Origin of the sequence: Spiroplasma endosymbiont of Tricholauxania praeusta (assembly GCF_964019535.1) — a bacterium.
Classification (GTDB): domain Bacteria; phylum Bacillota_I; class Bacilli_A; order Mycoplasmatales; family VBWQ01; genus Spiroplasma_E; species Spiroplasma_E ixodetis_A.
The window spans coordinates 288,358-1,211,103 of record NZ_OZ026450.1; the positions used below are offsets into that span (position 1 = coordinate 288,358).

974 protein-coding genes, 13 tRNA genes, 6 rRNA genes, 1 other RNA gene, 8 pseudogenes, 2 riboswitches and 2 other annotated features (1 of these 1006 only partly in view) are annotated in these 922,746 nt (G+C 23.7%); of the genes and pseudogenes, 531 read left to right on the top strand and 471 right to left on the bottom strand.

Features of this window, described 5'->3' with window-relative positions; genetic code table 4:
- Positions 1-115 precede the first annotated feature (115 nt).
- The 22 genes from AACK96_RS01600 (at position 116) to AACK96_RS01705 (ending at position 13,689) form a co-directional block, all read left to right on the top strand.
- Positions 116-634 carry a hypothetical protein gene (locus tag AACK96_RS01600; protein WP_338973655.1) on the top strand — a complete coding sequence of 173 codons (519 nt, stop codon included), beginning with the start codon at positions 116-118 and terminating at the stop codon, positions 632-634.
- 134 nt (positions 635-768) lie between these two features.
- Positions 769-972: a hypothetical protein gene (locus AACK96_RS01605; protein ID WP_338973654.1), complete on the top strand. Its 204-nt coding sequence runs from the start codon at positions 769-771 to the stop codon at positions 970-972.
- 8 nt (positions 973-980) lie between these two features.
- A complete protein-coding gene (locus AACK96_RS01610; protein ID WP_338973425.1) occupies positions 981-1,421 on the top strand; it encodes a hypothetical protein in 441 nt (146 codons plus the stop codon).
- Positions 1,411-1,704 carry a hypothetical protein gene (locus tag AACK96_RS01615; RefSeq protein ID WP_338973519.1) on the top strand — a complete coding sequence of 98 codons (294 nt, stop codon included), beginning with the start codon at positions 1,411-1,413 and terminating at the stop codon, positions 1,702-1,704. The genes AACK96_RS01610 and AACK96_RS01615 overlap by 11 nt, the downstream gene beginning before the upstream one ends.
- Positions 1,673-1,885, top strand: coding sequence for a hypothetical protein (locus tag AACK96_RS01620; protein ID WP_338973522.1), 213 nt, complete (start codon positions 1,673-1,675; stop codon positions 1,883-1,885). Before AACK96_RS01615 ends, AACK96_RS01620 begins: the two co-directional genes overlap by 32 nt.
- Positions 1,886-1,973: 88 nt before the next feature.
- On the top strand, positions 1,974-2,396 hold the full coding sequence (locus AACK96_RS01625; RefSeq protein ID WP_338973316.1) for a transposase family protein: 423 nt from the start codon (positions 1,974-1,976) through the stop codon (positions 2,394-2,396).
- Positions 2,397-2,419: 23 nt separating this feature from the next.
- A complete protein-coding gene (locus AACK96_RS01630; protein ID WP_338973314.1) occupies positions 2,420-2,827 on the top strand; it encodes a transposase family protein in 408 nt (135 codons plus the stop codon).
- Between the two features lie 203 nt (positions 2,828-3,030).
- Entirely contained in the window at positions 3,031-3,258 is a 228-nt protein-coding gene (locus AACK96_RS01635; protein ID WP_338974658.1) for a hypothetical protein, read from the top strand.
- 3 nt (positions 3,259-3,261) lie between these two features.
- Positions 3,262-3,462 (top strand): hypothetical protein, encoded by a 201-nt coding sequence (locus tag AACK96_RS01640; RefSeq protein WP_338974660.1) that lies wholly within the window; start codon positions 3,262-3,264, stop codon positions 3,460-3,462.
- 109 nt (positions 3,463-3,571) lie between these two features.
- A complete protein-coding gene (locus tag AACK96_RS01645; protein WP_338973650.1) occupies positions 3,572-3,817 on the top strand; it encodes a hypothetical protein in 246 nt (81 codons plus the stop codon).
- 119 nt (positions 3,818-3,936) lie between these two features.
- A complete protein-coding gene (locus AACK96_RS01650) occupies positions 3,937-4,764 on the top strand; it encodes a hypothetical protein (RefSeq protein WP_338974662.1) in 828 nt (275 codons plus the stop codon).
- Between the two features lie 16 nt (positions 4,765-4,780).
- Positions 4,781-4,939, top strand: a complete 159-nt coding sequence (locus AACK96_RS01655) for a hypothetical protein (protein ID WP_338961498.1) — start codon at positions 4,781-4,783, stop codon at positions 4,937-4,939.
- 40 nt (positions 4,940-4,979) lie between these two features.
- Entirely contained in the window at positions 4,980-5,168 is a 189-nt protein-coding gene (locus AACK96_RS01660; protein ID WP_174480113.1) for a hypothetical protein, read from the top strand.
- A gap of 16 nt (positions 5,169-5,184) precedes the next feature.
- Entirely contained in the window at positions 5,185-5,562 is a 378-nt protein-coding gene (locus AACK96_RS01665; RefSeq protein ID WP_281747963.1) for a hypothetical protein, read from the top strand.
- Between the two features lie 18 nt (positions 5,563-5,580).
- Entirely contained in the window at positions 5,581-6,762 is a 1,182-nt protein-coding gene (locus AACK96_RS01670) for a hypothetical protein (protein WP_338974664.1), read from the top strand.
- Positions 6,763-6,776: 14 nt separating this feature from the next.
- On the top strand, positions 6,777-8,300 hold the full coding sequence (locus AACK96_RS01675; RefSeq protein WP_338974666.1) for an Mbov_0401 family ICE element transposase-like protein: 1,524 nt from the start codon (positions 6,777-6,779) through the stop codon (positions 8,298-8,300).
- Between the two features lie 364 nt (positions 8,301-8,664).
- Positions 8,665-9,648 (top strand): signal recognition particle-docking protein FtsY, encoded by a 984-nt coding sequence (ftsY, locus tag AACK96_RS01680; protein WP_252319004.1) that lies wholly within the window; start codon positions 8,665-8,667, stop codon positions 9,646-9,648.
- Positions 9,641-9,955 carry a YlxM family DNA-binding protein gene (gene ylxM, locus AACK96_RS01685; RefSeq protein ID WP_174481096.1) on the top strand — a complete coding sequence of 105 codons (315 nt, stop codon included), beginning with the start codon at positions 9,641-9,643 and terminating at the stop codon, positions 9,953-9,955. The genes ftsY and ylxM overlap by 8 nt, the downstream gene beginning before the upstream one ends.
- Positions 9,956-9,970: 15 nt before the next feature.
- On the top strand, positions 9,971-10,798 hold the full coding sequence (locus AACK96_RS01690; protein ID WP_174480992.1) for a TIGR00282 family metallophosphoesterase: 828 nt from the start codon (positions 9,971-9,973) through the stop codon (positions 10,796-10,798).
- A gap of 30 nt (positions 10,799-10,828) precedes the next feature.
- On the top strand, positions 10,829-11,815 hold the full coding sequence (locus AACK96_RS01695) for an alpha/beta fold hydrolase (protein WP_338974669.1): 987 nt from the start codon (positions 10,829-10,831) through the stop codon (positions 11,813-11,815).
- 11 nt (positions 11,816-11,826) lie between these two features.
- A complete protein-coding gene (gene metK, locus AACK96_RS01700) occupies positions 11,827-13,002 on the top strand; it encodes a methionine adenosyltransferase (RefSeq protein ID WP_422397331.1) in 1,176 nt (391 codons plus the stop codon).
- 18 nt (positions 13,003-13,020) lie between these two features.
- The gene (locus tag AACK96_RS01705; protein WP_338974673.1) at positions 13,021-13,689 is read left to right on the top strand and encodes a copper homeostasis protein CutC; all 669 of its coding nucleotides are present in this window, start codon (positions 13,021-13,023) and stop codon (positions 13,687-13,689) included.
- A gap of 36 nt (positions 13,690-13,725) precedes the next feature.
- Here the strand turns inward: AACK96_RS01705 and AACK96_RS01710 are convergent, their stop codons facing one another.
- The gene (locus AACK96_RS01710; protein ID WP_338974675.1) at positions 13,726-14,292 is read right to left on the bottom strand and encodes an ankyrin repeat domain-containing protein; all 567 of its coding nucleotides are present in this window, start codon (positions 14,290-14,292) and stop codon (positions 13,726-13,728) included.
- Between the two features lie 316 nt (positions 14,293-14,608).
- On the opposite strand from AACK96_RS01710, the gene AACK96_RS01715 reads away from it, so the two are divergent.
- Entirely contained in the window at positions 14,609-15,658 is a 1,050-nt protein-coding gene (locus AACK96_RS01715; RefSeq protein ID WP_338974677.1) for a hypothetical protein, read from the top strand.
- Between the two features lie 118 nt (positions 15,659-15,776).
- Here the strand turns inward: AACK96_RS01715 and AACK96_RS01720 are convergent, their stop codons facing one another.
- The 3 genes from AACK96_RS01720 to AACK96_RS01730 form a co-directional block, all read right to left on the bottom strand.
- Positions 15,777-16,739, bottom strand: a complete 963-nt coding sequence (locus AACK96_RS01720; protein WP_338962038.1) for a 3'-5' exoribonuclease YhaM family protein — start codon at positions 16,737-16,739, stop codon at positions 15,777-15,779.
- A gap of 14 nt (positions 16,740-16,753) precedes the next feature.
- The gene (locus AACK96_RS01725; RefSeq protein WP_338974679.1) at positions 16,754-18,436 is read right to left on the bottom strand and encodes a phospho-sugar mutase; all 1,683 of its coding nucleotides are present in this window, start codon (positions 18,434-18,436) and stop codon (positions 16,754-16,756) included.
- Between the two features lie 168 nt (positions 18,437-18,604).
- Positions 18,605-18,934 (bottom strand): hypothetical protein, encoded by a 330-nt coding sequence (locus AACK96_RS01730; protein WP_338974681.1) that lies wholly within the window; start codon positions 18,932-18,934, stop codon positions 18,605-18,607.
- Between the two features lie 915 nt (positions 18,935-19,849).
- Here AACK96_RS01730 and AACK96_RS01735 point away from each other — a divergent pair.
- Together AACK96_RS01735 and AACK96_RS01740 are read left to right on the top strand one after the other, a co-directional pair.
- The gene (locus AACK96_RS01735; RefSeq protein WP_174481002.1) at positions 19,850-20,077 is read left to right on the top strand and encodes a hypothetical protein; all 228 of its coding nucleotides are present in this window, start codon (positions 19,850-19,852) and stop codon (positions 20,075-20,077) included.
- Positions 20,077-20,274, top strand: a complete 198-nt coding sequence (locus tag AACK96_RS01740) for a hypothetical protein (RefSeq protein WP_281749520.1) — start codon at positions 20,077-20,079, stop codon at positions 20,272-20,274. The genes AACK96_RS01735 and AACK96_RS01740 overlap by 1 nt, the downstream gene beginning before the upstream one ends.
- A 53-nt stretch (positions 20,275-20,327) precedes the next feature.
- Here AACK96_RS01740 and AACK96_RS01745 read toward each other — a convergent pair.
- The 4 genes from AACK96_RS01745 to AACK96_RS01760 form a co-directional block, all read right to left on the bottom strand.
- A tRNA-Gly gene (locus tag AACK96_RS01745) sits at positions 20,328-20,401 on the bottom strand.
- A gap of 79 nt (positions 20,402-20,480) precedes the next feature.
- The gene (locus tag AACK96_RS01750) at positions 20,481-20,939 is read right to left on the bottom strand and encodes a hypothetical protein (protein WP_338974684.1); all 459 of its coding nucleotides are present in this window, start codon (positions 20,937-20,939) and stop codon (positions 20,481-20,483) included.
- 111 nt (positions 20,940-21,050) lie between these two features.
- Positions 21,051-21,179 (bottom strand): hypothetical protein, encoded by a 129-nt coding sequence (locus AACK96_RS01755; RefSeq protein ID WP_281749467.1) that lies wholly within the window; start codon positions 21,177-21,179, stop codon positions 21,051-21,053.
- 5 nt (positions 21,180-21,184) lie between these two features.
- Entirely contained in the window at positions 21,185-22,729 is a 1,545-nt protein-coding gene (locus AACK96_RS01760) for a sodium-dependent transporter (RefSeq protein ID WP_252318968.1), read from the bottom strand.
- Between the two features lie 488 nt (positions 22,730-23,217).
- On the opposite strand from AACK96_RS01760, the gene AACK96_RS01765 reads away from it, so the two are divergent.
- Positions 23,218-24,249, top strand: coding sequence for a hypothetical protein (locus tag AACK96_RS01765; protein ID WP_338974687.1), 1,032 nt, complete (start codon positions 23,218-23,220; stop codon positions 24,247-24,249).
- Between the two features lie 73 nt (positions 24,250-24,322).
- Here the strand turns inward: AACK96_RS01765 and AACK96_RS01770 are convergent.
- The 7 genes from AACK96_RS01770 to AACK96_RS01800 form a co-directional block, all read right to left on the bottom strand.
- A tRNA-Leu gene (locus tag AACK96_RS01770) sits at positions 24,323-24,404 on the bottom strand.
- Between the two features lie 65 nt (positions 24,405-24,469).
- Positions 24,470-24,557: transfer RNA gene (locus AACK96_RS01775), tRNA-Leu, on the bottom strand.
- Between the two features lie 6 nt (positions 24,558-24,563).
- Positions 24,564-24,638: transfer RNA gene (locus tag AACK96_RS01780), tRNA-Lys, on the bottom strand.
- Between the two features lie 16 nt (positions 24,639-24,654).
- Positions 24,655-24,729 (bottom strand) — tRNA-Gln (locus tag AACK96_RS01785).
- A gap of 10 nt (positions 24,730-24,739) precedes the next feature.
- A tRNA-Tyr gene (locus AACK96_RS01790) sits at positions 24,740-24,824 on the bottom strand.
- 11 nt (positions 24,825-24,835) lie between these two features.
- Positions 24,836-24,912, bottom strand: a tRNA-Thr gene (locus tag AACK96_RS01795).
- Between the two features lie 7 nt (positions 24,913-24,919).
- A tRNA-Val gene (locus AACK96_RS01800) sits at positions 24,920-24,995 on the bottom strand.
- Between the two features lie 532 nt (positions 24,996-25,527).
- Between AACK96_RS01800 and AACK96_RS01805 the strand changes: the two genes are divergently transcribed.
- Complete coding sequence (locus tag AACK96_RS01805; RefSeq protein WP_338973702.1) at positions 25,528-25,872, top strand: hypothetical protein; 345 nt, start codon at positions 25,528-25,530, stop codon at positions 25,870-25,872.
- A 387-nt stretch (positions 25,873-26,259) separates the two neighbouring features.
- On the opposite strand, the gene AACK96_RS01810 is transcribed toward AACK96_RS01805, so the two are convergent.
- Positions 26,260-27,507, bottom strand: a complete 1,248-nt coding sequence (locus tag AACK96_RS01810; RefSeq protein ID WP_338973446.1) for an ISNCY family transposase — start codon at positions 27,505-27,507, stop codon at positions 26,260-26,262.
- Between the two features lie 129 nt (positions 27,508-27,636).
- Here AACK96_RS01810 and AACK96_RS01815 point away from each other — a divergent pair, with 129 nt between their 5' ends.
- From AACK96_RS01815 to AACK96_RS01830, 4 genes are all read left to right on the top strand, one after another.
- Positions 27,637-28,065 carry a hypothetical protein gene (locus AACK96_RS01815; protein WP_338974688.1) on the top strand — a complete coding sequence of 143 codons (429 nt, stop codon included), beginning with the start codon at positions 27,637-27,639 and terminating at the stop codon, positions 28,063-28,065.
- Positions 28,066-28,183: 118 nt separating this feature from the next.
- Entirely contained in the window at positions 28,184-28,498 is a 315-nt protein-coding gene (locus tag AACK96_RS01820) for a hypothetical protein (RefSeq protein ID WP_281748332.1), read from the top strand.
- A 9-nt stretch (positions 28,499-28,507) separates the two neighbouring features.
- Entirely contained in the window at positions 28,508-29,134 is a 627-nt protein-coding gene (locus tag AACK96_RS01825; protein ID WP_338974690.1) for an isochorismatase family cysteine hydrolase, read from the top strand.
- Positions 29,135-29,327: 193 nt separating this feature from the next.
- Complete coding sequence (locus AACK96_RS01830; RefSeq protein ID WP_338974693.1) at positions 29,328-29,762, top strand: hypothetical protein; 435 nt, start codon at positions 29,328-29,330, stop codon at positions 29,760-29,762.
- 160 nt (positions 29,763-29,922) lie between these two features.
- Here AACK96_RS01830 and AACK96_RS01835 read toward each other — a convergent pair whose 3' ends face one another.
- The 3 genes and pseudogenes from AACK96_RS01835 to AACK96_RS01845 all read right to left on the bottom strand — a co-directional run.
- Positions 29,923-31,233, bottom strand: coding sequence for a glucose-6-phosphate isomerase (locus AACK96_RS01835; protein WP_338974695.1), 1,311 nt, complete (start codon positions 31,231-31,233; stop codon positions 29,923-29,925).
- A 170-nt stretch (positions 31,234-31,403) separates the two neighbouring features.
- Positions 31,404-31,781 carry a S1 RNA-binding domain-containing protein gene (locus AACK96_RS01840; RefSeq protein WP_252318945.1) on the bottom strand — a complete coding sequence of 126 codons (378 nt, stop codon included), beginning with the start codon at positions 31,779-31,781 and terminating at the stop codon, positions 31,404-31,406.
- A gap of 322 nt (positions 31,782-32,103) precedes the next feature.
- Positions 32,104-32,574: pseudogene (locus AACK96_RS01845) on the bottom strand (oleate hydratase); the annotation flags it as partial.
- Between the two features lie 98 nt (positions 32,575-32,672).
- Here AACK96_RS01845 and AACK96_RS01850 point away from each other — a divergent pair.
- From AACK96_RS01850 to AACK96_RS01900, 11 genes are all read left to right on the top strand, one after another.
- Positions 32,673-33,614 carry a rolling circle replication-associated protein gene (locus AACK96_RS01850; RefSeq protein WP_338974697.1) on the top strand — a complete coding sequence of 314 codons (942 nt, stop codon included), beginning with the start codon at positions 32,673-32,675 and terminating at the stop codon, positions 33,612-33,614.
- A gap of 220 nt (positions 33,615-33,834) precedes the next feature.
- Positions 33,835-34,110, top strand: coding sequence for a hypothetical protein (locus AACK96_RS01855; RefSeq protein ID WP_281748222.1), 276 nt, complete (start codon positions 33,835-33,837; stop codon positions 34,108-34,110).
- Between the two features lie 59 nt (positions 34,111-34,169).
- Positions 34,170-34,373, top strand: coding sequence for a hypothetical protein (locus AACK96_RS01860; RefSeq protein ID WP_338974699.1), 204 nt, complete (start codon positions 34,170-34,172; stop codon positions 34,371-34,373).
- Between the two features lie 209 nt (positions 34,374-34,582).
- Positions 34,583-35,446 (top strand): hypothetical protein, encoded by an 864-nt coding sequence (locus tag AACK96_RS01865; protein ID WP_338974701.1) that lies wholly within the window; start codon positions 34,583-34,585, stop codon positions 35,444-35,446.
- Between the two features lies 1 nt (position 35,447).
- Complete coding sequence (locus AACK96_RS01870) at positions 35,448-35,681, top strand: hypothetical protein (protein WP_174479931.1); 234 nt, start codon at positions 35,448-35,450, stop codon at positions 35,679-35,681.
- A 1-nt stretch (position 35,682) separates the two neighbouring features.
- Positions 35,683-35,889, top strand: coding sequence for a hypothetical protein (locus AACK96_RS01875; RefSeq protein ID WP_338974703.1), 207 nt, complete (start codon positions 35,683-35,685; stop codon positions 35,887-35,889).
- A 21-nt stretch (positions 35,890-35,910) separates the two neighbouring features.
- On the top strand, positions 35,911-36,165 hold the full coding sequence (locus tag AACK96_RS01880; RefSeq protein WP_174480864.1) for a hypothetical protein: 255 nt from the start codon (positions 35,911-35,913) through the stop codon (positions 36,163-36,165).
- 11 nt (positions 36,166-36,176) lie between these two features.
- Positions 36,177-36,464: a hypothetical protein gene (locus AACK96_RS01885; protein ID WP_338974704.1), complete on the top strand. Its 288-nt coding sequence runs from the start codon at positions 36,177-36,179 to the stop codon at positions 36,462-36,464.
- Between the two features lie 209 nt (positions 36,465-36,673).
- Complete coding sequence (locus AACK96_RS01890) at positions 36,674-36,865, top strand: hypothetical protein (protein ID WP_174479934.1); 192 nt, start codon at positions 36,674-36,676, stop codon at positions 36,863-36,865.
- Positions 36,866-36,867: 2 nt separating this feature from the next.
- On the top strand, positions 36,868-37,926 hold the full coding sequence (locus AACK96_RS01895; protein WP_338974705.1) for a hypothetical protein: 1,059 nt from the start codon (positions 36,868-36,870) through the stop codon (positions 37,924-37,926).
- An 11-nt stretch (positions 37,927-37,937) separates the two neighbouring features.
- On the top strand, positions 37,938-38,861 hold the full coding sequence (locus tag AACK96_RS01900) for a hypothetical protein (RefSeq protein ID WP_338974706.1): 924 nt from the start codon (positions 37,938-37,940) through the stop codon (positions 38,859-38,861).
- On the opposite strand, the gene AACK96_RS01905 is transcribed toward AACK96_RS01900, so the two are convergent.
- The 6 genes from AACK96_RS01905 to AACK96_RS01930 form a co-directional block, all read right to left on the bottom strand.
- Complete coding sequence (locus tag AACK96_RS01905) at positions 38,760-40,286, bottom strand: oleate hydratase (protein ID WP_338974708.1); 1,527 nt, start codon at positions 40,284-40,286, stop codon at positions 38,760-38,762. The genes AACK96_RS01900 and AACK96_RS01905 overlap by 102 nt on opposite strands.
- Positions 40,287-40,325: 39 nt before the next feature.
- On the bottom strand, positions 40,326-40,544 hold the full coding sequence (locus AACK96_RS01910) for a hypothetical protein (protein ID WP_338974709.1): 219 nt from the start codon (positions 40,542-40,544) through the stop codon (positions 40,326-40,328).
- Positions 40,493-41,398 carry an SGNH/GDSL hydrolase family protein gene (locus tag AACK96_RS01915; protein ID WP_338974711.1) on the bottom strand — a complete coding sequence of 302 codons (906 nt, stop codon included), beginning with the start codon at positions 41,396-41,398 and terminating at the stop codon, positions 40,493-40,495. Before AACK96_RS01915 ends, AACK96_RS01910 begins: the two co-directional genes overlap by 52 nt.
- Before the next feature lie 341 nt (positions 41,399-41,739).
- Positions 41,740-42,294 (bottom strand): 5-formyltetrahydrofolate cyclo-ligase, encoded by a 555-nt coding sequence (locus AACK96_RS01920; RefSeq protein ID WP_256468307.1) that lies wholly within the window; start codon positions 42,292-42,294, stop codon positions 41,740-41,742.
- On the bottom strand, positions 42,284-42,742 hold the full coding sequence (gene sufU / locus AACK96_RS01925; protein WP_174481014.1) for a Fe-S cluster assembly sulfur transfer protein SufU: 459 nt from the start codon (positions 42,740-42,742) through the stop codon (positions 42,284-42,286). Before sufU ends, AACK96_RS01920 begins: the two co-directional genes overlap by 11 nt.
- Complete coding sequence (locus tag AACK96_RS01930) at positions 42,729-44,012, bottom strand: aminotransferase class V-fold PLP-dependent enzyme (protein ID WP_338974713.1); 1,284 nt, start codon at positions 44,010-44,012, stop codon at positions 42,729-42,731. The genes sufU and AACK96_RS01930 overlap by 14 nt, the downstream gene beginning before the upstream one ends.
- A 305-nt stretch (positions 44,013-44,317) precedes the next feature.
- On the opposite strand from AACK96_RS01930, the gene AACK96_RS01935 reads away from it, so the two are divergent.
- The 8 genes from AACK96_RS01935 to AACK96_RS01970 all read left to right on the top strand — a co-directional run bounded on the left by AACK96_RS01935 (position 44,318) and on the right by AACK96_RS01970 (position 50,841).
- Positions 44,318-46,360 (top strand): hypothetical protein, encoded by a 2,043-nt coding sequence (locus AACK96_RS01935; RefSeq protein ID WP_338974715.1) that lies wholly within the window; start codon positions 44,318-44,320, stop codon positions 46,358-46,360.
- A 16-nt stretch (positions 46,361-46,376) separates the two neighbouring features.
- The gene (locus AACK96_RS01940; protein WP_338974717.1) at positions 46,377-48,089 is read left to right on the top strand and encodes a hypothetical protein; all 1,713 of its coding nucleotides are present in this window, start codon (positions 46,377-46,379) and stop codon (positions 48,087-48,089) included.
- A 51-nt stretch (positions 48,090-48,140) separates the two neighbouring features.
- On the top strand, positions 48,141-48,560 hold the full coding sequence (locus tag AACK96_RS01945) for an HIT family protein (protein ID WP_281748311.1): 420 nt from the start codon (positions 48,141-48,143) through the stop codon (positions 48,558-48,560).
- 22 nt (positions 48,561-48,582) lie between these two features.
- Complete coding sequence (locus tag AACK96_RS01950) at positions 48,583-48,945, top strand: hypothetical protein (RefSeq protein WP_252318892.1); 363 nt, start codon at positions 48,583-48,585, stop codon at positions 48,943-48,945.
- A gap of 268 nt (positions 48,946-49,213) precedes the next feature.
- Positions 49,214-49,336, top strand: a complete 123-nt coding sequence (locus tag AACK96_RS01955) for a hypothetical protein (protein WP_256468302.1) — start codon at positions 49,214-49,216, stop codon at positions 49,334-49,336.
- A 217-nt stretch (positions 49,337-49,553) separates the two neighbouring features.
- Positions 49,554-50,471: a hypothetical protein gene (locus tag AACK96_RS01960; protein WP_338974721.1), complete on the top strand. Its 918-nt coding sequence runs from the start codon at positions 49,554-49,556 to the stop codon at positions 50,469-50,471.
- A complete protein-coding gene (locus AACK96_RS01965) occupies positions 50,440-50,595 on the top strand; it encodes a hypothetical protein (protein WP_338974723.1) in 156 nt (51 codons plus the stop codon). The genes AACK96_RS01960 and AACK96_RS01965 overlap by 32 nt, the downstream gene beginning before the upstream one ends.
- A gap of 27 nt (positions 50,596-50,622) precedes the next feature.
- A complete protein-coding gene (locus AACK96_RS01970) occupies positions 50,623-50,841 on the top strand; it encodes a hypothetical protein (protein WP_338974725.1) in 219 nt (72 codons plus the stop codon).
- Between the two features lie 97 nt (positions 50,842-50,938).
- Here the strand turns inward: AACK96_RS01970 and AACK96_RS01975 are convergent, their stop codons facing one another.
- The gene (locus AACK96_RS01975; RefSeq protein ID WP_338974727.1) at positions 50,939-52,225 is read right to left on the bottom strand and encodes a hypothetical protein; all 1,287 of its coding nucleotides are present in this window, start codon (positions 52,223-52,225) and stop codon (positions 50,939-50,941) included.
- A gap of 377 nt (positions 52,226-52,602) precedes the next feature.
- On the opposite strand from AACK96_RS01975, the gene AACK96_RS01980 reads away from it, so the two are divergent.
- The 3 genes from AACK96_RS01980 (at position 52,603) to AACK96_RS01990 (ending at position 56,346) form a co-directional block, all read left to right on the top strand.
- Positions 52,603-53,799, top strand: a complete 1,197-nt coding sequence (locus AACK96_RS01980) for a hypothetical protein (protein ID WP_338974729.1) — start codon at positions 52,603-52,605, stop codon at positions 53,797-53,799.
- A 290-nt stretch (positions 53,800-54,089) separates the two neighbouring features.
- Complete coding sequence (gene tkt / locus AACK96_RS01985; RefSeq protein ID WP_338974731.1) at positions 54,090-56,096, top strand: transketolase; 2,007 nt, start codon at positions 54,090-54,092, stop codon at positions 56,094-56,096.
- A gap of 13 nt (positions 56,097-56,109) precedes the next feature.
- Complete coding sequence (locus AACK96_RS01990) at positions 56,110-56,346, top strand: YneF family protein (RefSeq protein ID WP_252319938.1); 237 nt, start codon at positions 56,110-56,112, stop codon at positions 56,344-56,346.
- Positions 56,347-56,419: 73 nt separating this feature from the next.
- On the opposite strand, the gene AACK96_RS01995 is transcribed toward AACK96_RS01990, so the two are convergent.
- The 8 genes from AACK96_RS01995 to AACK96_RS02025 all read right to left on the bottom strand — a co-directional run bounded on the left by AACK96_RS01995 (position 56,420) and on the right by AACK96_RS02025 (position 61,034).
- A complete protein-coding gene (locus AACK96_RS01995; protein ID WP_338974733.1) occupies positions 56,420-57,253 on the bottom strand; it encodes an ankyrin repeat domain-containing protein in 834 nt (277 codons plus the stop codon).
- A 211-nt stretch (positions 57,254-57,464) separates the two neighbouring features.
- Positions 57,465-57,731: a 30S ribosomal protein S15 gene (rpsO, locus tag AACK96_RS02000; protein ID WP_252319942.1), complete on the bottom strand. Its 267-nt coding sequence runs from the start codon at positions 57,729-57,731 to the stop codon at positions 57,465-57,467.
- 167 nt (positions 57,732-57,898) lie between these two features.
- Positions 57,899-58,612, bottom strand: coding sequence for a glycerol-3-phosphate 1-O-acyltransferase PlsY (gene plsY / locus AACK96_RS02005; RefSeq protein ID WP_338974735.1), 714 nt, complete (start codon positions 58,610-58,612; stop codon positions 57,899-57,901).
- Positions 58,613-58,654: 42 nt separating this feature from the next.
- Positions 58,655-58,960: a SemiSWEET family sugar transporter gene (locus AACK96_RS02010; RefSeq protein WP_281748102.1), complete on the bottom strand. Its 306-nt coding sequence runs from the start codon at positions 58,958-58,960 to the stop codon at positions 58,655-58,657.
- Complete coding sequence (locus AACK96_RS08410) at positions 58,953-59,243, bottom strand: SemiSWEET family sugar transporter (RefSeq protein ID WP_422397326.1); 291 nt, start codon at positions 59,241-59,243, stop codon at positions 58,953-58,955. The genes AACK96_RS02010 and AACK96_RS08410 overlap by 8 nt, the downstream gene beginning before the upstream one ends.
- A 117-nt stretch (positions 59,244-59,360) precedes the next feature.
- Complete coding sequence (locus AACK96_RS02015) at positions 59,361-59,525, bottom strand: hypothetical protein (protein ID WP_338974737.1); 165 nt, start codon at positions 59,523-59,525, stop codon at positions 59,361-59,363.
- A 61-nt stretch (positions 59,526-59,586) separates the two neighbouring features.
- On the bottom strand, positions 59,587-59,727 hold the full coding sequence (locus AACK96_RS02020; protein WP_338974739.1) for a hypothetical protein: 141 nt from the start codon (positions 59,725-59,727) through the stop codon (positions 59,587-59,589).
- 107 nt (positions 59,728-59,834) lie between these two features.
- Positions 59,835-61,034, bottom strand: coding sequence for a hypothetical protein (locus AACK96_RS02025; RefSeq protein ID WP_281748107.1), 1,200 nt, complete (start codon positions 61,032-61,034; stop codon positions 59,835-59,837).
- Positions 61,035-61,201: 167 nt separating this feature from the next.
- On the opposite strand from AACK96_RS02025, the gene AACK96_RS02030 reads away from it, so the two are divergent.
- Together AACK96_RS02030 and AACK96_RS02035 are read left to right on the top strand one after the other, a co-directional pair.
- Positions 61,202-61,669 carry a GNAT family N-acetyltransferase gene (locus tag AACK96_RS02030; RefSeq protein WP_338974741.1) on the top strand — a complete coding sequence of 156 codons (468 nt, stop codon included), beginning with the start codon at positions 61,202-61,204 and terminating at the stop codon, positions 61,667-61,669.
- A 212-nt stretch (positions 61,670-61,881) separates the two neighbouring features.
- A complete protein-coding gene (locus tag AACK96_RS02035) occupies positions 61,882-62,226 on the top strand; it encodes a hypothetical protein (RefSeq protein WP_338974743.1) in 345 nt (114 codons plus the stop codon).
- Between the two features lie 387 nt (positions 62,227-62,613).
- Here AACK96_RS02035 and AACK96_RS02040 read toward each other — a convergent pair whose 3' ends face one another.
- The 3 genes from AACK96_RS02040 to AACK96_RS02050 form a co-directional block, all read right to left on the bottom strand.
- The gene (locus tag AACK96_RS02040) at positions 62,614-63,861 is read right to left on the bottom strand and encodes an ISNCY family transposase (protein ID WP_338973446.1); all 1,248 of its coding nucleotides are present in this window, start codon (positions 63,859-63,861) and stop codon (positions 62,614-62,616) included.
- Positions 63,862-64,162: 301 nt separating this feature from the next.
- Positions 64,163-64,570, bottom strand: a complete 408-nt coding sequence (locus AACK96_RS02045) for a transposase family protein (protein ID WP_338973314.1) — start codon at positions 64,568-64,570, stop codon at positions 64,163-64,165.
- Between the two features lie 23 nt (positions 64,571-64,593).
- Positions 64,594-65,016, bottom strand: coding sequence for a transposase family protein (locus tag AACK96_RS02050; RefSeq protein WP_338973316.1), 423 nt, complete (start codon positions 65,014-65,016; stop codon positions 64,594-64,596).
- Positions 65,017-65,201: 185 nt separating this feature from the next.
- Here AACK96_RS02050 and AACK96_RS02055 point away from each other — a divergent pair, with 185 nt between their 5' ends.
- Positions 65,202-67,172, top strand: coding sequence for an ankyrin repeat domain-containing protein (locus AACK96_RS02055; RefSeq protein WP_338974745.1), 1,971 nt, complete (start codon positions 65,202-65,204; stop codon positions 67,170-67,172).
- Between the two features lie 137 nt (positions 67,173-67,309).
- Positions 67,310-68,158: a hypothetical protein gene (locus AACK96_RS02060; protein WP_338974746.1), complete on the top strand. Its 849-nt coding sequence runs from the start codon at positions 67,310-67,312 to the stop codon at positions 68,156-68,158.
- 70 nt (positions 68,159-68,228) lie between these two features.
- Here the strand turns inward: AACK96_RS02060 and AACK96_RS02065 are convergent, their stop codons facing one another.
- Complete coding sequence (locus tag AACK96_RS02065) at positions 68,229-69,941, bottom strand: ribonuclease J (protein WP_338974748.1); 1,713 nt, start codon at positions 69,939-69,941, stop codon at positions 68,229-68,231.
- A 160-nt stretch (positions 69,942-70,101) separates the two neighbouring features.
- Entirely contained in the window at positions 70,102-70,692 is a 591-nt protein-coding gene (gene def, locus AACK96_RS02070; protein WP_338974750.1) for a peptide deformylase, read from the bottom strand.
- Positions 70,693-70,793: 101 nt separating this feature from the next.
- On the opposite strand from def, the gene AACK96_RS02075 reads away from it, so the two are divergent.
- The 7 genes from AACK96_RS02075 to thiI all read left to right on the top strand — a co-directional run bounded on the left by AACK96_RS02075 (position 70,794) and on the right by thiI (position 77,287).
- On the top strand, positions 70,794-71,351 hold the full coding sequence (locus AACK96_RS02075) for an RsmD family RNA methyltransferase (RefSeq protein WP_338957664.1): 558 nt from the start codon (positions 70,794-70,796) through the stop codon (positions 71,349-71,351).
- 14 nt (positions 71,352-71,365) lie between these two features.
- Positions 71,366-71,944, top strand: coding sequence for a guanylate kinase (gene gmk, locus AACK96_RS02080; RefSeq protein ID WP_338957663.1), 579 nt, complete (start codon positions 71,366-71,368; stop codon positions 71,942-71,944).
- Between the two features lie 189 nt (positions 71,945-72,133).
- Positions 72,134-72,688 (top strand): hypothetical protein, encoded by a 555-nt coding sequence (locus AACK96_RS02085; RefSeq protein ID WP_338974751.1) that lies wholly within the window; start codon positions 72,134-72,136, stop codon positions 72,686-72,688.
- A gap of 213 nt (positions 72,689-72,901) precedes the next feature.
- Positions 72,902-73,576 carry a diadenylate cyclase gene (locus AACK96_RS02090; RefSeq protein WP_252320291.1) on the top strand — a complete coding sequence of 225 codons (675 nt, stop codon included), beginning with the start codon at positions 72,902-72,904 and terminating at the stop codon, positions 73,574-73,576.
- Between the two features lie 2 nt (positions 73,577-73,578).
- Positions 73,579-74,352, top strand: a complete 774-nt coding sequence (locus AACK96_RS02095; protein ID WP_338974753.1) for a type III pantothenate kinase — start codon at positions 73,579-73,581, stop codon at positions 74,350-74,352.
- 44 nt (positions 74,353-74,396) lie between these two features.
- Positions 74,397-76,091, top strand: coding sequence for a hypothetical protein (locus AACK96_RS02100; protein WP_338974755.1), 1,695 nt, complete (start codon positions 74,397-74,399; stop codon positions 76,089-76,091).
- A 23-nt stretch (positions 76,092-76,114) separates the two neighbouring features.
- Positions 76,115-77,287: a tRNA uracil 4-sulfurtransferase ThiI gene (gene thiI / locus AACK96_RS02105; protein ID WP_338974757.1), complete on the top strand. Its 1,173-nt coding sequence runs from the start codon at positions 76,115-76,117 to the stop codon at positions 77,285-77,287.
- Between the two features lie 105 nt (positions 77,288-77,392).
- Here the strand turns inward: thiI and AACK96_RS02110 are convergent, their stop codons facing one another.
- Complete coding sequence (locus tag AACK96_RS02110) at positions 77,393-78,097, bottom strand: ankyrin repeat domain-containing protein (protein WP_338974758.1); 705 nt, start codon at positions 78,095-78,097, stop codon at positions 77,393-77,395.
- 364 nt (positions 78,098-78,461) lie between these two features.
- On the opposite strand from AACK96_RS02110, the gene AACK96_RS02115 reads away from it, so the two are divergent.
- Positions 78,462-81,530: a DNA polymerase III subunit alpha gene (locus AACK96_RS02115; protein ID WP_338974759.1), complete on the top strand. Its 3,069-nt coding sequence runs from the start codon at positions 78,462-78,464 to the stop codon at positions 81,528-81,530.
- Between the two features lie 97 nt (positions 81,531-81,627).
- Here AACK96_RS02115 and AACK96_RS02120 read toward each other — a convergent pair whose 3' ends face one another.
- Positions 81,628-82,095, bottom strand: a complete 468-nt coding sequence (locus AACK96_RS02120) for a hypothetical protein (RefSeq protein WP_338974761.1) — start codon at positions 82,093-82,095, stop codon at positions 81,628-81,630.
- 440 nt (positions 82,096-82,535) lie between these two features.
- Here AACK96_RS02120 and AACK96_RS02125 point away from each other — a divergent pair, with 440 nt between their 5' ends.
- Positions 82,536-83,324: an OTU domain-containing protein gene (locus AACK96_RS02125; RefSeq protein WP_338975137.1), complete on the top strand. Its 789-nt coding sequence runs from the start codon at positions 82,536-82,538 to the stop codon at positions 83,322-83,324.
- 46 nt (positions 83,325-83,370) lie between these two features.
- Positions 83,371-84,494, top strand: a protein-coding gene (locus AACK96_RS02130) for an IS3 family transposase (RefSeq protein WP_338973306.1) whose coding sequence is annotated in 2 segments (ribosomal slippage) — positions 83,371-83,614 and positions 83,614-84,494 — 1,125 coding nt in all. Because the reading frame shifts where the segments join, the coding sequence is not laid out codon by codon here.
- A gap of 185 nt (positions 84,495-84,679) precedes the next feature.
- Here the strand turns inward: AACK96_RS02130 and AACK96_RS02135 are convergent.
- Entirely contained in the window at positions 84,680-85,612 is a 933-nt protein-coding gene (locus AACK96_RS02135) for a hypothetical protein (RefSeq protein ID WP_338974762.1), read from the bottom strand.
- Positions 85,613-86,174: 562 nt separating this feature from the next.
- On the opposite strand from AACK96_RS02135, the gene AACK96_RS02140 reads away from it, so the two are divergent.
- Positions 86,175-86,921 (top strand): hypothetical protein, encoded by a 747-nt coding sequence (locus AACK96_RS02140; protein ID WP_338974765.1) that lies wholly within the window; start codon positions 86,175-86,177, stop codon positions 86,919-86,921.
- 129 nt (positions 86,922-87,050) lie between these two features.
- Here the strand turns inward: AACK96_RS02140 and udk are convergent, their stop codons facing one another.
- Together udk and ruvX are read right to left on the bottom strand one after the other, a co-directional pair.
- Entirely contained in the window at positions 87,051-87,674 is a 624-nt protein-coding gene (gene udk / locus AACK96_RS02145; RefSeq protein ID WP_174481256.1) for a uridine kinase, read from the bottom strand.
- A 16-nt stretch (positions 87,675-87,690) separates the two neighbouring features.
- Positions 87,691-88,116 (bottom strand): Holliday junction resolvase RuvX, encoded by a 426-nt coding sequence (gene ruvX, locus AACK96_RS02150; RefSeq protein WP_281749598.1) that lies wholly within the window; start codon positions 88,114-88,116, stop codon positions 87,691-87,693.
- A 263-nt stretch (positions 88,117-88,379) separates the two neighbouring features.
- Here ruvX and AACK96_RS02155 point away from each other — a divergent pair.
- Positions 88,380-89,503 (top strand): IS3 family transposase gene (locus AACK96_RS02155; RefSeq protein WP_338973306.1). Its coding sequence is split into 2 segments (ribosomal slippage): positions 88,380-88,623 and positions 88,623-89,503, totalling 1,125 coding nucleotides; the frame shifts between segments, so codons are not numbered across the junction.
- On the opposite strand, the gene AACK96_RS02160 is transcribed toward AACK96_RS02155, so the two are convergent.
- Both AACK96_RS02160 and AACK96_RS02165 read right to left on the bottom strand, forming a co-directional pair.
- Positions 89,453-90,064, bottom strand: coding sequence for a hypothetical protein (locus AACK96_RS02160; RefSeq protein ID WP_338974766.1), 612 nt, complete (start codon positions 90,062-90,064; stop codon positions 89,453-89,455). The genes AACK96_RS02155 and AACK96_RS02160 overlap by 51 nt on opposite strands.
- A gap of 136 nt (positions 90,065-90,200) precedes the next feature.
- The gene (locus AACK96_RS02165; protein WP_338974768.1) at positions 90,201-91,205 is read right to left on the bottom strand and encodes a hypothetical protein; all 1,005 of its coding nucleotides are present in this window, start codon (positions 91,203-91,205) and stop codon (positions 90,201-90,203) included.
- 394 nt (positions 91,206-91,599) lie between these two features.
- Between AACK96_RS02165 and AACK96_RS02170 the strand changes: the two genes are divergently transcribed.
- Positions 91,600-92,847: an ISNCY family transposase gene (locus AACK96_RS02170; protein WP_338973446.1), complete on the top strand. Its 1,248-nt coding sequence runs from the start codon at positions 91,600-91,602 to the stop codon at positions 92,845-92,847.
- 318 nt (positions 92,848-93,165) lie between these two features.
- On the opposite strand, the gene AACK96_RS02175 is transcribed toward AACK96_RS02170, so the two are convergent.
- Entirely contained in the window at positions 93,166-93,579 is a 414-nt protein-coding gene (locus AACK96_RS02175) for a hypothetical protein (protein WP_338973439.1), read from the bottom strand.
- A 195-nt stretch (positions 93,580-93,774) separates the two neighbouring features.
- On the opposite strand from AACK96_RS02175, the gene AACK96_RS02180 reads away from it, so the two are divergent.
- The 8 genes from AACK96_RS02180 (at position 93,775) to AACK96_RS02215 (ending at position 106,613) form a co-directional block, all read left to right on the top strand.
- On the top strand, positions 93,775-94,197 hold the full coding sequence (locus AACK96_RS02180; protein ID WP_338973316.1) for a transposase family protein: 423 nt from the start codon (positions 93,775-93,777) through the stop codon (positions 94,195-94,197).
- 23 nt (positions 94,198-94,220) lie between these two features.
- Positions 94,221-94,628 (top strand): transposase family protein, encoded by a 408-nt coding sequence (locus AACK96_RS02185; RefSeq protein WP_338973314.1) that lies wholly within the window; start codon positions 94,221-94,223, stop codon positions 94,626-94,628.
- Between the two features lie 853 nt (positions 94,629-95,481).
- Positions 95,482-96,510 carry a phosphate acyltransferase PlsX gene (plsX, locus tag AACK96_RS02190; RefSeq protein WP_174481261.1) on the top strand — a complete coding sequence of 343 codons (1,029 nt, stop codon included), beginning with the start codon at positions 95,482-95,484 and terminating at the stop codon, positions 96,508-96,510.
- Between the two features lie 28 nt (positions 96,511-96,538).
- On the top strand, positions 96,539-97,258 hold the full coding sequence (rnc, locus tag AACK96_RS02195; RefSeq protein ID WP_174481262.1) for a ribonuclease III: 720 nt from the start codon (positions 96,539-96,541) through the stop codon (positions 97,256-97,258).
- Between the two features lie 2 nt (positions 97,259-97,260).
- Positions 97,261-100,824, top strand: coding sequence for an ABC transporter permease (locus AACK96_RS02200; RefSeq protein WP_338974775.1), 3,564 nt, complete (start codon positions 97,261-97,263; stop codon positions 100,822-100,824).
- 116 nt (positions 100,825-100,940) lie between these two features.
- Entirely contained in the window at positions 100,941-104,480 is a 3,540-nt protein-coding gene (locus AACK96_RS02205) for an ABC transporter permease (RefSeq protein ID WP_338974777.1), read from the top strand.
- A 170-nt stretch (positions 104,481-104,650) separates the two neighbouring features.
- Complete coding sequence (locus tag AACK96_RS02210) at positions 104,651-105,778, top strand: hypothetical protein (protein ID WP_338974779.1); 1,128 nt, start codon at positions 104,651-104,653, stop codon at positions 105,776-105,778.
- Positions 105,779-105,833: 55 nt separating this feature from the next.
- Positions 105,834-106,613 carry a J domain-containing protein gene (locus tag AACK96_RS02215; RefSeq protein ID WP_338974780.1) on the top strand — a complete coding sequence of 260 codons (780 nt, stop codon included), beginning with the start codon at positions 105,834-105,836 and terminating at the stop codon, positions 106,611-106,613.
- 52 nt (positions 106,614-106,665) lie between these two features.
- Here AACK96_RS02215 and AACK96_RS02220 read toward each other — a convergent pair whose 3' ends face one another.
- A complete protein-coding gene (locus AACK96_RS02220) occupies positions 106,666-107,253 on the bottom strand; it encodes a hypothetical protein (RefSeq protein WP_338962242.1) in 588 nt (195 codons plus the stop codon).
- Positions 107,254-107,377: 124 nt separating this feature from the next.
- Positions 107,378-107,556: riboswitch (cobalamin riboswitch) on the bottom strand.
- 52 nt (positions 107,557-107,608) lie between these two features.
- A complete protein-coding gene (locus AACK96_RS02225; RefSeq protein ID WP_338974782.1) occupies positions 107,609-108,163 on the bottom strand; it encodes an inorganic diphosphatase in 555 nt (184 codons plus the stop codon).
- 99 nt (positions 108,164-108,262) lie between these two features.
- Between AACK96_RS02225 and AACK96_RS02230 the strand changes: the two genes are divergently transcribed.
- The gene (locus AACK96_RS02230; protein ID WP_338974783.1) at positions 108,263-108,907 is read left to right on the top strand and encodes a hypothetical protein; all 645 of its coding nucleotides are present in this window, start codon (positions 108,263-108,265) and stop codon (positions 108,905-108,907) included.
- Here the strand turns inward: AACK96_RS02230 and AACK96_RS02235 are convergent.
- The gene (locus AACK96_RS02235) at positions 108,904-109,395 is read right to left on the bottom strand and encodes a helix-turn-helix domain-containing protein (RefSeq protein WP_338974785.1); all 492 of its coding nucleotides are present in this window, start codon (positions 109,393-109,395) and stop codon (positions 108,904-108,906) included. The two genes, AACK96_RS02230 and AACK96_RS02235, sit on opposite strands and share 4 nt — an antisense overlap.
- A 327-nt stretch (positions 109,396-109,722) precedes the next feature.
- Here AACK96_RS02235 and AACK96_RS02240 point away from each other — a divergent pair, with 327 nt between their 5' ends.
- The 28 genes from AACK96_RS02240 to AACK96_RS02375 all read left to right on the top strand — a co-directional run bounded on the left by AACK96_RS02240 (position 109,723) and on the right by AACK96_RS02375 (position 133,732).
- Entirely contained in the window at positions 109,723-110,409 is a 687-nt protein-coding gene (locus tag AACK96_RS02240; RefSeq protein WP_338962254.1) for a hypothetical protein, read from the top strand.
- 289 nt (positions 110,410-110,698) lie between these two features.
- Positions 110,699-111,070, top strand: coding sequence for a hypothetical protein (locus AACK96_RS02245; RefSeq protein ID WP_338962256.1), 372 nt, complete (start codon positions 110,699-110,701; stop codon positions 111,068-111,070).
- Positions 111,071-111,323: 253 nt separating this feature from the next.
- Entirely contained in the window at positions 111,324-113,204 is a 1,881-nt protein-coding gene (locus AACK96_RS02250) for a hypothetical protein (RefSeq protein WP_338974787.1), read from the top strand.
- Positions 113,205-113,657: 453 nt separating this feature from the next.
- The gene (locus AACK96_RS02255; protein ID WP_338974789.1) at positions 113,658-114,425 is read left to right on the top strand and encodes a hypothetical protein; all 768 of its coding nucleotides are present in this window, start codon (positions 113,658-113,660) and stop codon (positions 114,423-114,425) included.
- Between the two features lie 241 nt (positions 114,426-114,666).
- Positions 114,667-115,584, top strand: coding sequence for a BspA family leucine-rich repeat surface protein (locus tag AACK96_RS02260; RefSeq protein ID WP_338974791.1), 918 nt, complete (start codon positions 114,667-114,669; stop codon positions 115,582-115,584).
- Between the two features lie 272 nt (positions 115,585-115,856).
- Positions 115,857-116,300, top strand: a complete 444-nt coding sequence (gene mraZ / locus AACK96_RS02265; protein ID WP_281748124.1) for a division/cell wall cluster transcriptional repressor MraZ — start codon at positions 115,857-115,859, stop codon at positions 116,298-116,300.
- Positions 116,301-116,305: 5 nt separating this feature from the next.
- Positions 116,306-117,256 carry a 16S rRNA (cytosine(1402)-N(4))-methyltransferase RsmH gene (gene rsmH / locus AACK96_RS02270; RefSeq protein ID WP_338974793.1) on the top strand — a complete coding sequence of 317 codons (951 nt, stop codon included), beginning with the start codon at positions 116,306-116,308 and terminating at the stop codon, positions 117,254-117,256.
- Between the two features lie 21 nt (positions 117,257-117,277).
- On the top strand, positions 117,278-118,558 hold the full coding sequence (locus AACK96_RS02275; protein WP_338974795.1) for a hypothetical protein: 1,281 nt from the start codon (positions 117,278-117,280) through the stop codon (positions 118,556-118,558).
- A gap of 35 nt (positions 118,559-118,593) precedes the next feature.
- Positions 118,594-119,751 (top strand): cell division protein FtsZ, encoded by a 1,158-nt coding sequence (gene ftsZ, locus AACK96_RS02280; RefSeq protein ID WP_338974798.1) that lies wholly within the window; start codon positions 118,594-118,596, stop codon positions 119,749-119,751.
- Positions 119,752-119,753: 2 nt separating this feature from the next.
- Positions 119,754-120,038 (top strand): cell division protein SepF, encoded by a 285-nt coding sequence (sepF, locus tag AACK96_RS02285; RefSeq protein ID WP_286642494.1) that lies wholly within the window; start codon positions 119,754-119,756, stop codon positions 120,036-120,038.
- A 548-nt stretch (positions 120,039-120,586) separates the two neighbouring features.
- Positions 120,587-121,453 (top strand): hypothetical protein, encoded by an 867-nt coding sequence (locus AACK96_RS02290; RefSeq protein WP_338974800.1) that lies wholly within the window; start codon positions 120,587-120,589, stop codon positions 121,451-121,453.
- 147 nt (positions 121,454-121,600) lie between these two features.
- On the top strand, positions 121,601-123,097 hold the full coding sequence (locus AACK96_RS02295) for a hypothetical protein (RefSeq protein ID WP_338974802.1): 1,497 nt from the start codon (positions 121,601-121,603) through the stop codon (positions 123,095-123,097).
- Between the two features lie 185 nt (positions 123,098-123,282).
- Positions 123,283-123,576, top strand: a complete 294-nt coding sequence (locus AACK96_RS02300) for a hypothetical protein (protein WP_338974804.1) — start codon at positions 123,283-123,285, stop codon at positions 123,574-123,576.
- Positions 123,533-124,243, top strand: a complete 711-nt coding sequence (locus AACK96_RS02305) for a rolling circle replication-associated protein (RefSeq protein WP_338974806.1) — start codon at positions 123,533-123,535, stop codon at positions 124,241-124,243. Before AACK96_RS02300 ends, AACK96_RS02305 begins: the two co-directional genes overlap by 44 nt.
- Before the next feature lie 222 nt (positions 124,244-124,465).
- Entirely contained in the window at positions 124,466-124,741 is a 276-nt protein-coding gene (locus tag AACK96_RS02310) for a hypothetical protein (RefSeq protein WP_174480871.1), read from the top strand.
- 60 nt (positions 124,742-124,801) lie between these two features.
- Entirely contained in the window at positions 124,802-125,005 is a 204-nt protein-coding gene (locus tag AACK96_RS02315; RefSeq protein WP_338974809.1) for a hypothetical protein, read from the top strand.
- A 217-nt stretch (positions 125,006-125,222) separates the two neighbouring features.
- Positions 125,223-126,086: a hypothetical protein gene (locus tag AACK96_RS02320; protein WP_338974811.1), complete on the top strand. Its 864-nt coding sequence runs from the start codon at positions 125,223-125,225 to the stop codon at positions 126,084-126,086.
- 1 nt (position 126,087) lies between these two features.
- Positions 126,088-126,276, top strand: a complete 189-nt coding sequence (locus AACK96_RS02325) for a hypothetical protein (protein WP_338974813.1) — start codon at positions 126,088-126,090, stop codon at positions 126,274-126,276.
- Position 126,277: 1 nt separating this feature from the next.
- Positions 126,278-126,478, top strand: a complete 201-nt coding sequence (locus AACK96_RS02330) for a hypothetical protein (RefSeq protein ID WP_338956925.1) — start codon at positions 126,278-126,280, stop codon at positions 126,476-126,478.
- A gap of 33 nt (positions 126,479-126,511) precedes the next feature.
- Positions 126,512-126,772: a hypothetical protein gene (locus AACK96_RS02335; protein WP_338974815.1), complete on the top strand. Its 261-nt coding sequence runs from the start codon at positions 126,512-126,514 to the stop codon at positions 126,770-126,772.
- Positions 126,773-126,784: 12 nt separating this feature from the next.
- Positions 126,785-127,108: a hypothetical protein gene (locus tag AACK96_RS02340; RefSeq protein WP_338974817.1), complete on the top strand. Its 324-nt coding sequence runs from the start codon at positions 126,785-126,787 to the stop codon at positions 127,106-127,108.
- A 2-nt stretch (positions 127,109-127,110) separates the two neighbouring features.
- Positions 127,111-127,308 (top strand): hypothetical protein, encoded by a 198-nt coding sequence (locus AACK96_RS02345; protein WP_338974818.1) that lies wholly within the window; start codon positions 127,111-127,113, stop codon positions 127,306-127,308.
- A gap of 9 nt (positions 127,309-127,317) precedes the next feature.
- Positions 127,318-127,509 carry a hypothetical protein gene (locus AACK96_RS02350; RefSeq protein WP_338956933.1) on the top strand — a complete coding sequence of 64 codons (192 nt, stop codon included), beginning with the start codon at positions 127,318-127,320 and terminating at the stop codon, positions 127,507-127,509.
- A 2-nt stretch (positions 127,510-127,511) separates the two neighbouring features.
- On the top strand, positions 127,512-128,564 hold the full coding sequence (locus AACK96_RS02355; protein WP_338974820.1) for a hypothetical protein: 1,053 nt from the start codon (positions 127,512-127,514) through the stop codon (positions 128,562-128,564).
- A gap of 235 nt (positions 128,565-128,799) precedes the next feature.
- The gene (locus AACK96_RS02360) at positions 128,800-129,435 is read left to right on the top strand and encodes a hypothetical protein (protein WP_338974822.1); all 636 of its coding nucleotides are present in this window, start codon (positions 128,800-128,802) and stop codon (positions 129,433-129,435) included.
- 121 nt (positions 129,436-129,556) lie between these two features.
- On the top strand, positions 129,557-130,354 hold the full coding sequence (locus tag AACK96_RS02365; protein ID WP_338974824.1) for a hypothetical protein: 798 nt from the start codon (positions 129,557-129,559) through the stop codon (positions 130,352-130,354).
- An 82-nt stretch (positions 130,355-130,436) separates the two neighbouring features.
- Positions 130,437-133,394, top strand: a complete 2,958-nt coding sequence (locus AACK96_RS02370) for an AAA family ATPase (RefSeq protein WP_338974825.1) — start codon at positions 130,437-130,439, stop codon at positions 133,392-133,394.
- A 179-nt stretch (positions 133,395-133,573) separates the two neighbouring features.
- On the top strand, positions 133,574-133,732 hold the full coding sequence (locus AACK96_RS02375; protein ID WP_252320760.1) for a hypothetical protein: 159 nt from the start codon (positions 133,574-133,576) through the stop codon (positions 133,730-133,732).
- Between the two features lie 421 nt (positions 133,733-134,153).
- On the opposite strand, the gene AACK96_RS02380 is transcribed toward AACK96_RS02375, so the two are convergent.
- The gene (locus AACK96_RS02380; protein WP_338974827.1) at positions 134,154-134,930 is read right to left on the bottom strand and encodes a BspA family leucine-rich repeat surface protein; all 777 of its coding nucleotides are present in this window, start codon (positions 134,928-134,930) and stop codon (positions 134,154-134,156) included.
- Between the two features lie 119 nt (positions 134,931-135,049).
- Complete coding sequence (locus AACK96_RS02385; RefSeq protein ID WP_338962322.1) at positions 135,050-135,238, bottom strand: hypothetical protein; 189 nt, start codon at positions 135,236-135,238, stop codon at positions 135,050-135,052.
- A 188-nt stretch (positions 135,239-135,426) separates the two neighbouring features.
- Between AACK96_RS02385 and AACK96_RS02390 the strand changes: the two genes are divergently transcribed.
- Positions 135,427-136,266, top strand: a complete 840-nt coding sequence (locus AACK96_RS02390; RefSeq protein WP_338974829.1) for a DUF1295 domain-containing protein — start codon at positions 135,427-135,429, stop codon at positions 136,264-136,266.
- A 48-nt stretch (positions 136,267-136,314) separates the two neighbouring features.
- Here the strand turns inward: AACK96_RS02390 and AACK96_RS02395 are convergent, their stop codons facing one another.
- From AACK96_RS02395 to AACK96_RS02415, 5 genes are all read right to left on the bottom strand, one after another.
- On the bottom strand, positions 136,315-137,433 hold the full coding sequence (locus tag AACK96_RS02395) for a DnaJ C-terminal domain-containing protein (RefSeq protein ID WP_338974831.1): 1,119 nt from the start codon (positions 137,431-137,433) through the stop codon (positions 136,315-136,317).
- A gap of 20 nt (positions 137,434-137,453) precedes the next feature.
- On the bottom strand, positions 137,454-139,301 hold the full coding sequence (gene dnaK / locus AACK96_RS02400) for a molecular chaperone DnaK (RefSeq protein WP_281748892.1): 1,848 nt from the start codon (positions 139,299-139,301) through the stop codon (positions 137,454-137,456).
- 14 nt (positions 139,302-139,315) lie between these two features.
- Positions 139,316-139,960: a nucleotide exchange factor GrpE gene (locus tag AACK96_RS02405; RefSeq protein ID WP_281748893.1), complete on the bottom strand. Its 645-nt coding sequence runs from the start codon at positions 139,958-139,960 to the stop codon at positions 139,316-139,318.
- A 15-nt stretch (positions 139,961-139,975) separates the two neighbouring features.
- Positions 139,976-140,989, bottom strand: coding sequence for a heat-inducible transcriptional repressor HrcA (gene hrcA, locus AACK96_RS02410; RefSeq protein WP_338974836.1), 1,014 nt, complete (start codon positions 140,987-140,989; stop codon positions 139,976-139,978).
- A gap of 83 nt (positions 140,990-141,072) precedes the next feature.
- Positions 141,073-143,214 (bottom strand): ATP-dependent Clp protease ATP-binding subunit, encoded by a 2,142-nt coding sequence (locus tag AACK96_RS02415; RefSeq protein ID WP_338974837.1) that lies wholly within the window; start codon positions 143,212-143,214, stop codon positions 141,073-141,075.
- Between the two features lie 327 nt (positions 143,215-143,541).
- On the opposite strand from AACK96_RS02415, the gene AACK96_RS02420 reads away from it, so the two are divergent.
- The 3 genes from AACK96_RS02420 to AACK96_RS02430 all read left to right on the top strand — a co-directional run bounded on the left by AACK96_RS02420 (position 143,542) and on the right by AACK96_RS02430 (position 146,477).
- Complete coding sequence (locus AACK96_RS02420; RefSeq protein ID WP_338974838.1) at positions 143,542-145,110, top strand: hypothetical protein; 1,569 nt, start codon at positions 143,542-143,544, stop codon at positions 145,108-145,110.
- 225 nt (positions 145,111-145,335) lie between these two features.
- Positions 145,336-145,875: a hypothetical protein gene (locus AACK96_RS02425; RefSeq protein WP_338974840.1), complete on the top strand. Its 540-nt coding sequence runs from the start codon at positions 145,336-145,338 to the stop codon at positions 145,873-145,875.
- Between the two features lie 146 nt (positions 145,876-146,021).
- Positions 146,022-146,477: a DxFTY motif-containing membrane protein gene (locus tag AACK96_RS02430; RefSeq protein WP_338974842.1), complete on the top strand. Its 456-nt coding sequence runs from the start codon at positions 146,022-146,024 to the stop codon at positions 146,475-146,477.
- 97 nt (positions 146,478-146,574) lie between these two features.
- Here the strand turns inward: AACK96_RS02430 and AACK96_RS02435 are convergent, their stop codons facing one another.
- Complete coding sequence (locus AACK96_RS02435; RefSeq protein ID WP_338974843.1) at positions 146,575-148,467, bottom strand: PQQ-binding-like beta-propeller repeat protein; 1,893 nt, start codon at positions 148,465-148,467, stop codon at positions 146,575-146,577.
- Positions 148,468-148,605: 138 nt separating this feature from the next.
- On the bottom strand, positions 148,606-149,127 hold the full coding sequence (locus AACK96_RS02440) for a hypothetical protein (protein WP_338974844.1): 522 nt from the start codon (positions 149,125-149,127) through the stop codon (positions 148,606-148,608).
- A 295-nt stretch (positions 149,128-149,422) separates the two neighbouring features.
- Positions 149,423-149,495 (top strand) — a sequence feature (ribosomal protein L21 leader region).
- A gap of 11 nt (positions 149,496-149,506) precedes the next feature.
- Here AACK96_RS02440 and rplU point away from each other — a divergent pair.
- The 4 genes and pseudogenes from rplU to coaBC all read left to right on the top strand — a co-directional run.
- Positions 149,507-149,797: pseudogene (gene rplU / locus AACK96_RS08415) on the top strand (50S ribosomal protein L21); the annotation flags it as partial.
- A 334-nt stretch (positions 149,798-150,131) separates the two neighbouring features.
- Complete coding sequence (locus AACK96_RS02450) at positions 150,132-150,443, top strand: ribosomal-processing cysteine protease Prp (protein ID WP_281748879.1); 312 nt, start codon at positions 150,132-150,134, stop codon at positions 150,441-150,443.
- A 2-nt stretch (positions 150,444-150,445) separates the two neighbouring features.
- Positions 150,446-150,733 carry a 50S ribosomal protein L27 gene (gene rpmA / locus AACK96_RS02455; protein WP_174481212.1) on the top strand — a complete coding sequence of 96 codons (288 nt, stop codon included), beginning with the start codon at positions 150,446-150,448 and terminating at the stop codon, positions 150,731-150,733.
- Positions 150,734-150,835: 102 nt separating this feature from the next.
- Positions 150,836-152,008, top strand: coding sequence for a bifunctional phosphopantothenoylcysteine decarboxylase/phosphopantothenate--cysteine ligase CoaBC (gene coaBC / locus AACK96_RS02460; RefSeq protein WP_338974847.1), 1,173 nt, complete (start codon positions 150,836-150,838; stop codon positions 152,006-152,008).
- A gap of 346 nt (positions 152,009-152,354) precedes the next feature.
- Here coaBC and AACK96_RS02465 read toward each other — a convergent pair whose 3' ends face one another.
- Positions 152,355-152,555 carry a hypothetical protein gene (locus tag AACK96_RS02465; RefSeq protein WP_338974849.1) on the bottom strand — a complete coding sequence of 67 codons (201 nt, stop codon included), beginning with the start codon at positions 152,553-152,555 and terminating at the stop codon, positions 152,355-152,357.
- A gap of 581 nt (positions 152,556-153,136) precedes the next feature.
- On the opposite strand from AACK96_RS02465, the gene obgE reads away from it, so the two are divergent.
- From obgE to AACK96_RS02615, 30 genes are all read left to right on the top strand, one after another.
- Positions 153,137-154,423, top strand: coding sequence for a GTPase ObgE (gene obgE, locus AACK96_RS02470; RefSeq protein ID WP_338974851.1), 1,287 nt, complete (start codon positions 153,137-153,139; stop codon positions 154,421-154,423).
- A 23-nt stretch (positions 154,424-154,446) separates the two neighbouring features.
- Positions 154,447-155,538, top strand: a complete 1,092-nt coding sequence (locus AACK96_RS02475; RefSeq protein WP_338974852.1) for a DNA recombination protein RmuC — start codon at positions 154,447-154,449, stop codon at positions 155,536-155,538.
- A gap of 2 nt (positions 155,539-155,540) precedes the next feature.
- On the top strand, positions 155,541-156,287 hold the full coding sequence (nadE, locus tag AACK96_RS02480) for an NAD(+) synthase (protein WP_338974853.1): 747 nt from the start codon (positions 155,541-155,543) through the stop codon (positions 156,285-156,287).
- 12 nt (positions 156,288-156,299) lie between these two features.
- Entirely contained in the window at positions 156,300-157,022 is a 723-nt protein-coding gene (locus tag AACK96_RS02485; RefSeq protein ID WP_338974855.1) for a YebC/PmpR family DNA-binding transcriptional regulator, read from the top strand.
- Positions 157,023-157,105: 83 nt separating this feature from the next.
- Positions 157,106-157,651, top strand: coding sequence for a Holliday junction branch migration protein RuvA (gene ruvA / locus AACK96_RS02490; protein ID WP_338975138.1), 546 nt, complete (start codon positions 157,106-157,108; stop codon positions 157,649-157,651).
- The gene (ruvB, locus tag AACK96_RS02495) at positions 157,641-158,585 is read left to right on the top strand and encodes a Holliday junction branch migration DNA helicase RuvB (protein ID WP_338974857.1); all 945 of its coding nucleotides are present in this window, start codon (positions 157,641-157,643) and stop codon (positions 158,583-158,585) included. The genes ruvA and ruvB overlap by 11 nt, the downstream gene beginning before the upstream one ends.
- A gap of 121 nt (positions 158,586-158,706) precedes the next feature.
- On the top strand, positions 158,707-162,393 hold the full coding sequence (gene secDF / locus AACK96_RS02500) for a protein translocase subunit SecDF (protein ID WP_338974858.1): 3,687 nt from the start codon (positions 158,707-158,709) through the stop codon (positions 162,391-162,393).
- A gap of 9 nt (positions 162,394-162,402) precedes the next feature.
- The gene (locus AACK96_RS02505; protein WP_338974859.1) at positions 162,403-162,924 is read left to right on the top strand and encodes an adenine phosphoribosyltransferase; all 522 of its coding nucleotides are present in this window, start codon (positions 162,403-162,405) and stop codon (positions 162,922-162,924) included.
- Between the two features lie 13 nt (positions 162,925-162,937).
- Positions 162,938-165,190 (top strand): RelA/SpoT family protein, encoded by a 2,253-nt coding sequence (locus AACK96_RS02510; RefSeq protein ID WP_338974862.1) that lies wholly within the window; start codon positions 162,938-162,940, stop codon positions 165,188-165,190.
- A 260-nt stretch (positions 165,191-165,450) separates the two neighbouring features.
- A complete protein-coding gene (gene hisS, locus AACK96_RS02515) occupies positions 165,451-166,743 on the top strand; it encodes a histidine--tRNA ligase (protein ID WP_338974864.1) in 1,293 nt (430 codons plus the stop codon).
- Positions 166,727-168,469: an aspartate--tRNA ligase gene (gene aspS / locus AACK96_RS02520; protein ID WP_338974866.1), complete on the top strand. Its 1,743-nt coding sequence runs from the start codon at positions 166,727-166,729 to the stop codon at positions 168,467-168,469. Before hisS ends, aspS begins: the two co-directional genes overlap by 17 nt.
- Before the next feature lie 905 nt (positions 168,470-169,374).
- Positions 169,375-169,893: a hypothetical protein gene (locus AACK96_RS02525; protein WP_338974868.1), complete on the top strand. Its 519-nt coding sequence runs from the start codon at positions 169,375-169,377 to the stop codon at positions 169,891-169,893.
- Positions 169,894-170,027: 134 nt separating this feature from the next.
- A complete protein-coding gene (locus AACK96_RS02530) occupies positions 170,028-170,258 on the top strand; it encodes a hypothetical protein (protein WP_338974870.1) in 231 nt (76 codons plus the stop codon).
- 2 nt (positions 170,259-170,260) lie between these two features.
- Positions 170,261-170,725, top strand: a complete 465-nt coding sequence (locus tag AACK96_RS02535; RefSeq protein WP_338974872.1) for a hypothetical protein — start codon at positions 170,261-170,263, stop codon at positions 170,723-170,725.
- A 2-nt stretch (positions 170,726-170,727) separates the two neighbouring features.
- Positions 170,728-171,021 (top strand): hypothetical protein, encoded by a 294-nt coding sequence (locus tag AACK96_RS02540; protein WP_338961988.1) that lies wholly within the window; start codon positions 170,728-170,730, stop codon positions 171,019-171,021.
- 3 nt (positions 171,022-171,024) lie between these two features.
- A complete protein-coding gene (locus AACK96_RS02545; protein ID WP_338974874.1) occupies positions 171,025-171,186 on the top strand; it encodes a hypothetical protein in 162 nt (53 codons plus the stop codon).
- Positions 171,186-171,410, top strand: a complete 225-nt coding sequence (locus AACK96_RS02550) for a hypothetical protein (RefSeq protein WP_338974876.1) — start codon at positions 171,186-171,188, stop codon at positions 171,408-171,410. The genes AACK96_RS02545 and AACK96_RS02550 overlap by 1 nt, the downstream gene beginning before the upstream one ends.
- Entirely contained in the window at positions 171,410-171,697 is a 288-nt protein-coding gene (locus AACK96_RS02555; protein WP_338974878.1) for a hypothetical protein, read from the top strand. Before AACK96_RS02550 ends, AACK96_RS02555 begins: the two co-directional genes overlap by 1 nt.
- A 111-nt stretch (positions 171,698-171,808) precedes the next feature.
- Positions 171,809-172,045, top strand: a complete 237-nt coding sequence (locus AACK96_RS02560; protein ID WP_174480108.1) for a hypothetical protein — start codon at positions 171,809-171,811, stop codon at positions 172,043-172,045.
- 11 nt (positions 172,046-172,056) lie between these two features.
- Positions 172,057-172,875, top strand: coding sequence for a hypothetical protein (locus AACK96_RS02565; RefSeq protein ID WP_338974880.1), 819 nt, complete (start codon positions 172,057-172,059; stop codon positions 172,873-172,875).
- Between the two features lie 16 nt (positions 172,876-172,891).
- Positions 172,892-173,050: a hypothetical protein gene (locus tag AACK96_RS02570; protein WP_281747961.1), complete on the top strand. Its 159-nt coding sequence runs from the start codon at positions 172,892-172,894 to the stop codon at positions 173,048-173,050.
- Positions 173,051-173,084: 34 nt separating this feature from the next.
- Positions 173,085-173,273 carry a hypothetical protein gene (locus tag AACK96_RS02575; protein ID WP_174481134.1) on the top strand — a complete coding sequence of 63 codons (189 nt, stop codon included), beginning with the start codon at positions 173,085-173,087 and terminating at the stop codon, positions 173,271-173,273.
- The gene (locus AACK96_RS02580) at positions 173,245-173,463 is read left to right on the top strand and encodes a hypothetical protein (RefSeq protein ID WP_338974883.1); all 219 of its coding nucleotides are present in this window, start codon (positions 173,245-173,247) and stop codon (positions 173,461-173,463) included. Before AACK96_RS02575 ends, AACK96_RS02580 begins: the two co-directional genes overlap by 29 nt.
- A gap of 17 nt (positions 173,464-173,480) precedes the next feature.
- Positions 173,481-173,858, top strand: a complete 378-nt coding sequence (locus AACK96_RS02585) for a hypothetical protein (protein ID WP_338974885.1) — start codon at positions 173,481-173,483, stop codon at positions 173,856-173,858.
- An 18-nt stretch (positions 173,859-173,876) separates the two neighbouring features.
- Positions 173,877-175,061 carry a hypothetical protein gene (locus AACK96_RS02590; RefSeq protein ID WP_338974887.1) on the top strand — a complete coding sequence of 395 codons (1,185 nt, stop codon included), beginning with the start codon at positions 173,877-173,879 and terminating at the stop codon, positions 175,059-175,061.
- Positions 175,062-175,076: 15 nt separating this feature from the next.
- Entirely contained in the window at positions 175,077-176,774 is a 1,698-nt protein-coding gene (locus AACK96_RS02595; protein ID WP_338974889.1) for a hypothetical protein, read from the top strand.
- A 3-nt stretch (positions 176,775-176,777) separates the two neighbouring features.
- Positions 176,778-178,844: a hypothetical protein gene (locus tag AACK96_RS02600; RefSeq protein WP_338974890.1), complete on the top strand. Its 2,067-nt coding sequence runs from the start codon at positions 176,778-176,780 to the stop codon at positions 178,842-178,844.
- Positions 178,845-178,848: 4 nt separating this feature from the next.
- Positions 178,849-178,971, top strand: coding sequence for a hypothetical protein (locus AACK96_RS02605; protein ID WP_255495889.1), 123 nt, complete (start codon positions 178,849-178,851; stop codon positions 178,969-178,971).
- An 18-nt stretch (positions 178,972-178,989) separates the two neighbouring features.
- Positions 178,990-180,222 carry a hypothetical protein gene (locus AACK96_RS02610; protein ID WP_338974892.1) on the top strand — a complete coding sequence of 411 codons (1,233 nt, stop codon included), beginning with the start codon at positions 178,990-178,992 and terminating at the stop codon, positions 180,220-180,222.
- The gene (locus AACK96_RS02615; RefSeq protein ID WP_338974894.1) at positions 180,173-182,203 is read left to right on the top strand and encodes a hypothetical protein; all 2,031 of its coding nucleotides are present in this window, start codon (positions 180,173-180,175) and stop codon (positions 182,201-182,203) included. Before AACK96_RS02610 ends, AACK96_RS02615 begins: the two co-directional genes overlap by 50 nt.
- Before the next feature lie 123 nt (positions 182,204-182,326).
- Here AACK96_RS02615 and AACK96_RS02620 read toward each other — a convergent pair whose 3' ends face one another.
- Positions 182,327-182,494, bottom strand: coding sequence for a hypothetical protein (locus tag AACK96_RS02620; protein WP_338974896.1), 168 nt, complete (start codon positions 182,492-182,494; stop codon positions 182,327-182,329).
- A gap of 150 nt (positions 182,495-182,644) precedes the next feature.
- A complete protein-coding gene (locus AACK96_RS02625; RefSeq protein ID WP_338974897.1) occupies positions 182,645-184,351 on the bottom strand; it encodes a hypothetical protein in 1,707 nt (568 codons plus the stop codon).
- Between the two features lie 74 nt (positions 184,352-184,425).
- On the opposite strand from AACK96_RS02625, the gene AACK96_RS02630 reads away from it, so the two are divergent.
- Complete coding sequence (locus tag AACK96_RS02630; RefSeq protein ID WP_338974899.1) at positions 184,426-184,557, top strand: hypothetical protein; 132 nt, start codon at positions 184,426-184,428, stop codon at positions 184,555-184,557.
- A gap of 41 nt (positions 184,558-184,598) precedes the next feature.
- Positions 184,599-185,846, top strand: a complete 1,248-nt coding sequence (locus tag AACK96_RS02635; RefSeq protein ID WP_338973446.1) for an ISNCY family transposase — start codon at positions 184,599-184,601, stop codon at positions 185,844-185,846.
- A 318-nt stretch (positions 185,847-186,164) separates the two neighbouring features.
- Here the strand turns inward: AACK96_RS02635 and AACK96_RS02640 are convergent, their stop codons facing one another.
- Positions 186,165-186,578: a hypothetical protein gene (locus AACK96_RS02640; protein WP_338973439.1), complete on the bottom strand. Its 414-nt coding sequence runs from the start codon at positions 186,576-186,578 to the stop codon at positions 186,165-186,167.
- Between the two features lie 77 nt (positions 186,579-186,655).
- Here AACK96_RS02640 and AACK96_RS02645 point away from each other — a divergent pair.
- The 3 genes from AACK96_RS02645 (at position 186,656) to AACK96_RS02655 (ending at position 189,961) form a co-directional block, all read left to right on the top strand.
- A protein-coding gene (locus AACK96_RS02645) for an IS3 family transposase (protein ID WP_338973306.1) occupies positions 186,656-187,779 on the top strand; the annotation gives its coding sequence in 2 pieces (ribosomal slippage) (positions 186,656-186,899 and positions 186,899-187,779; 1,125 coding nt in all).
- Between the two features lie 292 nt (positions 187,780-188,071).
- Positions 188,072-189,163: an Mbov_0401 family ICE element transposase-like protein gene (locus AACK96_RS02650; RefSeq protein WP_338974900.1), complete on the top strand. Its 1,092-nt coding sequence runs from the start codon at positions 188,072-188,074 to the stop codon at positions 189,161-189,163.
- Between the two features lie 453 nt (positions 189,164-189,616).
- The gene (locus AACK96_RS02655; protein ID WP_338973702.1) at positions 189,617-189,961 is read left to right on the top strand and encodes a hypothetical protein; all 345 of its coding nucleotides are present in this window, start codon (positions 189,617-189,619) and stop codon (positions 189,959-189,961) included.
- A 387-nt stretch (positions 189,962-190,348) separates the two neighbouring features.
- On the opposite strand, the gene AACK96_RS02660 is transcribed toward AACK96_RS02655, so the two are convergent.
- On the bottom strand, positions 190,349-191,596 hold the full coding sequence (locus AACK96_RS02660; protein ID WP_338973446.1) for an ISNCY family transposase: 1,248 nt from the start codon (positions 191,594-191,596) through the stop codon (positions 190,349-190,351).
- A gap of 584 nt (positions 191,597-192,180) precedes the next feature.
- On the opposite strand from AACK96_RS02660, the gene AACK96_RS02665 reads away from it, so the two are divergent.
- On the top strand, positions 192,181-192,492 hold the full coding sequence (locus tag AACK96_RS02665; protein ID WP_338962401.1) for a single-stranded DNA-binding protein: 312 nt from the start codon (positions 192,181-192,183) through the stop codon (positions 192,490-192,492).
- Positions 192,493-192,663: 171 nt separating this feature from the next.
- Positions 192,664-193,527, top strand: a complete 864-nt coding sequence (locus tag AACK96_RS02670) for a DegV family protein (RefSeq protein WP_281748924.1) — start codon at positions 192,664-192,666, stop codon at positions 193,525-193,527.
- Between the two features lie 353 nt (positions 193,528-193,880).
- Here the strand turns inward: AACK96_RS02670 and AACK96_RS02675 are convergent, their stop codons facing one another.
- Positions 193,881-194,123, bottom strand: coding sequence for a hypothetical protein (locus tag AACK96_RS02675; RefSeq protein ID WP_338974902.1), 243 nt, complete (start codon positions 194,121-194,123; stop codon positions 193,881-193,883).
- A gap of 642 nt (positions 194,124-194,765) precedes the next feature.
- Here AACK96_RS02675 and AACK96_RS02680 point away from each other — a divergent pair.
- The 8 genes from AACK96_RS02680 to AACK96_RS02715 all read left to right on the top strand — a co-directional run bounded on the left by AACK96_RS02680 (position 194,766) and on the right by AACK96_RS02715 (position 200,459).
- Complete coding sequence (locus tag AACK96_RS02680; RefSeq protein WP_338974903.1) at positions 194,766-195,113, top strand: SemiSWEET family sugar transporter; 348 nt, start codon at positions 194,766-194,768, stop codon at positions 195,111-195,113.
- 5 nt (positions 195,114-195,118) lie between these two features.
- The gene (locus AACK96_RS02685) at positions 195,119-195,487 is read left to right on the top strand and encodes a SemiSWEET family sugar transporter (RefSeq protein WP_174481526.1); all 369 of its coding nucleotides are present in this window, start codon (positions 195,119-195,121) and stop codon (positions 195,485-195,487) included.
- A 155-nt stretch (positions 195,488-195,642) separates the two neighbouring features.
- Positions 195,643-196,926 (top strand): methyltransferase domain-containing protein, encoded by a 1,284-nt coding sequence (locus tag AACK96_RS02690; RefSeq protein ID WP_338974905.1) that lies wholly within the window; start codon positions 195,643-195,645, stop codon positions 196,924-196,926.
- 12 nt (positions 196,927-196,938) lie between these two features.
- The gene (locus AACK96_RS02695; protein ID WP_338974907.1) at positions 196,939-197,688 is read left to right on the top strand and encodes a protein phosphatase 2C domain-containing protein; all 750 of its coding nucleotides are present in this window, start codon (positions 196,939-196,941) and stop codon (positions 197,686-197,688) included.
- Positions 197,689-197,772: 84 nt separating this feature from the next.
- Positions 197,773-198,744 (top strand): serine/threonine-protein kinase, encoded by a 972-nt coding sequence (locus tag AACK96_RS02700; protein ID WP_338974909.1) that lies wholly within the window; start codon positions 197,773-197,775, stop codon positions 198,742-198,744.
- A gap of 12 nt (positions 198,745-198,756) precedes the next feature.
- The gene (gene rsgA / locus AACK96_RS02705; RefSeq protein WP_281749493.1) at positions 198,757-199,638 is read left to right on the top strand and encodes a ribosome small subunit-dependent GTPase A; all 882 of its coding nucleotides are present in this window, start codon (positions 198,757-198,759) and stop codon (positions 199,636-199,638) included.
- A gap of 13 nt (positions 199,639-199,651) precedes the next feature.
- The gene (locus AACK96_RS02710) at positions 199,652-200,338 is read left to right on the top strand and encodes a ribulose-phosphate 3-epimerase (RefSeq protein ID WP_281749492.1); all 687 of its coding nucleotides are present in this window, start codon (positions 199,652-199,654) and stop codon (positions 200,336-200,338) included.
- Complete coding sequence (locus AACK96_RS02715) at positions 200,328-200,459, top strand: hypothetical protein (RefSeq protein ID WP_338974912.1); 132 nt, start codon at positions 200,328-200,330, stop codon at positions 200,457-200,459. The genes AACK96_RS02710 and AACK96_RS02715 overlap by 11 nt, the downstream gene beginning before the upstream one ends.
- A gap of 183 nt (positions 200,460-200,642) precedes the next feature.
- Here AACK96_RS02715 and AACK96_RS02720 read toward each other — a convergent pair whose 3' ends face one another.
- Together AACK96_RS02720 and AACK96_RS02725 are read right to left on the bottom strand one after the other, a co-directional pair.
- The gene (locus tag AACK96_RS02720; RefSeq protein WP_338973314.1) at positions 200,643-201,050 is read right to left on the bottom strand and encodes a transposase family protein; all 408 of its coding nucleotides are present in this window, start codon (positions 201,048-201,050) and stop codon (positions 200,643-200,645) included.
- A 23-nt stretch (positions 201,051-201,073) separates the two neighbouring features.
- Positions 201,074-201,496 (bottom strand): transposase family protein, encoded by a 423-nt coding sequence (locus tag AACK96_RS02725; RefSeq protein ID WP_338973316.1) that lies wholly within the window; start codon positions 201,494-201,496, stop codon positions 201,074-201,076.
- Between the two features lie 52 nt (positions 201,497-201,548).
- Here AACK96_RS02725 and AACK96_RS02730 point away from each other — a divergent pair, with 52 nt between their 5' ends.
- Together AACK96_RS02730 and AACK96_RS02735 are read left to right on the top strand one after the other, a co-directional pair.
- A complete protein-coding gene (locus AACK96_RS02730; protein ID WP_338974914.1) occupies positions 201,549-202,136 on the top strand; it encodes a hypothetical protein in 588 nt (195 codons plus the stop codon).
- A gap of 171 nt (positions 202,137-202,307) precedes the next feature.
- Positions 202,308-203,213 (top strand): hypothetical protein, encoded by a 906-nt coding sequence (locus AACK96_RS02735; protein ID WP_338974916.1) that lies wholly within the window; start codon positions 202,308-202,310, stop codon positions 203,211-203,213.
- Positions 203,214-203,357: 144 nt separating this feature from the next.
- Here the strand turns inward: AACK96_RS02735 and AACK96_RS02740 are convergent, their stop codons facing one another.
- Both AACK96_RS02740 and AACK96_RS02745 read right to left on the bottom strand, forming a co-directional pair.
- Positions 203,358-203,708, bottom strand: a complete 351-nt coding sequence (locus tag AACK96_RS02740) for a hypothetical protein (protein ID WP_338962499.1) — start codon at positions 203,706-203,708, stop codon at positions 203,358-203,360.
- Positions 203,709-203,988: 280 nt separating this feature from the next.
- Positions 203,989-204,558, bottom strand: a complete 570-nt coding sequence (locus tag AACK96_RS02745) for a hypothetical protein (protein ID WP_338974918.1) — start codon at positions 204,556-204,558, stop codon at positions 203,989-203,991.
- Between the two features lie 344 nt (positions 204,559-204,902).
- On the opposite strand from AACK96_RS02745, the gene AACK96_RS02750 reads away from it, so the two are divergent.
- The 3 genes from AACK96_RS02750 to AACK96_RS02760 all read left to right on the top strand — a co-directional run bounded on the left by AACK96_RS02750 (position 204,903) and on the right by AACK96_RS02760 (position 207,272).
- On the top strand, positions 204,903-206,006 hold the full coding sequence (locus tag AACK96_RS02750; RefSeq protein WP_338974919.1) for a MupG family TIM beta-alpha barrel fold protein: 1,104 nt from the start codon (positions 204,903-204,905) through the stop codon (positions 206,004-206,006).
- Positions 206,007-206,225: 219 nt separating this feature from the next.
- Positions 206,226-206,441 carry a hypothetical protein gene (locus AACK96_RS02755; RefSeq protein ID WP_174480618.1) on the top strand — a complete coding sequence of 72 codons (216 nt, stop codon included), beginning with the start codon at positions 206,226-206,228 and terminating at the stop codon, positions 206,439-206,441.
- A 54-nt stretch (positions 206,442-206,495) separates the two neighbouring features.
- A complete protein-coding gene (locus tag AACK96_RS02760; protein ID WP_338974920.1) occupies positions 206,496-207,272 on the top strand; it encodes a cysteine peptidase family C39 domain-containing protein in 777 nt (258 codons plus the stop codon).
- Here the strand turns inward: AACK96_RS02760 and AACK96_RS02765 are convergent.
- Positions 207,269-208,392 (bottom strand): IS3 family transposase gene (locus AACK96_RS02765; protein ID WP_338974922.1). Its coding sequence is split into 2 segments (ribosomal slippage): positions 207,269-208,149 and positions 208,149-208,392, totalling 1,125 coding nucleotides; the frame shifts between segments, so codons are not numbered across the junction. The genes AACK96_RS02760 and AACK96_RS02765 overlap by 4 nt on opposite strands.
- Positions 208,393-208,626: 234 nt before the next feature.
- Here AACK96_RS02765 and AACK96_RS02770 point away from each other — a divergent pair.
- The 15 genes from AACK96_RS02770 (at position 208,627) to AACK96_RS02840 (ending at position 221,716) form a co-directional block, all read left to right on the top strand.
- Positions 208,627-209,796 (top strand): ATP-binding cassette domain-containing protein, encoded by a 1,170-nt coding sequence (locus AACK96_RS02770; protein ID WP_338974924.1) that lies wholly within the window; start codon positions 208,627-208,629, stop codon positions 209,794-209,796.
- Positions 209,796-210,200 (top strand): hypothetical protein, encoded by a 405-nt coding sequence (locus tag AACK96_RS02775; RefSeq protein WP_338974925.1) that lies wholly within the window; start codon positions 209,796-209,798, stop codon positions 210,198-210,200. Before AACK96_RS02770 ends, AACK96_RS02775 begins: the two co-directional genes overlap by 1 nt.
- A gap of 46 nt (positions 210,201-210,246) precedes the next feature.
- Positions 210,247-210,717: an rRNA maturation RNase YbeY gene (gene ybeY, locus AACK96_RS02780; RefSeq protein WP_338962514.1), complete on the top strand. Its 471-nt coding sequence runs from the start codon at positions 210,247-210,249 to the stop codon at positions 210,715-210,717.
- A gap of 11 nt (positions 210,718-210,728) precedes the next feature.
- Positions 210,729-211,163 carry a cytidine deaminase gene (cdd, locus tag AACK96_RS02785; protein WP_281748063.1) on the top strand — a complete coding sequence of 145 codons (435 nt, stop codon included), beginning with the start codon at positions 210,729-210,731 and terminating at the stop codon, positions 211,161-211,163.
- 3 nt (positions 211,164-211,166) lie between these two features.
- Positions 211,167-212,063, top strand: coding sequence for a GTPase Era (era, locus tag AACK96_RS02790; RefSeq protein ID WP_338974927.1), 897 nt, complete (start codon positions 211,167-211,169; stop codon positions 212,061-212,063).
- Between the two features lie 3 nt (positions 212,064-212,066).
- Positions 212,067-212,675, top strand: coding sequence for a hypothetical protein (locus AACK96_RS02795; protein WP_338974929.1), 609 nt, complete (start codon positions 212,067-212,069; stop codon positions 212,673-212,675).
- Positions 212,676-212,924: 249 nt separating this feature from the next.
- Complete coding sequence (locus AACK96_RS02800) at positions 212,925-214,340, top strand: glycine--tRNA ligase (RefSeq protein WP_338974931.1); 1,416 nt, start codon at positions 212,925-212,927, stop codon at positions 214,338-214,340.
- Between the two features lie 16 nt (positions 214,341-214,356).
- A complete protein-coding gene (dnaG, locus tag AACK96_RS02805) occupies positions 214,357-216,132 on the top strand; it encodes a DNA primase (RefSeq protein ID WP_338974933.1) in 1,776 nt (591 codons plus the stop codon).
- Between the two features lie 32 nt (positions 216,133-216,164).
- Complete coding sequence (locus AACK96_RS02810; RefSeq protein ID WP_338974934.1) at positions 216,165-217,517, top strand: sigma-70 family RNA polymerase sigma factor; 1,353 nt, start codon at positions 216,165-216,167, stop codon at positions 217,515-217,517.
- 8 nt (positions 217,518-217,525) lie between these two features.
- A complete protein-coding gene (locus tag AACK96_RS02815; RefSeq protein WP_338962532.1) occupies positions 217,526-218,302 on the top strand; it encodes a Nif3-like dinuclear metal center hexameric protein in 777 nt (258 codons plus the stop codon).
- 67 nt (positions 218,303-218,369) lie between these two features.
- Positions 218,370-218,651, top strand: a complete 282-nt coding sequence (locus AACK96_RS02820; RefSeq protein ID WP_338974936.1) for a hypothetical protein — start codon at positions 218,370-218,372, stop codon at positions 218,649-218,651.
- Positions 218,641-219,330, top strand: a complete 690-nt coding sequence (gene radC / locus AACK96_RS02825) for a RadC family protein (protein WP_338974938.1) — start codon at positions 218,641-218,643, stop codon at positions 219,328-219,330. The genes AACK96_RS02820 and radC overlap by 11 nt, the downstream gene beginning before the upstream one ends.
- Before the next feature lie 143 nt (positions 219,331-219,473).
- Entirely contained in the window at positions 219,474-220,073 is a 600-nt protein-coding gene (locus AACK96_RS02830) for a LemA family protein (RefSeq protein WP_252319773.1), read from the top strand.
- 251 nt (positions 220,074-220,324) lie between these two features.
- On the top strand, positions 220,325-221,239 hold the full coding sequence (locus AACK96_RS02835; protein ID WP_338974939.1) for a hypothetical protein: 915 nt from the start codon (positions 220,325-220,327) through the stop codon (positions 221,237-221,239).
- A gap of 324 nt (positions 221,240-221,563) precedes the next feature.
- On the top strand, positions 221,564-221,716 hold the full coding sequence (locus AACK96_RS02840; protein ID WP_338974941.1) for a hypothetical protein: 153 nt from the start codon (positions 221,564-221,566) through the stop codon (positions 221,714-221,716).
- A 187-nt stretch (positions 221,717-221,903) separates the two neighbouring features.
- On the opposite strand, the gene AACK96_RS02845 is transcribed toward AACK96_RS02840, so the two are convergent.
- Positions 221,904-222,311 (bottom strand): transposase family protein, encoded by a 408-nt coding sequence (locus AACK96_RS02845; RefSeq protein WP_338974943.1) that lies wholly within the window; start codon positions 222,309-222,311, stop codon positions 221,904-221,906.
- Positions 222,312-222,334: 23 nt separating this feature from the next.
- Entirely contained in the window at positions 222,335-222,757 is a 423-nt protein-coding gene (locus AACK96_RS02850) for a transposase family protein (RefSeq protein WP_338973316.1), read from the bottom strand.
- Positions 222,758-222,935: 178 nt separating this feature from the next.
- On the opposite strand from AACK96_RS02850, the gene AACK96_RS02855 reads away from it, so the two are divergent.
- From AACK96_RS02855 to AACK96_RS02890, 8 genes are all read left to right on the top strand, one after another.
- Positions 222,936-223,454 carry an ATP-binding cassette domain-containing protein gene (locus AACK96_RS02855; protein ID WP_338974945.1) on the top strand — a complete coding sequence of 173 codons (519 nt, stop codon included), beginning with the start codon at positions 222,936-222,938 and terminating at the stop codon, positions 223,452-223,454.
- Entirely contained in the window at positions 223,445-223,936 is a 492-nt protein-coding gene (locus AACK96_RS02860) for a hypothetical protein (protein ID WP_338974947.1), read from the top strand. Before AACK96_RS02855 ends, AACK96_RS02860 begins: the two co-directional genes overlap by 10 nt.
- Positions 223,937-223,939: 3 nt before the next feature.
- On the top strand, positions 223,940-224,536 hold the full coding sequence (locus AACK96_RS02865) for an ABC transporter permease subunit (protein WP_338974949.1): 597 nt from the start codon (positions 223,940-223,942) through the stop codon (positions 224,534-224,536).
- 12 nt (positions 224,537-224,548) lie between these two features.
- Positions 224,549-225,337, top strand: coding sequence for a hypothetical protein (locus AACK96_RS02870; RefSeq protein WP_338974952.1), 789 nt, complete (start codon positions 224,549-224,551; stop codon positions 225,335-225,337).
- 330 nt (positions 225,338-225,667) lie between these two features.
- Positions 225,668-226,735: a hypothetical protein gene (locus tag AACK96_RS02875; protein ID WP_338974954.1), complete on the top strand. Its 1,068-nt coding sequence runs from the start codon at positions 225,668-225,670 to the stop codon at positions 226,733-226,735.
- A gap of 250 nt (positions 226,736-226,985) precedes the next feature.
- The gene (locus AACK96_RS02880) at positions 226,986-228,191 is read left to right on the top strand and encodes a hypothetical protein (RefSeq protein WP_338974956.1); all 1,206 of its coding nucleotides are present in this window, start codon (positions 226,986-226,988) and stop codon (positions 228,189-228,191) included.
- Between the two features lie 193 nt (positions 228,192-228,384).
- Positions 228,385-228,657: a hypothetical protein gene (locus AACK96_RS02885; protein WP_338974958.1), complete on the top strand. Its 273-nt coding sequence runs from the start codon at positions 228,385-228,387 to the stop codon at positions 228,655-228,657.
- 86 nt (positions 228,658-228,743) lie between these two features.
- Positions 228,744-229,607, top strand: coding sequence for a hypothetical protein (locus tag AACK96_RS02890; RefSeq protein ID WP_338974959.1), 864 nt, complete (start codon positions 228,744-228,746; stop codon positions 229,605-229,607).
- Between the two features lie 71 nt (positions 229,608-229,678).
- Here the strand turns inward: AACK96_RS02890 and AACK96_RS02895 are convergent, their stop codons facing one another.
- Entirely contained in the window at positions 229,679-229,807 is a 129-nt protein-coding gene (locus AACK96_RS02895) for a hypothetical protein (protein WP_338974961.1), read from the bottom strand.
- Positions 229,808-229,854: 47 nt separating this feature from the next.
- Positions 229,855-230,166: a hypothetical protein gene (locus AACK96_RS02900; protein WP_338974962.1), complete on the bottom strand. Its 312-nt coding sequence runs from the start codon at positions 230,164-230,166 to the stop codon at positions 229,855-229,857.
- A 138-nt stretch (positions 230,167-230,304) separates the two neighbouring features.
- On the opposite strand from AACK96_RS02900, the gene AACK96_RS02905 reads away from it, so the two are divergent.
- The 22 genes from AACK96_RS02905 (at position 230,305) to AACK96_RS03010 (ending at position 252,195) form a co-directional block, all read left to right on the top strand.
- Positions 230,305-231,428, top strand: a protein-coding gene (locus AACK96_RS02905; protein WP_338973306.1) for an IS3 family transposase whose coding sequence is annotated in 2 segments (ribosomal slippage) — positions 230,305-230,548 and positions 230,548-231,428 — 1,125 coding nt in all. Because the reading frame shifts where the segments join, the coding sequence is not laid out codon by codon here.
- Positions 231,429-231,678: 250 nt separating this feature from the next.
- Entirely contained in the window at positions 231,679-232,464 is a 786-nt protein-coding gene (gene rpsB, locus AACK96_RS02910) for a 30S ribosomal protein S2 (protein ID WP_338974963.1), read from the top strand.
- A gap of 5 nt (positions 232,465-232,469) precedes the next feature.
- Complete coding sequence (gene tsf, locus AACK96_RS02915; protein WP_338974964.1) at positions 232,470-233,348, top strand: translation elongation factor Ts; 879 nt, start codon at positions 232,470-232,472, stop codon at positions 233,346-233,348.
- 20 nt (positions 233,349-233,368) lie between these two features.
- Positions 233,369-233,950: a hypothetical protein gene (locus AACK96_RS02920; protein WP_338974965.1), complete on the top strand. Its 582-nt coding sequence runs from the start codon at positions 233,369-233,371 to the stop codon at positions 233,948-233,950.
- A 63-nt stretch (positions 233,951-234,013) separates the two neighbouring features.
- Positions 234,014-234,742, top strand: a complete 729-nt coding sequence (gene pyrH / locus AACK96_RS02925; RefSeq protein WP_174481596.1) for a UMP kinase — start codon at positions 234,014-234,016, stop codon at positions 234,740-234,742.
- Positions 234,743-234,765: 23 nt separating this feature from the next.
- Positions 234,766-235,758 carry a phosphate acetyltransferase gene (gene pta, locus AACK96_RS02930; RefSeq protein ID WP_338974966.1) on the top strand — a complete coding sequence of 331 codons (993 nt, stop codon included), beginning with the start codon at positions 234,766-234,768 and terminating at the stop codon, positions 235,756-235,758.
- 18 nt (positions 235,759-235,776) lie between these two features.
- On the top strand, positions 235,777-237,030 hold the full coding sequence (locus tag AACK96_RS02935) for an acetate kinase (protein ID WP_281749270.1): 1,254 nt from the start codon (positions 235,777-235,779) through the stop codon (positions 237,028-237,030).
- Between the two features lie 125 nt (positions 237,031-237,155).
- Positions 237,156-237,395 (top strand): hypothetical protein, encoded by a 240-nt coding sequence (locus AACK96_RS02940; protein WP_338974967.1) that lies wholly within the window; start codon positions 237,156-237,158, stop codon positions 237,393-237,395.
- Between the two features lie 142 nt (positions 237,396-237,537).
- Complete coding sequence (locus AACK96_RS02945) at positions 237,538-239,040, top strand: FAD-dependent oxidoreductase (RefSeq protein ID WP_338974968.1); 1,503 nt, start codon at positions 237,538-237,540, stop codon at positions 239,038-239,040.
- A gap of 39 nt (positions 239,041-239,079) precedes the next feature.
- Positions 239,080-240,216, top strand: a complete 1,137-nt coding sequence (locus AACK96_RS02950) for an alpha/beta hydrolase (RefSeq protein WP_338974969.1) — start codon at positions 239,080-239,082, stop codon at positions 240,214-240,216.
- A gap of 7 nt (positions 240,217-240,223) precedes the next feature.
- Positions 240,224-241,216, top strand: a complete 993-nt coding sequence (locus AACK96_RS02955; protein ID WP_338974970.1) for a lipoate--protein ligase — start codon at positions 240,224-240,226, stop codon at positions 241,214-241,216.
- Positions 241,217-241,304: 88 nt separating this feature from the next.
- On the top strand, positions 241,305-242,033 hold the full coding sequence (locus tag AACK96_RS02960) for a hypothetical protein (RefSeq protein WP_338974971.1): 729 nt from the start codon (positions 241,305-241,307) through the stop codon (positions 242,031-242,033).
- A gap of 2 nt (positions 242,034-242,035) precedes the next feature.
- Positions 242,036-242,740 (top strand): ATP-binding cassette domain-containing protein, encoded by a 705-nt coding sequence (locus AACK96_RS02965; RefSeq protein ID WP_338974972.1) that lies wholly within the window; start codon positions 242,036-242,038, stop codon positions 242,738-242,740.
- Positions 242,721-243,599: a hypothetical protein gene (locus tag AACK96_RS02970; RefSeq protein WP_338974973.1), complete on the top strand. Its 879-nt coding sequence runs from the start codon at positions 242,721-242,723 to the stop codon at positions 243,597-243,599. The genes AACK96_RS02965 and AACK96_RS02970 overlap by 20 nt, the downstream gene beginning before the upstream one ends.
- Before the next feature lie 6 nt (positions 243,600-243,605).
- Positions 243,606-246,296 carry an endo-beta-N-acetylglucosaminidase gene (locus tag AACK96_RS02975; RefSeq protein ID WP_338974974.1) on the top strand — a complete coding sequence of 897 codons (2,691 nt, stop codon included), beginning with the start codon at positions 243,606-243,608 and terminating at the stop codon, positions 246,294-246,296.
- Positions 246,297-246,305: 9 nt separating this feature from the next.
- On the top strand, positions 246,306-247,154 hold the full coding sequence (locus AACK96_RS02980) for a hypothetical protein (protein ID WP_338974975.1): 849 nt from the start codon (positions 246,306-246,308) through the stop codon (positions 247,152-247,154).
- A gap of 258 nt (positions 247,155-247,412) precedes the next feature.
- A complete protein-coding gene (locus tag AACK96_RS02985; protein ID WP_338974976.1) occupies positions 247,413-248,477 on the top strand; it encodes an alpha/beta hydrolase in 1,065 nt (354 codons plus the stop codon).
- 244 nt (positions 248,478-248,721) lie between these two features.
- Positions 248,722-249,081 (top strand): helix-turn-helix domain-containing protein, encoded by a 360-nt coding sequence (locus tag AACK96_RS02990; protein ID WP_338973555.1) that lies wholly within the window; start codon positions 248,722-248,724, stop codon positions 249,079-249,081.
- A gap of 28 nt (positions 249,082-249,109) precedes the next feature.
- Entirely contained in the window at positions 249,110-249,610 is a 501-nt protein-coding gene (locus AACK96_RS02995) for an IS630 family transposase (protein ID WP_338975131.1), read from the top strand.
- Between the two features lie 27 nt (positions 249,611-249,637).
- Complete coding sequence (locus tag AACK96_RS03000; RefSeq protein WP_338975139.1) at positions 249,638-249,901, top strand: hypothetical protein; 264 nt, start codon at positions 249,638-249,640, stop codon at positions 249,899-249,901.
- A 37-nt stretch (positions 249,902-249,938) separates the two neighbouring features.
- A complete protein-coding gene (locus AACK96_RS03005) occupies positions 249,939-250,976 on the top strand; it encodes a lipoate--protein ligase (protein WP_338974977.1) in 1,038 nt (345 codons plus the stop codon).
- Position 250,977: 1 nt separating this feature from the next.
- The gene (locus tag AACK96_RS03010; RefSeq protein WP_338974978.1) at positions 250,978-252,195 is read left to right on the top strand and encodes a hypothetical protein; all 1,218 of its coding nucleotides are present in this window, start codon (positions 250,978-250,980) and stop codon (positions 252,193-252,195) included.
- Between the two features lie 16 nt (positions 252,196-252,211).
- Here AACK96_RS03010 and AACK96_RS03015 read toward each other — a convergent pair whose 3' ends face one another.
- Positions 252,212-253,372, bottom strand: a complete 1,161-nt coding sequence (locus tag AACK96_RS03015) for an Mbov_0401 family ICE element transposase-like protein (RefSeq protein ID WP_338973625.1) — start codon at positions 253,370-253,372, stop codon at positions 252,212-252,214.
- Positions 253,373-253,445: 73 nt separating this feature from the next.
- Here AACK96_RS03015 and AACK96_RS03020 point away from each other — a divergent pair, with 73 nt between their 5' ends.
- From AACK96_RS03020 to AACK96_RS03030, 3 genes are all read left to right on the top strand, one after another.
- The gene (locus AACK96_RS03020; protein ID WP_338974979.1) at positions 253,446-255,152 is read left to right on the top strand and encodes a hypothetical protein; all 1,707 of its coding nucleotides are present in this window, start codon (positions 253,446-253,448) and stop codon (positions 255,150-255,152) included.
- A gap of 149 nt (positions 255,153-255,301) precedes the next feature.
- Positions 255,302-255,877 carry a hypothetical protein gene (locus AACK96_RS03025; RefSeq protein WP_338973854.1) on the top strand — a complete coding sequence of 192 codons (576 nt, stop codon included), beginning with the start codon at positions 255,302-255,304 and terminating at the stop codon, positions 255,875-255,877.
- A 1-nt stretch (position 255,878) separates the two neighbouring features.
- On the top strand, positions 255,879-256,082 hold the full coding sequence (locus tag AACK96_RS03030; RefSeq protein WP_338974980.1) for a hypothetical protein: 204 nt from the start codon (positions 255,879-255,881) through the stop codon (positions 256,080-256,082).
- Positions 256,083-256,166: 84 nt separating this feature from the next.
- Here the strand turns inward: AACK96_RS03030 and AACK96_RS03035 are convergent, their stop codons facing one another.
- Genes AACK96_RS03035 through AACK96_RS03080 form a run of 10 tightly spaced genes read right to left on the bottom strand, consistent with a single transcriptional unit; the run spans position 256,167 to position 265,446 of the window.
- Positions 256,167-258,194: a hypothetical protein gene (locus AACK96_RS03035; protein WP_338974981.1), complete on the bottom strand. Its 2,028-nt coding sequence runs from the start codon at positions 258,192-258,194 to the stop codon at positions 256,167-256,169.
- Complete coding sequence (locus AACK96_RS03040; RefSeq protein ID WP_338974546.1) at positions 258,145-259,386, bottom strand: hypothetical protein; 1,242 nt, start codon at positions 259,384-259,386, stop codon at positions 258,145-258,147. The genes AACK96_RS03035 and AACK96_RS03040 overlap by 50 nt, the downstream gene beginning before the upstream one ends.
- Before the next feature lie 16 nt (positions 259,387-259,402).
- The gene (locus AACK96_RS03045; RefSeq protein WP_338973392.1) at positions 259,403-259,525 is read right to left on the bottom strand and encodes a hypothetical protein; all 123 of its coding nucleotides are present in this window, start codon (positions 259,523-259,525) and stop codon (positions 259,403-259,405) included.
- Positions 259,526-259,529: 4 nt separating this feature from the next.
- Positions 259,530-261,416 carry a hypothetical protein gene (locus AACK96_RS03050; RefSeq protein ID WP_338974544.1) on the bottom strand — a complete coding sequence of 629 codons (1,887 nt, stop codon included), beginning with the start codon at positions 261,414-261,416 and terminating at the stop codon, positions 259,530-259,532.
- A gap of 3 nt (positions 261,417-261,419) precedes the next feature.
- The gene (locus AACK96_RS03055; protein WP_338974062.1) at positions 261,420-263,117 is read right to left on the bottom strand and encodes a hypothetical protein; all 1,698 of its coding nucleotides are present in this window, start codon (positions 263,115-263,117) and stop codon (positions 261,420-261,422) included.
- Between the two features lie 14 nt (positions 263,118-263,131).
- The gene (locus AACK96_RS03060; protein ID WP_338973539.1) at positions 263,132-264,313 is read right to left on the bottom strand and encodes a hypothetical protein; all 1,182 of its coding nucleotides are present in this window, start codon (positions 264,311-264,313) and stop codon (positions 263,132-263,134) included.
- An 18-nt stretch (positions 264,314-264,331) separates the two neighbouring features.
- Entirely contained in the window at positions 264,332-264,709 is a 378-nt protein-coding gene (locus AACK96_RS03065) for a hypothetical protein (RefSeq protein WP_338973404.1), read from the bottom strand.
- 16 nt (positions 264,710-264,725) lie between these two features.
- On the bottom strand, positions 264,726-264,914 hold the full coding sequence (locus AACK96_RS03070; protein WP_338973407.1) for a hypothetical protein: 189 nt from the start codon (positions 264,912-264,914) through the stop codon (positions 264,726-264,728).
- Between the two features lie 41 nt (positions 264,915-264,955).
- Positions 264,956-265,114: a hypothetical protein gene (locus tag AACK96_RS03075; protein ID WP_281748859.1), complete on the bottom strand. Its 159-nt coding sequence runs from the start codon at positions 265,112-265,114 to the stop codon at positions 264,956-264,958.
- Between the two features lie 14 nt (positions 265,115-265,128).
- On the bottom strand, positions 265,129-265,446 hold the full coding sequence (locus tag AACK96_RS03080; RefSeq protein ID WP_338974982.1) for a hypothetical protein: 318 nt from the start codon (positions 265,444-265,446) through the stop codon (positions 265,129-265,131).
- Positions 265,447-265,585: 139 nt separating this feature from the next.
- Here AACK96_RS03080 and AACK96_RS03085 point away from each other — a divergent pair.
- Positions 265,586-266,709 (top strand): IS3 family transposase gene (locus tag AACK96_RS03085; RefSeq protein ID WP_338973306.1). Its coding sequence is split into 2 segments (ribosomal slippage): positions 265,586-265,829 and positions 265,829-266,709, totalling 1,125 coding nucleotides; the frame shifts between segments, so codons are not numbered across the junction.
- Here the strand turns inward: AACK96_RS03085 and AACK96_RS03090 are convergent.
- The 10 genes from AACK96_RS03090 to AACK96_RS03135 form a co-directional block, all read right to left on the bottom strand.
- The gene (locus AACK96_RS03090) at positions 266,706-267,170 is read right to left on the bottom strand and encodes a hypothetical protein (RefSeq protein ID WP_338974983.1); all 465 of its coding nucleotides are present in this window, start codon (positions 267,168-267,170) and stop codon (positions 266,706-266,708) included. The two genes, AACK96_RS03085 and AACK96_RS03090, sit on opposite strands and share 4 nt — an antisense overlap.
- Position 267,171: 1 nt before the next feature.
- Complete coding sequence (locus AACK96_RS03095; RefSeq protein ID WP_338973530.1) at positions 267,172-267,417, bottom strand: hypothetical protein; 246 nt, start codon at positions 267,415-267,417, stop codon at positions 267,172-267,174.
- A 111-nt stretch (positions 267,418-267,528) separates the two neighbouring features.
- Complete coding sequence (locus tag AACK96_RS03100) at positions 267,529-267,654, bottom strand: hypothetical protein (RefSeq protein ID WP_338973528.1); 126 nt, start codon at positions 267,652-267,654, stop codon at positions 267,529-267,531.
- A 166-nt stretch (positions 267,655-267,820) separates the two neighbouring features.
- The gene (locus AACK96_RS03105; protein WP_338973525.1) at positions 267,821-268,108 is read right to left on the bottom strand and encodes a hypothetical protein; all 288 of its coding nucleotides are present in this window, start codon (positions 268,106-268,108) and stop codon (positions 267,821-267,823) included.
- Positions 268,108-268,383 (bottom strand): hypothetical protein, encoded by a 276-nt coding sequence (locus tag AACK96_RS03110; protein WP_338973523.1) that lies wholly within the window; start codon positions 268,381-268,383, stop codon positions 268,108-268,110. Before AACK96_RS03110 ends, AACK96_RS03105 begins: the two co-directional genes overlap by 1 nt.
- Positions 268,383-268,595, bottom strand: a complete 213-nt coding sequence (locus tag AACK96_RS03115; RefSeq protein WP_338973522.1) for a hypothetical protein — start codon at positions 268,593-268,595, stop codon at positions 268,383-268,385. Before AACK96_RS03115 ends, AACK96_RS03110 begins: the two co-directional genes overlap by 1 nt.
- Positions 268,564-268,857 (bottom strand): hypothetical protein, encoded by a 294-nt coding sequence (locus AACK96_RS03120; protein ID WP_338974984.1) that lies wholly within the window; start codon positions 268,855-268,857, stop codon positions 268,564-268,566. Before AACK96_RS03120 ends, AACK96_RS03115 begins: the two co-directional genes overlap by 32 nt.
- Complete coding sequence (locus AACK96_RS03125; RefSeq protein WP_338974541.1) at positions 268,847-269,284, bottom strand: hypothetical protein; 438 nt, start codon at positions 269,282-269,284, stop codon at positions 268,847-268,849. Before AACK96_RS03125 ends, AACK96_RS03120 begins: the two co-directional genes overlap by 11 nt.
- Positions 269,285-269,286: 2 nt before the next feature.
- A complete protein-coding gene (locus AACK96_RS03130) occupies positions 269,287-269,544 on the bottom strand; it encodes a hypothetical protein (RefSeq protein ID WP_338974540.1) in 258 nt (85 codons plus the stop codon).
- 15 nt (positions 269,545-269,559) lie between these two features.
- Positions 269,560-269,706 (bottom strand): hypothetical protein, encoded by a 147-nt coding sequence (locus AACK96_RS03135; RefSeq protein WP_338973430.1) that lies wholly within the window; start codon positions 269,704-269,706, stop codon positions 269,560-269,562.
- A gap of 718 nt (positions 269,707-270,424) precedes the next feature.
- Here AACK96_RS03135 and AACK96_RS03140 point away from each other — a divergent pair.
- The 6 genes and pseudogenes from AACK96_RS03140 to lpdA all read left to right on the top strand — a co-directional run.
- Positions 270,425-270,595, top strand: a pseudogene (locus AACK96_RS03140) (NADH-dependent flavin oxidoreductase); the annotation flags it as partial.
- 29 nt (positions 270,596-270,624) lie between these two features.
- The gene (gene msrB / locus AACK96_RS03145; protein WP_338974986.1) at positions 270,625-271,065 is read left to right on the top strand and encodes a peptide-methionine (R)-S-oxide reductase MsrB; all 441 of its coding nucleotides are present in this window, start codon (positions 270,625-270,627) and stop codon (positions 271,063-271,065) included.
- A gap of 274 nt (positions 271,066-271,339) precedes the next feature.
- The gene (locus tag AACK96_RS03150) at positions 271,340-272,497 is read left to right on the top strand and encodes a thiamine pyrophosphate-dependent enzyme (RefSeq protein WP_338974987.1); all 1,158 of its coding nucleotides are present in this window, start codon (positions 271,340-271,342) and stop codon (positions 272,495-272,497) included.
- Positions 272,498-272,499: 2 nt separating this feature from the next.
- Positions 272,500-273,540: an alpha-ketoacid dehydrogenase subunit beta gene (locus AACK96_RS03155; RefSeq protein WP_338974988.1), complete on the top strand. Its 1,041-nt coding sequence runs from the start codon at positions 272,500-272,502 to the stop codon at positions 273,538-273,540.
- A 30-nt stretch (positions 273,541-273,570) separates the two neighbouring features.
- A complete protein-coding gene (locus tag AACK96_RS03160) occupies positions 273,571-274,872 on the top strand; it encodes a dihydrolipoamide acetyltransferase family protein (protein ID WP_338974989.1) in 1,302 nt (433 codons plus the stop codon).
- Positions 274,873-274,888: 16 nt separating this feature from the next.
- A complete protein-coding gene (gene lpdA / locus AACK96_RS03165) occupies positions 274,889-276,385 on the top strand; it encodes a dihydrolipoyl dehydrogenase (RefSeq protein ID WP_338974990.1) in 1,497 nt (498 codons plus the stop codon).
- 66 nt (positions 276,386-276,451) lie between these two features.
- On the opposite strand, the gene AACK96_RS03170 is transcribed toward lpdA, so the two are convergent.
- Both AACK96_RS03170 and AACK96_RS03175 read right to left on the bottom strand, forming a co-directional pair.
- Positions 276,452-276,796, bottom strand: coding sequence for a hypothetical protein (locus AACK96_RS03170; RefSeq protein ID WP_338974991.1), 345 nt, complete (start codon positions 276,794-276,796; stop codon positions 276,452-276,454).
- A gap of 237 nt (positions 276,797-277,033) precedes the next feature.
- Complete coding sequence (locus AACK96_RS03175) at positions 277,034-278,011, bottom strand: hypothetical protein (protein ID WP_338974992.1); 978 nt, start codon at positions 278,009-278,011, stop codon at positions 277,034-277,036.
- Between the two features lie 1,099 nt (positions 278,012-279,110).
- Between AACK96_RS03175 and AACK96_RS03180 the strand changes: the two genes are divergently transcribed.
- The 8 genes from AACK96_RS03180 (at position 279,111) to AACK96_RS03215 (ending at position 284,123) form a co-directional block, all read left to right on the top strand.
- Positions 279,111-279,983: a hypothetical protein gene (locus tag AACK96_RS03180; protein ID WP_338974993.1), complete on the top strand. Its 873-nt coding sequence runs from the start codon at positions 279,111-279,113 to the stop codon at positions 279,981-279,983.
- Positions 279,984-280,243: 260 nt separating this feature from the next.
- Positions 280,244-280,618, top strand: coding sequence for a 30S ribosomal protein S16 (gene rpsP / locus AACK96_RS03185; protein WP_338974994.1), 375 nt, complete (start codon positions 280,244-280,246; stop codon positions 280,616-280,618).
- Positions 280,619-280,649: 31 nt separating this feature from the next.
- The gene (locus AACK96_RS03190; RefSeq protein WP_338962636.1) at positions 280,650-280,889 is read left to right on the top strand and encodes a KH domain-containing protein; all 240 of its coding nucleotides are present in this window, start codon (positions 280,650-280,652) and stop codon (positions 280,887-280,889) included.
- A 1-nt stretch (position 280,890) separates the two neighbouring features.
- Positions 280,891-281,406: a ribosome maturation factor RimM gene (gene rimM / locus AACK96_RS03195; RefSeq protein ID WP_252319423.1), complete on the top strand. Its 516-nt coding sequence runs from the start codon at positions 280,891-280,893 to the stop codon at positions 281,404-281,406.
- Positions 281,399-282,160, top strand: a complete 762-nt coding sequence (gene trmD, locus AACK96_RS03200; RefSeq protein WP_338974995.1) for a tRNA (guanosine(37)-N1)-methyltransferase TrmD — start codon at positions 281,399-281,401, stop codon at positions 282,158-282,160. Before rimM ends, trmD begins: the two co-directional genes overlap by 8 nt.
- A gap of 3 nt (positions 282,161-282,163) precedes the next feature.
- A complete protein-coding gene (gene rplS, locus AACK96_RS03205; protein WP_252319419.1) occupies positions 282,164-282,529 on the top strand; it encodes a 50S ribosomal protein L19 in 366 nt (121 codons plus the stop codon).
- 84 nt (positions 282,530-282,613) lie between these two features.
- Positions 282,614-283,516, top strand: a complete 903-nt coding sequence (gene ylqF / locus AACK96_RS03210; RefSeq protein ID WP_338974996.1) for a ribosome biogenesis GTPase YlqF — start codon at positions 282,614-282,616, stop codon at positions 283,514-283,516.
- Positions 283,506-284,123, top strand: coding sequence for a ribonuclease HII (locus AACK96_RS03215; RefSeq protein WP_338974997.1), 618 nt, complete (start codon positions 283,506-283,508; stop codon positions 284,121-284,123). Before ylqF ends, AACK96_RS03215 begins: the two co-directional genes overlap by 11 nt.
- Here the strand turns inward: AACK96_RS03215 and AACK96_RS03220 are convergent.
- Entirely contained in the window at positions 284,116-284,691 is a 576-nt protein-coding gene (locus tag AACK96_RS03220; RefSeq protein WP_338974998.1) for a hypothetical protein, read from the bottom strand. The two genes, AACK96_RS03215 and AACK96_RS03220, sit on opposite strands and share 8 nt — an antisense overlap.
- Positions 284,692-284,998: 307 nt before the next feature.
- Here AACK96_RS03220 and AACK96_RS03225 point away from each other — a divergent pair, with 307 nt between their 5' ends.
- Positions 284,999-285,802 carry a hypothetical protein gene (locus tag AACK96_RS03225; RefSeq protein ID WP_338974999.1) on the top strand — a complete coding sequence of 268 codons (804 nt, stop codon included), beginning with the start codon at positions 284,999-285,001 and terminating at the stop codon, positions 285,800-285,802.
- A gap of 117 nt (positions 285,803-285,919) precedes the next feature.
- On the opposite strand, the gene AACK96_RS03230 is transcribed toward AACK96_RS03225, so the two are convergent.
- A complete protein-coding gene (locus tag AACK96_RS03230) occupies positions 285,920-286,849 on the bottom strand; it encodes a hypothetical protein (protein ID WP_338975000.1) in 930 nt (309 codons plus the stop codon).
- A gap of 327 nt (positions 286,850-287,176) precedes the next feature.
- Here AACK96_RS03230 and AACK96_RS03235 point away from each other — a divergent pair, with 327 nt between their 5' ends.
- Positions 287,177-287,590 (top strand): hypothetical protein, encoded by a 414-nt coding sequence (locus AACK96_RS03235; protein ID WP_338975001.1) that lies wholly within the window; start codon positions 287,177-287,179, stop codon positions 287,588-287,590.
- 135 nt (positions 287,591-287,725) lie between these two features.
- Here the strand turns inward: AACK96_RS03235 and AACK96_RS03240 are convergent, their stop codons facing one another.
- Positions 287,726-289,219 carry a YfcC family protein gene (locus AACK96_RS03240; protein ID WP_338975002.1) on the bottom strand — a complete coding sequence of 498 codons (1,494 nt, stop codon included), beginning with the start codon at positions 289,217-289,219 and terminating at the stop codon, positions 287,726-287,728.
- 342 nt (positions 289,220-289,561) lie between these two features.
- Between AACK96_RS03240 and AACK96_RS03245 the strand changes: the two genes are divergently transcribed.
- From AACK96_RS03245 to AACK96_RS03255, 3 genes are all read left to right on the top strand, one after another.
- Positions 289,562-291,322: an APC family permease gene (locus tag AACK96_RS03245; protein ID WP_338975003.1), complete on the top strand. Its 1,761-nt coding sequence runs from the start codon at positions 289,562-289,564 to the stop codon at positions 291,320-291,322.
- A 256-nt stretch (positions 291,323-291,578) separates the two neighbouring features.
- Complete coding sequence (locus AACK96_RS03250; protein WP_338975004.1) at positions 291,579-292,418, top strand: hypothetical protein; 840 nt, start codon at positions 291,579-291,581, stop codon at positions 292,416-292,418.
- A 225-nt stretch (positions 292,419-292,643) separates the two neighbouring features.
- Entirely contained in the window at positions 292,644-292,955 is a 312-nt protein-coding gene (locus AACK96_RS03255; protein ID WP_338975005.1) for a hypothetical protein, read from the top strand.
- Here the strand turns inward: AACK96_RS03255 and AACK96_RS03260 are convergent.
- Positions 292,905-294,028 (bottom strand): IS3 family transposase gene (locus AACK96_RS03260; protein WP_338973306.1). Its coding sequence is split into 2 segments (ribosomal slippage): positions 292,905-293,785 and positions 293,785-294,028, totalling 1,125 coding nucleotides; the frame shifts between segments, so codons are not numbered across the junction. The two genes, AACK96_RS03255 and AACK96_RS03260, sit on opposite strands and share 51 nt — an antisense overlap.
- Positions 294,029-294,105: 77 nt before the next feature.
- On the opposite strand from AACK96_RS03260, the gene AACK96_RS03265 reads away from it, so the two are divergent.
- Positions 294,106-294,735: a hypothetical protein gene (locus AACK96_RS03265; RefSeq protein WP_338975006.1), complete on the top strand. Its 630-nt coding sequence runs from the start codon at positions 294,106-294,108 to the stop codon at positions 294,733-294,735.
- A 186-nt stretch (positions 294,736-294,921) separates the two neighbouring features.
- Positions 294,922-295,386 (top strand): hypothetical protein, encoded by a 465-nt coding sequence (locus AACK96_RS03270; protein ID WP_338975007.1) that lies wholly within the window; start codon positions 294,922-294,924, stop codon positions 295,384-295,386.
- Positions 295,387-295,459: 73 nt separating this feature from the next.
- Here the strand turns inward: AACK96_RS03270 and AACK96_RS03275 are convergent, their stop codons facing one another.
- From AACK96_RS03275 to mnmA, 3 genes are all read right to left on the bottom strand, one after another.
- Positions 295,460-296,212 (bottom strand): hypothetical protein, encoded by a 753-nt coding sequence (locus AACK96_RS03275; protein WP_338975008.1) that lies wholly within the window; start codon positions 296,210-296,212, stop codon positions 295,460-295,462.
- A gap of 482 nt (positions 296,213-296,694) precedes the next feature.
- Complete coding sequence (locus tag AACK96_RS03280; RefSeq protein WP_338975009.1) at positions 296,695-297,132, bottom strand: hypothetical protein; 438 nt, start codon at positions 297,130-297,132, stop codon at positions 296,695-296,697.
- 197 nt (positions 297,133-297,329) lie between these two features.
- On the bottom strand, positions 297,330-298,445 hold the full coding sequence (mnmA, locus tag AACK96_RS03285) for a tRNA 2-thiouridine(34) synthase MnmA (protein WP_338975010.1): 1,116 nt from the start codon (positions 298,443-298,445) through the stop codon (positions 297,330-297,332).
- 240 nt (positions 298,446-298,685) lie between these two features.
- Between mnmA and AACK96_RS03290 the strand changes: the two genes are divergently transcribed.
- Positions 298,686-299,846 carry a hypothetical protein gene (locus tag AACK96_RS03290; protein WP_338975011.1) on the top strand — a complete coding sequence of 387 codons (1,161 nt, stop codon included), beginning with the start codon at positions 298,686-298,688 and terminating at the stop codon, positions 299,844-299,846.
- 52 nt (positions 299,847-299,898) lie between these two features.
- Here the strand turns inward: AACK96_RS03290 and AACK96_RS03295 are convergent, their stop codons facing one another.
- From AACK96_RS03295 to AACK96_RS03315, 5 genes are all read right to left on the bottom strand, one after another.
- Complete coding sequence (locus AACK96_RS03295; protein WP_338975012.1) at positions 299,899-301,260, bottom strand: Sapep family Mn(2+)-dependent dipeptidase; 1,362 nt, start codon at positions 301,258-301,260, stop codon at positions 299,899-299,901.
- A gap of 26 nt (positions 301,261-301,286) precedes the next feature.
- The gene (locus AACK96_RS03300; protein WP_338975013.1) at positions 301,287-302,297 is read right to left on the bottom strand and encodes a hypothetical protein; all 1,011 of its coding nucleotides are present in this window, start codon (positions 302,295-302,297) and stop codon (positions 301,287-301,289) included.
- 37 nt (positions 302,298-302,334) lie between these two features.
- Positions 302,335-303,458 (bottom strand): IS3 family transposase gene (locus tag AACK96_RS03305; RefSeq protein ID WP_338973306.1). Its coding sequence is split into 2 segments (ribosomal slippage): positions 302,335-303,215 and positions 303,215-303,458, totalling 1,125 coding nucleotides; the frame shifts between segments, so codons are not numbered across the junction.
- Positions 303,459-303,537: 79 nt separating this feature from the next.
- Positions 303,538-305,088: a hypothetical protein gene (locus AACK96_RS03310; protein ID WP_338975014.1), complete on the bottom strand. Its 1,551-nt coding sequence runs from the start codon at positions 305,086-305,088 to the stop codon at positions 303,538-303,540.
- 607 nt (positions 305,089-305,695) lie between these two features.
- On the bottom strand, positions 305,696-305,860 hold the full coding sequence (locus AACK96_RS03315) for a hypothetical protein (RefSeq protein WP_338975015.1): 165 nt from the start codon (positions 305,858-305,860) through the stop codon (positions 305,696-305,698).
- A gap of 25 nt (positions 305,861-305,885) precedes the next feature.
- On the opposite strand from AACK96_RS03315, the gene AACK96_RS03320 reads away from it, so the two are divergent.
- The 17 genes from AACK96_RS03320 (at position 305,886) to AACK96_RS03410 (ending at position 327,763) form a co-directional block, all read left to right on the top strand.
- Positions 305,886-306,203, top strand: coding sequence for a hypothetical protein (locus tag AACK96_RS03320; RefSeq protein ID WP_338975017.1), 318 nt, complete (start codon positions 305,886-305,888; stop codon positions 306,201-306,203).
- A 175-nt stretch (positions 306,204-306,378) separates the two neighbouring features.
- The gene (locus AACK96_RS03325) at positions 306,379-307,650 is read left to right on the top strand and encodes a hypothetical protein (protein ID WP_338975018.1); all 1,272 of its coding nucleotides are present in this window, start codon (positions 306,379-306,381) and stop codon (positions 307,648-307,650) included.
- 181 nt (positions 307,651-307,831) lie between these two features.
- Positions 307,832-309,043 (top strand): AEC family transporter, encoded by a 1,212-nt coding sequence (locus tag AACK96_RS03330; RefSeq protein WP_338975019.1) that lies wholly within the window; start codon positions 307,832-307,834, stop codon positions 309,041-309,043.
- Between the two features lie 29 nt (positions 309,044-309,072).
- Positions 309,073-310,077 (top strand): NAD(P)-dependent oxidoreductase, encoded by a 1,005-nt coding sequence (locus tag AACK96_RS03335; RefSeq protein WP_338975020.1) that lies wholly within the window; start codon positions 309,073-309,075, stop codon positions 310,075-310,077.
- Between the two features lie 182 nt (positions 310,078-310,259).
- Positions 310,260-310,655, top strand: coding sequence for a hypothetical protein (locus tag AACK96_RS03340; protein ID WP_338975021.1), 396 nt, complete (start codon positions 310,260-310,262; stop codon positions 310,653-310,655).
- Between the two features lie 351 nt (positions 310,656-311,006).
- On the top strand, positions 311,007-311,540 hold the full coding sequence (locus tag AACK96_RS03345; protein WP_338975022.1) for a helix-turn-helix domain-containing protein: 534 nt from the start codon (positions 311,007-311,009) through the stop codon (positions 311,538-311,540).
- Positions 311,541-311,560: 20 nt separating this feature from the next.
- Complete coding sequence (potA, locus tag AACK96_RS03350) at positions 311,561-312,613, top strand: spermidine/putrescine ABC transporter ATP-binding protein (protein ID WP_286640486.1); 1,053 nt, start codon at positions 311,561-311,563, stop codon at positions 312,611-312,613.
- A gap of 1 nt (position 312,614) precedes the next feature.
- Positions 312,615-313,718, top strand: a complete 1,104-nt coding sequence (gene potB / locus AACK96_RS03355) for a spermidine/putrescine ABC transporter permease (protein WP_174481536.1) — start codon at positions 312,615-312,617, stop codon at positions 313,716-313,718.
- The gene (locus tag AACK96_RS03360; protein ID WP_338975023.1) at positions 313,718-316,120 is read left to right on the top strand and encodes an extracellular solute-binding protein; all 2,403 of its coding nucleotides are present in this window, start codon (positions 313,718-313,720) and stop codon (positions 316,118-316,120) included. Before potB ends, AACK96_RS03360 begins: the two co-directional genes overlap by 1 nt.
- A gap of 88 nt (positions 316,121-316,208) precedes the next feature.
- Positions 316,209-316,493, top strand: a complete 285-nt coding sequence (locus tag AACK96_RS03365) for an HNH endonuclease signature motif containing protein (protein WP_252319983.1) — start codon at positions 316,209-316,211, stop codon at positions 316,491-316,493.
- A gap of 2,806 nt (positions 316,494-319,299) precedes the next feature.
- Entirely contained in the window at positions 319,300-321,291 is a 1,992-nt protein-coding gene (locus AACK96_RS03380) for a hypothetical protein (protein WP_338975024.1), read from the top strand.
- A gap of 17 nt (positions 321,292-321,308) precedes the next feature.
- Positions 321,309-322,643 (top strand): hypothetical protein, encoded by a 1,335-nt coding sequence (locus AACK96_RS03385; protein WP_338975025.1) that lies wholly within the window; start codon positions 321,309-321,311, stop codon positions 322,641-322,643.
- An 85-nt stretch (positions 322,644-322,728) separates the two neighbouring features.
- The gene (locus AACK96_RS03390; RefSeq protein ID WP_338975026.1) at positions 322,729-324,105 is read left to right on the top strand and encodes a hypothetical protein; all 1,377 of its coding nucleotides are present in this window, start codon (positions 322,729-322,731) and stop codon (positions 324,103-324,105) included.
- A 502-nt stretch (positions 324,106-324,607) separates the two neighbouring features.
- Positions 324,608-325,731, top strand: a protein-coding gene (locus AACK96_RS03395; RefSeq protein WP_338973306.1) for an IS3 family transposase whose coding sequence is annotated in 2 segments (ribosomal slippage) — positions 324,608-324,851 and positions 324,851-325,731 — 1,125 coding nt in all. Because the reading frame shifts where the segments join, the coding sequence is not laid out codon by codon here.
- 68 nt (positions 325,732-325,799) lie between these two features.
- A complete protein-coding gene (locus tag AACK96_RS03400; RefSeq protein WP_338975027.1) occupies positions 325,800-326,246 on the top strand; it encodes a hypothetical protein in 447 nt (148 codons plus the stop codon).
- A 176-nt stretch (positions 326,247-326,422) separates the two neighbouring features.
- On the top strand, positions 326,423-327,187 hold the full coding sequence (locus AACK96_RS03405) for a hypothetical protein (protein WP_338975028.1): 765 nt from the start codon (positions 326,423-326,425) through the stop codon (positions 327,185-327,187).
- Between the two features lie 231 nt (positions 327,188-327,418).
- Complete coding sequence (locus AACK96_RS03410) at positions 327,419-327,763, top strand: hypothetical protein (protein WP_338973702.1); 345 nt, start codon at positions 327,419-327,421, stop codon at positions 327,761-327,763.
- A gap of 387 nt (positions 327,764-328,150) precedes the next feature.
- Here AACK96_RS03410 and AACK96_RS03415 read toward each other — a convergent pair whose 3' ends face one another.
- On the bottom strand, positions 328,151-329,398 hold the full coding sequence (locus AACK96_RS03415) for an ISNCY family transposase (protein ID WP_338973446.1): 1,248 nt from the start codon (positions 329,396-329,398) through the stop codon (positions 328,151-328,153).
- Between the two features lie 216 nt (positions 329,399-329,614).
- Here AACK96_RS03415 and AACK96_RS03420 point away from each other — a divergent pair, with 216 nt between their 5' ends.
- Positions 329,615-330,913 (top strand): ankyrin repeat domain-containing protein, encoded by a 1,299-nt coding sequence (locus tag AACK96_RS03420; RefSeq protein ID WP_338975029.1) that lies wholly within the window; start codon positions 329,615-329,617, stop codon positions 330,911-330,913.
- Between the two features lie 68 nt (positions 330,914-330,981).
- Here the strand turns inward: AACK96_RS03420 and AACK96_RS03425 are convergent, their stop codons facing one another.
- The 4 genes from AACK96_RS03425 to AACK96_RS03440 form a co-directional block, all read right to left on the bottom strand.
- Positions 330,982-334,347: a hypothetical protein gene (locus tag AACK96_RS03425; RefSeq protein ID WP_338975030.1), complete on the bottom strand. Its 3,366-nt coding sequence runs from the start codon at positions 334,345-334,347 to the stop codon at positions 330,982-330,984.
- A gap of 512 nt (positions 334,348-334,859) precedes the next feature.
- The gene (locus AACK96_RS03430; protein ID WP_338975031.1) at positions 334,860-335,270 is read right to left on the bottom strand and encodes a hypothetical protein; all 411 of its coding nucleotides are present in this window, start codon (positions 335,268-335,270) and stop codon (positions 334,860-334,862) included.
- A gap of 13 nt (positions 335,271-335,283) precedes the next feature.
- The gene (locus AACK96_RS03435; protein ID WP_338975032.1) at positions 335,284-336,138 is read right to left on the bottom strand and encodes a bifunctional 5,10-methylenetetrahydrofolate dehydrogenase/5,10-methenyltetrahydrofolate cyclohydrolase; all 855 of its coding nucleotides are present in this window, start codon (positions 336,136-336,138) and stop codon (positions 335,284-335,286) included.
- Positions 336,139-336,159: 21 nt separating this feature from the next.
- A complete protein-coding gene (locus AACK96_RS03440) occupies positions 336,160-337,647 on the bottom strand; it encodes a TrkH family potassium uptake protein (RefSeq protein ID WP_338975033.1) in 1,488 nt (495 codons plus the stop codon).
- A 165-nt stretch (positions 337,648-337,812) separates the two neighbouring features.
- Here AACK96_RS03440 and AACK96_RS03445 point away from each other — a divergent pair, with 165 nt between their 5' ends.
- The 3 genes from AACK96_RS03445 (at position 337,813) to AACK96_RS03455 (ending at position 340,175) form a co-directional block, all read left to right on the top strand.
- Positions 337,813-338,649 carry a TrkA family potassium uptake protein gene (locus tag AACK96_RS03445; RefSeq protein ID WP_338975034.1) on the top strand — a complete coding sequence of 279 codons (837 nt, stop codon included), beginning with the start codon at positions 337,813-337,815 and terminating at the stop codon, positions 338,647-338,649.
- A 163-nt stretch (positions 338,650-338,812) separates the two neighbouring features.
- Positions 338,813-339,679: a hypothetical protein gene (locus tag AACK96_RS03450; protein ID WP_338975035.1), complete on the top strand. Its 867-nt coding sequence runs from the start codon at positions 338,813-338,815 to the stop codon at positions 339,677-339,679.
- 160 nt (positions 339,680-339,839) lie between these two features.
- The gene (locus AACK96_RS03455; RefSeq protein ID WP_338975036.1) at positions 339,840-340,175 is read left to right on the top strand and encodes a hypothetical protein; all 336 of its coding nucleotides are present in this window, start codon (positions 339,840-339,842) and stop codon (positions 340,173-340,175) included.
- On the opposite strand, the gene AACK96_RS03460 is transcribed toward AACK96_RS03455, so the two are convergent.
- A protein-coding gene (locus AACK96_RS03460; RefSeq protein WP_338973306.1) for an IS3 family transposase occupies positions 340,156-341,279 on the bottom strand; the annotation gives its coding sequence in 2 pieces (ribosomal slippage) (positions 340,156-341,036 and positions 341,036-341,279; 1,125 coding nt in all). The genes AACK96_RS03455 and AACK96_RS03460 overlap by 20 nt on opposite strands.
- 187 nt (positions 341,280-341,466) lie before the next feature.
- Here AACK96_RS03460 and AACK96_RS03465 point away from each other — a divergent pair.
- A complete protein-coding gene (locus AACK96_RS03465) occupies positions 341,467-342,012 on the top strand; it encodes a hypothetical protein (RefSeq protein ID WP_338975037.1) in 546 nt (181 codons plus the stop codon).
- 199 nt (positions 342,013-342,211) lie between these two features.
- On the opposite strand, the gene gatB is transcribed toward AACK96_RS03465, so the two are convergent.
- From gatB to ligA, 4 genes are read right to left on the bottom strand one after another with little or no spacing between them, the layout of a single operon-like run.
- Positions 342,212-343,651 (bottom strand): Asp-tRNA(Asn)/Glu-tRNA(Gln) amidotransferase subunit GatB, encoded by a 1,440-nt coding sequence (gatB, locus tag AACK96_RS03470; RefSeq protein ID WP_338975038.1) that lies wholly within the window; start codon positions 343,649-343,651, stop codon positions 342,212-342,214.
- Positions 343,644-345,116: an amidase family protein gene (locus tag AACK96_RS03475; protein WP_338975039.1), complete on the bottom strand. Its 1,473-nt coding sequence runs from the start codon at positions 345,114-345,116 to the stop codon at positions 343,644-343,646. Before AACK96_RS03475 ends, gatB begins: the two co-directional genes overlap by 8 nt.
- Positions 345,106-345,420 (bottom strand): Asp-tRNA(Asn)/Glu-tRNA(Gln) amidotransferase subunit GatC, encoded by a 315-nt coding sequence (gene gatC, locus AACK96_RS03480; RefSeq protein ID WP_286640705.1) that lies wholly within the window; start codon positions 345,418-345,420, stop codon positions 345,106-345,108. The genes AACK96_RS03475 and gatC overlap by 11 nt, the downstream gene beginning before the upstream one ends.
- Positions 345,413-347,428, bottom strand: a complete 2,016-nt coding sequence (gene ligA, locus AACK96_RS03485; RefSeq protein ID WP_338975040.1) for an NAD-dependent DNA ligase LigA — start codon at positions 347,426-347,428, stop codon at positions 345,413-345,415. Before ligA ends, gatC begins: the two co-directional genes overlap by 8 nt.
- A gap of 345 nt (positions 347,429-347,773) precedes the next feature.
- On the opposite strand from ligA, the gene AACK96_RS03490 reads away from it, so the two are divergent.
- Positions 347,774-348,010: a hypothetical protein gene (locus AACK96_RS03490; protein WP_286640752.1), complete on the top strand. Its 237-nt coding sequence runs from the start codon at positions 347,774-347,776 to the stop codon at positions 348,008-348,010.
- A 62-nt stretch (positions 348,011-348,072) separates the two neighbouring features.
- Here the strand turns inward: AACK96_RS03490 and AACK96_RS03495 are convergent, their stop codons facing one another.
- The gene (locus AACK96_RS03495) at positions 348,073-348,765 is read right to left on the bottom strand and encodes a superoxide dismutase (RefSeq protein ID WP_338960088.1); all 693 of its coding nucleotides are present in this window, start codon (positions 348,763-348,765) and stop codon (positions 348,073-348,075) included.
- 185 nt (positions 348,766-348,950) lie between these two features.
- Here AACK96_RS03495 and AACK96_RS03500 point away from each other — a divergent pair, with 185 nt between their 5' ends.
- The 6 genes from AACK96_RS03500 to AACK96_RS03525 all read left to right on the top strand — a co-directional run bounded on the left by AACK96_RS03500 (position 348,951) and on the right by AACK96_RS03525 (position 354,901).
- The gene (locus AACK96_RS03500) at positions 348,951-350,027 is read left to right on the top strand and encodes a type II CAAX endopeptidase family protein (protein WP_338975041.1); all 1,077 of its coding nucleotides are present in this window, start codon (positions 348,951-348,953) and stop codon (positions 350,025-350,027) included.
- 11 nt (positions 350,028-350,038) lie between these two features.
- A complete protein-coding gene (locus AACK96_RS03505) occupies positions 350,039-350,968 on the top strand; it encodes an RluA family pseudouridine synthase (protein ID WP_338975042.1) in 930 nt (309 codons plus the stop codon).
- Positions 350,969-351,122: 154 nt separating this feature from the next.
- Positions 351,123-353,036 carry a hypothetical protein gene (locus AACK96_RS03510; RefSeq protein ID WP_338975043.1) on the top strand — a complete coding sequence of 638 codons (1,914 nt, stop codon included), beginning with the start codon at positions 351,123-351,125 and terminating at the stop codon, positions 353,034-353,036.
- A 21-nt stretch (positions 353,037-353,057) separates the two neighbouring features.
- The gene (locus AACK96_RS03515; RefSeq protein WP_338975044.1) at positions 353,058-353,795 is read left to right on the top strand and encodes an Abi family protein; all 738 of its coding nucleotides are present in this window, start codon (positions 353,058-353,060) and stop codon (positions 353,793-353,795) included.
- A gap of 288 nt (positions 353,796-354,083) precedes the next feature.
- Positions 354,084-354,614 (top strand): hypothetical protein, encoded by a 531-nt coding sequence (locus tag AACK96_RS03520; protein ID WP_338975045.1) that lies wholly within the window; start codon positions 354,084-354,086, stop codon positions 354,612-354,614.
- Positions 354,599-354,901 (top strand): TrkA C-terminal domain-containing protein, encoded by a 303-nt coding sequence (locus AACK96_RS03525; RefSeq protein ID WP_338975046.1) that lies wholly within the window; start codon positions 354,599-354,601, stop codon positions 354,899-354,901. Before AACK96_RS03520 ends, AACK96_RS03525 begins: the two co-directional genes overlap by 16 nt.
- 182 nt (positions 354,902-355,083) lie before the next feature.
- On the opposite strand, the gene AACK96_RS03530 is transcribed toward AACK96_RS03525, so the two are convergent.
- The 8 genes from AACK96_RS03530 to AACK96_RS03565 form a co-directional block, all read right to left on the bottom strand.
- A complete protein-coding gene (locus AACK96_RS03530; RefSeq protein WP_338975047.1) occupies positions 355,084-355,260 on the bottom strand; it encodes a hypothetical protein in 177 nt (58 codons plus the stop codon).
- A 119-nt stretch (positions 355,261-355,379) separates the two neighbouring features.
- Positions 355,380-355,886, bottom strand: a complete 507-nt coding sequence (locus AACK96_RS03535; protein ID WP_338975048.1) for a hypothetical protein — start codon at positions 355,884-355,886, stop codon at positions 355,380-355,382.
- A 444-nt stretch (positions 355,887-356,330) separates the two neighbouring features.
- Complete coding sequence (locus AACK96_RS03540) at positions 356,331-357,062, bottom strand: ERF family protein (RefSeq protein WP_338975140.1); 732 nt, start codon at positions 357,060-357,062, stop codon at positions 356,331-356,333.
- Positions 357,026-358,149 (bottom strand): IS3 family transposase gene (locus tag AACK96_RS03545; RefSeq protein ID WP_338973306.1). Its coding sequence is split into 2 segments (ribosomal slippage): positions 357,026-357,906 and positions 357,906-358,149, totalling 1,125 coding nucleotides; the frame shifts between segments, so codons are not numbered across the junction. The genes AACK96_RS03540 and AACK96_RS03545 overlap by 37 nt, the downstream gene beginning before the upstream one ends.
- Positions 358,150-358,268: 119 nt before the next feature.
- On the bottom strand, positions 358,269-358,424 hold the full coding sequence (locus tag AACK96_RS03550) for a hypothetical protein (protein WP_338975049.1): 156 nt from the start codon (positions 358,422-358,424) through the stop codon (positions 358,269-358,271).
- Positions 358,425-358,548: 124 nt separating this feature from the next.
- Complete coding sequence (locus AACK96_RS03555; protein WP_338975050.1) at positions 358,549-358,731, bottom strand: hypothetical protein; 183 nt, start codon at positions 358,729-358,731, stop codon at positions 358,549-358,551.
- Entirely contained in the window at positions 358,721-358,843 is a 123-nt protein-coding gene (locus AACK96_RS03560; RefSeq protein WP_338975051.1) for a hypothetical protein, read from the bottom strand. The genes AACK96_RS03555 and AACK96_RS03560 overlap by 11 nt, the downstream gene beginning before the upstream one ends.
- Positions 358,844-358,860: 17 nt before the next feature.
- A complete protein-coding gene (locus AACK96_RS03565; RefSeq protein ID WP_338975052.1) occupies positions 358,861-359,061 on the bottom strand; it encodes a hypothetical protein in 201 nt (66 codons plus the stop codon).
- 1,347 nt (positions 359,062-360,408) lie between these two features.
- Here AACK96_RS03565 and AACK96_RS03570 point away from each other — a divergent pair.
- Both AACK96_RS03570 and AACK96_RS03575 read left to right on the top strand, forming a co-directional pair.
- The gene (locus AACK96_RS03570; protein WP_338975053.1) at positions 360,409-360,918 is read left to right on the top strand and encodes a Pycsar system effector family protein; all 510 of its coding nucleotides are present in this window, start codon (positions 360,409-360,411) and stop codon (positions 360,916-360,918) included.
- Positions 360,919-361,267: 349 nt separating this feature from the next.
- Entirely contained in the window at positions 361,268-362,749 is a 1,482-nt protein-coding gene (locus tag AACK96_RS03575) for an anthrax toxin-like adenylyl cyclase domain-containing protein (RefSeq protein ID WP_338975054.1), read from the top strand.
- Here the strand turns inward: AACK96_RS03575 and AACK96_RS03580 are convergent.
- Both AACK96_RS03580 and AACK96_RS03585 read right to left on the bottom strand, forming a co-directional pair.
- A complete protein-coding gene (locus tag AACK96_RS03580; protein ID WP_338975055.1) occupies positions 362,724-363,167 on the bottom strand; it encodes a hypothetical protein in 444 nt (147 codons plus the stop codon). The genes AACK96_RS03575 and AACK96_RS03580 overlap by 26 nt on opposite strands.
- A gap of 116 nt (positions 363,168-363,283) precedes the next feature.
- Positions 363,284-364,789 carry a hypothetical protein gene (locus tag AACK96_RS03585; RefSeq protein WP_338975056.1) on the bottom strand — a complete coding sequence of 502 codons (1,506 nt, stop codon included), beginning with the start codon at positions 364,787-364,789 and terminating at the stop codon, positions 363,284-363,286.
- 126 nt (positions 364,790-364,915) lie between these two features.
- Here AACK96_RS03585 and AACK96_RS03590 point away from each other — a divergent pair, with 126 nt between their 5' ends.
- The 11 genes from AACK96_RS03590 to AACK96_RS03640 all read left to right on the top strand — a co-directional run bounded on the left by AACK96_RS03590 (position 364,916) and on the right by AACK96_RS03640 (position 377,442).
- Positions 364,916-365,809: a hypothetical protein gene (locus AACK96_RS03590; RefSeq protein ID WP_338975057.1), complete on the top strand. Its 894-nt coding sequence runs from the start codon at positions 364,916-364,918 to the stop codon at positions 365,807-365,809.
- 12 nt (positions 365,810-365,821) lie between these two features.
- Positions 365,822-366,976: a YitT family protein gene (locus AACK96_RS03595; RefSeq protein WP_338975058.1), complete on the top strand. Its 1,155-nt coding sequence runs from the start codon at positions 365,822-365,824 to the stop codon at positions 366,974-366,976.
- A gap of 151 nt (positions 366,977-367,127) precedes the next feature.
- Positions 367,128-368,165: a DUF3137 domain-containing protein gene (locus AACK96_RS03600; protein ID WP_338975059.1), complete on the top strand. Its 1,038-nt coding sequence runs from the start codon at positions 367,128-367,130 to the stop codon at positions 368,163-368,165.
- A 335-nt stretch (positions 368,166-368,500) separates the two neighbouring features.
- On the top strand, positions 368,501-369,295 hold the full coding sequence (locus AACK96_RS03605) for a hypothetical protein (protein WP_338975060.1): 795 nt from the start codon (positions 368,501-368,503) through the stop codon (positions 369,293-369,295).
- 22 nt (positions 369,296-369,317) lie between these two features.
- Entirely contained in the window at positions 369,318-370,205 is an 888-nt protein-coding gene (locus tag AACK96_RS03610) for a hypothetical protein (RefSeq protein ID WP_338975061.1), read from the top strand.
- A 247-nt stretch (positions 370,206-370,452) separates the two neighbouring features.
- On the top strand, positions 370,453-371,721 hold the full coding sequence (locus AACK96_RS03615) for a hypothetical protein (RefSeq protein WP_338975062.1): 1,269 nt from the start codon (positions 370,453-370,455) through the stop codon (positions 371,719-371,721).
- 72 nt (positions 371,722-371,793) lie between these two features.
- Entirely contained in the window at positions 371,794-372,216 is a 423-nt protein-coding gene (locus AACK96_RS03620; protein ID WP_338973316.1) for a transposase family protein, read from the top strand.
- Between the two features lie 23 nt (positions 372,217-372,239).
- Entirely contained in the window at positions 372,240-372,647 is a 408-nt protein-coding gene (locus AACK96_RS03625) for a transposase family protein (protein WP_338973314.1), read from the top strand.
- A gap of 488 nt (positions 372,648-373,135) precedes the next feature.
- Positions 373,136-373,495: a helix-turn-helix domain-containing protein gene (locus AACK96_RS03630; RefSeq protein ID WP_338973555.1), complete on the top strand. Its 360-nt coding sequence runs from the start codon at positions 373,136-373,138 to the stop codon at positions 373,493-373,495.
- 28 nt (positions 373,496-373,523) lie between these two features.
- Entirely contained in the window at positions 373,524-374,024 is a 501-nt protein-coding gene (locus AACK96_RS03635; RefSeq protein ID WP_338975131.1) for an IS630 family transposase, read from the top strand.
- Between the two features lie 337 nt (positions 374,025-374,361).
- Entirely contained in the window at positions 374,362-377,442 is a 3,081-nt protein-coding gene (locus AACK96_RS03640) for a hypothetical protein (RefSeq protein ID WP_338975063.1), read from the top strand.
- A gap of 71 nt (positions 377,443-377,513) precedes the next feature.
- Here the strand turns inward: AACK96_RS03640 and glpK are convergent.
- The 3 genes and pseudogenes from glpK to glpO form a co-directional block, all read right to left on the bottom strand.
- Positions 377,514-379,081 (bottom strand): annotated as a pseudogene (gene glpK / locus AACK96_RS08430) (glycerol kinase GlpK).
- Between the two features lie 25 nt (positions 379,082-379,106).
- Positions 379,107-379,880: an MIP/aquaporin family protein gene (locus AACK96_RS03655; protein WP_338975066.1), complete on the bottom strand. Its 774-nt coding sequence runs from the start codon at positions 379,878-379,880 to the stop codon at positions 379,107-379,109.
- A gap of 18 nt (positions 379,881-379,898) precedes the next feature.
- Positions 379,899-381,011 carry a type 2 glycerol-3-phosphate oxidase gene (glpO, locus tag AACK96_RS03660; protein ID WP_338975067.1) on the bottom strand — a complete coding sequence of 371 codons (1,113 nt, stop codon included), beginning with the start codon at positions 381,009-381,011 and terminating at the stop codon, positions 379,899-379,901.
- 267 nt (positions 381,012-381,278) lie between these two features.
- On the opposite strand from glpO, the gene AACK96_RS03665 reads away from it, so the two are divergent.
- Complete coding sequence (locus AACK96_RS03665; RefSeq protein ID WP_338975068.1) at positions 381,279-382,217, top strand: hypothetical protein; 939 nt, start codon at positions 381,279-381,281, stop codon at positions 382,215-382,217.
- Positions 382,218-382,715: 498 nt separating this feature from the next.
- On the opposite strand, the gene AACK96_RS03670 is transcribed toward AACK96_RS03665, so the two are convergent.
- Positions 382,716-383,540 carry an HAD family hydrolase gene (locus AACK96_RS03670; protein ID WP_338975069.1) on the bottom strand — a complete coding sequence of 275 codons (825 nt, stop codon included), beginning with the start codon at positions 383,538-383,540 and terminating at the stop codon, positions 382,716-382,718.
- A 10-nt stretch (positions 383,541-383,550) separates the two neighbouring features.
- Positions 383,551-383,892 (bottom strand): thioredoxin, encoded by a 342-nt coding sequence (gene trxA, locus AACK96_RS03675; protein ID WP_338975070.1) that lies wholly within the window; start codon positions 383,890-383,892, stop codon positions 383,551-383,553.
- Positions 383,893-384,415: 523 nt separating this feature from the next.
- On the opposite strand from trxA, the gene AACK96_RS03680 reads away from it, so the two are divergent.
- From AACK96_RS03680 to AACK96_RS03710, 7 genes are all read left to right on the top strand, one after another.
- Positions 384,416-385,798: an MFS transporter gene (locus tag AACK96_RS03680; RefSeq protein ID WP_338975071.1), complete on the top strand. Its 1,383-nt coding sequence runs from the start codon at positions 384,416-384,418 to the stop codon at positions 385,796-385,798.
- Between the two features lie 697 nt (positions 385,799-386,495).
- Positions 386,496-387,455, top strand: coding sequence for a hypothetical protein (locus AACK96_RS03685; RefSeq protein ID WP_338975072.1), 960 nt, complete (start codon positions 386,496-386,498; stop codon positions 387,453-387,455).
- Between the two features lie 134 nt (positions 387,456-387,589).
- Entirely contained in the window at positions 387,590-388,213 is a 624-nt protein-coding gene (locus tag AACK96_RS03690; protein WP_338975073.1) for a hypothetical protein, read from the top strand.
- A 202-nt stretch (positions 388,214-388,415) separates the two neighbouring features.
- The gene (ptsP, locus tag AACK96_RS03695) at positions 388,416-390,140 is read left to right on the top strand and encodes a phosphoenolpyruvate--protein phosphotransferase (RefSeq protein WP_422397332.1); all 1,725 of its coding nucleotides are present in this window, start codon (positions 388,416-388,418) and stop codon (positions 390,138-390,140) included.
- Between the two features lie 84 nt (positions 390,141-390,224).
- Positions 390,225-390,734: a PTS glucose transporter subunit IIA gene (locus AACK96_RS03700; protein WP_338975075.1), complete on the top strand. Its 510-nt coding sequence runs from the start codon at positions 390,225-390,227 to the stop codon at positions 390,732-390,734.
- Between the two features lie 108 nt (positions 390,735-390,842).
- Positions 390,843-391,805: an alpha/beta hydrolase gene (locus AACK96_RS03705; protein ID WP_338975076.1), complete on the top strand. Its 963-nt coding sequence runs from the start codon at positions 390,843-390,845 to the stop codon at positions 391,803-391,805.
- 192 nt (positions 391,806-391,997) lie between these two features.
- Positions 391,998-392,480: a hypothetical protein gene (locus tag AACK96_RS03710; RefSeq protein WP_338975078.1), complete on the top strand. Its 483-nt coding sequence runs from the start codon at positions 391,998-392,000 to the stop codon at positions 392,478-392,480.
- A 46-nt stretch (positions 392,481-392,526) separates the two neighbouring features.
- Here AACK96_RS03710 and AACK96_RS03715 read toward each other — a convergent pair whose 3' ends face one another.
- The 8 genes from AACK96_RS03715 to AACK96_RS03750 all read right to left on the bottom strand — a co-directional run bounded on the left by AACK96_RS03715 (position 392,527) and on the right by AACK96_RS03750 (position 401,761).
- Complete coding sequence (locus tag AACK96_RS03715) at positions 392,527-393,834, bottom strand: hypothetical protein (RefSeq protein ID WP_338975079.1); 1,308 nt, start codon at positions 393,832-393,834, stop codon at positions 392,527-392,529.
- Between the two features lie 139 nt (positions 393,835-393,973).
- Complete coding sequence (locus tag AACK96_RS03720) at positions 393,974-394,939, bottom strand: hypothetical protein (RefSeq protein ID WP_338975080.1); 966 nt, start codon at positions 394,937-394,939, stop codon at positions 393,974-393,976.
- An 84-nt stretch (positions 394,940-395,023) separates the two neighbouring features.
- Positions 395,024-396,823: an ABC transporter ATP-binding protein gene (locus AACK96_RS03725; RefSeq protein WP_338975081.1), complete on the bottom strand. Its 1,800-nt coding sequence runs from the start codon at positions 396,821-396,823 to the stop codon at positions 395,024-395,026.
- A 39-nt stretch (positions 396,824-396,862) separates the two neighbouring features.
- A complete protein-coding gene (locus AACK96_RS03730) occupies positions 396,863-397,417 on the bottom strand; it encodes a hypothetical protein (protein ID WP_338975082.1) in 555 nt (184 codons plus the stop codon).
- Positions 397,410-398,255, bottom strand: coding sequence for a site-specific DNA-methyltransferase (locus AACK96_RS03735; RefSeq protein WP_338962941.1), 846 nt, complete (start codon positions 398,253-398,255; stop codon positions 397,410-397,412). The genes AACK96_RS03730 and AACK96_RS03735 overlap by 8 nt, the downstream gene beginning before the upstream one ends.
- Before the next feature lie 131 nt (positions 398,256-398,386).
- A complete protein-coding gene (locus AACK96_RS03740; protein ID WP_338975083.1) occupies positions 398,387-399,484 on the bottom strand; it encodes a nicotinate-nucleotide adenylyltransferase in 1,098 nt (365 codons plus the stop codon).
- Positions 399,484-400,383: a deoxyribonuclease IV gene (locus AACK96_RS03745; protein ID WP_338975084.1), complete on the bottom strand. Its 900-nt coding sequence runs from the start codon at positions 400,381-400,383 to the stop codon at positions 399,484-399,486. The genes AACK96_RS03740 and AACK96_RS03745 overlap by 1 nt, the downstream gene beginning before the upstream one ends.
- A 19-nt stretch (positions 400,384-400,402) precedes the next feature.
- Positions 400,403-401,761 (bottom strand): DEAD/DEAH box helicase, encoded by a 1,359-nt coding sequence (locus AACK96_RS03750; RefSeq protein ID WP_338975085.1) that lies wholly within the window; start codon positions 401,759-401,761, stop codon positions 400,403-400,405.
- 282 nt (positions 401,762-402,043) lie between these two features.
- On the opposite strand from AACK96_RS03750, the gene AACK96_RS03755 reads away from it, so the two are divergent.
- The 4 genes from AACK96_RS03755 (at position 402,044) to AACK96_RS03770 (ending at position 404,114) form a co-directional block, all read left to right on the top strand.
- Positions 402,044-402,529 (top strand): hypothetical protein, encoded by a 486-nt coding sequence (locus AACK96_RS03755; RefSeq protein WP_338975086.1) that lies wholly within the window; start codon positions 402,044-402,046, stop codon positions 402,527-402,529.
- 69 nt (positions 402,530-402,598) lie between these two features.
- Positions 402,599-403,114, top strand: coding sequence for a hypothetical protein (locus AACK96_RS03760; RefSeq protein WP_252320024.1), 516 nt, complete (start codon positions 402,599-402,601; stop codon positions 403,112-403,114).
- Positions 403,115-403,332: 218 nt separating this feature from the next.
- Positions 403,333-403,617, top strand: coding sequence for a hypothetical protein (locus tag AACK96_RS03765; RefSeq protein WP_338975087.1), 285 nt, complete (start codon positions 403,333-403,335; stop codon positions 403,615-403,617).
- Between the two features lie 332 nt (positions 403,618-403,949).
- Positions 403,950-404,114, top strand: coding sequence for a hypothetical protein (locus tag AACK96_RS03770; protein WP_338975088.1), 165 nt, complete (start codon positions 403,950-403,952; stop codon positions 404,112-404,114).
- 17 nt (positions 404,115-404,131) lie between these two features.
- Here AACK96_RS03770 and typA read toward each other — a convergent pair whose 3' ends face one another.
- Together typA and AACK96_RS03780 are read right to left on the bottom strand one after the other, a co-directional pair.
- On the bottom strand, positions 404,132-405,976 hold the full coding sequence (gene typA / locus AACK96_RS03775) for a translational GTPase TypA (RefSeq protein WP_338956865.1): 1,845 nt from the start codon (positions 405,974-405,976) through the stop codon (positions 404,132-404,134).
- 755 nt (positions 405,977-406,731) lie between these two features.
- Positions 406,732-406,905, bottom strand: coding sequence for a hypothetical protein (locus AACK96_RS03780; protein ID WP_338975089.1), 174 nt, complete (start codon positions 406,903-406,905; stop codon positions 406,732-406,734).
- 285 nt (positions 406,906-407,190) lie between these two features.
- Here AACK96_RS03780 and AACK96_RS03785 point away from each other — a divergent pair, with 285 nt between their 5' ends.
- Positions 407,191-407,853, top strand: a complete 663-nt coding sequence (locus tag AACK96_RS03785) for an FMN-dependent NADH-azoreductase (RefSeq protein WP_338962913.1) — start codon at positions 407,191-407,193, stop codon at positions 407,851-407,853.
- Positions 407,854-407,951: 98 nt separating this feature from the next.
- Positions 407,952-408,863, top strand: coding sequence for a BspA family leucine-rich repeat surface protein (locus AACK96_RS03790; RefSeq protein WP_338975090.1), 912 nt, complete (start codon positions 407,952-407,954; stop codon positions 408,861-408,863).
- A 66-nt stretch (positions 408,864-408,929) separates the two neighbouring features.
- Here the strand turns inward: AACK96_RS03790 and AACK96_RS03795 are convergent, their stop codons facing one another.
- Positions 408,930-410,195 carry a rod shape-determining protein gene (locus tag AACK96_RS03795; RefSeq protein ID WP_338975091.1) on the bottom strand — a complete coding sequence of 422 codons (1,266 nt, stop codon included), beginning with the start codon at positions 410,193-410,195 and terminating at the stop codon, positions 408,930-408,932.
- Positions 410,196-410,492: 297 nt separating this feature from the next.
- On the opposite strand from AACK96_RS03795, the gene AACK96_RS03800 reads away from it, so the two are divergent.
- The 4 genes from AACK96_RS03800 to AACK96_RS03815 all read left to right on the top strand — a co-directional run bounded on the left by AACK96_RS03800 (position 410,493) and on the right by AACK96_RS03815 (position 414,666).
- Positions 410,493-412,646: a fructose-specific PTS transporter subunit EIIC gene (locus tag AACK96_RS03800; RefSeq protein ID WP_338975092.1), complete on the top strand. Its 2,154-nt coding sequence runs from the start codon at positions 410,493-410,495 to the stop codon at positions 412,644-412,646.
- Positions 412,647-412,655: 9 nt separating this feature from the next.
- Positions 412,656-412,994, top strand: a complete 339-nt coding sequence (locus AACK96_RS03805; RefSeq protein WP_338962903.1) for a hypothetical protein — start codon at positions 412,656-412,658, stop codon at positions 412,992-412,994.
- A 145-nt stretch (positions 412,995-413,139) separates the two neighbouring features.
- The gene (locus AACK96_RS03810; protein WP_338975093.1) at positions 413,140-413,898 is read left to right on the top strand and encodes a hypothetical protein; all 759 of its coding nucleotides are present in this window, start codon (positions 413,140-413,142) and stop codon (positions 413,896-413,898) included.
- Positions 413,899-413,958: 60 nt separating this feature from the next.
- A complete protein-coding gene (locus tag AACK96_RS03815) occupies positions 413,959-414,666 on the top strand; it encodes a hypothetical protein (RefSeq protein WP_338975094.1) in 708 nt (235 codons plus the stop codon).
- Positions 414,667-414,733: 67 nt separating this feature from the next.
- Here the strand turns inward: AACK96_RS03815 and AACK96_RS03820 are convergent, their stop codons facing one another.
- The 5 genes from AACK96_RS03820 to mgtA (AACK96_RS03840) form a co-directional block, all read right to left on the bottom strand.
- On the bottom strand, positions 414,734-415,294 hold the full coding sequence (locus tag AACK96_RS03820) for a hypothetical protein (protein WP_338975095.1): 561 nt from the start codon (positions 415,292-415,294) through the stop codon (positions 414,734-414,736).
- Positions 415,266-416,765 carry an AAA family ATPase gene (locus AACK96_RS03825; RefSeq protein ID WP_338975096.1) on the bottom strand — a complete coding sequence of 500 codons (1,500 nt, stop codon included), beginning with the start codon at positions 416,763-416,765 and terminating at the stop codon, positions 415,266-415,268. Before AACK96_RS03825 ends, AACK96_RS03820 begins: the two co-directional genes overlap by 29 nt.
- A gap of 141 nt (positions 416,766-416,906) precedes the next feature.
- A complete protein-coding gene (locus AACK96_RS03830) occupies positions 416,907-417,323 on the bottom strand; it encodes a hypothetical protein (protein WP_338975097.1) in 417 nt (138 codons plus the stop codon).
- A 217-nt stretch (positions 417,324-417,540) separates the two neighbouring features.
- Positions 417,541-419,127 (bottom strand): ankyrin repeat domain-containing protein, encoded by a 1,587-nt coding sequence (locus AACK96_RS03835; RefSeq protein WP_338975098.1) that lies wholly within the window; start codon positions 419,125-419,127, stop codon positions 417,541-417,543.
- 147 nt (positions 419,128-419,274) lie between these two features.
- The gene (gene mgtA, locus AACK96_RS03840; protein ID WP_338975099.1) at positions 419,275-421,998 is read right to left on the bottom strand and encodes a magnesium-translocating P-type ATPase; all 2,724 of its coding nucleotides are present in this window, start codon (positions 421,996-421,998) and stop codon (positions 419,275-419,277) included.
- 389 nt (positions 421,999-422,387) lie between these two features.
- On the opposite strand from mgtA (AACK96_RS03840), the gene AACK96_RS03845 reads away from it, so the two are divergent.
- The 4 genes from AACK96_RS03845 (at position 422,388) to AACK96_RS03860 (ending at position 424,461) form a co-directional block, all read left to right on the top strand.
- Positions 422,388-422,891, top strand: coding sequence for a hypothetical protein (locus AACK96_RS03845; protein WP_338975100.1), 504 nt, complete (start codon positions 422,388-422,390; stop codon positions 422,889-422,891).
- A gap of 190 nt (positions 422,892-423,081) precedes the next feature.
- Positions 423,082-423,489 (top strand): hypothetical protein, encoded by a 408-nt coding sequence (locus AACK96_RS03850; protein WP_338975102.1) that lies wholly within the window; start codon positions 423,082-423,084, stop codon positions 423,487-423,489.
- 21 nt (positions 423,490-423,510) lie between these two features.
- Positions 423,511-424,179, top strand: coding sequence for a metallophosphoesterase (locus tag AACK96_RS03855; protein WP_338975103.1), 669 nt, complete (start codon positions 423,511-423,513; stop codon positions 424,177-424,179).
- Between the two features lie 60 nt (positions 424,180-424,239).
- Entirely contained in the window at positions 424,240-424,461 is a 222-nt protein-coding gene (locus AACK96_RS03860; RefSeq protein WP_338975104.1) for a hypothetical protein, read from the top strand.
- A gap of 56 nt (positions 424,462-424,517) precedes the next feature.
- Here the strand turns inward: AACK96_RS03860 and guaB are convergent, their stop codons facing one another.
- From guaB to AACK96_RS03905, 9 genes are all read right to left on the bottom strand, one after another.
- Positions 424,518-425,984 (bottom strand): IMP dehydrogenase, encoded by a 1,467-nt coding sequence (gene guaB, locus AACK96_RS03865; RefSeq protein ID WP_338975105.1) that lies wholly within the window; start codon positions 425,982-425,984, stop codon positions 424,518-424,520.
- A 3-nt stretch (positions 425,985-425,987) separates the two neighbouring features.
- Entirely contained in the window at positions 425,988-427,529 is a 1,542-nt protein-coding gene (gene guaA, locus AACK96_RS03870) for a glutamine-hydrolyzing GMP synthase (protein WP_338975106.1), read from the bottom strand.
- Between the two features lie 200 nt (positions 427,530-427,729).
- Positions 427,730-429,361: an APC family permease gene (locus tag AACK96_RS03875; RefSeq protein ID WP_338975107.1), complete on the bottom strand. Its 1,632-nt coding sequence runs from the start codon at positions 429,359-429,361 to the stop codon at positions 427,730-427,732.
- Positions 429,362-429,611: 250 nt separating this feature from the next.
- Positions 429,612-430,862 (bottom strand): hypothetical protein, encoded by a 1,251-nt coding sequence (locus AACK96_RS03880; protein WP_338975108.1) that lies wholly within the window; start codon positions 430,860-430,862, stop codon positions 429,612-429,614.
- A gap of 222 nt (positions 430,863-431,084) precedes the next feature.
- Complete coding sequence (locus AACK96_RS03885) at positions 431,085-433,271, bottom strand: ATP-dependent helicase (RefSeq protein WP_338975109.1); 2,187 nt, start codon at positions 433,269-433,271, stop codon at positions 431,085-431,087.
- Between the two features lie 35 nt (positions 433,272-433,306).
- A complete protein-coding gene (locus tag AACK96_RS03890; RefSeq protein ID WP_338975110.1) occupies positions 433,307-434,002 on the bottom strand; it encodes an RDD family protein in 696 nt (231 codons plus the stop codon).
- A 4-nt stretch (positions 434,003-434,006) separates the two neighbouring features.
- Positions 434,007-435,005, bottom strand: a complete 999-nt coding sequence (locus tag AACK96_RS03895; RefSeq protein ID WP_338975111.1) for a glycosyltransferase family 2 protein — start codon at positions 435,003-435,005, stop codon at positions 434,007-434,009.
- A gap of 73 nt (positions 435,006-435,078) precedes the next feature.
- Positions 435,079-435,894 (bottom strand): hypothetical protein, encoded by an 816-nt coding sequence (locus tag AACK96_RS03900; RefSeq protein WP_338975112.1) that lies wholly within the window; start codon positions 435,892-435,894, stop codon positions 435,079-435,081.
- A 522-nt stretch (positions 435,895-436,416) separates the two neighbouring features.
- Positions 436,417-438,024: a YhgE/Pip family protein gene (locus tag AACK96_RS03905; protein WP_338975113.1), complete on the bottom strand. Its 1,608-nt coding sequence runs from the start codon at positions 438,022-438,024 to the stop codon at positions 436,417-436,419.
- 86 nt (positions 438,025-438,110) lie between these two features.
- Between AACK96_RS03905 and tpx the strand changes: the two genes are divergently transcribed.
- Positions 438,111-438,617 (top strand): thiol peroxidase, encoded by a 507-nt coding sequence (gene tpx / locus AACK96_RS03910; RefSeq protein WP_338960248.1) that lies wholly within the window; start codon positions 438,111-438,113, stop codon positions 438,615-438,617.
- 76 nt (positions 438,618-438,693) lie between these two features.
- On the opposite strand, the gene AACK96_RS03915 is transcribed toward tpx, so the two are convergent.
- Complete coding sequence (locus AACK96_RS03915) at positions 438,694-438,867, bottom strand: hypothetical protein (RefSeq protein ID WP_338975114.1); 174 nt, start codon at positions 438,865-438,867, stop codon at positions 438,694-438,696.
- A gap of 291 nt (positions 438,868-439,158) precedes the next feature.
- Between AACK96_RS03915 and AACK96_RS03920 the strand changes: the two genes are divergently transcribed.
- The gene (locus AACK96_RS03920; RefSeq protein WP_338975115.1) at positions 439,159-439,641 is read left to right on the top strand and encodes a hypothetical protein; all 483 of its coding nucleotides are present in this window, start codon (positions 439,159-439,161) and stop codon (positions 439,639-439,641) included.
- Position 439,642: 1 nt separating this feature from the next.
- On the opposite strand, the gene AACK96_RS03925 is transcribed toward AACK96_RS03920, so the two are convergent.
- Both AACK96_RS03925 and leuS read right to left on the bottom strand, forming a co-directional pair.
- A complete protein-coding gene (locus tag AACK96_RS03925) occupies positions 439,643-440,356 on the bottom strand; it encodes a sugar phosphate nucleotidyltransferase (protein ID WP_338975117.1) in 714 nt (237 codons plus the stop codon).
- 10 nt (positions 440,357-440,366) lie between these two features.
- Positions 440,367-442,805 carry a leucine--tRNA ligase gene (leuS, locus tag AACK96_RS03930; protein ID WP_338975118.1) on the bottom strand — a complete coding sequence of 813 codons (2,439 nt, stop codon included), beginning with the start codon at positions 442,803-442,805 and terminating at the stop codon, positions 440,367-440,369.
- 491 nt (positions 442,806-443,296) lie between these two features.
- Between leuS and AACK96_RS03935 the strand changes: the two genes are divergently transcribed.
- Positions 443,297-444,604 carry an APC family permease gene (locus tag AACK96_RS03935; RefSeq protein WP_338975119.1) on the top strand — a complete coding sequence of 436 codons (1,308 nt, stop codon included), beginning with the start codon at positions 443,297-443,299 and terminating at the stop codon, positions 444,602-444,604.
- Positions 444,605-444,629: 25 nt separating this feature from the next.
- Here the strand turns inward: AACK96_RS03935 and AACK96_RS03940 are convergent, their stop codons facing one another.
- Positions 444,630-444,878 (bottom strand): hypothetical protein, encoded by a 249-nt coding sequence (locus AACK96_RS03940; protein WP_338975120.1) that lies wholly within the window; start codon positions 444,876-444,878, stop codon positions 444,630-444,632.
- A gap of 71 nt (positions 444,879-444,949) precedes the next feature.
- Positions 444,950-445,996 (bottom strand): energy-coupled thiamine transporter ThiT, encoded by a 1,047-nt coding sequence (locus AACK96_RS03945; protein WP_338975121.1) that lies wholly within the window; start codon positions 445,994-445,996, stop codon positions 444,950-444,952.
- A 60-nt stretch (positions 445,997-446,056) separates the two neighbouring features.
- Positions 446,057-446,144, bottom strand: a riboswitch (TPP riboswitch).
- 201 nt (positions 446,145-446,345) lie between these two features.
- Here AACK96_RS03945 and AACK96_RS03950 point away from each other — a divergent pair.
- On the top strand, positions 446,346-447,512 hold the full coding sequence (locus AACK96_RS03950) for a hypothetical protein (RefSeq protein WP_338975122.1): 1,167 nt from the start codon (positions 446,346-446,348) through the stop codon (positions 447,510-447,512).
- 662 nt (positions 447,513-448,174) lie between these two features.
- Here the strand turns inward: AACK96_RS03950 and AACK96_RS03955 are convergent.
- Positions 448,175-448,414, bottom strand: a complete 240-nt coding sequence (locus AACK96_RS03955) for a hypothetical protein (RefSeq protein WP_338960177.1) — start codon at positions 448,412-448,414, stop codon at positions 448,175-448,177.
- Between the two features lie 54 nt (positions 448,415-448,468).
- Positions 448,469-450,001 carry an ABC transporter ATP-binding protein gene (locus AACK96_RS03960; RefSeq protein WP_338975123.1) on the bottom strand — a complete coding sequence of 511 codons (1,533 nt, stop codon included), beginning with the start codon at positions 449,999-450,001 and terminating at the stop codon, positions 448,469-448,471.
- Between the two features lie 215 nt (positions 450,002-450,216).
- On the opposite strand from AACK96_RS03960, the gene AACK96_RS03965 reads away from it, so the two are divergent.
- From AACK96_RS03965 to AACK96_RS04070, 22 genes are all read left to right on the top strand, one after another.
- Entirely contained in the window at positions 450,217-450,576 is a 360-nt protein-coding gene (locus tag AACK96_RS03965; RefSeq protein WP_338973555.1) for a helix-turn-helix domain-containing protein, read from the top strand.
- A 28-nt stretch (positions 450,577-450,604) separates the two neighbouring features.
- Positions 450,605-451,105, top strand: coding sequence for an IS630 family transposase (locus AACK96_RS03970; RefSeq protein WP_338975141.1), 501 nt, complete (start codon positions 450,605-450,607; stop codon positions 451,103-451,105).
- Positions 451,106-451,851: 746 nt separating this feature from the next.
- The gene (locus AACK96_RS03975) at positions 451,852-452,370 is read left to right on the top strand and encodes a hypothetical protein (protein WP_338973655.1); all 519 of its coding nucleotides are present in this window, start codon (positions 451,852-451,854) and stop codon (positions 452,368-452,370) included.
- A 134-nt stretch (positions 452,371-452,504) separates the two neighbouring features.
- On the top strand, positions 452,505-452,708 hold the full coding sequence (locus tag AACK96_RS03980; protein ID WP_338973654.1) for a hypothetical protein: 204 nt from the start codon (positions 452,505-452,507) through the stop codon (positions 452,706-452,708).
- A gap of 8 nt (positions 452,709-452,716) precedes the next feature.
- Positions 452,717-453,157: a hypothetical protein gene (locus tag AACK96_RS03985; RefSeq protein WP_338975124.1), complete on the top strand. Its 441-nt coding sequence runs from the start codon at positions 452,717-452,719 to the stop codon at positions 453,155-453,157.
- Positions 453,147-453,440 carry a hypothetical protein gene (locus tag AACK96_RS03990; protein WP_338973519.1) on the top strand — a complete coding sequence of 98 codons (294 nt, stop codon included), beginning with the start codon at positions 453,147-453,149 and terminating at the stop codon, positions 453,438-453,440. The genes AACK96_RS03985 and AACK96_RS03990 overlap by 11 nt, the downstream gene beginning before the upstream one ends.
- The gene (locus tag AACK96_RS03995; protein WP_338975125.1) at positions 453,409-453,552 is read left to right on the top strand and encodes a hypothetical protein; all 144 of its coding nucleotides are present in this window, start codon (positions 453,409-453,411) and stop codon (positions 453,550-453,552) included. The genes AACK96_RS03990 and AACK96_RS03995 overlap by 32 nt, the downstream gene beginning before the upstream one ends.
- Positions 453,552-453,779, top strand: a complete 228-nt coding sequence (locus AACK96_RS04000; protein ID WP_338974658.1) for a hypothetical protein — start codon at positions 453,552-453,554, stop codon at positions 453,777-453,779. The genes AACK96_RS03995 and AACK96_RS04000 overlap by 1 nt, the downstream gene beginning before the upstream one ends.
- Positions 453,780-453,782: 3 nt before the next feature.
- Positions 453,783-453,944, top strand: a complete 162-nt coding sequence (locus tag AACK96_RS04005; protein WP_338975126.1) for a hypothetical protein — start codon at positions 453,783-453,785, stop codon at positions 453,942-453,944.
- Positions 453,944-454,168, top strand: coding sequence for a hypothetical protein (locus AACK96_RS04010; protein WP_338974876.1), 225 nt, complete (start codon positions 453,944-453,946; stop codon positions 454,166-454,168). The genes AACK96_RS04005 and AACK96_RS04010 overlap by 1 nt, the downstream gene beginning before the upstream one ends.
- A complete protein-coding gene (locus tag AACK96_RS04015; protein ID WP_338974878.1) occupies positions 454,168-454,455 on the top strand; it encodes a hypothetical protein in 288 nt (95 codons plus the stop codon). The genes AACK96_RS04010 and AACK96_RS04015 overlap by 1 nt, the downstream gene beginning before the upstream one ends.
- A gap of 111 nt (positions 454,456-454,566) precedes the next feature.
- Positions 454,567-454,803, top strand: a complete 237-nt coding sequence (locus tag AACK96_RS04020) for a hypothetical protein (protein WP_174480108.1) — start codon at positions 454,567-454,569, stop codon at positions 454,801-454,803.
- Positions 454,804-454,814: 11 nt separating this feature from the next.
- Entirely contained in the window at positions 454,815-455,642 is an 828-nt protein-coding gene (locus AACK96_RS04025; RefSeq protein ID WP_338975127.1) for a hypothetical protein, read from the top strand.
- Between the two features lie 16 nt (positions 455,643-455,658).
- A complete protein-coding gene (locus tag AACK96_RS04030; RefSeq protein WP_338961498.1) occupies positions 455,659-455,817 on the top strand; it encodes a hypothetical protein in 159 nt (52 codons plus the stop codon).
- Between the two features lie 40 nt (positions 455,818-455,857).
- A complete protein-coding gene (locus AACK96_RS04035) occupies positions 455,858-456,046 on the top strand; it encodes a hypothetical protein (protein WP_174480113.1) in 189 nt (62 codons plus the stop codon).
- A gap of 16 nt (positions 456,047-456,062) precedes the next feature.
- Entirely contained in the window at positions 456,063-456,440 is a 378-nt protein-coding gene (locus tag AACK96_RS04040) for a hypothetical protein (protein WP_281747963.1), read from the top strand.
- Positions 456,441-456,458: 18 nt separating this feature from the next.
- A complete protein-coding gene (locus tag AACK96_RS04045; protein WP_338975128.1) occupies positions 456,459-457,640 on the top strand; it encodes a hypothetical protein in 1,182 nt (393 codons plus the stop codon).
- 14 nt (positions 457,641-457,654) lie between these two features.
- Positions 457,655-459,352 (top strand): hypothetical protein, encoded by a 1,698-nt coding sequence (locus tag AACK96_RS04050; protein WP_338975129.1) that lies wholly within the window; start codon positions 457,655-457,657, stop codon positions 459,350-459,352.
- Positions 459,353-459,355: 3 nt separating this feature from the next.
- Positions 459,356-460,813, top strand: coding sequence for a hypothetical protein (locus AACK96_RS04055; protein WP_338973303.1), 1,458 nt, complete (start codon positions 459,356-459,358; stop codon positions 460,811-460,813).
- 38 nt (positions 460,814-460,851) lie between these two features.
- Positions 460,852-461,975, top strand: a protein-coding gene (locus tag AACK96_RS04060; RefSeq protein WP_338973306.1) for an IS3 family transposase whose coding sequence is annotated in 2 segments (ribosomal slippage) — positions 460,852-461,095 and positions 461,095-461,975 — 1,125 coding nt in all. Because the reading frame shifts where the segments join, the coding sequence is not laid out codon by codon here.
- A gap of 6 nt (positions 461,976-461,981) precedes the next feature.
- Positions 461,982-462,722: a hypothetical protein gene (locus AACK96_RS04065; protein ID WP_338973309.1), complete on the top strand. Its 741-nt coding sequence runs from the start codon at positions 461,982-461,984 to the stop codon at positions 462,720-462,722.
- Positions 462,673-464,649: a hypothetical protein gene (locus tag AACK96_RS04070; protein WP_338973311.1), complete on the top strand. Its 1,977-nt coding sequence runs from the start codon at positions 462,673-462,675 to the stop codon at positions 464,647-464,649. The genes AACK96_RS04065 and AACK96_RS04070 overlap by 50 nt, the downstream gene beginning before the upstream one ends.
- 187 nt (positions 464,650-464,836) lie before the next feature.
- On the opposite strand, the gene AACK96_RS04075 is transcribed toward AACK96_RS04070, so the two are convergent.
- Positions 464,837-465,244: a transposase family protein gene (locus AACK96_RS04075; RefSeq protein ID WP_338973314.1), complete on the bottom strand. Its 408-nt coding sequence runs from the start codon at positions 465,242-465,244 to the stop codon at positions 464,837-464,839.
- A 23-nt stretch (positions 465,245-465,267) separates the two neighbouring features.
- Complete coding sequence (locus tag AACK96_RS04080) at positions 465,268-465,690, bottom strand: transposase family protein (RefSeq protein ID WP_338973316.1); 423 nt, start codon at positions 465,688-465,690, stop codon at positions 465,268-465,270.
- A 748-nt stretch (positions 465,691-466,438) separates the two neighbouring features.
- Between AACK96_RS04080 and AACK96_RS04085 the strand changes: the two genes are divergently transcribed.
- Entirely contained in the window at positions 466,439-467,584 is a 1,146-nt protein-coding gene (locus AACK96_RS04085; RefSeq protein ID WP_338973319.1) for an Mbov_0401 family ICE element transposase-like protein, read from the top strand.
- 2 nt (positions 467,585-467,586) lie between these two features.
- On the opposite strand, the gene AACK96_RS04090 is transcribed toward AACK96_RS04085, so the two are convergent.
- Positions 467,587-468,045, bottom strand: coding sequence for a hypothetical protein (locus AACK96_RS04090; RefSeq protein ID WP_338973322.1), 459 nt, complete (start codon positions 468,043-468,045; stop codon positions 467,587-467,589).
- A 194-nt stretch (positions 468,046-468,239) separates the two neighbouring features.
- Here AACK96_RS04090 and AACK96_RS04095 point away from each other — a divergent pair, with 194 nt between their 5' ends.
- The 3 genes from AACK96_RS04095 (at position 468,240) to AACK96_RS04105 (ending at position 471,486) form a co-directional block, all read left to right on the top strand.
- Positions 468,240-469,400, top strand: a complete 1,161-nt coding sequence (locus tag AACK96_RS04095) for an Mbov_0401 family ICE element transposase-like protein (protein WP_338973325.1) — start codon at positions 468,240-468,242, stop codon at positions 469,398-469,400.
- A 349-nt stretch (positions 469,401-469,749) separates the two neighbouring features.
- A complete protein-coding gene (locus AACK96_RS04100; protein ID WP_338960183.1) occupies positions 469,750-470,127 on the top strand; it encodes a hypothetical protein in 378 nt (125 codons plus the stop codon).
- 840 nt (positions 470,128-470,967) lie between these two features.
- Entirely contained in the window at positions 470,968-471,486 is a 519-nt protein-coding gene (locus tag AACK96_RS04105) for a hypothetical protein (protein ID WP_338973328.1), read from the top strand.
- A 238-nt stretch (positions 471,487-471,724) separates the two neighbouring features.
- Here the strand turns inward: AACK96_RS04105 and AACK96_RS04110 are convergent.
- Positions 471,725-472,848 (bottom strand): IS3 family transposase gene (locus AACK96_RS04110; RefSeq protein ID WP_338973306.1). Its coding sequence is split into 2 segments (ribosomal slippage): positions 471,725-472,605 and positions 472,605-472,848, totalling 1,125 coding nucleotides; the frame shifts between segments, so codons are not numbered across the junction.
- 70 nt (positions 472,849-472,918) lie between these two features.
- Between AACK96_RS04110 and AACK96_RS04115 the strand changes: the two genes are divergently transcribed.
- A complete protein-coding gene (locus AACK96_RS04115; protein WP_338975143.1) occupies positions 472,919-473,248 on the top strand; it encodes a UPF0236 family transposase-like protein in 330 nt (109 codons plus the stop codon).
- A 72-nt stretch (positions 473,249-473,320) separates the two neighbouring features.
- The gene (locus tag AACK96_RS04120) at positions 473,321-473,908 is read left to right on the top strand and encodes an Mbov_0401 family ICE element transposase-like protein (RefSeq protein WP_338973329.1); all 588 of its coding nucleotides are present in this window, start codon (positions 473,321-473,323) and stop codon (positions 473,906-473,908) included.
- Positions 473,909-473,910: 2 nt separating this feature from the next.
- On the opposite strand, the gene AACK96_RS04125 is transcribed toward AACK96_RS04120, so the two are convergent.
- On the bottom strand, positions 473,911-474,369 hold the full coding sequence (locus tag AACK96_RS04125; protein ID WP_338973331.1) for a hypothetical protein: 459 nt from the start codon (positions 474,367-474,369) through the stop codon (positions 473,911-473,913).
- Between the two features lie 336 nt (positions 474,370-474,705).
- Between AACK96_RS04125 and AACK96_RS04130 the strand changes: the two genes are divergently transcribed.
- Positions 474,706-475,197 (top strand): hypothetical protein, encoded by a 492-nt coding sequence (locus AACK96_RS04130; RefSeq protein WP_338973334.1) that lies wholly within the window; start codon positions 474,706-474,708, stop codon positions 475,195-475,197.
- 83 nt (positions 475,198-475,280) lie between these two features.
- On the opposite strand, the gene lon is transcribed toward AACK96_RS04130, so the two are convergent.
- From lon to AACK96_RS04150, 4 genes are all read right to left on the bottom strand, one after another.
- Positions 475,281-477,665, bottom strand: a complete 2,385-nt coding sequence (lon, locus tag AACK96_RS04135) for an endopeptidase La (protein ID WP_338973337.1) — start codon at positions 477,663-477,665, stop codon at positions 475,281-475,283.
- A gap of 265 nt (positions 477,666-477,930) precedes the next feature.
- Positions 477,931-479,241: a trigger factor gene (gene tig, locus AACK96_RS04140; protein WP_338973340.1), complete on the bottom strand. Its 1,311-nt coding sequence runs from the start codon at positions 479,239-479,241 to the stop codon at positions 477,931-477,933.
- Positions 479,242-479,256: 15 nt separating this feature from the next.
- Positions 479,257-480,021, bottom strand: a complete 765-nt coding sequence (locus tag AACK96_RS04145) for a DUF3196 family protein (protein WP_338973343.1) — start codon at positions 480,019-480,021, stop codon at positions 479,257-479,259.
- A 36-nt stretch (positions 480,022-480,057) separates the two neighbouring features.
- A tRNA-Arg gene (locus AACK96_RS04150) sits at positions 480,058-480,133 on the bottom strand.
- A 283-nt stretch (positions 480,134-480,416) separates the two neighbouring features.
- Between AACK96_RS04150 and AACK96_RS04155 the strand changes: the two genes are divergently transcribed.
- The 5 genes from AACK96_RS04155 (at position 480,417) to AACK96_RS04175 (ending at position 487,950) form a co-directional block, all read left to right on the top strand.
- Positions 480,417-480,887, top strand: coding sequence for a hypothetical protein (locus tag AACK96_RS04155; protein WP_338973346.1), 471 nt, complete (start codon positions 480,417-480,419; stop codon positions 480,885-480,887).
- 192 nt (positions 480,888-481,079) lie between these two features.
- Entirely contained in the window at positions 481,080-481,610 is a 531-nt protein-coding gene (locus tag AACK96_RS04160; protein WP_338973349.1) for a hypothetical protein, read from the top strand.
- A 372-nt stretch (positions 481,611-481,982) separates the two neighbouring features.
- The gene (locus tag AACK96_RS04165) at positions 481,983-486,332 is read left to right on the top strand and encodes a PolC-type DNA polymerase III (protein WP_338973352.1); all 4,350 of its coding nucleotides are present in this window, start codon (positions 481,983-481,985) and stop codon (positions 486,330-486,332) included.
- A 32-nt stretch (positions 486,333-486,364) separates the two neighbouring features.
- Positions 486,365-487,162 carry a Pr6Pr family membrane protein gene (locus AACK96_RS04170; RefSeq protein ID WP_338973355.1) on the top strand — a complete coding sequence of 266 codons (798 nt, stop codon included), beginning with the start codon at positions 486,365-486,367 and terminating at the stop codon, positions 487,160-487,162.
- Between the two features lie 83 nt (positions 487,163-487,245).
- Entirely contained in the window at positions 487,246-487,950 is a 705-nt protein-coding gene (locus tag AACK96_RS04175) for a class II fructose-bisphosphate aldolase (RefSeq protein ID WP_338973358.1), read from the top strand.
- Between the two features lie 174 nt (positions 487,951-488,124).
- Here AACK96_RS04175 and AACK96_RS04180 read toward each other — a convergent pair whose 3' ends face one another.
- From AACK96_RS04180 to AACK96_RS04205, 6 genes are all read right to left on the bottom strand, one after another.
- Positions 488,125-489,246: a site-2 protease family protein gene (locus AACK96_RS04180; protein WP_338973360.1), complete on the bottom strand. Its 1,122-nt coding sequence runs from the start codon at positions 489,244-489,246 to the stop codon at positions 488,125-488,127.
- A gap of 24 nt (positions 489,247-489,270) precedes the next feature.
- Positions 489,271-490,284, bottom strand: a complete 1,014-nt coding sequence (locus AACK96_RS04185; protein WP_338973363.1) for a phosphatidate cytidylyltransferase — start codon at positions 490,282-490,284, stop codon at positions 489,271-489,273.
- Between the two features lie 34 nt (positions 490,285-490,318).
- Positions 490,319-490,861: a ribosome-recycling factor gene (locus AACK96_RS04190; protein ID WP_338973366.1), complete on the bottom strand. Its 543-nt coding sequence runs from the start codon at positions 490,859-490,861 to the stop codon at positions 490,319-490,321.
- Between the two features lie 135 nt (positions 490,862-490,996).
- Complete coding sequence (locus AACK96_RS04195; RefSeq protein WP_338973369.1) at positions 490,997-491,245, bottom strand: hypothetical protein; 249 nt, start codon at positions 491,243-491,245, stop codon at positions 490,997-490,999.
- Positions 491,246-491,474: 229 nt separating this feature from the next.
- Entirely contained in the window at positions 491,475-492,353 is an 879-nt protein-coding gene (locus tag AACK96_RS04200; protein WP_338973371.1) for a hypothetical protein, read from the bottom strand.
- 181 nt (positions 492,354-492,534) lie between these two features.
- Complete coding sequence (locus AACK96_RS04205; RefSeq protein WP_338973373.1) at positions 492,535-493,428, bottom strand: hypothetical protein; 894 nt, start codon at positions 493,426-493,428, stop codon at positions 492,535-492,537.
- An 863-nt stretch (positions 493,429-494,291) separates the two neighbouring features.
- Here AACK96_RS04205 and nusA point away from each other — a divergent pair.
- The 5 genes from nusA to AACK96_RS04230 all read left to right on the top strand — a co-directional run bounded on the left by nusA (position 494,292) and on the right by AACK96_RS04230 (position 498,354).
- A complete protein-coding gene (nusA, locus tag AACK96_RS04210) occupies positions 494,292-495,467 on the top strand; it encodes a transcription termination factor NusA (protein WP_338973375.1) in 1,176 nt (391 codons plus the stop codon).
- A gap of 18 nt (positions 495,468-495,485) precedes the next feature.
- On the top strand, positions 495,486-495,776 hold the full coding sequence (gene rnpM / locus AACK96_RS04215; protein ID WP_338957115.1) for an RNase P modulator RnpM: 291 nt from the start codon (positions 495,486-495,488) through the stop codon (positions 495,774-495,776).
- Between the two features lie 27 nt (positions 495,777-495,803).
- Complete coding sequence (gene infB / locus AACK96_RS04220; RefSeq protein WP_338973377.1) at positions 495,804-497,633, top strand: translation initiation factor IF-2; 1,830 nt, start codon at positions 495,804-495,806, stop codon at positions 497,631-497,633.
- Position 497,634: 1 nt separating this feature from the next.
- Positions 497,635-497,994 (top strand): 30S ribosome-binding factor RbfA, encoded by a 360-nt coding sequence (gene rbfA / locus AACK96_RS04225; RefSeq protein ID WP_281747920.1) that lies wholly within the window; start codon positions 497,635-497,637, stop codon positions 497,992-497,994.
- A 96-nt stretch (positions 497,995-498,090) separates the two neighbouring features.
- Entirely contained in the window at positions 498,091-498,354 is a 264-nt protein-coding gene (locus tag AACK96_RS04230) for an agmatine deiminase family protein (RefSeq protein WP_338973380.1), read from the top strand.
- A 196-nt stretch (positions 498,355-498,550) separates the two neighbouring features.
- Here AACK96_RS04230 and AACK96_RS04235 read toward each other — a convergent pair whose 3' ends face one another.
- A complete protein-coding gene (locus AACK96_RS04235; protein WP_338973382.1) occupies positions 498,551-499,711 on the bottom strand; it encodes an Mbov_0401 family ICE element transposase-like protein in 1,161 nt (386 codons plus the stop codon).
- Positions 499,712-499,775: 64 nt separating this feature from the next.
- Between AACK96_RS04235 and AACK96_RS04240 the strand changes: the two genes are divergently transcribed.
- Both AACK96_RS04240 and AACK96_RS04245 read left to right on the top strand, forming a co-directional pair.
- Positions 499,776-501,482 carry a hypothetical protein gene (locus AACK96_RS04240; RefSeq protein ID WP_338973384.1) on the top strand — a complete coding sequence of 569 codons (1,707 nt, stop codon included), beginning with the start codon at positions 499,776-499,778 and terminating at the stop codon, positions 501,480-501,482.
- Positions 501,483-501,632: 150 nt separating this feature from the next.
- Positions 501,633-501,914, top strand: a complete 282-nt coding sequence (locus AACK96_RS04245; RefSeq protein ID WP_338973386.1) for a hypothetical protein — start codon at positions 501,633-501,635, stop codon at positions 501,912-501,914.
- Here AACK96_RS04245 and AACK96_RS04250 read toward each other — a convergent pair whose 3' ends face one another.
- From AACK96_RS04250 to AACK96_RS04335, 18 genes are all read right to left on the bottom strand, one after another.
- Positions 501,915-503,957, bottom strand: a complete 2,043-nt coding sequence (locus tag AACK96_RS04250) for a hypothetical protein (RefSeq protein WP_338973388.1) — start codon at positions 503,955-503,957, stop codon at positions 501,915-501,917.
- Entirely contained in the window at positions 503,908-505,149 is a 1,242-nt protein-coding gene (locus AACK96_RS04255) for a hypothetical protein (protein ID WP_338973389.1), read from the bottom strand. Before AACK96_RS04255 ends, AACK96_RS04250 begins: the two co-directional genes overlap by 50 nt.
- A gap of 16 nt (positions 505,150-505,165) precedes the next feature.
- On the bottom strand, positions 505,166-505,288 hold the full coding sequence (locus tag AACK96_RS04260; protein WP_338973392.1) for a hypothetical protein: 123 nt from the start codon (positions 505,286-505,288) through the stop codon (positions 505,166-505,168).
- Between the two features lie 4 nt (positions 505,289-505,292).
- Positions 505,293-507,179 (bottom strand): hypothetical protein, encoded by a 1,887-nt coding sequence (locus AACK96_RS04265; protein ID WP_338973395.1) that lies wholly within the window; start codon positions 507,177-507,179, stop codon positions 505,293-505,295.
- A 3-nt stretch (positions 507,180-507,182) separates the two neighbouring features.
- Positions 507,183-508,901 carry a hypothetical protein gene (locus tag AACK96_RS04270; protein ID WP_338973398.1) on the bottom strand — a complete coding sequence of 573 codons (1,719 nt, stop codon included), beginning with the start codon at positions 508,899-508,901 and terminating at the stop codon, positions 507,183-507,185.
- Positions 508,902-508,915: 14 nt separating this feature from the next.
- Entirely contained in the window at positions 508,916-510,097 is a 1,182-nt protein-coding gene (locus tag AACK96_RS04275) for a hypothetical protein (protein WP_338973401.1), read from the bottom strand.
- An 18-nt stretch (positions 510,098-510,115) separates the two neighbouring features.
- Positions 510,116-510,493, bottom strand: a complete 378-nt coding sequence (locus AACK96_RS04280; protein WP_338973404.1) for a hypothetical protein — start codon at positions 510,491-510,493, stop codon at positions 510,116-510,118.
- Between the two features lie 16 nt (positions 510,494-510,509).
- The gene (locus tag AACK96_RS04285; protein ID WP_338973407.1) at positions 510,510-510,698 is read right to left on the bottom strand and encodes a hypothetical protein; all 189 of its coding nucleotides are present in this window, start codon (positions 510,696-510,698) and stop codon (positions 510,510-510,512) included.
- Between the two features lie 41 nt (positions 510,699-510,739).
- On the bottom strand, positions 510,740-510,898 hold the full coding sequence (locus tag AACK96_RS04290) for a hypothetical protein (RefSeq protein ID WP_281748859.1): 159 nt from the start codon (positions 510,896-510,898) through the stop codon (positions 510,740-510,742).
- Positions 510,899-510,912: 14 nt separating this feature from the next.
- Positions 510,913-511,725, bottom strand: a complete 813-nt coding sequence (locus AACK96_RS04295; RefSeq protein ID WP_338973410.1) for a hypothetical protein — start codon at positions 511,723-511,725, stop codon at positions 510,913-510,915.
- Positions 511,712-511,906 carry a hypothetical protein gene (locus tag AACK96_RS04300; RefSeq protein ID WP_338973412.1) on the bottom strand — a complete coding sequence of 65 codons (195 nt, stop codon included), beginning with the start codon at positions 511,904-511,906 and terminating at the stop codon, positions 511,712-511,714. Before AACK96_RS04300 ends, AACK96_RS04295 begins: the two co-directional genes overlap by 14 nt.
- Before the next feature lie 121 nt (positions 511,907-512,027).
- The gene (locus AACK96_RS04305) at positions 512,028-512,273 is read right to left on the bottom strand and encodes a hypothetical protein (RefSeq protein ID WP_338973415.1); all 246 of its coding nucleotides are present in this window, start codon (positions 512,271-512,273) and stop codon (positions 512,028-512,030) included.
- 50 nt (positions 512,274-512,323) lie between these two features.
- A complete protein-coding gene (locus tag AACK96_RS04310; RefSeq protein ID WP_338973417.1) occupies positions 512,324-512,548 on the bottom strand; it encodes a hypothetical protein in 225 nt (74 codons plus the stop codon).
- Positions 512,548-512,760, bottom strand: a complete 213-nt coding sequence (locus tag AACK96_RS04315) for a hypothetical protein (RefSeq protein ID WP_338973420.1) — start codon at positions 512,758-512,760, stop codon at positions 512,548-512,550. Before AACK96_RS04315 ends, AACK96_RS04310 begins: the two co-directional genes overlap by 1 nt.
- The gene (locus AACK96_RS04320) at positions 512,729-513,022 is read right to left on the bottom strand and encodes a hypothetical protein (protein WP_338973423.1); all 294 of its coding nucleotides are present in this window, start codon (positions 513,020-513,022) and stop codon (positions 512,729-512,731) included. Before AACK96_RS04320 ends, AACK96_RS04315 begins: the two co-directional genes overlap by 32 nt.
- Complete coding sequence (locus tag AACK96_RS04325; RefSeq protein ID WP_338973425.1) at positions 513,012-513,452, bottom strand: hypothetical protein; 441 nt, start codon at positions 513,450-513,452, stop codon at positions 513,012-513,014. The genes AACK96_RS04320 and AACK96_RS04325 overlap by 11 nt, the downstream gene beginning before the upstream one ends.
- Positions 513,452-513,739 carry a hypothetical protein gene (locus tag AACK96_RS04330; protein ID WP_338973427.1) on the bottom strand — a complete coding sequence of 96 codons (288 nt, stop codon included), beginning with the start codon at positions 513,737-513,739 and terminating at the stop codon, positions 513,452-513,454. Before AACK96_RS04330 ends, AACK96_RS04325 begins: the two co-directional genes overlap by 1 nt.
- Before the next feature lie 15 nt (positions 513,740-513,754).
- A complete protein-coding gene (locus AACK96_RS04335) occupies positions 513,755-513,901 on the bottom strand; it encodes a hypothetical protein (protein ID WP_338973430.1) in 147 nt (48 codons plus the stop codon).
- Between the two features lie 666 nt (positions 513,902-514,567).
- Here AACK96_RS04335 and AACK96_RS04340 point away from each other — a divergent pair.
- On the top strand, positions 514,568-515,494 hold the full coding sequence (locus AACK96_RS04340; RefSeq protein ID WP_338975144.1) for an agmatine deiminase family protein: 927 nt from the start codon (positions 514,568-514,570) through the stop codon (positions 515,492-515,494).
- 186 nt (positions 515,495-515,680) lie between these two features.
- On the opposite strand, the gene AACK96_RS04345 is transcribed toward AACK96_RS04340, so the two are convergent.
- Both AACK96_RS04345 and AACK96_RS04350 read right to left on the bottom strand, forming a co-directional pair.
- Entirely contained in the window at positions 515,681-515,824 is a 144-nt protein-coding gene (locus tag AACK96_RS04345; protein ID WP_338973433.1) for a hypothetical protein, read from the bottom strand.
- 258 nt (positions 515,825-516,082) lie between these two features.
- Positions 516,083-517,369, bottom strand: a complete 1,287-nt coding sequence (locus AACK96_RS04350) for a hypothetical protein (protein ID WP_338973436.1) — start codon at positions 517,367-517,369, stop codon at positions 516,083-516,085.
- A gap of 475 nt (positions 517,370-517,844) precedes the next feature.
- Here AACK96_RS04350 and AACK96_RS04355 point away from each other — a divergent pair, with 475 nt between their 5' ends.
- Positions 517,845-518,258: a hypothetical protein gene (locus tag AACK96_RS04355; protein WP_338973439.1), complete on the top strand. Its 414-nt coding sequence runs from the start codon at positions 517,845-517,847 to the stop codon at positions 518,256-518,258.
- A gap of 318 nt (positions 518,259-518,576) precedes the next feature.
- On the opposite strand, the gene AACK96_RS04360 is transcribed toward AACK96_RS04355, so the two are convergent.
- Complete coding sequence (locus tag AACK96_RS04360) at positions 518,577-519,824, bottom strand: ISNCY family transposase (RefSeq protein WP_338973441.1); 1,248 nt, start codon at positions 519,822-519,824, stop codon at positions 518,577-518,579.
- A 476-nt stretch (positions 519,825-520,300) separates the two neighbouring features.
- Entirely contained in the window at positions 520,301-521,716 is a 1,416-nt protein-coding gene (locus AACK96_RS04365) for a DUF3626 domain-containing protein (protein WP_338973443.1), read from the bottom strand.
- 312 nt (positions 521,717-522,028) lie between these two features.
- On the opposite strand from AACK96_RS04365, the gene AACK96_RS04370 reads away from it, so the two are divergent.
- The gene (locus AACK96_RS04370) at positions 522,029-523,276 is read left to right on the top strand and encodes an ISNCY family transposase (RefSeq protein ID WP_338973446.1); all 1,248 of its coding nucleotides are present in this window, start codon (positions 522,029-522,031) and stop codon (positions 523,274-523,276) included.
- 318 nt (positions 523,277-523,594) lie between these two features.
- Here the strand turns inward: AACK96_RS04370 and AACK96_RS04375 are convergent, their stop codons facing one another.
- Both AACK96_RS04375 and alaS read right to left on the bottom strand, forming a co-directional pair.
- Complete coding sequence (locus AACK96_RS04375) at positions 523,595-524,008, bottom strand: hypothetical protein (protein WP_338973439.1); 414 nt, start codon at positions 524,006-524,008, stop codon at positions 523,595-523,597.
- 475 nt (positions 524,009-524,483) lie between these two features.
- Positions 524,484-527,207, bottom strand: a complete 2,724-nt coding sequence (alaS, locus tag AACK96_RS04380; RefSeq protein ID WP_338973449.1) for an alanine--tRNA ligase — start codon at positions 527,205-527,207, stop codon at positions 524,484-524,486.
- 893 nt (positions 527,208-528,100) lie between these two features.
- Here alaS and AACK96_RS04385 point away from each other — a divergent pair.
- On the top strand, positions 528,101-528,349 hold the full coding sequence (locus tag AACK96_RS04385; RefSeq protein ID WP_338973452.1) for a hypothetical protein: 249 nt from the start codon (positions 528,101-528,103) through the stop codon (positions 528,347-528,349).
- Positions 528,350-528,486: 137 nt separating this feature from the next.
- Positions 528,487-530,184, top strand: coding sequence for a hypothetical protein (locus AACK96_RS04390; RefSeq protein WP_338973455.1), 1,698 nt, complete (start codon positions 528,487-528,489; stop codon positions 530,182-530,184).
- A gap of 122 nt (positions 530,185-530,306) precedes the next feature.
- On the opposite strand, the gene AACK96_RS04395 is transcribed toward AACK96_RS04390, so the two are convergent.
- Both AACK96_RS04395 and AACK96_RS04400 read right to left on the bottom strand, forming a co-directional pair.
- Positions 530,307-531,467, bottom strand: a complete 1,161-nt coding sequence (locus tag AACK96_RS04395; protein ID WP_338973457.1) for a hypothetical protein — start codon at positions 531,465-531,467, stop codon at positions 530,307-530,309.
- A 58-nt stretch (positions 531,468-531,525) separates the two neighbouring features.
- Positions 531,526-532,689, bottom strand: a complete 1,164-nt coding sequence (locus AACK96_RS04400) for a hypothetical protein (RefSeq protein ID WP_338973459.1) — start codon at positions 532,687-532,689, stop codon at positions 531,526-531,528.
- A gap of 245 nt (positions 532,690-532,934) precedes the next feature.
- On the opposite strand from AACK96_RS04400, the gene AACK96_RS04405 reads away from it, so the two are divergent.
- The 6 genes from AACK96_RS04405 (at position 532,935) to AACK96_RS04430 (ending at position 534,622) form a co-directional block, all read left to right on the top strand.
- Positions 532,935-533,009, top strand: a tRNA-Asn gene (locus AACK96_RS04405).
- A gap of 24 nt (positions 533,010-533,033) precedes the next feature.
- A tRNA-Glu gene (locus tag AACK96_RS04410) sits at positions 533,034-533,108 on the top strand.
- Positions 533,109-533,164: 56 nt separating this feature from the next.
- Positions 533,165-533,240: transfer RNA gene (locus AACK96_RS04415), tRNA-Lys, on the top strand.
- Positions 533,241-533,244: 4 nt separating this feature from the next.
- Positions 533,245-533,329: transfer RNA gene (locus AACK96_RS04420), tRNA-Leu, on the top strand.
- A 215-nt stretch (positions 533,330-533,544) separates the two neighbouring features.
- Positions 533,545-534,363: a Cof-type HAD-IIB family hydrolase gene (locus tag AACK96_RS04425; RefSeq protein ID WP_338973462.1), complete on the top strand. Its 819-nt coding sequence runs from the start codon at positions 533,545-533,547 to the stop codon at positions 534,361-534,363.
- Between the two features lie 106 nt (positions 534,364-534,469).
- A complete protein-coding gene (locus AACK96_RS04430) occupies positions 534,470-534,622 on the top strand; it encodes a hypothetical protein (RefSeq protein WP_281749279.1) in 153 nt (50 codons plus the stop codon).
- Positions 534,623-534,831: 209 nt separating this feature from the next.
- Here AACK96_RS04430 and AACK96_RS04435 read toward each other — a convergent pair whose 3' ends face one another.
- The 7 genes from AACK96_RS04435 to AACK96_RS04465 form a co-directional block, all read right to left on the bottom strand.
- The gene (locus AACK96_RS04435; protein WP_338973464.1) at positions 534,832-535,104 is read right to left on the bottom strand and encodes a hypothetical protein; all 273 of its coding nucleotides are present in this window, start codon (positions 535,102-535,104) and stop codon (positions 534,832-534,834) included.
- Positions 535,105-535,165: 61 nt separating this feature from the next.
- A complete protein-coding gene (locus AACK96_RS04440; protein WP_338973467.1) occupies positions 535,166-537,481 on the bottom strand; it encodes a cation-translocating P-type ATPase in 2,316 nt (771 codons plus the stop codon).
- Between the two features lie 270 nt (positions 537,482-537,751).
- A complete protein-coding gene (locus AACK96_RS04445) occupies positions 537,752-538,675 on the bottom strand; it encodes a hypothetical protein (RefSeq protein WP_338973470.1) in 924 nt (307 codons plus the stop codon).
- A gap of 11 nt (positions 538,676-538,686) precedes the next feature.
- Positions 538,687-539,745, bottom strand: coding sequence for a hypothetical protein (locus AACK96_RS04450; protein WP_338973472.1), 1,059 nt, complete (start codon positions 539,743-539,745; stop codon positions 538,687-538,689).
- Between the two features lie 6 nt (positions 539,746-539,751).
- Positions 539,752-540,237, bottom strand: coding sequence for a hypothetical protein (locus AACK96_RS04455; protein ID WP_338973474.1), 486 nt, complete (start codon positions 540,235-540,237; stop codon positions 539,752-539,754).
- A gap of 179 nt (positions 540,238-540,416) precedes the next feature.
- Positions 540,417-541,031 carry a ribosome biogenesis GTP-binding protein YihA/YsxC gene (gene yihA, locus AACK96_RS04460; RefSeq protein WP_286640905.1) on the bottom strand — a complete coding sequence of 205 codons (615 nt, stop codon included), beginning with the start codon at positions 541,029-541,031 and terminating at the stop codon, positions 540,417-540,419.
- Positions 541,032-541,100: 69 nt separating this feature from the next.
- Positions 541,101-541,301 (bottom strand): hypothetical protein, encoded by a 201-nt coding sequence (locus AACK96_RS04465; RefSeq protein WP_252320689.1) that lies wholly within the window; start codon positions 541,299-541,301, stop codon positions 541,101-541,103.
- Between the two features lie 382 nt (positions 541,302-541,683).
- On the opposite strand from AACK96_RS04465, the gene mgtA (AACK96_RS04470) reads away from it, so the two are divergent.
- The 4 genes from mgtA (AACK96_RS04470) to AACK96_RS04485 all read left to right on the top strand — a co-directional run bounded on the left by mgtA (AACK96_RS04470) (position 541,684) and on the right by AACK96_RS04485 (position 547,560).
- Positions 541,684-544,395 carry a magnesium-translocating P-type ATPase gene (mgtA, locus tag AACK96_RS04470; RefSeq protein ID WP_338973476.1) on the top strand — a complete coding sequence of 904 codons (2,712 nt, stop codon included), beginning with the start codon at positions 541,684-541,686 and terminating at the stop codon, positions 544,393-544,395.
- A 161-nt stretch (positions 544,396-544,556) separates the two neighbouring features.
- On the top strand, positions 544,557-545,288 hold the full coding sequence (locus AACK96_RS04475) for an ankyrin repeat domain-containing protein (protein ID WP_338973479.1): 732 nt from the start codon (positions 544,557-544,559) through the stop codon (positions 545,286-545,288).
- Positions 545,275-546,372 (top strand): ankyrin repeat domain-containing protein, encoded by a 1,098-nt coding sequence (locus tag AACK96_RS04480; RefSeq protein ID WP_338973482.1) that lies wholly within the window; start codon positions 545,275-545,277, stop codon positions 546,370-546,372. Before AACK96_RS04475 ends, AACK96_RS04480 begins: the two co-directional genes overlap by 14 nt.
- A 111-nt stretch (positions 546,373-546,483) precedes the next feature.
- The gene (locus AACK96_RS04485; protein WP_338973485.1) at positions 546,484-547,560 is read left to right on the top strand and encodes a sulfite exporter TauE/SafE family protein; all 1,077 of its coding nucleotides are present in this window, start codon (positions 546,484-546,486) and stop codon (positions 547,558-547,560) included.
- 44 nt (positions 547,561-547,604) lie between these two features.
- Here AACK96_RS04485 and AACK96_RS04490 read toward each other — a convergent pair whose 3' ends face one another.
- The 4 genes from AACK96_RS04490 to AACK96_RS04505 all read right to left on the bottom strand — a co-directional run bounded on the left by AACK96_RS04490 (position 547,605) and on the right by AACK96_RS04505 (position 550,937).
- Complete coding sequence (locus AACK96_RS04490) at positions 547,605-548,342, bottom strand: lysophospholipid acyltransferase family protein (protein ID WP_338973487.1); 738 nt, start codon at positions 548,340-548,342, stop codon at positions 547,605-547,607.
- Between the two features lie 2 nt (positions 548,343-548,344).
- Positions 548,345-548,836: a dihydrofolate reductase gene (locus tag AACK96_RS04495; RefSeq protein WP_338973489.1), complete on the bottom strand. Its 492-nt coding sequence runs from the start codon at positions 548,834-548,836 to the stop codon at positions 548,345-548,347.
- The gene (gene thyA / locus AACK96_RS04500; protein ID WP_252320867.1) at positions 548,836-549,705 is read right to left on the bottom strand and encodes a thymidylate synthase; all 870 of its coding nucleotides are present in this window, start codon (positions 549,703-549,705) and stop codon (positions 548,836-548,838) included. The genes AACK96_RS04495 and thyA overlap by 1 nt, the downstream gene beginning before the upstream one ends.
- A gap of 108 nt (positions 549,706-549,813) precedes the next feature.
- Positions 549,814-550,937, bottom strand: a protein-coding gene (locus AACK96_RS04505; protein ID WP_338973306.1) for an IS3 family transposase whose coding sequence is annotated in 2 segments (ribosomal slippage) — positions 549,814-550,694 and positions 550,694-550,937 — 1,125 coding nt in all. Because the reading frame shifts where the segments join, the coding sequence is not laid out codon by codon here.
- Between the two features lie 194 nt (positions 550,938-551,131).
- Here AACK96_RS04505 and AACK96_RS04510 point away from each other — a divergent pair.
- The 4 genes from AACK96_RS04510 (at position 551,132) to AACK96_RS04525 (ending at position 554,305) form a co-directional block, all read left to right on the top strand.
- Positions 551,132-551,869, top strand: a complete 738-nt coding sequence (locus tag AACK96_RS04510) for a hypothetical protein (RefSeq protein WP_338973491.1) — start codon at positions 551,132-551,134, stop codon at positions 551,867-551,869.
- Between the two features lie 382 nt (positions 551,870-552,251).
- On the top strand, positions 552,252-552,479 hold the full coding sequence (locus tag AACK96_RS04515; protein ID WP_338973494.1) for a hypothetical protein: 228 nt from the start codon (positions 552,252-552,254) through the stop codon (positions 552,477-552,479).
- 15 nt (positions 552,480-552,494) lie between these two features.
- Positions 552,495-552,881 (top strand): hypothetical protein, encoded by a 387-nt coding sequence (locus AACK96_RS04520; protein WP_338973496.1) that lies wholly within the window; start codon positions 552,495-552,497, stop codon positions 552,879-552,881.
- Between the two features lie 149 nt (positions 552,882-553,030).
- Positions 553,031-554,305: a TIR domain-containing protein gene (locus AACK96_RS04525; protein ID WP_338973499.1), complete on the top strand. Its 1,275-nt coding sequence runs from the start codon at positions 553,031-553,033 to the stop codon at positions 554,303-554,305.
- Between the two features lie 92 nt (positions 554,306-554,397).
- Here AACK96_RS04525 and rpoC read toward each other — a convergent pair whose 3' ends face one another.
- The 7 genes and pseudogenes from rpoC to AACK96_RS04560 all read right to left on the bottom strand — a co-directional run.
- Entirely contained in the window at positions 554,398-558,150 is a 3,753-nt protein-coding gene (rpoC, locus tag AACK96_RS04530; protein WP_338975145.1) for a DNA-directed RNA polymerase subunit beta', read from the bottom strand.
- 24 nt (positions 558,151-558,174) lie between these two features.
- Positions 558,175-561,885, bottom strand: coding sequence for a DNA-directed RNA polymerase subunit beta (locus AACK96_RS04535; protein ID WP_338973502.1), 3,711 nt, complete (start codon positions 561,883-561,885; stop codon positions 558,175-558,177).
- A 182-nt stretch (positions 561,886-562,067) separates the two neighbouring features.
- Positions 562,068-562,448 carry a 50S ribosomal protein L7/L12 gene (gene rplL / locus AACK96_RS04540; protein WP_338973505.1) on the bottom strand — a complete coding sequence of 127 codons (381 nt, stop codon included), beginning with the start codon at positions 562,446-562,448 and terminating at the stop codon, positions 562,068-562,070.
- Between the two features lie 41 nt (positions 562,449-562,489).
- On the bottom strand, positions 562,490-562,981 hold the full coding sequence (rplJ, locus tag AACK96_RS04545; RefSeq protein WP_252320296.1) for a 50S ribosomal protein L10: 492 nt from the start codon (positions 562,979-562,981) through the stop codon (positions 562,490-562,492).
- Between the two features lie 36 nt (positions 562,982-563,017).
- Positions 563,018-563,143, bottom strand: a sequence feature (ribosomal protein L10 leader region).
- Positions 563,144-563,345: 202 nt separating this feature from the next.
- Entirely contained in the window at positions 563,346-563,558 is a 213-nt protein-coding gene (locus AACK96_RS04550; protein WP_252320294.1) for a hypothetical protein, read from the bottom strand.
- A gap of 152 nt (positions 563,559-563,710) precedes the next feature.
- On the bottom strand, positions 563,711-565,291 hold the full coding sequence (locus AACK96_RS04555) for a hypothetical protein (RefSeq protein ID WP_338973508.1): 1,581 nt from the start codon (positions 565,289-565,291) through the stop codon (positions 563,711-563,713).
- 171 nt (positions 565,292-565,462) lie between these two features.
- Positions 565,463-565,651, bottom strand: a pseudogene (locus tag AACK96_RS04560) (transposase); the annotation flags it as partial.
- Between the two features lie 707 nt (positions 565,652-566,358).
- Between AACK96_RS04560 and AACK96_RS04565 the strand changes: the two are divergent.
- From AACK96_RS04565 to AACK96_RS04660, 20 genes are all read left to right on the top strand, one after another.
- Positions 566,359-566,601: a hypothetical protein gene (locus tag AACK96_RS04565; protein ID WP_338973510.1), complete on the top strand. Its 243-nt coding sequence runs from the start codon at positions 566,359-566,361 to the stop codon at positions 566,599-566,601.
- 48 nt (positions 566,602-566,649) lie between these two features.
- Complete coding sequence (locus AACK96_RS04570; RefSeq protein ID WP_338973430.1) at positions 566,650-566,796, top strand: hypothetical protein; 147 nt, start codon at positions 566,650-566,652, stop codon at positions 566,794-566,796.
- A gap of 15 nt (positions 566,797-566,811) precedes the next feature.
- Positions 566,812-567,141, top strand: coding sequence for a hypothetical protein (locus AACK96_RS04575; RefSeq protein WP_338973513.1), 330 nt, complete (start codon positions 566,812-566,814; stop codon positions 567,139-567,141).
- Positions 567,141-567,578, top strand: a complete 438-nt coding sequence (locus tag AACK96_RS04580) for a hypothetical protein (protein ID WP_338973516.1) — start codon at positions 567,141-567,143, stop codon at positions 567,576-567,578. The genes AACK96_RS04575 and AACK96_RS04580 overlap by 1 nt, the downstream gene beginning before the upstream one ends.
- Positions 567,568-567,861: a hypothetical protein gene (locus tag AACK96_RS04585; protein ID WP_338973519.1), complete on the top strand. Its 294-nt coding sequence runs from the start codon at positions 567,568-567,570 to the stop codon at positions 567,859-567,861. Before AACK96_RS04580 ends, AACK96_RS04585 begins: the two co-directional genes overlap by 11 nt.
- Entirely contained in the window at positions 567,830-568,042 is a 213-nt protein-coding gene (locus AACK96_RS04590) for a hypothetical protein (RefSeq protein WP_338973522.1), read from the top strand. Before AACK96_RS04585 ends, AACK96_RS04590 begins: the two co-directional genes overlap by 32 nt.
- Complete coding sequence (locus AACK96_RS04595; protein WP_338973523.1) at positions 568,042-568,317, top strand: hypothetical protein; 276 nt, start codon at positions 568,042-568,044, stop codon at positions 568,315-568,317. The genes AACK96_RS04590 and AACK96_RS04595 overlap by 1 nt, the downstream gene beginning before the upstream one ends.
- On the top strand, positions 568,317-568,604 hold the full coding sequence (locus AACK96_RS04600) for a hypothetical protein (protein ID WP_338973525.1): 288 nt from the start codon (positions 568,317-568,319) through the stop codon (positions 568,602-568,604). The genes AACK96_RS04595 and AACK96_RS04600 overlap by 1 nt, the downstream gene beginning before the upstream one ends.
- Before the next feature lie 166 nt (positions 568,605-568,770).
- Complete coding sequence (locus AACK96_RS04605; protein ID WP_338973528.1) at positions 568,771-568,896, top strand: hypothetical protein; 126 nt, start codon at positions 568,771-568,773, stop codon at positions 568,894-568,896.
- A 111-nt stretch (positions 568,897-569,007) separates the two neighbouring features.
- A complete protein-coding gene (locus AACK96_RS04610; RefSeq protein ID WP_338973530.1) occupies positions 569,008-569,253 on the top strand; it encodes a hypothetical protein in 246 nt (81 codons plus the stop codon).
- Between the two features lies 1 nt (position 569,254).
- The gene (locus tag AACK96_RS04615; protein WP_338973533.1) at positions 569,255-570,076 is read left to right on the top strand and encodes a hypothetical protein; all 822 of its coding nucleotides are present in this window, start codon (positions 569,255-569,257) and stop codon (positions 570,074-570,076) included.
- A 14-nt stretch (positions 570,077-570,090) separates the two neighbouring features.
- Positions 570,091-570,249 (top strand): hypothetical protein, encoded by a 159-nt coding sequence (locus AACK96_RS04620; protein WP_281748859.1) that lies wholly within the window; start codon positions 570,091-570,093, stop codon positions 570,247-570,249.
- Positions 570,250-570,290: 41 nt separating this feature from the next.
- Positions 570,291-570,479 (top strand): hypothetical protein, encoded by a 189-nt coding sequence (locus tag AACK96_RS04625; RefSeq protein ID WP_338973407.1) that lies wholly within the window; start codon positions 570,291-570,293, stop codon positions 570,477-570,479.
- A 16-nt stretch (positions 570,480-570,495) separates the two neighbouring features.
- On the top strand, positions 570,496-570,873 hold the full coding sequence (locus AACK96_RS04630; protein WP_338973536.1) for a hypothetical protein: 378 nt from the start codon (positions 570,496-570,498) through the stop codon (positions 570,871-570,873).
- An 18-nt stretch (positions 570,874-570,891) separates the two neighbouring features.
- Complete coding sequence (locus AACK96_RS04635) at positions 570,892-572,073, top strand: hypothetical protein (protein ID WP_338973539.1); 1,182 nt, start codon at positions 570,892-570,894, stop codon at positions 572,071-572,073.
- Positions 572,074-572,087: 14 nt separating this feature from the next.
- Positions 572,088-573,806 carry a hypothetical protein gene (locus tag AACK96_RS04640; protein WP_338973542.1) on the top strand — a complete coding sequence of 573 codons (1,719 nt, stop codon included), beginning with the start codon at positions 572,088-572,090 and terminating at the stop codon, positions 573,804-573,806.
- A gap of 3 nt (positions 573,807-573,809) precedes the next feature.
- Positions 573,810-575,708 carry a hypothetical protein gene (locus AACK96_RS04645; protein ID WP_338973545.1) on the top strand — a complete coding sequence of 633 codons (1,899 nt, stop codon included), beginning with the start codon at positions 573,810-573,812 and terminating at the stop codon, positions 575,706-575,708.
- A gap of 4 nt (positions 575,709-575,712) precedes the next feature.
- Entirely contained in the window at positions 575,713-575,835 is a 123-nt protein-coding gene (locus AACK96_RS04650) for a hypothetical protein (protein WP_338973392.1), read from the top strand.
- Positions 575,836-575,851: 16 nt separating this feature from the next.
- Positions 575,852-577,093, top strand: a complete 1,242-nt coding sequence (locus AACK96_RS04655; RefSeq protein ID WP_338973389.1) for a hypothetical protein — start codon at positions 575,852-575,854, stop codon at positions 577,091-577,093.
- Positions 577,044-579,074: a hypothetical protein gene (locus AACK96_RS04660; protein ID WP_338973548.1), complete on the top strand. Its 2,031-nt coding sequence runs from the start codon at positions 577,044-577,046 to the stop codon at positions 579,072-579,074. Before AACK96_RS04655 ends, AACK96_RS04660 begins: the two co-directional genes overlap by 50 nt.
- Here AACK96_RS04660 and AACK96_RS04665 read toward each other — a convergent pair.
- Together AACK96_RS04665 and AACK96_RS04670 are read right to left on the bottom strand one after the other, a co-directional pair.
- Positions 579,071-579,364 (bottom strand): hypothetical protein, encoded by a 294-nt coding sequence (locus tag AACK96_RS04665; RefSeq protein WP_338973550.1) that lies wholly within the window; start codon positions 579,362-579,364, stop codon positions 579,071-579,073. The two genes, AACK96_RS04660 and AACK96_RS04665, sit on opposite strands and share 4 nt — an antisense overlap.
- A 151-nt stretch (positions 579,365-579,515) precedes the next feature.
- Positions 579,516-581,222 carry a hypothetical protein gene (locus tag AACK96_RS04670; RefSeq protein ID WP_338973384.1) on the bottom strand — a complete coding sequence of 569 codons (1,707 nt, stop codon included), beginning with the start codon at positions 581,220-581,222 and terminating at the stop codon, positions 579,516-579,518.
- 64 nt (positions 581,223-581,286) lie between these two features.
- Here AACK96_RS04670 and AACK96_RS04675 point away from each other — a divergent pair, with 64 nt between their 5' ends.
- Positions 581,287-582,447 carry an Mbov_0401 family ICE element transposase-like protein gene (locus AACK96_RS04675; RefSeq protein ID WP_338973382.1) on the top strand — a complete coding sequence of 387 codons (1,161 nt, stop codon included), beginning with the start codon at positions 581,287-581,289 and terminating at the stop codon, positions 582,445-582,447.
- A 196-nt stretch (positions 582,448-582,643) separates the two neighbouring features.
- On the opposite strand, the gene AACK96_RS04680 is transcribed toward AACK96_RS04675, so the two are convergent.
- The 3 genes from AACK96_RS04680 to AACK96_RS04690 all read right to left on the bottom strand — a co-directional run bounded on the left by AACK96_RS04680 (position 582,644) and on the right by AACK96_RS04690 (position 584,339).
- Positions 582,644-582,973, bottom strand: a complete 330-nt coding sequence (locus AACK96_RS04680; protein ID WP_338973552.1) for a transposase — start codon at positions 582,971-582,973, stop codon at positions 582,644-582,646.
- A 40-nt stretch (positions 582,974-583,013) separates the two neighbouring features.
- Positions 583,014-583,373: a helix-turn-helix domain-containing protein gene (locus AACK96_RS04685; RefSeq protein WP_338973555.1), complete on the bottom strand. Its 360-nt coding sequence runs from the start codon at positions 583,371-583,373 to the stop codon at positions 583,014-583,016.
- 321 nt (positions 583,374-583,694) lie between these two features.
- The gene (locus AACK96_RS04690) at positions 583,695-584,339 is read right to left on the bottom strand and encodes a hypothetical protein (protein ID WP_338973557.1); all 645 of its coding nucleotides are present in this window, start codon (positions 584,337-584,339) and stop codon (positions 583,695-583,697) included.
- Between the two features lie 795 nt (positions 584,340-585,134).
- Here AACK96_RS04690 and AACK96_RS04695 point away from each other — a divergent pair.
- The 13 genes from AACK96_RS04695 to AACK96_RS04755 all read left to right on the top strand — a co-directional run bounded on the left by AACK96_RS04695 (position 585,135) and on the right by AACK96_RS04755 (position 591,465).
- Positions 585,135-585,653 carry a hypothetical protein gene (locus tag AACK96_RS04695; RefSeq protein WP_338973560.1) on the top strand — a complete coding sequence of 173 codons (519 nt, stop codon included), beginning with the start codon at positions 585,135-585,137 and terminating at the stop codon, positions 585,651-585,653.
- Between the two features lie 134 nt (positions 585,654-585,787).
- Positions 585,788-585,949, top strand: a complete 162-nt coding sequence (locus tag AACK96_RS04700; RefSeq protein WP_338973562.1) for a hypothetical protein — start codon at positions 585,788-585,790, stop codon at positions 585,947-585,949.
- A 2-nt stretch (positions 585,950-585,951) separates the two neighbouring features.
- Positions 585,952-586,389, top strand: coding sequence for a hypothetical protein (locus AACK96_RS04705; protein WP_338973565.1), 438 nt, complete (start codon positions 585,952-585,954; stop codon positions 586,387-586,389).
- The gene (locus AACK96_RS04710) at positions 586,379-586,672 is read left to right on the top strand and encodes a hypothetical protein (RefSeq protein WP_338973567.1); all 294 of its coding nucleotides are present in this window, start codon (positions 586,379-586,381) and stop codon (positions 586,670-586,672) included. The genes AACK96_RS04705 and AACK96_RS04710 overlap by 11 nt, the downstream gene beginning before the upstream one ends.
- A gap of 3 nt (positions 586,673-586,675) precedes the next feature.
- The gene (locus AACK96_RS04715) at positions 586,676-586,837 is read left to right on the top strand and encodes a hypothetical protein (RefSeq protein WP_174480256.1); all 162 of its coding nucleotides are present in this window, start codon (positions 586,676-586,678) and stop codon (positions 586,835-586,837) included.
- On the top strand, positions 586,837-587,085 hold the full coding sequence (locus tag AACK96_RS04720; RefSeq protein WP_338973570.1) for a hypothetical protein: 249 nt from the start codon (positions 586,837-586,839) through the stop codon (positions 587,083-587,085). Before AACK96_RS04715 ends, AACK96_RS04720 begins: the two co-directional genes overlap by 1 nt.
- A gap of 69 nt (positions 587,086-587,154) precedes the next feature.
- Positions 587,155-587,979: a hypothetical protein gene (locus tag AACK96_RS04725; protein WP_338973572.1), complete on the top strand. Its 825-nt coding sequence runs from the start codon at positions 587,155-587,157 to the stop codon at positions 587,977-587,979.
- 16 nt (positions 587,980-587,995) lie between these two features.
- Entirely contained in the window at positions 587,996-588,154 is a 159-nt protein-coding gene (locus AACK96_RS04730; protein WP_174480221.1) for a hypothetical protein, read from the top strand.
- Positions 588,155-588,193: 39 nt separating this feature from the next.
- On the top strand, positions 588,194-588,382 hold the full coding sequence (locus tag AACK96_RS04735; protein ID WP_174480113.1) for a hypothetical protein: 189 nt from the start codon (positions 588,194-588,196) through the stop codon (positions 588,380-588,382).
- Positions 588,383-588,398: 16 nt separating this feature from the next.
- Positions 588,399-588,776, top strand: a complete 378-nt coding sequence (locus AACK96_RS04740) for a hypothetical protein (protein WP_338973574.1) — start codon at positions 588,399-588,401, stop codon at positions 588,774-588,776.
- 18 nt (positions 588,777-588,794) lie between these two features.
- Positions 588,795-589,979, top strand: coding sequence for a hypothetical protein (locus AACK96_RS04745; RefSeq protein ID WP_338973577.1), 1,185 nt, complete (start codon positions 588,795-588,797; stop codon positions 589,977-589,979).
- Between the two features lie 15 nt (positions 589,980-589,994).
- Positions 589,995-590,261 carry a hypothetical protein gene (locus tag AACK96_RS04750; protein WP_338973580.1) on the top strand — a complete coding sequence of 89 codons (267 nt, stop codon included), beginning with the start codon at positions 589,995-589,997 and terminating at the stop codon, positions 590,259-590,261.
- An 82-nt stretch (positions 590,262-590,343) separates the two neighbouring features.
- Positions 590,344-591,465 (top strand): Mbov_0401 family ICE element transposase-like protein, encoded by a 1,122-nt coding sequence (locus AACK96_RS04755; protein ID WP_338973583.1) that lies wholly within the window; start codon positions 590,344-590,346, stop codon positions 591,463-591,465.
- Between the two features lie 2 nt (positions 591,466-591,467).
- On the opposite strand, the gene AACK96_RS04760 is transcribed toward AACK96_RS04755, so the two are convergent.
- Complete coding sequence (locus AACK96_RS04760; protein ID WP_338973586.1) at positions 591,468-591,926, bottom strand: hypothetical protein; 459 nt, start codon at positions 591,924-591,926, stop codon at positions 591,468-591,470.
- A 209-nt stretch (positions 591,927-592,135) separates the two neighbouring features.
- Entirely contained in the window at positions 592,136-592,879 is a 744-nt protein-coding gene (locus tag AACK96_RS04765; RefSeq protein ID WP_338973589.1) for a TIR domain-containing protein, read from the bottom strand.
- 244 nt (positions 592,880-593,123) lie between these two features.
- On the opposite strand from AACK96_RS04765, the gene ileS reads away from it, so the two are divergent.
- The 4 genes from ileS to AACK96_RS04785 are packed head-to-tail and all read left to right on the top strand — an operon-like array spanning position 593,124 to position 598,794.
- Positions 593,124-595,886 (top strand): isoleucine--tRNA ligase, encoded by a 2,763-nt coding sequence (gene ileS, locus AACK96_RS04770; RefSeq protein WP_338973592.1) that lies wholly within the window; start codon positions 593,124-593,126, stop codon positions 595,884-595,886.
- A 31-nt stretch (positions 595,887-595,917) separates the two neighbouring features.
- On the top strand, positions 595,918-596,559 hold the full coding sequence (gene lspA / locus AACK96_RS04775) for a signal peptidase II (protein WP_338973595.1): 642 nt from the start codon (positions 595,918-595,920) through the stop codon (positions 596,557-596,559).
- Positions 596,459-597,436: an RluA family pseudouridine synthase gene (locus AACK96_RS04780; protein ID WP_338973597.1), complete on the top strand. Its 978-nt coding sequence runs from the start codon at positions 596,459-596,461 to the stop codon at positions 597,434-597,436. The genes lspA and AACK96_RS04780 overlap by 101 nt, the downstream gene beginning before the upstream one ends.
- The gene (locus AACK96_RS04785; RefSeq protein WP_338973600.1) at positions 597,436-598,794 is read left to right on the top strand and encodes a hypothetical protein; all 1,359 of its coding nucleotides are present in this window, start codon (positions 597,436-597,438) and stop codon (positions 598,792-598,794) included. Before AACK96_RS04780 ends, AACK96_RS04785 begins: the two co-directional genes overlap by 1 nt.
- 8 nt (positions 598,795-598,802) lie before the next feature.
- On the opposite strand, the gene tsaE is transcribed toward AACK96_RS04785, so the two are convergent.
- From tsaE to AACK96_RS04805, 4 genes are all read right to left on the bottom strand, one after another.
- Entirely contained in the window at positions 598,803-599,273 is a 471-nt protein-coding gene (gene tsaE / locus AACK96_RS04790) for a tRNA (adenosine(37)-N6)-threonylcarbamoyltransferase complex ATPase subunit type 1 TsaE (RefSeq protein WP_338973603.1), read from the bottom strand.
- Between the two features lie 95 nt (positions 599,274-599,368).
- Complete coding sequence (locus AACK96_RS04795; protein ID WP_338973606.1) at positions 599,369-599,584, bottom strand: nicotinamide mononucleotide transporter; 216 nt, start codon at positions 599,582-599,584, stop codon at positions 599,369-599,371.
- A 73-nt stretch (positions 599,585-599,657) separates the two neighbouring features.
- Positions 599,658-600,263: a nicotinamide riboside transporter PnuC gene (gene pnuC, locus AACK96_RS04800; protein WP_338973609.1), complete on the bottom strand. Its 606-nt coding sequence runs from the start codon at positions 600,261-600,263 to the stop codon at positions 599,658-599,660.
- An 18-nt stretch (positions 600,264-600,281) separates the two neighbouring features.
- Complete coding sequence (locus AACK96_RS04805) at positions 600,282-600,818, bottom strand: hypothetical protein (protein WP_338973612.1); 537 nt, start codon at positions 600,816-600,818, stop codon at positions 600,282-600,284.
- Positions 600,819-600,999: 181 nt separating this feature from the next.
- Between AACK96_RS04805 and asnS the strand changes: the two genes are divergently transcribed.
- The 21 genes from asnS (at position 601,000) to AACK96_RS04910 (ending at position 616,254) form a co-directional block, all read left to right on the top strand.
- On the top strand, positions 601,000-602,418 hold the full coding sequence (gene asnS / locus AACK96_RS04810) for an asparagine--tRNA ligase (protein WP_422397333.1): 1,419 nt from the start codon (positions 601,000-601,002) through the stop codon (positions 602,416-602,418).
- 947 nt (positions 602,419-603,365) lie between these two features.
- Entirely contained in the window at positions 603,366-603,608 is a 243-nt protein-coding gene (locus AACK96_RS04815) for a hypothetical protein (protein ID WP_338973510.1), read from the top strand.
- 48 nt (positions 603,609-603,656) lie between these two features.
- Positions 603,657-603,803, top strand: a complete 147-nt coding sequence (locus tag AACK96_RS04820) for a hypothetical protein (protein ID WP_338973430.1) — start codon at positions 603,657-603,659, stop codon at positions 603,801-603,803.
- Positions 603,804-603,818: 15 nt separating this feature from the next.
- Entirely contained in the window at positions 603,819-604,148 is a 330-nt protein-coding gene (locus AACK96_RS04825) for a hypothetical protein (protein WP_338973513.1), read from the top strand.
- Positions 604,148-604,585 carry a hypothetical protein gene (locus tag AACK96_RS04830; protein ID WP_338973516.1) on the top strand — a complete coding sequence of 146 codons (438 nt, stop codon included), beginning with the start codon at positions 604,148-604,150 and terminating at the stop codon, positions 604,583-604,585. The genes AACK96_RS04825 and AACK96_RS04830 overlap by 1 nt, the downstream gene beginning before the upstream one ends.
- Positions 604,575-604,868 (top strand): hypothetical protein, encoded by a 294-nt coding sequence (locus tag AACK96_RS04835; RefSeq protein WP_338973519.1) that lies wholly within the window; start codon positions 604,575-604,577, stop codon positions 604,866-604,868. The genes AACK96_RS04830 and AACK96_RS04835 overlap by 11 nt, the downstream gene beginning before the upstream one ends.
- Entirely contained in the window at positions 604,837-605,049 is a 213-nt protein-coding gene (locus AACK96_RS04840; RefSeq protein ID WP_338973522.1) for a hypothetical protein, read from the top strand. The genes AACK96_RS04835 and AACK96_RS04840 overlap by 32 nt, the downstream gene beginning before the upstream one ends.
- The gene (locus AACK96_RS04845) at positions 605,049-605,324 is read left to right on the top strand and encodes a hypothetical protein (RefSeq protein ID WP_338973523.1); all 276 of its coding nucleotides are present in this window, start codon (positions 605,049-605,051) and stop codon (positions 605,322-605,324) included. Before AACK96_RS04840 ends, AACK96_RS04845 begins: the two co-directional genes overlap by 1 nt.
- Positions 605,324-605,611 carry a hypothetical protein gene (locus AACK96_RS04850; RefSeq protein WP_338973525.1) on the top strand — a complete coding sequence of 96 codons (288 nt, stop codon included), beginning with the start codon at positions 605,324-605,326 and terminating at the stop codon, positions 605,609-605,611. Before AACK96_RS04845 ends, AACK96_RS04850 begins: the two co-directional genes overlap by 1 nt.
- Before the next feature lie 166 nt (positions 605,612-605,777).
- Positions 605,778-605,903 carry a hypothetical protein gene (locus AACK96_RS04855; protein ID WP_338973528.1) on the top strand — a complete coding sequence of 42 codons (126 nt, stop codon included), beginning with the start codon at positions 605,778-605,780 and terminating at the stop codon, positions 605,901-605,903.
- A 111-nt stretch (positions 605,904-606,014) separates the two neighbouring features.
- Entirely contained in the window at positions 606,015-606,260 is a 246-nt protein-coding gene (locus AACK96_RS04860) for a hypothetical protein (RefSeq protein WP_338973530.1), read from the top strand.
- Position 606,261: 1 nt separating this feature from the next.
- Positions 606,262-607,083 carry a hypothetical protein gene (locus AACK96_RS04865; protein ID WP_338973533.1) on the top strand — a complete coding sequence of 274 codons (822 nt, stop codon included), beginning with the start codon at positions 606,262-606,264 and terminating at the stop codon, positions 607,081-607,083.
- A 14-nt stretch (positions 607,084-607,097) separates the two neighbouring features.
- Positions 607,098-607,256 (top strand): hypothetical protein, encoded by a 159-nt coding sequence (locus tag AACK96_RS04870; RefSeq protein WP_281748859.1) that lies wholly within the window; start codon positions 607,098-607,100, stop codon positions 607,254-607,256.
- Between the two features lie 41 nt (positions 607,257-607,297).
- Positions 607,298-607,486: a hypothetical protein gene (locus tag AACK96_RS04875; RefSeq protein ID WP_338973407.1), complete on the top strand. Its 189-nt coding sequence runs from the start codon at positions 607,298-607,300 to the stop codon at positions 607,484-607,486.
- Positions 607,487-607,502: 16 nt separating this feature from the next.
- Positions 607,503-607,880, top strand: a complete 378-nt coding sequence (locus AACK96_RS04880) for a hypothetical protein (protein ID WP_338973404.1) — start codon at positions 607,503-607,505, stop codon at positions 607,878-607,880.
- 18 nt (positions 607,881-607,898) lie between these two features.
- The gene (locus tag AACK96_RS04885) at positions 607,899-609,080 is read left to right on the top strand and encodes a hypothetical protein (RefSeq protein WP_338973539.1); all 1,182 of its coding nucleotides are present in this window, start codon (positions 607,899-607,901) and stop codon (positions 609,078-609,080) included.
- A 14-nt stretch (positions 609,081-609,094) separates the two neighbouring features.
- Complete coding sequence (locus AACK96_RS04890) at positions 609,095-610,813, top strand: hypothetical protein (protein WP_338973542.1); 1,719 nt, start codon at positions 609,095-609,097, stop codon at positions 610,811-610,813.
- A gap of 3 nt (positions 610,814-610,816) precedes the next feature.
- On the top strand, positions 610,817-612,886 hold the full coding sequence (locus tag AACK96_RS04895) for a hypothetical protein (RefSeq protein ID WP_338973617.1): 2,070 nt from the start codon (positions 610,817-610,819) through the stop codon (positions 612,884-612,886).
- A gap of 4 nt (positions 612,887-612,890) precedes the next feature.
- Complete coding sequence (locus AACK96_RS04900) at positions 612,891-613,013, top strand: hypothetical protein (protein WP_338973618.1); 123 nt, start codon at positions 612,891-612,893, stop codon at positions 613,011-613,013.
- An 18-nt stretch (positions 613,014-613,031) separates the two neighbouring features.
- On the top strand, positions 613,032-614,273 hold the full coding sequence (locus tag AACK96_RS04905; RefSeq protein ID WP_338973620.1) for a hypothetical protein: 1,242 nt from the start codon (positions 613,032-613,034) through the stop codon (positions 614,271-614,273).
- Positions 614,224-616,254, top strand: coding sequence for a hypothetical protein (locus AACK96_RS04910; protein WP_338973621.1), 2,031 nt, complete (start codon positions 614,224-614,226; stop codon positions 616,252-616,254). The genes AACK96_RS04905 and AACK96_RS04910 overlap by 50 nt, the downstream gene beginning before the upstream one ends.
- On the opposite strand, the gene AACK96_RS04915 is transcribed toward AACK96_RS04910, so the two are convergent.
- A complete protein-coding gene (locus tag AACK96_RS04915; RefSeq protein WP_338973622.1) occupies positions 616,251-616,547 on the bottom strand; it encodes a hypothetical protein in 297 nt (98 codons plus the stop codon). The two genes, AACK96_RS04910 and AACK96_RS04915, sit on opposite strands and share 4 nt — an antisense overlap.
- Positions 616,548-616,697: 150 nt before the next feature.
- Positions 616,698-618,404, bottom strand: coding sequence for a hypothetical protein (locus AACK96_RS04920; RefSeq protein WP_338973623.1), 1,707 nt, complete (start codon positions 618,402-618,404; stop codon positions 616,698-616,700).
- A gap of 73 nt (positions 618,405-618,477) precedes the next feature.
- Here AACK96_RS04920 and AACK96_RS04925 point away from each other — a divergent pair, with 73 nt between their 5' ends.
- A complete protein-coding gene (locus AACK96_RS04925) occupies positions 618,478-619,638 on the top strand; it encodes an Mbov_0401 family ICE element transposase-like protein (protein WP_338973625.1) in 1,161 nt (386 codons plus the stop codon).
- A 385-nt stretch (positions 619,639-620,023) separates the two neighbouring features.
- On the opposite strand, the gene AACK96_RS04930 is transcribed toward AACK96_RS04925, so the two are convergent.
- From AACK96_RS04930 to AACK96_RS04940, 3 genes are all read right to left on the bottom strand, one after another.
- On the bottom strand, positions 620,024-620,269 hold the full coding sequence (locus AACK96_RS04930) for a hypothetical protein (protein ID WP_338973627.1): 246 nt from the start codon (positions 620,267-620,269) through the stop codon (positions 620,024-620,026).
- A gap of 93 nt (positions 620,270-620,362) precedes the next feature.
- Positions 620,363-620,884 (bottom strand): transcription elongation factor GreA, encoded by a 522-nt coding sequence (gene greA, locus AACK96_RS04935; protein ID WP_338973629.1) that lies wholly within the window; start codon positions 620,882-620,884, stop codon positions 620,363-620,365.
- Positions 620,885-620,924: 40 nt separating this feature from the next.
- Positions 620,925-621,272 carry an HPr family phosphocarrier protein gene (locus tag AACK96_RS04940; RefSeq protein ID WP_281749432.1) on the bottom strand — a complete coding sequence of 116 codons (348 nt, stop codon included), beginning with the start codon at positions 621,270-621,272 and terminating at the stop codon, positions 620,925-620,927.
- A gap of 218 nt (positions 621,273-621,490) precedes the next feature.
- Between AACK96_RS04940 and rpmB the strand changes: the two genes are divergently transcribed.
- The 5 genes from rpmB (at position 621,491) to phoU (ending at position 626,524) form a co-directional block, all read left to right on the top strand.
- Positions 621,491-621,682: a 50S ribosomal protein L28 gene (gene rpmB, locus AACK96_RS04945; RefSeq protein WP_252320665.1), complete on the top strand. Its 192-nt coding sequence runs from the start codon at positions 621,491-621,493 to the stop codon at positions 621,680-621,682.
- 265 nt (positions 621,683-621,947) lie between these two features.
- A complete protein-coding gene (locus AACK96_RS04950; RefSeq protein WP_338973633.1) occupies positions 621,948-622,913 on the top strand; it encodes a PstS family phosphate ABC transporter substrate-binding protein in 966 nt (321 codons plus the stop codon).
- Between the two features lie 14 nt (positions 622,914-622,927).
- On the top strand, positions 622,928-624,949 hold the full coding sequence (gene pstA / locus AACK96_RS04955; RefSeq protein WP_338973634.1) for a phosphate ABC transporter permease PstA: 2,022 nt from the start codon (positions 622,928-622,930) through the stop codon (positions 624,947-624,949).
- Positions 624,874-625,809 carry a phosphate ABC transporter ATP-binding protein PstB gene (gene pstB, locus AACK96_RS04960; protein ID WP_338973636.1) on the top strand — a complete coding sequence of 312 codons (936 nt, stop codon included), beginning with the start codon at positions 624,874-624,876 and terminating at the stop codon, positions 625,807-625,809. The genes pstA and pstB overlap by 76 nt, the downstream gene beginning before the upstream one ends.
- A 37-nt stretch (positions 625,810-625,846) precedes the next feature.
- Positions 625,847-626,524 carry a phosphate signaling complex protein PhoU gene (phoU, locus tag AACK96_RS04965; RefSeq protein ID WP_174480791.1) on the top strand — a complete coding sequence of 226 codons (678 nt, stop codon included), beginning with the start codon at positions 625,847-625,849 and terminating at the stop codon, positions 626,522-626,524.
- Between the two features lie 161 nt (positions 626,525-626,685).
- On the opposite strand, the gene AACK96_RS04970 is transcribed toward phoU, so the two are convergent.
- The 4 genes from AACK96_RS04970 to AACK96_RS04985 all read right to left on the bottom strand — a co-directional run bounded on the left by AACK96_RS04970 (position 626,686) and on the right by AACK96_RS04985 (position 633,037).
- A complete protein-coding gene (locus AACK96_RS04970) occupies positions 626,686-626,925 on the bottom strand; it encodes a hypothetical protein (RefSeq protein WP_286642660.1) in 240 nt (79 codons plus the stop codon).
- A gap of 187 nt (positions 626,926-627,112) precedes the next feature.
- Entirely contained in the window at positions 627,113-628,117 is a 1,005-nt protein-coding gene (locus tag AACK96_RS04975) for an ABC transporter ATP-binding protein (protein WP_338973638.1), read from the bottom strand.
- A 20-nt stretch (positions 628,118-628,137) separates the two neighbouring features.
- A complete protein-coding gene (locus AACK96_RS04980) occupies positions 628,138-632,133 on the bottom strand; it encodes an ABC transporter permease (RefSeq protein ID WP_338973640.1) in 3,996 nt (1,331 codons plus the stop codon).
- Between the two features lie 40 nt (positions 632,134-632,173).
- Positions 632,174-633,037, bottom strand: a complete 864-nt coding sequence (locus AACK96_RS04985; protein ID WP_338973642.1) for a hypothetical protein — start codon at positions 633,035-633,037, stop codon at positions 632,174-632,176.
- 118 nt (positions 633,038-633,155) lie between these two features.
- Here AACK96_RS04985 and AACK96_RS04990 point away from each other — a divergent pair, with 118 nt between their 5' ends.
- The 3 genes from AACK96_RS04990 to AACK96_RS05000 all read left to right on the top strand — a co-directional run bounded on the left by AACK96_RS04990 (position 633,156) and on the right by AACK96_RS05000 (position 635,428).
- Positions 633,156-633,449 (top strand): hypothetical protein, encoded by a 294-nt coding sequence (locus tag AACK96_RS04990; protein WP_338973644.1) that lies wholly within the window; start codon positions 633,156-633,158, stop codon positions 633,447-633,449.
- 211 nt (positions 633,450-633,660) lie between these two features.
- Positions 633,661-634,784 (top strand): IS3 family transposase gene (locus tag AACK96_RS04995; protein ID WP_338973306.1). Its coding sequence is split into 2 segments (ribosomal slippage): positions 633,661-633,904 and positions 633,904-634,784, totalling 1,125 coding nucleotides; the frame shifts between segments, so codons are not numbered across the junction.
- A gap of 38 nt (positions 634,785-634,822) precedes the next feature.
- Positions 634,823-635,428: a hypothetical protein gene (locus tag AACK96_RS05000; RefSeq protein ID WP_338973645.1), complete on the top strand. Its 606-nt coding sequence runs from the start codon at positions 634,823-634,825 to the stop codon at positions 635,426-635,428.
- 244 nt (positions 635,429-635,672) lie between these two features.
- Here the strand turns inward: AACK96_RS05000 and AACK96_RS05005 are convergent, their stop codons facing one another.
- Entirely contained in the window at positions 635,673-636,626 is a 954-nt protein-coding gene (locus AACK96_RS05005) for a hypothetical protein (protein WP_338973646.1), read from the bottom strand.
- Positions 636,627-636,785: 159 nt separating this feature from the next.
- On the opposite strand from AACK96_RS05005, the gene AACK96_RS05010 reads away from it, so the two are divergent.
- Positions 636,786-637,909 (top strand): IS3 family transposase gene (locus AACK96_RS05010; protein ID WP_338973306.1). Its coding sequence is split into 2 segments (ribosomal slippage): positions 636,786-637,029 and positions 637,029-637,909, totalling 1,125 coding nucleotides; the frame shifts between segments, so codons are not numbered across the junction.
- Positions 637,910-638,248: 339 nt separating this feature from the next.
- Here AACK96_RS05010 and AACK96_RS05015 read toward each other — a convergent pair.
- The 19 genes from AACK96_RS05015 to AACK96_RS05105 all read right to left on the bottom strand — a co-directional run bounded on the left by AACK96_RS05015 (position 638,249) and on the right by AACK96_RS05105 (position 651,216).
- Positions 638,249-638,656, bottom strand: coding sequence for a transposase family protein (locus tag AACK96_RS05015; RefSeq protein WP_338973314.1), 408 nt, complete (start codon positions 638,654-638,656; stop codon positions 638,249-638,251).
- A 23-nt stretch (positions 638,657-638,679) separates the two neighbouring features.
- Positions 638,680-639,102 carry a transposase family protein gene (locus tag AACK96_RS05020; protein ID WP_338973316.1) on the bottom strand — a complete coding sequence of 141 codons (423 nt, stop codon included), beginning with the start codon at positions 639,100-639,102 and terminating at the stop codon, positions 638,680-638,682.
- A 72-nt stretch (positions 639,103-639,174) separates the two neighbouring features.
- Complete coding sequence (locus AACK96_RS05025; RefSeq protein ID WP_338973648.1) at positions 639,175-640,299, bottom strand: hypothetical protein; 1,125 nt, start codon at positions 640,297-640,299, stop codon at positions 639,175-639,177.
- Positions 640,300-640,317: 18 nt separating this feature from the next.
- Entirely contained in the window at positions 640,318-640,695 is a 378-nt protein-coding gene (locus AACK96_RS05030; RefSeq protein WP_281747963.1) for a hypothetical protein, read from the bottom strand.
- Positions 640,696-640,711: 16 nt separating this feature from the next.
- On the bottom strand, positions 640,712-640,900 hold the full coding sequence (locus AACK96_RS05035; protein WP_174480113.1) for a hypothetical protein: 189 nt from the start codon (positions 640,898-640,900) through the stop codon (positions 640,712-640,714).
- A 40-nt stretch (positions 640,901-640,940) separates the two neighbouring features.
- A complete protein-coding gene (locus AACK96_RS05040; protein ID WP_338961498.1) occupies positions 640,941-641,099 on the bottom strand; it encodes a hypothetical protein in 159 nt (52 codons plus the stop codon).
- A 16-nt stretch (positions 641,100-641,115) separates the two neighbouring features.
- Entirely contained in the window at positions 641,116-641,943 is an 828-nt protein-coding gene (locus AACK96_RS05045) for a hypothetical protein (RefSeq protein WP_338973649.1), read from the bottom strand.
- Positions 641,944-642,062: 119 nt separating this feature from the next.
- Positions 642,063-642,308, bottom strand: coding sequence for a hypothetical protein (locus tag AACK96_RS05050; protein WP_338973650.1), 246 nt, complete (start codon positions 642,306-642,308; stop codon positions 642,063-642,065).
- Positions 642,308-642,583 carry a hypothetical protein gene (locus tag AACK96_RS05055; RefSeq protein WP_338973652.1) on the bottom strand — a complete coding sequence of 92 codons (276 nt, stop codon included), beginning with the start codon at positions 642,581-642,583 and terminating at the stop codon, positions 642,308-642,310. The genes AACK96_RS05050 and AACK96_RS05055 overlap by 1 nt, the downstream gene beginning before the upstream one ends.
- Positions 642,583-642,795, bottom strand: a complete 213-nt coding sequence (locus tag AACK96_RS05060; protein ID WP_338973522.1) for a hypothetical protein — start codon at positions 642,793-642,795, stop codon at positions 642,583-642,585. Before AACK96_RS05060 ends, AACK96_RS05055 begins: the two co-directional genes overlap by 1 nt.
- Positions 642,764-643,057, bottom strand: a complete 294-nt coding sequence (locus AACK96_RS05065) for a hypothetical protein (RefSeq protein ID WP_338973423.1) — start codon at positions 643,055-643,057, stop codon at positions 642,764-642,766. Before AACK96_RS05065 ends, AACK96_RS05060 begins: the two co-directional genes overlap by 32 nt.
- Positions 643,047-643,484, bottom strand: a complete 438-nt coding sequence (locus tag AACK96_RS05070; protein WP_338973653.1) for a hypothetical protein — start codon at positions 643,482-643,484, stop codon at positions 643,047-643,049. The genes AACK96_RS05065 and AACK96_RS05070 overlap by 11 nt, the downstream gene beginning before the upstream one ends.
- Before the next feature lie 8 nt (positions 643,485-643,492).
- Positions 643,493-643,696 (bottom strand): hypothetical protein, encoded by a 204-nt coding sequence (locus tag AACK96_RS05075; protein ID WP_338973654.1) that lies wholly within the window; start codon positions 643,694-643,696, stop codon positions 643,493-643,495.
- Between the two features lie 134 nt (positions 643,697-643,830).
- Positions 643,831-644,349, bottom strand: a complete 519-nt coding sequence (locus tag AACK96_RS05080; protein ID WP_338973655.1) for a hypothetical protein — start codon at positions 644,347-644,349, stop codon at positions 643,831-643,833.
- 764 nt (positions 644,350-645,113) lie between these two features.
- Positions 645,114-646,157, bottom strand: coding sequence for a hypothetical protein (locus AACK96_RS05085; RefSeq protein WP_338973657.1), 1,044 nt, complete (start codon positions 646,155-646,157; stop codon positions 645,114-645,116).
- Between the two features lie 105 nt (positions 646,158-646,262).
- Positions 646,263-648,074, bottom strand: a complete 1,812-nt coding sequence (locus tag AACK96_RS05090; protein WP_338973659.1) for a PTS transporter subunit EIIC — start codon at positions 648,072-648,074, stop codon at positions 646,263-646,265.
- Positions 648,075-648,512: 438 nt separating this feature from the next.
- Positions 648,513-649,844 carry a ribosome biogenesis GTPase Der gene (gene der / locus AACK96_RS05095; protein WP_281749413.1) on the bottom strand — a complete coding sequence of 444 codons (1,332 nt, stop codon included), beginning with the start codon at positions 649,842-649,844 and terminating at the stop codon, positions 648,513-648,515.
- 27 nt (positions 649,845-649,871) lie between these two features.
- A complete protein-coding gene (cmk, locus tag AACK96_RS05100) occupies positions 649,872-650,543 on the bottom strand; it encodes a (d)CMP kinase (protein ID WP_338973662.1) in 672 nt (223 codons plus the stop codon).
- A gap of 16 nt (positions 650,544-650,559) precedes the next feature.
- On the bottom strand, positions 650,560-651,216 hold the full coding sequence (locus AACK96_RS05105; RefSeq protein ID WP_338973664.1) for a hypothetical protein: 657 nt from the start codon (positions 651,214-651,216) through the stop codon (positions 650,560-650,562).
- Positions 651,217-651,484: 268 nt separating this feature from the next.
- On the opposite strand from AACK96_RS05105, the gene AACK96_RS05110 reads away from it, so the two are divergent.
- The 4 genes from AACK96_RS05110 to AACK96_RS05125 all read left to right on the top strand — a co-directional run bounded on the left by AACK96_RS05110 (position 651,485) and on the right by AACK96_RS05125 (position 654,107).
- Entirely contained in the window at positions 651,485-651,907 is a 423-nt protein-coding gene (locus AACK96_RS05110; RefSeq protein WP_338973316.1) for a transposase family protein, read from the top strand.
- A gap of 23 nt (positions 651,908-651,930) precedes the next feature.
- The gene (locus tag AACK96_RS05115; RefSeq protein WP_338973314.1) at positions 651,931-652,338 is read left to right on the top strand and encodes a transposase family protein; all 408 of its coding nucleotides are present in this window, start codon (positions 651,931-651,933) and stop codon (positions 652,336-652,338) included.
- A 461-nt stretch (positions 652,339-652,799) separates the two neighbouring features.
- Positions 652,800-653,360 carry a hypothetical protein gene (locus tag AACK96_RS05120; RefSeq protein WP_338973665.1) on the top strand — a complete coding sequence of 187 codons (561 nt, stop codon included), beginning with the start codon at positions 652,800-652,802 and terminating at the stop codon, positions 653,358-653,360.
- 117 nt (positions 653,361-653,477) lie between these two features.
- Positions 653,478-654,107 carry a hypothetical protein gene (locus tag AACK96_RS05125; RefSeq protein WP_338973667.1) on the top strand — a complete coding sequence of 210 codons (630 nt, stop codon included), beginning with the start codon at positions 653,478-653,480 and terminating at the stop codon, positions 654,105-654,107.
- 71 nt (positions 654,108-654,178) lie between these two features.
- Here the strand turns inward: AACK96_RS05125 and AACK96_RS05130 are convergent, their stop codons facing one another.
- A complete protein-coding gene (locus tag AACK96_RS05130; RefSeq protein ID WP_338973668.1) occupies positions 654,179-654,520 on the bottom strand; it encodes a hypothetical protein in 342 nt (113 codons plus the stop codon).
- 206 nt (positions 654,521-654,726) lie between these two features.
- Here AACK96_RS05130 and AACK96_RS05135 point away from each other — a divergent pair, with 206 nt between their 5' ends.
- Positions 654,727-655,467, top strand: a complete 741-nt coding sequence (locus AACK96_RS05135) for an SDR family oxidoreductase (RefSeq protein ID WP_338973670.1) — start codon at positions 654,727-654,729, stop codon at positions 655,465-655,467.
- A gap of 180 nt (positions 655,468-655,647) precedes the next feature.
- Here AACK96_RS05135 and AACK96_RS05140 read toward each other — a convergent pair whose 3' ends face one another.
- The 16 genes from AACK96_RS05140 to AACK96_RS05215 all read right to left on the bottom strand — a co-directional run bounded on the left by AACK96_RS05140 (position 655,648) and on the right by AACK96_RS05215 (position 672,249).
- Positions 655,648-656,178 carry a hypothetical protein gene (locus AACK96_RS05140; RefSeq protein ID WP_338973672.1) on the bottom strand — a complete coding sequence of 177 codons (531 nt, stop codon included), beginning with the start codon at positions 656,176-656,178 and terminating at the stop codon, positions 655,648-655,650.
- Between the two features lie 598 nt (positions 656,179-656,776).
- Complete coding sequence (locus AACK96_RS05145) at positions 656,777-657,331, bottom strand: hypothetical protein (protein ID WP_338973674.1); 555 nt, start codon at positions 657,329-657,331, stop codon at positions 656,777-656,779.
- A 150-nt stretch (positions 657,332-657,481) separates the two neighbouring features.
- On the bottom strand, positions 657,482-658,288 hold the full coding sequence (locus AACK96_RS05150; protein ID WP_338973676.1) for an SDR family NAD(P)-dependent oxidoreductase: 807 nt from the start codon (positions 658,286-658,288) through the stop codon (positions 657,482-657,484).
- A gap of 23 nt (positions 658,289-658,311) precedes the next feature.
- A complete protein-coding gene (gene pgsA, locus AACK96_RS05155; RefSeq protein ID WP_338973677.1) occupies positions 658,312-658,953 on the bottom strand; it encodes a CDP-diacylglycerol--glycerol-3-phosphate 3-phosphatidyltransferase in 642 nt (213 codons plus the stop codon).
- Between the two features lie 210 nt (positions 658,954-659,163).
- Positions 659,164-661,047, bottom strand: coding sequence for a VirD4-like conjugal transfer protein, CD1115 family (locus tag AACK96_RS05160; protein ID WP_281749401.1), 1,884 nt, complete (start codon positions 661,045-661,047; stop codon positions 659,164-659,166).
- Positions 661,048-661,092: 45 nt separating this feature from the next.
- Positions 661,093-661,221 (bottom strand): hypothetical protein, encoded by a 129-nt coding sequence (locus AACK96_RS05165; RefSeq protein ID WP_255495888.1) that lies wholly within the window; start codon positions 661,219-661,221, stop codon positions 661,093-661,095.
- Positions 661,222-661,431: 210 nt separating this feature from the next.
- On the bottom strand, positions 661,432-662,775 hold the full coding sequence (locus AACK96_RS05170) for an Mbov_0396 family ICE element transmembrane protein (protein ID WP_338973678.1): 1,344 nt from the start codon (positions 662,773-662,775) through the stop codon (positions 661,432-661,434).
- A gap of 54 nt (positions 662,776-662,829) precedes the next feature.
- On the bottom strand, positions 662,830-663,132 hold the full coding sequence (locus AACK96_RS05175) for a hypothetical protein (protein WP_338960438.1): 303 nt from the start codon (positions 663,130-663,132) through the stop codon (positions 662,830-662,832).
- Positions 663,133-663,497: 365 nt separating this feature from the next.
- The gene (locus tag AACK96_RS05180) at positions 663,498-666,185 is read right to left on the bottom strand and encodes an Mbov_0397 family ICE element conjugal transfer ATPase (protein WP_338973680.1); all 2,688 of its coding nucleotides are present in this window, start codon (positions 666,183-666,185) and stop codon (positions 663,498-663,500) included.
- Positions 666,166-666,417 (bottom strand): hypothetical protein, encoded by a 252-nt coding sequence (locus tag AACK96_RS05185; RefSeq protein ID WP_174480064.1) that lies wholly within the window; start codon positions 666,415-666,417, stop codon positions 666,166-666,168. The genes AACK96_RS05180 and AACK96_RS05185 overlap by 20 nt, the downstream gene beginning before the upstream one ends.
- 331 nt (positions 666,418-666,748) lie before the next feature.
- Positions 666,749-668,104 (bottom strand): signal recognition particle protein, encoded by a 1,356-nt coding sequence (ffh, locus tag AACK96_RS05190; protein ID WP_338973682.1) that lies wholly within the window; start codon positions 668,102-668,104, stop codon positions 666,749-666,751.
- Between the two features lie 163 nt (positions 668,105-668,267).
- Positions 668,268-669,842, bottom strand: coding sequence for a ribonuclease Y (rny, locus tag AACK96_RS05195; RefSeq protein WP_338973684.1), 1,575 nt, complete (start codon positions 669,840-669,842; stop codon positions 668,268-668,270).
- 163 nt (positions 669,843-670,005) lie between these two features.
- Positions 670,006-670,989 (bottom strand): recombinase RecA, encoded by a 984-nt coding sequence (gene recA / locus AACK96_RS05200; protein WP_338973686.1) that lies wholly within the window; start codon positions 670,987-670,989, stop codon positions 670,006-670,008.
- A gap of 53 nt (positions 670,990-671,042) precedes the next feature.
- Positions 671,043-671,504: a CinA family protein gene (locus tag AACK96_RS05205; RefSeq protein ID WP_338959371.1), complete on the bottom strand. Its 462-nt coding sequence runs from the start codon at positions 671,502-671,504 to the stop codon at positions 671,043-671,045.
- 48 nt (positions 671,505-671,552) lie between these two features.
- An RNA gene (gene rnpB / locus AACK96_RS05210) (RNase P RNA component class B) lies at positions 671,553-671,902 on the bottom strand.
- 29 nt (positions 671,903-671,931) lie between these two features.
- Complete coding sequence (locus AACK96_RS05215) at positions 671,932-672,249, bottom strand: DivIVA domain-containing protein (protein WP_281749393.1); 318 nt, start codon at positions 672,247-672,249, stop codon at positions 671,932-671,934.
- A gap of 76 nt (positions 672,250-672,325) precedes the next feature.
- Between AACK96_RS05215 and AACK96_RS05220 the strand changes: the two genes are divergently transcribed.
- On the top strand, positions 672,326-672,787 hold the full coding sequence (locus AACK96_RS05220) for a Holliday junction resolvase RecU (RefSeq protein ID WP_338973687.1): 462 nt from the start codon (positions 672,326-672,328) through the stop codon (positions 672,785-672,787).
- Here the strand turns inward: AACK96_RS05220 and AACK96_RS05225 are convergent.
- Positions 672,784-673,098, bottom strand: coding sequence for an HU family DNA-binding protein (locus tag AACK96_RS05225; RefSeq protein WP_252320859.1), 315 nt, complete (start codon positions 673,096-673,098; stop codon positions 672,784-672,786). The genes AACK96_RS05220 and AACK96_RS05225 overlap by 4 nt on opposite strands.
- Before the next feature lie 505 nt (positions 673,099-673,603).
- On the opposite strand from AACK96_RS05225, the gene AACK96_RS05230 reads away from it, so the two are divergent.
- A complete protein-coding gene (locus AACK96_RS05230; RefSeq protein ID WP_338973689.1) occupies positions 673,604-673,984 on the top strand; it encodes a RidA family protein in 381 nt (126 codons plus the stop codon).
- A 1,053-nt stretch (positions 673,985-675,037) separates the two neighbouring features.
- Positions 675,038-676,245, top strand: a pseudogene (locus AACK96_RS05235) (trans-sulfuration enzyme family protein).
- Between the two features lie 26 nt (positions 676,246-676,271).
- Here the strand turns inward: AACK96_RS05235 and AACK96_RS05240 are convergent.
- The 4 genes from AACK96_RS05240 to tsaB all read right to left on the bottom strand — a co-directional run bounded on the left by AACK96_RS05240 (position 676,272) and on the right by tsaB (position 680,915).
- Entirely contained in the window at positions 676,272-677,219 is a 948-nt protein-coding gene (locus AACK96_RS05240) for a type I phosphomannose isomerase catalytic subunit (protein ID WP_338973691.1), read from the bottom strand.
- 33 nt (positions 677,220-677,252) lie between these two features.
- A complete protein-coding gene (locus AACK96_RS05245) occupies positions 677,253-679,358 on the bottom strand; it encodes a fructose-specific PTS transporter subunit EIIC (RefSeq protein ID WP_338973693.1) in 2,106 nt (701 codons plus the stop codon).
- A gap of 82 nt (positions 679,359-679,440) precedes the next feature.
- Positions 679,441-680,283 carry a MurR/RpiR family transcriptional regulator gene (locus AACK96_RS05250; protein WP_338973695.1) on the bottom strand — a complete coding sequence of 281 codons (843 nt, stop codon included), beginning with the start codon at positions 680,281-680,283 and terminating at the stop codon, positions 679,441-679,443.
- A 50-nt stretch (positions 680,284-680,333) separates the two neighbouring features.
- Positions 680,334-680,915, bottom strand: coding sequence for a tRNA (adenosine(37)-N6)-threonylcarbamoyltransferase complex dimerization subunit type 1 TsaB (gene tsaB / locus AACK96_RS05255; RefSeq protein ID WP_338973697.1), 582 nt, complete (start codon positions 680,913-680,915; stop codon positions 680,334-680,336).
- Between the two features lie 122 nt (positions 680,916-681,037).
- On the opposite strand from tsaB, the gene AACK96_RS05260 reads away from it, so the two are divergent.
- Positions 681,038-681,841 (top strand): hypothetical protein, encoded by an 804-nt coding sequence (locus AACK96_RS05260; RefSeq protein WP_338973699.1) that lies wholly within the window; start codon positions 681,038-681,040, stop codon positions 681,839-681,841.
- 427 nt (positions 681,842-682,268) lie between these two features.
- Here AACK96_RS05260 and AACK96_RS05265 read toward each other — a convergent pair whose 3' ends face one another.
- A complete protein-coding gene (locus tag AACK96_RS05265; protein WP_338973701.1) occupies positions 682,269-683,894 on the bottom strand; it encodes a hypothetical protein in 1,626 nt (541 codons plus the stop codon).
- Between the two features lie 348 nt (positions 683,895-684,242).
- Between AACK96_RS05265 and AACK96_RS05270 the strand changes: the two are divergent.
- Positions 684,243-685,503 (top strand): annotated as a pseudogene (locus tag AACK96_RS05270) (ISNCY family transposase).
- A gap of 264 nt (positions 685,504-685,767) precedes the next feature.
- Here the strand turns inward: AACK96_RS05270 and AACK96_RS05275 are convergent.
- Positions 685,768-686,112: a hypothetical protein gene (locus AACK96_RS05275; protein WP_338973702.1), complete on the bottom strand. Its 345-nt coding sequence runs from the start codon at positions 686,110-686,112 to the stop codon at positions 685,768-685,770.
- A 467-nt stretch (positions 686,113-686,579) separates the two neighbouring features.
- On the opposite strand from AACK96_RS05275, the gene AACK96_RS05280 reads away from it, so the two are divergent.
- Complete coding sequence (locus AACK96_RS05280; RefSeq protein ID WP_338973703.1) at positions 686,580-687,377, top strand: Pr6Pr family membrane protein; 798 nt, start codon at positions 686,580-686,582, stop codon at positions 687,375-687,377.
- A 66-nt stretch (positions 687,378-687,443) separates the two neighbouring features.
- Here AACK96_RS05280 and AACK96_RS05285 read toward each other — a convergent pair whose 3' ends face one another.
- The 9 genes from AACK96_RS05285 to AACK96_RS05325 all read right to left on the bottom strand — a co-directional run bounded on the left by AACK96_RS05285 (position 687,444) and on the right by AACK96_RS05325 (position 699,611).
- Entirely contained in the window at positions 687,444-687,932 is a 489-nt protein-coding gene (locus AACK96_RS05285) for a hypothetical protein (protein WP_338973705.1), read from the bottom strand.
- Positions 687,933-688,034: 102 nt separating this feature from the next.
- A 5S ribosomal RNA gene (rrf, locus tag AACK96_RS05290) occupies positions 688,035-688,141 on the bottom strand.
- Between the two features lie 82 nt (positions 688,142-688,223).
- Positions 688,224-691,167 (bottom strand): 23S ribosomal RNA (locus tag AACK96_RS05295).
- A 191-nt stretch (positions 691,168-691,358) separates the two neighbouring features.
- Positions 691,359-692,880: ribosomal RNA gene (locus tag AACK96_RS05300) — 16S ribosomal RNA — on the bottom strand.
- The 16S, 23S and 5S rRNA genes sit together here, the layout of an rRNA operon.
- 245 nt (positions 692,881-693,125) lie before the next feature.
- Positions 693,126-696,146: a DEAD/DEAH box helicase family protein gene (locus AACK96_RS05305; protein WP_338973707.1), complete on the bottom strand. Its 3,021-nt coding sequence runs from the start codon at positions 696,144-696,146 to the stop codon at positions 693,126-693,128.
- A gap of 169 nt (positions 696,147-696,315) precedes the next feature.
- The gene (gene rpmF, locus AACK96_RS05310; RefSeq protein ID WP_281747878.1) at positions 696,316-696,525 is read right to left on the bottom strand and encodes a 50S ribosomal protein L32; all 210 of its coding nucleotides are present in this window, start codon (positions 696,523-696,525) and stop codon (positions 696,316-696,318) included.
- Between the two features lie 185 nt (positions 696,526-696,710).
- Positions 696,711-697,834 (bottom strand): IS3 family transposase gene (locus AACK96_RS05315; RefSeq protein WP_338973306.1). Its coding sequence is split into 2 segments (ribosomal slippage): positions 696,711-697,591 and positions 697,591-697,834, totalling 1,125 coding nucleotides; the frame shifts between segments, so codons are not numbered across the junction.
- A 46-nt stretch (positions 697,835-697,880) separates the two neighbouring features.
- The gene (locus AACK96_RS05320; protein ID WP_338973709.1) at positions 697,881-698,237 is read right to left on the bottom strand and encodes a hypothetical protein; all 357 of its coding nucleotides are present in this window, start codon (positions 698,235-698,237) and stop codon (positions 697,881-697,883) included.
- A gap of 213 nt (positions 698,238-698,450) precedes the next feature.
- Positions 698,451-699,611: an Mbov_0401 family ICE element transposase-like protein gene (locus AACK96_RS05325; protein WP_338973711.1), complete on the bottom strand. Its 1,161-nt coding sequence runs from the start codon at positions 699,609-699,611 to the stop codon at positions 698,451-698,453.
- A gap of 64 nt (positions 699,612-699,675) precedes the next feature.
- Here AACK96_RS05325 and AACK96_RS05330 point away from each other — a divergent pair, with 64 nt between their 5' ends.
- Both AACK96_RS05330 and AACK96_RS05335 read left to right on the top strand, forming a co-directional pair.
- Positions 699,676-701,382 (top strand): hypothetical protein, encoded by a 1,707-nt coding sequence (locus AACK96_RS05330; RefSeq protein WP_338973712.1) that lies wholly within the window; start codon positions 699,676-699,678, stop codon positions 701,380-701,382.
- Between the two features lie 151 nt (positions 701,383-701,533).
- Positions 701,534-701,827, top strand: coding sequence for a hypothetical protein (locus tag AACK96_RS05335; protein ID WP_338973550.1), 294 nt, complete (start codon positions 701,534-701,536; stop codon positions 701,825-701,827).
- Here the strand turns inward: AACK96_RS05335 and AACK96_RS05340 are convergent.
- From AACK96_RS05340 to AACK96_RS05510, 35 genes are all read right to left on the bottom strand, one after another.
- The gene (locus AACK96_RS05340) at positions 701,824-703,854 is read right to left on the bottom strand and encodes a hypothetical protein (RefSeq protein WP_338973714.1); all 2,031 of its coding nucleotides are present in this window, start codon (positions 703,852-703,854) and stop codon (positions 701,824-701,826) included. The genes AACK96_RS05335 and AACK96_RS05340 overlap by 4 nt on opposite strands.
- The gene (locus tag AACK96_RS05345; protein ID WP_338973389.1) at positions 703,805-705,046 is read right to left on the bottom strand and encodes a hypothetical protein; all 1,242 of its coding nucleotides are present in this window, start codon (positions 705,044-705,046) and stop codon (positions 703,805-703,807) included. The genes AACK96_RS05340 and AACK96_RS05345 overlap by 50 nt, the downstream gene beginning before the upstream one ends.
- Before the next feature lie 16 nt (positions 705,047-705,062).
- A complete protein-coding gene (locus AACK96_RS05350; protein WP_338973392.1) occupies positions 705,063-705,185 on the bottom strand; it encodes a hypothetical protein in 123 nt (40 codons plus the stop codon).
- 4 nt (positions 705,186-705,189) lie between these two features.
- Positions 705,190-707,076 carry a hypothetical protein gene (locus AACK96_RS05355; protein ID WP_338973716.1) on the bottom strand — a complete coding sequence of 629 codons (1,887 nt, stop codon included), beginning with the start codon at positions 707,074-707,076 and terminating at the stop codon, positions 705,190-705,192.
- 3 nt (positions 707,077-707,079) lie between these two features.
- On the bottom strand, positions 707,080-708,798 hold the full coding sequence (locus AACK96_RS05360) for a hypothetical protein (RefSeq protein ID WP_338973717.1): 1,719 nt from the start codon (positions 708,796-708,798) through the stop codon (positions 707,080-707,082).
- A gap of 14 nt (positions 708,799-708,812) precedes the next feature.
- Positions 708,813-709,994 carry a hypothetical protein gene (locus AACK96_RS05365; protein ID WP_338973539.1) on the bottom strand — a complete coding sequence of 394 codons (1,182 nt, stop codon included), beginning with the start codon at positions 709,992-709,994 and terminating at the stop codon, positions 708,813-708,815.
- An 18-nt stretch (positions 709,995-710,012) separates the two neighbouring features.
- Positions 710,013-710,390 (bottom strand): hypothetical protein, encoded by a 378-nt coding sequence (locus AACK96_RS05370; RefSeq protein WP_338973404.1) that lies wholly within the window; start codon positions 710,388-710,390, stop codon positions 710,013-710,015.
- Between the two features lie 16 nt (positions 710,391-710,406).
- A complete protein-coding gene (locus AACK96_RS05375; RefSeq protein ID WP_338973407.1) occupies positions 710,407-710,595 on the bottom strand; it encodes a hypothetical protein in 189 nt (62 codons plus the stop codon).
- Between the two features lie 41 nt (positions 710,596-710,636).
- Positions 710,637-710,795 (bottom strand): hypothetical protein, encoded by a 159-nt coding sequence (locus tag AACK96_RS05380; RefSeq protein WP_281748859.1) that lies wholly within the window; start codon positions 710,793-710,795, stop codon positions 710,637-710,639.
- Positions 710,796-710,809: 14 nt separating this feature from the next.
- Positions 710,810-711,619, bottom strand: coding sequence for a hypothetical protein (locus tag AACK96_RS05385; protein ID WP_338973719.1), 810 nt, complete (start codon positions 711,617-711,619; stop codon positions 710,810-710,812).
- Positions 711,606-711,800 (bottom strand): hypothetical protein, encoded by a 195-nt coding sequence (locus AACK96_RS05390; RefSeq protein WP_338973412.1) that lies wholly within the window; start codon positions 711,798-711,800, stop codon positions 711,606-711,608. Before AACK96_RS05390 ends, AACK96_RS05385 begins: the two co-directional genes overlap by 14 nt.
- 121 nt (positions 711,801-711,921) lie before the next feature.
- Positions 711,922-712,167, bottom strand: a complete 246-nt coding sequence (locus AACK96_RS05395; protein WP_338973415.1) for a hypothetical protein — start codon at positions 712,165-712,167, stop codon at positions 711,922-711,924.
- A gap of 111 nt (positions 712,168-712,278) precedes the next feature.
- Positions 712,279-712,404 (bottom strand): hypothetical protein, encoded by a 126-nt coding sequence (locus tag AACK96_RS05400; RefSeq protein WP_338973528.1) that lies wholly within the window; start codon positions 712,402-712,404, stop codon positions 712,279-712,281.
- Positions 712,405-712,578: 174 nt separating this feature from the next.
- Entirely contained in the window at positions 712,579-712,740 is a 162-nt protein-coding gene (locus tag AACK96_RS05405; RefSeq protein ID WP_338973721.1) for a hypothetical protein, read from the bottom strand.
- Positions 712,741-712,743: 3 nt separating this feature from the next.
- Positions 712,744-712,971 carry a hypothetical protein gene (locus AACK96_RS05410; protein ID WP_338973723.1) on the bottom strand — a complete coding sequence of 76 codons (228 nt, stop codon included), beginning with the start codon at positions 712,969-712,971 and terminating at the stop codon, positions 712,744-712,746.
- Complete coding sequence (locus tag AACK96_RS05415; RefSeq protein WP_338973522.1) at positions 712,971-713,183, bottom strand: hypothetical protein; 213 nt, start codon at positions 713,181-713,183, stop codon at positions 712,971-712,973. Before AACK96_RS05415 ends, AACK96_RS05410 begins: the two co-directional genes overlap by 1 nt.
- Positions 713,152-713,445 carry a hypothetical protein gene (locus AACK96_RS05420; protein ID WP_338973423.1) on the bottom strand — a complete coding sequence of 98 codons (294 nt, stop codon included), beginning with the start codon at positions 713,443-713,445 and terminating at the stop codon, positions 713,152-713,154. Before AACK96_RS05420 ends, AACK96_RS05415 begins: the two co-directional genes overlap by 32 nt.
- The gene (locus AACK96_RS05425; protein WP_338973724.1) at positions 713,435-713,875 is read right to left on the bottom strand and encodes a hypothetical protein; all 441 of its coding nucleotides are present in this window, start codon (positions 713,873-713,875) and stop codon (positions 713,435-713,437) included. Before AACK96_RS05425 ends, AACK96_RS05420 begins: the two co-directional genes overlap by 11 nt.
- Positions 713,875-714,204, bottom strand: coding sequence for a hypothetical protein (locus tag AACK96_RS05430; protein WP_338973513.1), 330 nt, complete (start codon positions 714,202-714,204; stop codon positions 713,875-713,877). The genes AACK96_RS05425 and AACK96_RS05430 overlap by 1 nt, the downstream gene beginning before the upstream one ends.
- Before the next feature lie 15 nt (positions 714,205-714,219).
- Entirely contained in the window at positions 714,220-714,366 is a 147-nt protein-coding gene (locus AACK96_RS05435) for a hypothetical protein (RefSeq protein ID WP_338973430.1), read from the bottom strand.
- Between the two features lie 1,104 nt (positions 714,367-715,470).
- A complete protein-coding gene (deoC, locus tag AACK96_RS05440; RefSeq protein ID WP_338973725.1) occupies positions 715,471-716,148 on the bottom strand; it encodes a deoxyribose-phosphate aldolase in 678 nt (225 codons plus the stop codon).
- On the bottom strand, positions 716,138-717,121 hold the full coding sequence (locus AACK96_RS05445) for a Gfo/Idh/MocA family oxidoreductase (protein WP_338973727.1): 984 nt from the start codon (positions 717,119-717,121) through the stop codon (positions 716,138-716,140). Before AACK96_RS05445 ends, deoC begins: the two co-directional genes overlap by 11 nt.
- 11 nt (positions 717,122-717,132) lie before the next feature.
- The gene (locus tag AACK96_RS05450) at positions 717,133-717,855 is read right to left on the bottom strand and encodes an RsmE family RNA methyltransferase (protein WP_281747884.1); all 723 of its coding nucleotides are present in this window, start codon (positions 717,853-717,855) and stop codon (positions 717,133-717,135) included.
- Positions 717,856-718,007: 152 nt separating this feature from the next.
- A complete protein-coding gene (locus tag AACK96_RS05455) occupies positions 718,008-718,235 on the bottom strand; it encodes a hypothetical protein (protein ID WP_338960483.1) in 228 nt (75 codons plus the stop codon).
- 130 nt (positions 718,236-718,365) lie between these two features.
- On the bottom strand, positions 718,366-719,226 hold the full coding sequence (locus AACK96_RS05460; protein ID WP_338973728.1) for a hypothetical protein: 861 nt from the start codon (positions 719,224-719,226) through the stop codon (positions 718,366-718,368).
- A 9-nt stretch (positions 719,227-719,235) separates the two neighbouring features.
- A complete protein-coding gene (locus AACK96_RS05465; RefSeq protein ID WP_338973729.1) occupies positions 719,236-720,294 on the bottom strand; it encodes a hypothetical protein in 1,059 nt (352 codons plus the stop codon).
- Positions 720,295-720,296: 2 nt separating this feature from the next.
- Positions 720,297-720,488, bottom strand: a complete 192-nt coding sequence (locus AACK96_RS05470; protein WP_338956933.1) for a hypothetical protein — start codon at positions 720,486-720,488, stop codon at positions 720,297-720,299.
- Between the two features lie 209 nt (positions 720,489-720,697).
- Positions 720,698-721,066, bottom strand: a complete 369-nt coding sequence (locus tag AACK96_RS05475) for a hypothetical protein (RefSeq protein ID WP_338956929.1) — start codon at positions 721,064-721,066, stop codon at positions 720,698-720,700.
- Positions 721,067-721,078: 12 nt separating this feature from the next.
- The gene (locus tag AACK96_RS05480) at positions 721,079-721,339 is read right to left on the bottom strand and encodes a hypothetical protein (protein WP_338973731.1); all 261 of its coding nucleotides are present in this window, start codon (positions 721,337-721,339) and stop codon (positions 721,079-721,081) included.
- Positions 721,340-721,373: 34 nt separating this feature from the next.
- Complete coding sequence (locus AACK96_RS05485) at positions 721,374-721,574, bottom strand: hypothetical protein (RefSeq protein WP_338956925.1); 201 nt, start codon at positions 721,572-721,574, stop codon at positions 721,374-721,376.
- A gap of 1 nt (position 721,575) precedes the next feature.
- A complete protein-coding gene (locus AACK96_RS05490; RefSeq protein ID WP_338973732.1) occupies positions 721,576-721,764 on the bottom strand; it encodes a hypothetical protein in 189 nt (62 codons plus the stop codon).
- The gene (locus AACK96_RS05495; RefSeq protein WP_281749165.1) at positions 721,764-721,892 is read right to left on the bottom strand and encodes a hypothetical protein; all 129 of its coding nucleotides are present in this window, start codon (positions 721,890-721,892) and stop codon (positions 721,764-721,766) included. The genes AACK96_RS05490 and AACK96_RS05495 overlap by 1 nt, the downstream gene beginning before the upstream one ends.
- A gap of 298 nt (positions 721,893-722,190) precedes the next feature.
- Positions 722,191-722,598 (bottom strand): transposase family protein, encoded by a 408-nt coding sequence (locus AACK96_RS05500; RefSeq protein WP_338973314.1) that lies wholly within the window; start codon positions 722,596-722,598, stop codon positions 722,191-722,193.
- A 23-nt stretch (positions 722,599-722,621) separates the two neighbouring features.
- Positions 722,622-723,044, bottom strand: coding sequence for a transposase family protein (locus tag AACK96_RS05505; RefSeq protein WP_338973316.1), 423 nt, complete (start codon positions 723,042-723,044; stop codon positions 722,622-722,624).
- A 37-nt stretch (positions 723,045-723,081) separates the two neighbouring features.
- Complete coding sequence (locus AACK96_RS05510) at positions 723,082-723,486, bottom strand: hypothetical protein (RefSeq protein ID WP_338973734.1); 405 nt, start codon at positions 723,484-723,486, stop codon at positions 723,082-723,084.
- Positions 723,487-723,544: 58 nt separating this feature from the next.
- Here AACK96_RS05510 and AACK96_RS05515 point away from each other — a divergent pair, with 58 nt between their 5' ends.
- The 4 genes from AACK96_RS05515 (at position 723,545) to AACK96_RS05530 (ending at position 726,008) form a co-directional block, all read left to right on the top strand.
- Positions 723,545-723,904 (top strand): helix-turn-helix domain-containing protein, encoded by a 360-nt coding sequence (locus AACK96_RS05515; RefSeq protein WP_338973555.1) that lies wholly within the window; start codon positions 723,545-723,547, stop codon positions 723,902-723,904.
- A 28-nt stretch (positions 723,905-723,932) separates the two neighbouring features.
- On the top strand, positions 723,933-724,433 hold the full coding sequence (locus AACK96_RS05520) for an IS630 family transposase (RefSeq protein WP_338975131.1): 501 nt from the start codon (positions 723,933-723,935) through the stop codon (positions 724,431-724,433).
- 126 nt (positions 724,434-724,559) lie between these two features.
- Positions 724,560-725,015 carry a solute carrier family 23 protein gene (locus AACK96_RS05525; RefSeq protein ID WP_338973736.1) on the top strand — a complete coding sequence of 152 codons (456 nt, stop codon included), beginning with the start codon at positions 724,560-724,562 and terminating at the stop codon, positions 725,013-725,015.
- A gap of 111 nt (positions 725,016-725,126) precedes the next feature.
- Positions 725,127-726,008 (top strand): hypothetical protein, encoded by an 882-nt coding sequence (locus AACK96_RS05530; protein WP_338973738.1) that lies wholly within the window; start codon positions 725,127-725,129, stop codon positions 726,006-726,008.
- A 175-nt stretch (positions 726,009-726,183) separates the two neighbouring features.
- Here the strand turns inward: AACK96_RS05530 and AACK96_RS05535 are convergent, their stop codons facing one another.
- The 5 genes from AACK96_RS05535 to AACK96_RS05555 all read right to left on the bottom strand — a co-directional run bounded on the left by AACK96_RS05535 (position 726,184) and on the right by AACK96_RS05555 (position 730,635).
- A complete protein-coding gene (locus tag AACK96_RS05535; protein ID WP_338973740.1) occupies positions 726,184-726,678 on the bottom strand; it encodes a hypothetical protein in 495 nt (164 codons plus the stop codon).
- Positions 726,679-726,931: 253 nt separating this feature from the next.
- Entirely contained in the window at positions 726,932-728,866 is a 1,935-nt protein-coding gene (locus tag AACK96_RS05540) for a hypothetical protein (RefSeq protein ID WP_338973742.1), read from the bottom strand.
- Positions 728,867-729,314: 448 nt separating this feature from the next.
- Complete coding sequence (locus AACK96_RS05545) at positions 729,315-729,722, bottom strand: transposase family protein (RefSeq protein WP_338973314.1); 408 nt, start codon at positions 729,720-729,722, stop codon at positions 729,315-729,317.
- A 23-nt stretch (positions 729,723-729,745) separates the two neighbouring features.
- Positions 729,746-730,168 (bottom strand): transposase family protein, encoded by a 423-nt coding sequence (locus AACK96_RS05550; protein ID WP_338973316.1) that lies wholly within the window; start codon positions 730,166-730,168, stop codon positions 729,746-729,748.
- A 2-nt stretch (positions 730,169-730,170) separates the two neighbouring features.
- The gene (locus AACK96_RS05555) at positions 730,171-730,635 is read right to left on the bottom strand and encodes a hypothetical protein (protein WP_338973744.1); all 465 of its coding nucleotides are present in this window, start codon (positions 730,633-730,635) and stop codon (positions 730,171-730,173) included.
- Positions 730,636-730,918: 283 nt separating this feature from the next.
- Between AACK96_RS05555 and AACK96_RS05560 the strand changes: the two genes are divergently transcribed.
- A complete protein-coding gene (locus tag AACK96_RS05560; RefSeq protein ID WP_338973746.1) occupies positions 730,919-732,049 on the top strand; it encodes a ribosome-inactivating family protein in 1,131 nt (376 codons plus the stop codon).
- 21 nt (positions 732,050-732,070) lie between these two features.
- On the opposite strand, the gene AACK96_RS05565 is transcribed toward AACK96_RS05560, so the two are convergent.
- The 6 genes from AACK96_RS05565 to acpS form a co-directional block, all read right to left on the bottom strand.
- Entirely contained in the window at positions 732,071-732,808 is a 738-nt protein-coding gene (locus tag AACK96_RS05565; RefSeq protein ID WP_338973748.1) for a pseudouridine synthase, read from the bottom strand.
- Positions 732,801-733,379, bottom strand: a complete 579-nt coding sequence (gene scpB / locus AACK96_RS05570; RefSeq protein ID WP_338973750.1) for an SMC-Scp complex subunit ScpB — start codon at positions 733,377-733,379, stop codon at positions 732,801-732,803. Before scpB ends, AACK96_RS05565 begins: the two co-directional genes overlap by 8 nt.
- A complete protein-coding gene (locus AACK96_RS05575; protein WP_338973752.1) occupies positions 733,372-734,124 on the bottom strand; it encodes a segregation/condensation protein A in 753 nt (250 codons plus the stop codon). The genes scpB and AACK96_RS05575 overlap by 8 nt, the downstream gene beginning before the upstream one ends.
- Before the next feature lie 154 nt (positions 734,125-734,278).
- Positions 734,279-735,607 (bottom strand): hypothetical protein, encoded by a 1,329-nt coding sequence (locus tag AACK96_RS05580; protein ID WP_338973754.1) that lies wholly within the window; start codon positions 735,605-735,607, stop codon positions 734,279-734,281.
- A 74-nt stretch (positions 735,608-735,681) separates the two neighbouring features.
- Complete coding sequence (locus tag AACK96_RS05585) at positions 735,682-736,989, bottom strand: thymidine phosphorylase (protein WP_338973756.1); 1,308 nt, start codon at positions 736,987-736,989, stop codon at positions 735,682-735,684.
- 28 nt (positions 736,990-737,017) lie between these two features.
- The gene (gene acpS, locus AACK96_RS05590) at positions 737,018-737,338 is read right to left on the bottom strand and encodes a holo-ACP synthase (RefSeq protein ID WP_338973757.1); all 321 of its coding nucleotides are present in this window, start codon (positions 737,336-737,338) and stop codon (positions 737,018-737,020) included.
- Positions 737,339-737,469: 131 nt separating this feature from the next.
- On the opposite strand from acpS, the gene AACK96_RS05595 reads away from it, so the two are divergent.
- The 7 genes from AACK96_RS05595 to AACK96_RS05625 all read left to right on the top strand — a co-directional run bounded on the left by AACK96_RS05595 (position 737,470) and on the right by AACK96_RS05625 (position 741,048).
- Entirely contained in the window at positions 737,470-738,330 is an 861-nt protein-coding gene (locus AACK96_RS05595; protein ID WP_281748449.1) for a ribonuclease HIII, read from the top strand.
- Between the two features lie 947 nt (positions 738,331-739,277).
- The gene (locus AACK96_RS05600) at positions 739,278-739,796 is read left to right on the top strand and encodes a hypothetical protein (RefSeq protein WP_338973655.1); all 519 of its coding nucleotides are present in this window, start codon (positions 739,278-739,280) and stop codon (positions 739,794-739,796) included.
- 134 nt (positions 739,797-739,930) lie between these two features.
- Positions 739,931-740,134, top strand: coding sequence for a hypothetical protein (locus tag AACK96_RS05605; protein WP_338973654.1), 204 nt, complete (start codon positions 739,931-739,933; stop codon positions 740,132-740,134).
- Between the two features lie 8 nt (positions 740,135-740,142).
- Entirely contained in the window at positions 740,143-740,382 is a 240-nt protein-coding gene (locus AACK96_RS05610; RefSeq protein ID WP_338973759.1) for a hypothetical protein, read from the top strand.
- Positions 740,383-740,416: 34 nt separating this feature from the next.
- Positions 740,417-740,584: a hypothetical protein gene (locus AACK96_RS05615; protein ID WP_338973761.1), complete on the top strand. Its 168-nt coding sequence runs from the start codon at positions 740,417-740,419 to the stop codon at positions 740,582-740,584.
- Positions 740,574-740,867, top strand: coding sequence for a hypothetical protein (locus tag AACK96_RS05620; RefSeq protein ID WP_338973519.1), 294 nt, complete (start codon positions 740,574-740,576; stop codon positions 740,865-740,867). Before AACK96_RS05615 ends, AACK96_RS05620 begins: the two co-directional genes overlap by 11 nt.
- Complete coding sequence (locus tag AACK96_RS05625; protein WP_338973522.1) at positions 740,836-741,048, top strand: hypothetical protein; 213 nt, start codon at positions 740,836-740,838, stop codon at positions 741,046-741,048. The genes AACK96_RS05620 and AACK96_RS05625 overlap by 32 nt, the downstream gene beginning before the upstream one ends.
- 332 nt (positions 741,049-741,380) lie before the next feature.
- On the opposite strand, the gene AACK96_RS05630 is transcribed toward AACK96_RS05625, so the two are convergent.
- Both AACK96_RS05630 and AACK96_RS05635 read right to left on the bottom strand, forming a co-directional pair.
- Positions 741,381-741,788, bottom strand: a complete 408-nt coding sequence (locus AACK96_RS05630; protein ID WP_338973314.1) for a transposase family protein — start codon at positions 741,786-741,788, stop codon at positions 741,381-741,383.
- A gap of 23 nt (positions 741,789-741,811) precedes the next feature.
- Positions 741,812-742,234, bottom strand: a complete 423-nt coding sequence (locus AACK96_RS05635; RefSeq protein ID WP_338973316.1) for a transposase family protein — start codon at positions 742,232-742,234, stop codon at positions 741,812-741,814.
- Between the two features lie 284 nt (positions 742,235-742,518).
- Between AACK96_RS05635 and AACK96_RS05640 the strand changes: the two genes are divergently transcribed.
- From AACK96_RS05640 to AACK96_RS05675, 8 genes are all read left to right on the top strand, one after another.
- On the top strand, positions 742,519-742,644 hold the full coding sequence (locus AACK96_RS05640) for a hypothetical protein (RefSeq protein WP_338973763.1): 126 nt from the start codon (positions 742,519-742,521) through the stop codon (positions 742,642-742,644).
- On the top strand, positions 742,644-742,889 hold the full coding sequence (locus AACK96_RS05645; protein ID WP_338973650.1) for a hypothetical protein: 246 nt from the start codon (positions 742,644-742,646) through the stop codon (positions 742,887-742,889). Before AACK96_RS05640 ends, AACK96_RS05645 begins: the two co-directional genes overlap by 1 nt.
- Before the next feature lie 119 nt (positions 742,890-743,008).
- The gene (locus AACK96_RS05650; protein ID WP_338973765.1) at positions 743,009-743,836 is read left to right on the top strand and encodes a hypothetical protein; all 828 of its coding nucleotides are present in this window, start codon (positions 743,009-743,011) and stop codon (positions 743,834-743,836) included.
- A 16-nt stretch (positions 743,837-743,852) separates the two neighbouring features.
- Positions 743,853-744,011 carry a hypothetical protein gene (locus AACK96_RS05655; RefSeq protein WP_338961498.1) on the top strand — a complete coding sequence of 53 codons (159 nt, stop codon included), beginning with the start codon at positions 743,853-743,855 and terminating at the stop codon, positions 744,009-744,011.
- 40 nt (positions 744,012-744,051) lie between these two features.
- The gene (locus AACK96_RS05660) at positions 744,052-744,240 is read left to right on the top strand and encodes a hypothetical protein (protein WP_174480113.1); all 189 of its coding nucleotides are present in this window, start codon (positions 744,052-744,054) and stop codon (positions 744,238-744,240) included.
- 16 nt (positions 744,241-744,256) lie between these two features.
- Positions 744,257-744,634, top strand: coding sequence for a hypothetical protein (locus AACK96_RS05665; protein ID WP_281747963.1), 378 nt, complete (start codon positions 744,257-744,259; stop codon positions 744,632-744,634).
- A gap of 18 nt (positions 744,635-744,652) precedes the next feature.
- Positions 744,653-745,672 carry a hypothetical protein gene (locus AACK96_RS05670; protein WP_338973766.1) on the top strand — a complete coding sequence of 340 codons (1,020 nt, stop codon included), beginning with the start codon at positions 744,653-744,655 and terminating at the stop codon, positions 745,670-745,672.
- 39 nt (positions 745,673-745,711) lie between these two features.
- Positions 745,712-745,867 carry a hypothetical protein gene (locus AACK96_RS05675; RefSeq protein ID WP_174479916.1) on the top strand — a complete coding sequence of 52 codons (156 nt, stop codon included), beginning with the start codon at positions 745,712-745,714 and terminating at the stop codon, positions 745,865-745,867.
- Between the two features lie 63 nt (positions 745,868-745,930).
- Here the strand turns inward: AACK96_RS05675 and AACK96_RS05680 are convergent, their stop codons facing one another.
- Together AACK96_RS05680 and AACK96_RS05685 are read right to left on the bottom strand one after the other, a co-directional pair.
- Complete coding sequence (locus AACK96_RS05680; RefSeq protein WP_338973768.1) at positions 745,931-747,172, bottom strand: DEAD/DEAH box helicase; 1,242 nt, start codon at positions 747,170-747,172, stop codon at positions 745,931-745,933.
- A gap of 456 nt (positions 747,173-747,628) precedes the next feature.
- Positions 747,629-749,236 (bottom strand): hypothetical protein, encoded by a 1,608-nt coding sequence (locus tag AACK96_RS05685; protein WP_338973770.1) that lies wholly within the window; start codon positions 749,234-749,236, stop codon positions 747,629-747,631.
- A 356-nt stretch (positions 749,237-749,592) separates the two neighbouring features.
- Between AACK96_RS05685 and AACK96_RS05690 the strand changes: the two genes are divergently transcribed.
- From AACK96_RS05690 to AACK96_RS05700, 3 genes are all read left to right on the top strand, one after another.
- The gene (locus tag AACK96_RS05690; protein ID WP_338973772.1) at positions 749,593-751,314 is read left to right on the top strand and encodes a hypothetical protein; all 1,722 of its coding nucleotides are present in this window, start codon (positions 749,593-749,595) and stop codon (positions 751,312-751,314) included.
- 13 nt (positions 751,315-751,327) lie between these two features.
- Positions 751,328-752,236: an ABC transporter ATP-binding protein gene (locus AACK96_RS05695; protein ID WP_338973774.1), complete on the top strand. Its 909-nt coding sequence runs from the start codon at positions 751,328-751,330 to the stop codon at positions 752,234-752,236.
- 128 nt (positions 752,237-752,364) lie between these two features.
- Positions 752,365-752,532, top strand: a complete 168-nt coding sequence (locus tag AACK96_RS05700) for a hypothetical protein (protein WP_338973776.1) — start codon at positions 752,365-752,367, stop codon at positions 752,530-752,532.
- A gap of 29 nt (positions 752,533-752,561) precedes the next feature.
- Here the strand turns inward: AACK96_RS05700 and AACK96_RS05705 are convergent, their stop codons facing one another.
- A complete protein-coding gene (locus AACK96_RS05705; protein WP_338973778.1) occupies positions 752,562-754,136 on the bottom strand; it encodes an APC family permease in 1,575 nt (524 codons plus the stop codon).
- A 158-nt stretch (positions 754,137-754,294) separates the two neighbouring features.
- On the opposite strand from AACK96_RS05705, the gene AACK96_RS05710 reads away from it, so the two are divergent.
- Complete coding sequence (locus AACK96_RS05710; protein WP_338973779.1) at positions 754,295-755,542, top strand: ISNCY family transposase; 1,248 nt, start codon at positions 754,295-754,297, stop codon at positions 755,540-755,542.
- 318 nt (positions 755,543-755,860) lie between these two features.
- Here the strand turns inward: AACK96_RS05710 and AACK96_RS05715 are convergent, their stop codons facing one another.
- The 3 genes from AACK96_RS05715 to AACK96_RS05725 form a co-directional block, all read right to left on the bottom strand.
- The gene (locus AACK96_RS05715; RefSeq protein WP_338973439.1) at positions 755,861-756,274 is read right to left on the bottom strand and encodes a hypothetical protein; all 414 of its coding nucleotides are present in this window, start codon (positions 756,272-756,274) and stop codon (positions 755,861-755,863) included.
- Positions 756,275-756,635: 361 nt separating this feature from the next.
- The gene (locus AACK96_RS05720) at positions 756,636-756,983 is read right to left on the bottom strand and encodes a hypothetical protein (RefSeq protein WP_338973781.1); all 348 of its coding nucleotides are present in this window, start codon (positions 756,981-756,983) and stop codon (positions 756,636-756,638) included.
- 286 nt (positions 756,984-757,269) lie between these two features.
- The gene (locus AACK96_RS05725; protein ID WP_338973783.1) at positions 757,270-758,799 is read right to left on the bottom strand and encodes a hypothetical protein; all 1,530 of its coding nucleotides are present in this window, start codon (positions 758,797-758,799) and stop codon (positions 757,270-757,272) included.
- A gap of 334 nt (positions 758,800-759,133) precedes the next feature.
- On the opposite strand from AACK96_RS05725, the gene AACK96_RS05730 reads away from it, so the two are divergent.
- Entirely contained in the window at positions 759,134-760,756 is a 1,623-nt protein-coding gene (locus tag AACK96_RS05730) for an ABC transporter ATP-binding protein/permease (RefSeq protein ID WP_338973784.1), read from the top strand.
- Between the two features lie 53 nt (positions 760,757-760,809).
- On the opposite strand, the gene AACK96_RS05735 is transcribed toward AACK96_RS05730, so the two are convergent.
- Complete coding sequence (locus tag AACK96_RS05735; protein ID WP_338973786.1) at positions 760,810-761,859, bottom strand: DUF3137 domain-containing protein; 1,050 nt, start codon at positions 761,857-761,859, stop codon at positions 760,810-760,812.
- Positions 761,860-761,991: 132 nt separating this feature from the next.
- On the opposite strand from AACK96_RS05735, the gene AACK96_RS05740 reads away from it, so the two are divergent.
- Positions 761,992-762,270: a SemiSWEET family sugar transporter gene (locus tag AACK96_RS05740; protein ID WP_286641432.1), complete on the top strand. Its 279-nt coding sequence runs from the start codon at positions 761,992-761,994 to the stop codon at positions 762,268-762,270.
- A gap of 6 nt (positions 762,271-762,276) precedes the next feature.
- On the opposite strand, the gene AACK96_RS05745 is transcribed toward AACK96_RS05740, so the two are convergent.
- The 15 genes from AACK96_RS05745 to parE form a co-directional block, all read right to left on the bottom strand.
- Positions 762,277-763,056, bottom strand: coding sequence for an alpha/beta hydrolase-fold protein (locus tag AACK96_RS05745; RefSeq protein ID WP_338973788.1), 780 nt, complete (start codon positions 763,054-763,056; stop codon positions 762,277-762,279).
- 16 nt (positions 763,057-763,072) lie between these two features.
- Entirely contained in the window at positions 763,073-763,816 is a 744-nt protein-coding gene (locus AACK96_RS05750) for a hypothetical protein (RefSeq protein ID WP_338973790.1), read from the bottom strand.
- 206 nt (positions 763,817-764,022) lie between these two features.
- Positions 764,023-765,093 carry a hypothetical protein gene (locus AACK96_RS05755; RefSeq protein ID WP_338973792.1) on the bottom strand — a complete coding sequence of 357 codons (1,071 nt, stop codon included), beginning with the start codon at positions 765,091-765,093 and terminating at the stop codon, positions 764,023-764,025.
- Between the two features lie 154 nt (positions 765,094-765,247).
- A complete protein-coding gene (locus tag AACK96_RS05760) occupies positions 765,248-766,408 on the bottom strand; it encodes a hypothetical protein (protein WP_338973794.1) in 1,161 nt (386 codons plus the stop codon).
- Between the two features lie 247 nt (positions 766,409-766,655).
- Positions 766,656-767,060 carry a transcription antitermination factor NusB gene (nusB, locus tag AACK96_RS05765; RefSeq protein ID WP_338973796.1) on the bottom strand — a complete coding sequence of 135 codons (405 nt, stop codon included), beginning with the start codon at positions 767,058-767,060 and terminating at the stop codon, positions 766,656-766,658.
- Complete coding sequence (locus AACK96_RS05770) at positions 767,026-767,394, bottom strand: hypothetical protein (RefSeq protein ID WP_338973798.1); 369 nt, start codon at positions 767,392-767,394, stop codon at positions 767,026-767,028. The genes nusB and AACK96_RS05770 overlap by 35 nt, the downstream gene beginning before the upstream one ends.
- Positions 767,395-767,408: 14 nt before the next feature.
- On the bottom strand, positions 767,409-767,972 hold the full coding sequence (gene efp / locus AACK96_RS05775) for an elongation factor P (RefSeq protein WP_338973800.1): 564 nt from the start codon (positions 767,970-767,972) through the stop codon (positions 767,409-767,411).
- 2 nt (positions 767,973-767,974) lie between these two features.
- A complete protein-coding gene (locus tag AACK96_RS05780) occupies positions 767,975-769,051 on the bottom strand; it encodes a M24 family metallopeptidase (protein WP_338973802.1) in 1,077 nt (358 codons plus the stop codon).
- Positions 769,052-769,134: 83 nt separating this feature from the next.
- Complete coding sequence (rpmG, locus tag AACK96_RS05785) at positions 769,135-769,284, bottom strand: 50S ribosomal protein L33 (RefSeq protein WP_174481164.1); 150 nt, start codon at positions 769,282-769,284, stop codon at positions 769,135-769,137.
- A gap of 173 nt (positions 769,285-769,457) precedes the next feature.
- Positions 769,458-769,838 carry a hypothetical protein gene (locus AACK96_RS05790; protein ID WP_338973804.1) on the bottom strand — a complete coding sequence of 127 codons (381 nt, stop codon included), beginning with the start codon at positions 769,836-769,838 and terminating at the stop codon, positions 769,458-769,460.
- A gap of 490 nt (positions 769,839-770,328) precedes the next feature.
- On the bottom strand, positions 770,329-771,156 hold the full coding sequence (locus AACK96_RS05795) for a formate/nitrite transporter family protein (RefSeq protein WP_338973805.1): 828 nt from the start codon (positions 771,154-771,156) through the stop codon (positions 770,329-770,331).
- A 20-nt stretch (positions 771,157-771,176) separates the two neighbouring features.
- Positions 771,177-772,127, bottom strand: a complete 951-nt coding sequence (locus AACK96_RS05800) for an L-lactate dehydrogenase (protein WP_338973806.1) — start codon at positions 772,125-772,127, stop codon at positions 771,177-771,179.
- Positions 772,128-772,373: 246 nt separating this feature from the next.
- Positions 772,374-773,813: an NADP-dependent glyceraldehyde-3-phosphate dehydrogenase gene (locus tag AACK96_RS05805; protein ID WP_338973808.1), complete on the bottom strand. Its 1,440-nt coding sequence runs from the start codon at positions 773,811-773,813 to the stop codon at positions 772,374-772,376.
- 170 nt (positions 773,814-773,983) lie between these two features.
- Positions 773,984-776,497 carry a DNA topoisomerase IV subunit A gene (gene parC, locus AACK96_RS05810; protein ID WP_338973810.1) on the bottom strand — a complete coding sequence of 838 codons (2,514 nt, stop codon included), beginning with the start codon at positions 776,495-776,497 and terminating at the stop codon, positions 773,984-773,986.
- 22 nt (positions 776,498-776,519) lie between these two features.
- Positions 776,520-778,442, bottom strand: a complete 1,923-nt coding sequence (parE, locus tag AACK96_RS05815) for a DNA topoisomerase IV subunit B (protein ID WP_338960672.1) — start codon at positions 778,440-778,442, stop codon at positions 776,520-776,522.
- A gap of 357 nt (positions 778,443-778,799) precedes the next feature.
- Here parE and AACK96_RS05820 point away from each other — a divergent pair, with 357 nt between their 5' ends.
- Together AACK96_RS05820 and AACK96_RS05825 are read left to right on the top strand one after the other, a co-directional pair.
- Positions 778,800-779,597, top strand: coding sequence for an ankyrin repeat domain-containing protein (locus tag AACK96_RS05820; RefSeq protein ID WP_338973812.1), 798 nt, complete (start codon positions 778,800-778,802; stop codon positions 779,595-779,597).
- 47 nt (positions 779,598-779,644) lie between these two features.
- Positions 779,645-780,655 carry an ankyrin repeat domain-containing protein gene (locus tag AACK96_RS05825; protein WP_338973813.1) on the top strand — a complete coding sequence of 337 codons (1,011 nt, stop codon included), beginning with the start codon at positions 779,645-779,647 and terminating at the stop codon, positions 780,653-780,655.
- Positions 780,656-780,751: 96 nt separating this feature from the next.
- Here the strand turns inward: AACK96_RS05825 and uvrC are convergent, their stop codons facing one another.
- Both uvrC and AACK96_RS05835 read right to left on the bottom strand, forming a co-directional pair.
- Complete coding sequence (uvrC, locus tag AACK96_RS05830) at positions 780,752-782,521, bottom strand: excinuclease ABC subunit UvrC (RefSeq protein ID WP_338973815.1); 1,770 nt, start codon at positions 782,519-782,521, stop codon at positions 780,752-780,754.
- Between the two features lie 104 nt (positions 782,522-782,625).
- Positions 782,626-783,786: a hypothetical protein gene (locus AACK96_RS05835; RefSeq protein WP_338973817.1), complete on the bottom strand. Its 1,161-nt coding sequence runs from the start codon at positions 783,784-783,786 to the stop codon at positions 782,626-782,628.
- Positions 783,787-784,463: 677 nt separating this feature from the next.
- On the opposite strand from AACK96_RS05835, the gene AACK96_RS05840 reads away from it, so the two are divergent.
- The gene (locus tag AACK96_RS05840) at positions 784,464-784,661 is read left to right on the top strand and encodes a hypothetical protein (RefSeq protein ID WP_338973819.1); all 198 of its coding nucleotides are present in this window, start codon (positions 784,464-784,466) and stop codon (positions 784,659-784,661) included.
- 312 nt (positions 784,662-784,973) lie between these two features.
- Here AACK96_RS05840 and AACK96_RS05845 read toward each other — a convergent pair whose 3' ends face one another.
- Positions 784,974-786,743, bottom strand: coding sequence for a ribonuclease J (locus AACK96_RS05845; protein WP_338973821.1), 1,770 nt, complete (start codon positions 786,741-786,743; stop codon positions 784,974-784,976).
- Between the two features lie 178 nt (positions 786,744-786,921).
- Positions 786,922-789,036 (bottom strand): polyribonucleotide nucleotidyltransferase, encoded by a 2,115-nt coding sequence (locus AACK96_RS05850; protein WP_338973823.1) that lies wholly within the window; start codon positions 789,034-789,036, stop codon positions 786,922-786,924.
- Between the two features lie 106 nt (positions 789,037-789,142).
- On the opposite strand from AACK96_RS05850, the gene AACK96_RS05855 reads away from it, so the two are divergent.
- On the top strand, positions 789,143-789,478 hold the full coding sequence (locus AACK96_RS05855; RefSeq protein ID WP_281749170.1) for a rhodanese-like domain-containing protein: 336 nt from the start codon (positions 789,143-789,145) through the stop codon (positions 789,476-789,478).
- 1 nt (position 789,479) lies between these two features.
- Here the strand turns inward: AACK96_RS05855 and AACK96_RS05860 are convergent, their stop codons facing one another.
- The 3 genes from AACK96_RS05860 to AACK96_RS05870 are packed head-to-tail and all read right to left on the bottom strand — an operon-like array spanning position 789,480 to position 791,151.
- Positions 789,480-789,878 (bottom strand): hypothetical protein, encoded by a 399-nt coding sequence (locus tag AACK96_RS05860; protein ID WP_281749171.1) that lies wholly within the window; start codon positions 789,876-789,878, stop codon positions 789,480-789,482.
- Positions 789,879-789,916: 38 nt separating this feature from the next.
- Complete coding sequence (locus tag AACK96_RS05865) at positions 789,917-790,732, bottom strand: NAD(+)/NADH kinase (protein ID WP_338960695.1); 816 nt, start codon at positions 790,730-790,732, stop codon at positions 789,917-789,919.
- Positions 790,733-790,755: 23 nt separating this feature from the next.
- Positions 790,756-791,151 (bottom strand): Spx/MgsR family RNA polymerase-binding regulatory protein, encoded by a 396-nt coding sequence (locus AACK96_RS05870; protein ID WP_174481244.1) that lies wholly within the window; start codon positions 791,149-791,151, stop codon positions 790,756-790,758.
- A 363-nt stretch (positions 791,152-791,514) separates the two neighbouring features.
- On the opposite strand from AACK96_RS05870, the gene AACK96_RS05875 reads away from it, so the two are divergent.
- Positions 791,515-791,934 (top strand): hypothetical protein, encoded by a 420-nt coding sequence (locus AACK96_RS05875; protein ID WP_338973826.1) that lies wholly within the window; start codon positions 791,515-791,517, stop codon positions 791,932-791,934.
- 191 nt (positions 791,935-792,125) lie between these two features.
- Entirely contained in the window at positions 792,126-793,373 is a 1,248-nt protein-coding gene (locus AACK96_RS05880) for an ISNCY family transposase (protein WP_338973446.1), read from the top strand.
- Between the two features lie 387 nt (positions 793,374-793,760).
- On the opposite strand, the gene AACK96_RS05885 is transcribed toward AACK96_RS05880, so the two are convergent.
- From AACK96_RS05885 to AACK96_RS05905, 5 genes are all read right to left on the bottom strand, one after another.
- Positions 793,761-794,105, bottom strand: coding sequence for a hypothetical protein (locus AACK96_RS05885; RefSeq protein WP_338973702.1), 345 nt, complete (start codon positions 794,103-794,105; stop codon positions 793,761-793,763).
- Positions 794,106-794,352: 247 nt separating this feature from the next.
- A complete protein-coding gene (locus AACK96_RS05890) occupies positions 794,353-794,883 on the bottom strand; it encodes a hypothetical protein (protein ID WP_338973828.1) in 531 nt (176 codons plus the stop codon).
- Positions 794,858-795,478, bottom strand: a complete 621-nt coding sequence (locus AACK96_RS05895; RefSeq protein WP_338973829.1) for a hypothetical protein — start codon at positions 795,476-795,478, stop codon at positions 794,858-794,860. The genes AACK96_RS05890 and AACK96_RS05895 overlap by 26 nt, the downstream gene beginning before the upstream one ends.
- Positions 795,479-795,506: 28 nt before the next feature.
- On the bottom strand, positions 795,507-795,659 hold the full coding sequence (locus tag AACK96_RS05900) for a hypothetical protein (protein ID WP_338973831.1): 153 nt from the start codon (positions 795,657-795,659) through the stop codon (positions 795,507-795,509).
- The gene (locus tag AACK96_RS05905) at positions 795,628-795,954 is read right to left on the bottom strand and encodes a hypothetical protein (protein ID WP_338973832.1); all 327 of its coding nucleotides are present in this window, start codon (positions 795,952-795,954) and stop codon (positions 795,628-795,630) included. The genes AACK96_RS05900 and AACK96_RS05905 overlap by 32 nt, the downstream gene beginning before the upstream one ends.
- A 190-nt stretch (positions 795,955-796,144) precedes the next feature.
- On the opposite strand from AACK96_RS05905, the gene trpS reads away from it, so the two are divergent.
- Positions 796,145-797,170: a tryptophan--tRNA ligase gene (trpS, locus tag AACK96_RS05910; RefSeq protein WP_338973834.1), complete on the top strand. Its 1,026-nt coding sequence runs from the start codon at positions 796,145-796,147 to the stop codon at positions 797,168-797,170.
- 12 nt (positions 797,171-797,182) lie between these two features.
- Positions 797,183-798,058, top strand: coding sequence for a Cof-type HAD-IIB family hydrolase (locus AACK96_RS05915; protein WP_338973836.1), 876 nt, complete (start codon positions 797,183-797,185; stop codon positions 798,056-798,058).
- A 238-nt stretch (positions 798,059-798,296) separates the two neighbouring features.
- Here the strand turns inward: AACK96_RS05915 and AACK96_RS05920 are convergent, their stop codons facing one another.
- The 3 genes from AACK96_RS05920 to AACK96_RS05930 form a co-directional block, all read right to left on the bottom strand.
- Complete coding sequence (locus AACK96_RS05920; protein WP_338960761.1) at positions 798,297-798,557, bottom strand: hypothetical protein; 261 nt, start codon at positions 798,555-798,557, stop codon at positions 798,297-798,299.
- Positions 798,558-798,650: 93 nt separating this feature from the next.
- Positions 798,651-799,721, bottom strand: coding sequence for a hypothetical protein (locus AACK96_RS05925; RefSeq protein ID WP_338973838.1), 1,071 nt, complete (start codon positions 799,719-799,721; stop codon positions 798,651-798,653).
- A 75-nt stretch (positions 799,722-799,796) separates the two neighbouring features.
- On the bottom strand, positions 799,797-801,071 hold the full coding sequence (locus AACK96_RS05930; protein ID WP_252320658.1) for a hemolysin family protein: 1,275 nt from the start codon (positions 801,069-801,071) through the stop codon (positions 799,797-799,799).
- A 136-nt stretch (positions 801,072-801,207) separates the two neighbouring features.
- Here AACK96_RS05930 and AACK96_RS05935 point away from each other — a divergent pair, with 136 nt between their 5' ends.
- The 3 genes from AACK96_RS05935 to AACK96_RS05945 all read left to right on the top strand — a co-directional run bounded on the left by AACK96_RS05935 (position 801,208) and on the right by AACK96_RS05945 (position 802,834).
- Positions 801,208-801,855: a hypothetical protein gene (locus AACK96_RS05935; RefSeq protein ID WP_338973840.1), complete on the top strand. Its 648-nt coding sequence runs from the start codon at positions 801,208-801,210 to the stop codon at positions 801,853-801,855.
- A gap of 241 nt (positions 801,856-802,096) precedes the next feature.
- Complete coding sequence (locus AACK96_RS05940; protein WP_338973842.1) at positions 802,097-802,234, top strand: hypothetical protein; 138 nt, start codon at positions 802,097-802,099, stop codon at positions 802,232-802,234.
- A gap of 108 nt (positions 802,235-802,342) precedes the next feature.
- Positions 802,343-802,834 carry a hypothetical protein gene (locus AACK96_RS05945; protein ID WP_338973843.1) on the top strand — a complete coding sequence of 164 codons (492 nt, stop codon included), beginning with the start codon at positions 802,343-802,345 and terminating at the stop codon, positions 802,832-802,834.
- Positions 802,835-803,585: 751 nt separating this feature from the next.
- On the opposite strand, the gene rdgB is transcribed toward AACK96_RS05945, so the two are convergent.
- Both rdgB and AACK96_RS05955 read right to left on the bottom strand, forming a co-directional pair.
- The gene (gene rdgB / locus AACK96_RS05950; RefSeq protein WP_338973845.1) at positions 803,586-804,179 is read right to left on the bottom strand and encodes an RdgB/HAM1 family non-canonical purine NTP pyrophosphatase; all 594 of its coding nucleotides are present in this window, start codon (positions 804,177-804,179) and stop codon (positions 803,586-803,588) included.
- Positions 804,179-804,712: a cob(I)yrinic acid a,c-diamide adenosyltransferase gene (locus AACK96_RS05955; RefSeq protein WP_338973846.1), complete on the bottom strand. Its 534-nt coding sequence runs from the start codon at positions 804,710-804,712 to the stop codon at positions 804,179-804,181. The genes rdgB and AACK96_RS05955 overlap by 1 nt, the downstream gene beginning before the upstream one ends.
- 83 nt (positions 804,713-804,795) lie before the next feature.
- Here AACK96_RS05955 and AACK96_RS05960 point away from each other — a divergent pair, with 83 nt between their 5' ends.
- Entirely contained in the window at positions 804,796-805,599 is an 804-nt protein-coding gene (locus AACK96_RS05960) for a phosphotransferase (RefSeq protein WP_338973848.1), read from the top strand.
- Between the two features lie 50 nt (positions 805,600-805,649).
- Here AACK96_RS05960 and AACK96_RS05965 read toward each other — a convergent pair whose 3' ends face one another.
- From AACK96_RS05965 to AACK96_RS05985, 5 genes are all read right to left on the bottom strand, one after another.
- On the bottom strand, positions 805,650-805,952 hold the full coding sequence (locus tag AACK96_RS05965) for a hypothetical protein (RefSeq protein WP_338960787.1): 303 nt from the start codon (positions 805,950-805,952) through the stop codon (positions 805,650-805,652).
- A gap of 137 nt (positions 805,953-806,089) precedes the next feature.
- A complete protein-coding gene (gene ribF / locus AACK96_RS05970; protein WP_338959141.1) occupies positions 806,090-806,974 on the bottom strand; it encodes a riboflavin biosynthesis protein RibF in 885 nt (294 codons plus the stop codon).
- Positions 806,967-807,890: a tRNA pseudouridine(55) synthase TruB gene (truB, locus tag AACK96_RS05975; RefSeq protein WP_338973850.1), complete on the bottom strand. Its 924-nt coding sequence runs from the start codon at positions 807,888-807,890 to the stop codon at positions 806,967-806,969. Before truB ends, ribF begins: the two co-directional genes overlap by 8 nt.
- Positions 807,891-807,899: 9 nt before the next feature.
- Entirely contained in the window at positions 807,900-809,861 is a 1,962-nt protein-coding gene (gene topA, locus AACK96_RS05980) for a type I DNA topoisomerase (RefSeq protein WP_338973852.1), read from the bottom strand.
- Positions 809,862-810,626: 765 nt separating this feature from the next.
- Positions 810,627-811,750 (bottom strand): IS3 family transposase gene (locus AACK96_RS05985; protein WP_338973306.1). Its coding sequence is split into 2 segments (ribosomal slippage): positions 810,627-811,507 and positions 811,507-811,750, totalling 1,125 coding nucleotides; the frame shifts between segments, so codons are not numbered across the junction.
- 327 nt (positions 811,751-812,077) lie between these two features.
- Between AACK96_RS05985 and AACK96_RS05990 the strand changes: the two genes are divergently transcribed.
- The gene (locus AACK96_RS05990; RefSeq protein WP_338973854.1) at positions 812,078-812,653 is read left to right on the top strand and encodes a hypothetical protein; all 576 of its coding nucleotides are present in this window, start codon (positions 812,078-812,080) and stop codon (positions 812,651-812,653) included.
- 1 nt (position 812,654) lies between these two features.
- Positions 812,655-812,942, top strand: a complete 288-nt coding sequence (locus tag AACK96_RS05995) for a hypothetical protein (RefSeq protein ID WP_338973856.1) — start codon at positions 812,655-812,657, stop codon at positions 812,940-812,942.
- Between the two features lies 1 nt (position 812,943).
- Here AACK96_RS05995 and AACK96_RS06000 read toward each other — a convergent pair whose 3' ends face one another.
- The 17 genes from AACK96_RS06000 to AACK96_RS06080 form a co-directional block, all read right to left on the bottom strand.
- Positions 812,944-814,302, bottom strand: a complete 1,359-nt coding sequence (locus AACK96_RS06000; protein ID WP_338973858.1) for a hypothetical protein — start codon at positions 814,300-814,302, stop codon at positions 812,944-812,946.
- A gap of 264 nt (positions 814,303-814,566) precedes the next feature.
- A complete protein-coding gene (locus AACK96_RS06005; RefSeq protein WP_338973860.1) occupies positions 814,567-814,971 on the bottom strand; it encodes a hypothetical protein in 405 nt (134 codons plus the stop codon).
- Positions 814,922-816,163 (bottom strand): hypothetical protein, encoded by a 1,242-nt coding sequence (locus AACK96_RS06010; protein ID WP_338973862.1) that lies wholly within the window; start codon positions 816,161-816,163, stop codon positions 814,922-814,924. Before AACK96_RS06010 ends, AACK96_RS06005 begins: the two co-directional genes overlap by 50 nt.
- A 16-nt stretch (positions 816,164-816,179) precedes the next feature.
- Positions 816,180-816,302 carry a hypothetical protein gene (locus tag AACK96_RS06015; RefSeq protein ID WP_338973864.1) on the bottom strand — a complete coding sequence of 41 codons (123 nt, stop codon included), beginning with the start codon at positions 816,300-816,302 and terminating at the stop codon, positions 816,180-816,182.
- Between the two features lie 4 nt (positions 816,303-816,306).
- The gene (locus AACK96_RS06020) at positions 816,307-818,718 is read right to left on the bottom strand and encodes a hypothetical protein (RefSeq protein ID WP_338973866.1); all 2,412 of its coding nucleotides are present in this window, start codon (positions 818,716-818,718) and stop codon (positions 816,307-816,309) included.
- A gap of 3 nt (positions 818,719-818,721) precedes the next feature.
- Positions 818,722-820,440 carry a hypothetical protein gene (locus tag AACK96_RS06025; RefSeq protein ID WP_338973868.1) on the bottom strand — a complete coding sequence of 573 codons (1,719 nt, stop codon included), beginning with the start codon at positions 820,438-820,440 and terminating at the stop codon, positions 818,722-818,724.
- Positions 820,441-820,454: 14 nt separating this feature from the next.
- Entirely contained in the window at positions 820,455-821,636 is a 1,182-nt protein-coding gene (locus tag AACK96_RS06030; RefSeq protein WP_338973870.1) for a hypothetical protein, read from the bottom strand.
- Between the two features lie 18 nt (positions 821,637-821,654).
- Positions 821,655-822,032: a hypothetical protein gene (locus AACK96_RS06035; RefSeq protein ID WP_338973872.1), complete on the bottom strand. Its 378-nt coding sequence runs from the start codon at positions 822,030-822,032 to the stop codon at positions 821,655-821,657.
- A gap of 17 nt (positions 822,033-822,049) precedes the next feature.
- Positions 822,050-822,235, bottom strand: coding sequence for a hypothetical protein (locus AACK96_RS06040; protein ID WP_338973874.1), 186 nt, complete (start codon positions 822,233-822,235; stop codon positions 822,050-822,052).
- Position 822,236: 1 nt separating this feature from the next.
- Positions 822,237-822,425: a hypothetical protein gene (locus tag AACK96_RS06045; protein WP_174481134.1), complete on the bottom strand. Its 189-nt coding sequence runs from the start codon at positions 822,423-822,425 to the stop codon at positions 822,237-822,239.
- Positions 822,426-822,465: 40 nt separating this feature from the next.
- Positions 822,466-822,624 carry a hypothetical protein gene (locus AACK96_RS06050; RefSeq protein WP_338973876.1) on the bottom strand — a complete coding sequence of 53 codons (159 nt, stop codon included), beginning with the start codon at positions 822,622-822,624 and terminating at the stop codon, positions 822,466-822,468.
- 16 nt (positions 822,625-822,640) lie between these two features.
- Entirely contained in the window at positions 822,641-823,453 is an 813-nt protein-coding gene (locus tag AACK96_RS06055; protein ID WP_338973878.1) for a hypothetical protein, read from the bottom strand.
- Between the two features lie 2 nt (positions 823,454-823,455).
- On the bottom strand, positions 823,456-823,653 hold the full coding sequence (locus AACK96_RS06060) for a hypothetical protein (RefSeq protein WP_338973880.1): 198 nt from the start codon (positions 823,651-823,653) through the stop codon (positions 823,456-823,458).
- Positions 823,646-823,891: a hypothetical protein gene (locus tag AACK96_RS06065; RefSeq protein WP_338973882.1), complete on the bottom strand. Its 246-nt coding sequence runs from the start codon at positions 823,889-823,891 to the stop codon at positions 823,646-823,648. The genes AACK96_RS06060 and AACK96_RS06065 overlap by 8 nt, the downstream gene beginning before the upstream one ends.
- Positions 823,860-824,012: a hypothetical protein gene (locus tag AACK96_RS06070; protein WP_338973884.1), complete on the bottom strand. Its 153-nt coding sequence runs from the start codon at positions 824,010-824,012 to the stop codon at positions 823,860-823,862. Before AACK96_RS06070 ends, AACK96_RS06065 begins: the two co-directional genes overlap by 32 nt.
- Positions 824,005-824,337: a hypothetical protein gene (locus tag AACK96_RS06075; RefSeq protein WP_338973885.1), complete on the bottom strand. Its 333-nt coding sequence runs from the start codon at positions 824,335-824,337 to the stop codon at positions 824,005-824,007. The genes AACK96_RS06070 and AACK96_RS06075 overlap by 8 nt, the downstream gene beginning before the upstream one ends.
- 134 nt (positions 824,338-824,471) lie before the next feature.
- Positions 824,472-824,633, bottom strand: a complete 162-nt coding sequence (locus tag AACK96_RS06080) for a hypothetical protein (protein ID WP_338973887.1) — start codon at positions 824,631-824,633, stop codon at positions 824,472-824,474.
- 247 nt (positions 824,634-824,880) lie between these two features.
- Here AACK96_RS06080 and AACK96_RS06085 point away from each other — a divergent pair.
- A protein-coding gene (locus AACK96_RS06085; RefSeq protein ID WP_338973306.1) for an IS3 family transposase occupies positions 824,881-826,004 on the top strand; the annotation gives its coding sequence in 2 pieces (ribosomal slippage) (positions 824,881-825,124 and positions 825,124-826,004; 1,125 coding nt in all).
- A gap of 70 nt (positions 826,005-826,074) precedes the next feature.
- Entirely contained in the window at positions 826,075-826,293 is a 219-nt protein-coding gene (locus AACK96_RS06090) for a hypothetical protein (RefSeq protein WP_338973888.1), read from the top strand.
- Between the two features lie 302 nt (positions 826,294-826,595).
- Here AACK96_RS06090 and AACK96_RS06095 read toward each other — a convergent pair whose 3' ends face one another.
- From AACK96_RS06095 to AACK96_RS06110, 4 genes are all read right to left on the bottom strand, one after another.
- Positions 826,596-826,811 carry a hypothetical protein gene (locus AACK96_RS06095; protein WP_338973889.1) on the bottom strand — a complete coding sequence of 72 codons (216 nt, stop codon included), beginning with the start codon at positions 826,809-826,811 and terminating at the stop codon, positions 826,596-826,598.
- A 145-nt stretch (positions 826,812-826,956) separates the two neighbouring features.
- Complete coding sequence (locus tag AACK96_RS06100) at positions 826,957-827,868, bottom strand: hypothetical protein (RefSeq protein WP_338973890.1); 912 nt, start codon at positions 827,866-827,868, stop codon at positions 826,957-826,959.
- Between the two features lie 208 nt (positions 827,869-828,076).
- Positions 828,077-829,200 (bottom strand): IS3 family transposase gene (locus tag AACK96_RS06105; RefSeq protein ID WP_338973306.1). Its coding sequence is split into 2 segments (ribosomal slippage): positions 828,077-828,957 and positions 828,957-829,200, totalling 1,125 coding nucleotides; the frame shifts between segments, so codons are not numbered across the junction.
- 38 nt (positions 829,201-829,238) lie between these two features.
- A complete protein-coding gene (locus AACK96_RS06110) occupies positions 829,239-829,880 on the bottom strand; it encodes a hypothetical protein (protein WP_338973891.1) in 642 nt (213 codons plus the stop codon).
- A 74-nt stretch (positions 829,881-829,954) separates the two neighbouring features.
- Between AACK96_RS06110 and AACK96_RS06115 the strand changes: the two genes are divergently transcribed.
- Positions 829,955-831,115 (top strand): Mbov_0401 family ICE element transposase-like protein, encoded by a 1,161-nt coding sequence (locus AACK96_RS06115; RefSeq protein ID WP_338973893.1) that lies wholly within the window; start codon positions 829,955-829,957, stop codon positions 831,113-831,115.
- A gap of 375 nt (positions 831,116-831,490) precedes the next feature.
- The gene (locus AACK96_RS06120; protein WP_338973702.1) at positions 831,491-831,835 is read left to right on the top strand and encodes a hypothetical protein; all 345 of its coding nucleotides are present in this window, start codon (positions 831,491-831,493) and stop codon (positions 831,833-831,835) included.
- A gap of 387 nt (positions 831,836-832,222) precedes the next feature.
- On the opposite strand, the gene AACK96_RS06125 is transcribed toward AACK96_RS06120, so the two are convergent.
- Complete coding sequence (locus AACK96_RS06125) at positions 832,223-833,470, bottom strand: ISNCY family transposase (RefSeq protein ID WP_338973446.1); 1,248 nt, start codon at positions 833,468-833,470, stop codon at positions 832,223-832,225.
- A 359-nt stretch (positions 833,471-833,829) separates the two neighbouring features.
- Between AACK96_RS06125 and AACK96_RS06130 the strand changes: the two genes are divergently transcribed.
- The gene (locus AACK96_RS06130; protein WP_338973895.1) at positions 833,830-834,039 is read left to right on the top strand and encodes a hypothetical protein; all 210 of its coding nucleotides are present in this window, start codon (positions 833,830-833,832) and stop codon (positions 834,037-834,039) included.
- An 83-nt stretch (positions 834,040-834,122) separates the two neighbouring features.
- Positions 834,123-834,290 carry a hypothetical protein gene (locus tag AACK96_RS06135; protein WP_338973897.1) on the top strand — a complete coding sequence of 56 codons (168 nt, stop codon included), beginning with the start codon at positions 834,123-834,125 and terminating at the stop codon, positions 834,288-834,290.
- A 556-nt stretch (positions 834,291-834,846) separates the two neighbouring features.
- Here AACK96_RS06135 and AACK96_RS06140 read toward each other — a convergent pair.
- Positions 834,847-835,377, bottom strand: coding sequence for a hypothetical protein (locus AACK96_RS06140; protein ID WP_338973899.1), 531 nt, complete (start codon positions 835,375-835,377; stop codon positions 834,847-834,849).
- Positions 835,378-835,532: 155 nt separating this feature from the next.
- Here AACK96_RS06140 and AACK96_RS06145 point away from each other — a divergent pair, with 155 nt between their 5' ends.
- A complete protein-coding gene (locus AACK96_RS06145) occupies positions 835,533-835,892 on the top strand; it encodes a helix-turn-helix domain-containing protein (RefSeq protein WP_338973555.1) in 360 nt (119 codons plus the stop codon).
- Positions 835,893-835,920: 28 nt separating this feature from the next.
- Positions 835,921-836,421, top strand: coding sequence for an IS630 family transposase (locus AACK96_RS06150; protein ID WP_338975147.1), 501 nt, complete (start codon positions 835,921-835,923; stop codon positions 836,419-836,421).
- Between the two features lie 34 nt (positions 836,422-836,455).
- Here the strand turns inward: AACK96_RS06150 and AACK96_RS06155 are convergent, their stop codons facing one another.
- The 3 genes from AACK96_RS06155 to AACK96_RS06165 all read right to left on the bottom strand — a co-directional run bounded on the left by AACK96_RS06155 (position 836,456) and on the right by AACK96_RS06165 (position 839,147).
- Positions 836,456-837,514: an MSC_0882 family membrane protein gene (locus AACK96_RS06155; protein WP_338973901.1), complete on the bottom strand. Its 1,059-nt coding sequence runs from the start codon at positions 837,512-837,514 to the stop codon at positions 836,456-836,458.
- Positions 837,515-837,533: 19 nt separating this feature from the next.
- Positions 837,534-837,842 (bottom strand): hypothetical protein, encoded by a 309-nt coding sequence (locus AACK96_RS06160; protein ID WP_174480536.1) that lies wholly within the window; start codon positions 837,840-837,842, stop codon positions 837,534-837,536.
- Between the two features lie 123 nt (positions 837,843-837,965).
- A complete protein-coding gene (locus AACK96_RS06165) occupies positions 837,966-839,147 on the bottom strand; it encodes a prolipoprotein diacylglyceryl transferase (RefSeq protein ID WP_338973903.1) in 1,182 nt (393 codons plus the stop codon).
- A 277-nt stretch (positions 839,148-839,424) separates the two neighbouring features.
- On the opposite strand from AACK96_RS06165, the gene AACK96_RS06170 reads away from it, so the two are divergent.
- Entirely contained in the window at positions 839,425-840,393 is a 969-nt protein-coding gene (locus AACK96_RS06170) for a hypothetical protein (RefSeq protein WP_338973905.1), read from the top strand.
- Positions 840,394-840,570: 177 nt separating this feature from the next.
- Here AACK96_RS06170 and AACK96_RS06175 read toward each other — a convergent pair whose 3' ends face one another.
- The gene (locus tag AACK96_RS06175; RefSeq protein WP_252320984.1) at positions 840,571-841,083 is read right to left on the bottom strand and encodes a hypothetical protein; all 513 of its coding nucleotides are present in this window, start codon (positions 841,081-841,083) and stop codon (positions 840,571-840,573) included.
- Positions 841,084-841,158: 75 nt separating this feature from the next.
- Positions 841,159-841,512: a hypothetical protein gene (locus AACK96_RS06180; protein ID WP_338973908.1), complete on the bottom strand. Its 354-nt coding sequence runs from the start codon at positions 841,510-841,512 to the stop codon at positions 841,159-841,161.
- 250 nt (positions 841,513-841,762) lie between these two features.
- Here AACK96_RS06180 and AACK96_RS06185 point away from each other — a divergent pair, with 250 nt between their 5' ends.
- Positions 841,763-841,954 (top strand): hypothetical protein, encoded by a 192-nt coding sequence (locus tag AACK96_RS06185; RefSeq protein ID WP_338973909.1) that lies wholly within the window; start codon positions 841,763-841,765, stop codon positions 841,952-841,954.
- 143 nt (positions 841,955-842,097) lie between these two features.
- Here the strand turns inward: AACK96_RS06185 and lepA are convergent, their stop codons facing one another.
- The gene (gene lepA, locus AACK96_RS06190; RefSeq protein WP_422397334.1) at positions 842,098-843,906 is read right to left on the bottom strand and encodes a translation elongation factor 4; all 1,809 of its coding nucleotides are present in this window, start codon (positions 843,904-843,906) and stop codon (positions 842,098-842,100) included.
- 224 nt (positions 843,907-844,130) lie between these two features.
- On the opposite strand from lepA, the gene AACK96_RS06195 reads away from it, so the two are divergent.
- The 3 genes from AACK96_RS06195 (at position 844,131) to AACK96_RS06205 (ending at position 845,865) form a co-directional block, all read left to right on the top strand.
- Positions 844,131-844,805: a BspA family leucine-rich repeat surface protein gene (locus AACK96_RS06195; RefSeq protein WP_338973913.1), complete on the top strand. Its 675-nt coding sequence runs from the start codon at positions 844,131-844,133 to the stop codon at positions 844,803-844,805.
- Positions 844,806-844,842: 37 nt separating this feature from the next.
- Positions 844,843-845,178, top strand: coding sequence for a hypothetical protein (locus AACK96_RS06200; RefSeq protein ID WP_338973914.1), 336 nt, complete (start codon positions 844,843-844,845; stop codon positions 845,176-845,178).
- A gap of 312 nt (positions 845,179-845,490) precedes the next feature.
- Entirely contained in the window at positions 845,491-845,865 is a 375-nt protein-coding gene (locus AACK96_RS06205; protein ID WP_338973915.1) for an ETX/MTX2 family pore-forming toxin, read from the top strand.
- Here the strand turns inward: AACK96_RS06205 and AACK96_RS06210 are convergent.
- Positions 845,846-846,969 (bottom strand): IS3 family transposase gene (locus AACK96_RS06210; RefSeq protein WP_338973306.1). Its coding sequence is split into 2 segments (ribosomal slippage): positions 845,846-846,726 and positions 846,726-846,969, totalling 1,125 coding nucleotides; the frame shifts between segments, so codons are not numbered across the junction. The genes AACK96_RS06205 and AACK96_RS06210 overlap by 20 nt on opposite strands.
- A 587-nt stretch (positions 846,970-847,556) precedes the next feature.
- Here AACK96_RS06210 and AACK96_RS06215 point away from each other — a divergent pair.
- Together AACK96_RS06215 and AACK96_RS06220 are read left to right on the top strand one after the other, a co-directional pair.
- Positions 847,557-848,680, top strand: a protein-coding gene (locus AACK96_RS06215; RefSeq protein WP_338973306.1) for an IS3 family transposase whose coding sequence is annotated in 2 segments (ribosomal slippage) — positions 847,557-847,800 and positions 847,800-848,680 — 1,125 coding nt in all. Because the reading frame shifts where the segments join, the coding sequence is not laid out codon by codon here.
- A 169-nt stretch (positions 848,681-848,849) separates the two neighbouring features.
- Positions 848,850-849,110, top strand: coding sequence for a hypothetical protein (locus AACK96_RS06220; protein WP_338973918.1), 261 nt, complete (start codon positions 848,850-848,852; stop codon positions 849,108-849,110).
- On the opposite strand, the gene AACK96_RS06225 is transcribed toward AACK96_RS06220, so the two are convergent.
- Entirely contained in the window at positions 849,093-849,230 is a 138-nt protein-coding gene (locus AACK96_RS06225; RefSeq protein WP_338973920.1) for a hypothetical protein, read from the bottom strand. The genes AACK96_RS06220 and AACK96_RS06225 overlap by 18 nt on opposite strands.
- A gap of 4 nt (positions 849,231-849,234) precedes the next feature.
- On the opposite strand from AACK96_RS06225, the gene AACK96_RS06230 reads away from it, so the two are divergent.
- Positions 849,235-849,702 carry a hypothetical protein gene (locus tag AACK96_RS06230; RefSeq protein ID WP_338973921.1) on the top strand — a complete coding sequence of 156 codons (468 nt, stop codon included), beginning with the start codon at positions 849,235-849,237 and terminating at the stop codon, positions 849,700-849,702.
- A gap of 81 nt (positions 849,703-849,783) precedes the next feature.
- On the opposite strand, the gene AACK96_RS06235 is transcribed toward AACK96_RS06230, so the two are convergent.
- From AACK96_RS06235 to AACK96_RS06260, 6 genes are all read right to left on the bottom strand, one after another.
- On the bottom strand, positions 849,784-850,095 hold the full coding sequence (locus AACK96_RS06235) for a hypothetical protein (RefSeq protein ID WP_338973923.1): 312 nt from the start codon (positions 850,093-850,095) through the stop codon (positions 849,784-849,786).
- A gap of 134 nt (positions 850,096-850,229) precedes the next feature.
- On the bottom strand, positions 850,230-850,811 hold the full coding sequence (locus AACK96_RS06240; RefSeq protein ID WP_338973925.1) for a hypothetical protein: 582 nt from the start codon (positions 850,809-850,811) through the stop codon (positions 850,230-850,232).
- A 42-nt stretch (positions 850,812-850,853) separates the two neighbouring features.
- The gene (gene fmt, locus AACK96_RS06245) at positions 850,854-851,801 is read right to left on the bottom strand and encodes a methionyl-tRNA formyltransferase (RefSeq protein ID WP_338973927.1); all 948 of its coding nucleotides are present in this window, start codon (positions 851,799-851,801) and stop codon (positions 850,854-850,856) included.
- A complete protein-coding gene (locus AACK96_RS06250; protein ID WP_338973929.1) occupies positions 851,788-853,542 on the bottom strand; it encodes a DUF2779 domain-containing protein in 1,755 nt (584 codons plus the stop codon). Before AACK96_RS06250 ends, fmt begins: the two co-directional genes overlap by 14 nt.
- 36 nt (positions 853,543-853,578) lie before the next feature.
- Complete coding sequence (locus AACK96_RS06255) at positions 853,579-854,187, bottom strand: hypothetical protein (protein ID WP_281747823.1); 609 nt, start codon at positions 854,185-854,187, stop codon at positions 853,579-853,581.
- 21 nt (positions 854,188-854,208) lie between these two features.
- Positions 854,209-854,490 (bottom strand): hypothetical protein, encoded by a 282-nt coding sequence (locus AACK96_RS06260; RefSeq protein WP_338973930.1) that lies wholly within the window; start codon positions 854,488-854,490, stop codon positions 854,209-854,211.
- Positions 854,491-854,702: 212 nt separating this feature from the next.
- Here AACK96_RS06260 and rpsT point away from each other — a divergent pair, with 212 nt between their 5' ends.
- The gene (gene rpsT / locus AACK96_RS06265) at positions 854,703-854,963 is read left to right on the top strand and encodes a 30S ribosomal protein S20 (protein ID WP_338960848.1); all 261 of its coding nucleotides are present in this window, start codon (positions 854,703-854,705) and stop codon (positions 854,961-854,963) included.
- A 106-nt stretch (positions 854,964-855,069) separates the two neighbouring features.
- On the opposite strand, the gene ilvA is transcribed toward rpsT, so the two are convergent.
- Positions 855,070-856,320 (bottom strand): threonine ammonia-lyase, encoded by a 1,251-nt coding sequence (ilvA, locus tag AACK96_RS06270; RefSeq protein WP_338973932.1) that lies wholly within the window; start codon positions 856,318-856,320, stop codon positions 855,070-855,072.
- A 339-nt stretch (positions 856,321-856,659) separates the two neighbouring features.
- Here ilvA and AACK96_RS06275 point away from each other — a divergent pair, with 339 nt between their 5' ends.
- From AACK96_RS06275 to AACK96_RS06285, 3 genes are read left to right on the top strand one after another with little or no spacing between them, the layout of a single operon-like run.
- Positions 856,660-856,884 (top strand): ATP-binding cassette domain-containing protein, encoded by a 225-nt coding sequence (locus tag AACK96_RS06275; protein WP_338973934.1) that lies wholly within the window; start codon positions 856,660-856,662, stop codon positions 856,882-856,884.
- 59 nt (positions 856,885-856,943) lie between these two features.
- Complete coding sequence (locus AACK96_RS06280) at positions 856,944-857,360, top strand: ATP-binding cassette domain-containing protein (protein ID WP_422397335.1); 417 nt, start codon at positions 856,944-856,946, stop codon at positions 857,358-857,360.
- Complete coding sequence (locus AACK96_RS06285; RefSeq protein WP_338973938.1) at positions 857,320-858,264, top strand: ABC transporter permease; 945 nt, start codon at positions 857,320-857,322, stop codon at positions 858,262-858,264. The genes AACK96_RS06280 and AACK96_RS06285 overlap by 41 nt, the downstream gene beginning before the upstream one ends.
- A gap of 59 nt (positions 858,265-858,323) precedes the next feature.
- Here AACK96_RS06285 and AACK96_RS06290 read toward each other — a convergent pair whose 3' ends face one another.
- From AACK96_RS06290 to AACK96_RS06315, 6 genes are all read right to left on the bottom strand, one after another.
- On the bottom strand, positions 858,324-859,775 hold the full coding sequence (locus AACK96_RS06290; protein ID WP_338973940.1) for a hypothetical protein: 1,452 nt from the start codon (positions 859,773-859,775) through the stop codon (positions 858,324-858,326).
- A 43-nt stretch (positions 859,776-859,818) separates the two neighbouring features.
- A complete protein-coding gene (holA, locus tag AACK96_RS06295) occupies positions 859,819-860,730 on the bottom strand; it encodes a DNA polymerase III subunit delta (RefSeq protein WP_338973942.1) in 912 nt (303 codons plus the stop codon).
- Positions 860,731-860,945: 215 nt separating this feature from the next.
- Complete coding sequence (locus AACK96_RS06300) at positions 860,946-861,989, bottom strand: SGNH/GDSL hydrolase family protein (RefSeq protein ID WP_338973944.1); 1,044 nt, start codon at positions 861,987-861,989, stop codon at positions 860,946-860,948.
- A gap of 22 nt (positions 861,990-862,011) precedes the next feature.
- Positions 862,012-862,827 carry an MBL fold metallo-hydrolase gene (locus AACK96_RS06305; RefSeq protein WP_338973946.1) on the bottom strand — a complete coding sequence of 272 codons (816 nt, stop codon included), beginning with the start codon at positions 862,825-862,827 and terminating at the stop codon, positions 862,012-862,014.
- A 34-nt stretch (positions 862,828-862,861) separates the two neighbouring features.
- Positions 862,862-863,842 (bottom strand): ComEC/Rec2 family competence protein, encoded by a 981-nt coding sequence (locus AACK96_RS06310; RefSeq protein ID WP_338973948.1) that lies wholly within the window; start codon positions 863,840-863,842, stop codon positions 862,862-862,864.
- A complete protein-coding gene (locus AACK96_RS06315; RefSeq protein WP_338973950.1) occupies positions 863,842-864,387 on the bottom strand; it encodes a hypothetical protein in 546 nt (181 codons plus the stop codon). Before AACK96_RS06315 ends, AACK96_RS06310 begins: the two co-directional genes overlap by 1 nt.
- Before the next feature lie 102 nt (positions 864,388-864,489).
- Here AACK96_RS06315 and AACK96_RS06320 point away from each other — a divergent pair, with 102 nt between their 5' ends.
- Complete coding sequence (locus AACK96_RS06320; protein ID WP_338960869.1) at positions 864,490-864,972, top strand: hypothetical protein; 483 nt, start codon at positions 864,490-864,492, stop codon at positions 864,970-864,972.
- A gap of 7 nt (positions 864,973-864,979) precedes the next feature.
- Here the strand turns inward: AACK96_RS06320 and AACK96_RS06325 are convergent, their stop codons facing one another.
- Both AACK96_RS06325 and AACK96_RS06330 read right to left on the bottom strand, forming a co-directional pair.
- Positions 864,980-867,607, bottom strand: a complete 2,628-nt coding sequence (locus AACK96_RS06325; RefSeq protein ID WP_338973952.1) for a valine--tRNA ligase — start codon at positions 867,605-867,607, stop codon at positions 864,980-864,982.
- A 727-nt stretch (positions 867,608-868,334) separates the two neighbouring features.
- Positions 868,335-868,745, bottom strand: coding sequence for a GNAT family N-acetyltransferase (locus AACK96_RS06330; protein WP_338973954.1), 411 nt, complete (start codon positions 868,743-868,745; stop codon positions 868,335-868,337).
- A 397-nt stretch (positions 868,746-869,142) separates the two neighbouring features.
- Between AACK96_RS06330 and AACK96_RS06335 the strand changes: the two genes are divergently transcribed.
- The gene (locus tag AACK96_RS06335) at positions 869,143-869,742 is read left to right on the top strand and encodes a BspA family leucine-rich repeat surface protein (protein ID WP_338973956.1); all 600 of its coding nucleotides are present in this window, start codon (positions 869,143-869,145) and stop codon (positions 869,740-869,742) included.
- 105 nt (positions 869,743-869,847) lie between these two features.
- Here AACK96_RS06335 and AACK96_RS06340 read toward each other — a convergent pair whose 3' ends face one another.
- The 4 genes from AACK96_RS06340 to AACK96_RS06355 form a co-directional block, all read right to left on the bottom strand.
- Positions 869,848-870,615, bottom strand: a complete 768-nt coding sequence (locus tag AACK96_RS06340) for an ABC transporter permease (protein WP_338959055.1) — start codon at positions 870,613-870,615, stop codon at positions 869,848-869,850.
- Positions 870,615-871,016 (bottom strand): ATP-binding cassette domain-containing protein, encoded by a 402-nt coding sequence (locus tag AACK96_RS06345; protein ID WP_338973958.1) that lies wholly within the window; start codon positions 871,014-871,016, stop codon positions 870,615-870,617. Before AACK96_RS06345 ends, AACK96_RS06340 begins: the two co-directional genes overlap by 1 nt.
- A 29-nt stretch (positions 871,017-871,045) precedes the next feature.
- Positions 871,046-871,345, bottom strand: coding sequence for an ATP-binding cassette domain-containing protein (locus AACK96_RS06350; RefSeq protein WP_338973960.1), 300 nt, complete (start codon positions 871,343-871,345; stop codon positions 871,046-871,048).
- A 138-nt stretch (positions 871,346-871,483) separates the two neighbouring features.
- Complete coding sequence (locus AACK96_RS06355) at positions 871,484-872,290, bottom strand: hypothetical protein (protein ID WP_338973961.1); 807 nt, start codon at positions 872,288-872,290, stop codon at positions 871,484-871,486.
- Positions 872,291-873,027: 737 nt separating this feature from the next.
- Here AACK96_RS06355 and AACK96_RS06360 point away from each other — a divergent pair.
- The 21 genes from AACK96_RS06360 (at position 873,028) to AACK96_RS06460 (ending at position 886,754) form a co-directional block, all read left to right on the top strand.
- Entirely contained in the window at positions 873,028-873,546 is a 519-nt protein-coding gene (locus AACK96_RS06360) for a hypothetical protein (protein ID WP_338973962.1), read from the top strand.
- Between the two features lie 134 nt (positions 873,547-873,680).
- Positions 873,681-873,884 carry a hypothetical protein gene (locus tag AACK96_RS06365; protein ID WP_338973654.1) on the top strand — a complete coding sequence of 68 codons (204 nt, stop codon included), beginning with the start codon at positions 873,681-873,683 and terminating at the stop codon, positions 873,882-873,884.
- 8 nt (positions 873,885-873,892) lie between these two features.
- A complete protein-coding gene (locus tag AACK96_RS06370) occupies positions 873,893-874,330 on the top strand; it encodes a hypothetical protein (RefSeq protein ID WP_338973516.1) in 438 nt (145 codons plus the stop codon).
- Entirely contained in the window at positions 874,320-874,613 is a 294-nt protein-coding gene (locus AACK96_RS06375) for a hypothetical protein (protein ID WP_338973423.1), read from the top strand. Before AACK96_RS06370 ends, AACK96_RS06375 begins: the two co-directional genes overlap by 11 nt.
- Complete coding sequence (locus tag AACK96_RS06380; RefSeq protein WP_338973420.1) at positions 874,582-874,794, top strand: hypothetical protein; 213 nt, start codon at positions 874,582-874,584, stop codon at positions 874,792-874,794. The genes AACK96_RS06375 and AACK96_RS06380 overlap by 32 nt, the downstream gene beginning before the upstream one ends.
- Complete coding sequence (locus AACK96_RS06385) at positions 874,794-875,021, top strand: hypothetical protein (protein ID WP_338973964.1); 228 nt, start codon at positions 874,794-874,796, stop codon at positions 875,019-875,021. Before AACK96_RS06380 ends, AACK96_RS06385 begins: the two co-directional genes overlap by 1 nt.
- Positions 875,022-875,024: 3 nt before the next feature.
- A complete protein-coding gene (locus AACK96_RS06390; RefSeq protein ID WP_338973966.1) occupies positions 875,025-875,186 on the top strand; it encodes a hypothetical protein in 162 nt (53 codons plus the stop codon).
- A complete protein-coding gene (locus AACK96_RS06395; protein ID WP_338973650.1) occupies positions 875,186-875,431 on the top strand; it encodes a hypothetical protein in 246 nt (81 codons plus the stop codon). The genes AACK96_RS06390 and AACK96_RS06395 overlap by 1 nt, the downstream gene beginning before the upstream one ends.
- 119 nt (positions 875,432-875,550) lie before the next feature.
- Complete coding sequence (locus AACK96_RS06400) at positions 875,551-876,378, top strand: hypothetical protein (RefSeq protein WP_338973649.1); 828 nt, start codon at positions 875,551-875,553, stop codon at positions 876,376-876,378.
- Between the two features lie 16 nt (positions 876,379-876,394).
- Complete coding sequence (locus tag AACK96_RS06405; protein ID WP_338961498.1) at positions 876,395-876,553, top strand: hypothetical protein; 159 nt, start codon at positions 876,395-876,397, stop codon at positions 876,551-876,553.
- A 40-nt stretch (positions 876,554-876,593) separates the two neighbouring features.
- Complete coding sequence (locus AACK96_RS06410; protein ID WP_174480113.1) at positions 876,594-876,782, top strand: hypothetical protein; 189 nt, start codon at positions 876,594-876,596, stop codon at positions 876,780-876,782.
- A gap of 16 nt (positions 876,783-876,798) precedes the next feature.
- On the top strand, positions 876,799-877,176 hold the full coding sequence (locus AACK96_RS06415) for a hypothetical protein (RefSeq protein WP_281747963.1): 378 nt from the start codon (positions 876,799-876,801) through the stop codon (positions 877,174-877,176).
- A gap of 18 nt (positions 877,177-877,194) precedes the next feature.
- The gene (locus tag AACK96_RS06420) at positions 877,195-878,376 is read left to right on the top strand and encodes a hypothetical protein (RefSeq protein ID WP_338973968.1); all 1,182 of its coding nucleotides are present in this window, start codon (positions 877,195-877,197) and stop codon (positions 878,374-878,376) included.
- Positions 878,377-878,390: 14 nt separating this feature from the next.
- Positions 878,391-880,088, top strand: coding sequence for a hypothetical protein (locus AACK96_RS06425; protein ID WP_338973970.1), 1,698 nt, complete (start codon positions 878,391-878,393; stop codon positions 880,086-880,088).
- A 3-nt stretch (positions 880,089-880,091) separates the two neighbouring features.
- Entirely contained in the window at positions 880,092-882,158 is a 2,067-nt protein-coding gene (locus tag AACK96_RS06430) for a hypothetical protein (RefSeq protein ID WP_338973972.1), read from the top strand.
- A gap of 4 nt (positions 882,159-882,162) precedes the next feature.
- Positions 882,163-882,285, top strand: a complete 123-nt coding sequence (locus AACK96_RS06435; RefSeq protein WP_338973392.1) for a hypothetical protein — start codon at positions 882,163-882,165, stop codon at positions 882,283-882,285.
- Between the two features lie 16 nt (positions 882,286-882,301).
- A complete protein-coding gene (locus tag AACK96_RS06440; RefSeq protein WP_338973974.1) occupies positions 882,302-883,543 on the top strand; it encodes a hypothetical protein in 1,242 nt (413 codons plus the stop codon).
- Positions 883,494-883,640 (top strand): hypothetical protein, encoded by a 147-nt coding sequence (locus tag AACK96_RS06445; protein ID WP_338973975.1) that lies wholly within the window; start codon positions 883,494-883,496, stop codon positions 883,638-883,640. Before AACK96_RS06440 ends, AACK96_RS06445 begins: the two co-directional genes overlap by 50 nt.
- Positions 883,624-884,382 carry a hypothetical protein gene (locus AACK96_RS06450; protein ID WP_338973977.1) on the top strand — a complete coding sequence of 253 codons (759 nt, stop codon included), beginning with the start codon at positions 883,624-883,626 and terminating at the stop codon, positions 884,380-884,382. Before AACK96_RS06445 ends, AACK96_RS06450 begins: the two co-directional genes overlap by 17 nt.
- A 21-nt stretch (positions 884,383-884,403) precedes the next feature.
- Positions 884,404-885,527 (top strand): IS3 family transposase gene (locus AACK96_RS06455; protein ID WP_338973306.1). Its coding sequence is split into 2 segments (ribosomal slippage): positions 884,404-884,647 and positions 884,647-885,527, totalling 1,125 coding nucleotides; the frame shifts between segments, so codons are not numbered across the junction.
- 6 nt (positions 885,528-885,533) lie between these two features.
- Positions 885,534-886,754 (top strand): hypothetical protein, encoded by a 1,221-nt coding sequence (locus AACK96_RS06460; protein WP_338973979.1) that lies wholly within the window; start codon positions 885,534-885,536, stop codon positions 886,752-886,754.
- A gap of 302 nt (positions 886,755-887,056) precedes the next feature.
- On the opposite strand, the gene AACK96_RS06465 is transcribed toward AACK96_RS06460, so the two are convergent.
- A complete protein-coding gene (locus AACK96_RS06465) occupies positions 887,057-887,272 on the bottom strand; it encodes a hypothetical protein (protein WP_338973889.1) in 216 nt (71 codons plus the stop codon).
- Between the two features lie 145 nt (positions 887,273-887,417).
- The gene (locus AACK96_RS06470; RefSeq protein ID WP_338973981.1) at positions 887,418-889,124 is read right to left on the bottom strand and encodes a hypothetical protein; all 1,707 of its coding nucleotides are present in this window, start codon (positions 889,122-889,124) and stop codon (positions 887,418-887,420) included.
- Positions 889,125-889,198: 74 nt separating this feature from the next.
- On the opposite strand from AACK96_RS06470, the gene AACK96_RS06475 reads away from it, so the two are divergent.
- Positions 889,199-890,359 carry an Mbov_0401 family ICE element transposase-like protein gene (locus AACK96_RS06475; RefSeq protein WP_338973325.1) on the top strand — a complete coding sequence of 387 codons (1,161 nt, stop codon included), beginning with the start codon at positions 889,199-889,201 and terminating at the stop codon, positions 890,357-890,359.
- 453 nt (positions 890,360-890,812) lie between these two features.
- Positions 890,813-891,157: a hypothetical protein gene (locus tag AACK96_RS06480; RefSeq protein ID WP_338973702.1), complete on the top strand. Its 345-nt coding sequence runs from the start codon at positions 890,813-890,815 to the stop codon at positions 891,155-891,157.
- Positions 891,158-891,544: 387 nt separating this feature from the next.
- On the opposite strand, the gene AACK96_RS06485 is transcribed toward AACK96_RS06480, so the two are convergent.
- The 27 genes and pseudogenes from AACK96_RS06485 to gpmI all read right to left on the bottom strand — a co-directional run.
- A complete protein-coding gene (locus tag AACK96_RS06485; RefSeq protein ID WP_338973983.1) occupies positions 891,545-892,792 on the bottom strand; it encodes an ISNCY family transposase in 1,248 nt (415 codons plus the stop codon).
- Between the two features lie 69 nt (positions 892,793-892,861).
- Positions 892,862-893,311, bottom strand: coding sequence for a hypothetical protein (locus AACK96_RS06490; RefSeq protein ID WP_338973985.1), 450 nt, complete (start codon positions 893,309-893,311; stop codon positions 892,862-892,864).
- 572 nt (positions 893,312-893,883) lie between these two features.
- Positions 893,884-894,396 (bottom strand): hypothetical protein, encoded by a 513-nt coding sequence (locus AACK96_RS06495; protein WP_338973987.1) that lies wholly within the window; start codon positions 894,394-894,396, stop codon positions 893,884-893,886.
- A gap of 12 nt (positions 894,397-894,408) precedes the next feature.
- Entirely contained in the window at positions 894,409-894,924 is a 516-nt protein-coding gene (locus tag AACK96_RS06500; RefSeq protein WP_338973989.1) for a hypothetical protein, read from the bottom strand.
- Positions 894,925-895,381: 457 nt separating this feature from the next.
- Positions 895,382-896,803 carry an MATE family efflux transporter gene (locus tag AACK96_RS06505; protein WP_338973991.1) on the bottom strand — a complete coding sequence of 474 codons (1,422 nt, stop codon included), beginning with the start codon at positions 896,801-896,803 and terminating at the stop codon, positions 895,382-895,384.
- A 75-nt stretch (positions 896,804-896,878) separates the two neighbouring features.
- Positions 896,879-899,284: a phenylalanine--tRNA ligase subunit beta gene (gene pheT, locus AACK96_RS06510; protein WP_338973993.1), complete on the bottom strand. Its 2,406-nt coding sequence runs from the start codon at positions 899,282-899,284 to the stop codon at positions 896,879-896,881.
- Between the two features lie 24 nt (positions 899,285-899,308).
- Complete coding sequence (gene pheS / locus AACK96_RS06515; protein ID WP_338973995.1) at positions 899,309-900,373, bottom strand: phenylalanine--tRNA ligase subunit alpha; 1,065 nt, start codon at positions 900,371-900,373, stop codon at positions 899,309-899,311.
- Between the two features lie 64 nt (positions 900,374-900,437).
- Positions 900,438-901,217, bottom strand: a complete 780-nt coding sequence (locus tag AACK96_RS06520) for an RNA methyltransferase (protein ID WP_338973997.1) — start codon at positions 901,215-901,217, stop codon at positions 900,438-900,440.
- Complete coding sequence (locus AACK96_RS06525; RefSeq protein WP_338973999.1) at positions 901,195-901,902, bottom strand: SprT family zinc-dependent metalloprotease; 708 nt, start codon at positions 901,900-901,902, stop codon at positions 901,195-901,197. Before AACK96_RS06525 ends, AACK96_RS06520 begins: the two co-directional genes overlap by 23 nt.
- Positions 901,903-901,937: 35 nt before the next feature.
- On the bottom strand, positions 901,938-902,441 hold the full coding sequence (locus AACK96_RS06530; RefSeq protein WP_338960903.1) for a dUTP diphosphatase: 504 nt from the start codon (positions 902,439-902,441) through the stop codon (positions 901,938-901,940).
- A gap of 31 nt (positions 902,442-902,472) precedes the next feature.
- Positions 902,473-903,333, bottom strand: a complete 861-nt coding sequence (locus AACK96_RS06535; RefSeq protein WP_338974001.1) for a hypothetical protein — start codon at positions 903,331-903,333, stop codon at positions 902,473-902,475.
- Positions 903,334-903,566: 233 nt separating this feature from the next.
- Complete coding sequence (gene rplT, locus AACK96_RS06540) at positions 903,567-903,926, bottom strand: 50S ribosomal protein L20 (protein WP_252320320.1); 360 nt, start codon at positions 903,924-903,926, stop codon at positions 903,567-903,569.
- Positions 903,927-903,942: 16 nt separating this feature from the next.
- Complete coding sequence (rpmI, locus tag AACK96_RS06545) at positions 903,943-904,131, bottom strand: 50S ribosomal protein L35 (protein ID WP_174480739.1); 189 nt, start codon at positions 904,129-904,131, stop codon at positions 903,943-903,945.
- A 16-nt stretch (positions 904,132-904,147) separates the two neighbouring features.
- Positions 904,148-904,690, bottom strand: a complete 543-nt coding sequence (infC, locus tag AACK96_RS06550; protein WP_174480738.1) for a translation initiation factor IF-3 — start codon at positions 904,688-904,690, stop codon at positions 904,148-904,150.
- A gap of 297 nt (positions 904,691-904,987) precedes the next feature.
- Entirely contained in the window at positions 904,988-906,238 is a 1,251-nt protein-coding gene (locus AACK96_RS06555) for a hypothetical protein (protein ID WP_338974003.1), read from the bottom strand.
- Positions 906,239-906,388: 150 nt separating this feature from the next.
- A protein-coding gene (locus AACK96_RS06560) for an IS3 family transposase (RefSeq protein ID WP_338974005.1) occupies positions 906,389-907,512 on the bottom strand; the annotation gives its coding sequence in 2 pieces (ribosomal slippage) (positions 906,389-907,269 and positions 907,269-907,512; 1,125 coding nt in all).
- A 46-nt stretch (positions 907,513-907,558) separates the two neighbouring features.
- Positions 907,559-907,888, bottom strand: a pseudogene (locus AACK96_RS06565) (hypothetical protein); the annotation flags it as partial.
- Between the two features lie 201 nt (positions 907,889-908,089).
- Positions 908,090-908,196: ribosomal RNA gene (rrf, locus tag AACK96_RS06570) — 5S ribosomal RNA — on the bottom strand.
- Between the two features lie 82 nt (positions 908,197-908,278).
- A 23S ribosomal RNA gene (locus AACK96_RS06575) occupies positions 908,279-911,216 on the bottom strand.
- A gap of 191 nt (positions 911,217-911,407) precedes the next feature.
- A 16S ribosomal RNA gene (locus AACK96_RS06580) occupies positions 911,408-912,929 on the bottom strand.
- A 310-nt stretch (positions 912,930-913,239) separates the two neighbouring features.
- Entirely contained in the window at positions 913,240-915,174 is a 1,935-nt protein-coding gene (gene thrS, locus AACK96_RS06585; protein WP_338974008.1) for a threonine--tRNA ligase, read from the bottom strand.
- A 43-nt stretch (positions 915,175-915,217) separates the two neighbouring features.
- Positions 915,218-916,624, bottom strand: a complete 1,407-nt coding sequence (gene pyk, locus AACK96_RS06590) for a pyruvate kinase (RefSeq protein ID WP_338974010.1) — start codon at positions 916,622-916,624, stop codon at positions 915,218-915,220.
- Positions 916,625-916,642: 18 nt separating this feature from the next.
- Positions 916,643-917,695: an ATP-dependent 6-phosphofructokinase gene (locus tag AACK96_RS06595; RefSeq protein WP_252319488.1), complete on the bottom strand. Its 1,053-nt coding sequence runs from the start codon at positions 917,693-917,695 to the stop codon at positions 916,643-916,645.
- Positions 917,696-917,801: 106 nt separating this feature from the next.
- A complete protein-coding gene (gene eno, locus AACK96_RS06600; RefSeq protein ID WP_338974011.1) occupies positions 917,802-919,106 on the bottom strand; it encodes a phosphopyruvate hydratase in 1,305 nt (434 codons plus the stop codon).
- Positions 919,107-919,225: 119 nt separating this feature from the next.
- Positions 919,226-921,556, bottom strand: a complete 2,331-nt coding sequence (locus AACK96_RS06605) for a hypothetical protein (RefSeq protein ID WP_338974013.1) — start codon at positions 921,554-921,556, stop codon at positions 919,226-919,228.
- 28 nt (positions 921,557-921,584) lie between these two features.
- Positions 921,585-922,511, bottom strand: coding sequence for a hypothetical protein (locus tag AACK96_RS06610; RefSeq protein ID WP_338974015.1), 927 nt, complete (start codon positions 922,509-922,511; stop codon positions 921,585-921,587).
- 190 nt (positions 922,512-922,701) lie between these two features.
- Positions 922,702-922,746, bottom strand: the 3' end of a protein-coding gene (gene gpmI / locus AACK96_RS06615) for a 2,3-bisphosphoglycerate-independent phosphoglycerate mutase (protein ID WP_338974017.1). 1,491 nt of this gene lie beyond the right edge of the window; the window shows 45 of its 1,536 coding nt (coding positions 1,492-1,536); its start codon lies off the right edge, out of view; it ends in the stop codon at positions 922,702-922,704.

The following is a 922,746-nucleotide window of genomic DNA, read 5'->3' on the forward strand; positions in this document are numbered from 1 at the left end:
TGAGCCCAGAATTGCTGAAATGAATAAAACGAATAGTAGTATTATTAATAATCTAAAAATCAAAATATATGTTCTTTATGCTAGAAGCAACAGAACATATTAGGAAAGGATTATTATGCAAATAGAATTTAAAAAAGAACAAATTGTTAAAGATAAACCACAATCTATTCTTATTGATTATGTTGAATATAAATTATCACTTCCAAAATGAATGATTAAAAATAATTCTTTTATTGTTGATAACAGTTACACATATTGAGTTTTTAATTTAGAAAATATTAAAAGAGAATTAAGTGGTAATGAATTAATAAAATTATTAGAACCATATATTAAAGACCAAAAAATAACTGTTAATAAACAAGAAACACCCAAAGAATATTATCTTAATGATATCAAACTTGAACCATTAACATTTTATGAACAGCATAATAGTTGATTTATGGGTGAAATAACAGATAACAAAACTAATATTACAAATCCATGTTTTAAATACAACATTACATGAGAAGAAAATAGAAAAAGTTTTAAAATAAATAATCCATATAAACACGATGATTTACCAATTAATTATATAGTTACTTCATATAAGGAAATTTCAACTCATAATGAAAAAGTATTTTTGTTGAACATGTAAACAAAATAAATTAGATTATTTATTCTTTAATACTAATGATATAAAAACAAGAAAATATTTTTTAAGAGATAAAAATAGTAAAGCGATTTGTTATGACTGTATTTTAAATATTAGGTTAAGTAGGAGGCATAAATATGAATAAAGAATATTTAACTAAAAGAGGAACGATTTGCATACCAGACAGTGATGATATTGAATTTAAAATAGGGCTAATTAAACTGATTGATGATTTAAAAAAAGATAATTTAGTTTGTGGTCATAAAGAATTTATTGAAGAATGTAAATATTGTTGATGTAATTGTGATTTAGAAATTATTAAAACGGTTATTAGAGGTTAACTTAATTAATGCAATATGACTTAATTATTGGAATTGATCCTGCTGGAATTGGTAATAATGGAATGGTTATATATTCAAGTGAAACTAATAATATTACTTTTAATGAAACATTCAAAACTAAAACAGTTTTAGAAAGTAAAAATATATATAAAGAATATTTTAAATTAATTAAAAAACAATTTATTAATCAAAAAATATTAGTTATTGTAGAAAATTTCTTTTTAAGCTCAAAACAATTATTAACTAATCCATTAGCAACACCTAAGATTATTGGTGCATTAATGGTATTAGTAGAAGATGTTATGAATTGAGATTATTTAGAAAGTGAACCAAAAAATAAAACTAATAATTTAGAAAATTATAAAGGAAATATAAAATTAACAAAACATGAACAAGATGCTTATAAGCATATTCAATACTATTTAAGGAATTATAAAAATGAAAGATAAAGCAAATTATGTCAAATTAAAAGTAAAACTGAGTAACACTATTGAAGCAAAATATTACGAAAAAGGTAATAAGGAATTATATTATAGTGTTCGTGGTCAATGAAATGGATTAAATTATGTTACTTTAATTTTTAATAACCCAAAATTTTATAGACGATGTATTTTATTAAACAAAAACGATGAAATTATTGTAACTGGTCAATTTTTTAATACTTTAAATATTCCTAAAAATCGTGCATTTTGTTCAATCAATGTTAAATGATTTAAAAAATGAAAAGAGTAAAAAAATGATTAAAAATACACCATTAGAATATATTAATGACAGAATTAAGCAGCATAAAGAAAATATTAATAAATATACAAAAGAAATTGAAAGATTGCAAAATTTTATTAAAACAAATGAAATTAGAATGACTGAATTAGAAATAATAAAAGATATTTTACAAAAAGGAGAAAAAATATAATAGACATATTCCGTAATTATTTTTTTGAAAAATCAAGTAATAATTTTATAATTTATTTTATTAATGAATTAATAAGGTGTTGATAAATATGGCTTTTGAAAATTTAAAAAAATTAAAAAATGATAAATTTTATAGATATTTTGGTATAAAACATTTTCATTTTAATGAAATGTTAGAAAAATTAATTGAAATAGAAAAATTAGAAAAAACTAAAGGTCGAAAAAATAAACTTTCAGTTGAAGAAAGATTGATGATGACACTTGAATATTGAAAAGAATATTATACTTTTTTTCAAATGAGTATTAAATATAAAATGAGTCCTTCAAGCTGTTTTCGAAATATTACTTGAGTTGAAAATAAACTTAGTAATGATAGAGATTATCAATTTTTAAAAGAAAAATATAAATCAAAAAATGATAAAAAACAAGAAAATTTAAATGAATTTCAATTTTATTTAATTGATTCAACTGAGATTGAAATTGAAAGACCAACTAAAAAAAACTACAGTTAGAATATTTTTCTGGTAAAAGTTGAATGTATTCTATAAAATTTCAAATTGTATATGATTTTTTTAATAAAAATATTGTTGATATTTTTGCTGATAATGGCAAAGTGCATGATTTTCAAATATTAAAAAATTCAAATCTTGTATTTTCTAAAAATACAATAATTATTGGTGATTTAGGATATCAAGGTATACAAAATATTTATGAAAATACAATAATACCAATTAAAAAAAGTAAAAATAAAAAATTAACTAAACAAGAAAGAAAATATAATAAGATTGTATCTAAAATTAGAATCAAAGTTGAACATGTTTTTGCTTGATTAAAAAGATTCAAAATTTTAGTAAATAAATGTAGAAAAAGTAAATTTAGACTTATGTATTTAAGATTTAACTTACTTTGTAAAATTTTTAATAAAATAAAACCATTAAAATAAAAAAAATCAAAAATATATTTTTTAAAATTGAAATTATTATCAAGTTAATATAAAAATATTATTAACATTTTTTTGTTTTCGAAATAGAAACTTATTTTTAAACTATTTTTTCGGAAAATATTAACTTTTATAATTAATAACACTAAAAAATTTATAAAAAGTATTATTGACAATTGATTAAATTTAATTATGGAATATGTCTAATGAATTTTAATCAAAATCCAAAACAAATGACTGATTTAGTAATAAAAAAAGATATGGAAAAAGTATTAGAAAATTTAAAAATTAAAATAGGAACTCTTGCATTTAATAATATTCAAGAAGAAATGCATTATATAAATTTAATAATAAATAAAATGTCAGAACATATTTATTCATTAGAACAAGAAATAATTAGAAAAAATCAAATAATAAAAGATAAATTGGAATAAAAAATGATATTGTGAAAAATATTATTAATAGTACCAATATTAATAACAATTATAACACTAATAATAATTTTAATATTTATTATTAAAGAATTAAAAAATGAATATAAAGAAAAATTACTTGAACATATTAAAAATATAAATTTTAAAGGAATTTTCGGTTTATTAATTGAAAAAATAGAAAATGGTGAATTTGATAATGAATAAAGAAAAACTAATTAATCATATTAATAATTTAATTAAATTAGAACCAGAACGTAGAACTGATGTAACTTTATTTATTTTAAAGGAATTAATTGAAAATGGAGAATAATTAATGATAATATTACCTACTTTGTTTGAAAATAAAGATGAAATTGAAATATTATCACCATTTCCAAAAGCAATTCATACAAGTAATGATATTAGAGCAATTATTTTAAGACAATACCCAAATGTTAAATCCAAACACATAATTGTTTCTGACCCCGAAAGTAATGTTGCATTAATAGTTGGTGATAATGATGTTTATCAAGGTTGAATTAAAGTAACAATTAAAAAATTAGAAATTAAAGGAGATTAAACAAATGCAAAAGGAAAAAATTAAAATTAGAAATTATGAATTTGAATTAAATTCTTATGTAGTAGATTCCTTATTAGATGTTATAAGAGAACTGATAAAAACAAATAAAGGAGAATAAAATGCCAAACGAAAATACACAATCAAATTATACTTTAACCAAATTAATTAGAACTGGTATAAGTCCTATTTGTGCAATGATTGGTACAAGTGCTTATTATGGTCAAGTAATTGCTAATCCAATATTAGGTTCAATTAATAGTTTATTATTTGGTAAAAAATTAGGTTTAGATATTTGAAATTTAAATCAAAGACCAAATACTAAAACTAAATTAATTAATAGTTCTAAAAAAATAGCATTAGGATTAGGAACAATTGGTTTAGCAAATTATAGTAAATGAACAGAAAATAATATTAATCCTATTATTCCAACAACACCAATTCCAATAACTACTACAACTACAACAGAAGGTCCGCCATGATTACTATTAAATAAACAAGAAAATCAGTCATTAATGGATTGAGATACATATATTAGTTTAAATGCTTATGGTATATCAAATCTTATTAATGGATTAACGGAGTTAATACCTAATAAATTTGAAACAATAAGAAAGATTTGTAATATGGCAACTGGTGGATGTTTAATATCAAGTGGTGTAGCAATGGGTATTAATAATAATTTTAATAATGCTTATGCAGTACCTACAATTGTTGCTGGTGCAAGTGAAATTATCCATAATTTATTACCTATGGAAACTACACATCATAATGAAGAAATGCAAGAAACATCATTTAATGATGAAACTACAAGATTAATTAATGACAATAGATTTACTATTAATAGTGAAACTGCAAGTCAATATTATGGTAGTGATAATATGAGCGAAGTACCATTAAATCATGATAATTCTTCATTAAATTGAGATTATAATCACATGAGTTTATAAAGGAGGTGAATAATTTATGAATAAAGAAAAATTACTTGAATATTATAATAATGAAATTCATACATATAAAGAGAGAATGGAACAATTAAATAAAGAAATTGCCTTATTAGTAAGCATTATAAGTAATTCAAAATCGATGATTGAAAGAATTAATGGTGGTCAATTTGATGAATAATTAAAAATTAAAAATAAATAGTTGAAAGGAAAATATTGAGATGAAAGAATTTTTACATGAATTAATAATTATTGGAACAAGTGTTGGAACATTAATTTGCAGAGAAATTATTGTTTTATTAAAAAGATTTATCACAACTCCAAAACATGTTAGAGCAAATAACAAAATTATTAAACATCAAAAAAAATTAGCAAAGTTAAATGAAAAGATTAATAAAGAAAATAAATAAAAAAGTGGTGATGTAAATGTTAGAAAATGAAAATAATGTTCAACAAACAACTGAACCTTTAACTGAAAATAATGCTTCTTCACAAGAAATAGAAAATAAAGTTAATGAAGCAGAAAATAAGTTAAATAAACTTAATCAAGAAATTAAAGAAAAAGAAATGATTAATATATTTAAAAAATATCAAGTTAAAAGTGAATTTTATGATTATTTAAAATTTAAAACTAATAATTTAGAAAATTCAAAAATTGAAGAAACTATTAAAAAAATGATTAAAGAACAACCAGTATTTAAAGAAACAATTAATACAGGTGGCAAACCACAGACAATAATAACAAATCAACCAAATTCAATAAAAAGTACTTTATTGGATTATAAAAAGAAAAATAATTTATAACAGAAAGGAAAATAAAAAATGGCAGTACCATTCAATAAAAATTTAGATAATACCGAAAAATTAGTAGAAGCACCAGAGTTTATAGAATTTTATAAACAATCAAATTCACCATGAGCAAGTTTTTTTCCTATTGAAATGGTTAATTCTACAAAAATTGAATTTATAGTTAAAAAACCAAAAAATCCAGAAATTAAAGTACTAAAATGAAATGATAAAAGCAAAGGATTAGATGTTAGTTATGCTGAAACTATTAAAATTTTAAAAGAAATTAAAGAAGAAGCAGTTGCAGGTGAAATAATTGCTAATGTTGATTTAAATGCTGAAAATGGACAAAATTTATTAAATACAATGCAATATGAAGTTGCTAATGATTTAGCAGATTATTTAGCAAATAATGATACAAATGTAATTGCAAAATATGCAACTAAAGTAGATATTACTGATAAAACACCAGTAGGATATTTAAAATCAATGTTAGATGCTTGAAATACTTTATTTCAACTAAGAAATAGTAATAATTGTCGTTTTTTTATTACTAATAATCTTTATGATAGTATTGTTTATTTAGCTAATAATAAAGGTTTAATTACTGATAATCAGATTGCTCAACAATTAAGATTAAATGGAAATTATTTATATATTAAAGGTGTACTATGTCAAATTGTTATGGATGATTATATGACTTTTACTGATAATAATGAAACTAAAATTATGTCTTTTGTTTTAGCAACACCAAGAGCAATGAAAAGATATATGTTGCAAAATACAGTTGTATATGTTCAAGATATTGCTGATGGTAAAGTTGGAAGAAGATATTTAGTTGGTGGAGAAGTAACTGGTGAATCAATACCCTATATAACAGATGAAGAAACAACTTCACGTTGAATGTTATGTGCAATCATTAATAATGATAAAACTGATTTAAAAACTAAAATTACAAGTTTAACAATTGATATTACTGCAAATGTTAATAACAATAATAGTGAATTAAATACACAAATAAAAAGTACTAATGAACTTAAATCATTAAATCCAAATTTAACAAATCCAACTATTAAATATTTTAGTGATGCACAAGGAAAAACTAATGTAAGTAATCAAAAACAAAAAGCAGGTGATTTATACATAGTTATTTCTTCAAATGTTAATGATTTAAATTATAAAGGAACAACAAATCCAATTAAAATAACTCTTAAATAAAGGAAATTAATACCATGCCAATCGGTACAACTAGTACAGCAATACTTTTAAACATAAATAAACCAAAACATACTAGAATAAGTAAACAGCAAGAAAATAAAAGTTTTTGGTGAGAAATTTTAGAAATGATTGGTGTACAAGTTATAGCAGTAGCACTTGCTCCTTTTACTGGTGGTTTAAGTGAAAGTTTAGCACTTGGATTAGGTGCAAGTGATTTAATTGCTAGTATTAGTGCTGTTGGTGTAGAATTTTTAACTGATTTTACTATTAATCAAGTTTATGATTATTTAAAAGGAAATGTAACACCATTAAATACTTTTTTTAATATATTACCAGCATTTGCTGGAATTAATAAAATTAGTCGTGGTTATCGTACTACTAAATTTATTAATTTAGCACAAAAAACTAAAACATTCCAACACTATTATAATCAAAATGAATTAAATTTACAACAAACAGAAGAATTATTTAAAAAAATAGATGATTATTTATGAAGTACATGTGATAAATCTGTATATAAATCATATAGATTTAGAAAAAGAAAATTAAAAACAAAAAAAGGTTTATTAAATTATAAACGACGTATTTATACATATTATAACCCAAAAACACAAAAAAGAGAATTTGTTTCATTGCTAGATAACTATCTTGGTGTTAAAAAGTATAGTAAATTAGCACCAGATGTTATTAAACAAATTTTAAAATATTTTGCAGATGGTAAAAAATACCGTGATGTTTGTGATACTTTTATTGAAGATTTAATAAGTAATAGTACAGTTTGTAGAAGATATAAAAAATTTGAATTACCAAAAGCTAATATTCCTAAAATTGTATTACAACCAAATCAAATATTATATATAAATATTGATGATGGACATCGAAAATTTAAGTTTAATGAAAAACACAATACTAAAAATTGTAAAAAATGTTCTATGAGATTAATAGTATTTTGTACTGGTAAAAAGAAAAATGGAAAATTAATTAATAAAAGAGCAACCTGTCAAATAAGAGTATCAAAAACAGAAATTGGTTCTGAAAAAACTGCAAAATTAATTGAAAAATATGGTAATTTATTTTTTGAAAATTTTGACCAAGCAAATTTAATAGTTTGTGGAGATAGTGCAAAATGAATTAGAAAAACTGCTACAATTTTAAATGCTAAATTTATTTTAGATAAATTTCATGCTTTTCATGTTTTATTTCTTGGTATAATGGCTGGAAGAAGAAAAAATCAAATTGCTAAATTACATTATCAAAATGCAATAAATTTATTTGAAAAAGGTCAATATTATGAATTAATTGATTTTTTACAATCATTAACCTTACAATATAAAAAATTAAAAGTTGGTTATTTTATTAATGCCAAAGATGGTGTATTAAACCAAGCATTAGTTGAAAATATTGGTTGCTTTACTGAAACTAATATTAAACAAATTTTAAAGCATATGATTGGTGATAGAACCTATAACATTGATATGTATACAAAAATGGTTAATTTTAAATGCTATCAAATAAACACAGCAGTACAATTATTATAAAATAAAAATCCCTAATTAAGGGATTTGCCTAAGAGACCACGTACTTTACATACGCTTAGTAATCATAACGGTATACGGTTTATCTTAAAGGACTTTATTACATTATAACATATTAAAAACTTATTAAACTAAACTTTAATAAGAATTTTTGACTTATAAAAGTAAGTATTATTGTTGACTAATATTTTACAAGTGTTAAGATTAACATACAATTGCATATTGAAGTCAAAATTATTCTCGTCTAACTTTATAATTTTAAGACAAATTTTAATATTATTGACATCTTCGGTACGCTCCCAATTAAAGTATTAATGTCATAAATAACTAGTTATTTATTGGTATAATAAACAATGTAGGTGAAAATATGGCATTTTTTAAAAATTTAAAGACAAAATTATTTGGTCAAAAGACAACTAAATATGATCAGGGCCTTAAAAAGTCAAGAACATTATTTGCATCTAAAATTAAAGCATTAGCAGCGCGTTATCATCAACTTGATGAACAATATTTTGAAGAATTAACTGAAGTATTAATTTTAGCAGATGTTGGATACAAAATGGCAGAAACTATTACTGATGAAATTCGTCATGAAGCCAAAATCCAAAAATTAACAAAACCAAAAGATATTAATGATATTATTATTGATAAAATGTTTGTTATTTATACTGATGGTCAGTTGGTTTCTACAAGATTAAATTTTAGTAGTAATAATATTTCGTTATTTTTAGTTGTTGGTGTTAATGGTAATGGTAAGACAACATCAGCAGCTAAATTAGCAGCTAAATTAAAGACACAAGGTAAAAAACCAATTCTAGTTGCTGCTGATACTTTTCGTGCTGGTGCAGTTGAACAATTACAAATTTGAGCAGAAAGAATTGGCATTCCTTGTTATTTAGGAACACCAAAGCAAGATCCAGCTAGTGTTGTTTATGCTGGAATTGAAGCAGCTAAATCTGAAGGTTGTGATGTTATTATTGTTGATACGGCAGGGAGATTAGAAAATAAAGTTAATTTGATGCAGGAGTTAAAAAAGATTAATAAAATTATTACTCAGAAATTAGGACATGAAGCTAATGAAACATTGTTAGTAATTGATGGTACAACTGGACAAAACGGTATTAATCAAGCGCAAGAATTTATGAAAATTGTTTCTTTGACTGGCATTATTTTAACAAAAATGGATGGCACTGCTAAAGGTGGTATTATTCTTGCTATTAAGGAAGAATTAGATATTCCTGTTAAATTAATGGGTTTTGGTGAAGGTATTAATGACTTGGAAGAGTTTGATTTAGATAAGTATATTTTTAGTTTAACAAGTGATTTGTTTGTGGAGTATGAAAATGAATAGTTTAGAAAAACAAGTTTTATATTATAGTTTATTTGCTTTTTATAATACATTATTAACAGCAAAACAAAAACAATATTTTACAAATTACTTTATTGAGAATTTATCTTTACAAGAAATCGCTGATTTACAAAAAGTATCACGAACGGCTGTTCATGATAGTCTACAAAAAGTTATTATTTTATTAAATAAATATGAAAGTAAGTTGCATCTTTATGAAAAATATAAACAACGACAAGTAATATATGAAAAATATACGGAAAAGTATAATTTTATTAAAGTTTTACAAGAAATTGATAAAATAGAATAAAGCAGGTGGAAATTAATGAAAATTTTAATAATTGGTGATATTTACAGTATTGTTGGTAGACAAATGGTTAAATATTGAATTCCTAAAATAAAAAAGGAATATGAAAATCAATTTAAGATTGATTTAGTAGTTGCGAATGGTGAAAATACTACGCATGGTAAATCATTATGTAAAAAACACTATGATGAATTAAAAAATGCTGGTATTGATATTATTACTACCGGTAATCATATTTTTGGTCATCCTGATGTTGCTAAGTATATTAATACAACTCCCGATTTATTGCGTCCTTTAAATTATAATCCTTATCATCCAGGTAATGGTACAATTTTAGTTAAAGTTGGTAATAAAAAAGTGCGTGTAACAAACTTAATTGGTCGTACTTTCATGGATAAATCTGATAATCCTTATTTTGCTCTTGAACAACTTATTACGATTGATAAACAAAATAGTGAAGAAAAAAGTGACATTCATATTATTGATTTTCATGCTGAAGCAACAGCGGAAAAGTTATCTTTTGCTTGAAATTTTGATGGTCAAGTTACTTGTGTGGTAGGAACTCATACTCATGTTCAAACAGCAGATAATCGTTTATTACCAAAAGGTACCGCTTTTATTAGTGATGTTGGAATGACAGGTCCGTTTTATTCTATTATTGGTGCTAAAGCTGAAGAAGTTATTATTCGTGATAAAAAAAGTATGCCAGCAAAATTTAGTCCAGCAGATGGTGAAGGTCAATTTTCAGCTGTTTTATTAACTATTAATGATGAAACAAATAAAGCACAAAAAATTGAACGTATTTTTATTCATCCACAAGCACCTAATTTTAAAATTTACGAATAATTACAAATATAGGAAGGGACTAACTTTAACATGATATGAAACAATGCTAATTTTTTTACTGAGCAAAATGGTTTATATTCGATTTTAATTGGGATTAGTATATTAGTAATTTTAATAATTTTAAGAATTTTATTAATGGCAAAAATTAAAGACAATGTTCATGTACAACAAGCTGCTGAAATACGAGAAAAGGTAATTATTTTACGTGATGGTTATGAAGTAAAATTATTTAAGCAAATGGTTGATAAAAGTACAGTCATTATTATTGGTGCTCATGGCTTGCAAGGTCAAAAAGATGATTTTAAATTACTAAGTTCTTTTTGTAAAAAATCACAACTATCTTTGATTACTTATGATCGAAGAGGTAATGGTAAAAATGGACAAGATTGAAAATTTAAATCATTAGGTACTGATATTAATGATTTAAAAGATATAATAAGTGTAGTAAAATCTAAATATCCCAATCAAAAAATTATTGTTTTTGGTGAATCATTAGGCGCAGCTATTGCTAGTCATGCTGTTAAAAATAATTCACAAGTATCAGCATTAATTACTAGTAATTTAGTAACTAAAAAAAATCTTTATCAATTTTCATTAAGTTTTATTATTTGTTTTTGTTTTGCTTTTATTTTTAATTCTAATATTCAAATGCCAATCTATGTTGAAAATCAAGATATTTCTAGTAATAATGCTCATATTACTAATATAAATCAAAGATATAGTAATCGTCAAAATTGATCATTACGTTTTTTACTACAATTTAAAAAAATTAATAAAAAAAGTATAATGGAAATTAGTAATTCAAAACTTCCAACGTTAATCTTGCAAAGCGCTGATGATGTATTTAGTGATTTTCATCAACTTAAAATTAATAAAAAATATTGGAAGAAACATCATAGTTATGTTTTTATTTTTGATGGTAAACATGCTTTAATTAATGAACCTAATATTAAAGATATATTTGATAATGAAATTATGCCATGAATTACAAAAAATATTTTACTTGAGAAAGGTTAAAAAATATGAAATTAATACCTAATATTACCCATCCTCTTTTTACTAGTGAGTCTGTTGCTCCTGGTCATCCTGATAAGATTTGCGATCAAATTGCTGATGCAATTTTGGATGCTTTTTTAAAACAAGATCCACATGCCAAAGTAGCATGTGAGGTTTTTATTACTACAAATTTTGTTTTAATTGGTGGTGAAGTTCATAGTCACGCTCAAGTTGATTATCAAGCAATTGCGCGAAAAGTTATTACTGAAATTGGTTATATAAATGATGAAATTGGATTCAATGGCTTTACTTGTGAAATTAAAGTGTTAATTCATGAACAATCACCTGATATTTTACAAGGTGTTGAATTAAAAAATCATCAAATTGGTGCTGGTGATCAAGGAATAATGTTTGGTTATGCATGTCAGCAAACATCAGAATATATGCCATTAGCAATTGTTTTAGCACATGAATTAATTAAACGAGCTACAAAATTACGAAAGGAAAAAAAATTTAAGTATGCACTTCTTGATATGAAAGCGCAAGTTACTATTGATCAAGAAGACCCTAAAAATTTAAAAATACATACTATTTTAATGAGCATTCAACATCAAGAAAATTATGATGAAAAACAATTTAAAACATTTATTCATACAGAAATTATGCAATATATTGCTAATAAATATCATTTAAATCTTGATTTTAAATATTTAATTAATCCAACCGGTAAATTTGTAATTGGTGGACCTGCTGGTGATACTGGTTTAACAGGAAGAAAATTAATGGTTGATACTTATGGTGGAGCTGCTTGTCATGGTGGGGGAGCTTTTTCAGGAAAAGATCCCACTAAAGTTGATAGAACGGGTGCTTATTATGCTAGGTATATTGCTAAAAATATTGTTGCTGCTAACTTAGCAAAGATTTGTGAAGTACAATTAGCTTATGCAATTGGAACTCCTGAACCAATTGCAATATTTGTTAATACTCATCAAACTATTATTTCCGGTTTAACAGAGGCAAAATTAACAGAAATAATTTATCAAGTCTTTGATTGTTCTGCTAGTGCTATGATTGATAAATTAGAGTTATTGAAACAAAATTATCAACAATTATCAACTTATGGTCATTTTGGTAGAAATGATTTACAATTACCTTGAGAGAAATTAGATAAAGTTAGTTTATTGAAAACTTATTTACCAAAAAAATAAGATGGGGAGAAATATTTTATGTTTTTAGAAGTAATAGCTACATCTTTAAAAGATATAGAAAAAATTAATAATTCTTTAGCTGATCAAGTTGAACTTTGTACTGCTATGGAATTTGGTGGTTATACTCCAAGTTATGAATTGATTGCTGAAGCATGTAAAATTTCATTGAAACCAGTAATGGTTATGGTTAGAAATAATAATAATGGTTTTAATATTACTGATAATGATTTTAAAATCTTTAAAAGAGATATTGAATTTATTAAAACAACTCATGCATTAGGTATTGTTTGTGGTATTTTAACTAAAGATAATAATATTGATGTTGAAAGAATGAGTGAAATTATTAAATTAGCAAAGCCTTTAAAAATAACTTTTCATCGTGCTTTTGATGAAATTTTTAATAAAAAACAAGCTTTAGAACAGTTAGTAAAATTAGGTGTTACTACAGTTTTAACTTCTGGTGGTCAAGATAATATTGTGAATAATATTAATAAATTTAAAGAATTAAAGAAATTAAATTTACCAATAAAAATTCTTGCTGGTGGTGGAGTTAATTTAGAAAATGTTAATGTTTTATTAAAAAACGGTATTAATGATATTCATGTTGGAAAATGTGTGCATGAAGATAATAATTTTAATAATCCTATTAATTATAAATTAATTAATAATATTAAAAATATTGCATAAATAATAAAAAGTTTTATAATAGATAAGTTTAAACATTTAATAAAGGTTACTGTTTTTTTGTACTAAAAGAACAGTAACCTTTATTGATGGTTTATTATTATAATTAGTTGCATTGATTTCATTTTTATTAGATTCTAAAGAACATTGTTTTGTTAAAATTTTTTCTACTTTTGTATGTTTTTGTTTTTGTGCTCTTATTAAAGCAGTTTCACCACGTAAATTTATTTGATTAATGTCAGCATCATTGGCTATTAATAAATCAACTACATTTAAATGGCCATTTTTGGCGGTCTTTGTTAAAGCAGTATTGCCAAATTTTGTTTTATGATTAACGTTAGCGCCGTTTGTTATTAAAAGATTAACTATTTCTGTGTGACCTTGTTCAGCAGCTAGTGTTAAAGCAGTATCTTTTGTACTATTTATATGATTGATATCAGTATTATTTTGGATTAAAAATCTAACTATTTCAATGTGACCATAATCAGCAGCTGTTATTAGGGCACCCTCCATATCGAACTTATTGTTATCAGGATCAAATAGTAAAGTTTTAACTGTTTGTAAGTCACCTTCTTCAATAGCTGTTAAAAATTTATTTTTAGGCATTTCTTTATCTTCCTTTTCTAAATTAAAACAAAAAACCTATTTATTTTGAAATAAAGTAAATAGGTTAAAAACTTATATTAAATTTTAATAATATAATATCATATTTTCTTTACTAGTAATAGAAAATTATCATTTTTAATTAAAAAATAATTTTAAAATATATAAAAAAGAAAAGAAATTTTTTAAAAAATTTCTTAATTTACAAGTATTTTTGCATATTAAAGTTATATTGTAAAATATTTGGTTTTCATATATTATTAATTCAAAATCTTTATTGGTTTTTAAATTAACTTATTATTTTTAAGCGAGGTAAAAAATGAAAAACTTAGTAAAATTATTATCGATCTTAACAATGTCAACACCAATATCATTATCAGTTGTTGCTTGTAATAATAACACAACACAAAAAACAGAATTAAAAGATAAAATTACTAAATTAACAACAAATATTACTATAGATGTTAATAAAAGTAATAAAAAATTAGATACATTAATAAATAATACAACAGAAGTTAAAAACTTAAATCCAAAGTTAGTTAACCCTGTAATTAAATATTTTAGTGATAAAGAAGCTAAAAATGATATAACTACTAAATTAGAAAAAGTTGGTGATTTATATATAGTTATTACTAGCAATAGTAATGATTTGAATTATCAAGGTTCAACAGCACCAATTAAAATAAATATAAAAGAACAATCTGATAAAACTGATTTAAGTACTATTACTCAATTAACTGGTTTAGACATTATTGCTAATCCAAGTAAAAGTTATAAAGAATTAATTAGTAATATAAATAGTTTTGATGAATTTAAGTCAACACCATTAGCTGCTGGTTATCAACTTCAATTTTATAACGAAAATAATCAAGAAATAACAAACAATAAACAAGAACTTGAAAAAGTATCTAAAATAGTTGTCAAAATAAGTAGTAATTCAAATGATCCGAATTATCAAGGTTCAACAATGATTGATATAACTAAGCAAACAATTATTTCAGATAGTGATATGCAAAATTATTTTGCAGAGAAAACTAAACCAGTAGCCAAATTTGCACCAGAAAATCCTTCAACTCCTGCTACATCAGATAAACAGCAGGCAATTGCAAATGTTACAGATAGTTTAAAAAAAATCCAAAAAAAATTTGAATATCTTACTAAGTCAATATTAGAAGGTATGTATAAGGAAAAAATTGATTTTAATAAACTTACAAATAAAAATGAAATTTATGATCTAAATGAAAAGCCGGTTTCTAATAATTGATTTGAAAATAAAGAAACAAAGAAACCAGCATTAATAATAATTTTTTATGGTAGTGTAAAAGAAGAAGATGGTTATTTCTTTCCTATTTGAATAAATATAACTTAGTTTTATTCAATGGAAACTTAACTAAAATTAATTGAAAAATTACTTTAAAATACAAATTCCCTTTTTAATTTAAAAGGGAATTTGTATTTTAAATCTGAAAAAAATTCAAGTAACATTTTTATTTTTTTTCTTTTAAATTTTGATGTTTATAAAACATTCTATTTTCAATACTTGCAATACGAGCAGTTGATTCACCAACATTAATATTAACCAATGCTTCATCAATTGCATAGATTTTTGCATCTAAGTTATCTAAATGATGTAAAATTTCAGCTTCTATTGTTTTTGGTAAGACAGGTGAGCCATATTCATATTTACCATGACTAGATAATATTAGATGCTGTAATAAAACTACGATTTCTTCCTCTAAGTTAATATTTAATTCCTTACAAGCAAGTGTAACTTGCATTGCACCTAATGAAATATGACCAATCATTTTACCTGATAGTGTATATGAACTAATAGGATTATTATTTAATTCAACCATTTTTCCATAATCATGCATAATGATTCCTGCATATAATAGTTCACTATTAATATTACGATCATTATAAAGTGCTACTACTTGTTTTGCCATTCTTAGCATTGTTACTGAGTGTCATAATAAACCGCTTTGAACAGCATGATGCATTTTAACTGCTGCTGGTCATTTTTTATAATCATCAATATTTTTTTTATTAAAACATTGGATTAATACTTTTTTTAAAATTGGATTTTTAAATTCCTTTATTGTTTGACTAATTTCAGTTCATGCTTCAATAATATTAATTGGTGCTTGTGTAAGTAATAAATCATAATATTCACTAGGATTAGTAATAATAGTTCAATTATTAATTTTTAGTTGTATTTCATTATTATAATTAATGCTATTTGCTTCAATTTTAATTACTTGTCCTATTGTTAATTGTTCAATAGTTTCTTTGCTTACGTCTCAAATTCTTGCTGAAATTGTCCCAGTTTTATCTTGTAATTGTAAGTTTAAATAATTAGTATTGTTAGAAGCAACACCTTGAATTACTCGATTAATAATTACTACTAAACTTAAAACATTATTAGGTTTAATATCTTTAATTACAGTCATTTTTTAGTTCCTTTCTATCATTTTATATCTTTGATATTTAGATGTTTGATAGCTAATTCTTCATACATTTTTCTCATTTTTAATTGTGCATCATTAATGGTTTTATCAACACAAACAAAATAGAATTTAATTTTTGGCTCAGTTCCACTAGGTCTAACAGCAAATCATGAACCATCACTGAAGTAAAATTTTAGTAAATTTTGCGATGGCATTCCATGTAAACCAGTTTGATAATCTTCAACTTTAATTGTTTTAATATTATTAAGCGTTGGTATTTTACTAGTTCTTAATGTTTCTAACATATTATTAATAGTATTTTGTCCTGTTTTTCCTTTTAAAATAAGATTAACAGTATAACAGTAATAATATCCAAATTTTTGATAAATATTTTCTAAAACATCAACTAATGTTTTTTGTGAATTTTGATAATATCAAGCCGCTTCTGCTGCTACTATTGCTGATTGAATACCATCTTTGTCACGAGTAATATCTTTAATAACATAACCATATGCTTCTTCAAAACCAAAAACAAAGTTAATGTTACGTGCTTTTTCTTTTAGCATTTCTGCACCAATTCATTTAAAGCCAGTTAACGTTTTAATGACTTGACATCCGTATGATTTAGCAATCATATCAGATAAATTGGAAGTAACAAATGTATTGTACATAACGGGATTTTTTGGCATTGTTTTATTAAGTTGATAATGGCTTAATAAATATTCTAATAAAATTGGTGCTGTTTCATTACCTGTTAATAATACATAATCATTATTATGTTTTACAGCAATACCAATGCGATCAGCATCAGGATCATTTAAAATAATTAATGGTGCATCATGTTTTTTAGCGTGTTTAATTGCTAAATCAAATGTTGGTTTTACTTCGGGATTGGGCGACACCACACCTTTAAAATCAGGATCATAGTTAGCTTGCTCTGTTACTAAAATAATTTCATAACCGCATTGTTCTAAAATTGGTTTAACTCATTCACGACTAGTACCGTGTAGATTAGAAAATACAATTTTAAAGTTACGATTTTTAACTTGTGGATAAAACTGTAAATTTTTAATATCATCACGATAATTATCTTCTACTGTTGAAGGCACTTCTTTAATTAGGTTAGTATCATAATCGAATGTTAATTGAAAATCATCAGGCAATTGTTCCATTTTATTGCTAATTATATTGGTAACATTAGGAAGAAATTGACAGCCATATTGATCATAAATTTTATAACCATTATATTCAGGAGGATTATGACTGGCCGTAATAACAATTCCAGCAAGAGCATTAACTTTTCTAATACTATATGAAAGTACTGGTGTTGGTCTTAAATCATTATTTTTAAATAAAAAAACAAGAATTTTATGTTTGGCTAAAGTTTTTGCTGTTAACATTGTAAATTCTGCTGAAAAGTGACGATTATCATGAGCAATAATAACACCACGAAGTAAGTCTTTTTCAGAAAAAGCAGATTTTAAATATTGAATAAATGCGACAGTTGCTTTCATAATAATAATTTCATTAATTCTGCCGGTACCAACTCCAGTAATACCGCGCATGCCAGCTGTACCAAATTCTAAAGTTGTAGTAAAAGCATCTTCAATTTCACTTTTAGACATTGTAGTTAATTGTTTTTTTAAGTGTTGTGGTAAGTTTTGCTTTTTTCAAATCTCATATGTTTTTAGTACATTCATTATTATTTCTCCTTTATAATAAAAAATTAAGTTTATAGGTAAATCATACTATAAAATAAGAATAAAATAAATTTTAGTAGTTAATCTAAACATAAACTTTTAATTAAATAATAAAAAATAAAATTATTAAAAATTTCAATTTCAATTTTTAATAATTTTATTTTATTTTTATATTGATTGTGAATTGGTTTTATTTAGAATTGTTATTGGTTGTTTGTCGTTTTTAATAGAATTTATTGCTTTAATGTTTATTTTTTTATTTGGTTCTGAAGTTTTAATTACTTTATATAATGGTACTTGTTTGTTATCTTTATTAAGATACTGATCACTAGTAATAGTACCAACAAGCTTTTCATTATTATTTAGTAATATTTCAGCAAGAGATGTTGTTATTGGTAATTGTGGTTTAATTTTTCTTGAATTTGTTGTTGTTTTTTCTTTAAAAACTTGTTTTTCTTTTTCTGTTATAAAATTTTCTGTTTTTTTACTATATAGCACTTCTAAATATCTCCTTTTTTAAATTAAAAACCTATTTACTTTAAAATAAAAGTAAATAGGTAAAAACTTATATTAATTTTAGAAAAATTATATTATAGTATCTATATTTAATATAGATATTTTTCATTTATTCTTGTATTAGATAACTATTGTTTAATTAGAAATAGTTATTTCCTTAGAAGTTTTATAATTTAATTATTTATAAAAAATACATGTATAGGAAATTAAATATTAATACTTATATAAGTGTTAATTATAATTTTCATCAAAAGTATTATTTTTTATGTTATTATATATTCATAATTTAATAACTGTTCAGTCCTAATATAGATATATTTCTATGTTAGGATTTTTATTAAATTAAAGTTTTAAAGAAAAGGAAAAAAAGATTAAAAGAAATTCCTAAAGATAAAACTAAAACAAATTAATTAAAGTAGCAGTAAGCAATAGAACAGTTCTTGCTTATGCTTGAGACGCCAGATTAGTCAATAAAAAACATTGTGAGGTTGAGTTACAAATTATGAAACAAATGATTATTTTTGTTTCTATTGTTACACCTGACTATGTAGAGATGAAAAACTTAGTTAAAAAATGACAAAAACAAGTGAGTGATTTAATAAATAAAACTGAAGTTCCAATCAGTGAATATAAAAAATTTTGTTTTAAAAACAATTTCAGGACAATTATAAATAAAAATTGCAAATGCAATCTTTATTTATCTCTTTATATTAATTTTAAGTTATTAATTTTTTTTATTGATTTTACTTGGAATTTCTTGTAAATGAGTTACAATTGTATTAAAGTTTTAAAGGAACTTTGGAACAAAATATTTTGGTTTTTTTATAGACCTCGTTTAAATTTTTGTATTTAAATTAGGTTTTTTGTTTTATTATATCGTTTAAAGGAGTGAGAAATATGAAATCACAATTTTATAGAGATGGAATAATTTATTATGCAATGAATTTAGAAAAGTGAGCAAATGTTGAAAATAAAACTTATTTTATAAAATATCATGATGTGATTTTAAAATTAACTGACATCATTAATTGTTATGATTTAAAAAATATTTCTGAAGTAAAAGTTTATAAGTTCTTAGCAGATGCTTTTAATAGTCGAATTTTAAAAGAAGTAGGGGATAACTAATGAAAATTAATTTAGAAGAATGCACAAATAATAAAATAAAATATTTAGAATCATTACCAGAAAGAACTAATGGAATGTCTTTAGTTATGTATCCAGTAAATTCATGAGCAGAAATAGTTAATAAATGTGCTTGCAGTAATTCTAGTGATGAAGAAACAGCAGTAGTACTACAAACTAAAAAAGGTCCTAAAATATAAACCATTATAAAAAAATAAAAGCCGTAATTAATACGCCTTTTTTTATTTTATAATGGAGCGGGTGATGGGAATCGAACCCACGTCTTCAGCTTGGAAGGCTGTAATAATACCATTATACGACACCCGCAGTTATGTTAACCACCATGTATTTATATCATATTACTAAAATTAAAGTCAACTACTTTTGATAAACAAGTTAAAAAAAATTATTTTTTAATCTTTTTTTCAATATGTTTATTTTTTTTCTTTTTAAATAAAAGAAGTTTTTCTTTAAAGAAAAAAGAAAAAAATACAAAAATAATTGAAGCTATAGCAAAAAAATGAGCAATTAATCATATAATTCAGAATTTATTAATATTTAAACTGAAAAGAAAAGTTGAACACAATATTGTGATAATTAGTGATAATGTTAAAAATACTAATAAAATTTGTTTTTTATTAGTAACTCATATTGGCATAATAAAAATAAATAGAATTATACTAGTAATTGGTCAAATCATAATTTGAATTGAAGTATTCATAATTTTGGCAACAAATGAGTTTTGAGATTTAGGAAAAAAATTATTAGTCATAAACATTAGTCAAACTAAAAATAAAAATAAAGAAGCAATTGTTAAAGTTATTTTGCTAATTAATAAAATTTGTTTTAATTTATTTTTTTCCATTTCACTCACCATTTAATAATAAGTTTTGTAATCTGGCATCAAAATGCCAGATTACAAAAAAACCTAATTATAATACTTTATCATAAGTATACTAAAATATTTTAAAAAATATTATTCTTTGTTATTTTCTTTTCTTTTTTGTTTTTTATGACTTTTAAAATCCATTATGACAAAGAAAATAAAAAGACCAATAATACTTACTAAAGAAATTACCATTAAAATAATTGCTCCAACATCCATGTTTTTTAACCTCTTTCAGTTTTTGTTTTTATTTTAAATAATTTATTAAAACCATTATGAATATTTTTATGATAAGTTAAGATAAAAGTTAAAAGTAAAACTAATCCAACACCAAGTGTTAGACCAACTGTACCATAGACAAAATTAGCATTGATAATATTAATAATAAAATCATAGATACCAGTAGCAATATTAATTAAAATTAAAATTGGTGCGATAATTAAAATTACTATTTTATATCCTTTTGTTCATTTCATTCATGAATTTTCATTATTATATAATTTTAATGTATCATATAGTTTTCAGCCATATGGACTAATACCAATTAATAAAATAAACCCAATTATTAGTAATCAAATTTGTGCTACTCAGATTGCTAGCCCATTAAACAGCGCTGGTGAATTACTAAAGGTAAATAATACTGATACTGCCATTGCTCCTAATAATGATATTGCTAATGCTTGTTTGCGCTTTAAATGAATTTCATATTCTAGACCATTTACCATTGATTCAACTTGACCAATTAGTGAGGACATACCCGCAAAGAAAAGTGTAACAAAAAATAATATTGCTAAAATATTTCCTAAAATAGGAACTTGATTATTAATAATAGCAAATAATTGTGGTATTACTTGGAAAATCAAAGCAGGACCTGCTTGAAATACATCTTTAATATCAGTTTTACCTTGATTTTGAGCAATTGCACCTATTGAATTAAAAACAATAATTGTTGTTAATATACCAATAACGCTAGTACCAAAGGCTACTACAAAAGCTTGATTAGTACTATCTTGTTTTTCAGGAGCATGAGCTGCATAAATATAAATGGTTCCTGTACATGTTGATAACATAAAGAATGATTGACCAAAAGCATCTTTTCATAATCCAGGATTTAATAATTCTTTAGCATCTAAATCAAACATTACATTTAATCCAAGTTTAGCACCCGATAATGTACTAGTATAAATTGCTAAAATAATAATCATTAAAAATAAAAATGGAATCATAATTTTATTGGCTTTTTCAATTCCTTTTTCAACACCACCTAATAGAATAATACCCAAAATAATTCATACACCAATTGTTGCAAGTAAAATCATTCAATTTAAGTTACCTAGGCTATTTAAATTGCTAATATCTTGATCATTTGTTTGTTGTAAAATATTATGATAAAAATAAGAACCTTTATTTAAATTAGAAGTAAAACTAATAATAATATTAATTAAAGTTCATCCTACTAAAACACTATAATAAGTACTTAGTAAAATAACGGTTGTTGAATGCAATCAAGAAAAAAAAGCACCCTTTTTACCTCCAACCTCACTAAAAAATTCAATATGATTTTTGCGATATTTATTACCAATTGTCATTTCAATAAATAAAACTGGTATTGCACAAATTACCATACATATTAAAAAAGGGATTAGAAAAGCACCATGATGGTTATACATTTGAGTTGGAAATCCTCAAATACCACCTAATCCTACTGCCGAACCCATTACTGAAAGTAAGAATCCTAATTTTGAGATATTTAAGCGTTGTTTTTTCATATTAATAAATGACCTCCTTTATAACAGTTAATTATACAAAAAAAAATATTTTATTAAAACCAATTTCAGTAAATAAAATTTTGCGATGTTATTTATTAATAATGTGTATTGAAAAATATATAGAAAATCAAAATTTTATTTTATTAAATAAAATGATATTATTAAAAATAAATAATAAGAAAAAAACAAGGGTTTTGAGTAAATTTTAAAAAAGATTAATAAAAAATAAAACTTTTCCTTATATAAGGAAATAATAAAAATTTATTTTTTAGTGTTATTAATTTAATTATTTAAGTTTTTAAAATTATTTTTCATAATTTTAATATTAATGATTATATTACTTTCATTTATTTAATATAGGGTTATAATACAAGAAGTAATAAATAAAGACTAGAGTTTAGCTCATATTTAAGGATTGTAATTCTTAATATGGGTGTTTTTATATTAATTTTATTACTTTAAATTATTTTTTAGAAAGGATGAAAAATATGGATTCATCACCAGCAAGAAGTTATTCTTCTACAGAACAATTATTACCAAATGATTTAATATCAACTAATAATAGAAATAGGGTAGCACCTACTATAAGAGATGTATTACTTACTATTGGTAATTCAATGGTAACTAGGGGTAACTATTTATTATATCAAGATGGAGTATTATCACTAGTACCAGCATTATGTTTTATGGTGGAAGGCGCAGTTAATTCAAAAATTTCGTTAACTAATTTAATATTAAGATATCGAAATATTAATAATGTAAGGATTAATAATTTATTAACAGGAGTAAGTTTTGCAACAGCACCATTATTACCACTAGCAGTAGCTTGACTTAACTGACCAACACCCAATCCAGATACATTACCTGTTACATATGCTTTTATTACAGCAGCAGCAGCTTCAAGTTTAAATCACATAGTGACAATCAGTAAAAAAATATCAGAATGTTGTGCACCTAATAATGAAGAAAATGTAATAAATCAACAACGTAATATATGACAAAAAATAGGTAATACAGCAGCAAGTTTATTAGCACCAATAACTATTGCTAGTGCAATTACTGGTGTTAGTCTTTTTGCATATCATGAATTAAGTAATCCAAATAATAATGATGATGATCAACCATTTTATAAAAAAAGATCAATTGCTTTTTGAGAAACAATAGCTGGTCTTGCAACAGTTGGTACTGGTTTATTAATAAATACTGGAATGGAATTATATGAAAATTGATGTGCGGATGTTAATAATTTTGATGAAGAAGATACTTATGAAAATGTTTCTAGCAGTACATCTTCGCCATCATCATCATCAAGTTCTGAAGATAGTGATGATAATACTTCATTATTAAATAAATCTTTTAATCCAGAAAAAATTAATAATGGAGAGGAAACACAATCAGTCATGTCAACTTCTCATGTTGTTGAAATACCTGATCCTAAACCACTTAATATAGCAACATTAAATTCTGAAGAACGTTTGCCAATTAAACAACCATCTTCAGAACGTCGATTATCAGTTTAATAATATTTAATGTTATAAAAATAAAAAGGTATTCTTAAAAGAATACCTTTTTATACTAATAATTTAATATTAGTGGTGCCCAGAGCGGGACTCGAACCCGCATGATTTCTCGGTAGATTTTGAGTCTACTGCGTCTGCCATTTCGCCATCTGGGCAAAATATAGTTTACTTATTTATAAAAAATGAGGAATACTTCCTCGTCATTAATAAATATACAAAATGGTGCCCAGAGCGAGACTCGAACTCGCACAACCTGTAAAAGTCATCGGATCTTAAGCCCGACGTGTCTGCCATTTCACCACCTGGGCATCAAATGGTGTCCCCGGCAAGGATCGAACTTGCGACACCTCGGTTAAAAGCCGAGTGCTCTACCGCTGAGCTACGAGGACAAATTAATAAAATATATGGCTGAGGTGGTTGGATTTGAACCAACGCATGACGGCGTCAAAGGCCGTTGCCTTACCGCTTGGCTACACCCCAATAAGTAATATGGTGGAGGGGGAGGGAGTCGAACCCCCGAACTCGAAGAGATCTGGTTTACAGCCAGGTGCAGTTGGCCACTTTGCTACCCCTCCATAAATAATAATGGTGCTGATGACAGGAATCGAACCTGCAACCTACGGTTTACAAAACCGTTGCTCTGCCGGATTGAGCCACATCAGCAGGTAAATGGTGGAGTATGACGGACTTGAACCGCCGACCTATTGCTTGTAAGGCAATTGCTCTCCCAGCTGAGCTAATACTCCTTATTTTTTGTTTTATTAGAATTATTTATTCTTAAAAAACCTTAATCATTATAATAGATATTTTTCACATTTACAATTATTTTTTAAAGATAATGTAAAATTATTTTATTTTTAATTATTTTTTAAAAGAAAACTTAAGAGAAAAAACCAAAAAAAGTAATTTTATGTTAAATATTACTATTTTATACCTATTTTCAGTTTTTATATATTTTAAATATAATATTTTTTTAGAGTTTGCTACAATTTTTTTGAGTGTCAATATCGAGTGAAAATTTCCCAAAATAATTTAGTTTTTTTGATAAGTATTTTGGGAAATTTAAACTATTTCAGTAAAATACACAAATTTTAAATAATCCTGAAAATTTTAGTTTCTATTTTTTATAATATAGAAATATTTAATATTTAAAAATTTATTAATTATAATATTGTTAAAAACTAAATATAGTTTTTAACCCATTGTTTTATTTTTAAACAAATAGGTTTTTATTTTGAAAGGATAGTTTATATGGAGACCAATTCATGAAATGATAGTATGCTATCGGTAATTATTAATAACATAACTACTTTACCATCGGTAATCTCAACTCCTGTATCAAAAATATTCAATAAAATAACAACAACTGAAATGACAAATTTCAATAATCAAACTAATAATGCTAATAATACTAGTACTGAACTTTTTGAAACAAAAAAAGATATATGAACAAATATTAAAAATTATTTAACTAATTTTTATGAGTCAGATTATTTTTGACCAACAACAGGTTTTATTGGTTATGGATTAATTACAACATCAATTATTATTGGTTATTGTATTTATAATTGTAAAATAAATAACAATAAAAAAAACTTATTAAAAGAACTTGAAAAAGAATAAATAAATTCAATGGAGTTGACAAATCAACCTTCAACTAGTGGATATAATAATCGTGCTTTTTTTGCCTAAATTTTTTCAATTAACAATGAAAGTTCTTTTTTTCTAGTATTTTATAAAATACTAGAAAAAAATAAAAAAAGAGTTACTAATGCTCTTGGATTTCAAAAAGACAAATCAAAAGTAAACAGTGAAGCTTCAACAAGCAAAAGTCAAAGTTCTAGTAGAAAATCACAAAAAAATGTAAAAGAGGAAGATATTGAATTTGTAATCTCTTTATATCTTTAAAATCAATTTTAAAGCACCAAATTTGCTCATATACAAACATTTTAAAAATTTATATGGTTTAGTATTCAAAAAATGTAAATCTTATATAACTTTAATTAGGAATTATTGATATCCATATCTTCAAGGATGATTTTTATTGGGTATATAAACTTTTTTAGTTTTTATCAAGTTGTCTTTAATAATTGGTTTTAGTGCTATTTCTTTTAGTTCATATATTTGATTATTGTAACTAAGATATAATTCATTAATAAACGATTTAAGTACAATTACATCAATTCGAGATTGTATGTATTGAACTTTGTTATTTTTATAAGGAAAATATTTTTTACCATAATATGTTATAGTTGAACCACTATCTGTTTTTCTTTTAGAAAATCTTGAAAGATAAATATTTATTTCTTCTTGTGTAGGAGCTTTAACCATAGCAGATTTATTATCATCAATAGGAAAGGCAAACTGTTTATTAAAAACGTTTATGTACATTTTGAGAAATTGATTAGCTTCATCTAATGTTTTAATTTTATTAAGTCGTAATTCACTAATTAATCGACTTTGAAGTGTTCCAAATAAACGTTCAATTCTACCTTTAGCTTGTGGAATTGAAGTTCTAATTATTTCAACACCCAAATCATTACAGCATTTTTGGAATTGAGTATAAGTGTCATTTTCTGTGTTTATTTTACCTGAATCAATTTTTTTCTTATATCCAAAAACTGTTCTATTATCAGTATAAAATGTTTTTGGTATGCCATAATTAGTTAAAATTTGATAAAAAACATTATAATAACCATCTAATGTTTCTTGATGATCAAATCATAGTCCAACAATATTTCCTGTAGCATCATCAATTGCAGCATGTAAAAATGATTTTGGTTTATCGTTACCAAATCAATGATGATTACTTGCATCCATTTGAATTAATTCACCAAAATTTGTTCTTCGATTTCTTGTTGGATGTAAGTTATTTTTTTTATTTTTATGTCTTTTTGGTGAAGTAATTTTTTCTTTGATTAATATAGTATAAAGTGTGCTATATGAAATTTTAATTTTTTCTTCATTCATTAATTTCTCATGAAAATGTTGAAAATTAAAATTATAATATTTTGTTTTATACAAGTTGATAATCTTAATTTTGATTTCAAAATTTGTTGCCTTATTAGAAATTGTATTGCGAGATTTATGAATAAAACCAACTTTACCTTCTCTATTAAAAATTTGAATTAATTGGTTAATTCTTCTAATAGTTAGATTAAGTTTATTCTTGGCTTGATGTTTAGATAATTTATTAATAATAATATCATTTATAATTTTGTACTTATATTTTTCTTTCATAGTCATGCTTCTTTCCATTTTTATCACCAAGTATATTTAACTTCACTTTTGGGAAATTTTTACTCGATAACTAATAGGAAATTATCACTAAATAATGACACTACAATTTTTTTGAGCCATATTTATATTAAAAGAAAGGGAAAATTTATGCAAAAAATTTGAAAAAAATTATCAAAGTTAGATAAAATTAGTTTTTACGTATTTATAACTATGTTAATAGTAATGATTTTAGGATTAATTTTAATTGGAACAGTATCTTGAACAGTTAAACCTCTAGGAGCTAAAGTGGCCGAAAGTCATGATGCGTTTTGAATTTTAAGAAATTCTCATCCTTGAACTATTGGAGATTTTATTAAGGGTAGTATAACTAATTTTGATGTTACTATGTCATTAACTGATTATTTTGATAAATTAAAAATTGCAGTTGCTGCATTAGGTGGAACCGCAACTTTAACAGGTACAGCAGCACAGTTACAAATAGGATTAATCTTATCGGTTATTGCTACTCCAATCTTATTGTTTACAAGTATTATTATTTTTGGATACAGTTGTTATTTAAAAGTAGTAAAAAAGTAAAAATAGCAATTTATTAATTTTAAAAAATTCTTATTTTTCACATTAAAGTAAGAATTTTTTTATTTATTTTATAGCAGTAATATAACAATGATATAATTAAAAAAAATAGGTGATAATAATGATAACTAAAAATTGATGAAAAAAATTACCTCTTGATGAAAAAATAATTACTATTTTATTTTTTTCTGGTTTTATATTTTTATTATTAGGGTTAATTATGTTATTAAGTATTAAAATAGATATTTTTAATGGATTTAATTTTATTTATATAAATGGTGTAATTGATAGTTTAACCTATCAAAGTAGTCAAGGAATAACAGTAGATATTTTCTTTTTAAAAGTAGGAATTATTTTTACTATTTTCTTAATGCCAATTTGTTCTGGCTGTAGTATAATTTGATTTATTATTAAACGATTAATTTTTAAAAAATAGAGGTGAATAATGAAAAATAATGATTCATTTATTGAAATGATAAATAAAACTTTGGATAAAACAGTTAATTTAGATTTTAAAACTTTAAAAGGTCATAATATTATATTTATTGTTGATATGGTTAATGGCTTTGCTAAAAAAGGAAATTTATTTTCACCTAATATTAATTCAATTATTAAACCAATTAAAAATTTATTAGCAAAAGTAAATACTAATGAAACCAAAGTTATTGCTTTTAATGATGCTCATAATGAACATAGTCCCGAATTCCATACTTTTCCTAGTCATTGTTTGGAAAATACTATTGAATCAGAGTTAGTAGAAGAATTAAAATTTGACAATATTAAGATTATTAAAAAAAATAGTACTAATGGTTTTTTTGCTTTTGATTTTAAGCCAAATTTACAATGGGATAACATTATTATTGTTGGTTGTTGTACTGATATTTGTATTTATCAATTTGCTATTAGTTGTAAAACTTGATTTAATCAGCACAATAAAAAAGTAAATGTTATTGTTCCAATGACAATGACAAATACTTATGATCAACCAGAGCATCCAGCTCATATTTTAAATCAATATGCATGATATTCAATGCTTAAAAATGGCATTACTATTGTTAAGGATGTTATTTAATTAAAGTAGAGTTTTAAATAAAATAAATTTATATAAATAATAAATTTTATCCATATTATTTAATAATTTTTATATTTAGAATAGAAATTATGATAAAATAATGAAATAATTTAATAAATGTTTATACCTAATATAGAAATTATTCTATATTAGATTTTATTAAATTAAAATATTAGAAAAGGAAGATTAAAAGATGGCTAGTAAAGTAATCCAATCAGAAAGTGAGTATCAAGAACTTGAAAATCAACAATTAATAATAAATATTTTTGAAAAATTTGAATTTAATTTAAATTTTATAAATATGAGTTATGAAGATTTATTAATATTAAATATAAAATTATTAAATAATGAATTTAATGATGTTTATCAAGAGATTATTAAGAATAATGAAATAAATGAAAAATTATCTTTCATTTTTATTGAATGTATTAATCAAGGTTTTTCTGAAGAAAAAGCACAATATTCTATTCAAGAACAAATAACTAAGCATATAGTAGAAAGTTTTTTAATTAAAGAACAAGAACAAAAAATGGTAAATGAAATAAATCAATTTGATTTTATAAATGCACCATCAACTAGTACTGGTATATATCATTTACCATCATTTAAAATACAACTTAACTTATAATTACATTTATTTAGATTATTATTTGCAAAAAAATGTCATAATATAATATTGTAAATTAATAAGTGAAAAACAACTAAGTAAATTATATAAAAACCATTCTTTTCAGAATGGTTTTTATATAACTATATTTTAATGTTTTATTAAATTTATTATTAGGAAATTATTTTTTACCTAATAATGTAAACATTTTCTTTTTGTATACTTCAACACCAGGTTGGTTAAATGGGTCAACACCTAATAATTTTGCACTAACAGCACAAGCCTTCATAAAGAAATAACTAGCATAACCAAACATTTTGCTATCCATTGTATCCCATTCTAATAAAATATTTGGAGTTTTTCCTACTATTTCATCACTATGAGCTTCAATAGTTCCTTGTAAGGCAATATTATTAATTTCATGTAAAGAATGTTTTGTTAAATAGTTTAATTGATCATTGTTTTCTTTATCAAGTGGAATTTTGATATCTTCATTAGGTTTTTTGATTTTTATTACTGTTTCAAAAAACATTTTTGAACCTTCTTGAATAAATTGGCCCATTGAATGTAAATCAGTTGAAAAAACAACACTAGCTGGTAATAATCCTTTGCCATCCTTACCTTCTGATTCACCAAATAATTGTTTTCATCATTCACATAACATTTGCATTTGTAATTCATAGCTTACTAAAATTTCAACTGCTTTATTATTAGTTTTATGTAAATGATAGCGAGAAACTGCATATAAATAAGCATTATTAACATCAATTTTATCACTTTTACATTCTTTTGCTGCTAATTGTGCACCAGCAATAATTTCTTCACAGTTAATTCCTGCTACCATCATCGGAAAAATACCAACAGGAGTTAAAACAGAGTATCTACCACCGATATTATCGGGGATAACAAAGCTTTCATATCCTTCTTCTTTTGCCAAATCATGGAGTACTCCTCTTGTTTTATCAGTAGTAGCGATAATTCTGTTATTAACAATATTCTTATTTTTCTTTTGTTTAATTAATAGTTCTTTTAACAAACGAAAGGCAATTGCTGGTTCAGTAGTAGTTCCTGATTTAGAAATAACATTAATGGCAAATTCTTTATTTTTTAAATATGATAAAACTTGGTGAACATAAGTTGAACTCATAGTATTACCCATATAAATTACTTTAACAGGAGCAGTATTATTAAATAAACCTTGCACCATATCAATTCCTGCTCTAGCACCTAAATATGATCCACCAATACCAATTACTACTAAAACTTGTATTTCTTTTTGTAGTTTCAATGCTAGAGTTTTCATTCGCTTTCAAGACTCTTGAAAAGTAATGTCTTTTTGGTATGCAAATGGAAAATCAATTCATCCTAATCAACCATCTTCATTTTTAGCATTACTTTCCAGTTCGGCGTTAATCGCCGTTACTTTTTCTTGATATAAAGTTGATAATTCTTTCATATCTAAATTAGTAAACTTTAAATTAGTTTTTATCACTATTCTATAACCTCCTTATAGTATTTAAAATTAAAATATTAATTCGTAATAATACTATTTAATATTTATAATAAAAATATAGTTGTAAAAATTTTAGATTGCAAGAAAAAAATAAAAAATATTGCCATTAAATAGCAATATTTTTTATTATTTGGAAGAAAAATAGTATTTTAATTATTTTCTTCTTTTTTAAATCAATTATCAACAGTTTCTCTTATTGGTGCAAATCCTTTACCATTTTCTTCAATTGAAGAATTATTCTTTGCCACTAATCCTTGTTCTTTTGTACTTAAACTTAATTGTTGTTTAGTATGATCAATACCTGTTATTTCTGCTTTAACTGATGTACCAATTGTAAAATAATCACTAACATTTTTAACAAATTTAGGGGTAATACGACTAATGTGAATTAAACCAGAAAATCCATTTGGACACTTACAAAAAACTCCAAATTCCTTTATTCCAGTTGGAGTTACGGTAATAATGTCACCAACTTGAAATTGTTGAACATTTGATTCATTTTCTTCATTTTTAATAATTGTACTCATAATAAGTTAATTCCTCTTTCTTTTGTATAATTTAATAATACATAAAAATATTATAACATTATATTTAATCTTGAAGTTAAAATTAATAATATTAATTTTATGAATTTCTAAACATTAGAATGAGAAATTATTAATTGATTTTAAATTTAAAGATTATTAGAATATTAAATTTGTTAGCAACTTGTTTGTTTTTAAAGAAATGAATGTTATTTGTAACAATATCACTAATTTTTTTTAATATTTTTCTTTATTTTATACTTAAAACGGTAATTTAAAATAAATATTTTTATTTTATAAATATTATTAAAAATATTGGAATTTATTATAGTAATCCAGATTTTTCAAGTAATTCTTCTAGAAAAGTTCCCTTGATTTTTTTTAATGCACCTCTACGGAAAATTTTTAAGATGAGAGGAACTTGTATATCATTAATTTTTTTCTTATCTCATAAAATATGAGTTGAATTCAATAGTACTCTAATATCATATGCTGAAGCAAAAACTTCTGGTATTCCTCTATCAACGTTTAATAATTTATAGACGGCTTCCATAGCAGTTCTCACTGAATATTCGGTTGTAAAAACTGTATCATCTTCAGTTTCACTAAAATTACCAATAAATGCTAAATTTTTTGAACCTTCTGGAACTACTAAAGGACGATCACCAATTTCTCTTGGCATAAAATATGAGGTAATAAATGGCATATAAACTGGTACCACATTACATGAGTTTTTAGCAAGTTCAAAGATTTCTTCTTCAGGAACACCAATATGATATAATCACTCTTGATTAAGTAACGTTTTTGTTTATGTTTGATTTTATAATTTTTTATGTTAAGATTATTTTATTAAATAAATATATGAAATTATTAATAAAGTTCGGAGTTTTATATATGCAACAAGATTTTTATATTAAAAAAATTTTCTATGCTTGTTATGTGAAAAATGTAGTATTACCTATTTCATTTTTGAATAATATTGGAAATAAGAAAGGTAAATCTTATGTTGGTAATAAACAAAAATTAAGAAATAGTACAGTTCGTACTAAAACTAATTTAATTCAAAAAGCATTACATAATTTTTATAATAGTAAGATGTTAAGTTTTGTTACTTTAACTTATAGTAATAATATGCAAGATGTTAAAAAAGCAAAGAAAGATATTCGTTTATTTTTTATTAAATTAAAGAAATGATGAAATGACCCTAAACGTTTTTCGCATTTAGGAGAATTAAAATATTTTTATGTTTATGAGTATCAATCTCGTGGTGCTATACATTTTCATATAATTTTCAATAGAAAGATACATAAAAGTATGTTAGCAGAATGATGAACTCATGGTTTTAATGATTTAAGAGTGGTTAAAAAAGGTACTAATGAATTTGTTATTAAATATTTAGGAAAATATGTTACAAAAGCGATAGATGATGTTAAGTCTTTAAATCAAACTGATGTAGGTGTAAAGGCTTATGCTTTTAGTCGTAATTGCAAAAATCCTATTGTAGTTCGTGGTATTAAGAAATTAACAATTGCAGATATAATTAAAGCAAGTTTTAATGCAACAAATGTGTTTTATTTTAAAACTCAAAGAGATAGTAATGGTGATACGGTTATGATTGGTGGTATTATTGAAAGTACTGTTGTAAATGATTATTTTAAAGAGTATGAAGATTATGAACGATATGTATATTTAAGTGCTTTATCATATAAGGATTATTTACGGACTAGCGAGATTGGTTATTTAATTCAAAGAGATAAAGATGTTTTGAGTTGGGTTGATAAAGTTTTTGGTGATAAAGTTGAAAAAATAGATTTTAGGAAAAAAGTTTTACATTAGAAAAAAAACTTAATTTTTCTATAATTTTACTTGTATATATATATATATATATATATAATGGTTAATGGATATTAGTAATTACCGAACTTTTTACTAATATCTATTTTTTTATTTTAATTGTATTTTTTAAATTTTATGTTATATTTATAATTAAGATAATTAATATCCATTATCTTAATCTAGCGTTAGTTCGCTTAAAGTTCGGAGGTTAAGTTTTTTTATGTTTAAAGTTCAATTAGTTAATATTGAAAAAGGGCGTATTATTCCCGATAAAAATAATAAAGGTCAAACATTAAAGTTTGATGTTTTGAAGTTTGTAGAAATTAATAAACAAACAAGTGTGCCAACTGGTCAAACACGTGATAAATGATATAATCCGGAATTTGCTAGTGATTTTAATAATTGTTTATCTACTGTTGATTTAAAAGTTGGTAATTTTTATTCACTTGAACTTGATTTAAGCGGTAATATTAAAAAACTTTCTAATTGAAAATAGTTATTTATTAAAAGGGTAATTTTAAATAATTATTTTATGTTAGGAGTTAAGTTTAAATTATGGCTAAAAATGATAATTGTTCATGCAAACAAGCATTTCATTTAGCAATTTATATGTGTAAACTTTGTGACCAAGTTATTTGTCCTAAAAAAGTTTTACAAAACTTATATACTAAAAAATATTATTGTCCAAATTGTATATTAAATATTGCTTTAAATAAGTCAATGAGACAGCAAGAAAGTAAGTTAAATTATGAGACATAAGTGTAGTGATTGAACTTATGAACGAGTATATGATTGTGAAATGTGTTATAGAGTTGCTAATGAAATGGAACGAATAAGAAAAGAAAATAAAAGAAAAAAATAAAAACTAAATAGGGAGCATATATATACTTTTTTGTGTACTTTGCTCCCATGTTATACAAATTAGTATAAATATGCTCCTTATTAATTAAAAGTAAGGAGTTTTATTTATGCCTAGTGAAGTAGAGCAAACTAGTAATTATACTTTGACTAAAATATTAAGAATTGGATTAAGTCCTTTAAGTGCTATGGTTGGAGTTAGTGCTTATTATGGTCAATATTTAAAAGACCCAATTTTAGGTTCTATTAATTCTTTGTTATTTAGTAAAAAGTTAGGAATTGATATATGGAATATTAATCAAAGACCAACTATTAGAAATAAAGTTATTAATAGTTATAAAAAGATATTTTTAGGTTTAGGAACAATTGGTTTAGTTAATTATGCTAAGTTTGTTCAGTATGTAGATAAGTCAGTTTCTTTATTAAGAGATGAACCATGTTTTTGACCACCTTGCCCTACTGAACCACCAAAACCAACGTATCCACCATTTACAACTGTTAAACCGATAATTGATGTTCCTTTTGTAGATTGAGATACTTATATATCTTTAAATAGTTTTGGTATAGCAAATGTTATTAGTGGTTTAACTGAGTTAATACCTACTAAATTTCAAAATATAAGAAAAATAGCGAATATGGGTACTGGTGGTTGTTTAATTTCAACTGGTGTTGCTATGGGTATAAATAATAATTTTAATAATTATTTTGCTATTCCTACAATTATTGCCGGTGCAAGTGAGATTATTAATACTTTATTATTGCCATTAGGAAATACACATAATAATACAGAGTTACAAGAAGTATTTACAGATGAAAGAGCAAGATTAATTAATGGCAGTGTTAATGATTATCAAAGTACAGATGACGGTATGGTTGATGTTGATTTAAATGATGATAGTATGTCGCAGATTAATTTAGATAGAGCAAGTTTAAATTGGGATTATTCTTATGCTTATACGTTAGGTGGTGTTTAAAATGGATTTTAAGGAGATTATAAAATATGCTTTATATATTGGTGGGTTTTGCCTTATACTTTGATTTTGTCGTAATTGAATACATGAGGGTATACAGAAATTCAAACATAAAAAACATGTAAAGGAAAAAGAAAATGACCCTGATTGTACTTTTTGTCGTAAAGATTTTGAAAAGAAGAAACGTAAATTAGAAATGGAAAAACAACAAAAAGAATTAGAGAAAGGGGGTGATTAATATGCCCGCTGGACTATCAGCATTATTAACCATGATAGGTGGTGTTGGACAACAATTATTAAATGCTTTTACTTATATTTTTGGTTGAGTATTTACAACTGGCGATGGTGGAACACTTACAAATTGACCAGTTTTAATTTCAATCGTATTTATGGTTCTTGTATTTATTAAGCAGTTTGTTGGTCATATTATCCATTGAACTCATTAGTAATTAGAAAGGAGTAAGCAAATGGTAAAGTTATTTTTTAGTTTGGTTTTTGTTTTACCATTATTGGGTAGACTTTTACCAGTTGTTAATACTTTGGTACAAACTATTTATATGCAGTATTTAAGTTCTTTTGCTGGATTACATACTGTGACACTTTTTATTAAGTCGTTTTTTTATGATAGTTTATACACTTTACCTTTGCCTATTCTTGCTTTAATAAATGTTAGTTTTGTATTTTATTTAATTTTAGGATTATTTAGATTTACAAGACATTAGGATGTGAAATTATGTTTATACCTTTTATTACAACTGTTATGCAATTATTTGCTTCAATTTTTATGAAGTTTTTTAGTTTTCCACTTGGTGATTTAGGTTTTAATTTGGGTACGTTGATGATATTTTTGATTTTGCTTAGATTTGCATTTAGGGTTATTTTACCCGAATTAATGTTACCAACATTAGGTTTGGGTTATGGTGTTAAAAAAATTGGTAAGGCTTCTGTTTCAGTTGGTAAAGCGATTGCTAAGGGTCATAAACAAACACAAGATGTTAGTGGAATAAATGTAGGTAATTAATTATGTCTAATTTTGTTTTTAGTATATTGCATTTTATTTTTATATTTTCTAGTAAAGATATTCAAATATTTTTAAATCAACCAAATATTACTAATGAAGTTTATATTTTGTTTAATTTAACTTTTTGGTTGGTATTGGGTGTATTTTTTAATTTTATTTATCGTGTTATTAAATTTGTTTTTAGGTCATTGTTTGGGTAGGTGTTAAGTATGAGTGTTTTAGAAATTTACAATAAAATACATCAATGTATCGTTGATTATTGAACTATGTTTATAGGTAATCCAGTTGATGATTTTACTACTATTTTATGAAATTTAGTAGTTTATGGAACTCAGTTTTTTATTGGATTTGTTTTGTTTTATGGTTCATGGTGAATTTTAAAATGTTTATTTGGTAAATAATTATGTGATTTAAGTTTGCTAAATTATTTTTTGTTGTAAATACTTCTGTTCAAGCACCGACTAGTTTAATTGCTTTAAATGACCCTAATGTTGTTAATTATGATATTACAAAAGAAATGGTTAAACATGTTAAATATCATGATTTTGATGATTGAGCAACAATTCCATGAAATTCTGCTTATTTTGATGTTGACCAACCGGATTTAAAATTAGTAAGTGGTGAATTTATAGGAAATAATGAAGGTTTATATACATGTTATTATTATAGTGATACAGTTGGTGTTCCATCACAAATGATAGATATGGGAACTGGTGTTTATACTTTTAATAGAAAACAATTGGATGAATTTTCACGTATTATGTTTAATCATAATTATGTTGCAAAGAATAATACTAATTATTTAAATTTTGTTAATACTGGTAAAACAATTATAAATTTTCAAACACAGTTAAATTTTGAAATTGATAAACCTTTAAGTTTTTATATTCAAGGTTTTATGTTTTATTTTGAATATGAATATTTTAAAACTTTTACTGCTAATTTTGTTTTTAGTTTTTTAGATAATGTTGGTGATACAAAATATGTTTTTAAAGGTAAAGTTGATAATGATATTTATCAGCAAGATTTATATAATTTTGTTACTATGCCTATTCGTGTTCCAAATTTAAGACATTTAACAGTATTTTTTGATGTTCATGGTGAATCAACTAGACCAACTTTTTCACCACAATTAAATTTTGGTCAAATTAATATTTTTTCAAGCGAGAAAGTTACGCCAGTACCACCAAATAGTCCTTTTAACCCTGAGTATGAGCGAGTTAGTTGATATGATGTTTTTGGTCATTTACGTAATGCTTTTAGATGAGTACTTTATGGAGTTGTTGGTAAAGTTTTACCGGTGGAACCATTAAGAGAATTTTTTACTAAACTTGATGGGTTATTGAGACGTATTTTTGATGATACTATTAGTTCTGTTTTAAATGTTGATTTTACTAGTGGTTTAGAACAAGTTTTAACTTTATGAGTATTTTTAAAAGCAGTAGGATTTTTAGTTGGTTAGGAGTTGAAATAATGCCTTGATATGGTTATTTACTTTTAGGAGTTATATTATTAATAATATTTTATCCATTTTTAATAACTAGAAAAAATATAAAGATATTACAACGTGTAGGTAGTTATATTATTTCAGCACCACCACGTACTGGTAAATCTGCTCTTGCTTGTTGTTTAGCACAAAAACATAAGGGTAGGGTAGTAAGTCCTATTCCTATTAAAGTGCGTAATGAGTATAGTTATCGTTGTTCTTATGATGATGTTTTTAAATTTAATCAATTAAATAGTAATTATGCTTTTAAAGAGAATGATATGCTTGTTTTTGATGAATTAGGTTTAAAAATTAATAGTAATGATTTATCACCCGAATTTAAAGAAACACAAGAAAGTTTAGGAATGTTTTGTAAATTGATAGGTCATAATTTTAATGGAATTATGTATATGATTGAACAACACCCCGATAGAATACCAAAACAAGCACGTGAAAAAGTAGAATATATTGTTCAAGTTAAAAGAATGCGTATTTTGTTATTTTTAGTTAAGTTTAAACTAAATATTTATACTAATGTTGATGATTATAATAAAGTTGTATTGTCTAAAAGACAAACAAAGCGAATAATTAAACGTGGTGGATTACCACCTAGTTATAGTGGTGAAACTATGACTTTTAGTTTATGATTTCCTAGGTCTTATTTACAAAGATATAATAGTCGTGCTTTAAATTATATTCATTCTTTAAAGAGTGAATTAAGTACTATTAAAGACTATGAACAGTCACAAGCATTAGATTTTACTGTTGATGATATTAGAGCAGTAGGATTAGACAAGTTGGATAATATATTACAAACTCAAAAGAAAGAAATTGAAAATACTGTATGCCGTACTTGTTATTATAGAAATAAACATTCTAAGAAAAATAAGAAAAATGTTAAAATAGAATAAATTTATATTATTGGTCGGTGCCAACCAGAACCTTGGTTGGTTGGCCGTGGCGTTTACGCCACTGGGGTGAGTTGCGAAGCAACTAGGGGCAAAGCCCCTATATACTTGAGCTATTTCCATGCCAGAACATTCAGTAATACTTTTTTTAATATAATCTCCTTCCTTATTTGAAAGTAATCCATAGATTCAAACAACTAATTGATCATCTGATTGGCTTTTAAAGTGTGGTTGACGATTTAAGGTATAACTTAAAATTCAACTGGAATCGATAGCTGTAACAATTCCACCAGTTACAACTTTTTTAGCATATGGATCTCTTTTACTAATTTTTTCAATATAAGGTGCCATTTTTTTATCTAGAGTTGTTAATGTTGCTGAGATAAATCAACTTTCTTTTGGTAAATTTGCATAAAATTTTTCTGGTTTTCCAAAATCTTCACTTTGCTTTGCCAAATTTTCTCATAATTCTCAACTTCCACCTAATTGGAGTTGTTCACTAATTGGTGCTGGAGTATTATGATCGCCGTATGTTGTACTTTCAGTAATACTGCCATTAGTTACAAAAACGAAATCATTTTCTTTTAATATTATTTGTTGTTCTTTATTCTTTTTTTGAAAAATGATTTTTTTTGCAATTTTTTCATTATGTTCATTTTCTGAAATTATAATATTTTTTACTGTTGTTTCATAGTGAAAAACAACGCCTTGTTCTTCTAAGTGAGAAATTAATGGTAAAACAAGTGATTCGTATTGATTGTATTTGGTAAATTTAAGTGCTGATAAATCTGGTAATCCACCAAGATGATGAATGAATCTAATAATATATCTTCTCATTTCCATAGCACTATGTCATTTTTCAAAAGCAAACATTGATGATCAATATCATCAAAAATTTGATTTAAAAAAATCTTCTGGAAATACTTCTTCGATTGTTTTATTACTTAGATTTACTTCTTTTGTTAAAAATAATTCAATTATTTTTTTACAAGCCTCTTCATTTAAAGTAAACTTACCATCATCTTCTGTTCTTTTCCCTTGTTGATGAATAAGTCGACACTTAGAATAATTTGGATCTTCTTTATTTAATCAGTAAAATTCATCTAAAACTGAAGCCCCTTCAATTTCTAAAGATGGAATAGAACGAAATAAATCTCATAGACATTCAAAATGGTTTTCCATTTCTCGTCCACCACGAATAATGAAACCCTTATCTGGATTTAAAATCCCATCTAAACTACCACCAGCAATACTTAATTCTTCAAAAATATGGATATTTTCTGGATTCATTTTTGCATCTCTGATTAAAAATGTAGCAGCGGCTAAAGAAGCTAATCCTGCTCCTACTAAAAATGCTTTTTTATCTTCTATTTCTTGTGCTGGTTTAGTTTGTGCAAATGCTTCATAATTTCCATTGCTTTTATACATATAATTTGTACCTCCTATTTGTTATTTTTTATTTTTTTGTTAATCATTTAAATTTTGTTTAATTTTATTAGTAATAAAATGAGCTAACTGCATACCAATTACTTTTGATGGTATTTCAGTTGGATGAACAGTATCGACAAAAAAGTAGTTATTAACTGTATCTAAAGTTACACCCGGATTTAATTTAGGTTGTAAAATCCCATCTTTTAAAAATGATTCATAAAAACTAATATCACTAGCTCCTTCTTTAATATTCATTCCCCTAAATCATTTAATGTTTGTTTAACAACTGATGAAAGTTCAAAATCATTAATTTGTTTTGGGTAATCTTCTTTTAAAGTTTTTATCATTGCTTTTCATTGTGAATGAAAATATTTAAAAGCTGCTGCTGCTTTTGTTTCTAGGATAGGATCATTATTATAAGCAGGAGTTTCACTAATATCTGGAACATCAGTAACAACAATATTCGCTACATGATGTTTAAGTAGTCGCATTAGTGATATTTTTTCATTAAGGATTGCAGAATCTAAATAAAGTTTTCATGTTAAGAAAGGAGAAGTTGTATCTTGCATTACTGCTAAAAGATCATTAGCGCCCATTACATATAGTACTCAATCATGATCATTAATATTTTTATGTTGTGAAAGTAGAGAAGTAACTTGTGCTTGTGCTGAAAATTTACTAACAAAAAATCCACCTGGATAAATACTATATCCTAATCTAGCAGCACCAACAGCATAATTTTCGCCAATTTGTTGATAAGTTTTGCCAACAAATGGTATTTTTTGAAATTTCCATGCTGGTGTTAAAGGTTTATGAAAATAATTTGCTACAATACTAACTGCATTTGGACCATTACAAAACTGATTATTATGATAAGGTTCCTCCATTTTAATTTCTTGAATTTTTGGAAGGATTTTATTACCTTTAAAAAATTGTGTTCCAGCTCCAACAAGTGCACCATTATCTGATAAACTATCACCAATAACGTATAAATTATCAACTTGTTCTATAGCTCGTTCTTCTTTATTTAAATAACAATGCTTTGAATTAATAGTTAATAAAGATAATGAGCTTAAAAGTGTAGCACACGTTAAGTTATATAAACGCATGTTTATTTGCCTCCTATGTATTTTTTCATTATTTTTTTAGAAATATTTATTTTTTAGTATTAAGATTTACTAAAAATATTATTTGTTGTTTTTTAAATTTTGAATTCATTTTGATAAAAAATATAAAATAATTTTAATTAATTCAGTTTTTATAAAATTCAAGTGTGTATAAACTAAACTAATGAGTAGTTTTAGTCTTTTTAAAATAATTATTATAAGTAAATCTTAATTTAAGTCTATAATTGAAAAAATGAATATACAATAAAAATAAAAAAAGATAATTTGATTAATTAAACTATCTTTTATTTATTGATTAGTGTATTTAATTTTAGATTAAAATATTAATTAGTAAAAATATAATCTAATGGTATATCTCAATTATCGTGATTAATTATATAAGGAATTTTTTGAATAGCAAAACCAAGTCCTATTTTACTAAAGTTAAATTTATTTTTAGATAAATAACGGTCGTAAAAACCTTTACCATAACCAATACGGTAATAATCTTTATCAAAGGCAATCAATGGTACTAACATACAATCAATTTGACTTCCTATAACTTTTTGGCAATTTAAACTTGGTTGTCCAATTTTAAAATCATTATCAAATACGATATCGTTTCAACTATTAATAAAGTAAAATTCCAAATGTTCACCATTCATTCTTGGTAAACAAACTTGTTTTAGATTTTTTCATAATAATTCAATAATTTCTTTAGTTTCTACTTCATATGGTAAGGAATTATAAAGAGCAAATACATTATTTTGTTTAAAATAATGTGATTCATTAAATTTATTGAAAATAATTTTATTTCACTTTTGATAATTATTTTTAGAAACATTTTTTAATTTTTTTAAATAAATGGTTCTTAAACTAATTTTATCCTTAATTTCCATTTCCATTTTTTTCACATTCTTTCTCAATTATTTTATTAATACCATTAATACCAATAAGGGCACATTTAATTCGATTACGCTGTCTTGGTACATTTTTAAAAGCAATCATATTTTCAATTATTTTATCATTAAATTGCTTTTCTGATAACATTGCTTGATAATTAATAATAATTTCTTTTATTTGTGATATTGTTTTACCTTCAATTAAAATACAAAAAAGATCGGTTGCTGCAGTTGAAATAGCACACCCAATTCCAGTAAAGCGTGCGCTATTAATAACTTTATTTTTAATAGAAATTTCAACATGAAAATTATCAACACATGATTCATTGTTTTGATGATATGTCAAACTATTTGGTAAATTTTTAAAACCTTTATTTTTTGGATTACTATAGTGTTCAACAATTAGTTTGCGATAATAGTCTTGATTGTTATTAAAAGAATTCATTTAAAAAATCTCCTCCTTCATTAATTCCTTTTTTTAAAGCTATTACTAATAAGTCAATATCTTTTTTACAATTATATATGTAAAAACTAAGACGAATTGTTACTTCAGCGTTAATTATATTAGGTAATAATTTAGCACAATAAGTTCCACTGCGTACGCATATATTTTGTGTTCCTAAAAAATTAGCAACATCTTGTGCAAATACTTTTTTAATATTAAATATTATGTTACTACTATTGCCATCAATATTATAAATTTCAATATTATTTCCTAAATGCGCTGTTAATTGTTCAATTGCGTATTTTTTTAGTAAAATTTCATGATTTCTAATATTTTCAATACCAATGTTTAATAAATACTTAATAGCTGCACCCAGTCCAAATACACCTGCAATATTTTGTGTTCCACCTTCAAAACGATAAGGACTATCTAATAAGTTAAATTTACCATTTTCATAAATATCACCATTCATGCCTCCACCCAATATTAGTGGATCTAGCATATTTAATCATTCGTTTTTTCCTCAAAAGACACCGATTCCAGTTGGACCAAAAACTTTATGACCAGAAAATCCAAAAAAATCAATATTTCAATTTTTAACATCAGTTTTTATATGTCCTATTGATTGTGCACCATCTATTATTACTAAAATATTTTTAAAAATTCAATTATCACTTTTAACATTTTTTTTACCATATTCTTTAATAAAATTAGTTAATGTTTCAGTATCATTTTCTATTGCTAAAGAATTATTAATATTTGCAAAAGCAACTATTCTGGTTTTAGGTGTTAAAACTTTTTTTAAACTTTCAACAGTAATGACTCCTTGTTTATTTGTTTCAATAAATTTTATTTTAATTTTTTTAGTTTGTATCAAATGATAAAATGGTAAGAGTAATGAGCTATGTTCTAAAGTGGTTAATAAAATTTCATCATTTTCTTGTAAATATTTTTCTAAGCCAAAAGCAATTTGATTATAAGCAAAAGTTGCTGAAGGACAAAAAACTATTTCGTTTTCGTTACTATTAATAAATTTACTAATTGTTTTTCTAGTATCTTCAAATATATCATTTCCCTTAACAGCAAGTTGATAATCTTGACTATGTGGATTAATACAATATTTTTCATAATAATCGCTAACAGCATCAATAACTATTTGTGGTTTTAGTGAAGAAGCGGCTGTATCTAAATAAACTAAATCAGGATTATTTTTAAAAAAGGGAAAATCAGTTTTAAAGGTATTATCATTAATGTTTATTTTTTTATTCATATTTACTCCTATATCATTACACCAAATATAATATACTTATACTAATGATTATACACTTAATTTTGTGCTAATTTTCTTAAAATTAAAAAATGAATAAAATATTATTTGTGCACTATAAAGTAATAATATTTAAAAAAAATAATATTTTAAATTTTTTAAAATAAATAATTGGTAATTAGTTATTTCATTTTAAAATTAATTAGAAAAAACTATCCCTTAAATATAAATTTTATGTTAAGATATCTTAGTAAAATAAATTAAAAAATCTTTTTTTGCTATAGATTTAATTAAAAGGAGTGAATAAAGTGCGCAATATTCTTGCCTTAGTTGCAGCTTTCACGTTATCATCAACATCAACTATGTCTATTATAGCTTGTAATAATTCAAATGAAAGAGGCACAACTAATGTTTTCGACTGAAATAGTGCTTTTATAGATACAAGTACTACGACTGACACCTTTTTTAATTACTTATTAAATAATCCCAATAGTGGATGAGGTAAAACATTATATACTGATATTAATCAATATATTAATCTTTCAATTTTAAAAAATACTCCAGAATATAAAGATGATTATCTTGCTGCTTTGACAGCAGCTCAATCTGAAATGGAAAATAAAATAAAATCATTACAAGCAAAATATGGTCGTTCATGAGAAAAACAATGAAAGAAAGTATTGGGCGATGATGATGTTAATACTTACATTGATAATATTTTAAAAAAGAGTGCTTTAGGTATTATTCAACGTAGTTATGTTACTAGTAATTATAAGGATTATAAATACTACAATCAAAATGAAATTAATATTTGATTAAAGGATTTATGAGAACAAGTAAAGAGTGAAAACAATCCAAATGGTACTTATGATAGTGTACAAGAATACATTAATGGTAAAGCAGGTAGTATCGCTCCTGGTAAATATTCTAGCAAAGTTTGAATTGTTGCTAATGCTAATAATTCAGAATCAGATGTTATTACAAAATTAAACGATAATGTCAAAATTGCTAAAACATGAACTGGTGTTAATATTAGTCTTCCTGTCGTAAAAACTAGTGATGATAAGAATGATAGTAATTATGAAACAGATTCATACAATACTATTGATGGCTTATTAAGTGATAATCAATCTAAAATAGCTAAAGTAATGTTAAGAAATCAAGAATTAATTTGAACTCGTCAAATTGTTATTCCTTTTGATTCTACTGCTAAACCTTTACAAGAAAAGATTAGTGCCTCTCAGTTTTCTCAAAATAAAACTAAAATTAATGAAATTTTAAACAATATTAGAACCAATGGTTTCGATCAAACATTCACCGAAGAAAAAGGGGCCGCTACTACTGATGTTAGTAAAACTGGTGATTTAGGATTAATGGATATTACTAAATCTTCACAAGAGAATAGTCCTTTTTATTATTACTTATATCGTTATGTAACTAGTGCTGAAGGTGTTGGTAAAAATGTTGATGGTATTCAACCATATAAATTAACACAATTTACTTCACCAACTGACAAGGAAAAGGGTTTAGATGACTTAATTCCTTATATAGACCGCGATAGTATTAAAGATAAAGGTAAAGATGGTACTAGTCAATATAATGATTTAGTTTATATGAAAGATATAAAAGGACCACAACTTCCTGATGCTGCAGTTAATAATGGACCTGGAGTTGGCATTTTTATTGATACTGGTGGTATTCATTTTATTCAAACGCCAGGTATCACATATCAACAGCAAGACAAACCTAAAAGCGATGAATCAACTTATAATATAATTAAAACATTTAAAAATCATAGAAAAGATACTTATCAGTGAAAAGACTTAGCACCGTTATCTGAGCGTCCAGGTGGATTATCTGATTCTCCTTATCTTGATTATTTACAAACTGGTTTTTTACTACAAAAATATACTCCAAATACAACTCCTACTTTTAATTTAAATGATGCATTAACAGCCTTTACTGGAGGTACTGGAGGTACTGGTAGCCTTGGTGATGCAACTTGATGAGATTATAATTTATACTTTAATAATAACTCAAGTTTAATTCATTGAAATTTACAGGATATATTTGGTTCAAGTCCTCTTGATCCAACTGATAAGAAAATTAATGACTTTGTTGAAAAAATGAAAAGTTGATTTGATAAAACTAAAGAAAATCGTTGAAACAATAGACAAGGTATTAATATTAATGCAACATTTAAGGATAATATTATAAAAACTAATAATACATGAGATGGCTTTACACAAGATGCACCAGTTGCTCGTATGGATACTAATATTGCTAATTATCTAGATGTTGTTGGGAAACGAACATTATGATGATATGATCCAAGTATCATTAGTTCTTAGACGGGAGGTATAAAAAATGAAAAAGATAAAAAAGATTTTACCATTATTAACTTCAGTTACTCTTTTATCTGGCCCTGTATTATTATTAGTTGCTTGTGATAATGAACGTGATATGAGTAATTTACCTAGTGGTAAAATTCCTGATGATTATAAAAATCGTGTATTATTTAATTTTTTAGGAGTAAACTTTAATGAAACGATTTCTGCTCAGTTTAAGAATACTTATTCACAAGGTCTTGATTTTATTTTAAAAGATGTTGAAGGAACAATTGCTCAGCAAAAATTTTATGAATTTTTTCATAAGAAACTTCATTATAGTGAAGACACAAAAAATGCAGATGGTACTACTACAATGGGAGAAGCCAATAAAGCTTTTATAAAACTTAAAGATGATTTAGGATTAAATTTATTAACTCAAAAGTACTTAAGTGGTATTAATACAGCTAATTCACTAGATAAAGTATCAGCAGCAGATAATAATGAGTTATTATTTCAAAATCAAAGTTGACATCAGGATGGTACAAGTAAATTTAATTATCAAAATGTAGAATTTTATAAAGAAAAAAATAAAGATACTGATAAAGTTAATGATCCTGATCAAATATTTACTCCTGATAGTTTATATAAAGATTATGGTGATAAAGATGCTGCTTTTGATGAACAATTAGCTGCCATTGCTAAACATCCAGATGACAATTATAGTAATGAAATTGGTAAATTATTACCAAATGATGCTAAAAAATGAAATAGTAGTGCTGGTATTAATAAAACACAAAAAGGTCTTTCTGGTACTGATATTCCAACTTATTCAAAATATTTAAAACGTTTCCAATGATGATTACGTTTTCGTTATCAACAATATTATCAATATCAAATTTTACCAGAATTAAATCAAACTTTATTTACAATGTCTTATATTTTAGACAATATTGTTGATATTAAAGATAATGAAGCAGGTAAACCTATAATTTCAACCCAAACAAATAACCTTTACATAAGTCAATTACAAGATACTACTAGTTGACAAAAGAGTAACTATAATGTAAATTGAAACTTTACTACTGATTTAGCAAATGCGCAAAGCATTGATCAAAAATGAAATAGTAGTCCTTCTGAACCTCCAAAGTGAGAGTCGATTGTTAAAAATGATGATTCAGGAAAAGAAAAAACTTTAAATTCTGATTTTTTTACTCAATTAACAAGCGGTAATGCCTCAACTATTAGTGAAATTGATCCTAATTTTGGTGCTAATGGTTTCTTAAGTACTGCTACTACTACCCAAGAAGCTGCAAGTTGAGTAACTAATGGTGGATTACATTACACTACGAATAATAATATTGCTACATTTACTTACTCTGCTCCTATTTATTTCCTAAACCTTTTACAAAATTTAGATTTTAGTTTTTTAAATAATAAAAACAAAGGCTGAGTTCCAGAAATTAGTAATTTAATTCATTCATGAAACAATAGTGGTAATGCTAGTCTTGAGACAGATTTCTCTAAGTATATAAGGGGTGATGCTAACGAAAGCACTATTACCCAAGAAACAAAGTGAAATATATTTTGACAAATGTTATATTCTATATCTGCTAGTGATTCTGTAACTAAAGATTCACCAGTAACTGAAAACTTTAAAATCGCTGCTCAAAATTTATTTCCAACATATATTCCAAAAAATAATATATATGAAGAAGGATTTTGAAATAAGGTAAAAGAGTTTTATCCATAATAATACTTAATATTTTAAGTTATACTTATAAAGTAAGTTGAGGTGAAATATATGACAAATAAAGCATGCATTTTTTGTACAATTATTAAAGATACAAATAACTTAATTTTTGAAGATACAAATACAGCAGCATTCATGGATATCAATCCCGTAACTAAAGGACACATTCTAGTAATTCCAAAGCAACATTTTGAAACTTTTATTGATACTACACCCAAAATAGTGAGTGATGTTAGTATCACAACTCATAAAATTGCTAATTTGCTAATAAAAACTATTCCCGAAATTAAAGGATTTAATATTTTAACTAATAATGGTAGCGAAGCATTTCAAGAAGTGTTTCATTATCATGTTCATATTATTCCAAAATATATTCGTGAAAAAGGGTTTTTAATTAATAGGACAAAAGAAAATGTTACAATTGATGATATTAATAATATTAAAAAAATACTAAAATCACAATTAATGTAAAAAATATTTAAGGAGGAAAAAAATGAAAAGTCTTAAGTTATTAACTTTACCTAAAATATTAATGCTAATTGGTGCTGTATGAATTATTGTTTTTAGTTTATTGTATGCAGCGGGAGTTATAACTTATAGTTTCTATGGCTGAAATGAAAATGGAGCTACATTAGTTATAATAGGTATTATTTATATTCTAATACCATTTTCAGTTAAACCTGGATTATGATCAAGACTATGAGCACTATTTATATCATTTCTTTCAGTTATAATAGTTATTGGTTTATTTGTTGGCAAAGATGTAGATTATAAGTCAACATGAACTTATATTAATGCTTTACCACATATTATCATGGCGTTTGGCTCTATTTTATGAATATTTAATAGTAAATAAGTCATAAAATAATTATTAATAACTTAAAATATTGGTTGAAAATAGTATTAAATCAATTTTTAATAAATAATTAATAATATTTTTAGAGTTTATTTTCAACATAAATAATAAGAAAAAAATATTATAATAGTTATTAATTATCAAATTTTATAAAAATTATTAATTGATGAGTGGCATAACTACCTTTTTGTTTTCATCAAAAAAGCATTTTTTATTAATGATGCTATAATTTTAAGCATTAATAAAAAAAGATAAAGGAGATTGAGATATGAAAAAAAGAAAAGTATTACATTGTTCAAGTTGTAATAAAGAAATTAATGGTAATGATTTAGCTTCAAACTCAAAAACAGCAAGAAAAATTATGAAATGCCCAGAGTGTGCTAATCAATAATTTTTTGATTATTAATAAAATTTATATTATTATCAATAGCCCTTATCAACTAATTTTAAAAATTTTTACTGATTGTTTTAGATTTCTAAAACAATTTTCATCTTAATTGTTAATAAAACAAATTATAAATAAAAACAATACTAGTCTATATCTATTGATATCAAAGGCAAGAATATAAAGAACTTATTTCTGAAATCAAAATATGGAGGAGTATTATATGTCTAAAAAAAATAAAAATTCAAAAATTATTGCCGGAATAATTAGTTCTGCGGTTTTAATTAGTGGTGCAACTACTGGTATTTTATATAATTCTGAAATGGAAGAAAATATTGAAGAAGAAATTGAAATTGAAAAGAAAAAAAACTTAGAAATAATTTTTCCTAAAGGAAAAAGAAATTTAGGTAAAATTTATATTGGACAAAACATAACTGCTATAAATGATGATGAAAAAGTAAAAAAAGAAATTATAGATATTTTTAGTAATAAATATAATATAGATGTAACTAGTTTGGAAATTAAAATTGTTAATAACCAAAATCAAGCAATAATTACTTCAATAAATGAAGATATTTATATTGGAACAGTAAAGCTTAAGTATAGTCCTAATAGATCTTTTGTAACGTTAGATTATATTGTTCCTGATTTGAATATAAGAGATGAACAAGTTCCTACTTATTCTTATCAACATCATCAAGAAACTTTATTTGGAAAAAATGATATTTTAAATGATAATGAATTTAAAAATTTACCTGCTGTAAATGATTTTATTAATATTTTAAATGAACAAGTTAAATTTAAAGCAAATGAAGAATCAAATAATGCTTTTAAAAAGTTGGAAAATAATAATGATAATTTTGAAGATTTTGAAGATTTAAAAAAACAATTTAATGATCATCATCTTTTATTTGATGGCAAAATTGATTTTGAATCATTTATTAAAACAATTAGTAATTATCATATAAATGCAAACATTGATGAATTAAAAACAGCAATATGTCGTTTTTATAATATTTTAGCTCAATTATATGGAAAAAATAATGTTTTTAAAATGTTAGAAAAAATTGAATTAGATCAAAAATTGTGAGAACAGTCTAAAAATAAATATGTCAGGAGAAGCATATTTTGGTTCTTGTAATAATAATATGTGTAATACTAAAATAATACTTGATACAGATATTTTTAGAGATATAAAGTATGGAATGGAAGTTATGGTACATGAATATGGTCATATTTTGGATTCTTTAATTCGTAATAAATAAAATAATAATTTTGATGCAAGAAAATATATGATTTCATCATTAGCAAAAGGAACTAAGATTAATAATAAATCTTATCAAAAACTTTTAAGTTATGGTATTGTTAGAAGTTGATATGGAAGAACATCATATATTGACTTATTTCCAGAAGCTTTTGGTCGTTGAATAATGACTCCTGAACAAAATCGTGATCTTGGATGAGAAAAATTAGATAAATTTTTTCGAATAGATTTACTTAAATTATTATAATAATAAAAAATATATCTTTATAATCATAATAAGGACAAAATAAACTTTGTCCTTATTATTAATTTTGTTTATTAATTAAAAATTGTAAATAAAGTTATTAATTGTTCATTATGTTATCAAAATTTATGTTGTTTAATGCAATATTAACATATGTCATACGACCAAATGAAGAATTTAAAAAACAATACCATTGAAAGTAAATATTATCATTATCATGTCAAAGATCTAAGTTAAGAGCAATTTCTGTTCCTCATCCTCCACCATCTTTAGTATTAATATAAGCAATAAAAAGAACATTAGCATTACCAGGGTTTTTATATTGTTCAATTTTTGCAGTATTAGTTGATAGTGTTGGACTACTTTCAATTCCTGTTGAAGTTGATACTTTGAAATATGAATTAATAAAACAAAAAGTTGGATACATATTACTGAAGGTATTTCAGTCTCTCGCATAATTGCTTCACTTAAAAATATTATAAACATTAGAATTATCAGTAGCGATTGATGTTCCATTATGTCAATCTGAAAAAGAATAATTTATTTTATCATTAATAATATTATTAGTGTTTTTTCAATTATTATAATAAATAGCAACTAGATTATTACTTTTATCAAAAATTCAATTTAATGAATAGTTTTTAGTAGTTAATGTTAGTGGTGATTTATTCAAAAAATTATAAACATTTTGATTATCAATAATTAAATTAACAATGTTACTAGTTAATTGATTATTAATTTGCCCTTTTAAACTAGTTTGATTAATAAAATACATTGCTAAGTTATTAGCTATTGTCTTACTAATTTTATTATCATGTGTTGCTTTAGCAATATAATATAAACCTAGTGTTTCATTTAGATTATTGCTATGTTCAACTTTATCAGCACCTGCTTGATTAGAAATATCAATATGTTTTTCAATATCACCTTGTTGAATATATTTTCAATTATTATAACCACTAAAGTATGAATAAGAATATTCACTTTTACTATATGGATTATAATTATCTTTAATAATAGTTACTTTTTTGTGGCTGTTCATTTCTTGTTTTGTATTTTCAATATTTACTTTATCTTTATCTGGAATATTTATATTAGGGTTATAAACTAGGTTACCATAGTTATCTACTAAAAAAGTATTCCTTCCTTTAGGAAAAGTGTATTTTGCTAAAGATAATGTATCATAACTATAAAATTTATGATCTGTTATTGATTGATTAGTAATTCACTCACTATTGCTTAAATAGTTAAATTGGTTATTGAATGAATTATTATTTTCTTCTAATTGATTTATTAGTACAGTATTTTCAATATTTTTATTATTAATATTGTTTCCTAAAAAAGTTAAAGGTGGTATCACACTTAAAAAAAATAAATATTTATTCATAATTTTATACCTCTATTTTTTAAATAATTATTTAAAAAATTAATAATTATATATTTTATAACACTTTAGTCATTAAAAAGTGTTGATTTAATTATAAACATTTTATTTGAAATTAGCAAAAATTAAAAAACTTAAATAAATAATGTGTATTAAATGTACTTTACAATATCTTTCAATATTAATAATTTGCATATTAAATAAGTTCTTTTTTAAGTTATAATATTTATTTATAACCCAATGAAAAAAATAATAATTTATTTATTGGAAAAATATTATTATTATGATAATATTCTACAAAAGAATATAAAGTTTTTTAATCCTCTTATTTTAATTTTAAAATAAATGGGTTTTTTATTTTTAGAAAGGAAGAAAAAATAATGGCAGCTGAAACTTATATTAGAAAATTAAAATTATCGCCAACATTTGCATTCACAACACAACAAATCCGTTCATTGACAAAAGAGCAAAGAGAAGCGATTGATAAAAAACAAACACCGGTATTTACAATGGAACAAATGAGAACATTTACACTTGAACAAATGGAACAACTTGCAATTGATCCAGATCTTATTGCTGAAGCCATGAGATTATCAGAAGAAGAAGCACAAGTGGAACTGGCAAAAAAATTATCGTTAGAAAAAGAAAAACAATCTGACATAATAGTAAAAGAATTTAAAGAAACATCAATGCCCTCATCACAAACATTTAAAGTAGAGACAGAAAAAAAATTAGTTACTGAAGAGGAAATACTAAAACAAGGAGTAAGACCCAAAGGAAGTAAGATTATTCAACCTCAAATTCAACATACAAATAATAATCATCAAGAAAAGGTAATAATTTCCGAACCAACCATTTCACCATCTCTTTATGAAAGTAGTTTAGATTTACAAGCAACCAATGAAGATGATGAATTTGGTTTTGTAGTTGTTGATGAACCTTATAAAACATTACAATCAGAAGAAGTATCTGAGAAAGAAAGAGAAGATATTGATAGAGCGATTGCATTAGAGGCTTTATCATTAAAAAGACAGGAAAGAAATAATAAAGCAATTGGTTTATATTTAGAAGAACAAGAAGAACTTGAAAAATCAGTACCATTATCCTTACAATCAGAAGAAGTATCTGAGAAAGAAAGAGAAGATATTGATAGAGCAATTGCATTGTCATTGCAAGACCAATTTAATGTAGAACAAGAGCAAGAAGATATTGATAGAGCGATTACATTAGAAGCTTTATCATTAAAAAGAGAAGAAAGAAATAATAAAGCAATTGGTTTATATTTAGAAGAACAAGAAGAACTTGAAAAATCAGCAAAAAGACAATCAAATTTAATGCAAGTAATCAAAAAATCTGAAATAGAAGAAATTAAAGTTTTAGAACAACAAAAAATAAATAAAATTTTAAATTTCTTAATTAAATTAGTAACTTTTGGAAAAATTAATAAAAATAAGAAAATTGAAATAGAAATTAGTCAAAAATGAAAAAAATATCAGAATCATGTAGTAAAAAACCAAAAACAAATCCAACATTATTTTCAAAATCATCTGGAAAAGCTTTTAATAAACAACAAGTAAACAATGACTCAACAAACGCACCATTAACAAATTTAAATAAACCAAGAACATCACAAATGTAAAATATTAAGAAAAGAGTTATCTTATTTAAGATGAAATATTATTTTTTTATCTTGGGGTGATCTTTTCTTTTTTAATTTGTTCAAAGATTCAAATTAGTTAAAATAAAATTATATTTTTTGTCATTATTATTTATACTTTTTTAATTATTTTTAAAAAATTACCTATTTTATTAAGAATATTGTTAATATTATATTAAATAATAACTATTAAAAATTTAAGGAGAAATTATGGAAAATAAAATTAATTTAGATAAATTAACTATTAATTCAATTCGTATGTTAGGAGTACAAGCAGTTAATGCTGCTAAAAGTGGCCATCCTGGTATTGTTTTAGGTGCTTCACCAATGACTTTTTCTTTATTCAAAAATCATTTATCTTTTAATCCAAAAAATCCAAAATGATTTAATCGTGATCGATTTGTTTTATCAGCAGGTCATGGTAGTGCTTTATTATATTCAATATTACATCATGCTGGTTATAAATATACAATCAATGATATAAAACAATTCCGTCAATTAAATAGTAATACACCTGGTCATCCCGAATATCATTTAGACTATGGAGTAGAGACGGCTACTGGACCATTAGGTCAGGGTATCGCTAATGCTGTTGGAATGGCGCTTACTGAGAGTTTTCTTAGTGCTAAATATAATCAAAAAGATCTTAATATTATTGATCATTATACATATGCAATTTGTGGTGATGGTGATTTACAAGAAGGTATTGCGCAAGAAGCACTTAGTTTTGCTGGACATTTTAAATTAAATAAACTAATTATTTTATATGATTCAAATGATATTCAATTAGATTCATCTGTTAAATTAGTATATTCAGAAAATTTAAAAATGCGTCTTCAAGCATTAGAGTGAAATTATTTAAAAGTTGAAGATGGTGAAGATGATAAACTTATTTCTGAAGCTATTAAAAAAGCAAAACTTAGTGATAAACCAACTTTAATTGAAATTAAAACTATAATTGGTTATGGGGCTAGTAAACAAGGAACACCCAGTGTTCATGGTTCTCCTTTAATGGAAGATATTAAAACAGTTGCTAAAAATTTAAACTGAGAATATCCTGAATTTACTGTTCCAAAAGAAGTAAGTACTTACTTCACACAAACAGCACTTAATCATGGTTCTAAAATAGAATTAGTTTGAAATCAAAAAGTTGAAAAATATGCAAAATTATATCCAAAATTGTATAATGAAATTAAATCAGCATTGAAAAATGAAATTTTTAATGAAGATTATCAATTAAATAAAATTGATTGAACTTCAATTATTGGAGTAAATCCACAAGCAACAAGAGTAGACTCTGGTAATATTTTAAAACTTTTATCAGCTCATTGTCCAACATTAATTGGTGGTAGTGCTGATTTAGCTGGCTCAACTAAAGCATTAGTAACAGATAAAGACTTTTTACCTCTTGATCATTCAGGAAGACATATTCATTATGGAGTAAGAGAATTTGCAATGGGCGCTATTGTTAACGGTATGACGTTACATCAAGGCACAATTCCTTTTGGTTCTACTTTTCTTGTGTTTAGTGATTATCTAAAGCCTGCATTACGATTAGCAGCTTTAATGTCAATTCCATCTTTGTTTATTTTTAGTCATGATAGTATCGCAGTTGGCGAAGATGGTCCTACCCATGAACCAGTTGAACAACTAACAATGTTAAGAACTATTCCTAATTTTAATGTAATTCGCCCCGCTGATACAAAAGAAACAATTGGTGCATATTTAATGGCATTATCTAGCAAAACTAACCCTAGTGCTATTATTATTACTAGACAAAATTTACCACAACTTGCAAATAGTAATATTGAGGCAGTTCAAAAAGGTGCTTATATTATTAGTAAAGAGAAGAGTAGTAAAGCTTTAGATTTAATTATTATTGCTACCGGTAGTGAAGTTTCGTTGGCTATTGCTAGTCAAGAACAACTATGAAACGATCAAAAACTTAATGTTCGTGTAGTTTCAATGCCTTCTACTTTTATTTTTGATAAACAAGATAAAACATATCAAAATAAAATTTTACCTAATGATATTATAAAAGTTGCTATTGAAATGGGTTCTAAAGATAGTTGATATAAATATGTTGCAGGTAATGGCTTTGTTATTGGCGTAAGTACTTTTGGTATTTCTGCTCCTGATAAGGTAGTACTAGAAAAATATGGCTTTACATCAAATCAAGTGTGTGATAAAATTAATAAGTTTTTAAACAGTAAGTAAGGAGAAATTAATAATGATGGTTTGGTGAGCAGTATTAATCATTGGCATTGCTAGTGCGTTAATTGGTGGATTAGTTGGTTTTATTGTTACTAAGAAGATTTTCGAAAAACAATTACAGAAAAATCCTCCTATTAATGAAAATATGATTCGTGCAATGTATTTACAAATGGGGCGTAAACCTACTGAATCTCAAATTAAATCAGTAATGCAAGCAATGAAACGTCAACAAAGTACTACTAAAAAACGATAATTTTTATTAAATATAAATTGTAAAATAGTTACCATAATGGTAACTATTTTTATTCATTATATTTGTGATAAATTTAATGTTTTATATATCCGCTTGTTGATGGCTTATTTTGTGGATAATTTTCTTCTTTTAATTCTTGTTTAATTTTTTTCTGTCATTTTTTTTCTTTTTCTTGATTAGTATTTAATTTATTAATGTTACATTTAAATATTTTCTTTATTCTTTGTTCAATTTTTAAAATTTTTTTCTTATCGATTTTTAATCCAATTAATATTAAATTTTCTTTTATATTTTTTACTGAATTATTTGTATTTAAATGTATTAATATATTATCTTTAATATCATGAAATAATGAGTTATTTGAAAATTCTGGCCTGTATTTAATAATTTCTACTTTCGCCTTATTTGTAATATATTCTTCATATTCTTGATAAAATATGTTTTCTAATATATTTGTTATGTTTTTATCATAAAATAAACTATCATTAATAATGATTGTCAAAGCCGTATCACCATTTTGATTTATGAAATGAATATTTGCATTATTTATTAGTAAAGTATTAACTATTTGTGCTAGTCCATTTTTAGCAGCTAAATGCAAGGCTGTATCACCATTTTGGTTTGCGTGGTTGATATTAGCGCCATTTTCTATTAAAATTTTAATGGAATCTATAAGTTGATAATAGTGACTTGCTACTATTAAAGGACTATCACCATTTTCGTTTGTATAATTTAGATTAGCATTTTTTTCTATTAAATTATTGATCTCTTTTTTTATTTCAGAACTAATTTTTTCTTCTTTAATTATATAATCCCAATAATTAAAATATGTAATATTTTGATATGAAGTGACAGAATTTAAAATAACTGATATTATTTTTTCACCATTAATATCTTTATCATTCATTATTTTGTTCCTCCTTTTTGAAATTAAAAACCCATTTATTTTAGTAAAAAATAAATGGGTTAGAAACATATAATAATTAATAATTATATTATAACACTTTTAGTATTAATTTTATTATCGTTTAAATCATTTGTAAATTTATTTCTATGTTTAATATTATTTAGATGTATATAAAAAAAATCAGTATTAATAAGTAAATACTGATTTAATATTAGTTATCTTTTAGTGATAGTGCTGTTAATAATTTATTGTATGTAGCAACATCTTGTTTTTTAAAGTATTTTAAGAAGCGTTTTCTGCTTGCTACCATTTTTAACAAACTTCGTTTTGCAGTAATATCTTTTTTTTGTACTTGTAGATGGGCTGTTAATTCTAAAATTCTTTTTGTTAAATTAATAATTTGAACTGCAGAAGAACCAGTATCTTTGGCATTTAAGCGAAATTTTTTAATCAATTCATCTTGTTTAATTTGTTCCATATTTGACAACTCTCCTTTAAATATAATTCGGCTTAAGCAAAGCTAATATCGGAGAGAATATTAACAATGTTAAGTCAACACCGTTATAATAGTACATTAATTTTAAACATAAAACAAGCATTTTTTAAAAAAATATTTTTATTAATTTTGTATAAAGAGATGATTTTTTATTTTTTTTCTTCATTTGCTTTTTTATTTTTTTTATCAAAAATAGTCACTTTACGTTCAGTATGATTAAGAATTCTTTTACAATTATCTCAATGACGAATAATAATTAATATTCAAATTAGAGCCATAATTATATTAACAATATAGTATTGAGCGTCTTGTTGGGAAAGAAAAGCATGCAGTGGCATATTTGGTATTCATGATAAGATAAAAGCAAGTATCATCATTAACATTGAAGATAAAGATGACATTCTACTTAAATATAAAATAAATCATCAACTAGCAATTGTGATAACGCAATAAATAGGATTAATCATTAATAGTACTCCTAATGAAGATGCAGCTCCTTTACCACCACGAAAACCATAAAATAGTGGTCAACAGTGACCAATAATTGCAGCAAGACCAGTTGGATAAATATATGCTTGTTTAAACATTGTTTCATAATTAGGATTAGTAATATTGATAAAGGTTAAACCGTATGCAATTAAAATAGGAATAGCGGGCTTAAAACCATCAATAATTAAAATAATAGCTCCTCATTTACCACCCATAACTCGTGTTGAATTAGTAGCACCAGCATTTTTAGAGTAATAATCTCTAACATCGGTTTTAAATTTTATTTTACTAATAATAATTGAAGGTGAGATTGAGCCAATTAAATAACCAATGATAATAAAAATAAAAGTTCCTAATAGATTAATATGTTCCATTTTTTTCTCCATTCTTGTGCAAGTATTATGTTAATAAAAATTTTATTTTTTGGAAGTTAAATTGTTCTTTTTATCTTTATTATTATAATATAAATTATAAATTATTAATGTTAATAATATGATATTAATAACTGTGCCAAAGGCATTTGCTGCTAGTAAGGGAATGTTTTTAATTAAACTAGCATAAATTATGAATGAAGTTAATCCTATTTGATATATGCTATAAGAAATTAACGATAAACCTTTTGTGTTTTTAGTTTTAATTAGTTTAATAGTTTGTGGTAAAAAGGCAACCGAAATAAAAAAGGCACCTATATATCCAATAATATCAATTGCAATATTAGACATTTTTTTCCTCCTTATTTTTTTGTTTAATTAAATTGTTAACAATAATCCCAATTATTATGAAATTTAGTATAGCAGTAATAGTTTGACAAGTAATCATGGGAATATCATTACGAAGTATGCCAAATATTAAAAAAGTAAGACCTCCCAGTTGATAGATACTATATGAAAAAATAGAAATACCTGAAGTATTTCTTGTTTTAATTAGTTTAATAGTTTGTGGTAAGAATGCCAAAGGAATACAAATGGCTGCAAGATACCCCAATATTTCTATAAAAATGTTCATTTTTTCTCCTTTTAATTAATTTAATTTATCATAGTAATTATAATAAAATATTGTGAAAATAGTTATTTATTTTATTTTAAATAATAAAAAATGTGTTTTGCTAAACACATCATTAATTTATTTTTCTTCTTCTTTAATGAAACATTTTTTACATAAAGATTTCCCTTCTTTTGTATCAAGAATGTCAAAAGGTTCAAACATCATTCCGCAATCAAAACATTTTACGGTTTTTGTTAAAGGTTCATCATCAGTTTTTTTGTTTTTTTTATTGAATCATTTCATTATATCCTTCCTTTCTAAATATATTAAATAAGTGTGTTAATGACACACTTATTTAATATATTTATTTAGCACAATCTTTACACAAACATTTACCATCTGCTGCTTTAGTACATTCAGATGAACTTTTCATTTTCCCACAACCATCACATTTTTTTTGATCTTTTGCTTCTCCGGTTTTATCCCTTTTTTTAAATGGTCACATGTATATAACTTCCTTTCCTCATATCATAATTACTCTATTCAATTATAACAAATTTTATTATTTTCTATGGTATTAACTATTTTTAAAACTTTTTTGTTAAATTTTGATTAATTATTTTTTTCTATTTTAAGAATATTATTTTTGATTTCTTCAATTTCTTCAATATCAGTTATTCTATTAAATAAGTGAAAAAGCATATAGTTTAATTCTTTTGGTTTATGAAAGTGTTTTTTAAAAAATATTATTGTTTCATCAATAGTTGCCATTAGCATTACTGCTTGTTTGGTGTTAATGCTATTATTTTGTAATGGTATACGAACAAGTGTTGGCAACTGACTAACAAACATGTAGTCTTCTAAAGATTTTTCTTTTTGTGTATAATAGAAAATTTGAAAAGCACTAATTTTAGCACCAATTGTTTTAATAGCATTTTTTACTGCTGTAACTTGTGAATTAAGCATATTTTTGATTAATAAGGTAATAAAGATGGTAATTGTTCCAATTGGTAAAATAATTGATAAAATTAAGTCTAAGTTAACATTAAACTTTTGAGCAAATATTGATTTTAATAAAGTATAACCATTTTGGAATAAAATAACAGATAAAAATAAAGCAAAGTTTGGTGTTTTTCATCATTTATGCATAATTAATATTTCTGTTTTAATTTTTAAAATATATCAAAAGAAATAAGAAGTTAATACCAAGATAATACCATAAATTAATACAATGATAGTTGTTAGAAAATTGAAAAAACTAAAAACAATAGCTAAATTAACTGTAAAACCTAGATACATTTTAATATCATAAATTGGATAATCATTTGCAAATTGAGTTGTTAAACCATATTTTCTTTGAAATGCTCGACGACGATAAAGTTTAATGATTATAATAATATAAAAAAGTAAAGCAATTAAAGCGATTAAAATTGTAATAAAGATATATGAATAAGCAGTATTAATACTATTTAAACGTTGTGTTCATGCACTTCCTCAGTCACTTATTGGTGCATCATCATGTTGAGTAAAAATAAATGACATTAATGAAAAATCAATTAATGGATAATAAATAGCCATTAATTTTTTATAGAAAGGAGTTTTGTCACTTTCTTGTTTTGCGTTAGCAATTTGTTCTAGTAGTTCTTTAACATTATTTTCTTTATCAATTCTTGTTCTTTCATTTAGAAATAACACTAATGCAGTAATTAGTAATGTAATAAATATTATTCAAAAAAATAATAAAACAAAATATTGCCCTCCCAAAAAATTATGCGGTCGTAATTTTTTAAATTGAATTTTTTGTACTTCCAAAATTTATTCCCTCCCCCAAAAAAAATATTTTTTAAAATCGCTTACTTAAATTATAGCACTAATTAAAAATTCACTTATTAATTGGTAAAATTTACTAATTGTTAAATTAAATTTAAAAATTAATTATATAATTAATTTAAAATATTATTTATATTTAAGGAGAAAACATGAAAATTGAAATAGTTAATAATATTGAAATGTTAGAACAAGCATTTTTGATTAGAAAAAAAGTTTTTGTTAATGAGCAAAAGGTTCCTTTTGAAGAAGAAATTGATCAATTTGAAGATGTATCGATTCACTTTTTAGTTTTTGATGATAATAATAAACCAATAGCTACTAGTAGAATGCGAAAAGTTGAAGATATTGTAAAGATTGAAAGAGTGTGTATATTGCAAGAATATCGTAAATTGGGTATTGGTAAAAAATTAATGGAATTTATGGAAAAAGTTGCAATTAAAAATCAATTTAAAGTTATATCTCTTTATGCCCAAATTCAAGCACTAAATTTTTATAAAAATTTGGGTTATAAAGTTTGTTCTGAAATATTTTTGGACGCTGGTATTAAACATGTCAATATCGAGTGAAAATTTCCCAAAATACTTATCAAAAAAACTAAATTATTTTGGGAAATTTAAACTATTTCAGTAAAATACACAAATTTTAAATAATCCTGAAAATTTTAGTTTCTATTTTTTATAATATAGAAATATTTAATATTTAAAAATTTATTAATTATAATATTGTTAAAAACTAAATATAGTTTTTAACCCATTGTTTTATTTTTAAACAAATAGGTTTTTATTTTGAAAGGATAGTTTATATGGAGACCAATTCATGAAATGATAGTATGCTATCGGTAATTATTAATAACATAACTACTTTACCATCGGTAATCTCAACTCCTGTATCAAAAATATTCAATAAAATAACAACAACTGAAATGACAAATTTCAATAATCAAACTAATAATGCTAATAATACTAGTACTGAACTTTTTGAAACAAAAAAAGATATATGAACAAATATTAAAAATTATTTAACTAATTTTTATGAGTCAGATTATTTTTGACCAACAACAGGTTTTATTGGTTATGGATTAATTACAACATCAATTATTATTGGTTATTGTATTTATAATTGTAAAATAAATAACAATAAAAAAAACTTATTAAAAGAATTTGAAAAAGAATAAATAAATTCAATGGAGTTGACAAATCAACCTTCAACTAGTGGATATAATAATCGTGCTTTTTTTGCCTAAATTTTTTCAATTAACAATGAAAGTTCTTTTTTTCTAGTATTTTATAAAATACTAGAAAAAAATAAAAAAAGAGTTACTAATGCTCTTGGATTTCAAAAAGACAAATCAAAAGTAAACAGTGAAGCTTCAACAAGCAAAAGTCAAAGTTCTAGTAGAAAATCACAAAAAAATGTAAAAGAGGAAGATATTGAATTTGTAATCTCTTTATATCTTTAAAATCAATTTTAAAGCACCAAATTTGCTCATATACAAACATTTTAAAAATTTATATGGTTTAGTATTCAAAAAATGTAAATCTTATATAACTTTAATTAGGAATTATTGATATCCATATCTTCAAGGATGATTTTTATTGGGTATATAAACTTTTTTAGTTTTTATCAAGTTGTCTTTAATAATTGGTTTTAGTGCTATTTCTTTTAGTTCATATATTTGATTATTGTAACTAAGATATAATTCATTAATAAACGATTTAAGTACAATTACATCAATTCGAGATTGTATGTATTGAACTTTGTTATTTTTATAAGGAAAATATTTTTTACCATAATATGTTATAGTTGAACCACTATCTGTTTTTCTTTTAGAAAATCTTGAAAGATAAATATTTATTTCTTCTTGTGTAGGAGCTTTAACCATAGCAGATTTATTATCATCAATAGGAAAGGCAAACTGTTTATTAAAAACGTTTATGTACATTTTGAGAAATTGATTAGCTTCATCTAATGTTTTAATTTTATTAAGTCGTAATTCACTAATTAATCGACTTTGAAGTGTTCCAAATAAACGTTCAATTCTACCTTTAGCTTGTGGAATTGAAGTTCTAATTATTTCAACACCCAAATCATTACAGCATTTTTGGAATTGAGTATAAGTGTCATTTTCTGTGTTTATTTTACCTGAATCAATTTTTTTCTTATATCCAAAAACTGTTCTATTATCAGTATAAAATGTTTTTGGTATGCCATAATTAGTTAAAATTTGATAAAAAACATTATAATAACCATCTAATGTTTCTTGATGATCAAATCATAGTCCAACAATATTTCCTGTAGCATCATCAATTGCAGCATGTAAAAATGATTTTGGTTTATCGTTACCAAATCAATGATGATTACTTGCATCCATTTGAATTAATTCACCAAAATTTGTTCTTCGATTTCTTGTTGGATGTAAGTTATTTTTTTTATTTTTATGTCTTTTTGGTGAAGTAATTTTTTCTTTGATTAATATAGTATAAAGTGTGCTATATGAAATTTTAATTTTTTCTTCATTCATTAATTTCTCATGAAAATGTTGAAAATTAAAATTATAATATTTTGTTTTATACAAGTTGATAATCTTAATTTTGATTTCAAAATTTGTTGCCTTATTAGAAATTGTATTGCGAGATTTATGAATAAAACCAACTTTACCTTCTCTATTAAAAATTTGAATTAATTGGTTAATTCTTCTAATAGTTAGATTAAGTTTATTCTTGGCTTGATGTTTAGATAATTTATTAATAATAATATCATTTATAATTTTGTACTTATATTTTTCTTTCATAGTCATGCTTCTTTCCATTTTTATCACCAAGTATATTTAACTTCACTTTTGGGAAATTTTTACTCGATAACTAATAGGAAATTATCACTAAATAATGACACGCTGGTATTAAACATTAGACATATTCCATAATTAAATTTAATCAATTGTCAATAATACTTTTTATAAATTTTTTAGTGTTATTAATTATAAAAGTTAATATTTTCCGAAAAAATAGTTTAAAAATAAGTTTCTATTTCGAAAACAAAAAAATGTTAATAATATTTTTATATTAACTTGATAATAATTTCAATTTTAAAAAATATATTTTTGATTTTTTTTATTTTAATGGTTTTATTTTATTAAAAATTTTACAAAGTAAGTTAAATCTTAAGTACATAAGTCTAAATTTACTTTTTCTACATTTATTTACTAAAATTTTGAATCTTTTTAATCAAGCAAAAACATGTTCAACTTTGATTCTAATTTTAGATACAATCTTATTATATTTTCTTTCTTGTTTAGTTAATTTTTTATTTTTACTTTTTTTAATTGGTATTATTGTATTTTCATAAATATTTTGTATACCTTGATATCCTAAATCACCAATAATTATTGTATTTTTAGAAAATACAAGATTTGAATTTTTTAATATTTGAAAATCATGCACTTTGCCATTATCAGCAAAAATATCAACAATATTTTTATTAAAAAAATCATATACAATTTGAAATTTTATAGAATACATTCAACTTTTACCAGAAAAATATTCTAACTGTAGTTTTTTTTAGTTGGTCTTTCAATTTCAATCTCAGTTGAATCAATTAAATAAAATTGAAATTCATTTAAATTTTCTTGTTTTTTATCATTTTTTGATTTATATTTTTCTTTTAAAAATTGATAATCTCTATCATTACTAAGTTTATTTTCAACTCAAGTAATATTTCGAAAACAGCTTGAAGGACTCATTTTATATTTAATACTCATTTGAAAAAAAGTATAATATTCTTTTCAATATTCAAGTGTCATCATCAATCTTTCTTCAACTGAAAGTTTATTTTTTCGACCTTTAGTTTTTTCTAATTTTTCTATTTCAATTAATTTTTCTAACATTTCATTAAAATGAAAATGTTTTATACCAAAATATCTATAAAATTTATCATTTTTTAATTTTTTTAAATTTTCAAAAGCCATATTTATCAACACCTTATTAATTCATTAATAAAATAAATTATAAAATTATTACTTGATTTTTCAAAAAAATAATTACGGAATATGTCTATTGTAAAATGGAGAAAAAAAATATATAATGAAGGTAAATTTTAAAGAATAATATTTTAAATACATTGTTTTTAAAAAAACAATGAAAGGAAAAGAATATGTTTGAGTGAGTTAGAGAAATATTTGGAATAAATATAAATATTAATAACAAAGAAGCAAAAATGATAGAAGCTATTAAAAATAAAAAGTTAGATGTAGTTAATAAAATATTAAAATATGATATTAATATTGATTATATTGATAGAACTGGTTATACGCCTTTAATGTGGGCCGCTGAAAAAGGTTATCTAGAAATAGTTAATGTTTTATTAGAACATAATGCTAATATTAATTACATATCTGTAAATGGTAATACTGCTTTAATCTTAGCTGCTAAAAAAGATTATACAAAAATAGTTAATCTGTTATTAGAACATAATGCTAATGTTAGTTGTGAGGATCAATTTGTTAATACTGCTTTAATTTTAAGTACTGAAAATGGAAATTTGGAAATAGTTAAAACTTTATTAACACTTAATGTTAATGTTAATCATGAAAATCGATATGGCGAAACTGCTTTGTTAGTGGCTGCTAAAAATGGATATACAGAAATAGTTAATGATTTACTAGCAAATGGCGCTAATATTAATCATGTCTCTATAAATGGTAATACTGCTTTAATATTAGCAATTAAATCTAATTATTTAGAAATAGCTAATGCCTTATTAACAAATTATCCTAATGTTAATAGAAAAAATATGTTTGGTTATACGCCTTTAATGTGGGCTGCGAGGAATGGTCATTTAGAAATAGTCAGAACTTTATTAGAATTGGGAGCTAATGTTAATTGTATAAATGAAAATGGTGATACGCCTTTAATGTGGGCTGCGAGGAATGGTCATTTAGAAGTAGTTAATTTGTTATTAAATAAAGGTGCAAATGTTTATTCTATAACAAAAATTTGTGGTTATACTGCTTTAATTCCTGCAGCTGGTAGAGGTCATTTAGAAGTAGTTAATACTTTAATCAAAAATGGCGCTAATGTTAATCATGTAACTATTGATGGTTTGAGTGCTTTAATTGCTGCAGCTGGTAGAGGTCATTTAGAAGTAGTTAATACTTTAATCAAAAATGGCGCTAATGTTAATCATGTAACTATTGATGGTTTGAGTGCTTTAATGTGAGCTGCTGAAAAAGGTCATTTGGAAGTAGTTAATACTTTAATCAAAAATGGCGCTAATGTTAATCATGAAAATATAATTGAAGAAACCGCTTTAATTGTTGCTGCTAAAAATGGACATTTGGATATAGTTAAAACTTTATTAGCACATAATGCTAATATTGATGATGTAGATGTAAATGGCAATACTGCTTTATTATTTGCAACCAAATATAATCATTGACAGATAAAAAAGATAATTATTGAAGTAAATAGTTTAAAAAGAGAAAATTTATTAAATGTTAAAAAAATGATAAATAAAATGAATATTATTTTTATTAAAAATAAAGAAAGAATTTATTCAAAAAAAATAGAAAGAAAATTTATTAAAATATTGCAAAATTATGAAGATTATATTAATAAAAAAACCAAAAATATTGATGGACAACTAAATCTTTTTTTTAAAAAAGAATTTATTAATAGTCTAAAATTTGAAGAGGAAAATTATTCATTATTGCATATAGCAGTATTAAATGATTGACAAAAATTAGTAACTTATTTAGTAACAAAATGACCGGTTGATATTGATTATAAAGATAGTTCGGGGAATTCGGCATGAAATCATGCTTGTATGTTACTAAAAAAAGAAAATGCTTTAGCAATTAAATCAAAAGTTCAAATAAATGAAGAAGATAAAATATTTTTAGAAAAAAATATTGATTTATTATCAAGAAAAGAATCTTGTTTTATTAAACCTTTAAATAAAAAAGATAAAAATGCTAATAAAAATAGAGTTAACATTATAAATTATTATTATGATGTTGATGAAGTTGCTATTGATGCTTTTGATTATTTTAAAAATAATATAAATTTAATTGAAGATGATAATACTTTTTTAACAATTAATAATAAACAAACTTTACAAATATAAAGGTAATTTTCATTTAATTATACAGATTAAATTTTAAGTAAACACTCAAATCATAATAAAATAATAATTAATGTAATATAACAAAAATTATATATAATAGGTATAGTAAAAAAGATTTAAAGATTGAGGAGAAAAATATGAATATTATAAAATCGGTATTAAGATTAATGTCAGCAGTTGCTTTAACTACAGTTAGCACAAGCTCAGTTATTGCATGTGATAATCAAGATTTCGAAGAAAATTTATTAAATGCAAAAGTTTCACAAGGTTTAAAATTGACTAATGCTACTGGTGAAGGATTATTAATGCCTACTATTAATATTGATGAAAATGATAAATCACAAGTAACTTGAAAAATCAATACAACTAATATTAAGGTAATAAATTTGATTAAAAATGATAAAAAAGCTAAAGATGAAGAAAGTTTTCAATTTTTAAAAAATGTTTTAAATATTAAAATTGATAGTGGCACAAAATTAGAAGATGCTATTTTTAATGAAACAGAATTAAATAATGTAACTACTATTATTTCAAATATTAATGTTGATTTAAATCCAGTAACACAGAAAAATGATTTTTATATTGTAAAAGGTTCATATAATATAATGTTTACAAATGGTGTTACAAAAACTGATAAATATAAAGTAGTTACAAAAACAAGTCCAAATGGAGTAATTAATCATGATATTTTTCCAATTAAAAAAACAGATTTTAATAGTAATTTTCAAAGTGAATTTAAAGTAGGCCAATCAGTAAGTAAATTTCAAATTAAGAGTGATTTGACTTCAATGTTAGATAATTCTAAAGATAATGTTAAAACAATCTTTGGAATCCAAAAGTTATTAAATAAAGGATCACTAAAATTATTAGTAACAAAAAATGATAAATCAACAGGTAATTTTATAGCCAATGATAAAATTACAGTTAGATTTAAAATCGGAGAAGTTATGATTTTTGTAGGAGAAGAATTAATAGTTAACCCTTAATAATAACATCATACTCAATGCTAATTATTTTAATAAAATATATCAAAAAAATAAAAAATAGTTTTTAAAACTATTTTTTATTTAATATAACAGGAATAATTAAAGGGTTTCTTCTTTTCTTTTTAAATATATAAGGTGCTAATGTTGATTTGATAGCATTTTTTATTGTGGCAAAAGTAGGTCTTTCGCTTTTTAATACTTCATTAATAGATTTTGTTAATAATGATATTGCTTCAGATACTAAAGGTGCTGCATCGCGAACATAGAAAGAACCGCGAGAAATAAACGTTGGTGGTGCTAATAATTTATTATTTTGTGAATCAATAGAAACAACAATTGCAATTAAACCATCTTTAGAAAGAATTTGTCTATCACGGATTACTGCAGCAGTTGTTACTCCTGACATATCTTTACCACCATCAACATAAATAGGATCAGCAGCAATGCGTTTATCACTTAAAGAACATTTACCATTATCCATAATAATTGGATCACCGTTAGCACAAATAAATATATTTTCTTCAGGGATTCCAATTGATACAGCTGTTTCTTTATGAACTTTTAACATTCTATAATCACCATGCATTGGCATAAAGTATGATGGTTTAATTAAATTTAACATTAGTTTTTGTTCTTCTTGTGAAGCATGACCAGAAGTATGTAATCAATTTAATGGTGAATTTTCTTCAACAATCGCACTAAGTCGTGTTAGTTTATTAACTACTCTTTCAACGTCAGCACGGTTACCGGGAATTGCCGATGAAGAGAATATTACTGTATCACCGGGTATAATTTTTATTTGACCATGTTCGCGATTAGCAATTCTTGATAATGCTGCCATTGGTTCACCTTGGGAACCCGTACAAATAATAACAATTTGATTATTATCATATTTTTTAGCTTCTTCTGCTTTAATAAATGAACTATCGCGAACTTTTAAATGTCCCATTTGACGAATAACATTAACTATTCTTTCTAAACTTCTTCCAACAACAATAACTTTTCTATTATGTTTTGTTGCAACTTCAATAATTTGTTGTAAACGGTGTACATTAGAAGCAAAAGTAGAAATTAAAATTCTGCCCTTCGCTTTAGCAAATATTTCACTAATTCTTTTAACAACAAGCATTTCTGTCATTGTATAACCGGGTACTTCAGCATTGGTTGAATCTGCTAAAAATAATGTTACTCCTTTTTGACCCATTTGTGCCATTTTATCAATATCTGCTTTATGACCTAAAGGTGTTCAATCGAATTTATAATCACCTGTTGTTACAACAGTTCCATTTGAATTTTCTACACAAATTCCATATGCATCAGGAATTGAATGATTAACAGCAAAGAAACTAATAATAAATCTGTTAGTTTTAATTTTACTATTACCATCAACAATATTTATTTTTATTTTTGATTTTATCCCTTTGTCTTTAATTTTATGACGAATTAAAGCTGCTGCTAAATTAGGAGCGTAGATAGCCGGAATATCACTAATTTCTTTTAATAAGTATGGTATACCACCAATATGATCTTCATGACCATGAGTAATAAATATTCCTTTAATTTTATGTTTATTTTCTTTTAGGTAGCTATAATCAGGAATTACTGCTTCAATTCCTGGCATAGAAGCATCAGCAAATTTTACTCCAGCATCAATAATAATAATTTCATTATCTTGTTCAATTACATAAGTATTTTTTCCAACTTCTTCTAGCCCACCAAGCGCAAAGATTTTCGTGACGAACTTTTTAACTGGTATAGTATTTTTTGTCGATGTATCACTCATATTTTTTCTCCTTCATTCATTTTAAAATTATAAGAAAATAACATAAAACATAACATAAAAAAATGTAATGAATTTAATCATGTTTTTACTTATTACTTATTTGGTATATTATATTTAACTATAATAAAACAATTTAAAAACTTAAGTTTATCATTCTACTTTATATCATAATCCATTTATCATCATTAAGTCAAGGATTATCCTTATTAATGTGATGATAAAAGAGTTTTCCTTCTAAATGGTCTTGCTCATGTTGAAAAACAATTGCTTCATAACCTCTAACAGTTAAAGTTACTTTTTTCTTTTTTAAATAGTCATAACCTGTAACATTGATTTTATAACTACGTGGAACTAAACCTTCATGAGGGTGATTAGTTACACTTAAACAACTTTCACCTTTTTTTAAATAAGCTATTTGTTCGCTTTTACCAATGATTTTTGGATTTATTAATGCATGTTCATAGTAAATAATCTTTTCATTTTTATCAGGAATTGGTAATAAAATATAATACATTTTTATATTTTCTCCAATTTGTGGTGCAGCAATACCAATAGCTTCGGTTAAAATGTTGTTAGCATTAAATTCTTTATCTTGTGATGCTTTTACTCAATCAATCATACGTTTCATAATATTTTCATCTTTAGGTGTTAAGGGTAAAATAACATCAGCACAAGGTTTTAATAAACTAGCTTTTGTATCTTCAGTAATTCAAGATGCTGATGGTACTTCGTTTTGTAATTTCTTTAACATTGCAGATCCTTTCATCAGTTTGTAATAAATAATAAATTAAACTAATTTGCTTTTATCAAATTTAATGATAAAGTTATTATAAACTAAATTTTGGAGAAAACATGAAAATTATTGCTGGAAAATTAAAAGGAAAAAAAATAATTACTTTAGATGGTTTATCAACACGGCCAACATTAAATCGAATTAAAGAAAATATTTTTAATATTATGTTAAATTATTGTAGTTTTGAAGATAAAATTGTTGTTGATTTATTTGCTGGAAGTGGTAATTTAATTCTTGAAAGTTTATCACGAGGGGCAAAATTTGCTTTTGCAAATGATATTAACAAAGCTGCTTGTAATATTATTAATCAAAATTGTTTTGCTTGTAATTTACAAGAACAAGTTAAATTAAGTAATTTGGATTATCAAATTTTTAGTAAAACACTAGTACAACAATGTGATATTGTTTTTATTGATCCACCGTTTGCAAATATTACTTGTCAACAGTGAATTATTGATTTCTTTTATAAAAATAATTTACTTGCTAATAATGCTTTAATTGTTTTAGAAACAAATGTACCACTTGAAAATTTACAATTAAATTTCCATTTTAAAGTAGTATCTAATAAAAAATACGGTAAAATATATATTAAAATAATTCAATTTTATGAAAAGTAGAAAGTAGAATCTAAATGGCACAAAAAAAAGGAAAATTAATTATTCTTTCTGGACCAAGTGGTGTTGGTAAGGGTGCAATTATTGCTAAATTATTTGCTGATAAATCATTAAATTTAGCATATTCAGTTTCGATGACAACAAGAAAACCACGTAATAAAGAACAAGATGGCATTAATTATTTTTTTGTTGATGTATCAACTTTTTTAAATCATGTTAAAGGTAATGATTTTTTAGAATATACAAATTTTATTGGTAATTACTATGGTACTAGTAAGAGTTATGTTTTAAATTTACAAAATCAAGGTTATAATGTTATTTTGGAAATTGAGGTTGATGGTGCTAGTCAAGTTTTAAAAAATTATGAACATCGCAATGATATTATGAGTATTTTTATTATGCCTCCTTCTTATCAAGAATTAGAACAAAGAATTCGTATGCGTGCTAGTGAGTCAGAAGCAATTATTGAGAAAAGGTTAAATAAAGCAAAAGAAGAATTTAAAGTTCAACATGAATATGATTATATTGTTATTAACGATGACTTAGATATTGCTGTTAAAGAAATAACAGATATTATTAAAAATAATATTAATTAGTTTTTGATTTGATAGTTCAGAATTAAATATTAAAAACATTTAACGATATTAATTTGTATAAAAATATAATAGTATAGAAAACTATAATACAATAATTTTATAAACTTAATATCAAGCTTATTTTAAATCCTATTTCTTTAATTTTAAAGCAATAGATTTTTTTATTTAATTAGAAAAGGTGAATAAAATATGGACGCTAAATCAATTGCAATCTTGCTGAAAACACTAGTTAGGTTAGGGAAAATAATATATGAAGGAATAGAATCAATCAAAACCAGTAAGACAAAAAATAAAGCAAAAGAAAAATTAGAAGATGAGACAGAAAATATTAAACTACAAGATATAAAAACATTAGAAACAAAAGTATTAACAGCATTGAAAGTATTACAAACATTACAAACATTAAAAGAAAAAGTATGAGAAGATGAAATATTAAAAGAATTAGTAGAATCTTTAAAAAAATTAGAAGAACAATTATCAAATGCATCAGAAAAATTAGAAAAATTAAAAACAGAATCCGCAACAGTAACAATCACAGATATATCAGTAGCATCAGTATGATTACAGGAAAAACTATCAAATTCACTAAAATTAATTGAAAAATTACAAAATAAATTATCTTCAAGAGAAAATAGTAAAGATAGTGATAACGATTTTTCAATAAAAGCAGAAGTAAATGAGAATTTACCAACATTATCGGTAGTAAATAAAAATAATGTTCATAACACTGTACCAAATTTATAGTAAATAAAGATAATTAACAAATAATAATTTTATAAACTTATATAAGGTAAAATCTAAAATTATTAGTAATATTAATACTCCTTTTAAAAATAAATTTAAAAGGAGTATTTTGTAAATTATGATAAGTTGTTATACTAATAATATCAAAAATAATTTTTTTACTTTATAATTAAAGTAGTGGAATCAAAAAATAAAGGAATGGTGGTATTTAATATGAGTGTATTACCGTTAAATATTATTTCGACTGTAATTTCAGCAGATATTGGAACAGTTATTGCTGAAATAGCGGTTTTATTTGGAATAACCATTTCTTTATTAATGACAATTCTTATTTTAATAGTTATGAATACTTTTATTCGTGGTAAAAAAGTTTGATGAACAACAAGAAATAAATCTCATATGAAACTACTAGCAACTTCAGAAAAGAGAATGTTAGCAAGTGTTTTAGCAGAAGCAGTGATTAAATTAGCAGAAGAAAAAATTGGAGCACTAATTACTATTGAAAGAAATGTTTCATTAAATGAATATACTGATTTGGGAGTAAAAATTGATGGTGAAGTTACTTCACAACTATTACAGTCTATTTTTATTAAAGGTTCACCATTGCATGATGGTGCAGTTATTATTCGTTTAGGTCGTATTGAATGTGCCTCTACTTATTTTCCACTAACTAATAAAAAAATATCTAGTCAATTTGGTTCACGTCATCGTGCTGCTATTGGAATATCAGAGCAAACCGATGCAGTATCAGTTATTGTCAGTGAAACTAATGGTTCTGTTTCAATAGCTCGTAGTGGTAAGTTTTTACAAGTTGAAAACTTAAATAATCTTGTTCGTACACTATATGATGAATTAGCTTCAACTAAAGAAATGGTTCAACAAGTATAATAATGAAAAGTTTGTTATTAGTAGATATTGGTAATACATTAATTAAGATTGCTATGATTTATGATAGTGAAATTATTGAACAATGAGCAGTAATAGAAACCAAAAGTAAAACTGCAATTGATCAATTGAAAAAAGCATTTAAATTAAATAAAAAATTACATTTTGAAGAAGCTGTTATTAGTTGTGTTGTTCCAAATTTTTTAATAATAATAGAAAAATTAATTGTTTTTACATATAATTTAAAACCGTTAATTGTTGATTTTAATTTACTAAGTTCTTTACCTTTAAAACTTAATTTAGAAAATCGCCAATTAGGTAGTGATTTGATAGCATTATCATATGCTGCTTATACTAAGTATCACAATGCGATAGTTGTTAGTTTGGGAACTGCTACTACCTATAGTATTGTTGTTAATGATGTTTTGGTTGGCGTTATTATTGGACCTGGATTTAGTACAAGCAAAGATGCATTGATTGATAATGCTGCTTTACTTGTCGATTTTGAAATGCAACATTATCAATCAATGTTAGGTAAAAATACTAATCATGCTTTATCAATTGGTTATGGTTATGGTTTTAGTGCAATGATTAATAGTATAGTTGCTAGAGTTCAAAATGAAACAAATATTAGTTTACCTGTAATTTTAACAGGAGGTAGTGTACCAATTTTAAAATCTTATTTTGATTTTTCTTATATTTATGAACCACAAATGTTATTTTTAGGTTTAGTTGATATTATTAAATATTTTAGAAGTAATAATAAAATAAAAGATTAATATCTTTTAATATATTTAAAATATAAGGAAAGGAGAATAAAACTATGTTGATGTTAATAAAAATTTATAAATTAACTAGTGCACAAATTATTATAATAACTATTATTAGTTTATTAATTTTTACTATTATCGTTTTAACAAGTTTATTAGTAATTTTTAGTTCATATAAAAATAAACAATTTATGGTTTATAAAAATTTGCAATATATTCAAAATATTAATATTAAAGAAAGATTAAATCGTATTAATCAAATGGTACAAGCAAATGAACAATATAGTTCTATTTTAGGAATTTGAATTAGTCGTTATAATCTTTTTTTAAAAAAAGATTTAAATAAGGTTTTTAAAAATTATATTCAAATTTTAAAATTACAAAATAATAAAGAATTATGAAAAAGATATAAATTAATGTATAGAATGCATAATAAGAGTAATAATTTAAAAAATCAGTTGCAGTTATTAACAATTGAAATAGATTATTTTATTAGTATTGATCAATTATTACGAGAATATCAATTATTTTTTAAACAAAATTTTAATTATTTACAAGATCAAATGATCAAGATTAATTTACAAAACGATCTTAATCGAGAACAATTAGATGAAGTTATTAAAATAATTAATGATATGTTTAAAGAATTAGAAACAAATATTAATGCTATTAATGTTAGTCAAATTATTACTATTTTAAGTGAGATTGCGATTGCTGTTGTAACATTGGCAGAAATTTTAGATAATTTACCAACACTTCGTTATATTATAACATATGAAATTAAACAGAAAATGGCTGCCTTAAAAAATAAATATCAAATGATAAAAATAAATAATACTTTACTTTTACAATACGAACAATTAGTAGCAAACGTTGATGAAAAGTTAAGTTTTATTAATAAACAAATTAATAATTTACAATACAAAAAAGCTAAGGTTAACACTCAAGAAATATTAAAATTAATTGCTACTTTTAGTAATAAAATTGATAAAGAACAAATATTTTATAATATTTTTAAACAAAATTATGAAAAATTTTTAGTTATGAGTTTTAATTTTAATGAAATATTTGAAACTATTAAAAATGAAATTGCTCTTTCAAATAAAATTAATTCTAAAATGATAGAAAATAGCAAAATAACTAACTTAGAAACTATTATTAATAAACAACTTGCTACTGTTAATCATTTTGATAATTTATTAATCATAGAACATCAAAAATCAATAAAAAATACTAGTTATGAAACATTAGTGATGTTATTAGCGGCGTTATTTGAAAATAGTATTGTTGTTTTTAATAGTTTAAAAGAGTATAATAAATTGTTGAATGAACAAAATAAAGCAAAAATTAAATTTAAAACTTATGTTGATAAAATCAATTCAATGATGTTACAAATTGATAATATTTTAAATAATATTAATTTTTATTATTTAAATGAAATTTATAAAGAAAAGTTTAGTGATTTACAATATTTAATAAATGATACTATTTTAAATTTTAAAAATGGAAATTATGATAATTCTTCTTTTAGTAAATTTAATGATTTACAAAATAAAATTTTTCATCTTTATACTGAATTAAAAATGGAAATTACTATTCATAAATTATCACATTTAACTCTTGTTTATGCTAATCGTCATCGTTCAATTAATCAGCAACTTAATAGTAAATTTAATGAAATTGAAAATAATATCACTAATAATCATAATCAAAAAGCATTAACATTATTATTGGAATTAATGGAATAAATTTTAAAAAAGAGGAAAATTAAATGGTACCAATTATTATTATTCGTTATGGTGAATTAACAACTAAAAGTAAAAATCGGATTGATTTTATTAAACAATTAAAAATAAATATTAAGTATGCTCTTAGTGATTATAAACAAATAAATATTATTCATTTTCATGATCGGATGGAACTAACCAATTTATCTCTTGATATAATGAATGATGTTATTAATATTTTGGTGAAAATATTTGGTATTAGTTCATTATCACCTGCTTTTAGAATTGCTAAAAATATGGAAATATTATCAGAAAAAGTAATATCATTAATTTTAAGTCAAGATCTAACAAATTTTAAAACATTTAAAGTTTTTGTTAGTCGTAGTGATAAGAGTTTTTCATTAAATTCAGAACAAATAGTTAAAATTATAGCTTCTATAATTTTAAAAAAAACAGATTTAAAAGTTAATATTACTAATCCTGATTTAAAAATAAATATCAAAGTTAATAAGGATGATATTTATTTATTTGCAAATAAAATTATTGGTGCTGATGGATTTCCAGTAGGTAGTTCAGGGAAAGTATTATTATTATTGAGCGGCGGTATTGATTCCCCTGTAGCAGCATATAAATTAATGAAACGAGGATTACAAGTTCAATATTTACATTTTGCTACTCCACCTTTTACTTTACCAACAGCATTAAAAAAAGTAGAAACTTTAGTTCAAATTTTAGCACCTTATAATGCTGGTAGTAAAAATTTATATATTTGCAATTTTACTAACTTGCAAAATGAATTAAGTCATATTAAGAAAGAAAGTTATCGTATTACTTTAATGCGTAGAATGTTTATTAGAATTGCTAGTTTATTTGCAGAAAAATATAAAATTCAAGCATTAGCAACTGGTGAAGCAATTGGTCAGGTTGCTTCACAAACATTAGCAAGTATTAATGCTATTAATATTGTTAGCAATTTACCAATTTTGCGTAGTTTAATTGCCGAAGATAAAGTTGATATTATTAATCTTGCTAAAAAAATTGGTACTTATGAAACATCAATTTTACCATTCGCTGATTGTTGTTCATTATTTGTTCCCAAAAACCCTGTTACACAACCAAAGATTAAAGAATGTGAACTTTTAGAAAATGATTTAAAGCAAATAATTGATTGAGAACAAATTTTAATAAATAGTTTTAAAGATATTGAAAAAATATAAATAAATTTATTAATAATTTAATAGTTTTAATAAATTGCAGTTTATTTACTTTAAATATAAAAAAAGAGTGAAGTTTCACTCTTTTTGTTATTTTTTAATAGTAAACTATAAAATATTACAATAAGTATTTTGATTACTTGTTGAAGGTTGATTTTGTAAATCGATTGCATTTATTTCATTTACTAATAATTTTGTTTTTTCAATTCTTTTATTGATTTCATTTATTTTTTTCTTATCAATTTCTAATTGAGCAAGTTTTAAATTTATTTGTAATTTTTGATATGGATTTGGTTCTCTAAAATCAATATTGGTTATTATTTTTTGTACTTCATTTGCTAATTCTTGAAGAGATTTAACTTCAAAATTATTTTTATTGGTTGTAACATTAAGAATAGTAGGTAATCCAAATTTATATCGTTGCTTTATTTCTTGTTCATAAATTTCATAGGCTAATCTTTCAACTATTTTTGGCTGTTTGTTTTTAGCAGCTATTGTTAAAGCTGTATCACCATTTTCAATAGTATCTAGTAAAAGATTAGCATAGTTATAATAACCATTTGTTTTTAAATATTTGGCTATAATTATTTGTCCATTAATATTATTTAATATTCAAGGATCAGGTCTATTTTTAACTACATGATAAATTAAGATATTAACTACATCTAAATGACCATTTTGCGCTGCTCATATTAAAGCGGTTATATCATCGCATATATAATTAACATTGCCACCATTTTTAATTATTTTTTTAATTACTTGTAGATCACCACTTTTAGCAGCTTTTATTAAATTAATATTTTGAATGTCCATTTTTTTCTCCTTATTTGATTAAAAATAACAAACTTACTTACTTTAAAATGAAGTAATAAGTTGAAAACTTATATTAAGTTTATGCAGATTTTAGCATATTATTGGTTTTAATATGCAAAAAATATATTATAATTTTTCCAAGTTATTTATTATTAATTATTGAAAAAAATAATGTTTATTTTTTCTTTTTTAATATAAATTTTAGAAATAAAATAAAAATATAAATTTTATTTCTAAAAAAGTTTATTTTAAGTGTTTTAAATAGTTTTGTATTGAAAACAATAACTTAAGAATAACCTAGCAAGATAAAATGATGTTAAAATTAACTTGTAATATAAGTCATTCAAGAATTGTAGGGGATAGTATGAAATATATAGTTAATTTAAATGTTCGTTCTAATTATTCATTTCTTTCATCAACTATTAAAATAAGTGATTATATTGAATTTGCTAAAAAAAATAATTTAAAAGTTCTATCTTTAGTAGATAAAAATATAATGTATGGTGCTTATGAATTTTGTAATTTATGTATAGAGAATGAAATTAAACCATTAATTGGTTTAAATTGCGTTTGAGAAAGTGCTAGTGATAAAGTTGAATTAACTATTATGGCAACTTCATATGCTGGTTATCAAAGATTAATAGAACTTTCTACTATTATTAGTACTAATAATAATATTGTTACTACTAATGATGTAAAAAAATATCTTAATCAAACACGTGAAGTTTTAGTTATTATTCATGCTAATAACAAAAATATTAGATATATTAAAAATAATTATGATATTTTAAATTCAACAGGTCATGAACTAGTTTATTTTGGTTTAGTACCTAGTGATATGGATAATATTACTTTATTAAAATCGATTACATCTAATATTATTCCAATTGATTTGGTTTTATATTTAGATGAAAAACAACATCGTATTTATCAAATTTTACAAGCTATTAAAGAACAAAAAACATTAAAATCAGAAGATTTATCAAAAAGTAATGAGTTTTTATATAAAACTAAACAAGATTTAATGCAACATTATCCAAATGAAATTATTGAAAACATTGAAAAGGTTATTTGATTATGTAATTTAAAATTTCCTAAAAATAAGCCAAATAGTGCAGAATTAAGTTTACCAAAATTTACTTGCCCTAATAATCTTACTAGTAATTTATATTTGCAAGAATTATGTAAGCAGGGATTAGAAGCGCATTTTCAAAGTCGTGAAATTCCTGAAACATACGTTAAAAGAGTTTTATATGAATTACAAGTAATTAATGAAATGGGTTTTGCTGATTATTTTTTAATTGTTAATGATTATGTTAAATTTGCAAAAAGCAAGAATATAATGGTTGGACCAGGTAGAGGAAGTGTTGCTGGTAGTTTAGTGGCATATGTTTTAGGAATTACTGGTGTTGATCCTATTGCTTATAATTTAATTTTTGAAAGATTTTTAAATCCAGAACGAATATCATTACCAGACATTGATATCGATTTTGAAGATACAAGAAGAGATGAAGTTATTAAATATATTCATCAAAAATATGGCAAAGAACATGTTGCATATATTGTTACTTTTCAAACAATTGCTAGTAAAATGGCAATTCGTGATTTGGGAAGAGTTTTTCAAGTTAATATTGAAGATATTAATGAAATGACAAAATTAATACCAATTCAATATAATTTTGAAATAGATATGGCTATTAAACAATCACCAAAATTAGCATGATATGCAAATAAGTATCCTTTATTGTTTACTTTAACCAAAGAAATTCTTGGTTTTCCACGACAAACTAGTACTCATGCAGCAGGAATCGTTATTACAAGTGCACCATTAGTTACTGCTATTCCATTACAATTAGGATTTCAAGGTATTTATCAAACGCAATTTCCAATGCAAACCCTAGAAGCTCTTGGTTTGATAAAAATGGATATTTTAGGATTACGTAATTTAACTATTTTGCAAAATATTTTACAACAAGTAAGTAAACATTATTTTTTAAATTTAAAATTATCTCAAATTCCTTTAAATGATGAAAAAAGTTTTAGCATTATTAAAAATGGTGATACAACCGGTATTTTTCAATTGGAATCTTCAGGAATGCGTCAAATTTTAATTAAAATGAAAGTTGATAGCTTAGAAGATATTATTGCTAGTTCTTCTTTATTTCGTCCTGGACCACAAGAGTACATTCAAGATTATATTAATCGTAAATTAGGAAAACAAAAAGTTACGTATATTCATGAAGATTTAAAACCTTATTTAGCATCAACTTATGGCATTATTATTTATCAAGAACAAATATTATTAATTTTACAGAAAGTTGCTGGTTATTCATTAGGAAAAGCTGATTTAATTCGTCGTGCAATTAGTAAAAAAGATACTACAGTTATGAAAGAACAAGCAAACTCATTTATTAAAAGTGCTGTTAATAGAGGTTATTCATCAAGAGTTGTTAAGAAAATATGAGAAGATATTGAAAAATTTGCTAGTTATGGATTTAATCGATCTCATGCTGTTGCTTATTCATTAATTAGTTATTATTTAGTTTATTTAAAAGCAAATTATCCATTGGCATTTATGTTATCGTTATTAAGTAGTGTTATTGGTAATGATCAAAAAATGTTACAATATTTGAATGAATGTCAAAAATATCAAATTAAAGTTTTACCACCATCAATTCAATTTTCTGGCATTGATTTTTTAATTGATGATGCTAAAAAAGCTATTCGTTATAGTTTACAAGCAATTAAGCAAATGAGTCAAGGTAGTTGTAGTAATCTTATTAAAGAACGTACTAGTAATGGATTTTTTCAAGATTTTTTTAATTTTTGTGCTCGAGCAATATTTATTGGTTTGAATCGTAAAAACATTGAACATTTAATTGCCGCTGGTGCTTTAGATGATATTCAATCAAATCGAACAATGTTATTATTAAACTTGGATGCTGCATTAGAATATGCCAATATGGTGCAGGTAAAAGATGAAACTAGTGGCGAATTATCATTAAATTTTAATTTAATTGCTAAACCAATTATGTTACAAAGAGAAGATGATTGAAATAATAATAGTATTAATGAACATCGTGCATTAGGACTTTATTTAAAATATAATCCTAAATTACTATGAAAAGAACAATTAGATCCTCATAATAAAGCTATTGATTTAGCATATATTAATAATTATGTTGATCAACATGTTAGAGTATATGGAGTTATCAATAATATTAGAGTAATTAAAACTAAAACTAAAAAATCACTGGCTTTCTTTGAAATGCAAAATGATAGTAATGTTATTGAAGTAACGGTTTTTGAAAAGTTATATCAAATATACCAAGAATATTTACAAGTTAATAAAGTAATTTTAATGGAAGGAAAGGTAGAAATTTATAATGATAATATTCAGTTAATTTTATCAAGAGTAATTAAAAATTTATAGTAAGCATATAATTTTATCTATGCTTACTATATTAAATAATAAATATAATCAATAGTTTTTAAATTTCTTACTTTAATTTCTAATAATAAATAAAAAATTAATGAACATAATAATTATTAATAATTTCACAATTTTCAATAGCATCTCAAAAGTTATTATCTACTTTTTTTATTTTTAAATAAATATTTAAAAAGATTAGTAATATAGTTATAAATAATAAAATTGGACTTAAAATTATAGCAAAAACAATTCCAATTTTTAGTTGTACTAATGATTTAAGATTATAGTTTTCAACAATATTTTGGAAGAGGTAATGTTTACAAAAATATAATTTATTATTAGTTAACATATAAATTAAACCATGTTCTTTTATTAAATTAAAACCATTTTCTTTTGTTATTATTTCTTGTTTTCGATAATAATTATAGAAAGAAGGAATATATTTTATATCACTTTTTATGTTAAAAAAATCTATTAAGGTTAAAGATGTAAATATAACCAAAATAGTTAAAATCAATAGTGATAGTGTTATTAAATTTATTTTTTTAAGTTTCTGAATTTTCATTTTTAAAAATCTCCTTATATTTTATTTATAGGTTAATTTTATTTGTTAGGAAAGTATTATAATATATTTTTTATTAAATAAAATTAAATTATAAAATATTTATATATAATATTTTAATAATGATTTGCTATTATTTTTTTGTTTTTTTGTTATATTATAAGTAGTAATATTTATTACCAATTTTGCGATGAATTGCAAAGCAACGAGCACTAAAATCCCAATATATTTATTTAAAATTTTAGTTTATTATTTTATTTTAAAGTAACTATTTTTCTTTTAAAGGAGCACACATTACCATGGCAATTAAAGATGTATAAAGAGATGGCAATTGTTTATTATGAGCAGTAATTGTTTCATATTTAGAACAAGTTAAAACTAATAAAAACCAATTTAAAAAAAGATATAAATCACTTTTTGGTATAGAAATCGGTTGAGAACGAATTTTTAATTTTGCTGATTTTAATTTTACTGATAAAGAAAATGAAAAATTAGTTAAAGTCTTTCGTAATCGTATTTGTGATTATATTGAAATAAATTTAGATACAAAACGGCCAGATAATAAAGCTAACTTTAGATCAATGTTATTAGATAGTGAAATCAATAAAAAAAATAAAGAATTGTATCCTAACAATAGTGAAGATACACAAATAAGAAAAACTTTAGAACAAATGAGAAAAAATGGTGAAATAACAGGTTCTGTTGAAATTGAAGCAATTTGTAATATTTTAAATTGTGATATTATTAGAATTAATGAAGATTTTGATGTTGCAAGTAGGGAAAGATTTCAACCAGATAATGTAATTGCTAATAATGAGGTGAAGTTATACTATCAAGCTCGACATTATCAATATTTTTCAAATGTTACTAATCAAACACCAGCAAAAAGGAATGAGGAAGAAACTACAAAAGTAGTAACACCTTCATTTGAAGTTAATTCAAGTAATAATAGTTTTCAAGAAAGTATTTCATTTCCAAGAGAAGAAAGTGCTGATTTTTTAATTAATGCTAGATTGAAACTTAAAAATCAGTTATCTGATAAAGAAATTAATGAAGAAACACAAAATGCTATAATTGATATTTTTATTGAAGATATAATTAAAGTACCAGCACATCAAAAAAATGAAATATTAGAAAAATCTATTTTTGAATTAAATAATCAAGATCAATTATTTACAAATCCTAATCTTGTTTTTGAATCATTGGATGGGTTACACTTTATTGGACACTAATTACGTAGACAAGTTCACAAATTAGTTAAAAGAAAGGAAAATAATTATGGCCAATATTAACTCATATTCAGATGAATTTAAAAAACAAATAGTAGCTTTATATCAAAGTGGCAAGTCAGTATCTTGTCTTGTTAAAGAATATAACGTTACAAGAGCGGCTACTTATAAATGAATTAAGCAATTTACTAATTCAGGCAGTTTTAAAACCAAAGATAATCTTTCTGATTTAGAAAAACAATTAATTCAAGCAAATAAAGAATTAAAACAATTACGAATGGAAAATGATATTTTAAAGCAAGCAGCACTAATAATAGGCAGAAAATAGAAATTATTGCAAATAATAAATCTAAATATAAAATTCGCACAATGTGTCGTTTTTTAAAACTCTCTAAATCAACATATTATTTTAATTTAAAGAAAAAAAATAAAAATCAAAATAATATTTATGATGAAGCTGTTATTAGTGCTTTTAAAGAAAATAAAGAAGTTTATGGTACTAGAAGATTAAAAGTCATACTAGCAAACCAAGAAATTTATTTATCACGCAGAAAAATTAAACAAATTATGAATAAGCATAATTTAATATCAAAATACACTAAATTATCATTCAAAAATCATCATAATAAAGTCAATGATAGTCAAATTACCAATCTTGTTAATAGAAACTTTAATAATAAAATTAAAAATGAAGTTATTGTTAGTGATTTAACTTATGTTCAAGTTAATGGTAAGTGAAACTATATTTGCTTATTAATAGACCTATTTAACCGCGAAATTATTGGACATAGTGTAGGTACTAAAAAAGATGCATCATTAGTATATCAAGCATTTATGCACTCAAATCGCTGTTTAAAAGATATTGAAATATTTCATAGCGATCGCGGTAACGAATTTAATAATAAAACTATTGATAAACTTTTATTAGCATTCAACATAACTCGATCTTTAAGCAAAAAAGGCTGTCCTTATGACAATGCTGTTGCTGAAGCAACTTTTAAAACTTTCAAAACTGAATTTATTAATGATAAAAATTTTACATCATTAATCAAATTAAAATTAGAATTATTTGATTATATCAATTGATACAACAACATAAGAATTCACAGCACCTTAAACTACCTAACTCCAGTTAATTATCAAAAACAAGTGTCTACCAAAAAACAGTCCTAAAAAGGGTTGCCATTCCACATTTATTAAACCAATAATTAATGGTTCAAAAACAGGAGATCAACAGTTATTAAAAGAAAGTACTAATACAAATACTAATTAATTAGTATTATCACTTTTGTTTTTATTGATTTGTTATATTAATAAAAAATAACCAAATATTTGGTTATTTTTAGTATATTTTAAATTTATTTTACTTGGTATTTAATAGTTGTATTTATATTAAAAAAAGAATTTGGTAAATGTTTGTTTTCATCATAATTATGTAAAAATACTCACAAATTATTAAGTTTTAATTCTTGATTATCAGTAATTATCATTTGTTCTGGTTGAAAATGAAAATAAATTCCTTGTTCCATTAATCCAATTTTATAATGTGATATTCTAATTTGTCTAATATAATTTTCCAATTTTGTAAAAATTTCTTTTTTATTTGTTTCTGTAGGTTTTACATCTATAATTCAAGGATCTATTTTAAATTTTGCTTCGATAGATTTTTGAAAAAATGCAAAATATTCCTTATATGCCTCAACATATTCCTTGCCATATCTTTCTTTATCAGCGGCTGTTTTTATTTTTTTAATAATTTTTTCTAATTTTTCTTCTTCAGTATCAATTTTTGTAATTGTAATGTTAACTTTTCCTGTATATTTACTGTCGGCTTTAGCATGTAGTTCTGCTGAACCAGCAGTTCCTTCTGCTGCTGCTTTGAAGTTTTTAATTTCAACATCATTAGCAGTTACATCTTTGTTTTGTTTAATGATTTCATCAAGAACTGTTTTTTCGGTATTAAATTTGTTACCGTCAACTTCTTTGTTAGTAATTTTACTGTCTAAAGCGATTTTGTCTTTTGCAGTAATTGTAATGTTAACTTTTCCTGTATATTTACTGTCGGCTTTAGCATGTAGTTCTGCTGAACCAGCAGTTCCTTCTGCTGCTGCTTTGAAGTTTTTAATTTCAACATCATTAGCAGTTACATCTTTGTTTTGTTTAATGATTTCATCAAGAACTGTTTTTTCGGTATTAAATTTGTTACCGTCAACTTCTAACTTAGTAATGATAGAACTTAATTTGGATGGGTTACACTTTTTTTGGTTCTGATTTTGTGCTTTTTGTAGCAACGACAGCTAATACACCAGTTGCAATTAATATTTTTTTATAATTTAGTTTTCTTTTCATATTTCACCACTCCAACGTGTTATTTTATCATTTTTGCTACATTAATGTCAAATTGCAACAATTGATTGAAGAAATATTGATGACTATTATTGATTATTTATATTTGTATTTTTATTAAAATTTGACTTATAGAAAATAAATAAATATAATTATTTTTATAAAATTTATAGAATTTTTTGACCGATACTTTAATTTTTAAAGTAAACAATGTTTAATCTAGATAATGTGAAATATAAAAATATAATGGATAATAAAAAATACTACTAATTATTTTTCTTTTATAGTAAGTTCTAGTAAGCATATGATATTGTTTGTTCATTTTAGTTACTAGAATTATTGATATGTACTTAAAAGAAGAAATAATAAAAATAACTATTTTAAAAAAAGAATGAAGGGGATAATATAATGAAAAAAATATATGATAATTATCAGGATACTAACTTTAATTATAAAAATATAATATCAACAAAAAATGTAAAACAAACATAGGATGACAATGGTAATTTGTATTATACAACTTTTGATAGTTCTGATCTTCATACACCTGGACAAAAAATTTGAAAATATAATATCAGTACCAGAGATAATGAAATTTATTGAGAAAATAAAGAATTCAAAGTAGGTTCTTTTCACATGATAATTGATATTAAAGGTAATATTTATTTAACTTCTGCTGGTGGAGTAATAATTCTTAATAATAAAAATAAATTTAAAACTATGCCATTAGTTTCGGGTATGGTAACTGATATTACTTATTTAAAAAATAATATTTATGTAACAACTTTTGATGGTTTTTATAAATATAATATTAATACTGAAATTGCTGAAAAAATAAATTTACCAAACAATCTAATGGTTAATTCTATATTTATTGATAAAAATGAAAATATTTATCTTGCTATTTATAGATCTATAAATAAACCTATAAGTTATAGTGTGTTAATTATAAAAAAAGGTCAATCTGAAGCCAAACCAATAATTGGAGATGATTTTTTTAACATTAACGATACAATGTGAATAACAGAAATAAATAGTAAAATATATTTTTATAGTTTAAATTTAGCAAGTAAAAAAGCAAAATTATATTATAGTGATTTAGATAGTAATAAAGTAAATTATGTATTAGATTTATCAATTAATGTTCAAACATTATTTAATTTAAATAATGAACTTGGTTTAGTAACACATGAAAATGGAAATACAGTAATTGAAGTTTTAAATATTGATAGTATAGAAAAAAATATGAAATAAAAAATAGTGTTTATGAGCAAGTAATGCAAATACAAAAATTTAATATTTTATCTCTTCTAAATGAAGACAAAATTGATTATTTAAGTTGATAATCTTCTTTGTTATTCTAAAAATTAAAGCTTAAAGCAATTATTTAATAATTGCTTTAATTTTAGTAGCAATAATATCAATAGCTACAGTATTATGAAAATCAAAAGGAATAATAATATCAGCATAACGTTTAGTTGGCTCAACAAAAGCATCATGCATAGGTTTAACAGTTAATGCATATTGTTGTAAAACACTGTCAAGAGTACGATTTCTAAAACTAACATCTCGTTTAATTCTTCTTAGTAGTCTAGTATCACTATCAGTATCAACAAAAATTTTGATAGTAGATAATTCACGAATAATAGGATTTTCTAAAGCAAAAATACCATCCAGAATGATAACGTCACCCGGACCAATAATCTCAGTGTTTTTACTGCGACTATTGATTTTAAAATCATAAATAGGCTCTTCAATAGCATTGCCGAGTAATAATTGTTCTAAATCATGAATTAATAATTTCATATCAATAGCATTAGGGTGATCAAAATTAGTTTTTTTTCTTTCTTCAACTTTTAAATTACTAAGGTCATGATAATAATTATCCATTTGTACAAAAATGACATTTTTTTTATTACAAGCTTCAGCAATTTTTTCTGCTACTGTTGTTTTTCCTGAAGCACTGCCGCCAGCGATAGCGATTAAATTAATTTTTTTATATTTCACATTTATCTCCTAAAATTTAAGATTGAGTTATTTTATCAAAGTATGATTGTAAAATAATAGCAGCAGCCAATTGATCTTTAACTTGTTTTCTTTTATTTGAAGAAACATTAGATTTAATTAATATTTGCTGCGAAGAATAGGTAGTTCTTCTTTCATCTTGTAAAACAATATTTAGTTTATCATTATTTTGTGTTAATTTAAATTTATCAATAAAATTTAAAACAATTTTTGCGCTGGGGCCGACTGTGCTATCCATGTTTAAAGGGTAACCAAAAACAAGAATATCAGCATCATATTCTTTAATAACATTTTGGAGTTGGATAATAGCATTATTAAAATCATGCTCTGGGAAACGAATAGTTTTTCAAGAAAAAGCAATTTTTCCTTCACCACGAGCAAGTCCTAATGTTTTACTACCTAAATCAATGCCTAAATATTTCATAAATTTATTATACTTAATATTTTTTTTAATTTTAATAATATATTAATTTTATAAAAAAATATTTTTTATATTGTAAGTATAATAAAAATGTATTATGTCTATAAATTTTTATCTTTTTTATATTGTTTTTTTTCTTCTGCAATTCTTTTTCTTTCTTTTTCAGCTTCTTCAATTCTTTTTTTTAATCTTGGATGGGTTACACTTTATTGGACACTAATTACGTAGACAAGTTCACAAATTAGTTAAAAGAAAGGAAAATAATTATGGCCAATATTAACTCATATTCAGATGAATTTAAAAAACAAATAGTAGCTTTATATCAAAGTGGCAAGTCAGTATCTTGTCTTGTTAAAGAATATAACGTTACAAGAGCGGCTACTTATAAATGAATTAAGCAATTTACTAATTCAGGCAGTTTTAAAACCAAAGATAATCTTTCTGATTTAGAAAAACAATTAATTCAAGCAAATAAAGAATTAAAACAATTACGAATGGAAAATGATATTTTAAAGCAAGCAGCACTAATAATAGGCAGAAAATAGAAATTATTGCAAATAATAAATCTAAATATAAAATTCGCACAATGTGTCGTTTTTTAAAACTCTCTAAATCAACATATTATTTTAATTTAAAGAAAAAAAATAAAAATCAAAATAATATTTATGATGAAGCTGTTATTAGTGCTTTTAAAGAAAATAAAGAAGTTTATGGTACTAGAAGATTAAAAGTCATACTAGCAAACCAAGAAATTTATTTATCACGCAGAAAAATTAAACAAATTATGAATAAGCATAATTTAATATCAAAATACACTAAATTATCATTCAAAAATCATCATAATAAAGTCAATGATAGTCAAATTACCAATCTTGTTAATAGAAACTTTAATAATAAAATTAAAAATGAAGTTATTGTTAGTGATTTAACTTATGTTCAAGTTAATGGTAAGTGAAACTATATTTGCTTATTAATAGACCTATTTAACCGCGAAATTATTGGACATAGTGTAGGTACTAAAAAAGATGCATCATTAGTATATCAAGCATTTATGCACTCAAATCGCTGTTTAAAAGATATTGAAATATTTCATAGCGATCGCGGTAACGAATTTAATAATAAAACTATTGATAAACTTTTATTAGCATTCAACATAACTCGATCTTTAAGCAAAAAAGGCTGTCCTTATGACAATGCTGTTGCTGAAGCAACTTTTAAAACTTTCAAAACTGAATTTATTAATGATAAAAATTTTACATCATTAATCAAATTAAAATTAGAATTATTTGATTATATCAATTGATACAACAACATAAGAATTCACAGCACCTTAAACTACCTAACTCCAGTTAATTATCAAAAACAAGTGTCTACCAAAAAACAGTCCTAAAAAGGGTTGCCATTCCAAATTTGAAATAGAAAGAGAAATCATTTGAGAACCTGTTGCTAAGAAAAAAAATAATCATGTTTCTCATTTTTTTAATTTTAATTCAAGTAGATCATGAGATTTTGTAACTTCATATTTAGTAAGTAGTGTTGTTGTTTTAGTAATATTAGTAAAAACAGCATTGAAAAAAAATGACAAAATTCCCATTGAAAATTTTCCACAATTTGATTGTTTTGTAATTCAGTTTGAAATTATTTGAGGACAAATATTAGTTTTAATTTTTAATGTTTCTAATCCTCATTTAAATATATAATTAACTGGTCGTATAGAAAAATAAGTGATTGTATTTGCTAATATAATATTTGGTTTAGTAAAATATTTAATTCAATCACTTATTTTAAAGTTTTCTTGTATAGCATTTGCTATTGCACCTGTCATTATAGAATGTGCCATTAGTCATGTTACTGATTCTAAAAATAAATCAAATAATGAATAATTTATTCTTTCTTTTCATTCTAAAGTATCTAAAATTGTTTTTTTTAATTTATTTAAATTATCAATCACTTTGTTTGCCGAAGATGTTAATTCTTTTATTATACTATTATCAATAGGCTTCTTTAAACAATTAAAGTCACTAATTTTTTCAATTTCTTTTTTAAAATTTGGATGATATTCAAAATCTGTAGATTTTGGAATATTATTAAGTTTTTTTTATTAAATTATTAATACGTTTTATTCGTGACATATTATTTTTTAATTTTACTTCATTTTCTTCATATAAAAGGGTTAAAAATTCATGTTTATATTTTTCAAATGGTTCAATAGGAATTTTTTTAATTTTAAAATCATTTATTGGATTACTTTTTTGACTTTGGATTATATTTAAAATTGTATTTCTTGATCAATCAGCAATTGCTGAGGTAAAAAATGTCGTTAAAATAGTATCAATGAATGTTGTGAAATAGTTTTGTTTATTTTGAAATATTCCATAAAAATAATCTTCTGATGTATATTCTTGCTCATCAAAAATATATGTAGAAATTATTCTTTGTGCATTTTTTCCAGTAAATGCAATATAAACTAGTAGTAATCCTAACAATAAATTAGGTAATGTTTTTTTAATTTTGGCATTTATTGAAATATTGCTAGACGAAGTAGGATTATCAATAATTTTTTGCATATTTGTTAAATACTGATATAAATTTAATAAATTATCATAATTAATATTAATACTTAATTCTTGATTAAATGAGGTAATATTTTTTATAAACATATCTATATTATTAATAGAATTTATAGTAGCGTTTTCTAAAAAATAATAATATTTTGGATCTGATTTTTCGCCTCCTTTAACTTTGATAGGAGAGGAATCTAAAAGTTTATTATTGTTTAGGTCATCTGATAATTTGTCAATGTTTTCATATTTTTTAACGTGTTTATATAATTTATTATTTTTAATTAAAAATATTTCAAAAATAATTTGACTATTTGGAAAGGCAATTCTTTTAGTTCAACATTTAAAATCATTTTTGTTTTTGTCATAAATTGTCATATACGATTCATAAATAACTGAATCAAGTTCATTAGATTTATTTCTAATTTCAGTTTTATATTCTCATTCTCCTTTATTATTTTTTCATTTCTTTGTTTTTCCACCAAAGCGATTATTATTTTTTGTTAATTTTATTTTTTTTAAATTTATCATTTTTACTCCTTTTTAATTACAAAAGTTTTATTTAATATAATGTTAATTTGTTATTAATAACAGTAAGTATATATTTTAAAAAGGATCATATTCTTTTAACAAGATCCTCAAAAGTAGTAGTATTAATTTTTTTGAATTAGTTTTACTACAAAAATTTATAAGTATTTCAAAATCATATCCAAAAAATTACTGTTTATAAGTAAAGTTTTTAGTTGTGTTATTAATTTTTCCCCAATGCCTTCTTAGATATATAATAAGAAGTAACTAAATTCTAAAGTTTTTAAAATAAAATACAATAAAAATTATTTTTAATGTCATTATTTAGTGATAATTTCCTATTAGTTATCGAGTAAAAATTTCCTAAAAGTGAAGTTAAATATACTTGGTGATAAAACTGGAAAGAAGCATGACTATGAAAGAAAAATATAAGTACAAAATTATAAATGATATTATTATTAATAAATTATCTAAACATCAAGCCAAGAATAAACTTAATCTAACTATTAGAAGAATTAACCAATTAATTCAAATTTTTAATAGAGAAGGTAAAGTTGGTTTTATTCATAAATCTCGCAATACAATTTCTAATAAGGCAACAAATTTTGAAATCAAAATTAAGATTATCAACTTGTATAAAACAAAATATTATAATTTTAATTTTCAACATTTTCATGAGAAATTAATGAATGAAGAAAAAATTAAAATTTCATATAGCACACTTTATACTATATTAATCAAAGAAAAAATTACTTCACCAAAAAGACATAAAAATAAAAAAAATAACTTACATCCAACAAGAAATCGAAGAACAAATTTTGGTGAATTAATTCAAATGGATGCAAGTAATCATCATTGATTTGGTAACGATAAACCAAAATCATTTTTACATGCTGCAATTGATGATGCTACAGGAAATATTGTTGGACTATGATTTGATCATCAAGAAACATTAGATGGTTATTATAATGTTTTTTATCAAATTTTAACTAATTATGGCATACCAAAAACATTTTATACTGATAATAGAACAGTTTTTGGATATAAGAAAAAAATTGATTCAGGTAAAATAAACACAGAAAATGACACTTATACTCAATTCCAAAAATGCTGTAATGATTTGGGTGTTGAAATAATTAGAACTTCAATTCCACAAGCTAAAGGTAGAATTGAACGTTTATTTGGAACACTTCAAAGTCGATTAATTAGTGAATTACGACTTAATAAAATTAAAACATTAGATGAAGCTAATCAATTTCTCAAAATGTACATAAACGTTTTTAATAAACAGTTTGCCTTTCCTATTGATGATAATAAATCTGCTATGGTTAAAGCTCCTACACAAGAAGAAATAAATATTTATCTTTCAAGATTTTCTAAAAGAAAAACAGATAGTGGTTCAACTATAACATATTATGGTAAAAAATATTTTCCTTATAAAAATAACAAAGTTCAATACATACAATCTCGAATTGATGTAATTGTACTTAAATCGTTTATTAATGAATTATATCTTAGTTACAATAATCAAATATATGAACTAAAAGAAATAGCACTAAAACCAATTATTAAAGACAACTTGATAAAAACTAAAAAAGTTTATATACCCAATAAAAATCATCCTTGAAGATATGGATATCAATAATTCCTAATTAAAGTTATATAAGATTTACATTTTTTGAATACTAAACCATATAAATTTTTAAAATGTTTGTATATAAGCAAATTTGGTGCTTTAAAATTGATTTTAAAGATATAAAGAGATTACAAATTCAATATCTTCCTCTTTTACATTTTTTTGTGATTTTCTACTAGAACTTTGACTTTTGCTTGTTGAAGCTTCACTGTTTACTTTTGATTTGTCTTTTTGAAATCCAAGAGCATTAGTAACTCTTTTTTTATTTTTTTCTAGTATTTTATAAAATACTAGAAAAAAAGAACTTTCATTGTTAATTGAAAAAATTTACGCAAAAAAAGCACGATTATTATATCCACTAGTTGAAGGTTGATTTGTCAACTCCATTGAATTTATTTCTTCTTTTTCAAGTTCTTTTAATAAGTTTTTTTTATTGTTATTTATTTTACAATTATAAATACAATAACCAATAATAATTGATGTTGTAATTAATCCATAACCAATAAAACCTGTTGTTGGTCAAAAATAATCTGACTCATAAAAATTAGTTAAATAATTTTTAATATTTGTTCATATATCTTTTTTTGTTTCAAAAAGTTCAGTACTAGTATTATTAGCATTATTAGTTTGATTATTGAAATTTGTCATTTCAGTTGTTGTTATTTTATTGAATATTTTTGATACAGGAGTTGAGATTACCGATGGTAAAGTAGTTATGTTATTAATAATTACCGATAGCATACTATCATTTCATGAATTGGTCTCCATATAAACTATCCTTTCAAAATAAAAACCTATTTGTTTAAAAATAAAACAATGGGTTAAAAACTATATTTAGTTTTTAACAATAGACATATTCCGTAATTATTTTTTTGAAAAATCAAGTAATAATTTTATAATTTATTTTATTAATGAATTAATAAGGTGTTGATAAATATGGCTTTTGAAAATTTAAAAAAATTAAAAAATGATAAATTTTATAGATATTTTGGTATAAAACATTTTCATTTTAATGAAATGTTAGAAAAATTAATTGAAATAGAAAAATTAGAAAAAACTAAAGGTCGAAAAAATAAACTTTCAGTTGAAGAAAGATTGATGATGACACTTGAATATTGAAAAGAATATTATACTTTTTTTCAAATGAGTATTAAATATAAAATGAGTCCTTCAAGCTGTTTTCGAAATATTACTTGAGTTGAAAATAAACTTAGTAATGATAGAGATTATCAATTTTTAAAAGAAAAATATAAATCAAAAAATGATAAAAAACAAGAAAATTTAAATGAATTTCAATTTTATTTAATTGATTCAACTGAGATTGAAATTGAAAGACCAACTAAAAAAAACTACAGTTAGAATATTTTTCTGGTAAAAGTTGAATGTATTCTATAAAATTTCAAATTGTATATGATTTTTTTAATAAAAATATTGTTGATATTTTTGCTGATAATGGCAAAGTGCATGATTTTCAAATATTAAAAAATTCAAATCTTGTATTTTCTAAAAATACAATAATTATTGGTGATTTAGGATATCAAGGTATACAAAATATTTATGAAAATACAATAATACCAATTAAAAAAAGTAAAAATAAAAAATTAACTAAACAAGAAAGAAAATATAATAAGATTGTATCTAAAATTAGAATCAAAGTTGAACATGTTTTTGCTTGATTAAAAAGATTCAAAATTTTAGTAAATAAATGTAGAAAAAGTAAATTTAGACTTATGTACTTAAGATTTAACTTACTTTGTAAAATTTTTAATAAAATAAAACCATTAAAATAAAAAAAATCAAAAATATATTTTTTAAAATTGAAATTATTATCAAGTTAATATAAAAATATTATTAACATTTTTTTATTTTCGAAATAGAAACTTATTTTTAAACTATTTTTTCGGAAAATATTAACTTTTATAATTAATAACACTAAAAAATTTATAAAAAGTATTATTGACAATTGATTAAATTTAATTATGGAATATGTCTAATATTATAATTAATAAATTTTTAAATATTAAATATTTCTATATTATAAAAAATAGAAACTAAAATTTTCAGGATTATTTAAAATTTGTGTATTTTACTGAAATAGTTTAAATTTCCCAAAATAATTTAGTTTTTTTGATAAGTATTTTGGGAAATTTTCACTCGATATTGACATAAAAATTATTTTTAATTAACTTTATTTTTATTTTTTATGAATAATAATCAAATTAATAGTGTTTATTTTATAAATAAAAATAAACACTATTAAATGTTTTAATATTTTTTTAATTCTTTGATTATTTTTGATTTTAGTAAAATTATGATAAGATATTTTTATATTTATATTAGTTTTTTGCTTTTAAAGTTTTTTTTATTAATAAAATAAATAAAAGGGTTTTGGTCTTTAAAAAAAACTGGTGTAAATAAAAACAATTATTTAGAAAATCAATATCAAAATAATTAGAGATAAATTGTTTTTTAACTTTTTACTAGCAAATAATGAAATATTCATATTTAAAATAAATAAATGCAGTATTAGTTGGATTGTTAATCTTAAGGAATTAAAAAAATTAACGTATAATTAAACTATCAATAATATAATATAATATTATTTAAGGTTTCTTAAATTATTTTTTGTTTTTAGGAGGAACTATGAAAATTGCTTTTGATGTAATGGGTTCAGACCATGGTAGTTTGCCCGCTATTGCTGCAGCGTTAGAAGTTATTAAAGAATTCAAAAACGTTGAAATTTGTTTAGTTGGTGATGAAAAACAAATTAATGGAAACTTGCAGATTTTATTAAAAAATAAGCCATTATCATCAAGAATAACAATACTAGCAACAACCCAAGTAATAACTATGAATGATGGTCCACTCGCTGGTATTAGAATGACTGATTCTTCTATGAATCAAGCCATTCAGTTAGTTAAAAATAAAAAAGCAGATGGGATTCTAACTTCGGGTTCAACTGCTGCCTATCTTGGTGCTTGTCATTTTTTATTAGGCGAAATCAAAGGCATTAAACGTCCGGCATTCATGCCAATTATGCCTACTTTAATAAAAGATCGACAAGTAGTATTATTGGATGTTGGAGCAAATATTGAAAACACTGTTGATGAATTAATTAATTTTGCATTAATGGGTCATATTTATTGTCAAACTATTCAAAATATTTCACGTCCTAAAATTGGTTTATTAAATATTGGCATTGAAGAAAGCAAAGGTCCAGAAGTAACTAAAGCAACATATGCTAAACTAAAACAATTAACACAAAAAAATGAAAAGTTAAGTTTTTTAAATTTTCACGGTAATATTGAACCACGAAATGTTTTAAGTGGTGATGTTGATATTATTATTTGTGATGGTTATTCAGGTAATATTGTTTTAAAATCAGTTGAAGGCATGGCATCATTATTATTTACATTAATTAAAAATGGTTATAAAAAAAATTTATGAACTAAATTTTTAGGTTTAATGTCAATTGGTATTTTTAAAAATATTAAAAAGACTTTTGATTATAAGAATACAGGTGGTGCTCAATTAATAGGTATTAATGGCATTGCTTTTAAAGCACATGGATCTAGTGATAAAAAATCTTATTATAGTACTTTAAAACTTTTAATTCGTGCTATTGAGCAAGATGTTACTAATAAAATAGCTAAACAAATTCAAGAATTATAATTTATAAATAAGTATTAAGGAGAAAAATATGATTAATATTGAACATATTTTAAAATCGAGTATTTTAGAAAAAATTAAATCTAATCGTAATTATCGTGAAGCGTTTACTCATCGTTCTTTTTCAAACGAACATAATTTAGATTATTCATATGAGCGATTAGAATTTTTGGGTGATTCGATTTTAGGGGAAAATATTTCAACTTACATTTGGCACTTATTTCCAAATAAAGATGAGGGACAATTAACAAGTTTACGTAGTAAAGCAGTTAGACAAGAAACATTGGCAGCAGTGGCAATTGCTCTAGGATTACAAGATTATTTATTTTTGGGAAATGGTGAAAAAAATACAGGTGGGCAACAACGCGAAAGTATTTTATCAGATGTTTTTGAATCATTTCTTGCTGCAGTATATCTTGATTTAGGAAATAGTGCCGTTAAAAAAATCTTAGATTTAACTTTATTTGAATTAATTAAAACTAATCAGTTAGAAACAATTATTGATTATAAAACTAAATTACAAGAATTAGTACAGGCAGAAAAAAGAGATCCTATTAATTATAAAACTATGGAACAAATTAAAAAAGATAATATTACTTATTTTATTGTTCATGTGTATTTAGATAATAAAATACTAATGGGGAAAGGAGTAGGAACAAATAAAAAGAAAGCTGAGCAAGAAGCAGCAAAGTCAGCTTTAGCAAAACTGTCAAAATCTAATTTATTAATAAGTGATCATAAGAAGGGATAATCATGTTTAAATTATTACGTAATTATATTCGTGAACAAAAAAACAATTTATTACAAATGTTTGGTTTAGGTTTTTTAGTAATGATTATGATTATTGCCTTTTTATCATTAAATTTTTCTAATAATTATTTATTTGAACAATATGTTAACGATATTGCTCATAATGAATTTAACCAATATACATTTTTTTCACCAGTGGAATATGTTAATTTTGATGGAAAATATAATGAAAAAGATAAAAATGGTTCTTATTTAAATAATATTAATTATTATCAAAAAGATAATACTATTGATAAAGAAAAGATGGCAAAAGCTACTTTTCAGTTAACAATACCAGATGCTACTAGACCTGATATATATCGTTTTACTTTTTATGGAGGACTCGCTAATAGTAAAGAATATTTTGCTATTGGTGATAGTCTTTTTAATGATACTAGCCATAAATATATTGATTTTAAAATTAATATTCCTATTAATTATCCATCTTATGATACTCATAAAGCAACGATAGAACAATATGCTAATATTCTAAATCAATATCTATATGATCCATTACATCCAGAAAAAAATCCAGAAAATGCAACAAATTTTATGATTACTAGTGAAGCTGCTTTACAGTTTTATAATGATAATTTTAAGGGACAATTGTCATATGCTAATCGAAACTATAGTGAAATAGATATTAAAAATGAAGCTAAGTTATATGAAATAATGTCAATGGGAATGTTATATAAAGATATTGAATGACAACATGCTGTTATGGTCCGTGATTTATTAATTACTAGTAAAAATTTTGCTTTTATTGAAACAGGACCTGAATATATTGTTAATAAAGCAATTATTGTCAAAGATGGTGGCCCAAGTTTAACAGAAAAACCATTACAAGATAATGAAATTTTAATTTACAAACATTTTGCTGAACTAAATAATTTACATATTGGTCAAAATTATGTAATTGCTGGACAAACGTTTATTATTCGTGGTTATGCTACAAGCTCATTAGCAGCATTTGTTGGTCGTTATTTTGGTAATTCACTTGATTTAAAAAATAATACTGTTGCTTTTACTAATGGTAATACGATGCACAAAGTTGAATCTGATTTAAAGGCATTTAGCAGTAATATTGATGATTTTTTTTTAGGTATTAATCCTGACTTGGCTAAAAATATTGATTCACAAATAAATAATGAATGAATTTATAATTATCTTCATGCAACTTATAAAACGCCTACTGATATAGCAAGTACAAAATATTATAATAATGGTATTGAATATAATAAAATAGTTTCACCTTTAAATATCAATAATCCTAGATTTTATACTAGTATGCAAGAATGATCTTTTAGTTCCATTAATAATAGAATTAATGTTATTGAAGAGATTTCTAGTTTATTTTTAATTTTAATTTTTATTGTGACTACTATTATTATTTTTATTATTACTTTTAAAATGATTGATCGTAATAAAAAATTAATTGGAATTTTAAAAGCAACAGGATATAAAAGTTGACAATTAAGTATATCATTAGTAATTTCAATTATTGCTCCTTTATTTATTTTTGCTATTATTGGTGTTTTAATTTCGATTCCAGTTGCGCATTATTTAATTTATATTACTAATATTAGTACTGTTGCCTTAATTAGTTATGGTTGGTATTTTAATATTGTTACTGCTATTTTATTACTTGTTATTCCAATCATTAGTTTAACTTTCATTAGTTTTTTAATGGTATTATTCTTATTAAGAAATAAACCCTTAGATTTAATTACTAATAATATTTCAAAACAAAAATATAAAATAAATATTAGTTCAATTTTTACTTTTATTGCAAGATATGTGATTGGTAGATTTAGTTATCGTAATAAGTTGGCCGTTACTACTTCACTACGTAGTTTTGGTAAAACATTAATTATGTGTTTTACTAGTATTTTTGCTGCAACATTAGTATTCTTTGCGCTTGCTGCTAGTGGTTTAGTTAATAATATGTTAGGTTCACAATTTGCGGGAACTAATTTTAATTATCAAAATGGTTATCAATTTGATGATAATATTAAAACTAACTTTATTAATAACGAAAATAAATTAATGTATCAATTTAATAGTGTTGATAATATTAAAAGTAAAATTTCATTATATCCAGAATTATTAGCGGCAATTAAACAATTTGATCCTCTTAATCCTAATAAATCAATTGTAATTAATGTTCAAAATCGTTATATTATGGGTAGTGAATTATTAAAAATAAAACAATGAATTGATGCTAATCCATCAAAGATTCCATCAATAATTAAGAATTTTTTAGAAAAAAATAAAATATTATTTAATTATTTAACCAATAATAATGGTAAAAACAATACTGATTTATTGATAAGTTTTGGTTTAATTCCTTATGATGAACAGTATGAAGTACCATACACACAATTAGAACTTGATAAGGCTAATCTGTTACTTCCTAATCAGCGTGGTGCTGTTTTTGATAATGATACACAAACCTTATCAAAAGAATCTTTTAAAAATTGAAGTGCACCAAGAACTGCTTATGGTATTGATGATAGTTTAAGTGATTTTTTATCTCTAAATTTTAGTATAAGTGATTTCTCTACTTTTAGTAAATTAAATTTAACTGATATGGAAGTTTCTAATAATTGGCAAGATAAACAATTTATTAATATTCGTAATCATTTAATTCAAAAATTAGGAATTAAAAATCCAGATAGTAGTGCTGTTCAATTTATTCCAATGGCTACTTCTGCTTTACCTTCGGTTGTTAATGTTTATAATGGTGGAGAACAACTTAATAATAGTGTTATTTATAGGTATAAAGGATTAGATAATCAAACAAAATATATAATTGGTGTTGCTTATGATTATATTAATAAATTAGATCCAAAAATAATAGTAATGCCCAAACTTTGACTTAATGAGATTTTATTTGGTAGTAAAAGTGATTTATTAGAAAATAATTTTGCTAATAGTAAATTAAGCAAATTTACTGATAATGAGTTTAAACATTACTTACCAATTATTAGTAATAAAAATGATTATAATATTGATTTAGCACAAATTTCACACTCAGGATATTTGGAAAGTAAAGGTATTAGTACTTCATTATCATCGGTGTATGATATTAGTAATTTACGTAGTATTATGAAGAATAATCAATATAGTTTACAAATAATAATTTCATTTTTTGGTATTTTTAGTGTTACATTATCACTAATGATTATTATTATTGTTACTAATATTAGTGTTCGTGATAATTTAATATTAATTAATATTTTACGAAGTTTAGGTTATACTGCATTAGAAGTTTCTTATAATTTCTTTCTGGTAATAATACCTGCATTGGTAATGAGTAGTTTGGTTGCTGTTTTTATTGTTCCTTCTTTAGTAATGGTACTTTCTAATTTATTAGCAACTTTTGCAAAAATCGCATTTCCTATTGTTTTTCGTTGATGATATTTTGCATTGATGATTAGTATAAATATTTTAATTTATTTAGTCTCATACATTATTACTTGAAAGTTAAACGTTAATAATAAACAATTAATGACATTAACTAAATAATATATAATCTGGTTTATTGCTTAAAATAAAAAATTACACATTAAAATGTTTTAATTTTAAAAAATATTTTTAAATTGATAAAATTAACTTGAAGTATCAACTGGGGTTAGTGGAATATGGTAAAAATATTTTTCAATTATTTGCGTGAACAAAGAAAAAATATTATTCAAGTTTTAGGGTTAGGCTTTTTAGTTATGATTATGATTATAACTTTTTTAAGCATTCAATTTTCTGATCAATATGTAAAAAATCAATATTTAAATGATATTAGTCAAAATACTAATTTTCAAGAATTAAATGAATTACCAATTGAAAAAAATAGTTTTGAAAAAGAATATAATTATTATAAAACACATTTAGGATTATGATTGGAAAATATGTCATATTATAAACAAGATGATAGTATTGATACTTTTAAATTAAATCATGCAACTTTTCAAATTGTTTTAGTTAATGCTAATAGCGATACTTATCGTTTTATTTTTAATGGTAGTAGTGATTTAAGTGATTCTCATGCTAATAATTATTTACAAATCGGAAATAACATATCTACTAAATATCATCATCATTATGTTGATTTTAAACTATTAGTTCCTAATGATTATCATCAAGGTTATAATTCTTCTGAAGAATATAAAAATGCAATGCGTAATTTAATTAATAGTTATGTTTATGATGGAAAGACAAATATTAATCAAGTAAACTATTTTATTTTAAATGATAAAGCATTAAAAATTTATCAAGATGAAATTTATCATAAAATATCATACGCTAATCATGAATATAATACAATTGATATTTCTTTGCAATCACAACTATATTTTTTAATTATTAATGGCATGTTATTTCAAAATATTGAATGAAATCAATATACTTTAGTTAATGATTTATTAATGACCGGTAAATCTTTTCTATTTACACAAACAGTTCCTAAAAATATTATTGATCCACCAATTTTAGTAGGTAATTATAAACAAAGTTTAGAAGAGTTACCATTACAAGATAATGAAATTTTAATTTATGAACAATTTGCTAATAATAATAATTTAAAAATTGGTGATAAGTATAATATTGTTAATCGTACTTTTACTGTTAGAGGATTTGTTACTAGTCGTAATAGTGCTTTTATTGCTAATAATATTAGTGGATTGATGGATCCAAAAAATAAAACAGTTGCTTTTGTTAATAGTAATACAATGACTAATATCAATAATGATTTTAAGGGTTTTATTGATAAAAATAAACAAAAAAATAGTTTTAATCCAGTTTATCCTGAACGTAGTTTAAATCCATGATTATATAATATATTACATAATCAATTAGCATATGGTCACCATTATCAAAATCTTACTAATGGTATAAATTTTGCTAATGTTGCTAGTATTTTAACAAATGATGATTATTTATGAAGACCTTATAATGAAAATGCTATTTTTTTCTTAAATGAGCGAATTAATTTGACACAAAATGTCGGTATAATATTTTTAACATTAATTTTTACTGTCACTAGTGTTATTATTTTAATGGTAGTATGAAAGATGATTCATCATAATCATAAATTAATTGGAATTTTAAAAGCATTGGGTTATAAAAATTGACAATTAACAATTTCTTTGGTTTTAGCTATTATTTGACCTTTATTTATTTTTGCTATTATTGGTGTTTTAATATCAGTATTTATTAGTCATATTCTTATTAATAGTCATAACTTGTATTTAGCGTTAATTAACTATGGATGATATATAAATGTGCATATGACAATTATTGTGGTAACTGTTCCTTTATTGTTATTAGTAATTATTAGTTTTTTTATAGTTTATTTATTTTTACAAAAAAAACCACTTGACTTAATTAGTAGTAAAAATTTTAAAAAATATCATCATTTAAATATTAGCAAAATTTTTAATTTTATTAGTGTTAAAGTTATTGGTGATATTAGTTATCATAATAAATTGGCAATAACTATTAGCATGCGTAGTTTTGGTAAATTAGTTATCATTAGTATAGTTAGTATTTTTGCTGCCACATTAATGCTATTTTCAATTGCAGCTAGTGGTTTAGTTAATGATATGTTATCATTACAATTTGAAGGAATTAATTTTAATTATTTAAATAGTTATCATTATGAAGACATTGAAAATAATTTTATTAATAATAACAAGCAGTTGCTTTATAACATTGCTCCAGTTTCACAAATAGAATCAGGAGTATCACTTAAACAATATTTACAAGATGCTATTGATTCATATTTAATAAATCCTAATAATCCAGCACCCGTTATTCGCGATTTACGTAATAAATATATTTTGGGTAGCGATTTATTAAAGATGCGTAAAAATTTTGAAAAATCAACAACATGAAATTTATTACCACAAACATTTAAAAAACAGTGAACAAAACAAATAAATATTATTAATTATTTAACAAATGAAAGTGGTAATAATAATGATTTATTAATTAGCTTTGGTATTATTCCTTATCAAGAACAAAATGAGTTACCTTTTATTAAATTGAATATTGAAGATTCTTATGATTTGGATTTTAGTCATAATAATGCTATTGGTAATACTTATGATAGTGTAACTCAAACTTTTAATGATTCATGCTTTAGTAATGAAGTTACAATAAGACAAACTATCTATGGTATTAATGCAAATAGTAATAATTTTATTAAACCTAATTTAATTAATAGTAAATTTAAAAAATTTATTAATATGAACAGTGATACAATGAACACTTCTGATTTTTGATTAGATAAAGAATTTACTAAAAATGTTAACAATATAAAAAAACAATTGCATATTACTAGTACTAATGCCCCAAATGTTACCTTTTTACCGATTGTAGCATCTAATGCCCCAGCATCCAATACTAGTACTGGTAATGGTAACAATATTGGTAAAGCTATTTTATATCCATATTTTGATTTTAATGGTAATAAAAAATATTTAATTGGTATTATTTATGATGGCTTTAGGAATTTAGGAATATCAACATTATTAGTATCACAATCACTTTTAAATAGTGCTATTAATGAAAATACAGGATTATTAATTAATAATGCCAAAATGAGTAAATTTAATGATAATGAGTTACGACATTACTTAACTTTTATTAATACTGAAAATAATTATAATCTTGATTTAACTAAAATTTTGAATACTGACTACATTAATTCTAGTGGTTTTGTTAGTTCTTTGAGTGGTATTGTTCCAATTGGTAATGAAAAAGCAGCATTAGAAAATAATGAAATAAGTATTCAATTACTTATTGGTTTTTTTGCAATTTGTAGTATTATATTATCATTTATGATTATGACTTTGGTTACTAATATTTTAGTTCGTGATAATTGAATATTGATTAATATTTTAAAAGTATTGGGATATAATACTATGGAAGTATCTTACAATTTTATTATAATCGTTGTCCCTTTAATTTTAATTTTTTCAGTTTTTAGTATTTTTATTACTCCAATATTGATTAATATTTTAGCACAGCAGTTAATTACTTTTAGTCATGTTATTTATCCAATTATTTTTCGTTGATGATATTTTTTATTAGCTTTTGGTATTAATATTATTGTTTATATTAGTGCTTATATTATTACTTGATTATTAAGTTTTAGAAAATATAAGTTATGAGCATTTATGGAGTAAAGATATTATTTAATAAAAATTTTATTCTAGTAAAAATTTAAAAAAGGAAGTTTATTATGTTTTTAATTGATTTTCACTTAGAAAGGCATATAATGAATTTATAATGTTTTTAAACCCATTGTTTTAATTTTAAAGCAAATGGGTTTTTATGTTAAAAAGGAGATGAACTTATGGAACAGCAAGAAAGTAAAACACAAACATCTAGTAATGAGTTAAAATCAAAAATAGAAATTGGACAAGAAAAATTACAAAAAAAAAAAGATAAATTAATAAAATTACAAAATGAAGCAGAAACAGTTTCTGTTTCTAAGGAAACTAAAAAAGGAATTGTAGAACAAATAGCAGCATTTACAGAAATACAAATAAAAGCATTAACCAAAAAACAAATACCAGCACTCACAAGCGAACAAATACCAGCATTTATACAACAACAAATTAAAGCATTGAGAGAAGATCAAATACAAGAATTTGCAGAAGCACAAATACCACACTTCACAAAAGAACAAATTAGTTATTTTAGAAAAAAACAAATACCCTGATTTACAGATTGACAAATTACTTGACTAACAACTGAGCAAATACCCGCATTTACAAGCGAACAAATACCACACTTCACAAAAGAACAAATACCAAGTTTTACAACAAAACAAATAAAAAATTTTACATGAAAACAACCATTTACAGCAGAGCAAATACCACACTTCACAAAAGAACAAATAGCAGCAATACCACCAATTCAAATTTCATGATTTCATGATGATCAAATCCAAGCACTCACAATTGAACAAATTCAAGTATTTAATGAAAAAATTAAAGTATTAGATAAAGAAGTTGAAAAAAGAACCATAATATTATCAAATTATATTGATGTAATTACTGATGCTATTTTTAAAATAACTAGTTTATTAGAAGAAAATGTTTCTTTGGAAAAGCAAAAAATCGGCAATTTTAAAAATTTTATTTTTTGAATGCTTAGTTGTGGTTCTGTTAATACAAATAAAAGAATAGAAAAAAAACTAAATAAAAATAAAAAGGAAATACAAGAAAAAACTAATGAACGAACAGATTTAAAAATAATATTTGAAAATATTAGTTTAGAAAGAAAAAAAATAAATGATGAGTTAAATAATTTAATTAAATTAACTGAATTATGAAAAAATATTAATGATAAAAAAAATAGTATAAAAAACACTTCACAAGATAAAGAATTTTCTTGTTCTAAATTTGTTCAAGAAATTAATGCTTTAGAATTAACTAGTCAAACACCAGTAAATGATCATGTACAAAACTTACCATAAATATAACCATTATTTATGAATATATAATGCTTATTAAAAAGGAAAAAAACTAAAAATGGAACAATATTATGAATTATTAGGTTTATCTATTGGTGCAACAATTCCTGAAATTAATGCATCTTTTAGACGTTTATCTTTAAAATTACATCCAGATAAAAATACTAATAATCCAGAAGCAACTATTAATTTTCAAAAATTAAGTGAAGCGCGTAATGTTTTAGTTAAACAAAAAGAATATGAAGAAAAAACTAATAAAGTATGGAAAGAAAATTTAAAAAAACAACAACCAGAACAAGAAACATTTCAAAGTAAACAAAAAGAAGAAATTTTAGCTAAGCAAAAATTTAAGATATTTGAAAAAGAAATTGATCAAAAAATAAAAAAATATTATATTGAGTTATTACCTAAAATACTTGATTTTAAAATAGAATTAAAGAAATTAGAAAAAGAACTTTTAACTTTACAGTCAAAAAGTTCTAAATTAAGAAAATCTATTATTAATTTAAATACAAAGAAAATAAATCCAAGAATTAATTTTTATATTAAATGTATTACTTTAGATTTTTATGATTGAAATAAAATAACAGAAAAAGAACTATATGAAAATAAAAATGAATTTATAAAAACCAATAGGGAAAAAGAAAATTTAAAAGAAAAATATGATATAGTGAAAACTAATATGCAAATATTAATTAATGAGCAAAACTTATTACAAGAAGATCTTAAAGAATTATTTGCAAAAGAAGATGATTTGAAAAAATATATAAATTCATTTAATTTAGAAGAAAAAGATTCAATAAGAGATTGAAATAAACACTTTTCATCATCAGTTTAATGATATAAATAATATTATATGAATAGTTAATGATTTAAATATAAATTTAGTTTTATGGTTCAACTAATATTTCATTATTTGATGTTTGTTCATCATTGCGTTCTTCAATAATATTATTATCAATAATAATATAATATTGTAAATATTTATTTCAAATACTGATAATTGGTTTATACAGAAAACTACTAAACATAAAGTTACCAATGCCATGAATAGCATCAAAACTTAATCCAGATAATCAGTAAAGATAAAAACTGGATTTACCAAATAATATTAAATGAATTAGAGCATCAAATGTACCAAAAGTAAAACCTCATAAACTTGTAATAATTACAAAAATTCATCAATGCTTTTTAATTAAATGATGAAATATTCAAATTATTATTACCAATATTGGTCATATACTAAAATATAAAAATATTCAACTATTACCACCGTAAAGTAGAATTTCTAATGAAGCAAAAATTAAAGGAATAGTAATTGACATATATAATGGAAAAACTAATGCTGAAAATGCTAATAGGAAAGTTACAACTTCAATATTTGGTAATATTGCTAGTACTTCTTTTAAAGCAAAGACCAGTGCTGCATATGAAGGAATAATCAAGATACGAATTAATTTTTGGACATGGTTACTCATATTTGTTCTCGGCTTTCTTTATTTTTTAAATTTAAAACCACCTCATAAAGGTGGTTTAGTTATACTAATCGGAGATAAAACATCAATTAAAATTATATAACTGTTATCTGCACCCAGAGATTAGTTTAGTAGTATTAAATAGATAGGTCTACTGGCTTAACTTCATTTTACTTGTTACCCTTCTCAAAATCTTTGATTTCAATGGATTATGTAACTTTTATCAGTATCACAGTTGCTGGGGCAGCTTAAGATTACTTAATTCCCTTTTATGAACAGTTGTTCATCTATTTAATTTTATTTAGTTGTATTTAATGATAAATGATTTAATATATTTTTAATATATTAAATTTTTTCTTTATTTTTTGTTTAATAATGACACTAATTGTGCTTTTGGTAAATTATTCATTTCATTTTGATATTGTTTAAACATATTTTTACATGTTGTAAGTTCAGTTAATGCTTCTTTTAAGTTACCTCAACCTTCAATTATGACTTTCTTTTTTTGTAATTCTTTATATTGTAGAAAGAAATTAACAATTTCATCACGTAAATGTTGTGGTACATCTTTTAGATCTTGATACTCATTAAAGCGTGGATCAGAATTAACAACACCAAATAATTTAGTATCAACTTCACCACCGTCAATCATTTTAATCATTCCTAAAATTCTAACTTCTACTAAGCAACCAGGGAAAGTTGGATAAGTAATTAAACTAATAATATCTAAAGGATCACCATCGTAATCTAAAGTTTCAGGAATATATCCATATTCACCGGGATAAAAATTAGCACCATAAAGAACACGATCTAATATCATAGTTTTAGATTTTCAATCATATTCATATTTATTACTTGATCCTTTGGGAATTTCAACTACCATTTGCACAATGTTATTTTCGCTTTTATTCATTAATACTTCATCTCCTTTTAAAAATTAATTTTATTATATAATAAATAAACGTTTTTTTATATATAATTAAAATAATAAATGTATTTTAAGGAGTAAAAGATGAGTTTAAAATATGAGAAAAAGTGACAACAATTTAAAAGTAATATGAATAATTCTTTAAAACTAACTACCCATAGAATAGCAGTAGTTAGTAGTTTATTAGCAGTTACGACATTAATGACCTTATTAGAAACACCACTTATTTTTTTACCTTTTTTAAAAATTGATTTTGGTAATACTATTAATTTAATTGCATTGTTAATTATTAAACTTCCTTATAGTTTGTTAATTGCCATTATTGTTCCTTGACTAAGTTTAATCTTACCTCATTTTCCTTCTGGTAATGCTGAACCAATTGGTGAATTTGCTTATATGTTAAATACTATTACTTTATTGTTATTATATAGTAGTTTTAAATTATTATTTAAGCAATTACCATTTTGAAAAACGCAATCTAATAATTCTTGAAAACGATTAATGATTATTGAAATACCAACAAGTGTTATTACTTGTATTTTAGTATCATTAATTAGTGCTTTTTATAATTGAGCTTTTATTTTAGACATGTATGGTGCTGCTGATCTTAAAGATAAGATTTGAATTGTATTTGTACCATTTAATTTAATTAAATTTACTTCAGTTTTGTTTTTATATTTATTATTAGTTAGGCCAGTACAAATTTTAGTACAACATTTTAATATTTAAATAATATATTTTAATTGATCTTTTTTTATTTCTATTACTAAAGATTCTTCATTATTTTGTTTTATTTCTGATTCTTCTCAAGGTCTTCAAATATTTACTTCTTCTTTATAATCTTCATCAATTACTAATCGTTCTGAATCACTATCTTCTTCTGAATTATCAAAATAGTTGTTTTCTATTTGTTTGTTAATATTTACTGATAATAAATTTATTGCTTGTTGTTGATTTAAAAATTCTTCTTTATAATTTTGATTCTCATTATTATCACAATTTATTTCCGCAATATTGATAGCTTCTTCTAATATATCTTTTGGAGTTGAGTTGACTGAATGTTTTGTTTTAAGTTCATTCTTTCTTGCTTTTTGTTTTCAAATTCAAATTGTTGTTTTTGAAATGCCAGTTTCTTTTTTGATTTCATCATAACTTTTACCATCTTGTAAATATTGTAATACTTTTTCTTTTATTTCGAGTGTATATTTTTTTGCCATCTTTTAATCTTCCTTTTCTTTTTCAATATTAATTTAATAAAAATCCTAATACAGAAAAATATCTATATAAGGATTTAACACTGTTTAAATTAATGATTAATATTATAATTTATTTTTTAGTTTTTGTTATTTTTATTGTAATAAAAATTATTTATCAAATTATTATTATGATATTTTCATTGTTAATTAATTTTCTAAATTAGAGTAGTATTAATAGTTTTTATAAAAATTTAATAAATGTCTTGTTTTTTAATTAAAAGTAATTTATAATTTTTATAAATAAGTATTTATTTAATTAAATACCTATTTTAAAAAGGAGAAGTTATAATGAGAGTTAAAAGTGTTGACCAAGAAAAAGAAAAAGTAGATATAAAAACAAAGAAAAAAATAAAGATTAATTCAAAACAACAAATTTTTAATATTACTTTGACAGGAATTTTATTGGGATTAGCTGTTGCTTCTTCATTAATTGAAATACCTATTCAGTTTATGGGAGTAATTTTACCATTAAGAATTTTTGATTCATTAATTATTGCTTTTGCTTTACCAATTATTGGTTTATATTATACATTAGCAATTGGTATTATCGAACCTTGATTACATTTATTAGCAGATAGTGATCATCCACCAATTCAAATTTTCTTTGATAATATTGCTAATATTTTATTTATTGTTTCTTTTTATTTTATTTACTACTATCTTTTTAAATTGTGCAATAAAAGTAAAAATTTAAAAGTAGATACTATCAAAAAAATAAGTGCTGGTCTAGTAATAGTACCCTTAAATGCGATTATTGCTACTTTATCTTTTGCTTTAACTTTAGTAGTACTTTATTTTAGTCCTAACCTACCAAGACCTGATGAATATGATAATAATATTCTTAATTTTAATAATCATTCAGTAATTATATTATTTATTTTACTTGGTATTGAAATTTTAAGATTTATTTTTATCTTTATCTTATTTAGTTTAGTTGAAAGAAAGATAGGTTCTGCTAAACGTTATTATTTTTAATAAAAAGTATTTTATTTTATAAAATAAAATGTTAAATTAATACTTATTAATTAAAAATAAAATTAGGGAGCAATATATGAAGTTAATAGTTATTTTAATTATTATCATGAGTATTATTTTTTTAATTGGTTTTATAATAATATTTTTTCTGAAATTAAGAAAAAAGAAAATAAAATCATCAAGGAAAATAAAATATTGTTTATGTGTTCCAAATTCTTATCATAGCATTATCAAGAATAGAAAGTTTAAAAGTAATAATGATTTAGTAAATAATAAAAAAGTTTTGGAAATGTTAACATATTTACAGGAAAGAGATATCGCTAATTATAATAATATTATTCCTACCTTTTATAGCATTTTAGAAAAACCTATCCAATATAATTTGGAAGCTAATAAAAATGTTAATTATTTATTAACTAATATTGTTGATATTTTATGTCATCATCATCACTGTATAGTAAATCCCTTACATTTGATTAAACATTTGTTTAATAAATGTAATAATAAATTACATCAACACAAAAAACATTCTCATTTTACTCAAGAGAATAATCATTCAGTTAAACCAACACATGTTTTTAATAAAACACAAACTAATGCTTCTACACCAAAAACTAATGTTTCTATACCAAAAAAACATAATAAACATACTTTCTCATAAATTTATAAATATTCCTTTACTAGTTATTAGTCCTAACTTAACAAAAACGGAATATCTAATTAAATTCATAATTAAAATGTATTAAGTATCTACTAATTTAACTTATTAGTAGATATTTTTTTTAAAAATAAAATTTACTGTACATTATTTTGTAATAGTTTATAATAATAAGAAAATCATTATAAATGGAGTGTAAAATATGAGACGAAAATTAAATTTATTTTTTACTACCAGCCTTTTATTAAGTTCTAGTATGTCGCTTTTAGCATTCACAATTGATACAAACAATATTAGTATTAATAATTTTGCTAACAACAATGTTGATACTAAAACAGCAACTAAGTATGCTAATGAAACCTCTATTGTTGGTAAATCGTTATTAATTGGTAAAAATAAAGGTTTTAATACTAATAATTTATTAAATAATATGTATAATCAAGCCCCTTCTATTCAAATTGATAATCTTACAGGTAAGAATAATGGAAATGATTTTATTAATGATTGAACTAGCAACTTAGATGGTAATAGTATTAATACTATTCAGTCTTTATTTCAACGTAATGGTATTAATCAATCTAAAGTTGACACTATCGCCAATAATATTAATAGCTATAGTAGTTATCGTGACATATTGCCAATGGTTAAAAATTATTTAAATAATTCTATTTTATCTAATGATGATACTGTTAATATGATTGATGGAATGTTAAAAAATATTAAAAATTTAATACCAAATATTAATGATTACTTATCTTATACTAATTATATTCCAATTATAACTAATACTATTGATGAATTATTAGCAGATTGAGATCAAGAAGATAATTTTAGTGGTAATACTACTTTTGAAAAAATGCAAGATTATATGTCAAAGAAAGCGACATTTGCTCAAGCTTGAAATATTCCAAGTCATGAAAAGTGATACTATGTTAAAGATGAAGCAAAAAATTGAAATTGAAATCAATTTTATGAATATATAGCTGGTGTTAATTTTAATTATATGTTTAAGTCAATATCAGGAAAATATATTGGTGAAATGATTAGCGATAATATTAAATATGCTTTATGAGGTGCTGGACCTATTGGTTTTAATTCTGATAATTTTAATGCTACATTTAGTGAAACTCTTAATAAGATTTTAACAAATCCAGTGGCATGACCTTATTTAATAAAAACAATAATACCAATGGTTAAAAGCGAAGTATTAAAATTAACTAATCCAACTTTTGGCATTGATAGTATTACTTGAGATGATAAAACACTACTTAAAAATAATACAGTTCAACTAAAAAAAGTATTAACTATTTTTCAAGAATTAATATCTTCAAAAGATAATATGCTTAAATTAGTTACCAATTTAATGACCGGACCTTTTGGTGAAGATATTATTGCGAAAGCTACCTTTGCATGAACTGATTCATATTGAACATTACCTGAGATTCAAAAGAAATTTTCTTTTATTTTAGCTATTAGTGATATTCCTCAACAAGTTGTTAATAGTTTAGAATCAGCAATTAAAAATGTTCCAATTAGTGACACAATTAATAAAATATTTGAGTTTACTAATAAATATTTAACAACAAATCCATTAATTGATTTAAAAGATTTAGTAAAATATTTAGATTTAACTTTCGGTAGTAAAGATTTTATTAATGCTTTAAATAATCTTAAATATATTATTAATCATCCAACAACAGATAATATTAGTAAAACTAAAGAAATATTACAATTATTAGGTGTTCAATTTGGTGGTGAAACTAATTTTAAACAAGATAGTGTTTTTGCAAACTTTTCTAATTGATTAAATACTTCTACTAGTAGTTTAAATTCCTTACTAAATATAATAGTTGATAAAACACATCATAATGGTATTCTTGATAATATGTTAAAGGACCAAGAAAATTTATATAAAGATATGTATAGTAAATATTTTGATATTAACAATAATAGTTATTTTACTTTAAATGATATTGCAATGAATACATTTAAACATGATGATGGTAGTGTTAGTGCAGTTTTAAGTTATAAAATTAAAAATAATTTAGATAATAAAAGTTATGATATTACATTTAAAAATGCTAATTTTCTTACAAGTAAAATCTTTAAAATAAAATTATTTCATATTAGTCAATAATTTTTAATAATTTTCTTCAATAATTAGATATTTTAATTTAAAAAGTATCTTAATATACAAGACGGTTATTGCATTTTTTCTTTAAACAATTTAAAATATAGATAACTTATAGATTTAAGAAAAAGTTATTGGGGAAAATAAAGGGGACTAATTATGAAATCATTATTAACAAGATTAAGTGTTTTAACACTTGCAACAACCACAGGAAATTTAATCAATATTTTAAATACAATTGAAGAAAAAAAGTAATGTAAAGATTGTTGTTTACATTACTTAATATTTTTCTATTTTCTTTATTTTGAATATTGTTTTTTAAATGTTTTGATTTTATAATGTATATGAACAGACAAGAAATATGTGCTTAAATCATTAAGCCTGTTTAGTATTATTACCTAAACAGGTTTTTTTGCTGTTTAATTAGAGAAATTTTAACTTAGAAAGAAGAGTAATTAAATGATAAATAATCAAGAACAGTATAAAAAAATTATTACTATTGCTTTAAATGCTATTGGTGCTGGTAGTGCTGGTGCAACTACTAAATTATTACATAATGCTCTTCAAGTTTCACAATGATTAAATTTAGCAAATGCTTTAAATAGGGGTGTTTTTGGGACAGCATTTACATTTTTACCAGATAGTAAAAAAGTAGCAACATTAATAGAAGTTTGAAAAATATTAACAAATACCTCATATATAGTTACAACATTAGATGTTAATTTTATTAAAACAATATTTACTAAAGCAAGTAATTGAGATTTAACAATTCCTAATTTACTACCATTTATTAGTTTTGAAATATCTGCTATTTCTGGTGTTTTGGCTGGAACAACAACACTTACACGTATTTATTTTACTAATAAAGATTCAACAACTAATAAAATATTAAAGTCAATTGAAGATGGTTTTAATTTATTATGTCCTTTTGCTGCAGTTATTGGAGGAGGATCATTATTTTGAACACCTGGTCTTGATTCAAAAATTATTGCTCCAATTTTTGCTACACTTGATGGAGTTTCTGGAACTACTAATTGATTAATAAATAAATTTTGAAATGCTATTGATTTTGAAACTAATAATGAAAATCAGAGCATATTGGATAATGAAGAAATTGGTACTTTATTAATTAATGATGAAGAGTTTAAGACAAGATGTAATGAAACAAATATTGATAATGATTCATCTTCATTAAACTCTGTTAATTCAGTTTTTGTTGCTAATTAGTAATAGTTTTTTGTTAAATTTATTTGAATAGATTTTTAAAATTTAATAATAAAAAATCACTAGCATCTTTATTGTTGCTAGTGATTTTTATTGCTTGATTTGTTAACGTTATGCTAAAAGTAGTGTTTTGTGGGAGTATAAATATTTGTTATTGCATTATCTTAAAAAGCGTTCTAAGATATAAATAACTTATAGATTTAATAAAAAGTTATTGAATAAAATAAAAAGGGAGGTTTTCAATATGAAAACATTGATTACTGCACTAAGTGTTTTAGCATTTGGAACATCTATTGGAACTTTAAATACTGTTTTAAATAAAACTCCACAAAAAATTGAACTTTTAGATAAAAAAACACAACAAGATACAATTTACATTGATAAAGATGGAAAAGAACAAACAACTAATAAAAGAGATTTATCAAATATAAAAACTACCAAAATTACTCAAATTGGTTTTTATAAAAACCAACAAGGTGAAATTCAAGTTGTTAGAATGCCAAAAACAATTAAAGAAGTACCTGACAAATTACCACAAGAAATAACTTCTTTAAATTTTATGTTTTTGGGTGCTTCACAATTTAATCAAGATTTATCAACTTGAGATGTATCTAGAGTAACAAGTATGTTGAGTGTATTTGCTGGTGCTACTTCATTTAATGGTAATATTTCAAATTGAGATGTATCTAATGTCACAGATATGCTTGTTATGTTTAATGGTAGTTTAAAATTTAATCAAGATCTTTCAAAGTGAAATGTATCTAATGTAAGAAGTGTGGGTGGTATGTTTGCTGGTGCTTCATCATTTAATGGTAATATTTCAACTTGAGATGTATCTAATGTAAGAAGTATGAGTGGTATGTTTACTGGTTGTTTTTTATTTAATCAAGATTTATCAGCTTGAGATGTATCTAGTGTAGAAGATATGGTTGGTACATTTGCCAATATTTTAGCATTTAATCAAGATTTATCAACTTGAGATGTATCCAATGTAAGAATTATGACTGGTATGTTTGCTGGCTCAGTATTATTTGATCAAGATCTTTCAAAGTGAGATGTATCCAATGTACTAGATCAGACTCATTTTGCTGTTGGTTCAGCAATTTCTGATTCTAATAAATTACCTAAATTTAAAAACTTTTTTATTAATAACACTATTTAATTTGATCAAAAGTATTTAATTTCTAAGTAATTAACTATAATAAAACTTAGAATAGTATAATAAAATATTATATTTGTTTTTTATAAAAGCATATAATATTGACAAACGGTAAGTTTAAAAAGTTTTAACTCATTTCTTTATTTTTTTAAAGTAAATGAGTTTTTATTTTTATTATTGTATGCTCTTTTATTTTACTGACTAGTCATACATTTAAAGTAATCAATTGCAATTATATGCCAAAGGTTATATAATATGGGTAATAGTGGGAAAGTGTGGGTGATATTATGCTACTAGGACAATCATTGTCAACATTAGATGAAAAGAAACGAATGATAATTCCTTCTAAGTTTAGAAGTTATTTTCATAACAATGAGATTGTTATTGTTTCTAAAGGTTTTGAAGGCTGTTTAGTTATTCGTAACGAAATTGAATTTATTAAATGACAAGATAAAATCTTATCACAATCTGAAGGTCAGAAAGAAGCCAGAATTTTGGCAAGACAAGTATTTGCTAATTCAGAAGAATTAACTATTGATAGTAAAGGTCGCATTAATATTCCACATTCATTATTGACACTAGCTGATATTAAACAAAAAGTAATTATGATTGGACTATCCAATAAAATTGAGATTTGATCAGAAACTAATTGAAATAGTTTTAATCAAGATACCAAGGATAAATTTGAGTCAGCGGCAGCAGCTCTAGATGAGATATAAAAATTATGAATAATATCAATGCAAGACACATTTCTGTAATGTTAACAGAAGTAATTGATTTCTTAAATATTAAACCTGATGGTATTTATGTCGATTGTACGTTAGGACGAGCAGGTCATAGTAAAGTTATACTATCAAAACTTACCTCTGGCAAACTATATGCTTTTGATCAAGATCAAATGGCCATTGATAATAGTAAAATTATTTTAAAAGATTTTAAAGATAAATATGAAATAATTAAAAGTAATTTTGCTAATATTCAATCTGAGCTTTTAAAAAGAAATATTACTAAAGTTGATGGTATATTATATGATTTAGGTATATCATCACCACAAGTTGATGAAGATATTAGAGGATTTAGTTATATGAAAGATGCTAAGTTAGATATGCGTATGGATCAAAGTCAAAAATTAAATGCGTGAGATATTGTTAATAATTATAATTATGAGCAATTAAAAACAATTATTAAAAATTATGGTGAAGAAGTATTTGCTAGTAGTATTGCTAAAAATATTATTAAAACAAGAACTTTTCAACCAATTGATACCACTTTACAATTGGTTACGATTATTAAAAAATCATTACCAGTAAGAGTATTAAATAAGCATCATCATCCTGCCAAAAAGACTTTTCAAGCATTAAGAATTGCTGTTAATAACGAGTTAGAAACATTAAAATCTTCTTTAAAACAATCTTTGAAATTATTAAATTCTAATGGTAGAATTGTTGTTATTAGTTTTCATTCTTTAGAAGATCGTATTGTTAAACAAACTTTTAATGAAGTTTTAATTGATCCACAAGCGCAATTATATGCTAAATTACCAGTTCATAATAATTGAAAAACAAAATATCAATTAATAATTAAAAAACCAATTACACCAAAGCCTGATGAAATAAATAAAAATCCAAGAGCACGAAGTGCAAAGTTAAGAGTTATTACTTATATTGATTCATAAAAATGTTTGGAGGTGAACAATATGAATTTTCAAGAATTATATGTTGTATGTCAAATTGAAGACTTTAGTTTAAAAGTTATGGTTAATAATTATGTTAATAATCAAATTCAGGTTTTATATAAAGAAACTGTTGATACTGAACAGTTTTCTGAAAATGGTGTAATTATTAATTCAATTGCTACAGGTAAGTTATTAAGGCAAATTATTAATAAAATTAATAATACTTTAAATATAAAAGTACAACGTATTGCCTTAACTTTACCTTCAAATAATTTAAAAATTTATCAATCACAAGCATCACTTGATTTTAAAGATGCTAACCACATTATTACTGATGAAGATTGTAGTAAAGTGATTGAAATGGCTAAAAACATTACTATTGATAATAGTGAAATTATTTGTTTAACTAAACCATACAATTTTAAAGTTGATCATGCAATTGGTAATGAACAATTACCAATTGCTAAAAAAGGACAAGTTATGCATGTTGATGCTTTAGTTTATTCATTACCTAAAAGTTTATATAATTCTCACCTCGAAGTATTAACTAATGCCGAAACAGAGTTGTTAACGGTTACTTTAGATCAATTTGCATTAGTATGTAATATTAAAAATACTGATTTTAATCGTAATACAGTTTTAGTTGATTGAAATATTAATAGTACTAAGATTAGTGTTTTTAGTAATTCAGTATTATTTGCAACAACAAATATTAAAATTGGTTGAAATCAAATAATTCAATCATTAATGAAGCAAATGCATTGTGGTTATGATAAAGCTGAAAGATATTTACAAAAAATTATTAATATAAGTAGTAATTATTTATGCGATGTTGTTGTTGATAAGTATGTTGATGAGCAGACAAAATCTATTGTTCGTTTAACAAAAACTGATTTACAAGCAACAGTTAAAAAACAAATTAATGAAATTATTGCTTGTATTGAATATTTTCTTGATGAAGTTAGTGATAATAATAGTTCAGATATGGAAATTATTTTTACGGGAATTACTATTGGTTTATGTGGTTTTGCCAACTATTTTAAAAATAATAGCAAACTAAAAGAAGTAAAATATATGCTTAGCCAAACTCCTGGTGCATATAGTTATCAGTGAACTACTTTAATCGGTAATACTCACTACCAACATTTAGTAAATGTTTTTAGTAATAATTATATTTCATCAATACATAAACCAGAAATTGTATCAAAATTAAATCATTATACGCATTCTAATAATCATGATAATAAGCATTATAATTCCCCCTTTCAACCAAATTATCAGTATAATGATGGTAGTAAATAGAAGAAGACAATTTGATTAATCAGGAGGAAAATAAAATGGAACATAATAATTCACAATTTAAACCAATAGCATCAATTCGGGTAATTGGTATTGGTGGTGCTGGTAATAATGCTGTTAATAGAATGATTGAAGCAGAGGTACAAGGTGTTGATTTTTATGTTGCTAATACTGATGCACAAGTAGTTAATGCATCTCCAGCTGAAAATAAAATTATTTTGGGCAAAGAATTATCAAAGGGACTTGGAGCGGGAGCTAATCCCGAAATTGGTAAACAAGCCGCAATTGAAAGTGAAGCAGAGATTAAACGTGCTTTAGATGGTGCAGATATGGTTTTTATTGCTGCTGGTATGGGTGGTGGTACTGGTACTGGTGCTGCATCAATTGTTGCAAGAATTGCTAAAGAATGTGGTGCTTTAACAATTGCTATTGTTACTAAACCATTTAAATTTGAAGGACGTAATCGTAATGCTCATGCCGTAGTTGGAATTGAAAATTTAAAGAAACAAGTTGATGCAATTATTATTATTTCTAATGATAAATTATTACAAGTAATTGGTAATATTCCTCTTAAAGATTCGTTTAAAGAAGCAGATAATATTTTACGTCAAGGTGTACAGACTATTACTGACTTAATTGCTGTTCCTGCTTTAATAAATTTAGATTTTGCTGATGTTCGTACTATTATTGAAAATAAAGGTAATGCCTTATTTGGTATTGGAATGTCAAAGGGTGAACATAAAGCTAAACAAGCCGCAACAAAAGCTATTTCTTCTCCTTTACTTGATGATGTGACAATTAAGGGTGCTAAAAATGCTATTGTTAATGTTACTGGTGGAACAACAATGACATTAACTGATGCTAATATTGCTGTTGATTTAGTTCGTGATGCTGCGGGTAATGATGTTAATATCATTTTTGGTGTCGCTGTTAATGAAAATTTAAATGATGAAATGATTGTAACAGTTATTGCCACTGGTTTTGAAGAAGAAGGTGCTAATGCTAATAATTTTGCTTATAGTTCAAAAGTTGATAATCATGAATTTATTACTAATAAGACTCAATATTTAAGCGAAGAAATTAAAGAACAAACAAAGAAAAAAGAAGAAGAACAACAAAATTTAGTCCAAGAAGCAGCAATGGAAGCAGATGATGATTTACCATCATTTTTACGAAGACGAAAGGGAGTTTATTAATTATGGGATGAAGAAGTAAAAAATATAAAGACAATGATGAAAATAGTAATTATAAAACCAGTTTTCAAGAACAAATACAAGAATTTGCTCCTAAAAATTATCAAGAAATTGAATCAATTGCTAATGCTATGATTTTACAAAAACCAATTAAAGTTAATTTAACAACAACTGTTGAAAATGATCGAAGAAGAATTATAGATTTTCTTTGTGGTATTTCGTATGTTATTGGTTTTGTTGTTGATAAAACTGATATTCATATTTATGAATTTAAAAATGAATTAAGTTAATCTTGAACAAATAGGTTTTTTATTTCTTTCTAATAATAAAGAAATAAAATTATTTATTTTTTAAATTGTTCTTACATTAATTTTAGAATAAAAATCCCTTCTAAATTAGAAGGGATTTATTGTTTTAATTTGCTTATTTGTTATTTTTTCATGTAATAATAAAATTTATTTCATAATAACAGTGTTTATTATTTTTATATAATATCAATGATGTTTTTATTTATCATTTTAATTAGTAAAATTAATGTAATATAAAGTATGATTTTTGTATATTATTTGCAATACGTTTTATACATGCTACTATTTAGTAATAGTTATCTCAAATATTAGAGATAAACTATATGCATTATTATAGGTAATTAACAAGAGATTTTAGAAATTGTTAATTAACTTTTTCAAATAAATTATAACTAATTTATTTTAGAATTGTTCCTTTGCTTATTTTAATGAAAATTTAAAATAAAAAATTTAAAAAAATATGTTTTTCAAGCCCATTGTTTTATTTTTAATAAAATAAATGGGTTTTTTATTTGAAAGGATGTAAAGAAGTGCCTACAGAAAGTCAAGAAATAGGTTCTGATAATAAAAAGCAAAAAAATATTAAGGATTTTAGAAAAGAAATAATTTCTAAGATTACAAGTGCAAAAATAGAAAGAAAGTATTGTAAACAATTAATAAAAACAGTTAATAGTGATGACGTTACTATATTTTTTAATAGTTTAATTAAAGCAGATTCATTATTTTGCTTTTTAAATATTGTTCATCATCTTTATCAAGAGTTATTTTCTCTTTATAATAATAAAAAGTTTTTAGTATTTGATGAACTTTTATTAGAAAATTTAAAAAATTCATGACAATGAATTGAAAAAGAACGGCAAATTTTTAATGAAGAACATAATTTAATTACTGAATTAAAAAATATAACTAAAGAAGCATTTCCAGAACAATATTTTGAAATTATAAAATTTAAACAAGAACAAGCGCGAATTAATTTTGATTACTTTTTTCCTGAATTAAAACTTCCCAATAATGCGATTAATTTTTGAAAACAAATTATACAAGAAGAAAATCTAGAACAGTTTTTATCGGTAGAGTGAAAAGAAAAAATTGCTGAGTTGTGTAACGTTTTTATTAATTTTGAAAAAAATATTAAAAAATTTAAAATTATTGGTGAAGATTATCAAGAATTTATTTTAAATCATAAAAGAAATCTAGAAAAAGTTAAAGAATGTAGTGAACAAGTGGCATTAGTTAGTAATGTGATGAAAAGAAAACAATTTTTAATTGATTTAGAAGATTATAATAATGAAAGTTATTATAATAGTTTTCAAAAAAAGATAGCAAAAAGTATAAATGAATTAAAAAATTTTATTAATAATATTGAAGATTCTAGGATAATGGATTATTATTATTAATTTCTTATTCTTAATAGTACTGAACAATTTGCAGCGGATAGTTTAGAATGAAGTATTAATAGAATATGTGGTGCTATCAATAATGAATTTACTATATTAAAAAAAATAAGTGATTCATATACAAGTGACTTAGCAAAAAATTTCATAATGAAATATATAACAGAAGCAGTAAAATTAACAAAAAGTACTTCTGAAAGAATAAAAGAAATTACATTACAGTTTGATAGACATTGTGAACAATTAGTTGAAGAAGAAAGTAAATCGATTGAAGTTATTAATAAAAAAATAGCAGCATTAGAAAATATTAATAAAACAGAAAGAACAACATATGAAAATTTGTCAAGAACTTTAGAAAATGTAAGTTTAGACAATGATAAAAAAGTGCTAGCAGAGTTAAAACAGCAAATTGAAAACATTAGAACTATTACAAAAGAAAAAATAACAGAAAGTAAAAAAAAGCAAAAAGAAGCTATTGAAGAAGAAGAAAAACAAAAAACGCTTCAATTAGAAGAAACTAAACAGGGAATTATTAATAATACAAATTTAATGAAAGATAATATTAAAAATTATCATCAAAAAATTATTGAATTTATTAATTTTTTTACAATTTCACTTTATGAATTTATTTTATGATTTAAAAATAATGAATGAGATCGCGAAAAATATAAATTAAACAATATGATCAATAATATTTTACAACCAGGATTAATTATTAAAATTGAATATAAAAATGATAATTTACAATATAAGTTACCATGATCAAATTTTATTTATTTAAAAACAGAAAATGATAATCATTTGGTATTAGCAATTCCTGATAGTGAAGAAGCTAATTTTCAAATATTAAATAAAGAAGGTAGAAAAATTTTGCTTAAAAAATTAATTGAAGAGGAAAAATATTATTTTTTATCTAGAAAATTTTGTAATTTATACACTAAATTTACATTAGTTGAAGATAATTTCTTAAGTGAAAAGGAAGTAAGCAAAATTTTTAAAAAAATAGAAGTATTAAAGAATATTAAAACTATTGAAAATGAAACTCCTCAATTAACAAATAATAAACAAAAAGAATTTTTTCAAGCAAAACTTAATGAAATATTTCAAAAAATTGAAGAACAATATCAGTCACTTGTAACATCATTAAAAGAATTTTTTCCTATTGAAAGATTAAAAGTTATTGATAGTTGAAAGACAATTGATAATAATGAAAATGTAGGAACTAAAGATGAAAGTTCTTTATTATTTGAAATGATTATTAAATATATTGATACATATATAGAAGATTCAATTCCAAAAATTAAAGCAGAAATTGAAAAAGAATGAGAAGAAAGCGAAGATGAAGATTGAGATGCAGTTGAAGCAATAACTACTGCTTTTAAATCTGATTTTGAAAAAAAAGATACTGAAATAGAACATTTAAAAAAAATTCTTGAAGAAAAAGAAGAAAAAATTGCACAACTAGAGACACAATTAAAAAATGTACTACCTAAAAAAAATAGTCCAATTATGAGTTTTAATGGTATAAAAGAGCAATGTGATTTAGAATTTTTACCAATTTTAGAAAACAATTTTGTTGAATTCGAACAAAGTAAAGAAAGTGATTCTAGTAGAAATTTATCTTCAACTTCGCTTGCTTCTTATTAAAATATTCATGTCAAAATTTAATTAATACTTATTTTTTGTTAAATTAGCAAAAAATTGTTATTATTATATTTGTTAAGTATCGTTTTTGTTTATGTTTGTTTTTATATTTTTTTATGTTAAGATTTGTTTGTTATTAAAATGTATGAAATTGGTTTTTAAAAACCTAGAATTGCCGAGTTTTATATATGGATATTCAACAAGATTTTTATGTTAAAAAGATTTTTTATGCTTGTTATGTTAAAAATGTAGTTTTACCTATTTCTTTTTTAAATAATATTGGAAATAAAAAAGGTAAATGTTATGTTGGTAATAAACAAAAATTAAGAAATAATACTGTTCGTACTAAAAATAATTTAATTCAAAAAGCATTGCATAATTTTTATAATAGTAATATTTTGAGTTTTGTTACTTTAACTTATAAAGAAAATATGCAAGATGTTAAACAATCAAAAAAAAGATATTCGTTTATTTTTTCTTAAATTAAAGAAATGATGAAATGACCCTAAGCGTGCTGAATATATGGGGGAATTAAAATATATGTATGTTTATGAATATCAAGACCGTGGAGCAGTACATTTTCATATAATTTTTAATAGAAAAATACCTTATAATATGATACGTGATTGATGACCACATGCTGGTAATGCTAAGGGCATTGATTTAAGAGTTGTTCGTAAAGGTACAAATGAGTTTGTTATTAAATATTTAGGTAAGTATGTTACAAAATCATTAGATGATGTTAAATCTATAAATCAAACAGATATAGGTATAAAAGCATATTCTTTTAGTCGTAATTGTAAAAATCCTATTATAGTTCGTGGAATTAAAAAAATGACAATTCAAGATATAATTAAAGCAAGTTTTAATGCAACAAATGTATTTTATTTTAAAACTCAAAGAGATAGTAATGGTGATACTGTTATGATTGGTGGTATTATTGAAAGTACTGTTGTTAATGATTATTTTAAAGAGTATGAAGATTACGAACGATATGTATATTTAAGTGCTTTATCGTATAAACATTATTTACGAACCAGTGAAATTGGTTATTTAATTCAAAGAGATAAAGATGTTTTAATTTGGACAGAGAAAGTTTTTGGCAATAAAGTTGAGAAAATAGATTTTAAGAAAAAAGTTTTACATTAGAAAAAAATGGTTTTTCTATATTTTTACTTGTATATATATATATATATATATATAATGGTTAATGAGCATTAGTAATTACGGCAATTCTTACTAGTGTTCATTTTTTTATTTTTAATTGTATTTTTATTTTTTTGTGATATATTATTAGTAAGTATAGGTTTACCCTACTATGCTTAACTTATTAAATTAAATTTTAATGAATTGCCGAGGTTAAGTTTTTTTATGTTCAAAGTACAGTTAGTTAATATTGAAAAAGGGCGTATTATTCCCGACAAAAATAATAAAGGTCAAACATTAAAGTTTGATGTTTTGAAATTTGTAGAAATAAATAAACAAACAAGCGTGCCAACTGGTCAAACACGTGATAAATGATATAATCCGGAATTTGCTAGTGATTTTAATAATTGTTTATCTGCTGTTGATTTAAAAGTTGGTAATTTTTATTCACTTGAACTTGATTTAAGCGGTAATATTAAAAAACTTTCTAATTGAAAATAGTTATTTATTAAAATTACCCTTTTAAATAATTATTAATATGTTAGGAGTTAAGTTTAAATTATGGCTAAAAATGATAATTGTTCATGTCAACAAGCATTTCATTTAGCAATTTATATGTGTAAACTTTGTGACCAAGTTATTTGTCCTAAAAGAGTTTTGCAAAACTTATATACTAAAAAATATTATTGTCCAAATTGTATATTAGATATTGCTTTAAATAAGGCAATAAGACAGCAAGAAAGTAAGTTAAATTATGAGACATAAGTGTAGTGATTGGACTTATGAAAGAGTATATGGTTGTGAAAGTTGTTATAGAGTTGCTAATGAAATGGAACGAATAAGAAAAGAAAATAAAAGAAATAAGTAAAAATTGAATAAGGGGCTTATATATGGATTATATATTTTTCATTAAGCCCCAATGGATTAGATTATAATTCATAAATAAGCTCCTTATTAGCATATAAAGTAAGGAGTTTTATTTATGCCTAATGAATTAGAGCAAACTAGTAATTATACTTTAACTAAAATTTTAAGAACTGGATTAAGCCCATTAAGTGCTATGGTAGGAGTTAGTGCTTATTATGGTCAATATTTAAAAAACCCAATTTTGGGAAGTATTAATTCTTTGTTATTTAGTAAGAAGTTAGGAATTGATATATGGAATATTAATCAAAGACTAACTACTAGAAATAAAGTGATTAATAGTTATAAAAAGATATTTTTGGGAATTGGGACAATTGGTTTAATAAATTATGCTAAGTTTGTTCATTATGTAGATAAGTCAGTTTCTTTATTAAGAGATGAACCGTGTTTTTGACCACCTTGCCCTACTGAACCACCAAGGCCAACATATCCGCCATTTACAACCGTTAAACCGATAATTGATAATCCTTTTGTAGATTGGGATACTTATATATCTTTAAATAGTTTTGGTATAGCAAATGTTATTAGTGGCTTAACCGAATTAATACCTAATAGATTTCAAAATATTAGAAAAATAGCAAATATGGCAACTGGTGGATGTTTAATAAGTAGTGGTGTTGCTATGGGTATTAATAATGATTTTAGTAATTATTTTGCTATTCCTACGATTATTGCCGGAGCAAGTGAGATTATAAATACTTTATTGTTACCGTTAGGAAATACACATAATAATACAGAGTTACAAGAAGTATTTACTGATGAAAGAGCAAGATTAATTAATGCTAGTGTTAGTGATTATCAAAGTACAAATGACAGTATGGTTGATGTTCATTTAAATGATGATAGTATGTCGGAGATTAATTTAGATAGAGCAAGTTTAAATTGGGATTATTCTTATGCTTATACGTTAGGGGGTGTTTAAAATGGTTAAATGAATAGTTGTGATAATTGCTGTGTTAGGTACTTCTTGATTTTTTAAAGATTCTATTAAAAAGTTAGTTTGAAAATTTAAACATAAAAAACATGAAGTAATTGAACCCGATTGTTGATATTGTAAAGAACAAAAACGTAAAGATAGAGCAAGAAAAGAGTTAGAGGAGGGAGGTGATTAGTATGCCAAAAGGTTTAAGTGCTTTAATAGAAATGATTGGAGGTATTGGCCAAAAATTATTAGAATCTTTTAGTTATGTTTTTAACTGAGTATTTGCGGGTGATTCTATAATGACAAATTGACCGGTATTAATTCCAATATTTATGATGGTCTTAGTATTTATTAAAGAATTCATAGGACATATTATTCGTGGATTTAGATAGGAAAAAATAAAGTTATTTTAGGAGGTAATAGTTATGATTAAATTATTTTTTGCAATAATTTTTGTTTTTCATTTATTAGGTAAACTTTTACCTTCTTTAAATAATATTGTGCAAAATATTTTGCAAAGTTATATTACTGATTTTTCGGGTTTACATAATTTGTCTTTGGTTATTAAAAGTTTTATTTTTGGTGATAGTTCACAACAAATAGTTTCAATGCCAGCACCATTGTTAGCAATTATTTTAGTACTTTTTACTTTTTCATTAATTTTAAAATTATTAAAAATAATATAGGAGTAGTTTATTATGGGTGTTGCTTTTATTTCAAAAGTTTTAGAATTATTTGGACAAATTTTTATGAAATTTTGAAATTTGCCAATGGCAGATTTAGGTTTTAATTTGGGAACTTTTGTTGTTTTTATTCTTTTAATAAAGTTTGCTATGTCAGTTTTTTTAAATATTGATATTCAGCCAGTTTCTACATCGGGTACTGTAAAGAAAAGTTACAAAAATATTAAAGGTAGTTCGAAATTTGTTGGAAGGCAAATTGCTAAGCAACATGAAAGAAAACGTTTAAGAAATAAGGCTAAGGGTGTTGAAAATAAAAAAGGGAAGTTTGTAGGTAATTAATTATGAGTGATTTTGTGAATAGTATATTGCATTTAATTTTTATATTTTCTGGTAATGATATTGGGATATTTTTAAATCAAACTAATATTACTGATGAAGTTTATATTTTATTTAATTTAACTTTTTGGTTGGTATTAGGTGTATTTTTTAATTTTATTTATCGTGGTATTAAATTTATTTTTAAGTCATTATTTGGGTAGGTGTTAAGTATGAGTGTTTGAGATATTTACAATAAAATACATCAATGTATAGTTGATTATTGAACTATGTTTATAGGCAGTCCAGTTGACCAATTTACTACTATTTTATGAAATTTAGTAGTTTATGGAACACAGTTTTTTATTGGATTTATTATATTTTATGGTTTATGATGAGTTTTAAGATGTTTGTTTGGTAAATAATTATGTGATTTAAATTTGCTAAATTATTTTTTGTTGTAAATACTTCTGTTCAAGCACCAACTAGTTTAATTGCTTCAAATGACCCTAATGTCGTTAATTATGATATTAGAAAAGAAATGGTTAAGCATGTTAAATATCATAGTTTTGATGATTGAGCAACAATTCCATGAAATTCTGCTTATTTTGACATTGACCAACCGGATTTAAAATTAGTTAGTGGTGAATATATTGGTAATCAGGGTACTTATATATGTTCTTATTATAGTGATACAGTTGGTGTCCCAAAACAACAGATAAATATGGGGTCTGGCGTTTATACTTTTAATAGAAAACAATTGGATGAATTTTCACGTATTATGTTTAATCATAATTATGTTTCAGAAAAGAATACTAATCATTTGAATTTTGTTAATAACGATAGGAGAGTTATAAATTTTCAAACACAGTTAAATTTTGAAATTGATAAACCTTTGAGTTTTTATATTCAAGGATTTATGTTTTATTTTGAATATGAATGTTTTAAAACTTTTACTGCTAATTTTACTTTTAGTTTTTTAGATTATGTTGGTAATACAAAGTATGTTTTTAAAGGTAAAGTGGATAATGATATTTATCAACAAGATTTATATAATTTTGTTACTTTGCCTATTCGTGTACCAAATTTAAAACATTTAACAGTATTTTTTGACGTTCACGGTGATTCATATTCTTATATGTCACCACAGATAAATCTTGGTCAAGTTAATATTTTTTCAAGTGAAAAAGTTATACCAGTACCGCCAAATAGTCCTTTTAATCCTGAGTATGAACGAGTTAGTTGATATGATGTTTTTGGTTATTTGCGTAATGCTTTTAGATGATTACTTTATGGTGTTGTTGGTAAAGTTTTGCCAGTTGAGCCATTAAGGCAATTTCTTTTTACAACAGATAGTTTATTACGACATATTTTTTCAGATACGATTAGTACTGCTTTAAATGTTGATATTGTTAGTGGAATAGAAAATATTATACCTTTATGATTATTTGTTAGAGCAATTAGTTTAATTGTAGGTTAGGAGTTTATTATGCCTTGATATGGTTATGTATTATTAGTTATAGGTTTAATTATGATTATTTATCCAATTTGTATAACTACCAACTCGTTTTAAAATTTTAAAACGAGTTGGTAGTTATATTATTTCAGCACCACCACGTACTGGTAAATCTGCCCTTGCTTGTTGTTTAGCGCAAACTCATAAGAAACGAGTAGTTAGTCCTTTCCCTATTAAGTTAAAGACTGGTTATTCTTATTTGGTTAATTATAACGATGTTTTTACTTTTAATCAGTTAGCAAGTAATTATGCTTTTGAAGAACAAGATTTAATAATTCTAGATGAATTAGCATTGAAGATAAATTCCAATGATTTAGGAGTACAGTTTAAAAATCAACAAGAAAGTTTAGGACAATTTTGTAAGTTAATAGGGCATATGTTTAATGGTACAATGTATTTGATTGAACAACACCCTAATAGAATACCAGTACAAGCAAGAGAAAAAGTAGAGTATGTTGTTCAAGTTAAAAGTATGCGTTTTTTGGGGTTTATTGTTATATTTAATCTTAATTTATATACTAATATTGAGGATTATAATAAAGTAGTGTTTTCACGACGTAGAACAAAGAAAATGATTAAAAAAGGCATAATGCCTCCAAGTTATAGCGGTGAAGCAATGGCTATGACTTTATTTTTTCCTAGACATTGGTTGAAAAGGTATAATTCTAGGGCTTTACATTATGTGCATGAACTTAAAAGTGAATTATCACCTAAGAAATACCTTAAAGAAGCAAGTAGTATCGATATGACTTATAGTGATATTAAATCTGCTGGTTTGGATAAATTGGATAATATTTTAAAGAAAAAAGATAAACCTAAAAATAAAGATAAATAAAAATGATTATAGTCCCAGTAGGTTCACTGGGACTATAATTTGGGTGAGCCACGTAGTGGCGAGGGACGAAGTCCCTATATTCTTGTTAAATATGATTTTGTTTTTCGAAGAGGAATAATTTGTGTTTTTATTATATAAGCAAAAATTTAAAGATTGAAGATTTTTATATAAATTATTAAGCTGTATATTCATTTTTATTTTATCAATATTGACTATCATCTTTTCTATATTTACTGAATTTTGATATGTTAATAGTACTAATAAAGATAATTTTTATAATTCTATAGTATTACAAAACTTTGATATAATGTTATCATTTTGGTCTTCTCAAACAATATTTATTGTTAATATTTGATTTTTATTTTATTTAATTTATCATCAAAAAGAGCAGACAAATAGATTTACTAATATTTATAGTCAAATTAATTTAACAATATACATAACTATTACTGCCCTTATTTTTTGAGTGGGGATATTTATTGATAGTGTTTCAAAGTTAGATTTAGAACTTAATTGATTTTGAAAATTGAATAATTTATCTTTATTTTGTTCCTTTTTAGATCATTTAGTATCACCAATATTGATGATTACTTTTTTAATTTTAACTTTTAAAAAAAATAAATTTAATATCAATATTAAAAAACAATTTATATTAGTAGTTATTTATCCAATTATTTATCTAACTTATATTTATATTAGAGTCAGCATTTTACAAACAAATGATGTTAAAAATTTTATTTATCCTTATAATATTCTCAACTTTAATTATTCAATTATTGGAATTCCATTATGAATTAATAGTATCTTAGTTATAATGTTAATTATTAGTACTATTATTAGTACTACATTATTTTATTTGTGAATTAATAAATTTTATTATAAAACAATTAAAGAACAAATAATAATGCAAATAAAGTAATATTTCTGCTAAATCTTAGCAATAAATATTAAACTGATTCATGGTAAAATATAAATATATATTTTAAAATAGGTGAGGTAAGATGGCATTCTTAAAAAGAATTGAAGCATATGGTTTTAAGTCATTTGCAGAGCCTTTAACAATAGAATTTGATACTAATATTGTAGGTATTGTTGGTCCTAATGGTTCTGGAAAGTCTAATATTAATGATGCTATTCGTTGAGTTTTAGGTGAACAATCAGTTAAATCATTACGTGGTGAAAATAGTGAAGATATAATTTTTAATGGTGCTAAAGGTAAACAACCATTAAATAGTGCTCAAGTTACTTTAGTTTTTGATAATACTAATAAAATATTTAAAGTTGATTTTAATGAAGTACAAATTACTAGAAAAACTTTTCGTAATAGTTCAGAAAATGAATATTACATTAATAAAGCCCGTGTTCGTTTAAAAGATGTACAAGAAATTATTATGGGTACAGGTTTAGCTAAAGGTTCACTTGCAATTATTAGTCAAGGTAATGTTTCAAAATTTGCTGATTCTAAACCAGAAGAAAGAAGAACTTTATTTGAAGAGGCTGCGGGTGTTTCAAAATACAAAAAGAGGAAAGAAGAGTCATTACGTAAATTAGAGCGTACTAATGAAAATTTAGTTCGAGTTAATGATATTATTAGTGAAATAAGTAGAAAAATTGAACCATTAGCAAAACAAGCACAGAAAGCTAAAACTTATGTTGAATTACGTGATAATTTAAAAAAATATGAAATTACTATTATTGTTAAAGATTTGGAGACATATCATAATCAATTAAAACTTACAACAGTCAGTATAAATGATAATGAAATTTTACAACAACAACTTAATTTAAATATTAGTAAGAATGAACAACAATTAAAATTTTTAAAAAATAAAAGTTATGATTTAGATAAAAACATTAATAGTTTAGAAATGAATTTATCTAATGTTAATAGTTTATTGCAAGTTTTAGAACAACAAAAATCATTAATGAAAACAAAACAAAATGAAATAAAAGATCAAACAGAAGTTGAAAAATTAAAAAATGAAATTGAAACTTTGCTTACTATTATTGAACAAAAAACTTTTTTACAAAAAAAAGAACAAGAAAACTTTGATAAAATTAATAATTTATTTGAAGAACTAAATGTTCAACATCAAGATTTAATTTTAGGACAAAATAATATTCATCGTGGTTTAGGCGAAAAAAAAGCACAATTAGAATCGGTAATTAATTATCAACAACGACAAAATCAAAAATATTTGGGTGTTCAAACAATTTTAAATAATAAAGATAAACTATATGGCATCATTGGAGTAGTGAGTGATTTAATTTCGGTGCCCGATCTTTATAGTGAAGCGATTGTTAAAGTATTGGGTAATACTTTAAAAAACATTGTTACGGCGACTAACAAAGATGCAACCAAGGCTGTTGAATTTTTAAAACAAAATAAAGCGGGAATTGCCACTTTTTTACCTTTAAATTCAATTCAAGTTCGAACAGCGACTAAAGAAGATGAAATTATTGTTAATAGCAAATCGGGTTATTTAAGTTTTGCTCATCATTTAGTTACAGCAGTTGATAATAGAATTCAGCCAATTATTAATTTTCTTTTAGGTCGTACTATTATTTGTGAAGACTTAGAAAGCGCAAGAGTTATTTCACAATTAATTGCTGCTAAATATCAATGTGTAACTTTAGATGGTCAATTAATTAAAGCTGGAGGTGCTATTGTTGGAGGTTATCAACATCAAAATAGTATTAATGTTTTTAAAGAAAAGTTAATAGTTTCTGAATTAAAAGAAGAAATTAAATCATTAGAACAACAATTAGTTAATATAAATGTCCAAAGAACAAGTATTGAAAGCGAATTAAATAATTATCAAGGTCAAAAGTTGACAATTACTTTAACAATAAATAAATTGATTAGTGAAATTAGTGATATCACTAATCAATCACAATTATTAACTACTCAATATCAAACATTGACTGGTAAAAAATTAGATATTGATACTACAAATCAATTAAATGATATTTTTATTCAATATGAAAATTCTAAATATGATCAAGCGACAATAAAAAGTCAATTACAATTAATTCGTAAACAGAAACATCAATTATTAGAACAAATGCAAACTTTAGAAAATGAATTATATAGTTTAAATCAAGAACATTTTATGACTAGTGATAAATTAAATAATCAAAAACTTGAGCAAGTAAAAATGGAGTCAAAAGTAGAACAACATTTAAGACGTTTAGTTGAAACTTATAATTTAACTTATGAATATGCTAGAGAACATTATAGTGAACCATTAGCAGATGAACAACAAGCACGTAATTTGGTACAACAATTACGTAGTGAGATTGAAGATTTAGGATTTGTAAATATTAATGCTATTGAAGAATTTGAAAATGAAAATGAACGTTATTTACGTTTAAAAACTAAACATGATGAATTGCAATTAGCATCACAATCGTTGTTAACAGCCATTGATGAAATGGATAATGTTATGGTAACGCAATTTGATGAAACAATCAAAGCTATTAATATGGTATTGCCCGAAACATTTCAAACTTTATTTGGTGGAGGAACTTGTAGTTTACGATATACATCACCTAATGATATTTTAAATACAGGTGTGGAAGTGCTTGCTAATCCTCCTGGTAAAAGAATTAGTAATTTAAACTTATTATCAGGTGGTGAAAAATCATTAGTTGCATTAGCAGTATTATTTGCTATTTTAAAAGTCAAGCCATTGCCATTGACAATATTAGATGAGGTTGAAGCGCCATTGGATCCAGCTAATTTAGAACGCTTTGCTAGATATGTTCGTAGTTTTTCACAATATACGCAATTTATTATTGTTACTCATCGTCCAGGCACAATGGAAAATTGTGATGTATTATATGGGACAACTATGCAAAATCAAGGAATTACGAAAATGGTAGCCATTAAATTAGCAGATGCTAAAAAAATTATTGAAAGCGATAAATCAGCGAAAAATGTTAATTATGTCGTTTAAATTTTATGTTATATTAAAAATAAATTTATTAAAAACAGACCCGTGAAATAGGTCTGTTTTTAATAAATTTAAGTATTATTATTTTTTATTGTGATGAAACATTAACGATTCATGTTGGTGTTAAACCAATCATATCAATAACAACTCCATTACCATTATCATAGTCAGTAATTTGTCATATGTATCATTGTGCAATTAATATTGCTGCAACTGCACCAATTATTGGAGCTAATGCTGGTAAGGCAACACCTAGGACAGCAGAGACTGCTCCTATTCCCGAACCAATCGCATTATTTAATTTATGTAATGTATCATGATTTAATCCAATAACATGGTAAGCAAAATAATATTGATAATAGTTTTCGCCACCCGCATATGTTGCTACGTTATTTTTTGTTAGATATTTTCAAACGTTATTTTCAGCAGTAATATTAGATAAATCAACATTACTTACTTTTTTTATATCTTGGTTTAAAATAGTATTAACAGCTTCTGTTTTTTGATTAGTCTTTAAGTTACTACTTAAATTTCCTACAGTTGTCCAAGTGTTAAAACACTTAGGGCAGTAATTAAATTTTTCATTTTAAACACCTTCTTTATATATGTGATAAATTAAAAGGATATTTTGGATTAATAATAGTTTCTATAAATTTTAGCAATGATAAGATTAATCCAAAACTAGGAAATATTTTCTATCCATCTTAATTTTAACACTTTAAGTATTAATATACAAGGCAAGAAAAATTAGTAATATATTAATTAATATATTGTTATAATATTATTTTTAAATTTTGGTAATTTATTAGGATTAGTAATTCCTGAATAGTTTGCAAAGTTACTATGTTCTCTTACTTTTTTTACATTTCATGTTGAAAGGTCTTGATCGAATAATTTAGCACCATAAAACATAAAATTCATATATACTGCATTAGAAGTATTTCAGTTTGAAAGGTTTTGATTGAATGAGGTTGCACCATAAAACATAAGACTAAAACGGTTTATATTAGATACATTTCATGTTGAAAGGTCTTGATTGAATGAAGTTGCATTTGCAAACATAACAAAAGTACTTTTTACATTAGAAACATTTCAATTAGTAATATTGCTATTAAATGAAGTGGCTCCATTAAATGTAAAATTCATATTTGTTATATTGGAAGTATCTCATGTTGAAAGGTCTTGATTGAATAAGGTTGTACCTGTAAACATATTTTTTAAAGATGTTATTTCTGGTGGCAATTTGTCAGGTACTTTTTCAATTGTTCTTGGCATTCTAACAGCTTGAATTTCTCCTAATATATTTTTAAAAAATCCAATTTGAATAATTTCTTTACTATTTATCTTTGATAAGTCTCTTTCACTAGTTGTTATTTGTTTGCCATCTTTGTCAATATAAATTGTATCTTGTTGAGTTTTACTTTGAATATAGTTAGTTGTAATATTATTTTTTTGTATAGTTGAGTTTAAGAAACCCGTTAAATTTCCTGTGGTTGTTGCAAGTGTTAAAATACTTAATGTTTTTATTAATGTTTTCATTATGAAAACCCCCTTTTTGTTTTTCCAATAACTTCTTAAATTTAAGAAGTTAACTACATTTTAGTGTTTTTAAAAATAAATGCAATTAACTATTTTTGTATATTTGTATTAATAACAAATTATGAAATACTGCAATAATTATTATCTTTGTTTGTTAATGTTTGTTTATTTTGTGTATCATTAGAATTTATTTTATTAACATCTAATTTGTCAGGTACTTTTTCTTTTTTAATATTTTTATTTTTTTCTCTTTCTTTTAACAAATCTTGTGTGTAATATATATTAACTATTTCAGTTATTGATGGCATAATTTTAATTCCCCTTTATTTTAAAATTAAAAATTCAATTACTTTAAAACTAAAGTTAATTATAAACTTATATTATATAATTTAAATATATTTTTGTACAAAATTAAAATTTAAATCTAAGTTATTAAACTTATTTCATTAGTTGTTATAATTGAAATATATTTAATATAATTTAAGGGGTATTTATTATGGATTTTTATATTATACTTTGAATATTTTTAATATCATTAATTATTAATTTTATTTTCTTTATGATAGCTTTTATTTTTAAAACTGCTATTTTAACTGAAATTATTTATTGTTTAAGTTTTATTTGTTTAAGTGTGATAATTGTTGCTTGAAAGCAAAATTTTAGTCCTGTCCAAATTTCGTTGTTTGTTCTTTATAATATTTGAGTTCTAAGATTAAGTAGTTTTTTATTATTAAAAATTATTAAACATAAGGTTGAATATCGGTTTGATAAAATTATTATTAATTTTTGAAAATTTAGTATTTTTTCAATTTTACAAGGAATTTCAGTTTTTATGATTAGTATTCCTACGGTTTTTGCATTAAGTCTTGATATTGTTTATTTTAATAGTACATTTAATAATTACTTACTTATTTTTATTATGCTTGCTATTTTATTTTTAGTTATTGAGACAATTGCAGATTGACAAAAGTTTAGATTTTCCTTAAAGAAAAAACATGATTTATTTTTTATTAATTATGGTTTATGAAAAGATTGTCGTCACCCTAATTATTTAGCAGAAATTGGGTTTTGATATATGATGACAGCATTGTTTATTTGTGATTTATTATTTAAAAATATTAATAGTGATATAAATTATTTATATCATTTATTATGATTATTAAGTCCGTTGTATTTTAATGTTGTAGTAATTAATATTACCGACATACCAATATGAGAAGTAAAACAATGACAAAGGTTCCACTCTAATGAAGATTATTACAAATATTTAAATGAAACTAGTTGTGTAATGTGTTATATTGGTAAAAAAGGTCCAATTAATAAAGTGAAAAATTAATATATAAAAAATAAGAACATATGTTCTTATTTTTTATATATTAATTTATTAAATTCTTTTTATTGCACTATTAACAAAATCTTCATTTGGATCAAATTTAGTTTCGTTATTAATATTTCATAATTTTTCTTGCTCTGTTTTAGTAACTTTATTAGGCATTTGTATATCAAGAATAACATGTAAATCACCACGTTTACTACTATTAGGGTAATAGAATCCTTGATTTTTTAAAGTAATTTTGTCACCGTATTGTAGTCCTAATGGTAATTTATGTTTAATTATTCCTTCAAAGGTAGGAATCATAATAATATTTCCCAAAATAATATCTAAGTAAGATACTGGTAATTTAATATACATATCACTACCTTGACGATCTAAGAAAGCGTGTCGCTTAATATTAATACCAACAAATAAATCGCCTTGAGTGCCACCATTATGACCAATTTTACCTTTACCTTTAATTCTAATTTGTTGACCATCAAAAATACTGCGAGGAATATCAAATTCTAATTTTTGATTTTCAATATAATAGCGATGTCCTTTGCATTTTAAACATTTTTGACGAATAATTTTACCAAGTCCTTGACATTGGTTGCAAACACCTTGATGTCTAAACATACCTAATGGTGATTGTTGAACATATTCAAGAACTCCTTTACCTTTACATTTATCACATGTACTAATATCATTAGGAGTTCTAGCACCAGTTTCTTTACAATCCTTACAAGCAACATCAATGTTAATACTAATGGTCATTTTTTTGCCAAAGAATACATCACGATAACTAATTTCAACTTTTGTTAGGATATTATCACCTGGTGTTTTACCATTATAGCGTTGTTGTTGTTGTTGTCTTCTATTACCACCAAATAAGTCACCAAATAAATCACCAAATGCTGAACTAAAGTCACCGAAACCACCAAAACCAGAAGAACTGCCAACTCCAGGCATATCATGACCAAATTGATCATATTTTGCTCTTTCATTAGTATCAGATAAAACTTGATAAGCTTCGCTTATTTCTTTAAATCGAGCTTCATCACCACCACTTGGTGAATCAGGATGATATTTTTTTGCAAGCGTACGAAACGCTTTCTTAATTTCATCTGGAGTAGCATTACGTGAAACTCCTAGAATTTCATAATAATCACGTTTTTTACTTGCCATTTTGTCCACCTCTAATTATTTTATTTAGTTGTTGCGTCAACATCAATAACATCATCACTTTTATTATCATCTTTTTTAATATGATCTGTTGGTTCTTGTTTTTGTTGGTTCATAAATTGTTGTGCAGCAGCAAATGCTTGTTTTAATTGTTCTAGTTTTTCTTTTAAATCATCATATTTTTTTTCATCTAGTGATTTTTGTAAGTCATCACGTAGTTTTTTCATTTCAGCAATTTGTGGATTTTCTGCTTCACCTTCTTTTGCTGATTTAGTAACTTCAGCAGTCATTTTATCAATATCATAAATATAGGCTTGTGCTTGATTAGATAATTCAATTTCTTCTTTATGTTTTTCATCGTTTTCACGATTCTTTTCAGCATCTTGTACCATTTTTTCAATTTCGTCTTTACTTAAAGTACCACTATTGCTGATAGTAATTTTTTGTTCTTTATTAGTTTTTAGATCTTTAGCACTAACAGATACAATACCATTAACATCTATATCAAAAGTAACTTCAATTTGTGGAACACCTCTTGGTGCTGGTTCGATACCACTTAATTGGAAACGACCTAGTGAATGATTATCTTTAGCTAGTGGACGTTCTCCTTGTAAAACACTAATATCAACAGCGGGTTGATTGTCTTCAGCAGTTGAAAATACTTGTGACTTTTTAGTAGGAACAGTAGTATTACGAGAAATTAATGGTGTCATTACTCCTCCTAAAGTTTCAATACCTAATGATAAAGGAGTTACATCTAATAGTAAAACGTCAGTAACATCACCCGATAATACTCCTCCTTGAATAGCAGCACCTAAAGCTACTACTTCATCAGGGTTAACACCACGATGTGGTTCTTTACCAATTTCGTTTTTAATAACTTCTTGCACAGCTGGGATTCTTGTTGAACCACCAACTAAAATAACTTCATCAATTTCATTTTTGCTTAATTTAGCTTCTTTTAAGGCATCACGAACAGGAGCAATAGTTCTTTCAACTAGTGATTTTGTTAGTTCATTAAATTTGGCACGTGTTAATTTTTCATTTAAATGTAATGGACCTGAGGCATTCATTGAAATAAACGGTAATGAAATATCAGCTTGTACTACTCCTGATAAGTCTTTTTTCGCTTTTTCAGCAGCATCTTTTAAACGTTGCATTGCCATTTTATCTTTTGATAAGTCAACACCATTACTTTTTTTGAATTCACTAACTAAATGTTGAACAATTAAGTCATCAAAGTCATCACCACCAAGTTTGTTATCACCACTAGTTGATAATACTTCAAATGTTCCACCCGCTAATTCTAGAACTGAAACGTCAAATGTTCCACCACCTAAGTCAAATACTAAAATTTTGTGATCTTTATCTTGTTTATCTAAACCATAAGCAATGGCAGCAGCAGTTGGTTCGTTAATAATTCTTTCTACTTTTAATCCCGCAATAATTCCTGCATTTTTAGTAGCTTCACGTTGTTCATTGTTAAAGTAAGCAGGAACAGTAATAACTGCTTTTGATATTTTTTTACCTAGTTTTGATTCAGCAAAGGTTTTAATAGTGCGTAAAATTTCTGCAGACACTTCTTCTGGTTTACGTGTTTTAGTAGCGGCTTTAACTGTTTCTTTAGTTCCCATAATTCTTTTAATTGAACTAACAGTATTATCTGGATCAGTAATAGCTTGACGTTTAGCAACTTCACCAACCATAATTTGACCATCTTTGTAAGCAACAACTGATGGTGTTGTTCTTCCACCTTCGGCATTTTCAATAACTTTTGGCTTATCACCTTCCATTACGGCAACACATGAATTAGTTGTTCCTAGATCGATTCCTAAAATGATTTCTTTATTTGTTGTTTTATTTGTAGACATAATATTTTCACTCCTTAATTTTTCTTTGTTTCTGTTTTTTCTTCTTTAGTTTGAAAAACTTTAACTTTAGTAGTGCTAATGACACGATTATGCAATTCATAACCATTAGCTATAACTTCAACAATAGTATTATTTTTTACATTTTGATAAGCATTGTTTGTATTATCATTAATAATTTCTACTGCCTCATGTTGGTGAGAATTAAATTGATCTCCAACTTTAGCAGTAATTTCTTTTAAACCTTCTTTACCAAGTGCTTTAATTAATTCTTCATAGATAAATTTAAAACCAACTAGGAAATTTTGAACTGCTGCATTATCAGTTTTAAAGTTTAGTGCTCGTTGGAAATTTAATAAAGTATGAACTAAATCTTTAATAATTTTTTGGTTAGCATATTTAATGTGTTCTTTATTTTGAATTTCTAATTCTTTAATGGTATTTAATCTAGTAGCTAGCATTAATTGCTTTTGCTGTGAATTAATTTTATTAAGTTCTGTTGTTAATTCTTTAATTTTTGTTTCTAATTCGATTTCTTTATTTAATGATATTTTTTCTTCTTCGACACTTACTGGTGTTTCAGTAACAGGAGTTGAAATAGTTGTATCTTTAGTTTCTGTTGCTGATACGTTATCAATGTTATCTTTTTTAGCTTTTGTCATTTTATCATCTCATTTCTATTTAAAGTTTTTAATCAATGTTTGATTAATCCAATTTAGAATTTCGGTTAGTTTTTCATATTCTAAACGTTTTGGTCCAACAATTGCAATTTGTCCTTGTTCACCATCATGAACTTTAAAAGTAGTAGTAATCATTGCCATATCGTTATTTTCATTGCCCAGTTCTTCACCAATTTTAATTTGTAGTTGATTATTATTTAATTCATCAAAATACATTCATGGTGATTGTGATTCAATGAATTTAATAATTTTTTTAACCTTATTAATATCATTAAATTCAGGATTTTCTAACATATATTGAACACCATGTGTTGTTGATAGTGGTCGTGAGAAATTAATTAAAGTGTTAACAAATCCTTGAATAATATATTCTGATTTTTGTACTTGTTGTTCAAGAATTGGTTTTAATAAATTTACTTTCTCACTAATTTCACTAATTTTAGTACCAATTAATCTGGTGTTAAAAATATCAATAGCAATTGATAAATCGGTTAATGATGTTTCTTGAATATTAAACATTTTGTTTTGAACATGACCATTACTAGTAATACAAATTGTTAAAGCATTATCATTACTAATCGGTATTAATTCAATTTTCTTTAAAGTATCTTCATTAAGATTAGGACCAGTAACAATACTAATCAAATTAGTCATTTCACTTAAAATACTACTAGTTTTATTTAATACTTCGGTAATTACTAAGTTACGGTTATTAAATACTTCTGCTATTTTTTTCTTCAAGATTTCTAGTTCTTGGTGTTCACCCATATTCATTAAATTATCAACATAATAGCGATAACCTTTTGTTGAAGGAATACGACCACTAGAACTATGTGCTTTTTCTAATAATCCTAATGTTTCTAATTCAACACATTCATTACGAATAGTAGCACTAGAAAAATTAATATTGTTATTATTTTCTAAAATAGTTTTGCTACCAATTGGTAATCCTGTTTTAATATATTTTTCAACAATGATTTTTAAAATTTGTGATTGTCTGTTACTTAACATTGTTCACCACCTTTTTTAGCATTCATTAACATTGAATGCCAATACTTATATAATTATAACTGAGAGTGTAATAATATCAAGACTTAATTGAATTTTATTTTTTTACTGAGAATAAACATATTATCTTTATTGATAGTAATTACCATTCGTTTGTGGGGTATTAGTTCTTCTTTAATAATAGCTTGTGCGATAATAGTTTCAATATAGTGTTGAATATAGCGTTTAATCGGTCGTGCGCCATATTCTTCATCATAAGCATCTTTTAGTATTTTATTAACTACTTCTGATTCATAAGATAATTGTAAATTTTTTTCTTGTCTTAATCGTAATAATAAAGTATCTAATTCTTTAATAATAATTTCTGTTATTACTTTTTTACTTAATGGATTGAAGATAATAATTTCATCAATTCGATTAATAAATTCTGGTCGAAATGATTTTTTTAAGATATTTAATGCTTGTTCTTTACTGTTATCTTTACCACTTAATAGTTCTTGTGAACCAAGATTTGAAGTCATAATAATTATTGTGTTTTTAAAGTCAATTAAGAGACCATGACTGTCTGTAATTCTACCTTCATCAAGAATTTGTAATAAAATATTTAATACTTCAGGATGGGCTTTTTCGATTTCATCAAAAAGAATGATACTGTAAGGATTTCTTCTTACTTTTTCGGTTAATTGTCCACCATTTTCATAACCAACATAGCCAGGAGGTGAACCTAGTAATTTGCTAACTGCGTGTTTTTCCATAAATTCTGACATATCAATACGAACCATATTTTTTTCGCTATCAAATAAAATATCAGCTAAGGTTCTGGCAACTTCAGTTTTTCCAACACCGGTTGGACCCAAGAAAATAAATGAACCAATTGGGCGATTGGGATCTTTAATACCAGCACGAGCTCTAATTAAAGCATCACTTACCAACTGTAGGGCATTACTTTGACCTTTAATTCTCGTATTTAAAGTTAAGGGTAATTTTAATAATTTTTCTTTTTCGGTTGCTAATAAACGAGTAACAGGAATGCCAGTTCATTTTGCAACAACTTTTGCAATATCTTCACTAGTAACATCTTCGCGTAGTAAAGGATTATCTTTTTTTATATTTTCACTATCTTTAAGTTCTTTTTCTAAGTTGGGAATAATACTATATTGTAGTTCACCAGCTTTTGTAAAATTACCTGATAATTGATACAATTCTAGTTCTGATTTAGCATTTTCTAATTTATTTTTTAAACTAGTAATATGGTCTAATGCTGACTTTTCTTTGATTCATTTATCTTCTAATTGTTGTAAAGTATTTTTTTTAGTTTTTAATTGTTTATCGACTTCAATTAGTCTTGTTTGCGAGTTTTCATCTTTTTCTTTACTTAAGGCTGCTTGTTCAATTTTTAATTGTAAGACTTTTCTTCTTATATCATCTAAATCACTAGGAACCGAAGCAATTTCAGTTTTAATACTAGCACAAGCTTCATCAATTAAGTCAATTGCTTTATCAGGTAAGTAACGATCATTAATATATTTATTAGATAGATAAACAGCTTCTCGTAATGCACTATCATGAATTTTTACACCATGATAAGCTTCAAAACGTTCTTTTAAACCACGTAAGATAGCAGTTGTATCTTCTGTTGTTGGTTCTTTAATAATCATCTTACGAAATCTTCGTTCAAGGGCTGCATCTTTTTCAATGTATTGACGATATTCGTCAAGCGTTGTGGCACCAATACAACGTAGCTCACCACGCGCTAACATTGGTTTTAGTAAATTAGAAGCATCCATTGAACCTTGTGTTCTACCAGCACCAACAATTAAATGTAGTTCATCAATAAATAAAATAATTTTTCCATTAGAATTTTTAATTTGGTTAATAACCGCTTTTAATCGTTCTTCAAACTCACCTTGGAATTTAGCGCCAGCAATTAGTGCTCCCATATCTAGTTCATAAATAATTTTATCTTTTAAGTTACTAGGAACATCACCACGAACAATACGTTGGGCTAAACCTTCAATAATAGCAGTTTTACCAATACCAGGTAAACCGATTAAGACGGGGTTGTTTTTAGTTTTTCGTGAGAGTATTTCTTCTATTTTACGAATATCTTCATCACGTCCAATAATAGGATCCATTTTTCCTGTTTTAGCTTGTACAATTAGATTACGAGCGAATTTATCAAGAAGTTTAGGATGATTACTATAGTTAGGGATTTCATTTAATTGCATAATGTCACTCCTCTTTTTAGCACTATAATTACTTGATTGCTAATCATATTAATATACTAACAAATAAAATTAGCAGTTTCAAGTAGTAACTGCTAATTTTATATTTAATTGACTTAGGGATAAGTATTTTCAATTAAAGAAACTTAATATAATATTAATATTTGTGATAGATCTTGTAGGTATTTTAGATCTTAAATATATATTTCTCGTGTAAATAATATATATCATATTTTTAAAAGAATTGATATACTAATTACATAATTGCTAGATAAAAATAAATAATAGTAATTTAATAACTTTTAAATATTAAATTTATAAGGAAATATTATGAAACAATTTAAACAAAAATTAATTTTATTACTTAGTGCTAGCAGTTTATTAGTAACCTCAGTATTAAGTATTAGTTTTAATAATAAAAATCATCAAACTAGTAATAGTAAAGTTAGCGGCTTTCATATTACTGTTAAGTCATCAAATCGTAACTTAGTTAATAGTATTAAACATTGAAATAATGATTCACAATATTTATATAATAATGTTAAAAATACACCATTAAATGTTAATTTTGATAGTTATGATCAAATTATTAATAATGATTGAACACATAGTAATATTGAAACCAATGATATTATTAATGATCAAGGTTATAGTCAATTAAAAAATATTATTAATGATAATAGTAGTTATTTTAAAAATGCACTAGGTTTTCTTACTGCAGGTGTTTTTGGTCATACTTTTAATGAAAAAAGTAATAATTTAATTTTACAATATCATCAAACAATTAAAGAAAGTATTGATGCAGGACTTTTTGCAACAATATATGAAGCAAGTGACATTAATACTTTAATGGAAGTTCCATATAATTTACAACCAACTACTAATTTTCAAAAATCTAATTTTGAAACGCGTGCTAAAATATTTCCAATTGGACCATTTGCAAATACTAAGGATAGTTTTAGTAATGAAATGTTTGTTTTTTATGTGCATCCTCCTTTTAAAAAATCAGGATTAGAAATTTCTATTAATAATGAAAACAGAGAAATAAAAAAAATTGTTAAAACTAATAGTAATAAAACTTTTGACTATGCTATTTTAAACCAAGATTATAGTAAAAATAAGCCCACTATATATAATGTTAAATGAAATGATAGTGATGGTAGTACTGTTTTAAGACAAGAAACACTTACTATTAATAGTTCTATGCCAGACATTCAAGTTATTAATGAAAAAGAAGATAAATCTTCATTAATTCATCAATATTTTATTAATGATGAAAAAAATAGTAATTTACAAATGATTGCTTTTAGTCAAATTAAATCAGAAGCTGTTATTACTGCTAATGTTAGTGAAGATAAATGAACATATCAGCGTGTTGATGATAATCTTGTTCCCCAAGAAGAAAAGGTAACACCTATTTCAAATCAACCATTAAAAACATATCAATCTGAAGATCATACTATTTATTTATTACAAAGAATAGTAAATGATAAAGTTGATAATTCTTCAAGACAATATTTAAATATTTATAATATTAATCCTTTATCAACTAAGTTTTCTGGTTTTACTAATTTTGCTAATAGTCAATCTGGTATTGAATTTAATCAGTATTTACAAGAAGCTACTAATATAGATTGTGCAATTGATGTACTAAATCCAGGTCAATTACATTACTGATTATTATTTTATGAGCACGATTTAATTACTCATTTATATGCTAATGTTAAACATGATGAAAAAAATAAAAATAACCCTTTTGCTTTAGCAGAAATAAAACCAAAGACAACAACTTTAATTAATAATTGAAATATTATAATTATTGGTAGTACTTTTTTATTAGTTATTATTGCTATTCCAGTAGTTATAGCAATATTAAGAAGAATAAAAATTAAAAAGTAAGTGGTTAATTGAAGTAAGCCTAGTCATTATAGATATAGTTTATTAAATTTTAATCATATAGATAGTATAAAAATTTATGTAATATTGATAAAAATAATTAAATTTTCGATACTAAATATAGAAAATATGATATTATTTTTTTAAAACTTAATATAAGTTTTAAATTCATTACTTATTCAAAAGTAAATGAGTTTTTTTATTTTTTTAAAAAAGGAGAAGTTAATAATGACTTGATTAGAAGTAGAAAAGGCAATTGCAGATTTAGATGAAAGACAAAAAGATGAAACTAATTTTATATTAGTTAATAGTAATTATCATCCAGAAATGACTAAGAAAAAATACAAATACTGAAAAAAATTTAAAACAAAACATTCAACAGCAGCAAAAACATTAAAAATTATTTCTGCATCTACTAAAGGACTTGTTAGGGGGGGTTATGAAGGTATTCCTGAAGGTGCTGTTAGAGGTACTATTATTGGTGCTGGTGCTGTTTTGGTTACATCTTTTTTTGTATCTCCACCTGCTGGCATTATTGTTGCAGGAACTGCTGTTGCTGGTGGTGTTACTTATGCAGTTGTTAAAGGTAGTCATGTAGCTATTATAAAAGGAAAAGCAGCAGCAAAAAAATTTGATGAAAAGAAAAAAGTACAAAAACAAGATTTAGAAGAAGCACAAAAACACGCAATAAATTCTAATACGATTTACAAAATAAAACAAAAATTAAATCAAAAAAATCAATTAATTTATAGGATAGGTAATTTTTAATTTCATTAAATTGTGGAAAACTATTTTTATTTTTATTTTAAATTTTTGTATTAAAATAAGTGTTATTTAATAAATATAAATCTTATTTAATTATTGATAAAAGCATGTTAAAATTGTAAAGAATTATATTATAGAAGAGGATAAGTATGGAAAATAAAAACCAAGAAGTTAATTTTGAAAATAATAGTGAAAATACATTTCCAAGAACTAAGTTTTTTCTAAGTGTTGGTTATTTAATAATACAAGTATTAATTCCAGGAATTATTCTTTTTTTTACTACTAGTACTGATTTTACTTTTACTTTTAAATTGCCTTTTTGAATAATGGTACTTTCTAGTTTAAGTTTAATTATATTTACTTTTATTATAACCTTTATTACATATAAGTTAAAATTACATCAATTAGATCAATTTACATATAGTATTCCATTTGCTTTTGTTTTATCATTATTTTATTTGTCAGGATACTTTTTAACTCCTCAACAAATTTTAATACGTTTTATTATTTCAATCGCTGGTGCTGTTATTGGTATTTTTTTAACGAGTATTATTTTATTATTAGTATTAAGAAAAAAACAAAAAAAATCATATATTAAGTTATAATAAGTGATATAAATCTAAAAAAATAAAACGAAAAGAAGGTGCGTAATATATGTTACGCACCTTCTTAAGTATGTGTTTTTTATTTACTATATAAAAATTATTCAATATCTAATTCTCATACATTTGTAATCGTTCCAGCAAATAGTTTTTTGTCAACTATTAATGATGAATATACTGAAGCATTTAATTCATATTTGTTTTTTACTTGACTAAAACTTGAATCAAGTTCATAAACATTATTATTATCGGTTGTAGCATATATTTTGTTATTTAAATCTTCTATTGATAAAGAAAAAATTTGACCATCTTTCAAATTAATTTTTTCTGTTATTTCATTTTTGATTAAATCATACTGATAAATTTTGTCTTCTGTTGCTAATATTAATTCAGTATCAGATAGTGCTTTAATATCAAAAATAATATTACTTTTATTTTTAAAATCATATTTTAATTTATGGGTTTTAGTTTCTAAATCAATTTCTCATAATTTCCCTTCACTAGTGCCAGCGTATATTTTATTTTCTGCAATTTTAACTAGGGCATTTACATCACCTCAATCGTCAAAACGATATTTTTTAGTATTACCAGTATTAATATCTAATTCATAAACATTACCAATACCAGTACCAACATATAACTTATCTTTTGAACCTTCAATTAAAGTTTTAGAATCATACTTATCACCAAATCCAATGAATTTCTTTTCTGCAGTTTCAGTTTCTAAATCAATTTCTCAAATTGTATTTGTTATTGTACCAACATATACTTTACCATTTGATGCTTTAATTAAACTATTTATACGTTCTTCATTTAATTGATATTTATTGATTTTTGTATTATTAGTAAAATCAATCTCTCAAATATTTCCGTTCTCTGTTGCAGCAAATATTATACTATCTGAGATTTGAAGAAATTTATTTATTTTTCCATCATTTAATTCATATTTATTAGAAATTTGACCTTCACCTATGATAATTGTTAGATTAGTAGTTAAATTTTTAAATGAATCATAATTATAATTAATTTTTGCATCAATAGAACCACTAACTGTGAAGTCTTCATCTTTTAAATCAATTTCTTTATTATTAGTAATTTTGTTTAATGAAAATAAATTATTTTTAAAAGAATTTTTAATTTCAGAAATTAATGAATTTTTAATAAATTCAGCATTAATTGAATCATTTAATTCCATTACTGAACTTTGAAAATTAACTTTTTTTGTATATTTTGTTTCATTAATAGCATCAACAATTTTTTCAGAAGAAGCATTAATATTAATTATTAATAAAGTTTCTTTATTTTTAATTTCTCCATAATTAAAAATGATTTTAGCATTAATTGTACCTCATTTATCTAAATCTTCTTGTTTTAAATCTTCTCCATTATTAATAATTTTATTAAATTTAAAATCTTCGAATTTAAAAGCATTTTTAATATCATTATTTTTTATTTCATTTTTAATAAATTCAGATTTATTAATTTTTTTATTGATAGATTCTAAGCTATCTTTCATTGTTATATTAACTGTATATGTAGTTTCACTAATAGCATCAACAATTTGTTTATCTGAATATTTTACACTGATTTTTAAATCAACAAATTGATTTTTAATTTTTCCATAATTATAATTAATTTTTGCATTAATAAGTCCTATTTTTTTAAAATCATTATTATTAATTTCTTCATTTTTTTCATTTATAATTTTATTTAATGAAAATAAATCATTATTAAAATTTTTTTGATTAATTTCATCTAATGAATTTTTAATAAATTCTGAACTAATGTTTGTTTTTAATTCATCTATAGTACTATTAATTATAATATTATCAAGTGAATAATTAGTTTGATTAATTGCATTTACTATTTTTTGATCATTATTTTTTTGTTTTTCTTTTATTGCACATGATGCAATACTTAAAGACATTGGTAATACAACAGTTAATACACCAACTGTTGCTAGCATTTTTTTGTAACTTAATTTTCTTTTCATCTTTCATCACTCCAAAGTGTTATTATATTTCTTTTATATTTGAATTTCAACACTTAAAAAGGAATGAGTTAAATTGAATATCAATTATATTTTCATTCCTAAATAATGTTTTAATGTTTTAATTTACTATTGATCAGTTTACATTAGTTTTAATTTATATTGATTTGTTGAAGATTTTTTTTGTGAATTTAGTGAATTTGCTTCATTTTTTATTGAAGAAAAATCTTGAATTTTATTTACTTTTTTCTTGATTTTATATCCTTGTTTCAATATTTGATATTCTGGTCTAGATTTTACATAACTACTGCCTTTATCAACAATATATTTACCACCTTTAGCAATTACAATACCACCAGCAGTTGCTTCTAATGTATTCATTAATGATGCTTCTGGATTTAATACTGCATTTAATACACCAGCACCAGCACCACAAATTAATGATGTTCCAACTTTAGTTTTATTTTTATCTTTATTTTTTACAGCTTTTTTAATTTGATAACCTGCTATTCCTCCGGCTGCAGCACCAATCGCAATGTTGGTAACAGGCACTGGATTTGTTCATGAAAGACCGTCAATTGCTCCTAATCCAGCTCCTAATCCAGCACCAAACAACGGTAAATAATCAATTGTTTCATTAATGATATTTTTATCTTTAGCCATCTCTTTTAATCTTCCTTTCTAAAAATAAAAAAACTCATTTACTTTTGAATAAGTAATGAGTTAAAAACTTATATTAAGTTTAGAAAAATAATATCATAATTTCAATAATAATTATAAAAAGAATATTAATTACATAATCTAGTGTAGATATAATTATAGTTACATTAATTATTTAAATATTAAAGATATAATTTTTTTCTTTTTTAGTAATTTTTATATTTATTAAATTATGTGTATAATTACTAATTTTATATTGCTTTTAATAAAAAATACTTTATAATATTTAAGACTGTTTATGCAGTTTCAACCGCTCTACTTTAGGTTAACAAGTGATTTATTCCACCTATAAGGCGAGTCTAAACTGGAGGTAATAAGAAAAATGTTTGTAGTTATTCAAACAGGAGGAAAACAAATTAACGTTTCCTATGGTCAAGAGATTTTTGTTGAAAAACTTGTTGGCAAAGCTAAAGATAAGATTATTTTTGACAAAATATTGATGATTGATCAACAATTCGGTAAACCTTTCCTAAAAGGTGCTGAAGTTCATGGTGAGATTATTAAACAAGATAAATCAAAAAAGATTCGAGTGTTTAAATATAAACCTAAGAAAAATTCAAAAACAATGTATGGACACCGTCAGCCATATACAAAGGTATTAATTACTGATATCTTACTTGGTGGTAAAAGTCTTGTTGATAAGAAGACTGAACAATCAAAACCAGTAATTAAAGATGAAGTAAAAAAAGAAGTAATTTCTGAAGTAGTAACTCCTATTATTAAAGAGCCAAAATCAGTAGTTAGTAAAGTAAAAAAAGAACTTACAAAAGAAAAAGTTGTTAAAACTAAATCAGTTGTTAAGGATAATATTACAGAACCAGATAACACTAAAACTGTTGTTAGTGAAGGTAATTTAAAAACTATTTTTGATCATAAAAATATGACTGTTAAAGTTGTTAAAGAAGATGATGAAAATAATAAAAAATAATTTAAGGTAATATTAAATTATGGTTAAAGTTACTTATAATTACCAAAATAGTAACATTGTAGAAGTTATAATTACTGGTCATGCTAATTTTTCAAAAATTGGAAATGATATTGTTTGTGCAGGGATTTCAGCCATTGTTATTGGTACATTAAATGCACTTCATGAACTTGATAATAATCAAGTTCAAGTAATTAATAATACTGCTGGATTAGTTAAACTTAAAGTTGCTAGTTTCACTAATAATAGTCAAATCATTTTAAAAACAATGCTTTGACAATTAAAAACTATTAAAGAACAATATCCAAAATATATTAACATAAAGGAGGTGTAATTATGTTTTATAAATTAAATTTACAATTATTTGCTTCAAAAAAAGGAGTGGGTTCAACTCGTAATGGTCGTGATTCACATTCTAAACGTTTAGGTGCTAAAATTGGTGATGGACAAAGTTTAAAAGAGGGAACAATTATTTATCGTCAACGTGGAACTAAAATTCACCCTGGTGAAAATGTAGGACGTGGTGGTGATGATACCTTATTTGCTTTAAAATCAGGAATTGTTAAGTATACTATTTTTAAAAAAAATAAAACACGAGTTTCAGTTATACTTGATAAAAAGTAAAAATAAATTTTTAATAATAAAAACCTATTTTCAATGCTATCATATTTTGAAGATAGGTTTTGTTTGTTTATTTTATGTTTAATGATATGATAGGAGAAAATAATGAAACATATTACTTTAATAATTACTGGTAGTATTGCAGCAAACAAAGCCTTAATTTTATTAAAACAATTAAAAAAAGAATTTTTAGTTGATATTATTTGTACTAAAAGTTCTTTACATTTTCTAGAAGATAAAACATTTTCTTATTATTCTGAAATGTTTGAACAAGAATCATATGTTAAAGGAGATTTAATTACTCATACTAATTTAGCAATTAAAGCAAATTTAATTATTGTTTATCCTGCTACTATGAGTTTTATTAGTAAAGCAAATTTAGCAATTGCTGATAGTTTAGCATTATCAGTATTTTTAGCTTCCAAAGCAGAAAAGATATTATTTCCAGCAATGAATCATAATATGTATCACAATCAAAGTTTTCAAAAAAATTTATTAGAATTATCTAATTTTGAAAATATTACTATTATTCCTCCAGATTCAGGAATGTTAGCCTGTAAGATGATTGGTGATGGACGGGTTAAAAGTCCAGATAATGCATTAACAATAATTAAAGATTTTTTTAAAAAAAGTATTGATTTATCTGATAAAAAAATTTTAATTAATATTGGTCGTACTAAAACTTATATTGATCCAATTCGTTATATTACTAATAATTCTTCAGGAAAAATGGGTAAAGCATTAGTAGATTCTTTTCTTAAAACTAATGCTAAAGTAGTGTTAGTTGCAGGTGATTGTGATTTTGAAATTAAATCGCAAAAAAACCTAACTATTATTAAAGCGAATACTAATGAAAAAATGTTCTTAGCAATGAAAGAAAACTTTGATAATGCTGATATTGTAATATGCGCTGCTGCTTTAAATGATTATAAAGTAAGTAAATATATTCCTAATAAAATAATTAAAAATAAAAATGAAAATTTATCTTTATCACTGATTGCTAATATTGATGTATTGCCATTTTTAGGTAAGCAGAAAGCACAACAAGTTTTAATTGGTTTTGCTGCTCAAGAAGTTAATGATAAAAATCTTGGTATAGAAAAAATGAAAATTAAAAATTGCGATGGTATTTGTATTAATAATATTAGTGTTATGGGTAAAAATGAAACAGAAATTAATTTTTATTTTAAAAATAATAATTATAATTTGATTGGTTCAAAAGTGGAAGTTGCTAAACAGATAGTTGATATTATAAGTAAGAATATTTTAAATTATTAATATAATAAAAATAGAATTTGAATATGTAATTAATTTGTATCAATAAATATATAAGAAAATGTTATATATTTAAGTATATTTTTAATTTAAAGGTACACATTCAAGTACAAAGTCTCTAATTTTTTTATTAATATCCTTAGTATTTTTTTATTTTTTTCTAGATTTTCTAAACTGTTTTTACAGTCTTGTATTATTTTTTTAGTTCTTCAATATTTTCTTTTAATTGTTTTTTTCCAATTCTTCTCTTTTTACTTTACATTCTTTTAAATCTTCTTCTAATTTTTTATTTTTTTCTATACATGCTTTTAATTGTTCTTCCAATTCATCAATTTTATCTTCTAGTTCTTTAATTTTTTTTTGATTTATCTAATGATTCTTTTACTGATTTTGCATAAAGACTACTTATTTCTTCTAATTCATTAACTGTTTCTTGTTGTTTTTTATTTAATTTTTCAATTTTTTTATCACATTTATTACTAGTGGTAATACTTCATCAACTATCAACATCAGATTTTTTTACTATATTTTTATCTTTATCATTTATCATTTTTAAAGTACCCCTTTTTTTAAATATAAATATTTATTTTTAATAATTGAGTTTTATTAAAATATTTTTAATTAAATTTTCATTTATTTTTTCCTATAAATTAAAAAAATAATGAATATATTTAAACTAATATTATTAATGTTTTAATTTAAATAAAAATAGTTTACTAATAAGTCAGTAATAAATTTTATTTTTTTAAATTACTTTAAATAAATCTCAAATAAAGTTTATATGTGAAAAAATCAATATACAATATATTTTTTCAAAGATAAAACTAAATAAAAAAAACTATTTATTTGATTTTAAGCAAATTAATAAAAACACCTATAAGTTTTATTTTAATATATAATTTTTCATATATGAAAATAACTTAAATGATATTTAATATTAAAAAAACATTTTTTTAATTTTCATAAAGCAAAAATGGTTTACAAAAAATATTAACTAGATATAGTAAAATATTATTTTTTTAACAATAATATCTGTATACTAAAATTATATGAAAAATAAAATAGTATTTTACACAAAAATGTTAACACTATATAATAAGAGTTTTTATTAATATAAAAAAGGAGTAAGAAATGCGTTTTATAGATGTAACAAAATTAAAAGTTACTGCTGGCAAAGGTGGTGATGGTGTTGTTGCTTTTCGTCGTGAACTTTATGTAGCCAAAGGTGGTCCATCTGGTGGAGATGGAGGAAGAGGCGGTAATATTATCTTTATTGGTGATTTGGGTATGAATACTCTATTAGACTTACGTAAAAATAAAGAAATAACTGCTGAAGATGGTAAAAATGGTGCACCCAAAAATATGCATGGACGTAAAGGAACCAATACTTATGTAAAAGTTCCATTGGGTACTATTATTAGAGATAACAAAACTCAAAATATTCTTGGTGATATTATTAAAGATAAACAAGAAATAATAATTGCTGCCGGTGGTCTTGGTGGACGAGGAAATGCTCGTTTTGCTTCGGCAATAAATCGAGTACCTAAAATATGTGAAAAAGGAATGCCTGGACAACATTTTGAAATAATTTGTGAGTTGAAATTATTGGCTAATGCCGGATTAGTTGGGTTGCCTAACGCCGGTAAATCAACATTATTAGGAGCTATTTCTGCTTCAACTCCAACAGTTGCTGATTATCCTTTTACTACTCTTAATCCGCATTTAGGTGTTGTTAGAGTTGATAAAAATAATAATTTTGTTATGGCGGATTTGCCTGGATTAATAGCGGGAGCTAGTTTAGGAAAAGGACTAGGTTTACAATTTTTGCGTCATATTGAACGTTGTCAAGTTTTAGTACATATGATTGATATTAGTGATAAGACTCAAGATCATTTTTTAAATTATCAATTAATTATGAGTGAATTAGAAAATTATAATAAAGATTTGACAAAAAAACCGCATTTAATTGTTGCAAATAAAATTGATTTACCAGATGCAGAAACTAATTTAGAGAAATTAAAAGAACAAATTAAATTACCAATAATTGCAATTTCTGCTATGAAACATATTAGTTTGGATATATTAATTAAAGATATTGCTAAAGCTGTTGAAAAAGAACAACTGCATCAAGTTAATAATGATGAAAATAATGAAGAACATATTCTTTATGAATATATTAATAAAGAATATGTTCCACAAGTTTTTATTACTAAAATTGCAAGTAATCAATGAACTATTTCTGGTAAAACTGTTGAAGTAATATATCAAAAAAATCCTTTAAATAATTATCATAATATTTTATTATTTAAAATTAAATTACAAGATTTAGGAATTTATGATGAATTAAGAAAGCAAGGAATAAAAAAAGGTGATCATGTTAAGATTTTTAATTATGATATGATTTGAGAAGAAGAATAAAAAAGGGCAAAGGAAAATAGAAAATGGAAATAGTAATTAGTTTATTGGTAGTTATTTTAATTATTAGTAGTATTGGTGGCTTAATAATTTATATGCAAATTAAAAAAAGTCAGAATGTTACTAGTGACCCAATTGCACAAGACTTTTTAAAAATGCAAGTAGAAACTTTAAAAGAACAATTAAATGATTTTAAAATATCATGAAATGGTTCGGATCGTGATAAAACCGAAAAATTAATTAATTTAATGAGTAATATTGATAATTTTCAAAAAAATTTAGATAAAAAAGAAGATGATTATAAACGCAATGCTGATGTCATTCAAAGACAAGTAGTAGATGTTATTAAAGATTTAGCAAAGTTACAAGAATCATCAACTGTTTTAGGAAAAATTAATGATAATATTCAAAGTTTACAAGAAGTTTTTATTAATACTAAAAAACGTGGTAATGTTGGTGAATTTGTTTTAGAAAAAATTTTGACTAATATGTTGGGTTCAAATCAAAAATTATGAGAACGACAATATAAAACAATTGATGGCAAAGTTGTTGATGCCTATGTAAAAACAGATTCTGAAAAAGAAGGAATTGCTATTGATTCAAAGTTTTCAATTGATAACTATCAAAGGTATTTAGTAAGTGAAGATATTAAAGTTAAAGAAAATTATTTAAAAGATTTTCGTAATGATATTCGTAAACGAATTGATGAAGTTGGAAAATATATTAATATTAAAAATAAGATTTCTAGCGCAGTAATGTTTATTCCTTCTGAAGAAATATTTGCTTTTATTTACGCACAATTTGCTGATGATATTGTTGAATATGCTTTTAAGAAACGTGTTTGAATTACCTCTCCTACTACTTTATCTGCTGTTTTATTTACAGTTGATAAAAATCGTAAAGACATTGATTTCAATAAAAATTTAGAAAAAATGGCAAAAAAATTACGTTTATTCAAAGATGATTTTGATCGTTGGGTTGATAGATGAGAAAAAGTTAAGTCTGGTTTTGATACAACTAATAAAGCCATTGAAACTTTAGATAAAACCCATAATAAAATTGCTGGACATTATAACAATATTTTTGAAATGTCTGAAGAAATAAAAGAGAGTGAATAATTATGAATTTAGAACAATATTTAGATGAAATTATTAAATTTTTACAAAGTGAAGTAAAAAAAGCAAATGCCAAAGGTTTAATTGTTGGTTTAAGTGGTGGTGTTGACTCGGCAGTAGTAGCATTATTGATTAAAAAAGCTTTTCCTAATGATCATTTAGCATTAATTATGCCTTGTTTTTCACCAGATATTGATTTAGAATATGCAAATAATTTAGTTAATATTCATAAATTAAATGTCAAAGTAGTTAATTTAAATAATGTTTTTTTAAGTTTTAAAAAAACATTAGAAACTGAAATTAATATAGAAAAATCAAAATTAATTTTAGGAAATTTAAAAGCTAGATTAAGAATGAATACTCTTTATGCATATGCACAAAATCATAATTATTTAGTTGTAGGAACAGATAATAGTGACGAATGACACATTGGTTATTTTACTAAATATGGTGATGGTGGTGTTGATTTATTACCAATTATTCATTTGTTAAAAAAAGATGTTTTTGCTGCAGCAAAGATATTAAAAGTTAATGAAGAGATCATTATTCGTAAGCCAACTGCTGGTTTATGAGATGGACAAACCGATGAAATGGAAATGCAATTTAAGTATGAACAATTAGATCAATATTTACTAGGAAATAAATCATTAATACCATCATCAGTAATTAATAAAATTGAATTTATGCATCAGAATAGTGCACACAAAAGAATACCTGTACCGCAAGCTCCAAAATGAACAAGAAAAAAATAAAGGAATGAGAATATGGCTGGACATTCACAATATGCAAATATTAAACATCGTAAAGATGCCCAAGATAACAAACGTGGTAAAATTTTTCAAAAATTATCAAGAGAAATTTATGTTGCTGTTAAATTAGGTGGTGCAAATGTTGAAAATAATCCACGATTAAAATTAATGTTAGAAAAAGCACGACGTATAAATATGCCAAAGGATAATATTAATCGTGCTATTAATAAAGCTAGTAATAAAAATGAAACAACTAATTATGAAGCAGTCACTTATGAAGGATATGGACCAAGTAATATTGCCATAATTATTAATTGTTTAACTGATAATAAAAATCGAACTGCAAGTAATATTCGAAGTTATTTTAATAAATTGGGTGGTCATTTAGCTGCTACTAATTCTGTTCAATATTTATTTCAAACAACGGGGGTAATTCAATTTTCAAGTTTATTATCAGTTGAAGAAATATTGGAGTTAATAATTGATTTTGAAATTTTTAATATTGAAAAAAATGAAGATATTATTGATATTGAAGTTAATCCTAAACAGTTAAATGCTGTAACTAATTTATTAGAAAAAAATAATATTAATGATTTTATTAGTAATGAAATTGTTAATATTCCCCATGAATTGATTACCATTACTGATCAACAACAAATTAAATTAATTGATATATTGTTAGAAACAATTGAAAATGATGATGATGTGCTTTCAATTGAACATAATTTTAAAAAATAAAAAGGTTTATTTTTCTTTTTCATCTAATTAATAGTAAGAATAGAAAAGGAGGAATAAGTTATGGATGAATATTTTTAGGTATTATTAAAGAATGTTATGAAAATAAAATTATTTTTGAATGTAATGATCATGGATATATTATTGAAGGTGTTAATTTACAAACATTACCATTAAATATTAAAGTGAAAATTTATGTTTATTTTCATCAAAAACCAACTTATGAACAATTTTTTGGGTTTGTATCAAAACCAATAAAAACCTTTTTTATTCACTTACTTAATATTAGTAATATTGGACCAAAAACTGCTTTAAGATTATTAAATCAACTATCACTTGATAGTATTAAGTTGGCTATAAGCAAACAAGATTATAAGATATTGCAACAGTGTAAAGGTATAACTCATAAAATTGCTAATAATATTATTAATTATTTTAGTAATCATATTAAAGTAGTAAGTAATTTAACAACTAGTCAAAATGAAAAATCAGATTTAGTATTTGATACATTATTAAAATTAGGTTTTAGTTCAATAGTAATTAATAATTTTTTATTAAGAAATATTAATTGAGATTTGGAAGTTGAAGAAATTATTGCATTAGCTATTAAGGAAATAAAATATGGGTATTAGTAGTTTTAATAATTTTGTTGGACAAAATAATGTTATTGAACGTATTCTAATTTTAATCAAAGGTAGTAAAATTCAAAATATTGCTTTAAGTCATATTTTATTGATTGGTCCTCCTGGTATTGGAAAAACAACTATTGCACAATTAATAGCAGAAGAATTGCAAGTAAATTTTCATAGTTTAGAAGGAACAAGCATTAATAAAACTAGTGATATTATTAGTATTTTAGCAAATATCAAACAATCTGATATAGTTTTTATTGATGAAATTCATGTTGTTAACTATGAAATATTAGAAGTATTATATTCTGCATTAGAAGGTAATTTTATTAATATTATGATTGGTAAAGATTATAATAATAAAATTGTTAAAATTAATTTACCCTCTTTTACATTTATTGGTGCTACTAATAAAGTAGGAATCTTAACTAAAGCGTTGATAAGTCGTATTCCTAATATTTTACAATTATCTGATTATAATTATCAGGATATTAAAAGTATTATTTCACAAGTTTCTTTAAGTTTAAATTGAAAATTAGAAAATAATATAATAAATATTATTGCTAATCATTGTCGTAATATTCCGCGACTCATTATTAACATCATTAAACAATTGTATAATTATTGTGTTGTTATGAATGTAGATTTAAATGAAACTAATATTTTGCAAATTTTATTTTTTTTGCAAATTTATCCTTTAGGTTTAAATAGTTTACAATTGGCATATTTAGCATTGTTTAATAATGTAAATTTAGATAAAAGTTTGAGTATTGAAACTATTTGTCAACTTTTGAATGAAGAAAGAAAAAATCTTGAAATTCATTATGAACCTTGACTTATTCATTGTGGTTTAATTACTAAGACAACTAAGGGTCGTAAAATAACAATTATTGGTAAAGAGTATATTAATAATAATATAATTTTATTTAGAAAATAATTATTTTTGATATTACTGTAAAACAATTGTTATTTATAACGAATGTTGGTATTCTTATATAGTGCTTAAATAATATACAATCTATGTTTATACAAATAAATTGATTTAGGAGTGAAGAAATATGAACACTTCTTCTAAGACAAGAAAAACTAAAAATCTTGGATTTTTTTTAAGAATTTTTAGTTTAATAATTATTGTTTCTACAATAATAATTTCAGTAGTGTTTAGTGCTAAATATGTTGAAAATAATAGTAAATTAAGTATTGAGTTTGCTGGTGGTTATCAAACACAAGTTCAATATGATGGTAAAGGTAAACAAAAAGATGTTATTAATTTATTAAAAGACAGAGTTGACCCTTTAGGTACTAGTAACGTTGACATTGAAAGCATTACTAGCAGTAATAATAATAAGTATAATTTAGCGTTGAGTAAAGATGCGGGAGTTGATATTTCTACTTTTGTTCATAGTGTATCACGACGTGGTTATTCTTATATTGTTGATAAAGATGGTAATGACTTATTAGCAACCGAAAAGAAAGATGACAAAGATACTACTTGAACAAAAAGAGATAAAAGATTATTAACTAGTGATGTGTTTTCTGCTATTAAAGCTGTTAATAATTCTGTTACTCATCGCCCAGAACTTGTTTTTGATGTTAAAAATGATTCAGTTTTAAAAGAACTTACTTCTGCCAAAGAAAATACATTTTACATTTATTCAGATATTGGTCAGTTATTAGATTATATTCGAAGTAGTATGGAGGGTATTGGCTCCCTTGCTTTTATAATTGATAATCTTAAAAATGATCCTGATGGTAAGATTAAAGCATCATTAACATCATTATTAGATAATAATACACCAGGTCTTGGTAAAGGTACTGATATTTTAGCTCTAGCTAAAATACAAGACCCTATTTTAGCACGACTATTAAATCCTAATCAAAATGGTCAATTTGGTATTAATTGAATTTATTCTGATAATTTAGGTTCAGTTCATAGTCTTTCTGTTGATACTAATGATGAAAAAAATACATATGATCCTGCTAATCGTTTTGATCCTTCTGCTTCTCCTATTGTTGGTTCACCTATCAATGCATGATTACCTTATATTAAAGATTTACTACGTTTACCAGATGTTTCAGATATTTTACATGAAGATGTTATTGATTATCGTTATATTCCATATTGAGTTGGTGAAGTTAAAGTAACTAACAATAGTATTTCAATTAATTCAGATACTTTTAATCTTGAAACAGTTGAACAAATGAAAAGTGTTTTAACATCAGGATTGTCAAAAAATAATTTTACTATGTTATCTTATGCTAATGTTAGTCCAACGCTAGGTGCAACATCTTTAAAAATTGCAGTTGTTATTATTATATTAGTTACCTTTGTTCTTATGACTATTGTTCTGTTTTATTATCGTATGTTAGGAGTTATTGTTCTAATTATAATATCATTATTTTTATTATTTACTATTGTTAGTTTTGTTTTCATTAATGGCATAATTGCTCCTGAAAGCGTAATTGCTTTAATTATTAGTTTTGCACTATTATTAGATACGATTATTAATTTGTTGGAACGTTTTAAAAATGAATATATGCAAGGTAAAACTTTGATTAGTGCTTTTAAATCAGCAAATAAGAAAACATTATCTTCTTCATTAGATTGTAGCGCTATTATTTTAATTGTTAATTTAACTATTTTCTGATTTGGAACTCGTGCTATCAAAGGTTTTATTATTATGACTTCTATTGCTACTTTTGGTGTAATTATTTTTGGAATTATCTTATTAAGATTAATGTTATGAACATTATTACGAAATAACTGGTTAGAAAATAAACCTCAACTTTTAGGAACTAATAATATTAGTAGAAAAAGCACTATAGTTTTAAATAATTCAATAGATACAAATAATATTAAAAGTAGTGATAAAAAAATAAAAAAACAATTAATTTCAGAAAAATGTCAGCTTCAAATTAATTTTAAAAATAAAGTTAAAGCATTAATTAAAAAATTTAAAGTTGATAAGCAGCAATTAAAAAAAGAACATAGTAAATCAAGATCAATTTATAAGTCAAAAGTAAAAGATTTAAAATTAAATCTTTCACAAGAAATTAATAAACTGAAACAAGAATTAATTAATGCATTAAAACCGTTAAAAATTCAAATAGTTAAAGTTAAAACTGATGATAAAAAAATAAAAAAACAATTAATTTCAGAAAAATGTCAGCTTCAAATTAATTTTAAAAATAAAGTTAAAGCATTAATTAAAAAATTTAAAGTTGATAAGCAGCAATTAAAAAAAGAACATAGTAAATCAAGATCAATTTATAAGTCAAAAGTAAAAGATTTAAAATTAAATCTTTCACAAGAAATTAATAAACTGAAACAAGAATTAATTAATGCATTAAAACCGTTAAAAATTCAAATAGTTAAAGTTAAAACTGATGATAAAAAAATAAAAAAACAATTAATTTCAAAAAAATGTCAGCTTAAAATTAGTTATAAAAATAAAGTTAAAGAATTAATTAAAAAATTTAAAGTTGATAAGCAGCAATTAAAAAAAGAACATAGTAAATCAAGATCAATTTATAAGTCAAAAGTAAAAGATTTAAAATTAAATCTTTCACAAGAAATTAATAAACTGAAACAAGAATTAATTAATGCATTAAAACCGTTAAAAATTCAAATAGTTAAAACAAAAGACAAAAAAATATTAGTTAATTTTAAAAATGTTTTTTCAAAACTTAAAATAAGTAACTGAAATTATTTTCATAAATTAACAAAATGAATTCTTTCAGGCTCTGCTGTTATTGTTCTTGCTTCAGGTATTACTTATGGTGTAATTGGTTCTAATTTTGGTTCTGGTTTTGATCAACGAACTGATTTTGTTGGAATGGGTACAATTACTCAAGATCCAAGTGATCCTAGTTACAATATTATTAAAGAAGCAGAATTAGCAAAAGATTTTATTAATAAAGAAATTCAAAATAATAGTCAATTTAGTAAATATTTTAAAAATATTAATTTTTCCTTAATTGCTGGTGGTGAAGGAAAACAATATCAGTTTAAGATTATTGTTCAAACAACAGTAAATTCTCAAAGTATGCAGCAAAGGTTTAAGAATTTTTTAGGAGAGATTACTAGAAATTGAAAACAAGAATCTATTTTACAATGAGGAGAAATTGATCTAGTTGTTGCTAAATCAGGTGTAGATTTATTAGTTAATATGATTATTTCAATTGCTTTATCTTTTATTGTTATTTTAATTTATATTATTATTAGATTTCAATTGACTTATGTTATTCCTTTAATTTTAGCTATTATTTTTAGTTTACTAATGACAATTGCTATTATTAGTATTTTCCAAATTGTAATTTCTACTTCAATTGTTGGAATATTATTGGGAGTAATGATTTTAACAATAATTAGTATTATGTCAATTTTCGATAATATTCGTGAAATTAAGATTAATAATAATCAAACACAAGTTATTACCACAGAAGAAATAATTCAAATTTCAAATAAAAGTGTTCAAAAGGCTTTACCAAGAACATTAGTTATTAATGGTGTAGTATTAATAACATCAGTAATTGTTATGTTTATTATTCCTAGTTTCTGAATAGTTAGTTTATTATTATTAATAGGTTGTATAGTAAGTTTAGTATCATCTTACTTTATTGCTCCTTTTATTTGAACTTATTTTGAGAAATGAAGAGTTTATAGATATAAAAAACGTATTAATAAAATTAAAAAACATTTCATTGGTGCAGATGAATATGTTATTAAAGGTATTAATGAATAGGTGGTTGCAATGACAAAAGAATCATTAAAAAAAATTATTATTAATATTCCTGATTTTCCAATTAAAGGTATCCAATTTAAAGATATTAACCCAATATTAAGTAATCCAGAAGCATTTCAAAGTGTTGTTAATATTTTTGTAGATTTTATTAAAAAATGTGGAGCAACAGCAATTTTAGCACCTGAAGCAAGAGGATTTATTTTTGGTGCTGCTATAGCATATAAGTTGGGTATTAAATTAGTTCTTGCACGTAAAAAAGGTAAATTACCAGGTAAAACCTATAAAGTAACTTATGATTTAGAGTACGGTACTGCTATATTAGAAATGCAGCAAAATGTACTTTCAACAAAAGATAAAGTAGTAATAATTGATGATTTGATTGCAACTTTAGGGACAATTAATGCTTGTCTTAATTTAATAAAGCAAAGTAACGCTCAATCAGTTGGTATTGCTACTTTAATTTCGCTTTCTGAATTTGCTAATAAACATCATTTTGATAATATTCCGCTGTTAGAAATAATTAAGTTTTAATAAGTAGTAAATAATGAATAATTTAACTTGTAAAGATTTTAATCAATTATTAGCGGAAGCAAAAACATTTATCAAAGATCCTAAGCAAATTACAAAAATTAAACTAGCTTATGAATATGCATTATTAAAACATAAAGATCAATATCGAAAGAATGGTGATCCTTATGTTTATCATGTTTTATCAACAGCATACAATTTAGTATTATGGCATTTAGATGTCTCTTCAATACAAGCAGGATTTTTACATGATATTTTAGAAGATACACCAACAACTTTTGATGAGTTAGTAGCAGAATTTGGTTTGGAAGTTGCTAATTTAGTTTTAGCTGTAACTAAAGTTAGCCATTTTGCAAAAGAAAAAAGAAATGAAATTAAAGCTAATTATTTACGTAAATTATATTTAAGTTTAGCTCATGATATTCGTGTCATTATTATTAAAATGGCAGATCGTTTACATAATATTAGAACTATTAATTTTTTAAATCCTGAAAAACAAATAATTATTGCTAAAGAAACTTTAGAAGTTTATGCTTCTATTGCTCATCGTCTAGGTATGCGTAAATTACAATCAGAACTAGAAGATCGTTCTTTTGCAGTATTACATCCTAAAGAGTATAAAAAAATTGATAACCTTATTAATTTAGATCGTGAAAAACGTGAAAAATTAGTTAATGAAATTATTAAAGAATTAAGTAAAACATTATCACAACATAAAAATTTAATTTTTAAAATTTATGGTCGTAGTAAACACTTATATTCTATTTATCGTAAAATGTATTATTTTGGAAAAGATTTTGATGATATACATGATATTTTAGCAATTAGAGTTGTTACTAATTCTATTGATAGTTGTTATGCCATTTTGGGTTATATTCATCAAAGTTTTACTCCTGTTCCGGGTAGATTTAAAGATTATATTGCAACACCAAAAAATAATATGTATCAATCATTACATACATCTGTTGTTTTTGATAATGAAATTTATGAATTACAAATTAGAACTGAAGAAATGGAAGATTTTGCTGAAGCAGGTGCAGCTTCGCATTGAAGATATAAAGAAGGGGAAAATAAAAATCCTAAGAAACGTCAAGCAGAAATTGATGAAAAATTAAATATTTTTCAAGAAATATTAAATTTAAATGACTTAAATCCAAATGTTGATGAAAACATATTAGCAGATAATATTGCCAAAGATAATAATTTAGAAAAAGAAATTCGACAAGATATTTTTAGTGATTTAATTTATGTATTAACTCCAAATGGTAATGTTATAACATTACCATTTGGTTCAACTGTTTTAGATTTTGCTTTTAAAGTTCATACTGAAATTGGTGAAACAACAGTGGGTGCAAGAATAAATGGTATTTATTCTCCTATTAATACTGTTTTAAAATCAGGGGATATTGTTGAAATTAAAACCGCAAAAACCGCACGTCCTTCTCGTGATTGATTAAATATTGTTAAGACCAATTTTGCTCAACATAAAATAAAAAAATATTTAAATAATCAGCAAGAAAAATTTAATCAAGAAAATAAAATTAAAGATACAGAAAACAAAGAGAAAATAAAAAAAACAAAGGAAAAAATAGAAGAATATATTATTGAAAATCACATTCGTTGAAAAATTGCAAAACGTAATGTTATTATGTCAAGAATTAGATCATTAAAATATAAAACGTATGAAGATTTTTGCTTAGATGTTGCTAATGGAACTTATACAATTGAACAGGCGGTTACTACTATTTTATATAGTGATTCAGCAACATTTCAAGAATTAAAAACTAAACAACAAACAACAATGAATTTAAGTAGTAATAATGAAATTATTATTGAAAATGCCCCCAATACTAAAACATCATTGGCTCATTGTTGCTTACCTATTCCTGATGAACCAATTGCGGGTTATATTACTAAAGGGCAAGGTATTAAAGTTCATCGTTTAATTTGTCCTAATGTTAGTTTGCCAGAGCGGAAAGAACGTATTATTGATACTAAGTGAAATTTATTAGCAACCAGTCATCATCTTTATAATTCAAAAATTCAAATTCAATATTTAGATCGACCAGCATTGATGACTGATGTTTTAAATATTTTGGGCTATTTAAAGGCACAAATTCAAAGTATTGATGCTAATAATAAACTTAAGGAAAATCATGGAAGTTTAAAAATTTTAATTAAAGTTTCTAATATTGAACGTTTACATCAAATTATTTCATCAATTAAAAAAATTCCTGATATTATTGCAATAAACAGAATAATTATGTAATATTTTAGTATAATATTTTCAGCATTTAAAAGTAAATTTAGAGTAAACATTAAGAGACGGTGTGGTTGGTGCAAACACTGGTTAACTAATTTTATGACATTAAATAGCTTGTATTATTAATTAATTAAATATGATAAATTATAATTAAGTGCATTTATTTTGTAAATGAATTAGGATGGTACCGCGTTAAGAAACGTTCCTAAAATAAAGGAACGTTTTTTTAGAAGATTTATTTTTTATTAAAAGGAGTAAAAAAAAGTATGCAATTTCAAAAGCCAAGAGGAACACGTGATATGTATAATGAAGAGGTTATTATATATCGTAATATTATTAAATCTTTAACACAGTGTGCAATTAAATATAATTATCAAGAATTTATTACTCCTATTTTTGAAAATGCTCAACTATTTTTACGAGCTGTGGGAGATACAACTGATATTATTCAGAAAGAAATTTATCAATTTAATGATAAAAATGATAGATTATTAGCTCTTCGTCCTGAAGGAACAGCAGGTATTGTTCGTGCTATAATTGAAAATAAATTATATAAATCTAAGCAAACGTTAAAGTATTTTTATTATGGTTCGATGTTTCGATATGAAAGACCTCAAAAAGGGCGTCAACGTCAATTTAATCAATTTGGTATCGAAACTGTTGGTGTTAAACATCCTTTAGTTGATGTTGAAGTAATGATGATGGCCTTAGAAATGATAAAAAGTTTTTCAATACCAAATTTAACTTTAAATATTAATTATTTTGGATCTAATGAAACAAAAAATAAATATCAAATAGCACTTAAAGAACAATTATTAAATCAAAGTAAGCAATTGTGTGAAAATTGTCAAATTAGAGTTAATGTATCACCACTAAGAGTTCTTGATTGTAAAATTTGTACTAAATTAAATTTAGAAATACCATATTTAAATGATTTTTTAACTAATGAAGAAAAAACATATTTTACAACTATTATTAATATTTTAAAAAATAATAAAGTTAATTTTATTATTGATGAGCATTTAGTTCGTGGTTTAGATTATTATAATGGTATTATTTTTGAAATAACTACTATTGATTCACGAATTGGTGAAAGTCAAAATACTTTACTTGGTGGTGGTAGATATGATAATTTATTTAATGAATTGGGCTCACCATTAAAAATTCCTGCTATTGGTTTTGCAATTGGTATTGAAAGATTAATGTTATTATTGGTAGAAAATAAAAATATTAATAAACCACCAATTATTGATTTACAAATTATTGCTTTAAGCGAATTAGGATTAATAATGGCTTCCGATTTATTATTACAATTACGTAAAGAAAATTATCATATTGATATGGAATATAATTTATATCAAGATAAAAATAAGTCACAGATTATTGATCGTAGTTTAGCCAAAAATATACTATTTTTAAAAGAAAAAAATCAGGTTAGTTTTTATTCTTTTGTTAAAAAAGAAATGATAAAATTAATTTTTGATACTGAACAGCAATTGCTTAGTAAGGTTAAAAATCTATTATTAGAGGAGAATGAAGAATATGGAAAAACTCTTTAGAACTCATACATGTGGTAATTTAACGCAGGGTGATATTACAAAAGAAATTATTATTAGTGGTTGAGTTAAAGATATTCGTATTAATAAATTTGGTATTTTTATTGATTTACGTGATATGTACGGAACAACACAAGTCATTGTTAAACCAGATAACTGATATTATCAAGAAATAAAAAATGTTAAAGTTGAATCTGTTTTAAAAGTAATTGGAACAGTTGTCTTACGAAAAAATAAAGATGCAAAAACTGCTAATGATATGATTGAAGTAGTAGCAAAAGATATTGAAATATTAAGCAATTCTATTAATTTACCATTTGTTATTAAAAATGATAATACGCTTGCTAGTGAAGAATTACGTTTACAATATCGCTATTTAGATTTAAGAAGACCAGCAATGAATTATAATATTAAATTTAAACACCAAGTTCTTAGTTGTTTACGAACATTTTTGAATCAAAATAATTTTTTAGAAATTGATACTCCTTGCTTAACAAAATCAACACCAGAAGGTGCTCGTGATTTTTTAGTTCCTGCTCGTATTCAAAAAAAAAATTTTTATGCTTTACCACAATCACCACAAATTTATAAGCAATTATTAATGATATCAGGTATTGACAAATATTATCAAATCGCTAAATGTTTTCGTGATGAAGATTTTCGTGCTGATAGACAACCCGAATTTCAACAATTAGACTTAGAAATGGCATTTACTACTAGTAAAGAAATTAAATTAATAGTAGAAAATATGCTAATAAGTCTTTTTAATAATTTAAAAATTGGTAATATTCCTTCAACATTTTCATCAATTACCTATGATCAAGCAATGGATTTATATGGTAGTGATAAACCCGATTTACGTTGTACATGTAAGTTAATAAATATTAATATTAACAATAATAGTGATGGATTTATTTATAAGGGTTTTATAGTTAATGATAAAATGAATGAAACAACTATAAAAAAATTAACAGAAATTAGCAATCAGCATGGAGGAAAAACATTAATAATTTATGATTTAATTAAGAAAAAAATTATTCATAATAATTCTAAAGTAAAATTTGATGATTTACTTTTATCAGAAGAAATATCAAAAATAAAATATAATAATAATTTTTTAATTTTCGTATATGAACAACAAGATATTGCTAATAAAGTTATGGGTGCTATTAGAAGTTTTTATATTAATGATTTGTCAAAACGAATTAATCATAAAGATTTTATGAATAATATTGAAAACTTTGAATTTATTTGAATTATTGATTGACCAATGTTTGAACAGGAAGAAAATAAATGACAAGCTTGTCATCATCCTTTTACAAGTCCAAAAAATCCTGAAAAATTATTAGATATAAAAAATAAAGATTTAGGAACTTTAACTGCAGATGCTTATGATTTGGTTTTAAATGGTTTTGAAATTGCTGGTGGGAGCATTAGAATTCATGATTATAAATTACAGAAAAAGATTTTTGAATTATTAGATTTAAGTAAAACAGAAATTGAAAATAAATTTGGTTTTTTCTTGTCAGCTTTTAATTACGGAGTTCCTCCACATGGTGGTATTGCTTTTGGCATTGATCGTTTATTAATGCTTTTAATTAAGAATGAATCAATTCGTGATACTATTGCTTTTCCTAAAAATAATCGTGGTATTTGTTTATTAACAAATAGTCCTAGTGAAATTTCATCTGATCAGTTATCAATATTAAATTTGGAATTTAAGAAGTAAAATTTTAATTTTAAAGTGATTAGAAGTTTAATAAAATTAGAAAATATAAATATTAAAAATCTCTAATGAAAAATAATTAAATTATTTTTCATTAGAGATTAATTATGTAATTTAATTGAAATCAATTTTTCAATAATGTTAAATTAATAATTATTAATTTCAATTATATTTTTTTGATATTTGTTAATATTCAAGTTCAATAAATGGTTCACTATCTTTGGTTTTTAGATGTCATATAGCTGGTAAATTTTGGGCGGTTGTCAAATTTACGAAATAATTAATTATCATATCAGTAACTTATTTCCAAAAATGAATTATTTGCAAAATAATGAAAATTAGACAAAATTACTCTCTTTAACCCTTAAATTTAAATTTATATTCGACGTATTTTAAAAAATATACATTTAAAAAAAATTATTCTCAAAGTTATTAAGGAAAAGACAAGAAATAATCTTGTCTTTTTTTTGTAATTGTAAAATTTTAAAATTTTTAATAACCTTCTTTAATACTATTATCAACATGTGTTAGGGAACTAAAAAAGTGAACTACAACACAGTTGTTAAAAATAGTAGCTAGCATGTGGACTTGCATGGATAAATAAAAAGTGGAGTGATACCTAATAAAATATACTAACCATTTAATGGTAATCCTTGGGGTGGGAGCGGATTGGAAACTAGTATATATAAACCCGTTAGGGGAACATACTATATTAATTCTATTCTTTATTTAACCAACCTTGCCACTCCCCAGTGAGCAAGTGTTGGTTTTATTTTTTAAAATTTAACATTTATTTTTGAGCCCAGAATTTCTGAAATTAATAAAACTAATAGTATTAATAATCTAACAATAAAATATATATCCTTTATGCTGAAAGCAACAGGATATATTATGAAAGGATTATTAAAATGCAAATAGAATTTAAACAAGAACAAATTATTAAAGATAAACCACAATCTATTATTATTGATTATGGTGAATATAAATTACAATGTCCAAAATGAATGGTTAAAAATAATAGTTTTATTGCTGATGATAAATATACATATTGAGTTTTTAATTTAGAAAATATTAAAAGAGAACTAAATGGTAATGAATTAATAAAATTATTAGAACCATACATTAAAGACCAAAAAATAACTGTTAATAAACCAACTGCTACAAAAGAATATTATCTTAATGATATAAAACTTGAACCATTAACATTTTATGAACAGCATAATAGTTGATTTATGGGTGAAATAACCGATAACAAAACTAAAATTACTAATCCTTGTTTTAAATATAACATTACGTGAGAAGAAAACAGAAAAGGCTTTAAAATAAATAATACATATAATCATAATGATTTACCAATTAATTATATAGTTACTTCTTATAAGGAAAATTCAACTCATAATGAAAAAGTATTTTTGTTGAACGTGTAAACAACATAAATTTGATTATTTATTCTTTAATACTGATGATATAAAAACAAGAAAATATTTTTTAAGAGATAAAAATAATAAAGCAATTTGTTATGACTGTATTTTAAATGTTAAGTTAAGTAGGAGGTATGAATATGAATAAAGACCAAGAAATTAATTCATTAAGGTTGGAAATAGAACTACTTAAACAAAATAATGATCGATTATATAACGGTTTATGAAAAAGATTTGAGAACTTTATTGATAAAGCAAAATTCATTACATATTTAGAAAATAAAATTGAAAATGATGGATATAGAAGTGCAAATTATGATGCTATATATTATTCATTAATTCAAAAAATCAATAATGGAGAATTTGATTAATAATGCAATATGACTTAATTATTGGTATTGACCCAGCAGGAATAGGTAGTAATGGAATTGTTATATATTCAAATGAAACTAATAATATTGTTTTTAATGAAACATTCAAAACTAAAACAGTTTTAGAAAGTAAAAATTTGTATAAAGAATACTTTTTATTAACTAAAAAACATTTTATTAATCAAAAAATATTAGTTATTGTAGAAAATTTCTTTTTAAGTTCAAAACAATTATTAACTAATCCATTAGCAACTCCTAAAATTATTGGTGCTTTAATGGTATTGATACAAGATGTTATGAATTGAGATTATTTCGAAAACCACCCAAAAAATAAAAATAAAATAACAGATTATAAAGGAAATATAAAATTAACAAAACATGAACAAGATGCTTATAAGCATATTCAATATTATTTAAAAAATCATAAGAAAATATTGATTTTTGATAATTATTTAAGGAAATTATAAAAATGAAAGATAAAGAAAATTATGTCAAATTAAAAGTAAAACTGAGTAACACTATTGAAGCAAAATATTACGAAAAAGGTAATAAGGAATTATATTATAGTGTTCGTGGTCAATGAAATGGATTAAATTATGTTACTTTAATTTTTAATAACCCAAAATTTTATAGACGATGTATTTTATTAAACAAAAATGATGAAATTTTAGTAACTGGTCAAATTTTTAATACTTTAAATATTCCTAAAAATCGTGCATTTTGTTCTATCAATGTTAAATGATTTAAAAAATGAAAAGAGTAAAAAATGATATTATGAAAAATTTTATTAATAGCACCAATATTAATAACAAGTATAACACTAATAATAATTTTAATATTTATTATTAAAGAATTAAAAAATGAATATAAAGTATTGAAAATATTAAATGAAATTGCTAATCAAATTGAAAATAAGGAAATAAAATAATGAAATGTTTTCTTTGTATGGATGGAGAAATATATTCCCCAAAAACCTTATATAAAATAAAAAAACTGAAAAATTTAATTTATAAAGATAGAGATATTGATAGTGAAGATTTTAAAAAAAGATATGAATATCTTTTAAAAAAATTAGGTGACATTGATAAACAAATAATTTTAATAAATTTATTAATACATCAAGAAAAAAAATATAGAAAGGAAAGTAAATAATGAATAAAGAAAATATACCATGTTGTTTTAGTGAAGTTAATGAAGTTGGTAAACATATAACTAATTGTACTAATTTACCAACAAAATTAGATAAAGATAATGTTCAAATAAGATATTTTTGTGAAGAACATATGATTAAAGTTGAAAATATAAGAAGAAAAATGGCTCAAAAATATATTAATGAATATAAAGAAAAATTACTTGAACATATTAAAAATATAAATTTTAAAGGAATTTTCGGTTTATTAATTGAAAAAATAGAAAATGGTGAATTTGATAATGAATAAAGAAAAACTAATTAATCATATTAATAATTTAATTAAATTAGAACCAGAACGTAGAACTGATGTAACTTTATTTATTTTAAAGGAATTAATTGAAAATGGAGAATTTGACTAATGATAATATTACCTACTTTGTTTGAAAATAAAGATGAAATTGAAATATTATCACCATTTCCAAAAGCAATTCATACAAGTAATGATATTAGAGCAATTATTTTAAGACAATACCCAAATGTTAAATCCAAACACATAATTGTTTCTGACCCCGAAAGTAATGTTGCATTAATAGTTGGTGATAATGATGTTTATCAAGGTTGAATTAAAGTAACAATTAAAAAATTAGAAAATTAAAGGAGAATAAAATGCCAAGTATAGAAAATCAATCAAATTATACTTTAACTAAATTAATTAGAACTGGAATAAGTCCAATTTGTGCAATGATTGGTACAAGTGCTTATTATGGTCAAGTAATTGCAAATCCAGTATTAGGTTCAATTAATAGTTTATTATTTGGTAAAAAATTAGGTTTAGATATTTGAAATTTAAATCAAAGACCAAATACTAAAACTAAATTAATTAATAGTAGTAAAAAAATATTACTAGGTTTAGGAACAATTGGATTAGCAAATTATAGTAAATGAACTGAAAATAATATTAATCCTATTATTCCAACAACACCAGCTCCAATCACAACTACAACAGAAGGTCCGCCATGATTACTATTAAATAAACAAGAAAATCAGTCATTAATGGATTGAGATACATATATTAGTTTAAATGCTTATGGTATTTCAAATCTTATTAGTGGATTAACTGAATTAATACCTAATAAATTTGAAACAATAAGAAAGATTTGTAATATGGCTACTGGTGGATGTTTAATATCAAGTGTTGTTGCTATGGGTATTAATAATGATTTTAATAATGCTTATGCAGTACCTACCATAATTGCTGGTGCAAGTGAAATAATCCATAATTTACTACCTATGGAAACAACTAATCATATTCAAGAAATGCAAGAAACACCATTTAATAATGAAACTGCAAGATTAATTAATGATAATAGATTCACAATTAATAGTGAAACAACTAGTCAATATGGTAGTGATAATATGAGCGAAGTACCATTAAATAATGATAATGCTTCATTAAATTGAGATTATAATCACATGAGTTTATAAAGGAGGTGAATAATTTATGAATAAAGAAAAATTACTTGAATATTATAATAATGAAATTCAGACATATAAAGAGAGAATGGAACAATTAAATAAAGAAATTGCCTTATTAGTAAGCATTATAAGTAATTCAAAATCGATGATTGAAAGAATTAATGGTGGTCAATTTGATGAATAATTAAAAAATAAATAATTGAAAGGAAAATATTGAAATGAAAGAATTTTTACATGAATTAATAATTATTGGAACAAGTGTTGGAACATTAATTTGCAGAGAAATTATTGTTTTATTAAAAAGATTTATCACAACTCCAAAACATGTTAGAGCAAATAACAAAATTATAAAACATCAAAAAAAATTAGCAAAATTAAATGAAAAGATTAATAAAGGAGAAAAATAATATGACAAAAATTGAATTTAATAATAAATATCATGATTTAGAACTTACCATTGATGCTGATTATGAATTACGCATTAGTAATGAATATTTTACATATGAAGATGTAGAAAAATTAGAACAAGCAATTAATGATTATAAAAAACTAATAAGTGAAATGCCACAATTAGTTAAAGATTGATTATTGGGATAAGATTAGGAGAATGTTAAATGTTAGAAAATGAAAATAATGTTCAACAAACAACTGAACCTTTAAATGAAAATAATGCTTCTTCACAAGAAATAGAAAATAAAGTTAATGAAGCAGAAAATAAGTTAAATAAACTTAATCAAGAAATTAAAGAAAAAGAAATGATTAATATATTTAAAAAATATCAAATTAAAACTGAATTTTATGATTATTTAAAATTTACAACAAGTAATATAGAAAATTCAAAAATTGAAGAAACTATTAAAAAAATGATTAAAGAACAACCAGTATTTAAACAAACAATTAATACAGGTGGCAATAAACAAATAATTATTAATAATAAACCAAATGATAAAGAAAATTTTTTAATTAATTATAAAAAGAAAAATTATTTATAAACGAAAGGAAGAAATAAAATGTCAGTACCATTTAATCAAAATTTAGACAATACAGAGAGATTAGTAGAAGCACCAGAATTTATAGAGTTTTTTAAAATTTCAAATAGTCCATGGGCAAACTTTTTCCCTACTGAAATTGTTGACTCAGTAAATATTGAGTTTATTGTTAAAAAACCAAAAAAACCAGAAGTTAAAATTATTGCTTGAGATGATAAAAGTAAAAGATATGAATTGCCATATGTTGATACAGATAAAATTAGTAAAAAAATAACTAAAAAATATCTTGCAGGAGAAATTATTGAAGATGTAGATTTAAATGCAAATAATGGACAAAATTTATTAGATAGTATGCAATATGAAGTTGCAAATGATTTAGCAGATAAATTAGCAATTGATGATACACAAGCAATTGCAAAATCTGCTACTAAAATAGATATTGAAGATACAACACCAATAGGATATTTAAAATCAATGTTATCTGCTTGAAATACTTTATTTCAATTTAGAAACATTGCAAATAGTAAATTTTTTATTACTAATGGTCTTTATGATAGTTTAGTTTATTTAGCAGATAATAAAGGTTTAATTACCGATAATCAGTTAGCTCAACAATTACGTTTAAATGGAAATAATTTATATGTAAAGGGTGTATTATGTGAAATCGTTCTTGATGATTATATGATTTTTACTAATGATAAAAATGAACAACAATTAATGACTTTTGTTTTAGCAACACCAAGAGCAATGAAAAGATATATGTTAGAAAGAACAGTTATTTATGTAGATTTTATTAAAGATGATAAAGCAGGAAGAGCATATAAAGTTGCTGGTGAAGTTGTTGGAGAATCAATACCTTATATTTCCAATAATGAAACAACATCAAGATGAATGTTATGCGGAATTATTAAAACAGAAAAAACTGATTTAAAAACTAAAATTATAAGTTTAACAACTGATATTACTGCAAATGTTAATAACAATAATAGTGAATTAAATACACAAATAAAAAGTACTAATGAACTTAAATCATTAAATCCAAATTTAACAAATCCAACTATTAAATATTTTAGTGATGCACAAGGGAAAACTAATGTAAGTAATCAAAAACAAAAAGCAGGTGACTTATATATAACTATTACTGCAAATGTTAATGACTTAAATTATAAAGGAACAACTAATCCTATTAAAATAACTCTTAAATAAAGGAAATTAAATGCCATGCCAATTGGTACAACTAGTACAGCAATACTTTTAAACATAAATAAACCAAAACATACTAGAATAAGCAAACAACAAGAAAATAAAAGTTTTTGATGAGAAATTTTAGAAATGATTGGTGTACAAGTTATAGCAGTAGCACTTGCTCCTTTTACTGGTGGATTAAGTGAAAGTGTAGCCCTTGGATTAGGTGCAAGTGATTTTATTGCAAGTACTATTAATTTTGGTATTTATGCAACAACTGATTTTACTATTAATCAAGTTTATGATTATTTAAAAGGAAATGTAACACCATTAAATACTTTTTTTAATATATTACCAGCATTTGCTGGAATTAATAAAATTAGTCGCGGTTATCGTACTACTAAATTTATTAAACTAGCACAAGAAACTAAAACATTAGAACAAGTTGGTATTAAAGAAGCAAAAAATTTACAAGAAATTATTAGTCAAGTAAGTGGAAAAGAAATTTTAACAGATAAAATTATTGGTAATAAACGTTATTTAATGAATTATAGTTTTACTCCTAATCGTGAAACAGTATTACGAGATTTAGGCTATGTTGCTGAAAGACAATATAAAAATAATTTCCAAAAATTAGAAACACAAGAGTTAAAAGATTACTTATTATTACAAAATACATTAACAAAATTAAGTCCCCAATTAACTCCTAAATTTAAAATTAAAGATATTGAAAAAGCAAATAACTTTTTAAAAAAATATAATACTGAATTAAAAGAGGTATTAAAAATGAACCAACATGATTGATTAAATTTAGTTCATACAATACATACAGAAAATAGATATGGAAAAACTTTAATTTTAGATTTACAAAAAATTCGTGCTAATGCTATTAAATTTAATTTTAAAAATAATGTTATTCATCAACTTGTTTTAAAAGCAAATCAAACTTTTAAATATTTTGATATTAGATTTTATTTAAAAAAAGGTTTAAATAAATTTTGAAAAGATACTCCATATTTTGAAAAATTACGAGAAAGTATATATAAATTACAAGAAAAATTTGAAAAGTTAGAAAAACAAGCATTTGAAAAAATTAATAAATTAAAAGAAAAAGCAACAAATTTATTTACTAGTGCAGAGAAAAAAGCAATTAAACATGCACAATTAATTCCATTAAGTTCACCAGTATTTATGGGTTGTAAAATTCAACCTTTATCATTAAGTAAATGTGCAATTACTATTTATCATCGTAATCCTAAGTATAAACCAATTACAGTTGTTGATAGTATTATTAAAGCAGAAACTTTTGTTACTCAAATACATCCATTTCACTGATATAGATGATATAGTGGTTGATATATTGGTTATGGAGTTAGTCGTAATAAATGATTAAAAGCAATTGCATTTGCTCCACCAGTTATTCAACAAGTAATTAGAGATAGTTTTAAAGTTTATAGAGAAATATTTAGAATAATAAGAACTTATCATAAAGTAGTGAATGTTATTAATAATCCTATTGAAAATATTAATAAATCATTTAAAAGTGTTGGTTTAAAATTTTCAGTTAATACTTTATTTGGTACTGGACTATTACATCATTTAGAAAAATTTGCATATAGTCAAATTGTAGAAAAAGGGAAAAAGAAATTACAAAAAGAAGTTATTCATATTGCACATAGAAAAACTAAAACAAAAACTAAACATTATAAAAAAGCATTTTTTAAGGAATGATAAATTATGATTAATAAACTTTGAACTGATGTCAGTTTAGAAAATTATAATAACTGATATCCATTAACTGGAAAAATTACAGAAACGCCACAGCAATACATACAAACATGACCTAATGTTAATGATTGATTTATAACTTTTGCTATTCGTGCTCAAAATGATATTAATGCTTATCTTGATTTTATTTTATCTAAATTTCCTTTTGATAGTTTTAAAGATGAATTAATTAAAGAAACATTAAGAGATATGGTTTATGTAATGGTTGAACATTGAGTATTTAATCGTACACCAATTGAATTTAATGTTGATGCTACTATTCAATTTAATAATGGTACTCAATTTAGTGCAAATAGTACTCCTACAATTAATGTTTGAGATTTAGCACCTAGTAGAATGAAAATATGAGCAAGATTAACAGAATTAAAACAAATATTTTCAAGTTATAATGATGATGAAATAGATGTTGAAAAAATTGACTTAAAAGCATTTTATACTAGAAATCAAATTGATAAATTAATTAAAGAACAAAAAGAATTTACATTATCAAAACAAATGAAATTGTATGATGATTTAGTTGATGATAATGAAAATGAAATATATAGAGGTCCTGTTACAAAATTTATAAATAAAGGTTATGTTGCAACAGATTATGATAAAGAATCTGAAACAATGATTTTAGATTGACCTGATGAAATTGGTACATTACCACCCGAAGCATTACAAAATAATCCACAAATTGGTGATTATACACATGCACCAACTTGTGATTTTTCTGCTAAACAACAAAAACGAATTACTACTAATGAAAATGAAATTACAAAATTAAATACTGAATTAATTAAAGCAAACGAAAATATTAATGATGTTAAAAATAATTGATTTAATATCGAAACTAGTCCCCTATGAAAAAAAGTTGAAAATAATAATATAGAAACATTTAAATGATATTTTATTAAAATCAGTTATCAATATTTAACAGAAAATGACTTTATGAAATTTTATAAAGTAATTAAAATTTATTTAAATAATGTTTTTAATGAATTTGAATTGTTAAATGTTGATTCCATGACTTATAATGAACAAATCTCAAATAAAAATATTTTAAATATTGGAACTATTTACTATGACAATAGAAATAAAAAATTTAGGGGTGGAGGTAATTCTTATCCTGAACTTGGAAAAATTAATTTAATTGGTGATATAAAAGAAATATATCAATATCAAGGAATAGATACGCCAACTGAATTTATAGCAGAAGAAAGTACTGAACGTGATTATTATACAAAAATAGAAACTAATAATTTATTAGATAAAAAGCAAAATAAATTAACTACTGGCGAAAATATTAAAATTGATGAAGTAACTAATACTATTAGTGCTATTGGTGGTAAAACTGATTTATCTGATTATTATAAAAAAGAAGAAGTAGATAAAAAAATAGAAGATAAAATGGATAAAGACCATTTTAAATATGCTTTTTCTATCAATACTATTAGTACTGAAATTCCTAATTTAGAAACTACTGATAAAACTATTGCCGGTGCTATTAATGAATTAAAAGAAAAAATAAAAGGCAAAAAATTTTCAAATGATTATTTTAAATATAATGCTGAAACAAATGAAGTTTCGTTAAATGATGAAGAAAATTCATTACTTTGTAAGGATATATTAGAAAATAATGAATATAAAATATTAAAAACTCAAAATAAAAAATTATTACAAGCCATTAATGAAATATTAGAAAAACAACCACAACCAAGTCCAAGTCGTTCAAATTGAAAAGAAGTAGGAACAAGAGAAAAAAATAAATGAGATAATTGACAAATTACTTATGATTTTCAAGAGAATAAACATTATAGAGTTTATTATTCTTGAAGTATATATAATCCAGTTTATACTATTCAAGAATTTATTATAACTGATAAAAAAATTGCTGGTGTACAAATACAAACCTTTAATGATAGTGCTAATATAGTAATTTTATCAGTTCAACATGCTAAATTGATTACTATTTATAGTGTAAAAGGTAATTTAAAAGGTAATGTATGAAAATTAGAAAAATTACAGGAATAATATTATGTTTTTTAAAATTATAAAAATTATTTTAGGTTTAATAGGAGTTTTATTATCTTCTGCTGTTGCTGGTTTAATTATATTTATTATAGTAAAAATTGTATTAAAAATTAATCAAATATTTTAAAAAAAGGTGGTGAATATTATGTTAGGTAGATTCTTAAAAAAAGATAAAAGTACTAATAATGAAGAAAAAACTAAATTAACTTTTTTAAAAGGTAAAAGTACACATGCTTCTATTTTAAGTTATTTTGGTTTTAATGATTTTAATCATGAAACATATTTTACTGATTTTGTAGCAGAAAATAATGCTAATTTATATAACGCTCCATTAGATATTAATAATGAAACTATTAAACAATATTTAATTAATCAAGAGTTTTATAGAAAAAATTGAAATTCTATTTTTAAATTAAGTAAATTAGGAATTAGTGGTTATTTAATTTTGATTGCTAATGATGATTTATATTTTCAAGTCGTTGATATACAACAAAGAGTTTATGATATTACCGGTAAATTAATTCAATGTACTATTTTTTATGATAGTTATCAACAAAATGCACAAAATGTAAGATTATTTGAAATTTATACATTAAATAATGAACAAGTAACTATTAATCGTGCAATTTATAGTATTAGTGATAATAAAAAACAATTTCCATTAGATTTTAAATCATTCATTAATAATCCAAATTTAGAGCAAGAACAAACACTAAATATTAATTATATACCAATAGCAATTATGCGAAATAAAGCAAATGAATTAGCAGATTGTGATAAAGTAATGGATAAAATTAAAGCATTAGATGTTATTTATGAACAAATTGTTTTAGATACTATTTTAAACTCACCTAAATTTATTTTTAATCAAACTTATGGGAATGTTCAATCAGCATTAGAAGAAGCAGTAAGAACTTTGGTTACTAAAAACTACATATTTAAAAGTGGTGGAGATAATAACGAACAAAATGAAAATATTAATATGACAAATAGTAATTTTAAAGGTAAAAATTTAACTGATATATACGATTGAAATGTTAATGAAATATTTAAACGTTGTGGTATTCATATTCCAAGTCAAAAGAAATCTGCACAACAATCAGTACCTGAAAGTACAGCTGTAAATATTTCAACTATTAATTATATTGAACAAAAGTTATGACAATTTAATATTGATATTCTTAAATTTATTCAAATATTAGTACGTTTAGATAAAGACTTATTAAATAGTAAAACATTTAATATTAATGATGAACAAGAAATTAATAATTTAACAGTGAGATTAAAATTATTTAATCCCGAAAATAACCAATTAATAGGAGAAAACAATGGAAAACAACAACAAACCACAAACGAAGTTTCCACAAAAACAAACTAAACTTAATCAAGCAGAAGTAGAAAATGATTATTTAATTGATAATATTCCTTATGACTTTACTAATATGATGAGAGCAACTAGTGACCCCGATATTAATAGAGCATACGATGAATTTAAAAAAAGAACAATTTATATTTATGAAATTGAACGTTTATTTAAAAATAATGAAAATAATACTTTAAAATTTTCAGCAAATACTATTAAAATCGGTTTTATTGATATTGAAAAAGTATTAAAAACTACTGCTGTTGAAACATCTGATTTTACTATGCAATTAAATCAAAGAGCAAGTACAAATATTAATGATAATACAATTGAATATAGTATGACTGATATTAAAAATTTAATATTTCAAGAAATAAATTTATTAAATCAATTTAAGTTATATGCAGTTAGTATTAATGAATCATTAACTGAAAATAATATTGATAATTTATATATTATTAATAATTATTCACAACCTTATCAAAATCCAAAAACAAGGAGTACTAAAAGTATTACTATTATTAAAATTAAAGATTTTAAAACAAGAGATGGTTATCCAATAATTATTAAATTACAAAAACCATTAGACAAAGATACCAAAGTAATTGGTTTAAAAATTAAAGCCCCTAGAAGCATGATTTTTGGCAATATAAAGGTACTTGGTGAAGTTGACAATATGGAAGTATACCCAAAGTTATTTGTTAAAGACAAAATAGCATTTCCGCTTTTATCAATGCCTATTGAAACTCAACCAAAAGTTAGAATATTACAACAATGATTTAGTGAACAAATATTACCTTGAAATTTAGCAAAACAATTTATTGGACAAGAAAAATCAGTTTTAGATTTAATTAAAATTAGTAGTGGTAATATAACAAGAAGAGAAGTTATTAAAAATGCAAGAGTTACACATGCTTGATTAGGATATGAATTTAGTAATGTTTTAGGTGGCAAATGACCACTAAAAAGTCAAAAAGAATTAAAAGATAAAGAAGTTTGAGATTTTGTAGGTGAAAGTCAATTTTATCAATATGTTGCAACTAATAATAAATTTGATGATATTGAAATAGAAATTAAAGACGCACCAACTATTGATAGTTTACAACAACTTTTATTAGATATGCTAAGTTATACATATAACTATAATAGAAACTTCGAAGGTGCTACATATGAAGACAAAAATGGTAAACCAAAAAATGAAATAGCAAAATTACGAGCAAAATTTGAAGGACAAAAGCCCGAAGATGTTATTACTAATTTATTTAAACAATGAAAATTAGATTATCCAAATTATATTAATTTAAAACAAATAAAAATTTTTAAGCAAATATTTATCATGTTATCAGAATATATTTATTCAATATTATCAATAAATAAAGGTTTGAATGATGATAATAAAATTTTATTACCTTATTATTTCGAATTAAAATCAAGTCCAATACATCCTACACCTGATGATATTTGGCAATTTAAAGATGTAAAAGTGATATTAAAATCTGCATATTTTGATTTTACAGATATCAATAATATTAAGTTAAAAAATAATGATATTAGTCAAAATGAATTATTTAAATTAGATGATAATCAATTTAATTGATTATCTATTACAAATGAATTAGAAACAAATAACATACCTTCATTAATTCCTGCTGATTGAACATTAGGTAATGGTGAATATGGAAAATATTTTACAAGAGCAATTATTGAAAAAATTAAACTTGAAAATTTATTAAATTTATATGGCTCAAATAAATCCCAATTATTTTCTAAATTAGAATTGTATAAAGAAATTATAAAAATTGATAATAATAATGAATTTGAATTACAAATTGAAAATCCAATTACTAACTTAAATCGAGTTGAGATTAGTGGTATTTTTGGTGCTGGTAATTATGATTTACTTTTAATAACTAATAAACAAGAAATAAACTTACAAAATATTAATTTATTTGATAAATATAATGAAAATGTTTCTTATATAAATTTAGAAATTTAATTATCAAAATATCCATCAGGATAAATACCATCTCATTTTATATCAGTACTATCAAGCGGTTTAATTCCAAAATATAAACTTATCTTATATTTGTCTTTTGTTTTATATGACCATATTGTTGATTTAGCCCCCCCAGTAGACTGTATAGTCATGTCCTAAATATGATTTATAACCATTAGTTTGATTATGTGCTAGTGAACCAATTATTAAACCAGTTACTCCACTTACTGCACCAGTTAGTGCTAATGCTAATGTTATTTTACTTAAATTTGTTTTTATTCATATTTTCATATTAAATTACTCCTTTTTTCCTTGATTTTACTTTTAAATTGTACTATTTTTGATTATTTTTACAAGTATGCTTTTAAATGGAAAATAACGCCTAAATTAAAGGCGTTTATTTTGTGATACCTATACTATTAATTATATTGAAATTGTTTATTATATAGCAAATGTGAAGATACTTTTTTTCACAGTAGCATTATTTTTACCCCTAATTACATTTTTATATGGATACAGTGCATAAAACAAAGCATCATAAGGGTCTTGATACATATTTTTGTCAGGAATATTAGTTTTTGTTTCATCATAACGTAATTCTTCTAAACATTGAGTAGTTTTTGGTAAATCATCTTTATTCGCATAAAAGTTTCCATAACTCATAATATTTCTCATTCAAACTACTCTATTAGTTAATCCGGCTTCTTGATTTAAATTTGAAGCATGTTTAATAGCAGTTTGTGTTATTAAAATAGTATTGTGTTCATCAATTAATTTTTGATTTAATCAATCCATTGCTGTTCTTGCTTTATCATCATAAAAATAAATTGCTTGTTCAAAATTTTCAAAATTATCCATTAATCCTAAAATTTCATTAACATAAGCATTAATTTTTTCATTTTCATTTATAAAATCATTTGGAGTAACTACTAATTCACAAATAATATAAGCATCATAATAACCAGTATTATTATATTCTTTAAAACCAACTACCATAAATACAGTATGGTCTTTTGGTCCCGTAGCTCAATCAATACCAACACTATAAAAATCAAATTTATACATTTCTTTTTCTTGATTATAAAATTGTTTTAAATCATATGGTTGTCAATATTTTACAGTTTTTTGAAACGGAAAAATTGTTGCATCACTATCTAAAAATTCAAAACCATAATAAACAGTATAATATTCATCTTCATTACTTTTTTTCATTTCTAATAATTTTCTTTTTTGGATATCCGGTAACTTATCTCAAAATGGTTTAATAGTAAATCTTAAAACAAATAAACCTAAACCACTAAACATGTCTTTATTTTCATAATAAACTTTGCCAATTTTTTTAAGATTTTCCATTACTTCATTATTTAATGGTAAAAATGGCGTACAGTATTTTAAATAAAATGGATGATATTTATCATAGGGATTGCATGTAAAAGTCATAAAAAAGTTTTTATAAAAATAACGAGTAATCTTTTTTCCAAAAGTAGAGCTATATATATTTTTATCAATAAAGGTTCAACTTCATTCTTTAATAGGCTCTTTTGATACTTTAATTCTATTACTTCTAAACATAGATATTTCTAATCTCTCATAGCGATATGTTAATTCTTTATCGGTAAGTGTTTCTTTTTCTTCGGCCATAATAATTTCATCTGTTCTTGAACCTAAAAAACTTGAACCACCTGCTTCTTTTCCAAAAATCTTATTACCATTAGCATAACCAATAAAATCAATTTGTTGATTATTAGGAAAAATGATACAACCACGATCCTTAGTTATTTTTCATTTAATACCATGTGCGTTATTAGGTAGTAAATTAATATCATATTTATCTAATAAAACTTGACAAACATTCATTAAAGCACCAATTGTCGTTTCACTATGAGTATTTTCATAGCGCCTTACTTCTTGAACACTACTATCACTAAAATTACAACATATAAATAAATCAAATGCTAAGCAGTTTCAAGTTTTTCTTGTTCCACGTGCTGTTGGTATAAAACGATAAAAACAATTAGTAGTAAAATATTCTGCTCATTCATCACCAACAAATTGTTTAAAAATATCTCAACTAAAACCATAATTATTATCACTAAAATTAAGACTATATTTTTTATTTAATTGTGCATAACTAGTGATAAAAGCCATATTTACTCCTTATTTTTTTAAAAAAAATTAAACTTAAATTATTAACAAACAAAAATTAGAAAGGAACATTAAAAATGTTTATATTACCATTCGTAAATCATTTTGATTGAGACAAACACTATTATAATCAAAATGAATTAAATTTACAACAAACAGAAGAATTATTGTCATTATTTAGTGATAATTTCCTATTAGTTATCGAGTAAAAATTTCCCAAAAGTGAAGTTAAATATACTTGGTGATAAAAATGGAAAGAAGCATGACTATGAAAGAAAAATATAAGTACAAAATTATAAATGATATTATTATTAATAAATTATCTAAACATCAAGCCAAGAATAAACTTAATCTAACTATTAGAAGAATTAACCAATTAATTCAAATTTTTAATAGAGAAGGTAAAGTTGGTTTTATTCATAAATCTCGCAATACAATTTCTAATAAGGCAACAAATTTTGAAATCAAAATTAAGATTATCAACTTGTATAAAACAAAATATTATAATTTTAATTTTCAACATTTTCATGAGAAATTAATGAATGAAGAAAAAATTAAAATTTCATATAGCACACTTTATACTATATTAATCAAAGAAAAAATTACTTCACCAAAAAGACATAAAAATAAAAAAAATAACTTACATCCAACAAGAAATCGAAGAACAAATTTTGGTGAATTAATTCAAATGGATGCAAGTAATCATCATTGATTTGGTAACGATAAACCAAAATCATTTTTACATGCTGCAATTGATGATGCTACAGGAAATATTGTTGGACTATGATTTGATCATCAAGAAACATTAGATGGTTATTATAATGTTTTTTATCAAATTTTAACTAATTATGGCATACCAAAAACATTTTATACTGATAATAGAACAGTTTTTGGATATAAGAAAAAAATTGATTCAGGTAAAATAAACACAGAAAATGACACTTATACTCAATTCCAAAAATGCTGTAATGATTTGGGTGTTGAAATAATTAGAACTTCAATTCCACAAGCTAAAGGTAGAATTGAACGTTTATTTGGAACACTTCAAAGTCGATTAATTAGTGAATTACGACTTAATAAAATTAAAACATTAGATGAAGCTAATCAATTTCTCAAAATGTACATAAACGTTTTTAATAAACAGTTTGCCTTTCCTATTGATGATAATAAATCTGCTATGGTTAAAGCTCCTACACAAGAAGAAATAAATATTTATCTTTCAAGATTTTCTAAAAGAAAAACAGATAGTGGTTCAACTATAACATATTATGGTAAAAAATATTTTCCTTATAAAAATAACAAAGTTCAATACATACAATCTCGAATTGATGTAATTGTACTTAAATCGTTTATTAATGAATTATATCTTAGTTACAATAATCAAATATATGAACTAAAAGAAATAGCACTAAAACCAATTATTAAAGACAACTTGATAAAAACTAAAAAAGTTTATATACCCAATAAAAATCATCCTTGAAGATATGGATATCAATAATTCCTAATTAAAGTTATATAAGATTTACATTTTTTGAATACTAAACCATATAAATTTTTAAAATGTTTGTATATGAGCAAATTTGGTGCTTTAAAATTGATTTTAAAGATATAAAGAGATTACAAATTCAATATCTTCCTCTTTTACATTTTTTTGTGATTTTCTACTAGAACTTTGACTTTTGCTTGTTGAAGCTTCACTGTTTACTTTTGATTTGTCTTTTTGAAATCCAAGAGCATTAGTAACTCTTTTTTTATTTTTTTCTAGTATTTTATAAAATACTAGAAAAAAAGAACTTTCATTGTTAATTGAAAAAATTTAGGCAAAAAAAGCACGATTATTATATCCACTAGTTGAAGGTTGATTTGTCAACTCCATTGAATTTATTTCTTCTTTTTCAAGTTCTTTTAATAAGTTTTTTTTATTGTTATTTATTTTACAATTATAAATACAATAACCAATAATAATTGATGTTGTAATTAATCCATAACCAATAAAACCTGTTGTTGGTCAAAAATAATCTGACTCATAAAAATTAGTTAAATAATTTTTAATATTTGTTCATATATCTTTTTTTGTTTCAAAAAGTTCAGTACTAGTATTATTAGCATTATTAGTTTGATTATTGAAATTTGTCATTTCAGTTGTTGTTATTTTATTGAATATTTTTGATACAGGAGTTGAGATTACCGATGGTAAAGTAGTTATGTTATTAATAATTACCGATAGCATACTGGATGGGTTACACTTTATTGGACACTAATTACGTAGACAAGTTCACAAATTAGTTAAAAGAAAGGAAAATAATTATGGCCAATATTAACTCATATTCAGATGAATTTAAAAAACAAATAGTAGCTTTATATCAAAGTGGCAAGTCAGTATCTTGTCTTGTTAAAGAATATAACGTTACAAGAGCGGCTACTTATAAATGAATTAAGCAATTTACTAATTCAGGCAGTTTTAAAACCAAAGATAATCTTTCTGATTTAGAAAAACAATTAATTCAAGCAAATAAAGAATTAAAACAATTACGAATGGAAAATGATATTTTAAAGCAAGCAGCACTAATAATAGGCAGAAAATAGAAATTATTGCAAATAATAAATCTAAATATAAAATTCGCACAATGTGTCGTTTTTTAAAACTCTCTAAATCAACATATTATTTTAATTTAAAGAAAAAAAATAAAAATCAAAATAATATTTATGATGAAGCTGTTATTAGTGCTTTTAAAGAAAATAAAGAAGTTTATGGTACTAGAAGATTAAAAGTCATACTAGCAAACCAAGAAATTTATTTATCACGCAGAAAAATTAAACAAATTATGAATAAGCATAATTTAATATCAAAATACACTAAATTATCATTCAAAAATCATCATAATAAAGTCAATGATAGTCAAATTACCAATCTTGTTAATAGAAACTTTAATAATAAAATTAAAAATGAAGTTATTGTTAGTGATTTAACTTATGTTCAAGTTAATGGTAAGTGAAACTATATTTGCTTATTAATAGACCTATTTAACCGCGAAATTATTGGACATAGTGTAGGTACTAAAAAAGATGCATCATTAGTATATCAAGCATTTATGCACTCAAATCGCTGTTTAAAAGATATTGAAATATTTCATAGCGATCGCGGTAACGAATTTAATAATAAAACTATTGATAAACTTTTATTAGCATTCAACATAACTCGATCTTTAAGCAAAAAAGGCTGTCCTTATGACAATGCTGTTGCTGAAGCAACTTTTAAAACTTTCAAAACTGAATTTATTAATGATAAAAATTTTACATCATTAATCAAATTAAAATTAGAATTATTTGATTATATCAATTGATACAACAACATAAGAATTCACAGCACCTTAAACTACCTAACTCCAGTTAATTATCAAAAACAAGTGTCTACCAAAAAACAGTCCTAAAAAGGGTTGCCATTCCAATACTATCATTTCATGAATTGGTCTCCATATAAACTATCCTTTCAAAATAAAAACCTATTTGTTTAAAAATAAAACAATGGGTTAAAAACTATATTTAGTTTTTAACAATATTATAATTAATAAATTTTTAAATATTAAATATTTCTATATTATAAAAAATAGAAACTAAAATTTTCAGGATTATTTAAAATTTGTGTATTTTACTGAAATAGTTTAAATTTCCCAAAATAATTTAGTTTTTTTGATAAGTATTTTGGGAAATTTTCACTCGATATTGACACAAACAGAAGAATTATTTAAAAAAATAGATGATTATTTATGAAGTACATGTGATAAATCTGTATATAAATCATATAGATTTAGAAAAAGAAAATTAAAAACAAAAAAAGGTTTATTAAATTATAAACGACGTATTTATACATATTATAACCCAAAAACACAAAAAAGAGAATTTGTTTCATTGCTAGATAACTATCTTGGTGTTAAAAAGTATAGTAAATTAGCACCAGATGTTATTAAACAAATTTTAAAATATTTTGCAGATGGTAAAAAATACCGTGATGTTTGTGATACTTTTATTGAAGATTTAATAAGTAATAGTACAGTTTGTAGAAGATATAAAAAATTTGAATTACCAAAAGCTAATATTCCTAAAATTGTATTACAACCAAATCAAATATTATATATAAATATTGATGATGGACATCGAAAATTTAAGTTTAATGAAAAACACAATACTAAAAATTGTAAAAAATGTTCTATGAGATTAATAGTATTTTGTACTGGTAAAAAGAAAAATGGAAAATTAATTAATAAAAGAGCAACCTGTCAAATAAGAGTATCAAAAACAGAAATTGGTTCTGAAAAAACTGCAAAATTAATTGAAAAATATGGTAATTTATTTTTTGAAAATTTTGACCAAGCAAATTTAATAGTTTGTGGAGATAGTGCAAAATGAATTAGAAAAACTGCTACAATTTTAAATGCTAAATTTATTTTAGATAAATTTCATGCTTTTCATGTTTTATTTCTTGGTATAATGGCTGGAAGAAGAAAAAATCAAATTGCTAAATTACATTATCAAAATGCAATAAATTTATTTGAAAAAGGTCAATATTATGAATTAATTGATTTTTTACAATCATTAACCTTACAATATAAAAAATTAAAAGTTGGTTATTTTATTAATGCCAAAGATGGTGTATTAAACCAAGCATTAGTTGAAAATATTGGTTGCTTTACTGAAACTAATATTAAACAAATTTTAAAGCATATGATTGGTGATAGAACCTATAACATTGATATGTATACAAAAATGGTTAATTTTAAATGCTATCAAATAAACACAGCAGTACAATTATTATAAAATAAAAATCCCTAATTAAGGGATTTGCCTAAGAGACCACGTACTTTACATACGCTTAGTAATCATAACGGTATACGGTTTATCTTAAAGGACTTTATTACATTATAACATATTAAAAACTTATTAAAGTAAACTTTAATAAGAATTTTTGACTTATAAAAGTAAGTATTATTGTGTCAATATCGAGTGAAAATTTCCCAAAATAATTTAGTTTTTTTGATAAGTATTTTGGGAAATTTAAACTATTTCAGTAAAATACACAAATTTTAAATAATCCTGAAAATTTTAGTTTCTATTTTTTATAATATAGAAATATTTAATATTTAAAAATTTATTAATTATAATATTGTTAAAAACTAAATATAGTTTTTAACCCATTGTTTTATTTTTAAACAAATAGGTTTTTATTTTGAAAGGATAGTTTATATGGAGACCAATTCATGAAATGATAGTATGCTATCGGTAATTATTAATAACATAACTACTTTACCATCGGTAATCTCAACTCCTGTATCAAAAATATTCAATAAAATAACAACAACTGAAATGACAAATTTCAATAATCAAACTAATAATGCTAATAATACTAGTACTGAACTTTTTGAAACAAAAAAAGATATATGAACAAATATTAAAAATTATTTAACTAATTTTTATGAGTCAGATTATTTTTGACCAACAACAGGTTTTATTGGTTATGGATTAATTACAACATCAATTATTATTGGTTATTGTATTTATAATTGTAAAATAAATAACAATAAAAAAAACTTATTAAAAGAACTTGAAAAAGAATAAATAAATTCAATGGAGTTGACAAATCAACCTTCAACTAGTGGATATAATAATCGTGCTTTTTTTGCCTAAATTTTTTCAATTAACAATGAAAGTTCTTTTTTTCTAGTATTTTATAAAATACTAGAAAAAAATAAAAAAAGAGTTACTAATGCTCTTGGATTTCAAAAAGACAAATCAAAAGTAAACAGTGAAGCTTCAACAAGCAAAAGTCAAAGTTCTAGTAGAAAATCACAAAAAAATGTAAAAGAGGAAGATATTGAATTTGTAATCTCTTTATATCTTTAAAATCAATTTTAAAGCACCAAATTTGCTCATATACAAACATTTTAAAAATTTATATGGTTTAGTATTCAAAAAATGTAAATCTTATATAACTTTAATTAGGAATTATTGATATCCATATCTTCAAGGATGATTTTTATTGGGTATATAAACTTTTTTAGTTTTTATCAAGTTGTCTTTAATAATTGGTTTTAGTGCTATTTCTTTTAGTTCATATATTTGATTATTGTAACTAAGATATAATTCATTAATAAACGATTTAAGTACAATTACATCAATTCGAGATTGTATGTATTGAACTTTGTTATTTTTATAAGGAAAATATTTTTTACCATAATATGTTATAGTTGAACCACTATCTGTTTTTCTTTTAGAAAATCTTGAAAGATAAATATTTATTTCTTCTTGTGTAGGAGCTTTAACCATAGCAGATTTATTATCATCAATAGGAAAGGCAAACTGTTTATTAAAAACGTTTATGTACATTTTGAGAAATTGATTAGCTTCATCTAATGTTTTAATTTTATTAAGTCGTAATTCACTAATTAATCGACTTTGAAGTGTTCCAAATAAACGTTCAATTCTACCTTTAGCTTGTGGAATTGAAGTTCTAATTATTTCAACACCCAAATCATTACAGCATTTTTGGAATTGAGTATAAGTGTCATTTTCTGTGTTTATTTTACCTGAATCAATTTTTTTCTTATATCCAAAAACTGTTCTATTATCAGTATAAAATGTTTTTGGTATGCCATAATTAGTTAAAATTTGATAAAAAACATTATAATAACCATCTAATGTTTCTTGATGATCAAATCATAGTCCAACAATATTTCCTGTAGCATCATCAATTGCAGCATGTAAAAATGATTTTGGTTTATCGTTACCAAATCAATGATGATTACTTGCATCCATTTGAATTAATTCACCAAAATTTGTTCTTCGATTTCTTGTTGGATGTAAGTTATTTTTTTTATTTTTATGTCTTTTTGGTGAAGTAATTTTTTCTTTGATTAATATAGTATAAAGTGTGCTATATGAAATTTTAATTTTTTCTTCATTCATTAATTTCTCATGAAAATGTTGAAAATTAAAATTATAATATTTTGTTTTATACAAGTTGATAATCTTAATTTTGATTTCAAAATTTGTTGCCTTATTAGAAATTGTATTGCGAGATTTATGAATAAAACCAACTTTACCTTCTCTATTAAAAATTTGAATTAATTGGTTAATTCTTCTAATAGTTAGATTAAGTTTATTCTTGGCTTGATGTTTAGATAATTTATTAATAATAATATCATTTATAATTTTGTACTTATATTTTTCTTTCATAGTCATGCTTCTTTCCATTTTTATCACCAAGTATATTTAACTTCACTTTTGGGAAATTTTTACTCGATAACTAATAGGAAATTATCACTAAATAATGACAAAGTAAGTATTATTGTTGACTAATATTTTACAAGTGTTAAGATTAACATACAATTGCATATTGAAGTCAAAATTATTCTCGTCTAACTTTATAATTTTAAGACAAATTTGAATATTATTGACATCTTCGGTACGCTCCCATTAAATACAAAAGTTTATACATTTTTTATGATGCCGCTAAAAATGGTAATAAAATTACTAGATTTATTAATGTTCAGAGAGTGTGATTACAAGTAGATTTTGGGAAAGTAAATGCACTAAAAGATTCAAGAATTGGATCATTACCAGTTTTAGATTAAAACTATATTAATACAATTATATTTTACAAAAAGAGCAGTTGACAATGCTCTTTTTGTGTTAATTAATAAATTATTTTATCTAATCTTATTTTAATATTTGAGTTTGTTGAATTAATTTATTTTTTCTTTTATTCATAAATAAAATAATTTGATATTTTATTTATGAACTAAATTTATAATTATCAAATAAGAGGGGGTGTTAAAATGATAAATAATGTTGTATTAGTAGGTAAATTAATGAATGAACCAGAAATAATACCAACCAGAGAACAAATTCCAACAAAATGAACCAAGTTTATAATGGCAGTTGAAAGACCTTTTAAAAATCGTCAAAATCAATTTGAAATTGATTTTATCACTATTAAAACTTGAATAGCTAATACAGAGGAATTAAAAACACTATTAAAAAAGAATGCAATTATTGGTATTAAAGGTAGAATTCAAACATTTGCTAATAAATCTAATGATTTTTACTATACAGAAATTATTGCTGATCGTATTATTTATTTAACTTAAAACTAATTAAAAAATAGTCTTAATTACTCAATAATTAAGACTATTTTTATTTTTACTACTAATAAGTTTATAGTCACTTTATATTTTTTCAAATTAAAACGATATATAGTAAAATAAATTTGTTATAATTTTACTATAATTTATTAGTATAAAAGGTTAGGAGCAAACAAAATGAAAATTGGAATTGTAAGTGATTCAGCTACTGGTTTTACCCTTGAAGATATGAAAAAATATCCTGAAATAATAATTATTCCTTTAAATATTATTGAAGGAGAAAATGCTTATGATGATAATAATATTGATATTGATAGTGAAACAATTCGTAAAAAGATGATTGATGAACACTATATTTTAAAAACTAGTCAAACTAGTCGTGGTAAACTTGAACAATATTGAGATAATGCTTTGAGTAAATATGATCAAATTTTATTTTTACCAATTGCTAATAATGCTTCAGGACAATATGCAAGTTCGCAAGTTTTACAAAAAGAAGAAAAATATAAAAATAAAGTCCATATTTTAGAAACAGGTGCTGCTTCAATACCTTTAAAATTTATGGTTTTAATTGCTTTTACTCTTGTTAAAAATGGAAAAAAAATTCCTGAAATTTTAGAAATTTTAAATAAATTCCGCAAAACTTATGAATCTTATATTGCTCCTAATGATTTAAAATTTTTAGCTCGTGGTGGTAGATTACCAATGAGTAAAGCAAGAATTGGTAATTTTTTACGTTTTAAACCAATTTTAAGATGTAAAGAAACAATTGATAATATTGGTAGAGTTAGAACGTTAAGTAAAGCTATGGAAGAAATGTTAGATATTATTACTAAAATTAAAGATGTTACTAAAGAAACAATATATATTATTGATGGTTGATGTAGAAAAGATATTATTGATGAAGCAATTAAAAAAGTAAAAAATAGAGGATTTACCAAATATAAAGTTGAACCATTATGTAATATTTTAAAAACACATACTGGTAATAATACTATTGGTTTTTCAGTAGTACCTAATCAATGAGTAAAAGAAGTCTAATAAAAAAGTAGTTTTATAAAAGATTGATTAAGTATGCTGTTTTTTTAGAAAAATATATAAAAAAATTTAAATCTAAAAAAGAATGTTAGTAAAGGTTAATTTAGTTTACTAACATTCAGATTTTTTTCAACTTATAAATTATAAATAATAAAATATTAAATATTATGATTTAAATTCTTATTAATAGTTAAAGTTTTAAACTAAAGAAATAATTGAAAAAATTTAATAAAATAAATATCTATAAATCAAAGTAATGGTTTTTTAATTTATTGAGTTTTAACTATAAAATTAAAAAATATTTTTATTAAGTATCCTTAACCATTTCATAGTATAACTATTTTATTTTTTTAATTTTAATAGCCATTTTCATTTAGTGGTATTTTAAATCAAAAACCTTCATAACAAACAACATTTCCAAAATTATTTTTATATTTTTGATAAGAACGTCAAATATTATTATAGGCTTGATAATAGTGTTTTTTATTAGTTTTATCAATGTGGTAAACTTTTAATATTGCTTCTTCCATAGTGTCATAAACACCTAAACAGTTATCTTCTTTATCATATCTCGCATAAATAAAATTATTTTTTTTCATTTTTAACTGCAATACTTTTTTATATATTCCCATAATTTAAGATTTACTTAGAACATAGATTATATTTATAATATTTAGGATTTTAAAAAAATACGAAATGGTGTAAGAACATTAAATTAGTTTGTAAATTTATAAAAAATAAAATGATAAGTTAAATTTATGACAATATTAAAAATATTGTTAATAACATAAATTGATAACAAATTATTTTTTATAGAATATAGTTTTAATTGAAAAATTATTATTTATTGTTTATTTTTGAATTCTAAGTAAATCTTAATTTAAGTCTATAATTGAAAAAATGAATATACAATAAAAAAATCACTTTTTTATAAAAAGGCGAATTTATTTCATAATTTTATATTTATTGTAAAATTAAAATTTTATTTAATTTTTAACTAATATTTTTTAAATTTATTATTTTATTTTAAATAAATTTTTACTATTTTAGTGGTTTTTTATTTTTTTATTATAAATTATTTTTAATTTTTTTAGATTTATTTGAAAAAATATTAATTAAACACTTTCTATTTTAAATGATTAAAAGTAAAATAATGTTATTGTTAATAAAACAAGAAATAAATATATTAATAGTTTTAAAAAAACTACTAAAATATTTTTAAAATTTAATGGAGGATGAAAATGCAAACTTTTATTGGAATTATAGGTTATTTAGCCGGAATATTATCTATTATAACATTTATTCCACAAGCAATAAAAACAATAAAAACTAAGTTAACTAAACATATAATCTTATCAACTTATATAATTTATAATATTGCTAATCTTTTTTTCTTGATATTTGGAATACTTTCAGTAACATTACCAGTAATGTGACCAGAAGGTGCTGATACTCTTGAAATTGCAATTTGAGGTTCTACCTTAATAATACCGTATACAGTAACAATGACTGCAACTAATTGTATTATTTATGTTAAAGTAAAAAATATGAAAACGTTGGGCGAAAATGCTAGAACTTTGGAGGAATAAAAATAATGGCAAATACTGAATGATGAATTATTACTATAATAGGGATTATTGGAGCACTTATTGCTGTTATAGCATTTTGTCCACAATCTTTAAAAACAATAAAAACTAAAAAAACAGATGGTATTTCTTTACTTACATTTATTCTTTATACAACAGCTAACAGTTTATGAGTATTATGGGGCATTATTCATTTATCATATCATGGCGGATCTGAATCAACAATTTTAATGAAAGATTTAGTTATAATTTGTGCTAATACACCTTGTGCAATATGATCAGGAATTATTCTTGGTATTAAAATTAATAATATGTATAAATATGGTGAAGATTGTAAAAAATGAAAAGGTAAAGTAAATATAAAGAGCAACTTTTAATAGTTTATTTTTTATTAAAAATAATAATTTATTACTAAAAATGCATTGTAATGATGCATTTTTTAATAGTTATAATAGTAAAATACTTATCAAAATTAAAAATAATAATTTAAGTTATAATATATGTATAATTAAAAATTTTGTGGGGTTAAATAATGATAATTCAAAATGATGTTTATAAAATTCTAGTACAAGTAATCCTAGAAAAAGGTCATTGTAATGTTTTATTAGCACAAATGATGCGAGATAAAAATCTAACATTATCAGAAAAAGAAGCAATTGAAAAGATAGTACTAGGAACTTTAAAAAATCAAATTTATTTAGATTATATATTAAATCAAATATGAAATGTTTTGAAATCAGTAATTACTATTCCTTTTCACATAACTATTTTATTATGAATAGTTTTATATGAAATCTATTTTTTAGAAATTACTAATAAAGAAATTTTCATTGAAAATACTTTAAAAAAAGTAAGCACCATTGATAATAAACTAACATTTATTATTTCTAAAGTATTAGATTTATGTTTTACTGAATTTAGATCAGAATTTAACTTACAAAAAGAAAGTAAACAAAATATTAAATTAATTAAATATAGTTATCCTAGTTGATTATATTCTTTAATAAAATCACAATTTAGTATTAATATTGCAAATCAATTGATAAAAGATAACTTAAGAATGCCATTAATTAGTTTTAGAGTTAATACATTAAAAACTACTGTTAATAAAGTGTTAAACAATGAAAATTATAAATCTTTTAACTTTTGTTTAAGCGAGATAGTATCTGATGGTATTATTAGTTCAAAGTCAATTTTTAACACAAAATTATATGAAAATGGTGAAATTATTAAACAAGACCAAGCAAGTATGTTAGTTAGTCATTTTTTAGATCCACAACCATATGATGAAGTATTAGATATGTGTGCAGGAATTGCTAGTAAAACAGCTCATATGGCAGCTTTAATGTCTAATCACGGTAAGATAGTTGCTTGTGATATCAATGAAGAACGATTAAAAATTGGTGCTACTTATTTAAAAAAATTAGGCGTAACAAATACTGAACTTAAATATGGTGATTCTACAATATTGGATTTTAATAATAAGTTTGACAAAATTTTAATTGATGCTCCTAGTACTGCTTGAGGTTTAATTAAAAGAAAACCAGAAGTTAAACTTATCAATTGAAGTAAAGAAGAAATTAATCACTTAATTACTGTTCAAGCAAAATTATTAAATAAGGCTTATCAACTTTTAAAACCCGAAGCGATAATTGTGTATGTTACTTGTACTTTCAATATTAAAGAAAATCAAAATCAAATTGAGAAGTTTGTTAAAAATCACGCAGATATGACAATCATTGCAGAAAAACAATTTTTTGGTTTTAATAACAATACTGATGGATTTTATATTTGTAAATTAAAAAAAGGAATATAGGGGGGTCAGTTTATGAAAATAAATGCTAGTTATAAAACAGATGTTGGTAATTATCGTACAAATAATCAAGATGCCGTTTTATATTTAACAAATAATACGGGACAAGTTATTGGTGTTGTTTGTGATGGTTTGGGTGGTCATAAATGTGGTGAAGTAGCCAGTAATATGGCTGTTAGTATGTTAAAAAAATTTTTTGAAACAACAGATTTTATTAAATTAAAACATGATAAACAAATTCATGCATGATTACAAGAAAAGATAGATATTATTCAAATTGAAATGAATAATTTTAGTTTAAGTAATGAACAAGCGCTTGATATGGGAACAACTATGGTAATAATTTTAATTACTAATAACAAAGCTTATTTAGTAAATATTGGTGATTCACGTATTTATCAATATAGTGAACAAGGATTAAAACAGTTAACAGTTGATCATAATATTTTAAATCTATATTTACAAAAAAACACAACTAAAGAATCAAGTGTTGATTTAAATAACACTTATTGAAAGGCATTAACTAGTGCTCTTGGTCCACGTAAGCCATTAAAAACCGATATTTTTCATTTACCCTTAATAATTCCATCATATTTTCTTTTAACTAGTGATGGTGTTCATGATTTTTTAGAAGAATATGAAATAGTTAATATTTTAGAAAAAAATGGAAATATTAATAACAAAGTTAAGTTATTAATTAAGCAAGCATTACTTAATGTTTCAACTGATAATGTTACTGTATTATTAATGGAAATAAAATTTTAGTCTTTTGACATTTTTGTGTAAAATATAAATTATAAATAAGTTAGTAATTTTTAAAAAATAAATTTAAAAGTAATGGTGAAACTAATGGAAATAAATAAATTATTGAATAATCGTTATCATATTTTAAAAATTATTGGTTCGGGTGGTATGGCTAAAGTTTATGAAGCACAAGATAAATATTTAAATCGGCAAGTTGCTTTAAAAGTAATTAATCCAATTTCACCACTAGATGACTTAATAAAAGAACGATTTTTGCAAGAAATTAGAGCAGTATCTAGAGTTAGACATCCCAATGTTATTTTGGTATATGATGTTTTTATTGATAAGAAAGATTGATGCTTAGTTTTTGAATTATTAGAAGGTAAAACATTAAAAGAATATTTAAGTAATTATTCAGTTTTATCAGTTAATGAAGTTATAGTTATTATGAAAGAAATTTTAAAAGGGGTTAATGCGTGTCATGCAGTCAATATTATTCATCGTGATTTAAAACCTGAAAATATTATTTTAACTAGTAGTGGAGCAATTAAAGTTTTAGACTTTGGTATTGCTGTTATTGATGATTATGAAGTTAAAAAACACGCTAATCAAGTTGTAGGAACAATGAAATATATTGCTCCAGAAGTAGTAAAATTTCAAAAACCAACAATTCAAAGTGATATTTATGCTTTAGGTATTATATTATATGAATTATTAGTTGGTAAACCACCTTTTTTTCATAAAAATCCACAAATATTAGCGGCCAAACATATTAAAGAACCAATGCCATTAATTCATGAAATTAATAAAAATATTCCACAAAGTTTAGAAAATATTATTTTGAAGGCAACTACTAAGGATATTAATGATCGCTATCGGACAATTAGTGAATTGAGTAATGATTTAGATTGTTGTTTAAAAATGGAAAATAAAAATAATATGTTATTTAAGAAAAATTACTTAAATTCACAAAAATTAAAAAAACCATTTTATTTAAAAAAAGAATTTTTATCATCTTTAATTTTAATTATATTATTACTTATTGGTGTTATTATAAGCATATTAATTTTATATTAATTGGAGGACACTATGAACTTTAAACAAGGAATAGTTATTGGAGTTGCAAATAACTTTGTTGAAGTAAGAATTGAAAATCAAATTTATTCTTGTTTAATCAAAGGAAATTTAAAATTTCAAACAGCAAAAATTTTAGTTGGTGATTATGTTAAAGTTAATTTTAAAGATGATAAAAATCCTTTGGTTGAATCAATTTTGCCTCGATTTAATGAACTATATCGACCAAGCATTGCTAATGTTGATCAAGTATTAATTGTTAGTTCTCTTGTTAATCCTTTTCTTAGTAGTTTTCTATTAAATAAATTATTAACTATTTTTAATTATTATCATTTAAAAATAATTTTAATATTTACAAAAATTGATTTGGTAACTAAAGATAATGAAGTTTGAACAAAAGTTAAAGCATATCAGAATTTAAATTTACCAGTAATTTTTATTTCAAATGTTAAAAAAAATGGTATTGAAGATTTAAAAAAAGTTTTTACAAACAAGTTATCAATATTAACAGGTACTTCAGGAGTGGGAAAGAGTTCAACTTTAAATAGTTTGGATAATAATTTAAAACTATGAACACAGGATATTTCTACAAGTTTAAATCGTGGTAAACATACCACAACTAAAACTCGCCTTTATTTTTTACATGATGGTATTATTGCAGATACACCTGGTTTTTCGGTCTTTCAATTGCAAGGTTTAAGTAGTATTGATATTGCTACTAATTTTCCTAGTTTTACTAATATTTGACAAAATTGTAAGTTTCGTACTTGCTTACATCAGCAAGAACCAGAATGTGCAATTAAAAAAGCAGTTGCAAATAAAATAATTTCTGGTTTTTTTTATGAAGATTATTGTAAAATTTTAATAGAATTCAATAAAATTAATAATTTAAAATAAAGGATGGTAATATATGAAAAAAGAAGTAACAATTGCCGCTAGCATTTTAACTGCTAACTTTCTATCTTTAAAAGATGATTTATTAAATTTACAAAATGCAGGAATTAATTGAATTCATTTTGATGTTATGGATCATCATTTTGTTGAAAATTTAAGTTTTGGTGCAAAAATATTAAGTGATGTATGTAAATTTAGTTCTAATATCAATATTGATTGTCATATGATGGTAAAGATAACAACATTAAAAGTATGTGATTATTTAAAACCATTTATAATTTTACCGCAAGTTAAAAATATTACTTTGCATTATGAAGCATTAACAGAAGAACAATTAAAAGAATTCCTGCAGTGAAAAAACCCTGGTTTTAAAAAAGGAATTGCCATTAATCCTGATACACCAATTTCAAAAATTTATGATTATTTGAAAGATCTTGATACAATTTTAATTATGAGTGTGCAACCAGGTGCGGGTGGACAACGTTTTTTAGATTTAACTATTAATAAAATTAAAATGTTAGTAAAACATATCGATAATAATTTTCCAAATATTACAATTGCTGTTGATGGCGGCATTAATAATTTAACAGCAAATGATTGTATTACTGCTGGTGCTAATTACCTAGTAGCGGGTAGTTATTTATTAAATAGTGATAATTCAGTAAAAAAACAAGTTGCGATGTTAACAAATTATGAAAAATAGTGATATTAAACAATTAGTAATTGTTTGTCGTGATTATAATTTAAATTGAGAACAATTTATTAATCCAATTTTTATTGGTGTTGAAACTGGTGTTTTATCATTAGACATATTCCATAATTAAATTTAATCAATTGTCAATAATACTTTTTATAAATTTTTTAGTGTTATTAATTATAAAAGTTAATATTTTCCGAAAAAATAGTTTAAAAATAAGTTTCTATTTCGAAAATAAAAAAATGTTAATAATATTTTTATATTAACTTGATAATAATTTCAATTTTAAAAAATATATTTTTGATTTTTTTTATTTTAATGGTTTTATTTTATTAAAAATTTTACAAAGTAAGTTAAATCTTAAGTACATAAGTCTAAATTTACTTTTTCTACATTTATTTACTAAAATTTTGAATCTTTTTAATCAAGCAAAAACATGTTCAACTTTGATTCTAATTTTAGATACAATCTTATTATATTTTCTTTCTTGTTTAGTTAATTTTTTATTTTTACTTTTTTTAATTGGTATTATTGTATTTTCATAAATATTTTGTATACCTTGATATCCTAAATCACCAATAATTATTGTATTTTTAGAAAATACAAGATTTGAATTTTTTAATATTTGAAAATCATGCACTTTGCCATTATCAGCAAAAATATCAACAATATTTTTATTAAAAAAATCATATACAATTTGAAATTTTATAGAATACATTCAACTTTTACCAGAAAAATATTCTAACTGTAGTTTTTTTTAGTTGGTCTTTCAATTTCAATCTCAGTTGAATCAATTAAATAAAATTGAAATTCATTTAAATTTTCTTGTTTTTTATCATTTTTTGATTTATATTTTTCTTTTAAAAATTGATAATCTCTATCATTACTAAGTTTATTTTCAACTCAAGTAATATTTCGAAAACAGCTTGAAGGACTCATTTTATATTTAATACTCATTTGAAAAAAAGTATAATATTCTTTTCAATATTCAAGTGTCATCATCAATCTTTCTTCAACTGAAAGTTTATTTTTTCGACCTTTAGTTTTTTCTAATTTTTCTATTTCAATTAATTTTTCTAACATTTCATTAAAATGAAAATGTTTTATACCAAAATATCTATAAAATTTATCATTTTTTAATTTTTTTAAATTTTCAAAAGCCATATTTATCAACACCTTATTAATTCATTAATAAAATAAATTATAAAATTATTACTTGATTTTTCAAAAAAATAATTACGGAATATGTCTATTATTAAAATATAAAAAACCAATTAAGTTTATTTGTGGTGATAATGATACCATTAATAAACAACAGTTAAAGATTTTAAATGATCAAAGTAAAATACATAATTTTGAAATTATTACTTTTAATAAAGAAAAAGATTTTATTGATAGTGAACTTGCGATAGTTACTGCAATTTCCAAAAAAATTAATTTTCAACAAATAGTGATAGTAAGTGATGGAATACGTTGGGATATGTTACTTGCTAGTATTAATATAATAAAAAAATATGAATGTTTTAACCCAATTTTATTAGGTGAAAATAATTATTGTTTTTTATTAAAAGCAAAATCAGAATATATTTTTTACAATTGACAATTAAAATATAAATATATTTCTTTTTTTAGTTTAGACAATGAAGAAGTAATTTATAATTTTAGTGGTTGTAAGTTTTATCCAAATCAGGATATTACTGTTACTAATAATAGTACACAAACTATTAGTAATGAATTTAACAAAAAAGAAAGACCAAAACTAATTATTAAAAAAGGAAAATGTTTAGTTTTTTTACATAAATAATTTTTTAAAATTTAGAAAAACTAATTATTATTTTATGCCAAAAGTATATTAATAAAATCTTAAAAAAAGATAGTATAATAAAAATCATAAACTTAATATAAGTTTTATAACCCTTATTTTTATTAAAAATAAATGGGTTTTTTTATTTTTTAAAAGAGGAGAAATTAAAAAATGGTAAAAGAAAAAATGTTATCTGCAACAAAGTTAATAAAAAAACTTGAAAGTATAAAGTTAAGATATCAAAAACAACATAATACTCAAATTCCTTATTTTAAAAGAATTATTGAAGAATTAAAAGGAATATTTTTGGTTGCAGATATTCCTAATGTTATTAAAAATCTTAAATATCTTCAATATAATTGTGGAAAAAGTACAAAAAAATATTCTGATAAAGCAATAATGCCAATTTTATCTTTGTTTACTGTAACTATTAGTTTTTTAGAAGCACAAGCAAATAAGGGAACATTGGCAATAGATTTTAAAAATATATATAAATATGATTTAAGTAATGTTTTAACTACTTCAGAAGATAAGTTATTTGTATTAGGTTTACAAACTGATTTAGAAGTTGAAATAAAGCATAGAGATAGTTCTAAAAGTTTAGATGATTTAACACTATATGATAGTTCAGACATTAGTGAAATTTTTAAAGAAATGCAAGAAAAAATACATGATTTAAAAATACTAAAAGAAGCTAAAAATAAAATATGTGGACAAATTAATAATTTTAATTTGAATTTCAAAAATGAAAAACAATTAGCAAGAAGATGGTGACATTGACCACTTAAATTTTTGACTTGTGGAATGTGAGAAAGTAATAAAATTAAAGCAATTAATAATAAATATAGTAAGGATAGTTTTGATAAATTAATTTGCGAACATAATGGATTAAATACTAAAATTAATAAGTTAGAAAGTGATATTGAAATTTTAAAAACTAAAGTTAATAAATTAGAAAAGAAAACTAAAATATTAGGAAGTAGTAGTTTAAATTATGGTAAAAAATGAAAATCAATAAATGATTTAGATGAACATAATATTGTAGAAAAGAGTTTTTCATATCAAAATTTATTATAAGACGTTATTATTTGGTGATAATTTATTTTTTTAATTTAAAATAAAAATTAATCTCTTTAAAATTTTATTTTTAAAGAGATTAATAATATTTTTTGTTAAAAGGATATAATTTAAGCAATAAGAAATAATAATTATAAAATTATTTTAAATTTTAGTAGTTTTAGATATTTTACTTGGAAGTAATGTTGTGGTTGTAATTCCCATTAGTAGTAATAAAGGTCATTCAAATTCTAATAATGTATCTAAGTCTAATTTATTTGTTAATAAAAAACCTAAATATAAAACTACTGTCAATAAAAATGCAAATATTATTGTTAATAATTTAATTATAAAATAAAATTTAAGTTTTTTTAATTCGTATTTATCATTTTCAGTTTGTTCATCATTTTCTTTTGAATTCAAATTATTTTTAGTTTGAATATCAATTGTTTCGATAGTTTTTTTTAATTTTTGATCATTTTTATCATTTGTTTTTTGAATCTGCTTTTGTTTCATTTTATCCTCTTTTTTTAATTTATATAGTAATAAACACTTATAGTATATCAAAAATAATAATTAAATAAGATAAAAAAGTATAAATGTTTGTTTTTGTTTAATAAACACTAAAAATTTACTTTTTATTAAGTAATTACACAAATTATTTATAATGTAATTGATTTATTTAATTCATCATCATATTCTTTTAAAAGTTGTTTTGAATCGTTTATAATTTGTTTTATTTCTGGTGAATATTGTTCCATTTGTGCTTGTGATACTTCGAACCTCCCTATTCTTATTAGTTCAAGTTCAATTTTTTACTAATTTTTTCTTCTTTTAATTCAGAAGAACAAGATCATAATGATAATGGTTCATCTGAAAATAGCTTGCTTTCTAATTCTTTGATTTCTTTTCAAATATTTTTAATTTTTTCTTCAATTTCTTTAATGTTCATTTTTTCTTTTTTACGTTCTTCATTTAAATTTAGTATATATTCTGTAATTCCAAGTTGGTCATCATTAATTTCAAAAAATGTAATTAAAGATGTTAATATTTTGATGCCAGTATTTTTGCTATTTTTTATTATTTGTGCAATATTTGGAAAATCTGTTTTAAATTGTGTTCAGTTTTTTGATTCTTGTTTATTTTCATTATCTTGTAATGGTTTTTCTTCAAATGTTTCGAATTCTTGAGATTGTTGAAGATTTTCCTCATTAACTTTTGTATCATTATCTAAGATTATAGTTTCAAATATTTTTAATAAATATTCACCTGGTATTTTTTTGTTAATATTTTTTATTGCTTCTTTTTTTCTTTTTTCTCATTCATTTTGTAATAGTTTTTCTTTTTCTATATAAGTTAAAGGCATATCTTTTAATCTTTTTCCTTTCTTTAATTTTAATTTAATAAAAAACCTAATATAAATAAATTTCTATATTAGGAATCAACTTTTATTAAATTATAAATAAATATTAGCATAAAAAATAATTATATTTATAAAGTTAATACTTAACATGAATAAATGTAAATTATAGATTTATTAATGTATAAGGTGTATTAAAATTAAGATTAGCGTAGTCAATTTTCTTATTTTTATGTAGAAGTAGTTATTTTATCAAACTAGGAATCCTTTACATTATTTATTGTAAAAATTAAAAATTATTAAGTTACAAAATGATAAAATTAATATATAAAAAGTAAAGGAGGAAGTAAATGGAAAAAATTGGTGCTGCAGTTTATTTACATTTAGCAAATTTAGAAGAAATTAAAAATTATACCGAATTATTAGCCAAGAATAATATTAAAACTATTTTTACAACTTTAATTAGTTTTAAAAAAACAGATTATGAAAATTTAAAAAAATTAGTAGTATTAACACAAATTGCTAAAAAGTATAATATGCATGTTTTTGCAGATATTAATATTGAATTTATTAATGAATTAAATCTGAATCTTAATAAACGACTTGATTTCATAAAGTTTTTTAAAATGTATGGTTTATCGGGTATTCGTTGCAACGAAGGAATTGATATTAAACATCAAGCAAAATTAAGTCAAAATCGTTTAAATTTTAAAATATTTATTAATGGTTCATATGTTGTTAATGATATCAACTACTTAATATTATTTTATAAAGCTAATGTTAATAACCTTATTAGTTGTTATAATTTTTATCCACAAAGATATACCGGTGCTGATATTGACTTTTTTTGTTTAAATCAATCTGAAAGCGTTGTTAATAAAATTCCATTTGCCAGCTTTGTTACATTATTAGGAAAAGATAAAATTGGACCTTGAAAATATAATGATAATTTACCAACATTAGAACTGCATCGTGATTGACCATTGGTAACACAAATTCGTCATTATATTGCTTTATGCATTGATATGATAATTATTGCTAACCAGTTTTTAACAGAATATGATTTGAAAATGATAAATGAAATTGATTATAAAAATTTATCGTTAAAAATTGAGTTAAATTCTAATATTACTGATAGTGAAGAACAGATTCTTTTTGACAAAAATATTCATAAAGTTAGATCTGATTTAGCACGAGATATAATTCGTAGTGTTATTTCTCGAGTTATATATCAAGAATTAGATATCCCTGCTAACAATACTAATCAATGATTAGAAAAAGGTGATGTTGTTATTCTTAATAATAAAGCACAAAATTATCGCGGTGAATTACATATTATTACAAATAAAATTAAAAATGATGGTATTCGTAACGTTGTTGGTAAACTTTCTAAAGAAGATTTAAATTTTATTCCATTTTTAGTGTCAAATCGTTCATTTAGATTTATTTTATAAATAAATTTTTATTTTATTTATTAAAAACATAAACATTTAAAATATGATAAAATCATTAAGTATTATTAAATAATAGTTAGTAAGTGTGAAATTTTAAAAGATAATCTTACTTTTAATTTTTTTTAAAATAAAAAGTTTAATATTGTATAAAAATATTGATAATTTTTTAATTTACTAATATAATTGTTAAAGTAAAATAAAAAATAGGAGCTGACATGAATGCATTCAGTGAAAAAATCACCATCATCAGACAACAAAGAAAACGAAGAACGAACAAGTAGTGAACAAGAGTTTCAACGTCTTTTAAAAGGATTTAGTAAAAAGGCCCAAGAGACTAAAAGAGCAGAAAAAAGACATAAACATTTTCTTTCTGCGCGTGATGAAAAACGCGAAAAACAAAGCGCTGCTGCTAAAAAGAAAAAACATCGTAAGTAATAAAAAGGAAAAAATGGTAATCACTGTTAATTATTATTGGCGGTGATTTTTTATATGAAATATCCTTTTGTTAAACAAGAAACAGAAAATGATTGTGGTTTGGCATGTCTTGCTATGATATATAGGTTTTATTTTAAGAAGAAGTTATTAATTAATGACATAAAAAAAGATATATTTTTAACAAAATTGGGAATTAATCTTTTAGAATTAAAACAATTAGCTAGTAATTATAATTTATTATTAAAATCTTATAATATTAATTTTGATAAATTAAAATCACTAATAATTGTTAAACCATTAATTATTCAAATATATAATGCTAATGTTGGATTTCATTTTGTAGTTATTTACAAAAAGAAAAAAAATAAATGACTGGTGGCAAATCCAGAAGATATTGAACTTAGTTGAAAAAATATTGAAGATTTTGCAAAAATTTTTACAAATGTTGTTATTTCAACTAATATAATAAATAAATTCTTTATTACTAATAAAAAAAAGATGAATAAAATTAAAAATTTTTCACCATTTTTGATTCCAAATTATTTATATTATTCATTAATTATTATAATTAATAATTTATTTTTGGTTACTACCTTTTTTATAGCACAAGTATTTTATAAGCATTTTATTAATCAAATTATTTTAAATAATAGTTTACAGTTAGCAATGATTTTATTATTAAGTTTCTTTTTTATTAATTTAATGAAAATTTTAATTGAATATATTTTAAATAAAATATGTCAAAAATTTTATTTTTATTTCAATAACTTTTTAGTAGATTTATTTCATAATAAATGATTTAAAAGTAAATGGAATGGCAACCCTTTTTAGGACTGTTTTTTGGTAGACACTTGTTTTTGATAATTAACTGGAGTTAGGTAGTTTAAGGTGCTGTGAATTCTTATGTTGTTGTATCAATTGATATAATCAAATAATTCTAATTTTAATTTGATTAATGATGTAAAATTTTTATCATTAATAAATTCAGTTTTGAAAGTTTTAAAAGTTGCTTCAGCAACAGCATTGTCATAAGGACAGCCTTTTTTGCTTAAAGATCGAGTTATGTTGAATGCTAATAAAAGTTTATCAATACTTTTATTATTAAATTCGTTACCGCGATCGCTATGAAATATTTCAATATCTTTTAAACAGCGATTTGAGTGCATAAATGCTTGATATACTAATGATGCATCTTTTTTAGTACCTACACTATGTCCAATAATTTCGCGGTTAAATAGGTCTATTAATAAGCAAATATAGTTTCACTTACCATTAACTTGAACATAAGTTAAATCACTAACAATAACTTCATTTTTAATTTTATTATTAAAGTTTCTATTAACAAGATTGGTAATTTGACTATCATTGACTTTATTATGATGATTTTTGAATGATAATTTAGTGTATTTTGATATTAAATTATGCTTATTCATAATTTGTTTAATTTTTCTGCGTGATAAATAAATTTCTTGGTTTGCTAGTATGACTTTTAATCTTCTAGTACCATAAACTTCTTTATTTTCTTTAAAAGCACTAATAACAGCTTCATCATAAATATTATTTTGATTTTTATTTTTTTTCTTTAAATTAAAATAATATGTTGATTTAGAGAGTTTTAAAAAACGACACATTGTGCGAATTTTATATTTAGATTTATTATTTGCAATAATTTCTATTTTCTGCCTATTATTAGTGCTGCTTGCTTTAAAATATCATTTTCCATTCGTAATTGTTTTAATTCTTTATTTGCTTGAATTAATTGTTTTTCTAAATCAGAAAGATTATCTTTGGTTTTAAAACTGCCTGAATTAGTAAATTGCTTAATTCATTTATAAGTAGCCGCTCTTGTAACGTTATATTCTTTAACAAGACAAGATACTGACTTGCCACTTTGATATAAAGCTACTATTTGTTTTTTAAATTCATCTGAATATGAGTTAATATTGGCCATAATTATTTTCCTTTCTTTTAACTAATTTGTGAACTTGTCTACGTAATTAGTGTCCAATAAAGTGTAACCCATCCAAAACCAATAGAAATACAAAAATATAATGGTAGTGATTTTTTACAAATATATCAAGATATTAATAATATATCAACTATGTTTTGTCATAATAGTTTAGAGATAATTATTAATTTTATTACTAGTGTTATTGTTAGCATAGTTTTGATTAAGATTCATTTTATGATTTGATTAGTAAATTTATTAAATGGTTTTATAACAGTATTAATTAATTTTATAATAATGTTATGAAAAAAACCATTAGTAAAAAAAGAACTAGTTACCAAATTAGATTTGCAGCAACAAATAATTTTAAGTCAAAAAAATTTTGAAGATGCCTATTTTCGCAATTTGCAACTGCATATTAAAAGTATATTAGTTAAAAAGTATAATACACATATTAATAATTATTGACAATTAAATAATTTAGTTATTAATAATAGTTCGTTAACAAGTTTTATTAAAAATATTATTAGTTTTATTACTATATATTTATCATTAATATTAATTTTTGATGGTAAAATTAATCTATCTCAATTAATATTTATTACTAGTATTAGTATTTATATTAATTCTTTTTTTCAAAATATTGGTAATAGTCTTATTTTCTTTCCGGTTTTTATTAAATCATTTCAAAGATTTAATAATTTTATTAATTGTAGATTACAATATAAGAATAACAAAAATTTTTTTTCAATATCAATTAATAAAATAGTATTAAAAGATTGTTATTTTAATTTAAGAAATAAAGTAGTTTTTAGTAATTTAAATTTAATATTAAAACAAAGTAATATTATTATTGGTCCTTCTGGCATTGGTAAAACAACCTTACTATCATTATTAATTCAGAAATATGTGCCTTTTCAAGGTAAAATTTTAATTAATAATGAAATTGGATTAGATAATATTTCATATGAATTTTGACAAAAAAAATGTATTTATTTACATTCAAATTCTATTATTCATAACGGTACAGTTTTAGAAAATATTTTATCATTTAATATTACAAAAGAAAAATTAATAAATTTTCAAAAATTAGGATTTAATGATCTCTTGGGCAGTTTAGGTTTAACAACATTTTATTATTGTCAAGAATATGGGGCTAATCTTAGTCAAGGTCAAAAACAAATAATTATTTTCTTAAGTTTATTTTTTTATGATTGAAAAGTAATTTTATTAGATGAAATTTTGAGTAACATCAATAATGATTTAAAAATAAAGTTAATAACTTTATTATTGAATCATTATAAAAAAATAATTATTATTTATGCAGGTCATGATTTAACACTAGTAAAATTATTTAAAAATGTAATTGATTTAAATAATTATAAAAGTATAGATGGTAATGAATAATGATTTTTTTTAGAAAAAGTACTTATTTATTAGGGAGTAGTTCAATTTTTCTTTTTTTAGGACTCTTATTAGGTTTAAAAATTATTAATATTCCTCATGTTTATGCTGGTAATGGTCAAACTATTTTTATAAGTGAGACAAGATATGAAAATAAGGGACACTTTGCTTATTTATTAGATTTTAAAAGAGAAGAATGTTTAAAGTTTAATAGTTTTAATCAAATTACTATTTTTTTCTCTATTAATAAATGTTATTTAACAATTTTTTTTCCAAAATGAAATGATAATAATCAACTTTTAATTGAAGAAAATATTAATTCTAATACATATTTAAATCAAATGGTATTAATAATTATTGGTGAAGAAAGTTTGTTAACATTTATTTGAAATAATATTACAACATAAATGTAAATATTGATATAATTTAATCAAAAAGAAGTTAGGTAGATAAATGCCAGCAAAAATTAATATTGTAAATATTTACAATGATCATAACTATGACATTAAAAATTTTAATATTTTATCAGAAAAAATTTTAAATGCAGTAGCTATTAAGTTAAAACAGAAAATTACATGGTGTATTGCTGTTATTTTTAATGACGAACAGACTAGTATTGAATTAAATAAAATGTATCGTCATAAAGATTATGTTCCTGATGTTTTATCATTTGGAAATAATGATGATGATTTTCCAAATATTAATATTGATATTAGAGATTTAGGTGATGTTTATATTTGTTATTCAAAGGCAGTAGCGCAAGCACAAGAATATGGCCATAGTTTAATTAGAGAATTATCATTTCTTTTTATTCATGGATTACTTCATACATTAGGATATGATCATCAAAATAGCGTAGAAGAAAAGGTTATGTTTGATTTACAAGATGAAATTTTAAATATTCTTGGTATTACTAGAAAATAAGGGGTGGTATAATGGAACAAGATATAGATTTATTAGTATTATTGAAAAAAGCAAAAGCAATACAAAAAAATGCTTATGCTCCTTATTCTTTATTTAGAGTTGCTGCAATAGTACTTTTGAAAAATAGTAAAGAAGTGTTAGGAGTAAATGTTGAAAATGCTGCATACTCAGTAGGCATTTGTGCTGAAAGAGCGGCTTTGTCACAAGTTATTGCTCAAGGTTATAAAAAAGAAGATATTATTAGTCTATTTTTAATTACTGATAGTGAAACTGTTGGTTCTCCTTGTGGTATGTGTCGTCAATTTATGATTGAAATTATGCCAGAAACATGTCCTATTTATATTAGTAATAAAAATGAAAATAATGATACTAAAACAATTTGTAAAATATTAGTAAAAGACTTATTACCTTTAGCGTTTAAACCAAGTTCATTGAAAGGGAATTAATTTATGAATAATAATTTTAAATCAGGTTTTGTTAGTTTTATTGGTAGAAGTAATGTTGGAAAATCAACTTTATTAAATACCATTCTTCAAGAAAAAAAGGCAATTGTGTCTAATAAACCACAAACAACCAGAAATCAAATTCAAGGTATTTATAATAGTGATGATATGCAAATCATATTTTTTGATACTCCCGGCATTCATAAACATAATAACCAACTTGGACGAATGATGAATCGCGATGCTAATCGCGCCACTAAAGAAACTAACATTATTTGTTTATTAGCGCCATGTAATGAATACATTGGAAATAGCGATAAACATATTATTAAATTATTATCAGAAAAGGTAAATACAACTATTCTACTTTTATTAACTAAGGTTGATTTAGTAACAAAAGAAAAATTAATGGATAAAATTAATGAGTGAAAAGATTTATTACCATTTAAAGAAATAATTCCAATTTCTGCTATAAAAGAAATGAATTTAGATATATTATTGAAAAAACTATATGAGTATTTACCAATTGGTGAAAAGAATCATTTAATCGAAAATAACGATGATGTTTCAGATAATACTTTAATTAAGGAAATTATTCGTGAAAAAATTTTAAATTTAACAGAAGAAGAAATTCCTTATAGTGTAGCAGTATTAATTGAAAGTATTAATTATAATCCAAATACTAATATTACTGATATTAATGCTGTTATTGTTGTTGAACGAGACTCACAAAAAGGAATTATTATTGGTAAAGGAGGTAGTATGATTAAAGAAATTGGAATAAGAGCTAGAACAGATTTAGAAAGTATTTTTGATTCTCATATTATATTAAAAACTTTTGTAAAAGTAATACCTGATTGAAGAAATAATCCTAGAAAATTAAAAGAGTTAGGTTATAGTTAAAATATGTTTAATATTGATACTGGTTTGATTTTAAACATTAACTACATTAAATCAATAAATAATGTTACTATTTTAACATCAAATTATGGTGTTAAAATAGTTTCTTTACCAGAAATAAAAATCAATTTAAATAAATATAGTCTTTTAGATTGTTGAATTTTTATTTTTAATCAAAATTATGATTGTTCAAACTTATGTATAACATATAAAAAAATAAAAAGTTTTAATAGTTTTATAAATGAAAAAAGTTATCAATTGATTAAGAGTTTTAACAAGATAGTTATTAATTATTTAGAAAAAATTAGTATTAATAATAAAAATATCTTTTCTTTTTTATTTAATTTATATGAACAGTTAATGATAAATAGTAATTTTAAGAAAGTTTATGTTTTTTTCTTATTTCATAGTTTAATATTTCAAGGAATTCAGTTTAACTTTACTAATTGTATTAATTGTAATCAAATAACTAATTTGTATTTAATTAATTATGATTTGGGTGGTGTTTTTTGTAAAAATTGTTCTTTAAAATTAGCTATAATTAATTTTGACATTGTTTTGTTTAAAAAAATATATCAACTTTATTTATTAAATTATCAAGATATTAATAAATAAAGTTGAAAAAGAAGAACTTAATAAAATTCTTAATATTTTAGAAAACCACTGTCAAAAATATAATAATAAATTAATAATTACATAAATATTTTAATAATTAGTTGTTATATTGTTTTTAATAATATATAACACTTATAATAGGTTGACAAAACCTATCTATGAACATATTATTAACAAGATTATTCTTTTTAGAGATTTTATGTATTATTTAAGATATTTAAGAAAATTTTTATGATTAATGGAGGGGCAATGATTAATAAAATTATCAATGATAAGTCAATGAAGGAAATAATTACTCATTTAAAAGAAAATGGTTTTATTTTTCAAGGATCAGAAATTTATTCAGGTCTTGCTAATAGTTGAGATTATGGTCCGCTTGGTGTAGCACTTAAAAATAATATTAAGAAAAGTTGATGAGTTTTTTTTGTCGAAAAAAATCCATACAATGTTGGGCTAGATAGTTCAATTATTATGAAATCTAAAGTTTGAGAAGCTTCAGGGCATTTGAGTAATTTTAGTGATCCATTAATTGATTGTAAAAAATGTAAGTCTCGCTTTCGAGTTGATAATTTAATTAATCATTATTTTCCTAGTATTAATTGTGATAATTGAAGTAATGAAAAATTAGAAACATATATTAATCAAAATCATATTAAATGTATTAAATGCAATAATGAAGATTGAACTAAAGTTAGACAATTTCAATTAATGTTTGAAACATATCAAGGTGTTTTAAAAGAAGATAAAAATAAAATTTATTTAAGACCTGAGACCGCACAAGGAATATTTATAAATTTTAATAATGTAAGAAATAGTTGTAATAAAAAAGTACCATTTGGTATTGGTCAAATTGGTAAAAGCTTTAGAAATGAGATAACTCCTGGTAATTTTATTTTTCGTACTAGAGAATTTGAACAAATGGAATTAGAATTTTTCTTTATTCCAAAGGATAAAAATGATAATACTTGATTTAATTATTGAGTTGATCAATGTAAAGAATTTCTCTCTCTAGTAGGTTTATTGAATTCAAAAAATATAAAATTTAAAAATCATGAACAAAATCAACTAGCACATTATGCATTAGCAACTACTGATATTGAATATAATTTTCCTTTTGGTATGAGTGAATTATGTGGTATAGCTAATCGTGGGAATTATGATTTAACAAAACATAGTGAGAATTCTGGTGTAAATTTTGAGATTCAAGATCCTAATGTTACAGTAAAAAGAATGGTTATTCCTTCAGTTATTGAACCTTCAATTGGTGTTGAAAGGCTTTTATTAGCTTTAGTTTGTGAAGCATTTACAAAAGAAGTTTTAAAAGACGATAAAGAACGGTTAGTGTTAAAATTAAATAAGAGTATTTGCCCTTATCAAGTAGCTGTTATGTCTTTAAATAAAACAAAATTAGGTAAAGAGGCATATGAAATTTTTGAAATGTTAAATAAAACACAATTAAGAGTAATTTATGAAGCATCATCAAGTGTTGGTAAATCTTATCGTTATCAAGATGGTATTGGTACTATGTATTGTGTAACAATTGATTATGACACAAAAACTAAAGGTACTGTTACAATTAGAGATCGTGATACTACAAATCAAGTTATAGTTAAAGTTGATCAACTTAAAGAATATTTATATGACAAATTAGACATTATTTGTTAGAATTGTGTGAAAAAATATGGATATCGAGTTTAATAAAAAAATTAATGAAGTTAAAGCAAAAATTAATATTGTCGAAGTTATGGGTAAATATTTAAATTTGATCCGTAAAGGCAATAATTTTTGAGCTATCTGTCCTTTTCATGAAGACTCTACTCCTTCATTATCAATTTCACAAGAAAAACAAATTTATAAATGTTTTTCTTGTGGTGAACAAGGAAATGTTTTTATTTTTTTACAAAAATATAAAAATATTAATTTTATTAATGCTCTTAAAGAAGCAGCAGATAATGTTAATTTAAATTTAAAAGAGTTTGATATTAATTTATCTGAATTTAATGTTGAAACTAAAAAAAATCCACTAAAAATTTTAAATAATATTGCAATGAATTTTTTTAGTTATCAGTTACTAACTGATATTGGTCAAGAAGCAATGAAATATTTACAAAATCGTAATATTACTACTGAAAATATTAAATATTTTAATATTGGTTATGCACCTATTAATAATGAATTAATAGATTATCTTAATGCACAAGGTTATAAAGATAATATTGAATTTGTAAAATTAGGACTTATGAAAATTAATAATAAGGATCAACTTCTTCCTACCTTTTCAAATCGAATTATGTTTGCTATTAAAGATGAAGATGGAGACTGTGTTGGTTTTTCTGCAAGAAATTATAATAGAGAAGATAAAAGTTATAAATATATTAATAGTCCAGAAACAGATTTTTTTAAGAAAAGTAAAATTTTATATAACTTTAATAATGTTAGAAATTATATTAAAAAAAATGAAGTTATTTATTTGACTGAAGGTTTTATGGATGTTATTACTCTAAATAATCAAAATATTAAAAATGTTGTTGCTTTAATGGGAACAAATTTAACAAAAGAACATATTTTACTTTTAAAAAAAATTACTACTAATATTATTATTTTTTTAGATGGTGATTTACCAGGAAAAATAGCATCTTTAAAAATAGCTAGTGTTTTATTATCAAATAATTTTAAAGTACAAATTATCAATAATGATACTAAATTTGATCCTGATGAATTAATAAATAAATTTCCTCAAAAATTTTATGAAATAATAAAAAAAACTATTCATCCTTTTGAATTTGCAATTAATTTATCATTAACTAAATATAACATTAAAAAAGATAGTTATGAACTTAATGAATTTTTAAAATCATTAGTTCCAATTTGAACAAAAATCAATGATGTTATTACTCAAAAGTTTTATTTAAATATGTTAGCAAAAATAACTAATTTATCCACTGAAGACTTAATACAAATTTTAAATATTGATAATAATTTAGTAACTACAACTTTTAGTATCAAAAATAAATCTAAAATAGAAGTAAAAAATATTTTTTTTGAAGCACAAGAACAACTTATTTTTTTAGTAATGTTATCAAGAAATGTTTATTTAATTTTAGAAAAAGAAAAATTTATTTTTCCAAATCAAGATTTTATGAATTTATACTTTTTAATTAGTCAAAAATATCAAAATAATCAAATAGAAGCAATTAATTTTGATTTAATTTTAGAAGAACTTAAAGGTAATTCACTTTTAAATATTTTAGAAAAACTTCTTGATAAGTATAAAAATAAAAAGTTTGATTTAAAACCTCAAATTATTAATGATTACTTAAAAATTATTAATAATCAACTAATTGATTATGAAATAAAAATGATCAATGATAAATTGAAATCTGAAAAAAATATTGAAAAACAAATATTGTTATTAAAAGAAATATCAGTATTAAAAAATAAAATAAAGAAAAAATAAGTATGATGATAAATTAAGGATAAGGTGAAAATATGGCTGCTATACAACAAAAAACGAAATTGAAAAAACTTTTAACTTTAGAGGAAGTAGAAAGTAATTTAATTAAAAAATTAGAAAAGAGTCAAACAAAAGAATTAAAACAAGAAGATGTCATTAAAGAGTTTGCACATTTAAAATTAGATGATGATACGATTGAGGAAATTTTTGATCGGTTAGAAAAAGAAGGAGTAGTCTTTACTGATATTTTGATGGATGAAGTTGAAGATGATGCTAATTTTCCCGATATTGATGATGAACAATTACCTGATAATTTAGATATTGATATTTTAGTTAGTGATTTGAGTTTTAAAAATACAATGGGGATCTCTAATGATACAAGAAGAAAAGATGGAATTAAGTCTTATTTTAATATTTTGGGAACAAGTCAAATATTGAGTCAAGGTGAGGAAATTAAATATGCTAAAATGTTAGAATCAAAAGATGTTGAGGAAAGAACATATGGTCGTGAGCAATTAATTAAATCAAATTTAAAATTAGTAGTTTCTGTTGCTAGAAAACATTTAAATCGTGGTTTAGATTTTGCTGATTTAATTGAAGAAGGTAATATTGGTCTTATTAAAGCAGTTGATAAATTTGATTATCGCCGTGGTTTTAAATTTTCAACTTATGCTACTTGATGAATTAGACAATCAATTACACGAAGTTTAGCTGATCAAGGTAAAATGGTTCGTGTACCTGTTCATATGGTTGAAAGAATTAATAAGTTAACAAGAATTGAAAGAAACTTAACACAAGAATTAGGTCGTGATCCTACTCATGAGGAAATTGCCAATAAAATGGGACAAAACATGACAGCCGATCGTGTTCGTGAAATTAAAAAACTTGCTATTGAACCAGTATCTTTAGAAAAACCAATTGGTGAAGAAGATGATACACATTTTGGTGATTTTATTAAAGATAAAAATATGCTATCTCCCGATGAATATGCTGAAAGACATTGATTAAGAGAACAATTGGATCGTGTTTTTGCTGAAGTATTAACAAAACGAGAAGAAAAAGTTATTAGAATGCGTTTTGGAATTTTACCAACAAAATTAAGAAAATTATTAGAACTTTGTGAAGATGAAAAAGAAATTACTGAATTAAAAACAGTAGTTAATAATTTACAGTTACACTATGATACTAGTTTAGATAAAACAGAATTGTTAATTGATAAGGTTGTTCATCGTCATATTACTAAGTACGATTCTCCAAAAACTCTAGAAGAAGTTGGTAAAGAATTTATTGTTACAAGAGAAAGAATTAGACAAATAGAAGCAAAGGCAATTAGAAAATTAAAACATCCGTCTAAATCTAAACATATTAAAGAATTTTATAAAGGATAATAGTTAACATGTTAACTATCAATAATATAATTAATGTTTTAGAAACATATTTTCCTTTAAAAGATGTTTGTGAATGAGATTTTTCAGGAATACAAATTAAATCAAAAACAAAAACCAATATTAATAAAATTTTAGTTTGTTTAGATGTTACTAATGAAGTTTTAACTGAGGCCATTAATAATAATATTGATTTAATAATTTCTCATCATCCATTAGTTTTTGCTAAAGATATTAATCAATCTAATATTTCAAATTGAAAAAAAGAATTATATAGTAAAATACTAATAGCAGATATTAATGTATATTCATTACATACTAATTTTGATATATCATTAGTAGGTATGAATATGTTGATGGCTAAAGAATTAAGAATTAAAAATATTCATTTTATTAATGAAGAAAAGTTGGCAATAGTTGGTAAATTTGATAGACAAATGCCATTAAAAGAATTGATTAATAACTTAAAAAAATATTTTAATGTTGCAAACATACAATTGGTTAATAATAAATTGAGTGATAACAATATAGTGACTGTTGCTTTATCTGCTGGTGCTGGTGGTGATATTATTAGTAATTTATCTAGCAATATTGATTTATTAATTACTGGAGAAATGAAATGAAACTATATTATGGAAGCTAAAGATAGAAAAATTAATGTTATTTTGGTTGGTCATTATATGGAACAAAAATTTGTTGATTTTCTTTTTCAATTACTTATTGAAAAATTATCAACAAAAGTTAAAGTTTTTAAATATAATTTAGAAAATCCTATTACTTTTTTTTAAACTTATAAAATTTAAAAAGGAAAAAACTATTTTTTAAATAAAAATAAGTTTTAGGGGGTTGATAAATATGATTTTAGAAGATTTAGAACCAATGACTGATCAAGAGTGTCAGGCAGTTAGTGGTGGTTTTTCTCAATTTTTAATGGGTGCCGTGTTAGCGGGGATAGCAATTCCTGTTATTAAAAATTTATGAAATAGTGTTTCAGGAAGTATTAAGTTACCAGGTGGTATTGAAAGTAAATGAGATAGTTCTAAAGATGATAGTAAAGATTCAGCAAAAATTAAAGATGAATTTAATAAATTTCAAGAAAAATTAACACATTTAATACCGCCTTTTTATGAATTTTAAAGAACTTAATAATACAAAAAAACCAAGAGAAAAAGCCATTAAATATGGCTTTGACGCTCTTAGTGATAATGAATTATTAGCAATTATTTTGCGAACAGGAACTAAAGAAAAAAATGTATTATTTTTAGCGCAAGAAATAATTACTAATTTTAATGGTCTTGAAAATTTAAATAAAGTAACTATTAAATCTTTAATGAGTATTAAAGGTATTGGTGTTAGTAAGGCTTTAGAAATTTTAAGTTGTTTAGAAATAGTAAAAAGAATAAGAACTATTGAAAGTCAAAAAAAATATTTTAAAATTATTATTCCCGAAGATGTTTTTAATTTAGTTAATGCATATTATCAAAATTTAACGCAAGAACATTTTTATTTATTATTATTAAATAATCAAAATAAATTAATTCATCAAAATTTATTATATAAGGGTACTAATGATACTATGAAAATTGATGTTAAAGATATGTTGCATCTGGCACTTATTCATAAATCAAGTAAAGTAATTTGTATTCATAATCATCCTAGTGGTAATAGTGAACCCTCACTATCTGATTTATATATCACCGAAGAAATTAAAAAAAATTTTCAGGTTTTTAATATTACCTTAGTTGATCATATTATTATTGGCAAAGGTAATTATTTTAGTATAAATTTAAATAAAAAATATTATAAGCTTAAATAAAAACTTAAAAAAATACATTACTTAAATTTAAAAATATAGTAAAATTATTATGGTTTAGTGTGTAAATAATATTTAACTTACCAAGAATGGACTAGTTATTAAACATAGTTTGTTATTAGATATTGATAAGAAAGGAGAAAATTATGTCAACAATTAAACCTAGCAATGAATCATTTACTGCCCAACCGTCACTATTTGGAAAAATTATGGTTTATTTATCTTTTGTTTTAATATTTCCAATAATTTTATTTATTGTTTCTCGTAATAATTTTCTAAGATTACAACAATCAATTGAAGAAACTGCTTCTGATATTGATGTACAATTAAAGCGTCGTTTTGATTTATTAACAAAATTAGTAGATGCTACTAAAGGTTATATGAAATTTGAAAAAAGTACATTAACAGATGTTGTATCTTTACGAAGTGGAAAAATGGAAACAATGAGTGATCTTTCAAAAGCAGATAGTGGACTTAATGCAGCTTTTGGAAAATTTAATGCTTTATTAGAAAATTATCCTGATTTAAAAGCAAATACTACTGTTTTACAATTACAATCAGGTGCCAAAGATTGTGAAGATAATATTGCTGCTGCTAGAAGATTTTATAATGCTAATGTTAAAGTGTTCAATAGTAAAATTAAAACCTTTCCAAGTAATGTTGTAGCATCAACATTAAATTTAGTTTCAAAAGATTACTTTCTTGCATCAGATAGCGATCGTCAAGATATTAAAATTGACTTATAAAATTAAATTTATTTTTGAAAATATATTTAAATTAGTTTTTTATCCCTTTCTTTAGACAAATAAATTGTTTTGAATAAACATTTATGATTTGTTTGAAGAAAGGGTATTTTATTTAAAATTAAAATTTATATTAATTAGATTTAATTATTTTATTCTTTATTTCATTTTTTATTTAAGAAAAATTATATTTTGGTATAATCTAACTCATTAAGTAAGTTCTTAATAAATATTAAAGAAAGTAGTAAAGTAATATGAATATTTTTTTTCAAATTTTTTCAAATTTTTCTTTTTTAATGTTTTTATTATGAATTTTTTTGTTTGAATATTTATTTTTTAAAATTATTAAAAATAAATTAGTTATTAACTATAAAATATTAAATTTTCAAAGAAAACATGTTTTTGGTAATATTAGTTATCAAAAGATTTTTTATTTATTATTATTAATGTTTTTATTAACGCAAGTTTTACCATACAATATTGTTTTTAATAATAGTTTACAAGTTACTAAAGTTTATCGTTTTCAAAATTTTATGATGTTAAATTATTTCATTTCTATTTTTACACTTTTAACTTTTTATTTTTTTATTTTTAGTTTCTTTTTAGGAATTAATAATAATAATATGGAAAAAAAATATACTTTACAATTTATTAGTTTTTTGTTTCTTTTTATAAATTTATTTTTCAATTTAGTTGCTATTCCTAATCAAACATTGAATTTATTAAATGCTATTAATATTTTTTCTGTCATTCCTTTTATTTTTATATATATTTTAGTTTTTCGTTTATTTTTAAATTTTTTTAAATGTTTTTTTACTTTTAGTATTACGCAAATAATTAAGTTAACTTTATTTATTTTTAATTATCAAGGTATTAAAGATATCTTCATTAATAATGAAAATAAAATTAATATTTTAGTTTTTTTAAAACAATTATGAAGTATATTTTTATTACTTGCCGAAAATGAAGAAAACTATACTTTGTTGTTAAATACTACTACTAATAGTAGTAATTCAAAATTATTAGTTTCTGATATTTCTATAATCAATACTAAAGTTATTAAAAGAAACATAAGTTTTAATGGTAAAAATAAAAAGGTTTTTTTAAAAGATAAAATTTTAAAAGACTATATAGTTGTTAATGGTTGAAAAATGAGTTTAATTCAATAAATTTAAAACATAATACATATAATAAAAATTAATTTCATTTTACAATTAGTAAAAAAAAATATAGTGATGAAAATAAGTACGTTCTTATTAAAATATTTAGTAAGTAAACAATTGATTTGTATTTTTACAAAAACGTAAAATACCATTTTAAAATACTAAAAATATTATTTGTTAAAAAATAAATATTTTTAGAATAGTCTTAATTTTAAAAATCACAAAATGCCATTATATCCTTACAAATAATTATCAATAATTATATTTTAAAAGTGCATTAAATAAAAAAATAATTAAATATTTTATTCAAAAGCAAAGGAGAAAATAAATATGTTTGTATGAAATTTTTTAGAAATTGTTGCTAAGTATACAAAAGATGATGCTACTACTACTGGTGGTACTCCAATGTTAAGTATGTTAATAGTATTTATTTTGGTAGTTGGTGCTTTAAGTTTATTAATATTCATTAGACATATTCCATAATTAAATTTAATCAATTGTCAATAATACTTTTTATAAATTTTTTAGTGTTATTAATTATAAAAGTTAATATTTTCCGAAAAAATAGTTTAAAAATAAGTTTCTATTTCGAAAATAAAAAAATGTTAATAATATTTTTATATTAACTTGATAATAATTTCAATTTTAAAAAATATATTTTTGATTTTTTTTATTTTAATGGTTTTATTTTATTAAAAATTTTACAAAGTAAGTTAAATCTTAAGTACATAAGTCTAAATTTACTTTTTCTACATTTATTTACTAAAATTTTGAATCTTTTTAATCAAGCAAAAACATGTTCAACTTTGATTCTAATTTTAGATACAATCTTATTATATTTTCTTTCTTGTTTAGTTAATTTTTTATTTTTTCTTTTTTTAATTGGTATTATTGTATTTTCATAAATATTTTGTATACCTTGATATCCTAAATCACCAATAATTATTGTATTTTTAGAAAATACAAGATTTGAATTTTTTAATATTTGAAAATCATGCACTTTGCCATTATCAGCAAAAATATCAACAATATTTTTATTAAAAAAATCATATACAATTTGAAATTTTATAGAATACATTCAACTTTTACCAGAAAAATATTCTAACTGTAGTTTTTTTTAGTTGGTCTTTCAATTTCAATCTCAGTTGAATCAATTAAATAAAATTGAAATTCATTTAAATTTTCTTGTTTTTTATCATTTTTTGATTTATATTTTTCTTTTAAAAATTGATAATCTCTATCATTACTAAGTTTATTTTCAACTCAAGTAATATTTCGAAAACAGCTTGAAGGACTCATTTTATATTTAATACTCATTTGAAAAAAAGTATAATATTCTTTTCAATATTCAAGTGTCATCATCAATCTTTCTTCAACTGAAAGTTTATTTTTTCGACCTTTAGTTTTTTCTAATTTTTCTATTTCAATTAATTTTTCTAACATTTCATTAAAATGAAAATGTTTTATACCAAAATATCTATAAAATTTATCATTTTTTAATTTTTTTAAATTTTCAAAAGCCATATTTATCAACACCTTATTAATTCATTAATAAAATAAATTATAAAATTATTACTTGATTTTTCAAAAAAATAATTACGGAATATGTCTATTATATATAAAGTCATAAAAAAAATTAGATCAAAGTCAAAAAAATAATAAAAAAGAATTTTAAATTCAAAAAAGAAAGGATTTTTTAAATATGTTAAAAAATTTTAAAAATGTCGTTAAAGAAAAAGTTTTTCATATTTTTAATACTGATTATGTTGTTAATAATAATCATGAGTATTCTGAATATGCTATTGGAATTGGAAATTTAACAAAAAGCTTTAAAAAATTTGTTGCAGTAGATAATGCCACAATTAGTGTTCCAAAAGGAACTATTCATGGTTTTATTGGACCAAATGGTTCGGGTAAAACAACTACTATCAAGTGTTTAGTGAGTGCAATGTTAGTAACTAAAGGTGATTTACTTATTTATGGAAAAAATGCTTGAAGTGTTGCTGCCAAGAAACATATTGGTTACATTCCTGAAGCAGCAAAATTTCCACGAAGAGTTAGTACTTATGAATATTTAGTTTCAATGGGTGAAATTAGTGGTTTAACTCATAAAGAAGCAAAAGTTAAAACTGAAGAAGTTTTAAAAAACTTGGATTTATGAAAATTTAAAAAACGTAGTCCTAATGAATATTCTTTAGGCATGAAAAAAAGGTGTTATTAGCACAATCATTATTAAATAATCCAGATGTTTTAATTTTAGATGAACCAGCTGCTAATTTAGATCCAACAGCTAGAACCGAATTATTTAATGATTTAAGAAAATTACGTAAACAAGGTAAAACCATATTTATTTCATCACATATCTTGTCAGAATTACAAAATTTAGCTGATGAAATAACAATATTGAATTATAGTAAAGTAGTTTATCGTGGTCAAATTAATCATAGTGAAACTAAATATGAAATTAGTTGCAATGATAATGATAAATTACAAATTGCTTTAGAAGAAGATCAATTTTCTGTAGAAAAAACATGTAAAACTTTATTAATAACTATTAATTGTCAAGAAGACATTAATAAAATTTTAAAAATTGCTTTAGATAACAATGTTAATATCAATTTATTAAAGCCATATATTGTTGATTTGCAAACAATGTATGAACGTATTGTTATGGAAGCAAATCAAAAGAAGAAAGGAGAATAAAAAATGCCAATATTTCGTTATACTTTTAAAAAAATTTTAGTTTCTCCATCAACATGAATAGTTTTTATTTTAACAGTAATCATTTTAGGACTTAATTGAGGTCTTAATGCTTCAGGTATTATTAATAATGATTCAAATACTAGTTGAACTAGTGAGTTAGTAAAATTATTTTATTTATCATCTTGAAAAGGAATAGCTTTTTCTGGTTTTATAGGTTTGATGTTACTTATTTTTATTGGTATTAAATCTGTTCAAATCTTTCGTGATGAAATTGAAGATGGAACATTATTAATATTAGTATCGAAACCAATTAGTCGTAATCGAATTTGATTTGAAAAATGATTATCCTTTCAAACAATTGTAATTTCATATATATTTTTATCAATATTTCTTGCAAGTATTATATTAATGTTGCCTGGTATTGGTGATACAACATTGTTTGTGACATTATTGCCATATTTATTTATTTTATTTGGTATTGCTTTAATTTTTGATTTAATTTTTACTTCAACAGCATTATTAATTTCTTTAGTTTTAAATGCAAAAGCAACAATTGCTATTACAATAATGTTTGCTGCTTTAAGTAGTATTTTTGCTTAAGGAATTGATGGTATGATTAGAATTTCAAAAGATTATTTTGCTCTTTCACAAGCAGTTGCTGTTTATCATCAAATAGAAAATAAAGTTAGTTCTAATGATTTAAATTGATTTAAAAGTGAACAAACAAATAATTCTTATATAAATGAAATAGAAAAGATAATGAAGAAAGTTTATCAAAATAGTATTAGTGATATTGATTATCCTAATAACTATAGTCCAGAAAGAGAACAGTTAGTTATGAATGAGATAGCTAATGGTTTAATTAAAAAACCTTATACTAATGATGATATTAGTTTAATTAAACATATCATTAATATTTCTAATGTTTTTCGTCAATGAAAAGAACAGAGTTATCAAGAAATAATGACCGGAGTTGGTGTTGGTAAAAATCATATTAATCCAAATTCACTAATTAAACCAGGGGATAACGGTGTTAATTATACAGTTGAAAATGTTTTTACCTCATTAAATAAAAAATTTACTAAACAAGAAATTAATGATTTTAATAGTAAAATAAGTCAAAAGAGAATTAGTCGTTATTTTAATATTTTTTATCAATGATCTTATTTATTTAATGGTATTATTAATGAACAAACATCATTATATGTTAATCCATCTATATTTCAATCAATTGATGATCCATATCTTATTTCCTTTAATGAAGTTAATGGTCAAGTTGATAGTAATTCAGGAAATCATAAAATTATTAATTTTCCGGTTTTAATATCAATATATGTTATATTGGGTTTAGGATTATTAGCAGGTAGTTGATACTTATTCAATCGTAGAGATTTTACTTAAAAAGTATAATATAAAATATTTTAATATTTATATTAGTTAGTTTTATTTTTAGATAGCATGAAGTTAGTTCATGCTATCTATTTTTAAAATAAATGAATTTGTAACTATTTAATTATATTAAAACACTTAAAATATAAAAAAATAATTATCAAAATGATAATATGTAAATCATGTAAAATTAATCTAGAAAAACTTAAGAGTATTAAGGAGATGTTTTAATATATGGCAAAAGAGGTTAAAAAAGGAAAAATTATTACGGCTATTGTTGGTGGTACTACTTTAGTTGGTGGAGCCACTGCTGGTAGTATTGCAGTTGATGTGTAAGATAAAATGTTGAGAACATCTTTAGTTGGTGGAGCCACTGCTGGTAGTATTGCAGCAACTGTTGAAACAGAAGAAGTAGAAAACGAAGAAAAAAAATATAATAATATAAAAGGTTTTAAAAATATATCTGGTAAAAATAATTTTATTAGTAGTATTTCTAGTTTAACAGTAGATGATAAAGGTGTGGTATGAGCAACAAAGACTACAAATGGATTGTATAAATTAGAAAATGGTGAACAATTTACCAAAATTAACGTCTCTGGTATTGATGAACGCGGTAATTTTTATAGTTTATTAAGTTTAAATGGAACATTTTATTTAGGAATATTAGAATATATGGGAACCGGCTTTTTATATAAGAGTAATGCCATCAAAGATAATGTAATAGAATTTAATAAAGTTCCTGGTCGTGGGTGAAAAAGGAATTATGGATTTATTACAAATTTTATAAACATTAGCAATGGTAATATAATTTATGCTGCAGCTAATACAAGTAAGACTACGAGTTATTTATACTATACTACTGATAATTGAGCAACATGTTCTTGATTTAGTAACATTGAAACTTTAATTACAAGTTTAGCAGTATCTAGTAATCAAACAGTTTTTGTACCAACAAAAACTGTTGAAAACAAAGGTAAATTATATAAATCAACAAGTGGAACAACATTTATTGAGGTACCTGGTTGAAAAGAAAATAATGGTGAAGTTCATAGTTTATTAACTGTTAATGATATAGTTTATATAGGAACAAAAACTGGTGTTGGTCAAGGTAAATTATTTAAAATTACTAATGATGGTATTATTCATGAGATTACAGAATGAGGCAAAGATGCTGGTGATATTGGTGAGATTCATAGTTTATTAAATATTAACGGAATTATTTATGTAGGAACAAAAACTGGTGTTGGTCAAGGTAAATTATTTAAAAGTAAAAATGATAATAATTTTGAATTAATACCTAACTGAGATATAAGTAATGGTGAAGTTTTAAATCTGTTTAATATTAATAATGTTTTATATGTAAGGACAAAAGTTTCAAAACAAATTAGTTATTTATTTAGATGAATATAAAATTATTTTTTTATATCTAGTTGAAGTTAGACTTTAATTAGATATTTTTAAAGTTATATTAAATAATTTTACTAAACAAAATAATTAATATTTATTAAATTATCTATACTGTAATTGACAAATATATACTATGATATATAATTTTTATATATAATAAAAATGATATTATTAATTTAAATTAAGAAATAAATTAATAAAATTTTAACAATATTATAAAATTATAAATGAAGATTAAAGGAGGTATATAATTATGAATTTTAAAAAAATATTATCTGTAATTACACCATTAAGTATTTCAACTTCAACAATTGGAGCGGGGATTATATATTATGATAATTTTGGTCAAGAAAAATTAATTACTAATATAAGCGAAATTAATTTGCAAAATATCATCGTTGAACCTAATTTAGGACAAGTTAATAGTGGAAAAAATGAAATTCCAACAAAAGCGGCCTTATTAATAAACATTAAAGAAGCAAATCCAGAAGCTAGTTTATTAACTATTAATGATTTTGATATTGTAAAAGAAGATAAAAATAACGTTACAATTAAAGGCAAAGGTAATTATATAGGAGAAGTTAATTTATATTACACCGTTACTAACTTTATTAATAAAAAACTAACAAATGAGAAAATTTATGCTTTAGCAATTGATTCACGAAATAATATTTTTAGAACACAAGAAGATAAAGTTTATAAACTTACTGCTACAGGAATAGAAACTTTAATGGATGGATTGGATTCAGGTAAAACTGCTAGAAATATAATAGTTGATGCAGAAGATAATGTTTATGTTGGAACTGATAGTGGTGTTGTTTACAAAAGTGATGGTAAAAATAGATTTGTAAAAATTTCATTGCCAGATTCAACAAATTGAATATGAGCTTTAACAGTTAATAAAAAAACCGGCATTGTTTATGCTGGTAACGATGATGGTGTATATAGCATTGATAAAAATGGTAATGTTAATCATATGTTAGGAACACATGATTATATTAATAGTTTAGCAGTAGGTGAAGATGCTTCTGTTTATGCGGGTGCTGATAATCGTGGTAAAATTTATAAAAGCTATGATGGTATAAGTGAATTTAAATTAATTAAACAACGAGATGATGCTGGGTCAATGAAAAGTTTAGTAATAGATAGTACAAATAATATTTTTGCTGGCTCTGATAATGGTAATGTTTATAAAATTGATAATGGTAGTATGTATGCTAAAATGTTAGAAACAAACCATGAAATTAAACGTTTAGTAATAGATAAAGAAGGTAGTTTATTTATTGGTGTTGACTCAAATGAAGTTTATAAAAAAGTAAAAAACTCATCTATATTTTATAAAATGATAGGAATAGAAAATGGTTGAGAACATATTCTTGCTTTAACAACTGATCAAGGTGATAATTTATATGCAGCAGGAACTGAAGGGTACTTATATATAAGCAAAAATTTTAATTAATATTTTAGAAATTATAAAAATAGTTTAAATTGAATTTATTGTAATTATTAACAATTAAAATTTTTAGTTAAAGGAATATTTTATTTGAGTATCAAATAAAATATTCTTTTTTTTAATTTTTTTTAAACTTATAAAATTTAAAAAGGAAAAAACTATTTTTTAAATAAAAATAAGTTTTAGGAGGTTGATAAATATGATTTTAGAAGATTTAGAATCAATGACTGATCAAGAGTATCAGACAGTTAGTGGTAATTTTCCTCAATTTTTGATGGGTGCCATGTTAGCAGGAATAGCAATTCCTGTTATTAAAAATTTATGAAATAGTGTTTCAGGAAGTATTAAGTTACCAGATAGTTTTTATTGTAAATCGTTATATAAAAATAAAAAATATTTATTAATTAATATAAAATTACATATTTTTTTTCTTAAAAGAATAAATAACACTAAAAAATGACTTTTACTATAAACATTATGTATACTGAAAAAAGAATGTATAATAATAACAGAAAATAATTTTTATTTTTGGAAAAAAATTTTTGAGGAGGAACGATTATGAGAAATATAAAAACGTTGTTAAAATTATTAGGAGCAGTTAGTTTAAGTACTGTTGCAGCAAGTTCAGTTGTGGCTTGTGGAGGAGGAGCAAATCCAAATCCTACACCAACTAAAGAAATGGATGTTCAAGTTAAAAAAGATTTTGGTTTTTTAGATACAAATGCTAATTCACTAGTTAAATTGAGTATTGATATTAATGCAACTAGTAAATTAGCATCATGAAAATCTGAACAATTAGCAATTACTGCGACAGCTTTATTAAAAGGTGATACTGGTGAGCAAAAAGCTAAGTCAAATGATGCTGCGAATTTTTTAGTTAATGTTTTAAAAATTGAAGCAAAAACTGGTGAAGGTGAAAACAGAATATTTGAGGTTAAAAAAACAAATGAAATTAGTATCAATGTTCAATCATATTCACCTGCAATTTCTAAGAAGGCAGATAATGCTGATTATGTAGTTACTGGTGGAACACTAATTTTTAATTTTCAAAAAAATAATAAGTCATTAGGTGATAATTTCTCATTAGATATTTTGGGTCAATCAGATCAAGGATTAGTTACATCAATTTTACCAACTACAATATCAAATGCTAATTTTGAATCTATTCCTGGATTTGCAGTTGGGGAACCAAAAGCAAAATTTCCAGTTGGTACAGATTTAACACAATATTTTAAAACTACTGAACTTGAAGGTAAAACAGTAAAAAGTATTGCTGACCTTATTAAACAAGGTGCTTTAAAAATTAAAGTTAGTGAAGCTGCAGAAGGTACAGGAAATTTTGTTAAAGGAAATACCATAAAAGTAAAAATATCAATTGGTGATATTCAATTTGCTACTGAAGAGACTTTATTTATATCTTAATTATTAAAATTAATAAATATAACAAAGAAGAGTGAAATTTCACTCTTCTTTTTATATAGTTATATTTAATTTTATTTAAATGGAGAACTAAAAGGATTACTATTTTGTTTTCTATCTCAATGAGAACTTCCAGCATTTTGATTACTTTTATTTTTCATTTCTTCATTTCATTGTTTATCTTGTTTTTTAGGGATTCACATTGAATGGGTAGAAGGTGGAGCATAATAAACAGTTTTTATGTTTTGTGCTATTTTATTTTACTTGCTTTTATTTCTTTATCATATAAAACATCACCAGAACAAATGCCACCCTTTGTTGTTCCTTTAGTCTTTGTTTCTATGGCAAATCTATTTCTTAATCTTTGATCTATTTCTAAATTAGTTACTTCATTTCTATTAGCATAGTTGTGCTTTTTTAATTGTTGTTCAGTAAGTTTCACAAATGATTCTGTAACTCCACATATTGTTTGTTCTTCTAGTACAGTTTCTTTTAATCTATTTTGTTGATTTTGCAAATGATATTTAAGTTGTTGTCTTTCTTGTGTTTTAGATTTAAACATTTTTCTTCCATCTTCCTTTTTAAATATAAAAAAACTATTTACTTTTAAAATTAAAGTAATTAGTGGATGGGTTACACTTTATTGGACACTAATTACGTAGACAAGTTCACAAATTAGTTAAAAGAAAGGAAAATAATTATGGCCAATATTAACTCATATTCAGATGAATTTAAAAAACAAATAGTAGCTTTATATCAAAGTGGCAAGTCAGTATCTTGTCTTGTTAAAGAATATAACGTTACAAGAGCGGCTACTTATAAATGAATTAAGCAATTTACTAATTCAGGCAGTTTTAAAACCAAAGATAATCTTTCTGATTTAGAAAAACAATTAATTCAAGCAAATAAAGAATTAAAACAATTACGAATGGAAAATGATATTTTAAAGCAAGCAGCACTAATAATAGGCAGAAAATAGAAATTATTGCAAATAATAAATCTAAATATAAAATTCGCACAATGTGTCGTTTTTTAAAACTCTCTAAATCAACATATTATTTTAATTTAAAGAAAAAAAATAAAAATCAAAATAATATTTATGATGAAGCTGTTATTAGTGCTTTTAAAGAAAATAAAGAAGTTTATGGTACTAGAAGATTAAAAGTCATACTAGCAAACCAAGAAATTTATTTATCACGCAGAAAAATTAAACAAATTATGAATAAGCATAATTTAATATCAAAATACACTAAATTATCATTCAAAAATCATCATAATAAAGTCAATGATAGTCAAATTACCAATCTTGTTAATAGAAACTTTAATAATAAAATTAAAAATGAAGTTATTGTTAGTGATTTAACTTATGTTCAAGTTAATGGTAAGTGAAACTATATTTGCTTATTAATAGACCTATTTAACCGCGAAATTATTGGACATAGTGTAGGTACTAAAAAAGATGCATCATTAGTATATCAAGCATTTATGCACTCAAATCGCTGTTTAAAAGATATTGAAATATTTCATAGCGATCGCGGTAACGAATTTAATAATAAAACTATTGATAAACTTTTATTAGCATTCAACATAACTCGATCTTTAAGCAAAAAAGGCTGTCCTTATGACAATGCTGTTGCTGAAGCAACTTTTAAAACTTTCAAAACTGAATTTATTAATGATAAAAATTTTACATCATTAATCAAATTAAAATTAGAATTATTTGATTATATCAATTGATACAACAACATAAGAATTCACAGCACCTTAAACTACCTAACTCCAGTTAATTATCAAAAACAAGTGTCTACCAAAAAACAGTCCTAAAAAGGGTTGCCATTCCATATTTTTTTAAGAAAAATAAAAAAATATTTTTATAATATAGTTTATTAAAATACAATTCTATTTTTATGTTTAAAAATAATTTGTTTAAAATATAAAAAATATGCTACAATATATAGGCTTAATTTAATGAAAATAAGCAACACATTTGTGAATTCATTGCCTAGTGCTTTTTAATTAAAAAGTGGCCAATGTTAGAAATAAATGGAAGAAAAACAAATTAAAAGGAGACAATATGTCAGTTGTAACACGTGAACAACTCCTTGAAGCGGGAGTTCAGTTTGGTCACCAAACTAAAAGATGAGATCCAAAGATGCGTAAATATATTTTTGGTCAAAGAAATGGTATTCATATTATTGATTTACAAAAATCAATGCGTAAATTAGATGAAGCTTGTCACTTTGTTAAAGAAACTAGTGAAAATGGTGGTAAAGTTTTATTTGTAGGTACAAAAAAACAAGCCAAAGAAGCTGTGCAAGAACTTGCAATTAGTTGTAACTCACCTTATGTAACAGAACGTTGATTAGGTGGTAATTTAACTAATTTTAAAACTATTAAATCAAGTATTAAAAAGTTAATTGATATTGAAAATAAAGAAAAAAGTGGAGAAATTAAACTTTTAACAAAAAAAGAGCAAATGTTAGTAATTAAAGAAAAAGCACGTTTAGAACGTAACCTTGGTGGTATTAGAAATATGTATAAATTACCAGAAGCTATTTTTGTTACTGATACTATTACTAATAAAATTGCTGTCGAAGAAGCAGTTAAACTTGGTATCAAAATTATTGCGATTTGTGATAGTAATTCAAATCCAGATAATATTGATTATATTATTCCTGGTAATGATGATGCTACAAAATCAATTACTTTAATTACAAAGAAAATTGCTGAAGCTATTAATGAAGGACAAAGTGTAAAACCAGTTATTGATAAAAAAGAAATAGTAGTAGAAGAAACTACTAGTCTTGATGAAAATAAAACTGAAAATGGAATTGAAAAAATAAAGAATAAAGGAGAATAGTTTATATGTCAGAAGTTAAAGTAGATGTTAAATTATTGAAAAAATTAAGAGATACAACCGATTTACCAATTACTGATTGTAAAGAAGCTTTGATGGAAAAAAATAATATTTTTGAAGCAGCACTTTCCCTATTAAAAATTAAAGGTTTAGCAAAAGCAGAGAAAAAAAGTATTAATAAAGCCACTGAAGGGGTTACTAAAGTTGTTATTAGTGGTAATAATGCAATTATTGCTGAATTAAATTGTCAAACTGAACAAGTTGCTGATTTAGAAGATTTTAATGATTTATTTACTAAGATTTTAGAAACAATTTTAAAACATCAACCTAAAACTATTGAAGAAGCTTTAATGTTAAAAGCTGATGGAAGTAGTGAAAGTTTAAATGATGAGATAAGATTTGCTATCGCTAAATTAGGTGAAAATATTGTTTTAAATCGTTTTCAATATTTAAGTAAAAATAGTGATGAAGTTTTTGGTTCATATGTCCATGGTGGTGGTAAATATAGTGGTTTAGTTATTATCAAAGGTGTTGATAAGGAAAGTGATATTCCAAATAATGTTGCTATGCAATTAGTATCAGCAGATGCTAAATATATTGATATTGATCACATACCCGCAACAGTTCGTGATAAAGAATTATCAATTATTAGTGAAAAAACAAAAGAAGAAGAAAAATTGAAAGCAAAAAAACGTCCTGATAATATTCTTGAAAATATTATAAGAGGTCGTTTTGAAAAAGTATTATCTGAATTAACTATTGTTGATCAACTTTATATTAAAGATAATACAATTAAGGTTAAAGAGTATTTAACTAAAAATCATGCTACAATTATAGCTATGATACGTTATCAATTAGGTGAAAAAATTGATAGTTCTGCCAAATAAACATTTAGGAGGTAAATAAAGTGAATTTTCAAATTATATATTATATTGCATTAGTAATGTTTATATTATTATTAGTTATTCTTGTTTGAGGATGATATAGTTTTAATAAACCAAAAACAACTATTAAATTTTTGAATTTAAAATTATTAGTAGCAACATTAATAGTTGGGGTAATTGGTTTAGTTATCTCGATTGTTCCAATTGGAATGCAAGTTTGAACATTTGAACCAGAATATATTAAATCTGATCCTGCTTTTTTAAGTTTATTAATAGTAGAGTATATATTTTTAGTTATCATGTTAGGATTAGCATATATTTTTAGTTTTGATTTTGGTATCGCAGTTGATGAACATAATATTTATTTCTTTGGACAAAGCGTTAATACTAGTAAAATTGTTGCATTGGAACAAAAGAAAAATGTTTTAAAAATTGTTTATGAACAGGGTATTAAAAAAATTAAAAAACGTTTAACAATTATTACTCCACAAGCACAACTTTTTGTTAAAGATAATTTAGCACAAAAAGTTATTGCTAACGTTGAATTAGAAACTGTCGCTGAAAGCGCAAATAATGATTCATTATCTAGTGATAACAGTAAATAAATAAGAAGCCACAAAGCAATCTGTGGCTTTTTATAATATTAAATTTAAGGAGGATGATCAAAAATGGAACAATTTAAATATAAACGAATATTATTAAAAATTAGTGGTGAAGCTTTAGGTGATGGTAGTAATGAATTATATAATAATGAAAGTATTGATAATGTTTGTCAACAAATTCAAACCCTAGTTAAGGCAAAAGTAGAAGTTGGTTTAGTAATTGGTGGTGGTAATATTTGACGTGGTGCTAAACAAGGAGAAAAGATTGGTTTAAAAAGAATTAATGCTGATTATATGGGAATGTTAGCAACTATTATGAATGCTTTGGTAATTGAATCAAAGTTAAAAGCTCTTAACGTAAAAGTTATTGTGCAAACATCATTAGAGATTAATCAAGTTGCTGAACCTTTTTATTACAAAAAAGCTATTAGTAGTTTTGAAAAAGGCTATGTTTGTATTTTTGCTGGTGGTACTGGTTCACCGTACTTTACAACGGATACTGCAGCAGCACTTCGTGCTACTGAAATTAATGCGGATATATTATTAATGGCAAAAAATGGCGTTGATGGTGTTTATGATAAAGATCCAAATATTAACAAAAATGCTATTCGTTATTCACATTTATCATATCAAGATATTACTAATAAACAATTAAAAGTAATGGATTTAACTGCTTCAACAATGTGCATGGAAGCTAACTTGAAAATTATGGTATTTGATATTAAGGTTGAAAATAATATCATTAAAGCAGTACAAAATAAAGCAATTGCAACTATTATTAGCAATCAAAATTAACAAATTAAAGGAGAGAAGATAATATGAAACTATTAGATTTTATTTTATCTATTTTACAAAAAAGCAAAACATCAATCAGAATTTTATTTCCAGAAGGTGATAATGAAAAAGTACAGGCAGTAGCTTTAAAAATTATTAATGATAATTCACCTGTTAAAAATTTTATTACACCAGTTTTATTATTTAATAATGATAAAGAAATTCCTAGTAATATTAAAAATTCTAATATTAAAACATTATCTATTGAAGAAAATCAAGTAACAAATTTTACTAATCAATTATATGAATTAAGAAAAGCAAAGGGTTTAACTTTAGAAGCAGCTAATAAATTGGTATTAAGTCGTAATTACTATGGAATGATGTTATTAAATAATAAAGAAGTTAATGGTTTTGTTGGTGGTATTACTTTTACTACTGCTGATATTTTACGTCCGGCTTTACAAATTATTGGAACAAAAGCAGGTACTAAAACTGTTTCAAGTACATTTATTATGAATAAAAATGAAGAAATATTTTTATTTAGTGATGGTTCAATTAATTTAAATCCAACAGCTGAACAATTAGCAGATATTGCAAAATCTACAATTCACTTTGGCGAACTTTTAGAATTTAATCCAATTAAATTAGCAATGTTATCTTATTCTACTAATACTAGTGGTAGTGGTGAAAGTGTTGATAAAGTACGTAATGCTACTAACTTTGTTCAGCATTTAAAATTAAAGAATGTGCAAGTAGCAGGACCAATTCAATTTGATGCTGCTTGAGATCAAGAAGTGCGAAATAAAAAATTCCCAGAATTAACAATTAAAAATCATTGTAATGCATTTATTTTCCCAACTTTAGATGCTGCTAATATTGGTTATAAAATTGCCCAAAGATTAGGTGATTATAAAGCTATTGGTCCTATTGTTTTGGGTTTAAATCAGCCAGTTAATGATCTTTCTCGTGGTGCTACTATTGATGACATTTATTACACAGCATTGATCACTGCTATTCAAACATTAATTAAGAATTAATAAGGAGATAAAACAAATATGTCAGAACAAAATAAAATTTTAGTTATTAATGCTGGAAGTAGTTCTATTAAATTTCAACTTTTTAATGCTATTAATAATGATAAACAACCTCATTTTACTATTCTTTGTAAAGGTTTAGTTGAAAGGATAGCTATTAAAAATAGTAATTTTATTATTGAAATTGCTAATGGTGATAACTTTATTAAACATGAAGTAACGAAAGATATTGCCGATCATGTTATAGGAGCACAAACAGTTATTGATGCATTAATTGAGTATAAGGTCATTAATAATTTTGATGATATTAAACGAATTGGTCATCGTATGGTTCACGGTGGTCAAAAATTTAATAACTCAATTGTTATTGATGAGAAAGTCATTGCTGGTATCAAAGCATGTATTCCATTAGCACCATTACATAATCCACCAGCTTTAAAAGGATTATCATCTTTTCAAAAATTAGTTCCACATGCTAAACATGTGGCAGTATTTGATACTTCATTTCATAGTACTATTCCTGAAGAAAAATATCTTTACTCAGTTCCATATGATTGATATAAAACATATGAGGTAAGAAGATATGGTTTTCATGGTACTAGTTATCGTTATATTTTAGATAAATTAACTAATATTTTAAATAAACCAAAAGATAAGATTAATGCTATTATTTGTCATTTAGGTAATGGTGCTAGTATTTGTGCTATTAAAAATGGTAAAAGTTTTAATACTAGCATGGGATTAACACCATTAGATGGTTTAATTATGGGTTCTAGAAGTGGTATCATTGACCCTTCTATTCATGGTTATATGTGTAATGTTAAAGCAGAAGCAACTATTGAAACTATTACTAATGATTTAAATAAAAGTTCAGGTTTATTAGGAATTAGTGGACATTCTTCTGATTTACGTGATGTTCTTGCAAGTAGTAATGATAAAAACCATAAATATCATTTACAATCACAATTAGCAATAAAAATGTTTGTTCAAAGAATTGCTAATTATATTGTTCAATATGGTAATGATTTAGATAGTAATATTGATGCATTAGTATTTACAGCAGGTATTGGTGAAAATTCTGCAATTATTCGTCAATTAGTTATTGAGGAAATTAAAGTGTTTACTTTAAAATTAGTAACTAATAAAAATAATGATAAGTATAATGATTACTTAGAAATTAGTGATAAACAATCAGAAGTTCCTATTTTTAAAATTAGAACAAATGAAGAATTAATGATTTGTCAAGATACATATAATTTATTAAAAAATATTTAAAAAATGAAAAAAATATATTAAGGTTTTTTGTTTTGATATATAATGTTTAAATTAAGTGAAAATACTTAATAATTATCAAATTTTAATTAAAAATAAATACTTTAAAGATTCAAGGAGAAAAAAGTATGACATATAAAGACATTAAAGAAAAGAAAATTTTTAAAATTTTTGAAAAAGATGAAATTGAAAATTTTGATAAAAGCATGATAAATAAAATAAATAATTATGACAAAAAAAATAAACAAACTAATAAGCCGTTCTTAAATAATAATTGAGATACTTGTCGTGGCTTATTAGAAATTAATAAATATCATCATGATCATGATGGAAGTAGTCGATCAGCAATGGCAATTTCAGTTTCTTAAAATTATTGTTATATTCATTTACTGAACAAAGAAAGAGTTGTAACTATTAAATAAAAAGTGATAAAATAATGTATATATTTGTATTTGTGATTACACAATAAAAGAAATTGAAAAAAAGTAATAAGTAAGAGAGGATTTTAGCATGGAAAGAAAACAAAAGATAGTTGTTATAGGTGTTAATCATGCCGGAACAACAGCATTAAAGGCAATTATGAGGTCTAATCCAAATAGTGAAGTAGTAGCATATGATCGTAATGATAATATTTCATTTTTAGGATGTGGAATTGCGCTTTGAGTTGGTAAAGAATTTACTGATCCAAAAGGATTATTTTATGCCACAATTGAAAAGTTAAGAGCATTAGGTGTTAAAATTAAAGAAAAACATGAAATGATTAAATATGATAGTAAAGCAAAAACTGTTACTATTAAAAATTTAGATACTAATGAAGTATTTATTGAAAGTTATGATAAGTTAGTATTAGGAATTGGTTCATGACCAATCTTAAATCCAGGTGGTAAAGAAATTCCTGGTTTAATTGCTCATAAAGATGGTGCGATTGTTAAAGATACTTTAAATGGTGTTAAATTAACAAATGGCATTCATTTATCAAAACTATACCAACATGCTCAAGAAATTATTTCTGATTTGAGTAAACCGGAAGTAAAAAAAGTAGTAGTAATTGGTGCAGGTTATATTGGTATTGAATTAGTAGAAGCTTTTTATAAAGATAAAAAAGAAGTTACTTTAATTGATTTTGAAAATCGTATTATGCCTCGTTATTATGATGAAGAATTTACAAATGATGTTGAAGCAGATATGAAAAAAGTAGGAGTAAAATTACAATTAGGAGAAACTTTACAAGAATTTATTATTAAAGATGATAAAGTGAGTGAAGTAAAAACTAATAAAGGAACATATAAAGCTGATTTAGTAATTATGGCTGTTGGTTTCTTACCAAATACTGCTATCTTGAAAGATGAGAATGGTAAAGTTCAACTTAACTTAGATCCTCGTGGTGCAATTGAAGTTAATGAATATTTTCAAACTTCAGATCCTAATGTTTATGCAATTGGTGATTGTATTAATATTCGTTCAAATGCTTGAAATAAAAATGTTAATATTGCCTTAGCAACTAATGCTGTACGTAGTGGTTTAATTGCTGGATTAAATGTTGCAAAAACAGATCCTAAAACAAGAATCGCCTTTCCTGGTGTTCAAGGAACAAATGCAATTGCTGTTTTTGGTTGAAAGTTATGTGCTACTGGTTTATCAGAAGTTTCTGCAAAAGCAATTTTAGGTTCTAATAATGTAGAAGCATATTTTTATCAAGATACAGTGTTTCCACCTTTTATGAGTGAAAATCATGAAGTAAAAATTAAAATTATATGAGAAAAGAGTTCTCGTCGTATTGTTGGAGCTGAAATTAGTTCAACTCATGATCATACAGAAACAATTGCAATGTTTTCATTAGCAATATTGAAAAAGGTTACTATTGATGAAATTCCATTAATTGATATGTATTTTTTACCACACTTTAATAAGCCTTATAACTTTGTTACTGCGGCAGCACTTTTAGCAACAGGAATTTTAACAAAAGAAGATGTTACATATCCAGATCCATATTTAAAAGGTAAGAAAAAATAGATTGCCTTATCAAATTAATTTTGAGAGGAATAAAATATAATGGTTAGTAATGAAAAATATTTAAAACTTAGAGCAAGAATGACTTCACCAGTTAAAGAAAGTAAATATAAAATTGCTTGATGATTAAAAATTATTTTGATATTTACTTTTCCATTATGGATTATTCCTTTTTTAATTACTAATTTTTTTATTGGTTTAATGATGCGAAATGTTATGGAAAATTTTCAACGAATTGGACGAAGTACTAATCCAAATTTTGATAAAATTGATCTTAATACTTTGAGTTTTTATAATCGAGATATGGAATTACAAAATTCTCTACAACTAATGATTGATGATAGTAATTGGGATATGATGGAAGCACAAGATATGACGATAACTACTTATGATAATCGCTTGTTATCAGCTTTTTTCATTAATAATCATCAATCTAATAAAAATCATAAATGAATAATTGCAACTCATGGTTGACAACAAAATCGCTATAGCATTTTATATTTAGTTAAACATTTTTATGAGCAGGGATATAGTATTGTTACTTATGATACAAGAGGTCATGGTAGTAATAATATTCATGATGCAATTACTTTTGGCAATAAAGAAGCAGATGATTTATATGCTGTTATTTTAAGTCTTAATAATTATTTAACAGAAACAGATTTTAAACAACCCCCCAATATTACTTTAATTGGTAATAGTATGGGTGCTAGTACTGTTTTGGAAACAATATCTCGATTTGATACTGGTAAATTTGGTGTTAAATGTGCAATTTCTGATTGTGGATTTGATAGTTTTAGTCATATTATTAAAATTATGGGTAAACAATACTTTAACCTTCATTGATTTTGATTTTATTATGGTGTTAAATTTTTCTTTAGGTTAAAAGATAAATTTAATATTAATAGTATTGATCCTATTAATAAATTAAAATATTGTTCTTCAATTCCTGTATTATTTATTCATGGTAATGATGATGAAACTGTACCAGCAACAATGGCACAAAAAATGTATGAAGAGAAAATAAATTATGAAGAAGAAACAATAAGTGAATTATTAATTATGCCATTTGCTAAACATATAAGAGCCGTCACTACCGATTATGATACATATTGCAAAACTACTTTAAAATTTGTTAATAAATGAACAAATTTTAAAACTGAAGATAAAGGAGATTAAATTAATAATGATTTATTATATTAATAATAGCAAAGACCCATATTTTAATTTAGCAGCCGAAGAATATTTGATTACTAATCCTTATATAACTGATGAAATCTTATTATTATGACAAAATAATAATACTATTGTTGTTGGTAGAAACCAAAATACAATTGAAGAAATTAATAATGAATATGTAAGAACAAAAAAAGTTAATGTTGTACGAAGATTATCTGGTGGTGGAGCTGTTTATCAAGATTTAGGAAATTTAAATTTTACTTTTATTTTTGATAAAAATAAAGATAATGCTCGTAATTATGCTCTTTTTACAAAACCAATAGTTAATGTTTTACAAAGTCTAGGTTTAAATGCTCAATTTAGTGGTAAAAATGATATTTTAGTTGATGATAAAAAAATATCGGGTAATGCCCAATATACATATAAAAATCGAATTTTACATCATGGTACTATTCTTTTTAATGTTGATATGCAAATGTTACCAAAAGTATTAAAACCTGATTTGGATAAATTAAAATCAAAAGGTATTAAATCAGTACAAGCACGAGTAACAAATATTTTACCATTATTAAATCCACCAATAACAATTGAAGAATTTCAAAATTTAATTATTGAACAATTAAAAAGTACAAAAAATACAAAGATTATGGAATTTTCTGAAAAAATGATTGCTGATATTGAATTATTAGCAAATACTAAATATCGAACTTGAGATTGAGTTTATGGTAAATCTCCAGATTTTGATTTAAAGCATAAAACACTTTTTCCTAGTAAAGGAACTATTCACGTTTGAATGAATGTTAAGGCAGGAATTATTGAAAATATTAAAATATATGGTGATTTCCTAGGCTCAGCAGGTACTACTAGTTTAGAAAAAAAACTAGAAAAACAAAAATATAATTTAGCAATTATTACTAATATCATTGAAAATGCTAATATTAATGAAATTTTTGGTGAAAATTTTCTTGTTGAAGAAATCATAAAAAGTATAATAAAATAATGAATAAAATTCTTATTTATGATATTCTTACTTTTATAACTAATATTAAAGAGGAAATATGAAGAAATATTTATGGATTTTATTTATAATGTTTATTTTTATAACACCAATTAGCAATGTTATTACATTTTTAGTAAATAATAGTTTTGATCAAACAAATAGTATAAATGATATTCTTTATCCAACACGTGGTTGACCAAAAAAAGATAGAAATCAATTAAATGTTTGACAATTTTTATATCAAGATGCTATTGATAAAGTAGGTAAAACTAATGATGATATTGTTAATGGTTTTAATAATTTTTATCTTGCTGAATTTGATAAATACCGTGATTCAGCAAGTAAAAATGCTGGTAAACCTGGCTATGATGAAATTGGTATACCAACAGCAGATATTAATGATTATATTAATAATAAAATTATTCATTCACAATCAATGCAAATATACATGGCCTTAACATTGCGAACATATTTTATTGAGTTTACTATTAATAAAATTAATGATCCAAGTAGTAATTATATTAATGCAAATGAATATTTAAACTTATGAGTTATGAAGTATTTTGAAGCTGGTTTTTATTTTCAATGAGTAAAAATTTGAATTCAAGATTTAGGTAGAACAATTGAAAAATCAATTGATATTGATTTTTATACTTTTGATAAATATGTGGAACGAAATAACAAAGGTGAATATATGTGAAATAAACCACCCATTGCCAATACAGTAAAGCCATTATTAATTTTGGATTCTGATATGAAAAAAATGTTTAATCAATTATATGAAGAAATTTTAAATAATAATTTACAAGGAAAATAAAAATGATTATTCTAGAAAATATAAGTAAAAATTATGGTAAAAATCAGGTTTTAAAAAATATTAATTTAGAGATACCTGCTTCACAATCACTTGCTATTTTAGGTGCTAATGGTTCTGGTAAAACTACTTTGGTTGAAATAATTTCACAAGTTTTAAAACCAACATCAGGTAAAGTATTATTTCTTGATGATGTTGGTAAAAAGGTTAGTCGGAAAATTGGTGTTCAATTTCAAGAAGGTTATTGACCAGTTGGTACACGAATTATTGATTTAATTAAATTTTATAAAAATAAAAAATATATTAAAAGTGAAGAAGGCAAAGGATTAATTGATGTTTTTGAGTTAAATGATATTTTGAAAAAAGAAATTTCTTTACTTTCGGGTGGTCAAAGACAAAGATTTAATTGTTTTTTATCAATTTTAAATGATCCTGAAATTTTAATTTTAGATGAGTTAGTTACTGGTTTAGATTTAAAAATGCAAATTAAACTTGTTAATTTTATTAAGTCATGAAAAGAAATTAAAAAAATTAATTTATTAATTGTTTCACACACACCAGAAGAAGTTGAATTACTTTGTGATCGGGTAGTAATTTTAAAAAATGGTGAAATTTATCAAGACCAAAGTATTGATGCAATTATAAAAAAATATGGTAGTTTACGTAAAATGATGGTGGAGTATTATCAAAATGAAGTTAATGGTAACTAAAGAATTATTCAAACAAAGTACTGTTTCTAAATTTTCAAGACTTTTTTCTTTAATTTCAAAAGTAATTTTTGTAAATCCTAGAACTTACATTTTTGTATTTTTATTAGGTTTTTTAATTTCTGCATTATCATCATGATTATGAAATAATTATAGTTACTATCAAATTTTACCTCCCATTTTGTTAAATTTTTTATCAATATCAGTTTTTATTTCATCTTTTTATTTAGGAATATTTATGATTGAGTGGCGAAAGAAAAACTTTTTAAAAAGAATAAAAATAATTGGTATTAATGAATATTATATTATTTTAACAATTTTTTTATCAAATTTAATAATGGTATCATTATCAGTAAGTATTAATATTATTTGTTATAATATTTATTCTTTAATTTCAATATTTAATTTTCATCTAAATTTGCTTTCTAATATTAGATGATTTATTTGAATTTTCTATATATTTGCTATGATATTATTAACATTTTTTTTAACAGTTGCTAACATATTTATTACAACATTTTTCCCTAAGTTTAATTTATCATTTGTAATGCTTGCTGTTTTTACCATATTTTTCATTATTTTTTCGGATGTTTTAATTCAACCAACAGTAACTAACAATAATTTAATATTTATTATTATTGGTTATTTGTGTCCAACTAAATATTTTATTTGGTTTAATATGTTGATTACTTCATATCAATTTTTAGATCCACTAGGAATAAGTCAAATTATTCAAAATTATAATGAAATATCATTTGTTGTTTTTACTAGTATTTGGCAAACATTAATTGGAATCTTGATATTTACTATGTTGTTTTCTTATTTATCAAAAAGATTTTTTAATTGAGGAATGAAAGGATAAAAAATAATGAAAAAAATATTATTACTTTTTGGTGTTTTTAGTTTAATTTCTGCTCCTGCTAGTTTAGTAGTTGCTTGTAATATTGGTAGTTTAGATGGTAGTGATTATTTAAATGGTTTACCAAATTTTGACTGAACAAATTCAGATTATGGAGATGGTATTAATTTTGATAATACTAACTCGCAAAATATTATTAATAATATTGGTAATATTAATGATTTGGGAAATGTTAAACCAAGCAATACTGGTCATTATTTAAATTATTCAAAATTTAATACTGGTTTTCAATGAACACAAAACATTAAAAAACAAGCAGTGACTGGCGTTCCTTTGAATAAAGGTTTTATGCCTAATGGTAATTATGCTTCTGATTTTGGTATAACTTCTTCAGCTCGAAAATATTTAAGAATGAATTCAATTTTAGATTGGAATCCACAAAAAGACTATGATGCAAAGTATAATCGAGCAACAGTACCTTTACAGAAACGTCAATTTGTAGCAACATACAACTCAAGTAACCAAGATGAGAATATTAATTATAATCAACTAGGATTTTCAACACGAAAACATCGTACTTTTGATAATACAATAGTAGGGACAAAAAATCCATTTGAAAATACACCATTAAATTGACAATATACTAATTATTTTATTAATTGATCAGGTTCTTGATTTGAAGGGCCAATTGTTCCACCACCAGCTGATGTTATTGATAGTGCACACATTAATGGAACACCAATATTTGGTAATCTTTTTCTTGATGGATATCATGGTTTAACAAAAGAAATGTTAAAAGATTTTCTTAGCAAAAATAGTGATGGTACTTATAAAATAGTTGATATTTTAATTAATATTGCTAATTATAATGGCTTTGATGGTTGATTTATTAATAATGAACCAAACGGCGCTGCTCCCAATGGTACAGTTTTAGATTATAATGTTATGGCCGAAATTATTAAAGAATTTAATTATAAAGTAGCTACTGCTAGTGATCCAAATATTCAAGCATTAAAAATAATTTTTTATCGTAATGGTGCTACAGTTTCAAAAGGTGTTAGTGGATATAATGATACTGAAACATTAAAAATGGCAGATAGTGGTTATCGTAAAACTAATGGTGAAGTTACACCAACTGATATTCAATTAACTTTTGGTGAAACACCAGATAAAACAACATCATTTTTAACAGATTATCCAAATTATAGTGGTAAAAATTTAAATACTATTCTTGATGCTGGAGCTAATGCCCAATTTTTTGGAAGTTATGATTTTCGACAATTAGGGTATGCAGAAACAATGATTGCTGGTAAACCTCAATATAATAAAAATGTGTATACTGGAATTTCTGATTTTTTAGATAATGGTGCTGGAACATTTGGATCTTATGCTTATAATTGAGCTAAAAATCATAATGTTAATGGTACTAGAGCTTATTTATTTGCGACACAAACAACAAATTTATTTAATAATATTCAATTTTCAGGAACAAATACTTTTATTAGAAATAATAATATTGGTATGCAAGCAAATAATAATGCAAATGATTATCAAGGTTGAAACGCAAGTGATAATTATCAAGAGGCAGCATTTATATCGGATCCTAGAATAAAAACTGCAGTTACTAAAGGAAAACCAAATCCATTTGTTAAAGATACTATTTATAATTATTTAACTAATAATGGTTATAACTCATCAAGTTATGGCATTGGTGATTTAGTTAAAGAACGAACTACTTTATTTGATGATAATCAAATTTTAAATAAGAAAACTAATTTTTCAATGGGTAGTGGTATTAAATTTGTTAATCATGATCAAAATGGTAATAGTATTGTTGCTAATGATTATCCATGAACAAATCGTAGATTAACTGATATTTTACCAACTTATCAATGAAAAATTTATGATGATGCTCATCCAGAACAACCATTAGATATCTCTAAAATTTCTGGTTTTTATGATTATGATCAAGTGTATGAAAAAGGAAATTCAATTGCTATTGGTTCGGGTTTTAATGAAGAAGGTAGTATAATTAATGGCGATTGAAATACAAGTAAAGTTTATGATTGAGATATTATGGGAACTAATTTAATTAAAAATGACCATCAGATCAGTTTTATTTATAATACTAATGGTGATAATAATGCTAAAGTTAATTTTTTAGTTACTACTACTGATCAAAAATCGTTAATAGCAAACCGTCAAACTTTTTCACCAAATAATGAAGAAGAGTTACAAGGTGGTTGAGTTAAAATTACTTTGGATTTAAAGAAAATTGGTGGTATTAATACTTTTAATCGTATTTCTAAATTAGGATTACAAATTAAAGCAACTAATAATAATTTTAAGTTTAATGTTGGTGAATTTGAAATAAATAGTCCAACAACTAATAATCAAATCAAAGAAAATACAGTAATTTCAAATCCAAAATCAGAATACGTAATTAATCGAACAGTTAATAATCAAATACTATACAATGCTCGTTTTCAATGAGATGCTGTTAATATTGAAAATTTAAGTTATTATGCTATTTATTATTTTGATGAAAAAAAATGATATCGTGTTGGCGAAACTAATCAAAACTATTATTTTTTAAAAAATTTAAAATCTATTCATAATCAGTTAAAATTAATGATTAAACCAGTTTATAACAATAATGTTATTGCTCAACAATCATTTGTGTTTAATATAGAAATTTAAAGGTGAAATATGAAAAATAAAAATAGTATAGTAATTTTTAGTCATTGTATAAGTTATATGTTTAAAACAATTTTAAAAACATTTAGAACTTATATTTACTTTTTAATAATGCCCGTTATTTTACTTAGTTTAGTTTATTTTTTAACATCACAGTCAATTATTAAATATAATCGTTATATTATAGTTTCTAGTTATATTTTATTACCAATATTATTTAATATTTTTTTAATTGGTCATCTTATTTGTCAATGACGCGAATCAGTTTTTTTAAAACAATTACACAATTTTGGTATCAATAAGATTGCATTTATTTTAAGTTTATTAATTGTTATTTTTGTTATTTCTTTTTGTACAGTATTTATATTACTTGGATATTTATTTTTTCTTGATCAGTTACAAGGAACTAATATCATGACAGTATGAATATTAGCAATGAAAACTTTTTCACAATGATTTGGTCTTATATTTAGTATTAGTCTAAATATTATTGTTATTTTTTTCTTGGCTTTATTAATTTCTGGTTCTATAAAAAATCCTTATATAATTCAAACAATTAATATGATTATTTTTTTAACTTCTATTTTATTTGGTGACTTTTTTATTGATATGACATATACAATTTCAACACCAACCATTATTATTGGATATTTTGTACCACAAAAATATATAACTTGAATTAATTTTATTTTTTATAGTCAAAGTGATAAAAATTATTATAATTTTTTTCAGATTGTTCCTTCAGTTGATTATAAACTATCATTCACCAATATTTATCAACCAGTATTTTCTTGCCTAACATTTATTGGTTTGTTTGCTGTTGGATCATATTTTTCTTTTTTACATGGTACTAGAAAATAAGCAATTAAACAAAATATATTCTTATTTTTTAATTTTTAAAAATACAATAAGTTTATTTAAATATTGAATAATATATTATTTTTATAATTAAAAAAAGAAAAATTATAAAATTTAAAAATAGATCTTGAAAAAAAATATTTTTTAAGGAAAATTAGATTGTAACAAAAAAAGGACATGGTACATAAGAAATAAAACTAGTTATTTTTTAATCAAATATGGATTTGATACAAATTTGTTAGATAGGAGAGACTGGGGGAAATGAAGGTAATAAATGATTCTGTTAGTGACGAAATTTTAATGAATGGTTATCAAAAATTTTGTTATTCTTTTAGCAAAATTTTATTACTTATTTTATTATTTCCTTTTGTTTATTTTTATTCAAAAAAATATCAAAAACAATTTTTTAAATTTTGTTTTACTTATCAAAAAGAAGGAAATGTTAAAATTAATGATGATCAATTAGTTGATATTAATAGTTTTGATTATCATTATTATGATTGTAAGATTAAAGAACTTAATAAATATGGTTATCCAATTGATTGAAAAAAAGAAAATTATCAAGAATTTGTTATTAAAAATAATAATAATGAAGATATTAGTTGTTTAGCTGTTATTCAAAAAAATAAAAGCAAGAAATGAGTTATTGGTTTTCATGGTTGAACTGAAAATAAATATTTAGCTTTAAGGTTAGTGTCTTGATTTTATCAAGAAGGATATAATATTTTAACATTTGATAGTGTTGCTCATGGTAAAACTTATGGTCAATATAGTGATACTGGTCTTACTTGTGCGCAAGATGTTAATTGTTTAATTAATTGATTAAAGACTAATTATCAAGTTGAAACAATTGGTTTAATTGGTAATAGTATGGGTGCATCAACAATTAATTATTATTTGTTGAATTATGCACCAATCAGTTCAATTAATTGAGCAATTACTGATTGTGGATTCTCTAATTTACTTGTTCAATTTCGTTACGTTATGCAATATCGTTATAAAAAACCTTGATGATTAATTAGTAATGGTATATCTAAAAGATATCAAAAATTTACAAATACAAATATTTTAGAATATGATTTATTAAAAAAACTAAAAACAGGATTTAAAGTTCCTACCTTATTAATTCATGGTAAAAAAGATGATTTTGTCCCATTTTTCATGTCAAATGTTATTCATAATTTTCAAATTAAAGGTAATAATAAAAATTATAATTATTTATTTTTAGAAAATATTGGTCATGTTGAAACTTTGCCAAATGCTCATCAAACTTATATTAATGAGATAAAAAATTTTATTAATAAATATGAAATGAATAATAATTAGATAGAGTTAAGAAAAGTTACTATAGTCTTAATTTATTCATTGAACATTTCTTATTTTATTTTAGGGGGTAAAAAATGAAAAAAAATGCAAATTGTTTAATAATAGAAAAAAAAGATAATATATATAGCTAACGAAAGTAATGTTTACTCATAAATAATGTAAAATAATAATATGTAATTTAAACAATTCTTGCACTTACAAGTATAATTCAGCAATAATTAAAATAGATTAGGAAGATTAAATTATGCCAAAACCATACAGTGAGGACTTACGAAGAAAAGTAATAGAAGTTTATGAAAGTAAAAACATGAAAATTAAAGAAATTTGTAAAGTGTTCAATATCACTAGAAAGACTTTATTTTTATGAAGAAAAAGAAAGCAAAAAACCGGAAATATAAAACCAATTTTGAATTATCAAAAAGGACATAGCCACAAAATAAAGGATTTAGATGAATTAAAAAATTATTTAGCAGAAAATAAAGATGTTACAGTTCAAAAAGTAATTGAAAAATTTGGTGATATGACAAAAGAAACAGTTTATAACTATTTCAAAAAACTAAATTATACATATAAAAAAAACTTTTCTATATGAACAAAGAGATAAAAATAAACAAGAAGATTTTTTAAAAGAAATAGCGAAAATAATGAATGAAGATTTGGTATATATTGATGAATCTGGAATTGATGATAATGAATTTTATAAATATGGTTGGTCTGAAAAAGGTAAAAGATTATTTGATAATAAACCTGCATATAAAATAAAGAGAATGAGTATAATTGGTGCACTAAATAAAGGTAAATTAAAAGCTCTATGAGCATTTGAAGGACATTGCAATAGTAAAATTTTTGAATCATATGTTAAAAATATACTAATTCCAGTATTAAAGTGTGGACAAATTATAGTTTTAGATAATGCGACGTTTCATAAATCTAAAGCAACAAAACAATTAATTGAAAATGTTGGATGCAAACTATTATTTCTTCCACCATATTCTCCTAATTTAAATCCAATTGAACATTTTTGATTTGCTATAAAACATAATATAAGAAAAATATTACCAAATTATTGACCAAATATTAAAAACGCGATTGATTTTGTTTTTCAAGATATGAGTAAACATTACTTTCGTTAGCTATACATAATTAGTCCTACACCCAAATTACAAGATGATATGGGTATGGCGTGTTATGTTAAATATAATACAGAAAATGATGTAGTTAATAAAAATGATTTAGTATTAACAGTAGAGGCTTCAAAAGCTATTTTGCATGCGCGCAGTCCACTAACAGGAAAGGTTTTGGAATATAATCAAAGAGCAATTGAAAATCCAACTCTTTTCAATTCAAAAAAGTCTAAAGATAATTGAATTTTGAAATTAACAGATGTAGTTGAAAAAGAATTTTTAGAACTTGAAGATAATTAAAATTGATTTACAAACTTAATAAAATTGGAGGAATATTATGATTTTAATTGAACCTATAAGAAATGGTAAATATATCAAAGATGGAGCTTATGCTTTAGCGATTCAAGTATGAGCACTACATAATTTAAAAGTAAAAAACAAAACGATAATATTTCCTTTTATTTGTGATCCTCATATTCAATTGGGATATTTTCAAAATCCAGAGGTTGAAGTTAATAAAGAATATTTGGATAAAAATAATATTCCAGTTGTGCGTCGTGATACTGGAGGAGGAGCTATTTTTATTGATTCAAATTCAGTAAATTTTTGTTTTTTAATTCCATTAAATTCTAATATTAATTCGATTTATGCTAATTACCAAGAATTCTATAAGCCAATTATAAAAGTGCTTAAAGATATGGGGATTAAAAATATCATGCAAAGTGGAAAAAATGATTTGACAATTAATGGTAAAAAAGTTTCTGGAGCAGCTATGTTAAAAGAAGAAAATATTATTTATGGTGGTTATTCATTACTTTATGATATTGATTTGGATGCTATGATCTTGGCACTTAAACCAAGTCGTAAAAAAATTGAATCAAAAGGAATTAAATCAATTAATCAAAGAGTAGATAAATTAAAAAATCACCTTAATGAACAATTCAAAAAATTAACTATTTTTGAGTTTAAAGATGAAATTATTAAACGATTGATGAATGTAGAAAAAATAGCAGATGTTGAACGATACGTTTTATCAAATCAGCAATGACTAGAAATTGACAAGTTAGTTGATCAAAAGTATAAGAATTGAGAATGGGTTTATGGTTTAAGTCCCCGCTATCAATATAATCGTGAAGCACGTTTAGAAATTGGAACAATGAATATTTCATTAATAATTGATAATGGTAAAATTAAAAGTTGCAAAATTAGTGGTGATTTTTTTCCTACAAAAGATTTAACTATTTTTGAGAAAGGTCTTGAAGGTACTAAAATGATTAAACAAGATTTAAAAATAAAATTACAAGAATTGGATATTTCTTCATATTTTTTTAAGAAAATAGATAATGACCAATTGTTAGAATTAATTTTGAGTTAACATGAATAAAAAATATTCTAAATTATTTTCACCAATCAAAATTAAAAATTTTGTTTTTGATAATCGGTTTGTGCTTTCACCAATTACCTTAAATGTTTCTAGTTATGATGGTTTTGCTAGTAAAGAAGATATTGATTATGCTCTTAAAAGAGCTCATAGTGCATACTTAGCGATATCTAGTGCTGCTTATATTAATTTAGAGGGACAAATTTTTGAATTTGGTTTTTCTGCTGCTAATGACGAACATATTGATTCATTAAAACAAGTTGCTAATGCTATGAAATCAAAAGGTGCAAAAGCTATTTTACAGTTAGCACATTCAGGTCGTTTTTCTATAATTAGTTTAAATCGTTTAGGTTATGTAGTTGGACCTTCTAAACAATCTTTTATGTATCCTTTTCCACATGAAGTTCAAGAACTGAGTATTAAGCAAATCAAAGAATTAATTAAAGATTATCAAAAAGCTACCTTAAGGGCTATTGAATCTGGTTTTGATGGTGTCGAAATTTCTTCAGCACAAAAACTTTTAATTCAAGCTTTTTTTTCAGTAATTAGTAATCAAAGAAATGACATTTATGGTAATCAAAATTTAGAAAATCGTTCACGTTTGGGATTAGAAATTTTACAAGCAGTAAGAGAAACAATTGATAAGCACGCTAGTGAAAATTTTATTTTAGGATATCGAGCTACAGCTGAAGAAACTAGAGGTCAAGAAATAGGTTATCCAATTGAAGATTTTTTACAATTCATGGATCAAGTATTAATAAACATTAAAATTGATTATTTAGCACTAGCCAGTTGGGGAAGAAATATATATAAATATAAAGTTCAATCTCAGGGGAAATATTTTAATCAATTAGTGAATAAAGTTGTTTATCAACACATTAATCAACGTATTCCTGTTATTGTGAGTGGTGGTATAAATAGTCCTGATAAATGTTTAGAAGCCTTAGAATATGGGGATATGATAGGATTATCTTCTGTTTTTGTAGCCGAACCTGATTTTGTTAGAAAAATAAAAAGGGAGCATACCGATGTTGTCAATAATATTCAAATTTGTCTTAAAATTATAAAGTTAGACGAGAATAATTTTGACTTCAATATGCAATTGTATGTTAATCTTAACACTTGAAAAATATTAGTCAACAATAATACTTACTTTTCAAAAATTCTTATTAAAGCATCTTTAATAAGTTTTATTTTATTTTTGTTTTTTTAAAATCTTTAATTTTATTTTATAATAACTGGATGGCTGTATTTATTTGATAGCATTTAAAATTAACCATTTTTGTATACATATCAATATTATAAGTTCTATCACCAATCATATGTTTTAAAATTTGTTTAATATTAGTTTCAGTAAAGCAACCAATATTTTCAACTAATGCTTGGTTTAATAAACCATCTTTGGCATTAATAAAATAACGAACTTTTAATTTTTTATATTGTAAAGTTAATGATTGTAAAAAATCAATTAATTCATAATATTCACCTTTGGCAAATAAATTTATTGCATTTTGATAGTGTAATTTAGCAATTTGATTTTTTCTTCTTCCTGCCATTATACCAAGAAATAAAACATGAAAAGCATGAAATTTATCTAAAATAAATTTAGCATTTAAAATTGTAGCAGTTTTTCTAATTCATTTTGCACTATCTCCACAAACTATTAAATTTGCTTGGTCAAAGTTTTCAAAAAATAAATTACCATATTTTTCTATTAATTTTGCGGTTTTTTCAGCACCAATTTCTGTTTTTGAAACTCTTATTTTACATACAGCTCTTTTATTAATTAATTTTCCATTTTTCTTTTTACCAGTACACATTACTATTAATCTCATCGAACATTTTTTACAATTTTTAGTATTGTGTTTTTCATTAAACTTAAATTTTCGATGACCATCATCAATATTTACATATAAATTTTGATTTGGTTGTAATGGTATTTTGGGAATATTTGCTTTTGGTAATTCAAATTTTTGATATGTTCTACAAACTGTACTATTACTTATTAAATCTTCAATAAAAGTATCACAAACATCACGATACTTTTTACCATCAGCAAAATATTTTAAAATTTGTTTAATAACGTTAGGTGCAAGTTTACTATATTTTTTAACACCAAGATAATTATCTAATAATGATACGTACTCCATTTTTTGTGTTTTTGTGTTATAATGTGTACAAATACGTCGTTTATAAGTTAATAAACCTTTTTTTGCTTTTAATTTTCGTTGTCTAAATCTATATGATTTATATTCAGATTTATCACATATACTTCATAAATAATCATCTATTTTTGCAAATAATTCTTCTGTTTGTTTTAAACTTAATTTATCTTGATTAAAATCATGTTTGTCTCAATCAAAATGATTTGCGAATGGTAATATAAACATTTTTAATGTTCCTTTCTAATTTTTGTTTGTTAATAATTTAAGTTTAATTTTTTTTAAAAAATAAGGAGTAAATATGGCTTTTATTAGTAGTTATGGACAATTAAATAAAAAATATAATCTTAATTTTAGTGATAATAATTATGGTTTTAACTGAGATATTTTTAAAGCATTTGTTGGTGATGAATGAGCAGAATTTTTTACAACTAATTGTTTTTATCGTTTTGTACCAACTGCACGTGGAACAAGAAAAACTTGAAATTGTTTAGCATTTGATTTATTTATATGTTGTAATTTTAGTGATAGTAGTGTTCAAGAAGTAAGAAGATATGAAAATACTCATAGTGAAACTACAATTGGTGCTTTAATGAATGTTTGTCAAGTTTTATTAGATACATATAATATTAATTTATTACCTAATAATCCACATGGCATTAAATGAAAAATTACTAAGGATGGGGGATGTATTATATTTCCAAGTAATCAACAAATTGACTTTATTGGTTATGCTAATGGTAATAAAATTTTTGGAAAAGAAGCAGGTGGGTCAAGTTTTTTAGGTTCAAGAACAGATGAAATAATAATGGCAGAAGAAAAAGAAACTTTGACAGAAAAGCAATTAACATATCGATATGAAAGATTACAAAACTCTATGTTTAGAAGTAATCGTATTAAAGTATCAAAAGAACCTATTAAAGAGTGAAGTTGAACATTTATTGATAATAATATATATAGTTCTACTTTTGGAAAATTGATTACTCGTTATTTTTATAAAAGTTTTTTCATTACTTTTACATGTAATCCTTATGATAAATATCATCCATTTTATTTAAAATACTGTACACCATTTTTACCATTAAATGATGAAGTCATGAAAAATCTTAAAAAAGTTGGTAAAGTTTATTATGAAAATAAAGATATGTTTAGTGGTTTAGGTTTATTTGTTTTAAGATTTACTATTCAACCATTTTGAAATAAATTACCTGACATTCAACAAAGAACATTATTAGAAATGGAAAAAAGTAATCCAGATGAATATAATACTGTTTATTATGGTTTTGAATTTTTAGATAGCGATGCAACAATTTTCCCATTTCAAAAAACAGTAAAATATTGACAATCATATGATTTAAAACAATTTTATAATCAAGAAAAAGAAATGTATAAATTTGATTTTTATAGTGTTGGTATTGATTGAGCTACGGGACCAAAAGACCATACTGTATTTATGGTAGTTGGTTTTAAAGAATATAATAATACTGGTTATTATGATGCTTATATTATTTGTGAATTAGTAGTTACTCCAAATGATTTTATTAATGAAAATGAAAAAATTAATGCTTATGTTAATGAAATTTTAGGATTAATGGATAATTTTGAAAATTTTGAACAAGCAATTTATTTTTATGATGATAAAGCAAGAACAGCAATGGATTGATTAAATCAAAAATTAATTGATGAACACAATACTATTTTAATAACACAAACTGCTATTAAACATGCTTCAAATTTAAATCAAGAAGCCGGATTAACTAATAGAGTAGTTTGAATGAGAAATATTATGAGTTATGGAAACTTTTACGCAAATAAAGATGATTTACCAAAAACAACTCAATGTTTAGAAGAATTACGTTATGATGAAACAAAAACTAATATTCCTGACAAAAATTTGTATCAAGACCCTTATGATGCTTTGTTTTATGCACTGTATCCATATAAAAATGTAATTAGGGGTAAAAATAATGCTACTGTGAAAAAAAGTATCTTCACATTTGCTATATAATAAACAATTTCAATATAATTAATAGTATAGGTATCACAAAATAAACGCCTTTAATTTAGGCGTTATTTTCCATTTAAAAGCATACTTGTAAAAATAATCAAAAATAGTACAATTTAAAAGTAAAATCAAGGAAAAAGGAGTAATTTAATATGAAAATAGTTGTTAATAATAATCAATTAATAAAAATTATAAATGATGATTGGAAAAAAAATATTATTGAATTAGCCACTTATAAAACTTTATTAAAAGAAAATATTAATTATGAAAAAGAATTAATTCAAAATATACAATTTCTTACTGTTTTAAAAGATGAATTAAATACAAATATTTTAAAATTTGAGTTTGAAGAACTTAATTATGTTATTGCACAAAAATGCTGACGAAAATATATTAGTCATTTTCATTGAAGTTTAGATTTTTGATATTTTGATTTAGATTTAAAAGAAAGAATAATTAATAATTATAATTTATTTATTAAACATTCAAATCAAAAACAAAAACAACAAATTATTAATAATAATTTTAATTCTAATAATAAAAAGAGAGAATATAAAAATTGAAAACATAATTATTTTAAGAATATAAATGAAAAAATATTAAAAAATAATACGGAACAAGGAATTGATGTTTTTGAATATTTTAAATATGAAATAAATTCAAATGATTTACAAAATCAAACAGCAACTACTCAATATAAATTAAATGTTCAAAAAGGAGTAATTTAATATGAAAACATGAATAAAAACAAATTTTTATAAAATAACATCAATTTTAGCATTATTTCTTGCTACAACTGGTTTAATAGTTGGTTCAATAGCACATCATAAAACTAATGATTTACAATATTATTTAGGACATCAGTATAATGTTTACTGGGGGGGGCTGGAACAACTATATGGTCACACAAAACAAAAGATGAACACAAAATAGAATTATATTTTGGAATTAAACCAGATGAAAGTTATGATATCAAGTGAGATGGAATTTATCCAGATGGATATTTTGATAAATAATTTAAATTTCTAAATTTATATAAGAAATATTTTCATTATATTTATCAAATAAATTAATATTAGTTAAATTTATTTCTTGTTTATCTGTTATTAAAATTAAATCATAATTTCCAGCACCAAATATGCCACTAATTTCAATCCGATTTAAGTTATTAATCGGATTTTCAATTTTTAATTCAAATTCGCTATTATTATCAATTTTTAAAATTTCTTTATAAAATTCTAATTTTGAAAATAATTGAGATTTATTTGAACCATATAAATTTAAAGCATTTTCCACTTTATTATTACTAATAATTGCTCTTGTAAAGTATTTACCATATTCACCATTACCTAAGGTTCAATCCGCTGGAATTAATGATGGTATGTTATTCGTTTCTAATTCATTTGTAATGGATAATCAATTAAATTGATTATCATCAAGTTTAAATAACTCATTTTGACTAATATCATTATTTTTTAACTTAATATTATTGATATATGCAAAATCAAAATATGCAGATTTTAGTATTACTTTTACATCTTTAAATTGTCAAATATCATCTTTATTAGGATGTATTGGACTTGATTTTAATTCAAAATAATATGGTAATAAAATCTTATTATCATCGTTTAAACCTTTATTAATTGATAATATTGAATAAATATATTCCGACAACATGATAAATATTTGTTTAAAAATTTTTACTTGTTGTAAATTTATGTAATTAGGATAATCTAATTTTCATTGTTTAAATAAATTAGTAATTACTTCATCAGGTTTTTGTCCTTCAAATTTTGCACGTAATTTTGCAATATCATTTTTTGGTTTACCATTATCATTATATGTATCACCTTCGAAGTTTCTATTATAGTTATATGTATAACTTAGCATATCTAATAATAGTTGTTGTAAACTATCATTAGTTGGTGCGTCTTTTATTTCAATTTCAATATCATCAAATCTATTATTAGTTGCAACATATTGATAAAATTGACTTTCACCCGCAAAATTTCAAACTTCTTTATCTTTTAATTCTTTTTGTTTTTTTAATGGTCATTTACCATCTCAAACAGTTCCCATTTGATATCCTAATCAAGTATGTGTAACTCTTGCGTTTTTAATAACTTCTCTTCTTGTTTCAGTTCCAGTACTAATTTTAATTAAATCTAAAACTGATTTTTCTTGTCCTATAAATTGTTTTGCTAAATTTCACGGTAATATTTGTTCACTAAATCATTGTTGTAAAATTCTAACTTTTGGTTGAGTTTCAATAGGCATTGATAATAGCGGAAATGCTATCTTATCTTTAACAAATAACTTTGGGTATACTTCCATATTGTCAACTTCACCAAGTACCTTTATATTGCCAAAAATCATGCTTCTAGGGGCTTTAATTTTTAAACCAATTACTTTGGTATCTTTATCTAATGGTTTTTGTAATTTAATAATGATTGGATAACCATCTCTTGTTTTAAAATCTTTAATTTTAATAATAGTTATACTTTTAGTACTTCTTGTTTTTGGATTTTGATAAGGCTGTGAATAATTATTAATAATATATAAATTATCAATATTATTTTCAGTTAAGGGTTCATTAATAGATACAGCATATAACTTAAATTGATTTAATAAATTTATTTCTTGAAAAATTAAATTTTTAATATCAGTCATACTATATTCAATTGTATTATCATTAATATTGGTACTTGCTCTTTGATTTAATTGCATAGTAAAATCAGATGTTTCAACAGCAGTAGTTTTTAATACTTTATCAATATCAATAAAACCAATTTTAATAGTATTTGCTGAAAATTTTAAACTATTATTTTCATTATTTTTAAATAAACGTTCAATTTCATAAATATAAATCGTTCTTTTTTTAAATTCATCGTATGCTCTATTAATATCTGGGTCACTAGTTGCTCTCATCATATTAGTAAAATCATAAGGAATATTATCTATTAAATAATCATTTTCAACTTCTGCTTGATTAAGTTTAGTTTGTTTCTGTGGAAACTTCGTTTGTGGTTTGTTGTTGTTTTCCATTGTTCTCTCCTATTAATTGGTTATTTTCGGGATTAAATAATTGTAGTTTAACTGTTAAATTATTAATTTCTTGTTCATCATTAATATTAAATGTTTTACTATTTAATAAATCTTTATCTATGCTTACTAATATTTGAATAAATTTAAGAATATCAATATTAAATTGTCATAATTTTTGTTCAATATAATTAATAGTTGAAATATTTACAGCTGTACTTTCGGGAACTGATTGTTGTGCAGATTTCTTTTGACTTGGTATATGAATACCACAACGTTTAAATATTTCATTAACATTTCAATCGTATATATCAGTTAAATTTTTACCTTTAAAATTACTATTTGTCATATTAATATTTTCATTTTGTTCGTTATTATCTCCACCACTTTTAAATATGTAGTTTTTAGTAACCAAAGTTCTTACTGTTTGTTCTAATGCTGATTGAACATTCCCATAAGTTTGATTAAAAATAAATTTAGGTGAGTTTAAAATAGTATCTAAAACAATTTGTTCATAAATAACATCTAATGCTTTAATTTTATCCATTACTTTATCACAATCTGCTAATTCATTTGCTTTATTTCGCATAATTGCTATTGGTATATAATTAATATTTAGTGTTTGTTCTTGCTCTAAATTTGGATTATTAATGAATGATTTAAAATCTAATGGAAATTGTTTTTTATTATCACTAATACTATAAATTGCACGATTAATAGTTACTTGTTCATTATTTAATGTATAAATTTCAAATAATCTTACATTTTGTGCATTTTGTTGATAACTATCATAAAAAATAGTACATTGAATTAATTTACCGGTAATATCATAAACTCTTTGTTGAATATCTATTACTTGAAAATATAAATCATCATTAGCAATAAAAATTAAATAACCACTAATTCCTAATTTGCTTAATTTAAAAATAGAATTTCAATTTTTTCTATAAAATTCTTGCTGAATTAAGTATTTTTTAATAGTTTCATTATTAATATCTAATGGAGCATTATATAAATTAGCATTATTTTCTGCTACAAAATCAGTAAAATAAGTTTCATGGTTAAAATCATTAAAACCAAAATAATTTAAAATAGAAGCATGTGTACTTTTATTTTTATTAGTTAAAAATTTTACTTTTTCATTTTGATTATCACTAGTATTTGTTTTATCTTTTCTTTTAAATAAACTTAACATAATATTCACCACCTTTCTAAAATATTTGATTAATTTTTAATACAATTTTTACAATAATAAATATAATTAAACCAGCAGTTGCAGAAGATAATAGTACTCCAATTAAACCTAAAATAATTTTTATAATTTTAAAAAACATAATATTATTCCTGTAATTCTTCTAATTTTCATACATTACCTTTTAAATTACCTTTTCCGCTATAAATAGTAATCAATTTTGCATGTTGAACTGATAAAATTACTATATTAGCACTATCATTAAAGGTTTGTATTTGTACACCATCAATTTTTTTATCAGTTATAATAAATTCTTGTATAGTATAAACTGGATTATATATACTTCAAGAATAATAAACTCTATAATGTTTATTAACTATAAAATCATAAGTAATTTGTCAATTATCTCATTTATTTTTTTCTCTTGTTCCTACTTCTTTTCAATTTGAACGACTTGGACTTGGTGTTGGAGGAATATCTTTTAATTCATTAATAGCACCGGCAATAGTTTTATCAGTAGTTTCTAAATTAGGAATTTCAGTACTAATAGTATTGATAGAAAAAACATATTTAAAATGGTCTTTATCCATTTTATCTTCTATTTTTTTATCTACTTCTTCTTTTTTATAATAATCAGATAAATCAGTTTTACCACCAATAGCACTAATAGTATTAGTTACTTCATCAATTTTAATATTTTCGCCAGTAGTTAATTTATTTTGCTTTTTATCTAATAAATTATTAGTTTCTATTTTTGTATAATAATCACGTTCAGTACTTTCTTCTGCTATAAATTCAGTTGGCGTATCTATTCCTTGATATTGATATATTTCTTTTATATCACCAATTAAATTAATTTTTCCACGTTCAGGATAAGAATTACCTCCACCCCTAAATTTTTTATTTCTATTGTCATAGTAAATAGTTCCAATATTTAAAATATTTTTATTTGAGATTTGTTCATTATAAGTCATGGAATCAACATTTAACAATTCAAATTCATTAAAAACATTATTTAAATAAATTTTAATTACTTTATAAAATTTCATAAAGTCATTTTCTGTTGAATATTGATAACTGATTTTAATAAAATATCATTTAAATGTTTCTATATTATTATTTTCAACTTTTTTTCATAGGGGACTAGTTTCGATATTAAATCAATTATTTTTAACATCATTAATATTTTCGTTTGCTTTAATTAATTCAGTATTTAATTTTGTAATTTCATTTTCATTAGTAGTAATTCGTTTTTGTTGTTTAGCAGAAAAATCACAAGTTGGTGCATGTGTATAATCACCAATTTGTGGATTATTTTGTAATGCTTCGGGTGGTAATGTACCAATTTCATCAGGTCAATCTAAAATCATTGTTTCAGATTCTTTATCATAATCTGTTGCAACATAACCTTTATTTATAAATTTTGTAACAGGACCTCTATATATTTCATTTTCATTATCATCAACTAAATCATCATACAATTTCATTTGTTTTGATAATGTAAATTCTTTTTGTTCTTTAATTAATTTATCAATTTGATTTCTAGTATAAAATGCTTTTAAGTCAATTTTTTCAATATCTATTTCATCATCATTATAACTTGAAAATATTTGTTTTAATTCTGTTAATCTTGCTCATATTTTCATTCTACTAGGTGCTAAATCTCAAACATTAATTGTAGGAGTACTATTTGCACTAAATTGAGTACCATTATTAAATTGAATAGTAGCATCAACATTAAATTCAATTGGTGTACGATTAAATACTCAATGTTCAACCATTACATAAACCATATCTCTTAATGTTTCTTTAATTAATTCATCTTTAAAACTATCAAAAGGAAATTTAGATAAAATAAAATCAAGATAAGCATTAATATCATTTTGAGCACGAATAGCAAAAGTTATAAATCAATCATTAACATTAGGTCATGTTTGTATGTATTGCTGTGGCGTTTCTGTAATTTTTCCAGTTAATGGATATCAGTTATTATAATTTTCTAAACTGACATCAGTTCAAAGTTTATTAATCATAATTTATCATTCCTTAAAAAATGCTTTTTTATAATGTTTAGTTTTTGTTTTAGTTTTTCTATGTGCAATATGAATAACTTCTTTTTGTAATTTCTTTTTCCCTTTTTCTACAATTTGACTATATGCAAATTTTTCTAAATGATGTAATAGTCCAGTACCAAATAAAGTATTAACTGAAAATTTTAAACCAACACTTTTAAATGATTTATTAATATTTTCAATAGGATTATTAATAACATTCACTACTTTATGATAAGTTCTAATAGTTCTAAATATTTCTCTATATACTTTAAAACTATCTCTAATTACTTGTTGCACCACTGGTGGAGCAAATGCTATTGCTTTTAATCATTTATTACGATTAACACCATAACCAATGTATCAACCACTATATCAACGATATCAATGAAATGGATGTATTTGAGTAACAAAAGTTTTTGCTTTAAGAATACTATCAACAACTGTAATTGGTTTATATTTAGGATTACGATGATAAATAGTAATTGCACATTTATCTAATGACAAAGGTTGAATTTTACAACCCATAAATACTGGTGAATTTAATGGAATTAATTGTGCATGTTTAATTGCTCTTTTTTCTGCACTAGTAAATAAATCAGTTGCTTTTTCTTTTAATTTATTAATTTTTTCAAATGCTTGTTTTTCTAACTTTTCAAATTTTTCTTGTAATTTATATATACTTTCTCTTATTTTTTCAAAATATGGTGTATCTTTTCAAAATTTATTTAAACCTTTTTTTAAATAAAATCTAATATCAAAATATTTAAAAGTTTGATTTGCTTTTAAAACAAGTTGATGAATAATATTATTTTTAAAATTAAATTTAATAGAATTAGCACGAATTTTTTGTAAATCTAAAATTAAAGTTTTTCCATATCTATTTTCTGTATGTATTGTATGAACTAAATTTAATCAATCATGCTGATTCATAGATAATACTTTTTTTAAATCAGTATTAAATTTTTTTAAAAAGTTATTTGCTTTTTCAATATCTTTAATTTTAAATTTAGGAGTTAATTGTGGACTTAGTTTTATTAATGTATTTTGTAATAATAAGTAATCTTTTAACTCTTGTGCTTCTAATTTTTGAAAATTATTTTTATATTGTCTTTCAGCAACATAACCTAAATCTCGTAATACTGTTTCACGATTAGGAGTAAAACTATAATTCATTAAATAACGTTTATTACCAATAATTTTATCTGTTAAAATTTCTTTTCCACTTACTTGACTAATAATTTCTTGTAAATTTTTTGCTTCTTTAATTCCCACTTGTTCTAATGTTTTAGTTTTTTGTGCTAGTTTAATAAATTTACTTGTACGATAACCACGACTAATTTTATTAAGTCCAGCAAATGCAGGAAGTATATTAAAGAAAGTATTTAATTTTGTTACATTTCCTTTTAAATAATCATAAACTTGATTAATAGTAAAATCAGTTAAAAACTCTACACCAACAGCACTAATACTAGCAACTAAATCACTTGCACCTAATCCAAGGGCTACACTTTCACTTAATCCACCAGTAAAAGGAGCAAGTGCTACTGCTATAACTTGTACACCAATCATTTCTAAAATTTCTCATCAAAAACTTTTATTTTCTTGTTGGTTACTTGTTCTAGTATGTTTTGGTTTATTTATGTTTAAAAGTATTGCTGTACTAGTTGTACCAATTGGCATGATATTAATTTCCTTTATTTAAGAGTTATTTTAATTGGATTTGTTGTTCCTTTATAATTTAAATCATTAACATTTGCAGTAATAGTTATATATAAGTCACCCGCTTTTTGTTTTTGATTACTTACATTAGTTTTTCCTTGTGCATCACTAAAATATTTAATAGTTGGATTTGTTAAATTTGGATTTAATGATTTAAGTTCATTAGTACTTTTTATTTGTGTATTTAATTCACTATTATTGTTATTAACATTTGCAGTAATATCAGTTGTTAAACTTGTAATCTTAGTTTTTAAATCATTTTTATCATTATTAACAATTGCACATAACATTCAGCGTGAAGTTGTTTCTTCATCTGTTATATAGGGTATTGATTCACCAGTTACTTCTCCACCAACTAAATATCTTCTTCCAACTTTACCATCAGCAATATCTTGAACATATACAACTGTATTTTGTAACATATATCTTTTCATTGCTCTTGGTGTTGCTAAAACAAAAGACATAATTTTAGTTTCATTATTATCAGTAAATGTCATATAATCATCCATTACAATTTGACATAGTACACCTTTAATATATAAATCATTTCCATTTAATCTTAATTGTTGTGCAATCTGATTATCAGTAATTAAACCTTTATTATTAGCTAAATAAACAATATTATCATAAAGATTATTAGTAATAAAAAAACGACAATTATTACTATTTCTTAATTGAAATAAAGTATTTCAAGCATCTAACATTGATTTTAAGTATCCTACTGGTGATTTATCAGTAATATCTACTTTAGTTGCATATTTTGCAATTACATTTGTATCATTATTTGCTAAATAATCTGCTAAGTCATTAGCAACTTCATATTGCATTGTATTTAATAAATTTTGTCCATTTTCAGCATTTAAATCAACATTAGCAATTATTTCACCTGCAACTGCTTCTTCTTTAATTTCTTTTAAAATTTTAATAGTTTCAGCATAACTAACATCTAATCCTTTACTTTTATCATTTCATTTTAATACTTTAATTTCTGAATTTTTTGGTTTTTTAACTATAAATTCAATTTTGGTTGAATTAACCATTTCGATAGGAAAAAAACTTGCTCATGGTGAATTTGATTGTTTATAAAATTCTATAAACTCTGGTGCTTCTACTAATTTTTCGGTATTATCTAAATTTTTATTGAATTGTATTGCCATTTTTTGATTTCCTTTCTGTTATAAATTATTATTTTTTTTATAATCCAATAATGTACTTTTTATTGAATTTTGTTGATTTGTTATTATTGTTTGTGGTTTGCCACCTGTATTAATTGTTTCTTTAAATACTGGTTGTTCTTTAATCATTTTTTTAATACTTTCTTCAATTTTTGAATTTTCTATATTACTTGTTTTAAATTTTAAAAACTCATAAAATTCCGTTTTAACTTGATATTTTTTAAATATATTAATCATTTCTTTTTCTTTAATTTCTTGATTAAGTTTATTTAACTTATTTTCTGCTTCATTAACTTTATTTTCTATTTCTTGTGAAGAAGCATTATTTTCAGTTAAAGGTTCAGTTGTTTGTTGAACATTATTTTCATTTTCTAACATTTACATCACCACTTTTTTATTTATTTTCTTTATTAATCTTTTCATTTAATTTTGCTAATTTTTTTTGATGTTTTATAATTTTATTATTTGCTCTAACATGTTTTGGAGTTGTGATAAATCTTTTTAATAAAACAATAATTTCTCTGCAAATTAATATTCCAACACTTGTTCCAATAATTATTAATTCATGTAAAAATTCTTTCATTTCAATATTTTCCTTTCAACTATTTATTTTTTTATTTTTGATTATTCATCAAATTCACCTTTAATAATTCTTTCAATCATACATTTTGCATCCATTAAAAGATTTGCAATTAAACGTTCATTCAGTCGTATGTCTTCTAAATCTTTTTCATGTTGTTTTAATTTATCATCATAATATTGAATTAATTTTTCTTTATTCATACTTTTCACCTCCTTTATAAACTCATGTGATTGTAATCTCAATTTAATGAAGCATTATCAGTATTTAATGGTACTTCGCTTAGATTATCACTACCATATTGACTAGTTGTTTCACTATTAATAGTAAATCTATTATCATTTATTAATCTTGAAACTTCATTTGTAAATGTTGTTTCTTGCATTTCTCTACTATGATTTGTCTCTATTGGTAATAAATTATGGATTATTTCACTTGCACCAGCAATTATGGTAGGTACTGCATAAGCATTATTAAAATCATTATTAATACCCATAGCAACACCACTTGATATTAAACAACCACCAGTAGCCATATTACATATCTTTCTTATTGCTTCAAATTTATTAGGTATTAACTCAGTTAATCCACTAATAAGATGGATGGGTTACACTTTATTGGACACTAATTACGTAGACAAGTTCACAAATTAGTTAAAAGAAAGGAAAATAATTATGGCCAATATTAACTCATATTCAGATGAATTTAAAAAACAAATAGTAGCTTTATATCAAAGTGGCAAGTCAGTATCTTGTCTTGTTAAAGAATATAACGTTACAAGAGCGGCTACTTATAAATGAATTAAGCAATTTACTAATTCAGGCAGTTTTAAAACCAAAGATAATCTTTCTGATTTAGAAAAACAATTAATTCAAGCAAATAAAGAATTAAAACAATTACGAATGGAAAATGATATTTTAAAGCAAGCAGCACTAATAATAGGCAGAAAATAGAAATTATTGCAAATAATAAATCTAAATATAAAATTCGCACAATGTGTCGTTTTTTAAAACTCTCTAAATCAACATATTATTTTAATTTAAAGAAAAAAAATAAAAATCAAAATAATATTTATGATGAAGCTGTTATTAGTGCTTTTAAAGAAAATAAAGAAGTTTATGGTACTAGAAGATTAAAAGTCATACTAGCAAACCAAGAAATTTATTTATCACGCAGAAAAATTAAACAAATTATGAATAAGCATAATTTAATATCAAAATACACTAAATTATCATTCAAAAATCATCATAATAAAGTCAATGATAGTCAAATTACCAATCTTGTTAATAGAAACTTTAATAATAAAATTAAAAATGAAGTTATTGTTAGTGATTTAACTTATGTTCAAGTTAATGGTAAGTGAAACTATATTTGCTTATTAATAGACCTATTTAACCGCGAAATTATTGGACATAGTGTAGGTACTAAAAAAGATGCATCATTAGTATATCAAGCATTTATGCACTCAAATCGCTGTTTAAAAGATATTGAAATATTTCATAGCGATCGCGGTAACGAATTTAATAATAAAACTATTGATAAACTTTTATTAGCATTCAACATAACTCGATCTTTAAGCAAAAAAGGCTGTCCTTATGACAATGCTGTTGCTGAAGCAACTTTTAAAACTTTCAAAACTGAATTTATTAATGATAAAAATTTTACATCATTAATCAAATTAAAATTAGAATTATTTGATTATATCAATTGATACAACAACATAAGAATTCACAGCACCTTAAACTACCTAACTCCAGTTAATTATCAAAAACAAGTGTCTACCAAAAAACAGTCCTAAAAAGGGTTGCCATTCCAAAGATTTGAAATACCATAAGCATTTAAACTAATATATGTATCTCAATCCATTAATGACTGATTATCTTGTTTATCTAATAATAATCATGGTGGACCCTCAGTTGTAGTTGTAGTAGTTATTGGAGTTGGTGTTGTTGGAATAATTGGAGTAATATTATTTTCTGTTCATTTACTATAATTTGCTAAACCAATTGTTCCTAAACCTAAAATAATTTTTTTAGAACTATTAATTAATTTAGTTTTAGTATTTGGTCTTTGATTTAAATTTCAAATATCTAAACCTAATTTTTTACCAAATAATAAACTATTAATTGAACCTAATATTGGATTAGCAATTACTTGACCATAATAAGCACTTGTACCAATCATTGCACAAATTGGACTTATACCAGTTCTAATTAATTTGGTTAAAGTATAATTTGATTGTGTATTTTCGTTTGGCATTTTATTCTCCTTTAATTTCTAATTTTTTAATTGTTACTTTAATTCAACCTTGATAAACATCATTATCACCAACTATTAATGCAACATTACTTTCGGGGTCAGAAACAATTATGTGTTTTGATTTAACATTTGGATATTGTCTTAAAATAATTGCTCTAATATCATTACTTGTATGAATTGATTTGGGAAATGGTGATAATATTTCAATTTCATCTTTATTTTCAAATAAAGTAGGTAATATTATCATTAGTCAAATTCTCCATTTTCTATTAGTTTATTTAAGATAAATAATGTTACATCCGTTCTCCGTGCTGGCTCTAATTCAATTAAATCATTAATATATTTAATAAATTTTTCTTTATTCATAATTTAACCTTTCTTTCCTAACTCTTTTATTTTGTTTTTGTTTACATAAGTTATTACATTTATGAGCAAAAACTCTACCATAACCACATTTATTATTCTTTTTAATTTTTATTATCATTATTTTTAAAACAATTTTCGCAATTTGGTCAATTATAATTTTCTTTACAATTTTTACAAATTTTCATAATTATTTCTCCTTATTATTTTTTGGATGTTGAAATTGAACAGCTTTACAATTATCACATCTAAATACTAATTCAATACTCACATCTTCATGTTCACATTTATTCATTATCAAAGTAACCTTTTTCTAAATATTCAATTATTAATTCCATATCTAATGTGTCATGTTCAATTAAATATTCAATTATTTTTTCTTTATTAATACAATTTTTATGTCTTGAATTATTAATTTCATCAACTTTATTTCTATGTTCTTTACAATATACTCTTCCATATTCATCAAATTGCTCTTCTGTCATATTTTCACATTGTATTTGTTCAAAATGTTCATCATGTGGTGGTATTAAACTAGTAAATTTAGTAGTTTGTGAAAATGTACATCTATTCATTAATTATTCTCCTTATTTTTAATTTGATTAGCAATTTCAAGTTTTTCTTGTTCCAATTTATCTTTTATTATTTGATTTTTTCTAATTATTTCTTGTTCTAATGAATAAATATGTTCTGACATTTTATTTATTATTAAATTTATATAATGTATTTCTTCTTCAATATTATTAAATGCAAGAGTTCCTATTTTAATTTTTAAATTTTCTAATACTTTTTCCTTCTCTTTTTTTATTACTAAATCAGTCATTTGTTTTGGATTTTGATTAAAATTCATTATATTTTTTCTCCTTTTTGTAAAATATCTTTTATTATTTCTAATTCAGTCATTCTAATTTCATTTGTTTTAATAAAATTTTGCAATCTTTCAATTTCTTTTGTATATTTATTAATATTTTCTTTATGCTGCTTAATTCTGTCATTAATATATTCTAATGGTGTATTTTTAATCATTTTTTTACTCTTTTCATTTTTTAAATCATTTAACATTGATTCAACAAAATGCACGATTTTTAGGAATATTTAAAGTATTAAAAATTTGACCAGTTACAATAATTTCATCGTTTTTGTTTAATAAAATACATCGTCTATAAAATTTTGGGTTATTAAAAATTAAAGTAACATAATTTAATCCATTTCATTGACCACGAACACTATAATATAATTCCTTATTACCTTTTTCGTAATATTTTGCTTCAATAGTGTTACTCAGTTTTACTTTTAATTTGACATAATTTGCTTTATCTTTCATTTTTATAATTCCTTAAATAGTATTGAATATGCTTATAAGCATCTTGTTCATGTTTTGTTAATTTTATATTTCCTTTATAATTTTCTATTTTAGTTTTATTTTTTGGTTCACTTTCTAAATAATCTCAATTCATAACATCTTCTACTAATACCATTAATGCACCAATAATCTTAGGTGTTGCTAATGGATTAGTTAATAATTGTTTTGAGCTTAAAAAGAAATTTTCTACAATAACTAATATTTTTTGATTAATAAATTGTTTTTTAATTAATTTAAAATATTCTTTATATATATTTTTACTTTCTAAAACTGTTTTAATTTTGAATGTTTCATTAAAAGTAATATTATTAGTTTCATTTGAATATATAACAATTCCATTATTACCAATTCCTGCTGGGTCAATACCAATAATTAATTCATATTGCATAATTAATCAAATTCTTGATTATTGATTTTTTTAATTAATGAATAATATATTGAATCATTACTTGCACTTCTATATCCATCATTTTCAATTTTATTTTCTAAATATTTAATTAATTTTTCTTTATATTCATTAATTATTTCTTTTTTAAATTTTTCTCTTAATTTTTCTTTATTAATTCAAAAATCATATTCAGTTTTACATTTACCATCATGATTAATAAAAAGTTTACAATCATCTATTGTACAGTTTGTTTTATCCATATTTATACCTCCTACTTAACTTATTTTTAAAATACAGTCATAACAAATTGCTTTACCATTTTTGTCTCTTAAAAATTTTTTTCTTGTTTTAATATCACTAGTAGTAAAGAATAAATAATATAATTGTTTTTGTTTACATGTTCAGCAAAAATAATTTTTCATTTAATATTCCTTTTCTAATATGTTCTGTTGCTTCTAGCATAAAGAACATATATTTTGATTTTTAGATTATTAATAATACTACTATTCGTTTTATTCATTCCATGAAAACTGGGCTCAAAAATAAATTGTGAAATTTTAAAAAGAAATCGAGGCATTCGATTCAATATTTATTTAATTTGTGTTAAACAAATTAATATTTTAATTGAACCGGCACCGCTCAATTTTTTTTACAAGTTTGAAATTTATTTTCTCGCCCAAAAAAATTTTTCAAAAAAAATAAAAAATAAAACCAACACTTGCTCACTGGGGAGTGGCAAGGTTGGTTAAATAAAGAATAGAATTAATACAATAGGTCCCTACAACAGGTCTATATATACTAGTTTCCAATTCGCTCCCACCCCAAGAATTACCATTAATGGTTAGTATATTTTATTAGGTATCACTCCACTTTTTATTTATCCATGCAAGTCCACATGTTCTAGCTACTATTTTTAACAACTGTGTTGTAGTTCACTTTTTTAGTTCCCTAACACGTGTTGATAATAGCGTTAAAGACGGTTATTAAAAATTTTAAAATTTTACAATTACAAAAAAAAGACAAGATTTTTATTCTCGTCTTTTGTCATTTATTTTTAATTCAAGGGTAAAAAAAGAAAGGAGCTATTTTTAAAACTTTTTAGTTATCGACATCTTCGACACGCTCCCAATAAAAACTATGCAAATTGATAAAATTAATTTACATATTACTGAAAAAGATATTGAAAAATTAGCTATTCCTAAAGCTGCTTTTAAGGAAATGGTTAAACTTATGGATTATGGTGAAAGTTTACCTAAAGATACTAGGGATGAGTTAAGAAAGTTAGAAAATAATTATTCAACTAAAAATTAATATTTTATTTAGAAAAAGGTAATAAAAATATGAAACAAAAATGAAAAATTAAAACTATTAATGAGTTAACTACTTTACAATATGAGGTCATTATAAAATCAGTAACGGAACTTCCTTTTAAAAATAAATATTGAGATAATAGGGAAAAGGGGATTTATGTCGATATTTTATCAGGTGAACCATTATTTGCATCATCAGATAAATGTAATTTTAGTCATGGCTGACCAAGTTTTACAAGACCAATCAGTGAAATAGTTATCCTTAAAAAGGAAGATAACACTAATCTAATGTTGCAGCGTACTGAAGTACGTTCTAAAAAAACTGATATTCATTTAGGGCATGTTTTTAAGGATGGTCCACAAAAAGAAGGCGGTTTACGCTATTGTATTAATTCAGCAGCTTTACGTTTTATTCCATTATCAGAAATGATTACAGAAGGATATGAAGAATATTTATCTTACATTAAATAAAAATATTTTTATTGTATATTTATTATCTTGATAATGTTTTATGATTATAAATTTTATTATAAAGTCCTAATTTTATTAGGACTTTATGTTGTAAAAAAATAAATAAACAACGATATTAATAAAACGGGAGATAAATTAATATTTTAGTACAAATTATCTTGAACCAACAATTATTAGTAGTATAATGAAAAGGTATGTTCATTCATTATTTTAAAAATTAGTATAATTAAAAGTGTAACTGCAATTAGCTAAAATATTTAGGAGGAAAATTTAAATGTGAGTTGAGAAATTTGATAATCCCCAAAAAGAAATTTTTCAAATATTAAATGAAAAAGGAGTAATTAATCCTAATTTTGTTGATTATTTAAAAAAATTTGATAGTAAGGTTTTATTAAAAGCATATGAAAACATGTGTTTTTCACGAATACAAGAACAAATGCAAATGGAATTAAACTATGAAAAAGATGAAAAAGGACAAGTTAAATTAGTAAATGGAATTCCAAAAGTAATCGGAAAAGTTATTAACTTTTTATCTTCAAAAGGTCAAGAAGGTGTTGAAGTTGCTTATGCTAGTTGTTTACGACCAGGTATTGATTGATTAGTACCAGCCTATCGTAATAATGCAGCATGAATTACTGCTGGATATCCAGTTGAAAAAGTAATTCAATATTGATTAGGAAATGAAATGGGAAGTCAAATGCCGAAAGGTGTTAATATTTTACCAGTTAATATTCCAATTGCTACTCAATATTCACATGCAACAGGTATTGCTTTTGCTGAAAAATATAAAAAAGATAAAGGAATTGTTATTACTACGATTGGTGATGGTGGTACTTCTGAAGGTGAGTTTTCTGAAGCAATTAATTTTGCTGCTATCCATAAATTAGCTGTTGTTTTCTTTGTTGAAAATAATCAGTGGTCATTAGATACACCAACTGCTAAAGCAACAATGAGTCCAACTTTTGCACAAAAAGGAACAGCATTTGGCGTACCTAATATTCGTGTTGATGGTAATGATTTTTTTGCTGTTTATTATGCTACACAAGAAGCAATTGAAAGAGCAAAAAAAGGTAATGGTCCTTCATTAATTGAAGCTGTTACTTATCGTCAAAATGCGCATTCTGCTTTTGATATTAAAAAAGATTATTTTTCTGCTGAAGATTATAAAATTGAACAAGAATGATTAAAAAAAGATCCAATTGATCGTATTAGAGAATATTTAAAATCAATTAAACTTTGAGATGACAACAAACAAGCAGAATTAGATAAACAAATTACTAAAAAGGTTAATGATGCAATTACTTGAGCATTAAAAAATGAAAATATTTCAATTGATGAAATATTTGATTATACATATGAAAAATTAACACCACAATTAATAGAACAAAAAGCAGAAGCAAAAGCTTTCTTCAATGAAGGAGAGAAAAAATAATTATGAAAAGAAATAATGTGCAAGCTATTACTTTAGCCTTAGAATTAGCAATGAAAAAAAATCCTAATGTTGTTGTTTATGGTGAAGATGCCGGTAATGTTGGTGGTGTTTTTCGAGCAACTAAAGGTTTACAAGCAAAATTTGGCGTTAATCGTTGTTTTGATGCACCAATTGCTGAAGCAGTTATTGCTGGTAGTGCCGTTGGAATGGCAATTAATGGTTTAAATCCAATTATTGAAATGCAATTTTCAGGATTTGCTTTCCCTGCTTTTCAACAATTGTTATGTCATGCTGCACGAATGAGAAATCGTTCTCGTGGTAGATTCACTTGTCCAATGGTAGTACGTATGCCTTCATATGATTGAAATAATGGTAATAATGGTGCTTTGGAGCATCATTCAGAAGCAATTGAAGCTTTATTTTGTCATATTCCAGGTTTAAAAGTAGTTATGACTTCAAAACCTAATGATACTAAAAAATTATTATTGGCAGCAATTGAAAGTCCAGATCCTGTTATTGTTTTAGAATGTTTAGGAACTTATTTCAATAGTTATACTAGCAATAATTATACATATGATGTTAGAGAAGAAGTTAGTGATGCTTATGAAGTGGCTGTTCTTGGTAAAGCTAAAGTTCTTAAAGAGTATAAGTCTGAAGAAAAACCTGATTTAACGATTGTAACTTATGGTTCAAAAGTTTATGATTGTGAAGCTGCTGTTAAAATTTTAGAAGAAAAAGAAAATTTTAAAATTGAATTAATTGATTTACAAACATTACAACCATGAGATGAAGAAACAGTTGTTAATTCTGTTAAAAAAACAGGAAGATTATTAGTTGTTTCAGAAGCGGTTCGTTCATTTTCAGTTGCTTCAGAAATTATTACCGTTGTTAATGAAAAGTGTTTTGAATATTTAGAATGTCCTCCAACAAGATTAACAGGTTATGATATTACTGTTCCACTGTCTAAAGGTGAAAAATGATTTATAATTAGTCCAGATAAAATTATGGAAAAAGTTAAACTAATGATGAATTATCCAGTTTAGTTAGTTGTTTAAAGAAAGGAAAGTGAAAAGATGGAATTGAAGTTTAAAGATATGGATGGAATCGATGAAGTTACTGTAACTCAAATTCATGTTAAAGTTGGAGATAATGTAAAAAAAGGTGATAATGTTGTTGATATTGAAGCAGATAAAGCTTCAGATAGTATTAAAGCCGAAGCGGATGGTAAAGTTTCTAAGATTCTTGTTAAAGAAGGAGATAGTATTAAATCAGGTGCTGTTATTGTTGAGTTTGGTGGAACGATTAGTGATAATAAAAGTCCTTCATCAACAAATTCTTCACCAAAATCTGAATCAGTTGCTAGTACATCTACAGTATCACCAGTTGAATTACCAAAACAAAATGTGCAACCTATTCAACAAACGGGTAAAGTATTAGCAACACCATTAGCACGTAGAATGGCTCGTGACTTAGGTGTTGATATGGGAACAATTAAAGGAACTGGTCCTCGTGGTAGAATTTTAAAAGATGATTTATTAAATGCCAAGAATGGTGGTACAACAACTAGTACTACTGCATCAACAACACCTATTAATTCAATATCTTCAGTTTCTGCTACAACTATTAGTTCACAAGGTATTAATGTTACTAAAATCGAAAGTTTTGGTAATGTTGAACATTTACCATTATCAGGAATTCGTAAGGCTGTTGCTAATCAAATGTCATTATCAGTTTATACAGCACCACATGTTAGTTTAATGATTAATGTTGATGCTGAAAACTTAGTACAATTACGTGCAACTTTAAAAGAACCAGCGGAAAAAGATCCAGATGGTAGTGCTAAATTAACATTTATGCCATTCTTTGTAAAGGCTGTTTCTAAAGCGTTAAAAGAAGAACGATTTAAATTACTTAATTCAACTTTGAACATGGCTAATAATGAAATTCTTGTTAAAAAATATTATAACATTGGTATGGCAGCTGATACTGAAAAGGGTTTAGTAGTTCCTGTTATTAAAAATGCTGATCAACTTTCATTATTTGAAATAGCAAGACAAGTTAATTCATTAGGTGATAAAGCTCGTAAGGGGCTATTAAAAGGTGATGAAATGCAAGGTGGATCATTTACTATTACTAATTTTGGTTCAGCAGGAATTGAAATGGGAACACCAGTTATTAATTATCCAGAGGTAGCAATTTTGGGTCTAGGGATGATGCAAAAAAAACTAATTATTGCTGATGGTAAAATTGTTGAACATAAGTTCTTTCCATTATCACTTTCAATTGATCATCGTGTTATTGATGGTGCACCTGCTGGTTATTTCCTTTCTCGACTTAAAGAGTTATTAGAAAATCCAACATTAATTTTAGCTTAAGGAGAAAATGTAAAAGATGTCTAACTATGATTTTGATTTAATAATTATCGGGGCAGGCCCTGGTGGTTATGTAACAGCGGCTCGAGCAGCAAAGATGGGTTTAAAAACTGCAATTGTTGAAAAAGATAACTGAGGTGGAGTCTGTTTAAATGTTGGATGTATTCCTACTAAGACGTTACTAAAGGGCGCAAAAGTTTTTCATTATATTGAAAATGCTGATAAATATGGTGTTGCTATTAAAGATAAAAAAAATATTGAAATTAATTGAAAAGTAATGCAAGATCGTAAAACTGGTGTTGTTAAAGGTTTAACTGGTGGAGTTGGCTTTTTAATGAAAGCTAATAAAGTAGAACAATTATTAGGGATTGGAAGTGCTATTGATAAAAATACGATTTTAGTGAAAGCTAAAGATGGTAAAGAAAAGAAATATACTACTAAATATATGATAATTGCTACTGGTTCAAAAGTAAAAATGTTTGATAATCCTAATGGTCCACAAGGTTTAAGTGAAAAAGATTTAAAAACAAACCAAACATTATTAACTTCGACTGAAATTCTTTCTTTAAAAGAAGTTCCAAAAACACTAACTATTATTGGTGGTGGTGTTATTGGAATTGAGTTTGCTTGTTTATTTAGTACACTTGGTACTAAAGTTACTATTATTGAATATTTAGATCGTATTTTAGCATTACTAGATGAAGATATTAGCACAACTTTAACTAAAATTCTTGAAAAAAATGGTGTTAATATTATTACTGGTCATAGTGTTAATGAATTAAAGGATAAAACTTTAACTTATTATGCTGCAACCGATAAAGAACATAAAAAACCATTAACAGTAACTAGTGACTATTGTTTATTAAGTACTGGAAGAACGCCGATTACTGAAGGTTTTACTAATTTGGGAATTCAAATTAAGCCTAATCAAGCATTTGCCGTAAATAATAAATTGGAAGCTTTAGATGCTAACAATAATGTTATTGATAATATATATGTAATTGGAGATGCTAATGGTCAAAGAATGCTTGCTCATATTGCATCAACACAAGGATTAGCAGCGCTTAATAATATTTTAGTTAAAGAAGGTAGAACCGATGCTGATAATCATCCATTGAAAGAGCAAGAAGTAGATTATAATAAAATGCCTAGTTGTATTTATTCATTCCCAGAAGTGGCAAGTGTTGGTTTAACTGAAACTGAATGTAAATCTTTAGGTAAAGAATATTTGATGAAGAAAATACCATTTACTATTAATGGTAAGGCATTGGCTGATGGTGAGACTGATGGTTTTGTTAAAATAATTATTGATAAAAAATATGGAGAAATTCTAGGTGCTCATATTTTATGTTCAACGGCTACTGATATAATCGCTGAAATTGTTAATATTATGCAAACGGAAGGTACTATTGTTGAATTAGCCTCTTCTTGTCATCCACATCCAACAATGTCAGAAGTAGTTATGGATGTTGCACAAGATTTAGAATTAGAATGATACAAAGTTAATAAAAAATAGAAAATAATAAAAATGTACCTAAAAATTTAAAGGTACATTTTTATTGTAAAATTAATATAATATTGATTAAAAAGTATTACTTCTTCTTTTTTTGTCAAAAAAATAATTAGTGGTATTACTGTTAATTTTTTTTTGTAAATATTTATTTCATGTAGTTATTTGTTCAAATTGTATATTTTCTAAATTTTCATTACATAAATTATTATTTTCTGACGTTCTTTTTTTAAATAGTGTTTGAAATGTTTTTACTTCATTTTGTTGCATTTCTGTTTTATCTTTATCTTCTAATAATTTGCATATAATGCTATTTTTTTCTGTTCGGAATTTAATAAAAATATTTTCTTTACATTTCACTGCTTGTTCTCAATTTTTATCTTTTTCAATATCAAAATCATATTTATTTGTTGACATTTTATTATTGTTCCTTTCAATATAAAAAAATGTTAATTATGTCACTTTGGAGAAAAAACCAATAGTAGTGACAAGTTAATTTTATAATGATATTTAAAAATATTTATATTTTTAAATATCAAGATTAGATATAAAAAAAATAATATATATTTTGATTTATGTTTTTTAATTTGTATAAAAAAGTGTAAAAAAAATTACTTTAATTTTTTACTTAGAAAATTAAAGTAATTATTATTTTTAAATAACCTTATTAATTTGATTTTTTGTTTTATATTCAACAAATATTTTTTGAAAAAGAGGATCTGTTAAAACATTATTTAATACTAGTTGTTCATATGTTTCATAGTTGTGATTTCTTTGCACATAATATGTTTCATAAGCAAATAAGTGCATAATCATATTACCAATGGTAGGATTACTTTCTTTGTTATTTTTTCAAAGTATTTCTTGTAGTTTAATACCGTGTTTTTTAAATAACATATTCATTGAATGTTTTATTTTATGTGGTCTAGTTAATATTAATTTTTCAATGGCACTACTAATATTAAGACCATTAGCAAATATATCATCTAAACTATGAATAAAATTTCTCAATTGAATTAATTCAAGATCTTCAAATAATTGTTCATTATCTTGCAAAATTTTTTTCATTAATAACATTTTAACATGACTATCATTTTGTTCAATATAAATAGGAATTTTAATCATATTAGTGAAACTTCTAATGATTGGAATTAATTCTTGTTTAAATTGATAGCCTAAATGGTAGTGAATTATAAAAAATAATAATAAAAGATTTTCATATATTTTATTTAAATTCAAAAAGGTAAGTGATTTTTTATGTTCATCTATTGTTTTAATAAATGACTGATGGAATTGAGTGATAATATTAATAATATCTTGTGAAGTATTTTCCAAACATACGTTTTTAAAATTGGTAAGTATAGTTTTTTTATATATAAGATTTGCATTATTAAATTCTTTTAAAGCATTTTTATAATAATCTGTTGTGAATGTTTCTGAAAGTTCTTTTTGTAAACTATTAATTTTTTCTTCATCACAAAGAATAACTGCATCTTGATAGTTTAAAAATAAAACAATTCAATTTATACACATTTTTTTTTGATCAACAGTTAAATTTGTATCAACGAAACATTGGAATAAAGCACCGCCAGTTTCAATAATACACTCATCAGCTGTTTTGTTAATTAACATTATTTGGCACCTAACTTTCTTTTTTTGTAGTTTTAATAATTTAATTAAAAAGTGTTTTAAGGTCAACTATTTTCTTTAATATTCTATCATTATAAATGACTTTTTTTAAATTTTAGTAAAAATTACCAATTTTAATATTTTTTTAAACAAGTTAAAAAATGACTATTAACTTTAGTTTTTTAAATGACTTGAAAAAATATTTAAAAATTTTTTAAATCATTAGATAATCAGATGTATTTTTTTTGTTCAATAGTTAAGTTTGCATCAATGAAACATTGAAATAAAAAACTCTATTTTAATGATGCAATTATTAGTTGTTATATTAATTAACATTATTTGGCACCTAACTTTCTTTTATAATTTGATAACTTTTAATTAAAATATATTTTAAAAGTCAGTTATCTCTTTTAATCTTCTATCATTATAAATGACTTTTTTAAATTTTAGTAAAAATTACCAATTTTAATATTTTTTAAACAAGTTAAAAAATATTATTAACTTTAAATTCTAAAATGTTATTTTTAAAATTATTTAATGATTTTAAAGTAGGTTACTATTATTATATTTATATAACATCAACATATACTTTAAAATTGAAGTAATGCTCATATTTTATCTCAAATTCTTTATACAAGGGAGTCTAATAATTTTTAAATAAGTATAATTTGTTATGCAAGTTTTTTATAAACTTTTATATTTTTTCTAATTTTTTAAATATTAATTTTATAATCAAAAACTTAGTTAAACACTTATGGGACAAGATGTGATAGTGTGAATCTTGTATTCTTATTCTAACACATAATATTTTAAACTTCTTCTTTTTGGAAATTATTATTAATTGTAAAAAAAAACTTTAGTATTAGCGATAATTATTGGTTAAAAGCATTTTTTACTATAAATTAATTATAAAATAGATTATTAAAATCGTAGTATTTTGACTTTAATAAGAGTAAAAAACTAATTTTATGAAAAATAAATAAATTTTGTAAAACAAAAAAAATATGTATAATATAATTATTAAGTTTAATATAAGTTTTTTACCCATTGCTTTTTTTAAGTAAATGGGTTTATTAATAAAAAAAATAAGAGGTAAAGAAGAATGATAAATGATTTAGTTAATATAAATAAGTTTATAAAAAGTTTAAATACAAATAATATTAATAGTATAGATTTGATGCAACAATATTATTATCATGAAATAAGAGAAAATATAGAAATATATAATGAATTAATTGAAAAATTAAACAATATTTTTTCATTATTTAATATAACTATAGAAGAAGAACAAAAATATAATAATTTTTTTATTTTTTTAAAAGAAGAAATAATAAAAACTAAAAAAAAATATCAGGAAAATTATAAATATGAAATAGAACAAATTGCCAAAATTTTAGATCAAAATCAACAAACTATTGATAATTGTTTAGTAGTCAATAATAAATATAGTAATATTATTACAAGTTTAAATAATAAAAAAATTAGTAAATGAAAAAATAATTTTTTAAAAATTATTACTTTTGGTTTTTGAGATTGAAATAAAAAAATAACAGTTCAACAAGAAGAATTAGAAAATTATAAAATTAATAATGAAGAATTGATAAAAGCGAAAGAATTAGAAAATGAAAAAGTAAAAGAAGAAAAAACTACTATTTTGATTGAAAAACTAAAGAAAAATATGTTTGAAATAACTAGTGTTCTTGCAGAAGTTGACATTTTAGAAGAAGAATTTAAAAAAATGCTCAGTGAAAAAACTAATAATGAACCTGAATGTGAAATTGCAGAGGAAGCAATTGAAGTACTAAGTAAAAAAAGAAGGTCATTTTGTTCACAAGATAGTGGTTTTGACTCAAATGCAAGTAGCGATAGTGAAGAATCTTCTTATCCAAAAAAATTAAATCCATTTATTAATGATGATGATGTAAGTTCTCAATCAACCAGTATTTTTAGTAAACCAATTTTGCCAAAAATATAAATAGATAAATGTAGTTATTAAAATTAACAATTATTTTAATAATTAAATATTAATAAATAAATTATTTAAATACTTACATCAGTAAGTGTTTTTAATAAAAAAACTTATTTATTTAGAAAAAATATGTAACTTAGTAAAAATAAAGAAATTATTATTTTAAAATCTTTTTATCTGTTAAGTATTTTAACTTGACATCATTATGTGAATAAGATATTATTAAAAAGGTTTATTTGCCACAAATTAATAGAAGGAGGTAATTTATGGTTAAATTACGCTTAATACCAACAGGAAAAAGTAAATCAGTGCAACCTAGTTACAGAATTGTTGCGATTGATGCAAGAACAAAACTTAATGGTAGATATATTGATAAATTAGGTACTTATAATCCAACAAGCAAAGAAAAACAAGTAACTATCGATGAAGTAAAAGCATTAAAATTTTTATCAAATGGTGCTCAACCAACAGAAACTGTTCGTAGTTTATTATCAGCAGAAGGAATTATGACTAAATTTCATAATTTAAGACAAGAGAGAAAAAGTAGCAAACCTAAAAAAATAACAAAAAAAGTTACTGTAAAAAATAAAAAAACTGCTACTACTAATTCTATTAAAAAAGAAGAAGCACCTGCTACTTAATATTAAAATATGCTACAAGTGATTAATTAATATGTATGTAACATTGTTAGAACATTTAATTGAACCAATTTTACTTGATAAAATTTGTGAAGTTGAGATTCGCGAATTAGTAGAAAAAAATCACTATGATTTAATATTAATGGTACCAAAATCATTAATATCAGTATTGATTGGTAAAAAAGGAAATACTATTCGTGCATTATCAACAATTATTGAAAGTAAAGCATATTTAGAAAATAATACTATTAAATTAGTAATTAATGAGTTTTAAGATGAAATATTTAGAATTAGGTACTATTGTTAATACTCATGGTCTTATTGGTGAAGTTAAGGTTTTATGTAATTATTATGGTAATAAATTTTCATGAAAAGAAAAAACAACAGTTTATTTGGAAGAAACTAAACAACTAACACCTTTAATTATTTCAAGAGTAAGAAATCATAAGCAGTTTTTATTATTAACATTTGAAAATTATAATACTATTGAGTTAGTAGAAGGTATGAAAAATAAAAATTTAGTTATTAATACTGAAGAAATAATTAATGACAACTTACCTTGATTTTATGAAGATATTCTAAATTATGAAGCATTTGATGCTAATAATAATGCTTTTTTAGGAAAAGTTATTGCTTTCTTAGATAATAATCATCAAGGTTTATGAGAAATAAAAATGACTAATAAAAAAACCTTTTTTATTCCTAATAATAAAGTATTTATTAATAAAATTAATAAAGAAGAACAAAAAGTTTATTTTAATATTATTGAAGGATTAATTAATAATGACTAAAAACCAATTCACAATTATAACTTTATTTCCCAATGCTTTTAATGATTTTATGCAAACATCAATTATCAAACGAGCTATTACTAAAAAACAAATTAGAATTGATATTATTGATATTAGAAATTTTTCTAATAATAAACACCAACAAGTTGATGATGCTCCTTATGGTGGTGGCAATGGTATGGTTTTACAAGCAATGCCAGTAATTAATGCTATTAATAGCGTAAAACTTAAATATCCTGAGGCTAAAACAATTTTACTTAGTCCACAAGGTCAACAATGAAATCAACAATTAGCTTATAAATATAGTCAAAAAAATATTAATTATATTTTAGTTTGTGGTCATTACGAAGGTATTGATGAACGCATTATGTCTTATATTGATGAAGAGATTTCAATTGGTGATTATGTATTAACTGGTGGTGAATTACCAGCAATGGTTATTATTGATTGTATTATTAGGTTAATTCCTAATGTTATTCAACATCAATCTCATCTTAATGATTCTTTTAATAATTCATTATTGGATTATCCAACATATACAAGACCAGAAGAAGTATTAGGTATGAAAGTTCCAGAGGTTCTAATTGGTGGTCACCATGAAAAGATAGCAGAATATCGTCATCAACAAGCATTAATTAATACTTATAAAAAAAGAATTGATTTATTTAAAAAATATCAATTATCTGCAAAAGATAAAATAATAATTGAAGAATATAAATCTTCACTTAAAAAAAATAAACGAAAGGAGAAATAAAACATGCAAAATGCAATTATTAAATTAGTTAGTGAAAGTCAACTAAATCATAATCTTCCTAATTTTAAATCTGGAGATACAATCCAAGTATTTTCTAAAATTAAAGAAGAAAAAAAAGAACGTATTCAAATGTTTGAAGGGGTAGTTATTGCTCGCAAAGGTTCAGGAATTACGCAAAATGTTATTGTTCGTAAAACTGTTGGTGGTAAAGGTGTCGAAAAAACATTTGCTTTACATTCACCATTAATTGATAAAATTAATGTTATTCGTAAGGGTAAAGTAAGAAGAGCACGTATTTTCTACTTACGTAAATTAAGCGGTAAAGCTGCTAGAATTAAAGAAATTAAAACAGTAAAACCTGTTAAATAATAATTAAACCACCGTTATTAAAATCAATGGTGGTTTTCTAAATTGATATAAAATAATAATAAAATGTATTAAAGGAGTTAAAAAATGCCTAATGAAAGTACCCATAATCAAATTCATTGATTCCCTGGTCATATGATGAAAGCCATTAAAGCAATTGAAACTAAGTTACCAATTATTGATGTTGCAATTGAAGTTTTAGATGCACGAGCACCATTAGCAACAAAAAGTACTTTATTAGATCGTTTATTAGAGAAAAAAATAAGAATTATTGTTCTTAACAAAGTTGATTTAGCAGATGATAATTTTACTAAAGAATGAGTTAATTTTTTTGAAAGTCAAGGTTTTTCTGTTTTATTGGCAAAATCATTAACTACAAAAATGAAACTGCAGTTATTAAATTTAATTACTAAATTAATGGAGCCACAAATGGAAAAACAATTGGCAAAAGGTATTGTTAATCCAAAAATTAAGGTATTAATTATGGGATTACCAAATACGGGGAAATCAACATTTATCAATAATTTATTACAACGTAAAGTAACACAAACTGCTAATATACCTGGTGTTACTAGAGGTCAACAATGAATTAAATTAAATCCAACGATTGATTTGTTAGATAGTCCTGGTATTTTACCACCAAAAATGAATGATCAAAAAGTAGTAATGATTTTAGCTTTAATTAAAGCAATTCCTGTTAAATATTTATTTTTAGAAGAAATGGCTAATTTTGCTTTAACCTTTTTACTTGAGAATTATTATGAAAGATTAGTAAAATATTATAATATTAATTTTGAAATTAAAAATATTAATGATGAAACATTATTTCTTTATTTTAAGAAATTAGCACAAAAATATCATTTAAAATTGGCTAATGATGAAGATAATACTCATCGTGCCATGAATTTATTTATTAATGATTTACAAGTAGGGAAATTAGGATTAATTTCATTTGAAATACCACCTAAGATTTTAAAACATGAAAAGTAGTTTACGATACGAAATTGATAATTATTCATCAGGAACATTAATTGCTGGTTTTGATGAAGTGGGAAGGGGAGCTATTGCAGGACCAATTGTTGTTGCAAGCGTTATTCTTAAACCAAACTTTAATCATCCTTTAATTAAAGATTCAAAACAATTATCAACAAAACAACGAATAGCAATGTATCAAATTATAATTGATAATGCACTAACAGTTGCTGTTAGTATTAAAAGTCATCAATTTGTTAATATTCATAATCCTAAGCAGACTAGTATTTTAGCAATGATAGAAGCATTTAATAAATTAAAAATAGTACCTGATGTGTGTTTAGTTGATTTTGAAAAACCACAATTTCCTAATTTTCTAGGAAAAGTTGAAGCAATAGTTAAAGGTGATCAAAAATCACTTAATATTGCTAGCGCTTCGATTATTGATAAAGTAGTAAGAGATAAAATTATGATTGATTATGATACTAAATATCCTAATTATGGGTTTAAAAATCATAAAGGGTATTATACAAAAAATCATCAGATAGCATTACAAAATTATGGTATTTGTGATATTCATCGTATTAGTTGTGCGCCCGTTAAAAAATATAGTGGGATTATATAATAGAGAAACTTTTATTATTACAATTATTTATTGGTAATAAGTTATTATCTAATTTATTTATATCTGTTGCTAATAATTTATTATTTTGAATATTAAAAATTTCTTTAATTGGTTTAGTTCCTTGATTTATTAAAATATTTTTAAATGATTGAAGGCCATGTTTTTGTAAATTCTTTTCTAATTGGCTTGTAGGTGTTTTAATATTATAGGCAACTTCTAAATAAAAGAATCTTTTTTGAAAGTCATGGTCAAAATCTTGATATTTTTTATAGATTTTTTCTATTTTATTTATTATATTTTTATTTAATATTTTTTGAAAGGCATTATTGTTAATAATGTCTTTGCTAATATTTTCTAATAAATAGTGTAGTGGAAATAATTCAGTAGAATAACTAGTAACATTTTTATATGGTAATAATAAGTCATTGATTATTTCTTTTTTAATATTGTATTTTTGTCTAATTTTATTAGAAGTTTTAATTATATTTATTTTAAAACAAAATTTATTATCTTTATTATCAATTACTAACATAGTTGAAAATATTTCTTTATATATTTTTTTTAACATTTTATTTTTCCTTTTTTATTTGGATATTTAATTTAATAAAAATCCTAATATAGAAAAATAGCTATATTAGATATATACATTTATTAAATTAAAATAATTATATCTAAAAATATGAAATAATACTATTTATTTTTTATTATTGCTTTTCTTCATAATTATGGACAAATCTTATTGAGATTTTTAATTTAATTTTTTTGAAATAAACTTATATGTTTATTAAATTTTCTAGTTCTGTTATAATTAAACTATATTAATTTAAAGTAAAATAGTTTTTAATTTATAATTTAAGATAGTCAGGGGAATTATAATGACAAAGAAATTCGGTTATAATTTACTAACATTTGTATATTTTTCAAATCAACGTCGCGGTACTGCTAAATTAGTTTTGAAAAAAAGTACATGTAAACATATTATTAAAATTTACAAGAAAAATAAAAATTTACAAATAAGTGATAAGGTAAGATTATTATCTAATTTTTTAAGTAGTAATATTGTTTCTAAAATTTCAGCTTTAGCAGAAGAATCTTCAATGCCATATACTTTGATTGATGAAATAGTTTTTGTTATTCTTGAACGATGAGAACTATTTTTACAATGAAGTAAAAAAATAACAAATGCTCTTATTATTACTGTTAATAAAAATCTAGAATTTAGCGCTGATTGAGTAGGTAATGAGAATATTTTTGCAGAGTTAATAACCGAATATACTATTAATTATAAAGAATTAGGAATGAATACCATTATTTTTAATAATGGTTTTTCTTACGAAAGAGATGGTATTAAGTATAGTGATAATGGTATTGCTAAAATTATTTTAACACCATGTTTATGAAAACAATTAGATAAATTAAATAATAGTTTTGAGATATCGCAATATTTAAGGAATGAACAAATATTTTGTTATCTTTCTTTAGAACCAAATTCTGATAAAATTTTAAATTATGCTTTTGAACAATTGGCAGTTTTAATTTTTAATAATAAAAAATATGTTAATGATGCTTTTCTTAAGTTTAAAGTAGGTGTTGTTTTAGAATTTGAAGCAGTAGTGCATGAACAATTTCAATTAAAACAAATCTCAGCAATGAAAATTAATAGCGAAGAATTAAAATAATATATATTATTTTGAAGTAAAAAATAAGGTAATACTAGACTAGTATTACCTTAATTAATATATTTTAGAAAAGTTGAATAATAATTTTATGCTAATCATATCATTATTATTTTACTATTAATTGTTTATTCTTATTATTATTGTTGACTTTAAAGAAATAGTTTCTTGGTTTTTTACTAAAGCAATAGAAAGTGTTAGTTCATCTCCGTCTGTTAAATCATTTGGACGAGGTATTCTTGTTCTTTCAAAATTTATAACATTAAATTTTGCTTTTCAACCAACCAATTGTTCAAAGTTATTAAATTTAATAGCTTTTTCAGTTCTGCTTTTGCTTATTAATGGTACTTCTGTTTTATCTTTTAATCATTTATTAACAGTTTCTTCTAATTTATAACCCGCTTGGAAATACTCAATAGAACTTCCTTCATAAACAAATTCATTATAACTTAATTTAGCAGGACTATCACTTGCAAAAATATTAAATAAAGCATCAGTTCCAGTCATTACTTTTACTGTATATTTATCCCCTAAATTTGTTTTACCATCTTCTTTAAAGAATTGTAAATTATATGTCCCATCACCAACTACAAGTTTTTCATCATCATTTGGTTCTACAAATTTACTAGTAGAAACTTTTATATTAGATATTTTATTTTTAATTTTAGCAACTTCCGCTGCATCAAAAGTACTATCTTCAGGTGTTGTTCCTGATGTTAATTTCTGTTGTAAAACAGATTTTAAAAAATAGAAACTGTCTTTATCTTTAGCTTTGGCTTGACCAGTAGTTGCCTCTTTTTCTAATAATTTAGTAACCAAAATATCGGAATTATCAATTCAGAAAAAGGATGTATCTTTTTCTCAATTAAGTCTAATAGTTTTTAAACCGTTTCCTTCATCATTTGTTAAACCTAAATTTATTGATACTTGATCTAGTAATATTTTTACCTGATCTTCTTTGTTGTTACCACAAGCTATAACAGTAGTTACTGGTACTGTTGTTATGACACTAGCACCTAATAACTTTAATAATGTTCTCATATTCCTCATTTTTCTCTTAACCTCCTCAGTTAAATCTAGAATAGATGTGAGAAATTATCTTCAATAATCTTATGTAAAACATATTATTTTAAATAACTCACTAACACTATTATAATACATAAAAAAAATTTTATTGTTTTTTTAAACCTTTAATAGTGTATTTGTAAATTATTAATAGTAAAATTAAAATTATATTAGTATTTATTGTTATAAAGTAATATCTGAAAAAAATAAAAATAATAAAGTATAATATTTCTATAAATAAAAAAATGTAAGTTTTTGACCTATTGTTTAAGTTTTAAGCAAGTAGGTTTTTTATTTTGAAAGGGGAAAAATATGAATTTAAAATCTTTACTATCTGAAATAAAATTTGATTATAAAGAAATTATAGAAATTTTTAGAAAAATAGCAGCAAAAAAGGAAAATATTAAATCATTATGAGATGAATTAAGTAAGTATAAACAGCAATTACAGAAAGAAAAAAGTGATGATAATATTAACCAAAAATTATTAATTATTTATAAAGTTTCTGCTTTTGTTGAAGAAATGTTGTTAAATTCTTGTCAATCAACAGAATATGATCCTGCTACTGGAAAAATAATTAGAGACAGTAAAATGAGTGAAAATTTTGTAAATGATTGAAATAATATTAATAAAATATTAGAACAAATTTTTTTTACCAGAAGATGAAGTTGTAGAAATTGTAGAAATTTCAGAATTAGCAGATGATCAATTAAGTCTACTAAATAATGAACAAACGCAAACAAATCGTGAAAGTGAATGTTTTCCCAAATACTGTTTAATTTTATAAAAATGAAATAAAAAATAAAAAAACTTTTCTCTAATTAGAGAAAAGTTTTAATTAACATAGTGCTTTAAATTCTACTAAAATATTGATTGAGGTAATAAAGTTCCAATACTTAACATTATTAAGGCAAAGACAGTAATACCAATAGTATATGGTCAAATTGCTCGATAAAAACTTGTTAGGGGAACTTTAGCAATGGCAAGTCCTGCCATCATTACACCTGCACTTGGTGCAAATAAATTAATTCAACCACTAGCCATAACAAAAGTAGTAATCATTCCTGAACCTAATCCTAAAGGAATTACTATTTTTGAAACAATAGGGAAAACGGCTTTTGCAAATCCTGATGTTGAAGGAATAACAAAGGCAATCAAAAGAAAAGCAAAAAAACCAATAATAACAATAGCAAATCTTGGTAATTTATCAATACTTTGCAATTGTCCAACAACAACATGTTGCATTCCTGAATGTTTTAATGATCAGCCAATTCCACCAGCAACAGCAATTATTAAAGCAACACCTAATAATTCTGAAGAACCACTAATAAAATTACGAACATATTGTTCTTCGCCTTTTCAATCAATTGCTGCAATGATAATTGAAACAAAGAAAAATAAGAAAGCTAACATTTCAATGTTTCAGTCACCAAATGCATTAATTTGACTTGTGAAATATGGAAAATATTTAATTAATGTATTGTGAAAATCATCAAAAATAGTTGTTCCTGTAATTTTACCTCATGGAATAATACAAAGCACCATAATTAAAAATGTTAATCCAAATAGTGCTAAAATAATTTTACGACGTTTAGTAAATTCAGGTATTTCTTCTTTATTAATAAATTCTTCATGATGCTCACTATGTAAGTGAAAAACAACTGATTTTTCAGGATTACGTTTAACACGGATTGCATATCACATAACAAAAGCAATAGTACCGATAGTTGCTAAAAATCAACAAATTAAACGTCAGATGATTCCATCACCAGGATTTAAACCACTAGCTTGTGAAGCTGTAGCAATAGCAAAGGGATTAAGTGTTGAAAACATAACACCAACACCAGCACCCAATAAAATCATTAATACAGCTGTAACAACATCAAAACCAGCAGCTAACATTGCTGGAATAATAATTAAATAGTAAGGAATAGTTTCTTCACACATTCCTTCAACTGTTCCACCAATCGATAGGATAGTCATAATTGAAGGAATAATTCAAATTTCTTTTCCGTTTAGACGTTTAACTAAACGACCAATTCCTGCATCTAGTGCACCTGATTTCATAACTATGCCAATATATCCACCAATTACTAAAACAAAAACAATAATATCACTGCTACCAATGAAACCTTTAATTGGAGCCAAAAATAAGTCCATGATACCTAATGGCCCACCGTCTTGTCAAGGGTTATCGGTGCTTACAGGCTTTGATTCATCTTCTAATCATTTACCTGTTGTTCCTGGAATCCAAGAAATAATGATAATTAGAGCAATAATAAAGAATAAGACTGTAATTGCTGTTGGCATTTTAAATGGAAATAAACGAAATTTTTTCTTTTTGGTAATTCCCATATATGATTAATACCTCCTTCTTTATTTTTTTAAAAGTATTATTATATAATACACTATTTATCATGTAGAATAAAAGATGTTTAAGCTTATTTTTTAAAATAACTTATTAAAAAAGTAGTATTTTTATTTAAGTAACATTATTATAATAATAGTTTTTAAAAAAATGTTATTTTTTTATTAGTATTATTTGAAAATTTAATTAAATATTAGTAGTATTTTAAAATAAAATTAGTTATTATAAATTACATATATTTTTTTATTTTTTTGATTTTATTGACTATTTCATTAATTAATGAAATCACTTTAAAGGTATATAATTATTATAATTGAAAGGAGAATATTATGTTAAAACTTTTTAAGAAAAAAGAAAGGACAAATCATAAATTAACTTTATCAGAATTAGTCTGGTTTGGTTTTAATTATACTGTTGGAATTACTTTTACTGCTAACTTTGCAATTTTAATTAATAAAGATAGTTTAAATTTAGGTTCTCATATGATTTGAATTTTTTTAGTAGAAGGTTTAATTGCAGGAACTTGTGCTTGAGCTTTCTCAAGACTTTCAAGAGTACATCCAGGTAATAATGGTGCTGCTTATATTTATGTTAGAAGTAGTTATGGTCGCTTTTGAGGTTGATTAATTTCTTTTTTACAGTATGCTACTTTACCTGTTATAGTTAGTTCACAAATTGTATCAATGATTAGAATTAACTTTACTGATCCATCTTCTTTTTTATATGCTAATTGAGGAGTATGACAACATTTAGGATTAGATTTGATTGGAATTCTAATTTATGGTTTAGCTTCTTGTGTATTGTTTTTAGGAATGGCTGCATTTAAAAAATTTGTGAATATTTCTAGTTATTTAAAATGAGGAACAACTTTTTTATTAATCATAGCAACTATTATATTATTTGTGATGGCAGGAACTTCAAATTGAGATATGACTACTTCTCATCAACAATTAACTGCTAATAACTTTTCACAAGCTTTTGCCATGTGTTTCTTTTTCTTTTTAGGATTTGAAACCTATTCAACAATTGGTAAAAATGTTAGAAATCCTGAAAAAAATATTAGTCGTTCATTAGTTATTGTTATGATTTTATCTACTATTTTTTATATGGCAGTAACAATTCTTATGATTGGTGCTGTTGCTGGCAATTTTTCAGATAATCCCAACTTAAGTATTTTTAAAATTTTAGGTGATAAAGCTCATGCACAATGATTAGGAATAATTGGTATCCTTGTAATGTTAATTTGTACTATTTCATTAAAGTCTAATGCTGGAATGCAAAATGCTTTATATAGTGGTGCTATTTTAGAACCATTATCTGTTGAGGGGTATATTTCACCTAAATATAAAGAATTATCAAAAGATAACATTCCGTTTAAAGCTTCTAGATTAAATTTAATTATTACTTTTTCTTCAGCTTTTGTATGATTAATTTTACCTGATATTATTGGAGTAATAGTTGATACGTTACATCCTGTTTATAAGGATGGACAATTAGTTTTAAGTTCGATTGTTAATTATGGAACATTAACTGCTGAAGCCGGTATTATTATGGTTATTATTTATGTTTTTGTACTTTCCATTGCAATTAAACTGTCTATAGAAAAGAAATTGAAAAAGAATATTTTTGAAATTATTATTTGACTTGCAGCAACACTTTTCTTAGTTTGACAATTTGAAGAATGATTAAGATCTTTAATCAATGGTTTAATTTCAGGAGCAAATCTTATTGGTAAAGGTGGAACTGATACTACAAAAGGAATATCTGATATAACTTCTAATGTTTTACAATTAGTTTATTTAATTGCTAGCATTGCGTTTGCTCTAATTTGATACTTTGCTTATTATAAACCAATGCAAAGAAAAAGAATGCTTACAAATCCTAAATTACAAGAAGAATTGGATAGCGAATTTAGAGTGAAAGATGATTGACCTTTTGTTGCAAAAAATCTACAAAATGAAATTGAAAATTATTTAGTACGTAATGTTTTAATTAATGGTGATGATAAAAACCCTAATTATATAATTGCTAAAAATGTACGTAAAGAATTATTGATGTCAGAAGGCGAATGGCGTGAAGATGAAGAATAAAAAAAGTTTAAAAATGTATTAGTTATAATAACTAATACATTTTTAGTATTTATTATTATTGACAAATTTTTATAGTAATATTAAAGGTGTTAATAATGAATATTTTTTTATATTATTATAAAGTATATTGATGGTAGAAAGTAAAATATGATGTATAATGTTAATTGGATTCATTTCAATATTATGTTTAGAAGTAATTCTAAATTGTGGTTATTGTATTTGTAGTTCAAAAGTCATATTATTGGAGGTACTATATATGAATATGAAAAATATATTAAGATTAATGGGTGCATTAACATTAACAATAGCAGCTACTACTTCAGTTGTTGCTTGTGGTGATAAAGCTGGTGTAGCCATGAACGTAGAAGTATCAAAACAATTAGGGTTAACAGATGATAAAGGAGAAGGTGTACAAGCAGCTTCACTTGATACAACTGTCAAGGATAATGTTACTTGAACTGTTGATGCTTTAAAAACACCAATTAAAGCTAATGCATTATTAGGAGAAGATAATAAAGCTGCTAATCAAGCATGTGCTGATTTTCTTACTGGTAAATTAAAACAAACAGCTAAAGATGGAAAATTTAATAAAGAAGAATTAGATAAAATTACTGGTGCAGTTACTGATTTTAAACCAGAATTAGCTAAAATGGATGATGGTAAAGATTATGCTATTACTGGTGGTACTTTTAATTTCCAATTTAAAAAAGGTGAAGAGGCACTTGGTGATGTTTATGGTATTAAGTTAAAAGCTGATAAAACAAAAGGTGTTATTGCTGCTGCTCTTACTACAATAGCTGCTGAAATTAAAATAGTAGATACTGATGTTACTACAAATCAAAAAATTATGTTTGTAGATGGTACTACAATTCCAGAAACTGCAAAAAAACCAGGAGAACCAATACAAATTAAAGGAGAATCAGATCAAGTAAAACAGTTTACTGCTTTAAATACTCTAACTGCTTTAAAAATTGGGGCAAATTTAGGAACAATTACTGCTGCTGGTGCTGCTTGAGCTGCTGGTGATAAATTAGAAATAACTTATAAAACTGGTGATGTTACTTTTGAAGCAAAAACTGAATTAACACTTGCATAATTTTATAAAATAAAAATAATATTAATACTCCTTTTAATTTAAAAGGAGTATTTTATTTTACAAAATGTTTATTTTTTTCATATTTTTAAACATTATAAACATATAGTATCCAATAAATATTGGATAACTTATTATATGATATTATATTTGGAAAAAAGTAACTAAGTTGTTAATTTATAGTTATTATAATAAGTTTAAAGAATATTATTGGAGGTATATGTGAATATGAAAAATATATTAAGATTAATGGGTGCCCTTGCATTAACAGCAGGAGCAACTCCTTCAGTTGTTGCATGCGGTAATAATGGTTCAAATATTCCTAATAATCCGCAATTAAATGGCAAATATGCAGAATTATTAGGATGATATAGTGATGAAAATACAAGTATAATTGATGAAGTAATAAATTTTGATAATCTTGGAACTTGTATTATCACTGCTGACTCTACTAATCTTATTAAAGATAAGTTGGAATGGCAACCCTTTTTAGGACTGTTTTTTGGTAGACACTTGTTTTTGATAATTAACTGGAGTTAGGTAGTTTAAGGTGCTGTGAATTCTTATGTTGTTGTATCAATTGATATAATCAAATAATTCTAATTTTAATTTGATTAATGATGTAAAATTTTTATCATTAATAAATTCAGTTTTGAAAGTTTTAAAAGTTGCTTCAGCAACAGCATTGTCATAAGGACAGCCTTTTTTGCTTAAAGATCGAGTTATGTTGAATGCTAATAAAAGTTTATCAATAGTTTTATTATTAAATTCGTTACCGCGATCGCTATGAAATATTTCAATATCTTTTAAACAGCGATTTGAGTGCATAAATGCTTGATATACTAATGATGCATCTTTTTTAGTACCTACACTATGTCCAATAATTTCGCGGTTAAATAGGTCTATTAATAAGCAAATATAGTTTCACTTACCATTAACTTGAACATAAGTTAAATCACTAACAATAACTTCATTTTTAATTTTATTATTAAAGTTTCTATTAACAAGATTGGTAATTTGACTATCATTGACTTTATTATGATGATTTTTGAATGATAATTTAGTGTATTTTGATATTAAATTATGCTTATTCATAATTTGTTTAATTTTTCTGCGTGATAAATAAATTTCTTGGTTTGCTAGTATGACTTTTAATCTTCTAGTACCATAAACTTCTTTATTTTCTTTAAAAGCACTAATAACAGCTTCATCATAAATATTATTTTGATTTTTATTTTTTTTCTTTAAATTAAAATAATATGTTGATTTAGAGAGTTTTAAAAAACGACACATTGTGCGAATTTTATATTTAGATTTATTATTTGCAATAATTTCTATTTTCTGCCTATTATTAGTGCTGCTTGCTTTAAAATATCATTTTCCATTCGTAATTGTTTTAATTCTTTATTTGCTTGAATTAATTGTTTTTCTAAATCAGAAAGATTATCTTTGGTTTTAAAACTGCCTGAATTAGTAAATTGCTTAATTCATTTATAAGTAGCCGCTCTTGTAACGTTATATTCTTTAACAAGACAAGATACTGACTTGCCACTTTGATATAAAGCTACTATTTGTTTTTTAAATTCATCTGAATATGAGTTAATATTGGCCATAATTATTTTCCTTTCTTTTAACTAATTTGTGAACTTGTCTACGTAATTAGTGTCCAATAAAGTGTAACCCATCCAAGTTGTTTAAAGAAAAGTTATTAGTTGAAGGTTCTACTGATGGTAAATGGAAAGCAAAAAATACTGATTCTGCAACCTTTTTAAGGGAATTGGGATTTACATCTGGTAATCAAGATAATGATTATTCAGAACCCGATGTTGATGCTATTACCAATTTAATTGTAACAATTAAAACTGCTGTTCCAGGTGAATTATCAGTTGCTGATACAACTGACTTTAAAGTAGCGGATGGTATTTGTCAAATTGATATTATGAGTAACAAAACTGCTGCTAAGCTTGTTAAATCTTATAATATTAATATAAAGGCAGCAAATTTAAATGTTTCAAAGGTAATAACAAGTAATATTATAAAAGAACCTTTAAATGATTTAAAACTAACTGCTGATCAAGGATTCAAGGCCGATCAGCCAACTTCTGGTTTTAAATTAGAGTTTACTGATGAATTAAACAAAACAAAGTTTAAGTCTTTACTTAAAGTATTAAATACATCTTTTACAACTCATTTTTTTAGTTCACCTACCGGCACAGAAGAAATAAAAACTTTTAATGATGGTGAACCCGCATTTTTACAGTTACATTTTGATAGTGTTATTCTTGCACAAAAAATGGCTGTTGGAACTCCAGGCAAATAATAAATTTTCTAATTAATATAAATTAAATTTAAATCTATAATAAAATATATTATTTTATTATAGATTTACTTTATTTCTAAATAATTTAGTTGTAAAATTAAATAAGAACTAATACTTGATTTTTTAAATCTCTTTTCATTTATTTAAATTGAAAAATGATTTATTTTATTTAAAGGTGGTAATCAAATGGCAAACAAATCATATTATGTTAATGATAACAATCAATTAAAAAATTATAAATTAGAAAAATATAAAATTGATAATGATTTAAAAATTTTATATAAAGTAACAACAACTTATAATGATACTGAACCTAAAATTTTAAAAGCATTACCAATTGAAGAGTTGGATAATAATACTATTGATTCTTTTTTTATGTTGATCAAACAAAATCAATGTGATAATTTTGCTGTGTATTATGAAAATAATTATGATATTAAAAAAATTAATGATTTGATTACTAATCAAGAACTAAATTTTACATTTGAACAATTAGATTTTTTAAAGCAATTTTTTATTAGTATTAAAAATGTTGCTATTACTTTATTTGATATACGTATTAAGCCAATTATAAATAATACTGTTGATAGTAATAGTAGTAATAATGGTATTAGTAATACTTTTCAATCTAAACCACGAATTTTAAATTAATATTTTTTTACAATTTAATTTTAGAAAAAAATATCAAAATAAAAACTAAATATTACTTAATTATAATTAGGTTTTACTGATTAAATATTCCCATATTATCATTTTTATCTCATGATCCAATTCTATTTGTAATAATTTTTATACCTTGACCTTGTGATAAAGTTTTAAAAAATTGATTAATTTCTTCAAAATGTTCAATTATTATTGAAATTGCTGTAGTATAATCTGATTCTAAAATACCACCAGCAAACCCAGTCTCATCTTTTTTAGTAAAATCAATAATAATGTTATAAAATAATTTTTGAAAATTACTTTGATTTTCATCATTATATATTTGTTCCATATTCAAAAAAATATCATAACTAATTTTTATAATTATTCAATCGTGAGCAGCAAAACGATACGTTACTTCAAATTGATTTTCATCATTGAATGTTTGTTTATTACAAATTTCTTTAAAATTCATTTCATTAGCTAAGCATTTATAAGGATAATTTTTTTTAGCTAATACATAAATATTATCTTTATCATCAAATTTTACATTTGTAATAGATCTTGCTAATCCTGTCATTTGTTTAAATTCCATTTCATTAGTTAAACACTTATAAATTCCGTTTTTAAATCAAGTATAAGTGTTATTATTTTTATCAAATAATAAAGTACATGGCATGCCTGGTCATCCTAATATACGTTTAAATTCCATTTCATTAGCTAAGCATTTATAAATATGACCATCAATATCTATTAGATAAATATTATTATTTTTATCAATTGATATGCTTCTTGGTGTGTAATTATCTTCTATTGTCATTTTTTTTAATTTCATTTTGTTAGATAGACATTTATAAACACCATCAGTTTGTGCAACATAAATATTGTTTTCACTATCAAATACTATAGTACTTATCTGAATGTTATTATTATTATTATTATTTATTAATAAAATTTCTTTAAATTGAGTTTCATTAGCTAAGCATTTATAAAATTTATTATGTAAGTTTAATATATAAATATTATTTTTACTATCAACTCTTAGATCAACGCTACTGTTTATAATATTTTTTGTTGGTAAACCATTTAATTCTATAAAACTGTTTTTTTCAAATAAATATTTATAAACAATTGTTGTGTTATTATTTCAGTTTTTACTTAATATATAAATATTTCCAATATTATCAACAGCAAAACGGTATGATTCAATATTATAGTTATTATTTATTTCTGTTTTATAGTCAATTAAAATAAATTCATTTTCATTAGTTAAAAGTTTATAAATTATTTTATTATGATAATCATTATATTCAGTTGTTAAAGCATAAACATTTTTTTTGAAAAAAGTAAATATATTCTAAAATTATCTGCTTGACTTAAATAGATACCTCCTATTTTTTTAAATTCATTTTTATTGACTAGACATTTATAAATGCCATTAGTTTTTAAAGCATAAATATTATCTTTTGCGTCAAATTTTAAGCTTATTATTAATCCATTTATGCCTTTTATTTTTATGAATGTATTTTTATCATTAGTATATTTATAAATACCATCATTAGTTATTGAATATATTTCGCCTTTATTATTTTTATATAAATCAGAAAAAATAAAATCATTATTGCTTTGATGAACATTATTTTTTTTAAAACAATCATTTTGTAATGTGATTGTCCTTAAGTTAAAATTACTAATACAATTTTCAATAGTTATTGTAGATGCTAAGGTAGTTAATATTGTTAATATTTTTTTCATTAAAACTCTCCTTTTTGTTTTTTTCTATAACTTTTATAATAATAGGTTATTTTATATTTTAAGAACGTAAAAAAGAAAATGCAATAAAAGTATCTAAAAACTAAAAAAATAGTTTAATAGTAATTTTTGAATCTTGAAAATTATAAAAAAATATGTAATTAAAATTTTATTATTTATATTAGTTTTTTAATAATTGATTAGCGAAATATTTGGTCAATAACTCCACCACCAAGACAAATATCACCATCATAAAAAACAGCGGTTTGACCAGGCGTAATAGCGCGTATCTTTTCTGAAAATTCAACCTTAATTTCATCATTATTAATAAAATTAATAATAACAGCAACATCAGATTGACGATAGCGAAATTTTGCATTACATTTTAAAGAGTTTTTTAATGTACTATTATTAATTCAATTCAATGATTTAACAGTACAACCGCTATTCATTAGTCATTTATTTTCATTATCATTAGCAACATAAAGGATATTATTAGTAACATCTTTTTCAACAACAAAATACGGAACTTTCATTCCTGAAAGATTAATACCTTTTCTTTGGCCAAGTGTATAGTAGTAAACACCATTGTGATTACCAATAGTAGTTTTGGTATTAATATCAACAATTTTGCCCAGATTAGCTGGTAAATAATTTGTTAAAAATGTTTGAAAATTACGATTACCAATAAAACATATGCCAGTAGAATCTTTTTTTGTTGCTGTTGGTAAATTATATATTTTTGCTAATTCCCTAACTTCAGTTTTAGTTTTATTACCTAAAGGAAATAAACTATATTTTAATTGTTTTTGTGTTAATTGACATAAAAAATAACTTTGATCCTTATTATCATCAATTCCTTTTAATAACTGATATTGTTTAGTAATTGGGTTGTAGTTAATTCGTGCATAGTGCCCCATTGCAATATAATCTGCTTGTAAATTTTTTTGTGCATATTTTAAAAAAGCATCGAATTTAATATATTTGTTACATAAAATATCGGGATTGGGAGTACGGCTTTTTTTAAATTCTTCAAGAAAATAAGTAAAAACATTATCTCAATATTCCTTAACAAAATCAATTCTTTCTAATTTAATATTTAATTTTTGGCAAACAGCTAAAGCATCAAGATAATCTTGTTCTTGTGGACAAATATCTTGATTATTGTTACCTTGTAAATCATTATTTAAAAGTGAATCTCAATTACGCATAAAAAGACCAATAACTTCATGGCCTTCTGCTTGTAAAAGTGCTGCTGTTACTGATGAATCAACTCCACCACTCATACCAACAACAATGCGTTTTTTTTCTGTCATTTTATTACTCCTTAGTACTTTTCATAAATGCTTAATAATTGTAACAAATATATAATAAATACCCAAATAAATATTTTTAAATTATTGAATTTACATATTGATTATTAAGTGATAATCCTTTATACTAATGTTAAAACACATAAAAGCAATTTAACAAAATATGGTTTATAACCACTTTTGTAAAGTTTGTTACTAATGTGTTTTTTATGTTTTAATAAAGAAATAGAGAGAAGAGAAAAAATGCCACAAGAAGAAGAGTTATTAATAAATAATGATATAGATAGTAATATAGAAGCAAATACTATTAATAATAGTTGAAGTAGTTTAATATGAACAGATACTAAAAAAATAATTGGAACAGCTGGTTTATTAACAGCAGCAGTTGGTTTGAAAACTGTACAACGAGTATTTCAGGTAGCAGTTACTAGTATTGGATCATTTGATTGAAATAAAGTAAATCCTTTAAATAATTTAGTTGATTTTGGAGTAACTCCAGTACAATTGGTAATTAGTACACAAGCAATGAATTTATGAAAATGGGGAGCAGAAAAAATTTGACAAGAAGGAAGAACAGTATTTAATAGAACTGCTGATCAAGAAATGAGTCCACTTTTATCTTTATATTCCGAAATTGGTGTTGAAGAAGGTTATTCATGTCTTTCAAAAACATCTATTTTTGGAAAAATGCTAATAGCAAAAGTTGGATATTGAATTTCGAATCATTTTATGATTACTGCTTCTAGTATGTATTCAGTTGGTTCTTTAACTAGTTTAGCTGAATATTGAAGTAAAATTATTTATGGACCAAATATTTTATCAACAATTATACGAGCAGAAGTTTTATGTTATACTTCTATCTTAATAGATAAGGGTATAGAATATTTAACAAAAACACATATGTGGTTTGCTTTCAAAAGATATTTTAATTGTTTAAATAATAATATTAATGAAAATGATGAGTTAGAATCATTATTTTCTCAACAATCAAAATGTATGAGTCTTTTAAAAAGTGGTGGTTATTTAACAGCAATGGTAATAGCAACTATAATAGATAATGCAATTAAAACTGCAGCTGTTATGTATACTGCTGATAGATTACCAGAATTTGAATCTACATTTTTTCAAGTTCCAATGTTTGCTATTATGTTTGGTTTAATTATCAATGATACTATTGGTAATAAAGTATTAAATAAATATGCTAAAAAACAATGACAGAAATTTTTTAAGTCTACTCCAAATAATGAATTAGAGGAAATAGTAACTAATAGTAATTATATGAGTATTAATAGTAGTGATGAACGACAATTAACTAATAACTTTAATGATGAATTGGTGAGTGTTATTAATAGTATTAATGGTCCTGCATTTGGTGGTTGTCCTAGAAATCCTTCAATTGCATAAAATTTATTTGAATGAAAATAAAAAAAGTTAGAATAAACTATTCTAACTTTTTTTATAATTTACCAATTTCTAAACTTCCCAGTGTACTAATAGCACGTACATAAATTAACATTGATTTTCATAATTCGTCAACTTTAATACATTCATTATATTGATGTTCAGTTGAGTTAGTATGATCAAATATTGCACCAAATGCTACACAATTTGGCATTGCTCTAGCATAAGTTCCACCACCAATTGTAATTGGTTTTGCTTTTTTATCACCAGTAACTTCTTGATAAATTTCCATTAATTTAATAATAATTGTTGATTCTTGTGGCATATATAATGGTTTATCATAATGTTGTTGTTTTATTGTTAAATTATAAGGTTTTAATATTTTTGTTAATCTATTTAAAATTTCTTGTAAATCAGTTTTAACTGGAATACGGATATTACATCCTAATTTTGAATTTTTGCTATTAATTTCAACGATGCCAACATTAATAGTAAAACTTCCAGATTCATCATCTAAATCACCAAAATATTTTGTTAAAGCAGTATCTTCTTGTAAAATATCACCAACAAATTTAATTAGATTGTGTTCAATTTTAAGTTCATTTAAAATTAATAAACTTCTTAATCCTGCATTAATTCCTTCATCTGGTCGTGACCCATGTGCTGGTTTACCATGAATGGTAATTTGTTGATTATTATTTTCAATTCGATAGTTCTTATTTTTCCCAATTTTAACAAATGATTCAATATCAACACCATTAATATTACTAGTAGAACAAGTGACATTGTAAGCATCACCTGCATTAATAACAATGGATTTATGACCTGTACCAATAATATCTAAGTTAATAATTCCTTTTTCAGCATATACTAGCGGAAACATACCATCAGGAGTAAAACCAAAATTTGGAGTACCTTCTTGCTTCATATATGTGTTAATTGAATCTCATGTTGTTTCTTCAGTTAAACCAAAGATAACTTTAATTCGACGATTTGGTTGATAACCATGATCTTTTAAATATTTTAAACAGTATAGAATAATAATTGTTGGACCTTTATCATCTAATACACCTCGTCCATATAAAATATCATTAATAATTTCTGGCGAAAAAGGTGAAATTTTTCATTCTTCTAAATTACCTGGTGGTACAACATCAAGATGACCTAATATGGCAAATATTTCTTTACCCTCACCATATTCTAAATATCCATATTTATTGTTTTTGTCACGATAAGTTTTAAAACCTAATTCTTGCCCTAAATTAATAGCATAATCTAATACTTCTTTAACACCAGGCCCATAAGGTGCTGTTGTTGTGGGTGGTTGAGCATATGATTGAATTTTAACAATTTCTTTTATTTTTGTTAGTGCTTGCGGAAAATATTTTTCTTTTAACAATTTTTCATTGAATTTCATATTTATTCACTCCTTGATATATAAATTTAAATAGTAGTATTAGTTATAATATCAACTATTAAATCATTTAACAATAATCAGGAACTATTTGTGCAAGATAAATGATTATTTTTTATTTTTATTTGTTTATTTTTGATTAATTTACTAATCAGTGGCTGCTCTAGAATGTTATCACTTTTGTTAAATTTTATTCCCCTTTTTAGTAATAAACCTTGTATTAATTTTTGGATTAAAATTTCATTTGTTGATAAGATACTATTTTTTTGATTGTTATTATTAATGTTATTGCTATTAGTAATTATTATTGCTTTATCTTCTGTTTTAATATATGAAACAGCATTTGGACCAATTCCATAATAGTTTTCTAATAAACAATATGCAATAATATATTTTGATTGATTATTAGTATTTTTACTATAACTATAGTATTCATAGTTATCATATTTGTGTTTTTTTAAGAAATTATTAATGTATCTTTTAATAGTAAGATTTTGTTTGTGATTATAACTATCATAGCTAATATGAGGTGTTTTTAATTGCATACATATTTGTAAATCATTATTAACATCAATTACTGTTTGATGAGGAAGATTATATTTTAAATCAATTGAGAAATTATTAATTTTTAAGTTAATAGCATCATTAATAATTTTTATACTTTGTTGATAATTAAATTTGTTATTTAATTGATTTTGAAAACTAATTATTTTTCAAATTAAACGATTAATTTGAAATTTGGAAAATAATTGTAGAGTTGTGAAATTAGTATTATTAATAGTACATTCAAAGTTGTATTCTTTGATAGTGGTTGTCAATGGTTTAAGTAGTATTAATAATTGTTCTAAAAAAATAATTGGTAAAACTGACTTATTTTTGTTAGCAAGATAAATTGTTTTTAAGTTTAATTGGTATTTATTTATTATATGTGTTAATTCTTTTTTAATACTTTCTATAAAATAAGAATAGTTAGTATTTACTTCATGTTTAAAATTAGGTATTTCTATATATAAATGTTCAATAGTAGTTTGTGTATTCATAAATAAATGATACTATATTTTGGAATGGCAACCCTTTTTAGGACTGTTTTTTGGTAGACACTTGTTTTTGATAATTAACTGGAGTTAGGTAGTTTAAGGTGCTGTGAATTCTTATGTTGTTGTATCAATTGATATAATCAAATAATTCTAATTTTAATTTGATTAATGATGTAAAATTTTTATCATTAATAAATTCAGTTTTGAAAGTTTTAAAAGTTGCTTCAGCAACAGCATTGTCATAAGGACAGCCTTTTTTGCTTAAAGATCGAGTTATGTTGAATGCTAATAAAAGTTTATCAATAGTTTTATTATTAAATTCGTTACCGCGATCGCTATGAAATATTTCAATATCTTTTAAACAGCGATTTGAGTGCATAAATGCTTGATATACTAATGATGCATCTTTTTTAGTACCTACACTATGTCCAATAATTTCGCGGTTAAATAGGTCTATTAATAAGCAAATATAGTTTCACTTACCATTAACTTGAACATAAGTTAAATCACTAACAATAACTTCATTTTTAATTTTATTATTAAAGTTTCTATTAACAAGATTGGTAATTTGACTATCATTGACTTTATTATGATGATTTTTGAATGATAATTTAGTGTATTTTGATATTAAATTATGCTTATTCATAATTTGTTTAATTTTTCTGCGTGATAAATAAATTTCTTGGTTTGCTAGTATGACTTTTAATCTTCTAGTACCATAAACTTCTTTATTTTCTTTAAAAGCACTAATAACAGCTTCATCATAAATATTATTTTGATTTTTATTTTTTTTCTTTAAATTAAAATAATATGTTGATTTAGAGAGTTTTAAAAAACGACACATTGTGCGAATTTTATATTTAGATTTATTATTTGCAATAATTTCTATTTTCTGCCTATTATTAGTGCTGCTTGCTTTAAAATATCATTTTCCATTCGTAATTGTTTTAATTCTTTATTTGCTTGAATTAATTGTTTTTCTAAATCAGAAAGATTATCTTTGGTTTTAAAACTGCCTGAATTAGTAAATTGCTTAATTCATTTATAAGTAGCCGCTCTTGTAACGTTATATTCTTTAACAAGACAAGATACTGACTTGCCACTTTGATATAAAGCTACTATTTGTTTTTTAAATTCATCTGAATATGAGTTAATATTGGCCATAATTATTTTCCTTTCTTTTAACTAATTTGTGAACTTGTCTACGTAATTAGTGTCCAATAAAGTGTAACCCATCCATTTATTATGTTCTTGCTTTTCAATGTTGTTCTTTCGCAATATTTTTATTTCCTTTTGAAGAAATTTTAGTTTTTCAAGAAGGGTAATTTTCACCTTTACTTTTTGCATTAACAATATTCATTGGATCTAGATTATATAATTCAGTTGTTCCTTGTTGACTAGTAGGACGATGTAGAACAATAGTTCAAGAGTAAGTTTCTAAGTTATCTGCTGCGCTATAATCAGTGGTAAATGAATCACGAAACATTCAAGCACCACTATAATCTTTACGATATAATTTATCACTAACACCATCAATTATTTCCGCTTTTTCTCAAACAGCTTCAATTTGTTCTAATGTTCAATGGTGAGTAGTAACTTTTTGCACTTCGATTGTTTCTTTTTTTGTTTTTGTGTTTGTTTTATCTATTATTGGTTGTGTTTCTTCAACAGTTATTGTTGTTGCTTGTTCATTAAAATTAGATGTTTCAGATTCAGAATAACTACTGTCTTTAACATCAAAACCACCTTGATTTTTTGGTTGGTAATTAGTTTCGGTATTAATATTACTTTCTGTTGTTGGTGATTTTGAATATATTGTTGTATCTTCTACACTTGTTTTTTCAACTGTTGGTTCTGAATATATTGTTGTATTTTCAATATTATCATTTATTTCTTCTTCATTTGTAATAGATTCGGATTTAAGATTAGTAAGAGTACCTGGTGTTGGTGAAACAGTTTCGGCATGATAGGCACCTTGCGTTGGTGTTTGTGATAGTTCATGATTAGTATAATGGACAGTTGCTGTTGAAGGGTTAGTGATTATTTTTTCTTGTGTTAGATCTTGTTTAAGAACACTATTGTTAGTTTCTTGGTTTGCTATTTGTTGTTCTTCATTATTTTGAGTTACTGGTATTGGTACGACGTTAGGAAGCGTTATCGTATCATCAACTTCTTGTTTTGCTATTACTGTTTCTTGTTTTGCTTTTGGTTTAGCAATAGGCATTAATAGTGTATTTGATTTGTATTTAGAGGTAATATTAATAATTAATCAAAGACTGTGGATTAATAAAAGTATTGCAAATAGTTCAGCCAACATTCATGGTAAAAAAGCTATTAGAAAGTTACCAGTTGTATTTATTATTTCGCCGTCTTTTTTATTAGCTAAGAAAGTAAAAGTTTTAAATCTAAAAATAAAAAATACAATAAGAAAGATAACAAATATTGCTGAAAAAATAAAACTTATTAAACAAAAAAGTGCTGATACACTATTTTTAGTTTTTAAAAAAATAAAAGGTACGACTACTAATGCTAAAGATAAACCAGAGACTATGAAAACAATAATACTTATTATATTGAAACTAATTTGTAAATTAGAATTAGGTTGTTGTGGATTATTGAATCATTTAATATAGTTATCAACTGCATCTCGACCAATAGTTGCTCATAAAGCCCAACCTATCATTAAACTTGTGGTAATTAGAAGGCCATTAATAAGAATTGTTAATTTGCTATATAGACCAATACGATAAATTTTTGGTTCTTTCATTGAACTAGAATTTATTTCCTCTATCATAAAAATACCCCAATCTATTTTTAATATACTTACTCTTTTTATAATTATATCAAATTAAAAATTAAGATAGTGTCGTGTAATTAATTGGACTGGAAAAATGAATAATATTAATATATTATTCTATTAATATTGGTTTTTTAAATAAAATGAAAGTCTTTTTATTAAGATGATAATATTTACTTTCATTTTATAATGTTAATAAAATTAGTAACAAGCATATTTATTGATAGATTAAAAAAATAAACTATAATTTTAATTACTAATTTAATAAAGTTAATTCCTAATATAGAAATTTATCTATATTAGGAATTTTTATTAAATTAAAGTTTTAGAGAAAAGGAAGATAAAAAGATATGTTAAATAAAACAGTAAAATAAATAAAAATAATAATTTTCGAATAACTATGTTATTTAAATAATGAATTTATTAATAGTTAAAATATTAGGCATTAATGGAGAACTTGGTCATATAATAAAATTAAATAAGATTATTAATTTGAATGGAGAAAATTTATGAATAAAGAAAAAAGTCAAACAAAGATTAGTCATTTAGATAGATTAAAGTTAAAAACATCACCTAATAAAAAAGCAGCTGCGTTAAAAATACTTTAAGTAGCAGCAACACAAGTATTTCGTAAAGAATTAACAACAGAAATAACTATTTCAAAGCAATTATTAGGATTAGAAAAAGAATGGTTACAGTCAGTAGTATTGAATTGTATTAATAAAGATTCTAAGCAAATAATTTGAACTCAAAATATTTCTTTATCCATTGATGAACTATGTTTATCATTTGGTATGTATAAATTAAGTATTACTTTGAAAAATCCAAATAAAGAGGAATCTAATTATTCTGGTTTATTAAATACAAATGATAAATCTGAAGAAACAATAGTATATGAGTTATTATTTGATGGAAAATGATTTAAAATAAATGATATTGAAAGTTCCAATATGAATTTGGCAGAAAGATTAAAATACAAAATTAATGAATTAGAAAGTAATTTAGAATGTGATAGTGATTTTGATGACATTGAAAAAAAAGATATCAACGCAATTGATTTACAAACTCAATCATCAACAGTTAAATCTAAATTAAATTTACCAAACTTGTAAAAAATATTATATGGAAAAAAGATTTCAATTGAAATCTTTTTTTCTATATTTGAAAAATATTAAAAAGTTTATTGCATAATTTTAAAACTTTAGCAAAAATAAGTGTAAACTAAATAAACCTATTGTTTTTTATTTTTAAAATAATGGGTTTTTATTTAAATAAGGGGGAATCAAAATGAGTTTACAAACAAAAACTATTATTGAAGAAGAATTAAGAAATGTAGCAGATTTAACATGATTTACTAAAAATTTTATTAGGTGTCATCAAAATTGACATCATGGTGAAACATGTAAATTTGAAAATCATTTTGATGAAAAAGATAAAAAATGTTTTCAATTTAGAACAATTATCGAAAAACCAAATAATGAAAACTATTTTATTTATGATGAAATAGTAAAAATAAAAGATAAAACCTTTTTTTTATTAAGATTACATGATGATAAAAGAAAAAAAGTTTGAGAATTATTAATTTATTTTGAAAATAATGAAATTGTTCAACAAATTAGACATTTACGTTATAAGCAATTTTTAAATGAAATTAAAAATAATGAAGAGCTTATAAAAAAAGAATCTAAACATACAACTATCATTAGAACACCATTTTTAGAATTTGTAAGAACTATTACAAATCAAAAACAAGATAATATTACAGAAGAAGTACAAGATAAATATTGAATTTTTAAAAGGTTTATATGAAAGATTTTTCATGGTTTAATATTTTTTATTGCGTGGGGTGCCACATCTCCTATTGCTAAAATAATTATCACACCAATAATTAGTACATTTGTTGTGTCAAGTGCTATTATGGGTTGATTACCTTTTACTATTGCTGGTATTGTTGCTGGTATTTGTTACAAAATTTTATGTGAATGTGCTAAAAAATTAAGACCAGTAATGTCTTCAATTGTAAAAGACAAGTATCAACTTGAATTAGAACAAAAAATAAAAGAACTAGAAAATAACTCAAATAATTTAAAAGAAGAAGTTCAATATTTAAAAGACATATTTTTAAATTCAAAAGAAGTAATAGAAGAAAGAATTTTAAACTGTTTGCTACAAACTAGAGAAAAAAATGAATCAAAAACTTTTAAAACTTGCAAAAAAGAATTAAATCGAAAATTTAAAAGAAATAAATTTTCAAAAAAATATTACCAATCAATCAATAAATGAAACGAAAAATGACAAGAAAATATTGCATTTTCAAAATATTTAGAACCTAAACATATAAAAAAAATAAAAGATGTTTTTACTGAAAATAAAAAAGAAAAGTATCAAATTGAATCCGAAGAAAAAACAAAAGAAATATGATCAGAATTTCAAGAATGAAAAAATAAACTAAAAGAGTTAGAAAAAGAAACTAGTGAAACTAGAGTAAATGGATTTATTCCAGAAGAAGATAATAGACAAAAATCACCAGCTAGAACTATGAAAAGAATGGGTCTATAACTTTAAAAAAATATTACAACTTTAATTTACCAAATTTATTACTCTATACACAATATTGAAAATTTGGTAAATTAGTTTTATTTTTTATTTGAAAGTTATATAATAACACATAAGTAGTTACAAAATACTTAGATTTTAGAGAAAGGAGAAAGTATTAAAGAAGGGAGAAATAGAAAGAAATATGCAATTTTATTTACAAGCTGATGTTGGTCAAGCTGTTATAAATACATTAAAAGCTTGAGGATTTTGAAGTGCAATTTTAGCAACGATATTTGTAATTTTTTTAGGTTGATTTTTAACGAAGAGAGGGACATTTAAAAAAGACTGAGAAGCGGTTTTAATTAAAATTGTTATGGTTGTTGGTTTACCATCTTTAGCTTTTGATGGTTTTATGACAAATACAACAACAGAGCAAGTTAAAACGCAAGTTGCAATTTTACTAGTTGGTTTTTTATTCTATATGATACTGGGAATAGTTGCTAAATATTTTTATATTAAATATGATAAGGATATTCAAGATACATTAGCAATGTGTACTGTATTTGCTTCAACAACATTTTTTGGAATTCCTGTAGTAACAGCACTATTTGATAATGGAGCTGCCACCTTACCGGCTAATATTTTTAATATTCCATATCGAATATTTTTATATTCATTAGGGTTTATTGTAATGAGCAAACCTATTAAAGCAGCAGTAGTAACAAAAGGACAAACTGGTGCTGATTTTATTGTTGATACAAAACTAAATACTGATGGATATGCACAAATTAAATCAGAAATGAAAGTAATAAAAAGAGAAAATTTAATAAAGAATGTAAAGCAGATTTTTTTAAATCCAATTTTAATTGCAACTATGGTTGGATTTATTTTTTGAGTTACACAATTAATTCCTGGAATTGCTATTGTTCCTGATCAAAATGATATTACTAGTGGTCAATATTTTTCACCATTACGATTAGATAATACATTTCCACCATTGTTTAAAGTAACAAAAACTTTAGAGGCATTATGTACGCCATTAGCATGATTGGCAATTGGAATTACTTTAGCAAAAGGTAATTTTAAAGATGCTGCACAAGATAAAAAAGTATGATTTGGAATGGTAATGAAAATTATTTTTGCACCATTATTTGGTTTAGCATTAGTTTGTGCAGTTGCGGCAATTGGAAAAGAAACTGGAGCATGAAAATTAGATACTGTTGGATTAGGCGTTATTGTAATCATGTTAGCAGCCCCCCCAACATCAGTTATTGTTGCCTATTCAATTGCTTATAAAAAACAGCCATTGTTAACAAGTAATTTAACATTAATTGCTACATTATTTTCAATTATTTCATTACCATTTTGAGTAATTATTACTACAGCGATTGGCGCAACACCGTTATTTAGTTAAAATATAAACAAAAGAAAGGGAATAAAAATATGGCAAAAAAAATTAAAATGGTTTGTTATGGTGTTCGTAAAACAGAAAAGCTTTTTTTTGAAACATTAAATAAAAATTATGGATATGATTTAACGTTAATTGAAGAGTATTTAACAAAGGATAATATTGAAACGGCAAAGGGACATGAAGCAGTAATGGTTCGTGCTAATTGTGACTGTTATGAGCAAAATTTATTAAAAATGAAAGAATATGGCGTTAAATATTTATTAACTAGAACTGTTGGTTATAATCATATTGATTTAAAAAAAGCTCATGAATTAGGTTTTGAAATGGCATATGTACCTGGTTATTCGCCCAATGCTGTTAGTGAATTAGCAGTAAGTATGGGAAACGGCTTACTTCGAAATTTATTTTATAGTGCTAATCATCAACAAAATCATAATTTTAAAATTGATGATTTTATGTTTGCCAAAGAAATTCGTAATTCAACAATAGGTATTATTGGAACTGGCCGTATTGGTTATCAAGCAGCTAAGGCATGACATGGAATGGGAGCAAAGGTATTGGGATATGATATTTATGAAAGTGATCAAGCAAAAAGTATTCTAACTTATTGTGATTTAAAAACTTTAATTAAAGAATCGGATTTAATTTCATTACATTGTCCATATATTAAAGAAGAAAATTATCATTTAGTTGACAAGAATTTTTTAGCAAAAATGAAGCCTGGATCAGTTTTAATTAATGTAGTTCGTGGTGAATTAATGGATTTAGACGCAGTTTATGATGCAGTTAAAAGTGGTCATTTAAAAGGTGTTGGTTTGGATGTTTTAGAAAATGAAAGCAAAGTTTTTTTCAAAGATTTTGCTGGAAAACCAACTCCCGATAATATTACAAATAAATTATTATCATTATATCCGCGTATTATTGTGACACCACATATTGGATCATATACTGATGAAGCTGTTAAAAATATGATTGAAATTACTTATGAAAATTTAAAAGTAATTTTATCTGGTCAAGAATGTAAAAATAAAATTTAATTTAATAATTGATTATAGTTATTTTACATACTGTATATGAAAAAGGTAATATAAATTTTAAAATATACTGATCTATTATGTTATAATAACATCAAACTTAATATAAGTTTTTTACCTATTTACTTTAAAATAAAGTAAATAGGTTTTTTATTCTAAATTTCAAATAAGAAAGATTAAAAGATATGTCCATTATAGAAAAAAGAGAAAAATTAAATAATAAAGTAAAAAATAATGTTACTCCCATTGAACTTATTGCAGTGGGTGCTGCAGCGGGTAGCACTATTGGAGTTATTACTGGTGCTGCAAAAGTTGTTGGTATTGGTGTTGCGGCTGTTAATTTAGTTGCTTCTACGGTTGCTAATGTTGCTACTAATGTGGCCTCTATTACTTGTGCAGCCGGAGGAGTTGCTATTCTTGGTGCTCCTACTATTATTGGTTTAGTTGCTGGTGGAGTTGCTGTTGGTGCCATTAGTGGTGCTATCGGTGGTGGTTTTGAAATAACTCAAATGTTAGCAAAAAAAGATGATGAAAAACAAGAAGAGCAAAAATTAGATTTTGAAGATTCAAAAAAATTATAAATTCAAATTTAGAAAATTTATATTCTTCAACAAGTGTATACAATTCTAATACATCAACAATGTAAAAGGTAATTTATTAAAACATATCAATTTCTTCTTTACTAAAAAATAAAATATATTTTTTAAATTTATTACTTTAAAATAAAGTAATAAATTTTATTTTAATTTTATAGTAGAAAAATGAAAAAATTATTCTTTTTATTACACATTTTTACACTAATAATTTTATATTTATTTTATTTATTAAAAATAAAATAAATAATTGTTTTTTTAAAAAAATATTATATAATTTTATTTGTATTATTTAACTTAAAGTTTAGTATAAATAAACAAAAGGAGAAAATAATCAATATGAAAATTGGAAGAAAGTTAAAAACTTTAAGATTGAAACACAATTTAACTATGGAAGAGTTAGGGAAACGTTGTGATTTATCAAAGGGATTTATTAGTCAGTTAGAGCATGATGTTTCTTCACCCAGTATTGAAACACTAAAAAGTATTTTAGACATTTTTGATTGTCCATTATCAACCTTTTTTGCTGGTGAAGTAAAAGAAAAAATAGTTTTTAAATCACAAGATGTTACTGTTAGTGACGAAGAAGATTATCAAATAAAATGAATTATTCCTAATGCTCAAAAATTAACATTAGAACCAGTAATTTTAACTTTAAAACCATTTGGTAATTCAAATAAAATTCCGCCATTTCAAGGTCAGATCTTTGGATATGTATTAAGTGGAACAGTATTTGTTCATTATGGTGCAACGAGAGTAAAAGCAGTAGCTAATGAAGCATTTTATATTAAAGGTAATGAAAAACATTATTTAGAAAATCCCAATAATTCAATTGTAACTATTTTATGAGTTTCAAATCCGCCAATTTTTTAAACCATTTAAAGGAGTAAATTATGAGTGTAAATATTTTAGAATTACGTAATATTACCAAAGAATATGATGGTAAAGTTGTTTTAAAAGGAATTAGTTTAAATATTCATGAAGGTGAATTTCTTACCATTCTTGGTCCTAGTGGTTGTGGAAAAACAACATTATTAAGGATTATTGCTGGTTTTGAACAACCAAACAATGGTCAATTATTGTTTAAAGGTAAGGATTTAACTAAAATTCCAATTCATAAAAGAGAAATAAATACTATTTTTCAAAATTATGCTTTATTTCCACATTTAAATGTTTTTGATAATATTGCTTATGGTTTAAAGTTAAGAAAAATTGATCGTGAAAAAATCAAAAAAGAAGTTAAAAAAGCTTTAGATTTGGTTAAATTAAATGGTATGGAAGATAAAGATGTTAATGATTTATCTGGTGGTCAAAAACAAAGAGTAGCAGTAGCTAGAGCATTAGTTCTTAATCCTAAAATTTTATTATTAGATGAACCTTTTGCTGCTTTGGATTTGAAATTACGTCAACAAATGCAAGTAGAATTAAAAAAAATTCAAGAAGAAATTAATATTACTTTTATCTTTATTACTCATGATCAAGAAGAAGCATTTATTATGTCAGATCGGGTAGTTGTTTTAAATCAAGGTCAAATTCAACAAATTGGGACACCACAAGATATTTACAATGAGCCTGAAAATAAATGAACATCACAGTTTGTTGGTAGCTCGAATGTTATTGAAAATGGTGTATTTGTTAATGATTATTGTGTTCGTTTTGACGGTAAAAAATTTGCATGCTCTGATACTGGTTTTGGTGAACAAGAACGTAATATTGATATTGTTATTCGACCAGAAGATATTGATTTAGTTAATGCAGGTAGTGGTTTTTTTGATGGAACTATTAAAACTATTGCTTTTAAAGGATTATTATGAGAAATTGAAATTATTGCTAATAAACGCAAATGGATAGTTCATACTACTGATAATTTTGAAGTAGGTAACCGTGTTGGTTTAAAATGAAATGTTGAAGATATTCATGTTATGTGAAAGGAAATTGAAGAGTAAAATGAAAAATTTGTTTAAACGTAATATTAAAACACAAATTTTAAAATCACAAGATATGTTAGTTAATAATTCAAATCCAGAAAAAATTATTGATAATCAAAATAAAAAAAAGTATAGATTTAAAAAATGGTTTAAACTTAAAAAAAATAATGTTTCTTTACAAGAGGTAGCAAAAAATAAATCGAAAATGAAACGAGTAAAAAAGAAAAAAGCATTGTTATGTTGAAAAAAAACAAACCAAAAAATAAGTTTTATTAAAAATAAAATCAAAGATAAATCAGTAAATTTTGGTTTTAAATCATGAGTTACGCTTGCTTATCCATATTTATTGGTGATGGTAATTTTAATTGTATTGCCATTATTAATTGTAATTTTATATTCAATTATTAAAGCAACTAATAATGCTTGAATATTTCGTTTTACATTTAGTAATTTTAATGATTTTTTTAAAGAAAATAGTTATGTTATGGTTTTATTACGTTCAATTGGTTATTCATTTGTTGCCACTTTAATTGCTGTTATTTTTGGTTATCCCATTGCTTATATTATGGCTTTTATGTCCACAAAAATTGCTTCAAAAAATATTTGGGTTTTAGTTACTTTACCAATTTGAATTAACATTTTATTACGTACAATTGGATTACAAATTATTTTTAGTATTTTAGGTCCTAATGTTTTATTAGGAACTCCAATTGGTATTATTTTAGCAATGGTTTATATGTTTATGCCTTTCGTTATTTTACCAATTTATAATTCTTTAGAAAAAACAGATCGCAATTTATTAGAAGCAAGTCAAGATTTAGGAGCTTCTAAGATGAAAACATTTTGAAAAGTTACCTTTCGTTTTTCAGTGCCTGGTATTGTTTCTGGTTTTACTTTAATGATGTTAAGTGCTATGACTTCACTAGTAGTAGTTAAATATATTGGTGAAGGAAAAACTATTTTAATTGCAAATATTATTGAATCATATTTTTATCGTGGTGCTAATTTTGCTTATGGTGCTGCTATTTCTGTTATTTTAGGTATTATTGTTTTAATTATTATTTTTACTTTAAAAGCGATTGGTAGTTGAGCTACTGGTAAAAAAATAGGAGGTATTAATTAATGAGATCTTTTTTTAAAAATAGTTATTTAGCTATTATCTTTTTATTATTTTATACTCCAATTTTAGTTTTAATGATATTCTCTTTTAATGGTGGCGATTCAGTTCGCAGTTGAAATTCTTGATCATTGCAACCTTATTATGATTTATTTCAACAAAGTGAACTTTGAGAATCAGTTAGTGTAACATTAATTGTTGCTTTTATTTCTACTTTTGTTGCTGTTATTATTGGTACGTTTGCTGCTTTGGGTTTAAGTAAAACAAAAAAAATAACACGTAATATTACTTTAGGGATTACTAATATTCCTTTAGTTAATGCTGATATTGTTACTGCTGTTTCTTTAATGTTATTATTTATGGCATTTGGTTTTAGTTTTGGTCTTGGAACATTAATTTTCGCTCATATTTCTTTTAATATTCCTTATGTTATTATTACTGTTTTACCAAAAATTAGATCAATAAATATGTCACAATTAGAAGCAAGTCAAGATTTAGGAGCGACCCCTTGATATACGCTACGTAAAATTGTATTACCAACAATTAAACCGGCAATAATTGCCGGTGCAGCTATTGCGTTTGCTATGAGTTTTGATGATTTTTTAATTTCTTATTTTACTGGCGGTAATACTTCTAACGTTTCAACTTTTATTTATTCTTTAAAACGAATTAAGCCTTATATTAATGCTTTTTCAACAATAATTATTTTATTAATTGCAGTACTTATTATTTCTTGAAATACTTATATTCTTTGCAAAAAACAAATTAAACAACGTAATGAAAAAATTGATAAAGGTATTTATCATGATAAAAAAATTATTAAAACTGAGAAGTTGTTAACTAAATATTATTTACAATTAAATGGTTTTAACTATAAAAAGGTTAAGAGTAAAGGTAGAAAACGTAAATCATTATATAGTGATGGTAATTTTGAAATTGTAACTGAGCAAGATATTATTAAAATTCAGGATTATATTAAAAATCACCCGAAACTTATTAATCAAATTTCTAAACTTGAAGCAAAACTTGAGATGGAATCAATTTGAATTGAACATATAAAGAATAAGATTAAAAAAAAGAAAGAGTTAAAAGAAGAACGCTCAAAATCAAGAAGAGAGAAATATCGTTTTTTACTATGACCGTGAAAATTAATTATGATTAGTATCATCTTATTATCAAGTTTTATTAGTTTGGGTGCTTTCTATATTTATACTAATGTTTATGATTTATCAATTGCTAATTGAGGCGAATATATGAATCCCAATATTTTAAAAGAATTTGAAAATAAATATCAAGTTAAAATAAAATATTCAACTTTTGATGATAATGAATCATTGTATGCTAAATTGTATACTACTAGTTATGATGTAATGGTTCCTAGTGATTATATGGTGGCTAAATTAGCAAGTGAAGATAGACTTTTTCCAATTGCATCAAAAAATTCTGCAGGTGATATTGAATATGATAGTAGAATTGATTTTAATCCCAAAGAAGATATAAATCATGATTTATATGAATTAATGAATAATTATCGAGTTGAAAATAGTGATGGAATTTTAAATAAATTTGGTTTAAATAGTTATAGTATTCCTTATTTTTGAGGTGATGTTGTATTAGTAATTAATACTACTAATACAAATAATCTTAGTGATCTTGGTATTAAAGCTGATGGTTCAAATGTTCAATGAAGTGTTTTAACAGATGCTGCAAAATTGGGTAAACGTATCGTTTTAAATGATGATATGCATAACTTATTTATGACTGCGCTTACTGATTTACACTATAAAAATAAATGAGGAGAAAATACTGGTTCAGATCAATATAATCAAGTAGGAAATGAATTTTCTGATAATATTAATGCTCATAGTCCAATTGAAATTAAAGATGCAAGTGATTGGTTAGAACCAGTTATCAAAAATAAAAATACAAAATTATTAAATGATGATATTGTTGATGAAATTAGTAATGAAAATAAGTGGGATGTAGCAATGATGTATAACGGTGATTTATTATCTGCAATTGCTGATGATCCTGCTTCTTATAATGGTAAGTACCTTGTTGTTAGACCATATATGGGGACTAATGTTTGAAATGATGATATGGTAATTAGTAAAGATTCTCCTCATAAAGATTTAGCTTTTAAATTTATTAATTATATAATGCAAAAACAAACACAAGTTGATTTAAGTAGTGAATTTGGTTATACTTCACCTTTACAAGCAGCTATGGATGAAGTTAGTACTAATTTTTCAGCAGAAATTTGAAAGCATGTATATATTCCAAAAAATGGTCAATTACCCGATCCATTAGATCCAAGTAAGCATCATGAAGGATATTTTAACGGTTTATATACTCGTAGTTTTGACCCACAAATGCAAACTGCTTATAATAGATTATTAGCACGTTAATAAAATAAATTGTAATATTAAGTTTAAAAAAATATAAAAAAATATTGTAACTTATAGTATAATTTAATACGAAAGGGGTTAATTCATTGTGGCACGTCGTAAAAAGTGAGAAAAAGAAGACAAAGAAAAAATATGAAACTATTCTATTCAAAAAATGGAGAAATATTTTAAAGGATTATCTGAATTTTGAACATTGAATGTGCAAGCTCCTTGTCCGTGATGTTGTTTGCCAATGATAAAAGGTGCTTATCAAGGTGAACAACCAACTTCAGCATTTGCTTGAAATATTGATCACATTGATGGTGATCCAAATAATAATAGTTTAGAAAATTTACAACCAATGCATGTTGAATGTAATATTAAAAAAAATTAATCATAAATTAAAAATTCAATGACTATTTAATTCAATCATTGAATTTTTAATTTAATTTTTTTCTTAATTAAGAAAAATTATTTTGAAAATTATTTTACTATTAGTGTTCTTTTTAATTAAAAATATTCAATCTTTTTTTAAAAAGAATATGTCAATATCGAGTGAAAATTTCCCAAAATACTTATCAAAAAAACTAAATTATTTTGGGAAATTTAAACTATTTCAGTAAAATACACAAATTTTAAATAATCCTGAAAATTTTAGTTTCTATTTTTTATAATATAGAAATATTTAATATTTAAAAATTTATTAATTATAATATTGTTAAAAACTAAATATAGTTTTTAACCCATTGTTTTATTTTTAAACAAATAGGTTTTTATTTTGAAAGGATAGTTTATATGGAGACCAATTCATGAAATGATAGTATGCTATCGGTAATTATTAATAACATAACTACTTTACCATCGGTAATCTCAACTCCTGTATCAAAAATATTCAATAAAATAACAACAACTGAAATGACAAATTTCAATAATCAAACTAATAATGCTAATAATACTAGTACTGAACTTTTTGAAACAAAAAAAGATATATGAACAAATATTAAAAATTATTTAACTAATTTTTATGAGTCAGATTATTTTTGACCAACAACAGGTTTTATTGGTTATGGATTAATTACAACATCAATTATTATTGGTTATTGTATTTATAATTGTAAAATAAATAACAATAAAAAAAACTTATTAAAAGAACTTGAAAAAGAATAAATAAATTCAATGGAGTTGACAAATCAACCTTCAACTAGTGGATATAATAATCGTGCTTTTTTTGCCTAAATTTTTTCAATTAACAATGAAAGTTCTTTTTTTCTAGTATTTTATAAAATACTAGAAAAAAATAAAAAAAGAGTTACTAATGCTCTTGGATTTCAAAAAGACAAATCAAAAGTAAACAGTGAAGCTTCAACAAGCAAAAGTCAAAGTTCTAGTAGAAAATCACAAAAAAATGTAAAAGAGGAAGATATTGAATTTGTAATCTCTTTATATCTTTAAAATCAATTTTAAAGCACCAAATTTGCTCATATACAAACATTTTAAAAATTTATATGGTTTAGTATTCAAAAAATGTAAATCTTATATAACTTTAATTAGGAATTATTGATATCCATATCTTCAAGGATGATTTTTATTGGGTATATAAACTTTTTTAGTTTTTATCAAGTTGTCTTTAATAATTGGTTTTAGTGCTATTTCTTTTAGTTCATATATTTGATTATTGTAACTAAGATATAATTCATTAATAAACGATTTAAGTACAATTACATCAATTCGAGATTGTATGTATTGAACTTTGTTATTTTTATAAGGAAAATATTTTTTACCATAATATGTTATAGTTGAACCACTATCTGTTTTTCTTTTAGAAAATCTTGAAAGATAAATATTTATTTCTTCTTGTGTAGGAGCTTTAACCATAGCAGATTTATTATCATCAATAGGAAAGGCAAACTGTTTATTAAAAACGTTTATGTACATTTTGAGAAATTGATTAGCTTCATCTAATGTTTTAATTTTATTAAGTCGTAATTCACTAATTAATCGACTTTGAAGTGTTCCAAATAAACGTTCAATTCTACCTTTAGCTTGTGGAATTGAAGTTCTAATTATTTCAACACCCAAATCATTACAGCATTTTTGGAATTGAGTATAAGTGTCATTTTCTGTGTTTATTTTACCTGAATCAATTTTTTTCTTATATCCAAAAACTGTTCTATTATCAGTATAAAATGTTTTTGGTATGCCATAATTAGTTAAAATTTGATAAAAAACATTATAATAACCATCTAATGTTTCTTGATGATCAAATCATAGTCCAACAATATTTCCTGTAGCATCATCAATTGCAGCATGTAAAAATGATTTTGGTTTATCGTTACCAAATCAATGATGATTACTTGCATCCATTTGAATTAATTCACCAAAATTTGTTCTTCGATTTCTTGTTGGATGTAAGTTATTTTTTTTATTTTTATGTCTTTTTGGTGAAGTAATTTTTTCTTTGATTAATATAGTATAAAGTGTGCTATATGAAATTTTAATTTTTTCTTCATTCATTAATTTCTCATGAAAATGTTGAAAATTAAAATTATAATATTTTGTTTTATACAAGTTGATAATCTTAATTTTGATTTCAAAATTTGTTGCCTTATTAGAAATTTTATTGCGAGATTTATGAATAAAACCAACTTTACCTTCTCTATTAAAAATTTGAATTAATTGGTTAATTCTTCTAATAGTTAGATTAAGTTTATTCTTGGCTTGATGTTTAGATAATTTATTAATAATAATATCATTTATAATTTTGTACTTATATTTTTCTTTCATAGTCATGCTTCTTTCCATTTTTATCACCAAGTATATTTAACTTCACTTTTGGGAAATTTTTACTCGATAACTAATAGGAAATTATCACTAAATAATGACATTTTTAAAAAGAATATTGTCTTTTTTTATAATAAGTGTAATATTATTTTTAAGGACAGAGTATTTCTTTCCTTATAATTTTAATAGGTGTATAGCAAAGTTTATATAATTATTAAAATTATTAATATTAAAATATAAAAACTAAATTTAATTGGTTTACTTTAAACCTTAGTTTTATTTTATTAAAACTAAGGTTTAAACTATTTTAATATTTTTTCCTATTTTAATATTTTAGTTAAAAATAGCAAGTTAAAGCGTTAAGCTATATTTTTCACTTTAGATTATTTAAAAAATAATGCTAGGAAAGGATTGTTAAAATGAAATATAAAATAAATAGTAATAGCCCGAGTAAAGATATGATTAATCAGGATAAACATAAAAAAATAAAAACAGGATCTAATTCAATATATACAATTAATGTTAAAAAAAATAAGAAGAAAAGAATCTTATTATTTTCGTTGTATTTATTAGCATTTGGTTCTACAACAGTTACTACAATATTACTCTTACATACTACTGCTGCTTTCAATAATTCTGAATTTAATCCTAATTCTAATAATAAATTATGAGATGATTATTATCAAAAACATCATCGTAACTCTGAACCTATTAGTTTAGATTCTACTATTGCTTATTTTAGTAAATCAACAAATATTGTTAATTTTAATGTTATTGAAAATGCTGCTGATAATGGTAATATTGATTTTACAAATGTTTTAAGTAGTATTGATAATAGTTTACAAAAAACTGATCCTAAAATTGAAAGTGATATTGATAATGATAATTCAAATTTATTACCAATTAATTTTTTCTTAAATGCTAATTATAATCCAGCAGTTAACTTTACTGTTGGTAAGGATAAAAAGCCGATAACTAATACTTCTTTTATTTTGCCAAAGAACTTTAATGAGTCTAAAAGTTATGTTTTAAATTTAACAACTAATGATCAAGCATCAATTTTTGGTATTAAAAATACTAACGTTAATATCGAAATTAATATTAATATTATAAATCAAGTTGCAATTAATATTGCTAGTTTACCAGTTAACTTTCCTGATAAAATTATTAATATTACTAATCCTGAAAATGCTACTATTGATTCAATAAAAGATAAATGATTAATTCCAACAATTCAAGATCAATTTGCAACAACTTTAAGTAAAGCATTAAATGTACCCAAAAAAGAAATTAAACCTAGTTATTACAAAATTGAATTTCAAAATGGTTCAGAATCACAAAACTTTACTAAAAGTGTTCCTGTTCAATTTTCAATTACATCTTTAGATAATAATCCTTGAAACTTTACAGGAAAAAAAGATGATTGCACTATAAATGTTAAAAATGATATTGCTGATTTAAGTAGTATGAAAGAATTAACTAATGAAATTGAAGCACAATATAATAATGATAAAGATAATAAAAACTTTCAAATTACTTTAGATAATCAAAAAGATAAAAATGGTAACTATATTAATGCTGATGTTAGTTTATCAGAAGATAATCTTAAATTTATTAATGATCAAATTATTAAAGGTGTTCAAACAATTTGTCAAAATTATTTCCAAAAAAATTATTCAGATCTTAATATTGAAGATAGTGATTATACAATATCAACAAATTTAAAAGTTGGTGATAATATCTTTAATAATAAGTTAGGTAAAAATATTGAAATAAAAATAACTGCTAGTCCTAATGATCATAAATTAACAAAAAGTTTAGATAGCATTAAGGCAATTGTTCATGGTCATAATAAAAATAATATTACTGGTAATTATTCTTCACCAAAAGATTTTGCATTAAAAGGTATTTGATTAAAAGATGGTCAAGATGCAAATATTTTACAAGAAGGTCAACATTTTTATGAACAAGATAATTTATTAGGTAATTGAATTACTAATAAAGATAGTTTATTAAATACAATTAATAACAATTCTTATCGTCCAGTTGAGAATGCATTTACTGGACAGTTCACTATGAATTATTTATTAGATGGTGACACAAAACCAAGTGGTATGTCAGTTGATATTAGTAAAGATATTAAAGGTGGTAAGGTAAATAATTTCTGAGATTTAATTACTCAAACAAAAAGTATTTTTCTAGAAACCGATGTTGCAGTAACAACAAAATCGGGTTGAGAGTTAAATAATGTAAAACTAGTATTTACTGATAGCGAAACACAACCAACTAAAGATAATACACTTTATACTCTTGATTTATCAGAAAGATTTGCTGGCAAAACTATTAGTGATCGTGCTACTTTAACATTCCCTGATTTTAATTTTAATTTTAATTACCAGTTAGTAAGTTAAAAAAAGGAAAAACTAATATGAAACAATTACTAATCATTTTAAGTACATTAACAACATTAACTTTAACAAGTAGTAGTATTATTAATACTATTGATGATACTAGTACTACCATTAATAAATTATTAGCAAATAAATCATCAATAAGTGATTCTGTAACTTCATTATTTAATAATCAATATGGCTATTTAAATGATAGTGATATAATAACTAATCAATCAATAACTGATCATAAGTTTTATAGTTATGACACATCAGCTTTAAAAAGTTATACTTTTTCTAATGCAAGAGATGTTTTTTTAGTAAATAATGAAGGAACTTTAATTTATAATCCTGATGTTATTATTCCTGCTGATCAAAAATTAAATATTGAAAATACGATGCAAGAAATGATTAGTCATAAAAAAATAACTACAGTTAAAGCAAATTACAATTCTTATAGTAATAGTCAGTATTCATCTACCGATTTTAGTGGTGATAATACTGATTGACAATATATTCAATTTGGTGGTGTTAATAAACATATTGATATTTCCCAACAAGCAGGTGCTGATAAAGTTGAACATAGCAATAGTTTAAGTGAAGCATTAGGTTTATATTATATTGCAAAAGCAGCAAAAAATAATTTAATTGATAATGCTATTGCTAATAAAATAGGTCAATATTTTATGACGCAAAGTAGTTTAAAAGGACAAATTAATGATAATTTAATTAATATTATTATTAATTTAATTAGTAACAATAATAATATTTTTAATTTTATATATAGTGCACCAATGAATGTAAATGATAAAAATTATTCAATTAATTATATTTTTGATAAAGATAATAATTTAATTGAAGTTTATTATACTGAATTTGATAAATCAAATATAGAAAATAACTTAAATTATAAATGAAATGATTCATATAATTGATTTAGTTCAAATTATAGTGATTATTCTAATACATATACAATAGTAAAATGAACTGACTATGCAAGTGATTGAAATACTTTTACTAATAAATATCCAACTTTTAATTTTGATGCTAATTCATATTTAAAAGTTTCAACGGGAAGTGGTAAAGAAGACTATAAATCTTTAAATTCTCAAGTCGCAACAACAAATATAAAAACTAATCAACAAAAAGATATTGATAATTCAATTTTTCAAGTCAATATTAGTACGTGACCACCATATGATCCAAATTACCCAGGAGGTGTAGGAACTGCTATTGATATTTATTTAGAACTTTGACGTGATAATAATAATATTTATTGAAAATGACATATAATGACAGCTACTTTTTTAGGTTCAACTTCATATTCTGATGTTAAATTAAATAATATAACATTTAATAATATTATGAATTAAATAAATATTTTTTTTCAAAGTAATTATTTATTATTAAATTTAATTAGATTTTAAAAATGGTAAAAAGTAAAAGAAGGTATTGTAAATGAAACAGTTTTTATTAACTCTAAGTACAGTAACAACATTAACAATAGCAAGTAATACAATGTTTAATAGTATGATGATAGTGGATCAAAAAAACAATAGTGCTAGTAAAAAGAAAATACTACCTGTCATTCCAATAAATCAAAATAAATCATTATTTAATAATCAATATGGTTATTTAAATAATAATGATTGAATTACTAATCAATCAATAATAGACAATAAGTATTATAGTTATGATACTAGTCATGCTGATTATCCATTAAGTGATGGTAAGACATTAGCACGAACATTATTTACTGTTGATAATAAAGGTGAATTAATTTATAAAAAAGATATTATAATACCAGAAAAAGATAAAGTTGATGTTAATAATACTAAACAAGAAATGATAACTAATTGTCAAGTAACAATAAATAATAATGATAATTTTTATAGTAATAGTCAATATTCAACAAATTATTTTACTGGTTTTAATAGTAATAAGTGAATGTTTTTTCAAGAAGGTGGAATTGAAAATCATATTGATATTTCACAACAAGCCGGTGGTCACAAAGTTGAACATAGTGATAATTTAAGTGAAACATTGGGATTATATTATATTGCTAAAGCAGTGCGACAAACAGGAGGAATTGATGAAAAAATTGCTGATTCATTAGCAAGTTATTTTATGGAACATAGTAGTTTAAACAAAACATATGGAATAGTAAATAATATTATTAATTTAATTATCAATAATAATAATTTATATAATTTTATTAATCAAACTCCAATGTGTGATGGTACAAGTAATTTATATAAAAATTATTCATTAGATTATATTTTTAATAATGATAAGTTAGTTGAAGTATATTATAATAAGTGAAATAATGATAATATTGAAAGCAATGTTAATTGACATGATAGTAATAATTTTGGTGATGATTGATGAGGTTATGATGCGTGTTGAAGTGATCCAATAAAATTAATAAACTGAAAACAGTATACTAATAGTTGAGAACAATTTAAATCAGTATATTCTAAATTATCATTTGATTCAAATTCTTATTTAAAAGCTAAAAATGGTATCACAGGCAACTGAGATACAAATAATAATTTAAATGCTAATATAGGTGATATTAAAGATAAAGCTGTTTCATTAAATAGTATTGATGATGTAGTAAATTCATTTAATTCTTCTGATTATTATAAAATTTATGCACAAGCAGGTGCTTTTTCTGATGACGGTTGAACAAACACAGCATTATATTTATGACATGATGATAATTATATTTATTGTAGACTTGATTGTATAGCGGCTATTTGTATTCACTATAGTGTTGGCCCTGGTTATGATATTTCTTTAAATAATGTAACACTGACTAATACAATGAGTTAATAATTAAAATTTGATATTAGTATAAATTTTAATTAATAAATATGTGAAAATATATTTAATTTACGAAGAATATTAACGTTTAATATTTTAGCAACGATCAACAAGCAGAACTAATCCTAATTTCTCAAATATATAAAATAAGTATTTAGTTAAAAATAAGAAGTATTTGAAATAATACTTCTTATTTTTTAATTTAATATAACAAAATTACAAGATTTAATGTAATTATTAATATTTTTTTCATTAATTGTAAAGATAAGTATGATTTTAGCACTATTTTAATAGTAATTAAATTATTAATTATAATTAATTTAAACTTAGATAAGTTTTCAACTCACTACTTTTATACAAAGTAAATGAGTTTTATTTTTTAAAAAGGAGAATAATTATGGATAGAGAATGTCAATTAGTATTTAGAACAACTAAGTGGATGGGTTACACTTTATTGGACACTAATTACGTAGACAAGTTCACAAATTAGTTAAAAGAAAGGAAAATAATTATGGCCAATATTAACTCATATTCAGATGAATTTAAAAAACAAATAGTAGCTTTATATCAAAGTGGCAAGTCAGTATCTTGTCTTGTTAAAGAATATAACGTTACAAGAGCGGCTACTTATAAATGAATTAAGCAATTTACTAATTCAGGCAGTTTTAAAACCAAAGATAATCTTTCTGATTTAGAAAAACAATTAATTCAAGCAAATAAAGAATTAAAACAATTACGAATGGAAAATGATATTTTAAAGCAAGCAGCACTAATAATAGGCAGAAAATAGAAATTATTGCAAATAATAAATCTAAATATAAAATTCGCACAATGTGTCGTTTTTTAAAACTCTCTAAATCAACATATTATTTTAATTTAAAGAAAAAAAATAAAAATCAAAATAATATTTATGATGAAGCTGTTATTAGTGCTTTTAAAGAAAATAAAGAAGTTTATGGTACTAGAAGATTAAAAGTCATACTAGCAAACCAAGAAATTTATTTATCACGCAGAAAAATTAAACAAATTATGAATAAGCATAATTTAATATCAAAATACACTAAATTATCATTCAAAAATCATCATAATAAAGTCAATGATAGTCAAATTACCAATCTTGTTAATAGAAACTTTAATAATAAAATTAAAAATGAAGTTATTGTTAGTGATTTAACTTATGTTCAAGTTAATGGTAAGTGAAACTATATTTGCTTATTAATAGACCTATTTAACCGCGAAATTATTGGACATAGTGTAGGTACTAAAAAAGATGCATCATTAGTATATCAAGCATTTATGCACTCAAATCGCTGTTTAAAAGATATTGAAATATTTCATAGCGATCGCGGTAACGAATTTAATAATAAAACTATTGATAAACTTTTATTAGCATTCAACATAACTCGATCTTTAAGCAAAAAAGGCTGTCCTTATGACAATGCTGTTGCTGAAGCAACTTTTAAAACTTTCAAAACTGAATTTATTAATGATAAAAATTTTACATCATTAATCAAATTAAAATTAGAATTATTTGATTATATCAATTGATACAACAACATAAGAATTCACAGCACCTTAAACTACCTAACTCCAGTTAATTATCAAAAACAAGTGTCTACCAAAAAACAGTCCTAAAAAGGGTTGCCATTCCAAAGCAATGTTTAGAACAAAATAGAAAAGATAATAAAGATTCTACAATTGAAATGAAACTTTTAAAAAATTCAACAGAAAACATCAACGAAGAAGAAAAAACAGAATTTTTTTATATTAAAAAAATAAAAAAAATAAATTTTAAAAATATGATTTTTAAAATTATTAGTCTAGGATGTTTAAACCATTTAATAAATGAAAAAAATAATAATGAAACTCGACCATTATTAGAAAAATTAAATGAGTTACAAGCAAAAAATAGAAAAGAGATGTTAAAAGCAAATCAACGTATTGCTGAAGCAGAAACTATTATTGCTGAAAGTTCAAGAAGAAGATATTATGTTGAAAATACTCTTATAGAACAACAGATTGATGAAGAGGAAGAATTTTATGATGCTTTAGATACTCAAGAATGATTAAATGTTAAGAAGATAAATATAAGTGATAGTTGTCAACAAGGTACAATAAATAGTAAATTAATGCCTCTTATCATTATTTAAAAAGTATTACAATAATATTATAATTTTTCAAAAATAGTATTTTTTCTTTTTAGTTATAAGATAAGGAAAAAAGTTTTTAAAATTATTTAAAAGTTCTATGCTATAATGTTCGTGTAATTCTATTTTGTGAAAAAAAGTAGTATTTTATTTTAATTTCAAGGAGGAAATTATTTTTCATGAAAAAACTGATTTCTACCATTGCAACATTTGCTTTAACAAGTAGTGCTGCTTTGCCATTAATCGCATGTTCACCAGATGATTCATTAAAAATTGCTTTTGTACCTTCAAAAGATGCAATTAAAGTAATGAATATTGTAAAACCATTAGAAGGTTTATTGAAAAATAAAATTAAAGAATTAGACCCAGAATTTAATCGAAGTGTTAAGATTACAACAACAACAACCGATTATCAAGCAGCTGGACAAGCTTTACAGGATGGTAAAACAGCATTAGCATTTTTACCAATGGGTACTTACATTGATTATCGTGGTAGAGAAATTAATCCTGGAAACTATGCTGATGCAGCACCATTAGTAATTGCACAAAGAAATGCAATGAGACCAGAAACTAATAATAAAACAAGTGAGAAAAGAATTATTGACACTAATGAACAAATGTCAATTGTTAAAAATTATAATGAGATTGCTGCTAAGGGTATAGAAAGTCATGAGGATGCTTATAAAAAACTTTATCATCAAACTGATGAACATAATTCAACCTCATTTTACCGTGCTGAAATTATTGTTAATAACAATTTTTTAGTTAAAGAAAAAAATAAAACAACCAATCCAATTGATATTGACCATTTATTTGATGATGCAACTACTTATAAAACAAAAATTCAACAGTTAATAAAAGATGCTAAAGCCGAAGGAAAAGCTAAAATTCAATTATGTCAATATCGAGTGAAAATTTCCCAAAATACTTATCAAAAAAACTAAATTATTTTGGGAAATTTAAACTATTTCAGTAAAATACACAAATTTTAAATAATCCTGAAAATTTTAGTTTCTATTTTTTATAATATAGAAATATTTAATATTTAAAAATTTATTAATTATAATATTGTTAAAAACTATATTTAGTTTTTAACCCATTGTTTTATTTTTAAACAAATAGGTTTTTATTTTGAAAGGATAGTTTATATGGAGACCAATTCATGAAATGATAGTATGCTATCGGTAATTATTAATAACATAACTACTTTACCATCGGTAATCTCAACTCCTGTATCAAAAATATTCAATAAAATAACAACAACTGAAATGACAAATTTCAATAATCAAACTAATAATGCTAATAATACTAGTACTGAACTTTTTGAAACAAAAAAAGATATATGAACAAATATTAAAAATTATTTAACTAATTTTTATGAGTCAGATTATTTTTGACCAACAACAGGTTTTATTGGTTATGGATTAATTACAACATCAATTATTATTGGTTATTGTATTTATAATTGTAAAATAAATAACAATAAAAAAAACTTATTAAAAGAACTTGAAAAAGAATAAATAAATTCAATGGAGTTGACAAATCAACCTTCAACTAGTGGATATAATAATCGTGCTTTTTTTGCCTAAATTTTTTCAATTAACAATGAAAGTTCTTTTTTTCTAGTATTTTATAAAATACTAGAAAAAAATAAAAAAAGAGTTACTAATGCTCTTGGATTTCAAAAAGACAAATCAAAAGTAAACAGTGAAGCTTCAACAAGCAAAAGTCAAAGTTCTAGTAGAAAATCACAAAAAAATGTAAAAGAGGAAGATATTGAATTTGTAATCTCTTTATATCTTTAAAATCAATTTTAAAGCACCAAATTTGCTCATATACAAACATTTTAAAAATTTATATGGTTTAGTATTCAAAAAATGTAAATCTTATATAACTTTAATTAGGAATTATTGATATCCATATCTTCAAGGATGATTTTTATTGGGTATATAAACTTTTTTAGTTTTTATCAAGTTGTCTTTAATAATTGGTTTTAGTGCTATTTCTTTTAGTTCATATATTTGATTATTGTAACTAAGATATAATTCATTAATAAACGATTTAAGTACAATTACATCAATTCGAGATTGTATGTATTGAACTTTGTTATTTTTATAAGGAAAATATTTTTTACCATAATATGTTATAGTTGAACCACTATCTGTTTTTCTTTTAGAAAATCTTGAAAGATAAATATTTATTTCTTCTTGTGTAGGAGCTTTAACCATAGCAGATTTATTATCATCAATAGGAAAGGCAAACTGTTTATTAAAAACGTTTATGTACATTTTGAGAAATTGATTAGCTTCATCTAATGTTTTAATTTTATTAAGTCGTAATTCACTAATTAATCGACTTTGAAGTGTTCCAAATAAACGTTCAATTCTACCTTTAGCTTGTGGAATTGAAGTTCTAATTATTTCAACACCCAAATCATTACAGCATTTTTGGAATTGAGTATAAGTGTCATTTTCTGTGTTTATTTTACCTGAATCAATTTTTTTCTTATATCCAAAAACTGTTCTATTATCAGTATAAAATGTTTTTGGTATGCCATAATTAGTTAAAATTTGATAAAAAACATTATAATAACCATCTAATGTTTCTTGATGATCAAATCATAGTCCAACAATATTTCCTGTAGCATCATCAATTGCAGCATGTAAAAATGATTTTGGTTTATCGTTACCAAATCAATGATGATTACTTGCATCCATTTGAATTAATTCACCAAAATTTGTTCTTCGATTTCTTGTTGGATGTAAGTTATTTTTTTTATTTTTATGTCTTTTTGGTGAAGTAATTTTTTCTTTGATTAATATAGTATAAAGTGTGCTATATGAAATTTTAATTTTTTCTTCATTCATTAATTTTTCATGAAAATGTTGAAAATTAAAATTATAATATTTTGTTTTATACAAGTTGATAATCTTAATTTTGATTTCAAAATTTGTTGCCTTATTAGAAATTGTATTGCGAGATTTATGAATAAAACCAACTTTACCTTCTCTATTAAAAATTTGAATTAATTGGTTAATTCTTCTAATAGTTAGATTAAGTTTATTCTTGGCTTGATGTTTAGATAATTTATTAATAATAATATCATTTATAATTTTGTACTTATATTTTTCTTTCATAGTCATGCTTCTTTCCATTTTTATCACCAAGTATATTTAACTTCACTTTTGGGAAATTTTTACTCGATAACTAATAGGAAATTATCACTAAATAATGACAAATAATAAATTATACATTGCAAAATTTTTAAAATATGTTAGTATTAACAAAAATATTTATTTAATATAAGTTTTAATTTAACTCATTACTTTAATTTTAAGGTAAATGAGTTTTTTTGTTAGGAGAAATATAAAATGGCACTTAAAAATGAATTTTTAAAAAATGAAAAAAACTCACAAAGTAATCCTAATAATGATATTATTAGATATGATAGGGATTTTGATTATTTAATTAATAAAGGTGTTCCCTTAGATATGCAAAATCAAAATAAAGAAACATTATTACATATCGCCGTTTGAAAAGGACAAATAAGAAGTGTTAAAAAACTGATTTCACTTGGTGCAAAATTAGATATTGAAGATATAGATGGTAATACCCCTTTACATTTGGCAGTTATAAAACAAGATATTGAAATGGTAAAACTACTCATTAAAGCAAGTGGTATTAATACTAGTATAGATATTAAAAATAAAAATGGTGATACTCCTTTAGAAATTGGCGAAAAGAAGGAACATAAAGAAATAGTATTTATAATTTCTTTATTATTATCATTATTTAGTTTTGAAAATATAAATAGTGCTAATAGAGAATTATATAAGCAATTTACAAGTAAATTAGAGGAACTTGAAAAATTAGAATATTCAATTTTTGTTAGAAATTCATTCAATAATGAATTTAAAAGTTGTATTGATAATTTATCAAAATTAGAAAAAGACATTGATACTTTAGTAATTGAACGTAAAGCATTAGAAAATGCAAGAAAAAGTAGAAAATGATTAAACATTTTAACATTTGGTTTTTACAAGAGAAAAATTACTAAAAAATTAATGAATAATTTTGAAATTAACTTTAAAAAAGTTGTGCAATTATCAACAGAACGAGATAAGATAAAAAATCATATTCAAGAACTTGCAAAAATGATTGATAAAGAAAAAAAATTACGAACAGAAAATGAAGTATTAAGAAATGAAACTAAACAATTAAAAAAAGAGTTACAAAGTAAGGAAAAAACTTTGCAAGATATGAACAAAAAATATGAAAAAATAAAACAAAAAATAGATAAAAATAAGGCTAAGATTAAAGAATTGGAACAAATTTTAGAAAAAAATGAAGAGAGAATTAAAGAATTAGATTTTAAAAATAATGAATATAAAAAAGTTCAGAATGAACGTAATGAAAAAAATGTTAGTAAGTTTACAACTTTAGATAATATGCTAAGAGCCAAGGAACAAGAAATTGATTTTTTTAAAGAAAACATTAGCATTTTAATAAGAGAAAATGCAATGTTAGAAAAAAAACTAAGAAATGTAAGTTTTGATGATTCTGGTATTGATTTAGATGAAGAAGTTAGTTCTTTTGACGCAAATAAAGTGAATAAAGATGAACCATTGGCATCATCAAATACAACTTCTGAAAAGAAATTAGTTGCATAATTTAAATAAAAAACACTTTCAAGGGTGTTTTTTATTTTATACTTTGAATCTGTTTTTTTTGTTTGTACTTATATACAAAATTTTTTCATTTTATATAATCGTCCTTCTCTGCCATTATCAGGTCCAAGTCTTGTTCCAATAAAAATATCATCATTTTTATTAATAAAAATATTTTCAATAGAACCTAAATTAGTAGGTATATTTGCTAAAGTTCCAAAGTAATTAACTTTAGGATAGTATTGAAGGAAATATCCAATTCCTGCATTATTTCACGTTCCCGCATAAATATTTTGTTTGCTATCAATAGCTAATGTAAAAACTTCTCCTTTACTTTTTTCATTAATTCTAATAAATTGTTTTTCTCCTTTTTTACATCTATAAATATTACCTAGGTGTTGTCCTTCTCTTGTTCCAATTCAAATATTTTCTTCTTTATCTATTAGTATTGCGCGTATTGTATGAACATTAGGGTTTTGATATGGAATCTTTTCTGGACATTTAATAAAAAAATTTTCTTGATTTATTTTGAATAGTCCTTGTGTTGTTCCTGCATAAATATTATTGCTTTCATCTATTGCTAATGATCATACCGCACCTGATGTTCCTTTTATTTCAGAAAAATCATTATTTTCAATTTCTAACTTATAAACTCTACCAATTCCTGGTAAATCTTTTCCAGTGCTTCTATTTCAGGTTCCAACATAAATATTATGATCATTATCAACTTCAATTACATTAATAATTTCATTAAATTGTTTTATTTTAGTAAATTCTTCTTCTTTTGTATTATATTTATAAATTGTTCCATTAGTAGTACCAATAAAAATATTATCAGAACCATCATGTTTAATGGTAAAACCATCAGAATCTATTTTGCCGATTGTTTCTACTTTTTTATTTTTTTTCACTTTAAATACCATATTACTTTTTCCAACACAATAAACATTACCATTATTATCTTCTGTGATTGAATAAATCCCATTTTTGATTTCTGGAATTGATACTATAACATTTGTAGTTTGATTACTATCACATGGCTCATCGTTTTTATTTTTTTTAATTGTTTCTAACTCTTTTTCTAATTGTATAATTTTTTGATCTTTTGTTTTTAATTGTTCATTTGCGTTTTTTAATTGTTGTTCAAGTTCTTCTCTTTTTACTTTACATTCTTTAAGTTGATTTTCTAATTTTTTTCTAATGTTTTTGCAATTATCTAGTTGTTGTTCAAGTTCTTGTTTTGTTTTTAATTCATGTGCTAGTTTTTTTTCAATTTCTTTTAATTGTGTAATAATTTTTTCGTTTTCATTGTTTTTATTAATAATTGTATTTTTGTCATCAGCAAGTTTATCATTTATTTCTATTAGATTTTTAATAAAATTTTTTATACTTTCATTATTTGGATCTTGGTTTAGTTCTTTTTCTAATAGACAAATTTGGTGATTATTATCAAGAATTTCATTATTTATATTTTCAATTTTTGATATTTTTTCTTTAATTTCTTCAGGAATAATGTTTTCTTTTTGTTTTTTTAGTTCATCAATTGTTTTTGCTAGTTGATCAATTTCTTTTCAAATTTCTTTTTCATTTTCATTTTTTTGTCATTGAAAAATTTGATCAATTTTTTTCATTTTTTCATCTTCTATATCAACCAATTGTGCTAGTTTTTCTTTGATTTCTTTGCAACAATTATTATTTTCTTGATTACAATTCTTAGTGTTTTTTAATAGATTAATTCTTTCGTGAATTTTTAATATTTCATTATTTTTATCATTTATTAAATTTTGATAAAATTCAATTCCTTTATTTTCTTTATCACAATTATTTTTATTATTTTTAAGGTTTTCAATTTTCTTTTGAGTGAGTGCTTGTATTTGTTCTGCTGATAATTCTTTAATTTGTTGGTTTGTGAGTGCTTGTATTTGTTCTTTGGTAAATATTAGCATTTGTTGTGGTCAAAAATTTTGAATTTGTTTTTCAGTAAATCAAGTAATTTGTTCTTTGATAAAAGCTGCTATTTGTTTTTCTGTAAGTGCTGTTATTTGTTCTTTTATTAATGTTTGAATTTGATTAGTTGTAAATGCTCGAATTTGTTCTTGTGTGAGTGCTTGTATTTGTCCTTCAGTAAGTGCTTGTATTTGTTCTTTGGTAAATGCTCGAATTTGTTCGTTTGTAAGTGCTTGTATTTGTCATGGTAAAAATATTTGCATTTGCTTTTTTGTAAAACAAGTAATTTGTCAGTTTGTGAGTGTTTGTATTTGTTCAGTTGTAAGTCAAGTAATTTGTAAATTTGTAAAAAATAGTATTTGTGTTTTTGTGAAATGTGGTATTTGTTCTATTGTAAATCAACTAATTTGTTGGTTTGTGAGTGCTTGTATTTGTTCTATTGTAAATATTTGTATTTGTTCTTTTATAAAAAATGGTATTTGTTCTTCAGTAAATGCTTGTATTTTCTCACTTGTAAGTGTTTGTATTTGTTCTTCAGTGAGTGTTTGTATTTGCTTACTTGTTAGTGCTTGTATTTGTTCTATTGTAAATATTTGTATTTGTTGTTGTGTTAGTGCTTTTATTTGATGTTCTGTAAGTGCTTGTATTTGTATTTTTGTAAATGCAGGTATTTGTTCTTTGGTAAATGCTTGTATTTGGTTTGTTGAAAATGTTTGAATTTGATATGATCAAAAATTTTTAATTTGTTGTGTTGTGAGTGTTTGTATTTGTATTTTTGTAAGTTTTTCAATTTCTTCTTCTTTAAATAGCGGAATAGGTATTTCTTTATGTTTTAAAATATAATCAGCGTGTTTTTTATTAACGTAGTTTATTAGACAACATGTTTTGAGAATTTTTTCAAATTCTAGCTTATTATTTATTATTTTTCTTGTTTCATTTAATTGTTTACCTATAAAAATTAAAGAATTTTCATTGTAGGGTTTTAATTTTCTTGATTCAAACTCTTCTTGATAAATATTATGATAGTGTTGTAAGTCACTTGAATCCATAATTCTTGCTTGTCCGATAATATATTTTAAAGGGTTACTATCAAAAAACATAGATTCAGCAGCAAATCCAGCTAAATCAATTCGTAATAAGGTATATAAGTCATTATCACTTATATTTTTAATTTGATTTAAAGATATAAACTGATCAGATATTGTTCTTCCAAGGTATTGGGAATCTGAACTAATATATTCTAACTTTTGAAATTTATTTTTAAATTTAGAATCTAAAATCATTGTTGTATGTCCTGCTTCATGAATACAAGTAATATCTTGATCATTAGATTGTGTACAATCTGCAATAGATATATTTTTAGGTTTTCAATCTTTAATTTTTTCTTTATTATAAATTGTTTTAGCATTAATATTTTGAAGTTGATTATTAAAAAGTGGCGTGATTAATAATCATAATTTAAATCAATAATTTGGATTAAAATATTTCATATTTTTGTACTCCTTTTTAAATGTAAAAAAACTCATTTACTTTTAAAATAAAAGCAATGAGTTAAAACTTATAATTTAGTTTCTAATTATTTTTATAACAAATTTTATAATTTTTACATACAATATGATTTATTTTTGATTTAGTGCTTTAATGATTTATATTAATTTAAAAAGTTAAATATGATTGTAAATAAAAGTGCTAAAATTGAAATAAATATTGAAATAAATGATGATCAATTTCTTTTTCATCAATTAGAATTTTTATATTCATAACCTTTAGTAGTAATTTCAGTTTCAGTTTCAACATATTTTATTGTAATTTCATGGTTTCCTTTAAATAATAGTTCTTTTATTAAAGAGTCTGATGAATTTCTAAAAGTAAAACGTAATTTTTTATTTAAAGAAACTTCTTTATTTAAAGTGTCTTTATCTGTTCATCAATATCCAACATCGTTAAATTCTTCTCAATCTTTTTCAAAGGAAGAAATATTGAAATTATTTTTTTCTATTTTTTAAGTTCAAACTCTTACAACATAAATATTATTTTTTGATATTAAATTATTTTTTAAAAGAAATAAGTTTTGATTAAGTTTATTAATAAAATCATTAGTTTTTAAATTATATTCAGTGTTAATATTTATATATTTTTTACTTAAAATATAATCTCAAGCAAAATTATTCATTCTTTTTATTCAATCATCATATAATTTTTGTATATTAACTTCTATTTTAAAAATAATAGTATTATTTTCATTATGTATTTGATAATCTGAATAATTTTCAGGTTTTAAAAAATGTAAAGGACTATCAAAATAAACACTATTTGTTGAAATAGTTTCTTTTAAAAACTTAAATTTTAATAATTCTAAATTATTTTTTTCAATATTATTTAATCTTTTTTTAATCCAATTTTTCTTTAACATTTAATTTTCCAATTTAATTATATTTATTATTTAATTGATAGCAAATCATTAAATTTTCTAATAACATGGCAATAGTCATTGGTCCAACACCACCAGGCACAGGAGTAATTGCTGAAGCGGTATTTTTCATTATTTCAAAATTAATATCACCAACAACTTTTTTTTCTTTACCTTGATAATTAATTGCTACATCAATAATAACAACATCACGTTTAACTTGACTACTATTAATAATATTATAGACACCAGTAGCACTACAAATGATATCAGCTTCTTTAGTATAAATAGTTAAGTCTTTGGTTAATTTATGAACAATGCTAACAGTTGCTCCCATATTAGTTAATGATAAAGCCAATGGTTTACCAACAATATTACTATCGTTAATGATAGTAATATTTTGTTTAGAAATGGGAATTTGATAGTGATTTAGTAATTTTAAAATACCTTTTACTGTACAAGGCAACATTGCTTTTTTATCACCTTGTAATAATCTTCCGGCATTAATATTTGTTAAACCATCAACATCTTTATTAATAGTAATGCTATTAATAATTGCTAATGTATCTAAATGTTTTGGTAGTGGTAATTGTACTAAAATTCCATCAATATTATTGTCACTATTTAATTGTTCAATTTTATTAATTATTTCTTTTTGTGTTACTGTTGTTGTTAGTGAAAATACTTGTCCATCAATACCACATTCTTGACATGCTTTAATTTTAGTTCGTACGTACATTTGTGATGCTAAATCTTCACCAATAATTATTACTGCTAGTTTAGGTTTACGATTAGTAATAGTTATTACTTGTGATTTAATTTTTGCTTTAATTTGCTGGGCAATTATTTTACCATCTAAAATTTTTATCATATGTGTTCACCGTTTCTTAATTTATCCAATTAATACGTTTTCTTCAACTCTACTTATCGTTGGTTTTGATTTACGATCACTTCAAGCAAGAACAGTAGTTGATACTCCTAATTGTCCCACAAACATGACAAAAATTAAACTAAGTTGACTAAAAATACCTAATTTGGAATTATCAAATAATGAAAGTCCTGTTGTTCCAAAAGCACTTGAAACATCAAAAATTACTTGTGCAAAGGTCATATTAGAATTATCTGTTAAAAAAACATTTTCAATTGTGATAATCATTACTGATACAAAAACTAAAATAAAACCAAGTGTACCGACTATAAATGACATACGAACAGTTTGATTAGGAATTTTACGCTTCAATACAAAAACATCATTACGGCCACGTGCAATATTAAAAATTGTTAAAAGAATAATTGCTAAAGTTGTCGTTCTAATTCCTCCGGCAGTACTTGCTGGTGAAGAACCAATTCACATCATTAATGATTGGATCATTTGTGAGGCAAGGTGAAATTTATTTAAGTCAACTGTATAGTATCCAGCATTTCTTGTTGACATTGTATTAAAAAAAACAGCCATAATTGCATCAGATGTTGATAAATTTTTAAAAATGGGCTCTTGCCTTGACGGAGTTATGACATTACGTGAAAAATATTCAATAAACATAACACTACTAACACCCAATATCGCAACTAAAAAATATGTTATTAATGTTAGTTTAGTGAATAAACTAAATCTAAATTTTTTACCATGAGTTTTACTTTTAATTCAATGATATAAATCATAATAAACAGGAAAACCAATACCACCAATTACAAATTCAATAATAAAAATTCACTGCACAAAATAATCACTCTGAAAAGGTTCTAATGAAGTTATACCAACTATATCAAATCCAGCATTATTAACAGCAGAAATTGAGTGGAAAATTCCCGATCATAATGCTAATAGTATGTGATTATAGTAACCTGTATTATTGTTTAGACGATATTCTATTCCTGAGATAGGCACAAAATAAAAATATAAAAATAAAACAATTGCTCCTAAAAATTCAGTAATTGTCATAACAATAATACCAATTTTTAATACATCAATAGTCGTTCCTAATTTATTAGAACCACGTTCACCTTGCATTAGTAATCTTTCTCTTAAACTGGTATGTCGATTAAATACAAATAAGGATAATATTGCTAGTTTAACTGTAATTAAACCAATACCACCAAATTTAATTAAAATTAAAATAATAAATTGACCAAAGAAAGTAAAATCATTAGCAGTACTTTTTACTGTTAAACCAGTGTCAGAAAACGCACTACTAGCAGTAAAAAGGGCAGGCAAAAAGTTTCATTGTCCTTTTGTTGTGGCAATTGGTGTCATTAAAAGTATTGTTCCAACTAATAAAGTGAAAAAATATAAATTAAACATTTGTCGGGGACGGGTTTTACCAACAAAAATAATTTTAAAAATATTTTTTACACTACGATAATTAACCTTAGATAGCATCAAAAACTCCTAAAATAACATTTTCTTTTATTATTATACTATACTATAGTCATTTCTATTAAATATTAGTTTTAAATGTAAAATACCAATATTTTAAGAATTAGTTTATAATTTAGTATAATATAACATATTTAAGTAAATATTATTTAAGGAAGAAGGATATAGATGTCTTCATCAGAAAATGATTTTTGTGTCATTGGTTTAGGTAAATTCGGAATTTCAGTTGTTAAAACTTTAGAAGAATTAGGTAAAGTTACATTAGCTATTGATAAAAGAGAAGACCGTTGTCAATTAGTTTCATCAATAGCTTCTGAAACTTTAATTTTAGATTCGACTAATCGTGATGCATTAAATGATGCTGGAATTCATAAAGTACAAAATATTATTATTGCTATTGGTTCTGATTTAGCAGCTTCAATTGTTACTGCTGTTCATGTTTTAGCAATTCATCGTGAACACAATACATTATCATCACTTAATCTTATTGCTAAAGCTGTTGATAGTACTCACCAACTAATTTTAGAAGCAATTGGTATTACTAATATTATTTTATCTGAAACAGAAGCCGGTAAGAAAGCTGCATATCGTGCTATTTGAAAATTAGGAATAGATTTAACTACAGTTGATGAAAAGTACTCAATAGCTAATGTAATTGTTAAAAATACTAAGTTTACAAATAAAAAACTAGAAACTTTAAAAATTCCTAGCAATTATAAAATTAACTTAGTTGCAATTAAACGTCACGGTAAAGTTATTATTCCTAGTAGAAATGAAATATTAATGTTAAATGATGAACTATTATTTATTAGTTCTAATGAAAATATTAATTCTGTTTGTAATGATTTTTCAATTGGTGATACTAATAAAATATTTGAGCCTACTATTATTAAAACGGTAAAGAAAAAGCGTTCATTTTGAAATTGATTCAGAAGAAATAAGAAAAAGAAAAAACATAAAAAATTAAAGAAAAAGGAAGTTAAGAAAGAAAAAAAACACTACTAAAAAAACAAAATTAATTATAAGAAAATTGTTTTTTATTTTTAGAAATATTAATGTATTATCATTCTAATAAAAATTATATGTTTTAATCTAAATATAAGTTTTTAACCGATTGCTTTATTTTTTAAAGTAAATAGGTTTTTTTATTTTTTGAAAGGAAAATATTATGTATACAATGGAAAAAAATAAGAAAGTACTAATTAAAAAAATAGAAAAAATTTTTAAAATAATTCAAATTAATCAAAAAAATTTAAGCAAAGAAAGAATACGGAAACATAATCAAAAACCTGAGGTTGGAACTAAAAAATTAAAATATTCTCAAAGGCCTGAAGTGAAAGCAAAAAAGCAAAAATATGCTCAAAGGCCTGAAGTGAAAGCAAGAAAACGAGAATCTTATCAAAGATGGTCCCAAAAAAATAAAGAAAAAATGAGAGAATATTATCAAAGACCCGAAGTGAAAGCAAGAAAACGAGAATATAATCAAAAGTCAGAAGTGAAAGCAAGAAAACGAGAATATTATTACAGATGATATCAAAAAAATAAAGAAAAAATGAGAGAACATACTCAAAGTCCTATAGAGTGATATGATACTCAAATTTGCAAAAATTCAAAATATATTAAAACAAAATATGCGACAGTTATAGTAAAGCAAAAAGTTGATGATACGATAATGCTTTCTAACATCGTACCAATGCCAGTAACTAAAAGTAATGAAGAACAAGAAATAGTACACAAGGCAGATATATTTAACGTTAAAGATTTATCTAATGGTATTAATAACATTGAAACTAATATGTTTGAAAGACCAGAGATACCTAAAACGCCCGAGATTATTGATATTATATTAGATATATCAGAAAATAAAACATTTTCTGATATTAATGATTTCTTTGATGTTGTTAATACTAAAATTGAGATATTTGAAAGACCAGAGATACCTAAAACGCCCGAGATTATTGATATAATTTTAGACATGTCAGAAAATAAGATATTTTCTAATGTCAATGGTAAAGTAATTAGTAATAGTATTTAAAAGGAAAAAAATATCAAAAGTATAAGTAAAGAATATTAATAGAATCTAATTTTGAAATAACTAGAGATGATATCTATAAATATTTAATGATTTACTAAATTAAGGGAAATTTATTTATTTAGTATTTAAAATAATAATTTTATGTAAAGGATGAAGAACAATGGACAATTATATTTATTTTTTTAGTAATAAATGAACACAATATAAAATAAAATGTTTGGATAAAAAGATACCAATTCTAAAAGGGAAATTTGATTCACTTAAAATTATTGAAGATTGAACAAATTCCTTAATCTTAGAATTAAATGATGAAATAAATAATTATTCATATAATTTTCAATTAACTACTTTAAAAGAGCTTTTTTTACCAAAAATACTTGAAGATTTTATTAATTTTAAAAAAAATAAAGATATTTTTCATTTAATAATAAATGAAAAATATTTTAAAAAAATAAAAGTTGGAATGGCAACCCTTTTTAGGACTGTTTTTTGGTAGACACTTGTTTTTGATAATTAACTGGAGTTAGGTAGTTTAAGGTGCTGTGAATTCTTATGTTGTTGTATCAATTGATATAATCAAATAATTCTAATTTTAATTTGATTAATGATGTAAAATTTTTATCATTAATAAATTCAGTTTTGAAAGTTTTAAAAGTTGCTTCAGCAACAGCATTGTCATAAGGACAGCCTTTTTTGCTTAAAGATCGAGTTATGTTGAATGCTAATAAAAGTTTATCAATAGTTTTATTATTAAATTCGTTACCGCGATCGCTATGAAATATTTCAATATCTTTTAAACAGCGATTTGAGTGCATAAATGCTTGATATACTAATGATGCATCTTTTTTAGTACCTACACTATGTCCAATAATTTCGCGGTTAAATAGGTCTATTAATAAGCAAATATAGTTTCACTTACCATTAACTTGAACATAAGTTAAATCACTAACAATAACTTCATTTTTAATTTTATTATTAAAGTTTCTATTAACAAGATTGGTAATTTGACTATCATTGACTTTATTATGATGATTTTTGAATGATAATTTAGTGTATTTTGATATTAAATTATGCTTATTCATAATTTGTTTAATTTTTCTGCGTGATAAATAAATTTCTTGGTTTGCTAGTATGACTTTTAATCTTCTAGTACCATAAACTTCTTTATTTTCTTTAAAAGCACTAATAACAGCTTCATCATAAATATTATTTTGATTTTTATTTTTTTTCTTTAAATTAAAATAATATGTTGATTTAGAGAGTTTTAAAAAACGACACATTGTGCGAATTTTATATTTAGATTTATTATTTGCAATAATTTCTATTTTCTGCCTATTATTAGTGCTGCTTGCTTTAAAATATCATTTTCCATTCGTAATTGTTTTAATTCTTTATTTGCTTGAATTAATTGTTTTTCTAAATCAGAAAGATTATCTTTGGTTTTAAAACTGCCTGAATTAGTAAATTGCTTAATTCATTTATAAGTAGCCGCTCTTGTAACGTTATATTCTTTAACAAGACAAGATACTGACTTGCCACTTTGATATAAAGCTACTATTTGTTTTTTAAATTCATCTGAATATGAGTTAATATTGGCCATAATTATTTTCCTTTCTTTTAACTAATTTGTGAACTTGTCTACGTAATTAGTGTCCAATAAAGTGTAACCCATCCAAGTATTAAATTTATTTATTAATAAACAAATTGAAAAAGATAATTTTTCTAAAAAACATTTAAAGAAAATTTTATTAAAAGTATTAAGGTTTAGAGTTTATTTTAATAGTAAATTGATAGAAGCAGAAAGCGATTTACTAACTTTAAATAGTAAAATAAAACTTTTATGAAAAGAGATTTTTGATAGGGACATAAAATTTTTACAAAAACAACAGCAGAAGTTAAAACAAAAAAATATCTTGATAGAGAATCAAAAGACAAAATTAAAAGAAAATATTAAAGATATTAAAGATAAATTAGAAAAAGAATTAAAAGCTGATTATCAAAATAATAAACTTACTAATTTTAAAATTCTTTTAGAAATACCAAAAAAAGCGAATTTTAAAATAGCATCTTTAGAAAAACAAATTACTAATTTAGAAATTAAACAATATGAATTACATGTTCAAATGCAAACATTACAACAAAAAAGTAATGAATTACATGAAAAGATACAACAAATACAACAAAAAAATAATGAATCAAATTTGAATCAAAGAAATATTAATGATCAAACAATAACCATCCAATTAAATAAACCAGAATTGACAAATAAAACATTAGTTAATAATTTAAAAATGTCATTACAATTTTTAAGACCAACAAATAATTTTAATTAAAATTAAGAAAGTTACTTAAAAGAATAAAAACAAATATTTTAATAAAATATTCATTAATTATTAATAAGACAAATGATGATTTAGTAATTAAAGAAAATTTAATTGAAGATGTAGATTTTAAATAAAATATTAGTATATAATTTATAATAAAAATATTCAAAGTATAATATAAAAATTCATAATTAAAAATTGATTGAAACTAATTATAGTTTTCAATCAATTTTTTTAATATTTCTTTAGAAACTTGTGGATTTGCTTGTCCTTTAGTTAGTTTCATTAATTGACCCATAAAAAATTTTAATGCTTTTTCTGGATTGACTTTATAAATAGTAATCATGTTTTCATTTGCTTTTAAAATTGTGATTAATATTTTTTCTAAATCATTACTATCACTTACTAAAGTAATACCTAATGTTCTAATAAGATCGGTAGGGCTTTTTTCACTATTAATCATAATTGCATTTAATAACTGTTTACTTTGTTTATCATTAATTTTTTGCTCATAAACTAGACTAACTAATTGTGATAGATTATTAGCAGTAAGTTCGCTGTTTTTAATAGTAGTGTTATTAATATTACAATAAGCTTGCACAGGACCTACTAAATAATTAAACGTAGGTAATATTAAATTATTAATGGCAACTGTTTGTTCAAAAATAGTTAATATTTCTACTTTGTCAATTAATAAATTAATATCTTTTATTGGTAAATTGTATTGTTTTTTTAATCTTTCCATTATTTGTTTAGGCAATTCAGGAAGATTTTTATCAATCATTTTGATTCATTTTTCGTCTAGTTGAATTGGAAAAATATTTGCTTCAGGAAAGTATTTATAATCAATTTTATTTTCTTTGCTACGCATGCTAACGGTTTTATTAGTTTTTTCATCAAATCTTCTAGTTTCAAGATTAATTTTTTGTTTTTTATTTAAAATATTAGTTTGACGATTAATTTCATCATTTATTGCTAAAGTAATATTATGTGTAGAATTTAAATTTTTAATTTCAACTTTGGTACCTAAAGTATCACTACCATGTGGTTTTAACGATATATTAATATCGCATCGTAATGAACCTTCATTCATTTTAGCATCACTAACTTGTAAATGAATTAATAATTGACGTAGAGTATTAATATATGCTACTACTTGTTCGCTTGTGTTAAAAATTGGTTTAGTAACAATTTCTAATAAGGGAATTCCTGCTCGATTATAGTCTAGTAATGTTTTTTTATTATTATGAATTTGTTTTGCTGTGTCTTCTTCAATATGTAAGCGTTCAAAGCTAACAATAAATTCTTCATTATTTACAACTATTGGTAATTCACCGTTTGTACCAATTGGATGAAAAAATTGTGTGATTTGATAACCTTTAGGTAAATCGGGATAAAAATAACTTTTTCGATCAAAACGTAATAGTGGATCAATATTCATTTTTAAAGCAGTACATGTTTGAATTGCCATTATAATAACAGCTTGATTAACTGTTGGTAATGTTCCTGGATAGCCACAATCAATGGCATTAATTTGAGTATTTGGTTTTTGACCAAAAGTATTGGCGGCGTTGGAAAAACATTTAGTTTTAGTTTTTAATTCACAGTGGATTTCAATACCCATTACAACATCATATTTATTATTCATGATCATCACCTAGTAGTTTATTATTAAAATTAATTTTTTTACTTAAAAATGAAGCAATATTCAATATAACTTGATCATTGAAAGGTGCACCATTAATATTAAAACCAATCGGTAAACCATTAACAGTAGTTAACGGAATATTAATGCTTGGTCCACCATTTAAGTTAGAAAGTAGTAGTAAGTCTTCTAAATAATCATGTTCACTTTTAATAACTTTTTTTTGTTCTAATACATCTTTAATTTTTGGAGCTGGATTAATATTTGGCATAATAATGAAAGCATCATATTTTTTAAAGATAGTATTTAAATGTTCAACAATTAATCTTCTTACTTTTTTAGCTTTGTTAAATAATTCTTCTTGATGATTTTCAGATAAAGCATATGCACCAATAATGTATCTGCGTTTTACCATATCACCGAAACCAAATGTTCGTGAATTTGTCATAACTTCTTGATAATTTTTACCATTTTTACGAACACCAAAATTAATACCAGTTAGATTTGCATGGCAACTGGTTGCTTCAGCAAAAGAAATAATCATGTAGACTGGTAATAAAGATTGTAATAATTCTTTATTAAATTCAATTTGTTGAACTTTTGCACCACCATCAGTTAAATGCTTTATTGCTTCATCAAAACTAGATTTAACTATATCATTTCACTGATAATCATTATAATTTAAAATAGCAATATTTTTACCTTCTATATTTTGATTTAAGTTTTTAGTATAGTTTTTTTCTTTACTTTGAACACTAGTAAAGTCTTGTTCATCAAATAAAGCAATACTATCCAAGACAATGGCAATATCTTCGACATGATTAGTAAATATACCAACTGTGTCTAAACTTGGAGCATAAGGAAAAACACCATTTCGTGAAATTAAACCATACGTTGGTTTAAAACCAACAATACCACAATAAGCGGCAGGTTTACGTATTGAATCACCAGTATCTGTTCCTAAAGCAAATGGTACAATTCCAGCAGCGACTAAAGCTGCACTGCCACTAGAACTACCACCAGTGATATGTTTTAAATTCCAAGGGTTTAAGACATGACCAGTAGCTGCATATAAACCATCTCCACCCATTCCTAGTTCATCAAGAGCAGTTTTAGCTATATTAATGGCTTTATTATTTGTTAATAACATATTAACAGTACTGTCATAATTAGGAATAAAATTAGCAAGAATTTTTGATGAACCTGTTGTTAAGAAATTAATAGTAGCAATATTATCTTTCATTACAAATGGAATTGCTGCTAATAAATTATCATTAATTTCTTGTTCAGTAATTAATTTTGTTTGTTTAATGGCATTTTGTTCTAGTGAAGTAACAACAGCATTTAATTTTTTGAATTGTTCTAATCGTTTGTATACTAATTTAGTTAATTGATCTGGAGTAAGTATTTTTGTTTTTAATAATTCATGAAGTTGACGAATTGAAAGTTGGTGGTAATTAATTTTCATGATTAATCACCTGATTAATACTAATGTAATTATTTTCAACTTCTGGAGCAATATTTAAAACACTTTTAGACGTTAAATGAGCTCCAACATTATCGGAACGTAATAAATTATTAATAATAGGAAATGGGTAATTTAAAGGTTCAATATCATTTGTATTGATATTTGTTACAATTTCCATTTGTTTTTCAATAGCTTTAAATTCTAGTAAAAGATTTTCACATTGTTCTTCGCTTAAATTGAACATAAGTTCGTTAGCAAATTCATGTAGCATTTTTGTTGTCATTTTCTTTTCAATTTTATCCATTTTTAGCTACCTCTTTCAATAAATTTTGTAATTGCTCTTCATTAATAATTTTAACATTAAGTTTGCGTGCTTGTGCTAATTTATTTCCTGGATTTTCTCCAACAATTAAATAAGAAGTATTATTACTAATAGTATTGGTAATTTTAGCACCATAGTTATTTAATAATTCAATGAATTCGTTACGACTTTTAGTTAAAGTTCCTGTTAAGACAAAAGTTTTACCATTCAATACTTGTGATTGGTTTTTTTGTAAATAATTAAAGTTAAGTTTAAAGTTTTGCAAGTTATTAATTAGTTGTTGATTGGTAGGATTAAGGAAATAATCAATAACACTAGTAGCGATTATTGGACCAATTTCATTAGTATTAGCTAGATCATCAAAGGTTGCTTCCATTAAGTTATTTAAAGTTAAATATTTTTTTGCAAGAATAATTGCTGTTTTTTGACCAACATGGCGAATTCCCAAACCGAATAAAAGTCTTTCTAAGGAATTTTGTTTTGATAGAATAATTGAATTAGCAAGATTAGTGAAAGATTTTTCACCAAAACGTGGTAATGATAGTATTTCTTTTCGTAAATTAACTAAATTGTAAATATCACTAATAGTTTTAATTCATTTTAAATCTAAAAAACGTAATAATATTTTTTCATTTAAACCAATAATATCCATAGCATTTCTTGAACAGAAGTGCATTAATGATTTAAGAATTCGTGATGGACAGTCACTATTAATGCAAAATTGATCAACTTCTGGCGGAACTTGTTCTAATTTTGTTTTACAAACCGGACAATGGATAGCTTTTTTAAAAATAATATTGTTTATTTGACGATTACTAATAATTGGTGCAATTACTTCTGGAATAATATCACCAGCTTTTTTAACATTTACTAAATCATTAATACGTAAATCACGATTAATAATATAATCACCATTATGAAGTGTGGCAAAAGTAACGGTAGTACCAGCAATTATCACTGGTTGTAATCTAGCATTATAGGTTATTTTTCCTGTTCTACCAACAGTTGGAAATATATCTAAAAGTTTAGTAACACTAGTAACAGCAGGAAATTTATAAGCTATTGCTCATTTTGGTGCCTTATTAGTTCTTCCTAACATATCATAACTGGTTAGATCATTAATTTTAATGACAATACCATCAATTTCATATGGTAATGTATTTCTTAACTTTTCATATTTCTGAATATAAATTCATACTTCTTCAATATTTTTACATAACTGTCATTGTTCATTAATTTTGAAACCATATTTTTGTAAGGTAAATAATGCTTGTTCATGGGTTTTAATATTATCATTAGTAGCATTAATATAATAGTAAAGAAAACCATCTAATTTTCTTGAATTAACAATATTAATATCAAGTTGACGAATAGTACCAGCTGCAGCATTGCGAGGATTAGCAAAGAGTGGTAAGTTTTGTTGTTGTTGTTTTTCATTAATGCGATTAAATTCTTCTTTACTTAAATATATTTCTCCTCTTACTTCTAATTTAGAATTAATTGGTATTATTTTTGGTATTGTTTTAATTGTCAAAATATTATTGGTAATGTCTTCACCAGCAATTCCATCACCTCTGGTAGCAGCAGTTTTTAATTCTCCTTTTTCATAAGTTATGGAAATTGATAGACCATCAATTTTTAGTTCACAAACATATTCAATGTTATTTTCTGATAATGTTTTTTTAATTTGTTGATCAAATTTTAGTAAATCTTCATAATTAAAGGCATTACCCAAACTTAGCATTGGTTGTTGGTGAAAAATTTTTGTTAAAGAATTAATTGGTTTATTACCAACAGTTTTAGTTGGAGAATCATTACTATTAAATTGGGGATATTGTTCTTCTAATTTTACTAATCTATGATAGGCGCTATCATAAAGTTCATCACTAACGGTAGGTGCATCTAAAACATGATATTCATAATTTCATTGTTTAATTTGGTTTCTTAATTGTATTATTTCAATTTTAATATCATTATTTTTGTTACTCATATTACTTTCTCCCCTAATTGGTTTGTTAATAAGACATAATTAATTATAAATGAATTATTACTTTAATTGTAATATTGTTTTATAAAAGTATAATTTAGTAATGTAAATAAAATAAATAAATAATAATATACATTTTTTTAAAAAAATGATTATAATAAAATTAGTATTAAAAAATAATGGCTAATTAAGTATTTGGTTTTTTAAACTCCTATTAAGTTTATTTGACTTAAAGGTTTTTTTGTATATAACTAGACACATTTTTTAATATTAACCTTTGATAAGTTTTAAGTATAGTATTAAAACTAAAGATAATTACTTTAATTTTATATTAGTTAGGAGTAAGTTATGAAAGATACATATGCATCTGTTCGTTTAGCACAAAAGCCAGAAAATGCTTTTGCTTGTCATCGTTGTGGTAGGGTTATTTTAATTGCCGAATTTTTAGAAGCAAAAAATATTCAATTGAATTGTAATCGATGTGGTTTTAAAAAACATGTTGAAAAAATCAAAATAGAAAAAAAAGCAGAAATTAAAAAAACTAGAATTGCTGCTATTTCTTCCAAAAATTCTTCTAAAAAATAACTTAACTTAGATTAATATTAATAATATTATAAAAAAAAGAACTCAACTGAGTTCTTTTTTACTTATTTTTTATTTTTTTCATTTAAATACTCTTGATAATTATTATTTACTTGTTCTCAATTGATAACTTTTAATAATGCTTGTAAGTATTTCTCTTGTTCATTTTTATATTGTAGATAATGTGCATGTTCTCATACATCAATAGCGATCAATGGGTACATGTTCAAGAATCATGGATTGTCTTGATTAAAAGTTTTGTATAGTCTTAATGTACCATTATTATCAATTACTAATCATGCTCAACCACTTCCAAAAATATCCATGGCAGTTTTTGTTAAAGCAGCTTCAAATTTTTCATAAGATTCAAAGCGATTAATGATTGCTTTACCAATAGCTGATTTTTCATTAAAACCTTTATTTTTCCCCAATAGTGAAAAGAAAAGATTATGATTAATTACTCCCCCACCAAATTGTCGAATGCTACTTTGTAATTTTTTTACATTACAAGTTTCTTTATCCTCACATATATCTTCTAATTTACAATAATTACTTAATAAACGATTTAGTTCCCCTTTAGTTTCAAGATTATAATCAGAAAAAACTTTCGGATGTTTATCCATCACTAATTTTAAAGAAGTTAAATATTTCTTATGAAGTTCTTCATAATGATGTTTAATTGTTTCTTGTGAAATGTAAGGTTCTAAAGCATCATAATTATATGGTAAATCGATAATATTAATCTTGTATTTAGGCATTCTTTTCTATCCTCCTTTTCTTTTTAAACTCTTCACATATAAATATTGCATTGCATTATAATAAATTAATGTAAAATTACAAGTTTATTATATTACAAGATTTCTCACTATATGTTATACTAAAAATTAATATTAAATACTAATTTTACTAACAAAGGGTGAAAGTTTTCGTGCAGTACTTATACATGTTTAATAAAAAATCTAATCAAATTAATGTTTCTCACAACAATGATATCATACGTAGAATTAATGTAAACCAAACTGATAACATTAATAGTAATAATTTAGAAAAAAATGAACAAAAACAATCATTTATTGATAAATTTACTTCAAAATCACTTAGTTGTGATGACACCAATAACTTTAATTTCAAAACAGCCAGTTGAACTCTAACAATAATTTATCTTATATCTTTTATTATAATTCCAATTCTTTATAGTTTAATCAAAACTTATGCTGTAAAAGATACTAGTCAAAGTTCATTTCTTAGTCTTTTTATTTTTAGTTTATTGCCAATTTTTGGCTTAGTTGTTTCACTTGGTATTGATTGAGAAGCTATGATTAAAAAAGGCGGGTGGGCTGCTTATAGTCATAGTGTATTTGGTTTTATTAGTGTAGTATTTGTTCTTTTATTTTTTATTGCAACAAAAGTTATTAGTGGTAAAGATGATGATGTAACTTCGCTTGCTACTACATTTTTAATTCAACAGTTATTTCAATTGTTAGGATCAATTTTAGTATTAGTATTTTGTAGATCATTACGTGAGAGAATTATTACTACTTTAAAAGAAGCAAAATTAGATTTAATAACTTGAGTTACCATTTTTACTGTTATTGGTACTATTTTAAATATTATTTTCAACATAATTCCTAAATTTAGTGAATTTAATATGTTAACAAGTAATAATACTTCAAAAAATCAAGATGTTTTAAACTTATTAATGAATAGTCCGTATGGCATTTTTGTTTTAGTTCTTAGTACTATTTTTATTGCTCCAATTAATGAAGAAATATCATATCGTCATGGTACTTTTACCATTGTTCGTTATCGTTGATTAGCATATGCAGCTTCATTAATTTATTTCCCATCAATGCATATTATGGATAGTGGTGATTGAAATAATATTATTGGTTATTTAGGATTTAGTATTATATTACCCTTATTATTTATAATGACACGGGGTAATACTACATATACTATTGGTTTACATGCTTTTTCTAATCTAATTGCAACTATTTCTGGTTTTATTAATAAAAATTAAAAGGAGAAATTATGACTACTTTAACAATTACTGCCAATGATGCTGATCAAACTTTAATTAATTATTTAAAAAAAGTATTTAAAACACTACCACTGTCAAAAATTTATCATTTATTTAGAACAAAAAAAATCAGAGTTAATAATAAAACTACTACTGATTTTAAATATCGCTTACAAGAAAATGATTTAGTAGTCATTTATGAAAGTAATTTAGTTGTTAACTATAAACCAGAAAAAATTACTAAAGAAGCACCAATTGAATTGTTTTATGAAGATGATAATTTTTTAATTGTTAATAAAGATCATAATATTGTTGTCCACCAACCATATGGTTCTTGCTTAGATAACATGGTAAAATATTATTTACAACAAAAATACCCGAAGAAGAAACGTGAGCAAACATTTAATATTAGTCATCAGTATCGTTTAGATAAACTAACTAAGGGTTTAATTATTTATCCAAAAAATAAAATGACACAAAACGCACTTCATAATGCTACTAAAAATGGTCAAATTATTAAAAAATATTTGGCTATTTGTTCTGGCCAATTAACTAAAAATTTAAATATTTCTGGTTATATTACTCATGATGAGTTAACAATGAAAATGAAATTTTCAATTGAACCAAGTGAACAAAGTAAAAGTTGTAGCACCATCTTTACACCAATATTTAATACTAAAGACTTTACTTTAGTTGAGTGTCAATTAGTTACTGGTAGAAAACATCAAATTCGTAGTACTTTACAATTTTTAAATTTGCCAATTGTTGGTGACACTAAGTATGGGTCAACAATAGTTACCCCTAATAAAATTGCATTATTTGCTTATTATTTGTCATTTAATGATTTAGAAGAACCATTTACTTATTTGAATGATCAAAATTTTATAATAAAAGATTTAAAAACAGATTTAATTAAACAGATTAAAAAAGAAAAATGATAAAATTAATCTATACTAATATATAGATTACATTTTTATTTTTTTGCTATTTTTTATTTTTAATAGTGATTAATAATATTGAACTTTTAATTTTGGGTTGTTAACATATTTAAATAAAAAACAAAATTAGTTTTATTTATATAGATTGGGTGAAGTAATGACAACTAAAAAAGGTATTTTTAATACAATTGTTGGTGTTATCATGATAATTGTTATCTCTATTTTACAGTTAACTTTTCTTTATGTTACTGGTTTAGCATACGGTGAAAAAATTAATGGTTTAATTCGTGTTATTATTTCTTTTTTGACTTACCTTAGTTTGACAGAAGGAGGACTTGGTTTAATTACCATTTTTTCTTTATATCGTCCGTTACAAAATGATGATTATGAAACCGTCAACGATATTATTAATACGACAAGAAAAAATTATCATCATTCAGGAAGAATATATTTAATTATTCTTGTCAGTGCTGGTTTTATTTTAGGATTAGCTAGTGTTCATTTACCAGAAATTGGTTTAGATATGGAAATTCCTTTTTGACAAGTAGCACTTATTATTATTTCTTTAGGATCACGTGAATTAATCTTTTTTTATTTTAGTGGTGCTTATCAAAATTTAATTCAAGCTGATCAAAAAGGTTATTTAAATCGTTTAATTTTTATTTTTTCAGAGATTATTATGTATATTTTACTAATGACGTTATTAGTTATTAGAAAGTCTGATGGTAAACCGATAGATATGTATATTCCTTTTTTTGCTTATTTTGTTTGTGGTGTATTAAAAGCATTTGTTACTTTTATCGTTATTAAAATTGAATATCCATGATTACAACATAAAAAATGAACACAACAAAAAAGGATGCTAAAACAATCGTGATGAGTAGCCCTGAATTGTTTACCTGACATCATTATTTCTAACATTGATATTATTTTAATTACTTTATTTTTATCACTGACAACAACATCAATTTACACTATTTATATTATTATTGCTACAACGATGCGCTCAATTGCTTTAATTTTAATTAGTTCTTTTCGCGAAGTTTTTGGATATTGAATTGCCAAAAGTGGACGAATTAGATGAACTGTGTATACTAAATTTGAGTTATATGCTTATATGATTGCTGGTTTTTTATTTATTAATCAATTTATTATTACTCAATATTTAGTGTCTGCTTTAAGTATTACAAATATTAATAATTCTGATGGTAATTTTGATTCTTCAAAAAATCTTTTTATTAATTTATTTTTGTCACAACCATGATTTATTTTACTTTTATCTTTAAAAAATACAATTCAAGTGGCAACCGAACCAGGAAAAGTTATTGTAAATGCTACTGTAAAACACAAAGAAACAATTTGAGGTTCATATATTCAATCAATAATCAATCTTGTTTTAGGTGTTATTTTGGGTTGAATACTATCAAATTTAGGTTGAAAACATCAAAGTTATCAATATTTATCATTAAGTTTATATATGATTCTTTTATCAAGTTGTATTGGTTGAGTTTATCGTTTAATTTCAATCTGAGTTTATGTTTGAAAACATTTGACGTATAATAGTGATTTACGTTTTATTATTCAAAATACTTTAGTGTTAATTATTCCAATTTTAGCAGTAACATTATTTGGATGTCTTTATTTCTTTGATAAATATCCACCAACATATAATTTCACAGATTATAGTTTTGTATTACGAGTTATCGGTTATTCATTATTGTATTCATCAATTTTAATTTTTGGTTTAGCAATGACTATTAATTTTCGTCAGTTTTGATCAATTTTTAATTTTAAGAAATTTTTTACTAATTTATTTTCACGTAAACGTAAGCAAAAAGCATTTATGAATCAAGAAGTACAAGAATTTTTTAAAGATAGTAATAAACCTAAAAATAACTTTACTAATAAAACATTTGATTGAACTGCTACTTATCAAAGTACCAATATGAATGTTGATAACTTTATTGAACAAGAGTTGTTACGAAGAAAAAAAGAAGTATATATTAAAAGCGAAACAAAAGAATCTGAAAATTCTTCTATTCGCGTTGGTATTTATAAAATTAGAGGTTAGTTTATTTAAGGAGTGAATTACATGTTATTAAATGAAGAATGATTTGCAGAAAATATTGTTGAAGAAAAATATTTAGAATTATTAAAACGTAATTATCCTCAACATCAACTTAAAGATTTATTATTATTAAACATTGATTTACGTTTATTGTATTTAAAACATATTTTAATGATTGAAAATTCTTTAAAAAATGCTTTATTACATCAACTTTTTAGTGATAATGTTCAAAATTTAGATAATGCTACTTTTCTTAATCCAGAACATCTAGCTCAAATGAAAACAGCTTTACGTTTGATTCGTGCTGGTTATAATAAATATAATAGAAGTGGTGTTTTAAAATCACGAACAATACGCAGTTTAATAGAAGTTATGTCATTTGAATGAACAATGAAATTATTACAAACTTTAAATGATAAAAGTATCGCTAAGATTGCTCATTATTTTGGTATCAAAGAATTTAATGATAGTAAAATTCTATTAGAACAGTTAGAGTATATTAAAGATGTTCGTAATTATTTATCACATAATTTTAAAGTATTAGCAATTCAATTTAAGTATAAAGAACGGTTCGCTTATTATGAACAAACTTTAAATGCTAATAATGATCATCATTATTTGCACTTATTAATTACTCGCTTTTCTAGTAAAAACCAATTACTAGCGCCATTTAATGTTGATTATGAAAATTTATTTAATAGTTATGATGTTAAAATTCATGATTGTGTTAAGAAAGATACTCAAAGTATAATCCATACTTAATATAGAAAAATTATTAAATTTTAGTAGATTTAATTTAATAATAGTTTTGATTTAATAGAACCAGATTTAAAAACAATTGATTCTACTGGTAAAAAGGTTTTAAAAGTTGGTGATGTATTTTATGGGAATATATTATCAGACCAATTAGGTATTACTTATAGTGCAACTCCTGCAAATAATGCTTTTATTCAAGAACAAGCAATTAAAAATGTAGTTATTAATATTCCAAATGAAAAAAAGAATTTTGATTTTATTAATAATATTGTTGCTAATTTATATAAGTTATATATGATTCCAGAAATTAATAAAGTTATAAATATTGATAAATCAATTAAAGTTGATAGACAATGATATATTCTTGAAGTTGCAAGTAAAACTTATAATAATGAAAATAAAGAACTTGCTTATATTGAATGTACTTTTAGTAGTTTAAATGATAAATTAGCCACAAGTGGTTTAGCAATTAATCAATATGTGCAATTAGGTGCTGTTGGTGAACCAGTTGCAATATCTGCACTTGATTTAAGTAACAATATTATATTAGACCAAGATTACTTACCACCAAGACCAGTTACACATGCACAAATAACTTTTTATGGAACAGTTGGGAAAATAGGAATTGGATTATGGGGTAGAAATATTAATAAAAATGATAATAAGGAAATTACTATGAATCCAACACATTTAATTTTTCCTTTAAATTATCAAGCATCTACATATGACCCAGTTAGTTTTAGTGCTTTACCAGAAACAAATTATGTTTTAACCGTAGGAGCAAAATCAACGGTTGATACTTATCAACAATGACAGAAGAAGTAATAGCGCCAACGTATAATGATGGTGCAAAAAAGACTTTTGAAAGTCATATATTAACTGATGTTGAAAAAACAACAGCAACTAACAAAATTGATACTGAAACTGGTAAATATATTCCTTATTGAGATAGTAATTTTTTAAATGGAGCAAATTTAGAAACTTTAAAAATTCCTAGCAATTATAAAATTAACTTAGTTGCGATTAAACGTCATGGTAAAGTTATTATTCCTAGCAGAAATGAAATATTAATGTTAAATGATGAACTATTATTTCAATCAATATTTTTATAATCATTTAATAATTCAATATAATTATCAATATCATCCTTTACAAAATTAAATTTATATTCATCAGCATCATAGTTATGTTTCAAAATTAGATGATATATATTAACATAATCCAAACTAATATTATAATTTATAAATTCTTTATCTACTTTTCATTTAATTAAAAATTCACGTTTAGTCATTATTTACTCCTTATTTTTAATTTCTTTTACTTTATTTTTAAATTGTTTTTTATGAAAATAACACATATTAAAAAATTGAACAGCACTATCTTCTATATTTCCAATTTTTAAAGTAACTAATACTTTACTATTACAATCTTTAACAATACATTTTAATAATACTTTTTCTTGTTTTTGCATTATTTATTCTCCTTTAATTAAATCTATTAAATATGCAATAAATACAGTAATTCCAAATAAAATTAATACTCCAATTATTACTGTTACTAAACTAAGTATTAATATTTCTACTGGTGTCATTATTTATTCTCCTTTATTATTCAATAAATTAATATTGAGTCTCTTTGATGTGCATTAATTTTTTCATTATTATAAAATCATTTATTTTTATCTTTATTTAAACCAGTTTTATTACAAAAATTAATCATTTTAATATTTCTTACATATGTTAGTTCTTTTTCTAATAAACCTTTGATTTTATCAAATCATCTAACATATCTTTTAACTTGGTCACTAGTAACAGTTTTATAATTAATATTATTAATTGTAAGATAAGATTCTAATGCTCCACATAATTTAATTAAAGGTACTAAATCAGCATTTTGATTATTATATGCTGATTTAACAGTTTCAAAATATATTATTAGTTCTAATTTATTTTGTAATAATAAAATTTTTTGTTTAATTCTTAAAAAATGATGTAATCAATTTTCACTTTTTATTAATTCAAAATTATTATCATTTTTATTAAAAATAGCAGTAGTTCCAGTCCCACTAGGGTCAATTGAAAGTAAATAATTAGTCATTATCAAAATCTCCTTTTTCTATTTTTTCAAATAAATTTGAATAAGTATCTACTTTTATTTGAAATCATGGTTGATTACCTTTTTAAAGGTATTATAATATTCAAGCAAAAAATATTTTAATTTTTCTTTATTAATACAATTTTTATGTAATTGTTCATTTGTTATAAAATCAGTAGTTTTCATACTACAAATGCAAGGATTCATATTACAACATACACATAAATTACAAATACATTCATTTATGCAATTTTCACATTCATACATTATTTATTCTCCTTTAAAATGTTTTAATGTTTCATAATTCATTAAATTACAATCAATGTTTCCACATTCTTCACAATACATTATTTATTTTCCTTATTAGTTATTTCATCAACTATTATTTCTAAACATTTCATACATCAATTTTTACTTAATCATATTCTTTTATTACATGTTCTACATTTATTCATAATTTCTATACTCATTTTTATTATTATTTTTTAATTTTTTAAATCTTTCTTTAATTTCACTTAATTTATTAAATAAATTATCTAAATAATTTTTACCCATTAATATTAAAAAATCTTTATTATTATTTGGATTTAATCTTTCCATATCTTCTCTTATACATTCATCAAATAAAACTGTATTTGTAATCATATATTTTTCAAAATAATCTAATTGTTTTTCACTTGGTTCTCATTTTTCATTTTGTATTTTTACATTATTATTAATATAATTATTTTGTTGTTTATTATTTTGAATTAAATTAACATTATCATTATCTGGGTCAAGTTCATCTTCACTTAATAATAATAAATTCATTAAAAAATATCTATAAGCATAAGTTTCTGCACTACCTTTTGCTTTTGCTATATCTGTATTTTTAGCACATGCTAATATATCAAAATATTTTATTTCTTTATCATGATCTAAATCAATAATTGTATATCTTTTAAAATAACTTATTTCTACTTCATTTTTATCTAAATAATTTATTTTTTTATCAGTTGTTAATATATCTTCATGTATAATAACAATATTTAATTCTTTACATAATAATTTAAATTTATTAAAAATATCACTTAATAATCAATATTTATAATTTCCAAATTTATTAAAACCATTTTTAGGTATATTTGGAATGGCAACCCTTTTTAGGACTGTTTTTTGGTAGACACTTGTTTTTGATAATTAACTGGAGTTAGGTAGTTTAAGGTGCTGTGAATTCTTATGTTGTTGTATCAATTGATATAATCAAATAATTCTAATTTTAATTTGATTAATGATGTAAAATTTTTATCATTAATAAATTCAGTTTTGAAAGTTTTAAAAGTTGCTTCAGCAACAGCATTGTCATAAGGACAGCCTTTTTTGCTTAAAGATCGAGTTATGTTGAATGCTAATAAAAGTTTATCAATAGTTTTATTATTAAATTCGTTACCGCGATCGCTATGAAATATTTCAATATCTTTTAAACAGCGATTTGAGTGCATAAATGCTTGATATACTAATGATGCATCTTTTTTAGTACCTACACTATGTCCAATAATTTCGCGGTTAAATAGGTCTATTAATAAGCAAATATAGTTTCACTTACCATTAACTTGAACATAAGTTAAATCACTAACAATAACTTCATTTTTAATTTTATTATTAAAGTTTCTATTAACAAGATTGGTAATTTGACTATCATTGACTTTATTATGATGATTTTTGAATGATAATTTAGTGTATTTTGATATTAAATTATGCTTATTCATAATTTGTTTAATTTTTCTGCGTGATAAATAAATTTCTTGGTTTGCTAGTATGACTTTTAATCTTCTAGTACCATAAACTTCTTTATTTTCTTTAAAAGCACTAATAACAGCTTCATCATAAATATTATTTTGATTTTTATTTTTTTTCTTTAAATTAAAATAATATGTTGATTTAGAGAGTTTTAAAAAACGACACATTGTGCGAATTTTATATTTAGATTTATTATTTGCAATAATTTCTATTTTCTGCCTATTATTAGTGCTGCTTGCTTTAAAATATCATTTTCCATTCGTAATTGTTTTAATTCTTTATTTGCTTGAATTAATTGTTTTTCTAAATCAGAAAGATTATCTTTGGTTTTAAAACTGCCTGAATTAGTAAATTGCTTAATTCATTTATAAGTAGCCGCTCTTGTAACGTTATATTCTTTAACAAGACAAGATACTGACTTGCCACTTTGATATAAAGCTACTATTTGTTTTTTAAATTCATCTGAATATGAGTTAATATTGGCCATAATTATTTTCCTTTCTTTTAACTAATTTGTGAACTTGTCTACGTAATTAGTGTCCAATAAAGTGTAACCCATCCATATTACTAATTTCTAATTGTAATTTAAGTATTTTTTTATATAAATTATTCATTATAATCACTCTTTCTATTTATTTCATTTTTAATTAAATTTCTTACAAATTTATTAATTGATATATTATTTTTTTCTAAACAAAGTTTTTTTAATTCATAATGTTCTTCTTTTGTTAATCTAATAGGAATTTGTTTAAGTTCTATCATATTTATTCACTACTTTCTTTTTAACCTTTAATAATTTTTTTATAATCAATATTAAATTCTTTTTGTAAATCTTCAAATTTTTCTATTAATTTTCTTGCATTTTCTAATTTTAATATATTCATATTTACACTCCTTTAAAATTTTCTAATTGTAATTCATTAATATAATATTCATATAAGTAATCTCAATTATTTGATGTTAAATACATATCTTCTTCAATCATTTCATCAATACATTTATTACAATAATAATTATTATCTATTTCACTAATTCATATATATTTTTCATTATGTATATTACAATTCATTTTTTCTACCTATTAATATTCAAAAACATTTATTACATAATCTATTACCAAAAGAAGATTGTTTTCTACATTTATAACAAGAACCAACCATTCTATATTCTCTATATTCCATAAATATTTTTCCTTTCATTAATTAAGTTTTTCTTGATTTGGATATTGCATATCTAATTCAAATGCTAATATTTCATGATGTATAATATATGCATCTTCTAATAAATGATGTTTATAATTTTTATGAAAATTATTTGCTTCCTTAAATGTATAAAAAACTTTATATTTTGTTTCAAATGTATAATTAACTTTATATTTTATTAAATAAACATATGTCATATTTATTTTTCTCCTTTTAATTTTTTATTGTGTTATGATATTGTTAATGAGGTATGTATTTATATATAAAACCTCTTACTTTCTTAAATAATACAAATGTAATTGTTAATTAGATTAATGGGGTATTTACTGAGCCATAATAAGGCTATTCAAATTAATCTATAATTACATTAAGCGATACAGTGTAACATTTTAACTTGCTTAACATTAAATGCTCTTTTATTCTGATATAGAAGTATTTACATTTCGTACTCACTATTAGACTTCTACGACAGTTTTATTAAGTTTTAATCTTTTAACAAAAAAGAACGGTAGTTATATCGTTCTTTGTTATTTTCTGAAGTTATTAGTTAAATTTATGGGCCCTACATTATGTGCATGAACTTAAAAGTGAGTTATTACCTAAGAAATATCTTAAAGAAGCAAGTAGTATTGATATGACTTATAGTGATATTAAGTCTGCTGGTTTAGATAAATTAGATAATATTTTAAGAAAGAAAGATAAATCTAAAATAAAGATAAATAAAAATGATTATAGTCCCAGTGAACCTACTGGGACTATAATTTGGGTGAGCCACGTAGTGGCGAGGGACGTAGTCCCTATATACTTGAATAGGATATTTTAAGTTATAAAAATAATTAGAAATACTTAATTATTTATTTGATAGTATGTTGTAAATAATTAATAATTTTGTTTTTTTATATAAAATATAATATTAAATTAATAAAAAAATAAACTTATCAAAATATAATTTGATATTGATAGTTGAACATAAAAAATAAAAACGTTATAATATCTCTGGAGTTAAATGGTAAAAGAATTAGTGTTAAATATATTTAAATATATTAATTATTAATGTTTTAAATTATTATCAAAATAGTATTTAAAAATATTAACAAAAGTAAATTTATAATTAAAGTCAATTTTTATTAACAATATTAAAATATTAATGTAATTTTATAATTAATAATAACTTACAGTCAAATATTAATTTAATTGAATATGCTTTTATAAAACGTTCTAATTTTTAAAAATTTTGTTATCAAAAACCATAAAAATAATCTTAGTTTGAAAAAACCAAAAACTATTTTTTAGATAGTTTTTTATTAATAGTTAATAATAATTATCAAAGTTTGCAAAAAATCATCATAATGTTTTATAAAACAAAATTAAAAATAAGCTTGATAAAAATAATTTCAAAGATAAGAATAGTTGTTGTTTTTTAGTTACACTTAAAAATTTAAATGTAAGCTTAAAGAAATAGAAATTAAAAAAAATAAAATTTAATTTTTAATTTAATTTATTTTTTACTTAAATCAATAACTAATAAAAAGGAATTTTAACTAATGAATGAGAATGAAGTTAATTTACTAAATGAAATTAAAAAACAAATAGAAAGATTTGATGGAAAGGCTAGCATATTATCAGCTATTGCCGGTGCTCTTTTAGGACTGTCTTTTGGTTGAATACCAATATTTAAAAATATTGAAAATTATTGTAATATAACAATTAAAACATGCTTTTTAATTACTTTTGTATTTTTATATGTACTGTTTTTATGTTTAGCATTTTTATTTTTTATTTTAACAATTTTTCCAAGAAGTAAACCTAAAAAAATTAATAAAGTAAAAACAAATAATTCTAATATTTATTATAAAGATTTACAAAAAATGAAACCTGATAGTATTAGAGAAGGAATTTTACAAAATAAAGAAAACTATTTATCAGAACAAATTCAAATTAATTCTATTATTGTTACTAAAAAGCATAAAATCCTAGTTTTAGGTATTTTATTTTTAATTTTATCAATATTTTCAATTATTATTTCTGTTTCACTTTATATATTTGTGACATAAAAAATAATTAAAGTATAAATTTTAATTTATATATAAAAATATTTACTGATATAAAAAAGAGTTTGATTGTTTAAAGTTTTAAGCACTCTATTAAAAGTGCTTTTTTATTTTAATAAGTATATTTAATTAATTATTAAAATGTGTACACTTATTTTGGATATTTTTTTATTTTTAAAAAAAATATCCAAAATAATATTATGAAAGAAATATTTTTGTCGATTAAAAGAATATCTAAGAAGGAAAAAATGTACTTGTATTTATTAAAATATGATAATCATATACAAAATGTGAAAAAATAGCATTAGAGTAAGTAAAAAATATATATAAGATAAAGAAGGGAAAATAAAATATGGAAATTTATATTAATAAAAATGTTGAAACATGTGAAAATAATGGAGTTTTAGAGAAACACTTTCAAGGTTTTGTTAAAACTGCTCAAGAAGAAAATGTAGTTATTATTCTAAGACCCGTTAATCCAATTACTAAATATTTGTTACCACAAAAATATCCAACAAAATCATCAAGTATTAAAAATAAAAGTTCTGATTGAGGTATACAATCTGGTTTTATAGTTGCTTTAGATGAGTTAGCATTTTTAAGCAAGATAGGATTAAAAGATAATGAAACACAAACTGAAAAAATAAATCTTCTTTGTAAGAAATTTTCAATAAAATTAAATAAAAATAATAAAGATAATAAAATAAACACTGTTTCTTTAAAATTAAAAAATAATGAAACTATTTTAAAAATTACTAATGAACATTTTTTCTTTTTATTAGTTAATATGGAAAAGTTTGGAATTATTGATGCTGAATTTTTTTTGGATAAAATTTTTGTTAAATGTTGTCAACCAAAAAATAAAAAAAATGAGATAGTACTTTATTTAGAAAAAGAAAATAATAATAATATGTATAATGTTTATTATATTTTTGCGCTTGATGATGAAAATAATATTAAAAATTTAAATAATAGAGATTTAAAAGAAATAATAGAAATTGAAAAAAATAATTTAATTTATTTTCCAATTTCTATTTTTTGTCAAGAAATTTCTAAAGAAAAAAAACCAATAATTCCTGATTATGATCTTTTTGCAGTTTGTTGAGAAATAGATGATGCAATAAAAAATCATCAACCACGAATACCTACAAATTCATTTGCAGCATTTAAACTAGATAGTTGATCAGTTGGTTATAAAGAAAGATATTTTAATAAAATTTTTAAAAAACCTAATAGTCGCGCAAAAGGCAAAGATTTTGAACAAGATGAAGAAGGTGGAGGAAATGTATTGGATAAAACTAAAGAATTTCTTGATAAATTAAATAAAAATTTAGGATATGAAAGAGGATTAAAGGATGAATTATGTCCGATTCATCATACCTTTGAACTTGTTAATCCTTATTCTAAAGGTTTTAATGAAAATTTTTATACATTTTTTTTACCTAATCAACAATTATTAACTGATTTTACATTTCCCAATGGAATAAAAGTAGATAAACAGACTATTTCTTATTTTGCTGTTTATGAACCTTTTAATGATGGAATTTTTTTATGAGAAAAATTTCTAGAACCTTTTTTGTTTTATATAAAAACAAAAGGATATTATGTTCCAAATAATTGTTTTGTAAAACAAACTGATTTTTTAGGTTTTGCAAATTCATTTAATCCTTGAGTTAGAAAAATAAGAAAAGAACAAAGTGAAAGACGGAAATCTAATGAACTAAGTTTATCAGTTAATGTTGAAGCAGTAAATAGTTTAGAAAATGATAAACTTAATTCCAAAAAAATAAAAGAGCAGTTATTTTGTATTAATTCACGTTTGTCTTTGTGTTAGATTGCTTTTTTTTAAATTGTTGTTTTAAGTATCAATCATAAATAATAGCAATAATAGTTAAAATGAAACCAATACTAAGAAAACCAGAAATAATATAACCTAAAGTATTACCACGGGCTTCATTAATTGTTCAATTAACTGATAAATTTCTTAGATTATTAATTTCTGTTGCATTCATATTTTCTAGTTCCTTAGAAGTATAATTAAGTTTTAAAGCAGCATTTCATAATTTTATACCAGTATCAGTAGTTCAAAATTCAACAATAGGTAAATTATTACCATGATAAATAGTAAAATATTGTCAGTTGCTAATATTATTTCAATTAACAGTTTGTAGTAAATATACATTATTATTGCTTTTGGCATTTAATTTAAAAGTAGTTTTTGGTTTTAATGTTCATAAATTCATTTTATTCATAGTAGTACTATCAATAGTAATAATATTTACAAATTGGATAGTATTATCATAGTTAAAATTAATTGTAAAACCGTCATTAGTATTAGTGCTATTAATATCATATAAATTATTATTTACTATTCCAACATATTTAGTATTAGTATTAGTACTATATCTAGTGTTGGCAAAATATTTTGATTATATATTAATACATGGTAAGTTATTATTTCATCTTCAAATTTAATATTAATTTCAGAATTACTATTAATAATAGTCGTAATACTATTATTAATATTTGGTAATAATGGTTGATTATCATTAATAGTAATATCTTTTAGCTCATCATTAGTTACATTTAAAATTAAACTATTATTACTAATTCAATTATTAGTACGATTAACTGCAGTGAGTTTATCTTTATCAATATATGAATTAATAAAATTAGTCAATTGTTCATCTTTAGTTTTAGTAAATTTAATAGTATTAATTCGACTTCAATTGTTATTTTTACTATCACTTAGTAATAATTTACTTGTATTATTTTTAATAAAACCAAGATTATCATTTATTCTTTGGAAATTGGCACAATAACCAATTTTAGTAAAAGTACCTAATTCATTTACAAAATAGCCAATTTCTTGTTCATCAATAAAAACACCTAAACCATCATGAAGTAAAATGAAATTATTCATATAGTGTTCATTAATTTTTGTAAGTTTAATATCATTACTATCAGTAATGCTTAAATGATAAGGTTGCCCAAAAAATTTGGAGTTATTTTTGAGATTTACATTTAAAATTCCTTGATTGTTACCAGTCTTGCTAAAAAAAACAGTAGTAGTACTAAACAGTGGTTCCTTATTAATAATTAATGGTTTTGTTGTAGCATTACCATTATCATCTATTGTTAAATAAAATAATTGCCCATTAACATCACGAATAATGCCACCATTATCATTAATGGCAACAAAAGAATTTAATAGTATTGGATTAGGAACATTAATATTAATTGGTTTGATATTACCATCAACTTTTAGAATATAAGAATTTTGATCACCACCAACAAAAACGCCAAAAGTAGCATTTATAGTAGTAAAACTAGTTTTACCTTTTCCATAATGATAGGGAGTAACTAAGTTAGTTACTTTTCCGTCTGTATTAATTAAGTCAGCACCAATATCGGTACTAACGATATTATTACCAAAGTTAGTAAAAGTATGATTTGGAGTTTCAATGGCAGTAGCATCGTCACTAATACCATTTTTAGTCATTAAAAATGAATTATTAATAAAATTACTATCATCACTTTTATGAAAATTATTTAAAGTAGCAATTCCTAAGTTATCATCAAATCTAATAAAATTACTAATTTGTAAGTCTAAATTATTATATGTGCCATCCTTATTTAATAAATAAGATTGTGCTTGTGAATTTGTAAAAATACCAGCAATAGAATTAGTTGAATCATTTTCATTTCAATTATAAAAATTTCCACTTTCAAAAGCTAAGGTTAAACTTTGTTCGTTTAGGATAGTATTTTCTGATTTTATTTCTTTATGATGATAATTATTTATTTTCACTTGGCTTAAATTAGTAAAAGTGACTAGTGAAATAGTAACTAGTGTATATAAAATTTTAAACATATTATCAATTCCTTTAATATAAACTAATATTAATTATAAAGATTTTGAAGATAGTGTATAGCAAAATAATAAAAATAAGTTACAATTTATATATGATATTTTATAAATTAAGGAATGATTATAATTATGAAAAAAATTTTAACATTAATGGGTACTATTGCTTTTGGTAGTGGAATAGTAACGCCAGTTTTAGCTTGTTCTGATCAACAACAAGATAGTATTTTAAAAGCAATTACTAATGGTAATGGTAATTATAATGGTTGAGAAGCAACTTTATCAAAAGTTGGTATTAAAAAACCAGTGGATGTTCCTGTTGATGGTCAAAGACCCGAAAAAGAACAAGTTATTAAAAATGAAGCATTAGAAAACAGTCTTGCACAATCACTTGCCAAATTAATTTTAGATAAAGCAAATATTAAAGAACCAACTTGATTTGATAGTCAATTAGAAGTGGGTACTAAATGTTATTATTTTACGATTGATAATGGCAAAATAGATGAATCAACAAAAGCAAGAACTTGAGATGTTGATGCTTCAACTGGTAGAATTAGTATTAATATTACTTATCAAGTTGGAGTAGTAAATAATGATAAAAGTTTTAAAGTTGAACAATACATAAAAAAAACTTTTAATATAAAATGTTCTTATACACAAAGCGATTACATAGTTTATAGTTGTGTTAGTGATGTTACTAAATTATCAGAACAAATAGTACCAATTAGTGTTGATGAAAAAACTAAACCTGATATTGATAAAACATATGCTGATTTTTCTCAAAAAACTAAAACTTTAGTTCAAGAAGGAATAAGTTTAGCATTAAATAATAATCCTCATGTTAATTCTGTTAATATTAATATCAAAGGAATTGATGGTCAAAAAGTTACAAGTTCTGGTCCTAATAAATTAGAACTTAAAGTTAATTTTGTGATTAGTTTTCAAGATTCATTAATTGACATGTCTTTACCTTCGCCTTATGATGATAGTAATTATGTTCCAACAATACTTCAATTTAATAGTTAAAAGGAGTTTAATATGTCCAATAATTCAGAAGCAAAAAATAAAGATAAAGAGCCACCGTTAATTGTTGATGCCTTTACTTTTAAAAATATTGGTGTTAAGCAAGAGATCCATTCTTCATGAAAAAACTTTAATTGAAAAATAACTTCCAAAAATTTATTATTAATTTTTATTGGTGCTTTTTTAACAACTGTTTCCTTTTTTTATTTTATTAATCGTGCTGGTTTATATACTAATGGTTTATCAGCTTTTGCACAATTAATAGCTAAATTTATTGCCTTATCTTATAATGGCAGTATTACTGAACAAGAAACAACCCAAGCATTTTGATTTTATCCAGTATATTTTCTTATTAATGGTCCTATCATTATTTGAGGATTATTCAAGGTTGGATTTCGTTTTACTCTTTATACTATTATTTATTTGTTATTTCAAAACGGAATTAACTTTTTGTTAACATCAATTGATGTTCTTAAAAATTTTCAAGTTTTAGGTAATGAGCCATTAAAAGGTACTACAGATTATTGGCACTTAGTTTTACCACGTACTTTTATTTTTGCTGCTTTAGGTGGATTAATTTATGGTGCTGGTATTGGTATTTTATTTAAAACTGGTGGATCTAGTGGTGGTATGGATTTTATTAGTACTTATATTTCTATGAAACGTAAATATTCAATTGCTACTATTATTAGAAATACTAATATTATTATTGTTGTTATTGTTTTAATTCTTGATGGAACTTTTTTACAGAAAACTAGTCTTGTTGATAATTTTTTAGTTAGACCTTATTTTATGTCAACGCTTGTTTATATTTATGTAGCAGCTTTTGTTATGAATAGAGTTTATCCAAAATATATGTTGATCAGTGTCTTTATTATTTCTAATGAATTAGAGCAAATCCGTAATGATATTTATCGAAATAATTATTTACGTGGTGGTAATGTTTGAAATGTGAAAGGTTTGTATTCAGGTAATGAATATAAAATGATGATGACAACAATGTCATTATTAGAATATAATTTTTTTAAAACAAAAATAGTTCGAATCGATCCTAAAGTTTTTATGGTAGCAGTTCCTGCAAAATATATGCATGGTGGTAATGCAGGTAAACCTCCACAAAATGCACCTGTTAATATTACTGAAATTAATGATTTTTTAGAAAAAAACTAATAATATATATGTTATAATGTAATTAGTTTTATAATAATAGGTTTTTAGACTTCTAAATAGATTATTACATCTATAGTTAGTCTTTTTCTATTTTTTATAAAACAAAATTAGTTATAAACTATATTAAGAATTAAAAAAGAATGGAATAATTATGAAACATAATTTATCGCCAAAGGTTGTAAATGAGATTGTTAATAATATTTATACTGACTATAATAATAGTAGTAATCATTGATGAATTAAATTAATAAATAATCGTTTATGAATTAGTTTATGAATTATTACTATCATTATTGCTCTAGTTGCTATTGGTGCTAGTATTGGCATTAACAAATCATCATTTATTAAAAAACCATTTACTATTATTAGTATTATTGGATTCATTGTTGGATGTTTTTTATTAGTACAGAGTTTTGTATTAAAAACTAAAATTCATGAAAAATTAATAGAAGAATTACCAATTATTAACTATTATCAATGAGTTATTAAAGATAATAATTCACAAATGAATTTAACAACTATTAGTGATTATTGAACAATTGAACCACAAGGTAATTTACCTTTAGATGAACAACCTAATTATTATAATTATTGCGAACAAGTAATGATAGGAAGTATTAATGGTCAAAATTTTAACTATGGAAGTATCATTAACCAAAAAGTTATGTATGAAACAAGTTCTGGATATAATAGTGCTGCTCAAGTTATTGAAACAGAAAAAATTACTTGTTATTATACACGTTTTGTTTATTATACAACTATTATTAGGAATAATAATTTTACAATGACATTAACACCACGTAATATATTTTCAAAAAAATTTCGTAGTAAAAAGAAAGTTCAATTAGAATCACATTTATTTGAAGATTTATTTGAAGTAAAATGTGATAATCAAATTAAATTAAGATTAATTTTAGAACCAAAAGTAATGAATTTACTTAATGAATTTGCTTATAGTTTAGGAAATAAGGATTTACCAGTTATTCACATAGAAAATGAACAATTAACATTAAGTTGAAAATATGAATTAGGAAAAAATCCTTATAATGATGGAAAAGGAAAATTGATGGTTTTACCCACCACTACTAATCTTGAAAAGTTTATTAATAAATTATTAGCAATTATTAGTAAAGATATTTTAAATTTAACGCAAGCACAAATGTGAGTTAATAGCTTACAATTATTTTAATAATAATTTATATAAATTACTTTACAATAATTTAAAAATAAGGTAGATAAAATTATGAATAACTATCAATTATTAAAATCAAGTTGAAAATGATTTAACAATAAATATTTGATGCAGACGATCTTATGAATATTGTTAACAATTTGTTTGATTATTTGTGCAATTTTATGAGAAGTTAAGAGTAGTATTTTAATAAAATTTTAACATTTGATTTTTTTAATAATGCTAGTATTACTGATGAAACTATTATTACTTTAAAAACTTATTTATATATTGCTATTTTTAGTAGTTGTATTGCAAGTAATACTTTAATATTTATTCAAATCAGATGTTGAATGAAAAAATATATTGAAAATAAATATAAGGTAATTTCAAATTTTGAAAATAATTTCTTTATTTTTAAAGCTTTATTAGTATTAAATGTTGCTAGAAACATTACTTATATTTTTTGTTTTACTAATGTTTTTACCACATTATTTCTTTTAACTTATTGATTTTGTTATTTTATTATTTATATTATTTTAGAAAAAATATTAGAAGAAAAAAATCAGATTCTTGGTAATCCTTGATGAAAAGATATAGAAAAACGATCATTATTTATTATTTTAGGTTTTGAAGTTTTATATTTAATTGTAAAAAATTCAATTTTGAATTTTACTAAGGGTGCTATTAACATTGATCAAGTTTTAAAGTACTTTATTCCCGCTAGTTCTTTAGCATTAATATTAGCAGTCTTTATTCAAAGTTTAGTTAAAAACGATGTTAAAACTATTTTAAAAAATATTAAAGATGTTAAAACCAAAGTTGATGATTTTAAAATATTTTATAATTGAGATTATAAAAATATCATTAGTGATTTTCTATTTGTTAAAGAAGCACCAATAATTATTCGAAATGAATTAAAACAAAAAGTATTAACTAATGAAGAAAAAAATAAAATATTTGAACTTTTACATGAAATTTATCAATTTCTAATATTTGTTGAAAAACAAAATATTAAAGTTAGTGAGTTGAAATATATTTATTATCATTTATTTTATGAAATAACAGATCGCACTGAAATTTCACAAATTAAAAATAGAATTATTAATACAAAAAAGAAAAATTTGAAGATAATACTAAAAAAGTAGTGATTATCTAAGGAAGTTTATTATGAAAAAAATATTAAAAATTATAAGTGTTTTTGCATTTACTAGTATTACTAGTATTAATATTAGCGCATGTGATGTTTTTCACAATTCATCAGTTGATTATCAGCAATTATTAGAAGATGCTGCAAATTTAATTGCTAATAATACTTATCCCAATTTTACTAATTTTTTAAAACCCGAAAATAAAACTCATGTTTCTGATTTTAAAAAATTAATTGAAGACAATATTTGGAACTTGTTTAATACTGCTCCAGAAGATTTTAGTAATATTACTTATGAAATTACTAATGGTCAAGATGAAATAAAAAAAATTAATAGTACTAACATTAAAATTCATTTAACTATTTATAATAATTCTGCAGTAAAAGATTGTAGTTTTAATGCTAATTTTAGTCCATTACAAGATTATATAAATGAAAAATTAGAACCATTAGTTAATGGAACACAATATTTATCAATTAATAAAAAGGATAGTGGTGGATTTTATAATGATTTAGTTACTGCTGGTGCTACTTTTAAAAGAGAAGAAAAAAATCAAAAAGAACAATATTTAAGAAATAATTCAGATGCAGCTGAAAATTTTTGAAAATCATTTCAAGAGTGAATTCCTTCTGAAGAAGTGAAAAACCCTTTACTTGGTAATATTTTAGTTCCATTGTTAAATTTTATTCCAAAAAAACCCGTTACTTGGTTAACTTTTGATAATTTTAAACCATATTTGTTAAATGCTGGTGGATATAATAATGTTATTGCTATTACTGGTAATAAAAAATTTGGTGATAAATATTATGATTATATAAAAATTGGATTAGAGGGTAAAAATTCAAAGGATATTGCTTTTGGTAATAAATATGAAGGTTTAACTTTTATTTTTACTACTAATAGTTAATTAATAAATTTTTAGTTCCTTTTTGAAAAGATAAAAATTAATAATAAAAATTACTTTTATAACTATTTTTGTTTTAAAAAAATTAAAAAAATATAGACAAGTTATAAAACACATGCTATTATTTTTTCATACCTTTTTAGGTTAAATAATATATGCGACTAAAAGAAGTAGTTTCACGTAATAATTATATTACTGGAAGCTACTTTTTATTTTAAAAAAGTAGCAACTTAAAAAAATATTATTATATATGAAAGAAGTGTTTAAAATGTCTCCTTTATTTACAGGTAATCAAAATCCTAATATTCGTAGAATGTCTGATGATAGTGCAATAAGTTTATTGGGTTCAAGTGGTGATTTTTCTAGCATATCTAATAGTAGTACAATATCTATTTTTGAAGAAACTGCTATTAAAGAAAACAAATATTTATCAAAAATAACTAAACTTTTAGGTAAAAATATTACTTTTATTGTTGCTCTTTCTGGTAATATCACTGCTCAAATGATAATTAGTACTACTGTTGCTAAAACACCATGAAATTGACAAACTATTAAGGATAGTTTGATATTTAGTGGTATACTTATTGGTTGTGATACAGCTATTGAACCTTTTATTTTTGATTCAATCGAAAATATTGAAAATTGAGTTATAGATAAATGAAAAAACAATGAAAATAATATTAATGTAGGAAAAGAAATAATAAAAGTTATTCCTTTCTTATTATTTTTAAGTTATTCTGGTGTAATTTTGGATAGAGCTTCTAATAATATTTTAGATAGTTGAATTTCAATGGAAATTCTTGGACAGACAACTATTGAATTTACTAGTTATGTGTTAAATATGACTTTTCATGGTGCAATCATTTCTAGGATAGAAAAAGTAATAAAATTAGGTTGAGTAAAAGTTAAAAGTTTATTTAATAACAATATTAATTATATAGAAAATCAACTTCTTAATAGTGAACAAAATAGTGATGAAAATAGTAATTTTTTTTATAAAAATATTTTACCATTATTTTTTATAACACCAATATCAATGGCTATAACATGAGGTACTGAGAATTATATATCTAATCAAGAATTTACTTGAAAAAAACTGTCAACAGATGCTCCAAAAGTTATTGGTGGTATAACTCTTTCTCTAGTTTCATCTTTACTTAATTGTATGGTTAATAAAGAAGGAATACCATTTCTTCCAAAACTGAGTACTGTTATAGATACTATTAAAAGATGAACTGGTTATCAACAAAATAATGGTAATATTGAACAATCAGTAACATCATGTCAATCCTCTATTAATGATTCTTGTTTAGTAGATGTTTTTAGTGAATTAGAAAGTATTGAAGAATTTTCTAGTGTTATTGGACAATTATGTAATGAAGAAGAATGAAATTTTGAAAAATCAAAACTATCTTTTGAAAGTGATGAAGAATTTTTTGATGCTGTTGAAGAGCAGAAAGTAGATAGTAATTTTGGATCTACTACTAAGCCAAGAAATAACTATAGACATATTCCGTAATTATTTTTTTGAAAAATCAAGTAATAATTTTATAATTTATTTTATTAATGAATTAATAAGGTGTTGATAAATATGGCTTTTGAAAATTTAAAAAAATTAAAAAATGATAAATTTTATAGATATTTTGGTATAAAACATTTTCATTTTAATGAAATGTTAGAAAAATTAATTGAAATAGAAAAATTAGAAAAAACTAAAGGTCGAAAAAATAAACTTTCAGTTGAAGAAAGATTGATGATGACACTTGAATATTGAAAAGAATATTATACTTTTTTTCAAATGAGTATTAAATATAAAATGAGTCCTTCAAGCTGTTTTCGAAATATTACTTGAGTTGAAAATAAACTTAGTAATGATAGAGATTATCAATTTTTAAAAGAAAAATATAAATCAAAAAATGATAAAAAACAAGAAAATTTAAATGAATTTCAATTTTATTTAATTGATTCAACTGAGATTGAAATTGAAAGACCAACTAAAAAAAACTACAGTTAGAATATTTTTCTGGTAAAAGTTGAATGTATTCTATAAAATTTCAAATTGTATATGATTTTTTTAATAAAAATATTGTTGATATTTTTGCTGATAATGGCAAAGTGCATGATTTTCAAATATTAAAAAATTCAAATCTTGTATTTTCTAAAAATACAATAATTATTGGTGATTTAGGATATCAAGGTATACAAAATATTTATGAAAATACAATAATACCAATTAAAAAAAGTAAAAATAAAAAATTAACTAAACAAGAAAGAAAATATAATAAGATTGTATCTAAAATTAGAATCAAAGTTGAACATGTTTTTGCTTGATTAAAAAGATTCAAAATTTTAGTAAATAAATGTAGAAAAAGTAAATTTAGACTTATGTACTTAAGATTTAACTTACTTTGTAAAATTTTTAATAAAATAAAACCATTAAAATAAAAAAAATCAAAAATATATTTTTTAAAATTGAAATTATTATCAAGTTAATATAAAAATATTATTAACATTTTTTTGTTTTCGAAATAGAAACTTATTTTTAAACTATTTTTTCGGAAAATATTAACTTTTATAATTAATAACACTAAAAAATTTATAAAAAGTATTATTGACAATTGATTAAATTTAATTATGGAATATGTCTTATGGAACATTCAATAACTATTGTGAGGGTACAAATTCTTTGGATGGTGGAATTAGTAGTTCAATTCTTAAAACAGAGTTTGAACAATCATTTCTTTCAAAGCCACGCTCATTTACTATATAAAACAGTATATAGTAAATGTATAATAATATTTCTATATTATATATAGCTAACGAAAGTAATGTTTACTCATAAATAATGTAAAATAATAATATGTAATTTAAACAATTCTTGCACTTACAAGTATAATTCAGCAATAATTAAAATAGATTAGGAAGATTAAATTATGCCAAAACCATACAGTGAGGACTTACGAAGAAAAGTAATAGAAGTTTATGAAAGTAAAAACATGAAAATTAAAGAAATTTGTAAAGTGTTCAATATCACTAGAAAGACTTTATTTTTATGAAGAAAAAGAAAGCAAAAAACCGGAAATATAAAACCAATTTTGAATTATCAAAAAGGACATAGCCACAAAATAAAGGATTTAGATGAATTAAAAAATTATTTAGCAGAAAATAAAGATGTTACAGTTCAAAAAGTAATTGAAAAATTTGGTGATATGACAAAAGAAACAGTTTATAACTATTTCAAAAAACTAAATTATACATATAAAAAAAACTTTTCTATATGAACAAAGAGATAAAAATAAACAAGAAGATTTTTTAAAAGAAATAGCGAAAATAATGAATGAAGATTTGGTATATATTGATGAATCTGGAATTGATGATAATGAATTTTATAAATATGGTTGGTCTGAAAAAGGTAAAAGATTATTTGATAATAAACCTGCATATAAAATAAAGAGAATGAGTATAATTGGTGCACTAAATAAAGGTAAATTAAAAGCTCTATGAGCATTTGAAGGACATTGCAATAGTAAAATTTTTGAATCATATGTTAAAAATATACTAATTCCAGTATTAAAGTGTGGACAAATTATAGTTTTAGATAATGCGACGTTTCATAAATCTAAAGCAACAAAACAATTAATTGAAAATGTTGGATGCAAACTATTATTTCTTCCACCATATTCTCCTAATTTAAATCCAATTGAACATTTTTGATTTGCTATAAAACATAATATAAGAAAAATATTACCAAATTATTGACCAAATATTAAAAACGCGATTGATTTTGTTTTTCAAGATATGAGTAAACATTACTTTCGTTAGCTATAATTATGTTATTTTGAAATTTAATAAATCAAAAAAAGTATTTTAGTAAATTAAAGTACTTTTTTTATTGTATATTTATTTTTTCAATTATAAATTTAAATTGGGATTTAATCAAAATACCATATAATTCAATATTATTTTATACTTTTTTAAATTTACAATTGTTTATATTAAATAAAATTAAAAAAATTATATTTTTGATGAATCTTAATATTGGTACAAGGAAACTACTAATATAAATTAGAACTATTCTGATATTTTTATTTTTAAATTTAATTAAAAATCAGATTATAAAAAATGTTATTTTTAACATATATAGAAGGAGAAAAAATCAATGTATACTAGTGATGAAGAAAATATTTCTATAGAAGATTTACAAAAGCAACTAGAAAAAATTACTCAAGAAAAAGAGGAAGTTCAATCTAAATTAGATGAAACTAGTAAGGCTAAAGAGGAAGTAGAGTCTAAGTTAGAAGAAGTTAATAAAGAAAAAGAAAATATAAGTAAAGAAAAAGAGGAAGTTCAATCTAAATTAGATGAAGCTAGTAAGGCTAAAGAGGAAGTAGAGTCTAAGTTAGAAGAAGTTAATAAAGAAAAAGAAAATATAAGTAAAGAAAAAGAGGAAGTTCAATCTAAATTAGATGAAACTAGTAAGGCTAAAGAGGAAGTAGAGTCTAAGTTAGAAGAAGCGAATAAAGAAATTGAAAAATTAAAAGTAGAAATTGATAATGCTAATGATAATGAAAAAATAAAAGAATTAGAAATTAAATTAGAAGAAGCGAATAAAGAAAAAGAAAATATAAGTAAAGAAAAAGAGGAAGTAGAGTCTAAGTTAGAAGAAGCGAATAAAGAAAAAGAAAATATAAGTAAAGAAAAAGAGGAAGTTCAATCTAAATTAGATGAAACTAGTAAGGCTAAAGAGGAAGTAGAGTCTAAGTTAGAAGAAGCTAATAAAGAAATTGAAAAATTAAAAGAAGAAATTGATAATGCTAATGATAATGAAAAAATAAAAGAATTAGAAATTAAATTAGAAGAAGCTAATAAAGAAAAAGAAAATATAAGTAAAGAAAAAGAGGAAGTTCAATCTAAATTAGATGAAACTAGTAAGGCTAAAGAGGAAGTAGAGTCTAAGTTAGAAGAAGCTAATAAAGAAATTGAAAAATTAAAAGAAGAAATTGATAATGCTAATGATAATGAAAAAATAAAAGAATTAGAAATTAAATTAGAAGAAGCGAATAAAGAAAAAGAAAATATAAGTAAAGAAAAAGAGGAAGTAGAGTCTAAGTTAGAAGAAGTTAATAAAGAAAAAGAAAATATAAGTAAAGAAAAAGAGGAAGTTAAATCTAAATTAGATGAAACTAGTAAGGCTAAAGAGGAAGTAGAGTCTAAGTTAGAAGAAGCTAATAAAGAAATTGAAAAATTAAAGGAAGAAATTGATAATGCTAATGATAATGAAAAAATAAAAGAATTAGAAATTAAATTAGAAGAAGCGAATAAAGAAAAAGAAAATATAAGTAAAGAAAAAGAGGAAGTAGAGTCTAAGTTAGAAGAAGTTAATAAAGAAGTATATAAATTAAAAGAAGAAATTAAAAACTGTAGTGATAATGAAAAATTACAAGAACTAAAAAATAAGTTAGAAGAAGCTAATAAAGAAATTGAAAAATTAAGAAAACAATTAAATGAAAAAGATAATAATGAAATAAAACCTAATCCTAAAATTGAATTATTAAAAGAGAAATTAGAAAGACTTGAAAAGAAATTAAAAGAAAAGGAAAAAGAAATTCAAAATATTAAAAATGATCCAGAGTCATTAGAGGACTTAGAAGCTAATATAGAAGAAAAAGAAGCTATTGAAAAACAAATCAATAGTGTTAAAAAACAATTCGAAATTTTAATAAAAGAAGAAGAAAAAAATAAGATTCATTTAATTAATTGTCAAATTTTACAAGAGCAATTAAAAGAAATAAATGAAAAACTTGATAATTGTCAATCTAATGAAAAAAATGATAATAGTCAATGTTGTGAAACAATTAATAAAAAAATGGATCAACTTCTAAATTATAATAATGATAAATCTATGAAGGAAATTGAGAAATTAAACAAAAATATTGAAGAAAAGAATAAACAAATTAAAGAATTAGAAGCAAAAATAAATAATAATAATAATACTAATAGTCAAGAAATTAAAGATAAGTTAAGTGAATTAGAAAATAATAAAAATAATTTAATTAAAGAAAAAGAACAATTTGTAAAAGATGCTGATTATGATAAAGCAGCTAAAATTGATAAAGAAATTAAAGATTTAGAACAAAAACAAAAAGATTTAGAAAAAGAACTTTTAGAAAATAATAAAAAAGAACTTGAAAAAAAAGAACTTCAAGAAAAAATAATTAAAATTCAATCAGAACTTGAACAAATAAAAAAAGAAAAAATAGATTTAGAAGAAAAGATAAATGATAATAGTAACAATAATATTTGTTCTAAAGAAGAAGTTATTGGTGAATTTACTATTACAAAGGTAACCACAATTGAAGAATTTAATAGTACTAATAGTATTAGAGAAATGATTGCTAATAAAATAAAAAATCTTTATCCTAGCGCTGTTATTAATGAAGATTACAAAATTGAATTTGAAAATTTAAGTACTAATGATATTGTACAAGGAAAAGAATTAAAAATAAAAATTAAACCAACAAAAAATAGTAAAGTAAAAGAAGAATTAAATTTTATAGTTAAAATTAATTATAAATATGATGCCGAAGAACAAAAAAGAGCAGCAACTGGTATTTTAAGAAAAGCAATACCCACAGAATTTTGAAATGATAGAAAAAATAATAAATATCTTGCAATTTGACGTGCTGAAGGTCGATATGCAGCAGTAGCATCAATGATTCAAAATGTTAGACCATTACCTATATTATTAAGCGAACCTCATTTTGCAAGTAAAATTATAGTTGAAACATTTGCAGCTAGTTATTGAACTAATTATCATACACAATTTTGAGGATTATGAGTAAATGCTGATAATGGTTATTGACCTCAATATACTACTATACCTAGTTCAGATGATACTAATAAGATAAAAAATGTTAAAATTCTTTCTGAATTAAATAATACTTATTTTAATAAATTATTCTTTGTTATTGAAAAATATTTAAATGATTCAGGTATTAAATGTCGTATTTCTAAAAAAGCAGTAAAAGATTGATATTCTAGTTTATATTTATATGGAGTTGGAAATATTCAATTTAATAATCAATATGACGATTATGATAATGGCAAAAAACGACAATATTATATTCAAGTTAATTTTGATGTTTTATTCTTTGATAATAATGATTCTTCTTCAGATATTTCACAAGAGTTTGCTGGAGTAGTATTTACTTTAAGTGATGAATTAGATTTATATTCTTAACAACTAAAAAAACAAAATAAAATAATTAAGTAAATTTACTTAATTATTTTATACTGTCAATTCAGTTATTTTTATTTAATAGAAGTAGTTCAACCACGTGTTCTTTTAACTGCTTCTTGTCAACCCTTATAAAAAGTTTCTGCTTTTTTTTCTGTCATAATTGGTTTATATTCTTTTTCAATTTTTTTTATTTTTTTAATATCATTAATATTTCAAAATCCAATTGCAAGTCCTGCTAAGTAAGCAGTACCCATTGCTGTAGTCTCAGTATTTTTAGGTTTAATTAAATTAGTACGACTAATGTCACTTTGGAATTGCATAATATATGAATTATTACTTGCTCCACCATCAACTTTAATCTTAATTTTTAAATCTTTTAAATCTTTATTTAATTTAACATCTGCTTGCATTGCCAGAATAACATCTTGTGACTGATAAGCTAATGATTCAATGGTACCTTTAACAATATGTTCACGTTTCGTACCACGTTCTAAACCAAATATAGCACCACGTGCTGTTGAATCTCAATAAGGGGCACCCAAACCAACAAAAGCAGGTACTACATAAATACGTTGTTCTTCTTTAGGATCAACAATTTGTGAATATCATAGACTTTCATCGGAACGATATAACATTCGTAATTGATCACGTAAAAATTGAACAGCAGCTCCTGCAATAAAAACTGAACCTTCTAAAGCAAAAACTGGTTCTTCGCCTGATATTTGATAAGCAATAGTGGTTAGTAAACCTTGTTTTGAAAAAAGAGGAGTATTTCCAATGTTCATTAAAATAAAACAACCAGTACCATAAGTATTTTTGATTTCACCAGGTGTTAAACATAATTGACGAAATAATGCAGCTTGTTGATCACCAATTGCAGCAGTAATAGGAATTTCTTGCTCATCATTTTGGAATAACATTCCTTTATAAGTAGTTCCAATTTTACCTGAACTGGGAACTACTTCTGGTAGCATATTTTAGGAATATCAAATAATTCTAGTAATTCTTCATCTCATTTTTTAGTATTAATGTTGAATAACATTGTTCGTGAAGCATTTGTAATATCAATAACATGTTTAGTTTTTTCAACATTATTTTCAATACCATTTGTCATTTTATAAATTAATCAACTATCAATAGTACCAAAAGCTAGTTTTCCTTTTTTTGCTAATTCACGTGCATTTTTAACATTATCTAAAATTCATTTTATTTTAGTAGCAGAAAAATAAGAATCAATTAGTAAGCCGGTTTTTTTATGAATTTTTTCTTTTCATCCTTTTTTTGTTAACTCTTCACAGTAATCTGCTGTTCTGCGATCTTGTCAAACAATAGCGTTATAAATTGGTAAACCTGTATCACGATTTCATACTACTGTTGTTTCACGTTGATTAGTAATACCAATTGCTTCAATTTGATTAGATTTAATATTACTTTTATTTAAAGCTTGTTGCATTGTTGTTAATTGATTATTTCAAATTCCAAGTGCATCATGTTCAACTCAACCTGATTGAGGGGGGTAGTGTTGAGGTATATCAATTTGATGGATACCAGTAATTTTTCCTTCTTTATCAATAATTAAAGTACGACAACTAGATGTACCTTCATCTAATGCCATAATATATTTTTTTTCTTCTGACATATTATTTATCCTTTCTGTACTTTTATTAAAGTATTTCAATTACTTGAATTAAACCACCAGCAATAATTGCTCCTAAAATTGGTCCAATAACAGGCACTGGAGCATATTTTCAATCAGAACTTCCTTTATTTGCTATTGGTAAAATAGCATGAATAATTCTTGGTCCTAAATCTCGAGCTGGATTAATAGCAAAACCTGTTGGTCCACCAATAGCAAGTCCAATAACCATAACACCAATACCAACAGTCGCAGGTCCAGTAATAAACGCAGAACCACTATTAAATATTTTATAGTTAATAACTAAATTTTTAATACCAATAGTAGCACAAACAATCATAACTAGCATAAATGTTCCAATAATTTCTGTTATAGTATTTCAAATATAACTACGTTCGGCTGGGGCTGTTGCAAAAGTTGCTAAAATTTTATTATTATCTTCAGTAATGTTATATTGTTTAAAATATGCTAAGTAAACAACTAATTGTCCTAACATTGCACCTAAAAATTGAAATAAAATATAAAATGGAATATAAAGGAAGTTTTCCCCAATAAAAGCTGTTTTTTTATTAGCAACTCATAATCCAATAGTAACAGCTGGATTTAAATGTGCTCCTGAAATTCCACTTAACATTGCAGCAATAGCAACAGCAAATCCTCATCCAGTACAAATAACAAGCCAACCACTATTTTCTCCCTTTGTTTTTTTTAATAAAACGTTGGCAACAACACAATTTCCTAGTAAAATTAGGATAAATGTGCCAAATAGTTCACCAATAATTACTTGTGAGACTTCTGGCATAATATTTTCCTCCTTAAATTAAATATTTTTTATCATATTTGCTACTAGTAAAGCAATTGCTGGTGCTGAACTTAGACCTGGTGATTTAATACCAGCAACATTAATAAAGTTAGGATTATTACTAGCAAATTTTATGAAAAAATCATCAGTTTCAACACAAATTGCTCGTGAACCACTAATTACTTTACAAGTTTTATTAATATTTAAAGTTGGAATAATTTTTAGACCAATTTTATTAATAAGTTCAATATCTTCAATTGTAATTAATCTAGTATCACTTTTCGGTACATTTTCATGAGAAGTAGGACCCACCAAGATATGACCATCAAGCATTGGGGCAACTATTACTCCTTTACCATGAATAGTAGGTATCATAAATAGAATGTGATTATTTATAATATGATTTTCGGTTTTTTCAAGAATACAATACTGTCCTCTTCTAGTTTTTAAAGTGAAATCTTGACAATTTATTAACTTTGCAATATCATCAGCATAATGACCAGCAGCATTAATAATATATTTTGAAGTAAAAGTTACTTTTTTTTGATTATTTAAACAAGTAACTCGAAAACCTGAATTTAATGTTTCAATATTAATTACTTGATGATCAACTTTTAGTTGTCCTTTATTTTTAATCATGCGATTAATTAAAGATTGTGTTAATAATACTGGATCAACAGCATATGAAGCAGAACAAAGTAGTGCACTAGTAACTTTTGGATTAACATTAGGTTCTAATGAAATTACTTCTTCTCTTGTTAATATTGATAATTCTTTTTTAGCAAGACCATTAGTAATACCGCGTGCATATAATTTTTGTATTTCTGAGTTTTCTTCTTTGCTAAAAGCAAGTATTAAAGAATCAATTTTTTTTCATGGAAAATCTAAATTTTTAAATCAATCATTTTCATATAATTTTCTGCCCTCTAGATTTAATTTAGCATTTAGTTTTCCTGGTGTTGGATCAAATCCACCATGAATGACTCCAGAATTTCCTTCTGATGTTTCTTGGGCAATTCTTAAATTTTTTTCTAAAATAACTACTTTTAAGTTTCTTTTTGATAATTCATCACTAATAGCAGCACCAATAACACCAGCACCAATAGTAATAACATCAAAATCAAATTCCATTACTTTCACCTCTCTCTAAACATCATTAAGAACAAAAGTTCTATCTGTGTATAGTTTAATTATAATATATTTTTTATTATTAACTTAATTCCAAATATTAGGTTAATTTTTAAACATTTTTAAATGAGATTTTTTTAAAAAAATAAGAAAAATTTGTGTTATATTATAAATAACGATATAAGTTCAATATCGTTATAATTTTAATGAGTATATATAAAAAAGATATCTAATTATTAAAATTGTATTATTTAAAAGGTAGGTATATGAATGAAACAATTACTAATGACATTAAGTACATTAACAACATTAACTTTAACAAGTAATACTATTATTAATAGTATTAATGATAATATTGTTAATAACAGTAGCTTAACAAATAAATCATCAATAAAGAATTCTACAAATTCATTATTTAATAATCAATGAAATGTTTTAGATACTAGTGATTGAATTACTAACCAATCAATAACTGATTATAAGTTTTACAGTTATGATACTTCAGCATTAAAAAATTATACTTTTGCCAATGCTCAAAATACTTTTTTGGTAGATACAACAGGTAATCTAGTTTATAATACCAAAGTCATTGTTCCTGATAAAGATAAATCAGATATTGAAAATACTAAACAAGAAATGAATAATACTAAAAAAGTAACTACTATTAAAGATACATATAATCCATATAGTAAAAGTAAATATAGTACTTCTTATTTTAGTGGTGATAATCAAGATTGAAAGTTAATTCAGCAAGGTGGAATTGAAAAACACATTGATATTTCACAACAAGCAGGTGCTGATAAAGTTGAACATAGTGATAATTTAAGTGAAACATTGGGTCTATATTATATTGCTAAAGCAACATTATCTAATAAAATTGATAGAACGATTGCTCAACAATTAGCTAATTATTTTATTAGTCAAAGTAGTTTAAAAGAACAAATTAATAATGAATTAGTTACTAAAATTATTGATTTAATTATTGATAATAAAGATATTTATAATTTTATTTATAATCTACCATTTAATATTAGCGACAAAAACTATTCATTAAACTATATTTTTGATAAAGATAATAATTTAATTGAAATTTATTATAATAAATTTAAAAATGATAATATTACACAAAATGTAAATTTTAATTATACTACTAATTATAATGGAACAGATTCTACAAATGTTTGTATATGAGCAAATTTGGTGCTTTAAAATTGAACTAACTATGCTAAATCTTGGGATGACTTTACTACTTTATTTCCTAGTATAAGCTTTGATAATAATTCTTTTATTTCTGCTGGTGATTCAAGTCAAAGTACTCAAAAACATAATATTAAAATTAGCACAAAAGATATAACAGAAGCGATTGATAATTCTGCTAAAATTCAAAATAATTTTTCTGTAAGTGGTTTTATGTGACATGCATATATTAATTCATCTGTTTTTATTTAACATGATTTTTCTGGTATTTATATTAAATTTTGAATTGGTGAAGATTCATTTTTTTATAATGATAGTCTTACTTTTTCTATAGTATTAGATAAAACTACTTTTAATAATTCAATGAATAGTTAGTTTATATTAAAAGAATGTAAATTTGAAAAATATTTATTTAAGTATAAAGGATATTGAATTAAAAATGCTGGAAAATTACCAGCATTTTTAAAGTTTTATTTAATAATAAATTATATTAGAAAATTAAACTATTATTTATTCAAACTCTGATTTAGGAAATACATATTTATCGATAGCTTTTGCAACACCACCACAAGTATTTTTACTAGTAACATCATATGCTATTTCTTTTAAATTAGGATGAGCATTTTGCATTGCAATACCATATTTAGCCCACTTTATTAATTTATAATCATTCATACCATCACCACAAGCTAGTACTTGGTCAGGAGTAATATTTCATTTTTTGCATAAAAATTGTACAGCAGCAGCTTTATTAACACCAATTGGATTAATTTCGATAACACTATGAGAAGAAGTAGCAAGTTCTAAATCTTTTATAGTATTTAATTGTTCTAAAATTGGATTAATTTGTTTTTTCTTTTTACAAAATAATAAAATTTTATACATACCCTCATCGGTATTCTCATCAATTTGTTTAGTTGGTAGGTTATTAAAATTTTCCATAATTTTAACTTTTAGTGATCTGCGATTAATTAAGCCTGTTTTATTATCGGTACTATATCCTCACATTGCTAAATTATTTTTATTAGCAAATTTAACTATTGTTTGTATTTGCTCTTTTGTTAATGATTTTTCATACAATATATCTAATCTATTATCATTAGTAATATCAAGGATGTTACCACCATTATAACAAATAATATGACCGGTTTTTTCGTGCATTAAACATGCTTTTGCAATATCAATGGTTGAACTTGGTGCTCTTCCTGTTGCAATAATAACTTTAATATTTTTTTGATATGCTTTTTGAATTGCAATTAGATTTTTAGGATGAATTTTTCATCTACTTTTTAGTAAAGTTCCATCTAGATCAAGAACAATTAATTTAATAGCCATTATAAATACCTTATTTTACCATTTCTTCGATAATATTAGTCATATCTTTTTCAGAAACTAAACCAAAAGTTTTTTTAACTTCTTTTCCTTCTTTATTAAAATAAATTAATGTTGGAATTGATTGAATTTCATACTCTTTTGCTAGTTCTTTAGCTTTGTCAACATCAACTTTAATAAAATTAATATTTTTGTGTTTTTCGTCATTAGCAACATTTTCAAATCTCGGCCCTAACATTTTACAAGGACCACATCATTCTGCTGAAAAATCAATTACTGTTATTTTTTTTGATTGTAAAAGTTGCTCAACTTCTTTTATAGAATTAATATGTTGTATTTTGCTTTCATTATGCATGTGTTCACTACCTTTTCTTTTAATTTATTTTATGGTTTAATTCTATCATTAGTTTTAATTTTTAAAACATTAAACGATAAAATAATTTTTTTAATTTTAGTTATTACTATATAAATATTTATAATTTTTTTAGAATAAATTCATAAGAAAATTGTAAATTATTTTGTTTAAAATTAAAGAAATATCTTTTCAATTTTAGAATATATCTGTTATAATCTGAAATATATAGGTTAGGACTAAACAATTTGAGAAGGGGATAAATAAATTATTAGTATATTTTATAAAACTGTTTAATAAATAAATGTAAATGAATTTTAAAAGGTGTAGAGTTAATATTTATTTATGGTATTTCAAAAAAATAGTTTGGTAGAGAGTTATTTTTTAATTTTTAATATTATTTATTTTTCCACAAAAACAAAAATTGTAAAAACCTATGTGTTAAAGTATGTTTATATTAAGTTTTTAAGAGCAGGTTATTTGGGTTACTATAATTTATGCATCCTTTTAGAAGGAGAGTAAAAAAATGTCTGTTTTTAATAGACTTGCATGTGTTTTTAAGCCACCTGCAAAAAAAGAAATTTTTAGTGAAGACTTAAAGCAAGTTAATAAAAAATTTATTATTTTACGTAATCAAGTTTTTGGTTTTAGCATTTTATCATATATTCTTTACTACTTTACTCGTCAAGCGTATACAGTAGCGGGTTCTGCTTTAGAAAGCAATGGTAGCATAACTAAAATGGAGTATGCTTTAATGGGAACAATTTTTGCCGTTGTTTATGGTGGTGCTAAATTTATTGTTGGAAATGTCGCTGACCGTAGTTCAGGAAGAGTAATCATGATTGTTGGATTATTTGTTTCTTCTATTTTAAATATTATTATGGGTGGTGTAGTTGCTTTTGCTGGAACTAAAATTAGTGTTGGCCCATTTGTAATGATGTTGAGTTTGATTGCGATGTTGGCTGTTTTCCAAGGTATGGGTTGACCAGCTACAGCTAGACTATTTTCTCATTGATTTACTGATAAAGAACGTTCAGGACGTATTGGAATTTGAAACTCAGGACAAAATATTGGTGCTGCTTTATTACCAGTTGTTGTTATTTCTTTAGTAACAGTACTTGATCCGGGTGGAACAATTTATGGTTTATATTTTTGAATTCCTAGTATTTTTGCTTTAGCTATGATTCCATTATGTTTATGAGGATTACGTGATCGCCCCGAAGCAGAAGGGTTACCTACTGTTGAAAAATGAAAAGGTGTTCTAGAACATAAAGAAGAAAAAGCAGAACTTAATTGAAAAGAAATTTTTGTAAAGTATATTTTAAAAAATAAATTTTTATGAATATTAGCATTTGCTAATATTTGAGTATATGTTGTACGACAAGGACTGGCAGGATGAACATTAATTTTAATGAAAGATGTTCATGGTTTAGATTTAAAACATAGTAAATGATTTGCTGCCTGTTTTGAATTATCTGGTTTATTTGGTGGTATTTCTGCAGCATATTTTGCTAAGTGATTTTTTAATAATCGTAAAGCACCATTAATGATATTTGGATTATTAATTGCACTTTGTGGACTGGTTTTATTGCAAGTTGCTCCTCGTGGTAATATGCCTATGCTTATTACTGCTTTAATGATTGCTGGTTTTGGTGTTTATATGCCACAAGCAATGATTGGTGCTACTGCTATTGAACTAACAAATAAGAAAGCAGCTGCTACTGCTTCAGGATTTACAGGATTATCTGGTTATTTTCTTGGTGATGCTCTTTTTTCAAAAGTAGTAATTGCTGGTATTGGTAATGAAAACTGAGATTATGTATTTTATTACTTTTATGGTTGTATTGCTGCTGCTATTATTTCATTAGCTTTACTATGAACAAAAAATCAAGATAATAAAATATTATAAAAATATTATTAAATTAGCACCATAATAAGGGTGCTAATTTTTTTATTTAAAATGATATTTTAATAATAAAATTAATAAAATTTTATTGATTTTCAAAGTTTCGGTGTTATAATAAATTTAAGACACACAAAATTATTGGTTATTAGCCTACTAGTATTATTTTTTATTTTTACTAAGTAGTTTTTTTATGTTTTTTTGTAATGTCTTAAAGGAAAAATATATTGTTATTTTAAAATAAATCTAGTTATATATTCTTATTTTTTATTTAATGAAATTACAATATATTATTTATGGGGTTTTTCTTTTACATATTGATAGAAAAAATGAAATTTAGTTGATTCAATTATTCTTTGTAAGTAAAAGAATAATTTCTTATATATAAAAAATATATATTATGAACTTTTAGTTTTAATTTAAATAGTTCTCTTAAAAAGAGATATTGGAATAAAATCAAGAAATATAAGCAAATTGAATTAATATAGAAACATATAAATAGAACATTTAACATAAATATTAAAATTTCAAAATAAAACCTATATTTCTTTAAAAAGAAAAAGAAAATATTATGTTAATTTTAAAATATGTTTAAAAAATCTTTGGAAACTTTTCTCAATCTTTATGCAATAAAATTTTAATTATACATAATAGAGAAAACGTGTTATTAATATAAGTTTAAAAAGGAAAGAAGCAAAGACAAATGTGTCCAATAAATGGTAATAGTGCCAGTATAAGAAATCAAAATATGGAATCTTTAGTGGTGGGAGTAGAAAATAATAATGAAATAGTTATTACTAAAACTAAAAAAATTATTGCAGAACTTGCAAATATTAATTTAAGAATTCATTATTATACCAATTACATTAATCAATATTGAAATAGTGATGAACAAAAATATAAAAATAAAGCAAGAATATATTTTGATGATTTAGGAGAAATTTATGAAAATTTACCAAAATTTATTAAAAAAGAAAGTGAAATAAGTTCAAATAATTGTTGTTGAAAAACTATTGAATATTTATCTTCTCCAATTATATTATTAACAGGTATTTCAATTAGAGTAGCACAAAGATATTTTTCAATAGCTGTAGTATCAGAAAAGTCTATAATAGGTAAAACTTTTATAGAACAATTAGAAATATTAGGCAAAGGAATGTGAGAATCATTAAAAATTCCTGAAAATTATGCTATGGCTGGTGTTGATACACTTACATCTTATTTTTTATCTTACTATCCATTTGGATTAAAAAGTATTATTGATTTATTACCTTCAAATCAATTAACACAAAAAAAAGAATTAGATGAATATTTACCACTCGAAATTATTATTAATAAATTAGAAAAACATTTAGAATTTAAAGAATATGAAAAATTAAATAAAATTAATTCGAACTTAGATAATTTGTGTACTAATTTGTTAACAATTATCAAAAAACATGATGTAATAAATCATATTAAAGATGAATTAAAAAATATTGATTTTAATGATGAATTTACTTTTGAAAAATTTAATTCTTTAATTAGTGCAGAAATCAGTAATGATTTTTTAAAAGAACTTTTAAATGAATTAAGTGAATTATCAAAAACTGATTTAAAAAATGAAGACTATTCTATTAAAGAAATTATAAAAAATAGTTTATCCAATACTAACTTTTTTTAACAACATTATTAATAAATCATTTAGTTATTACTGCTTCTTCTGCTTATACTGCTGAAACATTAACATGAGAATCTTATACAGAAGATATAGTATCAATTAATAATATTATTTCAACTATTGTTCGTGCTACAGTAATGAGATTTGTTAATGAATATTTTATTAAAAATGCATTAAATACAATTTTTGAACCAGTAAAAAATTATTTTTGCCCTCAAAATAATGATCATACATTGCTACAATCATTTAAAAATTGAGTTAAAAATCAAAATAAATTAAGTCAATTAGGAGTCTTTATCTTTAGTTTTCTTTTTATTAGCGCCATTACTAATGCTATTAAAACTTATGCAGCAGATGTTACACAAAATAAAGGAGATTGAAAAAAAGCTTGAATTCAATTTAAAGAAACATTTCCAAAATTAGGAATGGTATTATCAGCACTTGGTGTAACTAGTTCTGATTTATATAATTTAACAAATAAAATGAAACCAGCTTTTAAATTAAAATATAAACAAAAAGAACAACAAAAGATTATTGATGAAGTATTATCTGAATTACCAAATATAATAAATCAAGCAAATGGAAATACTGCTAGTGATGGAAGAAGTTTTATTACTAGAAGAATAAATGGTCATATTAATAATATTAATGAATGAGATGAAAATGATGTGCAAGATATAAATAACTCAGATAGAGAATCTCTTATTCCTAATAATAATCATAATCATGATCGTTCTCTTATCCAATGCGTAACTATCTAATTATATTAATATAGTGAAAAGATTCCTACTTTTAATGAAATTAAAAGTAGGAATTAATATATGAAAAATATTTAAAAATATTAAAATCATTTTTATTTATAAAAAGTTTAAATTATAATAAATATTTTATACAATATTTCATTTTTTTTATTATAATTTAGTAGACTATTAATAAACATATTTTATAAGGAGTGAAATATATATAATGTTAAAAATGAAAGGTATTGGTGCTAGTAATGGCATTGCTCTAGCCAAAGCATTAATCTTAAAACATGAAACTATCAAAACTAATCCTAAAAAAATTAATGAAAAAGAAATAGAAGGAGAAGTTAAAAAGTTACATGATGCCTTAAAAATAGCAGGTGATGAAATTAAACAACTCATCCAAAATACAACAAAAACTTTGGGTGAAGAAAAAGCCGCTGTTTTTGAAGCTCATTTTTTAGTAACAACTGATCCAGTATTAATTGAAGATACTGAAAAGTTAATTAAAGAAGAAAAATATAATGCTGCTAATGCTTTAGAAAGTACTGCTAATAAAGCAATTGCAACATTGCAAGCAATGGATGATGATTATTTTCGTGAACGTGCTGCTGATGTTATTGATGTTCGTGATCGAATTTTACGTAAAATTTTAAATATTAAAACTATTGATTTAAGTGCAATTAAAGAAGAAACAATTATTGTTAGTCATGATTTAACACCTTCAGAAACAAGTCAATTGAATCCTAAGTTTGTTAAAGGATTTTTATGTGATATTGGTGGTAGAACTTCTCATGCAGCAATTATGGCTCGTAGTCTTGGTATTCCAGCAGTTCTTGGGTTAAAAAATGTTACTACAAAAGTAAAAAATAATCAATTTTGTGTATTAGATGGTAATACTGGTGAAATTGAAATTGATTTAAATAGTAGTGAAAAAAATAAATGAGTTGCTAAACAAAACGCATGAATTGAAGAACAAAAAGAATTATTAGTATTTAAAGGTAAATTAACTAAAACCAGTGATAATCATGAAGTAAAGTTAGAAGCAAATATTGGTTCACCTAAAGATATGATTAAAGCAATTGAATATGATGCACAAGGAGTAGGACTTTTTAGAAGTGAATTTCTTTATATGGAAAGTAGTGATTTTCCAAGTGAAGATATTCAATTTGAAGAATATAAAAAAGTATTGTCTGCTACTAAACATAAAGTTGTTATTAGAACTTTAGATATTGGTGGTGATAAAGAATTATCATATTTAGATTTACCAAAAGAAATGAATCCTTTCCTTGGTTATCGTGCCATTCGTTTGTGTTTAGATCGTAAAGATATTTTTAAAACTCAGTTACGTGCTTTAATTCGTGCTTCAGCTTTTGGTAAATTAGCTATTATGTTTCCAATGATTGCTACTGTTGAAGAATTTAAAGCAGCTAAATCATTATATGAAACTTGCAAAAAAGAATTAATTAAAGAAAAAGTTAAAGTTAGTGATGATATTCAAGTTGGAATGATGATTGAAATTCCAGCAGCAGCAGTTAATGCAGAAATATTTGCTAAATATGCGGATTTCTTTTCAATTGGAACTAATGATTTAATTCAATATAGTTTAGCCGCTGATCGTATGTCAGAAAAAGTGTCTTATTTATATCAACCATATCATCCATCAATTTTACGTTTGATTAAGATGACAATTGATGGTGGACATAAATATAATCGTCCTGTTGCCATGTGTGGTGAAATGGCTGGTGATAAAATTGCTGTTCCACTACTAGTTGGTCTAGGGCTAGATGAATTTTCAATGTCTGCATTTAGTGTTTTAGAAACTAGAAAAATTATTAGTACTTTAAATAAAAAGGATACAGAAATATTAGCATCAAAAGCATTACAATGTGAAACCAATGAAGAAGTTAAATCATTAGTAGAAAAATTTTTATGAAAAAAATAAAAATATTATTTATTTTTAAAGTTACATTATTTAATGTTAAAATTATAAACATCTAATTTACATAATTTTGAGGAGAATCGACATATGTTTTTCAAGAAAAAAAAACAATTACCTTTATTAATTTATGCACCAGTTACTGGTAAAGTTATTAACCTTAGTAAAGTTGAAGATCCAGTATTTGCTCAGGAAATGTTAGGGACTGGTTTTGCTATTATCCCTGAATATAAAGGTAAAGATGGAGTTGAATTTGTATCACCATTTGATGGAAAATTAGCAACAGTATTTAATACAGGACATGCTTATGGTATTAAAGATGTAAATACAGGTATTGAATGTTTAGTTCATATTGGTATTGATACTGTTGAATTAGCTGGTAAGGGCTTTGATATTAAAGTTGAACAAGGTAAACCAATTAAAAAATCAGAAGTAATGGTAGTTGCTAATTTACAAGAAGTTAAGAATAAAGGTAAAAAAGTAACAACACCAATTGTTTTCAGTAATGAAACAATGGAAGGTTATGTTGTAAAGCAAGTAGTAAAAGATGATGAACAAGTAACGGTTGGTCAATTAATTGCTGAAGTCACTAAGAAATAAATATTTTTATTAAAACAAAACCATTTAAGGTTTTGTTTTAATAAAAATAAAATTAATTTGATAAAATATTAGTAAGTATTTATATATTATTGGAGGGTATCATTTATTATGGATAATTTTTGGCAACATTATTGATGAGCAATACTTATCGTAGTTTTAGCTATGTTAATAATACTTTATATTTTATATAGAATTTATCAAATTTTCCATATTGATTATCACTGAGAACTGAATCGTCATTTTCCACAATGAAGTAACGAGGGAATCATTACTAGGGATAACTATTTTTTACATACTGAATTTAAATTTGTTGATAATAGTAAATATATTATTATTGGTATTCATGGTATGGGTGCCTCTTTAACAGACTTTAAAACAGCTGCTAAGTTTTTTACTAAACATGGTATTTCATTTTTAAGTTTTGATCAACGAGGTTGAGGAGAAAATGAAAAATGAAAATATCATACTTTAGGAACAACTATTAATGATATTAAAGATATTATAACGGTTTTGAATGAACGTTATCCTAATAAAAAAATTTTATTAATGGGTGAATCATTAGGTTCTGCATTAACAGCATTAGCAATTAAAAGATTAGCAAAAATGATTGATGGTGCAATTTTAACTAATTTTGTTACTAAGAAACAAATATTTAAAATAAAACCTTCATTAGTTTGTCATGCAATTTGAGGATTTCTATTTTATAAACATCATCCATTACCTATTACTTTTGATATGGAAACAATTTCTATTAATTCTAATTATATTAAAAAAGGGAAAATTAGAGCAATGACTAATATGAAATTTACATTATTATTTTCCTTACAAGCACAAAAATTAAGTAAACAAGTACCAAAAAATCTTAATAGTGCTAAATGTCCGGTTTTGATTGTTCAATCTGCAAAAGATATATTTGCTGATTTTGATAAAATTGCAAAAAATAATAAACGTTGAAGACAAGGGATAACTTATAGTTTTTATGAAGAAGGTAATCATGCGATTTTAAATGAACCCAATATTAATATTATTTTAGAAGATATTTTAACTTGAATAGAAAAAGAACATAAATAATGATTATTTATGATATTAGATCAAAAAATAATTAGAAAATTTAAAAATAGTAAATAATAGTTGATTGCGTAATTTTTATTTTATAGTTATAATAGTATTTATAATTTAATAATTGTTCATACCTAGTATAGTAATTTAACTATACTAGGTTTTATTAAATTAAAATTATATGTGAAAAGGAAGATAAAAATTATGAATATTATTACAGATCAAAAAGAATTAATGAATGAAATTGAAGGTTTATTAGAAGAAATTGAAAATAAAATTGAAGTAGAAAGAAGAATTGATAAAACTAAAAAAGAAATATTAGGTGATATTTCAGATTCTGTAGGAACTCCTGCCTATATGCAAACAGCTGGACTAGTACAATATATTAAACAACAATTAAACGAGGAGAAATCAAAAACAAATCCTAATATTAAACAATTAATGTCAATTATGTCAGAACTTAATGAAGTAAAAGAAAAAATAGATGTCACAGGTCAAGATTATAATTGACGTAATGCTAGAAAATATAAAACATCTAATAATCCAGAATTTTTAAAAAGAATTGAAAACCTTAAAGTTGAGTGTTTAGAAATTCACGAAGAATATTTAATTAATAATTCTAATCAAATGGCAGAAAACCAACCATCAGCATCTAATCAAAGTAGTGTAAGACAACATTCATTGTAAAAATAATGCCTTAATTAAGGCATCATTTTTTATATATTAAATTTAATTATTTTTTAAATTGAAAACTAATATTATCTAAATCAATTGCTAAACTACAACCAGCAATTAAATTTGGTGATGAAGTAACACGTGCATTTCATTGATAATAAATATTATTATCATCATGGTATACATAAAGTTCAATAATTGGAAGTTGAATAATAAGATCAGAAATTGCTACAACATTATAAGGATTTTGTAGTTCATATTTAATATTTTTATTAGTAGTAATATTATTAGTATCACCAGTAAGATTATTATTTTCTTTATATGTACCCATATTATTAATTGATAGTTTAGAATTATTAAAATTAAATTTAGGATAAAGTTGTGAAAATTGTTCTCAATTTTTTGCATATTTAGTTCAATTTAAAATGATTTGTTGATCACTATTTTTTGATCAATCATTTTTATTAATATTGCTAAAGTCTTCTTTATAATGATAGTTAATACTTTGTTTTATATTTTGGACATTTCATTTTGTATAGTAAATTGCTACTAAGTTATTATCATTATCAAAAATAAAATTTAATGAATAATCTTTTATATTTAGGAAAAGGGGTGAATTTTTAATAAAGTTAAAGATGTTATTATTTTTAACAATTAAGTTAATAATATTATTTGTTAATTGGTTACTAATTAGTTTGTTTAAACTGCTTTTATTAATGAATTGTTGACTAATATTATAAGCTATTGCTAAAGAAATTTTATTATTAATAGCAGCATCAGCAATGTAATATAATCCTAAATTCTCACTAAGATTGTTATTATTTTCAATTTTAGAAGCACCAGCAATGTTAGAAATATCAATATTTTGTTCAAGACCACCAAATTGTAAATATGTTCAATTATTGTCACCAATAAAATTATTTTGTTGATATTCACTAAAATTGTAAGCATCAGAATAATTAGGATTGCTTTTAAGTGATGTTACTTTTTTGTGGCTGTTCATTTCTTGTTTTGTATTTTCAATATTTAATTTATCTTCATTAGGAATAGTAACTTTGGTATTATAAACTAGGTTACCTGTTGTATCTACTAAGAAGACGTTTCTAGCATTGGTAAAAGTATAACTTTTTAATGCTGAAGTATCATAACTATAAAATTTATGATCGGTTGTTGATTGGTTAGTAATTCAGTCACTATTATTTAAATATTGATATTGATTATTAAATAATGATGTTTGATTAGTAGTGGCGTTTGCTTTTTGTAAATCATTTTTGCTACTATTAAAGTGATTCACACTAGTTAAAATAGTGGTACTTGTTGCTAGTGAAAAAATACCAACTGTTAAAATATTTATTGTTTTTCTCATATTTTATACCTTTAAAGTTAATATATAATTTTAATAAAGATATAAAGTTTATATCATCATTAAAATTATAACGATATTAAACTATCGTTATTTATATTATAGTACTTTTAGCGAAATTCTACAATTATGAGTTAAATATTTATTTAACTTTTCTCATAGATTCAAAAAAAGATTTAATTTGAAAATTTTCAGTACTTATTACTAGTCTAGAAGCTTTTAATTCTGTTAAAATTTGATTTAAAATTTTGCAAATTTCTTCTACAAATAATTTTAATGTTTTAATAACATTAAATCCAAAAATAAATATATAATTTTTTCTATTATCAATAAATTCATAATAATTATAATTAGTATCAACTCAAATTCATAAATAATTAGGATTTGAATTTATTTGATTGATTGAAATATATTTTTCCATTTTTTCTTCTTTAATAAGATTTAAAATTCATGTACTTCTTTCATTATCATTAACTATTTTAAAATAATGAATAAAACTATTAATAATTAAATTATCATAATCCATTTTTTTTAGTTGTTGATTAATAATTTTGTTTTTATTAAAAATCTGTTTTTCAGATAACATAATTAAATTATTTTTAACTGTAAAATTTAATTTTATTTTTAAATTTTCATATGATACTTGCTTTTTTTCTGAATTGTAACCTTGCATAAAAATACTATGTGTTAATAAATTACGCATAAATTTTAATCAAAAAATAATATTTAATTTCTCAAAATTATTTTTAATTTTATTTATTTTACTTTTATTTTTTTTAGTTAAATTTTTACTTTTATATATGTTTAAAATTTCAAAAGAAAAATAAACAAGTTCATACACATCATATAAATAATTTACTAAAGTTCTAATATTAGTGATAATACTACATTTAGATTTTTCTAATATAATTAAATCATTACTAATACTTGTAATATTAACTCTAGCATTTAGTAATTTTTGTATTTGTTTTTGATCATAAGATCACTTTTTTTCTTTAGAAGCCTCATTTAATAAAACTGAAGCAAAAAAATCTATATATTCAAATATATAACTTTCTAATTTAACTATTGCATTAAGTTTATCTTCATAGGAATTATTATTTTTCATATTATTATATTCCTTACTAAATTTGAAAATATTAATTTTATTTTTTAATTTAAATATGGGAATATTAATGGTTCATTAAAAATTTTAGCCCATAATTCCAGCTTCATATAAATGTTTAAAGTGACCTTCTTTAACTTTTAATTCATCAAAAGTACCAACTTGAACTAAACCTTTTTCTTTTTCTAAAACTAAAATCTTATCAACAGTTTTAATTGTTGATAAACGATGGGCAATAATAATACTAGTACGACCAATCATTAATTTATTAAATTGTGCTTGTATTTCCTTTTCGACAATATTATCTAAAGCACTAGTAGCTTCATCTAAAATTAATAGTTCTGGATTTTTTAAAAAGATACGAGCAATAGCTACTCTTTGTTTTTGACCACCAGATAAGTTAATCCCACGTTCACCTAAAATTGTATTATAACCATTAGGTAATTGTTCAATGTAATCATGTAAGTTAGCTTTACTTGCAGCAATTTTGATTTCTTCTAAAGTTGCTCCTTGCTTAGTATAACTAATGTTTTCGGCAAATGTGCCAAATAAAATTTGTGGATGTTGTTCAATATAGCCAATATGATGTAAGTATTGTGCTAAGTCAATATCACGTAAATCAGTATTATTATTAATTAAAATTCTTCCTTCAGCAGGGTCATAGTAACGTAGTAATAACTTAGAAATAGTAGTTTTTCCGACACCAGTTGCACCAACAATAGCATAACTTTTACCTTTTTCAAAAGTGAAAGAGAAGTTATTTAAAATTCAGTCTTCTTTTTCATCATAGCGGAAATTAACATTTTCAAAAATAATATCACTAGTAATTTGTTTTACTGGTAAGGCTTTTTCTTTATTAACTATTTTTGGTTTAATATTAAGAATTTCATTAACTCTTAAAATTGAAGTTGATGTTTTAACTCAATTACCTAAGAATTGAATACTTTGAATAACTGGGAAAATTAAAGTGTTGACTGCTAATAAAAAAGCAATTAGTTTTGGAACACTAATGATGTGTTTACTTACAAACATGAAACCAGCAACTAAACCAACAATGTTAATTCCTGTTAGTAATGTAATTAGTAATGCTCTAGTAAAACTTTCAAAAGTAATAGTTTTTTTTGCTGCTTTATAATATTTAAGATGTTCATTAGAAAATCTTTTATTTTCACTTTTTTCTGTAGCATTACTTTTAATTAAAGTAATAGTATTTAGTCGATCAGTAATATCAGCATTAACTTCAGTGTAAACTTTTCTTCATTTATAGTTTAAATAACGAATAATTTGAACATTTAATACTGATATTATTAAAATTGATAAAACAATACCTAAAACAATTAATGATAATTGTCAATTTAAAGAAAAAATAACGTAAATTGAACCAAAAAAAGTCACAATTGAACTAAGCATAGTTAAAGGAATAGATTGCATATTTTCACCAATAACACTAGTATCACTAATTAGTTTTGTTAAAGTGTCACCAATTTTGCGATCTTCATAATATGACATATCTAAATCTAGTAAATGTTTTAAAACTTTATTTCGATATTCAATTTCAACTTTAACACCAATGATGCTTCCTGTTAAATTACGAAAGTACATAAATAATCCTGATGCAATTTGTAAACTAATTAAAATATAAGCTAAAGTAGTAATTTTTTCTCATTGAAAACCATCGGGGGTAGCTAAAAAATTATTAGTAATTTTAGGAATAATTACTGAAATTATTGAAGAAGCAATAGTGGTTAGTATTGCAATTAGATAAAGTAGTGGATATTTTTTAAAGTATTTAATAACTGCGCTTAAGAAACCACTTTTTTTTATTTTTGCTGTTGTTTTTTCTTTTGTCGGCGAAGCAGTAATTTTTGTTTTATTTTTTTTGGACATAATATTTGATCTCCTTATTAATAATTTATTTTTTATTTGTTATAGTGGTAAACCCAATTCTTTTAATGGAATATAATTAAAAAAATAACGACAATTACTATCTATTATATAATTTAAAGTATTTTTATATTCTGGTTTTTTAAATCAATCACTTAATAAATATCAGTATTCAATTTTGCAATTTAATATTGATAAAAGTTTTTGTCATTGTTTTCTTTTAAAATCACAAGTTTGTAGTTTTTCATCAACACTTCCAGCAACATTTTGTGTTTTAATTTCAATAATAAAAAAAGTATTATTCTTATATACAAAAATACTGTCATCTGGTAGTAATTTTTTTGATAAAAAGTAATTTCAGTTTAAATTGTGGTGTTTTTCTAAATAAACATAGATTGCATGTTTTTTGAAAATATTTGCAACATGTTCTCCCATATAAAACAATTCAAATGCATCATTTCGTTTTAAATTGTGAATTCCAATCATATTTTTAATTTCATAATTTTCTTGTTTTTTAAAAAATGAATATAACTCTTTTTCTCCTTCAAAAGCGAGACCAGTTTTTGTATTTGCACCACCGATTCCATTTTTAACCATTATTATCATCCAATCTTTTTTTTGCTAGATTAAAATATTCAATATTATTTTCAATTCCTATGAAATTTCTATTGTGCATTTTACATGCAAGACCAGTTGTGCCACTACCCATAAACGGATCTAAGACAATATCATTTTCATTAGTACAAGCAATTATAATTCTTTTTAAAAGATCTAATGGTTTTTGTGAAGGATGTTTACCATAAATTTTTTCAAATGGTTTAGGAGTAGTTATTGCTCAAACACTTCGCATTTGCTTATCTTCATTCTTAAAATTATCTTCTTCTCATTTAGAATATTTCATATCTTTGTAATTAAAAACATGTTTAGAATTGCTATCTTTTTTTGCTCATATTAATGTTTCATGACTAGCAGTAAAATTTCTACAACCAATATTAGGTGTACAATTAGGTTTGTATCAAGCTATATCATTAAGAATGTGAAAATTTAGCTCTTGTAAAATAAAACCACAAATATAAATAGAATGATAAGTTCCAGTAATTATTAAAGTTCCATTTGGTTTTAAAATTCTTTTGCATTCTTTAATTCATTTTTGATGAAATTTATAATTTTCAAGAAAACCTTTACTTTTATCTCATTCACCTTTATTAACAGATGTTCTTTTGCCAGCGTTAACACTATAACCATTATTTGATAAAAAATAAGGTGGATCGATAAAAATAAAATCAACTAATTCATTTTTCATTTTTTTCATTTCAACAAAACTATCTCCAAAAATAAGATTTATTTTTTTAACTTGATTTGAATTTGAATTATCTATTTTAAGTTTAACTGTTTTTCCATTTTTGGTTTCTAATTCTTTACTCACTAAACTCATTATTAGTACTCCTTAGTTACAATTATTTGTTTATATTATTACAATACTATTTAGTTTATTAAATTTCCCTTTTCTTTAATATTATATATTAAATAATTAATAAATAAGTATTTTACTGTAGATACTATTTGTTAATTATTATTACTTCACGTTTCATATATTGTTAAAAACTTATTATTTAATGGTTTTTTTTGTTCTAGTAAATGCTTTTTTAAAATTTCTAGATAGTATTTAAAAGCAACAGTTAAATCTTGAAAGGCAAGTTTTCTTAATTCTTCAACATAATAATGGTTACGTTCAATTGATATTTTATCTGCTAATAATACTATTAATTCTAAAGGTTTCATTTCGTTTGCACCAGTAGTGTGTTTAGCAATTGCATGAAGAACTAAATCATCATGGTACTGATAATGATGTTTTAAATACAATGCTGCTACATAACCATGTCAAATTGGAAATGGTTCTTGTAAAATTTCTTTATTATATTTTGTTAAAAATTTAGTCATTTTATTTTTACTTCATTGTTTGCAAAGGTCATGATAAGTTCCTGCAATTAGGGCTTTATTAGCATCTTCGTTATAATGGATTGCTAATTTAACAGCCATTTTACCAACATTAATACAATGTTCAGTTCTATTGTTATCCAAATTTGCTTTTAAACGCTCATAACTATATATTAAATTATTGTTAATATAATCATTAATTTTTATATCAATTTGATTAATAATTTCACCATTTCTAATTTTGGCAGAGCTAATATCACTACTTGGTCGAACTACTAAATTTTGACACTTGTATTTTGACATTAGTTCTAATGTTTTACGATAATGAGGGCGATTAACAACAATAATTTTAACTAAATTAATTAACTGTTCAATTCCTTGTCATTTATTTAAGGTATATAAATTATCAGAACCAATAATAAAAAAGAATTTGTGATTTGGATAGTTTTCAATAAAGTAGTTAATAGTATTAATAGTATAACTAGGTTGCTTACTTGTTAGTTCATAATCATTTAATTTTATTCAAGAATAGTTTTTAATAACTAAATTAATCATATCGACTCTTTGTTGATCGCTGGCACTGCCACTATCTTTTAACGGATTTTGTTTTGTTGGTAAAATTCAAACTTCATCAAGTGAAAGTTTATGATAAGCTGTATTTGCAATGTTTAAATGTTGATTATGAAATGGATCAAAAGTTCCACCAAAAATGCCAATTCTTTTCATTATTTGTTAGTTCCTAATGATTCTAAAATTTCTTTATTATATTTTTTTGTTCTTATCATTTTAATTTCATGTAAATAAGGTGGATGACCATTAATTCATGGCGTTTCTAAAATTTTTATTTTAGTAAGCAACAATGGATGATAAATAATGTTAATTAAAGTTTGAAAACCAAGGTAACCCATTCCTAAGTTAGCATGACGATCTTTATGAGCATTGATTGGGTTTTTAGAATCATTAACATGAATAACTAATAATTTATCTAATCCAATAAGTTGATCAAATTGTTGTATTATTTGTTCTAAATTATTATTAAGATCATAACCAGCATCAGATAAGTGACAAGTATCTCAACAAACACCAATTAGTTCGGGTCTTTTTACATTATTAATAATATATTGAAGTTGTTCAAAAGTAGTTCCTACTTCACTACCTTTTCCTGACATTGTTTCCAAAGCAATTTTTACAGTTTGTTTTTCTAAACATGCTGCATTTAGTCCTTTAACAATTTGTTCTAAAGCAGTTTGTGGTAAAGCACCAACAGCGCTACCTGGATGTAAAACCAAAGTTTTAATGCCAATATCTTGACAGCGAATTATTTCTTGTCGTAAGAAATCTACTGCTAATTGGTAAGTACTTTTGTTAATACTATTAGCCAGATTAATAATGTAAGGAGCATGAACAATAAGATTATTAATATCAATATTTTTTTCAATTAGTTTTTCTGTAAATTCTTTAATAAATAATGCTTTGGTTGATTTACGAATTGTATTTTGTGGAGCACCTGTATAAAACATAAACGTATTGGCATTATAACTTAGAGCCTCTTCAAGAGCACCCAATAAATATTTTGGTGCTTTCATTGAAACATGAGATCCAATAATTAATTTGTTATTTTCCATCTTGCTTCCTCTTTCATTATTAATTTTCATCAAAAAGTTTTTTTCTTCTTGCAATTGCTTGTGTTTTTTTAATTTTCTTAATTGATGCTTTAATGTGTTGTTTTCTTGTTTCTTTTTTTATTGCTTCTAAATCTTTATTAAATTTTTTCTTATAACCAGGAGTTACATTTTTATTTTTTTTAAAGCGATTAATAACATATTGCTCTTCTTTATTTCTTTCTATTTTTCGTTTATGAGCAACGATGTTGTCATTACTAATTTCTGGTAGTAACTTATTATCTTTAATTTTATAGTATTCTATTGGAACATTTAAATTTTTTAACTTATGAATAGTAGAATTATCACTCTTATCATAAAATACATAAGAAATACCTGAATAGTTAGCTCGTCCTGTTCGACCTGCTCGATGAAAATAATATTCTAGATTATTTGTCGGTAATTGTAAAGAGATAACATGAGATACCCCTTCAATATCAATACCACGTGCTGCGATATCTGAACAAACAACATATTGATATTCAAAATTTTTAATACGTTTAAAAGTTTGAGAACGTTCTCGTGCTGGTAATCCACCATGTAAGATTGCTACTTTTTTATTTTCTTCAATTAAGACGTTTGCAATTTCTTCAATATTTTCTTTGTTATTAACAAAAATTAAGCATAAATAAGGATCAAACATTGTTAATAATGATTGTAGTTGTTTTTTACTATCTTGATGATGACGATTAATAAAAATATGTTGAATTTTTTGAGATTTATTATCAATACTAATTGTAGTAGCGTTAGTAATATATTTTTTTAATCAAGTAACTAGTTGGGGTAATATTGTTGCTGAAAAAGTCATAATTTGAGTATTTTTATTCATTTTAGTAATTAAAAAATCTAAATTTTCCATGAATCCCATATCAAATAACATATCACATTCATCAATAACTAAAGTGTTAGTAGTAGTAATTGCTAACATATTAAGTTCATATAAACGTTTTAATCTAGTTGGAGTTCCAATTACAATTTGTGGTTGATTATTACTTAAATTATTACTTTGACGAATAATATCTTTGCCACCCACTAAACAAGCAATGCTAATATTTTGATCTTTGATTAAAGCTTTTAAAAAATTGAACGTTTGTTGAGCAAGTTCACGAGTAGGTGTAATAATAACTGCTTGTGTTACTTTTAAAGTAACATTACAATTATTTAAAATTGGAATTAAATAAGTATGAGTTTTACCACTACCAGTAGCACTTTTAATAATTAAGTTTTTATTAGTTAATGCTAAAGGAATAATTTCGGTTTGGACTGGTGTTGGATTAATTAGTTTTTCTTTTTTTAAATTTTCAATTAGTCATGGTTGTAAATTAAATTGTTGAAATGACATGCGTTCACCTTTTTCTTTAATGCAATATTAATATTTTATCTTATTTTTACTAAGTTCTTTAAAAAATAAGATAAAAAACTTTATTAAAAGTAATAATAATTACTATTTTAATGTTTAAGATTATTAATTTTCAAAAAATAAAAAAATACATCAGTAATTTATACAACTAATTGTTTATTTAAATTTCTACTCTAATAAAAGTAAAATGTCAATAGATTATTTTTAATCATGTAAAATTAATTTTGAAAAAAATTAAGGGCTTAGAAAAGAGGTTTGTAATTTATGTCAGAAGAAGAAAAGAAAAAGAAGAAGAAATCAACAAAAATTATTGCTGGTCTTATCGGCTCTGCAGCTTTAATTGGAGCCACCATTGCTGGTGGTATGACAGCTATTGCCGAAACAGAAGGAGAAAAAGAAGAAGAAGAGGAAGAAAAAAATAAAAAAAAATCAAATGATTCGATCTCTAAACAATCATCAATTAGTGATAATAAACAAACTTTAGCAGTAATTTTCAAAAACAAAACAAATCTGCAATTAAAACCTGAAGACAAATTGAAAATGACAAGTCCAGAAACTGTAAAGGAGGTTATTAAAGAGAGACTAATTGAAAGTAATCCACAATCAAATTTAATAAAAGAAAAAATTATTTTAGGTAATTTAAAATATAATAATATGAACATTAAACCAACTACTTTAACAGTTGAAATGACTTATGATGACCCTTTAGTTATTGGAAGTGTAATTTTAAATGTAATTTATCCAAAATAAAAGATAAGAAGAACTTGTTTATAAAATGACGCAAATTTATATATTAAGAAAATTTAGGGGGTTATTTATATGCAAAATAATTTAAATATAATGTTTTTAGTTAATTGATCAGATTTTTCAATAAAGGACTGAATAATCATAGGATTATCAATATTATTATTAATGCTAACTTTTATTTTTATTTTAGTTATTTTTCTTTTTAAAAGAAAAAGATTTAAGTTTAAAATAAATAATATTATAAGTGATAATTTAGTAAAAATAGGTAAAAATAATTATAAATTTTCAAGTAGAAATGCTTTTATACTCTTTAATGAAATTAAATCAATAATTTTAGATAAGCGTTATAAGTATTTTTATAAATTTAAAAAGAGATATAAAGATGGTAGTTTAAATAATGAACTTTTTGATATAGTTCAAAAATATTATTTAAAAAATGAAAAAGAATTAAAGAAAAAACCAAAACCTTTATTTGAAAATAAAAAAAATGATAAACCCAGTGATGCTGTTAATAAAAAAGATGATAAAAAAGTTAAATTTGTTTTTGATGATCAAGAAATGACAGTAAAAATTGAAGAAGATAAATAAAACTACTCAATTGAGTAGTTTTATTTATCTATAACTATTTTTTTATATTTTAAAAATATGTATAAAAATTTAACACCAAATATTCTAGATATTATGATATAATTTTTTAAACTTAATTTAAGTTTTCAACTCATTATTTTAATTTTTAAAGTATATATAAATTAATTGCTGAAATTAAAGAAGAAATAAAACTTCCAGAAGGATTTGAAGAAAGAAAAATGTACCATGCTTGAATACAAGAACCACTTTGCAATGTTGTAGATATCACTTGATATTATGAAATTGATATAAAAATTCAAAATATTGAAAAAAGATTAAATGATAATATTAATAAAACTAGTTTAAAAGAAATCAAAATAGAATTGGAAAAAATAACAAAAGAAATTGATCAAAAAAATGGTTGAGATATAGAAAAAGATAATAATTTTATTGATGAAATAAATAAAATAAGTTTATCAATCCAACATAAAACTAAAATTAATAATAAATTTATAGCAAAATAAAAATAGTTACCATTTTGGTAACTATTTTTCTAAATTAAAAAAGATGCTAAAATCAAAAACATAAACTTAATATAAGTTTAATACACTATTTATTTTAAAAAGGAAATATAAAATATGGATATAATGTTAGAGAATAACAATAACGAAAAAACAAAAGATGAATCTATTTTTGTGCCTTCTCCCGCTATTTTTGTATAAATTTCATTTGAAAACATTAAAACTAAAAAACAAAAACATGCAGAAAGACAAAAACAATATTTAGAAAAAAATAAATCAAATCCTGAATTTATTAGAAAAAAAATAAAGAACTGCTTGATAAGCAAATTCAATTAATGATTAATGAAGTTAATAACTTTGCTAATTATGAAACAATACAGATAGAAGATATATTGCAAGAAAATCAAAAAATTCTGTCTTTAAATGATATTATTGATATTGAATCAGAATATTGAGTATCTACAGTTAAATGTGTAAATTATAATCCTTTTAATCTTTAAACAAAAAATCGTAAGTATTACTTACGATTTCTATTTTGTTTACGTTCATTTTCAGTCAAGAATTTTTTACGCATACGAATATTTTGTGGTGTTACTTCAACTAATTCATCGCTAGCAATAAATTCTAAAGATTCTTCTAAACTAAAAATAGTTGGTGGTGTTAATCTAACAGCTTCATCATTACCTGAACTTCTAGTATTTGTTAATTGTTTTGCTTTGCAAGGATTAACATCTAAATCTTTATCACGATTACTTAAACCAATAATCATTCCTTCATACACTTTAGTTTGCGGTTTAACAAATAAAGTACCACGTTCTTCTAAAGAATTTAAAGCATAAGGTAATGTTGTCCCTGTAATCATACTTACTAGAACGCCATTTCTATTATTATTAATTTCGCCTTTTAATGGTTCATATGTAAGGAAACTACGAACCATAACACCCGTTCCACGAGTAATATTAACGTATTGACGACCAAATCCAATTAATCCTCTTGTTGGAATATGAAAAATAATTTTATCACGAACATTATCAGAATCCATATTTGTCATAATACCTTTTCTTAGATTTAAATTATTAATAACAGTACTACTATATTCAGTAGGATGATTTAAAATAATTTCTTCGACTGGTTCAGTGGTGTGTCCTTTTTCATCTTTTTTAAATACTACTTCCGGTTTAGAAATACCTAATTCAAAGCCTTCGCGACGCATATTTTCAATTAAAACAGATAAATGTAATTCACCACGACCAAAAACTTTAAAACCATCAGCATTACTTCCGGATAATTGTTCTATTTTTAAACCAACATTAGTTTCTAATTCTCTTGTTAAACGTTCTTTAATTTTATTACTAGTTACTAGTTTACCTTCAGTTCCAGAAAATGGTGAATTATTGACAAGGAAATTCATTGACATTGTTGGAGCCTGTATTGTAATTGGTTCCATTGGCACAACATTATCTTTATCACAAATAGTATTACCAATTGTTATATTTTCAATACCCGCTATGCAAACAATATCACCAGCAACAGCGTTTTTAACAGCTACTCGTTTTAATCCTTGATAAACAAATAAATATTTTACTTTTGCTTTTCTTTTTAAATCATAATCATCAACAACAATTATTTCTTGTCCTTCAGAAATAGTACCTTGAAATAATCTACCAATTCCAATTCTGCCAATAAAACTATCATAATCTAATGAACTAATTTGCATTTGTAAAGGCTCATTATATTTTACTAATTTAGAAATTTTAGCATGTTTAATAATTGTTTCAAATAATGGTTCTAAATTTTCGCTTGGTTGATTCAATTCATATTGGGCAATACCTTGTTTAGTAATTCCATAAAGTGTTGGAAAGTCTAACTGTTCATCATTAGCATTTAATTCCATAAAAAGTTCTAATACTTCATCTTTTACTTCTTCAATTCTTTGGTCCTTTTTATCAATTTTGTTAATCATTAAAATTGGATTTAAGTTATGTTCTAGTGCTTTTTGCAATACAAAACGAGTTTGTGGCATTGGTCCTTCAACACTATCAACTAGTAAAATAACACAGTCTACTGTTTTCATAATTCTTTCAACTTCAGAGGAAAAGTCAGCATGACCAGGTGTATCAATAATATTAATTTTTGTATTACCATGCATGATTGAACAATTTTTAGAATAAATAGTAATTCCTCGTTGACGTTCTTGATCATTACTATCCATTATTTGTTCAACAATAACTTGGTTTTGATGAAAAATATTTGATTGCTTTAATAAAGCATCAACTAATGTTGACTTTCCAACATCGACGTGTGCTATCACTGCAATATTAATAATTTTTTGTTCAGCAGAAACTTTTTCTTGTTCAGACATTATTCATTCTCCGTTATTCTTAAATTTTGACATTATATAAATTATACGCAATATTTTTAAATTTAGTAAAATAATTAAAAAAATAATTTATTTAAAATGATTTTTTGACATATAATAATTATCTAAATCTTATGATTTGTGATTTTTTTTCATTTTCATCAGTTTTGTTTCTATATTTACTTTTATCATTATTATTTAAAAAATTATTTTGTTGTATTTGTTGGGTTAATAAATATGTTTGTATATCATTAAAATTATTTGTATATATAAAACTGCTACTAGGTTTTGATATTTTTATTTCAATAAATAAACTGTCTTTAGTGTGTGTTTCTAATGTATTAGTATAATGTTTTTTATTAATTAAAGATGTGTTAATTTTTGTTGTTAATTTTCATATTTGATTTTTATTTGGTAATGATAAATCTAATGGTTCTTGTTGTAGTCTTTGTTTTTTACTTGATAGTGATAAATCTAATGGTTTTTCATTTTTTAATTGTTCTGAAAATTGATGAGATATTGTAAATAAATATTGTAATTCTTCATCTGTTATGTTTTCTTGATTTATTAATTCACCTACAAGTAAATTTAATTCACTTAATATTTCAAATAATTGTTGAGGTTCTTTTTTATATTTATTAATAAAAAAACTAAATTTTTTTATTTGTGCTAAATATTTGTTTAAAATTTTATTTAATTTCTTTTTTATCTTTTTGTTTTTATTGAATTTTCTTTGAATTTTATTTCTATATTTTCTATTATTTTCTATTATTTTCTAATTCTAAAAAATATTTTTGTTGTTTATATAAATCATTATTGATACTTGCAATTGCATTAGTTATTTCAGAAATTTTAAATCTGTAATTAATTAAAGTACTAATTTTTAAATTTCTATTCATCAATTCAAGTAATTTTTGTTTTCTTTCATTCATATTTTTACCTCTTTCCATTTTTTTGATAGTCTGATCTCAAATTTCTTAATAATTATAATTTGTGTACAAGTACTAAAATCTCTATAATAACTAACTTATATCTATTTTTTAGATTTAATATCTATTTAATTTAAAATTTTTCTATAAACTTTTTTAAAAGTTTTACACACTTTAATAATAACACTTTATAGAAATTGATAAAATTATAATAAATATTTCATTTTTTTATAAAAACTGATAAAATCAAATTACAAAGTTATTTTAGATATTTCGGAGGCAAAAATAATGGCAAATAAAGTATTAGTAATTCGTTCTTCTATGATTAAAAAAGAACTATCTTATTCTGAAAGTTTAGTATCTCGTTTTGTTAAATATTATCGTGAATTTCATCCAGAAGATTCAATAATTGAATTAGATTTAAATCAAATACCAATGGCAAGTATTACTATTACGCAAAAAAACTTTACTTCATATTTTAATGAAAAAGATTCTGATTATTATATTAATCAACTAAAAAATGTTAATAAAGTTATATATACAACACCAATGACAAATTTTAATGTTACTAGCATGACAAAAAATTATTTAGATCACATCTTAGTTGCTGGTAAAACTTTTGATTATAAATATACCAAACAAGGTGAAGCTAGAGGATTATTACCACATTTAAAAGTTCAAATTTTGGCGACACAAGGAGCACCATATGGCTGATATTTATGAGGTAATCATGCAACTTATTTAAAAGGAACATGAGAATTTGTAGGTGCTAAAGTAGTAGAACCAATTCTTATTTGTGGTACTAAGGTTCAAGAACTTCATCAAAATGACGCTAATTTACTTATTGGTTCTAAAATATTAGCAAAAGGTGGAGGTTTACCAGCATTAGGACCAGAAAAAACGATGGATAAATTTGAACAGTATATTAAAGAAGCAGCAAAAAAGTTTTAACTTTAAAAAATAAAAATTTTTAGTCAAAAAATATAATTTTTGTGAATTTACCTTCAAAAAGTAGTAAAGTAAAATTAACTTCATAGAAGGATGAAAAAATGAAAAAAATATTGACAGCATTAAGTGTTTTAACACTTGCATCGGTTGCAGGAAATTTAACTGTAACTGTTTTAAACACAAATTCACAAAAAAATGATGTTTTAAATAATAAAACTCAACAAGATACAATTTACATTGATAAAAATGGCAAACAAATAACAACTAATGAAAGAGATTTATCAAATATAAATAGTAAAGAAATTGTTCAAATTGGTTTTTATAAAAATGATCAGGGAGAAATTCAAGTTGTTAATATGCCAAGAACAATTGAAAAAGTACCTAATCAATTACCATCAGAAATTACATCTTTACAATTTATGTTTATATTTTGTGAAACATTTAATCAAGATTTATCATCTTGAGATACTTCAAATGTTACGAATATGAATTGAATGTTTCATGGTGCTATATCTTTTAATCAAAATATATCAAATTGAGATGTATCTAATGTAACAGATATGGGTGGTATGTTTTGAAATGCAGCATCTTTTAATCAAAATATATCAAACTGAAATGTTTCAAATGTAACAGATATGAATTGTATGTTTGATAATGCAAAAGTTTTTAATCAAAATCTTTCAAAGTGAAATACATCAAACGTAATAGATATGAGCTATATGTTTACTTATACTTCATTATTTAATCAAGATTTATCATCTTGAGATACTTCAAAAGTGACAAGTATGAGCTATATGTTTGATAGTGCTTTATTATTTAATGGAAATATTTCAACTTGAGATACTTCAAAAGTAAAAAGTATGAATGGTATGTTTGCTCATGCTTTAAAATTTAATCAAAATATATCAAATTGAGATGTATCTAATGTTATGAAATACGAATGTTTTTCTTTTGAATCAGGAATTGATAACTCAAAAAAATTACCAAAGTTTAAAAAATTTTTAATAATTTAAAATACTAATTTAAAAATAGTGCTAATTAGCACTATTTTTAAATTAATTTAAGATTTTTATAGTTTTTTATCCTAAATCTTCGTCCTTTATTAGAATTTCACGACTAGGATTTTGTTCAATTATTAATTGTTTGTAAATTGTATCACGATATTTTACACAACCATCAATAACATTATCTAAAGGATTTGGAGCAGTCCGCACTTCAAAAAGATCTCCTTCATATTTTTGACGCATTGGTTTTGTACCTTTTTCAGTTTTAACTTCAATATAATATTCTTTAGCTAATTCTTCTTCAATAAATTTATCAACTTTTTTAATATAAGCTCCACCACCACAAATTGTGATTCCCTTACCTTTTTTCTTTAAATCACTAATACTTCCAGCAGCCTTATCACCAGCAGTTCTTAGTACTCTACGAATGGCTGGAATAATATGTTCTTTGAATTGAACTTGCATAACATTTTCACGAATTTCTTCTGGTGTAATTTCAATAGTTTTAGAAATTGACATTGTTTCTCCTGGCTGAGAATTTAATCTAGGTAATGAAAAACCCGAAATTGTGTATGGTTTTTCATCTTGATATTTCATAAGTGAACCAATATTTTTAATAACATCTTCAGCTTCTTTTATTCCAACTTTTAAGGCATGTTTTTTTATAATATATTCTTGAACTTTTTGTATTAAATAGTCACCAGCACAATGTGTTGTATATGAATATAATATTGAATTATTACTAATAATAGCAACATCAGTACTGCCACCACCAATATCAATGCACATAATTGCACTTCCAAAAATATCTTGCCCTGAACCTAAGGCTGCCATTTTTACTTCTTCTTGTACAAATCCACGGAGTGCTCCTAAACGATATACAATATTTTCTAAAGCTTCTTTTTGTACTGAATTAATTTCACTTGGTGTTGCCATCAACACAATCAAGTTACGATTTTTATCTAATTTTTCATCTTTTTTTATAGAATTGTTTTTACTTTGTTTTAAATCTTTAATTTCAAGTCTAAAATCTTGAAAAATTTTAGTAAGAATACGTTGTAAAGCATCTGGATCAGCAATATTACCATCACGAACTGGACGTTTAATAATAACGTTTTCATTTGTTTTGTCAGTTAAAGCCTTAGCCTCTTCACCGTAAAGAATTCTATTTTTTTCATAGTCTTCAGCTAAATAGGTTGGAGCATCATATCTAAGACCTATATTAATATGTCTAGCTTTAAAGTTTTCTGTTCCGATATCTAAAGCTAATCATTGATAATCAGTTATTGATTTAAGTTTGTTATTTTTCTGATTTAAATTTTCTTTTCTTGTTTTAAACATTTCTCTAATTTTCCCTTTCTTTAAATACTTAAATTTTATCTAAATTAATTTTACATGATTTTATAAATAAGTTATTTATATTAATTTATAAGGAAATATGGGATTAATGTTGATAATTTTTATTTATTATATTTTGTTTAAAAAACAGCAAAAACTTTGAAGTATTTAATATATCTAATTTTATAAATATTAAATTTAATTGAATAAATAGTTAAAAATATATTTTAATTATCTGAAAAAATCTCTGGTTTTTATTAAAAAAAGGAGATAAAATAATCATTGGAAAGGAAGGTAAAATTGAAAATAACTAATGATTTATTAAACAACTCACATATTATTTTTGAATCTAATATTAAAAATCAAATAGAAGCACTAACTAAAATTACTGATTTGGCATTTTCATTAGGTTATATTACTAATCGTGATGAATTACTAAAAGCATTTCTTGCTCGTGAGCAAGAATCATCAACGGGTTTTGAAGGTGGAATTGCAATTCCACACGCTAGAATTAAATCAATTAAAAAACCTGCAATTCTAATATTATGTAATAATAATGGTATTGACTGAAAAGCAATAGATGGACAATTAACAACTTTTATTATTGCTTTAATAATTCCTGAAACACAAGCAGAAAATTTACATTTAGATATTTTAAGTACACTTGCAATCAAACTTGTAAATGAAGATTTTCGTAAAAAATTAAAAAATGCAACAAATTCACAAGAAATAATATCGCTTATTAATGATGAAACAGTTAAAAATAGTACTAAAAAAGAAATAAAAACAATGAAAAATAAGGAAACAAAAAAAATTGTTGGAGTTTCTTCTTGTACAACTGGAGTAGTTCATACTTACATGTGTAAAGAATTATTAGAAACCGCAGGAAAAGAACTAGGCTATCAAGTACATATTGAATGTCAAGGTCAAAAAGGACCAGAATATGTACTAACAGAACAAGAAATTAAAGAAGCGGATGTCGTTATTTTAGCAACAGATGTTGCAATTGACTTAGAACGTTTTATTGGTAAAAAAACATATACTTGTGGTACAAAACCAGTAGTTAAAGATGCTAAACAAACTATTAAAGAAAGTTTAACAAAAGCAAAAATATACGGTGAAACCAATGGAAATAGTGGTGATTTCATTTTAAATGCTTCGAAAGGTAAACCAGCAATTTTAAAACATTTATTAAGTGGAGTATCATATATGATACCATTTGTTGTTTTTGCTGGTTTAATTTTTGCTATTGTTGGTGGTATCGCAAAAGGCACTTTTGGTAATGGATTTGAATTTAAAAATTCATGAGAAGAACAACTTGCTTGATTAAAAACAAATCCACCGGGAGTTAATTCTGGATTAATTGGTGGTACAACGCTAATGCATGTATTAATGATTATCAATAACATTGCTGGTATTGGCTTTACATTGATGATACCAATCATGGGTGCTTATATTGCTTATTCAATCGCAGGACGTCCTGGTATTGCTCCAGCAATGATTATTACATTTTTATTAGTATCACCTGATACGGGAATGTGATTTGGATGAGGAGTGTTTAATCTTACTGCTAGTTCTAAAATTGATGCAAGTCAACCTTTTCAGGGTAATGCTAATGTTTCATGAACATTATTTGGTGCTCTTTATGGAGGACTAATGGCTGGTTATTTAGTTAGATTTGTAAATTCATGAAAAGTGCCAAAATGATTATTACCAATTATGCCAATTATTATTATTCCTGTTTTTTGTACAGCAATTATTGCAATTCCAACCGCTTTCTTTTTAGCAGCACCGTTTGGATATGTAATGGGTGCATTGGATTATGGTTTAAGTTGAATGGGGTTACATCCAAATATAGGGTTTTTAGTTGGATTATTATTAGGAGCAATGGTTGGATTTGATATGGGTGGTCCAATTAATAAAACAGCTGTTCTTGTTGCAACATCATTAATGGTACAAGATGGTGGTCGATTAATGGGACCAGTAGCAGCAGCGATTCCGATTGCACCATTGGGTTGTGCATTAACATCAACAGTATTTAGTCGTAAATTATTTACAAAACAAGAACAATCATTAGGGTGAAATGCCTGATTATTAGGGTTTATGGGAATTTCTGAATCTGCTATTCCATTTGCAGTGAGAGATACATGAAGAACAATAGTTGCTAATGTTATTGGTAGTGCTGTTGCGGGTGCTTTAGCATTTGGTTTTGGTGTACTTGGTCATGTTGGGGCTTGAGGTTCTTTTATTATTGCTTTATTTGGTGGTGTTACTAATATTGATGGTAGTTATATTGGTATTTTATGATATGCAGTAGCTATTATTATTGGTACGGTAGTACAATCTATTATTTATACTTCACTTTTATTGCAAAAGCAAGGATTATATAGATCTTCAATTTTAACGTTATTAAATAAAATTGGAATTAAAACTAAAAATAAAAAAAGAAAATAATATTAATATATGAATAATAAAAAAAATTGATGATTTGAAAATCAATATAGTCGAAGTACAATAACTATTGATGATAAAAAAATAACTATTTATCATAAAGGATTAACAACTTTTAGTTTAAAAAAACAAACTAAAAATACTATTATGATTAATAATATTAATTATTTAGTTCTTAGAAAGCCAACTTTTTGACAGTGTGGGTACCTTTATTTTGTTTTAAAAAATGAAATTGAAAAAACTAATAATCAAGAAATTTTATTATCTAATTTATGTATAGCCTTCAAACGAAAAAATGAATTTAAAGAAGCAGAAGAAATTAAGAGTATTATTGATAATTTAATTATTTAAACTAAAAAAGCATTTTAATTGACATATTAAAAAAAATAAATTACAATTCTAATTATAATTTAATAGATGTCCAATCCTAATATAGATATTTCTTTATATTAGGTTTTTTATTAAATTAAAATATTTGAAAGGAAGATAAAAAGATATGCCTAAAAATATACAAAATATACAAATGACAGAAAAAGAATATAAAAATTTTCAAAATTATAAAAAACAAAAAGCAATACAAGAAGAAATGATATCCAAAACAAAAAGTACAGCAAAAAAAGCGGGAAAAATTGCTACTAATCATGCACCAACATTAGGTGGTGCGATAGGGTTTTTAGCAGGTGGATTTGGTGCAGGACTTACTGATAATAATCCTAATACTATTTTTGATGTGCCTGTTGGAATTTCATCAGCTGTTGGTGGAGCAATAATAGGATCTGTTGTAAAACAAAATTACAAAGCTAATATTGCTGAAAAAAAAGCAAAACGACAAGAAAAATTACAAAACATGCTATTAGAAAATATAAATAATTCATCAGATTCAGAATCCGAAGAAGAATTTGAACAAAACAAAGAAAATAGTTTGTATACTGATTTTGAAAAAAAATTAGCATTAAAAGAAGAAGCAATAAAAAAGAGAGAACTTTTATTACGAAACATGAAATTAGATGCAAAATTTCAAAAGCAAGAACAACAATTAAAAGAATTGAGTATTCAAAATAATTCAGTCGATGATATTCTTACAAAAGAATTAGCAAACACATTATCTACTGCTCCTATGACTTTTGCTACTTTAAATAAGGGTAATCCTATTTCTCAAGATGTAATAAATGCTGCTAATTTAATGTCTATAAGTTCATCTTCAAAACCTGTTGCTGATAAACAAGAAAACCAAAAACCTCTTATTTCTATGTAATATCATATACGTTAATGAAACAAATAATAAAATCAGATATAGTTTAAAGGAGGATTACTTATGCATTTTGATCCTATCGAAGACTTGTTTAATGATTTAGGTTCACAGTTTCAGTCTTTTGGAAATGATACTGAAACTTTCTTTAATAATTTTAGTGATAATATAAGTTCAGAATTTGAAGTATTTACAAAAGATTTAAATACTAATTTTCAATATTTTAACAATGATGCAAGTAATGTCTTTAATGATTTAGGTAAGGAGTTTCAATCTCTTGGTAATGAAATTAGTGAAGGTTTTCAAATTGTTAGTAATGATCTAGAATTTTTTTTTAATGATTTAGGTAAGGAGTTTCAATCTCTGAGTAATGAAATTAGTGAAGGTTTTCAAACATTTGTTCATAATTTTGAAACTGCCTTTAAAGATTTTGGTAATAATGTAAAAACTTTCTTTAATAATATTGGTAATAATATTGAATCATTTTATAACGGTATTACTTCATTTTTTTCAGGAATTGAAACTTTAATTAAAATTATGCCATATGCAATTGGTGGAGTAATTGGATCAGTTATAGCATTTAAGATTTATAAAGCAAGAAAATCAATGTTAAAAAATGAAAGAATAAGAAAAATATATAAAATTTGTAAAAATCAAGAACTAAATAATGATATTAAAAATGTTAATTTTGACAAATTAAAACCAGTAGTAAATAATACAAAACTTACAACAAGTAAATCAAAAAAGTTTACTAAAAAAATTTTAGTAAAATAAAAATAAAATGCGCCATAATGATTTTATAATCTAATTACGGTGCATTTTTCATTTTAAAATATAAATTTTACTTAACTTCACTAAAGTAGTCATCCATTTTAAAATAATCAATACTATGATCAAAAGTTGACGAATAAATGATTTTAAAATTTAAAGAAATGCGATGTTCTTTATTTAATTCATCAACTTTATTATTTAATTTCTTTTTAATTCTTTTGATATTTCTAATATTACGATCAGTTTCTCTTCTAATATTAAATACAAAAAAACATTTAATTTTGTCAAAAGAAATTTCATGTTTTTTATCAATATTATGTTGAAAACAAATAAAGCTATCAGTAAATTTTTTTGATAAATCATTAATAATGTCTTCATGAAAATGTTTTTGAATTTTAAATTCAATGAATAAAAATTCATTTCTTTTATTATAAGTGATAGCATCAATTGACTTAATACCACGTGAATGACTACAACATAAAAGTTTAATATTATCACCATCAATTGCATATTCTTCAGAATCTGAAGAATATGTTTTAGAAGCAGTACTATAAGATAACAAACGAAATGTTTTTTTATTTTTTTTATAAATAAATATTAAATTATTTTTTAATGTCTCATTTAAATTCATATTCGTCTAACTCCCTATATGGATAACTTAAAGCTTCATTAATGTGATCTAAACTATTCTCTTCAATTATACAAGAATCAAAATTTTTATCTTTATTAATAAAATTATATTTAAAATTTAAGTTTTTAAAGTCACGACTTGCTAGTGAAGTTATTGTTTCAAGAATATATGGACTATGTGTTGAAATAATTAATTTAAAATTAATTATTTTAGAAATATTTAATAATAGTTTAGTAAATAAATATTGTCATTCTGGATGAATATAGGCTTCGGGTTCATCAATAATTACTAAGTTACCTTCTTTAAAAAAGTCACTTTTAACCATTTCTTTAAATGATTCAATAATTTTTAATCCACGTGAGGAGTTGGCAAGTTTAATGGTAATACCATTTTTAGTTAAACTACCATTTTCAAAGTTAATTTTATTTTCATTACCAAAATAGTTTTCAAGTTCTTGATTAATTTTTTGTTTAATTAATACTAATTTCAAATTACTATACTGTTCAATATTTTTTTGAATATTAATTTTATTTTTAAAATCATCTAAGTAGTGACACTTTTTAAATTTGAAAATGTTATTTAATGATAATTTTAATTTTTCACTCTCTAACATATATGATGATTGTTTTTTACTAAGACTTTCTTCAATCATTAAATTTAAAATTTGGTCAGTATCACTAATATAAGTAGCATCAATTATTGGATTTTCAATAATATTTTCTAAATAATTAAACTCATGTTCTAAAGAAAATTTATTATTTTCATTAATATTGATCGTTAAAGTTTTGTTATTGTCTAAACTAAGTTTTAAATAACTATCTTTATTATTATATTTTTTATTTCTTAAGTTTTCACCATGAAAGTTTTCACGAAGAATATTAGCCATTAAATATGAAATGATATCAGTATCTTTATTATTAAATAATTCTAAGGTTTGTAAAATATCATTATTAATAATATTAATTGTATATTTAATAATTTTAATTTTGTAACTATCTTTATTAGTATCTAATTCAATTCTTTGTAATGTTTTGGTAATTAAATCATCATTTATTTTTAGCAATTGATGATAGTCTGTTAATAAATTAATTCAAAAATTATTAAATTTTTCAATTTTATAGTTGAAATTTGTTATTCATTTTTGCATAAATGTTTTATTATTTAGATTAATATTATTATAAATAGATTCAATTTCTTTAAATAAAGTACTTTCTTTTTCACTACTATTAAAATTTGTTTCAAGAAAATTACTACCAGTATTTTCAATTTGTGTAAAAGTATCTTCAGCAAAGTTAAAAAAATTCTTAATTATTTCTGACTTAATATCACTAGTAGCAATTTTCACCATTGCAAAAACTAACCTACTTAAGTAACTTTTACCAGTATCATTAACACCAGCAATAATAGTAATATCACCAATATTTAAAGAAGTATCATTAAAAGGACCAATATTTTTTATTTTTAATTTCATTTATATCACCTATATATCATTTTAAACTATATAAATATAATAACATTTAACATTATTGAAATGTAGAAAAATAATAATAGTAAAAAATAATATATTATTGTTAGTATTGAAATATTAATAATAAATATAAATTATTAAATTTTAATGAATATAGTAATTGTTAATTATTTCACAATTTTCGATTGCATCTCAAAAATTATTATTTATTTTTACTTTTAAACCAATAATTAAAAAAGTTAATGCAATAGTAAAAAATCCAAAAATTGGAGTTAAAATTATACAAAAAATAACTCCAATTTGTAATTCTATTCAATTATAATAATTTCCAATATTTTGACTTATATAACATACGTATTTTGGTGAACATTCTAAAATATGATATATGCTAGTTATAGCTAATATTTGAAATCCATTTCTTTCTATATTTTCAAACTTTAACGTTGTTTGATTACGAATATGAGAATGATAATCACAAAAATCTATGAGAATTAAACCAGAAATTATAAATAAAATAGTTAAAATAAATAATAATATTGTTATTATTTGTATTTTTTTCATTTATTTTTGCTCCCTTAAATCTAATATAATAAAGAAAATTAATATATATTTTGAAAAATAAAAATATTTTTATTTATACAACGTAACAATATTAACAAATTTAATTAACTTTACAATAATATTTATCTATTTTTATAAATAATATGGAAACTATTTATTATTATTTTACAGTTATTTTTATTAAAATATTAATTTTTAAGAAAAGTTTTAGTAGTAGTTATCCAATTGATAACTTTCTTCTTTTTTCGCTATCATTTTTTTCTGTATTTTCTAATTTACGCTTTTCTTTGTTAACTTCTTCTTTTGTTAATCATTCTTTTACTTTATTAAAATCTGTTTTCTTTTCTTCTGATCAATTTGTATCATCTTCATCTAATATTGCATCTAGGTATATCTTAAAAATTGCTTTTTCATTATCAGATAAATTTTGATCAGTTTGATATTTTTTGAAATTATGAAAAGCAGTTACTCGTTGTTCTAAAACATCTTTTTGTAATTCATTAAAATTAGGACAATTTGGAAGTTTTTTAATAAATGTTATAATTTTTGAATCAACATATGATAAATCATCTAACATACTATCTACTTCTTCTTTTATCTCATTATCAAGAAGATAATTTTTATTTTTAAAAGGATTACTATCTATTTTGTTAATATCAGTTAATACACTATTAACCAAATAATTAGTAACTTCTTTTAAGTTATATTTAATAGCTAAAGTTCATCAAGTTAATCCTTCTCTAGTTATATAATTATTATAATTACATTCATTTGTTATTAAAAAATCAATAATCATCATTTCAATTTGATTTTGATTTCTTGGTAATTGATGTAATCAATCAATTATCATATCTTCAAATTTAAAAGGTTTTTCATTATTTTTATTTTTAATATCAAAATTAATTTCTAAATCACCATTTTCATTTTTTAATAATAGTGTTCTTATAATTTTTTTATTATTACTTCTAATTGCTCTATGTAATATAGTGTTATTAAACTCATCAATAGGTGTATTAATATCAAAATATTTGCAATTTTCTATTATTTCTAACATATCAAAATTGTTGTTTAGGATTGCTATTTCATAAGGTATATTACCATTATCATCTATTTGATAAAAATTAGTTTTTTTAGTGATGGCAAAATTAATTCTAAAATCAGTTTTATTACCTTCTTTAGCAATAATATGTAAAAGATTTTGATTTTTAATATTAACACTATTAATATTAAAATGAGAATTATTTTGAAAATCATTAACTAATTCACGAATTTCTTTATTTGTCGGATATGCATCAGCTTTATTAATTTCTTGTATTAATAATTTGCAAAATGGAGTTTCATTTTGCAAATTTACTAAATTGGGATTAACTTGTGAATTATTAATTAGTTGCTTTGCTATATTTTTAAACTCTCCTCCAAGTTTTCAGTCTACAATATATTGTTTCATAATTGCTAAATGTAAAGGTGAATTTCCTTCAATATCTTGTTGATTTAAAAATTTTTTATCATTTTTTTTAAAATTTATTAATCAATTAATAAGTTTTATTTTATTAGTTCTAAATTCTATTAATTCACTTGAAGTTTCTCAACCTTCCTCGTGTGGATCATAGTTATATTCATCTTCTATTTCTGCTCCTTCATCTAAATCTAATAAAAAACTATTATGAAGGGCATTTCTATTGTTATTATCTAAACCAATAACTTCCTCATCACTAATGTTTGGATTATTCATAAAATCTTCAATAATAGAAAATTGAATTTTTTTATTTTGAAATTGATCAATAAGGTAATTTAATGTTAGCATACTTTTATCTGTTCCTATCTATAATATGAAATTCCTGTTACTTTTAATAAAGTAACAGGAATACAAAAACTTTCTTTAGTTTTACACTTATTTATATCATAATTTTTAAAAAAATCGAATACATTTATCTTAAAATTAAAATTTAGTTTACAATCAGCGTTTATTAACCTTTATATATATCATTTTTAATAATTGACTAGCAATGAAATAAACAATGACAACGCCAGCTAAATAAGCATAAAAAATTAAAGGAATTGGTGTTAAACCAATAGTAGCTCCTAATTGTGTATATGGAATACTAATGCCAATAATAGTAATTATAATTGTTGTTAAAAATAGCTGATGAGATGGCATGCTTTGAATAAAAGGTACCTTAGAAGTTCGTAATAATTGTACAATTAATGTTTGTGAAGTAACTCCTAAAATAAATCATCCAGTATGAAATAATGATTGTTGATATATGCCAGCAGCACTATTAGGATCTACATTAGCAAAATTGGCAAATATATGTAAACCGTATCCTAAAAATAAAAAGGTGGTTATATCAAATATTGAACTTAGCGGTCCATTCCAGAATGCAAAAGGTAAAATGCTTTTTGCATTTCATTTTTGTGGTTTTTTAATAAAGTCTTCATCAACCCTATCTCAAGGAATTGCTAATTGAGAAATATCATATAATAAATTTTGTAGTAAAATTTGAATTGCCATCATTGGTAAAAAAGGTAATCAAATTGAAGCAATTAAAATACTTAATGAATTACCAAAATTAGAGGAAATAGTAATTTTAATATATTTTAAAATATTACCAAAAGTATTTCTACCACTGATCACTCCTTGCTCTAAAACATCTAAATCTTTTTCTAATAAAATAATATCAGATGCTTCTTTGGCAATATCAGTAGCACTATTAACAGATATTCCAACATCAGCGTGATGCAAAGCAACAGCATCATTAATACCATCACCTAAAAAGCCAACAGTGTGACCATTTAACTTTAAAATATCAATAATTCTTGATTTTTGTAATGGGTCCATTTTCGCAAAAATAGTAGTTTTATTTACTAATGCTTGTAAATGTTGATCATCCATATCTTCAATGTCACTACCTAATAAAGGAATTCCTGGTTCTAACCCCACCTTTTTACAAATTGCTTTAGTAACAATTTCATTATCACCAGTCAAAATTTTAACATCAATTCCGTGTTGATTAAGAGTTGTTATTGCTTTAATAGCACTAGGTTTAGGTACATCTAAAAAACCTATATATCCTAATAAAACTAAATTAGATTCATCTTCTATTTTAAAAATTGTTTTGTCACTAGCAAAATCTTGATAGCCAATTGCAATTACTCGTAAACCATCATTATTTAATTCCGTACTTAATTTTAAAATATTTTCTTTAATTTTATCAGTTAAGGTAATTACTTTCTCCCCAATTTCAACTTTAGTACAAATTTTTAATATTTCTTCTACTGCTCCTTTGCAAATTAAAGTATTATTAATTTTATCTTTTGAAACTACTATTGACATTCGTCTTCTTATAAAATCAAAAGGTATTTCATCAATTTTACGATAGGGCATTTCAACTATTTTATTATGATGAGCTTTAATGTGTTGGACAATTGTTTTATCAATATTATTTTTTAATCCAGTTTGTAAAGAACTATTTAAATATGCCATTTCTAAAACTTTGTTTGATTCAACACCTTCTGGATCTAAGTGTTTAACCAACTCAATTCTATCCTCAGTTAAAGTACCAGTTTTATCAGTGCATAAAACATCCATTGCACCAAAACTTTGAATACTAGTTAAATTTTTAACAATTACTTTTTTATGTGATAATCTAATTGCACCTTTTGCTAAGTTAGCACTAACAATCATTGGTAGCATTTCGGGGGTAATACCAACAGCAACTGATATTGAAAATATTAACGCTGTTAAAATATTATTTTTAGTAATTACATTAACAATAAATATTAATGGTACCATTACACACATAAAACCAATAAGAATGTAAGTAACTTTTTTAATACCTTTACTAAAACTAGTAACAGGACGTTTACTAGTTACTGCACTAGCAATTGATCCAAAATAAGTATTAACACCTGATGCAATAACAATAGCAATAGCACCACCTGAAACAATACTAGTACCCATAAAACATATGTTTTCTAATTCTAGGATACTACTTTTTTTATTATCATCTTTAGTATTAATAGCGTGTTTTTCAACAGGAAATGTTTCACCAGTTAGTGCCGATTGATTAATAAATAGATCGGTTGAAACTAAAATTCGAACGTCAGCAGGAATCATATCACCAGAAGATAAGAAAATAATATCACCCGGTACTAAATTTTCAATTAATACTTCTTTTGTAAAATTGGCAACACTATTTAAAGCATTAAAATCAATTTTTTTATTTTTATTACTAAATCTAAAAACACTGGCTGTTGTTTCAATTAATTGTCGTAATTTTTCTGAAGATTTATAGGAACGATAATCTTGAAAGTAAGATATAAAAACACTCAAAATAATCATTACTAAAACAATAATAGCACTGTACAAATCAACATTTTTATCAGTATTAGTATCAATAATACTGTAACTAATAAAATTATAGATAACTATTATCATTAAAACAATAATAAAAGGATTAAAAATATTGTGCATTAATTTTTTGTATCAAACAAATCGTTTATGAGAAAAAACATTTTTACCATATTTTTTAAGTCTGTCTTCTACTTCTTCCTTTTTTAATCCGTACATACTACCATCTAATTGTTGGATAACTTCTTCTTTCGATAGTTGCGAAAATTGTTTAAACATGGTTGTTGTTTTTTGTTCTATATGCTTCTTTTTAAAAAATTGCATTATCAACCAACCTTTCTTAAAACGTATAATTTAATTGTATACTAAAATCAAAAGAACTTTATTTTAGTGAATAAAGTTCTTAAAACTACCAAATATTTAAGAATAATATTCTTCTATTTTCAATAAAAATTTGTATTATTTTAAATACAAATTATTTATATCAAAAATAGGAGTAAACATCAATGATTTAAAAGGAGTTGAAATATAATTATAAATCTTCTAATCAATTTTCTATATTTATTAATCAAATATGATAGTATTTAGTTAAACTTGATATGAGTTTTTAAACTATTATTTTTAAATAAGAATAATAGTTTTTTATTTAGAAAAATGAAAGGAAATATAAATTAATTATTTAAAAAATAATTAATTTATAAAAGGTAGTTAAAATGACTGAAAAACAGAAAATAGAAATTAATCAACTAAATTTAGAAATAAAAAAATATCATGAATCAATATGAATTCTTATCGACAAATTTAATGAATTAAATAATCTTTATAAACAACAAAAAATAAAAATATCAAATACTAAAAAAGAACAAGAAAAATTATATTCTAAATATAAAAAAATACGTAATAAATATTTAATTGAAGATAATCCAGAATTAAGTAAAAAATGAGGACAAGAAATGAAAATTAGTGGACAAAAACATACAATGAAATGAAAAAAAGTAATGGAGCAAGAAAAAAGAGCACTAAAATTAAAAGAAGATTGCCAAATTTTGGAAAAAGAAATTAATGAATTAGAAATAATACTTAACCAAAAATTAGATAAAATACCTACCATTCTTAATAATAATTTTAATCATATAAAAAATAAGGCAAATGATGAAAAAATAGATAATTTACAAAATATACAACATACAGTAAAAGAATATAAACCAAATTTATAATAATAAAATTGTTATTATTCATAGTAACAATTTTATTAATTTATTACACATATATCTAATTTCTTATATCTTTTATTTTTTCTGATATAGTACTTAATTGTAAACTTAATATAAGTTTTAATTTTTAACCATTACTTTAGTTTAAAAGTAAATGGTTTTTTATATTTTAAAAAAGGAGATAAAAAGAAAAATGAAAATACAAAATAAAATTATACTAAGTTCAACCATTTTCGGTGAAGTTATAGGAAATATTGCTGGATGATATTCAATCCCAACAATGATTGCTGAATGATTAGATATTATGGAATATGATTTTATTGATAAATATATAAACAATGATTTTAATCCATATCGTTCTACAGTTAAGGGTGTTTTAATATGAGGTTTAATTTCAGCAGTAACAATGGCAATAACTTCAACTGTTAGTGTAAAAACTATTGAATATGTAAAAGTACTTTATGAAAATAGAAGACAAACAAATAGTAGAGAAATTGATGAAACAACACCTTTACTATCACAAACACAAATAAATTCAATAAATAATAATGAAGTAGAACCACCATTAGTATTAAATCCAGCAATAAGTGCAATTTTATAATTAATATGGAGTGGAAAAGATATGAAAAAAATATTATTACTACTTGCAATAAGTAATACTTTATCAATGATCAATAGTAATTTTTCTTATAATATTAATTCAAATTTAACAAGTATAATAAAAAGTAATGATGAAATTAATTTTTTAGCAACAGCAGATATTCATGCTGGATATCCTCAATCAGTTAGTGACAAAACAATTAGTGCCCTTGCTAAACATTTACCAGAAAATAATAATAGAGGTGTTATTATTTCTGGTGATTTAACAGGTTATGTTAAATATACAGGGAATTTATTTTCTTATAAATTAATGTTAGCATCAATCTCTAATCATCTTTTAGCAGGTTTTGGTAACCATGATTCTGATACTAGTTGTAAAGTTAACCAAACTTGACTTAACCAAAATATTGTTAAACAAAATGCTATGACAGCAGCTCATTTACTCTATTATACTTCAAAAAATGAAGTTCCTGTATATTCTTGAAATTGATTGGGTATACATTTTGTTCAATGCAGTTTAGCGCCAATTAATAAAGATACTTCAGGTTGAAATTTTGGAAGAAGTGATCCTGGGCCAGCATTAACTGAATTACAAAAAGATTTAGAAATAAATGTTGGTTTGAGTAATATGCCAATTGTTTTAGCTTTTCATTATGGATATGATGATTTTTCAATTGATCAAGAATGATAAAGTAAAGAACAAAGAACTGAATTTGAAAATGCAATTTTAGCAAAATACAATGTTATTTTAATGTTAACTGGAGATCAACACTTTGTGCCAACCAAATATGATGAAAAAATAATTGCAGTTAATGTTGGTAAAAAAACAATTTATGATGTTTTAAGTGGTAGTGCACTTTTTGGTGGTTATTCTGAAATTTCTATAAATAAAACTAACAAAGAAATTACAATTAAACGTCATAACGTACAACAAAATGATGAAATTGTTATTAATAAAAAAATTAAATATTAATTAAAATTAAAAAGTAAGTTTTAATAAAACTTACTTTTTTTAAATATACAAATTTTTTATTTATTATAATTTGGTGCTTCTTTTGTTAGTTCAACATCATGAGGATGTGATTCTCTTAAACCAGCACTTGAAATTTTTACAAATTTAGAATCTTGGATTAAAGATAAAATATTTTTAGCACCAACATAACCCATACCACTTCTAATACCACCAACTAATTGAAAAACAACATCTTGTACTTTCCCTTTAAAAGGAACACGTGCTTCAATTCCTTCTGGCACTAATTTTTTAATTCCTTTTTGAAAATAACGATCACTACTACCACGTTTCATGGCAACTAATGAACCCATACCAACATAATTTTTATATTTTTTACCATTGACAATAATTTCCTCACCTGGTGATTCTTCTGTTCCGGCTAAAATGCTACCTAACATTACACAATTGCTACCAGCAGCAATTGCTTTTACAATATCACCAGAATATTTAATACCACCATCAGCAATGACAGTTACGTTTTTATTTTTTGCTCAATTATAAACATCATTAATAGCAGTAATTTGTGGCACACCAACTCCTGCTATTATTCTAGTAGTACAAATGCTACCAGGACCAACACCAACTTTAATACAATTTGCGCCAGCTTCATAAAGTGCTTGTGCTCCAACTGCAGTACAAATATTTCCAGCAATAATATCTAATTTTGGATAAGTTTTACGAATTATTTTAACTGTTTTTAAAATCCCTAAACTATGACCATGTGCTGAATCAACAACTAATACATCAACTTTTGCTTTAACTAATGCCTCAACTCTTGCTAAAGTGTCTTCACCAACACCAACAGCAGCACCAACTCTTAATCGTCCTTGATCATCTTTACAAGCATTTGGATAATCAATAGCTTTATCAATATCTTTTGTTGTAATTAAACCAATCAATTTATTATTTGAACCAACAATTGGTAGTTTTTCAATTTTATTTTTTAACATAACTTGTTTTGCTTGTTCGATTGTTGTTGTTTTATCACCAACAATTAAATTTTTGGTAGTCATAATATTTTTAACTAATGCATTATCATTATCAAGATATTTCAAATCACGATTAGTAACAATTCCAATTAGTTGATTTTCTTCATTTACAACAGGCAATCCAGAAATTCGATAAGTACTCATAATTGATTTTGCTTCACTAATTAAAGTTTGAACACCAATAGTAATTGGATCAGTAATAAAACCTGACTCATTTCTTTTCACTTTTTGTACTTCTAAAGCTTGTTCAGCAATTGATAAATTTTTATGAATAATGCCAATACCACCAACTCTTGCCATGGCAATTGCTAGATCAGATTCAGTAACTGTATCCATAGCAGCAGATAAAATTGGAATATTTAATTCAATTTTATTTGTTAATTTTGTTTTTAAAGAAACTTGATTTGGTAAAACTTCTGAATATCCTGGAACTAATAATACATCATCAAAAGTAATTCCTTCACATATTATTTTTTGATTTAAATCTTTATTCATAGTTTACTCCCATTCTATAGTACCTGGTGGCTTTGATGTAATATCATAAACTACTCTATTAACACCATCTACTTTATTAATAATCTCATTTGCAACTTCATCTAGAAATTCTCATGGTAAATGTGAACTTGTTGCTGTCATAAAGTCAATTGTATTAACGCTTCTTAAACTAACAACATAATCATAAGTGCGATTATCACCCATTACGCCCACAGTTTTAACTGGTAGCAAAGTGGCAAATGCTTGTGATACTTGATTATATATATTTTTTTCTTTCAATTTGGTAATAAAAATATGATCAACTTCTTGTAAAATTAAACATTTTTCTTTTGTTACTTCTTCTATAACTCTAACTCCTAATCCAGGACCAGGGAAAGGATGACGATTAATTAATGTTTCAGGTAACCCAAGTTTTAAACCAATTTCTCTTACTTCATCTTTAAATAAGGTTTTTAATGGTTCTAACAATTTAAATTGTAAATCATCAGGTAAACCACCAACATTATGATGAGTTTTAATTGTTTTTGAACTTGCATGTTTACTTGAAGATTCAATAATATCTGGATAAATTGTTCCTTGTGCTAAAAAATCAGCCGTTTTAAATTTTCTTGCTGCTGTTGTAAATACATCAATAAATTGTTTACCAATAATTTTTCTTTTTTCTTCAGCATTTTTAACACCTTTTAAGGCAGTAAAAAAATGTTTACTTGCATCAATCATTTCAAGATTAAGTTTAAAATTTTGTTTATAAATTTCCATCACATCAATTGCTTCATTTTTTCTCAATAAACCTGTATCAACAAAAATGCAAGTTAACTGTTTACCAATTGCCTTAGAAATAATGGCAGCGGCAACTGAAGAATCAACTCCACCACTTAAACCTAAAATAACTTGTTTATCTTGGACTTTATCTTTAATTTCTGAAATTTGATTACTAATAAAATCATCTAAACTTCAATCTTTCGTGCAACTTGCTATTGTAAATAAAAAATTTTCAATTATTTGCTTACCAAATTCTGAATGGGTAACTTCAGCATGAAATTGGATACCATAAATTGGTTTAGTCAAATGTGCAATTGCTGAAATTGAAGAATCAGAATGAGCTATTTGTATAAAATCTTTTGGAATTTTTGTTACATGATCAGCATGACTCATTCATACTTTTGATTGATTAGCAACTTTTTTAAACAATTTATTATTTGGTTGATCAAGATATAAAATTGATTTTCCAAATTCTTGTTCATCTGCCAATTCTACTTTCCCTTTAAAATGATTTGTTAATAATTGCATGCCATAACAAACGCCTAAAATGGCAACTGGTAAATTAAAAATCGCTTGATCAATTTTATAAGCATTTTGTAAATAAACACTTGATGGTCCACCAGATAAAATAATTGCTTTTAAATTGGGATATGTTTTTATTTTTTGATAACTAATATTAAAAGATAAAACTTCAGTATAAACATTTGCTTCTCTTACTCTTCTTGCTAATAATTGTGTATATTGACTTCCAAAATCTAAAATCAATACTTGTGTATTTATCATTTTTTTTCCTCCAAATATAATAGTAATTAAATCATTTTTTAACAAAAAATAAAATAGATTACAGTAATAATTATTTTATGATAGATTTTAATTTCTTTAAAATATAATTAAAAATATTGATATTAATGATAAGAGCATATGAAAAAGAGTAATCATTTATTAATGATTACTCTTAAAAGTTAAAATATAATTTAAAGAAATTAAGTTGTAACTGATCTGGCTTCATTTTCATGAATTTTAATTCGTTCTAATTCTGTTTCGGGTTCATTAAGTAAATATTTTATTGCTTCTTCTTCAGTCATTAGTATGAATTCTTGATCTAATTGATTTTGATAATCTAAATTTGATGCTAAGCGTATTTTTAATTTTGGTTGATAATAAATAAAATATCAAATAACAGCAATTGCAATAAACATTCAAAACATTAAGAACTCAATAATAACAGCTATTAATACTTCGCCTCTTTTATTAATCATGTCATTAACCATACCATAATTAAAAACAACAAACTGACTAAGCAAAAATAAACCACAAGCAACAAAAATAATTCATTCTCAAATTTTAATTTTAATTTGTTTACGATAACCCATAACACATGTGGCAGCTAATACAAAAATATATACAGCAATAGTAATGTTAGTAGAAAATCCTAGTACTGTATTAAAATCAAAAGGTGCACCAATTAAATCTGGGATTATTAACATAATAATACAAGCAATAATAGTAATAATTAAATTAGCTGTACTAGCACGCATTGCAATATTTTCTTTATTTAATTTGGCTAATTTTTCAGTAATATATCCTTCTTTGGCTAATGGTTGAATCATACCACCAGAATATAAAGAATTTTGCATAGCACCATTTAATTTCAATGATAAAGTAGAAACAACTAGTACAATCATACCAGTAATACCAGCAATTCCTGATATAACATTATTTGGATTATATTCATTAGTAGCTCCAGATCAACCATTTTGGCCATTTGTACCGTCAATAGTAATGGCACCAAATATTAATACTGATACAGCTAAATAAAAAATAGTTGATAATAATAAAACTATTAAAATACCTTTACCAAAGTTTTTAGTTGGATTTTTAACATTTTTTCCAACAACAATAAAAGTTTCAAAACCAATAAAGAAATAGAAGAATCCACTAAATGCATTATTAATTTTTGGTAAAGTTAAATTAATGTTTTTTGTTCCTTCAGCCGCTTCTGAAAATGCTAAACCTTTATTAGTTACTACCAAAATAATAGCACAAACAATTAAAAACAAAGCAGAACCTCATTTAATAATACCAGAAATATTAACAAATCAACGAAATCCCTTCATTCCAAAATACATGCAACTAGCAACAGCAGCATAAATAAAAATACCAATACTATCAATAATTAAACTTGATCATCGTTCAGGAGCTCAATCAAAAATTGATAATTGATCTAAATTCACTCGAAACATAGAAATAATAGTTACAATAATTGTTGAAGGTAAAGTAATATATTGAATAAAACCAATTATTCAACCTCAAAAACGACCAAAAACTCCACGAACATAAACATAAGCGCCACCATTAGTGTCATGATAAACACGACTACATTTAGTAAAAGCAAGTGCAGTTCCCGCAGCAATTAAAGCACATAATAAAATAACTCATAGCATATGTAAACCAACGCCACCATTATTTCAATAATAAATGCCAATTAATGCCATTGGAAATGCAATACCACAAGTATAGTTAAAACCAATTCATATTAATTCATTAAGACTAATTTTTTCATTATTAGCACGAGATGATTTTGCTCAAAATTTTAATTTTTTTAAATTAAACATTCAATTAGTAATTCCTTTCAAAAAATAAATTATTTTTAATTATCAAAATTTTATGATATTAGAACAAAAGTAGTTTTAAAGTGATTAGCAAATTAAACAATAAAATATAACAAATTATATTATTATAATTTGTTATATAAAGAATTACTAATTATTTTACTTTTAATTTTCCTTAAATAATGAGTAAAAAAATCTTAATTTCTTCTTATTTAAATTTTGATATTTTTTATAATAATTATCAAAAAAAACATTAAACTTTACGAACTGGACTTTTTACTCAATAAGTTGAATTACCAGTAAAAACATTTGAAAAATCACCTTCATTTAAATATTTTAATCTGTGATTATTTGTTCCTCAAACTTCATCTATCTTACCATTACTATCACGATTTAATGATCATATTCTAATGTTTGCTAATTTATTTGTTTGTGCTCAATTATATAAATCTTTAGCATCTTCTAAAGTAAAATAGTTATTATTTACATCATTAATACCAATCATTGGTGTAATACCTAGTTTTTGATAAACATCAGTAAGTAATAAATTAGATTTTGGAAAATATTGTTTTATTAATTCAAAATATTGGTTAGCAGTACTTTTAATTGCTTGTTTAGCAATATCAAAAAAAGTTAAACCTTTATCAATTACTTCTTGTCCAACAATTTCACCATAATCCATAGCCATAATGTTAATTGTAAATAAATCTTCAACTTTTAAATCTGCTTTTTGATATATTTCTAAAGCTATTTTAATAACATTCTCAATATCTCTACCAACTAGCCCTGTTGGCATTACTGGTAATGTAACACTAAAGTTTCAATTTTGATTATTTCTTTTCATTTTTGTTAATGTAGTAAATAAAACCTTCATTCCATTAATATGATCACTATCAAAGTTTATCCCTTCAATATCTAAGTCTAAATTTAATGGCATATCTTTAGTTTCAAAACCTGCAAATTTAGTAATGCGTTCTTGATACTCAATCAAAGCTGGTTGTAGCATTGCTACTGCTTTATTAATATCTTTATTAGATAGCGTATATGCAACATCTCATGGATTATAACCAACAGCTGAAGCAGCACCACCATAAGCAACAACAATATTATTAAAACCATCATTCTTTACTAAAGGTTTAAGCACTTCTGGTTTCAATTTATTTTCTACTCAATAATCATATCCGGCGCCCAAAGACTGTCCAGCAATAGTTAATTCTAACTTATCTTTAATTGCAATTGCTTGCTGAACAAAAGCCAAAGTAATAGATTTTAAATCTTTTATTTTATTAAAAACTTTTTTACCATCATGTAATATAATTTCTTTACCATTAATTAAGTCTCTAGGAGTTGTTCCTATTCATAATCCTCCATCATAATAAGGTTGGAATAAATAGTTAGCATGTTGTTTAACTTTATTAGTAACTGATTGACCATCACGATTAGGGTTAACTTCAATTCAATTACGAATTAAACCTTTTCACGTTTCTAAATTTATTTTTATCATAATTACTTTTTTTCCTTTCATTAAAATAATAAGATTTATTAAAATATTAATTTTTCTAAAGTTATTTCAAAATAAAAAATAATTGGCAATTTAGCACCAATTTTAAAATATTATTAGGAAAATTAAATTAAAATAAATCTTAATTCTAATTTTATACTTGAAAAAATTAATTAAAAATACTTAAAAATGTCCAAAAAATAGACATTTTTAATAAAAATAAATTTATACAAATTTTTTAATAGCACTATGATTAGAACTAATAATTCTAATACCACCATGATTTTTATGAAAAGCAACTTGAATTTTATCACCAATTAATTTAGTAATAATACCTTTGCCAAAAATTTCATGAATAATTATATCTCCAACATTTCAATTATTAGTTATTTCAACCTTATCTTTATTATCAGCTTTATAGTAATTAAATTTAGAATGATTACGATTTTGATAAGTTGCTGCCATTTCTTGATGTTCGTTATTAATGATTTTTAAATATTTAAGATCTAAATCTTTTAAGAAACGAGATGGTTGTTTCATACGATCCAAGATATATGAATATCCACTGGCACTAGATAAAAATAATCATTTTTTTGCCCTAGTAATTGAAACATAAAAAAGTCGTCGTTCTTCTTCAATTTTATCTAAGTTTTCTATACTAGATTTACCTATTCCAGGCAAAATACCTTCATTAATGCCAACTATAAAAACAACATCAAATTCTAAACCTTTAGCACTGTGAATTGTCATTAAATTAACGGCTTTATTAGTACTATTTTCATCTAAATCAGTATATAAACTTACTTCTTGTAAAAATGACGTTAATAATTCTTCGCCTTGTAATTCATTATTACTACTATCATATTCAAGCAATTGTTCTAATAATTGTTGAACATTTTCAATTCTTTCTTTTTCAAGATTATCTTCTAGTTTTTTTAAATAATTAGTTTTATTTAATAAATTTTCAACCATGTTATGTAAAGAAGTAACATCTTTGATATTAGTTTGCATCTCATTAATTAAATTAATTAAAGGTTGTAAATGTTGACGATAATTTTTTGGTAATCCATACTGAAATTTAAATAAGTATTCATTTAAAGTTAGTGATTGTTCATTAGCAAGTAATAATAAGTTATCAATAGCTTTTGGTCCAATTTTAGGTGTTGCATTTAAAATTCTAATCATTGATATATTATCATTTCAAACAATAATTTTTAAATATGCCAAAATGTCTTTAATTTCTTTACGTTCAAAAAATTTATAACCACCAAAAATTTTATAATTTATATTATTATTAATCAAAGCTTGTTCTAAATCTTTTGATAAATAATTATTACGATAAAGAATAGCAATTTTATTCAAATCTAAATGATATTTTAAATGAATTTTTTTAACAGTTGTTGCAACTCAATGTGCTTCTTGATCACTACTACTAGCATGATACATAACAATATCATTACCAAGATCATTTTTAGTAAACAGTTCTTTTTCAATACGTTGAACATTATTTTTAATTAAACTATTAGCTGTATTTAAAATCTTAGTTGTTGAACGATAATTTTGATTTAAAATAAATGTTTGTGTATTAGGAAATTGTTTAGTAAAATTCAATATTAAATTAATATTTGCTCCTCTTCAACTATAAATAGTTTGATCGGGATCACCAACTACAGTAATATTTTTATGATTTTTAGCAAGTGATAATAAAATATTATATTGAATATCATTAGTGTCTTGAAATTCATCAACTAAAATAAAATCAAATTTCTTTTCTCATTTTGTTAAAATATGTGGAAATTCTTTAAATAGACGTTCAACTAATAATAATAAATCATCAAAATCTAAACATGAATTAATAAATTGATATTTTTTATACGATTCAAAAACTTTGATACGTAAAATTCACTCATCTTGATTTTGATAATCAGCTAATAATTCATCTTGAGAAAGATAATTATTTTTTCAGTTAGAAATATTAGAACTTAATAATCTTAACTCCTGCAATTCAGCTTTATGTGAAAATTCTTTTTGAAAAATATCTTTTAATATTTTTCGTTGATCTTCTTGATCAATAATATTAAAATTATTATTAATATTTAAATGATGAATATCTCTTCTTAATATTTTGGCACATAATGCATGATAAGTAACAATATTAACATTAATGTTAATATCATTTAAAAGTTGCATTATTCGTTCTTTCATTTCGCGTGCTGCTTTATTAGTAAAAGTTAATGCCAATATTTTTTCACTAGCAATTTTAATTACATTAATTAAGTAAGCAATTTTATATGTTATAACCCGCGTCTTTCCAACTCCAGCCCCCGCAATAATACGACATGGGCCATCAACATTAATAATTGCTTGTAGTTGTTGTTCATTTAGATTTTCTAAAAGTTTTGTTTTATCCATGTTATTTATCCTTAAGTTAGTAAGAGTATATACTATTAAAGACTATTTATATTTTCTAATTCGTCATCATTAATATTTCCTGGTTGAGAATAAACTAAATGAATATGTGGATCATTAACGTTAGTTAATATCTTCCGTTTATTAGTTGCAAGCGGTTTCTTGTTAATGACAAAAGTTTTATGATTACGATCAAAGAATAGCTGATGATATTTATCAATTTTAGTGACGATCATAATCCCACAATACCAAGCAAAATCAAAACTAACTACAGAACGAATAAGAATATTTAATCAAGAATTTAAAGTACTATTACTATTAATAGTAGCAATGTTTTCATTAAAAGTCAATTTCATAAAAAGAATTATTGAAGTGATTAATAATAAAGGAATAAAAACTAAAAATAGTTCACGATAAAAAAAATGTTTTAACTTTAAATCTTGATTTTTTTCATTTACTAATCTTATTTGAAAAATTAATTTTCCTAAAGTTTGACCCTTACATTTTCATGGGATAATAACAAAATATATAATAACAATAATTATATTAATAATAAAAATAATTATTAATTGTCATGATTCTTGATTACCTTTATTATCTAAATAATGGATTGCTAATCCAATTATTAATGGGATTAAACTAACAAAAATCACGTCAAAAATACGTGCAATAATACGTTTTCATGTTTTAGCTATTATATATGTTTCGGTTGTATCTAATTTTTTAATATTCATTTTTTTACTCTCAATATTTTGAATCATCTCTAATATTATTATCTTTAAAATATTTCTTAAAATAAGTACTTAGATCAGGAGCATAAGTAGTAAATTTATCATTTGGATTAATAGTATTAAAATAAGAATTTTTTTTAAAATTTTTAAATTTAAATTCAATAATTTCTTTGACACGATTATATGTTTTTTCAATTAATGCAGGTTTTTTAGAAATACTAATAAATCTTAAAAGAGTATATAGATAGTATCTAACAAAAGCATATTCCAACTCTTCATATAAAACTTTTTTAATTTTATAATTATTATAATAGTTTAAAATATGTATTCATTGATGCATTAGTTCAAAAATATTATCATTTTCCAATGTGTTATTTTTAGACGTTAATAATGTTTCATTAATTGCATAATATGTTTTACAATGTGCTAAAAATGAGTATAAAAATAAACTATCAAATTGGATTTCTTTACGAAATTGTAAATTATATTCATTAATAATACTAACTTTCATGATTTTTGTTGTTAAAACTGGTGTTGTTAAAGCAAAGACTATTTTTGCTTGTGTTGTATTTAAATTATATAATTTATTAACTTCAGTTCTAATTGTTGAATGAAAAACATTATTTATATCAAATTCATAACGAACACAATATTCAATACAATCTAAATCTTTATTATTATCTAAAATTTTATTAACTGTTTCAACAAAATTAACGCTAAGAATTTCAGTTGGATTTAAAATAACTACATATTGTCCGGAAATATATTTAAGACCAAGATTACGACTAATGGCAATACCTGATACTTGATAATTAGTAATCATTTTTAAATTTTGTGGATATAATTTAAAATATTTACTAAATATCTCCAAATTTTCATTGTTAATGCCATCATCAACAACAACAACTTCAAAATTAGTTTTTTTATTTACAAAAATCTTTGCTAAAAAAGAATCTAAGTGTTCGGATTCAAATGAAGTTGTATATAAAATAAAACTTAGTAGCATAATAAATATTTCCTCCCTTTTATAAATAATTATAACACTTCTTTAACAATTTTAAGTGAAGGTTTATCAACATTTATTTTTTATTTTTTTGATTACTATTTTTAAGTTTATTTTTAGATTCTAAAGTAGATTTTTCTATATTATCTCTTTCTTTAATAACTTTAACAGTCATATTTTTATGATCAAAAATAGTTTTTAAATTACCTTCAATAATAACGGTTTCAGTATTATTAGGTTTAATAACGTTTCGCTTTGCGGGCTTGGTAACTTTTTTCTTTTTTTGTCCTTTTAATATTTCTGCTCTTAATAAAGCACGTGTTTTTCTAATTTCAAATTTTTCAAATTTAAAAAGAAATGATTTAATAAACTTTTTATACGAATTAACAAAATATCGAAGTCTTTTCTTGCTTCGAGCATGATTATCATATTTTAATAAAATACAAACATAGTTTAATTCATTTCTTGCTTCTGATTCAATTAATGAATTAAAAAAACTGTGATAATTATGACTTAAGTTATATGGTTGACCAGATATTGGGCTTTTATAATGAGTAAAACCTAGATTACCAGTAGTTTTATAATACTTAAAATCAGCAACTCGTGTTGTCATTTGTCCCTTAGGATGTTCTGGTGATTTAATTTCTGATATTTTAAAAATATTATTTGTATCAAATTCTAAAAAATAGCAATATACCTTATGAACAAAGTTACCTGCAGTTTTAAAAGCAATATACAAATCTACTTTTGCTTCATAATTTAAATTATCAAAAATACTAACGTATGGTTGATAAAAATCATATTTTTTATCAATAATTTCTCATCCTTGTTTTTTAATAGTAAGTTCAATCTCATCAGCACAAATATTTGGATTTAAAATAATTTTCTTCATTTTCTACTCCTAACTCTAATATTTTCTAAGTCTATTTTATCAAATTATATATAAAGTGTGGGCTAAGAAAATTTTCCACTTTGATTAATAATTAAAGTACTTTAATTATTACTATTAAACAGCTAACAATACATCATAAAATTATCTTTAAACTATATGAATATATCATATATTTCTACACATAATAAACATTGCCTTTTTGTTCGCTAGTTATTAATTAAATTACACCACTTACTCCTTCCAATTTTGAAAATGTTTCATGGTTATTACAAAAGAAATTTTAATCAATTTATTATTAGAAACATGAGTATTAATTGAAAGCATAGTCCCTTAACTAGCAAAATATGTTATAGTAACATTATTAATAATTTTTTAATACATAAGTCATTTTCTTCTTTTACTTTTTTATGTTTTTTATTTTATAAATTAAGTTTTTTTGAAAAAATAATATATAACATTCTTTAAAGTACTCTATTTTTATTAGAAAATATTAATAAAAAAGGACACCTAAAAATATAATGTTTAATTTTCATCAGTAGTAGTTTTATTATTTAATGATGAAGAATTATTAACAACTAATTTAATTTTTTTATTTCCAACTTGATTTTTTGCATCTTTATGATCATATCATCAATTAAGTAACAATGATAATGGTACTAAAATAATAATAAATATTAATAAACAACCAATACTTCATAAAATAGTCATTGGATTAGGATTAATAAGAATTTCTCTTAGTCCTTTTATTGCATAACTAAATGGTAAAAAATTATACATTACTTGAAAAAACTTGGGTTCTAATTCAACAGGAAAAGTACCACTTGATGAAGAAAGTTGTAATATTAAAAGAATAACAATTAAAAATCTACCTAAATCATGATTACGAAACATTTGAGCAATTGATTGAACAACCAAGTCAAAAATAATTGCTATTAATCACATGTATAAAAACATTTGTCAAAAACGTTGTCATAAATCAATATTATTAAATAATAGTAATAATGAAGTTACTAAAATTGTTGACTGAATTAAACCAAAAATAATCATTCATGCTGATTTAGCTAAATAGTTTGATCAAAATTTAGTTTTTGGAATATCTTTATTTCTAATAAAAGTAAAAGTTAATAATAAAGTACCTACTCACATTCCAATACACATGAAATATGGTCCTAAACCAAATCCATAAGGAGATTTATCTTGACCTTCAATATTAATATTAAAATTAATAAAGTTAATAGGTGCCAATAAAGTATGATTCATTCAATAATCATGTTCTAAAACTTTAATATGTTTAATATCTCTGTTGCTTGTTACACTATCAATATTAGCATTAAATTGTTCAGCATGAGGACCTAAACCAGGAACAGCAATTGAAAGAATACCATAAATTTCTTTTAAAATTGGTTGTAAATGCTGATAACCTGAATCAGAAGCATCTTTATCTCAATAATCAAATACTTGATCACTAATAACAATAGGTAAAAACTTACTAAAAATATTATCTTTTAATGCATTTAAAGCAAAATCATTAATTTCACCTAAAATCGGACTAACTTTATATGAAGCTTGTAAACTAATTTTTGGTCTAATAGTAATTTGATTAATAAGATTCCAAATTCTTCCTGGAGTTTTAATATTTTCAATAACTACTTTAAAAGCTTTTTTAAAAAAATCATTAAAATCCTTAGTAAAACAACTATCAATAATAATTTCAGTTAAAAAAGTTTTGTCATTTTGATGTTGATAATAACTTTTTCAATCATCATAATAATAAACAGTAAATGTTTTTTTCTCATTGTTAATTTGTAAATCATTAATTTTAAATTCATAAGCACCACTACTATTAGGATTTTCATCATCCAAATTTAAATTATGTCTATTAATAACACGATTAATTCCTACTGCAGAACTATCATTATTAACTAAAGCAATTGGTAAACGATTAATATTTCCCAATGGATTAAAAAAAGCTCATAAAGCAATAAACGCATATAAAAATGGAATAAAACATAGTGCAATACTTTTAATAACTGTTCTTTTATTTTTATAAATGTGTTTAGTCCCCACTGCTTTAAAAACCACTTTAAATTCTTGAATCACAATTTTAAATTTATTTAAAATTTTTAACACTTTGTTACTCCTTAATAGATTATCTTTAATAAATTTAGTTATAATAATATTATAAATACATTTGATAAAAAGGGAGAAAAAATATTATGTTGCAATTAACAATTAAAGGTAAACCCGTTCATATTAAAAATGAAATAATCAAAGTTGGAGATACTTTATCATTTTCTGCAGTTAATAAAACAATGGATAATATGAATTTGGAAAAATTCACTAATAAATTTAAAATTATTTCTAGTGTACCAAGCATTGATACTAAAACTTGTGCTTTACAAACTATACACTTTAATAAAGAGGCCACTAAATTAAAAGATTTAGTTATTATTACTATTTCCAAAGATTTACCATTTGCTCAAAATCGCTTTTGTGAAAAACTAAAAATGAATAATAATTTTCATATTTGAAGTGATTATCGTAATAATGAAAATAATTTTAGTAATACTACTAATTTATTAATTGATGAAATCCAATTATTAGCACGTACTATTATCATTGTTGATAAAAATAACAAAGTTATATATTTACAAATTGTTAAAGAAGTAACATTAGAACCAAACTATGATGAAGTTCTAAAATTTATTAAAACTTTAACATAAAAAAAGTTAGGTAATATTTTTAAAATAAGTATTACCTAACTTTTTTTTATTTATCAGTAGACTTTTAAAAAACTATTTATTTTGAAAATGAAATATGTTTTTTTGATTGCTGTTCTTTTTTAGTACTATCTGCTTTTTCCTTTTCACGTGCTGCTTTCTCAGCTTTTTGTGCTAGTCTTTCTTTCATATCTTTAGCTCTTTGCATAGCTAATTTAGTAAGTATTTTATCTGCTTTTTCTTTTTCATTCATAATATTTTTTCTCCCTTTCTTTTAAATATTTATTTTTAAAAATATCCAAAATACAGTATAAAATTTTTCATAAAAATTAAAAGATAAAATAAATATTTTTAAATAAAATTATGATTTATTAACTCAAAAGTAAGGATGTTATTTTTTTAATTATTGTGCTTAAAAATTGAAAATATGTTATACTAACAACATAATAAACTAAATTATTAAAGACCATTAGGTTCGACTTATTCTTTTTTATTAGATAAGTGGAACCTAATTATTTTTAAATAAAAAAGGATGTGAAAAATTATGTCAGCACAACAACAGCAACAACCAAATAAAGAAATTTTTGATAAATTACAAGGTGAAAAAGATAAAAAAGAAAAAGCAAATACTTCTTCTGATGGTAGTAGTAGAAATTGAATTGTAAAATTTGCAAAAGATGTCGCTTATATTTCTTTTTTTCCATACATATGATTAAAAAAACTTTTAGTTTCACTATTTGATAATCGAACTAAAAAACCTAAACTAAATCAGTCAGTTAATATTATTAAAAATACAGATAATGTTAATCAAAACAATAATGTTATTGCTCGTAGTAATGGACAAGTTAGTTTTAAAGAAGTAGATGCACTAGATCCAGAAAATGAATCAGTAACAGAAACAACAGCAGAAGCACTAAAATTAAACGGTAATACTACTAATCCATTCCAAAATGTTGCACATAGTTGTAATCGTGAAGAAATTCCAGTAGTTTCAACAACAACTTCTGGAAAAAAATTAACTACTTAAATTATTTAAAATATTTATTAGTTCGTTCTAAATCAATAATATTATCAACATCCCAATGACAATCAAATGATAAAACATAAGGTTTTAATTCAAAATTATGTTTAATACTATTACTAATTAAATATTTACCAACCATTGTTGTTTGCAATACAAGTTCTTGTTGTGGATTTATTAAATCTTCACCAAGAACTTTTGCTCATTTTTTAGTAATATAACTTCATTCTCCTGCCAAGAAACTATCCTTTTTTTTACTTTTAAAAATATCAATAATATTACCATTCTTGTTTAATTTATAACTTCAATCTTCTTTGATATTATCATGATCACGATTAATAGCGGCCATCATATTAGTTGAAAAATTATTTAAAAAAATATTTTTTGTACTAATCATATCACCAGAAATAATAAAAATATCATCTTGACCATTAAAATATGATGATACTAATGTCAAAGCATAACCACTATTATAATCAAGGAAATGTTGATTATTTATTAAGATTAATTTTGAATATTTATGAGTAAGAAAATTAAATTCATCTTTTAAATGACCAGTAATGACAATAATTTTTTTTAAATCATGTATTTCAATTAAATGATTAATTATATGTTCAATTAAAGTTAAACCTTTAAATTTAATTAACGATTTATGAACATTATTTGAGATAGGTTGTAATCTACTGCCAATTCCTGCTGCAAAAATAATAGCAACTTTCATTATTCCTCCTTTACTTAACAACAAAATTAACAATCTTATTTGGTATACAAATTGTCTTAATAATTGTTTTATCTTGCAATCAATATTTTACTTTTTCTTCATTATTAACTACTTTTAAAAGTTCTTGATTATTTAAATTTTCTTTTACTACTAAAGTTATTTTCGTTTTACCATTAATCTGAATAGCAATAGTAACTTCACTAGTAATCAAAAATTTTTCATCATAACTTGGAAACTGACTTTTATTAATACTTTCTTTATTACCAAATTGAAATCATAATTCTTCAGCAATATGTGGAGCAAATGGATTTAATAATTTTAAAAAATTAACTAAATATTGTTGATAAATAGTTGGTGCTTTATAACAAGCATTGATAAAAATCATAAGTTGTGCAATAGCAGTATTAAAATTTAAATCGTTAATATCATTAGTTACTTTTTTTACAGTTTGATGATAAATTGTATCTAATGATTTATCATTCTTAGTAGTAATTTTTATTTTATACTCATCTTTATTAACAAGACGATAAATACGCATTAAAAACTTATAACAACCAACTAAACCACTATTTAATCACGGTAAAGATGCTGTTAATGGTCCCATAAACATTTCATATATTCGTAAAGTATCAGCACCATACTCATTAATAATATCATCTGGATTAACAACATTACCGCGTGATTTAGACATTTTTTCATTATTTTCACCAAGAATCATACCTTGATTTACCAATTTTAAAAATGGCTCTTTAACACTAACTAATTTTAAATCATATAGTACTAAATGTCAGAAACGAGCATACAATAAATGTAAAACAGCATGTTCTTGACCGCCAATATATAAATCAACTGGTAATCAATAGTTAAAACGTTTTTGCGCAATAGCACTATTAAAATCACAATAAGTACCATCATCATTTTTTAAAATATATGCTAAATAATATCAACAGCTACCTGCTCATTGTGGCATTGTATTAATTTCTCTTTTTCCTTTTACACCATCTTTTCTAGTTACATGTAATCAGGAATTTGGTGCATTAGTTAAAGGTGCATTCCCCGAATTAGATGGCTTAATATTAGTCATTTTTGGTAATAATACTGGTAATTGTTGTTCATCTACTGTTGAGATTGTACCATCTTCTCAATAAATTATCGGAAAAGGTTCACCTCAATAACGTTGACGAGAAAAAAGTCAATCTCGTAACTTATATGCAGTATGTACTTTTCCTTGTTTTAAAGTTAGTAATTTTTTAACAATTAAATTAGTAGCTGTTTCTAAATCCTTACCATTAATAAAATCAGAGTTAATATATTCACTAGTACCCAAAAATGGTTCATTTTTATTATTAGTTTTCATAATAAAATTGATTGGTAAATTTTTATTTTTAGCAAAAATAAAATCATGACTATCATGTGCAGGAACACCCATAATTGCTCCTGTCCCATAATGATTTAAAACATAATCACCAACTCAAATTGGTAATTTACTTTTAGTAAAAGGATGAATAGCATAACTTCCAGTAAAAACACCAGATTTTAAAGTATCATCTCCTTGACGCATTAAATCTGTTTTAGTTTTAGCATCTAAACAGTATTGAGTAACTGCTTGCGAATATTCACTAGTTGTTAAATCATGAATTAATGGATGTTCAGGAGCAAGTACTAAAAATGAAACACCAAAAATAGTATCAACCCTTGAAGTAAAAATAGAAACCTTACATTTATTATTTTCAACTACAAAATCAACTAGTGTTCCAACACTTTTACCAATTCAATTACGTTGTAATTCCTTAACACTATTTGGTCAGTCTAAATCATCTAATCCTTTTAATAATTTTTCAGCATACTTAGTAATTTTTAAAACCCACTGACGCATTGGTTTTTTAATAACTGGGAAATTACCACGTTCAGAAACCATATGACCATTAATGTTAATTATTTCTTCATTAGCTAAAACAGTTCCTAACTGTTCACAAAAATTAACTTCAACATCTTTAATTTCAGCTAACCCTTGTTCATAAAGTTTAATGAAAATTCATTGTGTTCACTTATAATATTGAGGATCTGTAGTATTAACTTCTTTATTATAATCAAAACTTAGACCAATACTTTGTAATTGTTTACGAAAATTATTAATGTTTTGTTTAGTAAATGTCTCTGGATTATTACCTGTATTTAAGGCATATTGCTCAGCTGGTAAACCAAAAGCATCTCAACCAATTGGATGCAAAACATTAAAACCATTCATTATTTTAACTCGAGAAATAACATCAGTAGCACAATAACCTTTAGGATGGCCAACATGTAAACCTGATCCTGAAGGATAAGGGAACATATCAAGAATATATGATTTTGGTTTTTTATTATCATCAATGTTTGTTTTAAAAGTTTCATTTTTTAATCAATACTGCTGTCATTTTTTTTCTATTTGTTGGTGATTATAACTCATGTTTTTCTCCTTTAATATGTTCAAGTAAAGTAATCATAAAACCATAATATCATAATCATTTAACAAGTTGCAATGTTTACTTATTGATTAAATTATATTTTAAATATTTTGTTAATTATCAATCAATGTTATTAAACCATTTGCTAATATTTATTTTCTACAAAAAAGAAATAGTTTTTATTGTATTTCAAATAAAATATACTATATAATTATCGTTAATATTAAATAAATTCAAAGGAGGATTCTATGAACACACAAAAAGTTTTAAATAAGTCTTTAAAACAAAAAACAAAGCAGCAAAAAATAGGCTTAGGAGAACTGGTGTGACTTTGGATTTAATTATACTTGCACAATAGCTTTTCCTATGTCTTTTATAGGAATATATTATTGAAATAATGGCGGAGTTGGATTACATCTAATCTGAATTATGATTTTAGGCGCTATAATGGCTAGTATTAGTGCATGTGCTTTTTTAAAATGTAGTAAAGTTTATGCTGGTAATAATGGTTGGAGCATATATTTATGTTAGAGCAACTTTTGGTCGTTTTTGAGGATGAATAACCGACTTTATGCAATATATCATTTTACCATCTACTGTTATTGGTGGTATTATTTCAATGTTTAGAATTAACTTAAACCAATTATCATTTTTTTCTTGATTACCTGATAGATGATCTAATTTATTTATTGATAGTTTAGGAATTATAGTTTATTGTTTGGTTACAAGTTGTATCTATTTTGGATTAAGAGGTTTTCGTTGATTTGTTAATATTTCAGGAATCATTAAATGACTGTCAACTTGTTTTTTGATTATTTGTGCCATTATTCTGGTAATCAAAAACGGCACTATAGTTTATCAACAAGCATTTGTTGGTACTAAACATCTTCATTTTACAAATAATATTTTTAATAATGCTTTTAGTAATTTTTTCTACTTTTTCCTTGGTTTTGAGACCTTTACTGTTATTGGAAAAAATGTTAAAAATCCTAATAAAAATTTAGGTAGGGGAACAATTATTGTCTTATTTTTGACAACTATTTTTTATTTAATGATTACAATTTTAATTATTGGTGCCATCAGTTCGCAGGGACCTAATGGTAATAACGGATGAGCAAATGGTGGTAATAATTATAACCCAAATAATGTTATTGCTGGCATTGCTGGTACAACGGGTATCATTTTACTAGTTATTTGTACTTTATCAATTAAATTGAATGGTGTAATACAAGTAGCGCTATATTCTGGAGCTATGCTACAACCATTAGCCAAAGAAGGATACATTAGTGAAAAAATAGCCAAATTAAATAAAGAAAATATTGCAATGTATGGTAATACTATTAATTTTATAATTACAATTATAGTTTGTATTATTATGCTAATAATTCCGGATTTAATTGGAATTAGTTTTAATTATAACCAAATGTTGGGATTTACAACTAATATAACAATCTTTGTTTATCTTTTTGTTATAGCAGCAACTTGTGTTATGGGTTATTATAAAAAAATAAAAATAAAAGTTATTGAATGAATTATGTTTATTATCTGTTTATTATTTTTAATTAGTCAATTCATTATTTTTAATTATAATATGATTCATGATTTAGTAGGCAACAAAGGAATCATATTAATTGCAATTGCGATTAAGTTTTTAATATTTTGAGTATTTATTATAATTGCTACTATTATTTATTTTACTTATTATAAACCAAAACTAAAACAAAGATTAATAACAAATCCAGAATATCAAAATCAATTAGATAAAGAATTTATTTTTAATTCTCATCTAGTAGTTAATTAAATTACTTAAAAATTATATTATCTTATTATCGCCAAAAATAAACTAAATGAGTTGCTGGTTTTTTACAAAAACAAGTACCAGTAGTAGTTGTACTTTTTAATTTAGCATATGCTTGAAAATGTTCAGATCAACCAATATCAATTGTATGTTGAGCATGTTTTCCTAATTCAATTGCTGCTAATACAACCTTTTTCTCATTTAATGCTTTATTCATTAATTTAATATCACCATCCATAATAATAATATCTTCTTTGATTATTTCATCATTTTTCATTATAATCACCCTTTCTATCAATTAATATTATAACGCTATTTAAAAAAGAAATAGTAATTACAATTACTATTCTAACGATATCTTTCTACATAGTGACTAACTAAACCACGATAAATAAAAGGTATTGTTAATTGCATAATTGGATAAGTAAACAAAAAAATATGAATAAAATTGTAAACTAATGAGTAAAAAAGAGGATTAAATCCTGATCAAATATTTTTACTTCCGTCAGCATTAGTAATTTGTGATCAAATAAAATATCCTGCTATTGTTTGTCAAAAATAAATAATTAAACAAACTAAAAAACAATGTAAAAAATAATTAATATAAGTAAAAATTGATTTATCAGCTTTTAAATTAAAACGTAATAATGAAATAATAGCGGGCGTTGTCATTGGCAAAAAATAATCTAATAAATAACTTCAAGCATTAATAACATAACCACCACCAATAAATAATAATGACATTAAAGCACTAATCATACCCGTTAATCATCCACCTGCAAAGCCAATAATATAACTAATAACCATTAAAGGTATATATTTAATAGCAATACCGCCGCCGTATGGCATTTTTGGTAATAAATTTTGTTCAATAAAAGCACAAGCAATAGTTACACCAGTAAATAAACCAATAATTGTATATTCAATAACTAATCATCGTTTAATACCAAATGCAAATTTAAAATTAGTTCATCATCTTGTTTTTAAAATGGCAAAAGTTTCTTCTTTTTGTCATTGATAATGTTTAATTAAATTAAAAATTAATGCAATGGGATTGATACTAAAAATTGATAGTAATGTAACAATAACAATATTTTTATGCATATCTTCTATTTTAACTGTTCATGTAATAACAGATAATAAAATTGATGAAATTAATAATAAACAAAGAATTAATATTAAATAAATTTTACTGCTATAAAATTGTCAACCAATAATAGTAGTAACTTTAAAAAAGTGATTAATACTACTAGCAGGTAAAATACTAATAATAACTGTTAATGTTAAAAGAGTAATTAAACTAAAAATGGCTGATGCTTTAATTAACATTCCTACCCCCAGTTTGCTTTTAATTTTATTATAATTGATAGTTGTTAATAGTTGTTCTTTAAACATAATAAAATGATAACTCCTTTAATTTATCTTACATAACAAAAAGGAGTTATCATTTTTTAAAATATAAAAAATAAAGTCTCCCTCCGCTAGTACTAACTAGATCAGGTTATAGGGTATTTCTCAGGCAATGCCACCCCTGCTTTATATAATATATGCAAATTAATCCATATTTACTACTATTATAACATTCAAAATATTTTTTTAAATATAAAATATATTTTTTTATGATTTTTAGTTTAAATTAAAATTTGTTCTATTTTTATTTGAAATTTATTTGAAAAAAAATAAAATATATTCACTTCTTAAAAAAAGAAGTTATTGGGAAAAAATAAAAAGGAGTTTTTTAAATATGAAAAAGATATCAACACTAATTACAACAACAATTTTAGCAATAGCAAGTACAAACAGTTTAAATACCTTATTTATCAATAACACAAATAATAAAATTAAAACAAGTATTAAAAATGAAAATAATAATTGAAAAATAAATGAAATTAAGTCTTTAACAACTGATAGAAATAGAAATATTTATGCACTTGCTAATAATACTGTTTATAAATGTTTAGCAGAACAAACAGAATTCGAAAAAATGATAGTACCTAAAGAATTTGCTAATGGTAAATTTATAAAAACTGATAAAGATAAAAATACTTATGTAGCAACTAATAATAATATTTATAAATGTCTTGCAACACAAACATATTTTCAACAAATGATAGTACCTAAAGAATTAGAAAATATTAGATTTTTAAAAATTAATGAGAGAGACGGAAATGTTTTTATAATAGCTAATAATAGTATTTATAAATGTTTAGCGGGAGAATGAGAATTTAAAAAAATGACATTACCAACTAACATTAATTTTCTGAGTCACATAAGTATTGATAAATATGGAAATATTTATATCACTGCTAATAATAATCTTCATGTTCCTTTTGCGAATAGTATTTATAAGTGTTTAGAAAATGACAACGAATTTAAACAATTAAATATAGATACAAATAAAGAAACATTACAAATTTCTCTTTTAACAACTGGTAAAGATGGACACATTTATGTAATTGCAAATAATAGTATTTATAAATGTCCAGCAGAACAAACAGAATTTATAATAATAAGTGAACATTGAGGAGTACTTGTTAATGCTATTTTAGTAACAGATGAAAATGGAACTATCTATATTGCAGATAATAATAATATTTATAAGTATTCAGTAAAAGAAAAATACTTTAAGAAAATAAATAATTCAGCAATAGATGGAATAATCAAAAAAATAATAATAAGTAATAAAAATATTTATATAATAACTAATAATAACTCTGCAATAAATAAAGTTTATAAATTTGATTTTTTACAATCAAATTTTATTGAAATGAAAGTGATTGATAATGATACATATGATGTTAGTAATATTACTTTTGATAGTAATAAAAATATTTATGTTTTAACTATTAATGGCATTTATAAATGTCCAGTAAAACAAACAGAATTTAAAAAAATGACAAAAATATGATAAAAAACAACAGAATTTCATTTTAATAACAGAAGACTAACTGATATAAGTTATTGAAAACAGACTAGAAATAATTCATTTATCCATACATTTGAATGAAATACAGAATATGGTTTACCAATTGATTATCGATATATTACTTTTTTTAATGAAAATGGTACAGAAGATTATGTAGATTCATCTTATAGCTGAGGCGATACAGGATATCCAACTATTAACATTAATCAAGTTGTTAAAAATCTAAATTTTCAAAAATATTTAATAAATGCAAAAGTAACAAAAAATGGACCTATTAACCCAGCAAATTTTTGTAATATTATCATATGTAATAATAAAGAAAATTTCTTACTTGCCAGTTTATTAATAACTATTAAATTAGGGTTAACTTTTTATGAAGAAAATGGAAAATGATTTTTTCAAATCATCATTGCTCATTATGGTGAAACATGAGGATCTGAAAGTGGAGGACAAATTAAAACAATTTTAGGGAACGGTTTTCGATTATACTCATAATTTATTTTTAAATATTCATACTCCTTTAAAAATAAATTTAAAGGAGTATTTTAATAAACCTATTATTTCAAAATATTGTTAATATATAAAAATCTAATTATTTATAAAAAATAATTAGACTATAAATTAATAAAAATAAGTAAGTTATTATATTAAAACATTTTCAATTTTTGATTTAAATTTGAAACATTTTCCAAATATTTATTTTCTAATTGATTTATTACTTTAGTATTTAACTTATCACTTTGTTTTAAATAGTTTTGTTGAGATGCAACTTCTGATAATAGTTCTAAATTTTCAAATTTATTTTGATTATCTAATCATGCTTTAACTTTATCAAAATAATTAATTGGTTGTTCATCAATAACATATTTTCTTATATTTTTAGGCATTGTATATTTTCACTCCTTTGTTATTTTATAATTCATTACATACTTTTATAAAAATTAATCAAATCATTTAAATAGTTTTCAAGTTAAATAATAAATGCCACAACTAATAAGATTTAAGGTAATAAATATACCCACTAAAATACCAACAACAGCACCAGCACCAATACTTGAAACTAATCCTTCACCAATAAGACTAGCTAAAAAGTAAGTTAAAATAATTAATGGCGCAACAATTAATAAACTAGTAAATAAACTAACAATTGCTTGTCCAGTACGACTTTTAATAATAACTGACATTAGCAAAGCAATACTAGTAATAGTAATAGAAAAAAATAATGTAAATAAAATAATAATTAATAATTGTCAATTAAAAATGGAACTAATCATTCCAGATAAAGGAACAACATAACCAATAATAATAACACCAATAAAAATAATAATATCAGAAATTAAAACTAAAGCTAAATTAAATATTGATGTTATAATAATAAACTTGGTTTTGCTAATTCTTGTTAAACCAATGCGTCGATAAACTACGCTTTGTTTTAAATCTAGTAAAATAGCTAAAAAAGTTTGAATTGAAAAGGAAGCAGTTTGTGTCAATCAAATAATCATCAAAATAAATCGTCCAATATTTTTACCAGCAGGTGATGATAATATTTGATTATTTCCACCAATTGATGCACCAATAAAAATCAATGGTGAAACGAAAACTGAAAAAATAATAATTGAACGATTACGTTTTAAATAACTTCAAAATAAATTAAGAAGAGATCAATCATTATTTTTGTTTTTTAAGGTGTTTTTTCAAGACTTAGCTCATTTTTCATTATTTTCCCCTCCTAATCTTTTTAATAACGCTTCGCTATCATACATACCTATTTTATATTCTTTAAATTTAGTTTTAACATATTCTTCAATACTTCCATATTCTTTAACAACAGTTTTAACATCATTTATACTAATAATTGAACCTTCAAACATGAAAATAATTTGTTGACAAAAACGTTCAATTTCTTGCATATTATGTGAAACAATCAATACTGAAAGATTAGGTTTAATAAAAACTTCTTTTTCTAGTAATTCATAAATTCGCTCACGTACCTCTAAATCTAATCCCGTAGCTAATTCATCTAAAATTAATAAATCTGGTTCAACAATTAATGCTAATAAAATATTAATTTTTTGTTGTTGACCGCCCGATAAAGTAATAATAGGTTTATTAATAAATGCTTCAGCGTCCAAATAGTACAATAACTTTTGAATGTCTTCAACAGACTTATTTAAACGATAAGCTCTCATATAATATTGGGCCATATCTCAACCAGTTAGACCACGAGGAAATTTAGTTTCTTGTAATTGCATGCCTATTTTTAAATCAGGTTTAATATTAATAGTACCTGTTGTTGGTTTACGAAGTTGGGAAATCATTTCACATAATGTTGTTTTTCCAGTACCATTGGGGCCAACAATACCAATTTTGGCACCAATAGCAATATTCAGACTAACATTTTTAATGACTTCATTACTATCATAGTTTTTACTGACATTAATGATTTCAACATTATTTTTTTTATCTTTAATCATAATTACTTCCTTCCTATAACTTTATAATTTTATCATAATTACTACATAAATATTACTTGTTTTTTAAGTTATAAAAATTAAAATATTATATAATATAGCTAACGAAAGTAATGTTTACTCATAAATAATGTAAAATAATAATATGTAATTTAAACAATTCTTGCACTTACAAGTATAATTCAGCAATAATTAAAATAGATTAGGAAGATTAAATTATGCCAAAACCATACAGTGAGGACTTACGAAGAAAAGTAATAGAAGTTTATGAAAGTAAAAACATGAAAATTAAAGAAATTTGTAAAGTGTTCAATATCACTAGAAAGACTTTATTTTTATGAAGAAAAAGAAAGCAAAAAACCGGAAATATAAAACCAATTTTGAATTATCAAAAAGGACATAGCCACAAAATAAAGGATTTAGATGAATTAAAAAATTATTTAGCAGAAAATAAAGATGTTACAGTTCAAAAAGTAATTGAAAAATTTGGTGATATGACAAAAGAAACAGTTTATAACTATTTCAAAAAACTAAATTATACATATAAAAAAAACTTTTCTATATGAACAAAGAGATAAAAATAAACAAGAAGATTTTTTAAAAGAAATAGCGAAAATAATGAATGAAGATTTGGTATATATTGATGAATCTGGAATTGATGATAATGAATTTTATAAATATGGTTGGTCTGAAAAAGGTAAAAGATTATTTGATAATAAACCTGCATATAAAATAAAGAGAATGAGTATAATTGGTGCACTAAATAAAGGTAAATTAAAAGCTCTATGAGCATTTGAAGGACATTGCAATAGTAAAATTTTTGAATCATATGTTAAAAATATACTAATTCCATTATTAAAGTGTGGACAAATTATAGTTTTAGATAATGCGACGTTTCATAAATCTAAAGCAACAAAACAATTAATTGAAAATGTTGGATGCAAACTATTATTTCTTCCACCATATTCTCCTAATTTAAATCCAATTGAACATTTTTGATTTGCTATAAAACATAATATAAGAAAAATATTACCAAATTATTGACCAAATATTAAAAACGCGATTGATTTTGTTTTTCAAGATATGAGTAAACATTACTTTCGTTAGCTATATATTGTAAACTTTATTAGGTTTTTACTCATTATTTGGGAGCGTGTCGAAGATGTCGATAACTAAAAAGTTTTAAAAATAGCTCCTTTCTTTTTTTACCCTTAAATTAAAAATAAATGACAAAAGACGAGAATAAAAATCTTGTCTTTTTTTGTGTAATTGTAAAATTTTAAAATTTTTAATAACCCTCTTTAACGCTATTATCAACACGTGTTAGGGAATTAAAACAGTGAACTACAACACAGTTGTTAAAAATAGTAGCTAGAGCATGTGGACTTGCATGGATAAATAAAAAGTGGAGTGATACCTAATAAAATATACTAACCATTAATGGTAATTCTTGGGGTGGGAGCGAATTGGAAACTAGTATATATAGACCTGTTGTAGGGACCTATTATATTAATTCTATTCTTTATTTAACCAACCTTGCCACTCCCAAGTGAGCAAGTGTTGGTTTTATTTTTTATTTTTTTTGAAAAAATTTTTTTTGGGCGAGAAAATAAATTTCAAACTTGTAAAAAAAATTGAGCGGTGCCGGTTCAATTAAAATATTAATTTGTTTAACACAAATTAAATAAATATTGAATCGAATGCCTCGATTTCTTTTTAAAATTTCACAATTTATTTTTGAGCCCAGAATTGCTGAAATGAATAAAACGAATAGTAGTATTATTAATAATCTAAAAATCAAAATATATGTTCTTTATGCTAGAAGCAACAGAACATATTAGGAAAGGATTATTATGCAAATAGAATTTAAAAAAGAACAAATTGTTAAAGATAAACCACAATCTATTCTTATTGATTATGTTGAATATAAATTATCACTTCCAAAATGAATGATTAAAAATAATTCTTTTATTGTTGATAACAGTTACACATATTGAGTTTTTAATTTAGAAAATATTAAAAGAGAATTAAGTGGTAATGAATTAATAAAATTATTAGAACCATATATTAAAGACCAAAAAATAACTGTTAATAAACAAGAAACACCCAAAGAATATTATCTTAATGATATCAAACTTGAACCATTAACATTTTATGAACAGCATAATAGTTGATTTATGGGTGAAATAACAGATAACAAAACTAATATTACAAATCCATGTTTTAAATACAACATTACATGAGAAGAAAATAGAAAAAGTTTTAAAATAAATAATCCATATAAACACGATGATTTACCAATTAATTATATAGTTACTTCATATAAGGAAATTTCAACTCATAATGAAAAAGTATTTTTGTTGAACATGTAAACAAAATAAATTAGATTATTTATTCTTTAATACTAATGATATAAAAACAAGAAAATATTTTTTAAGAGATAAAAATAGTAAAGCGATTTGTTATGACTGTATTTTAAATATTAGGTTAAGTAGGAGGCATAAATATGAATAAAGAATATTTAACTAAAAGAGGAACGATTTGCATACCAGACAGTGATGATATTGAATTTAAAATAGGGCTAATTAAACTGATTGATGATTTAAAAAAAGATAATTTAGTTTGTGGTCATAAAGAATTTATTGAAGAATGTAAATATTGTTGATGTAATTGTGATTTAGAAATTATTAAAACGGTTATTAGAGGTTAACTTAATTAATGCAATATGACTTAATTATTGGAATTGATCCTACTGGAATTGGTAATAATGGAATGGTTATATATTCAAGTGAAACTAATAATATTACTTTTAATGAAACATTCAAAACTAAAACAGTTTTAGAAAGTAAAAATATATATAAAGAATATTTTAAATTAATTAAAAAACAATTTATTAATCAAAAAATATTAGTTATTGTAGAAAATTTCTTTTTAAGCTCAAAACAATTATTAACTAATCCATTAGCAACACCTAAGATTATTGGTGCATTAATGGTATTAGTAGAAGATGTTATGAATTGAGATTATTTAGAAAGTGAACCAAAAAATAAAACTAATAATTTAGAAAATTATAAAGGAAATATAAAATTAACAAAACATGAACAAGATGCTTATAAGCATATTCAATACTATTTAAGGAATTATAAAAATGAAAGATAAAGCAAATTATGTCAAATTAAAAGTAAAACTGAGTAACACTATTGAAGCAAAATATTACGAAAAAGGTAATAAGGAATTATATTATAGTGTTCGTGGTCAATGAAATGGATTAAATTATGTTACTTTAATTTTTAATAACCCAAAATTTTATAGACGATGTATTTTATTAAACAAAAACGATGAAATTATTGTAACTGGTCAATTTTTTAATACTTTAAATATTCCTAAAAATCGTGCATTTTGTTCAATCAATGTTAAATGATTTAAAAAATGAAAAGAGTAAAAAAATGAATAAAGAAATTGAAAGATTGCAAAATTTTATTAAAACAAATGAAATTAGAATGACTGAATTAGAAATAATAAAAGATATTTTACAAAAAGGAGAAAAAATATAATGAATTTTAATCAAAATCCAAAACAAATGACTGATTTAGTAATAAAAAAAGATATGGAAAAAGTATTAGAAAATTTAAAAATTAAAATAGGAACTCTTGCATTTAATAATATTCAAGAAGAAATGCATTATATAAATTTAATAATAAATAAAATGTCAGAACATATTTATTCATTAGAACAAGAAATAATTAGAAAAAATCAAATAATAAAAGATAAATTGGAATAAAAAATGATATTGTGAAAAATTTTATTAATAGTACCAATATTAATAACAAGTATAACACTAATAATAATTTTAATATTTATTATTAAAGAATTAAAAAATGAATATAAAGTATTGAAAATATTAAATGAAATTGCTAATCAAATTGAAAATAAGGAAATAAAATAATGAAATGTTTTCTTTGTATGGATGGAGAAATATATTCCCCAAAAACCTTATATAAAATAAAAAAACTGAAAAATTTAATTTATAAAGATAGAGATATTGATAGTGAAGATTTTAAAAAAAGATATGAATATCTTTTAAAAAAATTAGGTGACATTGATAAACAAATAATTTTAATAAATTTATTAATACATCAAGAAAAAAAATATAGAAAGGAAAGTAAATAATGAATAAAGAAAATATACCATGTTGTTTTAGTGAAGTTAATGAAGTTGGTAAACATATAACTAATTGTACTAATTTACCAACAAAATTAGATAAAGATAATGTTCAAATAAGATATTTTTGTGAAGAACATATGATTAAAGTTGAAAATATAAGAAGAAAAATGGCTCAAAAATATATTAATGAATATAAAGAAAAATTACTTGAACATATTAAAAATATAAATTTTAAAGGAATTTTCGGTTTATTAATTGAAAAAATAGAAAATGGTGAATTTGATAATGAATAAAGAAAAACTAATTAATCATATTAATAATTTAATTAAATTAGAACCAGAACGTAGAACTGATGTAACTTTATTTATTTTAAAGGAATTAATTGAAAATGGAGAATTTGACTAATGATAATATTACCTACTTTGTTTGAAAATAAAGATGAAATTGAAATATTATCACCATTTCCAAAAGCAATTCATACAAGTAATGATATTAGAGCAATTATTTTAAGACAATACCCAAATGTTAAATCCAAACACATAATTGTTTCTGACCCCGAAAGTAATGTTGCATTAATAGTTGGTGATAATGATGTTTATCAAGGTTGAATTAAAGTAACAATTAAAAAATTAGAAAATTAAAGGAGAATAAAATGCCAAGTATAGAAAATCAATCAAATTATACTTTAACTAAATTAATTAGAACTGGAATAAGTCCAATTTGTGCAATGATTGGTACAAGTGCTTATTATGGTCAAGTAATTGCTAATCCAATATTAGGTTCAATTAATAGTTTATTATTTGGTAAAAAATTAGGTTTAGATATTTGAAATTTAAATCAAAGACCAAATACTAAAACTAAATTAATTAATAGTTCTAAAAAAATAGCATTAGGATTAGGAACAATTGGTTTAGCAAATTATAGTAAATGAACAGAAAATAATATTAATCCTATTATTCCAACAACACCAATTCCAATAACTACTACAACTACAACAGAAGGTCCGCCATGATTACTATTAAATAAACAAGAAAATCAGTCATTAATGGATTGAGATACATATATTAGTTTAAATGCTTATGGTATATCAAATCTTATTAATGGATTAACGGAGTTAATACCTAATAAATTTGAAACAATAAGAAAGATTTGTAATATGGCAACTGGTGGATGTTTAATATCAAGTGGTGTAGCAATGGGTATTAATAATAATTTTAATAATGCTTATGCAGTACCTACAATTGTTGCTGGTGCAAGTGAAATTATCCATAATTTATTACCTATGGAAACTACACATCATAATGAAGAAATGCAAGAAACATCATTTAATGATGAAACTACAAGATTAATTAATGACAATAGATTTACTATTAATAGTGAAACTGCAAGTCAATATTATGGTAGTGATAATATGAGCGAAGTACCATTAAATCATGATAATGCTTCATTAAATTGAGATTATAATCACATGAGTTTATAAAGGAGGTGAATAATTTATGAATAAAGAAAAATTACTTGAATATTATAATAATGAAATTCATACATATAAAGAGAGAATGGAACAATTAAATAAAGAAATTGCCTTATTAGTAAGCATTATAAGTAATTCAAAATCGATGATTGAAAGAATTAATGGTGGTCAATTTGATGAATAATTAAAAATTAAAAATAAATAGTTGAAAGGAAAATATTGAGATGAAAGAATTTTTACATGAATTAATAATTATTGGAACAAGTGTTGGAACATTAATTTGCAGAGAAATTATTGTTTTATTAAAAAGATTTATCACAACTCCAAAACATGTTAGAGCAAATAACAAAATTATTAAACATCAAAAAAAATTAGCAAAGTTAAATGAAAAGATTAATAAAGAAAATAAATAAAAAAGTGGTGATGTAAATGTTAGAAAATGAAAATAATGTTCAACAAACAACTGAACCTTTAACTGAAAATAATGCTTCTTCACAAGAAATAGAAAATAAAGTTAATGAAGCAGAAAATAAGTTAAATAAACTTAATCAAGAAATTAAAGAAAAAGAAATGATTAATATATTTAAAAAATATCAAGTTAAAAGTGAATTTTATGATTATTTAAAATTTAAAACTAATAATTTAGAAAATTCAAAAATTGAAGAAACTATTAAAAAAATGATTAAAGAACAACCAGTATTTAAAGAAACAATTAATACAGGTGGCAAACCACAGACAATAATAACAAATCAACCAAATTCAATAAAAAGTACTTTATTGGATTATAAAAAGAAAAATAATTTATAACAGAAAGGAAAATAAAAAATGGCAGTACCATTCAATAAAAATTTAGATAATACCGAAAAATTAGTAGAAGCACCAGAGTTTATAGAATTTTATAAACAATCAAATTCACCATGAGCAAGTTTTTTTCCTATTGAAATGGTTAATTCTACAAAAATTGAATTTATAGTTAAAAAACCAAAAAATCCAGAAATTAAAGTACTAAAATGAAATGATAAAAGCAAAGGATTAGATGTTAGTTATGCTGAAACTATTAAAATTTTAAAAGAAATTAAAGAAGAAGCAGTTGCAGGTGAAATAATTGCTAATGTTGATTTAAATGCTGAAAATGGACAAAATTTATTAAATACAATGCAATATGAAGTTGCTAATGATTTAGCAGATTATTTAGCAAATAATGATACAAATGTAATTGCAAAATATGCAACTAAAGTAGATATTACTGATAAAACACCAGTAGGATATTTAAAATCAATGTTAGATGCTTGAAATACTTTATTTCAACTAAGAAATAGTAATAATTGTCGTTTTTTTATTACTAATAATCTTTATGATAGTATTGTTTATTTAGCTAATAATAAAGGTTTAATTACTGATAATCAGATTGCTCAACAATTAAGATTAAATGGAAATGATTTATATATTAAAGGTGTACTATGTCAAATTGTTATGGATGATTATATGACTTTTACTGATAATAATGAAACTAAAATTATGTCTTTTGTTTTAGCAACACCAAGAGCAATGAAAAGATATATGTTGCAAAATACAGTTGTATATGTTCAAGATATTGCTGATGGTAAAGTTGGAAGAAGATATTTAGTTGGTGGAGAAGTAACTGGTGAATCAATACCCTATATAACAGATGAAGAAACAACTTCACGTTGAATGTTATGTGCAATCATTAATAATGATAAAACTGATTTAAAAACTAAAATTACAAGTTTAACAATTGATATTACTGCAAATGTTAATAACAATAATAGTGAATTAAATACACAAATAAAAAGTACTAATGAACTTAAATCATTAAATCCAAATTTAACAAATCCAACTATTAAATATTTTAGTGATGCACAAGGAAAAACTAATGTAAGTAATCAAAAACAAAAAGCAGGTGATTTATACATAGTTATTTCTTCAAATGTTAATGATTTAAATTATAAAGGAACAACAAATCCAATTAAAATAACTCTTAAATAAAGGAAATTAATACCATGCCAATCGGTACAACTAGTACAGCAATACTTTTAAACATAAATAAACCAAAACATACTAGAATAAGTAAACAGCAAGAAAATAAAAGTTTTTGGTGAGAAATTTTAGAAATGATTGGTGTACAAGTTATAGCAGTAGCACTTGCTCCTTTTACTGGTGGTTTAAGTGAAAGTTTAGCACTTGGATTAGGTGCAAGTGATTTAATTGCTAGTATTAGTGCTGTTGGTGTAGAATTTTTAACTGATTTTACTATTAATCAAGTTTATGATTATTTAAAAGGAAATGTAACACCATTAAATACTTTTTTTAATATATTACCAGCATTTGCTGGAATTAATAAAATTAGTCGTGGTTATCGTACTACTAAATTTATTAATTTAGCACAAAAAACTAAAACATTAGAACAAGTTGGAATTAAAGAAGCAAAAAATTTACAAGAAATTATTAGTCAAGTAAGTGGAAAAGAAATTTTAACAGATAAAATTATTGGTAATAAACGTTATTTAATGAATTATAGTTTTACTCCTAATCGTGAAACAGTATTACGAGATTTAGGTTATGTTGCTGAAAGACAATATAAAAATAATTTTCAAAAATTAAAAGCACAAGAGTTAAAAGATTACTTATTATTACAAAATACATTAATAAAACTAAGTCCACAATTAACTCCTAAATTTAAAATTAAAGATATTGAAAAAGCAAATAACTTTTTAAAAAAATATAATACTGATTTAAAAAAAGTACTATCCATGAATCAACATGATTGATTAAATTTAGTTCATACAATACATACAGAAAATAGATATGGAAAAACTTTAATTTTAGATTTACAAAAAATTCGTGCTAATGCTATTAAATTTAATTTTAAAAATAATGTTATTCATCAACTTGTTTTAAAAGCAAATCAAACTTTTAAATATTTTGATATTAGATTTTATTTAAAAAAAGGTTTAAATAAATTTTGAAAAGATACTCCATATTTTGAAAAATTACGAGAAAGTATATATAAATTACAAGAAAAATTTGAAAAGTTAGAAAAACAAGCATTTGAAAAAATTAATAAATTAAAAGAAAAAGCAACAAATTTATTTACTAGTGCAGAGAAAAAAGCAATTAAACATGCACAATTAATTCCATTAAGTTCACCAGTATTTATGGGTTGTAAAATTCAACCTTTATCATTAAGTAAATGTGCAATTACTATTTATCATCGTAATCCTAAGTATAAACCAATTACAGTTGTTGATAGTATTATTAAAGCAGAAACTTTTGTTACTCAAATACATCCATTTCACTGATATAGATGATATAGTGGTTGATATATTGATTATGGAGTTAGTCGTAATAAATGATTAAAAGCAATTGCATTTGCTCCACCAGTTATTCAACAAGTAATTAGAGATAGTTTTAAAGTTTATAGAGAAATATTTAGAATAATAAGAACTTATCATAAAGTAGTGAATGTTATTAATAATCCTATTGAAAATATTAATAAATCATTTAAAAGTGTTGGTTTAAAATTTTCAGTTAATACTTTATTTGGTACTGGACTATTACATCATTTAGAAAAATTTGCATATAGTCAAATTGTAGAAAAAGGGAAAAAGAAATTACAAAAAGAAGTTATTCATATTGCACATAGAAAAACTAAAACAAAAACTAAACATTATAAAAAAGCATTTTTTAAGGAATGATAAATTATGATTAATAAACTTTGAACTGATGTCAGTTTAGAAAATTATAATAACTGATATCCATTAACTGGAAAAATTACAGAAACGCCACAGCAATACATACAAACATGACCTAATGTTAATGATTGATTTATAACTTTTGCTATTCGTGCTCAAAATGATATTAATGCTTATCTTGATTTTATTTTATCTAAATTTCCTTTTGATAGTTTTAAAGATGAATTAATTAAAGAAACATTAAGAGATATGGTTTATGTAATGGTTGAACATTGAGTATTTAATCGTACACCAATTGAATTTAATGTTGATGCTACTATTCAATTTAATAATGGTACTCAATTTAGTGCAAATAGTACTCCTACAATTAATGTTTGAGATTTAGCACCTAGTAGAATGAAAATATGAGCAAGATTAACAGAATTAAAACAAATATTTTCAAGTTATAATGATGATGAAATAGATGTTGAAAAAATTGACTTAAAAGCATTTTATACTAGAAATCAAATTGATAAATTAATTAAAGAACAAAAAGAATTTACATTATCAAAACAAATGAAATTGTATGATGATTTAGTTGATGATAATGAAAATGAAATATATAGAGGTCCTGTTACAAAATTTATAAATAAAGGTTATGTTGCAACAGATTATGATAAAGAATCTGAAACAATGATTTTAGATTGACCTGATGAAATTGGTACATTACCACCCGAAGCATTACAAAATAATCCACAAATTGGTGATTATACACATGCACCAACTTGTGATTTTTCTGCTAAACAACAAAAACGAATTACTACTAATGAAAATGAAATTACAAAATTAAATACTGAATTAATTAAAGCAAACGAAAATATTAATGATGTTAAAAATAATTGATTTAATATCGAAACTAGTCCCCTATGAAAAAAAGTTGAAAATAATAATATAGAAACATTTAAATGATATTTTATTAAAATCAGTTATCAATATTCAACAGAAAATGACTTTATGAAATTTTATAAAGTAATTAAAATTTATTTAAATAATGTTTTTAATGAATTTGAATTGTTAAATGTTGATTCCATGACTTATAATGAACAAATCTCAAATAAAAATATTTTAAATATTGGAACTATTTACTATGACAATAGAAATAAAAAATTTAGGGGTGGAGGTAATTCTTATCCTGAACGTGGAAAAATTAATTTAATTGGTGATATAAAAGAAATATATCAATATCAAGGAATAGATACGCCAACTGAATTTATAGCAGAAGAAAGTACTGAACGTGATTATTATACAAAAATAGAAACTAATAATTTATTAGATAAAAAGCAAAATAAATTAACTACTGGCGAAAATATTAAAATTGATGAAGTAACTAATACTATTAGTGCTATTGGTGGTAAAACTGATTTATCTGATTATTATAAAAAAGAAGAAGTTGGATGGGTTACACTTTATTGGACACTAATTACGTAGACAAGTTCACAAATTAGTTAAAAGAAAGGAAAATAATTATGGCCAATATTAACTCATATTCAGATGAATTTAAAAAACAAATAGTAGCTTTATATCAAAGTGGCAAGTCAGTATCTTGTCTTGTTAAAGAATATAACGTTACAAGAGCGGCTACTTATAAATGAATTAAGCAATTTACTAATTCAGGCAGTTTTAAAACCAAAGATAATCTTTCTGATTTAGAAAAACAATTAATTCAAGCAAATAAAGAATTAAAACAATTACGAATGGAAAATGATATTTTAAAGCAAGCAGCACTAATAATAGGCAGAAAATAGAAATTATTGCAAATAATAAATCTAAATATAAAATTCGCACAATGTGTCGTTTTTTAAAACTCTCTAAATCAACATATTATTTTAATTTAAAGAAAAAAAATAAAAATCAAAATAATATTTATGATGAAGCTGTTATTAGTGCTTTTAAAGAAAATAAAGAAGTTTATGGTACTAGAAGATTAAAAGTCATACTAGCAAACCAAGAAATTTATTTATCACGCAGAAAAATTAAACAAATTATGAATAAGCATAATTTAATATCAAAATACACTAAATTATCATTCAAAAATCATCATAATAAAGTCAATGATAGTCAAATTACCAATCTTGTTAATAGAAACTTTAATAATAAAATTAAAAATGAAGTTATTGTTAGTGATTTAACTTATGTTCAAGTTAATGGTAAGTGAAACTATATTTGCTTATTAATAGACCTATTTAACCGCGAAATTATTGGACATAGTGTAGGTACTAAAAAAGATGCATCATTAGTATATCAAGCATTTATGCACTCAAATCGCTGTTTAAAAGATATTGAAATATTTCATAGCGATCGCGGTAACGAATTTAATAATAAAACTATTGATAAACTTTTATTAGCATTCAACATAACTCGATCTTTAAGCAAAAAAGGCTGTCCTTATGACAATGCTGTTGCTGAAGCAACTTTTAAAACTTTCAAAACTGAATTTATTAATGATAAAAATTTTACATCATTAATCAAATTAAAATTAGAATTATTTGATTATATCAATTGATACAACAACATAAGAATTCACAGCACCTTAAACTACCTAACTCCAGTTAATTATCAAAAACAAGTGTCTACCAAAAAACAGTCCTAAAAAGGGTTGCCATTCCAAAAACAATTTCCATTAGATTTTAAATCATTCATTAATAATCCAAATTTAGAGCAAGAACAAACACTAAATATTAATTATATACCAATAGCAATTATGCGAAATAAAGCAAATGAATTAGCAGATTGTGATAAAGTAATGGATAAAATTAAAGCATTAGATGTTATTTATGAACAAATTGTTTTAGATACTATTTTAAACTCACCTAAATTTATTTTTAATCAAACTTATGGGAATGTTCAATCAGCATTAGAACAAATAGTAAGAACTTTGGTTACTAAAAACTACATATTTAAAAGTGGTGGAGATAATAACGAACAAAATGAAAATATTAATATGACAAATAGTAATTTTAAAGGTAAAAATTTAACTGATATATACGATTGAAATGTTAATGAAATATTTAAACGTTGTGGTATTCATATACCAAGTCAAAAGAAATCTGCACAACAATCAGTTCCCGAAAGTACAGCAGTAAATATTTCAACTATTAACTATATTGAACAAAAATTATGACAATTTAATATTGATATTCTTAAATTTATTCAAATATTAGTACGTTTAGATAAAGACTTATTAAATAGTAAAACATTTAATATTAATGATGAACAAGAAATTAATAATTTAACAGTGAGATTAAAATTATTTAATCCCGAAAATAACCAATTAATAGGAGAAAACAATGGAAAACAACAACAAACCACAAACGAAATTTCCACAGAAACAAACTAAACTTAATCAAGCAGAAGTAGAAAATGATTATTTAATTGATAATATTCCTTATGACTTTACTAATATGATGAGAGCAACTAGTGACCCCGATATTAATAGAGCATACGATGAATTTAAAAAAAGAACAATTTATATTTATGAAATTGAACGTTTATTTAAAAATAATGAAAATAATACTTTAAAATTTTCAGCAAATACTATTAAAATCGGATTTATTGATATTGAAAAAGTATTAAAAACTACTGCTGTTGAAACATCTGATTTTACTATGCAATTAAATCAAAGAGCAAGTACAAATATTAATGATAATACAATTGAATATAGTATGACTGATATTAAAAATTTAATATTTCAAGAAATAAATTTATTAAATCAATTTAAGTTATATGCAGTTAGTATTAATGAATCATTAACTGAAAATAATATTGATAATTTATATATTATTAATAATTATTCACAACCTTATCAAAATCCAAAAACAAGGAGTACTAAAAGTATTACTATTATTAAAATTAAAGATTTTAAAACAAGAGATGGTTATCCAATAATTATTAAATTACAAAAACCATTAGACAAAGATACAAAAGTAATTGGTTTAAAAATTAAAGCCCCTAGAAGCATGATTTTCGGGAATATAAAGGTACTTGGTGAAGTTGATAATATGGAAGTATACCCAAAGTTATTTATCAAGGATAAGATAGCATTTCCACTATTATCAATGCCTATTGAAACTCAACCAAAAGTTAGAATATTACAACAATGATTTAGTGAACAAATATTACCTTGAAATTTAGCAAAGCAATTTATAGGACAAGAAAAATCAGTTTTAGATTTAATTGCTATTGGTGGTGGAACTGAAACAAGAAAAGAAATTATTAATAATGCAAAAATAACATATGCAAAAATTGGTAAATATGATGGACCAGCACCAGTACCTAAAAAATTAGCTGATTTTGAAATGAAAAAGAATGAACAATATATATTATATAGTCATAGAGAACCAATCCCTCCATATCCTAGTAAATATATTGCTATTGAGTTATCACAGAACTTTAATGATATTGAAATTGAAATAAATGATAAACCACCAATTGATAGTTTACAAAAAGTATTATTAGATATGCTTACTTATACATATACTTATAATCGAAACTTTGATGGTGCATCATTAGACCCAACAAAATCACCAAATAAAATGGACATGTTAAGAGGAAAGTTTGAAAATCAAAAACCCGATGAAGTAATAACTAATTTATTTAAGCAATGAAAATTAGATTATCCTAATTATATTATTTTAGAACAAGTAAAAATATTTAAACAATTGATAATTATGTTGTCAAATAATATTTATTCAAATATGTCAATTAATAAAGGTTTAAATGATGATAATAAAATATTATTACCTTATTATTTTGAATTAAAATCAAATCCAATACATCCTACTAAGGAAGATATTTGAGAATTTAAAAATGCAAAAGTAATTTTAAAATCAGCATATTTTGACTTTACAGATATGAATAACATTAAACTAAAAAATAATGATATTAGTCAAAATGAATTATTTAAACTTGATGATAATCAATTTAACTGATTATCTATTACAAACGAATTAGAAAGTAATAATATACCCTCATTAATTCCTGCTGACTGAACATTAGGTAATGGAGAATATGGAAAATACTTTACAAGAATAATTATTGATAAAAATAAAATTAAAAATACTTTAAATTTATATGGTGCAAATAAATCACAATTATTTTCTAAATTAGAATTGTATAAAGAAATTATAAAAATTGATAATAATAGTGAATTTGAATTACAAATTGAAAATCCGATTAATAATTTAAATCGGATTGAAATTAGTGGAATATTTGGTGCTGGTAATTATGATTTAATTTTAATAACAGATAAAAGACATATTCCATAATTAAATTTAATCAATTGTCAATAATACTTTTTATAAATTTTTTAGTGTTATTAATTATAAAAGTTAATATTTTCCGAAAAAATAGTTTAAAAATAAGTTTCTATTTCGAAAACAAAAAAATGTTAATAATATTTTTATATTAACTTGATAATAATTTCAATTTTAAAAAATATATTTTTGATTTTTTTTATTTTAATGGTTTTATTTTATTAAAAATTTTACAAAGTAAGTTAAATCTTAAGTACATAAGTCTAAATTTACTTTTTCTACATTTATTTACTAAAATTTTGAATCTTTTTAATCAAGCAAAAACATGTTCAACTTTGATTCTAATTTTAGATACAATCTTATTATATTTTCTTTCTTGTTTAGTTAATTTTTTATTTTTACTTTTTTTAATTGGTATTATTGTATTTTCATAAATATTTTGTATACCTTGATATCCTAAATCACCAATAATTATTGTATTTTTAGAAAATACAAGATTTGAATTTTTTAATATTTGAAAATCATGCACTTTGCCATTATCAGCAAAAATATCAACAATATTTTTATTAAAAAAATCATATACAATTTGAAATTTTATAGAATACATTCAACTTTTACCAGAAAAATATTCTAACTGTAGTTTTTTTTAGTTGGTCTTTCAATTTCAATCTCAGTTGAATCAATTAAATAAAATTGAAATTCATTTAAATTTTCTTGTTTTTTATCATTTTTTGATTTATATTTTTCTTTTAAAAATTGATAATCTCTATCATTACTAAGTTTATTTTCAACTCAAGTAATATTTCGAAAACAGCTTGAAGGACTCATTTTATATTTAATACTCATTTGAAAAAAAGTATAATATTCTTTTCAATATTCAAGTGTCATCATCAATCTTTCTTCAACTGAAAGTTTATTTTTTCGACCTTTAGTTTTTTCTAATTTTTCTATTTCAATTAATTTTTCTAACATTTCATTAAAATGAAAATGTTTTATACCAAAATATCTATAAAATTTATCATTTTTTAATTTTTTTAAATTTTCAAAAGCCATATTTATCAACACCTTATTAATTCATTAATAAAATAAATTATAAAATTATTACTTGATTTTTCAAAAAAATAATTACGGAATATGTCTAAAGAAGAAATAGACTTAAAAAATATTAATTTATTTGATAAATATAACGAAAATATTTCTTATATAAATTTAGAAGTTTAATTATCAAAATAACCTTTTCAATATTTTCCATTTCATTTAATATCTACATCATGTAACTTTTTATTTGAGCAATATAAAGAATAATAAGAACCATTATACATATTAACTCATATTGGAGCATTACATAATACTACTGTATGGTCTGGTTTTTCATAAGAATTAAATTTTTTATTTTCATGGGTAAGCACCCCCCATGATTAATCCTATTGTTCCAGTTGTTGCACCAGTTAGTGCTAATGCTAATGTTATTTTACTTAAATTTGTTTTTATTCATGTTTTCATATTAAATTACTCCTTTTTTCCTTAATTTTACTTTTAAATTGTACTATTTTTGATTATTTTTACAAGTATGCTTTTAAATGCAAAATAACACCTAAATTAAAGATGTTTATTTTGTGAGACCTATACTATTAATTGTATTGCACTTGTTTATTATATTTTAAATATGAAATTAGTTTTTTTAAATATTTTTAATTTTATTTAAAATTACACTTATAATTTATATAATATAAAAGTAAATTATTTTTTTAAAAATATTTACAATAAATTTAGAAATTTAAAAAAATGGTTAGGAGAAAAAATGAATTTTAATATGGATTTTAATATTGATTTTAATTATAAGTGAACTTATAAAGAACAATATCCTAAAATTGATAAATTAATTTTACAACATTTTAAAAATAAATGAGAAAAATGAGATAGAAAAATATTTAAAACAAGAGATAAAAAGAAATATAAAATTGTTGACTATCAATATCGAACTAGAAAAACATTATATGGAATGGTAACTTATAAAAGAAGAATTTATGAATATTTTGATGAAGAATTACAAAAATGAATTCGTGTTTGTTTAGTTGATGAAATACTACAATTACCTAAATATAAAAGAATTGGTGAAGATATTGAAGACACTATTATTGAAAATTTTGCTGATGGAAAAAGATATCGTGATATTTGTGCTATTTGTAAAAAAGCAGGTATTAGTGTTAGTACTGTTCATAGAGTTTTTAAAAATTTAGAAATAAATGAAGCAAATCCAGTAAAAGTAAAATTGGAAAAAAATCAACCTATTTTTGTAGCAATTGATGATGGACATCGAAAATTTTGAGATTTTAAACGTAAAGGTACAAAACACTCTATGAGATTAATAGTAACATATACAGATAATATTAATCATAAAGTACAAAATAAAAGAGTAAAAGCAATTATAAGAAAAACAAGAACTCCAATTGGAGTTAAAAAAAGTGCTGAATTTGTTAAAGAACATTGTCAAAAATTTTATGAAAATATTGAACAAGCAAAAATTATTATTTGTGGTGATAGTGCAGGATGAATTAAAGAAGTTGCTGATTATCTAGGTGCACAGTTTGTTTTAGATAAATTTCATTTAATTAGAACACTATATCTTGGAATAATGGCTGGAAATAAAGAAAAATATTTAGAAGAATATAATCACTGTAAAAATTTAATTAATAATGGTCAATATGAACAATTAATTAACTATTTATATATAAAATTAGATAATCATAAAAAATTAAAGAAACAGTATTTTAAAAATAATAAACAAGGTATTGAAAATCAAGGTGCAAAGTGAAATATAGGTTGTTTTACTGAAACAAATATTTGACATGTTTTAAAAGAAATGCTTGGTAATAGAACATATAATATTTTAATTTATATTAAAATGGTTATTTTTAAATGTAATAAGATAAATTTAGAAACATAGTTTTAATGAATGTAATAATTATTGATTATTTCACAATTTGCAATAAAGTCTCAAAAATTTTTAATTTTAATTTTTATTTTTAAATAAACTATTCTTAAAATTAAAAATATAGTTATAAATATTAAAATTGGTACTAAAATCTCACAAAAAATAATTCCAATTTTAAATTGTAATAAAGAATAATGATAATAATTATGAACAGTATAATAGTTTCCAAAATTTTTAAGAGAAATGTTATTATTACTTAGAATATAATATAAACTATATTTACTTCATAATATAAAACCATTATATTTAAATATTTTTTTTAAAATTTTATGTAAAGAAATATCTTTCGAGATTACTACTTCTTTTCCATGAAATAAACCTATTAATCACAATCCTATAATTAAAGTTAAAATAGTTAAAATAAATAATGATACAGTTAATAACTGTAATTTTTTAAGTGTTTTAATTTTCATTTTTAAATTCTCCTTAACTTTATTCCATAAGTTTAGCACTTACTAAACTTAATTATAAGTATTTTAGTTGTAATATCTTTTAAAAAATAGTAAGATGAATGTACAATTTCATAAAAATGCAAATTATTTCTTGTCTAACATAATAATAAGACTATATAGATTTAATTTATTCCGGATTTTTGACAATCTCCCAAATGTTTATATTACCATTCGTAAATCATTTTGATTGAGACAAACACTATTATAATCAAAATGAATTAAATTTACAACAAACAGAAGAATTATTTAAAAAAATAGATGATTATTTATGAAGTACATGTGATAAATCTGTATATAAATCATATAGATTTAGAAAAAGAAAATTAAAAACAAAAAAAGGTTTATTAAATTATAAACGACGTATTTATACATATTATAACCCAAAAACACAAAAAAGAGAATTTGTTTCATTGCTAGATAACTATCTTGGTGTTAAAAAGTATAGTAAATTAGCACCAGATGTTATTAAACAAATTTTAAAATATTTTGCAGATGGTAAAAAATACCGTGATGTTTGTGATACTTTTATTGAAGATTTAATAAGTAATAGTACAGTTTGTAGAAGATATAAAAAATTTGAATTACCAAAAGCTAATATTCCTAAAATTGTATTACAACCAAATCAAATATTATATATAAATATTGATGATGGACATCGAAAATTTAAGTTTAATGAAAAACACAATACTAAAAATTGTAAAAAATGTTCTATGAGATTAATAGTATTTTGTACTGGTAAAAAGAAAAATGGAAAATTAATTAATAAAAGAGCAACCTGTCAAATAAGAGTATCAAAAACAGAAATTGGTTCTGAAAAAACTGCAAAATTAATTGAAAAATATGGTAATTTATTTTTTGAAAATTTTGACCAAGCAAATTTAATAGTTTGTGGAGATAGTGCAAAATGAATTAGAAAAACTGCTACAATTTTAAATGCTAAATTTATTTTAGATAAATTTCATGCTTTTCATGTTTTATTTCTTGGTATAATGGCTGGAAGAAGAAAAAATCAAATTGCTAAATTACATTATCAAAATGCAATAAATTTATTTGAAAAAGGTCAATATTATGAATTAATTGATTTTTTACAATCATTAACCTTACAATATAAAAAATTAAAAGTTGGTTATTTTATTAATGCCAAAGATGGTGTATTAAACCAAGCATTAGTTGAAAATATTGGTTGCTTTACTGAAACTAATATTAAACAAATTTTAAAGCATATGATTGGTGATAGAACCTATAACATTGATATGTATACAAAAATGGTTAATTTTAAATGCTATCAAATAAACACAGCAGTACAATTATTATAAAATAAAAATCCCTAATTAAGGGATTTGCCTAAGAGACCACGTACTTTACATACGCTTAGTAATCATAACGGTATACGGTTTATCTTAAAGGACTTTATTACATTATAACATATTAAAAACTTATTAAAGTAAACTTTAATAAGAATTTTTGACTTATAAAAGTAAGTATTATTGTTGACTAATATTTTACAAGTGTTAAGATTAACATACAATTGCATATTAAAGTCAAAATTATTCTCGTCTAACTTTAAAATTTTAAGACAAATTTGAATATTATTGACATCTTCGGTACGCTCCCCATTATTTTCATAAAAAGTAAATGAGTTTTTATTTTTAAAAGGAGAAAATTATGAAAAAAAATGCACAAAAAAAAGAAATAAAAAAATTAAAAAAAGAGAAAAAAGAATTAGAAAAAAGTTTGAATCCATTTAACAAAAATTTTAGTCTTAATAATAAAGAAAAGATATTAAAAGAAATTGCTTTAATCAATGAAAAAATTGTTAACTTAAAACAAAAATTATTAGTAGATTATGAAGAACATTTAGATGAAATTGAAAATGGAAATCTAGAATTTAATTTTAACCTCCAACAGTTAAATAATGAAGATCAATATTTAAAAGATAGTACTTTTCTAATAACTAATGATGATATAAATAGTATAAATTCAGAAGAATTAATTAATATGCAATATGGTAAAAAATGTTGTCCACCATGCACAATTTTTTAATTTTAAATATTTTTATATAAAAATATAAAAAAATATTAATAACAACACTTTGGGCGGTTGTCAAAGTTACGAAATAATTAATTATCATATTAGTAACTTATTTCCGAAATTACCATTTAAAAATGATGATAGACAAATTAAATTCTCTTTTACCCTTAAATTTATATTCGACGTATTTTAAAAAATATAGATTTTATAAGATAAAATAAAAATTATTAACAAGGAAAAAGACAAGAAATAATCTTGTCTTTTTTTGTAATTGTAAAATTTTAAAATTTTTAATAACCGTCTTTAACGCTATTATCAACACGTGTTAGGGAACTAAAAAAGTGAACTACAACACAGTTGTTAAAAATAGTAGCTAGAACATGTGGACTTGCATGAATAAATAAAAAGTGGAGTGATACCTAATAAATTATACTAACCATTTAATGGTAATTCTTGGGGTGGGAGCGAATTGGAAACTAGTATATATAGACCTACTAGGGAACCTACTATATTAATTCTATTCTTTATTTAACCAACCTTGCCACTCCCCAGTGAGCAAGTGTTGGTTTTATTTTTTATTTTTTTTGAAAAATTTTTTTGGGCGAGAAAATAAATTTCAAACTTGTAAAAAAAATTGAGCGGTGCCGGTTCAATTAAAATATTAATTTGTTTAACACAAATTAAATAAATATTGAATCGAATGCCTCAATGTTTTTTAAAATTTCACAATTTATTTTTGAGCCCAGAATTGCTGAAATGAATAAAACGAATAGTAGTATTATTAATAATCTAAAAATCAAAATATATGTTCTTTATGCTAGAAGCAACAGAACATATTAGGAAAGGATTATTATGCAAATAGAATTTAAAAAAGAACAAATTGTTAAAGATAAACCACAATCTATTCTTATTGATTATGTTGAATATAAATTATCACTTCCAAAATGAATGATTAAAAATAATTCTTTTATTGTTGATAACAGTTACACATATTGAGTTTTTAATTTAGAAAATATTAAAAGAGAATTAAGTGGTAATGAATTAATAAAATTATTAGAACCATATATTAAAGACCAAAAAATAACTGTTAATAAACAAGAAACACCCAAAGAATATTATCTTAATGATATCAAACTTGAACCATTAACATTTTATGAACAGCATAATAGTTGATTTATCGATGAAATAACAGATAACAAAACTAATATTACAAATCCATGTTTTAAATACAACATTACATGAGAAGAAAATAGAAAAAGTTTTAAAATAAATAATCCATATAAACACGATGATTTACCAATTAATTATATAGTTACTTCATATAAGGAAATTTCAACTCATAATGAAAAAGTATTTTTGTTGAACATGTAAACAAAATAAATTAGATTATTTATTCTTTAATACTAATGATATAAAAACAAGAAAATATTTTTTAAGAGATAAAAATAGTAAAGCGATTTGTTATGACTGTATTTTAAATATTAGGTTAAGTAGGAGGCATAAATATGAATAAAGAATATTTAACTAAAAGAGGAACGATTTGCATACCAGACAGTGATGATATTGAATTTAAAATAGGGCTAATTAAACTGTGGAATGGCAACCCTTTTTAGGACTGTTTTTTGGTAGACACTTGTTTTTGATAATTAACTGGAGTTAGGTAGTTTAAGGTGCTGTGAATTCTTATGTTGTTGTATCAATTGATATAATCAAATAATTCTAATTTTAATTTGATTAATGATGTAAAATTTTTATCATTAATAAATTCAGTTTTGAAAGTTTTAAAAGTTGCTTCAGCAACAGCATTGTCATAAGGACAGCCTTTTTTGCTTAAAGATCGAGTTATGTTGAATGCTAATAAAAGTTTATCAATAGTTTTATTATTAAATTCGTTACCGCGATCGCTATGAAATATTTCAATATCTTTTAAACAGCGATTTGAGTGCATAAATGCTTGATATACTAATGATGCATCTTTTTTAGTACCTACACTATGTCCAATAATTTCGCGGTTAAATAGGTCTATTAATAAGCAAATATAGTTTCACTTACCATTAACTTGAACATAAGTTAAATCACTAACAATAACTTCATTTTTAATTTTATTATTAAAGTTTCTATTAACAAGATTGGTAATTTGACTATCATTGACTTTATTATGATGATTTTTGAATGATAATTTAGTGTATTTTGATATTAAATTATGCTTATTCATAATTTGTTTAATTTTTCTGCGTGATAAATAAATTTCTTGGTTTGCTAGTATGACTTTTAATCTTCTAGTACCATAAACTTCTTTATTTTCTTTAAAAGCACTAATAACAGCTTCATCATAAATATTATTTTGATTTTTATTTTTTTTCTTTAAATTAAAATAATATGTTGATTTAGAGAGTTTTAAAAAACGACACATTGTGCGAATTTTATATTTAGATTTATTATTTGCAATAATTTCTATTTTCTGCCTATTATTAGTGCTGCTTGCTTTAAAATATCATTTTCCATTCGTAATTGTTTTAATTCTTTATTTGCTTGAATTAATTGTTTTTCTAAATCAGAAAGATTATCTTTGGTTTTAAAACTGCCTGAATTAGTAAATTGCTTAATTCATTTATAAGTAGCCGCTCTTGTAACGTTATATTCTTTAACAAGACAAGATACTGACTTGCCACTTTGATATAAAGCTACTATTTGTTTTTTAAATTCATCTGAATATGAGTTAATATTGGCCATAATTATTTTCCTTTCTTTTAACTAATTTGTGAACTTGTCTACGTAATTAGTGTCCAATAAAGTGTAACCCATCCATGTTGACTATCAATATCGAACTAGAAAAACATTATATGGAATGGTAACTTATAAAAGAAGAATTTATGAATATTTTGATGAAGAATTACAAAAATGAATTCGTGTTTGTTTAGTTGATGAAATACTACAATTACCTAAATATAAAAGAATTGGTGAAGATATTGAAGACACTATTATTGAAAATTTTGCTGATGGAAAAAGATATCGTGATATTTGTGCTATTTGTAAAAAAGCAGGTATTAGTGTTAGTACTGTTCATAGAGTTTTTAAAAATTTAGAAATAAATGAAGCAAATCCAGTAAAAGTAAAATTGGAAAAAAATTAACCTATTTTTGTAGCAATTGATGATGGACATCGAAAATTTTGAGATTTTAAACGTAAAGGTACAAAACACTCTATGAGATTAATAGTAACATATACAGATAATATTAATCATAAAGTACAAAATAAAAGAATAAAAGCAATTATAAGAAAAACAAGAACTCCAATTGGAGTTAAAAAAAGTGCTGAATTTGTTAAAGAACATTGTCAAAAATTTTATGAAAATATTGAACAAGCAAAAATTATTATTTGTGGTGATAGTGCAGGATGAATTAAAGAAGTTGCTGATTATCTAGGTGCACAGTTTGTTTTAGATAAATTTCATTTAATTAGAACACTATATCTTGGAATAATGGCTGGAAATAAAGAAAAATATTTAGAAGAATATAATCACTGTAAAAATTTAATTAATAATGGTCAATATGAACAATTAATTAACTATTTATATATAAAATTAGATAATCATAAAAAATTAAAGAAACAGTATTTTAAAAATAATAAACAAGGTATTGAAAATCAAGGTGCAAAGTGAAATATAGGTTGTTTTACTGAAACAAATATTTGACATGTTTTAAAAGAAATGCTTGGTAATAGAACATATAATATTTTAATTTATATTAAAATGGTTATTTTTAAATGTAATAAGATAAATTTAGAAACATAGTTTTAATGAATGTAATAATTATTGATTATTTCACAATTTGCAATAAAGTCTCAAAAATTTTTATTTTTAATTTTTATTTTTAAATAAACTATTCTTAAAATTAAAAATATAGTTATAAATATTAAAATTGGTACTAAAATCTCACAAAAAATAATTCCAATTTTAAATTGTAATAAAGAATAATGATAATAATTATGAACAGTATAATAGTTTCCAAAATTTTTAAGAGAAATGTTATTATTACTTAGAATATAATATAAACTATATTTACTTCATAATATAAAACCATTATATTTAAATATTTTTTTTAAAATTTTATGTAAAGAAATATCTTTCGAGATTACTACTTCTTTTCCATGAAATAAACCTATTAATCACAATCCTATAATTAAAGTTAAAATAGTTAAAATAAATAATGATACAGTTAATAACTGTAATTTTTTAAGTGTTTTAATTTTCATTTTTAAATTCTCCTTAACTTTATTCCATAAGTTTAGCACTTACTAAACTTAATTATAAGTATTTTAGTTGTAATATCTTTTAAAAAATAGTAAGATGAATGTACAATTTCATAAAAATCCAAATTATTTCTTGTCTAACATAATAATAAGTGAATTAATTTATTCCGGATTTTTGACAATCTCTCCAACACTTTTACTATTTATAATTTAATTTTTCAATTATAAAATTAAAATAATATATAATATAAAAACAAACTTGATCAAAGTTTTAACTCATTACTTTATTTTAAAAGTAAAGGGTTTTTTTATTTTTTAAAAGAGAGGAGACATTAAAAAATGGATATTAATGATTTAGAAAGAGAAGTTAACTTTATAGCAAATAATTATCATATTATTAATCTTTATTTACATTTTCCGATTGAAACTTATAGTAAAGATTACAATGATATTTTTGACTTTTGAGAAAATAATAAAAAAAATACTCAAAATCATTATCAATTTTTAAATAAAAAAATAAAAACTTTAGAATCCTTAAAAAAATTAGAAAATAATTTTATAAATTCAATAAATAACCTATCAAAAAAATTAAATAATAAAAAAATAAATAAAATAATGAAAATACTTACTATTGGATTATTTAATTGAAATAAAAAAATAGAAACAAAAATAACTATTTTAACAAAAATCAAAGAAATTAAACAACAAAATTTAGTAAAAATAAATGAACTAATATTACGAATTAACAAAAAAAATATAATTAAAAGTGTAAATTCGGAAATTAATTTTTCTGTAACAAATAAAAACAAATCAAATTTATCACAAATATAAAAAAATTTTATATAAAAAAAGTAAATACTTGTTTTTAGTATTTACTTTTTTAAAGTTATAGTTATTAATAATTTAATTAGATTTTAACCTTCATCAATAATACTTGAAGTTGGTTTAATATTATTAATAGGTGAGTGAATTTTTGCTTTATGTTTATTAAAAATAAAATCATATACTTCAAAATAAAATTCAACTGAAACAATATTTAATTTTTTCTTTACTTCTTCTGGAATATCTTCTAAGTCTTTTATATTAGCTTTTGGAATTAAAATTGTTTTTAGTCCACTACGATGAGCAGAAATTGATTTTTCTTTTAATCCACCAATTGGTAATACATGACCACGAAGTGTAATTTCACCTGTCATACCAATATCTTTTGATACAGGTCTACTTGTCAGAGCAGAAATAATTGCAGTTGTTAAAGTAATACCAGCACTTGGACCATCCTTTGGCACTGCTCCTTCAGGAACATGGATATGAATATCATGTTCTGCAAAGAAAGTATCAGGAATATTGAAAGTAATAGCATTTGCTTTAATATAATCTAAAGCAATAGTAGCAGATTCTTTCATAACTTCACCTAATTTACCAGTTAATACTAAATTACCTTTTCCTTTAAAGTAGTTTACTTCAATTGGTAAGATATCACCACCATATTGAGTATAAGCAAGACCAGTTACCACTCCAATTTGTGATTCATTTTCTTTTTTAGTATAATCGAAAATTTGTTTTCCTAAATAATCTTTAACATTATCAGCAACAATTTCTTCAGTACTAATTTTTTTATTCAAAAGTTTAACAATAAATTTACGAGCAATTTTATTTAATAATCTTTTTAATTGTCGAACACCTGATTCTCTTGTATAATATTTAATTATTTCTTCAATTGAATTTGGTTTAAATTTTAACATTTTATTATTTAAACCAGTAATTTCAATAACACGAGGAATTAAATATTTTTTTGCAATTTCAAGTTTTTCTAATTCTGTATATGAAGAAAGCTCAATAATTTCCATTCGATCTTTTAATGGTTCAGGGATACCTTCCATATAATTAGCTGTTGCTAGAAACATAACTTGTGATAAATCATAATTTTCTTCAATATAATGATCTGAAAAATTAGCATTTTGTTCAGGATCTAATACTTCTAACATAGCACTAGCTGGATCACCACGATAATCAGATGACATTTTATCAATTTCATCTAATAAAAATAATGGATTAATAACTTTAGCACGTTTCATACCTTGGATAATTCTTCCTGGCATCGCACCAATATAAGTTTTACGATGACCACGAATTTCAGATTCATCTTTAACTCCACCAAGTGAAACTTTAACGAAAGTACGCCCCATCGCTTCAGCAATTGATTTAGCTAAAGAAGTCTTACCAACACCAGGAGGACCAACTAAACAAATAATTTGCCCTGGCATTGCCTTAGCCATTTTTTTAACAGCAAGATATTCAATAATTCTTTCTTTAACTTTTTCTAAACCATAGTGATATTTATCAAGAATTTTTTTTGCATTAATTAAATCAAATTTTTCTTCACTTTTTTGAAATCAAGGTAAAGTCATCATTCAATCAATGTATGTACGAATTATATTTGATTCACTTGAAGCTTGTGGCATATCTTCATAACGACTAATTTCTTCTTTAACACGAGTTTTGATTGCTTCAGGAAACTCTTCTGTTTCTAAACGTTCTAAATAACGTTTCATTTCATTAGACTTACCATCAATTTCGCCTAATTCTTCTTTAATAGCACGCAATCTTTCTCGTAAATAATATTCACGTTGTTGTTCATCAATACGATCTTTAATTTTAGCTGTTAAATCCTTTTCAATAGCACCAACTTGTTTTTGACCACCAACATCTTTCAATAATAAATCTAAACGTTTATTAATATCAATTTCTTGTAAAATTTCTTGGCGTTTATTGATAGTTAAAAATGGTAAAAATTGAGCCATTTTATCAATAATTTCACTAGCTTTCATTCCATCGGTGATTTGACTAATTACACCTTGTGGAATTGAACCATGAACATCTAAAATCTGTTGTAAATTATTTACAATTCTTTGGATCAACTCTTCTTCTAATGATTTTGAAACATTAGGACTAACTAAAGTTTCAGCATCTCCTGTATAAAATTTATCATCATAAAACTTAGAAACTTTAACTCTTTGTTGTCCATAAAAAGATACGGTAAGTGTACCATCATTATGACTTTTTTGAATTTGCACTTTACACAAAGTACCATGATTGTAGACTTCACTTAATTGAGGATTATCTACTTTTGGATCCTTTTGCGAAACTAAAATAATTTCTGAATTAAACTTAGCTACCGATTCATTAATTGCCGCTACTGATTTATGTCTGCCAACTTCTAGTTCTATTTCAACTGTTGGGAAAACAAAACTTCCTCTTGTTACTAGTACTGGAATATTAGTAATATTTTTTATCTTCATTGTCTCACCTCAAATAATGTATTAATTGGATTATAATATAAAACATTAGCACTTGCAATACTTAATTGCTAAAATATCTAATTTTTGATTTATACTATACTATTACAGCAGCACTTATTAATTCATATTTAATTTATACTAGTATTATTTTATTACATTTATTTTTTTTTTGATAATTTTTACTTTTTGAAAAAAAATAAACGATAAAATAACCTAATTATTAAATTGGTAATTAGGTTATATAATAATTATCAAATTAAATTAATTAAGCACTTGTTGTTTGCTTTTGGTTTTTACCGTTACTTTCTCATAATAAATCAAAGGCTTTATTACGTTTTAGGGTAGTAGTCACTAAACTTAAATCTTTAATATTTGCTTTAACTTCTTCAATGCTTATTTTAAATTGGTCGGCAAATGTTGTTAATTGTTTTTGAACTTCTTCTTCGGTAATTTCTATTTTTTCTTGTTTAATAATTTCTTCAATAACTAAAAAATTCTGAAGTTGCATAATTGCATCCTTTTTTATTTCATTAATAATTTCTTCATGAGATAAACCGGTTGCTGCCATATAGTTTTCAATTGTAAAGTTTTGATTAGCTAATTGTTTTTTAAATTCATTTTCTAAACGTTCAGTTTCATTTTTAACAGCAAAATTTGGAATTATTATTTTTGAATCTTTAACAATTTTAGCAATAAGTTCTTCCATAAATTGTTCCTTAATTGTCATTGTTTTTTGTACTTCAATTTGTTTTTTAATATTTTCTAATAATTGTTCAGTAGTAGTAACATCTGGAATGTTAACATCTTTTACTAATTCTTCTAAATCTTCATTAATAACTTTTGTTTTTATTTCGTTTAATTCAATTTCAAATTGTACTAATTGACCTTTTAAATTTGGAACATGATAATCTTCTGGGAAAGTTACTTCAATAGTTTTTTTAGATTTAGGTTCCATACCGATCATTCCTTCTTCAAAACCAGGAATAAATTTACCAGAACCAATTTCTAATTCCATGTTTTTAGCTTCACCGCCAGGGAATTTTTTACCTTCTAAAAAACCAGTAAAATTAAAAACTGCAGTATCACCTTTTTCCAATTTTCCTTTTTCTTTTGGATTAAAAATAGCAAAACGATCTTGTAATAGTTTAATTTGAGTATCAATTTCTTCTTGATTAACAGTTGCTACAGGTTTTACTATATCAATACCACGATATTTACCAATAGTAATTTCTGCTGGTAAATCAAATACAAACATTATTTCACACTCTTTAATAGTAGATTTTTCCACATTAACTTCGGGTTGATTAGTAGGCATTAAGTTAGGTTTTTGTTTTAAGGCAAAATCATAAGCAATAGTAATAACTGCTTTAGTTGCTGTTTGTAAAGTTTGTTCTTCAGTTACATGTTTTTTAGCCATTTTAGTAGGAACTTTTCCTTTACGAAATCCAGGAATTTCTACTTGTGCAATCAATTTATTTTCAGCTTTTGCCAATTGATCTTTTCAAGTTTTAGCATCAATGGTAACATGTCATTTTCCAAGACCATTTTTTTCATCTTTTATAATATTTAATGTCATTTTTCAAATCTCTCCTTATGTAATTTGTTGTTGAATCATAATACTTAAGTATTTTTTTATTAAAGTAGTAGTAGTAGTTTTAAATTTGTTAGCACTTTCTACCAATTTTACACTAATAAATTGGAAACTACAAGCACGAATATACAAAGCAGCTGCTAATGCTGCTGCTTGATTTTTATTAGGTAATGTTGGAAACAAATTCTCAAAATAACTATCCAATAAAAACAAGCAAATACCATAAATACCTGGATTATCAATATGAACTTCATCTTCAAATATTTTTGTAATCTTTAAATAAACGAGTGATTCTTGTCATTGTGTTATTTTTTTTGGATTAATTTTAAATGTATCATGACCTTTTATTACTTCTATTTCTTCATCAATACCTTGATTATTTAATATAAATAATAGTTGTGTTTTATTTATATTATTTATATTTTTATTTGTAAGATAAATCTTAATTGTTGGCAAAATTAACCTAGCATTATGACTTTGTAAATAATAAAATGCCACCGGATGAAGATCTTCATCAAATGGATTCATTAATACATGACTTATTCTCTCTAAATTTCACTCATGACTTTCATTTTTACTATTTAATCTAATATGAGTAGTAATATTATGATGTAACTCTTGTAATGTAACTTCATGATGAATAGGAATATAAGGCATCTCTAATTCATGTTTGACCAACTTCATTGCTTGATCTCATTTATTTTCACTAATGAGGTGGTTAATTTTACCAATAATGTCTTGATAATAATTGTCATGATTTATCATTATTTAGTTAAACCTTCTTAGTATTTTAAAATTTAATGGCGCCCACGAGAAGATTCGAACTTCTGACCCCCGCCTTAGAAGGGCGGTGCTCTATCCACTGAGCTACGTGGGCATAACATTTACCATAAGTAATCTTAACTTGTTTGATTAAAAAATGCAATTATTAATTGGCTACTTTTCAATAAAATAATAATAATAATATATTTAATATTATTTTGATATTTCATTATGTACCTTTAAGTAATATTTTTTTTAAAAAAAATAAAATATTTTCATTTTTTTATATTATAATATTTTTTGTAATTTAATAATTGTTCATTCCTAATATAGAAATTATTTCTATATTAGGATTTTTATTAAATTAAATATTGAAAAAGAAAAGGAAGAAAAGTATTATGCCTAGTGAAATAAGTACAAAAAGAAAAGTAATTGCTGGTGTCACAATAACTACAGGAACATTAACAACAACTGCAGGAATAACAACAGCTTGTGTTGCTGCAGCACCTATGACTGGTGGTGCTTCATTATTACCAGTTGCTATTGGTACAATTGCTGTTGGTACAACTTTAATAGCTGGTGGAATGGCTACTACTACAAATTTTGGAAGAAAAGAATCAAGAATTAACAAATTTTTAAGAACAAATCCTACTATCCCCACAGTAAGAGTATCAAAAGAAAATGTTAATCCTAATGACATTAAAGAATCACGATTTAACGAATTTTTAAGATTAAGTGGTTTTGTTTCTACAAAAAAAGTATCAAAAGCAAATATTACTCCTGATTACATTAAAGTATCTAATGAACTAGCAAATTCATCAAAAGAACCAGTTATGAGAACCAGAAGTTTAACAGTAACTTCTATCTAAAAAAACAAATTACATATTCATTTAAAAAATATTAAATTATAATTCATAAAATGCATAATATAACAAAAATAATTAATTTATATTATAATTATTTTATAATTTAATAAATATTCATACCTAATATAGAAATAATTTCTATATTAGGATTTTTATTAAATTAAATTTAAATGAAAAGGACAAAGATTAAAAGATATGCCTACAGAAAATCAAATATTATTTAGCAAAGCAGAACTTAAAGGACTTACTAAAACACAAATACAATCATTTACAAACACTGTCAATAAACAAGAAATTGATAAATTTATTTTAAGTATCATTAAAGCAAATGATAATAATGGGTTACCAATTTGAAGACAATTATTGCAACTATTAAGCCCATATCAAGTTTCAACAATTAATTCCAACTTAATTCCCTTATTTACAAAAAATAATTTACTGCTTTATGCTTTTTCAAAAAAACAAATGAAAGCACTTACAAAAATACAAATACAAGCATTTACAACAGAACAAATAAAAAATTTCAGTTATAATAAGTTTTCACTACTAGAAAAAGGAATAAGAAAAGCATTAAAAACAATTAATAATCAATTAACAATAGAATATGATTTTTATGAATTTAAATTTCAAATTGAATCATTAACTCCAAAACAATTAGAATGATTTACTTCTAATCAAAAGGCAGCATTTACCAAAAAACAAATTCAAGTTTTTACAAAAGAATAAAAAAAATCTTTTAATAAACCATCTATACAAACAAGAAATCAACAATTAAATTCAAATTTTAATGTGAATAATATAAATGATATTTTTGAAACCGAAACATTACCTAAAACAAATAATCCAATAACACCTTCATGTTAAAAAGTAATGCCTAATATTTAGGCATTACTTTTTATTGTAATTAAATTATTTTGTTTTTATTTTTTTATAACTAAAATTTCATACTTTTTTTATATAAGAATAAGAATAAGAATTTTAATTAAGTTATAATTAAAATATGAAATTTGATTAAACATTAGAATAATGATTTAATATATTTTAATTAAAATATAGTTATTATTGTTAATTATTTAGTATTAAGAGAGGGAAAAATATATGAACCAAGATTTGCAAAAACTTTTCCATGAAATGGATTTTAATGATGTTAATAATGAATTTAATCATGCCACTATTAAAAAAGTACAATATTTTCATCATAATCAACAAGTAATAATTACCATCAATTTACCTAATTTTCTAACAACTACTACTTTAAAAAGTTTTGAACAACATTTTGAAAAATTACCTGTTTCGAATATTAGTGTCGATTTTAATGTTTCTCTTACTGCTGATGAATCAACTGTATTAACATATTTTCATTATATTAAAACTCATAAATTGCAACTATTAGCTGGCATTTATTATTCTTTACCCGACTCAGCAATTAATTATAAAAATAATATTATTACCATTACTATTCATAATAGTATTGAAGAGAAATTAATAACTAATGAATTTTTACAATTTATTAATTACTTTCAACAATATGGTTTTAAAAAAATTCAATTAAAAACTAAAATAAATAAAGCAGAGCAACCATTTATTAGTTATGAAAATGAATCTAAAACAGAAATTAGCAAAATTACCAACAATTTAAAAACTAAAATTACTAAAAATAATGTAAGTAAAAATTTTAGTACCACTACTTATCGCAAAAAAGCAAAAGTTAATTTAGAAATAACAGACCCAACTCATAGCATTAAAGATATCATTGGCGACGAACCCAATATTATTATTAGTGGTAAAGTTTTTAAAATTAATAAATTTTTAACCAAAACTCAAAAATGATTTTATTCATTTTGAATTACTGATTATAGCGATGCAATTACTTGCAAAGCATTTATTAATAGCGATCAACCAGATGAGAAATTTGATAATATTAAAGTTGATGATTGAATAAAAATTAATGCTAATAGTCGTTATGATAATTATAGTAAAGAACAAGTACTATGAATTGATGATTTAATTATCGATTTAAATAATAAAAATGCTAACAATAATGATGATGCTAAAACTAAAAGAATTGAATTTCATACTCATACTAAAATGAGTGCTATGGATGGTATTACTTCAGCAAGTGATTATATCAATCAAGTAGCTAAATGAGGACACCAAGCAATTGGTTTTACTGATCACTTAAATGTACAAGCATACCCAGATATTGCTAATGCTGCTAAAAAACATCCAAACTTAAAAGTAATGTATGGTGTTGAAATGGATTTAATCCCCAATAATATTAGTATTACTAAAAATAATATTAATACATCATTATTAGATTTAGAATACATTGTTCTTGACTTAGAAACAACTGGTTTATCAACCAATTATCACGAAATTATTGAATTTGGTTATACAATTGTTAAAGACAATATGATTTTAAAACAAGATACAATTTTAATTAAACCAAATAATCCCGTACCTGAACATATTACTGAACTTACTAGTATTACCAATGTTATGCTAAAAGATAAACAAACATTACAACAAATATTGCCAACAATTATTGAAATAATTGGTAATAAAACAATAGTTGCTCATAATGCTAACTTTGACTTTGGTTTTTTACAAGCAGCAATGAAACAATTGGGTTTCATGCCTTTAAATAATCCTGTCATTGATACTTTGCAATTATCTAGAGCAATTCTACCACAACTAAAATATTATCGATTAGGTACTATTTGTCGTACTTATGGCATTAAATATGATGATGAAATTGCTCACCGTGCTGATTATGATGCTAATGTATTAGCACAAGTATTTTTAAAAATGTTACAACAATTAAAAACAGAATTTAATTGTATTAATTTACAAGAAATTAATAACTTAATTAATGAACAAATTAATTATAAACTTCGTGGTGAACATATTACTATTTTTGCAAAAAATCAATTAGGTTTAAAAGATTTATATCAATTAGTTTCACTATCTCATACAAAGTATTTTTATAAAACACCAAAAATCATATCAGAAGCAATTAATGAAAATAGAAAAGAATTATTAATTGGTAGTAGTTGTATAAATGGTGCTGTTTTTGAAACAGCATTAAATAAAAGTGAAGAAGAACTAATTAAAATAATGAAGTGATTTGATTTTATTGAAATCCAACCACCTGCTGTTTATAAACACTTAATACAGTTAGGAAATATTACTAAAGAACAATTACATGATACTATTAAAAAAATTATTAATAATGCCCTTAAATTAAATAAATTAGTAATTGCTACTAGCGATGCCCACTATTTACATCCCCATGAAAAAATGTATCGTGATGTTATTATTAATAGCAAAGCAATTGGTGGTTTATTGCACCCATTATTTGATCGTAAAGGTAAAGTTACATCATATCCTGATCAACATTTAAGAACTACTAATCAAATGTTAACAGAATTTAATTTTTTAGATGACCCTAATTTAATTAATGATATTGTTATTAATAATCCTTTGCAATTAGCTAAACAATTTGAAATGATTAAACCAATCAAAGATGGCTTATTTACACCAAGTATTGTTAATGTTGATACTAAATTACGTAATCTTTGTTATGAACAAGCATGAAATCGTTACGGTAATCCATTACCAACATATGTAGAAAAACGTTTAACTCGTGAATTAGATGCAATTATTACTCATGGTTTTGCTGTTGTTTATTGAATTGCACACAAATTAGTAGAAAAATCTTTACAAGATGGTTATCTTGTTGGTAGTCGTGGCTCAGTTGGTTCATCTTTAGTAGCTACTTTTGCTAACATTACTGAGGTTAACCCACTACAACCACACTATTTATGTCCACAATGTAAAACTAGTGAATTTATTAGTAATGGTTCTTATAAGTGTGGTTATGATTTACCAAAAAAAATGTGTTCACAATGCAATATTGATTTAATTACTGATGGTCATGATATTCCTTTTGAAACATTCTTAGGATTTGATGGTGATAAAACACCTGATATTGATTTAAACTTTTCTGGTGAATATCAAAATAAAGCTCATGATTTTACTAAAGAAATGTTTGGTGAAGAAAATGTTTTTCGTGCCGGAACAATTTCAACAATTGCCAATAAAACAGCTTATGGTTATGTTAAAGCTTATGCAGAAAAAATTGGTCAATCAGATATGCGTGCAGCAAAACTAGAGTTACTAAGTCAAGGATGTGTTGGAATTAAAAGAACAACTGGTCAACATCCTGGTGGTATTATTGTTGTACCAAAAGAATATAATATTAATGATTTTACACCAATTAATTTTCCAGCTGATGATACTAGTTCTACATGAAAAACTACCCACTTTGATTTTAATGCTATTCATGATAATTTATTAAAATTAGATATTCTAGGTCATGTTGATCCAACAGCATTAAAAATGTTAGAAAATTTAACTGGTATTGATCCAAAAACAATTCCTAATCAAGATGAAAAAGTTTTATCATTATTTTCTAATTTAAGTTCCTTAAATATTACTAGTGATGATTTACTTGGCGAAAAAACAGGAGCAATTGGTATCCCTGAATTTGGTACTGGTTTTGTTCGTAAAATGTTAAGTGATACATTACCTACTTCATTTTCTGAATTAGTACAAATATCTGGTTTATCACATGGTACTGACGTTTGATTAAATAATGCTGATGAATTAATTTCACAACAAGGTTTAAAACTAAAAGATGTAATTGGTTGTCGTGATGATATTATGACTTATTTAGTATATCAAGGCTTACCAGCAAAAATTGCTTTTAATATTATGGAAGATGTCCGTAAAGGAAAAGGCATTAAACAAGAATATGAAAAGTTAATGCAAGAAAAGAAAGTTCCTAATTGATACATTCAATCTTGCAAAAAAATTAAATATATGTTTCCTAAAGCACACGCTACTGCTTATGTATTAATGGCATGAAGAGTAGCTTGATTTAAAGTTTATTATCCACATGAATATTATGCTACTTATTTTACAACAAGATGCGAAATTTTTGATATTAAAACTATGTTACAAGGTATTGGTGCTATTACTAATAAATTAAAAGATATTAATAACAGATTAAGAAAAAATGATAGTCAAAAAAATACAGTTACTACTAAAGAAAAAGATTTAATCCCATTATTAGAAGTGGCATTAGAAATGAATGCTAGAAATATTAAATTTAGCAATATTAGTTTAGAACATTCTGATGCTAAACTTTTTCAAGTTAAAGTAATAAATGGTGAAAAACAAATTTTACCACCATTTATTACTTTAGATGGATTGGGTGAAATTGTGGCTAATTCAATTGTTAAAGCAAGGAGTGAACAAGCAATTACTTCAAAAAATGATTTACAACTACGAACTAATATTACTAAAACTAATTATCAACTATTAAATGAGTTAGGAGTATTAGAACATTTAGAAGAAAATACACAATTAATGTTAGAATTATAATACAAAGAAAAAAGAAAAGATGTGGGATTATTATGTATAAATTAAGTAACAAAGCCAACTTTTATATACGTTTATCTGCATTAATAATGATAATTTTATTTTTAATTATTGATTTAATTAGTGCAATATATTATCCAATGGAAAAATTTGAACATTTAGGATATGGTGAACGAGTAAGTAACTACTATGCTTTTTTTACTACTGAGAGTAATTATATGGTTGTTATTTATTTTTGTGTTTATTTATTTGATTCTTATTTTCGTGGTACTAAACCAAGTTTTCAAACTCGATTAGCAGTAACTGTTTATATTACTATTACGATGTTAGTATTTTGAATAGGTATTTTCACTGCTGAGCAAGATCCAAAACAATACAGTGCTTATAATTGAATTGCAACATTAATTTTACACTTATTAATGCCAATAATTATGATTACTAGTTTTATTGTTACGTCAGGTCATCAATATATTAATATGAAACAACAACATAAAATATATTTATGATTAATTGTTATTTATCCAGCAATTTATTGTATTGTTATTCTAATTAGAGGTCATTTACGTTATTTAGATTTTATAGAAACTGGTCATCCACCAAGAGATACATGATATCCATATTTTTTCTTTGATTATTCAAATGGCGAATATGGATGATTAATCGCTGCTAGTGCCGTTGTTTTTGTTTTTGGTTTAGTTTTCAGTTTACAATATTTTTATATTTGAATTAATAACTTAATGTTCAAACGTTATCAAACTTCTGAACATCGTTTATATGATTTTTATCAAAAAATATTACGTCAACTTAATAAAAAAAAGAAAAGAAAAAAGTAAAAATTTAAAACATATGTTATATTCCTTACATGATAAATATTATTGATATAATTAAATAAAAAAGAAAAGTTAGGTGATTGTAATTGAAAATTAACTTGAAAACAATGTTAAAACATGCACAAATTAACAAATACGCAATCCCAAGTTTTAACTTTGATAATTTAGAAATGTTAATTGCAATTACTAATGCAGCCGAAAAACAAAAAGCACCAATATGTTTAATGATAACACCTAACACTATTAATTGTATTGATTTAAAATATGTACTTGCTATTATTAATAATGTTATTAATCGTGCAAAAGTACCAATTTTTTTACAACTAGACCACTGTCTTGATCCACACTTTATTAAAACTAAAATTACATCTGATTTTAGTTCAGTTATGTTAAATTACAGTAACTATCCAATTAAAGAAAATATTGAAAAAACCAAAGATATTGTTCATTTTGCTGCTATCAATAGTCATCATCAAGATAATAGACAAGATTTAAAAATTTCTCTAATTAAAGAAATTGCTATTAAAATGCCTGAAATTTTTTTAGTATTACATGATAATATTACTATTAATGATGAACAATTAACTCTAGCAATTAAAGCTGGTATTACTAAAGTTAATATTAGTAGTGATTTAAGAAAGATTTACGTTGAAAGTCTAAAAAAAAGTTTGCAAACTAATTCTAATTTGTCTAATCTTAATACATTAACAGAAAATGCAATGATAGCTATTCAGAAATTTGTTGAAGAAAAAATAATTCTCTTAGGAGCAAATAATCGATATAAATTTTAGTTTTTATACTTATAAAGTATATTTCAAAATAAAATAAAAAGTGAACAATATTGTTCACTTAAAATAGTAACTATTTTATTTTTTTAAAATATAAATAATTAAGAAAATTACTCAAAACTTTTTCATTCAAATTTATTATCCTATTTATAATAAGATTTTATTATAAAGTAAAGATTAAAAAAATATATCTTTAATAGTAATAGCAATAAAGATAACTAAAAATAATATAGCTCCAGCAATACTAACAATAATTTTATATTTTTCATTTAATTTTTTTCTTGTTACCGCTTCAACTGCATTTTCAACAAATTTATAACCATCCAACGGCGGAATTGGTAACATATTTAATAAAAATAAATTAGATGATAATAATGCTGCTCAACGAAAATATGTACTTGCTGCTTGTGTTGATGATAAATCAGGATTTAAAAAACTATTAGTTGATTTAACAATACCAACAGGTCCTGATAAATTTTGTCAATGAAAAGTAACTAATTGTCCTAATGCTTGTAAAAGACTGTAACTATCTTTAAAAGTATCAATGATACCATTACTAATAACTTGCCCTGCATTTAAATAATAACTACCTTGACTAACACCAATGAATAGTACACCTTTTTGTTCTACTGGTTTAAAAATAACAGTTTTATCATCTTTATTATCAAAAGTAATTTCATAATCAGCAATAACTGTACCATTAGTAGTCTTTTTATTATATTTACTTAATCATGCTTCTAAATCATAATATGATTTAATTGATTGTTTAGATTCAATATCACCAGTATTATAAATACTAGTAATAGCATCAGTATCTAAAATTTTAAAAGTTGGATTATGTTCATTATATTCTTTAACTGCTTCATATAATGGTCCTGTTGTTGCATAAGTTGGTGGCAAGTTAGGATCATATTTATGTGGATAAATTCCATATCCAATCATTAATAAAATAAAAGCTAATAATAAATTCATTAGTGCACCTGCACTAATGAAAGCTGCTTTTTTACCACGTTGCAAGTTTTCCATCATTCGTTTACCATCAATTACTTCATCTTCTCGTCCTTTAGGAGCATCAGCAATTTCTGAAGCAATAGAAACATAACCACCCAATGGTAATAGTCTTAAAGTATAACGTGTTTCTTTTTTACCTCACTGCAAAAGTTTTGGTCCCATACCAATAGCAAATTCATATACATATGCTCCTGATAATTTAGCAATTACAAAATGAGCAAATTCATGCAATGTAATTAAAAATAATATTGTAAATAAACCAATTAAAATGGCTAAAAATATATACATAACTTCATCCTTAAATTTTTTATTTTAAGCAATAGCTGCTAGAGTAATTAGAGAACCAAAAATAACTACTGTTGAAAATGAATCTAAACGATCTAATAATCCTCCATGTCCAGGTAAAATATTTGAAAAATCCTTAACATGATAATTACGTTTCAAATAAGAAAATAATAAATCACCCATTTGACTAACGATTGAAAGAATAAAACTAGTAGCAAAATAAGCAATATAGATTGGTGCTTTACTATTAACTTCTAAAAAAGGCAATGGATTATAATTACTTGTTTCTAAAAAAACAGTTACTGTTATCATACTTAAAATAACTGCTGTTATTAAACCAGTAATAGCACCTTCTCAAGTTTTATTTGGTGATATACTTGGTGCCATTTTTGTTTTACCATAAATTATACCACCAATAAAAGCACCAACATCATTAGACATAACAATAATGAATAAAAACAATAATGTTGGTCATCCTAGTTTTGAAAGTTTAATTTCTGATAACATTAAAAAATTAACAGCTTTAACAACAAATACTAAATAAATAATTCAAGTAAAAATAAAAATAACATCACTTAATTGAAAATTTTTACTTCGTCAAGCAATTAAAATAAAAATACAAATGAAAAATAATAAAGTTAATAAAGTCATTCAAGTTTCAAATCAATAATGATTATAAATATATGGACCAAAAGTTTCTTTACCAAGCGGAACTCATAAAAGTATGACTCCTGTTAAAATTATAGAAATTTTAAGTACAATTGATCAATTTGATTCTTTTTTTAAATTAATAATTTCTCATAAACAACCAATAAAAATTAAAGTATTAATTATCATAAATGTATAGGCTGATCACTGTGGTTTATTACCAAAAATTGGTTCTAAATAAACTGCCCCAATAAACATTCATAATACACCACAAGCAATTAACATAAAGCTTGTAAGAATACGATTTCGATAGGTTCTAAAAAAATTACTAAGTTTTGCAAAAAAAGAAATTTTAGATTTTATATTTTCTTTATTTATTATCTTTTTTTTCACAATATTTAACCCCTAACTTTTTATTGCTTTATTGCTAAATTTTCATTAAATCGACTTTTTTATTGTTTTCTATTAATACAAGTTCTTTAATTTTACTATCAGTTAAATCTTGAATTGTAGTTTCTGCATGCTTTTCTTGATCTTCTGGTAATTTTATTTTTTTCAGATTTTGAACAGCATCACGTCGACAATTACGGATTTTAACTTTATATTCTTCAGTTTTTTTACTCAAATCTTTAACTAAAGATTTACGAACGTCTTCTGTTAATTGTGGGAAAATTAAACGTATATTCTCTGCTTCGCTTTTAATTTGTAATTTCAAATCAGCTTTTGTAACAGCTTCTGTAATGTCTTTAATTAAACTGCGATCATATGGTTTAATTAATAATTGATGTGCTTCTGCTACTTTAACTTGCGCAATATTACTTAAACTATCAACACCACCATAACATTTAACATTAACTCCTTCTAAGATATTAGGATTAGCTCTTCCGGTGCGAATTTTGTTAATTTCATTTTTATAACGTAAAATTATTTCATTCATCAGATTTGTGGCTTCTAAAATAATAACTTCCATATTTGTTTTCCTCCTAGTTAATAATTTTAAGTTGTTTTTAAATCAAACTATAAAAATTATATAATAATTTTTATTAAAACCAATGGAAAACTATTTAAAAAAATAAAAAACATCATTAATTAATGATGTTTTTTATTAATATCTTTGGACTTTATTTTCATCATTGTTTAAATCAACTAATATAAAAATACCACCAATAATACCTAATGCAGCACCAAAGATAATTCCTAATATTGCTAAAGCAATTTTTTGATCAGTAGTCGCTTCATCTTTACTTACTTTTTTGTATAAAATAAAACCGGGTATTGTTCATAATAAAGGAATTATAAATATTGATTCTAAAATAAAAACAATAAATATTAATATACTTCCTGCTTTTAACATTTTTTTCTCCTTCTTTAATTTTTATAATTAATAATATCACTTAATAAAATTGAAAGATACAATTGTGTCCTCATTTAAAGTTTATTTTTTTAACTTATCAATGTTATAAATTTAATTTCTTCTGATTTCAAATGTCTAATTATTAATAATTTTCATTTGTATTAATAGTAACAAAAAAATATGATAATTAACAATAACTGTCATTATATTTTTTAAAATATTTAATGATTTAAACAGTTGGTGGTATACCACAATCTATTCTAGGTAAAAGATGCACATCACCAAAATATATTGCTAAATAAACTTTTAAATTTCTAAAATTTCCTGTTACTAATGGACCATCATCAACTCTAGCATAGAACTGAGTACTAACATTTGTATTCAATATTTGAACTAGAGAATCAAATTGTTTTTGTTTACTTTCTGAATTTATTACTAATTTAAAATCAGCAACAGAATCACCTTGTTTAAATCCTTGCGCAGCAGTTAATTTTAAACTATTTTTATCACTAATAAGTTTAGTAATAACTATCTTTGAAATATTTAATCCATCATTTTTAGAAGTATTGATAGTATAAGATTTTACTACACTATCATCATCTTTGCTTATAATATCAATTTGACAAGTACCAGCAAGAACTTTAAAATCAGTTCCTGTATTATTTTCTTCAGTTTTACCCGCTTCAGTACTTGTAATTTTTGCAGATAAGGTAGTAATTTTTTTAACATCATCAGATGAATATTCTTCATTTTCACTACCACTTGTAATCCCTAATTCTTTCAAAAATGCTGCAGCATCAGCATCTTTTGCTTGATTTGGATTTCTAATTTCGTTTGCGTTTAATAAACTGTTTTTAAAATTAGTCATCATAATTTTTGTGTCATCAGCCTCAATTGAATACTTCTCTTTACCAGTAGTTTTATCCCTCTTTAATTCTTGATTAATTAAACTTGTATTTTCATCACTATATCATCCTAATAATTTTGCATATTTACCATTTAATATTGGTCCTTTTGTTTCAAAATCACAGGCAACAATTGAACTTGCTACAGTTGTAATTAAAGTAGTAGCAGCCATTAATCGTAATAATGTTTTTATATTTCTCATATAATATTTTCTCCCCTTTTAGATAATTTTCTAAAAAATATAAATTATTTTCTGCTATTTATTATATATTCTTCTTGATTTGAAACAATTTTTATAATTTTAATTATTAATAATATTTTTTAAATGATAAAAAAAGAATATAAATTAAAAAAGATTGCAATTGCAATCTTTTAAAATATATTTAAGCTTGTGGAGTTCCAAAATCTAGAGTATTTGTAACTTTTACTTCTCCAAATTTTACGGTTAAGTATACTTTTTGAGCTGTATACTTAGGTATCACTGTTTGACCTTGATCATCAGAAGTTCAAACTAATGATACTTTATCTTTGCTAAATAAGTTAACTAAAGAATTATATAGATTTTTTTCTTTAGAATTCTCAGTTTTTCAAGGTAAAGACTTAAGTACATCTTTGCCTTGTTCAAATCCATTAGCTTTAGTTAAATCCAATTTTGCTGATTGTACAAGCGTATCTACTTGAGCAGGAACACCTAATGTATCTTTCTTAAGAGTACTAATAGTATATTTTTTTACAGATTTGGCATCATCTCCAGTTGCCTTATCCATAATATTAATTTGGCAAGTACCAGCTGCAACTTTAAAATCAGTTGTACCAACAGCTTCAATTTTACCTGCTTCAGTACTTTCAACTTTTGCAGATAAAGCAGTAATAGATGTAACTTCTTCAGCTTTATAAAAAGCAGTAGTGCTACCAGATGTAAATCCTAAATCTTTTAAAAACGCTGCAGCATCAGCATCTTTTGCTTTAAATTTGTCAACATCAGCACCGTCACCTGCTTTTAATAATTTTTCGTTAAATTTAGTTGCTGTAATTTTTGTACTATCAGCAGCAAGAACAGAAATTGAATAACTTTCTTTACCAGCAGTATCATCCTTTTTTAGTTCTTGATTAATTGTACTTGTATTTTCATCACTATATCATCCTAGTAATGCTGCATATTTGCCATTCAATGCTGGCGCTTTTGTTTGAGTTCCACATGCAACAACTGAACTTGCTGCAACTGTTGTTAAAGCAGCAGCACCCATTAGTCGTAGTAATGTTTTCATGTTTCTCATATTGTTTTTCCCCCTTAGATAATTTTTCTGAAAAATATAAACTATTTTGTGTTCATAATTATACATTCTTTTTTATTTGGTGTTCTTTTTTTTATATTTTAAATATTTATTTGCCAATATAATAGTAGTTAAAATTGAAACAATAATTATAGAAAATATAATAATTATAGTTATTCAAACATTATTAACAATTCATTTTTCTAAACCTTTAAATAATGACTTAATCAAAAATATAATAGTGATAATAATTATTAAAGAAATAAAAACTACAATACTAATATTTTCATTCTTTTTCTTATTTTTACTCATAATATTTACTCCAAATTTTTATTATTTAATAAAATTTAATAAATAAATCTTAACATTTTTACTAATGTTTGAAAATATTTTAAAAAAATATCTAATCTTTGATAAGCAGAATATATAGGAAATTAATATCAATATAAGAACAAATTAGTATTGAAAAACAATTTAATTCCCATTTATTTTAAAAAATAGAAACTTTAAAATGAATGTTATATCTTTCAATGATAATAGAACAAAAACAATTACGACTATATAAATAATTATATTTAATCAATTTAAAACTTGAAAATTACCATTAATATAATGAAAGATATTTCTACAATATAATCTACGATAATAAAACTCTATCCTTTAATAAATTTCTATTGTTTTCAAATTAATAATATTGTATAATGAACAATGAATTAGAATTATAGCAAGACAGCTACCAGCTGTCTTTATTATTTCTAGTGTAATATATTTTTTTATTTAAGTATATTTTCATTTTGAAATAAATCTATTTCAAATACTATTAAATAATAAACAACAATGTTTATAAAAAACAAGGAGGAGAAAAAGTGGACAAAGAAATTAGTCAAATCATTTTAAATGCCATAAATGAAATTGCTGAAGAAAAACAAATAGCAAAAGAAGATATCATTGAAGCTTTAAAAGAAGGACTAAAAAAAGCATATGAATATCAAAGTCATCGTGATGATAGTACAAATATCAGAATTGAAATTGATCAAAATAAAGGTACTATTAAAATTTTAAAGGATTTAATTGTTGTTCCAAAAGTTGAAGATCCTGAATTAGAAATTGCACTTTCAACTATTAAAACAAAGAATCCCGGCTTAACAATTGGTGATACATATACGCAAATAATTCCTAGTGATCAATTCTCTCGTTTATCAATTTTTAAAGCCATTCAAGTAGTTAAACAATCAATTCGTGAAGCAGAAAAAACATCAATTTATGATGAATTTATTGATAAAAAAGATCACATATTAATTGGTACTATTGAAAGCGTTGAAGAAACTTATATGTTAATTAAAATTGGTAGAGCCTATGCTTTCTTACCAAAACAAAATCAAATCCCTAGTGAGATCTTACCAAAAAATAAACCAATCGCTAATAATACTTATATCAAATTTTATGTTGAAGATATTATTAAAAATAAAAACTATGGTCAAATTTTAGCATCAAGAACTCACGTTAATTTTTTACGTTGTTTACTAGAATTAGAAGTTCCTGAAATCGCACAAGGTGTAATCGAAGTTAAAGATATTGCTCGTATTCCTGGAATTAGAGCTAAGGTTGCAATTGTTAGTCATGATCCAAGCATTGATGGGATTGGTGCATGTATTGGCCCAAAAGGCGAAAGAACAAAACTAATTACGCAAGAATTAAGTGGCGAAAAAATTGACATTATTGCCTGAAATCCTAATATAAAAGAATATATAATTAACGCTTTAACACCAGCTAAAGTTATTTCAATTGATATTAATAAAGAAGAAAAACAAGCAAATATTATTGTTCCTACTGAACAATTATCATTAGCTATTGGTAAAAATGGTATGGCTGCTAAATTAGTTGCCGGTGTAACTCACTGAAATATTAATATTACTTCATTAGAACAAGCAAAAGAAAATAATATTAAATTTACTTGAAATGGTAATATTAAAGAAAGTGAATATGAAAAGTTTATATCTGAATTATTAAAAAAAACACAATGAAAAAATAAAAATCAATAAACAATAAAGTAGGTCGTTATGAATAAAATACCTTTAATTCAACGTAAAAAAATACCAATGCGTAAATGTATAGTTACAAATACTATTTTACCTAAACGTGAATTAATTAGAATTGTTATTAATAAAGAAGGACAATTATTCATTGATAAAACTGGCAAACAAAATGGTCGAGGTGCCTACATCCAACCTAAACTTGAATTAATACCTTTGCTTATTAAAAATAAGGCATTAGAACGAGCATTAAAAACAAAAATTCCAAATGAATTTTATGAACAATTAATTAATGAAATTAAAAAAAATTGAGATTAATTTTCCCAATCGAAAGGCGGGATGCAAATGGCAAAAAAACGAATATCTCAACAAACACAAAATATTAATCAACAACTAAAACAAAAAACATCTCAAATTAATGAAAAAGGAGTATTTTTATATAACGAACCATTAACTATTTCAGAATTTGCTAAAGCATTGCATCATCCAGTAACTGACATTATTAAATACTTCATGAAACAAGGCAAACTATTTAATCAAAATCAAATATTAACTCAAGAATTAATGCTTGAACTTTGTTTGGAATGAAATATTGATTTTGAAAAAGCTAAAGTGGTAACATATGAAAACTTATTAGAAAATATTAATCTCGAAGATGATAAAAAAAATTTAGTAACTCGACCACCTGTTGTTACAATTATGGGCCACGTTGATCATGGAAAAACAACACTATTAGATACTATCCGTAATTCTAAAGTTACTAATCAAGAACACGGTGGTATTACTCAACATATTGGTGCTTATCAAATTAAAACTAATAATAAATTAATTACTTTTATTGATACCCCAGGTCACGAAGCATTTACTGAAATGCGTTCACGTGGTTCTAAAATTACTGATATTGTTGTTTTAGTAGTTGCTGGTGATGATGGTGTGATGCCACAAACTCGTGAAGCAATTGACCATGCAAAAGTAGCTGGTGTTTCAATTATTGTTTTTGTTAATAAAATGGATAAACCAAATGTTAATACTGATCGCATTATGAATGAACTAGCTAATTGTGATTTAACTAGTGAAGAATGAGGTGGCGATACTATTTTTGTTTATGGTAGTGCTTTAAAAAATCAAGGAATTGATGAATTATTAGAAGCAATATTAGTAATTGCTGAATTAAAAGAACTAAATGCTAATCCAAATCGATTTGCTAATGGAACTGTTATCGAATCTCATCATGATAAAAATGTTGGTTCAATTTGTACTTTATTAATACAAGGTGGAACACTAAAAGTTACTGATATTGTAGTTGCGGGTAGTGTTAAAGGAAAAATTAAACGCCTTATTAATGATACTGGTAAAATAATTACTAAAGCCGGACCTTCAATGCCTGTTCAAGTTTTAGGATTTGAAACAGCCCCTACTCCTGGTGAATCTTTTATTGTTTTTAATGATGATAAATTAGCAAGAAAAGTAGCACTAGTACGACAAACAGAAGAAACAAATAAAATTAGAAATAATCGACAAATTAGTTTAGGTAATTTAACACAAGATGTTGCTACAGATGAATTAAAACAAATTAATGTTATTTTACGAGCAGATACTCAAGGTTCAGTGCAAGCAATCGTTCAAGCAGTAAATAAAATTAATGTTAATGATATTACTGTTAAGTTTATTAGAGCAACTATTGGTGGTATTAGTGAATCAGATATTAAACTTGCTCAAACTTCAAGAAGTATTATTTATGGTTTCAATGTTCGCCCCAATCATGTTATTCGTGAAGCTGCTAACAATGCCGGTGTTGAAATTAGATTACATAATATCATTTATAAAATAACTGAAGAATTAGAATTGGCTGCTAAAGGTTTATTAGAACCAACTTATGAAGATAAAATTCTTGGTCAAGCACGAGTTATTAAAACTTTTCATTTTTCAAAAGTAGGAACAATTGCTGGTTGTGTTGTCATTAATGGTTTCATTCAACGTAATAGCAAAGTTCATATCATTCGTGATGATGTTGTTATTTATAACGGTGAAATCAGTGGTTTAAAACATGAAAAAAATGATTTAAAAATTGCTAAAAAAGAAACTCAATGCGGTATTACTATTAAAAATTTTAATGACTTAAAAGAAAATGATATTATTGAATCATATTTAGTAGAAGAAGTGGAGACAAAATAGGATGTCTATCATTAAATTTGAACAACAAGAAAGTTTCTTAAAAAAAGAAATTACTAATATATTAAAAAAAGAATCAAAAAATATTCTTTTCAAAGATATCACTATTACTAATGTAAAAATAACAAAAGATAACAGTTATGCTACCATTTATTGAACAGTTTACTTAGATAATTTAGATATTAAAACCATTAGTACTGCTTTAGAAAAAGCGAAAGGTTTTTGTCGAAGCGCACTTGCTAAAACAAGTAATAAATATAAAGTTCCAGAATTACGCTTTAAATATGATAATACCAACACTAGAGTTAAAAACATTGAAGAAATATTAAAAAATATCAAAAATAATAATTCTTCAAATGAATAAAAAAAATAAAATTATTAGTATAATAAAAAAAGGAATCATCAATAAAATAAGGGAATTATTCAGTAGCTACTAAGTAAGAAAGGAAAGCTACTATTAATGGCACAAAAAATTTATTCAACACCAAATAGTGATGATTTTTATGTTATTCCTGAATTTTTAGAACATCAACAATGTTGAATGGTATGACCAGAAAGAACCGATAATTGAAGATTAGGCGCTAAACCAGCACAAGAAAAAATAAGTAAACTTGCTAATATTATTAGTGAACATGAACATGTAAATATGATTGTTAGTAAAAATCAATTTAATAATGCTAGAAATTTATTAAATAAAAAGGGAGCATACCGATGTTGTCAATAATATTCAAATTTGTCTTAAAATTATAAAGTTAGACGAGAATAATTTTGACTTCAATATGCAATTGTATGTTAATCTTAACACTTAGAAAATATTAGTCAACAATAATACTTACTTTTATAACTCAAAAATTCTTATTAAACTTTACGTTAATAAGTTTTATTTTATTTTTAGTTATTTTTTAAATTTAAGTTTTAATTTATAATAACTGGATGGCTGTATTTATTTGATAACATTTAAAATTAACCATTTTTGTATACATATCAATGTTATAAGTTCTATCACCAATCATATGCTTTAAAATTTGTTTAATATTAGTTTCAGTAAAGCAACCAATATTTTCAACTAGTGCTTGGTTTAATACACCATCTTTTGCATTAATAAAATAACCAACTTTTATTTTTTTATATTGTAAAGTTAATGATTGTAAAAAATCAATTAATTCATAATATTCACCTTTGGCAAATAAATTTATTGCATTTTGATAGTGTAATTTAGCAATTTGATTTTTTCTTCTTCCAGCCATGATACCAAGAAATAAAACATGAAAAGCATGAAATTTATCTAAAATAAATTTGGCATTTAAAATGGTAGCAGTTTTTCTAATTCATTTTGCACTGTCTCCACAAACTATTAAATTTGCTTGGTCAAAGTTTTCAAAAAATAAATTACCATATTTTTCTATTAATTTTGCGGTTTTTTCAGCACCAATTTCTGTTTTTGATACTCTTATTTTACATACAGCTCTTTTATTAATTAATTTTCCATTTTTCTTTTTACCAGTACACATTACTATTAATCTCATCGAACATTTTTTACAATTTTTAGTATTGTGTTTTTCATTAAACTTAAATTTTCGATGACCATCATCAATATTTACATATAAATTTTGATTTGGTTGTAATGGTATTTTGGGAATATTTGCTTTTGGTAATTCAAATTTTTGATATGTTCTACAAACTGTACTATTACTTATTAAATCTTCAATAAAAGTATCACAAACATCACGATACTTTTTACCATCAGCAAAATATTTTAAAATTTGTTTAATAACGTTAGGTGCAAGTTTACTATATTTTTTAACACCAAGATAGTTATCTAATAAGGATGCATATTCAGTTTTTTGTTTTTCTATGTTATAATAAGTACAAATACGTCGTTTATAAGTTAATAAACCTTTTTTTGCTTTTAGTTTTCGTTGTCTAAATCTATATGATTTATATTTAGATTTATCACATGTACTTCATAAATAATCATCTATTTTTTTAAATAATTCTTCTGTTTGTTTTAAACTTAATTCATCTTGATTAAAATCGTGTTTGTCTCAATCAAAAAGATTAGGAAATGGTAGTGTTAACATTTTTAATGTTCCTTTCTTTTAAATAATTTAATTTTAACTTATATATGTTAATAAGGAGTAAAATATGGCTTTTATTAGTAGTTATGCACAACTGAATAAAAAATATAATCTTAATTTTAGTGATAATAATTATAGTTTTAGTTGAGATATTTTTAAAGCATTTGTTGGTGATGAATGAGCAGAATATTTTACTACTAATTGTTTTTATCGTTTTATACCAACAGCACGTGGAACAAGAAAAACTTGAAACTGTTTAGCATTTGATTTATTTATATGTTGTAATTTTAGTGATAGTAGTGTCCAAGAAGTAAGAAGATATGAAAATACTCATAGTGAAACTACAATTGGTGCTTTAATGAATGTTTGTCAAGTTTTATTAGATACATATAATATTAATTTATTACCTAATAATCCACATGGCATTAAATGAAAAATTACTAAGGATGGGGGATGTATTATCTTTCCAAGTAATCAACAAATTGATTTTATTGGTTATGCTAATGGTAATAAAATTTTTGGAAAAGAAGCAGGTGGGTCAAGTTTTTTAGGTTCAAGAACAGATGAAATAATCATGGCAGAAGAAAAAGAAACACTTACTGATAAAGAATTAACATATCGCTATGAGCGATTAGAAATATCTATGTTTAGAAGTAACAGAATTAAAGTGTCAAATGAACCAATTAAAGAATGAAATTGAACTTTTATTGATAAAAATATATATAGCCCTACTTTTGGAAAAAAGATTACTCGTTATTTTTATAAAAACTTTTTTATGACTTTTACATGCAATCCTTATGATAAATATCATCCATTTTATTTAAAATACTGTACGCCATTTTTACCATTAAATAATGAAGTAATGGAAAATCTTAAAAAAATTGGCAAAGTTTATTATGAAAATAAAGACATGTTTAGTGGTTTAGGTTTATTTGTTTTAAGATTCACTATTAAACCATTTTGAGATAAGTTACCGGATATCCAAAAAAGAAAATTATTAGAAATGAAAAAAAGTAATGAAGATGAATATAATACTGTTTATTATGGTTTTGAATTTTTAGATAGTGATGCAACAATTTTCCCATTTCAAAAAACAGTAAAATATTGACAATCATATGATTTAAAACAATTTTATAATCAAGAAAAAGAAATGTATAAATTTGATTTTTATAGTGTTGGTATTGATTGAGCTACGGGACCAAAAGACCATACTGTATTTATGGTAGTTGGTTTTAAAGAATATAATAATACTGGTTATTATGATGCTTATATTATTTGTGAATTAGTAGTTACACCAAATGACTTTATAAATGAAAATGAAAAAATTAATGCTTATGTTAATGAAATTTTAGGATTAATGGATAATTTTGAAAATTTTGAACAAGCAATTTATTTTTATGATGATAAAGCAAGAACAGCAATGGATTGATTAAATCAAAAATTAATTGATGAATACAATACTATTTTAATAACACAAACTGCTATTAAACATGCTTCAAATTTAAATCAAGAAGCCGGATTAACTAATAGAGTAGTTTGAATGAGAAATATTATGAGTTATGGAAACTTTTACGCAAATAAAGATGATTTACCAAAAACAACTCAATGTTTAGAAGAATTACGTTATGATGAAACAAAAACTAATATTCCTGACAAAAATATGTATCAAGACCCTTATGATGCTCTGTTTTATGCACTGTATCCATATAAAAATGTAATTAGGGGTAAAAATAATGCTACTGTGAAAAAAAGTATCTTCACATTTGCTATATAATAAACAATTTCAATATAATTAATAGTATAGGTATTATAAAATAAACGCCTTTAATTTAGGCGTTATTTTGCATTTAAAAGCATACTTGTAAAAATAATCAAAAATAGTACAATTTAAAAGTAAAATTAAGGAAAAAAGGAGTAATTTAATATGAAAACATGAATAAAAACAAATTTAAGTAAAATAACATTAGCATTAGCACTAACTGGTGCAACAACTGGAACAATAGGATTAATCATGGGGGGGGTGCTTACCAATAAAATGGAAAATTACTATTTAAAACCAAATGGAGAAAAAGTATTAGGTACAACTACAATTTGATGAAATAAATGATATAGCCCTGATAAAACTAGATTGTATTTTTCAAAAATTAAACATCATGATGAAGATGTAAAATGAGATGGTACTTACACAAATAATTATTTTGAATAATTAAATTTCTAAGTTAATATAAGAAATATTTTCATTATATTTATCGAATAAATTAATATTTTTTAAATCAATTTCTTGTTTATCTGTTATTAAAATAAAATCATAATTTCCGGAACCAAAAACACCACTAATTTCAATCCGATTTAGATTATTAATCGGATTTTCGATTTGTAATTCAAATTCACTATTATTATCAATTTGTGATATTTCTTTATAAAATTCCAATTTAGAAAATAATTGAGATTTATTTGAACCATATAAATTTAAAGCATTTTCAATTTTATTATTACTAATGATTAATTTTGTAAAATATTTTCCATATTCGCCATTTGCTAATGTTCAATCTGATGGAATTAATGAAGGTATATTATTAGTTTCTAGTTCATTGGTTATAGATAATCAATTAAATTGATTATCGTCTAATTTAAATAATTCATTTTGACTAATATCATTATTTCTTAGTTTAATGTTATTCATATCTGTAAAATCAAAATACTCAGATTTTAATATAACTTTGGTATCTTTAAATCTTCAAATATCTTTACCAGTAGGTTTTATTGGACTCGATTTTAATTCAAAATAATAGGGTAACAAAATTTTATTATCATCATTTAAACCTTTATTAATTGACATAATTGAATAAATATTATTTGATAACATAATTACTAGTTTCTTAAAAATATGAACTTGTGGTAAATTTATATAATTTGGATAATCCAATTTTCATTGTTTAAATAAATTAGTTATTACTTCTTCTGGTTTTTGTCCTTCAAATTTTGCTCTTAACTTTGCAATTTCATTGTCTGGAACACCTTTATCATCATATGTTGCACCATCAAAATTCCTATTATAATTATATGTATAACTTAGCATATCTAATAATAGTTGTTGTAGACTGTCAATGGGTGGTTTATCATTTATTTCAATTTCAATATCATTAAAGTTCTGTGATAATTCAATAACAATATTTCTACTTGGATATGGTGGGTTTGGTTCTTGATGACTATATAATAAATATTGTTCATTCTTTTTCATTTCAAAATCAGCTAATTTTTTCGGTATTGGGGATGGTCCATCATATTTACCAATTTTTGCATATGTTATTTTTGCATTATTAATAATTTCTTTTCTTGTTTCAGTTCCACCACCAATAGCAATTAAATCTAAAACTGATTTTTCTTGTCCAATAAATTGTTTTGCTAAATTTCAAGGTAATATTTGTTCACTAAATCATTGTTGTAAAATTCTAACTTTTGGTTGAGTTTCAATAGGCATTGATAATAAGGGAAATGCTATCTTATCTTTAACAAATAACTTAGGGTATACTTCCATATTGTCAACTTCACCAAGTACCTTTATATTGCCAAAAATCATGCTTCTAGGGGCTTTAATTTTTAAACCAGTAACTTTGGTATCTTTATCTAATGGTTTTTGTAATTTAATAATAATTGGATAACCATCTCTTGTTTTAAAATCTTTAATTTTAATAATAGTAATACTTTTAGTACTTCTTGTTTTTGGATTTTGATAAGGCTGTGAATAATTATTAATAATATATAAATTATCAATATTATTTTCAGTTAAAGGTTCATTAATAGAAACAGCATATAACTTAAATTGATTTAATAAATTTATTTCTTGAAAAATTAAATTTTTAATATCAGTCATACTATATTCAATTGTATTATCATTAATATTTGTACTTGCTCTTTGATTTAATTGCATAGTAAAATCAGATGTTTCAACAGCAGTAGTTTTTAATACTTTTTCAATATCAATAAATCCGATTTTAATAGTATTTGCTGAAAATTTTAAAGTATTATTTTCATTATTTTTAAATAAACGTTCAATTTCATAAATATAAATTGTTCTTTTTTTAAATTCATCGTATGCTCTATTAATATCGGGGTCACTAGTTGCTCTCATCATATTAGTAAAGTCATAAGGAATATTATCAATTAAATAATCATTTTCTACTTCTGCTTGATTAAGTTTAGTTTGTTTCTGTGGAAATTTCGTTTGTGGTTTGTTGTTGTTTTCCATTGTTTTCTCCTATTAATTGGTTATTTTCGGGATTAAATAATTTTAATCTCACTGTTAAATTATTAATTTCTTGTTCATCATTAATATTAAATGTTTTACTATTTAATAAGTCTTTATCTAAACGTACTAATATTTGAATAAATTTAAGAATATCAATATTAAATTGTCATAATTTTTGTTCAATATAGTTAATAGTTGAAATATTTACTGCTGTACTTTCGGGAACTGATTGTTGTGCAGATTTCTTTTGACTTGGTATATGAATACCACAACGTTTAAATATTTCATTAACATTTCAATCGTATATATCAGTTAAATTTTTACCTTTAAAATTACTATTTGTCATATTAATATTTTCATTTTGTTCGTTATTATCTCCACCACTTTTAAATATGTAGTTTTTAGTAACCAAAGTTCTTACTGTTTGTTCTAATGCTGATTGAACATTCCCATAAGTTTGATTAAAAATAAATTTAGGTGAGTTTAAAATAGTATCTAAAACAATTTGTTCATAAATAACATCTAATGCTTTAATTTTATCCATTACTTTATCACAATCTGCTAATTCATTTGCTTTATTTCGCATAATTGCTATTGGTATATAATTAATATTTAGTGTTTGTTCTTGCTCTAAATTTGGATTATTAATGAATGATTTAAAATCTAATGGAAATTGTTTTTTATTATCACTAATACTATAAATTGCACGATTAATAGTTACTTGTTCATTATTTAATGTATAAATTTCAAATAATCTTACATTTTGTGCATTTTGTTGATAACTATCATAAAAAATAGTACATTGAATTAATTTACCGGTAATATCATAAACTCTTTGTTGAATATCTATTACTTGAAAATATAAATCATCATTAGCAATAAAAATTAAATAACCACTAATTCCTAATTTGCTTAATTTAAAAATAGAATTTCAATTTTTTCTATAAAATTCTTGCTGAATTAAGTATTTTTTAATAGTTTCATTATTAATATCTAATGGAGCATTATATAAATTAGCATTATTTTCTGCTACAAAATCAGTAAAATAAGTTTCATGGTTAAAATCATTAAAACCAAAATAATTTAAAATAGAAGCATGTGTACTTTTATTTTTATTAGTTAAAAATTTTACTTTTTCATTTTGATTATCACTAGTATTTGTTTTATCTTTTCTTTTAAATAAACTTAACATAATATTCACCACCTTTCTAAAATATTTGATTAATTTTTAATACAATTTTTACAATAATAAATATAATTAAACCAGCAGTTGCAGAAGATAATAGTACTCCAATTAAACCTAAAATAATTTTTATAATTTTAAAAAACATAATATTATTCCTGTAATTCTTCTAATTTTCATACATTACCTTTTAAATTACCTTTTCCGCTATAAATAGTAATCAATTTTGCATGTTGAACTGATAAAATTACTATATTAGCACTATCATTAAAGGTTTGTATTTGTACACCATCAATTTTTTTATCAGTTATAATAAATTCTTGTATAGTATAAACTGGATTATATATACTTCAAGAATAATAAACTCTATAATGTTTATTAACTATAAAATCATAAGTAATTTGTCAATTATCTCATTTATTTTTTTCTCTTGTTCCTACTTCTTTTCAATTTGAACGACTTGGACTTGGTGTTGGAGGAATATCTTTTAATTCATTAATAGCACCGGCAATAGTTTTATCAGTAGTTTCTAAATTAGGAATTTCAGTACTAATAGTATTGATAGAAAAAACATATTTAAAATGGTCTTTATCCATTTTATCTTCTATTTTTTTATCTACTTCTTCTTTTTTATAATAATCAGATAAATCAGTTTTACCACCAATAGCACTAATAGTATTAGTTACTTCATCAATTTTAATATTTTCGCCAGTAGTTAATTTATTTTGCTTTTTATCTAATAAATTATTAGTTTCTATTTTTGTATAATAATCACGTTCAGTACTTTCTTCTGCTATAAATTCAGTTGGCGTATCTATTCCTTGATATTGATATATTTCTTTTATATCACCAATTAAATTAATTTTTCCACGTTCAGGATAAGAATTACCTCCACCCCTAAATTTTTTATTTCTATTGTCATAGTAAATAGTTCCAATATTTAAAATATTTTTATTTGAGATTTGTTCATTATAAGTCATGGAATCAACATTTAATAATTCAAATTCATTAAAAACATTATTTAAATAAATTTTAATTACTTTATAAAATTTCATAAAGTCATTTTCTGTTGAATATTGATAACTGATTTTAATAAAATATCATTTAAATGTTTCTATATTATTATTTTCAACTTTTTTTCATAGGGGACTAGTTTCGATATTAAATCAATTATTTTTAACATCATTAATATTTTCGTTTGCTTTAATTAATTCAGTATTTAATTTTGTAATTTCATTTTCATTAGTAGTAATTCGTTTTTGTTGTTTAGCAGAAAAATCACAAGTTGGTGCATGTGTATAATCACCAATTTGTGGATTATTTTGTAATGCTTCGGGTGGTAATGTACCAATTTCATCAGGTCAATCTAAAATCATTGTTTCAGATTCTTTATCATAATCTGTTGCAACATAACCTTTATTTATAAATTTTGTAACAGGACCTCTATATATTTCATTTTCATTATCATCAACTAAATCATCATACAATTTCATTTGTTTTGATAATGTAAATTCTTTTTGTTCTTTAATTAATTTATCAATTTGATTTCTAGTATAAAATGCTTTTAAGTCAATTTTTTCAACATCTATTTCATCATCATTATAACTTGAAAATATTTGTTTTAATTCTGTTAATCTTGCTCATATTTTCATTCTACTAGGTGCTAAATCTCAAACATTAATTGTAGGAGTACTATTTGCACTAAATTGAATACCATTATTAAATTGAATAGTAGCATCAACATTAAATTCAATTGGTGTACGATTAAATACTCAATGTTCAACCATAACATAAACCATATCTCTTAATGTTTCTTTAATTAATTCATCTTTAAAACTATCAAAAGGAAATTTAGATAAAATAAAATCAAGATAAGCATTAATATCATTTTGAGCACGAATAGCAAAAGTTTTAAATCAATCATTAACATTAGGTCATGTTTGTATATATTGCTGTGGTGTTTCTGTAATTTTTCCAGTTAATGGATATCAGTTATTATAATTTTCAAGACTAACATCAGTTCAAAGTTTATTAATCATAATTTATCATTCCTTAAAAAATGCTTGTTTATAATGATGAGTATGTTTTTTTGTTTTTTTATGTGTTATATGTTCAATTTCTTTTTGTATTTTATTTTTACCTTTTTTTAATTTTTTCTTACTTTTTGTTACAACTTGACTATATGCAAATTTTTCTAAATGATGTAATAATCCAGTACCAAATAAAGTATTAACACTAAATTTTAAACCAACATTTTTAAATGATTTGTTAATATTTTCAATAGGATTATTAATAACATTTACTACTTTATGATAAGTTCTTATTATTCTAAATATTTCTCTATATACTTTAAAACTATCTCTAATTACTTGTTGTAAAACTGGTGGAGCAAATGCTATTGCTTTTAATCATTTATTACGATTAACACCATAACCAATGTATCAACCACTATATCAACGATATCAATGGAATGGATGTATTTGAGTAACAAAAGTTTTTGCTTTAAGAATACTATCAACAACTGTAATTGGTTTATATTTAGGATTGCGATGATAAATAGTAATTGCACATTTATCTAATGACAAAGGTTGAATTTTACAACCCATAAATACTGGTGAATTTAATGGAATTAATTGTGCATGTTTAATTGCTCTTTTTTCTGCACTAGTAAATAAATCAGTTGCTTTTTCTTTTAATTTATTAATTTTTTCAAATGCTTGTTTTTCTAACTTTTCAAATTTTTCTTGTAATTTATATATACTTTCTCTTATTTTTTCAAAATATGGTGTATCTTTTCAAAATTTATTTAAACCTTTTTTTAAATAAAATCTAATATCAAAATATTTAAAAGTTTGATTTGCTTTTAAAACAAGTTGATGAATAATATTATTTTTAAAATTAAATTTAATAGAATTAGCACGAATTTTTTGTAAATCTAAAATTAAAGTTTTTCCATATCTATTTTCTGTATGTATTGTATGAACTAAATTTAATCAATCATGCTGATTCATAGATAATACTTTTTTTAAATCAGTATTAAATTTTTTTAAAAAGTTATTTGCTTTTTCAATATCTTTAATTTTAAATTTAGGAGTTAATTGTGGACTTAGTTTTATTAATGTATTTTGTAATAATAAGTAATCTTTTAACTCTTGTGCTTCTAATTTTTGAAAATTATTTTTATATTGTCTTTCAGCAACATAACCTAAATCTCGTAATACTGTTTCACGATTAGGAGTAAAAATATAATTCATTAAATAACGTTTATTACCAATAATTTTATCTGTTAAAATTTCTTTTCCACTTACTTGACTAATAATTTCTTGTAAATTTTTTGCTTCTTTAATTCCCACTTGTTCTAATGTTTTAGTTTTTTGTGCTAGTTTAATAAATTTACTTGTACGATAACCACGACTAATTTTATTAAGTCCAGCAAATGCAGGAAGTATATTAAAGAAAGTATTTAATTTTGTTACATTTCCTTTTAAATAATCATAAACTTGATTAATAGTAAAATCAGTTAAAAACTCTACACCAACAGCACTAATACTAGCAACTAAATCACTTGCACCTAATCCAAGGGCTACACTTTCACTTAATCCACCAGTAAAAGGAGCAAGTGCTACTGCTATAACTTGTACACCAATCATTTCTAAAATTTCTCATCAAAAACTTTTATTTTCTTGTTGGTTACTTGTTCTAGTATGTTTTGGTTTATTTATGTTTAAAAGTATTGCTGTACTAGTTGTACCAATTGGCATGATATTAATTTCCTTTATTTAAGAGTTATTTTAATTGGATTTGTTGTTCCTTTATAATTTAAATCATTAACATTTGCAGTAATAGTTATATATAAGTCACCCGCTTTTTGTTTTTGATTACTTACATTAGTTTTTCCTTGTGCATCACTAAAATATTTAATAGTTGGATTTGTTAAATTTGGATTTAATGATTTAAGTTCATTAGTACTTTTTATTTGTGTATTTAATTCACTATTATTGTTATTAACATTTGCAGTAATATCAGTTGTTAAACTTGTAATCTTAGTTTTTAAATCATTTTTATCATTATTAACAATTGCACATAACATTCAGCGTGAAGTTGTTTCTTCATCTGTTATATAGGGTATTGATTCACCAGTTACTTCTCCACCAACTAAATATCTTCTTCCAACTTTACCATCAGCAATATCTTGAACATATACAACTGTATTTTGTAACATATATCTTTTCATTGCTCTTGGTGTTGCTAAAACAAAAGACATAATTTTAGTTTCATTATTATCAGTAAATGTCATATAATCATCCATTACAATTTGACATAGTACACCTTTAATATATAAATCATTTCCATTTAATCTTAATTGTTGTGCAATCTGATTATCAGTAATTAAACCTTTATTATTAGCTAAATAAACAATATTATCATAAAGATTATTAGTAATAAAAAAACGACAATTATTACTATTTCTTAATTGAAATAAAGTATTTCAAGCATCTAACATTGATTTTAAGTATCCTACTGGTGATTTATCAGTAATATCTACTTTAGTTGCATATTTTGCAATTACATTTGTATCATTATTTGCTAAATAATCTGCTAAGTCATTAGCAACTTCATATTGCATTGTATTTAATAAATTTTGTCCATTTTCAGCATTTAAATCAACATTAGCAATTATTTCACCTGCAACTGCTTCTTCTTTAATTTCTTTTAAAATTTTAATAGTTTCAGCATAACTAACATCTAATCCTTTACTTTTATCATTTCATTTTAATACTTTAATTTCTGAATTTTTTGGTTTTTTAACTATAAATTCAATTTTGGTTGAATTAACTATTTCGATAGGAAAAAAACTTGCTCATGGTGAATTTGATTGTTTATAAAATTCTATAAACTCTGGTGCTTCTACTAATTTTTCGGTATTATCTAAATTTTTATTGAATTGTATTGCCATTTTTTGATTTCCTTTCTGTTATAAATTATTATTTTTTTTATAATCCAATAATGTACTTTTTATTGAATTTTGTTGATTTGTTATTATTGTTTGTGGTTTGCCACCTGTATTAATTGTTTCTTTAAATACTGGTTGTTCTTTAATCATTTTTTTAATACTTTCTTCAATTTTTGAATTTTCTATATTACTTGTTTTAAATTTTAAAAACTCATAAAATTCCGTTTTAACTTGATATTTTTTAAATATATTAATCATTTCTTTTTCTTTAATTTCTTGATTAAGTTTATTTAACTTATTTTCTGCTTCATTAACTTTATTTTCTATTTCTTGTGAAGAAGCATTATTTTCAGTTAAAGGTTCAGTTGTTTGTTGAACATTATTTTCATTTTCTAACATTTACATCACCACTTTTTTATTTATTTTCTTTATTAATCTTTTCATTTAATTTTGCTAATTTTTTTTGATGTTTTATAATTTTATTATTTGCTCTAACATGTTTTGGAGTTGTGATAAATCTTTTTAATAAAACAATAATTTCTCTGCAAATTAATATTCCAACACTTGTTCCAATAATTATTAATTCATGTAAAAATTCTTTCATTTCAATATTTTCCTTTCAACTATTTATTTTTTTATTTTTGATTATTCATCAAATTCACCTTTAATAATTCTTTCAATCATACATTTTGCATCCATTAAAAGATTTGCAATTAAACGTTCATTCAGTCGTATGTCTTCTAAATCTTTTTCATGTTGTTTTAATTTATCATCATAATATTGAATTAATTTTTCTTTATTCATACTTTTCACCTCCTTTATAAACTCATGTGATTGTAATCTCAATTTAATGAAGCATTATCAGTATTTAATGGTACTTCGCTTAGATTATCACTACCATATTGACTAGTTGTTTCACTATTAATTGTGAATCTATTATCATTAATTAATCTTGCAGTTTCATTATTAAATGATGTTTCTTGCATTTCTTCAATATGATTAGTTGTTTCCATTGGTAGTAAATTATGGATTATTTCACTTGCACCAGCAATTATGGTAGGTACTGCATAAGCATTATTAAAATCATTATTAATACCCATAGCAACACCACTTGATATTAAACAACCACCAGTAGCCATATTACATATCTTTCTTATTGCTTCAAATTTATTAGGTATTAACTCAGTTAATCCACTAATAAGATTTGAAATACCATAAGCATTTAAACTAATATATGTATCTCAATCCATTAATGACTGATTATCTTGTTTATCTAATAATAATCATGGTGGACCCTCAGTTGTAGTTGTAGTAGTTATTGGAGTTGGTGTTGTTGGAATAATTGGAGTAATATTATTTTCTGTTCATTTACTATAATTTGCTAAACCAATTGTTCCTAAACCTAAAATAATTTTTTTAGAACTATTAATTAATTTAGTTTTAGTATTTGGTCTTTGATTTAAATTTCATATATCTAAACCTAATTTTTTACCAAATAATAAACTATTAATTGAACCTAAAACTGGATTTGCAATTACTTGACCATAATAAGCACTTGTACCAATCATTGCACAAATTGGATTTATACCAGTTCTAATTAATTTGGTTAAAGTATAATTATTTGTTTCCATTTTTTTCTCCTTTTATTTGTAATAATTTTTCTAAAACATAATGATTTTTATCAAATTCTCTAATCAATCATTTTTTTGTTTCTGACGGATTATTAGTACAAAGAATTAATCTTTCTATCATATAAATTAATTCTTTTTTATCTGCTCTATCAAAAATTACTTTTAAAATTTCATCTAACATAATTTATTCTCCTTTATTTGCTTTTAACATTTCTCTTACAATATCTAATAAAGTATTTACTTGATAATCATATAATTCAAATTCATGAATTCTAATTTTAATTTTTTCCTTCTGCATTTATTTATTCTCCTTTAATTTCTAATTTTTTAATTGTTACTTTAATTCAACCTTGATAAACATCATTATCACCAACTATTAATGCAACATTACTTTCGGGGTCAGAAACAATTATGTGTTTGGATTTAACATTTGGGTATTGTCTTAAAATAATTGCTCTAATATCATTACTTGTATGAATTGCTTTTGGAAATGGTGATAATATTTCAATTTCATCTTTATTTTCAAACAAAGTAGGTAATATTATCATTAATTATTCTCCTTATTTTTAATTTGATTAGCAATTTCAAGTTTTTCTTGTTACAATATATCTTTTATTATTTGATTTTTTCTAATTATTTCTTGTTCTAATGAATAAATATGTTCTGACATTTTATTTATTATTAAATTTATATAATGTATTTCTTCTTCAATATTATTAAATGCAAGAGTTCCTATTTTAATTTTTAAATTTTCTAATACTTTTTCCATATCTTTTTTTATTACTAAATCAGTCATTTGTTTTGGATTTTGATTAAAATTCATTATATTTTTTCTCCTTTTTGTAAAATATCTTTTATTATTTCTAATTCAGTCATTCTAATTTCATTTGTTTTAATAAAATTTTGCAATCTTTCAATTTCTTTTGTATATTTATTAATATTTTCTTTATGCTGATTAATTCTGTCATTAATATATTCTAATGGTGTATTTTTAATCATTTTTTTACTCTTTTCATTTTTTAAATCATTTAACATTGATTGAACAAAATGCACGATTTTTAGGAATATTTAAAGTATTAAAAATTTGACCAGTTACAATAATTTCATCGTTTTTGTTTAATAAAATACATCGTCTATAAAATTTTGGGTTATTAAAAATTAAAGTAACATAATTTAATCCATTTCATTGACCACGAACACTATAATATAATTCCTTATTACCTTTTTCGTAATATTTTGCTTCAATAGTGTTACTCAGTTTTACTTTTAATTTGACATAATTTGCTTTATCTTTCATTTTTATAATTCCTTAAATAGTATTGAATATGCTTATAAGCATCTTGTTCATGTTTTGTTAATTTTATATTTCCTTTATAATTTTCTAAATTATTAGTTTTATTTTTTGGTTCACTTTCTAAATAATCTCAATTCATAACATCTTCTACTAATACCATTAATGCACCAATAATCTTAGGTGTTGCTAATGGATTAGTTAATAATTGTTTTGAGCTTAAAAAGAAATTTTCTACAATAACTAATATTTTTTGATTAATAAATTGTTTTTTAATTAATTTAAAATATTCTTTATATATATTTTTACTTTCTAAAACTGTTTTAGTTTTGAATGTTTCATTAAAAGTAATATTATTAGTTTCACTTGAATATATAACCATTCCATTATTACCAATACCAGCGGGATCAATACCAATAATTAAGTCATATTGCATTATTCAAAGTCACCATTTTGAATTTTTTCTTGTAATTTCATTATTAATTTAAGTTTTCAATTACTAATAATAATTTTAATTACATCACTAATATCATCTTTAAGTAATTCAATAAATTCATTATCAAGATAATAAATTAATTTTTCTTTATATCTATTAATTACTTCTTTTTTAAATTTTTCTCTTAATTTTTCTTTATTAATTCAAAAATCATATTCAGTTTTACATTTACCATCATGATTAATAAAAAGTTTACAATCATCTATTGTACAGTTTGTTTTATCCATATTTATACCTCCTACTTAACTTATTTTTAAAATACAGTCATAACAAATTGCTTTACCATTTTTGTCTCTTAAAAATTTTTTTCTTGTTTTAATATCACTAGTAGTAAAGAATAAATAATATAATTGTTTTTGTTTACATGTTCAGCAAAAATAATTTTTCATTTAATATTCCTTTTCTAATATGTTCTGTTGCTTCTAGCATAAAGAACATATATTTTGATTTTTAGATTATTAATAATACTACTATTAGTTTTATTCATTCCATGAAAACTGGGCTCAAAAATAAATTGTGAAATTTTAAAAAGAAATCGAGGCATTCGATTCAATATTTATTTAATTTGTGTTAAACAAATTAATATTTTAATTGAACCGGCACCGCTCAATTTTTTTTACAAGTTTGAAATTTATTTTCTCGCCCAAAAAAATTTTTCAAAAAAAATAAAAAATAAAACCAACACTTGCTCACTGGGGAGTGGCAAGGTTGGTTAAATAAAGAATAGAATTAATACAATAGGTCCCTACAACAGGTCTATATATACTAGTTTCCAATTCGCTCCCACCCCAAGAATTACCATTAATGGTTAGTATATTTTATTAGGTATCACTCCACTTTTTATTTATCCATGCAAGTCCACATGTTCTAGCTACTATTTTTAACAACTGTGTTGTAGTTCACTTTTTTAGTTCCCTAACACGTGTTGATAATAGCGTTAAAGACGGTTATTAAAAATTTTAAAATTTTACAATTACAAAAAAAAGACAAGATTTTTATTCTCGTCTTTTGTCATTTATTTTTAATTCAAGGGTAAAAAAAGAAAGGAGCTATTTTTAAAACTTTTTAGTTATCGACATCTTCGACACGCTCCCAATAAAAATATTACAATTATCGAAATGTCTACTAATGATTGCTTTATTCGTGATTATGGTCCAATCTTTCTTCAAAATAAAGAAACAAAGAATATTAGAGGCTTAAAATTTAATTTTAATGCTTGAGGTGGAGAAATAGCAGGTATTTATTCACCTTGAAATGATGATGATATGATAGCATACAAAATATTTGAACTACAAAAAATTGATTACTATTTTCTACCAATCATTTTAGAATCTAGCATGATTATGTTAGATGGTGAAGGTACTTGTTTTGCTAGTTATGAAGGTATTTTATGCCAAGAACGTAATCCTAATTTATCACAAGAGCAAATAGAAATGTATTTAAAAGACTATCTAAATGTTGTAAATATTATTTGAATACCTTATGGATTACCATATGATGAAACCAAAGGAAGATTAGATAATATCATGTGTATAGTTGATAGTAATACTATTTTATTAAGTTGAACAGAAAATACTATTGATGATCGTTATCTTGCTGTTAAAAATTGTTGAGATGTATTATCAAAATCAATAAATGCTCATGGCAAAAAATATAAAATTATAAAAATTCCTTTACCAAAAAATGACGTTCGTAATAGTGATGATATTAAAATGATTGATTTTAACATTTATCATAATCGTATCCTAGCAAATCAAAAACTTGTCACTAGTTATCTTAACTTATATATAAGTAACAAAGTTGTTATTATTCCTACTTTCAATGATGAAGAAAGTGAAACTAAACTTCTAGATATTTTATCAAAAACAAATGTATTTAATAATAAACAAATTGTTTTATTTGATGCTCGAGAACTTATTCTTGGTAAAAGTGGCATTCATAGTTTAATTTGTCATCAACCAGCTTTAATATCTACTACATAATTTTATAAAGTTTTATCTTATTCTTTATCTTTAAATTAAAAAAATTAACTAGTTAAAACTTAATTATTTTAACTAGTTATTTCTATTTAAAAAATATAAAATTTATTAAATTTAATTTAAATTTTTAAAGATACTAAAACTAGAAAATAACTTTCAATCCTAATATAAATAAAACTCTAGTAAATATTATAAATTCTTTTTAGTTTCATTTTTCTTTCTATATTGTTCTTCTTGCATCTTCATCTCGTTTTCTATTTTTTTACATTCTTCTCTTCATTTCTTTGCTTCTTCTCCATGTTTTTTTTCTTCTTCTATTCTTTTTTTATCCATAATAACACTCCTTTCAAATATAAAATTTTAAATTATTTTTTTCTAACTCTTAAAAAATATCTAAAAAAAGTATATATTTTTTTAAAAAAATAAAATATATAATCATAAAAAATCACTCTTATAAAAAGAGTGATTAATATTAATTTAAACTAAACTATATCACAGTATATCGTGAATCTGAAAAATGCTCACTTACTGATGGTTGTGTTTCATTGATTTCATTTATATTAAATAAATTAAATTTTTTAAATAAACCATTTAAATTTGTTTTTTTGCTTCAGTTATTGCTTGTTGCTCTAATAAATCTTTTATATCATTTTCAGGATTATTAATAACAACTCCATCTTCAACATTATCATTATTTATAGAACCATATCCATTATCATTTTCATTATTTATACAACATGATTTTGTTTTAGTTCAAATTCATTTTGCTCCATTTAGAAATGGTTGTAATAGTGGTTTTTTATAATTATCTAACTGTAAATTTAAACCATCTGTTATTAACATTGCTGTAGCTGTTCCCAACATTCCTAAAGTAAAAAATTTATTAGGGAATATCGAACAACCATCTGTAAACCCATTTTCAGCAACAAGTGATGCTAAAGTTTTAAGTGCATTACTACTAAATGTAATTGCACCAAAACTAACAAGTGCAATAAAACCTTTTAAAGGGTAACATAATTCATTAATAAAATTAACTATTTTACTAAAAATATTTAAACAACAATTAAACTTATCAGATAATTGAAACTCATTATTTAATGTACTTAATGATCATTTAAAACCATTATTAATAGTTGTCATAGCATAAAGTCTAGCAATAGTAGATAAGATATTAAATTTATCAATTAATTTTCAGCCATAATTTGGTCAAGTAAAACTATCGAGAGTATACATTGCAGCAGCAGTAACAACTACATGATTACTAAATGTTGATCAAAGATGAATTAATGATGTAATAAAATATGAATTATTAACAGGGGAATTAGCAACACTTCTACTTTGACAACAAGGACTAATAACCTTACGCGATCATTTAAAAATTTCACCAGTAAGAAGACTAAAAATAATATCAGCACTTGCCATCATAAGATTATACTGTGTTTTTTCATTAGTAACGTCAAGAATATTAGCTATTCAATCACTAGATGGATGAGGTTTATTATCTGTAATATTAACTGAAAATACTCTTTGTGTAGTTCGTGCAAACACAACAATAGGAATAATTCCTAATGCAGCGATAATAAAATATCAATTAATAGGTGTTTTTTGTTTTATTTCTGTAAAAGTACTTAAATCTAATGATTTTAAATCACTAAGGTATGCATTTTCATTTTCATATATTTTAAATTTTTGTTCAAATTGATTATTTTCATCTAAATTTGATAATTCTAAAATCACTCTACCGTTTTTCAAACGAATAGTTTTCTGTCATTTTAAATCATTAGAAATATCAATAACATTTTCATGAATCATTATACCAGAATATACTACACCAGGTTCAAATCTCGTACGATATTTTCAACGTCTATTAATATCCAATCTTTTTTGTGTTATTCCACCATAACGACTATTAGTATCATCTATTCACTCTTCTTCATCGCTTGTTGAAGGTTGATCTTGACTTTCTGTTCTTGTGTAATTAATATTGTCTTTATTTCTAACTTCTAAATTTTCTTGATGATATCCATTAACATGTTCTTGACTTGTTGAAGGTTGATCTTGACTTTTGATTGCATGTCAATATCGAGTGAAAATTTCCCAAAATACTTATCAAAAAAACTAAATTATTTTGGGAAATTTAAACTATTTCAGTAAAATACACAAATTTTAAATAATCCTGAAAATTTTAGTTTCTATTTTTTATAATATAGAAATATTTAATATTTAAAAATTTATTAATTATAATATTGTTAAAAACTAAATATAGTTTTTAACCCATTGTTTTATTTTTAAACAAATAGGTTTTTATTTTGAAAGGATAGTTTATATGGAGACCAATTCATGAAATGATAGTATGCTATCGGTAATTATTAATAACATAACTACTTTACCATCTGTAATCTCAACTCCTGTATCAAAAATATTCAATAAAATAACAACAACTGAAATGACAAATTTCAATAATCAAACTAATAATGCTAATAATACTAGTACTGAACTTTTTGAAACAAAAAAAGATATATGAACAAATATTAAAAATTATTTAACTAATTTTTATGAGTCAGATTATTTTTGACCAACAACAGGTTTTATTGGTTATGGATTAATTACAACATCAATTATTATTGGTTATTGTATTTATAATTGTAAAATAAATAACAATAAAAAAAACTTATTAAAAGAACTTGAAAAAGAAGAAATAAATTCAATGGAGTTGACAAATCAACCTTCAACTAGTGGATATAATAATCGTGCTTTTTTTGCCTAAATTTTTTCAATTAACAATGAAAGTTCTTTTTTTCTAGTATTTTATAAAATACTAGAAAAAAAGAAAAAAAGAGTTACTAATGCTCTTGGATTTCAAAAAGACAAATCAAAAGTAAACAGTGAAGCTTCAACAAGCAAAAGTCAAAGTTCTAGTAGAAAATCACAAAAAAATGTAAAAGAGGAAGATATTGAATTTGTAATCTCTTTATATCTTTAAAATCAATTTTAAAGCACCAAATTTGCTCATATACAAACATTTTAAAAATTTATATGGTTTAGTATTCAAAAAATGTAAATCTTATATAACTTTAATTAGGAATTATTGATATCCATATCTTCAAGGATGATTTTTATTGGGTATATAAACTTTTTTAGTTTTTATCAAGTTGTCTTTAATAATTGGTTTTAGTGCTATTTCTTTTAGTTCATATATTTGATTATTGTAACTAAGATATAATTCATTAATAAACGATTTAAGTACAATTACATCAATTCGAGATTGTATGTATTGAACTTTGTTATTTTTATAAGGAAAATATTTTTTACCATAATATGTTATAGTTGAACCACTATCTGTTTTTCTTTTAGAAAATCTTGAAAGATAAATATTTATTTCTTCTTGTGTAGGAGCTTTAACCATAGCAGATTTATTATCATCAATAGGAAAGGCAAACTGTTTATTAAAAACGTTTATGTACATTTTGAGAAATTGATTAGCTTCATCTAATGTTTTAATTTTATTAAGTCGTAATTCACTAATTAATCGACTTTGAAGTGTTCCAAATAAACGTTCAATTCTACCTTTAGCTTGTGGAATTGAAGTTCTAATTATTTCAACACCCAAATCATTACAGCATTTTTGGAATTGAGTATAAGTGTCATTTTCTGTGTTTATTTTACCTGAATCAATTTTTTTCTTATATCCAAAAACTGTTCTATTATCAGTATAAAATGTTTTTGGTATGCCATAATTAGTTAAAATTTGATAAAAAACATTATAATAACCATCTAATGTTTCTTGATGATCAAATCATAGTCCAACAATATTTCCTATAGCATCATCAATTGCAGCATGTAAAAATGATTTTGGTTTATCGTTACCAAATCAATGATGATTACTTGCATCCATTTGAATTAATTCACCAAAATTTGTTCTTCGATTTCTTGTTGGATGTAAGTTATTTTTTTTATTTTTATGTCTTTTTGGTGAAGTAATTTTTTCTTTGATTAATATAGTATAAAGTGTGCTATATGAAATTTTAATTTTTTCTTCATTCATTAATTTCTCATGAAAATGTTGAAAATTAAAATTATAATATTTTGTTTTATACAAGTTGATAATCTTAATTTTGATTTCAAAATTTGTTGCCTTATTAGAAATTGTATTGCGAGATTTATGAATAAAACCAACTTTACCTTCTCTATTAAAAATTTGAATTAATTGGTTAATTCTTCTAATAGTTAGATTAAGTTTATTCTTGGCTTGATGTTTAGATAATTTATTAATAATAATATCATTTATAATTTTGTACTTATATTTTTCTTTCATAGTCATGCTTCTTTCCATTTTTATCACCAAGTATATTTAACTTCACTTTTGGGAAATTTTCACTCGATAACTAATAGGAAATTATCACTAAATAATGACATGACTTTTGATTGCATTGTAATTATTGTTATTTTTATTTAATAAAGGTGTTTGTTCTGAATTGTTTTTTGTTTTCATTTTTCCCCCTTTTAATTATAAAAGTCCTGCTTTACTTTTAATAAATAAAATAGGACTACTTAAACATACATTTCAATTGAATGACATTCTCTTTTAATACTTAGAAATAAAAATTATAATTAATAAACTAGATTGTTACTAAATTATTTTTATTGTTTTACAATAAAAGAGTGTAAATAAAAATTAGAAATTTTAATAGTAACTAATACTAACTATGATATATAATTTTTATGATTTAACTTTACCATATTTAATTAAAAAAAATAGAAAAATAATAATATCAGTATAGTTATTAAAATGGTTCAATATATATTTTATTAAAGAAGATTTTGTTGTGAATTTGAACAACTGTTTAAAAAGGGATTATTTAATTCTTCATCATTTGCTGATTGTTTATCAAATTTTTTTTCATCAGTTACTCTTTGATCTTGTAATAATGGCATAGTTTCCCTTGAAATTAATGGTGAATTTGGTGTTTCATTATTTTTTATCTCTAATAACAAATTTTTAATTTCAATATTTTTAGCATTTATTATTTCTTTTATTTCTTTATTTTTATTAATACATCCAAAACTAAAAATTTTAATAATAAAATTTAAAATTGGATTTATCTTTTTTTTCTCTAGCTTGACAATATCACTTTTTAATTTTGTTATTTTTTCTTGTTTTAATGATAATTTATCTTCTAAATGTCTTTCTTCTTGTTTTATTTTGTATTCTTCTTCAGTTATGAATATAATAAATGAAGATCCTAAACATGAGTTTATTTCACTTATTTTTTCTAATATTTGTTTTTGTTTATTAGGTGGATGACTATCAAATTCCGCTTTTGATAAGCAAATTTGTTTTATATCACGTGCAAATAAGATTCTAGAATAAACATGAGCCTCTATATAATTTCCTTCACTTTTACCATAATTACTATGAGGAACAAAATTTTTTCCATTAGCTTTATTAATTAAACTTTCTAAACAATTATATCCAAATAAATCATTTTGACAATATCTTATCAATCTTGGGAAGTGTAAAAAAGTAGATATTTTATCTTTTAATTTCCCACGAGTGAACGTAGGTGGTGAATACGTATCATAAGGACTATATGTACAATTATGTTTTACATAATCTTTTAGTATAATAAAAGATTTTCCATACATAGGAGCTCCACCCATAGGATTTTCCAAAAAATCTAATGCCGCATAGCAAGGTCTACTTGTTCACTGAAAATTAGCACTTCTTTTTGTTTGATCACCAGTAGGGGTTGAAAAACGTCCAAATTTTTCATATTTACTATTATCAAATAATTGATTTAGATAAAATGCAACTTCCTCTACACTTGCTCGACCTACATTATAGTTAGAAATTTCATTTGGTTTTTCCTTATAAGCAAAACAATTTAAAACCTCTGGTCATTTATTATTAATATCGTATATTTTTGAAAAATCAAAATTAATTGTTAACCTTGATGATTGTAATATTTTAGTAATCTTTTCTAATAAATCTTTTGCATTTTCTTGACTCATCTTGCATTTTTTAGATAATATTTTTAAAGCAGATTCATAATCTTCTTGTTGAGAGGATTCGCATAGTTCATAAATTTGATGTAAAATTTCACTTCTAAACAATTGACCATAAATCTCTTTTTTTAATCTTTCTTCATCTTTTGAATTATTTGATGAAGTTGAAGGCAAACCACCATTAATATGTGATAAATCAGATTGTTTGTTATATGCCATAATATTTATCTCCTCTATACTTAAGATGGACATTTGAAATCTATTTTATTGGTCTAAACAATAGAGTATTTCCAATACACCTATTGTATTTTTTATGTTTTTTATTTATTAAATACAATAAAAAATCATTTATTTTTTAAATTAAAATAATGAGTTAAAAAACCAATATTTAGTTTACACTTAGTCATTTTATTAAATTTTAGAAAAAATACAAGTTATTAATTAAAAAATGTCATTATTTAGTGATAATTTCCTATTAGTTATCGAGTAAAAATTTCCCAAAAGTGAAGTTAAATATACTTGGTGATAAAAATGGAAAGAAGCATGACTATGAAAGAAAAATATAAGTACAAAATTATAAATGATATTATTATTAATAAATTATCTAAACATCAAGCCAAGAATAAACTTAATCTAACTATTAGAAGAATTAACCAATTAATTCAAATTTTTAATAGAGAAGGTAAAGTTGGTTTTATTCATAAATCTCGCAATACAATTTCTAATAAGGCAACAAATTTTGAAATCAAAATTAAGATTATCAACTTGTATAAAACAAAATATTATAATTTTAATTTTCAACATTTTCATGAGAAATTAATGAATGAAGAAAAAATTAAAATTTCATATAGCACACTTTATACTATATTAATCAAAGAAAAAATTACTTCACCAAAAAGACATAAAAATAAAAAAAATAACTTACATCCAACAAGAAATCGAAGAACAAATTTTGGTGAATTAATTCAAATGGATGCAAGTAATCATCATTGATTTGGTAACGATAAACCAAAATCATTTTTACATGCTGCAATTGATGATGCTACAGGAAATATTGTTGGACTATGATTTGATCATCAAGAAACATTAGATGGTTATTATAATGTTTTTTATCAAATTTTAACTAATTATGGCATACCAAAAACATTTTATACTGATAATAGAACAGTTTTTGGATATAAGAAAAAAATTGATTCAGGTAAAATAAACACAGAAAATGACACTTATACTCAATTCCAAAAATGCTGTAATGATTTGGGTGTTGAAATAATTAGAACTTCAATTCCACAAGCTAAAGGTAGAATTGAACGTTTATTTGGAACACTTCAAAGTCGATTAATTAGTGAATTACGACTTAATAAAATTAAAACATTAGATGAAGCTAATCAATTTCTCAAAATGTACATAAACGTTTTTAATAAACAGTTTGCCTTTCCTATTGATGATAATAAATCTGCTATGGTTAAAGCTCCTACACAAGAAGAAATAAATATTTATCTTTCAAGATTTTCTAAAAGAAAAACAGATAGTGGTTCAACTATAACATATTATGGTAAAAAATATTTTCCTTATAAAAATAACAAAGTTCAATACATACAATCTCGAATTGATGTAATTGTACTTAAATCGTTTATTAATGAATTATATCTTAGTTACAATAATCAAATATATGAACTAAAAGAAATAGCACTAAAACCAATTATTAAAGACAACTTGATAAAAACTAAAAAAGTTTATATACCCAATAAAAATCATCCTTGAAGATATGGATATCAATAATTCCTAATTAAAGTTATATAAGATTTACATTTTTTGAATACTAAACCATATAAATTTTTAAAATGTTTGTATATGAGCAAATTTGGTGCTTTAAAATTGATTTTAAAGATATAAAGAGATTACAAATTCAATATCTTCCTCTTTTACATTTTTTTGTGATTTTCTACTAGAACTTTGACTTTTGCTTGTTGAAGCTTCACTGTTTACTTTTGATTTGTCTTTTTGAAATCCAAGAGCATTAGTAACTCTTTTTTTATTTTTTTCTAGTATTTTATAAAATACTAGAAAAAAAGAACTTTCATTGTTAATTGAAAAAATTTAGGCAAAAAAAGCACGATTATTATATCCACTAGTTGAAGGTTGATTTGTCAACTCCATTGAATTTATTTCTTCTTTTTCAAGTTCTTTTAATAAGTTTTTTTTATTGTTATTTATTTTACAATTATAAATACAATAACCAATAATAATTGATGTTGTAATTAATCCATAACCAATAAAACCTGTTGTTGGTCAAAAATAATCTGACTCATAAAAATTAGTTAAATAATTTTTAATATTTGTTCATATATCTTTTTTTGTTTCAAAAAGTTCAGTACTAGTATTATTAGCATTATTAGTTTGATTATTGAAATTTGTCATTTCAGTTGTTGTTATTTTATTGAATATTTTTGATACAGGAGTTGAGATTACCGATGGTAAAGTAGTTATGTTATTAATAATTACCGATAGCATACTATCATTTCATGAATTGGTCTCCATATAAACTATCCTTTCAAAATAAAAACCTATTTGTTTAAAAATAAAACAATGGGTTAAAAACTATATTTAGTTTTTAACAATATTATAATTAATAAATTTTTAAATATTAAATATTTCTATATTATAAAAAATAGAAACTAAAATTTTCAGGATTATTTAAAATTTGTGTATTTTACTGAAATAGTTTAAATTTCCCAAAATAATTTAGTTTTTTTGATAAGTATTTTGGGAAATTTTCACTCGATATTGACAGTTATTAATTAAAAAAATATATTTTTTTCAAAATTATTATCACTACTATTTTCCTATATTTCATCAATAAGAAATTATAAAAGATTCTGCAATTACTATAATAATGTTATATATGATTGTAAAAAATTATTGACGTTGAACATATATTATTGTATATCATAATATTTATATAAATTAATACATATAAGTATTAAGTTTAATATATAATTTTATTAATTTCTTTTTCTGTAATAAACTTATCAATCTTCCCTTGCGCTAAGATTGGGCTACCACCACCCTTACCATTATATGTTTTTAATATTTTTTGTAAAATATTATTACTTTGATACTGTTTATTATTATGCAATTCTTTACTTGAAGCAACTAATACTAAATATTCTTGATTATTAATTTTATTAATAAAAATAATAATAATATTTTGATATTGATTACGATAATGTTCAATTATTTCTCTTAATGTTTTAATATCTAAATTTTCAAAATTTGCAATTAATAATTTATAATTATTTTCATTTTTTGGAACTAAAGTTAAATATTTTTTCACTATCTTCTGACGATTTAATTCTTCAAAATTAATTTGTCATTTTTTAAATAAACCATGTAATTCTAGTAATAACATTTTTCCTTTTCTTCAATCAGCAGCTACCACTTTTAAGTTATTAATAGTATCATATATTTTTTCAATTTCTTCTTGCATACAATTATCTTTATTTTTTTGATATTGCATAAATAAATTATTGCTTTGTTCTTTAATCATTATTATTTGTTGTGTTAAGTATTCATTAATAGTTTTTAATGATGTTAAAGCATGAATTCGATAAGAACCAGAACCTTTTGATTCAACATTAGTTATTAATAATTGTTCTACTTCTTGTGAATTATAACAATGAGTACCCCCACAAAGTTCAATTGAAAAATCACCAAACTTAATTACTCGAACTTTTTCTTCATATTTTTCACCAAAAAAAGCTAAAGCTCCAATTTTGATTGCTTCTTCATATGTACAATAAATAATTTCACAAGGATATTTACCTTTAATTCATTTACTTACTTGTTGTTCTATACTTATAATTTGTTCTAAAGTTAACATTTGATAATGACTAAAATCTAATCGTAAATATTGATAATTATTAAAACTTCCAGATTGCATAACATGTAAACCTAATAATTTTCTTAAAGCAGCATGTAATAAATGAGTTCCTGAATGATTTTTTCTTGTATAAAAACGATGTGAACTATTAATTTGTGCTTCAACAATTTCTGTTTGTGTTAATTCACCTTTTACTTCCACTTGATGAATATGCTGTTTTTGTGGTACTTGTTGTACATCAATAACAGAGGCCGTTCCATTTTCTCCTGTGATAATGCCATCATCAGATGCTTGTCCCCCCTTTTCTGCATAAAAAGGTGTTTCATTTAAAATTAAATAACCTTTTTCATTTTTTAAAAATTTTACCTCATGCTCTGATTTAAACATAAAAACAATATTTGTATTTATTTGTTCTTTATCATAACCAACAAAGGTTGAAGGAACTTTTAAATTAGTTAGTAATGAAGATTGAATTGTTAATGCTTGATGATTAATTCTTACTTTTCTTGTATTATCTTTACTGTTATCCAATAACTTTTGAAAACCTTTTAAATCAACAGTAGCATTTTCTTCATTTGCAATCTCTAATGTTAATTCAATAGGATAACCATAGGTATCAAATAATTTAAAAGCCGCAGTTGCATCTACTTTTTTATTATCACTAATAACTTGTAATAATAATTGTTTTCCTATTATTAATGTTGTTCAAAATTTTAATTCTTCGCTTTTAATAATATTAGTTACTAAATCGACTTTTTCATGTAATTCTTGATAATGTTGACCCATAACTTTTATAATAATTGAAACTAACTTAAACAAAAATGGTTCATTAATATTAAGTTTTTGTCCATATACAACAGCTCTTCTAATCAATCTTCGTAATACATAACCACGATCTTTATTACTAGGAAAAACACCATCACTAATTGCAAAAACTAAGCAACGAATATGATCAGCAATAATTTTAAATGCAGTATTAATAGTTTTTTGCTTAATCTCTTGTGTAAAATAATTATTAATATCATAACGAAAATTTGTCAATTTTTCACATTCATGAATAATATTTTGAAATAAATCAGTATCAAAGTTAGTTGGCACATCTTGTAAAATTGCTACTAGTCTTTCTAATCCTGCACCAGTATCAATATTTTTTCTTGGTAAATCAGTATAATTATTTTTGCCATCATTATTAAATTGTGAAAAAACAATATTTCAAATTTCAATATAACGATCATTTTCAATATCATCTTTTAATAATTTAATACCAATATTTTTAGGATCATATTTAATACCACGATCATAATAAATTTCAGTATTAGGACCACAAGGACCTTGACCCATATCTCAAAAGTTAGTAGATCTTGTACCTTTAATAATACGTTCTTTTGGTAATTTAATAATATTTAATCATAAATTATATGTTTCTTCATCTTCATTAAAAACTGTTACATATAATAAATTAGCATCTAAATTTAATCATTTTTTACTAGTTAAAAATTCTCATCCTCAAATAATAGCTTCTTTTTTAAAATAATCACCAATTGAAAAATTACCTAACATTTCAAAAAAAGTTTGATGTCTTGCTGTAATACCAATATTTTCAATATCATTAGTTCTAATTGCTTTTTGTGAATTTGCTAATCTTTTAGCAATTGGGGTTTGTCGTCCATCAAAATATGGTTTTAATGTAGCAACTCCAGAATTAATCCACAATAGTGAAGGATCATCATTTGGAACAAGTGATGCACTTTCTAAAATGTGATGATCATAACTTTTAAAAAAAATTAATCAAGTTGTTCTAACTTTATCTGTTGTTCATTTTATTGACATAATAATTTCTCCTCAAAATAATAAAAATTCCTATCAAAATAGGAACGTTTTTTAACGCGGTACCATCCTAATTCACTTACAAAGTAAATGCGCTTAATTAATGATTAAAATTGTTAAATTAGGAGCTTCTAATTAATAATGGTTAAGTGCTTACACTATTCACTCTCGCTGAAAACTAATTATTATTAATTATACTTATCTAATTTAGATTAATATAAATATTAATTTCAATTTTAATATTAACCATAAATATTAGTTATTACAAGCAAAAAGATAAAATTATGAAATATTTTTATAAATTAAAAAGAAAAAAATATTAATTATTAACTTTATATAATAAAAATTACAAGAAAGATTTTTTCTATTTAATTAAAAATATAATTTAACTGGTATTTTTTTTATTGTATATTCATTTTTTCAGATATAAACTTTAGTTAAGATTTGCTTAGAATAACTTTTAAAAAATAAAAATTTATCATTAAATTATATAAAATTAATTCATTTAATTCAATATTACTTACTATTTAATATAGTAACTAATTTAATATATTAATGCATTTTTTATATTTTTAAATCTATAATTTTGAATAAAAAAATATTTTAAGTAAATCTTAAATATAAAAAATAAAAATGATAATTAATTGAAATTTTACAATCAAATCTAGCATTAAAAATTTTATTAATTTATTAAAATTAATCCTTGTAAGAACAATAACTATTAAATTACTATTCATTTTTTTAAAATGAAATTTTAAACAACTGAATTTATTTATTATTTCAAAAAACAAAAAAAATAATTTAATTTCTACTCTAAATTTGTGTTTTATTAAAATATTACTATAAAAGGAGTCCAAAAATAAATCAAATTAATAAATAAAAAGGAGACAAATTTTATGTCAAGTAAACTAAATAATAATGAAATAGATAATACAATAAATGAATTTGAAGAAGAAACTGAAGAAGAAAAAGAAGAAATTCAATCTAAATTAAATGAAACACAAATTAAATTAGAAGAAGCCAACAAAGAAATAGAACAACTATTAGAAGAAATTGAAAACAATAAAGATAGTGAACAACTACAAGAACTAAAAAATAAACTAGAAAATACAGAACTTGAAAAAAAGCAATTGAAGATAAATTAAATGAAATAGAATCTAAGTTAGAAGAAGCCAATAAAGAAATAGAACAACTAAAAGAAGAAAGCAAAAACACTAACGATAATGAGAAAGTACAAGAACTAAAAAATAAAATAGAAGAAACTAACAAAGCAAAAGAAGAAATGCAAACTAAGTTGAATGAAGCCAATAAAGAAATCGAACAACTAAAAGAAGAAAGCAAAAACACTAACGATAATGAAAAAATACAAGAACTAAAAAATAAATTAGAAGAAACTAACAAAGCAAAAGAAGAAATAGAATCTAAATTAGAAGAAGCTAACAAAGAAATCGAACAACTAAAAGAAGAAAGCAAAAACACTAACGATAATGAAAAAATACAAGAACTAAAAAATAAAATAGAAGAAACTAACAAAGCAAAAGAAGAAATGCAAACTAAGTTGAATGAAGCCAATAAAGAAATGCAAGCATTATTAAACGAAATTGAAGAAATACAAGAACTAAAAAATAAGTTAGAAGAAGCTAACAAAGAAATCGAACAACTAAAAGAACAGATTAATGGTAAAAAAAGTGATGAAGAACTAAAAAATATTAAAAAGAGAGAAGAATTAGAAAAAAAATTAATAGAATTAGAAAAAAAATTATCAAAAAAAGAACTAGAAATTGAAGAAATAAAAACTAATTCAGACACAATAGAAAATATTGAAGATCATATTGAAGAAAAAGAAGCAATTGAAAAACAAATACAAAATATTAAAGATCAAATAAATAAATTAATTGAAGAAGAAAAAAATAGAGTTCATTTAATCAATTGTCAAGATCTATTAAAACAATTAAATGATATAAAAGATTCAATAAAAAATAATTATGAAATGATAGAAAAACTTAATCAAAAAAATAATAATGATAAATCAAAACAAGAGTTTGATGAAACAATACAACAAGAAATCAAACAATTATTACAAATATTAGTGGAAAATGAAAATACTATTAATGTCACACAAGAACAAATTTCATTTTTTACAAAAGAACAAATACAAGACTTTTGACCACAACAAATGCTAGTATTTACCAAAGAACAAATACAAGCACTCACACAAGAACAAATACAAGCATTGACAGAAAATCAAGTTTCATTTTTTACGCCTTTGCAAATTCAATCTTTTAAACCAGAACAAATTTCATTTTTTACAAAAGAACAAATACAAGCGCTTACTGAAGAACAAATACAAGCACTTACAAGTGAGCAAATTCAAATACTCACACAAGAACAAATCAAAAACTTTTGATTATGACAAATAAAATCATTTACAAAAGAACAAATACCAAAATTTGAACCAGAACAAATAGAAAAATTTACACCTTGACAAATAAACGTACTTAACAAAGAACAAATACAAGCACTCACAATTGAACAAATACCACATTTCACAATCCAACAAATTCCATTTTTTACAAATTTACAAATTACTTGACTTACAACTCAACAAATAGAAGCATTTACTGTTTGACAAATCACTTGATTTACCAAAAAACAAATACCACAATTTACAGAAACACATATAGCAACATTCACAAAAGATAAGATTTCTTGATTTACGAAAAAACAAGTACCCGCATTCACAATAGAACAAATAGAAATATTTACAAAAGAACAAATACAAGCACTCACAAGTCTACAAATACAAGCACTCACACAAGAACAAATTACTTGATTTACATCTGAACAAATTAAAAATTCACCACAACTTTTATTAAGAAAAGAAGAAATTAAAACTTTTAATTCAAAAGAAATAAATAACTATTATTTAAATAATAAAACTTTAAACAGTAAAATTAAAGATAATGAAAAAATATTATAGAAATTATTATAGGAAATAAGGCTTACAATAAGGCTTATTTCCTATAAGTTCTTATGGTTTTAATAACATAATTTTATTTTTCTTGTATTTAACTAAACTCAAATTTCCAATTCATATTTTTTTTATAATTTTTTAGGCAAATCAATTCTAAAAAAATTATCTAATTTTTCTCATGCAATATTACGTTGACTTTCTTCAGTATCTATTCACTGATCAAAGGCTTCGGCAAATAAATCAAAATGTGATTCTCGGCCATATTCACTTCTCACAATACCATATGCTAAAAGCTTTTGATAAATTGGATCGTTAATTTTTGTACCATTTGCTAATGATGAAATCATATAATTAGTTTCATCAGTTATTTCTCCTTTTTCTAGATTATCTTTTAATAAATAAGATGAATTAAAATAATTATTTCATCATTTACTAGGAACATTATCTGCAAGTGAATTTATTCTTTGTTTTCCTTGAAAATTTAAACGAATAAAAGAACCTAAAGCATGACCATATTCATGAACAATTGTTCTAATAATACTTTTTGAAGCTTTATAACCACTAACATATTGCCAATATTGAGTTCTTTTACTAAGAGAATTTGGATTTATTGCCATAACTTGAACTAATGAATAATTTTGAAATTGTGAATCATAAACATAATCAGATTTAACAAAGCCAAATAAACCATTTTTATTAATTTTAGCTACTCGATATAAAAGTTTAAGAACATTTTTTTTGCCATAAATTTGTGCAAATATATTATAAAATCGAACTAATTTATCTTTTATCTCTGCTTTTTCAGTAGCATTTATTGTAGATGAATTAATTAATGTATCCCAATTAACATTTGTATAAGTTTTGCCAAGATTAGTAGTATTAATTTGATTTTGTAAATCAGAAAAGTCTGTAAAATTACTCTTATTATTTGCTAACAAGTTAAATTCATTAATCGACTCTTTTTTTGCCTGATATTGAATTTTTTCTTCTAAATTAGTAACAAAGTTTAATTTTTTACTAGTTTTACTAAATCAATTTTGCGAATTTTTTAAATATCATTGTTTTAAACTAGCCACATCTTCGCCTTCAAAAAAATTTATGCGATCACTTACTACTTTATTAATTCTCTTATTGATATCAGGAACAATATAATTACCAGAAATATCTTGCTCATTTTCATCAGCAAAATCATAATCATTATTAGTACAACCTCACCTACAAGCAATAACATTTATTGTTGTTGCACTAACCAAAATATAATTTAAAAAAAATCTAATTATTTTTCTCATAACTTTATCTCCTGAATCTATATTTAAATAATTAGGGATTTATATTAATTTAATTATGTTATCATGAAATATTTAACTTATAATAAGGGATTTCTGTATAACTTTCTGATACTTTTGTTGAAAAAGCAAATATTTTTGATCCTGGTTTAGGAGTTATTTTTGCAGTTTTTAATTTTTTATTAAAACCCTCAATAAGAAATTCATTATATAAAATATCTTTATACTTATCAGCAAATTTTTTACCAAGTGTTTTTACTACAACATCATAAAATAATTTATTTTTATTATTTTCTGTATATAATCCTTCTAACTTAATATCAATTTCTTCATCATTTTTTGGTTGTTTACCTTGGTAGTTAATAAAAACTCGATTATTTTCTGTTGGTAATGGTAAAAAGTTTGCTTTAAATGATGAATAATTCATAATATTTTCAATTGCAAAACTAAATTCAATCTTTCCTTCATTATTAAAATTGGGAAAACTTAACTCATATATTTTTAATGCTGAACTAGTTAAAGCAGATGTAATCTCATTTTCATAAAATTTTATTAATTTATTACGATTTCCTAAATATTCCATAACTGTTGCAAATCTCCCAAATTGACTTGTTGGATGTAAGAATGTGCTTTTTTCATACATATCAGTATTAAAATAAATTTTTCCAAGATTTTGTTCATAAAAAATATCCGAAAATTCTACTGGCTTATTTAAAATATCTATTTTCCCTTGAAAGTGACTATTACTTTTTGCTATTAAAGAAATATTTTTATTATCTTGATTAATTAGTACATCTAAATCATTATTAGAAAACTTAGTACCATTCATAATATTAATTGCTTCTAAAATTAAATCTTTATCAACTATTCCGTTTTTTTCAAAACTTTTACTATAAGGCAATGCTTTTTTAGTTATTATTTGACTAATATCATTACTTAGTCAAAGCAAATTAACCTCTTTAACTAAAAAAGGTAAATCTGTTGTATCTGGCATATAACGAATAATAGCCTTTGTCATTCCATCTAACATATCAACATCAATATTATCAGTATTCATTTTTTCTTTTCTTAATTCACTTTTCAAACTAAATGAATTAGGAATTATAGTATAAGTTTCTTTAATACTATTATTTATTTTGCTTAGATTCGTACTTAATACATTTCCAAAAGTTCCTACAGTTGTTCCAAATGTTAAAAAACTTAATGTTGCTAATAATAACTTCATAAATTAAAACCCCTTTATATTGATAATGTAATTCTACATGATTTCTATGTTTACTTCTTTCTAATTATTTTTACTATTAATAGTATTCATTATTACAAATAATACTTAAGTTATTATTATATTTAATTTAAAAAAATGATTAATAAAGCATATACATTGCCGTAATCAAGAAAAAAATAAAAAAAACTTTATTAGTTATTGCAAATTATACTTTTCTTCAATATAATAATTAAGGTTTAGTAAATGCCCGGTTAGCTCAGCGGCAGAGCATTCGACTGTTAATCGAAGTGTCATAGGTTCAAATCCTATACTGGGCGCCATTATTCTAAACTCTTGTTTTCTACGGCTCGTTGGTGAATTGGTAAACACATAGGATTTTCATTCCTACATTACGGGTTCGATCCCCGTACGAGTCACCATTAATTAATATTTAGACTGCAAGTATTATAATTACTTGTTTTTTATTCCCCTAGATGTCTCGTTAGCTCAATTGGCAGAGCATCAGACTCTTAATCTGAGGGTTGTAGGTTCGAGGCCTATACGGGACACCAAAATGCGGAATTGGCGAAACTGGCAGACGCACCAGATTTAGGCTCTGGCGCCGAAAGGCATGAGGGTTCAAGTCCCTTGTTCCGCACCATACATTATTTTGTTAACCTTTATGTTTTTCATTAAAGGTTTTTTTCTTTTTTAACATTTTTATATAATAAAAAATTAAAATAAAATATTATATTTTAAACATAATATTTTATTTTAATTTAAGAAATTTTATTCTATGGAAATATATAGTATTTTATTATTTTATCTTTATAATATTAATAAAATAATAGAAAAAAAGAAAGCAGGAAATGATTGATGGTAAAAATAATTTTTACTGATGTAGATGGTACTTTATTTGATAGTGGCAGTGCCTTAAGTGAAATTAATCTTAATGCTTGTTTAAAAGCTCAAAAAAATAATATTAAAGTTGTAATTAATACAGGTAGATATGGTGAAAATGCTATTCGTGTTGGTAAAATGATTAATGCTGAAAAATATGATGGTTATATTATTGGTAATGATGGTGCTGAAATTTGATCATATACTAAACAAAAATGAATTTATTTACAACAATTAAATTCAGAAATAACAATTAAACTTTATGAATGATTAACCAAATATAATAAACAAATGATTTTACATTTTAATAGTATTGATACTTTGTATGTTAACCATGCGGCTAATAGTTGAAGTACATGAGTTGAAAATCTGCAAATTAAAATTATTAAGTTAACTAATAGTACTGATATTAAAATGCCAATCTCAAAAGTAATGGTTATTTTAGAAAAATATTGAAAGGCTAATGAAATTACAAAATTCATTAATAGTTTTGAAACTAACTTTCCAGATTTAACAATTGTTCAATATCATACAAATGTTTTTTCAATTGGTAATAAAAACATTAATAAAGGTTCGGCACTACAATGATTATGTAATCATTTAAATATTGACACTAAAGATGCATTAACGATTGGTGATGGATTTAATGATTTACCAATGTTTGAAGTATCTGGTCATCCAATAGTAATGGAAAATGCTAATATTGCTTTAAAACCATATGGTAAAACTATTGCTCCAAATAATGATGAACATGGAGTTGGATACATTATTAATAATTATGTTTTTAAAAAATAAAAACTTAATATTTTTAAAAATATACTCTTATAGTTTATTAACACACTAATAATTAAAATATATTATAATAATAATAATATAAGAAAAGTGAAAGGAGAAGGAAAATATGGCAGCAAAAAAACCTACTGTTTTTAATATTTTTATGAAAACTACATTGCCAAAGGTTAAAGCAGAACACCCAGAATTAAAACACACTGAGGCTTTTGGAAAAGCAGCAGCATTATGAGCTAATGCTGAAGAAAATCCCAAAAACAAATAGATAGACAGATAATTGCTTAAAAGAGTCAGATTTTAAATCTGACTCTTTTAAATATAAAAAAATATTGAAATTTTAAAAAAACACTAAAATTGCTATACAAATCAACAATGATAAAGTATAATCAAAATACTTACCTAGTAGGGTTATAGAGAAAGGTAAGTTTTAATTTTTAAAAATATAAAAAAAGTTACCAATTAAGGTAACTTTTTTTATATTTTTGATAAACTTCATTTATTTTGACTTGTAGATGGTTTATCAATATCTTCTAAATTAATTGTTTCTCAATCATTATTTTCTCTTTCTTTTACTAATAGAGAAAGTTTGTTCTTATAATCATCAATTATCAGTTGATTAATTCTAATCAACTTTTCATCAGGCTTTGGTTCAACATTATTTTTTTCTTCTATAATACCTATCATTTTTTGTAAAATAGATATCTTTTGATCAAGCTCTGCTTTTTTTTCTTCATTTTGTCTAGCCATTTAAATTCCCCCTTTTAAAAAATTAAAGTACTTTTTTATTTATTATTAATTTATATATTATCTAATATTTATATTTTCTTCATTTAAAAATTAATGAATTTCCAACAACAGTTATATCAGAAAGAGCCATTGCAATTGCAGCCAACGGTGGAATAATAAATCCGGCAGCAGCTAATGGAATAATGATAATATTATAACTAAATGCTCAAATAAAATTCATTCAAATATTATTTTTAGTTTTTTTAGTTAAAACAATAGCCTTATAAACAATACTAATATCATTATCAAGAATAGTAATATCACCAATTTTTTTAGCAATATCACTACCAGAGCCCATTGCAATTGCTAAATCAGATTGTTCTAAAGCAATAACATCATTAATACCATCACCAACAAACGCTACTTTTTTCCCTTTTGCTTGTAAATCAGCAACAATTTGTGATTTACCTTGTGGTGTAACATTAGGAAAATATGTTTCTATCCCAACGCGATTAGCAATAGCAAGTGTTTGTGATTCATTATCACCACTAATTAAAATAACCTCAATTCCCTGTTTTTTAACTTTTTCAATTGTTAATAATGCATTTGTTTGTAATTCATCTTCTAAAATAAAAATATTAGTAACAACTTTATTAATTGCCAATGCCAATACTTTCTGGCTAGGAGTAACTGTTTCAAAATCAAATGTTTTTAGAAATGGACTAAATGGCATTTTTGCTTTTTGTAAATTTTCAAGTGATGAAATTTGTAATTCTTCAGTTTGATATTTTGCTTTAATACCAAAACCAATTTGTTCTTTAACCTCCGTAATTGTCAATGATTGTCCAACATTATTAGTATTAGAATATAAAGAAAAAGCTAAAGCCAAAGGATGTGTTGAATGCTTTTCCATAGCAATTGCCTTATTAACATGTTTTTCTTGACCATAAATTTTAGTAATAACCAAATTACCAGTAGTTAATGTTCCTGTTTTATCAAAACAAATGGTATCAATCTTAGTAATTTTTTCAAAAGCACTAGCCTTATTATAAATGATTCCTATTTTTGCTGCTTTATTAATTCCAACAGCAACTGCTAATGGTGTTGCAATTCCTAATGCACAAGGACAAGCAATTATTAAAGTTGCAATTGCAATTTCTAATGATTCTTGCACACCATTACCTACTGCAAAATAACGAATAAGAAAAACTAAAATGGCAATTAAAATAACAGTTGGTGTAAATCACCCAGAGATTTTATCAGCCAATTTTTGTAATTTTGGTTTCTGAGATTGTGCATCTTCAACTGCCTTAATAATACTTGCTAATACTGTGTCTTTACCAATTTTAGTTGCTTTCATCCTAAAACTATCACCAATATTATTAGTTCCACCAATTAAATTTTGGTTAACTTGTTTCGTAATAACTTGCAATTCACCAGTTAACATTGATTCATTAATAAATGCTTCTTCACTAATTAATTGACCATCAGTAGGAATATTTTCACCTTTTCGAATAATTAAAATATCATTTAATTGTACATCTTCAATATTAATAAAAGTTTCTGATTTGGTATTATAATCATATTTTAAGATTGATTTTGGCTTTAATGACATTAAACTTTCTAAGCCACTAGTAGCCCTTTTCTGTGCAACAGCACTAATTAAATCACCAAGTAAAACAATCATAATAATTGAAGCACTAACTTCAAAATATAAGTGTTCGGTTTTATTAATTATCATTAAATAAATAGAAAAAATAAATGCCGTTGTTGTTCCTAGTGCTACTAAAGTATGCATACCAGGTCATTTTTGTTTAATTAATTCTCGATAAATACCAATATAAAATTTACGACCAAAATAAAATTGAATTGGAATTGCTAGTGCAAGTTGAACATAAGGATTACGTAAACTATCAAAAAATGAAGTATTAGGTATCATAATTAATAATAATGGTAGTAACAATATTCAACCAATAATAAGTTCAATTAAATCACGTAATTTAACATTATGTTGATGATTATGATGTTGTTCTGACATATGAGATTGATGTTGTTCACTACTATGACTATGACTACTATGATGACTATGACTACTATGATCATCTGTAATATCTTTCATATCAACTTGGTGACTCGTTTTTATATCTTTAATCTCAGTTTCAAACTTACAAATTTCATATCCTAAATGATGCATTGCTTTTTTAATTTTTTTTTCATTTCAAAACTTAGGATCATAACTAAATTGTGCTTTTTTAGTATCAAAATTGATACTAACAGTAATACCATCTTCTTTAGTAAAATGTCTTTCGATAACACTAGCACAAGAGGTACATGAAACATCTGACAGTACTGCTCTACTAATAACAAAATTATCATTTATATCACTTGTATTATTCATATTAACTTCATCTCCTCAAATTTTAATATTTTAATCTTTTTTATTATTTTTTAACACACAATATATACAAAAATAAATTATACACATTTTAATGTTAAAAAATATTAAAAACACTAAATCCCCAATCATGTTATTGGGGATTTATTACCTTAAAAAGTAATCAAGTATATAGGGGCTTTTGCCCCTAGTTGCTTCGCAACTCACCCCAGTGGCGTAAACGCCACGGCCAACCAACCAAGGTTCTGGTTGGCTTCGACCAATAATATAGGTTTACTCTATTTTAACATCTTTCTTATTTTTCTTAGAATATTTATTTCTATAATAACAAGTACGGCATACAGTATTTTCAGTTTCTTTCTTTTCAGTTTGTAATATATTATCCAACTTATCTAATCCTACTGCTCTAATATCATCAACAGTAAAATCTAATGCTTGTGATTGTTCATAGTCTTTAACATTACTTAATTCACTCTTTAAAGAATGAATATAATTTAAAGCACGACTATTATATCTTTGTAAATAAGACCTAGGAAATCATAAACTAAAAGTCATAGTTTCACCACTATAACTAGGTGGTAATCCACCACGTTTAATTATTCGCTTTGTTTGTCTTTTAGATAATACAACTTTATTATAATCATCAACATTAGTATAAATATTTAGTTTAAACTTAACTAAAAATAACAAAATACGCATTCTTTTAACTTGCACAATATATTCCACTTTTTCACGTGCTTGTTTTGGTATTCTATCGGGGTGTTGTTCAATCATATACATAATTCCATTAAAATTATGACCTATTAACTTACAAAACATTCCTAAACTTTCTTGTGTTTCTTTAAATTCGGGCGACAAATCATTACTATTAATTTTCAAACCTAACTCATCTAAAACAACCATATCACACTCTTTAAAAGCATAATTACTATTTAATTGATTAAATTTAAAAACATCATCATAAGAACAACGATAACTATACTCATTACGAACTTTAATAGGAATAGGACTTACTACCCTACCCTTATGTTTTTGTGCTAAACAACAAGCAAGAGCAGATTTACCAGTACGTGGTGGTGCTGAAATAATATAACTACCTACACGTTGTAATATCTTTATATTTTTTCTAGTTATTAAAAATGGATAAAATATTATTAATAATATAACTCCTAAAAGTAAATAACCATATCAAGGCATTATTTCAACTCCTAACCAACTAAAAATCCTACTGCTTTTAAAAATACTCATAAAGTTAAAACTTGTTCTAAACCACTAGTAAAATCAACATTTAAAACAGAACTAATAGTATCATCAAAAATACGTCTCAATAATCCATCAAGTTTAGTAAAAAATTCTCTTAATGGTTCTACCGGTAAAACTTTACCAACAACTCCATAAAGTACTCATCTAAAAGCATTACGTAAATGACCAAAAACATCATATCAACTAACTCGCTCATACTCAGGGTTAAAAGGACTATTTGGTGGAACTGGTGTTACTTTCTCACTTGAAAAAATATTAATTTGACCAAAATTTAATTGTGGTGAAAAAGTTGGTCTAGTTGATTCACCATGAACATCAAAAAATACTGTTAAATGTCTTAAATTTGGAACACGAATAGGCATAGTAACAAAATTATATAAATCTTGCTGGTAAATATCATTATCAACCTTACCTTTAAAAACATATTTTGTATCACCAACATTATCTAAAAAACTAAAAACAAAATTAGCAGTAAAAGTTTTAAAATATTCATATTCAAAATAAAACATAAAACCTTGAATATAAAAACTTAAAGGTTTATCAATTTCAAAATTTAACTGTGTTTGAAAATTTATAATACTTTTACCAGTATTAACAAAATTTAAATTATTAGTATTATTCTTTGCAACATAATTATGATTAAACATAATACGTGAAAATTCATCTAATTGTTTTCTATTAAAAGTATAAACACCAGTTCCCATATCTATCATTTGTGACGGAACACCAACTGTATCACTATAATAATAACACGTATATAAAACTTCATTATTACCTATAAATTCACCACTAACTAATTTTAAATCTGGTTGGTCAACATCAAAATAAGCAGAATTTCATGGAATTGTTGCTCAATCATCAAAATCATGATATTTAACATGTTTAACCATTTCTTTTGTAATATCATAATTAACAACATTAGGGTCATTTGAAGCAATTAAACTAGTGGGTGCTTGAACAGAAGTATTTACAACAAAAAATAATTTTGCAAACTTAAATCACATAATTATTTACCAAATAAACATTTTAAATAAACTGGCCATTTTCTTTGATTCTATTTTTACTTCAATTTGTGAATCTATATTATTTATAGCGGTTTTTTTATCTGCAAACTTATCATTGTCAACTTCAATTTGTCTTCTTTGTTTTTCATCAAATTTTTTTGCTGCATCTATGCCAAAAATAATAGCACCACCAACAGCAGCAGCACTAGTAGCAGCAGTTATAATATCAGTTTCTAATTGTTCTTCAGAACGGTTACTAACAGCACTGACACCACCCGCAACAGTAGCAGCAACTAAACCGCTCATTTGAGCAATAGGATTAATATACAAAGCACCAACAGCAGCACCAGTAGCAACACCTTTAGTCACTTTTATAATTTTTGCGGTTGTTCGATGTTTTGTTTTAAATTCTTTTCATTTTGTAGGTTTTTGTTCTACATTTTCTTCTGATTTTGCTTCAAGATTTTGTAAAATTTCATTTTTTATAGGCATTTCTTTTAATCTTCCTTTCAAATAAAAACTCATTTATTTTTATCAAAATAATGAGTTAAAAACTTATATTAAGTTTAATTATTATTATATTCTATTCTATACTGAATATTGATATTTTTAATAAATATATACATATTAAACAACTTTTATCTTTTTTTATAGCAACAAATATTATACTATTAAGTTTCTACTTCAACTTCATTAGTATTAACATCATCTGCTAATTTACTAATTACTAAATCAATTCCTTGTTTACTAATACTAGAAAATAAAATAATAGGAGTATTAGTGCTAAGTTTTAAAGTTGATAATATTAATTTTTTATTTTTTACTAATTGACTATTTTTCACTTTATCAACTTTAGTAGCAATTAAATGAATTTTTAAATGATAATGTTGTAAATATTCCAACATATCAATATCATCTTTACTGGGTGCATGTCTTAAATCTAATAATAAAAAAACTGCTTTTAAATTTTTTCGTGACTGAAAATATTCATCCATCATTGTCGCAAATTGGATTTTTTTTTCATTTGATACTTTAGCAAAACCATAGCCAGGAACATCAACAAAGCGACAAATATTATTATTAATTGTAAAAAAATTTAGCATTTGTGTTTTACCAGGTGTTTGTGAAACTCTAGCTAACTTACCATTATTACAAATTGTATTTAAAAATGTTGATTTACCAACATTACTGCGACCAACAAAACAAAATTCAGGAATTTCATCCTGCGGCCATTGTTCTTCTTTAATAGCACTAGTTAAAAATTGTGCTTGCTTAATTCGTTCCATTTTTTACCTCTTATTCAAAAATATATTATAGTTAATAGTTAAGATTTAAACTAATTATTATTTATTATTTTAATTTTTATTAATATTAATAAAATTAGTAAAATGAATATTATCTAATGGCCATATACCAAAACCAAAAAATAATGCAGCCAAAATGATACCACCAACAATAATACAAATAGCAAGTCATTTTATAATTTTAAATAATAACATAAAACTAATAATAGCAATAGCTATTATAATAATACCAACTATTACAAATGTATTCATGTTTACCTCCTATTATTTTAATTATTAAAGTAATACGTAACATTAATTAATAATAACATAAAATAAATTCGAATATTTTATAGTAATCATCTTTTTCTTAAAATTATATAAATTAAAAAAAGTTATCTTTTTAAAGAGAAACATGTTAAAATGTCAAAGGATAAAGGAGAGTGATATCATGACTGACAGCGATTCCGTTTATAATAAGAAAAATAATACTAATTTAAAAATTAGTAATTTTAAAAGTGTACTTTTAAATAAAGATTCAGTCAAATATTCTCCTGGTATTTTTACTAAAAAAATATTTTTTTAGCGTGTTAATAAATTTCTAAATCCTTATTTAAAAGTCTTAAAATAAGAAAAATAAGGAGGTAAAGAAATTATGAAGATTTTTTTAAACAAAATTTATTTTAAATTACAATTTAGTTTTAAAAAACCATTAGTTTACACAAATGGTGATTATATTAAACAAATTGCACATTTTAACCAAAAACAATTACTAAAAAATTTAGATTTACATAATTTTGGTCTTAAAACAGACCAAATTGAAATAAGAAGAAAAAAATATGGTATTAATACTTTAAAAAATACAAAATTTAATTGAATTTTAGAATTTTTAAAAGCATATTTTGGACCATTCAATATAATTTTAGCAATTATTACTATCTATAATTTATTCTCATATTTTACAACAAATGATACTTCAATTTATTCATTGGTTGCCGCTATTATTGTTGGAACTATGATTTTATTAAGTGGAACCCTAATTTACATTCAATCAATACGAGCTTTTTTTATTACTAAACATTTAACAATTTTGGTCAAAAATACAACTACTGTTATTCGTAATATAAACATTAATCAAATTACTAAAGAAAACTCAATTAAAATAATTAAACAAGCACAAGAAATAAATGTTAATGAATTATTACCAGGTGATTTAATTTATTTATCAGCGGGTGATTTAATTCCTGCTGATTTAAAAATTTTATTAAGCAATGATTTATTTATTAATCAATCATCATTAACAGGAGAATCACTACCTGCTGAAAAACACGCTATTAACGATCCTGCATATCAAAACTTATTTGATTTACAAAATATTTGTTTTATGGGAACAAGTGTTGTCTCTGGAAGTGCAATTGCTATTGTTATAGCAACAGCTACTAACACCTACTTTGCTACTATTGCTGATACAATAAATAAACAACGTCCATTAAGCAGTTTTTCCAAAGGAATTAAACGCGTTACTTTAATGTTAATTTGCTTTATGCTAGTAATGGTACCCATTGTGTTAATTATCAATGGTCTTTTAAAAAACAATTGACCTGCAGCATTTATTTTTTCAATTTCGGTTGCTGTTGGTTTGACTCCTGAAATGCTACCAATGATTGTTACCTCTAATCTAGCGCGAGGTGCTAGTAAAATGAGTAAACAAAAAGTAGTTGTTAAACAACTAGCTGCTATTCAAAATTTAGGTGCAATTGATATTTTATGTACTGATAAAACAGGAACTTTAACTAATGATAATATTGAAGTAGTCAACCATATAACATTGGATAATAAAACAAATAATGACTTAATTAAGTTTATTTATTTAAATAGTTATTTTCAAACAGGAATAAAAAATCCAATGGATAATTCAATACTTGAATTTGGAGAAAAAAACAAATTAAAAAATATAAGTAATTATTATCAAAAAATTGATGAAATTCCTTTTGATTTTAATAGTCGTAAATTAACAGTTGTTTTAGAAGATAAATTAAATAATAAAAAATTAATTTGTAAAGGTGCAATTGAAGAAGTTATTAATACATGTAATCGTATAGTTTATCAAGATAAAGTAATACCATTAAATTCTGATTTAATGAAAATGGTTAATAAAAAAATAACAAAATTAAATGAACAAGGATTACGTGTCTTAGGTGTCTCATATGAAGATACAAATCTTACTAATAATAAATATAATGAAACAAACGAAAAAAATTTAATTTTTCTTGGTTTTGTAACTTTTCTTGATACACCAAAACCTACAGCAACAAAAATGATCAAATTGCTAAAAACACATGGTGTTGATCTTAAAATATTAACTGGTGATAATGAATTAGTAACAAGAGCAATTTGTAATCGTGTTAATCTAGAAATTAAAGGATTAATTTCTGGTGAACAATTAACTGGCCTAACTGAATATGAATTAAAAAGAATTGTTGAAAATAATAATATTTTTGTTAAACTAAACCCATTACAAAAGGCAAAGATTATTCAAACTTTAAAAAGTAATGATCACGTCGTTGGTTTCATGGGTGATGGTATTAATGATGCTTTAGTATTAAGAAATGCTGATGTTGGAATTTCTGTTGATAATGCTACTGATATTGCAAAAGAAGCATCAGATATCATTTTATTAGAAAAATCATTATTAGTTTTAGAAAAAGGTATTATTGAAGGTCGTCGCATTTTTGGTAATATTTTAAAATATATTAAAATCACGATTGCTTCTAACTTTGGTAATGTCTTTAGTGTGCTAGTAGCATCAGCATGATTTGCTTTTGCACCAATGTCACCAGTACAATTATTATTTCAAAATTTATTATATGATATTTCACAATTTACAATTGCCTTTGATCGTGTTGATCCATCATTTTTATTAAAACCACAACGCTGAAATCCAAAAGGAATGTTACCATTTGCTTTTATTAATGGACCTATAAGTAGCATTTTTGATATCTCTACTTTTGCAATTTTAGGATTTGGATTTGGTGTCTTTGGTAATCCTTCTGCAGAAAATATTAATATGTTCAACTCAGGATGATTTATTGAAGGTTTATTAACACAAACATTAATAGTACAAATGTTTAGAACTGAAAAAATTCCTTTTATTCAAAGTCGTGGTACTTGACCGGTGAATATAATGGCAATTGTTATTTGTACCATTGGATTAGGTTTACCTTATACTTACATTGGTCATCAAATGAATATGATAGGACCACCGCCAGTCTATATTCCAATTGTTTTAGGAATAATCATGACTTATTGTGTGCTAAGTCAATTAATAAAAATGGGATACATTAAAGTATTTAAAAAATGATTATAACGGCTAATTAATATTAAAGTTTGCAATTTTAAATAGCAATTATCTATATTTACTATAGAAATAAATCTTATGATATAATTTTTTCAAACTTAATATAAGTTTTTAACCTATTTATTTTAGTTTTAAAATAAATAGGTTTTTTAATTTGATAGGAGAAAAAAATGTCTAATTTAAAAGAAATATCTAAATTAAATACAACTATAAAAATTAATAAAAATCAAAAATTAATTAAAGCCGCTAAACATGATGATTTAGAATTGACCCAAACTTTACTAAAAAATAATGCTGATGTTAATTATGTAGATGAACATCATAATAGTCCATTAACAATAGCTGCTGAACATGGTAATTTAAAAATTGTTCAAATTTTATTAAAAAATAACGCTAATATTAACCATATAAATGATTTTGGTGATGATGCTTTAAGAATGACTGCTAAAAAGGGACACACAGAAGTAGTTAACGCTTTATTAGCAACAAATAGTAAGATTATTAATCACAAAAATTGAATTGGTGATACTGCTCTAATATGAGCTACTGAAAACGGACACACAGAAACAGTTAAAGTTTTAATAACAAAAGATAATGACATTAATAATCATGTAAACAACCTTGGTGACTCTGCTTTAATAATAGCCGCCAGAAAAGGTTATTTGGAAATAGTTGAAATTTTACTAGCATATGGTGCTGATATTAATAATGTAGATAAAAACAAAAATAGTGCTTTAATATGAGCTGCCAAAGAAGGACACCTAGATGTAGTTAACACTTTAATAAAAAATGGAATTGACCTTAATCATGAAGATAACTTTGGTGATACTGTTCTAATATGAGCAGCTGAAAAAGGTTATGCAAAAATAGTTAACACTTTACTAGCATATGGTGCTTATTAATCATAAAGATACAAATGATGATACTGCCTTAATATGTGCCGCCAGAAACGGACACACAGAAACAGTTAACATACTATTAGCAGAAGATAATAATGCTAATGTTTATGATAAAGATATAGATGGCGATACTGCTTTAATATGTGCCGCCAGAAACGGACACACAGAAGTAGTTAACGCTTTATTAACAAAAAATAGTGATATTATTAATTATATAAATGACTTTGGTGATACTGCTTTAACAATATCCACCGAAAATCGACACACAGAAATAATTAATAATTTATTAAAACATAATGCTGATTTTAATTATATAGACAAAAATAAAAACACGTTTTTAATATTAGCTATTGAAAACGGACACACAGAAATAGTTATCAATTTTCTAAAAACAAAAAATGTTGATATTAATCACATAGATGCTAATGGTGATAGTGCTTTAATAATAGCCGCCAGAAAAGGTTATTTGGAAATAGTTGATACTTTAATTAAAATAAACTCTGATGTAATTCTACATAGAACTAAATTTAATAATACTGCTTTAATAATAGCGGCTAAAAATGGACACTTAGATATAGTAAAAATTTTAATAAAGAATGATATTAATATTAATCGCGAAAATAATGTTGGTGAAAATGCCTTAATATGAGCTGCCAGAAACGGACACACAGAAGTAGTTAACGCTTTATTAACAAAAAATAGTGATATTATTAATCATAAAACAAAATATGGTAATAATGCTCTAATATGAGCTGCCAAAGAAGGACACCTAGATGTAGTTAACACTTTAATAAAAAGTGGAATTGACCTTAATCATATTAATTATTTTGGTGATAATGCTCTAATATGAGCAGCCAAAGAAGGACACCTAGATGTAGTTAACACTTTAATAAAAAATGATATAGATATTACTCATTTAGATGCTAATGGTGATAGTGCTTTAAAATGAGCTACTAGAAATGGACATTTAGAAATACAAAATATAATTAATGAATCAAATTATTGAAAAAAACAAATAAATTCTATAGATTTACAAAATCATAATTTACAGAACAAATGTGATAAATCAAATTCTTTAAAAATATAATTTTTAAAAAAAGAAATAAAAAAATTAAAAGATAATAATATTTTTTTGGATTTTTTCATGATAAAATCTTAAATAACATAAAGTAAATCTAAAAGAAAAAAGGACATAACTATGAATAAAAAAACAATATACTATAGTTTATTAATAATTCCTATTTCTTTATTTGTATTATTACTTACTTTATTTTTAACAAATATTTGAAAACCCTCAATTGTTGCTATTATTTTTATTACTATTTTGTTAATAATAGTAGCAATTTTTACATGATATCTTATAAAAAATAGTTATTCACAATTTGATGAAGAACATATCCATAATTTTGAAGATAATTTTAAACAACGATTTTGAAAACTAGGAATAATTGGTTTTATTGCTGATTTTTGCGACACAATTGGTATTGGTTCATTTGCAGTAAGTATTATTTTATTAAAATTAACAAAACAAGTACGTAATGATAAAAAAATTTTAGGAATTATGAATGTTGGTCATAGTATTCCTACTTGCTTAGAAGCAATTATTTTTATTGCTTTAATTCAAGTAGCATGACCAACACTAGTTTCATTAATTTCTGCTGCAACATTAGGTGCCTATTTAGGCGCCATTATCGCAAATAAAATTAAACTTAGTTGATCACAACTATTTATTGGTATTCTATTATTTATTGTTTCAATTATCATGCTTTTAGGTCAAAAACAAATTGGAATTATGCCAACAGCGGGTAATAATAATAGTCTTGATATTTGATGAAAATATTTGGTTGGTATTAGTATATTCTTTATCCTTGGTGCTTTCATGGCATTAGGCATTGGTATTTATGCTCCAGCAATGGCAACTACTTATTTATTAGGTCTTAACGCTGAATGTGCTTTTCCAATTATGATGGGATCTGCAGCTTTTTTAATGCCAGTTGCTGGCACACGTTTTATTAAAGATAAAAACTATGAAATTAAACCACCAATTGCTTTCACACTAGGTGGATCAATTGGTGTTATTTGTGCTTACTTAAGTGTATTCTTATTATTACAAAATGGTCTTGGCTTAAATAAAGAACAATTTATTAATATCCTACTATGATTAATTATCGTAATAATTTGATATACATCTTCTTCACTAATAATTACATCAGTAAAAAATTTACGTAATTATAAAAAACAAAAATCACATCAGAAATTAATTATTGACTCTTAAACATCATAAAAGGTTGTTAATTAACAACCTTTTATTATTACTACTTAAATTTTATTATTGCTAAAATCATCAATTCCTTTTTTAATAATATTAAATACTTGCTTTGATAATACATCAGTAGATAATTTAATAAATTCACTTGGCTCAATTAGCTTATGAAAAATAAGATGAATATCTTTTTTGCCTTTATATTTTCGATCAAAAATTTGATAAGAATTAATAATAGTAACAGGGATAATTGGTACATAAGATTGATATGCCATATTAAAAGCACCTGATTTAAATTCTTGCAATTCTTGTTGATGACTTCTTGTTCCTTCTGGAAAAATCATCATTGTACGCGGAATTCTAATTAATTCCTTTGCTTCTTGAAAAGCCGTAACGGCTGTTCGTGGATTATTACGATCAATAAATAAAACATCAATTAAAAAAATAAATCTTCGTGCCAAATGGCTTTTTTTTAATTCTTCTTTTGCAATAAAACCTAAAGGTGCATATAAACTATAATCATTTACCGATAATACTAATAATGGATCAAAATTTGATTGATGATTGGCAACCATTACACAACCTTTTCTTTTTGGTCAATTCTCAATGTTATGAACGGTTAATTTAATATTATATAATCATTTAATATAACGCACACGTTTTTTCAATCAAATATATCGTTTTGCTTCAGAAACTAAACTTGGGTCTTTTAATACCTTTCTTGTCATTGAACCTGATTTACTATAAGTTTGTAATAAATAAGGTCATGTTAAAATTGCTTTTCAAATGTTCATTATTATTTTTTTTCCTTTCTTTGATACACATTCGCCACAAATTCTGCAAATTCTGTTGTTTTGATTAATTTAAAATCAGAAAAATTACTAATAGGAAATAAAAGATCACCATTATATAAATTTTTAATGACTGAAACATATAAATAATCAGCATAATCTCATGCCTGCTTATAAATTTCAGCACCACCAATAATACAAATATCTGTTTTTTTATTACCTTGATATTGTTTTAAATATGAAATAATATCATTTGTGAAAGTAATATTATTATCATTTAGAAATTGTTGATAACGTTCTTGATGATTAGTAACAACTATATTGTAACGATTTTTTAATGGTTTGCCAATACTTTCAAAAGTTTTTGAACCCATTAATACATTTTTATTTAAAGTAATGCTCTGAAAATATTGCATTTCTTCTTTAATTTTTCAGGGCAATTTATTATTAAAACCAATTATCTTTTCTTTGGTCATTGCTCAAACTAAAATTACCATTATACTGCAACCTGACCTCTAATCAACGGATATGGATCATATTGTTCTAATTTAAAATCTTCAAATTTAAAATTAAATAAATTAGTAATATTTTTATTAATAACTAAAATTGGTAATGATTTTGGTTTTCTACTTAATTGTTCATTAATTTGTGAAAAATGATTACTATAAATATGAGCATCACCTAAAGTATGAATAAATTCTCCTAACTGATAGCCACATATTTGTGCTAACATTATTGTTAATAATGCATAAGAAGCAATATTAAAAGGAACTCCTAAAAAAATATCTGCACTACGTTGATATAATTGACAAGATAATTTTTTATCATCAGAAACGTAAAATTGAATTAAAGTATGACATGGTGGTAGTGCCATATTTTTAATTTCTGCAGGATTTCATGCTGATAAAATGTGTCTTCGTGAAAAAGGATTGTTTTTTAAATTTTCTATTAACTCCTGCAACTGATCAACACCATTAAAATTACGTCATTGTCTACCATAAACAGGTCCTAAATCACCAAATTCAAGAGCGAATTGATGATCAGTTTTAATTTTTTCAACAAATTCTTCTAAAGTTTCATTTTGATATTTTTTACTTTCCATAAATTTCTTATAAGGTCACTCATTTCAAATTCTAACATTATTTTTAACTAAATATTCAATATTAGTATCACCAGCAATAAATCATAATAACTCATGAACAATAGAAGCAAAATGAACTTTTTTTGTAGTTAATATGGGAAAACCTTTTTGTAAATCAAAACGCATTTGATAACCAAAAGTAGAAACAGTACCAGTGCCTGTTCTATCAGCTTTTTTATATCCTTTTTCTAAAACATATTGACATAAATCTAAATATTGTTTCATAATCATTACCTCTTTCATAAATCAAATTAAATCAATTATATTTTAACAAAAAATATTTTTTTATCTAAGTTTTAATTTTATTATTTATTTTTGGAATGGCAACCCTTTTTAGGACTGTTTTTTGGTAGACACTTGTTTTTGATAATTAACTGGAGTTAGGTAGTTTAAGGTGCTGTGAATTCTTATGTTGTTGTATCAATTGATATAATCAAATAATTCTAATTTTAATTTGATTAATGATGTAAAATTTTTATCATTAATAAATTCAGTTTTGAAAGTTTTAAAAGTTGCTTCAGCAACAGCATTGTCATAAGGACAGCCTTTTTTGCTTAAAGATCGAGTTATGTTGAATGCTAATAAAAGTTTATCAATAGTTTTATTATTAAATTCGTTACCGCGATCGCTATGAAATATTTCAATATCTTTTAAACAGCGATTTGAGTGCATAAATGCTTGATATACTAATGATGCATCTTTTTTAGTACCTACACTATGTCCAATAATTTCGCGGTTAAATAGGTCTATTAATAAGCAAATATAGTTTCACTTACCATTAACTTGAACATAAGTTAAATCACTAACAATAACTTCATTTTTAATTTTATTATTAAAGTTTCTATTAACAAGATTGGTAATTTGACTATCATTGACTTTATTATGATGATTTTTGAATGATAATTTAGTGTATTTTGATATTAAATTATGCTTATTCATAATTTGTTTAATTTTTCTGCGTGATAAATAAATTTCTTGGTTTGCTAGTATGACTTTTAATCTTCTAGTACCATAAACTTCTTTATTTTCTTTAAAAGCACTAATAACAGCTTCATCATAAATATTATTTTGATTTTTATTTTTTTTCTTTAAATTAAAATAATATGTTGATTTAGAGAGTTTTAAAAAACGACACATTGTGCGAATTTTATATTTAGATTTATTATTTGCAATAATTTCTATTTTCTGCCTATTATTAGTGCTGCTTGCTTTAAAATATCATTTTCCATTCGTAATTGTTTTAATTCTTTATTTGCTTGAATTAATTGTTTTTCTAAATCAGAAAGATTATCTTTGGTTTTAAAACTGCCTGAATTAGTAAATTGCTTAATTCATTTATAAGTAGCCGCTCTTGTAACGTTATATTCTTTAACAAGACAAGATACTGACTTGCCACTTTGATATAAAGCTACTATTTGTTTTTTAAATTCATCTGAATATGAGTTAATATTGGCCATAATTATTTTCCTTTCTTTTAACTAATTTGTGAACTTGTCTACGTAATTAGTGTCCAATAAAGTGTAACCCATCCATATACATATTCAAAAATTTGTAAAATACACTTAAAAAATATTTAATTTTTATTATGTCTATGTATAATTAAAATAAAATATCAACATCATATTTCATGTTATTTGAAAGGAAAATTAAATTGAGTCAAAATCAAGTATTTAGTTGAATAGGTTTTATTTCTGGTTCTAGCTTACTTATTTCTTTTATATTACTTTTAATGTTTTTACTAATAAAATTTTTATTAAATTATAAGCAAAAAAACAAAGTTAAAAGAATACTTTCTTCAAATGATTTTAGTCAAATCATAGAAACGAAAAAAGAATTAAAAATAAAAGTAAGAAAATATTTTAAAGAAATATTTATTAGAGATGTTGATATAAATTTATTTAAAAAATTCCTAAAATCAGAAAGTGGAGTTAATAAAAAACCAACAAAAATTGCATGAAATTTTTTTATAATTTTGACAAGTTCAATATTAGTAAATAAATCCGAAGGAAGAGTTTCTGAAGCAATCAAAAGTATTTTTAATACTTTTGATGAAAGTAAACAAATATTATTAACTTCTGATAAAAATAACTTAGTAACAGATGTAATTTTAAAAATTATGAATTTAAAAATCAGACCAATCTTAATTGCTAGTAGATCACTAACAAAAATAGATACTAATGGTAATTTTATCATTAATGATGAAAATTTAAGCAAAGAAGAAATCGAAAATTTTTGAAAACAAATTGATAAAGTTAGAAAAGATTTAATAGAAAACAAATACTTATATTTTATTTCAATACTTTCACTTTCAACTGCAACTAATGAACAAATCAAAAAATTATTAAACTACACAGATCAGTATAAAATACATAAAAAAGCAACATTATAAAAATAATTTTTTTAAAAAAATTCTTATATTATGTTGCTTTTTAATAGATTTTTTTAATTATATATGTATATAATTAAAATGGAATATTATTATTAATATCATAATAATTTTCAACAAATATTAATAAGAAACTAAAATAAAATTAATAACTAACACAAAACAAGTAACTATTTAATTAAAAAATTATAATACTAAATTTTTTTATTTTTTTTAAACTAATACCCCAAATTATAAATATAAAAGTTATATATTTTTTTGTGCTATTATGTTTAACATTTTATGGATAAAACTAAGGAAAAGCAGATTGACTACAACTAAAATATTTAATTGAATAGCTTATATTTCAAGTATTGCTTTACTTATTTTTTTCATATTACTTTTAATGTTTTTACTAATAAAATTTTTATTAAATTATAAACAAAAAAACAAAGTTAAAAGGATACTTTCTTCAAATGATTTTAGTCAAATCATAGAAACGAAAAAAGAATTAAAAATAAAATTAAGAAAATATTTTAAAGAAATATTTATTAGAGATGTTGATATAAATTTATTTAAAAAATTCCTAAAATCAGAAAGTGGAGTTAATAAAAAACCAACAAAAATTGCCTAAAATTTTTTTATAATTTTGACAAGTTCAATATTAGTAAATAAATCCGAAGGAAGAGTTTCTGAAGCAATCAAAAGTATTAAAAATACTTTTGATGAAAGTAAACAAATATTATTAACTTCCGATAAAAATAACTTAGTAACAGATGTAATTTTAAAAATTATGAATTTAAAAATCAGACCAATCTTAATTGCTAGTAGATCACTAACAAAAATAGATACTAATGGTAATTTCATCATTAATGATGAAAATTTAAGCAAAGAAGAAATCGAAGATTTTTGAAAACAAATTGATAAAGTTAGAAAAGATTTAATAGAAAACAAATACTTATATTTTATTTCAATACTTTCACTTTCAACTGCAACTAATGAACAAATCAAAAAATTATTAAACTACACAGATTAAAATATTAAATGTTTAAATAAAATATAAGTAAAAAACAAATTTAAATTTTTAAAACAATATCTTTAAAATTACCTATTAAGACTTATGTTTTATAATCAAAAAAATTATAAAATATAATTTTTAATAATGTTAAAAAAAGGAGTTAAACAGTGAGAAAAATTTTTATTTCATATCATCATCTAAGAGAACAAGAAGAAAAAGACCAATTAGCAGAGTTAATTAAAAAGTATGCTAATTATTTAAATATAAAAGACATGTCTGTAGAAATAGGGGATATTGATACCACATCATCAAATAATGAAATCGCTAAAACTATTAGACAAAATCATTTAAAAGATACAACTATTACTATTCTTATTCTAGGAATACATACAAAATGTAGACAACATATTGACTGAGAAATTGAAGCTTCATTAAATAAATATGGAAGTTTAAATAGAAGAAAGAAGATAAATAGTTTTATAATACTTTTAACTGCTGATTTTATTAAAAAAGCAAAAATAAATTGTAATTTTAATAACACTTGTGATTATTCTTCTTTAATCACCCAAGAAAATGCTGGTCAAAGAATATATGAAACCGTAATAAATAAACATGCAATTATTGCTACTTATGATGAAATCTTTTCAGATATAATAATTCTTAAAAATTTACTTGATAAAGTTCAATCTAATCATAAAAAAGAAGAAATGTTTTATCAAAATGTTATCAGCCCTAGTTTTTTAAAACCAACTGTTTTAAAAGATAATACTAAAGATACTGTTTTTAATGAAAAAAAAGAAATAGATAATGCAATATTATCTTCAAATAAAGATAATGGTGTTAACAAAGAAAATGATGATAATGATAGTGTAGTACCTTCTAAATCAGAGGAAAAAATAAATAATGAAAAATTAACTTCAAGTCAAGATAGTGGTTTTAACGAAGATGATGATAGTAATATTGTAGTACCTTCTAAATCAGAGGAAAAAATAAATGATGCAATATTAACTTTGAGTAAAGATAATGATTTTAACAAAGATGATGATAGTAATATTGTAGTACCTTTTAAATTAGAGGAAAAAATAGATAATGTAATATTAACTTCAATTCAAGATAGTGAAATTAATAATCAATTACTACAAGAAACTACAACCAACTTTACTAAAAATGATAATAAAAGTAATCTTTTAAGAAAATTATCTTTAAAACATAATAGTAAAGATAGTGGAATTGGTAGTGAACTACAAAAAATAAGTATAATGAAAGATGAAAATTTTAAAAGAATACATCTCCATAAAAAAGGTAATTCAGAAGAATGTGAAGCAAAAGAAAAAGAAGAAAAAACAATGCAAGAGTTTACTAAAAAAACAAAAAAATTTATAAATTCTGGTAAAACTAATTATACACAAGAATGTCCAGAAATATATTTATCCTATCTTTAAAACATACAACTAGTAAAATTAAACATTAGAAAATAAAATATAAATATTTAAAAAGTGAGAATAAAATTCTCACTTTTTATTTTTATTTTAATTTAGTATTCTTCTTCAAGTGAAGAATTACCCATACCTATTAACTTCTCAGTTGGCATTAAACCAGTACCGGCCGGTATCAAGTTTCCTAAAATAACATTTTCCTTTAAACCACGTAAATTATCTTGTTTTGACTTAATAACAGCATTAGTTAATACTCTTGTTGTATCTTGGAAAGAAGCAGCAGCCAAGAATGATTCTGATTCTAATGGTGCTTTTTTAATCCCTAAAATAATTGGATGACCAAAAGCGGGTTTTTTACCAGCAACAATAATTTTGGCATTAACATTCTTAAATTCTTTGATATCAACAATCGCTCCAGGCAATAATGGTGAATCATTACCTTCAACTACAAAAATACGATTCAACATTTGTTTTACAATAATTTCAATATACTTATCAGAAATTTCAATTCCTTGTAAACGATAAACACGTTGTACTTCTTTTAAAATATATTGTTGAACTTCAATGATTCCTGCTACTTCTAGTAATTGTGTAATATTAATTGCACCTTCAGTTAGTTTTTGGCCAATCTTAACATTATCACCAATTTTAATTCTTACCTGCGCATTATATTGAGTTTTATATTCTTTATAGTCAAGTTTTGACTTTACAGTAATTGTATAAATTCCTTGCTCTTCACGAATATCTGTTACTTTACCATCAAACTCACTAATAATAGCAACAGCACCTTTGGGATTAGTAATATCTAATAATTCTTTAATTCTTGGTAATCCTTGGGTAATATCACTACCACCAGCAACTCCTCCAGTATGGAAAGTTCTCATCGTTAGTTGAGTTCCTGGTTCACCAATTGATTGCGCTGCAATAATTCCAACTGCTTCACCAATAGCAACAATAGAACCTGTTGTTAAATTAATACCATAACATTTTTGACAAACACCATAACTTGCTTCACAAGTTAAAACTGAACGAATATTTATTTTTGTAATTTTTGCCTCTAATATTGTTTCTACTAATTTTTCAGTAATTAATTCATTATTTGCAACAATTACATTATTCTTACTATCAACAACATCACCTTGAACAAAACGTCCAAATAAACGGTCACGTAAGGGCACAATAATATTATTACGTTTTTGGTCAACAACGTCACTAATTATAAAGCCATTACCGGTATTACAATCTTCTTCAGTAACAATAATATCTTGTGAAACGTCAACTAGTCTTCTTGTTAAATAACCTGAGTCAGAAGTTTTAAGAGCCATATCTGCCATTCCTTTACGAGCACCATGGGTAGAAATAAAGAACTCTGAAACATTTAATCCTTCACGGAATGAAGATTTAATTGGTAATTCAATAACTTCTCCTTTTGGATTATTCATTAAACCACGCATCCCTACTAATTGAGTAAAGTTACTAATATTAGTTCTAGCACCTGAATCTCACATCATAAAGATTGGATTTTCAATATCTTTTCTTAAAACTGTTTCTAGTTCAACTTGAATATTATTTTTAATACCACTTCATTTATTAATAATATGGTAATGACGCTCACGATTAGTTAACATACCTTGTTTATAAAACTTGTTAATTGTTTTAACATATTCATCTGCTTCTTTAAATAATCTTGTTTTACCTGAATAAGATACAACATCGCCTGCAGAAATTGTTGTTCCTGAAATTGTTGAAAATTTAAAACCAAGATTTTTCATTTTATCTAACATTTGTGCAGTTAATTGAGTTCCAAAAGTTTTAAAATATTTATGAATAATATCTGCTAAAGCTTTTTTCTTAAATGGTTCAACAATAACTCTTTTTTTAATAAATTCACGAAAATCAACATCAGTTGTAACTAAATCTTCATTATGGGTTTCAGTTAAATTAATAATATTTGGGCGATTAATAAATGGCATTCTTTCTGAAAACATTTGATTAAAAATAATCTTACCAATAGTAGTAATTAAAAATTTGTTTTGATCGGTAGCAGCAAATTTACTTGCACCTAAACTAGCAACACGAATTCCAATAATAGCATGTAATGAAACTTGTTTTGTATCATAAGCTTTAATTGCTTCATTAACATCTTTAAAAATTGAACCTTGACCTAATTCATCTAATTTTTCAATAGTTAAATAATAATTACCAAGAACCATATCTTGAGTTGGCGTAACAATTGGTTTACCATCTTTAGGACTTAAAATATTTTTTGAACCTAACATTAAACTTCTTGCTTCAGCTACTGCTTCTTGGGTAATTGGCACGTGAACAGCCATTTGGTCACCATCAAAGTCAGCATTAAAAGCAGGAGTTACTAGTGGATGTAAACGAATAGCTTTCCCTTTAACTAGAATTGGTTCAAATGCTTGAATTCCTAAACGGTGTAAAGTTGGGGCACGGTTTAATAAAACAGGACGATCTTTAATTACTTCTTCTAAAACATCTCAAATTCGTTCATCTTGGATTTCAATTAATTTTTCAGCAATTTTAATATTTAAAGCTAATTCTTGATGAACTAATCTTTGCACAACAAAAGGTTTGAACAAAATAATTGCCATATCACGAGGAATACCACATTGATACATTTTTAATTCCGGACCAACAGCAATAACACTTCGACCTGAATAATCAACACGCTTACCTAATAAGTTTTGACGGAAACGTCCTTGTTTTCCTTTTAATGTTGAAGTTAAAGATTTTAATGGACGTTTATCTCTTCCTGTTACTGGACGTGCTTTACGTTCATTATCAAATAAAGCATCAACTGATTCTTGCAACATTCTTTTTTCATTATTAATAATTAAGATTGGTGCTCCCATTTGTTTTACTTTTTTTAAGCGTTCATTACGAATAATAATTCTTCGATATAAATCATTAATTTCTGATGTTGTAAAACGACCACCATCTAACTGAATAATTGGACGAATATCAGGTGGAATCACCGGAATAGCGTGTAATACCATTCATTCTGGTTTATTTCCTGATTTAGCAAATGAATCAATAACATCTAAACGACGTTCTAGTTTTCTACGATCAGTTTGTGATTTCTTGTTTGTCAATTGTTTTTTAATGGCAAGAAATTCTTTTTCTAAATTAATATTTTTTAATAAATACTCAATAGCTGAAGCACCAATTCCAAATTTTGTTCCAGTATGTTTAGTAATAAATTGAGCACATTCATCCATTGAAAATGGACGTGAAGTATCTGCTAAAGTATCAGTTAACATTTGAGCACGAGTATAAGCAAAAGAAGAAGGTTCTAATTGTTCTAAAATTTGTGCAAATACTTTACGTAAACGATTACGAGTATCAGTTGAAGATTTAGCATTACCTAAATCCATAATCATTTTTTGTTTTAAACCTTTAGCGGTCCCTGGGTCTAAAACAATATAAGAAACAAAATATGCTACTTCTTCTAAGTCTTTAGCTTTCATATCTAATGCTAACGCAATTCTTGAAGGAGAAGCCTTTAACATTCAAATATGAGTTACTGGCTCTTCTAACTCAATGTGTCCTAAACGTTCACGTCGAACAATTGCTTCAGTAATTTCTACTAAACAACGTTCACAAACTTTACCTTTATTTTTTATTTTCTTATATTTACCACAAGTACATTCATAATTTTTAGTTGGTCCAAATATTCGTGCATCAAATAATCCATCTTTTTCAGGTTTTAATGACTTATAATTAATTGTTTCTGGCTTTGTAATTTCTCCATGTGATCATGAACGAATTTGATCGGGAGAAGCAAGAGAAATTTTAAGGGCAGTATAATGTTTTGAATTTTTTTGCATTTGCATATATTTATTACTCCTTTTCTAATCCTCAAGATAACTTTCGACTTCTTCATCGTAAGTTACCACTTTTTGTTCTTGACCTTTTTCGTCAATTAACACAATATTTATTCCTAAACCTTGTAGTTCTTTTGTTAAAACATTAAATGATTCAGGGATACCTGGCGTTGGAATCTGTTTATTACGTAGAATCGCTTCATAAGTTTTAATTCTACCTTTAATATCATCAGATTTAATAGTTAGGATTTCTTGTAAAGTATGAGCAGCACCATAAGCTTCTAATGCTCAAACTTCCATTTCTCCAAATCTTTGTCCACCATTTTGTGCCTTACCACCTAATGGTTGTTGAGTAATTAATGAATATGGACCCACATTACGAGCATGTAATTTATCATCTACCATATGTGATAGTTTTAGCATATACATAACACCAACAGAAATTTTCTTGGCAAACTTTTCACCAGTTAAACCATCATATAATGTTAATTTATCAAAATCATTATATTTTGCTTCTTTCATAATATCTAACAAGTCTTGATTTTTTGCACCATCAAAAACAGGGGTTGCTACTTTAATTCCTAAAGTTTTAGCAGCCATTCCTAAGTGTAATTCAAGAATTTGTCCAATATTCATCCGCGATGGTACTCCTAATGGATTTAACATAATATCAACCGGTGTTCCATCTTCTAGGAAAGGCATATCTTCAATTGGTAAGACTTTAGAAATAACACCTTTATTTCCGTGTCTTCCAGCCATTTTATCTCCTTCTCGGATTTTACGTTTTTGGACAATAAATACTTTAACTACTTCTTCTACTTCTGAAGGTAAGTCAAAACCATCTTCACGTTTATAACGTTTAATACCTTGAACAATTCCAGCACCACCATTAGGTACTCGTAATGAATTATCTTTAACATTACGTGATTTTTCACCAAAAATAGCTGCTAATAATTTTTCTTCAGCAGTTGATTGTGTTTGACTTTTTGGTGTAACTTTACCAACAAGAATATCTCCTTCTTTAACTTCAGTTCCAATTAAAACAATTCCTTCATCATCAAGATAACGTCTTGATTGTTCAGAAGTATTAGGGATTTCACGTGTAATTTCTTCTTTACCTTGTTTTGTTTTTCGACATTCTAAATTATATTCTTCAATATGCGTTGAAGTATAAACATCATCTTTTACTAAACGTTCACTAATAATAATAGCATCTTCATAGTTATAACCATGTCAAGTCATGAAAGCAATAATTACATTTTGTCCTAATGCAAGTTCGCCATCTTTCATCGAAGGTCCATCTGCTAAAATTTGATTAACTTCAACTTTATCACCAACTTTTACTAATGGCACATGAGTTACTGCTGTTCCTTGATTACTACGTTCAAAACGACTTAACTCATAAGTTGTTATTTCATCTTCTGATTTAATAATAATTTCATGAGAATCAACATATTGTACAACTCCCGGTAAATTAGCAACAATAGCTAATCCTGAGTCACGAGCAACAGCATACTCAACACCCGTACCAACAATTGGTGTTTGGGGTTTTAATAATGGAATTGCTTGACGTTGCATATTAGCTCCCATTAAAGCACGGTTAGCATCATCATTTTCTAAAAAGGGAATACAACTTGTAGCTATTGACACAATTTGTTTTGGTGAAACATCAATATATTCAACTTCGTTTGGTCCAACAATAATATTTTGACCATTACTACGAGCAATAACATTATTATTTTTAATAACATTATTAGTATCTAATTCAATATTAGCTTGTGCAATGATATGATTCTTTTCTTCACCAGCAGTTAAATATTTAATTTCATTAGTAATTTTACCTGCAATTACTTGACGGTAAGGTGTTTCAATAAAACCGTATTCATTAATACGAGCATAAGTGGCTAAATTATTGATTAAACCAATATTAGGTCCTTCAGGAGTTTCAATCGGACAAATTCTTCCATAGTGAGAATAGTGAACATCACGAACTTCTAAACTAGCACGATCACGTGATAATCCACCAGGTCCTAAAGCAGTTAAACGTCTTTTATTAGCCAATTCTGCTAATGGATTAGTTTGATCCATAAATTGTGATAATTGTGATAAGTTAAAAAACTCACCAATAACAGCTGTTAATGGTTTATTATTTGTAATATTTGCTGGTTTCATTTTATCACTATCAGTAGTTGACATTTTTTCTTTAACGTTTTTTTCAATACGTCCCATTCCAATACGAAATTGGTTTTGTAGTAATTCACCAATTGTACGAATACGACGATTTGCTAAGTGATCAATATCATCAGCATTACCAATACCATGAACAAAATTTAAAATATAAGAAAGAGTTGCTAAAATATCAGCAATAGTAATAATTACTTCTTTACATTTAGGATTAATTCCAACAACATTAATAACTTCATTTAATCTTTCTTTATCATTATAAACTTTAATTAACTGCACATAATGTTTTGGTTCACTATCACTGATTGATGTTTTTAAAGGTACTAAACATGCTCCTTCTTCTAATACTGTTTTTAGAATTTCTAATTGTGATTTACCAATTACTGTTTTTTTGGATAAAACAACATTACCTCTAATATCTTTAATATCTTCAGCTAGAGTGTAATTTAAAACACGATCTGTAATAGCTAATTTTTGAATTAGCTTATATCTTCCTGCTTTTGTTAAATCATATTTTTTTGAATCAAATAATAATCCAGTTAAAAATTTTGCAGCACCATCAACACTGGCAGTTTCTCCGGCTTTAATTTTTTTATAAATTTCTTGTACTGCTGCTGGTCAATTTTGATGTTCATCATATTCATAAGTATTTAATAAAACATCATCTTTACCAATGATATTAATAACATCATCTTTAGTTAATCCTAAGGCAGTAAGTAAAGTGGTTACTGCAATTTTACGTGATTTTTCAATTTTAACTTGAATAATATCTTTAATTGCATTTTTATTACGAACTAATTTATTACGTTTAGAATCAGTTTCAAATTCTAGTCAAGTTCCACGTGATGGAATTAAATCACCTAAAAATTTATATAATCCGGTTTTTGGATCAATTTCAATTTTAAAATATGCACCTGGTGAACGAACTAATTGTGAAACAACAACCTTTTCACTTCCATTAATAATAAATGTTCCTTTTTGTGTCATTAATGGAAAATCACCTAAAAATACATCTCCTTCACGAGTTAATGTATAATCAACAATTAAAACATCTTCTTCTCTACTTTTAATAGTAACTTCAATAGTTGAAAATTCACTATTAGCATGAACATTTTTTTCTTCAAAATAATATATATTATCGCTAACTTTTGGTTCATTAATGTTTTTAATACCAAATTGGTCTTTAATTCAACGCATTAAATAATCTAAAATATTATCTTTAGCAGCAATAGTTAAATGACGATTATTTTCATGAATTGATAGAGATAATTTTGTATAGATTGGTGCTTCATAAGTTTTTGACTCATCTTTTGCTTCTTTTAATGTTCTTCTTGGTTTACGAAATTCTCAATCAATCAATGATAAAATAATACGATTAGCATTATCAGTTACCGGAAATATTTCATTAAATACTTCTTGTATTCCTGTATCAATAAATCATTTATAAGTATCACGTTGAATTGAAATTAAATCAGGAAGATCTAAATTTCCTGATACTTTAGTATAGTCACGTCTTTTAGCATAATGACCAAATTGTTTTGTAGTATATGACATTGGTTCATCTCCAATTTTAAAAATTTATTAAAATCAAATAATTTGATTTCAGTTAATTAGTATTAAATTACTAATTAGTTTGATAAAATATTAAGTTTTAAGTTGATAATTTTTAGTTAAATAACAAACAGAAAACCAGTATTAATTAAAACTGGTTTTCATATAAATTTTTAATATTTGAACTACTTAACTTCAACAATAGCACCAACGGCTTTTAACGTTGCTTCGTGTTCTGTTGCTTTTGCTGTATCAATATTTTCTAAAATCTTTTGTGGTCCTGTTGCTACTGCATCAACCATTTTTTTAGCATCCATTAAAGACATTGTTCCACCAACAATTGCCTTAACTGCTTTAATAACATCAACTTTTTTGTCTCCTACTTCTTTTAAGATTACAGAAACTGTTGATGGTTTTGTTGCTTCTTCTTTAGCTGCTGCTGGTACAGAAGCAACTGCTGCAGTTACTCCAAAAGTTGTTTCAATTAATTCAACTAATTCTTTTAATTGAACTGCTGTCATTGTTTTAACATGTTCAATAATTTGTTTATTTGTAATATTTTCCATTATTTTTTCCTCCATATATTTTTTTATTTAATAAGTGTTAATTATGCGTTTTCTTTTTGTTGGGCTACTGCTTTAATTGCTAAAGCTAAATTGCGAACTGGTGCTTGTAAACAAGAAGCTAACATTGAAATTAATTCTAATTTTGATGGTAATGAAGCTATTTTTTGTAACTCACTTTGGTCAATAACTTTCCCTTCAAAAATGCCACCTCTTAATACTAATAATTTATTAATTTTAGCATAATTAGAAACTATTTTAGCTGTTTCTAAGTCGTTTTCAAATCCAAAGATAAAACCATTTGGACCAACTAAACTACTTTCAAGCGATGAATATTCTTTTTTTAAAGCACGAGCAACTAAATTATTCTTATAAATAGTGAATGTTGCACCTTTAGCTCTTAATTCCTTACGTAAAGAACTAATTTCTTCAACATTCATACCTTGATATTGTACAACAATTGTTGTTTTTGAATCATTAATTTGCTTAGCAATTAAATCAATAGTTTTTTGTTTTTCAACCATTGCTGGGCGCATAAGTACACCTCCTTATTATTCTGAAATAACTAGCAATAAGTAGTAAATAAAACTCGGAGCAAAACCGAGTAAATCACATGCATATATAATGATGGAAATTACCTGAGCAACATAATTAAGACAAAAGTCCGTTGCTGTCTTTGGCTTATTCTAGCTTGTATATTATATGATATATATATATTAAAATCAAGAAAAATTTACAAAAGATTAAATAAATAATTTTTTATTATATATCTTTTAAGTTATAAACACTATTTTTAATAACATAAATGCTAATTTCATCAATATCTTAATTAAGATTAAAAAAATAAATTAAAATAAACTTCATATTGAAGTTTATTTTAATTAAAAAAATTGTTTTTTTTTATAACTGGTTACTATTTTTACTACTAGAGTTTTTGCTTTCACTTGAAGAAGATTCACTATTTATTTTTGATTTATCTAACTCAAGATTTTTACAAACTCTTTCTCTTCTTTCAGATTCATTTTTTTCTCCTCAAGCTTTATTTATTTTATCAGCATTTTTAGCATGTGCTTCTTGTTTTAATTTATTATTCTCAATAGATTTTCATGGCATAATTTATTATTCCTTTCACTTTTTGAATATTTTTTCTATTTTTAAATACTCAATAAAATTATATATTTTTTATTAAAAATATATATAAAAATATATAAAAAATTATTCTTACTTAATTAAGTAAGAATAATTAAACTAATTATCGTTATATTTTAAAATGAGTAACGTCGTTGTCTTACATTTGTAGGAGGTTGCATATTATCCATAGAATTTGCTTTATCTACATCAAACTGATTTTCAACTGGAATTATATTATTTTCAACATTTATTATTGTTTTATCATTCATTAGTTCATTTATAGTTTTAAGTTTTCTACCATCCAGTTCTTGTTTTAATATATTAAATTGTGTTTCTAACTTAGTTTCTAATTTATCACTTGTTAAATCCTTAGATACCGATTTAACTTCTTTTTTTTCTTTTTCTTTTTTATCTTTATTATTTTTAAATATTTTATTATAAATTCATGATTCAACTTTTTTTGATGCAGTTGAAAAAACTGATGTAATTGCTTTAAAACCTCCACTAATAAAAACTGAAGCAATAGCAATATCAATCTTAATTGTTGCCACTACTGCAGCAGCCAAATAAGGAGCTAAAATCACAGGAAGCAAATTTGGAAGAACAGCAATAACAATAGTAATGACTAAAATAATAACCCAAACTTTTCACTCCGTTTTAGATGGCTTTGATTTTAATTCCATTTGTTCTTTTAATAATTCTTTAACTGGCATTGTCATAATATTATTTGCATTTTCTTTATCAATTAAACAAGTGCTTTTTTTATATTCTTCAATACTCTGGTACTTTTTAGTCTGTTTTCAAACTTCAACCTCATTTTTTTCATTATTATCAAAATATATTATTTCTTCAAAAATTGATTCATCATTATAAACTAAAGTTGTTATATAAAATATCTTATCTTCAATTGGAAAAATTTCTTCATAAATTTTTTGAACATTTTGACTTTTAATATTTCATTCTTTTTTTATTTCTTTTTTTAACTTAGAAATATTTTCTAATATTTCTAGTTTTTGCTCTTCAGTTAAATTCTCTTCATCAATTTTTCTTTGTAGTTCTATTCTTCTATTAATATTTTCTTTTAATGATAACGGCATCCAATCATCACTATAACTATCTAGTTCACTATTTAAATTGCTTATAGTATTTTCTAATTCTTCAATTTTAGAATTATTTTTTTCAATATTATTATTCAATTCTTTTTTTATATTTCTTTGTTCTTCAATTTCTAATTCTTTATCTGATATTGTTTCTTTAAGCGCAAAATATTCTCTAAATTCACTATCGGTTGTATTTTGTTTCTTAGTTTTATTTATTTCCATTTTTCTTTCTTTACGTTTTAAATCATCAAGTAATGGTTTAAGTTGAATAATTTCTAATTCAAAAAGATTTTCTCTAATAATAGTTAATTTTTTATTTAAATCATCATTTGTTCTTTTGACATCTTCTAATTGTTTTGTAAAATTAAAAATTTCTTCTCTAAGTTTACTTATCTTTTGATCTTCTATAATTGTAAGACAATTATATTTATATTTATTTAAAACATTACTATCATTATTTGCTTCATTTAAACTATTTTCACTTCTAGAAGATTTTATTGCTAAACCTCCATGTCTTTTTTTTATAGAACCATCGGTTTGAGCAAAAATATTTTCTGGATTATTTTCCATTATTCGCTGAAATGTTGTTGATTTTCTTTTATCATTATCACGCATTTTATACACCTTCTTAGTAAAATAAAACCCATTTACTTACAAACAAAGCAATGGGTTAAAAACTATATTTAGTTTTACACTTATCTTTTACCAAATTTTAGAAATTTTTACAATATTTTTTATTTTCATATTATATAAATAATTTAAATATTATTAAATTTTGAGGTATAGCTAACGAAAGTAATGTTTACTCATATCTTGAAAAACAAAATCAATCGCGTTTTTAATATTTGGTCAATAATTTGGTAATATTTTTCTTATATTATGTTTTATAGCAAATCAAAAATGTTCAATTGGATTTAAATTAGGAGAATATGGTGGAAGAAATAATAGTTTGCATCCAACATTTTCAATTAATTGTTTGGGAGCGTGTCGAAGATGTCGATAACTAAAAAGTTTTAAAAATAGCTCCTTTCTTTTTTTACCCTTAAATTAAAAATAAATGACAAAAGACGAGAATAAAAATCTTGTCTTTTTTTGTGTAATTGTAAAATTTTAAAATTTTTAATAACCCTCTTTAACGCTATTATCAACACGTGTTAGGGAACTAAAAAAGTGAACTACAACACAGTTGTTAAAAATAGTAGCTAGAACATGTGGACTTGCATGGATAAATAAAAAGTGGAGTGATACCTAATAAAATATACTAACCATTAATGGTAATTCTTGGGGTGGGAGCGAATTGGAAACTAGTATATATAGACCTGTTGTAGGGACCTATTGTATTAATTCTATTCTTTATTTAACCAACCTTGCCACTCCCCAGTGAGCAAGTGTTGGTTTTATTTTTTATTTTTTTTGAAAAATTTTTTTGGGCGAGAAAATAAATTTCAAACTTGTAAAAAAAATTGAGCGGTGCCGGTTCAATTAAAATATTAATTTGTTTAACACAAATTAAATAAATATTGAATCGAATGCCTCGATTTCTTTTTAAAATTTCACAATTTATTTTTGAGCCCAGTTTTCATGGAATGAATAAAACTAATAGTAGTATTATTAATAATATAAAAAACAAAATATATGTTCTTTATGCTAGAAGCAACAGAACATATTAGGAAAGGATTATTATGGTAATAGAAATTCTTGATTATGAAGCACTAAGAAAGATTGATAAAAAAAGAAGAAAAAGATGTGTTGAATGTAATGAATTATATGAAGATGACAAAATCCAAATGCTTTATCGCTTTAAAACAGAATTAGAAGCAGAACAACATGATATTAGAAAATTTGAAGATGATTATGATATTGATGAACATTTGGATTATACAAAACCATTTGGATATGTTTGTGATTGATGTAGAAGTGATTAATTATGCAAATAGAATTTAAAAAAGAACATATTAGAAAAGGAATATTAAATGAAAAATTATTTTTGCTGAACATGTAAACAAAAACAATTATATTATTTATTCTTTACTACTAGTGATATTAAAACAAGAAAAAAATTTTTAAGAGACAAAAATGGTAAAGCAATTTGTTATGACTGTATTTTAAAAATAAGTTAAGTAGGAGGTATAAATATGGATAAAACAAACTGTACAATAGATGATTGTAAACTTTTTATTAATCATGATGGTAAATGTAAAACTGAATATGATTTTTGAATTAATAAAGAAAAATTAAGAGAAAAATTTAAAAAAGAAGTAATTAAAGTAGCAATAATTGCAGAAATATTGAAACAAATATCTTCTGCAAATGCTATTGAAAAATTAATTTATTATCTTGATAATGAATTTATTGAATTACTTAAAGATGATATTAGTGATGTAATTAAAATTAATATTAGTAATTGAAAACTTAAATTAATAATGAAATTACAAGAAAAAATTCAAAATGGTGACTTTGAATAATGCAATATGACTTAATTATTGGTATTGATCCCGCTGGTATTGGTAATAATGGAATGGTTATATATTCAAGTGAAACTAATAATATTACTTTTAATGAAACATTCAAAACTAAAACAGTTTTAGAAAGTAAAAATATATATAAAGAATATTTTAAATTAATTAAAAAACAATTTATTAATCAAAAAATATTAGTTATTGTAGAAAATTTCTTTTTAAGCTCAAAACAATTATTAACTAATCCATTAGCAACACCTAAGATTATTGGTGCATTAATGGTATTAGTAGAAGATGTTATGAATTGAGATTATTTAGAAAGTGAACCAAAAAATAAAACTAAAATAGAAAATTATAAAGGAAATATAAAATTAACAAAACATGAACAAGATGCTTATAAGCATATTCAATACTATTTAAGGAATTATAAAAATGAAAGATAAAGCAAATTATGTCAAATTAAAAGTAAAACTGAGTAACACTATTGAAGCAAAATATTACGAAAAAGGTAATAAGGAATTATATTATAGTGTTCGTGGTCAATGAAATGGATTAAATTATGTTACTTTAATTTTTAATAACCCAAAATTTTATAGACGATGTATTTTATTAAACAAAAACGATGAAATTATTGTAACTGGTCAATTTTTTAATACTTTAAATATTCCTAAAAATCGTGCATTTTGTTCAATCAATGTTAAATGATTTAAAAAATGAAAAGAGTAAAAAAATGATTAAAAATACACCATTAGAATATATTAATGACAGAATTAAGCAGCATAAAGAAAATATTAATAAATATACAAAAGAAATTGAAAGATTGCAAAATTTTATTAAAACAAATGAAATTAGAATGACTGAATTAGAAATAATAAAAGATATTTTACAAAAAGGAGAAAAAATATAATGAATTTTAATCAAAATCCAAAACAAATGACTGATTTAGTAATAAAAAAAGAGAAGGAAAAAGTATTAGAAAATTTAAAAATTAAAATAGGAACTCTTGCATTTAATAATATTGAAGAAGAAATACATTATATAAATTTAATAATAAATAAAATGTCAGAACATATTTATTCATTAGAACAAGAAATAATTAGAAAAAATCAAATAATAAAAGATAAATTGGAACAAGAAAAACTTGAAATTGCTAATCAAATTAAAAATAAGGAGAATAATTAATGAATAGATGTACATTTTCACAAACTACTAAATTTACTAGTTTAATACCACCACATGATGAACATTTTGAACAAATACAATGTGAAAATATGACAGAAGAGCAATTTGATGAATATGGAAGAGTATATTGTAAAGAACATAGAAATAAAGTTGATGAAATTAATAATTCAAGACATAAAAATTGTATTAATAAAGAAAAAATAATTGAATATTTAATTGAACATGACACATTAGATATGGAATTAATAATTGAATATTTAGAAAAAGGTTACTTTGATAATGAATAAATGTGAACATGAAGATGTGAGTATTGAATTAGTATTTAGATGTGATAATTGTAAAGCTGTTCAATTTCAACATCCAAAAAATAATAAGGAGAAATAATTATGAAAATTTGTAAAAATTGTAAAGAAAATTATAATTGACCAAATTGCGAAAATTGTTTTAAAAATAATGATAATAAAAATTAAAAAGAATAATAAATGTGGTTATGGTAGAGTTTTTGCTCATAAATGTAATAACTTATGTAAACAAAAACAAAATAAAAGAGTTAGGAAAGAAAGGTTAAATTATGAATAAAGAAAAATTTATTAAATATATTAATGATTTAATTGAATTAGAGCCAGCACGGAGAACGGATGTAACATTATTTATCTTAAATAAACTAATAGAAAATGGAGAATTTGACTAATGATAATATTACCTACTTTATTTGAAAATAAAGATGAAATTGAAATATTATCACCATTTCCCAAATCAATTCATACAAGTAATGATATTAGAGCAATTATTTTAAGACAATATCCAAATGTTAAATCAAAACACATAATTGTTTCTGACCCCGAAAGTAATGTTGCATTAATAGTTGGTGATAATGATGTTTATCAAGGTTGAATTAAAGTAACAATTAAAAAATTAGAAATTAAAGGAGAATAAAATGCCAAACGAAAATACACAATCAAATTATACTTTAACCAAATTAATTAGAACTGGTATAAGTCCAATTTGTGCAATGATTGGTACAAGTGCTTATTATGGTCAAGTAATTGCTAATCCAATATTAGGTTCAATTAATAGTTTATTATTTGGTAAAAAATTAGGTTTAGATATTTGAAATTTAAATCAAAGACCAAATACTAAAACTAAATTAATTAATAGTTCTAAAAAAATTATTTTAGGTTTAGGAACAATTGGTTTAGCAAATTATAGTAAATGAACAGAAAATAATATTACTCCAATTATTCCAACAACACCAACTCCAATAACTACTACAACTACAACTGAGGGTCCACCATGATTATTATTAGATAAACAAGATAATCAGTCATTAATGGATTGAGATACATATATTAGTTTAAATGCTTATGGTATTTCAAATCTTATTAGTGGATTAACTGAGTTAATACCTAATAAATTTGAAGCAATAAGAAAGATATGTAATATGGCTACTGGTGGTTGTTTAATATCAAGTGGTGTTGCTATGGGTATTAATAATGATTTTAATAATGCTTATGCAGTACCTACCATAATTGCTGGTGCAAGTGAAATAATCCATAATTTATTACCAATAGAGACAAATCATAGTAGAGAAATGCAAGAAACAACATTTACAAATGAAGTTTCAAGATTAATAAATGATAATAGATTTACTATTAATAGTGAAACAACTAGTCAATATGGTAGTGATAATCTAAGCGAAGTACCATTAAATACTGATAATGCTTCATTAAATTGAGATTACAATCACATGAGTTTATAAAGGAGGTGAAAAGTATGAATAAAGAAAAATTAATTCAATATTATGATGATAAATTAAAACAACATGAAAAAGATTTAGAAGACATACGACTGAATGAACGTTTAATTGCAAATCTTTTAATGGATGCAAAATGTATGATTGAAAGAATTATTAAAGGTGAATTTGATGAATAATCAAAAATAAAAAAATAAATAGTTGAAAGGAAAATATTGAAATGAAAGAATTTTTACATGAATTAATAATTATTGGAACAAGTGTTGGAATATTAATTTGCAGAGAAATTATTGTTTTATTAAAAAGATTTATCACAACTCCAAAACATGTTAGAGCAAATAATAAAATTATAAAACATCAAAAAAAATTAGCAAAATTAAATGAAAAGATTAATAAAGAAAATAAATAAAAAAGTGGTGATGTAAATGTTAGAAAATGAAAATAATGTTCAACAAACAACTGAACCTTTAACTGAAAATAATGCTTCTTCACAAGAAATAGAAAATAAAGTTAATGAAGCAGAAAATAAGTTAAATAAACTTAATCAAGAAATTAAAGAAAAAGAAATGATTAATATATTTAAAAAATATCAAGTTAAAACGGAATTTTATGAGTTTTTAAAATTTAAAACAAGTAATATAGAAAATTCAAAAATTGAAGAAAGTATTAAAAAAATGATTAAAGAACAACCAGTATTTAAAGAAACAATTAATACAGGTGGCAAACCACAAACAATAATAACAAATCAACAAAATTCAATAAAAAGTACATTATTGGATTATAAAAATAATAATAATTTATAACAGAAAGGAAATCAAAAAATGGCAATACAATTCAATAAAAATTTAGATAATACCGAAAAATTAGTAGAAGCACCAGAGTTTATAGAATTTTATAAACAATCAAATTCACCATGAGCAAGTTTTTTTCCTATCGAAATGGTTAATTCAACCAAAATTGAATTTATAGTTAAAAAACCAAAAAATTCAGAAATTAAAGTATTAAAATGAAATGATAAAAGTAAAGGATTAGATGTTAGTTATGCTGAAACTATTAAAATTTTAAAAGAAATTAAAGAAGAAGCAGTTGCAGGTGAAATAATTGCTAATGTTGATTTAAATGCTGAAAATGGACAAAATTTATTAAATACAATGCAATATGAAGTTGCTAATGACTTAGCAGATTATTTAGCAAATAATGATACAAATGTAATTGCAAAATATGCAACTAAAGTAGATATTACTGATAAATCACCAGTAGGATACTTAAAATCAATGTTAGATGCTTGAAATACTTTATTTCAATTAAGAAATAGTAATAATTGTCGTTTTTTTATTACTAATAATCTTTATGATAATATTGTTTATTTAGCTAATAATAAAGGTTTAATTACTGATAATCAGATTGCACAACAATTAAGATTAAATGGAAATGATTTATATATTAAAGGTGTACTATGTCAAATTGTAATGGATGATTATATGACATTTACTGATAATAATGAAACTAAAATTATGTCTTTTGTTTTAGCAACACCAAGAGCAATGAAAAGATATATGTTACAAAATACAGTTGTATATGTTCAAGATATTGCTGATGGTAAAGTTGGAAGAAGATATTTAGTTGGTGGAGAAGTAACTGGTGAATCAATACCCTATATAACAGATGAAGAAACAACTTCACGCTGAATGTTATGTGCAATTGTTAATAATGATAAAAATGATTTAAAAACTAAGATTACAAGTTTAACAACTGATATTACTGCAAATGTTAATAACAATAATAGTGAATTAAATACACAAATAAAAAGTACTAATGAACTTAAATCATTAAATCCAAATTTAACAAATCCAACTATTAAATATTTTAGTGATGCACAAGGAAAAACTAATGTAAGTAATCAAAAACAAAAAGCGGGTGACTTATATATAACTATTACTGCAAATGTTAATGATTTAAATTATAAAGGAACAACAAATCCAATTAAAATAACTCTTAAATAAAGGAAATTAATATCATGCCAATTGGTACAACTAGTACAGCAATACTTTTAAACATAAATAAACCAAAACATACTAGAACAAGTAACCAACAAGAAAATAAAAGTTTTTGATGAGAAATTTTAGAAATGATTGGTGTACAAGTTATAGCAGTAGCACTTGCTCCTTTTACTGGTGGATTAAGTGAAAGTGTAGCCCTTGGATTAGGTGCAAGTGATTTAGTTGCTAGTATTAGTGCTGTTGGTGTAGAGTTTTTAACTGATTTTACTATTAATCAAGTTTATGATTATTTAAAAGGAAATGTAACAAAATTAAATACTTTCTTTAATATACTTCCTGCATTTGCTGGACTTAATAAAATTAGTCGTGGTTATCGTACAAGTAAATTTATTAAACTAGCACAAAAAACTAAAACATTAGAACAAGTGGGAATTAAAGAAGCAAAAAATTTACAAGAAATTATTAGTCAAGTAAGTGGAAAAGAAATTTTAACAGATAAAATTATTGGTAATAAACGTTATTTAATGAATTATAGTTTTACTCCTAATCGTGAAACAGTATTACGAGATTTAGGTTATGTTGCTGAAAGACAATATAAAAATAATTTTCAAAAATTAGAAGCACAAGAGTTAAAAGATTACTTATTATTACAAAATACATTAATAAAACTAAGTCCACAATTAACTCCTAAATTTAAAATTAAAGATATTGAAAAAGCAAATAACTTTTTAAAAAAATTTAATACTGATTTAAAAAAAGTATTATCTATGAATCAGCATGATTGATTAAATTTAGTTCATACAATACATACAGAAAATAGATATGGAAAAACTTTAATTTTAGATTTACAAAAAATTCGTGCTAATTCTATTAAATTTAATTTTAAAAATAATATTATTCATCAACTTGTTTTAAAAGCAAATCAAACTTTTAAATATTTTGATATTAGATTTTATTTAAAAAAAGGTTTAAATAAATTTTGAAAAGATACACCATATTTTGAAAAAATAAGAGAAAGTATATATAAATTACAAGAAAAATTTGAAAAGTTAGAAAAACAAGCATTTGAAAAAATTAATAAATTAAAAGAAAAAGCAACTGATTTATTTACTAGTGCAGAAAAAAGAGCAATTAAACATGCACAATTAATTCCATTAAATTCACCAGTATTTATGGGTTGTAAAATTCAACCTTTGTCATTAGATAAATGTGCAATTACTATTTATCATCGTAATCCTAAATATAAACCAATTACAGTTGTTGATAGTATTCTTAAAGCAAAAACTTTTGTTACTCAAATACATCCATTTCATTGATATCGTTGATATAGTGGTTGATACATTGGTTATGGTGTTAATCGTAATAAATGATTAAAAGCAATAGCATTTGCTCCACCAGTGGTGCAACAAGTAATTAGAGATAGTTTTAAAGTATATAGAGAAATATTTAGAACTATTAGAACTTATCATAAAGTAGTAAATGTTATTAATAATCCTATTGAAAATATTAACAAATCATTTAAAAATGTTGGTTTAAAATTTAGTGTTAATACTTTATTTGGTACTGGATTATTACATCATTTAGAAAAATTTGCATATAGTCAAGTTGTAACAAAAAGTAAGAAAAAATTAAAAAAAGGTAAAAATAAAATACAAAAAGAAATTGAACATATAACACATAAAAAAACAAAAAAACATACTCATCATTATAAACAAGCATTTTTTAAGGAATGATAAATTATGATTAATAAACTTTGAACTGATGTCAGTCTTGAAAATTATAATAACTGATATCCATTAACTGGAAAAATTACAGAAACACCACAGCAATATATACAAACATGACCTAATGTTAATGATTGATTTAAAACTTTTGCTATTCGTGCTCAAAATGATATTAATGCTTATCTTGATTTTATTTTATCTAAATTTCCTTTTGATAGTTTTAAAGATGAATTAATTAAAGAAACATTAAGAGATATGGTTTATGTTATGGTTGAACATTGAGTATTTAATCGTACACCAATTGAATTTAATGTTGATGCTACTATTCAATTTAATAATGGTACTCAATTTAGTGCAAATAGTACTCCTACAATTAATGTTTGAGATTTAGCACCTAGTAGAATGAAAATATGAGCAAGATTAACAGAATTAAAACAAATATTTTCAAGTTATAATGATGATGAAATAGATGTTGAAAAAATTGACTTAAAAGCATTTTATACTAGAAATCAAGTTGATGAATTAATAAAAGAACAAAAAGAATTTACATTATCAAAACAAATTAAATTATATGATGATTTAGTTGATGATAATGAAAATGAAATATATAGAGGTCCTGTTACAAAATTTATAAATAAAGGTTATGTTGCAACAGATTATGATAAAGAATCTGAAACAATGATTTTAGATTGACCTGATGAAATTGGTACATTATCCCCCGAAGCATTACAAAATAATCCACAAATTGGTGATTATACGCATGCACCAACTTGTGATTTTTCTGCTAAACAACAAAAACGAATTACTACAAATGAAAATAATATAACTAAATTGAATGATGAATTAACTAAAACTAATGAAAGTATTGATGATATTAAAAATAATTGATTTAATATTGAAACTAGTCCATTATGAAAGAAAATTAATAATGATGATTTTTATTTAGATAAATGAACTATAATTCTTTGAGTAATTGATTTACAAGATAAAAATGATAAAAAAATAGTTAATACTCTTAAAAAAGAAATAAAATTTTTATTAAATAACAATGAAAGTTATAATACAAAATCAATCATTCAAATAATATCATGAGAAGAAATGACAACAGTAGCAGATGCTACTAGAAGCGTAACTTTATTTTATGATTATAGTATAAAAAAAATTTTATTCGAAGTTTCTCCTACTCCTCCAACAATAGAATTTAATACAAATGTAATTAATCAAATTGAAGTATATCAATATCAAGGAACTGGGACACCAACTGAATTTATAGCAGAAGAAGGTACTGAACGTGATTATTATACAAAAATAGAAACTAATAATTTATTAGATAAAAAGCAAAATAAATTAACTACTGGCGAAAATATTAAAATTGATGAAGTAACTAATACTATTAGTGCTATTGGTGGTAAAACTGATTTATCTGATTATTATAAAAAAGAAGAAGTAGATAAAAAAATAGAAGATAAAATGGATAAAGACCATTTTAAATATGTTTTTTCTATCAATACTATTAGTACTGAAATTCCTAATTTAGAAACTACTGATAAAACTATTGCCGGTGCTATTAATGAATTAAAAGATATTCCTCCAACACCAAGTCCAAGTCGTTCAAATTGAAAAGAAGTAGGAACAAGAGAAAAAAATAAATGAGATAATTGACAAATTACTTATGATTTTATAGTTAATAAACATTATAGAGTTTATTATTCTTGAAGTATATATAATCCAGTTTATACTATACAAGAATTTATTATAACTGATAAAAAAATTGATGGTGTACAAATACAAACCTTTAATGATAGTGCTAATATAGTAATTTTATCAGTTCAACATGCAAAATTGATTACTATTTATAGCGGAAAAGGTAATTTAAAAGGTAATGTATGAAAATTAGAAGAATTACAGGAATAATATTATGTTTTTTAAAATTATAAAAATTATTTTAGGTTTAATTGGAGTACTATTATCTTCTGCAACTGCTGGTTTAATTATATTTATTATTGTAAAAATTGTATTAAAAATTAATCAAATATTTTAGAAAGGTGGTGAATATTATGTTAAGTTTATTTAAAAGAAAAGATAAAACAAATACTAGTGATAATCAAAATGAAAAAGTAAAATTTTTAACTAATAAAAATAAAAGTACACATGCTTCTATTTTAAATTATTTTGGTTTTAATGATTTTAACCATGAAACTTATTTTACTGATTTTGTAGCAGAAAATAATGCTAATTTATATAATGCTCCATTAGATATTAATAATGAAACTATTAAAAAATACTTAATTCAGCAAGAATTTTATAGAAAAAATTGAAATTCTATTTTTAAATTAAGCAAATTAGGAATTAGTGGTTATTTAATTTTTATTGCTAATGATGATTTATATTTTCAAGTAATAGATATTCAACAAAGAGTTTATGATATTACCGGTAAATTAATTCAATGTACTATTTTTTATGATAGTTATCAACAAAATGCACAAAATGTAAGATTATTTGAAATTTATACATTAAATAATGAACAAGTAACTATTAATCGTGCAATTTATAGTATTAGTGATAATAAAAAACAATTTCCATTAGATTTTAAATCATTCATTAATAATCCAAATTTAGAGCAAGAACAAACACTAAATATTAATTATATACCAATAGCAATTATGCGAAATAAAGCAAATGAATTAGCAGATTGTGATAAAGTAATGGATAAAATTAAAGCATTAGATGTTATTTATGAACAAATTGTTTTAGATACTATTTTAAACTCACCTAAATTTATTTTTAATCAAACTTATGGGAATGTTCAATCAGCATTAGAACAAACAGTAAGAACTTTGGTTACTAAAAACTACATATTTAAAAGTGGTGGAGATAATAACGAACAAAATGAAAATATTAATATGACAAATAGTAATTTTAAAGGTAAAAATTTAACTGATATATACGATTGAAATGTTAATGAAATATTTAAACGTTGTGGTATTCATATACCAAGTCAAAAGAAATCTGCACAACAATCAGTTCCCGAAAGTACAGCAGTAAATATTTCAACTATTAACTATATTGAACAAAAATTATGACAATTTAATATTGATATTCTTAAATTTATTCAAATATTAGTACGTTTAGATAAAGACTTATTAAATAGTAAAACATTTAATATTAATGATGAACAAGAAATTAATAATTTAACAGTGAGATTAAAATTATTTAATCCCGAAAATAACCAATTAATAGGAGAAAACAATGGAAAACAACAACAAACCACAAACGAAATTTCCACAGAAACAAACTAAACTTAATCAAGCAGAAGTAGAAAATGATTATTTAATTGATAATATTCCTTATGACTTTACTAATATGATGAGAGCAACTAGTGACCCCGATATTAATAGAGCATACGATGAATTTAAAAAAAGAACAATTTATATTTATGAAATTGAACGTTTATTTAAAAATAATGAAAATAATACTTTAAAATTTTCAGCAAATACTATTAAAATCGGATTTATTGATATTGAAAAAGTATTAAAAACTACTGCTGTTGAAACATCTGATTTTACTATGCAATTAAATCAAAGAGCAAGTACAAATATTAATGATAATACAATTGAATATAGTATGACTGATATTAAAAATTTAATTTTTCAAGAAATAAATTTATTAAATCAATTTAAGTTATATGCTGTTTCTATTAATGAACCTTTAACTGAAAATAATATTGATAATTTATATATTATTAATAATTATTCACAGCCTTATCAAAATCCAAAAACAAGAAGTACTAAAAGTATTACTATTATTAAAATTAAAGATTTTAAAACAAGAGATGGTTATCCAATTATTATTAAATTACAAAAACCATTAGATAAAGATACCAAAGTTACTGGTTTAAAAATTAAAGCCCCTAGAAGCATGATTTTTGGCAATATAAAGGTACTTGGTGAAGTTGACAATATGGAAGTATACCCTAAGTTATTTGTTAAAGATAAGATAGCATTTCCCTTATTATCAATGCCTATTGAAACTCAACCAAAAGTTAGAATTTTACAACAATGATTTAGTGAACAAATATTACCTTGAAATTTAGCAAAACAATTTATTGGACAAGAAAAATCAGTTTTAGACTTAATTAAAATTAGTAGTGGTTCTGTAACAAGAAGAGAAGTTATTAATAATGCAAGAATAACCCATGCTTGATTAGGATATGAGTTTAGTAATGTTTTAGGTGGTAAATGACCATTAAAAAGTCAAAAAGAATTAAAGGATAAAGAAGTTTGAGATTTTGTAGGTGAAAGTCAATTTTATCAATATGTTGCAACTAATAATAAATTTGATGATATTGAAATAGAAATTAAAGATGCACCAACTAATGATAGTTTACAACAGTTATTATTAGATATGTTAAGTTACACATATAACTATAATAGAAATTTTGAAGGTGCTACATATAATGAGAAAAATGGAAAACCAGAAAATGCTATTGCAAAATTAAAGGAGAAATTTGAAGGACAAAAGCCAGATGAAGTTATTACTAATTTATTTAGACAATGAAAATTAGATTATCCAAATTATATTAATTTAGAACAAGTTAAAATATTTAAACAAGTATTTATTATGTTATCAAATAATATTTATTCAAGTATGTCAATTAATAAAGGTTTAAATGATGATAATAAAATTTTGTTACCTTATTATTTTGAATTAAAATCAAGTCCAATAAAACCTAGTAAAAATGATTTTTGACAATATAAAGATATAAAGGTTATATTAAAATCTGAATATTTTGATTTTACTGATATTAATAACGTTAAATTAAAAAATAATGATATTAGTCAAAATGAATTATTTAAATTAGATGATAATCAATTTAACTGATTATCTATAACTAATGAATTAGAAAGTAATAATATTCCGTCATTAATTCCTGCTGATTGAACATTAGGTAATGGTGAATATGGTAAATATTTTACAAGAGCAATTATTGACAAAAATAAAATTCAAAATGCTTTAAATTTATATGGTTCAAATAAATCTCAATTATTTTCTAAATTAGAATTTTATAAAGAAATTTCACAAATTGATAATGATAATGAATTTCAGTTACAAATTGAAAACCCGATTAATAACTTAAATCGGGTAGAAATTAGTGGTATATTTGGTGCTGGTAATTATGATTTAATTTTAATTACTGATAAACAAGAAATAAATTTACATAATATTAATTTATTTGATAAATATAATGAAAATATTTCCTATATAAATCTAGAAATTTAATGATTAAAGTACCCTTCTGGATAATTTCCATCTCATACTATATCATCATTATTATGCTTTATTTTATCAAAATATAAATATATTTGATGATTATCTAAACTTTTATGTGACCATATAGTTGTTGTTCCTAATACTACTTGTCCATTTGTTTCTAGATAAGATTTAATATTAGTACCTATATTATGGGTAAGCACCCCCCCCATGATTAAACCTATTGTTCCAGTTGTAGCACCAGTTAGTGCTAATGCTAATGTTATTTTACTTAAATTTGTTTTTATTCATGTTTTCATATTAAATTACTCCTTTTTTTCCTTGATTTTACTTTTAAATTGTACTATTTTTGATTATTTTTACAAGTATGCTTTTAAATGGAAAATAACGCCTAAATTAAAGGCGTTTATTTTATAATACCTATACTATTAATTATATTGAAATTGTTTATTATATAGCAAATGTGAAGATACTTTTTTTCACAGTAGCATTATTTTTACCCCTAATTACATTTTTATATGGATACAGTGCATAAAACAGAGCATCATAAGGGTCTTGATACATATTTTTGTCAGGAATATTAGTTTTTGTTTCATCATAACGTAATTCTTCTAAACATTGAGTTGTTTTTGGTAAATCATCTTTATTTGCGTAAAAGTTTCCATAACTCATAATATTTCTCATTCAAACTACTCTATTAGTTAATCCGGCTTCTTGATTTAAATTTGAAGCATGTTTAATAGCAGTTTGTGTTATTAAAATAGTATTGTATTCATCAATTAATTTTTGATTTAATCAATCCATTGCTGTTCTTGCTTTATCATCATAAAAATAAATTGCTTGTTCAAAATTTTCAAAATTATCCATTAATCCTAAAATTTCATTAACATAAGCATTAATTTTTTCATTTTCATTTATAAAGTCATTTGGTGTAACTACTAATTCACAAATAATATAAGCATCATAATAACCAGTATTATTATATTCTTTAAAACCAACTACCATAAATACAGTATGGTCTTTTGGTCCCGTAGCTCAATCAATACCAACACTATAAAAATCAAATTTATACATTTCTTTTTCTTGATTATAAAATTGTTTTAAATCATATGATTGTCAATATTTTACTGTTTTTTGAAATGGGAAAATTGTTGCATCACTATCTAAAAATTCAAAACCATAATAAACAGTATTATATTCATCTTCATTACTTTTTTTCATTTCTAATAATTTTCTTTTTTGGATATCCGGTAACTTATCTCAAAATGGTTTAATAGTGAATCTTAAAACAAATAAACCTAAACCACTAAACATGTCTTTATTTTCATAATAAACTTTGCCAATTTTTTTAAGATTTTCCATTACTTCATTATTTAATGGTAAAAATGGCGTACAGTATTTTAAATAAAATGGATGATATTTATCATAAGGATTGCATGTAAAAGTCATAAAAAAGTTTTTATAAAAATAACGAGTAATCTTTTTTCCAAAAGTAGGGCTATATATATTTTTATCAATAAAAGTTCAATTTCATTCTTTAATTGGTTCATTTGACACTTTAATTCTGTTACTTCTAAACATAGATATTTCTAATCGCTCATAGCGATATGTTAATTCTTTATCAGTAAGTGTTTCTTTTTCTTCTGCCATGATTATTTCATCTGTTCTTGAACCTAAAAAACTTGACCCACCTGCTTCTTTTCCAAAAATTTTATTACCATTAGCATAACCAATAAAATCAATTTGTTGATTACTTGGAAAGATAATACATCCCCCATCCTTAGTAATTTTTCATTTAATGCCATGTGGATTATTAGGTAATAAATTAATATTATATGTATCTAATAAAACTTGACAAACATTCATTAAAGCACCAATTGTAGTTTCACTATGAGTATTTTCATATCTTCTTACTTCTTGGACACTACTATCACTAAAATTACAACATATAAATAAATCAAATGCTAAACAGTTTCAAGTTTTTCTTGTTCCACGTGCTGTTGGTATAAAACGATAAAAACAATTAGTAGTAAAATATTCTGCTCATTCATCACCAACAAATGCTTTAAAAATATCTCAACTAAAACTATAATTATTATCACTAAAATTAAGATTATATTTTTTATTCAGTTGTGCATAACTACTAATAAAAGCCATATTTTACTCCTTATTAACATATATAAGTTAAAATTAAATTATTTAAAAGAAAGGAACATTAAAAATGTTAACACTACCATTTCCTAATCTTTTTGATTGAGACAAACACGATTTTAATCAAGATGAATTAAGTTTAAAACAAACAGAAGAATTATTTAAAAAAATAGATGATTATTTATGAAGTACATGTGATAAATCTAAATATAAATCATATAGATTTAGACAACGAAAACTAAAAGCAAAAAAAGGTTTATTAACTTATAAACGACGTATTTGTACTTATTATAACATAGAAAAACAAAAAACTGAATATGCATCCTTATTAGATAACTATCTTGGTGTTAAAAAATATAGTAAACTTGCACCTAACGTTATTAAACAAATTTTAAAATATTTTGCTGATGGTAAAAAGTATCGTGATGTTTGTGATACTTTTATTGAAGATTTAATAAGTAATAGTACAGTTTGTAGAACATATCAAAAATTTGAATTACCAAAAGCAAATATTCCCAAAATACCATTACAACCAAATCAAAATTTATATGTAAATATTGATGATGGTCATCGAAAATTTAAGTTTAATGAAAAACACAATACTAAAAATTGTAAAAAATGTTCGATGAGATTAATAGTAATGTGTACTGGTAAAAAGAAAAATGGAAAATTAATTAATAAAAGAGCTGTATGTAAAATAAGAGTATCAAAAACAGAAATTGGTGCTGAAAAAACCGCAAAATTAATAGAAAAATATGGTAATTTATTTTTTGAAAACTTTGACCAAGCAAATTTAATAGTTTGTGGAGACAGTGCAAAATGAATTAGAAAAACTGCTACCATTTTAAATGCCAAATTTATTTTAGATAAATTTCATGCTTTTCATGTTTTATTTCTTGGTATCATGGCTGGAAGAAGAAAAAATCAAATTGCTAAATTACACTATCAAAATGCAATAAATTTATTTGCCAAAGGTGAATATTATGAATTAATTGATTTTTTACAATCATTAACTTTACAATATAAAAAAATAAAAGTTGGTTATTTTATTAATGCAAAAGATGGTGTATTAAACCAAGCACTAGTTGAAAATATTGGTTGCTTTACTGAAACTAATATTAAACAAATTTTAAAGCATATGATTGGTGATAGAACTTATAACATTGATATGTATACAAAAATGGTTAATTTTAAATGTTATCAAATAAATACAGCCATCCAGTTATTATAAATTAAAACTTAAATTTAAAAAATAACTAAAAATAAAATAAAACTTATTAACGTAAAGTTTAATAAGAATTTTTGAGTTATAAAAGTAAGTATTATTGTTGACTAATATTTTCTAAGTGTTAAGATTAACATACAATTGCATATTGAAGTCAAAATTATTCTCGTCTAACTTTATAATTTTAAGACAAATTTGAATATTATTGACAACATCGGTATGCTCCCAATTGTTTTGTTGCTTTAGATTTATGAAACGTCGCATTATCTAAAACTATAATTTGTCCACACTTTAATACTGGAATTAGTATATTTTTAACATATGATTCAAAAATTTTACTATTGCAATGTCCTTCAAATGCTCATAGAGCTTTTAATTTACCTTTATTTAGTGCACCAATTATACTCATTCTCTTTATTTTATATGCAGGTTTATTATCAAATAATCTTTTACCTTTTTCAGACCAACCATATTTATAAAATTCATTATCATCAATTCCAGATTCATCAATATATACCAAATCTTCATTCATTATTTTCGCTATTTCTTTTAAAAAATCTTCTTGTTTATTTTTATCTCTTTGTTCATATAGAAAAGTTTTTTTTATATGTATAATTTAGTTTTTTGAAATAGTTATAAACTGTTTCTTTTGTCATATCACCAAATTTTTCAATTACTTTTTGAACTGTAACATCTTTATTTTCTGCTAAATAATTTTTTAATTCATCTAAATCCTTTATTTTGTGGCTATGTCCTTTTTGATAATTCAAAATTGGTTTTATATTTCCGGTTTTTTGCTTTCTTTTTCTTCATAAAAATAAAGTCTTTCTAGTGATATTGAACACTTTACAAATTTCTTTAATTTTCATGTTTTTACTTTCATAAACTTCTATTACTTTTCTTCGTAAGTCCTCACTGTATGGTTTTGGCATAATTTAATCTTCCTAATCTATTTTAATTATTGCTGAATTATACTTGTAAGTGCAAGAATTGTTTAAATTACATATTATTATTTTACATTATTTATGAGTAAACATTACTTTCGTTAGCTATATATAATAATTATTTAAAATAAAAGAGTTACCAATAATGGTAACTCCTATTCACTGTTAGGTGCCAACCGCAATGAATATTTACTTACCCTTAACTAAGTAAGTATTTTTATTATACTACTAAAATAAAGTTTTTTTAGTTTTATTTACTAAAAAAAATAAAACCTTTTTAATTTTATATATTTTTGATAATAATTTGATTTAAAAAAAGAAATCAACAAATAAATATTGAATAGTTGCAGAAATAGAGTCTATATTATTCACTTTTGTTTTAATGTCTTCAAATAAATTTTTTTGTGATTTCTGTTTTTGTGAAAAGAGATAACAATTTAGTTTCTTTTTAGATTTTTTTTGACAATCTTCTATATTTTCTTCAAACAAATTTTTTTGTGATTTCTGTTTTTGTGAAGAGAAATAACAATTTAGTTTCTTTTTAGATTTTTTTGGACAATCTTCTATATTTTCTTCAAACAAATTTTTTTGTGATTTCTGTTTTTGTGAAGAGAAATAACAATTTAGTTTCTTTTTAGATTTTTTTGGACAATCTTCTATATTTTCTTCAAACAAATTTTTTTGTGATTTCTGTTTTTGTGAAGAGAAATAACAATTTAGTTTCTTTTTAGATTTTTTTGGACAATCTTCTATATTTTCTTCAAATAAATTTTTTTGTGATTTCTGTTTTTGTGAAGAGAAATAACAATTTAGTTTCTTTTTAGATTTTTTTGGACAATCTTCTATATTTTCTTCAAACAAATTTTTTTGTGATTTCTGTTTTTGTGAAAAGAGATAACAATTTAGTTTCTTTTTAGATTTTTTTTGACAATCTTCTATATTTTCTTCAAACAAATTTTTGGGCGGTTGTCAAAGTTACGAAATAATTAATTATCATATTAGTAACTTATTTCCGAAATTACCATTTAAAAATGATGATAGACAAATTAAATTCTCTTTTACCCTTAAATTTATATTCGACGTATTTTAAAAAATATAGATTTTATAAGATAAAATAAAAATTATTAACAAGGAAAAAGACAAGAAATAATCTTGTCTTTTTTTGTAATTGTAAAATTTTAAAATTTTTAATAACCGTCTTTAACGCTATTATCAACACGTGTTAGGGAACTAAAAAAGTGAACTACAACACAGTTGTTAAAAATAGTAGCTAGAACATGTGGACTTGCATGAATAAATAAAAAGTGGAGTGATACCTAATAAATTATACTAACCATTTAATGGTAATTCTTGGGGTGGGAGCGAATTGGAAACTAGTATATATAGACCTACTAGGGAACCTACTATATTAATTCTATTCTTTATTTAACCAACCTTGCCACTCCCCAGTGAGCAAGTGTTGGTTTTATTTTTTATTTTTTTTGAAAAATTTTTTTGGGCGAGAAAATAAATTTCAAACTTGTAAAAAAAATTGAGCGGTGCCGGTTCAATTAAAATATTAATTTGTTTAACACAAATTAAATAAATATTGAATCGAATGCCTCAATGTTTTTTAAAATTTCACAATTTATTTTTGAGCCCAGAATTGCTGAAATGAATAAAACGAATAGTAGTATTATTAATAATCTAAAAATCAAAATATATGTTCTTTATGCTAGAAGCAACAGAACATATTAGGAAAGGATTATTATGCAAATAGAATTTAAAAAAGAACAAATTGTTAAAGATAAACCACAATCTATTCTTATTGATTATGTTGAATATAAATTATCACTTCCAAAATGAATGATTAAAAATAATTCTTTTATTGTTGATAACAGTTACACATATTGAGTTTTTAATTTAGAAAATATTAAAAGAGAATTAAGTGGTAATGAATTAATAAAATTATTAGAACCATATATTAAAGACCAAAAAATAACTGTTAATAAACCAACTGCTCCAAAAGAATATTATCTTAATGATATAAAACTTGAACCATTAAAATTTTATGAACAGCATAATAGTTGATTTATAGGTGAAATAACAGATAACAAAACTAAAATTACTAATCCTTGTTTTAAATATAACATTACGTGAGAAGAAAATAGAAAAGGTTTTAAAATAAATAATCCATATAAACATGATGATTTACCAATTAATTATCTAGTTACTTCATATAAGGAAATTTCAACTCATAATGAAAAAATATTTTTGTTGAACATGTAAACAACATAAATTAGATTATTTATTCTTTAATACTAATGATATAAAAACAAGAAAATATTTTTTAAGAGATAAAAATAGTAAAGCAATTTGTTATGACTGTATTTTAAATATTAGGTTAAGTAGGAGGCATAAATATGGATAAAGAAAAATTAATTAGTTGATTAAATTTAATTTTAGATAGTGATATAGAACAATATAATAAAGAAAAAGACATATATTATTTAAATAAATTAAGAGGTTCAATTGATTTTATTAAAATTTTAATTAATAAAATACAATGAAGAGAATTTGATTAATAATGAAATATGACTTAATTATTGGAATTGACCCAGCAGGAATTGGTAATAATGAAATTGTTATATATTCAAATGAAACTAATAATATTGTTTTTAATGAAATATTCAAAACTAAAACAGTTTTAGAAAGTAAAAATATATATAAAGAATATTTTAAATTAATTAAAAAACAATTTATTAATAAAAAAATATTAGTGATTGTTGAAAATTTCTTTTTAAGTTCAAAACAATTATTAACTAATCCATTAGCAACTCCTAAAATTATTGGCGCTTTAATGGTATTAGTAGAAGATGTTATGAACTGAGATTATTTAGAAAGTGAACCAAAAAATAAAACTAAAATAGAAAATTATAAAGGAAATATAAAATTTACAAAACATGAACAAGATGCATATAAGCATATTCAATATTATTTAAGGAATTATAAAAATGAAAGATAAAGCAAATTATGTCAAATTAACAGTAAAACTTAGTAACACTATTGAAGCAAAATATTACGAAAAAGGTAATAAAGAATTATATTATAGTGTTCGTGGTCAATGAAATGGATTAAACTATGTTACTTTAATTTTTAACAACCCAAAATTTTATAGACGATGTATTTTATTAAACAAAAATGATGAAATTATAGTATCTGGTCAAATCTTTAATACTTTAAACATCCCTAAAAATCGTGCATTTTGTTCAATTAATGTTAAATGATTTAAAAAATGAAAAGAGTAAAAAATGATATTATGAAAAATTTTATTAATAGCACCAATATTAATAACCAGTATAACACTAATAATAATTTTAATATTTATTATTAAAGAATTAAAAAATGAATATAAAGTATTGAAAATATTAAGTGAAATTGCTAATCAAATTAAAAATAAGGAGAATAATTAATGATAATATTACCTACTTTGTTTGAAAATAAAGATGAAATTGAAGTATTATCACCATTTCCAAAAGCAATTCATACAAGTAATGATATTAGAGCAATTATTTTAAGACAATACCCAAATGTTAAATCAAAACACATAATTGTTTCTGACCCCGAAAGTAATGTTGCATTAATAGTTGGTGATAATGATGTTTATCAAGGTTGAATTAAAGTAACAGTTAAAAAATTAGAAATTATGAATTTGAATTAAATTCTTATGTAGTAGATTCCTTATTAGATGTTATAAGAGAACTGATAAAAACAAATAAAGGAGAATAAAATGCCAAACGAAAATACACAATCAAATTATACTTTAACCAAATTAATTAGAACTGGTATAAGTCCTATTTGTGCAATGATTGGTACAAGTGCTTATTATGGTCAAGTAATTGCTAATCCAATATTAGGTTCAATTAATAGTTTATTATTTGGTAAAAAATTAGGTTTAGATATATGAAATTTAAATCAAAGACCAAATACTAAAACTAAGTTAATTAATAGTACTAAAAAAATATTATTAGGTTTAGGAACAATTGGTTTAGCAAATTATAGTAAATGAACAGAAAGTAATATTAGTCCTATTATTCCAACAACACCAATTCCAATAACTACTACAACTACAACAGAAGGTCCTCCATGATTACTATTAAATAAACAAGAAAATCAGTCATTAATGGACTGAGATACATATATTAGTTTAAATGCTTATGGTATTTCAAATCTTATTAGTGGATTAACTGAGTTAATACCTAATAAATTTGAAACAATAAGAAAGATTTGTAATATGGCAACTGGTGGATGTTTAATATCAAGTGGTGTAGCAATGGGAATTAATAATGATTTTAATAATGCTTATGCAGTACCTACCATAATTGCTGGTGCAAGTGAAATTATCCATAATTTACTACCTATTGAAACTACACATCATAATCAAGAAATGCAAGAAACTTCATTTACAAATGAAACTGCAAGATTAATAAATGATAATAGATTCACAATTAATAGTGAAACAACTAGTCAATATGGTAGTGATAATATGAGCGAAGTACCATTAAATCATGATAATGCTTCACTAAATTGAGATTATAATCACATGAGTTTATAAAGGAGGTGAGTAATTTATGAATAAAGAAAAATTAATTGAATATTATAATCACGAAATAAAAACACATAAAGAAAGGATGGAACAATTAAATAAAGAAATTTCTTTATTAGTAACTATTATAAGTAATTCACAATCAATGATTGAAAGAATTAATGGTGGGCAATTTGATGAATAATCAAAAATAAACAATAAATAGTTGAAAGGAAAATTTGAAATGAAAGAATTTTTACATGAATTAATAATTATTGGAACAAGTGTTGGAACATTAATTTGCAGAGAAATTATTGTTTTATTAAAAAGATTTATCACAACTCCAAAACATGTTAGAGCAAATAACAAAATTATTAAACATCAAAAAAAATTAGCAAAGTTAAATGAAAAAATTAATAAAGAAAATAAATAATAAAGTGGTGATGTAAATGTTAGAAAATGAAAATAATGTTCAACAAACAACTGAACCTTTAACTGAAAATAATGCTTCTTCACAAGAAATAGAAAATAAAGTTAATGAAGCAGAAAATAAGTTAAATAAACTTAATCAAGAAATTAAAGAAAAAGAAATGATTAATATATTTAAAAAATATCAAGTTAAAACTGAATTTTATGATTATTTAAAATTTAAAACTAATAATTTAGAAAATTCAAAAATTGAAGAAACTATTAAAAAAATGATTAAAGAACAACCAGTATTTAAACAAACAATTAATACAGGTGGCAATAAACAAATAATTATTAATAATAAAACAAATGATAAAGAAAATTTTTTAATTAATTATAAAAAGAAAAATTATTTATAAACGAAAGGAAAAAATAAAATGTCAGTACCATTTAATCAAAATTTAGACAATACAGAGAGATTAGTAGAAGCACCAGAATTTATAGAGTTTTTTAAAATCTCAAATAGTCCATGAGCAAATTTTTTCCCTACTGAAATTGTTGATTCAGTAAATATTGAGTTTATTGTTAAAAAACCAAAAAAACCAGAAGTGAAAATTATTGCTTGAGATGATAAAAGTAAAAGATATGAATTGCCATATGTTGATACAGATAAAATTAGTAAAAAAATAACTAAAAAATATCTTGCAGGAGAAATTATTGCAGATGTAGATTTAAATGCAAATAATGGACAAAATTTATTAGATAGTATGCAATATGAAGTTGCAAATGATTTAGCAGATAAATTAGCAATTGATGATACACAAGCAATTGCAAAATCTGCTACTAAAATAGATATTGAAGATACAACACCAATAGGATATTTAAAATCAATGTTATCTGCTTGAAATACTTTATTTCAATTTAGAAACATTGCAAATAGTAAATTTTTTATTACTAATGGTCTTTATGATAGTTTAGTTTATTTAGCAGATAATAAAGGTTTAATTACCGATAATCAGTTAGCTCAACAATTACGTTTAAATGGAAATAATTTATATGTAAAGGGTGTATTATGTGAAATCGTTCTTGATGATTATATGATTTTTACTAATGATAAAAATGAAAAACAATTAATGACTTTTGTTTTAGCAACACCAAGACCAATGAAAAGATATATGTTAGAAAGAACAGTTATTTATGTAGATTTTATTAAAGATGATAAAGCAGGAAGAGCATATAAAGTTGCTGGTGAAGTTGTTGGAGAATCAATACCTTATATTTCCAATAATGAAACAACATCAAGATGAATGTTATGCGGAATTATTAAAACAGAAAAAACTGATTTAAAAACTAAAATTATAAGTTTAACAACTGATATTACTGCAAATGTTAATAACAATAATAGTGAATTAAATACACAAATAAAAAGTACTAATGAACTTAAATCATTAAATCCAAATTTAACAAATCCAACTATTAAATATTTTAGTGATGCACAAGGGAAAACTAATGTAAGTAATCAAAAACAAAAAGCAGGTGACTTATATATAACTATTACTGCAAATGTTAATGACTTAAATTATAAAGGAACAACTAATCCTATTAAAATAACTCTTAAATAAAGGAAATTAAATGCCATGCCAATTGGTACAACTAGTACAGCAATACTTTTAAACATAAATAAACCAAAACATACTAGAATAAGCAAACAACAAGAAAATAAAAGTTTTTGATGAGAAATTTTAGAAATGATTGGTGTACAAGTTATAGCAGTAGCACTTGCTCCTTTTACTGGTGGATTAAGTGAAAGTGTAGCCCTTGGATTAGGTGCAAGTGATTTTATTGCAAGTACTATTAATTTTGGTATTTATGCAACAACTGATTTTACTATTAATCAAGTGTAACCCATCCAAAACAAGTAAATTAATTTTTTAAAAATATTTACAATAAATTTAGATTTTTTTAAAATAGTTAGGAGAAGTAAATGTGAATTTTAATTACAAATGAACTTATAAAGAACAATATCCTAAAATTGATAAATTAATTTTAGAACATATAACAAAGAAATGAGAAAAGTGAGATTGAAGAATAAAAAATACAAGAGATAAAAAGAAATATAAAATTGTTGATTTTCAATATCGAACAAGAAAAACAATGTATGGATTAGTAACTTATAAAAGAAGAATTTATGAATATTTTGATGAAAAATTACAAAAATTAGTTCATGTTTGTTTAGTTGATGAAAAAATGGAACTTCCAAAATATAAAAGAATTGGTGAAGATATCGAAGATACTATTATTGAAAATTTTGCTGATGGAAAAAGATATCGTGATATTTGTGCGATTTGTAAAAAGGCAGGTATTAGTGTTAGTAGTGTTCATAGGGTTTTTAAAAATTTCGAAATAGTTGAAGCAAACCCAGTTAAAGTAAAATTAGAGAAAAATCAACCTATTTTTGTAGCGATTGATGATGGACATCGAAAGTTTTGAGATTTTAAACGTAAAGGTACAAAACATTCTATGAGATTAATAGTAACATATACAGATAATATTAATCACAAAGTACAAAATAAAAGAGTAAAAGCAATTATTAGACCAACAAAAACAAAAATTGGAGTTAAAAAAACTGCTGAATTTGTTAAAGAACATTGTCAAAAATTTTATGAAAATATTGAACAAGCAAAAATTATTATTTGTGGTGATAGTGCAGGATGAATTAAAGAAGTTGCTGATTATCTAGGTGCACAGTTTGTTTTAGATAAATTTCATTTAATTAGAACACTATATCTTGGAATAATGGCTAGAAATAAAGAAAAATATTTAGAAGAATATAATCACTGTAAAAATTTAATTAATAATGGTCAATATGAACAATTAATTAACTATTTATATATAAAATTAGATAATCATAAAAAATTAAAGAAACAGTATTTTAAAAATAATAAACAAGGTATTGAAAATCAAGGTGCAAAGTGAAATATAGGTTGTTTTACTGAAACAAATATTTGACATGTTTTAAAAGAAATGCTTGGTAATAGAACATATAATATTTTAATTTATATTAAAATGGTTATTTTTAAATGTAATAAGATAAATTTAGAAACATAGTTTTAATGAATGTAATAATTATTGATTATTTCACAATTTGCAATAAAGTCTCAAAAATTTTTATTTTTAATTTTTATTTTTAAATAAACTATTCTTAAAATTAAAAATATAGTTATAAATATTAAAATTGGTACTAAAATCTCACAAAAAATAATTCCAATTTTAAATTGTAATAAAGAATAATGATAATAATTATGAACAGTATAATAGTTTCCAAAATTTTTAAGAGAAATGTTATTATTACTTAGAATATAATATAAACTATATTTACTTCATAATATAAAACCATCATATTTAAATATTTTTTTTAAAATTTTATGTAAAGAAATATCTTTCGAGATTACTACTTCTTTTCCATGAAATAAACCTATTAATCACAATCCTATAATTAAAGTTAAAATAGTTAAAATAAATAATGATACAGTTAATAACTGTAATTTTTTAAGTGTTTTAATTTTCATTTTTAAATTCTCCTTAACTTTATTCCATAAGTTTAGCACTTACTAAACTTAATTATAAGTATTTTAGTTGTAATATCTTTTAAAAAATAGTAAGATGAATGTACAATTTCATAAAAATCCAAATTATTTCTTGTCTAACATAATAATAAGACTATATGAATTAATTTATTCCGGATTTTTGACAATCTCCCCAAATTTTTTTGTGATTTCTATTTTTGTGAAAAGAGATAACAATTTAGTTTCTTTTTAGATTTTTTTGGACAATCTTCTATATTTTCTTCAAACAAATTTTTTTGTGATTTCTGTTTTTGTGAAGAGAGATAACAATTTAGTTTCTTTTTAGATTTTTTTGGACAATCTTCTATATTTTCTTCAAACAAATTTATTTCTTTGAAAAGATCAAAGTTTTTTTTCAATTTTTCAGTTTTAACTTTATCTTGACATTTATCAAGTAATTTTTTAAACTTTAAAGGATTTGAAACTACATTTGAAAAACTTTCAACGATTGCATAGTTATTTATTACATTTTCATAAATTCTTGGAGTAGAATTTTGTTCATTAATTAAAGTTTTGTAATCATTATCATTAAAATCACAATTTTTTTTTGCTTTTTTAATAAAATCATCAGGTAAAAGTATTAATAAACCATTTTTTCCCCTTCGATGAAGACTACCATATATTGATAATGAAGATGCAATTTCTCAATCAATATGTTTTCTACATTTTGTATGTTTTCCTAAAATAACTACAGTAATATCTGAATCTTTTAAATACTCTTCTCTAATAGTTTTAAATATCTTTTTAGGAGGCAATTGCGGATCAATATCACCTAGTTTTACAGATACGTCTTTCACTTCAAAATATTCTCCATAACACTGCAAAATTAATTCTGATAATTCATCCTTTGCTTTTTGTTCTCTTAAATGATGATATGAAATAAAAATTTTTAACATTATTCATTAACCTCTTTTTTAAAATTTTAAAAATATTTTTTATAAACTTTAATAAGTTTATACTTTATTATAAAATAATACTCACTAAAAGTAATATTTTTAACTTTTAAGTTTTATAAAATCTTATTATTAAAATAAAGTAAATATTATACAAATTTCAAGTAATTACTAGTATAATGATTTAAGAATAAAAAAGAATAATTAGTACAAATAAAACTTGTTATTTTAAAGGAGAATAATATACATGAATAAAAACTATAAAGATACATTATTAATGCCTCAAACTAACTTTGAAATGCGTGCTAATTTAACTATAAAAGAACCACAACTACAAAAATATTGACAAGACCAAAAAATATATCAACAACTAATTAACAAAAATAAAAAATCTACGAAAACTTTTATCCTTCATGATGGACCTCCATATGCTAACGGTGATCTACATTTAGGACATGCATTAAATAAAATTTTAAAAGATATTATTGTTCGCTATTATAATAGTAGCAATTATTATGCACCCTATATTGCAGGTTGAGATACGCATGGTTTACCTATTGAAACAGCAGTTACTAACTCAGGAATTAATCGTAAAACAATAGCAGTATCAGATTTTAGAAAACAATGTCAAAAATATGCAGAACTGCAAGTTGCTAATCAAATTAATCAATTTAAAACATTAGGATTACTAACAGATTTTGAAGATCATTATGTTACTTATGATAAAAAATATGAATCTGAACAAATTAAAGTTTTTGCTAAAATGGTAGAAAAAAAACTAGTATATCGTAATTTATATCCTGTATATTGATCACCATCAAGTGAAAGTGCCTTAGCTGAAGCTGAAGTTGAATATTTAACAAAAACTAGTGCTGCTATTTATGTTGCCTTTTTACTAAATGATGAAAAAAAAATATTTAACTTACCTACCTCACTAGTAATTTGAACAACAACACCATGAACCATTCCTAGCAATCAAATGTTAGCAGTAAATGAAGAATTTACATATAGTATTATTAAGACTAATGAACAACAATATATTATTGCACAACCATTGATTGATTCTTTTACTAAAGCAAACAACATCACCGATTTTATAATTGTTAAAACAATTTCTGGTAAAGATTTAATTGGATTAACAGCATTACATCCATTATATCAAAGAAAAACCCCAATCGTTCATGGTTCTCATGTTACTATAAATGATGGAACTGGAATTGTTCATACTGCTCCAGCGTTTGGTGAAGAAGATTTTGATTTAGGATTAAAACATAATATCAAAATTCTTTGTCCAATTAATGATCAAGGTCAATTTACAGCAGAAATCAATGATGAACAATTAGTCAATAAGTTTTATGATGATACTAATAAAATTATTGTTGAGCGCTTAAAAAATAATGGTACATTAATTGGTATGAAATGATTTAAACATCAATATCCACATGATTGACGAACTAAAAAACCGGTTATTTATCGTGCAACTTTACAATGATTTATCGCTATTGAAAAAATCAAACCATTACTTACTAAAAATATTCATAAAGTAAATTTTGTTCCTGAATGAGCAAAAAAAAGAATGTTATTAATGACAAATAATCGCTATGATTGATGCATTTCTCGTCAACGTGCTTGAGGATTACCAATTCCAATTTTTTACACTGAAAAAAAAGAACCAATCATGGATATAAACCTTATTAATCATGTGGCTGATTTATTTGCTAAACATGGTTCAAATATTTGATTTGAAAAAGAAGCAAAAGATTTATTACCACCTAAATATCAACATAAAGATAGCCCAAATGGTATTTTTTATAAAGAACAAGATATCATGGATGTTTGATATGATAGTGGTGTTTCCCACTTAGCAGTTATTAAAAATAATAATTTACCTTGACCAGCAGATTTATATTTGGAGGGTAATGATCAATTTCGTGGTTGATTTAATTCAAGTTTAACAACAGGAACTATTACTAATAATAGTAGTCCATATAAAAACTTGTTAGCACATGGTTTTGTAACTGATGCTAAAGGCAATAAAATGTCAAAATCAATTGGTAATGTTATTAGTGTTAAATCAATTTGTGATACTAATGGTGCTGATATTTTACGATTATGAGTAGCCAGTGTTGATTTTACTGATGATACAAGAATTGGTACTGAAATTTTAAAACAAGTTAGTGAAAACTATCGTAAAATCAGAAATATTTTTCGTTTCTTACTAGGTAATTTATTTGATTTAGATATCAAAACTATTGAAAATAAAACAGAAGAAGAAATTATTAATAGTTTATCAGAAGTTGATCAATATATTTTAAATAAATTAAACGGATTAGTGATTAAAATTAATGAAAATTATCAAACTTACCAATTTAATACTATCTATCATTTAATTTTAAATTTTGTTACTAATGATTTGTCTGCTTTTTATTGTGATTTTACTAAAGATATTTTATATGTTAATAGCAAAAAAGACATTAGAAGAAAACAAGTACAAATAACAATGTTTTTAATAGTAAAAACTTTAATTGGTTTATTAGCCCCTATTTTACCACACACTACTGAAGAAGCATTCCAAAGTTTAACTAAAAAAGATTTAAACACAAGCAGTGATTCTATTCATTTAAAAAAATTTCCACAACCATGAAATTTAAACAAACCAACAAAACTAATGGAAAAATGAGAATATTTTATTAACTTTAAAAATGAAGTTAATAAAGTTATTGAACAAGCTAAAAAAGACAAAATTGTTAAAACAGCCCTAGAAACAATAGTAACTATTATTTTTAAAGATAATCATAATATCTTATCAACAATTGATGAAAAAGAATTAGCACAATTATTAATTGTTAGTGAAGTTAATATTAATTATAATAATAGCAACGTTAATGATTGAACTATTAATGTTAAAACAAAAGATGGTACTAAATGTCCTCGCTGTTGATTAATTGTTAATGAAACAAAAGAAGATGTTTGTAATCGTTGTTTTGAAGTGTTATCCTTAATAATGTAAATAACTAATATTAGTTTAGAAAGAAGTAATTATGGAATTTTCTTGATTAGCAATTAAAAATCATTTAAAAACACGTGATTGAAAATGATTAACTAAAATAATTTGTTTTTGCGCAATTATTATTCTAATTATCACTGATCAAATGATAAAATTAGCAGTACAAAATGGAATAAAAGCTGGTGAAGAATATAAATTCATACCCGGATTTATTAATTTAAAATTTATTATTAATTATGGTTCTGCTTTTAGTTTTTTTCAAAATCAAAGAATCTTTCTAATAACTTTTGCTTTTCTAGTAGCAATTGCTAGTAGCACCTGACTATTATTTACTAAATCTATTAACAGAGCACTAGGTCTCAGTTTTGTTATTGCAGGAACAATCGGTAATTTAACAGATAGATTTTTACACAAAGGTGGTGTTATTGACTTTTTATTATGACAACTATTCCCACCATATACTATTTTTAATACTGCGGATATATTCATTACCATTGGTATCACAATTATTATTCTAAAAATAATTATTGGAACCATAATTAATGCCTATCAAGAAAAGTTTGGAGAACACAATAATGAAGTCAACAATGGAACATTTACAACAATCATCAATGACAGAAAATCAAAAGATGATAAAACTAAAATATCATGAAAACAAAAATATCCGCATCGATAAATATTTAGCAATGGTATTAACAGAACATCATTATTCACGAAATTTTATCCAAAATTTAATCACTAATGGGCAAGTAATAGTTAATAATAAAACTATTTCATCAGCTAACTTATTATTAAAAAATAATGATGAAATAAATATTATTATTAAAAATGACAAAGATAACACTTTAAAAGCAACTGCAATTGATTTTGAAATAGTTTATGAGGATAATGAAATTCTTGTTATTAACAAACCTAATAATTTGGTTGTCCACCCAGGAGCAGGTAATTGAGATAATACTTTAGTTAACGGATTATTATTCCAGTCTAAAATTGAAAATATTGAAGAAAATAATTTACGTCCAGGCATTGTTCATCGTATTGACAAACAAACGACAGGATTATTATTAGTAGCTAAAAATAAAATTAGTCATCATATTTTAGCAGAACAATTACAAAAACATGAAATTAAACGAATTTATATTGCATTAGTTCATGGTACAATTAAAGGTAGATCAGGAACCATTAAAGCACCTATTGCTAGAAGCAATAATAATCGTCTAAAAATGATGGTCAATGAACAAAATAGTAAGAAAGCAACTACTCATTTTACAGTTATTGAGCGATTTAAAGACTATACTTTAGTTCAATGTCAATTAGAAACTGGTCGAACACACCAAATTCGTGTTCATTTTGAGTGAATTGAACATCCAATTGTAAATGACCCTTTATACAGCAAGTTTAAATTGGAAAATGCTAATATTGGACAATACTTACATGCTAAAGTCATTACTTTTACTCATCCCACAACTAAAAAAGTTATGACTTTTGAATGTAATTTACCTGATTTTTTTGAAAATAAATTACAATTATTACGAAAGGAAAGTGTTAAATAATGGATGATAATATTCTAGATATTTTAGGTTTACAATTAGTTGATTATTTTATTAGTCATCAAGATTATCGACCATTTAATGTTCCTAAAGAATTAAAACTACATGTTAAAGGTGAAGTATATCTAACTAATAAAGATAGTAATACTTATCATATCATTAAAATTATTAAAGAAAATAATTTTAATCCTCACCATTTAAAAAACAAAGATGAAGTTTATGAAATTTTACATAAACAATTAGCAGATGAAGGTGTTAAAGATATTCGTTATTTAATGGTTATCTTAAATGATGATAACCAAAACGAAAATCGAATGTCACCAGCAGTTGATGTTATTATTGCTACTAGTGATAAAATTGTTCAAGAATTATCTAAATTTTATCCTAGTATTACTAAATTTATTAAGGTAGACTTACCCCAACTTGAAACTGAAACTGAAAATAATGAAGAGACTAATGAAGATAATAGTACTGGAACTTTAAGTGATAATTGAAAAAAAGTTAATTTTCAAAATCGTCGTTACTTAAGCGAAACATTAAAAAAATGTACTAATGCTAATTTGGCAGTTACCTGATTTCTTTTTATAATTCCTATTATTACACTTGTTGTTTTTCTAGTAATTATAAATCTTAGTCAAGATGATTGATTAGCATTAGATTATAAAAAACAACATTTGCTTTTTGGTTCCAATTATCATAACTTAATATTTGGTGCTTATCAATATTGAAGGTGATTAATTTATCCATTTGCTGGTAATGATATAAATCCTTCAGCTCCTATTAATTTAATATTTTCACTTTGAATGTTTTATCGTGTTGGCAGATTTGTTGAAGGATTTTATGGATGATGAAAAGCAATTTTCATTTGAATTGGTGCAATGATTCTAACTGGTATTTTACAAAGTGTTGTTGATAATATTAATATCATGTCAGGATTTTGAGTTTTTCCTGTAATTTCATTAGGAGCAATGTTACCTTTCATTTGAAATTATAAATTATTTAAAACTCCAATTATGAGTCGTTTCTTTACAACTATTTTATTAATGTTAATATTTTGATTTATAACTGATCAACAAGTAGTGACATTATTATATTGAATGATTGCTTTTGTCACAGGATGATTATTTGCTTCTTTAATCGGATATCATAATCGTAAAATAACTGTGTATTATGCTTTTAGTCCAATTGCTATTGGTTCATTAGTATTATTTGCTGGTTTGCTTTGAGGTTTAAATAATTATTATCCTGTTGATGATAATAACTATACTTTAGAAGTATTAAAACAATATCAAAAACTTGGTTTAATTAGTCAAAGTACTATTAATAGCATTATGCTTAATTACTTTCATATACAAGTATAAAAAAAATTCTATATTTTTTTTAATGCGTCAAATAAATACTTTTCTTCCTCTTTTGTAAGAAGATTAGTATTAATAACTATTTGTCTACTATTAATATCAATAATTTTAAAATCTATAGCAATATATGAATAATTATTAAAATTAATTTTTAATCTTTCTGATCATTCAATTATCATAAAATTATTCATCATTATTTCATAATATTCTTCTAAATGAGTATTAATTAAACGATAAGCATCCATATGAATTAAATTTCATTCATATTTAGTTTGATACTTATTTCAAATAATAAAAGTTGGTGAATTAATAATATTTTTAACTCCAAGTAAATTACCAATTAATTTAGTAATTTGCGTTTTACCACTACCAAGCGGACCATTTAATAATAAAATTAAATTTGGTTTAGCAATTTTAGCAATTATTTTGGCAAGAGTATTAGTGTCATCTAATTTTTTTAATATATATACATTTTTTTTCATAATAACCTTCTTTGATAATTATTTTATACTTTACAAACTATTATACAAAATAATAACTTATTTTCTAAATTATTATTTTTCTTATTTAAAAGTTATTACTGCTCATATGTTTCTTTTTTAACTACTACTTTTTCTTTACTTCTTACAAAAAATCATTGATAAAAACCAAAACCAGAATTACCAAGAGCAACAATTCACATTAATAAAAGATTTACATCCAAACGATTATGAGCAGCTCCCGAATACATAGCTATTTGAAAAATATTAACGATTATTCAAAAAATTCATTGTTCACGAAAACGTAATAACATTAGTATTTGCGCAACAATACTTAAAGAATTAGTTAATGAATCTAGAATATGTGGTAAAACTTGTTGAAAAGTATTACCATCAAAATCATATTTCCCTAAAATTACACGTGAAAATTCAGGAATTTCAAAATAAAAAAATACGCAATTGAACAATTGCAAAGTAAATAGTAACAATACTTGTTTTTAAATTTAAACGTTTAGAAATTATTTCTTGTTGTGAATCTAAATGAAATTTCCATAAACTATAGCCAATAAATTGAAAAGGCAAAAAGAAAAATAAATTCAACTGCATATCACCAACATAATCTCAAACTAAAGCAATACAACCATAAATACTAACAGCAAAAAAACCTCAAAAAAAATTAGAAATTTTACCAAACGAAATTAAAATTATACAAATAACATTAGTAAAAGCAGCAATACCATTTAAGAATAATAATACTTGCTGTCAAGGATGATAAGCTTGACGATTTACAATAGTTCAGACCGAAGGATATAAATTAGGATTAATAAAATGATTCAAATCAAAAAATGTATTTCATAACATAAAAATCCCCAAACAAATAATAGCTACTTTAGCAGAAAACGGAATTTTATTAAGATCTTTGGGTATTGATAATAAAAATTCTTTTATATTTTTCTTTCTTTTTATAAATTTAAATTTTATATCTTTAAACATATTTTCTTCCTTTTAAATTTATTTATTTATGTTCACTATTGTATTATTCAATCGTAATTTTCCATAAATTGCCAATGTAAGTGAATCATTAACTTTATCTAGTTCACTCTCATTAATAAAAATACCATTAATACCATTTTCACCAATACTACCATCACCTTTACCAAAATAACTTAACTTTAAATCTAAATTCAAACTAGATAAATCAACAGCATAAAAATGTCATATTTTTATTGAAGTTTTATTAGCATAATAACTACCAAGTCTATAAATACAATCAAGTTTTAAACTGCTAATATTAATTCCTGTCTCTTCTAAAATTTCATTCTTAACAGTTTCTAGTGATGATTTACCTAATTTACAACCACCTGTTAGAGTACTAAAAAATGATATCTTTTTATTTTCAAATAAAGGATTATTTTCTTTCATTAATAAAAATCAATATTGATTATATTTATATACAAAAGGTAAAACTGCAACTCCTTCATTATTACATCATGGTTCACTAACACCTGTCATAAAGCCATTAGTAATTAACTTTAAAAATTTGCCCATAATAAACCCCCTTTACTATAAGTAATATTATAACATTAACTTAAAATTGAATTTCAAATTTTATACTAACTAAAAATAAAATTTATCCCAAATATTAATGAAAAAAATCATAAATAATTCCCTACTAAGATAATAGTTAATATATAATTTATTTATTATATAAAAATAAATAGGAGGAACAATAATGATTTACACAATTAATAATTTATTTATTAATAGTAACGATAAAACTAAAAAAATACCAACACAAGTAACTGTTAACGGTTGGGTTCGTTCTAATCGAAATAGTAAAAAAGTTGGGTTTTTAGATTTAAACGATGGTTCTTCAATTAATAACTTACAAGTAGTATATGATCCAAATTTAGAAAATAATAACAATTTAACTAATGTTACTACTGGTAGTGCTGTTACTATTACTGGTAATTTAATTTTAACACCAAATGCAAAACAACCATTTGAACTAAAAGTAATTACTGCTACTGTCTACAACATATGCGCTAATGATTATCCAATCCAAAAAAAAGAACATACAAATGAATTTCTTCGTGAACACGCACACTTACGTGTTCGTACTAATACTTTCTTGTCATTATTTAGAATTCGTGATCAAGTATCATGATCTATTCATAAATTTTTCCATGATAATCAATTTATTTACCTACATAGTCCTCTTATTACAGCTAATGATGCTGAAGGTGCTGGTGAAAATTTTATTGTTACTACTATAACTAATGATAAATATGAAAAGGATTTTTTTGGGAAAAAAGCCTCATTAACTGTTAGTGGTCAGTTAAATGCTGAAGCCTACGCTCAATCTTTACAAAAAGTTTACACATTTGGACCAACATTTCGTGCTGAAAAATCTAATACTACACGTCACGCAGCAGAATTTTGAATGGTAGAACCAGAATTTACCTTTAGTAATCTACAAGATAATATTATACTAGCCCAAAAACTAATAAAAACTGTTATTAGAGATGTTCTAAATAATTGTAATTCTGAATTAAAATTCTTAGAACAAAAACAAGAAACTAAAAATGAACAATCACTAATTGAAAAATTAGAAAAAATTGTCGATTTTAAATCTGATTTTAAAGTTATTACTTATACAGAAGTCATTGAATTACTTTTAAATGCACAAAAAAAAGGAAAAAAATTTGAATTTAATGAAATTAAATGAGGAATTGATTTACAATCAGAACATGAAAGATATTTATGTGAAGAAATAACTAAACAACCAACTTTTGTTATTAACTATCCACAAACCATCAAAGCTTTTTACATGAAACTTAATCCAATTGATAGTAATCATCCACAACAAAAAACAGTGGCAGCTATGGATTTATTAGTGCCAGGGATTGGTGAATTAATTGGTGGTTCTGTTCGTGAAGATAATTATGAACAATTACTAAAAAATAAAACTCAATTCAAAATTGAAGGTAATGATCTACAATGATATTTTGATTTAAGAAAATATGGATATGCACCAAGTGCTGGTTTTGGTTTAGGTCTAGAAAGATTTTTAATGTTTATTACTGGTATTAATAATATTAGAGATGTTATTCCTTTTCCTCGTACACCAAATAACTTATTATTCTAAAATAATAATATTTTAATAATATCTTTTTAAATTAAACTTATAATGTTATTTAAAAATCCTATTACCACATTAAAATCCAACATAATATATAATTAATTTAGTATTAAATAATTATTTAATAAGTTAAAAAAAAGAAAGGATATTTATATGCCAAAATCATATGAAATTATAAAAACAATAGGGAGCGTGTCGAAGATGTCGATAACTAAAAAGTTTTAAAAATAGCTCCTTTCTTTTTTAAACCCTTAAATTAAAAATAAATGACAAAAGACGAGAATAAAAATCTTGTCTTTTTTTGTAATTGTAAAATTTTAAAATTTTTTATTATTAACATCCTTTAAATATCTACTACACGCAGTGACCAAGTAGGAGAAAGTTAATAATTAATAACCCTCTTTAACGCTATTATCAACACGTGTTAGGGAACTAAAAAAGTGAACTACAACACAGTTGTTAAAAATAGTAGCTAGAACATGTGGACTTGCATGGATAAATAAAAAGTGGAGTGATACCTAATAAAATATACTAACCATTAATGGTAATTCTTGGGGTGGGAGCGAATTGGAAACTAGTATATATAGACCTGTTGTAGGGACCTATTGTATTAATTCTATTCTTTATTTAACCAACCTTGCCACCCCCCAGTGAGCAAGTGTTGGTTTTATTTTTTATTTTTTTTTGAAAATTTTTTTTGGGCGAGAAAATAAATTTCAAACTTGTAAAAAAAATTGAGCGGTGCCGGTTCAATTAAAATATTAATTTGTTAAACGCAAATTAAATAAATATTGAATCGAATGCCTCGATTTCTTTTTAAAATTTCACAATTTATTTTTGAGCCCAGTTTTCATGGAATGAATAAAACTAATAGTAGTATTATTAATAATATAAAAAACAAAATATATGTTCTTTATGCTAGAAGCAACAGAACATATTAGGAAAGGATTATTATGGTAATAGAAATTCTTGATTATGAAGCACTAAGAAAGATTGATAAAAAAAGAAGAAAAAGATGTGTTGAATGTAATGAATTATATGAAGATGACAAAATCCAAATGCTTTATCGCTTTAAAACAGAATTAGAAGCAGAACAACATGATATTAGAAAATTTGAAGATGATTATGATATTGATGAACATTTGGATTATACAAAACCATTTGGATATGTTTGTGATTGATGTAGAAGTGATTAATTATGCAAATAGAATTTAAAAAAGAACATATTAGAAAAGGAATATTAAATGAAAAATTATTTTTGCTGAACATGTAAACAAAAACAATTATATTATTTATTCTTTACTACTAGTGATATTAAAACAAGAAAAAAATTTTTAAGAGACAAAAATGGTAAAGCAATTTGTTATGACTGTATTTTAAAAATAAGTTAAGTAGGAGGTATAAATATGGATAAAACAAACTGTACAATAGATGATTGTAAACTTTTTATTAATCATGATGGTAAATGTAAAACTGAATATGATTTTTGAATTAATAAAGAAAAATTAAGAGAAAAATTTAAAAAAGAAGTAATTAAAGTAGCAATAATTGCAGAAATATTGAAACAAATATCTTCTGCAAATGCTATTGAAAAATTAATTTATTATCTTGATAATGAATTTATTGAATTACTTAAAGATGATATTAGTGATGTAATTAAAATTAATATTAGTAATTGAAAACTTAAATTAATAATGAAATTACAAGAAAAAATTCAAAATGGTGACTTTGAATAATGCAATATGACTTAATTATTGGTATTGATCCCGCTGGTATTGGTAATAATGGAATGGTTATATATTCAAGTGAAACTAATAATATTACTTTTAATGAAACATTCAAAACTAAAACAGTTTTAGAAAGTAAAAATATATATAAAGAATATTTTAAATTAATTAAAAAACAATTTATTAATCAAAAAATATTAGTTATTGTAGAAAATTTCTTTTTAAGCTCAAAACAATTATTAACTAATCCATTAGCAACACCTAAGATTATTGGTGCATTAATGGTATTAGTAGAAGATGTTATGAATTGAGATTATTTAGAAAGTGAACCAAAAAATAAAACTAAAATAGAAAATTATAAAGGAAATATAAAATTAACAAAACATGAACAAGATGCTTATAAGCATATTCAATACTATTTAAGGAATTATAAAAATGAAAGATAAAGCAAATTATGTCAAATTAAAAGTAAAACTGAGTAACACTATTGAAGCAAAATATTACGAAAAAGGTAATAAGGAATTATATTATAGTGTTCGTGGTCAATGAAATGGATTAAATTATGTTACTTTAATTTTTAATAACCCAAAATTTTATAGACGATGTATTTTATTAAACAAAAACGATGAAATTATTGTAACTGGTCAATTTTTTAATACTTTAAATATTCCTAAAAATCGTGCATTTTGTTCAATCAATGTTAAATGATTTAAAAAATGAAAAGAGTAAAAAAATGATTAAAAATACACCATTAGAATATATTAATGACAGAATTAAGCAGCATAAAGAAAATATTAATAAATATACAAAAGAAATTGAAAGATTGCAAAATTTTATTAAAACAAATGAAATTAGAATGACTGAATTAGAAATAATAAAAGATATTTTACAAAAAGGAGAAAAAATATAATGAATTTTAATCAAAATCCAAAACAAATGACTGATTTAGTAATAAAAAAAGAGAAGGAAAAAGTATTAGAAAATTTAAAAATTAAAATAGGAACTCTTGCATTTAATAATATTGAAGAAGAAATACATTATATAAATTTAATAATAAATAAAATGTCAGAACATATTTATTCATTAGAACAAGAAATAATTAGAAAAAATCAAATAATAAAAGATAAATTGGAACAAGAAAAACTTGAAATTGCTAATCAAATTAAAAATAAGGAGAATAATTAATGAATAGATGTACATTTTCACAAACTACTAAATTTACTAGTTTAATACCACCACATGATGAACATTTTGAACAAATACAATGTGAAAATATGACAGAAGAGCAATTTGATGAATATGGAAGAGTATATTGTAAAGAACATAGAAATAAAGTTGATGAAATTAATAATTCAAGACATAAAAATTGTATTAATAAAGAAAAAATAATTGAATATTTAATTGAACATGACACATTAGATATGGAATTAATAATTGAATATTTAGAAAAAGGTTACTTTGATAATGAATAAATGTGAACATGAAGATGTGAGTATTGAATTAGTATTTAGATGTGATAATTGTAAAGCTGTTCAATTTCAACATCCAAAAAATAATAAGGAGAAATAATTATGAAAATTTGTAAAAATTGTAAAGAAAATTATAATTGACCAAATTGCGAAAATTGTTTTAAAAATAATGATAATAAAAATTAAAAAGAATAATAAATGTGGTTATGGTAGAGTTTTTGCTCATAAATGTAATAACTTATGTAAACAAAAACAAAATAAAAGAGTTAGGAAAGAAAGGTTAAATTATGAATAAAGAAAAATTTATTAAATATATTAATGATTTAATTGAATTAGAGCCAGCACGGAGAACGGATGTAACATTATTTATCTTAAATAAACTAATAGAAAATGGAGAATTTGACTAATGATAATATTACCTACTTTATTTGAAAATAAAGATGAAATTGAAATATTATCACCATTTCCCAAATCAATTCATACAAGTAATGATATTAGAGCAATTATTTTAAGACAATATCCAAATGTTAAATCAAAACACATAATTGTTTCTGACCCCGAAAGTAATGTTGCATTAATAGTTGGTGATAATGATGTTTATCAAGGTTGAATTAAAGTAACAATTAAAAAATTAGAAATTAAAGGAGAATAAAATGCCAAACGAAAATACACAATCAAATTATACTTTAACCAAATTAATTAGAACTGGTATAAGTCCAATTTGTGCAATGATTGGTACAAGTGCTTATTATGGTCAAGTAATTGCTAATCCAATATTAGGTTCAATTAATAGTTTATTATTTGGTAAAAAATTAGGTTTAGATATTTGAAATTTAAATCAAAGACCAAATACTAAAACTAAATTAATTAATAGTTCTAAAAAAATTATTTTAGGTTTAGGAACAATTGGTTTAGCAAATTATAGTAAATGAACAGAAAATAATATTACTCCAATTATTCCAACAACACCAACTCCAATAACTACTACAACTACAACTGAGGGTCCACCATGATTATTATTAGATAAACAAGATAATCAGTCATTAATGGATTGAGATACATATATTAGTTTAAATGCTTATGGTATTTCAAATCTTATTAGTGGATTAACTGAGTTAATACCTAATAAATTTGAAGCAATAAGAAAGATATGTAATATGGCTACTGGTGGTTGTTTAATATCAAGTGGTGTTGCTATGGGTATTAATAATGATTTTAATAATGCTTATGCAGTACCTACCATAATTGCTGGTGCAAGTGAAATAATCCATAATTTATTACCAATAGAGACAAATCATAGTAGAGAAATGCAAGAAACAACATTTACAAATGAAGTTTCAAGATTAATAAATGATAATAGATTTACTATTAATAGTGAAACAACTAGTCAATATGGTAGTGATAATCTAAGCGAAGTACCATTAAATACTGATAATGCTTCATTAAATTGAGATTACAATCACATGAGTTTATAAAGGAGGTGAAAAGTATGAATAAAGAAAAATTAATTCAATATTATGATGATAAATTAAAACAACATGAAAAAGATTTAGAAGACATACGACTGAATGAACGTTTAATTGCAAATCTTTTAATGGATGCAAAATGTATGATTGAAAGAATTATTAAAGGTGAATTTGATGAATAATCAAAAATAAAAAAATAAATAGTTGAAAGGAAAATATTGAAATGAAAGAATTTTTACATGAATTAATAATTATTGGAACAAGTGTTGGAATATTAATTTGCAGAGAAATTATTGTTTTATTAAAAAGATTTATCACAACTCCAAAACATGTTAGAGCAAATAATAAAATTATAAAACATCAAAAAAAATTAGCAAAATTAAATGAAAAGATTAATAAAGAAAATAAATAAAAAAGTGGTGATGTAAATGTTAGAAAATGAAAATAATGTTCAACAAACAACTGAACCTTTAACTGAAAATAATGCTTCTTCACAAGAAATAGAAAATAAAGTTAATGAAGCAGAAAATAAGTTAAATAAACTTAATCAAGAAATTAAAGAAAAAGAAATGATTAATATATTTAAAAAATATCAAGTTAAAACGGAATTTTATGAGTTTTTAAAATTTAAAACAAGTAATATAGAAAATTCAAAAATTGAAGAAAGTATTAAAAAAATGATTAAAGAACAACCAGTATTTAAAGAAACAATTAATACAGGTGGCAAACCACAAACAATAATAACAAATCAACAAAATTCAATAAAAAGTACATTATTGGATTATAAAAAAAATAATAATTTATAACAGAAAGGAAATCAAAAAATGGCAATACAATTCAATAAAAATTTAGATAATACCGAAAAATTAGTAGAAGCACCAGAGTTTATAGAATTTTATAAACAATCAAATTCACCATGAGCAAGTTTTTTTCCTATCGAAATGGTTAATTCAACCAAAATTGAATTTATAGTTAAAAAACCAAAAAATTCAGAAATTAAAGTATTAAAATGAAATGATAAAAGTAAAGGATTAGATGTTAGTTATGCTGAAACTATTAAAATTTTAAAAGAAATTAAAGAAGAAGCAGTTGCAGGTGAAATAATTGCTAATGTTGATTTAAATGCTGAAAATGGACAAAATTTATTAAATACAATGCAATATGAAGTTGCTAATGACTTAGCAGATTATTTAGCAAATAATGATACAAATGTAATTGCAAAATATGCAACTAAAGTAGATATTACTGATAAATCACCAGTAGGATACTTAAAATCAATGTTAGATGCTTGAAATACTTTATTTCAATTAAGAAATAGTAATAATTGTCGTTTTTTTATTACTAATAATCTTTATGATAATATTGTTTATTTAGCTAATAATAAAGGTTTAATTACTGATAATCAGATTGCACAACAATTAAGATTAAATGGAAATGATTTATATATTAAAGGTGTACTATGTCAAATTGTAATGGATGATTATATGACATTTACTGATAATAATGAAACTAAAATTATGTCTTTTGTTTTAGCAACACCAAGAGCAATGAAAAGATATATGTTACAAAATACAGTTGTATATGTTCAAGATATTGCTGATGGTAAAGTTGGAAGAAGATATTTAGTTGGTGGAGAAGTAACTGGTGAATCAATACCCTATATAACAGATGAAGAAACAACTTCACGCTGAATGTTATGTGCAATTGTTAATAATGATAAAAATGATTTAAAAACTAAGATTACAAGTTTAACAACTGATATTACTGCAAATGTTAATAACAATAATAGTGAATTAAATACACAAATAAAAAGTACTAATGAACTTAAATCATTAAATCCAAATTTAACAAATCCAACTATTAAATATTTTAGTGATGCACAAGGAAAAACTAATGTAAGTAATCAAAAACAAAAAGCGGGTGACTTATATATAACTATTACTGCAAATGTTAATGATTTAAATTATAAAGGAACAACAAATCCAATTAAAATAACTCTTAAATAAAGGAAATTAATATCATGCCAATTGGTACAACTAGTACAGCAATACTTTTAAACATAAATAAACCAAAACATACTAGAACAAGTAACCAACAAGAAAATAAAAGTTTTTGATGAGAAATTTTAGAAATGATTGGTGTACAAGTTATAGCAGTAGCACTTGCTCCTTTTACTGGTGGATTAAGTGAAAGTGTAGCCCTTGGATTAGGTGCAAGTGATTTAGTTGCTAGTATTAGTGCTGTTGGTGTAGAGTTTTTAACTGATTTTACTATTAATCAAGTTTATGATTATTTAAAAGGAAATGTAACAAAATTAAATACTTTCTTTAATATACTTCCTGCATTTGCTGGACTTAATAAAATTAGTCGTGGTTATCGTACAAGTAAATTTATTAAACTAGCACAAAAAACTAAAACATTAGAACAAGTGGGAATTAAAGAAGCAAAAAATTTACAAGAAATTATTAGTCAAGTAAGTGGAAAAGAAATTTTAACAGATAAAATTATTGGTAATAAACGTTATTTAATGAATTATAGTTTTACTCCTAATCGTGAAACAGTATTACGAGATTTAGGTTATGTTGCTGAAAGACAATATAAAAATAATTTTCAAAAATTAGAAGCACAAGAGTTAAAAGATTACTTATTATTACAAAATACATTAATAAAACTAAGTCCACAATTAACTCCTAAATTTAAAATTAAAGATATTGAAAAAGCAAATAACTTTTTAAAAAAATTTAATACTGATTTAAAAAAAGTATTATCTATGAATCAGCATGATTGATTAAATTTAGTTCATACAATACATACAGAAAATAGATATGGAAAAACTTTAATTTTAGATTTACAAAAAATTCGTGCTAATTCTATTAAATTTAATTTTAAAAATAATATTATTCATCAACTTGTTTTAAAAGCAAATCAAACTTTTAAATATTTTGATATTAGATTTTATTTAAAAAAAGGTTTAAATAAATTTTGAAAAGATACACCATATTTTGAAAAAATAAGAGAAAGTATATATAAATTACAAGAAAAATTTGAAAAGTTAGAAAAACAAGCATTTGAAAAAATTAATAAATTAAAAGAAAAAGCAACTGATTTATTTACTAGTGCAGAAAAAAGAGCAATTAAACATGCACAATTAATTCCATTAAATTCACCAGTATTTATGGGTTGTAAAATTCAACCTTTGTCATTAGATAAATGTGCAATTACTATTTATCATCGTAATCCTAAATATAAACCAATTACAGTTGTTGATAGTATTCTTAAAGCAAAAACTTTTGTTACTCAAATACATCCATTTCATTGATATCGTTGATATAGTGGTTGATACATTGGTTATGGTGTTAATCGTAATAAATGATTAAAAGCAATAGCATTTGCTCCACCAGTGGTGCAACAAGTAATTAGAGATAGTTTTAAAGTATATAGAGAAATATTTAGAACTATTAGAACTTATCATAAAGTAGTAAATGTTATTAATAATCCTATTGAAAATATTAACAAATCATTTAAAAATGTTGGTTTAAAATTTAGTGTTAATACTTTATTTGGTACTGGATTATTACATCATTTAGAAAAATTTGCATATAGTCAAGTTGTAACAAAAAGTAAGAAAAAATTAAAAAAAGGTAAAAATAAAATACAAAAAGAAATTGAACATATAACACATAAAAAAACAAAAAAACATACTCATCATTATAAACAAGCATTTTTTAAGGAATGATAAATTATGATTAATAAACTTTGAACTGATGTCAGTCTTGAAAATTATAATAACTGATATCCATTAACTGGAAAAATTACAGAAACACCACAGCAATATATACAAACATGACCTAATGTTAATGATTGATTTAAAACTTTTGCTATTCGTGCTCAAAATGATATTAATGCTTATCTTGATTTTATTTTATCTAAATTTCCTTTTGATAGTTTTAAAGATGAATTAATTAAAGAAACATTAAGAGATATGGTTTATGTTATGGTTGAACATTGAGTATTTAATCGTACACCAATTGAATTTAATGTTGATGCTACTATTCAATTTAATAATGGTACTCAATTTAGTGCAAATAGTACTCCTACAATTAATGTTTGAGATTTAGCACCTAGTAGAATGAAAATATGAGCAAGATTAACAGAATTAAAACAAATATTTTCAAGTTATAATGATGATGAAATAGATGTTGAAAAAATTGACTTAAAAGCATTTTATACTAGAAATCAAGTTGATGAATTAATAAAAGAACAAAAAGAATTTACATTATCAAAACAAATTAAATTATATGATGATTTAGTTGATGATAATGAAAATGAAATATATAGAGGTCCTGTTACAAAATTTATAAATAAAGGTTATGTTGCAACAGATTATGATAAAGAATCTGAAACAATGATTTTAGATTGACCTGATGAAATTGGTACATTATCCCCCGAAGCATTACAAAATAATCCACAAATTGGTGATTATACGCATGCACCAACTTGTGATTTTTCTGCTAAACAACAAAAACGAATTACTACAAATGAAAATAATATAACTAAATTGAATGATGAATTAACTAAAACTAATGAAAGTATTGATGATATTAAAAATAATTGATTTAATATTGAAACTAGTCCATTATGAAAGAAAATTAATAATGATGATTTTTATTTAGATAAATGAACTATAATTCTTTGAGTAATTGATTTACAAGATAAAAATGATAAAAAAATAGTTAATACTCTTAAAAAAGAAATAAAATTTTTATTAAATAACAATGAAAGTTATAATACAAAATCAATCATTCAAATAATATCATGAGAAGAAATGACAACAGTAGCAGATGCTACTAGAAGCGTAACTTTATTTTATGATTATAGTATAAAAAAAATTTTATTCGAAGTTTCTCCTACTCCTCCAACAATAGAATTTAATACAAATGTAATTAATCAAATTGAAGTATATCAATATCAAGGAACTGGGACACCAACTGAATTTATAGCAGAAGAAGGTACTGAACGTGATTATTATACAAAAATAGAAACTAATAATTTATTAGATAAAAAACAAGATAAATTAATTGCTGGTACTAATATAACTATTGATGAAAATAATAAAATTAGTGCTACTGGTGGTGGAATTGACCCAACTAATTATTATACAAAACCAGCAGTTGATAAAAAATTAGAAGATACAAAAGCATTATTTCCAATTACTTTTTTTATGAATGCTATTGGTCAAGAAATTCCTAATTTAGAAACTACTGATAAAACTATTGTTGGTGCTATTAATGAGTTAAAAGAAAAAATAAAAGATAAAAAATTTTCAAATGATTATTTTAAATATAATACTGAAACAAATGAAATTTTACTAAATGATGAAGAAAATTCATTACTTTGTAAGGATTTATTAGAAAATAATGAATATAAATTATTAAAAACTCAAAATAAAAAATTATTACAAGCAATTAATGAAATATTAGAAAAACAACCACAACCAAATCCAAGTCGTTCAAATTGAAAAGAAGTAGGAACAAGAGAAAAAAATAAATGAGATAATTGACAAATTACTTATGATTTTCAAGAGAATAAACATTATAGAGTTTATTATTCTTGAAGTATATATAATCCAGTTTATACTATTCAAGAATTTATTATAACTGATAAAAAAAATGCTGGTGTACAAATACAAACCTTTAATGATAGTGCTAATATAGTAATTTTATCAGTTCAACATGCAAAATTGATTACTATTTATACTGTAAAAGGTAATTTAAAAGGTAATGTATGAAAATTAGAAGAATTACAGGAATAATATTATGTTTTTTAAAATAATAAAAATTATTTTAGGTTTAATAGGAGTTTTATTATCTTCTGCAACTGCTGGTTTAATTATATTTATCATTGTAAAAATCATATTAAAAATTAATCAAATATTTTAAAAAAAGGTGGTGAATATTATGTTAAATCCATTTAAGAGAAAAGAAAAAAGTAATATTACTGATAATCAAAATGAAAAAGTAAAATTTTTAACTAATAAAAATAAAAGTACACATGCTTCCATTTTAAATTATTTTGGTTTTAATGATTTTAATCATGAAACTTATTTTACTGATTTTGTAGCAGAAAATAATGCTAATTTATATAATGCTCCATTAGATATTAATAATGAAACCATTAAACAATATTTAATTAATCAAGAGTTTTATAGAAAAAATTGAAATTCTATTTTTAAATTAAGTAAATTAGGAATTAGTGGTTATTTAATTTTTATTGCTAATGATGATTTATATTTTCAAGTAGTTGATATACAACAAAGAGTATATGATATTACTGGTAAATTAATTCAATGTACTATTTTTTATGATAGTTATGAACAAAATGCACAAATGGTAAGATTATTTGAAGTTTATACATTAAATAATGAACAAGTAACTATTAATCGTGCAATTTATAGTGTTAATGATAGTAAAAAACAATTTCCACTAGATTTTAAATCATTCATTAATAACCCTAATTTAGCACAAGAACAAACACTAAATATTAACTATATACCAATAGCAATTATGAGAAATAAAGCAAATGAATTAGCAGATTGTAATAAAGTAATGGATAAAATTAAAGCATTAGATGTTATTTATGAACAAATTGTTTTAGATACCATTTTAAATTCACCTAAATTTATATTTAGTCAAACTTATGGTAATGTTCAATCAGCATTAGAAGATGCAGTAAGAACTTTGGTTACTAAAAACTACATATTTAAAAGTGGCGGAGATAGTAACGAACAAAATGAAAATATCAATATGACAAATAGTAATTTTAAAGGTAAAAATTTAACTGATATATATGATTGAAATGTTAATGAAATATTTAAACGTTGTGGTATTCATATACCAAGTCAAAAGAAATCTGCACAACAATCAGTTCCCGAAAGTACAGCAGTAAATATTTCAACTATTAACTATATTGAACAAAAATTATGACAATTTAATATTGATATTCTTAAATTTATTCAAATATTAGTACGTTTAGATAAAGACTTATTAAATAGTAAAACATTTAATATTAATGATGAACAAGAAATTAATAATTTAACAGTGAGATTAAAATTATTTAATCCCGAAAATAACCAATTAATAGGAGAAAACAATGGAAAACAACAACAAACCACAAACGAAATTTCCACAGAAACAAACTAAACTTAATCAAGCAGAAGTAGAAAATGATTATTTAATTGATAATATTCCTTATGACTTTACTAATATGATGAGAGCAACTAGTGACCCCGATATTAATAGAGCATACGATGAATTTAAAAAAAGAACAATTTATATTTATGAAATTGAACGTTTATTTAAAAATAATGAAAATAATACTTTAAAATTTTCAGCAAATACTATTAAAATCGGATTTATTGATATTGAAAAAGTATTAAAAACTACTGCTGTTGAAACATCTGATTTTACTATGCAATTAAATCAAAGAGCAAGTACAAATATTAATGATAATACAATTGAATATAGTATGACTGATATTAAAAATTTAATATTTCAAGAAATAAATTTATTAAATCAATTTAAGTTATATGCAGTTAGTATTAATGAATCATTAACTGAAAATAATATTGATAATTTATATATTATTAATAATTATTCACAACCTTATCAAAATCCAAAAACAAGGAGTACTAAAAGTATTACTATTATTAAAATTAAAGATTTTAAAACAAGAGATGGTTATCCAATAATTATTAAATTACAAAAACCATTAGACAAAGATACCAAAGTAATTGGTTTAAAAATTAAAGCCCCTAGAAGCATGATTTTTGGCAATATAAAGGTACTTGGTGAAGTTGACAATATGGAAGTATACCCAAAGTTATTTGTTAAAGACAAAATAGCATTTCCGCTTTTATCAATGCCTATTGAAACTCAACCAAAAGTTAGAATATTACAACAATGATTTAGTGAACAAATATTACCTTGAAATTTAGCAAAACAATTTATTGGACAAGAAAAATCAGTTTTAGATTTAATTAAAATTAGTAGTGGTAATATAACAAGAAGAGAAGTTATTAAAAATGCAAGAGTTACACATGCTTGATTAGGATATGAATTTAGTAATGTTTTAGGTGGCAAATGACCACTAAAAAGTCAAAAAGAATTAAAAGATAAAGAAGTTTGAGATTTTGTAGGTGAAAGTCAATTTTATCAATATGTTGCAACTAATAATAAATTTGATGATATTGAAATAGAAATTAAAGACGCACCAACTATTGATAGTTTACAACAACTTTTATTAGATATGCTAAGTTATACATATAACTATAATAGAAACTTCGAAGGTGCTACATATGAAGACAAAAATGGTAAACCAAAAAATGAAATAGCAAAATTACGAGCAAAATTTGAAGGACAAAAGCCCGAAGATGTTATTACTAATTTATTTAAACAATGAAAATTAGATTATCCAAATTATATTAATTTAAAACAAATAAAAATTTTTAAGCAAATATTTATCATGTTATCAGAATATATTTATTCAATATTATCAATAAATAAAGGTTTGAATGATGATAATAAAATTTTATTACCTTATTATTTCGAATTAAAATCAAGTCCAATACATCCTACACCTGATGATATTTGGCAATTTAAAGATGTAAAAGTGATATTAAAATCTGCATATTTTGATTTTACAGATATCAATAATATTAAGTTAAAAAATAATGATATTAGTCAAAATGAATTATTTAAATTAGATGATAATCAATTTAATTGATTATCTATTACAAATGAATTAGAAACAAATAACATACCTTCATTAATTCCTGCTGATTGAACATTAGGTAATGGTGAATATGGAAAATATTTTACAAGAGCAATTATTGAAAAAATTAAACTTGAAAATTTATTAAATTTATATGGCTCAAATAAATCCCAATTATTTTCTAAATTAGAATTTTATAAAGAAATTTCAAAAATTGATAATAATAATGAATTTGAATTACAAATTGAAAATCCAATTACTAACTTAAATCGAGTTGAGATTAGTGGTATTTTTGGTGCTGGTAATTATGATTTACTTTTAATAACTAATAAACAAGAAATAAACTTACAAAATATTAATTTATTTGATAAATATAATGAAAATGTTTCTTATATAAATTTAGAAATTTAATTATCAAAATATCCATCAGGATAAATACCATCTCATTTTATATCAGTACTATCAAGCGGTTTAATTCCAAAATATAAACTTATCTTATATTTGTCTTTTGTTTTATATGACCATATTGTTGATTTAGCCCCCCCCCAGTAGACTGTATAGTCATGTCCTAAATATGATTTATAACCATTAGTTTGATTATGTGCTAGTGAACCAATTATTAAACCAGTTACTCCACTTACTGCACCAGTTAGTGCTAATGCTAATGTTATTTTACTTAAATTTGTTTTTATTCATATTTTCATATTAAATTACTCCTTTTTTCCTTGATTTTACTTTTAAATTGTACTATTTTTGATTATTTTTACAAGTATGCTTTTAAATGCAAAATAACGCCTAAATTAAAGGCGTTTATTTTATGAGACCTATACTATTAATTATATTGAAATTGTTTATTATATAGCAAATGTGAAGATACTTTTTTTCACAGTAGCATTATTTTTACCCCTAATTACATTTTTATATGGATACAGTGCATAAAACAGAGCATCATAAGGGTCTTGATACATATTTTTGTCAGGAATATTAGTTTTTGTTTCATCATAACGTAATTCTTCTAAACATTGAGTTGTTTTTGGTAAATCATCTTTATTTGCGTAAAAGTTTCCATAACTCATAATATTTCTCATTCAAACTACTCTATTAGTTAATCCGGCTTCTTGATTTAAATTTGAAGCATGTTTAATAGCAGTTTGTGTTATTAAAATAGTATTGTGTTCATCAATTAATTTTTGATTTAATCAATCCATTGCTGTTCTTGCTTTATCATCATAAAAATAAATTGCTTGTTCAAAATTTTCAAAATTATCCATTAATCCTAAAATTTCATTAACATAAGCATTAATTTTTTCATTTTCATTAATAAAATCATTTGGAGTAACTACTAATTCACAAATAATATAAGCATCATAATAACCAGTATTATTATATTCTTTAAAACCAACTACCATAAATACAGTATGGTCTTTTGGTCCCGTAGCTCAATCAATACCAACACTATAAAAATCAAATTTATACATTTCTTTTTCTTGATTATAAAATTGTTTTAAATCATATGATTGTCAATATTTTACTGTTTTTTGAAATGGGAAAATTGTTGCATCGCTATCTAAAAATTCAAAACCATAATAAACAGTATTATATTCATCTGGATTACTTTTTTCCATTTCTAATAATGTTCTTTGTTGAATGTCAGGTAATTTATTTCAAAATGGTTGAATAGTAAATCTTAAAACAAATAAACCTAAACCACTAAACATATCTTTATTTTCATAATAAACTTTACCAACTTTTTTAAGATTTTTCATGACTTCATCATTTAATGGTAAAAATGGTGTACAGTATTTTAAATAAAATGGATGATATTTATCATAAGGATTACATGTAAAAGTAATGAAAAAACTTTTATAAAAATAACGAGTAATCAATTTTCCAAAAGTAGAACTATATATATTTTCATCAATAAATGTTCAACTTCACTCTTTAATAGGTTCTTTTGATACTTTAATACGATTACTTCTAAACATAGAGTTTTGTAATCTTTCATATCGATATGTTAATTGCTTTTCTGTCAAAGTTTCTTTTTCTTCTGCCATTATTATTTCATCTGTTCTTGAACCTAAAAAACTTGACCCACCTGCTTCTTTTCCAAAAATTTTATTACCATTAGCATAACCAATAAAGTCAATTTGTTGATTACTTGGAAATATAATACATCCCCCATCCTTAGTAATTTTTCATTTAATGCCATGTGGATTATTAGGTAATAAATTAATATTATATGTATCTAATAAAACTTGACAAACATTCATTAAAGCACCAATTGTAGTTTCACTATGAGTATTTTCATATCTTCTTACTTCTTGAACACTACTATCACTAAAATTACAACATATAAATAAATCAAATGCTAAACAATTTCAAGTTTTTCTTGTTCCACGTGCAGTTGGTACAAAACGATAAAAACAATTAGTTGTAAAAAATTCTGCTCATTCATCACCAACAAATGCTTTAAAAATATCTCAGTTAAAACCATAATTATTATCACTAAAATTAAGATTATATTTTTTATTTAATTGTCCATAACTACTAATAAAAGCCATATTTACTCCTTATTTTTTAAAAAAAATTAAACTTAAATTATTAACAAACAAAAATTAGAAAGGAACATTAAAAATGTTTATATTACCATTCGCAAATCATTTTGATTGAGACAAACATGATTTTAATCAAGATAAATTAAGTTTAAAACAAACAGAAGAATTATTTGCAAAAATAGATGATTATTTATGAAGTATATGTGATAAATCTGAATATAAATCATATAGATTTAGACAACGAAAATTAAAAGCAAAAAAAGGTTTATTAACTTATAAACGACGTATTTGTACACATTATAACACAAAAACACAAAAAATGGAGTACGTATCATTATTAGATAATTATCTTGGTGTTAAAAAATATAGTAAACTTGCACCTAACGTTATTAAACAAATTTTAAAATATTTTGCTGATGGTAAAAAGTATCGTGATGTTTGTGATACTTTTATTGAAGATTTAATAAGTAATAGTACAGTTTGTAGAACATATCAAAAATTTGAATTACCAAAAGCAAATATTCCCAAAATACCATTACAACCAAATCAAAATTTATATGTAAATATTGATGATGGTCATCGAAAATTTAAGTTTAATGAAAAACACAATACTAAAAATTGTAAAAAATGTTCGATGAGATTAATAGTAATGTGTACTGGTAAAAAGAAAAATGGAAAATTAATTAATAAAAGAGCTGTATGTAAAATAAGAGTTTCAAAAACAGAAATTGGTGCTGAAAAAACCGCAAAATTAATAGAAAAATATGGTAATTTATTTTTTGAAAACTTTGACCAAGCAAATTTAATAGTTTGTGGAGATAGTGCAAAATGAATTAGAAAAACTGCTACAATTTTAAATGCTAAATTTATTTTAGATAAATTTCATGCTTTTCATGTTTTATTTCTTGGTATAATGGCAGGAAGAAGAAAAAATCAAATTGCTAAATTACACTATCAAAATGCAATAAATTTATTTGCCAAAGGTGAATATTATGAATTAATTGATTTTTTACAATCATTAACTTTACAATATAAAAAATTAAAAGTTCGTTATTTTATTAATGCCAAAGATGGTTTATTAAACCAAGCATTAGTTGAAAATATTGGTTGCTTTACTGAAACTAATATTAAACAAATTTTAAAACATATGATTGGTGATAGAACTTATAATATTGATATGTATACAAAAATGGTTAATTTTAAATGCTATCAAATAAATACAGCCATCCAGTTATTATAAAATAAAATTAAAGATTTTAAAAAAACAAAAATAAAATAAAACTTATTAAAGATGCTTTAATAAGAATTTTTGAATTATAAAAGTAAGTATTATTGTTGACTAATATTTTTCAAGTGTTAAGATTAACTCACAATTGCATATTGAAGTCAAAATTATTCTCGTCTAACTTTATAATTTTAAGACAAATTTGAATATTATTGACAACATCGGTACGCTCCCAAACAATATTAAAAAATAATACTTTTAAATTAAAAAGTAAACGTTTAAATTTAGAAATAATGATTGATTATAATCAAAAAGATCTAATTAATGTTCAACACTCAATTTACAATAGTTCAAAAGCAACCATTTTTTCTAAAGAATTACAAGAATTTTTAAAAAATGCTTACCATAATGCAGTTGCATCTAAAAAAATAGATATCCCATGAGTAATAACAGCAACTTTTAATTTACCAAAATTTGAAATTAATCAAAAAAAATTACCAAATTCATCATATATAACTGAAATTAATGACTTAAAAAATAAAATTATTAAAGAAGGTATAACTATTAAAAATGATGAAACATACTTTGAAACTAAACTTTCTTTAAAAGAAATATGTGAAAACTTTAATATTGAAAATTCTAACATAAAAGAATTACTAAATAATTGCTTAAAAATCCCAGATAATAATTTTGAAAAAATCAAACAACAAAGTAATTTAGATACTAAAGAAAACAAAACTTATAATTGATTTTTTACTTCTATAATTTTTACCCTATATGTTTCTTTAATACCTTTAATATCAACAATATCACCAACAACACAATTCATAATTGATACTGCTAATGGGCACTCATTAGAAATTAATCCTTCAAATGGATTACTTTCAATACTTCCAACAATTTTAAATTTTTCTTCTGATTCAGAAACAATTTTACCATCTTTAATTTTTACAATTGTTACTCAACTACCAACACGAACTGCTTTGATATTACTATTTTTACGTTGTTTTTGTTCTTCAAGAATAACAGCACTAGTAATAATCGTTTCAAGTTCTTGAATGCGTGCTTCATTTTTGCCTTGCTCTTCACGCGCACTAGTATAATCAGCATTTTCTGATAAATCGCCATCAGCCCTAGCTGCTTTTAATCGTTCTTTTATTGATTCACGTTCAACATTAATTCGTTTATATAATTCAGTTTTTAACTTTTCTAAACCTTGTTCTGAAATTATTATTTCTTTATTTTTGTTAATTTCGCTCATTAAATGCCTCCATTTATATAATTTAATATTTTAAAACCATTTACTTTATTAATTTTTCTTCTTTTAATAAAGAAATAATTTCTGATTTAACTTCTTCAAGTTTTTTATCTTCTACTTTTTCATCCATTTTTGTAATAATAAAAGCAATTTTACTAAAATTTTTTGCTTGTAAACCTAGAAAATTAAGAACTGACTTAGCTTTAACTTTAGTTTCATTACCAGTAAGTTTTACCGACTTAGTAATATCTGCATTATCAGGTAATTTAATGACTTCTACCTCAATATTTTTATACTTACTAATAGCAGCTGCAATTTTGGCTATTGGTCGTGCATGTAAACCAATCTTTTTTTCATCATCAATTTGCACAGCATAAATAATACAATTCATTTTTTTCCTCCAAGATTTCTTAAAAATTTGTATAATATAGTTTATTTATAACATATTTTTTATTTTTTTAAAAAAAATATATAATTTAAATTTTTCTTATTAAAATAATGACCTAGTAAATATTCAATTTTTTACAAATAAATTTTAATTTTTTTTAAAATAAATAAATAAATATGGTATTATTTATTAGTTAAAACATTAATAAGGAGAAAATAACTATGGCAAGAAAATGTGCTTTAAGTGGTATTGGTCCACTAGCTGGTAACAACCGTTCGCATGCGATGAACTCTTCTAGAAGAAAATGAAATCCAAACTTACAACCAGTAAAAATTGGTGGAAAAACTTTAATGATTAGTGCTCGTACTTTAAAAACTTTAAAGAAAAATAATGCTTTAGATAATAAAAAATAAAGTTATTTTATCTTTTGAAATATATAAATAAAGAATACTAATAAAAGAAAGAAATACTTTTGTTTTATTTTTTATATTAAATTAAAAATATTTAATAAAATGGTATTAAGTTAACTTAATACCATTTTTTAATTAATAAAAAATATTAATAATATAGTCTAGAACCTACATTTTTTATAAAAATGAAATAATTTTTCTAGTTTTTATCAATTATATTGTTATAATACGTGTATGATAAAGAAAACTCTCAGTTGGGTGGATTTATATGCTAAAAAAAAGAATTTTGTCATTATTTTGATTAATCACAATGATTAGTATTTTTATTGTAACTTTAGTTAGTCATAAACCCTATTTTATTATGGGGGGTTCAACTTCAGTAGCACCTTTAATGCATACATTAATGGAAGACTATCCCGATAATCATAAAGAAGCAGACTTTACTTATAACAGTTTAGGTTCAGATGCAGCAGTAATTCCAGTTAATAAAAATATGTTTGGTATTGGCTGACTTTCAAAAGAATATACAACTCCTAATAATAATTTAATTTCTTTTGTTTTATCAAAAGATGGCATGATTTTAGTTTATAATTTGCCACAAGATTGCTTAGGTAATAATAAACCTCTAAATTTTACACAAGATAAAGTAAAAAAAATGTATTTATCGAAATCACCTATTTTCTGAAGAGATTTATTTCCACAAAATACTTCAGAACCAAATCAAGGTTGAATCAAACCAACTTGTGACCTCAAAATTTTAGCTTATACTAGAGAAAATGGTTCAGGAACACGAGATGTTTTTAATGAAAAAGTTCTGGGTGATTCAAAAGCATATTATCCACAAGCAATAACTGTTAATTCAAGTACACAAATGTTTAATATGTCTAGTGGTGGTGTTGGCTATAGTTCATATTCAGATAAAAAACAATTAGATTCGAATAAACAATTCACTAATATTCATATTGCTAATTGAGAAAATATTGCTCCAAGTTTAGACACCATTAAAAATGGTACTTATCAGTTATCACGACCATTTACAGGTTTAATAAATAAAAATTTTAAACAAATTAATACTTTAGTTAAATTTCTAAAATTCTTGTTTATTCCTGACTATCCAGGTCATAACGAATACGTAGTTCCTGCTTTTTCAGAAACTCAGTACGCACAATCAGCAGTAGCATTAACTGACAAATTAAATTATGATTTAAATCAGTGATTAAACAATTTTCCATAAAGGAGTATTAATAAATGAAATCCAAATCTTTTAAAAAGTTTTGACATAAAATAACTTTTAATCATTTTAATAAAAATCATGATCCAAAAAATGTTTTTATTAGTGAACAAAAAAAACATACTTATGATCTGATTGCTAAAATTTGTGTATTGTCTATATCTTCATTAGCACTAATTGCCGCTTCATTATTAATTGGTTTTATTATCGGTCAAACATTTAGTAATATGAGTTTTCTAAATTGATTTAAAATGTTAGGAAATAGTAAATGATTACCTAGTGCTAATAGTTTTGGTATTATTGCCTTTATCGTTGCCACTTTTTGAGTTGCACTATTTTCAATGATACTTGCTATTCCTTTAAGCTTACTAACATCATTATTTATATGTGAATTTTTACCACCAAAATTAAAAAAAACAACATTAACTTTAGTAGAATTATTATCTGGTATTCCTTCAGTTGTTTTTGGTGCTTTTGGTTTAATGACCATTGGCCCTATTTTTGTAAAAATGGGAGCACCAACCAAAGAAAATATGATGACAGCAAGTTTTATTTTATCAATGATGGCATTACCAACAATTATTTCATTATCTGTTAATGCTATTACTCGAGTACCAAAATCTTATCTATATGCATCATTAGCACTAGGTATTAGCAGGACTGACACTAGTTTTAAAGTCATTTTTAAAGCGGCAAAAACCAAAATCATTGGTGCAATAATTTTTGGATTTGGAAGAGTCATCGGTGAAACAATGGCCGTTGTCATGATTGCTGGTAATAGTACTCTAACCCCAAATTTTGCACATGGTCCACTTGCATTTTTATTTAGTTCAATTTCTACTTTAGCGGGAGTAATTGGACTAGAAATTGGAGAAGCAGTTAGTTCTCAACAAATATCAGCATTATATGGAATTGGTTTATTTTTATTTATTATAGTTTCAATCATTAACTTTATTGTTTTAATAATTTATAAACGTAGTGATAAAAAAGCAAAAGGTCATAAAAAACCACGAAATTATAATTTAAAAAAAATAAATCTATCTGATAATCAACTAATGTTAACTATTAGTGAAAAAACTATTAAAAATCAAGGTTGAAAACACTTTAAAGACTATTTTCGATTATTCTTTATGGGGCTAGCTTGTTTTATTACTATGGGATTAATTATTTGAATTATTGGTGATATTATTATTAATGGTATCTTCAACATTAGTGGTAATGCTGGTAGTAGCATTTTCAATTTTAATTTTGCAGCTTTAATTTCAACAACTGGTGATGAAGGTTACTTATCAATTATCACAATGACATGTTTATTGGTATTAACAACAATTACTATTGCTATGCCATTAGGTATTATTGGTGCAATTTATCTTCACGAATATGCCAAAAATGGTTGATTTGCTTCAATATTACGTTTTGTGCTAAATACCTTAGCTTCTACGCCATCAATTATCTTTGGTATGTTTGGATTTACTTTTTTTATTACTTTCTTACAAATAAGTTTCTCAACAATTGCTGCTAGTTTAACATTAACAATTGTTATTTTACCACTTATTATTAGAGCAGTAGAAGATACATTAAAATCAGTACCTATTGAATATCGCGAAGCATCATTAGCACTAGGTGCTAGTAAATTTGAAACAATAAGAAAAGTAGTTATTCCGGCTGCCATTGGTGGCATTATTACTAGTATGATTTTATCAATGGGTAGAATTATTGGTGAATCAGCACCAGTTTATCTAACATTAGGAAGCACTGTTGCTTTTCCCAATAAAGGTTTCTTAAGTTCAGGACAAACTTTAACAACCCATATTTTATTAGTTAATAAAGAATCAAATGACCCTAATAAATTAGGAATGATGTACCAAACAGCACTAATAACAGTTATACTAATATTTATTTTAAACTTTATAGCAAAACATTTTGAAAAAAGTTTAACAACAGGAATCGGGGTGAAAACAAAATGCTCAATTGAATTATTAAAAGAAAAAATGAAAGCAAGAAAGAATCAGCGAATAGCAATAAAAAAAGAAAAGTAAATGTAATTAAACCTTACTTTTTAAAAGTGAAAGATAAATTTAAGAAAAAACCAAATAACAAATCAAATAATTTATCAAATATAGAAAATATTCCAAAAAGTAATTATGTTTTTACTATTAAAAATTTAAATTTCTTCTATAATCATGGCAAAAAACAGGCTTTATTTAATATAAATTTAGAAATAAGTCGTAATCAAGTAACCGCTTTTATTGGACCAAGTGGTTGTGGCAAATCAACATTACTACGAACTTTAAATAGAATGAATGATTTAATTGATGGTGTTAAAATTAATGGACAAATATTATTTAATAATGAAGATATTTATGAAAATAAAAAAAATATCATTTCATTACGAACTAAAGTTGGAATGGTATTTCAAAAACCTAATCCCTTTCCAATGTCAATTTATGAAAATGTGGCATATGGCCCAAAAAATCAAGGCATTAAAAATAAAAAGATTCTAAATCAAATTGTCGAAGATGCTTTAAAAAAAGCGGCTTTATGAGATGAAGTTGCTCAACACTTATTCGATTCAGCATTATCATTATCAGGTGGACAACAACAACGTTTATGTATTGCTCGTGCTATTGCCCTAAAACCAGAAGTACTATTAATGGATGAACCAACTTCAGCTCTAGATCCGATTGCCGCATCTAAAATTGAAGACTTAATGAATGATTTAAAATCAGACTTTACAATTATTGTTGTTACACATTCAATGCAACAAGCAGCACGAATTTCTGATAAAACTGCCTTTTTCTTAAATGGAGAAGTCATTGAATATAATAATACTAAAAAAATATTTTCACGACCAAAAGATAAAAGAACAGAAGATTATATTACCGGCAGATTTGGTTAAAAATATATATAATTAATTATAGAGAAAGGAGGAAAAAATGAAAATAATTAACCGTAGATTTGATTTAGATATCATAAATTTAAAACAAAACTTATTAACTTTATTAAAAGAAGTAAAAAAAGAACATAAAGACGCTTTAATAGCAATGGAAACCCAAGATTTTGACATGTCAAAAAGAATTGTTGAAACCGATAAAGAAATTAGAACAGTCGCTGAAAGTTTAACAATTACTGCAATTTGAAGTATTGCTCAACAAAATCCTTTTGCTACTGACTTACGTACTATTATTGGCTATATGAATATTATTCGTGATTTAGAACGTATTTCAAATTATGCTAAAAATTTATCCAAATTTAATGTCAAATATAAACCAGAAATTAAATTAACATCTCAATTATCAGGATTAATGAAAAAAGTATTTAAAATGATGGATTTAATTGGTGAATCTATAAATGAAAATGATATTAATAAAGCTTATCAAGCAGCAGAATATGATATTGATATTGATAATCGTTTTCGTGAATCAATGAAAAACATTGTCAATATGTTAAAAGTAAACAAAAATAATGATCAACTCTCTCAATATACATCAACAATGCAACAGTTGAAATATATTGAAAGACTAGGTGATCACTTAGTTAACATTTGTGAAACAATAGTATATATTATTAAAGGTAAATTTTATGATTTATCTTCAACAAAAATATCTGAATAATTTATCAATCAGTGTTAAAATAATTACTTTTTTGCAAGTTTCATTTAAATATTTTTAAGTCATACTTTAATATGATAATATTTATTATTATTTTATTTTTAATTGTATTAAATTAAGGTATGATTTTTTAATTTAATATTAAAATTTCTAAAAAGGAATATTTAACTTAGTTCTTCTATTTTAATATTACTATTAATATTTTTTTTGTTATCTACATTTTGCTTATTTTTATTATATAATAAAGAAATTCCTATTATTAAACCAATTAAATTTAATGTTAAAAATAATAATATGATGCCTAATGCATTATTACTATTACATAAACTTATACCTCAAATTAAAAATACTATTCAAATTACTAAACATATTCATATAATAAATGTAATTAAACCAATACTCATTGCCTTGCACCTTTTTCTTTCTAAAAAATAATTAAACTAAATAAAATATAGTATTTTCTATTAGATTCTTATAATTTAATATTTTTTTCTTTATACAAGTATTTACTCTATATAAATATAAGAAAAATGCATGAAAATATGCATTTTTCTTATATTTATTAAATCAACCCCCATCTATACCCTTTTCTTATGATCAATTTATTTCATTTGGTTTCATTGGTTTTTCATTATTCTTTACACTAATAATTTTACCATTTTTAACGTTAATAACAGTATTTGCAACATATTGGAAGTTAGGATTATGAGTAACCATAATAATTGATGTTTTATATTCTCGATTAACATCCAATAAAATCTCTAATACCTTACGCCCCATTTCCTCATCAAGTGCTCCTGTTGGCTCATCACAAAATAAAATTGTCGGATTTTTTGCTAGTGCTCTACCAATCGATACTCTTTGTTGTTGTCCACCTGATAATTGACTTGGAAATTTATTCATATGTTCATCCATTTCAATAACTTGAAAAATATCATCAATACTCATATTTTTATTTTTATTTTTAGCAAGATTTTCACCAACTTCAGCATTTTCACGAGCAGTTAAGTTAGTTAATAAATTGTATTGTTGAAAAATAAAACCAACATTATCTCGTCTAAATTTAGTTAAATGACTATCTTTTAATAAAGATAAATTGTATCCCGCCACAAAAACATCACCAGTATTAGGTTTATCCAATCCCGAAATAATATTTAATAATGTTGTCTTACCACTTCCCGATGGTCCTAAGATAACAACAAAATCGCCTAATTTAATTTTTAAATTAACTCCTTTTAATACTTCATATTCTAAGTCTCCAGTTAAGTAAGATTTTTTAACATCAAATAATTCAATAACATTAGTTTGAGTATCAGGAGTATTATTAGTCATTGATATAATTTTACCTGCTAAAATTTCTTTTGAATGAGTTTTTGTTAATTTTTTAATTGCTTTTTGATTATCTTTAAAAGCTTGTAATTTGGCTTTATTAGCTTCTATTTCTTCCTTTGATTCTGGTTTATCATGAGATTTATGGGTTACTGGTGGTATTGCACCTTCATTTTTAGATACTGACTTCTTTGTAAAACTAGATTCTAACTTATTTTTAGTTACTTGTTCACTTGAATTTTTAGTGTTTTTTTTATCATTTTTCATGTTTTTATTCCCTTCTGCTTTTAATCAATTTCATTTAAAGTTTTAATTGGATTAATCTTCTTCATGGCATATCAATCAATAATAAAGGTTGTTGCATAAATACCAAAGACAATTAAACCAACCACAAGTGGTAATCATCAAACAAAGAATAATGGTAAAACCCATGTTGTATTAGCAGCTAAATAGTTAAGAATAAACTTAACAATTATTCATCCTACGGGAAAACCAATAACAAACATAACAGCAATCACTGGTAAATACATACCAATAACAATATTAGTTATTTTTGCATCACTATAACCAAGTGTTTTCATTGTTGCTATTGTTTTACGATTTTCATAAATTACTAAATTACTTGTTAATAAAATAATAAAGAACGAAATGATTAATGAAAAGATAATAAATGCAACCAATACTGTATCAACTAAAGCAGTAATTTGATTTAACAACTGATGATGGATATCTTGTAGCGTAATATTAACAGCACTACCTGCACCATAACCTTGATAAGTACCAGAACCATCAGTACCACCATTTAAACCAAAAGCACTGTAATCTCCATACATTTGCGAAGTTGAAAATGAATTAGTTATATCTGGTAATGATTGCGAATTTGAAAATTTAAAATTAAAAATTGGATTTTCATTTTCAAATATTTGATTAAGTTTATAAATAACGGGATCATTTAATTGATTAAGAAAATTTTGATATTCATTAAATGATTTTAATTTACCAAAATCAACATCACAAGTTGTTTTTTTGTCTTCTCATTCTTTTTTAAATAATAAAAATAAAAATTCTTTTGTTTTATTAAATGATAAAACTTTATCAGCATTAGTTTTACTAATATAAGCATTAGGTTGACGATAACCATTATATATACCAACTACTTTATACGTTGGTGTTTTAGAACTTATCTTATCATTATAAGAATTAACAACCTTACCAGCAGTAACTTCTTTTAACATATTTGTAGCATTAATACCCATATTATCATAAGCCCCATCCTTTAACTCATCAACTTGTGTATAACCAGTTTGTTGTTTTAATAATGTAACATTATTAACATTTTTACTATCACCAACAATGTTATCAATATTAATTTTATCCAAATCAAAAGGTTTCAATTTATTATTATCTTTAAATTTCATAGTATTACCATTACTACTCATTTTAAATTCATCATTTATTTTTAAATTTAATTGTTTAGCAATCGTTTGATTAATAACAAGACTAATACTATCATCACTATTTTCTTGTTCTAAAAGTGGATTTAATGAAGAACCTCCAGCATCATATAATTGCATCATTGAAGGTTTGCCTAACTGTTGTTGATTTTGTAAACCATAAACTTTCATTAAATATTTGTTCTGTTTAAATAATTTTTCAGGAGTACCAATAAAGTAAGTTCCTAATTCATCAGTTTCTTTATCAAAAGGCACAACATTAAAAGCAACATTAAAAGGAGCATTGGGATCACTATAAGCTTTGGCAATATTTTGACGAATAAAATATGGGCTTTTAGTATAAGCACCTTGCACTACAGTTTGTCCCATTCTATTATAAAATAAAGCACCAAATCAAATTCCAACTTTATTAATTCAACTATCACGCTCTTTGTCACTAATTTCAGATGCATTATTATTCAATAATTGTGTTTCATTAGTTAAATGTCATGGATATAATTTATCGCTAGTATCAAAACTTAAATTATCAATATCATTAATAAAAGTAGGACCCTTACTTGAGGCATTTTTGTAAGCAGGAATATTACTATTTGCTCAATCTTTGAATTTTGTAATATCTAAATCATTAGGATTAGTACTAATCTTACCAGTCTTTGAAATCGTACCACTAATATTCATTGCCACTGTTGTTCGATAGTTTTGATAAAATTTTCTAATAATATTATAAGTATTCTCACTATAAAAACTGTTAATATTAGTATTTTTTAAAACTGTGTCATACATTGGTAATGCATTTGGTCAAGCCATTTGTACCATAATTCTAACAATCACAGAAGCACCTTTAATATCACTAGAATCTAATCCATTTAAAAAGTTTTTAGTAAGCATTTTACCATTTAAATACGTTAAACCAGTATATCCTAAATCACTAATAGCACCACCGGGATTAGATTCATCTGACATTGGAGCATATGCTTCAGCATTAATATTATTTTCTAATAATTCTTTAACAAAAGTATCATTTAATGGTCCAGAATTATCAAAACGTGGTGGATATCAATATGTATCACCAGTAGTACTATCAACAGTAGAAGTATAAGTTCAATCATCTTTATTACTTGGATTATAAGTTTTATAAAAACTATATGGAGAATTATAAGTCGGAATGTCATATTCAACTAAGGAGTGATAATTCATACCAGTAAAAGAAAGTAATTTATTATCAGCCATAATTTTTGGACCAATAATAGATGTTGTCATTAACGTTGTTCCTAAAAACATAGTTAATGATGCTGCTGCCATTTTTCCAATTGATGATGTAAATAGTGATAAACGGAATCTTGTTAAAAATCCACGATTAATACTTTTTGTTTTAATAATTCGACTAAAGCGAGAATTAACAGTAGCTGATTCGTTTTTAATTAAATCTATTGGTTTTTTAATAACTGTTAAAGCGCTAATAACTCATGCAATAATTGATAAAAAACCAAATATTAAAATTAAACAATATATAAATCCTAAACCATCAAAAATAAAACGACCAAAATCTAGATTAAAATAGTTGGCAAATGTTTGAACTATAATTACTTGTAAACCACTTGCTGGTAAAAACACTAAAATAGTACCAATAAGTGCTGCTACCATTGGATAAGCTAAAGATGTAATTAAAATTTTAATATTACTATAACCTAATGATTTTAAAATTCCAATTTGTGTTCGTGAATTATCAATATTTTTATAAGTAATTAATATTACTGTAATTCCTGTAATAATTAAAACAATTAACAATAAACCAATTAATAAACTTTTAAATCCAATAATAGTTGCATTCAAAGTAGCAGTACGATTATTAAACGTATACTTATTATTTCCTAACTTATATACTAAAGCAGCATCAGAATCAATAGGATTAATATATTTACTTCTTAAACTTTGTGAAATTAATTTAATATCATTAATTTTACCTATTGTTGATTTTCCAACAAAATAAATTTCGCGATCATTATCAGAAGAAATTGTGATTTTTTCATTAGCTTTATCATATGATCAAATATAATTATTTTTTTCTAACCTTTTACTTAAACCAAATTGCATTGGATCAACGTATAATAAACCTTCACGAGTTTTATTTGGAATTGGTGTAGTTTGATCAATAATTGGGGTTGTGAAATCAGCAGATACACCATATCCAACAATTTTTAATCAATTATAACTACTATAAGCAGCATCATTTAAATCATATCCTGAAACTTTTAAACTACTTCCTAATTGATCTGATTGCACACGAATTGTATCATTAATATGCAAATTATTTTTTTGAGCAAATTCTTTATTAATAACTACCTGTTTTCAACTTGGAGTTTTATTTGGATTTTTACTATCTCCTATTTGATAACCATCACTAATGATTAATTTATCAATACGAGCATCTTGATTATAAGTTAATATTTTTAAAATTCTAGGATTACTATTATTATCTAATTGCATAGTTCTGCCTTCAACACGATCTCATATAAATTCATTACCAGCATCATTTGCAATATTGTTAATATCAAAATCATTCTTTTCATCAACAGCAGTTGTTGATGTTGAGATTTTATTAGAAACAGTTTTTGGAGTAGTATTAGATAAATCAATAACAAAATCATGTAAATTAGATTTTGCAACTAATGTTGAATATTCATCAGAAATTCTTGCTAAACTTGTTTGCATTAATGAAAAAATAGTTGATGATAATAATAGTAAAACAATTAAACCAACTAATTGAATTTTATTACGAAATGCTTGTTTAAACGCATTTTTAAAAAGCAAAAATGATTGTTTTTTCATATTCGTTCTTCCTTTCTTTTAAATTTTAAAACAAAAAAAGTTATTGAATTAAAGCCATTTTTCAACCATTAATTAAAGTTTTTAAATCTTGAATAGTTTTAGTAATAAGTAGTGTTAATTGGGCACTTAAAAAATAAGTTAAATTCTTCTTAAAAATAGCAATTAAAAGTTTTTTATTATTATCAGTAATAAAAACTTGGTGGTCAAAATTAGTAAACATTTGTTTTTTAAATTGCCATGTTAAAATGATAATTTTAGTTTTAGTATATGCTTTTACTGGAAATTGTTTATTAATAATATTAGGTAATGAAGAATTACTAAATAATGTCACTCAAGTTTTTTTCATTAAATTAAAAATTGTAAATAAATTATCACTAAACATTTTTCATGAAAAAAAACCTAATCAATAGTAAAAGAACACTAAAATTAGTATTGAAACAAAGTTATTTATTGATGGTAACGATATTTTAATCATAGTAAAATTAAATTGTAAAATAATGGCAATTATAATAATTGACAAAATAGTAAAACGCATCACTTTCATAATCTGATTATTATTACGGCTTAAAAAACTAAAACAAATAAATAAATGTAAAATCGAAATCAATGATAGCATTGGTAAACTTTCTAAATCTAAAAAATTAATATTAATTACCATTTCTTGAACTGGTAATAAAAATAAACAAAATTGTGCTAAAAATCATAAACTAAATTGAAGAATAATGATTTTTGTTTTATTAAATATTTTTTTATTATTAATACTATTTTTATGAAAATTAATAGTAATTAAAAAAGTTAATTTCATAATTAAAAGTAAAAAAAGAACTGGTAAACCAAAAAAAATAAATAATTGTTCAAAATTATTAATACTATTAATTTTTAAAATATTACTACTACGTAACATTATATTCACCTTTAAATAAACTTTGCTATTATTATAATTATAAACTATTAAAATTAAATAATGCAATTATTTAGTTTTAGATAGTGTTTAAATATTAAAAAAAAAGGAAAAAAAGAAAATGTTATGAAACTGCTGTATTAAATTCTTTAGTAATAATTTTGATAATGAATATCAATATTTACAACCTATGGATTCAAACTATATGTACTACCCCACTACTAATTATCAAACTACTACATCTACTACTAAAACAATAATTGTTGAACAACCAACTAAAAATACATCAACAGTTTTTTCAAATAGAAAAATTATTTCAAAACCATTGAAAAAAAAGATACAAGAAATTAATATTAATAATATTACTATTTTTGAAGAAGAAAGTGAAAATCAAACTAAACATATATCTTTATAAATAAAAAAGAGTTAATAAATATTTATTAACTCTTTGTTTTTAATTTATAACTATCTTTAACTTTTTTAAAAACCATTGTTTTGTAATCTTTGTTACGATAATCATCAAAAACAAATATACCTATAAAATGATACCATGGATGGGTTACACTTTATTGGACACTAATTACGTAGACAAGTTCACAAATTAGTTAAAAGAAAGGAAAATAATTATGGCCAATATTAACTCATATTCAGATGAATTTAAAAAACAAATAGTAGCTTTATATCAAAGTGGCAAGTCAGTATCTTGTCTTGTTAAAGAATATAACGTTACAAGAGCGGCTACTTATAAATGAATTAAGCAATTTACTAATTCAGGCAGTTTTAAAACCAAAGATAATCTTTCTGATTTAGAAAAACAATTAATTCAAGCAAATAAAGAATTAAAACAATTACGAATGGAAAATGATATTTTAAAGCAAGCAGCACTAATAATAGGCAGAAAATAGAAATTATTGCAAATAATAAATCTAAATATAAAATTCGCACAATGTGTCGTTTTTTAAAACTCTCTAAATCAACATATTATTTTAATTTAAAGAAAAAAAATAAAAATCAAAATAATATTTATGATGAAGCTGTTATTAGTGCTTTTAAAGAAAATAAAGAAGTTTATGGTACTAGAAGATTAAAAGTCATACTAGCAAACCAAGAAATTTATTTATCACGCAGAAAAATTAAACAAATTATGAATAAGCATAATTTAATATCAAAATACACTAAATTATCATTCAAAAATCATCATAATAAAGTCAATGATAGTCAAATTACCAATCTTGTTAATAGAAACTTTAATAATAAAATTAAAAATGAAGTTATTGTTAGTGATTTAACTTATGTTCAAGTTAATGGTAAGTGAAACTATATTTGCTTATTAATAGACCTATTTAACCGCGAAATTATTGGACATAGTGTAGGTACTAAAAAAGATGCATCATTAGTATATCAAGCATTTATGCACTCAAATCGCTGTTTAAAAGATATTGAAATATTTCATAGCGATCGCGGTAACGAATTTAATAATAAAACTATTGATAAACTTTTATTAGCATTCAACATAACTCGATCTTTAAGCAAAAAAGGCTGTCCTTATGACAATGCTGTTGCTGAAGCAACTTTTAAAACTTTCAAAACTGAATTTATTAATGATAAAAATTTTACATCATTAATCAAATTAAAATTAGAATTATTTGATTATATCAATTGATACAACAACATAAGAATTCACAGCACCTTAAACTACCTAACTCCAGTTAATTATCAAAAACAAGTGTCTACCAAAAAACAGTCCTAAAAAGGGTTGCCATTCCAAAAAATTGTAAAAAATGTTCTATGAGATTAATAGTATTTTGTACTGGTAAAAAGAAAAATGGAAAATTAATTAATAAAAGAGCAACCTGTCAAATAAGAGTATCAAAAACAGAAATTGGTTCTGAAAAAACTGCAAAATTAATTGAAAAATATGGTAATTTATTTTTTGAAAATTTTGACCAAGCAAATTTAATAGTTTGTGGAGATAGTGCAAAATGAATTAGAAAAACTGCTACAATTTTAAATGCTAAATTTATTTTAGATAAATTTCATGCTTTTCATGTTTTATTTCTTGGTATAATGGCTGGAAGAAGAAAAAATCAAATTGCTAAATTACATTATCAAAATGCAATAAATTTATTTGAAAAAGGTCAATATTATGAATTAATTGATTTTTTACAATCATTAACCTTACAATATAAAAAATTAAAAGTTGGTTATTTTATTAATGCCAAAGATGGTGTATTAAACCAAGCATTAGTTGAAAATATTGGTTGCTTTACTGAAACTAATATTAAACAAATTTTAAAGCATATGATTGGTGATAGAACCTATAACATTGATATGTATACAAAAATGGTTAATTTTAAATGCTATCAAATAAACACAGCAGTACAATTATTATAAAATAAAAATCCCTAATTAAGGGATTTGCCTAAGAGACCACGTACTTTACATACGCTTAGTAATCATAACGGTATACGGTTTATCTTAAAGGACTTTATTACATTATAACATATTAAAAACTTATTAAAGTAAACTTTAATAAGAATTTTTGACTTATAAAAGTAAGTATTATTGACTAATATTTTACAAGTGTTAAGATTAACATACAATTGCATATTGAAGTCAAAATTATTCTCGTCTAACTTTATAATTTTAAGACAAATTTGAATATTATTGACATCTTCGGTACGCTCCCTAATTTATATATACTTTCTCGTAATTTTTCAAAATATGGAGTATCTTTTCAAAATTTATTTAAACCTTTTTTTAAATAAAATCTAATATCAAAATATTTAAAAGTTTGATTTGCTTTTAAAACAAGTTGATGAATAACATTATTTTTAAAATTAAATTTAATAGCATTAGCACGAATTTTTTGTAAATCTAAAATTAAAGTTTTTCCATATCTATTTTCTGTATGTATTGTATGAACTAAATTTAATCAATCATGTTGATTCATGGATAGTACTTTTTTTAAATCAGTATTATATTTTTTTAAAAAGTTATTTGCTTTTTCAATATCTTTAATTTTAAATTTAGGAGTTAATTGTGGACTTAGTTTTATTAATGTATTTTGTAATAATAAGTAATCTTTTAACTCTTGTGCTTCTAATTTTTGAAAATTATTTTTATATTGTCTTTCAGCAACATAACCTAAATCTCGTAATACTGTTTCACGATTAGGAGTAAAACTATAATTCATTAAATAACGTTTATTACCAATAATTTTATCTGTTAAAATTTCTTTTCCACTTACTTGACTAATAATTTCTTGTAAATTTTTTGCTTCTTTAATTCCAACTTGTTCTAATGTTTTAGTTTTTTGTGCTAAATTAATAAATTTAGTAGTACGATAACCACGACTAATTTTATTAATTCCAGCAAATGCTGGTAATATATTAAAAAAAGTATTTAATGGTGTTACATTTCCTTTTAAATAATCATAAACTTGATTAATAGTAAAATCAGTTAAAAATTCTACACCAACAGCACTAATACTAGCAATTAAATCACTTGCACCTAATCCAAGTGCTAAACTTTCACTTAAACCACCAGTAAAAGGAGCAAGTGCTACTGCTATAACTTGTACACCAATCATTTCTAAAATTTCTCACCAAAAACTTTTATTTTCTTGCTGTTTACTTATTCTAGTATGTTTTGGTTTATTTATGTTTAAAAGTATTGGATGGGTTACACTTTATTGGACACTAATTACGTAGACAAGTTCACAAATTAGTTAAAAGAAAGGAAAATAATTATGGCCAATATTAACTCATATTCAGATGAATTTAAAAAACAAATAGTAGCTTTATATCAAAGTGGCAAGTCAGTATCTTGTCTTGTTAAAGAATATAACGTTACAAGAGCGGCTACTTATAAATGAATTAAGCAATTTACTAATTCAGGCAGTTTTAAAACCAAAGATAATCTTTCTGATTTAGAAAAACAATTAATTCAAGCAAATAAAGAATTAAAACAATTACGAATGGAAAATGATATTTTAAAGCAAGCAGCACTAATAATAGGCAGAAAATAGAAATTATTGCAAATAATAAATCTAAATATAAAATTCGCACAATGTGTCGTTTTTTAAAACTCTCTAAATCAACATATTATTTTAATTTAAAGAAAAAAAATAAAAATCAAAATAATATTTATGATGAAGCTGTTATTAGTGCTTTTAAAGAAAATAAAGAAGTTTATGGTACTAGAAGATTAAAAGTCATACTAGCAAACCAAGAAATTTATTTATCACGCAGAAAAATTAAACAAATTATGAATAAGCATAATTTAATATCAAAATACACTAAATTATCATTCAAAAATCATCATAATAAAGTCAATGATAGTCAAATTACCAATCTTGTTAATAGAAACTTTAATAATAAAATTAAAAATGAAGTTATTGTTAGTGATTTAACTTATGTTCAAGTTAATGGTAAGTGAAACTATATTTGCTTATTAATAGACCTATTTAACCGCGAAATTATTGGACATAGTGTAGGTACTAAAAAAGATGCATCATTAGTATATCAAGCATTTATGCACTCAAATCGCTGTTTAAAAGATATTGAAATATTTCATAGCGATCGCGGTAACGAATTTAATAATAAAACTATTGATAAACTTTTATTAGCATTCAACATAACTCGATCTTTAAGCAAAAAAGGCTGTCCTTATGACAATGCTGTTGCTGAAGCAACTTTTAAAACTTTCAAAACTGAATTTATTAATGATAAAAATTTTACATCATTAATCAAATTAAAATTAGAATTATTTGATTATATCAATTGATACAACAACATAAGAATTCACAGCACCTTAAACTACCTAACTCCAGTTAATTATCAAAAACAAGTGTCTACCAAAAAACAGTCCTAAAAAGGGTTGCCATTCCAGTATTGCTGTACTAGTTGTACCGATTGGCATGGTATTAATTTCCTTTATTTAAGAGTTATTTTAATTGGATTTGTTGTTCCTTTATAATTTAAATCATTAACATTTGAAGAAATAACTATAGACATATTCCATAATTAAATTTAATCAATTGTCAATAATACTTTTTATAAATTTTTTAGTGTTATTAATTATAAAAGTTAATATTTTCCGAAAAAATAGTTTAAAAATAAGTTTCTATTTCGAAAATAAAAAAATGTTAATAATATTTTTATATTAACTTGATAATAATTTCAATTTTAAAAAATATATTTTTGATTTTTTTTATTTTAATGGTTTTATTTTATTAAAAATTTTACAAAGTAAGTTAAATCTTAAGTACATAAGTCTAAATTTACTTTTTCTACATTTATTTACTAAAATTTTGAATCTTTTTAATCAAGCAAAAACATGTTCAACTTTGATTCTAATTTTAGATACAATCTTATTATATTTTCTTTCTTGTTTAGTTAATTTTTTATTTTTACTTTTTTTAATTGGTATTATTGTATTTTCATAAATATTTTGTATACCTTGATATCCTAAATCACCAATAATTATTGTATTTTTAGAAAATACAAGATTTGAATTTTTTAATATTTGAAAATCATGCACTTTGCCATTATCAGCAAAAATATCAACAATATTTTTATTAAAAAAATCATATACAATTTGAAATTTTATAGAATACATTCAACTTTTACCAGAAAAATATTCTAACTGTAGTTTTTTTTAGTTGGTCTTTCAATTTCAATCTCAGTTGAATCAATTAAATAAAATTGAAATTCATTTAAATTTTCTTGTTTTTTATCATTTTTTGATTTATATTTTTCTTTTAAAAATTGATAATCTCTATCATTACTAAGTTTATTTTCAACTCAAGTAATATTTCGAAAACAGCTTGAAGGACTCATTTTATATTTAATACTCATTTGAAAAAAAGTATAATATTCTTTTCAATATTCAAGTGTCATCATCAATCTTTCTTCAACTGAAAGTTTATTTTTTCGACCTTTAGTTTTTTCTAATTTTTCTATTTCAATTAATTTTTCTAACATTTCATTAAAATGAAAATGTTTTATACCAAAATATCTATAAAATTTATCATTTTTTAATTTTTTTAAATTTTCAAAAGCCATATTTATCAACACCTTATTAATTCATTAATAAAATAAATTATAAAATTATTACTTGATTTTTCAAAAAAATAATTACGGAATATGTCTTATGTATAAATCACCTGCTTTTTGTTTTTGATTACTTACATTAGTTTTTCCTTGTGCATCACTAAAATATTTAATAGTTGGATTTGTTAAATTTGGATTTAATGATTTAAGTTCATTAGTACTTTTTATTTGTGTATTTAATTCACTATTATTGTTATTAACATTTGCAGTAATATCAATTGTTAAACTTGTAATTTTAGTTTTTAAATCAGTTTTATCATTATTAATGATTGCACATAACATTCAACGTGAAGTTGTTTCTTCATCTGTTATATAGGGTATTGATTCACCAGTTACTTCTCCACCAACTAAATATCTTCTTCCAACTTTACCATCAGCAATATCTTGAACATATACAACTGTATTTTGCAACATATATCTTTTCATTGCTCTTGGTGTTGCTAAAACAAAAGACATAATTTTAGTTTCATTATTATCAGTAAAAGTCATATAATCATCCATAACAATTTGACATAGTACACCTTTAATATATAAATCATTTCCATTTAATCTTAATTGTTGAGCAATCTGATTATCAGTAATTAAACCTTTATTATTAGCTAAATAAACAATACTATCATAAAGATTATTAGTAATAAAAAAACGACAATTATTACTATTTCTTAGTTGAAATAAAGTATTTCAAGCATCTAACATTGATTTTAAATATCCTACTGGTGTTTTATCAGTAATATCTACTTTAGTTGCATATTTTGCAATTACATTTGTATCATTATTTGCTAAATAATCTGCTAAATCATTAGCAACTTCATATTGCATTGTATTTAATAAATTTTGTCCATTTTCAGCATTTAAATCAACATTAGCAATTATTTCACCTGCAACTGCTTCTTCTTTAATTTCTTTTAAAATTTTAATAGTTTCAGCATAACTAACATCTAATCCTTTGCTTTTATCATTTCATTTTAGTACTTTAATTTCTGGATTTTTTGGTTTTTTAACTATAAATTCAATTTTTGTAGAATTAACCATTTCAATAGGAAAAAAACTTGCTCATGGTGAATTTGATTGTTTATAAAATTCTATAAACTCTGGTGCTTCTACTAATTTTTCGGTATTATCTAAATTTTTATTGAATGGTACTGCCATTTTTTATTTTCCTTTCTGTTATAAATTATTTTTCTTTTTATAATCCAATAAAGTACTTTTTATTGAATTTGGTTGATTTGTTATTATTGTCTGTGGTTTGCCACCTGTATTAATTGTTTCTTTAAATACTGGTTGTTCTTTAATCATTTTTTTAATAGTTTCTTCAATTTTTGAATTTTCTAAATTATTAGTTTTAAATTTTAAATAATCATAAAATTCACTTTTAACTTGATATTTTTTAAATATATTAATCATTTCTTTTTCTTTAATTTCTTGATTAAGTTTATTTAACTTATTTTCTGCTTCATTAACTTTATTTTCTATTTCTTGTGAAGAAGCATTATTTTCAGTTAAAGGTTCAGTTGTTTGTTGAACATTATTTTCATTTTCTAACATTTACATCACCACTTTTTTATTTATTTTCTTTATTAATCTTTTCATTTAACTTTGCTAATTTTTTTTGATGTTTAATAATTTTGTTATTTGCTCTAACATGTTTTGGAGTTGTGATAAATCTTTTTAATAAAACAATAATTTCTCTGCAAATTAATGTTCCAACACTTGTTCCAATAATTATTAATTCATGTAAAAATTCTTTCATCTCAATATTTTCCTTTCAACTATTTATTTTTAATTTTTAATTATTCATCAAATTGACCACCATTAATTCTTTCAATCATCGATTTTGAATTACTTATAATGCTTACTAATAAGGCAATTTCTTTATTTAATTGTTCCATTCTCTCTTTATATGTATGAATTTCATTATTATAATATTCAAGTAATTTTTCTTTATTCATAAATTATTCACCTCCTTTATAAACTCATGTGATTATAATCTCAATTTAATGAAGCATTATCATGATTTAATGGTACTTCGCTCATATTATCACTACCATAATATTGACTTGCAGTTTCACTATTAATAGTAAATCTATTGTCATTAATTAATCTTGTAGTTTCATCATTAAATGATGTTTCTTGCATTTCTTCATTATGATGTGTAGTTTCCATAGGTAATAAATTATGGATAATTTCACTTGCACCAGCAACAATTGTAGGTACTGCATAAGCATTATTAAAATTATTATTAATACCCATTGCTACACCACTTGATATTAAACATCCACCAGTTGCCATATTACAAATCTTTCTTATTGTTTCAAATTTATTAGGTATTAACTCCGTTAATCCATTAATAAGATTTGATATACCATAAGCATTTAAACTAATATATGTATCTCAATCCATTAATGACTGATTTTCTTGTTTATTTAATAGTAATCATGGCGGACCTTCTGTTGTAGTTGTAGTAGTTATTGGAATTGGTGTTGTTGGAATAATAGGATTAATATTATTTTCTGTTCATTTACTATAATTTGCTAAACCAATTGTTCCTAATCCTAATGCTATTTTTTTAGAACTATTAATTAATTTAGTTTTAGTATTTGGTCTTTGATTTAAATTTCAAATATCTAAACCTAATTTTTTACCAAATAATAAACTATTAATTGAACCTAATATTGGATTAGCAATTACTTGACCATAATAAGCACTTGTACCAATCATTGCACAAATAGGACTTATACCAGTTCTAATTAATTTGGTTAAAGTATAATTTGATTGTGTATTTTCGTTTGGCATTTTATTCTCCTTTATTTGTTTTTATCAGTTCTCTTATAACATCTAATAAGGAATCTACTACATAAGAATTTAATTCAAATTCATAATTTCTAATTTTAATTTTTTCCTTTTGCATTTGTTTAATCTCCTTTAATTTCTAATTTTTTAATTGTTACTTTAATTCAACCTTGATAAACATCATTATCACCAACTATTAATGCAACATTACTTTCGGGGTCAGAAACAATTATGTGTTTGGATTTAACATTTGGGTATTGTCTTAAAATAATTGCTCTAATATCATTACTTGTATGAATTGCTTTTGGAAATGGTGATAATATTTCAATTTCATCTTTATTTTCAAACAAAGTAGGTAATATTATCATTAATTATTCTCCTTATTTTTAATTTGATTAGCAATTTCAAGTTTTTCTTGTTCCAATTTATCTTTTATTATTTGATTTTTTCTAATTATTTCTTGTTCTAATGAATAAATATGTTCTGACATTTTATTTATTATTAAATTTATATAATGTATTTCTTCTTCAATATTATTAAATGCAAGAGTTCCTATTTTAATTTTTAAATTTTCTAATACTTTTTCCATATCTTTTTTTATTACTAAATCAGTCATTTGTTTTGGATTTTGATTAAAATTCATTATATTTTTTCTCCTTTTTGTAAAATATCTTTTATTATTTCTAATTCAGTCATTCTAATTTCATTTGTTTTAATAAAATTTTGCAATCTTTCAATTTCTTTTGTATATTTATTAATATTTTCTTTATGCTGCTTAATTCTGTCATTAATATATTCTAATGGTGTATTTTTAATCATTTTTTTACTCTTTTCATTTTTTAAATCATTTAACATTGATTGAACAAAATGCACGATTTTTAGGAATATTTAAAGTATTAAAAATTTGACCAGTTACAATAATTTCATCGTTTTTGTTTAATAAAATACATCGTCTATAAAATTTTGGGTTATTAAAAATTAAAGTAACATAATTTAATCCATTTCATTGACCACGAACACTATAATATAATTCCTTATTACCTTTTTCGTAATATTTTGCTTCAATAGTGTTACTCAGTTTTACTTTTAATTTGACATAATTTGCTTTATCTTTCATTTTTATAATTCCTTAAATAGTATTGAATATGCTTATAAGCATCTTGTTCATGTTTTGTTAATTTTATATTTCCTTTATAATTTTCTATTTTAGTTTTATTTTTTGGTTCACTTTCTAAATAATCTCAATTCATAACATCTTCTACTAATACCATTAATGCACCAATAATCTTAGGTGTTGCTAATGGATTAGTTAATAATTGTTTTGAGCTTAAAAAGAAATTTTCTACAATAACTAATATTTTTTGATTAATAAATTGTTTTTTAATTAATTTAAAATATTCTTTATATATATTTTTACTTTCTAAAACTGTTTTAATTTTGAATGTTTCATTAAAAGTAATATTATTAGTTTCACTTGAATATATAACCATTCCATTATTACCAATTCCAGCAGGATCAATTCCAATAATTAAGTCATATTGCATTAATTAAGTTAACCTCTAATAACCGTTTTAATAATTTCTAAATCACAATTACATCAACAATATTTACATTCTTCAATAAATTCTTTATGACCACAAACTAAATTATCTTTTTTTAAATCATCAATCAGTTTAATTAGCCCTATTTTAAATTCAATATCATCACTGTCTGGTATGCAAATCGTTCCTCTTTTAGTTAAATATTCTTTATTCATATTTATGCCTCCTACTTAACCTAATATTTAAAATACAGTCATAACAAATCGCTTTACTATTTTTATCTCTTAAAAAATATTTTCTTGTTTTTATATCATTAGTATTAAAGAATAAATAATCTAATTTATTTTGTTTACATGTTCAACAAAAATACTTTTTCATTATGAGTTGAAATTTCCTTATATGAAGTAACTATATAATTAATTGGTAAATCATCGTGTTTATATGGATTATTTATTTTAAAACTTTTTCTATTTTCTTCTCATGTAATGTTGTATTTAAAACATGGATTTGTAATATTAGTTTTGTTATCTGTTATTTCACCCATAAATCAACTATTATGCTGTTCATAAAATGTTAATGGTTCAAGTTTGATATCATTAAGATAATATTCTTTGGGTGTTTCTTGTTTATTAACAGTTATTTTTTGGTCTTTAATATATGGTTCTAATAATTTTATTAATTCATTACCACTTAATTCTCTTTTAATATTTTCTAAATTAAAAACTCAATATGTGTAACTGTTATCAACAATAAAAGAATTATTTTTAATCATTCATTTTGGAAGCGATAATTTATATTCAACATAATCAATAAGAATAGATTGTGGTTTATCTTTAACAATTTGTTCTTTTTTAAATTCTATTTGCATAATAATCCTTTCCTAATATGTTCTGTTGCTTCTAGCATAAAGAACATATATTTTGATTTTTAGATTATTAATAATACTACTATTAGTTTTATTCATTCCATGAAAACTGGGCTCAAAAATAAATTGTGAAATTTTAAAAAGAAATCGAGGCATTCGATTCAATACTTATTTAATTTGTGTTAAACAAATTAATATTTTAATTGAACCGGCACCGCTCAATTTTTTTTACAAGTTTGAAATTTATTTTCTCGCCCAAAAAAATTTTTCAAAAAAAATAAAAAATAAAACCAACACTTGCTCACTGGGGAGTGGCAAGGTTGGTTAAATAAAGAATAGAATTAATATAGTAGGTTCCCTAGTAGGTCTATATATACTAGTTTCCAATTCGCTCCCACCCCAAGAATTACCATTAAATGGTTAGTATAATTTATTAGGTATCACTCCACTTTTTATTTATTCATGCAAGTCCACATGTTCTAGCTACTATTTTTAACAACTGTGTTGTAGTTCACTTTTTTAGTTCCCTAACACGTGTTGATAATAGCGTTAAAGACGGTTATTAAAAATTTTAAAATTTTACAATTACAAAAAAAGACAAGATTATTTCTTGTCTTTTTCCTTGTTAATAATTTTTATTTTATCTTATAAAATCTATATTTTTTAAAATACGTCGAATATAAATTTAAGGGTAAAAGAGAATTTAATTTGTCTATCATCATTTTTAAATGGTAATTTCGGAAATAAGTTACTAATATGATAATTAATTATTTCGTAACTTTGAAAACCGCCCTTTTAATCATTTCAATATTACTATCAATATTTTTTTCAATCTCGCTTAAATATTGCATTGAATCATTTTCATCAAAAATTTGATTTACAATTTTCGTTAAAGGTAATGGAGAAGTAACTGGTTTTTGAAACATTTCAAAAATAATTTTTGACAAATCAAAAATATTTTGAATTTTTAATTTAATTCCCTTAATTTTCAATTCATTCTTTTTAGATTTATTATTTTTAAAATCATAAATTTTATTTTCATATTCATCGAATAAATTTACAATTTCCTTTTTAAAAATTTTATCAAGTTCTTCAATATTTAATTTATATGGAATTTCAGAATTACTATCTTTAACTAAAATATCCTTAAATTTATTTTCTCTTGACATTATGTCCTTAATTTTTTCATATTCATTGCTTGTTAAACTAATTTTATTATCGCAATCTTCATCAGTAACAAAATATTTTGATTGATTAGCAATAAAGTTATAAATATTTAATACACCTAATTGATGATTTTCACAAATTGATTTAAAATGTTTTAATATTTCAAAATTATTATTTAATTGCTCTCTTAGTTTATTTAGGTTATTTAAGTCCTTACACGAACTAATTTTTTTAATAAAAAAAATATTATCATTTTTCAGGATTTCTATTTTCGTTTTCATAAATTCAATATTAGTAATATCTTTTTTAATAAAATCACTAAAATCACTAAATAATAAAGGATGATTAAAAACATTAATTATTAAAATAATTGAAATCAAACTTTTCAAACTGTATAAATTGGCTTGATCAATATATTGCAAAGAACTATGCAAATTTTTTCTAAACAATTGACTATCAAATTTTTCATCTTCCTGTTGATAATATTTGGCAATATTATTAATAGAACTATCAATAGCATTATATTCTGCACAAGTTATATAAATAATATTAAGTGCAGTAATAATATCTTCTTTAGTTAATGTTGGTACTTGTGATTTTATTTTTTGTAAAATGTTAGTAATTAAATGTTTACCTACTGACATTATTTTTACTCCTATCTTTTTTAATCAATTAAAAGCTCATATAGCTATTAAATAGTTATATGAGCTCTAGTAGCTTTAATATTATATTGTAATAATCACTTTCAATTATAGATTAACTTTAGCTTTAATATTCAAAGTTGCTGAATTTTGTAACTGTGCCTTTATTGCATTGGCTACATGTTCAACATCGGTACCAATAACAATTTGCAAAGCTTCTTTACTCAAAATTTTAGTACCAAATGCTCCTGCGGCCTTAACTTTTGCCAAATTAACACGTGATGTATCTTTAACAATCAAACGTAACCTAGTAGCACAATTATCAATTTCAACAAAATTATCTGCACCAATTGCTTCAATTAATTTTGTTGCCATTAGTGTATATTTATCACTTTTAAGATTTTTATTGCTTAACTCTGATTTTGTTGTTACTTTACTTTCTTCAACACCAAAATCTTCTTCTCTTCCTGGTGTTTCAATATTCATTTTAGTAATTAATGTATAAAATACAATAAAATAAACTCCACCAGCAGCCACAATTAATAATAATACTCATAGTGGATTTGAAGTAATATGATAAGCACCAGTAGCATGATTAGCAAATCCTCATGATTGAGCAAAAGAAATGCAATAGTCAATAATTCCAGCACTAAAACCAAAACCAACTTGGATATGCAATGCTGTCGTTATTGCAATAAATATCCCTGTTAATAAGGCATGAATTACCAATAATAATGGGGCAATAAATACAAATGAAAATTCAATGGGTTCAGTGATTCCACTAATAAAAGAAACTAAAGCAACTCCTCCTAAAAATCCTGATACCATTTTTCTATTTTCTTTTTTAGCTGCCATAATCATAGCTAAGGCAGCAGCGGGAATACCACCCATCATAATAGGAAAGAAACCTGATTGAAAAAATCCAGATCCTTCAATACCTCTAGTAAAAGCATTAATGTCTCCATTTACTCATTCTGTTGTTCCAGATGCAGCACCTGTAATTGGAGATATTATCTGACCATTAATTGGTAATTGAAATCAAAAAAAAGTATTTAAGATTTGATGTAATCCAAAAGGTAATAATAAACGATTTAATATTCCATAAACAGCTGTTCCTGGAATAGCAACTGCTGGATTATTTGGATTAGCAACTAATTGACCAAATTTCATTAATACTAATTGAATTCATGGTCAAACAATAGCAAATGCCAAAGCAGTGGGAATAGTTATTGCTAAAGCCACCATTGGTGCAAATCTTCTACCACCAAAGAATGATAACGCTTGAGGAAGTTTGATTTCTTTATATTTATTATATAAAACTGCAGATAAACACCCCGCTACAATTCCACCAAAAACACCAATGTTTAATACATAAATACCACCGATAATAGTTTTACCATCTGTTCCAAATTTTTCTACATAAAATAATGACGAAAATTTTTCACCTTTACTTGATGTAAAAGTTAAAACATTTTTATATAACATTTCTGGTAATGAGTGTTCAATTGACGTCATTGCAGCTATTGCTAAATAAAATACTGCTCCAACTAATGCAGCTTCACCACGATGATCTTTAGCTAAACCAAATGCTAAACCCAAAGCAAATAATAATGGTAAATTATCAAATACTATTTTTCCTGGTTGTTGAATAATATATGAAATTCAATAACCCACTTCATTAGTAACATGCATAACACCAGCATCAGTTGTAGTAGTAAATGTAAGTCCTAATGCTCCAAATCTGTTTAAAATAGCAGCGAATGGTAATACTGAGATTGGAAACTGTAATGCTTTACCTAAGTCTTGTAAAAATTTTAAAACATTATTTCAAGGACTTTTTTCTTTTGAGGTTTTTAATTCAATATTACTATTTTTTGTTTGATTTTTTTCTTTATGTTTTTTTCAGAAAACTAAACCCATATTTTAACCCCTTCCTAAAACTTTTTCTTAATTTTTCAAAATTAAAACATTGAACTTATTGAAACTGATAATAGCACAATGGCACCAACTGTTGCACAAAACATTAAAAATATATAAAGAGCTTTATTTCAAAAATGAAAAACTTGATATGTAACTTTTTTTGGTTTAAATAAAAATTGCTCGTTAATCAGGCTCCTTTCTTTACGTAATTTTCTTTTAAATAAAAAAAACACAAGAAAAATAATACCAACACAAATCAAACCAATGATAAACATTATTCACATTGCCGATGTTGATAAACTTTTATTGTGCGATTCTAATGTTAAAAAATTTAGCATAATCATTTACACTTTCTAATCATTAGTTTTTTATCTTAATAAATATTATTATACAATAATTTTCTTTAAAATAAATATAATCACAAAATTTTACACTTTTTTATTGTTTATTATACAATGACTTACGCATTCTAAATCTTAATTTAATTGGTACACCCTGAAAACCAAATCGTTCACGAATTTGATTAATTAAAAAACGTTCATAAGAAAAATGACATCGTTGTGGATCATTTACCATTAAAATAAAAGTAGGCGGATTTTTTTCAACCTGTGTTGTGTAATATATCTTTAATCTACCACCTTTAAAGTAAGGCGGCTCATTAATTAATTGAGCTTTATTAATTATTTCATTAAGAATACTTGTTTTAATTCTTAAATTCATATTAACTAATACTTCATTAATAGTAGCAAATAAAGTATGAATTCTAGTATTTTCTAAAGCAGATAAATATACAACAAAAGAATACTCAAGATATTTAAATTTTTCTTTAATTTTTTTAGTAAACTCTTGCATTGTTTTTTCATTTTTTTTAACTAAATCTCATTTATTAACAATAATAATAACTGGCTTATCTAAATTTTTTGCCATTCCTGCTATTGTTAAATCTTGTTCTTGAATTTCAACACTACCATCTAATAAAAACAAAACAATATCACTACGTTCAATGGCATTAGTAGTTCTAATTAAACTATATTTTTCTAAATCTTCAGTAATTTTTCCTTTTCTACGAATTCCCGCAGTATCAATAACACAATATTGTTTTTTATTATAAACAAAATTACTATCAATAGCATCAGTTGTTGTTCCTGCTATTGGTGAAACAATAACTCTATTCTCTTGAAGAATAGTATTAACTAAACTTGATTTACCAACATTGGGACGACCAATAATTGCTAAATTAATATTTTCTTTTTTTTCTGTATGAACCTCTTTTGGTAACTTAGTAATTATCATATCTAATAAATCACCAAAACCAACACCATGACTAGCAGATACTAAAATTGGTTCGCCAAAGCCAACTTTTAAATAATCATAAATTTTATCATTATCTTTTTGAACATTATCATATTTATTTGCAATAATAATAACCGGTTTCTTAGTTCTGTATAATAATTTGGCAATATCTTCATCTTCGTGAGTTAGACCTTCTTGATAAGAACAAACAAATAAAACAATATCAGCCTCAGCTAAAGCAATATTAACTTGTTGATTGATTTGTTGAGTAAAATTAGTAATCGTTTTAGTAATACCACCCGTATCAATAATCACAAAATTTTGTGTTAATCATTCACCAATGCCATAAATTCGATCTCTAGTTGCTCCAGGCATATCTTCAATTATTGCTACTTTTTTTTGTAATATACGATTAAAAATTGAAGATTTACCAACATTAGGGCGTCCTACAATTACTACTTTTGGTAACTTATTCATTTTATTCAAATCCTTATATTTAAAATATTATTTTTTATGACTAAAGTAATTATCATATAAAATTTTTAATTTATCAACGGTCGTTTGTAAATTATAATCACTATTATCTAAAATAACTGCATCTTCAACAATTACTAGTTGGCCAGTGCTACGAGTTTTATCAACATTATCACGAATTACCATATCGTTATATACTTGTTCTTGCGTAATATTAATACCCTCTTTAATATACTGTTTATATCTTCTTTCACTACGAGCGTGTAAACTAGAAGTTAAAAAAATCTTTAATTGAGCATCAAGTAAAACAACACTACTAATATCTCTGCCAACGACAATAAAGCCTTGACTTCTAACCATTTCTTGAATTCTAGCAACCATAACTTTTCTAACTTCAGATAACGAAGCAATTATTGGTACTTTACTAGTAACATTTTTATCATAAATTTCTTCTGTTGGTGGTTGATCATTAAATAAAAAATGACCATTAACTCATCTTATATCAAAAAGTTGTAGTGCTTCAAGTATTAAATCTTCACTTTCAAAAGCAATTTTATTTTTTAAACAATGATTAGTAAAACTACGATACATAATTCCTGTATCCATAAATTGATAATCAATTTTTTTAGAAAGCAAATATGCTGCCGCTGATTTACCACTAGCTGCTGGACCATCTATTGCAATATTAATCTTTGGGTACATTGTTTTTCTCCATTCTCTACTTAATAAATAATATTAATGATAATACTAACACGACTATTAAAATTAAACAAATAATGATAATACTAAATACTGTTAAACTTCATTTATAATTATGCTTAATTTTAATTTTTTGTAATTCATCTTGAAAATTATTATGTTCTTGATTAATTTCTTTTAGTCCTTTATTAAGATCACTATTATTTATTTTATACTTTTTATATTTAAATTCTAAATTTTTAACAAAATTTTTGACATCATGAATTTTACTTTCTAAGTCTTTTTGAAATTCATTTATTTTATTATGCATACTATTAATTAACGTTTGATATTCCAAGTTAGTACTTATTAATGGCACATCAACTATTTCAAAATCAATATTTTCACTATATTTTTTTAAAATATTATTAATATTTTCTAACATATTTTCCAATATTAATTTATCATTATCATCTAAATGTTGTTCATTATTTTTAATAAAATAATTTTCAAAATTAACTAAATTTAAATCAGAATTTAATTTTTGAAAAATTGGCTCAAAATATGATTGATCAATTTTTATTAGTTGCTGATAATAATTTTCTATTTTTTGTTCTTGTTCTCAAAGCTTACTATTTTCTTTAATTTCTTTAGTAATTTGTTCACGTAAACTTTTATACTTTTCCATTCTTGTCATTAAAGCACCCACAAATTAATATTTAAAAAATTCCAATACTGATTTATTTTTAATAGTAATAATAATTTTCTTGATTATAACATAAATATATAAAATCATTATAATATACAAATTTAACTATTGATAATATTGATAATATTTTAAAAAATAATTGTTTTTGCTTAGTTTTGTTTTAAACATTAGACATATTCCGTAATTATTTTTTTGAAAAATCAAGTAATAATTTTATAATTTATTTTATTAATGAATTAATAAGGTGTTGATAAATATGGCTTTTGAAAATTTAAAAAAATTAAAAAATGATAAATTTTATAGATATTTTGGTATAAAACATTTTCATTTTAATGAAATGTTAGAAAAATTAATTGAAATAGAAAAATTAGAAAAAACTAAAGGTCGAAAAAATAAACTTTCAGTTGAAGAAAGATTGATGATGACACTTGAATATTGAAAAGAATATTATACTTTTTTTCAAATGAGTATTAAATATAAAATGAGTCCTTCAAGCTGTTTTCGAAATATTACTTGAGTTGAAAATAAACTTAGTAATGATAGAGATTATCAATTTTTAAAAGAAAAATATAAATCAAAAAATGATAAAAAACAAGAAAATTTAAATGAATTTCAATTTTATTTAATTGATTCAACTGAGATTGAAATTGAAAGACCAACTAAAAAAAACTACAGTTAGAATATTTTTCTGGTAAAAGTTGAATGTATTCTATAAAATTTCAAATTGTATATGATTTTTTTAATAAAAATATTGTTGATATTTTTGCTGATAATGGCAAAGTGCATGATTTTCAAATATTAAAAAATTCAAATCTTGTATTTTCTAAAAATACAATAATTATTGGTGATTTAGGATATCAAGGTATACAAAATATTTATGAAAATACAATAATACCAATTAAAAAAAGTAAAAATAAAAAATTAACTAAACAAGAAAGAAAATATAATAAGATTGTATCTAAAATTAGAATCAAAGTTGAACATGTTTTTGCTTGATTAAAAAGATTCAAAATTTTAGTAAATAAATGTAGAAAAAGTAAATTTAGACTTATGTACTTAAGATTTAACTTACTTTGTAAAATTTTTAATAAAATAAAACCATTAAAATAAAAAAAATCAAAAATATATTTTTTAAAATTGAAATTATTATCAAGTTAATATAAAAATATTATTAACATTTTTTTGTTTTCGAAATAGAAACTTATTTTTAAACTATTTTTTCGGAAAATATTAACTTTTATAATTAATAACACTAAAAAATTTATAAAAAGTATTATTGACAATTGATTAAATTTAATTATGGAATATGTCTATTATTAAAATAAAATATTAGAAAAATTTATATTTTTATGCAAGCATTATTTTTTTATTGTATATTCATTTTTTCAATTATAGACTTAAATTAAGATTTACAAAAAATATTTTTATCTAATATCACTTTCACATTATTATAAATATCTTACTATTATCGATATTAAAAATAAAAAAATATTACATTAGGTAAATCTTAATCTTAAAATAAACTAAAACTAAAAATAATAATTTATTTTAGTAACAAAGGAGAATAAAATATGCAAAAAACTACATTTATTTTAGGGCATTTAAAAATTGAACATACAACTACTACTGGAAATACTGATAGTAATAATATTAATGTACTAGATAACGTTGATCCTATTAGTGTGCAAGCTAACTTAAACAGTATGGTTCCATATATTAATCAAATATTAGAAGCTTTACCAGCTACAGAAAAAGTTGCGTTTTTAAAAGATGAACAATATCCAAATGGAACATTCGTATTAGTAACAAGTGCTGGTATAACACCAATTGTACCACAATATTTACTTACTAGACTTCAAGAAACAGCTCCAAAAGCATATATATTAGCACAAGGTCAACAATGAGGATGATCAATTGCTAGTCAAACAGATGTTTCTATTAACGATTTAGAAAATCAATTTGAAGAACATACAAAAAAATGTTTAAATGCATATATAGCTTCAGGAGATGAACTAGATTATAAAATGGATTTCATTTATAAAGTTGTAGCAACCGTACCTAATGCGCCACAAGTAACTGCTAGTTCATCAGTTAAATTCCACTTTACTGTTAAAGCAGTTAAAAAAGCGTAATTAAATAATTTTAGTAATTCATAAAATATAATATTTTTTATATTTTCTTAGTACCTAGGTCAATTTAGTATTACTAAATAACCTAGGTTATATTATTAAATAAAAGGAGAAGTACTAATGAACAATAAAAATATCAATGAAAAAATTAAAATTATAATGAAAACAAAAATAACCAATAACGAAGAAAAAAATGAAAATAAAAATAACACTAATAATAATTATGAAACGGTAAGATATAAAGTACCTGTTTTTGATTTTAATGATGTTAATCAAATTAAAGAAAACTTAAATAGTATGACTATTTATATTACTCAACTTTTAGACTTATCACCACTCACTAGAATATTCTTATTAAAAAATAATGACTATCCAAGTGGAATGTTTGCAGTAAGGGATAGAAAAACAACAACAGAAAAAAAATATAACATTATCGCCGAACAAGTAACATTAGATTATATGCGTAATTTGTTTCAAGCAGCTTATAACCAAGCCAGTATTAATAAAACCTGAGAATGATTCATTAATGATTTAAACAATGTTACTATTCCAAATTTAACAAATTCATTTAAAGAACATTTAGAAAAATGCAGAATAGAAGCAATTTCAGTAGGTGATCAATTTTTAAACTACAAAATGAATTATCCAATAACAATAAAGGTAATGATTGAAGGCAAAGTTGTTGATGTAACTTCAAGTGAAACTTTTGAATATACTGTCAAAATTGCTGATTTTAATAATAATGATTAGATTCATTAATTAACTAAATAAAAATACATAAATTCTAATAAATATTTATCAAAAATAATGTTATTGTTATTTTACTTTTTAGGAAATTTAAAAATATAATAATTATATAAAAAACAAATTATACTTATAGATAAAAATATAGGAGTTAAAAATATTGTAAAAACAACACCACATCTTACATTTGAAATGTTAAATCAATCATTTAAATTATTATTAAATACATCTAAAATTCCATTTAAATGAGAATACTCTTTATATTTTCCTGCGATTAATCCAAAACCATTAGTGACTAATTCTGTATGACTTCCTATTAACACTTTGCTAGTAAGTAAACTTAATCCAATTATCATAAATAAAAACCCAAGAATAATAATTGCTAAAATAAATCAATTAATTTTTTTATAATTTACCATTTTTTACCCCAGTTTCTTTTTTATTTTCTTAAGCAGAGAATTTACAATTACTTAGTTTTGTAAATCATTATTTTTTCTTTAATTTAATATTCATTAATTATACATACATTTATTAAACATTTCTGTTAAAAACAATTTTAATTGCATTAATTATTAAAAATAAAAAAAATGATCATTGTTGATCAATAGTTTAGAGGTGAATACACATGAAATCAAAAGTTATCGTAATCACAGGGGCTTCTAGTGGTATTGGTATGGAAACAGCTAAGTTATTAGCAAGCGCCGGTCATAAATTAATTTTAGCTGCAAGAAGAGAAGAAAAACTTAAGGCATTAGTTACTAGTATTAAAAATAAAAATGGTGAAGCAAATTATTTAGTAACTGATGTCACCAAACATCATGAGGTAGAAAAACTAGCACAATTTGCAATTAAAACATTTAATAAAATTGATGTTTGAATTAATAATGCAGGAATTATGATACTAACATCTTTAAAACAAAAAAACATTAAAGACTGAGATGAAACAATTGATGTCAATATTAAAGGAACACTTTATGGTATTGCTGCATCATTACCATTAATGTATCAACAAAATTCAGGTCATATCATTAATATTTCATCAATTGCTGCTCATTTTGCTCATGCTGGTGAAGCAGTTTACTCAGCAACAAAATGAGCAGTTAGAGCAATTAGTGAATCATTAAGAGAAGAAGTAGCAAAGGATAAAACTAATATTAGAATTACAGTAATTTCACCTGGAGCAATCAATACTGAATTATTGAATAGAGTAACTGATAAAGAATTTAGTTCTGAATTTAAAGAATATTATAAAACTTATAGCATATCTGCCGAACGAATAGCACTAACAATAAAACAAGCAATTGAATTACCTGCTGATGCTACTTGAAATGAAATTATTATTAGACCAACCAATGAAATAATGTAAAAATAAAAAAAATAAAGAATATTTATCTAATTTTTGAATTTTAAAATACTTTAGACAATTCTTTATTATTTTAGGGTAGTAACACGTTAATGTTACTACCCTAAATTTATTATTTTTTAATTTTAAAAGAGAGAGAAATTTAATATTAAGAATTTTTATATTTTTAATTGTTTTAAGAAATTATTCTTTCAAAGTATTGTCACTATAACTTACAATTTTATTATTTAAATTTAAATTTTTATTAATACCAATATTGGCAATTGTATTAATACTTGATATTGGTAATGTTTTTACTCTAAAAGATAAATCATGAATTTCAGTTTCATTTAAGACACGAAGTTCTCCATTGATTAAGTATTCATCACCAATTCTAAAGTTTTTAATTCAAGTTGCACGATTAAGATCAGCATAACTAATATCTTCCTCGCGAAAACTTAAAATAGAATTATTATTAGATTTTTTCAATTTAATAATAGATAAGTTATCACCTAATAAGCCTAGGCTTTGCTCATGTTGTTCAATTGAATTTCTAATAATAGGAATTATTAAACATTTTTGATTAGGAGTTTGTGTTCAAATGATAACCGTTTCAAGTTTGCAACCATTACAATATTGATAATTACAATTTATATTTTCACATCTAGTTTCGTTAGTTGTTTTTGTTAATGGCACATTGGCAAAATAAATGCCACAATTTATAATATTATGCATTTAATAAACCTCATTTTCTAAAGTTTTAATAATACTTTTACTATAAACAAACTTAATTACCATAAAAGAGTAAATTTGACCTTAAACTTAATACTTTTAAATTATAATGATATAAATTTTAAAATGTTTTTAATTATTAGTCTGTATAAATTTTGGTTTAAGGGTAAGTGGGAATATTAATTTATGAAATTGGAATAGATATTAAATTGAGTTTTTAAACTAAATTAAAGACTCATATCAATAAATTAAAATACAAAACCCTTACATGAAAATTACTCATATAAGGGCATAAAGCCAAATTTACAATTTTAAATTAATTAAACTGATGTTTTGTCCTAAAGTTTTAGGACAAATATAATAATAACAAATTTAAACCAAATTACAATAGAATCTCATACTGTATATAATATATTTTGATTAATCATTATTATAAATTATTATTAATGCTTTAATTAATTTTATAATATAAATATTATTTATTTTATTATAATTATTTTATTTTAAAAAACAAAAAAATAAATAAAAGTAATACTTAAGTACTACTTTTATAATATAATTTCTCTAATTAAGTTAAAAAAATAATATTTTAAACTATAAATTAAAATTCATGCAAATTTAACTTTAAACTAGTAGTAAAATAACCTCTTACAAACTGAGTATCTTTTTCATTATTTGCTGTAACTGTTTCAACACTAACAAATTTAAAAATAAATGCTTTTTGATTTCAATCATAATCGTAACTAACTGTTTGTTGAACTTTATTCATATTTCCTTCATGTGAAATACTATTATCAATAAACTTTGTATCACTAGATACAATAACTGAATTCTTACTTTGATCATTATAATAATAATCTTTTCCATTTATATGAAAATCGACATGACTTTTTATATCAGTTAATTCTATATATTTTAATTTTGAAGGATCACTAAAAAGAACAATAACATTTTTTTCAAAAGTTTTAGTTGTAGTTTCTCCATTATCAGCAAAAATAGGGTATTCAACAATATCAATTTGTTGTATTACATCATGTAAATTATCAACATTTATTAAATTGGAATTTTTTACATATGAATTTAATATCGAAGAAGTTGAAAATATTGATGCTGCTGATAATGCTGCTGTTGTTAACATTGATAAATATTTTTTCATAAATAACACCTCTTTTTTAATAACTTCTTAAAATCTTAAGAAGTTGGATACATCATAAACCTTTCTTTTAAAAAAACAATAAAAAATATTTATAATAAATAAATGTTTTTTAATAATTTTTACGATTAAAATAAAAAATGAAATTCATTATTAGCGATTTTTTTGATAATTATATACTAATTTAAGTACTGTTTTTAAAGGTAATATTCTAATAATAGTTCTTGTAATTTTATTAGAAATTCCTATAATAATAAAACTTTTTCTTTTTGTTTTTAAGGCTGTTTGTAAAGACTTTTTAGCATAAGTTTCAGTATCTAAAACTGGTAATAATGAACTATAATGTTCTTTATTTCCTTTACCATTACTACTACGATTTCAAAATTCAGTTTTTAATGGACCTGGACAAATTGTAATTACTCTTACTTTACTTTTTGCTCTTTTTAATTCATAATTAACTGCAACACCTAAACTTCAAACATATGATTTAGAAGCATAATAACTAGCAAAAACAGGCCCTGGACTAAAAGCTGCCATACTTCCAATATTAATAACACGACCATAATTATTTTTACTAAAACGTTGAACAAATAACTTTGTTAAAATATGTAAACAAGAAATATTTAAATTAATCATATTTAATTCTTGTTCTAACATACTATCTGCAAATGTTCCTCAAACACCATAACCAGCATTATTAATAACTACTGTTACATTTAATTCTTTTGATAACTCAAATAATTTATAAATATTTTTTAAATCAGATAAATCTAAATCATAATTTTTAACTTGTAAGTGTGGATACTTATCTGCTAATTCTAATATTTTTTTACTATCACGTGATACCCCTAATACGTGATAACCTTGTGCTAATAATGCTTGACAGTAATAATATCCCAATCCTTTAGACGCTCCTGTAACTACTGCTCACTGATTCAAAACAATTACTTTATTTATCATTTATATTAATACTCCTTTTATTTTTAGATATTAAACATTTTTTTACTATTTGAACTAATATAATTATAAGCACTAAAAATACTTAATACTGTAGCAACGTACATTGGTATCATTACTAATTGATTAATTAAACCATATTGATCATTATTACTATGACCATTAACACTACCATTTAAAAATCGTCAATTAATAAAAAATAAAATTGTAATTCCTAACATTTGTACTGCTGCTTTTATTCTACCATATTTATCAGCAACCATTACTGTGCCTTTAGTAGCCAAAATTTGACGAACTACATCAATAATAAAATCACGTAATACCAAAATAACTACCATTCAAACCGGAATTATAGTACCACATGCCATTACAATTAAAACACCATTAGTTAAAAGTTTATCTGCAATTGAATCAAAAAATTTACCAAAAGTTGTTACCTGATTAAATTTTCTTGCTCATCATCCATCAATAAAATCACTAATGGCAGCAATAATAAATAAAATTGCTGCTATTAACCAACTAATTGGTAAACTATAACTATTAATATTAATACTTGTTATTCAAAGATGATAAAAATTATCATTATCTATTGGACCGATAATCATTAAACTAACAATAATTGGAACTAATATTAATCTTATTAAAGAAATAATATTGGGAACATTCATATTTAAAATCCTTTCATATAAGTTTATTTATAATATTTAACATTATTATGTACTTACCTTTTTTAGCATAATTTATAAAAAGTAAAACTTATATTTTTGATCTATTCATGAAATAAGTATATCGTTATTTTCTATATCTATCAATAATATACATTTATATATTAAAATAAATATTCTTTTATATACAATTTCTTAACTATTGTTTGTTTTTTATTTTTCTGATTTTTCTCTTTCGGCAGCAGCTTGTGGATTTTTTCTTTTCTCAATATAATAGAATAAGCCAATATAACTTAAATAATAATCTTTATTAAAATCAATTAAACGTGAAGCATTTGTAACAGTTGCTTGTCCTGCCGGTTTACTTCCTCATTCATAAAACGGAATTAAACGTGTTTTTGCTGGATTATGTTTTGCTAAAAAAATAACAGCAGTATCAAAATCTAATTTCATTAACTCACTACCTGTAATTAATTTTTTACCTTGTAATGATGAATTAATATTATCAGCTTTTTTATCTTTATTACCAGAATGGCTATAATTAATAATTGTTTTTTCACCGAACATATCTGAATATTTATTAGCAGTTTGTAAATCCATAGTTTGCAAAAAAGTATGCAAAATACAGTTATTAAAAATAGTTTCTGCTGTTTCTTTACCATATTTTTGTGTTAATTGTTGTAAATCTTGCATAATCATCATGAAAAAAATATTACGACTTCGTGCAACAGTAATCATTTGTGCCATACTAGCAATCGTTGGTATATTACCAAACTCATCAAATAAAAAGTATAAAGGACGTGGTAATTTAATATCAGGCAAAGTACTTGCATAACGAATTGTATTTTTATATAACTGTGCAATAAACATTGATACAAAAGCATTACGTTCATTACTTTCATCAGGTACAACTAAGAAAACAGCACTTGGTTTTTTTACAATTTCATCTAAATTTATATCATTACTACAACTAATATTTCGTGTCACTGGATCAGTAAATAAACGTAATCCATTAGCAACCATTTGACTAATTGATCCTGCAGTTTCTTCAGCACCTTCTAATGCACCTAAACCAATTTGACGAGCTAAACTATGAGTTGGCATTTTTTTTAGAATTTCAACATATCTTTGACGATTAGTAGCAACAATAGCAGCATTTGACATACTAAAGTATTTTAACGGAACATCAGGTTGATCTTCAAGTTGTTCTAGCATAAATAACATAATTGATTTAACAACTTGCATCGCTGATTGATTTCAAAATTTTTGTTTTGGATCTGATTCAGGAAATAAGGCTTCAACAATATCATTAATTCATGATAATGCCATTGATTCATAAGTAATTGATTCATTTAAAGGATTATTTTCTTTTTTTAAACGCATTGACTCTACATAAAAATCATATACTTTAACAAAAGGATTTCATGAATTAGATACTGATGTATCACGTAAATTAATAACATAAACATCGTAACCATTATCTTTTAATATTTTAGAATGATTTTGAAATAATTCTCCTTTTGGGTCAGTAATAACCATTGATGGTTTAATTTTTGATTGGGCATTTAAATATATAGTTGGAATAACTAATTTTTGAGTTTTACCACTTCCTGTTCCCCCAATTACAATATTATGAGCATCAGACTTAATATTAAATTGGACACCACCAATTTTAGTCTTTGTTGTTTGAACAACAATACCGTAATCATTTTCAACAGTTTTTGATAAAGGAAAGGTATTAGCAATTTCAGTGGGTGTTAATCAAGCAGCAGATCCATACACTTTATTTTTTGAATCACGTAAAAAGCGACTTTTATTATGAGTTTCACGATAAATTTTATATTTATGAATCATAAAGTAAGATAATAAAACTGAAAATTCAATAAGAAATAGAATTAAAAATATTAATCAATAATTAATAACATCCTGTATTAAAAATTTAAGTGTAAATGGTTGTTGATTATCTCCACTATGAGAAAACATGTTACGAACAAAGACTAAAGCATAAACTAATAAAGTATTTATTAATACTAAAAAGGGTATAACAATTATAATTACTGCTGGTAGTACTCATTTTTTTTGACGAATAAATTTCATTTTTATGTTCCTTTATTTTTTATATATTTTATAATAATTTATATTTTACCCATATTGAGAAATAACACCAGCAATACCTGATATTATTAATAATAAAATACCAATAGTTACATTACGTCTTCAACGATAACTTTTTTTCTTTTTAAATTCATTTTTTGTTTTTTTAAATTTCATGATTATTTCTCCAAGATTTTAATATTTTACTTTTTTATTCATCAGAATCTCCTCTTCTTGCATTCTTTCTAATATTATTTAAATTTACAACAGGTTCTTTAAAAGCAGCATTAGCCATATTTTTTAATCCAACAAAGGGACTTTTTAAATTCATTTTTTGTTTTTTTAAATTTCATGATTATTTCTCCAAGATTTTAATATTTTACTTTTTTATTCATCAGAATCTCCTCTTCTTGCATTCTTTCTAATATTATTTAAATTTACAACAGGTTCTTTAAAAGCAGCATTAGCCATATTTTTTAATCCAACAAAGGGACTTTTTAAATTATTTTTTGTATCTTGTCATTTAGTACCATGATCATTAGAATTTTGAAATTTACCAATTCCTTTAGCAATTCCTTTAGTACCTTTACCTAAATAACCCGTGATACCATTTTTTAATAGTCCATTTGCTTTCTTTTCGCTACCATCAGGATTTCTTCCATCTTTAGCACCACCAAATGCAATTTGTTTTCCAAGTTTTAATGCACCAGCACCACCGGCTGCAAGGCTAGCAAAAGTACGAGCTTTACCCATAATATTTCCAGCAATAGCTGCTCCATTAGAATCAATAGCACTTTGTACACCTAAGTTTTGTGTTACTAAGTGATTAATAATTTTTTGAGTTCTTAAACAACTAATAGCACCGGCTGTACAAAATAATGTATATAGAACTTGTTTTTCAAGTCAACTAAAATTAGTATTATTAGTAATATCTACTATTGCTTTTGGTAATATTTCAAGAAATATATAAATAGGTAACATCGTTCCTGGACCAATAATAAACTTACCTATTACCATTTCTTTTCAAACACCCAATCTTTTTCCTTGATCAACAGGCATTATAGCGGCAACAATTGGTGATATTGAAAATAAAAGTAATAAATCAATAATTCTTTCAACCAATGTCATTGATGCAACAAATAATACATATAAAGTAAATCACACCGCAACAATTTCAAGAATAAAGTTTCAATGTTTTAAATACGAAATATCAGGCATTGAAAAAACACCATTAGGATGCAAAGAACTATCATAATCAGGAGCACCAATACCTCATAATAAATCAGCTAAACTAGCATTTTTTCCTAAAGCTGTAATTTGTAAAACTGCCAATAATCCTGTCATTAGATAATTTATAGCACTCATAAAAAATGGAATGAAAACAATTACTAAAAAAGCTAAAAATGTATTTTTTATAGCTTTACCTAGTTTTTCTCTAATTGTATGTGTTTCAGTAAATTGGATAATAATTAATTGCATAATAAACATAATAAGTATTACACCAATTGAAACAACAGCTAATACTGAAAAAAATATTGGTAAGTTTTTACTATTAAGTGGATCTTCATTAAATTTTCCAAAAATTAAATTAGTTATTGCATCAGTTGTTAAATAATCAAATATACCATGTGGTCTTAATAAAACAGCAATTAAATATAATGGTCCTTGAATGAAAATAAGTCAAGGTATAAATAATAAAGCTCCTAGTATAATATCTGTTAGTCAATCCATATTTTCATCTCTTTTCTCTTCATAACTTAATATCAAGTTAATATATAACTTTCTTTAGTTAGTAGGAAGAATATTTGGATTACCACCAAAGGCCTGCACAAGAGCAATTATTATTGCTGATGCAGTAATACCAATAATTGGTGCAATTAATGTATACATAAACGCTTTTTTAATCTCACTTCTACGTTGTGGATCATCACCAGCAGCCGCTAAATCTTTTGCCAATATAATTATTTTAAAAACACTAAATGCAATTAAAGCAGCAATTAGCAATCCTGCAACTGCCGAAACATAAGGTTTTGCTACATCAATGATTTTATTTATATCAGGTCCATCTGATAGATAATTAAAAATCATAAGTTTTTCCTCCTTAAATAATAAAAAAATAAAATTATTTACTAATCAAAATTGTTTATAAAGCATGAATTTATCTAATAATATAATAAGCCCTATTTTACTCCTTAAAGAGATAAATTAGGACTTACAGTCAAATTCATATGTTATAAATAATGTTGATACACATTAATTATAGTTGGTTTTAAAATAAAGTAAATAAAAATTTTCAATTTTATCAACTTATTTTTTATTATTTTATAAAATTTATTATTTAAATAAAATCATATTAATAAAACTTATAAGTTTTATTAATATGAAAGTATCTTTATTTAATTTAAAAATAAATTAACAATTATTGATGAAATCGATAATGTATAAAAAATATACTAATTTTCAATTTCTTTATTTTTTATATTTTTAATTGCTTGTTTTTCAGCATCACTAACATTAATATTTAAACACATACGATATAAACTAGAAATAGCAAAAAGACATTCACCAACTTTAGCACGAGCAATAAAATCAGTTTCATTAGCAGAAATGCCACCATATGAAGAATACAATTCATTTAATGCTGCTAAATCATGAGGTTGTAAGTTTAATACTTTTAAATATTGACTTGAGTTAATAATAGCAGTAGTATATTTTTTAATTTCTTCAGAACCAAGAAAATCGTTAATATTTTGTGTAATAATATTTATCATACCTGTATACTTACGAATTCTCTTAACAATTTGATACATAAATAATAATGCTGCTGGAAATTCTTTATCAATAAGTAAATGGGCTTCATCAATAGTAATTGAAATTCATTGTTGTTTATTATTAATTTCATTATCATTTTTATTCTTTCGTACTTCATTTTCAATATATTTCAAAATTAAAAACATTTGAGCGTTAACTAAACGTTTATTCCCTGATTGCGTTAAAGTATATAAATCATAAACTTGTAATAAACTACTGCTATTAATATTAGTATGAGCATTTCATAAATTAGCATCAGTACCACCAGTTGCAAATCTTGATAATGTAATTAGTAAATTTTTTAATTCATTTTTACTTCTAATCTCTTCTTCTTTAACCATATCAGATTCAATAATATCATATAAATCTTGAAAAATTGGAAATTGATTTGGTTTTAATAAATGAATTTTTGTTCGAGAAGTAATACCAAATTTTTCATACATTAAATTTACATAAATCATTAATAAACTTGATTCATTTCTCGTTAATCCACCAGTAGCAACGTTTAAAAATTGTTCTAAGAATTGCATATGTGGTGCTAAAATATCACGAGTATTATTATCATTAGTATTATCATCACTCAGTGCCAATGTAATTTGAAATGGATTAATATTGCCAGAAGAACCATCACCAACATCAATTCAACTTCCATCATGATAATTACATAAATCGCGATATTCACGTTCAGGATCAATAACAATTACTTTATGACCAAGCATAATTTGATAATTTACTTCTTTTTTAGAAGTATAAGATTTTCCTGAACCACTAGTACCAATAATTAGTTGATTATGATTTTTACGAGTACTACTTTTAGTTCTTTGATCAAAAAATACTTTATTACCACTTTCATTAAATCCAAGAAATAATCCTTGTTTATCATTTAATTCTTGATTTAAAAAAGGAAAACTAGCACCTATTGTTAAACATGGCATTTCGTGACCTGTTTCTTTAAATCAATCAGCACTATCTGGCATTACTGATAAAAAAGCTTCTAATTGACGATAATATAATTTATCAAACTTCATATTATTATTATTTATTTCGTATTCGGCAGTACTAATATTTTGTTTAAGTTGCTTACGATCAGCACCATTAATTAACAAATACATATTAGTATTAAATATTTTTTCACCACCACCAGCAATTTGATCTAATAATTCATTTAATGATTGATAATGATAATCATAATCTCTTCGTTCTGATAATGATTTTGTCATAAAATTTAAAGTTGCTAAATTTTGCATAGCTTTATTCAATTGTTTTTTAGCACTTTCTTCACTGATACTATTAAAAGTAAAGATTAAACTAGTATTAGGAATATTTACTAAATTTGCTAATCAGACTGCTGAAACTTCAAATGGATAATCATATATGTTATAAACAGTTTGAAAACAATTAGCAAATTCTAAATTATTCTTATGAACTAATAATTCTTTAATCGCCAAATCATTAGTTAAATCTTTACTTTTAACAGTTTCTTCTTTTTTTGTAGTAAACATTTCTTCTAAGGAAGCATTTTCATTAGAATTTATTAATTTACTATAAACAACCATCATTTCAAAACAATTAATATCACTAGCTTTAACACCACTACGACTGATATAATTTTTAAAAGCATTTACTTCTTCTTTTAATTTTTCTTGATTTGATGAATAAAAAAATAAGTAAAAAAATGGTTGCGTCATTTCATTTTGATTTTGAATTTCATTATTAGCATTAATTGCTGATATCATTTGAAATTTTCTTGCTAATTTTGCTTTTTCACTAATATTTTCTAAATCAATTTTTTCGAGTTGTTCTTTATAAAAATTAGTTTGTACAGTTATATCTAAAGGCATATCAATCTTTATTAAAGACATAGAAATATTAATAATTTTAAAAGCTGCAGCTAAATCTTTAATTTTATTTGAGGCTTCTTCATTAGATAATAATGTAATATTAAAACCCTCCAATAATAAAGCTCTAGTATAATTTGTATTTTTCACATTTAATTGCATCACATTCTTACTAATAATTTTTTTAAATGGTACTAATATTTGTGAATTTTTTTCAGATTTATAATAACGATTTTTACTATGAAATTTAAATCATAATAAAATAATTTCTCATCCTTTTTTTCTTGGCTGTCAATAAAAAGTAAGCGGAATAGTAGCACAACCAACTAAAATAACAGCTAATATTTTAAAAATAATATCAATTTGCAACAATAAAATAATAATTGAAGCAAATCCAACTACCATTAAAATAATTAATAAATCAATTAAACCAACACTTCTCCAAATTTGTAATTTTACAAATTTAATAGTTTTAGGAATTAAAAATTTCATTTATCTTTTCTTTTGAAATTTCATTAGAATTTAGCGCTGAATTTGGTTTACTGTTTATTTTCTCTATCTTTATACTATTAACACGCTTCTTAAAGCCACAACGACTGCAATTAACTTGAATATTTATTCCTTCTAAGTAATCAGCTATCAAAATTACTCTACCACATCGATAGCAAGCAAAAGAATTTTGTGGCTTTTGAGCTAATCGAACAGATGTATACGTATCTTTCATAATCATTGTCTCCTAACTGAATTTAATTTGTTTACTAAACACAATTCAAAGTTATCTTGTTCCCTAAATATTATTAAGCAACTGAAAAAGAAAAAATAAATTTTTGTTATATTTTTAATTTAAAATAACCCACTATTTAAACACTATTTTCTTTTTAAAATCTAGTTTTACTTTAAAAAATAAATTAAATTTTTAAAAACAAAGAAGAAAATTTAAAAAAATTTTAATAAAATAATATCTATAAAAACTCAAGAAATCAAAGTTTTATACATTTCTTGAGTTAAATAAATTTTAACAAATTAACAAAAAATAACAAATTTTTTTTATTTTTCTAACTTTTTATTAACTTATCTAATCCTGGAATATTTGGCATTTCTCCTTTTTTAATCTGACCAGCAATTTGATCCATAACTTTTTTAGTTTTTTCAAATTGGTTTAACACTTTATTTAATTCTTTTTCTGAACGACCTGAGCCTTTTAATACTCTTGCTTTTCTAGTTGGATAACGTAAAATTTGTGGCTTTTCACGTTCTTGAGCAGTTGTTGAAGCAATAATATATTCTGCTATTTTTAAATCAGTTTCAGCATCACTAATTTTAGCATCACTAATTTTAGCAGACATACCAGGAATCATTTTTACAAGTGATCCCAATTTACCCATTTTTTGAATTTGCTTCATTTGATTAACAAGGTCATTCAAATCAAATTGACCTAACATCATTCTATTCATAGTTTCTTCAACATCACGAGTTGAAACTATACTTTCGGCCTTCTCCATTAATGTAGTAAGATCACCCATTCCTAAAATACGTTCTGCCATTCTTTCTGGATAAAAAACCTCTAAATCAGTTATCTTTTCACCCATTCCTAAGAACTTAACAGGAATCTTTGTTAAATAAGAAATTGAAAGAGCTGAACCACCCTTAGCAGTACCATCTAATTTAGTGATTATGCTTCCAGTAATAGGAATAGTATTATTAAACTCAATAGCAACATTAATTATATCTTGTCCTGCCATACCATCACAAACAAGTAAAACTTCTTTTGGTGAAGTAATTTTTCTTATTTCTGCTAGTTCTTGCATTAATTTTTCATCAATGTGTAATCTTCCAGCTGTATCAATTAATATTACATCAAACTTATTTTTATTAGCATATATTTGAGCATTTTTAACAATATTAGTAGGGGTTTCATTTTTTTGGGAAAAAACTTCAATATTCAATTGTTTTCCTAAAACTTTTAATTGTTCAACAGCAGCTGGACGATAAATATCTCCTGCAACTAGTAAACATTTTTTTTGATATTTATCTGTTAACAACTTTGCTAGTTTAGATATTGTTGTTGTTTTACCAGAACCTTGTAAACCAACTATCATAATAACAGTAGGATTAGTAGATAAATCTAATTCAACATTCTTAGTACCCATAATTTTTGTTAATTCATCATGAATAATTTTAATTAACATTTCTTTTTGATCTAAGCCTTCTTTAATAAATTCACCTTTTGCTTTATTAATAATTTCATTAGTTAAAGTTTTAACCACCCTAAAATTAACATCAGCCTCTAACAAAATTAATCTGAATTCTTTAATTGTTGCTTCCATATTTTCCATGGTTAAAGTTTTTTTACTTAAATTTTTTTCTAATGTTTTTTGTACTTTTTTTGACATAATGTCAGCAAAACTCATATTTATATTCTCCTCTATTTTTAAGACTATATTATTTTAACACTAAAATAATAATGAAAAAATAAATTAAGCATAAAAAATAAATATTTGAATTAACAAATTATACATTTTATAAAGTTAAAAGAGAACCTAAAGGTTCTCTAAAAAACAATTAATTAATTTTTTAATTAATTAATTCTGTTGCTCTTACTTCACGAATAACAGTAATATGAATATCGCCTGGTATTGTAATCATTTGTTCTAATTTTTGTTTTAAGTTTCTTGCTAATATATGAGCATCAAAATCATTAATAACTTTAGGATCAACAATAACTCTAATTTGTCTTCCGGCCTGAACAGCATATGCTTTTTCTACGCCTTTAACAGATTTACACAAATCTTCAATTTCTTTAATTCTAGTTATAAATTCTTCTAATGAATTATTTCTTGAACCAGGTCTAGCTGCTGATAATGTATCAGCAGCTGAAACTAAAGAAGAATAAACATTATCTTTTGCAACATCACCATGATGAGAATGAATAGCATTAATAATAATATTACTTTCACCATATTTTTTTGCTAAAATCACACCATTATAAACATGTGAACCTTCTAATTCATAATCAGCGGCTTTACCAATATCATGTAATAAACCAGCACGTTTTGCAATATTAACATCTAAACCCAATTCAGCTGCCATTGCTCCTGCAAGTTTGGCAACTTCAAAGGAATGCAATAAAACATTTTGACCATAACTTGTACGATATTTTAATCTTCCAATATAAGATACTAACTCTGGTTCAAAACCAGTTAATTTTAACTCATCAATAATTTTTTTACCATCAACTTTAAAACCTTCATTTAATTCCTGCTCATGAAATCTCAAGATTTCTTCAATTCTAATTGGATGAATTCTTCCATCTTTAACTAAATCTTCTAAAGCTCTAGTTGCAATTTCTCTTCTGATCGGATTAAATGAAGAAATTTGAATTGTTTCTGGCGTATCATCAATGATAATATCTACACTTGCTGTTAACTCAAAAAATTTAATATTTCTACCCTCTTTACCAATAATTCTGCCTTTCATTTCTTCATTAGGTAACTTAACGTATGATACTGACTTATCAACAATAAAATTACTTGCATAACGTTCTATTGCTTCACTAACAATATTATTGGCTAACTCTTTAGATTGAAGTTTAATATTATATTCATGATTTTTAATAATTTTATTAAATTCTAATGATAATTTTTCTTTTAATTTACTAAACAATTCATCTTTTGCTTCATTTCGACTCATACCAGAAATTTTTTCTAATTCCATAATAATTTGATCAATTTTTTGATGATATTCTAATTTAACATTTTTTACAATTTCACGTTGATGATAAAGATTTTGTGTTTGTGTTTCAATTATTTCTTCATGTTCACTTAATTTGCGTTCTCTTTTATTTAAAAGTTTCTCATATTCTAAATTTTGTTCTTTACGATATTCAATCTCTAAATACAAATCTTTTTTCATTTTACTTATTTCAATTTTTGCATCGGCTCTTGAGGATTGAATTAATTTTTGAGATTCTTTTTCTCTCTTTAAAATATTAGTAAAACTTTGTTGTTCTTTAATTTTTAAATACATTTTTCTAATTAGAAATCCAGCAATTATCCCTACTATCATTGCTAGAAAAATTGATATACCTACTCACATTCCAAACTGTTGACTACTTATATTTGATAATATAGCTAACATATTTTTTTCCATTTATATTTCTCTCCTTGCTGTAAAACACCTACAAGAAAAAGAATCATTACACTCAAAAAATTAAATAAAATTAAAATTTTATATTTTTCTTCTTTAATATCTACACACAAATAAGCAGGATAATAATCCTACAATAATTTTAGCATGTTTTAAATATTAATATTTAAAACATGATTCGTTCCTTAATTTGTTCTAAAAGAAAAGTATTTGCTTCTAAACTTTCTTTTGCTTTTATTTTTCCTTGTCCTAATTTTACATCTTCATAAGTGTATCAGCCACCAGATTTATTAATAACTTCTTTCTCAACAGCAATTGTAATGATTTCACTAATTTTTGAAAATCCTTCTTCAAAACAAAAATCAAGACTTGCTGTTTTAAATGGTGGTGCTACTTTATTTTTTACAACTTTTATTTTTATTTTATGACCAATTATTTGATTACTTTTGATTAATTGTTCACCTTTACGTACTTCTAGTCTAATTGTACTATAAAAACGTAATGCTTTTCCTCCGGGTGTTATTTCAGGATTACCATATATAATACCAACTTTTTCTCGAATTTGATTAATAAATAAAACAATACAATTAGTTTTTGCGATACTTCCACTAATTTTTCGTAATGCTTTAGACATTAATCGCGCTTGAGCACCAATTGTTTGATCATTCATATCACCATCAAGTTCAATTTGTGGAACTAATGCAGCTACTGAATCAACAACAATCATATCTAAATCCTCTGATTTAACAAGAATATCTAGTATTTCTAATGCTTGTTCTCCTGAATCTGGTTGTGTAATTAATAAACGACTAATATCAACACCTAATTTTTGACTATATTGACGATCTAATGCATGTTCAGCATCTATAAATGCTATTCTACCATTTTGTTTTTGAACTTCTGCTAAAGCCATTAATGCTAATGTAGTTTTACCTGCAGATTCTGGTCCATAAACTTCAATAATACGACCTTTTGGAAAACCTTTAACACCTAAAATATCATCTAATAATATACTTCCTGAACTAATAACTTCAATATCGCCAATACCACTATCACTTAGTAACATAATAGCACCTTTGCCAAATTCTTTTTCAATTTGCTTAATGGCCTTTTCTAATAATTGCTCTTTTTCTTTAATGTTTATTTCCATAAAATCACCCTACAAAATATTAATAACTCTGTAAGATAATTCCTTTTTAAATTTTAAAAACTTAATAAAATTTTTTTTAAAATAACTACTGCTTTTGCTACTATAGTTGATCTAATTTCGTTTCTATTACCTGAAATATTTAACACTTCACATCAAACATTATCATTGATAACAATACCTACATATACTAAACCAACCGGTTTATTTTCTAGAGCATTAGGTCCTGCATTTCCAGTAAAACTAATAGCAATATTTGTTTTTAAAATTTTTTGTGTATTTAAAGCCATTTCTATAGCACATTGTTTACTTATTACACCATATTTTTCAATGGTTGTTTTTTTAATTTTAACAATATTGATTTTTGATTCATTAGTATACGTTATAAAACCACCACTAAAATATTTAGAAGCACCAGCAATACTAGTAATCTCTTGAGCAAAAAGTCCACCAGTAATACTTTCACAACAACTAATTCTAAAATTAAATTTATCTAATAAAACTAAAAGTTCAGTCATTTTTAAACCTTCAATCAAATAATTTAAAATACAAAAAAAGAATAAAAAAATCATAAGCCACGTTCTGTTCTTGCTTCTTGCAAGTGCTAACCATTTATCTACTATTGTAAACAATAGTTCGGTTTATTATTCATTTCTAATAAACCAATGCCCCTACCTAAATTTGGGTTTCTCGCTTGTGGGGTTTATCTCGTTCCAGCTTTTAAGTTTCCTTAAAACTCGTCTCTATGACACTTTTATAGACTAGAACCTTATTTAATAAAAAACTTAGGTTTTTGTCAGCCGTCAGAATTACTGCTTAGAGTTATCGTTTTCTCTAACACAAACATTACTTTCATCACAGAAAGTGCGAGCGTGGACTTTCCTCTACATACTAATGCAGCGATTAGCTCATTTTTTATTCTTTTAGAAGAAAATTATAACATATTTATTCTTCATGTACAATACTTTCTAATTTGCTTAATCTCGTAATAATATCAACATTTTCTACACCTTTTTCTTCTAATTTTTGTTTTTCTTGTTTTAAAACTAAAATTTGTGTTTTTAAAATATCAATTTCTTTAAGTAACTTGTAATTATTATTTTCTAAAATTGCATTTTGCTTTTTTAGTTTATTTACAAATTCTTCTAGTATTTCATAATTAGTAGCTACTAAATCAAGAAATAAATCTACTTCTTTAGAATCATAGCCTTTATAATCAACAGTAAATTCTTTATCTATAATATCCTTTTTACAAATATTCATATTTATACCTCCTTTAATTAAAAGGAAAACTATTCCAAAGTTAGTAATATTCTATATGTAAGGGGGAATTAAAATAATGTTTTATGCTAACCGCGGAATGTTTCTTGAAACTATAATTAATTATACTATTGAAATTATAAATAATGAAAAACAAGCACTAATTTTTAAACAAAATCCACCAAGTTTATATCAAAACAATAAAATTTTTAAAGAAAAAAGTAATGTTGATTATCATGGAGTTTATCATGGTAAATATTTGTGTTTTGAAGCAAAAAGTACTAAGTCTTTAACATTACCATGAAATAATTTTAAAAAACATCAACTTGAATACTTAGAAAATGCTTTTTATCTTAATGCTATTAGTTTTGTTATTATTTATTTTTCACAACATAATGCCTTTTTCTTAGTTTTTTTAGAAAAATTAAAATTTTTAAAAGTTCAAAAAAAAGCACTGACATATAAAAAAATAGAACAAAATGGATATAAATTAGAAATTATATATCCATTTTATCTTGATTTTTTAAAATTTTTAATTTAAGAAGCTAAAGTTTCTGTTTGTTGATTAGTATGTTTTTTAAATTCAGAACTAGCTTTAAATTTAGGTGCTTTAGAAGCACTAATTACAATAGATTCACCAGTTTGGGGATTACGACCTGTTCTTGCTTCACGAATAATAGTTTCAAATATTCCAAATTTTGGTATATTAATTTTACCACCATTTGCAACTTCAACTTTTATCTCTTCAAAAAATAAATCAATAATATTAGTCGCTAAGGCAATTGTGACGTCAGACTTTTGCGCCACTATCTTAATAATTTCTGTCTTTGTTTTAGAATTACTTTTTGCCATAAAAGATTTCCTCCTAATGTTTTAAGAATTATAATTATAATGTCTATTATAGATATTATTATAACTACGTTATCTTCAAACCAATTTAAAAATGTTACTGGTCTGTAATCAAATTATATAGTAACATTTTATAAAGTGAACCATAAAATGTATTTTTTTTCTAAAAAAATGATAAAATTACTTTAATAATATTTTTTTTACACTTATAAAGGTTAAAAAATAAAAATAAAATTTAATTTTCAATACTGATAATAAAATATTAAATAAATATTTTATTAAAATTAAAATGAAAAAAATTATTAAAGTGAAAAATAATTAATTAAAAAAAAGAAAAGAAAATCATGTAAAATATATTTATAGTTGTTCAAGTTTTAATAATTAATGATGCTAATTTTATATTACTATTAATTATTTAATATCACCTAAATAACTTAAAAATAACGCTACATTTTACTAATATATTCAATGATGCAAAACATAATAATTTTAGAAAGAGTGATAAACTATGAAAAATATTATTCATACTCCTAATGCTCCTACTGCCATTGGGCCATATAGTCAAGCAATAATTGCAGGTGACTTTTTATATATTTCTGGGCAATTACCAATTAATAGTAAAACAGGTGAATTTATTGGCACTGACATTTCTTCACAAACTAAACAAAGTTTATTAAATATTAAAGCAATTTGTGAAGCTGCTAATATTACTTTAAATAATATTGTAAAAGTTAATATTTTCTTAAAAGACTTAAATCACTTTGTTGAAATGAATAAAGTTTATGGAGAAATATTTGGTGCACACGCTCCAGCAAGAGCAGCAGTTCAAGTTGCTAGAATTCCCAAAGATGCATTAATTGAAATTGAAGCAATTGCTTATTTAAAATAATTTTTCTAATTTTATTTTTTTATTGCATATATAAATTTTTAACTATAAAATTAAATCAAGATTTATTTAGAAAAAGTACTTTAAAATTTAAAAAGTTTTATTCATATAATAATGATATTAGTAAAATAAACTAATATCATTTTTAATGATACATTACTACACTTTCCAATTTAATATTCTTACTACAATTTCACACTTTTCTCAAAATTCTAAATATTTTATACTTAAAACAATAATAAAATACATTCTAAATAAATCTTAACTTTAAAAATAAATTATAAATTAACAAAAAATAATATTCAAGATTACTTAAAGTATAAATAAAATAATAATTGAATTTAAAATATAAATTTAAAGATTACTAGTAAAAAGTAACCTTTTTTATATTCCAATTGATAATTAAATTTTAATACATATAATATAGATTTTAATTATAATAAATTATTTTTTTAACATAAAATTATTTATTGCATATGTAAACTTTTGAATATAAAATTAAATCAAGATTTATTTAGAAAAAGTACTTTAAAATTTAAAAAGTTTTATTCATATAATAATGATATTGTAAAATAAATTAATATCATTTTTAATGATACATTACTACACTTTCCAATTTAATATTCTTACTACAATTTCACACTTTTCTCAAAAGTCTAAATATTTTATACTTAAAACAATAATAAAATACATTCTAAATAAATCTTAATCTATATAAAATATCAATAATAAACTAAAATTATGTTAATTAATAAAAACTATAATAAGTATTGAATTTAAAATATGAATTTAAAGATTACTAGTAAAAAGTAACCTTTTTTATTTAAAAAAAATTTACTATAAAATAACAAAAAAATATTGTAGTATTTTCATATAAAAATTGAATATTAGATTATAACTACTTTTTTAAAACAAAATTGTTAACATTAATCTAAGATATTTATATACTTTAATAAAACTTGCTACCTTTATTTTATATAAAAGGTAGTTTTAAAATAGAAATTAAATGGAAATAACATAAAAATAAAATAATTTTATATCTATAAGGAGATAATTATGACAAAAATTAAAAAAAATAAAAATAATTACCACATTGCAACTAAATTAGTTCATTGTGGTAATTATAATGATAAATTTGGAGCCGCTCTACCTCCTATTTATCTATCAACAACTTTTGCTTTTGATAGTGCCAAACAAGGTGGTAGGATATTTAATTTACAAGAAGAAGGATATGTTTATACAAGAATTGGTAATCCAACAACAACTGTTTTAGAAAAACGAATGGCACATTTAGAAGGAGCAGAAAAAGCAATTGCTTTCTCATCGGGTATGGGTGCCATTGCATCTACTTTTTGAACATTATTGAATGCTACTGACCATTTATTATCATCAAAAACAATTTATGGTGGTACTCATTCACTTATTGAAAAAGGAATATCACGCTTTCAAATTGAAGTTGATTTTGCTGATTTTACTAAACTTGATGAAATTAAAAAAAATTAAAACCAAATACTAAAGTTGTTTTTTTCGAAACACCAGCTAATCCTACTTTAGAAATTTTAGATATTAAAGCAATTAGTGATATTGTCCATCAATATAATCCGCAAATTCAAGTAATTGTTGATAATACTTTTTCTACACCAATCATTACTAAACCATTAATTTTTGGTGCTGATATTGTTATCCATTCAGCAACAAAATATATTAACGGTCATTCTGATGTTATGGCCGGAATTGTTTGTGGTAAAAGTACTTTAATAAATAAAATTCGTTTTGAAGGATTAAAAGATTTAACAGGAGCTGTATTATCACCTCATGATGCCTTTCTTGTTTTAAGAGGACTATCAACTTTAGAATTACGATTATGAAGAGCTTGCAAAAATGCAAGAATAATTGCAGCAAGATTAAAAGAACATCCTAAGATTAAAAAAGTATTTTATCCTGGATTAACTAATTCAGCAACAGAACAAGTACTTTATGAACAACAAATGAAATTACCGGGAGCAATGATTAGTTTCGAATTAAAATGTGGATATGATGGAGGAATCAAACTATTAAATAATTTAAAATTAATAATTTTGGCAGTTTCTTTAGGTGGAGTTGAGTCATTGATTGAACATCCCGCTTCAATGACACATTCTACTTATAATGCACAAGAATTAGCAGATGCAAATATTTCAGAAGGTCTTGTTCGTCTTTCAATTGGTATTGAATATGTTGAAGATTTATGAAATGATTTGGAACAAGCATTAAAAAAACTATAATAATTATTTATATATAAAACAATTTATTAGCAATATGCAACCATCAATAACATGTTTCCACTTAAACAAAAATCAGTATAACCATTTGGTAAAATAAATGAGTCACCTTTTTTAATACTAGTATCATCAATTATACCATTACCATCCAATACTGAGATTTGCAATCATCTAGTATTAGGATAACTATAATGCTTAATTCCCTCATTAATTAATTTAATTAACTTAAAAAACTTATTATCAACTAAATAATTATCATGACCATTAGCTTCACTACTATTTAAATCAGGAGCTAAAACAATAGTTGATGCTTCTTTCAAATGCAAATTTCGTAAATTACCAAGTTCATCTTTACGACCATAATCATATAAACGATATGTAATATCTGATGATTGTTGTAGTTCAAAAACCATAGTATGTGCCAATAAGCCATGAATTTTTAGAGAAGGAACATAAATAAATTGATCTTTTTTAATTGGAATATATTTTAATAGTTTATGTCATTGTTCTTTTGCCAATCATTGATTAAACTGATCTTTGGTTTTAGCATTATGACCCAAGATAACTTTACCTTTGGGTAAGCATTCTAATATATACCAACATTCAGTTTTTCCTAAACATTGATGATTTTTTTCTGCGAATTTATCATCAGGATGAATTTGAACGCTTAAACTATCATTTGCGTCTAAAATTTTTGTTAACAACGGATATTCTTTATTAATCACATTACCTGAACTATCAAGATTAGCAAATAAACTAGGTTGCTGTTTAAATAATTCTGCTAAACTTAATCCCTTATACTCGCCATTTAAAACATAACTCATTCCATTGGGATGAGCACTAACTAATCATGCTTCACCAATTGGTGTATTTTTAGGTAAATCAAAATTAAATTTGTGTGCTAATTTTTGACTACCTCATAATTTGCGAATAAAAGCAGGTTTTAAAAAAATTATTTGTGATGTGCTATTATTCATATTCACTCTCCTAAACTTTGATTATTTGTTCAATTAAACTTTATTTTTACTATTTTTAGATTTAGATTTTTTACTATTAAATATTTTCATGATTCTTTCATTCATTAATTTAAAAACCTTAATATTACGTGATTGAATAATTAATAATCCACCATATACTAAACAAGTAACAATACTTCCAACAATAATGGATAAAAAGAATAAAAGAATACTTACCCAAAGCACATAATTAACTGAACTAACTGCACCTAAGATAGCAACAATAGGACCACCATGACCCGCAGCATCAGTTAATAAGAAAGCACCAGCAATACTACCAGCAACAGCACTACCAATAATATTACTAATAATAGCACGTTTTGGATCTCTTACTGCAAAAGGAATCGCACCTTCAGAAATACCAATACACCCCATTAACATAGCTGTTAAACCTAATGTACGTTCACTTTCATTAAAGAATTTACGAAAAATCAAAGTTGTTAAACCCATTCCAAGTGGTGCAACAGGAATAGCTGCAGCTACCGCTCCCATAAATAATTGTGAACTAGGATCAGCAGTTATCGTTGTTGAAGCTGCTAAAAAAGCAACTTTGTTAATTGGACCACCCATATCAAATCCAATCATGGCTCCTAGCAACATTCCAATTGCTGCCATTGCTTCACGTGGCATGTGGGTTAACCCATTTTGAAATTGTTCCATTATTCAACCAATTGGAGCTCCAATTGCATAAATAAAAGTGAAACTAATTAAAAATGTTACTACAATAGGAATAAAGAAAATTGGCATAATTGGAGCAATAGTCTTTGGTACTTTTCAAGTAATAATTCATCTTACTAAATATCCAACACTTGGACCAATTAATAATGCTCCTAAAAATCCAGCAGAAACCTTTGGCTCTAAACCAGCAATTGGATAAACTAATCCTGCTGTATTAGCAACATATGCACTTACCATTGCCGGAACCAAGGCAGCACGTCCTGCAATTGAATTAGCGATAAAACCAGCTAAAATTGGAATCATTAATGTAAAAGCAATACTTCCGGCTTGATTCATAAAATAAAGAAAATGATTGTGTGGTAACTTGGAAATATCAAAATCAGCACCATAAACTGCTTTAGCAATACCAATTGATAATGCTAACATAATTCCACCAAAAACAACAAATGGAACCATATAGCCAACACCAGCCATAATATGTTTCATAATTCCTTGTTTATCAGTAGTAAATAAATCATTTGATTTATTTTCTTTTTCCGCTTTTTGTCCCGATTCTGACTTGTTTATTTCATAAGGTTTTGCGTTAGCAAAAGCATCATTAACAATACTTTCAGGATTTTTAATAACTTTGCTAATTTCTACTTTATATAATGGTTTATTATTAAAACGTTCTAATTTTAAATCTGCAACACCGGCTGATACTGCAATAATAACTAAATCAGCATTGGCAATATCAGTTGCTGTAAAAGCACCTTTAATACCAATACTACCATGAGTTTCAACTTTAATATTATAGCCTAAATTTTTTGCAGCAATTTCTAATTTATCTTGTGCAATATAAGTATGTGCTACCCCAACTGGACAAGCAGTAATTGCTATAATATTTTTAGTTTTTTTTGAAGAACCTTTCATATCTTCACTAATAGTTTTACTACTAGTTTCAACATTAGGTTTATTATTAATATTTAGTGATTGAATAATTGCTTTTTTATCTTTTGAATTAAATAATATTGATTGAAATTCCGGTTTTGTTAATCTTTGTGCCACTTTTGATAAAATTTCCAAGTGTTCATTACCAGCACTTTTTAGTGGCATAATTAAAGCAATTATTGCTTTAACGGGTTGTTCATCTAGTGCTTTCCAAGGAATTGGCTGTTTAAAACGCATAATAAAAATTCCTGATTTAACAATATCTTCATTACGAGCATGCGGCACAGCAACACCATCACCAAAACCAGTAGTTCCTTCTCCTTCTCTTTGTAGAAAACTATTAACTAGTGATTTTTCACTAATATTTTTTTTCAAAAAACCTAATTTTTTAGCAGAAGTTGCTATTTCTTGAAAAGCTTCTGCTTGTGTTTTACAATCAGATTCAAGAAAAACGTGTTCTACTGTCAAAATATCATCTTGTTTAGACAACATACTTCATCTCCTTACTTAATAAATATTCATGACATAATATTAAATTATTATTTTAAAAAAAACAGTTTTTTTATTTAAAAAATTAATTAAATTTTTTAATTACTTTATTAGTTTTAATTCTTTTTTCTAAATATCAATCTTTATGCTTTGATTTTAATAAATATGTTGTTACTAAATCATTAAAATAAGTAATAGCAAATAATGGAGAAATAAATATTTCTTGTGCTTCATAAAGTCCTGAAGAAACAATATTAAATGTTCAATCAGCATAAGTCACTAATTCAGTTTTATCTTGTGATGTAACAACTGCAATTTTAGCATTATTCTTTTTAGCAAGTTTAGCTGCTTCAACAATAGTAGCGGTTTTACCTGATAATGAAAAAAGAATTATTACATCTTCTGGAATAATTAAAGAAGCATGCATTAAAATACTATCATCATCTTTATTTAAACAGATTGATCGTAAACCAAACCGATATAATTTATTTGATAAATCCTCCGCACCTAAACCAGAATGACCAATGCCTGCTAAATAAATACAAGCTTTACGATTATCATCTATTCAATTAATAAATCTTTGTAATTCCTCATAATTAATCGTTGAATCATTTAAATCCATCAGTTTTTTATAATGTTCTTTTAAAACACTACGATCACCAAAAAAGTCACGATTTAAAGCTTTGAAAGTAGTTTCTTGCGCAGCTAAACTAATGATAAATTCACGATAACCTTTAAATCCCAACTTCTTAATTAAATTATAAACAACACTATAACCAACAGTATTTTCTTTAGCCAAAGAACTAATAGTAACTTGATCCATTTTTTGACTATTCTTATTAATATAGTTAATAAGAACTTTTTCTTTTTTTGTGAAATTATTTTCTTCCTTTGATACTCTAGATCAAAAATTATCATTGATAAGCATGTAAAAACTCCTTTTTAAACTAATGTAAAATATTTAAATATTATTATTTTTTAATTATGTGATGAAAATGCATCATTAATATAATATGGTTGCAAATCTTCCATGTTTTTTACTTCGATAAAATATGGTGACAACTTTTGAAAATTTTCCACAATATTACACTTTTCTAAATTTTCAATTATTTTATAATCTAGTAAATCACTAATAATACCAATTTTAGCATTTTCATCTACTAATTGCGGCTGAATAATTATTTTTCCATTATCACATACTGCCAAATAACTTTTATTATTGTATGCTGACAAAACACTTATTGATTTTATTAATCCTGCCTGTAATAATAAACTATTAATAGTAAAAACCGTTAAAAAACTATTCAAAACTTTAAGTGTTTTGACAAAAGTAATTGCTACTCTAATTCCAGTATAACTGCCAGGACCATTTGCAATAACTACTTTTGAAATATCTTTTAATTTTATTTTACATTTTACAAGTAAATTATTAATAGTTGGAATTGCCAATTCTGTTTGTTTTTGTCAAGCAATAAATGATGAACTTGCTAAAATTTTATTAGCTTGCAAAATCACCACTGTTAATTTGTTATTTGTTGTATCTAAATATAATTGATACATAACATCACCTTATTATTTCATTTAGTTGCTATTAATAATTTTCTAATATCTTACATACTTATTATAATATCATGTATAATGTAATTAAAATAGAAAAAATATAGAATTGTGAGTTGATCCATATGGGAATAAGAAAAAATATAGGATTTAAAAGTAAATTTTCTGATTTTTTACTTTGATCTGGGCTAATTATTGCTGTTATAGGTCTAATAATGCAATTTGCAATAGTTTTAATTGAGTATAAACCAATAACAGTTGGAACACCTAATCCTCATAATTTATGAACTCCAGATGGCCCATGAGTTGGTATTTGAACAATGATTTCTACCTTTACTATGCAATCAAATTTTTTAGTTTTTCTTTTCTTTTGTTTTGTATTAACAAATCGTTTTCATGACAATCGCGCACAATTTGTTTTTGGGCGATTTTCATTAGCAATTAGTGTTTATATTACCGTAACTCTTATCGTATTTTTTGCTGTATTATTTAAACCAATGATAAATAATTTAGATAGTAGTAATAGTATTAGCATATTAAATTTTATAAATACATTTTTATTACATTTAATAGTACCAGTGATAGTGATTTTATATTTTATGTTTTCTGCTGGTAAATACTACTGAAAACTCGGAAAACAAACATATCTTTGAATACCAATTATTTCTATTTACATGTTTGCATATTTAGGTTATGCACTTGCTAAAGGAAATTTTGTTGGTTTTTTAAGAAAAGGAACGACAGAAATTGATTATTCATTTCCATATCCATTTTTAGATTTTCATAAAAGTTTAACTACTTTCTTTATTTATATCTTTGCAATTTTAATCTTATACATAATTTTGATGTTACTTTTTACTCTTTATAATAATATTCTTTATAAGAAAAATAATAAACCAATAGCAGCTTTAAGAGATACAAATTTTTAATGTAAAATAATTTATAAATAAAGTGTACTAGTTTATAAACTAGTACACTTTATTACTATTATTTATTATTTAAAAAATATTGAAAAATAATTGTAGGGAGGAATATATATTTGTGAAAAGTAAAATTTGAAATTGTATTATTTTTTTAAATATTATTTTGTTATTTTTTCCCTCCTTTTTCTTAATATATTTTATTTTAAAATTATATAAAAACTCCTTGTATGCTATATATGCTATACAAGGACTTAAAGTCAAATATAAAATTAAAACCGGCATTAGTTAAATATTTTCTAAACATTTATAACTGCCATTTTTATTGTAACTCACTAAAAATAAAAAACAAGTAATAACATTTTTTACACTTATCATTTTATATTTTTATATAATATATTGCATTTTAACAAGTACTACTTAAAAATAATAAACTTTATTTTAAATATTTCTTTTTACGAATAATAACAACAACTATTGGAATTATAGTTAAAAAACTAATAATGAAGCCACAAATGATAATAATATTTCAATTATTAACTAACATTTTAGTTGTTAATGGTATATTAACATCTCAGGGACGATCTGAATTATTACTTTGTAAATAATTAACATAATTTTGTTTAGTAATATCACCTTGATATTGAATAAATCATGATAAAAACTCACCAGCAGCATTATTTTTTAAATCTTCAATTTTAATACTATTATTAGTAGCACTAGTTAAATATTGTTGAAAACCTGCTAATAAATTATTAGTTTTTTCAAAAAAATCAGTACAATTTGGAAAATTAGGTATTTTTGTATTGCTTCTATAAACAGTAATATATTGTTCAGAAGCAGCTTGACGTTGTAAGTCAGATGTATCTAAACCTATACAATAAACTTGAAAATTACTTCCTTGATTAAGAGTTAAATTATCACCATCTTTAATAGGTGTTCCTGAATCATTTTTTGCTTTTTGTAAAGTTTGTGAATCAACTTTTCATTTTAGTCAATGTTGTTGTGAATCACTAATATTTACTTTAGCTTTCTCAATAGCTTTATTCATAACTATTAATGTATTTTTATTATCTTGTGAATTATTTTGAACTAAATATTGAGGTGTAATTACAGGATTTTCTTTAACTTTTTCATCACTAATAGTACTAAATTGAATATTTGAACTATTATTTGTTAACTTAATAGTTTTACTATAGCCACTATCTTTAACACTAACATTAAAACTAGTTGATTTTAAAGGATGGTCTGGTTTATGATTTAATATTGCATAACTAATTGAACCATTATCAAAAACTTCATCATTTTTATCATTTATTAATAATTGTTCATTCTTATCATTTTTATTTTTTGCTAAAATAGCTAACATTGGTTGATTAGTATCATTGGGATTACCATTATTAAGTGGTAAAATTGCTAACCGATCTTGAACGCTTTTATGACTATTTAAAAAATCATCGCTTGGTTTAATCATATAAGGAATACTAAAATAATTATTAAAATCTGCCCTAGGATTTACCGTTGCAAAAATACGATTGTTAATCTGTGCTGGTAAACTATTATCATGGTAACCAACATAAACATAACCAAAACTAGCAATATCATTAAAACTTTGTTTAGCAACACTACGACCAATAACTTTATCAGTAAAATATTTAATACCATTATCTGGTAAGATATTATTAGCTTTGTTTTCGATTTGTTCCTTAAATTTCTTATTAACTTCTTTACTAATATCATCATTTGAATTATTATTAACCTTATTAATAAGGTCTGATCAATCATTAAATTGTTCTGTTATTACTTCTTTATGCAATCTAATAAAATCTTCATACTTATTATTAATTGAATTTCAAGTATTGGCTTCACTAATTAAATTTTTATTATTTTCCTTAACAGTAATATGAAACCCAGAAAGTTTGTTACTGTCATTAACAGTACTAATATTAGATTGATGATTAGTAACTATCATTAAACTACTAGTAAGAGATAATGCCAAAGCCAAACTTATTGTTTTAAAACTTTTAGTTTTAAAAAAACTAAAAGATAAGAAATTTGTCATTATGACTACTCCTTTTTTACCTATTATTTGTGTTTATAATTATAATATTAAATTAAGTATATTTAATTAAATACTTAAAATCTTAGTTTTAATAAAATAAAACTAAGGATATATAATCAATTATTAAACTTTTTGTTAAATCAACATATATAATTTTAATACTTATATAATTACTTATATATTCATTAAAATTATAAGGATAAAATTATATCCTTAACATTAATAATAAACTTTATTACCAAAAAATCAAGATTAAATAATTAATATGTCATTATTTAGTGATAATTTCCTATTAGTTATCGAGTAAAAATTTCCCAAAAGTGAAGTTAAATATACTTGGTGATAAAAATGGAAAGAAGCATGACTATGAAAGAAAAATATAAGTACAAAATTATAAATGATATTATTATTAATAAATTATCTAAACATCAAGCCAAGAATAAACTTAATCTAACTACTTAATCTAACTATTAGAAGAATTAACCAATTAATTCAAATTTTTAATAGAGAAGGTAAAGTTGGTTTTATTCATAAATCTCGCAATACAATTTCTAATAAGGCAACAAATTTTGAAATCAAAATTAAGATTATCAACTTGTATAAAACAAAATATTATAATTTTAATTTTCAACATTTTCATGAGAAATTAATGAATGAAGAAAAAATTAAAATTTCATATAGCACACTTTATACTATATTAATCAAAGAAAAAATTACTTCACCAAAAAGACATAAAAATAAAAAAAATAACTTACATCCAACAAGAAATCGAAGAACAAATTTTGGTGAATTAATTCAAATGGATGCAAGTAATCATCATTGATTTGGTAACGATAAACCAAAATCATTTTTACATGCTGCAATTGATGATGCTACAGGAAATATTGTTGGACTATGATTTGATCATCAAGAAACATTAGATGGTTATTATAATGTTTTTTATCAAATTTTAACTAATTATGGCATACCAAAAACATTTTATACTGATAATAGAACAGTTTTTGGATATAAGAAAAAAATTGATTCAGGTAAAATAAACACAGAAAATGACACTTATACTCAATTCCAAAAATGCTGTAATGATTTGGGTGTTGAAATAATTAGAACTTCAATTCCACAAGCTAAAGGTAGAATTGAACGTTTATTTGGAACACTTCAAAGTCGATTAATTAGTGAATTACGACTTAATAAAATTAAAACATTAGATGAAGCTAATCAATTTCTCAAAATGTACATAAACGTTTTTAATAAACAGTTTGCCTTTCCTATTGATGATAATAAATCTGCTATGGTTAAAGCTCCTACACAAGAAGAAATAAATATTTATCTTTCAAGATTTTCTAAAAGAAAAACAGATAGTGGTTCAACTATAACATATTATGGTAAAAAATATTTTCCTTATAAAAATAACAAAGTTCAATACATACAATCTCGAATTGATGTAATTGTAGTTAAATCGTTTATTAATGAATTATATCTTAGTTACAATAATCAAATATATGAACTAAAAGAAATAGCACTAAAACCAATTATTAAAGACAACTTGATAAAAACTAAAAAAGTTTATATACCCAATAAAAATCATCCTTGAAGATATGGATATCAATAATTCCTAATTAAAGTTATATAAGATTTACATTTTTTGAATACTAAACCATATAAATTTTTAAAATGTTTGTATATGAGCAAATTTGGTGCTTTAAAATTGATTTTAAAGATATAAAGAGATTACAAATTCAATATCTTCCTCTTTTACATTTTTTTGTGATTTTCTACTAGAACTTTCATTGTTAATTGAAAAAATTTAGGCAAAAAAAGCACGATTATTATATCCACTAGTTGAAGGTTGATTTGTCAACTCCATTGAATTTATTTATTCTTTTTCAAGTTCTTTTAATAAGTTTTTTTTATTGTTATTTATTTTACAATTATAAATACAATAACCAATAATAATTGATGTTGTAATTAATCCATAACCAATAAAACCTGTTGTTGGTCAAAAATAATCTGACTCATAAAAATTAGTTAAATAATTTTTAATATTTGTTCATATATCTTTTTTTGTTTCAAAAAGTTCAGTACTAGTATTATTAGCATTATTAGTTTGATTATTGAAATTTGTCATTTCAGTTGTTGTTATTTTATTGAATATTTTTGATACAGGAGTTGAGATTACCGATGGTAAAGTAGTTATGTTATTAATAATTACCGATAGCATACTATCATTTCATGAATTGGTCTCCATATAAACTATCCTTTCAAAATAAAAACCTATTTGTTTAAAAATAAAACAATGGGTTAAAAACTATATTTAGTTTTTAACAATATTATAATTAATAAATTTTTAAATATTAAATATTTCTATATTATAAAAAATAGAAACTAAAATTTTCAGGATTATTTAAAATTTGTGTATTTTACTGAAATAGTTTAAATTTCCCAAAATAATTTAGTTTTTTTGATAAGTATTTTGGGAAATTTTCACTCGATATTGACAGATTAAATAATTAATAAGTTAATTTTTTTAACTTATTAAGTGTTTTAAATAATCAGTTAGTAAATATTAATAGTGATAAGAAAAAACTTGATATACTAAATAAGTAGCATATTCAATCATAATAAAAAATTAAATTTCCTATCAAAAATTTAATTAAATTTAATTCTAATATAAATAGGAGAAAAAATATGAATTGAAAAAATAGTAGTGAATACCGATTAAAAAAAAGAAATCTTATTAAATTTATTTGACGTTTATTTGGTCTACTTATTATTTCTTTATTCTTAATTTTTGATTTAATAATTACTATTAATTATCCCAATGCTTTCATTGTTCCTAATGTTGATAAACCAACTGAAAGATTGGCAATTTATTATTTTTATTTTACAACTCAAACTAATTATTTAGTACTCATTTATTTATTTGCTTTTTTATTTGAAAGTAAATTTAAAGAAAATTCAAAACCAAGTTTTTATATTTTATTAAGCATTACTATTTATATTACAATTACAATATTAGTATTTTGAATAGGTATCATTAGTAATAGCCAAGAAAGAAGTAAATATGGAACTGATATTTATTTATGATTTAAAACAATAATTCTAAATCTAATTATGCCAATTGTTATGATTTTAAATTTTGCTTTATCATGTGGACGTGATTTTTATTCACTAAAAAATCATCATAAACTTTATATGTGATTTATTTTATTTTATCCTTGTTTTTATGTAGTAATGGTAATGGTTCGTGGTGTACTACGTGTTAAACAAGGAGAAAATATTAATACTTGTTATCCTTACTTTTTTTTCAACTACCAAAAATATGGTGTAGGAGTATTAGTTACTGCTATTATTTTTCTGTTAATTATTAGTATTGGTTTACAATACCTTTATTTATGAATTAATAACATACAATATAAAAAAAAGCATGATGATGATAAACCAAATTTTCCAATCATTACTTATCCTTATGGTTTTAAATTATAAAAAATAAAATAAGGCTTTAGAAATTAAAAGCCAACCTTATTTATATAATTTATTAAATATTTTTAATTATTCATTTACCATAGAAACTACTTCTTCTGGTTTATTAGTAACTGGAAGATATTTACCAATAATTAATAATACACCTGAAGCAATATTAAGTCCTAAAAAAATAATATTAATACCACTAATAAAATTAAAATTTGATGAAAACATAACTATTAAAGAAAAACCTGCTAAAACCAAAGTTACAATTCCAACAGCTAAACCACTATTAGCATTTCCTTTTAAAATATTATTGCACATAATAATTATTGCAATTGAAAATCCAATAGCAATTAAAAGTCCAAAAATCAATCCAACAATAAATATTGTACTAACTCCTGATGTTAATGAAGTGTGATCATATTTTGTAAAACTTTTAAAAATGACACTACTTGCTGTTGCTAAAATAATTGTAATAATTAAACTTCAAATAATATTTATAATATTTGTTATGAATCCAATTTTAGCTCCAATATATAATTTTTTATCTAATTTCTTTTCAACCTTATCCATTTTTTCTCCTTTTTTCTTAAAATCTTTTTTACATTTTAATACTCTCAATCTTAACATAAAAAAAATTTAAATTTTAAATTAAATACTAACACAAACAAAAAAATTTGGCATCGTGCTATTTTCCCATTGCTGGTATTTTCGCCGCTGGAGTGCTTAACTGCTGTGTTCGAGATGGGAACAGGTGTGACCACTCCGCCATGGACACCAAATAGTTTAGCAATTGCTCCCTAAAAACTAGAAACAGACATCTTTAAATTTGATTACTTTTGATTTGCAATAGAGAATATATTCTTCAATAAATCCTCGATCTATTAGTATCAGTAAGCTGAACATATCACTATGCTTACACACCTGACCTATCAACCTTGTAGTATTCAAGGGATCTTACTTCTTTCGAATGAGAAATCTCATCTTGGAACTGACTTCGCGCTTAGATGCTTTCAGCGCTTATTCATGCCCTACATAGCTACCCAGCTGTGCCACTGGCGTGACAACTGGTGCACCAGAGGTAGGTCCATTCCGGTCCTCTCGTACTAGGAACAGCTTTCCTCAAATTTCTTGCGCCCACGACAGATAGGGACCAAACTGTCTCACGACGTTCTGAACCCAGCTCGCGTACCGCTTTAATGGGCGAACAGCCCAACCCTTGGAAGCGACTACACCTCCAGGATGCGATGAGCCGACATCGAGGTGCCAAACCTCCCCGTCTATATGAACTATTGGGAGAGATTAGCCTGTTATCCCCGGGGTAACTTTTATCCGTTGAGCGACGGCCTTTCCACACAGCACCGCCGGATCACTAAGCCCAACTTTCGTTCCTGCTCGACTTGTATGTCTCGCAGTCAAGCACCCTTTTACCTTTGCGCTCTACATATGATTTCCATTCATATTGAGGGTACCTTTGGGCGCCTCCGTTACTTTTTAGGAGGCGACCGCCCCAGTCAAACTACCCACCAGACACTGTCCTTAGACCAGATTATGGTCTCAAGTTAGAATTTCAATATAGCAAGGGTGGTATCCCAATGGTGACTCCATGCCTACTAGCGTCTGCATATCAACGTCTCCCACCTATGCTGTACAAACTACACCAAAATTCAATATCAAGTTGTAGTAAAGCTCCACGGGGTCTTTCCGTCTAATCGCGGGTAACCTGCATCTTCACAGGTACTAAGATTTCACCGAGTCTATAGCCGAGACAGCGTCCGGATCGTTACGCCTTTCGTGCGGGTCAGAACTTACCTGACAAGGAATTTCGCTACCTTAGGACCGTTATAGTTACGGCCGCCGTTCACTGGGGCTTCAGTTCAAAGCTTCGCTTACGCTAACAAATCTCTTTAACCTTCCAGCACTGGGCAGGCGTCACCCCCTATACATCGTCTTACGACTTAGCAGAGAGCTGTGTTTTTGCTAAACAGTCGCCCGGACCTCTTCACTGCGACTCATATTGCTATGAGCTCCCCTTCTCGCTAACTTACGGGGTTATTTTGCAGAGTTCCTTAGCTATAGTTATCTCGCTTGCCTTAGGATATTCTCCTTGACCACGTGTGTCCGTTCTCGGTACAGGCACCATGGTGATGTCTTTAGAAACTTTTCTTGGAAGTATGGCATCAAATGCTTCGTTACTAAGCGAACCGTTCACTCCCTATCGTACTTCAAGGTTAACGCTGTGCGGATTTGCCTACACAACCCTCTTTGTACTTAGCCCAGCACTACCAACCACTGGGACATTTTAGCCTTCTCCGTCATTCCATCAGTCACCATGGTGGTACAGGAATATCAACCTGTTATCCATCGACTACGCCTTTCGGCCTCGCCTTAGGTCCTGACTAACCCTGGGTGGACGAACCTAGCCCAGGAAACCTTGGTCAATCGGCATGAAGGATTCTCACCTTCAATCGTTACTCACGCCGGCATTCTCACTTCTAAACGCTCCACTAGTCCTTCCGGTCTAACTTCGTCGCAGATTAGAACGCTCCCCTACCGCCCACAATATATGTAAACATATATATATATATAGACCCATAGCTTCGGTACAATGCTTAGCCCCGGTACATTTTCCGCGCAGAATCATTCGACTAGTGAGCTGTTACGCACTCTTTAAAGGATGGCTGCTTCTAAGCCAACCTCCTAGCTGTCTGAACAATTCCACATCGTTTTCCACTTAGCATTGATTTGGGGACCTTAGCTGATGATCTGGGCTGTTTCCCTCACGTCCATGGACCTTATCACCCATAGACTGACTGCCAGATATGTAACAATGGCATTCGCAGTTTAATTGCATTCAGTACCCCGAGGTGGGGCCATCATACATTCAGAGCTTTACCTCCATTGCACTAATTCTGACGCTAGTCCTAAAACTATATCGGGGAGAACCAGCTATCTCCAGGTTCGATTGGAATTTCACCGCTAGCCACAAGTCATCCACGGTCTTTTCAACGAACGTTGGTTCGGTCCTCCATTAACTGTTACATTAACTTCAACCTGCTCATGGCTAGATCACCTGGTTTCGGGTCTACGACCACATACTAAACGCCCTATTCAGGCTCGCTTTCACTTCGGCTCCGTCTTTTCAACTTAACCTTGCATGTAATCGTAACTCGCCGGCTCATTCTACAAAAGGCACGCCGTCACCCATTAACGGGCTCCGACTTGTTGTAAGCATATGGTTTCAGAAACTATTTCACTCCCCTCTCGGGGTACTTTTCACCTTTCCCTCACGGTACTGGTTCACTATCGGTAATTGGTTAGTATTTAGCCTTACGCAGTGGTCTGCGCAAATTCCGACAAGGTTCCACGTGCCTCGCCGTACTCAGGATACTGTCAAGAGATTTATACATTTCGCATACTGGGCTTTCACCATCTATGGCGTTGCTTCCCAACAACTTCTGCTATATATAAATTTTGTAACTCTTCATAGGTCGAACCTAATAGACAGTCCTATAACCCCAGTCTGACGACTGGTTTAGGCTGCTCCCTTTTCGCTCGCCGCTACTAAGGGAATCGCATTCGCTTTCTTTTCCTCTAGGTACTAAGATGTTTCAATTCTCTAGGTATCACTCTGCACAACTATGAATTCATTGTACAGTACTATCTGATTAAAGATAGTGGGTTTCCCCATTCGGACATCTCCGGATCAAAGCTTATTTCCAGCTCCCCGAAGCTTATCGCAGGTAATCGCGTCCTTCATCGTCTTCCAATTCCAAGGCATCCACCATACGCTCTTAATAATTTATTTTTAGAATATCCTATTGCAAGATAAAAATTATCTTATTTTTTTAAAAGATGTCTATTATCCAGTTTTTAAAGAACAATTGCTCAGAGAAAACAATCCCTGAAAACTAAACAGAACAAAAGAAGTAATCCAATAAATCATCCATCTAATTTTTCTTGTTGTCTTGGTTTCTTATTAGAAACTAAACTCCATAGAAAGGAGGTGATCCATCCCCACCTTCCGGTAGGGATACCTTGTTACGACTTAACCCCAATCATCAACCCTGCCTTTGGCAGCTCCCTCCTTGCGGTTAGGACACCGACTTCTGGCATTGCCAACTCTCGTGGTTTGACGGGCGGTGTGTACAAGACCCGAGAACGTATTCACCGCGACATTGCTGATTCGCGATTACTAGCGATTCCGACTTCATGAAGTCGAGTTGCAGACTTCAATCCGGACTTAGACTGACTTTTTGAGATTTGCTTGACCTCGCGGTTTAGCGACTCTTTGTATCAGCCATTGTAGCACGTGTGTAGCCCAGGTCATAAGGGGCATGATGATTTGACGTCGTCCCCACCTTCCTCTAGCTTACACTAGCAGTCTCCTTAGAGTCCCCAACTTAATGCTGGCAACTAAGGACAAGGGTTGCGTTCGTTGCTGAACTTAACCAAACATCTCACGACACGAACTGACGACAACCATGCACCACCTGTATCCTTGTTAACCTCTACTATATCTCTATAGCTTCGCAAGGTATGTCAAGACCTGGTAAGGTTCTTCGCGTTGCTTCGAATTAAACCACATGCTCCACCGCTTGTGCGGGTCCCCGTCAATTCCTTTGAGTTTCACTCTTGCGAGCATACTACTCAGGCGGAGTACTTAATGCGTTAGCTACAGCACTGCCTCATGGCAACACTTAGTACTCATCGTTTACGGCGTGGACTACTAGGGTATCTAATCCTATTTGCTCCCCACGCTTTCGTGCCACAACGTCAGTAATAGGCCAGTTAGCCGCCTTCGCCACTGGTGTTCCTTCATATATCTACGCATTCCACCGCTACACATGAAATTCCACTAACCTCTCCTATACTCTAGTAATGTAGTTTCCAAGGCGGTTAGGGGTTGAGCCCCTAAATTTAACCTCAGACTTGCAAAACCGTCTACGCACGCTTTACGCCCAATAAATCCGGATAACGCTTGCCACCTATGTATTACCGCGGCTGCTGGCACATAGTTAGCCGTGGCTTTCTGGTAAGGTATGGTCGATACTAAAATCATTTCCTATTCTAGCACTTCTTCCCTTACAACAGACCTTTACAATCCGAAGACCTTCATCAGTCACGCGGCATTGCTCCATCAGGCTTTCGCCCATTGTGAAAAATTCCCTACTGCTGCCTTCCGTAGAAGTTTGGGCCGTGTCTCAGTCCCAATGTGGCCGTTCATCCTCTCAGATCGGCTACGCATCGTTACCTTGGTAAGCCATTACCTTACCAACTAGTTAATGCGCCGCATCCCCATCAATTAGCGAAGCAAATGCTCCTTTCATTATTTATCATTGCAAATAAATAACATATGCGGTATTAGCTGTCGTTTCCAACAGTTATTCCCCACTAAATGGTAGGTTAGATACGTGTTACTCACCCGTTCGCCACTAAAGTATTGCTACTTTCGTTCGACTTGCATGTATTAGGCATGCCGCCAGCGTTAATCCTGAGCCAGGATCAAACTCTCAATAAAATTGTTTTTGTTAAAAGATGATGTCTGACTTATTTAATTTTTAATAAAAAATTGACGGATTAATTCTTGTTCTATTTAGTTTTCAAAGATCGTTTTTTCTAGTTTGTAACCCATTTATTTTTGGGACAATAACAATAGTACAACATGCCATAATTATTGTCAACCTAATTATCATAAAAAAACATTATTTTTTTAAAATTAAAATCATTAAAATTTTTTATAAAATTAAAAAAATAAAATATTATTTATTCTACTAAAAATTTAATAGTAATATAATCACTCTTAATTGTTAATTGATATTGACCAATACCAATAAAGTCATACAACTTTAAAGCAAGATTTTTAAATTTTTTATTACAATCATTATTTAAAAATAATATTTTTTCAATATTATTATTTTGTAAATCTTTCACTAATTTTGAATTAATCGTTTTATTTTCTGGTATTGATCAGTAATATTCTTTTGTTAATTTATTATAACTAGTTAATTTACCATAATTTGTTCCATCAATATCTGCAAAAATTACTGATTTATTTTCATTAAATGTCAAATGACCCGCTTGAAAGGCAATAATTTTTAAAGGTCCAAGTTTTTTATTAAAATTAACACGATTAATTGTACATAGTGCCTGATGCACAGTAAATGTTGATTGATAAGATAATAAAGGATAATCTTGATTAAAATGTTCATTAAGTAACAATGTTTCATAATCTAGTTTATATTTAAGAATAATTTTTAGTTCATTAACAACCAATTTGTTATTTTCAATGAAATTTGTAACTAAACATGGTATTTCATTAAAATTTGGAAAAATATGATTAAATACTTTATTACTTGTAACCTCATATAATAATGATGCTATTAATAAATTGTCATAATGATAATTAATTAATTCAGTATCTAATTCTTGACTTAATCTTAAATAAAAATAATTAACTATTTGATAATCATTTAAAAATAAGAATTGTTTTAAGATATTTTGATTACGATTAGTATCATTATCATGGGTTTGATAATTTTTTATTTTTTTTGCTATTCGTAAATAAAAATCATTTAAAAAATTATAAAATTCTTGAATTGTCAAATCATAATCAATTAATATTTTAAAAATAGCATTATCATTATAAAGTTGATAATATGATTGAATTACCAAATAAATTTTTTTTCGTGATTGATATCATTGCTTTAAATTAGTTAAAATGACGTTTTGACTTCTTGGTTCTAAAGTAATAGTACATCCATAAGGTAAATTAAAACTATTAGTTAATTGTTTATTAACATTTATAATATGTGAGTTCGAAAGATTTTTAATACCAATGGTTATGTCATATTTTTTATCAATATTAGCAATTAAATCATAAACCTCTAAACAATGTTTAGTTTCTGTTTTTCTCAATCCTCTTCCTAATTGCTGTAAATATACTGTTTTTGAATTAGTTGGTCGTAATAAAATAATAGTATCAATTTCAGGAATATCAATTCCCTCATTAAAAATATTTACTACACATAAATAATTAATAATTCTATTTTTAAAATCATTAATTATTTTACTACGATTAGTTTGATTTTTACTTGTTAAAAAATCTGCTTTTAAGCCCTGATTTTGCAAAAATCTAGCAACAATTTGTGCATGAGTAATGTTAATACAAAAAATTAAACAAATCCGATTACTATAAAATCCAATATAGTCATTAATTACATCTAATAATAACTTATTTCTTGCTTCAGTATTTAATTTTTTAAATAATTGTTGATCATTATTTAAATCAATACCAATTAAATCAGCAGTAATGTCATCAATACAATAATAATCAAATGGTGATAAAAGTTTTTCATTAATTGCATCTCACAATCGTAATTCATGTGCAAACTCATTATCAAAATAATTAATAATGTTTTTATTATCTTCTCGTTCTGGTGTTGCTGTTAAACCAATAATTTGTTTAGGATGAAAATAATTTAAAATTGTCTGAAAAGTTTTGGCAGCCAAATGATGAGCTTCATCAAAAATAATAATATCAAATTGTTGACGTTTAAACTTATTTAGATGTCTATGTACAGTTTGTACTGTTGCAAATAAATATTGTTCTTGAAAATTATTTTGTTTACTATTTAAAATAGTTGCAAATTTTTTATCATTTATTACTTTTCGAAAAGTAATAATTGCTTGTTCAATAATTTCTCTTTGATGTGCTAAAAATAAAATTGAAGGTTTTTGATTATTATTTTCTTTGATTTGATTTAAATAGTCAAAAGCAGATACTACTGTTTTACCAACACCTGTTGCCATGACAATTAAATGTTTTGTTTTTTTAAGTTTTCTTCTTAACTTTAATTTATTAATTAAGGCAATTTGAAAATCATAAAGAAAATAATTAGTTGCTAATCATTGTTCATCTTTTTTATTTACAAGCAATCGATTATATTCAATTCGTGATAGTAATTGTAATCGTTGTTGTTCATCATTTAAATCAACTAAATTATCATTTCATAATTTATAATACTGATTTAAAATATTTTGATATAGTTGCTTATTATCAAATTCATTAATTTTAATATTTCATTCACGACCACTAGCTAAACCTTTTTGCGTTAAATTTGATGAACCAATTATTGCTGAAGAAAAACCTGAATTTCGTTTAAAGATAGCAGCTTTAATATGAATTCTTTCACTACGTTTTTCTAAATTATTTTCAACTTTAACTTTAATATTAGGATACTTTTTTATTATTTTAACTAATGCATATAAATTAACAAATAAAGCCATATCATCAAAAGTAGTAGTAATAAAATTAATAGTAATATTATGATTTAAAGCATAAGTAAATGATGAACGTAACTTATTAATAATTGAATTTGATATAAAAGGATAAATGAAGTATACTTCATCACAAGTTCTAATTTCCTGATTTAAATGATTAATTAATGCTTGTTGGTTTTCATTAGTAAATAAATAATTATCACTTAATCTAATATTAGAAGTTAAATGATTATCTATGATATTATCATTTACTTGTAATAAAATGTTATTACTAAATTTATTAGTAGTAAAATTACTTATGATTTGATTTAAAAAATCAATTTTTGCTTCTGGTGATTTAATCGTTTTTAATTTTTCAATTAAAGTATTATTTAGTTGTTTAACTAAATAATGATCAATGTCTTTAATTAATTCTTTTTCATCATTAATATGTGATGTTTGGAAATTATTGCTAATATCATCACTAATCTTTAATAATAAATCATAATAGCCCTTATTTTTCATACTCTACACTTCCTAATAAATAGTGTCTATTTTAATAAATTATAATCTATATTTTAATATATTATTAACTATTATAAAATAATTTTGTAAAGTAAAAAACCTCTAATATTTAAAATAATATTTTAAATAAATAAGAGGAAGGTAATCTAAGATAAGATATATTCATATTTTATTTTTTTTCTGTTGATGATGTTTTTTCTGCTTGTAATGGATTAGTAATACTTACACCTTTGTATGTCTTGCATTTCATACAGGCATGATGTGGTTTAGTAATTGCTCCACAATTTAAACAGTTAGTTGTAGTTGTTGCAGATAAACTATCATGGGCACGACGTGTATTTTTACGCATTTTTGACGTTCTTCTTGCTGGTACTGCCATAGTCTGTTGCCTCCTTACTTTCGTATCTCATAAATTATATATTGATTTATCAGAAAAATCTATTTTTTTTGATAAGTTTTTCAAATTTTTGGAAATAAAATACTAATAAATCAAATATTTTATTTGGAATGATAAAAAGATTGGTGAAATATTTAAAAATAGAATGTATGGAATGGCAACCCTTTTTAGGACTGTTTTTTGGTAGACACTTGTTTTTGATAATTAACTGGAGTTAGGTAGTTTAAGGTGCTGTGAATTCTTATGTTGTTGTATCAATTGATATAATCAAATAATTCTAATTTTAATTTGATTAATGATGTAAAATTTTTATCATTAATAAATTCAGTTTTGAAAGTTTTAAAAGTTGCTTCAGCAACAGCATTGTCATAAGGACAGCCTTTTTTGCTTAAAGATCGAGTTATGTTGAATGCTAATAAAAGTTTATCAATAGTTTTATTATTAAATTCGTTACCGCGATCGCTATGAAATATTTCAATATCTTTTAAACAGCGATTTGAGTGCATAAATGCTTGATATACTAATGATGCATCTTTTTTAGTACCTACACTATGTCCAATAATTTCGCGGTTAAATAGGTCTATTAATAAGCAAATATAGTTTCACTTACCATTAACTTGAACATAAGTTAAATCACTAACAATAACTTCATTTTTAATTTTATTATTAAAGTTTCTATTAACAAGATTGGTAATTTGACTATCATTGACTTTATTATGATGATTTTTGAATGATAATTTAGTGTATTTTGATATTAAATTATGCTTATTCATAATTTGTTTAATTTTTCTGCGTGATAAATAAATTTCTTGGTTTGCTAGTATGACTTTTAATCTTCTAGTACCATAAACTTCTTTATTTTCTTTAAAAGCACTAATAACAGCTTCATCATAAATATTATTTTGATTTTTATTTTTTTTCTTTAAATTAAAATAATATGTTGATTTAGAGAGTTTTAAAAAACGACACATTGTGCGAATTTTATATTTAGATTTATTATTTGCAATAATTTCTATTTTCTGCCTATTATTAGTGCTGCTTGCTTTAAAATATCATTTTCCATTCGTAATTGTTTTAATTCTTTATTTGCTTGAATTAATTGTTTTTCTAAATCAGAAAGATTATCTTTGGTTTTAAAACTGCCTGAATTAGTAAATTGCTTAATTCATTTATAAGTAGCCGCTCTTGTAACGTTATATTCTTTAACAAGACAAGATACTGACTTGCCACTTTGATATAAAGCTACTATTTGTTTTTTAAATTCATCTGAATATGAGTTAATATTGGCCATAATTATTTTCCTTTCTTTTAACTAATTTGTGAACTTGTCTACGTAATTAGTGTCCAATAAAGTGTAACCCATCCACATTACATAATTTTCAATTTTGTTTTAAATATTGTTCTAAACCATTTGGAAATAACCCTTTATCTTGTCTTTCATCAATCCTAAAATTAATTTCACTTTCATCTTCAAAATATTCTTTAATATTTTCAAACATTTTATTTAACATAACTTTAGTTAAAAAATTATATTTATCTGCAATATGTTTTATATTTTTTAAAAGTTTTGGATTTTTTGTATTAATATAAATTCCTATTAATTTAACATCATTTAAGGTTAATAATTGATTTATAAAAATTGCTTTTTCTGTAACATTTAAATCTGTAGCTTTTATTTCAATTTTAGGGAGCATACCGATGTTGTCAATAATATTCAAATTTGTCTTAAAATTATAAAGTTAGACGAGAATAATTTTGACTTCAATATGCAATTGTATGTTAATCTTAACACTTAGAAAATATTAGTCAACAATAATACTTACTTTTATAACTCAAAAATTCTTATTAAACTTTACGTTAATAAGTTTTATTTTATTTTTAGTTATTTTTTAAATTTAAGTTTTAATTTATAATAACTGGATGGCTGTATTTATTTGATAACATTTAAAATTAACCATTTTTGTATACATATCAATGTTATAAGTTCTATCACCAATCATATGCTTTAAAATTTGTTTAATATTAGTTTCAGTAAAGCAACCAATATTTTCAACTAGTGCTTGGTTTAATACACCATCTTTTGCATTAATAAAATAACCAACTTTTATTTTTTTATATTGTAAAGTTAATGATTGTAAAAAATCAATTAATTCATAATATTCACCTTTGGCAAATAAATTTATTGCATTTTGATAGTGTAATTTATCAATTTGATTTTTTCTTCTTCCAGCCATGATACCAAGAAATAAAACATGAAAAGCATGAAATTTATCTAAAATAAATTTGGCATTTAAAATGGTAGCAGTTTTTCTAATTCATTTTGCACTGTCTCCACAAACTATTAAATTTGCTTGGTCAAAGTTTTCAAAAAATAAATTACCATATTTTTCTATTAATTTTGCGGTTTTTTCAGCACCAATTTCTGTTTTTGATACTCTTATTTTACATACAGCTCTTTTATTAATTAATTTTCCATTTTTCTTTTTACCAGTACACATTACTATTAATCTCATCGAACATTTTTTACAATTTTTAGTATTGTGTTTTTCATTAAACTTAAATTTTCGATGACCATCATCAATATTTACATATAAATTTTGATTTGGTTGTAATGGTATTTTGGGAATATTTGCTTTTGGTAATTCAAATTTTTGATATGTTCTACAAACTGTACTATTACTTATTAAATCTTCAATAAAAGTATCACAAACATCACGATACTTTTTACCATCAGCAAAATATTTTAAAATTTGTTTAATAACGTTAGGTGCAAGTTTACTATATTTTTTAACACCAAGATAGTTATCTAATAAGGATGCATATTCAGTTTTTTGTTTTTCTATGTTATAATAAGTACAAATACGTCGTTTATAAGTTAATAAACCTTTTTTTGCTTTTAGTTTTCGTTGTCTAAATCTATATGATTTATATTTAGATTTATCACATGTACTTCATAAATAATCATCTATTTTTTTAAATAATTCTTCTGTTTGTTTTAAACTTAATTCATCTTGATTAAAATCGTGTTTGTCTCAATCAAAAAGATTAGGAAATGGTAGTGTTAACATTTTTAATGTTCCTTTCTTTTAAATAATTTAATTTTAACTTATATATGTTAATAAGGAGTAAAATATGGCTTTTATTAGTAGTTATGCACAACTGAATAAAAAATATAATCTTAATTTTAGTGATAATAATTATAGTTTTAGTTGAGATATTTTTAAAGCATTTGTTGGTGATGAATGAGCAGAATATTTTACTACTAATTGTTTTTATCGTTTTATACCAACAGCACGTGGAACAAGAAAAACTTGAAACTGTTTAGCATTTGATTTATTTATATGTTGTAATTTTAGTGATAGTAGTGTCCAAGAAGTAAGAAGATATGAAAATACTCATAGTGAAACTACAATTGGTGCTTTAATGAATGTTTGTCAAGTTTTATTAGATACATATAATATTAATTTATTACCTAATAATCCACATGGCATTAAATGAAAAATTACTAAGGATGGGGGATGTATTATCTTTCCAAGTAATCAACAAATTGATTTTATTGGTTATGCTAATGGTAATAAAATTTTTGGAAAAGAAGCAGGTGGGTCAAGTTTTTTAGGTTCAAGAACAGATGAAATAATCATGGCAGAAGAAAAAGAAACACTTACTAATAAAGAATTAACATATCGCTATGAGCGATTAGAAATATCTATGTTTAGAAGTAACAGAATTAAAGTGTCAAATGAACCAATTAAAGAATGAAATTGAACTTTTATTGATAAAAATATATATAGCCCTACTTTTGGAAAAAAGATTACTCGTTATTTTTATAAAAACTTTTTTATGACTTTTACATGCAATCCTTATGATAAATATCATCCATTTTATTTAAAATACTGTACGCCATTTTTACCATTAAATAATGAAGTAATGGAAAATCTTAAAAAAATTGGCAAAGTTTATTATGAAAATAAAGACATGTTTAGTGGTTTAGGTTTATTTGTTTTAAGATTCACTATTAAACCATTTTGAGATAAGTTACCGGATATCCAAAAAAGAAAATTATTAGAAATGAAAAAAAGTAATGAAGATGAATATAATACTGTTTATTATGGTTTTGAATTTTTAGATAGTGATGCAACAATTTTCCCATTTCAAAAAACAGTAAAATATTGACAATCATATGATTTAAAACAATTTTATAATCAAGAAAAAGAAATGTATAAATTTGATTTTTATAGTGTTGGTATTGATTGAGCTACGGGACCAAAAGACCATACTGTATTTATGGTAGTTGGTTTTAAAGAATATAATAATACTGGTTATTATGATGCTTATATTATTTGTGAATTAGTAGTTACACCAAATGACTTTATAAATGAAAATGAAAAAATTAATGCTTATGTTAATGAAATTTTAGGATTAATGGATAATTTTGAAAATTTTGAACAAGCAATTTATTTTTATGATGATAAAGCAAGAACAGCAATGGATTGATTAAATCAAAAATTAATTGATGAATACAATACTATTTTAATAACACAAACTGCTATTAAACATGCTTCAAATTTAAATCAAGAAGCCGGATTAACTAATAGAGTAGTTTGAATGAGAAATATTATGAGTTATGGAAACTTTTACGCAAATAAAGATGATTTACCAAAAACAACTCAATGTTTAGAAGAATTACGTTATGATGAAACAAAAACTAATATTCCTGACAAAAATATGTATCAAGACCCTTATGATGCTCTGTTTTATGCACTGTATCCATATAAAAATGTAATTAGGGGTAAAAATAATGCTACTGTGAAAAAAAGTATCTTCACATTTGCTATATAATAAACAATTTCAATATAATTAATAGTATAGGTATTATAAAATAAACGCCTTTAATTTAGGCGTTATTTTCCATTTAAAAGCATACTTGTAAAAATAATCAAAAATAGTACAATTTAAAAGTAAAATCAAGGAAAAAAAGGAGTAATTTAATATGAAAACATGAATAAAAACAAATTTAAGTAAAATAACATTAGCATTAGCACTAACTGGTGCTACAACTGGAACAATAGGTTTAATCATGGGGGGGGTGCTTACCCATAATATAGGTACTAATATTAAATCTTATCTAGAAACAAATGGACAAGTAGTATTAGGAACAACAACTATATGGTCACATAAAAGTTTAGATAATCATCAAATATATTTATATTTTGATAAAATAAAGCATAATAATGATGATATAGTATGAGATGGAAATTATCCAGAAGGGTACTTTAATCATTAAATTTCTAGATTTATATAGGAAATATTTTCATTATATTTATCAAATAAATTAATATTATGTAAATTTATTTCTTGTTTATCAGTAATTAAAATTAAATCATAATTACCAGCACCAAATATACCACTAATTTCTACCCGATTTAAGTTATTAATCGGGTTTTCAATTTGTAACTGAAATTCATTATCATTATCAATTTGTGAAATTTCTTTATAAAATTCTAATTTAGAAAATAATTGAGATTTATTTGAACCATATAAATTTAAAGCATTTTGAATTTTATTTTTGTCAATAATTGCTCTTGTAAAATATTTACCATATTCACCATTACCTAATGTTCAATCAGCAGGAATTAATGACGGAATATTATTACTTTCTAATTCATTAGTTATAGATAATCAGTTAAATTGATTATCATCTAATTTAAATAATTCATTTTGACTAATATCATTATTTTTTAATTTAACGTTATTAATATCTGTAAAATCAAAATATGCAGATTTTAATACTACTTTTACATCTTTAAATTGTCAAATATCATTTATAGTAGGATGTATTGGACTTGATTTTAATTCAAAATAATAAGGTAACAAAATTTTATTATCATCATTTAAACCTTTATTAATTGACATACTTGAATAAATATTATTTGATAACATAATAAATACTTGTTTAAATATTTTAACTTGTTCTAAATTAATATAATTTGGATAATCTAATTTTCATTGTCTAAATAAATTAGTAATAACTTCATCTGGCTTTTGTCCTTCAAATTTCTCCTTTAATTTTGCAATAGCATTTTCTGGTTTTCCATTTTTCTCACTATATGTAGCACCTTCAAAATTTCTATTATAGTTATATGTGTAACTTAACATATCTAATAATAACTGTTGTAAACTATCATTAGTTGGTGCATCTTTAATTTCTATTTCAATATCATCAAATTTATTATTAGTTGCAACATATTGATAAAATTGACTTTCACCTACAAAATCTCAAACTTCTTTATCCTTTAATTCTTTTTGACTTTTTAATGGTCATTTACCACCTAAAACATTACTAAACTCATATCCTAATCAAGCATGGGTTATTCTTGCATTATTAATAACTTCTCTTCTTGTTACAGAACCACTACTAATTTTAATTAAGTCTAAAACTGATTTTTCTTGTCCAATAAATTGTTTTGCTAAATTTCAAGGTAATATTTGTTCACTAAATCATTGTTGTAAAATTCTAACTTTTGGTTGAGTTTCAATAGGCATTGATAATAAGGGAAATGCTATCTTATCTTTAACAAATAACTTAGGGTATACTTCCATATTGTCAACTTCACCAAGTACCTTTATATTGCCAAAAATCATGCTTCTAGGGGCTTTAATTTTTAAACCAGTAACTTTGGTATCTTTATCTAATGGTTTTTGTAATTTAATAATAATTGGATAACCATCTCTTGTTTTAAAATCTTTAATTTTAATAATAGTAATACTTTTAGTACTTCTTGTTTTTGGATTTTGATAAGGCTGTGAATAATTATTAATAATATATAAATTATCAATATTATTTTCAGTTAAAGGTTCATTAATAGAAACAGCATATAACTTAAATTGATTTAATAAATTTATTTCTTGAAAAATTAAATTTTTAATATCAGTCATACTATATTCAATTGTATTATCATTAATATTTGTACTTGCTCTTTGATTTAATTGCATAGTAAAATCAGATGTTTCAACAGCAGTAGTTTTTAATACTTTTTCAATATCAATAAATCCGATTTTAATAGTATTTGCTGAAAATTTTAAAGTATTATTTTCATTATTTTTAAATAAACGTTCAATTTCATAAATATAAATTGTTCTTTTTTTAAATTCATCGTATGCTCTATTAATATCGGGGTCACTAGTTGCTCTCATCATATTAGTAAAGTCATAAGGAATATTATCAATTAAATAATCATTTTCTACTTCTGCTTGATTAAGTTTAGTTTGTTTCTGTGGAAATTTCGTTTGTGGTTTGTTGTTGTTTTCCATTGTTTTCTCCTATTAATTGGTTATTTTCGGGATTAAATAATTTTAATCTCACTGTTAAATTATTAATTTCTTGTTCATCATTAATATTAAATGTTTTACTATTTAATAAGTCTTTATCTAAACGTACTAATATTTGAATAAATTTAAGAATATCAATATTAAATTGTCATAATTTTTGTTCAATATAGTTAATAGTTGAAATATTTACTGCTGTACTTTCGGGAACTGATTGTTGTGCAGATTTCTTTTGACTTGGTATATGAATACCACAACGTTTAAATATTTCATTAACATTTCAATCGTATATATCAGTTAAATTTTTACCTTTAAAATTACTATTTGTCATATTAATATTTTCATTTTGTTCGTTATTATCTCCACCACTTTTAAATATGTAGTTTTTAGTAACCAAAGTTCTTACTGTTTGTTCTAATGCTGATTGAACATTCCCATAAGTTTGATTAAAAATAAATTTAGGTGAGTTTAAAATAGTATCTAAAACAATTTGTTCATAAATAACATCTAATGCTTTAATTTTATCCATTACTTTATCACAATCTGCTAATTCATTTGCTTTATTTCGCATAATTGCTATTGGTATATAATTAATATTTAGTGTTTGTTCTTGCTCTAAATTTGGATTATTAATGAATGATTTAAAATCTAATGGAAATTGTTTTTTATTATCACTAATACTATAAATTGCACGATTAATAGTTACTTGTTCATTATTTAATGTATAAATTTCAAATAATCTTACATTTTGTGCATTTTGTTGATAACTATCATAAAAAATAGTACATTGAATTAATTTACCGGTAATATCATAAACTCTTTGTTGAATATCTATTACTTGAAAATATAAATCATCATTAGCAATAAAAATTAAATAACCACTAATTCCTAATTTGCTTAATTTAAAAATAGAATTTCAATTTTTTCTATAAAATTCTTGCTGAATTAAGTATTTTTTAATAGTTTCATTATTAATATCTAATGGAGCATTATATAAATTAGCATTATTTTCTGCTACAAAATCAGTAAAATAAGTTTCATGGTTAAAATCATTAAAACCAAAATAATTTAAAATAGAAGCATGTGTACTTTTATTTTTATTAGTTAAAAATTTTACTTTTTCATTTTGATTATCACTAGTATTTGTTTTATCTTTTCTTTTAAATAAACTTAACATAATATTCACCACCTTTCTAAAATATTTGATTAATTTTTAATACAATTTTTACAATAATAAATATAATTAAACCAGCAGTTGCAGAAGATAATAGTACTCCAATTAAACCTAAAATAATTTTTATAATTTTAAAAAACATAATATTATTCCTGTAATTCTTCTAATTTTCATACATTACCTTTTAAATTACCTTTTCCGCTATAAATAGTAATCAATTTTGCATGTTGAACTGATAAAATTACTATATTAGCACTATCATTAAAGGTTTGTATTTGTACACCATCAATTTTTTTATCAGTTATAATAAATTCTTGTATAGTATAAACTGGATTATATATACTTCAAGAATAATAAACTCTATAATGTTTATTAACTATAAAATCATAAGTAATTTGTCAATTATCTCATTTATTTTTTTCTCTTGTTCCTACTTCTTTTCAATTTGAACGACTTGGACTTGGTGTTGGAGGAATATCTTTTAATTCATTAATAGCACCGGCAATAGTTTTATCAGTAGTTTCTAAATTAGGAATTTCAGTACTAATAGTATTGATAGAAAAAACATATTTAAAATGGTCTTTATCCATTTTATCTTCTATTTTTTTATCTACTTCTTCTTTTTTATAATAATCAGATAAATCAGTTTTACCACCAATAGCACTAATAGTATTAGTTACTTCATCAATTTTAATATTTTCGCCAGTAGTTAATTTATTTTGCTTTTTATCTAATAAATTATTAGTTTCTATTTTTGTATAATAATCACGTTCAGTACTTTCTTCTGCTATAAATTCAGTTGGCGTATCTATTCCTTGATATTGATATATTTCTTTTATATCACCAATTAAATTAATTTTTCCACGTTCAGGATAAGAATTACCTCCACCCCTAAATTTTTTATTTCTATTGTCATAGTAAATAGTTCCAATATTTAAAATATTTTTATTTGAGATTTGTTCATTATAAGTCATGGAATCAACATTTAATAATTCAAATTCATTAAAAACATTATTTAAATAAATTTTAATTACTTTATAAAATTTCATAAAGTCATTTTCTGTTGAATATTGATAACTGATTTTAATAAAATATCATTTAAATGTTTCTATATTATTATTTTCAACTTTTTTTCATAGGGGACTAGTTTCGATATTAAATCAATTATTTTTAACATCATTAATATTTTCGTTTGCTTTAATTAATTCAGTATTTAATTTTGTAATTTCATTTTCATTAGTAGTAATTCGTTTTTGTTGTTTAGCAGAAAAATCACAAGTTGGTGCATGTGTATAATCACCAATTTGTGGATTATTTTGTAATGCTTCGGGTGGTAATGTACCAATTTCATCAGGTCAATCTAAAATCATTGTTTCAGATTCTTTATCATAATCTGTTGCAACATAACCTTTATTTATAAATTTTGTAACAGGACCTCTATATATTTCATTTTCATTATCATCAACTAAATCATCATACAATTTCATTTGTTTTGATAATGTAAATTCTTTTTGTTCTTTAATTAATTTATCAATTTGATTTCTAGTATAAAATGCTTTTAAGTCAATTTTTTCAACATCTATTTCATCATCATTATAACTTGAAAATATTTGTTTTAATTCTGTTAATCTTGCTCATATTTTCATTCTACTAGGTGCTAAATCTCAAACATTAATTGTAGGAGTACTATTTGCACTAAATTGACTACCATTATTAAATTGAATAGTAGCATCAACATTAAATTCAATTGGTGTACGATTAAATACTCAATGTTCAACCATAACATAAACCATATCTCTTAATGTTTCTTTAATTAATTCATCTTTAAAACTATCAAAAGGAAATTTAGATAAAATAAAATCAAGATAAGCATTAATATCATTTTGAGCACGAATAGCAAAAGTTTTAAATCAATCATTAACATTAGGTCATGTTTGTATATATTGCTGTGGTGTTTCTGTAATTTTTCCAGTTAATGGATATCAGTTATTATAATTTTCAAGACTGACATCAGTTCAAAGTTTATTAATCATAATTTATCATTCCTTAAAAAATGCTTGTTTATAATGATGAGTATGTTTTTTTGTTTTTTTATGTGTTATATGTTCAATTTCTTTTTGTATTTTATTTTTACCTTTTTTTAATTTTTTCTTACTTTTTGTTACAACTTGACTATATGCAAATTTTTCTAAATGATGTAATAATCCAGTACCAAATAAAGTATTAACACTAAATTTTAAACCAACATTTTTAAATGATTTGTTAATATTTTCAATAGGATTATTAATAACATTTACTACTTTATGATAAGTTCTTATTATTCTAAATATTTCTCTATATACTTTAAAACTATCTCTAATTACTTGTTGTAAAACTGGTGGAGCAAATGCTATTGCTTTTAATCATTTATTACGATTAACACCATAACCAATGTATCAACCACTATATCAACGATATCAATGGAATGGATGTATTTGAGTAACAAAAGTTTTTGCTTTAAGAATACTATCAACAACTGTAATTGGTTTATATTTAGGATTGCGATGATAAATAGTAATTGCACATTTATCTAATGACAAAGGTTGAATTTTACAACCCATAAATACTGGTGAATTTAATGGAATTAATTGTGCATGTTTAATTGCTCTTTTTTCTGCACTAGTAAATAAATCAGTTGCTTTTTCTTTTAATTTATTAATTTTTTCAAATGCTTGTTTTTCTAACTTTTCAAATTTTTCTTGTAATTTATATATACTTTCTCTTATTTTTTCAAAATATGGTGTATCTTTTCAAAATTTATTTAAACCTTTTTTTAAATAAAATCTAATATCAAAATATTTAAAAGTTTGATTTGCTTTTAAAACAAGTTGATGAATAATATTATTTTTAAAATTAAATTTAATAGAATTAGCACGAATTTTTTGTAAATCTAAAATTAAAGTTTTTCCATATCTATTTTCTGTATGTATTGTATGAACTAAATTTAATCAATCATGCTGATTCATAGATAATACTTTTTTTAAATCAGTATTAAATTTTTTTAAAAAGTTATTTGCTTTTTCAATATCTTTAATTTTAAATTTAGGAGTTAATTGTGGACTTAGTTTTATTAATGTATTTTGTAATAATAAGTAATCTTTTAACTCTTGTGCTTCTAATTTTTGAAAATTATTTTTATATTGTCTTTCAGCAACATAACCTAAATCTCGTAATACTGTTTCACGATTAGGAGTAAAACTATAATTCATTAAATAACGTTTATTACCAATAATTTTATCTGTTAAAATTTCTTTTCCACTTACTTGACTAATAATTTCTTGTAAATTTTTTGCTTCTTTAATTCCCACTTGTTCTAATGTTTTAGTTTTTTGTGCTAGTTTAATAAATTTACTTGTACGATAACCACGACTAATTTTATTAAGTCCAGCAAATGCAGGAAGTATATTAAAGAAAGTATTTAATTTTGTTACATTTCCTTTTAAATAATCATAAACTTGATTAATAGTAAAATCAGTTAAAAACTCTACACCAACAGCACTAATACTAGCAACTAAATCACTTGCACCTAATCCAAGGGCTACACTTTCACTTAATCCACCAGTAAAAGGAGCAAGTGCTACTGCTATAACTTGTACACCAATCATTTCTAAAATTTCTCATCAAAAACTTTTATTTTCTTGTTGGTTACTTGTTCTAGTATGTTTTGGTTTATTTATGTTTAAAAGTATTGCTGTACTAGTTGTACCAATTGGCATGATATTAATTTCCTTTATTTAAGAGTTATTTTAATTGGATTTGTTGTTCCTTTATAATTTAAATCATTAACATTTGCAGTAATAGTTATATATAAGTCACCCGCTTTTTGTTTTTGATTACTTACATTAGTTTTTCCTTGTGCATCACTAAAATATTTAATAGTTGGATTTGTTAAATTTGGATTTAATGATTTAAGTTCATTAGTACTTTTTATTTGTGTATTTAATTCACTATTATTGTTATTAACATTTGCAGTAATATCAGTTGTTAAACTTGTAATCTTAGTTTTTAAATCATTTTTATCATTATTAACAATTGCACATAACATTCAGCGTGAAGTTGTTTCTTCATCTGTTATATAGGGTATTGATTCACCAGTTACTTCTCCACCAACTAAATATCTTCTTCCAACTTTACCATCAGCAATATCTTGAACATATACAACTGTATTTTGTAACATATATCTTTTCATTGCTCTTGGTGTTGCTAAAACAAAAGACATAATTTTAGTTTCATTATTATCAGTAAATGTCATATAATCATCCATTACAATTTGACATAGTACACCTTTAATATATAAATCATTTCCATTTAATCTTAATTGTTGTGCAATCTGATTATCAGTAATTAAACCTTTATTATTAGCTAAATAAACAATATTATCATAAAGATTATTAGTAATAAAAAAACGACAATTATTACTATTTCTTAATTGAAATAAAGTATTTCAAGCATCTAACATTGATTTTAAGTATCCTACTGGTGATTTATCAGTAATATCTACTTTAGTTGCATATTTTGCAATTACATTTGTATCATTATTTGCTAAATAATCTGCTAAGTCATTAGCAACTTCATATTGCATTGTATTTAATAAATTTTGTCCATTTTCAGCATTTAAATCAACATTAGCAATTATTTCACCTGCAACTGCTTCTTCTTTAATTTCTTTTAAAATTTTAATAGTTTCAGCATAACTAACATCTAATCCTTTACTTTTATCATTTCATTTTAATACTTTAATTTCTGAATTTTTTGGTTTTTTAACTATAAATTCAATTTTGGTTGAATTAACCATTTCGATAGGAAAAAAACTTGCTCATGGTGAATTTGATTGTTTATAAAATTCTATAAACTCTGGTGCTTCTACTAATTTTTCGGTATTATCTAAATTTTTATTGAATTGTATTGCCATTTTTTGATTTCCTTTCTGTTATAAATTATTATTTTTTTTATAATCCAATAATGTACTTTTTATTGAATTTTGTTGATTTGTTATTATTGTTTGTGGTTTGCCACCTGTATTAATTGTTTCTTTAAATACTGGTTGTTCTTTAATCATTTTTTTAATACTTTCTTCAATTTTTGAATTTTCTATATTACTTGTTTTAAATTTTAAAAACTCATAAAATTCCGTTTTAACTTGATATTTTTTAAATATATTAATCATTTCTTTTTCTTTAATTTCTTGATTAAGTTTATTTAACTTATTTTCTGCTTCATTAACTTTATTTTCTATTTCTTGTGAAGAAGCATTATTTTCAGTTAAAGGTTCAGTTGTTTGTTGAACATTATTTTCATTTTCTAACATTTACATCACCACTTTTTTATTTATTTTCTTTATTAATCTTTTCATTTAATTTTGCTAATTTTTTTTGATGTTTTATAATTTTATTATTTGCTCTAACATGTTTTGGAGTTGTGATAAATCTTTTTAATAAAACAATAATTTCTCTGCAAATTAATATTCCAACACTTGTTCCAATAATTATTAATTCATGTAAAAATTCTTTCATTTCAATATTTTCCTTTCAACTATTTATTTTTTTATTTTTGATTATTCATCAAATTCACCTTTAATAATTCTTTCAATCATACATTTTGCATCCATTAAAAGATTTGCAATTAAACGTTCATTCAGTCGTATGTCTTCTAAATCTTTTTCATGTTGTTTTAATTTATCATCATAATATTGAATTAATTTTTCTTTATTCATACTTTTCACCTCCTTTATAAACTCATGTGATTGTAATCTCAATTTAATGAAGCATTATCAGTATTTAATGGTACTTCGCTTAGATTATCACTACCATATTGACTAGTTGTTTCACTATTAATAGTAAATCTATTATCATTTATTAATCTTGAAACTTCATTTGTAAATGTTGTTTCTTGCATTTCTCTACTATGATTTGTCTCTATTGGTAATAAATTATGGATTATTTCACTTGCACCAGCAATTATGGTAGGTACTGCATAAGCATTATTAAAATCATTATTAATACCCATAGCAACACCACTTGATATTAAACAACCACCAGTAGCCATATTACATATCTTTCTTATTGCTTCAAATTTATTAGGTATTAACTCAGTTAATCCACTAATAAGATTTGAAATACCATAAGCATTTAAACTAATATATGTATCTCAATCCATTAATGACTGATTATCTTGTTTATCTAATAATAATCATGGTGGACCCTCAGTTGTAGTTGTAGTAGTTATTGGAGTTGGTGTTGTTGGAATAATTGGAGTAATATTATTTTCTGTTCATTTACTATAATTTGCTAAACCAATTGTTCCTAAACCTAAAATAATTTTTTTAGAACTATTAATTAATTTAGTTTTAGTATTTGGTCTTTGATTTAAATTTCATATATCTAAACCTAATTTTTTACCAAATAATAAACTATTAATTGAACCTAAAACTGGATTTGCAATTACTTGACCATAATAAGCACTTGTACCAATCATTGCACAAATTGGATTTATACCAGTTCTAATTAATTTGGTTAAAGTATAATTATTTGTTTCCATTTTTTTCTCCTTTTATTTGTAATAATTTTTCTAAAACATAATGATTTTTATCAAATTCTCTAATCAATCATTTTTTTGTTTCTGACGGATTATTAGTACAAAGAATTAATCTTTCTATCATATAAATTAATTCTTTTTTATCTGCTCTATCAAAAATTACTTTTAAAATTTCATCTAACATAATTTATTCTCCTTTATTTGCTTTTAACATTTCTCTTACAATATCTAATAAAGTATTTACTTGATAATCATATAATTCAAATTCATGAATTCTAATTTTAATTTTTTCCTTCTGCATTTATTTATTCTCCTTTAATTTCTAATTTTTTAATTGTTACTTTAATTCAACCTTGATAAACATCATTATCACCAACTATTAATGCAACATTACTTTCGGGGTCAGAAACAATTATGTGTTTGGATTTAACATTTGGGTATTGTCTTAAAATAATTGCTCTAATATCATTACTTGTATGAATTGCTTTTGGAAATGGTGATAATATTTCAATTTCATCTTTATTTTCAAACAAAGTAGGTAATATTATCATTAGTCAAATTCTCCATTTTCAATTAATTCCTTTAAAATAAATAAAGTTACATCAGTTCTACGTTCTGGTTCTAATTTAATTAAATTATTAATATGATTAATTAGTTTTTCTTTATTCATAATTTAACCTTTCTTTCCTAACTCTTTTATTTTGTTTTTGTTTACATAAGTTATTACATTTATGAGCAAAAACTCTACCATAACCACATTTATTATTCTTTTTTATTTTTATTATCATTATTTTTAAAACAATTTTGACAATTTGGTCAATTATAATTTTCTTTACAATCAGTACACATTTTCATTAGTTATTTCTCCTTATTATTTTTTGGATTTTGAAATTGAACAGCTTTACAATTATCACATCTAAATACTAATTCAATACTCACATCTTCATGTTCACATTTATTCATTATTTATTCTCCTTATTTTCAATTTGATTAGAAATTTCACTTAATATTTTCAATACTTTATATTCATTTTTTAATTCTTTAATAATAAATATTAAAAATATTATTAGTGTTATGCTTGTTATTAATATTGGTACTATTAATAAAATTTTTCACAATATCATTTTTTATTCCAATTTATCTTTTATTATTTGATTTTTTCTAATTATTTCTTGTTCTAATGAATAAATATGTTCTGACATTTTATTTATTATTAAATTTATATAATGTATTTCTTCTTCAACATTTTTAAATGCAAGAGTTCCTATTTTAATTTTTAAATTTTCTAATACTTTTTCCATATCTTTTTTTATTACTAAATCAGTCATTTGTTTTGGATTTTGATTAAAATTCATTATATTTTTTCTCCTTTTTGTAAAATATCTTTTATTATTTCTAATTCAGTCATTCTAATTTCATTTGTTTTAATAAAATTTTGCAATCTTTCAATTTCTTTTGTATATTTATTAATATTTTCTTTATGCTGCTTAATTCTGTCATTAATATATTCTAATGGTGTATTTTTAATCATTTTTTTACTCTTTTCATTTTTTAAATCATTTAACATTGATTGAACAAAATGCACGATTTTTAGGAATATTTAAAGTATTAAAAATTTGACCAGTTACAATAATTTCATCGTTTTTGTTTAATAAAATACATCGTCTATAAAATTTTGGGTTATTAAAAATTAAAGTAACATAATTTAATCCATTTCATTGACCACGAACACTATAATATAATTCCTTATTACCTTTTTCGTAATATTTTGCTTCAATAGTGTTACTCAGTTTTACTTTTAATTTGACATAATTTGCTTTATCTTTCATTTTTATAATTCCTTAAATAGTATTGAATATGCTTATAAGCATCTTGTTCATGTTTTGTTAATTTTATATTTCCTTTATAATTTTTTAAATTATTAGTTTTATTTTTTGGTTCACTTTCTAAATAATCTCAATTCATAACATCTTCTACTAATACCATTAATGCACCAATAATCTTAGGTGTTGCTAATGGATTAGTTAATAATTGTTTTGAGCTTAAAAAGAAATTTTCTACAATAACTAATATTTTTTGATTAATAAATTGTTTTTTAATTAATTTAAAATATTCTTTATATATATTTTTACTTTCTAAAACTGTTTTAGTTTTGAATGTTTCATTAAAAGTAATATTATTAGTTTCACTTGAATATATAACCATTCCATTATTACCAATACCAGCGGGATCAATACCAATAATTAAGTCATATTGCATTATTCAAAGTCACCATTTTGAATTTTTTCTTGTAATTTCATTATTAATTTAAGTTTTCAATTACTAATATTAATTTTAATTACATCACTAATATCATCTTTAAGTAATTCAATAAATTCATTATCAAGATAATAAATTAATTTTTCAATAGCATTTGCAGAAGATATTTGTTTCAATATTTCTGCAATTATTGCTACTTTAATTACTTCTTTTTTAAATTTTTCTCTTAATTTTTCTTTATTAATTCAAAAATCATATTCAGTTTTACATTTACCATCATGATTAATAAAAAGTTTACAATCATCTATTGTACAGTTTGTTTTATCCATATTTATACCTCCTACTTAACTTATTTTTAAAATACAGTCATAACAAATTGCTTTACCATTTTTGTCTCTTAAAAATTTTTTTCTTGTTTTAATATCACTAGTAGTAAAGAATAAATAATATAATTGTTTTTGTTTACATGTTCAGCAAAAATAATTTTTCATTTAATATTCCTTTTCTAATATGTTCTGTTGCTTCTAGCATAAAGAACATATATTTTGATTTTTAGATTATTAATAATACTACTATTAGTTTTATTCATTCCATGAAAACTGGGCTCAAAAATAAATTGTGAAATTTTAAAAAGAAATCGAGGCATTCGATTCAATATTTATTTAATTTGTGTTAAACAAATTAATATTTTAATTGAACCGGCACCGCTCAATTTTTTTTACAAGTTTGAAATTTATTTTCTCGCCCAAAAAAATTTTTCAAAAAAAATAAAAAATAAAACCAACACTTGCTCACTGGGGAGTGGCAAGGTTGGTTAAATAAAGAATAGAATTAATACAATAGGTCCCTACAACAGGTCTATATATACTAGTTTCCAATTCGCTCCCACCCCAAGAATTACCATTAATGGTTAGTATATTTTATTAGGTATCACTCCACTTTTTATTTATCCATGCAAGTCCACATGTTCTAGCTACTATTTTTAACAACTGTGTTGTAGTTCACTTTTTTAGTTCCCTAACACGTGTTGATAATAGCGTTAAAGACGGTTATTAAAAATTTTAAAATTTTACAATTACAAAAAAAAGACAAGATTTTTATTCTCGTCTTTTGTCATTTATTTTTAATTCAAGGGTAAAAAAAGAAAGGAGCTATTTTTAAAACTTTTTAGTTATCGACATCTTCGACACGCTCCCCAATTTTATTTTTTAAACTTTCTTTTAAATTATTTTTTACTTTGTTATATATAAATTTTACTTTTCTTATATCTTTACATATATACCCTGCTATGACAAAATATTTATGTCTATTATTTATTTATAAAGTCCCGGATTCATCTAATATTATAAATACCATTATATACTACACCATTTCATAAGTTATCAAATTTATTATACTTGAATCATATATAAAAGTATAGTAAAATACAATAAAGTCCTTTAAGATAAACCGTATACCACTTGATTACTAAGCGTATGTTAAGTACGTGGTTTCTTAGGCAAAATCCCTTTAATTAGGGATTTTTTACATATAATTAATTTTTTTAAATATCTTAATTTCTTTTATTATTTATTATAATTGTCAATATATCTATTTTAATAACCAGCCTTAGCTTCTTGTCCTGAAATAATAGCAACACCATTACTAGTACCAATTCTAGTAGCACCAGCATTAATCATCGCCATTGCATCATCTTGATTTTTAATACCACCAGAAGCTTTAATTGCAACATGAGCACCAATATTTGCTTTCATTAATTTAATATCAGCAACCGTTGCACCACCATTAGCAAAACCAGTTGAAGTTTTAATAAAATCTGCTTTTACTTTAGTTACTAACTGACAAGCAATAATTTTTTGTTCTGTTGTTAATAAACTACACTCAATTATTACTTTTAAAATAATATTTGACGGACATGCATTACGAACTGCTTGTAGATCTTGCAATACAAGTTTTTGATCATTATCCTTTAGTGCCCCAATATTAATAACAACATCAATTTCTTGAGCACCATCTTTAATCGCATTAATTGTTTCTGCTACTTTAGTTTGTATAGTATTGGCACCCAATGGAAAACCAACCACTGTACATACTTTAACATTACTATTTTTTAATAAAGTAACAGCACGATTAACATAAAATGGATTAATACAAACTGCTTTAAAATAATAAGTTTTAGCTTCTTTACATAATGTATCAATCATTGATAATGTTGCTTCTGGTTTTAATAATGTATGATCAATATATTCATTTAAATTAATATTACTTTTCATAAACTTCAACTCCTAATTCATTTTCACTTTTAATAATTGCTTCAATAACTTCAAGATTCATTAAACTATGATTTAATCAATAATCTCGACTTAAATAATCTTTATTTTTAATCATTTTTACAAAGTCATTTAATTCATATGTCATTAAACTTTCTTCATTGGTATTATCTGCGATTTCTTTTATTCCGTTTTTAGTATAAACCTTAATTCCACTTAATGGATGAACTTGTGATAAAACAAGACTACTATTATGACCTATAAATTCACTTTGTGCATAAGAGGTTACTCCTTTACTACAAGTAATAGTAGTAATAGTTCCATTTTCATGCTTCAAAATAACATGATTACTTAAATTAACACCATTAGGTAATTTAATTGCCATCGCTTTAACTGTTTTTACTTTACCTAATAAATACAATACTAATTGTAATGGATATACTAAACTATCATAAGTTGAACCTTTACCAAAATCTTTATCAAAAACAGAATCATATATTCCTTTTTCAACTGATGGCATTCTTGAAGAAATACGATTAAAATTAAGGTTAACTACTTCTGGATTTATTTCATGCACTAATTTTTTTAATTTAGAAAAAATAGGTAAATGAACAGTAACATAAGCTTCTAATAAAATTATTTTTTTACTTCTTGCTAAAGAAATTAGGTTTTTAACTTCTTCAACTGTAAAAGTAATAGTTTTTTCTACCAAAACATGAATATTATTATTTAAAAATAATTTACTTTGTTTGTAATGCAAACCATTTGGTGAAGCAATATAAATAGCATCAATATGTTCTATCATTTTATTTAAATCATCAGTACTATGGACAATATTATATTTTTTTGCTCATGTTTCTGCTTTATCTAAACTTCTTGAATATATACAAGTTATTTTAACTTTTTTATTAGTTAACGCTTGCTTTATAAATCTTTGAACAATTTTTCCAGTTCCAATAATACCAATTCTAATCATCTTGTACTCCTCTAACTTTTTAAACTTGTTTCATAATTAATGATTGACATTAAAAATAAAGGTGCAGTTTCAGCACGTAAAATTAATTTTCCTAAACTAATATTACTAAAATTAAGTTGTGTTAAAGTTGCAATTTCTTCTTTAGTAATTCCTCCTTCGGGTCCAACTATAATTGTTATTGATGATAATTTATTATTTATTTGACTAATTCAACTAGTTTCTGATGAATTTTCATATGCAACCAAATTAAGATGAGACCGATATCGCTCTAATTGTTTTAAATCAAAAACAACGGGTGTAACAATCGGAATTAAATTGCGATTTGATTGTTTGGCAGCAGCTTTTGCAATATTTTGTCAACGTAAAACTTTCTGTTCTGCTTTTGTTCTTGTTAAAACACTAACACATCGTTTTAACTGCAATGGCACAATTTGATAAACTCCCAATTCTACTGCTTTTTGAATGACTAAATCAAATTTTTGTTCTTTTAATAAAGATATTACTAATGTGATTTTACATCTTAATTCTGAATTACTATTTGGCACTGTTTTTATAATTTCGCATTTAATAACTGATGTAATTTCAATAATTTTTGTTAAATATTTTTGTTCTTGATGAATAATAACTATTTCATCATTAATTTTATGACGTAATACTTTAATTAGATGTTTACTATCTTCTTCATCCAATATTAAAATATTATTAGTTTTATGGTTAGTAAAGTAGCATTCCATAGTCCACCTCTAATTTGATTATAACATAAGATAAAACTCAAATTAACAAGTTTTAACTATCATCTTTAATTTATAAAATATAAAATTTCTTTTTTCTTTTATCATGAAACTAAATTAAAAACTACTTAATTAATTAAGTAGTTTTTAATTATTTATAAAATAATACATTTTGCAACTTTAGTAATAGCATTATTATCTATGTTTACTAAAGGTTTATCATTTATTATGTTCTTATTTTTATTACTTTCAAATGTATCAGCAACTTTTTCTCGTCTTTCTCTTTCTTTTTCTTTTCCAAAACTATTATTTACTTCATCTATTTTTTTTGCAAGTGAATCTTTATCTTTTGTACTTCATTTTTCATGTGGTTCTCATGGCATATTTTTTACTTCCTTTATTATTCTTTGAATATTTTTTCTACCCTTCAAGTATATAGGGACTTCGTCCCTCGCCACTACGTGGCTCACCCAAATTATAGTCCCAGTAGGTTCACTGGGACTATAATCATTTTTATTTATCTTTATTTTTAGGTTTATCTTTTTTCTTTAAAATATTATCCAATTTATCCAAACCAGCAGACTTAATATCACTATAAGTCATATCAATACTACTTGCTTCTTTAAGGTATTTCTTAGGTGACAATTCACTTTTAAGTTCATGCACATAATGTAAAGCACGTGAATTATACCTTTTTAACCAGTGTCTAGGAAAAAATAAAGTCATAGCCATTGCTTCACCACTATAACTTGGAGGCATAATACCTCTTTTAATCATTTTCTTTGTTCTACGACGTGAAAATACTACTTTATTATAATCCTCAATATTAGTATATAAATTAAGATTAAATATAACAATAAAACCCAAAAAACGCATACGTTTAACTTGAACAACATACTCAACTTTTTCTCTTGCTTGTACTGGTATTCTATTAGGGTGTTGTTCAATCAAATACATTGTACCATTAAACATATGACCTATTAACTTACAAAATTGTCCTAAACTTTCTTGTTGATTTTTAAACTGTACTCCTAAATCATTAGAATTTATTTTTAATGCTAATTCATCTAAAATTATTAAATCTTCTTCCTCAAAAGCATAATTACTTGCTAACTGATTAAAAGTAAAAACATCGTTATAATTAACCAAATAAGAATAACCAGTCTTTAACTTAATAGGGAAAGGACTAACTACTCGTTTCTTATGAGTCTGTGCTAAACAACAAGCAAGGGAAGATTTGCCAGTTCTTGGAGGTGCTGAAATAATATAACTACCAACTCGTTTTAAAATTTTAACATTACGAATAGTTATAAGAATTGGATAAATAATTATAATCAAACCTATAACTAATAACACATAACCATATCAATGCATAATAAACTCCTAACCTATAATTAAACTAATTGCTCTAACAAATAATCATAAAGGTATAATATTTTCTATTCCACTAACAATATCAACATTTAAAGCAGTACTAATCGTATCTGAAAAAATATGTCGTAATAAACTATCTGTTGTAAAAAGAAATTGTCTTAATGGTTCAACTGGTAAAACCTTACCAACAACACCATAAAGTACTCATCTAAAAGCATTACGTAAATGTCCAAAGATATCATATCAACTTGGTCTTTCATATTCCGGATTAAAAGGACTATTTGGTGGCACTGGCGTTATATTTTCACTTGAAAAAATATTGATTTGACCAAAATTCAACTGTGGTGAAAAAGTTGGTCTAGTTGATTCACCATGAACATCAAAAAATACTGTTAAATGTCTTAAATTTGGAACACGAATAGGCATAGTAACAAAATTATATAAATCTTGTTGATAAATATCATTATCCACTTTACCTTTAAAAACATATTTTGTATCACCAACATAATCTAAAAAACTAAAAGTAAAATTAGCAGTAAAAGTTTTAAAATATTCATATTCAAAATAGAACATAAAACCTTGAATATAAAAACTCAAAGGTTTATCAATTTCAAAATTTAACTGTGTTTGAAAATTTATAATACTTTTACCAGTATTAACAAAATTTAAATTATTAGTATTATTCTTTGCAACATAATTATGATTAAACATAATACGTGAAAATTCATCTAATTGTTTTCTATTAAAAGTATAAACGCCAGTTCCCATATCTATCATTTGTGACGGAACACCAACTGTATCACTATAATAATAACACGTATATAAACCTTCATTATTACCTATAAATTCACCACTTACTAATTTTAAATCCGGTTGGTCAACATCAAAATAAGCAGAATTTCATGGTATTGTTGCTCAATCATCAAAATTATGATACTTAACATGTTTAACCATTTCTTTTGTAATATCATAATTAACGACATTAGGGTCATTTGAAGCAATTAAACTAGTAGGTGCTTGAACAGAAGTATTTACAACAAAAAACAATTTAACAAATTTAAATCACATAATTATTTACCAAACAAACATCTTAAAACTCATCATAAACCATAAAATATAATAAATCCAATAAAAAACTGTGTTCCATAAACTACTAAATTTCATAAAATAGTAGTAAATTGGTCAACTGGACTTCCTATAAACATAGTTCAATAATCAACTATACATTGATGTATTTTATTGTAAATATCTCAAACACTCATACTTAACACCTACCCAAACAATGACCTAAAAATAAATTTAATACTACGATAAATAAAATTAAAAAATACACCTAATACCAACCAAAAAGTCAAATTAAACAAAATATAAACTTCATCAGTAATATTAGTTTGATTTAAAAATATACCAATATCATTACTAGAAAATATAAAAATTAAATGCAATATACTATTCACAAAATCACTCATAATTAATTACCAACTCCTCAACCACTAGATGTTCCAGTAAATTTATTACCACCAGCACCACCTTTAAACTTACCTTGTTTTTTATTTTTTTCTTTTAATTTATCAATACGTTTACTATGAACCTTAGCAATTTTTTTACCAACAAATTTTGAACTGCCTTTAATATTTCTATAACTTTGCTTTACAGTCCCCGATGTAGAAACTGGCTGAATGTCAATATTTAAAAAAACTGACATAGCAAACTTTATTAAAAGAATAAAAACAACAAAAGTTCCCAAATTAAAACCTAAATCTGCCATTGGCAAATTTCAAAATTTCATAAAAATTTGTCCAAATAGTTCTAAAACTTTTGAAATAAAAGCAACACCCATAATAAAGTACTCCTATATTATTTTTAATAATTTTAAAATTAATGAAAAAGTAAAAAGTACTAAAATAATTGCTAACAATGGTACTGGCATAGAAACTATTTGTTGTGAACTATCACCAAAAATAAAACTTTTAATAACCAAAGACAAATTATGTAAACCAGAAAAATCAGTAATATAACTTTGCAAAATATTTTGCACAATATTATTTAAAGAAGGTAAAAGTTTACCTAATAAAGGAAAAACAAAAATTATTGCAAAAAATAATTTAATCATAACTATTACCTCCTAAAAACAATTCTAATTTTTTCTATCTAAATCCACGAATAATATGTCCAATAAATTCTTTAATAAATACTAAAACCATCATAAATATTGGAATTAAAACCGGTCAATTTGTCATTATTGAATCACCAGCAAATACTCAGTTAAAAACATAACTAAAAGATTCTAATAATTTTTGGCCAATACCTCCAATCATTTCTATTAAAGCACTTAATCCTTTTGGCATACTAATCACCTCCCTCCTCTAACTCTTTTCTTGCTCTTTCTTTACGCTTTTGTTCTTTACAATATCAACAATCTGGGTCAACTATATTGTGTTTTCTATGTTTAAATTTTCAAACTAACTTTTTAATAGTACCTTTAAAAGCCCAAGAAGTACCAAGCACAGCAATTATTACAACTATTCACTTAACCATTATTTTTTACCCCCTAATAAAAAATCATCATAATTCATATTTTCACTTAATCTTTGGTCAAAATTTCTTTTTGCTTTTTTCTTATGCAACTTTTGTCTTGACATATTTTTTCATTTATCTTTTTTCATAAAATTAATTCACTCCTTATAAAATAAATGTTCTTATAGTTTTATTTTGTTCATTATTTCTTAAATTTTCATTATTAATTTCTAATAATTTACTTTAGACATATTCCATAATTAAATTTAATCAATTGTCAATAATACTTTTTATAAATTTTTTAGTGTTATTAATTATAAAAGTTAATATTTTCCGAAAAAATAGTTTAAAAATAAGTTTCTATTTCGAAAATAAAAAAATGTTAATAATATTTTTATATTAACTTGATAATAATTTCAATTTTAAAAAATATATTTTTGATTTTTTTTATTTTAATGGTTTTATTTTATTAAAAATTTTACAAAGTAAGTTAAATCTTAAGTACATAAGTCTAAATTTACTTTTTCTACATTTATTTACTAAAATTTTGAATCTTTTTAATCAAGCAAAAACATGTTCAACTTTGATTCTAATTTTAGATACAATCTTATTATATTTTCTTTCTTGTTTAGTTAATTTTTTATTTTTACTTTTTTTAATTGGTATTATTGTATTTTCATAAATATTTTGTATACCTTGATATCCTAAATCACCAATAATTATTGTATTTTTAGAAAATACAAGATTTGAATTTTTTAATATTTGAAAATCATGCACTTTGCCATTATCAGCAAAAATATCAACAATATTTTTATTAAAAAAATCATATACAATTTGAAATTTTATAGAATACATTCAACTTTTACCAGAAAAATATTCTAACTGTAGTTTTTTTTAGTTGGTCTTTCAATTTCAATCTCAGTTGAATCAATTAAATAAAATTGAAATTCATTTAAATTTTCTTGTTTTTTATCATTTTTTGATTTATATTTTTCTTTTAAAAATTGATAATCTCTATCATTACTAAGTTTATTTTCAACTCAAGTAATATTTCGAAAACAGCTTGAAGGACTCATTTTATATTTAATACTCATTTGAAAAAAAGTATAATATTCTTTTCAATATTCAAGTGTCATCATCAATCTTTCTTCAACTGAAAGTTTATTTTTTCGACCTTTAGTTTTTTCTAATTTTTCTATTTCAATTAATTTTTCTAACATTTCATTAAAATGAAAATGTTTTATACCAAAATATCTATAAAATTTATCATTTTTTAATTTTTTTAAATTTTCAAAAGCCATATTTATCAACACCTTATTAATTCATTAATAAAATAAATTATAAAATTATTACTTGATTTTTCAAAAAAATAATTACGGAATATGTCTTTTGAAATTCTAATGTTTGTTTTAATTCTTTTACTTGATTATTTAAATTTTGAAATTTTCTTTCTAATTTTTGTTTTTCATATCTTTTTCTTTCAACTTTTAAATCATTCTTTTTAATAAATTTATTTTCTTTTCTCTTAAAAACTCAATTTGTTATTTTACTTTTAATATTATTTCATGGAATACCAATATAACCCACAACAATACCAATTAAGATAGATACTGGTTTAATTGCAACAATTCCTAAAACTATAATGCTAGGAATTAATCCTAAAAATATACTAAATGTAATATAGCTAACGAAAGTAATGTTTACTCATAAATAATGTAAAATAATAATATGTAATTTAAACAATTCTTGCACTTACAAGTATAATTCAGCAATAATTAAAATAGATTAGGAAGATTAAATTATGCCAAAACCATACAGTGAGGACTTACGAAGAAAAGTAATAGAAGTTTATGAAAGTAAAAACATGAAAATTAAAGAAATTTGTAAAGTGTTCAATATCACTAGAAAGACTTTATTTTTATGAAGAAAAAGAAAGCAAAAAACCGGAAATATAAAACCAATTTTGAATTATCAAAAAGGACATAGCCACAAAATAAAGGATTTAGATGAATTAAAAAATTATTTAGCAGAAAATAAAGATGTTACAGTTCAAAAAGTAATTGAAAAATTTGGTGATATGACAAAAGAAACAGTTTATAACTATTTCAAAAAACTAAATTATACATATAAAAAAAACTTTTCTATATGAACAAAGAGATAAAAATAAACAAGAAGATTTTTTAAAAGAAATAGCGAAAATAATGAATGAAGATTTGGTATATATTGATGAATCTGGAATTGATGATAATGAATTTTATAAATATGGTTGGTCTGAAAAAGGTAAAAGATTATTTGATAATAAACCTGCATATAAAATAAAGAGAATGAGTATAATTGGTGCACTAAATAAAGGTAAATTAAAAGCTCTATGAGCATTTGAAGGACATTGCAATAGTAAAATTTTTGAATCATATGTTAAAAATATACTAATTCCAGTATTAAAGTGTGGACAAATTATAGTTTTAGATAATGCGACGTTTCATAAATCTAAAGCAACAAAACAATTAATTGAAAATGTTGGATGCAAACTATTATTTCTTCCACCATATTCTCCTAATTTAAATCCAATTGAACATTTTTGATTTGCTATAAAACATAATATAAGAAAAATATTACCAAATTATTGACCAAATATTAAAAACGCGATTGATTTTGTTTTTCAAGATATGAGTAAACATTACTTTCGTTAGCTATATATTGCTATTTTTGTCTTTTTATTTGTTTCTTTCTTTGATGCAACAGGTTGTTTATATTCAATTACTCATCAAATTAATGAATAAATTAATAGTAATTATGAATTAAATAAAAAAGCATTAATGGCTGATTCATTTGGTACATTATCAGGTAGTTTAATTGGTTGTTCACCAATTACTACTTATATTGAATCTTCAACTGGTGTTGCACAAGGTGCTAGAACCGGATTTTCAGCAATAATTACTGGAACAATGTTTTTAATTGCTATTATTTTATATCCAATATTTAAACTAATTACTCCTTGTGTTTCTGGAGCAGCTTTAATTTTTGTTGGTAGTTTAATGATAAAACAATTAATAAACATCGAATGAAAAAAATCTGAAATTAGTATTGCGGCTTTCTTTACAATTATTATTATGATAATTACTTATTCAATTACTAATGGTATTGCAATTGGTTATTTAATTTATACTTTGGTATCAATAATTAATAAAAAATATAAAGATATTCATATTATTACTTATATTCTTGATCTAATGTTCATTGGTTACTTTATTGCTTATGCTTTTGTTCAATAATATATATGATATATTATCAGTGTCATTTACTAAACTACTTTTACTCATAAAACTCAATTTATAAAATTAATATATAATTTATACTAGAATACTATTTATGGGGGTACAAATATGAGAAGTATAAAAATAACATTAAAAATGATGAGTGCAATTACTTTAACTTCTATTAGCACAAGTTCACTTATTGCTTGTGAGTATGATTCAATAAAAGTGCCTGATTTAAATTCTAGATATGCAAAATTATTAGGATGATATAATTCAGATAACTCAATAAGTTTAATCCAACAAAAATTGAGTTATGATAGTAATAAAGAAAAATATTTAATTATTGCCGATGATTCATCAATTATACCCGATAATCTCTTTAAAAATAAATTATTAATTACAGGTTCTACTTCAAAAAAATATAAAGCAAGAAATGAGCATGCTGCTGCATTTTTACAAGAATTAGGATATACATCTGGTAATGAAAATCAGGATTATTCAAACTATGATGTTAATGAAATTAGTAATTTAATTGCAAAAGTTAGAAATAGTAATCCAAGTAAAATTACAGAAAATAATGAAAATGACTTTCAAGTTAGTGACGGTACTTGTCAAATTGATATTGTAAACAAAGATGACAAAATTGATAAACTTATTACATCTTATACTATCAATACAAGCAAAAATAATCAATTGGGTATTAATAATATAATTATTACTAATATTATATTTAATAAAAGTACTTTAAAATTAACAACAGAAGAAGGTTTTAGACAAGGTAATCCAATTACTAGTTTTAAATTAAAATTTAAAAGTGATGATAAACAAAAGCAATTTGATGAATTAGTTAAATTACTAAATACAAAAATTTCTACACAATTTTTTAGTGATATTAATAATTGAACACCAGTAACAGGAAATTTTCCAAACTCAAAAGTTTTTTTAGAAATTCATTTTGGTAATGTAAGTATCCATAGAATTGATTGTGGACTAGCTCCTACAGAATAAATTAAATTCGATTTTCATTACTTTCAAAATTTTAAAAATCAACTTTCAATAGCCTTACTTAAATAAAATTCTTCAATAATATAAATAAACATACAAAAAGTTATCAGAAATGATAACTTTTTTGTAAATAAATTAAATATAAATCTTATATAATTACTTCAATTATGTTAATTTATTATGTTAATTTACTATAACTTGTATTGGGTTTATTACTATCATTATACTTTTTTTCATGATTAACAATACTCTTAATGTTATTGAAATTATTTTTTTGTTGTTCTAAAATTCTAATTTTTTTATCTTTTTCTATCCTTAATAAATTCATTTCGGATTTTAAATTATTTTTTTCTTGTTCTTGATTTTTATTTAAAAATTCTAAGTTAATAATTTTTCCTTCAATATATTTAATATGTCTTCAATGAAATGTAATTCTTTCTCTCATTGCTCTATTTTCTTGACAATTTCCACTTTTTTCTAAACATGGTGAAGATAATAATTTTTTATGTTCTGAATCTTCTCTTTTAAGTTCTTCTAAAAAATTAGATACTTGTCTTTGATTATCACTTATATTTTTGATACAAGTTTCTAAATTACTTTTAATAATAGCCATTTTTTGTTCAATTAAATTTATTTCTACATTTAATATATTTATTTCTTGCTCTCTATTCATCTTTTTTTCCTTTCAATCTAAACTCATTTATTTTAAAATAAAAACTATATTAAGTTTATAATAATTATAAATTAACAATTTTTAATTTTAATTTTTTAACTTACTTTGTATATCCTTTTTTAGTTATTTACTTAATTTATATAAAAAAATATTAAAAATGAGAGTATTATCTCTCATTTATCTTTTTAATAAAATTAATATTTCAAAATTATATGATTAACAGTAAAACTAAATAAATATAATCTGTTAAATTCTAACTAAAGGTTACACCTTGCAAGTTAATATTCCATACTCGATCACGGAAACATTTAACTGTATCAACGCTTCAATTAATGCTTACATAAACATTTTCTTCATCATGTCAAATATGAATATAACCATGTAATTCAAGAAAGGCTCCTCAAAATCAACCATCATAATAGTAACTAAGCTCAAATATATTTTTGTTTCTATCATTACTAATATCATTAGTACTAATACTTAATTGCGAACCTTTTAATTTTTGATCAGTATAAGTATTACAATAAAGACTAAAATACGAATTATCACCAAAACTTAATTTACTAAACTTATTAGAAAAACTATCTCAATCTGGTGCATAATTTGTTCAATTAGATAATAGAGGAATATCAGAGCTGGTTCAAGTACTTTTTAACGAACCAACACTATTAGTTTCATTATAATTATAATTTAGTTGATCATTATTAATACTACTACTATCAACAGTAAAATCAGCAACTATCTTTCCTTTATAAATAGTTTCATCACCACTAATAGTTACTTGTTGATTAGTAATATCATCTTCACTAAATTTAATTGCATCTAGCTTTACATTTGGATTACTTTTGCTAATCGCAGTTTTAATTTCTTCAATATTTGGTTTTGATAATCCATTAGTTTTAATTGTTCCTAAATTTAAATTTTTAAAAACATCACTTAAAAGCTCTGTTTTATCACAATCATAAGTAACAACAATACTATCATTGCTATAAAATTTACCATCACCATTAATAACTGCACTATTATCAGTAATTTTATCAACTATAATTTTGCTTACATCAAGATTATAGTTAGCGGTTTTAAGTGCTAAAATTAATTGCTCTTTACTTGGTGTATTTTGTCCAGGAATATTCAAAGTTGGTAATTTATTATTTAAAACACTATTTAAATCAATAAGTAAATTATTAATTACTACATCAGCACCAGTGTATACATATTGATTAATAGATTTAATAGTAACACTATTATTTTGCAACGTTACTTGAATAGCATTCATATTTAACCTTGAATATTGTTTTTTCAATGCACTACTAACATCTTCTAAAGTTATTACTTTTCCTATAATAGCAATTTTATCTAATCCCTTATTAATAACGTCTTTAAGAGCAATTCTAATATCAAGATTTAAATTTAGTATTACTTTACCGGTATATTTTTTTTGATTTGTACTAGTAATAGTGGCACTATTAGTAGCAGTAATTTCTATTGCAATAAAAGAAGTATCTAACTTTTCTTGGTAAGTATCACGTAATGCTCTCATTACATCATTATTTGATGGTATATCATGACCATTAGTCTTAACCATTAAATCTTTTTTATTAATAATAGTACTTAAATCAACACTATCATTAGTACTAAATGTAACTGTTACCTTACCAGTATAAAGAGGAATAACATCAGCACCCGTAATACCTGTAATAGTTGCTTCTTTATTAGAAATAACATCAATTTTAAGGCGATCCATTTCTAAATTAGAATATTTTTCTTGAATACGACTGTAAACGGCTTCCACAGTAGGTTTTTGACCATTAGTACTAAAATTACCAATGGATGCTCCATCAACAATTATTGTTCTAATATCAATAGTTTGGATTTGATAAGTAATTTTAATTTTATCTTGATTATAAAAAATACCATCACCAACAACAATAGCATAATTAGTTGTTTTATTAATAATTTTAATATTATCAGTATGAAGTTCATGATTTAAAATAAATAGTTGTGATTTTAATTCATAATCTGTAGGTATTGTTCCTCGATGTTCCTCTGGTACAATTTTTAAATCTGTTTGTGTTAAATCTTTTTTTAAATCTTTTTTGAATATAGTTAGATTATTACATGCCGTTGTACTAGCAGTGACTGCACTTGATAATAATAATGCACCCATAAATGATAATGGTTTTTTCATATATATACCTCATTTAAATATTGTAAAAAATTAATAATTATTTTAAAGTAATTATATCATAATTTAAAAAAAATTAAATTCTAGATTTTTAAATAATTTTATTAAAAAATAGCGTGTTATATATTTTACATTTTTAATGTATGTACTTTTAATGAAGGAGTCGAAACGGAAATATTTTGTACATCTTTATTAATTTTATTAATAACAAAATTTGATATTTTATTATCATTTTCTAAGTTTTTCTTTAGACATATTCCATAATTAAATTTAATCAATTGTCAATAATACTTTTTATAAATTTTTTAGTGTTATTAATTATAAAAGTTAATATTTTCCGAAAAAATAGTTTAAAAATAAGTTTCTATTTCGAAAATAAAAAAATGTTAATAATATTTTTATATTAACTTGATAATAATTTCAATTTTAAAAAATATATTTTTGATTTTTTTTATTTTAATGGTTTTATTTTATTAAAAATTTTACAAAGTAAGTTAAATCTTAAGTACATAAGTCTAAATTTACTTTTTCTACATTTATTTACTAAAATTTTGAATCTTTTTAATCAAGCAAAAACATGTTCAACTTTGATTCTAATTTTAGATACAATCTTATTATATTTTCTTTCTTGTTTAGTTAATTTTTTATTTTTACTTTTTTTAATTGGTATTATTGTATTTTCATAAATATTTTGTATACCTTGATATCCTAAATCACCAATAATTATTGTATTTTTAGAAAATACAAGATTTGAATTTTTTAATATTTGAAAATCATGCACTTTGCCATTATCAGCAAAAATATCAACAATATTTTTATTAAAAAAATCATATACAATTTGAAATTTTATAGAATACATTCAACTTTTACCAGAAAAATATTCTAACTGTAGTTTTTTTTAGTTGGTCTTTCAATTTCAATCTCAGTTGAATCAATTAAATAAAATTGAAATTCATTTAAATTTTCTTGTTTTTTATCATTTTTTGATTTATATTTTTCTTTTAAAAATTGATAATCTCTATCATTACTAAGTTTATTTTCAACTCAAGTAATATTTCGAAAACAGCTTGAAGGACTCATTTTATATTTAATACTCATTTGAAAAAAAGTATAATATTCTTTTCAATATTCAAGTGTCATCATCAATCTTTCTTCAACTGAAAGTTTATTTTTTCGACCTTTAGTTTTTTCTAATTTTTCTATTTCAATTAATTTTTCTAACATTTCATTAAAATGAAAATGTTTTATACCAAAATATCTATAAAATTTATCATTTTTTAATTTTTTTAAATTTTCAAAAGCCATATTTATCAACACCTTATTAATTCATTAATAAAATAAATTATAAAATTATTACTTGATTTTTCAAAAAAATAATTACGGAATATGTCTTTTATAAAAAATTGTTTTTTATAACATTCAAAATACTGTTCTTTTCAATATTTAACTACTTCTTTTTCTTTTTTATAAAGTTTAATAGAAAATTTATATCAGAATTTATTTATTGATAATTCTAACTCAAGATTATTAAATAAGAATTCATTATTTATATTTTTACTTAATAAAAAGTTTTGATGATCTAAAAGTTGAATTTTTATTTCTTGAAAATTATAATTTTTTTCTAAAATTGAATCTTTTATCATATCTATATCTTCGTCACAATAGTTATTTTTATTAAATATGATTTCATTTAAAATTTCATTATTACGTTTATATAATTTTTTTATATTTAATATTTTTTCATTTATCTCTTTTAAATGTTCTTCTTTCATTTTTTTTCCTTTCAAAAAAATTCATTTATTTTAATTTTTAAAATAAACTATAAATAATAATAATAATAAATGATTATCTAAAAAACATAAAAAATGCTTTTAACACTATTAAAGTTTTTATTATTACTTTTTTGAAATTTGACTTATTTTGAAATAATATAAGAGATTCTAACGTTGACAAATTTTTTTTATTTTCTATACTGTATATAACTAAATATTAGTTTTTAATCCATTTACTTTTTATGAAAGTAAATGGGTTTTTATTTTGAAAGGAAAATTGAATATGCCAAAAAAATCAAATTTTGAAAAAAAAGATTGAAAAGAAAAAGAAAAATTTGATGAAGAAGAAATAATCAACTCAAGTATTTTTCATACAATAACAATTTTAGAAGTTTTAAATGATAATTCTATAATATTTTTTAAAAAATTAAATCATATTATTAAAGAACTATATATAGAAACTATTTTATTAAAAATGCCAAATACATATGGTTCAAATGCTAACTCAGAGTTTTATTATATAAATCAAAAAGCACAATATGATTACTTTTCAATTACTGTAAATATTGAACAAAAAACGTTAAAATTATTTTTTTATTCAAAAAGTTTATACCTACAAGGATTTACTTTTGAAATAACTTATTATTATTTTGAAGATAGCACATTAATAAATCCTAATATAAAAAATATTATTTGCCAATCTTTACCTTTTGTAGGAAGTTATGTAGCAAGTAATGGACTCCAAGCACATAATAATTATTCTTGACAAACAATACATAATGATTTTTTATTGTTAACAAATTCTAACTTAAATGAAAATCAAATTAAATGCTCATTAATAGGAGTAATTCTAGCTACATCAGAAAGTATTCGTTTCAGAAGTGTTAAATATTTTATTCTTCAAAGTCAAAGACCTATAAATCCAATAATACAAAGTTGAGTTTTTTTTCAAAAAATTATAAGAAATTGAGATCGCGGAACACATAATGCTATTAATTATCTTTTAAATAATAAAGGTAACTTAAATAAATATTTTCACCAAGAATTAAGTAATAATGGATTAAGAATAATGGTTTTTAACACAAGCATGTATCATGCAATTAACAATTATCAAAATCCACCATTAATAACTTCAAATCAAAAATGAAAAATAAAAAAATTACAAGATTGAATAGATACCGGTATTAAAATCTGTGAAAAACAAAAATACGCTATTGCTAAAGAAAGAAATAAATTTCAAAACTTAAATAATCTTATTGAAATACTGAAAAATTTTAAAAATGATATTATTACAAATAAAAAATTACAAGACGAAATAAAAACAGCAAAAGATTTTGCTGATAATATTATTGAAATAAATAAGGTTTTTGATATAAAGACAAACCCAGAAAATATAAAAAGTTGTTATATTTAAAAAATAAATTATTCTTTTATTTTAACTCTTTTGACTCAATTTCATCAATGTGGTTACTTCTTCTTCTGTCAAATAACGATATTCACCCATTGCTAAACCTTTTAAAGTAATATTAGCAACTTGTAAACGCTTTAAAGTAATTACTCTACTTCCTACTGCTTTAATCATACGTTTAACTTGTTGATTTTGTCCCTCATGAATAGTGAGATGTAGTAAAGTATTTTCTTTTTTTATATTTTTATAAATTATTTTAACAATAGCAGGAGAAGTTGTAAATGAAGTTGATAAAATAATACCGTCTTGTAGTTTTTTAATAGCATTTGATGACAAAATACCACTTGCCAATACTTCATATACCTTATCTATTTTATAACGAGGATGAATAATAGCATTAGTAAATTCACCATCATTAGTCATTAACAACAAACCTGAAGTATCAAAATCTAAACGACCGACTGGGTAAATTCTACTATTAATATTAGTAAAATAATTCATTACCGTTGGTCGATTTTTAGGATCACTGACTGTTGTTAAACAATTAGGTGGTTTATAAAATGCTAAATAAATATGATTAGATTGCTTAATAATTTGATTATTAACTTTAATAACATCACTACTTGTAACTTTAAAACCTAACGTTGTAATAATTTGCCCATTAACTGTTACTTGCCCATTAATAATTAGTAATTCTGCTTTTCGTCGTGAACATACTCCAGAATTAGCAATAACTTTTTGCAAGCGTTCTAAATCATTATTCATTAGTAAAGTTGTAGATTTCTTGTTCATCATTTTGGTTATTAAATTGAGGCAAAGTGGGTAATTGAGTTAAAGATTCGATATTAAAATGATCCATAAATTCATCAGTTAAATCATATAAAATTGGTTTTCCTGGTAATTCACTACGACCAATCTCGGTAATTAAATTTAAACTTTTTAGTTTAAAAATAATAGAATCACAATTTACACCACGAATATCTTCAATTTGTGGTTTAGTAACTGGATGATTATAAGCAATAATAGCTAGTGTTTCTAAAGCTGCTTGTGATAAACGTATTAAAGGTTGTTTTAATACTTGATAGCGATTATAATGAATAGGTTTTGTTGTTAATTTATAAATATTACCAACTTTAATTAAACTTAAACCACTGGTATCATCATCATTTAATTTCATTTGTAAAGACGCAATTAAATTTTCAACAGTCTTTGGTTTTTTTGTTAATTCTAAATATTCAGCAAGTGTTAATAAATCAAGGCCTTCATTGCCAGCAATAAATAATAAACCTTGTAAAACTGCTAATCTTTCGTTTGTTTTTCAATTGCTATTATTCATTTTTCTCACCTCGATAAATTACTGTAATTTCAGTAAAAGTATTAGTTTGTATAATATGTAAAATTTGATGATTTGCAAGATCTAAAATTGCAATAAAAGTAATAATAAAATAATGTAAAGTTAATGCTTTAGTAAAAAATAATTGTTCTAAAGTAAAGTGTTGCTTGGGGTTTTTTTTCAGTAACTGTTTAATTTCTTTAGCTCGATCTTCAGCTGAAATTAAGTTTAATGCTAAATTAACTGGTAATTTATTTTGATTTTGTAGTCTATTAAATAAGTTTAACATTGCTTGTGTTAATTTATTAATATTATTTTTTACCAAAATTGGTGTAATTTCATCAACTAAATATGTTTTTAAATCACTAGGTGTTTTTGTTAATAATTGGGTTCTATATAAAGCCTGTTCTTTAAAATAATTACTTATTTCTTTAAATTTTTTATATTCTAATAAACGAGCAATTAATTTTTGACGATTAACTTCATTTTCATAAGCACTATCTACCACTAGTTCTTGTTTTGGTAATAATTGTTTTGATTGCAATTCTAATAAATAAGCAGCAATCGGTAAATATTCACTTACTAAATCAATGTTTTTAATTAATTCTTCATTAATAAAATGAACATATTGGTTAGTAACATCATTTAGATTTAAATCTAAAATATCAATATTTTTTTCTTTAATTAAATGCAAAAGCAAATCCATTGGTCCTTGAAAAGATTCAATTGTAATTACTGGTTGTAACATTATTCTCGTTCCCTCAATATCATTTTATACTTATTAATATTAATTATAACTTAATTTAATAGTACTTGATTAATCTTTAATAAATAAAAAAACTTATTTTTAATTTTTTAATGATTAAAATAAGTTTTAAAAGTTATTATATATTTAAATATTATTATTTAACTTCACGTAACGTAATATGAATATTTTCAACATTTATTTCAAATTTTGAAGATGTCTCTATATCTGGAAAGCCTTTACTTAGGTCATATTCTAATTTAAAGTTTAAATTAAAATAACCATTTTTTTCGTTAGGATTAAGATTAAATACACTTTCGGGATTAGTAATAGTTATTACACTATCATTTCATTTGGGAACAAGAATACTATAAATTTTATTAATATTAGCAAAATAACCATTTGTTATAACTTGTTTTTTTATTTTTCCATCTTTGTCATAAACTGAATAATTATCTGAAGCTTTTGGTAATTCCTGTACTGTATCAACTGTTCACTCAGAAAATATTTTTGAAATTTGTGTTGTTGCATCAACAAAAGTTTGGTTAATCTGAATAGCAGACTTACTTTCAATATCACCAGTATTAAAAGTAGATTTACCATCATTACCAACTAAGAAATCAATAGTAATATTACTAACATTACCCTTAAATACAATTGATTTATCATCATTATTGGTCGCCGTTGGATCTGCCATTTTAAATAAAGTTGATTTAGCATCATCTGAAAAATCACCTGAAAATTCAAAACTTAAACTTAAACCAGAATATTGAACTTTATCTTTGATGGCAACATTTAAATTTTGTTTAATATATGATAACTGAGTTCTGACAATATCTTCTTTTGAAGGTGCATCAATTTTTGCGCTAATTGGTAAGTTTTCAACATTAACATTTAAAACATTATCTTTAATTTCTCCATTAATAAGTTTCTCAATAAAATCTTTAATTGCATCAGCTTTTTTTTGATCACTAGTATGACTTGTATCATTATTAATTGTAATTTTAATATCTTTAGTAACTGATGGTAAATTTAAATAAGAGATTTCCGCTTTTACTCATAAATGACCATTGACTAATTCACTACCAGTTGGTAAAACAAACTTAGGTTTTTCTTTTTCATCATTATCATTATCTTTTTTTGGAACATAGTCCATAATTTTGACATGTGCATCAGGGTGATATCAATTTGTTGGATGTTCATTGGTACTTTCTTTAAGTTTACTAGAGAAAAAGTTACCAATAGCTGTTTGCACAGAAGTATCTAATTTGCTAAAAATTTTACCTTTCATTTCTCCTATATTGGTATCATCTGATAAATTAAGATCAGCCTTAATTTGCACACTACTATCAGTAACAAAAGAGGTGGCAAAATTAAGAATATCCCTTGGAGTCATTTGATTATTTTCACTACCACAAGCAACAACTGTTACAACTGGTGTTGTTGCTAAAGCAAGTGTGCCCAGTAATTTTAATAAAGATTTCACAAAAACGCTCCTTATCATTTCATTTAATTAATATTTTTAAAATACTGTAACATTATAAACAATTTTAAACTAAATTACATTATTATTTCTAAAATTATTGGTTTAATATCGTATTTTTTATTAGTAATCTGAAATGTAGAAATTGCCAAATCTAAAAATTGTTGATGGAAATGTTGATCTTTATTAGTATGGAGTTCCATAATTACACTATTTTTTTCAACTTTTTGACCATGAATTTGTTTTAAATAAATTCCTGCCACCGGATCAATGATATCAGTTTTCGTAGTTCTTCCTGCTCCTAATATTACTGATAATTCACCTAAAGCATAATTATTAGTAAAATCTAAATAGCCCGATAATTGCGCCTTAACTTTAATAATATATTTAGCTGGTGGTAATTTATCAATATTATCAAGATATTTAGTATCTCCACCTTGACTTTTAACAAAATCATAAAAAATTTGTAGTGGTTTTTCACTAGTAAACATAGCATTAACTTTATCAATACCCTCTTTTAAGGTTTTTACCTTTTTAGCTCCCAATAAGGCTAAAGCTACTAAATTACTAACAAGGATCTTCAAATCTTCTGGTCCTTTATTTTTTAAACTTAAAATAACTTCTTGTAATTCTAGTGCATTACCAATTGTTCGTCCTAAAGGCTTATTCATATCACTAATAATAGCATAAATTTTTTTATTAAAAGCTTTACCAATATGTACCATTAATTTTGCTAACTCTCTTGCAGTTACTATATCCTGAACAAAGGCACCTTTTCCGCATTTAATGTCTAGTAAAATTAAATCAGCGCCCATTGCTATTTTTTTAGACATAACACTAGCAGCAATTAATGGTAATGAATCAACTGTTCCTGAAACATCACGTAATGCATATAATTTTTTATCAGCAGGCACTAAATTACTAGTTTGACTAATAATACTCATACCAACTTTATTAACAACTTTAATAAAATCTGATATTGCTAAATCACATTTAAAATTTGGAATTATTTCCAGTTTATCAATAGTACCACCAGTAATACCCAATCCTCTTCCAGAAATTTTTGCAACCTTTAATCCACAAGCAGCAGCTATTGGACCAAATACTAAACTAGTTTTATCACCAACACCACCAGTTGAATGTTTATCAATACTAAAACCAGTAATTTGTGATAAATCCATGGTTTCACCACTATTAATAATAGCTTTTGTATATTCTACTAATTCATCATTAGTCATTCCCTGAAAATAAACAGCCATTGCTCAAGCACTAATTTGATAGTCTGGTATTGTTTCATTGGCAATACCTTCTGTTAAAAATTTTAGTTCTTCTTTATTTAAACTTTGTCCTAATTTCTTTTTAGAAATTAAATCAATCATATACATTTTAATAAAACACCTTACTTTCTTTTTATTAAATAACAATTGCAATTGCAATTGCATTAGTTTCATTATGTGATAAAGATAAAAGTAATTGATAATTCTTAATGATAGTTATTGGTTGATTATATTGATTATAGCTAATATCAATATTTTTAAATGTTAACTTTTCTTGTGGTAACGCCTTAAAAATTGCTTCTTTTAATGCTCATCTTCCTGCCAAAAATTCCTGTTGACGTTGTAAAGAATATTGATTAAAAAGTATAATTTCTTTTTTACTTAAAATTCTTTTAGCAAGTTCTTCAATATTTTCTATTCGATTTACTTCAATAATATCTATACCTACACTACGCATTGTTAACTCCTTATATAAAATAAAAGGTTAAAACCCTAAAATCCTTGTTTTTATTATATAATTAATATGAAAGAAAGTGTGATATTAATTTCAATAAATCAAATAAATTTTGAAAAGATGGTGGTATATTAATGACATTTTACTTAAATCAAAAACAAAAATCATTAATTAAAGAACACTACCAAAACTATAAAGTTGATAATAAAAATAGTAGTTATGAATTATTTCAATATCATAATATAACAATTGAAATTTATCAAGAAAAAGTTATTTTTAAAGGTACTAAAGAGGATATTATTGCAGAATATCGCAGTATTTGAAATCAACTTGATGAAAATCAATCACCAGTCATTGGCAATGCTGAATTTGGTATTAATAATTTTTTTGGTCCACTTGTTATTATTAGTTCTTATATTGGTTCAGGTAATTTAGAAAAATTACGTTTACTTAACATTCGCGATTATAAAGACTTATCACAAAGTAAATTTATTGAATTAGCACAAGATATTATGAAAACAATTATTTTTGAGTCAGTAATCATTAACAATCGTAAATATAATCAATGAATTGATGCGGGTTATAGCCCCAATATTATTAAAACCTGAGGAGAAAATCAAGCATTAGTTCGTATGTTACAACATAGAATTCAATATGATACTATAGTTATTGATCAATATATTAATGAAGATACATATTACAAATACATTGAAAATATGAAAGATAATCGTAATAAAATTATTAAAGATAAAGTTCAATTTGTTACTAATGCAGAAAGTAAGTATTTAGCTATCGCTTGTAGTACTATTATTAGTCGTTATTTATTTTTAGAAGAAATTAAAAAAATAAAAGGTATTGACACTAATACAATTCCATTAGGTACTGGAAAAGAAGTTAATGTATTTTTAGAAAAAATTAAAAATGAAAAAACAATTGAATTTAATAAATTTCTTGAACGTCATAGCAAAAAATCATTTACTGAATTTTTTAAATAAATAATTAAAACTTAATTTTTATTAACTATATATAAAAAGATATTTTTTATTTAAAAACTATTAAATAAATGATATAATCCAAATCAGATATATGTTTAAATATATTTTTAAGTCCTATTTTGTTTATAAAAACAAAATAGGACTTTGGGCGGTTGTCAAATTTACGAAATAATTAATTATCATATCAGTAACTTATTTCCAAAAATGAATTATTTGCAAAATAATGAAAATTAGACAAAATTACTCTCTTTAACCCTTAAATTTAAATTTATATTCGACGTATTTTAAAAAATATACATTTAAAAAAAATTATTCTCAAAGTTATTAAGGAAAAGACAAGAAATAATCTTGTCTTTTTTTTGTAATTGTAAAATTTTAAAATTTTTAATAACCTTCTTTAATACTATTATCAACATGTGTTAGGGAACTAAAAAAGTGAACTACAACACAGTTGTTAAAAATAGTAGCTAGCATGTGGACTTGCATGGATAAATAAAAAGTGGAGTGATACCTAATAAAATATACTAACCATTTAATGGTAATCCTTGGGGTGGGAGCGGATTGGAAACTAGTATATATAAACCCGTTAGGGGAACATACTATATTAATTCTATTCTTTATTTAACCAACCTTGCCACTCCCCAGTGAGCAAGTGTTGGTTTTATTTTTTATTTTTTTTGAAAAATTTTTTGGGCGAGAAAATAAATTTCAAACTTGTAAAAAAAATTGAGCGGTGCCGGTTCAATTAAAATATTAATTTGCTAAACGCAAATTAAATAAATATTGAATCGAATGCCTCAATGTTTTTTAAAATTTCACAATTTATTTTTGAGCCCAGAATTGATGAGATGAATAAAACTAATAGTAGTAGTATTATTAATAATCTAAAAATCAAAATATATGTTCTTTATGCTAGAAGCAACAGAACATATTAGGAAAGGATTATTATGCAAATAGAATTTAAAAAAGAACAAATTGTAAAAGATAAACCACAATCTATTCTTATTGATTATGTTGAATATAAATTATCACTTCCAAAATGAATGATTAAAAATAATTCTTTTATTGTTGATAACAGTTACACATATTGAGTTTTTAATTTAGAAAATATTAAAAGAGAATTAAGTGGTAATGAATTAATAAAATTATTAGAACCATATATTAAAGACCAAAAAATAACTGTTAATAAACAAGAAACACCCAAAGAATATTATCTTAATGATATCAAACTTGAACCATTAACATTTTATGAACAGCATAATAGTTGATTTATGGGTGAAATAACAGATAACAAAACTAATATTACAAATCCATGTTTTAAATACAACATTACATGAGAAGAAAATAGAAAAAGTTTTAAAATAAATAATCCATATAAACACGATGATTTACCAATTAATTATATAGTTACTTCATATAAGGAAATTTCAACTCATAATGAAAAAGTATTTTTGTTGAACATGTAAACAAAATAAATTAGATTATTTATTCTTTAATACTAATGATATAAAAACAAGAAAATATTTTTTAAGAGATAAAAATAGTAAAGCGATTTGTTATGACTGTATTTTAAATATTAGGTTAAGTAGGAGGCATAAATATGAATAAAGAATATTTAACTAAAAGAGGAACGATTTGCATACCAGACAGTGATGATATTGAATTTAAAATAGGGCTAATTAAACTGATTGATGATTTAAAAAAAGATAATTTAGTTTGTGGTCATAAAGAATTTATTGAAGAATGTAAATATTGTTGATGTAATTGTGATTTAGAAATTATTAAAACGGTTATTAGAGGTTAACTTAATTAATGCAATATGACTTAATTATTGGAATTGATCCTGCTGGAATTGGTAATAATGGAATGGTTATATATTCAAGTGAAACTAATAATATTACTTTTAATGAAACATTCAAAACTAAAACAGTTTTAGAAAGTAAAAATATATATAAAGAATATTTTAAATTAATTAAAAAACAATTTATTAATCAAAAAAATATTAGTTATTGTAGAAAATTTCTTTTTAAGCTCAAAACAATTATTAACTAATCCATTAGCAACACCTAAGATTATTGGTGCATTAATGGTATTAGTAGAAGATGTTATGAATTGAGATTATTTAGAAAGTGAACCAAAAAATAAAACTAATAATTTAGAAAATTATAAAGGAAATATAAAATTAACAAAACATGAACAAGATGCTTATAAGCATATTCAATACTATTTAAGGAATTATAAAAATGAAAGATAAAGCAAATTATGTCAAATTAAAAGTAAAACTGAGTAACACTATTGAAGCAAAATATTACGAAAAAGGTAATAAGGAATTATATTATAGTGTTCGTGGTCAATGAAATGGATTAAATTATGTTACTTTAATTTTTAATAACCCAAAATTTTATAGACGATGTATTTTATTAAACAAAAACGATGAAATTATTGTAACTGGTCAATTTTTTAATACTTTAAATATTCCTAAAAATCGTGCATTTTGTTCAATCAATGTTAAATGATTTAAAAAATGAAAAGAGTAAAAAAATGATTAAAAATACACCATTAGAATATATTAATGACAGAATTAAGCAGCATAAAGAAAATATTAATAAATATACAAAAGAAATTGAAAGATTGCAAAATTTTATTAAAACAAATGAAATTAGAATGACTGAATTAGAAATAATAAAAGATATTTTACAAAAAGGAGAAAAAATATAATGAATTTTAATCAAAATCCAAAACAAATGACTGATTTAGTAATAAAAAAAGATATGGAAAAAAGTATTAGAAAATTTAAAAATTAAAATAGGAACTCTTGCATTTAATAATATTCAAGAAGAAATGCATTAGACATATTCCATAATTAAATTTAATCAATTGTCAATAATACTTTTTATAAATTTTTTAGTGTTATTAATTATAAAAGTTAATATTTTCCGAAAAAATAGTTTAAAAATAAGTTTCTATTTCGAAAACAAAAAAATGTTAATAATATTTTTATATTAACTTGATAATAATTTCAATTTTAAAAAATATATTTTTGATTTTTTTTATTTTAATGGTTTTATTTTATTAAAAATTTTACAAAGTAAGTTAAATCTTAAGTACATAAGTCTAAATTTACTTTTTCTACATTTATTTACTAAAATTTTGAATCTTTTTAATCAAGCAAAAACATGTTCAACTTTGATTCTAATTTTAGATACAATCTTATTATATTTTCTTTCTTGTTTAGTTAATTTTTTATTTTTACTTTTTTTAATTGGTATTATTGTATTTTCATAAATATTTTGTATACCTTGATATCCTAAATCACCAATAATTATTGTATTTTTAGAAAATACAAGATTTGAATTTTTTAATATTTGAAAATCATGCACTTTGCCATTATCAGCAAAAATATCAACAATATTTTTATTAAAAAAATCATATACAATTTGAAATTTTATAGAATACATTCAACTTTTACCAGAAAAATATTCTAACTGTAGTTTTTTTTAGTTGGTCTTTCAATTTCAATCTCAGTTGAATCAATTAAATAAAATTGAAATTCATTTAAATTTTCTTGTTTTTTATCATTTTTTGATTTATATTTTTCTTTTAAAAATTGATAATCTCTATCATTACTAAGTTTATTTTCAACTCAAGTAATATTTCGAAAACAGCTTGAAGGACTCATTTTATATTTAATACTCATTTGAAAAAAAGTATAATATTCTTTTCAATATTCAAGTGTCATCATCAATCTTTCTTCAACTGAAAGTTTATTTTTTCGACCTTTAGTTTTTTCTAATTTTTCTATTTCAATTAATTTTTCTAACATTTCATTAAAATGAAAATGTTTTATACCAAAATATCTATAAAATTTATCATTTTTTAATTTTTTTAAATTTTCAAAAGCCATATTTATCAACACCTTATTAATTCATTAATAAAATAAATTATAAAATTATTACTTGATTTTTCAAAAAAATAATTACGGAATATGTCTATTATATAAATTTAATAATAAATAAAATGTCAGAACATATTTATTCATTAGAACAAGAAATAATTAGAAAAAATCAAATAATAAAAGATAAATTGGAATAAAAAATGAATATAAAGAAAAATTACTTGAACATATTAAAAATATAAATTTTAAAGGAATTTTCGGTTTATTAATTGAAAAAATAGAAAATGGTGAATTTGATAATCAATAAAGAAAAACTAATTAATCATATTAATAATTTAATTAAATTAGAACCAGAACGTAGAACTGATGTAACTTTATTTATTTTAAAGGAATTAATTGAAAATGGAGAATTTGACTAATGATAATATTACCTACTTTGTTTGAAAATAAAGATGAAATTGAAATATTATCACCATTTCCAAAAGCAATTCATACAAGTAATGATATTAGAGCAATTATTTTAAGACAATACCCAAATGTTAAATCCAAACACATAATTGTTTCTGACCCCGAAAGTAATGTTGCATTAATAGTTGGTGATAATGATGTTTATCAAGGTTGAATTAAAGTAACAATTAAAAAATTAGAAATTAAAGGAGATTAAACAAATGCAAAAGGAAAAAATTAAAATTAGAAATTATGAATTTGAATTAAATTCTTATGTAGTAGATTCCTTATTAGATGTTATAAGAGAACTGATAAAAACAAATAAAGGAGAATAAAATGCCAAACGAAAATACACAATCAAATTATACTTTAACCAAATTAATTAGAACTGGTATAAGTCCTATTTGTGCAATGATTGGTACAAGTGCTTATTATGGTCAAGTAATTGCTAATCCAATATTAGGTTCAATTAATAGTTTATTATTTGGTAAAAAATTAGGTTTAGATATTTGAAATTTAAATCAAAGACCAAATACTAAAACTAAATTAATTAATAGTTATAAAAAAATAGCATTAGGATTAGGAACAATTGGTTTAGCAAATTATAGTAAATGAACAGAAAATAATATTAATCCTATTATTCCAACAACACCAATTCCAATAACTACTACAACTACAACAGAAGGTCCGCCATGATTACTATTAAATAAACAAGAAAATCAGTCATTAATGGATTGAGATACATATATTAGTTTAAATGCTTATGGTATATCAAATCTTATTAATGGATTAACGGAGTTAATACCTAATAAATTTGAAACAATAAGAAAGATTTGTAATATGGCAACTGGTGGATGTTTAATATCAAGTGGTGTAGCAATGGGTATTAATAATAATTTTAATAATGCTTATGCAGTACCTACAATTGTTGCTGGTGCAAGTGAAATTATCCATAATTTATTACCTATGGAAACTACACATCATAATGAAGAAATGCAAGAAACATCATTTAATGATGAAACTACAAGATTAATTAATGACAATAGATTTACTATTAATAGTGAAACTGCAAGTCAATATTATGGTAGTGATAATATGAGCGAAGTACCATTAAATCATGATAATGCTTCATTAAATTGAGATTATAATCACATGAGTTTATAAAGGAGGTGAATAATTTATGAATAAAGAAAAATTACTTGAATATTATAATAATGAAATTCATACATATAAAGAGAGAATGGAACAATTAAATAAAGAAATTGCCTTATTAGTAAGCATTATAAGTAATTCAAAATCGATGATTGAAAGAATTAATGGTGGTCAATTTGATGAATAATTAAAAATTAAAAATAAATAGTTGAAAGGAAAATATTGAGATGAAAGAATTTTTACATGAATTAATAATTATTGGAACAAGTGTTGGAACATTAATTTGCAGAGAAATTATTGTTTTATTAAAAAGATTTATCACAACTCCAAAACATGTTAGAGCAAATAACAAAATTATTAAACATCAAAAAAAATTAGCAAAGTTAAATGAAAAGATTAATAAAGAAAATAAATAAAAAAGTGGTGATGTAAATGTTAGAAAATGAAAATAATGTTCAACAAACAACTGAACCTTTAACTGAAAATAATGCTTCTTCACAAGAAATAGAAAATAAAGTTAATGAAGCAGAAAATAAGTTAAATAAACTTAATCAAGAAATTAAAGAAAAAGAAATGATTAATATATTTAAAAAATATCAAGTTAAAAGTGAATTTTATGATTATTTAAAATTTAAAACTAATAATTTAGAAAATTCAAAAATTGAAGAAACTATTAAAAAAATGATTAAAGAACAACCAGTATTTAAAGAAACAATTAATACAGGTGGCAAACCACAGACAATAATAACAAATCAACCAAATTCAATAAAAAGTACTTTATTGGATTATAAAAAGAAAAATAATTTATAACAGAAAGGAAAATAAAAAATGGCAGTACCATTCAATAAAAATTTAGATAATACCGAAAAATTAGTAGAAGCACCAGAGTTTATAGAATTTTATAAACAATCAAATTCACCATGAGCAAGTTTTTTTCCTATTGAAATGGTTAATTCTACAAAAATTGAATTTATAGTTAAAAAACCAAAAAATCCAGAAATTAAAGTACTAAAATGAAATGATAAAAGTAAAGGATTAGATGTTAGTTATGCTGAAACTATTAAAATTTTAAAAGAAATTAAAGAAGAAGCAGTTGCAGGTGAAATAATTGCTAATGTTGATTTAAATGCTGAAAATGGACAAAATTTATTAAATACAATGCAATATGAAGTTGCTAATGATTTAGCAGATTATTTAGCAAATAATGATACAAATGTAATTGCAAAATATGCAACTAAAGTAGATATTACTGATAAAACACCAGTAGGATATTTAAAATCAATGTTAGATGCTTGAAATACTTTATTTCAACTAAGAAATAGTAATAATTGTCGTTTTTTTATTACTAATAATCTTTATGATAGTATTGTTTATTTAGCTAATAATAAAGGTTTAATTACTGATAATCAGATTGCTCAACAATTAAGATTAAATGGAAATGATTTATATATTAAAGGTGTACTATGTCAAATTGTTATGGATGATTATATGACTTTTACTGATAATAATGAAACTAAAATTATGTCTTTTGTTTTAGCAACACCAAGAGCAATGAAAAGATATATGTTGCAAAATACAGTTGTATATGTTCAAGATATTGCTGATGGTAAAGTTGGAAGAAGATATTTAGTTGGTGGAGAAGTAACTGGTGAATCAATACCCTATATAACAGATGAAGAAACAACTTCACGTTGAATGTTATGTGCAATCATTAATAATGATAAAACTGATTTAAAAACTAAAATTACAAGTTTAACAATTGATATTACTGCAAATGTTAATAACAATAATAGTGAATTAAATACACAAATAAAATGTACACTGATTTTGGGTATTTTAGATGTATAAGAATAAATATGCCAAAAAAATAGTGAGAAAGGGATTTTTATGGATGAAAAAAATAAAAGAGAAAAAGAAATAGCAAGAATAAAAGAAAAAATTGCAGCTAATAAATTAAAAAAAGAATCCGAAAAAGCTGAAAAAGAAAGACAACAACAAGAAATCGAAAATAAGAAAAAAAATGAAAATAAAAAAACTTTATAAAAATAATATTTAAAGAAAAAATCACTTAATAATTAAGTGATTTTTTTATAAAAATGAATAATTTTAATATTTTGGTTTTCTTTTTCATTTTGAATTATTATCAACATTACGTTTAAAATCATTTCTATTGTTATGAGATGAAAAATTTAATTTAGTCGGTACTTTAACAACATTTTTAGGTAAATCTCAACCTGTAGTATCTAGTAAAGTAATTTCGTGATTTTGATAATATTGAATTTCTTGAATTTCATTATATTGAACTCTATTACTTACTAAAGTAATAGCAGTGCCTTGTGCTCCAGCACGAGCTGTTCTACCAATACGATGAGTATAGTACTCATATTCGCGTGGAATATCATAATTAAAAACATAATCAATACCATTAATGTCAATTCCTCTAGCAACAACATCAGTAGCAATTAGTACTTTAACCTTACCATTTTTAAATTGTCTCATTGCTTCCATACGTTCTCTTTGACTTTTATCACCGTTAATAACAGCACATTTAATATTATTTTGTTCTAATAATTGTGCGATTTTGTTAGTAAAAGCTTTTGTATTTGAAAAAACAATACTTAATTGTGGTTGTAATTTTTGATATAAAGCAACTAATGCAGTTTCTTTTGTTATATTACGACAATCAAAATAATATTGTTTAATATTTGCTTGTTGTAATTTTTGACTTTCATCTTCAACACTAATACTAACTGGATTACTTTGATAATCATCAGCAATTTTTAAAACTGGTTTTGACATTGTCGCTGAAAAAAGAACAGTTTGAATATTTTGAGGTGAATTTTCAAATAAGAAGTCAATATCTTTTTTAAATCCCATTTTTAACATTTCATCTGCTTCATCTAAAACTAATGTTTTAATTGAATTTAATCTTAAACTGCCACGATTAATATGATCAGTAATTCTTCCTGGTGTTCCAACAACTATGTTACTAGTTCTTAAATCATATAATTGATTTCTAATATTAACACCACCGCATAATAAAGCAACATTAACGCCATTTAAAAAATAAGCATATTTTTTTACTTGTTTAGCAACTTGGATTGCCAATTCTCTAGTTGGACAAACAATAATAGCTTGATTACGATATAATTTTATATCTAAATTATGTAATATAGGTAAGACAAAGGCAGCAGTTTTTCCGGTTCCGGTATGGCTTTTTCCAATAATATCTTTTTTTTGTAAAGAAACTGGAATTGTCTTCTTTTGAATTGGTGTTGGGGTAGTATAACCTCATTTAGCAATAGCAGCAGTTAATTCTTGTTTTAAATTTAGTTCTGTAAAACTCATATATTTCTCCTTAAAAATAAATTTGGAATAAATTTAGAAAAAATGATAATTATAACCTGAAAAATAACCTCTAAAAGAGGATTATTTTAAAAAAGGATTAGTTTTATTTATTATTTATATATAATATACTTACTTACATTTTAAAGTATTAATTCATCTAATTTTTCTAAAATTAAAAGTTGTCAAATAATTTCATGATATTATTTATTTCTTTGACATCATTAACAACTTTTTGATATTTTTTTATCAATCATATCTTAAAAGAAAATTGCGAATTAATCAACAACTTAAATATAATACACTATTTTTAATTAAATGTAAAGATAAATTTATAGAAATGAAAATATAAAAATAATAATTAAAACACTATACAAATTTTTAATTTTAATAAATTTAAAAATTTAAATTATATTAGAAATTTTTTATCATAACAAAAAAATTGAAAAATAATATAAATTATCAAACATTAGTATCTGCTTTTTTAATAATTCAATTATCAAATAAAATATGATTATTTTTATGATTCTTAATCATTCCAGTTAAAAAACTAGTGTTTACATAACGAATAGTTAAATAATTATAACCATGCATACCACCCGCATTTCTTTTAACTTTAAATGTATTATCATCTAATTTTTCCACACTAGTTCTATCACTTAAAGTAGGATTTTTTGCTCCTTTTCAAAGACCATTTAAAGTAACTGAAATATTACCTTTAATAAGACCTTCGGTTGTAGCTTTAGAATTTATTTTTGAACTAATATAATCACTAATATCACTCATTGTTTTATTATTTTGAACAAAATTATCAAAATCTCCGGGATTCATATATATTGTTAAATTATTATCAGTAGTGATATCAATACGCCCTTTAGCAAATTCACTTTTTGTATAAAATATTTTACCTAATGCTGTTGCTGTTTGCTCTGCTCATTCATCTTGCGTTTGATTAGGGCTAATATTAATAAAATCTAAAGTCATTGGCGTTAATCTTAATCCTGAAATGCTTCAATCACTAATAGTGATTTTTCCAAAAGCATTAATTTTATTTTTACTTTCTTCAGGCACTCCTTGTTTTCCAACAAGTCACTTAGTAATCTCATCTGAAAAAGCTGTTGCTGTTGGTGATAAATAATTTTTCAAAGAATCAATTGCTTCATCAATTGTAGATTTAGTAAGCGCTTCATACATATGATCACCACTAGCATAAACATCATTTTTTTGAAGAACTTCTGATTGAGCATTAATATCAACTTTAGTAATATTAACTTTATTGTTATTAAGTTTTCTAGTAATTAATTCTTTTGCTTTTTGTAATAAACTTTCACTATCAGTAGTGGTGCTTTCTATTTGTATCATAAAATCTTTTAATACTTTTGTTACATTACCAGTTGAAGCTTCAATTAAAGACTTTAAATTAGCGCCAGTATTAGCGTAATTAAAATCAAAAATATTAGATACTTCAATTTCTGTCTTTTTGTTACTTTCATCTTTATAAGATAATTTTAATTTTAAGTCTGCAGCAAGTTTATATCACATTGTTATGTTATACGTTGCTGGATCATAATTTTCAATACCAAAATCAGCTTTTTCCTTAGTTCAATTGAATTGTTTATTTGTCATTGTTGTTCCATTAAAATCAATTTTTAAAATTTCACTAGTAGTTATATTATTAAATAATGGTTTTAAATCAGATGGTTGTAATAAATAATCCTCAATAATAAGATTTGTAATATCTTTTTGAAGCCTAGTTAAAAATATATCTTTTATTTTACTATCAACCAGAGTGTCACTATCTTTAGATAAACTATTTAAATTATTAGTAATATCTTTTCCAGATTCACCAAATTCATCTTCAAAAGTTAAATTCTTATATTCACTAATTAAATTTGCAAGTCCTAAACTAATTTGCTCTTTAGCTTTTTTTAATAATTCTTGTACATCAGCATTTTCCGATACTTCATCATCAGTATCAGAACTATTACCATTTCCACATGCCACTACATTTACTGCTAATGGTGCTGTTAATCCAAAAATTGCTAATAATTTTAATATTCCCTTCACTCTAGTACCCTCCTAAAATTTCTTTTAATATATTTTATTAAAGTTTTAGTATATTCTATAATATTTATAATTAAAATGTTGTGAATATATTAACTTTAATATTTCAGTAAACTAATAAGTTTATAAAAAATCAAGTTTAATTTAATAATTAAAAAATAAGCATTGTAATCATAATTATTAGATTATCTTTTATATCAAAATTTGTTAAATTTTATTACTTATAATTAAAATGTTTAAATAATATTTCTTTTTTTATGCAGTTTAATAAAAAATAATTTTTCTTTTTCATTAAATTATATTTTATAAACAAAAAAAATAATTGATTATAATTGATAATATGTAAAGGAGAAAAAATAATGGACAGATTACTAGAAACCACAACGAAAACTATAGAAAAAACTAAAACCAAAAAGGCAAGTTGATTTAAGTTATTTAGATTAATTATGATTAAAATTAGTTACAGTTTTATTACGGCATTTTTATTTTTATTTTCAATAGTAATTTCGGTATTGAGCATTAGTGTTTTGTTTTTTTTAAATTTATCAATAGAAGATTTTATTATTGATTTACAATATTATATTATGATTTTTTATAGTATATTTTTATTTATTTTTATTTTATTAAATGCTATAAAAATTTTTGGTACTCAATTTGAAGATAGTTCTTTCTTATTATTACTTACTAAACCTTATACAAGAAATGTTATTATTTTAACTCAATACGCTGCTTTATTTTTTATCAGTTTAACTTTTATTTTCATAAATATTATTGCTTTATTAATATTTGGCGGGATTTGTGGAATTATTATAAAAGTTTCTTATTTAGCTTTTTACGTATTAACTATCCTAAAGTTTTTTGGCTTTTGCTCTTTATTTGCTGTTTTAGTTACTGTTGGTGTAGTAACAATGTTAGTTTTTACTCCATCACAAACAGTTTTTTTAATTTTTGTTATTTTCTGTAGTCTATTTTTATTAGGTGGTTTGCCTTACTCATTAACCAAAATAAATAGTGACATTATTAAAATTAATTTTGAAAATAATATCCAATATACTGTTAGTGAAATCAAAGAAGCAATTTTATTTAAACAAAATTTAGAAAAAGGATTAATTAAATATCCAAATTTAACAAAAGCTATTTTTGATTTTTATTCTAATCTTAGTGATCAAGAATTAAAGGATATTAAAAAAAATAATGTTATTAATAAGCGTATTGATTTTTATCAAAAATTAGGATTTATTAAAACAAATCCTACTGTTAAAACTCTTAGTGGTAAAACAACCACTTGAAAACCAATTGAATTTCAAAATAAAGATATATTTATGAAAATTACTTTTAATAGTTATTTTAAAAACTTAGATGAATTAAAAAATAATGTTGATAATAATCAAATTACAGAAGACTTAATTAATATAATTAATGATTATGATAAAAAGTATAATATTGATTCATTTATGGATCTGCAAAGTGGTAAAGCACCTTCACTATTAACATACGATACTGATATTAATAATACTTATATACAAATTACAGGTCCAATATTAGAAAAACCCGTTCCACTATCACCCAAGGAAATTAAAAATATTTTTATTGATACATATGCATATAAATTTGATTTTCGTAATGAATTTAATAAAATTTTTTATAATCCTGTTTATTTTTTAGTTAGAACAACCGAAGAATATATTTATAATCAAATTCATACTTATCGTCAGATTACTAATAATTCTGTTACTAATGATAAAAATTATAAAAATTACATTAGTATTGCAAATAGTTATCAATTTATCAATGCAATAAATTTTATTGAACATTGAAATCAAATTTGAACTTATTTTATGGACTACTATGGTGATTTTTGATTTGAACCTTATGCAACATCTAGTATCGATTTTGATACACAAAAAAATACTTTATTTAGTTATCCTGATTTTAAACTAACACTAAATAATAAAAAAATAAAAACTGATAACATTGATTATTTTCAAAATAATCAATCAGTTCTTGAAATATATTGTGGATTTTCTATCTTTTTATTCTTACTTTCTTATTTAATGTATAATCGAAAAATTGTTAGTTAGGAGAAAACTTATTATGGGAACTACAGAAGACATTATGATTAGTGTCAGAAACTATAACAAAAAATTTAAAAAGTTTAATATTAGTAATATAAATTTTACTGTATTTAAAGGAACTATTCATGCTTTGGTTGGTCAATCTGGTAGCGGAAAATCTGTTTTATTAAAGTCTATCATTGGTGCAATGCCTAGTAACAGATACAGTGGTACAATTAAGGTTAATGATTACAAAGCAGGAAGTGCAAAATCAAAATTAAGTTTAGGTTATTCCTTAAATTTAGAAAACTTTCCACAAGGTTTAACAGCTTATAATTTTCTAAAATATTTAGGACAAACAACCACTATTACCGATAGTGCTCTAGAAGTTAATTTACAAAAATTATTAAATAATTTTAATTTATGAGAACATCGTAATAAGGGTTTAAATTCTTTCTCTTCAGGAATGAAAAATAGAATTATGCTAATTCAAGCCTTAGCACATGATCCAGAACTAGTAATTCTTGATGAACCTGGTGCAAACTTAGATTCAGAGTCACGAAAATATTTTACAAATGTATTAAAAAGATTAAAAGCAGAAGGTAAAACTATTTTCTTAACAACTCATATGATTAACGAGGTTAAAGATATTATTGATGATTGTACTATTATTGATTTGGGAAAAATGCTTTATAGTGGACCAATAGCAAAATTTGATGTTGGCAAAATTTTTATTTTGACTACTAACAATTTACCATTAACAGCCACTATATTAACAAAATATCAATATCAATTTAAATATCTTAAAGATTTAAATGAAATCTTAATTCGCTTAGATACACAAGAAAAAATTGATAATCTTAGTTTAATTTTAAATAAATATAAAATTGGTATTCAAAATCTTTATGAAAAAGAAATAGATTTATCACATTTAAAAAATTTTTTATAAAATAAAAAACAAAAATTTAACTATAAAATTTCTAATCTTTTTAATTTCTTATAGTATAATTATTTATAAACTTAATATAAGTTTAATTATTTTAAATAAATACCTTTTCATTTTAATAAGGAGAAAAAATGCAAAAAGTTAATGAATGAATAAATAAACATCAACATGAATTTAAGAAAACACTTGAAGAAAAAAATCAAATAAAAATAAATTGAGAACAAGAATACAAAATAATTAATAATTTAAAAGAAGAAATAAACAACAAATATAAAAAAACTAATTTAATAAAAAAATAAGTTACTCTATAGAGTAACTTATTTTTTTATTAACTATTACATTTTGCTAATTTTGCTTGATGTTCTAAATTAAAAGTAAATTCACTATTCAATTCTACTTGTAAATTAGGATTTGTTTTTAAACGAATTTTATATTTTTTATAGTAATAAGCAAAGTATCAAGTTATTGCAAAAATCACATTACTTAAAATAAATACTAATTCAATAACCATAGCAACTATTGCACTTGAATCAGTTGCTGTAACTGCATCATAAATAATAGAATAATAATGTCAAACAAACATTAAACCTAAAGTTACTAAAATAAATGGAAAAGTAATTTTTTCATATCAATTTAGTTTTAATTTTTTATCTAATGCTAATTTTAATACTGTAATTAAAACCATGATATAAATAAACATTGTAATTACAGAAAAAGCTGATGATAAATTAGCAACATTAAAAGCTGATGAATATTGTTGATCAGGATGTGAAACTAACCAAATTCCTTTAATCAAATCAGGAATAACTAATCATAAAATTAACATAACAGATGTTACTATTAAATTAATAACTGCTGCTTTAACAGGAATTCCATCTTTATTTAAATTAAATAACTTATTAGAAATATATCCTTCTTTAGAAAGCGGCTGTAATGTGGTACCACCATATAAAGCGTTTTGCATTGCGATATTAATTTTTAAAGCTAACCCACTAATAATCATTATAATTGGACCACCATAGATAATTATTTTGCTTGTAAAAGGACTTCACGCACCCATATTCATATTTTGCACAAAGACTCTATATCCTAAAAAGAAAATTAATGAAATAACAACATAGAAAACTGTCATAATTATCATAATTAAAGTAATACCTTTACCAATATTTTTTTCAGGATTATTAACGTTTTTACCTGCTGTTGAAAAAATTTCAAAACCAGCAAAGAAAAAGAAACATGAAGTAAAAGTATTCATAAATCCAGCAAAAGAAAATGTACTCTCAGTAGTTCAGTAATTTCAATTTGATGAACCATTAGTTATTGCTAAACTAATTCCAGCAATAACTAAAAATCCGGCTGTTAATCACTTAATAATTGATGTTGTATGTGCCATTTTTTTATATATTTTAATCCCAGCAAAAATAACAGAAGCTGAAATCATATAAATAAAAATTCCAATGAAATCTAAATATAAATCAGAAAATGGTCCTCAATTAGCACTATACCATTGTGGTTGACCATTACTAATAAATTCTGGAGAAAAAGTTCCTCTAATTAACATCATTACTTGAATTGTCACAACAAATGGTAAACAAGCATATTGCATAAAACCTACTAATCAACCTCAGAATCTACCAAAAGTTGTCCTAACATAGATATATGCACCACCATTATTATCAGAATTATGAATTCTAGATAATTTTGCAAAAGCTCATGCACAATTACCCGCCACAAAACCAATTAATAAATACACTCATATTGCATTAATTCCAATTGAATTAGGTTTTCCAATATTAGATAATATTGCAAAATTACCAATAAAACCAATTCCTACTGCATAATTAAAACCTAATCAAACAAATTCTTTTAATGACAATCGTTTATGAGATTCATCACTCTTCATTATTTTTTCCTCCTTAATATTTTTAAAATTAATTGTAACATTTAAAAAGAAAAATAACAAAATATTTTTCATTAATTGTCATTATTTAGTGATAATTTCCTATTAGTTATCGAGTAAAAATTTCCCAAAAGTGAAGTTAAATATACTTGGTGATAAAAATGGAAAGAAGCATGACTATGAAAGAAAAATATAAGTACAAAATTATAAATGATATTATTATTAATAAATTATCTAAACATCAAGCCAAGAATAAACTTAATCTAACTATTAGAAGAATTAACCAATTAATTCAAATTTTTAATAGAGAAGGTAAAGTTGGTTTTATTCATAAATCTCGCAATACAATTTCTAATAAGGCAACAAATTTTGAAATCAAAATTAAGATTATCAACTTGTATAAAACAAAATATTATAATTTTAATTTTCAACATTTTCATGAGAAATTAATGAATGAAGAAAAAATTAAAATTTCATATAGCACACTTTATACTATATTAATCAAAGAAAAAATTACTTCACCAAAAAGACATAAAAATAAAAAAAATAACTTACATCCAACAAGAAATCGAAGAACAAATTTTGGTGAATTAATTCAAATGGATGCAAGTAATCATCATTGATTTGGTAACGATAAACCAAAATCATTTTTACATGCTGCAATTGATGATGCTACAGGAAATATTGTTGGACTATGATTTGATCATCAAGAAACATTAGATCGTTATTATAATGTTTTTTATCAAATTTTAACTAATTATGGCATACCAAAAACATTTTATACTGATAATAGAACAGTTTTTGGATATAAGAAAAAAATTGATTCAGGTAAAATAAACACAGAAAATGACACTTATACTCAATTCCAAAAATGCTGTAATGATTTGGGTGTTGAAATAATTAGAACTTCAATTCCACAAGCTAAAGGTAGAATTGAACGTTTATTTGGAACACTTCAAAGTCGATTAATTAGTGAATTACGACTTAATAAAATTAAAACATTAGATGAAGCTAATCAATTTCTCAAAATGTACATAAACGTTTTTAATAAACAGTTTGCCTTTCCTATTGATGATAATAAATCTGCTATGGTTAAAGCTCCTACACAAGAAGAAATAAATATTTATCTTTCAAGATTTTCTAAAAGAAAAACAGATAGTGGTTCAACTATAACATATTATGGTAAAAAATATTTTCCTTATAAAAATAACAAAGTTCAATACATACAATCTCGAATTGATGTAATTGTACTTAAATCGTTTATTAATGAATTATATCTTAGTTACAATAATCAAATATATGAACTAAAAGAAATAGCACTAAAACCAATTATTAAAGACAACTTGATAAAAACTAAAAAAGTTTATATACCCAATAAAAATCATCCTTGAAGATATGGATATCAATAATTCCTAATTAAAGTTATATAAGATTTACATTTTTTGAATACTAAACCATATAAATTTTTAAAATGTTTGTATATGAGCAAATTTGGTGCTTTAAAATTGATTTTAAAGATATAAAGAGATTACAAATTCAATATCTTCCTCTTTTACATTTTTTTGTGATTTTCTACTAGAACTTTGACTTTTGCTTGTTGAAGCTTCACTGTTTACTTTTGATTTGTCTTTTTGAAATCCAAGAGCATTAGTAACTCTTTTTTTATTTTTTTCTAGTATTTTATAAAATACTAGAAAAAAAGAACTTTCATTGTTAATTGAAAAAATTTAGGCAAAAAAAGCACGATTATTATATCCACTAGTTGAAGGTTGATTTGTCAACTCCATTGAATTTATTTCTTCTTTTTCAAGTTCTTTTAATAAGTTTTTTTTATTGTTATTTATTTTACAATTATAAATACAATAACCAATAATAATTGATGTTGTAATTAATCCATAACCAATAAAACCTGTTGTTGGTCAAAAATAATCTGACTCATAAAAATTAGTTAAATAATTTTTAATATTTGTTCATATATCTTTTTTTGTTTCAAAAAGTTCAGTACTAGTATTATTAGCATTATTAGTTTGATTATTGAAATTTGTCATTTCAGTTGTTGTTATTTTATTGAATATTTTTGATACAGGAGTTGAGATTACCGATGGTAAAGTAGTTATGTTATTAATAATTACCGATAGCATACTATCATTTCATGAATTGGTCTCCATATAAACTATCCTTTCAAAATAAAAACCTATTTGTTTAAAAATAAAACAATGGGTTAAAAACTATATTTAGTTTTTAACAATATTATAATTAATAAATTTTTAAATATTAAATATTTCTATATTATAAAAAATAGAAACTAAAATTTTCAGGATTATTTAAAATTTGTGTATTTTACTGAAATAGTTTAAATTTCCCAAAATAATTTAGTTTTTTTGATAAGTATTTTGGGAAATTTTCACTCGATATTGACAAATATTTTTCATTAAATATTTTGTTATTAATTAAATTAATGACATATATTCTAATTTTAATGATAATAATTATTAAAACCATTTAAGTAAATAACAATCTACTATGTTCACTTATTGAATGTTGATTTTGCAAATCAACATTATTTATTGAAATTATTTCATCTTGTAATAAAGGAATTATTTCTCCTTTATGATGCTTTATTTCTTGTTCAATTTCTTTTTGATGTTGATCTAAATCTTCATTACTTACATTATTAATTAGAGATACTGTTTTCATATTTAGTTCTGTTTGATGAAATTGTCGTTCAATAGTAACTAACTCTGTTAAATTCTCTAAATTATTTTCTGCTATTGTTTTATCGATTTGTGATTTTAAAGAAAATGGTTTATTATAAACAAAACCAAACCCCATTGAAACAAAAAATAACACAAGCTAAAAATAATAATCATTCATTTCCAACAAAATTATCTTTGGCATTTACTAATACTTTTTTTATACTTTGTAATTGAAATGAATTTATTTCATTTCAATCAATATTATCTATACGTTGTTGAATTTGACTTTTTATATTTTCGACTATTACTGGCAAACTTTTATATTTAAAAATATATTCAATTTCTTCTTTAGTAATTTTACTGAAAATACTACATATTTCGATTATTTTACTAAATGCTATTTTATTATCTTCTATTACTTTTATTGAATCCTTTTTTAATTATTCAATTAAAATTTGAAAATCTAAATTTGAAATTTGCCTTCTTTTTATTACTAACATTTCATGCACTATTTTTATATTTGGCGCTACTTCATGACCATTACGACGATAAGGGTACGGATATTTCATAACTATTTCAGCTGAAGCACCACCAAGTACAGATCTAAGTCAAGAATATATATATTGTATATTTTCAACATCTGTTATATTGCCAGTAATATTAAGTTTGGTTATTCCTGTAACGTGTTCTCTATTAAAAACTTCCATTGAAATAATAAAATCTTTAAAAAAATCAGAATTAAAATCATTCATAATATGTCCTGCTTCATGTATACAACTTTTAATTTTACCATCTCATGTTTTAATGTTAAAACTATTACCATTTATAATTGATGTAAAATATTGTTTTTTCAATGGTGATAGTTGCACTAATTGACTTGGTTTTAATTCTAAAATTTGTCATAAATAAAATGAACTTACTTGTTGTTTCGTCAATGATTTAACTTGTACTGGGGTCAATGATCTAATTTGTAGTGGTAAAAACTCTTGAATTTGTTTTTCCGTAAATTCTGAAATTTGTTCTTCTGTAAATTTTGAAATTTGTTTTGGTTTAAATCATGATATTTGTTCTGGTTTAAAAAATTTAATTTGTATTGGGGTCAATGCTTTAATTTGTTGTATTGTAAAAACTTCAATTTGTTCTCTTGTTAATGATTTAATTTGTTCTTCTGTTAATGCTTTAATTTGTTGTATTGTAAAAATTTGAATTTGTTCTTTTGTTAATGCTTTAATTTGTATTGGGGTCAATGCTTTAATTTGAGAAATTGTTAATAATAAAAAATGTTCTAGAGAAATTTTTGAAATTTGCTCTGGTGCTATTTCTGAAAATTGTGTCGGTGTTAATCAAAAAACTTCTCATAAAAATAATTTAGTTTTTTCTGGTGTAAACTTGTTAATTTGTTCTTCTGTAAAGGATTGAATCTGTTTTTGTGTAAAATACTGGACTTGTTCTGAAGTAAATCATGGGATTTGTTCTAGTTTAAATCATGGAATTTGAATTGGTGTAAATGCTTGAATTTGAGATGGTTCAAGCGATTTCATTTGTTTTTTGGTAAATGATTGTATTTGTTTTTCTGTAAATTCTGAAATTTGTCATGATTTGAATCATGAAATTTGCTCTGGTTTAAATCATGATATTTGTTTTTCTCTAATTATTGTAATATCTCATACTTGAATGTTTTGAATTTGTTCTTTTGTTAATGCTTGAATTTGTAATAAATTTAATTCATAAATTTTCATTATATTTATATTATCAATTGAATTAGTTTCCCTTTTAATTCTATTTAAATTAAAATCTAATATCGTTGTAATATTTTTATTATCAATTAACAATTGATTTCTTGTTATCATTTCATTATTTGTCATAGGTATTGCTATTGATAGATCATGTGTTTTTTTATTTTGTTGGTCAAAACTAAAAACAGTTAACGTTCATACTTTAAATCAATAATTTGGATTAAAAATTTTCATAATTTATACTATCCTTTCTTTTTAGAAATAAAAAAACCACTTACTTTCAAAAATAAAGTAAAGGGTTAAAAACTTATATTTTTTTAATATTATCGTAATAATACACTATTTTAAAATAGTGTTATAAATAATGCTATTAATTGAAATTTTTATAAAAAAGATAACTTTTAAAAACATATTTAAAAAATATTAACAATATTACTTAACTAAAAATAAAAAATGATTTACTCATATTTTAATTGTTAACAGCAGCAAGATGATATATAATGATTTATTAGAACCAAATTTAGATAGTGAAAATAGTAGTTTAAATTGAAAGGAGAGCAAATAAAAAATGTTAGAAAAAGAAACCAAAACAAATTTAACAGAAACAACACATGAAAAAAGAATTAAAAATAGTGACTTTCTAATTAATGCTACTGACATTGTTAAAGTATACGGTGATAAAACGGTTTTAAATAAATTAAATATTCAAATTAAAGCTGGTGAGCGAATTGGAATCATTGGTGCAAATGGTAGTGGTAAGTCAACACTGACAGAAATTATTGCTGGTATTAGACATGCAACTTCAGGAGTTATTGAAAAAAAAGAAGGTATTGTTATTGGTTTCCAATTTCAAGAATCAAAATATCCACCAGGGATTACTGTTATGGATATGCTTACTTATTATTTAGAAACATTTAATATCGAAATCAATGTTGGTCAATTAAATGAATTATTAAATACCTATCAATTATCAGCTGCTAAAAATAAAAATATTATGTTTCTATCTGGTGGTCAACAACAACGACTTAATATATTATTAAGCGTTATTCATAAACCTGACTTGGTTATTTTAGATGAAGTATCAACTGGTTTAGATATTGAAGTTAAGGAAGAAATATTTGATTTTTTACAAAAAAATATTGTTGAAAAAAATGTAGCAATGATTTTAGTTACTCATAACATGAGTGAAATTGAACATTTCTGTACACGTATCATTTATATGCACGATGGTGACATTATTGAAAAACGGACTGTTAAAGAGGTTGTTAAAGAATATGGTTCAGTTCATAACTATACATCTCAACAATTTCAAAAATATAAAAAAACTACTATTGCTGCAGAAAAAGAAGCATTATCTAAGAAAAAAGGTCAGCAAGATCCAAACAAAATTGTAAATGCCGCAAAAACACGCCCTTCTAAACAAATACCGTTATTGAATTTAATGTTTAAATATTATCTAAAAGGCTTCTTTGTCCCATTTTTTCTAATTGTTTATCCAATTCTAATCTTGGGAATTCAAGGAGAATCAATACGGCATACTGGTGCTGATGTTGCTGGCACCATTACTGCCGTTAAACAAATGATTGCTGGTATTGCGATTGTTAATATTATTTCAGTTGGAATATTTATTATTCCTCAAACAATTATTGAATTTAAATTATCTGTATTACTAAAAAGAATTGGTGCAACTAATATTCATCCCTTATTTTTTGTTACTGCTGTAATTATCATCGGTGTATTTGCTTCAATAATTTCTTTCTTATGAACATTATTATGAGGTGGCATTTACTTTGGTGGTACGTATGGCTGAAGTGTTATTGCTCTTCCTACTCAAATTGTTGCTTCGATTCCATGAATTATTATTATTTTTATTACTACTATTGGTTTGGGAATAATGTTAGCATCATTATTTAAAACTATTACTTCATTTATTGCTGTTGCTAACGTATTATATTTACCTGTTGCTTACTTAAGTGGCTCAATTATGCCTATTGATTGAATTACAAGTAGTAAAGTATTAAATATTATTAGTTATTTCTCACCATTTAAATACTCTACTTTACCTTACTTTGAATGTTGAAATGGAACATTTAAAATGACATGAGAAATGTATTTATATGGAGGTATTAGTTTAATAATACTAGCAATTTTTATGGGAATTGCTGCTCGCAAATTAAAATGACAAGATTAATAATCTAAATTTAAAAGTGATTGGGAATCCCAATCACTTTTAATATTTTTTAATTATTTAAATAATAATCCCTTACTTAAATCTAAACTTACTACTCATTGATAAGAGTTTATTATAATATCTAATGTAAAATTTAACATTTCAACAATATTTTCTAATAATTTTTCTTCACTATTAGCAATAACTAAATTTAATAAATTAGCAGTAGAACTATTATCAGAACCAATATTCATATAAGGAAACATTAGAGTGACTTGATTTTTATTAACATAAATACGTAGTATTTTTTCTTGTGCATTTGCTAAATCAACCATTTTGCTCATTACTTTCGGCACTAATAACTTTCTTAACTTAATTGGATCACTATAATCAAGAGCAAATAACTTTTCAAATGCTGCTGATTCAAGTTGATCACCACGATTTGAACCCATAATTCTTGAACCTAATGTTTCAGGAACAATCGTTGTTATTACATCTTGTATATCAATTAAACACGTAAAATAAAGATATCGATTATATGTAGTACTAGTAGTTGTAGTTTTTCCTGTCTTGTAAGTTCTAGTAATCTTTTCTAACATTGTTCCACAATTAAAATTTTTATCATTAATACTACCAATAATAACTTTTTCAGTTCAAACACGATGATTAAAATCACTACCAATAACTAAGAATTTTTGTGGTACAATGGTAAAATTCTTAGTAACATTAGTAATTTCAACTACTTTAAAAGTAGAATTAACTGCCATTTTTAAATAATTAATATTATATTCTAAAAATTCTCGTTTTATTTTTTTGGAAAAAGTTTGTCCAACTGTTACTAACAATGTTCCAACTAAAATAAAAATAATACCAATAATAACTATTACTAAATAAAATGTGCTAGACACTTTTTCAGGTAATAAACTACTCAGAAAAATTATCCCTAACATAATAATAAAAAAACCTAATGCCAAAATAATATAAGCAATAATTTTATATACATTGCTTATAAACATTCGCTTAAAGGAAGTATTTAAAATCTTGTTATAAATTGAATGTATATTTTCTTTAATAATTTTTAATTCATTCTCATTAAACTTTATAATACTATTATTTCTGCTCATTTTTCCTCCCATATATTAATTTATTAAAATAATTATACTTAAAATTATTATTTTTACTATCAACTTAACCATTAATATCTTATAATAAAATTTAGAATACTAAAATATAGTAAGAATTTAGGAGAGAAAGATATGGAACTTACAATTAATATTTTATCTTGAATTGGAGCAATTTTAACTAGTATTGTTTTAATTCCCCAAAGTTTTAAAATAATTCGCACCAGAGATACAAAATCATTATCATTATATATGTATATTATTTTTGTACTATCAGCAATAACATGAATTATTTTTGCAATATTGTCTAATCAACCTGCTATTATTACAACTAATACTATTGTATTATTTTTTGCAAGTATTATTTTAATTCTAAAAATTAATAATATTTTTAGAAAAAAAGAAAAACCATAGTTTCAATTAGCTAATAAGAATTAAAGGATTTTCATTAATATATTTAATTCATCATTTAAAACCATGAGCACCATTTTCATCAATTACTAGATTAGTAGTAATTTTTCTATTAGTTAATATTTTTTTTAATTCAATAGTATTACTTTCATAATTTGTTACTAATTTGCCTTCAAAAAACTTTGGTTCTTTTTTTCCTACCCATAGTTCAACTATTAAAGGTTGATTATTATTTAAAACTTTAGTTTTTAAATCTTCAATAATTTGTGAATTAAATCAAATTGCTGGCGAAAATAATAATAATTTTGTAAATTGTAATTTTGATAAATATAACATTTGTAAACAAAAATATGCCCCCAAAGAACAACCAATGGCATTTAAATTTTTAATTTTTAAATTAAACTTTTTAATAACAAATGGTATAACCTCATTAATAATAAATTCTAAGTAATTTTTACCATTACCACCAAGAAAATCAATGTTACTTTTTTTTAATTCAGGAAAATATTTTGTCATTAATATTTTTACATCATCATTGGTATAAGTTGCTAAATCATTAAAACGAGTCATATTATTGGTACTACCAATACCAATAAAAATACAATTACTATTATTTTTAAATAAAATATTACTATTACTATTAAGTAACATATCTTTACCATCAAAAACTAAATAAACTTCATAAGCAATATTTTGATCATAAATAGAAGGTAAAGCAATAATAATATCTTTATTAATATTTAAAAATTTACTTTTAATATTATCAACTTTTACATCATAATTATTCATATTTTTTCTCCTTAATTTATTGATAATTTCCTAACAAAGAATAATTCATTATTCTAATATAAAAATTAAAATTAGTTTGTTCTAAGCGCATAGCGCATTTAACCAATTCATCTAAAATTATCAACTTATTAGTAAATAAAGTTTCATATGAAAAAAAAGCTTTTAAATTTAAATCAGTACTATCTTTTGTCAGCAATGTTTTTCTAGTTTCTAAATCCAACAAATAAAATAACATTAATAAACTTCCAAACTCAAAATTATTTTTTATGTTTGTTTCATTCTTAGTTAAATTAATAAAAATATTACCACTAATATTTACCAATCTTTTAATTATTAGCAAACTTTCTTTTTTAAAATTAGAATTATTTATCAAAAAATCAGGTAATACTACTTTTGAAGTATCATCAAACCAAACTTTTATCTGATCTTTACATCCAAGTAATAATAAAAGTTCCTTGGCATTTTGATAATCATCTAACTGTTTTTCTTGACGCTTAAAAGTAGGAATTAAAGCAGAAATAGTTAATATAAAATTTGCAACTAATCTTAAATATTCTTTATAAGAAATTTTATTGAAATATAAATAAACACTTATTATTTTCATAAACATTAAATTTTGATTACTATTAAATATTAAGTTATAAGTATTACGATAATCTTTTGCTTTTAAATGACCTAATTTTTTTTTAATTTCGCGCTTAAAAAAATAATTACTTTTTAAAAGCAAAAGATGGTTAAATAATCGATATTCGGGAATCATTTTTTACTTCCAATCTAATTATATATTTTTAAATTTAATCTTAAAATAATTATAACATTGAAATAAATAAGTACATAATGTTACTTATTTATTATATTTAATTGCCAATAATATCATTGATAATTAATTATATTTAATATATAAATTTAAAAAGTTATTTTAAATAATAACTTTTTAAATCCATTCTTAACTAAAATCTTTTTTTCTTATAAAGAATTTATTGATCTCAAAGAAGAACTTAATTTTTCTTCTGTTTTATCTTCATTTGGCAAACTAAAACAAGATTGATTTTTTTCAATATCTGTTTCAAAACCAAGTTCACTATATTGACTATTAACTCTTGAAATTAATTCTTTTTTACTAGAAAAAGGATTCTTTTCATCAAATTGCTTTGATATTTCATTTTCTGAAATTAAATTTAATTTATTAAAAATTTCTTCATTTTTTTCATTTGTAATTTTATTAATCAAACTGACTTGTAAATTAATAATATTTTCAAAAATATTTAATTTTAAAACTTTAAGTGGTTTAATATTTTTTTCATTTTCATTTATTTCTTCTCTTAAATTTCTTGTTTTCAATTTTATTTTTTTAATTTCTTTATTAACTTTTTTGTTTCTAACATATTTAAAAATACCAAAACTAATAGTATTTACAAAAGTTATTTGTCAATTTTTTTCTGCTTTTTTTTCTCTTAAATCTTGAATATCACATTCAAGTAAATCAATTTTATCTAATATTTCTTTATTTTTTTCTTCAAAATCAAATATTTTTTGTTCTAAATCCTTAATTTGAGTTGCTGACAAACTAATACTATCAAATAATTCTGTATCACCATCTTCTTCAAAAGGATTTTTCTTAGATGGATATATAGAATGTTCTAATTCTTCAAAGTTTTTATTTTTTAAAATAGAATCTAATTGTTCAAATATTTCTTTATATCTCTTAACTTCATTTTCATATAACTGACCTTGTAAATCAATAATTTCTTTTAAAATATTTAATTTTGAATTTTTAAATGGTTGTGCATTTTTTTCATTTTCATCAATTTCTTCTATTAAAGTTTTTATATTTAATTCTGTTTTTTTAATTTGTTTATTAATATTTGAAAATAGTTGTATTTTTTTTGATTTTTTTAATTTTTTTAAACGTTTAATTTTATTTTCTAAAGATTCAATTTGCTCAACTATTTCTTCACTTTTTTTCTCAATAAAAAATATTTCTTTATCCAATTCTTCTTTTGCTTTTTTTAATATATTAATTTTTTCGATTAACATTTTTTTCTCCTTTAAAAATTAAAAAAACCCATTTACTTATAAATAAAGCAATAGGTTAAAAACTATATTTAGTTTATAAACTAAATTATACTTACTTTTTTATTTTTAATTATTATTTTTATTTTTTTCACTAATATGTTTTAAAAAAAGTATTTTAACTAGTTAAAATACTTTTTTGTAAAATAGGAGGTACTGTAGAAAAACTTTTCGCGAAATTATTTATTAAATTTTGACTAAAACAACAACTTCCAAATATTTTAGCATCTTCTTCTTCCACTGATTTAGAAAGTACTTCAATATCACTATCATCATCTTCATTAAAACCACTATCTTTACTTGAAGATGTTATTGTAATTTCTTCTTCTGGTATATCTGATAATTGTCTTTCAAAATTGATAGTGCTTGACTTTGAATATATTTTTACATTATCATTTTCTTGTTCTAACTCAGAAAGTACTTCAATATCACTATCATCATCTTCATTAAAACCACTATCTTTACTTAAAAATATATCATCTTCTTGCTCGGATTCAGAAAGTACTTCAATATCACTATCATCATCATTAAAATTTAATTTATTAACAGTAACATCTACTTCTATTTCTTCACTAAAGATACTTTTTTTATTTAAAGATATTTTTAAAATATCATCTTTTTTCTCAGATTCAGAAAGTACTTCAATATGACTATCATCATCACTATTATATCCAGAAGAATTTTGTTCTAATGAAGAATCATTATTAATAGGATCTACTATTTTTGCTATTTGATTTTTTAAATTATCTAACTGTTGAAAAAATTCTTTATTAATTTTAATTAATCGATTGTTAACAAAAAATAAGTTTTTTAAAAGAATATTAGTTTTTTTAATAATTTTTAATTTTTGAATTTTTAACAATTTAATAATATTTTTATTATTATTTATCGTTTGTTTCAAACATTCTCTCTTAATTTTTATTTCTTTAATTTGCTTATCAATATTTTTGTTTTTATAATATTTAAAAATACCAAAAGTAAATACATTTAAAAAAGTTAGTTTTCAATTTTTTTGGTTTTTTTGTTTTTCTAGAACTTTAATATTTTTTTCTAATACTTTAATTTCTCCTATTAATTTTATATTTTTATCTTCTTCATCAAATATTTGTCCAGTTAATTCATTGATTTCTTCATCTAATGTAAAAAATTCCTCCTCTTCGATTAATGAAATATTTAATTTTAATTCTGTATTTTTTTTATCAATATAAGATATTTTTTCATCTAATTTATTAATTTCTTTATCTAATAGTAAAAAAGATTCTTCTTTAGTTAATGGCATATATACTTCTCCTTTTTAAAAACAAAAGAACCCATTTGCTTTAAAAAAACAATGGGTAAAAACTTATATTAAGTTTATTAAAGTATATTATACTTTATTTTTTTATTTTTTAACTATTAATTTTTAAAAAATAGTTACATTGAACAAAAATATTACATTATAACATAAAAAATATCTTTAAAATAAGATAATATATTTATATTAGAAATATAGTTATTAACTAAATTCAATCATATACTAGTTATAATTACTTATTTATTTTATCTAAAACACCATTAATGTATTTATAAGCATCATTTGGACAATAAGCTTTAGTTATAATAATAGCTTCATTAATAATAATTTTTTTATCTGTTTTAGTATGGACAATTTCATACACTGCTAAAATTAAAATTGCTTGTTCAATTGGTTTTAAATTTTCAAAATCTCATCCTTGTTTTAAATTTTTATTAATTAAATCTATTAAATCATATTCATAATCAATTATTTTATTTAATATCTCACATTGTTCAGTAATTAAATTCTTACCTTCTTCTTCAAAAAGAAATTGTTTAAATGCTTGTTGTGATTGGCCTTCAAGGAAATATTGATATAATACTTCCATCATGCCAATTCTTTTATGATGCTGGGTTATCTTCTTTTGTTCTTGCATTGTTGATTTCTACTTCCTTAGCTTTAGCAATAAATATTATATGAATATTTAATAAAAATAAATTTAAAGCTGATTCAGTACGTCTTAAAATTAAATTATTAATTTTATTTTTTAAATTTACTAAATCTTCATTTGGATTAACAATTAATTTTATTCGCACAACAATATTATTATTAATAGCAGTAATATCATTTGTTTCTAACATTAGAACTTCAACATCTTCTAATGTTAATTGATAGTTATCATTAATTAATAACATATAAATAAATTTTTTAATAACTAACGAAGATAATTTTAATGTTCCAACTTTACTTTCTTCAATAAGTATTTCCATAATATTCACCTTTCTTAAGCGCGAGTTTTGTATTTCCCTTCATCTGTACTTACTACAATTTTATCACCATTATTAATAAACATTGGTACTTGTAATTGTAAACCAGTTTCTAAAATAGCTGTTTTTGTCGTATTAGAAACACTATTTCCCTTGACTCCTGGTGGAGCATCAACAACCGCTAATACTACCGAAGGAGGTAAATCAATACCTAATATTTCTAAATTTTTATAAACCCTTAATGATACTTCATTACCAGGAACTAAAAATTTTTTTTCTCATGATAAGCGTGATTGATCAATCCTAATTTCATTATAATCTTCATTATCCATAAAAACTGAATACATACCATCATCATAACTATAAATTGCTGGTCGTTTATCAATAATAGCTGGATAAACTGTATCACCACCGGTAAAAGTAATACTAATAATAGCTTGTGTCCTTAAATTTTTTGCTTTTATCTTCACATGCGCTTGTCCACGTCCACTTTTAGAATGTGCTGATTCAATAACTATTAAAATATCAGTTTTATTATGTAAAAAAGTAATTCCTGGTTTAAAATCATTAACGTTAATCATTTTTATTTTTTCTCCTTTCAAATGTCAATTTCACGAGATGATTTTGTTAAAATTTGATAACCATCTTTGGTAACTAAAATATCATCTTCAATTCTAACACCACCTAAATTAGGAATATAAATACCTGGTTCAACAGTAATAACCATTCCTGGAACTAAAATAGTAGATTCATTTTTAATAACTCAAGGCGATTCATGAATTTCAATACCAAGTCCATGACCAGTACCATGAGTAAAATATTGTTCATAACCCTTTTCTTTAATATATTCTCTACAAATCTTATCAATTTCACCAATAGCTATACCTGGTTTTACAGCCTTAATTCCTGCCATTTGTGCTGATTTAACTATTTCATGAATTTCAATTAATTTTGGATTAACTTTACCAATCGCAAAAGTTCTAGTCATATCTGAACAAAAACCTTCATATACACAACCAAAGTCACAAGTAATTAACTCATTATTGCCAATTTTTTTATTACTAGCTTTACCATGAGGCATTGCTCCTCTTTCTCCAGAAGCAACAATAGTATCAAATGATGCTTTTGTTGCACCATTTTTAACAAATGAACGTAATATTATATCTTCAACATCTTTTTCACTAACACCAGGTCGGATAAAGCTTAAAACTTCATTAAAAGCCAAATCACCAATAGCACAAGCTTTTGCAATTCGTGCAATTTCGATTTCATCTTTAATCATTCTTAATGAACTAACATAAATTGGAACAAATTCAATATCTTTAATTTCTTGCTTTCAACTTTCTAATTGAGCAATAGTAATATATTCTGCTTCAAAACCAATTTTTTTAATTTTTTGTGATTTTAATAAATCTTTCAACGAAGAAAAAATATTACTAAATTGAATGCATTTAACATTTTTGGCATTTTCTTTTCCCTCAGTAATATATCTTCCATCTAATAATAAATTTGCATCATTTTTGCTAATCAATAAATAACCTAACGTTGAAATAAAATCACTATATCAAAAGCGATTTTCGGGAGAGTAAAATAACATAGCATCTATTTTATTTTTGGTTAATATTGTTTCAATAATTTCTTTTTTATTTAAATTTTTCATTTTAAATTCAATCCTTTTAATAAATCATTAATTAATAACTAAGTATATTGTACTGCAAATTAAAGAAAAGAAATAAGTAAAACTTATTTCTTTTCTTTATGTAGTGTATGTTGATTACAACGAGAACAATGTTTTTTTGTTTCTAATTTTTCAGGCTTAGTTTTTTTATTACGATCAGCAATATAATTTTCTTCTTTGCAAACTTCACATCTTAAAGTTAATCCATCACGCATTGTGCGCCTCCTTAATAATAATTGAGTTATATACAATACAATATTATTGCATAATTAAATAGTTAGTTCAATTAAATAAAGGAATTATTTTTAAACTTCCTTATATGAAAAAATGTTACTAATATTAAAAATACAAAATATCAGTAACTAGGTAATTATTTAAATAATATTATTTAAAACACTTGATATCAATATAAGTCATCAGTTTTATACTGTGTAAAAATACTAACTGTTTTATTATATCTATTAATTTCGCCATTCATTCCATCAGGAATACTTTTAGTATCAACTTCTAAATTCTCAATTTTGTTTATATTTGCATCAATATTAAGAACATAATTTGTATTATTTAATGTTTTAACGAAAAAATTAGTTGAAGATTTACCCTTATTTTCTTGATTATTTAATAATTTTATTTCACTTATTTCATTAGTTAAATTTATTGTTTTTAATACAACTACTTCATTTTCAGAATTAAGATTTCTCTCAATTATTCTAACTGTCATTTTTTGTTGTCGATCAAATAAAAGTAATAATTGACTATTAATATTCAATAAATCATAATCATCAGAAATTTCAAAATTATATTTTCCTTTAATAACTTGACCTGATGAATCAATAATTTGAATATTTTTACTATCTTCTTTTAAAATATATGTTTTACTATTTAATCTAATAATATCAATTCCATAAAGATCTAATTCAGAATATGTATTACTTACATAATCATAAATTAATACTTGATTATTATCATCTTTAATTACTCAAACTTCTCTATTAGTTTTAAAAAAATATTTTGCTGTTCACGATAATTTATTAATAGTAAAATCGGAATTACTTACTAAAAGACTATAGTCTCCATTATCTGACTTAATAATAACTTCATCATCACGAATATAGTTAATTTCTTTTATTGTATGAAATAAAGAAACAAATTTTAAAATATACTTATCAAATAACTTCTATTTACAATTAATTTATTTTCATAAAATTAATAAATCCATTACTTAAAACTAAAGTAATGGATTAATTTTTATAATATATTTATAATGTTATTTTTGGTAATTCTTTTCTAAAGATTAAATAATACATACCAGGTAATAAAATACCACCACCAATAAAATTACCAAATAAGGTTGGAAGTTGTACTTGATAACCAAATTGTAAAAAGTCATTAAATCCACTATGAATTCCATAAATATTAAATAAAGGCCCTAATCCTCAAACATAAGAATTTGCTACAACGTGAGAAAAACCAGATAAGGCAAAAACCATAATTACTAATCCTATTAATAAAAATTTAGCAGTAGATGAACGAGTGGCATGAGAAATATAAACACTTCCTGCTACTAAAAAATTACATAATATACCACTAAAAAAGGCTTTTCATCAAGACATTACTAATTTATGATTAAAAATACTAACAGCATTATCCAAAAAAGCTTGATTATCAAAAAAGCCTGCTCATCATGTAAATAATGAAAGAATAAAACAACCTATAAAATTACCAATTAATACTACTAATAAGTTAATTAACATTCTTGTTAACTTAACTTGTTTTTTTATTAATGGCATAAATATCATGGAATTAGAAGTAAAAAGTTCACCACCCATAAAGACAATCATAGTAATTGCTAAAGTAAAAATAAAACCAAATGTTAAATTTTTAATACCATTATCACTTAATCCTCTACTACCAAAAATAGCCGCAATATAAGCAATAGCAACAAAAAGTCCAGCCGCAATACCCATTAAAAAAGTTTTTAATAACGGACTTTCTGCTTTCTTTAATGCATACTTATAAACAGCAATATAAGTTTCAATACTTGTTAATGTTTCTTCATTATTGATATTTTCTACACTTGTATTCACGAATAAACTACTCCTATCTTTTATTTAATAGCAGCAAAAGCTGTTTCTAAAGTTTCTTTAATAATTGCACAAGATTTATCAAATGCCGTTTGCTCTTCTTTCGTTAATGGTAACTGAACTACTCTTTTTCAACCTTTTTCGTAAAGTATTGTTGGTACACCAATATAAAAACCTTGCTGTCCATATTCTCCCTGTAAATAAGCACCTGCTACTAAAACGTGATTTTGTCCTTCAAGGATATTTCTTACTAATAATGCCAATGCTGCACCAATACCATAAAAAGTTGCACGCTTTAATTTAATAATTTTATAAGCTCTTTGTGCTACTTCTTTTCTTAATTCTTCTAAATCTTTTTCTTTAATTCTACCTTCAGTAATTTGTTGATAAATAGTTTTATTACCTACCGAAACCGAACTTCAAGGAATCATTGAAGAATCACCATGTTCACCAATTACATAAGCAGCAACTGACTTTGGATTAACTGCAATTTTTTCTCCAATTAAATATTGTAAACGTAAGGTATCTAAAATTGTACCAGAACCTAATACTTGATGATAATCAAATTGTGTAATTTTTTGATAAACAGTTGTCATAATATCAACAGGATTAGATGCAATAATAGTAACACCTTTAAATACTGATTTTTTAATTTCTAAAGCAATGCTCTTCATAATTTTGGCATTATCTGCTACCATATTTAATCTTGTTTCACCATCTTTTTGTGGTCTTCCGGCAGTAATAACAATAATATCAGCATCTTTACAATCGCTGTAATTTCCCGCCTTAATTGAAATAAAAGGATGATCTAAAGCTGCTTGACAATCAGCAAAATCAATCGCATTACCTTCAGCTATACCTTCAAAAGCATCAATTAATACATATTCTTGGGCTAAACCTTGATTAATGGCACTGTAAATAAAACTACTACCAACAGCTCCACATCCAACAAGGACAATTTTTCGTTTTGCCATATTTACCTCCATATTTTTTGCATTTCATGTAACAGTACTTTATCCTCGGCACTATTTTAATAACTTACTTTTTAAAATAAAAGTTACAATGATATGTAATATTTTTATTATGCTTTTTATATAAGAATGTTAAAAAAATAAAAATCTAATTAACAAGGACAAAAATTTATTACATTTTTATCTTACCACTATTTTAATAAAAAAATAAAACTTATTTTTTTATTAAAATAAGTTTTATTTTTTCTTTTAAATTTTTGTTTTTCAATTAATAACAATCCCTTTTGGTCTAGTAAAAGCAAGTAACGAAGGACGAATACCTTGTACGCCAAGACCCGAATCCTTAACACCAACAAAAGAAAAGTGATCGGGACCACGTTGTGACTGATCGTTAATATTAACACTTCCAACTTCTAATAATTTAGCAATACTCATTGCACTATTAATATTAGTAGTAAAAACAGAAGCTTGTAAACCATATTGTGAATCATTTGCAATATTAATTGCTTCTTTTACTTCATCAAAAATAATAATCGGCAACAATGGTGCAAAAGGTTCTTCTCATGCTAAATTCATTTTTGTTGTTACGTCAGTAATAATAGTTGGTCACATTAAATTTTCTTTAAATTTATTACCAACTAAACAATTGGCTCCTTTATCTAAAGCATCTTTAATTAATTTTTTAGCATTATCAACTGTTGGTTGATCAATAACAGGAGTAATATCACAATCATCTGTGGGCAAACCAACAGTTAACTTTTCAACTTTTTCTTTTAAAATTGGAATTAATTTGCTACTAATTGTTCTTTGTACTAACACTCTTTTAATAGCAGTACAGCGTTGTCCTGAATAACTAAATGCACCTTTAATGATTTTGGTTGCTGTATCTTCAAGATCAGCATCATTAAGCACTATTGCTGGATCTTTACCTCCTAATTCTAAAATCAAATCAGCTTTTAAAGATTTCTGTGAAATACGATTACCAACAACAGCACTACCAGTAAAAGAAATAACATTAATTGCTTCATTTTCAACTAAACTATCACCAATTTCACTACCTTTACCACTTATAGCATTAAAAACACCATTAGGAATGTTAGCTTCTTTAGCTAATTTAGCTAAGTGTAATCCCACCAATGATCCTTGTGTTGCGGGTTTAAAAACAACACTATTACCAGTCACAAGTGCTGGAAATATTTTAGAGACTGATAAATTTATCGGATAATTAAAAGGGGAAATAGCAAGAACAATTCCTTTTGGTACGTATTCAAAAACAGCTAATTTGTTCATACTTCCTCAACTATCACCTGTATAAGATTCAGGATGAAGACGTAATGCTTCTTGTAAAGTATATTCAATATATTCAACTGTTCTATCAATTTCACTGCAAGCTGCTTTTGTGCCTTTAGCAATTTCATTAGTCATTAATTCAGCAAGTATTAATTTATCGCGAATAATTAATTGTTTTCAAGAATTTAAAAAAGAAATTCTTTTTAAAATAGGCATTTGTTCTCAATTTTTTTGAGCAAATTTTGCAGATTCATATACTTTTTTAATTTCAACTTTAGTTAAGGCAGGAACTTGGCCTGCTATTTTATTAGTGGTGGGATTGATAACTGATATTCAATTACCATTTTCATACAAGTCACCATTAATTAGAGATTGATATTTAATAATATTATTTGTCATCTATACTTCCTCCTTAAATCACTACCATAATAATTATAGCAATAATTATAGCATTGATATAAGTCATATCCTATTCACTCTTAACTAAAATTATTATTTAAATTTATATTATGAAAATCAAAAAAACTAATTCTTTAAAAAGTCCATAATTTTCAACAAAAAAGTTTATTTTAAATACCATTGTTGCTTTCTTTTCCATCAAAATTTTCTGATATTGATGATATATCAGCATCAATAACATCAGTTTTTAAATCAATCACTAAATTACTACCGCCAGCAATAATATCATCAGCAACTACTTTGCCAGTTCCTTCATTTACCTTGCTAAGATTAATGTCACTTGCTTTAATCACTAATCATTTTTCTTTTTTCGTTAATATATTAATAAAAGATGTTGCTGGTGATAAGAAAGTTTTAATAATACTAATACTTTTACTTTTAGGAACTTTTATTACTTTATTACCTTTTGTTGTTCGTGAAGTTTGTTCAATAGTATTGAATAACATTCGTTTAATTGTTCCAACTGATGTTAACATTGCATAAATATCATTACTATTACCACAAGCCATTCCTACCACTTCATCTTCTTCAGAATTAATTTTCAAAGCTTTAACACCTGTTGCAGTTTTAGTTAATAATGGAACTTTCGTTTCTAAATATTTTAAAGTCATACCCTTGCGAGTACTAATAACAATAAAATCATGACCGGTAGTACTATTAACACTAATAACACTATCGTTCTCTTTTAACTTAACATATTTGGCGGTTTTATTAAATCTGGTAGTTGCTAACTCTAAAAGTGGCATTCTTTTAATTAAACCATATCTAGTAGCGACTACTATATTTACATTTGGCTGTTCAAAACTATTAACTTGCGCAACACTAATAATTTTTTCATTTCCTTCAAGTTTACATAACGTATTAACATGAATACCATTATCTTTCCATTTATTTTCTTCTAATTTAAAAATTGGTATTAAAAAATAATTACCTTTATTTGTAAAAAATAATAAATTATTAAAATTATTGAACATTGCTCCACCAATAATAACATCATTTGGCTTACGCCCAAAATCTTGATTATCAAGATTTTGTAAAAATACTTTACTACTTATTACCTTAATTCAACCATCATAACTAATACTAACAAATACATTTTCTTGTCGCAATGTTGCTTTTTCATCAATTGTAATTTCAGAAATTTCACCTTGAATTTGTGATTTTCTTAATCCAGAAAAATGAGAATTAATTTGTTCTAACTCAGTAATAATAACTTGACGTAGTGAATTTTCATTATTAAGAATTTCTTGTAAAACAATAATTTTACTTTCAATATCTGCTTTTTCTAAAACTAATGATTGAATATCAGTAGCAGTTAAACGATATAAACGCAATTGTACAATTGCTTCTGCTTGAATATCAGTAAAATTAAAAGCTGATATTAAATTTAATTTTGCTTGCATACGGTCAGTTGATGTTCTAATAATTTTAATTACTTTATCAACTTCACTTAATGCAATAACTAAACCATTAACAATCTCTAATCTTCGTTCTAATTGTGCTAAGTCATATTGTGAACGCTTAGTAACAACATCAATTTGATGATTAATATAAAAATCTAACATATTAATTAAACTCATTTGTACTGGTTTTTTGTTAGCAATTGCTACTAAATTAAAGTTATAATAAATTTGTAAATTGGTATTTTTAAATAAATAATTTAAAATTTCTTGTGGTTTACTATCTTCTACTAAATCAATAACTATTCGTAAACCAAAACGATCCGTTTCATCACGTACTTCTTTAATACCATGAATTTTTGCTAATGTTTTAACATCATCAATTTTTTTAATTAAATCTTGTTTAATAACTTCAAATGGAATTTCGGTAATAATTATTTGTGGAATTTCACCTTCATTATTAATATGAGTTTTGGCACGAATTGCAATTCGCCCCTTACCAGAACGATAAGCTTCTTTAATACCTTTAATCCCTTGAATAATTCCTCCGGTTGGAAAGTCAGGACCCTTAATAACACGCATTAATTCGCTTAAATTACATTGTGGATTATTAATTCTCATGACAATTGCATTAATTACTTCTTGTAAATTATGAGGTGGAATATTAGTTGCCATTCCAACGGCAATTCCAGAAGCACCATTTACTAATAAATTTGGAAAATAGGCAGGTAAAACTGTTGGTTCTGTTTCTGATTCATCAAAATTTTTAATTAAACTAATAGTATTTTTCTTAATATCCTTCAGTAATAATTCTGAAATTAATGATAAACGTGCTTCTGTATATCGCATCGCAGCAGGATTATCACCATCAATTGAACCTTTATTACCGTGCATTTGTACTAATGGTCATGCTACCTTTCACTCTTGTGCCATTCTACACATCGCAGCATAAACCGCTGTATCACCATGAGGATGATATTTACCAATTACTTCTCCAACAACACGAGCTGCTTTTTTATATGCTTTATCATTGGTTAAACCCAAATCATTCATAGCATGCAAAATTCGACGTTGAACTGGCTTCAAACCATCACGGACATCGGGCAATGCTCGTTCTAAAATAATATATTTGGCATATCGACCAAAACGTTCTGCAACAATATCATCAATAGGATAAGATAAAATTTGTTCATTATTTTGTTGAATCTCTTCTTTACTATTCATAACTTATAAACTCCTTTTTTTCTTAATAATCACTAGCTTCAAAAGAAATATTTTCTTCAATTCATTTTCGTCTTTTTTCTGGTTTATCACCCATTAATATTTGAATTTCTGTTTCTGCTGATAGAGCATCCTCAATAGTAATTTTAATTAATTGACGGACGTTTGGGTCCATAGTTGTTTCTCATAATTGTTCAGCATTCATTTCTCCTAAACCTTTATAACGTTGCAGGTCATATTTACCTTTAATTGTTTCAACTTTATCTTTTAATTCTAACTCATTTCAAACATATACATGTTTCTCTTGCTCTTCTTCTTTAAAAGAAATTTTAAATAAAGGCGGTAATGCAATATAAATATTACCCGAAGTAATTAAATCTCGCATATAACGATAGAAAAAAGTTAGTAATAAAATTTGAATATGGGCACCATCAGTATCGGCATCAGTCATAATAATGACTTTATTATAATTACAATTTTCAATACTAAATTCGTTACCAACACCAGCACCAATCGCATTAATAATCATACTAATTTCCTCATTATTAAAAAGATCAATTACTTTAGTTTTTTCGGCATTAATTACTTTTCCTTTTAACGGTAATATCGCTTGGAACTTACGATCACGACCTGACTTGGCACTGCCACCAGCGGAATCTCCTTCCACTAAAAATAATTCATTAATATTAGGATTTTTACTTTGTGCGGGCACCAATTTACCTACTAAAAATTTTTGCGTATCTTTACTTTTATTACGCAATGATTCACGTTCTTTTCTTAAAGCATTACGAATATCACGAGCCTTAATGGCTTTATCAATAATTTTTTTAGCAGCATCACTATTTTCGTGAAGTCAAAATGAAAATCTTTCATTAACAATATTATCAACAACAATTCTTGCTTCGGGCGTTCCTAATTTACCTTTTGTTTGACCTTCGTATTGAATTAAATTTTCAGGAATACGCAACGAAACAATAGCAACCAAACCTTCTCGCAAATCATTACCTTCTAAATTTTTATCTTTTGCTTTTAATAATTCTTGTTTTCTTGCATATTCATTAATAGCTTTTGTTAAACCACTTTTAAAACCAACTAAATGACTTCCACCATCAACAGTTTTAACGTTATTGGCAAACCCTACTAACGTTTCGCTATAATCTTCCGTATATTGTAATACAATTTCAACGTCAATATTATTTTGTTTACCTTTTAAACTAACAATTGGTGATAAATTTTTTTTATCTTTATTTAAATATTGCATAAAAGCAACTAAGCCATTTTCATAATGAAAAGTTTCTTCAGTACCTGTCCTCTTATCAATTAATTGAATACTTAAATCATTAATTAAAAAAGCACTTTCACGTAAATGTTGTTCAAATAAATGAACATTTCAATCACAACCTAGAAAAACACGATGAAAATCAGGTAAAAATTGTACCCTAGTTCCTGTTTTATAAGTGTTACCAATCATTTTTAAACTTTGATCAATCTTACCACCATTTTTAAATTTAATTTCATGAATTTTTTTATCACGATGAATAGTAACAATCATTCAATTACTTAAAGCATTTACTACTGAAGCACCAACGCCATGTAAACCACCCGAGGTTTTATAACTATTAGTGTCAAATTTTCCACCAGCATGTAAAACCGTATAAATAACTTCGGGAGTACTTTTTTTTGAAGCATGCATACCAGTTGGAACACCACGACCATTGTCTTCAACAGTAACTGACTTATCAACATTAATAGTAACAACAATACTAGTACAAAAACCAGCTAATGCTTCATCAATACCATTATCAACAATTTCTCAAACTAGATGATGAAGACCACGATTATCAGTAGAACCAATATACATTCCAGGTCTTTTTCTAACTGCTTCTAGACCTTCTAAAATTTGAATTGATGATTCATTATAAACACTGTTTTTTGGTTTATTTGCCATGAAAAAAACTCCTTACTACAATTTATTTCATTTTAATTTTATCATATATTTATTTATTTAAAGATAATGTCGATAAAAGAACTAAATCAATTTTATAATTTAAAGTTAAAGGTTTCTATACAAAATTTAAGATAATACATTTAAAATAAATATTTAACTAATAATTTTTAATTATTAATAAAACAGCTATAAAAATAAATATAAAAAAACTATTAACTTTTAAATTAATTAAAAGTTAATATTTGAATCATAAAAAAAATAAATATAATAATCTTATAAAAATTATAGAATTTTATCGCTTACTTATTTTAATGTTTACAAAATAAATGGGTTTTTTATTGTTAAAGGAGTAAAAAAATGAATGACGATTTAAATGAAAAATTAAGAAATAGTGCTTGAAATGGCGATTTAGATACAATTAATATTTTACTGATAAATAATTGTGCTGATGTTAATTATTTAACTATAAATAATTTTAGTGCTTTAACACTAGCCGCCTGAAATGGACACTTAAATATCGTTAAAACTTTACTAGAAAATGATGCTAATATTAATCATGCTAATATATTTGGTAATACTGCTTTATTATTAGCTGCTGAAAATAATCATATTGAAATAGTTAATACACTAATAGAAAATAACGCTAATATTAATCATGAAAATAATGGTAATGAAACTGCTTTAATCTTAGCTGCTAAAAACGGACACTTAAATATCGTTAATGTATTAATAACACATAATGCCAATGTTAATCATATAAATGAAGATAATGATGAAACCGTTTTAATCTTAGCTGCCAGAAACGGACACCATGAAATCATTAATCTCTTAATCGATAATTTTGCTAATATTAATCATGAAAATCGTTATGGTGATACAGCTTTAATATGAGCCGCCAGAAACGGACACTTAAATATTGTTAATAGCTTAATAATGCAACATAATATTAATATTAATCATGAAAATATAGAAGGTTACACTGCTTTCAAGTGAGCCGCTACAAACGGATATTTAGATATAGCTAATGTTATAATAGCGCATAATGCTAATGCCGATCATACAAATCAAATAAATAATAATGCTTTAATATGAAGCGCGCGAAATGGTTATCTAAATATAGTTAATAGTTTAATAATACCAATATTAATTATGTAAATGAAAAAGGTGATACAGCTTTAATATGAAGTACTTGAAAAGGTTATTTGGAAATAGTTAACACTTTACTAGCAAAAAATGTTAATGTTAATTATTCAGATCAATCTGGTTACAGTCCTTTAATGATAGCTGCTGAAAATGGTTTTTTAGAAATTACTAATGCTTTAATAAAAAATGGCGCCAATGTTAATCATACAAATCAAGTTGGTGATACGGCTTTAATCTTAGCTGCTGAAAATGGTTTTTTAAAAATTGTTAATAGTTTAATAGAAAATAACGCTAATCTTAATTATGCAAATCAAAATGGTAATACAGCTTTAATGATGGCCAATAAAAATAACCATATAAAAATAGCAAGAATAATCAAGCAAATAAATCAACTAAAGGCAGAAAATTTAATAAATGCTAAAGAAATGATACTAAACATTAATAATGTTTTAAATGAACAACTAAAAAAAAATAATGAAATAAAAGATAATCAAAATGATAATGAAATTTGAAAAAATAATCAAGAAGAAATTATTGAAATCATTGATAACTATAAACATAATTTAAATCAAAAACTTAAAAATATTAATTCAGAACTTAATAATCATTCTCTAAAAAAAGATTTTATTAATATTCTAAAGTTTGGAAAAGAAAATTATTCATTATTACATATAGCAGTATTAAATGATTGACAAAAATTAGTAACTTATTTAATAAATGAATGACCAGTTGATATTGATTATCAAGATAATTCGGGAAATTCGGCATGAAATCATGCTTGTATGTTATTACAACCAAAAAATACTTTGACTATTAAAAAAGAACATCAATTAACTTATAAAAATAAAGTATTTATAAAACAATTAATTCCTTCATCTCCAAATTGAAATCCAATTGAAAAAAAAGAAATTAATAAAAATGCTAGTGAAAATAGAAAAAAAATTATTGACTATTATATGCCAAAAGATAAAAATAGTATTGAGAGTTGAGAACATATTAGTAGTATCGATTTACAAATGCAAAATTCTTTCACAAACGAAAGCAATACGTTAAAATTTTCAATATCTTAAAACATTAAGATATTTTTTATCTAACTTTTGATATTTTTACATTAGTAACTTAGATAAATATCTTATTTACGTTATTATTTATTTCTTAATAACATATTATTCAAAACTATGTAATTCTTTTCATAGTTTTTCTAAAATTACTTTTGATTTAACTAATGATGAAAGTTCTGTTTTTGTAGCATTTTGCAATAATTGTCAAGTTGGAAATTGCTGTAATATTTTATTTTGTAATTGTAAACCAATTCCTGGTACTGATGATAAAACACTACTTATCATTGATTGACTTCGCTTTGCTTTATGATATTTAATTGCATAATTATGAACTTGATCTTGTAATTTACTCAAAAATAAAAAACAAGCATCAGTCTTAGGAATATTAATAATTTGCATTTTATCATTTATAATTTTATCAGTTTGATGTTTTTTATTTTTAACTAATCCAATAATAGGAATTGTTAAGTTTAATAATGTTAGTTGTTCTAATGTAGCACTAATTTGTGGTTTTCCACCATCAACAATAATTAAATCAGGAAGTGGCAATTTATTAATAACTAAGTGATGATATCTACGATAAATCATTTCACAAAAACGATGATAATCATCAACAATTTTTGGATCTAATAAAAATTTGCGATAATCATTAAAACTAGGATTACCATTCTTATAAACAATCATACCACCAACACTAGCACTTTGTTGAAGATTAGAAACATCAAAAACCTCTAAATGATTTAAATTAGGAATTTTTAATCATTGTGATAATACTTTCATCATATTTAACGGCGCATTAAACTGATTAGTCTGTAAATAATTATTTCATGCATAAATGGCATTGGTTTTTGCCAATGTTAAAATATGTTCTTTTGTTCCTTTAATTGGATTAATAAATTTTATTTGTGGAAATAATAATTTTAATTGTTTTAAATCAATATTTGATGGTAAATATATTTCATTTGGCAATGTATTTTTACTATATAGTTGTTGACAATAATTACGAATTAAATCTTGAATTTCTAAGTAATTATTTTGAACTATTTGTTCATCTTTAGCTTGCAATTTACCATTACGATAAAATAAATTAATTAAAACAACCATTTCATCTTCAATTAAAAAATTAATAAAATCGCGATTTCCATAATCTTGAAACTCAACAACTTGTTGTGATAAAAATAGATCTATTTTTGATAACAAAATTTTAATACGATTAGCATTTTCAAATTGTAAGTTTTCAACACTAATATTCATATTATTAATTAATATTTTTTTAACAGCAGTAACATTCCCTTTGAAAAATTGATCAATTTTACTAATCATATCTTCATAATAAGTAATAGGTACTGATTTAAAACAAGCGCCAGAACATTGCTGTAAATGATAATATAAACAAGGTTTACCAAGATTACCAGCACATTTTCGTAATGGAAAAATTCGTTCCAATAACTTTAAAATTTCACGCGCACCAGTACCATCGGGAAATGGTCCATAATAATGTCCCTCTTTTTTAGTAGCACTACGTACATAACGATATTGTGGATCACGATTATTAGTGATTTGAATATAAGGATATTTTTTATCATCTGCTAACAAAATATTATATTTAGGATGATGTTTTTTAATCAATGTTTGTTCTAAAATTAAAGCCTCTTTTTCATTAGATGTCGTAATGTATTCAACATCATGAATATCATTAACTAATAACATTGTTTTAAAATTACTGGCTTTATTTAAATATGAAGTTACTCGTTTTTTTAATGAATTAGCTTTACCAACATAAATTAAATTATTATGTATATCTTTAAATAAATAGCATCCAGCAATATTAGGTAAAAGTTTAATTTTCATTTGTAGTAAAGATTTTTCTGCCATTAGTTCACCTAAATTTATTAACAAATTAAAAGATACTTTGATTTTAACATTAATATAATGTTTTATCCTAAAGTAAACTCTTAATTTTATTCATTATTAATTACTTATGATTCGTTATTAATAATAGTCTCGTTATCATTAATAATTTCACGATTTAAAATACTATCTTCTAAACTTTTTTTAACTACCAGAGTACCTTTGCTATTACTCATTACATCTTTTTGTTTTTCAGGGTCAATTTTTCCAAAAGGAGTTAAATAACTATTTTCATTAAAATAAACAATAGGTGAAGAAGGTTTATTGATAATGTCACTATTATCATTTTGTTTTATTTCATTTTGTTTTATTTCATTTTGTTTTATTTCATTTTGTTTTATTTCATTTTGTTTTATTTCATTTTGTTTTATTTCATTTTGTTTTATTTCTGCTTTTTTTACTGGTGATATAGGTGGTTCCTTCTTTGATTCCTTATTAAAATTATTTTCTTTTCTAAAAGATTTTTTAACTTGTTTATCAATTAATAATTTTTCTTTTTTTAACTTAATATGTTTTTGTTTTAAATCAGCATTTATTTTATTTTTTTGCTTTTTATTTTTATTATTAATAATAATTTGTTTAATAATTTGTTTCATTTTGCTAAAGAAAATAAAAGGTTTATTAAAAATAAATAAACAAGTTAAAGAAAAAATACTAATAAAGTTTGCAATTAAATTAGTAACAAAAAAACCATAATTAAAAATACCTATTAAAACATTACTAATAATGCCACCAGTAGCATATGCTGGAAAAAAGGTTTCAACACTAAAGTCTTTAAAAGAAATTGGTGAAGCAAAAAAACCTAGATAATTATTTATAGCATTTGTATTTCATCATGTTTTAACGTATATTTCACTAATATTTAATAGGTTTAAATTATAATAACTAGTTCATAAATTATTCTTTCCTAAAATTATTAAAGTTAAAGTTTGTGTTGTCCAACAACTAATCACTAAAAATAAAAAAGTAACAAAAATATACTTCAATTTAAATTGCATGCGATAACCAAAAGCTAAAGGAATAATCATTAAAAAAAGAAAGAAATAAACAGCATATTTCACTCATCCAAATAAAAAAGAAAAAAGAAAATCATCAAGTACTTTACCAATTATTGAAAATCTAGTTAAACTAACTATTAGGAAAAAGAAGATTACTAATAAGAAAAAAAGTAACCCAACTTCATCACCACAAGATTGAGATTTTGATATTTTAATGCCATTTTTAATCATAAGAATATCACCTCTTAACAGTCTCCACAAAATAACTTATAAAAATAGTATAACATAATTGATATATGTAATATCTTTCTATAATCGATTTTTGATTTATTATTGCAAAAGAACAATAATATTTTTTTAATACTTTTATCATAAAAAATGTATTATTTAAATTTCATATTCATTATTTTCTAGATTTTAAAAATTTAAAATAAATCATTTTTCTTATTTATATTTATTTAACAATTAATTTATATAATATTATATAATCATTGTAAACTTAATATAAGTTTTACCCTTTGCTTCATTTAAAGTAAAATGGGTTTTTATTTTCTAATTTTAAAGGGGACATAAACAATGTGAGGTTTTAATAAAAATAAAAAGAAGAACAAGAAAGACAAAAAGAAGCCGAAAAACAAGCAGAACAACTACGAAAAATTGAAAGAGACCAAGCTAAATTAAAAGCCGAAAGAGAAGAAAGAAAAAGACAAAAAGAAGAACAAGAAAAAAAAGAAAGACAAAGAGAAGCCGAAAAACAAGCAGAACAACTACGAAAAATTGAAAGAGACCAAGCTAGATTAAAAGCCGAAAGAGAAGAAAGCCAAAAACAAAAAGAAGAAAGAGAAAGAGAAGAAAAAAATAGAAAAGCCGAAGAAGAAAGCCAACGTGTAAAAGAAGCAAATGAATATATGGAAAAACAAAGAATAGAAAGAGAAGCAAAACGAGAAAAAATTTTTCAAGAAAAATTAAAAGAAGATAGAGCTAAAGAATTAAGAGAACGTGCCAGAGCAGCTGAAGAAGATGAAAGGCAAAAAAGAGAACGTGCAGAAGCAGAAAATGCAGCAAAAATAAAAGGTAAAGGGCATTATAATCCATGAAATTTTTAAATTTTAAATTTTTCTATTAATTTATATAATGTAGTTTACAAAGTTATTGGATTTTTAATTAATAAAATAAAAAATTTCTTCAACCGAAACTAATATACAAGTTGAAGAAATTTTTTTATTACTTTCAAATTTTCCAGCAATAATTTTCATGTTTTTTTACTAAATGCACTATAAATTATTTTAAATTGATTTTCAATAGTCTTTAGTATTTTTCTAAACTGGTTCTAATTTAGTAAACATTATATAAATTTTAAAATTAGTTTAAATATGAAAAAATTATATAATTTAAGGTTAATGATATTATCATTAACCTTAAATTTCATTAACAACTGTTAAAATCATAGGTAACTTACCAGTTTCTTTTTTAATATAATCTTGTAAATCATTTTTCATTTTAGTCTTAACTTCACTAAGACTAAAAGCAGTATTAGTTTTATATTTTTCAATAACATTAATAATAATGTTTTGCAATTTTTTCAACATTTCTTCATTATTAGTTAAATAAACAACACCACGCATTTGTGCATCAATTAAAGAAACAATTTCTTTAGTTTTACGATTTATTGTCACTCCTGTAATTAAAATACCATCACGTTGTAATTGTTTTCTTTCACTAATAACAATTGAACCAATATCACCAACACCAATACCATCTACATATACATCACCAGTTTTTATTAAGTTATCTGTTGTTTTATTAGTAGCATTTTTATCATTAAAACGAGAAGGACGTGCAACATACTGTTTAACAAAATTATCAATTAATTTACCATTTTCAAAAGTAATAACTTCACCATTATCATGAATTAAAGCATTGTTATGTAACACACCAGCATCAATGGCTGCTGCTTGTGCTGCTACAAAATCTTTATATAAACCTTTAACTGGTAAAAAATATTTTGGTTCAATAATATTAACCATTAACTTAATATCTTCATAAGAAGCATTTAAACTTCAAGCTTGTTTTTCTGATATATTAATAACTTTAACATCAGTACGTGCTAAGTCATCTAATAAGGCTGCATGAGCCAATTCATTTCCTGGAATTGGTGGAGTTGCTAAAATTATTGTATCTTGCGATTCAAGTTTTAAATAATCATCATTACCAATAGCAATTTTATTCATTCTAGTAAATAAACGTTCACCACTACCAGTAACAATAATTACTGTATCTTTAGTACCAATTGTTTGTGCTAAATTAATAATTTGTGATTTATCAATATTGAAAGCGTTTAAATCATTAACTTTTAATAAAATATCATATAAAGTTGCACCATAAACTGCAATTTTACGTTTAGAGTCAGTTTCTTTAATAGCATTAAGAATTTCACTAACACGATATAAATCTTGATCATAACATGCAAGAATAACCCTTCCTGGTGCTTCTTTTAATACTGGCTCAATAATAGTTTGAATTTTATGCTTAGGAGCTGTAAAAGCTTTTCTATTGGCACATGTTGCTTCACTAATTAATAATAAAACATCATTTTTAGAAACACTAGCTAAATGTTGAATATCAGTAGTAAAATCACTACGATGTTCACCATCAAAAATATAATCACCCGTATAAACAATTGTTTCATTTAATTTAATATTTTCACCATTATTTACAGTTAGAACAAAACCTAAACTACCTGGAATTGAAGTAGTTGTTTTAAATGTTTTAACAACAACATTACCAAATGATACTTTTTGTTCGGGTTCAATAGTTTTAATTATAATTTCATTTTGATTAATAAAACGAAAACGTTCTAATTTCTGCTTAATCATAAAATCAGTTAATTTACTAGTAAAGATTGGAACTTTATACTCGGGTTTTATTTTATTAAAATCTTTTAAAATATAAGGTAGTGCTCCAAAAGCATCATCAGATGGTTTTGAAATAAATATACCTTGAATACGATGTTTATTTTCTTTTAAATATGTATAATCTGGAATAATAATATCAATTCCTAAAATTTCTCTTTCTGGGAGTCTAATGCCGGCATCAAATACAAATATCTTATCATTTACTTCAACAACATATAAGTTTTTACCACGTTCATCTAATCCACCCAGAGCAAATACTTTTATCTTTGCCATGTTTTCACCAGTTTTCAACTTTCTTTATTTTTATTTTATAAAATTTAATATCTTAGAAGAACATAAAAATTAAAATTTTAACTTAAATTCCCAAGATGCTGCTATATTATGTTATTAGTATTTTAACACTAATTTAATAATAAAACTGTAATTAATTTTCATTAAAAATAGTTTCAAATTATTTATCAATAATTTCTAAGCTAAGCTTACTATTATCTTCAACTTTAATTACTCGAACTTTAATTATATCATTGATTTTAACGACATTATTTAAATTATCAATACGTTTATTAAATTTTTTTGAAAATTCTGAAATATGAATTAAACCATCAATCTTATCTTGTAAATTAACAAAAACACCAAAATTAACAATTTTTACAACTTTACTATCAAATTCAGAACCGATTTTAATTTGAACAGGATTAACAATACTTTCAATAATTTGTCAAGCTTTATCAATGGCTGATTGTTCATTATGATAAATCATCAATCGTCCATCATCTTCAATATCAATTTTAACATTATCACAGTCGGTAATAATTTTATTAATAACTTTCCCACCAACACCAATAATATCACGAATTTTATCAATTGGAATTAACTTTTGAATAATTTTTGGAGCATTAGGTGCCAATGTAGTTCTAGGCTTTTTAATTACTTCATTCATGTTTGCTAATACTTGTAATCTCGCAACTCTGGCTTTTTCCAAAGCTTGTGTAATAATATTAAAATCAATACCAGTAATTTTAATATCCATTTGTAAAGCACAAATACCATTGGCTGTTCCTGCCACTTTAAAATCCATATCACCTAAGTGATCTTCTAATCCTTGAATGTCAGTTAAAATTGTAAAATCTTTTTCTTCTTTAATTAAACCCATGGCAATACCAGCAATTGCAGCTCTAATTGGTACACCACCAGCCATTAATGCCATTGATGAAGCACAAATTGCTGCTTGTGAAGTTGAACCATTTGATGCTAATACTTCTGATACTAATCTAATTGTATAAGGGAAATCTTTTTCAAGAGGAATAATTTGTAATAATGCTTTTTCACCAAGGGCGCCATGACCAATCTCACGTCGTGAAGGAACACCCATTCTTCCGGTTTCACCAACAGAAAATGGAGGAAAATTATAATGATGAATAAAACGTTTATACTCTTCTTTACCTAATCCATCAATAATTTGATGTTCAGCAAGTGCACCCAACGTTAAAACTGATAAAACTTGTGTTTCACCACGAGTAAACATTGCACTACCATGAACAATAGGTAAAACATCAATCATACTTGTTAATTTTCTAATATCATCAGCTTTTCGTCCATCAACTCGTACATTATTTTTTAAAATCATAGTACGCATTGCTTTTTGTAATAATTGATCAATACTTTTGCGTAAATTATGAATAGTTGTTTCTTCACCAATATTTAAAACTTCTTGATTAAATTCATTTTTAAAACTTTGAAATGTTTCTTCAACTAAATTTTTAATCAAGTTGCTTCGACTTTTTTTATCAACAGTAGTACTAATTTTACTAATTTGTGATTGACAATTTGTTTCTACAAATTGTTCAATATTAACAGGAATTAATGCTAACTGTGGTTTAAATTTATTTGGTTTTAATTTTTCAATGATACTTTCTTGAAAAATTATTAATTTAATAATATGTTCATGTGCAAATTTTAATGCTTTAATCATATCTTTTTCTAAAATATCATGACATCCAGCTTCAACCATATTGATGGCATCTTTTGTTCCACCAACAATCAATTCCATTTTTGAATTTAATAATTGCTCTTGTGTTGGATTAAGGACAAGTTCATCATTTATTTTACCAACAACAACAGTAGCACTAGGACCCTGAAATGGCAAACTACTTAATCCTAAAGCAAGTGAAGTACCAAAAGCTGCATTTACTCTAACATCACAAGCATCATCTAACGCAAAAACATTATTTACAACTTGTACTTCATTAACAAAACCTTTTGGAAATAATGGACGGATTGAACGATCAATTAATCTAGCACATAGTGTTGCATATTCACTAGGTCGACCTTCACGCTTTAAAAAACCACCTGGAATCTTACCAACTGAATATAACTTTTCTTGAAAAACTATTTGTAATGGAAAAAAATCTTGATTATTAATAACTTCATTATAAGATACAGTTGTTAATACAACTGTATTTCCATAAGTAATTTTTACTGATTTTTCTGCTAAATTAGCCATTGTACCTAATTCAACAATTAATTCATATTTTCCTTCTTTAAAAAGGAATTTTTCTTTTAACATTATTTTGCTCCTTAACTTCCATTTTTTGTCACAACTATGAGCATTATAGCATAATAAAATGTTAAAATAAGTTATAGAACAATTTTATTTTAGGAGGTCATAACTTATGTTTAAACATAAAATACAAAATGAAATTTCAATTTCAAATAAAGACTTTGATAAAATTAAAAATAAAGCTTTAATTATTGATGTTCGTGATGTTGCTGAATATCAAATTTTAAAAAAAATAACAAATGATAATGGTGAACTTAATATTGTTAATATTCCTTACTATGATTTGATTAAAAATCCTAGTAAATATATTGAAAGCAAAAATCAAGTGATTATAACTATTTGTAATGCAGGAAATCGTTCAACTGCTGCTGCACTAACACTCAGAGAATTGGGCTATACTAACACTTATGTTTTAATTAATGGTATTTATGGATATTACAAAAAATAACTTATTTCTCATTATTTAATTTAATAAGATCATTAATAGCAATACTTAAATTATTACAATAAGTTCCTAGGACTAAACTAACACTATCGTCTTGGTCTAAAATACCACGATTTTTAATTTTTTTAAGATTATTAAAATTAATTTTTGAATGATCAATAATCTCTACCTTAATTTTATTTGCTGTTGCTGTTGTCCCTTTAATATTATCAATTCCTCCTAAATCAACAATAAAATTTTGTAATTTAAATGGGAATTTTTGTGGTTTATTAATGGGTTTTAAACTACTTTCTTGTTGATTGCGTAATTTTTTAGCTGTACTAACATTTCATATTCAAATCCCAATACTAGCCACAGCAAATAACAATGCAATAACTAATAATACTATTTGTCAAATTGGCATGATTACCTTCCTTAATTAATATATTTTTAAATATTTTCTTAATCTTCTTGAATAAAAGCTTTTTTTACTTTAGCAAGTAAAGAATAATGATTAAGTCGATATTCTAAAACTTGTAACGTTAATTTTGATAATTTAATTGTTACCTTATCATTTAGTTTATCATTAAAATCAAAAGTATCAACAATTAATTTTCCAAAATCACTCAATTTACTATCTTTTTGAATATTTTTCAAAGTAATTTCATGATTTTCATCCAAAATTAGTGGTGAATTTAAACTGCGATAACTATTATTAGCTACTGGAGCAATTTCATGAAATTGCATTAAGTTATGATTTGAAATTAAAACAGCACCACCAAGTGATTTCATTAAACCCGTCGAACCAGTTCTTGTTGCAATAACTAAACCAGAACCACGAAAGTTTTCAAATAATTGATTATTAATTAACACTTGACATGAAAGAGTTGTTGTTAAATTAACAAATTTAACTTCATTAATAGCATATAAAATCTTATTATTAATATTTACTTCTAATAATGAAAATTTATTTACTATTAAATTATTATCATTTTTATCAATTCACATTAATACTTTGTCAACTTCTGTGTTTAAAAAGTTTTCATAAAAACCAAGATTACCACATTTAAAACTAACAAACTTAACAGTATTGAGTATATTATTATAATCATGAACAGCTTTTAAAAATGTTCCATCACCACCAATAATAAAAACAATATCTGGAAAAGAAGTATCTTCAAGTGCTTTAAGGGCCAATAACTTGGCCCTTAATTCCTTAGCTAATGATTGAGAATTCTCATATTTATTAGCAATAATTGTAAATTTATAATTTTTCATCATGTATTCCAATCATATTTCAATTAAAATATTTCACAAGAATCTTCAAATTCGTTTTCAATAGAACCACGTAAAAATAATTCAATCTCATCTTCATTATAACCAATTTGAATACGTTGTTTATTTTCTTGAACAATAATTGGACGTTTTAAAACAGTTGGTGAAGTTTTAATTAAATCAAAAACTTGTAACATTGTTAACTTTTCAATATTAATAGCATGTGTTTTAATAAACTTTGCTCTTGTTGAAATAATATCACCAACACCATTTGGTACAAATCTTAATAATAATTTAATTTCAGTATCGGTCAATGGATTATGGATAATATTACGTTTAATATATGGAATTTTATGTTTATCAAAAAATTGAATAACTTTTTTTGAAGACAAACAACTTGGCGAAACATATATTTTAATCATGACAATACCCCTCTTTGCTTTTAGACTACATTTGATTTAAATACTCTTTTTTTAAAATTAATATTTTTTTATCTTTTAAAGATAAAAGTTAATAAACTCTACATTACTATAATAATATATATTTCCACACTATCTTTGACCAAACTTAGAAAATAAGTACATGAAAGACCTTTTCCGCTATATCCTTCACCCACATATTATATCATATTATTTTTTGAAAAATAGATACTTTTATTCCTTAAATTTTATTTATAATTTGAATTATAATATAATGAAATTATAAAATTAAATTTTCTTTATTTTAAAGTAAATAATTAAAAATAAATAATTTTTATGCGTAAAAAAACAAGGAGTTAACTAAACATGCCTATTCAAAATAATAACAGTAAATATTTTAAAGAATTTATAATTGGAACTATAATTAGTTCCACCGGAATATTATTAACTGGTCTTAGTTTATCAACTATTTTATTTTTTTATGATAATACAAGAAATGGAAAATCAATAAAAGATAAATTAAATACTATTTTAAATCCAAATAATTTAGTAGTATGCATAATGGGTTCTGTACCTTTAATTCATAGTTTAAACATAACACAAGTTGGTAATAAAAAAATAACAAATGCCACTAAAGGATTAGTAGAAAATATGCTAGTATCATTTTCAAAATCTAAAAATAGAACTCCTTTATTAGCAAATAATGATGTAACGAACATCAATAACTTTGAATTACAAAACCCAGTCAATAATATAAATAATAAAGTAACAATTAATACTTTATAAATATTTATCTTTTAAAGACAAATAAAATTTAATTTAAATACTTTAATAAATTAAACTGATCTTATCATTTTAATTGATTCTGTTGTTATATCAATACCAGAATCGTTAGTGTCATTATTTAGTGATAATTTCCTATTAGTTATCGAGTAAAAATTTCCCAAAAGTGAAGTTAAATATACTTGGTGATAAAAATGGAAAGAAGCATGACTATGAAAGAAAAATATAAGTACAAAATTATAAATGATATTATTATTAATAAATTATCTAAACATCAAGCCAAGAATAAACTTAATCTAACTATTAGAAGAATTAACCAATTAATTCAAATTTTTAATAGAGAAGGTAAAGTTGGTTTTATTCATAAATCTCGCAATACAATTTCTAATAAGGCAACAAATTTTGAAATCAAAATTAAGATTATCAACTTGTATAAAACAAAATATTATAATTTTAATTTTCAACATTTTCATGAGAAATTAATGAATGAAGAAAAAATTAAAATTTCATATAGCACACTTTATACTATATTAATCAAAGAAAAAATTACTTCACCAAAAAGACATAAAAATAAAAAAAATAACTTACATCCAACAAGAAATCGAAGAACAAATTTTGGTGAATTAATTCAAATGGATGCAAGTAATCATCATTGATTTGGTAACGATAAACCAAAATCATTTTTACATGCTGCAATTGATGATGCTACAGGAAATATTGTTGGACTATGATTTGATCATCAAGAAACATTAGATGGTTATTATAATGTTTTTTATCAAATTTTAACTAATTATGGCATACCAAAAACATTTTATACTGATAATAGAACAGTTTTTGGATATAAGAAAAAAATTGATTCAGGTAAAATAAACACAGAAAATGACACTTATACTCAATTCCAAAAATGCTGTAATGATTTGGGTGTTGAAATAATTAGAACTTCAATTCCACAAGCTAAAGGTAGAATTGAACGTTTATTTGGAACACTTCAAAGTCGATTAATTAGTGAATTACGACTTAATAAAATTAAAACATTAGATGAAGCTAATCAATTTCTCAAAATGTACATAAACGTTTTTAATAAACAGTTTGCCTTTCCTATTGATGATAATAAATCTGCTATGGTTAAAGCTCCTACACAAGAAGAAATAAATATTTATCTTTCAAGATTTTCTAAAAGAAAAACAGATAGTGGTTCAACTATAACATATTATGGTAAAAAATATTTTCCTTATAAAAATAACAAAGTTCAATACATACAATCTCGAATTGATGTAATTGTACTTAAATCGTTTATTAATGAATTATATCTTAGTTACAATAATCAAATATATGAACTAAAAGAAATAGCACTAAAACCAATTATTAAAGACAACTTGATAAAAACTAAAAAAGTTTATATACCCAATAAAAATCATCCTTGAAGATATGGATATCAATAATTCCTAATTAAAGTTATATAAGATTTACATTTTTTGAATACTAAACCATATAAATTTTTAAAATGTTTGTATATGAGCAAATTTGGTGCTTTAAAATTGATTTTAAAGATATAAAGAGATTACAAATTCAATATCTTCCTCTTTTACATTTTTTTGTGATTTTCTACTAGAACTTTGACTTTTGCTTGTTGAAGCTTCACTGTTTACTTTTGATTTGTCTTTTTGAAATCCAAGAGCATTAGTAACTCTTTTTTTATTTTTTTCTAGTATTTTATAAAATACTAGAAAAAAAGAACTTTCATTGTTAATTGAAAAAATTTAGGCAAAAAAAGCACGATTATTATATCCACTAGTTGAAGGTTGATTTGTCAACTCCATTGAATTTATTTATTCTTTTTCAAGTTCTTTTAATAAGTTTTTTTTATTGTTATTTATTTTACAATTATAAATACAATAACCAATAATAATTGATGTTGTAATTAATCCATAACCAATAAAACCTGTTGTTGGTCAAAAATAATCTGACTCATAAAAATTAGTTAAATAATTTTTAATATTTGTTCATATATCTTTTTTTGTTTCAAAAAGTTCAGTACTAGTATTATTAGCATTATTAGTTTGATTATTGAAATTTGTCATTTCAGTTGTTGTTATTTTATTGAATATTTTTGATACAGGAGTTGAGATTACCGATGGTAAAGTAGTTATGTTATTAATAATTACCGATAGCATACTATCATTTCATGAATTGGTCTCCATATAAACTATCCTTTCAAAATAAAAACCTATTTGTTTAAAAATAAAACAATGGGTTAAAAACTATATTTAGTTTTTAACAATATTATAATTAATAAATTTTTAAATATTAAATATTTCTATATTATAAAAAATAGAAACTAAAATTTTCAGGATTATTTAAAATTTGTGTATTTTACTGAAATAGTTTAAATTTCCCAAAATACTTATCAAAAAAACTAAATTATTTTGGGAAATTTTCACTCGATATTGACATACCAGAATCGTTAGAATTACTCTTTTCTAAGAGCGGCTTTACTTTAGTAAATGGTTCTATTTCTAAAAGTTGTTTTTTTGTTTCAATTTCTACTTCTATCTTAAAATTATCTAAACTAGAATCTGAAATAGATGATTTATTTTCATTAATTTTTATTTTTAATTCACTTTCTCTTACTATTAGTGTTTCTATATCTTTATCAAGTTTATCTAAACTAATGGCATTTAATGAATTTAATTTATCACTTTTTTCTTTTTGAAGTATTTCTAAATCAGTTAATGGTTGCATATTTTCAATTGAAATATTTTTTAATTTTTCTCTTTGTTGTTTAATTTTTAGTATTGTATTTTCTAATAAAAATTGTTTTTGACTATTAGTTACTTTTAAATCTTCTATTTCTTTAGTACTATTCTTTTTGTTTAATTGTGATTTTAATGAAAATCAATTTTCCTTTAATGTATTTGTCTCTTTTTTATGTTTTAATATTTCATCAGACAAATTTTTTTTGTTTTATTTTATTTTCATTTGTCATTCGTAAATCAGTAATTTCTTTATTTATATTACTTCGATTAACAAATTCTTTATCTAATTTTTTTTGAACACTTTTGTAATTACAAAAAATGCCAAAAGTTAATAGTGAAATAACACGACGTCAAATACTATCTCTTCAATCTTGCAAAACTATAATATTTTGAAAAATATTTTCTGAATCTTTTAGTTTTAAACTAATATTTTCTTCATTACTTTTAATTTCTTTTTCTAAACAAGAAATTGAATTAGTTTTTGCATCTATATTGTCATTTAATGTTTTAATATTTAAATTTATTTCATCTATTTTTGTGATTAATTGTTCTTTAGAAGTTTCATTATCATTAAAAATAGATTGTATTTGACCGTTATTTACATCAATCTCTGTTGTTAATTGTTCCTTGTTTTTTTCTAATCTTTCAATTTCTAATTCAATTTCTGATTTTTGTTTTATTAATGCAATTAACTTTTCTAAACTTTGTAATTCCGCTTTCAATTCTTCTTTTTTTAAAATTTCTTTTTTTAAATTTAATATTTTAGTTTTTTCTTCTTGTAATTTTGTCATATTTTCTTTTAATGCTTTTAAACTATCATTAAAAAGATGATTCTTGAATTATTTTTTTTAAATTAAATAATTCATTTCTAATTCTTTCTAAGGTTCTTCTGTTATCTACTCTGTCTAGATTTCTATTTTTTATATCTTTACTAGTTTCTTTACTTTCAACTTCTAAAGTATATATATTCATTAACTGCTTTTAATTTATCAGTCATCTGATTAACATATTGTTCAATAAATGTTTTTTTATCTTCACTATCTTTGATATTTATTAATTGACTTTCAGCTTTCTTCAATATATCTTCTAGTTGTTTTCTTTCAAATTCAAAACTTGCTTGTTTTTCGGCAATATTTTGTTTCTTGATTTCTAATTCCTCAAGTTTTAAGCCAAGAGTTTGAAGATATTCTTTCACATTGTTTCGATCTTCTATTTTCTTTAAATATTTTTGTAAATCATCCTTATATTTTTCTTCTCCAAATAACATAAAAAACTCCTTTATAAAGTAAAAAAACCCATTACTCTTAAAAAATAAAAGCTATGGGTCAAAAACTATTTTTAATTTATGTTTTTATTATATCAAAATCAAACAAATTTTAATATAATTAATTGAATTATTTAACTTTATCATTGATAATTAATTATATTAAAAAATTAATTTGGAGGAAGCAAAATATATGGCTCGTATTATATCTGGAATAACTAGCACTGGAAAATTAACTCTTGGTAACTACTTGGGAGCAATTAATAATTTTTTAAAATTGCAAGAAGAACATGAACTCTTAATATTTGTTGCAAATTTACATGGATTAACACTACCAATAAAAGCACAAGAATTAAGAGATAATATTAAAGATATTGCCGCTTGATATTTTGCTGCTGGTATTATACCAAATAAATCTCATATTTTTATTCAATCTGATGTTTTAGCCCATAGTCAATTAGGATATATATTATTATGTAATAGTTATGTCGGTGAATTAGAACGAATGACACAATTTAAAGATAAAAGTCAAAAAATGACAAATCAACAAAATAAAACGATTAGTATTCCAACAGGTATTCTTACATATCCAGCATTAATGGCTGCTGATATTTTACTATATGACGCTGATTTTGTGCCAGTTGGTGTTGATCAAACTCAACATTTAGAATTGACAAAAACTTTAGCAACAAGAATGAATAACAATTATAAAACTGATTTATTCAAAATTCCTAAAATAATTATTGATAAACAAGCACAGAAAATTATGAGTTTACAAGAACCTGAAAAAAAAATGTCAAAATCTGATACTAATCTAAAAAATACTATTTTTTTAAGCGATAGCAAACAAGAAGTTACCAATAAAATTAAAAAAGCAGTTACTGATTCAGAAAATATTATTAAATTTGATCCAGAACATAAGCCTGGAGTTAGTAATTTATTAACTATTTATGCTAGCATTACTAAAAAAGATATCAAAACTTGTGAACAATACTTCAGCAATCACAATTATGGTTTTTTAAAAGAAGAAGTAATTAAAGTAATAAATGATTTATTAGAACCAATGCAAAAAAAACACCAAGAATTTATTAACGAAAAATCATCACAATTAGCAAAATATTTAGAAGAAGGTGCAAATTTTGCTAATAATATTGCTACTAAAAAATTAAACTTTGTTCAAGACACAATGGGTATTAATTTTATCGAGAAAGAAAGATAGGAGGAAGAGATAATGTCTTTATACAATAAAAAACAAAAACATTTAATCCTAGTTGATTTAGATGGTACTCTATTAAAAAGTGGTGGTCGAGAAATTCATATTAATACTAAAAAAGCACTAATTGATGCTCAAAAACAAGGTCATATTGTTTGTATTGTCACTGGTCGACCTTATCGTGGATCAATTAAATTTTATCGTGAATTAGGTCTTAATACATTACTATGCAATTTTAATGGTGGGCATATTCATGATCCAAAAATCAAAAAATTCAAACGATTAGTTTTTCCAATTTCTGAAACAATTGTTAAACATATTTTAAATGAAGACTATATTTTTCAACAAATTGAAAACGCGATTATTGAATATTACAACAAAGCAGTATGTTGAAAAAAAGATGATTTCTTTGAAACTTATTTTCATTTAGATACTATTGAGAATGATACTTTTACAATTAGTAAATTAATTCGTGATTGAAAAGGGAGCGCTAATGCCATTTTAATTGAATTTAAAGAAAATACTAATCTTGATCAAGTATATCGTGACTTAGAAAAATATTCAAACTCAATTAAGGTAAATACTTGAAATCGCTATGATAATAATAAACTAATCTTTGAAATTTCAAGTAAATTTATTGATAAAGGAATGACAGCTCGCATTTTGGCTCAATATTATAATGTTGATATTAGAGATGTTATTGCTTATGGTGATGAAATTAATGATAAAGAAATGTTGATGGAAGTTGGCTATGGTGTAGCAATGAAAAATGGTAATATTGTTATTAAAAGTATTGCCAATGATATTACTACTAAAACTAATGATGAGGGTGGAGTTGGTGATCATTTATCAAAATTATTAAATCTTTATGAAGAAAGTGAAATTTATATTTAATAGGAATGAAAATATATTAACTATTATTTCTATATTTGTAATATGATATAGTTTTTAAAAATTAATATAAGTTTTTAACCTATTTACTTTATTTTTAAAGTAAATAGGTTTTTATTTAAAAAAGTTTTTTATAAATTTAATATACTAAAATAAAAAAACCTATTGTTTTATTTTTTAAAACAATAGGGCATTAATTTCTACTAAATATAAATATTTTAATACTATTAATACAAAAAAACTATAAAACCTCTAAAGGCAAGAAGTCAAAAATTTCTGGGTGATTGGCACAAAACTTTAATTCCGAATCATTTTTTTGTTCTTCAATTTTAATTTTTAATTCATTTAATTGCTTTTTTATTTTAAGTAATTGAGCAGGTGCTGGTGGTTGTTTATCTCATTCATCAAATAATATTTTACCTGTTTTAAAAAGTTTTTCATACTGACATTTTAAACAACTTTTTTGCTGTGATTCATGATCATGGATATTTTTGCCAAACATAAAATTACCTACTTTCCTCAATTCTTTTATTTAAATTTATTATACCAAATAATAAAAAAGGAGAATTATTTCTCCTTTTTAACTAGTAAAATGCTATAAAACCGTTGGTAAATAATGTAAGAAAAAACTATTTTCTAATTCTCATCCTCAATCACGCTGATTCTGGGGCGTTAAAATTCACCTAGCAAAACTTTCGGCAAAAAATTCATCATCAAGATTTATATTATATTTACCATTAAATCAGGCACTACGACCATAATTACTATTAACTGTTATTAAACCAAATAATAATTTTTGCTTAATATTAGTTAATTTTGCTTGTTGACCTAAATAATCAATTAAATATCAAGTACGATCATAAATTTGTTTGTTATCATTGTTAACGGTTAGTTTATGAGAAACTGATGTCATATTAGTATTAATATCACTATAACTGCTATCTGGTCACTTTCAATTAGCATTAAATGAATTTCTTTCATCAGCACTTAAACCAATAAAATTACTTAAAGCATGACCATATTCGTGAGTTGTAACACTAATTATTTGATCTGAAGATCAAAATCCCTCTTGAAATTGTTGATCAATTAAATTAATATTTGCAAATTCAGGACCATAACCCATACGTTGATTATCAGCTTCTGAATTAAAAGCAGTTCATGCTACTGTGCTATCACTTACAGCAACTGGTGCTACTTTTTGAATTAGTTTAATAACAGTGTTTTTATGAAAAACTTTAGCAAAAATATTATAAAAACGTAATTGTTGTTGCTCTGCTAATTGTAATTGTTCATTATTTAAACCAGCTTTTTTATAGATTTCAACTCAATTAACATCAATGGTTTTACCACCAATTTTAGTATGAGTTAAATCATATTGTAAACTATCATAATTACTTCAAATTACATCACTTTTATTATTATCATACAAGTTATTAAATTCATCAATACTTTCTTTACTTGCCATTTGATGTATTTTATATTCATATTTTTTTACCATCTTTGCATCTTCTGGTGAAAGTTTTCATTTTAATAAACTAGCATTAGCATCATGCTTATTTAAATAGACATAATGATCACTGTCTGGAGAAAACGTTAACATTAAACCATTAACTGTTACAAGATTTAATGCTGTAATCATAGTTACTAATTTAATACCTTTTTTCATAATTAACCTCCCCTTCATATCATAATTATAATTATGATTTTACATTGTAGCATTTAAATAAAAATACTGCACTAACTATTCTCATTTATTTTTAATTTTTTTATTAGTAAAAATTTCAACTTCAAAAACAGCAAATTCTTTGCGAACCTTTATAACTTTAAATGAAAAATTTCGAAATTTTAAAAGTGGGCTATTTTTCCTTACTTTCTTTACTTTTGTTTTAAACATATATCATTCTTGGACAGTTTGTTTATTATAATTTGGAGGTTTTCTTTTTAAATAACGTTTAAATAATACTTCAAGTTTTGAAGAACCATCAACACGAAACTTATGTGTTCCTATTTCTTGTATCAATCCAATTTCATCAGTTTCATCATAAATTTCACCAACTAATTCTTCAAGAATATCTTCAAGTGTAATAATACCATTAAAATCTTTTTTATCTTTATTATTGCAGACAATAGCCATATGCATTCTTTCGGTTTGTAAAATTTCCAATGCTTCATTTAACTTAGTACGCTTAGAAATAAAAATTGCTGGTAACATTAATTGTAATAAATCTGGATTTTCATTTTCTAACATATTAATAATAAATTCTTTAATATTTAAAATACCAATTACATTTTGATTAACATGATCTAAAACAGGAATTCTACTATATTTTTCTTCTAAATATAGATGTTTAATAACTTTAGGTGGCGTATCATCATAAATATATTTAATTTTACTTTTGGGATGCATAGCTTGAAAAACTGATTTTTCATCAAATTTAATTGCAGATTCAATTAAATCACGTTCTGCTTTTTCAAGAACTCCTTCTCTTTCAATTATTGAAATCAGTTCAATAAGTTCTTGTTCAGAACTTGTTGGTTTTTTACTTTTAAATTGAAATAAAGTAACAATAAAAGTTATTGGATAAAAAATAATATTAAGAATATACAAAATATATGCATAATTTAAAGCTATTGTCTCAGGATGTAATTTTGCAACACTTTTAGGTATAATTTCACCAATAATTAAAACAACAATCGCCGAAACTAAAGTTGATATTAAAGGACCATAAGTAGGAGAAACATGAAAAGAATCAATAAATAATATGGTACTTAAAGTACCAATTCCAACATTAATTACTGTGTTACCAAGTAAAATTGTTGTTAAAGTTACATTATAATTTTTAACTAACTTAAATACAATATTAGCACGACGACTTTTCTTACTACGTAATTTACCAATAGATTTAATTCTTATAACATTTAAAGAAGTTAATGATGTTTCAGCAGATGAATAAAAACCACTTAAAAATAATAAAACTAGCAATATTATTAAATAAATATACCAATTACTGTCCATATAGAAAAAAAACTACTCCTTTTGATTTTTATATTGTTATCAAGATTATAACATAGTATACTTAGTACGTTATATTTAATTATTAATTTATTACTCATATAACTTTATGATATTATATTGAAGGTGATGAAAATAAATGCGTAAAAAATTTGGACTAATAGCAGCCTTAATAATAGGCACAACAACCAGTTTACAAGTTAGTGCTTGTACAGATGATTCAAAATATCAAGAATTTATTAGTGATGTTAATAGTGGGCATGCTTTTTTTGGTATCCTTGGTGCTGCTGATAATCCACTTTCTAAGCAAATTATTGACGGTTTACACACAATGCAAATCAAAAATAATAATGTACCAAGTAAATGAGATAACTGATTAACAGAAAAGAAAACTGAAATAAACAGTGTTACTACTAATGGGACTATTGATATTAAAATTTATGAAAAATCTCCTTATGCCAACCCTAGTAGTGATATTGTTAACCAATTTTGAAATGATAAAAAAATTAGTTGACAACAACAAATTTATCATTGACTACTTGACCATAAAATTTCTGATAATAGTTCAGCACCTGTTGCTGATTCAGGTGTCAAGGAAATTCAAAATCCTGTTGATAAAGAAAGAGCATTTAAAGCTTTACCAATTGTTTTTATTGTTAATAAAGGTAAACTAATAACTGTTGGTCAAGAATGAGGAACTATTGATGGTCCAAATCAGTTTTTTGATCAACTAACAGCTTTAATCACAGGTAATCTATTAAAAACTGCTGCTAAAAAAACTATATAATTTTTAAAAGAAGATAATTATATATCTTCTTTTACTTTTTTATTTCTTAATATTTTTTATTCCATTTTTTATAAATTGATATAACTAAAATACGTGTTTATTTTTTATTGTATTTTATTTATAAGGTGCTAAAATTTTAGTAGATAAGCAGATTTAGTAAAAATAACAATAATTCTAAACATTTCTAACTCATTACTTTTTTTAAAGTAATGAGTTTTATAGTTAAAAAGAGGTATCTAAAATGAATGATTTACTTATTAATAATACCAGTGAATTGGTAACTTTTAATACTAACAGTACAGATCCTACTAATATAAAAAATATTACTTGAAAAAATTCTATTCAAGAATACAAAAATAAAGTTGAACAAACATATTAAAATTTTTTAAAATCACAAGAATGAGGAAAAAAGTTAAGACAACAAATAACAACGCCATTAACAACAACTAAAAACAAAAATAGACATAAAAAAAGAAGCACAAATATATTGGTTTCAACACTCACAACTGAACAAATACAAAGATTATCAACAAAACAAATAAAATGATTAACAAATTGACAAATTAAAACATTTACAGCAGAACAAATAAAAAGTTTTACACTTCAACAAATACAAGCACTCACAAGCGAACAAATACCCGCATTAATGCCACATCAAATTGAACAATTTACATTTTGACAAATCTCTGCTTTTACAACAGAACAAATACAAGTACTAACAGAAAAACAAATACAAGCATTATTACCTGAGCAAATACAAAGTTTTACAAGTGAACAAATACCTGCATTCACCAAAGAACAAATACAAAGTTTTACAAGTGAACAAATACCCGCATTCACCAAAGAACAAATTGAACTCTTTACAAAAGAACAAAAAGAAGTATTTTGACCAAAACAAGTAATCACAAAAATTAACACCATGGATTCGCAAAATCAATCAACAACAACTGAATTTAAGCCAAATTTACCAAAAATGTAAAAAAAGATTGTAACTTAAAAGTTACAATCTTTTTAAAAATCAATTTAAAATAACTTATATTGAAATAAAATTAAATTTTTGACTACTATTAATAGTAGCCTCTCGTTCAGCATTTTCTATTATTTCTTGAATATTAAAAAAACTATCATAACTAATACTATGTTTTAATATTAAAGTTCAGCACTACCAAAAGTATTATATGTTCTAGTAAATCCAATAACAACTACTTCTTATAAATGAATCAACTTCATTTTGCGTTATTTTTTTATATAAAACCATTCTTTCATTTTTTAAAAATATCACTAAAAAATAAGCAAGTAAACTATTACTAAAATGATATAACTAACATAGTATCTTTACTAAATTTTTTTAATTTATCTATTTTACTTAAACTATTATTTAAAATAGTTTCTAAACAAAAATTAATCTTTAAAAAAGAAAAACTATAAAAAAGAATTAATTAATTCACTACTAATAAAAGTAGTGGGTCTCATAATAAAGTCATTTCATCCATTTACAAATTCAAATTTGGTAGTATTTTTTCAATAGTTAGTTATTGCCACAATTGGTGACATAATTATTGAAACTGTTCATGATAAACTAATTAAACTAAATGGTTTTATTCCTGATTTTCAAATAGGAGTAGTGGTAGTTTTAATATTATTGTTATTACCACTTAATAATGGTAATTATGAATCTGTTAATGATTATGACAAAATTAAATCATCCTTTTTATTTTCATTTTAACTATCTAATTTTGTTCTTGTAAAAATGTTAATAATTGCTCAATTGCTGAATTACGATGAGAAATTTTATTTTTATCTGCTAATGACAATTCACCTAAAGTAGCATGTACTACTGGAACATAAAATATTTGATCGTAACCAAAACCATCATTACCTTTTATCTCAGTAGTGATTTCACCTTCAAGTTTACCAATAAATGCTTTAGTAATCTTATGATCAAAATCAACATAAGCAATAGCAGAAATAAATACTGCTGCACGATTAGTTTCACCTTCCATTTGTTCTAAAATGTCTAACATTGCATCATGATAGGACATTTCTCCCTTTCATCGTGCTGAGTTAATACCAGGAAAATTATTTAAAGCCAATATTTCTAATCCTGAATCATCAGCAATAACAGGACCATTCACTAATTTTGCAAGTGTTGTTGCTTTTAAAATTGCATTTTCAATAAATGATGTACCTGTTTCATTAATTTCAAGAGGAGAATTAAGATCTAACATTGATTTGACATTATATCCCTTTGTTTGTAATATACTCTTTAATTCATTAATTTTACCGATATTATTAGATGCAAACCATAAGGTTTTAGCAGTCATTAATAATCAATCCCTTCACGAGCAATTTGACCTTGTTCAAAATAATGTTTAATTGATTTAACTTCACTAATTAAATTAGCACATTGTTCTAAGGCAAAAGATGCATATCTACCAGATAATGCAATTTCAATATGTCTTTTTTTATTTTTTAAAATTTCAATTAAGTCTTGTTCTTTAATCAAATTATTTTGAATACACCCTAAAATTTCATCAACAACAATAAGATCAGTATTATCACTTTGACTTAACAGTTTTAATCTAGTAAGACCATAATTAGTTTCTTGTTTTAATTTATTTTTTTCTTCTTCATCCATTTCTCAAAAAAATTTTTGCGAAGATTCATAAAAACTTTCAATTTTAAGTTTAGTATTTTGTTTTAAAAAATTAATTTCACCAGAAGGACGATTTTTTAAAAAACGTAAGTAATTAACATTAAGATTATTACCCAATGCTCTAATTACCATACCATTAAGAATTGAGGTTTTACCTCTTCCTTCACCTTTATAAATATGAATATAACCTTTTTTTAACATACTATCACTTACTTTCAATAATTTTTATTTAATAAATTGTATAATTTTATTACGGACAATACAAGCAAAATAGAGGTGTCATTTTGAAATTTAAAACTATTAAACCACCATATCAATTAGAACTATTAAAAACAAAAGGTTTAACCAATGACTTATTTTTAGTAAATAAACATTTTTTTTTAAAACAATCTAAAGATATTTTGCAACCTTTTTTGAATTTTACAAATCAAATTAATGTTATTAAATTAATTAAATCAAAAAAATTTACATTACCTATTAATGAAGTCAATATTAATAATAATAAACTATTAACCTTAATGCCATATTATCATAATTTAATTAATTTAAGCGAACAAATAATTAATAAACAAATATTAGAACAAATTTCATCATTGGTAAAACAACTACATAATATTAAATTTGATAATAAATCATTAATTAAAACTTGAAAAGGCTTAGAACAACTTAATTTATACTGTAATTTAACTACTAGTAATCCTTGCTTAGAAAAAATAACCAGTGAGGTAATCAAATGAATTGCTACTTATCAACCAACAACAATTGTTTTATCTCATAATGATTTAACATTAAATAATTTTGTTAAAAAAAATAATTGCTGATATTTAATTGATTGAGATTTTGCCTGTTGAAATGATGAATTATTTGATATTGCCTCTTTTGCTTCTGAAAGTTTAACTTCTGAAACCGAAATTAATACTTGATTTAATTGTTTTAATTTAAATAATGAACAAACAATTATTGTCAAAAAATGAATGAATTATCAAAATTTAATTTGATATTATTGAGCTTGTTATTTATACGAACAAACTAATTTAAATATATATAAAGAAATTAGTGAAAGTAAATTAACTAATCTATTAAAATAAGTTATTTAAATAATTCATCATTTTAAGTCTGATTATGTAGTTTTAACTTCTTAACAAATTGAACCATAATTAGGTAATTTATTAGTAGTCTGTTTTTTTTGTTCAATTTGTTTTCCTTGTAAATTTATTTCTACTATATTATTAACAGCTGAAATGTTTGATTCTATTTCAATAACTATACATTTATTATTTGAAGTGTGTTCTTGTAACAATGGCATTGTTTCATCATTTACAATTTGACAATTATCATTTGAAGTAATATTTTTATGTAAATTTTCTTTATAATCACAGTTTGCACAAATTTCATTATTATCTTTTATTTGATTTATAAATTCTTTTACTCAATATTTCATTATTTATTTACTCCCTTTTTTCTTTTTTATTTTTCATTAGCATATACAATAAAATTTAATTTTACTGGAAATAGTTTTTAATAAATAGTATTTATAATGTTTAATAATTATTGTAAATATAAAGAATATCACAATTATTATGGCTTTAATAATTTACTACTAGAATTAGCAAAATATTTAATTGTTTCTATTAAATCTTTATCCACTTGTTTTTTTAAATCATCTAAATTAGTAAATTTTAAATTATCACGAAGAAAATCTAAAAATCTAACTTTAATGATTTTTCCATATAAATCTTGATTAAAGTTTAATAAGTAAGTTTCAACTAACGGCTTATTATTACGTAACATAATTACTGTCATACTTTGATATCATTTATTATCTACTTCAGTAAGCGTAATATAAGTAGCAAGACCTGGTAATGCATAGTTTGTTAATAACGATAAATTAGCAGTTGGAAAATTAATCGTTCTAGCCTCTTTAATACCATGAACTACTTTACCACTAATTGTATATGGCTCTTGTTGTAAACAAAGATTAGCACTACTAATATCTTTATTTTGTAAAAGTTGTTTAATATAAGTTGAAGAAACTTTGTTATTATTAACAATAATATCATTACAAAGATAAACTTGTAATGAAGATTGTTGTAATGTTTTAATATTACCTTGCCCTTGATAACCAAACCTAATATTTGGATTAACAACTACTGCTTTAACATTATTTGCCAATAATCACGAAATAAATTGCTCTGGTGAAAGTGTTGCTATTTCTTTACTAAACTTAATTTCCCAATAATAATCAAAATTATATTTAGCAATTGTTTTAATTTTATCTTCATTACTTAATAAAACCTCATTATTTTTATTACTAATTACACTTTGTGGTTTTCTATCAAAACTAATAATACATGTTTGATAATTATTTATTGTTGAATTAACTAATAATTGTTTAAATAAGGCTTGATGACCTTGATGAATACCATCAAAAAATCCTCAACAAGCAATAATTGGTTTAGACATCAATTTTTGATTTTGAATATTTAGATTTTTCAATTTTAACATCTTCATTACATTTAAAACCTCGTTGGCTTACGTATAAATTATTTTTTTGATTACGATAAATAGCTAATGGCAAATGTTCAGAATTAACAACTAAAATATATGGCTCATTAGTACTATCAATAACTAAAGGTTTACCATCAATAACGCTTTTACTATTATCAACAACAATCGCTGGCATAATATTTTTAACACCATCATAAATACTAATATGATTTTTACTAACTGTTTCTTCATTGATAACATCTAAATTTAAGGCATTACTTAAATCAAAACCCGATTGATGAATTCTTCTCAAATAAGTTAAAGTTGCTGATGTATGTAAAATTCTAGCAATGTCAGTAACCAAAGCTCGAACATAAGTTCCTTTTGAACATACTACTTCAAAAGTAACTAAATCATTATTAAAACTAATTAATTTTAAAGATTTAATATAAACCTTACGTTTTGGTAATTCAACAGGAATATTCTCGCGAGCATATTCATAAAGTTTTTTACCATTAATTTTAACTGCTGCATAAGCAGGAATTATTTGCTCATATTGACGATTATTATAAAATTCAAGTGCTTTAACAATTTCTGATTCTTTTAAATCAAGATGTGGTTTTGATTCAATAATTTTACCAGTAATATCGCCGGTGTCGGTTTTTAAAAATAGTTGCATTTTTGCAATGTAAACTTTATCACTTTTTAAAATAAAATCACTAATTTTGGTTGCTTCATTCACAAGTACTACCATTAGTCCTGTTGCTAAAGGATCTAACGTACCTGTATGACCAATTTTATTTAATTTCAAACGTTTTTTAATAACAACAAGACAATCTTGTGATGTCATAAATGAAGGTTTATCTATTAATAATATATAATCTTTTAACATGCGTTTCACCTACTTTACTTCTTTATCAGAAGCTATTTCTTGATACTTTTCAACATGTTTACAATTTGGATAATTAGTACACCCTAAAAATTTTCGATTTTGTTTTGAAGATTTAACAACCATTCAACCATCTGTACATACTAAACAAGGTTTAATTTTTTCTAATTGTTTTTGAATATATCGACATTTTGGAAATGCTGAACAACCGTTAAATTTACCATATCTTCCTGTTCTTTGCACAAGTGGGGCACCACAAAGTGGACAATCTTGATCTAATAAAACCGGTTTAATTTTAAACTCAGTCATTTTATCAAAAGCATCATCAATCCTTGGTTCAAACTTAACTCAAAAGTCTTTTACCACTTGATGCATATCAAAATTACCATGAGCAATTTGATCTAATTGAGTTTCAACTTGTGAAGTATATGTCTCATTAATAATATCATAAAAAAACTCTTGAAGTTTATCATTAGTTAAAAGACCTTTCTCAGTAGCTTTAAAAGACTTATTTTCAATAATAACATAACCGCGTTCTTTAATAGTGTTCATAATTGGATTATAAGTCGATGGTCGACCAATTCCTAGTTCTTCTAATGTTTTAATTAATTTAGCTTCTGTGTATCTTGGTTTTGGTTTAGTAAAGTGTTGCTGTAAATTTACTGACTCAACTTTAATAATTTGATTTTTTTCAAATTTTGGTAAAACTAAAAGTTCTTCATTTTCAAGACTTTCTACATCAAGCGTTAAAAATCCTTTAAACTTGATTTGTTGTCCTGTTAAACGAAATTGATAATCATTATTTTTAAATAAAACAGTAGTACTAATTAATTGTGCTGGTGCCATTAATGAACTAAGGGCACGAAAATAAATTAAATTATAAAGTTTTAATTGATCTTTATTTAAAAAATCAATAGCACGTTTATTATTCATTGTTAAATCAGTTGGTCTGATTGCTTCATGAGCATCTTGCACATTTTTTTTATTAGTCTGTTCTTTCTTCTGCCCAAGATATTGTTCACCATATTCATTAACAATTAATGTTTTGGCATTTTCAATAAATTTATCATTTAAACGTATTGAATCAGTACGAGGATAACTAATAAATCCGGTAAGTGTTCCATTAACATCAATTCCTTCATACAATTGCTGAGCAATAAGCGTTGTTTTAGCAGTACTAAAATTTAATTGCGTTGATGCTGCTTGTAATAAACTACTAGTAGTAAATGGATTTAATGAATTACGCTTACGATTTTGTTCAGTAACAGAAATTACTTGATAACTATCACTTAATGCATTTTTAATAGCAACTGCTTCTTGTTCATTATTAATAACTAACAGTTCTTCTTTATATTTTTCACAATTTAATATTATTTTTTTTTGATAAGTACTATTAATTGTTCAAAATTCTTTACTAATAAAATTAGTAATTTCACGTTCTCTTGTTGCTATTAATTTTAATGCTACTGATTGCACTCTCCCTGCACTACGTGAACCGATCTTTTTTTGTAATAGATTACTTAAGCGAAAACCAATGATACGATCAACCATTCTTCTTGCTTCTTGACTACGAACTAATGGTAAATCAATACTATGTGGAGATTTAAATGCTGTTAAAATTGCATCTTTAGTAATTTCATTAAAAGTTATTCGTGATGATATATTACTTGTTGCTAATACTTGATCTAAATGATAAGCAATTGCTTCTCCTTCGCGATCATGATCGGTTGCTAGATAAACATGAGTAATACTTTTTAATTTACTTTTTAATTCTTTTACCTTTGGCATTTTTTTGCGATCAATTTTGTAAATTGGTTCAAAAGTTTCTAAATCAATTCCCAAACCATATTGACCTTTAATTGCTAAATTACGAATGTGTCCATCCGAAGATAACACTAAATAATCATTACCTAAATATGATTGTACTGCTTTACTTTTAACTGGAGATTCCATGATTACTAATTTTGATGGCATCTTATATCTTCCTCTATATATAATTTATTAACTTTATTCAAATACTATTTTGTAATATATATAACTTTAACGCGAAAGTCAATATTTTTTTGGATATATGCTTTTTTATAAAAATTTTGGGAGCGTGGCGAAGATGTCAATAACTAAAAAGTTTTAAAAATAGCTCCTTTCTTTTTTAAACCCTTAAATTAAAAATAAATGACAAAAGACGAAAATAAAAATCTTGTCTTTTTTTTGTAATTGTAAAATTTTAAAATTTTTAATAACCGTCTTTAACGCTATTATCAACACGTGTTAGGGAATTAAAAAAGTGAACCACAACACAGTTGTTAAAAATAGTGGCCAAAACATGTGGACTTGCATGAATAAATAAAAAGTGGAGTGATACCTAATAAAATATACTAACCATTAATGGTAATTCTTGGGGTGGGAGCGAATTGGAAACTAGTATATATAGACCTGTTGTAGGGACCTATTGTATTAATTCTATTCTTTATTTAACCAACCTTGCCACTCCCCAGTGAGCAAGTGTTGGTTTTATTTTTTATTTTTTTTGAAAAAATTTTTGGGCGAGAAAATAAATTTCAAACTTGTAAAAAAAATTGAGCGGGACCGGTTCAATTAAAATATTAATTTGTTTAACACAAATTAAATAAATATTGAATCGAATGCCTCAATGTTTTTTAAAATTTCACAATTTATTTTTGAGCCCAGAATTGATGGAATGAATAAAACGAATAGTAGTATTTGGAATGGCAACCCTTTTTAGGACTGTTTTTTGGTAGACACTTGTTTTTGATAATTAACTGGAGTTAGGTAGTTTAAGGTGCTGTGAATTCTTATGTTGTTGTATCAATTGATATAATCAAATAATTCTAATTTTAATTTGATTAATGATGTAAAATTTTTATCATTAATAAATTCAGTTTTGAAAGTTTTAAAAGTTGCTTCAGCAACAGCATTGTCATAAGGACAGCCTTTTTTGCTTAAAGATCGAGTTATGTTGAATGCTAATAAAAGTTTATCAATAGTTTTATTATTAAATTCGTTACCGCGATCGCTATGAAATATTTCAATATCTTTTAAACAGCGATTTGAGTGCATAAATGCTTGATATACTAATGATGCATCTTTTTTAGTACCTACACTATGTCCAATAATTTCGCGGTTAAATAGGTCTATTAATAAGCAAATATAGTTTCACTTACCATTAACTTGAACATAAGTTAAATCACTAACAATAACTTCATTTTTAATTTTATTATTAAAGTTTCTATTAACAAGATTGGTAATTTGACTATCATTGACTTTATTATGATGATTTTTGAATGATAATTTAGTGTATTTTGATATTAAATTATGCTTATTCATAATTTGTTTAATTTTTCTGCGTGATAAATAAATTTCTTGGTTTGCTAGTATGACTTTTAATCTTCTAGTACCATAAACTTCTTTATTTTCTTTAAAAGCACTAATAACAGCTTCATCATAAATATTATTTTGATTTTTATTTTTTTTCTTTAAATTAAAATAATATGTTGATTTAGAGAGTTTTAAAAAACGACACATTGTGCGAATTTTATATTTAGATTTATTATTTGCAATAATTTCTATTTTCTGCCTATTATTAGTGCTGCTTGCTTTAAAATATCATTTTCCATTCGTAATTGTTTTAATTCTTTATTTGCTTGAATTAATTGTTTTTCTAAATCAGAAAGATTATCTTTGGTTTTAAAACTGCCTGAATTAGTAAATTGCTTAATTCATTTATAAGTAGCCGCTCTTGTAACGTTATATTCTTTAACAAGACAAGATACTGACTTGCCACTTTGATATAAAGCTACTATTTGTTTTTTAAATTCATCTGAATATGAGTTAATATTGGCCATAATTATTTTCCTTTCTTTTAACTAATTTGTGAACTTGTCTACGTAATTAGTGTCCAATAAAGTGTAACCCATCCATAATTTAAAATATTAATTTACTTGTTTATTATATACATATATAAGTGTAATTTAAAATAAAATAAAAATTATTTAAAAAACCACTTTCATATTTAAAATATAATAAACAATTTCAATACAATTAATAGTATAGGTATCATAAAATAAACACCTTTAATTTAGGCATTATTTTGCGTTTAAAAGCATACTTGTAAAAATAATCAAAAATAGTACAATTTAAAAGTAAAATCAAGGAAAAAGGAGTAATTTAATATGAAAATAGTTGTTAATAATAATCAATTAATAAAAATTATAAATGATGATTGGAAAAAAAATATTATTGAATTAGCCACTTATAAAACTTTATTAAAAGAAAATATTAATTATGAAAAAGAATTAATTCAAAATATACAATTTCTTACTGTTTTAAAAGATGAATTAAATACAAATATTTTAAAATTTGAGTTTGAAGAACTTAATTATGTTATTGCACAAAAATGCTGACGAAAATATATTAGTCATTTTCATTGAAGTTTAGATTTTTGATATTTTGATTTAGATTTAAAAGAAAGAATAATTAATAATTATAATTTATTTATTAAACATTCAAATCAAAAACAAAAACAACAAATTATTAATAATAATTTTAATTCTAATAATAAAAAGAGAGAATATAAAAATTGAAAACATAATTATTTTAAGAATATAAATGAAAAAATATTAAAAAATAATACGGAACAAGGAATTGATGTTTTTGAATATTTTAAATATGAAATAAATTCAAATGATTTACAAAATCAAACAGCAACTACTCAATATAAATTAAATGTTCAAAAAGGAGTAATTTAATATGAAAACATGAATAAAAACAAATTTTTATAAAATAACATCAATTTTAGCATTATTTCTTGCTACAACTGGTTTAATAGTTGGTTCAATAGCACATCATAAAACTAATGATTTACAATATTATTTAGGACATCAGTATAATGTTTACTGGGGGGGGGCTGGAACAACTATATGGTCACACAAAACAAAAGATGAACACAAAATAGAATTATATTTTGGAATTAAACCAGATGAAAGTTATGATATCAAGTGAGATGGAATTTATCCAGATGGATATTTTGATAAATAATTTAAATTTCTAAATTTATATAAGAAATATTTTCATTATATTTATCAAATAAATTAATATTAGTTAAATTTATTTCTTGTTTATCTGTTATTAAAATTAAATCATAATTTCCAGCACCAAATATGCCACTAATTTCAATCCGATTTAAGTTATTAATCGGATTTTCAATTTTTAATTCAAATTCGCTATTATTATCAATTTTTAAAATTTCTTTATAAAATTCTAATTTTGAAAATAATTGAGATTTATTTGAACCATATAAATTTAAAGCATTTTCCACTTTATTATTACTAATAATTGCTCTTGTAAAGTATTTACCATATTCACCATTACCTAAGGTTCAATCCGCTGGAATTAATGATGGTATGTTATTCGTTTCTAATTCATTTGTAATGGATAATCAATTAAATTGATTATCATCAAGTTTAAATAACTCATTTTGACTAATATCATTATTTTTTAACTTAATATTATTGATATATGCAAAATCAAAATATGCAGATTTTAGTATTACTTTTACATCTTTAAATTGTCAAATATCATCTTTATTAGGATGTATTGGACTTGATTTTAATTCAAAATAATATGGTAATAAAATCTTATTATCATCGTTTAAACCTTTATTAATTGATAATATTGAATAAATATATTCCGACAACATGATAAATATTTGTTTAAAAATTTTTACTTGTTGTAAATTTATGTAATTAGGATAATCTAATTTTCATTGTTTAAATAAATTAGTAATTACTTCATCAGGTTTTTGTCCTTCAAATTTTGCACGTAATTTTGCAATATCATTTTTTGGTTTACCATTATCATTATATGTATCACCTTCGAAGTTTCTATTATAGTTATATGTATAACTTAGCATATCTAATAATAGTTGTTGTAAACTATCATTAGTTGGTGCGTCTTTTATTTCAATTTCAATATCATCAAATCTATTATTAGTTGCAACATATTGATAAAATTGACTTTCACCCGCAAAATTTCAAACTTCTTTATCTTTTAATTCTTTTTGTTTTTTTAATGGTCATTTACCATCTCAAACAGTTCCCATTTGATATCCTAATCAAGTATGTGTAACTCTTGCGTTTTTAATAACTTCTCTTCTTGTTTCAGTTCCAGTACTAATTTTAATTAAATCTAAAACTGATTTTTCTTGTCCTATAAATTGTTTTGCTAAATTTCACGGTAATATTTGTTCACTAAATCATTGTTGTAAAATTCTAACTTTTGGTTGAGTTTCAATAGGCATTGATAATAGCGGAAATGCTATCTTATCTTTAACAAATAACTTTGGGTATACTTCCATATTGTCAACTTCACCAAGTACCTTTATATTGCCAAAAATCATGCTTCTAGGGGCTTTAATTTTTAAACCAATTACTTTGGTATCTTTATCTAATGGTTTTTGTAATTTAATAATGATTGGATAACCATCTCTTGTTTTAAAATCTTTAATTTTAATAATAGTTATACTTTTAGTACTTCTTGTTTTTGGATTTTGATAAGGCTGTGAATAATTATTAATAATATATAAATTATCAATATTATTTTCAGTTAAGGGTTCATTAATAGATACAGCATATAACTTAAATTGATTTAATAAATTTATTTCTTAAAAAATTAAATTTTTAATATCAGTCATACTATATTCAATTGTATTATCATTAATGTTTGTACTTGCTCTTTGATTTAATTGCATAGTAAAGTCTGATGTTTCAACAGCAGTAGTTTTTAATACTTTATCAATATCAATAAAACCTATTTTAATAGTATTTGCTGAAAATCTTAAACTATTATTTTCATTATTTTTAAATAAACGTTCAATTTCATAAATATAAATTGTTCTTTTTTTAAATTCATCATATGCTCTATTAATATCTGGGTCACTAGTAGCTCTCATCATATTAGTAAAATCATAAGGAATATTATCAATTAAATAATCATTTTCTATTTCTGCTTGATTAAGTTTAGTTTGTTTCTGTGGAAACTTCGTTTGTGGTTTGTTGTTGTTTTCCATTGTTTTCTCCTATTAATTGGTTATTTTCGGGGTTAAATAATTTTAATTTAACTATTAAATTATTAATTTCTTGTTCATCATTAATATTAAATGTTTTACTATTTAATAAATCTTTATCTAAACGTACTAATATTTGAATAAATTTAAGAATATCAATATTAAATTGTCATAATTTTTGTTCAATATAATTAATAGTTGAAATATTTACAGCTGTACTTTCGGGAACTGATTGTTGTGCTGATTTTTTTTGACTTGGTATATGAATACCACAACGTTTAAATATTTCATTAACATTTCAATCATATATATCAGTTAAATTTTTACCTTTAAAATTACTATTTGTCATATTGATATTTTCATTTTGTTCATTATTATCTCCACCACTTTTAAATATGTAGTTTTTAGTAACTAATGTTCTTACTGCTTCTTCTAATACTGATTGAACATTACCATAGGTTTGACTAAATATAAATTTTGGTGAATTTAAAATTGTATCTAAAACAATTTGTTCATAAATAACATCTAATGCTTTAATTTTATCCATTACTTTATCACAATCTGCTAGCTCATTTGCTTTATTTCGCATAATTGATATTGGTATATAATTAATATTTAGTGTTTGTTCTTGTAATAGATTAGGATTATTAATAAATGATTTAAAATCTAATGGAAATTGTTTTTTATTATCACTAATACTATAAATTGAGCGATTAATTGTTACTTGTTCATTATTTAATGTATAAATTTCAAATAATCTTACAGTTTGTGCATTTTGTTGATAACTATCATAAAAAATAGTACATTGAATTAATTTACCAGTAATATCATAAACTCTTTGTTGTATATCAACTACTTGAAAATATAAATCATCATTAGCAATAAAAATTAAATAACCACTAATTCCTAATTTACTTAATTTAAAAATAGAATTTCAATTTTTTCTATAAAACTCTTGATTAATTAAATATTGTTTAATGGTTTCATTATTAATATCTAATGGAGCATTATATAAATTAGCATTATTTTCTGCTACAAAATCAGTAAAATAAGTTTCATGATTAAAATCATTAAAACCAAAATAATTTAAAATGGAAGCATGTGTACTTTTATTTTTATTAGTTAAAAATTTTACTTTTTCATTTTGATTATCAGTAATATTACTTTTTTCTTTTCTCTTAAATGGATTTAACATAATATTCACCACCTTTCTAAAATATTTGATTAATTTTTAATACAATTTTTACTATAATAAATATAATTAAACCAGCAACTGCAGAAGATAATAATACTCCTATTAAACCTAAAATAATTTTTATAATTTTAAAAATCATAATATTATTCCTGTAATTCTTCTAATTTTTTAAAAATATAATCTCTACCCATACCCCACATTATTCTATTGTTATAAATATTAATTTCAGTTTGTTGGTTATTGTTATTATTTGCTATTCATAAACTACTTTTTACAACGCTTGTATCTAATTGATAATAAAAATTAATTATTTGTCAACTATAATTTTTATTATTTTCTTTAGTTGTATAATCACCATAACTTATATATATTCTATAATGTGTTTTATCTTTAAATATATATTTTATATAATTTTGATTATTATTATTTTTATCTGTTATAACTTCTCCTACTTCTTTTCAATTTGAATCACGTGGAGTTGGTGTATCATTATCTCTTAAATCAACATCTCATTCATTTTCTTTAATTTCTAAACTAATAATTTCACCATATGGGTCATTTTCTGCACCATTTATTTTTAAAATTGATTTATTATCCTCAGTTGTCATAATATCCAAAGTAACATCTTCATTACCAATTTTTCCATTAATAATTGTATGAGGCGCTGTATTAAGACCCTTAGCAGTTTTAAATAAAATCATTATTGGATAACCTATTAATTTAGTTTCTCATGTTATAAGCGCTCTATATGTTTGATTAATATTAATATGAAAATCTGTTCATGTACGTTTATTAAGGCTCTTACCAACAATAACTCATTTTTCTTTACTTTCTTTTTTAACTATTTCATTAATAGCACCAACAACAGTTTTATTAGTAGTTTTTAATCTTTCATAAGTATTATTAAGTAATAATGAAATAGCAATAGAACTATTTGAATTATCGTTTAATCATAATTGGTCTCTATCATCTTTATATGTAAAATATCCTTTCATAAAAACAGATTTTTTATAATAATTATCTAAATTAGGTATTTTATCATCTATATATTTTTTATTTGGAATATCTAAATCATCAGTTATAACTGGTTCATTTCTATAAATTAAAGTTTTACCACCAACATTAGTTTTAATAACTTCATTAACTAATCTTGTAGTACTCTCTTTATCATCTTTATTATTAAATATTCTATTTTCATCAACTGAACTACCACCAGTAGCACTAATTTTATTATTTTCATCAATAGTTATATTAGTACCAGCAATTAATTTATTTTGTTTTTTATCTAATAAATTATTAGTTTCTAGTTTTGTATAATAATCACGTTCAGTATCTTCTTCTGCTATAAATTCAGTTGGTGTACCTATTCCTTGATATTGATATATATTATGAATTATTGGTTTATACTTTTTTGTGTTATTAGTAGCAATAAACTTTATTAAATCAACATCATATAATAATGTTACTTTATCAATATTAACATCAATATTTTCAATTATTATTTGCTTTTGTTCTATTTGACTATTAGTAATTCTTATATTAGATTTAGTTAATTTATTATTACTTATAATAAGTTGTTTACTATCGATAAAATAATATGTTCAATCAATAATATATCATGTATCTGTTTTAATATTTTCATTTTTAACTTTCTTTCATAAAGGACTAGTTTCAATATTAAATCAATTATTTTTAACATCATTAATATTTTCATTTGCTTTAATTAATTCAGTATTTAATTTGGTAATTTCATTTTCATTAGTAGTAATTCGTTTTTGTTGTTTAGCAGAAAAATCACAAGTTGGTGCATGTGTATAATCACCAATTTGTGGATTATTTTGTAATGCTTCTGGTGGTAATGTTCCAATTTCATCTGGTCAATCTAAAATCATTGTTTCAGTTTCTTTATCATAATCTGTTGCAACATAACCTTTATTAACAAATTTACTAACAGGACCTCTATATATTTCATTTTCATTATCATCAACTAAATCATCATATAATTTAATTTGTTTTGATAATGTAAAGTCTTTTTGTCCTTTGATTAATTCATCAACTTGATTTCTAGTATAAAATGCTTTTAAGTCAATTTTTTCAATATCTATTTCATCATCATTATAACTTGAAAATATTTGTTTTAATTCTGTTAATCTTGCTCATATTTTCATTCTACTAGGTGCTAAATCTCAAACATTAATCGTAGGAGTACTATTTGCACTAAATTGACTACCATTATTAAATTGAATAGTAGCATCAACATTAAATTCAATTGGTGTACGATTAAATACTCAATGTTCAACCATTACATAAACCATATCTCTTAATGTTTCTTTAATTAATTCATCTTTAAAACTATCAAAAGGAAATTTAGATAAAATAAAATCAAGATAAGCATTAATATCATTTTGAGCACGAATAGCAAAAGTTTTAAATCAATCATTAACATTAGGTCATGTCTGTATATATTGCTGTGGGGTTTCTGTAATTTTTCCAGTTAATGGATATCAGTTATTATAATTTTCTAGACTGACACCAGTTCAAAGTTTATTAATCATAATTTATCATTCCTTAAAAAATGCTTGTTTATAATGATGAGTATGTTTTTTTGTTTTTTTATGTGTTATATGCTCAATTTCTTTTTGTATTTTATTTTTACCTTTTTTTAATTTTTTCTTACTTTTTGCTACTACTTGACTATATGCAAATTTTTCTAAATGATGTAATAATCCTGTACCAAATAAAGTATTTACTGAAAATTTTAAACCAACATTTTTAAATGATTTATTAATATTTTCAATAGGATTATTAATAACATTTACTACTTTATGATAAGTTCTTACGATTCTAAATATTTCTCTATATACTTTAAAACTATCTCTAATTATTTGTTGAACAACTGGTGGAGCAAATGCTATTGCTTTTAATCATTTATTTTGATTAACTCCATATCCAATATATCAACCACTATATCAACGATATCAATGGAATGGATGTATTTGAGTAACAAAAGTTTCTGCTTTAAGAATACTATCAACAACTGTAATTGGTTTATATTTAGGATTGCGATGATAAATAGTAATTGCACATTTATCTAATGATAAAGGTTGAATTTTACAACCCATAAATACTGGTGAATTTAGTGGAATTAATTGTGCATGTCTAATTGCTCTTTTTTCTGCACTAGTAAATAAATCAGTTGCTTTTTCTTTTAATTTATTAATTTTTTCAAATACTTGTTTTTCTAACTTTTCAAATTTTTCTTGTAATTTATATATACTTTCTCGTAATTTTTCAAAATATGGAGTATCTTTTCAAAATTTATTTAAACCTTTTTTTAAATAAAATCTAATATCAAAATATTTAAAAGTTTGATTTGCTTTTAAAACAAGTTGATGAATAATACTATTTTTAAAATTAAATTTAATAGCATTGGCACGAATTTTTTGTAAATCCAAAATTAAAGTTTTTCCATATCTATTTTCTGTATGTATTGTATGAACTAAATTTAATCATTCATGTTGGTTCATTTTTAATACTTCTTTTAAATCAGTATTATATTTTTTTAAAAAGTTATTTGCTTTTTCAATATCTTTAATTTTAAACTTTGGAGTTAATTGGGGACTTAATTTTATTAATGTATTCTGTAATAATAAGTGTTCTTTTAACTTTTGTGTTTCTAATTTTTGAAAATTATTTTTATATTGTCTTTCAGCAACATAACCTAAATCTCGTAATACTGTTTCATTATTAGGAGTAAAACTATAATTCATTAAATAACGTTTATTACCAATAATTTTATCTGTTAAAATTTCTTTTCCACTTACTTGACTAATAATTTCTTGTAAGTTTTTTGCTTCTTTAATTCCAACTTGTTCTAATGTTTTAGTTTTTTCTGCTAGTTTAATAAATTTAGTAGTACGATAACCACGACTAATTTTATTAAGTCCAGCAAATGCAGGAAGTATATTAAAGAAAGTATTTAATTTTGTTACATTTCCTTTTAAATAATCATAAACTTGATTAATAGTAAAATCAGTTAAAAACTCTACACCAACAGCACTAATACTAGCAATTAAATCACTTGCACCTAATCCAAGTGCTACACTTTCACTTAATCCACCAGTAAAAGGAGCAAGTGCTACTGCTATTACTTGTACACCAATCATTTCTAAAATTTCTCATCAAAAACTTTTATTTTCTTGTTGGTTACTTGTTCTAGTATGTTTTGGTTTATTTATGTTTAAAAGTATTGCTGTACTAGTTGTACCAATTGGCATGATATTAATTTCCTTTATTTAAGAGTTATTTTAATTGGATTTGTTGTTCCTTTATAATTTAAGTCATTAACATTTGCAGTAATAGTTATATATAAGTCACCTGCTTTTTGTTTTTGATTATTTATATTAGTTTTACTTTGTGCATCACTAAAATATTTAATAGTTGGATTTGTTAAATTAGGATTTAATGATTTAAGTTCATTAGTACTTTTTATTTGTGTATTTAATTCACTATTATTGTTATTAACATTTGCAGTAATATCAGTTGTTAAACTTGTAATCTTAGTTTTTAAATCATTTTTATCATTATTAACAATTGCACATAACATTCAGCGTGAAGTTGTTTCTTCATCTGTTATATAGGGTATTGATTCACCAGTTACTTCTCCACCAACTAAATATCTTCTTCCAACTTTACCATCAGCAATATCTTGAACATATACAACTGTATTTTGTAACATATATCTTTTCATTGCTCTTGGTGTTGCTAAAACAAAAGACATAATTTTAGTTTCATTATTATCAGTAAATGTCATATAATCATCCATTACAATTTGACATAGTACACCTTTAATATATAAATCATTTCCATTTAATCTTAATTGTTGAGCAATCTGATTATCAGTAATTAATCCTTTATTATTAGCTAAATAAACAATACTATCATAAAGATTATTAGTAATAAAAAAACGACAATTATTACTATTTCTTAATTGAAATAAAGTATTTCAAGCATCTAACATTGATTTTAAATATCCTTCTGGTGTTTTATCAGTAATGTCTATTTTAGTTGCATATTTTGCAATTACATTTGTATCATTATTTGCTAAATAATCTGCTAAGTCATTAGCAACTTCATATTGCATTGTATTTAATAAATTTTGTCCATTTTCAGCATTTAAATCAACATTAGCAATTATTTCACCTGCAACTGCTTCTTCTTTAATTTCTTTTAAAATTTTAATAGTTTCAGCATAACTAACATCTAATCCTTTGCTTTTATCATTTCATTTTAATACTTTAATTTCTGAATTTTTTGGTTTTTTAACTATAAATTCAATTTTTGTTGAATTAACCATTTCGATAGGAAAAAAACTTGCTCATGGTGAATTTGATTGTTTATAAAATTCTATAAACTCTGGTGCTTCTACTAATTTTTCGGTATTATCTAAATTTTTATTAAATTGTATTGCCATTTTTTGATTTCCTTTCTGTTATAAATTATTATTTTTTTTATAATCCAATAATGTACTTTTTATTGAATTTGGTTGATTTGTTATTATTGTTTGTGGTTTACCACCTGTATTAATTGTTTCTTTAAATACTGGTTGTTCTTTAATCATTTTTTTAATAATTTCTTCAATTTTTGAATTTGCTAAATTATTAGTTTTAAATTTTAAATAATCATAAAATTCAGTTTTAACTTGATATTTTTTAAATATATTAATAATTTCTTTTTCTTTAATTTCTTGATTAAGTTTATTTAACTTATTTTCTGCTTCATTAACTTTATTTTCTATTTCTTGTGAAGAAGCATTGTTTTCAGTTAAAGGTTCAGTTGTTTGTTGAACATTATTTTCATTTTCTAACATTTAACATTCTCCTAATCTTATCCCAATAATCAATCTTTAACTAATTGTGGAATTTCACTTATTAATTTTTTATAATCATTAATTGCATTTTCTAATATATCAATATCAGAAAATTTAAAACAATTATCAATATGTAAATCAAAATCTCTATCAATACTGATATCTTGTTTTCTATATTTTTCATTAAATTCAATTTTTGTCATATTATTTTTCTCCTTTATTAATTTTTTCGTTTAATTTTGCTAATTTTTTTTGATGTTTTATAATTTTGTTATTTGCTCTAACATGTTTTGGAGTTGTGATAAATCTTTTTAATAAAACAATAATTTCTCTGCAAATTAATGTTCCAACACTTGTTCCAATAATTATTAATTCATGTAAAAATTCTTTCATTTGAATATTTTCCTTTCAACTATTTATTTTTAATTTTTAATTATTCATCAAATTGACCACCATTAATTCTTTCAATCATTGATTGTGAATTACTTATAATTTTTACCAATACAGATATTTCTTTATTGAATTCTTCTATTTTTTCTTTATATGTTTTTATTTCATGATTATAATATTCAAGTAATTTTTCTTTATTCATAAATTATTCACCTCCTTTATAAACTCATGTGATTATAATCTCAATTTAATGAAGCATTATCATGATTTAATGGTACTTCGCTCATATTATCACTACCATATTGACTAGTTGTTTCACTATTAATTGTGAATCTATTATCATTTACTAATCTTGCAGTTTCATCATTAAATGATGTTTCTTGCATTTCTTCATTATGATGTGTAGTTTCCATAGGTAGTAAATTATGGATTATTTCACTTGCACCAGCAATTATGGTAGGTACTGCATAAGCGTTATTAAAATCATTATTAATACCCATAGCAACTCCACTTGAAATTAAACATCCACCAGTAGCCATATTACAAATCTTTCTTATTGTTTCAAATTTATTAGGTATTAACTCAGTTAATCCACTAATAAGATTTGAAATACCATAAGCATTTAAACTAATATATGTATCTCAATCCATTAATGACTGATTTTCTTGTTTATTTAATAGTAATCATGGAGGACCCTCAGTTGTAGTTGTAGTAGTTATTGGCATTGGTGTTGTTGGAATAATTGGACTAATATTATTTTCTGTTCATTTACTATAATTTGCTAAACCAATTGTTCCTAAACCAAGTAAGATTTTTTTACTACTATTAATTAATTTAGTTTTAGTATTTGGTCTTTGATTTAAATTTCATATATCTAAACCTAATTTTTTACCAAATAATAAACTATTAATTGAACCTAATAATGGATTTGCAATTACTTGACCATAATAAGCACTTGTACCAATCATTGCACAAATTGGACTTATACCAGTTCTAATTAATTTAGTTAAAGTATAATTATTTGTTTCCATTTTTATTCTCCTTTAATTTGTTTTATATCATTTAATAGTTCTATAAATTTTTTCATCTCTTTTGAATAATAATCAATGCTTAAATAATTATCACTTCAATTAAAAATTATATGTGTATCTGAATTTAAAAATTCAACATTATTAATAAATCATAATTTTTCATCTACATTTCATTTAACTAAAAATTCGCGTTTAGTCATCTTTATTCTCCTTTTTTTTAATTGTTACTTTAATTCAACCTTGATAAACATCATTATCACCAACTATTAATGCAACATTACTTTCTGGGTCAGAAACAATTATATGTTTTGATTTAACATTTGGGTATTGTCTTAAAATAATTGCTCTAATATCATTACTTGTATGAATTGCTTTGGGAAATGGTGATAATATTTCAATTTCATCTTTATTTTCAAACAAAGTAGGTAATATTATCATTAGTCAAATTCACCTCTTTCAAGTCTTCTAACTCATAAAGTTTGGATGAATATTCTCTTAATGAATTATTCAATAAATCTATTCTTTCTTTCATAGAAATAATTAATTTTTCTTTATTCATTATCAAAGTCTCCCTCATTAATATAAATCTGAAGATTAAATAAACCACTTTCTTTTCCTATTTTAAATAAATTACTAGAATCAGATTCTTTATTTTCTTTTCGAGTTGTTATAATAAAATTAATTAATTTTTCTTTATTAATACAATTTTTATGTCTTGATTTATTAATTTCATCAACTTTAATTCTATGTTCTTTACAATATACTCTTCCATATTCATCAAATTGCTCTTCTGTCATATTTTCACATTGTTCTTGAAATGATGTAATACCAATATAATTTGGTCTTTCTTTTTTTATATTTTCAGTTCATGTACATCTATTCATTATTTTTTCTCCTAAATTTCCTCAGCTCTTTAAACTTCATTTATTGAGTAATTCTAATCAGCAACTATAACAGTGTTTATCTATAGAATTTTCTTTTACTTTATTGTATATAGGACATTTATTGTCATATATTATTATTTATTCTCCTTATTTTCAATTTGATTAGCAATTTCACTTAATATTTTCAATACTTTATATTCATTTTTTAATTCTTTAATAATAGATATTAAAAATATTATTAGTGTTATACTTGTTATTAATATTGGTACTATTAATAAAATTTTTCATAATATCATTTTTTACTCTTTTCATTTTTTAAATCATTTAACATTAATTGAACAAAATGCACGATTTTTTTGAATATTTAAAGTATTAAAGATTTCACCAGTTACTATAATTTCATCGTTTTTGTTTAATAAAATACAGCGTCTATAAAGTTTTGGGTTATTAAAAATTAAAGTAACATAGTGGATGGGTTACACTTTATTGGACACTAATTACGTAGACAAGTTCACAAATTAGTTAAAAGAAAGGAAAATAATTATGGCCAATATTAACTCATATTCAGATGAATTTAAAAAACAAATAGTAGCTTTATATCAAAGTGGCAAGTCAGTATCTTGTCTTGTTAAAGAATATAACGTTACAAGAGCGGCTACTTATAAATGAATTAAGCAATTTACTAATTCAGGCAGTTTTAAAACCAAAGATAATCTTTCTGATTTAGAAAAACAATTAATTCAAGCAAATAAAGAATTAAAACAATTACGAATGGAAAATGATATTTTAAAGCAAGCAGCACTAATAATAGGCAGAAAATAGAAATTATTGCAAATAATAAATCTAAATATAAAATTCGCACAATGTGTCGTTTTTTAAAACTCTCTAAATCAACATATTATTTTAATTTAAAGAAAAAAAATAAAAATCAAAATAATATTTATGATGAAGCTGTTATTAGTGCTTTTAAAGAAAATAAAGAAGTTTATGGTACTAGAAGATTAAAAGTCATACTAGCAAACCAAGAAATTTATTTATCACGCAGAAAAATTAAACAAATTATGAATAAGCATAATTTAATATCAAAATACACTAAATTATCATTCAAAAATCATCATAATAAAGTCAATGATAGTCAAATTACCAATCTTGTTAATAGAAACTTTAATAATAAAATTAAAAATGAAGTTATTGTTAGTGATTTAACTTATGTTCAAGTTAATGGTAAGTGAAACTATATTTGCTTATTAATAGACCTATTTAACCGCGAAATTATTGGACATAGTGTAGGTACTAAAAAAGATGCATCATTAGTATATCAAGCATTTATGCACTCAAATCGCTGTTTAAAAGATATTGAAATATTTCATAGCGATCGCGGTAACGAATTTAATAATAAAACTATTGATAAACTTTTATTAGCATTCAACATAACTCGATCTTTAAGCAAAAAAGGCTGTCCTTATGACAATGCTGTTGCTGAAGCAACTTTTAAAACTTTCAAAACTGAATTTATTAATGATAAAAATTTTACATCATTAATCAAATTAAAATTAGAATTATTTGATTATATCAATTGATACAACAACATAAGAATTCACAGCACCTTAAACTACCTAACTCCAGTTAATTATCAAAAACAAGTGTCTACCAAAAAACAGTCCTAAAAAGGGTTGCCATTCCAATACTTTAAATTTATATGGTGCAAATAAATCACAATTATTTTCTAAATTAGAATTGTATAAAGAAATTATAAAAATTGATAATAATAGTGAATTTGAATTACAAATTGAAAATCCGATTAATAATTTAAATCGGATTGAAATTAGTGGAATATTTGGTGCTGGTAATTATGATTTAATTTTAATAACAGATAAAGAAGAAATAGACTTAAAAAATATTAATTTATTTGATAAATATAACGAAAATATTTCTTATATAAATTTAGAAGTTTAATTATCAAAATAACCTTTTCAATATTTTCCATTTCATTTAATATCTACATCATGTAACTTTTTATTTGAGCAATATAAAGAATAATAAGAACCATTATACATATTAACTCATATTGGAGCATTACATAATACTACTGTATGGTCTGGTTTTTCATAAGAATTAAATTTTTTATTTTCATGGGTAAGCACACCCCATGATTAATCCTATTGTTCCAGTTGTAGCACCAGTTAGTGCTAATGCTAATGTTATTTTACTTAAATTTGTTTTTATTCATGTTTTCATAATAAATTTCTCCTTTTTTATTAATTAATTTTTAATGAGTAATTATGTTCTTCTATTATAATATTATTTATTTTATTTTTTAATTCTTGTTCAAGTTCAATAATGTCATCTAATATTTTAAGTTCTCATTTTTCAAAAAAAGATTTATTATTGGAATTATTATCACTAAAATTATTTTTACATTTTGTAATTATTTTTGATTTTTTTATCTTTCTTTTACATCTTTTTTTACTCATAAAGACTCCTTTTTCCTTAATTTTACTTTTAAATTGTACTATTTTTGATTATTTTTACAAGTATGCTTTTAAACACAAAATAACTCCTAAATTAAAGGCGTTTATTTTGTAATACCTATACTATTAATAATATTAAACTTGTTTATTATATAGCAAATCTGAAGATACTTTTTTTCACAGTAGCATTATTTTTACCTCTAATTACATTTTTATATGGATATAGTGCATAAAATAATGCATCATAAGGATCTTGGTACATATTTTTGTCAGGAATGTTAGTTTTTGTGTCATCATAACGTAATTCTTCTAAACATTGAGTTGTTTTTGATAAATCATCTTTATTTGCATAAAAGTTTCCATAACTCATAATATTTCTCATTCAAACTACTCTATTTGTTAATCCTGCTTCTTGATTTAAATTTGAAGCATGTTTAATAGCAGTTTGTGTTATTAAAATAGTATTATGTTCATCTATTAATTTTTGATTTAATCAATCTATTGCTGTTCTTGCTTTATCATCATAAAAATAAATTGCTTGTTGGAAATTTTCAAAATTATCTATTAATCCTAAAATTTCATTAACATAAGCATTAATTTTTTCATTTTCATTTATAAAATCATTTGGAGTAACTACTAATTCACAAATAATATAAGGGTCATAATAACCAGTATTATTATACTCTTTAAAACCAACTACAATAAATACAGTATGGTCTTTTGGTCCCGTGGCTCAATCAATACCAATACTATAAAAATCGAATTTATACATATCTTTTTCTTGATTATAAAATTGTTTTAAATCATATGGTTGTCAATATTTTACTGTTTTTTGAAATGGAAAAATTGTTGCATCACTATCTAAAAATTCAAAACCATAATAAACAGTATTAAATTCATCTGGATTACTTTTTTTCATTTCTAATAATGTTCTTTTTTGAATATCTGGTAATTTATTTCAAAATGGTTGAATAGTAAATCTTAAAACAAATAAACCTAACCCACTAAACATATCTTGATTTTCATAATAAATTTTGCCAACTTTTTTAAGATTTTCCATCACTTTATCATTTAATGGTAAAAATGGCGTGCAATACTTTAAATAAAATGGATGGTATTTATCGTATGGATTACATGTAAAAGTAATGAAAAAACTTTTATAAAAATAACGAGTAATCTTTTGTCCAAAGGTAGAACTATATACATTTTTATCAATAAATGTTCAACTTCACTCTTTAATAGATTCATTTGTGGAATGGCAACCCTTTTTAGGACTGTTTTTTGGTAGACACTTGTTTTTGATAATTAACTGGAGTTAGGTAGTTTAAGGTGCTGTGAATTCTTATGTTGTTGTATCAATTGATATAATCAAATAATTCTAATTTTAATTTGATTAATGATGTAAAATTTTTATCATTAATAAATTCAGTTTTGAAAGTTTTAAAAGTTGCTTCAGCAACAGCATTGTCATAAGGACAGCCTTTTTTGCTTAAAGATCGAGTTATGTTGAATGCTAATAAAAGTTTATCAATAGTTTTATTATTAAATTCGTTACCGCGATCGCTATGAAATATTTCAATATCTTTTAAACAGCGATTTGAGTGCATAAATGCTTGATATACTAATGATGCATCTTTTTTAGTACCTACACTATGTCCAATAATTTCGCGGTTAAATAGGTCTATTAATAAGCAAATATAGTTTCACTTACCATTAACTTGAACATAAGTTAAATCACTAACAATAACTTCATTTTTAATTTTATTATTAAAGTTTCTATTAACAAGATTGGTAATTTGACTATCATTGACTTTATTATGATGATTTTTGAATGATAATTTAGTGTATTTTGATATTAAATTATGCTTATTCATAATTTGTTTAATTTTTCTGCGTGATAAATAAATTTCTTGGTTTGCTAGTATGACTTTTAATCTTCTAGTACCATAAACTTCTTTATTTTCTTTAAAAGCACTAATAACAGCTTCATCATAAATATTATTTTGATTTTTATTTTTTTTCTTTAAATTAAAATAATATGTTGATTTAGAGAGTTTTAAAAAACGACACATTGTGCGAATTTTATATTTAGATTTATTATTTGCAATAATTTCTATTTTCTGCCTATTATTAGTGCTGCTTGCTTTAAAATATCATTTTCCATTCGTAATTGTTTTAATTCTTTATTTGCTTGAATTAATTGTTTTTCTAAATCAGAAAGATTATCTTTGGTTTTAAAACTGCCTGAATTAGTAAATTGCTTAATTCATTTATAAGTAGCCGCTCTTGTAACGTTATATTCTTTAACAAGACAAGATACTGACTTGCCACTTTGATATAAAGCTACTATTTGTTTTTTAAATTCATCTGAATATGAGTTAATATTGGCCATAATTATTTTCCTTTCTTTTAACTAATTTGTGAACTTGTCTACGTAATTAGTGTCCAATAAAGTGTAACCCATCCAGATACTTTAATACGATTACTTCTAAACATAGAGTTTTGTAAATGTTCATATCGATATGTTAATTGCTTTTCAGTTAATGTTTCTTTTTCTTCTGCCATAATAATTTCATCTGTTCTTGAACCTAAAAAACTTGAACCACCTGCTTCTTTTCCAAAAATCTTATTACCATTAGCATAACCAATAAAGTCAATTTGTTGATTACTTGGAAAGATAATACATCCCCCATCCTTAGTAATTTTTCATTTAATGCCATGTGGATTATTAGGTAATAAATTAATATTATATGTATCTAATAAAACTTGACAAACATTCATTAAAGCACCAATTGTAGTTTCACTATGAGTATTTTCATATCTTCTTACTTCTTGAACACTACTATCTCTAAAATTACAACATATAAATAAATCAAATGCTAAACAGTTTCAAGTTTTTCTTGTTCCACGTGCTGTTGGAACAAAACGATAAAAACAATTAGTAGTAAAATATTCTGCTCATTCATCACCAACAAATTTTTTAAAAATATCTCAACTAAAACCATAATTATTATCACTAAAATTAAGATTATATTTTTTATTTAATTGTGCATAACTACTAATAAAAGCCATATTTACTCCCTTATTTTTAAAAAAAATTAAAATTAAATTATTAACAAACAAAAATTTAGAAAGGAACATTAAAAATGTTTATATTACCATTTCCTAATCATTTTGATTGAAACAAACACGATTTTAATCAAGATGAATTAAGTTTAAAACAAACAGAAGAACTATTTTCAAAAATAGATGATTATTTATGAAGTATATGTGATAAATCTGAATATAAATTATATAGATTTAGACAACGAAAATTAAAAACAAAAAAAGGTTTATTAACTTATAAACGACGTATTTGTACACATTATAACACAAAAACACAAAAAATGGAGTACGTATCATTATTAGATAACTATCTTGGTGTTAAAAAATATAGTAAACTTGCACCTAACGTTATTAAACAAATTTTAAAATATTTTGCTGATGATAAAAAATATCGTGATGTTTGTGATACTTTTATTGAAGATTTAATAAGTAATAGTACAGTTTGTAGAACATATCAAAAATTTGAATTACCAAAAGCAAATATTCCCAAAATACCATTACAACCAAATCAAAATTTATATGTAAATATTGATGATGGTCATCGAAAATTTAAGTTTAATGAAAAACACAATACTAAAAATTGTAAAAAATGTTCGATGAGATTAATAGTAATGTGTACTAGTAAAAAGAAAAATGGAAAATTAATTAATAAAAGAGCAGTTTGTAAAATAAGAGTATCAAAAACAGAAATTGGTGCAGAAAAAACTGCAAAATTAATTGAAAAATATGGTAATTTATTTTTTGAAAACTTTGACCAAGCAAATTTAGTAGTTTGTGGAGATAGTGCAAAATGAATTAGAAAAACTGCTAAAATTTTAAATGCTAAATTTATTTTAGATAAATTCCATGCTTTTCATGTTTTATTTCTTGGAATAATGGCCGGAAGAAGAAAAAATAAAATTGCTAAATTACACTATCAAAATGCAATAACTTTATTTGAAAAAGGTCAATATTATGAATTAATTGATTTTTTACAATCATTAACTTTGCAATATAAAAAATTAAAAGTTGGTTATTTTATTAATGCAAAAGATGGTGTATTAAACCAAGCACTAGTTGAAAATATTGGTTGCTTTACTGAAACTAATATTAAACAAATTTTAAAAAAAATGATTGGTGATAGAACCTATAACATTGATATGTATACAAAAATGGTTAATTTTAAATGTTATCAAATAAATACTGCCATCCAGTTATTATAAATTAAAACTTAAATTCAAAAATAACTAAAAATAAAACAAAACTTATTAAAGTTTACTTTAATAAGAATTTTTGAGTTATAAAAGTAAGTATTATTGTGTCAATATCGAGTGAAAATTTCCCAAAATACTTATCAAAAAAACTAAATTATTTTGGGAAATTTAAACTATTTCAGTAAAATACACAAATTTTAAATAATCCTGAAAATTTTAGTTTCTATTTTTTATAATATAGAAATATTTAATATTTAAAAATTTATTAATTATAATATTGTTAAAAACTAAATATAGTTTTTAACCCATTGTTTTATTTTTAAACAAATAGGTTTTTATTTTGAAAGGATAGTTTATATGGAGACCAATTCATGAAATGATAGTATGCTATCGGTAATTATTAATAACATAACTACTTTACCATCGGTAATCTCAACTCCTGTATCAAAAATATTCAATAAAATAACAACAACTGAAATGACAAATTTCAATAATCAAACTAATAATGCTAATAATACTAGTACTGAACTTTTTGAAACAAAAAAAGATATATGAACAAATATTAAAAATTATTTAACTAATTTTTATGAGTCAGATTATTTTTGACCAACAACAGGTTTTATTGGTTATGGATTAATTACAACATCAATTATTATTGGTTATTGTATTTATAATTGTAAAATAAATAACAATAAAAAAAATTTATTAAAAGAACTTGAAAAAGAATAAATAAATTCAATGGAGTTGACAAATCAACCTTCAACTAGTGGATATAATAATCGTGCTTTTTTTGCCTAAATTTTTTCAATTAACAATGAAAGTTCTTTTTTTCTAGTATTTTATAAAATACTAGAAAAAAATAAAAAAAGAGTTACTAATGCTCTTGGATTTCAAAAAGACAAATCAAAAGTAAACAGTGAAGCTTCAACAAGCAAAAGTCAAAGTTCTAGTAGAAAATCACAAAAAAATGTAAAAGAGGAAGATATTGAATTTGTAATCTCTTTATATCTTTAAAATCAATTTTAAAGCACCAAATTTGCTCATATACAAACATTTTAAAAATTTATATGGTTTAGTATTCAAAAAATGTAAATCTTATATAACTTTAATTAGGAATTATTGATATCCATATCTTCAAGGATGATTTTTATTGGGTATATAAACTTTTTTAGTTTTTATCAAGTTGTCTTTAATAATTGGTTTTAGTGCTATTTCTTTTAGTTCATATATTTGATTATTGTAACTAAGATATAATTCATTAATAAACGATTTAAGTACAATTACATCAATTCGAGATTGTATGTATTGAACTTTGTTATTTTTATAAGGAAAATATTTTTTACCATAATATGTTATAGTTGAACCACTATCTGTTTTTCTTTTAGAAAATCTTGAAAGATAAATATTTATTTCTTCTTGTGTAGGAGCTTTAACCATAGCAGATTTATTATCATCAATAGGAAAGGCAAACTGTTTATTAAAAACGTTTATGTACATTTTGAGAAATTGATTAGCTTCATCTAATGTTTTAATTTTATTAAGTCGTAATTCACTAATTAATCGACTTTGAAGTGTTCCAAATAAACGTTCAATTCTACCTTTAGCTTGTGGAATTGAAGTTCTAATTATTTCAACACCCAAATCATTACAGCATTTTTGGAATTGAGTATAAGTGTCATTTTCTGTGTTTATTTTACCTGAATCAATTTTTTTCTTATATCCAAAAACTGTTCTATTATCAGTATAAAATGTTTTTGGTATGCCATAATTAGTTAAAATTTGATAAAAAACATTATAATAACCATCTAATGTTTCTTGATGATCAAATCATAGTCCAACAATATTTCCTGTAGCATCATCAATTGCAGCATGTAAAAATGATTTTGGTTTATCGTTACCAAATCAATGATGATTACTTGCATCCATTTGAATTAATTCACCAAAATTTGTTCTTCGATTTCTTGTTGGATGTAAGTTATTTTTTTTATTTTTATGTCTTTTTGGTGAAGTAATTTTTTCTTTGATTAATATAGTATAAAGTGTGCTATATGAAATTTTAATTTTTTCTTCATTCATTAATTTCTCATGAAAATGTTGAAAATTAAAATTATAATATTTTGTTTTATACAAGTTGATAATCTTAATTTTGATTTCAAAATTTGTTGCCTTATTAGAAATTGTATTGCGAGATTTATGAATAAAACCAACTTTACCTTCTCTATTAAAAATTTGAATTAATTGGTTAATTCTTCTAATAGTTAGATTAAGTTTATTCTTGGCTTGATGTTTAGATAATTTATTAATAATAATATCATTTATAATTTTGTACTTATATTTTTCTTTCATAGTCATGCTTCTTTCCATTTTTATCACCAAGTATATTTAACTTCACTTTTGGGAAATTTTTACTCGATAACTAATAGGAAATTATCACTAAATAATGACAAAAAGTAAGTATTATTGTTGACTAATATTTTACAAGTGTTAAGATTAACTTACAATTGCATATTGAAGTCAAAATTATTCTTGTCTAACTTTATAATTTTAAGACAAATTTGAATATTATTGACAACATCGGTACGCTCCCAAAATTTTAAATAACTTATTAACAATTAATATATAAATTATGCTATATTTATTTAGTAAAAATTTAATATAAGTTTTTATCCTATTTATTTTTGTAAATAAATAGGTTTTTATTTTGATTTGAAAGGAACATAAAAATGAAATTTTTAAACACAAATGAGAGCGAAATTAATTCTGAAATACTTTCTAATTTATTAAAATCAATACTTCCAAATAATCCTCTTACAGTGGGATTAGTGTGTCTTGCTGGTGGAATTGGTTACTATTCATGAAATTTTTACAAAAATAAAAAACAAGAATTAAATATAAAAGTAATAGAAAAAAATGAAAATGAAAAAAATATTTAGATGAATATAAAGAAAAAACTACATTAGACTCAAACAATCTAGTAAATAATGAAGCAAGTAATATAAGTAAATATGAATGTAATATGACATTAGATAATGCAACTAAAATTAATCAAATAATTTTAGATAATAACAATAGCAAAAATGTTGAAGAAGAATATGATATGTTAGATGATGCAAAAGAAGCAATAAATGATGAAGATGAATGAGCAATAATTGATTTACCTTCTTATGGAAGTAATCATATTTAAAAATTTAATTATAATAAAAGTTACCATTAGGTAACTTTTATTATAATATGTCAATCTATAATCATTAATTTCATCTACTAATAATTGTTTTCTAAAATTCTTTTATTGCTTTCATAAAAAATAAATTTACTAAAATAATCATTTCAAAATAAAAAAAATAATTTTGTTTTAAAGAATAAAAAAATAATCAATTTCATTATTAAATTTGGAAAATTTTAAAGATATTTCAAAAATATAATATCAAATATCGGGAACTGAATTATTTAATATTATTCCAATTGCCTTTTCATCAGTTTTTTGAAATTTTTTTCACTTATTAATTTTATCTTCAACTATTTTAATTAAATTAATTCAATTTCTATAAAAATTTCCACCTTTTTGTTCATTAATTTGTTTATCTAACTTTTTACCAACTTTTTCAAAATCTCTTACTCATTAGGAAAAACAAACAACACAGGATTTAATTCAACAATTTCAAGTCCTAATGTTTTTTTATTATTTATATTTTCTAAAATAAAATCTGGGCCATTTAATCTACCTTGTTCTTTTGTAGTACCTATAAAATATAATTCTTTCTTATTTTAATAGGAATTCCTAAATAATGATTAGATTCATTAAATCACTTAATTTCACTATTATTTATTTGAAAAAAATCATCAGGAATTATTTTTATCAAACTAGGTTTTAAAATGTCAATACCTTTATTATCATGGTAACATCTTAATCATTCATCATTAGTTTGATTATATATTAAAAAATCAAAAAATCATGACTCTATTATTTTATTTGAACGAGGAATTAAAAAATCAATAATCTTAAGTTTAGTTAAATAAGAAAAATATATTTCAAATAAATGATTTTTGCAAAAATCAGATGCATATATAGAGTTACTAAATTTAAATAACTCTTGTTCTTGTTCTAATTTATTTAAATTTGTTAAATGTTCAGAAATCATTTTTTTAAAATAATTTAAATCTAAACTATGACTAAAAATATTTTCTTCACAACTTTTAAATTGACATTTTTTATTTTGGAATTCATTGAAAGTAATTGTTTCTCTTCCTCATTTATTTAAATTTTTTGACATAATTAACACCTTATAAAAATGATTATTACTATATATAGCTAACGAAAGTAATGTTTACTCATAAATAATGTAAAATAATAATATGTAATTTAAACAATTCTTGCACTTACAAGTATAATTCAGCAATAATTAAAATAGATTAGGAAGATTAAATTATGCCAAAACCATACAGTGAGGACTTACGAAGAAAAGTAATAGAAGTTTATGAAAGTAAAAACATGAAAATTAAAGAAATTTGTAAAGTGTTCAATATCACTAGAAAGACTTTATTTTTATGAAGAAAAAGAAAGCAAAAAACCGGAAATATAAAACCAATTTTGAATTATCAAAAAGGACATAGCCACAAAATAAAGGATTTAGATGAATTAAAAAATTATTTAGCAGAAAATAAAGATGTTACAGTTCAAAAAGTAATTGAAAAATTTGGTGATATGACAAAAGAAACAGTTTATAACTATTTCAAAAAACTAAATTATACATATAAAAAAAACTTTTCTATATGAACAAAGAGATAAAAATAAACAAGAAGATTTTTTAAAAGAAATAGCGAAAATAATGAATGAAGATTTGGTATATATTGATGAATCTGGAATTGATGATAATGAATTTTATAAATATGGTTGGTCTGAAAAAGGTAAAAGATTATTTGATAATAAACCTGCATATAAAATAAAGAGAATGAGTATAATTGGTGCACTAAATAAAGGTAAATTAAAAGCTCTATGAGCATTTGAAGGACATTGCAATAGTAAAATTTTTGAATCATATGTTAAAAATATACTAATTCCAGTATTAAAGTGTGGACAAATTATAATTTTAGATAATGCGACGTTTCATAAATCTAAAGCAACAAAACAATTAATTGAAAATGTTGGATGCAAACTATTATTTCTTCCACCATATTCTCCTAATTTAAATCCAATTGAACATTTTTGATTTGCTATAAAACATAATATAAGAAAAATATTACCAAATTATTGACCAAATATTAAAAACGCGATTGATTTTGTTTTTCAAGATATGAGTAAACATTACTTTCGTTAGCTATATATATATATATATATATTATAAATAATAACTACTTTTTCTTTCTTCTTTTTAATACAAATATTGGAATAACAATTGCAAAAAATATTAAAGCAGTAAAACCAATAGTAATAATCATACATATTCTATTTATCTTTTTTTTGTACTGATTTAACTCTTGTGGATTAATAATTTCATAGCCATAATAACTTATAATATTACGTTTACGAAATTTAAAAATAACAATATTAATCATATGAATAAAGAAAATAACACCTAAAATAATTGTTAATGTTATTGCATCTTTAATAATATCAGGAACATTAACTGTTCATTTTTGAATAATAAAAGTTAATTTCTGACCACTAATCAAAAACATAATGCCAATAATAATACCAAGAACAATATAACTACTAATACTTATTCAATTAATAATTATCAAGTTAGCATGAATTTTACGATAATTTCTAATTATAAAATTAGGAGGTAATAGCGATCCTTTTAGTGTTCTTTCAATATATAAATCCACTTCTCTTCTTAATGTCACAAATTCAATAATATTAATCAAAATAATAGTAAGAGCAATAATTGCTAATGGAATAGTAATTACAGGATGAGGAATAATTTTTATGTTAATCATACCAAAATATAAACCAATAAAAGTTGAAGCAATAATTAATGTCATAACACCAATAAATAATAAAATCAATTGTTTTAGCTTCTCTGATTTAATTTCTCTGCTAATTGGTTTTGGAATTTTAAAACTATTTTTATAACTAACTATTTCCATAGTATTAAATGTTTGTGGTTGATCATAATACATATCTTTTTCTTTAGTAAAGTTTTCATTGATCGGCACTGTCTTTTTTTCTTGTAAAGGTATTATATAAGAACTAGTAACTTGTATATTTTTACCATCATATTTTTTTTCATTATAATCGTTTTCATTAAAATCAGAATTATGAATATTTTCTTTATTTTTATTAATTGGTGGTACAACATTGCTAAAATAAGTGTTATTATTAGTTGATTTTTGATAATCTTCTTTATCTGATAACCTATTTTTTTGTGAAAAAAATTTATCAAATAATTTAAATTTTATTTTAGACATATACATCACCTACATTTAATTAGTTAAAATATTTTTTTGTCTTTTTAGAAATATGTTTACTTGAATAAAATTTTCTTTGTAATTTGGCAATTTCATGTTCAATTTCCAAAATTTTATCTTCAAATTGATAATCTTTTTCTTCTAAACTTAAGTATCCTTTAATAGAAATCCTTTTGCGTAAATACATTATTAATAAAATTGATAATAATAACAGAAAAATCAAAAGTGCTAACCCACCCATTGAATATAAAAAAGTAGTAATTGGAATCTCAAAACCTAAAAACTTAATGGTATTAGTACTACTATCATCACTTACTACTGCTAACACTAATTTCACCTCATACATTAGTATATAAATATTATAACAAAAACACCAAATCTAATTAATATTATCTATTTAATAGCTTATTTTCTGTTATAATAATTATTTTAATAATAAAAAAGAATATTATTAATATTCTTTTTCATATGTTCATCCTTCGCTACGTAAATATTTTGCTGCAACAAATTGTGCAAATATTGCTAGAAACAGACCAAAGAAAGTAATCAATAATAAAATTGTATAATCAAGGATTGGACGATTAATTAAAAATAAATCTTCTGGTGGGCGCTGTAACTCTAAAATAAATCTAATTAAATTTCATCCAAAAAAGTAAAGTCCCATTTGAACACCTGCATGCATCATTCGATAATGATGTGGATTATTTATTTCATAAAGTTTTTTGCTTTTATTTATATAATCATTAATTTTCTTACCAGAAGGTTTGACTTCTGCTAATGCTTTATTTACTACATTTTTTGGTACTTGATTATAATAGTAAACTTCATTTCACATTTTAGTTCAAGTCAAATGCTTTGGATCACTATTTACTTTATTTCAATATTTTGGATTAAAAGTTATTTTTCCTCAGTATTTAAAATTATCTTTAAAATCAAATTGAAACTTATCTGGTTCCACTTTTCATGGCTTTTTACCAAATCATTTACCAAGATTTGGAACAATAAATGTAATCGCTAATCATAAACCTAAATTAGCAATTGATTCATAAAGAAATATTGGTGCACGATAAACAATTTCACCATTAATCGTTTCGGGATTACCACTTGGTCCACCAATTAATTTAAAACAATTATCACGAATAAAAGCAGGTAATCATGATAATGAATCATAACTTACAACGTTACCAAGTAATTCATGATTAAAGAAATTACCTCAACGTCCTAATATCTGCCCTAATAAAATATTAGGAATAATTAAATCGCCATATATTCATAATGATATTTTATACTTACGACCAACAAAGTAAAAAATAATTGCACCAGCAATAATGCCAAATAAAACACCACCATGAATAGACATCCCTGGTTTTCAAAATGCAAATTTTTCAAAAAAACTAATTGACTTATCAGGATCATCCTTACCAAGAAAACTAGCACCAAATAATGAAGCAGGAATAATAAATATTATTGATCATGCTAAAGAATCAGTAGGAACACGATAACGTTTAAATTTTACTCAAGAAGCAATAATTGAAGCAAAAATACCTGACATAATAGCAAATGCATAAACATGAAATCATCCACCATAAGTATCAGTAATGCCGTGAGGTCCAACAAAATCTAAATTTAACATAACAAACACCTCACTTACAAGACCATCTTTTAATATAGAATACCATAATAGAATACCATAACTAACTAAGAATCACAATATAAATAAAGACAAACAATACATATTGCATATATAATTTTGATAAAGTGTAATTGTAATTCACATTTTTTTAGATTTTTTATTGTATATTATTTTTTGCAAATATAAACTTAAATTAAGATTTACCAAAAAACAAATACAAAAAATAATGTATTTTTGATAAATCTTAATTTATTTTTTAAAAAAAGGGGGAATGAAAATGAAATTTAAACAATTGTTATTATTAATTACCAGTGTTACAAGTTTAGGGATGATATTATCAAATAATAAAATAATTAATAGCAATCAAAATACTACTTTTTTAAATAAAAACAATGTTTCTAAAATTAGTTTTAACAAAATGACAGGCACTACTGGTGAAATTAATAGTTTAACTTTTAACGGTGAGCAAACTTATGCTGTTAATAATAAAGGTATTGTTTATAAAAGTGACAATGGTCAATCTTTTGAAGAAATAAATTTACTTAATTATGATTATAAAATAAAATCACTAATTACAACACCTAATGGAACAATTTACGTTGGAACTTATAATGAAAAAAATAATGAATTAAAAGTTTATATTCTTAAAAATGATCAACTTGCTGAAAAATATACTTTAAGTTCACACCAATTATTAGCAATGACTTTTGACAAAGAAAATAATATTTATATAGGAACAAATGAAGGGGTATATACTAATTCAAGTCCAACAACTGAATTAGAAAAAATAGATGGGGCAACAGGTAACATTACAGTTTTAAAAACAACTAAAAATGGCTTAATTTATGCCGGTAATACAGAAGGAATGATTTTTAAAAGTATTGGGGGTAATCCTTTTAATTTAGTTGAGCAACTAGAAGATGGTGGTATTACAAGCATTGCTGTTGATAATAAAGAAACAGTCTTTGTTACTAACAACAGTAAAAAAGTTTATTATAAACGTGTTACTATTGCTAATTTTTTACCATATAAGCAAACTTTAGAAACAATAAATACAACAGTAATAACTTTTGGAACAGGGGTTTTAGTTGGTGATAAAGATGGTAATATATGAAAAAGTTATCAAGAAAAAAACTTCACTTTATTCTATGAAAATAAACTTAATTCAATTAATGAATTGATTTATAATTCTAATAATTTTACTATTTATGCAACAACTACTGATGGAATATATAAAAATAAATAATCTAATTTAAAATAACTAATTTTAAGTTAGTTCTTTTTTAAAAAAATGTAATACTTATTGAAAAATTTAATAGCAAAATTATAAAAAAATAAAATGATTTCTAATTTTGTTTATTCATAAAACATCTCTAATAAAATATTAGAGATGTTTTTAAAGATACTTTATAAATATATTAACTTATATATTTGCTTGTAAATTTGATTTATATAAAAAACTATTACTATTTTTTAACTTTAATTTTATTTCTTTAAAAAAATCAAATTTTTCTTTTTCTTTATAATCATTAGAAAATATTTCTAAAGTTTCAGCATCAGATTTTTCATAAAAATGATATATATTATTGAATACTTGCTCTTGTGTTTCTTCTTCTTTTATTACTCGATATATAAAATTAAGAACTGAACACATTTTTCGATATTTATTATCTTTTCTTAAAGCATTATTAAATTTTTCTTTTTGTTTAGTATTCATTTTGGATATTTTAGAACTATTTTTAACGTTTGTTATATCAATTTCTTCATCCACTAAATAAACTACTTGATCTAAAAAATTTAATACTAATTCATCTACATCTTTTGATTTATATTTTTTTAAGGTTTCTAAATAAGTATCTGCTAAATTAATTGCTAATAAATTTAAAAAATTATTTAAAACTTTTGTTTTTAAATTTTTATTGATATTTAAATCCATTATCAAAACTCCTTAAAATCACCTTCAATAGAGTGATTATATCAATTTTAACCTCATATTTTTGTAAATACAATATTACTTTATTTTTTTACCTTTAATTCGTTTTCTTTTAAGTTCTAATTCTAATTTAGGATTATTATCATGTTTTAAATAATAATTTTGTCTATTTATAATTAATTTATTTTCTAATATTAACCCTAATCTTTTAGTTTTTTCTTCAGCTAATTCTTTTTGTAATTTTCTGTCTTTTTCATTTTCAAGTGATTCATGTTTAAATCTAGAATCTTGTAAATCTTTTTCATGTTGTCTTTGCTTTTCTTTATCAATTAATTTTGCTTCAATCTTAGCTCTATTTTCTATATACTTTTTAATACTTTTAAAAATAGAAATTGGGTTCAAACAATCAATTATTTTTAATAAAATTTTCACATAACCCCCTACTCCCCATTTAAGTAATTATTATTAATATACTTATTATAAATTAAAATTTTATCAATTTCTTAGGGAATTGTTTTTTTATTATATCATTTTATTTAAACTTGCTTTTAATTTATTTTTCTATGAATACTAGATTTATTATAGAAAATTATATCATTTTATTTATAATTTTTATAAATAAAATGATATAATCAAAAATATAAATAAATTATTTATAAAACTTTGAAATGGGGAATATAAAATGATTAATAACATAAAAAATATGATTAAAAATTACTCTAGAGAAATTGAGTGTCACGCAATAATTAAAAATAATTTAGAAAATAATCAGTCAAAAACTCAAGAAAATTTAATTAATATTGAAATGCAAAAAAATTACATCAAAATTAAAATGGAAATAATTGCAGAATTAAAAAAAATACTATATATTTAACATAAAATTGTGAGAAATCTAATTTTAATCTAAAAATATGATTTATAAAAATAAAAAAATAATTGTTCTATTTAAGTCAATTATTTTTTTATTTTCAAATAATTCAATTTAGAAAAATACAAATCAAATATATATATATTTTTTTAATTTTCTTCATCTATTTTTAAAACAGCACGAAATGCTTCTGGTGGTAATTCAACATTACCAATCGATTTCATTTTTTTCTTTCCTTCTTTTTGTTTTTCTAAAAGTTTTCTTTTTCTTGTAATATCACCACCATAACATTTAGCAATAACATCTTTTCTAACTGCTTGCACAGTTTGACGAGCAATAATTTTATTATTAATAGCAGCCTGAATAGCAACTTCAAAATTTTGTTTCGGAATTAATTTTTTTAATTTTTCACATAAAACACGCCCACGATCATAAGCAAAATCCTTATGAACAATAACAGATAATGCATCAACAATATTACCTGCTAATAAAATATCCATTTTCACTAATTTACTTTCCTGATAACCAATTAACTCATAATCTAATGAAGCATAACCTTTTGATATTGATTTTAATTTATCAAAAAAATCAATGACAATTTCATTCAGTGGCATATTATAAATAAGAGTTCTTCGTAAATTATCAGCATATTTTAGATCTAAATAAGTTCCGCGTTTATCTTGACATAATTGCATCAATGCACCAACATATTGTTCTGGTGTCATTATTGTTACTTGTACAAATGGTTCTTCTACACTTTTAATTGTTTGCACAGTTGGTCATTTTGCTGGATTATCAATTATTAACTTTTCACCATTAGTTAAATTTACTTCATAAATTACAGAAGGAGCTGTTGAAATTAAAACTAAATTATATTCACGCTCTAAACGCTCTTGAATAACATCCATATGTAATAACCCTAAAAAACCACAACGAAAACCAAAACCTAATGCTTGTGATGTTTCAACAGTAAAAATTAATGAGGCATCCGATAATTGAATTTTATATAATGCATCCTTTAATTCTTGATATTTATTAGTATCAATTGGATATAAACCACAATAAACCATTGGTTTTAAAGTTTTATAACCTGGTAATGGTGCATCAGCAGGATTAATAACACTAGTAATCGTATCACCAACATGAATATCACTAATTATTTTAATTGAACCACTAATTCAACCAACTTCACCAGCTGTTAACATTTCTCTCTTTTCTTCTTTTGGTGTGCGTACTCCTAATTCAGTAATTTCATATTCAGCACCAGTTGACATCATTCTTACTTTATCACCAACTTTAATTACACCAGTTTTGATTCTAATAAATGCCATCACTCCACGATATTTATCATATAATGAATCAAAAATTAAAGCACGTAATGGTTCATTATCGTCAGCATCAATTGGATAAGGAATATATTTAATAACTGCTTCTAAAACATCGCGAATATTAATACCTGTTTTTGCAGAAATTAAAGGCGCATAATCAGCAGGTAAACCCAATACTTTTTCAATTTCTTCTTTAACTTTTTCTGGTTCAGCACTTGGTAAATCTATTTTATTAATAACAGGAATAATTTCTAAGTCATTATCTAATGCTAAATATACATTTGCTAAAGTTTGTGCTTCAATACCCTGAGCAGCATCAACTACTAAAATGGCACCCTCACATGCTGCTAAACTACGCGATACTTCATAAGTAAAGTCAACATGACCTGGAGTATCAATTAAGTGAAGCAAATAAGTATGACCATCTAATGATTGATATTTAAGCTGTACACTATTTAGTTTAATTGTAATGCCACGTTCACGTTCTAAATCCAGTGAATCTAACAATTGATTTTTCATTTCCCTTTTTGAAACGGCATTAGTTAATTCTAAAATACGATCAGCCAAAGTTGATTTACCATGATCAATATGGGCAATAATTGAAAAATTTCTAATGTATTTTTTATCGATACTCATAATATTATTTATTCACCTATCTTTTGCTTATAAACTATTTACTATGTTTTAGTATATCAAAGTTTAAATAAAATTAAATCGAAAGTTGCAGATAATCTTATAAATATAATTAAACTATCACTTAACAATATATGAAAAGATATATACATAAATAACTAGTTTTTAAAATCATGTAAAATTATAATAACAAAAAATAAAGGAGGGAGGGTGTTAATAATATGAAAAAAATATTAACAACATTAAGTATTTTAGCAATTACAATTACTGTTGGAAATGTAAATAATGTTAATTTAAATAGTAGTTCGCAACAAAATGCACATATAATTAATAAAACTCAACAAGACACAATTTATATTGACAAAGATGGAGAACAAATAACAACTAATGAAACAGATTTATCAAATATAAATAGCAAAGAAATTGTTCAAATTGGATTTTATAAAAACATCATTAATCAAATTCAAGTGGTTAAAATGCCAAAAACAATTCAAAAAGTGCCAGATCAATTACCACCAGAAATAACTTCTTTAAAACACATGTTTTGAGATGCTATTGTCTTCAATCAAGATATTTCAAAGTGAGACATTTCAAAAGTAACAGATTTAAGTCTTATCTTTCAAAATGCCATTGCATTTAATCAAAGTCTTGCAGATTGAAATACATCAAATGTAATAAATATGAATTCAATGTTTGCTGATGCTTTAACATTTAATCAAAATATTTCAAATTGAAATACTTCTAAAGTAACAAATATGAATAAAATGTTTTTTAATGCAAGATCATTCAATCAAAACCTTTCAAAATGAAATGTAAAAAAAATAATAGAACACAGTAATTTTGCTACTGGCTCAAAAATTGATAATCCCAATAAATTACCAAAATTTAAACAATAAAAAAAATAATAAGAAAAAAATAAGGTGGTAAATAATTATGAGAAAACTGCTAAGATTTATATTATCTTTAATGGTTGCAACACCAACAAGTATTAGTTTAGTTGCTTGTGGAGGAACAGTATATCCTGTACATAAAAAAGATTTAAAAGGTTTATCTAATAACTTAGACATTACAACACTTGATAATAATGTAAAAGTTTTTAAAGTTGAATTAATTAATAAATTAAGAAAAAAAACATTTTCAAATTTACAACTAAGCGATGTAAAAATTAGTAAAAATAATAATACACCTCTACAAGATGCTGATATTAAAAATAGAAAATTAATTATAAAAATAATTGCATTACGTACTTCTATAAACTTTACGGGTTAAAAAACGATAAATATAAATATTACAACCACACAAGAGAAAAAAGACTTAAATTTACTTATAGCAAATCAAAACCTAGGATTTATTAAAATTTTAGCAAAAAATTTAATTCCAAGCAAAGAGGAACTTTTAATTGGTATCAAAAGCATAAATTATGATGCTAGTATTTTAACTATTAATGATTTTAATATTAAAGGATCTATTAATAGTACAAGTGCTATAATTGAAGGAACTGGTGACTATAAAGGTGAAATTACTTTAAGTTATAGACAAGAATTTGATTTTAATATATGAAATTTTCTAGACATTCTTGTAATGGGTCATATGAAAAATAAAGGTTATTGATTAGAAAATATGAAACTTAATATTAAAAATAATGAAATTTTATCAAATGATAAAATTTCATTAATAAATTTAACTAAGACCTTTGAAACTTCTGAACGAACAGAACTTAAAAATAATACAAACCTTGAACAACAACTTAGTACACAAGAATACGATAAAGAAGTAACAAATACTTATTCTGTTACTAATACATATGATGTTGGTATAAGTGAAAAAATATCAATACCTTTTGAAGAAACAACCTTTAATTTTAACTTTGGTCATAGTACCACAAATACAAATTCTGAATCAGTAACATTAAAATATCCTGGAATGGCAACCCTTTTTAGGACTGTTTTTTGGTAGACACTTGTTTTTGATAATTAACTGGAGTTAGGTAGTTTAAGGTGCTGTGAATTCTTATGTTGTTGTATCAATTGATATAATCAAATAATTCTAATTTTAATTTGATTAATGATGTAAAATTTTTATCATTAATAAATTCAGTTTTGAAAGTTTTAAAAGTTGCTTCAGCAACAGCATTGTCATAAGGACAGCCTTTTTTGCTTAAAGATCGAGTTATGTTGAATGCTAATAAAAGTTTATCAATAGTTTTATTATTAAATTCGTTACCGCGATCGCTATGAAATATTTCAATATCTTTTAAACAGCGATTTGAGTGCATAAATGCTTGATATACTAATGATGCATCTTTTTTAGTACCTACACTATGTCCAATAATTTCGCGGTTAAATAGGTCTATTAATAAGCAAATATAGTTTCACTTACCATTAACTTGAACATAAGTTAAATCACTAACAATAACTTCATTTTTAATTTTATTATTAAAGTTTCTATTAACAAGATTGGTAATTTGACTATCATTGACTTTATTATGATGATTTTTGAATGATAATTTAGTGTATTTTGATATTAAATTATGCTTATTCATAATTTGTTTAATTTTTCTGCGTGATAAATAAATTTCTTGGTTTGCTAGTATGACTTTTAATCTTCTAGTACCATAAACTTCTTTATTTTCTTTAAAAGCACTAATAACAGCTTCATCATAAATATTATTTTGATTTTTATTTTTTTTCTTTAAATTAAAATAATATGTTGATTTAGAGAGTTTTAAAAAACGACACATTGTGCGAATTTTATATTTAGATTTATTATTTGCAATAATTTCTATTTTCTGCCTATTATTAGTGCTGCTTGCTTTAAAATATCATTTTCCATTCGTAATTGTTTTAATTCTTTATTTGCTTGAATTAATTGTTTTTCTAAATCAGAAAGATTATCTTTGGTTTTAAAACTGCCTGAATTAGTAAATTGCTTAATTCATTTATAAGTAGCCGCTCTTGTAACGTTATATTCTTTAACAAGACAAGATACTGACTTGCCACTTTGATATAAAGCTACTATTTGTTTTTTAAATTCATCTGAATATGAGTTAATATTGGCCATAATTATTTTCCTTTCTTTTAACTAATTTGTGAACTTGTCTACGTAATTAGTGTCCAATAAAGTGTAACCCATCCAATCCATCTCAAAAAATAAATGTATTACCTCATAAAAAGGTAAACATAGATTATGATATATTTTTAAATAATACTAAATCTGATTATATTCTAACTTTAAAATTAGATAAGAGTTCAACTTTTTCTGGAAATTTATATTATTGAGAAGATAATGTTAATAAAGGTTGACAAACATATAATTTCTATGAGCTTCTAACAGAATTAAATAAAAATCAATTTGCTAATAATTGTTTAATGTATGCTAACAATAACGAACTATATTATTCTATTCCATTAACCTTATATGGTAAATCTAATGAATTAGATGTTACAGTCAATCCAGAACAACCAATTTAAAGTTTATATAAAATATTTAATTCAAAAATAACATTTTTTAAAATAAAACTGCTCAATTGAGCAGTTTTATTAAATATTTTTTTATTCAACTTTAAAATTATTTGGATGGGTTACACTTTATTGGACACTAATTACGTAGACAAGTTCACAAATTAGTTAAAAGAAAGGAAAATAATTATGGCCAATATTAACTCATATTCAGATGAATTTAAAAAACAAATAGTAGCTTTATATCAAAGTGGCAAGTCAGTATCTTGTCTTGTTAAAGAATATAACGTTACAAGAGCGGCTACTTATAAATGAATTAAGCAATTTACTAATTCAGGCAGTTTTAAAACCAAAGATAATCTTTCTGATTTAGAAAAACAATTAATTCAAGCAAATAAAGAATTAAAACAATTACGAATGGAAAATGATATTTTAAAGCAAGCAGCACTAATAATAGGCAGAAAATAGAAATTATTGCAAATAATAAATCTAAATATAAAATTCGCACAATGTGTCGTTTTTTAAAACTCTCTAAATCAACATATTATTTTAATTTAAAGAAAAAAAATAAAAATCAAAATAATATTTATGATGAAGCTGTTATTAGTGCTTTTAAAGAAAATAAAGAAGTTTATGGTACTAGAAGATTAAAAGTCATACTAGCAAACCAAGAAATTTATTTATCACGCAGAAAAATTAAACAAATTATGAATAAGCATAATTTAATATCAAAATACACTAAATTATCATTCAAAAATCATCATAATAAAGTCAATGATAGTCAAATTACCAATCTTGTTAATAGAAACTTTAATAATAAAATTAAAAATGAAGTTATTGTTAGTGATTTAACTTATGTTCAAGTTAATGGTAAGTGAAACTATATTTGCTTATTAATAGACCTATTTAACCGCGAAATTATTGGACATAGTGTAGGTACTAAAAAAGATGCATCATTAGTATATCAAGCATTTATGCACTCAAATCGCTGTTTAAAAGATATTGAAATATTTCATAGCGATCGCGGTAACGAATTTAATAATAAAACTATTGATAAACTTTTATTAGCATTCAACATAACTCGATCTTTAAGCAAAAAAGGCTGTCCTTATGACAATGCTGTTGCTGAAGCAACTTTTAAAACTTTCAAAACTGAATTTATTAATGATAAAAATTTTACATCATTAATCAAATTAAAATTAGAATTATTTGATTATATCAATTGATACAACAACATAAGAATTCACAGCACCTTAAACTACCTAACTCCAGTTAATTATCAAAAACAAGTGTCTACCAAAAAACAGTCCTAAAAAGGGTTGCCATTCCAATTAAAACAACACTAACAAAAGAAAATTATTATGAAAATCATTAATAAGTGCTAAAAATATATAATTTATATCAGAAAATTATTTTTAATTAATTACCAAATTATTAAAAATAACTAAAATTTTTCTAGATTTAAAAGGAGAAAGAAAAAATATGAAAAATATGAAAACTTTATTTAAATTAATGACAGCAGTTATTTTAACAACAGTTAGTACAAGTTCACTTATTGCATGTCAATCAGATGATAATTTAAAAATGAATATACAAGTACAAAAAGATTTTAATTTTTTAGATTCAAATAATAATTCAACAATCAAATTAGATATCTATCAAAATAATATAACTAAATTAACAAAATGAAACTCTATTCAACTAAACAATATTACTGCCAGCAATTTATTTAGAAAATGATAGCGAAACTGCTAAAGCTAAATCTGCTGATGGTGCTAACTTTTTAGTTGATATTTTAAAATTAAAAGCAGTTAGTGGTCAAGGAAAATATAGACTTTTTAAACATAGTGATACACAATCCATTAAGATGAAAGTTAAATCTTACTCACCAATAATTAATAAAAAAATAGATCATACAGATTATATAATTACAGGTGGTACAGTAACTATATTTTTTGAAAAAAATAATAAACAATTATCTGACAATTATTTATTAAATATTTTATCCAAACCAAATGATGGTCTTGTATTACCTAAATTACCAACCACATCTAACATATCATTAAATAACTTTAATGATATTCCAGAATTTAAAATTGGACAACCTAAATCAAAATTATTAGTTGATACAGATTTAACAAACTATCTAAAAAGTCCAATTTATTCTTTAGGAGAAAGAATTGCTGATCTTATGAAACAAGGTGACCACTTTAAAGTTAAAGTAAGTAAATCCGTAAATGATGGAACTTATTTTGCAAAAGGTGATGTTATTAAAGTAAAATTTTCAATTGGTGAAATTCAATTTAATAATGAATATACGCTAACTATTATTTAAAATAAAAAATGAATATAATAATTATTCATTTTTTTATTATTAATTAAATATTAAAAGTAACATTTCATGATATTAATTTATCTATATTACTGATGTTAATCTCTTTGTTTGAGATTTACTACCTTCAATAACACTATTATTTTCTAATTCATTTATTTTTTCTACTATATATGTCATAGCAGAAACCGTTCCCACCGCAATAATACTACCAGCAAGCACAGGAGCAATAACGGGTGCACCACCAACTCCAATTATAATACCACTAATAGCAGCAGCAGAAAGAACAGTAGTTGCAATAACTGTTTCAGATGGTGTTGGATCGATTATATGATTTTTAATTACTTTTTTTAACTTAGATATTTTTTTAAAACTTTTTTTAATTTTTTTATTCATAAAACCTTTTTCTCCTTATTTTAATTAAAAACCCTTTACCTTAAAACTTAAGTAAATGGGTATAAACTTATATTAAGTTTATAAAATTATACCATATTGTCTATATTAGATATCAATAATGGATAATAAGTAAACTATTCTAAAACAGTTATTTTTTTATTTTTTAAATAATCAAATTCTTGATCATTTCAAAAACTATAATTTGATCTAATTTTATTTTTACTAAGAGCATAATAAAGTGGAATAGCAACAAAATAAGCAAAGATAGCTTGAATACTATCAGTAATTAATTCATTAACTGTAATAGCATAATCTTGATAAATTACTAAATAAGACAATGGGTAAATAAGTAATAAAATACCAGCAAAAAAGAAAGTATAAATAGTACTTCATCAAGATTTATTAATTAATAACTTAATAACAAAAAACATTAAAATTCTAATAAAAATTGTAATAGGAATAACCACAATTTTAACACCACTAATTAAATCAAAAATGCCACCCGCAATTGGTCCTGCAAATAACAGCATTGGCCCTTCAAAAAAAGCACAAAACGGAATAAAAACAGCATCAAATAATTGCAAAGTAGAATTTCCACCAAATAAACTAGTAATTGCTCAACCAAAAAGAAAAGTTGAACAATAACCAATTGTTACTAATAAACCAGTAATAATACCAGTCATTACTAGATATTTAATTGAGCGAAAACGATACATCTTTTCCTCCTAGATTACCAAAAAATATTAGTTATTTTTTTACTATTTAAAGATAAAACCAATTGCAATTGGATTAATTTTAGAACCATAGTAACAAGCTGCTATAATTTCTTTTTTACCTGCTGGTTGAATAACCTTAATTACTATGTTATTAGTTTTAGTGGCAACAATAATACCTAATTTATTTATTGCAACAATTGTTCCTGGCAGAGCATTTGATAATTCATTAGTTACTGCTACTTGATGAATTTTGTATATATTATCATTCAATGTAGTATAAGCGATTGGTGTATTATACAATCCACGAACATGACATGAAATTAATTGTGCTGAAAGATTTCAATTAATTTTTTCATCACTTCTTTTAATATTTAAACCAAAAGTTACTTTATTTTCATCTTGTTCTTGCTCTTGTATTTCATTATTAATGATTTTTAATAAATATTTTATTAACATATTTTGTGCTAAAGTTATCAACTTATTAACTAAAGAAGTATATGTATCCTCAATACCAATTGAAACTTGTTCTTGAACATAAATTGCTCCTGCATCCATTTTACTTACCATTTTCATTAATGTAATACCAGTAGTTTGTAATCCATTAATAATTGCTCATTGAATAGGGGCACCACCACGCAATGATGGTAATAATGAAGCATGAATATTTAAACATTTATATTTTGGTAAATTTAAAATTGCTTTTGGTAAAAATTGACCATAAGCACAAGTAAGAATAACATCAATATTTAATAATTGTAAACTTTTTAAACTTTCAATAATATTTTCTGGTTGGAAAACAGGGATTTGATATTCTTCTGCCAATTGTTTAATTGCTAAAGGAACAACTTCTTGTTTACGACCAATTTTACGATCTGGCTGACAAACAACACCAACTATTTCAACTTCATTTTTCATTGTTATTAACAATGTTTTTAAAATATTTTCAGAAAAAAAAGAAGAACCCATAAATAAAATTTTAAATTTTTTCATAATTTTCGCCCTCAATTTTTGCTTTGTACATTTCAATAATATTTTTTACATGTCAGAATAATACTACCATACCTAAAGTATCTTGAGCACAATATTTTAACATATTTTCACGAAAATTATGAATTCAATTACTTAAACTAATGTTATTTTCAACTCTTCTACGAAAAACTTCTGATGCCATATCTCCTTTTTTAATAACTAATCCTTCATAAGAAAAGGAAGGTTCAAATGCTGGTAAAGTTTTTTTAATTGAAAGAGAACCATAAAACTGTTCTTTATAAATTTTAAATTCTTTAAAAAAATCTTGTAAATCAATAGTACCATCATGGATTAATGATAATTTATTTTTATATTGAGGATAATAATAAGCTAATTTTTTAAGAACAGATTTCTCAAATGATTGATTATAAGCAACATACGTACCCTTACCATGAATATTAATTAAATCATGACATAATTTTTTTGTTAACATTTCTCTTGGATCATCATTTCCATCTGCTAAAAATTCATAATGTTTAATTGATTTATAAGTTTTAAAATCAAAATCTGGTGCCAATAATACATGGACAGAATATTGAAAAGGAATTTGTTGATATGGTTTACTATTTTTAAACTTAGGTATTGCAGATTTCATAGTCTCAAAATCATACATATAAATTGGATATTGGTACTTTTTGTATTCAATTTTTAAATCAACAAATTTATTGCCATCAATTAATTTTTCACCATTTTTAATTACATCATATTGTCTTAAATGTAAATTAGACTTTGTTAAAAATGGTAATAATCTTTCATCATTAATTTCTAACAAATCTTCTTCATAATATCACAATGCTTTCTTAGTTTTTCTTAAACGATATAATTCAAAAATAGTATTATGAATAGAAAAATATTTAAAAATATGAGGACAAAATTGATTACTATTTTCATGACAATAAGGTAAAGTTAATAATTTAACTATTTCATCAATATCACTAATTTTAATAATATTCTTAATATTTTCATATTGTAATTTCAAATTATTATTTAAAATTTCATCTTGAATTGATTCAAAAAGACTAAAACTTTTTTTAGTATTAGGACTTTTTTGCCAAGTTGATCCATTAACAATAAATAATTCATTTAAATCTATTTTTTCTTTCTTAACATAATTATTATTTAAATACATAATATAAGTATTAACTACTTTAATTCCACATTTGGTTAAAATATCATACTGATAAAGTAAATCTCACATATGTTCTTCTTTAACTCAAGTTACTGCTTTTACTTCAATTAAATCCCAACCATCATTATTTCGTTTTAAAATATCACACTTAGTAACACAGCCCTGATATTCAAATCTTGGTTCAAATAAAACATCATACTCTTTATTATTAATAATTTCTATGACATTATTACCCGGTTCAGACTCAAAATTAAAATAAGAATATTTTACTTTAAAATATTCTTGAGCATAGTGCCCAGTTTCAATACCATCTGCAATTGTTTCACCAAGATAAAATTCAGAATCATCTTCTTCATTATAATTATTTTCAAATGTATCATCATCTAAATCAGAAATAGTAATTAAATTAGATTTAAATTTACTACTTGTTTTAGTATGCGTTAGTTCAACAAAATTTATTATCTTTTTCTCTTCAATTAAATGCTTAGCTAAAGCATAATTTTTTGCATTTAAAAATCATGAAAGTTTTCGACAAATACGGAAATGCTTATAATCATCTTTATAAATTTTCATTACATATCACCCAATTGCCTACTTAAAAATAAAGATTTATTTATCTTTTCATCCAGAAAATTTATCATGAATTGCAATTTTAGGTTTTTCTAAATTTTTAGCACGTTTTTTATTTTCTTTATTTTGTAAACGTTCTTCTTCAATTGCAAGTTTAACTGCTTCATTTTCTTTTTTAATTGCTGTTTTTTCTTCTGCTGTCTTTCTTTTTATTTTAATTTTACCACTACGTTTTTTTGACATTTCAATTTTCTTAAGTGTTTCTTCTAAATCCAATTCACAATTTACTTTTCAAATTGTTTCAAATTCTTTCTTTGATAATTGCTTAGTAAATCCTTCTACCTCAAATGCTTTAGTTGCAAATAAATCATTTTTCTTAGAATCATATAATTTTACAATTACATCAAAAACATCACGATAGCGATATTCTTTACTACTACGTGAAACTACTTGTTCAAATTCTACTGTTTTATGTTGCAATTTTAATTCATCACGCATAAAGGATTTAATAATATTTTTTACTTCTTTTTGACGTTGTTTTTTCTCTTCTTTTTTCTTCTTTTTTGCTGAAATGGTTGTAAAAATAAAAATTATTAAAACTACTCCTATAAGCGCTAACATTCATCATTGACTAGATAAATTTCCCATTTTTTATTCCTCTTTTTTGATTTATAAATTTTCCTCGATTACTGCTAATAGTTTAGTTGGACTCATCGGTAAAATTGTTAAAATTAAATTAACATCTTTTTTAATTACAAAATAAAGATGTGTTTTATTTACTCTAATATATTTAAAACTTTTTGTCTCTTCAATATCATAAGACTCATTAATCAATTTTAAACAATATTCACGTAATTGGATATCATTTAAGTCTTGCAATTTTAATCTTGTTCTAATCCTACCAATACTATGGTAAGAAAATTGATAAGGGTTACGAAAATAGTAACTCATTTATTTACCACACCTACATTTATCATTAAAGTTTTTAAACAAATAATTTACATTAAAAGTGTAAAAAAATTAAAATATACTATTAACAAAAAGCTAACACATTAATTATACTGAAAAAATAAAAAATATTATACAACATTTATGATTTTTGTTATAATTATTTTTGTTGTAATTAATCTATAAAACATGTTCAAAACAAAAAAGGAGAAAAAATGGCTAACATTGCATCACAAATTAAAAGAATTAAAACAAACCAAAAAAGAAATGAAATTAATAAAAGTTATAAATCTAAAGTTAAAACTGCTTTAAAAAAAGCTGAAATATCAATAAAAAACAAAGCAGAAAATGCTACAGTACTTGTTAATGAAGTATGTAGTTTAATTGATAAAGCTGTTGTTAAAGGCATTTATCACATTAATAAAGCTGCTCGTCAAAAATCTAAAATTATGACTAAATTAGCAAAAGCAAAATAACTATAATTTATTTTAAAAAGAGACACTATTAATAGTGTCTCTTTTTAAAATATAATTGATATTTTTAAACTAAATTTTTGTTTTAATAAAATACCAAATTCAAAAATTATTTCGCTAATAATGTAAAGTTAGAACTTGATGCTCTAATCTCAGCAAAAATTTTATTTTTTTGAAATTCATCTGATGTATCCATAACTATAAAAATACTAAAATTACTAATATCTAATTTATTACGATCAAATGTACTGTGAATTTTATAAATAGAAGCACCATTTTTAGTAATAATATTAATAATTTCGCTAATAGTACTATTATTAATTTTACCGTTAACTGAAAAAGGAACTCGTCGATGTGAACTAATTAAGGCACTATTAATAATTGTTCCTAATGTAGTAATATCAACATTGCCACCACTAATTACACAAACAACATTTTTATCTTTACCAATGATTTTATCTAATTTACCAGAAAGAATAGCAGCAACACTAACAGCACCACTACCTTCAGTTACAATTTTACATTTTTCTAATAAAAATAACATTGCTTGTGCAATTTCTTCTTCGCTAACAGTAATAACTTTATCAACATTTTTCTTTAAAATATTAAATGTTAATTCCCCTGTTTGTTTAACAGCAATTCCATCAGCAATTGAACTTTTACCTTGAATTTTAAATGGTTTTCCTTGTTTTAAAGCTTGATTATAAGAATCAACATTTTGTGCTTCAATACCAATAAATTTAATATTTGGATTTTTACTTTTTAAATAAATTGAAATACCACTTAAAAGTCCTCCTCCACCAATTGGAACTAAACAATAATCAATTTCTTTACCCATTGCATTCATTTGTTCATATATTTCCAAACCAATTGTACCTTGACCAGCAATAACAAAATTATCATCATATGGATGAACTAACGTTAACCCTTCTTCTTTTTCAAGTCTTAATGCTTCAGACATTGCATCATCAAACATATTACCACAAAGTTTAACAGTACATTTAGCACCACCAAATTCTTTAGTAGCAGCAATTTTGGCTAGTGGTGCTGTTACAGGCATAACTATCTTTGATACTAAATTTAAACTTGAAGCTGCTAAAGCGACTCCTTGTGCATGATTACCAGCACTAGCAGCAATTAAACCCTTTGCTTGCTGTTCCTTTGATAAATTAAGAATCTTATTTAAAGCGCCTCTAATTTTAAAACTACCTGTTTTTTGTAAATTTTCTAACTTTAAAAATATATTATTACCAGAAAATGAAGAAAGTTTATCTGCTTTTATCAAACTTGTCTTACTAATTTTATCTTTAATTTTTGAATACGTTTCTTCAATTATTTCTTCACTTACTAAATTTTCCACAATGGTTCCTCCTGAGTTTCTATCTAATTTCTCAAATATAATTAATTATACAATATAATAACTTTTATTTATAAAACAACAAAAGTAATCATTAATAGTATATGATTTTATAATTAAATGGGATTTAAATTCATAAATGTTGATTTAAAGCAAGTGTTAAATTACTATACTAGATAATCACTATTTTCAAATCTATATTATATATACATGAAAAACAAAAATTAAAAAATATTTTTCCAAAATATTTAGAATTAATATTGTTTATTTTATTGTTACAAATTTCAATAATTGCTTTTTAACACTTAATTATAGTACAATCTAATGCAGGAGGTATCATATATGGAAAATAATGAACAAAATAAGAAAAAAATAGATAAGTCTCGGCCACTAGTAGAAATTTTGAATCTAACAAAGGAATATAAAAATAAAGTAGCATTAAATAAAGTTAATTTAACTATTAATCCTGGCGATCGAATTGGAATCATTGGTGCAAATGGTAGTGGTAAATCAACTTTAAGTGAAATTATTGGTGGTATTCGTAAAAACCAACATCTGGTGAAATAATTCGTCAAGAACATCTGGTAAATGGTTTACAATTTCAAGAATCTAGATATCCGGCCGGAATATCTGTTATGGATATGATTAAATATTATTTACATACTTTTAATATTTCAATGAAAGAAGATGAACTATTAGAGTTACTGAAGACATATCAATTACTTGGAATTGAAAATAAGTTTATTCAAACACTTTCAGGTGGACAACAACAACGTTTAAATATTTTACTAGCTGTTATTCATGATCCTGATCTAGTTATTTTAGATGAAGTTTCCACGGGATTAGATATTGAAGTTCGTTCAGAAATTTTTGAATTCTTTAGAAAAAATATTATTGACAAAAATAAGACAATGATCTTAGTTACTCACAATATGAGCGAAGTTGAAGAATTTTGTGAAAAGTATATTTACATTCATAATGGAGTTATAAAAGAAGCAAGAAATGTTAAAGATATTGTTAAAAAAATATGGCTCAGTTCATAACTTTACATGAAAAATGTTTGATAAAAATAAAAAAGCTGATTTAAAAAAACAATATGAAGAAATAAAAAAAGAAAATGCTGAAATCAAAAAAAATAAGAAAAAAAATAAATGAATTCATAAAGCCAAAATGCCCGAAAAAAGTCGACCATTAATAAACTTAATGTTTAAATATTATTATCGAGGATTTTTTGTACCCTTCTTTCTAGTTTTATTTCCAATTCTAATGTTGTTCTTAGAAGGTTTTCCTTTTAAACAAATGGAAGGTGATACTGTAAAAAGTTTACATACTTTAGTTGGTTCAATTTCAATGTTACAACCAATGGCAGTAGGAATTTTCATTATTCCACAAACAATTGTTGAATTTAAAAATAGTGTTTTAATGAAGCGAATTGGAGCAACAAATATTAAACCAATTTTCTTTGTTCTTTCAGTTATGATAATTGGATTTTTCTTTATGATAGCAACATTCTTATGATCTTTATTATGAGCTGGAATTATGTTTGGTGGTACTTATGGGTGAAGTAATATAGTAACAGCAAATTTTATTGGAGAATCTATCCCATTTATTATCTTAATTTTCTTTTCATCAATGGGTTTAGGAATGTTATTAGCCTCAATTTTCAAATCAGTAACTGCTTTAGTTGCAGCATCAAATGTAATTTATTTTCCAGTTGCACTTTTAAGTGGGGTATTTTTCCCGGCTGAGTTAATTAATAGTAGTCCTGTTTTAAAATACGCAACTTACTTTAATCCATTCAAATACGCTATGGATCCATTTATTCAAGCTTGAAGTGGAACAAGTTTTACTTTTACAACAACTTATGGAATATATCTAGGAGTTGCACTTGGATTGATTGGTATTTACACAATAGTTGCAAGTTCAAAATTACGTTGACAAGCATAATAAAACTAATAATTAAAAATAATAAAATTAAAAAGGACTTTTAGTCCTTTTTAATTTTATTATTTAAATAAATCACTATTACGTCAAAATTTATGATCTTTTGTATCTTTTTTATTATCATTATCTAAACTATCATCAAAAAGTGATGGATCGATTTCATAGGGTTTACCACTTAAAGCATTATTAATAGCATTTTGATATTCCGAATTGGCTCTCATAATTTTATTACGATCAATTTTTGGATTAAGAATAGCAATAACTAGTATAATAGCAATTGGTAAAATTGCTGATGCTGCTGTAATATATGTTAATATTTGAAAAGCTTTAAAAGTTGCTAATCCTTTTAATCAAGGTAAAGAATTAGGATTAATTTTGTCACCTTTATCTAAAAAAGAAGTAAATGTTCTTAATAATGAATCATCTGTTGTCATATAAAATAAATTTGAAATTGTATAAATTATTCAAAAAATTAAAATAACTATTAAAAAATATGATGTTCGATATAAATCACGACCTAATTTTGGTGGTTTTAAAATTGAATATAAAAAGCCTCCATTTAAAACTATTGTTGTAACAATAGTGAAAACTATAGTTTTTGATTGTTGTGCAAAATTATAATAAACGGGTGATGTACTATTATCTTTAATTTGAAAAGTACCTGCTATAAAATAAGTTAGTATATAAGTAGCTATTGCTAGCACTGTTGTTAATAAGAAAAAAGCTGATAATATTTTCTTTAAAAGTGGAATATATTTTGGTTTATTCATATAAGGGTAAAATTTAGGATTTGTGGCGGGATGTTGCGGTAATACACCTAACTTCGCTAAATTTGCTAAACTATTATTATCAAGATTATTAATATTTAAATTATTACCTAGATTCCCAATGCCACCAATATTAGGATTTGTATCAACATTATTATCAACATTCTGATTATTTGGAGTAACACTTGGCTTAACCTCAGTAGCATCATCACTAAAATTATTTAATGCAGTAATTTGATCATTTAATTCATTAAAAGTATTATTATCAAACTGTCTTATTCGTTCAAGACTTTCTTTTTCCACAGTCTTACAAATATTAGTAATTGTAACTATTAATAAGTTACGCTCTTCAAGAATTTCAATACGATTTTTAGGAGAACTTTTAGTAATACTCAAACTACGATTTACCAAATTAGAAATTAACTGCAAAAATTCTATTGCATACTTTTTATCTTTTAATTCTTTTAGTTCTTTTTCAAGAAAAAATAAATTAGAAATTTGTAATTCTAAAATTTTTAAAAGTTCTTCATTAGCAAAAATAGATTTTCTAACAATTAAATTATTTAAACTGTTATATATAGTACTTGATATTTCATAGTATAATGCAACATTTAAATCTTCTTCTGAGTACACTTTTTCGGTTTTTTTCTTTGTAACTCTTTTTACTTTTGATTTAACCAATGTAATGTCACTATTTTCTTCTACTAACTTTTTTTCTGTAACATCAGTATTTTTATTACTTTTCATTATATGTATCACCTCTTGAGTTTAAAACATCTATAATTATATACTAAATATTCAAAAAAAATAAATCAATTGCAATATTTTTATTAAACTTTCCTTTTTTGATATTGTAATCTAATTCATATAATTTTAACAAAATATTATTAATATTTAAATTAATATTTAAATATTGTTCTAATATTTTTACTTGAAACTTGGAAATATTTAATATATTGGAAATATCTTCATTACTTTTTTTTTGTTTAACTAAAATTTTGATATCTCTAATTAATTCTAATTGATATACAAGAATATTAATCAATTTAATTTTATCATAATTAATAACATTATAATAGTTATATTGTGTTCAAAAATTGTTATAATCTTTTTTTAATATATATTCAACAGTTTTAAAAATATTTGTTTCAAAATATTTAGGAACCACCTCAATAATAATATCTGAATTTATTTTTTTTCCAATTAACCTTAATTTTGATAACTCATTTAAAATAATACTGACATCATTTGGCAAGTATTCTAAAAGAAAATTAGTTGCTTCTTGAGTAATGTTAACTTTAAAACTATTGCAAACTTTATTAATTAATAATAATAATTGTGATTTTGTATAATTTTTAATTTTGATAATATTAAATTGTTGAAATTCTCTACTAATTTTAAAATCAACATTTAAACTTTTAATAATTATCATTGTTTTTTGATTATGATTAAGCAAAGCATTAACAAATTTTTTTTCTTTAATATATTTTTGCCATAAATTACTGCTATCATTAATTACGATTACTTTATTTTCTTCAAATATACTCATAATTTGAATTTCATTAATAATATTAACAATTGTATCCTCTTGTAATTCATATAGATTATAATCATAATTTTCTTTTTTATGATTTTTTTTAATTAATTGTTCAATATTTTTTCTTACTAAATACTCATCTTGACCATGAACAATATAAACCATGTTTCCAACCTCACAAAATTATTAATATATTTTATGTTAATGTTATAATATCATAATGTTTCATATATAATCACACTTTTATTTTTTCCTCAATAATAAACTTTTTTAAGATTATTCAATGTTTCAATATTCGGAAAACACTTTCGTTTTTGATAATATTCCAAATTTGAACTTTTATCTTATATACTAATTGTTATATCTAATGTTTTAAAACATTATCACTTTTCAACTAAATTATAAAGATCTTCAGCAACTGCTTGATGCACTAATGTTGTTGGATGAACTTCATCAAAGAAGAAATAATTATTTAATGTTTCTTTTGTTGAACCATTAACATATGTTGCTGTAACAGCACCATCTAATGCCATATGAGCATAATCAGATTCAATTGCATTTTGAGTAATATTTTTTCCTTCTTGTTGAAATATCAACTCATATTTACTTAATTTTTCTCTTAAACTAAATCTTCTAATAAAATTAGGATAATTAGTTGTATATAAAGATATCTCATGATTTCAAAGTGTTTTATAAGCATCAGATAATTGTTTTGCTAAAACTTGCGATTTAGTTCCATAATATTTTGGGACAAGACTAAAATCTGGAACATCAGTAGCAACAATATGTTGAATGCCTTTATTAATTAATTCTTGAATTATATCTCCTTCTTTTATAATTGCATTATAAATAATATCAAGTCCTTTATAATAGTTACCACTATCAATAGCAGCCAACATATCATTATTTCCTGATTCAAGAAAGACTAAATCATCACTTTGTAAATTTTGATGTTGAGATAATAAAGCAGCCATTTGATGTTGAAGGCTAAAACGATTTGAATAAAATTCTCCTGTTCATGAATCATTTTCAGCTGCAACAGCGCCTCCAACCGCATAGTTATTACCAAATTGTTCATAAGTTGCTGCATCATTTAAAATCGTATATTTTCATCCTGCTTGTAAGTTTAAATGTAATTTATTAGCTAAAATTTCAGCTGCAACCTTACCATTGCTGAAAGAGCGATTTAAATAATATGGATCTCCTAATTCTACTTGAGCGACTCATAAAGGTGCTAATGGTGATTTTTGGACAAAGTCACTCCCAGCTCCAACAAAACTACCAGTATCAGAAAGACTATCACCAAGAACGTATAATTGATGATAATCAGTAACTGTTTTTTCTGCCTTGCTATTGGATGTAATAGTAGTTATTAACATTGAAGCTAACAACAAAATTTTTAATAAATGATTTATTTTTTTCATATTTTTTCCCCTTTTGTTTTAATTATATATTTTTATCACCAGTAAATAAAATTTTATAATTATAAACTTTTAATAACAAAACTAAACTTTTATTATTTTCAGAAACATATTGCAAATTAAAACCATAAACTAAATTATGAATTGGATTAAAACCATCAATAACATATTGCGATAATTGATTGGTATTTTCATAAATTTTATCTATTTTTAAGTTCATTTTCAAAAATCCAATATTACTAATATGATCTAAATCATGATGAGTTAAAAATACTGCTTTTAAACTATGAATTCCTTTTCCTGAAAGATAATTATAAATAGTTGGATTATTTGGTTTTAAATCTTCTGTGCCCGCATCAATTAAAATAGCAGATTTATTATAAGGACTAGTTATTAAAAAACTCATAGCATTACCAACATTAATCATTGTTAATTCATAATAAGGTTTAATAATACTATTCATTCATAATGTTGAAAGTAAAACAAAATTAATAATAATAACTGTTAACATTCTTCAATTAAAATATCGTCAACAGTTATAAATAACTATTAAAATAAAAAAATAAAGTTGTAAAATTCAAATTTCAATTTTAAAAGTCGGAATTCAAATATTACTCATATTTATTAACTTAATAATAATAATTAAAAAATTTAAAATTGGAGAAACAAAAAAACTTAAAATTGAATTTAAAAATAAATTTAAAAATAAAATAACATCACAAAAAATAATGATTGGTGTAAAAAATAATAAATATGCAACAGTTAATAAACTAAAACCATGATTTATTTGTCACTGAATAGGAATAGTGAATAAAAATAAAACAAAATTAATCAATAACATTCTAATCCAATAACTATATTTTTTAAATTTATTATTAATAAATAAAATCAAAAAAAGTAATACCAAAAGAAAGTTGAAATCCTAAAAGATAGAATTGTAAAGGTCATAAACAAAGACAACAATAAGCACTAAAACTAAGAATAGAAATTGGATGAATAGTTTTTTTATTAAATTTTAAAATACAACTAAAAATTAAAAAAAATAATGCTTTCATTGCTGCAATAGATCAATTAAGTAAATATAAATAAAAACATAAAATTACAAAGCAAATTAAAAGTTTAATTAATTGATTTTTGATAAATCAAAAACTTTTTTTTAAAAAAACAAAGAAAAAATTAATGTGTAAACCACTAACAACAATAATTGGAGTAATACCAAACTTATTAAAAATGGTAAAAATAGATTTGTTTTCTTCAGTTTGCTGACCAAATAATAATAATTTAGTTCAAGTTTTAATTTCCTTTGGAAAAGTATTTATATAATTAAAAAAAATAGTTCTAAGAGTTTTTCCAAAAACAACTTTTACTTTATTTCCATTAACTACTATTTGTTTATTAACATTATTAGCATTTAAAAATAATTTAAAATCAAACTCATAAAAATTATTAATAGTTTTTAAATCTTTAGTTTGACCTTTAAAAATAAGTGTATCATCTAATTGGGCATTAATAGTATACTGCATATTATTAATATAATAATGTGATAATAAATAATATTTTTCTCATCCTTCTTGTACTATCAAATAATTTGGATGGGTTTCTACTACTTTCAAATTAACATTTTCAATATTTATATGTTCATCTTTTTTAAAGTTAATATTAACTAAGGAAGTAAAAGTAAATACTAATAATAAAAAGAAATACTTATAAAATGATTGCTTTTTAAAAAAAATATAATACAAAAGAATAATTATTATTAATAATAAAACTAAACCACTAAATATCGTAAAACTTGATAAAAAGAAAACTAAAAATATTAGAAATAAAACTAATAAAGCATGATAAGTAAACATCATTAAAAACTAATAAATTTATGCATCAATTGTATATATTTTCTTTTTGTGGTTATTAATAATTTTTCTAAATTCTCTAACAATTGTTTTGCATTTAAATTTTTTTTATTAAATAATAATAATACTTTTTTGGCATCTTGACTATTTAAACCTAAATTAATTAAAGGCTCTAAAGTAATAGTATAACGGGAATAATATTTAATAGCATTATTTCTTGGTGATAATATTAATTTATAATTTTCACTAATATTTTGATTTAGATTTAATGCCAAAATGTCAAAATAAACATTAGAAATATTCAAAGTATTAATTAAATTAATAATACTTATTTTTGAATTAAGAATTTTAATATAATATTTATTTCGTATACATAAATCTTCTCTAATTGGTAAATGTTCTTTAATTTCAACAGTAATAGTAATAATTTTTGTATCATTTTTTTCCTTACTAACTATTTCATTTTCATTAAAATTTTTAATCAACTTTAATACAACTAATCCATTACTTGCAAGAAAAAGAATTGTCAATGTTATAATTAATAATCTCATTTAATTTCACCTCAATAATTATTAAAAATGAGATAAGCAATTTCCTTTTTTTATTTTTTTTAATATAATAAAATAAAAAAGATAATTCAAAGGCTGATAATAATGACAAAAATAAAAACTGATGGTAAGAAATGAGAAAATAATTTTATAAAAATAATTAAAAATAAAACATTTATTAAATGATGCAAATATAATTCTATTATATTAATATTAGGAACTTCATTAATACTAAATATTATTTATATCCCAAAATTCTTAAATGGTACTACTAATCAAAATAGCATTACTACTAATATTGAAATTACAGCTATCAACGGCAAGGAAACTATTCTTGAAAAAACTAATTATATTACTACTTTTAATACACTTGGTAATTTATTAAGTGCTTGTTCTAATGATTTTACTGTTGAAAAAAGTCAATTGGGAAGATTTTTGGTTGCTGTAAAAGGTAAAAAAGGTACTCAAGAAGATAAAAAATTTTGATACATTGAGCATTGAAATGGTAAAGAATTTATTGATTTTTCAGTGGGTATTGATGATATTAAATTGGAAAATAATGAAATTTTTCAACTTGAATTAAAATAAAAGTTTTTTATAATTCTTTAATCTTGGCATTGATTAATTTTTTTTGATTTTGATACTTTTCTAATTTCTGCTTTTCTATTTCAACTTTTGTTGGTGGTGCCTTTGCTAAAAATTGTTGGTTATTTAAAATATCTTTACTACGTTTTATTTCATTTTCAATATAAACTAATTCCCCTTTTAATTTTGCTAATTGTTCTTCTTTATTAAATAAATTTGAAACATTAATTTCTATTACTGCTGAATTAATAATTTTAATTATTTTATTATTAACAGACAACGGACTATCACTAATAGTAACAATTTGACTATTAGTTAATTGTAATAAATAAGGATTTAAAGTATTTTTTTCTACTTCAAAAAAAGAATTAGTCGTATTGATATGAATAGTTAACGGTAATTTTAAAGATAAATTAAGTTCTTTACGAATTTCTCGAATATTACCAATAATTTCAATTAATATTTCAACAAATTGTGTTACAACTTTTGTTTTTTCCATAACTTTAACTTTAGGAAACTTATTTGTTAAAATGCTATTTTTATACCCCATTTCTTCATAAATTGCTTCTGTAATAAAGGGAATAAAGGGATGAACCATAATAATAATTTGCTGTAAAACATAATATAATGTTTGTAATGAGTTACTTTGTTGCTCTTGATTTTGTAAATTAACTTTATTTAATTCAATATATCAAGAACAATATTTATTTCATATAAAATTTGATAGTGCTTTAACTACTAAAACAAATTCATATTTTTCCATATATTGCTCTACATAAATAATCAATTGATTAAGTTCTTGTAAAATTCATTGATCAATAAATGATAACGAATTATTATAGACAATATTTTCATCCAATTGAAACTTATCATCAATATTGATTAGTACATAACGTGCAGCGTTTCATAACTTATTATTGAAATTTCAAGCTGACTCAACTTTAGTAATACTAAATCTTAAATCTTGACCGGGAGCACAATTGCTAACTAAAAAGTAACGTAAAGCATCCGCACCATACTTTTTAATAACTTCCATTGGATCAATTCCATTATTTAATGATTTTGACATTTTTCTACCTTGTTCATCACGAATTAAACCATGAATTAAAACATTAGTAAATGGTTTTTGATTAGTAAATTTTCAACCCATAAACAGCATTCGTGCAACTCAAAAAAATAAAATATCATAAGCAGTAACTAATACTGATATTGGATAATATTTTTGCAAATCAACATTTTTTTGTGGTCAACCCAAGGTTACAAAAGGTCATAAACCGCTAGAAAATCATGTATCTAATACGTCTGATTCTTGAATATAATCGTTAATTGGTGATGGTGGGTTAGTATCAACATAAATTTTCTTAGTTTTTTTATGATATCAAACCGGAAGCGAATGACCCCATCACAATTGACGGGAAATACATCAATCTTGAATATTATTTAATCACTGCAAAAGTTGTTGTTCAAATAATATTGGATGAAAATCAATCTTTGTTTTCTTATTTTTTTGTTTATCAATAATCATTTCAACTAATGGTTTCATTTTTATGAATCATTGTTGTGATAAATATGGTTCAATAATAGCGTTACTTCTTTCTGAATAACCAACTTGATGAAGATGGTCTTCAACCTTTACAACTAAATTTTCTTTTCTTAATTGTTCAACTAATTGTTTACGACATACCATTCGATCTTGATTAATATATGATTGTGCTAATTCATTCATAGTTCCATCAACATTCATACAAATAGGCATTACTAAATTGTGACGTAATGCAATTTCATAGTCATTAGCATCATGAGCCGGTGTACATTTCATAGCACCCGTTCCAAAATTCATATCAACATAATCATCAGCAATAACTTTAATTAACATTTTATTAGCCGGATTAATAACCATTTTACCAATAAATTGTAAATAACGTTTATCTTTACTATTTATAACTATACACTGATCAGCAAACATTGTTTCTGGTCTGGTAGTAGCAATAGTAATAAATTCACTACTATTTTCTATAAAATATTTTAAATAATACATTTTTCCTTTTGTTTCATGATAATTTACTTCAATATTAGAAATAGCGGTTTTTAATTCTGGATCTCAATTTACTATCTTTTTTCCTCTATAAACTAAACCTTCTTTATATAACTTTACAAATACTTCATTAACTGCTTGTTTAACATTTTCATCTAAAGTAAATACTTCATGCGAATAATCTAATGCTAAACCAAGTTTTGCTCACTGTTTTCTTATGTTTTGTGCATATTCTGTTTTTCATTTTCATGCTTGTTGTAAAAATTTATCTTTACCTAATTCTTGCAAATTAAGTTTTTGTTCTTCTTTAATACGTTGTGCAACTTTAACTTGTGTGGCAATGCCAGCATGATCCATACCGGGTATAAATAAAGTATTAAATCCTTGTAAACGTTTATAACGAATTAATAAATCTTGGATAGTACTATCTCAAGCATGACCTAAATGTAAAAGTCCGGTTACATTGGGTGGTGGTAAGATAATAGAAAATGTAGGATTAATAGAACTAACATTTGCCTTAAATAATCCAGATTTTACTCATTGTTGATAACGATCCTTTTCAATTTCAATATGATTATATTTTTTGTTTAAATTTCTATCCATTTGTTATACTCCTTTTTAAAATAAAAAAACATTCCACAAATAGGAACGTTTCTTAACGCGGTACCATCCTAATTCATTTACAAAGTAAATGCACTTAATTATTATTTAAATTACTAATAATATAAGTTACCTTCAAATTAAACTTGCTTAGTTTACAGCAACCACTAAGTCTCTAAATTACCATTTAATTTTACTCTTTTATATTTTAAATTAATTATGTATTTTATTTTACATTGTTAATTTTAAAAAACAAGACATTTGAGAAAAGAAAAAATCTATATATTAAAATTATCTTTTTTAAGAACAGAAGTTGATGTTTTCATAGACTGCATGCAGTCTAATTTATTTTTTATATTTTGATCAAAATCACACAATAAAGGAGTATCATCTTTTTTTATTGTCTTTTTTTGATATGTTTGTTTTTCTAATAATTTTATTTTTCTTTGTTCTGGTGTTAAGTTATTTCATCATTTTTTTGCCTCATTTTTAACAACCTCTACTTGTTTGGGGGTTAAAGTATTTCATCATTGTTTTGGATTTTTGATTATTTGTTCTCTTTGTTGATTAAATCAATCAATAACTTTTTGATAATCCTCCTTTAAAATTGATTCTTCATGTATTAAAACTTCATCTAAAATACTAGATAATATTTCACTATCCTCTAATATCTTTTGTTCATCATTTATAGCTTTTGATTTTGACTTATCAAAATCAATAAAAATTTCTTTTATTTTAATATTTTTTCACTTTTTAATATCATCTCTTTTATTAAAAATTGCATGAGGTATATTAATTTCATAATCATAAAAAAAGTTTTTTTATTTCATGCATAAGTGAATCCTAATTTTTCATAAAATTCACCGACAGTAGCATTAGTTGGATCTGATAATAAAATAAGGTTTTCGATATTATTGCTATGACATATCTCAAAAATTTTGTAAATAAGTAAACTACCATATTGTTGCTTACGATATTTTTCTTCAATAAATATACTTTCTAAAATAGCTTCTTTTTTTTCTAAATCAATAATAAGTAATGCGTAACCAATTTTATTACTAAATTCATCAATTAATAATAAACTTTTTATACTTGGATTATTTAAATTATTAGTAATAATAACTTCTCTGCCGTTTGCCATATTTTAACTTCTTTCTAATAAATTCAATATAAAACTTGACTTTAAACGCAATAAACCTAATATATAATATTTTTTTAATTAAATTAATTTAATAAAAACAAAAAAACTAATATAGGTAAAACTATCTATACTAGTAATTAACAGTTATTAAATTAATTTAATAATATCATAAAATATCTTTTTTTTAAAAAAACAAATTGTATGCAAAAAATATATTATATAACTTTTTTATTACATTTAACCTTACTAATAACATAAAATTTTTTCCTAATATTTATATATTTTTATTTCTATCATAAACTAAACACTTATTGCATTTATTTTTAAATGACTTAAAATATAAATTAACTTCTTAAACTTAAGAAGTTATTGGGGAAAAACAAAAAAGGAGATCTTAATGAAAATATTAATCAAAACATTAAGTGTTTTAACACTTGCAACAACCACAGGTAATTTAACTAGTTTCTTAAACACTATCAAACAAAATACTAATATTACACAAAATAAAATACAACAAGATACAATTTATATTGACAAAACAGGAACAAAAGTAGAAACAAATAAAAAAGATTTATCAAATATAGATAGTAAAGAAATTATTCAAATCGGATTTTTTGAAAATGGAATTAGAGAAATTCAAGCTGTTAAAATGCCAAGAATAGTTGAAAAAGTACCAGATCAATTACCAACAAAAATTACTTCTTTAAGTAATATGTTTGCTGATAATCTAACATTTGATCAAAACATATCTTCTTGAAATATATCAAATATAGTAGATATGAGTTATATGTTTTATGATGCAAAAAAATTTAATCAAGACATTTCAAAGTGAAATACTTCAAAAGTAACAAATATGATGGGAATGTTTTGAAATGCAAAAAAATTTAATCAGAACCTTTCAGCATGAAATGTAGAAAAAGTTAATAATTTTGATCTTTTTGCTACTAATTCAGGAATTGATAGCCGAAGTAAATGACCAAAATTTAAGTATCATTAATTTTTAAAAATAAATCAAAACAAGCCTAATTAGGCTTGTTTATTTTGTAAATATTTTTTAAAATTTAAATAATTTCTTTATAAACAAATATTTTTTCTTATTTACTTATTTACGTCGATATTTATAAGCCATAATTGCTCCAAATATTAATGCTCCAATTCAAAGTAAACTAACTAAAATTGGTATTCAGTAATTATCAAAAAGTGCTGCATTGATTAAATCATTTGGAGTACCATAATTATTTCATCCTCTATTCATAATAGAAACAGGATAAGAAAAAGGAATAATTTTAGCAATAATAACTAAAACTGGTTGTCCTTTAATGGCTACATACGGAATATATTGACCCGATAAAAATGACGTTGGCAAATATAATAATAAAGCAAAAGCATTAGCAATTTTAAAATCAGAAGCAAGAATACCAACCATTATTCCTACTGCTGAACACATAATTGATGAAAGCAGAATTGCTAGTAATATATAACCTCAATTAATTAGTTCTCAATTAATCTGATTATGATATAAAGCTGCACCAATTCCTAATGTTCAAAAACTACCAATAAAAATTAAAATAACATGAAATATTAAAATACTACTAATAAATTGTCATGGTTTTAATGGTGTTGCACCAATTCTTTTAATAATTATTGATTGTTTAAAATCAGAATATGTCATTGATAAAGTAACAATTCCTAATACTGGTGAAGCTGACATCACTAACCCCGGTAATACTGTTTGTGCAGCATTTGGGTTACCAGGTGTTAATACAGCAACTAAAATTGTTAACATAATAATAGGGAAAATAAAGCCAAAGAAAATACTATGGAAAGATTTCTTAAAATAACCAAATAATAATTGAAACATTGCTAGCATTATTTTTTTTCCTTTCTCGTAGTTATTTCTAATGATGTTTCTGTTTTTTCTAAATAATATTTTAATAATGAACCATATTTTTTAGTAACTTCAACAACAGTAGTATCATCAATAATTTGACCATCCTTTAAAAAAATAATACGTCTACATAAAGCTTGGATTTCATCTAAGTTATGACTAACTAAAATTAAAGTAATGTTATTCAAACTAATTTGTTCTTGTAAAAAATTAATAATATCAATTCTTGTTTTAACATCTAAACCAGTTGAAATCTCATCACCAATATAAATTTTTGGTTGATGAAATAATGATAAAAATAAATTAACTCTTTGTCTTTGACCACCCGATAAACTATTTACTTTACGTTTGTATAATTCTTTTAATTGAAACTTATCTAACATACTATTAAAAATTTCGGGTTTTATTTTATCTAAATAAATTTTATCATAAAATTTATTAATTCTTTAACTGTTATAAAGTTAGGATAAACTTGATCTTGAAAATTTATTCCAACAACATATGGAATATCTTTTTTATTAAAGTTATATTCAATTTCTCCTGTACTTGCATTTTTAGTATTACTAATAATCTCACATAATGTGGTTTTACCAGCACCATTAGCACCAAAAATAGCAACAGAACTACCACTCTCAATTTCTAAATTAATAGGTCCCAGTACAACATTACCATTATATGACTTAGTAATATTTTTAACCTTAATTACTTTCATAATTGCTTCCTTTCATATTATTTTAAACTTTATAAATAAGTATAGCATTAAAAAAATCTAATTTTATATCATAACAGCCAACATTTTTTAATTAAAATCTTTTTTTAATATATTTAATTTTAAGTAACATTTAAAATGTTACTTAAAATTTTTATTTGAATACAAAATGCCTTCAGTTCCTGCAGCATATAAAGTGTTTTCTGAATTAATTGTTAAGGCAAGAATATATTCATTATCATTATCTATTCCTAACATATTGTAAAAAGTAGATGATTTTTTTACTTTTTTATATATTTGATTTGAATCAACACCAGCAAACAAAACACCATCTCTATCAATAATTAATCGTTTAATTTCATGACCTGTATTTAAAATTTTAGAATACATTCCACTATTAATTTGATAAATATTACCATTATCAGAACCAGCAAAAATAGTTCCAATAGTATCTACGACTAAACTTTTTATTGATCCAGCATCATTTTGTTCTTTAATTAATTGAAAATCATTTACACCATTACTTTTATAAATTTTACCATGATTATTAGCTCCAGCAAAAACAGAACCATCTTCACCTATTGCTAAACTATTAATATAATCATGTGTTCCTAACATATGATTAACGTTACTATTTTTATCAATGCTATATACACCATCATCATTTCCAACATAAACAATGCCGGTTTTTTTATTAACTGCTAAAGTTCATATTCAATTTGTTGAATCTGGCAATAAAATTTTTTCAAATTTATGTATTCCATCACTTTTATAAACAGAACCAGAATCAGTTCCAACATAAACATTATCTTCATTATCAATTACTATATTTCTGGCAGTTTTACCAGCATCTAATCCTTCTATTAAAGTTTCTACTCCTGTAGTACTAAGTTTATAAACTCTATCTTCTTGTGTTCTAAAAATATTACTTTGTGAATCAACACCCAAAGCATAAATTTTTTCATTTGCTATTTTTTTAGGGAGCGTGTCGAAGATGTCGATAACTAAAAAGTTTTAAAAATAGCTCCTTTCTTTTTTTACCCTTAAATTAAAAATAAATGACAAAAGACGAGAATAAAAATCTTGTCTTTTTTTGTGTAATTGTAAAATTTTAAAATTTTTAATAACCCTCTTTAACGCTATTATCAACACGTGTTAGGGAATTAAAACAGTGAACTACAACATAGTTGTTAAAAATAGTAGCTAGAGCATGTGGACTTGCATGGATAAATAAAAAGTGGAGTGATACCTAATAAAATATACTAACCATTAATGGTAATTCTTGGGGTGGGAGCGAATTGGAAACTAGTATATATAGACCTGTTTTAGGGACCTATTATATTAATTCTATTCTTTATTTAACCAACCTTGCCACTCCCAAGTGAGCAAGTGTTGGTTTTATTTTTTATTTTTTTTGAAAAAATTTTTTTTGGGCGAGAAAATAAATTTCAAACTTGTAAAAAAAATTGAGCGGTGCCGGTTCAATTAAAATATTAATTTGTTTAACACAAATTAAATAAATATTGAATCGAATGCCTCGATTTCTTTTTAAAATTTCACAATTTATTTTTGAGCCCAGTTTTCATGGAATGAATAAAACTAATAGTAGTATTATTAATAATCTAAAAATCAAAATATATGTTCTTTATGCTAGAAGCAACAGAACATATTAGGAAAGGATTATTATGCAAATAGAATTTAAAAAAGAACAAATTGTTAAAGATAAACCACAATCTATTCTTATTGATTATGTTGAATATAAATTATCGCTTCCAAAATGAATGATTAAAAATAATTCTTTTATTGTTGATAACAGTTACACATATTGAGTTTTTAATTTAGAAAATATTAAAAGAGAATTAAGTGGTAATGAATTAATAAAATTATTAGAACCATATATTAAAGACCAAAAAATAACTGTTAATAAACAAGAAACACCCAAAGAATATTATCTTAATGATATCAAACTTGAACCATTAACATTTTATGAACAGCATAATAGTTGATTTATGGGTGAAATAACAGATAACAAAACTAATATTACAAAACCATGTTTTAAATACAACATTACATGAGAAGAAAATAGAAAAAGTTTTAAAATAAATAATCCATATAAACACGATGATTTACCAATTAATTATATAGTTACTTCATATAAGGAAATTTCAACTCATAATGAAAAAGTATTTTTGTTGAACATGTAAACAAAATAAATTAGATTATTTATTCTTTAATACTAATGATATAAAAACAAGAAAATATTTTTTAAGAGATAAAAATAGTAAAGCGATTTGTTATGACTGTATTTTAAATATTAGGTTAAGTAGGAGGCATAAATATGAATAAAGAATATTTAACTAAAAGAGGAACGATTTGCATACCAGACAGTGATGATATTGAATTTAAAATAGGGCTAATTAAACTGATTGATGATTTAAAAAAAGATAATTTAGTTTGTGGTCATAAAGAATTTATTGAAGAATGTAAATATTGTTGATGTAATTGTGATTTAGAAATTATTAAAACGGTTATTAGAGGTTAACTTAATTAATGCAATATGACTTAATTATTGGAATTGATCCTGCTGGAATTGGTAATAATGGAATGGTTATATATTCAAGTGAAACTAATAATATTACTTTTAATGAAACATTCAAAACTAAAACAGTTTTAGAAAGTAAAAATATATATAAAGAATATTTTAAATTAATTAAAAAACAATTTATTAATCAAAAAATATTAGTTATTGTAGAAAATTTCTTTTTAAGCTCAAAACAATTATTAACTAATCCATTAGCAACACCTAAGATTATTGGTGCATTAATGGTATTAGTAGAAGATGTTATGAATTGAGATTATTTAGAAAGTGAACCAAAAAATAAAACTAAAATAGAAAATTATAAAGGAAATATAAAATTAACAAAACATGAACAAGATGCTTATAAGCATATTCAATACTATTTAAGGAATTATAAAAATGAAAGATAAAGCAAATTATGTCAAATTAAAAGTAAAACTGAGTAACACTATTGAAGCAAAATATTACGAAAAAGGTAATAAGGAATTATATTATAGTGTTCGTGGTCAATGAAATGGATTAAATTATGTTACTTTAATTTTTAATAACCCAAAATTTTATAGACGATGTATTTTATTAAACAAAAACGATGAAATTATTGTAACTGGTCAAATTTTTAATACTTTAAATATTCCTAAAAATCGTGCATTTTGTTCAATCAATGTTAAATGATTTAAAAAATGAAAAGAGTAAAAAAATGATTAAAAATACACCATTAGAATATATTAATGACAGAATTAATCAGCATAAAGAAAATATTAATAAATATACAAAAGAAATTGAAAGATTGCAAAATTTTATTAAAACAAATGAAATTAGAATGACTGAATTAGAAATAATAAAAGATATTTTACAAAAAGGAGAAAAAATATAATGAATTTTAATCAAAATCCAAAACAAATGACTGATTTAGTAATAAAAAAAGATATGGAAAAAGTATTAGAAAATTTAAAAATTAAAATAGGAACTCTTGCATTTAATAATATTGAAGAAGAAATACATTATATAAATTTAATAATAAATAAAATGTCAGAACATATTTATTCATTAGAACAAGAAATAATTAGAAAAAATCAAATAATAAAAGATAAATTGGAATAAAAAATGATATTGTGAAAAATTTTATTAATAGTACCAATATTAATAACAATTATAACACTAATAATAATTTTAATATTTATTATTAAAGAATTAAAAAATGAATATAAAGTATTGAAAATATTAAGTGAAATTGCTAATCAAATTAAAAATAAGGAGAATAATTAATGATAATATTACCTACTTTGTTTGAAAATAAAGATGAAATTGAAATATTATCACCATTTCCAAAAGCAATTCATACAAGTAATGATATTAGAGCAATTATTTTAAGACAATACCCAAATGTTAAATCCAAACACATAATTGTTTCTGACCCCGAAAGTAATGTTGCATTAATAGTTGGTGATAATGATGTTTATCAAGGTTGAATTAAAGTAACAATTAAAAAATTAGAAATTAAAGGAGATTAAACAAATGCAAAAGGAAAAAATTAAAATTAGAAATTATGAATTTGAATTAAATTCTTATGTAGTAGATTCCTTATTAGATGTTATAAGAGAACTGATAAAAACAAATAAAGGAGAATAAAATGCCAAACGAAAATACACAATCAAATTATACTTTAACCAAATTAATTAGAACTGGTATAAGTCCTATTTGTGCAATGATTGGTACAAGTGCTTATTATGGTCAAGTAATTGCTAATCCAATATTAGGTTCAATTAATAGTTTATTATTTGGTAAAAAATTAGGTTTAGATATTTGAAATTTAAATCAAAGACCAAATACTAAAACTAAATTAATTAATAGTTCTAAAAAAATAGCATTAGGATTAGGAACAATTGGTTTAGCAAATTATAGTAAATGAACAGAAAATAATATTAATCCTATTATTCCAACAACACCAATTCCAATAACTACTACAACTACAACAGAAGGTCCGCCATGATTACTATTAAATAAACAAGAAAATCAGTCATTAATGGATTGAGATACATATATTAGTTTAAATGCTTATGGTATATCAAATCTTATTAATGGATTAACGGAGTTAATACCTAATAAATTTGAAACAATAAGAAAGATTTGTAATATGGCAACTGGTGGATGTTTAATATCAAGTGGTGTAGCAATGGGTATTAATAATAATTTTAATAATGCTTATGCAGTACCTACAATTGTTGCTGGTGCAAGTGAAATTATCCATAATTTATTACCTATGGAAACTACACATCATAATGAAGAAATGCAAGAAACATCATTTAATGATGAAACTACAAGATTAATTAATGACAATAGATTTACTATTAATAGTGAAACTGCAAGTCAATATTATGGTAGTGATAATATGAGCGAAGTACCATTAAATCATGATAATGCTTCATTAAATTGAGATTATAATCACATGAGTTTATAAAGGAGGTGAATAATTTATGAATAAAGAAAAATTACTTGAATATTATAATAATGAAATTCATACATATAAAGAGAGAATGGAACAATTAAATAAAGAAATTGCCTTATTAGTAAGCATTATAAGTAATTCAAAATCGATGATTGAAAGAATTAATGGTGGTCAATTTGATGAATAATTAAAAATTAAAAATAAATAGTTGAAAGGAAAATATTGAGATGAAAGAATTTTTACATGAATTAATAATTATTGGAACAAGTGTTGGAACATTAATTTGCAGAGAAATTATTGTTTTATTAAAAAGATTTATCACAACTCCAAAACATGTTAGAGCAAATAACAAAATTATTAAACATCAAAAAAAATTAGCAAAGTTAAATGAAAAGATTAATAAAGAAAATAAATAAAAAAGTGGTGATGTAAATGTTAGAAAATGAAAATAATGTTCAACAAACAACTGAACCTTTAACTGAAAATAATGCTTCTTCACAAGAAATAGAAAATAAAGTTAATGAAGCAGAAAATAAGTTAAATAAACTTAATCAAGAAATTAAAGAAAAAGAAATGATTAATATATTTAAAAAATATCAAGTTAAAAGTGAATTTTATGATTATTTAAAATTTAAAACTAATAATTTAGAAAATTCAAAAATTGAAGAAACTATTAAAAAAATGATTAAAGAACAACCAGTATTTAAAGAAACAATTAATACAGGTGGCAAACCACAGACAATAATAACAAATCAACCAAATTCAATAAAAAGTACTTTATTGGATTATAAAAAGAAAAATAATTTATAACAGAAAGGAAAATAAAAAATGGCAGTACCATTCAATAAAAATTTAGATAATACCGAAAAATTAGTAGAAGCACCAGAGTTTATAGAATTTTATAAACAATCAAATTCACCATGAGCAAGTTTTTTTCCTATTGAAATGGTTAATGCTACAAAAATTGAATTTATAGTTAAAAAACCAAAAAATCCAGAAATTAAAGTACTAAAATGAAATGATAAAAGCAAAGGATTAGATGTTAGTTATGCTGAAACTATTAAAATTTTAAAAGAAATTAAAGAAGAAGCAGTTGCAGGTGAAATAATTGCTAATGTTGATTTAAATGCTGAAAATGGACAAAATTTATTAAATACAATGCAATATGAAGTTGCTAATGATTTAGCAGATTATTTAGCAAATAATGATACAAATGTAATTGCAAAATATGCAACTAAAGTAGATATTACTGATAAAACACCAGTAGGATATTTAAAATCAATGTTAGATGCTTGAAATACTTTATTTCAACTAAGAAATAGTAATAATTGTCGTTTTTTTATTACTAATAATCTTTATGATAGTATTGTTTATTTAGCTAATAATAAAGGTTTAATTACTGATAATCAGATTGCTCAACAATTAAGATTAAATGGAAATGATTTATATATTAAAGGTGTACTATGTCAAATTGTTATGGATGATTATATGACTTTTACTGATAATAATGAAACTAAAATTATGTCTTTTGTTTTAGCAACACCAAGAGCAATGAAAAGATATATGTTGCAAAATACAGTTGTATATGTTCAAGATATTGCTGATGGTAAAGTTGGAAGAAGATATTTAGTTGGTGGAGAAGTAACTGGTGAATCAATACCCTATATAACAGATGAAGAAACAACTTCACGTTGAATGTTATGTGCAATCATTAATAATGATAAAACTGATTTAAAAACTAAAATTACAAGTTTAACAATTGATATTACTGCAAATGTTAATAACAATAATAGTGAATTAAATACACAAATAAAAAGTACTAATGAACTTAAATCATTAAATCCAAATTTAACAAATCCAACTATTAAATATTTTAGTGATGCACAAGGAAAAACTATTGTAAGTAATCAAAAACAAAAAGCAGGTGATTTATACATAGTTATTTCTTCAAATGTTAATGATTTAAATTATAAAGGAACAACAAATCCAATTAAAATAACTCTTAAATAAAGGAAATTAATACCATGCCAATCGGTACAACTAGTACAGCAATACTTTTAAACATAAATAAACCAAAACATACTAGAATAAGTAAACAGCAAGAAAATAAAAGTTTTTGGTGAGAAATTTTAGAAATGATTGGTGTACAAGTTATAGCAGTAGCACTTGCTCCTTTTACTGGTGGTTTAAGTGAAAGTTTAGCACTTGGATTAGGTGCAAGTGATTTAATTGCTAGTATTAGTGCTGTTGGTGTAGAATTTTTAACTGATTTTACTATTAATCAAGTTTATGATTATTTAAAAGGAAATATAACACCATTAAATACTTTTTTTAATATATTACCAGCATTTGCTGGAATTAATAAAATTAGTCGTGGTTATCGTACTACTAAATTTATTAATTTAGCACAAAAAACTAAAACATTAGAACAAGTTGGAATTAAAGAAGCAAAAAATTTACAAGAAATTATTAGTCAAGTAAGTGGAAAAGAAATTTTAACAGATAAAATTATTGGTAATAAACGTTATTTAATGAATTATAGTTTTACTCCTAATCGTGAAACAGTATTACGAGATTTAGGTTATGTTGCTGAAAGACAATATAAAAATAATTTTCAAAAATTAGAAGCACAAGAGTTAAAAGATTACTTATTATTACAAAATACATTAATAAAACTAAGTCCACAATTAACTCCTAAATTTAAAATTAAAGATATTGAAAAAGCAAATAACTTTTTAAAAAAATATAATACTGATTTAAAAAAAGTACTATCCATGAATCAACATGATTGATTAAATTTAATTCATACAATACATACAGAAAATAGATATGGAAAAACTTTAATTTTAGATTTACAAAAAATTCGTGCTAATGCTATTAAATTTAATTTTAAAAATAATGTTATTCATCAACTTGTTTTAAAAGCAAATCAAACTTTTAAATATTTTGATATTAGATTTTATTTAAAAAAAGGTTTAAATAAATTTTGAAAAGATACTCCATATTTTGAAAAATTACGAGAAAGTATATATAAATTACAAGAAAAATTTGAAAAGTTAGAAAAACAAGCATTTGAAAAAATTAATAAATTAAAAGAAAAAGCAACAAATTTATTTACTAGTGCAGAGAAAAAAGCAATTAAACATGCACAATTAATTCCATTAAGTTCACCAGTATTTATGGGTTGTAAAATTCAACCTTTATCATTAAGTAAATGTGCAATTACTATTTATCATCGTAATCCTAAGTATAAACCAATTACAGTTGTTGATAGTATTATTAAAGCAGAAACTTTTGTTACTCAAATACATCCATTTCACTGATATAGATGATATAGTGGTTGATATATTGGTTATGGAGTTAGTCGTAATAAATGATTAAAAGCAATTGCATTTGCTCCACCAGTTATTCAACAAGTAATTAGAGATAGTTTTAAAGTTTATAGAGAAATATTTAGAATAATAAGAACTTATCATAAAGTAGTGAATGTTATTAATAATCCTATTGAAAATATTAATAAATCATTTAAAAGTGTTGGTTTAAAATTTTCAGTTAATACTTTATTTGGTACTGGACTATTACATCATTTAGAAAAATTTGCATATAGTCAAATTGTAGAAAAAGGGAAAAAGAAATTACAAAAAGAAGTTATTCATATTGCACATAGAAAAACTAAAACAAAAACTAAACATTATAAAAAAGCATTTTTTAAGGAATGATAAATTATGATTAATAAACTTTGAACTGATGTCAGTTTAGAAAATTATAATAACTGATATCCATTAACTGGAAAAATTACAGAAACGCCACAGCAATACATACAAACATGACCTAATGTTAATGATTGATTTATAACTTTTGCTATTCGTGCTCAAAATGATATTAATGCTTATCTTGATTTTATTTTATCTAAATTTCCTTTTGATAGTTTTAAAGATGAATTAATTAAAGAAACATTAAGAGATATGGTTTATGTAATGGTTGAACATTGAGTATTTAATCGTACACCAATTGAATTTAATGTTGATGCTACTATTCAATTTAATAATGGTACTCAATTTAGTGCAAATAGTACTCCTACAATTAATGTTTGAGATTTAGCACCTAGTAGAATGAAAATATGAGCAAGATTAACAGAATTAAAACAAATATTTTCAAGTTATAATGATGATGAAATAGATGTTGAAAAAATTGACTTAAAAGCATTTTATACTAGAAATCAAATTGATAAATTAATTAAAGAACAAAAAGAATTTACATTATCAAAACAAATGAAATTGTATGATGATTTAGTTGATGATAATGAAAATGAAATATATAGAGGTCCTGTTACAAAATTTATAAATAAAGGTTATGTTGCAACAGATTATGATAAAGAATCTGAAACAATGATTTTAGATTGACCTGATGAAATTGGTACATTACCACCCGAAGCATTACAAAATAATCCACAAATTGGTGATTATACACATGCACCAACTTGTGATTTTTCTGCTAAACAACAAAAACGAATTACTACTAATGAAAATGAAATTACAAAATTAAATACTGAATTAATTAAAGCAAACGAAAATATTAATGATGTTAAAAATAATTGATTTAATATCGAAACTAGTCCCCTATGAAAAAAAGTTGAAAATAATAATATAGAAACATTTAAATGATATTTTATTAAAATCAGTTATCAATATTTAACAGAAAATGACTTTATGAAATTTTATAAAGTAATTAAAATTTATTTAAATAATGTTTTTAATGAATTTGAATTGTTAAATGTTGATTCCATGACTTATAATGAACAAATCTCAAATAAAAATATTTTAAATATTGGAACTATTTACTATGACAATAGAAATAAAAAATTTAGGGGTGGAGGTAATTCTTATCCTGAACTTGGAAAAATTAATTTAATTGGTGATATAAAAGAAATATATCAATATCAAGGAATAGATACGCCAACTGAATTTATAGCAGAAGAAAGTACTGAACGTGATTATTATACAAAAATAGAAACTAATAATTTATTAGATAAAAAGCAAAATAAATTAACTACTGGCGAAAATATTAAAATTGATGAAGTAACTAATACTATTAGTGCTATTGGTGGTAAAACTGATTTATCTGATTATTATAAAAAAGAAGAAGTAGATAAAAAAATAGAAGATAAAATGGATAAAGACCATTTTAAATATGCTTTTTCTATCAATACTATTAGTACTGAAATTCCTAATTTAGAAACTACTGATAAAACTATTGCCGGTGCTATTAATGAATTAAAAGAAAAAATAAAAGACAAAAAATTTTCAAATGATTATTTTAAATATAATGCTGAAACAAATGAAGTTTCGTTAAATGATGAAGAAAATTCATTACTTTGTAAGGATATATTAGAAAATAATGAATATAAAATATTAAAAACTCAAAATAAAAAATTATTACAAGCCATTAATGAAATATTAGAAAAACAACCACAACCAAGTCCAAGTCGTTCAAATTGAAAAGAAGTAGGAACAAGAGAAAAAAATAAATGAGATAATTGACAAATTACTTATGATTTTATAGTTAATAAACATTATAGAGTTTATTATTCTTGAAGTATATATAATCCAGTTTATACTATACAAGAATTTATTATAACTGATAAAAAAATTGATGGTGTACAAATACAAACCTTTAATGATAGTGCTAATATAGTAATTTTATCAGTTCAACATGCAAAATTGATTACTATTTATAGCGGAAAAGGTAATTTAAAAGGTAATGTATGAAAATTAGAAGAATTACAGGAATAATATTATGTTTTTTAAAATTATAAAAATTATTTTAGGTTTAATTGGAGTACTATTATCTTCTGCAACTGCTGGTTTAATTATATTTATTATTGTAAAAATTGTATTAAAAATTAATCAAATATTTTAGAAAGGTGGTGAATATTATGTTAAGTTTATTTAAAAGAAAAGATAAAACAAATACTAGTGATAATCAAAATGAAAAAGTAAAATTTTTAACTAATAAAAATAAAAGTACACATGCTTCTATTTTAAATTATTTTGGTTTTAATGATTTTAACCATGAAACTTATTTTACTGATTTTGTAGCAGAAAATAATGCTAATTTATATAATGCTCCATTAGATATTAATAATGAAACTATTAAAAAATACTTAATTCAGCAAGAATTTTATAGAAAAAATTGAAATTCTATTTTTAAATTAAGCAAATTAGGAATTAGTGGTTATTTAATTTTTATTGCTAATGATGATTTATATTTTCAAGTAATAGATATTCAACAAAGAGTTTATGATATTACCGGTAAATTAATTCAATGTACTATTTTTTATGATAGTTATCAACAAAATGCACAAAATGTAAGATTATTTGAAATTTATACATTAAATAATGAACAAGTAACTATTAATCGTGCAATTTATAGTATTAGTGATAATAAAAAACAATTTCCATTAGATTTTAAATCATTCATTAATAATCCAAATTTAGAGCAAGAACAAACACTAAATATTAATTATATACCAATAGCAATTATGCGAAATAAAGCAAATGAATTAGCAGATTGTGATAAAGTAATGGATAAAATTAAAGCATTAGATGTTATTTATGAACAAATTGTTTTAGATACTATTTTAAACTCACCTAAATTTATTTTTAATCAAACTTATGGGAATGTTCAATCAGCATTAGAACAAATAGTAAGAACTTTGGTTACTAAAAACTACATATTTAAAAGTGGTGGAGATAATAACGAACAAAATGAAAATATTAATATGACAAATAGTAATTTTAAAGGTAAAAATTTAACTGATATATACGATTGAAATGTTAATGAAATATTTAAACGTTGTGGTATTCATATACCAAGTCAAAAGAAATCTGCACAACAATCAGTTCCCGAAAGTACAGCAGTAAATATTTCAACTATTAACTATATTGAACAAAAATTATGACAATTTAATATTGATATTCTTAAATTTATTCAAATATTAGTACGTTTAGATAAAGACTTATTAAATAGTAAAACATTTAATATTAATGATGAACAAGAAATTAATAATTTAACAGTGAGATTAAAATTATTTAATCCCGAAAATAACCAATTAATAGGAGAAAACAATGGAAAACAACAACAAACCACAAACGAAATTTCCACAGAAACAAACTAAACTTAATCAAGCAGAAGTAGAAAATGATTATTTAATTGATAATATTCCTTATGACTTTACTAATATGATGAGAGCAACTAGTGACCCCCGATATTAATAGAGCATACGATGAATTTAAAAAAAGAACAATTTATATTTATGAAATTGAACGTTTATTTAAAAATAATGAAAATAATACTTTAAAATTTTCAGCAAATACTATTAAAATCGGATTTATTGATATTGAAAAAGTATTAAAAACTACTGCTGTTGAAACATCTGATTTTACTATGCAATTAAATCAAAGAGCAAGTACAAATATTAATGATAATACAATTGAATATAGTATGACTGATATTAAAAATTTAATATTTCAAGAAATAAATTTATTAAATCAATTTAAGTTATATGCAGTTAGTATTAATGAATCATTAACTGAAAATAATATTGATAATTTATATATTATTAATAATTATTCACAACCTTATCAAAATCCAAAAACAAGGAGTACTAAAAGTATTACTATTATTAAAATTAAAGATTTTAAAACAAGAGATGGTTATCCAATAATTATTAAATTACAAAAACCATTAGACAAAGATACAAAAGTAATTGGTTTAAAAATTAAAGCCCCTAGAAGCATGATTTTCGGGAATATAAAGGTACTTGGTGAAGTTGATAATATGGAAGTATACCCAAAGTTATTTATCAAGGATAAGATAGCATTTCCACTATTATCAATGCCTATTGAAACTCAACCAAAAGTTAGAATATTACAACAATGATTTAGTGAACAAATATTACCTTGGATGGGTTACACTTTATTGGACACTAATTACGTAGACAAGTTCACAAATTAGTTAAAAGAAAGGAAAATAATTATGGCCAATATTAACTCATATTCAGATGAATTTAAAAAACAAATAGTAGCTTTATATCAAAGTGGCAAGTCAGTATCTTGTCTTGTTAAAGAATATAACGTTACAAGAGCGGCTACTTATAAATGAATTAAGCAATTTACTAATTCAGGCAGTTTTAAAACCAAAGATAATCTTTCTGATTTAGAAAAACAATTAATTCAAGCAAATAAAGAATTAAAACAATTACGAATGGAAAATGATATTTTAAAGCAAGCAGCACTAATAATAGGCAGAAAATAGAAATTATTGCAAATAATAAATCTAAATATAAAATTCGCACAATGTGTCGTTTTTTAAAACTCTCTAAATCAACATATTATTTTAATTTAAAGAAAAAAAATAAAAATCAAAATAATATTTATGATGAAGCTGTTATTAGTGCTTTTAAAGAAAATAAAGAAGTTTATGGTACTAGAAGATTAAAAGTCATACTAGCAAACCAAGAAATTTATTTATCACGCAGAAAAATTAAACAAATTATGAATAAGCATAATTTAATATCAAAATACACTAAATTATCATTCAAAAATCATCATAATAAAGTCAATGATAGTCAAATTACCAATCTTGTTAATAGAAACTTTAATAATAAAATTAAAAATGAAGTTATTGTTAGTGATTTAACTTATGTTCAAGTTAATGGTAAGTGAAACTATATTTGCTTATTAATAGACCTATTTAACCGCGAAATTATTGGACATAGTGTAGGTACTAAAAAAGATGCATCATTAGTATATCAAGCATTTATGCACTCAAATCGCTGTTTAAAAGATATTGAAATATTTCATAGCGATCGCGGTAACGAATTTAATAATAAAACTATTGATAAACTTTTATTAGCATTCAACATAACTCGATCTTTAAGCAAAAAAGGCTGTCCTTATGACAATGCTGTTGCTGAAGCAACTTTTAAAACTTTCAAAACTGAATTTATTAATGATAAAAATTTTACATCATTAATCAAATTAAAATTAGAATTATTTGATTATATCAATTGATACAACAACATAAGAATTCACAGCACCTTAAACTACCTAACTCCAGTTAATTATCAAAAACAAGTGTCTACCAAAAAACAGTCCTAAAAAGGGTTGCCATTCCAACCTTGAAATTTAGCAAAGCAATTTATAGGACAAGAAAAATCAGTTTTAGATTTAATTGCTATTGGTGGTGGAACTGAAACAAGAAAAGAAATTATTAATAATGCAAAAATAACATATGCAAAAATTGGTAAATATGATGGACCAGCACCAGTACCTAAAAAATTAGCTGATTTTGAAATGAAAAAGAATGAACAATATATATTATATAGTCATAGAGAACCAATCCCTCCATATCCTAGTAAATATATTGCTATTGAGTTATCACAGAACTTTAATGATATTGAAATTGAAATAAATGATAAACCACCAATTGATAGTTTACAAAAAGTATTATTAGATATGCTTACTTATACATATACTTATAATCGAAACTTTGATGGTGCATCATTAGACCCAACAAAATCACCAAATAAAATGGACATGTTAAGAGGAAAGTTTGAAAATCAAAAACCCGATGAAGTAATAACTAATTTATTTAAGCAATGAAAATTAGATTATCCTAATTATATTATTTTAGAACAAGTAAAAATATTTAAACAATTGATAATTATGTTGTCAAATAATATTTATTCAAATATGTCAATTAATAAAGGTTTAAATGATGATAATAAAATATTATTACCTTATTATTTTGAATTAAAATCAAATCCAATACATCCTACTAAGGAAGATATTTGAGAATTTAAAAATGCAAAAGTAATTTTAAAATCAGCATATTTTGACTTTACAGATATGAATAACATTAAACTAAAAAATAATGATATTAGTCAAAATGAATTATTTAAACTTGATGATAATCAATTTAACTGATTATCTATTACAAACGAATTAGAAAGTAATAATATACCCTCATTAATTCCTGCTGACTGAACATTAGGTAATGGAGAATATGGAAAATACTTTACAAGAATAATTATTGATAAAAATAAAATTAAAAATACTTTAAATTTATATGGTGCAAATAAATCACAATTATTTTCTAAATTAGAATTGTATAAAGAAATTATAAAAATTGATAATAATAGTGAATTTGAATTACAAATTGAAAATCCGATTAATAATTTAAATCGGATTGAAATTAGTGGAATATTTGGTGCTGGTAATTATGATTTAATTTTAATAACAGATAAAGAAGAAATAGACTTAAAAAATATTAATTTATTTGATAAATATAACGAAAATATTTCTTATATAAATTTAGAAGTTTAATTATCAAAATAACCTTTTCAATATTTTCCATTTCATTTAATATCTACATCATGTAACTTTTTATTTGAGCAATATAAAGAATAATAAGAACCATTATACATATTAACTCATATTGGAGCATTACATAATACTACTGTATGGTCTGGTTTTTCATAAGAATTAAATTTTTTATTTTCATGGGTAAGCACCCCCCATGATTAATCCTATTGTTCCAGTTGTAGCACCAGTTAGTGCTAATGCTAATGTTATTTTACTTAAATTTGTTTTTATTCATGTTTTCATAATAAATTTCTCCTTTTTTATTAATTAATTTTTAATGAGTAATTATGTTCTTCTATTATAATATTATTTATTTTATTTTTTAATTCTTGTTCAAGTTCAATAATGTCATCTAATATTTTAAGTTCTCATTTTTCAAAAAAAGATTTATTATTGGAATTATTATCACTAAAATTATTTTTACATTTTGTAATTATTTTTGATTTTTTTATCTTTCTTTTACATCTTTTTTTACTCATAAAGACTCCTTTTTCCTTAATTTTACTTTTAAATTGTACTATTTTTGATTATTTTTACAAGTATGCTTTTAAACACAAAATAACTCCTAAATTAAAGGCGTTTATTTTGTAATACCTATACTATTAATAATATTAAACTTGTTTATTATATAGCAAATCTGAAGATACTTTTTTTCACAGTAGCATTATTTTTACCTCTAATTACATTTTTATATGGATATAGTGCATAAAATAATGCATCATAAGGATCTTGGTACATATTTTTGTCAGGAATGTTAGTTTTTGTGTCATCATAACGTAATTCTTCTAAACATTGAGTTGTTTTTGATAAATCATCTTTATTTGCATAAAAGTTTCCATAACTCATAATATTTCTCATTCAAACTACTCTATTTGTTAATCCTGCTTCTTGATTTAAATTTGAAGCATGTTTAATAGCAGTTTGTGTTATTAAAATAATATTATGTTCATCAATTAATTTTTGATTTAATCAATCCATTGCTGTTCTTGCTTTATCATCATAAAAATAAATTGTTTGTTCAAAATTTTCAAAATTATCCATTAATCCTAAAATTTCATTTACATAAGCATTAATTTTTTCATTTTTATTAATAAAATCATTTGGAGTAACTACTAATTCACAAATAATATAAGCATCATAATAACCAGTATTATTATATTCTTTAAAACCAACTACCATAAATACAGTATGGTCTTTTGGACCAGTTGCCCAATCAATACCAACACTATAAAAATCAAATTTATACATATCTTTTTCTTGATTATAAAACTGTTTTAAATCATATGATTGTCAATATTTTACTGTTTTTTGAAATGGAAAAATTGTTGCATCACTATCTAAAAATTCAAAACCATAAAAAACAGTATTAAATTCATCGGGATTACTTTTTTTCATTTCTAATAATGTTCTTTTTTGAATGTCTGGTAATTTATTTCAAAATGGTTGAATAGTAAATCTTAATATAAATAAACCTAAACCACTAAACACTTCTTTATTTTCATAATAAACTTTACCAACTTTTTTAAGATTTTCCATAATTTTATCATTTAATGGTAAAAATGGTGTGCAATACTTTAAATAAAATGGATGGTATTTATCGTATGGATTACATGTAAAAGTAATGAAAAAACTTTTATAAAAATAACGAGTAATCTTTTGTCCAAAGGTAGAACTATATATATTTTTATCAATAAATGTTCAACTTCACTCTTTAATAGGTTCATTTGATACTTTAATACGATTACTTCTAAACATAGAGTTTTGTAAACGTTCATATCGATATATTAATTGCTTTTCAGTTAATGTTTCTTTTTCTTCTGCCATAATAATTTCATCTGTTCTTGAACCTAAAAAACTTGAAGCACCTGCTTCTTTTCCAAAAATTTTATTACCATTAGCATAACCAATAAAGTCAATTTGTTGATTACTTGGAAATATAATACATCCCCCATCCTTAGTAATTTTTCATTTAATGCCATGTGGATTATTAGGTAATAAATTAATATTATATGTATCTAATAAAACTTGACAAACATTCATTAAAGCACCAATTGTAGTTTCACTATGAGTATTTTCATATCTTCTTACTTCTTGAACACTACTATCGCTAAAATTACAACATATAAATAAATCAAATGCTAAGCAATTTCAAGTTTTTCTTGTTCCACGTGCAGTTGGAACAAAACGATAAAAACAATTAGTTGTAAAAAATTCTGCTCATTCATCACCAACAAATTGTTTAAAAATATCTCAACTAAAACCATAATTATTATCACTAAAATTAAGACTATATTTTTTATTTAATTGTGCATAACTAGTGATAAAAGCCATATTTACTCCTTATTTTTTTAAAAAAAATTAAACTTAAATTATTAACAAACAAAAATTAGAAAGGAACATTAAAAATGTTTATATTACCATTCGTAAATCATTTTGATTGAGACAAACACTATTATAATCAAAATGAATTAAATTTACAACAAACAGAAGAATTATTTAAAAAAATAGATGATTATTTATGAAGTACATGTGATAAATCTGTATATAAATCATATAGATTTAGAAAAAGAAAATTAAAAACAAAAAAAGGTTTATTAAATTATAAACGACGTATTTATACATATTATAACCCAAAAACACAAAAAAGAGAATTTGTTTCATTGCTAGATAACTATCTTGGTGTTAAAAAGTATAGTAAATTAGCACCAGATGTTATTAAACAAATTTTAAAATATTTTGCAGATGGTAAAAAATACCGTGATGTTTGTGATACTTTTATTGAAGATTTAATAAGTAATAGTACAGTTTGTAGAAGATATAAAAAATTTGAATTACCAAAAGCTAATATTCCTAAAATTGTATTACAACCAAATCAAATATTATATATAAATATTGATGATGGACATCGAAAATTTAAGTTTAATGAAAAACACAATACTAAAAATTGTAAAAAATGTTCTATGAGATTAATAGTATTTTGTACTGGTAAAAAGAAAAATGGAAAATTAATTAATAAAAGAGCAACCTGTCAAATAAGAGTATCAAAAACAGAAATTGGTTCTGAAAAAACTGCAAAATTAATTGAAAAATATGGTAATTTATTTTTTGAAAATTTTGACCAAGCAAATTTAATAGTTTGTGGAGATAGTGCAAAATGAATTAGAAAAACTGCTACAATTTTAAATGCTAAATTTATTTTAGATAAATTTCATGCTTTTCATGTTTTATTTCTTGGTATAATGGCTGGAAGAAGAAAAAATCAAATTGCTAAATTACATTATCAAAATGCAATAAATTTATTTGAAAAAGGTCAATATTATGAATTAATTGATTTTTTACAATCATTAACCTTACAATATAAAAAATTAAAAGTTGGTTATTTTATTAATGCCAAAGATGGTGTATTAAACCAAGCATTAGTTGAAAATATTGGTTGCTTTACTGAAACTAATATTAAACAAATTTTAAAGCATATGATTGGTGATAGAACCTATAACATTGATATGTATACAAAAATGGTTAATTTTAAATGCTATCAAATAAACACAGCAGTACAATTATTATAAAATAAAAATCCCTAATTAAGGGATTTGCCTAAGAGACCACGTACTTTACATACGCTTAGTAATCATAACGGTATACGGTTTATCTTAAAGGACTTTATTACATTATAACATATTAAAAACTTATTAAAGTAAACTTTAATAAGAATTTTTGACTTATAAAAGTAAGTATTATTGTGTCAATATCGAGTGAAAATTTCCCAAAATACTTATCAAAAAAACTAAATTATTTTGGGAAATTTAAACTATTTCAGTAAAATACACAAATTTTAAATAATCCTGAAAATTTTAGTTTCTATTTTTTATAATATAGAAATATTTAATATTTAAAAATTTATTAATTATAATATTGTTAAAAACTAAATATAGTTTTTAACCCATTGTTTTATTTTTAAACAAATAGGTTTTTATTTTGAAAGGATAGTTTATATGGAGACCAATTCATGAAATGATAGTATGCTATCGGTAATTATTAATAACATAACTACTTTACCATCGGTAATCTCAACTCCTGTATCAAAAATATTCAATAAAATAACAACAACTGAAATGACAAATTTCAATAATCAAACTAATAATGCTAATAATACTAGTACTGAACTTTTTGAAACAAAAAAAGATATATGAACAAATATTAAAAATTATTTAACTAATTTTTATGAGTCAGATTATTTTTGACCAACAACAGGTTTTATTGGTTATGGATTAATTACAACATCAATTATTATTGGTTATTGTATTTATAATTGTAAAATAAATAACAATAAAAAAAACTTATTAAAAGAACTTGAAAAAGAATAAATAAATTCAATCGAGTTGACAAATCAACCTTCAACTAGTGGATATAATAATCGTGCTTTTTTTGCCTAAATTTTTTCAATTAACAATGAAAGTTCTTTTTTTCTAGTATTTTATAAAATACTAGAAAAAAATAAAAAAAGAGTTACTAATGCTCTTGGATTTCAAAAAGACAAATCAAAAGTAAACAGTGAAGCTTCAACAAGCAAAAGTCAAAGTTCTAGTAGAAAATCACAAAAAAATGTAAAAGAGGAAGATATTGAATTTGTAATCTCTTTATATCTTTAAAATCAATTTTAAAGCACCAAATTTGCTCATATACAAACATTTTAAAAATTTATATGGTTTAGTATTCAAAAAATGTAAATCTTATATAACTTTAATTAGGAATTATTGATATCCATATCTTCAAGGATGATTTTTATTGGGTATATAAACTTTTTTAGTTTTTATCAAGTTGTCTTTAATAATTGGTTTTAGTGCTATTTCTTTTAGTTCATATATTTGATTATTGTAACTAAGATATAATTCATTAATAAACGATTTAAGTACAATTACATCAATTCGAGATTGTATGTATTGAACTTTGTTATTTTTATAAGGAAAATATTTTTTACCATAATATGTTATAGTTGAACCACTATCTGTTTTTCTTTTAGAAAATCTTGAAAGATAAATATTTATTTCTTCTTGTGTAGGAGCTTTAACCATAGCAGATTTATTATCATCAATAGGAAAGGCAAACTGTTTATTAAAAACGTTTATGTACATTTTGAGAAATTGATTAGCTTCATCTAATGTTTTAATTTTATTAAGTCGTAATTCACTAATTAATCGACTTTGAAGTGTTCCAAATAAACGTTCAATTCTACCTTTAGCTTGTGGAATTGAAGTTCTAATTATTTCAACACCCAAATCATTACAGCATTTTTGGAATTGAGTATAAGTGTCATTTTCTGTGTTTATTTTACCTGAATCAATTTTTTTCTTATATCCAAAAACTGTTCTATTATCAGTATAAAATGTTTTTGGTATGCCATAATTAGTTAAAATTTGATAAAAAACATTATAATAACCATCTAATGTTTCTTGATGATCAAATCATAGTCCAACAATATTTCCTGTAGCATCATCAATTGCAGCATGTAAAAATGATTTTGGTTTATCGTTACCAAATCAATGATGATTACTTGCATCCATTTGAATTAATTCACCAAAATTTGTTCTTCGATTTCTTGTTGGATGTAAGTTATTTTTTTTATTTTTATGTCTTTTTGGTGAAGTAATTTTTTCTTTGATTAATATAGTATAAAGTGTGCTATATGAAATTTTAATTTTTTCTTCATTCATTAATTTCTCATGAAAATGTTGAAAATTAAAATTATAATATTTTGTTTTATACAAGTTGATAATCTTAATTTTGATTTCAAAATTTGTTGCCTTATTAGAAATTTTATTGCGAGATTTATGAATAAAACCAACTTTACCTTCTCTATTAAAAATTTGAATTAATTGGTTAATTCTTCTAATAGTTAGATTAAGTTTATTCTTGGCTTGATGTTTAGATAATTTATTAATAATAATATCATTTATAATTTTGTACTTATATTTTTCTTTCATAGTCATGCTTCTTTCCATTTTTATCACCAAGTATATTTAACTTCACTTTTGGGAAATTTTTACTCGATAACTAATAGGAAATTATCACTAAATAATGACAAAGTAAGTATTATTGTTGACTAATATTTTACAAGTGTTAAGATTAACATACAATTGCATATTGAAGTCAAAATTATTCTCGTCTAACTTTATAATTTTAAGACAAATTTGAATATTATTGACATCTTCGGTACGCTCCCTTTTTTTATTTAATAAAACAGATGAATCAGATAAATTATGAAATGTAATAGATTCCAAATTTATATCATAAGAACTACCACTAGCACAAAACTGAGAAGAATTATGACCTGCATATTGACAATAAATATTATTATCATCATGCCATATACATAAATATATATGAATTCTATTTTGAGCCATAAAAATTCAAAAATTATTTTCAAACTTAAAATTAAAAGTATCATTATTTAATACTACAGGATCATTAAATAGAGGAGCAATATACTCAGGAATAGATTTATTAATTTTATTAGTCATTAAACTTAGATTATTATTAATAACAGGACCATTAGAATTAGTTAATTTAATATAAGAATTATTAAATGAAAGGCTAGGTCATAATAGACAAAATTCTTCTCATCTTTTTGCATATTTTGTTCAATTAATTAAAGTGTAGTTTTCTGATTTAAAATCTTCTCAACTATTAGTTCCATCAAATGATTGAGAATTAAATATATTAATATTTTTACTTAAATTCGTATTATTAAATTTATGATAATAAATTTCAATTAAATTATTATCTTTATCAAAAATATAATTAATTGAATAATCTCTTGCATCTTTAGAAAAGGGTAATTCATTAATTAGTTTATAAACTTTTTCTTTATCAACAATTAAATTAATAATCTCATTAGTTAAACTTTTATTAAAACTATTTTTAATACTAATTTTACTAATAAAATCCTTTCCTAAACTATCAGCTACACCTTTAGTAATTTTATTTTCGTGTACTGCTTTAACAATATAGTATAAACCTAATGTTTCATTTAGATTATTACTGTGTTCAACTTTATCAGCACCTACTTGATTTGAAATATCAATATGACTATTTAATCCTCCAAATTGAATATATTGTCAATCATTATTATCACCTTCAAAATAATTATTATCATAAATACTTTCATTAGATATATTTTTTTATCTTTAGTTTTTGTCACTTTTTTATAGTTAATCATTTCTTGTTTTGTATTTTCAATATTTAACTTATCCTTTTCTAAAATAAGTGTAGAATCATAATTTAAATTACCATCATTATCAACAAAAAAAACTTCTCTAGCATTAATATCATTGCTCAACTTATAATTAGCATGATTTGTATCATAACTGTAAAATTTTTGATCTAAATCTGATTGATTAGTAATTCAATTACTATTTGTTAAATAATTATATTGATTATTAAATAAATGAGTTAAGGGCTTATTTGTTGATTCTTTTTTTGGTAGTAAGGAATTTTTATTAACAACATTATTATCCGTTTTATTACTATCAATATTAATAATGTTACTTGTGAAAAGTAATGATGCTAAAATACTTATTGTAAATATACTTAATATTTTTTTCATAATTTTGCCCTCCTAAGAAATAGAATGACAAAATGGTTTAATATTTGATTTAACTTCATCATAAATTGAATCGGTATTTATTTTTTCATATATAGGTTGTTCTTCTACTTTTTTTGTAATATTTGATAGTTTAATTTCATTAATTTCTTCCGTCGTTACTTTCATATTATTTTCACTTGTTTTATTTCTTGGTGGTAATTGTTTTGGAACATTATTACCAACTGAACTCAATGAAGTTGTTTCATCTTTTACATTTTCATAAATAAATTTTTCAAAAATAGCTTTTTCTTTTATTTCTTCATAAATATGATCATCTTGATTAAAATATAAAGGATTATCAATTGAACTATTTTGATAATTTAATAACATTTTAATAGTATTAAATAAAAAAATATTATCTTCTTTTAGTTTTTTCATCTCTTCTTCTATATGAAGAATTTCTTTTCTTATTTTTTGTAATTCTTTATTTTTCTTTTTAAAGTACTTTTTAAGATACTTATTATAAAATTTTCTTATAAACTTTAACATTTTCTTTCTCCTTCTTATAAAAAAATAAAAAAATTTTAAAACAATCATGCTTTTTTTATTTTTTTATTATTTCTTAATTTCTTTTTTAATTCCAAAATGATTTTATTAGTTCTGGTGTTATTACTATTTTTATATATTTACTTAAACTTATTTTTTAAAATTCTTTCAAAAAATAAAAATTTCTTATAATAAAGGTATGTCAAAATTTTTAATGTCCGTATTTATTTAGTTATTTAAAATTTAATTATTATAAAAGTTTAATTATAACTAAAAATAAAAAAATCATTACTTTTACCATCCTCTAAAATCACACCAGTAACTATAATAATTGTATATTAAATACAATAAAAATAAAACGATAAATATGAATTTATTTTCTAAAATATAATAGAATTTTTTTAACATTTTTTAAACAGAGTTATTAAAATAAATCTATTATTAAAAAGGGATTTTTATATTATCCATGTGGTTCAAATGTCGGATGAGGTACACTTTCTACTTTAGAATTAATAATATTTTTATTTCAAGGAATTATTTTATAAAATACATAAGCACAAATAAAATCAGCTGATTTACTTAAACACGAAATCATAATTACCATTTTAATACTTAAGTCAGTTCACTGCAATAAAGCAAAAGTAATAAAAATATCAATAAATCAAATTAAAAATAGATCAGCAATACTAATAATTAAAGTATAGCCACCAGCATAAAGAAAACTAAATAATGGTTGCATCATATTAATGAAAAAATAAGTTACTGCTGAAAAAGCCATATATCAAACTGCAAGTTTCATAGCATTATTAGATAAATTTGGAAATAATACTTTTGGAACTCAAAAAGCACTACCCAAAATAATTAAAGCAATAACAGTTGAAATAGCAAAACTCAATTTTAATATCTTCTTAGCATTTTCTTTAGCCAGTACTAGTTCTCCTGAACCTAACTTGCTACCAACAGCATAGCCAACTAAAGCATTATATCCCCTAAAAGTAGAATAAAAAATAGCAACAACACTACCAACAATTTGCACAGCAGCAACAACTTCAGTATCACCAAAATGAGAATATAAAGCTGTTAACATTACTACTGAAACACCAAATAATACTTGACTAGCAAATAAAGGAATAAAAGTAATAATATATTTTTTATGTAAATCTTTTGTAAATTTAAAAATATTTCAATTAGGAGCATAAATTGGTTTTTTATAAATTAAATAACCTAACAATATAAAACATTCTACTGCTCTTGAAATAATTAAACTTATTGCTAATCCTTCAATGCCTAATTGTGGTCCCCCACTATATGGTAATGATAAAATACAAACTAAAAATGTATTTAAGAGTAATGAACAAATAGAAGTTATCAATGGTGTTTTAACGTTACCACATGTATTCATAGTAATTGACATAATAAAAGCAAAACCTAACAATGGGTAATTTCAAGCAATTAATTTACTATATTCTTCAGCAATACCAATAGCATTTTGATGAGAATTATCTTCAGCACCAAGAATTATTCCCATAATTTGTTTACTAAATAATTCTAATATTACAACAAAAAATATTGAAAAAATTAAAGTATAAAATAATTTTATATTAGTAGTTTCTTGAATTTTCTTCTTATCTTTAATACCTAAATATTGAGCAGTAAAAATATTACCGGTAGCAACAATAGCAAAAAAGATATATCAAACCATATCATAAATATTACTTGACGATGCAACTCCGGCAATAGCATCATCATTTCCAAATTGACCAACCAAAAAATTATTCATTAAGTTTATTAATGTTTCAATTAAAGATTGTGCACAAATTGGAATCATAAATAATAATGCCATTTTATAAAAGCTTAAATTATCTTTGTTTAACATTTTCATATCATCTCACCCAATTTAAAATTTAATATAATAAAAAAATATATTAATGTTATTATTTAATATTTTGTTATATTTTTAACGAATAATTGCTTGAAATTTTTTCTTTAATATTTCTTGAATATTACTTATTTGTCCACTTACTTTTGTTTCATCTAATTGTTCTTCTTGACTATTAAATTTCAAATTAAAAGTTAATGAGTGTTGATGTTGTGATTTTAATTTTTCATCATTATAAAAATCTACCAAAGATATTTGTTCTAAAAAATCAATATTTGCAAACATTATAGCATTTTTTACATCAGAAAATTGAATATCGCTATTAACAATAATTGATATATCACGACTTAAAGCATTAAATTTTGATCAAAGCTTAAATTTAGAAACTACTTTTTGTTGTTCTTCTATGATTTTAACTAACTTACTACAATTAATTTCTGCTAAGAATATTTTTTCAACATTCATTATTTTTTCAGTTTGTGGATGCAGTGCGCCAATAGTAGCAATATGTTCTTGCTCATAAAAAATATCTGCGCTTAAATACGGATGCATTAAAGAATTATTATTATTTTTATAAACAATAGAGTTAAATAAATTTGGCATAACTTTTGCTAAAAAACCATCTAAAAAACCTTTAATAAAATAATAAGTACTATTAGTAATTTTATTAGCATTAATTTTTGGTCAAAAATTATCCATAATCATAAAAGCTAAATGATGATTATCATCAGTTTCATCACCTGTATAAACAGTTTCATCAGTAAAAATTTTTAATTGTGTTTCTTTACGTGCATAATTATATTGACAAATTCTTAATAAACTATCTGTCAAACTAAAACGCATAACTTCTCTTGTTAATGTCAACGGTGCTTCTAATTTTACAGGTATTTTATATTTAAAAAAATTAAAATCATTTAATCTCTGCATACTTGTTAAACTATATGTTTTTACTTGATTAAAACCATAACTTGTTAAATGTTGTCTTCATTTCATCATTAAATTTTCCAATGCTGTTGGTGACTTAAATGATACATTAAATTGTGGTTTAATAACTGGTAATTTATCATATCCAAATACTCTGGCAACTTCTTCACTAAAATCATTAGCGTTATTTAAATCACTACGATGATTAGGAACTGTTACTTTTAAAATTTCTTGATTTTTTGCATCAATTTCAATTTGACAACCAATAATAGTCAAATAATTAATTATTTCATTAACCTCAAATTTTGTACCTAAAATTTTATTAATAAAATTAAAATTAAAGTTAATCACTTTTGTTTTAACTTGATAAGGAACATCATTACTAAAACCGGTAATTTCATATTTAACTTGCAATTGTCCTAAAATAAACAAATAACGTTGTAAAGCAATTAAATAATAGTCAGGAACAACTGGTCTTGTTAAACGTTCTAATAATGTATTAATAAGAGCACCATGTCGTTTTGCTTGTTTACTCATTAAGGTAACATCAAGATTAATTGAAAATATAAAAACTTCTTTGGAACTTGGTTTAACTTCATATTCAATATTATGACTAACTCCTAAAACACTAAAAGCCAAATATTTATCGTGTAATAAAATATCGCCCTCTTTAATTTGCAAATTACCTTCTGGGTATGATTTAGGTGAAATATTTAAAGATGGTTTTTTTAAAATATCAGCACTAAAAGTAATTAAGGGTTGACCCAATTCTAACATTACTAAATGAATAATATCTTCTGATAAAGTTTTGGGTACAATATTTGCAAGTTGTAGTGTTCTTCTAATTCAAATTGGTGTTATTACAGATTTATCATCAAATTCAATCTTTAATGTTGCTAAAGCTTGAATTTTACCATTAAGAACGCTAACTTGACTTTTATTATCAAATTTTCCTATACTACTAACTTCCATGTTTTTTAAAGGAATTTTAAAATACCCGCTTAATTCTCTAGCAATACTATAAATCCCCAAACAATCACTACGATTTACTGTTAAATCAATAAAAAAAATTGTATCATCTAAATTTAAATATTGTAACGGATTAATATTACCAATCATTGCATCATCTGGTAAATGAATAATACCACTTAATTCTTCTTTATTCTGAACAATACCGCTTAATCCTAATTCTGTTAATGAACAAAGCATTCCTGAAGAAACAACATCTTGAATTGTTCTTTCAACAATAGTAAGACCATTACCTAAAACACTTCCTATCCTTGCTACAACAACTTTAATACCAATAACTACATTTGGTGCACCACAAACTATAGTTAACATTTCAGTACCTACTGTTACTTCACAAATATTTAATTTATTCGATTTAGGATGTTTGGTAATTTTAGTAATTTGACCAACAACTAAGTTTGTATTACTAAACATTAAATTTTTTACTTGATCAACCTCAAAACCTAAACTATTTAAAGCATCAACGATTTCATAATCTTTAATGCTATTAATATTCAATCACTGCGAAATGATTTTACGTGAAACTATCATTTTATTTTATACTCCTTTTAATTTTTAAAATTGTTTTAAGAATCGAAAATCATTATTATAAAATAATCTGATATCGTCAATGCCATATTTAATCATAGTAATTCTTTCAATGCCTACACCAAAGGCAAAACCTGCTGTTGTTTCATCTAAACCAGCAGCAATAAAAACATTTGGATGAATCATACCAGCACCCAAAACTTCAATTCAACCAGTATACTTACATAATGAACAACCTTCTGTATTACATTTTGGGCAACTTACATCTACTTCAACTGAAGGCTCCGTAAATGGGAAATAACTAGGACGTAATCTTGTTTTAGTTTCCATACCAAAAAATTGCTGACAAAAATAATTTAATGTTCATTTTAAATTTGCAAAAGTAATGTTAGAACCAACTAAAAACCCATCAACTTGCATAAATTGATGAGAATGAGTAACATCATCATCATCTTTTCGATAAACATTTCCTAAACTAATAATAGCCGTGGTTTCTTTTGAATTTTTATCTTGCTCGCTAAGAATGCGTGCAGTCATATTTGTAGCGTGTGTTCTTAATAATCAACGATTAAGTTTGTCATTATTATTTTCAAGATAAAAAGTATCTTGCATATCTCTTGCTGGATGATCAAATGGTAAATTTAAGCGATTAAAATTATATTCTTCATTTTCTACTTCATTACCACTAATGATTTGATAACCCAAATTTTTAAAAATTTCAGATATTTCGGTAACAGTTTTTAATAGAGGATTGATGTGACCAATATTAAAATCAATACCCGGTAGTGTTAAATCAATTTCTGAAGATTTAAGACGCTCATTAATGTTATCTTTCTCAATTTCATTAAATTTTTTTATTATATATTCATTAATTTCTTTTTTTAATTTATTAGCTGCTTGACCAATTTCAATTCTAAAATTATGAGGAAACTTTTCTAAAGATTTTAATATATTATTAATATCCGAATTTTTACCTAAATATTGTGATTTTAAAACTTGCAATTTATGTAAATCAGCAACTTCATCAATATTATTAAATGCTTGCTGTCTAATAATTTCTAATCTTTTTTTTAAATCGTTAACCGCTAACATTCTATTCCTCCATTAATTTGTTAATATGTATAATTAAATTTTTATAATTCAAAATAAGTATAATTTATTTTAATATATTACTAGTAAATAAGCAATACGTTACTATTGCTATACTTGTTGCTAAATTTAATGATTCAACATTAAAAGAAGTTGGAATAAAAATATTACTATTAATTTTATCTTTATACTTTTTATTAATGCCTTGTCCTTCATTGCCAAATAAAAAAGCATTCTTTTGCTTAAAGGTAATTTCAGATAAATTAGTACTATTATCTTCATGTAGAAATGTACCATAAATCATATAATTTGCATTTTTTACTTTTAATAAAAATTGATCAAAATTTTCATAATACACATTAGTATAAAAAATAGCTCCTTGACTTGCACTAATTACTTTGTGATTATATAAATCAACGCTTTCATTCGATAAATACACTTCAGAAATATTAAAAGCAGTAACACTGCGTAAAATATTTCCTAAATTACCTGGATCTTGAATTGTATCAATTAGAATAATATGAGAAGAATAAAAATAATTTAAAGGTTTAACAATATTACAAACGCCAATTATTGGTTGTGGTGTTTTTTGTTGTGAAATTTTTTTAATAATCATACTATTTACAACAATAACTTCAATATTATTACAATCTTTTAATAAATTTGCATATTTGTCTAAATACTTCTCATCAACATATACTGCAAGTAATCTTTTTTTTAATAATGCAATACTAATTAAATGTTCTCCTTCAATTAAAAACTTTTTTTTAACATTGCGATGTTTTCTTTCATGTAATAAAACTAATTCTTGAATTATTGGATTTTTAAGTGAGGTTATTTGTTTCATCCATAACTCCTTGTTTTAATATTTTTTGACAATCTTGAAAATCTGGACAATATTGAGCAACAAAATTTCAAAATGTTTTTTTATGATGAGCATGAATTATATGCGTTAACTCATGAATTATAACATAATCAATTACAGCATAATCAAAATGAATTAATTTATAATTAAGTGTAATGATTTTAGTATTTGGTTGACAAACACCTCATTTATTTAACATCGAACGAATTTTTAGTACTGAAAACTCAATATTCATAATTTCTGATCAATATTGTAAACGACTCATAAAAATATTTTTTGACTCTTCTTTTAAAAAATTTTGAATTTTAATTAATATTTGCTTATCATCTTGAATATTTGTGCATACTACCAAATTATTAAATTCAAAATAAATAATGGTTTTTTTTGAATGATACTTAGTAATTAATTTATATTTTTTACTTAAAAAATAAAGATAACTGTCATTATTATTAATAACAATATTAGGTTTTAATATAGTTTTCTTTTTTAAAATTTTAGGTAAACTTTTTAAAATGAAATCTTCAATTAATTTTTCTTGCATAAAAAATGGAGCACTAATAATAATTTGATCATTGCGCACTTTTAAATACATATGTTTTTGTTGTTTATATGTAATAATGTACTCTCATTTTGTATTATTATAATTGAAAATTTTAACATTAGTCATTTTAATCTCCTAAATAAAACGATCACTTATTTCCATTAATAATTTTGTGATTGTCGTAAATGATTTATTTCATTTTTATAAATATAACAAGAAATAATGTCTTCACTATTAAAGTTACATTTTTTACCAATTGTAAAATAAATATTTAATAATTCAAAAAAATCATTACTTGATTTTGATTTAAAAAAAGTTGTAACAAAAGCAAATAAATCAATGAATGCAAGATTAAGATCTTGATAATTTGTTTTTTCTGAAAAACTAAAATTTTGAAAATCAATATTAAGGCTATTACCGATACTAAGAATAAAATGAAGACTATCAATATATTCTTCAAGCATTACTGATTTTTCACTACTTGGTTTTGAACTTCAATATTTAAAACATCTTTGTTCATTTGCAAATTCACCTAATTCAACTAAAAGTGCTAAAAATCTAGAATTTAATGTTTTAATATCGCTAACACCGCGATTAATAATTATTTTTTTATCTAACTCATTTTGAAGTTGGATAATTGTTGAAAATTGTTTTGAATTTAACATAATTAACTCACTTTCTTTTTTTAATTATTAATTAAGATTTCATTATTTTTTTATCTTTTAAATTTAATTTTTTATAAAATTTTGTAATTAATGATTTTTTATCTTTGTAAATAGGATTAATTTTTGTTCCTTTTTCTAAATAAAAAGGAGATAAAGTTTTTATAATAAAAATATATGTTAAAACTAGTAATGAAATACCAACAACAGACATAAATGTAAAACGTAAAATTGGTAACCACACTGAAGTGTCTAATACTTTTTTACCAAAACTTGCTGTATAACCGGCATTTCCAATAAATAAGTAATTAGTACCAAAGGAAGTATTAAAAATAAAAACACCACCACCAAATAAAGTTAAATATAATATACTTTTTTTGATATATATTTTGTCATATTCAATATGACCATATAAATATAAAAGTAAATAAGAAAAAAGAATAATAATATGAATAAAATAATAATTTCAATAAAGAAAATGCTGTGGACCAAAAACTCATTTTGTTTTATCTGGTAATAAAAATGCCAAAATAACAGGACCAATTAAAGGAAAAGTAATATTAAATAAACTTTTATTAGGAATAATTAATAATATACCACTAGTAATATTTAATACTGAACATAATTGAAAAGGAAAATAATCATACCATTGATAATTATCTCCATTCAATCCATGAACAATATAAAAACTAATATATAAAAGTATTTGAAAAATACCTAAACTATATTTAAAACTATAGCACTTACTTAAATTAGCATAAAACCTTTTAAAAATAAATAAACTAATTATCAAGAATAATGATATAGATAAGCCAATTCAATAATACATACCAAATAAAGGATTAATAACTGCTTGTGGATTACCATCAAAAAATCCAAGAAAAACAAATTGCATAATGGCCCCCCTCTTTTTTAAATTTCTTTCTTATTTTTATACTAAGAAGCGAATTTATTTTTTAATTTTACCATTAAATATATTATAAAACAAAGTTTGTGATAAAAAAATATTCTTTGAAATTTATATTAAATACATTTCTAAAACTTATCATAATTTTATAAATTAAAAACACTTATAATAAATTTAATTTATTTCAAGTGTTTTTAATTTATATAAAATTTTGCAATTAATTATTTTGCTAAAGCAGATTTTGATGCCAAAACTAATTTCTCAAATTCTTCTGGTTGATTAATTGATAACTCAGACAATATTTTACGATTAAGATTAATATTAGCTTTATTTAAGCCATCAATAAAACGTGAATATGATAAATCATAATTACGAACAGCTGCATTAATTCTTTGAATTCATAACTTGCGAAACTCACGTTTACAATTTTTACGATCACGATAAGCATATGCTAATGAGTTCATTACTTGTTCATTTGCTGTACGATATAAACTATGTTTTGCTCCATAATATCCTTTTGCTGCTTTTAGTATTTTTTTACGACGATGATTAGTTGTATAACCGCCTTTAACTCTAGCCATTTATTTTGTCACCTTCCTAAATTAAATCTTTTAAACGCTTATAGTCAGAAGCAGATACTTCACTTCACCCACGTAATTGACGTTTTTGTTTTGTTGTTTTATTTTGAGCTAAGTGAGAAACAAAAGCACCACTACGCATTCATTTACCACTTCCTGTTACTTTAATTCTTTTTTTTAAAGCTTTTTTTGTTTTCATTTTTGGCATATTTTACCTCCTATTGTTAATTTTCTTGATTTTTCTTTTTTGGAAAAAGATAAATAGTTTGTATATTTTTTTCTTTTTTATCAAAGTTTTTATCATAAATACAAATATCTTCTAATTCTTTATAAAATTTTGTAATTACTTCAAATCCTGCTTCAGGATTATGTAATTCACGACCACGATATTTTAATGTAACTTTTACTTTGTTACCATTACTTAGAAATTTACGAGCCTTATTTGCCTTTGTTTTAATGTCATTGTTATCAATAACAACACTTAGTCGAATTTCTTTTTCTTCAACAATTGTTAATTTTTGTGCTTTTTTAACTTCTTTTTCCTTTTTTTGTTGTTCAAAACGATATGTATCAAATTTAAACATTTTACAAACAGGTGGTTTAGCATTTGGTGATATACATAACAGGTCATATCCTAAATCTTCTGCTTTTTTTAAAGCATCATTTTTTTTCATTAAGCCATAATTAGTACCATCATTACCAATTAATAAAAATTCATAAAAGGGAATATTACTATTTCATAAATTATCATTATTTTTAAAAGCCATACATACCTCCTTTAATTTGCATAAATAAAAGTGTGCTAAAACGCACACTCACCACTACAAAACTTTATTTTAAAAATAAAAATTTAAAGCATTGAACCTATAACAACTTAGTTATCAGGTGAGCGTAAAAACTACTTTCTTTATGTCAACTACTATTATATTAGATTTTTAATAAATTACAAGATTTTTTTAATATGTTAGTACATAAATTTAAATAAAAATAAAAAAACTTACTATATAATTAGCAAGCAAGTCTTTTATTTTTATTAATTTTAATACTAATTACTTATATATAACCTATATTTTATTAAAATTTTTAGCTGTATATAAGATTCCTTGCGATCCAGCAGCATAAATTGAATCATCTGGACCAACTGCTAAAGCAAAAATATGATCATCAGTATTTTTTATTCCAGATAATTCAGAACATAAATCTGTATCTTCTATTTTTTTATATACTTTATTAGAGTCAATACCAACAAATAAATTATTATCTCTATCAATGACTAAACCTTTAACCTCGTGGTTTGGATTTGTTTCTAATATTACCTCATATATTCCATTCTTTATCTTATAAAGACGACCATTTCAAGAACCAGCAAAAACAGTATTATCCTTGTCAACTACTAAACTATCAATTTGATGCCCATCGTTTATTTGTTGAAATATTCCAAAAGTTTGACTTATTTTATCAGTTTTATAAATTATTCCACGATCATCATCACCAGCATAAATTGAGCCATCTGAACCAACTGCTAAACTATGAATATGATCACCATTTGTTCCTTGCATTAAACTAGTGCTTCCATTTTTGCTGATTTTGCATACACCAGTATTACTACCAACATAAACAGTTTCAGTATTTTTATCAAATGTTAAAGCTCAAATTCAGTTTTTTGGTCCTGGTATTATAATTTTTTCAAAACTACGTACACCATCACTCTTATAAACAAAACCATTATCACTACCAACATAAACATTATCTTCATTATCAATTACTAAGGCTCTAACTGCCCAATATCCTTCTAATCCTGCCATTAAAATTTCTAATCCTGTTGGAGTAATCTTATAAACCTTATCTTCTTGTGCTCTAAAAATATTACCTTGTGAATCAACACCTAAAGCATAAATGTTTCCATTTGTTAATTTTTGAGAAACAAAATTAGTAATACTATAATACAAATTAACTGTTCCTATATAATCACCTTTACCAATAATTGTAGCAGTACTATTATCTTTATCTTGTCTTTTAATATCAAAATCATTAATAGTTAATGATTTAATTGCATGATTTGCTTCAATAATACCTATTAGTAAAATCATTTTAGATGGTGCTAAATCCTTCCCACTATTAATAAGTCCTAAATTATTATTTACTATTATATCTGCTAAGTTAATTGCACTATGTTTATTTTCTAAACTTTTTTTATTTTGAATATAATTAGTTGCAATATTAGTTTTTTCTTCAATTGTGTTTAATACATTAGTTAAATTTCCTGTTGTTGTTGCAAGTGTTAAAACACTTAATGTTTTTATTAATGTTTTCATAAGTACCCCCTTTTTGATACTACTAATAGTTTTTTATAGTATACAATATATATTATATATATTAAGACTTTTAAAATAAAATACAAATCTTTTAATTTTCCAACTTTGTAATTCTAATTAAATTGATATGTAGTGGAATGGCAACCCTTTTTAGGACTGTTTTTTGGTAGACACTTGTTTTTGATAATTAACTGGAGTTAGGTAGTTTAAGGTGCTGTGAATTCTTATGTTGTTGTATCAATTGATATAATCAAATAATTCTAATTTTAATTTGATTAATGATGTAAAATTTTTATCATTAATAAATTCAGTTTTGAAAGTTTTAAAAGTTGCTTCAGCAACAGCATTGTCATAAGGACAGCCTTTTTTGCTTAAAGATCGAGTTATGTTGAATGCTAATAAAAGTTTATCAATAGTTTTATTATTAAATTCGTTACCGCGATCGCTATGAAATATTTCAATATCTTTTAAACAGCGATTTGAGTACATAAATGCTTGATATACTAATGATGCATCTTTTTTAGTACCTACACTATGTCCAATAATTTCGCGGTTAAATAGGTCTATTAATAAGCAAATATAGTTTCACTTACCATTAACTTGAACATAAGTTAAATCACTAACAATAACTTCATTTTTAATTTTATTATTAAAGTTTCTATTAACAAGATTGGTAATTTGACTATCATTGACTTTATTATGATGATTTTTGAATGATAATTTAGTGTATTTTGATATTAAATTATGCTTATTCATAATTTGTTTAATTTTTCTGCGTGATAAATAAATTTCTTGGTTTGCTAGTATGACTTTTAATCTTCTAGTACCATAAACTTCTTTATTTTCTTTAAAAGCACTAATAACAGCTTCATCATAAATATTATTTTGATTTTTATTTTTTTTCTTTAAATTAAAATAATATGTTGATTTAGAGAGTTTTAAAAAACGACACATTGTGCGAATTTTATATTTAGATTTATTATTTGCAATAATTTCTATTTTCTGCCTATTATTAGTGCTGCTTGCTTTAAAATATCATTTTCCATTCGTAATTGTTTTAATTCTTTATTTGCTTGAATTAATTGTTTTTCTAAATCAGAAAGATTATCTTTGGTTTTAAAACTGCCTGAATTAGTAAATTGCTTAATTCATTTATAAGTAGCCGCTCTTGTAACGTTATATTCTTTAACAAGACAAGATACTGACTTGCCACTTTGATATAAAGCTACTATTTGTTTTTTAAATTCATCTGAATATGAGTTAATATTGGCCATAATTATTTTCCTTTCTTTTAACTAATTTGTGAACTTGTCTACGTAATTAGTGTCCAATAAAGTGTAACCCATCCAGTAGGTTAATTAAATAATTAATTAGACTATTTAATAGCCAACATCTTAAAATTAATGTATCTCAAGTAGTACCATTCACAATAAGTGAAATTGAATGAGTTCCTGTAATCCTTGTACTTATATCTGCAAAGCAATGTTTTTTTGCGTAAAATTTCTTCATATTTTCCTTTAAATATATCTCTGATATTTGGAATATTTTACGATTCCGTTTACCACTTGCTTTCACATAATCAATACTATATTCTAATCGTACCTTGATTGCTTTTTTTGTCTCAATCTTAAAAGAAAAAGTCATATTTTCTAGCAAGTCGTCGCACATGCTCATTATCATGCTTAGATCAAGCAAGCATTTAATAATATTGATGAATAAAAAATGATTTATCAATAGCAGAGCGTATAAGTGGTTTAAAACAATCATAAATTAAAAATAAAATTATTTACTTATTTTAATGTAAAAATTAAAAAAATCTTAATTTTTACATTAAGATTAACAATAAAAAAAATTTGGCATCGTGCTATTTTCCCATTGCTGGTATTTTCGCCGCTGGAGTGCTTAACTGCTGTGTTCGAGATGGGAACAGGTGTGACCACTCCGCCATGGACACCAAATAGTTTAGCAATTGCTCCCTAAAAACTAGAAACAGACATCTTTAAATTTGATTACTTTTGATTTGCAATAGAGAATATATTCTTCAATAAATCCTCGATCTATTAGTATCAGTAAGCTGAACATATCACTATGCTTACACACCTAACCTATCAACCTTGTAGTATTCAAGGGATCTTACTTCTTTCGAATGAGAAATCTCATCTTGGAACTGACTTCGCGCTTAGATGCTTTCAGCGCTTATTCATGCCCTACATAGCTACCCAGCTGTGCCACTGGCGTGACAACTGGTGCACCAGAGGTAGGTCCATTCCGGTCCTCTCGTACTAGGAACAGCTTTCCTCAAATTTCTTGCGCCCACGACAGATAGGGACCAAACTGTCTCACGACGTTCTGAACCCAGCTCGCGTACCGCTTTAATGGGCGAACAGCCCAACCCTTGGAAGCGACTACACCTCCAGGATGCGATGAGCCGACATCGAGGTGCCAAACCTCCCCGTCTATATGAACTATTGGGAGAGATTAGCCTGTTATCCCCGGGGTAACTTTTATCCGTTGAGCGACGGCCTTTCCACACAGCACCGCCGGATCACTAAGCCCAACTTTCGTTCCTGCTCGACTTGTATGTCTCGCAGTCAAGCACCCTTTTACCTTTGCGCTCTACATATGATTTCCATTCATATTGAGGGTACCTTTGGGCGCCTCCGTTACTTTTTAGGAGGCGACCGCCCCAGTCAAACTACCCACCAGACACTGTCCTTAGACCAGATTATGGTCTCAAGTTAGAATTTCAATATAGCAAGGGTGGTATCCCAATGGTGACTCCATGCCTACTAGCGTCTGCATATCAACGTCTCCCACCTATGCTGTACAAACTACACCAAAATTCAATATCAAGTTGTAGTAAAGCTCCACGGGGTCTTTCCGTCTAATCGCGGGTAACCTGCATCTTCACAGGTACTAAGATTTCACCGAGTCTATAGCCGAGACAGCGTCCGGATCGTTACGCCTTTCGTGCGGGTCAGAACTTACCTGACAAGGAATTTCGCTACCTTAGGACCGTTATAGTTACGGCCGCCGTTCACTGGGGCTTCAGTTCAAAGCTTCGCTTACGCTAACAAATCTCTTTAACCTTCCAGCACTGGGCAGGCGTCACCCCCTATACATCGTCTTACGACTTAGCAGAGAGCTGTGTTTTTGCTAAACAGTCGCCCGGACCTCTTCACTGCGACTCATATTGCTATGAGCTCCCCTTCTCGCTAACTTACGGGGTTATTTTGCAGAGTTCCTTAGCTATAGTTATCTCGCTTGCCTTAGGATATTCTCCTTGACCACGTGTGTCCGTTCTCGGTACAGGCACCATGGTGATGTCTTTAGAAACTTTTCTTGGAAGTATGGCATCAAATGCTTCGTTACTAAGCGAACCGTTCACTCCCCATCGTACTTCAAGGTTAACGCTGTGCGGATTTGCCTACACAACCCTCTTTGTACTTAGCCCAGCACTACCAACCACTGGGACATTTTAGCCTTCTCCGTCATTCCATCAGTCACCATGGTGGTACAGGAATATCAACCTGTTATCCATCGACTACGCCTTTCGGCCTCGCCTTAGGTCCTGACTAACCCTGGGTGGACGAACCTAGCCCAGGAAACCTTGGTCAATCGGCATGAAGGATTCTCACCTTCAATCGTTACTCACGCCGGCATTCTCACTTCTAAACGCTCCACTAGTCCTTCCGGTCTAACTTCGTCGCAGATTAGAACGCTCCCCTACCGCCCACAATATATGTAAACATATATATAGACCCATAGCTTCGGTACAATGCTTAGCCCCGGTACATTTTCCGCGCAGAATCATTCGACTAGTGAGCTGTTACGCACTCTTTAAAGGATGGCTGCTTCTAAGCCAACCTCCTAGCTGTCTGAACAATTCCACATCGTTTTCCACTTAGCATTGATTTGGGGACCTTAGCTGATGATCTGGGCTGTTTCCCTCACGTCCATGGACCTTATCACCCATAGACTGACTGCCAGATATGTAACAATGGCATTCGCAGTTTAATTGCATTCAGTACCCCGAGGTGGGGCCATCATACATTCAGAGCTTTACCTCCATTGCACTAATTCTGACGCTAGTCCTAAAACTATATCGGGGAGAACCAGCTATCTCCAGGTTCGATTGGAATTTCACCGCTAGCCACAAGTCATCCACGGTCTTTTCAACGAACGTTGGTTCGGTCCTCCATTAACTGTTACATTAACTTCAACCTGCTCATGGCTAGATCACCTGGTTTCGGGTCTACGACCACATACTAAACGCCCTATTCAGGCTCGCTTTCACTTCGGCTCCGTCTTTTCAACTTAACCTTGCATGTAATCGTAACTCGCCGGCTCATTCTACAAAAGGCACGCCGTCACCCATTAACGGGCTCCGACTTGTTGTAAGCATATGGTTTCAGAAACTATTTCACTCCCCTCTCGGGGTACTTTTCACCTTTCCCTCACGGTACTGGTTCACTATCGGTAATTGGTTAGTATTTAGCCTTACGCAGTGGTCTGCGCAAATTCCGACAAGGTTCCACGTGCCTCGCCGTACTCAGGATACTGTCAAGAGATTTATACATTTCGCATACTGGGCTTTCACCATCTATGGCGTTGCTTCCCAACAACTTCTGCTATATATAAATTTTGTAACTCTTCATAGGTCGAACCTAATAGACAGTCCTATAACCCCAGTCTGACGACTGGTTTAGGCTGCTCCCTTTTCGCTCGCCGCTACTAAGGGAATCGCATTCGCTTTCTTTTCCTCTAGGTACTAAGATGTTTCAATTCTCTAGGTATCACTCTGCACAACTATGAATTCATTGTACAGTACTATCTGATTAAAGATAGTGGGTTTCCCCATTCGGACATCTCCGGATCAAAGCTTATTTCCAGCTCCCCGAAGCTTATCGCAGGTAATCGCGTCCTTCATCGTCTTCCAATTCCAAGGCATCCACCATACGCTCTTAATAATTTATTTTTAGAATATCCTATTGCAAGATAAAAATTATCTTATTTTTTTAAAAGATGTCTATTATCCAGTTTTTAAAGAACAATTGCTCAGAGAAAACAATCCCTGAAAACTAAACAGAACAAAAGAAGTAATCCAATAAATCATCCATCTAATTTTTCTTGTTGTCTTGGTTTCTTATTAGAAACTAAACTCCATAGAAAGGAGGTGATCCATCCCCACCTTCCGGTAGGGATACCTTGTTACGACTTAACCCCAATCATCAACCCTGCCTTTGGCAGCTCCCTCCTTGCGGTTAGGACACCGACTTCTGGCATTGCCAACTCTCGTGGTTTGACGGGCGGTGTGTACAAGACCCGAGAACGTATTCACCGCGACATTGCTGATTCGCGATTACTAGCGATTCCGACTTCATGAAGTCGAGTTGCAGACTTCAATCCGGACTGAGACTGACTTTTTGAGATTTGCTTGACCTCGCGGTTTAGCGACTCTTTGTATCAGCCATTGTAGCACGTGTGTAGCCCAGGTCATAAGGGGCATGATGATTTGACGTCGTCCCCACCTTCCTCTAGCTTACACTAGCAGTCTCCTTAGAGTCCCCAACTTAATGCTGGCAACTAAGGACAAGGGTTGCGTTCGTTGCTGAACTTAACCAAACATCTCACGACACGAACTGACGACAACCATGCACCACCTGTATCCTTGTTAACCTCTACTATATCTCTATAGCTTCGCAAGGTATGTCAAGACCTGGTAAGGTTCTTCGCGTTGCTTCGAATTAAACCACATGCTCCACCGCTTGTGCGGGTCCCCGTCAATTCCTTTGAGTTTCACTCTTGCGAGCATACTACTCAGGCGGAGTACTTAATGCGTTAGCTACAGCACTGCCTCATGGCAACACTTAGTACTCATCGTTTACGGCGTGGACTACTAGGGTATCTAATCCTATTTGCTCCCCACGCTTTCGTGCCACAACGTCAGTAATAGGCCAGTTAGCCGCCTTCGCCACTGGTGTTCCTTCATATATCTACGCATTCCACCGCTACACATGAAATTCCACTAACCTCTCCTATACTCTAGTAATGTAGTTTCCAAGGCGGTTAGGGGTTGAGCCCCTAAATTTAACCTCAGACTTGCAAAACCGTCTACGCACGCTTTACGCCCAATAAATCCGGATAACGCTTGCCACCTATGTATTACCGCGGCTGCTGGCACATAGTTAGCCGTGGCTTTCTGGTAAGGTATGGTCGATACTAAAATCATTTCCTATTCTAGCACTTCTTCCCTTACAACAGACCTTTACAATCCGAAGACCTTCATCAGTCACGCGGCATTGCTCCATCAGGCTTTCGCCCATTGTGAAAAATTCCCTACTGCTGCCTTCCGTAGAAGTTTGGGCCGTGTCTCAGTCCCAATGTGGCCGTTCATCCTCTCAGATCGGCTACGCATCGTTACCTTGGTAAGCCATTACCTTACCAACTAGTTAATGCGCCGCATCCCCATCAATTAGCGAAGCAAATGCTCCTTTCATTATTTATCATTGCAAATAAATAACATATGCGGTATTAGCTGTCGTTTCCAACAGTTATTCCCCACTAAATGGTAGGTTAGATACGTGTTACTCACCCGTTCGCCACTAAAGTATTGCTACTTTCGTTCGACTTGCATGTATTAGGCATGCCGCCAGCGTTAATCCTGAGCCAGGATCAAACTCTCAATAAAATTGTTTTTGTTAAAAGATGATGTCTGACTTATTTAATTTTTAATAAAAAATTGACGGATTAATTCTTGTTCTATTTAGTTTTCAAAGATCGTTTTTTCTAGTTTGTAACCCATTTATTTTCGGGCACAATAAGTATCTTACAGAAAACAAAACCCAATGTCAATGAAAATAATAGTAAAAATATAAATATTTTTTTCGTATAAAAAAATGGTTTAAATTTTACTAATATACTTAGTAAAATTAAATTGCTTAATTAACTAAAAAACCATTTAAGAATTAGAACCTTAAATGGTTTTTTAATTTTTATAGTTATATTTTATTCTCAACTTGTTTTGTTAATAATTTTAAAAATTCTGATAAAGTAACAATTTTACTTTCTTTTTGACCATACTGACGATAACTTAAATTATTATTTTCTATTTCCTTATCACCAATAATAATTTGATAAGGAATTTTTTGAGTTTGTGTTTCAACAATACGTTTGCCAATAGTTCCACTGCTAATAATTTCAGTTCGTAAATTATGTTGTTTACAAGTTTGCAATAATTTATTAGCATATTCTAAGGTTTTTTCTTTTTCATTTATTGGTAAAATTGCAATTTGCCTTGGTGCTAATCATAGTGGAAAAACGCCTTTATTTTGTTCTAATAATGTGGCAATAAAACGTTCATATGTACCAATTAATCCTCGATGAACAATAACTGGATTTGTTTCATTATTATTTTCATCAATATAAGTTAAATTAAACTTTTTCGGTAATAAGAAATCGAATTGAATAGTAGATATTGTAATTTCATGACCTAATGCTGTTTTAATTTGAACATCAAATTTTGGTCCATAAAAAGCAGCCTCACCAATCATTGGTTTATACTCTAATTGTAATTCATCTAATACTTCACGTAATGCTGTTTCTGCTTGATTTCACATTTTATCATCATTAAAATATTTTTCTTTATCAGCAGGATCTCGTAAAGATAATGATAAATAATCAATTTTAATATTTAAAGTTTTTAAAACCTCAGCAATTAACTGATAACAACGTTTAAACTCTGTTTTCATTTGATCAAATCTAACAAAAATATGAGAATCAGTTAATTCCATACTTCTTACTCGTTCTAAACCAGTTAAAGCACCACTTGCTTCATAACGATATAATAGAGCATGCTCACTTAAACGCAAAGGTAAATCTTTATAACTACGAAGAGCACTTTTATAAATCATACAGTGATGAGGACAAGTCATTGGTCTTAATACCAATTGTTCTTCTTCTTTTTTAATTGGAGTAAACATATTTTCACGATAATGATCTCAATGACCACTTTTTTTATATAATTCAACAGAACCTAAAACTGGTGTCGATACTTCTTGATAATCTCACATAAATTCTTGTTTTCTCAAATATTTCTGCAAAACTTTTTTAATAACCATACCATTTGGTAAAAATATAGGTAATCCTTTACCACAATCATCATTAAAAGTAAAAATATTTAATTCTTTACCTAGTTTGCGATGATCACGATTTTTTCGTTCTTCAAGTTCATTAAGTTTATCTACTAATTTTACTTTTGAATAATCACAAATACCAGAAATGCGCTGTAATTGTTTATTTTTATCATTTCCTAATCAATATGCACCAGTAATACTTAATAATTTAAAATCTTTTATTGATGAAGAATTATTAATAGCAACACCCGATGCCACTACTAAAGTCTTATTATCAACTAAATAAGAGCATTTTAATCCATTAACATGATTTAATTTAATATATTCTAAAGCAAAAGGATTGTCTTTATGAGTTTTTAAAGATTCTTCTTTAGTTTGACAAACTCTTTTAATTTCAATATTTTTTATTAAAATTTCACGCATTTTCTCTTCAATTTTAATTAATTCATCATTAGAAAGTCGCTTTTCATAATCAAAATCTAAATAAAAACCATTATCATTAGTATTAGCAATCGTAATTAACGCTTGTGGATACATTAATTTAATAGTATGAGCTAAAATCATAGAACATCCATAATTTAAAATAGTTCATCCTAAAGCATCATTTTTTTTAATAAACTTGATTTCAGCATCTTCTTTAATTTCTCAATATAAATCTTTTAATTGTCCATTCAGAGTAAAAGCAATAATTGAAGAATCTATATTTTCATTTTCCTGTTTTAATAATTGATAACCAGTAATTGGATTTTCAATATTATAAGTCATCGTTTTGCCATTTAATTTAATTACATTAATTTTCATGTTTTACCTAATTCCTTTTCTAATTTACCTCAGTAGTACTAGGTTATTTGACAATAAAAGTTGTAAAAGGATTAGTATTATTATTAATATCTACTACTAATACTTTTGATTTAGTAGGGATTATATAAGTGCTACTAATGCTTTTAACTAATTGCGAAGAATTACTTAATTCTACTGGAATTCCTTCAACTGCTAAAAAAGTATAAATTCCAAAGTTTATTGCAAATTTATTATAATCAATAACATTATTAACAATAGGAATTATATAAACTGGCAAATGAGCATTAGCAATAGTTCTAATATAATTACTATCTTGACTATTAGTAATTAAATATTGTGGTTTTTCTTCAATAATTTTTTTAATAGTTTTAGCAACTAATTGATCTTTTGTATGCAATAAATCAGTAGCAATTTTACTCTGTTCTTGATGACTTTCAGCATCAACAAGAATTTTACTCATTGTTGCAATTGATAACACAGGATAGTTACCATTGGCAGATTCACCCGATAACATTGTACATGTTGCTCCCCAATCCATAGCAACCCAAACATCAGTAACTTCAGCGCGTGTTGGATGAGGATTATCTATCATTGAATCTAGCATTTGCGTAGCAACAATTATCGGTTTGTTAACAGTACGACATTTTTTAATTCATTCACGTTCTAAAAAAGGAACTTTTTCAAAAGGAATTTCAACTCCTAAATCACCACGAGCAACCATAATAGCATCTGATTCTTTTAAAATTTCATCAAAATTATTAACTGCTAATTGTGATTCAATTTTAGCAATGATTTGAATATGTTTACCATCATTATCATCTAAAACTTTGCGGATTTCTTTAATATCAGCTGCTGAACAAACAAATGATGCAGCAACATAATCTACTTTTTGCTGACAACCAAAAATTAAATCTGCTCTATCTTTTTCAGAAATAAAAGGTAAAGACAATTTAACATTTGGAATATTAATAGCACGACGATCTTTAATAGTATGTGTATTTAAAGCTTGACAAATAACAGTATGATCTTTAACCACTGTAACCTTTAATGTTAATTTACCATCATCTACTAGTAAATTATCATTAACTTTAATATCCTTTGCTAAATTACCATAATTTACAGAAAACTTATCGGCAGTACCAATAATCTCTTTATTATCAATTATCGTAATAATTTCATTTTTTTTGATTTCTACACTACCCTTTGTAAAGGTATGTGTTCTAACTTCTGGACCTCTAGTATCTAACATAATAGCAACTGGTACATTTAATTGTTTAGATACTTCTCTAATCATTAAAACCCTTGCTAAATGTTCATCATGAGTACCATGAGAAAAATTTAAACGCCCACAAATTGAGCCATTTTCTATTAGTTGTTTAATAACATCAGCAGAATTTGAAGCAGGTCCTAAAGTAGTTACACATTTAGTTCTTTTTATAATTGATATCAAATTATTCACCTCTTTTTATTAAGTATTTTTTTTAAAAATAACTCCTGACAAACGTAAAATTTTATTAGCAACGTTATTTTTATTTATTGAAGGTGTGTTTAATGCATCTTGAATTTCAATAGCTACTAATTTATTATCTTGTAATCCAATACAAATACTAGATTTATTACTATTTGCAAATCTTTCGGCAGCAAAAATACCCATCATTGTTGCTAAATAACGATCAAATGCACTTGGTGTTCCCCCACGTTGAATTTGACCCAATATTACTGCTCTTGTTTCACAATCAGTATCTTTTTCAATGATTTTAGCTATTTTATTAACATCATATTGACGTTCAGTTACTACTATTACTAATGAACGACGTTGTTTTTTAGTGTACAACTGTTTAATAATATCAATCAATGACTGTTCTCCAATTCCTAAATCTTTAGTTGCAACTAAATCACAATTTGCAGCAGCAGCACTATGAAGAGCAAGGTCACCACAATTACGACCCATTACTTCAACAATCATAATTCTTCCATGAGAATTAGCGGTTTGACGAATTTTATCAAGATTTTCAACAATTGTATTAAGAGCGGTATCAAAACCAATAGTAAACTCACTTGAACTAATATCATTATCAATAGTACCTGGAATACCCACACATTGAATAGCTGCTTCATTACTTAATTTTTGCAAACCATTATATGTGCCATCACCACCAATAGCAATTAAACCTTCAATTTTTTTAGATTTTAAAATTTCAATACATTTTTTACGAGTTTCTTCTTGCTCAAATTCTCTAAAACGAGCAGACCCAATGATTGTTCCCCCCATCTCAGTCCCTAGATCAATTAAATTTGCTCAATTGTTATCAATAACATGAATGTCATTTGTCATTATTCCTTTATAACCATTTTTTATTAAAACTAATTCAAATGGTCTTTTATCAGCAGTAGCAATTTTACTATTTTCATGATTTATACCACGAAAAGTCTTATATACTGCATTAATAACATTATTCATACCTGGTGAATCACCACCAGAAGTTAAGATTCCAATTCTTCTTTTATTTAATTCTTGCATATTTAGTCATCCTCTCTTCTAATTACATTATTTTAGTGATAATTATTATAATTTGTTTAAAATTAAAAAGGATATCAGTAAATTTAACCATAAAATATGATTTTAATTAATTAATATTATAAAATACATCGTCACCTAAAAATTTAGCTTGATCTGCTAAATCAGCTTCAATTGTTAATAAACGATTGTATTTTGCAACACGATCAGTTCTTGACATTGAACCTGTTTTAATTTGTCCAGTATTAAAAGCTACTGCTAAGTCAGCAATCGTTGTATCTTCAGTTTCCCCAGAACGATGAGATACTACTGCCGTTCACCCAGCTTTTTGACACATTTCAATAGCTTCCATAGTTTCAGTTAATGTTCCAATTTGATTTAATTTAATTAATACTGAATTAGCAACGTTTTTAATAATTCCTTCTTTAATAATTTTTGGATTAGTAACGAATAAATCATCACCAACAACTTGGAATTTACCTTCTGATTTTTCTAATAATAATTTAAATCCTTCTCAATCACCTTCAGCCAAACCATCTTCAATTGAAATAATTGGATATTTTTTAGTTAAATCAACTAAATAATCTACTAGTTGCGCTGAAGTTAATAATTTTTCAGTATTTTTACTTTTACCATCTTTATTACCAAAAACATATTTACCATTTTTATAAATCTCTGATGATGCACAGTCCATAGCAATTTTTATATCTTTATTTGGAGTATAACCCGCTTTTTTAATAGCTTCAACAATTAAATCTAATGCTTCTTCGGTTGATTTTAAATTAGGAGCAAAACCACCTTCATCACCAACTGCAGTAACTAAACCCTTACCTTTTAAAATACTTTTTAAAGCATGAAAAGTTTCGGCAGCTATTTGGATTGCCTTTGAAAATGTTTTAGCACCAACTGGCATTATTAAAAATTCTTGAAAGTCAATATTATTATCAGCATGAGCACCACCATTAATTACATTTAACATTGGGACTGGCAACTGACAAGCATTAGTACCACCTAAGTATGTATATAAGGGCACATATAATTCATCAGCGGCAGCTTTAGCAACTGCTAATGATACCCCTAAAATAGCATTGGCACCTAATTTTGTTTTATTTTCTGTTCCATCTAACTTAATCATTGTTTGATCAATTAATCTTTGATTAGTAACTTCCAAACCAATAATAGCTTCGGCAATATTTTCATTAATATTTTTAATGGCTTTCATAACACCAAGTCCACCATAAACTTTAGTATCTTTGTCTCGTAGTTCTAAAGCTTCTCTAGTACCTGTTGAAGCACCTGATGGCACTAAAGCAAGCCCGTATCCACCATCTTCAGTTCAACATTCAACTTGAATAGTTGGATTTCCTCTTGAGTCTATTACTTGTAGTGCTCTAATATCAATAATGCAAGACATATTTGTTAATTCCTTCTTTCTTTAATATTTCACTAATTATTATACAGAAAAAAATATTGTTTAGAATCAAAAAAGCACAAATATTTTTTATTTGTGCTTCTAAAATAATGATGATTTAATTACATTTGTTGTTGTTGTGGATGTTGAGTTGTACTACTTGGTAATGATGCTCCATTAACTTTAGCAGCAGTATCACTATTTCATGGTTTTGGAGTTACTCCATCATCTTCTGGTATTAAACTTTCAGGATTATTAAGAGCAGTAACTATTGTTTCCATTAATTCATCAGTTTCAATCCTTTTTTGATTAAAATTATTACTATCAGATAAATCTTTCCTATTAATAGTTACATTTTGTTTTACTTCATCTCTATAAAAGGTATAACTTATACTTTTAAAATTATCATCTTTATCAAAAGTTAAAGAAAAATCAACTTCATTTTTAGCTAAATATGATAATGCACGAATTTGTTCAGGACTAAGTTTCACTTCTGCTTTTAATGGAATTCCAAGTTCATCATTACATAAAACATAACATTTTCCATTAAAAATATTAAAATTAAAAGTTTTAGTATTCTTTAAAAATAAGTTTGATTTTAAATCAGGTATTGGTGTTACTGTTCTTGCTTCTAATACTCTTGCTTTTGCTTTTTGATTTATGGTACTAAGTTGTTCTTTATCTTCATCACTTAACTTATTAGAGCAATTTACTTTCTTATTATTTTCATCAAAATAATATGCTCTTAAAAATTTACCATCACACTTATTAAATAAAATAACAGTATTTGCTTTTTTATTTTGTTCTATTAAATTATTCAAAATATCATTTTCATTTTTTTCTAATTTTAATTTTTTATCCAATGTTTGCTCATCAGTTGTTATATTTAAATCTCATAATTTTCTACTATCATCTCATTTTAAATTAATAACATTTTTAACGATAACTGGAGATAATTTTGTAGCTGATGGTTTTGGTGATATTACCTGTTCAGCAGCAGTTCTTGCCACTTTAACTTGTGCTCCATTTTCTCCACAGTGAATACCCTTTAATCCATCAGGAAATAAATTATTATTTGCAAAACTTTTTCTTAATTCCGATAAAGAAATTGTTCCAATACATTGTAGTTGATTTTGATCAGCAATAACTACTCATTTTTCTACTAAATTATTACTTGGGTTTTTCGCAAAGTATACTTTTTGATACTTATCAGCAACTTCTATATCATTATTTCATATATTTTTATTTTCTTGAGAAAGTTCTTGTTCAAAAATTACATTTTCTGGATCTGATTTAGCATCTGATATTTTTATTTTACCATCTTCTATTACTAAACTATACAAACTTTCTATGCTATTATTTTGCAATGTTTCAGAGATATTATTTGCAATCTGTAAAGGTTCAGGTAAATCTTCTGGTGCATTTACTAAAAAACGCATAGCAACTAAATCAATTTCTTGTTGCTCTTCTTTAAGAAGAGATGCTAATCCATTATTAATTGTTGGTTCTATAGTAAATCCTAATTGTGGAGGAATACTTAATGCTTTTAAATCATCAAATTGCTGGTCGGTTAAAAGATTAAATTCATATGCTTGATATTTTACATTATCATATAACCATCCTAGAACAGGTTTTTTTGTTATTTTATAGGTTTCTCAAAAAGTTTCTCCATTTTCGTTAATCTTTTTATTTAAATAAAAAATATCATTATCAGTAATATTTTGAGCAGTTGTTGAGATTATAAAAGTATCATTTGGATCAGTAACATTTTTAATAAAAATTTTATTTCCTTGACGATAAATAAAATAGTCTTTTTCAACATTCACTAAGTTTAAATGTTTTTTAAAATTTTCAATCATTGTACTATTTGAAGAATAATCATTAATTTTATAGTGTTCCACATCTCAAACTGGGTTTGGTTGTTCAAATGGATTTCGCAACTGTGGAGCATCTAATAAATTATTAATCTTTTGATTAATTAAAACATCATTTTCTTTAAACAGTCCAAAATTTATAAAAATTCCATTAAATTCTGATAATTTTATACTTTCTAATAATCCTAATTCAGGTCTTATTTCACCTTCAGATTCATCAAATAAAATTTTATATATTTTAATTTTAGTATTGTCAGTTTCATCTTCAACGAAAACTAATTGGTCTTTTTTAAATAAACTTTGATCATTTTGAGTTAATGATTCATCACTAATAAATATAGTATTAACTAATGAACCACTATCAACAACAAATTTTCCATCTTGATTTAAACTAACTATTTTTTTTACTTTTAATGGATTAATCTTGAAAGAAGAATTCTTTAAAATATTAAGTGTATTCTTTTTTGAATATAGGTCATCCTCTACTTCAATAGCAATATCTTCAACATCACTTATTTCTGATTGATATATATTTCTCATAATGTTTGTAAATCATTTAAAATTTTTCATTAGTGGCATTTTTATTTTTCTCCTTTAATTATTACATTTATGGTGTTGGTGTAGATAAAACTGACTTAACACTTTGTTCTACTGGTTTTGATGGTGGTTCAGTACCATTAACTTCCTTTGCAGGAAAAGAATTATTACTTTGTACTTCTTTTTTAGGTGCAACAGAATTATTTTGTGAATGTTGTGAATGTAAAGAAGAGGCTGTACTAATTACTCTTTCAAAAGTATCAATTAATTTTTCAGCAATTTTTATATCTTTCCTCTTATGAGTCTGGTTATCAATAATATATGCAAACAAAATCTTTCCATTTTTATCAACTTCAATATTTATACTACCATTACGAGGACATTTTTTGGCTACAAAGTTTTTAAATTCCTTAGCATCATTTACATCTACAGGAACAATTGTTTTGTTTTTATTATCAATAAACAAATAACACGTTCCATTTTCAGCAAATGATAATTTCATAGGCTCTTCAGATCTTTTTATAATATTAACATTAAGATCATCTAACTCTTCTTTATATTCTTCATTATTTAAATTATTGGATTCTGATTCAGTTTTTAATAATAATGCTGGTAATTCTTTTTTACCTAAATATTCAAGAATAATCTTATCATTTTCTTTTTTAGTTCGATATAAATGTACTAGAGAACTATCTAATTTTTCTTTTACTATTACTAGTTGTTGTAATTGATCACTATTAATTACTAAAGGTGGTTGTTGAATAATACTAACGTTTTCATCATTAGTTTTTTTTACTAAACGTCCCTTTTCATCTACATATACAAGTTCAATAATATATTCTTTTAAACTACTATCCAATTGTGTTTTTATATCATCAATCTTAACTTCCAAACTATTTAAAGTTATATTGGGTGATGATTCATCTTTTTTAGAACTTAATGATTTTTGTAGAAAATCATTAAGTTCTCGATATTCTACTGTCTCTGATAATGGCATACTTTACCTCCATAATTTTTAATAAATGTATAAATTTCCAAAATATAAAAGCTAAATATAATAAACCCCTTATATTTATTTAAAAAAAATAAAAGGGGAAACACTATATTTAATTCATATGCCTATATTTTAATACTTTTATATTCTTAAAACAAGCACTTATCAATAAAAAGAAAAAATCAATATATTTTTATTTAATAATTAAAGACTCACTTGTCATAACAGTTGGTTTAAC